At 46.7% G+C, this 922,746-nt stretch carries 859 protein-coding genes, 22 tRNA genes, 3 rRNA genes, 3 other RNA genes, 28 pseudogenes and 1 riboswitch (2 of these 916 cut by a window edge); of the genes and pseudogenes, 446 read left to right on the top strand and 469 right to left on the bottom strand.

The annotated features are described in order from the left end of the window. A protein-coding gene (locus ACUHGC_RS06025) for a YdgA family protein (protein WP_446834716.1) crosses the window boundary here: on the bottom strand, window positions 1–798 show its 5' portion. Its footprint begins 696 nt before the window's first position; only the first 798 of its 1,494 coding nucleotides appear in the window; the start codon lies at window positions 796–798; its stop codon lies off the left edge, out of view. A gap of 341 nt (window positions 799–1,139) precedes the next feature. On the opposite strand from ACUHGC_RS06025, the gene dnaK reads away from it, so the two are divergent. Then, entirely contained in the window at window positions 1,140–3,041 is a 1,902-nt protein-coding gene (dnaK, locus tag ACUHGC_RS06030; RefSeq protein ID WP_446834717.1) for a molecular chaperone DnaK, read from the top strand. Window positions 3,042–3,160: 119 nt separating this feature from the next. Further along, a complete protein-coding gene (gene dnaJ, locus ACUHGC_RS06035) occupies window positions 3,161–4,294 on the top strand; it encodes a molecular chaperone DnaJ (RefSeq protein WP_446834718.1) in 1,134 nt (377 codons plus the stop codon). A 53-nt stretch (window positions 4,295–4,347) separates the two neighbouring features. Here the strand turns inward: dnaJ and rarD are convergent, their stop codons facing one another. Then, on the bottom strand, window positions 4,348–5,220 hold the full coding sequence (gene rarD / locus ACUHGC_RS06040) for an EamA family transporter RarD (protein WP_446834719.1): 873 nt from the start codon (window positions 5,218–5,220) through the stop codon (window positions 4,348–4,350). 260 nt (window positions 5,221–5,480) lie between these two features. On the opposite strand from rarD, the gene ACUHGC_RS06045 reads away from it, so the two are divergent. From ACUHGC_RS06045 to ACUHGC_RS06070, 6 genes are read left to right on the top strand one after another with little or no spacing between them, the layout of a single operon-like run. Next, on the top strand, window positions 5,481–6,230 hold the full coding sequence (locus ACUHGC_RS06045) for an ABC transporter permease (protein WP_446834720.1): 750 nt from the start codon (window positions 5,481–5,483) through the stop codon (window positions 6,228–6,230). After that, window positions 6,214–6,312 carry a hypothetical protein gene (locus ACUHGC_RS06050; protein WP_446834721.1) on the top strand — a complete coding sequence of 33 codons (99 nt, stop codon included), beginning with the start codon at window positions 6,214–6,216 and terminating at the stop codon, window positions 6,310–6,312. The genes ACUHGC_RS06045 and ACUHGC_RS06050 overlap by 17 nt, the downstream gene beginning before the upstream one ends. Continuing rightward, window positions 6,305–6,481, top strand: coding sequence for a hypothetical protein (locus ACUHGC_RS06055; RefSeq protein WP_446834722.1), 177 nt, complete (start codon window positions 6,305–6,307; stop codon window positions 6,479–6,481). Before ACUHGC_RS06050 ends, ACUHGC_RS06055 begins: the two co-directional genes overlap by 8 nt. A gap of 6 nt (window positions 6,482–6,487) precedes the next feature. Continuing rightward, entirely contained in the window at window positions 6,488–7,261 is a 774-nt protein-coding gene (locus ACUHGC_RS06060) for an iron chelate uptake ABC transporter family permease subunit (protein ID WP_446834723.1), read from the top strand. After that, a complete protein-coding gene (locus ACUHGC_RS06065; protein ID WP_446834724.1) occupies window positions 7,261–8,025 on the top strand; it encodes an iron ABC transporter ATP-binding protein in 765 nt (254 codons plus the stop codon). The genes ACUHGC_RS06060 and ACUHGC_RS06065 overlap by 1 nt, the downstream gene beginning before the upstream one ends. Window positions 8,026–8,065: 40 nt before the next feature. Next, window positions 8,066–8,974: a siderophore ABC transporter substrate-binding protein gene (locus tag ACUHGC_RS06070; protein WP_446834725.1), complete on the top strand. Its 909-nt coding sequence runs from the start codon at window positions 8,066–8,068 to the stop codon at window positions 8,972–8,974. A 92-nt stretch (window positions 8,975–9,066) separates the two neighbouring features. Here ACUHGC_RS06070 and adk read toward each other — a convergent pair whose 3' ends face one another. Continuing rightward, entirely contained in the window at window positions 9,067–9,711 is a 645-nt protein-coding gene (gene adk / locus ACUHGC_RS06075; RefSeq protein ID WP_446834726.1) for an adenylate kinase, read from the bottom strand. Window positions 9,712–9,953: 242 nt separating this feature from the next. Here adk and pepT point away from each other — a divergent pair, with 242 nt between their 5' ends. Together pepT and ACUHGC_RS06085 are read left to right on the top strand one after the other, a co-directional pair. Continuing rightward, a complete protein-coding gene (pepT, locus tag ACUHGC_RS06080) occupies window positions 9,954–11,195 on the top strand; it encodes a peptidase T (RefSeq protein WP_446834727.1) in 1,242 nt (413 codons plus the stop codon). A gap of 33 nt (window positions 11,196–11,228) precedes the next feature. Continuing rightward, window positions 11,229–12,353: pseudogene (locus ACUHGC_RS06085) on the top strand (anhydro-N-acetylmuramic acid kinase). Window positions 12,354–12,816: 463 nt separating this feature from the next. Here ACUHGC_RS06085 and ACUHGC_RS06090 read toward each other — a convergent pair. Continuing rightward, on the bottom strand, window positions 12,817–15,492 hold the full coding sequence (locus ACUHGC_RS06090) for an MlaD family protein (RefSeq protein WP_446834728.1): 2,676 nt from the start codon (window positions 15,490–15,492) through the stop codon (window positions 12,817–12,819). Then, window positions 15,470–16,729, bottom strand: a complete 1,260-nt coding sequence (locus tag ACUHGC_RS06095; protein WP_446834853.1) for a PqiA/YebS family transporter subunit — start codon at window positions 16,727–16,729, stop codon at window positions 15,470–15,472. The genes ACUHGC_RS06090 and ACUHGC_RS06095 overlap by 23 nt, the downstream gene beginning before the upstream one ends. A 255-nt stretch (window positions 16,730–16,984) precedes the next feature. Here ACUHGC_RS06095 and proQ point away from each other — a divergent pair, with 255 nt between their 5' ends. The 3 genes from proQ (at window position 16,985) to ACUHGC_RS06110 (ending at window position 20,268) form a co-directional block, all read left to right on the top strand. Then, window positions 16,985–17,704: an RNA chaperone ProQ gene (proQ, locus tag ACUHGC_RS06100; RefSeq protein ID WP_446834729.1), complete on the top strand. Its 720-nt coding sequence runs from the start codon at window positions 16,985–16,987 to the stop codon at window positions 17,702–17,704. Window positions 17,705–17,817: 113 nt separating this feature from the next. Further along, window positions 17,818–19,848 carry a carboxy terminal-processing peptidase gene (gene prc, locus ACUHGC_RS06105; RefSeq protein ID WP_446834730.1) on the top strand — a complete coding sequence of 677 codons (2,031 nt, stop codon included), beginning with the start codon at window positions 17,818–17,820 and terminating at the stop codon, window positions 19,846–19,848. 66 nt (window positions 19,849–19,914) lie between these two features. After that, window positions 19,915–20,268: an MmcQ/YjbR family DNA-binding protein gene (locus tag ACUHGC_RS06110; protein ID WP_446834731.1), complete on the top strand. Its 354-nt coding sequence runs from the start codon at window positions 19,915–19,917 to the stop codon at window positions 20,266–20,268. Between the two features lie 22 nt (window positions 20,269–20,290). Here ACUHGC_RS06110 and znuB read toward each other — a convergent pair whose 3' ends face one another. Together znuB and znuC are read right to left on the bottom strand one after the other, a co-directional pair. Beyond that, the gene (gene znuB, locus ACUHGC_RS06115; protein ID WP_446834732.1) at window positions 20,291–21,076 is read right to left on the bottom strand and encodes a zinc ABC transporter permease subunit ZnuB; all 786 of its coding nucleotides are present in this window, start codon (window positions 21,074–21,076) and stop codon (window positions 20,291–20,293) included. Between the two features lie 10 nt (window positions 21,077–21,086). Then, complete coding sequence (gene znuC, locus ACUHGC_RS06120; RefSeq protein WP_446834733.1) at window positions 21,087–21,875, bottom strand: zinc ABC transporter ATP-binding protein ZnuC; 789 nt, start codon at window positions 21,873–21,875, stop codon at window positions 21,087–21,089. Between the two features lie 245 nt (window positions 21,876–22,120). Here znuC and mepM point away from each other — a divergent pair, with 245 nt between their 5' ends. Further along, entirely contained in the window at window positions 22,121–23,713 is a 1,593-nt protein-coding gene (mepM, locus tag ACUHGC_RS06125; RefSeq protein WP_446834734.1) for a murein DD-endopeptidase MepM, read from the top strand. 94 nt (window positions 23,714–23,807) lie between these two features. Here the strand turns inward: mepM and ACUHGC_RS06130 are convergent, their stop codons facing one another. The 5 genes and pseudogenes from ACUHGC_RS06130 to ACUHGC_RS06150 form a co-directional block, all read right to left on the bottom strand. Further along, a complete protein-coding gene (locus ACUHGC_RS06130) occupies window positions 23,808–24,548 on the bottom strand; it encodes an NAD-binding protein (protein WP_446834854.1) in 741 nt (246 codons plus the stop codon). Beyond that, a pseudogene (locus ACUHGC_RS06135) lies at window positions 24,540–25,471 on the bottom strand (cation:proton antiporter domain-containing protein); the annotation flags it as partial. The pseudogene ACUHGC_RS06135 and the gene ACUHGC_RS06130, both read right to left, overlap by 9 nt. Window positions 25,472–25,632: 161 nt before the next feature. Continuing rightward, window positions 25,633–26,982, bottom strand: coding sequence for a GntP family permease (locus ACUHGC_RS06140; RefSeq protein WP_446834735.1), 1,350 nt, complete (start codon window positions 26,980–26,982; stop codon window positions 25,633–25,635). A gap of 144 nt (window positions 26,983–27,126) precedes the next feature. Continuing rightward, a complete protein-coding gene (locus ACUHGC_RS06145; protein ID WP_446834855.1) occupies window positions 27,127–27,627 on the bottom strand; it encodes a protein disulfide oxidoreductase in 501 nt (166 codons plus the stop codon). Between the two features lie 2 nt (window positions 27,628–27,629). Continuing rightward, window positions 27,630–28,463 carry a helix-turn-helix domain-containing protein gene (locus ACUHGC_RS06150; protein ID WP_446834736.1) on the bottom strand — a complete coding sequence of 278 codons (834 nt, stop codon included), beginning with the start codon at window positions 28,461–28,463 and terminating at the stop codon, window positions 27,630–27,632. Window positions 28,464–28,629: 166 nt separating this feature from the next. Between ACUHGC_RS06150 and ACUHGC_RS06155 the strand changes: the two genes are divergently transcribed. Together ACUHGC_RS06155 and murQ are read left to right on the top strand one after the other, a co-directional pair. Next, window positions 28,630–29,472, top strand: coding sequence for a cysteine hydrolase (locus tag ACUHGC_RS06155; protein ID WP_446834737.1), 843 nt, complete (start codon window positions 28,630–28,632; stop codon window positions 29,470–29,472). A gap of 227 nt (window positions 29,473–29,699) precedes the next feature. Further along, window positions 29,700–30,614, top strand: a pseudogene (murQ, locus tag ACUHGC_RS06160) (N-acetylmuramic acid 6-phosphate etherase). A gap of 180 nt (window positions 30,615–30,794) precedes the next feature. On the opposite strand, the gene ACUHGC_RS06165 reads toward murQ, so the two are convergent. The 7 genes from ACUHGC_RS06165 to ACUHGC_RS06195 are packed head-to-tail and all read right to left on the bottom strand — an operon-like array spanning window position 30,795 to window position 40,055. Continuing rightward, complete coding sequence (locus ACUHGC_RS06165; RefSeq protein ID WP_446834738.1) at window positions 30,795–31,151, bottom strand: DUF596 domain-containing protein; 357 nt, start codon at window positions 31,149–31,151, stop codon at window positions 30,795–30,797. A gap of 17 nt (window positions 31,152–31,168) precedes the next feature. Continuing rightward, window positions 31,169–31,414: a hypothetical protein gene (locus tag ACUHGC_RS06170; protein WP_446834739.1), complete on the bottom strand. Its 246-nt coding sequence runs from the start codon at window positions 31,412–31,414 to the stop codon at window positions 31,169–31,171. Window positions 31,415–31,418: 4 nt separating this feature from the next. Then, window positions 31,419–32,099: a hypothetical protein gene (locus tag ACUHGC_RS06175; RefSeq protein ID WP_446834740.1), complete on the bottom strand. Its 681-nt coding sequence runs from the start codon at window positions 32,097–32,099 to the stop codon at window positions 31,419–31,421. A 23-nt stretch (window positions 32,100–32,122) separates the two neighbouring features. Continuing rightward, window positions 32,123–32,251: a hypothetical protein gene (locus ACUHGC_RS06180; protein ID WP_446834741.1), complete on the bottom strand. Its 129-nt coding sequence runs from the start codon at window positions 32,249–32,251 to the stop codon at window positions 32,123–32,125. 9 nt (window positions 32,252–32,260) lie between these two features. Continuing rightward, entirely contained in the window at window positions 32,261–32,953 is a 693-nt protein-coding gene (locus ACUHGC_RS06185) for a hypothetical protein (RefSeq protein WP_446834742.1), read from the bottom strand. A 29-nt stretch (window positions 32,954–32,982) separates the two neighbouring features. Next, on the bottom strand, window positions 32,983–38,229 hold the full coding sequence (locus ACUHGC_RS06190) for a two-partner secretion domain-containing protein (protein WP_446834743.1): 5,247 nt from the start codon (window positions 38,227–38,229) through the stop codon (window positions 32,983–32,985). Window positions 38,230–38,288: 59 nt separating this feature from the next. Continuing rightward, window positions 38,289–40,055, bottom strand: a complete 1,767-nt coding sequence (locus ACUHGC_RS06195) for a ShlB/FhaC/HecB family hemolysin secretion/activation protein (RefSeq protein ID WP_446834744.1) — start codon at window positions 40,053–40,055, stop codon at window positions 38,289–38,291. 252 nt (window positions 40,056–40,307) lie between these two features. Between ACUHGC_RS06195 and ACUHGC_RS06200 the strand changes: the two genes are divergently transcribed. From ACUHGC_RS06200 to secF, 11 genes and pseudogenes are all read left to right on the top strand, one after another. Beyond that, complete coding sequence (locus ACUHGC_RS06200; RefSeq protein WP_446834745.1) at window positions 40,308–40,829, top strand: prepilin-type N-terminal cleavage/methylation domain-containing protein; 522 nt, start codon at window positions 40,308–40,310, stop codon at window positions 40,827–40,829. Beyond that, the gene (locus tag ACUHGC_RS06205; RefSeq protein ID WP_446834746.1) at window positions 40,792–41,547 is read left to right on the top strand and encodes a prepilin-type N-terminal cleavage/methylation domain-containing protein; all 756 of its coding nucleotides are present in this window, start codon (window positions 40,792–40,794) and stop codon (window positions 41,545–41,547) included. Before ACUHGC_RS06200 ends, ACUHGC_RS06205 begins: the two co-directional genes overlap by 38 nt. A 2-nt stretch (window positions 41,548–41,549) precedes the next feature. Next, the gene (locus ACUHGC_RS06210) at window positions 41,550–42,230 is read left to right on the top strand and encodes a DUF2572 family protein (protein ID WP_446834747.1); all 681 of its coding nucleotides are present in this window, start codon (window positions 41,550–41,552) and stop codon (window positions 42,228–42,230) included. Continuing rightward, window positions 42,211–42,525, top strand: a complete 315-nt coding sequence (locus tag ACUHGC_RS06215; protein ID WP_446834748.1) for a DUF5374 domain-containing protein — start codon at window positions 42,211–42,213, stop codon at window positions 42,523–42,525. Before ACUHGC_RS06210 ends, ACUHGC_RS06215 begins: the two co-directional genes overlap by 20 nt. Before the next feature lie 62 nt (window positions 42,526–42,587). Further along, on the top strand, window positions 42,588–46,001 hold the full coding sequence (gene recC / locus ACUHGC_RS06220) for an exodeoxyribonuclease V subunit gamma (protein ID WP_446834749.1): 3,414 nt from the start codon (window positions 42,588–42,590) through the stop codon (window positions 45,999–46,001). Between the two features lie 213 nt (window positions 46,002–46,214). After that, window positions 46,215–47,707: pseudogene (locus ACUHGC_RS06225) on the top strand (DASS family sodium-coupled anion symporter). Window positions 47,708–47,966: 259 nt separating this feature from the next. Beyond that, a complete protein-coding gene (gene queA, locus ACUHGC_RS06230) occupies window positions 47,967–49,055 on the top strand; it encodes a tRNA preQ1(34) S-adenosylmethionine ribosyltransferase-isomerase QueA (RefSeq protein ID WP_446834750.1) in 1,089 nt (362 codons plus the stop codon). 88 nt (window positions 49,056–49,143) lie between these two features. Further along, window positions 49,144–50,304, top strand: a complete 1,161-nt coding sequence (gene tgt / locus ACUHGC_RS06235) for a tRNA guanosine(34) transglycosylase Tgt (RefSeq protein WP_446834751.1) — start codon at window positions 49,144–49,146, stop codon at window positions 50,302–50,304. A 131-nt stretch (window positions 50,305–50,435) separates the two neighbouring features. Next, window positions 50,436–50,735 carry a preprotein translocase subunit YajC gene (gene yajC, locus ACUHGC_RS06240; protein WP_446834752.1) on the top strand — a complete coding sequence of 100 codons (300 nt, stop codon included), beginning with the start codon at window positions 50,436–50,438 and terminating at the stop codon, window positions 50,733–50,735. Between the two features lie 59 nt (window positions 50,736–50,794). Next, window positions 50,795–52,642, top strand: coding sequence for a protein translocase subunit SecD (gene secD / locus ACUHGC_RS06245; RefSeq protein WP_446834753.1), 1,848 nt, complete (start codon window positions 50,795–50,797; stop codon window positions 52,640–52,642). Between the two features lie 86 nt (window positions 52,643–52,728). Next, window positions 52,729–53,631 (top strand): protein translocase subunit SecF, encoded by a 903-nt coding sequence (secF, locus tag ACUHGC_RS06250; protein WP_446834856.1) that lies wholly within the window; start codon window positions 52,729–52,731, stop codon window positions 53,629–53,631. Window positions 53,632–53,683: 52 nt separating this feature from the next. Here the strand turns inward: secF and ACUHGC_RS06255 are convergent, their stop codons facing one another. The 11 genes from ACUHGC_RS06255 to cmoA form a co-directional block, all read right to left on the bottom strand. Beyond that, window positions 53,684–54,577 carry a CsiV family protein gene (locus ACUHGC_RS06255; protein WP_446834754.1) on the bottom strand — a complete coding sequence of 298 codons (894 nt, stop codon included), beginning with the start codon at window positions 54,575–54,577 and terminating at the stop codon, window positions 53,684–53,686. A gap of 44 nt (window positions 54,578–54,621) precedes the next feature. After that, window positions 54,622–55,260 carry a chalcone isomerase family protein gene (locus tag ACUHGC_RS06260; RefSeq protein WP_446834755.1) on the bottom strand — a complete coding sequence of 213 codons (639 nt, stop codon included), beginning with the start codon at window positions 55,258–55,260 and terminating at the stop codon, window positions 54,622–54,624. A 142-nt stretch (window positions 55,261–55,402) separates the two neighbouring features. Continuing rightward, window positions 55,403–56,797 (bottom strand): class II fumarate hydratase, encoded by a 1,395-nt coding sequence (gene fumC / locus ACUHGC_RS06265; protein ID WP_446834756.1) that lies wholly within the window; start codon window positions 56,795–56,797, stop codon window positions 55,403–55,405. Between the two features lie 200 nt (window positions 56,798–56,997). After that, window positions 56,998–57,819, bottom strand: coding sequence for a D-hexose-6-phosphate mutarotase (locus tag ACUHGC_RS06270; protein ID WP_446834757.1), 822 nt, complete (start codon window positions 57,817–57,819; stop codon window positions 56,998–57,000). Window positions 57,820–57,884: 65 nt separating this feature from the next. Further along, on the bottom strand, window positions 57,885–58,175 hold the full coding sequence (locus tag ACUHGC_RS06275; RefSeq protein ID WP_446834758.1) for a type II toxin-antitoxin system RelE/ParE family toxin: 291 nt from the start codon (window positions 58,173–58,175) through the stop codon (window positions 57,885–57,887). Next, window positions 58,168–58,410, bottom strand: a complete 243-nt coding sequence (locus ACUHGC_RS06280; protein ID WP_446834759.1) for a type II toxin-antitoxin system ParD family antitoxin — start codon at window positions 58,408–58,410, stop codon at window positions 58,168–58,170. Before ACUHGC_RS06280 ends, ACUHGC_RS06275 begins: the two co-directional genes overlap by 8 nt. Before the next feature lie 57 nt (window positions 58,411–58,467). After that, window positions 58,468–59,025, bottom strand: coding sequence for a DNA-3-methyladenine glycosylase I (locus tag ACUHGC_RS06285; protein ID WP_446834760.1), 558 nt, complete (start codon window positions 59,023–59,025; stop codon window positions 58,468–58,470). A 9-nt stretch (window positions 59,026–59,034) separates the two neighbouring features. Beyond that, complete coding sequence (locus ACUHGC_RS06290; RefSeq protein WP_446834761.1) at window positions 59,035–59,472, bottom strand: group III truncated hemoglobin; 438 nt, start codon at window positions 59,470–59,472, stop codon at window positions 59,035–59,037. 25 nt (window positions 59,473–59,497) lie between these two features. Further along, complete coding sequence (locus ACUHGC_RS06295) at window positions 59,498–59,833, bottom strand: hypothetical protein (RefSeq protein WP_446834762.1); 336 nt, start codon at window positions 59,831–59,833, stop codon at window positions 59,498–59,500. A 91-nt stretch (window positions 59,834–59,924) separates the two neighbouring features. Next, the gene (gene cmoB, locus ACUHGC_RS06300) at window positions 59,925–60,890 is read right to left on the bottom strand and encodes a tRNA 5-methoxyuridine(34)/uridine 5-oxyacetic acid(34) synthase CmoB (RefSeq protein WP_446834763.1); all 966 of its coding nucleotides are present in this window, start codon (window positions 60,888–60,890) and stop codon (window positions 59,925–59,927) included. A 9-nt stretch (window positions 60,891–60,899) separates the two neighbouring features. Then, a complete protein-coding gene (cmoA, locus tag ACUHGC_RS06305) occupies window positions 60,900–61,628 on the bottom strand; it encodes a carboxy-S-adenosyl-L-methionine synthase CmoA (RefSeq protein ID WP_446834764.1) in 729 nt (242 codons plus the stop codon). 169 nt (window positions 61,629–61,797) lie between these two features. Here cmoA and ACUHGC_RS06310 point away from each other — a divergent pair, with 169 nt between their 5' ends. Further along, the gene (locus tag ACUHGC_RS06310) at window positions 61,798–63,426 is read left to right on the top strand and encodes a YdgA family protein (protein ID WP_446834765.1); all 1,629 of its coding nucleotides are present in this window, start codon (window positions 61,798–61,800) and stop codon (window positions 63,424–63,426) included. 162 nt (window positions 63,427–63,588) lie between these two features. Continuing rightward, a complete protein-coding gene (locus ACUHGC_RS06315) occupies window positions 63,589–64,722 on the top strand; it encodes a porin (RefSeq protein WP_446834766.1) in 1,134 nt (377 codons plus the stop codon). A gap of 74 nt (window positions 64,723–64,796) precedes the next feature. On the opposite strand, the gene ACUHGC_RS06320 is transcribed toward ACUHGC_RS06315, so the two are convergent. Together ACUHGC_RS06320 and ACUHGC_RS06325 are read right to left on the bottom strand one after the other, a co-directional pair. Beyond that, on the bottom strand, window positions 64,797–65,108 hold the full coding sequence (locus ACUHGC_RS06320) for a helix-turn-helix domain-containing protein (RefSeq protein ID WP_446834767.1): 312 nt from the start codon (window positions 65,106–65,108) through the stop codon (window positions 64,797–64,799). A 1-nt stretch (window position 65,109) separates the two neighbouring features. Further along, entirely contained in the window at window positions 65,110–65,466 is a 357-nt protein-coding gene (locus tag ACUHGC_RS06325; protein WP_446834768.1) for a type II toxin-antitoxin system RelE/ParE family toxin, read from the bottom strand. Between the two features lie 259 nt (window positions 65,467–65,725). On the opposite strand from ACUHGC_RS06325, the gene aspS reads away from it, so the two are divergent. The 7 genes from aspS (at window position 65,726) to ruvB (ending at window position 72,242) form a co-directional block, all read left to right on the top strand. Beyond that, entirely contained in the window at window positions 65,726–67,495 is a 1,770-nt protein-coding gene (aspS, locus tag ACUHGC_RS06330) for an aspartate--tRNA ligase (protein ID WP_446834769.1), read from the top strand. A 3-nt stretch (window positions 67,496–67,498) separates the two neighbouring features. After that, on the top strand, window positions 67,499–67,951 hold the full coding sequence (gene nudB, locus ACUHGC_RS06335; RefSeq protein ID WP_446834770.1) for a dihydroneopterin triphosphate diphosphatase: 453 nt from the start codon (window positions 67,499–67,501) through the stop codon (window positions 67,949–67,951). Further along, complete coding sequence (locus ACUHGC_RS06340) at window positions 67,944–69,107, top strand: hypothetical protein (RefSeq protein ID WP_446834771.1); 1,164 nt, start codon at window positions 67,944–67,946, stop codon at window positions 69,105–69,107. Before nudB ends, ACUHGC_RS06340 begins: the two co-directional genes overlap by 8 nt. Window positions 69,108–69,132: 25 nt before the next feature. After that, window positions 69,133–69,873, top strand: a complete 741-nt coding sequence (locus tag ACUHGC_RS06345; RefSeq protein ID WP_446834772.1) for a YebC/PmpR family DNA-binding transcriptional regulator — start codon at window positions 69,133–69,135, stop codon at window positions 69,871–69,873. A 69-nt stretch (window positions 69,874–69,942) separates the two neighbouring features. Then, window positions 69,943–70,536, top strand: a complete 594-nt coding sequence (ruvC, locus tag ACUHGC_RS06350) for a crossover junction endodeoxyribonuclease RuvC (protein WP_446834773.1) — start codon at window positions 69,943–69,945, stop codon at window positions 70,534–70,536. Between the two features lie 66 nt (window positions 70,537–70,602). Then, on the top strand, window positions 70,603–71,214 hold the full coding sequence (ruvA, locus tag ACUHGC_RS06355; RefSeq protein ID WP_446834774.1) for a Holliday junction branch migration protein RuvA: 612 nt from the start codon (window positions 70,603–70,605) through the stop codon (window positions 71,212–71,214). Between the two features lie 20 nt (window positions 71,215–71,234). Then, window positions 71,235–72,242, top strand: coding sequence for a Holliday junction branch migration DNA helicase RuvB (ruvB, locus tag ACUHGC_RS06360; RefSeq protein ID WP_446834775.1), 1,008 nt, complete (start codon window positions 71,235–71,237; stop codon window positions 72,240–72,242). A gap of 22 nt (window positions 72,243–72,264) precedes the next feature. On the opposite strand, the gene ACUHGC_RS06365 is transcribed toward ruvB, so the two are convergent. Beyond that, on the bottom strand, window positions 72,265–72,552 hold the full coding sequence (locus tag ACUHGC_RS06365; protein ID WP_446834857.1) for a DUF5339 domain-containing protein: 288 nt from the start codon (window positions 72,550–72,552) through the stop codon (window positions 72,265–72,267). A gap of 552 nt (window positions 72,553–73,104) precedes the next feature. Between ACUHGC_RS06365 and ACUHGC_RS06370 the strand changes: the two genes are divergently transcribed. From ACUHGC_RS06370 to ACUHGC_RS06445, 16 genes are all read left to right on the top strand, one after another. Continuing rightward, window positions 73,105–74,655: a cytochrome ubiquinol oxidase subunit I gene (locus tag ACUHGC_RS06370; RefSeq protein ID WP_446834776.1), complete on the top strand. Its 1,551-nt coding sequence runs from the start codon at window positions 73,105–73,107 to the stop codon at window positions 74,653–74,655. A 14-nt stretch (window positions 74,656–74,669) separates the two neighbouring features. Beyond that, window positions 74,670–75,806, top strand: coding sequence for a cytochrome d ubiquinol oxidase subunit II (cydB, locus tag ACUHGC_RS06375; protein ID WP_446834777.1), 1,137 nt, complete (start codon window positions 74,670–74,672; stop codon window positions 75,804–75,806). An 11-nt stretch (window positions 75,807–75,817) separates the two neighbouring features. Then, complete coding sequence (locus ACUHGC_RS06380; protein WP_431051384.1) at window positions 75,818–75,916, top strand: CydX/CbdX family cytochrome bd oxidase small subunit; 99 nt, start codon at window positions 75,818–75,820, stop codon at window positions 75,914–75,916. A gap of 2 nt (window positions 75,917–75,918) precedes the next feature. Continuing rightward, window positions 75,919–76,206, top strand: coding sequence for a cyd operon protein YbgE (gene ybgE / locus ACUHGC_RS06385; protein WP_446834778.1), 288 nt, complete (start codon window positions 75,919–75,921; stop codon window positions 76,204–76,206). Between the two features lie 184 nt (window positions 76,207–76,390). Then, window positions 76,391–77,278, top strand: a complete 888-nt coding sequence (locus tag ACUHGC_RS06390; protein ID WP_446834810.1) for an IS256 family transposase, variant Zn-binding type — start codon at window positions 76,391–76,393, stop codon at window positions 77,276–77,278. Between the two features lie 251 nt (window positions 77,279–77,529). Then, window positions 77,530–77,925 carry a tol-pal system-associated acyl-CoA thioesterase gene (gene ybgC, locus ACUHGC_RS06395; RefSeq protein WP_446834779.1) on the top strand — a complete coding sequence of 132 codons (396 nt, stop codon included), beginning with the start codon at window positions 77,530–77,532 and terminating at the stop codon, window positions 77,923–77,925. Window positions 77,926–77,959: 34 nt separating this feature from the next. Beyond that, window positions 77,960–78,649 (top strand): protein TolQ, encoded by a 690-nt coding sequence (tolQ, locus tag ACUHGC_RS06400; RefSeq protein ID WP_446834780.1) that lies wholly within the window; start codon window positions 77,960–77,962, stop codon window positions 78,647–78,649. Window positions 78,650–78,695: 46 nt separating this feature from the next. After that, window positions 78,696–79,118: a colicin uptake protein TolR gene (tolR, locus tag ACUHGC_RS06405; RefSeq protein ID WP_084256506.1), complete on the top strand. Its 423-nt coding sequence runs from the start codon at window positions 78,696–78,698 to the stop codon at window positions 79,116–79,118. 20 nt (window positions 79,119–79,138) lie between these two features. After that, window positions 79,139–80,296, top strand: a complete 1,158-nt coding sequence (gene tolA, locus ACUHGC_RS06410; RefSeq protein WP_446834781.1) for a cell envelope integrity protein TolA — start codon at window positions 79,139–79,141, stop codon at window positions 80,294–80,296. A 37-nt stretch (window positions 80,297–80,333) separates the two neighbouring features. Next, window positions 80,334–81,641, top strand: coding sequence for a Tol-Pal system beta propeller repeat protein TolB (tolB, locus tag ACUHGC_RS06415; RefSeq protein WP_446834782.1), 1,308 nt, complete (start codon window positions 80,334–80,336; stop codon window positions 81,639–81,641). A gap of 12 nt (window positions 81,642–81,653) precedes the next feature. Then, a complete protein-coding gene (gene pal / locus ACUHGC_RS06420) occupies window positions 81,654–82,112 on the top strand; it encodes a peptidoglycan-associated lipoprotein Pal (RefSeq protein WP_446834783.1) in 459 nt (152 codons plus the stop codon). A 214-nt stretch (window positions 82,113–82,326) separates the two neighbouring features. Continuing rightward, window positions 82,327–82,402 (top strand) — tRNA-Lys (locus ACUHGC_RS06425). Between the two features lie 25 nt (window positions 82,403–82,427). Further along, window positions 82,428–82,503: transfer RNA gene (locus ACUHGC_RS06430), tRNA-Lys, on the top strand. A 33-nt stretch (window positions 82,504–82,536) separates the two neighbouring features. Then, window positions 82,537–82,612 (top strand) — tRNA-Lys (locus ACUHGC_RS06435). Between the two features lie 23 nt (window positions 82,613–82,635). Next, window positions 82,636–82,711, top strand: a tRNA-Lys gene (locus ACUHGC_RS06440). A gap of 179 nt (window positions 82,712–82,890) precedes the next feature. Further along, complete coding sequence (locus ACUHGC_RS06445) at window positions 82,891–84,540, top strand: SulP family inorganic anion transporter (protein ID WP_446834784.1); 1,650 nt, start codon at window positions 82,891–82,893, stop codon at window positions 84,538–84,540. Between the two features lie 79 nt (window positions 84,541–84,619). On the opposite strand, the gene ACUHGC_RS06450 is transcribed toward ACUHGC_RS06445, so the two are convergent. Continuing rightward, window positions 84,620–86,050: an alanine/glycine:cation symporter family protein gene (locus ACUHGC_RS06450; RefSeq protein ID WP_446834785.1), complete on the bottom strand. Its 1,431-nt coding sequence runs from the start codon at window positions 86,048–86,050 to the stop codon at window positions 84,620–84,622. Window positions 86,051–86,176: 126 nt separating this feature from the next. Further along, complete coding sequence (ansA, locus tag ACUHGC_RS06455) at window positions 86,177–87,187, bottom strand: asparaginase (RefSeq protein WP_446834786.1); 1,011 nt, start codon at window positions 87,185–87,187, stop codon at window positions 86,177–86,179. A gap of 232 nt (window positions 87,188–87,419) precedes the next feature. Here ansA and ACUHGC_RS06460 point away from each other — a divergent pair, with 232 nt between their 5' ends. The 13 genes from ACUHGC_RS06460 to rlmC all read left to right on the top strand — a co-directional run bounded on the left by ACUHGC_RS06460 (window position 87,420) and on the right by rlmC (window position 100,359). Further along, window positions 87,420–88,121 carry an N-acetylmannosamine-6-phosphate 2-epimerase gene (locus tag ACUHGC_RS06460; protein WP_446834787.1) on the top strand — a complete coding sequence of 234 codons (702 nt, stop codon included), beginning with the start codon at window positions 87,420–87,422 and terminating at the stop codon, window positions 88,119–88,121. An 11-nt stretch (window positions 88,122–88,132) separates the two neighbouring features. Beyond that, window positions 88,133–89,023: an N-acetylmannosamine kinase gene (locus ACUHGC_RS06465; protein WP_446834788.1), complete on the top strand. Its 891-nt coding sequence runs from the start codon at window positions 88,133–88,135 to the stop codon at window positions 89,021–89,023. 4 nt (window positions 89,024–89,027) lie between these two features. Next, entirely contained in the window at window positions 89,028–89,498 is a 471-nt protein-coding gene (gene nanQ / locus ACUHGC_RS06470; RefSeq protein WP_446834789.1) for an N-acetylneuraminate anomerase, read from the top strand. 38 nt (window positions 89,499–89,536) lie between these two features. Further along, window positions 89,537–90,403, top strand: a complete 867-nt coding sequence (locus tag ACUHGC_RS06475) for a MurR/RpiR family transcriptional regulator (RefSeq protein ID WP_446834790.1) — start codon at window positions 89,537–89,539, stop codon at window positions 90,401–90,403. 20 nt (window positions 90,404–90,423) lie between these two features. Further along, window positions 90,424–91,302, top strand: coding sequence for an N-acetylneuraminate lyase (gene nanA / locus ACUHGC_RS06480; RefSeq protein WP_446834791.1), 879 nt, complete (start codon window positions 90,424–90,426; stop codon window positions 91,300–91,302). Between the two features lie 79 nt (window positions 91,303–91,381). After that, on the top strand, window positions 91,382–92,884 hold the full coding sequence (locus ACUHGC_RS06485) for a PTS transporter subunit EIIC (protein ID WP_446834792.1): 1,503 nt from the start codon (window positions 91,382–91,384) through the stop codon (window positions 92,882–92,884). Window positions 92,885–93,208: 324 nt separating this feature from the next. Further along, complete coding sequence (locus tag ACUHGC_RS06490; protein ID WP_446834793.1) at window positions 93,209–94,954, top strand: alkaline phosphatase; 1,746 nt, start codon at window positions 93,209–93,211, stop codon at window positions 94,952–94,954. Between the two features lie 19 nt (window positions 94,955–94,973). Then, complete coding sequence (locus tag ACUHGC_RS06495; protein WP_446834794.1) at window positions 94,974–95,453, top strand: hypothetical protein; 480 nt, start codon at window positions 94,974–94,976, stop codon at window positions 95,451–95,453. Window positions 95,454–95,489: 36 nt separating this feature from the next. Continuing rightward, window positions 95,490–96,176, top strand: coding sequence for an ABC transporter ATP-binding protein (locus ACUHGC_RS06500; RefSeq protein WP_446834795.1), 687 nt, complete (start codon window positions 95,490–95,492; stop codon window positions 96,174–96,176). Further along, window positions 96,170–97,405: an FtsX-like permease family protein gene (locus ACUHGC_RS06505; RefSeq protein WP_446834796.1), complete on the top strand. Its 1,236-nt coding sequence runs from the start codon at window positions 96,170–96,172 to the stop codon at window positions 97,403–97,405. The genes ACUHGC_RS06500 and ACUHGC_RS06505 overlap by 7 nt, the downstream gene beginning before the upstream one ends. Before the next feature lie 55 nt (window positions 97,406–97,460). Further along, window positions 97,461–98,210, top strand: a complete 750-nt coding sequence (locus ACUHGC_RS06510; RefSeq protein WP_446834797.1) for a GNAT family N-acetyltransferase — start codon at window positions 97,461–97,463, stop codon at window positions 98,208–98,210. A gap of 30 nt (window positions 98,211–98,240) precedes the next feature. Then, window positions 98,241–99,005, top strand: a complete 765-nt coding sequence (locus ACUHGC_RS06515) for a lysophospholipid acyltransferase family protein (protein ID WP_446834798.1) — start codon at window positions 98,241–98,243, stop codon at window positions 99,003–99,005. A gap of 127 nt (window positions 99,006–99,132) precedes the next feature. Then, entirely contained in the window at window positions 99,133–100,359 is a 1,227-nt protein-coding gene (gene rlmC, locus ACUHGC_RS06520; RefSeq protein WP_446834799.1) for a 23S rRNA (uracil(747)-C(5))-methyltransferase RlmC, read from the top strand. Here the strand turns inward: rlmC and ACUHGC_RS06525 are convergent. The 3 genes from ACUHGC_RS06525 to ACUHGC_RS06535 form a co-directional block, all read right to left on the bottom strand. Continuing rightward, window positions 100,356–100,940, bottom strand: a complete 585-nt coding sequence (locus ACUHGC_RS06525) for a hypothetical protein (protein WP_446834800.1) — start codon at window positions 100,938–100,940, stop codon at window positions 100,356–100,358. The genes rlmC and ACUHGC_RS06525 overlap by 4 nt on opposite strands. Before the next feature lie 141 nt (window positions 100,941–101,081). Then, window positions 101,082–101,609, bottom strand: a complete 528-nt coding sequence (locus ACUHGC_RS06530; protein ID WP_446834801.1) for a methylated-DNA--[protein]-cysteine S-methyltransferase — start codon at window positions 101,607–101,609, stop codon at window positions 101,082–101,084. Window positions 101,610–101,684: 75 nt separating this feature from the next. After that, the gene (locus ACUHGC_RS06535; protein ID WP_446834802.1) at window positions 101,685–102,989 is read right to left on the bottom strand and encodes an outer membrane protein transport protein; all 1,305 of its coding nucleotides are present in this window, start codon (window positions 102,987–102,989) and stop codon (window positions 101,685–101,687) included. A gap of 209 nt (window positions 102,990–103,198) precedes the next feature. On the opposite strand from ACUHGC_RS06535, the gene ACUHGC_RS06540 reads away from it, so the two are divergent. The 7 genes from ACUHGC_RS06540 (at window position 103,199) to recD (ending at window position 112,264) form a co-directional block, all read left to right on the top strand. Then, window positions 103,199–103,492: a YfcZ/YiiS family protein gene (locus tag ACUHGC_RS06540; RefSeq protein ID WP_446832555.1), complete on the top strand. Its 294-nt coding sequence runs from the start codon at window positions 103,199–103,201 to the stop codon at window positions 103,490–103,492. A gap of 77 nt (window positions 103,493–103,569) precedes the next feature. Beyond that, window positions 103,570–103,776, top strand: coding sequence for a hypothetical protein (locus ACUHGC_RS06545; RefSeq protein WP_446832556.1), 207 nt, complete (start codon window positions 103,570–103,572; stop codon window positions 103,774–103,776). A gap of 375 nt (window positions 103,777–104,151) precedes the next feature. After that, entirely contained in the window at window positions 104,152–105,474 is a 1,323-nt protein-coding gene (locus tag ACUHGC_RS06550) for an NCS2 family permease (protein WP_446832557.1), read from the top strand. A gap of 18 nt (window positions 105,475–105,492) precedes the next feature. Continuing rightward, window positions 105,493–105,849, top strand: a complete 357-nt coding sequence (locus ACUHGC_RS06555; protein WP_446832558.1) for a DsrE/DsrF/TusD sulfur relay family protein — start codon at window positions 105,493–105,495, stop codon at window positions 105,847–105,849. Window positions 105,850–105,928: 79 nt separating this feature from the next. Next, window positions 105,929–106,456 (top strand): hypothetical protein, encoded by a 528-nt coding sequence (locus ACUHGC_RS06560; RefSeq protein WP_446832559.1) that lies wholly within the window; start codon window positions 105,929–105,931, stop codon window positions 106,454–106,456. Window positions 106,457–106,622: 166 nt separating this feature from the next. Beyond that, window positions 106,623–110,279 carry an exodeoxyribonuclease V subunit beta gene (recB, locus tag ACUHGC_RS06565; RefSeq protein WP_446832560.1) on the top strand — a complete coding sequence of 1,219 codons (3,657 nt, stop codon included), beginning with the start codon at window positions 106,623–106,625 and terminating at the stop codon, window positions 110,277–110,279. Then, complete coding sequence (gene recD, locus ACUHGC_RS06570) at window positions 110,279–112,264, top strand: exodeoxyribonuclease V subunit alpha (RefSeq protein WP_446832561.1); 1,986 nt, start codon at window positions 110,279–110,281, stop codon at window positions 112,262–112,264. The genes recB and recD overlap by 1 nt, the downstream gene beginning before the upstream one ends. Here the strand turns inward: recD and cobB are convergent. Together cobB and rluC are read right to left on the bottom strand one after the other, a co-directional pair. Further along, window positions 112,261–112,992: a Sir2 family NAD+-dependent deacetylase gene (cobB, locus tag ACUHGC_RS06575; RefSeq protein ID WP_446832562.1), complete on the bottom strand. Its 732-nt coding sequence runs from the start codon at window positions 112,990–112,992 to the stop codon at window positions 112,261–112,263. The two genes, recD and cobB, sit on opposite strands and share 4 nt — an antisense overlap. 3 nt (window positions 112,993–112,995) lie before the next feature. Next, entirely contained in the window at window positions 112,996–113,967 is a 972-nt protein-coding gene (rluC, locus tag ACUHGC_RS06580) for a 23S rRNA pseudouridine(955/2504/2580) synthase RluC (protein ID WP_446832563.1), read from the bottom strand. A 454-nt stretch (window positions 113,968–114,421) separates the two neighbouring features. Between rluC and rne the strand changes: the two genes are divergently transcribed. From rne to pgi, 4 genes are all read left to right on the top strand, one after another. Further along, window positions 114,422–117,547, top strand: coding sequence for a ribonuclease E (rne, locus tag ACUHGC_RS06585; protein ID WP_446832564.1), 3,126 nt, complete (start codon window positions 114,422–114,424; stop codon window positions 117,545–117,547). Between the two features lie 298 nt (window positions 117,548–117,845). Beyond that, window positions 117,846–119,198 carry a replicative DNA helicase gene (locus ACUHGC_RS06590; RefSeq protein ID WP_446834858.1) on the top strand — a complete coding sequence of 451 codons (1,353 nt, stop codon included), beginning with the start codon at window positions 117,846–117,848 and terminating at the stop codon, window positions 119,196–119,198. A gap of 1 nt (window position 119,199) precedes the next feature. Beyond that, the gene (gene alr / locus ACUHGC_RS06595) at window positions 119,200–120,333 is read left to right on the top strand and encodes an alanine racemase (protein ID WP_446832565.1); all 1,134 of its coding nucleotides are present in this window, start codon (window positions 119,200–119,202) and stop codon (window positions 120,331–120,333) included. A gap of 31 nt (window positions 120,334–120,364) precedes the next feature. Then, on the top strand, window positions 120,365–122,011 hold the full coding sequence (pgi, locus tag ACUHGC_RS06600) for a glucose-6-phosphate isomerase (protein ID WP_446832566.1): 1,647 nt from the start codon (window positions 120,365–120,367) through the stop codon (window positions 122,009–122,011). Window positions 122,012–122,132: 121 nt separating this feature from the next. Here the strand turns inward: pgi and ACUHGC_RS06605 are convergent, their stop codons facing one another. The 7 genes from ACUHGC_RS06605 to ACUHGC_RS06635 form a co-directional block, all read right to left on the bottom strand. Continuing rightward, window positions 122,133–123,080, bottom strand: coding sequence for a ribose-phosphate pyrophosphokinase (locus tag ACUHGC_RS06605; protein ID WP_446832567.1), 948 nt, complete (start codon window positions 123,078–123,080; stop codon window positions 122,133–122,135). A 93-nt stretch (window positions 123,081–123,173) separates the two neighbouring features. Continuing rightward, complete coding sequence (ispE, locus tag ACUHGC_RS06610) at window positions 123,174–124,091, bottom strand: 4-(cytidine 5'-diphospho)-2-C-methyl-D-erythritol kinase (RefSeq protein ID WP_446832568.1); 918 nt, start codon at window positions 124,089–124,091, stop codon at window positions 123,174–123,176. Further along, entirely contained in the window at window positions 124,079–124,717 is a 639-nt protein-coding gene (gene lolB, locus ACUHGC_RS06615; protein WP_446832569.1) for a lipoprotein insertase outer membrane protein LolB, read from the bottom strand. Before lolB ends, ispE begins: the two co-directional genes overlap by 13 nt. A gap of 57 nt (window positions 124,718–124,774) precedes the next feature. Further along, the gene (gene dolP / locus ACUHGC_RS06620; protein WP_446832570.1) at window positions 124,775–125,371 is read right to left on the bottom strand and encodes a division/outer membrane stress-associated lipid-binding lipoprotein; all 597 of its coding nucleotides are present in this window, start codon (window positions 125,369–125,371) and stop codon (window positions 124,775–124,777) included. Window positions 125,372–125,413: 42 nt separating this feature from the next. Further along, window positions 125,414–125,995, bottom strand: coding sequence for a D-sedoheptulose-7-phosphate isomerase (locus ACUHGC_RS06625; protein WP_446834859.1), 582 nt, complete (start codon window positions 125,993–125,995; stop codon window positions 125,414–125,416). A gap of 37 nt (window positions 125,996–126,032) precedes the next feature. Next, on the bottom strand, window positions 126,033–126,419 hold the full coding sequence (locus tag ACUHGC_RS06630; RefSeq protein ID WP_446834860.1) for a YraN family protein: 387 nt from the start codon (window positions 126,417–126,419) through the stop codon (window positions 126,033–126,035). Between the two features lie 6 nt (window positions 126,420–126,425). After that, complete coding sequence (locus tag ACUHGC_RS06635) at window positions 126,426–128,252, bottom strand: penicillin-binding protein activator (RefSeq protein WP_446832571.1); 1,827 nt, start codon at window positions 128,250–128,252, stop codon at window positions 126,426–126,428. An 80-nt stretch (window positions 128,253–128,332) separates the two neighbouring features. On the opposite strand from ACUHGC_RS06635, the gene rsmI reads away from it, so the two are divergent. Both rsmI and ACUHGC_RS06645 read left to right on the top strand, forming a co-directional pair. Beyond that, window positions 128,333–129,175, top strand: a complete 843-nt coding sequence (rsmI, locus tag ACUHGC_RS06640) for a 16S rRNA (cytidine(1402)-2'-O)-methyltransferase (protein ID WP_446832572.1) — start codon at window positions 128,333–128,335, stop codon at window positions 129,173–129,175. A gap of 195 nt (window positions 129,176–129,370) precedes the next feature. Then, window positions 129,371–130,258: an IS256 family transposase, variant Zn-binding type gene (locus ACUHGC_RS06645; protein ID WP_446834861.1), complete on the top strand. Its 888-nt coding sequence runs from the start codon at window positions 129,371–129,373 to the stop codon at window positions 130,256–130,258. A gap of 210 nt (window positions 130,259–130,468) precedes the next feature. Here the strand turns inward: ACUHGC_RS06645 and ACUHGC_RS06650 are convergent, their stop codons facing one another. The 9 genes from ACUHGC_RS06650 to ACUHGC_RS06690 form a co-directional block, all read right to left on the bottom strand. Then, window positions 130,469–131,830: a DUF711 family protein gene (locus ACUHGC_RS06650; RefSeq protein WP_446832573.1), complete on the bottom strand. Its 1,362-nt coding sequence runs from the start codon at window positions 131,828–131,830 to the stop codon at window positions 130,469–130,471. Window positions 131,831–131,839: 9 nt separating this feature from the next. Further along, the gene (locus ACUHGC_RS06655) at window positions 131,840–132,112 is read right to left on the bottom strand and encodes an ACT domain-containing protein (protein WP_446832574.1); all 273 of its coding nucleotides are present in this window, start codon (window positions 132,110–132,112) and stop codon (window positions 131,840–131,842) included. A gap of 30 nt (window positions 132,113–132,142) precedes the next feature. Continuing rightward, window positions 132,143–132,973: a hypothetical protein gene (locus tag ACUHGC_RS06660; protein ID WP_446832575.1), complete on the bottom strand. Its 831-nt coding sequence runs from the start codon at window positions 132,971–132,973 to the stop codon at window positions 132,143–132,145. Between the two features lie 61 nt (window positions 132,974–133,034). Continuing rightward, window positions 133,035–134,126, bottom strand: a complete 1,092-nt coding sequence (gene ychF / locus ACUHGC_RS06665) for a redox-regulated ATPase YchF (RefSeq protein ID WP_446832576.1) — start codon at window positions 134,124–134,126, stop codon at window positions 133,035–133,037. A 32-nt stretch (window positions 134,127–134,158) separates the two neighbouring features. Next, window positions 134,159–134,743: an aminoacyl-tRNA hydrolase gene (gene pth / locus ACUHGC_RS06670; protein WP_446832577.1), complete on the bottom strand. Its 585-nt coding sequence runs from the start codon at window positions 134,741–134,743 to the stop codon at window positions 134,159–134,161. A gap of 98 nt (window positions 134,744–134,841) precedes the next feature. Continuing rightward, window positions 134,842–135,357, bottom strand: a complete 516-nt coding sequence (locus tag ACUHGC_RS06675) for a phosphoribosyltransferase (RefSeq protein ID WP_446832578.1) — start codon at window positions 135,355–135,357, stop codon at window positions 134,842–134,844. A 33-nt stretch (window positions 135,358–135,390) separates the two neighbouring features. Beyond that, complete coding sequence (locus ACUHGC_RS06680; protein ID WP_446832579.1) at window positions 135,391–136,185, bottom strand: GDYXXLXY domain-containing protein; 795 nt, start codon at window positions 136,183–136,185, stop codon at window positions 135,391–135,393. A gap of 3 nt (window positions 136,186–136,188) precedes the next feature. Then, entirely contained in the window at window positions 136,189–137,196 is a 1,008-nt protein-coding gene (locus ACUHGC_RS06685) for a hypothetical protein (RefSeq protein ID WP_446832580.1), read from the bottom strand. A 112-nt stretch (window positions 137,197–137,308) separates the two neighbouring features. Further along, complete coding sequence (locus ACUHGC_RS06690; protein WP_446832581.1) at window positions 137,309–138,061, bottom strand: DUF2157 domain-containing protein; 753 nt, start codon at window positions 138,059–138,061, stop codon at window positions 137,309–137,311. Window positions 138,062–138,169: 108 nt separating this feature from the next. Here ACUHGC_RS06690 and ACUHGC_RS06695 point away from each other — a divergent pair, with 108 nt between their 5' ends. The 4 genes from ACUHGC_RS06695 to ACUHGC_RS06710 all read left to right on the top strand — a co-directional run bounded on the left by ACUHGC_RS06695 (window position 138,170) and on the right by ACUHGC_RS06710 (window position 141,041). Further along, a complete protein-coding gene (locus tag ACUHGC_RS06695; protein WP_446832582.1) occupies window positions 138,170–138,919 on the top strand; it encodes a copper homeostasis protein CutC in 750 nt (249 codons plus the stop codon). Window positions 138,920–138,984: 65 nt separating this feature from the next. Beyond that, on the top strand, window positions 138,985–139,419 hold the full coding sequence (locus tag ACUHGC_RS06700) for a type II toxin-antitoxin system RatA family toxin (RefSeq protein ID WP_446832583.1): 435 nt from the start codon (window positions 138,985–138,987) through the stop codon (window positions 139,417–139,419). After that, window positions 139,409–139,810 (top strand): RnfH family protein, encoded by a 402-nt coding sequence (locus ACUHGC_RS06705; RefSeq protein WP_446832584.1) that lies wholly within the window; start codon window positions 139,409–139,411, stop codon window positions 139,808–139,810. Before ACUHGC_RS06700 ends, ACUHGC_RS06705 begins: the two co-directional genes overlap by 11 nt. A 10-nt stretch (window positions 139,811–139,820) precedes the next feature. Beyond that, window positions 139,821–141,041: a ribosomal protein uL16 3-hydroxylase gene (locus ACUHGC_RS06710; RefSeq protein WP_446832585.1), complete on the top strand. Its 1,221-nt coding sequence runs from the start codon at window positions 139,821–139,823 to the stop codon at window positions 141,039–141,041. 117 nt (window positions 141,042–141,158) lie between these two features. On the opposite strand, the gene apbC is transcribed toward ACUHGC_RS06710, so the two are convergent. After that, entirely contained in the window at window positions 141,159–142,271 is a 1,113-nt protein-coding gene (apbC, locus tag ACUHGC_RS06715; RefSeq protein ID WP_446832586.1) for an iron-sulfur cluster carrier protein ApbC, read from the bottom strand. A 209-nt stretch (window positions 142,272–142,480) separates the two neighbouring features. Here apbC and metG point away from each other — a divergent pair, with 209 nt between their 5' ends. Next, window positions 142,481–144,553 carry a methionine--tRNA ligase gene (gene metG / locus ACUHGC_RS06720; RefSeq protein ID WP_446832587.1) on the top strand — a complete coding sequence of 691 codons (2,073 nt, stop codon included), beginning with the start codon at window positions 142,481–142,483 and terminating at the stop codon, window positions 144,551–144,553. A gap of 93 nt (window positions 144,554–144,646) precedes the next feature. After that, window positions 144,647–145,657, top strand: coding sequence for a catabolite repressor/activator (cra, locus tag ACUHGC_RS06725; RefSeq protein WP_446832588.1), 1,011 nt, complete (start codon window positions 144,647–144,649; stop codon window positions 145,655–145,657). Between the two features lie 88 nt (window positions 145,658–145,745). On the opposite strand, the gene ettA is transcribed toward cra, so the two are convergent. Further along, window positions 145,746–147,416: an energy-dependent translational throttle protein EttA gene (ettA, locus tag ACUHGC_RS06730; RefSeq protein ID WP_446832589.1), complete on the bottom strand. Its 1,671-nt coding sequence runs from the start codon at window positions 147,414–147,416 to the stop codon at window positions 145,746–145,748. A gap of 73 nt (window positions 147,417–147,489) precedes the next feature. Continuing rightward, entirely contained in the window at window positions 147,490–148,620 is a 1,131-nt protein-coding gene (locus ACUHGC_RS06735; protein ID WP_446832590.1) for a pyridoxal phosphate-dependent aminotransferase, read from the bottom strand. A 210-nt stretch (window positions 148,621–148,830) separates the two neighbouring features. Between ACUHGC_RS06735 and guaB the strand changes: the two genes are divergently transcribed. The 6 genes from guaB (at window position 148,831) to ACUHGC_RS06765 (ending at window position 155,569) form a co-directional block, all read left to right on the top strand. Next, a complete protein-coding gene (gene guaB, locus ACUHGC_RS06740; protein ID WP_446832591.1) occupies window positions 148,831–150,294 on the top strand; it encodes an IMP dehydrogenase in 1,464 nt (487 codons plus the stop codon). Between the two features lie 24 nt (window positions 150,295–150,318). Next, window positions 150,319–151,329, top strand: a complete 1,011-nt coding sequence (locus ACUHGC_RS06745) for a Fic family protein (RefSeq protein ID WP_446832592.1) — start codon at window positions 150,319–150,321, stop codon at window positions 151,327–151,329. Window positions 151,330–151,343: 14 nt separating this feature from the next. Continuing rightward, window positions 151,344–152,918: a glutamine-hydrolyzing GMP synthase gene (guaA, locus tag ACUHGC_RS06750; RefSeq protein ID WP_446832593.1), complete on the top strand. Its 1,575-nt coding sequence runs from the start codon at window positions 151,344–151,346 to the stop codon at window positions 152,916–152,918. Between the two features lie 126 nt (window positions 152,919–153,044). Continuing rightward, window positions 153,045–154,037, top strand: coding sequence for a 2-hydroxyacid dehydrogenase (locus ACUHGC_RS06755; RefSeq protein ID WP_446832594.1), 993 nt, complete (start codon window positions 153,045–153,047; stop codon window positions 154,035–154,037). 148 nt (window positions 154,038–154,185) lie between these two features. Further along, the gene (gene trxA, locus ACUHGC_RS06760; protein WP_446834862.1) at window positions 154,186–154,563 is read left to right on the top strand and encodes a thioredoxin; all 378 of its coding nucleotides are present in this window, start codon (window positions 154,186–154,188) and stop codon (window positions 154,561–154,563) included. Between the two features lie 118 nt (window positions 154,564–154,681). Next, a complete protein-coding gene (locus tag ACUHGC_RS06765) occupies window positions 154,682–155,569 on the top strand; it encodes an IS256 family transposase, variant Zn-binding type (RefSeq protein WP_446834863.1) in 888 nt (295 codons plus the stop codon). Window positions 155,570–155,708: 139 nt separating this feature from the next. Here the strand turns inward: ACUHGC_RS06765 and ACUHGC_RS06770 are convergent, their stop codons facing one another. Together ACUHGC_RS06770 and ACUHGC_RS06775 are read right to left on the bottom strand one after the other, a co-directional pair. Beyond that, complete coding sequence (locus ACUHGC_RS06770; protein WP_446832595.1) at window positions 155,709–156,251, bottom strand: KdsC family phosphatase; 543 nt, start codon at window positions 156,249–156,251, stop codon at window positions 155,709–155,711. A 16-nt stretch (window positions 156,252–156,267) separates the two neighbouring features. After that, entirely contained in the window at window positions 156,268–157,200 is a 933-nt protein-coding gene (locus ACUHGC_RS06775; protein ID WP_446832596.1) for a KpsF/GutQ family sugar-phosphate isomerase, read from the bottom strand. Between the two features lie 94 nt (window positions 157,201–157,294). Here ACUHGC_RS06775 and rnpB point away from each other — a divergent pair. Continuing rightward, window positions 157,295–157,681, top strand: an RNA gene (gene rnpB / locus ACUHGC_RS06780) — RNase P RNA component class A. Window positions 157,682–157,761: 80 nt separating this feature from the next. On the opposite strand, the gene tesB is transcribed toward rnpB, so the two are convergent. Then, window positions 157,762–158,625 (bottom strand): acyl-CoA thioesterase II, encoded by an 864-nt coding sequence (gene tesB / locus ACUHGC_RS06785; protein ID WP_446832597.1) that lies wholly within the window; start codon window positions 158,623–158,625, stop codon window positions 157,762–157,764. A 184-nt stretch (window positions 158,626–158,809) separates the two neighbouring features. Here tesB and ffs point away from each other — a divergent pair. The 21 genes from ffs to ACUHGC_RS06890 all read left to right on the top strand — a co-directional run bounded on the left by ffs (window position 158,810) and on the right by ACUHGC_RS06890 (window position 181,870). Next, window positions 158,810–158,905, top strand: an RNA gene (gene ffs, locus ACUHGC_RS06790) — signal recognition particle sRNA small type. 180 nt (window positions 158,906–159,085) lie between these two features. Further along, window positions 159,086–160,054 carry an HlyD family secretion protein gene (locus ACUHGC_RS06795; RefSeq protein WP_446832598.1) on the top strand — a complete coding sequence of 323 codons (969 nt, stop codon included), beginning with the start codon at window positions 159,086–159,088 and terminating at the stop codon, window positions 160,052–160,054. A 28-nt stretch (window positions 160,055–160,082) separates the two neighbouring features. Continuing rightward, window positions 160,083–162,848, top strand: a complete 2,766-nt coding sequence (gene rbbA / locus ACUHGC_RS06800) for a ribosome-associated ATPase/putative transporter RbbA (protein WP_446832599.1) — start codon at window positions 160,083–160,085, stop codon at window positions 162,846–162,848. A 1-nt stretch (window position 162,849) separates the two neighbouring features. Continuing rightward, the gene (locus ACUHGC_RS06805; RefSeq protein ID WP_446832600.1) at window positions 162,850–163,974 is read left to right on the top strand and encodes an ABC-2 transporter permease; all 1,125 of its coding nucleotides are present in this window, start codon (window positions 162,850–162,852) and stop codon (window positions 163,972–163,974) included. A gap of 12 nt (window positions 163,975–163,986) precedes the next feature. Further along, window positions 163,987–165,417, top strand: coding sequence for an efflux transporter outer membrane subunit (locus ACUHGC_RS06810; protein WP_446832601.1), 1,431 nt, complete (start codon window positions 163,987–163,989; stop codon window positions 165,415–165,417). A 205-nt stretch (window positions 165,418–165,622) separates the two neighbouring features. Next, window positions 165,623–166,942 carry a glutamyl-tRNA reductase gene (gene hemA, locus ACUHGC_RS06815; protein ID WP_446832602.1) on the top strand — a complete coding sequence of 440 codons (1,320 nt, stop codon included), beginning with the start codon at window positions 165,623–165,625 and terminating at the stop codon, window positions 166,940–166,942. Between the two features lie 83 nt (window positions 166,943–167,025). Then, window positions 167,026–168,108, top strand: a complete 1,083-nt coding sequence (gene prfA, locus ACUHGC_RS06820; protein WP_446832603.1) for a peptide chain release factor 1 — start codon at window positions 167,026–167,028, stop codon at window positions 168,106–168,108. Then, window positions 168,108–168,581 carry an RDD family protein gene (locus tag ACUHGC_RS06825; protein ID WP_446832604.1) on the top strand — a complete coding sequence of 158 codons (474 nt, stop codon included), beginning with the start codon at window positions 168,108–168,110 and terminating at the stop codon, window positions 168,579–168,581. Before prfA ends, ACUHGC_RS06825 begins: the two co-directional genes overlap by 1 nt. A gap of 5 nt (window positions 168,582–168,586) precedes the next feature. Further along, the gene (locus ACUHGC_RS06830) at window positions 168,587–169,087 is read left to right on the top strand and encodes an RDD family protein (protein ID WP_446832605.1); all 501 of its coding nucleotides are present in this window, start codon (window positions 168,587–168,589) and stop codon (window positions 169,085–169,087) included. A gap of 6 nt (window positions 169,088–169,093) precedes the next feature. Beyond that, complete coding sequence (prmC, locus tag ACUHGC_RS06835) at window positions 169,094–169,975, top strand: peptide chain release factor N(5)-glutamine methyltransferase (RefSeq protein WP_446832606.1); 882 nt, start codon at window positions 169,094–169,096, stop codon at window positions 169,973–169,975. Window positions 169,976–169,990: 15 nt separating this feature from the next. Beyond that, window positions 169,991–170,818: a SirB1 family protein gene (locus tag ACUHGC_RS06840; RefSeq protein ID WP_446832607.1), complete on the top strand. Its 828-nt coding sequence runs from the start codon at window positions 169,991–169,993 to the stop codon at window positions 170,816–170,818. A 70-nt stretch (window positions 170,819–170,888) separates the two neighbouring features. After that, a complete protein-coding gene (locus ACUHGC_RS06845; protein ID WP_446832608.1) occupies window positions 170,889–171,833 on the top strand; it encodes a 2-hydroxyacid dehydrogenase in 945 nt (314 codons plus the stop codon). Window positions 171,834–171,894: 61 nt separating this feature from the next. Next, window positions 171,895–173,154 (top strand): tetratricopeptide repeat protein, encoded by a 1,260-nt coding sequence (locus tag ACUHGC_RS06850; RefSeq protein ID WP_446832609.1) that lies wholly within the window; start codon window positions 171,895–171,897, stop codon window positions 173,152–173,154. Continuing rightward, complete coding sequence (locus ACUHGC_RS06855; protein ID WP_446832610.1) at window positions 173,154–174,344, top strand: lipoprotein-releasing ABC transporter permease subunit; 1,191 nt, start codon at window positions 173,154–173,156, stop codon at window positions 174,342–174,344. The genes ACUHGC_RS06850 and ACUHGC_RS06855 overlap by 1 nt, the downstream gene beginning before the upstream one ends. Window positions 174,345–174,369: 25 nt before the next feature. Next, window positions 174,370–175,071, top strand: coding sequence for a lipoprotein-releasing ABC transporter ATP-binding protein LolD (gene lolD, locus ACUHGC_RS06860; protein ID WP_446832611.1), 702 nt, complete (start codon window positions 174,370–174,372; stop codon window positions 175,069–175,071). Window positions 175,072–175,073: 2 nt separating this feature from the next. Next, window positions 175,074–176,327, top strand: a complete 1,254-nt coding sequence (gene lolE, locus ACUHGC_RS06865; protein WP_446832612.1) for a lipoprotein-releasing ABC transporter permease subunit LolE — start codon at window positions 175,074–175,076, stop codon at window positions 176,325–176,327. A 185-nt stretch (window positions 176,328–176,512) separates the two neighbouring features. Then, window positions 176,513–177,571, top strand: a complete 1,059-nt coding sequence (gene aroG, locus ACUHGC_RS06870; RefSeq protein ID WP_446832613.1) for a 3-deoxy-7-phosphoheptulonate synthase AroG — start codon at window positions 176,513–176,515, stop codon at window positions 177,569–177,571. A gap of 182 nt (window positions 177,572–177,753) precedes the next feature. After that, on the top strand, window positions 177,754–177,972 hold the full coding sequence (locus ACUHGC_RS06875) for a DUF1107 family protein (protein ID WP_446832614.1): 219 nt from the start codon (window positions 177,754–177,756) through the stop codon (window positions 177,970–177,972). Between the two features lie 137 nt (window positions 177,973–178,109). Continuing rightward, window positions 178,110–179,342, top strand: coding sequence for a DUF711 family protein (locus ACUHGC_RS06880; protein WP_446832615.1), 1,233 nt, complete (start codon window positions 178,110–178,112; stop codon window positions 179,340–179,342). 469 nt (window positions 179,343–179,811) lie between these two features. Next, entirely contained in the window at window positions 179,812–181,209 is a 1,398-nt protein-coding gene (gene xseA / locus ACUHGC_RS06885; RefSeq protein ID WP_446832616.1) for an exodeoxyribonuclease VII large subunit, read from the top strand. Between the two features lie 97 nt (window positions 181,210–181,306). Then, the gene (locus tag ACUHGC_RS06890; protein WP_446832617.1) at window positions 181,307–181,870 is read left to right on the top strand and encodes a cytochrome b; all 564 of its coding nucleotides are present in this window, start codon (window positions 181,307–181,309) and stop codon (window positions 181,868–181,870) included. 54 nt (window positions 181,871–181,924) lie between these two features. Here the strand turns inward: ACUHGC_RS06890 and ACUHGC_RS06895 are convergent, their stop codons facing one another. Both ACUHGC_RS06895 and ACUHGC_RS06900 read right to left on the bottom strand, forming a co-directional pair. Then, the gene (locus ACUHGC_RS06895) at window positions 181,925–182,884 is read right to left on the bottom strand and encodes a calcium/sodium antiporter (RefSeq protein WP_446832618.1); all 960 of its coding nucleotides are present in this window, start codon (window positions 182,882–182,884) and stop codon (window positions 181,925–181,927) included. Window positions 182,885–183,016: 132 nt separating this feature from the next. Next, a tRNA-Asn gene (locus ACUHGC_RS06900) sits at window positions 183,017–183,092 on the bottom strand. Window positions 183,093–183,602: 510 nt separating this feature from the next. Here ACUHGC_RS06900 and uvrB point away from each other — a divergent pair. Beyond that, window positions 183,603–185,651: an excinuclease ABC subunit UvrB gene (gene uvrB, locus ACUHGC_RS06905; protein WP_446832619.1), complete on the top strand. Its 2,049-nt coding sequence runs from the start codon at window positions 183,603–183,605 to the stop codon at window positions 185,649–185,651. A 107-nt stretch (window positions 185,652–185,758) separates the two neighbouring features. On the opposite strand, the gene ybaK is transcribed toward uvrB, so the two are convergent. After that, on the bottom strand, window positions 185,759–186,238 hold the full coding sequence (gene ybaK / locus ACUHGC_RS06910; protein ID WP_446832620.1) for a Cys-tRNA(Pro) deacylase: 480 nt from the start codon (window positions 186,236–186,238) through the stop codon (window positions 185,759–185,761). A gap of 88 nt (window positions 186,239–186,326) precedes the next feature. On the opposite strand from ybaK, the gene ACUHGC_RS06915 reads away from it, so the two are divergent. Then, window positions 186,327–187,304, top strand: coding sequence for an oxidoreductase (locus ACUHGC_RS06915; protein ID WP_446832621.1), 978 nt, complete (start codon window positions 186,327–186,329; stop codon window positions 187,302–187,304). A gap of 35 nt (window positions 187,305–187,339) precedes the next feature. Here the strand turns inward: ACUHGC_RS06915 and ACUHGC_RS06920 are convergent, their stop codons facing one another. Beyond that, complete coding sequence (locus ACUHGC_RS06920; protein ID WP_446832622.1) at window positions 187,340–188,248, bottom strand: LysR family transcriptional regulator; 909 nt, start codon at window positions 188,246–188,248, stop codon at window positions 187,340–187,342. Window positions 188,249–188,406: 158 nt separating this feature from the next. Between ACUHGC_RS06920 and ACUHGC_RS06925 the strand changes: the two genes are divergently transcribed. Beyond that, window positions 188,407–188,634: a hypothetical protein gene (locus ACUHGC_RS06925; protein ID WP_446832623.1), complete on the top strand. Its 228-nt coding sequence runs from the start codon at window positions 188,407–188,409 to the stop codon at window positions 188,632–188,634. Continuing rightward, entirely contained in the window at window positions 188,585–189,469 is an 885-nt protein-coding gene (locus ACUHGC_RS06930; protein WP_446832624.1) for an NAD(P)-dependent alcohol dehydrogenase, read from the top strand. Before ACUHGC_RS06925 ends, ACUHGC_RS06930 begins: the two co-directional genes overlap by 50 nt. A 57-nt stretch (window positions 189,470–189,526) precedes the next feature. On the opposite strand, the gene ACUHGC_RS06935 is transcribed toward ACUHGC_RS06930, so the two are convergent. Together ACUHGC_RS06935 and ACUHGC_RS06940 are read right to left on the bottom strand one after the other, a co-directional pair. Beyond that, window positions 189,527–189,886, bottom strand: coding sequence for a rhodanese-like domain-containing protein (locus tag ACUHGC_RS06935; RefSeq protein WP_446832625.1), 360 nt, complete (start codon window positions 189,884–189,886; stop codon window positions 189,527–189,529). A gap of 84 nt (window positions 189,887–189,970) precedes the next feature. Then, window positions 189,971–191,206 (bottom strand): allantoate amidohydrolase, encoded by a 1,236-nt coding sequence (locus ACUHGC_RS06940; protein WP_446834864.1) that lies wholly within the window; start codon window positions 191,204–191,206, stop codon window positions 189,971–189,973. A gap of 139 nt (window positions 191,207–191,345) precedes the next feature. Here ACUHGC_RS06940 and pepE point away from each other — a divergent pair, with 139 nt between their 5' ends. From pepE to ACUHGC_RS06960, 4 genes are all read left to right on the top strand, one after another. Further along, entirely contained in the window at window positions 191,346–192,056 is a 711-nt protein-coding gene (gene pepE, locus ACUHGC_RS06945; RefSeq protein WP_446832626.1) for a dipeptidase PepE, read from the top strand. A 23-nt stretch (window positions 192,057–192,079) separates the two neighbouring features. Continuing rightward, window positions 192,080–193,372, top strand: a complete 1,293-nt coding sequence (dcuC, locus tag ACUHGC_RS06950) for a C4-dicarboxylate transporter DcuC (RefSeq protein WP_446832627.1) — start codon at window positions 192,080–192,082, stop codon at window positions 193,370–193,372. A 19-nt stretch (window positions 193,373–193,391) separates the two neighbouring features. Further along, window positions 193,392–194,660 (top strand): M20 family metallo-hydrolase, encoded by a 1,269-nt coding sequence (locus ACUHGC_RS06955; protein WP_446832628.1) that lies wholly within the window; start codon window positions 193,392–193,394, stop codon window positions 194,658–194,660. A gap of 421 nt (window positions 194,661–195,081) precedes the next feature. Beyond that, window positions 195,082–195,546: a hypothetical protein gene (locus ACUHGC_RS06960; RefSeq protein WP_446832629.1), complete on the top strand. Its 465-nt coding sequence runs from the start codon at window positions 195,082–195,084 to the stop codon at window positions 195,544–195,546. Window positions 195,547–195,689: 143 nt separating this feature from the next. Here ACUHGC_RS06960 and ACUHGC_RS06965 read toward each other — a convergent pair. Both ACUHGC_RS06965 and rpsO read right to left on the bottom strand, forming a co-directional pair. Next, window positions 195,690–195,779: transfer RNA gene (locus tag ACUHGC_RS06965), tRNA-Ser, on the bottom strand. 255 nt (window positions 195,780–196,034) lie between these two features. Then, a complete protein-coding gene (rpsO, locus tag ACUHGC_RS06970) occupies window positions 196,035–196,304 on the bottom strand; it encodes a 30S ribosomal protein S15 (protein WP_446832630.1) in 270 nt (89 codons plus the stop codon). 316 nt (window positions 196,305–196,620) lie between these two features. Between rpsO and gltB the strand changes: the two genes are divergently transcribed. The 4 genes from gltB (at window position 196,621) to tyrA (ending at window position 204,915) form a co-directional block, all read left to right on the top strand. Next, a complete protein-coding gene (gene gltB, locus ACUHGC_RS06975) occupies window positions 196,621–201,078 on the top strand; it encodes a glutamate synthase large subunit (protein ID WP_446832631.1) in 4,458 nt (1,485 codons plus the stop codon). 55 nt (window positions 201,079–201,133) lie between these two features. Continuing rightward, entirely contained in the window at window positions 201,134–202,543 is a 1,410-nt protein-coding gene (locus ACUHGC_RS06980; RefSeq protein WP_446832632.1) for an FAD-dependent oxidoreductase, read from the top strand. A 149-nt stretch (window positions 202,544–202,692) separates the two neighbouring features. Next, window positions 202,693–203,763, top strand: coding sequence for a 3-deoxy-7-phosphoheptulonate synthase (locus ACUHGC_RS06985; protein ID WP_446832633.1), 1,071 nt, complete (start codon window positions 202,693–202,695; stop codon window positions 203,761–203,763). 27 nt (window positions 203,764–203,790) lie between these two features. Further along, window positions 203,791–204,915: a bifunctional chorismate mutase/prephenate dehydrogenase gene (tyrA, locus tag ACUHGC_RS06990; RefSeq protein WP_446832634.1), complete on the top strand. Its 1,125-nt coding sequence runs from the start codon at window positions 203,791–203,793 to the stop codon at window positions 204,913–204,915. A 157-nt stretch (window positions 204,916–205,072) separates the two neighbouring features. On the opposite strand, the gene ACUHGC_RS06995 is transcribed toward tyrA, so the two are convergent. Both ACUHGC_RS06995 and ACUHGC_RS07000 read right to left on the bottom strand, forming a co-directional pair. After that, on the bottom strand, window positions 205,073–205,639 hold the full coding sequence (locus ACUHGC_RS06995) for an acetate uptake transporter (RefSeq protein WP_446832635.1): 567 nt from the start codon (window positions 205,637–205,639) through the stop codon (window positions 205,073–205,075). A 117-nt stretch (window positions 205,640–205,756) separates the two neighbouring features. After that, a complete protein-coding gene (locus tag ACUHGC_RS07000) occupies window positions 205,757–206,584 on the bottom strand; it encodes a DMT family transporter (RefSeq protein ID WP_446832636.1) in 828 nt (275 codons plus the stop codon). Window positions 206,585–206,664: 80 nt separating this feature from the next. On the opposite strand from ACUHGC_RS07000, the gene ACUHGC_RS07005 reads away from it, so the two are divergent. The 3 genes from ACUHGC_RS07005 to ACUHGC_RS07015 are packed head-to-tail and all read left to right on the top strand — an operon-like array spanning window position 206,665 to window position 210,666. Further along, on the top strand, window positions 206,665–209,121 hold the full coding sequence (locus ACUHGC_RS07005; RefSeq protein ID WP_446832637.1) for a DmsA/YnfE/YnfF family dimethyl sulfoxide reductase: 2,457 nt from the start codon (window positions 206,665–206,667) through the stop codon (window positions 209,119–209,121). Next, window positions 209,121–209,741 carry a DMSO/selenate family reductase complex B subunit gene (locus tag ACUHGC_RS07010; RefSeq protein ID WP_446832638.1) on the top strand — a complete coding sequence of 207 codons (621 nt, stop codon included), beginning with the start codon at window positions 209,121–209,123 and terminating at the stop codon, window positions 209,739–209,741. Before ACUHGC_RS07005 ends, ACUHGC_RS07010 begins: the two co-directional genes overlap by 1 nt. A gap of 1 nt (window position 209,742) precedes the next feature. Beyond that, entirely contained in the window at window positions 209,743–210,666 is a 924-nt protein-coding gene (locus ACUHGC_RS07015) for a DmsC/YnfH family molybdoenzyme membrane anchor subunit (RefSeq protein ID WP_446832639.1), read from the top strand. A 508-nt stretch (window positions 210,667–211,174) separates the two neighbouring features. Here the strand turns inward: ACUHGC_RS07015 and ACUHGC_RS07020 are convergent. Then, the gene (locus tag ACUHGC_RS07020) at window positions 211,175–212,089 is read right to left on the bottom strand and encodes a helix-turn-helix domain-containing protein (protein WP_446832640.1); all 915 of its coding nucleotides are present in this window, start codon (window positions 212,087–212,089) and stop codon (window positions 211,175–211,177) included. A 152-nt stretch (window positions 212,090–212,241) separates the two neighbouring features. On the opposite strand from ACUHGC_RS07020, the gene ACUHGC_RS07025 reads away from it, so the two are divergent. Beyond that, entirely contained in the window at window positions 212,242–212,583 is a 342-nt protein-coding gene (locus ACUHGC_RS07025; protein ID WP_446832641.1) for a carboxymuconolactone decarboxylase family protein, read from the top strand. A gap of 51 nt (window positions 212,584–212,634) precedes the next feature. Here the strand turns inward: ACUHGC_RS07025 and ACUHGC_RS07030 are convergent, their stop codons facing one another. The 14 genes from ACUHGC_RS07030 to ACUHGC_RS07095 all read right to left on the bottom strand — a co-directional run bounded on the left by ACUHGC_RS07030 (window position 212,635) and on the right by ACUHGC_RS07095 (window position 223,931). Then, window positions 212,635–213,294, bottom strand: a complete 660-nt coding sequence (locus ACUHGC_RS07030) for a CPBP family glutamic-type intramembrane protease (protein WP_446832642.1) — start codon at window positions 213,292–213,294, stop codon at window positions 212,635–212,637. A gap of 23 nt (window positions 213,295–213,317) precedes the next feature. Beyond that, window positions 213,318–213,644, bottom strand: coding sequence for a cation:proton antiporter (locus ACUHGC_RS07035; protein WP_446832643.1), 327 nt, complete (start codon window positions 213,642–213,644; stop codon window positions 213,318–213,320). Further along, entirely contained in the window at window positions 213,628–213,930 is a 303-nt protein-coding gene (locus ACUHGC_RS07040; protein WP_446832644.1) for a monovalent cation/H+ antiporter complex subunit F, read from the bottom strand. The genes ACUHGC_RS07035 and ACUHGC_RS07040 overlap by 17 nt, the downstream gene beginning before the upstream one ends. A gap of 30 nt (window positions 213,931–213,960) precedes the next feature. After that, on the bottom strand, window positions 213,961–214,308 hold the full coding sequence (locus ACUHGC_RS07045) for a Na+/H+ antiporter subunit E (protein ID WP_446832645.1): 348 nt from the start codon (window positions 214,306–214,308) through the stop codon (window positions 213,961–213,963). After that, window positions 214,309–215,787, bottom strand: a complete 1,479-nt coding sequence (locus tag ACUHGC_RS07050) for a complex I subunit 5 family protein (RefSeq protein WP_446832646.1) — start codon at window positions 215,785–215,787, stop codon at window positions 214,309–214,311. It abuts the gene before it with no gap. Next, window positions 215,787–216,203 (bottom strand): NADH-quinone oxidoreductase subunit K, encoded by a 417-nt coding sequence (locus ACUHGC_RS07055; RefSeq protein WP_446832647.1) that lies wholly within the window; start codon window positions 216,201–216,203, stop codon window positions 215,787–215,789. Before ACUHGC_RS07055 ends, ACUHGC_RS07050 begins: the two co-directional genes overlap by 1 nt. Before the next feature lie 18 nt (window positions 216,204–216,221). After that, the gene (locus ACUHGC_RS07060) at window positions 216,222–216,647 is read right to left on the bottom strand and encodes an MnhB domain-containing protein (protein WP_446832648.1); all 426 of its coding nucleotides are present in this window, start codon (window positions 216,645–216,647) and stop codon (window positions 216,222–216,224) included. Then, entirely contained in the window at window positions 216,637–218,991 is a 2,355-nt protein-coding gene (gene mbhE, locus ACUHGC_RS07065; RefSeq protein ID WP_446832649.1) for a hydrogen gas-evolving membrane-bound hydrogenase subunit E, read from the bottom strand. The genes ACUHGC_RS07060 and mbhE overlap by 11 nt, the downstream gene beginning before the upstream one ends. A 219-nt stretch (window positions 218,992–219,210) precedes the next feature. Further along, window positions 219,211–220,356 (bottom strand): N-acetylneuraminate epimerase, encoded by a 1,146-nt coding sequence (locus ACUHGC_RS07070; protein WP_446832650.1) that lies wholly within the window; start codon window positions 220,354–220,356, stop codon window positions 219,211–219,213. 115 nt (window positions 220,357–220,471) lie between these two features. Next, window positions 220,472–222,319: a TRAP transporter large permease subunit gene (locus tag ACUHGC_RS07075; RefSeq protein WP_446832651.1), complete on the bottom strand. Its 1,848-nt coding sequence runs from the start codon at window positions 222,317–222,319 to the stop codon at window positions 220,472–220,474. A 72-nt stretch (window positions 222,320–222,391) separates the two neighbouring features. Beyond that, entirely contained in the window at window positions 222,392–223,375 is a 984-nt protein-coding gene (locus ACUHGC_RS07080; RefSeq protein WP_446832652.1) for a sialic acid TRAP transporter substrate-binding protein SiaP, read from the bottom strand. 306 nt (window positions 223,376–223,681) lie between these two features. Continuing rightward, window positions 223,682–223,768 (bottom strand) — tRNA-Leu (locus ACUHGC_RS07085). Between the two features lie 8 nt (window positions 223,769–223,776). Further along, window positions 223,777–223,850: transfer RNA gene (locus ACUHGC_RS07090), tRNA-Cys, on the bottom strand. Window positions 223,851–223,855: 5 nt separating this feature from the next. Continuing rightward, window positions 223,856–223,931, bottom strand: a tRNA-Gly gene (locus ACUHGC_RS07095). A 272-nt stretch (window positions 223,932–224,203) separates the two neighbouring features. On the opposite strand from ACUHGC_RS07095, the gene ACUHGC_RS07100 reads away from it, so the two are divergent. The 6 genes from ACUHGC_RS07100 to bioD (ACUHGC_RS07125) all read left to right on the top strand — a co-directional run bounded on the left by ACUHGC_RS07100 (window position 224,204) and on the right by bioD (ACUHGC_RS07125) (window position 229,985). Then, window positions 224,204–225,310 carry a methionine biosynthesis PLP-dependent protein gene (locus ACUHGC_RS07100; protein ID WP_446832653.1) on the top strand — a complete coding sequence of 369 codons (1,107 nt, stop codon included), beginning with the start codon at window positions 224,204–224,206 and terminating at the stop codon, window positions 225,308–225,310. A gap of 106 nt (window positions 225,311–225,416) precedes the next feature. Continuing rightward, window positions 225,417–226,712 carry an adenosylmethionine--8-amino-7-oxononanoate transaminase gene (gene bioA, locus ACUHGC_RS07105; RefSeq protein ID WP_446832654.1) on the top strand — a complete coding sequence of 432 codons (1,296 nt, stop codon included), beginning with the start codon at window positions 225,417–225,419 and terminating at the stop codon, window positions 226,710–226,712. Then, on the top strand, window positions 226,712–227,869 hold the full coding sequence (gene bioF / locus ACUHGC_RS07110) for an 8-amino-7-oxononanoate synthase (RefSeq protein ID WP_446834865.1): 1,158 nt from the start codon (window positions 226,712–226,714) through the stop codon (window positions 227,867–227,869). Before bioA ends, bioF begins: the two co-directional genes overlap by 1 nt. A 12-nt stretch (window positions 227,870–227,881) precedes the next feature. Beyond that, window positions 227,882–228,532 (top strand): DUF452 family protein, encoded by a 651-nt coding sequence (locus tag ACUHGC_RS07115; protein ID WP_446832655.1) that lies wholly within the window; start codon window positions 227,882–227,884, stop codon window positions 228,530–228,532. Window positions 228,533–228,537: 5 nt separating this feature from the next. After that, window positions 228,538–229,329 carry a malonyl-ACP O-methyltransferase BioC gene (bioC, locus tag ACUHGC_RS07120; RefSeq protein WP_446832656.1) on the top strand — a complete coding sequence of 264 codons (792 nt, stop codon included), beginning with the start codon at window positions 228,538–228,540 and terminating at the stop codon, window positions 229,327–229,329. Further along, window positions 229,326–229,985, top strand: coding sequence for a dethiobiotin synthase (gene bioD, locus ACUHGC_RS07125; protein WP_446832657.1), 660 nt, complete (start codon window positions 229,326–229,328; stop codon window positions 229,983–229,985). The genes bioC and bioD (ACUHGC_RS07125) overlap by 4 nt, the downstream gene beginning before the upstream one ends. A gap of 146 nt (window positions 229,986–230,131) precedes the next feature. Here bioD (ACUHGC_RS07125) and ACUHGC_RS07130 read toward each other — a convergent pair whose 3' ends face one another. The 4 genes from ACUHGC_RS07130 to ACUHGC_RS07145 form a co-directional block, all read right to left on the bottom strand. Continuing rightward, window positions 230,132–231,727, bottom strand: coding sequence for an ABC transporter substrate-binding protein (locus tag ACUHGC_RS07130; protein ID WP_446832658.1), 1,596 nt, complete (start codon window positions 231,725–231,727; stop codon window positions 230,132–230,134). Between the two features lie 167 nt (window positions 231,728–231,894). Then, window positions 231,895–232,386: an acetolactate synthase small subunit gene (gene ilvN, locus ACUHGC_RS07135; protein ID WP_446832659.1), complete on the bottom strand. Its 492-nt coding sequence runs from the start codon at window positions 232,384–232,386 to the stop codon at window positions 231,895–231,897. Next, on the bottom strand, window positions 232,386–234,104 hold the full coding sequence (locus ACUHGC_RS07140) for an acetolactate synthase 3 large subunit (protein ID WP_446832660.1): 1,719 nt from the start codon (window positions 234,102–234,104) through the stop codon (window positions 232,386–232,388). The genes ilvN and ACUHGC_RS07140 overlap by 1 nt, the downstream gene beginning before the upstream one ends. 249 nt (window positions 234,105–234,353) lie before the next feature. Beyond that, window positions 234,354–235,889 carry a Na+/H+ antiporter NhaC family protein gene (locus ACUHGC_RS07145; protein WP_446832661.1) on the bottom strand — a complete coding sequence of 512 codons (1,536 nt, stop codon included), beginning with the start codon at window positions 235,887–235,889 and terminating at the stop codon, window positions 234,354–234,356. 410 nt (window positions 235,890–236,299) lie between these two features. Here ACUHGC_RS07145 and ACUHGC_RS07150 point away from each other — a divergent pair, with 410 nt between their 5' ends. The 5 genes from ACUHGC_RS07150 (at window position 236,300) to ACUHGC_RS07170 (ending at window position 240,462) form a co-directional block, all read left to right on the top strand. After that, the gene (locus ACUHGC_RS07150; protein ID WP_446832662.1) at window positions 236,300–236,707 is read left to right on the top strand and encodes an H-NS family histone-like protein; all 408 of its coding nucleotides are present in this window, start codon (window positions 236,300–236,302) and stop codon (window positions 236,705–236,707) included. A 73-nt stretch (window positions 236,708–236,780) separates the two neighbouring features. Beyond that, the gene (gene purU / locus ACUHGC_RS07155) at window positions 236,781–237,617 is read left to right on the top strand and encodes a formyltetrahydrofolate deformylase (protein ID WP_446832663.1); all 837 of its coding nucleotides are present in this window, start codon (window positions 236,781–236,783) and stop codon (window positions 237,615–237,617) included. 154 nt (window positions 237,618–237,771) lie between these two features. Next, window positions 237,772–238,368, top strand: coding sequence for a 5'-deoxynucleotidase (gene yfbR / locus ACUHGC_RS07160; RefSeq protein ID WP_446832664.1), 597 nt, complete (start codon window positions 237,772–237,774; stop codon window positions 238,366–238,368). A 30-nt stretch (window positions 238,369–238,398) separates the two neighbouring features. Beyond that, window positions 238,399–239,754 carry an anti-phage deoxyguanosine triphosphatase gene (locus tag ACUHGC_RS07165; protein WP_446832665.1) on the top strand — a complete coding sequence of 452 codons (1,356 nt, stop codon included), beginning with the start codon at window positions 238,399–238,401 and terminating at the stop codon, window positions 239,752–239,754. Window positions 239,755–239,772: 18 nt separating this feature from the next. Next, window positions 239,773–240,462, top strand: a complete 690-nt coding sequence (locus ACUHGC_RS07170; RefSeq protein ID WP_446832666.1) for a DUF554 domain-containing protein — start codon at window positions 239,773–239,775, stop codon at window positions 240,460–240,462. A gap of 227 nt (window positions 240,463–240,689) precedes the next feature. On the opposite strand, the gene trhP is transcribed toward ACUHGC_RS07170, so the two are convergent. After that, window positions 240,690–242,063, bottom strand: a complete 1,374-nt coding sequence (trhP, locus tag ACUHGC_RS07175) for a prephenate-dependent tRNA uridine(34) hydroxylase TrhP (RefSeq protein ID WP_446832667.1) — start codon at window positions 242,061–242,063, stop codon at window positions 240,690–240,692. 216 nt (window positions 242,064–242,279) lie between these two features. Here trhP and ACUHGC_RS07180 point away from each other — a divergent pair, with 216 nt between their 5' ends. The 4 genes from ACUHGC_RS07180 (at window position 242,280) to ACUHGC_RS07195 (ending at window position 246,304) form a co-directional block, all read left to right on the top strand. After that, a complete protein-coding gene (locus ACUHGC_RS07180; RefSeq protein WP_446832668.1) occupies window positions 242,280–243,254 on the top strand; it encodes an ABC transporter substrate-binding protein in 975 nt (324 codons plus the stop codon). Between the two features lie 209 nt (window positions 243,255–243,463). Then, a complete protein-coding gene (locus ACUHGC_RS07185; RefSeq protein WP_446832669.1) occupies window positions 243,464–244,441 on the top strand; it encodes an ABC transporter substrate-binding protein in 978 nt (325 codons plus the stop codon). A gap of 163 nt (window positions 244,442–244,604) precedes the next feature. After that, window positions 244,605–245,504: an ABC transporter permease gene (locus ACUHGC_RS07190; RefSeq protein WP_446832670.1), complete on the top strand. Its 900-nt coding sequence runs from the start codon at window positions 244,605–244,607 to the stop codon at window positions 245,502–245,504. Window positions 245,505–245,509: 5 nt separating this feature from the next. Next, window positions 245,510–246,304 carry an ABC transporter ATP-binding protein gene (locus tag ACUHGC_RS07195; RefSeq protein WP_446832671.1) on the top strand — a complete coding sequence of 265 codons (795 nt, stop codon included), beginning with the start codon at window positions 245,510–245,512 and terminating at the stop codon, window positions 246,302–246,304. A gap of 53 nt (window positions 246,305–246,357) precedes the next feature. Here the strand turns inward: ACUHGC_RS07195 and tpx are convergent, their stop codons facing one another. Both tpx and dacB read right to left on the bottom strand, forming a co-directional pair. Continuing rightward, a complete protein-coding gene (tpx, locus tag ACUHGC_RS07200; RefSeq protein WP_446832672.1) occupies window positions 246,358–246,855 on the bottom strand; it encodes a thiol peroxidase in 498 nt (165 codons plus the stop codon). A gap of 18 nt (window positions 246,856–246,873) precedes the next feature. Then, window positions 246,874–248,322 (bottom strand): serine-type D-Ala-D-Ala carboxypeptidase, encoded by a 1,449-nt coding sequence (dacB, locus tag ACUHGC_RS07205; RefSeq protein ID WP_446832673.1) that lies wholly within the window; start codon window positions 248,320–248,322, stop codon window positions 246,874–246,876. A 221-nt stretch (window positions 248,323–248,543) separates the two neighbouring features. On the opposite strand from dacB, the gene greA reads away from it, so the two are divergent. Beyond that, window positions 248,544–249,023, top strand: coding sequence for a transcription elongation factor GreA (greA, locus tag ACUHGC_RS07210; RefSeq protein WP_446832674.1), 480 nt, complete (start codon window positions 248,544–248,546; stop codon window positions 249,021–249,023). Between the two features lie 213 nt (window positions 249,024–249,236). On the opposite strand, the gene yhbY is transcribed toward greA, so the two are convergent. Next, a complete protein-coding gene (yhbY, locus tag ACUHGC_RS07215; protein ID WP_446832675.1) occupies window positions 249,237–249,536 on the bottom strand; it encodes a ribosome assembly RNA-binding protein YhbY in 300 nt (99 codons plus the stop codon). A 138-nt stretch (window positions 249,537–249,674) separates the two neighbouring features. Here yhbY and rlmE point away from each other — a divergent pair, with 138 nt between their 5' ends. Both rlmE and ftsH read left to right on the top strand, forming a co-directional pair. Then, complete coding sequence (gene rlmE, locus ACUHGC_RS07220) at window positions 249,675–250,304, top strand: 23S rRNA (uridine(2552)-2'-O)-methyltransferase RlmE (RefSeq protein ID WP_446832676.1); 630 nt, start codon at window positions 249,675–249,677, stop codon at window positions 250,302–250,304. 61 nt (window positions 250,305–250,365) lie between these two features. Further along, window positions 250,366–252,297: an ATP-dependent zinc metalloprotease FtsH gene (gene ftsH / locus ACUHGC_RS07225; RefSeq protein ID WP_446832677.1), complete on the top strand. Its 1,932-nt coding sequence runs from the start codon at window positions 250,366–250,368 to the stop codon at window positions 252,295–252,297. Window positions 252,298–252,345: 48 nt separating this feature from the next. Here the strand turns inward: ftsH and ACUHGC_RS07230 are convergent, their stop codons facing one another. The 4 genes from ACUHGC_RS07230 to ACUHGC_RS07245 form a co-directional block, all read right to left on the bottom strand. Further along, window positions 252,346–253,584 carry a capsule biosynthesis protein gene (locus ACUHGC_RS07230; protein ID WP_446832678.1) on the bottom strand — a complete coding sequence of 413 codons (1,239 nt, stop codon included), beginning with the start codon at window positions 253,582–253,584 and terminating at the stop codon, window positions 252,346–252,348. Between the two features lie 66 nt (window positions 253,585–253,650). Next, the gene (locus ACUHGC_RS07235; RefSeq protein ID WP_446832679.1) at window positions 253,651–255,708 is read right to left on the bottom strand and encodes a capsular polysaccharide biosynthesis protein; all 2,058 of its coding nucleotides are present in this window, start codon (window positions 255,706–255,708) and stop codon (window positions 253,651–253,653) included. Window positions 255,709–255,861: 153 nt separating this feature from the next. After that, entirely contained in the window at window positions 255,862–256,704 is an 843-nt protein-coding gene (gene kdsA, locus ACUHGC_RS07240) for a 3-deoxy-8-phosphooctulonate synthase (protein ID WP_446832680.1), read from the bottom strand. A gap of 17 nt (window positions 256,705–256,721) precedes the next feature. Beyond that, window positions 256,722–257,384, bottom strand: a complete 663-nt coding sequence (locus tag ACUHGC_RS07245) for an acylneuraminate cytidylyltransferase family protein (RefSeq protein WP_446832681.1) — start codon at window positions 257,382–257,384, stop codon at window positions 256,722–256,724. 218 nt (window positions 257,385–257,602) lie between these two features. On the opposite strand from ACUHGC_RS07245, the gene ACUHGC_RS07250 reads away from it, so the two are divergent. The 4 genes from ACUHGC_RS07250 to neuC are packed head-to-tail and all read left to right on the top strand — an operon-like array spanning window position 257,603 to window position 261,699. Continuing rightward, a complete protein-coding gene (locus ACUHGC_RS07250) occupies window positions 257,603–258,235 on the top strand; it encodes an acetyltransferase (protein ID WP_446832682.1) in 633 nt (210 codons plus the stop codon). Continuing rightward, the gene (gene neuB, locus ACUHGC_RS07255; protein ID WP_446832683.1) at window positions 258,228–259,271 is read left to right on the top strand and encodes an N-acetylneuraminate synthase; all 1,044 of its coding nucleotides are present in this window, start codon (window positions 258,228–258,230) and stop codon (window positions 259,269–259,271) included. Before ACUHGC_RS07250 ends, neuB begins: the two co-directional genes overlap by 8 nt. A gap of 5 nt (window positions 259,272–259,276) precedes the next feature. Further along, window positions 259,277–260,539 carry a cytidylyltransferase domain-containing protein gene (locus ACUHGC_RS07260; RefSeq protein ID WP_446832684.1) on the top strand — a complete coding sequence of 421 codons (1,263 nt, stop codon included), beginning with the start codon at window positions 259,277–259,279 and terminating at the stop codon, window positions 260,537–260,539. Next, window positions 260,536–261,699, top strand: a complete 1,164-nt coding sequence (gene neuC, locus ACUHGC_RS07265; RefSeq protein ID WP_446832685.1) for a UDP-N-acetylglucosamine 2-epimerase — start codon at window positions 260,536–260,538, stop codon at window positions 261,697–261,699. Before ACUHGC_RS07260 ends, neuC begins: the two co-directional genes overlap by 4 nt. 108 nt (window positions 261,700–261,807) lie before the next feature. On the opposite strand, the gene ACUHGC_RS07270 is transcribed toward neuC, so the two are convergent. From ACUHGC_RS07270 to ACUHGC_RS07305, 8 genes are all read right to left on the bottom strand, one after another. After that, entirely contained in the window at window positions 261,808–262,230 is a 423-nt protein-coding gene (locus ACUHGC_RS07270; RefSeq protein WP_446832686.1) for an integrase core domain-containing protein, read from the bottom strand. 11 nt (window positions 262,231–262,241) lie between these two features. Continuing rightward, window positions 262,242–262,313: a hypothetical protein gene (locus ACUHGC_RS07275; protein WP_446834866.1), complete on the bottom strand. Its 72-nt coding sequence runs from the start codon at window positions 262,311–262,313 to the stop codon at window positions 262,242–262,244. A gap of 90 nt (window positions 262,314–262,403) precedes the next feature. Beyond that, on the bottom strand, window positions 262,404–263,291 hold the full coding sequence (locus tag ACUHGC_RS07280) for an IS256 family transposase, variant Zn-binding type (RefSeq protein WP_446834810.1): 888 nt from the start codon (window positions 263,289–263,291) through the stop codon (window positions 262,404–262,406). 147 nt (window positions 263,292–263,438) lie between these two features. Continuing rightward, complete coding sequence (locus ACUHGC_RS07285) at window positions 263,439–266,294, bottom strand: valine--tRNA ligase (protein ID WP_446832687.1); 2,856 nt, start codon at window positions 266,292–266,294, stop codon at window positions 263,439–263,441. Between the two features lie 72 nt (window positions 266,295–266,366). Then, window positions 266,367–266,807 (bottom strand): DNA polymerase III subunit chi, encoded by a 441-nt coding sequence (locus ACUHGC_RS07290; protein ID WP_446832688.1) that lies wholly within the window; start codon window positions 266,805–266,807, stop codon window positions 266,367–266,369. Window positions 266,808–266,978: 171 nt separating this feature from the next. Then, a complete protein-coding gene (locus ACUHGC_RS07295) occupies window positions 266,979–267,188 on the bottom strand; it encodes a hypothetical protein (RefSeq protein ID WP_446832689.1) in 210 nt (69 codons plus the stop codon). Window positions 267,189–267,991: 803 nt separating this feature from the next. Further along, on the bottom strand, window positions 267,992–268,975 hold the full coding sequence (locus ACUHGC_RS07300) for a phage portal protein (protein WP_446834867.1): 984 nt from the start codon (window positions 268,973–268,975) through the stop codon (window positions 267,992–267,994). A gap of 50 nt (window positions 268,976–269,025) precedes the next feature. Then, window positions 269,026–270,801 carry a terminase large subunit domain-containing protein gene (locus ACUHGC_RS07305; RefSeq protein ID WP_446832690.1) on the bottom strand — a complete coding sequence of 592 codons (1,776 nt, stop codon included), beginning with the start codon at window positions 270,799–270,801 and terminating at the stop codon, window positions 269,026–269,028. A 173-nt stretch (window positions 270,802–270,974) separates the two neighbouring features. Between ACUHGC_RS07305 and ACUHGC_RS07310 the strand changes: the two genes are divergently transcribed. The 12 genes from ACUHGC_RS07310 to ACUHGC_RS07365 all read left to right on the top strand — a co-directional run bounded on the left by ACUHGC_RS07310 (window position 270,975) and on the right by ACUHGC_RS07365 (window position 276,758). Continuing rightward, window positions 270,975–271,802 carry a GPO family capsid scaffolding protein gene (locus ACUHGC_RS07310; RefSeq protein ID WP_446832691.1) on the top strand — a complete coding sequence of 276 codons (828 nt, stop codon included), beginning with the start codon at window positions 270,975–270,977 and terminating at the stop codon, window positions 271,800–271,802. Window positions 271,803–271,849: 47 nt separating this feature from the next. Next, window positions 271,850–272,893: a phage major capsid protein, P2 family gene (locus ACUHGC_RS07315; RefSeq protein ID WP_446832692.1), complete on the top strand. Its 1,044-nt coding sequence runs from the start codon at window positions 271,850–271,852 to the stop codon at window positions 272,891–272,893. 1 nt (window position 272,894) lies between these two features. Beyond that, window positions 272,895–273,566 (top strand): phage terminase small subunit, encoded by a 672-nt coding sequence (gene gpM / locus ACUHGC_RS07320; RefSeq protein ID WP_446832693.1) that lies wholly within the window; start codon window positions 272,895–272,897, stop codon window positions 273,564–273,566. Between the two features lie 92 nt (window positions 273,567–273,658). Continuing rightward, entirely contained in the window at window positions 273,659–274,162 is a 504-nt protein-coding gene (locus ACUHGC_RS07325; RefSeq protein WP_446832694.1) for a head completion/stabilization protein, read from the top strand. Further along, window positions 274,162–274,371, top strand: a complete 210-nt coding sequence (locus tag ACUHGC_RS07330) for a tail protein X (protein ID WP_446832695.1) — start codon at window positions 274,162–274,164, stop codon at window positions 274,369–274,371. Before ACUHGC_RS07325 ends, ACUHGC_RS07330 begins: the two co-directional genes overlap by 1 nt. Window positions 274,372–274,376: 5 nt before the next feature. Continuing rightward, a complete protein-coding gene (locus ACUHGC_RS07335; protein WP_446832696.1) occupies window positions 274,377–274,589 on the top strand; it encodes an HP1 family phage holin in 213 nt (70 codons plus the stop codon). Continuing rightward, entirely contained in the window at window positions 274,576–275,100 is a 525-nt protein-coding gene (locus tag ACUHGC_RS07340; protein WP_446832697.1) for a lysozyme, read from the top strand. Before ACUHGC_RS07335 ends, ACUHGC_RS07340 begins: the two co-directional genes overlap by 14 nt. After that, window positions 275,085–275,438 carry a hypothetical protein gene (locus ACUHGC_RS07345; RefSeq protein ID WP_446832698.1) on the top strand — a complete coding sequence of 118 codons (354 nt, stop codon included), beginning with the start codon at window positions 275,085–275,087 and terminating at the stop codon, window positions 275,436–275,438. Before ACUHGC_RS07340 ends, ACUHGC_RS07345 begins: the two co-directional genes overlap by 16 nt. After that, window positions 275,401–275,637: an Rz1-like lysis system protein LysC gene (gene lysC, locus ACUHGC_RS07350; RefSeq protein ID WP_446832699.1), complete on the top strand. Its 237-nt coding sequence runs from the start codon at window positions 275,401–275,403 to the stop codon at window positions 275,635–275,637. The genes ACUHGC_RS07345 and lysC (ACUHGC_RS07350) overlap by 38 nt, the downstream gene beginning before the upstream one ends. Then, a complete protein-coding gene (locus tag ACUHGC_RS07355) occupies window positions 275,630–275,848 on the top strand; it encodes a TraR/DksA family transcriptional regulator (protein ID WP_446832700.1) in 219 nt (72 codons plus the stop codon). The genes lysC (ACUHGC_RS07350) and ACUHGC_RS07355 overlap by 8 nt, the downstream gene beginning before the upstream one ends. Further along, on the top strand, window positions 275,845–276,312 hold the full coding sequence (locus ACUHGC_RS07360; RefSeq protein ID WP_446832701.1) for a phage tail protein: 468 nt from the start codon (window positions 275,845–275,847) through the stop codon (window positions 276,310–276,312). The genes ACUHGC_RS07355 and ACUHGC_RS07360 overlap by 4 nt, the downstream gene beginning before the upstream one ends. After that, window positions 276,312–276,758, top strand: a complete 447-nt coding sequence (locus ACUHGC_RS07365) for a phage virion morphogenesis protein (RefSeq protein ID WP_446832702.1) — start codon at window positions 276,312–276,314, stop codon at window positions 276,756–276,758. Before ACUHGC_RS07360 ends, ACUHGC_RS07365 begins: the two co-directional genes overlap by 1 nt. Here ACUHGC_RS07365 and ACUHGC_RS07370 read toward each other — a convergent pair. Beyond that, entirely contained in the window at window positions 276,736–277,035 is a 300-nt protein-coding gene (locus tag ACUHGC_RS07370) for a hypothetical protein (RefSeq protein WP_446832703.1), read from the bottom strand. The two genes, ACUHGC_RS07365 and ACUHGC_RS07370, sit on opposite strands and share 23 nt — an antisense overlap. Before the next feature lie 67 nt (window positions 277,036–277,102). Here ACUHGC_RS07370 and ACUHGC_RS07375 point away from each other — a divergent pair, with 67 nt between their 5' ends. Then, on the top strand, window positions 277,103–280,219 hold the full coding sequence (locus tag ACUHGC_RS07375) for a phage tail tape measure protein (protein WP_446832704.1): 3,117 nt from the start codon (window positions 277,103–277,105) through the stop codon (window positions 280,217–280,219). Window positions 280,220–280,241: 22 nt separating this feature from the next. Here ACUHGC_RS07375 and ACUHGC_RS07380 read toward each other — a convergent pair whose 3' ends face one another. From ACUHGC_RS07380 to ACUHGC_RS07390, 3 genes are all read right to left on the bottom strand, one after another. Next, a complete protein-coding gene (locus ACUHGC_RS07380; protein WP_446832705.1) occupies window positions 280,242–280,541 on the bottom strand; it encodes a helix-turn-helix domain-containing protein in 300 nt (99 codons plus the stop codon). Further along, a complete protein-coding gene (locus tag ACUHGC_RS07385; protein WP_446832706.1) occupies window positions 280,531–280,866 on the bottom strand; it encodes a type II toxin-antitoxin system RelE/ParE family toxin in 336 nt (111 codons plus the stop codon). The genes ACUHGC_RS07380 and ACUHGC_RS07385 overlap by 11 nt, the downstream gene beginning before the upstream one ends. Before the next feature lie 145 nt (window positions 280,867–281,011). Next, window positions 281,012–281,425 carry a type II toxin-antitoxin system HicB family antitoxin gene (locus ACUHGC_RS07390; protein WP_446832707.1) on the bottom strand — a complete coding sequence of 138 codons (414 nt, stop codon included), beginning with the start codon at window positions 281,423–281,425 and terminating at the stop codon, window positions 281,012–281,014. A 183-nt stretch (window positions 281,426–281,608) separates the two neighbouring features. Here ACUHGC_RS07390 and ACUHGC_RS07395 point away from each other — a divergent pair, with 183 nt between their 5' ends. The 13 genes from ACUHGC_RS07395 to ACUHGC_RS07455 all read left to right on the top strand — a co-directional run bounded on the left by ACUHGC_RS07395 (window position 281,609) and on the right by ACUHGC_RS07455 (window position 291,044). Next, window positions 281,609–282,133 carry a phage baseplate assembly protein V gene (locus ACUHGC_RS07395; RefSeq protein WP_446832708.1) on the top strand — a complete coding sequence of 175 codons (525 nt, stop codon included), beginning with the start codon at window positions 281,609–281,611 and terminating at the stop codon, window positions 282,131–282,133. Then, complete coding sequence (locus tag ACUHGC_RS07400; RefSeq protein ID WP_446832709.1) at window positions 282,130–282,471, top strand: GPW/gp25 family protein; 342 nt, start codon at window positions 282,130–282,132, stop codon at window positions 282,469–282,471. Before ACUHGC_RS07395 ends, ACUHGC_RS07400 begins: the two co-directional genes overlap by 4 nt. Next, window positions 282,468–283,382 carry a baseplate assembly protein gene (locus ACUHGC_RS07405; protein ID WP_446832710.1) on the top strand — a complete coding sequence of 305 codons (915 nt, stop codon included), beginning with the start codon at window positions 282,468–282,470 and terminating at the stop codon, window positions 283,380–283,382. Before ACUHGC_RS07400 ends, ACUHGC_RS07405 begins: the two co-directional genes overlap by 4 nt. Next, on the top strand, window positions 283,375–283,938 hold the full coding sequence (locus ACUHGC_RS07410; protein WP_446832711.1) for a phage tail protein I: 564 nt from the start codon (window positions 283,375–283,377) through the stop codon (window positions 283,936–283,938). Before ACUHGC_RS07405 ends, ACUHGC_RS07410 begins: the two co-directional genes overlap by 8 nt. Beyond that, window positions 283,938–285,779, top strand: coding sequence for a tail fiber protein (locus ACUHGC_RS07415; RefSeq protein WP_446832712.1), 1,842 nt, complete (start codon window positions 283,938–283,940; stop codon window positions 285,777–285,779). The genes ACUHGC_RS07410 and ACUHGC_RS07415 overlap by 1 nt, the downstream gene beginning before the upstream one ends. Before the next feature lie 10 nt (window positions 285,780–285,789). Continuing rightward, complete coding sequence (locus ACUHGC_RS07420; RefSeq protein ID WP_446832713.1) at window positions 285,790–286,548, top strand: hypothetical protein; 759 nt, start codon at window positions 285,790–285,792, stop codon at window positions 286,546–286,548. After that, a complete protein-coding gene (locus ACUHGC_RS07425) occupies window positions 286,545–287,000 on the top strand; it encodes an enoyl-CoA hydratase (protein WP_446832714.1) in 456 nt (151 codons plus the stop codon). Before ACUHGC_RS07420 ends, ACUHGC_RS07425 begins: the two co-directional genes overlap by 4 nt. Window positions 287,001–287,203: 203 nt before the next feature. Further along, complete coding sequence (locus tag ACUHGC_RS07430; protein ID WP_446832715.1) at window positions 287,204–288,376, top strand: phage tail sheath protein; 1,173 nt, start codon at window positions 287,204–287,206, stop codon at window positions 288,374–288,376. 14 nt (window positions 288,377–288,390) lie between these two features. After that, on the top strand, window positions 288,391–288,900 hold the full coding sequence (locus tag ACUHGC_RS07435; protein ID WP_446832716.1) for a phage major tail tube protein: 510 nt from the start codon (window positions 288,391–288,393) through the stop codon (window positions 288,898–288,900). A 74-nt stretch (window positions 288,901–288,974) separates the two neighbouring features. Beyond that, the gene (locus tag ACUHGC_RS07440) at window positions 288,975–289,280 is read left to right on the top strand and encodes a phage tail assembly protein (protein WP_446832717.1); all 306 of its coding nucleotides are present in this window, start codon (window positions 288,975–288,977) and stop codon (window positions 289,278–289,280) included. A gap of 59 nt (window positions 289,281–289,339) precedes the next feature. Then, window positions 289,340–289,438 carry a GpE family phage tail protein gene (locus tag ACUHGC_RS07445; protein WP_446832718.1) on the top strand — a complete coding sequence of 33 codons (99 nt, stop codon included), beginning with the start codon at window positions 289,340–289,342 and terminating at the stop codon, window positions 289,436–289,438. A 39-nt stretch (window positions 289,439–289,477) separates the two neighbouring features. Beyond that, window positions 289,478–289,912, top strand: coding sequence for a phage tail protein (locus ACUHGC_RS07450; RefSeq protein WP_446832719.1), 435 nt, complete (start codon window positions 289,478–289,480; stop codon window positions 289,910–289,912). Window position 289,913: 1 nt separating this feature from the next. After that, on the top strand, window positions 289,914–291,044 hold the full coding sequence (locus ACUHGC_RS07455) for a phage late control D family protein (protein WP_446832720.1): 1,131 nt from the start codon (window positions 289,914–289,916) through the stop codon (window positions 291,042–291,044). 221 nt (window positions 291,045–291,265) lie between these two features. Here ACUHGC_RS07455 and ACUHGC_RS07460 read toward each other — a convergent pair whose 3' ends face one another. The 5 genes from ACUHGC_RS07460 to ACUHGC_RS07480 all read right to left on the bottom strand — a co-directional run bounded on the left by ACUHGC_RS07460 (window position 291,266) and on the right by ACUHGC_RS07480 (window position 294,129). Beyond that, on the bottom strand, window positions 291,266–292,072 hold the full coding sequence (locus ACUHGC_RS07460; protein WP_446832721.1) for a DUF3800 domain-containing protein: 807 nt from the start codon (window positions 292,070–292,072) through the stop codon (window positions 291,266–291,268). A 23-nt stretch (window positions 292,073–292,095) separates the two neighbouring features. Next, window positions 292,096–292,461, bottom strand: coding sequence for a hypothetical protein (locus tag ACUHGC_RS07465; protein WP_446832722.1), 366 nt, complete (start codon window positions 292,459–292,461; stop codon window positions 292,096–292,098). An 8-nt stretch (window positions 292,462–292,469) separates the two neighbouring features. Beyond that, complete coding sequence (locus ACUHGC_RS07470; RefSeq protein ID WP_446832723.1) at window positions 292,470–293,123, bottom strand: DUF7424 family protein; 654 nt, start codon at window positions 293,121–293,123, stop codon at window positions 292,470–292,472. A gap of 49 nt (window positions 293,124–293,172) precedes the next feature. Then, window positions 293,173–293,505: a hypothetical protein gene (locus ACUHGC_RS07475; protein ID WP_446832724.1), complete on the bottom strand. Its 333-nt coding sequence runs from the start codon at window positions 293,503–293,505 to the stop codon at window positions 293,173–293,175. A 240-nt stretch (window positions 293,506–293,745) separates the two neighbouring features. Then, a complete protein-coding gene (locus ACUHGC_RS07480) occupies window positions 293,746–294,129 on the bottom strand; it encodes a helix-turn-helix domain-containing protein (RefSeq protein ID WP_446832725.1) in 384 nt (127 codons plus the stop codon). A 155-nt stretch (window positions 294,130–294,284) separates the two neighbouring features. Here ACUHGC_RS07480 and ACUHGC_RS07485 point away from each other — a divergent pair, with 155 nt between their 5' ends. Continuing rightward, window positions 294,285–294,755 carry a hypothetical protein gene (locus tag ACUHGC_RS07485; RefSeq protein ID WP_446832726.1) on the top strand — a complete coding sequence of 157 codons (471 nt, stop codon included), beginning with the start codon at window positions 294,285–294,287 and terminating at the stop codon, window positions 294,753–294,755. Window positions 294,756–294,910: 155 nt separating this feature from the next. On the opposite strand, the gene ACUHGC_RS07490 is transcribed toward ACUHGC_RS07485, so the two are convergent. After that, the gene (locus ACUHGC_RS07490) at window positions 294,911–295,705 is read right to left on the bottom strand and encodes a DUF4145 domain-containing protein (protein ID WP_446832727.1); all 795 of its coding nucleotides are present in this window, start codon (window positions 295,703–295,705) and stop codon (window positions 294,911–294,913) included. Here ACUHGC_RS07490 and ACUHGC_RS07495 point away from each other — a divergent pair. From ACUHGC_RS07495 to ACUHGC_RS07560, 14 genes are all read left to right on the top strand, one after another. Further along, the gene (locus tag ACUHGC_RS07495) at window positions 295,704–295,907 is read left to right on the top strand and encodes a hypothetical protein (RefSeq protein ID WP_446832728.1); all 204 of its coding nucleotides are present in this window, start codon (window positions 295,704–295,706) and stop codon (window positions 295,905–295,907) included. The two genes, ACUHGC_RS07490 and ACUHGC_RS07495, sit on opposite strands and share 2 nt — an antisense overlap. After that, the gene (locus ACUHGC_RS07500; RefSeq protein ID WP_446832729.1) at window positions 295,900–296,364 is read left to right on the top strand and encodes a hypothetical protein; all 465 of its coding nucleotides are present in this window, start codon (window positions 295,900–295,902) and stop codon (window positions 296,362–296,364) included. The genes ACUHGC_RS07495 and ACUHGC_RS07500 overlap by 8 nt, the downstream gene beginning before the upstream one ends. Beyond that, complete coding sequence (locus ACUHGC_RS07505; RefSeq protein ID WP_446832730.1) at window positions 296,364–296,615, top strand: hypothetical protein; 252 nt, start codon at window positions 296,364–296,366, stop codon at window positions 296,613–296,615. Before ACUHGC_RS07500 ends, ACUHGC_RS07505 begins: the two co-directional genes overlap by 1 nt. A 98-nt stretch (window positions 296,616–296,713) precedes the next feature. Further along, on the top strand, window positions 296,714–296,971 hold the full coding sequence (locus ACUHGC_RS07510) for a hypothetical protein (protein ID WP_446832731.1): 258 nt from the start codon (window positions 296,714–296,716) through the stop codon (window positions 296,969–296,971). Window positions 296,972–296,987: 16 nt separating this feature from the next. Continuing rightward, entirely contained in the window at window positions 296,988–297,260 is a 273-nt protein-coding gene (locus ACUHGC_RS07515) for a hypothetical protein (RefSeq protein WP_446832732.1), read from the top strand. Between the two features lie 11 nt (window positions 297,261–297,271). Beyond that, on the top strand, window positions 297,272–297,493 hold the full coding sequence (locus ACUHGC_RS07520) for a hypothetical protein (protein WP_446832733.1): 222 nt from the start codon (window positions 297,272–297,274) through the stop codon (window positions 297,491–297,493). Window positions 297,494–297,501: 8 nt separating this feature from the next. Next, on the top strand, window positions 297,502–297,627 hold the full coding sequence (locus ACUHGC_RS07525) for a hypothetical protein (RefSeq protein WP_446832734.1): 126 nt from the start codon (window positions 297,502–297,504) through the stop codon (window positions 297,625–297,627). Between the two features lie 2 nt (window positions 297,628–297,629). Beyond that, window positions 297,630–297,914 carry an ABC transporter ATP-binding protein gene (locus ACUHGC_RS07530; RefSeq protein ID WP_446832735.1) on the top strand — a complete coding sequence of 95 codons (285 nt, stop codon included), beginning with the start codon at window positions 297,630–297,632 and terminating at the stop codon, window positions 297,912–297,914. 11 nt (window positions 297,915–297,925) lie between these two features. After that, window positions 297,926–298,267: a hypothetical protein gene (locus ACUHGC_RS07535; protein WP_446832736.1), complete on the top strand. Its 342-nt coding sequence runs from the start codon at window positions 297,926–297,928 to the stop codon at window positions 298,265–298,267. Window positions 298,268–298,280: 13 nt separating this feature from the next. Further along, window positions 298,281–300,692, top strand: a complete 2,412-nt coding sequence (locus tag ACUHGC_RS07540; protein WP_446832737.1) for a replication endonuclease — start codon at window positions 298,281–298,283, stop codon at window positions 300,690–300,692. After that, window positions 300,679–300,942: a DUF6378 domain-containing protein gene (locus ACUHGC_RS07545; RefSeq protein WP_446832738.1), complete on the top strand. Its 264-nt coding sequence runs from the start codon at window positions 300,679–300,681 to the stop codon at window positions 300,940–300,942. The genes ACUHGC_RS07540 and ACUHGC_RS07545 overlap by 14 nt, the downstream gene beginning before the upstream one ends. Then, on the top strand, window positions 300,939–301,403 hold the full coding sequence (locus ACUHGC_RS07550; RefSeq protein WP_446832739.1) for a DUF551 domain-containing protein: 465 nt from the start codon (window positions 300,939–300,941) through the stop codon (window positions 301,401–301,403). Before ACUHGC_RS07545 ends, ACUHGC_RS07550 begins: the two co-directional genes overlap by 4 nt. 5 nt (window positions 301,404–301,408) lie before the next feature. Further along, a complete protein-coding gene (gene ssb / locus ACUHGC_RS07555; RefSeq protein ID WP_446832740.1) occupies window positions 301,409–301,819 on the top strand; it encodes a single-stranded DNA-binding protein in 411 nt (136 codons plus the stop codon). A 10-nt stretch (window positions 301,820–301,829) separates the two neighbouring features. Continuing rightward, window positions 301,830–302,144: a hypothetical protein gene (locus ACUHGC_RS07560; RefSeq protein WP_446832741.1), complete on the top strand. Its 315-nt coding sequence runs from the start codon at window positions 301,830–301,832 to the stop codon at window positions 302,142–302,144. On the opposite strand, the gene ACUHGC_RS07565 is transcribed toward ACUHGC_RS07560, so the two are convergent. From ACUHGC_RS07565 to lptF, 4 genes are all read right to left on the bottom strand, one after another. After that, the gene (locus ACUHGC_RS07565; RefSeq protein ID WP_446832742.1) at window positions 302,136–303,134 is read right to left on the bottom strand and encodes a tyrosine-type recombinase/integrase; all 999 of its coding nucleotides are present in this window, start codon (window positions 303,132–303,134) and stop codon (window positions 302,136–302,138) included. The two genes, ACUHGC_RS07560 and ACUHGC_RS07565, sit on opposite strands and share 9 nt — an antisense overlap. Window positions 303,135–303,337: 203 nt before the next feature. Then, window positions 303,338–303,422: transfer RNA gene (locus ACUHGC_RS07570), tRNA-Leu, on the bottom strand. A gap of 184 nt (window positions 303,423–303,606) precedes the next feature. Then, the gene (gene lptG, locus ACUHGC_RS07575) at window positions 303,607–304,683 is read right to left on the bottom strand and encodes an LPS export ABC transporter permease LptG (RefSeq protein ID WP_446832743.1); all 1,077 of its coding nucleotides are present in this window, start codon (window positions 304,681–304,683) and stop codon (window positions 303,607–303,609) included. 2 nt (window positions 304,684–304,685) lie between these two features. Continuing rightward, on the bottom strand, window positions 304,686–305,792 hold the full coding sequence (lptF, locus tag ACUHGC_RS07580) for an LPS export ABC transporter permease LptF (protein WP_446832744.1): 1,107 nt from the start codon (window positions 305,790–305,792) through the stop codon (window positions 304,686–304,688). A gap of 192 nt (window positions 305,793–305,984) precedes the next feature. On the opposite strand from lptF, the gene ACUHGC_RS07585 reads away from it, so the two are divergent. After that, complete coding sequence (locus ACUHGC_RS07585) at window positions 305,985–307,481, top strand: leucyl aminopeptidase (RefSeq protein WP_446832745.1); 1,497 nt, start codon at window positions 305,985–305,987, stop codon at window positions 307,479–307,481. Window positions 307,482–307,549: 68 nt separating this feature from the next. Here the strand turns inward: ACUHGC_RS07585 and ACUHGC_RS07590 are convergent, their stop codons facing one another. Next, window positions 307,550–308,851, bottom strand: a complete 1,302-nt coding sequence (locus tag ACUHGC_RS07590) for an L-cysteine desulfidase family protein (protein WP_446832746.1) — start codon at window positions 308,849–308,851, stop codon at window positions 307,550–307,552. Between the two features lie 160 nt (window positions 308,852–309,011). Here ACUHGC_RS07590 and ACUHGC_RS07595 point away from each other — a divergent pair, with 160 nt between their 5' ends. Beyond that, window positions 309,012–310,019 carry an LLM class flavin-dependent oxidoreductase gene (locus tag ACUHGC_RS07595; protein WP_446832747.1) on the top strand — a complete coding sequence of 336 codons (1,008 nt, stop codon included), beginning with the start codon at window positions 309,012–309,014 and terminating at the stop codon, window positions 310,017–310,019. A gap of 154 nt (window positions 310,020–310,173) precedes the next feature. Here the strand turns inward: ACUHGC_RS07595 and ACUHGC_RS07600 are convergent, their stop codons facing one another. The 24 genes from ACUHGC_RS07600 to ssrA form a co-directional block, all read right to left on the bottom strand. Then, the gene (locus ACUHGC_RS07600; protein ID WP_446832748.1) at window positions 310,174–311,868 is read right to left on the bottom strand and encodes a CocE/NonD family hydrolase; all 1,695 of its coding nucleotides are present in this window, start codon (window positions 311,866–311,868) and stop codon (window positions 310,174–310,176) included. Between the two features lie 42 nt (window positions 311,869–311,910). Beyond that, complete coding sequence (locus ACUHGC_RS07605) at window positions 311,911–312,042, bottom strand: hypothetical protein (protein WP_446832749.1); 132 nt, start codon at window positions 312,040–312,042, stop codon at window positions 311,911–311,913. 757 nt (window positions 312,043–312,799) lie between these two features. Beyond that, window positions 312,800–314,587, bottom strand: a complete 1,788-nt coding sequence (locus tag ACUHGC_RS07610) for a DNA primase family protein (RefSeq protein ID WP_446832750.1) — start codon at window positions 314,585–314,587, stop codon at window positions 312,800–312,802. A gap of 3 nt (window positions 314,588–314,590) precedes the next feature. Continuing rightward, window positions 314,591–314,878, bottom strand: coding sequence for a hypothetical protein (locus ACUHGC_RS07615; protein WP_446832751.1), 288 nt, complete (start codon window positions 314,876–314,878; stop codon window positions 314,591–314,593). Continuing rightward, a complete protein-coding gene (locus ACUHGC_RS07620) occupies window positions 314,871–315,110 on the bottom strand; it encodes a hypothetical protein (RefSeq protein ID WP_446832752.1) in 240 nt (79 codons plus the stop codon). The genes ACUHGC_RS07615 and ACUHGC_RS07620 overlap by 8 nt, the downstream gene beginning before the upstream one ends. Continuing rightward, window positions 315,103–316,566, bottom strand: coding sequence for a host cell division inhibitor Icd-like protein (locus ACUHGC_RS07625; RefSeq protein ID WP_446832753.1), 1,464 nt, complete (start codon window positions 316,564–316,566; stop codon window positions 315,103–315,105). The genes ACUHGC_RS07620 and ACUHGC_RS07625 overlap by 8 nt, the downstream gene beginning before the upstream one ends. A gap of 76 nt (window positions 316,567–316,642) precedes the next feature. Beyond that, window positions 316,643–316,984, bottom strand: coding sequence for a hypothetical protein (locus tag ACUHGC_RS07630; RefSeq protein WP_446832754.1), 342 nt, complete (start codon window positions 316,982–316,984; stop codon window positions 316,643–316,645). Next, complete coding sequence (locus tag ACUHGC_RS07635) at window positions 316,984–317,142, bottom strand: helix-turn-helix transcriptional regulator (RefSeq protein WP_446834868.1); 159 nt, start codon at window positions 317,140–317,142, stop codon at window positions 316,984–316,986. The genes ACUHGC_RS07630 and ACUHGC_RS07635 overlap by 1 nt, the downstream gene beginning before the upstream one ends. 174 nt (window positions 317,143–317,316) lie before the next feature. Next, complete coding sequence (locus ACUHGC_RS07640; RefSeq protein WP_446832755.1) at window positions 317,317–317,838, bottom strand: hypothetical protein; 522 nt, start codon at window positions 317,836–317,838, stop codon at window positions 317,317–317,319. A gap of 205 nt (window positions 317,839–318,043) precedes the next feature. Continuing rightward, on the bottom strand, window positions 318,044–318,217 hold the full coding sequence (locus tag ACUHGC_RS07645) for a hypothetical protein (RefSeq protein WP_446832756.1): 174 nt from the start codon (window positions 318,215–318,217) through the stop codon (window positions 318,044–318,046). 17 nt (window positions 318,218–318,234) lie between these two features. Continuing rightward, a complete protein-coding gene (locus ACUHGC_RS07650) occupies window positions 318,235–318,765 on the bottom strand; it encodes a hypothetical protein (RefSeq protein WP_446832757.1) in 531 nt (176 codons plus the stop codon). Between the two features lie 112 nt (window positions 318,766–318,877). Beyond that, window positions 318,878–319,342 (bottom strand): HK97-gp10 family putative phage morphogenesis protein, encoded by a 465-nt coding sequence (locus ACUHGC_RS07655; protein WP_446832758.1) that lies wholly within the window; start codon window positions 319,340–319,342, stop codon window positions 318,878–318,880. 10 nt (window positions 319,343–319,352) lie between these two features. Then, window positions 319,353–321,020, bottom strand: a complete 1,668-nt coding sequence (locus ACUHGC_RS07660; protein WP_446832759.1) for a terminase large subunit — start codon at window positions 321,018–321,020, stop codon at window positions 319,353–319,355. Then, window positions 321,021–321,386, bottom strand: coding sequence for a phage terminase small subunit P27 family (locus ACUHGC_RS07665; protein ID WP_446832760.1), 366 nt, complete (start codon window positions 321,384–321,386; stop codon window positions 321,021–321,023). Between the two features lie 124 nt (window positions 321,387–321,510). Continuing rightward, the gene (locus ACUHGC_RS07670) at window positions 321,511–321,789 is read right to left on the bottom strand and encodes a hypothetical protein (protein ID WP_446832761.1); all 279 of its coding nucleotides are present in this window, start codon (window positions 321,787–321,789) and stop codon (window positions 321,511–321,513) included. Between the two features lie 2 nt (window positions 321,790–321,791). Next, window positions 321,792–322,166 (bottom strand): HNH endonuclease, encoded by a 375-nt coding sequence (locus tag ACUHGC_RS07675; protein ID WP_446832762.1) that lies wholly within the window; start codon window positions 322,164–322,166, stop codon window positions 321,792–321,794. Window positions 322,167–322,177: 11 nt separating this feature from the next. After that, the gene (locus ACUHGC_RS07680) at window positions 322,178–322,492 is read right to left on the bottom strand and encodes a head-tail connector protein (RefSeq protein WP_446832763.1); all 315 of its coding nucleotides are present in this window, start codon (window positions 322,490–322,492) and stop codon (window positions 322,178–322,180) included. Beyond that, a complete protein-coding gene (locus ACUHGC_RS07685; RefSeq protein WP_446832764.1) occupies window positions 322,479–322,823 on the bottom strand; it encodes a phage head closure protein in 345 nt (114 codons plus the stop codon). Before ACUHGC_RS07685 ends, ACUHGC_RS07680 begins: the two co-directional genes overlap by 14 nt. Next, window positions 322,807–324,033, bottom strand: coding sequence for a phage portal protein (locus ACUHGC_RS07690; RefSeq protein WP_446832765.1), 1,227 nt, complete (start codon window positions 324,031–324,033; stop codon window positions 322,807–322,809). The genes ACUHGC_RS07685 and ACUHGC_RS07690 overlap by 17 nt, the downstream gene beginning before the upstream one ends. 1 nt (window position 324,034) lies before the next feature. Further along, window positions 324,035–324,583, bottom strand: coding sequence for an HK97 family phage prohead protease (locus ACUHGC_RS07695; RefSeq protein WP_446832766.1), 549 nt, complete (start codon window positions 324,581–324,583; stop codon window positions 324,035–324,037). A gap of 49 nt (window positions 324,584–324,632) precedes the next feature. Beyond that, window positions 324,633–325,817: a phage major capsid protein gene (locus ACUHGC_RS07700; protein ID WP_446832767.1), complete on the bottom strand. Its 1,185-nt coding sequence runs from the start codon at window positions 325,815–325,817 to the stop codon at window positions 324,633–324,635. Window positions 325,818–325,829: 12 nt separating this feature from the next. Beyond that, a complete protein-coding gene (gene gpU / locus ACUHGC_RS07705) occupies window positions 325,830–326,243 on the bottom strand; it encodes a phage tail terminator protein (protein WP_446832768.1) in 414 nt (137 codons plus the stop codon). A 399-nt stretch (window positions 326,244–326,642) separates the two neighbouring features. Then, window positions 326,643–327,920 carry an integrase arm-type DNA-binding domain-containing protein gene (locus tag ACUHGC_RS07710; RefSeq protein WP_446832769.1) on the bottom strand — a complete coding sequence of 426 codons (1,278 nt, stop codon included), beginning with the start codon at window positions 327,918–327,920 and terminating at the stop codon, window positions 326,643–326,645. Window positions 327,921–328,102: 182 nt separating this feature from the next. Continuing rightward, window positions 328,103–328,467, bottom strand: a transfer-messenger RNA (tmRNA) gene (gene ssrA, locus ACUHGC_RS07715). 396 nt (window positions 328,468–328,863) lie between these two features. Here ssrA and pstS point away from each other — a divergent pair. The 5 genes from pstS to phoU all read left to right on the top strand — a co-directional run bounded on the left by pstS (window position 328,864) and on the right by phoU (window position 333,348). After that, a complete protein-coding gene (gene pstS, locus ACUHGC_RS07720) occupies window positions 328,864–329,919 on the top strand; it encodes a phosphate ABC transporter substrate-binding protein PstS (RefSeq protein WP_446832770.1) in 1,056 nt (351 codons plus the stop codon). Window positions 329,920–329,994: 75 nt separating this feature from the next. Beyond that, complete coding sequence (pstC, locus tag ACUHGC_RS07725) at window positions 329,995–330,954, top strand: phosphate ABC transporter permease PstC (RefSeq protein ID WP_446832771.1); 960 nt, start codon at window positions 329,995–329,997, stop codon at window positions 330,952–330,954. Continuing rightward, the gene (pstA, locus tag ACUHGC_RS07730; RefSeq protein WP_446832772.1) at window positions 330,954–331,835 is read left to right on the top strand and encodes a phosphate ABC transporter permease PstA; all 882 of its coding nucleotides are present in this window, start codon (window positions 330,954–330,956) and stop codon (window positions 331,833–331,835) included. Before pstC ends, pstA begins: the two co-directional genes overlap by 1 nt. 10 nt (window positions 331,836–331,845) lie before the next feature. After that, window positions 331,846–332,634: a phosphate ABC transporter ATP-binding protein PstB gene (pstB, locus tag ACUHGC_RS07735; RefSeq protein WP_446832773.1), complete on the top strand. Its 789-nt coding sequence runs from the start codon at window positions 331,846–331,848 to the stop codon at window positions 332,632–332,634. Between the two features lie 24 nt (window positions 332,635–332,658). Then, window positions 332,659–333,348 (top strand): phosphate signaling complex protein PhoU, encoded by a 690-nt coding sequence (gene phoU / locus ACUHGC_RS07740; protein WP_446832774.1) that lies wholly within the window; start codon window positions 332,659–332,661, stop codon window positions 333,346–333,348. Window positions 333,349–333,439: 91 nt separating this feature from the next. Here the strand turns inward: phoU and ACUHGC_RS07745 are convergent, their stop codons facing one another. From ACUHGC_RS07745 to ACUHGC_RS07770, 6 genes and pseudogenes are all read right to left on the bottom strand, one after another. Then, the gene (locus tag ACUHGC_RS07745) at window positions 333,440–333,622 is read right to left on the bottom strand and encodes a hypothetical protein (RefSeq protein WP_446832775.1); all 183 of its coding nucleotides are present in this window, start codon (window positions 333,620–333,622) and stop codon (window positions 333,440–333,442) included. A 27-nt stretch (window positions 333,623–333,649) separates the two neighbouring features. Further along, a complete protein-coding gene (locus tag ACUHGC_RS07750; protein ID WP_446832776.1) occupies window positions 333,650–335,488 on the bottom strand; it encodes a TonB-dependent siderophore receptor in 1,839 nt (612 codons plus the stop codon). 36 nt (window positions 335,489–335,524) lie between these two features. Next, entirely contained in the window at window positions 335,525–336,424 is a 900-nt protein-coding gene (locus ACUHGC_RS07755) for an iron chelate uptake ABC transporter family permease subunit (RefSeq protein ID WP_446832777.1), read from the bottom strand. An 8-nt stretch (window positions 336,425–336,432) separates the two neighbouring features. Next, window positions 336,433–337,479, bottom strand: a complete 1,047-nt coding sequence (locus ACUHGC_RS07760) for an iron chelate uptake ABC transporter family permease subunit (protein ID WP_446832778.1) — start codon at window positions 337,477–337,479, stop codon at window positions 336,433–336,435. After that, window positions 337,473–338,348, bottom strand: coding sequence for an iron-siderophore ABC transporter substrate-binding protein (locus tag ACUHGC_RS07765; RefSeq protein ID WP_446832779.1), 876 nt, complete (start codon window positions 338,346–338,348; stop codon window positions 337,473–337,475). The genes ACUHGC_RS07760 and ACUHGC_RS07765 overlap by 7 nt, the downstream gene beginning before the upstream one ends. Further along, window positions 338,335–339,099: pseudogene (locus ACUHGC_RS07770) on the bottom strand (ATP-binding cassette domain-containing protein). Before ACUHGC_RS07770 ends, ACUHGC_RS07765 begins: the two are co-directional and overlap by 14 nt. Window positions 339,100–339,259: 160 nt before the next feature. Here ACUHGC_RS07770 and ACUHGC_RS07775 point away from each other — a divergent pair. Both ACUHGC_RS07775 and ACUHGC_RS07780 read left to right on the top strand, forming a co-directional pair. Next, on the top strand, window positions 339,260–339,412 hold the full coding sequence (locus ACUHGC_RS07775) for an antitoxin (RefSeq protein WP_446832780.1): 153 nt from the start codon (window positions 339,260–339,262) through the stop codon (window positions 339,410–339,412). Next, a complete protein-coding gene (locus tag ACUHGC_RS07780) occupies window positions 339,409–339,603 on the top strand; it encodes a PIN domain-containing protein (RefSeq protein ID WP_446832781.1) in 195 nt (64 codons plus the stop codon). Before ACUHGC_RS07775 ends, ACUHGC_RS07780 begins: the two co-directional genes overlap by 4 nt. Window positions 339,604–340,267: 664 nt before the next feature. Here the strand turns inward: ACUHGC_RS07780 and ACUHGC_RS07785 are convergent. From ACUHGC_RS07785 to purE, 3 genes are all read right to left on the bottom strand, one after another. Beyond that, complete coding sequence (locus tag ACUHGC_RS07785) at window positions 340,268–341,458, bottom strand: amino acid aminotransferase (RefSeq protein WP_446832782.1); 1,191 nt, start codon at window positions 341,456–341,458, stop codon at window positions 340,268–340,270. 101 nt (window positions 341,459–341,559) lie between these two features. Beyond that, the gene (purK, locus tag ACUHGC_RS07790; RefSeq protein WP_446832783.1) at window positions 341,560–342,642 is read right to left on the bottom strand and encodes a 5-(carboxyamino)imidazole ribonucleotide synthase; all 1,083 of its coding nucleotides are present in this window, start codon (window positions 342,640–342,642) and stop codon (window positions 341,560–341,562) included. Between the two features lie 25 nt (window positions 342,643–342,667). After that, entirely contained in the window at window positions 342,668–343,159 is a 492-nt protein-coding gene (gene purE / locus ACUHGC_RS07795) for a 5-(carboxyamino)imidazole ribonucleotide mutase (RefSeq protein ID WP_446832784.1), read from the bottom strand. Between the two features lie 202 nt (window positions 343,160–343,361). Between purE and pepN the strand changes: the two genes are divergently transcribed. Beyond that, window positions 343,362–345,971: an aminopeptidase N gene (gene pepN / locus ACUHGC_RS07800; RefSeq protein WP_446832785.1), complete on the top strand. Its 2,610-nt coding sequence runs from the start codon at window positions 343,362–343,364 to the stop codon at window positions 345,969–345,971. 73 nt (window positions 345,972–346,044) lie between these two features. Next, on the top strand, window positions 346,045–347,064 hold the full coding sequence (pyrD, locus tag ACUHGC_RS07805) for a quinone-dependent dihydroorotate dehydrogenase (RefSeq protein WP_446832786.1): 1,020 nt from the start codon (window positions 346,045–346,047) through the stop codon (window positions 347,062–347,064). Between the two features lie 331 nt (window positions 347,065–347,395). On the opposite strand, the gene lysC (ACUHGC_RS07810) is transcribed toward pyrD, so the two are convergent. Both lysC (ACUHGC_RS07810) and metE read right to left on the bottom strand, forming a co-directional pair. Continuing rightward, the gene (lysC, locus tag ACUHGC_RS07810; protein WP_446832787.1) at window positions 347,396–348,748 is read right to left on the bottom strand and encodes a lysine-sensitive aspartokinase 3; all 1,353 of its coding nucleotides are present in this window, start codon (window positions 348,746–348,748) and stop codon (window positions 347,396–347,398) included. Between the two features lie 229 nt (window positions 348,749–348,977). After that, a complete protein-coding gene (gene metE / locus ACUHGC_RS07815; RefSeq protein WP_446832788.1) occupies window positions 348,978–351,242 on the bottom strand; it encodes a 5-methyltetrahydropteroyltriglutamate--homocysteine S-methyltransferase in 2,265 nt (754 codons plus the stop codon). Window positions 351,243–351,376: 134 nt separating this feature from the next. Between metE and ACUHGC_RS07820 the strand changes: the two genes are divergently transcribed. Then, window positions 351,377–352,303, top strand: a complete 927-nt coding sequence (locus ACUHGC_RS07820; protein WP_446832789.1) for a LysR family transcriptional regulator — start codon at window positions 351,377–351,379, stop codon at window positions 352,301–352,303. Here ACUHGC_RS07820 and hxpB read toward each other — a convergent pair. Beyond that, window positions 352,286–352,954 (bottom strand): hexitol phosphatase HxpB, encoded by a 669-nt coding sequence (gene hxpB / locus ACUHGC_RS07825; RefSeq protein ID WP_446832790.1) that lies wholly within the window; start codon window positions 352,952–352,954, stop codon window positions 352,286–352,288. The genes ACUHGC_RS07820 and hxpB overlap by 18 nt on opposite strands. Window positions 352,955–352,960: 6 nt before the next feature. Further along, window positions 352,961–353,818, bottom strand: a complete 858-nt coding sequence (locus ACUHGC_RS07830) for a fructosamine kinase family protein (protein ID WP_446834869.1) — start codon at window positions 353,816–353,818, stop codon at window positions 352,961–352,963. A 253-nt stretch (window positions 353,819–354,071) separates the two neighbouring features. Here ACUHGC_RS07830 and thrS point away from each other — a divergent pair, with 253 nt between their 5' ends. After that, a complete protein-coding gene (thrS, locus tag ACUHGC_RS07835) occupies window positions 354,072–356,009 on the top strand; it encodes a threonine--tRNA ligase (protein WP_446832791.1) in 1,938 nt (645 codons plus the stop codon). Window positions 356,010–356,103: 94 nt separating this feature from the next. Here thrS and ACUHGC_RS07840 read toward each other — a convergent pair whose 3' ends face one another. Then, a complete protein-coding gene (locus ACUHGC_RS07840) occupies window positions 356,104–358,392 on the bottom strand; it encodes a TonB-dependent hemoglobin/transferrin/lactoferrin family receptor (protein ID WP_446832792.1) in 2,289 nt (762 codons plus the stop codon). A gap of 226 nt (window positions 358,393–358,618) precedes the next feature. On the opposite strand from ACUHGC_RS07840, the gene hutX reads away from it, so the two are divergent. Both hutX and hutZ read left to right on the top strand, forming a co-directional pair. Next, the gene (hutX, locus tag ACUHGC_RS07845; protein WP_446832793.1) at window positions 358,619–359,095 is read left to right on the top strand and encodes a heme utilization cystosolic carrier protein HutX; all 477 of its coding nucleotides are present in this window, start codon (window positions 358,619–358,621) and stop codon (window positions 359,093–359,095) included. An 87-nt stretch (window positions 359,096–359,182) separates the two neighbouring features. Beyond that, on the top strand, window positions 359,183–359,704 hold the full coding sequence (gene hutZ, locus ACUHGC_RS07850; protein WP_446832794.1) for a heme utilization protein HutZ: 522 nt from the start codon (window positions 359,183–359,185) through the stop codon (window positions 359,702–359,704). A 118-nt stretch (window positions 359,705–359,822) separates the two neighbouring features. On the opposite strand, the gene dksA is transcribed toward hutZ, so the two are convergent. Continuing rightward, window positions 359,823–360,272: an RNA polymerase-binding protein DksA gene (gene dksA, locus ACUHGC_RS07855; RefSeq protein ID WP_446832795.1), complete on the bottom strand. Its 450-nt coding sequence runs from the start codon at window positions 360,270–360,272 to the stop codon at window positions 359,823–359,825. Between the two features lie 337 nt (window positions 360,273–360,609). On the opposite strand from dksA, the gene ACUHGC_RS07860 reads away from it, so the two are divergent. From ACUHGC_RS07860 to uvrC, 7 genes are all read left to right on the top strand, one after another. Further along, window positions 360,610–362,988 (top strand): DNA internalization-related competence protein ComEC/Rec2, encoded by a 2,379-nt coding sequence (locus ACUHGC_RS07860; protein ID WP_446832796.1) that lies wholly within the window; start codon window positions 360,610–360,612, stop codon window positions 362,986–362,988. 46 nt (window positions 362,989–363,034) lie between these two features. Further along, on the top strand, window positions 363,035–364,783 hold the full coding sequence (gene msbA, locus ACUHGC_RS07865; RefSeq protein ID WP_446832797.1) for a lipid A ABC transporter ATP-binding protein/permease MsbA: 1,749 nt from the start codon (window positions 363,035–363,037) through the stop codon (window positions 364,781–364,783). A 21-nt stretch (window positions 364,784–364,804) separates the two neighbouring features. After that, the gene (gene lpxK, locus ACUHGC_RS07870) at window positions 364,805–365,794 is read left to right on the top strand and encodes a tetraacyldisaccharide 4'-kinase (protein WP_446832798.1); all 990 of its coding nucleotides are present in this window, start codon (window positions 364,805–364,807) and stop codon (window positions 365,792–365,794) included. Further along, window positions 365,787–365,978, top strand: coding sequence for a Trm112 family protein (locus ACUHGC_RS07875; protein ID WP_446832799.1), 192 nt, complete (start codon window positions 365,787–365,789; stop codon window positions 365,976–365,978). The genes lpxK and ACUHGC_RS07875 overlap by 8 nt, the downstream gene beginning before the upstream one ends. After that, window positions 365,965–366,744: a 3-deoxy-manno-octulosonate cytidylyltransferase gene (kdsB, locus tag ACUHGC_RS07880; protein ID WP_446832800.1), complete on the top strand. Its 780-nt coding sequence runs from the start codon at window positions 365,965–365,967 to the stop codon at window positions 366,742–366,744. The genes ACUHGC_RS07875 and kdsB overlap by 14 nt, the downstream gene beginning before the upstream one ends. A gap of 16 nt (window positions 366,745–366,760) precedes the next feature. Further along, complete coding sequence (locus tag ACUHGC_RS07885; RefSeq protein ID WP_446832801.1) at window positions 366,761–367,177, top strand: YidB family protein; 417 nt, start codon at window positions 366,761–366,763, stop codon at window positions 367,175–367,177. A 71-nt stretch (window positions 367,178–367,248) separates the two neighbouring features. Continuing rightward, on the top strand, window positions 367,249–369,078 hold the full coding sequence (uvrC, locus tag ACUHGC_RS07890; protein ID WP_446832802.1) for an excinuclease ABC subunit UvrC: 1,830 nt from the start codon (window positions 367,249–367,251) through the stop codon (window positions 369,076–369,078). A gap of 47 nt (window positions 369,079–369,125) precedes the next feature. Here uvrC and ACUHGC_RS07895 read toward each other — a convergent pair whose 3' ends face one another. The 5 genes from ACUHGC_RS07895 to aldA form a co-directional block, all read right to left on the bottom strand. After that, on the bottom strand, window positions 369,126–369,830 hold the full coding sequence (locus ACUHGC_RS07895) for a LutC/YkgG family protein (RefSeq protein WP_446832803.1): 705 nt from the start codon (window positions 369,828–369,830) through the stop codon (window positions 369,126–369,128). 32 nt (window positions 369,831–369,862) lie between these two features. Next, window positions 369,863–371,266: a LutB/LldF family L-lactate oxidation iron-sulfur protein gene (locus ACUHGC_RS07900; protein WP_446832804.1), complete on the bottom strand. Its 1,404-nt coding sequence runs from the start codon at window positions 371,264–371,266 to the stop codon at window positions 369,863–369,865. A 10-nt stretch (window positions 371,267–371,276) separates the two neighbouring features. Then, on the bottom strand, window positions 371,277–371,996 hold the full coding sequence (locus ACUHGC_RS07905; protein WP_446832805.1) for a (Fe-S)-binding protein: 720 nt from the start codon (window positions 371,994–371,996) through the stop codon (window positions 371,277–371,279). A gap of 48 nt (window positions 371,997–372,044) precedes the next feature. Then, a complete protein-coding gene (locus ACUHGC_RS07910; protein WP_446832806.1) occupies window positions 372,045–373,625 on the bottom strand; it encodes an L-lactate permease in 1,581 nt (526 codons plus the stop codon). A 255-nt stretch (window positions 373,626–373,880) separates the two neighbouring features. Beyond that, complete coding sequence (gene aldA, locus ACUHGC_RS07915) at window positions 373,881–375,332, bottom strand: aldehyde dehydrogenase (protein WP_446832807.1); 1,452 nt, start codon at window positions 375,330–375,332, stop codon at window positions 373,881–373,883. Window positions 375,333–375,798: 466 nt separating this feature from the next. Here aldA and serS point away from each other — a divergent pair, with 466 nt between their 5' ends. Then, the gene (gene serS, locus ACUHGC_RS07920; protein ID WP_446832808.1) at window positions 375,799–377,088 is read left to right on the top strand and encodes a serine--tRNA ligase; all 1,290 of its coding nucleotides are present in this window, start codon (window positions 375,799–375,801) and stop codon (window positions 377,086–377,088) included. 84 nt (window positions 377,089–377,172) lie between these two features. On the opposite strand, the gene ACUHGC_RS07925 is transcribed toward serS, so the two are convergent. After that, entirely contained in the window at window positions 377,173–377,709 is a 537-nt protein-coding gene (locus ACUHGC_RS07925; RefSeq protein WP_446832809.1) for an elongation factor P hydroxylase, read from the bottom strand. A 73-nt stretch (window positions 377,710–377,782) separates the two neighbouring features. Next, window positions 377,783–378,637, bottom strand: a complete 855-nt coding sequence (gene htpX, locus ACUHGC_RS07930; RefSeq protein ID WP_446832810.1) for a protease HtpX — start codon at window positions 378,635–378,637, stop codon at window positions 377,783–377,785. Window positions 378,638–379,023: 386 nt separating this feature from the next. Here htpX and ACUHGC_RS07935 point away from each other — a divergent pair, with 386 nt between their 5' ends. The 10 genes from ACUHGC_RS07935 to ACUHGC_RS07980 all read left to right on the top strand — a co-directional run bounded on the left by ACUHGC_RS07935 (window position 379,024) and on the right by ACUHGC_RS07980 (window position 388,141). Continuing rightward, window positions 379,024–380,139 carry a bifunctional tRNA (adenosine(37)-C2)-methyltransferase TrmG/ribosomal RNA large subunit methyltransferase RlmN gene (locus tag ACUHGC_RS07935; RefSeq protein WP_446832811.1) on the top strand — a complete coding sequence of 372 codons (1,116 nt, stop codon included), beginning with the start codon at window positions 379,024–379,026 and terminating at the stop codon, window positions 380,137–380,139. Window positions 380,140–380,158: 19 nt separating this feature from the next. Next, entirely contained in the window at window positions 380,159–380,716 is a 558-nt protein-coding gene (pilW, locus tag ACUHGC_RS07940; RefSeq protein ID WP_446832812.1) for a type IV pilus biogenesis/stability protein PilW, read from the top strand. Between the two features lie 105 nt (window positions 380,717–380,821). Beyond that, window positions 380,822–381,871 (top strand): RodZ domain-containing protein, encoded by a 1,050-nt coding sequence (locus tag ACUHGC_RS07945; RefSeq protein ID WP_446832813.1) that lies wholly within the window; start codon window positions 380,822–380,824, stop codon window positions 381,869–381,871. Between the two features lie 18 nt (window positions 381,872–381,889). Further along, entirely contained in the window at window positions 381,890–383,023 is a 1,134-nt protein-coding gene (gene ispG / locus ACUHGC_RS07950) for a flavodoxin-dependent (E)-4-hydroxy-3-methylbut-2-enyl-diphosphate synthase (protein ID WP_446832814.1), read from the top strand. A gap of 10 nt (window positions 383,024–383,033) precedes the next feature. Further along, window positions 383,034–384,311, top strand: a complete 1,278-nt coding sequence (gene hisS, locus ACUHGC_RS07955; protein ID WP_446832815.1) for a histidine--tRNA ligase — start codon at window positions 383,034–383,036, stop codon at window positions 384,309–384,311. Window positions 384,312–384,339: 28 nt separating this feature from the next. Continuing rightward, window positions 384,340–384,963 (top strand): YfgM family protein, encoded by a 624-nt coding sequence (locus tag ACUHGC_RS07960; RefSeq protein ID WP_446832816.1) that lies wholly within the window; start codon window positions 384,340–384,342, stop codon window positions 384,961–384,963. A gap of 35 nt (window positions 384,964–384,998) precedes the next feature. Further along, window positions 384,999–385,826 (top strand): 2,3,4,5-tetrahydropyridine-2,6-dicarboxylate N-succinyltransferase, encoded by an 828-nt coding sequence (gene dapD, locus ACUHGC_RS07965; protein ID WP_446832817.1) that lies wholly within the window; start codon window positions 384,999–385,001, stop codon window positions 385,824–385,826. A 205-nt stretch (window positions 385,827–386,031) separates the two neighbouring features. Further along, window positions 386,032–386,799 carry a hypothetical protein gene (locus ACUHGC_RS07970; protein ID WP_446832818.1) on the top strand — a complete coding sequence of 256 codons (768 nt, stop codon included), beginning with the start codon at window positions 386,032–386,034 and terminating at the stop codon, window positions 386,797–386,799. A gap of 221 nt (window positions 386,800–387,020) precedes the next feature. After that, window positions 387,021–387,653, top strand: a complete 633-nt coding sequence (locus ACUHGC_RS07975) for a glutathione binding-like protein (RefSeq protein WP_446832819.1) — start codon at window positions 387,021–387,023, stop codon at window positions 387,651–387,653. Window positions 387,654–387,661: 8 nt separating this feature from the next. Further along, window positions 387,662–388,141 (top strand): ClpXP protease specificity-enhancing factor, encoded by a 480-nt coding sequence (locus ACUHGC_RS07980; protein WP_446832820.1) that lies wholly within the window; start codon window positions 387,662–387,664, stop codon window positions 388,139–388,141. A 45-nt stretch (window positions 388,142–388,186) separates the two neighbouring features. On the opposite strand, the gene cueR is transcribed toward ACUHGC_RS07980, so the two are convergent. Next, window positions 388,187–388,609, bottom strand: coding sequence for a Cu(I)-responsive transcriptional regulator (gene cueR, locus ACUHGC_RS07985; RefSeq protein ID WP_446832821.1), 423 nt, complete (start codon window positions 388,607–388,609; stop codon window positions 388,187–388,189). Window positions 388,610–388,697: 88 nt separating this feature from the next. Between cueR and ACUHGC_RS07990 the strand changes: the two genes are divergently transcribed. Beyond that, window positions 388,698–391,430, top strand: a complete 2,733-nt coding sequence (locus tag ACUHGC_RS07990) for a copper-translocating P-type ATPase (protein WP_446832822.1) — start codon at window positions 388,698–388,700, stop codon at window positions 391,428–391,430. 42 nt (window positions 391,431–391,472) lie between these two features. On the opposite strand, the gene ACUHGC_RS07995 is transcribed toward ACUHGC_RS07990, so the two are convergent. Genes ACUHGC_RS07995 through prmB form a run of 5 tightly spaced genes read right to left on the bottom strand, consistent with a single transcriptional unit; the run spans window position 391,473 to window position 394,581 of the window. Next, window positions 391,473–391,769 (bottom strand): YciI family protein, encoded by a 297-nt coding sequence (locus ACUHGC_RS07995; RefSeq protein WP_446832823.1) that lies wholly within the window; start codon window positions 391,767–391,769, stop codon window positions 391,473–391,475. Between the two features lie 9 nt (window positions 391,770–391,778). Then, window positions 391,779–392,282: an acyl-CoA thioester hydrolase YciA gene (yciA, locus tag ACUHGC_RS08000; RefSeq protein WP_446832824.1), complete on the bottom strand. Its 504-nt coding sequence runs from the start codon at window positions 392,280–392,282 to the stop codon at window positions 391,779–391,781. A gap of 20 nt (window positions 392,283–392,302) precedes the next feature. Then, window positions 392,303–392,854, bottom strand: a complete 552-nt coding sequence (locus ACUHGC_RS08005) for a septation protein A (RefSeq protein WP_446832825.1) — start codon at window positions 392,852–392,854, stop codon at window positions 392,303–392,305. After that, on the bottom strand, window positions 392,851–393,570 hold the full coding sequence (locus ACUHGC_RS08010; RefSeq protein WP_446832826.1) for a hypothetical protein: 720 nt from the start codon (window positions 393,568–393,570) through the stop codon (window positions 392,851–392,853). The genes ACUHGC_RS08005 and ACUHGC_RS08010 overlap by 4 nt, the downstream gene beginning before the upstream one ends. A 48-nt stretch (window positions 393,571–393,618) precedes the next feature. Then, window positions 393,619–394,581, bottom strand: coding sequence for a 50S ribosomal protein L3 N(5)-glutamine methyltransferase (gene prmB, locus ACUHGC_RS08015; protein WP_446832827.1), 963 nt, complete (start codon window positions 394,579–394,581; stop codon window positions 393,619–393,621). Between the two features lie 118 nt (window positions 394,582–394,699). Here prmB and smrB point away from each other — a divergent pair. Next, window positions 394,700–395,211, top strand: a pseudogene (smrB, locus tag ACUHGC_RS08020) (endonuclease SmrB). A gap of 62 nt (window positions 395,212–395,273) precedes the next feature. Here the strand turns inward: smrB and ACUHGC_RS08025 are convergent. The 3 genes from ACUHGC_RS08025 to gloA form a co-directional block, all read right to left on the bottom strand. After that, a complete protein-coding gene (locus tag ACUHGC_RS08025; protein ID WP_446832828.1) occupies window positions 395,274–396,632 on the bottom strand; it encodes a Na+/H+ antiporter family protein in 1,359 nt (452 codons plus the stop codon). 94 nt (window positions 396,633–396,726) lie between these two features. Beyond that, window positions 396,727–397,401 (bottom strand): ribonuclease T, encoded by a 675-nt coding sequence (rnt, locus tag ACUHGC_RS08030; RefSeq protein ID WP_446832829.1) that lies wholly within the window; start codon window positions 397,399–397,401, stop codon window positions 396,727–396,729. A gap of 68 nt (window positions 397,402–397,469) precedes the next feature. Then, the gene (gene gloA, locus ACUHGC_RS08035) at window positions 397,470–397,877 is read right to left on the bottom strand and encodes a lactoylglutathione lyase (RefSeq protein ID WP_446832830.1); all 408 of its coding nucleotides are present in this window, start codon (window positions 397,875–397,877) and stop codon (window positions 397,470–397,472) included. A 94-nt stretch (window positions 397,878–397,971) separates the two neighbouring features. Between gloA and ACUHGC_RS08040 the strand changes: the two genes are divergently transcribed. From ACUHGC_RS08040 to ACUHGC_RS08050, 3 genes are read left to right on the top strand one after another with little or no spacing between them, the layout of a single operon-like run. Next, window positions 397,972–398,778, top strand: a complete 807-nt coding sequence (locus tag ACUHGC_RS08040) for a hypothetical protein (protein ID WP_446832831.1) — start codon at window positions 397,972–397,974, stop codon at window positions 398,776–398,778. Window positions 398,779–398,782: 4 nt separating this feature from the next. Further along, window positions 398,783–401,563 (top strand): YdbH family protein, encoded by a 2,781-nt coding sequence (locus tag ACUHGC_RS08045; protein WP_446832832.1) that lies wholly within the window; start codon window positions 398,783–398,785, stop codon window positions 401,561–401,563. 18 nt (window positions 401,564–401,581) lie between these two features. Then, window positions 401,582–401,755, top strand: a complete 174-nt coding sequence (locus ACUHGC_RS08050) for a YnbE family lipoprotein (RefSeq protein WP_446834870.1) — start codon at window positions 401,582–401,584, stop codon at window positions 401,753–401,755. A gap of 329 nt (window positions 401,756–402,084) precedes the next feature. On the opposite strand, the gene ACUHGC_RS08055 is transcribed toward ACUHGC_RS08050, so the two are convergent. Genes ACUHGC_RS08055 through ACUHGC_RS08070 form a run of 4 tightly spaced genes read right to left on the bottom strand, consistent with a single transcriptional unit; the run spans window position 402,085 to window position 405,055 of the window. Beyond that, window positions 402,085–402,912, bottom strand: a complete 828-nt coding sequence (locus tag ACUHGC_RS08055; protein ID WP_446832833.1) for an SDR family NAD(P)-dependent oxidoreductase — start codon at window positions 402,910–402,912, stop codon at window positions 402,085–402,087. Window positions 402,913–402,918: 6 nt separating this feature from the next. Further along, window positions 402,919–403,314, bottom strand: a complete 396-nt coding sequence (locus ACUHGC_RS08060; protein ID WP_446832834.1) for a SufE family protein — start codon at window positions 403,312–403,314, stop codon at window positions 402,919–402,921. Window positions 403,315–403,316: 2 nt separating this feature from the next. Beyond that, window positions 403,317–404,525: an aminotransferase class V-fold PLP-dependent enzyme gene (locus ACUHGC_RS08065; protein WP_446832835.1), complete on the bottom strand. Its 1,209-nt coding sequence runs from the start codon at window positions 404,523–404,525 to the stop codon at window positions 403,317–403,319. Between the two features lie 38 nt (window positions 404,526–404,563). Beyond that, window positions 404,564–405,055 carry a thermonuclease family protein gene (locus ACUHGC_RS08070; RefSeq protein ID WP_446832836.1) on the bottom strand — a complete coding sequence of 164 codons (492 nt, stop codon included), beginning with the start codon at window positions 405,053–405,055 and terminating at the stop codon, window positions 404,564–404,566. Between the two features lie 103 nt (window positions 405,056–405,158). On the opposite strand from ACUHGC_RS08070, the gene ACUHGC_RS08075 reads away from it, so the two are divergent. Both ACUHGC_RS08075 and ACUHGC_RS08080 read left to right on the top strand, forming a co-directional pair. After that, a complete protein-coding gene (locus ACUHGC_RS08075; RefSeq protein ID WP_446832837.1) occupies window positions 405,159–405,566 on the top strand; it encodes a CidA/LrgA family protein in 408 nt (135 codons plus the stop codon). A gap of 11 nt (window positions 405,567–405,577) precedes the next feature. Next, the gene (locus ACUHGC_RS08080; RefSeq protein ID WP_446832838.1) at window positions 405,578–406,276 is read left to right on the top strand and encodes a CidB/LrgB family autolysis modulator; all 699 of its coding nucleotides are present in this window, start codon (window positions 405,578–405,580) and stop codon (window positions 406,274–406,276) included. Window positions 406,277–406,280: 4 nt separating this feature from the next. Here ACUHGC_RS08080 and ACUHGC_RS08085 read toward each other — a convergent pair whose 3' ends face one another. Next, window positions 406,281–408,239: a glycoside hydrolase family 3 protein gene (locus tag ACUHGC_RS08085; protein ID WP_446832839.1), complete on the bottom strand. Its 1,959-nt coding sequence runs from the start codon at window positions 408,237–408,239 to the stop codon at window positions 406,281–406,283. Window positions 408,240–408,459: 220 nt separating this feature from the next. Here ACUHGC_RS08085 and dinB point away from each other — a divergent pair, with 220 nt between their 5' ends. The 4 genes from dinB to ACUHGC_RS08105 all read left to right on the top strand — a co-directional run bounded on the left by dinB (window position 408,460) and on the right by ACUHGC_RS08105 (window position 411,670). Further along, window positions 408,460–409,524: a DNA polymerase IV gene (gene dinB / locus ACUHGC_RS08090; protein WP_446832840.1), complete on the top strand. Its 1,065-nt coding sequence runs from the start codon at window positions 408,460–408,462 to the stop codon at window positions 409,522–409,524. A 94-nt stretch (window positions 409,525–409,618) separates the two neighbouring features. Continuing rightward, window positions 409,619–410,929, top strand: coding sequence for an aminopeptidase PepB (gene pepB, locus ACUHGC_RS08095; RefSeq protein WP_446832841.1), 1,311 nt, complete (start codon window positions 409,619–409,621; stop codon window positions 410,927–410,929). Window positions 410,930–411,002: 73 nt separating this feature from the next. Next, window positions 411,003–411,422 carry a nucleoside-diphosphate kinase gene (gene ndk / locus ACUHGC_RS08100; RefSeq protein WP_446832842.1) on the top strand — a complete coding sequence of 140 codons (420 nt, stop codon included), beginning with the start codon at window positions 411,003–411,005 and terminating at the stop codon, window positions 411,420–411,422. Between the two features lie 17 nt (window positions 411,423–411,439). Then, complete coding sequence (locus ACUHGC_RS08105; RefSeq protein ID WP_446832843.1) at window positions 411,440–411,670, top strand: zinc ribbon domain-containing protein; 231 nt, start codon at window positions 411,440–411,442, stop codon at window positions 411,668–411,670. 86 nt (window positions 411,671–411,756) lie between these two features. Here the strand turns inward: ACUHGC_RS08105 and ACUHGC_RS08110 are convergent, their stop codons facing one another. The 8 genes from ACUHGC_RS08110 to mfd form a co-directional block, all read right to left on the bottom strand. Continuing rightward, window positions 411,757–411,900: an entericidin A/B family lipoprotein gene (locus ACUHGC_RS08110; protein WP_446832844.1), complete on the bottom strand. Its 144-nt coding sequence runs from the start codon at window positions 411,898–411,900 to the stop codon at window positions 411,757–411,759. Between the two features lie 97 nt (window positions 411,901–411,997). Then, a complete protein-coding gene (artM, locus tag ACUHGC_RS08115) occupies window positions 411,998–412,684 on the bottom strand; it encodes an arginine ABC transporter permease ArtM (RefSeq protein WP_446832845.1) in 687 nt (228 codons plus the stop codon). After that, window positions 412,681–413,352, bottom strand: coding sequence for an arginine ABC transporter permease ArtQ (artQ, locus tag ACUHGC_RS08120; RefSeq protein WP_446832846.1), 672 nt, complete (start codon window positions 413,350–413,352; stop codon window positions 412,681–412,683). The genes artM and artQ overlap by 4 nt, the downstream gene beginning before the upstream one ends. Before the next feature lie 9 nt (window positions 413,353–413,361). Continuing rightward, the gene (locus ACUHGC_RS08125) at window positions 413,362–414,081 is read right to left on the bottom strand and encodes an arginine ABC transporter substrate-binding protein (protein ID WP_446832847.1); all 720 of its coding nucleotides are present in this window, start codon (window positions 414,079–414,081) and stop codon (window positions 413,362–413,364) included. A 38-nt stretch (window positions 414,082–414,119) separates the two neighbouring features. Then, the gene (gene artP, locus ACUHGC_RS08130) at window positions 414,120–414,848 is read right to left on the bottom strand and encodes an arginine ABC transporter ATP-binding protein ArtP (RefSeq protein ID WP_446832848.1); all 729 of its coding nucleotides are present in this window, start codon (window positions 414,846–414,848) and stop codon (window positions 414,120–414,122) included. A 208-nt stretch (window positions 414,849–415,056) separates the two neighbouring features. Further along, entirely contained in the window at window positions 415,057–415,695 is a 639-nt protein-coding gene (locus tag ACUHGC_RS08135; RefSeq protein WP_446832849.1) for a tellurite resistance TerB family protein, read from the bottom strand. A gap of 36 nt (window positions 415,696–415,731) precedes the next feature. Next, window positions 415,732–416,316, bottom strand: coding sequence for a D-sedoheptulose 7-phosphate isomerase (gene lpcA / locus ACUHGC_RS08140; RefSeq protein WP_446832850.1), 585 nt, complete (start codon window positions 416,314–416,316; stop codon window positions 415,732–415,734). 164 nt (window positions 416,317–416,480) lie between these two features. Beyond that, window positions 416,481–419,918, bottom strand: coding sequence for a transcription-repair coupling factor (gene mfd, locus ACUHGC_RS08145; protein WP_446832851.1), 3,438 nt, complete (start codon window positions 419,916–419,918; stop codon window positions 416,481–416,483). A gap of 210 nt (window positions 419,919–420,128) precedes the next feature. Between mfd and ACUHGC_RS08150 the strand changes: the two genes are divergently transcribed. The 11 genes from ACUHGC_RS08150 (at window position 420,129) to ACUHGC_RS08200 (ending at window position 433,328) form a co-directional block, all read left to right on the top strand. After that, window positions 420,129–422,246, top strand: coding sequence for a TonB-dependent receptor (locus tag ACUHGC_RS08150; RefSeq protein ID WP_446832852.1), 2,118 nt, complete (start codon window positions 420,129–420,131; stop codon window positions 422,244–422,246). Window positions 422,247–422,308: 62 nt separating this feature from the next. After that, on the top strand, window positions 422,309–424,069 hold the full coding sequence (locus ACUHGC_RS08155; protein ID WP_446832853.1) for an ABC transporter ATP-binding protein/permease: 1,761 nt from the start codon (window positions 422,309–422,311) through the stop codon (window positions 424,067–424,069). A gap of 81 nt (window positions 424,070–424,150) precedes the next feature. Further along, window positions 424,151–424,843, top strand: a complete 693-nt coding sequence (gene pyrF / locus ACUHGC_RS08160) for an orotidine-5'-phosphate decarboxylase (protein WP_446832854.1) — start codon at window positions 424,151–424,153, stop codon at window positions 424,841–424,843. 8 nt (window positions 424,844–424,851) lie between these two features. Then, entirely contained in the window at window positions 424,852–425,172 is a 321-nt protein-coding gene (yciH, locus tag ACUHGC_RS08165; RefSeq protein ID WP_446832855.1) for a stress response translation initiation inhibitor YciH, read from the top strand. 329 nt (window positions 425,173–425,501) lie between these two features. Then, on the top strand, window positions 425,502–426,299 hold the full coding sequence (locus ACUHGC_RS08170; RefSeq protein ID WP_446832856.1) for an MIP/aquaporin family protein: 798 nt from the start codon (window positions 425,502–425,504) through the stop codon (window positions 426,297–426,299). A 19-nt stretch (window positions 426,300–426,318) separates the two neighbouring features. Beyond that, window positions 426,319–427,830, top strand: coding sequence for a glycerol kinase GlpK (glpK, locus tag ACUHGC_RS08175; RefSeq protein ID WP_446832857.1), 1,512 nt, complete (start codon window positions 426,319–426,321; stop codon window positions 427,828–427,830). A 181-nt stretch (window positions 427,831–428,011) separates the two neighbouring features. Continuing rightward, the gene (locus ACUHGC_RS08180; RefSeq protein WP_446834810.1) at window positions 428,012–428,899 is read left to right on the top strand and encodes an IS256 family transposase, variant Zn-binding type; all 888 of its coding nucleotides are present in this window, start codon (window positions 428,012–428,014) and stop codon (window positions 428,897–428,899) included. A 362-nt stretch (window positions 428,900–429,261) separates the two neighbouring features. Further along, on the top strand, window positions 429,262–430,302 hold the full coding sequence (gene ompA / locus ACUHGC_RS08185; protein WP_446832858.1) for a porin OmpA: 1,041 nt from the start codon (window positions 429,262–429,264) through the stop codon (window positions 430,300–430,302). 195 nt (window positions 430,303–430,497) lie between these two features. After that, a complete protein-coding gene (locus ACUHGC_RS08190; RefSeq protein ID WP_446834871.1) occupies window positions 430,498–431,505 on the top strand; it encodes an AI-2E family transporter in 1,008 nt (335 codons plus the stop codon). Window positions 431,506–431,623: 118 nt separating this feature from the next. Continuing rightward, window positions 431,624–432,505: a methylenetetrahydrofolate reductase gene (gene metF, locus ACUHGC_RS08195; protein ID WP_446832859.1), complete on the top strand. Its 882-nt coding sequence runs from the start codon at window positions 431,624–431,626 to the stop codon at window positions 432,503–432,505. A 61-nt stretch (window positions 432,506–432,566) separates the two neighbouring features. Beyond that, window positions 432,567–433,328, top strand: a complete 762-nt coding sequence (locus tag ACUHGC_RS08200) for a YdcF family protein (protein ID WP_446832860.1) — start codon at window positions 432,567–432,569, stop codon at window positions 433,326–433,328. A gap of 13 nt (window positions 433,329–433,341) precedes the next feature. Here ACUHGC_RS08200 and ACUHGC_RS08205 read toward each other — a convergent pair whose 3' ends face one another. The 6 genes from ACUHGC_RS08205 to ACUHGC_RS08230 form a co-directional block, all read right to left on the bottom strand. Further along, the gene (locus ACUHGC_RS08205) at window positions 433,342–434,340 is read right to left on the bottom strand and encodes a substrate-binding domain-containing protein (protein ID WP_446832861.1); all 999 of its coding nucleotides are present in this window, start codon (window positions 434,338–434,340) and stop codon (window positions 433,342–433,344) included. Window positions 434,341–434,410: 70 nt separating this feature from the next. After that, window positions 434,411–435,391 carry a murein tripeptide/oligopeptide ABC transporter ATP binding protein OppF gene (oppF, locus tag ACUHGC_RS08210; RefSeq protein WP_446832862.1) on the bottom strand — a complete coding sequence of 327 codons (981 nt, stop codon included), beginning with the start codon at window positions 435,389–435,391 and terminating at the stop codon, window positions 434,411–434,413. Further along, a complete protein-coding gene (gene oppD / locus ACUHGC_RS08215) occupies window positions 435,388–436,395 on the bottom strand; it encodes an oligopeptide ABC transporter ATP-binding protein OppD (RefSeq protein WP_446832863.1) in 1,008 nt (335 codons plus the stop codon). Before oppD ends, oppF begins: the two co-directional genes overlap by 4 nt. Before the next feature lie 32 nt (window positions 436,396–436,427). Next, a complete protein-coding gene (oppC, locus tag ACUHGC_RS08220; protein ID WP_446832864.1) occupies window positions 436,428–437,345 on the bottom strand; it encodes an oligopeptide ABC transporter permease OppC in 918 nt (305 codons plus the stop codon). Between the two features lie 9 nt (window positions 437,346–437,354). Beyond that, window positions 437,355–438,275, bottom strand: a complete 921-nt coding sequence (gene oppB, locus ACUHGC_RS08225) for an oligopeptide ABC transporter permease OppB (protein ID WP_446832865.1) — start codon at window positions 438,273–438,275, stop codon at window positions 437,355–437,357. A gap of 103 nt (window positions 438,276–438,378) precedes the next feature. Next, window positions 438,379–440,022 (bottom strand): ABC transporter substrate-binding protein, encoded by a 1,644-nt coding sequence (locus ACUHGC_RS08230; protein ID WP_446832866.1) that lies wholly within the window; start codon window positions 440,020–440,022, stop codon window positions 438,379–438,381. Window positions 440,023–440,263: 241 nt separating this feature from the next. Here ACUHGC_RS08230 and selD point away from each other — a divergent pair, with 241 nt between their 5' ends. Both selD and ACUHGC_RS08240 read left to right on the top strand, forming a co-directional pair. Continuing rightward, a complete protein-coding gene (gene selD / locus ACUHGC_RS08235; RefSeq protein ID WP_446832867.1) occupies window positions 440,264–441,349 on the top strand; it encodes a selenide, water dikinase SelD in 1,086 nt (361 codons plus the stop codon). Between the two features lie 47 nt (window positions 441,350–441,396). Next, a pseudogene (locus ACUHGC_RS08240) lies at window positions 441,397–442,311 on the top strand (Dyp-type peroxidase). A 150-nt stretch (window positions 442,312–442,461) separates the two neighbouring features. Here the strand turns inward: ACUHGC_RS08240 and rpsI are convergent. Continuing rightward, complete coding sequence (gene rpsI, locus ACUHGC_RS08245) at window positions 442,462–442,854, bottom strand: 30S ribosomal protein S9 (protein ID WP_034612860.1); 393 nt, start codon at window positions 442,852–442,854, stop codon at window positions 442,462–442,464. 16 nt (window positions 442,855–442,870) lie between these two features. Further along, window positions 442,871–443,299: a 50S ribosomal protein L13 gene (rplM, locus tag ACUHGC_RS08250; protein WP_446832868.1), complete on the bottom strand. Its 429-nt coding sequence runs from the start codon at window positions 443,297–443,299 to the stop codon at window positions 442,871–442,873. A 318-nt stretch (window positions 443,300–443,617) separates the two neighbouring features. Between rplM and ACUHGC_RS08255 the strand changes: the two genes are divergently transcribed. Together ACUHGC_RS08255 and ACUHGC_RS08260 are read left to right on the top strand one after the other, a co-directional pair. Next, the gene (locus ACUHGC_RS08255) at window positions 443,618–444,100 is read left to right on the top strand and encodes a YhcB family protein (RefSeq protein ID WP_446832869.1); all 483 of its coding nucleotides are present in this window, start codon (window positions 443,618–443,620) and stop codon (window positions 444,098–444,100) included. 78 nt (window positions 444,101–444,178) lie between these two features. Further along, complete coding sequence (locus ACUHGC_RS08260) at window positions 444,179–447,298, top strand: beta-galactosidase (protein ID WP_446832870.1); 3,120 nt, start codon at window positions 444,179–444,181, stop codon at window positions 447,296–447,298. A 174-nt stretch (window positions 447,299–447,472) separates the two neighbouring features. Here ACUHGC_RS08260 and ACUHGC_RS08265 read toward each other — a convergent pair whose 3' ends face one another. After that, window positions 447,473–447,862 carry a DUF805 domain-containing protein gene (locus tag ACUHGC_RS08265; RefSeq protein WP_446834872.1) on the bottom strand — a complete coding sequence of 130 codons (390 nt, stop codon included), beginning with the start codon at window positions 447,860–447,862 and terminating at the stop codon, window positions 447,473–447,475. A gap of 185 nt (window positions 447,863–448,047) precedes the next feature. On the opposite strand from ACUHGC_RS08265, the gene ACUHGC_RS08270 reads away from it, so the two are divergent. The 10 genes from ACUHGC_RS08270 (at window position 448,048) to ACUHGC_RS08315 (ending at window position 455,113) form a co-directional block, all read left to right on the top strand. Beyond that, window positions 448,048–448,335, top strand: a complete 288-nt coding sequence (locus ACUHGC_RS08270; protein ID WP_446834873.1) for a helix-turn-helix domain-containing protein — start codon at window positions 448,048–448,050, stop codon at window positions 448,333–448,335. A gap of 239 nt (window positions 448,336–448,574) precedes the next feature. Continuing rightward, complete coding sequence (infC, locus tag ACUHGC_RS08275; RefSeq protein WP_446832871.1) at window positions 448,575–449,039, top strand: translation initiation factor IF-3; 465 nt, start codon at window positions 448,575–448,577, stop codon at window positions 449,037–449,039. A gap of 101 nt (window positions 449,040–449,140) precedes the next feature. Then, window positions 449,141–449,338 (top strand): 50S ribosomal protein L35, encoded by a 198-nt coding sequence (gene rpmI, locus ACUHGC_RS08280; RefSeq protein WP_034613912.1) that lies wholly within the window; start codon window positions 449,141–449,143, stop codon window positions 449,336–449,338. Window positions 449,339–449,378: 40 nt separating this feature from the next. Next, on the top strand, window positions 449,379–449,735 hold the full coding sequence (gene rplT / locus ACUHGC_RS08285) for a 50S ribosomal protein L20 (RefSeq protein ID WP_034613910.1): 357 nt from the start codon (window positions 449,379–449,381) through the stop codon (window positions 449,733–449,735). A gap of 185 nt (window positions 449,736–449,920) precedes the next feature. After that, a complete protein-coding gene (locus tag ACUHGC_RS08290; RefSeq protein ID WP_446832872.1) occupies window positions 449,921–450,502 on the top strand; it encodes a LemA family protein in 582 nt (193 codons plus the stop codon). Between the two features lie 28 nt (window positions 450,503–450,530). Next, on the top strand, window positions 450,531–450,986 hold the full coding sequence (locus tag ACUHGC_RS08295; RefSeq protein WP_446832873.1) for a TPM domain-containing protein: 456 nt from the start codon (window positions 450,531–450,533) through the stop codon (window positions 450,984–450,986). Beyond that, complete coding sequence (locus tag ACUHGC_RS08300; RefSeq protein WP_446832874.1) at window positions 450,983–451,801, top strand: TPM domain-containing protein; 819 nt, start codon at window positions 450,983–450,985, stop codon at window positions 451,799–451,801. Before ACUHGC_RS08295 ends, ACUHGC_RS08300 begins: the two co-directional genes overlap by 4 nt. 122 nt (window positions 451,802–451,923) lie before the next feature. Then, window positions 451,924–452,265: a Grx4 family monothiol glutaredoxin gene (gene grxD / locus ACUHGC_RS08305; protein ID WP_446832875.1), complete on the top strand. Its 342-nt coding sequence runs from the start codon at window positions 451,924–451,926 to the stop codon at window positions 452,263–452,265. A 217-nt stretch (window positions 452,266–452,482) separates the two neighbouring features. Next, window positions 452,483–454,126 (top strand): malolactic enzyme, encoded by a 1,644-nt coding sequence (locus tag ACUHGC_RS08310; RefSeq protein WP_446832876.1) that lies wholly within the window; start codon window positions 452,483–452,485, stop codon window positions 454,124–454,126. Between the two features lie 21 nt (window positions 454,127–454,147). Next, window positions 454,148–455,113: an AEC family transporter gene (locus tag ACUHGC_RS08315; protein WP_446832877.1), complete on the top strand. Its 966-nt coding sequence runs from the start codon at window positions 454,148–454,150 to the stop codon at window positions 455,111–455,113. 67 nt (window positions 455,114–455,180) lie between these two features. Here the strand turns inward: ACUHGC_RS08315 and ACUHGC_RS08320 are convergent, their stop codons facing one another. The 17 genes from ACUHGC_RS08320 to trpE all read right to left on the bottom strand — a co-directional run bounded on the left by ACUHGC_RS08320 (window position 455,181) and on the right by trpE (window position 468,932). Then, a complete protein-coding gene (locus ACUHGC_RS08320; RefSeq protein ID WP_446832878.1) occupies window positions 455,181–457,145 on the bottom strand; it encodes an exoribonuclease II in 1,965 nt (654 codons plus the stop codon). 80 nt (window positions 457,146–457,225) lie between these two features. Beyond that, window positions 457,226–458,014, bottom strand: a complete 789-nt coding sequence (fabI, locus tag ACUHGC_RS08325) for an enoyl-ACP reductase FabI (protein ID WP_446832879.1) — start codon at window positions 458,012–458,014, stop codon at window positions 457,226–457,228. 118 nt (window positions 458,015–458,132) lie between these two features. Then, on the bottom strand, window positions 458,133–458,405 hold the full coding sequence (locus ACUHGC_RS08330) for a hypothetical protein (protein WP_446832880.1): 273 nt from the start codon (window positions 458,403–458,405) through the stop codon (window positions 458,133–458,135). 21 nt (window positions 458,406–458,426) lie between these two features. Further along, the gene (locus ACUHGC_RS08335) at window positions 458,427–458,816 is read right to left on the bottom strand and encodes a phage holin family protein (protein WP_446832881.1); all 390 of its coding nucleotides are present in this window, start codon (window positions 458,814–458,816) and stop codon (window positions 458,427–458,429) included. Between the two features lie 67 nt (window positions 458,817–458,883). Further along, window positions 458,884–459,195, bottom strand: coding sequence for a DUF883 family protein (locus ACUHGC_RS08340; RefSeq protein WP_446832882.1), 312 nt, complete (start codon window positions 459,193–459,195; stop codon window positions 458,884–458,886). 113 nt (window positions 459,196–459,308) lie between these two features. Then, entirely contained in the window at window positions 459,309–460,076 is a 768-nt protein-coding gene (locus ACUHGC_RS08345; protein ID WP_446834874.1) for a Nif3-like dinuclear metal center hexameric protein, read from the bottom strand. A 92-nt stretch (window positions 460,077–460,168) separates the two neighbouring features. Then, on the bottom strand, window positions 460,169–460,276 hold the full coding sequence (locus ACUHGC_RS08350; RefSeq protein ID WP_446832883.1) for a transcriptional regulator: 108 nt from the start codon (window positions 460,274–460,276) through the stop codon (window positions 460,169–460,171). A 2-nt stretch (window positions 460,277–460,278) separates the two neighbouring features. Further along, window positions 460,279–460,770, bottom strand: coding sequence for a helicase (locus ACUHGC_RS08355; RefSeq protein ID WP_446832884.1), 492 nt, complete (start codon window positions 460,768–460,770; stop codon window positions 460,279–460,281). Window positions 460,771–460,799: 29 nt separating this feature from the next. Then, window positions 460,800–461,609: a tryptophan synthase subunit alpha gene (gene trpA, locus ACUHGC_RS08360; RefSeq protein ID WP_446832885.1), complete on the bottom strand. Its 810-nt coding sequence runs from the start codon at window positions 461,607–461,609 to the stop codon at window positions 460,800–460,802. After that, window positions 461,609–462,808 (bottom strand): tryptophan synthase subunit beta, encoded by a 1,200-nt coding sequence (gene trpB / locus ACUHGC_RS08365; protein WP_446832886.1) that lies wholly within the window; start codon window positions 462,806–462,808, stop codon window positions 461,609–461,611. Before trpB ends, trpA begins: the two co-directional genes overlap by 1 nt. Before the next feature lie 455 nt (window positions 462,809–463,263). Then, window positions 463,264–464,670 carry a bifunctional indole-3-glycerol-phosphate synthase TrpC/phosphoribosylanthranilate isomerase TrpF gene (gene trpCF / locus ACUHGC_RS08370; RefSeq protein ID WP_446834875.1) on the bottom strand — a complete coding sequence of 469 codons (1,407 nt, stop codon included), beginning with the start codon at window positions 464,668–464,670 and terminating at the stop codon, window positions 463,264–463,266. 72 nt (window positions 464,671–464,742) lie between these two features. Beyond that, window positions 464,743–464,961: a hypothetical protein gene (locus tag ACUHGC_RS08375; protein ID WP_446832887.1), complete on the bottom strand. Its 219-nt coding sequence runs from the start codon at window positions 464,959–464,961 to the stop codon at window positions 464,743–464,745. A 9-nt stretch (window positions 464,962–464,970) separates the two neighbouring features. Then, window positions 464,971–465,390 (bottom strand): glutathione S-transferase N-terminal domain-containing protein, encoded by a 420-nt coding sequence (locus tag ACUHGC_RS08380; protein ID WP_446832888.1) that lies wholly within the window; start codon window positions 465,388–465,390, stop codon window positions 464,971–464,973. Window positions 465,391–465,398: 8 nt separating this feature from the next. Next, window positions 465,399–466,400, bottom strand: a complete 1,002-nt coding sequence (gene trpD / locus ACUHGC_RS08385; protein WP_446832889.1) for an anthranilate phosphoribosyltransferase — start codon at window positions 466,398–466,400, stop codon at window positions 465,399–465,401. A gap of 3 nt (window positions 466,401–466,403) precedes the next feature. Beyond that, window positions 466,404–466,787 carry a tautomerase family protein gene (locus ACUHGC_RS08390; RefSeq protein WP_446832890.1) on the bottom strand — a complete coding sequence of 128 codons (384 nt, stop codon included), beginning with the start codon at window positions 466,785–466,787 and terminating at the stop codon, window positions 466,404–466,406. After that, complete coding sequence (locus ACUHGC_RS08395; RefSeq protein ID WP_446832891.1) at window positions 466,784–467,371, bottom strand: aminodeoxychorismate/anthranilate synthase component II; 588 nt, start codon at window positions 467,369–467,371, stop codon at window positions 466,784–466,786. The genes ACUHGC_RS08390 and ACUHGC_RS08395 overlap by 4 nt, the downstream gene beginning before the upstream one ends. A 4-nt stretch (window positions 467,372–467,375) precedes the next feature. Beyond that, complete coding sequence (gene trpE / locus ACUHGC_RS08400) at window positions 467,376–468,932, bottom strand: anthranilate synthase component I (protein WP_446832892.1); 1,557 nt, start codon at window positions 468,930–468,932, stop codon at window positions 467,376–467,378. A gap of 187 nt (window positions 468,933–469,119) precedes the next feature. Between trpE and sohB the strand changes: the two genes are divergently transcribed. Then, window positions 469,120–470,178, top strand: a complete 1,059-nt coding sequence (sohB, locus tag ACUHGC_RS08405; protein ID WP_446832893.1) for a protease SohB — start codon at window positions 469,120–469,122, stop codon at window positions 470,176–470,178. A 45-nt stretch (window positions 470,179–470,223) separates the two neighbouring features. Here the strand turns inward: sohB and ACUHGC_RS08410 are convergent, their stop codons facing one another. Beyond that, window positions 470,224–471,147 (bottom strand): gluconeogenesis factor YvcK family protein, encoded by a 924-nt coding sequence (locus tag ACUHGC_RS08410; RefSeq protein ID WP_446832894.1) that lies wholly within the window; start codon window positions 471,145–471,147, stop codon window positions 470,224–470,226. Window positions 471,148–471,312: 165 nt separating this feature from the next. Then, window positions 471,313–471,453, top strand: a riboswitch (molybdenum cofactor riboswitch). On the opposite strand from ACUHGC_RS08410, the gene moaA reads away from it, so the two are divergent. From moaA to moaE, 4 genes are all read left to right on the top strand, one after another. Beyond that, the gene (gene moaA, locus ACUHGC_RS08415) at window positions 471,444–472,463 is read left to right on the top strand and encodes a GTP 3',8-cyclase MoaA (RefSeq protein ID WP_446832895.1); all 1,020 of its coding nucleotides are present in this window, start codon (window positions 471,444–471,446) and stop codon (window positions 472,461–472,463) included. Its footprint overlaps the riboswitch before it by 10 nt. A 40-nt stretch (window positions 472,464–472,503) precedes the next feature. Then, entirely contained in the window at window positions 472,504–472,995 is a 492-nt protein-coding gene (moaC, locus tag ACUHGC_RS08420; protein WP_446832896.1) for a cyclic pyranopterin monophosphate synthase MoaC, read from the top strand. Then, window positions 472,988–473,233 (top strand): molybdopterin synthase sulfur carrier subunit, encoded by a 246-nt coding sequence (gene moaD / locus ACUHGC_RS08425; RefSeq protein WP_446832897.1) that lies wholly within the window; start codon window positions 472,988–472,990, stop codon window positions 473,231–473,233. Before moaC ends, moaD begins: the two co-directional genes overlap by 8 nt. A 1-nt stretch (window position 473,234) precedes the next feature. Next, on the top strand, window positions 473,235–473,699 hold the full coding sequence (moaE, locus tag ACUHGC_RS08430) for a molybdopterin synthase catalytic subunit MoaE (RefSeq protein ID WP_446832898.1): 465 nt from the start codon (window positions 473,235–473,237) through the stop codon (window positions 473,697–473,699). Window positions 473,700–473,795: 96 nt separating this feature from the next. On the opposite strand, the gene tehB is transcribed toward moaE, so the two are convergent. Next, complete coding sequence (gene tehB / locus ACUHGC_RS08435; protein WP_446832899.1) at window positions 473,796–474,659, bottom strand: SAM-dependent methyltransferase TehB; 864 nt, start codon at window positions 474,657–474,659, stop codon at window positions 473,796–473,798. A 173-nt stretch (window positions 474,660–474,832) separates the two neighbouring features. Between tehB and ACUHGC_RS08440 the strand changes: the two genes are divergently transcribed. Then, a complete protein-coding gene (locus ACUHGC_RS08440; protein WP_446832900.1) occupies window positions 474,833–475,744 on the top strand; it encodes a mechanosensitive ion channel family protein in 912 nt (303 codons plus the stop codon). Between the two features lie 50 nt (window positions 475,745–475,794). Here ACUHGC_RS08440 and ACUHGC_RS08445 read toward each other — a convergent pair whose 3' ends face one another. Then, on the bottom strand, window positions 475,795–476,124 hold the full coding sequence (locus tag ACUHGC_RS08445) for a DUF496 family protein (protein WP_446832901.1): 330 nt from the start codon (window positions 476,122–476,124) through the stop codon (window positions 475,795–475,797). A 196-nt stretch (window positions 476,125–476,320) separates the two neighbouring features. On the opposite strand from ACUHGC_RS08445, the gene serC reads away from it, so the two are divergent. The 7 genes from serC to ACUHGC_RS08480 all read left to right on the top strand — a co-directional run bounded on the left by serC (window position 476,321) and on the right by ACUHGC_RS08480 (window position 486,577). Further along, complete coding sequence (serC, locus tag ACUHGC_RS08450) at window positions 476,321–477,403, top strand: 3-phosphoserine/phosphohydroxythreonine transaminase (protein ID WP_446832902.1); 1,083 nt, start codon at window positions 476,321–476,323, stop codon at window positions 477,401–477,403. A gap of 103 nt (window positions 477,404–477,506) precedes the next feature. Next, window positions 477,507–478,196, top strand: a complete 690-nt coding sequence (locus tag ACUHGC_RS08455; protein ID WP_446834876.1) for a Fic family protein — start codon at window positions 477,507–477,509, stop codon at window positions 478,194–478,196. Between the two features lie 24 nt (window positions 478,197–478,220). Next, the gene (gene hisC, locus ACUHGC_RS08460; RefSeq protein WP_446832903.1) at window positions 478,221–479,318 is read left to right on the top strand and encodes a histidinol-phosphate transaminase; all 1,098 of its coding nucleotides are present in this window, start codon (window positions 478,221–478,223) and stop codon (window positions 479,316–479,318) included. 211 nt (window positions 479,319–479,529) lie between these two features. Beyond that, window positions 479,530–480,834, top strand: a complete 1,305-nt coding sequence (gene aroA, locus ACUHGC_RS08465; protein WP_446832904.1) for a 3-phosphoshikimate 1-carboxyvinyltransferase — start codon at window positions 479,530–479,532, stop codon at window positions 480,832–480,834. A gap of 55 nt (window positions 480,835–480,889) precedes the next feature. Further along, on the top strand, window positions 480,890–482,245 hold the full coding sequence (locus tag ACUHGC_RS08470; protein ID WP_446832905.1) for a patatin-like phospholipase family protein: 1,356 nt from the start codon (window positions 480,890–480,892) through the stop codon (window positions 482,243–482,245). Between the two features lie 175 nt (window positions 482,246–482,420). Beyond that, window positions 482,421–483,758 (top strand): argininosuccinate synthase, encoded by a 1,338-nt coding sequence (argG, locus tag ACUHGC_RS08475; RefSeq protein ID WP_446832906.1) that lies wholly within the window; start codon window positions 482,421–482,423, stop codon window positions 483,756–483,758. 890 nt (window positions 483,759–484,648) lie between these two features. Beyond that, on the top strand, window positions 484,649–486,577 hold the full coding sequence (locus tag ACUHGC_RS08480) for an ABC transporter ATP-binding protein (RefSeq protein ID WP_446832907.1): 1,929 nt from the start codon (window positions 484,649–484,651) through the stop codon (window positions 486,575–486,577). 81 nt (window positions 486,578–486,658) lie between these two features. Here the strand turns inward: ACUHGC_RS08480 and sucD are convergent, their stop codons facing one another. The 4 genes from sucD to sucA form a co-directional block, all read right to left on the bottom strand. Continuing rightward, entirely contained in the window at window positions 486,659–487,528 is an 870-nt protein-coding gene (gene sucD, locus ACUHGC_RS08485) for a succinate--CoA ligase subunit alpha (RefSeq protein WP_446832908.1), read from the bottom strand. After that, window positions 487,528–488,694 carry an ADP-forming succinate--CoA ligase subunit beta gene (gene sucC / locus ACUHGC_RS08490; protein ID WP_446832909.1) on the bottom strand — a complete coding sequence of 389 codons (1,167 nt, stop codon included), beginning with the start codon at window positions 488,692–488,694 and terminating at the stop codon, window positions 487,528–487,530. Before sucC ends, sucD begins: the two co-directional genes overlap by 1 nt. 195 nt (window positions 488,695–488,889) lie before the next feature. Further along, a complete protein-coding gene (gene odhB, locus ACUHGC_RS08495) occupies window positions 488,890–490,107 on the bottom strand; it encodes a 2-oxoglutarate dehydrogenase complex dihydrolipoyllysine-residue succinyltransferase (RefSeq protein WP_446832910.1) in 1,218 nt (405 codons plus the stop codon). Window positions 490,108–490,176: 69 nt separating this feature from the next. Continuing rightward, on the bottom strand, window positions 490,177–492,987 hold the full coding sequence (gene sucA / locus ACUHGC_RS08500; RefSeq protein WP_446832911.1) for a 2-oxoglutarate dehydrogenase E1 component: 2,811 nt from the start codon (window positions 492,985–492,987) through the stop codon (window positions 490,177–490,179). 373 nt (window positions 492,988–493,360) lie between these two features. Here sucA and ACUHGC_RS08505 point away from each other — a divergent pair, with 373 nt between their 5' ends. Further along, complete coding sequence (locus tag ACUHGC_RS08505) at window positions 493,361–494,647, top strand: citrate synthase (protein ID WP_446832912.1); 1,287 nt, start codon at window positions 493,361–493,363, stop codon at window positions 494,645–494,647. 151 nt (window positions 494,648–494,798) lie between these two features. Here ACUHGC_RS08505 and ACUHGC_RS08510 read toward each other — a convergent pair whose 3' ends face one another. After that, window positions 494,799–495,686 carry an IS256 family transposase, variant Zn-binding type gene (locus ACUHGC_RS08510; protein WP_446834810.1) on the bottom strand — a complete coding sequence of 296 codons (888 nt, stop codon included), beginning with the start codon at window positions 495,684–495,686 and terminating at the stop codon, window positions 494,799–494,801. A gap of 129 nt (window positions 495,687–495,815) precedes the next feature. On the opposite strand from ACUHGC_RS08510, the gene ACUHGC_RS08515 reads away from it, so the two are divergent. After that, on the top strand, window positions 495,816–496,007 hold the full coding sequence (locus ACUHGC_RS08515) for an ecotin family protein (protein ID WP_446832913.1): 192 nt from the start codon (window positions 495,816–495,818) through the stop codon (window positions 496,005–496,007). A gap of 203 nt (window positions 496,008–496,210) precedes the next feature. Here the strand turns inward: ACUHGC_RS08515 and ACUHGC_RS08520 are convergent, their stop codons facing one another. Beyond that, window positions 496,211–499,378, bottom strand: coding sequence for an exo-alpha-sialidase (locus ACUHGC_RS08520; protein WP_446832914.1), 3,168 nt, complete (start codon window positions 499,376–499,378; stop codon window positions 496,211–496,213). A gap of 363 nt (window positions 499,379–499,741) precedes the next feature. Further along, window positions 499,742–500,020, bottom strand: a complete 279-nt coding sequence (locus tag ACUHGC_RS08525) for a hypothetical protein (protein WP_446832915.1) — start codon at window positions 500,018–500,020, stop codon at window positions 499,742–499,744. Between the two features lie 193 nt (window positions 500,021–500,213). Between ACUHGC_RS08525 and ACUHGC_RS08530 the strand changes: the two are divergent. Then, a pseudogene (locus ACUHGC_RS08530) lies at window positions 500,214–500,402 on the top strand (tyrosine-type recombinase/integrase); the annotation flags it as partial. Window positions 500,403–500,767: 365 nt separating this feature from the next. Here the strand turns inward: ACUHGC_RS08530 and ACUHGC_RS08535 are convergent. After that, window positions 500,768–501,744: pseudogene (locus ACUHGC_RS08535) on the bottom strand (IS110 family transposase). A 280-nt stretch (window positions 501,745–502,024) separates the two neighbouring features. Here ACUHGC_RS08535 and ACUHGC_RS08540 point away from each other — a divergent pair. From ACUHGC_RS08540 to cysB, 3 genes are read left to right on the top strand one after another with little or no spacing between them, the layout of a single operon-like run. Further along, window positions 502,025–502,645, top strand: a complete 621-nt coding sequence (locus ACUHGC_RS08540) for an L-threonylcarbamoyladenylate synthase (RefSeq protein ID WP_446832916.1) — start codon at window positions 502,025–502,027, stop codon at window positions 502,643–502,645. Between the two features lie 43 nt (window positions 502,646–502,688). Beyond that, window positions 502,689–503,768, top strand: coding sequence for a 23S rRNA pseudouridine(2605) synthase RluB (gene rluB, locus ACUHGC_RS08545; RefSeq protein WP_446832917.1), 1,080 nt, complete (start codon window positions 502,689–502,691; stop codon window positions 503,766–503,768). 26 nt (window positions 503,769–503,794) lie between these two features. Then, window positions 503,795–504,766, top strand: coding sequence for an HTH-type transcriptional regulator CysB (gene cysB, locus ACUHGC_RS08550; protein WP_446832918.1), 972 nt, complete (start codon window positions 503,795–503,797; stop codon window positions 504,764–504,766). A gap of 109 nt (window positions 504,767–504,875) precedes the next feature. Here the strand turns inward: cysB and minC are convergent, their stop codons facing one another. Continuing rightward, window positions 504,876–505,544: a septum site-determining protein MinC gene (gene minC, locus ACUHGC_RS08555; RefSeq protein ID WP_446832919.1), complete on the bottom strand. Its 669-nt coding sequence runs from the start codon at window positions 505,542–505,544 to the stop codon at window positions 504,876–504,878. 223 nt (window positions 505,545–505,767) lie between these two features. Here minC and ACUHGC_RS08560 point away from each other — a divergent pair, with 223 nt between their 5' ends. From ACUHGC_RS08560 to ACUHGC_RS08580, 5 genes and pseudogenes are all read left to right on the top strand, one after another. Further along, window positions 505,768–506,010: a type II toxin-antitoxin system RelB/DinJ family antitoxin gene (locus tag ACUHGC_RS08560; RefSeq protein ID WP_446832920.1), complete on the top strand. Its 243-nt coding sequence runs from the start codon at window positions 505,768–505,770 to the stop codon at window positions 506,008–506,010. 8 nt (window positions 506,011–506,018) lie between these two features. Beyond that, window positions 506,019–506,273, top strand: a pseudogene (locus tag ACUHGC_RS08565) (type II toxin-antitoxin system RelE family toxin); the annotation flags it as partial. Window positions 506,274–506,502: 229 nt separating this feature from the next. Further along, window positions 506,503–506,784 carry a YcgL domain-containing protein gene (locus tag ACUHGC_RS08570; RefSeq protein ID WP_446832921.1) on the top strand — a complete coding sequence of 94 codons (282 nt, stop codon included), beginning with the start codon at window positions 506,503–506,505 and terminating at the stop codon, window positions 506,782–506,784. Continuing rightward, window positions 506,777–507,850 (top strand): lytic murein transglycosylase, encoded by a 1,074-nt coding sequence (locus ACUHGC_RS08575; RefSeq protein WP_446832922.1) that lies wholly within the window; start codon window positions 506,777–506,779, stop codon window positions 507,848–507,850. The genes ACUHGC_RS08570 and ACUHGC_RS08575 overlap by 8 nt, the downstream gene beginning before the upstream one ends. Before the next feature lie 61 nt (window positions 507,851–507,911). Then, entirely contained in the window at window positions 507,912–508,568 is a 657-nt protein-coding gene (locus tag ACUHGC_RS08580; RefSeq protein WP_446832923.1) for a fumarylacetoacetate hydrolase family protein, read from the top strand. A gap of 19 nt (window positions 508,569–508,587) precedes the next feature. Here ACUHGC_RS08580 and yfaE read toward each other — a convergent pair whose 3' ends face one another. The 7 genes from yfaE to matP form a co-directional block, all read right to left on the bottom strand. Continuing rightward, window positions 508,588–508,845 carry a class I ribonucleotide reductase maintenance protein YfaE gene (gene yfaE / locus ACUHGC_RS08585; RefSeq protein ID WP_446832924.1) on the bottom strand — a complete coding sequence of 86 codons (258 nt, stop codon included), beginning with the start codon at window positions 508,843–508,845 and terminating at the stop codon, window positions 508,588–508,590. A 62-nt stretch (window positions 508,846–508,907) separates the two neighbouring features. Further along, entirely contained in the window at window positions 508,908–510,038 is a 1,131-nt protein-coding gene (nrdB, locus tag ACUHGC_RS08590; protein ID WP_446832925.1) for a class Ia ribonucleoside-diphosphate reductase subunit beta, read from the bottom strand. 21 nt (window positions 510,039–510,059) lie between these two features. Beyond that, a complete protein-coding gene (nrdA, locus tag ACUHGC_RS08595; protein ID WP_446832926.1) occupies window positions 510,060–512,330 on the bottom strand; it encodes a class 1a ribonucleoside-diphosphate reductase subunit alpha in 2,271 nt (756 codons plus the stop codon). A gap of 295 nt (window positions 512,331–512,625) precedes the next feature. Continuing rightward, window positions 512,626–513,420, bottom strand: a complete 795-nt coding sequence (locus ACUHGC_RS08600) for an MOSC domain-containing protein (protein WP_446832927.1) — start codon at window positions 513,418–513,420, stop codon at window positions 512,626–512,628. A gap of 38 nt (window positions 513,421–513,458) precedes the next feature. Beyond that, window positions 513,459–513,965 (bottom strand): DUF2301 domain-containing membrane protein, encoded by a 507-nt coding sequence (locus tag ACUHGC_RS08605; protein WP_446832928.1) that lies wholly within the window; start codon window positions 513,963–513,965, stop codon window positions 513,459–513,461. A gap of 166 nt (window positions 513,966–514,131) precedes the next feature. Next, on the bottom strand, window positions 514,132–515,529 hold the full coding sequence (locus ACUHGC_RS08610; protein WP_446832929.1) for a Do family serine endopeptidase: 1,398 nt from the start codon (window positions 515,527–515,529) through the stop codon (window positions 514,132–514,134). A 153-nt stretch (window positions 515,530–515,682) separates the two neighbouring features. Next, window positions 515,683–516,129, bottom strand: coding sequence for a macrodomain Ter protein MatP (matP, locus tag ACUHGC_RS08615; RefSeq protein ID WP_446832930.1), 447 nt, complete (start codon window positions 516,127–516,129; stop codon window positions 515,683–515,685). Between the two features lie 84 nt (window positions 516,130–516,213). Between matP and ACUHGC_RS08620 the strand changes: the two genes are divergently transcribed. From ACUHGC_RS08620 to ACUHGC_RS08660, 9 genes and pseudogenes are all read left to right on the top strand, one after another. Further along, on the top strand, window positions 516,214–518,037 hold the full coding sequence (locus ACUHGC_RS08620) for an AAA family ATPase (RefSeq protein WP_446832931.1): 1,824 nt from the start codon (window positions 516,214–516,216) through the stop codon (window positions 518,035–518,037). A 118-nt stretch (window positions 518,038–518,155) separates the two neighbouring features. Continuing rightward, window positions 518,156–518,683: a bifunctional 3-hydroxydecanoyl-ACP dehydratase/trans-2-decenoyl-ACP isomerase gene (gene fabA / locus ACUHGC_RS08625; protein WP_446832932.1), complete on the top strand. Its 528-nt coding sequence runs from the start codon at window positions 518,156–518,158 to the stop codon at window positions 518,681–518,683. Window positions 518,684–518,811: 128 nt separating this feature from the next. After that, window positions 518,812–519,000: a hypothetical protein gene (locus ACUHGC_RS08630; RefSeq protein WP_446832933.1), complete on the top strand. Its 189-nt coding sequence runs from the start codon at window positions 518,812–518,814 to the stop codon at window positions 518,998–519,000. Further along, window positions 518,967–519,125, top strand: a complete 159-nt coding sequence (locus tag ACUHGC_RS08635) for a hypothetical protein (RefSeq protein ID WP_446832934.1) — start codon at window positions 518,967–518,969, stop codon at window positions 519,123–519,125. Before ACUHGC_RS08630 ends, ACUHGC_RS08635 begins: the two co-directional genes overlap by 34 nt. Before the next feature lie 258 nt (window positions 519,126–519,383). Beyond that, the gene (pheS, locus tag ACUHGC_RS08640) at window positions 519,384–520,373 is read left to right on the top strand and encodes a phenylalanine--tRNA ligase subunit alpha (protein WP_446832935.1); all 990 of its coding nucleotides are present in this window, start codon (window positions 519,384–519,386) and stop codon (window positions 520,371–520,373) included. Window positions 520,374–520,390: 17 nt separating this feature from the next. Further along, the gene (gene pheT, locus ACUHGC_RS08645) at window positions 520,391–522,778 is read left to right on the top strand and encodes a phenylalanine--tRNA ligase subunit beta (RefSeq protein WP_446832936.1); all 2,388 of its coding nucleotides are present in this window, start codon (window positions 520,391–520,393) and stop codon (window positions 522,776–522,778) included. A 3-nt stretch (window positions 522,779–522,781) separates the two neighbouring features. Continuing rightward, complete coding sequence (locus tag ACUHGC_RS08650) at window positions 522,782–523,075, top strand: integration host factor subunit alpha (RefSeq protein ID WP_446832937.1); 294 nt, start codon at window positions 522,782–522,784, stop codon at window positions 523,073–523,075. A gap of 17 nt (window positions 523,076–523,092) precedes the next feature. Beyond that, entirely contained in the window at window positions 523,093–523,590 is a 498-nt protein-coding gene (locus ACUHGC_RS08655; RefSeq protein ID WP_446832938.1) for an NlpC/P60 family protein, read from the top strand. A gap of 315 nt (window positions 523,591–523,905) precedes the next feature. Continuing rightward, window positions 523,906–524,808: pseudogene (locus ACUHGC_RS08660) on the top strand (IS256 family transposase, variant Zn-binding type); the annotation flags it as partial. 135 nt (window positions 524,809–524,943) lie between these two features. On the opposite strand, the gene asnS reads toward ACUHGC_RS08660, so the two are convergent. After that, window positions 524,944–526,347 carry an asparagine--tRNA ligase gene (gene asnS, locus ACUHGC_RS08665; RefSeq protein ID WP_446832939.1) on the bottom strand — a complete coding sequence of 468 codons (1,404 nt, stop codon included), beginning with the start codon at window positions 526,345–526,347 and terminating at the stop codon, window positions 524,944–524,946. 258 nt (window positions 526,348–526,605) lie between these two features. On the opposite strand from asnS, the gene ACUHGC_RS08670 reads away from it, so the two are divergent. Next, entirely contained in the window at window positions 526,606–527,811 is a 1,206-nt protein-coding gene (locus ACUHGC_RS08670; protein WP_446832940.1) for an ROK family protein, read from the top strand. Window positions 527,812–527,907: 96 nt separating this feature from the next. Further along, window positions 527,908–528,633: a dethiobiotin synthase gene (bioD, locus tag ACUHGC_RS08675; protein ID WP_446832941.1), complete on the top strand. Its 726-nt coding sequence runs from the start codon at window positions 527,908–527,910 to the stop codon at window positions 528,631–528,633. Between the two features lie 76 nt (window positions 528,634–528,709). Here the strand turns inward: bioD (ACUHGC_RS08675) and ACUHGC_RS08680 are convergent, their stop codons facing one another. From ACUHGC_RS08680 to ACUHGC_RS08700, 5 genes are all read right to left on the bottom strand, one after another. Continuing rightward, a complete protein-coding gene (locus ACUHGC_RS08680; protein WP_446832942.1) occupies window positions 528,710–529,024 on the bottom strand; it encodes an HI1450 family dsDNA-mimic protein in 315 nt (104 codons plus the stop codon). 142 nt (window positions 529,025–529,166) lie between these two features. Further along, window positions 529,167–531,809, bottom strand: coding sequence for a phosphoenolpyruvate carboxylase (ppc, locus tag ACUHGC_RS08685; RefSeq protein WP_446832943.1), 2,643 nt, complete (start codon window positions 531,807–531,809; stop codon window positions 529,167–529,169). A gap of 253 nt (window positions 531,810–532,062) precedes the next feature. Next, window positions 532,063–533,136, bottom strand: a complete 1,074-nt coding sequence (locus tag ACUHGC_RS08690) for an MFS transporter (RefSeq protein WP_446832944.1) — start codon at window positions 533,134–533,136, stop codon at window positions 532,063–532,065. 445 nt (window positions 533,137–533,581) lie between these two features. Further along, window positions 533,582–534,601 carry a branched-chain amino acid aminotransferase gene (locus tag ACUHGC_RS08695; RefSeq protein WP_446832945.1) on the bottom strand — a complete coding sequence of 340 codons (1,020 nt, stop codon included), beginning with the start codon at window positions 534,599–534,601 and terminating at the stop codon, window positions 533,582–533,584. Between the two features lie 77 nt (window positions 534,602–534,678). Continuing rightward, a complete protein-coding gene (locus tag ACUHGC_RS08700) occupies window positions 534,679–535,107 on the bottom strand; it encodes a MarR family winged helix-turn-helix transcriptional regulator (protein ID WP_446832946.1) in 429 nt (142 codons plus the stop codon). Window positions 535,108–535,446: 339 nt separating this feature from the next. On the opposite strand from ACUHGC_RS08700, the gene ACUHGC_RS08705 reads away from it, so the two are divergent. The 8 genes and pseudogenes from ACUHGC_RS08705 (at window position 535,447) to ACUHGC_RS08740 (ending at window position 546,117) form a co-directional block, all read left to right on the top strand. Beyond that, on the top strand, window positions 535,447–536,334 hold the full coding sequence (locus tag ACUHGC_RS08705; protein WP_446832947.1) for a transcriptional regulator GcvA: 888 nt from the start codon (window positions 535,447–535,449) through the stop codon (window positions 536,332–536,334). 19 nt (window positions 536,335–536,353) lie between these two features. Continuing rightward, complete coding sequence (locus ACUHGC_RS08710) at window positions 536,354–536,764, top strand: DUF423 domain-containing protein (RefSeq protein ID WP_446832948.1); 411 nt, start codon at window positions 536,354–536,356, stop codon at window positions 536,762–536,764. 15 nt (window positions 536,765–536,779) lie between these two features. After that, window positions 536,780–537,892, top strand: a complete 1,113-nt coding sequence (gene rlmM, locus ACUHGC_RS08715) for a 23S rRNA (cytidine(2498)-2'-O)-methyltransferase RlmM (RefSeq protein ID WP_446832949.1) — start codon at window positions 536,780–536,782, stop codon at window positions 537,890–537,892. A gap of 1 nt (window position 537,893) precedes the next feature. Then, window positions 537,894–538,709, top strand: coding sequence for a 4-hydroxy-tetrahydrodipicolinate reductase (gene dapB, locus ACUHGC_RS08720; RefSeq protein ID WP_446832950.1), 816 nt, complete (start codon window positions 537,894–537,896; stop codon window positions 538,707–538,709). Window positions 538,710–538,893: 184 nt separating this feature from the next. Beyond that, a pseudogene (locus ACUHGC_RS08725) lies at window positions 538,894–540,552 on the top strand (class I SAM-dependent DNA methyltransferase); the annotation flags it as partial. Continuing rightward, window positions 540,542–541,921: a restriction endonuclease subunit S gene (locus ACUHGC_RS08730; protein ID WP_446832951.1), complete on the top strand. Its 1,380-nt coding sequence runs from the start codon at window positions 540,542–540,544 to the stop codon at window positions 541,919–541,921. The pseudogene ACUHGC_RS08725 and the gene ACUHGC_RS08730, both read left to right, overlap by 11 nt. Before the next feature lie 2 nt (window positions 541,922–541,923). Continuing rightward, on the top strand, window positions 541,924–542,937 hold the full coding sequence (locus tag ACUHGC_RS08735) for an SIR2 family protein (protein ID WP_446832952.1): 1,014 nt from the start codon (window positions 541,924–541,926) through the stop codon (window positions 542,935–542,937). 90 nt (window positions 542,938–543,027) lie between these two features. Continuing rightward, complete coding sequence (locus ACUHGC_RS08740) at window positions 543,028–546,117, top strand: type I restriction endonuclease subunit R (RefSeq protein ID WP_446832953.1); 3,090 nt, start codon at window positions 543,028–543,030, stop codon at window positions 546,115–546,117. A 25-nt stretch (window positions 546,118–546,142) separates the two neighbouring features. Here the strand turns inward: ACUHGC_RS08740 and ACUHGC_RS08745 are convergent, their stop codons facing one another. Together ACUHGC_RS08745 and ACUHGC_RS08750 are read right to left on the bottom strand one after the other, a co-directional pair. Continuing rightward, entirely contained in the window at window positions 546,143–547,675 is a 1,533-nt protein-coding gene (locus ACUHGC_RS08745) for a carbon-nitrogen hydrolase family protein (RefSeq protein ID WP_446832954.1), read from the bottom strand. Window positions 547,676–547,742: 67 nt separating this feature from the next. Beyond that, entirely contained in the window at window positions 547,743–548,333 is a 591-nt protein-coding gene (locus ACUHGC_RS08750) for a TetR/AcrR family transcriptional regulator (protein WP_446832955.1), read from the bottom strand. A gap of 200 nt (window positions 548,334–548,533) precedes the next feature. On the opposite strand from ACUHGC_RS08750, the gene ACUHGC_RS08755 reads away from it, so the two are divergent. The 4 genes from ACUHGC_RS08755 (at window position 548,534) to ACUHGC_RS08770 (ending at window position 552,890) form a co-directional block, all read left to right on the top strand. Next, window positions 548,534–550,567, top strand: a complete 2,034-nt coding sequence (locus ACUHGC_RS08755; protein WP_446832956.1) for a TonB-dependent receptor — start codon at window positions 548,534–548,536, stop codon at window positions 550,565–550,567. 78 nt (window positions 550,568–550,645) lie between these two features. Then, on the top strand, window positions 550,646–551,278 hold the full coding sequence (locus ACUHGC_RS08760; protein ID WP_446832957.1) for an ABC transporter ATP-binding protein: 633 nt from the start codon (window positions 550,646–550,648) through the stop codon (window positions 551,276–551,278). Further along, on the top strand, window positions 551,275–552,261 hold the full coding sequence (locus ACUHGC_RS08765) for an ABC transporter transmembrane domain-containing protein (RefSeq protein WP_446832958.1): 987 nt from the start codon (window positions 551,275–551,277) through the stop codon (window positions 552,259–552,261). Before ACUHGC_RS08760 ends, ACUHGC_RS08765 begins: the two co-directional genes overlap by 4 nt. Then, complete coding sequence (locus ACUHGC_RS08770; protein WP_446832959.1) at window positions 552,234–552,890, top strand: MFS transporter; 657 nt, start codon at window positions 552,234–552,236, stop codon at window positions 552,888–552,890. Before ACUHGC_RS08765 ends, ACUHGC_RS08770 begins: the two co-directional genes overlap by 28 nt. Here ACUHGC_RS08770 and ACUHGC_RS08775 read toward each other — a convergent pair. The 11 genes from ACUHGC_RS08775 to ACUHGC_RS08825 form a co-directional block, all read right to left on the bottom strand. Next, entirely contained in the window at window positions 552,887–553,579 is a 693-nt protein-coding gene (locus ACUHGC_RS08775; RefSeq protein ID WP_446832960.1) for an aspartate/glutamate racemase family protein, read from the bottom strand. The two genes, ACUHGC_RS08770 and ACUHGC_RS08775, sit on opposite strands and share 4 nt — an antisense overlap. 80 nt (window positions 553,580–553,659) lie before the next feature. Continuing rightward, entirely contained in the window at window positions 553,660–553,872 is a 213-nt protein-coding gene (locus ACUHGC_RS08780; RefSeq protein ID WP_446832961.1) for a type II toxin-antitoxin system RelE/ParE family toxin, read from the bottom strand. Then, on the bottom strand, window positions 553,869–554,036 hold the full coding sequence (locus tag ACUHGC_RS08785; RefSeq protein WP_446832962.1) for a hypothetical protein: 168 nt from the start codon (window positions 554,034–554,036) through the stop codon (window positions 553,869–553,871). The genes ACUHGC_RS08780 and ACUHGC_RS08785 overlap by 4 nt, the downstream gene beginning before the upstream one ends. A 73-nt stretch (window positions 554,037–554,109) precedes the next feature. Next, entirely contained in the window at window positions 554,110–554,430 is a 321-nt protein-coding gene (locus ACUHGC_RS08790) for a c-type cytochrome (protein ID WP_446832963.1), read from the bottom strand. Between the two features lie 37 nt (window positions 554,431–554,467). Continuing rightward, the gene (locus ACUHGC_RS08795) at window positions 554,468–554,944 is read right to left on the bottom strand and encodes a TlpA family protein disulfide reductase (RefSeq protein WP_446832964.1); all 477 of its coding nucleotides are present in this window, start codon (window positions 554,942–554,944) and stop codon (window positions 554,468–554,470) included. After that, window positions 554,941–555,630 (bottom strand): ABC transporter ATP-binding protein, encoded by a 690-nt coding sequence (locus tag ACUHGC_RS08800; RefSeq protein ID WP_446832965.1) that lies wholly within the window; start codon window positions 555,628–555,630, stop codon window positions 554,941–554,943. Before ACUHGC_RS08800 ends, ACUHGC_RS08795 begins: the two co-directional genes overlap by 4 nt. A gap of 9 nt (window positions 555,631–555,639) precedes the next feature. Beyond that, window positions 555,640–556,755: an ABC transporter permease gene (locus tag ACUHGC_RS08805; RefSeq protein ID WP_446832966.1), complete on the bottom strand. Its 1,116-nt coding sequence runs from the start codon at window positions 556,753–556,755 to the stop codon at window positions 555,640–555,642. Window positions 556,756–556,762: 7 nt separating this feature from the next. Beyond that, complete coding sequence (locus tag ACUHGC_RS08810; RefSeq protein ID WP_446832967.1) at window positions 556,763–558,103, bottom strand: ABC transporter permease; 1,341 nt, start codon at window positions 558,101–558,103, stop codon at window positions 556,763–556,765. Next, window positions 558,103–559,494, bottom strand: a complete 1,392-nt coding sequence (locus ACUHGC_RS08815; protein WP_446832968.1) for a Fe-S-containing protein — start codon at window positions 559,492–559,494, stop codon at window positions 558,103–558,105. The genes ACUHGC_RS08810 and ACUHGC_RS08815 overlap by 1 nt, the downstream gene beginning before the upstream one ends. 114 nt (window positions 559,495–559,608) lie before the next feature. Next, complete coding sequence (locus tag ACUHGC_RS08820) at window positions 559,609–560,136, bottom strand: iron transporter (RefSeq protein ID WP_446832969.1); 528 nt, start codon at window positions 560,134–560,136, stop codon at window positions 559,609–559,611. A 33-nt stretch (window positions 560,137–560,169) separates the two neighbouring features. After that, the gene (locus ACUHGC_RS08825; RefSeq protein WP_446832970.1) at window positions 560,170–562,083 is read right to left on the bottom strand and encodes an FTR1 family iron permease; all 1,914 of its coding nucleotides are present in this window, start codon (window positions 562,081–562,083) and stop codon (window positions 560,170–560,172) included. A 417-nt stretch (window positions 562,084–562,500) separates the two neighbouring features. On the opposite strand from ACUHGC_RS08825, the gene ACUHGC_RS08830 reads away from it, so the two are divergent. Continuing rightward, window positions 562,501–563,715 carry an aromatic amino acid transporter gene (locus ACUHGC_RS08830; RefSeq protein ID WP_446832971.1) on the top strand — a complete coding sequence of 405 codons (1,215 nt, stop codon included), beginning with the start codon at window positions 562,501–562,503 and terminating at the stop codon, window positions 563,713–563,715. Between the two features lie 101 nt (window positions 563,716–563,816). Here the strand turns inward: ACUHGC_RS08830 and pta are convergent, their stop codons facing one another. After that, window positions 563,817–565,952, bottom strand: coding sequence for a phosphate acetyltransferase (pta, locus tag ACUHGC_RS08835; RefSeq protein WP_446832972.1), 2,136 nt, complete (start codon window positions 565,950–565,952; stop codon window positions 563,817–563,819). Between the two features lie 79 nt (window positions 565,953–566,031). Beyond that, on the bottom strand, window positions 566,032–567,237 hold the full coding sequence (locus ACUHGC_RS08840) for an acetate kinase (RefSeq protein ID WP_446832973.1): 1,206 nt from the start codon (window positions 567,235–567,237) through the stop codon (window positions 566,032–566,034). Between the two features lie 161 nt (window positions 567,238–567,398). Here ACUHGC_RS08840 and yfbV point away from each other — a divergent pair, with 161 nt between their 5' ends. Continuing rightward, on the top strand, window positions 567,399–567,839 hold the full coding sequence (gene yfbV, locus ACUHGC_RS08845; RefSeq protein ID WP_446832974.1) for a terminus macrodomain insulation protein YfbV: 441 nt from the start codon (window positions 567,399–567,401) through the stop codon (window positions 567,837–567,839). Window positions 567,840–567,845: 6 nt separating this feature from the next. Here the strand turns inward: yfbV and ACUHGC_RS08850 are convergent, their stop codons facing one another. Then, entirely contained in the window at window positions 567,846–568,298 is a 453-nt protein-coding gene (locus tag ACUHGC_RS08850) for a flavin reductase (protein WP_446834877.1), read from the bottom strand. Window positions 568,299–568,541: 243 nt separating this feature from the next. Here ACUHGC_RS08850 and ACUHGC_RS08855 point away from each other — a divergent pair, with 243 nt between their 5' ends. From ACUHGC_RS08855 to ACUHGC_RS08870, 4 genes are all read left to right on the top strand, one after another. After that, the gene (locus ACUHGC_RS08855) at window positions 568,542–569,027 is read left to right on the top strand and encodes a CvpA family protein (protein WP_446832975.1); all 486 of its coding nucleotides are present in this window, start codon (window positions 568,542–568,544) and stop codon (window positions 569,025–569,027) included. Window positions 569,028–569,045: 18 nt separating this feature from the next. After that, window positions 569,046–570,560, top strand: coding sequence for an amidophosphoribosyltransferase (gene purF, locus ACUHGC_RS08860; RefSeq protein ID WP_446832976.1), 1,515 nt, complete (start codon window positions 569,046–569,048; stop codon window positions 570,558–570,560). Then, window positions 570,560–571,147, top strand: a complete 588-nt coding sequence (locus ACUHGC_RS08865; protein WP_446832977.1) for a UbiX family flavin prenyltransferase — start codon at window positions 570,560–570,562, stop codon at window positions 571,145–571,147. Before purF ends, ACUHGC_RS08865 begins: the two co-directional genes overlap by 1 nt. A gap of 116 nt (window positions 571,148–571,263) precedes the next feature. Beyond that, on the top strand, window positions 571,264–572,487 hold the full coding sequence (locus ACUHGC_RS08870; RefSeq protein ID WP_446832978.1) for an ATP-binding protein: 1,224 nt from the start codon (window positions 571,264–571,266) through the stop codon (window positions 572,485–572,487). Here the strand turns inward: ACUHGC_RS08870 and moeB are convergent. Both moeB and moeA read right to left on the bottom strand, forming a co-directional pair. Beyond that, on the bottom strand, window positions 572,484–573,206 hold the full coding sequence (gene moeB, locus ACUHGC_RS08875; RefSeq protein ID WP_446834878.1) for a molybdopterin-synthase adenylyltransferase MoeB: 723 nt from the start codon (window positions 573,204–573,206) through the stop codon (window positions 572,484–572,486). The genes ACUHGC_RS08870 and moeB overlap by 4 nt on opposite strands. 20 nt (window positions 573,207–573,226) lie before the next feature. Continuing rightward, on the bottom strand, window positions 573,227–574,459 hold the full coding sequence (gene moeA, locus ACUHGC_RS08880) for a molybdopterin molybdotransferase MoeA (RefSeq protein WP_446832979.1): 1,233 nt from the start codon (window positions 574,457–574,459) through the stop codon (window positions 573,227–573,229). Window positions 574,460–574,576: 117 nt separating this feature from the next. On the opposite strand from moeA, the gene folE reads away from it, so the two are divergent. The 3 genes from folE to ftnA (ACUHGC_RS08895) all read left to right on the top strand — a co-directional run bounded on the left by folE (window position 574,577) and on the right by ftnA (ACUHGC_RS08895) (window position 577,223). Further along, window positions 574,577–575,233, top strand: a complete 657-nt coding sequence (gene folE / locus ACUHGC_RS08885; protein ID WP_446832980.1) for a GTP cyclohydrolase I FolE — start codon at window positions 574,577–574,579, stop codon at window positions 575,231–575,233. A gap of 968 nt (window positions 575,234–576,201) precedes the next feature. Further along, complete coding sequence (ftnA, locus tag ACUHGC_RS08890) at window positions 576,202–576,690, top strand: non-heme ferritin (RefSeq protein WP_446832981.1); 489 nt, start codon at window positions 576,202–576,204, stop codon at window positions 576,688–576,690. Between the two features lie 11 nt (window positions 576,691–576,701). After that, entirely contained in the window at window positions 576,702–577,223 is a 522-nt protein-coding gene (gene ftnA, locus ACUHGC_RS08895) for a non-heme ferritin (protein WP_446832982.1), read from the top strand. A 75-nt stretch (window positions 577,224–577,298) separates the two neighbouring features. On the opposite strand, the gene ACUHGC_RS08900 is transcribed toward ftnA (ACUHGC_RS08895), so the two are convergent. Continuing rightward, window positions 577,299–577,463 carry a hypothetical protein gene (locus ACUHGC_RS08900; protein ID WP_446832983.1) on the bottom strand — a complete coding sequence of 55 codons (165 nt, stop codon included), beginning with the start codon at window positions 577,461–577,463 and terminating at the stop codon, window positions 577,299–577,301. 96 nt (window positions 577,464–577,559) lie between these two features. On the opposite strand from ACUHGC_RS08900, the gene ACUHGC_RS08905 reads away from it, so the two are divergent. From ACUHGC_RS08905 to ACUHGC_RS08915, 3 genes are all read left to right on the top strand, one after another. Continuing rightward, window positions 577,560–578,318, top strand: coding sequence for an FNR family transcription factor (locus ACUHGC_RS08905; RefSeq protein ID WP_446832984.1), 759 nt, complete (start codon window positions 577,560–577,562; stop codon window positions 578,316–578,318). Window positions 578,319–578,417: 99 nt separating this feature from the next. Beyond that, a complete protein-coding gene (gene uspE, locus ACUHGC_RS08910; RefSeq protein ID WP_446832985.1) occupies window positions 578,418–579,377 on the top strand; it encodes a universal stress protein UspE in 960 nt (319 codons plus the stop codon). Window positions 579,378–579,567: 190 nt separating this feature from the next. Next, on the top strand, window positions 579,568–580,038 hold the full coding sequence (locus ACUHGC_RS08915; RefSeq protein ID WP_446832986.1) for a Dps family protein: 471 nt from the start codon (window positions 579,568–579,570) through the stop codon (window positions 580,036–580,038). 66 nt (window positions 580,039–580,104) lie between these two features. On the opposite strand, the gene ACUHGC_RS08920 is transcribed toward ACUHGC_RS08915, so the two are convergent. From ACUHGC_RS08920 to ACUHGC_RS08940, 5 genes are all read right to left on the bottom strand, one after another. Further along, window positions 580,105–580,530, bottom strand: coding sequence for a universal stress protein (locus tag ACUHGC_RS08920; RefSeq protein WP_446832987.1), 426 nt, complete (start codon window positions 580,528–580,530; stop codon window positions 580,105–580,107). Further along, entirely contained in the window at window positions 580,523–583,189 is a 2,667-nt protein-coding gene (locus ACUHGC_RS08925; protein WP_446832988.1) for a TRAP transporter permease, read from the bottom strand. The genes ACUHGC_RS08920 and ACUHGC_RS08925 overlap by 8 nt, the downstream gene beginning before the upstream one ends. Window positions 583,190–583,269: 80 nt before the next feature. Next, window positions 583,270–584,229, bottom strand: a complete 960-nt coding sequence (locus tag ACUHGC_RS08930; RefSeq protein ID WP_446832989.1) for a TAXI family TRAP transporter solute-binding subunit — start codon at window positions 584,227–584,229, stop codon at window positions 583,270–583,272. Window positions 584,230–584,379: 150 nt separating this feature from the next. Continuing rightward, complete coding sequence (gene truC, locus ACUHGC_RS08935; protein WP_446832990.1) at window positions 584,380–585,165, bottom strand: tRNA pseudouridine(65) synthase TruC; 786 nt, start codon at window positions 585,163–585,165, stop codon at window positions 584,380–584,382. Continuing rightward, window positions 585,152–585,487, bottom strand: a complete 336-nt coding sequence (locus ACUHGC_RS08940) for a YqcC family protein (protein ID WP_446832991.1) — start codon at window positions 585,485–585,487, stop codon at window positions 585,152–585,154. The genes truC and ACUHGC_RS08940 overlap by 14 nt, the downstream gene beginning before the upstream one ends. Window positions 585,488–585,597: 110 nt before the next feature. Here ACUHGC_RS08940 and ACUHGC_RS08945 point away from each other — a divergent pair. From ACUHGC_RS08945 to ppnN, 3 genes and pseudogenes are all read left to right on the top strand, one after another. After that, a pseudogene (locus ACUHGC_RS08945) lies at window positions 585,598–585,972 on the top strand (DUF2310 family Zn-ribbon-containing protein); the annotation flags it as partial. 100 nt (window positions 585,973–586,072) lie between these two features. Next, complete coding sequence (gene queF, locus ACUHGC_RS08950) at window positions 586,073–586,918, top strand: NADPH-dependent 7-cyano-7-deazaguanine reductase QueF (RefSeq protein WP_446832992.1); 846 nt, start codon at window positions 586,073–586,075, stop codon at window positions 586,916–586,918. Window positions 586,919–586,947: 29 nt separating this feature from the next. Further along, window positions 586,948–588,309, top strand: a complete 1,362-nt coding sequence (gene ppnN / locus ACUHGC_RS08955; protein WP_446832993.1) for a nucleotide 5'-monophosphate nucleosidase PpnN — start codon at window positions 586,948–586,950, stop codon at window positions 588,307–588,309. A gap of 95 nt (window positions 588,310–588,404) precedes the next feature. Here the strand turns inward: ppnN and ACUHGC_RS08960 are convergent, their stop codons facing one another. After that, window positions 588,405–589,172, bottom strand: a complete 768-nt coding sequence (locus ACUHGC_RS08960; protein ID WP_446832994.1) for an ABC transporter permease — start codon at window positions 589,170–589,172, stop codon at window positions 588,405–588,407. Window positions 589,173–589,174: 2 nt separating this feature from the next. Next, complete coding sequence (locus ACUHGC_RS08965) at window positions 589,175–590,110, bottom strand: ABC transporter ATP-binding protein (RefSeq protein ID WP_446832995.1); 936 nt, start codon at window positions 590,108–590,110, stop codon at window positions 589,175–589,177. Between the two features lie 109 nt (window positions 590,111–590,219). On the opposite strand from ACUHGC_RS08965, the gene can reads away from it, so the two are divergent. Then, entirely contained in the window at window positions 590,220–590,918 is a 699-nt protein-coding gene (can, locus tag ACUHGC_RS08970; protein WP_446832996.1) for a carbonate dehydratase, read from the top strand. A gap of 93 nt (window positions 590,919–591,011) precedes the next feature. Here can and ACUHGC_RS08975 read toward each other — a convergent pair whose 3' ends face one another. The 10 genes from ACUHGC_RS08975 to ACUHGC_RS09020 form a co-directional block, all read right to left on the bottom strand. Then, window positions 591,012–591,899 (bottom strand): IS256 family transposase, variant Zn-binding type, encoded by an 888-nt coding sequence (locus ACUHGC_RS08975; RefSeq protein ID WP_446834861.1) that lies wholly within the window; start codon window positions 591,897–591,899, stop codon window positions 591,012–591,014. Between the two features lie 87 nt (window positions 591,900–591,986). Beyond that, window positions 591,987–592,457, bottom strand: coding sequence for a helix-turn-helix transcriptional regulator (locus tag ACUHGC_RS08980; protein WP_446832997.1), 471 nt, complete (start codon window positions 592,455–592,457; stop codon window positions 591,987–591,989). Next, window positions 592,454–592,645, bottom strand: coding sequence for a hypothetical protein (locus ACUHGC_RS08985; RefSeq protein ID WP_446832998.1), 192 nt, complete (start codon window positions 592,643–592,645; stop codon window positions 592,454–592,456). Before ACUHGC_RS08985 ends, ACUHGC_RS08980 begins: the two co-directional genes overlap by 4 nt. A gap of 90 nt (window positions 592,646–592,735) precedes the next feature. After that, the gene (sbcB, locus tag ACUHGC_RS08990; protein WP_446832999.1) at window positions 592,736–594,154 is read right to left on the bottom strand and encodes an exodeoxyribonuclease I; all 1,419 of its coding nucleotides are present in this window, start codon (window positions 594,152–594,154) and stop codon (window positions 592,736–592,738) included. 12 nt (window positions 594,155–594,166) lie between these two features. Then, a complete protein-coding gene (locus tag ACUHGC_RS08995) occupies window positions 594,167–595,039 on the bottom strand; it encodes an EamA family transporter (protein ID WP_446833000.1) in 873 nt (290 codons plus the stop codon). 375 nt (window positions 595,040–595,414) lie between these two features. After that, complete coding sequence (gene mukB / locus ACUHGC_RS09000) at window positions 595,415–599,896, bottom strand: chromosome partition protein MukB (RefSeq protein WP_446833001.1); 4,482 nt, start codon at window positions 599,894–599,896, stop codon at window positions 595,415–595,417. Then, on the bottom strand, window positions 599,896–600,660 hold the full coding sequence (mukE, locus tag ACUHGC_RS09005) for a chromosome partition protein MukE (protein WP_446833002.1): 765 nt from the start codon (window positions 600,658–600,660) through the stop codon (window positions 599,896–599,898). The genes mukB and mukE overlap by 1 nt, the downstream gene beginning before the upstream one ends. 20 nt (window positions 600,661–600,680) lie before the next feature. Further along, window positions 600,681–602,006, bottom strand: a complete 1,326-nt coding sequence (gene mukF / locus ACUHGC_RS09010; RefSeq protein ID WP_446833003.1) for a chromosome partition protein MukF — start codon at window positions 602,004–602,006, stop codon at window positions 600,681–600,683. Window positions 602,007–602,154: 148 nt separating this feature from the next. Beyond that, window positions 602,155–603,402: a polysaccharide deacetylase family protein gene (locus ACUHGC_RS09015; protein ID WP_446833004.1), complete on the bottom strand. Its 1,248-nt coding sequence runs from the start codon at window positions 603,400–603,402 to the stop codon at window positions 602,155–602,157. A gap of 150 nt (window positions 603,403–603,552) precedes the next feature. Continuing rightward, entirely contained in the window at window positions 603,553–604,959 is a 1,407-nt protein-coding gene (locus ACUHGC_RS09020; RefSeq protein ID WP_446833005.1) for a glucose/sorbosone family PQQ-dependent dehydrogenase, read from the bottom strand. A 213-nt stretch (window positions 604,960–605,172) separates the two neighbouring features. On the opposite strand from ACUHGC_RS09020, the gene ttcA reads away from it, so the two are divergent. Beyond that, entirely contained in the window at window positions 605,173–606,120 is a 948-nt protein-coding gene (gene ttcA, locus ACUHGC_RS09025) for a tRNA 2-thiocytidine(32) synthetase TtcA (RefSeq protein ID WP_446833006.1), read from the top strand. Beyond that, window positions 606,117–607,958: an ABC transporter ATP-binding protein gene (locus tag ACUHGC_RS09030; RefSeq protein WP_446833007.1), complete on the top strand. Its 1,842-nt coding sequence runs from the start codon at window positions 606,117–606,119 to the stop codon at window positions 607,956–607,958. The genes ttcA and ACUHGC_RS09030 overlap by 4 nt, the downstream gene beginning before the upstream one ends. Before the next feature lie 89 nt (window positions 607,959–608,047). Here ACUHGC_RS09030 and ACUHGC_RS09035 read toward each other — a convergent pair whose 3' ends face one another. The 3 genes from ACUHGC_RS09035 to ACUHGC_RS09045 are packed head-to-tail and all read right to left on the bottom strand — an operon-like array spanning window position 608,048 to window position 611,475. Beyond that, complete coding sequence (locus tag ACUHGC_RS09035; protein ID WP_446833008.1) at window positions 608,048–609,349, bottom strand: sodium ion-translocating decarboxylase subunit beta; 1,302 nt, start codon at window positions 609,347–609,349, stop codon at window positions 608,048–608,050. A gap of 13 nt (window positions 609,350–609,362) precedes the next feature. Further along, the gene (gene oadA / locus ACUHGC_RS09040; RefSeq protein WP_446833009.1) at window positions 609,363–611,177 is read right to left on the bottom strand and encodes a sodium-extruding oxaloacetate decarboxylase subunit alpha; all 1,815 of its coding nucleotides are present in this window, start codon (window positions 611,175–611,177) and stop codon (window positions 609,363–609,365) included. A gap of 25 nt (window positions 611,178–611,202) precedes the next feature. Continuing rightward, window positions 611,203–611,475, bottom strand: coding sequence for an oxaloacetate decarboxylase subunit gamma (locus tag ACUHGC_RS09045; protein ID WP_446833010.1), 273 nt, complete (start codon window positions 611,473–611,475; stop codon window positions 611,203–611,205). Between the two features lie 172 nt (window positions 611,476–611,647). Between ACUHGC_RS09045 and ACUHGC_RS09050 the strand changes: the two genes are divergently transcribed. The 4 genes from ACUHGC_RS09050 (at window position 611,648) to ACUHGC_RS09065 (ending at window position 615,442) form a co-directional block, all read left to right on the top strand. Then, a complete protein-coding gene (locus tag ACUHGC_RS09050; RefSeq protein ID WP_446833011.1) occupies window positions 611,648–612,022 on the top strand; it encodes a UPF0231 family protein in 375 nt (124 codons plus the stop codon). A gap of 229 nt (window positions 612,023–612,251) precedes the next feature. Then, complete coding sequence (locus ACUHGC_RS09055; protein WP_446833012.1) at window positions 612,252–613,526, top strand: HAAAP family serine/threonine permease; 1,275 nt, start codon at window positions 612,252–612,254, stop codon at window positions 613,524–613,526. 99 nt (window positions 613,527–613,625) lie between these two features. Then, a complete protein-coding gene (locus ACUHGC_RS09060; protein ID WP_446833013.1) occupies window positions 613,626–614,993 on the top strand; it encodes an L-serine ammonia-lyase in 1,368 nt (455 codons plus the stop codon). 113 nt (window positions 614,994–615,106) lie between these two features. Further along, complete coding sequence (locus ACUHGC_RS09065; RefSeq protein WP_446833014.1) at window positions 615,107–615,442, top strand: type II toxin -antitoxin system TacA 1-like antitoxin; 336 nt, start codon at window positions 615,107–615,109, stop codon at window positions 615,440–615,442. Here ACUHGC_RS09065 and lapB read toward each other — a convergent pair. From lapB to ACUHGC_RS09110, 9 genes are all read right to left on the bottom strand, one after another. Continuing rightward, window positions 615,436–616,620: a lipopolysaccharide assembly protein LapB gene (gene lapB, locus ACUHGC_RS09070; protein ID WP_446833015.1), complete on the bottom strand. Its 1,185-nt coding sequence runs from the start codon at window positions 616,618–616,620 to the stop codon at window positions 615,436–615,438. The two genes, ACUHGC_RS09065 and lapB, sit on opposite strands and share 7 nt — an antisense overlap. Then, on the bottom strand, window positions 616,620–616,919 hold the full coding sequence (locus tag ACUHGC_RS09075; RefSeq protein WP_446833016.1) for a LapA family protein: 300 nt from the start codon (window positions 616,917–616,919) through the stop codon (window positions 616,620–616,622). The genes lapB and ACUHGC_RS09075 overlap by 1 nt, the downstream gene beginning before the upstream one ends. A gap of 250 nt (window positions 616,920–617,169) precedes the next feature. Then, a complete protein-coding gene (locus ACUHGC_RS09080; RefSeq protein ID WP_446833017.1) occupies window positions 617,170–617,454 on the bottom strand; it encodes an integration host factor subunit beta in 285 nt (94 codons plus the stop codon). A gap of 59 nt (window positions 617,455–617,513) precedes the next feature. After that, complete coding sequence (gene rpsA / locus ACUHGC_RS09085; RefSeq protein WP_446833018.1) at window positions 617,514–619,184, bottom strand: 30S ribosomal protein S1; 1,671 nt, start codon at window positions 619,182–619,184, stop codon at window positions 617,514–617,516. A gap of 100 nt (window positions 619,185–619,284) precedes the next feature. Continuing rightward, on the bottom strand, window positions 619,285–619,968 hold the full coding sequence (gene cmk, locus ACUHGC_RS09090; RefSeq protein WP_446833019.1) for a (d)CMP kinase: 684 nt from the start codon (window positions 619,966–619,968) through the stop codon (window positions 619,285–619,287). 116 nt (window positions 619,969–620,084) lie between these two features. Beyond that, entirely contained in the window at window positions 620,085–620,828 is a 744-nt protein-coding gene (locus ACUHGC_RS09095; protein ID WP_446833020.1) for a glycerophosphodiester phosphodiesterase family protein, read from the bottom strand. A gap of 119 nt (window positions 620,829–620,947) precedes the next feature. After that, complete coding sequence (rlmKL, locus tag ACUHGC_RS09100; protein ID WP_446833021.1) at window positions 620,948–623,125, bottom strand: bifunctional 23S rRNA (guanine(2069)-N(7))-methyltransferase RlmK/23S rRNA (guanine(2445)-N(2))-methyltransferase RlmL; 2,178 nt, start codon at window positions 623,123–623,125, stop codon at window positions 620,948–620,950. 4 nt (window positions 623,126–623,129) lie between these two features. Further along, on the bottom strand, window positions 623,130–623,303 hold the full coding sequence (locus ACUHGC_RS09105) for a hypothetical protein (RefSeq protein ID WP_446833022.1): 174 nt from the start codon (window positions 623,301–623,303) through the stop codon (window positions 623,130–623,132). Window positions 623,304–623,392: 89 nt separating this feature from the next. Beyond that, window positions 623,393–624,805, bottom strand: coding sequence for a cytochrome c peroxidase (locus ACUHGC_RS09110; RefSeq protein ID WP_446833023.1), 1,413 nt, complete (start codon window positions 624,803–624,805; stop codon window positions 623,393–623,395). A 528-nt stretch (window positions 624,806–625,333) separates the two neighbouring features. On the opposite strand from ACUHGC_RS09110, the gene pcnB reads away from it, so the two are divergent. Both pcnB and folK read left to right on the top strand, forming a co-directional pair. Continuing rightward, entirely contained in the window at window positions 625,334–626,608 is a 1,275-nt protein-coding gene (gene pcnB / locus ACUHGC_RS09115; RefSeq protein WP_446834879.1) for a polynucleotide adenylyltransferase PcnB, read from the top strand. Then, window positions 626,598–627,104 (top strand): 2-amino-4-hydroxy-6-hydroxymethyldihydropteridine diphosphokinase, encoded by a 507-nt coding sequence (gene folK / locus ACUHGC_RS09120; RefSeq protein ID WP_446833024.1) that lies wholly within the window; start codon window positions 626,598–626,600, stop codon window positions 627,102–627,104. Before pcnB ends, folK begins: the two co-directional genes overlap by 11 nt. 29 nt (window positions 627,105–627,133) lie before the next feature. Here folK and metX read toward each other — a convergent pair whose 3' ends face one another. Further along, the gene (metX, locus tag ACUHGC_RS09125) at window positions 627,134–628,213 is read right to left on the bottom strand and encodes a homoserine O-acetyltransferase MetX (RefSeq protein ID WP_446833025.1); all 1,080 of its coding nucleotides are present in this window, start codon (window positions 628,211–628,213) and stop codon (window positions 627,134–627,136) included. A 191-nt stretch (window positions 628,214–628,404) separates the two neighbouring features. Between metX and ACUHGC_RS09130 the strand changes: the two genes are divergently transcribed. From ACUHGC_RS09130 to nth, 9 genes are all read left to right on the top strand, one after another. Continuing rightward, the gene (locus ACUHGC_RS09130; RefSeq protein WP_446833026.1) at window positions 628,405–629,295 is read left to right on the top strand and encodes a DMT family transporter; all 891 of its coding nucleotides are present in this window, start codon (window positions 628,405–628,407) and stop codon (window positions 629,293–629,295) included. Window positions 629,296–629,487: 192 nt separating this feature from the next. Then, on the top strand, window positions 629,488–630,213 hold the full coding sequence (locus tag ACUHGC_RS09135) for a SanA/YdcF family protein (RefSeq protein ID WP_446833027.1): 726 nt from the start codon (window positions 629,488–629,490) through the stop codon (window positions 630,211–630,213). A gap of 100 nt (window positions 630,214–630,313) precedes the next feature. Further along, on the top strand, window positions 630,314–630,895 hold the full coding sequence (gene rsxA, locus ACUHGC_RS09140) for an electron transport complex subunit RsxA (protein WP_446833028.1): 582 nt from the start codon (window positions 630,314–630,316) through the stop codon (window positions 630,893–630,895). Continuing rightward, window positions 630,895–631,512: an electron transport complex subunit RsxB gene (rsxB, locus tag ACUHGC_RS09145; RefSeq protein WP_446833029.1), complete on the top strand. Its 618-nt coding sequence runs from the start codon at window positions 630,895–630,897 to the stop codon at window positions 631,510–631,512. Before rsxA ends, rsxB begins: the two co-directional genes overlap by 1 nt. Continuing rightward, window positions 631,505–633,673 carry an electron transport complex subunit RsxC gene (gene rsxC, locus ACUHGC_RS09150; RefSeq protein WP_446833030.1) on the top strand — a complete coding sequence of 723 codons (2,169 nt, stop codon included), beginning with the start codon at window positions 631,505–631,507 and terminating at the stop codon, window positions 633,671–633,673. The genes rsxB and rsxC overlap by 8 nt, the downstream gene beginning before the upstream one ends. 73 nt (window positions 633,674–633,746) lie before the next feature. After that, entirely contained in the window at window positions 633,747–634,757 is a 1,011-nt protein-coding gene (rsxD, locus tag ACUHGC_RS09155; RefSeq protein ID WP_446834880.1) for an electron transport complex subunit RsxD, read from the top strand. Window positions 634,758–634,766: 9 nt separating this feature from the next. Then, window positions 634,767–635,390 carry an electron transport complex subunit RsxG gene (gene rsxG / locus ACUHGC_RS09160; RefSeq protein WP_446833031.1) on the top strand — a complete coding sequence of 208 codons (624 nt, stop codon included), beginning with the start codon at window positions 634,767–634,769 and terminating at the stop codon, window positions 635,388–635,390. A gap of 14 nt (window positions 635,391–635,404) precedes the next feature. Further along, window positions 635,405–636,109, top strand: a complete 705-nt coding sequence (locus ACUHGC_RS09165) for an electron transport complex subunit E (protein WP_446833032.1) — start codon at window positions 635,405–635,407, stop codon at window positions 636,107–636,109. 7 nt (window positions 636,110–636,116) lie between these two features. Then, window positions 636,117–636,752: an endonuclease III gene (gene nth / locus ACUHGC_RS09170; RefSeq protein WP_446833033.1), complete on the top strand. Its 636-nt coding sequence runs from the start codon at window positions 636,117–636,119 to the stop codon at window positions 636,750–636,752. A gap of 88 nt (window positions 636,753–636,840) precedes the next feature. Here the strand turns inward: nth and ACUHGC_RS09175 are convergent, their stop codons facing one another. From ACUHGC_RS09175 to ACUHGC_RS09185, 3 genes are read right to left on the bottom strand one after another with little or no spacing between them, the layout of a single operon-like run. Continuing rightward, the gene (locus ACUHGC_RS09175; RefSeq protein WP_446833034.1) at window positions 636,841–637,488 is read right to left on the bottom strand and encodes a 3-keto-L-gulonate-6-phosphate decarboxylase UlaD; all 648 of its coding nucleotides are present in this window, start codon (window positions 637,486–637,488) and stop codon (window positions 636,841–636,843) included. 27 nt (window positions 637,489–637,515) lie between these two features. After that, window positions 637,516–637,989: a PTS sugar transporter subunit IIA gene (locus tag ACUHGC_RS09180; RefSeq protein WP_446833035.1), complete on the bottom strand. Its 474-nt coding sequence runs from the start codon at window positions 637,987–637,989 to the stop codon at window positions 637,516–637,518. 43 nt (window positions 637,990–638,032) lie between these two features. Then, window positions 638,033–639,835 carry a PTS ascorbate-specific subunit IIBC gene (locus ACUHGC_RS09185; RefSeq protein ID WP_446833036.1) on the bottom strand — a complete coding sequence of 601 codons (1,803 nt, stop codon included), beginning with the start codon at window positions 639,833–639,835 and terminating at the stop codon, window positions 638,033–638,035. Between the two features lie 380 nt (window positions 639,836–640,215). Here ACUHGC_RS09185 and ulaR point away from each other — a divergent pair, with 380 nt between their 5' ends. The 3 genes from ulaR to ACUHGC_RS09200 all read left to right on the top strand — a co-directional run bounded on the left by ulaR (window position 640,216) and on the right by ACUHGC_RS09200 (window position 643,171). Next, window positions 640,216–640,974, top strand: coding sequence for an HTH-type transcriptional regulator UlaR (gene ulaR / locus ACUHGC_RS09190; protein ID WP_446833037.1), 759 nt, complete (start codon window positions 640,216–640,218; stop codon window positions 640,972–640,974). Window positions 640,975–641,045: 71 nt separating this feature from the next. Further along, window positions 641,046–642,113 carry an L-ascorbate 6-phosphate lactonase gene (gene ulaG, locus ACUHGC_RS09195; protein ID WP_446833038.1) on the top strand — a complete coding sequence of 356 codons (1,068 nt, stop codon included), beginning with the start codon at window positions 641,046–641,048 and terminating at the stop codon, window positions 642,111–642,113. Between the two features lie 170 nt (window positions 642,114–642,283). After that, window positions 642,284–643,171, top strand: a complete 888-nt coding sequence (locus ACUHGC_RS09200; RefSeq protein ID WP_446834861.1) for an IS256 family transposase, variant Zn-binding type — start codon at window positions 642,284–642,286, stop codon at window positions 643,169–643,171. Between the two features lie 62 nt (window positions 643,172–643,233). On the opposite strand, the gene ACUHGC_RS09205 is transcribed toward ACUHGC_RS09200, so the two are convergent. From ACUHGC_RS09205 to ACUHGC_RS09230, 6 genes and pseudogenes are all read right to left on the bottom strand, one after another. Then, window positions 643,234–643,374 carry an ecotin family protein gene (locus tag ACUHGC_RS09205; protein WP_446834881.1) on the bottom strand — a complete coding sequence of 47 codons (141 nt, stop codon included), beginning with the start codon at window positions 643,372–643,374 and terminating at the stop codon, window positions 643,234–643,236. Window positions 643,375–643,862: 488 nt separating this feature from the next. Further along, window positions 643,863–643,949, bottom strand: a tRNA-Leu gene (locus ACUHGC_RS09210). A gap of 22 nt (window positions 643,950–643,971) precedes the next feature. Then, window positions 643,972–644,047: transfer RNA gene (locus tag ACUHGC_RS09215), tRNA-Gly, on the bottom strand. Window positions 644,048–644,160: 113 nt separating this feature from the next. Continuing rightward, entirely contained in the window at window positions 644,161–644,718 is a 558-nt protein-coding gene (pgsA, locus tag ACUHGC_RS09220; protein WP_446833039.1) for a CDP-diacylglycerol--glycerol-3-phosphate 3-phosphatidyltransferase, read from the bottom strand. A gap of 113 nt (window positions 644,719–644,831) precedes the next feature. Then, window positions 644,832–645,677: a KPN_02809 family neutral zinc metallopeptidase gene (gene ypfJ / locus ACUHGC_RS09225; RefSeq protein ID WP_446833040.1), complete on the bottom strand. Its 846-nt coding sequence runs from the start codon at window positions 645,675–645,677 to the stop codon at window positions 644,832–644,834. A gap of 47 nt (window positions 645,678–645,724) precedes the next feature. Further along, window positions 645,725–646,400, bottom strand: a pseudogene (locus ACUHGC_RS09230) (TIGR01621 family pseudouridine synthase). Window positions 646,401–646,440: 40 nt separating this feature from the next. On the opposite strand from ACUHGC_RS09230, the gene cls reads away from it, so the two are divergent. Beyond that, window positions 646,441–647,901: a cardiolipin synthase gene (cls, locus tag ACUHGC_RS09235; protein WP_446833041.1), complete on the top strand. Its 1,461-nt coding sequence runs from the start codon at window positions 646,441–646,443 to the stop codon at window positions 647,899–647,901. Between the two features lie 25 nt (window positions 647,902–647,926). Then, window positions 647,927–648,523 (top strand): histidine phosphatase family protein, encoded by a 597-nt coding sequence (locus ACUHGC_RS09240; protein ID WP_446833042.1) that lies wholly within the window; start codon window positions 647,927–647,929, stop codon window positions 648,521–648,523. Between the two features lie 59 nt (window positions 648,524–648,582). Here the strand turns inward: ACUHGC_RS09240 and glnD are convergent, their stop codons facing one another. Both glnD and map read right to left on the bottom strand, forming a co-directional pair. After that, a complete protein-coding gene (glnD, locus tag ACUHGC_RS09245; RefSeq protein ID WP_446834882.1) occupies window positions 648,583–651,192 on the bottom strand; it encodes a bifunctional uridylyltransferase/uridylyl-removing protein GlnD in 2,610 nt (869 codons plus the stop codon). Between the two features lie 60 nt (window positions 651,193–651,252). Beyond that, window positions 651,253–652,056, bottom strand: a complete 804-nt coding sequence (map, locus tag ACUHGC_RS09250) for a type I methionyl aminopeptidase (RefSeq protein ID WP_446833043.1) — start codon at window positions 652,054–652,056, stop codon at window positions 651,253–651,255. Window positions 652,057–652,241: 185 nt separating this feature from the next. On the opposite strand from map, the gene erpA reads away from it, so the two are divergent. Then, window positions 652,242–652,583 carry an iron-sulfur cluster insertion protein ErpA gene (gene erpA / locus ACUHGC_RS09255; protein WP_446833044.1) on the top strand — a complete coding sequence of 114 codons (342 nt, stop codon included), beginning with the start codon at window positions 652,242–652,244 and terminating at the stop codon, window positions 652,581–652,583. 61 nt (window positions 652,584–652,644) lie between these two features. Here erpA and rnm read toward each other — a convergent pair whose 3' ends face one another. The 6 genes from rnm to rplY all read right to left on the bottom strand — a co-directional run bounded on the left by rnm (window position 652,645) and on the right by rplY (window position 657,810). After that, window positions 652,645–653,535, bottom strand: coding sequence for an RNase RNM (gene rnm / locus ACUHGC_RS09260; RefSeq protein WP_446833045.1), 891 nt, complete (start codon window positions 653,533–653,535; stop codon window positions 652,645–652,647). Window positions 653,536–653,592: 57 nt separating this feature from the next. Then, window positions 653,593–654,159: a cell division protein ZapC domain-containing protein gene (locus ACUHGC_RS09265; RefSeq protein ID WP_446833046.1), complete on the bottom strand. Its 567-nt coding sequence runs from the start codon at window positions 654,157–654,159 to the stop codon at window positions 653,593–653,595. Between the two features lie 114 nt (window positions 654,160–654,273). Beyond that, window positions 654,274–655,614 carry a bifunctional tetrahydrofolate synthase/dihydrofolate synthase gene (gene folC / locus ACUHGC_RS09270; RefSeq protein WP_446833047.1) on the bottom strand — a complete coding sequence of 447 codons (1,341 nt, stop codon included), beginning with the start codon at window positions 655,612–655,614 and terminating at the stop codon, window positions 654,274–654,276. Window positions 655,615–655,621: 7 nt separating this feature from the next. Further along, window positions 655,622–656,557: an acetyl-CoA carboxylase, carboxyltransferase subunit beta gene (gene accD, locus ACUHGC_RS09275; protein WP_446833048.1), complete on the bottom strand. Its 936-nt coding sequence runs from the start codon at window positions 656,555–656,557 to the stop codon at window positions 655,622–655,624. 107 nt (window positions 656,558–656,664) lie between these two features. Continuing rightward, window positions 656,665–657,450, bottom strand: a complete 786-nt coding sequence (truA, locus tag ACUHGC_RS09280; protein WP_446833049.1) for a tRNA pseudouridine(38-40) synthase TruA — start codon at window positions 657,448–657,450, stop codon at window positions 656,665–656,667. Window positions 657,451–657,525: 75 nt separating this feature from the next. After that, window positions 657,526–657,810 (bottom strand): 50S ribosomal protein L25, encoded by a 285-nt coding sequence (rplY, locus tag ACUHGC_RS09285; RefSeq protein WP_446833050.1) that lies wholly within the window; start codon window positions 657,808–657,810, stop codon window positions 657,526–657,528. 311 nt (window positions 657,811–658,121) lie between these two features. On the opposite strand from rplY, the gene ACUHGC_RS09290 reads away from it, so the two are divergent. Beyond that, the gene (locus tag ACUHGC_RS09290; RefSeq protein WP_446833051.1) at window positions 658,122–658,736 is read left to right on the top strand and encodes a DedA family protein; all 615 of its coding nucleotides are present in this window, start codon (window positions 658,122–658,124) and stop codon (window positions 658,734–658,736) included. A 72-nt stretch (window positions 658,737–658,808) separates the two neighbouring features. Here the strand turns inward: ACUHGC_RS09290 and ACUHGC_RS09295 are convergent, their stop codons facing one another. Together ACUHGC_RS09295 and ACUHGC_RS09300 are read right to left on the bottom strand one after the other, a co-directional pair. Beyond that, window positions 658,809–659,270 carry a glycine zipper 2TM domain-containing protein gene (locus ACUHGC_RS09295; RefSeq protein ID WP_446833052.1) on the bottom strand — a complete coding sequence of 154 codons (462 nt, stop codon included), beginning with the start codon at window positions 659,268–659,270 and terminating at the stop codon, window positions 658,809–658,811. Beyond that, the gene (locus tag ACUHGC_RS09300) at window positions 659,271–659,885 is read right to left on the bottom strand and encodes a VOC family protein (protein ID WP_446833053.1); all 615 of its coding nucleotides are present in this window, start codon (window positions 659,883–659,885) and stop codon (window positions 659,271–659,273) included. It lies immediately after the preceding gene. A gap of 103 nt (window positions 659,886–659,988) precedes the next feature. Here ACUHGC_RS09300 and argS point away from each other — a divergent pair, with 103 nt between their 5' ends. Continuing rightward, window positions 659,989–661,719: an arginine--tRNA ligase gene (gene argS / locus ACUHGC_RS09305; protein ID WP_446833054.1), complete on the top strand. Its 1,731-nt coding sequence runs from the start codon at window positions 659,989–659,991 to the stop codon at window positions 661,717–661,719. Between the two features lie 137 nt (window positions 661,720–661,856). Further along, window positions 661,857–662,744 (top strand): IS256 family transposase, variant Zn-binding type, encoded by an 888-nt coding sequence (locus ACUHGC_RS09310; protein WP_446834861.1) that lies wholly within the window; start codon window positions 661,857–661,859, stop codon window positions 662,742–662,744. A 139-nt stretch (window positions 662,745–662,883) separates the two neighbouring features. Here ACUHGC_RS09310 and araD read toward each other — a convergent pair whose 3' ends face one another. The 8 genes from araD to yiaK all read right to left on the bottom strand — a co-directional run bounded on the left by araD (window position 662,884) and on the right by yiaK (window position 670,366). After that, a complete protein-coding gene (araD, locus tag ACUHGC_RS09315) occupies window positions 662,884–663,579 on the bottom strand; it encodes an L-ribulose-5-phosphate 4-epimerase (RefSeq protein WP_446833055.1) in 696 nt (231 codons plus the stop codon). Then, window positions 663,573–664,433: an L-ribulose-5-phosphate 3-epimerase gene (locus ACUHGC_RS09320; RefSeq protein WP_446833056.1), complete on the bottom strand. Its 861-nt coding sequence runs from the start codon at window positions 664,431–664,433 to the stop codon at window positions 663,573–663,575. Before ACUHGC_RS09320 ends, araD begins: the two co-directional genes overlap by 7 nt. A 65-nt stretch (window positions 664,434–664,498) precedes the next feature. Continuing rightward, window positions 664,499–665,974: an FGGY-family carbohydrate kinase gene (locus ACUHGC_RS09325; RefSeq protein ID WP_446833057.1), complete on the bottom strand. Its 1,476-nt coding sequence runs from the start codon at window positions 665,972–665,974 to the stop codon at window positions 664,499–664,501. A 124-nt stretch (window positions 665,975–666,098) separates the two neighbouring features. Then, the gene (locus tag ACUHGC_RS09330) at window positions 666,099–667,076 is read right to left on the bottom strand and encodes a TRAP transporter substrate-binding protein (protein ID WP_446833058.1); all 978 of its coding nucleotides are present in this window, start codon (window positions 667,074–667,076) and stop codon (window positions 666,099–666,101) included. Between the two features lie 28 nt (window positions 667,077–667,104). Then, window positions 667,105–668,385, bottom strand: a complete 1,281-nt coding sequence (locus ACUHGC_RS09335) for a TRAP transporter large permease subunit (RefSeq protein WP_446833059.1) — start codon at window positions 668,383–668,385, stop codon at window positions 667,105–667,107. After that, complete coding sequence (locus ACUHGC_RS09340) at window positions 668,382–668,864, bottom strand: TRAP transporter small permease (protein WP_446833060.1); 483 nt, start codon at window positions 668,862–668,864, stop codon at window positions 668,382–668,384. Before ACUHGC_RS09340 ends, ACUHGC_RS09335 begins: the two co-directional genes overlap by 4 nt. Before the next feature lie 24 nt (window positions 668,865–668,888). Beyond that, window positions 668,889–669,353, bottom strand: coding sequence for a YhcH/YjgK/YiaL family protein (locus tag ACUHGC_RS09345; RefSeq protein WP_446833061.1), 465 nt, complete (start codon window positions 669,351–669,353; stop codon window positions 668,889–668,891). A gap of 14 nt (window positions 669,354–669,367) precedes the next feature. Then, window positions 669,368–670,366 carry a 3-dehydro-L-gulonate 2-dehydrogenase gene (yiaK, locus tag ACUHGC_RS09350; RefSeq protein WP_446833062.1) on the bottom strand — a complete coding sequence of 333 codons (999 nt, stop codon included), beginning with the start codon at window positions 670,364–670,366 and terminating at the stop codon, window positions 669,368–669,370. Between the two features lie 227 nt (window positions 670,367–670,593). On the opposite strand from yiaK, the gene ACUHGC_RS09355 reads away from it, so the two are divergent. The 5 genes from ACUHGC_RS09355 (at window position 670,594) to ACUHGC_RS09375 (ending at window position 676,369) form a co-directional block, all read left to right on the top strand. Further along, complete coding sequence (locus ACUHGC_RS09355; protein ID WP_446833063.1) at window positions 670,594–671,394, top strand: IclR family transcriptional regulator; 801 nt, start codon at window positions 670,594–670,596, stop codon at window positions 671,392–671,394. A 225-nt stretch (window positions 671,395–671,619) separates the two neighbouring features. Next, a complete protein-coding gene (locus ACUHGC_RS09360) occupies window positions 671,620–673,164 on the top strand; it encodes a sugar ABC transporter ATP-binding protein (protein ID WP_446833064.1) in 1,545 nt (514 codons plus the stop codon). A 10-nt stretch (window positions 673,165–673,174) separates the two neighbouring features. Continuing rightward, window positions 673,175–674,257, top strand: a complete 1,083-nt coding sequence (locus tag ACUHGC_RS09365; RefSeq protein ID WP_446833065.1) for an ABC transporter permease — start codon at window positions 673,175–673,177, stop codon at window positions 674,255–674,257. Between the two features lie 19 nt (window positions 674,258–674,276). Continuing rightward, a complete protein-coding gene (locus ACUHGC_RS09370) occupies window positions 674,277–675,401 on the top strand; it encodes an ABC transporter substrate-binding protein (RefSeq protein WP_446833066.1) in 1,125 nt (374 codons plus the stop codon). 56 nt (window positions 675,402–675,457) lie between these two features. After that, complete coding sequence (locus tag ACUHGC_RS09375; protein ID WP_446833067.1) at window positions 675,458–676,369, top strand: SMP-30/gluconolactonase/LRE family protein; 912 nt, start codon at window positions 675,458–675,460, stop codon at window positions 676,367–676,369. A gap of 46 nt (window positions 676,370–676,415) precedes the next feature. On the opposite strand, the gene ACUHGC_RS09380 is transcribed toward ACUHGC_RS09375, so the two are convergent. After that, window positions 676,416–677,030: a riboflavin synthase subunit alpha gene (locus ACUHGC_RS09380; RefSeq protein ID WP_446833068.1), complete on the bottom strand. Its 615-nt coding sequence runs from the start codon at window positions 677,028–677,030 to the stop codon at window positions 676,416–676,418. A gap of 76 nt (window positions 677,031–677,106) precedes the next feature. Between ACUHGC_RS09380 and ACUHGC_RS09385 the strand changes: the two genes are divergently transcribed. Then, window positions 677,107–678,504 (top strand): MATE family efflux transporter, encoded by a 1,398-nt coding sequence (locus ACUHGC_RS09385; protein WP_446833069.1) that lies wholly within the window; start codon window positions 677,107–677,109, stop codon window positions 678,502–678,504. Window positions 678,505–678,513: 9 nt separating this feature from the next. After that, entirely contained in the window at window positions 678,514–679,554 is a 1,041-nt protein-coding gene (locus ACUHGC_RS09390; RefSeq protein ID WP_446833070.1) for a Gfo/Idh/MocA family oxidoreductase, read from the top strand. A gap of 64 nt (window positions 679,555–679,618) precedes the next feature. Here the strand turns inward: ACUHGC_RS09390 and iscX are convergent, their stop codons facing one another. From iscX to ACUHGC_RS09445, 11 genes are all read right to left on the bottom strand, one after another. Then, window positions 679,619–679,816 carry a Fe-S cluster assembly protein IscX gene (gene iscX, locus ACUHGC_RS09395; RefSeq protein ID WP_446833071.1) on the bottom strand — a complete coding sequence of 66 codons (198 nt, stop codon included), beginning with the start codon at window positions 679,814–679,816 and terminating at the stop codon, window positions 679,619–679,621. An 18-nt stretch (window positions 679,817–679,834) separates the two neighbouring features. Continuing rightward, window positions 679,835–680,173 (bottom strand): ISC system 2Fe-2S type ferredoxin, encoded by a 339-nt coding sequence (gene fdx / locus ACUHGC_RS09400; RefSeq protein WP_446833072.1) that lies wholly within the window; start codon window positions 680,171–680,173, stop codon window positions 679,835–679,837. Between the two features lie 19 nt (window positions 680,174–680,192). Beyond that, window positions 680,193–682,058 carry a Fe-S protein assembly chaperone HscA gene (gene hscA / locus ACUHGC_RS09405; RefSeq protein ID WP_446833073.1) on the bottom strand — a complete coding sequence of 622 codons (1,866 nt, stop codon included), beginning with the start codon at window positions 682,056–682,058 and terminating at the stop codon, window positions 680,193–680,195. A gap of 95 nt (window positions 682,059–682,153) precedes the next feature. Beyond that, a complete protein-coding gene (gene hscB, locus ACUHGC_RS09410) occupies window positions 682,154–682,669 on the bottom strand; it encodes a Fe-S protein assembly co-chaperone HscB (RefSeq protein ID WP_446833074.1) in 516 nt (171 codons plus the stop codon). A 26-nt stretch (window positions 682,670–682,695) separates the two neighbouring features. Then, a complete protein-coding gene (gene iscA, locus ACUHGC_RS09415; protein ID WP_446833075.1) occupies window positions 682,696–683,019 on the bottom strand; it encodes an iron-sulfur cluster assembly protein IscA in 324 nt (107 codons plus the stop codon). An 86-nt stretch (window positions 683,020–683,105) separates the two neighbouring features. Further along, entirely contained in the window at window positions 683,106–683,489 is a 384-nt protein-coding gene (gene iscU / locus ACUHGC_RS09420; RefSeq protein ID WP_446833076.1) for a Fe-S cluster assembly scaffold IscU, read from the bottom strand. A 22-nt stretch (window positions 683,490–683,511) separates the two neighbouring features. Next, window positions 683,512–684,726 carry an IscS subfamily cysteine desulfurase gene (locus tag ACUHGC_RS09425; RefSeq protein ID WP_446833077.1) on the bottom strand — a complete coding sequence of 405 codons (1,215 nt, stop codon included), beginning with the start codon at window positions 684,724–684,726 and terminating at the stop codon, window positions 683,512–683,514. A 46-nt stretch (window positions 684,727–684,772) separates the two neighbouring features. Then, window positions 684,773–685,249 carry a Fe-S cluster assembly transcriptional regulator IscR gene (gene iscR, locus ACUHGC_RS09430; RefSeq protein ID WP_446833078.1) on the bottom strand — a complete coding sequence of 159 codons (477 nt, stop codon included), beginning with the start codon at window positions 685,247–685,249 and terminating at the stop codon, window positions 684,773–684,775. 125 nt (window positions 685,250–685,374) lie between these two features. Then, window positions 685,375–686,115: a tRNA (cytosine(32)/uridine(32)-2'-O)-methyltransferase TrmJ gene (gene trmJ, locus ACUHGC_RS09435; protein ID WP_446833079.1), complete on the bottom strand. Its 741-nt coding sequence runs from the start codon at window positions 686,113–686,115 to the stop codon at window positions 685,375–685,377. 2 nt (window positions 686,116–686,117) lie between these two features. Beyond that, complete coding sequence (locus tag ACUHGC_RS09440) at window positions 686,118–686,411, bottom strand: type II toxin-antitoxin system RelE/ParE family toxin (protein ID WP_446833080.1); 294 nt, start codon at window positions 686,409–686,411, stop codon at window positions 686,118–686,120. Beyond that, window positions 686,408–686,695, bottom strand: a complete 288-nt coding sequence (locus tag ACUHGC_RS09445) for a hypothetical protein (RefSeq protein WP_446833081.1) — start codon at window positions 686,693–686,695, stop codon at window positions 686,408–686,410. Before ACUHGC_RS09445 ends, ACUHGC_RS09440 begins: the two co-directional genes overlap by 4 nt. Window positions 686,696–686,880: 185 nt before the next feature. Between ACUHGC_RS09445 and suhB the strand changes: the two genes are divergently transcribed. After that, on the top strand, window positions 686,881–687,684 hold the full coding sequence (suhB, locus tag ACUHGC_RS09450; RefSeq protein ID WP_446833082.1) for an inositol-1-monophosphatase: 804 nt from the start codon (window positions 686,881–686,883) through the stop codon (window positions 687,682–687,684). A 91-nt stretch (window positions 687,685–687,775) separates the two neighbouring features. On the opposite strand, the gene mreD is transcribed toward suhB, so the two are convergent. From mreD to uvrA, 4 genes are all read right to left on the bottom strand, one after another. After that, entirely contained in the window at window positions 687,776–688,264 is a 489-nt protein-coding gene (gene mreD / locus ACUHGC_RS09455) for a rod shape-determining protein MreD (RefSeq protein WP_446833083.1), read from the bottom strand. Continuing rightward, complete coding sequence (gene mreC / locus ACUHGC_RS09460; protein ID WP_446833084.1) at window positions 688,264–689,331, bottom strand: rod shape-determining protein MreC; 1,068 nt, start codon at window positions 689,329–689,331, stop codon at window positions 688,264–688,266. Before mreC ends, mreD begins: the two co-directional genes overlap by 1 nt. Before the next feature lie 84 nt (window positions 689,332–689,415). Beyond that, the gene (locus ACUHGC_RS09465) at window positions 689,416–690,465 is read right to left on the bottom strand and encodes a rod shape-determining protein (protein WP_446833085.1); all 1,050 of its coding nucleotides are present in this window, start codon (window positions 690,463–690,465) and stop codon (window positions 689,416–689,418) included. Between the two features lie 151 nt (window positions 690,466–690,616). Next, window positions 690,617–693,454, bottom strand: a complete 2,838-nt coding sequence (gene uvrA, locus ACUHGC_RS09470; RefSeq protein WP_446833086.1) for an excinuclease ABC subunit UvrA — start codon at window positions 693,452–693,454, stop codon at window positions 690,617–690,619. 165 nt (window positions 693,455–693,619) lie between these two features. Between uvrA and ssb (ACUHGC_RS09475) the strand changes: the two genes are divergently transcribed. Next, a complete protein-coding gene (gene ssb / locus ACUHGC_RS09475; protein WP_446833087.1) occupies window positions 693,620–694,102 on the top strand; it encodes a single-stranded DNA-binding protein in 483 nt (160 codons plus the stop codon). Window positions 694,103–694,166: 64 nt separating this feature from the next. Here ssb (ACUHGC_RS09475) and ACUHGC_RS09480 read toward each other — a convergent pair whose 3' ends face one another. The 3 genes from ACUHGC_RS09480 to ACUHGC_RS09490 all read right to left on the bottom strand — a co-directional run bounded on the left by ACUHGC_RS09480 (window position 694,167) and on the right by ACUHGC_RS09490 (window position 696,096). Then, entirely contained in the window at window positions 694,167–694,628 is a 462-nt protein-coding gene (locus ACUHGC_RS09480) for a DUF1848 family protein (protein WP_446833088.1), read from the bottom strand. Between the two features lie 59 nt (window positions 694,629–694,687). Beyond that, on the bottom strand, window positions 694,688–694,831 hold the full coding sequence (locus ACUHGC_RS09485; protein ID WP_446833089.1) for a hypothetical protein: 144 nt from the start codon (window positions 694,829–694,831) through the stop codon (window positions 694,688–694,690). Between the two features lie 341 nt (window positions 694,832–695,172). Next, entirely contained in the window at window positions 695,173–696,096 is a 924-nt protein-coding gene (locus ACUHGC_RS09490; protein ID WP_446833090.1) for a LysR family transcriptional regulator, read from the bottom strand. A 122-nt stretch (window positions 696,097–696,218) separates the two neighbouring features. On the opposite strand from ACUHGC_RS09490, the gene ACUHGC_RS09495 reads away from it, so the two are divergent. The 4 genes from ACUHGC_RS09495 (at window position 696,219) to ACUHGC_RS09510 (ending at window position 698,309) form a co-directional block, all read left to right on the top strand. Beyond that, a complete protein-coding gene (locus ACUHGC_RS09495) occupies window positions 696,219–696,653 on the top strand; it encodes a DMT family transporter (protein WP_446834883.1) in 435 nt (144 codons plus the stop codon). Window positions 696,654–696,663: 10 nt separating this feature from the next. Further along, window positions 696,664–697,113 (top strand): DMT family transporter, encoded by a 450-nt coding sequence (locus ACUHGC_RS09500; RefSeq protein ID WP_446833091.1) that lies wholly within the window; start codon window positions 696,664–696,666, stop codon window positions 697,111–697,113. Window positions 697,114–697,486: 373 nt separating this feature from the next. Continuing rightward, window positions 697,487–697,990, top strand: a complete 504-nt coding sequence (locus ACUHGC_RS09505) for a DUF3841 domain-containing protein (protein WP_446833092.1) — start codon at window positions 697,487–697,489, stop codon at window positions 697,988–697,990. A gap of 103 nt (window positions 697,991–698,093) precedes the next feature. Continuing rightward, window positions 698,094–698,309: a hypothetical protein gene (locus tag ACUHGC_RS09510; RefSeq protein ID WP_446833093.1), complete on the top strand. Its 216-nt coding sequence runs from the start codon at window positions 698,094–698,096 to the stop codon at window positions 698,307–698,309. 116 nt (window positions 698,310–698,425) lie between these two features. Here the strand turns inward: ACUHGC_RS09510 and ACUHGC_RS09515 are convergent, their stop codons facing one another. After that, complete coding sequence (locus ACUHGC_RS09515) at window positions 698,426–698,974, bottom strand: DapH/DapD/GlmU-related protein (RefSeq protein WP_446833094.1); 549 nt, start codon at window positions 698,972–698,974, stop codon at window positions 698,426–698,428. 91 nt (window positions 698,975–699,065) lie between these two features. Beyond that, a complete protein-coding gene (locus tag ACUHGC_RS09520) occupies window positions 699,066–700,175 on the bottom strand; it encodes an alpha/beta hydrolase (RefSeq protein ID WP_446833095.1) in 1,110 nt (369 codons plus the stop codon). Between the two features lie 131 nt (window positions 700,176–700,306). On the opposite strand from ACUHGC_RS09520, the gene ACUHGC_RS09525 reads away from it, so the two are divergent. After that, the gene (locus tag ACUHGC_RS09525) at window positions 700,307–701,188 is read left to right on the top strand and encodes a LysR family transcriptional regulator (protein WP_446833096.1); all 882 of its coding nucleotides are present in this window, start codon (window positions 700,307–700,309) and stop codon (window positions 701,186–701,188) included. A gap of 72 nt (window positions 701,189–701,260) precedes the next feature. Here ACUHGC_RS09525 and ACUHGC_RS09530 read toward each other — a convergent pair whose 3' ends face one another. Together ACUHGC_RS09530 and ACUHGC_RS09535 are read right to left on the bottom strand one after the other, a co-directional pair. Beyond that, window positions 701,261–701,944: a serine hydrolase domain-containing protein gene (locus tag ACUHGC_RS09530; RefSeq protein WP_446834884.1), complete on the bottom strand. Its 684-nt coding sequence runs from the start codon at window positions 701,942–701,944 to the stop codon at window positions 701,261–701,263. Next, a complete protein-coding gene (locus ACUHGC_RS09535) occupies window positions 701,842–702,435 on the bottom strand; it encodes a serine hydrolase domain-containing protein (protein WP_446833097.1) in 594 nt (197 codons plus the stop codon). The genes ACUHGC_RS09530 and ACUHGC_RS09535 overlap by 103 nt, the downstream gene beginning before the upstream one ends. 182 nt (window positions 702,436–702,617) lie before the next feature. Here ACUHGC_RS09535 and ACUHGC_RS09540 point away from each other — a divergent pair, with 182 nt between their 5' ends. Continuing rightward, the gene (locus tag ACUHGC_RS09540; RefSeq protein WP_446833098.1) at window positions 702,618–703,181 is read left to right on the top strand and encodes a TetR/AcrR family transcriptional regulator; all 564 of its coding nucleotides are present in this window, start codon (window positions 702,618–702,620) and stop codon (window positions 703,179–703,181) included. 45 nt (window positions 703,182–703,226) lie between these two features. Here the strand turns inward: ACUHGC_RS09540 and ACUHGC_RS09545 are convergent, their stop codons facing one another. From ACUHGC_RS09545 to ACUHGC_RS09555, 3 genes are all read right to left on the bottom strand, one after another. Next, entirely contained in the window at window positions 703,227–704,090 is an 864-nt protein-coding gene (locus ACUHGC_RS09545) for an ABC transporter six-transmembrane domain-containing protein (RefSeq protein WP_446833099.1), read from the bottom strand. Further along, window positions 704,075–704,554, bottom strand: coding sequence for a MarR family winged helix-turn-helix transcriptional regulator (locus tag ACUHGC_RS09550; RefSeq protein ID WP_446833100.1), 480 nt, complete (start codon window positions 704,552–704,554; stop codon window positions 704,075–704,077). The genes ACUHGC_RS09545 and ACUHGC_RS09550 overlap by 16 nt, the downstream gene beginning before the upstream one ends. Window positions 704,555–704,673: 119 nt before the next feature. Beyond that, window positions 704,674–705,570 (bottom strand): LysR family transcriptional regulator, encoded by an 897-nt coding sequence (locus ACUHGC_RS09555; RefSeq protein WP_446833101.1) that lies wholly within the window; start codon window positions 705,568–705,570, stop codon window positions 704,674–704,676. A 106-nt stretch (window positions 705,571–705,676) separates the two neighbouring features. Between ACUHGC_RS09555 and ACUHGC_RS09560 the strand changes: the two are divergent. The 4 genes and pseudogenes from ACUHGC_RS09560 (at window position 705,677) to ACUHGC_RS09575 (ending at window position 710,014) form a co-directional block, all read left to right on the top strand. Then, window positions 705,677–706,661: pseudogene (locus ACUHGC_RS09560) on the top strand (NAD(P)H-dependent flavin oxidoreductase). Between the two features lie 537 nt (window positions 706,662–707,198). Beyond that, complete coding sequence (locus ACUHGC_RS09565; RefSeq protein ID WP_446833102.1) at window positions 707,199–707,390, top strand: LysR substrate-binding domain-containing protein; 192 nt, start codon at window positions 707,199–707,201, stop codon at window positions 707,388–707,390. A gap of 234 nt (window positions 707,391–707,624) precedes the next feature. Next, window positions 707,625–708,077 (top strand): nuclear transport factor 2 family protein, encoded by a 453-nt coding sequence (locus ACUHGC_RS09570; protein WP_446833103.1) that lies wholly within the window; start codon window positions 707,625–707,627, stop codon window positions 708,075–708,077. A 29-nt stretch (window positions 708,078–708,106) separates the two neighbouring features. Further along, window positions 708,107–710,014: a CocE/NonD family hydrolase gene (locus ACUHGC_RS09575; protein ID WP_446833104.1), complete on the top strand. Its 1,908-nt coding sequence runs from the start codon at window positions 708,107–708,109 to the stop codon at window positions 710,012–710,014. A 28-nt stretch (window positions 710,015–710,042) separates the two neighbouring features. On the opposite strand, the gene ACUHGC_RS09580 is transcribed toward ACUHGC_RS09575, so the two are convergent. Beyond that, window positions 710,043–710,504, bottom strand: coding sequence for an N-acetyltransferase family protein (locus ACUHGC_RS09580; protein WP_446833105.1), 462 nt, complete (start codon window positions 710,502–710,504; stop codon window positions 710,043–710,045). A 214-nt stretch (window positions 710,505–710,718) separates the two neighbouring features. Here ACUHGC_RS09580 and ACUHGC_RS09585 point away from each other — a divergent pair, with 214 nt between their 5' ends. The 3 genes and pseudogenes from ACUHGC_RS09585 to ACUHGC_RS09595 all read left to right on the top strand — a co-directional run bounded on the left by ACUHGC_RS09585 (window position 710,719) and on the right by ACUHGC_RS09595 (window position 713,208). Next, a complete protein-coding gene (locus ACUHGC_RS09585; protein WP_446833106.1) occupies window positions 710,719–711,342 on the top strand; it encodes a flavodoxin in 624 nt (207 codons plus the stop codon). Between the two features lie 2 nt (window positions 711,343–711,344). Next, window positions 711,345–712,031 carry a DUF4405 domain-containing protein gene (locus ACUHGC_RS09590; RefSeq protein ID WP_446833107.1) on the top strand — a complete coding sequence of 229 codons (687 nt, stop codon included), beginning with the start codon at window positions 711,345–711,347 and terminating at the stop codon, window positions 712,029–712,031. A gap of 287 nt (window positions 712,032–712,318) precedes the next feature. Then, a pseudogene (locus ACUHGC_RS09595) lies at window positions 712,319–713,208 on the top strand (YbfB/YjiJ family MFS transporter). 182 nt (window positions 713,209–713,390) lie between these two features. Here ACUHGC_RS09595 and ACUHGC_RS09600 read toward each other — a convergent pair. Continuing rightward, window positions 713,391–714,050 carry a cation diffusion facilitator family transporter gene (locus tag ACUHGC_RS09600; protein WP_446833108.1) on the bottom strand — a complete coding sequence of 220 codons (660 nt, stop codon included), beginning with the start codon at window positions 714,048–714,050 and terminating at the stop codon, window positions 713,391–713,393. A 185-nt stretch (window positions 714,051–714,235) separates the two neighbouring features. Here ACUHGC_RS09600 and ACUHGC_RS09605 point away from each other — a divergent pair, with 185 nt between their 5' ends. The 7 genes and pseudogenes from ACUHGC_RS09605 (at window position 714,236) to ACUHGC_RS09635 (ending at window position 721,699) form a co-directional block, all read left to right on the top strand. Further along, window positions 714,236–715,558, top strand: coding sequence for an NAD(P)/FAD-dependent oxidoreductase (locus ACUHGC_RS09605; RefSeq protein ID WP_446833109.1), 1,323 nt, complete (start codon window positions 714,236–714,238; stop codon window positions 715,556–715,558). Between the two features lie 237 nt (window positions 715,559–715,795). Next, window positions 715,796–717,071, top strand: a pseudogene (locus tag ACUHGC_RS09610) (SLC13 family permease). Window positions 717,072–717,395: 324 nt separating this feature from the next. After that, window positions 717,396–718,220, top strand: coding sequence for an aldo/keto reductase (locus tag ACUHGC_RS09615; protein WP_446833110.1), 825 nt, complete (start codon window positions 717,396–717,398; stop codon window positions 718,218–718,220). 91 nt (window positions 718,221–718,311) lie between these two features. After that, window positions 718,312–719,274 (top strand): aldo/keto reductase, encoded by a 963-nt coding sequence (locus ACUHGC_RS09620; RefSeq protein WP_446833111.1) that lies wholly within the window; start codon window positions 718,312–718,314, stop codon window positions 719,272–719,274. Window positions 719,275–719,317: 43 nt separating this feature from the next. After that, a complete protein-coding gene (locus tag ACUHGC_RS09625; protein ID WP_446833112.1) occupies window positions 719,318–719,920 on the top strand; it encodes an NAD(P)H-dependent oxidoreductase in 603 nt (200 codons plus the stop codon). A gap of 48 nt (window positions 719,921–719,968) precedes the next feature. Continuing rightward, window positions 719,969–720,679, top strand: coding sequence for a putative quinol monooxygenase (locus ACUHGC_RS09630; RefSeq protein ID WP_446833113.1), 711 nt, complete (start codon window positions 719,969–719,971; stop codon window positions 720,677–720,679). Between the two features lie 111 nt (window positions 720,680–720,790). Then, window positions 720,791–721,699 (top strand): LysR family transcriptional regulator, encoded by a 909-nt coding sequence (locus ACUHGC_RS09635; protein ID WP_446833114.1) that lies wholly within the window; start codon window positions 720,791–720,793, stop codon window positions 721,697–721,699. A gap of 41 nt (window positions 721,700–721,740) precedes the next feature. Here the strand turns inward: ACUHGC_RS09635 and ACUHGC_RS09640 are convergent, their stop codons facing one another. From ACUHGC_RS09640 to ACUHGC_RS09650, 3 genes are all read right to left on the bottom strand, one after another. Continuing rightward, window positions 721,741–722,031: a YciI family protein gene (locus ACUHGC_RS09640; RefSeq protein WP_446833115.1), complete on the bottom strand. Its 291-nt coding sequence runs from the start codon at window positions 722,029–722,031 to the stop codon at window positions 721,741–721,743. Window positions 722,032–722,041: 10 nt separating this feature from the next. After that, window positions 722,042–722,593: an NAD(P)H-dependent oxidoreductase gene (locus ACUHGC_RS09645; protein WP_446833116.1), complete on the bottom strand. Its 552-nt coding sequence runs from the start codon at window positions 722,591–722,593 to the stop codon at window positions 722,042–722,044. Between the two features lie 120 nt (window positions 722,594–722,713). Next, window positions 722,714–723,610, bottom strand: coding sequence for a LysR family transcriptional regulator (locus tag ACUHGC_RS09650; RefSeq protein ID WP_446833117.1), 897 nt, complete (start codon window positions 723,608–723,610; stop codon window positions 722,714–722,716). A 141-nt stretch (window positions 723,611–723,751) separates the two neighbouring features. On the opposite strand from ACUHGC_RS09650, the gene ACUHGC_RS09655 reads away from it, so the two are divergent. Further along, window positions 723,752–724,312 carry a hypothetical protein gene (locus ACUHGC_RS09655; RefSeq protein ID WP_446833118.1) on the top strand — a complete coding sequence of 187 codons (561 nt, stop codon included), beginning with the start codon at window positions 723,752–723,754 and terminating at the stop codon, window positions 724,310–724,312. Window positions 724,313–724,390: 78 nt separating this feature from the next. On the opposite strand, the gene ACUHGC_RS09660 is transcribed toward ACUHGC_RS09655, so the two are convergent. Both ACUHGC_RS09660 and ACUHGC_RS09665 read right to left on the bottom strand, forming a co-directional pair. Continuing rightward, complete coding sequence (locus ACUHGC_RS09660) at window positions 724,391–724,549, bottom strand: DUF1328 domain-containing protein (protein ID WP_446833119.1); 159 nt, start codon at window positions 724,547–724,549, stop codon at window positions 724,391–724,393. A gap of 138 nt (window positions 724,550–724,687) precedes the next feature. Beyond that, window positions 724,688–726,298 (bottom strand): DUF2813 domain-containing protein, encoded by a 1,611-nt coding sequence (locus ACUHGC_RS09665; protein ID WP_446833120.1) that lies wholly within the window; start codon window positions 726,296–726,298, stop codon window positions 724,688–724,690. Window positions 726,299–726,431: 133 nt separating this feature from the next. Between ACUHGC_RS09665 and ACUHGC_RS09670 the strand changes: the two genes are divergently transcribed. Next, window positions 726,432–727,340, top strand: coding sequence for a lysine exporter LysO family protein (locus ACUHGC_RS09670; protein ID WP_446833121.1), 909 nt, complete (start codon window positions 726,432–726,434; stop codon window positions 727,338–727,340). A gap of 7 nt (window positions 727,341–727,347) precedes the next feature. Here the strand turns inward: ACUHGC_RS09670 and ACUHGC_RS09675 are convergent, their stop codons facing one another. Next, window positions 727,348–728,244 (bottom strand): LysR family transcriptional regulator, encoded by an 897-nt coding sequence (locus tag ACUHGC_RS09675; RefSeq protein WP_446833122.1) that lies wholly within the window; start codon window positions 728,242–728,244, stop codon window positions 727,348–727,350. Window positions 728,245–728,369: 125 nt separating this feature from the next. On the opposite strand from ACUHGC_RS09675, the gene ACUHGC_RS09680 reads away from it, so the two are divergent. The 4 genes and pseudogenes from ACUHGC_RS09680 to ACUHGC_RS09695 all read left to right on the top strand — a co-directional run bounded on the left by ACUHGC_RS09680 (window position 728,370) and on the right by ACUHGC_RS09695 (window position 732,042). Beyond that, window positions 728,370–728,957, top strand: coding sequence for an NAD(P)H-binding protein (locus ACUHGC_RS09680; RefSeq protein WP_446833123.1), 588 nt, complete (start codon window positions 728,370–728,372; stop codon window positions 728,955–728,957). Between the two features lie 14 nt (window positions 728,958–728,971). Next, window positions 728,972–729,631 (top strand): flavodoxin, encoded by a 660-nt coding sequence (locus ACUHGC_RS09685; RefSeq protein WP_446833124.1) that lies wholly within the window; start codon window positions 728,972–728,974, stop codon window positions 729,629–729,631. 110 nt (window positions 729,632–729,741) lie between these two features. Continuing rightward, a pseudogene (locus tag ACUHGC_RS09690) lies at window positions 729,742–730,838 on the top strand (multidrug effflux MFS transporter). 465 nt (window positions 730,839–731,303) lie between these two features. After that, window positions 731,304–732,042, top strand: a pseudogene (locus ACUHGC_RS09695) (MBL fold metallo-hydrolase). A gap of 67 nt (window positions 732,043–732,109) precedes the next feature. Here the strand turns inward: ACUHGC_RS09695 and mdh are convergent. After that, window positions 732,110–733,045, bottom strand: coding sequence for a malate dehydrogenase (gene mdh, locus ACUHGC_RS09700; RefSeq protein ID WP_446833125.1), 936 nt, complete (start codon window positions 733,043–733,045; stop codon window positions 732,110–732,112). A 216-nt stretch (window positions 733,046–733,261) separates the two neighbouring features. Here mdh and argR point away from each other — a divergent pair, with 216 nt between their 5' ends. The 3 genes from argR to mrcB all read left to right on the top strand — a co-directional run bounded on the left by argR (window position 733,262) and on the right by mrcB (window position 737,214). Continuing rightward, on the top strand, window positions 733,262–733,732 hold the full coding sequence (gene argR, locus ACUHGC_RS09705) for a transcriptional regulator ArgR (protein WP_446833126.1): 471 nt from the start codon (window positions 733,262–733,264) through the stop codon (window positions 733,730–733,732). Window positions 733,733–733,765: 33 nt separating this feature from the next. Beyond that, on the top strand, window positions 733,766–734,665 hold the full coding sequence (locus ACUHGC_RS09710; RefSeq protein WP_446833127.1) for a TIGR01777 family oxidoreductase: 900 nt from the start codon (window positions 733,766–733,768) through the stop codon (window positions 734,663–734,665). Between the two features lie 77 nt (window positions 734,666–734,742). Further along, on the top strand, window positions 734,743–737,214 hold the full coding sequence (mrcB, locus tag ACUHGC_RS09715) for a penicillin-binding protein 1B (protein WP_446834885.1): 2,472 nt from the start codon (window positions 734,743–734,745) through the stop codon (window positions 737,212–737,214). A 47-nt stretch (window positions 737,215–737,261) separates the two neighbouring features. Here the strand turns inward: mrcB and ACUHGC_RS09720 are convergent, their stop codons facing one another. The 7 genes from ACUHGC_RS09720 to fabB form a co-directional block, all read right to left on the bottom strand. Beyond that, entirely contained in the window at window positions 737,262–738,722 is a 1,461-nt protein-coding gene (locus tag ACUHGC_RS09720) for an NAD-dependent succinate-semialdehyde dehydrogenase (protein WP_446833128.1), read from the bottom strand. A gap of 34 nt (window positions 738,723–738,756) precedes the next feature. After that, a complete protein-coding gene (locus ACUHGC_RS09725; RefSeq protein ID WP_446833129.1) occupies window positions 738,757–740,109 on the bottom strand; it encodes a replication-associated recombination protein A in 1,353 nt (450 codons plus the stop codon). Between the two features lie 12 nt (window positions 740,110–740,121). Then, window positions 740,122–740,733 carry an outer membrane lipoprotein chaperone LolA gene (gene lolA, locus ACUHGC_RS09730; protein WP_446833130.1) on the bottom strand — a complete coding sequence of 204 codons (612 nt, stop codon included), beginning with the start codon at window positions 740,731–740,733 and terminating at the stop codon, window positions 740,122–740,124. A gap of 120 nt (window positions 740,734–740,853) precedes the next feature. Beyond that, a complete protein-coding gene (locus tag ACUHGC_RS09735) occupies window positions 740,854–743,715 on the bottom strand; it encodes a DNA translocase FtsK 4TM domain-containing protein (RefSeq protein WP_446833131.1) in 2,862 nt (953 codons plus the stop codon). Window positions 743,716–743,726: 11 nt separating this feature from the next. Further along, a complete protein-coding gene (gene lrp, locus ACUHGC_RS09740; RefSeq protein WP_446833132.1) occupies window positions 743,727–744,218 on the bottom strand; it encodes a leucine-responsive transcriptional regulator Lrp in 492 nt (163 codons plus the stop codon). Between the two features lie 101 nt (window positions 744,219–744,319). Beyond that, window positions 744,320–745,282 (bottom strand): dicarboxylate transporter/tellurite-resistance protein TehA, encoded by a 963-nt coding sequence (tehA, locus tag ACUHGC_RS09745; RefSeq protein WP_446833133.1) that lies wholly within the window; start codon window positions 745,280–745,282, stop codon window positions 744,320–744,322. A 154-nt stretch (window positions 745,283–745,436) separates the two neighbouring features. Beyond that, entirely contained in the window at window positions 745,437–746,654 is a 1,218-nt protein-coding gene (fabB, locus tag ACUHGC_RS09750; RefSeq protein ID WP_446833134.1) for a beta-ketoacyl-ACP synthase I, read from the bottom strand. A gap of 208 nt (window positions 746,655–746,862) precedes the next feature. Here fabB and mnmC point away from each other — a divergent pair. Next, window positions 746,863–748,537, top strand: a pseudogene (gene mnmC, locus ACUHGC_RS09755) (FAD-dependent 5-carboxymethylaminomethyl-2-thiouridine(34) oxidoreductase MnmC). Between the two features lie 141 nt (window positions 748,538–748,678). Here the strand turns inward: mnmC and ACUHGC_RS09760 are convergent. After that, window positions 748,679–749,080 (bottom strand): annotated as a pseudogene (locus ACUHGC_RS09760) (ABC transporter ATP-binding protein); the annotation flags it as partial. On the opposite strand from ACUHGC_RS09760, the pseudogene ACUHGC_RS09765 reads away from it, so the two are divergent. Then, window positions 749,077–749,226 (top strand): annotated as a pseudogene (locus ACUHGC_RS09765) (Mu-like prophage major head subunit gpT family protein); the annotation flags it as partial. The pseudogenes ACUHGC_RS09760 and ACUHGC_RS09765 sit on opposite strands and share 4 nt — an antisense overlap. Before the next feature lie 10 nt (window positions 749,227–749,236). Here the strand turns inward: ACUHGC_RS09765 and ACUHGC_RS09770 are convergent. Together ACUHGC_RS09770 and ACUHGC_RS09775 are read right to left on the bottom strand one after the other, a co-directional pair. Continuing rightward, window positions 749,237–749,460: pseudogene (locus ACUHGC_RS09770) on the bottom strand (capsule biosynthesis protein); the annotation flags it as partial. Between the two features lie 93 nt (window positions 749,461–749,553). Continuing rightward, window positions 749,554–750,619 (bottom strand): annotated as a pseudogene (locus ACUHGC_RS09775) (IS3 family transposase). Window positions 750,620–750,685: 66 nt separating this feature from the next. On the opposite strand from ACUHGC_RS09775, the pseudogene ACUHGC_RS09780 reads away from it, so the two are divergent. Further along, a pseudogene (locus ACUHGC_RS09780) lies at window positions 750,686–751,053 on the top strand (YbaK/EbsC family protein); the annotation flags it as partial. Between the two features lie 25 nt (window positions 751,054–751,078). On the opposite strand, the gene ACUHGC_RS09785 reads toward ACUHGC_RS09780, so the two are convergent. Genes ACUHGC_RS09785 through ACUHGC_RS09810 form a run of 6 tightly spaced genes read right to left on the bottom strand, consistent with a single transcriptional unit; the run spans window position 751,079 to window position 757,349 of the window. Then, window positions 751,079–751,735, bottom strand: coding sequence for an ABC transporter ATP-binding protein (locus tag ACUHGC_RS09785; RefSeq protein ID WP_446833135.1), 657 nt, complete (start codon window positions 751,733–751,735; stop codon window positions 751,079–751,081). Then, window positions 751,732–752,529 (bottom strand): ABC transporter permease, encoded by a 798-nt coding sequence (locus ACUHGC_RS09790; RefSeq protein WP_446833136.1) that lies wholly within the window; start codon window positions 752,527–752,529, stop codon window positions 751,732–751,734. The genes ACUHGC_RS09785 and ACUHGC_RS09790 overlap by 4 nt, the downstream gene beginning before the upstream one ends. Then, a complete protein-coding gene (locus ACUHGC_RS09795; protein ID WP_446833137.1) occupies window positions 752,529–753,689 on the bottom strand; it encodes a capsule biosynthesis protein in 1,161 nt (386 codons plus the stop codon). The genes ACUHGC_RS09790 and ACUHGC_RS09795 overlap by 1 nt, the downstream gene beginning before the upstream one ends. A gap of 12 nt (window positions 753,690–753,701) precedes the next feature. Continuing rightward, window positions 753,702–754,865, bottom strand: coding sequence for a polysaccharide biosynthesis/export family protein (locus ACUHGC_RS09800; protein WP_446833138.1), 1,164 nt, complete (start codon window positions 754,863–754,865; stop codon window positions 753,702–753,704). A 57-nt stretch (window positions 754,866–754,922) separates the two neighbouring features. Continuing rightward, on the bottom strand, window positions 754,923–756,131 hold the full coding sequence (locus tag ACUHGC_RS09805) for a DUF6716 putative glycosyltransferase (RefSeq protein WP_446833139.1): 1,209 nt from the start codon (window positions 756,129–756,131) through the stop codon (window positions 754,923–754,925). A 3-nt stretch (window positions 756,132–756,134) separates the two neighbouring features. Further along, the gene (locus tag ACUHGC_RS09810) at window positions 756,135–757,349 is read right to left on the bottom strand and encodes an alpha-2,8-polysialyltransferase family protein (RefSeq protein ID WP_446833140.1); all 1,215 of its coding nucleotides are present in this window, start codon (window positions 757,347–757,349) and stop codon (window positions 756,135–756,137) included. Between the two features lie 452 nt (window positions 757,350–757,801). On the opposite strand from ACUHGC_RS09810, the gene ACUHGC_RS09815 reads away from it, so the two are divergent. Continuing rightward, a complete protein-coding gene (locus ACUHGC_RS09815; protein WP_446834810.1) occupies window positions 757,802–758,689 on the top strand; it encodes an IS256 family transposase, variant Zn-binding type in 888 nt (295 codons plus the stop codon). A 161-nt stretch (window positions 758,690–758,850) separates the two neighbouring features. On the opposite strand, the gene grpE is transcribed toward ACUHGC_RS09815, so the two are convergent. Beyond that, window positions 758,851–759,435, bottom strand: a complete 585-nt coding sequence (grpE, locus tag ACUHGC_RS09820; protein ID WP_446833141.1) for a nucleotide exchange factor GrpE — start codon at window positions 759,433–759,435, stop codon at window positions 758,851–758,853. A gap of 180 nt (window positions 759,436–759,615) precedes the next feature. Between grpE and ACUHGC_RS09825 the strand changes: the two genes are divergently transcribed. Beyond that, the gene (locus ACUHGC_RS09825) at window positions 759,616–760,542 is read left to right on the top strand and encodes an NAD(+) kinase (protein ID WP_446833142.1); all 927 of its coding nucleotides are present in this window, start codon (window positions 759,616–759,618) and stop codon (window positions 760,540–760,542) included. Window positions 760,543–760,632: 90 nt separating this feature from the next. Continuing rightward, window positions 760,633–762,309: a DNA repair protein RecN gene (recN, locus tag ACUHGC_RS09830; RefSeq protein WP_446833143.1), complete on the top strand. Its 1,677-nt coding sequence runs from the start codon at window positions 760,633–760,635 to the stop codon at window positions 762,307–762,309. Between the two features lie 101 nt (window positions 762,310–762,410). Here the strand turns inward: recN and pdxR are convergent, their stop codons facing one another. Further along, window positions 762,411–763,904, bottom strand: coding sequence for a MocR-like pyridoxine biosynthesis transcription factor PdxR (pdxR, locus tag ACUHGC_RS09835; RefSeq protein WP_446833144.1), 1,494 nt, complete (start codon window positions 763,902–763,904; stop codon window positions 762,411–762,413). A gap of 68 nt (window positions 763,905–763,972) precedes the next feature. Between pdxR and pdxS the strand changes: the two genes are divergently transcribed. Next, window positions 763,973–764,860, top strand: a complete 888-nt coding sequence (gene pdxS, locus ACUHGC_RS09840) for a pyridoxal 5'-phosphate synthase lyase subunit PdxS (protein ID WP_446833145.1) — start codon at window positions 763,973–763,975, stop codon at window positions 764,858–764,860. 1 nt (window position 764,861) lies between these two features. Further along, a complete protein-coding gene (pdxT, locus tag ACUHGC_RS09845) occupies window positions 764,862–765,443 on the top strand; it encodes a pyridoxal 5'-phosphate synthase glutaminase subunit PdxT (RefSeq protein WP_446833146.1) in 582 nt (193 codons plus the stop codon). 71 nt (window positions 765,444–765,514) lie between these two features. Here the strand turns inward: pdxT and ACUHGC_RS09850 are convergent, their stop codons facing one another. The 4 genes from ACUHGC_RS09850 to ACUHGC_RS09865 all read right to left on the bottom strand — a co-directional run bounded on the left by ACUHGC_RS09850 (window position 765,515) and on the right by ACUHGC_RS09865 (window position 767,831). Continuing rightward, window positions 765,515–766,120: an OmpW family outer membrane protein gene (locus tag ACUHGC_RS09850; RefSeq protein WP_446834886.1), complete on the bottom strand. Its 606-nt coding sequence runs from the start codon at window positions 766,118–766,120 to the stop codon at window positions 765,515–765,517. 297 nt (window positions 766,121–766,417) lie between these two features. After that, window positions 766,418–767,080, bottom strand: coding sequence for a class I SAM-dependent methyltransferase (locus ACUHGC_RS09855; protein ID WP_446833147.1), 663 nt, complete (start codon window positions 767,078–767,080; stop codon window positions 766,418–766,420). 314 nt (window positions 767,081–767,394) lie between these two features. Beyond that, window positions 767,395–767,553: an integrase arm-type DNA-binding domain-containing protein gene (locus tag ACUHGC_RS09860; RefSeq protein ID WP_446833148.1), complete on the bottom strand. Its 159-nt coding sequence runs from the start codon at window positions 767,551–767,553 to the stop codon at window positions 767,395–767,397. A gap of 201 nt (window positions 767,554–767,754) precedes the next feature. After that, a tRNA-Val gene (locus tag ACUHGC_RS09865) sits at window positions 767,755–767,831 on the bottom strand. 242 nt (window positions 767,832–768,073) lie between these two features. Between ACUHGC_RS09865 and ACUHGC_RS09870 the strand changes: the two genes are divergently transcribed. Continuing rightward, complete coding sequence (locus ACUHGC_RS09870) at window positions 768,074–769,444, top strand: L-cystine transporter (protein WP_446833149.1); 1,371 nt, start codon at window positions 768,074–768,076, stop codon at window positions 769,442–769,444. A 59-nt stretch (window positions 769,445–769,503) separates the two neighbouring features. Here ACUHGC_RS09870 and ACUHGC_RS09875 read toward each other — a convergent pair whose 3' ends face one another. Both ACUHGC_RS09875 and glnS read right to left on the bottom strand, forming a co-directional pair. Further along, the gene (locus ACUHGC_RS09875; protein WP_446833150.1) at window positions 769,504–769,938 is read right to left on the bottom strand and encodes a YcgN family cysteine cluster protein; all 435 of its coding nucleotides are present in this window, start codon (window positions 769,936–769,938) and stop codon (window positions 769,504–769,506) included. Between the two features lie 80 nt (window positions 769,939–770,018). Continuing rightward, on the bottom strand, window positions 770,019–771,701 hold the full coding sequence (glnS, locus tag ACUHGC_RS09880) for a glutamine--tRNA ligase (RefSeq protein ID WP_446833151.1): 1,683 nt from the start codon (window positions 771,699–771,701) through the stop codon (window positions 770,019–770,021). Window positions 771,702–772,134: 433 nt separating this feature from the next. Between glnS and ACUHGC_RS09885 the strand changes: the two genes are divergently transcribed. The 3 genes from ACUHGC_RS09885 to tdeA are packed head-to-tail and all read left to right on the top strand — an operon-like array spanning window position 772,135 to window position 776,672. Continuing rightward, on the top strand, window positions 772,135–773,322 hold the full coding sequence (locus tag ACUHGC_RS09885) for an efflux RND transporter periplasmic adaptor subunit (RefSeq protein ID WP_446833152.1): 1,188 nt from the start codon (window positions 772,135–772,137) through the stop codon (window positions 773,320–773,322). A 27-nt stretch (window positions 773,323–773,349) separates the two neighbouring features. After that, entirely contained in the window at window positions 773,350–775,284 is a 1,935-nt protein-coding gene (locus ACUHGC_RS09890; protein WP_446833153.1) for a MacB family efflux pump subunit, read from the top strand. An 8-nt stretch (window positions 775,285–775,292) separates the two neighbouring features. Further along, window positions 775,293–776,672 (top strand): toxin/drug exporter TdeA, encoded by a 1,380-nt coding sequence (gene tdeA, locus ACUHGC_RS09895; protein WP_446833154.1) that lies wholly within the window; start codon window positions 775,293–775,295, stop codon window positions 776,670–776,672. A 66-nt stretch (window positions 776,673–776,738) separates the two neighbouring features. Here tdeA and ACUHGC_RS09900 read toward each other — a convergent pair whose 3' ends face one another. The 3 genes from ACUHGC_RS09900 to topA all read right to left on the bottom strand — a co-directional run bounded on the left by ACUHGC_RS09900 (window position 776,739) and on the right by topA (window position 780,849). Further along, a complete protein-coding gene (locus ACUHGC_RS09900) occupies window positions 776,739–777,626 on the bottom strand; it encodes an IS256 family transposase, variant Zn-binding type (protein ID WP_446834861.1) in 888 nt (295 codons plus the stop codon). A 138-nt stretch (window positions 777,627–777,764) separates the two neighbouring features. Beyond that, the gene (gene cspD / locus ACUHGC_RS09905; RefSeq protein ID WP_446833155.1) at window positions 777,765–777,992 is read right to left on the bottom strand and encodes a cold shock domain-containing protein CspD; all 228 of its coding nucleotides are present in this window, start codon (window positions 777,990–777,992) and stop codon (window positions 777,765–777,767) included. A 247-nt stretch (window positions 777,993–778,239) separates the two neighbouring features. After that, entirely contained in the window at window positions 778,240–780,849 is a 2,610-nt protein-coding gene (topA, locus tag ACUHGC_RS09910; protein WP_446833156.1) for a type I DNA topoisomerase, read from the bottom strand. Between the two features lie 236 nt (window positions 780,850–781,085). Here topA and msrA point away from each other — a divergent pair, with 236 nt between their 5' ends. Then, window positions 781,086–781,604 carry a peptide-methionine (S)-S-oxide reductase MsrA gene (gene msrA / locus ACUHGC_RS09915; RefSeq protein ID WP_446833157.1) on the top strand — a complete coding sequence of 173 codons (519 nt, stop codon included), beginning with the start codon at window positions 781,086–781,088 and terminating at the stop codon, window positions 781,602–781,604. A 201-nt stretch (window positions 781,605–781,805) separates the two neighbouring features. Here the strand turns inward: msrA and thiI are convergent, their stop codons facing one another. Then, the gene (gene thiI, locus ACUHGC_RS09920; protein WP_446833158.1) at window positions 781,806–783,254 is read right to left on the bottom strand and encodes a tRNA uracil 4-sulfurtransferase ThiI; all 1,449 of its coding nucleotides are present in this window, start codon (window positions 783,252–783,254) and stop codon (window positions 781,806–781,808) included. Window positions 783,255–783,388: 134 nt separating this feature from the next. Between thiI and xseB the strand changes: the two genes are divergently transcribed. From xseB to dxs, 3 genes are read left to right on the top strand one after another with little or no spacing between them, the layout of a single operon-like run. Further along, window positions 783,389–783,625 (top strand): exodeoxyribonuclease VII small subunit, encoded by a 237-nt coding sequence (gene xseB, locus ACUHGC_RS09925; RefSeq protein ID WP_446833159.1) that lies wholly within the window; start codon window positions 783,389–783,391, stop codon window positions 783,623–783,625. 13 nt (window positions 783,626–783,638) lie between these two features. Further along, entirely contained in the window at window positions 783,639–784,532 is an 894-nt protein-coding gene (ispA, locus tag ACUHGC_RS09930) for a (2E,6E)-farnesyl diphosphate synthase (RefSeq protein WP_446833160.1), read from the top strand. 35 nt (window positions 784,533–784,567) lie between these two features. After that, entirely contained in the window at window positions 784,568–786,430 is a 1,863-nt protein-coding gene (gene dxs, locus ACUHGC_RS09935; protein ID WP_446833161.1) for a 1-deoxy-D-xylulose-5-phosphate synthase, read from the top strand. Window positions 786,431–786,616: 186 nt separating this feature from the next. Here dxs and ACUHGC_RS09940 read toward each other — a convergent pair whose 3' ends face one another. The 5 genes from ACUHGC_RS09940 to ribH are packed head-to-tail and all read right to left on the bottom strand — an operon-like array spanning window position 786,617 to window position 789,712. Then, complete coding sequence (locus tag ACUHGC_RS09940) at window positions 786,617–787,249, bottom strand: LysE family transporter (protein ID WP_446833162.1); 633 nt, start codon at window positions 787,247–787,249, stop codon at window positions 786,617–786,619. Window positions 787,250–787,259: 10 nt separating this feature from the next. Further along, window positions 787,260–787,751: a phosphatidylglycerophosphatase A family protein gene (locus tag ACUHGC_RS09945; RefSeq protein WP_446833163.1), complete on the bottom strand. Its 492-nt coding sequence runs from the start codon at window positions 787,749–787,751 to the stop codon at window positions 787,260–787,262. Continuing rightward, window positions 787,748–788,755 (bottom strand): thiamine-phosphate kinase, encoded by a 1,008-nt coding sequence (thiL, locus tag ACUHGC_RS09950; protein ID WP_446833164.1) that lies wholly within the window; start codon window positions 788,753–788,755, stop codon window positions 787,748–787,750. The genes ACUHGC_RS09945 and thiL overlap by 4 nt, the downstream gene beginning before the upstream one ends. Before the next feature lie 51 nt (window positions 788,756–788,806). Further along, window positions 788,807–789,223, bottom strand: coding sequence for a transcription antitermination factor NusB (nusB, locus tag ACUHGC_RS09955; RefSeq protein ID WP_446833165.1), 417 nt, complete (start codon window positions 789,221–789,223; stop codon window positions 788,807–788,809). A 15-nt stretch (window positions 789,224–789,238) separates the two neighbouring features. Then, window positions 789,239–789,712 carry a 6,7-dimethyl-8-ribityllumazine synthase gene (gene ribH / locus ACUHGC_RS09960; RefSeq protein WP_446833166.1) on the bottom strand — a complete coding sequence of 158 codons (474 nt, stop codon included), beginning with the start codon at window positions 789,710–789,712 and terminating at the stop codon, window positions 789,239–789,241. Window positions 789,713–790,325: 613 nt separating this feature from the next. On the opposite strand from ribH, the gene potA reads away from it, so the two are divergent. From potA to cdd, 4 genes are all read left to right on the top strand, one after another. After that, window positions 790,326–791,456, top strand: coding sequence for a spermidine/putrescine ABC transporter ATP-binding protein PotA (gene potA, locus ACUHGC_RS09965; protein WP_446833167.1), 1,131 nt, complete (start codon window positions 790,326–790,328; stop codon window positions 791,454–791,456). Then, complete coding sequence (gene potB, locus ACUHGC_RS09970; protein WP_446833168.1) at window positions 791,437–792,297, top strand: spermidine/putrescine ABC transporter permease PotB; 861 nt, start codon at window positions 791,437–791,439, stop codon at window positions 792,295–792,297. Before potA ends, potB begins: the two co-directional genes overlap by 20 nt. Continuing rightward, window positions 792,297–793,061 (top strand): spermidine/putrescine ABC transporter permease PotC, encoded by a 765-nt coding sequence (gene potC / locus ACUHGC_RS09975; protein WP_446833169.1) that lies wholly within the window; start codon window positions 792,297–792,299, stop codon window positions 793,059–793,061. Before potB ends, potC begins: the two co-directional genes overlap by 1 nt. Window positions 793,062–793,180: 119 nt before the next feature. Then, window positions 793,181–794,101, top strand: a complete 921-nt coding sequence (cdd, locus tag ACUHGC_RS09980) for a cytidine deaminase (RefSeq protein WP_446833170.1) — start codon at window positions 793,181–793,183, stop codon at window positions 794,099–794,101. Window positions 794,102–794,194: 93 nt separating this feature from the next. Here the strand turns inward: cdd and ACUHGC_RS09985 are convergent, their stop codons facing one another. Together ACUHGC_RS09985 and ompA (ACUHGC_RS09990) are read right to left on the bottom strand one after the other, a co-directional pair. Further along, on the bottom strand, window positions 794,195–795,082 hold the full coding sequence (locus tag ACUHGC_RS09985; RefSeq protein ID WP_446834861.1) for an IS256 family transposase, variant Zn-binding type: 888 nt from the start codon (window positions 795,080–795,082) through the stop codon (window positions 794,195–794,197). Window positions 795,083–795,267: 185 nt separating this feature from the next. Next, window positions 795,268–796,326, bottom strand: coding sequence for a porin OmpA (gene ompA / locus ACUHGC_RS09990; RefSeq protein ID WP_446833171.1), 1,059 nt, complete (start codon window positions 796,324–796,326; stop codon window positions 795,268–795,270). Between the two features lie 388 nt (window positions 796,327–796,714). Here ompA (ACUHGC_RS09990) and ydiJ point away from each other — a divergent pair, with 388 nt between their 5' ends. From ydiJ to hemH, 3 genes are read left to right on the top strand one after another with little or no spacing between them, the layout of a single operon-like run. Beyond that, complete coding sequence (gene ydiJ / locus ACUHGC_RS09995; protein ID WP_446833172.1) at window positions 796,715–799,816, top strand: D-2-hydroxyglutarate dehydrogenase YdiJ; 3,102 nt, start codon at window positions 796,715–796,717, stop codon at window positions 799,814–799,816. 11 nt (window positions 799,817–799,827) lie between these two features. Beyond that, a complete protein-coding gene (locus tag ACUHGC_RS10000) occupies window positions 799,828–800,253 on the top strand; it encodes a hotdog fold thioesterase (protein ID WP_446833173.1) in 426 nt (141 codons plus the stop codon). Between the two features lie 2 nt (window positions 800,254–800,255). Then, a complete protein-coding gene (hemH, locus tag ACUHGC_RS10005) occupies window positions 800,256–801,212 on the top strand; it encodes a ferrochelatase (RefSeq protein ID WP_446833174.1) in 957 nt (318 codons plus the stop codon). A 27-nt stretch (window positions 801,213–801,239) separates the two neighbouring features. Here the strand turns inward: hemH and hldE are convergent, their stop codons facing one another. Then, window positions 801,240–802,667, bottom strand: coding sequence for a bifunctional D-glycero-beta-D-manno-heptose-7-phosphate kinase/D-glycero-beta-D-manno-heptose 1-phosphate adenylyltransferase HldE (gene hldE, locus ACUHGC_RS10010; RefSeq protein ID WP_446833175.1), 1,428 nt, complete (start codon window positions 802,665–802,667; stop codon window positions 801,240–801,242). A gap of 118 nt (window positions 802,668–802,785) precedes the next feature. On the opposite strand from hldE, the gene ACUHGC_RS10015 reads away from it, so the two are divergent. Then, complete coding sequence (locus ACUHGC_RS10015) at window positions 802,786–803,718, top strand: Kdo(2)-lipid IV(A) acyltransferase (RefSeq protein ID WP_446833176.1); 933 nt, start codon at window positions 802,786–802,788, stop codon at window positions 803,716–803,718. 64 nt (window positions 803,719–803,782) lie between these two features. Here ACUHGC_RS10015 and ACUHGC_RS10020 read toward each other — a convergent pair whose 3' ends face one another. From ACUHGC_RS10020 to ACUHGC_RS10035, 4 genes and pseudogenes are all read right to left on the bottom strand, one after another. Next, complete coding sequence (locus tag ACUHGC_RS10020; RefSeq protein WP_446833177.1) at window positions 803,783–804,415, bottom strand: MBL fold metallo-hydrolase; 633 nt, start codon at window positions 804,413–804,415, stop codon at window positions 803,783–803,785. Window positions 804,416–804,442: 27 nt separating this feature from the next. Then, window positions 804,443–805,003, bottom strand: a complete 561-nt coding sequence (locus tag ACUHGC_RS10025) for a DUF882 domain-containing protein (RefSeq protein ID WP_446833178.1) — start codon at window positions 805,001–805,003, stop codon at window positions 804,443–804,445. A gap of 165 nt (window positions 805,004–805,168) precedes the next feature. Beyond that, the gene (locus ACUHGC_RS10030; RefSeq protein ID WP_446834887.1) at window positions 805,169–806,281 is read right to left on the bottom strand and encodes a L,D-transpeptidase family protein; all 1,113 of its coding nucleotides are present in this window, start codon (window positions 806,279–806,281) and stop codon (window positions 805,169–805,171) included. Beyond that, window positions 806,273–806,992: pseudogene (locus tag ACUHGC_RS10035) on the bottom strand (hypothetical protein); the annotation flags it as partial. The pseudogene ACUHGC_RS10035 and the gene ACUHGC_RS10030, both read right to left, overlap by 9 nt. 156 nt (window positions 806,993–807,148) lie before the next feature. On the opposite strand from ACUHGC_RS10035, the gene xthA reads away from it, so the two are divergent. Continuing rightward, window positions 807,149–807,952, top strand: coding sequence for an exodeoxyribonuclease III (gene xthA / locus ACUHGC_RS10040; RefSeq protein WP_446833179.1), 804 nt, complete (start codon window positions 807,149–807,151; stop codon window positions 807,950–807,952). A gap of 9 nt (window positions 807,953–807,961) precedes the next feature. After that, on the top strand, window positions 807,962–808,726 hold the full coding sequence (locus tag ACUHGC_RS10045) for a TIGR01619 family protein (RefSeq protein ID WP_446833180.1): 765 nt from the start codon (window positions 807,962–807,964) through the stop codon (window positions 808,724–808,726). Window positions 808,727–808,828: 102 nt separating this feature from the next. On the opposite strand, the gene pyk is transcribed toward ACUHGC_RS10045, so the two are convergent. After that, the gene (gene pyk / locus ACUHGC_RS10050; RefSeq protein WP_446833181.1) at window positions 808,829–810,268 is read right to left on the bottom strand and encodes a pyruvate kinase; all 1,440 of its coding nucleotides are present in this window, start codon (window positions 810,266–810,268) and stop codon (window positions 808,829–808,831) included. Between the two features lie 217 nt (window positions 810,269–810,485). Between pyk and sixA the strand changes: the two genes are divergently transcribed. Beyond that, a complete protein-coding gene (sixA, locus tag ACUHGC_RS10055; RefSeq protein ID WP_446833182.1) occupies window positions 810,486–810,953 on the top strand; it encodes a phosphohistidine phosphatase SixA in 468 nt (155 codons plus the stop codon). A gap of 52 nt (window positions 810,954–811,005) precedes the next feature. On the opposite strand, the gene rnd is transcribed toward sixA, so the two are convergent. The 7 genes from rnd to ACUHGC_RS10090 are packed head-to-tail and all read right to left on the bottom strand — an operon-like array spanning window position 811,006 to window position 819,649. Then, window positions 811,006–812,184 (bottom strand): ribonuclease D, encoded by a 1,179-nt coding sequence (gene rnd / locus ACUHGC_RS10060; protein WP_446833183.1) that lies wholly within the window; start codon window positions 812,182–812,184, stop codon window positions 811,006–811,008. A 23-nt stretch (window positions 812,185–812,207) separates the two neighbouring features. Beyond that, a complete protein-coding gene (gene fadD / locus ACUHGC_RS10065; RefSeq protein ID WP_446833184.1) occupies window positions 812,208–813,899 on the bottom strand; it encodes a long-chain-fatty-acid--CoA ligase FadD in 1,692 nt (563 codons plus the stop codon). A gap of 46 nt (window positions 813,900–813,945) precedes the next feature. Next, entirely contained in the window at window positions 813,946–814,488 is a 543-nt protein-coding gene (locus tag ACUHGC_RS10070) for a Slp family lipoprotein (protein WP_446833185.1), read from the bottom strand. A gap of 21 nt (window positions 814,489–814,509) precedes the next feature. Beyond that, complete coding sequence (gene tsaB, locus ACUHGC_RS10075; RefSeq protein WP_446833186.1) at window positions 814,510–815,232, bottom strand: tRNA (adenosine(37)-N6)-threonylcarbamoyltransferase complex dimerization subunit type 1 TsaB; 723 nt, start codon at window positions 815,230–815,232, stop codon at window positions 814,510–814,512. Continuing rightward, window positions 815,229–817,160, bottom strand: coding sequence for an ATP-dependent DNA helicase (locus ACUHGC_RS10080; protein WP_446833187.1), 1,932 nt, complete (start codon window positions 817,158–817,160; stop codon window positions 815,229–815,231). Before ACUHGC_RS10080 ends, tsaB begins: the two co-directional genes overlap by 4 nt. A 20-nt stretch (window positions 817,161–817,180) precedes the next feature. After that, entirely contained in the window at window positions 817,181–818,554 is a 1,374-nt protein-coding gene (gene radA / locus ACUHGC_RS10085; RefSeq protein WP_446833188.1) for a DNA repair protein RadA, read from the bottom strand. Between the two features lie 24 nt (window positions 818,555–818,578). Next, entirely contained in the window at window positions 818,579–819,649 is a 1,071-nt protein-coding gene (locus tag ACUHGC_RS10090; protein WP_446833189.1) for a CYTH domain-containing protein, read from the bottom strand. A gap of 170 nt (window positions 819,650–819,819) precedes the next feature. On the opposite strand from ACUHGC_RS10090, the gene ACUHGC_RS10095 reads away from it, so the two are divergent. From ACUHGC_RS10095 to ACUHGC_RS10110, 4 genes are all read left to right on the top strand, one after another. Next, window positions 819,820–820,500 (top strand): TIGR00153 family protein, encoded by a 681-nt coding sequence (locus ACUHGC_RS10095; protein WP_446833190.1) that lies wholly within the window; start codon window positions 819,820–819,822, stop codon window positions 820,498–820,500. Window positions 820,501–820,535: 35 nt separating this feature from the next. Further along, entirely contained in the window at window positions 820,536–821,798 is a 1,263-nt protein-coding gene (locus tag ACUHGC_RS10100; RefSeq protein WP_446833191.1) for an inorganic phosphate transporter, read from the top strand. Between the two features lie 97 nt (window positions 821,799–821,895). Then, entirely contained in the window at window positions 821,896–822,507 is a 612-nt protein-coding gene (locus ACUHGC_RS10105; protein WP_446833192.1) for a TIGR04211 family SH3 domain-containing protein, read from the top strand. 8 nt (window positions 822,508–822,515) lie between these two features. Beyond that, window positions 822,516–823,796 (top strand): multifunctional CCA addition/repair protein, encoded by a 1,281-nt coding sequence (locus ACUHGC_RS10110; protein WP_446833193.1) that lies wholly within the window; start codon window positions 822,516–822,518, stop codon window positions 823,794–823,796. Window positions 823,797–823,864: 68 nt separating this feature from the next. Here the strand turns inward: ACUHGC_RS10110 and pdxY are convergent, their stop codons facing one another. The 4 genes from pdxY to ACUHGC_RS10130 all read right to left on the bottom strand — a co-directional run bounded on the left by pdxY (window position 823,865) and on the right by ACUHGC_RS10130 (window position 830,761). Beyond that, window positions 823,865–824,728 (bottom strand): pyridoxal kinase PdxY, encoded by an 864-nt coding sequence (gene pdxY / locus ACUHGC_RS10115; protein WP_446833194.1) that lies wholly within the window; start codon window positions 824,726–824,728, stop codon window positions 823,865–823,867. 76 nt (window positions 824,729–824,804) lie between these two features. Further along, a complete protein-coding gene (gene accA / locus ACUHGC_RS10120) occupies window positions 824,805–825,758 on the bottom strand; it encodes an acetyl-CoA carboxylase carboxyl transferase subunit alpha (protein ID WP_446833195.1) in 954 nt (317 codons plus the stop codon). 131 nt (window positions 825,759–825,889) lie between these two features. Beyond that, window positions 825,890–829,405 (bottom strand): DNA polymerase III subunit alpha, encoded by a 3,516-nt coding sequence (gene dnaE, locus ACUHGC_RS10125; protein WP_446833196.1) that lies wholly within the window; start codon window positions 829,403–829,405, stop codon window positions 825,890–825,892. A gap of 3 nt (window positions 829,406–829,408) precedes the next feature. Continuing rightward, complete coding sequence (locus ACUHGC_RS10130; protein WP_446833197.1) at window positions 829,409–830,761, bottom strand: cation:proton antiporter; 1,353 nt, start codon at window positions 830,759–830,761, stop codon at window positions 829,409–829,411. A 129-nt stretch (window positions 830,762–830,890) separates the two neighbouring features. Here ACUHGC_RS10130 and ACUHGC_RS10135 point away from each other — a divergent pair, with 129 nt between their 5' ends. Further along, window positions 830,891–831,778, top strand: a complete 888-nt coding sequence (locus ACUHGC_RS10135; protein ID WP_446833198.1) for an endonuclease/exonuclease/phosphatase family protein — start codon at window positions 830,891–830,893, stop codon at window positions 831,776–831,778. 52 nt (window positions 831,779–831,830) lie between these two features. After that, window positions 831,831–833,138 (top strand): tRNA lysidine(34) synthetase TilS, encoded by a 1,308-nt coding sequence (gene tilS, locus ACUHGC_RS10140; protein WP_446833199.1) that lies wholly within the window; start codon window positions 831,831–831,833, stop codon window positions 833,136–833,138. A 63-nt stretch (window positions 833,139–833,201) separates the two neighbouring features. Here the strand turns inward: tilS and ACUHGC_RS10145 are convergent, their stop codons facing one another. Then, on the bottom strand, window positions 833,202–834,530 hold the full coding sequence (locus ACUHGC_RS10145; RefSeq protein WP_446833200.1) for an NCS2 family permease: 1,329 nt from the start codon (window positions 834,528–834,530) through the stop codon (window positions 833,202–833,204). A gap of 217 nt (window positions 834,531–834,747) precedes the next feature. Between ACUHGC_RS10145 and galE the strand changes: the two genes are divergently transcribed. Together galE and ACUHGC_RS10155 are read left to right on the top strand one after the other, a co-directional pair. Then, window positions 834,748–835,764: a UDP-glucose 4-epimerase GalE gene (galE, locus tag ACUHGC_RS10150; RefSeq protein WP_446833201.1), complete on the top strand. Its 1,017-nt coding sequence runs from the start codon at window positions 834,748–834,750 to the stop codon at window positions 835,762–835,764. Between the two features lie 73 nt (window positions 835,765–835,837). Continuing rightward, the gene (locus tag ACUHGC_RS10155) at window positions 835,838–837,109 is read left to right on the top strand and encodes an AmpG family muropeptide MFS transporter (RefSeq protein ID WP_446833202.1); all 1,272 of its coding nucleotides are present in this window, start codon (window positions 835,838–835,840) and stop codon (window positions 837,107–837,109) included. 51 nt (window positions 837,110–837,160) lie between these two features. Here ACUHGC_RS10155 and gloB read toward each other — a convergent pair whose 3' ends face one another. Then, a complete protein-coding gene (gene gloB, locus ACUHGC_RS10160) occupies window positions 837,161–837,859 on the bottom strand; it encodes a hydroxyacylglutathione hydrolase (RefSeq protein WP_446833203.1) in 699 nt (232 codons plus the stop codon). Window positions 837,860–837,909: 50 nt separating this feature from the next. Here gloB and ACUHGC_RS10165 point away from each other — a divergent pair, with 50 nt between their 5' ends. Next, entirely contained in the window at window positions 837,910–838,647 is a 738-nt protein-coding gene (locus ACUHGC_RS10165; protein ID WP_446833204.1) for a class I SAM-dependent methyltransferase, read from the top strand. On the opposite strand, the gene rnhA is transcribed toward ACUHGC_RS10165, so the two are convergent. Further along, window positions 838,635–839,099, bottom strand: coding sequence for a ribonuclease HI (rnhA, locus tag ACUHGC_RS10170; protein WP_446833205.1), 465 nt, complete (start codon window positions 839,097–839,099; stop codon window positions 838,635–838,637). The two genes, ACUHGC_RS10165 and rnhA, sit on opposite strands and share 13 nt — an antisense overlap. 159 nt (window positions 839,100–839,258) lie before the next feature. Between rnhA and dnaQ the strand changes: the two are divergent. The 6 genes and pseudogenes from dnaQ to ACUHGC_RS10200 all read left to right on the top strand — a co-directional run. Next, window positions 839,259–839,900: pseudogene (dnaQ, locus tag ACUHGC_RS10175) on the top strand (DNA polymerase III subunit epsilon); the annotation flags it as partial. Beyond that, a pseudogene (locus tag ACUHGC_RS10180) lies at window positions 839,877–839,984 on the top strand (DNA polymerase III subunit epsilon); the annotation flags it as partial. The pseudogenes dnaQ and ACUHGC_RS10180, both read left to right, overlap by 24 nt. 106 nt (window positions 839,985–840,090) lie before the next feature. Beyond that, a tRNA-Asp gene (locus ACUHGC_RS10185) sits at window positions 840,091–840,167 on the top strand. A gap of 65 nt (window positions 840,168–840,232) precedes the next feature. Further along, window positions 840,233–840,309: transfer RNA gene (locus ACUHGC_RS10190), tRNA-Asp, on the top strand. 180 nt (window positions 840,310–840,489) lie between these two features. Beyond that, window positions 840,490–842,010 (top strand): ribosome biogenesis GTPase Der, encoded by a 1,521-nt coding sequence (der, locus tag ACUHGC_RS10195; RefSeq protein WP_446833206.1) that lies wholly within the window; start codon window positions 840,490–840,492, stop codon window positions 842,008–842,010. 115 nt (window positions 842,011–842,125) lie between these two features. Next, complete coding sequence (locus ACUHGC_RS10200; protein WP_446833207.1) at window positions 842,126–843,085, top strand: AEC family transporter; 960 nt, start codon at window positions 842,126–842,128, stop codon at window positions 843,083–843,085. Window positions 843,086–843,131: 46 nt separating this feature from the next. Here the strand turns inward: ACUHGC_RS10200 and degS are convergent, their stop codons facing one another. The 22 genes from degS to wecA all read right to left on the bottom strand — a co-directional run bounded on the left by degS (window position 843,132) and on the right by wecA (window position 864,091). Then, entirely contained in the window at window positions 843,132–844,187 is a 1,056-nt protein-coding gene (degS, locus tag ACUHGC_RS10205; RefSeq protein WP_446833208.1) for an outer membrane-stress sensor serine endopeptidase DegS, read from the bottom strand. After that, on the bottom strand, window positions 844,181–845,335 hold the full coding sequence (gene ribD / locus ACUHGC_RS10210; protein WP_446833209.1) for a bifunctional diaminohydroxyphosphoribosylaminopyrimidine deaminase/5-amino-6-(5-phosphoribosylamino)uracil reductase RibD: 1,155 nt from the start codon (window positions 845,333–845,335) through the stop codon (window positions 844,181–844,183). The genes degS and ribD overlap by 7 nt, the downstream gene beginning before the upstream one ends. Before the next feature lie 6 nt (window positions 845,336–845,341). Further along, window positions 845,342–845,815 (bottom strand): transcriptional regulator NrdR, encoded by a 474-nt coding sequence (gene nrdR, locus ACUHGC_RS10215; RefSeq protein WP_446833210.1) that lies wholly within the window; start codon window positions 845,813–845,815, stop codon window positions 845,342–845,344. A 239-nt stretch (window positions 845,816–846,054) separates the two neighbouring features. Beyond that, window positions 846,055–846,942 (bottom strand): IS256 family transposase, variant Zn-binding type, encoded by an 888-nt coding sequence (locus ACUHGC_RS10220; RefSeq protein ID WP_446834861.1) that lies wholly within the window; start codon window positions 846,940–846,942, stop codon window positions 846,055–846,057. A gap of 182 nt (window positions 846,943–847,124) precedes the next feature. Then, a 5S ribosomal RNA gene (rrf, locus tag ACUHGC_RS10225) occupies window positions 847,125–847,240 on the bottom strand. A 173-nt stretch (window positions 847,241–847,413) separates the two neighbouring features. Further along, window positions 847,414–850,419 (bottom strand): 23S ribosomal RNA (locus ACUHGC_RS10230). Window positions 850,420–850,741: 322 nt separating this feature from the next. After that, window positions 850,742–850,817, bottom strand: a tRNA-Ala gene (locus ACUHGC_RS10235). 127 nt (window positions 850,818–850,944) lie between these two features. Continuing rightward, window positions 850,945–851,021: transfer RNA gene (locus tag ACUHGC_RS10240), tRNA-Ile, on the bottom strand. 68 nt (window positions 851,022–851,089) lie between these two features. Then, window positions 851,090–852,630: ribosomal RNA gene (locus ACUHGC_RS10245) — 16S ribosomal RNA — on the bottom strand. The 16S, 23S and 5S rRNA genes sit together here with 5 tRNA genes alongside, the layout of an rRNA operon. A gap of 196 nt (window positions 852,631–852,826) precedes the next feature. After that, window positions 852,827–852,903: transfer RNA gene (locus ACUHGC_RS10250), tRNA-Pro, on the bottom strand. 38 nt (window positions 852,904–852,941) lie between these two features. Next, window positions 852,942–853,017, bottom strand: a tRNA-His gene (locus tag ACUHGC_RS10255). Window positions 853,018–853,060: 43 nt separating this feature from the next. Continuing rightward, window positions 853,061–853,137 (bottom strand) — tRNA-Arg (locus tag ACUHGC_RS10260). A gap of 139 nt (window positions 853,138–853,276) precedes the next feature. Then, window positions 853,277–854,005, bottom strand: coding sequence for a lipopolysaccharide N-acetylmannosaminouronosyltransferase (gene wecG / locus ACUHGC_RS10265; protein WP_446833211.1), 729 nt, complete (start codon window positions 854,003–854,005; stop codon window positions 853,277–853,279). Between the two features lie 15 nt (window positions 854,006–854,020). Next, complete coding sequence (gene wzyE / locus ACUHGC_RS10270; RefSeq protein ID WP_446833212.1) at window positions 854,021–855,376, bottom strand: ECA oligosaccharide polymerase; 1,356 nt, start codon at window positions 855,374–855,376, stop codon at window positions 854,021–854,023. Between the two features lie 4 nt (window positions 855,377–855,380). After that, on the bottom strand, window positions 855,381–856,448 hold the full coding sequence (locus tag ACUHGC_RS10275; RefSeq protein ID WP_446833213.1) for a TDP-N-acetylfucosamine:lipid II N-acetylfucosaminyltransferase: 1,068 nt from the start codon (window positions 856,446–856,448) through the stop codon (window positions 855,381–855,383). Then, window positions 856,445–857,722, bottom strand: a complete 1,278-nt coding sequence (gene wzxE, locus ACUHGC_RS10280; RefSeq protein WP_446833214.1) for a lipid III flippase WzxE — start codon at window positions 857,720–857,722, stop codon at window positions 856,445–856,447. Before wzxE ends, ACUHGC_RS10275 begins: the two co-directional genes overlap by 4 nt. Window positions 857,723–857,741: 19 nt before the next feature. Beyond that, window positions 857,742–858,878 carry a dTDP-4-amino-4,6-dideoxygalactose transaminase gene (gene rffA / locus ACUHGC_RS10285; protein WP_446833215.1) on the bottom strand — a complete coding sequence of 379 codons (1,137 nt, stop codon included), beginning with the start codon at window positions 858,876–858,878 and terminating at the stop codon, window positions 857,742–857,744. 32 nt (window positions 858,879–858,910) lie between these two features. Beyond that, window positions 858,911–859,624 carry a dTDP-4-amino-4,6-dideoxy-D-galactose acyltransferase gene (gene rffC / locus ACUHGC_RS10290; RefSeq protein WP_446833216.1) on the bottom strand — a complete coding sequence of 238 codons (714 nt, stop codon included), beginning with the start codon at window positions 859,622–859,624 and terminating at the stop codon, window positions 858,911–858,913. A gap of 11 nt (window positions 859,625–859,635) precedes the next feature. Further along, window positions 859,636–860,907 carry a UDP-N-acetyl-D-mannosamine dehydrogenase gene (gene wecC / locus ACUHGC_RS10295; protein ID WP_446833217.1) on the bottom strand — a complete coding sequence of 424 codons (1,272 nt, stop codon included), beginning with the start codon at window positions 860,905–860,907 and terminating at the stop codon, window positions 859,636–859,638. Between the two features lie 7 nt (window positions 860,908–860,914). Next, the gene (gene wecB / locus ACUHGC_RS10300) at window positions 860,915–862,051 is read right to left on the bottom strand and encodes a non-hydrolyzing UDP-N-acetylglucosamine 2-epimerase (protein WP_446833218.1); all 1,137 of its coding nucleotides are present in this window, start codon (window positions 862,049–862,051) and stop codon (window positions 860,915–860,917) included. Beyond that, the gene (locus ACUHGC_RS10305) at window positions 862,044–862,985 is read right to left on the bottom strand and encodes a Wzz/FepE/Etk N-terminal domain-containing protein (RefSeq protein WP_446833219.1); all 942 of its coding nucleotides are present in this window, start codon (window positions 862,983–862,985) and stop codon (window positions 862,044–862,046) included. Before ACUHGC_RS10305 ends, wecB begins: the two co-directional genes overlap by 8 nt. Before the next feature lie 29 nt (window positions 862,986–863,014). Next, on the bottom strand, window positions 863,015–864,091 hold the full coding sequence (gene wecA, locus ACUHGC_RS10310) for a UDP-N-acetylglucosamine--undecaprenyl-phosphate N-acetylglucosaminephosphotransferase (RefSeq protein WP_446833220.1): 1,077 nt from the start codon (window positions 864,089–864,091) through the stop codon (window positions 863,015–863,017). Window positions 864,092–864,303: 212 nt separating this feature from the next. Here wecA and hemL point away from each other — a divergent pair, with 212 nt between their 5' ends. Continuing rightward, window positions 864,304–865,587 carry a glutamate-1-semialdehyde 2,1-aminomutase gene (hemL, locus tag ACUHGC_RS10315; protein WP_446833221.1) on the top strand — a complete coding sequence of 428 codons (1,284 nt, stop codon included), beginning with the start codon at window positions 864,304–864,306 and terminating at the stop codon, window positions 865,585–865,587. A gap of 291 nt (window positions 865,588–865,878) precedes the next feature. Then, entirely contained in the window at window positions 865,879–866,889 is a 1,011-nt protein-coding gene (locus tag ACUHGC_RS10320; RefSeq protein ID WP_446833222.1) for a YeiH family putative sulfate export transporter, read from the top strand. Between the two features lie 68 nt (window positions 866,890–866,957). Here the strand turns inward: ACUHGC_RS10320 and ACUHGC_RS10325 are convergent, their stop codons facing one another. Further along, window positions 866,958–867,509: an NAD(P)H nitroreductase gene (locus ACUHGC_RS10325; protein ID WP_446833223.1), complete on the bottom strand. Its 552-nt coding sequence runs from the start codon at window positions 867,507–867,509 to the stop codon at window positions 866,958–866,960. A 108-nt stretch (window positions 867,510–867,617) separates the two neighbouring features. On the opposite strand from ACUHGC_RS10325, the gene sppA reads away from it, so the two are divergent. Then, the gene (sppA, locus tag ACUHGC_RS10330; protein ID WP_446833224.1) at window positions 867,618–869,474 is read left to right on the top strand and encodes a signal peptide peptidase SppA; all 1,857 of its coding nucleotides are present in this window, start codon (window positions 867,618–867,620) and stop codon (window positions 869,472–869,474) included. Window positions 869,475–869,665: 191 nt separating this feature from the next. Here the strand turns inward: sppA and ACUHGC_RS10335 are convergent, their stop codons facing one another. The 4 genes from ACUHGC_RS10335 to brnA all read right to left on the bottom strand — a co-directional run bounded on the left by ACUHGC_RS10335 (window position 869,666) and on the right by brnA (window position 873,408). After that, window positions 869,666–870,244: an IS256 family transposase, variant Zn-binding type gene (locus ACUHGC_RS10335; RefSeq protein ID WP_446833225.1), complete on the bottom strand. Its 579-nt coding sequence runs from the start codon at window positions 870,242–870,244 to the stop codon at window positions 869,666–869,668. Next, complete coding sequence (locus ACUHGC_RS10340) at window positions 870,241–870,552, bottom strand: IS1/IS1595 family N-terminal zinc-binding domain-containing protein (RefSeq protein ID WP_446834888.1); 312 nt, start codon at window positions 870,550–870,552, stop codon at window positions 870,241–870,243. Before ACUHGC_RS10340 ends, ACUHGC_RS10335 begins: the two co-directional genes overlap by 4 nt. A 126-nt stretch (window positions 870,553–870,678) precedes the next feature. Next, window positions 870,679–871,695: a porin gene (locus ACUHGC_RS10345; protein ID WP_446833226.1), complete on the bottom strand. Its 1,017-nt coding sequence runs from the start codon at window positions 871,693–871,695 to the stop codon at window positions 870,679–870,681. Window positions 871,696–873,159: 1,464 nt separating this feature from the next. Further along, a complete protein-coding gene (gene brnA, locus ACUHGC_RS10350; protein WP_446833227.1) occupies window positions 873,160–873,408 on the bottom strand; it encodes a type II toxin-antitoxin system BrnA family antitoxin in 249 nt (82 codons plus the stop codon). A gap of 498 nt (window positions 873,409–873,906) precedes the next feature. Between brnA and priC the strand changes: the two genes are divergently transcribed. Next, window positions 873,907–874,509 carry a primosomal replication protein PriC gene (gene priC / locus ACUHGC_RS10355; protein ID WP_446833228.1) on the top strand — a complete coding sequence of 201 codons (603 nt, stop codon included), beginning with the start codon at window positions 873,907–873,909 and terminating at the stop codon, window positions 874,507–874,509. Window positions 874,510–874,746: 237 nt separating this feature from the next. On the opposite strand, the gene ACUHGC_RS10360 is transcribed toward priC, so the two are convergent. After that, window positions 874,747–876,144, bottom strand: coding sequence for a PTS transporter subunit EIIC (locus tag ACUHGC_RS10360; protein WP_446833229.1), 1,398 nt, complete (start codon window positions 876,142–876,144; stop codon window positions 874,747–874,749). Between the two features lie 70 nt (window positions 876,145–876,214). On the opposite strand from ACUHGC_RS10360, the gene ACUHGC_RS10365 reads away from it, so the two are divergent. Continuing rightward, window positions 876,215–877,099 carry a MurR/RpiR family transcriptional regulator gene (locus ACUHGC_RS10365; protein ID WP_446833230.1) on the top strand — a complete coding sequence of 295 codons (885 nt, stop codon included), beginning with the start codon at window positions 876,215–876,217 and terminating at the stop codon, window positions 877,097–877,099. Between the two features lie 13 nt (window positions 877,100–877,112). Here ACUHGC_RS10365 and ACUHGC_RS10370 read toward each other — a convergent pair whose 3' ends face one another. From ACUHGC_RS10370 to mltA, 26 genes are all read right to left on the bottom strand, one after another. Next, window positions 877,113–878,525 (bottom strand): glycoside hydrolase family 1 protein, encoded by a 1,413-nt coding sequence (locus ACUHGC_RS10370; protein ID WP_446833231.1) that lies wholly within the window; start codon window positions 878,523–878,525, stop codon window positions 877,113–877,115. Between the two features lie 449 nt (window positions 878,526–878,974). Next, window positions 878,975–879,289: a helix-turn-helix domain-containing protein gene (locus ACUHGC_RS10375; protein ID WP_446833232.1), complete on the bottom strand. Its 315-nt coding sequence runs from the start codon at window positions 879,287–879,289 to the stop codon at window positions 878,975–878,977. 316 nt (window positions 879,290–879,605) lie between these two features. Next, complete coding sequence (locus ACUHGC_RS10380) at window positions 879,606–879,776, bottom strand: hypothetical protein (RefSeq protein WP_446833233.1); 171 nt, start codon at window positions 879,774–879,776, stop codon at window positions 879,606–879,608. Between the two features lie 15 nt (window positions 879,777–879,791). Then, window positions 879,792–880,022 (bottom strand): hypothetical protein, encoded by a 231-nt coding sequence (locus ACUHGC_RS10385; protein ID WP_446833234.1) that lies wholly within the window; start codon window positions 880,020–880,022, stop codon window positions 879,792–879,794. Next, window positions 880,015–880,194, bottom strand: coding sequence for a host cell division inhibitor Icd-like protein (locus ACUHGC_RS10390; RefSeq protein ID WP_446833235.1), 180 nt, complete (start codon window positions 880,192–880,194; stop codon window positions 880,015–880,017). The genes ACUHGC_RS10385 and ACUHGC_RS10390 overlap by 8 nt, the downstream gene beginning before the upstream one ends. A gap of 397 nt (window positions 880,195–880,591) precedes the next feature. Further along, complete coding sequence (locus ACUHGC_RS10395) at window positions 880,592–882,985, bottom strand: hypothetical protein (protein WP_446833236.1); 2,394 nt, start codon at window positions 882,983–882,985, stop codon at window positions 880,592–880,594. A 15-nt stretch (window positions 882,986–883,000) separates the two neighbouring features. Next, window positions 883,001–883,354 carry a hypothetical protein gene (locus ACUHGC_RS10400; protein WP_446833237.1) on the bottom strand — a complete coding sequence of 118 codons (354 nt, stop codon included), beginning with the start codon at window positions 883,352–883,354 and terminating at the stop codon, window positions 883,001–883,003. A gap of 18 nt (window positions 883,355–883,372) precedes the next feature. After that, the gene (locus tag ACUHGC_RS10405) at window positions 883,373–883,834 is read right to left on the bottom strand and encodes a terminase small subunit (RefSeq protein WP_446833238.1); all 462 of its coding nucleotides are present in this window, start codon (window positions 883,832–883,834) and stop codon (window positions 883,373–883,375) included. 359 nt (window positions 883,835–884,193) lie between these two features. Beyond that, window positions 884,194–884,640 carry an ArsR family transcriptional regulator gene (locus ACUHGC_RS10410; protein WP_446833239.1) on the bottom strand — a complete coding sequence of 149 codons (447 nt, stop codon included), beginning with the start codon at window positions 884,638–884,640 and terminating at the stop codon, window positions 884,194–884,196. Window positions 884,641–884,813: 173 nt separating this feature from the next. Further along, window positions 884,814–884,987, bottom strand: coding sequence for a hypothetical protein (locus ACUHGC_RS10415; protein WP_446833240.1), 174 nt, complete (start codon window positions 884,985–884,987; stop codon window positions 884,814–884,816). 156 nt (window positions 884,988–885,143) lie between these two features. Beyond that, complete coding sequence (locus ACUHGC_RS10420) at window positions 885,144–885,377, bottom strand: helix-turn-helix domain-containing protein (RefSeq protein WP_446833241.1); 234 nt, start codon at window positions 885,375–885,377, stop codon at window positions 885,144–885,146. Then, window positions 885,364–886,098: a Rha family transcriptional regulator gene (locus ACUHGC_RS10425; protein ID WP_446833242.1), complete on the bottom strand. Its 735-nt coding sequence runs from the start codon at window positions 886,096–886,098 to the stop codon at window positions 885,364–885,366. Before ACUHGC_RS10425 ends, ACUHGC_RS10420 begins: the two co-directional genes overlap by 14 nt. 10 nt (window positions 886,099–886,108) lie before the next feature. Further along, window positions 886,109–886,915 (bottom strand): antA/AntB antirepressor family protein, encoded by an 807-nt coding sequence (locus tag ACUHGC_RS10430; protein ID WP_446833243.1) that lies wholly within the window; start codon window positions 886,913–886,915, stop codon window positions 886,109–886,111. 9 nt (window positions 886,916–886,924) lie between these two features. Beyond that, the gene (locus ACUHGC_RS10435) at window positions 886,925–887,134 is read right to left on the bottom strand and encodes a helix-turn-helix transcriptional regulator (protein WP_446833244.1); all 210 of its coding nucleotides are present in this window, start codon (window positions 887,132–887,134) and stop codon (window positions 886,925–886,927) included. A gap of 169 nt (window positions 887,135–887,303) precedes the next feature. After that, entirely contained in the window at window positions 887,304–888,266 is a 963-nt protein-coding gene (locus ACUHGC_RS10440; protein ID WP_446833245.1) for a hypothetical protein, read from the bottom strand. 115 nt (window positions 888,267–888,381) lie between these two features. Continuing rightward, window positions 888,382–889,635 (bottom strand): tyrosine-type recombinase/integrase, encoded by a 1,254-nt coding sequence (locus tag ACUHGC_RS10445; RefSeq protein WP_446833246.1) that lies wholly within the window; start codon window positions 889,633–889,635, stop codon window positions 888,382–888,384. Window positions 889,636–889,916: 281 nt separating this feature from the next. Next, window positions 889,917–890,002: transfer RNA gene (locus ACUHGC_RS10450), tRNA-Leu, on the bottom strand. Window positions 890,003–890,011: 9 nt separating this feature from the next. Next, complete coding sequence (gene secG / locus ACUHGC_RS10455) at window positions 890,012–890,362, bottom strand: preprotein translocase subunit SecG (protein ID WP_446833247.1); 351 nt, start codon at window positions 890,360–890,362, stop codon at window positions 890,012–890,014. Between the two features lie 154 nt (window positions 890,363–890,516). Further along, window positions 890,517–892,472, bottom strand: coding sequence for a DNA topoisomerase III (locus tag ACUHGC_RS10460; protein WP_446833248.1), 1,956 nt, complete (start codon window positions 892,470–892,472; stop codon window positions 890,517–890,519). 100 nt (window positions 892,473–892,572) lie between these two features. Continuing rightward, window positions 892,573–894,513, bottom strand: a complete 1,941-nt coding sequence (locus ACUHGC_RS10465; RefSeq protein ID WP_446833249.1) for an LTA synthase family protein — start codon at window positions 894,511–894,513, stop codon at window positions 892,573–892,575. Between the two features lie 89 nt (window positions 894,514–894,602). Beyond that, window positions 894,603–895,364, bottom strand: coding sequence for a monofunctional biosynthetic peptidoglycan transglycosylase (gene mtgA, locus ACUHGC_RS10470; protein ID WP_446834889.1), 762 nt, complete (start codon window positions 895,362–895,364; stop codon window positions 894,603–894,605). 6 nt (window positions 895,365–895,370) lie between these two features. Continuing rightward, window positions 895,371–895,652 carry a trp operon repressor gene (gene trpR, locus ACUHGC_RS10475; RefSeq protein ID WP_446833250.1) on the bottom strand — a complete coding sequence of 94 codons (282 nt, stop codon included), beginning with the start codon at window positions 895,650–895,652 and terminating at the stop codon, window positions 895,371–895,373. A gap of 34 nt (window positions 895,653–895,686) precedes the next feature. After that, the gene (locus ACUHGC_RS10480; protein ID WP_446833251.1) at window positions 895,687–897,630 is read right to left on the bottom strand and encodes a transglycosylase SLT domain-containing protein; all 1,944 of its coding nucleotides are present in this window, start codon (window positions 897,628–897,630) and stop codon (window positions 895,687–895,689) included. A gap of 104 nt (window positions 897,631–897,734) precedes the next feature. Continuing rightward, entirely contained in the window at window positions 897,735–898,667 is a 933-nt protein-coding gene (znuA, locus tag ACUHGC_RS10485) for a zinc ABC transporter substrate-binding protein ZnuA (protein ID WP_446834890.1), read from the bottom strand. Between the two features lie 43 nt (window positions 898,668–898,710). Then, entirely contained in the window at window positions 898,711–899,484 is a 774-nt protein-coding gene (gene tcdA / locus ACUHGC_RS10490; RefSeq protein ID WP_446833252.1) for a tRNA cyclic N6-threonylcarbamoyladenosine(37) synthase TcdA, read from the bottom strand. Window positions 899,485–899,490: 6 nt separating this feature from the next. Continuing rightward, entirely contained in the window at window positions 899,491–900,588 is a 1,098-nt protein-coding gene (mltA, locus tag ACUHGC_RS10495; RefSeq protein ID WP_446833253.1) for a murein transglycosylase A, read from the bottom strand. A gap of 244 nt (window positions 900,589–900,832) precedes the next feature. Between mltA and ACUHGC_RS10500 the strand changes: the two genes are divergently transcribed. After that, window positions 900,833–900,909: transfer RNA gene (locus tag ACUHGC_RS10500), tRNA-Met, on the top strand. Window positions 900,910–901,044: 135 nt separating this feature from the next. Here ACUHGC_RS10500 and ACUHGC_RS10505 read toward each other — a convergent pair. Together ACUHGC_RS10505 and mpl are read right to left on the bottom strand one after the other, a co-directional pair. After that, window positions 901,045–901,254 (bottom strand): cold-shock protein, encoded by a 210-nt coding sequence (locus ACUHGC_RS10505; protein WP_431051478.1) that lies wholly within the window; start codon window positions 901,252–901,254, stop codon window positions 901,045–901,047. 221 nt (window positions 901,255–901,475) lie between these two features. Further along, complete coding sequence (gene mpl / locus ACUHGC_RS10510) at window positions 901,476–902,843, bottom strand: UDP-N-acetylmuramate:L-alanyl-gamma-D-glutamyl-meso-diaminopimelate ligase (RefSeq protein WP_446833254.1); 1,368 nt, start codon at window positions 902,841–902,843, stop codon at window positions 901,476–901,478. Between the two features lie 176 nt (window positions 902,844–903,019). Here mpl and fbp point away from each other — a divergent pair, with 176 nt between their 5' ends. Both fbp and ACUHGC_RS10520 read left to right on the top strand, forming a co-directional pair. Continuing rightward, a complete protein-coding gene (gene fbp, locus ACUHGC_RS10515) occupies window positions 903,020–904,027 on the top strand; it encodes a class 1 fructose-bisphosphatase (RefSeq protein ID WP_446833255.1) in 1,008 nt (335 codons plus the stop codon). Window positions 904,028–904,139: 112 nt separating this feature from the next. After that, complete coding sequence (locus ACUHGC_RS10520; protein ID WP_446833256.1) at window positions 904,140–904,652, top strand: hypothetical protein; 513 nt, start codon at window positions 904,140–904,142, stop codon at window positions 904,650–904,652. 354 nt (window positions 904,653–905,006) lie between these two features. Here ACUHGC_RS10520 and ACUHGC_RS10525 read toward each other — a convergent pair whose 3' ends face one another. Continuing rightward, window positions 905,007–905,348 (bottom strand): YegP family protein, encoded by a 342-nt coding sequence (locus ACUHGC_RS10525; protein WP_446833257.1) that lies wholly within the window; start codon window positions 905,346–905,348, stop codon window positions 905,007–905,009. A gap of 200 nt (window positions 905,349–905,548) precedes the next feature. Here ACUHGC_RS10525 and ycaO point away from each other — a divergent pair, with 200 nt between their 5' ends. Continuing rightward, complete coding sequence (ycaO, locus tag ACUHGC_RS10530; protein ID WP_446833258.1) at window positions 905,549–907,306, top strand: 30S ribosomal protein S12 methylthiotransferase accessory factor YcaO; 1,758 nt, start codon at window positions 905,549–905,551, stop codon at window positions 907,304–907,306. A 70-nt stretch (window positions 907,307–907,376) separates the two neighbouring features. On the opposite strand, the gene hrpA is transcribed toward ycaO, so the two are convergent. The 5 genes from hrpA to hinT all read right to left on the bottom strand — a co-directional run bounded on the left by hrpA (window position 907,377) and on the right by hinT (window position 914,137). After that, entirely contained in the window at window positions 907,377–911,321 is a 3,945-nt protein-coding gene (hrpA, locus tag ACUHGC_RS10535; protein WP_446833259.1) for an ATP-dependent RNA helicase HrpA, read from the bottom strand. Window positions 911,322–911,535: 214 nt separating this feature from the next. Further along, window positions 911,536–912,573 (bottom strand): beta-N-acetylhexosaminidase, encoded by a 1,038-nt coding sequence (nagZ, locus tag ACUHGC_RS10540; protein ID WP_446833260.1) that lies wholly within the window; start codon window positions 912,571–912,573, stop codon window positions 911,536–911,538. Between the two features lie 21 nt (window positions 912,574–912,594). Then, window positions 912,595–913,404: a phosphotransferase gene (locus ACUHGC_RS10545; RefSeq protein WP_446833261.1), complete on the bottom strand. Its 810-nt coding sequence runs from the start codon at window positions 913,402–913,404 to the stop codon at window positions 912,595–912,597. Between the two features lie 5 nt (window positions 913,405–913,409). Next, window positions 913,410–913,772 (bottom strand): YcfL family protein, encoded by a 363-nt coding sequence (locus tag ACUHGC_RS10550; RefSeq protein WP_446833262.1) that lies wholly within the window; start codon window positions 913,770–913,772, stop codon window positions 913,410–913,412. A 14-nt stretch (window positions 913,773–913,786) separates the two neighbouring features. Next, window positions 913,787–914,137 (bottom strand): purine nucleoside phosphoramidase, encoded by a 351-nt coding sequence (hinT, locus tag ACUHGC_RS10555; protein WP_446833263.1) that lies wholly within the window; start codon window positions 914,135–914,137, stop codon window positions 913,787–913,789. A 630-nt stretch (window positions 914,138–914,767) separates the two neighbouring features. On the opposite strand from hinT, the gene focA reads away from it, so the two are divergent. The 8 genes from focA to ACUHGC_RS10595 all read left to right on the top strand — a co-directional run. After that, window positions 914,768–915,592: a formate transporter FocA gene (focA, locus tag ACUHGC_RS10560; RefSeq protein WP_446834891.1), complete on the top strand. Its 825-nt coding sequence runs from the start codon at window positions 914,768–914,770 to the stop codon at window positions 915,590–915,592. 96 nt (window positions 915,593–915,688) lie between these two features. Beyond that, entirely contained in the window at window positions 915,689–917,971 is a 2,283-nt protein-coding gene (gene pflB / locus ACUHGC_RS10565) for a formate C-acetyltransferase (RefSeq protein WP_446833264.1), read from the top strand. A gap of 236 nt (window positions 917,972–918,207) precedes the next feature. Continuing rightward, on the top strand, window positions 918,208–918,459 hold the full coding sequence (locus ACUHGC_RS10570) for an AbrB/MazE/SpoVT family DNA-binding domain-containing protein (protein ID WP_446833265.1): 252 nt from the start codon (window positions 918,208–918,210) through the stop codon (window positions 918,457–918,459). Window positions 918,460–918,464: 5 nt separating this feature from the next. Next, window positions 918,465–918,851, top strand: a complete 387-nt coding sequence (locus ACUHGC_RS10575) for a putative toxin-antitoxin system toxin component, PIN family (protein ID WP_446833266.1) — start codon at window positions 918,465–918,467, stop codon at window positions 918,849–918,851. A gap of 75 nt (window positions 918,852–918,926) precedes the next feature. Continuing rightward, window positions 918,927–919,667, top strand: a complete 741-nt coding sequence (gene pflA, locus ACUHGC_RS10580; RefSeq protein WP_446833267.1) for a pyruvate formate lyase 1-activating protein — start codon at window positions 918,927–918,929, stop codon at window positions 919,665–919,667. Between the two features lie 155 nt (window positions 919,668–919,822). Then, window positions 919,823–920,752, top strand: coding sequence for an aminoimidazole riboside kinase (locus ACUHGC_RS10585; RefSeq protein ID WP_446833268.1), 930 nt, complete (start codon window positions 919,823–919,825; stop codon window positions 920,750–920,752). A gap of 18 nt (window positions 920,753–920,770) precedes the next feature. Further along, window positions 920,771–922,231 carry a glycoside hydrolase family 32 protein gene (locus tag ACUHGC_RS10590; RefSeq protein WP_446833269.1) on the top strand — a complete coding sequence of 487 codons (1,461 nt, stop codon included), beginning with the start codon at window positions 920,771–920,773 and terminating at the stop codon, window positions 922,229–922,231. A 6-nt stretch (window positions 922,232–922,237) separates the two neighbouring features. Next, window positions 922,238–922,746, top strand: the beginning of a protein-coding gene (locus ACUHGC_RS10595; protein WP_446833270.1) for a LacI family DNA-binding transcriptional regulator. It continues 511 nt past the right edge of the window; the window shows 509 of its 1,020 coding nt (coding positions 1–509); the start codon lies at window positions 922,238–922,240; the stop codon falls past the right edge of the window.

Here is a 922,746-nt window from a genome sequence, read left to right on the forward strand (position 1 = left end):
ATCGGCGATCATTTTACTTTCGCTGGAATCTTTGACGGATTGCTCGGTAATTTTGATATTGTCAATGCTGAATAGCTGTTTTCCGCTCGGAATAAATTCCCATTCCGATGGTTTTAAATCGGAGTTCAGATCAATGTTTTCAGCCTGAATGGTACGCTTTAAATAGATTTTCTGGTAGTTTCGATCAAAATCTTGAACTAAATCGGTTACATTCAGCTTGTCCATTTTTGCTTTAATCAGCCCAACCCCCTTTTGGTTGGTGTCGGCTTCAATGTTGATTTCGCTGCTGTCGATTGAAAAATCATCGTTTTGGTAATCCAACGCGGCGAAAGTAGAATGTTGTGTAATTTGTTGGTTATAGCTGATCGTAAAATCACTGCTTAGAGGAGCCACCCCTTTGGAAGCTTTGAACAGCTCGGTAATGGACGGATCTTCGATAATTTCGCTGTGCGCACTGGTCATTACCGGTGCCAAACGTAGGCTTGTTAAACGTGAGAGCGGTAGCGGACCGTGTTCGGCGATTGTTTTAAACGGGATGATATATTGTTTATTATTGGTGCGGTGCGTAATAATCAGCTGATCTTCTATTTCGGTAGAGAAAAAGCTGCGTGCTAATTTGGTATTTTTGACTTCAAATTGGTATTCGTAACCGACTAATTGTTTGAAGGTTTCTTCATTGGCTTGTTGAACATATTCAGGATATTTCTCTTCCAAAATTTTACCCGAATACCATGTTCCGCCTGCCCATGTTGCGACTAAAACGGCCACAGCGCCCAGTGCCAGAGATGATTTTTTCATACGATTTCCTCTATAAACTAAAAAATAAAATAAAAGCAAAAATTGTTAAAATCATGTTGTATGTCAAATCAGTATATAGATTAGGTTACGCTTAGGCTAGCAATAATCTCACCGCACTTGATGTTCTTATTTCCGGAAATTTTTAAATTTCTCCCTTGAACTTTGTTTTTTTAACCTTATTTAGAGCAACAAGCGCCGCTGGAAGGCGGATTGCAACAAATCTACAGAATATTTTCGAAACAGAGTTGAAATCCGATTTTTAGTCCGCATCTTAACAACATCGAAGCGATTCATAATGAATTTGGCTTAGAGCAAATTTCAGATTCTACAGGAGAAACAAAATGGGAAAAATTATTGGTATTGACTTAGGAACCACCAACTCATGTGTTGCGGTGATGGACGGCGACAAACCACGCGTGATCGAAAACGCGGAAGGGGATCGTACCACTCCGTCAATTATTGCTTATACACAAGACGGTGAAACTTTAGTCGGTCAACCGGCGAAACGCCAAGCGGTCACCAACCCGAAAAACACACTGTTTGCGATCAAACGTTTGATCGGTCGTCGTTTTACTGATGAAGAAGTACAGCGCGATGTCAACATTATGCCGTTTGACATCGTCAAAGCCGACAACGGCGATGCGTGGGTGTCGGTAAAAGATGAAAAAATGGCACCGCCGCAAATTTCTGCCGAAGTGTTGAAAAAAATGAAAAAAACCGCCGAAGACTTCTTGGGCGAAAAAGTGACCGAAGCAGTTATCACTGTGCCGGCATATTTCAATGATGCGCAACGTCAAGCCACCAAAGATGCAGGCCGTATCGCAGGTTTAGAAGTTAAACGTATCATCAATGAACCGACCGCGGCAGCGTTGGCATACGGTTTAGATAAAGACAAAGGCAACCACACTATCGCGGTTTACGACTTGGGAGGTGGTACATTTGACTTATCTATCATCGAAATTGATGATGTTGACGGCGAAAAAACCTTCGAAGTATTGGCAACCAACGGTGACACCCACCTAGGTGGTGAAGACTTCGATAACCGTGTCATCAACTACTTGGTTGACGAGTTCAAAAAAGAACAAGGTATCGATCTGCGCAACGATCCATTAGCGATGCAACGTTTGAAAGAAGCGGGCGAGAAAGCGAAAATCGAATTGTCTTCCGCACAACAAACCGATGTAAACTTGCCATACATCACCGCAGATGCGACAGGCCCGAAACACTTAAACATCAAATTAACCCGCGCGAAATTAGAATCACTGGTTGAAGAGTTGGTGCAACGTTCATTAGAGCCTGTGCGCACCGCACTTAAAGATGCTGATTTAAGCGTGTCTGAAATTGATGATGTGATTTTGGTGGGCGGACAAACTCGTATGCCATTGGTACAACAAAAAGTGGCAGAGTTCTTCGGCAAAGAGCCACGCAAAGACGTGAATCCTGATGAAGCGGTTGCGATTGGTGCGGCGATTCAAGGCGGCGTGTTGGCTGGTGATGTGAAAGACGTGTTGTTGCTAGACGTGACACCGTTGTCATTGGGTATCGAAACCATGGGCAGCGTGATGACCAAGTTGATCGAGAAAAACACCACGATCCCAACCAAACACAGCCAAGTGTTCTCCACGGCGGAAGATAACCAAAGTGCGGTAACAATCCATGTGTTACAAGGGGAGCGTAAGCGTGCGGGCGATAATAAATCGCTGGGGCAATTTAACCTAGAAGGCATTCAAGCTGCACCACGCGGTATGCCGCAAATTGAAGTGACTTTTGATATTGATGCCGACGGGATCTTGCACGTTTCTGCCAAAGATAAAGGCACGGGTAAAGAGCAAAAAATCACCATTAAAGCCTCTTCTGGTTTAAGTGATGATGAAATTCAACAAATGGTGCGCGATGCAGAAGCTAATGCCGAAGCGGATCGCAAGTTTGAAGAGTTGGTGCAAGTGCGCAATCAAGCGGATCACTTGGTTCACTCCACGCGCAAACAGCTGGAAGAAGCAGGCGAAGCGTTAGCGGGTGATGATCGTGCCGCGATTGAAAGTGCGGTCAACGAACTGGAAACCGCAGCCAAAGGCGAAAATAAAGATGTGATCGAAGCGAAAACCCAAGCGTTGATTCAAGCATCTGAAAAATTGATCGCAGCCGCACAACAGCAAGCCCAAGCTGGACAGCAACAAGCTGAACAAGGTAAAGGCGGCGATGATGTGGTTGACGCTGAATTTGAAGAAGTGAAAGACAAGTAAGCAAAAATGAGGCTTAAAGAAACGGTTATCACATTTCTTTAATGATTTCAGGGCGATGAGTAATCTTCGCCCTTTTGCACATATAACAGAAACAAACGAAACACAAAAACGGAAAGACTATGTCAAAGCGTGACTATTACGAAGTGCTGGGTGTCGCCCGCAATGCGGAAGAGAAAGAGATCAAAAAGGCGTATAAACGCCTAGCGATGAAATATCACCCGGATCGCAATCCTGATAACAAAGACGCTGAAGCGCAATTTAAAGAAGTCAAAGAAGCCTATGAAATCTTAACCGACAGCCAAAAACGCGCGGCGTATGATCAATACGGTCATGCGGCGTTTGAGCAAGGCGGCTTCGGAGGAGGCGGTGGCGGCTTTGGCGGCGGCGTAGATTTTGGTGATATTTTCGGTGATATCTTCAGCGATATGTTTGGTGGCGGCGGACGAGGTCGTCAGCGTGTGGTGCGTGGTGATGACTTACGCTACGATCTGGAAATCACCCTAGAAGAAGCGGTGAAAGGCACCAGCAAGGATATTAAAATCAACACCCTGGCAGAATGCGATAGCTGTCACGGCAGCGGCGCGCAGGAAGGTTCCAAAGTGGAAACTTGTCCGACCTGTCATGGGGCGGGGCGTGTGCGCCGTCAACAAGGCTTTTTTGTTACCGAACAGGCATGCCCGACTTGCTACGGCAGCGGTAAAAAAATTGAGAAACCGTGTACCAAGTGTCACGGCGACGGACGTGTACACAAGCCGAAAAATCTGTCGGTTAAAATCCCGGCAGGGGTGGACACCGGCAACCAACTGCGTTTGAGCGGCGAGGGAGCAGCGGGTGAAAACGGCGCACCGGCAGGGGATTTATACGTGGTAATCCACGTTAAAGATCACCACATCTTTGAGCGTGATGGCAATAATCTGTATTGCGAAGTGCCGATTAGCTTCACCATGGCGGCACTCGGTGGCGAAATTGAAGTGCCGACGCTGGACGGGCGCGTGAAACTGAAAATCCCGGCAGAAACCCAAACCGGCAAACTGTTCAGAATGCGCGGCAAAGGCGTAACCTCAACCCGTAGCCATTATGCGGGCGATTTGATCTGTAAAGTGATCATCGAAACGCCGGTGAAACTGAACGAAGAACAGAAAAACTTGTTGAAACAGCTGGAAGAAAGCTTGGAAGGCACCGGCAAACATCGCCCGAAATCCTCCAGCTTCTTAGACGGCGTGAAGAAGTTTTTTGATGATTTGACCAAATAGATAGTGAATTTTTTACTACGATAATCATCCTAAACCGCACTTCGGTGAGCTATTTAGCTCACCGATTTTTTTCCTTTAAACCCATCATACATCAACAATAACATTGCTGCCGACAGCCCAAACAGTAGCGGGTAAGAGGCGGGTTGGATGACTTCGCCGATGTACACTGAAATAAACAGCATTGCCACGGTTTCCACATAGCCCAGCAAACCCAGCAGGTTGATGGGTAACCAATTGCTGGCAAGAATATAGGCGATAAACGCCACACTGCTGATCACGCCCAGCAATAACACCAGCAGATAAATATTGTCATTGACTTCAGCAACCGCACTTAGATTGATTTTCGACACCATATACAGGCAAAACGGAAATAGCAGGATGATTTCCAAGGTAAAAGAGGCGAGATCGTTCATTTTAAAGGCTTTGCGGCTAACAAAATACAACGCATAGCCGAACCCGACAGCTAAGCTTTCCCACGACATTTTGCCGGTCAGCGCAATGTTAGACAGCACGGCGAGTGTAGCGCAAGCAATCGCATAGGCTTTGTAGCGGGAAATGGATTCTTTAAACATAAACTTGCCGAACGCCACCAGCACCAACGGCAACATCAGATAGCCGACCGTCACCTCAACCGCACTTCCGTTATTTGGCGCCCATAAATACAGCCACATTTGAAAGCCCATCATCGCGGCGTTAAAGATCACTACCAGTAATAACAATGGCTGCTGCTTGATTCGGCGTAACAGTTCAAGCAGGCGCGTTTGCTGTTTAAATAAAAACAGTACCGCCAACACCGCAGGCAACATAAAGAAAATTCGAAAGCCGAGTGCGTCTAAACCACTGAGCGGAGCGAGCAGCGTAGTAAAATAATATAAATAGCCGAATAGCGCCGAGGCGATTAGCGAGCAAAGTAATCCTTTAGACATCATGGTATTTAATATTGTGTGGTGAACAGTCAAGCAAGATCAATAGTATAGCCTGTGAATCAATTCAACAAAACAGAATTGACTATTTTTCGCCAATCTATAAAATAGAAAATCATTCTCATTTATTTTAAAGTTACTTGCCACGACATGATTAAAAGACGTTATTTGATAAGCCTAATGTTGCTGCTATCGTTGGTTTCTCTGTTTCTCGGCGTCAGCAGCGTCACCTTAGACGGCTTATGGCGTTTTGACAGCGAACAGTGGCAGGTGTTTACTGTCAGCGTTTAATCAGCATTTTGATTGCCGGTGCGGGCTTGGCGGTGTGCGGGCTGGTGATGCAGCAATTAACCCGCAACCGTTTTGTGTCGCCGACCACCGCCGGCACCATGGATTCCGCCCGCTTGGGTATTTTAATTGCGATGATTCTCTTTCCTGCCGCTTCCATGCTTGCCAAAACTGCGATTGCGATTGCCGCGGCGTTTGGCGGCACACTGGTGTTTATCACTATTTTGTCAAAACTAAAATTTAAAGATGTGATTTTCGTGCCATTAGTCGGCATCATGTTCGGCAACATTATCAGTGCGGTGACGGTGTTTCTGGCGATGAAAGAAGATCTGCTGCAAAATCTTGCAGGCTGGTTGCAGGGTGATTTTTCACTGGTGATGAGCGGGCGCTATGAAATGTTGTATATCAGCATTCCGGCGTTGTTGCTGGTTTATCTGTTCGCCAATCGATTTGCGATTGTCGGCATGGGCGAATCGTTTGCGGTCAATTTAGGGCTAAATTTCAAACAGGTACAATATTTGGGCTTAGCGATCGTGGCGGTGGTGACTTCAATTATCATCGTTTCAGTCGGTGTGATTCCGTTTTTGGGCTTGATTATCCCGAATATCGTGACCCTTTACTTGGGCGATAATTTAAAAAATGTGCTGTCGCATACCGCACTTTTAGTGCGCGGTGTTTGTCCTGGCGTGCGATATTATCGGGCGAGTTGTGATTTATCCTTATGAAATTGCGATTAATTTAATTGTCGGCGTGATCGGCAGCGCAATTTTCTTACTGTTGTTGTTTAAGCGGTTCCGCCATGTCTAATCGAATTAAAATCTTGCTTCTGATTGTGCTAAGTGCGGTATCCATTGCGCTGTTTTTGGGCTACAACTTGCCGAATCGTTGGCAATATGCGTTGAACTACCGCATGATTTCGCTGGCGGCAATTTTACTGACAGCGGTGGCGATTGCGGTTTCCAGTATGATTTTTTAGGCGTTGGTGAATAACCGAATTTTAACCCCGAGCATCTTGGGACTAGATTATCTGTATGTGTTGATCCAACTGGCGATTATTTTCTTGTTTGGCTCTTTCACCTTGTTGCAGCTTGATTCGAAGATCGGTTTTCTGCTGTCGGGCGCCATTATGACGCTGTTTTCGCTGTCGTTTTACTATTTCCTGTTTAAACGCGAGCGCGAAAATCTGTTTTTCCTGCTGCTGGTCGGGATTGTATTCGGCACATTTTTCCAGAGCGCCAGCACCTTTATGGAAGTGCTGATCGACCCGAATGAATTTCAGATTGTGCAAGACGCGAGTTTCGCCAGTTTCAACAAAGTAAACGGCGAGATTTTGTGGCTGGCGTTCGGGCTGTTATCGCTGGTGCTGATTTACGCTGCGCGCTATTTATATCAGCTGGACGCTTTGGCGTTAGGGCGCAATCAGGCGATTAATCTCGGGTTGGATTATCGCGGCTTGAGCAAACGGTTATTGATTATTGTGGCGATCTTAACCTCGATTGCGACCGCACTTGTCGGACCAATCACTTTTTTAGGCTTATTGGTGATGAACTTGGCGTTTGAATTTATTAAAAGCCACCATTATCGGGTGCTTATTCCGGCGGCGGTGCTGATCGCTATCGTCACGTTAGTCGGCGGGCAATTTGTGGTTTCGCAGTTATTGAATTTTAACACCACCTTAAGCGTGATTATCAATTTTATCGGCGGCAGCTATTTTATCTATCTTCTGTTGCGTAAAAGCCAGAGTCGAGGTCAGTAATGAGTCTTGAAATTAAACATATCAGCAAAACATACGGCGAAAAAGTGATTTTAAACGATATTTCGCTCACTATTCCGCAGGGGAAAATCACCTCGTTTATCGGTCCGAACGGCGCGGGCAAAAGCACCTTATTGGCGATCATCAGCCGCTTGCTGAAAGCCGACAGCGGCAAGGTGTTGTTGAACGGAGAGGAAATCGGGCAGATTCCGAATCAACAAATCGCGCAGCAGCTTTCGATTTTAAAACAGAGCAATCATCTGGATTTACGCTTGACGGTTGAAGATTTGGTGGCTTTCGGGCGTTTTCCGTACAGCAAAGGGCGGTTAACTGCGGTTGATCGCGAATATATCGAAAAAGCGTTAGATTACATGGATCTGCAAAAAATCCGGCGCGTCTTTATCAACGAATTGAGCGGCGGGCAACGACAGCGCGCGTATATCGCGATGACATTGGCACAGGACACCGATGACATTCTGCTAGATGAGCCGTTGAATAATCTGGATATGAAACATTCGGTGCAGATCATGAAGGTTCTGCGCCAATTAACCGACGACCTGGGAAAAACAGTAATTATTGTGATCCACGACATTAATTTCGCTTCATGCTATTCCGACTATATCGTCGCGTTGAAAAACGGCTGCTTGGTGCAGCAGGGTGAAGTGGCGCAGATTATGCGCACCGAATCGCTGGATAAAATTTATGGAATGCAAATTCCGATTCACACCATTGATGACAATAAAATTGCCGTCTTTTTTAGAAATTAATCAACACTTTACTTAAAATCGATCTTATAGGAGACATTATATGCGTAAAACCTTGCGTTCTTTGGCAGTTACTCTATTGGCAACCTTGACGGTTGGCGTTTCTCAAGCGGCGGATTTAAAACTGTCCAGCACCATTGGCGAGCTGGACGTGCCGCAAAATCCAAATCGGATTGCGATTTTCGACTTTCCGGCACTGGATATTTTAGATACGTTGGGCAATGAAAATGTGGTTGCCGTGCCGAAATCATTGCCGTTGCCGATTTATTTGAAAAAATATGAAGATCAGAAATACGTTGATGTCGGCAGTTTAATGGAGCCGAATTTTGAGTGCTTAAATGAAGCCGAGCCGGATTTAACCATTGTGTCCGCTCGTCAAAATCAATTAGTGGATCGTTTTAAAGAAATTTCTCCGATCTATTTCAGCGACATTAAATATCTGGAGTTTTATTCTTCATTCCAACAAAACGTGCGCAATATCGCCAGCATCATCGGTAAACAAGAGCAAGCAGAAAGTGAGCTAAAAGCGATCGATCAAGATTTGTCGACTATTGCCGCAAAAGCTAAAGGCAAAAATGCGTTGGTGTTGTTGGCGAATGAAAGCAATATCAGTGCATTCGGTCCGAATTCCCGTTACGGCATGATCTATCAAGATTACGGTTTTGCGCAAGCCGATCCGAATATCGCCGAATCACGCCACGGCATGAAAGTGACGTTTGAATATGTATTGGATAAAAATCCGGATTATATCTTTGTGATCGACCGCACCGCGGCAATCACCAAGAAAACCGGCAACGCGGAAAAAGTGTTTGATAACGATTTAATCAAAGGCACAAAAGCCTATAAAAACGGCAAAATTGTGTACTTGGATTCCGTCAACTGGTATTTGGTAATGGGCGGTTTGCAATCCATGAAAGCCATGAATCAGGAAATGCTGAAAGCGGTAGAATAAGCCGAATCAGAGCGTAAAAAATCGGGGCAGATAATTTCTGCCCCGATGTGTATCCATTCAACGGTAATGCGTTGTGCAAGTGCGGTCTGGCATTAACCCAGAATCTCCGCCAATTTCTCGCTGACGCTTTCCACCGGTTGAGTGCCGTCTAAACGGAAATATTGGGTGTTGCCGTTGCTGGCTTCTGCTTGATAGTAATCCACTAACGGTTTAGTGGTGTTGTGATAAATGCTCAAGCGATCCAACACGGTTTCCGGCTTGTCATCAGCGCGGATAATCAGCTCTTCACCGCTGACATCATCTTTGCCTTCCACTTTCGGCGGATTATACACCACATGATAAACCCGGCCGGAAGCCTGGTGAACACGACGTCCGCTCATGCGCTCAACAATCACTTCATCCGGCACATCAAATTCCAATACGAAATCAATCGCGATATTGGCATCTTTCAGCGCATCGGCTTGTGGAATGGTGCGCGGGAAGCCGTCTAGCAAAAAGCCGTTAGCGGCGTCAGGCTGCGCCACGCGCTCTTTCACCAACGCGATAATCAGATCGTCCGGCACTAATTTGCCTTCGTCCATTAATTGTTTCGCTTGTTTGCCCAGCTCGCTGCCTGCTTTAATTGCTGCACGCAGCATATCGCCGGTGGAGATTTGCGGAATGTTGTATTTGTTCATAATGAACTGTGCTTGTGTGCCTTTGCCGGCGCCCGGTGCGCCCAATAAAATGATTTTCATGCTTGACCTCTCAAATAAAAATAACGCTATAACATACCTTTCTCAAGGTAGAAACTCAAGGCTTGATTGGCAAGAATGTCGGTTTTGTAGCAAATATCTGCGGATAAGTGCTTTTCAGCGTGATGATCGGGGGCGTTCCGTTAATAAAAATAAAGAAAAATTGTTATCGATCATGATTTTGTTTACTAAACACGACTACAATAACATGCAAATAAAAAGCCGCTTTGTGGCGGGAGGAAGCCATGCCGACATCATTTCCACAACAAGAAAAATTGTTGAACCGCTTTTTTAATTATATTAGCTTCGACACCCAATCCAGACCGGAGGCGCAAAAATCGCCGAGCTCCATCGGGCAGCTGCGCCTAGCGGAACAGTTGGTGGAGGAGTTGGAATTACTGGGTTTGAGCGAAGTGAAGCTGAGCCGCCACAGTGTGGTGACCGCACTTTTGCCCTCAAATTGCGGCAGTGAAAAAACCATCGGCTTTATCGCTCATCTCGACACTTCGCCACAAATGAGCGGCAAAAATGTCAAAGCCGAATTGATCCAAGAGTATCGCGGCGGCGACATTGCGCTCGGCAAAGGCGATGAATATATCAGCCCGGTGGATTACCATTTTCTGCACCAGCTAATTGGGCATTCGCTGATTGTGACCGACGGCACCACCTTACTGGGCGCGGACAACAAAGCCGGAATTGCCGAGATTATGACCGCACTTGAGCAGTTGATTGCGTGCAAAATTCCACACGCCAATATTCGGATCGCGTTCACGCCTGACGAGGAAATCGGCTTGGGCATGGATTTTTTCCCGTTGGCGGATTTTCGCTGCGATTGGGCGTATACCGTCGACGGCGGCGAGCTGGGCGAATTGCAAAGTGAGAATTTTAATGCGGCTTCGGCAACGATTCAAATTCAAGGACATTCCACTCATCCCGGCACGGCGAAAGGCGTGTTGGTCAACGCGTTGGCGCTAGCGTGCGATTTTCATCAATCGTTGCCGAAAGACGAAGTGCCGGAAAAAACCGAACTGCGTGAGGGCTTTTTCCATTTGGATAGGCTGGAAGGCGACATCGAGCAGGTGAATATGCACTATTTGATTCGCGAGTTTGACGGCGAACGGTTCCAACAGCGCAAACAGCAGTTTCGTCAATGGGCGCAAGCATTTGCCGAGCAGCACGGCTTGCAGCAGCAGTTGCAGTGCGAGATTCAAGATCATTATCAGAATATGTATGAAGTGATCAGCCGTACACCGCAAGCGCTGGAACTGGCAAAACGCGCGATGTTGAATTGCAATATCACACCGCTGGAGCGACCGATTCGCGGCGGCACGGACGGCGCAAGGTTGGCGGAAATGGGCATTGCCTGCCCGAATTTGTTTACCGGCGGTTATAATTTTCACAGTAAATACGAACTGGCGAGCGTACAAAGTATGCAAAGTGCGGTTGATGTGTTGGTGAATATTGCGACGATGGCGCAGGGTGTGTAGAGTAGGAGGAAACTCGCACTACAAGGAGCAGCTATGCAAGCGCAATATTATATCGGTTTGATGTCGGGCACCAGTTTGGACGGAGTGGATCTGGCATTGGTGGATTTTTCCGAACCGTCAAAACCGGACTTGGTGGCTTCGGATTTTATGCCGATGCCGGACGACCTCAGGCAGCAACTGTCGTAGTTGTGTAATCGCGGCGAAACCGGCTTGCAACAACTCGGCGAACTGGATCACCGCTTGGCACTATTATATGCCGAGGTGGTGAACTGCTTTTTAGCCAAACAATCGCTCACATCACAGCAGATCACGGCGATCGGTTGCCACGGGCAAACCGTCTGGCATTCGCCGAATACTCAATATCCTTTCACCATGCAGATCGGCGACGGCAATCTATTGGCGGCAAAAACCGGCATTTGCGTGGTGGCTGATTTTCGGCGCAAAGATATGGCGTTTGGCGGACAAGGCGCACCGCTGGTGCCGGCATTTCATGAAGCGGTATTTAGCGAGTCGGATCGGCTGAATGTGGTGCTGAATATCGGCGGAATCAGCAATATTTCCTTGCTGATCCCAAATCAACCGGTGATCGGTTATGACACCGGCGCAGGCAACACGCTGTTAGACGCTTGGATCGAAAAACATCAAGCCAAACGTTACGATAAAGACGGCGCGTGGGCAAAGAGCGGTCAGGCGAATCAAGCCCTACTGGCGGCCTTGTTGGACGAACCGTTTTTTGCGTTGCCGCCGCCAAAAAGCACCGGGCGGGAACTATTTAATTTGGCGTGGTTACAGCAGAAACTGGATTCGGTTGCGCCCCTTGCCGCACAAGATGTGCAGGCGACATTGCTTGAGTTTACCGTACAGAGCATTGTGCAACAGTTGTTGCCGATAGCCGCTGCTCATGCGTTGCCATGCCGTTTATTGGTGTGTGGCGGCGGCGCGCAAAATCCGTTAATCATGCAACGCTTGACCGCACTTTTGCCGAATTGGACGGTGCAAACCACCACCAAGTGCGGTTTAAACGCCGACGATGTTGAAGCCGCCGCGTTCGCATGGTTGGCATATCGGCGCTTGAATAACCAATCCGCCAACCTGCCAAGCGTCACCGGCGCACAACGTGCCATATCGCTGGGTGCGATTTATCCGGCGGAAATGTAACTCTGGTGTGGGCTATTAGTTCACAATGTGAGTTTTTTCGCCCTCTCCGTTTACGGAGGGGGCTGCCGAAGGCTGGGGGAGGCTTGCTAGCCCACAAAACCGCACTTTGATTATTCTCTGTTGGTTGGATATTCAACTATCGGGTTTCGCCGAAGGCGACTGACTTTTTTTTGCTCGTGCAAAAAAGTCAGCAAAAAAGCACGCTCCTATTGTGCCGCTGCTCTTCGCTTACTGTGAATTTGCTTCACGGGAAATTTTTAATTCGCCCGCGTTGCGGGCAGACTCGCTGCGCTCAAACAAAAAAATTTCCCTACAAATTTCACAGCCGCTCAGGCGGCGTAGAAGGGGGGATTGAAAACCCACCCTACAGTTCTTATCAAAGTTAGATATTATTCATGAATAGATAAAGCCAAAGTGCGGTTTGATAGGAGCGTACCGCACACTCAGTGTGTGCGGTATCGACTTAATATGCACCTTGATTCCAGAATTTAGATTCCGGCGGTAGTTGCTGTTGCAGCAAGAAACGCTGTTTGGCTTTGGCGGCGGGTTGTACCACTTCGCCGGATGGTGTGCCGAAGGTGATGCCGCCTTTTAGGAACTGCTGCACGCTGCCGGTTTCGAATTCAAACCCTTTCAGTCCAAATCCGAAACTGTAACCGGAGGTGATCCAAAATTGTGAGTTTTGGCGCACCAAGTGTTTATATTGATCGCTGATAATAATACCCACCAACACCCGATCGCCCAATTCGTTCAAGCGCATTCTCTGCACCAGCCCGACTTCAATTCCACGATATTGCACCGGTGAATCAATGCTCAAATTGAACGCACTGGAGGTTTCCAACGTCAATGGCATACCGTTGGCAAATTTGGTGGCATTGCTGACTTCTTTGACTAAGCGGAAGGTTTTTGTGCTTTCGCCTTTGCCGACTTCAACATCAATATATGGCTGTAGCAGGCTGTCGATATTGGCGATGGCACCGGCGGAAATATGCGGTGAAATCAGCTTAAAGGTACTGCCTTTTTTACTGATTAATCCGTAGTAGTTCGGTTGAATCAATGCCTTGCTGGTGATCCGATTATTTTTATTATCAATATCAATCGACACCACTTCGCCGATAGTGATGCCCATATAACGGATCGGCATACCTTTGCTTAATTCCCGCGCATCGCTGGAGGTCAAGATAATCTCATTTCCGGCGGAGCGGGCGGCGATTTCCGAGCTGTACAGCTGTTTATTATTCGATGCCGCACCAAAATTCTCAAAACTGATTGCGCCTTTCAAGGTGCGCATCACCGGAGCCGCCTGAATGGTAACGCCTTTCGGGCTGATGTCGACTTGTGCCGCGCTTTCCGCCCAGAATTTACTTTTAGCGGTCAACAAATTGCGGTATTGCTTGTTGATAAACACATCAATTTGGAAATCTTTATCCGTCGGGCGCACGGCAATAATCTGCCCGACCGGGAACTGTTTATACAGCACCAACGAGCCGCTTTCGATCCCCGGCAACGCGGCGGAGGAGAGCGTGATATTCGGCGGAAGATTATTGCCGGTGATTCCGGCGGAAGCACTGCTCAGATCTTTGTATAACGGATATTGCGCTAAAGGTTCGCCTTCGCCGTGTTGATTAACGGCAACCCGAATCCCGCCTTGTAGCCATTTTTCCGGTGCGGCGGCTTCAAATTGAATGCCGTCGACGCCGATGTTCACATTTAAATTCGAGGCGGCGACAAATTGCGTGTTGGCGTAGATCAAGTTGCGGTATTCACCGGCAATCGCGATCTTAAATTCCACGCCGTCAATTGCAACGGTACGCTGAGCGATTTCACCAATCCGAATGCCGTTATAGAAAACACCTTGTCCGACATTGACATTATAAGTCTCCGGCGAGGCGAGTTTGATAACTAGGGTGTCGGCTTGACTGAGCAGCAATTCCGATTGGGTTAAAACGGTAAACTGGATTTGCGGCTCTCCGCCACCGGCAATCAGGGTGAAAAACGGACCGGCAAATAAGCGTTCTAAATTGTTTAGATTATCCGCCGCCAAGCTGTTTTCGTTGATCACGATTTTGCTATCACTGCGCAATAAGTTTGCCATATTCTCGTTGATCAAGAGCTTGCCCCGCACCGTATCACTGACGCGGTCTTCTAGATTGGCATCGAGTGCCAACAAACTGCCGACTTGGAAGTTTTGATAATAAACCGGTGTGCTGTTGACTTTTAAACCGCGAATATTCGGCAGCGTGATCTCGACTTCGATACCGCGTTGTGCCGATTTTTCATCTTTGAATAGGGTGTAGTTATCGCCGTTGACCGCACTTGGGCTGCCGTCCGGCGAATCAAAGGCGATTCCGCCGATGATCAATGAGGTGATACTGTCCATATCGACCGAAATGCCGCTCAGGCTGATGTCGGTTTGTAGCCCGCTGCTGTTCCAGAAGCGAGAATCTTTTTTCAATAAATGGCTGTATTGTTTATGAATGATTACGTCAATTTCGACTTTTTGCAGATCTTCGCGGAAACGATAATCTGAAATCGAGCCGACCGGAATTTTACGGTAATTCACCGAGGCACCGGCTGAGATTGATTCTAAATTATCTGCCAACAGGTGAACCAAAATATCGCCTTCGTCCATCTGCGCCATCGGGCCTTCGGATTCGGCAACAAATTCATCGGCGGTTTCGCCGTCGCCCGGTGAAAGCGCAATGTAGTTGCCGGAAACCAATGCGTCTAAGCCGGAAATCCCGGCGAGTGAGGCACTAGGCTGTACCAACCAGAATTTAGTATTTTCGCGCAATACGGCTTTAGCTTCGGGATTGATGCTGGCGGTTACGCGGATCTGTTTTAGATCTTCGGTAAATTGGACTTTTCTTACCACACCGATTTGCAAGCCTTGATAGCGCACCGGCGTTTTATCGGCACTGATGCCGGCACCATTGGTGAAATAAATGGTGATGGTTTCACCTTGTTCATCTAAAATTTTGGCAAACAAAGTCAAACCGATAATCAGCGCGACTATCGGCAGCAACCAAAACGGCGAAATGCTTTTTAAACGCTTCACTGTGGCACTTTGCACTTTTTTTGCTTCAGGCTTGTTGATCGCATTTGATGGCGTAGGATTATTTGGCGTGTTGCTTGTCATATAATTTCCAAAGTAAACGGCTGTCAAATTGCTCGGCGGCAATCATGGTAAGAAAAACGGCGGCACCGAAGTAAAATGCGGCGGGGCCGACTGAAAAATTAATTATTTGTCCGCGTGTCACCAATGACATCATCAGCGACAGCACGAATAAATCCAGCATCGACCAGCGTCCGACAAAATGTACCAGATGCAATAGCTTCATTTTTTTATGAATATTGCCCACTTTTTGGCGCTGAACGCTGATTAAAAGGTAAATCATGGCTAAAATTTTGCTGAATGGCACAAAGATACTGGCGACAAATACCACAAATGCCACGAAGTAACTGCCCATACCGACGAAGGTGATCACGCCCGAAATTAGGGTGTCGCCACTTGGCACGCCATTCAGATAAATATAGGAAATCGGCAGCAAATTGGCGGGAATTAACATAATAATACCGGCAATCAGCGCCGCCCAAGTGCGCTGTAGCTTGGCATTGTCATCAATATCCAACAGCGATTCGCAGCGCGGGCAATACAGCCGTCCTTTGTTGTCATGGGTTCCCTGCTGTTCGGTAAAAGTATAAGTGCATTGATGGCAATGCTTTAACGTTGCCTGATCGTCAGTGGCGGTCGGATAGCGAAACTGCGGGTAAAATTCGTTCCACAGCGCCAGCGGATTCATTTTGATAAACAGCAAAGTGGTTAAAAGTGCGGTAAACACAAAGGCTAAAAAGTAAATATCGATCGTCAACGTTGCGTATTCCCGCACTTTAAAGGCGGCGACGCCAAGGCTTACCAGATAAACATCGAGCATCACCCAAGGTTTGATATAACCCAGCATTAACAGTAAATTGCGCGGGCGGTGCTTGAAATGTTTGGCGATCCATAAAAACAGCACCAAGGCGGCAAAGCACATCGGCATGATAATTGCGCACAATAGCACCATGAACGCGGTGTAAATGTCGTTATTGGTAGCGATTTTCCAAGCCCCTTCCCAAACCGAAGCATAAACCGGCACACCGAGCAATTCGATACTCAGCAGCGGGAACGTGAAGGCGAACGGCATTAAAATCAGAATTGAAATTGCAATAATCGCACAACGGCGCAGGCTCCAACGGCTGCCGGAACGCAATTCCGCATGGCATTGCGGGCAGCAAGCGACCTGCCGTGAATGCAGACGCGGCACGCTAACCAGCGTATCGCATTCATCACAGCGCAAAAGGTGTTGCTGACTGACCCGAGATAAGATTTTAATAACGGCATTCCTGTAAAAATCGTGTTAACGGCTGATTATAATATAAAGCCGATTTGATGACTATAGCCGAGACCGGCGCGAAAAACGCGGATAATTCGTTAAAACCGCACTTTGTTATGTCGAATCACATGATTAAATGTTGTCAAGTAATCGAAAATTAGGCTAGACTATGCCCCTATCGACTGAGTTTCTCGTCGCATTTGCATTGTTTGCGCGACGAGAGTTTGATAATACGATTCAGGAATTTATAATTTCATGTTAGAACCACAATTAGAACCTGCGTTGCAGCCACAGGCGACACAACAAAAATTCAGCAACAGCAAGGAAGTGATTGCCTATCTTGCCGAAAAATTTCCGCTTTGCTTCAGCTTGGAAGGGGAAGCGAAACCGTTAAAAATCGGGATTTTCCAAGATCTTGCCAGCGCGTTAGAAGATGATGAACAACTTAGCAAAACGCAATTGCGCCATGCACTGCGCCAATATACGTCAAACTGGCGTTATTTACACGGCTGTAAATTGGGTGCTGAGCGCGTTGATTTAGACGGCAATCCGTGCGGCGCGTTGGAGCAAGAACATGTTGATCATGCCGCCGAACAGTTACAGCAAGCTAAAGCCAAAGTGGCGGAGCGCAAAGCACAAGCGCGCGCGGCAATGAAAGCGAAAAATGCTGAGAAAAACAAAGCCGACGGTGGTGCGAAAAAAGCACCGACGCAGAGAAAACCGATGCGCAACACTAAAGCGCCAGTAAGAACCGACAAAGCGGCGAATAGCGAAAATCGAGCCCGCAAACCGGCGCCGGTATTGACACCGGTCAGCGTTGAAAGTTTACAAAAAGGGCAGTTGGTGAATGTGAAATTGGCAGAGCGTGCCAACCGAGCAACGGTGTTGGATGTGATGAAAGATTCCGCCCGAGTGCAGCTGCAAAGCGGAATGTTGCTGAACGTGGCGTTTGAACATTTATATAATGCCGAATAAGCCGTTGTGACTTCCCGATTAACTGACAAAACATCGCGCCTTACCGAGGCACGATGTTTTATTGATTTCTGGTGTAGGCTAAAAATTAACCGTATTTTATTTAGGAATTGAGGATGAAAATTAATAAATTGCAATATGGGCTGTTTGCCGTGTTGTTTGCCTCTTTAACATTGATCACGCAGCCGGTGCAGGCGGTGAAAGCGAATCTGAAATATGAAGATATTCAGTTGCCGCAGGCGGGAGAGAGCCAGGCTACGGCAACTAAACGCGTGACCGCGCGCTTAACTCAATCGCACTACAGCAAATTTACACTGGATCAAGCGTTTTCAGAGAAAGTTTTTACCCGTTATCTGAATTTCCTGGATTATAACCATAATACGTTTTTACAAAGCGATGTCGATCAGCTGCGCGCCGAAGCAGGCAAAGGCTTGCAGCAAAGTTTGTATTCCGGCGATCTCACTTTAGCGTTTCAAGCCTATGAATTGATGAGCAAACGCCGCTATGAGCGTTATGCTTATCTGCTTTCGTTGCTGGATAAAGAACCGGATTTGAGCAATGACGATCAAATCGAAATTGATCGTTCCAAAATGACAACCTGGCCGAGCGACAGTGCGGAGCTCGACAAACTGTGGTTACAACGGTTCAAAAACGACGTGATTGCCGAACGTTTGAAAAACAGCAAATGGGCGGATATCAAGAAAAAGTTAACCAAACGCTATAATTTGGCGATTTTGCGTTTGAACCAAACCAAAGCGGATGATATTGCGCAGCTGTTCCTAAATGCGTTTGCGCATGAGATTGATCCGCACACCACCTATCTTTCGCCGCGCAGCGCGAAAAGTTTTACCGAGGACATGAACTTGTCGCTGGAAGGAATCGGCGCGACCTTGCAATCGGAAGACGACGAAACCGTGATCCGTTCGTTAGTGCCGGGCGCACCGGCGGAACGCAGCAAGAAATTGGCGGCAGGCGATAAAATTCTGGGCGTCGGGCAAGGCGAAAAAGGCGAGATTGAAGATATTGTCGGCTGGCGCTTAGATGACGTGGTCGATAAAATCAAAGGTAAAAAAGGCTCAACCGTACGACTGGAAATTGAACCGGCAAAAGGTGGCAAAACTCGAGTTATCAGCTTGGTGCGCGACAAAGTGCGGATCGAAGATAACGCCGCGAAATTAGAAGTTAACAACGTGAACGGCAGTGATATCGGCGTGATCAAAATTCCAGGCTTCTATTTAGGATTAACCGATGATGTGCGCAAGCTGTTAGCTCAAGCTAATGAGAAAAATGTGCAGGCGCTGATTATTGATCTGCGTGAAAACGGCGGCGGCGCACTGACCGAAGCAGTGGGATTAAGCGGACTGTTTATTTCCGACGGTCCTGTGGTGCAGGTGCGCGACGCTTATAATCGAATCCGTATTCACCAGGATCCGGATAGCGCGCAAGTTTACCAAGGCCCGTTGCTGGTGATGATCAACCGCTACAGCGCTTCGGCATCGGAAATTTTCGCCGCAGCAATGCAGGATTATCAACGCGCGATTATTTTGGGGCAGCAGACGTTCGGTAAAGGAACCGTGCAGCAGAGCCGCCCACTGAATTTTGTGTATGACATGGATCAGTCGCCATTAGGCTTTATCCAATATACGATCCAAAAATTCTACCGGATTAACGGCGGCAGCACCCAGATTAAAGGGGTGGATCCGGATATTACTTTCCCGTCATTAGTGGATGTGGATAAAATCGGCGAGAGCAGCGAAGACAATGCGCTGCCGTGGGATAAAGTGCCGGCGGCAAATTACAGCGTATTGCCGTCACAAAAAGCCGCAATTGAGTATTTAACTCCACTGCATCAAAAACGGATTGCGGAAGAGCGGGAATTTATTGCGTTAGAAAAAGAGCTGTTGATTCAAAAAGAGCGGTCTGAACGCAAATTCTTGTCGTTAAACTTGAAAAACCGCCAAGATGAAAATCGTGAAGACGAAGCTCGCCGTTTGAAAGCGTTAAATGAGCGCTTTAAAGCGGAAGGGAAAAAGCCATTGAAAAATATCGACGATTTGGCGAAAGACTACGAAGCACCGGATTTCTTTATGCGCGAAGCTGAAAAAATCGCCGCCGATTATGTCAAATTTTTGAGTGAAAACCGCTAGTTTACTCAGTCATCTCATCAGCCCGTTAAGTGATTAACGGGCTTTTTCTTAAGGAAGAAGATCAGCTTGAATCGCCAAACACTGCTTACTTACATCAGTACAAATTATGCGGTTGACGTAGAATATTTGTGGAAAACACACCCGAATTATGCGGTGTTTCGTCATTCGAACAATCGGAAATGGTTTGTGCTGATTGCCGATGTCGAACGGCACAAAATCGGATTGGAAGGCAGCGGCAGAGTCGACTTGATGAATTTAAAAGCCCCACCCGAACTAATTGATTCTCTGCGGCAGGCAAAAGGCTTTTTGCCTGCCTACCACATGAATAAAGAGCACTGGATTTCGCTGTTATTGGACGGCAGCGTGAGCGAAAGCGAGATTTTAGAATTGCTGGATTTGAGCTTTCAGCTGACAGGCTAACCGCACTTGGTTTTTCTCTCGGTTATTGCTGCTGCGGTTTAAACAGCGACAGCATAAATAAGCCCGAAGCCGCAATCACCACCGAAGGGCCTGCAGGCGTGTCGTAAAGTGCGGATAGCCCAAGCCCCAAGGTAATCGCCAGGCAACTGATCACATAACCGACCGCCGCCATCTGCTCCGGCGTGCGCGCAAAACGGCGCGCGGTTGCGGCGGGGATAATTAATAAAGAGGTAATAATTAGTGCGCCGACAAATTTCATGCTTAATGCGATAGTCAGGGCAGTCATCAGCATTAAAGTGATCTGCATTTTTCGGGTGTTGATGCCTTCCACTTGCGCCAATTCGGCACTGATAGTCGTGGCGAGTAATGGTTTCCAGAAACGGATTAAAATGCTCAGCACAATTGCCGCCCCACCGAGAATCCAGTATAAATCGTGGTAATCGACCGCCAAAATATCGCCGAACAGATAAGAAATCAGATCCACACGCACATTATCCATTAATGCAATTGCCACCACCCCGAGCGAAAGTGCGCTGTGCGCGATAATCCCCAATAGGGTATCGGCAGAGAAGGCGGTATAGTTTTCCAGCCATACCAACACAGCGGCGAGCAGCAACACCATTGCGATAATCGCAAAGTAAGGATTCACTTCCAGCCATAAGCCGAGGGCAACGCCTAATAACGAGGCGTGCGACAGGGTGTCGCCGAAGTAGGACATTTTGCGCCACACAACGAACGAGCCGAGCGGAGCGGTCAAGAGAGATAAAATCATGCCGCAGATCCACGCGGGCAAAAGAATGTCGAACATGAGTAGCGCCTTAATCGTGATGGTGACAGTGGGCGGAGGCATTGTCTGCGCTGCAACACACATCACCGTGCAAATTGTGTTTATGATTATGGTGGTGGGTGTAAAGCGCAAAATTCTGCGCGAATTGATCACCAAAATATTGAATAAATTCAGGGTGTTCTGAAACGGTTTCCGGCGTACCGGCACAGCACAAATGCTGATTAATGCACAACACCTGGTCGGTATTTGCCATCACCAAATGCAAATCGTGTGAAACCATCAGCACCGCACAGTGAATTCTGCTTTTACTTTCGCGGATAAGCTGATAAAGTTCCGCCTGTCCGGCGATATCGACGCCCTGCACCGGCTCGTCTAACACCAAGAGTTCGGGCTGGTTTAACAGCGCTCTTGCCAGTAGCACGCGCTGCATCTCGCCGCCGGAGAGCTTGTGCATACTATGTTTTGCTAGGCGCTGAATGGAGAGCCGTTGTAAAATATCGTCCAATTGTTCGCGGCAAAGCCCTTGTTTTAATGACAAAAATTTCTCAACGGTGAGCGGCAGAGTGTGATCGAGATAAATTTTCTGCGGCACATAACCGATTCGCAGCTTATTTTTGCTTTTAACCGTGCCTTGGTTAGGTTGAATCAATTTCAGTAAGACTTTTAACAGCGTTGATTTTCCGCCGCCGTTCGGCCCGACAATCGTGGTCACCGAATTAGGGTATAACCGTAGGTTAATGTTATCCAAGACGATTTTAGCATCAAAACTGACACTGATATGTTGCAGTTCGATAAGCGGTTGTTGCTGATTGTCGATCACAGTGTTTGCCTTTGGGAGCCTGTTCTAACGAGGGAAAGCCAGAATAGCAGGATAGCGGATTTTACTTAAAAGGCAAACGAAAAACGATCAGTTTTGCGATTGCTGTTTTAATCAGCAAATAAACGGGAAGGCGCGAACTTTTAGAATTGTTTGGCTGTCTCAAGACCATAGCTAACTTTGTCGGTCAGGCAGATCGGCAGCATGAAATTTTTAATACAGCGAATGTCGCGTAAGAAACGATAATAGTGAAAAGTGTTATTTTAGCCAGAGATAGAAAAAGGCGCGCCCGCAATCGAAAAATTTTGTTTTTGACAATATTCGTATTGCTATGGGCTGTTGCGCTCTATTTTCTGCTGCCTAAAGAAAGCCACGTCACGCCGGATCCGACGTTAGAACAGCTTCAAACACAAACCGAGCAGACAGAACAGTATCAACAAATTCAGCCGTCGCCGATTCCAGCCCCTGATACGCCACAAGTCGCAGCAACTGCGGAAAGCGCTGAAGAAAGCGTGAGTGCGCAAACTCAAACCGAGGCTGAAACTCCTTCTACTTCACCGCAGCCGGAACAGGCGAGCAGTGAAAGTGCGGTTGCCGCAGTGCCACACAAAGCAATTGAGGAAGATCCTAACGCCACCTCATACGATGATCAATTAAGCGAACAAGATGACGAAGTGGAACCCGGTTCGGTGGAAGAGCCGTTAGGGCAGGATACCGATTATCTGCCGGACGAGGCGCAAAGCGCATTGGATATTTTGCTGGACGTTGCCGATGAAGCGTGGCGAATCAGTAACCAGTTTAGTGAAACGGTCGTCGGCGGTCAGAAATTAAAAGATATTTTGGATCAATCCGGCTTGGAGCCGTCGGTCAGCGCTGATTTAATCAAGCAATTCCCGGACTTAAAGAACCTCAAAGCCGGGCAGCAATTCTACTGGATTTTGAACAAAGACGATCAATTACAGTATATGAATTGGCTGGTGTCCGATAAAGAGGAACGGATTTACGAGCGCCAAGCGAATGGCAGCTACAAACAACAAGTGCTGAAAAAGAAAAGCGTATGGAAAACCGAAGTGATTAAGGGGCAAATTCAAGGCTCGTTTTCCAACAGCTTGAGTCGGCATGGCGTGTCTGCGCGCCAGATTAACCAATTGGCGACCGCACTTCAATGGCAAGTCAGTATGAAAACCTTACGCAAGGGCGATAAATTTGCGATTTTAATGGATCGCGAATATTTAGGCGATAAGCTGACCGGGCAGGCGAGGGTTGATGCAATTCATATTGTTCGCGGCGGCAAGAGCTATTATGCGATTCAGGCGGCGAACGGCGCTTATTATAACGTCAACGGCGAAACCTTAGGGCGTGGCTTTGCCCGTTATCCGCTGACCCGCCAGCCGAAAATTTCGTCTCATTTCAACCCGGCACGTCGCCACCCGGTCACCAGACGAGTGAGCCCGCATAAAGGCGTGGATTTCTCGATTCCGATCGGCACGCCGATTATCGCACCGTCAGACGGTGAAGTGGTGAAAGTGGCGTATCAGGCAAACGGCGCAGGGCGTTATATCGTGTTGCAGCACGGACGCAATTATAAAACCGTGTATATGCACTTAAGCCGCGCGTTGGTTAAACCGGGGCAGCACGTGAAACGCGGCGAACGGATCGCGCTCTCCGGCAACACCGGACGATCCACGGGACCGCACTTGCACTACGAATTTCACATTAACGATCGCCCTGTCAACCCGATGACAGTCAAACTGCCGGGCAGCAACACCGGCTTACCGGCGAAAGACCGCAAAGCCTTCTTAGCCAAATCAAAAGAGGTGGTGAGAAAGCTAAAACTGTAGTAGACGGCATTTCCGCCGAGAAAATACAAATAGATTAAAGGCAACCTTTGCGGTTGCTTTTTTTAATCGGTGTTAGGTTATGTTTTTTGAGGGACTAAGCGTGATCGGCGATCGGATTATGTTCCCCCGCTTCAGCTTCTTCATCGTCAATTTGAGTTTCGGTTAACGGCTGAGGCGTTGGTATGTAATGTTGATAGTCGATGCCGACTGAAGCTTGTTCGCATAAGAGATCGTTGTCTTTATGGCGAATGTCGTCGGTGATGCGGCGGGCTTCCTCTTTTTCCACGCCTAATGCCACAAGTGCGGTTTCGCCCAGTTCAAATGCTGCCGCGGCGGTTTCGCGCACTACATTATCGACCCCTTTGTTCATCAATTCGATTTGATGACGACGGTCGAAAGCACGCACAATAAGTTGAGTATTTGGAAAGCTGGCTTGTACTAAATCAACGATGTGATCGGTGGCGTGTAGATCGTCAACACACAGCATAATCGCGCGTGCGTGTTCCGCGCCGGAGCTGTGCAGAATATCCAAGTGTGTACCGTCGCCAAAATAGATATGACGTCCGAATTTGCGCGCTTCACGAATCCGTCCCGGATCGTTGTCAATAATGGCTAGCTCAAAACCACGGCTGAGCAACGCTTGGCTGGCAATTTGCCCGAAGCGACCGAAGCCGATCACCAACACTTCGTTTTTCAAATCATGCGGCACCTCTAAGCCGTCTACGGAGATGACTTCTTGCGGCAATAAACGATCAACGGCGATCATCACCAACGGCGTGAGCGCCATGGATAAAATCACCGTGGCGGACAACAACGCATTGGATTCCGAATCCATTAGCCCGCTGGTCACGGCTGCGGCGTACAGCACAAAGGCAAACTCCCCGCCTTGTGCAAACATCGCGGTGCGCAATAACGCTTGGCGATGACAGGATTTAAACAGGCGGGCGATCAGGTAAATACCGATCGCTTTGGTTAGCATAAAAGCGAACACCGCCAGTGCGACCATTACCCAACTTTCGGCAATAATGGTCAGATCAAGCGACATTCCGACCGCAAGAAAGAATAATCCGAGCAAGATCCCTTTAAACGGCTCAATATCGGCTTCAATTTGGTGGCGATAGCTGGATTCTGACAGTAATACGCCCGCCAAAAACGCGCCCATTGCCATCGAAAGCCCGCTGACTTCCATTAAAAATGCCGAACCTAGAACAACCAGCAGTGCCGCCGCAGTCATCACTTCGCGTGCTTTTGAGGCGGCAAGAATGGCAAATAACGGATTTAGCAACCATCTTCCGGCAGCGATTAACGCCGCCAACGCACCGACGGCTAAACTAATGCTGCCCCAGTTGATGCCGCTTTCGGCGCTGTGATTCGGGCTAAGAAATGCCACCGCCGCTAACATCGGCACAATGGCTAAATCTTCTAATAATAAAATAGAGAGTGCTTGTTGTCCGCCCGGCGTATTGGCTTCGCCGCGCCCAGCCCGAAAATTTGACCGCGCATTTGCCACAATTTACTCGGGCGCATTTCCAGCCCGATAATAAACAGAAACATCACCACGCCCAGCTCGGCAAGGTGCAGAATTTGTTGCGAATCGTCAAAAAATCCGAGAATATGCGGACCGATCAGGATGCCGCCACAGAAATATCCCAAAACGGCGCCCAATCCCAAGCGTTTAAAAATCGGCACCGCCAATACTCCGGCGGTGAGCAAAATCACAACCGGCAGCAGCGGGCTAGTAGCGTGTTCGACAGCCATAATCGTTCCTTAATTCGTCAAAAATAATTGGCGTTATTCAAGCATAGTTTATCTAAAAATGCTTGGGTTTTTTGCTAAATTAAGGTGATTTTCGGTATGAGGTGACAAGGAACACAAACCGCACTTTTAAACAAGCAAAGTGCGGTTTGGCAGTTTGGCGGTTATAACAAAATCCAAGCTAGAATTGCCACAATAGTGATAGTTACCAATCCTTGCACTAAGGTAGCGATTGTTTGTGATTTATACGCAGTTTCCACGTCCATTTCACTAAATTCGGCAACTACCCAGAAGAAGCTGTCATTCGCGTGGGAAACGGTCATTGCACCTGCGCCAATCGCCATAATGGTTAACACCGATCCGATCGTGCTATCGAGCCCAAGTGGCTGCAGCAACGGATAGATAATCGTTGAGGTGACCACAAGTGCGGTGGTGGACGAACCTTGTGCGGTTTTTAACGCGGCGGCAATAATGAACGGCACTAAAATGCCGAGGCTCATGCCTTGTAGCACCGAGCCTAAATAATCGCCGATACCACTGGCTTTCAACACCCCGCCCAAGGCGCCACCGGCTGCGGTGATGATCAAAATACTGCCTGAATCTTTAACCCCCTGCCCGATCCAATCGTTCAACGTGGTTTTGCTCCATTCCGGCAATAAGCGCGCGGCAAAGAATAAGCCGATCAGCAGTGCGGTCACCGGTTCACCGAGAAAATAAATGCCTTTCAACACGCTGTTATCAACACCGACAAATAACAATTTTAACAGCGAAGCGAACGCAATCAGCCCAATTGGTACGATAATCGGTAAAAAGGCGTTCAAGGTGGACGGAATTTGTTTATACAGCGCTTGAATTTCCTCGTCGTCAACCAGTTTCGGCAAGTCATCTTGCGCGCAGCGATAGCGTTTGCCCGCCCATTCGGCGTATAAGTAACCGGCTAGGGCGGCAAACAGCGCAATCACCAAGCCGAACAGAATCACCAATCCCAGATTGTCAACGTGCAGGTTTCCGGCGGCGGCAATCGGACCGGGCGTTGGCGGCACTAAAGTATGAGTGGCATACAAACCGGTAGCCAGTGCGACCGACATCGCGACGGCGGATTTGCCGGTTTGGCGTACGAGGGATTTTTTCAATGCGGATAGGATCACGAAGCCGGAATCACAGAACACCGGAATCGAAACGATATAACCGATAATGCTCATCGCGAGCACCGGGCGTTGACGCCCGATCTTACTGAGCACAAAATCCGCCATCGCAATCGCCGCACCGGTTTTTTCCAAAATCGTGCCGATAATTGTCCCCAGCACGATCACAATTCCGATATAAGCAAGAATACCGCCGAAGCCGGTGGTAATGGTTTTCACCGTGTCGGCAATCGGCAAGCCGGAAAATAGCGCAATTGCGTAAGCGGTGAGTAATAGGGCAATGAAAGGGTGTAGCTTGTATTTCGCAGTGGAAATCACGATAAACAGAATGCCGGCAATCAGCAGAATGACCAGTCCGAAACCACTCATAAAAACCTCCCGTCAGTTTATTGGGAACGCATTAGACGACGTGTTATAGCCCACGTACTGCAGGCTAGGATTAACATAGCAAGGCTTTCTTTTTTTGAACAGTGTTTGTTTTCGGATTTGCGATAGGCTTCAAATTCTTTTTGATTAAAACCACTTAGCCAGCCATAACCGCACTTTGATTCCCCAATAAGTACTTAACCCGCTGGTGGAAAATTCCATTTTGCCTTGGTCAAAAATAATAATGGTCGGTGTGACATAAACCTGCCATTGATTGGCAATTTCGCCGTGCGGATCGTTAACCGTCAGAAATTGGTAGTCGTGTTGATTCAAATAGGCTTGCACGGTTTGCGCATCGCCGGAGCTGAGCGCAATGGTTGCAACCGGCACGCCTTCTTTGGCGAGGCTGTCGATCGCCGGCGAGGTGTAGCGGCAATAACCGCACCAAGTGCCCCAAAAGTAGAGCATCGCAGGCTGATCTTGGCTGAGTTGTGCGAGGAAAAACGGCTGGTTTTTCAGATCATAAAGTGCGGTGCTGTCAGCGTGATTCGGCACTTGCGGCTTGCGGAACCAGTCAACAATCACACTCATCACAATCAAGGTGAGAAAAAGAGAGAGCGCGTTTTTGGCAATTTTTTTCAGATTAATTTTCATGCTTGAGTCTTATCGTTATATTTGGTGAGCCATTTTAACGGCGACATTCCGACTTTTGCGGTGAACACGCGAGTAAATGCGCTGGCGTATTGATAGCCCACTTCCTCGGCAACGATCGAAATCGGCGTGCCGGCGCGCATTTTACGCTGTGCCACCGCCAAGCGCCATTGCGTCAGATAATCCATCGCGGAAATGCCCAGCACTTTTTTGAAATAAGCGGCAAAATTGGAACGCGACATCGCCGCCAGCTCCGCCATTTCCTCCAGTTGCCAAGGGTGCGCGGGATTTTGGTGAAGTGCGGTCAGCAGCTTGTTTAATTTACTGTCACTTAAACCGTTTAGAAAGCCGGTGGTCAGTTGTTGTTTATCCAAGCCGTAGCGGATAATCCGAATCAGAAAATAGCTGCATAAATGGTGAATCGCAATCGGCTTGCCGAGTTTGTCAACTTGGTATTCCTGGTAAACCGCGTTGCCGACTGCCGCCAGATCAGGGCAGTCGCTCAGCGGCATAATCACGCATTCGTCCAATGCCTGATTGAGCGGATTTTTCACCCCTTCGCCGAAATCAAAACTGATACACGACACGTTAATCCCGTTTTCATCAATCGGGTTAATCCGGTGTAAGGTGCTGTTCGGGCAGAAAATCACACAAGGCTCACTGATGCGTTTTTGTTGTCGGTTACTTAACAGCAGATCAAAACTGCCGTCATGGACAATATGCAGATAGCTTTTGTTCGGTTCGTTAAATTCGCCGATTCGGCACAACAAACTACTGAAAAAAAGATCACTTCTGAAATTAAAGCGAGCAAAAAACTCGGTTAAAGCATCCATTTGTTCCCTCGGTTAAAAAATCCGGACGATCGGTCAACTTGTTGCATAGCGGTTTTTCTATACTACCTCCGAAGCAAAGAACTGGAGGCATCTCGGTCACAGCACAACGTGAGAGAGGTATTCTTCAGGGTTAATTTTGAATAGTCAATAAAAAGGAGTGATTACCGTGAGTAATGAGCATAAAGAGCAACAAATCGATACAACTCGTCGCCAAGTTTTAGGCAAAGGCAGCCAAATCGCAATGGCGGCAACCGCACTTGGCGCTATGGGCTTAAGCGCAGCGGTTTCGGCACAAGAGAAAAAAGCGGCTGATCCGTACGCAGAACCGGAGCAATATGGTATGCCGCGCAATGGTATGAAATTAGACAAAAAACGTGTTGCGTTGGTGGTGGTCGATCCGCAAATCGACTTCTTAAGCCCGAAAGGCATCAGCTGGCCGGTGATGGGTGAAAGTATCACCCGCAATAACACCGTGCCAAACATTGAAAGCCTGTTCAAAGCGGCAAAAGCAGCGGATATTCCGGTTATCGTTTCTCCGCACTACTACTATCCGCAAGATCACAGCTGGAAATTTGGCGGCCCGGGCGAACACTTCATGCACGACAGCGGAATGTTTGCGCGTAAAGGTCAATACACCTTAGAAGGCTTTGAAGGTTCCGGCGCAGACTTTATGGAAGAGTACAAACCGTACATTTACGACGGCAAAACAGTGATTGCGAACCCGCACAAAGTTTTCGGACCGGAAACCAACGACGTGGTGCTGCAATTGCGCAAACAAGGCGTTGACCAAGTGATCTTGGCAGGTATGGCGGCAAACTTGTGTATCGAATCTCACTTGCGTGAATTTATCGAACAAGGTTTTGAAGTCACCGTGGTTAAAGACGCGACCGCTGGGCCAAAAATCCCTGAAGGCGACGGCTATTTAGCAGCGTTAGTGAACTTCCGCCTGATCGCAAACGATCTGTGGACAACAGCAGAAACCGTTAAAAAATTAGGTGTGAAAATCTAATTAACCGAACCCCGGCCAAAACCGCACTTGAGATGAATTATGCTGTTTCATCGAAAAGTGCGGTTTTTTTAGTTGTGCCGACCACTCTTTTTCCCATTTAAGTAAAATTCAGTGCCGAATCGGCACACTTAATCTATTGCCCTCACAAAAAGCAGAAAAAATCCTAGAATATTTTCGGTTTTGGACTACATTAGTCATAACATTACTTCGTTTATCAAGGATTTTCCATGCAAAAAGCACTCAACCAATTAGTTACCGAAAGCCGCAATCCGCGTTCTGCGGAGATCGACCGTTTATCGACGGTTGAAGTATTAAGCGTGATCAACCAAGAAGATCAAACGGTGGCGCAAGTGGTCGCCGCTCAAATCCCAATGATTGCGCAAGCGGTCGATCAAATTGTGGCGGCATTTCGCCAAGGCGGGCGCTTGCTGTATTTGGGCGCCGGCACATCGGGGCGTTTGGGCATTTTAGACGCCAGTGAATGTCCGCCGACTTACGGCACCGATCCGCAGCAAGTGGTCGGGTTGATCGCCGGGGGGCGGCGTGCAGTGTTCAGCGCGGTGGAAAATGCCGAAGATAATTGAGCGGCGGCGATTGAAGATTTGCAACATATTCAACTCAATCCGCATGACGTGCTGGTCGGCATCGCCGCTAGCGGACGCACGCCTTATGTGCTATCCGGCATTGAATACGCCGCCCGGCTTGGCTGCCCCACCGTCGGCATTGCCTGCAATCCTGATTCGCCGTTGCTACAGCAAGCGCAAATCCCGATTTGTCTGGCGGTCGGCGCAGAAGTGGTGACCGGCTCGTCGCGCATGAAAGGCGGCACCGCACAAAAACTGGTGTTGAATATGTTGACTACTGCCTCGATGATCCGCAGCGGCAAAGTGTACGGCAATTTAATGGTTGACGTGCAAGCCAGCAATGAAAAATTAGTGGAACGACAAAAAAACATCGTGATGCAAGCCACCGACTGCCAACGCGAACAAGCCGAACAAGCACTGGCAGAATGCGGCAACCACTGCAAAACCGCAATCGTTATGATTCTAGCCGATCTACCGTCAGTTGAGGCAAAACAGTTATTACAACGCCACAACGGCTTTATTCGAGAGGCGCTGGCGGAGCACTTTAAATCGGTTTAACGTGCGTTTTAGCGGGTATCAGCTAAAATTAAATGTTGTGTTGTTCTGAAAATAGTATAAAAAATAGTGGGTGATTGTTTAGGTACTACTTTCAAAAAAGTAAGCTAAAGCTGATAAATATAAACCCAACTATTTTTTTCTACTGTTCCTAATGTTATTCACTTATATGCAAGCATCATATTATGTTAATCCAAGCTTGCCATTATCATAAATCCAGACTACGCCTGCTGGTGCGTAACAGTTCCACCACAAATTATCTATGTCATGTAAAGGGTCATTTTCATCATAATAATCAGGCCAATTCTGATCGAACAAAGCTACCAATTCATTAGTGTGTTTTTCTATAAAGACACTATTGGATATGAGTTTTATCTTATTCGAATCTATTAATATGCGTAAAATATCCAAGAAAATTTCTTTTCTGGATTTTTCTATTTTATTTTTTATTTTATACTCAGAAACACATTGCCATGTTGATACAAAGCTATATCCACGAGCATATGTCATTATATCCATTGTTAATTCATTATAATTCATTTAAACTTGACCTCTATTTATTTCCCTTTGTTTATTAAAGGTGTTTTTATATCAAGAGTCCATTTCGCTTGAGATATTTGTTGTGAGCTAGAAAAATTTCTTAAAACCATACTTAACACCTTAATATCTCTAATAGGCATTTTCACTGAGTACATCAAAACTACCTCTTCTCTAAGAGTGGAATATATTTTGGTTATTGAATGTGGGAGATGTTTTCCCTGAAATAATATTACTTCTAAATTTACTGCCCAATAGTTCAACATTGCATTACCATTTAAAAAAAGAAGAAAAAAAGGATTTGTTTTCTTTCGATTCACCGCTTAATAAATCTTTCACAAAATCCGGAAGCTGTTCTTCCGGGATATATTCATAAAAAGTATAAATCACTTCTTCCGGTGTATAATCTTTTTCTCTTGCATCACAAATCATTTTAAGCCAATAGAGCATTTCTGTTGGTCTCCCTTTGGCATATAATATAACCAGCTCTTTTTCTAAAAATAACCTTGCCGCTTTTTCTAATTGCTCCACAGTAAATTTCTTTTCATAAAAATGTAAGCAATAAGCATAAGCTATACGATGACCACTCATTTTATTATTCAATTTAAGCGGCTTATCGCCTTTTATTGATTGATAAAGTTGAATCGCTTTTTCATATTCTTGAGCTTGAATATGATGCAAAAGCTGTAAACTGAACTCCTCCTGCTCTACACGACTCATTCCTTTTGAATAATCCCTATTACTATAAAGCTTATCCTGCCATATCAATGAGTTTTTCCATAATTCAATATTATTGACGCCCGTATCAATCCAAGCGGCAAATGCCAAGGCATAGGTTAGTCTATATTGATGAAACGCCAATTCATCAAGACATTCTTGTTTTTCAATCCCTTGCTTCAACCAATCTATAATTCTTTCCAAAAATGGTTTATAGAGGTCTTTAAAACCCACTGAATACGCATAAACGATATCATCTAAATCATGCTTAGCATAATTTCCAATAAAGCCCCGGGGGGGGCTACTTTTTTTTGAATAGATGAATAGCCAAAGCCATCTTTGGCACTCACTTCTCTCGTGCGAATAATTTCTTCTTTGATATTCATAAAATTCTCCTATGGGCATTTTTGATTATGACAATATTTTTGAATAACTGATGTTTTGACCTTTCCACTGCCTACGGTATAGGTAGTAAAGTTTCTAGACTTCAAATTTTCCAAGGCTTTCTGACGTATTTCTGGAGAAAGCAAGGTTGACGCCCTAATTTCTCTCTTCGCTTCTTCAATTGCACTGACTCGTGTTCTTGTATTATCAAACGTAGGCGAAATCTTACCCGTTGTGGAATTACTGCGATATTTACTGTCCCAAAGCTCAACGTCTCCCGTTCGGAGATTCACTGAGATAATATCACTACCGTGTTTTCCTGTAGAATCCCCCCACTTAACAACAATTCGCTCCGTTGCTGCTAACTCATTTGCTAACCTCACCTCACCATGAAAGCCATTAATATGGGCCATTCGAGCAGCTTCTGTTTTTCCGCTGATAATACTTGGAGTATAACCATATGCTGCGATTGGAGGGGGTAAATTATCATGTAAGGGAATACCATTAAAAACAATTTTCTTCGCTGGATAGCCCGCTGTTTGCCCAACAATCCTTGTCATATTTTTAGTGAAAGTGCTAGCTGTCATCTTTCCGACGCCACCAATTCCACTTCCTAATGACAAGATTTCAGTCAAAATTTTACCGCCTTCTTTACCGGCATTAAACGAGCCACTCAAACCTGCTAATTGGTATTCTTTTTCCAATAAATTAAAGCGATTAATATAGTCCTGCTTTATTGAATCTTTGAGTTTAGAAAATGCATAATCATTGTTTTAGCAGTTTTGAATGTCTGAATCGGGCTTACAGCCATATCCGCAAGTCCTTTTACCATGTCATACAGTGATTCCGGCACTGCTGCCAGCATACCTGTCGCAAACGAAGCGTCCTGACCCGCACTTAGCACTGTCCATTGAATATGTGTTATGACTCGGCAGTAAGCTGTTGCACATTGTGCTAATTCATGTTGTTTCTGCTTCTCCTGCCAATCCGACAAATAATTGTTCATCACCGCTGTGTGAGCCGTATCTACAGCCGTATTTGCATTGCCGCCAAGATATGCAGTAACTGAAGCGGCGGCAATTTTGGCATAGCCCAGCAGTTTATCTTGCTCTTCTTTGGTGTATTTTAACTCGCTGTTATTGCCGATAATCTCTGCTGTTATCTCACCAATCACCGCTCCGACCGCGCCGTCAACACACTTGCCCCCAACCGTTGCGCCTGCGCCGCAACCGGCGACTGCATGTGCCAGTTTATGCACAAACCGGTTGGCAAATTCGCTGCTGCTGAAATCGCTTAATCCTTTGATGTGATTTGCTGCAATCCCTTGCCCGGTCTCGGCTATCGCACTTAACAACCCTCGTTTTAAGGCTTTTTCCAAACTTTCGCCGTTAATGGTGGCGCTACTCAATGCGCTGATGCCGTTGTTGACTAAATTATAGCTGAGCTTATCTGTCCAAATATCGCTATTCTTCCATTGCTGCATCTTGCCTAAACCGCCCGCTTTTTCCATTACACCGGCAGTGACTACGGCGGTTGCCAATGATTTTACGGTTTGTTTGCTGCCCAAATCCTTAAAGACTTTGCCTAAATCCCCCCGATTGTTAATGGTTGAAATCGAGGCTTGAGTAATCAAGCTTGTCATTGCAGCATTCACCATTGCCTCACCAACCGCGGTTGTCGCTAAAGTCGGAAATGCGGCGGCACCCGCTCCGCCGGTTGCCACTGCCACCGCAATTGCCACAATAATCGCCCCTGCGCCACTCAGCCCTTGTTGACTATGATTCCATTTTTCATATTCCAGTTTTACCCGTTTCCAGTCTACGTCCTTGCGCTGAATGATGCTGTTGAGGTATTCCATCCCCGGTTGTTTTGCCAGCTTCTCAACTTCCGTTCTGAATGCGCCTTGCGGCAGTTGAACGGATAATCCACCCGGTGCAGTGAATACCGGTGTCGGCCCGGTAAAGGTTGGTAAATTGAGTGTTTCAACAATGCTGCCACGGTCTTTCATTGATTGCCAAAGTGCTGATTTGGATTGCGATTTTTGAATTTCAATCACTTTGGTTTTAATGCCTTCAAACATAATTTTGGCATCTTTGCGTGCGTGTTCACCCACACCAACACGAATGTGTGCCGGTGTTAAGATGGTGAACTGTGTGCCTTGTAATAGCGTATCCCAGCAGGAATGGGTTACCGCACTTTTTGCGACTAAACGTGCGGGCAATGCCGATTGCAGCGCTTTACTGCTTGATGATGTTGAACGTCCGCCGGAGATAAAACCGAAGTATTTCGATTTTTTGGTTTTTTCGTGTTTATGGTAGTTTTCCTCATCTACTGCATACAGGCTCAATGCTTTACCGGCAGTAATGTTAATGCTGCCTTTTGGCGCATTGAGCTCAGTCGCATACAGTTCAATATTGCCGCCGGCTTTCAGATCCAGTGATTGTGCGGTCAGCGAAGCTGGGTTAGCCGTCGAAGATTTACTGGTGTTCGTTTCAGTAACTCGTTTACGCTTATACCATTTGCCGGATTTATAGCTGCGGAAGTTATAACTATAAAACTCTTCTTGTCCACTTTCCAAACGCATATCATTATAGGCATATAAGCTAATCTTGCCGTTAGGGGCTTGCAAATCCGTGGCGCTGATAATCAAATTAGCATCCGCACTTTGCGCGGTTGATTCAATGGTAATACCGTTTTTAGCAGTTATTTCAGTTGGCGTATTAAATACGGCATAACTATGGCTATTATGCCCCTCTTTCCCCTTTTCAAACACCTCCAATGAACCGTTAATCAGTACCCCGTAAGCAGGTTGTTCATTTTTTGTCGGTGTTGTTCCGAGTGATTTGATATTAACCGTATCACCGGCAACCATTTTTGCTGATTCAATGCGAATACTGCCTGTAGACAAGAGGTTGATCGCTCCTGCGGTCAATGTTGCGCCACGATGCTCATAGCCTTTTTTAGGACCTATCATAATATTAATGATAGATTGTATCTGTGATTGTTTTTCTCTTAGCGGCGCTAACCGTTTCCGTAATTCAAGTCTTTTAAATCCACCCCATTTTCTACTATTTTTTATTTTTTCAGCTTGTTCTTCTATATGTTGAATTTCTTTTTTTAGCAGTATTATAGCTGCATTTACATCACTATATCTCTCTGCGCTATTTTTCAGTGCGGTCAGTTCAATATTGCCTGTGGTGGAAGTGATATTAATATGATTGGATTTTAATTCTGAGGCTTCCAGTGTTACCGCACCGGCAGTTAAATCTATTCTCCCGCCGGCATTTAGTTTTACGACTTGCGCAGATGAATTACCTTGTTTTCCGGCTATGCCACGCAGCAATAAATGATTTTGCGTTTTAATCGACAAATCACTCAATGCACGAAGACTATATTGTGGTAACAGTGTTAAATGATTTTTAGATTCAATACTGAATGCACCGTTGATACTTTTTGTTTTAGAATTGTTTTTCAAGTTGGCGCTGCCAACGGATTTCCAATCTGTATTGCCTTGAATATTAAAACCACCATGCTTAGCCGTGAGGATTAGTGCGCCGCCTTGTAGTGTTGTATTATTAAGGTGTTGTGAACCGGCAGAGTAGAGAGACAAAATATCCGTGGCTATAAATCTGTTGGTCGTTGTTGCGTCTTGATTTTGATTAATCTCTTTATTACTGCTAATCACAATTTCTTTTGCGTTCAATTGTGTTTGGCTCAGTTTAATATTTGCTTGTGCTGAAATGCTAATCATGCCATTCGCAGCATTTGCGGTAACATTTTCAATGTTAACAGCCCCTTTTCCGGCATTCAACAACAGTCCGTTTTCAGCTAGTTCTAACGTGGCATTTTTCAACTCAATGTTGCCTGTGTCTGAAACTAAACTTAATCCTCGGCTTTTATTTTCGGCGTGTTTAAAATCTGTTGTTAAATGTCCGCCCGCCTGCAAATGGATATTTCCGTTTTCGGCATTCGAGCGAAAAGCAGTCGGAAGCTGCAAGATCCCATTACCCACCGAGCCGAGAGTCATTCCGTGTTTACCTTGCAAAACGGTTTTTATGCTGTTTTTCTCCATTAGGCGGGTATTATGTTTTGCCAATACCGATAATGTGCCATTAAGTGCGGTTGTATGTAGGTTCGTTGTCTGAATATCACCGTTTAACGCTGCGATATCGAGATTTTTTTTGGCACTGAGTTGATTGTTATCGCCGATAGATAACAAACCGTCATTCGCAATAAGGCTAATATTTTGTGCTTGTAATTTTGCAGTTGTGGGCGCATTTCCCAGTGTGATTCGTTTTCCATAGAGAGATACATTGCCTGTTAGATTATTTTGATCTGTTGTTGAATTTTTCAGCATGGGAAGAAAGTAACTCAATTTATCACCGGCCGCTAGATTCATATCCGTTGCCTTGTCAATTTGAGTTCTGAACAAGTGCAATTTTTTATCCGCTTTCATTAAAATATGCTTACCGGCAAATAGAGAACCTTCTTCTAGCATAATATCAGCCAATGGCGTAGTGTTTACAGCAGGTTTATCTTTGGCAGAAACCACCGGATCTTCACTTTGAAGGACAAGATTACCTTTCTCGCTTTTCAGCTGAGTATGTAATAAGTGAATATCACGGTTGCTATATAATACGATATCCTTTTCTGCGGAAAACTGGGTATCTCTTCGAGTAACAATGCTGTGTTTACCCGCCATTTTCAGTTCACCGGCTGAAACGAGCTGCACATTTACTCCGGTATCAATTTTATCTGCTGCAAGTTGAATATCTTGCTGTGGCACAGATTTACTGCTTTCAATACGTGTATTGTCATGCAATTTTACTTTGCCTTTAGCTTGGATTACCACTTGACCTTGCGCCAATGTTTCCTTTCCTTGCGTATTTCTTGTGGGTGTTATGCCATTGCCCGATAAAATGGCATCTCGACCGGCAGAAATCATTACCGCACTTTTACCCTGTAGTTTGCCGCTATTTTCAATATCATCTCTCACTGTTGCCAGCGAAACGATATCACTTTGCAACGTTCCTCGGTTTTCTAATTTTCCGTCAGCCGTGAGGATCAATTGCCCGTTTGTGGCTTGTAACGTGCCTAAATTTTTTACACCCACACCACTTTCTGTTGCCAACAGGTTAATTTTGCCGGCATACATACCACCTAGTTCGGCCACATCAATAGCAACTTGAGGGCGTTCACCTTTACCTTTTTGTACTTGTATCGTACCATTTTGATAGTTAATCTTGTTTTTACCCGTTACGATGCCGAGTGATTTTGCCTGTACTTTTCCTTGAATCGTGGCGGTTCTGGCAAGGAGTTGCGTGTAATCTGCTTGTCGACTATCCAACCCATTCTTTCCAACAGTGATTACGCCCTTTTCAACTGTAATATCTCCAATATCACCTTGATTTAGAGCGGGTTTGCCTGTAGTCAAGGTTACATTTCCGGCATTCGTAAAACTGGCGCCATTAACAGTAATCCCTGATTGATTGGCTATAATCACATCAGCTTTTCGCCCTTGAACTGCAATTGCTCCCTCTAATTTACTGGCATTATGTGAATTCACTTCATTTAAAATGACTTTCGCCTCATTTTTCTCTAACCAAGGATTATTTTTACTGTTATTAAGAATAACCCCCTCGCTATCAACATCAAATTGCTGATAAACATTATGGCTTACGCCAGCAGTACTTGGCGTACGAATGTTAATCAATGGTTTTCCATTTTGAATCAGTACCGTGGCTTTTTGGTTACTTTGTGCCGTTGGGTCGGCAATAATTCGAGAGGCTGCATCCGATGAAAATACCAATAACATCGCTATATTTAATGTTGTTAAACTATAGGGGATAAAAAGCGGTAAACGAGTTGTTTTTATGGCGGATGAACGGGGAGTTTTGCCATCATGGCGACAGTATTCGGAGACGACGACAAAAAGTTGTTTGGATTGACTAAAAATAACGTTAAATAAGTGCTTGTTCATTTTTTATTTCCTTATTAGATATTTAAACAGCAAAATTAAAACGTACTATTGAATTATTTTTAAAAAGAATAAGTTAAATTAAACCCCAAAATATGTTTATCGACATTAAAGTGCTTAGGCTTGTAAATTGGTTTGCCGATAAAAAAATCATAGCCAAGATCACCATAGCCGGAAAAATCGCCTTTCATGCCGATAGCACTGCCGATTAACATTTTTGCTTTATGTGACTTTTGTGATTCACCACTAATTCGCCCCAGATCAACTGCCAAGTAAACCTGATGATTTTGCCGATGATGCCAGCCAATCTCGTTCCTTGCTATCCAGCCGCGTTCACCGGACAAAGTAAGATCGCCACTAAAGCCTCGAACCGTATAACGACCACCAAGACTCAATAAATCATGCGCTAATAATGGTGATTTACTCCATTGAAATTGCCAATCCGTACTCGCATATCCTTGAAATTTATTCACCTGAATCGCTTGATAAAATTGCAAATTCGCACTTAACATTTCAGGGCGACTTAATTTTTTATTCGGCTCAGGTATGGCGCCTAACATTCCTGTACCTTTTTTATAATTCAATCCGATATGTAACGTACTATGCTGAAAAAAATATTGATGACGTATTCCAATATCCCAACCCGCTATACGCCGACGCTGAGTATTAATTTCAACATCATCAATAAAATTATTGGATTGCCGCTGCCATATGCCAACATCAAAATACGTTTTCTGCATACTATTACGATGAAGAAGATAACTGCCTTTTAAACTACCGTTCTTGCTTTTTCCCCAATATTGATAATTGGTATAAAAGCCAAAGACTGTTTGGTGATAGTAGTGCTGAGAGAAAAATGCACTGAACAACCAATTTTTCCATGGCATTGAATAACCAAAACTGACGTTATGTGCTCGACGTTTATCCGGCATATCACTGCCTTGTTTGAAGGAATGGCTAAAATTAAGGTAAAACAGATCGTTTAAAGAGAATGGATTATCTAACGCAACACCTATATTGGTTTGTAATCTACCTGTTGATTTATTGCCGGCGTCATTCAATCCTAATGAGAAACGCAATGGAAACTGCTGGTGATATTCGAGCAATAAATCACTTTCACCGACAAGGGCATTTTCAGATTCGTTCGGAATAATTTGAATATTGAGATCACTCGAGGGTACACGTTTAAAATTTTCCAAGCCTTGTTCCAACGAACGAATATTCAATAGATCACCTTGTTTTAAGGGCAAACCACTAAAAATTAAACCGGATTTCCAGCGTGGTGTTGTACTTGTATCTTTCCAGTCAATATGCCTTATTCTGCCCGGTACGACTGTAAATGTAATAACGCCTTGATTGATGTCTTGATCTTCCACATACACTCTAGTTGTAATGTAACCCTGCCGGATCAATTCATTCTGCAACTGGCTAGAAATAATCTCAATGCTTTCTAATCCAAGACATCGCGGCAAAGTCAAGCCAAGTTCTGTTTTAATTGTATTTAACAGCGAAGGAAATCGTTTTTTCAAAGGAGACTTTTGGTAATGATCATTGTTCCACTCATTTAGTGATAATGTATGGATCATCAAGCAATGCTTTTCAGTAGCGGGTAAAGTGATCTTTTTCTCTGCTATCTTATCAAAACGAATATCTTGTAAAGATGACATCTGTTTTTGTAACTGTTTATCTTGCTGCTGTTGATGTGTGATTTGCTGCAAATCCAAAACGTCAACATCGTTTGGCAAGGCATAAACCATAGATGCGGAAAAGAAAATGGAAAATAAAGAATATCTCGCACGTTGTAGAGTCGGTAAGTTTATCATCGTCATCGTATTCTTTTTATTCTAAGAATTAATATATAATACCATTATAAATGATAATGATTCTCACTAGGGTGGGTTGGTAAGTTTTGATATGTAAAGTGTCAATCTTATTTAGGGCGGGGCAGTGAAATAATAAAGGGATAAATTAAGCCACAATTTATCCCTTTTGCGATCCGGATCGCAAAAAAAGTTGCCCGCTGTTTGACTTTTTCGCTGATTTTTTACACTGCGAGAAAAGTACGCGCAAGAGGAAGGGCGATGCGAAGCGGATTGACTTTATTGGAAGTGTTATTAACGCTGTTTTTATTAAGCCTGTTGGCGACGGCAGCGATGCCGCAATGGCAGCGGCTGTCGGATCATCAGGCGTTGCAAAAAGAGCAGCGCAAGCTGTTTGCGTTTTTGCGCCATGTGCAACTGCGCGCGGAAAATTCCGGCGAAATTTGGTTTTTGCTGGTGCAGCGCGATCCGCAGAAAAAACAGTGGTGCGTGAGCGCGCAATTGAAAGATCCGCTGTTGTGCGATTGCTTCATTGCCGATCAATGTCCGCGCCGACTGCAACCGCACTTTTATTATCCCGCCTTTGCGCCGCAAACCCAAATTATCAGCAAGAAATATTATCCGGCGGAAATCAGCCGCCTGAGCGGCGTGCGCGATACGTTTTCCGCCGCCTGTTTTGTGTTGCAGGCGGGCAAAGTGCGGTCGATTTTTTCGTTGTTTAATGTCGGAAGTTTGAGGGTGAAAGATGATCAAGCCGCCAGTGCCTGCGTTAACGACAATTAAGCTGCCCGCATATAAACGCGGCTTCAGCCTGTTGGAACTGATGGTGGCTGCGGCAATCGGTTCGTTTTTGTTGCTGTTGATCGTCAGCTTTTTCACACAGACGGCAAATGCCAATCGCGAGCTGTTATTGCGGCTGCAACTGCAACATGAAACGCACAAAGTGTTGCAATTAATGGCAAAAGACATCAGCCGTAGCGGTTTTATTTATCGGCACGCGGGTATCAATGAACCTAATCATACGCTGTTTAACCACGCCGACGGCAGCGCAACCATGATTACCGCCGCCAATCGCGAAGCCGGCGCCAGCTGTTTACTGTTTTGGTACGATCTCGATCACAGCGGTTGCCTTGGCAGCAACCACGGCAGCCAGTGTCGCGAGGGACAAACCAATACCACTGGTGAGATTCAAAAAGAGTTGTTCGGCTATCGACTGAAAAGCAAGATGGTCGAAACCCGAGCAATGTATAAGAGCGGTACGATACAAAACTGTGAGCAGTCGGTGTGTCATGGCTATCTGGCGCAAAATGGCTGTGATACCCGTGGTTGGGTCGATCTACTTGATAACGATACTTATCAAGTCAACCGTTTGCATTTTTCCTGGTTGGTAGCTCGTCGTGGTCTGTTGGTTGAAATAGAAGCCGCATACAAAAAACGGCCGCAGATTCGTTATCAAAGTGCGGTTGTGATCGCGCTGCATAATCGGTTGTTGGCGGAGTGATTATGTTGGGCATGATTTCACGATTGAGAAATGGTATGGCGGCACTCTGGAGTTTGTTATGGCTCAGTTCAATTTTGTCGTTATTTTTATTATTTGACGGTGAGATCCTCGCACTGCACCGTGCCAACATCGGCGAACGTTTGCGTTATTTGCAACAGCGAGAAGCATTGTTGCAGCAAAGCCTGATCGCCGGTGCCGATCGTCACTGCCAACAAGCGGCGCTCGCTCAAAGTGCGGTCGCAACGTTTCGCTTGTCGTTTACCGACGGCAAAACGTCATCACAACAACAGCATTGGCTTTGTCGCAAAACCGCATTTTTTACCCGGTTGCCGCAGCAAGCATTGCAATCCAAAGTGGCGGATTTTGTCGCCGATCCCGCACAATGGCAGCTGCTACAATTGCCGCTCAGTGCTGCGGATTATCAGCAAAGTGCGGTGTTGTGGCTGCCGAACGATACGGAATGGACACTGGTAAACGATTTTTATGGTGTGGTGTTGGCGCAGGGCGAATTGCGGCTGCGCGGCGAGGGCAAAATTATTGGCGCGTTAATTCACGATCGCAGCGTGGATGTTGGCGAGCATAATGCGGTGGTGTTTGCGCCGCAGGTGCGGGATCGCGCGGCAGAACGCTATCAACATTGGCAATATCAGGCGGACAGTTGGCATGATTTTAACCCGTTATAAATGGCGCAAAGGCGCAAGTTTGCTGGCGGTGCTGTGGGCGTTAATGCTGTTTAGCCTGGTGCTGTTAAGTACTGCGCGCTGGCTGAGCGCACAGCAGCACGACGGCTTGCTGAGTTATCAACGCTACCAAGCGCTATTGATCGCGCAAAATCAGGCGACGCGCCAGCGATTGGGTTTAGACTGCGAAGCGGTGAATACACAAAATCAGCTGCATTTTCAGATCGCCTGCCAGCCGCAGCAGGTGCAAGTGCGGTTTGCGTTGGGCGAATTGAAACTCCCGCTGAAAAATGATTAAACGGCTTGCAATTCGCGCAGCGGTTATCGACAATAACCACTTGTCGGCAAAGGAGAACACGCGTGTTGCATTTGTATTATTCTAACCATTTAGAGATTCAAAAAGAGATTCTGATCAACTTGATGAGTCGAGATCTGCCGCCCGATCCGTTTCACAGCGAGCAGATTTTGGTGCAAAGCCAAGGCATGGCGCAATGGTTGAAACTGCAAATTGCGCAAAAGTGCGGTGTCGCCGCCAACATCAGTTTTCCGCTGCCCGCCAGTTTTATCTGGCATCAATACCACTGCAACTTGCCGAATGTACCGCAGCAAAATGCGTTCCAGAAAAATGCGATGCACTGGCATTTGATGAGCTTAATTCCCGAATTGTTAGCGCAGCCGGAATTTGCGGCGTTGAAAAAATATTTAGGCGAACCGATCGCACAGCAAAAACTGTATCAACTGGCGAGCAAACTGGCTGATCTGTTCGATCAATATTTAGTATATCGCCCGGAGTGGATTCAAGCCTGGGAACAGCAGCGTGAAGACGAGATCCTACAACAACTGAGTCACAGCCAACAACATAATAACCGTGAACTCTCGGCATTGCTGCAACAGGATCTGCAAAGTGCGGTGAGCTGGCAGGGCAAATTATGGCGCGCGTTATATGCCCGCATTCAGCAGCAAGGGTTGCAGCGCGGCGAAAGCTGTTTGCACCGGGCGGCGCTGCATAACGACTATTTGCAACAACTGGCAACCAATCAACCGATGCAGCTGCCGTCGCGTTTATTTATTTTTGGCATTTCCGCGTTGCCGAATGTCTATTTGCAAACCTTTCAAGCGATTGCGCAGCATTGTGAGGTGCATCTGTTTTTCAATAATCCTTGCCGTTATTACTGGGGCGATATTGTTGACCGCACTTTTCTGCAAGCGTTGAAATTGCGCCAACGCAGCAAACATCAAATTGAAACGCAAACCGCCGACGCCACCAGTTTGTGGTTGAACGACGGACAGCTAAATGCCGCCGATCAGGATGATTGGCAAAATCCGCTCGGCTATCTACAAACCGGCAATCCGCTATTGGCGGCATGGGGCAAAATGGGGCGCGATTTTTTGCATTTGCTCAGCCAAAGCGAAGCCAATGAAATTGACGCTTATGCCGCAGGCGAGCAGTCGGGATTATTGGGGCAGCTGCAAAATGCGATCTTGGATCTGCAACCGCTGCGTCAACCGCCGCCGTTCGTGCTGAGCGATGATGATCAGAGCTTGCGGATCCACGCCTGTCACAGCCCGATGCGCGAAGTGGAAGTGTTGCACGATCAGCTGCTGCACTGGTTTGCGCAAGACCGCAGTTTAACGCCGAAAGACATCGTGGTGATGGTGGCGGATGTAGATAAATATGTGCCGTATATTCATGCGGTGTTTTCCCAATATAACTATCAAGATCCACGCTTTATCGCGTATGAAATCGCCGATCGCAAACACACTCACAGCGATGTGATTATCTCGACTTTCCTGCAATTATTGCAGCTGAAGGAGAGCGCCTTTAGCGCCGAATCGGTGTTGGGATTGTTGGATGTTGCCGAACTGCGCGCCCGTTTTGAACTGGATTTAGCTGAACTGGAGACGCTGAAAAGCTGGGTGGCGCAAAACGGTATTCGTTACGGCTTATTCAGCGATGCGGAATCGACAAATGGCGAGCCGAACTATAACGCATGGCAGAGCGGTTTAGAACGAATGCTGCTCGGCAGCGCAATGCGCCAAGCTGACGGCATTTGGCAAAACACCGTGGCGTTTGACGGCAGTTATGGTTTGAATGCACAGCTGGTCGGCAAACTAGGTGAATTTTTGCAACTGTTGCAACAGTGGCACGCGCTCTTGCAGCAACCGCGTTCAGCAGCCGAATGGCAACAGCAGCTGCACGGGCTGCTACAACACTTTTTTCTGGAGACCGAACAGAGCCGCCACGCGCTGCTGTTTTTGTCGCAGCGGATTGAGGAAGTGTTCCGCACCGCACTTGAAACCGAATTTAGCGCAGAATTAGACGGCGAAGTGGTTGCCGAGCTGCTGACCAGCCATTTGTCGCAAGAGGATAACAGCATTCACTTTTTGAACGGCAAATTGAGCTTCTGCACCTTGCTGCCGATGCGTGCGATTCCGTTTAAAGTGGTGGCGCTGCTCGGCATGAACGAAGGCGATTATCCGCGCCAGCAAAATCCGAACAGCTTCGATTTAATGCAATATGATCCGCAAAAAGGTGACCGCGTGCGGCGCGATGATGATCGCTATCTTTTTTTAGAAGCGATTTTGTCGGCGCAGCAAACCCTATATATCAGCTATGTCGGGCGCTCACTCACCGATAATCAGGCACAGCAACCATCGGTGTTGGTCAGCCAGTTACTGGATTATTTGCTCGAACAGACTGAATATCGCCCCGACGGAACACTTGCCGATGACGATACTTTGCGGGCAAAATTATTGCAACAACACCCGATGACGGTGTTTAGTCATGCTAATTTCGATCCGCAAAATCCAAACCGCTCTTTTGCCCATGAATGGTTGGTGGCGGAACACGAGCAGAATCTCAACGAGTTTGTGCAGCCGCTTGCGGCGGCAAGTGCGGTCAGCCCGCAGATTGATTTGTCGCGTTTACTGAGCTTTGTGCGTGAGCCGCTGCATTACTTCTTTGAAAAGCAGCTCGGGGTATATTTCCGCCAGCAAAACGACGAATGGGAAGACAGCGAAGTGTTCGAACTTTCCGGACTGGAACGCTATCAGTTGAGCGATAAGATGCTGCAACAGCCGACAGCCGATTGGCAACACCAATTCGAACAGTTTAAATTGCAAGGCGAGCTGCCGCGCGCCCATTTCGCCAGCTTGGCACAACAGGCGATCAGCACACGGCTGCAGCCGCTCAGTGCGGTGATCGAACCGTATTTAACCGAAACCGCGCATAGTTTGAACATCAATCTGCCGCTAGACATTGACGGGCAGGAATATTGGCTGCAAGGCACATTGGAAAATCTGTATCACGGGCAACAAATTCGTTGGCGTAGCGGCAATCTGACTATTTCACATCAAATAGAGAGCTGGCTGAATTATCTCTTACAAATTGTGCAGCAACAAGCTCCGCAACCGGCGCCGCGTTATTACGGCATCCGCGATGGGAAGGTTGTTTGTTGTACCTTTGCTGAAGTTTCACTGGAGCAGGCGCAGCAACAATTAAACGCCTATGTCGCTGATTTCCTACGCGCCGAACAGCAGTTACTGCTGCTGCCGACCGCACTTTATCCGCATTTTCTATCCGATAAACCAAAAACGGATAAACAGCTATGGGACGCGATTCAAGAACTGGCGAAAGACGGCTACCACGACAGCGATCGCGCCGATCCGTATTGGCAACGACTGCTCAGCCAGCAGCCGTCAGTGGATTTAGAGGCGATCAAACTCAAAATGCAACAATGGTTTGGCTTGATGAACGAAAAATTGACATCATAAGCAATGCGCTGTCCCGACATGGTTCGGCGCAATTTCCTTTTCCCTTTCCTTATCTGAAAACAACTTGCTCAGTTACAGCAAGCTGAGTCGGCGCATTTTTTCATTTAATAAATAATATTAGCGAGCAAAATAAAACCATAGTAAAATTGCGTGGATATTTTTTATATCATGTAATTAATTATAAATTGGACGTCTTTATTTAGGCTATTTATCATGACAAAAGAGAGTAGTGTCGTTGCCGCAAGCAGTGAACCCCGACCGATCAGGGTTCCTGTCGAGGTCAAATTAGGATTCCGCTGGCAAGGCGTATTGCTGGCGGTTGCTGTCGGGTTAATCATTTGGCTGATCCCAACACCGGAGGGCTTAAGCTCGCGCGCTTGGGGAATGTTGGCGTTATTTGTGGCAACCATTGTGGCGATTATCGCCAAAGCAATGACAATGGGCGCCGCCACCTTAGTGGCATTGGTAATCAGCGCCTTAACCGGACTAACCCCGATTAAACCGGCTGCCGGTGAAGTGGGAATGCTGTCCGGCTTTTCAAATGCTACCATTTGGCTAATCGGTATTGCGATGTTTTTATCTCGTGCGGTGATTAAAACCGGTTTAGGAAATCGAATCGCGCTGTATTTTGTCGCTCGCTTCGGCAAACGAATGATGGGCGTTGCTTATGCGATTGCACTGGCGGATTTGGTTATCGCACCGGGAATTCCATCGGCGTCGGCGCGGGGCGGCGGCATCATGTATCCGATTATGCGTTCGATTGCCGAAGCATATAATTCAAAACCGGGACCGACAGCAAAAAGAGCCGGGGCATTTTTAGCGATTGTGGTTTCGCAAATTGATACGATCGTGTGTACGATGTTTTTAACCGCAATGGCGGGAAACCCGTTGGTCGCGGAATTGGCTGCCAGCCAAGGAATTACCATTTCGTGGATGACTTGGTTTTTAGGTGCAATTGTACCTGGGCTTGCCAGTTTGATCATTCTGCCGTATCTGGTGTATCTGATTTACCCGCCGGAATTAAAAGACACGCCGAAAATGGCGGAAATGGCGCGTGAAGAGTTGAAGCGTATGGGGCCGATGAGCAGTGCGGAGTGGATCTTGGCGCTGGACTTTATTTTATTATTGATCCTCTGGACAGTCGGTGATCTGATGTTCGGCATTTCGGCTACAGTGTCGGCGTTTATCGGGCTGATCATTTTGCTGTTAAGCAATATTATGTCGTGGAAAAACATTGTTTCCGAAACAACCGCATGGGACACCATGTTCTGGTTTGCGGTGTTGGTGATGATGGCGAATGCGTTGAATAAATACGGTGCGATCACTTGGGTTTCGGAACACATTTCTGCGTCGATCGGCAATTTTGACTGGCTGATCGCGTTCTCGGTGTTGATCTTGGTATATTTCTATACCCGTTATTTCTTCGCTTCGGCAATGGCGCATATCTCGGCGATGTATCTGGCATTTTTGGCGGCTGCGGTGGCAGTCGGCACACCACCGATGTTAGCGGCAGTAGGATTGGGTTACACCTCGAATCTGTCGATGAGCCTGACACAATATGCAGGCGGCCCGGGGCCGGCATTGTTCGGTTCCGGTTATAACACCGCCGGGCAGTGGTGGGGAGTCAGCTTTGTTATTTCACTTGCCTCGCTGGCAATCTGGTTCGTACTCGGCGCGCTTGGATGAAGTTGCTGGGTTGGTGGTAATCTCATTGAGCCTTTAACCGCACTTTCAACCGAAGTCAGCTTGATTTGAGTAGATAAAGTGTGGTTTATGTAGATAATCTGTATTCTAAACGTCGGAGATATTTTTCCGCGCAATAGGATACAGATTTTTTTATGCGTTGAATGGTTAAATCGGATAGCGTAAATTACGACGATTTACTTGCACCACACGGCAACAACTCATAAACTAGCGTGTTTATTTTTACTTGCGCCGGTTGAGCGCGAAATCATAGAGAAAACGATGCAGGTATCTGATTTTAATTTTGAATTGCCCGACGCGCTGATCGCCCGTTATCCGAAGGCAGAAAGAACAAGCAGCCGTTTGTTGTGTTTAGACGGTGTGAGCGGTGAATTGCAACATCGACAGTTTGCCGATGTGTTGGCGTTGGTGAATGCTGGCGATCTCTTGGTGTTCAACAATACGCGGGTGATTCCTGCGCGAATGTTTGGGCGCAAGCAGAGTGGCGGCAAATTAGAAGTGTTGGTCGAGCGGGTGTTAAGCGACACCAACTGTTTAGCCCATGTGCGCGCCTCAAAAGCACCGCAACCGGGGGCGTTGCTCATCTTGGGTGAGGATAAACTTGGTGAAGGCAATGGCATTCCCGTGTTGATGAAAGCGCGACACGATACGCTGTTTGAACTGGAAACGGTGGACGGCGCACCGCTGTTGGCGATGTTGCAACAGATCGGGCACATTCCGTTGCCGCCGTATATTGATCGCCCTGATGAAGCGATGGATCAAGAGCGCTATCAAACGGTGTATAACCAAGTGCCAGGTGCGGTGGCTGCCCCAACTGCGGGGCTGCATTTTGATCAGGATTTATTGGCGAAATTGCAACAAAAAGGCGTGAATTTGGCGTTTGTGACGTTGCACGTCGGTGCAGGCACATTTCAACCTGTTCGGGTGGAAAAGGTGGAAGATCACCACATGCACGCGGAATACGTGGAAGTGAGCGAGCAAACGGTGCAGGCGATTTTAGCCACTAAAGCGGCGGGCAAGCGGGTGATTGCGGTGGGGACAACCTCAGTGCGTTCAGTGGAAAGTGCTGCTTTGGCAGCCGAACAACAGCAAGCCACCAAGCTGCTTAAGCCGTATTTTTCTGACACCACGATTTTCTTGTATCCAGGCAAGCATTTTCGCGTGATTGATGCGTTAATTACCAATTTCCATTTGCCAGAATCAACGCTGGTGATGTTGGTGTCGGCGTTTGCAGGCTATAAAAACACCATGAACGCCTATCAAAGTGCGGTTGCGGAGTGTTATCGCTTTTTTAGCTACGGCGATGCGATGTTTATTACTAAAAATCCTGATGTCAAAGGATTAGACTAGATTGTGTTTTAATGACCTAAAAGTGCAGTGTTGTTCAACCGCACTTTGATTATGATCTTCGGACTGTTTTTCCGTTGAAGGAGCAAAAATGAAATATGAACTGTATAAAACCGATGGGTGCGCACGACGTGGGCGCTTAACCTTTCAACGCCCGCAAGGGGAATACCATGTGGAAACCCCAGCGTTTATGCCCGTGGGCACGTATGGCACGGTGAAAGGCATGACCCCGGAAGAGGTGAAAGCCACGGGGGCACAAATTTTGTTGGGCAACACGTTCCATTTGTGGCTGCGCCCAGGGCAGGACGTGATGCGCAAACACGGCGACTTGCATGATTTCATGCAGTGGCACGGCCCGATTTTGACCGATTCCGGCGGCTTTCAGGTGTTTAGCCTTGGCGATATTCGCAAAATTAAAGAAGAGGGCGTGCATTTCCGCAATCCGATTAACGGCGAAAAAATCTTTTTATCGCCTGAAAAATCCATGGAAATTCAATACGATTTAGGCTCGGATATTGTGATGATTTTCGATGAATGTACGCCATATCCAGCGGATTTTGATTATGCAAAAAATTCGATGGAAATGTCGTTGCGCTGGGCAAAACGCAGCCGTCAACGCTTTGATGAGCTGGGTAATACCAATGCGCTGTTTGGGATTATTCAAGGCGGCGTGTATGAGGAACTGCGTAAAGTTTCGGTGGAAGGTTTGGTTGATATCGGATTTGACGGTTATGCGGTCGGCGGGCTTGCGGTCGGCGAACCGAAAGCGGATATGCACCGGATTTTAGAATATGTTTGCCCGCAAATTCCAGCGGACAAACCGCGCTATTTAATGGGTGTGGGCAAGCCGGAAGATCTGGTGGAGGGCGTGCGCCGTGGGATTGATATGTTTGACTGCGTGATGCCGACCCGCAATGCGCGCAACGGGCATCTGTTCACCGCCGACGGCGTAATCAAAATTCGCAATGCCAAATACCGTGAGGATACTTCACCACTGGAAGCAGAGTGTGATTGTTATACCTGTAAACACTACACCAAATCCTATCTGTATCATTTGGACAAGTGCGGTGAGATTTTGGGGGCGCGCCTGAATACCATTCATAACCTGCGTTATTATCAACGCTTAATGGAACAGCTACGTGCCGCGATTGACAACGGCGAGTTAGAAGCGTTTGTTGAGCAGTTTTATGCCCGTATCGGCAAGCCTGTGCCTGCGTTGAATGAATATCACGCATTTACCGCGGCAAAATAGCTTTCGCACAAAAGAAGCTTTTCACTTTAAGCGCATTTTATGCTATTTTTAATCTCTTTCTTGAGCGGTGCGATCTCGGTCGTGTCGCTTAATTCATCAATTTTGACTAACTGATTTAAAAGGATAAAAACATGGATGCACAACAAGGCGGCGGAATGCAAATGATCTTTATTTTAGTGATCTTTGCTTTAATTTTCTATTTTATGATTTATCGCCCACAAGCAAAACGCAATAAAGACCACCGTAATTTAATGGCATCACTGGCGAAAGGCGAAGAAGTGCTCACCAGCGGCGGTTTAATCGGCAAAATCACCAAAGTTTCCACAGAAAGTGACTACATCGTGATCGCGTTAAACGACAACACGGAAGTGACCATTAAACGTGATTTCGTTGTTGCGGTATTACCGAAAGGATCATTAAAATCCCTGTAATTTTTTCTTCCAATTGACTTCCATTCGCCGATGAGCGAATAAGAACAAGGGGCATTATTGTGTTAAACCGTTTCCCTTTATGGAAGAACCTGATGGTGATCATTTTGGTCGCCATCGGCATTTTATATGCTCTTCCAAATCTTTATGGTGAAGATCCTGCGGTGCAGGTTTCAGGCACGCGCGGACAACCGGCGGACACCACCACTTACCAACGCATTGAACAAGTTCTACAACAAAACCAGCTGCCGGTGAAATCGTTACAACTGGAAAACGGCTCAGTTTTGGCAAAATTCAATAACACCGACGATCAACTGCTTGCCAAAGATAAATTGGCGGAAAGTTTAGGCAACAGCTATTCGGTTGCACTCAACTTAGCACCGGCAACGCCGGCGTGGCTGGAAGCGATCGGCGGCAGTCCGATGAAACTGGGGCTGGATCTGCGCGGCGGCGTGCGTTTTTTAATGCAAGTCGATATGAATACCGCACTTGAGAAGCTGGAAACGCAGCGCCAAGATAATTTGCGCACCGAACTGCGCAAAGCCAGAATTCCTTATACCAACATCCGCCAGGGCGAAAATTATGCGACGGTGATTACCCTGGGTGAACAGGCGTCCGAATCTGAAGCGCAAAGTTTGATTCGCCGTATCGATCCGAATTTGCAGCAAACCGCCAATAACAACGTGATTACCGTGGCGATGTCGGAAACAGAATTGGCGCAAGTGCGCGAACACGCGATTGAGCAAAACCTGACAATTTTGCGTAAACGGGTGGAAGAGCTGGGCGTGGCGGAGCCGGTAGTGCAGCGCCAAGGAGCCGAGCGGATTGTGATCGAATTGCCGGGGGTGCAAGACACCGCACGCGCGAAAGAGATTTTGGGCGCAACCGCGACGCTGGAATTCCGTTTAGTCAATACCAATGCCAGCACCGATGCTGCGGCGCGTGGCTTAGTGCCGTCGGATTCTGAAATTAAATACGATCGTGAGGGCAACCCTGTGGTGTTGTATCGCCGCGTAATTTTAGGCGGTGAGCATATCACCGGCGCAAGTTCCGGCGTGGATGCCAACACCGGCCGTCCTGAAGTGAATATCACCCTTGACAGTGAAGGCGGCAACCTGATGGCGGCGGCAACTCGTGATGCGATCGGCAAACCGATGGCAACGCTGTTCAGCGAGTATAAAGAGAGCGGTCAGGTTGACGAAAAAGGCATGCCAATTCTGGAAAAACATGAAGAGGTGATCAACGTTGCCACAATTAACGACCGCCTAGGCAGCCGTTTCCGTATCAGCGGCATCGACAGCCCGGCGGAAGCGCTGAACTTGTCGGTACTGTTGCGTGCCGGGGCGTTGATTGCACCGATTCAAATTGTGGAAGAGCGCACCATCGGCCCGTCTTTAGGGGCGCAAAATATTGAACAGGGTATGGAAGCCAGTCTGTACGGCTTGGCATTCACCATTCTGTTTATGATTGTGGTGTACCGTAAATTCGGAATCATTGCCAATATTGCGTTAGTGCTGAATATCGTGTTACTGATCGGTGTATTGTCATTGTTGCCGGGGGCGACGCTGACCATGCCGGGCATCGCCGGGATTGTATTGGCGGTCGGGATGTCGGTGGATGCCAACGTGTTGATCTTTGAGCGGATAAAAGAAGAGCTGCGCAATGGACGTTCTGTGCAACAGGCGATTCATGAAGGCTACAATGGCGCGTTTTCCAGTATTTTCGATGCCAACTTAACCACGATTTTGGTTGCGATTATTCTATACGCGGTGGGAACCGGGCCGGTGAAAGGCTTCGCGATCACCTTGTCATTAGGGGTCGCAATTTCGATGTTTACAGCGATCACAGGAACGCGTGCTATCGTGAATTTCCTGTATGGCGGCAAACGCATTAATAAGCTGTCGATTTAGCTGAGGATTTAATTGTGAATACAAGAGCAAAACAAACTATCGAAACCGAAAGCGGTATCAAACTGGCGCGTAAAGTCGTGCCGTTTATGAAATACCGGATTCCAGGCTACTTTTTTTCGCTGGCAGTGATTGCCGTCAGTCTGTTTTTTGTGATCACCAAAGGGTTTAACTGGGGATTGGATTTTACCGGTGGAACCGTGATTGAAGCCACTTTCTCACAGCCTGCGGATTTGCCGCAAGTGCGGTCTGCACTGGCGGAAAATCAATTTGGCAGCGCGGTGGTGCAAGCTTCAGGTGGGACGCGTGATGTGATGATCCGTTTAGCGTCTGAGGACGGTGATACCAAAATCGGTCCACAAATCATTAATATTTTACAAGGCATTGATGCACAATCGACCGTGCGCAGCATTGAATTTGTCGGACCGAATGTGGGTAAAGAGCTGACCGAAGCAGCAATTTATGCCACTTTAGCAACTTTGATCATGCTGTTATTGTATGTTGGCATGCGTTTTGAATGGCGATTGGGAGCAGGTGGTATTTTAGCACTGGCGCATGACGTAATCGTAACCCTTGGCGTATTTGCCGCCTTGCAAATTGAGATTGATCTGACCTTTGTGGCGGCGATTTTGTCGGTGATTGGTTATTCCTTGAACGACAGTATCGTGGTATTTGACCGAATTCGGGAAAATTTCCGCAAAATCCGCCGTACCGCGGCACAAGAGATTATGGATATTTCCCTGACGCAAACATTAGCCAGAACCTTAATGACCTCCGCGACAACCTTAGTGGTTGTGCTGGCACTGTTTATCTGGGGCGGTCCGAGCATTCATAATTTCTCATTGGCATTGCTGATCGGAATTGGCTTCGGTACGTATTCCTCGATTTATATTGCGACCGCACTTGCATTGGATTTAGGTTTGGAGCGGGAACATATGCTACCGCCGAAAGTGGAAAAAGAAGGCGAAGATCAAGATGCGATTATGCCGTAAAACGGCGGAGTTGTGAAAAAGCCATGCAAGTTAGCATGGCTTTTTTTGTGGCTTATTGTGCCATATTGTTGCTGTTCACCCCTTTCAGCGGTTTGCCGTCTGCGCTGTTGATTAACACCAAAATGCCAAACAACGGATGATCGAAATACATCATTTGATTATCAATATAGCTGCTTTGGCTTTGATATTGAATGGTGTGGCGTGTGGCGGCGGAGTTATTATTTGCTGCGACTTGATCTTCCGGATTTACCGCGTCAATATCCGGCACGCCGTCGACTACCGACGGTTCAACACTGCCGAACGCCTGTTGTGAAGGCGTGGTACTTTGGTTGTTGTGATAGCTGAAAGCCAGATTGAAGTTGAGTTCGATTTTATCGTCTTGCCACACCATAAAACGCCCGTCCAGCGCCGGCACGTTTGCCGGATCGGATTGAATGCGAATCGGCGGTGCTTGAATTTGTTGATTTAATGGTTGCGTCCAAGCTTGATGATAAAATGGCACATAAGCGTCGTGCTGTTCAAATTTAGTAAAAATATCATTGAGCTGCATCTCATTGTCGGCTAGCGAACGCGCGTTGATCTGGCTTGCAGACGGCAACAGTGTGTCAGCAGTCGAGATCACGCTGGTCAATTCAGGGAATTTTTGATTCAGACTGTCGCTGTCAAATAACCGTTGAAACGCGATAATTTCCACATTGATTTGTGTGGCATAGGCTGAGGCTGAGGCTGAGGCTGAGGCTGAGGCTGAGGCTGAGGCGTTGTCACTTTCCGTTACGGCAGACGCTATCGCTGCGGCTGTGCTTGATAGATATTCTGCCGACAGGTTGGTTTCAACCGCACTTTCCGTTTCAACTGCGGCGGGCTGATTGGCATAAGCCTGCCCGCCGATTAGCGCTAGCACAACAGTGCGAGCGGCAAGTGTAAAAAAGATTTTGGATAACTTCATGACGGATACTCCCATGATAAAAAGTCCATAGACAACGAGTGCATTCAGCTTGCTTCCACGCTTTCCGGCGTTGTCGGCGTCATTTCAGGCGCCGCTGGCGTTGGTGTTGGCAACGGATCGCGGCTTTCGTCCTCAACCGGCACGCTTTCTAATTGGCGTTGCGGCGATTGATATTCGCTTGGTTGGTGTTTTCCTTCGCCTAATAGCTGGCTTTGTAACCGTTTAAAGCTGCTTTGCGGTGACAACCAAATATCTAAAAATGCTTGATTAAACTCTTTGCCGAATTCTGGTTCCAGCACGGTGTCGTTTAACACGAAATAGCCGGTGTCTTCCAAGGCGATGTAGTTCAATAAATCTTGTGGTTGAAAATCCGGTAGTGTTTGTTCTAACTTGGTTGCCCATTGATTTTGCAATTCTGCCGGGACTTGAGGAGCTATCCCGTTCAGCTCTTTTTTGATGGTGATCGCAAAATTTTTGCCTTCGACCGGTTTGGCGTAATTTAGGGTCAACATCACCGGGCGCTGATCGGGTTGATATTCTCCGGTTTCGCTATATAAGGTGATGGTGTAAATATGGAATGGCCCCCAAGTATAATCGACGGTTCCGACCGGCAGCCAGGTTGCGGATGCCAATTTGCAGCAGAACAGCAAAAATAGGGAGGTGGCAATTTTTAATAATTTCATAAGATAACCGATAACTCGCTCGGACAGCACAAATTGATGAGATTATAACATAAATGCTAGCAAGATCGAGCAACGCTCAAACCGGCTTGTGCCTTGAACAAAAACGGGATCCGAAGATCCCGTGTTGCTGTCTTGACGGCGGTTATTTCAGGCTGCCGACCATGTCTTCAGGGCGTACCCATTGGTCAAACTGCTCGGCGGTCACCAAACCCAGATTAATCGCTTCTTCTTTCAAGGTTGTGCCGTTTTTGTGCGCAGTTTTGGCGATTTTCGCCGCATTTTCATAGCCGATGTGGGTATTTAATGCGGTAACCAACATCAGTGAATTTTCCAGCTGCATTTGAATGCGCGGGTGGTTCGGTTCGATACCGACTGCGCAATGCTCGTCAAATGACACGCAAGCCTCTGCTAACAATTGGGCGGATTGCAGGAAATTCGCTGCCATCACCGGTTTGAACACGTTTAACTGGAAGTGCCCTTGGCTGCCGGCGAAAGAGATAGTGGTGTCGTTGCCCAGCACTTGTGCGCACACCATAGTTAAGGCTTCACATTGAGTTGGGTTGACTTTACCCGGCATGATAGAAGAACCCGGCTCATTTTCAGGAATCAGAATTTCACCGATACCAGAACGAGGGCCGGAGGCTAATAAGCGGATATCGTTCGCGATTTTGAACAGCGATACGGCCAGTTGTTTTAATGCGCCGTGAGTTTCAACAATCGCATCGTGGGTTGCCAGCGCTTCAAATTTATTTTGCGCAGTCACAAACGGCAAACCGGTGAATTTAGCGATATATTCCGCCACTTTCACATCGTAGCCTTGTGGCGTGTTCAAGCCGGTGCCGACCGCTGTGCCGCCCAGCGCGAGTTCCGCCAAGTGCGGTAGTGTGTTTTTCAACGCTTTTAAGCCGAAGCTCAATTGTGCCGCATAAGCGGAAAATTCTTGTCCCAATGTCAACGGAGTTGCGTCCATTAAATGAGTACGTCCGATTTTCACCACATCGTTAAATGCTGCTGCTTTTTCCGCAAAGGTTTTTTGTAAGCGTTCCACGCAAGGAATGGTGGTTTCCACCACTTTTTTGTATGCCGCAATGTGCATTGCTGTCGGGTAGGTGTCATTTGAGGACTGCGATTTGTTCACATCGTCGTTCGGGTGAATCACGCTTTTTTCACCCAATGTACCGCCGTTCAGCACATGAGCACGGTTAGACACCACTTCATTGACGTTCATATTTGACTGCGTGCCGGAGCCGGTTTGCCAAATAACCAACGGGAACTGTTTGTCTAATTTCCCTGCCAAAATCTCATCGCAGGCTTGCCCGATCAGATCACGTTTTTCCGCCGGTAGCACGCCCAAATCGGTGTTTGCAAACGCTGCGGCTTTTTTCAGATAACCAAAGGCTTCGATGATTTCATGCGGCATTGAAGCGGCAGGGCCGATTTTAAAATTATTGCGTGAACGCTCGGTTTGAGCCGCCCAGTATTTATCCGCCGGAACTTGAACCTCACCCATAGTGTCTTTTTCGATACGAAATGTCATAGTTAATTTCCTCAGTTAATAGAATTGGTAACAAAAAAATTCTAACATTACTACCCCTTAAGTGGAATGCTGAAGGCATGATCTAAATCATTGTAACTGAAGTTTTGTGAGTGAAATCACGAAGTTTGATAGGATGCAAAGTGCGGTTAAACGGTAAGAAAACAGAAAAAAGGGCGATGAATCGCCCTAGATCAAATGACTTAATGCACCAAACGAATCACCGCTTGAACCTGTTCTCCCTGCTGCAACGGCTGGCGAATGCGCGCGGTTTCCACGCACAGCATGGTTTGATAGCCATTCGCTGACATACTGCCGGTTTTCTTCTGCCACGGATTCCACACCACAATATCGGAGGCATTTTGGTGTTCAATTTCAATGCTGCGCTGTTGTGCGCGATCTTCAATCCGGCTAATCGGGTTTTCTACGCGATACAGTGCGTCAACTTCTTGATCGAAAAGACGTGGCGACGGCACGGTTTGCTGTTGATTGTTCAAGGTGTTAAGTGCGGTTTGCGGCAAGCCGTGTAACACGGTCTGCGCAATATCACCGACCTTGAAATAGCTGTGCAGCGCCAGTTGTGCCGGTTGGGCGGCATAATGGCGGAAGGTCAGGCGGCATTGGTCGCTAAATTCCATTTTCAGACTGGCTTCGATTAACTGGTTGTTATCATACAGATTAAAGGTTAATGAAACGCTGTCAGCTTCAACCTGCCAATCGCTTAACTGCCACAGGCTGATACGAGCATAGCCGTGCGCCGGGCTGCCATTGTCTTTAAACCAAGGATAGCAAACCGGCACACCGCCACGAATCGCACTGCCGAGTTTAAACGGCTCGATTTCACTTAACCAAAACACGTCTTGTGCCGCAAAGTGCGGTTGCCAGCCGAGTAAATGCGCGCCCTGCAAGGCGATCATTGCTTTGCCGATCGGGTGATCTAACACGATAACCGGAATTTCGTTGATTTGTTGCAAAGAGAGGTGCGGGTGAATCTGTTTAATGAATTGGAGATTTTGCGATGACATAACCGAGTCCTTAGCTGAATAATAACGAATATGATACGCCGATTCATGCGCATGACAACCCAATCTTAGTTATAGCTGAGATGTAATTTCGCTTCCATTTGCTGATGTAAGATTCTAACGACAAAAATCCCGTTTTTTCGGATACGGTAGAAAATGGTGTGCTGCGAATGGGGGAAGCGCATCAGCTTGGAGCCAATAGAACACCGTTTCCCAATCAGAGGTGCTTCAGACAACATTTTGACTGTGCTTTCTAATTCAGTGACATAAGACTCTGCTTGAACGATACCAAAGTTTTCGTATGTATAGTCATAAATTTTATCAAGGTCTTTAAATGAGAGGGCTGAAAATTTATACATTGTGACTTGCTCGTTTGATAGCTAAAAATTCAGAAATGGTTAAATCACTTTCACCGCTTTCATCACCGGCCTTGATCGCTAACCGCAATGCTTCCATTTGTGCTTCTTGCTCTTCTAATAAACGAAGTGCTGAACGCATGACTTCACTGCTTGAACCGTAACGACCGGATTCAATCATTTTAGCGACAAACTCGTTTAATGGTTCCCCAAGTGTAACGCTGGTTGTGCGTGCCATAATAAAGCTCCTTTGTGTGAATTATTCACACAAAAGATAGCAGAACGGCAAAAATGATCAAGCGTTATTTTCTTGCGCCCAAGCCGGGTTGTGTTTCAAAATCTCAGCATAAATCGGGCAGTCGGGTTGGTGTGCGCCTTGTAGGTAGCCGCAGCTCATTAAAAATTCATTTACGATTTCGCCGCCGACAAATTTGAACTGTTTTTTGAATAGTTTGACCCAGTCGGCAAGCGGGCGAGGGTGGTGCTGATCGAGCCAGTTCTTGAATGAACCGAATTGCTGTTGCAACAATAGGATTTGATTGGCGTTGTAGATAGCGGCATTCACTTTCAGTTTATTGCGCACGATTCCTGCGTCATTTAGTAGCCGCTCGCGATCGGCATCGCCGTAGGCGGCAACTTCAGCAATCTCAAATTGGGAATAGGCATCACGGAAATTTTGCTGTTTTTTCAGCATCAGCGTCCAGCTTAATCCCGCTTGATTAATTTCCAACACCAAGCGTTCAAACAGTTGATTATCGTCCGTGATAGGATAGCCGTAATGGTGATCATGATAGATTTTATTCAGCTCATCTTGTTGCGACGCTAATTTGTTGACGTAATCACAATAACTCATCATAAAATCCTATTGGCTAATATTACTGCGGATACGTTGCATAAACATCGGCAGATCGTCGGTCAGCACCCGTTGTTCCATGAGATCCTTGATACTTTCCGCACGTTGCAGCGCTTTTTCTGCTTTTTCGCCGACGAACAGCTCATCCACGGTCTGTTTCCAGTGGCTCAGCCAGACCTCAAACATATCATAATTCATCGGCTGGCGTTTATGCAGTTTAATGTGCTGCAACATCGGATTGCCCTGATAGCTTTCCAGATCAAAGATATTACTTTCCCAAAAACGGTACATTTTTTCTAAATGCTTTTGCCAATGGCTGCCGTGGATATGATTGAACATATAGCCGATCCGCTCGTCGGCGAGGATTTTGTCGTAGAAACAATTCACCAATAATTCAATATCTTGCCGATTTTCGAGCGCTTTAGGGAAAAGGGAGGACGGTTGCATAGTTTATCCTGTTGTCGGGTTGTGATTACATACAGCCGCCGCAGCTGCCACAGCGCCAATCTTCTTGATTCACGGCTTGATAAAAATAGTGAAAATGCGCTTCATCAAGCGGTACGTTTGAGGCGATAAACACATCGGCAAGCCAATCGGCATTTTCAATGATCCAATCATCTTCATACAGCCCTTCGCGAAACAGCTCTTCTTCCGGATCCATAAAACTGTAGATGCCGTTGGTGCCCATATCATGTTCGCGTTTCTGTTCGGGCAACACCAAAGGTAAGCCTTGGTAACTGATTTCCCAGTGCCCTAAACATAACGTATTGCCCACCGCAGTCCAGCGTGCGCTAAATGGATTCGACATGATTGATGTAGTCTCTGACAAAAATTTAATCAATATCTTACGCTTAGGTGATCAAATGTTAATGCCCAATAAGCGGTATTTTACAGCACGCTTATTTATTGGCGATAAATACCGCTCTTTTCGGCGCAGGGTAGCCTTCAATGGTTTTGCTGTGATCGTGCGGATCGAGGAAATCGATCAGCGATTCATTATCTAACCACTCGGTTTTGCGCTGTTCTTCCAACGAGGTGGTTTCAACATCAACACAACGCACATTTTGAAAACCGCACTTTTGCAGCCAATGCACCAACGCATCAACCGACGGAATAAAATAGACGTTTTTCATTTTAGCGTAGCGTTCTTGCGGTACTAAAACCGTGTTAATATCGCCGTCCACCACTAAGGTTTCCAATACCAGCTCGCCGCCTTTAACCAGCTGATCTTTTAATTGGGTTAAGTGATCGAGCGGTGATTTGCGGTGATATAACACTCCCATCGAAAATACGGTGTCAAACGCCGCCAACGGTTGCATTTGCTGAATCCCCAGCGGGATTAAATGTGCCCGATTATCAGAATTGAGCAGTTTGCGCACCGCTTCGAATTGGCATAAAAACAGTTCGGTCGGATCAATGCCCACCACCAATTTTGCGCCTTCGCCCACCATGCGCCACATGTGGTAGCCACTGCCGCAGCCGACATCTAAAATCGTGCGATCCTGCAACGGAGCTAAGTGCGGTAGCACCCGATCCCATTTGAAATCGGAACGCCATTCGCAATCGACATGAATGCCATGCAAGTGATACGGACCTTTGCGCCACGGCATCAACTGCTTTAAATGATAGATAATCCGCTGTTGTTCGCCGTCAGACAGCGGCTCGCTCGGCACAGCTTCCACCGCCGTTTGCAGGTTGATTTCAGCCGCTTGCAGTTCAGGCAGAAAATCGACAATTTTTGTCCATTTGGCATAGTCACCGTGGGCATTTTTCTGCCAGTGGCGCAATTGCAGCGGCAGGGTTTCTAGCCATGTGGAGAGTGGCGAAGTGGCGATTTGTTGGTAAAACGGGCGAAAATCAATCATTTAAAACCTTTATTTTTTAATGGCAAGCATAGAGCCGAAATTAAAACACTGAAACCAAAGTTCAACGTGGGCAAATCCCACTTGCGCCAACCGCACTTTGTGTTGTTCGATTGAGTCGGTGCGCATTACATTTTCCAACGCAGTACGCTTTTGGCTGACTTCCAGTTCACTGTAGCCGTTGGCACGTTTAAATTCGTGGTGCAGATCAATTTGCAGCTCGTTGATCACCGAATCATCAAAACGGAATTTTTCCGACAACACCAACACACCGTTCGGTTTTAAGCCGTGATAAATCTTTTGCAGCAGCAAAGTGCGGTCTTCCGGCGGCAGAAATTGCAAGGTGAAATTCAAAATCACCATTGAGGCGTTTTCAATTTGAATATCACGAATATCGGCACACACAATCTCAACCGCACTTTCACCGTGATAGGCTTCAATATGGCGGCGACAACGTTCGACCATCGCCGGTGAGTTATCCACCGCAATAATGTTCACATTGGCGGCGTGAATATTGCGCCGCACCGACAGTGTCGCCGCGCCGCGCGAGCAACCGAGATCGTACACCCGACTATCGGCTTGCACAAAACGCTGCGCCAACATACCGATAGCGGTGATGATATTCGAATAGCCCGGCACCGAGCGCTGGATCATGTCGGGGAACACTTCGGCGACCGATTCGTCAAAGGTGAAATCGCCAATTTTTTCAATCGGCGCAGAAAAAAGCGTATCTTTATTCATGCTGTTTTTAACAAAAGTGAAAGTGCGGTTATTGTAGTGAAAAGCCGCCAAGGCGACAAATGATTTGTTTTATCGGCTAAGCAATTTCAGTATATCTGAGTAAAAAACTATGGTATTGTGCAATTATTTTATAACATTATCTCTATCTGTTTATTTGAAGGAAAATACAATGAAAAAATCAGTCTTGGCAGTCAGTATTATCGGCGCTTTGGCGGTGGCTTGGGGCGCGGGAACTTGGTACACCGGCAAGCAATTCGAAGCCAAATATGCCGCGCAAATTGAAATGCTGAATAAAGAAATCGCGCTATATTTACCACCGACAGGCGAGGTGACATTGAAAGTTGAAAATGTCAGCTATCAACGCAATTTTTTCAGCGCTGAGATTCAAGATAAAGTGGTGCTGCGCAATAAAGACAGCGAATACGAAGTGCGGTTTGACAGCCATATTCAACACGGTCCGTTGCCGTTAAGTAACTTAGCCAAACTGAATTTGAAACCGGTGTTGGTCGCGGGGCAGACTCAACTGGCTAAAAACGAGCTGGTTGAAAAATGGTTTGCGGTCAGCAAAGGGCAGAATCCGTTTGTTTCCGATTTCAGCGTCAGCTACAGCGATAACGTCGTGGCGAAAACCCGAATTGCCGCGACGGAGTATAGTGAAGATAATGTTGAATTTCGCAGCAGTGAAGTGGTGATCGATTCCGATACAAATCTACGTGGCATTGGTGATTTGACACTGAAATTGGATCAAATCTTATTCCATGAAAAAGCGGACGGCGAAAATGTGCTGAATACCGCCAAAATTCAGTTTGACGACATTGCGATGAACAGTTCGCAACAGACTAGCCAATGGCAGGATTTAAGCACCGGCACGCAAGCTTGGACGGTAAAAAATATCAGTTTTGACCTGCAGCCGAGTGAAGCTAGTGCGGACAAACCGCTTAAGCTGAACCTCAACGAGATTGAAGTTGCCAGCGATGCCAAACAAAACGGCGGTTTTTTTGATCTTTTGTCCAAAGTCCAGTGGCAAGCGCTGCGCGTCGGCGAGTCGGATTTCGGCAAGTTTCAGTTTAATTTAAATGTTAACAAACTGGACGGAGAATCCCTGAACAAGCTGATCACCCTGTTTAGAGCCATGCCGGCTGACGGCGAGTTTACGCCGGAACAGGAAGAACAAGCGATGGAAGCCGCATTAACGCTACTCAAAAAACAGCCGGAAGTGCAATTTTTACCATTGGCACTGACTAACAGCGGCGGCACCAGTCAGCTGAATTTAGATTTGGGGCTGGCTTATCCTGAGTCAGAAAATAGCGAAAATCCGGTGGATTATCTGTCGAAATTGGAATTCAGCAGTGAAATCAATAAAAAAATGCTGCAGCAGCTGATCGATCAGATAAATACTGTTGTTGATGAACCTAAAGATCCGCAAGAGGTTTACCAGCAAATGGTGGAGCAAGTTATGCTAAGTGGCTCGTTTATCGAAACGCCGGAAGCCTTCACCGCAAAACTGATTCTGGAAAACGGGCAATTTAAACATAACGGCGAAGTGGTACCGCAAGAGAAAGTGGAAGAGTTTCTTTTCAGCATGATTATGGCTGGCGTTGTTTTTCAAATGAATAACGATCATGATGCCGATTATCGTGATGATTTCAGTTACGACGAAACCGACGGCGAAGCAGCGGAGTTTGACGATGAAGAAGAAGGCTTATTTTCACCGGACGAATCGTTTGACTTAAGCATTCCGGATCTCTCACCATCCGATTTGCAAGGCTTGCCATCGCCGCAAGCGCCGCAGCAATAGTCTTTGTAAAATGCCACTCAAGTGCGGTCTTTTGCCCGCATTTTTGCGTTATTCCATTCATAAAAAGCATAATTCATAATTTAATGTTATTTTGAAATAAATTATCAAATGATTATACTCGCTAGCCAAATTCAACCTAAATATCAACAAATGGAACCGATGATGAAAAAACTGACTTTGGCTGCGGCGCTCGTCGCGTTAACCGGCGGTGCGGCGCAGGCTTACACCGTTTATGACAATAACGACACCAAATTAGAGCTGGACGGTTCGCTGCGCTTGAAATGGACAAGCACATCAAATAAAACCGAAACGCAAACTGATGAAAGCAAAGAACACATCAATAAGCCGGTGCAAAATAACGGTTCGCGTGCAGGGTTTAAAATTACCCAGCAACTCGGCAATGATTTTTATGCGCTCGGTCGGATGCAATTCCGTGCTCGCGGTGCAGACAGCTACGGACGTTCCAATTCTCAGCACGATTTCGATCACCTTTACACCCATTATGCGTTTGCCGGAATCGGGCATAAACAATACGGCGAACTGACCTACGGTCATCAACTTGCATATACCGATTACGTCAAACAAACCGACTTGCCGAACACCCTCAGCATCTCCGACGGCTACTACAACACCACACAACGCAATTCCTTGCAGTATGTATATAAAGGCGTACCGGGGCTGACTTTAGCAGCATTCTACGGATTTGATTCCGATCGCAATTCCAATATGACCGCGCGCAGCAACCGTCGGATTGACAGCTACGGCGGTGCGGCAATTTATAAATTTGATTTGGCTGACGATCAAAAAGTCACCTTGGCGGTCGGCGCCGATCGTGAGCGTTATGAAAATGCTAACGGTTCAAGCTACAGCCGTGGCGTTTATTCTTTCGGCTCGGCTTATACCATTGCCGACACTACACTGGCGCTGGATTTGGATCAACGCATTATCGCCAATCAACAAGTTAGCAATACAGGCGATCTGCGTCGCACCACCGACCGCGAAGTGCGAGCGCTGGTATTTCATCGTTTAACCAAAGATTGGAATATCTACACTCAATACGGCTATCACACCACCAAACGTGAAAGCGACACCTTGGCAAATGCTAAAGTGAAACGCAATAAGTACATGGTCGGCACGGAATATACCTTAATCCGCGCGAGTGCCGATCAACCATTCCGAGTGAAAACATTCTTAGAAGGGCAATATCTCCACGCCAAAACCTACAATGCCAACGACACGAAAACCATCGACAGCAAAGATAAAGTGGCTGTCATCGGCTTACGGGTGTATTGGTAAGCGTTGAACCATTAATCATGACCGCACTTTGTTGTAAAAAGTAAAGTGCGGTTTTTAAGCGGTGGATTTTAGAATCAAACAGTAAAAATTTTGCTATCGCCGGTCGGCATTTGCACGGTAAGGCTGAGCTTTCCACCCATTGATTCAACATAGCGTTTTAATGTAGAAAGCCGGATTTCATTTCCGCGTTGTTCAATCTGAGCAACGGCAGGCTGTGAAATGCCGAGATTTTCGGCAATGGTTTTTTGTGAAAGATTGAGATCCTCACGAATCATGGCTAAACCGGCTTCAAGTACCAGTTCATCGGTCATCTCTTTAATTTTAGCCTGTCTTTGTGGTGGCAGACTTGCCATCATCTCATCAAGTGTAGTCAATTTTTTAACCATATTATTTCTCCAAAGTTTGCAAATAATCGGTAAATTCAATATCAGCGATACGAATCATTTTTTCATAAAAACGTTTGTTATTGCTTTTATCACCGGCGCAAAGCACGATCGCTTGACGAAGCGGATCGAACGCAAAGAATGCTCGCAGGGGCTTGCCTTGATGTTGAATACGAAGTTCTTTCATATTGCTGTATTGCGATCCTTTTACGGTGTCCAAATACGGGCGTGACAGCATCGGGCCTTCAAGTTTTAAATAGTGCAATACGGCTAATACGCTATCTTGAGTGTCTTCATCTTGTTCAAGCAGCCAGGTTTCAAACTGGGTTGTAAACAGTATTGTCCATTCCGTAAACGGCATTCGTCACCTCATAAGGTTTAAGTTATCATTATTATATAAGCTAAGACTTATTAGTCAATGGGTACTGAACCGGATTTTCTATTCTCTAATCGCGGTAGAGCAGAGGGCTGTCAAAGCCTGTTTTGAGTGTGCCGGAATCAAAGTTCAGACACCAAAAACCGCCCTTTTATAAACCAGTTCATTCTGCGCTAAAATTCCGCTATAATTCGTTAATTCATCTTCGTCAAAATAATCAAAATAAATCAGCAAGGAACATAACATGATGCGTACACATTACTGCGGCTCTTTGAATCGTAGCCACATCGGACAGGAAGTGACATTAAGCGGCTGGATTCATCGCCGCCGCGATTTTGGGGCAATGATTTTTGTGGATCTGCGTGATCGTGAAGGCATCGTACAAGTCTTTTTTGATCCCGCACAACAAGCGGCGTTTGAAGCCGCGAGCGCATTGCGCAACGAATTTTGCGTACAAATTCAAGGGGAAGTGATTGCCCGCACCGAAAAAAACATTAATCCGGATATGGCAACCGGTGAAGTGGAAGTGTTGGCAAAATCACTGAAAATCTATAATGCAGCCGCTGTGTTGCCGCTGGATTTCAACCAAAATAACACCGAAGAACAGCGTTTAAAATACCGCTATTTAGATTTGCGTCGCTCTGAAATGGCAACGCGTTTGAAAACCCGTGCCAAAATCACCAGTTTTGTGCGCCGTTTTATGGACGAGAACGGTTTCTTGGATATTGAAACCCCAATGCTAACCAAAGCCACCCCTGAAGGCGCGCGCGATTACTTAGTGCCGAGCCGTGTACACAAAGGCAAATTCTATGCGTTGCCGCAATCGCCTCAATTGTTCAAACAGTTGCTGATGATGTCAGGGTTTGATCGCTATTACCAAATTGTGAAATGCTTCCGTGATGAAGATTTGCGTGCCGATCGCCAGCCTGAATTTACTCAAATCGATGTGGAAACTTCGTTTATGACCGCTGAACAAGTGCGTGAGGTGATGGAAGCATTAGTGCATGGTTTATGGCAACAGACGATCGGCGTTGATTTAGGGCAATTCCCGATCATGACCTATGCAGAGGCGATGCGCCGTTTTGGTTCGGATAAACCTGATCTGCGCAACCCATTAGAGTTGGTTGACGTGGCGGATCTGTTGAAAGAAGTCGAGTTTAAGGTATTCAGTGGCCCGGCAAACGATCCGAAAGGGCGTGTAACCGCACTTCGTGTACCGAACGGTGCGGCGCTCACCCGTAAGCAAATTGATGACTACACCCAGTTTGTCGGCATTTATGGCGCAAAAGGTTTGGCATGGCTGAAAGTCAATGATGTTGCCGCCGGATTAGACGGCGTACAAAGCCCAATTGCCAAATTCTTATCGGTTGAAGTGTTAAGTGCGGTTTTGGCACGCACAGAAGCGCAAAACGGCGATATTATTTTCTTCGGTTCAGACAAATACAATATTGTGACCGATTCAATGGGTGCATTGCGTTTGAAAGTCGGCAAAGATTTAGCCTTGACCCAATTGGATCAATGGAAGCCGTTATGGGTGATCGATTTCCCAATGTTTGAAATGGGCGACGAGGGCGAATTGGCGGCTATGCACCACCCATTTACGTCACCAAAAGATTTCACACCAGAGCAGTTAATGGCAGAGCCAACCAGCGCTGTCGCAAATGCATATGACATGGTGATTAACGGCTACGAAGTGGGCGGTGGCTCGGTGCGAATTTTCGATCCGAAAATGCAACAAACCGTGTTCAGCATTTTGGGCATTAACGAGCAAGAACAACAAGAGAAATTCGGCTTCTTATTAGACGCGCTGAAATTCGGCACACCACCACACGCAGGCTTAGCGTTCGGGTTGGATCGCTTAACCATGTTGTTAACAGGCACCGATAATATCCGTGATGTGATCGCCTTCCCGAAAACCACCGCTGCCGCTTGCTTGATGACCGATGCGCCAAGCGTTGCCAACCAACAAGCGCTAAATGAATTGGCGTTGACGGTGGCAAAGGCGAAAGCGTAATTGATGCCAAAATTTAAACGCCCGGAATCGATCTTGGTGGTGGTATATGCCACCGAGACAAAGCGCGTGCTGATGTTGCAGCGCAATGATGATTCGGCGTTTTGGCAATCGGTTTCGGGCAGTTTAGAGGCCAATGAAACCGCACTTCAAGCAGCAGAACGAGAAGTGGCGGAGGAATTGGGGATTGATTTGGCGGCACAACAGCTTAGGTTAATAGATTGCCAGCAAACTATTGATTTTGAAATTTTCCCCCAGTTTCGACACCGCTATGCCCCAAATGTAACCCATTGCCACGAGCATTGGTTTTTGTTGCCGTTGCCAACCGAGCGCGAAGTGCGGTTGAGCGAGCATTCGGATTATTGTTGGGTAAGCCCAGCGCGCGCGGTGGAAATGACAAAGTCATGGAATAATGCCGCTGCGATTAAGGCGCACTTATTGGAGAGAGCGGATGCGTAATCTTGGATTACTGTTGATGTGGCTATTCGTTGCGTCATTCGCATCGGTAGCGGTTGAACTACAGACGGTGAGTTTGCCACAACCGCACTTGCGTATTACAAACGCGGCGTTTGAACCGACTGTTGGTTTGGTCGTGGTGACGCAGAACGGCGAATTGTGGCAAAAACAGGCGCAATGGCAAAAAATCAGTAGCGATGTCGCTACAGATAGCCCGTTAGGATTGGGCTATGGAAAAATTGCGTTTACCAATGGGGCGCGGCAATTTCAGTTGTTGAAACACGGTAACCTGCTTCAATCCAAGATAAAAATTAGCCCACAATCAGGGTTTGTACCGTTGGCGTTTGCCACCATCGCGGTAATTGAACAGAATGGAAACGCGCATATTGCGCGGATTGAGTCCGAGCCTGAATTGAGATTGTCTGCGGTGCGTGATGATTTCAAGGTGCTGCCGGATCTCACGCCACTGGCGGTGGCACTAGACGGCAACAGCCCGCAGATTGCCGTGCTCTCGCAACCGACACAGGAATATGCGCATGGAATATTGGGTGACGACTGGGAAGCCAAGCAAATACGCTATTTGGAACGGCATGATTTGCGGGATTTACTTACGCCATTGACCCTCAACGCATTGGATGTGGCAGAGGACAATGCACCGATAGCCGTGAATTATCGACAAGGGCAAGCGATTGCTACCACGCTTTCAAACGCCCAATACGGCGCACGGGCGGCATTGATTGCGGCGGAACAAGGGGCGTTAAAAATTGTGGCGGAAAGTGACGCGATTGGGCAAGCGAACCGTTGGTTGTCGTTGATTAGCGATCAAGTGCGGTTGTTATCGGTGGTGAAACCGCACTTAGTCGGCACACTGACCGACTATGATTTGCGCACGCCAAATTTGGCGCAAACCCAATTGGCACAAGGGGTGAGCAACCATAAAATCGGTACATATCAGCGCGATCTTTCGCTGTTATTCGGCGGTAAACTGCTGTTGCCGTCGGATCATTTTCAGCGGCTAAAAATTTGGGATTTGGAGCAGAAGCGTTTTGCGCGCGAATCGATTCCCTTTGATGATCACATTATAAAATTAATTCCGCTGCACCAACCGCACTTTTTGGTGTTGTTGCGTAACGGAATGTTGTATCAGGTTTCATTATAAGTCATTAAAACAAGAGGAAATATCAATGGCAGGCCATAGTAAGTGGGCAAACATTAAACACCGCAAAGCGGCACAAGATGCGCAACGCGGGAAAATTTTTACCAAATTGATTCGTGAATTGGTGACCGCGGCAAAAATCGGCGGTGGCGATGCGGCGGCAAACCCACGTTTGCGTGCGGCAGTGGATAAAGCTTTAGCCAGCAACATGACTCGTGACACTATCAACCGTGCGATTGAGCGCGGTGTGGGCGGTGGCGATGACACCAACATGGAAACCCGTGTATATGAAGGCTACGGCCCGGGCGGTACAGCTGTAATGGTTGAGTGTTTGAGCGATAACGCAAACCGCACTATCTCACAAGTGCGTCCAAGTTTCACCAAGTGTGGTGGCAACTTGGGAACGGAAGGTTCTGTAGGCTATCTGTTCAGTAAGAAAGGCTTAATTTTGATTGCTGAAGGCGATGAAGATGCGCTGATGGAAGCCGCAATTGATGCAGGCGCTGATGATGTGCAACCGCAAGATGACGGCAGCTTTGAAATCTATACCGCATGGGAAGAATTAGGCACCGTGCGCGATGGCATTGAAGCGGCGGGCTTTAAAGTGGAAAGTGCCGAAGTCAGCATGATCCCATCGACCACCGTCGATTTAGATGCCGAAGCCGCACCAAAATTGTTGCGTTTGATCGATATGTTGGAAGATTGTGACGACGTGCAAAATGTGTATCACAACGGTGAAATCAGCGACGAAGTGGCGGCGTTGTTGTAATTTACGGCAAATGTCATTTATAAATCAGGGCGGATTGTTATCCGCCCGTTTTATATAATCTGGAAATCTATGGCGATTATTTTAGGCATCGACCCCGGTTCACGTGTGACGGGCTATGGTGTAATTCGGCAAAACGGGCGCAAGTTGGAATATCTCGGCAGTGGTGCGATTCGTACTTCGGTAGAGGATTTGCCGACGCGCTTAAAGCGGATTTATGCCGGCGTGAGTGAAATCATCACCCAGTTTCAGCCGCACATGTTTGCCATTGAGCAAGTGTTTATGGCAAAAAACCCCGATTCTGCGCTGAAGCTGGGGCAAGCGCGCGGCGTGGCGATTGTGGCGGCGATGAACCAAGATTTGCCGGTGTTTGAATATGCCGCCCGCTTAGTGAAGCAAACCGTGGTCGGCAGCGGAGCGGCAGATAAAACCCAAGTGCAGCATATGGTGACCCGAATCCTGAATTTGTCGGCGCAACCGCAAGCGGATGCGGCAGATGCGTTGGCGATTGCCATCACCCACGCCCATTCGTTACAGCATTCGTTGCAAATTGCCAAAACCGTTAGTAGCAGTCAAACCTCGACCCCACTTCAAACAGCTGGTGGTGAGCTGATGTTAAAAGCTCGCTATAGTCGCGGACGTTTTCGTTTAAAAGCAGAAAAATAACTGGTTATTTATACAGTTTTATTTTATGCTATGCACACTAAATCCACCGATTAAAGAGAATTCCTGATGATTGGACGCTTACACGGCATTTTACTGGAAAAACAGCCGCCTGAAATTCTGCTCGATGTGCAAGGGGTCGGCTATGAATTGCTACTGCCAATGACCAGCTTTTATCATCTACCAGAGATTAACCAAAGTGCAACCGTGTTCACCCATTTAGTGGTGCGCGAAGACGCCCATTTGCTGTTTGGTTTTGCCACTAAGCAAGATCGCACTTTATTCCGTGAATTGATTAAAACCAATGGTGTCGGCCCTAAATTGGCGTTGGCGATTCTGTCGGCGATGTCGGTCGATGAGTTTGCGTTTGCAATTGAGCGTGAAGAACTGTCGAAACTGGTGAAAATTCCCGGCGTCGGCAAAAAAACCGCTGAGCGGCTGTTGGTGGAGCTCAAAGGCAAATTCGTGAATATGAAGAAAAGCGATTTCTTTGTTGGTCAGCAAAGCGGCAGCGGCGATCTGCTGCCAAGTGCGGTTGAGAGTGCGGAAGATGACGCGGTTGCCGCATTAATTGCGCTGGGCTATAAGCCGTTGGATGCGGAAAAAATGGTGAAACGCGTTGCAAGTGCCGATCTGAACAGCGAACAGTTGATTCGTGAAGCGTTAAAAAGCGCATTGTAATAACAAGGTAGAACAGCGGTATGATTGAAGCGGATCGAATTATCAGCGCGGCGGCAATTGGCGAGGAGGAGTTTCTCGATCGTGCGATTCGCCCCAAATTACTGAAAGATTATGTCGGGCAAGAAGCAGTACGCGAGCAGATGGATATTTTTATCCAAGCGGCAAAATTACGAAAAGATGCCCTGGATCACCTGTTAGTTTTCGGCCCGCCGGGATTGGGGAAAACCACGTTAGCGAATATTATTGCCAATGAAATGGGCGTGAATATTCGCACCACCTCAGGGCCGGTGTTGGAAAAAGCCGGTGATCTGGCGGCAATGCTGACTAACTTGGAAACGCATGACGTGCTGTTTATTGATGAAATTCACCGGTTATCGCCGGCGATTGAGGAAGTGTTGTATCCGGCAATGGAAGATTATCAGCTGGATATTATGATCGGCGAAGGCCCTGCCGCACGTTCGATTAAACTGGATTTGCCACCGTTTACCTTAGTCGGCGCGACGACACGCGCGGGTTCTCTAACCTCGCCACTACGCGATCGTTTTGGGATTGTGCAACGATTAGAATTTTATTCGGTAATGGATTTAACCTTGATTGTGACACGCAGCGCCAACTGTTTGCACTTGCAGATTGAAGAGGGCGCAGCACTGGAAATTGCGCGCCGCTCGCGTGGTACTCCGCGGATAGCCAATCGTTTATTACGCAGAGTGCGAGACTATGCCGATGTGAAAAACAGCGGCGTGATCAGCGTGGGGATCGCCCAAGCGGCACTCAAAATGCTGGATATTGACGGCAAAGGCTTCGATTATATGGATCGCAAATTGCTAAGTGCGGTTGTCGAACGTTTTGACGGTGGGCCCGTCGGCTTAGACAGTTTGGCTGCGGCAATCGGTGAAGAACGTGAAACGATTGAAGATGTGTTGGAACCGTATTTAATTCAGCAGGGCTATTTACAGCGTACGCCGAGGGGACGGATTGCGACATCTAAAACTTATCTGCATTTAGGATTGGATGCAGATAAGTCTTGAGCCGGGAAAAGGAAATAAAGAATTAAGGCTGAAGTTGTTGCTTTTTGATGTTATTCAGTGCGACTAAGCCTTTGTCACAACTTTTGATTTGTACTTCACGTTCTAACGCTAAAATTTGTTTTTTGCTTTGTGAAAGTTTGCTTTTGATATTGGCAAACTGGGTATGGGTGCCGGGTTGTTTTTCCGCTTCTTTGATCAGTTGCTCGGTTTCGTTAAATAGTTGATTGCATTGATGTGGAATGCTGCCGCTTTCCGCTGCCGGTTTCAGCGCGGCACTATTGGCGAATGCGACTGTGCCGGAAAACAGCATCAAGCTGGTCGCAATAGCGATTTTTTTAAACATATTGGGTTTCCTTTTCCTTTCCGTTTACTCTACACAAAAGCATGAAAAAACCGGCTGATTTTTTCATGCTTTGAACGAGAATATTTCTTAAATATAAAAAACTGCCTACAACATAGCAAAAGAATAGAAATATGTCTATAAAATCAGCGTAAAGTTTTATCTAATTTGGCTAATATCCTACTGAATTAATAAGGTATCTGTATAAAAATATAGCGATTTTTTAATAAATTGATGTATATCATAAATGTCAATTTGAATAAATTTCGCAATTTTTGAGATATATCCCAAAATGTGACGGAAATATTAAATTTTATGTTTTTAATGCTTGAATTACAGAGTATCATAAGCATGGATAAATCGGGCTTTCTTGAAGATTTATCTAAATGTGTTGTTTCGGCCGTTTAGATAAGTGTTTGGGAGAGCCGATTTTATGGCATCGGTACGTTTGTCAGATGTCAATGGGGTGATTACAGATGTAATCAATGTCAGAGGAACTTGTAGCATATACAAGGAGTTGAGATGTTAGATATTGTTGAACTCTCGAGATTGCAGTTTGCGTTAACTGCGCTGTATCACTTTTTGTTCGTTCCACTTACCTTAGGGCTTTCTTTTATCCTTGTGATCATGGAAACCCTGTATGTGGTGACCGGCAAAGAAGTGTACAAAGATATGACCAAATTCTGGGGTAAATTATTTGGTATTAACTTTGCGTTAGGGGTAACAACCGGGATTACAATGGAATTCCAGTTCGGTACCAACTGGTCATATTATTCACATTACGTCGGCGATATTTTCGGTGCGCCTTTGGCTATTGAAGCATTGCTGGCTTTCTTTATGGAATCGACCTTTGTCGGTTTGTTCTTCTTTGGTTGGGACAGACTTTCCAAAGGCAAACACTTGATGGCGACTTATTTGGTGGCTTTCGGTTCTAACCTTTCTGCGATGTGGATTTTGGTGGCAAACGGTTGGATGCAAAATCCGATCGGTTCCGAATTTAATTTCGAAACCATGCGGATGGAAATGACCAGTTTCATGGATCTGTGGTTAAACCCGGTTGCACAAAGTAAATTCCTGCACACTTTATCAGCAGGTTATGTTTGTGGTGCGATTTTTGTATTGTCGATCAGCTCATACTACCTGTTGAAAGGACGTGATCTGGGATTTGCCAAACGTTCGTTCTCTGTTGCATCTTCTTTCGGGATGATTGCGATTATTGCCGTATTGATTATGGGTGACGAATCCGGTTATGAAATCGGCCACGCTCAACCGGTAAAATTGGCGGCGATGGAAGGGGAGTGGCACACTTCACCGGCACCCGCCGATTGGAATATGGTAATTATTCCGAACGAAGCCGAAATGAAAAATGATTTTGCAATTCAAATTCCTTATGCCGCAGGGATCATTGCAACCCGCTCTTTGACAAAAGAAATTACCGGTTTGAAAGAGCTGCGTGAGATCAACGTGCAACGTGTGCGTAACGGGATGGTTTCCTATGATTTACTGCAAAAATTACGCAGTGGCGATGCAACGGAAGCGGATAAAGAATTGTTTAAAGTGTATCAAAAAGATTTAGGATTTGGTTTGTTGTTGAAAGCCTATACCGACAATGTAGTTGATGCAACGGAAGAGCAAATTCAACAAGCGGCGAGTGACACCATTCCTAAAGTCGGGCCGACCTTCTGGTCATTCCGCGCGATGATGTTGTCTGGCGGCTTGATGTTGTTATTGATCAGCTGTGCCTTTATCCAAACCGCACGCAAAACAATCGGTACGCGTCCGCTACTGTTGAAAGGCTTGCTGTACGGCTTGCCGTTGCCGTGGATTGCGATTGAAAGCGGTTGGTTCTTAGCAGAATATGGTCGTCAACCATGGGCGATTTACGAGATGTTGCCAGTCGGTGTTTCAAATTCTGCGTTAACAACCGGCGATCTGTGGTTCTCAATCGGTTTAATCTGTGCGTTATACACAATTTTCCTGGTTGTAGAAATGTATCTGATGTTCAAATACGGACGTTTGGGCCCAAGCTCATTGAAAACCGGCCGTTATCATTTTGAACAAACAGCGAAATAAGTAGGAGCCTAATCATGATTGACTACGAAATTCTGCGCTTTATTTGGTGGCTGCTTGTTGGGGTTCTGCTTCTCGGCTTCGCAGTGACCGATGGCTTTGATATGGGCGTTTTAACTTTGTTGCCGTTTGCCGGTAAAAAAGAAGTGGAAAAACGCATTATGATCAACTCAATCGCACCGCATTGGGACGGAAACCAAGTTTGGTTGTTAACCGCCGGTGGGGCAATGTTTGCGGCATGGCCAATTGTTTATGCAACCTCTTTTTCCGGCTTTTATATCGCCATGATTTTGGTTTTAGCCGCCTTATTCTTCCGCCCTGTCGGATTGGAATACCGTGCTAAAATTGATAATCCGAAATGGCGCACTGCTTGGGATTGGGGGCTGTTTGTCAGTGGCTTTGCTCCGTCATTGGTGTTCGGTGTGGCGTTCGGTAACTTATTGCAAGGTGTTCCGTTTGAATTTAACGATATTTTGCAAGTGAAATACACCGGTTCATTCTTTGAGTTATTGAATCCGTTTGCATTGTTGTGTGGCTTGGTCAGTTTATCGATGCTGACAACACAAGGTGCGGCATGGTTACAAATGAAAACCACTGCAGAACTGCGTGATCGCGCCCGTGTGATCACTCAAGTCGGTGCATTTGCAACGGTAATCACCTTTGTCTTGGCCGGTGTTTGGCTATTGTTCAAAGACGGTTATATTGTTACCAGTGTGATTGACAAAAACGGCCCATCTACACCGTTGGGTAAAGAAGTGGTGCTAGCGACTGGTGCTTGGTTTAATAATTTCAGAGAAATGCCGATTTTATGGGCTCTGCCGATTTTGGCGGTTGCAGGTGGTTTGCTGAACATCGTGTTCTCTAAAGCTAACCGTTCAGGATTTGCATTTTTATTCTCATCGTTGACAATGGCAGGCGTGATCTTCACTTTTGGGGTTTCAATGTTCCCATTCATTATGCCGTCGATCACCAATCCGAATACCAGTTTGTTAATGTGGGATTCAACTTCAAGTCATTTAACATTGATGATCATGTTTGGATTGACATTGATTTTCGTCGTAATTTTGCTGGCGTACACCATTTGGGCATATGCAAAAATGTTTGGTCGCCTTGACAGCAGCTTTATCGAAGAAAACAAAAACTCACTATACTAAGAGGAAGAATTATGTTTTATGTAGCTTGGGTTTTAGGTGTGTTATTAGCGGTTTTCTTTGCAGCTATCGTTACGATCAGCATTGAAAAAACCGGCAAATTTGATGAGTAACCATGATTGAACAACTCTATCAATTTTTTAATAAGGGCTCATATCGAGCCCTTTCATTTATATTCGCCATTGCGTTGATGTTGTCGATTTTCTTTAATGCGAAAAAATTCGCATTAGAGTTCGGCGGCCCTGCGCCGCTGTTCACCCTGTTTCTGATTTGGGGAACGTCTATTTTGTGGATCCACGGCATTGGCTTGCAGATTCGCAAAACGTGTTGGAAAGGATTTTTCAATCCGCTAATTGGTTATTTGGCGGCGGTATCAGGTTTGGCGTATATTTATCTACTGTAATACAACCGATCAAAGTGCGGTATCACAAAAAAATACCGCACTTTGCATATTCCTTTCTTTATATTCCTAAGGGCATAGTAGACAAAAATGTGGCTGAAATCTCGCTTAATCCCTTATAGAATAAGGCGTTAAGTGAGATTTTTTAAAATGACCAAAAAATTGCTATTTCTGTGGTTCAGAACACATTAAAAAACACGGTAAAAATTCAGGCAAGCAACGCTATAAATGCTTGGATTGTTTACGGACATATTCTCACACAAATTACCTTCAATCCGCCCAAATCTGGCACGATTACACCGTCGGAAAACAGACGTATAAGCAGCTTGCGTTAACCTATGATTGTTCGGTCAGGACTATCCAAAGGCACCTGAAAAAAGCCCCTAAAACGCCACTCAGCACACCGCAAACCACAATGTTGAATCTTATTATGGATGTCACTTTTTTCGGGCCACAATTCGGCGTATTAGTCATAATGGATTCCCGCTCAAAAAAGGTGATTTACCACCAAATCGTTCGTACCGAAAAGGACATTTACTATACCAAAGCCATCAATCGATTGCGTAAAAAAGGATTTATTATTCAATCTATTACTTGCGATGGGCGACGGGGCTTATTGAAAGATATATTTAATACGCCAACCCAAATGTGCCAATTTCACCTTGTTGCAATGGTGATTCGCAAGCTGACGAGAAACCCTAAATCCGTTGCCGGAAAGGAACTGAAAACAATGGTTAAAACACTCAAGCAGAGTCACAAAAATGACTTTTATGTCCGTTTGCATCACTGGTTTTTGCAGCATAAAGCTTACTTAGAAGAACGGTCTGATATACCCGATAATCAGGGTAAATTTCCTTATAAACATCGCAAATTGAGAGGGGCTTATGCCAGTATTAAACGCTATATGGATTACTTGTTTGTCTTTGAAAAATACCCGGAGTTACGGATAGAAAAAACGACAAATCGGCTGGAAGGGCTGTTTAAGGATTTAAAGCAGAAATTATCCGTTCATAATGGACTAAACCGAAGGAATAAGATTATGTTTATACAGGATTTTTTGAATAAAAAGAGCTAGAAAAACTAGCGCTTTAAGAGGAGTAGCCACAAAAATGTCTAATAGAAGCTTAGATCTCAAAATCAGCCACATTTTTGGCTACTATGCCTTCCTAAGTATTTTTTTAATTGCAAAGCAATAGAAAAGCTGTTGGAAATTTATTCCCACTTATTTTCAGTCCTAAAAATATTCTTTTAATTCAGAGTGCAATCACTAGACAAGTATCAAACTATTCTTGATAATAGCGGTTTTGAGATCATGTAGGGGTTGTCATGCAAAAGATGCCAATCAGAGTGTATTATGAAGATACCGACGCCGGTGGTGTGGTGTATCATGCGCGTTACCTGCATTTTTTTGAAAGGGCAAGAACCGAATTTTTACGAAATTCGGGCTTTGAACAGCAGCAATTGCTGGCGCAATATCAGTTAGCCTTTGTGGTGCGCAGTATGCAGATCGATTATCGGGTTGCCGCCAGATTGGATGATTATTTGACGGTGGAAACGCAAATCAGTCAAATGAAGAAAGCCAGTATTGTATTTGAACAGAAATTATTCAGACAAGATGAATTATTGTCAAATGCAACTGTCTTAGTTGCAACAGTGAATTTATCGAAAATGAAGCCGGAGCCGATTCCTGATGCAATCAGAACGGCATTGGCAAGCAAGTAATTATTGTATTTAGACGGACTAATCGGGGTTATCGATGTCAACAGAGTTAAATTTTTTGGCACTTTTTTTAGAAGCGAGTGTTATCGTACAGATTGTTATCGCAATCTTGATCCTTTTTTCTATCATGTCATGGGCAATTATTATTCAGCGCAGCGGAATTTTGCGTCAAGCGTTGAAATCATCAGCCAATTTTGAAGATCGTTTCTGGTCCGGTGAAGATTTAAACAAACTTTACGAGGGAATGGATAACCGTCGTGAAGGGTTAAGTGGCAGCGAACAGATTTTTTATGTCGGCTTTAAAGAATTTCTACGCCTGCAACAAACGGCATCCAGTACGCCTGAATCGATTATTCAGGGAACAAGCCGTGCGATGAATCTGACGCTGAATCGCGAGATTGAAGAAGTGGAAAACCGAATTCCGTTTTTGGCAACAGTTGCTTCTATTAGCCCTTATATCGGGTTGTTCGGCACGGTGTGGGGGATCATGCACGCCTTTATGGCATTGAGCAGCGTGAAACAAGCAACTTTACAAATGGTTGCGCCGGGGATTGCCGAAGCGTTGATTGCAACCGCAATCGGCTTATTTGCTGCGATTCCTGCAGTTATGGCGTATAACCGTTTAAGTTTGCGCGTCAGCAAGTTGGAACAAAAATATGCTAACTTCATTGATGAATTTACGACTATTTTGCATCGTCAAGCTTTTGCCAAAAAAAGCAGCGATTGATTTCCGTTCAGCGTAGCATCGTAGCATAAAGAATAAGAGGAATATTATGTCATACAGACGCAAACGTCGTGATATGAAGTCGGAAATTAATATTGTTCCATTTTTGGATGTATTATTGGTTCTGTTATTGATCTTTATGGCAACCGCCCCGATTATCAGCCAGAGCGTGCAAGTGGAGCTGCCGGATTCTGTTGACAGCCAATCTGTTTCCAATGAAGATAAAACTCCGGTGATTTTAGAAGTCGCCGGGGTTGGATTATATACGCTGGCAATCAACGGTGAGCGCAATGAAAATCTGACGGAAGAGATGGTCACGGAAATGGCAAAACAAGAATTTGATAAAGATAATAATACCTTGTTTTTAGTCGGCGGAGCCAAAGAAGCGCCTTATGAGGAAGTCATAAAGGCGTTGAACTTATTACATCTTGCCGGTATTAAATCTGTTGGTTTAATGACCAATCCTTTATAATCATCAAGATGGGATCAGCAGTGCAGACAGAGAAAAAGCAAAAATTAAACCGTGCGGTTCTGATTTCTACCATTTTGCATGGCTTACTGTTCGGAATCCTGATTTTGGGTTCCTTATGGTATAAATATATGCCCGCTGCCGGTGGTGGCGGGGGTGAAGGCGATGTCATGGGGGCGGTGATGGTAGACACCGGATCGGCTGCGCAGGAGTGGGGACGGATTCAACAGCAGAAAAAAGGCGATGTTGAAAAAGCCAAACGACAAGAGTTGGAACAGCTTGAACAGCAGCGGCAGCAAGAATTGGAACAGCAACGCCAGCAACAACAGTTAGAGCAACAACGCGAGCAGCTTGAGAAACAGCAGCAAGCGGAACAACAGCGGCAACAACAAGAAGCGCAACGCGAACAGCAGCGGCGTGAGGCACAAGCACAGCAAGAAGCTCAAGCAAAACAGCAAGAGGAAATTGCGCGTCAGCAACGCGTTGCAAAAGAAGCGGAAGCAAAGCGTATTGCCGAACAAGCTAAGCTGAAAGCTGACGCTGAAGCAAAACGCTTAGAAGCGGCGGCTAAAATAAAAGCCGAACAGGAAGCGCAAGCCGCTGCAGCGAAGGCAAAAGCTGCGGCAGAAGACAAAGCCGCTGCGGAAGCTAAAGCCAAGGCAGATGCCGAAGCAAAGGCGAAAGCAGTCGCAGAGGCAAAAGCAAAGGCAGACGCACAAGCCAAGGCGAAAGCGGCTGCAGAAGCAAAAGCTAAAGCCGCAGCCGCTGAAAAGGCAGCGCAGCAAGCGGCACTGGACGACTTTATGAACAGCGGTACAATTGGCGGCGGCTCGGCTAGCCGTGGAGGCAACCAAAACCGTGGTGGCACCACCGGCAGTGGTGCTGGCACGGTGAGCGGTGCAGACGGTGCGCGTGCCGGTGATGAATATGCGGGCGTGATCAAGCGTACGATTCAACGGCGCTTTATTCGCGATGCCAGCTTTGCCGGTAAAACCTGTAGTGTGAGAATTTCATTAGACAGGGAAGGTAACATTTTGAATTATCAAAAAATTTCCGGACCGGATGGTATTTGTAATTCCGCCTTAAGAGCGGTAGCGAATACCAAAAAAGTACCGCGCGCACCTTCTGATGCAGTTTACAGTCGATATAAAAATCCAATTATTGATTTTGATTTAAAGTAAGATCAACAATGGTAATTTCTTAATATAGGGGATTTAAATGAAGTATATTACTCGGATAACGGCAATACTGGCATTCGTGCTGGTGTTGATCAGTAATGTGGTGAGTGCGGAAGAAGTCCGTATCGTGATTGACGAAGGGATTGACAGCGCACAGCCGATTGCGGTTGTGCCATTTAAGTGGAACGGACCAGGCGGCGCACCGGCGGATCTTGCCGAGATTATTTCTGCTGATTTAAGAAATAGCGGTAAGTTCAATCCGATTCCGGTCAGCAGAATGCCGCAAACGCCGGCTTCGGCGGCGGAAGTGAACCCTGAAGCATGGGCTGCATTAGGACTGACAGAAATTGTGGTGGGACAAATCACCCCAACCGGAGCCGGTTATAATATTGCATACCAATTAGTGGATACAATCGGCGGTTCCGGCGCTGCGGGCGCAGTATTGCTGCAAAACAGTTACTCAATCCCGAATAATAAACAGTTACGTTACGGCGCGCATACCGTGAGTGACGAAGTATTTGAGAAACTGACCGGTATTCGCGGTGCATTCAGAACGCGTATCTCTTATGTGGTGCAACGTAACGGCGGAAGTAGTCCGTATGAGTTGCGCGTTGCTGATTATGACGGTCATAATCAATTTGTGGTAAACCGCAGTTCTCAGCCGATTATGTCGCCGAGCTGGTCTGCCGATGGTAAAAAATTAGCCTATGTGAGCTTTGAAAACCGCAAATCACAATTAGTTGTACAAGATTTAGGTTCCGGTTCGCGCAAAGTGATCGCTTCGACACCGCGCCATAACGGCGCGCCGGCGTTCTCTCCGGACGGTTCACGTTTGGCTTTCGCTTCTTCTCGTGACGGACAACTGAATATTTATGTGCACAATTTAGCTAGCGGACAAGTTACCCAGTTGACCAGCGGCTCAGGCAACAACACCGAACCGAGCTGGTCGCCGGACGGACAGTCAATTGTGTTTACCTCAGATCGCGGCGGCAGCCCACAAGTTTATATGATGAGTGCTTATGGCGGCGGTGCGAGCTATATTGGCGCGGGCGGCAGAAGTTATAGCGGTCAGATCACCTCTGACGGCAAAAGTTTAATCATGATCTCTGCGGATCATATTGTCAAAAAAGACTTGGCAACGGGAAGCGTAGAGGTTCTTGGATCAACTTTCCTGGATGAAAGTCCAAGTGTTTCACCTAATGGAATTATGATTATTTATAGCTCTACACAAGGGCTTGGGAAAGTGTTACAATTAGTGTCCGCTGATGGACGCTTTAAAGCTAGGTTACCAGGTGCGGACGGACAAATTAAGTTCCCAGCTTGGTCTCCGTTTCTTACTAAAAACTAAGGAGTAATTAAAATGAAAAAACTTGCAAAAGTTCTGATGGTTGCTGCACCTGCATTCGTATTAGCTGCATGTAGCAGTTCTTCTGATGATTCTGCTGCTACTCAAGGTCAATTATACGGTAACTATACTGCTGAAGATTTACAACAGCGCTATAACACTGTGTACTTCGGTTTTGATCAATACAACATCGAAGGTCAATACCAACAACTTCTGGATGCACATTCACTGTACTTGACTGCAACACCGGCAAGCAAAGTATTGGTTGAAGGTCATGCTGATGAGCGTGGTACTCCAGAGTACAACATCGCATTGGGTCAACGTCGTTCAGACGCAGTTGTTAGCTACCTGACCGGCAAAGGCGTATCTGGTTCACAACTTTCAACCGTTTCTTACGGTGAAGAGAAACCAGCTGTTTTAGGTCACACTGAAGCAGATTATGCGAAAAACCGTCGTGCGGTATTAGCATACTAATTTGTAGCGTAGCTTAAAGCTGTAAAACAACCCCGATATTTTATCGGGGTTGTTTCGTTTTAGCACTAGGATGGCTGAATTATCGAATATATTTGCAGCGGAATAAAAGCGCTTTCCCGCATATTGTAGATAATTCAGGCAAGCGGAAAAAAAATAGCAATTTTTGATTGATAACTTCCGCAAAATGAGTATTATAGTGCCTCGTTACAAACGAGGGTCGTTAGCTCAGTCGGTAGAGCAGCGGACTTTTAATCCGTTGGTCGAAGGTTCGAATCCTTCACGACCCACCATTCAGCTTGTAACAACCACTTATGTGGGTCGTTAGCTCAGTCGGTAGAGCAGCGGACTTTTAATCCGTTGGTCGAAGGTTCGAATCCTTCACGACCCACCACTTAAGTTTAAATGTCCTATATTACGATAATATGGGTCGTTAGCTCAGTCGGTAGAGCAGCGGACTTTTAATCCGTTGGTCGAAGGTTCGAATCCTTCACGACCCACCACTTAAACTTAAGCAACCCTATCCGGGTCGTTAGCTCAGTCGGTAGAGCAGCGGACTTTTAATCCGTTGGTCGAAGGTTCGAATCCTTCACGACCCACCATCTATATCCAAGCGAATTTTTAACAATCTCAGCACCGTTTTTATTCACACTATTAACAGATTTTTATAGATCTGTGATTTTGCTGGCAAATTTTTTATCGTTCTAATGCTCACCCTGAATAATCGGCATATAATACGCTCTCAGGCTTTATCAAGATTGTTATAAAAAGGCACTTTCAGATGTTCGCCGTCACAGAAGCATTCAAGAGCGGTTTATTCACGCGCAACCATTGGTTAAATAATATTATCGCCGGCATTATCGTCGGTATTGTCGCCTTGCCGCTCGGCATGGCATTCGCTATTGCTTCCGGCGCCAAGCCGGAACAAGGGATTTACACCTCGATCATCGCCGGATTTTGCACTGCGATATTTGGTGGTAGCCGCTTGCAAATTAGTGGCCCGACCGGAGCGTTTATCGTGGTGCTGTCTGGCATCACCGCACAGTACGGCATTGAAGGCTTGCAGGTCGCTACCTTAATGGCGGGTGTGATTTTGCTAGCATTCGGCTTAACCCGCATGGGCGCAATTATCAAATATATTCCCTCGCCGGTGATTGTCGGTTTTACTGCCGGGATTGGGGTGATTATCTGGGTTGGGCAATGGCAGGATTTTTTTGGTTTGCCGGCTGTCAGCGGCGAACATTTCCACTTAAAATTATTTCATTTAATTCAGGTTTTTCCTCAATTTCATCCGATGACCGCACTTTTAGCGGTGTCGGCATTGTTATTGGTGTTGTATAGCAACAAAATTCCCGGTTGTAAGCGAATTCCCGGTCCGTTGATTGCGTTACTGGTGATCAGTATTACCCAGTTCGTTTTTCAATTTGAAGGCGTTAGAACAATCGGTACGGCGTTTGGCGGCATTCCGCAAGGGCTGCCTGAATTTAAATTGCCAACCCTGAGTTGGACCAAAATGATCGAATTGATCGGACCGGCATTTACTATCGCGATGTTAGGCGCAATCGAATCGCTGCTGTCTGCAGTGGTTGCCGACGGTATGGCAGGTACGCGACACAATTCTAATCAAGAATTGGTCGGGCAAGGTATCGCCAATATTGCCGCACCGCTCTTTGGCGGGTTTGCTGCGACCGGCGCGATTGCGCGCACCGCGACCAACATTCGCAACGGTGCGACCAGCCCGATTTCCGGCATTGTTCACTCCATTACGCTGATTGTGATTTTACTGGTGCTGGCGCCATTAGCGGTGCATATTCCGTTGGCGGTGCTGTCGGCGATTCTGTTTGTGGTGGCGTGGAACATGAGCGAAGCGAAGCGTTTTATCAAAATGATCAAACGTGCACCGAAGAGTGACGTCGCAATTTTGTTGATTACATTTGGCTTAACGGTATTTGCCGATCTAGTGGTGGCGGTGAATATCGGGGTGATCTTAGCGACTTTGTTGTTCCTGCGCCGCATGGCGGGCAGTGTTGAAGTGAAGCGCGTTTCTCAGGCGGATCTGTTGGCGAGAACCGGCGAACAAGCCTTACCGGAAGATTTATTGGTTTTTACCGTCGACGGGCCGTTTTTCTTTGGTGCGGTGGAAAACTTTGATCGCGCGCTGTCCGACAGCCAGACTTATCCGAACTATCTGATCATTCGCCTGAAATGGGTGCCGTTTATCGACATGACCGGAATCCAAAGTTTGGAAAATGTGATCACTAATTTTCAAAAACAGGGCGTTACTGTGATGTTGTCGGGCGCCAATCATAATGTAACGCAAAAATTACGTCGTGGTGGGATTATACAGCTAGTGGGTGAACACAATGTGTTTAAGCTGTTTGACGACGCACTGCGCACCGCCCAAAACGAATTAAAACAGATGGAAGGTTAATTCGAGCAATAAAAAATCTGCACCGTAAACGGGTTTTCATCCGTTCTCGGTGCAGATGGTTAAACCGCACTTTGATTATTTATTGCTTGGTTTTCCAAGCTTCGCGGTCAATATCTAAATCCGGGAATTGTTCCGCATGGAAAACCGGCTCTTCAATCCCTTGTTTCAGTTGGCTGCGATAGTCGTTCATCAAACGCATCACTTGCGGGAACAGCATAATCAACGCCAGCAGGTTGAGCAGTGCCAACACGCCCATTAACGGATCTGAGAAGAAGAATACTGCTGTCGCGCCCGGTGCGGTTGCACCAAGGAACAGCACCGCAATCACCACACAACGCAATACTAAAATCGGGAACTGTTCTTTTTTACCGTAGAACAGGAAGCTCAACGCATTTTCACCAAGATAGTAGTTATAGATGATTGTGCTGAATGAGAACAGCAAAATCGAAAACGTCAGTAAGTATTTTGCCCACTCGCCGAAATGTCCAACTAAAGATTGTTGAGTCAACACCACGCCGTCGATTGCGGCACCCGGGGTATACACATCGCCTAGCAAAATAATAAACGCAGTACAGCTACAGATAATAATGGTGTCGATAAAAACGGACAGAGATTGTGCGATCCCTTGGCTGACCGGGTGGCTAACGTCTGCGGTTGCCGCCACATTCGGCACGGAACCAAGACCTGCTTCATTCGAGAATAAACCGCGACGCATTCCCTGTGCAATGGCAGCGCCCATGCCGCCACCGACAACAGAATCGATACCGAATGCATTTTTTACAATATCAATGATTAACGCTGGGATTTCAGTGATATTTAAAACAATCACCGCTAATGCCATGAAGATATAGACAAATGCCATAATTGGAATGATGATGTCGGAAACTTTAGAAATACGCGTGATCCCGCCGAAAATAATGATGCCGCCGATAATCGCCAATAAAAGACCGGTCCACATCCGTTCGATTTCTAAACTGTCTAACACCGCACCAGCAACCGTATTGCCTTGGAACGCGTTAAAACCAACTGAGAAAGACAACATTAAACAGATTGAATAGGCGATTGCCATCCAACGATATTTAGCGCCTAAACCGTGTAGAATAAAACGGGCTGAGCCGCCACGGAATTGACCGTTTGAGGTTTTGTGCTTATACAGCTGCGCCAAGGTACATTCGACAATGCTGGTCGCCATACCGATTAAAGCGACAACCCACATCCAGAATACGGCACCGGGGCCGCCGAGGGAAATGGCAACTGCAACACCGGCGATATTGCCGCCGCCGACACGCCCGCCAATAGAAACGAACAGTGCTTGTCTGCCGCTAATCGCGTTCGGATCATTGGTGTTTTTGTCAGTACGCAGGAATTTGAACATCCGCCCAAAGTAGCTGAACTGGGCAAAACCGCTCACCACAGTAAAAAATAATCCGAAGATAATCAGCATTGGGATCAACGCCCAGCCCCATGTCAGAGTGTCGATGGTATTAAAGATAGTATGTATTGTGTCCATAAGGTTCCTTGTTATATTGTTATCGTATTTAAAATAATTAAATGGAATAAGAACTTGGCGGCAGAAATACTAGCAAAGTGCGGTTATAAGTCAATTACAAACCGCACTTGAGACGGCATTTTGTCGTTAAAGTGTGAGCTCGCCCCGTAAATTTTGTTTCAGATAATGTCGGATTTCATCAGTGCTTAAATCCTGGCTTAGTAGGTAGTGCAATTTAGCAAGTGCGGTTTCAACCGTCATATCATAACCGCTGATCACGCCAACATTCGCCAGGGCATTGCCGGTGGCGTAGCTTTCCATATTTACTTTGCCGGAAAAACATTGGGTCAGATTTAAGACGATAATCCCATCATCATGCGCTTGCTGCAACAGTGACAGCATTTCCGGCGTGTTGGGTGCATTGCCGATGCCGAAGGTTAATAAAATTAAGCCGTTAACCGGTTGCTGCAATACATTGCGGATAACGTCGGGCGAAATGCCGGGATACAACATCACGATGCCGATAGGTTGCGGGGTGATCGGGCGCAGTTTAAATTCGCCGCGCGGGACCAAATTCAGCGCAGAGTGATTGACCGAAATGGTGATCCCCGCCTCAATCAACACCGGATAGTTCGGTGATGAAAACGCATCAAAACCATCGGCATGGCTTTTGGTGCTGCGGTTGCCACGCAGTAAACGGTTATTAAAAAACAGAGTTACTTCGCGAATCGGGTAGTTTGCCGCCAGATAAAGCGAGTTTAATAGGTTGCTCAACCCGTCGGAACGCAAGCCGGAAATCGGAATTTGCGAACCAGTGATAATGATCGGTTTAGTCAAATTCTCAAACATAAAGGACAACGCAGATGCGGTATATGCCATAGTGTCGGTGCCGTGCAAAATGATAAACGCATCATAGCTGCTGTAGTGCTTTTTGATGTCATCGGCGATTTGCTGCCAATGCGCCGGCGTCATATTGGCGGAGTCGATTAATTCCGGGTATTCATGCACGGTAAAGTGCGGTATTTCGGGGCGTTGCAGCTCCGGCAGCGAGGAAAGATATTGGGTCATAAAGCCCGGTTGCGGGATATAACCGTGTTTAGATGGCTTCATGCCGATCGTGCCGCCGGTGTAGGCGATGTAGATAGATTTTTTATTCATGGAATTATGTGGGTTGTACTAAAAATAGGGGAATATTATATGCTTTTTTGCTTATAAAAGGGACGGCAATTGTATTTTTCTTTGAGTAGGTTTGAGGGCAAGATTTTTTCTGCGAATTAAATTTGACTTAGATCTCATTTTGCAACGATTTTTCTTGTTCTGTTTGAAATGAAGTATTACTCTATACTTGATGAAGTTAATCTTCTTTGACGTTATAAAGCATGGAGTTAAAATGTCAAAACTTACAAAAGAACAAATATTGGCTACACTTGAACAGGGATTAATCGCTTCTTGCCAACCGGTTGATGACGGCCCGATGGATTCGCCGGAAATTGTGGCGGCGATGGCACAGGCATCGGTAAATGGCGGTGCAGCAGGCCTGCGAATTGAGGGAATTGAAAATTTAAAAGCCACGCGCAGCAAGGTTAAGGTGCCGATTATCGGGATCGTAAAACGCGATCTGGATGACAGCCCGGTGCGGATCACACCGTTTTTGCATGATGTTGAAGATTTGGCTGCGGCAGGTGCGGACATTATCGCCTTTGACGGAACCGATCGAGTGCGCCCGGAAACGCGCGACACGATCGTCGCCAAAATTAAAGAATTAGGTTGTCTGTCAATGGCGGATTGCTCCAATTTTGAAGAAGGAATGTATTGCCAGAACTTAGGTGTCGATTTAATCGGGAGCACTATGTCGGGCTATACTGGTGGGGAAATTCCGAAAGAGCCGGATGTGAAATTGGTGCAGGATTTAAAAGCGGCAGGTTGTCGCGTGATGGCGGAAGGGCGTTATAACTCGCCGGAATTGGCGGCAATGGCGATTCAAAACGGCGCTTATTCCGTTACGGTAGGTTCTGCGTTAACCCGCTTGGAACACATTGTCAGCTGGTTTGTGAACGAAATTGAAGCGGCAAAAAATAAGACGTTAATCTAGAGGTTGTAAACATGAGATGTTGTTTGGCGATAGATATTGGCGGCACCAAGATTGCAAGTGCGTTAGCCACCGGCAAAATTATAGAACAACGCCGACAAATTAAAACTCCGCAAGATAAATCGGCAGCAGGAATGTCACAAGTGTTGGCGGAAGTGCTACAACATTATAACGGGATGTTTGATGCGGTTGCCGTTGCCTCAACCGGGATTATTAATAACGGCGTATTGACCGCACTTAACCCGAAAAACTTAGGCGGCTTGGCGGAATTTCAGCTGCGTGAAGTTATCGCCAAACACACTCGCCATCCGATAGGCTTGCTAAATGATGTGCAAGCGGCGGCATATGCAGAATATGCGTTATTGGATAGCAAAGTGGAGAATTTTGCCTTTATCACGGTTTCGACCGGAGTTGGTGGCGGAATTATTTTGAACAACCAATTACAACTCGGCCCAAATGGGGTTGCGGGGCATATCGGGCATACGCTAGCGGATCCGAACGGCCCGATTTGCGGTTGCGGCAGACGAGGCTGTGTGGAAGCCATTGCTGCAGGCAGGGCGATTGAAGCGGCAGCGGCACAATGGGAAGAACCTTGTGAACCACAAGAAGTGTTTGCCCGTTTTCGTCAAGGCGTGCCGGAAGCGGTCGAGCTGGTGCAACGTTCGGCACAGGCGATTGCCAATCTGATCGCCGATTTGGTGATTGGCAGCGATATTCAGCGCGTCGCCGTGGGGGGCAGTGTCGGCTTGGCGGAAGGCTATCTGCCGCTGGTGCAGCAGTATTTACAGCAGCTACCGCACTTTTATCATACCGAAGTGGTGCCAGCGGTTTGCGGGCAGGATGCAGGATTATTGGGCGCCGCACTTTGGATGCAAGAGACTTTAACAACTAATCGGAAGGATTGAAACCATGATTTTAGCAGATTTAACAAAAGAGAAAGTCAATTTTGGCTTGCCACCGGTGGTGGCGGAAATTTGTGACTACCTAAACAAGCAAGATCTCGTGGCGTTGGAATTGGGACGCCATGACATCACTGATGACATTTTTATGAACGTGATGGAATTTGACACCGCCGAAGCAAGCAGTAAACAAGCGGAATTGCATCATCGTTATTTAGATGTGCAAGTTCTGATTTCAGGTAACGAGTTAATCGAATACGGCGTGGGCAATCCGGATTTAAGCAAATATGATGCGTATAATGAAGATGATGACTACCAATTAACCGCAACCGAGATTGAAAATAAAAACAGCGTGGTATTAGTGCCGAAAATGTTGGCGGTGTTTTTCCCGTATGAAGCGCATAAGCCGGGCTGCACGATTAACGGAACCAGTCATAAAATCAAAAAATTAGTGGTTAAAATTCCTTATACATTATTATAAAACATGAACCTTTAGACCCGATTGCGGAGGACGAAGTTATGAATCAAGGTGGAAAAATTTTAGATACTATCGGTGCATTGCAAAGCAGCCTGACAAAAACGGAAAAGCGAATTGCGACCGCAATTCTGACTTCGCCGGATCTGTTGAATCAATGTTCGCTGTCCGAGGTGGCTGCAAAATTAGATGTCGGTGAAGCCACTTTTATTCGTTTTTGTCGTACATTGGGCTTTAAAGGCTACACTGATTTTAAATTAGATTTGGCGATCGAACTGGCAACTCAAAATAAAGAAAACGGTTCCTTGCTGGATACGGAAATCGGCGGAGAAGACGGCCCGAGTGAAATTGCACTCAAATTGCAAAGTGCCTTGGCAAACGTGATCACCGAAACCATCAATCTGCTTGATTTCAAAGAGTTGGAAAGAGCGGTTGAAGCGATCCGCCGTTCAAAACGGATTTTCGTATTCGGCGTGGGTTCTTCCGGGTTGACCGCGGAAGACGCTAAACACAAGTTTTTGCGTATCGGGTTGCAGGTGGACGCACTCACTAACAACCACTTTATGTATATGCAAGCGTCTTTGATGAATGAGCAAGACATTGTGATCGGTATCAGCCATTCCGGTTATTCGGTTGAAACCACACAAGCGTTAAAAATTGCCAAAGCCAACGGCGCGAAAAGTATTGCGATCACCCATAATCTGCGCTCGCCAATTACGGAAGTGGCGGATTATGTACTGATTAACGGCAATCGACAAGGGCAGCTGCAAGGCGACTCTATCGGCACCAAAATTTCCCAGTTATTTATCATGGATTTAATCTATGCGCTGCTGGTACAGGCAGAACCGGATAATTCAATGAGCAAAAAACAGAAAACATTAAACGTAATTCTTGAACAACGAATTAAATAATAAATCCTATAGGAGATTCTATGAAAGACTTAAAAGGTATTTTTAGTGCATTACTGGTTTCATTCAATGAAGACGGAACAGTGAATGAAAAAGGCTTACGCCAAATCATTCGTCACAACATTGATAAAATGAAAGTAGACGGTTTGTATGTCGGCGGCAGCACCGGTGAAAACTTTATGTTGTCTACCGAAGAGAAAAAAGAAATCTTCCGCATCGCAAAAGACGAAGCCAAAGACGAAATCGCATTGATTGCGCAAGTCGGCAGCGTGAACTTGAAAGAAGCGGTTGAATTGGGTCAATACGCCACAGAATTGGGCTATGACTGTTTGTCTGCGGTGACTCCGTTCTACTACAAATTCAGCTTTCCGGAAATCAAACATTTCTACAACACCATCATCGAAGCCACCGGCAACCGCATGATCGTCTATTCTATCCCGTTCCTGACAGGCGTGAATATCGGCGTGGCACAATTCGGCGAGTTGTATGAAAATGAAAAAATTATCGGTGTAAAATTCACCGCCGGTGACTTCTACCTGTTAGAGCGTTTGAAAAAAGCCTATCCAAACCACTTAATCTGGGCTGGTTTTGATGAAATGATGTTACCTGCGGCAGTGTTGGGTGTAGACGGCGCAATCGGCAGCACATTCAACGTTAACGGTATCCGCGCCCGTCAAATCTTTGAAAAAGCGCAAGCCGGACAAATTCAAGAAGCGTTGGAAATCCAACACGTTACCAATGACCTGATCGAAGGTATCTTAGGCAACGGCTTGTATTTGACTATCAAAGAATTGTTGAAATTACAAGGCGTTGAAGCAGGCTACTGCCGTGAACCAATGACCAAAGAATTAACCGAAGCGCAAGTTGCCGTTGCGAAAGAGTTAAAAGCAAAATATTTGTAATTTACCGCACTTGCGGAGATTTACAATGTTGCTTAAGATGCGGATGATCTTTTTTTGGTTAGGGGTTAAGGAGAAAACCATGTTTAAAACACTGCAGAAAATCGGTAAAGCCTTTATGCTGCCGATTGCTATTTTGCCGGCTGCCGGTCTGTTGTTGGGGATTGGCGGCGCGTTGTCAAACCAGACAACTATTTTGGCATATCCGATTTTGGATAATCATTTTTTACAAAGCGTTTTTCAGGTTATGGCGGCTGCCGGAACAGTGGTGTTTGCCAACTTGGCATTGCTGTTGTGTATTGGCTTAGGGATTGGGCTGGCAAATCGTGATAAAGGCACGGCAGCGTTGGCGGCGGTAGTCGGTTATTTGATCATGACCGGCACGATCAGCGCGTTGCTGAACATTTTCACGCCTGAAGCCAGCGGCATCGACACCGGTGTAATCGGCTCATTAGTGATGGGGTTACTGGCAGTTTGGTTGCACAATCGCTATCACAATATCCAATTACCACAAATGCTCGGCTTCTTTGGTGGCTCGCGTTTTGTACCGATTGTGACTGCCTTTGCCGCAATTTTTATCGGGGTGTTCTTTTTCTTGGTGTGGCCGACATTCCAAGGTTGGCTGGTCAGCGCCGGTGAAAATATCGCGGAAATGGGCGCAATCGGCACATTTTTCTATGGCTTCTTAATGCGTTTATCCGGTGCAATCGGTTTACACCACATGATCTATCCGCTGTTTTGGTACACTGAACTCGGCGGCGTGGAACAAGTGGCGGGAAGTGCGGTTGTTGGCGCCCAAAAAATCTTTTTTGCCCAATTAGCCGACCCGAATCATCAAGGCTTATTCACCGAAGGCACCCGCTTCTTTGCCGGTCGTTTTGACACCATGATGTTTGGTCTGCCGGCGGCGTGTTTGGCGATGTATCACTGCGTGCCGAAAGCCAAACGCAAACTGTTTGGCGGCTTGTTCCTCGGCGTGGCGTTAACCTCATTCTTAACCGGAATCACCGAACCGATCGAATTTATGTTCTTATTCGTTGCGCCGTGGCTGTATGTTATCCATGCGTTTTTTGACGGTGTGTCGTTCTATATTGCGGATATTCTGAATATCTCGATTGGTAACACCTTCTCAGGCGGTTTCATCGACTTCTTGCTATTCGGAATCTTGCAAGGCGATGCAAAAACCAACTGGATCCGCGTGGTATTGGTCGGCTTGCCGTGGGCGGCATTGTATTATTTCACCTTCCGTTTCTTGATCACCAAATTCAACGTAATGACCCCGGGGCGTGATGACGACAGCCAAAACGACGAGCAAAGTGCGGTCGCCAGCAACAGTAGCTTGCATGAAAATGCGGTGAAAATCATTACCGCACTTGGTGAAAAAGAGAACATCGAACACGTCGATGCCTGTATCACCCGCTTACGCGTTGCCTTAAAAGACAATAAAAAAGTGGATAAAGCGGCATTGAAAAAAATCGGTGCGATCGACGTCCTAGAAGTCGGCGGCGGTGTACAAGCGATTTTTGGCGCTAAAGCCGTGCTGTATAAAAGCGAAGTGAATCAGATTTTAGGATTGGAAGATTAATCTGTTTGCTACCGCACTCTGAGTGCGGTAGCTGAATACCCTGAACAAAAATCCTTTATATTTGTAATATAAGGGATTTATCATTTAATTCTTGATTGTGCGCTAAGGCCGTATTTTGATTTAGCATAGTTTATTGTTCGCCGCGGAGCAGGGTTAAAGAGTGGTAATTGAGATGCAAAATTCTAACACAAACTTCAAAACCCGATTTAATGAAATTTGAGCGGTTGAAAATCAGCGGTTGTCATATTTCTGTAATATTTCTTTTGTATAGTGTGTGCGAAGCATATTAAGCATTCATTATTATATAAACATTAGGAGACAAAAATGAAGTTACGTTACCTATTACCATTTATGGTAGCCGCCCTGCCGTTAAGTGCGGTCGCACAAACGATTTATCCGATTGATCGCGCCACAATGATGGCGGACGGGAAATTCGATTTCAAAGTGGAATTTGACGAAATTGTGAAAGCGGACGATATCAGCATTTTGATTAACGGCAAAGACTTCAAAGACGTGTTAGGCAGCACCAATGTTGAATTCGTCGAAAAAGAAGACGGCAAAGATGTGTCTGCGCTGTGGTTGCGCAATGTCAGCATTCAGGAAGCCGGCGATTATAAAGTTGAAGCGAAAGCCAACGGCAAAGACAGCGTGGTAAACTGGACGGTGTATCAAACGCCGGATGTCGCAAAAGCGAAAAACGTGATTTTCTTCTTGGGTGACGGTTTGTCTGTGGCACATCGCACCGGTGCGCGTATTTTATCGAAAGGCGTGACCGAAGGGAAAGCCGACGGAAAATTGGCAATGGACAGCCTTCCGGTAACCGGGTTTATCGGCACATCTAGTACCGATGCGATTACCGCCGACAGTGCGAACACCATGAGCGCTTACATGACCGGTCATAAATCGGCGATTAACGCGTTAGGTGTGTATGTTAGCCGCTCGGTAGATAATCTGAACCACCCGAAACAAGAGACGTTGGGCGAGTTGATCAAACGTAAAACCAATAAAAGCGTCGGTGTGGTAACCGATTCTGAAATCCAAGATGCGACCCCGGCAGCGGTGGTTTCTCACACTCGTCGCCGTGCCGACAAAGATAAAATCACCGGAATGTTCCATGATGTGAAACCGGATGTGATTTTGGGCGGCGGATCAGCTTACTTCCTGCCGAAAAGCGTACCGGGTTCAAAACGTAAAGACGATTTGAACTATGTGGATATGTTTAAAAACGACGGTTATCACTTGGTGACCAACAACACCGAATTGACCTCAATTCCAAAAGATACCAAACAATTGTTAGGTTTGTTCCACACCGGCAATATGGACACCGTGTTGGATCGTCGCTTCTTAACAGACAACGGCGTGACCAAAAAATTCCCGGATCAACCGGATCTGACCACCATGACCAAAACCGCACTTGACGTGTTGTCACAAAATCCGGAAGGCTTCGTGTTAGTGGTTGAATCCTCATTAATCGACAAAGCATCACACCCGTTGGATTGGGAACGTGCAATTATGAGCACGATCATGATGGATCAATCGATCGCTATCGCACAAGAGTTTGCTGAGAAAAATCCGGACACATTGATCATCGTGACCGGCGACCACACTCACGGCATTTCATTAATCGGCACAGTTGATGACGACAAACCGGGCGATCAAATGCGTGAAAAAGTCGGCGTGTATGCGGCGGCAGGTTATCCGAACTATGAAGATAAAAACGGCGACGGCTATCCGGACAAACTGGATGTCAGCAAACGTTTAGCGGTGTTCTTCAACAACTATCCTGACTACTACGAAACTTTCCGTCCGAAATTAGACGGTCAATTCGTACCGGCGTTGAAAAACGAGAAAGACGAGTATGTCGCGAACGAAGCGTATAAAGATATTCCGGGTGCGGTGTTGCGTACCGGTATCCTGCCGAAAAGCGAGTCAACCGGCGTTCACGCCATCGACGATATCGTGATTCAGGCGCAAGGCCCGGGCTCTGAAGAGATTCGCGGCTACATGGAAAACTCGGATATTTATAAAGTGATTGTTGACAGCATGGCTATCAATAGCGCGAAAAAGTAATGGATATTGAGCGGTGAATATGATTAATCACTTCATTAAAGCGGGGGAAACCCCGCTCTTTTTATATCAATTGGCGAAACGCGGCTTACTGACAATCGGCTTGTTGTTGATTAGTTTCTCGTCTTTCGCCTCGACCAACCTGACCTTTGATGAGCTGTACGGCAAAATCTCGGTCTTGGGCATGGAATTTTCGGAAAAAGTCAAAGCGTTGGAAGGTCAAACCGTGGATATGGACGGTTTTATGGCGCCGCCGTTGAAAGCGGACGCACAGTTTTTCGTTTTGACCAAAGCCCCGATGGCGCTTTGCCCGTTTTGTTCGTCAGATGCGGATTGGCCGTCGGATATTGTGGTGGTGTATTTGGATAAAAAACAACCGTTCGTACAAAATAACGCGATGATAAAAGTCAGCGGAAAATTGGAATACGGCTCGTGGACAGATCCTGAAACCGGATTTGTCAGCTTGTTACGGATTACCAATGCAAAATTCAATAAATTATAAAACAGGCTTTTCTTTCTGAGCTTGGCAGGAGATCAGATGTTAGAAATCAATGATTTGTCAGTCAACATTCCGGCATTGCCGGAACCGATTTTAGCCATTCCGCAGTTATCTATTCCCGATGCGCAACAGGTTGCCGTGATGGGGCCTTCCGGTTGCGGAAAAAGTACCTTTCTCAATATTATCAGCGGCTTGTTAAAACCAAGCCACGGCAGCGTGCGCTGGGGGCAGCAAGATCTGACCGCACTTTCAGCCACCGCCTGCGACACTTGGCGCTTTGAACATATCGGCATGGTGATGCAGGATTTTCACCTGACTAACGGCTTGAGCGCGCTGGAAAATGTACTGCTGCCGTTTGCCTTTCGCAATTGGACGGTGCCGGACGCGATTAAACAACGGGCGGAATACCTGCTCAGTGAAATGAATATGCCACGCCTACACAGCGATGTGGCGAAACTGTCGCGCGGTGAAATGCAACGGGTGGCAATTGCCAGAGCGCTGTTGGCAAAGCCGCAGGTGATTATCGCCGACGAACCGACCGCCAGCTTAGATGCGGAAAATAGCCGCAATATCGCGCGTTTATTGCTGGAAATCAGCGAAAAAGAGCGCTGCACTTTAGTGGTGACGACCCATGATCACTTCTTGTCCGATCAACTTCAGCGTCGCTTAATACTACAAAACGGCGTGATCGTATCTGACGAGCTGAAAGGAGGACAAGTATGTTAATGTTAAAACTGTTGTTGCTTGACTTTAAACGCAGTAAATTCGGCAGCCTGATGATTATTTTCCTGATTGCCTTATCCACTGCATTAAGTATCACCGTCAGCTTGCAAGAGCGCGCGTTGCGCGAAGGCAGTGCGCAGGCGGCGGATCGCTTTGATTTAGTGGTCGGTGCGCCGGGCAGTGAAGTGCAGTTAGTATTGAGCACGGTATTTTTACAACCGTCACCGTTGAATTTATTGGATACGGAAGTATTCAAAGAGATTGAAGCGAACCCACTGGTCGATTGGGCAGCTCCGTTGGCATTTGGCGATTACTATCAAAATATGCCGATTGTCGGCACCAATACCGCACTTGTACTGGACGGCGGCGAGCGCCAACTGGCGTCAGGGAGAGCCTTTGAAAAAGATTATGAAGCGGTGGTCGGCGCCAAGAGCGGTTTAGCGGTTGGTGACACCTTCAGCCCGATGCACGGACAATTGGGCGAGAGCAATCATCACGCCCATGATGATATTGTGTATAACGTGGTCGGGATTTTGCCGGAAGAGGGCAGCATTTGGGACAAAGCGCTGCTAGTGCCAATTACCAGCGTTTGGGATGTGCATCAAGACCACGATCACGACGGTCCCCCGGGTTATGAAGACGATCATGATCACGAACATGACCATGATCACGAGCATGAAATCGCCGAACTGGGCGTGTCTGCGATTGTGATTAAGCCGCAAAGTTTTGCCGGGGCTTACCAATTGCGCAGCCAATATAAAACCGAACAAACTCAAGCGGTTTTCCCGGCAGAAGTGCTGGTGCGCGTGTACGGCGTGTTAGGTGACAGTAAAGAAGTGCTGCTGTGGGTGTCGATTGTCACTCAAGTATTAGTTGCGACCGCACTTTTAATGATCATCGTGCTGTATCTGCAAAATCGCCAAAAACAAGTGGCGGCTTGGCGGATTTTCGGTGCGCCGCGTGCGAAGATTTTCCTGCTGATTTGGTTTGCACTGATCGTGATGATCGCCCTTGCCATGTTGCTCGGCGTGGTGATTGGCTATATTGCGGCACAACTGATTTCCCAGCATCTCAGCCTGCAAAGCGGCTTTGTATTGCCGGTGCGATTGGGCGAAGAAGAGTGCTGGTTTATTCTGTTTAACTTCATTTTTGCGATTCTGATTGCGCTGTTGCCGTCGTTGCTGCTCTATCGTCAATCGCCAATAAATGTTTTACGAAACACGCAAGAATGATATGATAACGCCCTAAATAATCAGGAAAGAACATATATTTGGGTAAGGAGAGTCTGTGTTGCAGCATCATATAGAACAACATAGTGTTATTGATAATCAACGTTTAGTCGTAACACTGGCTTCAACTCAAGCCGAAATTGAAGACGCACAGCGTTTGCGTTATGAGATTTTCGCACAGGAAATGGGCGCGAAAATCAACAGTGTTAACGGTTTGGATATTGATAAATATGATGAACATTGTCAGCATTTAATCGTGAGAGATGAAGATAACGGCCGAGTGGTCGGCTGTTATCGCCTGCTGACCATTGAAGGCGCACGTAAAGTCGGTGGCTGGTATAGCGCCGGCGAATTTGATTTAAGTCGTATCGAGCATATTTTGGATCGCACCGTCGAACTGGGCAGAGCCTGTGTGCATAAGGATTACCGCAACGGCGGCGTGGTGATGTTATTGTGGTCGGGGCTGATCAAATTCATGCACTTGGAAAACCTGTCCTACATGATCGGCTGCGGCAGCATCAGCATGAGCGACGGTGGTCACATGGCAGCAAGTCTGTACCGCAAATTGGAGAAAAAGTACCTTTCGCCACTGGAATACCGCGTATTTCCACACGTTCCGGTGCAGTTAGACAAATTAAAACAAGATTTGGAAGTGTCCACCCCGGCGTTGATTAAAGGTTATCTGCGCGCTGGCGCTTATATTTGTGGCGAACCGGCTTGGGATCCGGATTTCAACTCGGCTGACGTGTTAATTATGATGCCGATAACCCGTCTTGACGAACGTTACTTGAAGCATTTCTGTCGTTAATTCTTCTGCAAAAAAATAATAAGGCGGTTTATGCGATCTTTGATGGTTTTCGGGCGGTTAGCGTTAATCGCCTATTTTCTAATGAGTGGTGTTTTTCAAATGTTGGTATTGTTCCGCTGGTGCACGCCGGAACAAAAATTGGCGCGGATTCAGCACTGGTCACAACAAATTCTCAAGGTGTTTAACATTCGGGTCAACGCGCACAATGTGCCGCCGTTGTCACAGGTTAAAGGCTCAATGTTTATCAGCAACCATGTTTCTTGGTTAGATATTTTTGCGATCAATTCTGTGCTACCGGGGCAATTTATTGCCAAAGAAGATGTGCGCAAATGGCCGATCATCGGCTATCTGGCGGCGCAGGCGAATACGGTATTCGTCTCGCGTCAGCGCGGCAACGGCAGCACGCAGGGCAAAGTCGACGGCGTAGCGACCGCACTTCGCAACGGCGCGCAAGTGACGCTATTTCCGGAAGGCACTTCAACTAACGGCGAACAGGTGTTACCATTCAAAAGCAGTTTTTTCCAAGCCCCAATCGACGCCAAAGCCAAAGTATGGCCGGTGCTGTGTTTCTACCCGGCGGAAAACGGCGGCACAAACGAAACCATGGCGTATTACGGCGATGTCAGTTTGGTTCAATCACTCAAAGATCTGGCAGCACAAAAAAGTGCGGTCATCGAATTGACCTTTTACGAAGCGATCGACGCCACCAACAAAGAACGACGCGATCTGGCAGATCATATCCAAGCAATGCTTTCCACCGAACTGGCAAAAGCGCTGGAGCGGAGTTATCCATAAAGCCAAGTGCGGTTTGTGGGCTAGCAAGCCCACACTACCGTTCGAGTAAAAAAGTCAGTCGTCATCGGCGAAATATGAGCGAAATATGATAGTTAAATTCAACGGACTGATCGGATTAAAATAGCGCATGATTTATCTATCTTGCAACTACTACCAACAACAGCAATGCGACTCCTGCCAATGGTTGTCGCTGGATTATCCTACTCAATTAACTCACAAACAGCAACATCTGCAACAACAACTGAGCGACCTCGATTTAACTGATGCCGAATGGCTCACACCGTTTGCATCGGAATTGAGCGGCTTTCGCAACAAAGCCAAAATGGTGGTCAGCGGCAGTGTGGAACGCCCGATTTTAGGGATTGTCAACGATCCTGACGAGCCGCAAAGTGCGGTTGATTTGTGTGGCTGCCCACTGTATCCGAACAGCATTCAGCAACTTTTTCCACAACTAAAAGATTTTATCGCACGAGCCGGGCTGGTGCCGTATAACCTACTGAAACGCAAAGGCGAACTGAAATATATTCTGCTCACCGAAAGTCGCTATAACGGCAAATTGCTGCTGCGTTTCGTGTTGCGCAGCGAAAATAAATTGGCATTGATGCGGCGTGAATTGCCGGGGTTGTTGCAGCGGCTGCCGCAATTGGCGGTGGTGTCGGTAAATATTCAGCCGCAGCACGCTGCGATTTTGGAAGGCGAGCAGGAAATTTTTCTGACCGAGCCGCAAGTGCTGGAAGAGCGGTTTAACGACATTCCGCTGTTTATCCGCCCGCAAGGCTTTTTTCAAACTAACCCGAGCGTGGCGACCGCACTTTATCATCAAGCGCAAGTATGGTGCGCCGAAATAAATCAACAGCAGCCGATCACGCGGTTATGGGATCTATTTTGTGGTGTCGGCGGTTTTGGCTTGCACTGTTTGTCGGCATTAAAAGCCACTTCCGCGCAGGGCGCGCCGCTGATTCAGTTAACCGGCATTGAAATCTCGCCGTCGGCAATTGCCAGTGCTAAGTTATCGGCGGATTATTTGGGGCTGAATGATAATATTCAAACGGCGGTCGTGTTTCAATCGCTTGATTCCGCACGTTTTGCAACCGAAGACAATCAGCACGAAAAACCGCACTTGGTGATTGTCAACCCGCCGCGTCGTGGTATCGGCAAGCTGCTGGCAACATTTTTAAACGAGTTTTCGCCGCCGTTTATTCTGTATTCCAGTTGCAACGCGGTGAGTATGGGAAAAGATTTAGCAGTATTGACGGATTATCGCATCACGAAAATCCGTTTGTTTGATATGTTCCCGCACACTGCCCATTATGAAGTGTTGCTGTTGTTGCAACACCGGGGCAATCTAGGCTAGTCGGTCGGCTTATTATCAATCACTACTGTCGCATTGGCACGTCTGATGTAGGGATCATGATTTTTCGTTTTGGTTTGTTGATTTTTAAGCTCATTCGTTTCCTGTGCCGTCGTCGATAAATATTGGTCGCAGGTGCTTTCTTTTGAATGTGCGAAAGCCAGCGAGCTGGCGAATAGCATGAACGCGCTCAAAACAGCAGCAATTGAAGTCATTTTTTTGCTATACACAAACAACTCCTTTGTTATGTAGCGGTAAAGATTTGTAATGGTAAAAGTGGTTGTAAAAAATGAATATAACTGAGCTTTCATTTTGTTGTTAATCGTCTGATATTCTGATTTAACTTGGCAGACAAGATAGGGTTTGCGCAATAACGGTGCGTTGAGCAATAAAAGGCGCGGAACAGTTGCTAAAGTCAAAACATTGTGTTTGGCTTGCTTGCTTGCTTGCTTGCTTGCTTGCTTGCTTGCTTGCTTGCTTGCTTGCTTGCTTGCTTGCTTGCTTGCTTGCTTGCTTGCTTGCTTGCTTGCTTGCTTGCTTGCTTGCTTGCTTGCTTGCTTGTTAGTGAACATATTCATGCGCATATTGATTTCATTTCAGATTAGGTTTTATATATATTAAAACACTTTTTTACATTAACTTCCATTTAAATATTTTGGTTGTTTGTTAATATTTTTTTATTGTCTATTTAATGTGGGTTTGAAACACGTTTTATGCTGTACCGGTTAATAGCGGAAATGCTTCGGATTGACATATTCCACGCCGCGATCAAGATAGGCAATTTTTTCCAACTGTAGCAAATAACGCTTGGCTGGCAACCCGCCGCCGAATCCGGTGAGTACGGCATTTTTTCCTAAAATGCGGTGGCAGGGAATGATAATGCTGATCGGATTGCGCCCGACTGCGCCGCCGACCGCTCTTACCGCTTTCGGATTGTTGATTTGCCGTGCCAATTCGCCGTAGCTGCTGAATTGCCCGTAAGGAATTTGTAATAATGCCTGCCAAATCTGCTGCTGAAATGGCGTGCCTTGCGGCGCGAGCGGAAGATCGCGGAAAGAATCCGCTTCGCCGTTAAAATAACGTGCAAGTGCGGTTTTGGTCGCCAGCAACACGGGCTGTTGATCGTCTTGTTGCCAGCCGTTTTCTGGTACGGATTGCTCGGCTTCAAATTCGACACCGACCAGCGCACCGTTTTTTGCCAGCAATAGTAAATTGCCGACAGGCGAAGCATAATAACTATAGAAGATTGACATATTCACCTCATACTGACTTAAATAAAAAAGACGTGCTGTTGGCGCACGTCTTGATTATAAAATACCTTCTCTAAATTAGAAGCGGTAATTTAAGGATAAACCGTAAATGTTGGCTTTTGATTTTGAGCTGAATGTTGCGCTAACACCACTCTCGGTTTCGGTAAAGGTGTTGTCTTGAGCAATCAAGTGTGAGTAGCCAATATCAACCGACAAATCCGGTGTAAAACGGTAAGTTGCGCCCAAACTTAACCAAGTGCGGTCTGCATCCGGAATAGAAATTGAGTGGTAGCCTCGTTGTACTGGGCTTTCGTCATAAGCAATGCCGGTACGCAGTGTGAATTGTTCGCTGAAATTGTAACTTAATCCTAAAGCGATACGGCTGGCATCTTTAAATTTTTCGTTTTTATGGAACAGCTGCTTACTATCGCTACCTTTGGCATCCAATTCTTGGAAACGGCTCCAACGAGTCCATTTGTAGCTATAAGATGCTGCAAGTTTGTCAGTTAAACGGTGATAACCGGATACTTCCCAATAAGCCGGTAGGTTCAAAGTTAAAGCGCCCGGGATCACATTACCGCCGGTTCCGCGTGGCGCTGGAAGTTGGCTAGAGAAATCGCCTTTAAAATCAATATCAACATGAGAGTGATAAGCCACACCGATACGGTTGCGTTCGTTAAATTCGTAAACCACGCCTGCATTCCAGCCATAACCCCATTCTTTGCCTTCCAAGCGAGCGGCAACAGTAGAACGTGGCGCCCCGCTGACATCACCTAACACGCCTAGATGACGTTCAACCAAGGCATCAGCATAAACGGCGTTCAGTCCTAAGCCGAATGACCAATGTTGATTTAAACGATAAGCACCGCTCAGGTTAAAATTAATCGTGGTGAGATCAGTTTTTCCGGCAAAAACACCAGCAGAATAGTTGGAATCAAACTCGGTTGCCAGTCCGTAGTTGACGTTAATTCCGCCACCAACGGCAAATTGATCATTAATTGGCTGAACGTAATAGAGATTTGGAATCAATCCGCCTTTTGCAATTTTGTTATGTGAGGCGTCGGCATTGCTTGGGATGGTGACAGGCGTACCGGTATTTGGATTGACTACCGTTACACTATTGATTTTACCACTCAAATTCACGTCCGGCTTGATATAAGTCCCACCAACCGAAATCTCAGCACGTTTGAATTGAGTCATTAGTGCCGGGTTGATTGCCACAACCGAGGCATTTTCCGCAATCGCAGCGTCGCCGGCATAAGCACGTCCTAAACCTGAGGTAGAGACTTCTGCTAATTGGAAGGCGGCTGCCGAGGCATAACCGGCGGAAAGGATTAATGTCGCACTAAGTAATGATTGGTTGAGTTTATTCAGTTTAAACATAATTAAGTTCCATTAAAGAATACATTGTTGTAAAAATGTGAAAGATTCTAATCAATCATGATCCCCAGAGCAAATGTTTTTATTTATTTATGTGATATTAACGATCATTTATTAGTTTTTTCTGTTGCAGTCATGCGCCAGAAAACAGCAATTTCGCTTTTTCTATGTTAAAATATGAATATCATTTTTATTATATTTGGAGAGAAAAAATGACTACAGAACAAAAATGCAAAGCAGAAGAGAGTAAAGTGTGTTGTTGTGTCGATGTCGGCACGATTATTGACAACGAAGATTGCGGCGTGCAGTTTGAGCAGGTTTATGCTACTGAAGCATTGGCGCAAGAAGCGTTACAATATTTAACCGAAAAAGCACGTGCTGCGGAAAGCGATCCGGCGAAAATTGAAAGCAGTATCAGCGCGGTGGATGGCGGCTATTTGCTGAAAGCGGATTTTGAATTCAGCTGCCAAGCCGAAAGCATGATCTTCCAATTGTCCACCCGTTAATTTAAAACTTAAACCGCACTTGGCACGGATTAAACCGCTGCCAAGGGCATTTCAAGCAACCTTTAAAAGGATTCAAGATGAAAAAGAAAAAACAGCCGAGCGAAAGTGCGGTCAACAATTTTGTGGCGAAAAACATGGCGAAATTCACCCGTCATCAGATTCATGAAAAAAGCTACAAAGCGACCAGAAAGCAAAATAAACAAAACCTGAAAAGAGAAAGCCTCGATTCAGGTTTTGGCGTTTATGGGGGCTGGAAATTACAGCTTGTTGTACGTGTCGGCTAAACTTGCGCCGCCGGAGCAGTGGTAGTGCAACGCCACCGGAGCGGTTGATGAAATGTTGACACTGGTTGGAGTAAAGTTAAAGACTAACACCGAACCGTCATCATTGATTTCATAACGGTTTTCGCCTTTTTTCAGCGCTTCGCCGCTAAAGTAGTCATAGCGAAAATAGAAGTAATGGCGATTTTTTGTATTGTTGACATGCAGGATCCTTTATTTCTTAATGGATATTTCAGAGCATTAGACTTTACCGGACTAAATTAATTCAATTTTCTTAGCATAAAAATTGAAAAGCGTCGCAGTCAATTTACCTTTTTGCTACTATATGATTTCTTTTTGATTGTTATTTTTTCTCTTGATAACCGGAACCTACTTTCTATGCAAAATCAAAGTTTATTACAACGCTTTTTTAAGCTGCAACAGCACGGCACGGACGTGAAAACCGAAATTATCGCCGGCACGACCACCTTTTTAACCATGGTGTATATCGTTTTTATTAACCCGTCGATTCTCGGCGTGGCTGGCATGGACAGCCAAAGCGTGTTTATCACCACCGCGCTGATCACCGCTTTCGGCAGCATTTGTATGGGCTTATTCGCCAATTTACCGGTAGCGTTAGCACCGGCGATGGGCTTGAACGCATTTTTCGCCTACACCGTGGTGTCGAAATTAGGGCTGTCTTGGCAGGTCGGCATGGGCACGATTTTTTGGGGTGCAGTCGGCTTATTTTTGCTGACGTTGTTCCAAGTGCGGTATTGGCTGATCGCCAGCATTCCACAAAGCCTGCGTGTTGGGATCACCGCCGGGATCGGCTTGTTTATCGCATTAATGGGTTTCCAAAATTCCGGTATTGTGGTGGCACATCCGGCAACGCTGCTGACCTTGGGCGATCTGTATTCCACTAAAGTGCTATTGGGCGTGTTGGGCTTTTTCATTATCGTGATTTTAGCCGCGCGCAATATTCACGCCGCAGTGTTGGTTTCAATTGGCGTGGTGACCGCACTTGCATTGATTTTGGGTGATGTGCAGTTTAACGGCGTGTTCGCCATGCCGCCAAGCGTTTCCAACGTGGTCGGGCAGGTTGATCTTGCCGGGGCGTTGGACATCGGCTTATTAGGTATCATTTTCTCGTTTATGTTGGTCAACTTATTCGACTCGTCCGGTACGTTGTTGGGCGTCACCGAAAAAGCGGGGCTTGCCGACGACAAAGGACGCTTCCCGAAAATGAAACAGGCGCTATTGGTTGACAGCGTCAGCTCGGTGAGTGGTGCGTATATCGGCACGTCATCGGTTACGGCATACATTGAAAGCAGCTCCGGCGTATCAGTGGGCGGGCGCACCGGCTTGACCGCAATTGTGACCGGCATTTTGTTCCTGTTAGTCATTTTCCTGTCGCCACTTGCTTCGCTAGTGCCGTTATATGCCACCGCAGGCGCATTGATCTACGTCGGCATTTTGATGTCCTCCAGCCTAATCAAAGTGCGTTGGGACGATTTAACTGAAGCCACACCGGCGTTTATCACCGCCGCAATGATGCCGTTCACCTACTCGATCACCGAAGGGATTGCCTTTGGTTTTATCAGCTATTGCGTGATGAAAGCCTTCACCGGCAAAATCAAACAAATCTCGATTCCGGTCTGGGTGGTGTCAATTTTGTTCTTAGTGAAAATTGTCTTTATTGATAAAGGGCTTTTGCATTAAGTCGTTAAGGAGAATCCAATGAAACAAATCTTATTCGTGGTCAATAGCGCGGCATACGGCAGTGAAAATTGTTTTAACGCGTTGCGTCTGGCGATTATGTTGTTGGAAGAACACAAATCGGAAGTGGAACTGAAAATGTTCCTGATGTCAGACGCCGTGGTGGTAGGGCTACAAGGGCAAACACCGAATGAGGGCTACAATTTACAGCAAGCATTGGAGATCATCACCTCACTCGGTGCAGAAGTGAAGTTATGCAAAACCTGCACCAACGCCCGTGGCATCAGCAATTTACCGCTGGCAGAAGGCGTGGAAATCGGCACGCTGTCCGAACTGGCGGCATGGACGGTAGCGGCAGATAAGGTGTTGACGTTTTAATATTGCATCAAAATGAAAACAGGGCGGATTTTTTCGCCCTGTTTGTTATATATGTATTATTGATAAAAATTTATTCAGTATGGAAACGAAAAAGATAAAAATATTATTTCTTATTTTATTTATCGTTTTAGTTATTATTCCAGAAATTGCAATATTTTTTAATATTAGATTTTGTGAGAATGTATATTCAATGGATAAGTATATTGGTGGTCTAACGGCTATCAAATTTTACTCTAATGCTAATGAAATTAGAGGTGTCCAATTTTTACTTCAAACTTTCTATCTGTTTATGACACCATTGATCGGGTTATATGAATTTAAGTTAGGGAAAGAATACTATCTATCAACTTCAAGGGTTGAAAAAGAAACATCATCTGTATATATAAAAATAATTTTAGGTTGTTCTTTTCCTTATCTGATTTATATCTTGTTATCCTTATTGGATTTGGAATTAAGCAATGATAAAACCATTTTTATTTCTACAAGGATTTTATTTGGAGATGGTTTTATTATAAACTTAATACGGTTTATTTTATACACTATTATATATTTAAGTAATTTGTTTTCTATTGTTTATTTTTATAAATTGATCAATTTTAAAAAATAATTTTATAGATAGAATGACTATTAAGTATGATGATAGGAAGTGAAATTTATATTGTTTATTCCCTTTCAGTTTAATTAGCTAAGCAGGGAGAGAGACAAGAAACATCATTTTTCATCCAATAGCCCGCATTTTTTAGCGGATTATCTGCTAAAATCAAGCGTAAATAATGATTAACCCAAAGTGCGGTAGCGACAGCATGATGCAAAAACTTGACCCGATCACACATCCGTTAAACAGCGTTTCTTTGATTGAAGCCTCGGCGGGCACCGGCAAAACTTACACCATTGTGGCGTTGTATCTGCGTTTATTGCTAAATGCAGGCGAAAACGGGTTAAGCCGTGCGTTATCGGTGGACGAAATTTTGGTGATGACCTTCACCGACGCAGCCACCGCAGAGCTGAAAGATCGGATTCGCAGTCGGATTGTTGAAGTCAAAGCCCTGTTTAGTGGAGTATTGAATCAACAATTGGCAAAGCCCAACAGTGACGATCCGTTTATTCTGGCACTGTTTGAGGCAGTCAAAACCGACTTGCCAAGTGCGGTGTTGCGGTTGGATATGGCGCAGCAGAATATGGATACCGCAGCGATTTTCACCATTCACGGATTTTGTTATCGAATGCTGATGCGCTATGCGTTTGATTCGGGCGAGCATTTTAACTTAGAGCTGGAGGCGGAAAACGGCGAGTTGCTGCTGCAGTTCTGTCGCGAATACTGGCGCGAACAGTATTATCCGCAGAATCTGGCAATCAGTGCCTTTATTCAACAAACCCTGAAATCGCCGCAAGCGGTGTTAGCTCGGATCAAAGCTGATCTCAGCGGCGAAATGCCACAAGTGCGGTTGGGCGCAGTTCAGGGCGATTTAACTGATTTTTTTCAACGACAGTTGATGCCGTATTTTGCCGAGATTGCCGAACTGAAAAGTGAATGGCTGGCACAGCAGGCGGATATTCAAGCGTTAATTTTGGCGGAAATTCAACGTACAAAAGACAAACGAATTGACGGGCACAGTTATCAAGAGCGCTATATCGTACCGGCAATTCAAGCGATTAATCAGTGGGCGCACAGCTCAGATAATCTCTTACACCCTAAATTGACGCAATATTTCTCACAACAAATATTGGATCAAAAAACCAAAGGTGATGACAAAATCACTCATCCGCTGTTTGGCACAGTCGATCGTCTACAAACCAGCCTTACTTATCCGTCGCTCTTGTTGTGGCATTATATTCAAGGCGTGCGCAGTAAAATTTCAGCCTATAAAGCCACGCATAAAAAAGTGGATTTCGGCGATTTATTAAGCCGACTGAAAACCGCACTTTATGCCGAAAACGGCGCCAGTTTGGCGCAACTGATTCGCCAGCAATTCCCGTTTGCGATGATCGATGAATTTCAGGATACCGATCTTGAGCAATACCAAATTTTCAAACGGTTATATTTGGATCAACCGTCGGGCGGTGACAGCGGAATGATTATGATCGGCGATCCGAAACAGTCGATCTACGCCTTCCGTAACGCCGACCTGTTCACCTATTTAACCGCCGCTGAAAATGCGCAACAGCGCTACACCTTAGACACCAACTGGCGCTCGACGCCTGAATTGATTAGCGCGGTCAATCGCATTTTTTCGGATGCCGAGCAACCGTTTATTTATCAACAAATTCAGTTCCAGCCGGTGAATGCCGGCAAAAAATCGGTGCAAATCCAGTTAAATCAACAACCACAAAAACCGTTGAATATTCTGCTGAGCGCTGACAAAAACGACGACATGGCGGCGGCGTGTGCGCTGTCGATCCAACAATGGCTGAAAGCGGCGGAGCAGGGCGGGCTGCATTTTAGCGACCCGGATATTAGCTTGAGCGCCAAAGATTTTGCTGTGCTGGTGCGTACTCGGAAGGAAGCGGAAAAGGTGAAACAGGCGCTTGCCGCTCTGGGCATCCAAAGTGTGTATCTGTCTGATCGCAGCTCGGTGCTGGACAGTGAATGGGCGCAGGTGATGTGCTATTTGCTACAAGCCTGTTTGCATCCGCAGCAGGAATTGGCACTGATGAAAGTGCTGGCGAGCAGACTGTTTCATTTTAACGCTCAACAGTTGTTTCAGTTGCGCCGAAATGAACAGGCGTGGGAAAGTTGGATTCGGGATTTTGTGCAATATCAACGGATTTGGCAAACCCAAGGCGTGCTGCCGATGATCCACCGACTGTTGCAGCAGCAAAGGCAGATCGCCACGCTGTTGGCAATGCCCGACGGCGAGAGGGCGATCACTGATTTGCTGCATTTGGCGGAATTGCTACAGCAAGGCGCGGCGATTAATGAAAACGAACACGCGCTGTTGAGTTGGTTTGAGCAGCAGATGCGCAGCGGCGAAACGGAAAGTGACGAAGTGCGGCTGCGTTTGGAAAGCGAGCGCAATTTGGTGAAAATTGTCACCATACATAAATCCAAAGGCTTGGAATACGGCGTGATTTGGCTGCCGTTTTTAGGTGCGGCTTTTGAGGATAAAAGCAGTAAAAAGATTCAACGCTATCACGGCGACGACAATCAGTTGTATTACGATTTGAGCGGCGAACACGCGGCAAAAGGGCTGACGGAGAAAAAAGCGGAGGAGCTGCGGCTGCTGTATGTGGCGCTGACGCGGGCGCGTTATCAATTAAATCTTGGTTTACCTACAGAATTTAATATCAAATCTAGCTGGAATGCGTTGGTCTATTTATTAGCCGACAAATCACCACCGACAGGAAAGAAAAACGCGACACAATCCATTTTGCCATTGTTGCAGCAACGTTTGCATGAGGCGGATTACAGTATCACGCCGTTGGCGGAGCTCAAGCCTGATGACTGGCGCGCGCAACAACCGCCGCAGCCCGAATTACAGGCGGCAACCTTTCAGCGCCGAATCGAAAATAATTGGCGGGTCAGTAGCTTTACCGCACTTGCCGCGATGCAGCAACGCAATCAAAATCGCAGCCGACACGGACCAGCGGAGAGCCAACAAAACAGCTATCAAGACAGTGCATACGATTATGATGTGGAAAACGTGGAATATCGACTATTGTCGCAGCAAGCTGCCGCGTTGCCGCAGTTAAACCGCTGGCAGGGGCAAACCTGCACGCCGTTTAATTTTCCGCAAGGGGCGAAAGTCGGCAGTGCGCTGCACGATGTGCTGCAATATAGCGATTTCCAAGTCCGTGGTGACCAAGTGCGGTTGCAAACACTTTGCCAGCAGTTAGATCTGAATGAGGATGTTTGGTTGGAACCGCTGCAACAGTGGTTTGAACAGATTTATCAAACGCCGTTCACTGTTGAACAACCGCACTTGTGCTTGGCGAATTTGGCGCCGTCCGATGTATTAAAAGAGTTGGCGTTTGTGATCAGCATTAATCGTCCGTTGTCGATGTCGGCACTGAATCGCTTGTTGCAGCAGTATCACCCGCTGGCGGCAACCCAGCCGCCGTTGCAGCTGGATCAGATTCAGGGGATGTTGCGCGGTTTTATTGATTTGATTTGCCGAATTGATGGCAAATATTATCTGCTGGACTATAAATCCAATTTTCTCGGTGAAGGCTACCAAGCCTATTCACCGGAGATTTTGCTCGAAGTGGTGGCGTACCACCGCTATGATTTGCAATATTTAATTTACACCCTTGCCTTACACCGCTATTTGAAACAGCGTGATCCGCACTATGATTATCAGCGGGATTTTGGCGGTGTGTACTATCTGTTTTTGCGTGGCATGGACGGTGAAAGCAGCCAAAGCGGCGTGTATTTTGACAAGCCGGATTGGCGATTGATTGACGGTTTAGACAACTTATTGGCGGATTTTTGATGATAACTCTTTTGCAGCAGCTTAAACAAGCCGAGGCGATCAGCCCGCTGGATTACCAATTTGCCCGTTTTATCGATAGAAAACAGCAGCCGTTCGACTATCCGCAAACGGTGGCGGATTTGGCGGTGTTGTTGGCGGCGTTGTCCAGTTATCACAGCCAAAGCGGCAGCACTTGCATCAAGCCGCACGATTTTGAGGCGGGCGATTTTTTCGATTTGGCAATGCAAACTGAGCTGCGTCCGCTGTTGCAACAGGTTCGTGAGCGGCTGCAAACGATTGCGCCGGCGCAGTGGCAAACCGCACTTGCAGTGCATATTGCGTTTAGCGACCAAGCACAACAGCCGACACCGCTGTTTTGGGCGAACGGCTTACTGTATTTATACCGCAATTTCAGCGATGAGCGCCAAATTGCCGAGCAGTTATTGCTGCGTTTGCAACAACAGCCGCCGCAACTTGCTCCGTCAAAATTGGCGGAATTTTTATCGCAACTGTTTGAGCCGCAAACCGATGGCGAGATTGACTGGCAAAAAGTGGCAGTGGCGACTTCGGTGCGCCACAGTTTCAGCTTGATTTCAGGCAGGCCGGGCACCGGCAAAACCCGCACCGTGAGCAATTTGCTGCTCACTTTGCAATGGCAGCAGCAACAAATGCAGCAACCGCCGCTAAAAATCGCACTGGCAGCGCCGACCGGCAAAGCGGCGGCACGTTTGAGCGAGTCGATTAATCAGGCGTTGCAACAGCTGCCAAGTGCGGTTTCCGCCGAGCTGCGAGCGCAAATTCCGCAACAGGCGCAAACTTTGCATCGACTGTTGGGCAGCAACCCGAAAAGTCAGCGGCTGCGCTATCACCAAGGCAATCCGTTGCCGTTTGATCTGCTGGTGGTGGACGAAGCCTCCATGGTGGATTTAAACCTGTTTGCACAGCTGCTGAATGCGCTGTCGCCGCAAACTCGTTTAGTATTACTCGGCGATAAAGATCAGCTGACTTCAGTGGAAGCCGGTGCGGTGATGGCAGAATTGTGCCGTTTTTTAGCCGAAGGTTACAGCCTTGAACACTGTGCTTATTTGCAACAAACCACCGCTCAATCGCTTGCTGAAAATTGGGGCAAGGCGCAGGGCAATCCGATTCGTGATTGCTTGTCGTTTCTACAAAAAAGCTACCGCTTCCGTGCCGATTCGGGGATTAAAGCGTTGTCGCAGGCGGTGAATCAGGGAAAAGCCGAGAGCTGGCACGATTTTGAACGCTTTGCCGATTTGAATTTATATCCCTATCCGCAACTGTCGCAGCCAAACGCTGAGTTGTTGGATAGCGAAACGTTGGCGCGCAACCGCACTTTAGCAAGCGTGAATTTGATTTTGCAGCACGCCGTTGCGTGGTATGGCGAATATTTGCAATTGATGGCGCAGTTGGACGAGTTTGAACTGCCTAAAATCGCCGCCATTTTCCGCGCATTCAACCAAGTGCGGTTGTTGACCGGTTTACGCAAAGGAGAATTTGGGGTTGAACAGTTGAATTTGGCGGTGAGCGAACGCTTGCGCCAGACAGGGCAGTTGAGTTTTCACCTTGCGCATGAGTGGTATCACGGCAAGCCGATTATGGTGCTGCAAAATGACAATGCCGCCGAGTTGTATAACGGCGATATCGGTTTATTTTTAACCGACAAACACGGCAACAGCAAGGTGTGGTTTGAAAACGGCGAAGGGCAATATCGGGCGGTGTCGCCGCACCGTGTGCCGAGCCATGAAGCGGCATTTGTGATGACGGTGCATAAATCGCAAGGTTCGGAGTTTGCGCATACGGCATTGATTCTGCCGTTGACGATGAACCCGATTCTCAGCAGTGAACTGATTTACACCGCCATTACCCGAGCCAAAGTGCGGTTTAGTCTGTTTGGCAATGCACGCATTTGGCAAAGTGCGGTTCAGCAGCCGATTCGCCGTCGCAGCGGTTTGTATTTAGCGTTGGGAGAAGCGGAAACAAACTAGCAATAGTGCTCGATTAAGCGGCGGCAATAGGCAGGCACGATCTCACTGGCTAAACCGTATTCCGCTTGCTGAAAGGCGGTTCTGCCTTTGCTCGGTTCAAGATTGAGTTCCACCGTGGTGGCATTGGCGAAGTTGGCTTCCTCGACAAAACCGGCGGCAGGATAGACATTGCCGCTGGTGCCGATTGAAATAAAATAATCACAGTGCTGCAGCGCACGGTAGATTCTCTCCATTTGAAACGGCATTTCGCCGAACCACACAATATGCGGGCGCAGCCCCTGACCGCACTTGGCACAGCAATCGCTTGGGGTTACCTCTCGCTGCCAAGCATAGACCGTGCCGCAGCCCACACAGCGCACTTTCAAGAGCTCACCGTGCAAGTGAATCAAATTCTGACTACCGGCACGTTCGTGCAAATTGTCCACATTTTGTGTTACCACTAACAGATTTTCAGCGAATTTTTGCTCTAATTCCGCGAGCGCATAGTGCGCGGCGTTCGGTTGAATGTCTGCTTGTTGCAGCTGCTGACGGCGCTGGTTGTAAAACCGTTGTACTAATGCCGGATCACGCTGAAAGCCCTCTGGCGTGGCGACATCCTCAATCCGGTGATCTTCCCACAGCCCGTCGGCGGCACGAAAAGTGCGAATACCGGATTCGGCAGAGATGCCGGCACCGGTCAGCACCACGATTTTCGGTAAAGTGCGGTTGAACAACGCCTCGTTCGACATTGATTAGCCCTCTTTTTGTTCACGCAGCTGGCGTAGCACCGCTTTCATTTTGCCGTCTAATTCGGCACTCAGTCGCAAGGTTTCGCCGCTTTTCGGGTGTTCGAAACGAATCGCATAGGCGTGCAAAAACAAACGGTTTAAGCCGACCGCTTGCATTTTTTGATCGAAATCCTGATCGCCGTATTTGCTGTCGAGGGCAATAGGATGTCCGACATATTGGGTGTGCACCCGAATTTGGTGGGTGCGACCGGTGATCGGCATCGCTTTAATTAAGGTAGCGGTTTGCCCATAGCGTTCTTCAATGCTGAAACGGGTTTCTGACGGCTTGCCCTGTTCGCTGACCCGCACAATCCGCTCGCCACTTGCCAGTTCATTTTTATTTAGCGGCGCATTCACGCTTTTACAGTGCGATTGCCACTGCCCGCGCACTAACGCAAGGTACTCTTTTTGAATGGTTTTATTGCGCAGCTGTTCATGCAGATTGCGCAAGGCGGAACGTTTTTTCGCCACCAACAAAATGCCGGAGGTGCCGCGATCCAAACGGTGAACCAATTCTAAAAAACGGGCTTCAGGGCGGAGGCTGCGCAACGCTTCAATCACCCCGAAACTCAATCCGCTACCGCCATGCACCGCCAAGCCAGACGGCTTGTTCAGCACCAAAAGCACATCATCTTCAAACACAATCTGCTGTTCCAGCTGTGCCACTTGCTGCAATTTATTGGAAATCGGCGCTTGCTCTTTGGCGGAGGTTTTCACCGGCGGAATCCGCACCACGTCATCGGCTTGCAGTTTGTATTCGGCTTTCACCCGCCCTTTGTTCACCCGCACTTCGCCTTTGCGGATAATGCGGTAGATCATGCTTTTCGGCACGCCTTTTAATTGGCTCAGCAGATAGTTGTCGATCCGTTGTCCCGCCTGATCGGCGCTGATAGTTTGAAAGCGAACGCTGTGATTAATTTCGTCTTGTGGTTTCATAATCGGATTTATTGAGTGACATTAAAGCCATATTATAGAGAAATTAGCGGCAAATAGCAGAATAAAAATGATTTCGGCAGAAATTTATTCAATCCTACCTTGCCAACGGTAGGGATAAAATGAAATAATGACTCGTTTTTCTTATGTTTAAAACATGATCGAAAAGAACGAATTTGCCGCCATGCGGCAATCATTGCCGAACCGAATGCAACAACCAGTGTAAGACATTTTATTAGGATTCGGCGTAATAACGGATAATTTTCGTCCGCTTGCAGAATTTAAAACACAGAATTTTGTTTTTATTGGTTGCTTAATAGCCAGTAATATCATCAATGCACCCCAGGCATAGACAGTCGTGAGATTGACTGTAGCTGATAGAAACGAGGTCGATGATAAAGCCCAGCACGCAAATTATCGCTGTAATAATAAGCAAAATAATTGAGTATTTCTAACAATGAAAAGAATGTTAATCAATGCAACTCAAAAAGAAGAGTTGCGCGTCGCGCTGGTTGATGGACAGCGTTTGTTCGATCTAGATATTGAAAGCCCGGGGCACGAACAGAAAAAAGCCAACATTTACAAAGGGAAAATCATCCGTGTCGAACCAAGCCTAGAAGCCGCGTTTGTGGATTACGGCACTGATCGCCACGGTTTCCTTCCTCTCAAAGAAATCGCCCGCGAATACTTCCCCGAAGGTTACACTTTCCAAGGCCGTCCGAACATTCGTGATGTGTTGCAGGAAGGGCAAGAAGTGATTGTGCAAGTCAGCAAGGAAGAACGTGGTAATAAAGGCGCAGCCTTAACCACTTTCATCTCTCTGGCTGGCAGCTATTTGGTGATCATGCCGAACAACCCGCGTGCCGGCGGCATTTCACGCCGAATCGAAGGCGATGAGCGTCAAGAGCTGAAAGATGCTTTGAGTTCGCTTGATGTGCCGGACGGTGTCGGTTTAATCGTGCGCACCGCCGGGGTCGGCAAATCGCCGGAAGAGTTGCAGTGGGATTTAAAAGTCTTATTGCACCATTGGGAAGCGATTAAACAGGCCGCTGAATCGCGTGCCGCACCGTTTTTGATTCATCAGGAAAGTGATGTGATCGTGCGCGCGATCCGTGATTATTTGCGCCGTGATATTGGCGAGATCCTGATTGACAATGCCAAAGTGTATGAAAAAGCCAAAGCGCACATAAAATTAGTGCGTCCGGACTTTATCAACCGTATCAAGCTGTATCAAGGCGAAGTTCCGTTGTTCAGCCATTATCAAATCGAATCGCAAATCGAATCTGCGTTCCAACGTGAAGTACGGTTGCCGTCCGGCGGCTCGATTGTAATCGATGTGACTGAAGCATTGACTGCAATCGACATCAACTCGGCGCGAGCAACTCGTGGCGGCGACATTGAAGAAACCGCACTTAACACCAATTTAGAAGCCGCCGATGAGATCGCACGCCAATTGCGCCTGCGTGATTTGGGCGGGTTGATCGTGATCGACTTTATCGACATGACCCCAATCCGTCATCAGCGTGAAGTGGAAAACCGGATGCGTGATGCGGTGCGCCAAGATCGTGCGCGTATTCAAATCAGCCGTATTTCCCGTTTCGGCTTGTTAGAGATGTCACGCCAGCGTCTCAGCCCGTCTTTGGGCGAATCATCGCACCACATTTGCCCGCGCTGCGAAGGCACCGGCAAAGTGCGTGATAACGAATCGCTGTCATTGTCGATTCTACGTTTGTTGGAAGAGGAAGCACTGAAAGAGAATACTTCACGGGTGCACACCATTGTGCCGGTGGAAATTGCCTCTTACTTGCTGAATGAAAAACGTAAAGCGATCTACAGCATTGAAAAACGCCACGATGTGGAAATTGTGGTAGTGCCGAACGAGCAAATGGAAACACCGCACTTTTCAGTGTTCCGTTTGCGTGACGGCGAAGCCAGCAACACCTTGAGCTACAATTTGGGCAAATTCTATGCGCAAGAGCAAGACAATCAAGTGCATAACAACGAAGAGAACCTATTGACCCGCTCACAACCGGATACCGCCGTAGTGACCGTTGAATGGGTATTGGAAAAAGCGGCGGCAGGCGAATTGAATATGCCGACGGCTGCACCAGCCCCAAGTGTTGCACCGCAAGCGGAAAGCGTGGCGAAGGTTGCTCAAGTATCATTGTTCGGACGTTTAATCGCCAAATTGAAAGGCTTGTTCAGTTTTGACAGCGAACCGCAAGAAGAAACGCAACAGCCGCAAGAGCGCAATAATCAGCGTCGTCGTAATGATCGCAACGGTGATCGTCGCAACAACCAAAACCGTAATCGCCGTCGTAATGATCGCAGCACGGATCGTAATGAACGCAATGCCAAAGCAGACAGCAACGCCAAAACCGACAACAGAAAAACTGCGGTTGACAGCGCGAAAGCGGATGTCAACGAGAGCAGTGAAAACAGAAACAGCCGTAACGATCGCAACAACAATAAACGTAATCGTAAACGCAATGACGCGGTGGTTGCAGATGTGGCGGAAAGCACAGAGAATCTGGCGCCGATGGCTGCCGACAATCAAGATGCGCAGCCGGTTGCAGTGCGTCGCGAACGTCGTAACCTACGCAAAAAAGTGCGTTTGACACAAGATGAAGCTCAAGCGGAAAACTTGAATGAAAGTGAATCTGCGGATCTGGGCGTTACTGAGCACCAAGGGCCAGCGAAAGTGAACGACGCGATTCCGGCAGTTGAAGCGGTTAATAGTGATGAAACAGCGAATTTGGCAAGCCAAAGCGGTGATGAAGCCGCGGAAAAAGACGACAACCGTCGTTCTTCGCGCCGCCGCCGTCTGCCACGCCATTTGCGTACCGGCCGCCAATGTCGCCGCCGTCAAAACCAAGAGGAAGTGAGCGCGCCAATGCCGTTATTTGCTGCGGTCGCATCGCCGGAATTGGCGGGCGGAAAAGTTTGGGTGGCAGCGGAATATTTTGCTAAAGCCGTCGAAACTGACGAATCAAACGCGCCGTTCGTGCCGGTTGAGCAACTGTTGCAGCAAGAGCAACAAAATCAGCAAAGCGACAGCCAAACCGAGCAAAGTGCGGTTGACAGTTTGAACACACCGGCAGTAGCGCTGGTGGTTGACGGTGAAAAAAGCGCACAGCCGCTAGGTTTCATCACTCAACAGGCGAATGATTCGGTTGAGAAGAAAATTCAAGCGTCGCTGGCGGAAGCGGAGCGTGAGCAACAGCAGCCGGTTGAAGCGACAGTGGCAAGCATTGCGCCGACGGCTGCCGTAGAGTTTGAAACGCCGGTTGAAGAGCCGCAGCAAAGCTTAAAAACCGAAGAAGTGAATATCGCCAATGTGGTTGAAACTAGTGCGGTGGTTGTGGAAACTGCTCAACCTGAACCGCACTTTGGTACTTATTCCAAAGCGACACACACCCAAGCGGCGATGACGCAAGCCCCTTCGGCAGAAGGACAAGCGGCGTTTGCTATCGTGCAGTGGCAGGAATCGCGTTACCACTTCCACGGCAAAGGCGCGGCGGGACATAGCAGCGCCAGCAGCCATGTGTTCGCCGAACCGACACAAGCGAAGAACGGCGAATAATTTCGCTTAACATGATACAAACCTCTATCAGCTTCGGCGGATAGAGGTTTTTTATTATCCGCTTGTGCGATCTTTTGCATTCCGCCATAAAATCAGCACTCAAAAACCGTAAGAATTTGCTATACTGTTTCGCCTAAATGTAGGCAATCTTGTAGGGCGATCACGCGTAGCAAGTTCACGCAATTTAGCTTACCAATACGACATAACCAACGCAGAATAAAAGGGAATCCCAGTGGCAAACGGCAAGGCGGCATTTTCTGAAAAAGATAAAACCAGAGAAAAAAATCTAGGACAGGGCATGATGGCGCCTCACTCGATTGAAGCGGAACAAGCGGTGTTGGGCGGCGTGCTGCTCAGCAACGAGCATTGGGATCCGGTCACCGAACACGTGATCGCCGATGACTTTTACACCTATGCTCATCGCTTAATTTTCAGTGAAATGATCGAGCTGGCGCGCAATAACCAACCGATTGACATCATCACCCTCGATCAAGCACTAAAAAGCAAAGGCATTCTTGAGGATGTCGGTGGCTTTGCCTACCTTGCCGAACTGTCAAAAAATACCCCAAGTGCGGCGAATATTTTAGCCTATGCCGACATTGTGCGTGAAAAAGCGGTGCTGCGTGAACTGATCTCCACCGCGAATAAAATTGCCGAAAGCGGCTACAATCCGAACGGACAGCAGATTAAAGAGATTTTGGACGAAGCGGAACGAAGCGTGTTTGAAATCGCCGAGAAACGCACCGGCAGCAACGAAGGGCCGAAAGATGTGATTTCAATTTTGGAAACGACATTGGATAAGATCGAGCTGTTGTCGAAATCGAAAAATAATAACGGCGTAACTGGGGTCACCACCGGTTTTTCGGCGCTGGATCGCAAAACTGCGGGCTTGCAGCCTTCGGATTTGATCATCGTCGCCGCCCGTCCGTCGATGGGGAAAACCACTTTCGCCATGAACCTGTGCGAGAACGCGATGATGAGCGAAGACAAGCCGGTGCTGGTGTTCAGCCTTGAGATGCCTGCCGATCAGATTATGATGCGTATTCTTGCCTCGATGTCGCGGGTTGACCAAACCAAAATCCGTACCGGCAAAATTGATGACGATAACGAATGGGCGCGGATTAACAGCACGGTGCAAATGTTCAACCAAAAACCGAATCTGTTTATTGACGATTCGTCCGGGTTAACGCCGACCGAGCTGCGCGCGCGCGCGCGCCGAATTTATCGCGATCACGGCGGGCTGAGCATGATCATGGTCGACTACCTGCAATTGATGCGTGCGCCGGGATACAGCGACAACCGCACGTTGGAAATCGCCGAAATTTCGCGTTCACTGAAAGCGCTGGCGAAAGAGTTGGAAGTGCCGGTGGTGGCGCTGTCGCAGCTGAACCGGAGCTTGGAGCAGCGTGCAGATAAACGCCCGGTGAACTCGGATTTGCGCGAATCGGGATCTATAGAGCAAGACGCCGACTTGATTATGTTTATCTATCGTGATGAGGTGTATCACGAAAACAGCGAATTGAAAAATATTGCAGAAATTATTATCGGTAAACAACGGAACGGACCGATCGGCAAAGTGTGGTTGATGTTCCAAGGGCGCTTCTCACGCTTTGATAATTACACCGGGCCGGAATATAACGAAGAAGATTAAGATGACAAAAAAACAAATCAAAACGGCGACCGCAACCATTTCAACCGCAGCGTTGCGCCATAATTTACAGCGCGTGAAACAGATTGCGCCGAACAGCCGAATTTTAGCGATTGTGAAAGCCAACGCCTACGGGCATGGCTTGGCGCCGGTGGCAAGTGCGGTCGTCGAGCAGACGGACGGCTACGGCGTGGCGCGTTTAAGCGAAGCGCTCACATTGCGGGCGCAGGGCATCGACAAACCGATTTTATTGCTGGAAGGCTTTTTTAACGCCGACGATTTGCCGCTATTGGCGGAACATCAGCTACAAACCGTGATTCACAGCGAATACCAGCTGCAAGCGCTCGAAGCCGCGGCACAAAGTGCGGTTTTGTCCGATCTAGTATTAGATAAAAAAATAAAAGTTTGGATCAAAATCGACAGTGGAATGCACCGCTTGGGTGTACCGTTAGCAGAAGTCGAAACTGTCTATCAGCGTTTGCAGGCGTGCGCGATCGTGCAGCAACCGATTCACTTTGTCAGCCATTTCAGCCGAGCCGAAGAACTAAGCTGCGGCTATTCGGAAAAACAGTTGATGCAATTTGAACAAGCTACTGCCGGAAAAGAGGGTGAACGCAGCCTAGCCGCATCGAACGGCATTCTGTACTGGCGTGACTCGCATTTTGATTGGGTGCGTCCGGGAATTATTTTATACGGCATTTCGCCGACCAATGAACATTTGGCAAGCGAATACGGTTTGCAACCGGCAATGTGTTTGAGTTCAAGCCTGATCGCGGTGCGTAAGCACCAAGCCGGAGAGCCGGTCGGCTACGGCGGCAGTTGGGTTAGCGAAAAAGATACCCAAATCGGGGTAATTGCGTTAGGCTATGGCGACGGTTACCCGCGCGACGTGCCGCCGAATACGCCGGTGCTGATCAACGGCAAACGCGTGCCGATTGTCGGCAAAGTCTCGATGGACATGATCACCGTCGATCTGGGGGCTGACAACGCGGCACAGGTGGGCGACGAAGTGATTTTTTGGGGCGGCGATGCCGACGGCAATCTGCTGCCGATTGAGGAAGTAGCACAACATATCGGGGTGATCAGCTATGAGCTGGTCACCAAATTAACACCGAGAGTTATTACTGAATATCAATAACGAATACAATTTAACTAACAGAGGTATTGAGATGCAAAATATTAACCCGACCACAACCAAAGCGTGGCAAGCGCTGGAAGCCCACAAACAACAACAGCAAGCGGTCACCATTGCGCAATTGTTCGCACAGGATAATGCCCGTTTTGAACGTTATTCGCTGGAATTTAATAACGAGATTCTGGTCGATTTTTCTAAAAATCCGATCAACCAAGACACTCTGAACCTGCTGCGCCAACTGGCAAACGAATGCGCACTCCCGCAAGCGATTGAAGCGATGTTCGGCGGCGAAAAAATTAACCGTACCGAAAACCGAGCGGTGCTGCATACCGCACTTCGCAACCGCAGCAATCAAGCGGTGCTGGTTGACGGCAACGACGTGATGCCGGAAGTCAACGCGGTGTTGGCAAAAATGAAAGATTTCTGTCAGCGTGTGATCGGCGGCGAATGGAAAGGTTATACCGGCAAAGCGATCACCGATGTGATCAATATCGGCATCGGCGGTTCGGATTTAGGACCATACATGGTGACCGAAGCGCTGCGTCCGTATAAAAATCATCTGAATATGCACTTTGTATCTAACGTGGACGGAACGCACATTGCCGAAACCCTGAAAAAAGTTGATCCGGAAACCACGCTAGTGCTGGTTGCCTCCAAAACTTTTACCACCCAAGAAACCATGACCAACGCCTTATCGGCGCGCGATTGGTTCTTGCAAACCGCCCAAGATGAAAAACACGTTGCTAAACATTTTGCCGCGCTGTCAACCAACGGCAAAGCGGTGGCGGAATTTGGCATCGATACCGACAATATGTTTGAATTTTGGGATTGGGTCGGCGGACGTTATTCGCTGTGGTCGGCGATTGGTTTGTCGATTGCATTGTCGATCGGCTTTGACAATTTCGAACAATTATTAAGCGGCGCGCACGCAATGGATAACCATTTCCGCACTGCGCCAATTGAGCAAAATATTCCAACCACGCTGGCATTAATCGGCATTTGGAACAGTAATTTCTTAGGTGCGGAATCGGAAGCGATTTTGCCTTATGATCAATATCTACACCGTTTTGCCGCTTATTTCCAACAAGGTAACATGGAATCAAACGGCAAATTCGTGGCGCGCGACGGCAGCAAAGTCAGCTACCAAACCGGCCCGATTATCTGGGGCGAACCGGGCACTAACGGACAACACGCATTCTATCAATTGATCCATCAAGGCACCGAACGTATTCCATGCGATTTCATCGCTCCGGCGCAAACGCACAATCCGCTGGCGGATCACCATGCCAAATTGTTGTCGAACTTCTTTGCACAAACTGAAGCCTTGGCATTCGGCAAAAGCCAGCAAGTGGTCGAACAGGAGTTTTTGGATGCAGGAAAATCATTAGATGAAGTGGCGTACATCGTGCCTTACAAAGTGTTCGAAGGCAACCGCCCGACCAACTCGATTCTACTGCAAAAAATCACTCCGTTCAGCTTAGGCGCATTGATTGCAATGTACGAACATAAAATCTTTGTGCAAGGCGTGATCTTCAATATTTTCAGCTTCGATCAATGGGGCGTGGAACTGGGCAAACAGTTGGCAAACCGTATTTTGCCGGAACTGGAAAGCAGTGAGCAAATCAGCTCACACGATAGCTCCACCAACGGTTTAATCAATCGTTTCAAAGCATGGCGTTAAAACCGCACTTTGAGTAAATTCGTTTCAAACGGCTGCTTCGGCAGCCGTTTTTTGTAGCTAGATTTGGCTTAGCTATAACAAAAAGACCGCAAGTGCGGTCTTTTCGTGGAATCGCAAAGGCTTAATCAAACATCGCCGAAATGGATTCTTCGTTGTTGATGCGGCGGATGGCTTCGGCGAGCATACCGGACAGGGTCAGCACCCGCACTTTGTTTAACGCTTCGATTTCCGGCGCCAGTGGAATGGTGTCTGTCACCACGATTTCATCAATTGCACCGTCGGCAATATTTTGTGCGGCGTTGCCGGAGAAAATCGGGTGGGTGGCGTAAGCGAATACGCGGCGTGCGCCACGCTCTTTCAAGGCGTCTGCGGCTTTGCACAATGTGCCGCCGGTGTCGATCATGTCATCGACCAGAATACAGTCGCGATCCGCAACTTCACCGATAATGTGCATTACTTGCGACACGTTAGCGCGCGGACGGCGTTTGTCGATAATCGCCATGTCGGTGTCGTTCAGCAATTTGGCAACCGCGCGAGCGCGCACCACGCCGCCGATGTCCGGTGAAACCACGATCGGATTGACTAGATCGGATTTTTTGATGATGTCGTTGATCAACACCGGTGAACCGAATACGTTATCAACCGGCACATCGAAAAAGCCTTGGATTTGTTCGGCGTGCAGATCGCAAGTTAACACGCGGTCGATCCCGACACTAGACAGGAAGTCGGCAACCACTTTGGCGGTGATTGGTACACGCGCGGAGCGCACGCGGCGATCTTGACGGGCATAGCCGAAGTATGGAATTACCGCGGTGATCCGCCCGGCAGACGCTCGACGCAGCGCATCGACCATCACAATCAATTCCATCAGGTTATCATTGGTCGGCGCACAAGTGGATTGGATTATGAAAACATCGCTGCCGCGCACATTTTCATTGATCTGCACATTGATTTCGCCGTCGCTGAAACGACTAACGGTGGCTTTACCAAGTGATGTGTAGAGACGTTCGGAAATTTTTTTGGCCAGCGCCGGTGTGGCGTTGCCGGCAAAAAGCTTCATGTCAGGCATTTTTTAACCCCAAGTTGGATATTGATAAATTGTGATTGCTCGGCAATCTGTGAAATTCTATCTCGTCAGTATTCTCATCGCAGTTGTCGCGGTTCACGTTCGGCTTGCTTCGGCTAAAAAACGCTGTAATGGCGAGCGGTTCATGCCTTGGGCGACAAAGGCGGTTACATCATTCGGTAATTGTTTATATACGGTCTCAGCCGATTCGCGACGGTTAAATTCGGCGAAAACGCAGGCGCCGGTTCCGGTTAAACGGGCAGGTGCATATTGTAGCAACCAGTTGAGCCACTGTTCAACCTCTGGATAGTGATCCTTGACAACTTTTTCGCAATCATTGGCAAAATCTTCACTTAGTAACTGGGCTAAACTTTTTTTCGGCGTGTTGCGGGGCAATTTCGGATCTTGAAACACCACGGCGGTCGAGATCGAAACTGCGGGTTTTAGCACTAAATACCATTTTTCCGCCGGTTCACAATCAACCAGTTTTTCCCCGACACCTTCGGCAAACGCCGCCTGCCCGTGCACGAAAATCGGCACGTCGGCGCCTAAACTCAAGCCTAATCTGGCTAAGCTCTCGACATCCAGATTTAACTGCCAAAGGTGATTTAACGCCACAAGTGCGGTTGCGGCATTGGACGAACCGCCGCCGACCCCGCCGCCGATCGGCAAAATTTTATCTAAATGCAGATCCGCACCCAGCTTGCAGCCACTGTGTTCCTGCAGCAGTTTCGCGGCGCGATACACCAAATTCTGTTCACAAGGGAGATTTTCCAACACCGGCGTTACTCGAATTTGCCCGTCACGGCGCAAATTGACACTTAACCAATCGCCATAATCTAAAAATTGAAACAGCGTTTGCAGCTCGTGGTAGCCGTCGGCACGTCGTCCGTTGATATACAAAAACAGATTGAGTTTTGCCGGGCAAGGGTAGCGATTCGCCTCTCCATGCCGTGCAAGTGCGGTGCTAACCCTATAATCTGCCGCGGATTTTACCGGATTTAAAATTTCCATTCGTCAACACGGATTTTAAGCTGTTGCTGATCGCCTTGAATCAAGATGTCTTTAGGCAGAGGCGGTTGTTGTTGCAAATAATATTCGGAGTAGGTCGCCGACCAGCGTTGCCCGTTCAATAGATAATTTAATTCGGCTAATTGGTTGTTTTGATTAATGTTATAATCAGCAGTGCCTTGTGGCTGTCCTTTTAACCAATAACTGAATAACTGGATTGGAAATTCCATTCCGACGATTTCTTTCAGCAATTCCTGTGCGTCGCTTGCCGCGCGTGCATTGCCTTTGTTGTCGCTCACCACCAAGCCGTTCGGGGTCATCCGAAAGGTCAGGGTTGAGTTGCTTAATGCCGACGCAAGGTGCAGCTGATAGTTCTGATCATTGACGAATTGCCAGTCGAAACGGGTGGAAAACCGCTCTTCAGGGCTGATATAGCCTAGCTGTCCGTTGCTGCGGTAACTGGTGATTTGTTTCAATTGTTGCAGTTGTTGCTGCCATTGTGGTGAATTTTTATCGCCGTAAACGACCGGCGTTAGTGGCTCGCTGACACAGCCGCTTAAGATCAGTGCGGCAAGTGCGGTTAATGCCAGAGAGGTGAATCTGCGGCGGACGATGATACGGTTTTTCAAATCGGAATCCTTCTGCTAAAAAAAGATGTCGGCTGAAAACAACCGACATCGATTTGATTAATTGATATAAGAAAAGACTTTAACCACTTTGGAAACACCGCCGACATAGCGGGCGTCTTCTGCGGCGGCATTGGCTTGCGCTTCGGTTACGCTGCCCATCAAGAATACTTCGCCGTTTTCGGTGATCACTTTCACATCGGTCGATTTCACTTGGGAATTGACTAGCAATTTAGATTTGATCCGCGTGGTGATCCAAGTGTCTTGGCTGATTTGCCCGAAGCTGATTTTTTCGCCGACTCGGATTTCATTATAAATATCGGTCACACCTTCCACGCCGCTGGCAAGATTTTTGGCGGTTTCTTTCAGCGATTCGTTCGGTACTTGCCCGATTAACAACACACGTGAATTATATGAAACAACATTAATGCGTGCAGTTTCTTTAATCTCGGCATCTTTATTCAATGCGGACGAAACGCGAACTTCCAGCGTTTCATCGTCAATTTGGGTGCCGGCAGTGCGTGGATCGGTCGCCACTTTGGTGGCAACGGCGGCAGTGCCGACCACGGCAGTGGTGATACAAGCTTGTAAACCAACGGTTGCTCCCAGTAAGATCGCTAATTTAATAAAGCGTGAAGTAGTGCGGGTTAATTGCATTTTCATTCTCCGTAAAATCCATAACGTGAAATTTCGTCCATCTTAATGGGAAAAGAGCCGATATTCAATCAACTCGCATAAAATATTGATAACCAACAGGTGATTTTCGATAATCCGACTCTCTTTTTGCGCCGGAATGGAGATGTCTAAATCGTTCTCGCCCAGCGCGCCGCGAATGTGATCGTTTTGTCTGCCGGTGAGGGTGATAATCGGCAGATCTTTGCTGTTGGCGGAGTGGATCAAATTTAAAATCGACTCGTCACGCCCCTGCGGAGAAAGGATGATAAGAATATCGCCCGCTTGAGCGACGCACTCAAATTGACGCACGAAAATCTGCTCCGGGTTGCTATCTGCCAACACCGCAGCGCCGAGCGTGCCCTCCAAGCCGATTAAAACCGCCGGCAGGCTAGGGCGTTCAAGCTGATAGCGGTGCACCAAATTGGTGACTAAAAATTGTGCGGTGGCATTGGAACGCCCTTGCCCCCAGACAATAATTTTATGTCCGTTCAGCAGGCAGCTAACCAACATCTCCGCCGCTTGCACAATCAGATCGGGCAGGCTTTCGGTGGCGGAAATTTGGGTTTGAATGCTTTCGGTAAAAGCATTTTTGACTTTATCCAGCAAGTGCTGGTCTAACACAGAGGCTTGTTCGTTCATATATTCAGTAATTATTAAATTCAATAAAATGTTGAAACCATTCAGGTTCTATCGCACTTTGCGGGTCTTGATCAAAGGTGATCAGATCAAATCGGCAGTCGCAATTTTCCAGACTTTGTTGGCGTTGATTCAGCCAAGCTTCCGCCGCCCGAATCCAACGTTGTTGCTTGCTGCCGGAAACGCTTTCTACAGCGCTGCCAAAATGGTTATTGCTGCGCTGCCGCACTTCGACAAATACGATGGTGTTGCCGTGCGACATCACTAAATCCAGCTCGCCACAGCGAAAAGTTTGATTGGCGGCAATAAATTTCAGCCCTTGCCGCTGCAAAAAGAGGCGCGCCTGAAATTCATACTGCGCGCCTTGTTTTCTTTTGTTAAACAGTTTTTCAATCACGGATTAATTCAATACGCGAACACGCCCGCCTTGGTATTCAAACCAAGTCATTTCACGATCGATATTACAACCGTTGTCCGCACTTAATTTACCGGTTAACCCGTTAATGGTGTAGCCCGGAATTTGGCGAAGTTCATTGAATTTATTGATTAACAACCAAGCGTCAGATCCCATTGCATACAGACGCATCATCGAATAATCGCCGCCGGTTGCACTTGCAATTTGGCTGTATTGGCTATTTTGGGTGTCGCTTAAGAATGGAATGTCGCTGAATTTCAATCCTTCCATGGTTAAGCGGTAATCTGGTCCGTTATTCGGCGAGTTACTGCGGGAAGACGCATACAGTTTCAAGCCGCGTCCGTAAGCGGAATTGTTGATGGTATTTTTAATGTCCAACAATTCGCCGCTGTTGGCAACGATATATAGCGCTTGGATATCTTCACGGGTGTAGCCGCTGGTTTGTACATTGGCGCCGGTGATCGCGGCAATGGTTTCGCTGCGTTGTTCGCTTTGAGAATTGCCCAAACCGTTTTGCAACGCGGCTAAAATATCATTCGGCGTGTTGTAGAACTGGGTGGTGGCGTCGGTTGCCGCCAGTTGCTGCCAGCGCAAATTAAATGCGGAGGCGGTGCGTTGTCCCAAATCGTTTTGCGGCACGATCACCAATGGATTGCGCACGCCGTCATTCCAGACTTTGTCGGCGGCGGAGCGAGCTTCTGCTTCCGGCGACAAACCGTAATAACAAACATTGGCAATCGGCTGAGCGTTAGCGGTTGAATTTAACGCCAATACTTGTAAACCGGAGGTGTCGCTTGTCAGCATGGAATCGACATTGTTTTTAATTAACGGACCGACCAGCGCTTGTGCGCCGCTGGCTTTTGCTTGAGCGATAATATCGGAAATCGGGGTTGTGGTGGTGTCATAAGTGGTCACCTGAACCGCACTTCCGCCACGCGCATCGTCAAAACCGCGTTTAATCGTGCTGCCGATGAGCTGTGCGTTACCGCTGGTTGGCAACAGTAGTGCGATGTTGTTCAATGCCACTTGTTGATAATTTAACGCATCTTGAATCTCGGTCGGCAATAAATATGCCGCGCTGTGGCTTGGGTAAGCAGTTCTCCAGCTTTGCACCGCATTGCGTAAATTTTCCGGTTGTGAAATGTTGCTGTTATAGGCATTGATTAACGATAACCAGCCGTTCAGTGCGATGTCGCCGCTTTCCGGCGCGATATTGCGCAGAGTAGTAGCATTACCGGAACGCAGTAATTTCCAAATATTATTGATATTTTGCTGTTTGCGTTCGGTGTCGGTGATCACTTGATCGGCAAATACTAACGATCTAACTGCTTCAGTCAGATTATTTTGATTGCTGGCAATTTTCGCTTGTGTAATGTAGTAACGGGCTTTTTGCGAATTGCTCAGTTGATTGAAAGCCACGCCTTGCAAAGCGGCAGTGGCATTGCTGTTAGCGCGCTTGTTGGCATAAATCTGCGCTTGCAACAAGTTTTTATCTAACGTTTGCTCTTTGTCTAACCCTTGCAACGAAGCCAACAGGACTTCAGCCTGACGCATTTTATTTTCGGTCAATAACACGCGGGCAGCCAAAAGCTGATAGTTGTCTTTCTCGGTTTTATTTTTAGCTTGTTCGGCACGGTTCAAATAAAACTCGGAACTGGCGTTAGCGTCGCGTTGTAAGATCGTGCCGGACGATCCGGAAAACAGATCGACGTTACAAGCGGATAAAAATAACACCATGAAAAACGGCATTAACAGGTGTTTGATATTGAAATATCGCAGAATATTGCTGTTAGAGAGATTAATATTAGGCATAGCAGCTCCAAATTCGTTAGAATAGCATTTAGGATCTTACTTATCTCAAGCACGAAAATCAATCAAAGACGTAATAAATTATGGATAATCAATCAGGAATTTTATATATCGTAGCCACGCCAATTGGAAATTTGCAGGATATCAGCCAGCGTGCCTTGGCTATTTTCAGCGAAGTTGACTTGATTGCGGCAGAAGATACCCGCCACAGCGGCTTGTTGCTCAGCCACTACGGCATCAAGAAGTCGCTGTTTGCGCTGCATGATCATAATGAACAACAAAAAGCTGAAGTGTTGTTGCAGCGTTTACAACAAGGGGAAAATATCGCACTGATTTCCGATGCCGGTACGCCGTTAATCAGCGATCCGGGCTTTCACTTGGTGCGCCATTGCCGTCAAGCGGGGATTAAAATTGTGCCGATCCCGGGGGCTTGTGCGGCGATAACCGCACTTTGCGCAGCAGGGATTGCTTCCGATCGTTTCTGCTTTGAAGGATTTTTACCGGCAAAAAGCAAAGCGCGACGCGATAAGTTTGAGGCATTAAAAGCCGAAACCCGCACCTTGATTTTTTATGAATCTCCCCATCGCATTCTTGACAGCCTGCAAGATATGCAAACCGTGTGGGGCGGCGAACGTTATGTAGTGCTGGCACGCGAACTGACCAAAACCTGGGAAACCATTCACGGCGATAAATTAGAAAACTTGCTAGATTGGCTACAACAAGATGATAACCGCACCAAAGGCGAAATGGTGCTGGTGGTCGAGGGGCAAAGTGCGGTCGAGCAACCGGTATTTTCCAACGAAGCAATCAGAGCGCTGAAACTGATCAGCCAAGAGCTACCACTGAAAAAAGCCGCTGCGATCGTCGCCGAGATCTACGGTTATAAAAAGAATGGGTTGTATCAGTTTGGGTTGGAAAATTTTTAAAAAGCTAAAGCAGAAATTAGAGGTTACTAACGGACTAAGTTATAGAAATAAGATTGTGTTTATTCAGGATCTCTTAATAAAAGGCATAGTAGACAAAAATGTGGCTGAAATCTCGCTTAATCCCTTATAGAATAAGGCGTTAAGTGAGATTTTTTAAAATGACCAAAAAATTGCTATTTCTGTGGTTCAGAACACATTAAAAAACACGGTAAAAATTCAGGCAAGCAACGCTATAAATGCTTGGATTGTTTACGGACATATTCTCACACAAATTACCTTCAATCCGCCCAAATCTGGCACGATTACACCGTCGGAAAACAGACGTATAAGCAGCTTGCGTTAACCTATGATTGTTCGGTCAGGACTATCCAAAGGCACCTGAAAAAAGCCCCTAAAACGCCACTCAGCACACCGCAAACCACAATGTTGAATCTTATTATGGATGTCACTTTTTTCGGGCGACAATTCGGCGTATTAGTCATAATGGATTCCCGCTCAAAAAAGGTGATTTACCACCAAATCGTTCGTACCGAAAAGGACATTTACTATACCAAAGCCATCAATCGATTGCGTAAAAAAGGATTTATTATTCAATCTATTACTTGCGATGGGCGACGGGGCTTATTGAAAGATATATTTAATACGCCAACCCAAATGTGCCAATTTCACCTTGTTGCAATGGTGATTCGCAAGCTGACGAGAAACCCTAAATCCGTTGCCGGAAAGGAACTGAAAACAATGGTTAAAACACTCAAGCAGAGTCACAAAAATGACTTTTATGTCCGTTTGCATCACTGGTTTTTGCAGCATAAAGCTTACTTAGAAGAACGGTCTGATATACCCGATAATCAGGGTAAATTTCCTTATAAACATCGCAAATTGAGAGGGGCTTATGCCAGTATTAAACGCTATATGGATTACTTGTTTGTCTTTGAAAAATACCCGGAGTTACGGATAGAAAAAACGACAAATCGGCTGGAAGGGCTGTTTAAGGATTTAAAGCAGAAATTATCCGTTCATAATGGACTAAACCGAAGGAATAAGATTATGTTTATACAGGATTTTTTGAATAAAAAGAGCTAGAAAAACTAGCGCTTTAAGAGGAGTAGCCACAAAAATGTCTAATAGAAGCTTAGATCTCAAAATCAGCCACATTTTTGGCTACTATGCCTAATAAAAATAGGGTATTGCGCCTGAAAAATTACCAACCTTTTTGTCTACTATGCCTAAAAAAGGATAGGCAAAAGCCTATCCTGATTGATCTGTGATGACCGCACTTTGGGTTTTTCGGTTTTAGTTTTTTGACGCTTGCACCGGCGCAGGAATTCTGCCGCCGCGGTTGATAAAGATTTCGCAGCTGCCTTGTTTAACCGGCATAATCGGCGCATACCCGAGCAGCCCGCCAAACTCTACGCTTTCGCCGACATCTTTATTTGGCACGGGGATAATCCGCACAGCGGTGGTTTTGCTGTTAATCATGCCGATTGCCGCTTCATCGGCGATAATGCCGGAAATCGTGGCGGCAGTGGTGTAGCCCGGCACGGCGATCATATCTAATCCGACCGAACAAACCGCTGTCATCGCTTCCAGTTTATCCAAGGTTAACACGCCTTGTTCCGCTGCTTTAATCATGCCCTCGTCTTCAGACACCGGAATAAACGCTCCGCTTAAACCGCCGACGGCACTGCTTGCCATCATGCCGCCTTTTTTTACCGCATCGTTTAACAATGCCAATGCCGCAGTGGTGCCGTGCGTGCCGCAAACGCTCAAACCCATCTGTTCTAAAATCCGTGCCACGCTGTCGCCGACCGCCGGTGTCGGGGCTAATGACAGATCCAAAATGCCGAACGGAATGCCTAAGCGTTTAGAGGCTTCTTGCCCGATCAATTCGCCGACACGGGTGATTTTAAATGCGGTTTTTTTCACCACTTCCGCCACTTCGGTTAAGGTTTGTGCATTGGAATTTTCTAATGCAGCTTTCACCACACCGGGGCCGGAAACGCCGACGTTGATAATCGCATCGCCCTCGCCTGAACCGTGAAACGCGCCCGCCATAAACGGATTGTCTTCCACCGCATTACAGAAAATCACCAATTTGGCACAGCCAAAGCCGTCAGGCGTGATTTCAGCGGTTTGTTTCACGATTTCGCCCACCAATTTCACGGCGTCCATATTAATTCCGGCTTTGGTTGAGCCGATATTGACCGAGCTGCACACAATATCGGTCGATTTCAATGCTTCCGGAATCGAACGGATCAGCGCCTCGTCCGATGGGCTCATGCCTTTTTGCACTAGGGCAGAAAAGCCGCCGATAAACGACACGCCAATTGCTTTGGCGGCACGATCTAAGGTTTGGGCGATTGACACGTAGCAATCCGCTTTAGTCGCAGCGGCAATTTGCGCAATCGGAGTAACGGAAATCCGTTGATTGACAATCGGCACGCCGTATTTAGCCGACAGCTCTTTTGCGGTTTGCACCAAATCTTTGCCGACAGTGGTGATTTTATCGTAAATATTTTGGTTCAGCGTTGCCAGATCAGCACTGATAGAGTCGTGCAGGTCAATCCCGATAGTAATGGTGCGCACATCAAAATTCTGATCCGACACCATTTTCAAGGTTTCTAAAATCTCGAACGATTGAATATTGTTGTTCATCTTCAACCCTTAAATGCGGTGCATGGCATTAAAAATCTCGGTATTTTGCAAGCGCAAATCCAGCCCCAATTTCTCACCTTCTGCTACAAAAAACGCAGCTAAGGTTTGATAATCTTTCTGGCAGGCACTGGTATCAACCAAAATAATCATGGTGAAAAATTCATTCATCAGCTGCTGGCTGATGTTGACGATATTGATTTGCTGTTCAGCCAATAACTTAGCGACATCGTACACGATCCCGATACGATCTTTACCAATTACGGTTAATACGGAGTTGTTCATAAAAATTCCTATGCGTATATGTAATATTTTTTATTCGCCTTTAAATTTTTTTAATAGGCGGCTAAAGAACCCTTCTTTTTTAGGTTCTACTGTTTTAGTGATATTTTGATTATCAACGATATTATAACTAATATCTTTCACATCTATTTTTTCATCATCAGGCAGCGATGATAATGCGCTATTGATTTGCTCTGCAGCAACTTCTTCATAAATTAATGCACCTGTAGGGTCACAATTAAATAAATTGGAGTAACATTGGCTATTATTTAAGTCTAATGGATTTGGCATAATAACATCAGTTGCTTCAAGTAAACCAACATTTAATTCCTGTGCCATTTTTAATGCATTAATAAAAACAGTAATGTTGCGCTCATAAAATTCATCGAGAATTTTTTGGAATTCGGGATTATTTTGATAATCGAGTAATAATTGTGAAACTTGTGCAGCAGGGATAAACACGCCAACACTATAATTTTCTTGAATGCCTTCATGTTCTGGTGGCTGAATCGTTCTTGGAATAATCTCTTGCCAAGATTTCGTATATTTTTTAAATTCAGGGTAGGATTCGATTAAAAAAGAAAATGCACTGCCACGATTATAAAAATATTGACGGAAAAAGCCTTGCACAATCGCCAGTAAATAGCCGTATGTTGAGTTAAAAGGAATATCGTAGTTGTTATATTGCTTTGTATAAAGAAGCATCTCTTTATATCGCTCAATATAAAAAGGCTCAATTTCATGTTGTGTTGCCAGTTTTTCAATATTTTCCCAATTTTCATTTCTTGCTTCGGACAAAACATCAAAAAACCAATCATTCATTTCTTGTTCTGAAATTGGGTGGTAGCTCACATCAAATCCCATAATCTATTCCTCTAAAAATGGATATAAAAAAACGCTATTAAAAAATAGCGTTTATCGTTAATTACACATTAAAACGGAAGTGCATCACGTCGCCGTCTTTGACGATGTAGTCTTTGCCTTCCAAACGCCATTTTCCGGCTTCTTTTGCACCGGCTTCGCCTTTGAATTGGATAAAGTCTTCATAACCGATTACTTCGGCACGGATAAAGCCTTTTTCAAAGTCGGTGTGGATTACGGCGGCGGCTTTTGGTGCGGTTGCACCGACGGAAACCGTCCACGCACGCACTTCTTTCACGCCGGCGGTGAAGTAGGTTTGCAGGTTTAGCAATTGGTAACCGGCACGGATCACACGGTTCAAGCCCGGTTCTTCCAAGCCTAATTCTTGCAGAAAATCGGTTTTTTCTTCGTCGTCCAGTTCGGCAATTTCCGATTCAATCGCCGCACACACCGGCACAACCACTGCGCCTTCGTTTTGTGCAATTTCACGCACCCGATCCAGATACGGATTGTTCTCGAAACCGTCTTCATTCACATTGGCGATGTACATGGTCGGTTTTAAAGTTAAGAAGTTATAGCCTTTAATGGCGTGCAATTCGTCTTTGTCTAAGCCGACGGAGCGGATCATGCCTGCGTTTTCCAACACCGGCAGGATTTTTTCCATAATCGACAACTCGAATTTAGCGTCTTTGTCGCCGCCTTTGGCACGTTTCGTGAGGCGTTGAATCGCTTTTTCGCAGCTGTCTAAATCGGCTAGTGCCAATTCGGTGTTAATGGTGTCAATGTCTTCCGCCGGATCAATTTTGCCGGCAACGTGCACGATGTCATCATTCTCAAAACAGCGCACCACATGACCGATCGCATCGGTTTCACGAATATTGGCTAAGAATTTATTGCCTAAGCCTTCGCCTTTGCTGGCGCCCGCTACCAGACCGGCAATATCCACAAATTCCATAGTAGTCGGCAACACACGCTCAGGCTTGACGATTTCCGCCAGCGCATCTAAACGTGAATCCGGCATCGGCACCACGCCGGTATTCGGCTCAATGGTGCAAAACGGATAGTTCGCCGCTTCGATTCCGGCTTTGGTCAACGCATTGAACAGCGTTGATTTTCCTACATTCGGTAAACCGACGATACCGCACTTAAATCCCATAATGTTTTCCTTGTTAGTACAATGTTCGATAATTAAATTTTAAAGCCGTTTAAACGGTTGGTCGCTTTGGTGATGCCGTCTTTTAACAGAATATCCACGCAAATTGCCGCTTCTGCCACCGCTTGTTCGATAACGTTCAGCTCATTTTGCGGCGGCTTATTTAACACATAACCGCTGACCAGATTTTTGTCGCCGGGGTGTCCGATCCCTAAACGCAAACGGTAGAAATTTTTATTGTTGCCGAGATTGGCAATAATGTCTTTCAAACCGTTGTGTCCGCCGTGTCCGCCGCCTTGTTTGATTTTGGCAGCACCTGGCGGCAGATCCAGTTCATCGTGCGCCACTAAGATCTGTTCCGGCTGAATGCGGTAGAAATTTGCCAGTGCGCCCACCGCTTTTCCGCTGAGGTTCATAAAGGTGGTCGGCACTAACAACCGCACTTCACTGCCGCCCACCATGGCACGAGCAGTTTTGCCGAAAAATTTATTTTCCGGCGCAAGACTGAGGTTATATTGGCGGCAAAGCTGCTCAATCAGCCATTCGCCCGCATTATGGCGAGTGCTGGCGTATTGATTGCCGGGGTTGCCTAGGCCTACGATTAATTTGATTTCCGACACGCTGTTTCCGTTTGGTTGTTCAAAATAGAGTGATAAAAAGAGGCTATTTTACGTTAAAATCCGATTTCTCACAATCCGCAACCACAACACAAAACGGTTTAGCGCACTAATTTTGAGATGTAGGGGATATTGCGCAGTTTGTCCTGCCAAGGCAAGCCATAGCCGACTAACAGATCATCGTTGGTCATTTCGTAAGCAAAATATTGTGTTGCTTCGATAGTTGTGCGCCCCGGTTTGACAAACAATGTGGCAATCGAAATGGATTTGGGCTGGAAGTGATGTAAATGCTCAACCAAGCGCTTCATTGTGCCGCCGGATTCAATCGCATCGTCTATAAGAATAACATCTTGATCGGCGATATTGATATTCTGGTGATACACAATCTCAGGCTGATTTTGTCGATCGCCCGGCGTGTGCGGGCAAGAGATATAATCCATGCGAATCTCAAAATTGAGCTGACGCACCAAATCAGCGGTGAACAATATACCACCGGGTATCACGCTGATGACGACAGCCTGTTGGAAATGACGATTGAGTTGTTCGGCAACGCGGCTGACACCGTTTTGAATCTGTGTCGCATCGAGAACAACTTCACCAAGATGTTGATTTTTCATTTTGTTTCCTTGATTCAAGAGGTTTAATTCAGATTATAGCGGTTTTAATTCTGAATCCAATAATCGTTGTAATAATGCTACACCGTTTAACACACGAAATTCGGCGTATGCCGCTTGCGCAAAATACTCGCCTTTCCCTTCGGCGAAAAAGAACTGTTTGCCGGGCAGCGTGATCATCCATAAAGCGCCGTAATCCGGAATTTGAATGCTGAAATAAATATCCGCCGCACAGCCGTCATATTGTTGCGGAGGCGCGCTTTCCAAACGGCATAAACTTGCCACGCCGTTTTCGGCTTGGTTCAACAGCGCGTAACGGGTTTTCGGCTGGTTTTGCTGCCATTCGGCGAATTGGGCATAAGCGGCTTGTAGTGCTTCATATTCAGCGCTACTTTCCAATTCGCTATACGAATCTTGATAGTTGATATTCAAGGCTTGGCGCTGTTGTTCGTCTTCCGCCTCAAGTGCGGTGCGGATTTCGTTCGCCAGGGCGTAATTCAACTCCATATAATCGCCCTGCATCAGTGAACGCGGATCAACCGGCGCCATTTCGAGGATCACCGAATGCCCATGATTGAGCACGTTTTCGTAGCGCTGAATGCTACTATTGCCAAGCACCAAAGTGCTTACTAAGCTGAACAACGCCAGCGCCGGGGTGAGATAGCCGATTTTGAGCTTCGGCTGCTCGGTTTGCGGCGTTTGTGAATCGACTTGGTCGCGGGTTTGTCGCTGTAATGTGAATGCCAGCAGTGCAAAGAGCAGACCATTCGCCAACAGCAAAAACGCTTTATACAACAACGGCAAGCCAAGCCAGTAATAATATTGGCTCAAGAACTATACCAGTGACAGCGTGGCGATACCAAACAGCACACGGTGATGATTCGGGTAGGCAAGTAGCAACAAACTGAAGCCGAACAACACACTGTTAGATCCGGCAAAAGTTAAGCAGAAAAGGCTGAGTACGATGGCACCGATGATAAAACTTGGCTTATTCAATGAATATTTTTTGCTAAACAGCAGGTAAAGCATCAGTGGTGAGAAATTGATTAACAGCTGAAGTAGTCCGCCCAGATGCCAATAGCCGAACGGGAACAGCGCCTGCAGGCCGCGCTGCCAAAAATCAGCCCAACTTAGCGATAACACCGCGTTGTTGGTTGTCTCCATACCGGAGGAAACAAGGCCGAATGCAAGCAGTGAAAACTGCATAAAGCCCAAATAGAACAGCAACAAGCCCCACGCGGCGGCTTGCAAATAAGGTTGTTGGCGCGACGGTTTGAGTGAGAAATAGAACAGCAACAGCGTGCAAACCGGCAGCCAGTAGGCGCTGTAGCGCACAAAGATCAGGTAGCCCAAGCCGTTCGGCTCGGCAATTAGATCGTCAGCAAAATCCGACTGCGCATAAGTGATGCCGACCTCAGATGTAAACCAATAAAACAGTGTCGCCAGCAGCACAATCAGGCTGTAACTTTGCAGCCAGTTGATCCGAATTTTCGCAAAGCACCATAAGCAAAGTATGCTAAAAATCAGTAGCAACCAACCACGTTGCTCAAACAGCTGCGAGGTTTCATAGAACTGATGTTGAACCACCTTGAGATAGATTGAACCTAAGGTTAAGCCGATGATTAGCAGCATTCCGGTCACTAATTCGTTCTGCTTTTGGTAATATCCGGCTATCCCGACACTCAAAAAGAGCAGTGTTGTCATCAATAAAATCGGGAGAGACGATTCGGTGAACAGCACCAGAAAAATCAACATTAACACGGTGATTAGCAACGCTAGTCCGGCAAACAGCAGCTGCAATTGCCACGGCATAGCGGCAAAATTGTCGTAGCGCTGATACACTTTTTCAAATGAATCGCCAGTGCGATCGCACCGCCTAAGGTGCTCATCAGTGCGAGAAAAATCGATCCGCCAGTGAAAGAGTCTGTTTTCAAGATTAGAATATTGAGGCTCATCAGCAAAAACGCCCAATAGCCGCTTTGGTTAAATAGATCGGATTTTGCTGTAGTAATACAGCAGCCCGCCTGCCGGCAGCCAAGTGAGTATAATCAGTTTGCCTTGAGCGAAACAAAACAGCAGCAGCGTGCCAATCAGCATCACGTTGCTGACTTTTGACACAACACGCCAGTAGATCGTGCAGCGGCTTGGCAAAACGTTCCGCCACGAGCACAAACAGCAAATTCAAGCCGATCAGCGGGTAGTGGTTAATCTCATAAACCGAGATGAAATCCAGATAAAGCCAAAGTGCGGTGTTGGCGGTCAGAATCAGCAATAACGCCGCCGCTACGTTCGGCAATGCAAGCAATAACGGCAATTGCAACAACGTCCAAAGCGCAAACAGCTGCCACGGATCCGCACCGGTTTGGTAAATCTGCCCGATTAATGCCAACAGCGCACCAATCAGCACCGCCGCAATAAAAAAGAGTGTAGCCGTCGCAAATTTCAACCGCACTTTGCCCACTTTTCGGTATTCGCGCGCATACGCCACCAGCCCCGCCAATACGCTGAACACTAACAGCCCTTGAGTGGCATACAATTTACTGAATTTCCCGAACTGATCCCAATTGGCGGCGATCCAAGTGACCACACCGCTGGAAAGGAAACCGGCGGTGATTAACACGCTTAAAATCAGCAAATATCTTTCCCATGATGCAGTAAACAGCAAAGTGCGGTTTGGCATTTTGTCACCTTTCGTCAGTTTTTCCATCTATTTGGTCTTGATAGTAATGCATTTTGATAGATTAAACAATCTATTATCTTTTGCCGCCGAGTGTTGCTAAACTAAACGCAATTTAACCGCCGTATGGAGTGAATCATGGCGATACTGGAAGTCTGTGTTGACAACATTGAGTCTCTGAAAACCGCACAGCAGCACGGTGCGAATCGGATTGAACTGTGCGGCGCATTGGCGTTGGGCGGCATTACGCCGAATTACGGCTTGATCAAAAGTGCGGTTGAAGCGGCAACCGTGCCGGTTTATGCGATGATTCGTCCGCGTGCCGGGGATTTTCTGTTCAGCGCCGATGAAGTTGAGATTATGTTGGCGGACATCACGCAGGCAAAACGGCTTGGGGTGAACGGCATTGTTATCGGCGCACTGACCGCCGCCGCAGAGCCGGATCGCAATATTTGCCGCCGCTTGATCGACACCGCCGACGGACTGGGCGTGACTTTTCACCGCGCGTTTGATCTGTGTCACGATCCGCAAACCGCACTTGAGCAAATTATCGAACTCGGCTGCGAACGGGTGTTGACCTCTGGGCAGCAGCCGACTGCGCAGCAAGGGGCGGCATTGATTCGTCAGTTAGTTAGCCAAGCCGATCATCAAATTTCAATTATGCCCGGCGCCGGTGTTAACTCACAAAATGCGCTTGCCTTGCTGCAAACCACCGGCGCACAAGAACTCCACCTCTCCGCCAAAGGCTACCGCCACAGCCTAATGAAACCCACACAGCAAGCAGCGATGGGCGCGAACGCCGAAGACGACCAACGCATCGCCATAACCGATGCCGAAACCTTAAGTGCAGTGGTGCGGGCTGTTGGTCAATTTACCGCAAGCAGTTGAGGTTTGATATTGGCAAAAGGTTGGCGTATATTACGCGCTATCCATTTATCCAAGGTCAGGAATCCATGCCATCTGTCAATCAATCCGCGCTGGTGGGCTATAGCGCCGAGCAAATGTATCATTTGGTCAATAATTACGAACAATATCCGCAATTTTTGCCCGGCTGTGTCGCCAGCAAAACCTTAACTCACGGCGAAAATGAGTTGACTGCCGAGCTGGTGATCAGCAAGGCGGGCATCAGCCAGCAATTCACCACCCGCAACCGAATGCAACCGCACAAACAAATTGAGATGCAATTGGTAGAAGGGCCGTTTCGTTTTTTGCAAGGTTATTGGCAATTTGATGCACTCGATGAGCGCTCCTGTTATATCCGGCTGAAGCTGGATTTTGAATTTTCCAGCGTGTTAATTAGCATGGTATTTGGTAAAATTTTTGAACAGCTGACGCAAAAAATGATTGATGCGTTTAAAAAACGGGCAAAAGAGGTGTATGGTGGCTGATAAAATTAGTATTCAAATTGCCTATGCGCTGCCGCACGGCTATTTTTTACAGCGCTATCAGGTCGAGCCGGGCACGATTATTCAAAACGCCATTCTACAATCGGGCATTTTGCAACAATATAGCGAGATCGATCTGCGCACCAATACCGTCGGTATTTTCAGCCGTTTGGCGAAGCTGACCGATGTATTAGAGGACGGCGATCGAATCGAAATTTACCGTCCGCTGCTTGCCGATCCGAAAGAGATCCGCCGCAAGCGTGCCGAACAGCAAAAACAGGAATTGTTAGCACAAAAGGCGCAAGAGAAACAGCAGCGCGCCGACGAAAAAGCGAAAGAAAAACGCGAAGCAAAAAAACAAGTGCGGTCGGAATCCGCCTCATCATCTGAATAAGGATCATCTCATGTCAAAAATCGCCTATTGTTTACCGTCAGAAATCAGTGCCGAGCAGTTTTTGGCAGAGTATTGGCAGAAAAAACCGTTACTGATTAAAAACGGTTTGCCGCAAATTGTCGGGCTGCTTGAGCCGCAAGACATCATCGAACTGGCGCAGCAAGAGGACGTTACCGCGCGTTTGGTGAAAACTGAGGTGAATCCACAGGGCGAGGAGGCATGGTCGTTAAAAGTCAGTCCGTTAAGCTCTAAAGATTTCAAAAAGTTACCTGCGCAGTGGTCGGTGCTGGTACAAAATTTAGAGCAGTGGTCGCCGGAACTCGGCGAATTATGGCAAGCGTTCGGCTTTATCCCGCAATGGCAACGCGACGACATTATGGTGTCCTACGCGCCAAGCGGCGGCTCGGTCGGCAAACATTATGACGAATATGACGTGTTTTTGGTGCAGGCATACGGACATCGCCGCTGGCAGTTGGGCAAATGGTGCGATCCGAGCACCGAATTTAAGCCGAACCAACCGATCCGCATTTTTGACGACATGGGCGAGTTACTGCTAGACGAAGTAATGGAGCCCGGCGATGTGTTGTATGTGCCGTCGCGCTTGTCGCATTACGGCGTGGCGCAAGACGATTGTTTAACGGTTTCGTTCGGCTTACGCTATCCGAATCTCGGGGATTTAATTGATAATATCAATGATGCGATTTGCCACCCGACACCGCACTTTAATCCGGCTGAGTTGAATATTCCATTGCGGCTATCGCCAACCGAACAGCCGATGGCAAGACTGGATCCGGCAATGGTCGCCAATATGAAACAGCAGTTGTTGGACTACTTCAGCCAATCGCCGCAATTTGAGCAACTGTTTCAGCACGCAGTGGCAAGTGCGGTCAGCAGCCGACGCTACGAACTGTTGCAATCGGACGATGAGTTTTATCCGGAAGAATTGGCGGAGATGTTGCAAAATGGCGTGACCATTCAGCAAGACAGCAACAGCAAAATCCTTTACACCGAACAACCGTTTGCGCTGTACGTCAACGGCGAATGGTTAGACGAACTGAGCGAAGTTGAAAGTGCGGTATTAACAGAACTGGCAAACGGCGCGTTGTTAGATTGGGACGCTTTACAACAATTTGTGGCAACCGCAGATGATTCGATGACAGAAGAGTTACTGCTCGATTCCCTATGCAGCTGGCTGGAAAACGGCTGGCTGGTGTTGGATTCGGGGGATTGATTTTTTAACAGTTGCTACGACTATTTATTATTCGTTTCACTGTATTTAATAAAAGTATGCATGATATTTTCACCCTCTCCGTTTACAAAGAGGGCTACTAAAGGCTGGTGGGAGTCGTTACTTCACTTCCCGAAACATAATTTCAGCGGGAATCACGCTGCCTTGCCAATAAAGCTGGCTGGCGACGGTTTCTGCCAGTTGTAGAAAGGCTTGGCTGATTTCGTGTTGCGGAGCGGCTTCCACGGTTGGGGTGCCTTGATCCAGATCTTCACGCAGGCGGATATGCAGCGGAATCTGCCCTAATACTGAAATCTGATATTTTTCCGCCACTTTTTGCGCACCGCCGGTGCCGAAAATGGCTTCGTGCTGTCCGCAGTTGCTGCAAATATGCACGCTCATATTTTCGATAATCCCCAACACCGGCACGGAGACTTTTTCAAACATCGCAATCCCTTTCACTGCGTCTAACAGTGCGATGTCTTGTGGGGTAGTGACCACGATTGCGCCGGTAACCGGAATTTGTTGTGACAGTGTCAGCTGAATATCGCCGGTGCCCGGTGGCATATCGATCACTAAATAATCCAAATCCGGCCACCACGTTTCTTGTAATAACTGGCTTAAGGCGCTGCTCGCCATTGGGCCGCGCCAAATTGTGGCGTTGTCAGCCGGCATTAAAAAGCCGATTGAATTGGCATAAATACCATGAGCTTCAATCGCCACCATGTGTTTGTTGTCGGGCGAGGTCGGGCGTTGTTCGGCTGCGCCTAACATATGCGGAATAGACGGGCCGTAAATATCGGCATCTAAAATGCCGACGCGTGCGCCTTGGGCTTTTAGCGCTAAAGCCAAATTCACTGCGGTGGTCGATTTGCCGACGCCGCCTTTGCCTGAAGTGACCGCGATGATGTTTTTCACGCCGTTCACCGCCGGGTGATTATTGGCGCGTTTCAAGGTGGCAACGGCATAATTTAGCTGCCAGCGCACGGTTTTTGCGCCGCTGATGTTCAGCAATTCCGCTTCAAGTGCGGTTTTCAAGCGCTCAAAGCCGCTGTTCCACGCGAAAGGCAGTGTCAATTCAATACGTAAGGTGTCGCCGCCCAGTTCGATTTTTTTCAACGCTTTCAATTCAATTAAGTTTTTTTGTAGCGTCGGATCACGAAAATCGGCAATTGCTTGTTCAAGCTGTGTTGTTTGAGCGTCGCTCAACTCGGTAGAGGAAAATAATCCCATGATAAATCCTTTATTTTTATAAGGTTACAAAAGATAAGTCAAATTCGTCTCCGCTATTTAATCATGTTTGCCCGCCAGTGTTAAGTCAATTTCAGTATTATTGTTGAATCAAGCGACAAGTGCGGTTCAACTGGCAAAAACACGCGGCTTAAGGTAAGATTAGCGCCTATTTTATTGATAAAATTTTCTACAAGGGTTTCAAGATTCCTATGTCCATTTCAGCGTCAACTTCAGCGTCAACTTCAGCACGCAAAATTTTGGTGACTTGTGCGTTGCCGTATGCCAACGGTCCGATCCATTTAGGGCATTTACTGGAACATATTCAGGCGGATATTTGGGTGCGTTTTCAGCGGATGCGTGGCAATGAAATTCATTTTGTGTGCGCCGACGATGCGCACGGCACGCCGATTATGTTGAAAGCCGATCAAATGGGGATCACGCCGGAAGCGCTGATCGCACAAGTGAAAAGCGAACATAAAGCTGATTTTGACGGCTTTAATATCAGCTTTGACAACTATCATTCCACCCACAGCGACGAAAACCGCGAATTGTCGGAAGCGATTTATCGCAAGCTGAAAAGCAATGGTTTTATTAAAAGCCGCACCATTTCACAATTGTACGATCCGCAAAAAGGCATGTTCCTGCCGGATCGCTTTGTGAAAGGCACTTGCCCGAAATGTAAATCGGAAGATCAATATGGCGATAATTGTGAAGTCTGTTCCGCCACTTACAGCCCGACCGAGTTGATTAATCCGCGTTCGGTGGTGTCGGGGGCGACGCCGGTGATGAAAGAATCGGAACACTTTTTCTTTGATCTGCCGAGCTTTGAGGAGATGCTGAAAAGTTGGATCCGTTCCGGCTCGTTGCAACAAGAAGTGGCAAACAAAATGCAAGAGTGGTTTGAAGCCGGTCTGCAACAGTGGGACATCACCCGCGATGCGCCGTATTTCGGTTTTGAAATTCCCGATGCGCCGGGCAAATATTTCTACGTTTGGCTGGATGCGCCGATCGGCTATATGGCATCGTTTAAAAACTTATGCGATCGCGAAGGGCTGGATTTCGATCAATACTGGCACAAAGACAGCACTGCCGAACTGTATCATTTTATCGGCAAAGACATTATGTATTTCCACAGCCTGTTCTGGCCGGCGATGTTGGAAGGCAGCGGTTACCGCAAGCCGAGCAATATTTTTGTGCACGGCTATGTCACGGTGAACGGCGAAAAAATGTCGAAATCACGCGGCACATTTATCCAAGCGGCAACCTATCTCAAATTGCTGGATCCGGAATATTTGCGTTACTACTACGCGGCGAAATTGAGCCACCGCATTGATGATTTAGATTTGAATCTGCAAGATTTTGTGCAGCGCGTGAATGCCGACATTGTGAACAAAGTGGTGAACTTGGCGTCGCGTAACGCCGGATTTATTCAAAAGCGTTTTGAAGGCAAATTGGCGGGTAGCCTAGAAAATCCGGAATTGTTGGCGGAATTTAACCAAGCGTCTGATAGTATCGCCAATTATTTTGAAAACCGCGAATACGGCAAAGCGATCCGTGAGATTATGGCGCTTGCCGATAAAGCCAATAAATATGTGGATGACAAAGCGCCGTGGGTAGTGGCGAAAGAGGAAGGCAGAGAGCAGGAGTTGCACCACATCTGTTCAATGGGAATTGAAATGTTCCGCATTTTAATCGGTTACCTGAAACCGGTGTTGCCGGAATTGGCGGCGCGTTCCGAAGCATTTTTACAAACCGAACTGACGTGGAAAAACTTGTCGCAGCCGTTGTTAGGGCATCAGATTGCGCCGTTTAAAGCGCTGTTTAACCGTTTGGACAGCAAACAAATTGACGAGTTAGTCGCGCTGTCAAAAACCGAAAACGCCCAGTTAGCTCCGGCAGCAACGCCAGCCGAGGAAAATGCGACGAAACAAAAAGCGGACTATGAACCGATTGCCGATACTATCAGCATTGATGATTTCGCTAAAATTGATTTGCGTGTGGCGAAAATCGTGAAAGCGGAATCGGTGCCGGAAGCGAATAAATTGCTGAAATTAACTCTCGACATCGGCAGTGAAACCCGCCAAGTCTTTGCCGGCATCAAATCCGCGTATAAACTGGAGGAGCTGGAAGGGCGCTTGACAGTAATGGTGGCGAATCTTGCGCCGCGCAAAATGAAATTTGGGCTGTCGGAAGGCATGGTGCTGGCGGCAGGGCCGGGCGGCAGTGAGCTGTTTGTGCTCAGCCCGGACGACGGCGCGCAGCCGGGAATGCGTGTGAAATAAGCGAAAACCGCACTTTGTGATGAGCAAAGTGCGGTTTTGTGTATTTGGATAAGTTGTATTCTATTTCTATTTTGTCGTATTAAGGGAATATCCATGAAACTGGACGAAGTGGCAAAACTAGCCGGGGTGTCGCGCACCACGGTCAGCTATGTGATTAATGGCAAAGCAAAACAATTCCGCGTGAGCGATCGCACCATTGCCAAAGTGATGGCGGTGGTCAACGAACATAACTTTAAGCCCAATCCGGTTGCCGCCGGATTGCGCGCCGGACACACTAATACGATCGGCTTGATCATTCCCGATTTGGAAAATATCAGCTATGGTAAAATCGCCATGCGCTTTGAAGCCTTATGCCGAAAAGCAGGCTATCAGCTGTTTATCTCATGTTCCAACGACAATCCGGAAAACGAGAAACTGTGCTCCACTCAATTAATCGCACGTAAAATTGATGCGTTGGTGGTGTCCACCGCATTGGCGGCGGACGATGATTTTTATCAGCAGATTAGCAACGTGCCGATTATCGGTTTCGACCGACAAGCGAATAATTTAAATAATATTAATATCTTATATCACGACCAACAAGATAGCCGCCACTTGGCAGCCAAATTGCTACAGCAGCAACAGATCCGCTCCGTGCTGTATTTCGGTGCGCAACAAGAGTTTCCGATCAGCCGTGAACGTGAAGCCGGTTTTCGCCAAATCGCCGAAGATTCACCGCTGAAGGTGGACTATCTCTACGCACCGCACTTTACCCGCGAATCCTCAATTGCGGCGTTTAGCGAATGGCTACAGCAGAATGCCCTGCCGGATGCGTTGTTTGTCACCTCATTAACCTTATTACAAGGCGTATTACAAGTACTGCTGCAACAACAAGGCGCAATTCCGCCCGAACTGACAATCGCAACTTTCGGTGATCAACAAATGTTTGAATTGCTGCCGAACCAGTTAATCAGCGCCGTGCAGCCGTATGATGAGATTGCTGAAAATTTACTGACCGCAGTGCAACAAAACACGGTGAAAAGCGCCGCCAAAAAACAACGTAACAGTGAAGCCTATCCGCTCTGGCTGCATCGTGAAATTTTCTGTAAACGCAGTCAGAGTTAACCGTTTTTAAGTGCGAAAGTGCGGTAGCGATAGAGTGATAAAAAAGCACCTCGAATGAGGTGCTTTGCTGTGTTCAATCCAAGTGCGGTTATTTGGCGATCCGTTTGTATTTGATGCGGTGCGGTTGCACGGCTTCGGCGCCAAAGGTTTTCTTTTTCCACTCTTCATAATCGGTGAAGTTGCCCTCGTAGAAGGTGACTTTGCCCTCATCGCCGTAGTCTAAAATATGGGTGGCGACCCGATCCAAGAACCAACGGTCATGGGAGATTACTAACGCACAGCCCGGAAATTCTAAAATCGCATTTTCCAGCGCGCGCAGGGTTTCTACGTCGAGGTCGTTGGTCGGTTCATCGAGTAATAATACGTTGCCGCCGGTTTGCAGCAGTTTTGCCAAATGCAAACGCCCGCGTTCACCGCCGGAGAGTTCGCCGACGCGTTTTTGTTGATCCACGCCTTTGAAGTTGAAACGTCCGACATAGGCGCGGCTTGGAATTTCAAAATTGCCGATGCGCATAATGTCTAAACCGCCGGAAACTTCTTCCCACACGGTTTTTTTGTCGTCCATGCTGTCACGGAATTGATCAACCGACGCTAACACCACGGTTTCTCCTAAGGTCACTGAACCACTGTCAGGCTGTTCTTGTCCGCTGAGCATTTTGAATAGGGTGGATTTCCCTGCGCCGTTCGGACCGATGATCCCGACAATCGCCCCTTTCGGAATGCTGAACGATAAATCGTCAATCAAAGTGCGGTCGCCGTAGGATTTGCTTAAGCCGCTGACTTCGATCACTTTGTCGCCTAAACGCGGACCAGGTGGAATAAACAATTCGTTGGTTTCGTTACGTTTTTGATAATCGTCGCTGTTAAGCTCTTCAAAGCGTGCCATCCGCGCCTTGCTTTTCGCTTGGCGACCTTTCGGATTTTGGCGCACCCATTCCAATTCTTTCTCAATGGATTTCTGGCGTGCTGATTCGGAAGCCGCTTCTTGCGCCAAGCGTTTTTCTTTCTGTTCCAACCAAGAAGAGTAATTGCCTTCCCACGGAATGCCCTCACCACGGTCAAGCTCCAGAATCCAGCCGGCAACATTGTCGAGGAAATAACGGTCATGGGTGATCGCCACAACAGTGCCCTCATAATCGTGTAAAAAGCGCTCTAACCACGCAACCGATTCGGCGTCTAAGTGGTTGGTCGGTTCGTCGAGCAACAACATATCCGGCTTTTCCAACAACAAACGGCACAGCGCCACGCGGCGACGTTCCCCGCCCGATAAATGTTCGATTTTAGCGTCCCAATCCGGCAGGCGCAGCGCGTCGGCGGCACGTTCCAATTGGTTTTGCAGGTTGTGCCCGTCGTGCGCTTGAATAATCGCTTCCAGCTCGGCTTGTTCGGCGGCGAGCTGATCGAAATCGGCGTCCGGATCGGCATATAGTGCATACACTTCATCTAAACGGGTCAGTGCGGTTTTTACCTCGCCGACCGCTTCTTCTACCGCTTCGCGCACGGTTTGTTGCGGTTCGAGTTTCGGTTCTTGCGGCAGGTAGCCGATTTTAATCCCCGGCTGTGGGCGCGCTTCACCCTCAATATCTTTATCAATGCCCGCCATAATGCGCAGCAGGGTGGATTTACCGGCACCGTTTAAGCCGAGAACCCCGATTTTGGCACCCGGAAAAAAGCTCAGGGAAATATTTTTCAGAATATGCCGCTTCGGCGGCACAACTTTGCCGACGCGGTGCATGGTATAAACAAATTGGGTTGACATGGTCTGTTTTCCTTTCCATATTTAGGATAAAAAATCGGTTCATTTTAGCCTAATTTGCACCGCGACGCCATGATTAGGCGTGCGGCTTAGGGTAATGTTTTAACCATTCGCGCAAGCGTTCGACCCCGGCGCGCATATGTTCGATCTCCCGAGTGTAGGCAAAACGCAGATAATGCTTGGTGCCGTTGCTGCCGAAATCAATCCCCGGCGTGGTTGCCACTTGGATTTCTTGCAACATCTGTTTGGCGAATTGATAGCTGTCGTCGGTGTAGCGCGAAACGTCCGCCCACAGATAAAACGCCCCTTGCGGCTTAAATTCGATGGTAAACAGCTCGCTTAACGCCTGATACAGATAATCACGCCGCTGTTTAAAGGTAGCTTGAATTTGGTTCAAATAGTCGGCGTCGAACGCTTCCAATGCGGCGTATTGGCTCAAAGTCGGGGCGCAGATAAAAATATTTTGCGCGATAATTTCCGCCTCGCGCACTTTGTTTTCCGGCACGATAATCCAGCCCAAGCGCGCCCCCGGCATACAGAAATATTTAGAGAAACCGTTAATCACATACGCATCCGGATTGAACTGAAGTGCGGTCGCCGCTTGTTGTTCGTACACCAAACCGTGATACAATTCATCGAAAATAAATGCGATCTCATGTTGGCGGCAATAGTCATTCAGCGCCCGCAAATTTTCGGCGCTGTAAATATTGCCGGTCGGATTGGCAGGGGAGGAAATTTGTAGTGCCTTAATCGGCTGCCCGTGTAGTTGCTCGGTGGTGAGTTGATAACAGTTGCGTTGATCGACCGACATAAAGTGCGGTTCGACTTCCATTAAATAGGCAAAATTTTTATAACACGGATACGACGGATCGGTCAGCCCCAGTTTGTCGCCTTTTGCTAAGGTCAGCGCATAGGCAATCAAAAATGCGCCGCTGGTGCCGGGGGTGAGCAACACGCGTTGCGGCGAAATGTCAACGTGATAACATTCGCGATAATGTTGGCAGATTTTTTCGCGCAATGCTGCCAGCCCAAGGCTTTCGGTGTAGCTGAATTTGTTTTCGCCGACCGCACTTTGCAGTGCGGCTTTGACTTTTGGCGACGGTGGCAGATCCGGCTGCCCGATTTCAAAGTGGATCGCATTCGGATATTTGGCGGCTTCGCGTACAATATCCATTACGATAAAGGCGCTCATTTTGTCGTAACGCATGATTTTATCCTTAGAAAAAGTGAAATTGGGGAAATCCTACGGCAATCGGTTTAACCTTGCAATAGCTGCGGTTTATTGCGGTGCAGGGTGGTCAAAAAATACAAAAAAACGCGATAAAAAAATTCACAAGCCGAATGAAGATCTGTATAATCCAACCGCAATATTTTTACCTTCATTTTTTTCCACCTTTCAAAAAAGAGAGATATTGCAATGCTGAGAGTCGTTAAAGAAGCCCTGACATTTGATGATGTGCTGCTGCTTCCCGCCCATTCCACTGTTTTGCCGAACACGGCAGATTTATCCACTCAACTGACCAAAGATATTCGCTTAAATATCCCTGTTTTATCCGCGGCGATGGACACCGTCACCGAAGCTAAACTGGCAATTTCTCTTGCGCAGGAAGGCGGCATCGGATTCATTCACAAAAACATGACTATCGAGCGCCAAGCCGATCGTGTGCGTCGTGTGAAAAAATTTGAAAGCGGCATCGTGAGCGATCCGATTACGGTGCGCCCGGAAATGACATTGCGCGACTTGGAAGCGTTAAGCAAAAAAAACGGCTTCGCAGGCTATCCGGTGACCACCGAAAGCGGCGAATTGGTCGGAATTGTGACCGGACGCGACGTGCGCTTTGTTACCGATTTAGATCGCCCGGTCACCTCGGTGATGACGCCGAAAGAGCGGTTAGTCACGGTAAAAGAAAACGAACCGCGCGAAGAAGCCTTTTCGTTAATGCACGCCCACAGAATTGAAAAAGTGTTGGTGGTGAACGACGATTTCAAACTGGTCGGCATGATCACTCTGCGCGACTACCAAAAAGCCGAAAGCAAACCGAACGCCTGTAAAGACCAATACGGTCGCTTGCGCGTGGGCGCGGCGGTTGGTGCCGCGCCGGGCAATGAAGCGCGAATCGACGCACTGGTGGAAGCCGGGGTGGATGTGCTGCTAATCGACTCTTCGCACGGACATTCCGAAGGGGTGTTGCAGCGCGTGCGCGAAACGCGTGCGAAATATCCGGATTTGCCGATTGTCGCCGGCAATGTGGCAACCGCTGCAGGCGCAATTGCATTGGCAGATGCCGGCGCAAGTGCGGTGAAAGTCGGGATCGGACCGGGTTCAATCTGCACCACCCGCATCGTAACCGGCGTTGGCGTGCCACAAATCAGCGCGATTGCCGACGCAGCCGAAGCCTTGAAAGATCGTGGCATTCCGGTGATCGCCGACGGCGGCATCCGTTATTCCGGCGACTTGGCAAAAGCCATTGCCGCAGGTGCGTCGTGCGTGATGATGGGTTCTATGTTTGCCGGAACGGAAGAAGCCCCGGGCGAAATCGAACTGTATCAAGGCAGAGCGTTTAAAGCCTATCGTGGCATGGGTTCATTGGGCGCAATGACCAAAGGTTCGTCCGATCGTTATTTCCAATCCGACAACGCCGCCGATAAATTAGTGCCGGAAGGCATCGAAGGGCGGATTCCTTACAAAGGATTGCTCAAAGAGATTATTCATCAGCAAATGGGCGGCTTGCGCTCGTGCATGGGCTTGACCGGCTGCGCCACCATTGAAGAACTGCGCACCAAAGCCGAGTTTGTCAAAATCAGCGGCGCCGGCATTAAAGAGAGCCATGTGCATGATGTTACTATCACCAAAGAAGCTCCGAATTATCGGATGGGGTAAGCCTAATCGTAATAAGGACTAAATGTGAAACCGCCCTTTGAGCTGACCAATCAGATGTTGAATCGTATTGTGGAGATTTCCCATAAAATCGGGCAGCTTCAAGGGCAATATGAACGAAATCTGCATTTGCACAAAGAAAATCGGATTCGTTCGATTCAATCTTCTTTGGCGATTGAAAACAATTCGCTCACGATTGAACAAGTGAGCGACATTATTAACGGCAAACCGGTGTTAGGCGATCCGCAGGAAATTCACGAAGTACAAAATGCGTATCAGGCTTATGAAGCGATTTTGAGTTTTGATCCGTATTCGGTTACCGATTTTCTCCGTGCCCATGGATTGCTGACGCAAGGCTTGGTGAGTCAAGCCGGTGTTTTCCGCGAAAAAGATGTCGGCATTTTTGACGGACAAGGCAATGTGCTGCATCTTGGCGCCAGACCTGAATTTGTGCCGCGCTTGGTTCAACAGCTGTTTGACTGGGCGAAAACCGATGATACGCCGGATTTGATTAAAAGTGCGGTTTTGCATTATGAAATCGAGATGATCCATCCGTTTGCCGACGGCAACGGGCGAATGGGGCGTTTGTGGCAAAGTGTGCTGCTCAGTCGTTGGAACCCGTTGTTTGCCTGGCTGCCGGTGGAAACTATCGTGTATCAACATCAGCAAGATTATTATGCGGTACTAAGGCAGGCGGATAAATCGGGGCGTTCGACGGTGTTTATTGAGTTTATGCTCGATCGTATTTTAGAAACGTTGGAACAGTATTCGCTCACTGAAATGAGCGAAAAAGTGAGCGATAAAATGAGCGAATTATCCGAAACTGCACGCGCAATGTATCGGATTCTTGCGACGCATCTGGCAAACCATACACGTTTGTCGGGGGGCGAAGCTCAGCAACTGTTGAACAAACCGCCGGCAACTACGCGGCGCTATCTGGCTAATTTTGTTGCCTTGGGGCTGCTAGAGGCTATCGGCACCACCAAAAACCGTTATTATCAACTGCCGTCATCAACAAACAACAGAAATCCAATTTAATCAAAAGGAACAACATGAACAACATTCATCAGCATAAAATTTTAATTTTGGACTTCGGTTCGCAATATACCCAGCTGATTGCCCGTCGGGTGCGGGAAATCGGGGTTTACTGCGAGCTGTGGGCGTGGGACGTGGCGGAGCAGGATATTCGTGATTTTAATCCGAGCGGAATTATTTTATCCGGCGGCCCTGAAAGCACCACCGAGCAAAACAGCCCGAGAGCGCCGGAATATGTTTTTAATGCCGGTGTGCCGGTGTTGGGAATTTGCTACGGTATGCAAACCATGGCTATGCAATTAGGCGGCGAAGTGAAAAGCTCAACCGAGCGTGAATTCGGTTATGCGTCGGTGGAAGTGGTGCAAACCAATCCGCTGTTTAAATCGCTGCAAAATGCCTTGTCGGCACAGCAACAGCCGCTGCTCGACGTTTGGATGAGCCACGGCGACAAAGTGACGCAAATTCCACCGCAGTTTGAAATTTCAGCGGCAACCGACAGCTGCCCGATTGCGGCGATGGCGGATAAAAGCAAGAATTTCTACGGCGTACAGTTCCACCCGGAAGTCACCCACACCAAGAGCGGTCTGGAGTTGTTGCAAAATTTTGTGCTGAATATCTGCGGTTGTGAAAACCGCTGGACGGCGGAAAATATCATCGAAGATGCCGTGGCGCGGATTAAAGCGCAAGTCGGCGATGACGAAGTGATTTTAGGCTTATCGGGCGGGGTGGATTCCTCCGTGACCGCACTTTTACTGCATCGCGCGATCGGCAAAAATCTGCACTGTGTATTCGTGGACAACGGATTGTTGCGTTTGAACGAAGCGGAGCAGGTGATGGAGATGTTCGGCGATAAATTCGGTTTGAATATTATTCACGTTAACGCTGAAGATCGTTTCTTGAACGAATTGGCGGGCGTGTCTGATCCGGAAGCAAAACGCAAAGTGATCGGCAAAGTGTTTGTGGACGTGTTTGACGAAGAGTCGCAAAAACAAGCCAATGTAAAATGGCTGGCGCAAGGCACGATTTATCCGGATGTGATCGAATCGGCGGCATCGAAAACCGGCAAGGCTCATGTGATCAAATCGCACCACAACGTCGGCGGTTTGCCGGATTATATGAAACTCGGCTTAGTTGAACCGCTGAAAGAGCTGTTCAAAGACGAAGTGCGCAAAATCGGCTTGGCGCTGGGCTTGCCGTATGAAATGCTATACCGTCATCCGTTCCCGGGCCCGGGCTTGGGCGTGCGTGTGTTGGGCGAGGTGAAAAAAGAGTATTGCGATATTCTGCGCCGCGCCGATGCGATCTTTATCGAAGAATTACACAAAGCCGATTGGTATCACAAAGTCAGCCAAGCATTCACCGTATTTTTGCCGGTGAAATCGGTCGGCGTGATGGGCGATGGGCGCAAATACGACTGGGTGGTTTCAATCCGCGCAGTCGAAACCATCGACTTTATGACCGCCCACTGGGCGCACCTGCCGTATGATCTGCTCGGTCGAATTTCCAACCGAATCATCAATGAAGTCAACGGCATCTCACGCGTGGTATATGATATTTCAGGCAAACCACCTGCGACGATTGAATGGGAATAGTCTTAATTATCAAATGGTTAAATCCTCGGGTTGCCGAGGCTTTTTTGTTTTTTCTGTGCGGATAGCCATTGTTCGACATAACAAAGTTTGTTACATTGATCGCAATTTTTTATTGGGAGAAAGAAAATGAAAATCGCAGTTTATAGCACCAAAAAATATGATAAAAACTATTTTGAACTGGTGAATGTAAAGTATGGATTTGGGCTGGAGTTTTATGATTTTCTGCTGAATGAAAGAACGGCGAAAATGGCGGAAGGCGCTGATGCGGTATGTATTTTTGTGAATGATGTCGCCAATCGCGCAGTGCTGAAAACCTTGTCTGAAATCGGGGTGAAGTTTATTGCGCTGCGTTGTGCCGGTTTTAATAATGTCGATTTGGAGGCAGCGAAAGAGTTCGGTTTGAAAGTGGTGCGCGTGCCGGCATATTCGCCGGAGGCGGTGGCGGAGCATACTGTCGGGCTGATGTTGGCGTTGAATCGGCGGATTAATAAAGCCTATAACCGCACGCGTGATGCCAATTTTTCGCTCGAGGGGTTAATCGGCTTCAATATGTACGGACGAACGGCGGGGGTGATCGGCAGCGGCAAAATCGGCGTGGCGGTGATGCGAATTCTGAAAGGCTTCGGCATGAATATTCTCACTTATGATCCATATGTTAACCCGGCGGCAGTGGAATTGGGCGCGGAATATATGGATTTGGATACCCTGTATGCGCATTCTCATGTGATCACTTTGCATTGCCCGGCAACCGCGGAAAACTATCATCTGCTAAACCAAGCCTCTTTTGCCAAAATGCGCGATGGCGTGCTGATCGTCAATACCAGCCGCGGTTCATTGTTGAATACCGAAGATGCGCTGCAAGCATTAAAAAGCCGCAAAATTCGCGGATTAGGGATTGATGTGTATGAAAATGAGCGCGATCTGTTTTTTGAAGACAAATCCAATGACGTGATCCAAGATGACACTTTCTCACTGTTAGCAGCGTCACATAATGTGCTGATGACCGGACATCAGGCGTTTTTAACCGAAGAAGCGATCACCAGCATTGCCGAGGTTACACTGCATAATATTGCGGATTTGGTGCGCAATATCGACAGCCCAAACGAAGTCAAAGCTTGAGAACAGACGTGCTAAAATCTTGATTTTATGTCGATTAATTTTCAGTAGAGCTGATAACTAATTTTAACTTATTGTTTTATAATATTTTTATATAATGGTAATGAAAGAATTATAAGATTATTTATCGATAGACCTTGAAAATCGCGGCATAAGTGCTTATCTTAAGCAAACTGAAACAAGACAAACTAAGGAAAACAAAATGAGTGAAGTAGTACACGCAACCGATGCCAGCTTTGAAAGCGACGTTTTGCAATCCACTATCCCGGTGGTGTTGGACTTTTGGGCACCGTGGTGCGGACCATGTAAAATGATTGCCCCGATTCTGGACGATATCGCTGCAGAGTTAGACGGCAAAGTGAAAGTGGTCAAAATCAATGTTGATGAAAACCAACAAGTCGCAGCACAATTCGGTGTGCGTAGCATCCCGACATTGGTTATTTTCAACGAAGGCAAAGTGGCTGCAACTCAAGTCGGCGCATTACCAAAAAATCAATTGATCGCATTAATTGAAAAATCAGTTGCTTAATAAAAGGCATAGTAGACAAAAATGTGGCTGAAATCTCGCTTAATCCCTTATAGAATAAGGCGTTAAGTGAGATTTTTTAAAATGACCAAAAAATTGCTATTTCTGTGGTTCAGAACACATTAAAAAACACGGTAAAAATTCAGGCAAGCAACGCTATAAATGCTTGGATTGTTTACGGACATATTCTCACACAAATTACCTTCAATCCGCCCAAATCTGGCACGATTACACCGTCGGAAAACAGACGTATAAGCAGCTTGCGTTAACCTATGATTGTTCGGTCAGGACTATCCAAAGGCACCTGAAAAAAGCCCCTAAAACGCCACTCAGCACACCGCAAACCACAATGTTGAATCTTATTATGGATGTCACTTTTTTCGGGCGACAATTCGGCGTATTAGTCATAATGGATTCCCGCTCAAAAAAGGTGATTTACCACCAAATCGTTCGTACCGAAAAGGACATTTACTATACCAAAGCCATCAATCGATTGCGTAAAAAAGGATTTATTATTCAATCTATTACTTGCGATGGGCGACGGGGCTTATTGAAAGATATATTTAATACGCCAACCCAAATGTGCCAATTTCACCTTGTTGCAATGGTGATTCGCAAGCTGACGAGAAACCCTAAATCCGTTGCCGGAAAGGAACTGAAAACAATGGTTAAAACACTCAAGCAGAGTCACAAAAATGACTTTTATGTCCGTTTGCATCACTGGTTTTTGCAGCATAAAGCTTACTTAGAAGAACGGTCTGATATACCCGATAATCAGGGTAAATTTCCTTATAAACATCGCAAATTGAGAGGGGCTTATGCCAGTATTAAACGCTATATGGATTACTTGTTTGTCTTTGAAAAATACCCGGAGTTACGGATAGAAAAAACGACAAATCGGCTGGAAGGGCTGTTTAAGGATTTAAAGCAGAAATTATCCGTTCATAATGGACTAAACCGAAGGAATAAGATTATGTTTATACAGGATTTTTTGAGTAAAAAGAGTTGATTTTGATATGTTTAATAATCAAAACCAACCTTTTTATCCAATAGCGTATGTTGTCTAAAAAATTACCAATTTTTTGTCTACTATGGCAAACATAAAAATTTGCATACAAGTTTCATACGCGCATACTGTTTATAAGTATTCACTGCGCCATTTTTTTCGCCGCCGCTAAAAAGCCTTGTGCTGAGCGGTAGATTGCATCTTTGCCTTGCACCGTTAAAATCAGATCCGACAATTCACGGAATGCACCTTTTCCGCCGGATAACGTCAAAGTGCGGTCGGCGGCTTGTTTCACATAATCCGGCGCATCTGCCACCGCAGCCGAAAAGCCGCAAACCGCAAACGCGGGCAAATCGACACTGTCATCGCCGATATAGGCGGTTTGTTCCGCGCTAACACCGGCTTGCTGCATCAGTTGATGACAAGCGGTCTCTTTATCCAGCTTGCCCAATAAAAACAGCTCGATCCCCAAATCCGCAATCCGCTTGCGCAAAATCGCCGAGTCACGCCCCGACAACACCGCGACTTGAATTCCCGATTCGATCAACATCCGAATCCCCAAACCGTCGCGCACATGGAAACATTTCAACGCTTCGCCGTTGGCATCGTAATACAAGCTGCCATCGGTGAGCACACCGTCAATATCGGTGATCACCAGTTTAATATTGTTCAGTTTATTATTCATGTTAGCAGCGCCTTAATTAATAGGAGAACTCAAATAGACCGACGACTTTATCTTGATCCAATACGATCAATGAATGAATTTTATGCTGCCGCATATAATCCTCAGCTTGCCCCATATAGGTGTCTGCTTGAATGGTTTTCGGATTGGTTGACATAATATCAGTAGCAGTCAGGCGCATACATTTGATTCCTTTTGCCACAAAAGCGCGACGCACATCACCATCGGTAATAATACCCTTTAATTGCTCATTATCCATCACAATGGCAATCCCCATTCGCCCTTCGGTCATTTTCGCGACGCAGTCGGCAAACGGGGTGTCGAACGCGACGATTGGTAAGCGGGTTTGCATGACATCGCGCACTCGGCTGAGCAGACGCCGTCCTAAGCTGCCGCCGGGGTGGAAACGTGCAAAATCGGTCGGTTGGAAATCACGCGCTTTAATCAGTGCCACAGCAAGCGCATCAGCCAGCGCCAGTGTTACCAGTGCGGAAGTGGTCGGTGCGAGATTATTCGGGCAGGCTTCACGTTCGACCGAAATATCCAACAGATAATCCGCGTGTTTCGCCAAGGTGGATTCAGGGTTGCCGGTCATCGCGATAATTTGATTGCCAAAGGTTTTAAGGCTTGGGATCAACTTATTCACATCGTCGGTTTCGCCGCTGTAAGAAATCAAAATCACAATATCAATCGGCTTTAACATCCCCAAATCGCCGTGAAAGGCTTCGGTCGGGTGTAGGAAGAAGCTCGGTGTGCCGGTTGAAGCAAAGGTCGCCACCATTTTTTTACCGATTAATCCGGATTTGCCGATCCCCGCCACTACCAAACGCCCTTCGCAGTGTAAAATGGCATCGACGACGCGTGAAAATCGCGTACTGATGCGTTCACGCAGGCGGGCAATGCTTTGTTCTTCAATCAACAATGTTTCTTGGGCGATTTGGATATAATTCATAAAAACCTCAATAATTCAGGGCAGATGGCGCATTGTAACGCAATTTATTAATTTGGCGCTATCTTAATCCGCCAAATTTCGTTATACTGCGCGCCGAGTTGGTCAGGCAATCGCTGGTTTATTGAAGCCCTCAACCGTCGCAAGACGACCTAGGGGACAAGTAAACGAGAGGAAAGTCCGGGCTACATAGGGCAGGGTGCCGGGTAACGCCCGGGGGGCGCGAGCCTACGACCAGTGCAACAGAGAGCAAACCGCCGATGGCTTTTTAAGCACAGGTAAGGGTGAAAGGGTGCGGTAAGAGCGCACCGCGTGGGTGGCAACACTTCACGGCACGGTAAACTCCACTCGTAGCAAGACCAAATAGGAACTCAATGGGTGTGCCCGCTCAGAGTTCGGGTAGGTTGCTTGAGCGTTTGTGCAAATAAACGCCTAGAGGAATGATTGTCCACGACAGAACCCGGCTTACCGACCAACTCGCTTTTTTCCTTCCATACACTATAGCATAACCTAAGTGCGGTTTATCGGCAGGCAAGCCTAGGTTACAAACTGGCTAAGAACTGCTTATTCCTCAACAAACCGAATCAATCCCTCTTGTTGAGTCGTTGCAATCAAGCGTCCGTCGTGAGAAAAAATCTGTCCGCGTGCTAAGCCGCGGGCGGCGTAGGCGTTGTTGTTTTCCACCGCGTGCAGCAGCCACTGATTCAAATCAAACGGGCGGTGGAACCAAATCGCATGGTCGATGGTCGCGACTTTCATGCCTTTTTCCAAAAAGCCTTTTTTGTGCGGGTGAAGTGCGGTCAGCAGGCAGTGGAAATCAGAAAAATAGGCGAGTAGGCACTGATTAATTTTCAGATCGTCAGGTACTGTACCGTTGGCTTTGAACCAGGCATATTGTTCGGCAGGAAATTCACGCCCCTGAAACGGATTGTTGAGGTATTTACTGCGCACATCAAACGGGCGATCGGCGGTCAGTTTCTCTTTTACCGCCGGCGGTAAATAAGCGGCAACGGCACGTACAGCGTCTAACTCATTGATCAATTGATCAGGCGCTTCCACATTCGGCATGGGACTTTGGTGATCAAAGCCGTTTTCTAAGCTTTGAAAAGAGGCGGTGACATGGCAAATCGGTTCATTATGCTGAATCGCCTTGATTCGAAGTGCGGTGAAACTGCGTCCTTCGCGCAGAATTTCCTCATCATACAAAATCGGGTGTTGCGCATCGCCGCTGCGCAAAAAATAGGCGTGGCAGGAGTGTAAAATCCGATCCGCCGGTGCGACTTTCATGCCGGCTGCCAGCGCCTGTGCCACGACTTGTCCGCCAAACACCTGGCGCAATCCCAAATCGAGGCTTTGCCCGCGAAAGTAGTGGTCGTCAATGGTTTCCAGCGTTAATAAATCGATCAATTGATTGAGTACGGTTGACATGTTTTTGCCTTGTATAAAAGAAAATCATTTTTCGGTTATAGCAAAATCATCAATGAAAAACAACAGAATGGCGGATAAATCGCCGGTCGGTCGCCGCAAGTACACGGTTAAACTTGCAAAGGCGCGGCAATTGTAGGACAATGCACCGCACTTGACGGTTTTTCCGTCAATCCAATGGATTCCCTCTTGGTTCCTCGCAATGGTGTTTGGTTCACCGGGTCAGGTTCGGAAGAAAGCAGCCCAAGTCAAATTTCCGTGTGCCGAGATTAAGCTGGGAGGGAGTCCACCCAAATTTCCTTTCTTATTCAGATAATTAATCTTATTTTCTTTCGGTCAAATTCCATGGTTACGGCTTGATCTTTGATTTCAGGCGATTATAATCAAAATAACTTAGGTTATTATGTTTATTTTTCAATCTGGCAATCCGTGATCTCTTGCCTATCATTTGGTGGAGTACAGTATGAAAAAAGTCCTTTTTGTTTTACTGATAGCCGCATTAGTCGGCGCCGCAGTTTGGTTTACACAACAAGATTCAGAATCGAGTTATCCCGACATCGCCAGCGTGAACGGGCGCCTGGAATTGGCAAGAATGGATGTCGCCAGCCTGTATGCCGGACGAGTCGAATCGATAGCGGTTGCCGAGGGGCAAAGCATCGAAAAAAATGCGCTGTTGGCGGTGTTGTCCTCCAACACGGTGCAAGCGCAACTCAGTGCGGCACAAGCGCAACAAGCTCAAGCCGAGCAAGCGGTGAATCGTGCGCAAGCACAAATCGAAGCCCAACAACAGCAATTGAAAGTGGCAGAGATGGATCTGCAAAATGCCCAAAAAATGCGGCATGATAATCTCATTTCAAAATCAGAACTGGAAAAACGCCAAGCAGAACGCGACGCGGCAAATGCGGCATTGCAAGCGGTGATCGCGGCGAAACGCGAAGCCGAAGCCGGGGTGGCGCAGGCGAAAGCACAAGTCGAGCAAGCCAGTTCGGTTGATCAAGACATGGAAGTGCGGGCGCCGCAGGCAGGCAGAGTCGAATACAAAATTGCTGAGGTGGGCAATGTGATTCCAGCGGGCGGCAAAGTGGTCAGCTTGCTGAATTTGGATGATGTCAGCATGAACCTGTTTTTCTCCGCGCCGACGGTGAATAACATCGCCTTAAACAGCGAAGCGCGGATCGTGCTGGACGGCACCGACACCGTTTGGCCGGCAACGGTCAGCTATATCGCCGCCGATGCGCAATTTACTCCAAAATATGTTGAAACCGCAGAGGAGCGGGAAAAGCTGGTATTTAAAGTGAAACTGCAAATTTCGTCGCAACTTGCACAACAGTATTCCGACTATTTGCGCGGTGGCATGACCGGCAACGGTTATGTGCTAACTGATAAGAACGCCGAATGGCCTGAGGCATTGCAGCCTAAATTGCCGCAGTAGCGAATGAACGGTCAACGGGAAGGTGATTATGCAGACGGATTCTCAACCCCAAGCCGTAAAGCTGGAAAATGTTTCTCACCACTACAAACAATTACAAGCGCTGGATAGCGTTTCCTTCAGCTTGCCGCAAGGACAAACAATCGGGCTGATCGGCCCTGACGGTGTCGGTAAATCGACGCTGCTTTCGTTGATCGCCGGGGTCAAAATCATTCAGCAGGGCACGGTCGAAGTGCTGGGCTTGGATCAAGCCGATGCGAAACAACGCCACGAATTGTCTACCAAAGTCGCTTTTATGCCGCAAGGGCTGGGCAAAAATCTGTATCCTACCTTATCGATCAATGAAAATATTGACTTCCACGCTCGACTGTTTGGTTTAGATCGTAAACAGCGCAAACAACGGATCTCGCGTCTGCTGAAAGCCACCGGCTTAGAACCGTTTCGTCAACGGGCGGCGGGCAAACTCTCAGGCGGCATGAAGCAAAAACTCAGTCTGTGCTGTGCCTTAGTGCACAATCCGCAATTATTAATTTTAGACGAACCGACCACCGGTGTCGATCCGCTGTCGCGCCGTCAATTTTGGGCGTTGGTGAATGAACTGCGAGAAGAAAACTCTGAGATGACGGTGATTGTTGCTACTGCATATATTGATGAGGCGGAGCAGTTCGATCATTTGTTGGCGATGGATGATGGTAAACTACTGGTTAATAAACCGACTAAAACTGTGTTGCAACAATCGGAAAGCGAAACGCTGGAGCAGGCGTATATCAAGCTGTTGCCGAAAGACAAGCAAACCGACTGGGACGATTCGCAAATACCACACTTTGAGCCTGAAAAAGATTCGCCGACGGCGATTGAAGCGGAAAATCTGAGTAAAAAATTCGGCGATTTTACTGCGGTTGATAATGTCAGTTTCAGCATTGCGCGCGGCGAAATTTTTGGTTTTCTCGGCTCGAACGGCTGTGGCAAAAGCACCACGATGAAAATGCTGACCGGATTGCTGGACGCCACCTCCGGGCGCGCCGAATTATTAGGCTCGCCGGTGGACGCCAGCGATATGCAAACTCGCAAGCGGGTCGGGTATATGTCGCAATCCTTCTCGTTATATGAAGAATTAAGTGTGCGACAAAATTTGGTGTTGCACGCCAAATTGTATCAATTGGAAGGAAAGCAGGGCGAAGATGCGGTGAACGAAGCGCTGGAGCAATTCGAATTGCACTCGGTGGCAGAGAGCAAGCCGACCGCACTTTCGCTCGGCGTGCGCCAACGGTTGCAACTTGCCGCCGCCTGTTTGCATCACCCTGAAGTGTTGATTTTAGACGAACCGACTTCCGGGGTTGATCCCGCGGCGCGTGATATGTTTTGGCAATATTTACTTAAATTATCACGCGACGATCGGATCACGATTTTTGTTTCCACCCATTTTATGAACGAAGCCCAGCGCTGCGATCGGATTTCGTTGATGGATCGCGGCAAAGTGTTGGCGGTCGGCACGCCGGAAGCGTTACAACAGCAAAAAAAGGCGGACACGCTGGAGCAAGCCTTTATCCTGTTTTTAGAAGAACAAGAAAAGCAACAGCAGCAAAAACAACAAGCGGAATCATCGTCTGACGACGAAGACAGCACGCCGTCGGCAGCAACTGCGACTGAAAACTTACAGCTTTCTTTCGGGCTGCGTTATTGGTTTAACATTATTTGGACCTTTGCGATTCGAGAGGGCAAGGAGCTGTTGCGTGATCGGATCCGGCTGCTGTTTGCGGTTTTTGGACCGGTGATTCTGCTGTTGGCGGGAAGCTGGGGAATTTCGTTTGATGTCAGCAACCTTAAATTTGCGGTGTGGGATCAAGATAAAAGTTATCAAAGCCGACAGTTGGTCGAACAATTCTCGGCATCCGGCTATTTTGAGCTGCTGGAGCAAGCGCCGGATCGGCAGCGGCTTTCCACTTTATTAAAGAGCGGTCAGGCGCGGCTGGCGATCGAAGTGCCACCAAATTTCGGGCGCGATTTATTGAAGCAGCGCAAACCGCAAGTTGCTTTGTATGTTGACGGCTCCATGCCGTTTACCGGGGAGAATATCGTCGGTTATGCACAGGGAATCATGCTGCAATATGTACAGCAATTCTACCGCCAACAGGGCATCAGCTTAAACCCGTCGTATGATCTGGAAGTGCGGTTTATGTATAACCAAGCGTTTAAAAGTGTGAATGCGATTTCGCCGGGATTGATTATGCTGACGCTGATGATGGTTCCGGGTATGATGACCGCACTTGGCGTGGTGCGGGAAAAAGAGATCGGCTCGATCACCAATCTGTACGCCTCGCCGGCGTCGGTCAGCCAATATTTATTGGGCAAACAGCTACCGTATGTCGGGTTGTCGCTGCTCAGCTATCTGGTGTTGATCTTTTTAGCGGTCGTGGTGGTCGGCGTGCCGTTGAAAGGCTCGTTTTGGGCAATGAGTCTTGGCGCGTTGGGCTTGATCTTAGCGTCCACCGCGTTCGGTTTGCTGATTTCCGCTTTTGTACAATCGCAAGTCGCGGCGATTTTCGGCTCGGCGATTATCAGCATGGTGCCGGCGGTCAGTTTCTCCGGCTTTCTGTATCCGATGTCAACTTTAGTTGGCGCAGGGTATTGGATCGGCTGGAGCTTCCCGACCAGTTGGTATAATTTGATTAGCCTCGGCGCTTTCACCAAAGGCTTGGGCTTTGCCAGCTTCATTCATCTGTATGGCGTGTTATTGCTGTTCTTTGTGATTTATCTGTCCGCCGCCAGCTTGTTATTGAAAAAGCAGGAGAAATAGTATGCAGTGGTTAAAAAATGTTTATTATTTGTCCATTAAAGAATTGCGCAGCCTGTTTAGCGATGTCACGCTGATCGGGCTGGTGGTGATTATGTTCACTTTCACTATTTATTCGATCGGAAAAAGCGTGACCACCGAAGTGAAAAACGCCTCGGTGGCGGTTTTCGATCAGGATCATTCAACCTTGTCTTATCAACTGCGCGATGCGATTTTGCCGCCTTATTTCAAACAGGTGGTGGAAATTGAATACGACCAAATTGACGCCACCATGGACAGCGGCGAATATATTTTTGTGCTGACGATTCCACCGAATTTTGCCTCGGAATTATTGGCGGGCAAACAGCCGCAATTGCAATTGTTGGTTGATGCTACCGCCATGACGCAGGCGGGGGTCGGTGCGAATTATCTGACTCAAATCATCAGCCGACAAATCAGCCAATTTTTGGGCGAGCCGAACAGCGAGGCAATGCTGCCGTTTGAGCCGGTGATCAACGTGTTATTCAACAGCAATCTGTTAACCGAATGGTTTATGCCGACTACTCAAATTACCGGTAATTCCAGCTTGCTGGCGCTGATTTTGGTCGGGGCGGCGGTGATCCGCGAGCGTGAACATGGCACAATTGAGCATTTATTGGTGATGCCGGTCACTGCCAGCGAAATCGCATTTTCTAAAATTTTGGCAAACAGCTTGGTGATTCTGGTGGCGGCGATGTTGTCGCTCTATTTTGTGGTGCACAAAATGATCGGTGCGCCGATCAACGGCTCGATCTGGCTGTTTGCGTTTAGTGAGGCGATCTATCTGTTTTCAGTGGCGGGATTGGGGCTGTTTTTGGCGACTCAGGCGCCAACCATGCCGCAATTCAGCCTGTTATGTTTGCCGGTGTATATCGTGTTGTATTTATTATCCGGCGGCACGTCGCCGTTTGAGAGTATGCCGCCGCTGGTGCAAAATATTATGCTGTTTTCTCCGCTTACTCAATTTGTTGCGATCAGCCAAGATGTGTTATTCCGCGGCGCCGGTTGGGAAACCATTTGGCATCGGCTGGTGATCATGGCAATTATGGGCGCGGCGTTTGTCACCTTGGCGATTGTCCGTTTTCGTTCCATGCTGGCACGGCAGAATTAGAGGAGCTATCGTATGCAAAAGCGTTATTGGATGTTAACCGCACTTCCCCTACTGTTAAGTGCTTGTAGCAACACCGAAGTGGCACTGGACTCAAATGTCACGCTGCCGCCGCAGTATCAACAGACTGCGCAAGCGCAAGGCGAGCAGCAAATCAGCCGTTGGTGGCGCCAATGGCGCGATCCGCAGCTGATCCGCTTGATTGAACAGGGCTTGGCGAGCAATTTGGACTTGGCAATGGCGCACAGCCGCTTGCAAGAAGCACGCGCTATTTCGACGTTGGCAGGAGCGGAATTAGCACCACAAGTTGGCGCTAGCGGTACGCTTGGCGGGCAGCGGATTGAAATTGAAAATAATTTACCGGCGGCGCGCCAAGTGCTGGGCGACGAATTTTCAAATAAAGGTTATGCGCTAATGGGTGGAGTCGCTGCCTCTTGGGAGCCGGATATTTTCGGACAAAAACGTAGCGATGCCGATGCCGCCGGTTATGCCGAATTAGGCGCACAAGAGCGGGTTTACGGCACGCAAATGCTGGTCGCCAGTGACATTGCCGACAGCTATTTGCAGGCGCAAAACGTGTTGCACCAGCGCCAACTATTAGACCGCACTTTGAACACATTACAACAATTGCAGCGCTATATTGACGGGCGCTTCCAAGCGGGGCAGGTGAACGCTTACGAAGTTAACGAAATTGCGGCGAAAATCGAAGCGCTAAAAGCACAACAAAGCGGCTTACAAGCGCAGTTTGACGCCCAACAACGCAAAATAGCGGTGCTTATCGGGCAAGTGCCGCAGAGTTTTAAACTGGATGTTAAACAGATGCGCCAAGCCGATGTGTTACACAACCTACCGCAACCGCCACGCGGGCAGCAACCGAGCGGCTTGTTGGCGCAGCGTCCGGATATTCGTGCGAATGCTGCGGCAGTGCAGGCGTATGCCGCGAAATTGGCAAGCGCCAAGGCGGATTTATTGCCGCGTTTTGACATTCAATTTTTGTGGCAAACCGGACGGATTGAATTAGACGGTGATTTGCCGCCGCTGAAAGGTTGGGGCGGGCTGGCAAGTATTGGCGTGCAGTTGCCGATTTTCACCGCCGGACGAATTCAGGCGAATATTCAGGCGGCCGACGCTCGGCTGCAGACCGCACTTTTGCAATATGATCAATCGGTGCTAAAAGCGTTGTCTGAAGTTGACAGCAGCTACCAAGCGCAATTTGCACTGAGCAATCAAAGCCGACAGCTGGATCGCGCGCGCCAAAAAGCGCAGCGCCAAGCGCAGGATTCGGAAAAACTGTTCCGCTATGGCGACAAAACCCTCGACGTTGCGCTGCGCGCGCGTTTGCAGGAGTTGGAATATCGGCAGCAGCTGCTGCAAGTGCGGTTAGCCGCCGGGCAAAATCTGCTGAATTTGTATAAAGCGATTGGCGGCGGTTGGCAAGCGAACTAAAACATTATGATCGCTATCACAATAATAGGGCGAAAATCCGGGGTTGAATCAAAATAAAGCCGGATTCGATTTGCTCAATGCGCCACAATTGATTAGAATGCCAACTTCTTGTCGTCGTCCTTACCGGTGGGGTTTGTGGGCGACGATTTTATTTTATCTCAAGGATTTATAAAAAACCTACCCAAAAGAGGTAGCATTTTCCTGTATGGCAATATTGGCACTTGGCATTAACCACAAAACCGCCTCGGTAGAGCTGCGTGAAAAGGTCGCTTTCAGTGATGAAAAGCGGCTTTTGGCTTTGCAGCAGATTCAGCAAAGCGAATTGGCGGAAAGTGCGGTGGTGCTGTCCACCTGCAACCGCACCGAGCTGTATTTGCATAATCGTCAAATTTCGCCGCAAGAGGAGAGTGAGCAAAACCGTCACTGGATTGAACGCGTGGTGCAGTGGTTTGTGCAGTTTCACGGATTGAATCAAGAGCAGCTGCAAGCCAACCTTTATCTGGCGCAAAATTCCGCGGCAACGCAACACTTAATGCGAGTGGCGTGTGGGCTGGATTCGTTGATTTTAGGCGAGCCGCAAATCTTGGGACAGGTGAAACAAGCCTATCAAGCCAGCGAAAATGTGTATCAACAAAATTTAAGCGGCGAATTTTCCCGCCTGTTCCAAAAAACTTTCGCCACTGCCAAACGCGTGCGCAGTGAAACCGACATCGGCGGAAGTGCGGTTTCGGTGGCATACGCGGCAACCAGCCTGGCAAAACAGATTTTCGATTCACTGCAACCGCTGACGATTTTGTTGGTCGGCGCAGGCGAAACCATTGAGCTGGTCAGCCGCTATCTGTTTCAGCAAGGCGCAGAAAAAATCATTATCGCCAACCGCACTTTGAGCCGCGCCGAAGCGCTGAGCGAGCGAGTGGGCGCGATGGAGTTACTGCCGTTGGAACACCTGCAACAAGGCTTGAACCGTGCGGATATTGTGATCAGCTCCACCGCCAGCGATCAGCCTCTGATTACGCAAAGCATGGTGAAACAGGCGCAAAAACAGCGCAAGAACCGTTCAATGCTAATTATTGATATTGCCGTGCCGCGCGATGTGGAAGAGCAAGTCGCTGAGGTGGACGGGGTTTATCACTACAGCGTTGACGATCTGCAACACATCATTCAGCACAATTTAGCGCAACGCCAAAAAGCCTCGGAACAGGCGGAACAGATTATTCAACAAGAAAGCCGTGATTTTTTCCAATGGTTGAAGCTGCACCAATCCTCGAATTTGATCCGCAAATATCGCGATCAAGCCGAACAAACGCGGCAAGAGCTACTGAGTAAGGCGTTGACCGCACTTCAACAAGGGCAGGATCAGGAAAAAATTCTGCAAGAGTTAAGCTACAAACTCACCAACCGTTTATTGCATGCCCCGACCCAAGCGATTCAAGGCTTGGTGAAATCCGGCGACAGTCAAGGGTTACAACACTTCTCAACCGCACTTGGGCTGACAGCCGACAGCGAGCAAAACGCCGAACATTAGCGGCGCGGATTGGCATTAGCCTATTTCCTTGATTTCAGATAAAATACCCCTATTACGTTTCAACTTGTTTCAAAAGGAAAACCATGAAACCGTCAATTATCAGCAAACTGGAAAATTTACAAGAACGCTACGAGGAGCTGCAAGCGCTGCTTGGCGATCCGAGCGTGATTAACGATCAAGATAAATTCAGAGCCTACTCAAAAGAATACGCACAACTGGAAGATGTGGTGCAGTGTTTTGCCAAATGGACGAAACTACAAAGTGATCTGGAAGAAGCGCAAATGCTGCTCGACGATCCGAGTATGCGCGAAATGGCGTTGGAGGAGATCGAGGAATCCAGAGGCATGATCGAACATTTGGAACAGCAGCTGCAAGTGCTGTTGTTGCCGAAAGATCCGAACGACGAATACAACTGCTTCCTTGAAATTCGTGCCGGAACCGGCGGCGATGAGGCTGGGATTTTCAGCGGCGATCTGTTCCGGATGTACAGCCGTTATGCCGAGATCAAACGCTGGCGGGTAGAAATGATGAGTGCCAACGAAAGCGAGCAAGGCGGCTATAAAGAAGTGATCGTCAAAATCAGCGGCGACGGCGTGTACGGACAGCTGAAATTTGAATCCGGCGGGCATCGGGTGCAGCGTGTGCCGAAAACCGAATCACAAGGGCGGATTCACACTTCCGCTTGTACCGTAGCAGTGATGCCGGAATTGCCGGAATCGGAATTGCCGGAAATCAACCCAGCCGATCTGAAAATTGATACCTATCGCTCATCGGGCGCGGGCGGACAGCACGTTAATACCACCGATTCAGCGGTGCGGATCACCCACTTGCCGACGGGCATTGTGGTGGAGTGCCAAGACGAACGCTCACAACACAAAAACAAAGCCAAAGCAATGTCGGTGTTGGCAGCACGGATCGTACAAGCAGAAGAAGAGCGTCGTGCAGCGGAGGTGTCGAGCACCCGCCGCAATTTATTGGGCAGCGGCGATCGTTCCGATAAGATCCGCACTTACAATTATCCGCAAGGGCGAGTGACTGATCATCGCATTAACTTGACGTTATATCGCTTAGATGAAGTGATGAACGGCAAAATGGAAGAGCTGATTCAGCCGATTATCACCGAATACCAAGCGGATCAGCTGGCAGCACTGTCAGAGGGAAATTAATGCCGAGACGAGTCAGCAACAGAGACGGATTAACATTGGTTTGTCGGCGAGGATTGGCTTTTTTGACCGATTGCCTGCTTTATCCGTTATTGTGTATGTTGATTCTACAACTATTATTGATTTTCCCGCTGATTGCCGATTTCGAGCAAGGTGGGATGGAAAGTATTTTGACCGTGCTGTATTTGGGATTACCGGTTGCGATTGCAATACAATTGCAGTTTCTGCTAAGCAGTGGCAAAACCTTGGGAAAATTTTTGTGGAAGCTCCGCGTAGTGAATGCCGAGAACGGACAATCTCTTAGCCGCAGCAAAGTGCTGGTGCGTGAACTGGTGGCATTTGTGCTGTTGATTATCGGCTCGGTTGTGACTTTGGCGCTGAATATCATTTTGGTGCTGCAAGATGCCGAACAGCGCCGCTCACTTTGTGATCGAATTATGAAAACGCAAATTATTGACGCCTGCCGTTTAGGATAATAACCATGTTAGTTGAAAACCCGCGCGCAAAAAAGCGAAACGGCAAACCTGCCGCTTCGCAGTTAGAATTAGGAAACGGATCATATAATGCCGCAGTGGCAGAGCACATGAAACCGCTGCAATTGGCGGGCGGTTGTCGCCGTTTTTTAGCGGTTTTCGTTAATCTGCTGTTTTATTTTATTTCGGTGATTATCATCGCCAACCTCTTTGGTGAAGGCGCTCATGTCGGCATCGGTTCGTTATCATTTTGCCTGTTAACCCAATGGTTTCTCATGGCACGCTATTCACAAACATTGGGTAAAAAATTGTTCGGCATTCGCGTGGTCGATGCCAACACGCTGAATAATTTACCGTTTGGGCGCTATCTGCTGCGCGAACTGATCGACTGTTTGATTTACCTTATTTTTAGTGTCGGTGCGCTGCTGTCTTTTCTTTTGGCGATACGGCGCGGATACATCGAAACCCGCGGCAGCGGCATCACCAATTCACTGTTAATTAGAAGCTGATCTGCAATGACTTATCAACAATGGCTCGAGCAGGCGCTAACTTTGCTTGCTAACGCGGAAAGCCCAAGAATAGACAGCCAGTTATTATTACAACGGGTGACCGGTAAAAGTCGGGCGGCAATTTTGGCGTTCGGCGAAACCGTCCTGACGGCGTCGGAACAGCAGCAATTGACCGCACTTTTACAACGGCGGATCGATGGTGAACCGATGGCGTATATTTTTGGGGAAAAAGCTTTCTGGTCGTTGAGCTTGGAAGTTTCGCCGGAGACCTTAATCCCGCGTCCGGACACCGAAATACTGGTGGAGCGCGCGCTGGCAATTGTCGAACAGCGCCTTGCTTCACCGCACTTTGACGGCGAATTGGCGATTTTGGATCTGGGCACCGGAACCGGCGCTATCGCGCTGGCATTGGCGAGCGAATTAAAACCGCGGCTTGCCAAGTGCGGTGGGCGGCTGAAAGTGCTGGGTGTGGATTTTGTTGCCGGAGCAGTGACATTGGCGCGGCGCAACGGCGTGCGCAACCGACTGCCGGAGGTGGAATTTGCACAAAGCGACTGGTTCAGCCAAATCGGTGCGCAAAAGTTTGATATAATCGTCAGCAATCCGCCGTATATTGATCCGCTTGATCAACATTTATCACAAGGCGATCTGCGCTTTGAACCGCACTCCGCACTGGTGGCGAATGAAAACGGCTACGCGGATTTGCGCCGGATCATCGAACAAGCGCCGCAATATTTAAAACCGCAAGGCTGGCTATCACTGGAACACGGCTGGCAGCAAGGGCAGCAAGTGCGGTCGCTTTTTCAACAATACGACTGGCAGCATATTGAGACTGTCAACGATTACGGTAATAATGAACGGGTTAGTTTAGCGAATTTAGTAACTTAAAAAAGAGATAACAAGATGACAGTAGAACTTTCACCTTGCGAATTAAGCGAGGAGCAACGCAAGCTGCAAAAAGCCTTGTTGGTGCAGATGGTTGAAGTATATAAAGTGATTTCAACCGAAGACAAAACCGCCAGTATTTGGGGGCAGCTCGGACACTTGGTGCGCAAAGCGCGTCTTGCGGTGGATAAACAACAAACCGTTCGTGAACAAATCAGCCAATTATTGCAACTGGTCTATCGCGAATGGGGTTTTCACTGTGATCCGGACACCCATTTTAATGCCGACAGTATGCTGATTAATCAAATTTTGCAGCGTCATCAAGGTTCGGCACTGAGCTTGGGCGCGCTGGTGCTGTATTTGGCGGAAAGCCTGAGTTTGCCGCTGTTTCCGGTCAATTTCCCGACTCAGTTGGTGCTGCGCAGCGATCTCAACGGCGAAACCATTTTCATCAACCCGTGGGACGGCGAGTTTCTGACACAAGATACGCTGGATAAATGGATTGAAGGCTATATCGGCTTCGGCGAGGAGCCGGAGGAACACGATTTGAGCGTTGCCGAAGGCGAACAAATCACCACATATCTGGTGCAATATATTAAAAATGCGCTGATGCGCGAAGATCGCCACGATGAATCGCTGCGTCTGATTGCATGGTGTTTGAGCAAAAAACCGGAAGATCCGTATGAAATCCGCGATCGCGGCTTGGTGTATTCCAGCATGAACTGCGTTCACTTGGCGCTGCCGGATTTTGATTATTTCGTCACCTGTTGCCCGGACGATCACACTTCGGATCTGTTGCGCGATCAACTGATGGGTGCGATGGTGGCGGAGTATTCGATTCACTAGTTTTCAACTGCGGTTGCGGAACATCGCCGCAACTTTTTATTGTCATTTCAACGAAATAAGCGAGTAGCCTATGTTAAAAATTGTACATTTAGACAGCAGTTCTTTACCGAAACACATTCCGATTCCTCGCCCGAATATCGAACATCAATGGACGGCGTATGAAGCGACCGATCCGGAGCAAACTCTTGAGCGCTTGCAAGGCGCAGATGTGGCGGTTACCAACAAAGTGGTGATCACTCGTGAATTAATGCAACAGCTGCCGGATCTGAAACTGATTGCAGTCACCGCCACCGGCACCAATAACGTCGATTTAGACGCAGCAAAAGCGTTAGGCATTACGGTCAAAAATGTCGCCGGTTATTCCTCGGTTTGTGTGCCGGAACACGTTATCGGCATGATTTTTGCGTTAAAACACAGTTTAATGGGCTGGTATCGCGATCAACTGACTGACCGTTGGGTGGAAAATAAACAATTCTGCTATTTTGATTATCCGTTGACCGACGTGCGCAATTCGGTGCTGGGCGTATTCGGCAAGGGCAACTTGGGCAGCGAAGTAGGGCGTTTAGCCAGCGCAGTCGGCATGAAAGTGCTGTATGCCGAACATAAAGATGCCACCGACTGTCGTGAAGGTTATACCCCGTTTGACGAGGTGTTGGCACAGGCGGATTTCATCAGCCTGCATTGCCCGCTGACCCCGACCACACAAAACTTGATCAACCGCGAAACCTTGGCAAAAACCAAAAAAGGCGCGTTTTTGATCAACACCGGACGCGGTCCGTTAGTTGATGAAAATGCATTGGTTGAAGCGTTAAACAGCGGTCATTTAGGTGGCGCGGCAATTGATGTGATGATCAAAGAGCCACCTGAAAAAGGCAACGTATTAATGGAAGCGGCAAAAACCATGCCGAACTTGTTGATCACTCCACATATCGCATGGGCGGCAGATTCCGCCGTGGAAATTCTGGTCGGCAAAGTGCGGGATAATATCGAGCAATTTGCGGCAAGTTTGAAATAAACCGGCATAAACGGTAACACAGGCGGATTTTTCCGCCTGTATACGAGAGAACAAAACGTTGATGAAATTATTGCAAACCGCCGTGATTTTAAGCTGCGGACTTAGCCTGTTGTTGCCGCTAAATACAGTAGCAGCAAGTGCGGTTGCGGCAAGTGAGAAACCGAGCATGGAACAAACACAAGCCGAATCAGATTATCAGCAGGGCCTGAATGCGTGGTATGGCTTAAATCACAGCAAAATCGACGATCAAGCCGCATTGCGCTATTTTGAGCAAGCCGCAGCACAAGGCAATGCCGACGCGTTAGCCAGTCTGGCAAATTATTACACCTTGGAACAATACGCCGATTATCCCAAAGCGTTTAAGTTAGCAGCCGAAGCGGCAGAAAAAGGCGCATTTTACGGCGAGCTGGTGTTGGCGGCGTTGTATGATGACGGGTTGGGCGTGGCACAAGATAAGCCAAAAGCGCAGCAGTTGTATCGAAAGCTATTCCCACAGGTGAAAAGTGCGGTTGAGCAAGGCAAAGCAGAATTTGCCACCCGTTTGGCATATTTATATGAACAGGGCTTAGGCACAGCCCAAAACGCAAAACAGGCATTTAGCCTGTATAAACAAGCGGCAGATCAGGGCAACGCCACTGCCGCAGAGAGTGTGGCGGATTACTATGCCAACGGTTACGACACCGTTGAGATCGATTTTGAAAAAGCGATGGCTTACTACCTGCAAGCGGCAGAAGCGAATCATGCGGAAGCGCAATATCAGTCGGCGTTATTGTATCAAGACGCTGACAACCTTGAACGAGCGATCTTTTGGTTCGAACAGGCGGCTAAGCAGCAACACAGCGAAGCGATCTTAGAGTTGGGCATGATCTACTATCTGACTGACGATTTACAAGACTATGCCAAAGCGCGCGCTTATTTCGAACAAGCGGAGAAATTGGGCAATGCCGGCGCGGTTTACAGCGTAGGGTTGCTGTATGAAAATGGTTTCGGGGTTGAAGGCAATACCGCACTTGCTTTGGAAAAATTTAAAACCGCCGCAGAAATGGGCGATGCCGAAGCGCAAGTGCGGCTCGGCGATTACTATGTTGAGGGCACAGGCACTCAGCCGGACAACCAACAAGCGGAATTTTGGTATCAAAAAGCGGCTGATCAAGGGCTCACTAGCGGATATTACAAATTGGCGGAGCTGTATCAAAGCTACGCTACAAAACCGTATTTGGAACAAGCCTTGGCGATTTATCAATACTTAAACGACGAATATCAGCTTGATGAACAACAAAGCATTGAGCAGCTCGAAGCCGAATTGCGGGAAATGAAATAATGGCGATTAACGTTCCTCTGTTTGTTGCCTTGCGCTACTGGCGATCCAAAAGTGCGGATCGCTTCGGGCGGATTGTGACTTGGCTCGGCAGCATCGGCATTGTGTTGGGCGTGATGGCGCTGGTGATTGTGTTGTCGGTGATGAACGGCTTGCAGCAGCAACAGAAAGAGAGCGTGCTTCATACTTTACCGCATGCGGTGATCCAGCCGTTAGACGGCAATTTGGCGCGTGATTTTGAATTTGAGACTCCGCTGCCGCCGTTTGTGCAAAGTGCGGTAGCGATCAATCGTAGCGAAGTGATTTTACAAACCGCCGCCGGGTTGAGTGCCGCGCGGATTCTCGGTATTTCAACCGATTCGAATGATCCGATGTTGGAATTTGACGATCTAAACTTGCCGCAACTGCTTGCACCCGGTGATTACCATATTTTACTGACGGCAGATTTGGCGCAGCAGTTAAAACTGAGCGTCGGCGACAAAGTGCGGGTGATGTTGGCGGCAAACAGCCAATATACGCCGTTCGGGCGTGTGCCGGTACAGCGGCTGTTTACGCTGGCAGCGATTATCGACGGCGGCATCAAAAGTGATCAACACCAAGTGCTGGCGAATATTGAAGATGTCGGGCGTTTATTGCGCATCCCGCCACAAGAGGTGCAAGGGTTACGGCTGTTCTTGGACGATCCGTTTAAAATCACTGAATTGACAGCCCATTTTCCGTCGGATAAATGGAAAATTTCCGATTGGCGTGAACAGAAAGGCGAGTTTTTCCAAGCGGTTGCGATGGAAAAAAACATGATGGGGCTGCTGATCGGTTTGATTATCGTGGTGGCGATTGCCAATATCGTGACCTCGCTCAGCCTGATGGTGCTGGATAAACAAGGCGAAATTGCGATTTTGCAAACCCAAGGCATGAAAAAAGCGCAGGTAATGCAGATTTTTATCTTCCAAGGCTTATTGGTCGGATTGGTCGGCACGCTGTTGGGCTGTGGGTTGGGTTTGCTTGCCGCCTCGAATATCAATCAGATCATCGGCGGCGTGATGTCCGATTCAGTCCATTTACCGGTGCTGCTTGACGGTGCGCAATTGGCAATTATTATTTTAGCGACGCTAATCCTCACGCTGCTTTCAACCCTGTATCCTGCCTATCGCGCGGCGAAAATCGAACCGGCGGACGCACTTCGTTATGAATAATTCAGTTATAAGTGAAGCAAAAATCATGAAACCACAACAATCACAGACCGCACTTTTGTCTTGCCACGATCTCAGCAAGTCGTATCAAGAAGGCGACAATCAAACCCAAGTGTTGAAAAACGTCAGTTTTGCCATGCAGCCGAGCGAATTGGTGGCGATTGTCGGCAGTTCCGGATCGGGCAAAAGCACGCTGTTGCATTTGTTGGGCGGCTTAGACAAAGCCGACAGTGGCGAAGTGCGGTTGCAGGGCGAAAATCTGCTGCAACTTTCGCCGAACAAATTGGCGGAGTTGCGCAACCGTTATTTGGGCTTTGTGTATCAGTTTCATCATTTAATGGCGGATTTTACCGCACTTGAGAACGTGATGATGCCATTGATGATCGGCAAACACGATAAAAATGAAGCCAAAGCCCGTGCCGCGGAAATGTTGGCGGCAGTGGGGCTGGCACACCGCACTGCACATCGTCCGTCGGCACTTTCCGGCGGCGAACGGCAACGGGTGGCGATTGCACGCGCGTTGGTGAATCGTCCGGCTCTGGTGCTGGCAGACGAACCGACCGGCAATTTGGATTACAAAACCACCGAAAGCATTTTTGAGCTGATTCAGCACCTGAATCAAGAACAAAAAATCGGCTTTTTGCTGGTGACTCACGATATGAATTTAGCCAATAAACTGTCGCGCCGCATGGTGATGCAAGACGGCGTATTGCGGGCGGAGCAGGACTGAGTATGAAAATTCCGTTTTTTATCGCATGGCGTTATCAGCGTGGTAAACAGAAAAATCGCTTGGTCAGTTTGATTTCTGCTTTTTCTACTATCGGCATTGCATTGGGCGTGGCGGTGTTGATTATCGGATTGAGTGCGATGAACGGCTTTGAACGCGAATTGCGCCAGCGTGTGCTGGCGGTGGTGCCGAATATTGAAATTAGTGCGTACCAAAACGCTGCGCAGCCGAGTGAAATTCAAAATTGGCAGAATCTGGCGCAACGGCTGGATTCACAACCGATTGTAAAAGGCATCGCGCCGTATGTCAGTTTCACAGCGCTAATCGAAAACGGCAGTCGCTTGAAAGTGGCACAGCTGCGCGGCGTGGAAAAAGCGTTACAAGACAAGGTCAGCGCGATCGGACAGTTTGTGCAAGACAATCAATGGACGAATTTTAACGCGCAATCCGGGCTGATTCTGGGGGCTGGGATTACCAGAGAGTTAGATGTTAACGTTGGTGATTCGGTGTCATTACTGTTATCGCAAGGCGGCGACAGTATGACCAATAACCAGCCGAAGCGCTTTCGCCTTGAGGTGAGCGGCATTTTGCGGCTTGACGGACAACTGGATCACAGCTTTGCGCTGTTGCCGATTGAAACCGCGCGCGAGTATTTAGGCATGAGCGAGCAGCAAGCCAGCGGGGTGGAAATTGCGCTGTTCGATCCGTTTAAGGTTAACCAAATGGATTACAGCAGCTTGCAAGATTATCCGCAACAGCTGACCGCCACCAGTTGGCTGGGCAAATTCGGCTATATGTATCGCGACATTCAGATGATCCGTTCGGTTATGTATATCGCAATGGTGCTGGTGATCGGGGTGGCGTGCTTTAATATTGTTTCGACTTTGATTATGGCGGTGAAAGATAAACAGGGTGATATCGCGATCATGCGTACGCTGGGCGCGAATAACGGCTTTATTCGGCGGATTTTCATCAGCTATGGCTTATTGTCGGGCATGAAAGGTTGTGTGATCGGCATCATAATCGGCATTCTGCTGGCGTTGAATCTTACTGAGATCATTAAAGCCATCGAATCACTGTTGCAAGTGCAACTGTTATCCGACGGAATCTATTTTGTCGATTTCCTGCCAAGCGAATTGCATTGGCAAGATGTCGGTTTGGTGCTGTTGTCGGCACTGATGTTGAGCCTGCTTGCCAGCCTTTATCCGGCGGCGCGCGCGGCAAAATTGCAGCCGGCGGCAGTGTTGAGTAGCTATTAATTATTTGCATAAACAATAAATGTATTTTTGAACTAGTTTACTAGTACAAAAAACAGTGCTAAACTTTCAACAAATTAAACAGATTGTTTCATTGTTTGTGTGAGGGCGTATGCAATACGCCCCTACAATTGAAACATAATACATAGATAATAATGAATTTACTTTGACTAATTGTAGGATAAAAAATGTATAAAAACGACGACTTGCGAATCGCCAACACCCAACAACTGCTGCCACCGGTAGCGTTATTGGAAAAATACCCGGCGAGCGATGTGGCGGCAAAAGTGGTGGCGGCGACCCGCCAAAAAGCGCACGATATTATTCACGGCAATGATGATCGTTTGTTAGTGATAATCGGGCCTTGTTCAATTCACGATCCGCAAGCGGCGCTGGAATATGCGCACAAAATCAAACAAATGCGCGCAGAATTGAGCGACGAACTAGAAATTATCATGCGGGTTTATTTTGAAAAACCGCGCACCACTGTGGGTTGGAAAGGCTTAATCAACGATCCGTATTTGGACGATAGCTACCAATTAAATGACGGCTTACGAATTGCGCGCAAGGTGTTGTCGGATATTAACGATCTGGAAGTGCCGGCGGCAGGGGAATTTTTGGATATGATCACCCCGCAATATGTGGCGGATTTTATGAGTTGGGGCGCAATTGGGGCGAGAACCACTGAATCGCAAGTGCATCGTGAACTTGCTTCCGGCTTGTCTTGCGGTGTCGGTTTCAAGAATGCGACTAACGGCAGTGTGCGCGTGGCGCTGGACGCGATCGGCGCGGCAGAAGCACCGCATAACTTTTTGTCGGTAACCAAGTTCGGGCATTCGGCGATTGTGACCACCAAAGGCAACAATGATTGCCATATTATTTTGCGTGGTGGCGATAATAACACCAATTATGACGCTAAATCGGTAGCGGACGTGTGCGAAGCGTTGAGCAAAGCGGGCAAGAAAGCTCATGTAATGGTGGATTTCAGCCATGCCAACAGCCACAAAAAATTCAAAGAGCAACTGGACGTTTCTGCAGACGTGTGTAACCAGCTTGCCAACGGTTCCGATCAAATTTTCGGCGTGATGATTGAAAGTCATTTGGTGGAAGGACGCCAAGATTTAAAACCGGGTGTTGAGTTGGTTTATGGGCAGAGCATCACCGACAGCTGTCTCGGCTGGGCGGACAGTGAGCAAATGCTGCGTGATTTAGCAAGTGCGGTTAAGGCTCGTCGTTTGAAAAAATAATCTGAATGTAAAAGCAGTGTGATCCACTTCAAAAGAGCGGTTAATCGATGAGATTTAACCGTTCTTTTTATTATAAAATAAAAAATGAACCATCGTTCATATCGGTAGTCAAAGACAATGCAGAATGCAAAATAAGAAAATAAAACCAATAAAATAAACTAGCAAAATCCGTAGGAGATATTATGCAAGTCAGAGTATTTCAGCGCTACAACCCTTTTCAAATTGCTCGATATGTCAAAATTCTGTTTTCCGGCTCGTTTTTTATTCGCGGCGTCGGACTGTTTGAATTTCACCAAGGCAAAATCGTACTGCCGAAAGTGAAAAACCTGAAGAAATTCAGTGTAATGTCGGAAATTAACCGTCATATCAAACATCTGCAACAGGAGGCGTTAGCCACCTAGTCGATTACGGCTAAGCAGTGAAAACCCGTTACTTGGATAACGGGTTTTTTATGGCTGAACCTCCGATTTTTTACTTGCCTTTACAGTGAGTTATCGTTATAAATATTACAATTCATTTACAAACTGAGAGGCTAACAATGGACTTGAGATCAACTGAACTTTGCCGCGTTCGGGCGGTAACCGCATTCACCACCTTATCGGCAGATAGCGAGCAGTGGCAAACCGCACTTGCCACCGCGAAAAGGCAGTGCGACACGCTGGCGGAGGAGTTGCAACACAGCGGCTATCAGGTGCAGTCGATTCGGATCGTCACCAATCCATTTGGAGAATATTTAGACACCGGCAGCCTCGAAAACGCAAAACAAGGATTGGCGAAAATAAAAGCGATTTTGTTGCAATTGAACCAAGGCTCGGATCTGCGAATCCGCTTTGCGGTGGGTGAAGCCAAAAGTGCCGCTGAAATCGCATTATTGCCCGAATTAATCAAGGATTACGGTGATCTATGCAACGCTTGCGTGAATATTGATGCCGATGAATACGGTTTGCTGGATAACCAACAAATTATTCGTTGCACGGAGGCGGTGCAACAGATTGCGGCAATCACTCCGCGCGGCGAGGGCAACTTCAATTTCACGGTGAATTTTAACTGTAAACCACTAATTCCCTATTTCCCGGCGAGTTACCACCACAGCGAACAGGGCGACTGTTTTGTCATCGGGCTAGAAACGCCGGATTTATTGGTCGCCGCCCTACAACCGTTGCAAGCGGCGACACAACTCACCCGCGCAGAATTTTTAGCAGCGGCATATCAGGCAATGCACAATGCGTTGCAATACCATGTTGATCTCGTCAGTGAAAGCATCAAACGGGCGAAGGTGGATTCAAACTGGCAATTTGCCGGCATGGACACCTCAGCTGCACCGTCGAAAAATTGCCATTCGATGGTCGATGTGTACCAACTATTGGGTGTGCCGTATTTCGGTGCGGCAGGAACGGTCGAGGCATCGGCGCTGTTAACGCGCGTGTTTAAATCGTTAGAAAATGTCACTGCAGTCGGTTTTTCCGGCTTAATGCTGGCGGTAACCGAAGATGAAGGACTGGCGGAAGCCACGCGACAAAACCAGTTTGATATTCGCGCCCTGCTGACCTACAGCAGCGTGTGCGGCATCGGGCTTGATACCGTACCAATCCCGGGCGATACACCGGCGGAGAAAATTTGCGCCTTAATGCGTGACACCGGCACCATGGCATTTCGCTTAAATAAACCCCTCACCGTTCGCTTGTTCCCGGTACCAAACCTATCTGCCGGCGAACAAACACAATTTGAAAGCGATGATCTATGCAACTGCGCCGTGCTGGCAGTGCCTTAGAAATCCAAAGCGAATCCCGCACACTCGCGTGTGCGGTTACGCATAGTGTCGCTCCGTTGGGGTGTGATAAGGGCAAAGTGCGGTTTGGATTTTGTGGTTATTAGCGGGCGGATTATATAGTGATTTTTCAAGGAATTGTAGGGGCGTATTGCATACGCCCGAGCCAAATGTTATATTTTTTCATTATGAATTAAAAGCTTATATCGTATGGGCGTATGCAATACGCCCATACCGATCGAGTTTAAAAGTCAGTCATCATCGGCGAAACCCAATAGTTAAATATCCAAATAACCGAGAATAGTCAAGTGCGGTTTGTGGGCTAGCAAGCCCACATTACCGATCGAGCGAAAAGTCAGCGCCATTGGTGAAACATGATAGCTGAATCCCAAATAACAGGTAGGATGGGCTTGCTAGCCCATCATTTCAAATAGTAATATTCCATACAGAAAATAATTAACACGAGATCGCTATGCAAGACACCATCTACTCCGTCAGCCAACTAAACCACACTGCCAGATTGTTGCTGGAAGGTAATCTCGGACAGATCTGGCTGAGTGGGGAAATTTCTAATTTCACCCAGCCGATTTCAGGGCATTGGTATCTCAGTCTGAAAGATGAAAACGCCCAAGTGCGGTGCGCGATGTTCCGCATGAAAAATATGCGGGTCACATTCAAACCACAAAACGGAATGCAGGTGCTGGTCCGTGCCTCGGTGAGTTTGTATGAACCGCGCGGCGATTATCAACTGATTATCGACAGTATGCAGCCCGCGGGCGACGGACTGCTGCAACAGCAGTTTGAGCAGCTGAAACAAAAGCTGGCGGCGGAAGGGCTGTTTGCACAGCAACTCAAAAAACCGATACCGCACTTTAACCGCCGTATCGGCGTGCTCACCTCAAAAAGTGGCGCGGCGCTGCAAGATATTTTGCACGTTCTGCAACGGCGCGATCCGAGCTTAGAAATCGTGATCTACCCGACTGCGGTGCAGGGCAAAGATGCCATAGCAGAAATCGTGCAGATGATCGAACTGGCAAACGCGCGGCGTGAAGTCGAGGTGTTAATCGTCGGGCGTGGCGGCGGATCGCTGGAGGACTTATGGTGTTTTAACGAGGAAGCTGTGGCGAGGGCGATTTTTGCTTCAGAAATCCCGATTATCAGTGCGGTCGGGCATGAAACCGATGTGACGATTGCTGATTTTGTTGCGGATTTACGCGCGCCGACGCCGTCGGCAGCGGCGGAGTTGGTTAGCCGTGATCAGCGCGAATTATTGCAACAGCTGCAATATCGGCAGCAACATTTGGAAATCGCTTTTGACCGACTGTTCAGCGATAAACAGCAGCGTTTAGAACGGCTGAGTTTACGCTTGAATAATCAGCATCCGAGCAAACAACTGAAATTACAACTACAGCACAACCGCCAGTTGATCGCGCGGTTAAATCAGGCGATTTTGCGCCGTTTGGATAAACAAGCTCAGCATTATCAATTTACACAACAACGGCTTAATTCAGCAATTCGGCGCCAGTTGGAACGTAGTCGGGCAAATCAGGTCTATTGGCAACAACGTTTACAACAAAACCCGTTGCCGTATCGAATCGGGCAACAGCGGCAGCGTTTGCAACAACAGCAAGTGCGGTTACGCAGTTTATTAGAGAAAAATTTGCTGACCAATCGGCATCAATTAGCGGAATTGTGTTCTAAACTTAACAGCCTTAGCCCGCTGAATGTGCTGGCGCGCGGCTATTCGATTTCACAAACGCCGCAGGGCAACGCGATTACCGACAGCCGACAGCTTAACATCGGCGAGCAAATGCTAACCCGATTTAGTCAGGGAACGGTTATCAGCAGCGTGCTGGAAATTGTCGATTAAGTTGCAAACCGTATTTAGCTAAATTTCGCTATATTCAATACGAAAAATCTTTATAATAAGCAGCGAGTTTACTTTTTATTAACATCAAGGATTTTTTATGACTTCTAAAATGAAAGATACGACAGAACGTTTGTCGCATATTACCATTTCACTGCATTGGCTGATTGCACTATTTATTTTCGGCTTAATGGCGCTCGGGGTTTATATGAGTGAGACGGCTAGTTACGGGCTGTATCCGACCCACAAATCATTAGGCATTTTCATCTTTATTTTTATCGTGATCCGGGTATTGTGGCGTTGGAAAAACGGTTTTCCAAAACCGGTCGGGCAACACGCAGGCTGGGAACAGGCACTGGCTAAATTGATTCATTGGGTGTTACTGCTTGGCACGTTGGCGTTTCCGATTTCAGGAATGTTAATGGCATACGGCGGCGGACACGGCTTGCAGCTGTTCGGTTTGGATTTGATTGCTGCCAATGTGGTAGACGGCAAACGCGAAGTATTGAACGGAGGCTTGGCAGGCGCGGCAAGTGCGGTGCACGGCAGCCTGTTACCGATTATGTTGGCGGCGATTTTCCTGCATATTGCAGGGGCGTTGAAACACCATATTATTGATAAAGACAACACCTTAAAAAGAATGTTTGGTTTTAAAAACCAATAAATAAAAACAAAAACGGAGCGAATTTTCGCTCCGTTTGTATTTGAATTGCCGTTATTAGCGGCTGATCTGGAGGAAAATATAACTGTTATAAGCGATATAACATAATAACAGAATAATCCCCGCCCAGCGCTTGATGTAGCCGTTTTCCGCTTTATAGCGATAGCCGAACAGAAACAGAATCGCTGTTAGTAATAACATGATTGGCATATCTCGGGTCATGATCTCATTATCGGCTTGTAACGGGTGAATTGTGCCTGCTAATCCGACAACAGCTAAGGTATTGAACAGGTTAGAACCGATAATATTGCCCATTGCCAGATCATGTTGATTTTTGCGTGCGGCAGCAATGCTGGACGCAAGTTCCGGCAGTGATGTGCCGACAGCGACCACGGTTAAGCCGATAATCAATTCACTGACACCAAAATGATTAGCAATCGTCACCGCGCCCCAAACTAATAGCTGAGAACTGGCGACCAGTAGGATTAAGCCGATCAGAACCAGGATAATCGCTTTGCTTATCACGATTTCGCTGTTGTCGCTGTCTTCCGGATGCAGCGCATTTTTCACTTTTAATCCGTGCCAAATACTGACCGCCATAAACAGGCTGAAAATCACCAGTAACACAATGCCGTCGAAACGGCTGACATCACGATCAAATAGCAATAGTGCGGAAATCACCGAAACACCAAGCAAGAGAGGCAACTCTTTTTTCAGGATTGAGGGGGTAACCAGAACCGGGCTGATGATTGCCGTGATCGCTAAAATCAATGCGATGTTGGCGATATTCGAACCGTAGGCATTTCCAAGAGCAATGCCCGGATTGCCCTGCACCGCAGAGGTGACCGAGACCACGATTTCCGGTGCCGAGGTACCGAAGCCGATGATCAACATTCCGATTAACAGTTTCGGCATTCCGAAATATTGTGCGGTTTGGCTGGCACCGTCAACGAATTTATCGGCACTCCAAACTAAAATAATTAAGCCGACAATCACGGCGAGCGAGGCGAATAGCATAGAATTTCCTGAGGATCGAGGTGGCGTAGATAAAAATAAAGCCCGTAATCAAGCTGATTATGGGCTAAACACTGTCGGATTACAAAAAGCGTTTACAAAAGGAGACAAATAAAAGCTAACCGACAGAGAAATTGGCTCCTCCTGCTGGACTTGAACCAGCGACATACGGATTAACAGTCCGCCGTTCTACCGACTGAACTAAGGAGGAATTGTTCGTTGCTCGACTGTGGAAATATCACACAATGTCGAATTGAGGGGCGTATAATAGAGAGAACAAAATAGCTTGTCAAGATCAAAACCACAAAAAACTGACAGAAAATCGGCGGATTTTTCTATCCACACGCCCTGTGGATAACTTTGTGGATTAGTTTTGGCGGAATGGGGCAAAAGACAGGAAATATGCGACCTTGCGCGATCAGATTTGGATTTGGCTATAAAATAACATTATTTTATTTATCAATAAGATAAGAAAAATCTAGCTTTTTTTTTAAATTATTTTTTTGCAAAATTTGAAGTTTGTCACTTGACAGCTTAGAGACTGTGCAAAAAGTCGATTTTTGATCATTGTTTTTGTGCGAAAAAAATAACCAAGCTATTGTGTTATCAATGAAATAGCTCAATCCTTGCAAATTGCGCCAATCCGTTCGGATTCATATAAAATTCTACTCTAAAATATGCTAAAATCAGGCTGAATTTTATAACCGGACAGCCAATCATTATGTCAAACAGTGCAACCGCCAAACTCAAACTGAACGCCAAACCCTTTAAACTGCATTCCGATTTTAAACCGTCCGGTGATCAGCCGCAGGCGATTGCCAAATTGATCGAAGGCTTGCAAGACGGCTTGGCACATCAAATCCTGCTTGGGGTGACCGGTTCCGGTAAAACCTTTACCATTGCCAATGTGATTGCACAATTGAATCGTCCGGCGATGTTGTTAGCACCGAACAAAACGCTGGCGGCGCAGCTGTATGCCGAAATGAAGGAGTTTTTCCCGGAAAATGCGGTTGAGTATTTTGTTTCCTACTACGATTATTACCAGCCCGAAGCCTATGTGCCGGCGAGTGATACTTTTATTGAAAAAGACGCCTCGATTAACGATCAGATCGAGCAGATGAGGCTGTCGGCGACCAAGTCATTTTTAGAACGGCGTGATACCATTGTGGTGGCGTCGGTGTCGGCGATCTACGGTTTGGGCGATCCCGATTCGTATCTGAAAATGATGTTGCACCTGCAAACCGGCGCGATTATCGATCAACGTCAAATCTTGTCTAAACTGGCGGAATTGCAATACACCCGCAACGATCAGGCGTTTCAACGCGGCACGTTTCGGGTACGCGGCGAAATTATTGATATTTTCCCGGCGGAATCGGACGACGTTGCGCTTCGGGTCGAACTGTTTGATGAGGAAGTTGAACGCTTAAGCCTGTTCGATCCGCTCACCGGACACAATTTCGGCGCAGTGCCGCGTTACACCGTATACCCGAAAACCCACTATGTTACGCCGCGCGAACGGGTGCTGGAAGCGATTGAAAATATTAAACTGGAACTGGCGGAGCGCCGTCAATATCTGTTAGATAATAATAAATTGCTGGAAGAACAGCGCATTACCCAACGCACCCAATTTGATATTGAAATGATGAACGAACTGGGTTACTGCTCGGGGATTGAAAACTATTCGCGCTATCTGTCGGGGCGCGGCGAGGGTGAACCGCCGCCGACGCTGTTTGATTATATTCCGAGCGACGGTTTGCTGATTATCGACGAATCGCATGTCACCGTGCCACAGATTGGCGGAATGTATCGCGGCGACCGCTCACGCAAAGAAACGCTGGTGGAATACGGCTTCCGCTTGCCGTCGGCACTGGATAACCGCCCGCTGCGTTTTGAGGAATTTGAACGTTTGGCGCCGCAAACCATTTATGTTTCCGCCACGCCGGGACCTTATGAACTGGAAAAATCGGGTGGCGAGCTGATCGATCAGGTTGTGCGTCCGACCGGCTTGCTTGATCCGATTCTGGAAGTGCGGCCGGTTTCCACTCAGGTGGACGATCTGTTATCGGAAATCCGTCTGCGCAGCGATAAACATGAACGAGTGTTAGTGACAACGCTAACCAAACGCATGGCGGAAGATCTGACCGATTATCTGGAGGAACACGGCGTGCGGGTGCGTTATTTGCATTCGGATATTGACACCGTCGAGCGGGTGGAGATTATCCGCGATCTGCGCTTAGGTGAGTTCGATGTGCTGGTCGGCATCAACTTACTGCGCGAAGGTTTAGACATTCCGGAAGTATCGTTGGTGGCAATTTTAGATGCCGACAAAGAGGGCTTTTTGCGTTCTGAACGTTCGCTGATTCAAACCATCGGACGCGCCGCGCGGAACTTACACGGCAAAGCGATTTTGTATGCCGATCGGATCACCAATTCGATGGAAAAAGCGATCGGCGAAACCAATCGCCGCCGTGAAAAACAGATCGCCCACAATGCAAAATTCGGCATCGTGCCGCAAGCGTTAAACAAAAAAGTCGGTGAACTGCTCGACATCGGGCAGGGATCAAGCAACAAAGGGCGTGGCAGACAGAAATTACAAAAAGTCGCCGAGCCAAGTGCGGTTTATCAACCTAAAAGTGCCAAAGAGTTTGAGCAACAGGTCAAAAAACTGGAACAGCAAATGTATCAACACGCACAAAATCTGGAATTCGAACAAGCAGCCGCCGTGCGTGATGAGCTGCATAAATTGCGAGAGCGGTTTATTTTTGATTGAGGGTAGGTTACTTTTTTCGGCACTCGTAGGCTGGGCTTGCCAGCTCAGTCTACAATTACGGTGAAAAAGTAGGTCGCTATCAACAAAGTTCGATATTAAAATATCAACTAACACTCATCTCTCAAATCCGCAAAACTGCCGCGGGTTGCTTGTGCTAAATCGGTAGGTTTTAGTGCTAAATCCAGCCCGCGTTTACCGCCGGAAACATAGATTGACTCCCAGTCAACCGCACTTTGATCGATAAACGTCGGCAAGGCTTTTTTCTGCCCGATCGGGCTGATACCGCCGACCAGATAACCGCTGGATTTCTGTGCGGCGTCAATTTCCGCCATCTCGACTTTTTTCACTTGTAAGGCTTTTGCGGCTTTTTTCAAACTCAATTTATGCGACACCGGAATAACCATCACCGCCAGTTTTTTCTGATCGCCGTTTTGTGCGACTAATAGCGTTTTAAAGGTTTGTTGCGGCGCTAAACCGAGTTTTTCCGCTGCTTCGTGTCCGAAATCGGTGACATTCGGATCGTGTTCATAGCTGTGAATGCTGAAAGGAATTTTGTTTTTGGTTAAATAATTGATTGCCGGAGTCATGCTTGCTCTCTTGATTCTTTTACAGACTTATCACTGGAAATTCCGTAGAATAGGGGCGTTTATTGTACCTGATTTGTAGGAGAAAAAAATGCAGGCAAATTTAAATATCGTGATTGCTGCAGAATTTGAATTAGCGGAAAAATTCGCCGAGTTGTTGGAACAGAGCCAATTGCCGATTGAAACGCTGTCGGTGGCGGAAATTTATCCGTTCGGCGAGGAGCAAGGCTTGCGCTTTAATAATCGTGCTGTGGCGCAACACAGCATTGAAGATATTGATTGGTCGGAAAAGCAGTATCTGTTTTTTGCCGGTGAAACCAAGCACGCAACGTATATTGCACAGGCAGCGGACAGTGGCTGTGTGGTGATCGATCTGAACGGCGTTTGTGCGGCATTGCATGATGTGTCGCTGGTGGTGCCGGGATTTAATGACGAGCAGCTTGCCGAATTGCGCAACCGCAATATCGTGGCGCTGGCGGATCCGCAAATCAGCCAGTTGATTTTGACTGCCGGTTCGTTGTTGGCACAAGGCGAAATTAACCGGGTGCTGATCAGTTCGATGTTGCCGGCGTCGTATGTGAATGCCGAACAGGTGAAAAAACTGGCAGGGCAGACTGCGCGCCTGCTCAACGGCATTCCGTTGGATGACGGCGAGCCGCGTCTGGCATTTGATGCCGCGCCGTTGAAGTTACACGCCAGCGATCGCCTGTTACAGCAATTCCAAAAAATTCTGCCGAATAGCGAAATTCAATTGGTGATCCACCAATTGCAAAGTGCGGTTTTTTATGGCTTGGGGCAACAAGTGACCGCACTTTCCGATTACCAAACCGACGTTGCGCAATGGCAAGCAGCATGGCAAGACAATGAATTTTTGCAGCTGCACCAAGATGAAATCATCACCCCGGTCAGTAACGGTGAGCAGTATCAGGATTCGGATCAGATTCATATCAGCGACGTGCAGGAATTGGAAAACGGCGTTCAGTTCTGGAGTGTGTGCGACGAACAGCGTTTCAGTTTGGCGCTATTGGGTGTGAAACTGGCGGAAACCGCCTATTTGCAAGGATATTAATCAGTGTGGCGAAACCGAAAGTGCGGTTTCGCCGTTTAACTTGTCTGAAAATGACGACTTAAAATTTTCAGCAGCAGATCAAACACCACCTTGACCCGCACCGGTGTGACCGTTCTTTGCGGGCGGTAGAGATATACCGGCCAGCGCATTTTGGGAATATCCGCCAACACTTCGACCAGTTCTCCGTTTTGCAGGTAGGGCTCGCAAATCCAATCGGCCAAATGAGAAAAGCCGATGCCGGAGCGTGCCGCTTGCAGGCTGCTGTACATATTATTGCTGATAAACACCGGCTTATGCGGGGTAAATTGGAGCTCAGGATTGATATACCACGACCAAAAACGCCCGGTGTTTGCGTCCAGATCGACATTTAGCGGAAAATTTTTCTGCAATTCGTGAATGGTCTGTGGCGTGCCGCAACGCGCAATCAGCTGTGGCGCGGCGACAATTTTTTCTCTCACTTCGCCTAATTGACGGGCGATAAGCCGACTGTCACTGAGATTGCCGATTCGCAAACCGATGTCAATTTGCGCTTCCACCACATTTAAACGCACGTTATCGACCCGCCAATCGAGCAATAAATCGGGATAAGGTTTGAGGGCGCTGAGCAGTTCGGCTAAGATTGCCTGTCTGTTCGGCAGTTCGGGAATGGTGATTCGGACTAAACCGCTCATTTCATCGGCGTGTTTGCGTTTCGCCGGAGCGAACAGTTTGTCGCCGTCTTCCAAATATTGCTGTGCTTTCGGCAAAAATTCCTGTCCGAAATCGGTCAATTTGATCTGGCGGGTGTTGCGTTGAAACAAAGTTTCGCCGAGATGATCTTCCAATTCGGCGATCATTCGAGTGACCACCGGCGGCGAGACGGCTAAGCGATTCGCCGCTTCGCGAAACTGCATAGTTTCGGCGGTGGTGCAAAAGATTCTTAAGGCTTCCAGTTTATTTAGCATTATTTCATTTTCCGAAATTATAAAATTCAAATTGGTGAATATACAGGAAATCATAACGCGGTTATGATACCAAAAGCAATGATCCATTATGGCGTTGTAAGCGTGGCGCCGCAACGGTTTCACTGTTTGCAGCCAATTTATCAGATGAGGAAAAACAGATGACGATTAAAGTTTACGGCTATGCCGCACAATCCGCCACCAGCCCGTTAGCGCCGTTTGAGTTTGAACGCCGCGAAGTGCGGGATAACGATGTTGAAATCGAGATTCAATATTGTGGCGTGTGCCATTCCGACTTGCACCAAGCGCGCAATGACTGGGGGTTGGAGCCAGTATCCGATGGTTCCGGGGCACGAAATCGTCGGGCGGGTGCGCCGTGTCGGCGGTAAGGTAAGCAAATTTAAAGCGGGTGATTTGGTCGGGGTCGGCTGTATGGTGGATTCCTGCCAGCATTGCCACCCGTGTGAGCACGGCTTGGAGCAATATTGTGAAAACGGCAATATTCAAACCTACAACGACATCGATCGTTTTGGTGATCAGTTGCCGACCTATGGCGGCTATAGCGACACGATCGTGGTGACGGAAAAATTCGTACTGAGCGTGCCGGAGAATTTGGATACTCAAGCGGTTGCGCCGTTGTTGTGTGCCGGGATCACCACTTGGTCGCCGTTGCGCCACTGGAAAGTCGGCGCAGGCAGTAAAGTGGCGGTGGTCGGTTTAGGCGGCTTGGGGCACATGGCGATTAAACTGGCGCACGCCTTGGGCGCAGAGGTGACGCTGTTCACCCGTTCCGCAGGCAAAGAGGATGATGCACGCAAACTGGGGGCCGATCATGTGGTGTTATCTACTTCAGAACAGCAAATGCAGGCGGTGGCAAATCATTTTGATCTGATTATCGACACTGTGCCTTACACCCACGATCTGAATCCGTATGTGAATACGTTGGCGCTGAACGGTGCTTTGGTGTTGGTCGGCTTAGTGGGCGAGCTGGAATCAACCCTCAGCACCGTGCCATTAATTTTGGGACGCCGCAGTGTGGCGGGTTCGGTGATCGGCGGGATTGCCGAAACACAAGAGATGTTGGATTTCTGCGGCAAGCACAATATCGTGTCTGAAGTGGAAATGATCACCATGCAAAATATTAATCAGGCGTATGAGCGAATGCTGAAAAGCGACGTGAAATACCGCTTCGTTATCGATATGCAAAGCCTGAAAAACGGCTAAAAACACAAAAGGGGCGTTTGCCCCTTTTTTATCATTCACAACTGTTAAAGTGCTGTTTTACTGAAAACCGGCGTCTTTTAATTGCTGATAACCGCCCAGATTTTCCACGTTTTTATAGCCCAATTTTTCCAATTCCGCTTTAGCCAAATCAGCGCGTCTGCCGCTACGACAATACACATAGATAGTCTGATCTTTATCAGCGGTCAATTGGCTGATCTGTTGCCCGATACTGTCATGCGAAATATTCACCGCATTGTGTAAATGCCCGGCGGCAAATTCATCGGCGGAGCGCACGTCGAACAAAAGTGCGGTTGTATTTTGCTGTAAGGTTTGTGGCGTGACAGCCGTCGTCAATGCTGAAACTAATGGGCTACCGGTCAGTAACAGCGTGGCGGCGAGTAATTTGAGTATTTTCATATTTATTTACCTTAAATTGAAGTTAATAGTAGCTTAATCGTAAAATTTAAAGCTGCCCGTTAAATAGTCTCATATTGACACGATTTAAACTAACTCCGCCTGCGCCAAGACAACTTGCTGCAGCACTTTGATCCCTGCTTCGACATCTTGCCAATCGGTGTGTTCCAGTGGATTGTGGCTGATACCGGCTTGTGACGGCACAAAGATCATACCGGTCGGACACAATGTTGCCATGTGCATTGCATCATGTCCGGCGCCACTCGGCATGATTTCGTAAGCATAGTCTAACTCTTGGCAGGCACGTTCCACCGCCGACACCATGGCAGGATCCAAAATCACCGGTTTGTCTTTGGAAATCAGCTGTAACTCAATCTGCAAGCCACGCCGTTGGGCGACTTCGTCAATTTTCTGCTGTAAAGCCGTGAACACACTTTCTCTGGCATTCACGTCCGTGCCGCGGATGTCCACCAACAATTCGCAATAGCCCGGCACCACATTCATCACGCCCGGTTTCGCCTGCATTTGCCCGACGGTCGCCACGGTAGAATGGGCGGCACGAATGGCGGCTTGTTCCAGTTCTAATGCCAATTCGGCGCCGCCTAATAGCGCATCGTGTCGGTAATTCATGGCGGTTGCGCCGGAGTGATCTGCCTGCCCCTGAATTTTTACGATACAGCGAATCGGCGCAGCAATGCCGGTGACCACGCCAATGGTTTTGTTTTCATTTTCCAGCCGAGGACCTTGTTCGATATGCAGTTCAAAAAAGCATTTAAATTCTGTCGCAGCACGTTTTGCCAGCTCAATTTGTTCAAAATCCAGTCCGATTTGTTGTAACGCAGTTGCCAAATTAGCGCCATTTTTGTCTTGTAATGCTGAAAGTGCGGTTTTATCACTCACACCGCACAGCACCTTACTGCCTAAAGTAGCATAATTGAAACGGCTGGATTCTTCACAGGTGAAAATAATTAATTCCAGCGGGTGGCGGGTTTGTTGCTGTTGCTCGCAAAGTTGTAGCAAAATTTCCAAGCCGGCAATCGAACCTAACGGACCGTCGAATTTGCCGGCATTCACTACGGTATCGATATGCGAGCCGAAAGCCACAGCGGGGAGTTCATTTTCTACTCCGTCGCGGCGAATGATGACGTTGCCGATCGGATCAATTCGAATGTTAAGTGACGGATGATCGCAGAACGAAAGCAGGTAGTCGCGTGCCGCCAGATCTTCTCGGCTGAATGCCAAACGGGTTAATTCGTTGTCGTTGCTTGAAATAGTAGCGAGGTGATTAATTATTTCAATAACACGTTGCATATTGATAGATATCATAATTTCTCCTTGAAGTCAGGGATTTTACAAACTGTTTGCCAAAAGCATGATCCATTTCACTATAAGCTAAAATGAATTCGCGTAAAATCGAATTGATCACAAATGTGACATAACGACTAATGAAAGGAGTGTGCCAATGAGTGTTAAGAAAATGCTGTTAATCAGTGGTTCCAAATATCGAAGCACCGAATATCTTGTTCACTGTACCCCTTGGATTGCCCGTTTTTTATCTGATTTTCAAGGAAAAACCTTAGCCTTTGTGCCTTATGCCGGGGTGAGCCGCAGTTATGACCAATATCAACAGCTGGTGCAACAAGCACTTGCGGGATTGGAGATGAAGATTCTTTCCGTGCATCAGTCGTCGGATCCGCGTGAGATTATCGAACAAGCCGATGCAATCGCCATTGGCGGCGGTAATACTTTCTGCTTATTAAATCAGTTATATCAGCACAATCTGCTTGAGCCGATACGCCGCAAAGTGGAAAGCGGTACGCCGTATTTCGGCTGGAGTGCCGGTGTGAATGTGGCGGGGGCGTCGATTATGACCACCAACGATATGCCGATTATCTATCCGCCGTCTTTCGAGGGGCTGAATCTGTTTCCGGCGCAAATCAACCCGCACTTTATTTCCGGCAAAATGCAAGGACACAACGGTGAAAGTCGCGAAGAGCGGTTGAAGGAGTTTTTGCTGGTCAACCCGAAAGCGGTGGTCTATGCCTTGCCGGAGGGAACGGCGTTGCAAATTCGAGACTCACAGGCGACGGTGATCGGTTACGATAATATTTTGCGGATCAGCGGTGAAATGGACGTGGAAGAGATCGCGCTGAATTCTACGTTTAACTATTAAGAGTAGATTAGAGGAGATTTCATATGAACGGATTAAATATCATCATCGCAATCGTGGGGATCGCGGTTACGATTTATCTGATGATCAAAAAATATGAAACCCGCACGGTATTATTAGGTGTTGGTTTGGTGATGGCGCTGTTAACCCTTAATCCAATGGGGGCGCTGCAAGCATTTTCTAAAAGTATGACCTCCGCCGGTTTGATCATGGCGATTTGTTCCAGTATGGGTTTTGCGTATGTGATGAAATTCACTCAGTGTGATATGCACTTAGTGCATCTTTTAACGAAACCGCTGAGCGGCTTGAAGTTTTTCCTGATTCCGATTGCGACCATTTTGACATTTTTTATTAATATTGCGATTCCGTCTGCGGCAGGTTGTGCCGCGGCGGTGGGCGCAACGTTGATTCCGGTGTTGAAATCCGCAGGAGTGCGCCCGGCAACTGCCGGGGCAGCGATTTTGGCGGGCACATTCGGATCGATGATGAGTCCCGGTTCGGCGCACGTGGTGATGATCAGCGAAATGTCGGGTTTGACCGTGCCGGAAGTGATTTTATCGCACGCGCCATATACCATTATTGCCGGTGCGATTGGCGCGACGGTGTTGACGATTTTGGCAATTGTGCTAAAAGATTTCGGGCAACAATTCCGTGACGAATACTTGGCAGAAAAACAAGCGGCGGAAGCAGAGTTCACCAAAGTGAACCCGCTGTATGCGATTGCTCCGTTAGTGCCGTTGGTGATTTTGGTTATCGGCGGAACTCAGCTGCAAAGCATTCCGGCACTGGCATGGACCAAAATGGCAGTGCCTGAAGCGATGTTGATCGGAGCGCTTTACGCCATTATCGTCACGCGTGTTTCACCGGTGAAAATCACCAATGAATTTTTTAGTGGAATGGGCAGTGCGTACACCAATATTTTAGGGATTATCATTGCGGCAAGCGTTTTCGTGGCAGGTTTGAAATCCACCGGTGCGATTGATTCCGCAATTGAATTTTTGAAATCGTCGAATGAATTTGTGCGCTGGGGCGCCACCATTGGTCCATTCCTGATGGGGGTAATCACCGGTTCTGGCGATGCCGCTGCGATTGCATTTAATACCGCAGTGACCCCGCACGCGGTTGAATTAGGTTATACTCATGTTAATCTCGGCATGGGTGCGGCGATTGCCGGTGCGATCGGACGCACGGCTTCACCAATTGCCGGGGTTGCGATTGTTTGTGCCGGCTTAGCCGGTGTCAATCCGGTCGAAATGATTAAACGTACCGCGCCGGGCATGGTGCTGGCGGTACTGTTCTTAGCACTCTTTATGTTATAAAACACGATAGGGGGAAAGTATGGCGATTAACGAACAACAATTGATTAATTGGCGAAGGGAGTTTCACCAATTTCCTGAGACAGGTTGGTGCGAGTTTTTAACCACGACGAAATTGGCTGCCTACCTGAGTGAAATGGGCTTTGAAGTGCGGTTAGGCAAAGCGATTATTAACGAAGAATTTGTCCGCGGACGGCAACAGGCGGTGGTTGATGCGGGACTGAAAACGGCGATTGCCGCCGGTGCCGATCAACAGTGGCTGGATAAAATGGACGGTTATACCGGTGCGGTAGCGATTTTTGATTCCGGCAAGCCGGGCAACACCGTTGCTTTACGTTTTGACATTGATTGCGTTAACGTGCAAGAAACCGCCGATGCGGAGCATATCCCGAATCAGCAAGGCTTTCGTTCGCAAAACGACGGCTTTATGCACGCTTGCGGACATGACGGGCACATGGCGATCGGGCTTGGTGTGGCGCAATGGATTGCCGAAAACAAAGCGCAGCTGAACGGCAAAATTAAGCTGGTGTTCCAACCGGCGGAAGAGGGCGTGCGCGGCGCGGCTGCGATTGCTGCCAGCGGAATCGTTGACGATGCGGACTATTTTGCTGCCTCACATTTGAGCTTCTGTGCGGATTCCGGTACGATTATTGCCAACCCGCTGAAATTCTTATGCACCACCAAAATCGACATCCGCTACCACGGCAAACCGGCACACGCCGGCGCCGCACCGCACTTAGGGCGCAATGCGCTGCTGGCGGCGGCACATGCAGTCACACAATTACACGGTATTTCGCGCCACGGCGAAGGCATGACCCGAATTAATGTCGGTGTACTGAAATCCGGGGAAGGGCGCAATGTGATTCCGACTACCGCCGAAGTGCAGCTGGAAGTGCGCGGTGAAAATGCCGAAATCAATCAATATATGGTCGATCAAGTGATGCAAATCGCCAAAGGCATTTCCCAAAGCTTTGATGTCGGTTATGAAACTGAAATTATGGGCGAAGCGGTGGATTTGGATAACGATCCGGAACTGGTCGATTTAATCAGCGAACTGGCGGAAAAAGAGGCAGGAGTTCAACAAGTCGAACCGACTTACGGCTTTAACGGTAGCGAAGACGCCACCATTTTGGGGCGACGCGTGCAACAAAACGGTGGTAAAGCGATTTATTTCATCGTCGGCGCCGACCGCACCGCTGGCCACCACCAAGCCGAATTTGACTTCGATGAGAAACAACTGCTGACCGGCGTAAACCTGTACACCGCACTTTTGCAGCGTTTAAACGGCTAAACGGTTGTTGAGCTCAATTTCGAGCTAGGCTGAAAAGACACAATACCGCACTTGGAGAAGTGCGGTATTTGTTTTGTTCAAAAACATCTATAAAGGTTGGAAAAGGTTCAAATTGACTAAATGAATATTTCAATTAGTCATTATTTCTAATCATACACTGTATATGAAAGAACAGGGAGAACCGGCAAGCTGAAAACGTGTGAAAGCACTTGATATGACCGCTGGCTTGGTTACTGAAAAATACGCATTTTATTTTAATTTTTCATGAGATTCATTAAGTTAAATAAAAAGTAACGCTAGTGATAGTGATGTAAATGATAGTAATCTCAGTTTATTTTGGAGCGTAATAGGACTATAAAGTTAACACCCTGGCGAGTTTGTTTTTTATTAAATGATTTTTCTTAAAAAAAGGAATTTTAAAATGAATTATAAATCTCTATTGGCTACAACATTATTAGGTATGATGGCTTTGAATGTTCAAGCAAACGATCTGGAACAGCGTCCGATTGGCGGACGTTTGGACGGATTCGATCCGACTACCAAAGGCGGTTTAGATCTGGAGCAGCGCCCGATTGGCGGACGTATGGACGGATTTGATCCGACAACCAAAGGCGGTTTAGATCTGGAACAGCGCCCGATTGGCGGACGTATGGACGGATTTGATCCGACAACCAAAGGCGGTTTAGATCTGGAACAACGCCCGATTGGCGGACGTTTGGACGGATTCGATCCGACTACCAAAGGCGGTTTAGATCTGGAACAACGCCCGATTGACGGACGTATGGACGGATTTGACCCAACTACCAAAGGCGGATTAGATCTGGAACAACGCCCGATTGGTGGACGTTTAGACGGATTTGATCCAACCACTAAAGGCGGGTTATAACCCATATTTCCACAACAATAAGTGATTCCAAAGCCTGCTCTTGTAGCAGGCTTTTTTCATATTGAAAAATGGCAGATAGCAGCGCAATTTCAGAAAAGAAAAAGCCGTAAGTTATTGACTAACTTACGGCTCTCTATGAATAGTGGCGGAGGAAGTGAGATTCGAACTCACGGAGGGCGTAAACCCTCGCCGGTTTTCAAGACCGGTGCCTTCAACCGCTCGACCATTCCTCCGCGGCAGTTGACTCTTAACGAGTGGCGCAGATGATACAAATTTCACGGAATCAAGTCAACAAAGAATTTATGATATTTTTATCGTTTGTGGAAATATTAAGCGAATCAGCTTGTTTTTGTATAACTTCTATGCAAAGTAGCTGTTTTTTCAAGGAAAAATAGGGATCTATAAATGAATCAGGAAGCAAAGTGCGGTTTAGTGGCGAGAACAAAAAAGCCCTGCGCAGTGGCAGGGCTTGGAAATCAGAAGATTGATTAGCGACGTAAACCTAAACGTGCGATAGTTGAGGTATAAAGCTCAAGATCAGTACGTTTTAAGTAGTCTAGCAATTTACGACGACGAGAAACCATACGTAATAAACCACGGCGACCGTGATGGTCTTTCTTATGAACACTGAAGTGTCCTTGCAAGTGGTTGATTTGCGCTGTTAATAATGCGATTTGAACTTCTGAAGAACCGGTGTCTTTACCATCACGTCCAAAATCAGCAACGATTTTCGCTTTTGCTTCTGCGCTTAGAGACATAATAACTCCTAAAAAATTGAGTGAAAAATACATCAATAGCCGATCTCTAATTCAGCTATGACAGGGAACGCGCATTTTACTTGGAGTTGCCACAGATTGCAATCATGATGCGTAAAAATTGTCGAGTAAATCGTTTTAGCTGCAATTGATAAGTGTTATCAAATTTAAATTGAATTATATCTTGTTAATCGCTGATTATTTTGAATAAAATTTATTTTATATGCATTAATGATAAAAATATTTTGACTAAGGCCCTGTTTATTTGTATTTTCTAACAATATTATAAAAAGACGTTAGACAATACAGGAAGTGGATTATGCTTTATAACCGAGATGAGATCAGGGAAAACTGCGGTTTTGGTCTGATTGCCCATTTAGAAGGAAAACCCAGCCATAAAGTAGTGCGAACTGCAATTTTAGGCTTATCGCGCATGCAGCATCGCGGAGCGGTGCTGTCCGACGGAAAAACCGGCGACGGCTGCGGCTTACATATGCAGATGCCGAAGCGTTTTTTCCGTTTTTTAGCAGAAGAACAAGGTTGGCGCTTAGGTAAGGAATTTGCCGTTGGCCAGATTTTTCTGCCGACCGATCCGCAACTGATTGAAGATTATACAGCGATCATCAAAGAGGAGCTGACTCGTGAAACATTAACTATTGCTGCATGGCGTGATGTGGCGATTAATAAATCGGTGCTAGGCGAAATTGCTGCGTCCAGTTTGCCGGCAATTAAGCAGGTGTTTGTCAATGCACCGGCAGGCTGGGGGCGTGCAGATATCGAGCGCCGTTTGTTTATGGCGCGTCGCCGTATTGAAATGCGGATCGAGCACCCTGATTTTTACATTTGTAGTTTGTCCAGTCAGGTGATTATCTATAAAGGCCTGTGTATCCCACGCGATTTGCCGAAATTCTATTTGGATTTGGCGGATTTGCGTATGGAAAGCGGTATTTGCCTATTTCATCAACGTTTTTCCACTAACACCTTGCCACGTTGGAAGTTGGCACAGCCGTTCCGCTTTTTGGCACACAACGGCGAAATTAATACCATTTCCGGTAACCGTGCTTGGGCAAGGGCGCGTGCCTATAAATATCACACCCCATTGATTCCGGATTTGCAATCGGTTGCGCCGTTTGTCAACGAAAGCGGTTCTGATTCTAGTTCGTTGGATAATATGCTTGAGCTGTTTGTCAACGGCGGCATGGATTTATTCCGCGCCATGCGCTTATTGGTGCCGCCGGCGTGGCAATACAATCCGGATATGGACGACGAATTGCAGGCGTTTTATGACTTTAACTCGATGCACATGGAGCCATGGGACGGCCCGGCGGGGATCGTATTAAGCAACGGTACGCACGCGGCCTGTACTTTGGATCGTAACGGTTTGCGTCCGGCGCGCTATGTGATCACCCAAGATAAACTGATCACCATCGCCAGTGAGGTTGGCATTTGGGATTATGCGCCTGATGAGGTGGTGGAAAAAGGGCGGGTCGGACCGGGAGAGCTGTTGGTGATCGACACGGAGAACGGCAAATTAATTCATTCGAATGAAATTGACGCCGAACTGAAACTGCGCCATCCGTACCGCACTTGGTTAGATAAAAACGTATTGCGTTTGAATCCGTATGAAAACCTGCCGGACGAACAGATCGGACAAGCGGAATTGGATCGAACCGCACTTTTAATTCACCAGAAGCAGTTTGGTTATGACAAAGAAGAGCTGGAAAATCTGATTCGCGTGCTAGGCGAGGATGGGCAAGAAGCGGTCGGCTCAATGGGCGATGATGCGCCGTTTGCGGTATTATCCGAAAAACCGAGAGTGATTTATAACTACTTCCGCCAATATTTTGCCCAAGTAACCAATCCGCCGATTGATCCGTTGCGTGAAAAACACGTGATGAGCCTGAACACCAGTATCGGGCGCGAGATGAGCGTGTTCTTTGAAACCGAAGGGATGTCGCACCGCGTCAGCTTTAAGTCGCCGATTTTGCTGTATTCCGATATTCAACAATTAAAAGGCTTAGAGCCGACTTATTATCAACATCAAGTGTTAGATGCAACGTATGATGCTACAACAACCTCGTTAAAAGCGGCACTGTTGGCGTTGTGTGATCAGGCGGAAAGTGCGGTACGCAACGGTTCGGTGCTGTTGATTTTATCCGACCGCACTTTGGCAAAAAATCGCTTACCGATTCCGGCTGTGTTAGCCGTCGGTGCAGTGCAACAGCGTTTGGTCGATACCAATTTGCGTTGTGATGCGAATATTGTGGTGGAAACCGGTTCAGCGCGCAATCCGCACCACTTTGCAGTGTTGATCGGCTTGGGCGCAACGGCGATCTATCCGTATTTAGCGTATGAAAGTTTGGCGCAGATGATTGCCGAAGGCGCGATCAAAAAACCACTGCGCAGCGTGATGGCGAACTTCCGTGACGGCATCAATAAAGGCTTATACAAAATTATCTCGAAAATGGGAATTTCCACCATTTCCTCTTACCGCTGTGCGCACCTGTTTGAAGCGGTCGGTTTGGGCGAGGAAGTTGTTGAGCTGTGTTTCCGTAAAATTCGTTCACGCATCAAAGGCGCAGGATTTGCCGAATTGGAAGCCGATCTGAAAACCCTGAATAAAGCCGCATGGCGTGCCAGTCAGGATTTGGACAACGGCGGCTACCTGAAATACAAACCGCAAGGGGAGTATCACGCTTATAATCCGGACGTGGTTAACTATTTGCAGCAGTCGGTGAATAGCGGCGATTATTCAATTTATCGCCAATATGCCGATACGGTGAACAATCGTCCGGCGACCACATTGCGTGATCTGTTAAAACTGAATGTCGATCCGCAGAAAAAGATCGCACTGGATGAAGTCGAACCGGCGGAAGGACTGTATAAACGTTTTGACTCGGCAGCCATGAGTATCGGTGCGCTTGGGCCGGAGGCGCATGAAGCGCTGGCAGTGGCAATGAACCGTTTGGGAGGCTATTCCAACTCGGGCGAGGGCGGCGAAGATCCGAAGCGTTACGGCACGGAAAAAGTGTCAAAAATCAAACAAGTGGCCTCAGGGCGATTTGGCGTTACCCCGGCGTATTTGATGAGCGCCGAAGTGATCCAAATTAAAGTGGCGCAAGGGGCGAAACCCGGCGAGGGCGGGCAACTGCCGGGCGATAAGGTTACGCCGTACATTGCGCAATTGCGTTATTCCGTGCCGGGCTCGATGCTGATTTCTCCACCGCCGCACCATGATATTTATTCGATTGAAGATTTGGCTCAGCTGATTTTCGATCTGAAACAGGTTAATCCGAAAGCGATGATTTCGGTCAAACTGGTTTCTCTGCCGGGTGTCGGCACGATTGCGACCGGGGTGGCAAAAGCCTATGCGGATTTGATCACCATCGCCGGTTATGATGGCGGCACGGGGGCGAGTCCGTTATCTAGCGTAAAATACGCCGGATCTCCGTGGGAGTTGGGCTTGGCGGAAGCGCAGCAAGCGTTGGTCGAAAATAACTTACGTCACAAAGTGCGGTTGCAAGTGGACGGAGGGTTGAAAACCGGCTTAGATGTGATCAAAGCGGCGATTCTCGGGGCGGAAAGTTTTGGTTTCGGCACCGGGCCGATGATCGCACTGGGTTGCCGTTATCTGCGGATTTGCCATTTGAACAACTGCGCTACCGGCATTGCCACGCAAGATGAAAAACTGCGTCAAAATCACTATCACGGCTTGCCGGAAAAAGCGATGAATTACTTTAAATTTATTGCACAAGACGTGCGTGAATTAATGGCGGAATTGGGGGTAACCCAATTAACTGACTTGATCGGGCGCACCGATTTACTTTCCATTGTCGAGGGCAAAACCGCCAAGCAGCACGCTTTGGATTTGAGCGGACTGTTATATGCGCCGAAAGTCCCTGAGGGCAGCGCACGTTATTGCATTGAAGCCAATCCGACGATGGATCAGGGTGATCTGAACCGTGCGATTGTTGCTGAGGTACAAAAAGCGGAAGGCAATCAATATTTAGATTTGAGCTACGACGTACGCAATACTGATCGTTCGGTCGGCGCAACCTTATCGGGGCTGATTGCCGAACAATACGGCAACAAAGGCAGCGAGAACAGGCAGTTTGATATTCGTTTAAACGGCACGGTCGGGCAAAGTCTGGGCGTGTGGTTGGCTGGCGGAATCAATCTGCATTTGACCGGCGACGCCAACGATTATGTCGGCAAAGGCATGGCAGGCGGCAAAATTGCGATCCGCCCGCACAGCGGCACGATCTTTAAACCGGAAGAGTCCACCATTGCCGGCAACACCTGTTTATATGGTGCAACCGGCGGCAAGTTGTTCGCTTCAGGGCGTGCGGGGGAGCGTTTCGCCGTGCGAAATTCCGGTGCGACGGCGGTGATTGAGGGCATCGGCGATAACGGTTGTGAATACATGACCGGCGGTGTGGTGTGCGTGTTGGGCAAAACCGGAATCAACTTCGGTGCGGGCATGACCGGCGGCTTTGCCTATATTCTTGACAGCGACGGAAAATTCGAATCTCGGCTCAATCCGGAATTGATCGAAGCGTTGCCGTTGAGTGAATTGATCACCCACCAAGAATATCTGCGCGGTTTGATTGCCGAACACGTTGAAAACACCGCCAGCCCGCAAGGCGAACGCATTTTGGCAAATTGGACGGAGTATCTCGGACGTTTCCTGTTGGTGAAACCTAAAGCGAAAGATGTTAATTCGCTATTAGGGCATCAGCGTCGTACCGTAGATGAACTACGGGTTGTTACTCAATAATCAAATAGTAAAAGTGCGGTCAGACCGCACTTGGAAAGAGACAGGAAAGAACAGTATGAGTCAGCAAGGAAATGTTTATCAATTTATTGATTTGCCGAGAATCGATCCGCCGAAAAAAGCATTAGCGGAGCGCAAAACGCAATTTATTGAAATTTATCAAATTTATGAGCAACCTCAAGCGGCATCACAAGCGGATCGCTGTTTAGAGTGCGGCAATCCGTATTGCCAACACAAATGCCCGTTGCACAACAATATTCCGAATTGGTTGAAGCTGGTATATGAAAACCGGATTATCGAAGCGGCGGAATTGGCGCACGAAACCAATACCTTGCCGGAAGTGTGCGGACGGGTTTGCCCGCAAGATCGGCTGTGTGAAGGGGCATGCACCTTGAATGCCGAATTTGGTGCGGTCACCATCGGTAGCGTGGAAAAATATTTAACTGAAAAAGCCTTTGAAATGGGCTGGCGACCAACAGTCAAAGACATTCCTCACAGTGGGAAAAAAGTGGCGATTGTCGGTTCCGGTCCGGCAGGATTGGGCTGCGCTGAACAGTTGATCAAAAATGGTGTTTCGGTAACCGTGTATGAGCGCGAGTCGGAAATCGGCGGTTTGCTGACATTCGGCATTCCGTCGTTTAAATTGGAAAAAGAGGTGATGATCCGCCGCCGGGAAATCTTCACCGAAATGGGGATTGAATTTAAGCTGAACGTGGAAATCGGCAAAGAAGTTACCCTTGAGCAGTTGGCAAACGACTATGACGCGGTGTTTTTAGGCGTCGGTACTTATCAAGGTATGCAGGCGGAGATCCCGAATGAAAACGCTGTTGGCGTTTATTCCGCTTTGCCGTTTTTAATCGCCAATACCAAAAATGTGATGGGGCTGGCGTGTGATGATTTCGTTTCGATGCAAGGAAAAAAAGTGGTGGTACTGGGCGGCGGTGACACCGCGATGGATTGCGTGCGCACCTCGTTACGTCAACAAGCGGCTGAAGTAACCTGTGTTTATCGTCGTGATCAGGCAAATATGCCGGGCAGCCGCCGTGAAGTACAAAATGCCAAAGAAGAAGGGGCGAATTTTTACTTTAATGCCCAACCGGTGTCGATTGAAACCAGCGCTGACGGCAAAGTGGTCGGCATCAATATCGTGCGCACCGAATTGGGCGAGCCGGACGCCAATGGTCGCCGCCGTCCGCAAATCATAGCGGGCAGCGAAGAATTGATGCCGTGCGATGCGGTGATCGTAGCGTTTGGTTTTGCACCGCACGCCATGCCTTGGCTAAGTGCGGTCGGAGTGACCACCGACAGTCGCGGACGAATTGAAGCGCAGGGCGAGTTCAAACAGCAAACGGCAAACCCGAAAATTTTCGCCGGTGGTGATATTACCCGTGGTTCCGATTTAGTGGTGACGGCAATTGCCGAAGGGCGCGACGCGGCACATAGCATCATGGCGTATTTAGAGATTTAATTCCGTCAATAATGTTGACTAAAATCCTCGTTTTTTAGCGAGGATTTTTTATGTCTTGAATTTTTTCTCAAGATAGATTATTGTAATTATATTGATACACTTGATGTAATATATATTTTACAAAATAAAAAGATAAGCGAAGGAATCCTATGAACGCAGTTGCCAATAAAGACTCAATCCACAACGTCAATATTCAAGATGAAAAAGTATTAATCACGCCACAAGAATTGAAAGAAAAACTCCCGTTATCGCTGGCGTTAAAACATCAAATCGAACAATCACGTTACGACATTTCACAGATTATTCATAAGCAAGACAAACGTTTACTGGTGGTGATTGGACCTTGCTCGATTCATGATCCACAGGCGGCGCTGGAATATGCGCATAAATTAAAAGCCTTGGTGGAAGAAATCCAAGACACGGTGTATATCGTAATGCGGGTCTATTTTGAGAAGCCGAGAACCACCGTCGGTTGGAAAGGGCTGATCAACGATCCGCACTTGGATGGCAGTTTTAATGTAGAGTATGGTTTACAGTTGGCGAGAAAGTTGCTGATTGATTTGGCGGAATTGGGATTGCCATTGGCAACCGAAGCGCTTGATCCGATTTCGCCGCAATATATGGCGGAGCTGTTCAGCTGGTCGGCAATCGGCGCACGCACCACCGAATCGCAAACCCACCGCGAAATGGCATCGGGCTTGTCAATGGCGGTCGGCTTTAAAAATGGCACCGACGGCAGTTTGGCAACTGCGATTAATGCGCTGAAAGCCGCATCAATGGGGCACCGCTTCATCGGAATTAACCAACAAGGGCAGGTCAGCCTGCTGCAAACCGCCGGCAATCGCGACGGCCATGTGATTTTGCGTGGCGGAAAACAGCCGAATTACGCTACCGAATTTGTGCAGCAATGTGAAATCGAATTGGAAGCGGCAGGATTAGAGCAGTCGATTATGATCGACTGCAGCCACGGTAATTCGAATAAAGATTACCGCCGTCAGCCGCTGGTGGCGGAAGATGCAGTGCAGCAGATCTTAAACGGCAATCAATCGATCACCGGTTTAATGTTGGAAAGTAATTTGTGTGCCGGCAACCAAAGTTCGGAACAGCCGCGAGCCAATATGCAATACGGCGTTTCAATCACCGATGCCTGCATTGATTGGCAGACAACCGAGCAATTATTGCGTAAAATTCACCAACAGTTATTGAATCGAACTACATAGAAGCAGACAAATAGGGGAGACGGCAGAATGCAGCCATTGCAGGCACTGCGAGATGAAATCGATCAGGTGGATCGCGATTTATTGAGATTATTGGAAAAACGTTTGCAGCTGGTGTCGGAAGTCGGGCAGGTGAAACATCAGCACGGCTTGACGGTGTATGTGCCGGAGCGGGAAGCGGAAATGCTGGCTGCGCGCCGCCGTGAAGCGGAAAAAATCGGTGTGCCGCCGGATTTGATTGAGGATTTGTTGCGCCGAATTATGCGCGAATCTTATCAAAATGAACACAAGCAAGGCTTTAAAACCGTGAATCCCGAGATCAAAAAAATCGTGATTGTCGGCGGCAAAGGCAAATTGGGCGGATTGTTCGGGCGCTATTTTCAGTTGTCGGGCTATCAGGTGGAAAATTTGGGACGTGCCGAGTGGCAAAGTGCGGATCAAATTTTACACGATGCCGACGTGGTGATTGTCACCGTACCGATCCGCAGCACTTTGGAAACCATTGAGCGGCTGCAACCGCACTTGCGTGAAAATATGCTGTTGCTGGATTTCACCTCGGTGAAACGCCAGCCGGTCGAAAAAATGCTGCAGGTGCACAAAGGCGCGGTGTTGGGCTTGCACCCGATGTTCGGCCCGGATATTGCCAGCTTTGCCAAGCAAGTGATCGTGCGTTGTGACGGACGCTATCCTGAGCGTTACCAATGGATTTTGCAACAAATGCAAATCTGGGGTGCGACGATTCACAGCATCGATCCGACAGAACATGATAAAAATATGACCTATATTCAGGCGTTGCGCCACTTTGCCACCTTTGCCAACGGTTTGCATTTATCGCGTCAACCGGTTGAACTGGCGCAACTGTTGGCGTTGTCATCGCCGATTTACCGCTTAGAACTGGCGATGATCGGGCGCTTATTTGCGCAAGACGGCGAACTGTATGCCGATATTATTCTGGATAAACCGGAAAATCTGGCGGTGATCGAATCGCTGAAAGACAGCTATCAGGAAGCGCTGGCGTTTTTTGAAAACAACGATTGCGCCGGTTTCAGTAAAGCATTTAAACAGGTGAGCGATTGGTTCGGCAATTACTCCGAAGTATTTATGAAAGAGAGCCGACAACTGTTGCAACAGGCGAACGATTATAAACAGGTTTGACTATATTTATAGCAAGAGGCTACCAATTGGTAGTCTAATTTTAGCATAGTAGACAAAATGTAGTTAATTTTGAAATCTAAAAAATACCGCACTTGCTGATAATTTAATTCGTTGCAAAGTGCGGTATGTTTTTTTAAATGATTTTCAAGCCAGTGGCTTATTTCTTCTCACCAATCGGCAGCACGGTTCTGCCGTAAGATTCGTTGATCACTTCAGCGGCTGCCAGATAGAAAGCGCAAAGTGCGGTGATTAAGCCTAAGTAGCCTCCAACGTTAACGATACCGTGGTTGCCGGTGGCATCACCGATTGCCAATGCGTAGAACGTTAAGGTCAGGAAAAAGAAAATCGCTTGTAAAGCGCGTGGTTTGGTCAGGGTGGCGATGAACATCATCAGGGTGAAAGTGCCCCATGCCGCTAAGTACCATGCTACGAAAGTCGCCGGGGTTTCACCTTTGAAAAAGGCAACGAACAAGCCCCAAGACCACCAGAATGCACCGTAGCTGATAAACGCGGTGAAGCCGAAGGTGTTGCCTTTTTTGAATTCCATGATCCCGGCGATGGCTTGTGCAGTACCGCCGAAGGCGAATGCCATTGCCAAGACTAAGCCAATGGATTGAGTATCAAAAAATCCGCCGTTAATTAAGCACAATAACCACGTGGTCAGTGCAAAACCGCATAAACCTAATGGGCCCGGATTTGCATAATTGGCTGCGTTGTTAGACATAAATAAGTTCCTTAAATTGCAATAAAAAAGTGTCGATAAAACGGGCGCTAGTATGAATGATTTTAGCTGGGAAATAAATACTGCAACGGCTGAAATTGCGACTATTTTGCCGCTTTTTTATGCTTTTGCCGAGAAACCGTTGATAAGAATCCCGATAATAACAATCAGTAGTCCGACAAACGCCAAGCCACTCGGTAGTGGATCACTCAATAACAGCACACCGCCTAACAGGGTAAACAGAATTTCACCGGCTTGTGTCGCTTCGATCACCGCAAGTTGTTTCATATTATGTTTGACCAGTTCGGTGGCTTTAAAAAACAGAATGGTGGCGATCACGCCGGAAAACAGTGCGACGAAAAACGATTGGGTCAGCTGTGATGCAGAGGGCAAACCGCTCTTGAAAGTGGCGATCGTGATCACTAGCAGCCAAAACGGCATTGAGCACAGCACCATACCGTAAACCCGTTGTTGGGTGGTGAGCGAATTGCCGATTAGCGCCATCATTTTGCGGTTGCCGAGCGGGTAGGCAAAGGCGGCGATAATGATCAACAATAGCGGATATAGGCTCTCGGTGAGCGATAACGTACGCAGATTATCAATTTGCAGTAATCCGATGCCGAGTACAATCACGCATGAAAACAGCAGATTTTTAAGCGGAATCGGCTGCCCGAACAGCGGTGTTAATAGGATGCCGGCGATAATCGTGATTTGCCATGAACTGGCGACCAGCCAAGAGGAAGCATAATCCGCCGACAGGGTCAGCGGCAGGTAAAACAGCCCGAAGCCGACACTCGACCATAACAGCCACTGCCGAGGGGCGCGCTGAATTTCGCGATAAACCGCACTTCGGTTGATGCGCATCCCGAGCAGCAGATAGAGCATCGGTAGCATAAAGACGAAACGTAGCGCTGCCGACCACCATGCATTATCACCCGACAGCGACATAATGATGTAGGCTAATTTCGCTATTATCCCTCGTGAATCATTTCTTTTTTTGAATTTTATTTTTAGTGGGGAGAGGTCTTATGGAGAAAATATCCAAACATGATCCGAATTTTTCGACCAGCCGACGCGATTTGCTGAAAGGCAGTGCCGCGTTAGGTGGCGTGGCGTTGGCGGCAAGTGCGGTCAGTTTGCCGGTTTCCGCTCAGCAAGGGCAAAGTGCGGTCAGCACAGCAAATGCTGATCAGGAAAAATTGGTGTGGAGCGCTTGTACCGTCAACTGTCACAGCCGTTGTCCGTTGCGGATGCACGTTCAAGACGGCGTGATTAAATATGTCGAAACCGATAATTTAGGCGATGATATTTACGGCGATTTTCACCAAGTGCGGGCTTGCGCACGTGGGCGTTCAATGCGCCGTCGGGTGTATAATCCGGATCGCTTGAAATACCCGATGAAACGGGTCGGCAAACGAGGCGAAGGCAAATTTAAACGTATCACATGGGAAGAAGCGTTCACCGAAATTGCCGATAATTTAAAACGGATTATCGCCGAACACGGCAACGAGAGCTTGTATATGCCGTTTGCCACCGGTACTTTGGGCGCAACGGTTGCCGCGTCTTACCCGCCACCACGCAGCATTTCCAGCCGGTTTATGAACAGTATCGGCGGCTGCTTAGGGCACCACGGTACATACAGCTATTCGCAAATTTTTGAATCCATTCCGTTTATGTACGGTAGCAATGCCGGCAACAGCCCGACCGATATTGAAAATTCCAAATTGGTGGTGTATTTCGGTAATAACCCGGCGGAAACTCGAATGAGTGGCGGCGGCGTAACATACTTATTTCAACAAGCACAAGAGCGGTCGAACGCACGGATGATCATGATCGATCCGCGTTATAACGACACTGCTGCCGGACGCGAAGGCGAATGGGTGCCGATTCGTCCGGGCACCGACGCGGCGTTTGTCGAAGGCATGGCGTATGTGATGATCACCGAAAATTTGGTTGATCAAGATTTTCTTGATACCTATTGCATCGGTTACGACGAAAAAACATTGCCGGCGTCTGCCAAACCAAATGCGCACTATAAAGCCTATATTCTGGGTGAAGGCGACGACCAAACTGCGAAAACGCCGGAATGGGCATCGAAAATCACCGCAATTCCGAAAGACACCATTGTACGTTTAGCCCGTGAAATTGCGACTACTAAACCAGTGTATATCTGTCAAGGTTGGGGGCCGCAGCGCCATGCGAACGGCGAACAAGCGGCGCGTGCGATTGCGATGCTGGCTTGTTTAACCGGTAACGTTGGGATCAACGGCGGCAACAGCGGTTCACGCGAAGGGTTTTACACCATTCCGTTCGTGAGAATGCCAGTAGGCGAAAATCCGATCAAAGCGAAGATTTCAATTTTTATGTGGACTGATGCGGTGGTACGCGGCGAAGAGATGACCGCGTTAAAAGACGGTTTAAAAGGCGCAGAAAAACTGAATAAGCCGATTAAATTTATTTTAAATTACGCTGGTAACTGCATTATCAATCAGCACTCCGACATCAACCGCACTTTAGAAATTTTAAACGATGAGAGCAAGTGTGAAATGTTAGTGGTGATTGACAATCACATGACTTCCACCGCTAAATGTGCCGACATTTTACTGCCGGACTGCACCACCTCCGAGCAGGCGGATTTCTGCATGGACGGCTCGGCGGGCAACATGGGGTATGTGATTTTCGCCGATCAGGCGATCGAGCCGCAATTTGAATGCAAACCGGTCTATCAAATTTTAGCCGGTATCGCAGAAAAAATGGGCGCGAAAGAGAAATTCACCGAAGGGCGCACCCAAGAAGAGTGGCTGCGTCACTTGTACAAACTCACCCAAGAGAAAAATCCGTTCTTCCAAGAAATCAGTTTCGAGGAATTTAGAGAGCGCGGCATCATTAAACAAAAAGATCCGTCAGGGCACATGGTGGCGTTCAAAAAATTCCGCCAAGATCCGGAGGCGAATCCATTGACGACACCGTCGGGCAAAATTGAAGTTTATTCCGAACGGTTGGCAAAAATTGCCGAGACCTGGGAATTGCCGGAGGGCGATATTATCAGCCCATTGCCGATTTATGCGCCTGCGGTTGAGGGCTATGATGATCCGTTGAGTGAGCAATACCCGCTGCAACTGGTCGGTTTCCACTTTAAATCGCGAGTGCACTCCACTTATGCCAATGTCGATGTGTTGGATCAAGCGTCGTTGCAATCACTGTGGATCAACCCAATTGATGCGGAAAAACGCGGCATCAAACACAATGAAATGGTGCGGATTTTCAATGGTCGGGGTGAAACCCGCATTCTGGCGAATGTTACACCACGGATTTTGCCGGGTGTGGTTGCGATGGGCGAAGGCGCCTGGTACACGCCGGACGGGCAGAAAGTTGATCAAAACGGTAGCTTTAACGTGTTGACCACACAGCGCCCGTCGCCATTATCAAAAGGCAATCCGCAACATACCAATTTGGTTGAAGTCGCACGCGTGGGAGGTGAATGATGAGCGCAAAACAATATGGATTTTATATCGACTCACAACGCTGCACCGGCTGCAAAACCTGTGAACTGGCGTGTAAAGACTATAAAGACTTAACCCCGGACGTCAGTTTCCGCCGAATTTATGAATATTGCGGCGGCGGTTGGAAGCAAGAGGGCGAGGTGTGGACGCAAGATGTGTTTTCCTACTATTTGTCGATCTCGTGCAACCATTGTACCGATCCGGCATGTGCCAAAGTGTGTCCGAGCGGTGCAATGCACAAGCGGGAAGACGGCTTTATAGTGGTGAATCAAGATGTGTGTATCGGCTGTAAATATTGCAGCATGGCTTGCCCATACGGTGCACCGCAATATAACGAAGAAAAAGGCAGAATGACCAAATGCGACGGCTGCTTTGAACGGGTGGAAGTGGGCAAAAAACCGATGTGCGTGGAGTCTTGTCCGCTGCGCGCATTGGATCTGCTGCCTATCGATGAATTGAAAGCCAAATATGGTGATCTGAAAGATGTGACGCCACTGCCACCGTCGCACTACACGCAGCCGAATATTGCCCTGCGCTTGAACAATAATGCGAAGCCGACCGATGATCGCAGCGGTTTCCTGGCTAATCCGAAGGAGGTGTAATATGGGAATGGGATTACATGAATGGCCGTTGGTGTTTTTCACCGTTTTTGCACAAAGTGCGGTCGGCGCCTTTTGGGTGTTCACACTGTTATTGCTGTGTGATAAAAATCACACGGTTGTTGCGCGCACCCATTATGTGATGTCGGTGTTATGGGGCTTAATGGCGCTGGGTTTTGTGTTTTCAACCCTGCACTTGGGTTCACCGCAACGCGCGTTTAATGTGTTGAATCGGATTGGCGCGTCAGGCTTGAGTAACGAAATTGCCGCCGGTTCTGCATTCTTTGCGCTCGGCGCAGGCTACTGGGCTCTCGCTACCGCAAAATTATTACCGCAATCTTGGCAACAATTACCACTAATCGGCACGATTGTTCGTCTTCTAGTGAGCATTGAAAACAAATTGCCGCTCTTCTGGAAACATGCTGCGTTGATCGTAGTCAGCCTTGTTGGCGCCGGTTTTATCTATGCGATGTCGAAACTGTATATGATCAACACCGTGCCGACTTGGAATTCGATTTACACCCCGGCAGGCTTTATTCTGACCGCACTTTTAGGCGGCTCAGTATTGGCGCTAGCCTTGCTAAACGGTGCGAAAATCGGACGGCAGTTTAACGGCTTTTTGTTGGCAGTCGCATGGTTAGCGTTTCTTGTTGCGATTTTTGTGACTTACCGGCAATACGGCTATCTCGCCGGCGTCAGCAGAGCAATTCACCAAGCGTTGGATCTCGTGCCGTCATTTGTACCGGTGATGATCGCACGGTTTGTATTAATCGCCGTGGGGCTGTGTTTATTAACCTTAGGCGTGAAAAAAGCTAATACTGTGTTACCGTTTATCGCTTTGATTCTGGTGGTAGCAGGGGAATTATTGGCAAGAGTGATTTTCTATGGCTTACACATGACAGTCGGCATGGCGGCATTGGGTTATTGATTCATCCTGTTTATTCAACCGCACTTTGCTACAACAGGCAAAGTGCGGTATTTGTATATTTAATTATCTGTTTTCGCCGAAGGCGACTTACTTTGACTCGCTACGCTCAAACACGACAATATGTATGGTTTTAAACCCCTTTGCATGGTATTAAACGGATTCGATGTGTAGGATGGGCTTGCCAGCCCATCATTTCAGACCCTCCCCCAGCCTTCGGCAGCCCCCTCCGTAAACGGAGAGGGCGAAAGAAATTTTACAGCTCACTATTGTGATATACATGATTTTCTCTCCCTCCGCGTGCGGAGGGAGATGCCCGAAGGGCAGAGGGAGGCTATGTGATATTTATTTCATAACAGTAGCAAATACAGTTGTTATGATTGTAGTAAAAAAGTCAGTCACCTTCGGCGAAACACGATAGTTGAATATGCACACAACAAGGAATAGCCAAGAGCGGTTTATGGGCTGGCAAGCCCACACTACACTTCGGAGCAAAGTCAATCGCCTTCGGCTACTCATCAATTTTCTGCAAACGGTATTTGCTTGGAGATGTGCCGTATTTCAGCTTAAAAGCCTTGCTGAAGTGGGCTTCGGATTGGTAGCCCACTTCCAGCGCGACGGCTAGAATCGATTTGTTGGTGTTGCGCAATAGCAATTCCGCTTTTTGCATTCGCAGGCTGGTGAGGAATTTGCCCGGTAGCGTGCCGGTTTTGCTTTTGAACAGCCGAATGAAATTGGCGCGCGACATTGCGCTCAGTTCCGCCAAACTTTCCATATTCCAATTGTTTTCCGGCTGCTGCAGCATGGAATTGACCGCATGATACAAACGCTTGTCTTGCAATGCGCCGAGTACGCCGTTGTTGACGTCGCTGTTTTGTTGAATGTAATCACGCGCCAAATAGGTGAATAGCACATTACACAGCGAATTGACCACCGATGCCGTGCCGATTTCCAAAATTGCTTCTCGTTGTAGCAATGATAGTAGTGACGTGACCGAGATGTTATTGCCGGAAAGATACCAATATTCGGGCAAAATTGCCGGCAGGGTGGAGTGTCCGGCGTAGCGGAAATAACCGCAGAACATCTCAAAATCATGAGAGGCTTGATTATTGGTGCGCAAGGTAAACGGACCGTGCTGCAACTGCTGAAGTACGGTCAGCGAAGTTTCATCGTTCGCATTGTGCTTGCTGCTTTGAACGCGGTGTTCTAATCCGTGTGGTAGAAAGAACACATCACCGGGTTTGAGCTGATAACTCTGTTGGTTATTCAGCACCAGTCGGCATTCGCCTTTTGAAATAATATGAAAAATTCCCGAAGTGTTGGGTTCTTGCTTGTGCTTAATCTGCCAATCGCCTTGGAAACGGCAGAGAACGTTGATTTCGCCTTCGACTTGGGCGAGTTGTATCAGTCGATCTAAATAATCCATAACGACTATCCTTTCGGTGAAATTTAAAAACGATCCTTTAAGATAAAAGGGTTATAAATTGATACTTTTTGGCAATATTATTTGATAAATAATATCAATAATAACAGCCGTAGACCAGAGTATTTACTCACATTTAAACTAGGAGAAAGGCAATGTTTGCAGATTGGAAAAACGATGTTACCCATGTAAAAAAATCATTCGGTGAATTAGGTAAAAAATACCCGAAAATGCTACAAGCTTACGGTGCGTTGAACGCAGCTGCAGCGGAAGGCAATGTGTTAGACGCCAAAACCCGTGAGCTGATTGCGTTGGCGGTTGCGGTCACCACACGTTGCGAAAGCTGTATCGGTGTTCACGCAGCGGACGCGATCAAAGCAGGGGCGACGGAAGAAGAAGTGGCGGCAGCATTGGCAACCGCGATTGCGTTAAATGCCGGCACGGCGTACACCTATTCTTTGCGTGCGTTGGAAGCCTATAACGAACAAAAACAATAATCGCGTCAAAACGATATTCCCTGTATCCGACCCCGATACAGGGTTTTTTATTTATACGGCGCCGTGATAGAAGTGGTAACCTAGTCCAACCGTAAACACCAAATTGCCGTAAATCGCGTGTTCCAGACTGACCAACATTAGGCTTCGGTAGCGTTGATAAACGCTGGCAAAGATCAGCCCGCCGATGAAGGTGAACAGCACCGCAATGTAGTTGAGAAATACAATGTGCATATAGCTGAACAGTAGTGCACTGGCGATGATCATCAACTTTTCATTTTTCAGCAAAGTGCGGTAGCGGAAAAAGAAAAATTTACGAAACACCATTTCTTGGGTGAATGCCGATAAAATCGGATACAGCAACATCACCGCCAGCCAAAGAGACGGATTGCCGCGCACAAAATTCAGAAAATTTTCCGGCATTAAGATTAGCGTGAAGCCGCTTAACATCAAGCAAATCGCACTTGCTCGCCAAAAGAGCGGTTTTAACATTGATTTTTTCAGATCCCACACAAAGCAGTCGATACGATGAATTTTTAAAATAATCACACTATAGGTAAAAATGCCCCATAACAGCGGGAGCATACTGCTGTTCGGTAACAGACGAAACAGGTAGAGCAACGGCACGGCAATAAACAAGGCGAAAAATTCGAGCAACAGCCAAAAACGGCGAGGTGTCGGCGGATTAAGTTGGGTGGTTGAAATATTTTGCATTATTAAGCCGTTTTAACCGCACTTTAATCGCGCGGCTGGCGATCAGACGACGTATCGTTGAGTAGCGCCGCCTCTTTCACTGCAGCACGTGCCAACATATGCGCGGCGATCGGCAGGGTGAAAATCAGAAACAAGTTCATCAACAGCAAGCGGATTGTCCATGCCCAATCGCGCGCAATCAGCATAGCACCAAGTGAAACTAAGGTGATTGAGAGCGTACCGGCCTTAGTGGCGGCGTGCTGTTTGCTTAAGGTGTTCGGCAAAATTTGAATCCCCAGCGCGGAAATTGCCAGGCTGAAGCCGCCGAGCAGCAGAAAAGCCGTGCCGAGAATATCAAGAATGGTGGTCATGTTGCTCCTCCTGTTTGGCTTGATCGTCATTTTTACGTCGGATCACCGCCGACCAACCGACGGTACCGATAAAACCGACTAGCGACAGCCCGATAGCGACATCGAGCAGCACGGTGCGTTGCGTCATCAATGCTGCAACCACGCATAGAATCAACGCGGCGGCGAATAAAATATCCAGTGCGACAATGCGATCGCTGTCGTCAGTGCCGCTTTGGATTTGGCGAATTACGAACAAAATCGCAATTAACGCACAGAGGGTGACTAAGATCAGTGTCAATTCCAGCATTTTTTCCTCAGCTTTGCGCAGTTGCGCCAATCATTTGCTAAATAGGGTTAAAATATAGGGGACGAATTTGTGCTGAATCTCCTGAATTGCCGAATCGGTTTGCTCGGCGTCCAAAATATGCAGCAACATCTGATTACTGCGGCTGTCGATATTCAACACTGTGGTTCCCGGCGTGAGGCAAACTAAGCAGCCTAATGCCACCAGACCGGTTTCGCTAACATTCGGAATTTCCATTGAAATGTAGCGATCGTGCAAGGATTTTTTCACTTTGAGCCGGAGTTTGACAATCAGCCATAGCATCGCGAAGCCGGATTTTACCATCAAATAAAAAAATTGAAGCCCGAGCAGTAATGCTGCACTGATTTTTTTTATTAACATTTATTGTCCTCCCAATTGCAATGCCGCCAACCGGCTTAGCCCGTAAAGCCCATTCGGAGCAAGGCTGATCAGCACAATGATTGCACACAATAAGCTCACGGCAATGATGGCTGGTCTGGTATTTTGCCGTACCACCGGCTGCCAAACATGTTGATCGTCGCAAACCTGCGGATGCGGTTTACAAAAAGCTTCAAGCCAGATTTTCATCATTGAATACAGTGTTAACACGCTAACAATCAACGCAATTGCCGTCCACAGCAAATATCCTTGCTGTAGAGTTTCTTTTAATAATGCCACTTTCGCCCAGAAGCCGGAAAACGGCGGAATGCCGACCAGCGAGAGCGCCGGAATGGCGAACAGCATCGCCAGCCACGGCTTGATGTTGTATAATCCGCCGATTTTGCGCAGATCGTAGCTGCCGGCATACAGATAAATGATTCCGGCGATCAAAATCAGGCAGCCTTTAACTAGGCTATGGTGGACGGTGTAATAAATTGCTGCGCTACTGCCATCAATGCTGCCAAGGGCAATCGCCAACAAGATATAACCGATTTGCGACACACTGTGAAACACTAAAATGCGGCGCATATCCCAGTGATATGCTGCACCCAGCACTCCGACCACCATGGTACAAACCGCAATCCAAGCAAGTGCGGTTTGCAGCACTTCAATACTTGGCAAAAATACTTGTGACAGAGTACGTAGCAAAGTATAAACCGCGACTTTAGTCAACAGCGCGGAAAACAGCGCCATCACGGCAATAGGCAAGGTGTGATATGAGGCAGGCATCCAGGTGAATACCGGAAATGCCGCCACTTTGATCAGCACCGCCACGATAAATAACGTGATGATCATCAGTTTGGTGTGCTGTTCAACACTCGCCAAAGCAAGCTGCACGGCACTAAAATTCAGGTGCCCAGTTGCGCCGTAGAGTAGGGCGATAGAGGTTAAAAGTAGCAATGTGCCGAACAGGTTTAACACCATGTATTTGAACGCGGCGTCCAGTTGCGAAATTTTTCGCCCGAGCGCCAATAAGCCGATAGCACAGATTAGGATGACTTCAAACCAAACGTATAAATTAAAGAAATCTTGAGTGATAAAGCTGCCGTTCACCCCGGCAATCAAACCGAAAATTAATGGCAAGGTTAATGAATTGAGCGGGCGGGTGCTTAAGCCCGCCAAGATAAACAGCAGGCAACTTATAGTCATCACCGCGGAGATGCCGAGCATGATGTAGCTGAGCATATCAATTTGAAAACCAATTCCGAACGGAAGTTCCCAATTGCCGAAATTAGAACTCAGCGTTTGCGCGTTGACAATCGGATAGATCAGAAACAGGTTAGCCAAGATCAGCAGGCTGACGGCTAAACTGAACCAATATTGGTAGCGCTGTCGATAGCGCAGCAAAATCGTGACGGCGGTTGCCAGCAGCGGGAGTAAAACCGGTGCGATAACGGAAAAATTTATCAGTGACATCATTAACACAGATCCTTACGGTAGTTCTTCAGATCATCATGATCGTTATAAACCGTCGGCTTGTTGCCGTCATTTAGCGGCTCGGCTTCGCGCCATTCGTTGACATCATCGGTTCTTAAGCGCCGAATCAGTTTAATCATTAACACTACGGAGAAACAGGTCAGGGCGAAACCGATTACGATCGCGGTTAAAATCAGTGCTTGCGGCAGCGGATTCGCCGGATTTTGAAGCAGTAATTCGCCTTCCGGCACCACGGCAGGAACGGTGGAATAGACTCGCCCGGATAATAAAATAATAAAATTCACGGCATTGCCGAGCAGCATTAGCCCGATTACGATCCGCAAGGCATGGCGTGACAGCAGCAGATAAATGGCTGCTATCAAGGTGATCCATAAAGTGAATAAAATAATCAAAGTCATAAATTCAAGTCGCCTTTTCTATTCGGTGGTTTCCAATAACATCACGGCGTACCCGCTCACCACGCCCCAAATACAGAGATAAACGCCCAAATCAAACAACAGTACGGTTGAGATTTTGTAATCAAATAAAAACAACGGAATGGTTGCCCAATAGTGATATAAAAATGGGTTTCCGCTCAATAGCGCAGGCAAACCGGCAGCCGCAGCCAGTAACAATCCGCAGGCGGCTAAATTGAGCGGCGATGATAACGGCAGTTTTTTTAGCGCTTGGCGGGTGGAAAATGCAATCGCCCATAGTACGGATGCCGAGGCGGCAAGCAAGCCGGCGATAAAGCCACCGCCCGGCTCGTTATGACCGCGCAACAAAATCACCACGGAGGTCAGCAGTACGACCCAATACAGAGGCCGTGCCGTTTTTCTTAATAGCAGAACCTCATTTTTCATCTTCAACCTCTTTTTTTCTTTTCAGTAATCCGGTTTGACGTTTCAGTTCTCGCAATAGCGGGCGCGCGGCAAGCAGTGAGAACAACATCACCGCCACTTCGCCAAATGTATCCAACGCACGGAAATCAACAAGCAGCACATTGATAATATTGCGCCCGTAGGCTTGCGGCACACTGTTTTCGATGTAGAAATCAGACACGCTACTGTCAAAGTCCAAGCCCAAAACCACCAACAGGGTGAGCACAATAATGCTCGCAACCACCACGGCGAGTAGCAGGGTGAGCAGCAACCGTTTCGGGTGTTTGCGCCGATCTTGCGGGCGATTGAAATCGGCAGAATTATTACGAATGAGAATAATCAGGATCGAGGCGAGAATAATCACCAGAATGGTTTCGACCACAAATTGGGTTAACGCCACATCCGGTGCGGAGACAAACACAAACAATAGCGCCGAACCAAAGCCGACTAAGCCGGAATGGAGTAGCAAAATAAACGGCTTGCTGGCGAGCATAACAAAAAAGGCGCCGACGCTAATCATCACGGCAGCGGTGATCAACCCCGCACTTGGCAACGGATCTAACAACGCAGCAATCTCAAAACGAATGTTCATGCCCTGCTTAATGCCCCACAGCAAACTTAGCAGCAGGCTGAACAGGGTAAAACCCAAAATCCATTGAATATAACCGGAAAGCAGCCCGTGTTGGAATCTGCCGGTGACTTTGGAGGTTAGCGCCGGAATTTGATCCACAATCCGATGATAGGTGGCAGCGCCGCCCCAATGCGGAAAGAATTTTAAGAAGCGGTCGAAAGCGCGGTGCAGATGATCCCAAAAATGGAACACCAGCAAGCCGAACGCCACGGTCGCTAAAATGGTCACACCAGTGGTTTGCAGGGATTCCAGATTAAAATAGAGATCGACATCGCCGATGGGATTTGCGGTGATGGTTTGCGCGGCGATTTTAATAAATGGGATTGCCAATTGTGGCGTTAAGCCGATAAATAGCCCGGTGATAGCGACTAGCGCGGGTGCCAACAACATTTTGATTTTGACTTCATGTACGTGTGGCGTGATGTTGTTGCCGGGATGCTGCCAAAATACCCGAATCGCCGCAACGGCGGCAACGGCAACCGCGATAATACTAAAAATGATATTGCCGTATGCGCTAAACGGCAGGGTATCGTCCGCCTCTTTGGCAACTGCCAGCGCCTCTTTGGCGATGAAACCGAAAGAAGTGGGCACGCCCGCCATGGAAAGTGCGGCGAGAATCGCCACGGTTGCCGTCCACGGCATATAACGTTTTAGGCCGCCTAAATGATCGATAATTCGTGTGCCGGTGGCGTGATCGATATTGCCGGCGACAAAAAACAGTGGCGCTTTATACAGCGCGTGCGCCAATACGAAGGTGACCACCGCAATTGATGCCGAGCTGCTGTCCAACCCGATTAACACCACCATTGTGCCGAGTGATGCCACGGTTGACCATGCCAGAATTTTTTTCAAATCCCGCTCTCTAAGCGCCAATAACATCCCCCATGCGGCGGTGATTGAACCGACAGTTTGCAAAATTTGCTGCCACAGTGCCCAGTCGCTTAACGCATAATCTAAGCGAGCCAACAAGAAAATGCCGAGTTTTACCATTGTGGCGGAGTGCAGATAAGCGGAAACCGGCGTCGGCGCCGCCATCGCATTCGGCAACCAAAACTGAAACGGGAATTGTGCACTTTTGGTGAAGGCGCCGAGCAGAATTAGCAGTAGAATCCACTTAAAGTGCGGTTCCGTAAGATAATCCGGCAGGATTTGTATCAATTCGGAGATTTGTGCGGTGCCGGTCAATTGCCATAGCCACAGAAAACCTGCAAGCAGGCATAGCCCGCCGCTGCCGGTGATCAATAACGCCTGTTTGGCGGAGTTGCGGTTTTCTTCCGCTTGATAGTTGAATAGCACCAACAGAAACGAGGTGATACTGGTGAGTTCCCAAAATAGGAAAAACAGCAACAGGTGATCGGCAATTACACAGCCGATCATGGCGAACATGAACACATTTAACAGCACATATAGCCGCCGCAATTGCGGATGCTCGGCAAAATAACCGGCGGCATACAAATACACCGCACAGCCGATGCCGGTGATCAGTGACAACATCAGAAGAGACAGCCCGTCAACGTATAATAAAATATCAAGATCGATCAGTGGAAACCATGAAAATTGGTATTGATAGAAAGGTTGATTATCGATCCAGAGAAAAATGACCGCGATCATCCCCAAGAGCGGTAATAAGCACCACAGGATTTTCTCGATTTTTGTCGGTGTTTTGTCCGCGAGTGTCGGGTCAATCTGCGCCATAGCTGAATTATTTCCTTATAATTAAATGATATTAAAAGGATTTCTATGACTAAAATAACGGTTTTAGATAGGGTAGTCAACGCTTATAGAAAAAATCAGAGAGCGTAGAGTAGAATAGAAAAAGCCGCTAATAATCCGGAAAGAATCATTAGCAGCGTTTCATTTCGTCGGCATTTAAAACCGGTTTGATTTTAAATGCCGAATGCTAGAAAGTAGTAATTATTCAATCACCAGTTTTTTGCCGTCATAGCTCATAGATTGAACCGAAGTCAGCTCTTTACCGCCGTCGGTTTCACCGCCGATCAACAAGACTTTGTTGTCGTAGCTGACAGCGACACCGTAACCGATGTTAGCCGGCAGGTTGCCGATGATTTTCCAGCTGCCTTTCGCGCTGTCTAATGCGTAAACATCGCTATGATGTGTTTTTTTCAAGCCGCCGGTGCGGTGTGCGTCCATAATGCCGTTGGCATAGTTTTCGCGTGCGCCAGGGAAGTTTGCACCGCCGGTAACAATGTAGTTGCCGTTAGTGTAGCCGCCCATTGCGCCAGCGATACCTTCTTGTTGTTTGTAGCCTTTCTGTGCCGGCAATTTGCCCAATTGTTTCCAAGTGATGCCGTCTTTGCCGATTGTACCGATTTCAGTGGTGTCGGTGCGTAAACCGGCTTTGATTTCGCCGTTAACTACTAGCAATTTGTTATCTTTAATCGCAACCGCAGCTCCGGCACGTCCACTGTATGGGAAGTAACCTTCATTGCGCCATGTGTTGGTTGCAGGCTCATAGCTCACCACTTCAGAGGAGAAGAAGAAATCTTGTGCACGCAGGTTGAAGTACGGATCAAAGATGTTTTTCTCTTTATCTTTGTCGCCGCCCGCCGCTGCGATATCTTGGAACAAGCCGTTCCAGATCTCTTGGTTGATGCCGCCGACAAAATAGACTTTATCTTTTGTCGCTGCCGCACTTGCACCGACTGCCGCACGAGGGGAACGAGTTTGCAGTTTAGTCCAAGTGTTGTCAGCCGGGTTATAGGCGTAAGCATCGTTGATTACTTGGTTTTTAGCCACATCGGTATCTTGGAAGCCACCAAAAACATATAATTTACCGTCAATACCGGCAGCAACAGGCTGATTACGTTTTCCACCCGGGAATGCGGCGGTTTCTTGCCATTTTGCATCTTTTTCTTTCAAGTTCAATGAATAAAACTTATCACCACCTGTACCTAAGCCCACATAAACGGTATCACCGATTAATGCGCCGGAACCATTTTTAATACCAACCGGCAAATCAGGATACTGAGCAGCTTGTGCGGCAAATCCAGTCATGGCAATCGCGGCGAATAGTGCACTGTGTAAAACTGTTTTTTTCATATTGACCTCTGCTAGAGTTAGGTTTAAGGATAACATTTACCGTTTTAAACGGTGGATTAAATTGGAACCAGACTTTTAGTCGATGGGTACTGGTTCCGGGATTTTTACTGATTGGTTACGGCATAATCAGATTCGGAATAAAGGTAATAATTTGTGGGAAAATCGTAATCAGCACCAAGGTTAAGAAAATCGGCACTAAGAGCGGTAGAACCCCACGCGTTACGGTACTCACCGACATATTACCCACACGGGCGACCACGAATAGCGCCATTCCCATCGGTGGTGTCAGGATACCAATCATCATGTTCAGGGTGGTCATGACACCGAAGAACACCAAGTCAATGCCAAAGTGCATTGCGATTGGAATCAACATCGGCAATACCAAGAATTGCAATGCCAAGGCGTCGATGAACATACCCAAGAACAACAACAGCAAGTTGATCATCACCAGCACCATGATTTGCGTATCCGCAACCGCCATAAACAGTTCTGCGATGCGCATCGCGACTTGTTCACGGGCAATCATGTCGCCGAAGAAAGTCACTGTCATCACCATAAGTGCGGTTACGCCGGTAATTGCCATGGCTTCAACACAGCTTTTAAACAGGGTTTTGAGATTTAATTCTTTGTAGACAAACATACCGATAATGGTGGAGTAGGCGGCGGCAATTACCGCGGCTTCTGTCGGTGTAAACAAGCCGGAGAAAATACCACCGATGATCAGGATTGGCGTCAATACTGCCCAAATCGCTTTCTTAAATGCGGCGCAACGTTCTGGTAAAGTCGCTTTTTTGCTTCTTGGATAACCGCGTTTTTTCGCAATGAAATAGTTCATTGTCATCAAGGCGGCGGTCAGCAACACCCCCGGAACGAAACCGGCGATAAACAGTTTAGCAATGGATTCGTTAGCGATAACCCCGTAAATAATCATCGCGATACTTGGTGGCACCAATGGTCCGATGATACAAGAGGCTGCAGTGATTCCGCCGCAGATGTCATCATCATAGCCGGCGTCACGCATTGCTTTGATTTCCAACTGTCCTAAGCCGCCGGCATCTGCCAAGGCTGAACCGGACATACCGGAGAAAATCAAGCTCGCACCAATATTAACGTGCCCCATGCCGCCACGATAGTGACCTAATAAGGCTTTGGCAAAATCAAAGATCCGCTCGGTGATCCCCCCGGTGTTCATCAAAATACCGGTCAAAATAAAGAACGGAACCGACAATAACGGGAAGCTGTTTAAGCTATCGATCAATTTTGATGAAGCGGAGTTGACGATATTCCAGCGAGTCATCGCGAAATACAGAATAGTAGCAATAAACAGCGACCAGCCGACCGGTGTTCCCAAGAACATAATCACCAGCCAAACAATCAGCGTGATATACACCGCATTGCTGCCGAATTTAACGTAATTCGTGATTCTTAAGGCTTTATAGAGATCCGGATTGGTGAACAAAATCGCCAGTAAGATAACGGTGACCACCATAAAAAACACGGCAGGCAAGTAACTGAGATCATTTTTATAGTTTTCCGCTTGCGCTTGCAAGAATCGGAAAAAGACTAAAATAGAAACCAGCGGCAATCCGCCATATAGCCATTTTTCAGAAATGCCGAGTGAAACCATTTCGAAATTGGCATCTAAAAAGACATTCAACCCTAAATGGAAGAACAGGAAAATACAGGCGAAAATAACCAGCTGCACGAAAGAATTGACAGCTTTGCGCACCGCAGGTGGCATAAAATTGGTGACAAAGTCAATATAAACGTGCTGTTGACTGCGTGTCGCCATGCTGATTCCCAGCATTGCTACATAAATGAATAATAAACGGGCTAACTCTTCACTCCAAATTAACGGGGAGTCGAAGATTTGACGAGCAACAATTTGTGCTAGAAGAATTGCGAAGATAATCAGGAATAACCCGCCCCCGATCCACTCTTCTAATTTATTGATGACTCTCATAAGACACTCCAAAACATCAAGTCGATTTATAATTTCCTTCCCCCTCATTGCGAGAGGGAAGGTTTAATCAAATTATTTGGTTAAGTTTGAAATTTGCTCGATGGCTTGTTTACCAACTTCGCCATTTTTTTGCAGATATTCTTCATAGTACGGTTTCATCGCCGCTTTAAACGGTTCTAAATCCGGAGTGGTGATTGTCATGCCTTTTTCTTTGAAGAAAGAGGCTAATTCAGCTTCACCGTTAACGAACAATTTAGTGTGGAAATCTGCGGTAGCTAATGCTGCGTCGGAAACCACTTTTTGCAGATCCGCCGGCAAATCGCCCCAAGTTTCGTTACTCACTAAATACAATTGGTCGTTCAAAATGTGGTTAGTCATTGCCAAGTATTTTTGCACTTCATAGAATTTTTGTGCTTGCACGGTCGGCAATGGGTTTTCTTGACCGTCTACGGAGTTGGTTTGCAACGCCAAGTACACTTCAGAGAATGCCATTGGCGTTGGGGAAGCGCCGGCGTATTTTGCGTAAGCCAAGTTGGTTGCCGCATTCGGAACACGCAGTTTCAAGCCTTTCATATCGGCGATGGAGTTAATCGCGCGGTTTGATGTGGTTTGACGGGTGCCGTTATACGCGATTGACAACAAAGAAAGCCCTAACTCTTTATTGATTTTAGCGAACAAGTCTTTACCGAATTGGGTTTCTTCGATTGCTTTTTTGTTCACCTCAAAGTTTGGAATCATGTAAGGCAATGCAAACACTTCCGCTTCAGGATAGAACACTTGGAAACGCGCGGTTTCACCCAATGTGAAATCGAGTGCGCCGTCTTTCAGTTGTTTCAACATTGCGCGGTCATCACCTAGCTGTGCGCTTGGGAAAATGGCAATTTCAATTTTACCATTAGATTTGTCTTTCACTTCTTTCGCAAAAAATTCTACCGCTTTGTATTCGTTAGAACTTGTACCGGCTTGCATACCGAATTTTAAATCGTAATCGGCTGAGAATGCGGAAGCTGACAGACCTAAGCACAGAGTTGCTAATGCTAATTTGTTGAATTTCATTGTAATTCTCCTATTGTAGGTGGTGAAAAATATAAAAAAATATTTTTTGATGGCGATACTCTAGTGTTTGCTATATTAAATGAAGTAATATTTCATTACTGCGATATGGGTCACAAAATCAGAAATAAATCTTGTTGAACAAAAGGAATGTATAAAAATAAAGCTAATAATTAGAAGAAAAATAAAAAGAATATTTTTATATGAAAGTTTGCAAAAGTTTTGATTAGACGAGTAAAAGTATAGTCATTCTTCATAGTATATAGGACTATAAAAAATAAATTAAAAATTGAGATGTTCTGATTTAAATGGTGCCCGAGGCCAGACTTGAACTGGCACGACTCGAAAGTCGAGGGATTTTAAATCCCTTGTGTCTACCGATTTCACCACTCGGGCAAACTGAATGGAGGCGTGTCCCGGAATCGAACCGAGCTACATGGATTTGCAATCCAGTGCATAACCTCTTTGCTAACACGCCTTATTTGGAGCGGGAAACGAGACTCGAACTCGCGACCCCAACCTTGGCAAGGTTGTGCTCTACCAACTGAGCTATTCCCGCACATCTAACAACATTGAAAAAACCGTCGTCGATCAGTGAGAGGGCATTTTACTGACTTCTGTTTTGCTGTCAATGGCTGATTGCATTTTTTTGTTTGATTGCCGAAAAAATGAGTGGTTTTGTTGAAATTTGCACCAAAGTGCGGTTTGTTTCGCGCTTGGCGTATTAATTTTTTGATACACGGCTTTGCCGGATTAGGGCTTTAATTACACGGGGCTTTATGTCAAAATAAACGACTTTTGTTAATTACCAGACTGTTTTAAGGCAGGATTATGACAAGCTATTCTATCGAAACCGAATTGGCACAATTGGGCAACCGCAGTGATGAAAAAACCGGTGCGGTTTCTGCGCCGATTTACCTTTCCACCGCATACGGACATCGTGGCATCAATGAATCCACCGGCTATGATTACACCCGCACCAAAAATCCGACCCGCACCGTGTTGGAAGAGGGGATTGCGCGCTTAGAGGGTGGCGATCGCGGTTTTGCCTGTGCGTCCGGTATGGCGGCGATTCAGTTGCTGATGTCGCTGTTTAAAGCCCCTGATGAGTGGATCATCTCAAGCGATGTGTATGGTGGCACTTATCGCCTGTTGGATTTCAGCTATAAAAATAACAACAGCGTGAAGCCCGTGTATGTGAATACCGCAGATTTGGCGGCGATTGAACGTGCGGTCACGCCAAACACCAAAGCGATTTTTGTCGAAACCCCGTCTAATCCGTTGATGGAAGAGTGCGATGTGGCGGCGATCAGCCAAATTGCGAAAAAACATAATTTGCTGCTGATTGTGGATAATACCTTTTTAACCCCTGTGCTGTTCCGCCCGATCGAACACGGTGCGGATTTGGTGATTCACAGCGCCACTAAATATTTATCTGGGCATAATGATGTGCTGGCAGGGCTGATTGTGTCGAAAGGGCAAGAGCTGGGCGATCGCCTGTTCTATCTGCAAAACGGTGCAGGTGCGGTGCTGTCGCCATTTGATTCATGGCTGGCGGTGCGTGGCTTGAAAACGCTGGCGTTGCGCATGGAGCGGCATCAACAAAATGCGCAGGCGGTGGCTGAATTTTTGCAACAGCAGGAGCAAGTGTTGAACGTGCTGTATTCCGGCAAGAGCGGTATGCTGTCTTTCCGCTTGAAAGATGAACGCTGGGTGAATCCGTTCTTAAAAGCCATTAAGCTGATTACCTTTGCCGAAAGCCTCGGTGGCACCGAAAGTTTTATCACGTATCCTGCCACGCAAACGCATATGGATATTCCGGAAGCGGAACGGATTGCTCGTGGGGTGTGTAACCGTTTATTGCGTTTCTCAGTCGGTTTGGAAAATGTTGAAGACATTAAGGCTGATTTGGCGCAAGCGCTGGCAGGCTTAAAGTAAGTTAATTTGAATTTTGTATAAAAGGATACCCGAACGGTATCCTTTTTTGTTGGCGTGTTAAAATGCCGTCTTTCACCATTGGTTAACGCTTAAAAATTATAACAATATGAAAACGCTACTGGAATTTGATCGCCAACATTTGTGGCACCCATATACTTCAACCCTTGATCCGCTGCCAACTTATGCGGTGGCAAAAGCGGAGGGGGTTGAGATCACACTACAAGACGGACGCAAATTAATTGATGGTATGTCCTCTTGGTGGGCGGCGCTGCATGGTTATAACCACCCTCGGCTGAATCAGGCGGCGATTAACCAGCTGCAAAACATGAGCCATATGATGTTCGGCGGTTTAACGCACCAACCTGCGGTGGAGCTGGGGCGGCTATTGCTGCAACTGTTGCCGCCAGCGTTGCAAAAAATCTTCTATGCCGATTCAGGATCGGTGGCAGTGGAAGTGGCGATGAAAATGGCGTTGCAATATCAACACGCCATTGGGCAGCCGAAACGCTGTAAATTTGCGGCGTTACGTGGCGGTTATCATGGTGATACATGGCATGCGATGTCGGCGTGCGATCCGATCACCGGCATGCACTCGCTGTTCAGCCAACGCTTGCCGATTCAATATTTTCTGCCGCAGCCGAGCACCCGTTTTCATGAGGCATGGAATCCGAATGACATCACCGCACTTGCCGATTTGCTCACTGAAAAAGGCGATGAAATTGCCGCATTGATTATTGAGCCGATTGTGCAAGGCGCAGGTGGCATGTATTTTTATTCGCCACAGTATTTAGTGGAAGCACAAGCACTGTGCCAGCAGCATGGCGTGCTGCTGATTTTTGATGAAATCGCGACGGGCTTCGGGCGCACGGGGAAATTGTTTGCGTTGCAACATACCAGTGACGAAAAGCCCGTAGTGCCCGATATTTTGTGCTTAGGCAAAGCGCTAACGGGCGGCTATTTGACGCTCTCTGCCACCATCACCACCGATCAAGTGGCTGATGCGATCAGCGCAGGCGAAGCGGGCTGTTTTATGCACGGTCCAACCTTTATGGGCAATCCGCTGGCATGTGCAGTGGCGGCGGAATCGATCCGTGTATTACTGGAAAGCGACTGGCAAGCCAACGTGAAACGCATTGCGCGGCAATTGAAACAAGAATTGGCGGTTACTGAACAGTGGGATTGCGTGCAAGAAGTGCGGGTGCTGGGGGCAATCGGGGTGATTGAAATGAAAAGTGCGGTTAATATGCGCAGCCTGCAAGCACGTCTAGTTGAACACGGCGTTTGGGTACGCCCGTTTGGTAAGTTGGTGTATTTGATGCCGCCGTTTATTATTACGCAACCACAATTGAGCGCCCTCACGCAAGGGTTGCTGACCGCACTTCGCGAGGAGTATGGCGTATGATGAATGTGTATGCAGAACAGTTGGCGCAATTGAAACAACAAGGGCAATACCGCACTTTGCCTGAGATTCGCCATGAGGGGAAATTCATCTGGCGAGATGAGCGCAAAATGCTGAATTTTTCCTCGAATGACTATTTAGGGCTGGCATCGGATCAGGCACTGAAACAGCCGTTTTTGGCGCAAACCGATTGGCAACAGGCGGCATTCAGTTCCTCCTCTTCTCGCCTGTTAACGGGCAATTTCCCGATTTATGCCGAGCTTGAAACCTTAATGGCGGTGCAATTTCAGCGTGAAGCCTGCTTATTGTTTAACAGCGGTTATCACGCCAATATCGGCATTTTGCCGGCACTCTGTGATAAGCACACGTTGATTCTGGCGGATAAGCTGGTGCACGCCAGCTTGATTGACGGCATTCGGCTGTCAACGGCGGCTTATCAGCGGTTTCGCCACAATGATTATGAACACTTAGCCCACTTGCTGGAAAAGCACCACACCGCGTATCAGCGGATTATTATCGTGACTGAAAGTGTGTTCAGCATGGACGGCGATGTGGCGGATTTAGCACGTTTGGTGGCATTGAAACAGCAGTATGCCAATGTGATGCTGTATGTTGATGAAGCCCATGCGATTGGCGTTTTCGGCGAAAATGGCTTGGGCTTCGCGGAGCAGTGCGGTTGCGTGGCGCAGATCGATTTTCTGGTTGGTACGTTTGGCAAAGCGATAGCCTCAATGGGGGCGTATTTGCTGTGTGATCAGCTGATCAAAGATTATTTAATCAATACCATGCGCCCGTTGATTTTCTCAACCGCACTTTCACCGCTAATCGTGGCGTGGACGCATTTTGTGATGCAACGGCTGGCGAGCTTTCAGCCGCAACGTGCGCATTTGCAGCAATTAAGCCACCAACTGCGCCAAGCAGTGCAACAGATTACACAACAACCGATGCCGAGCAGCACCCACATTGTGCCGCTGATTTTGGGCGATAATCAAACCACCCTAGCAACCGCAGAACGCTTACAACAGTGCGGTTTTTACTGCTTGCCGATTCGCCCGCCAACCGTGCCGGAAGGCGGTTCACGCATTCGCTTTTCGTTAACGGCAGATATGAACCATGATGAAGTAGCACAATTAATTGCGCAATTAAATACAACGGAATAATGGAATAACACAATGCAAACACAATGGATTATCAGCACTGAACAGAACACCCGCTTAATGCTGTATTTTGCAGGCTGGGGCACATCGCCTGAACTGGTGAGCAATTGGCAACTGCCGCCAGATTGCGATGCGTTGCTGATTTGGGATTACCGTGATGTGAAGCTCGAGGTTAATTTTAGCCAATACAGTGACGTGCATTTAGTGGCGTGGTCGATGGGCGTATGGGCAGCGGAGCAGCGTGTCGCTGACTTGCCGCTTGCCAGCGCATGGGCGATCAACGGCACACCGCACTTGCGTGATGATGAGTACGGCATTCCGACAGCAATTTTTGATGGCACACTACAGGGTTTTAATGCGCTTACCCGCTCCAAATTTGAACGCAGAATGTGCGGCAGCCGTGAATTATTGCAACAATACCAACAGATTACGCCACGTCCCACTGACGAAATCGCACAAGAATTGGCGGCGGTGGCTGCGCATTTGCCGCGGGCGAAAGCCGCAAGCATTGCTTGGACGGGGGCGATCATCGGCGAGCAGGATCAGATCTTCCCCACCGCGAACCAGCAACGCTATTGGCAACAGCGGGCGTGCCTGATTAAAACCGTGGCGGCACCGCACTTTGCCCTGCCGTTTTTCAGTGGCTGGGAGGCGTTCTGTTTGTGAACACAATGTCGCAGAAGAGGGCATTCAGTGCGGAAAAAGTGCGGATTGGCAATTGCTTCGCCAAAGCATTGGCAAGCTACGATCAGCATGCGCTGGCGCAACAGCAGATTAACCAACGGCTGTGCCAAATGTTGCAAACGACAGGGCAAAGTCGATTTGGCGCGGTGTTAGAACTGGGCTGTGGCACGGGCGGTTTAACCCGTTTGTTAGCGCAACAGTGCGAAGTGCGGTCGTGGTGGCTAAATGATCTGAACGCCGCCGCATTAGCGCAGCTAAAACCGCACTTGCCACCAGAAAATGTGCAACTCTTGGCAGCCGATGCCGAATCGCTCGACCGCACGTTGCCCTTAGCGCAACAGTTTGATCTGCTGGCATCGGCTTCTACCGTGCAGTGGTTTCAGCAGCCGCAGCGTTTAGTCGCATTGGCGCAACAGGCGTTAAAACCCGATGGCGTGCTGTTATTCAGCACTTTTTTGCCTGATAATTTAAGAGAAATCAAACAATTGACGAAAGTTGGCTTATGTTACCCCAGTCAAACCGATTGGCTGGACTGGTTGCAACCGCACTTTGAATTGTTAGCGATAGACGCCGATCCGATTGAGTTGCTGTTTGACAACCCCAGTGCGGTATTGCGCCATTTGCAAGCAACAGGTGTCACGGCAACCAACCGCACACAATGGACGAAAGGGCGGTTACAGGCGTTTTATCAAGCCTATCAGCAGCATTTCAGCACAATGAACGGGCAAGTGCGGTTAAATTATGCGCCGCTGCTCATCTTGGCGAGGAAAAAGTCATGAAAAATAGCACAATAAAAAATAAGCAAATATTTTTTATTTCAGGCATTGATACCGATGTCGGCAAAACCATTGCCACGGGATTTTATGCCAACCGTTTACAAGCGGAAGGCAATTCGGTGATCACACAAAAACTGGTGCAAACAGGCTGTGCAGGCATTGCCGAAGACATTCAAACCCACCGCCAGTTACAACAGCTGCCGCTACAAACGTGGGATCAGAACGGCACCACCTGTCGCTTTGTGTTTGACTATCCTTGCTCACCGCACTTAGCCGCCAAACGGGAAAATCGTGCCATTGATTTAGCACAGATTAGCGCCGACACACAAACCTTGGCGCAGCACTATGATGTGGTGTTGATTGAAGGTGCAGGTGGGCTTGCCGTGCCGTTAAATGCGCATCTCACCACCTTGGATTATTTAGCACAACAAGGCTACCCGTTGATTCTGGTAACTTCAGGCAAACTGGGCAGCATTAACCACACCTTGTTAAGCCTTGAAGTGAGCCAACAGCGCGGCATTCCAGTGCATGCAGTGATTTATAACAAATTTCCACAAATTGATCCGATCATTGAAGCAGAAACCCAAGCCTATTTGCAACGCTATCTCACGAGGCATTTTCCGCAGGCGGAATTTATTGTGATGGGGCGGTTTGAGTAAAAGAAATCCGGCTCACCGCACTTTGCTTGGTTATTTGCACTGGCTGAAATGTAACCTCAGGCTTCGCCCTCTCCGTTTACGGAGGGGGCTGCCGAAGGCTGGGGGAAGGAAAACCGCACTTGCGTGCGGTTCTCTAAGTTAACGGATTAATCCGCCACGCTCACGCCATAAAATGCGGTATAGCCGAACGGGCTTTGTTGGAAGTTTTGCACGCGTGGGCTGGTCGGGACGTAGTTGACCGAATGTGCCAGCGGGATTAGAGGCGCTTGCTCTTTGGCGATCACTAGCGCTTGCTTGTATAATGCGCTGCGTTCGGCGTCATCGGCGGTGGCAACGGCTTGTTGTAGCAGGGCTTCAAATTCTTGATTACACCAGCCGGCATAGTTGGTGCCGCCGACATTTTCACAGCCTAACAACGGGGCGAGGAAGTTGTCCGGATCGCCGTTGCGGCTGGTCCAGCCGTAGGTGCCGGTGTAAAAATCGCCTTCGCGGGTGCGTTTGTTGAAATCTGCCCACTCATGGGTGACAAGATTGGCTTTTATACCGATTTTCGCCCAGTCGGCTTGCAGAATTTCTGCGGTGCGGCGTGGATTAGGATTCGACGGGCGCACCACCGGCTGCACCCAAATTTCAGTTTCAAAACCGTCAGCATAACCGGCTTCAACCAGCAATTGCTTGGCTTTTTCCAAATCAAACGGATAATCCTGAATTTCATCGTTATAGCCCAACACACCCGGTGGGAATGGGTTGGTTGCCGCCACACCGCTGCCGCCCTGATACACCACATTGATGATTGATTGTTTATCAGTGGCATAATTTAGTGCTTGCCGCACTTTAGCATTTTCCAGCGGTGCTTTGCGGTGGTTGATGCCGATATACGCCAGATTCAAACCGGCTTTGGCATATAACCGCACTTTCGGGTTATTTTTCATTTCTTCAATATCGGCGATATTCGGGAAGTCGATCACATCGCAAGCGTCAGTCTGCAATTTGGCATAACGCGCGGTGGCGTCCGGGGTGATGCTGAAAATCAAGCGATCCAAATTCGGTTTGCCGCGCCAGTAATCGGCGTTGGCAGTGTAACGCACGGCTTGATCAAGCTGATAAGCCTGAAAGATAAACGGCCCGGTACCGATAGGGGTTTTGTCGATAGTTTCCGGCTTGCCGGCGTTCAGCATTTGCTCGGCGTATTCTTGCGAATAAATCGACAGAAAATCCATCGCCACGATTTTCAGAAACGGCGAATAGGCTTTGTTCAATTGAATTTTAACCGTGTAATCATCGACCTTTTCGACCGATTTCAAAATTTTCGGCAACGCCATCCAGTTGAAATAGAAATAAGTGCCGTTGGAAACTTGGTGGAACGGGTGGTTTTTGTCCGCTTGGCGATTAAATGAAAAGACTACATCGTCCGCATTGAAATCACGGCTCGGGTTAAAATCTTTGTTTGCATGGAATTTCACACCTTTGCGCAAGTGGAAAGTGTAACTTAAACCGTCGTCACTGATTTCCCAGCTTTCCGCCAATCCCGGTTCGATTTCGGTCGAACCCGGTTTAAACGCCAACAGGCTGTCGTAAACTTGCTGCGAACTGGCGTTAAAATCATTGGCATCGTTGATAATCGCCGGGCTGAATTGCCCCGGAGAGTTGCTGATACAGTTAATCAACGTGTGCGGCGCAGCCTGTGCGGCAGCAGATGACAGCGCAAGTGCGGTTAAAGAGAGTAGATAGCGGGATTTCATAGCGGCTCCTCGTAAATTAATGTTGCGTTAACATACCGTAAAACAGCGATTATCTGAATAATTAAATCTTTATTAATTATGCCGAAATGGAATAAAAGAGTCGCATTGGTTATATAAAAAACCGCACTTTGGGCAAAGTGCGGTTGAATTGAGGCTAACCTGCGGCGTTATAAGCAGTTTTTCTCGCCGCGCGAGAGGCTGATTAAACCGGAACGCACCACTTCGATGATGTCACTTTCCTGTTTCACCGAGGCGATAAATGCGTTCAATTTGTCTTTGGTGCCTGCAAGCTGAATGGTGTAGCTTTTCGGGGTCACGTCAATAATCTGCCCGCGATAAATATCGGCTAAGCGTTTCACTTCGTCGCGGGTATTGCCTTGCGCCCGCACTTTTAACAGCATCACTTCGCGCTCGACGTGTTCGCAGTCGCTTAAATTGATCACTTTAAACACATCGACCAATTTATGCAGTTGCTTCTCGATTTGCTCCAGCACTTTTTCCTCGCCAAGCGCTTCGATCGTCATTCGCGACAGGGTCGGATCGTCGGTCGGGGCAACGGTCAGGCTTTCAATATTAAACGCACGCTGTGAAAACAGGGCGATAACGCGCGACAACGCGCCGGATTCATTTTCTAATAAGACTGAAATAATTCTGCGCATTATGTTCTCTCCGTTTTACTTAAAATCATTTCGTTCATTGCGCCGCCTGCAATTTGCATCGGGTAAACGTGTTCGGTTTCATCGACCAAAATATCAACAAACACAAGTTTATTTTTAATCGCAAACGCCTGTTCCAATTTCGCTTCCAGTTCATCCGGGCTGTTAATTTGGATGCCGACATGACCATAGGCTTCCGCCAGCTTGACGAAATCAGGCAGCGAATTCATATAGGATTGCGAATGGCGACCAGCATAGATAATATCTTGCCACTGTTTCACCATGCCCAAGAAACGGTTGTTCAGGCTGATAATCACCACCGGAATTTCATATTGCTGCGCAGTTGAAAGTTCCTGAATATTCATCTGAATACTGCCGTCGCCGGTGATGCACACCACGCAAGCATCCGGGTGCGCCATTTTCACGCCGAGCGCCGCCGGCAAGCCGAATCCCATAGTGCCGAGCCCGCCGGAGTTGATCCAACGGCGTGGTTTGTCAAACGGATAGTATAACGCGGCGAACATTTGGTGCTGTCCGACGTCGGAAGCGATATAGGCTTCGCCTTTGGTGATTTTATACACCATTTCCACGGCTTGCTGTGGTTTGATCACCTTGTCGCTGTGCTCATAGCGCAAGCATTGGCGCGCACGCCATTGTTCAATCTGTTGCCACCAGGCTTCCAGCGACACTTGTGATTTCAGCGTGGCTTCGTCGCCGAGCAGAGATAAAAACTCTTTCAACACTAAATCGGCACTGCCGACAATCGGAATATACGCATGAACGTTTTTGGAAATTGATGTCGGATCGATGTCAATGTGGATTACTTTGGCATTCGGGCAATATTTTTCCAGATTGTTGGTGGTTCGGTCGTCGAAACGCACGCCGATCGCCAAAATCAAATCGCTTTCGTGCATGGCATTGTTCGCTTCATAGGTGCCGTGCATTCCCAGCATGCCCAAAGACTGTTTGTCGGTGGCAGGGAAGCCGCCCAAGCCCATTAATGAGCTGACAACCGGCAAGTTCAGTTTTTGCGCAAATTCGGTGACTTGTTCGGAACAATTCGCGCCGATAATCCCACCGCCGACAAACATCACCGGTTTTTTGGCAACCAACACCGCTTTCAACGCTTTTTTGATTTGCCCTTTATGCCCGTGAATATTCGGGTTGTAAGAACGCAGAGTAATCGATTCCGGATAAACATAAGGAATTTTGTTCGCCGGATTAACAATGTCTTTCGGCAAATCGATCACCACCGGCCCCGGGCGACCGCTTGCCGCCAGATAGAACGCTTTTTTGATGGTGCTCGCCAAATCCTCAACCCGTTTGACCAAGAAGCTGTGTTTCACCACCGGGCGGGAAATGCCGATCATATCGCACTCTTGGAAAGCATCGCTCCCGATCAGCGGGCTGCGAACCTGTCCGGAAAAGACCACCAACGGAATGGAATCCATATAAGCGGTGGCGATGCCGGTGATCGCATTGGTCGCGCCCGGACCGGAAGTGACCAGCACACAGCCGACTTCGCCGGTCGAACGCGCATAGCCGTCTGCCATGTGCACCGCCGCTTGCTCGTGGCGCACCAAAACGTGTTCGATTCCGCCGTGTGTTTGAATGGCGTCATAAATATCCAATACAGAGCCGCCCGGATAGCCAAAAACGAATTTTACGCCTTGGTCGCGGATTGCCTGCACAATAATCTCAGCACCCGATAATTTTTTCATCACTCCCCCTGACTATGGTTTCTTCATTTTTCAAAACGATGTGCTATTTTTACGATAAGTCATCGGGCTTGTCTAGTTGTTTTTGACGGCGAAAGGGGCGTGAAATGGAATTTTATCGGATTTAAATTCCGTTAAATTTTATTTTGCGATATTTTATAAAATAAAAAAGCCTTAAAAATAAAAAAATGCGATAATATATAGCATTTTATAAAATTCAAAAAATTATCTGCTGATTGTAAAAAGTGCGGTTTAAGCTGCCGCTGGACGTTTTTTCAATAAGAAAATCAGCGCGACCACCACCACTGCGGTGGTGAAGAAACCTAACCAGCCGGATTGAGTAAAACCAAGCACCAAATAGCCGGCAGCGGAAGCGGCTGCGACCAGCAACGCGTAAGGTAATTGAGTTGTTACATGATCAATGTGGTTACAGCTGGCACCGGTTGACGACAGAATCGTGGTGTCGGAAATCGGTGAGCAGTGATCGCCGCATACTGCGCCAGCCATCACGGCGGAGAGGCAAGGCAATAATAGCGACGGTTCGGCGTGTACGGCAATTGAGGCTGCGATTGGCAACATAATGCCAAACGTGCCCCAGCTGGTGCCGGTTGAAAATGCCATCACCGCAGACAAAATAAACAGCAACACCGGCAGGAATCCGATAGAAATCGAATCGCCGATTAGGCTGGAAAGGTATTTTCCGGTGTTCATGTCGCCGACGATGGTGTTGATAGTCCAGGCAAAGAATAGCACTAAAATCGCGCCAAGCATCGATTTTGCGCCTAATCCGTAAGCAGCAATATACTCTTTCAACGAAATTTGTTTAGAGCTGAGCGCACACAGAGTGGCGACAAGCAGCGCGACCACGCCGCCGACAACTAAAGAAGTGCCGACAGTGGTATTTTCAAATGCACCTAAAATGGAAAACGGCTGTTGATCGGCAGCTAATGCGGAAGCGCCGGTATAGATCATCATGCTGACAGTGGCAATAATCAGCGCCAAAATCGGCAGAACCAGATCGCGAACGCGCCCCAATTTACCGTCTTGCTGATCGCGTTCAACTGCCTCGGCATTTTCGGCATTGCGTTCAAAATGCGCCATTGGTCCGATATCAAACGAGAAAATCGCCACGATAAAAACTAACACTAAGGCAAAAATCGCATAGAAATTCATACCGATCATCGCAACGAAAGCGCCGATTGGCGAATATTCGGTGATCGCATGAGTGGCAAGCAAACCACCGACTAAGGTGATAATGTAAGCGCCCCAGCTGGAAATCGGCATGATTACACACATTGGAGCGGCGGTTGAATCTAATAAATAGGCAAGTTTGGCGCGCGAAATTTTATATTTATCGGTGACCGGACGGGCAATTGCGCCGACCGCAAGGCTATTAAAATAGTCATCAATAAAGACAAACACCCCAAGAAATACCGTAAGCAGTTTAGCGCCACGCTTTTGTTTAATGTGTTTTTGCGCCCAATTGACGAAAGCACGATTACTGCCGGAAATGGTCAGAAGTGAGGTGAGAATGCCCAATAAAATTAGAAAGATAATAATATTGGTATAATCCGCGTTTAAGCCACCGTCGGTATAAACCAAAGAAAATACGCTGGAAACCACATAATTAGCCGCATTTAACAAGTTGCCGCCGGTTAACATTAAAGCACCGACAACGATCCCCACACTTAATGAAAGCAACACTTTGCGGGTGATAATGGCTAAAGAGAGTGCGAGCAACGGCGGAATAACCGACCAAAATGAATTAGAAAAATCAACAAAATCCATAAAAAAGTTCCATAGTTGAAAGCGAATCATCCGAAAGTGCGGTGATTGTTATCAAGATAAACATGGCTTATCGAAAAGCCGTGTACATTAAAATGAAATACAAAATAGCGTTATATTACCCACGCCAGATTCATGACAACATTCGGCAGTTTGACTTCGATAAGGTGAAATGAAAGGCTGGATTGCCCTGATACTGCACGAAATATTGCCGGATCAGGGATAGCAGCAAAAGACTACAGTAATAAGCTGAAAAAACCAAGCTAAATTAAATAAACCACCCTGATTTTTATAAATCGGAACGATTCGCTCATGATTAAAATGATAAATAATTTGATTATCTCTTTTTTTTACTTTATATTTTTACATTAGATATTCCCCATTTTGTTAAACCGAATTTTATAGGATCCCTTATGAGTGATGTGATTAAGAAATTATCTAACCTGCGCAGCATCCGTGTTTTAGCTAAAGAGCTTTCTTTAGCACAATTAGAAGAGATCGCAGATAAATTTGCGACAGTGATTAATGAGAAAAAAGAAGAATTGCTGCGAATTGAACAGCAAGAAGCGGAACGTAAAGAAAAAGTCGCCGTATTACAAGAACAAGTTGCCAAGAGCGGTTTAAGCAAAGAAGAATTGGCTTCTTTATTACTGAATAGTACAGCGCCGGTAGAGCGTAGAAAACGCACTCCACGCCCGGCAAAATACCAATATACCGATGAAAACGGACAAGCAAAAACCTGGACGGGTCAAGGTAGAACACCAAAAGCAATCCAAGATGCCTTGAACAGCGGAAAATCCTTAACCGATTTTGAAATCTAAGTTTTTACTTGACTTCAACTCTTAAAATAAACCCTTAGGGGTTTATTTTTTTCATTTATGCAGAACAACTTATATGATTGAAAATAAAATTTTACTTACGGAATGCCCTGACGATAAAGGCTTGGTCGCTAAGATAACCAATATTTGCTATAAACATCAGCTGAATATTACCCACAATAGCGAATTTGTCGATAATAGCAGTAAACGCTTTTTTATGCGCAGTGAGCTACAAGGCATTTTTAATGACGAAGTCTTATCCGCAGAATTGAATTTCGCCCTTCCTGCAGGCGCCAAGCACAGTATTATCACACGCCAGAAAAAACGGATTGTTATTTTAGTCACCAAAGAGGCGCATTGTCTGGGTGATATCTTAATGAAAAATTATTATGGTGGCTTGGATGTTGAAATTGCCGCTGTGATTGGCAACCACGACACATTGCGTGAGTTAGTGGAACGTTTTGATATTCCGTTTCACTATGTCAGCCATGAAAAGTTAACGCGCGAAGAGCACGATTTACTGTTGGCGGAACAAATCGATCATTATCAACCTGATTTGATTGTGTTGGCAAAGTATATGCGCGTGCTCAACCCAAAATTCGTTGAACGTTATCCGAATCGGGTCATCAATATTCACCACTCTTTCCTGCCGGCATTTATTGGTGCGAAACCGTACCAACAGGCCTATGAGCGTGGCGTAAAGATTATTGGCGCAACGGCGCACTTCATTAATAACGAATTGGATCAAGGCCCGATTATCATGCAAAACGTGATTAACGTGGATCACACCTATGATGCACAAGCGATGATGCGCGCCGGGCGTGATGTCGAAAAAAGTGTTTTGACTAGAGCACTCGATTTGGCACTTAATGATCGGATTTTTGTCTATGAGAATAAGACGATAGTGCTGTAGTAATTTAATCGATATTAAAATATCTCAACTCTTCGCTCAGATTAAAAATAGCGATAAGAAAATCTCTCTTTTTTTTGTATGTTACGTTAACATATAAAAAGAGAGATTTTTTATATTCTGAACTCATTCCTTATTCTAGGAAAGGTATTAAATTATGCTAAATATTCAACCCAGCCATTTTTTTGCCTGCTTGGATCGTTTGAAACTGATTCAGCGCTGGTCGCTGATGCGCAATATTGATAAAGAGAATCTGGCGGAGCACAGTTTGCAGGTGGCGTTTGTGGCGCACGCTTTGGCATTGATTAAAAATCGATTTTTTAACGGACAGGTGAATCCGGAGCGGATTGCGCTGATTGCGATGTATCACGACAGCAGCGAAATTTTTACCGGCGATTTGCCAACCCCGGTGAAATATTTTAATCCGCAGATCACCGAGGCCTACAAGCAAATCGAAATTGAAGCGGAAAAACATCTGCTGCGCCTGCTGCCACAGGAATTGCAATCAGATTTTGCGCCATTGCTGTGTGCCGAGTTAATCAGCAAGCAGGACAAACACTTGGTGAAGCAGGCAGATCTGATTTGTGCCTATATTAAAGCGCGCACCGAGCTGGAACATGGCAATCAGGAGTTTATTCCGGCGTTAAAACGGCTGGAAGGATTGCTGCAAGCGTGGCAAAGTGATGAAATGCAGTATTTTCTGAACGTGTTTGTGCCGAGTTTTGGGCGCGCGTTAGACGAATTGAGTTTATAAGCAGCCAAAGTGCGGTCTGAGGGAATAATGATGGCAGTTACAATCAAAAAAGAGTGGAAACAGCGCTATATTGACGATCCGAAACGCGAGCACGATCACCGTTCGCCGTTTCAACGTGATCGCGGGCGGATCCTGCATTCGGCGGCGTTTCGCTGTTTGCAGGCGAAAACGCAAATTCATGCGGTGGGCGAAAATGATTTTTACCGCACTCGGCTGACCCACTCGCTGGAAGTGGCGCAAATCGGCAGCAGTCTGGCGGCGCAATTGGGCTTGGCGGAAACCTTTGGTGCACTTGCAAGCCAATTAAACACTGCCGAGAGCGAACTGCAAAAACAGCTGAAACCGCTATTGCCGCCGATCAGCCTGATCGAAACCCTGTGTTTTGCCCACGACATCGGGCATCCGCCGTTCGGACACGGCGGCGAAGTGGCGCTGAATTATATGATGTCACAGGCAGGCGGCTTTGAAGGCAACGCGCAAACATTCCGCTTGATCACCAAACTAGAACCTTACACTGAAAAAGCCGGCATGAATCTTACCCGCCGCGCGATTTTGGGCGTGGTAAAATACCCGACATTGCTGGACGAAGCCTCGCCGCAATATGCCAAGTGCGGTCTGCAACCGCACTTGACCGATCCGCGCTATGTGAATATGCGCAACTGGAAGCCGGGCAAGGGCTTGTTCCGCGACGATCTGGCGGTGTTTGACTGGCTGTTGCAGCCGTTGAGCGCGGCGGACAAACAGGAATTTTGCTGTTATCAAAAAGTGCGGTCAACCTCGCAAGACAGCCTGAAAACCATTTATAAATCATTAGATTGCAGCATTATGGAGCTGGCAGACGACATCGCTTATGCGGTGCACGATTTGGAAGATGCGATTGTGGTCGGGGTGGTGAATTTACAGCAGTGGCAACAGGCGTACCGTGAACTGAAAGTCTGCCGTTCGCTGTGGATCCAACAGCAAATTGACGAATTAAGCGAAAAACTGTTTTCCGAACACCACTACCAGCGCAAAAATGCGATCGGCGCGTTGGTCAACTATTTTATCACTTCTGCGCGCTGGAAAATTAACCACAACCTGCAAGATCCGCTACTGCGTTACAACGCCGAACTGCCGCCGGAAGTGGTGGAAGTGTTGGCGATCTTCAAAAAATTTGTTTGGCAATATGTGATCTGTCATGTCGATACCCAGCGGATTGAGTATAAAGGGCAACGGATTTTATCGGAACTGTTTCAAATTTTTGAATCCGATCCGCAGCGCCTATTGCCGCCGAACACAGTAAAACGCTGGCAAGCGGCGGCAGAGCAGGATAAAAAACGAATTATCTGTGATTATATCGCCGGAATGTCTGACGCTTATGCGTTGAAAGTCTATCAACAATTATAATAACAACAAGGAAGCATGATGATTTTATCCGGAGTATTGGCGAATGCCGCCTTGGTGGTGGTCGGCGGCATTCTTGGCAGTTTGCTTGCCAGCCGCGCCAAACAACAGCACATTATCGACAGCGTGTTGCAGGGCTTGGCGCTTTGTGTGCTGTATGTGGCGGTGCAGAATCTTATCGGCGGCGGTAATATTTTTATTATTGTTTTGTCGGTGGTATTCGGCGCGATTATCGGCGAATTGCTGAAAATCGACACTCAGCTGACCGCACTTGGCGATTGGGTACAGAAACAGGTGAATCGTGGCGACAAACAGTTTGCAATCGCCGAAGGCTTTGTCAATGCTTCGCTGCTGTTTTGCGTCGGCGCAATGGGGCTGGTCGGTTCACTGGAAAGCGGTTTGGCGGGCAACCACGACACGCTATACGCCAAAGCGGTGATCGACGGCATAGTGTCGATCGCGTTTGCGTCCACCATGGGCATCGGCGTGGCATTTTCAGCACTGGCAATCTTGGTTTATCAAGGCGTGATCGCTTTAAGTGCCAGCGTCATCAGCCCGTATCTCTCCGAACAGGCGATCAACGAAATGAGCTGCGTCGGCGGTTTGTTAATTCTTGCCATTGCACTCAATATGCTGAAAATCACCAAAATTCGCGTCGCTAATTTTATCTTCGCGCTACTGCTGGCGATTGTTTTTTCGTTTGCGATTTAGCGTTCAAAGTGCGGTTGAGCCGTGCCGGAAGGTGCGGGCAGTGAGTGTCGGATTAGGCTAAGTTGAATATCGTTGGAAGGGCAATAGAATCGTAGCCAAAAAAAGAGCCCTTCACAAGGAAGGGCAAAATATATTTGGAGTCATATTTTTTTAGGGTATGGCGCTATTATACCGGTAAAATTTCACAAATCAATAACAAATGTGAAATATTTTGTTAAATTTAACGCTTATTTGTTATGCGGATTACGGGTGTTGCTGTCCACCAGGTTGCGCATCAGTAAGGCGTAGTTCAATTCAATATCATCAGGCACATTTAAAAACACGAAATGTCCGTCACCCGGCGCAACCTCGACCGCTTCGTTTTTGCGGTTTAACATCTTCTCGATTTTAAATATGATATTGCCTTTTGGGGTCATCAATTCCACTTCATCGCCGAGTAAGAATTTATTTTTAACCGCCACTTCCGCCATGCCGTCTTTGCGCACGCCGGTGAATTCGCCGACAAACTGCTGACGTTCGGAAATCGAATAGCCGTAGTCGTAATTTTGGTATTCATCGTGAGTGTGGCGACGCAAAAAGCCTTCGGTGTAGCCACGGTGCGCCAATGATTCCAAGGTGTGCATCAAGGATTCGTCAAACGGTTTGCCGGCAGCGGCATCGTCAATCGCTTTGCGATACACTTGTGCGGTGCGGGCGCAATAGTAGAACGATTTGGTGCGGCCTTCGATTTTCAATGAATGCACGCCAAGTGCGGTCAGTTGTTCCACGTGTTGCACCGCACGCAGATCTTTTGAATTCATAATGTAAGTGCCGTGTTCGTCTTCAAAGGCAGTCATTTCTTCATCAGGGCGTTGCGATTCGCTCAGTAAGAATACTTTATCGGTCGGTTTGCCTTCGCCGAGCGTTGGTGCCACATTTTTCACCTCAATCATTTGGTCAGGATTGACAATATTGCCGACCGCATCTTCTTCGCCCTCTTTAACATTGTATTCCCAGCGGCAAGCATTGGTGCAAGTGCCTTGATTCGGATCACGCTTATTAATGTAGCCCGACAGCAGGCAACGCCCGGAATACGCCATGCACAGCGCACCATGCACGAAAATTTCCAGCTCGATTTCCGGCACTTGACGGCGAATTTCAGCAATTTCATCTAACGACAGTTCGCGCGACAAAATCACGCGGGTCAGCCCCATTTGATGCCAGAATTTGACACTCGCCCAGTTGACGGCATTGGCTTGCACCGAAAGGTGAATATCCATTTGCGGGAAGTGTTCACGCACCAACATGATTAAACCGGGATCCGACATAATCAACGCATCGGGCTGCATATCGATCACCGGTTGTAGATCACGGATAAAGGTTTTCAATTTGGAATTGTGCGGCGCGATATTCACCACCACATAAAACTTTTTGCCGAGCGCATGGGCTTCGTCAATTCCGATTTTCAGGTTGGCGTGGTTAAATTCGTTATTGCGCACCCGCAGGCTGTAGCGCGGTTGTCCGGCATACACCGCATCGGCACCGTAAGCAAACGCATAGCGCATATTTTTGAGCGAGCCGGCAGGGGAAAGCAGCTCAGGTTTGAAATTCGTTTGGGTCATGTTGTTTCTCTTTTCTGATGTCAGGTCAGGTTATACCTTGTGCACGGCAAAGTGCGGTATAAATCGAGTGGCGATTTTATCCTGTTGCTATTTTTTGTGCAAGCTGCAATCAGTGTCACATTTTTTACAAAAACACTGGGAATGGATTGCCTTTATTGAAAAAATCACTATACTAGCAAACTAGTACAGCAATACAAGAAATTAAAAGGACAGAATATGAAATTAGCGAAAACATTACTCACCACCGCACTTGGTAGCTTGCTCTTTTTCGGCAATCTGCAGGCGGCGCAAAATGACGTGCAAAAAGTGGCGATCACCACGATTGTTGAACACCCTGCATTGGAAGAGATTCGTAAAGGGATTGTCGAGCAGTTGGCAAAAGAGGGCTTTGTTGACGGCGAAAGCATTAAAATTGATTACCAAAATGCGCAGGGCAGTTCCGCCACCGCCGGGCAAATCGCACGTAAATTTGTTGGCGATAAACCGGCGGTGATCATTCCGATCACCACACCAAGTGCGCAGCCGGTGGCGGCGGCGACTCGTCAAATTCCGGTAGTATTCAGTGCGATTACCGATCCGATCAGTGCCAAACTGGTGAAACAATGGGGTAAAAATGAGGGCAATGTCGCCGGAATTTCCGATCAAATTCCATTAGAACCGCAGGTTGAGTTGATCCAAACTTTAGTGCCGAATGTGAAATCAATCGGCTATGTTTACAGCCCGGGCGAAGTCAATTCGGTTGCGGTGTTGGAGATGCTGAAAGCGGCGGCGGAAAAAGTCGGCTTAAGCGTGGTTGCCGTGCCGGCACAGCGCACCATTGACATCAGCACCGCAGCGCGCAGTTTGGTCGGTAAAGTGCAGGTGATTTACACCTCAACCGATAATAATGTGGTTTCGGCGTATGATGCGCTGTATAAAGTGGCGGTAGAAAACAAAATTCCGCTGATTGCCGCTGATTTCGGTTCGGTGGAACGGGGTGCAATCGCGGCGTTGGCGACCAATCAATATAATGTCGGGGTGGAAACCGGCAAAATGGCGGCACAGGTGTTGCGCGGCACAAAAATTACGGATCTGGAAACCATTCGGATGCCGGATCAGGATTTATATTTGAATCCGCAAGCGGCAACATTGCAAGGCGTTGAGATTCCGGCGGCATTATTGGAAAAAGCCACGCGTTTGATTCAGCCTTAACGATCCCCCTTATTCTTTTCCTTTTTAACCGCACTTGGCGTTCGCAAGTGCGGTTTTTTGTAAACAATACTTTCCAAATTATACCTTGTTTGTGAGCGACTTAGCATTAATTGTCGATGGTGGACTGAATTTGTTACATCTGTATTGATTTTATTACAACTCTTGATTATCTTAGCGCTAAGATAATTTTGTCTTAACAGGAGTGAATCATGAAAAAAACAACAACAGTCAAAAATGTATTATGGGCAACGTTAAGTGCGGTTTTGTTGAGCAGCAGCGCGATTGCCAATGAGGTGAAAAGTGTGGCGATCACCGCGATTGTCGAACATCCGGCATTAGATGCGGTGCGAGAAGGGGCGTTAGCCGAATTGAAAAAAGCGGGCTATGAACAAGGCAAAAATCTAAAAGTGGATTTCCAAAGTGCGCAAGGCAACACCGCAACCGCGGCACAAATCGCACGTAAATTTGTCGGCGACAAGCCGGATGTGATTTTGGCAATCGGCACGCCAAGTGCGCAATCGGTGGTGGCGGCAACCCGCAGTATTCCGGTGGTGTTTTCGGCGATTTCCGATCCGGTGGCGGCGAAATTGGTGAAAGATTGGGGCGCATCAGGCACGAATGTCACCGGCGCATCGGATACCTTGCCGATTCAGCCGCAAATTGATTTAATCAAACAGCTTATTCCGAATCTGAAAAAAATTGGTTATGTTTACAGCACCGGCGAAGTCAATTCGGTGGTGGTGCTGAAACAGTTGCAGGAAGCAGGCAAAGCGAATGGCTTTGAAGTGGTGGAAGCCCCGGCACCACGCACTACCGACATCGGTACTGCGGCGCGCAGCTTAAAAGGCAGAGTGGATTTGATTTACACCTCCACCGACAACAATGTGGTTTCAGCGTATGAATCGTTGTATAAAGCGGCGCTGGATTCCGGCATTCCGTTGGTTGCTTCAGACACCAGCACCGTGGCGCGCGGCGCGATTGCAGCATTGTCCAATAACTATTACACCTTAGGCGAAGAGACCGGCAAAATGATGGCGAACATTCTGAACGGCGAAAAAGCCGGAAGTATGCCGGTGAAAACCATGGATAAATTGGATCTGCATTTGAATCTGAAATCCGCCAAAGCCTTTGGTGTTAACGTGCCGCAGGCGTTAATCGACTCGGCGAAAGAGGCCGTGCAAGAATAATAGCCTGTTTTTTAGGCAATCTGTTGCGTTGATGCAAATGTTACAGGCATAAAACTGTATCGCTGTGATAGTATAGCGAGACATTTATGCCTGGTTTTATTTATACCGCACTTAGCGTTCAGTTGAGGGCAAAGTGCGGTTTTGATGATAAAGATTGATTATTATGACATCCGTTTTATTTTTAGGTGCGTTAGAGATCGGCTTGATCTACGCCTTGGTCGCCCTCGGCGTGCTTATCTCGTTTCGAATTTTGGACTTTCCCGATTTAACTGCCGACGGCAGCTTTCCGCTCGGTGGCGCAGTGTGCGCGGTGTGTATCGTCAACGGCGTTGATCCGTGGCTTTCCACTATCGCTGCGGCATTTGCCGGTGCGTTAGCGGGGCTGGTGACGGCATGGCTGCACGTTTCGCTGAAAATTTTGCAACTGCTTGCCAGTATTTTGGTGATGATTGCGCTGTATTCGGTGAATTTGCGCGTGATGGGTTCGCCGAACCTTTCGCTGTTAAACGAACCGACAATCTACGAACCGTTTATCAATGAAGACGCCAGTAACCAACTGATTATCCAACCGCTATTTGTGCTTGGATTCGTAATTGTGGCGAAATTGGCGCTGGATTGGTTTTTTAACACCGAAGTCGGCTTGGCAGTGCGCGCCACCGGCGCCAATCTGCGCATGGCGAAAGCGCAGGGCATTGCCACCGGCAAAATGATTTTTCTCGGCATGGCGATTTCCAACGCTTTGATTGCATTGGGCGGCTCGTTGTATGTGCAAACCCAAGGCGGCGCGGATATGTCGATCGGGGTCGGCACAATTGTAATCGGCCTCGCGGCGGTGATTATCGGCGAAACGCTGATTCCGTCAAAACGCATTTTGGTGATCACCTTAGCGGTGGTTGTCGGCTCGATTTTATATCGCTTCTTTATCGCGGTGGCGTTGAGCAGCGACACCTTGCGCGAAATCGGGTTCGGGGCGCAGGATCTGAATTTGGTCACTGCCATTTTGGTGGTGCTGGTGCTGATTGCACCGCAGATGAAAAGTAAATTTTTAGCCAAGAAGTCGTAACGCTTATGATGAAATTAGACGATCTTAGAATTACTTTCAATCGCGGTACGCCGATTGAAAATCCGGTATTACGCGGGCTGTCGCTCGATATTTCCGAAGGCGAATTTGTCACCGTGATCGGCAGCAACGGCGCGGGGAAATCCACGCTATTAAATGCGATTTGCGGCGATTATTTGGTGGATTCCGGCAAGGTGTATTTGAACGGCAAAGACGTCACGCGCAAGGGCACTTGGCAGCGGGCGGCGTCGGTGGCGCGGGTGTTTCAAGATCCGATGCTCGGCACTTGTGAAGCGTTGACGATTGAAGAAAATATGGCGCTGGCTTATAACCGCGGCAGAAAACGCGGCTTATCGTTTTTCACCAATAAACCGGCGCGCGAGCTGTTCCGTGAAAAATTGTCGATGTTGAAATTGGGGCTGGAAAACCGCCTGACCGATCGCATGGGGCTGCTTTCCGGCGGGCAACGGCAGGCGGTCAGTTTGCTGATGGCATCGTTACAGCCGTCGAATATCTTGCTGTTAGACGAACACACCGCCGCGCTCGATCCGAAAACCGCGGCGTTTGTGATGGAATTGACTGATCGCATCGTGAAAGAGAATAATTTGACGGTGATGATGGTGACCCATTCTATGCGCCAAGCCTTAGATCACGGTGAACGCACCGTGATGTTGCATCAGGGGCAAGTGGTGCTGGACGTGAAAGGTGAAATTCGCGATAAAATGGACGTGCCGGATTTGCTGCATATGTTTGAAAAAACACGTGGAGAGGAGATCACCGACGATAGCTTATTGCTGGATTAATCAAAAACGGGCAGTGCATGTGATCTGCGCTGCCCGTTTGTTTTGCCGGTTTATTAAAGCACGGCTAATGCCGCGTCATAGTTCGGCTCTTGCTTAATTTCCGCTACTAATTCACTGTGCAACACGCGATCGTTTTCATCTAACACAATCACCGCTCTTGCGGTTAAGCCGCTTAATGGGCCGCTGGTGATCGCCACGCCCAAGTTTTCGGCAAAAGTGCGGTTTCTGAAATTAGACAGCGCGACCACATTTTCCAAGCCTTCGGCACCACAAAAACGCGCTTGCGCAAATGGCAAATCGGCAGAGATACACAACACCACTGTGTTGTCTAATTCGGCCGCTTGCTGATTAAATTTGCGAACCGAAGTGGCGCAAACGCCGGTGTCGATACTCGGGAAAATATTTAAAATTTTGCGTTTGCCTTGGTAGTCGGCTAATCCCGCCTCGCTTAAATCGGTTTTGACTAATTTAAAATCGGCAACGCTGTCGCCACTTTGCGGGAAATTACCTTGTACATCAATCGGATTGCCGCCTAGGGTTACCTTTGTCATCATGTTCTCCTTTTGGATTTAGTCGTGGTAAAGTGCGGTGAACACACTTTTTTCAAAATTCACTAGCGGGCTACGCTTGGTTTTGCTTTCGAGATCGCCGGTGGAATAGCCGTTGATAAACTGGACGAAAGCAATTCGCTCGCCCTTAGCATTTTGCATGAATCCGGCTAAATTATAAACCCCTTTCAGCGCGCCGGTTTTGGCAATTAAGTTTTTCGCCAGCGGCGCTTCGCCCATTGAACCGCGCCCGCTTAAGGTGCCGTCGTGGGCGGCGATCGGAAATGTGGTTAATAAATTCAGCTGGGCATCATTTGCATTAATATAGTCTAACGTCTGTAAAAGTGCGGTCGGGCTGATCAGATTTTGGCGCGATAGCCCGGAACCGTCGGCGATTTGGCTGTTGCCGAAATCAACCTTTGCCTGGCGGGTTAAAATTTGGCGCAGCGCCACCGCACTTTGCTGAAAAGAAACCGGTTTTTGATAATATTGATAACCAATGCGGCGGAACAGGCTGTCGGCAATCTGGTTGTCCGATTTTTTCATCATCGTTTTCAGCAAATCGGGCAGCGGTTTAGAGGCGTGACTTGCCAACACGTTGCCTTTGGTCGGACTGACCGCCAACATAATGTTGCCTTTCACCTTAATGCCTAATTTTTTCAGCTGGGTCATCATAATCGAAATGGCATAACTATCGGGATCCTGCACTGCAAAACTCAATCCGAACGGTTTGGCTTGGCGCGCCATGCAGCCTTGCAGGGTGTAACGGTTATTATCTTTCACCACCACATCAAACGCGCAATTTCCCGCTTCTTTTGCCGATACGATCCGCACTTGGCTGAACACTTGCACCGGAAAATGCGACGGCACACTGGCTTGCACCCATTCGCCGACAGCGCCGGAAGCGTCGAGATTCACTGAAAAGCAGTTGCCGTCAATGCTGGCGGCCGACGGCGGCGCATTGAAACACATGGTTAAATCATTCCAAATCCAGCCTAAACCGCGATCATGGCTGTTAAAAATTCGCGTATCCAGCACGATGTTGCCGTTAATGGTGTCGATCCCTTGTTGTTTTATCTGTGCCAGCAGCTGATATAACTGTCCGCTGGTTAAGGTCGGATCGCCGCTGAAACGGATGCCGAGATCGCCTTGCAGGGTTTTGTTGCTGATTTTGGCGGTGCTGACCAGCTCGGTGGTAAATTGGAATTGGTCACCGAGCACCAGTTTGGCGGCAAGTGCGGTAAACACTTTTTGGGTGCTGGCGGGCAGCATCAGAATTTGCTGATTATGATCGGCGATAATCTGGCGATTATGTAGATTTTCCGCCACAAAACCGACACTTGCGCCGCTTGGCAATTGCGGGATATAACCGGCAATATCGACTGCGGCTTGTGCCGATGAGCTCAGGAAAGAGAGGCTGATTAACGAAAAAGAGAGCGCTTTTAAACGGACAGAAAAAAATCGTTTCATAATTTGACTATTGTGCACTTGGGCTGCGGTTTTGGGTTGCCTTTTTTTATAAGATCTCCATAATAGAGTTATCCGTTAAATTGGTAAATGGTTATTTCCAGCTAAAATTGTCATGCTGTGTAAATCATTGCCGTTTGATCATGTTGATATTTTTGCTACAGCATAAGTGATTATGCTGTGGTTTTATTTTGTCTGTCAAAAATAGAATAAGCGAGAACGTTATGAAACAGATTCCGATGACTGTGCGCGGCGCAGAAAAATTAAAAGAAGAACTGGATTACTTAAAAAATGTGCGTCGTCCGGAAATTATCAAAGCGATTGCCGAAGCGCGCGAACACGGCGATTTGAAAGAAAATGCCGAATACCACGCGGCACGCGAGCAGCAGGGGTTTTGCGAGGGCAGAATCCAAGATATCGAAGCCAAGCTGTCAAATTGTCAGATTATCGACATCACTAAGCTGAAAAATAACGGTAAAGTGATTTTTGGTGCAACCGTTGTGCTGATGAACGTGGAAACCGAAGAAGAGATGCAGTATAAAATTGTCGGTGATGACGAAGCCGACATCAAGAGCGGTTTGATTTCGGTCAATTCTCCGATTGCCCGCGGATTGATCGGCAAAGAGGTGGAAGACAATGTGATCATCACCACCCCGGGCGGTAAAGTCGAATTTGATATTGTGGACGTGTTGTATCAGGCATAATAATAGCTGAAATTGCCTCCCTCCGTCCTTCGGACACCTCTCTCCGCAAGTGGAGGGAGGGAAAAATTTATTTCAAACAGCTATTACTATAGTTTCGCCGTTCTCCGCAAACGGATGGAAGGAAAAGGGATTTATTTCAAATAGTTATTAGTATATTTCGCCCTCTCCGTTTACGGAGGGGGCTGCCGAAGGCTGGGGGAGGGAAGGGAGAGATTATTTCGGTAAACGAATGGTCGGCTCTTTCGCCGGGCGATACAGCACCAAGGTATGACCGATTAACTGCACCGCGGCGGAATTGGTTTCGCGCACAATGGCGTCAATAATCAGTTGTTTAGTTTCGCGCTCCGCACCGGCAATTTTCACTTTAATCAGCTCATGGTGGCTGATTGCATTGTCAATTTCGGCGGCGACGCTTTCCGTCAAACCGTTCGCGCCAAGCATCACAACCGGTTTTAAATTGTGCGCCAAGCCTTTCAAATATTGTTTTTGTTTGGTAGTTAAGCTGATAGCCATAAAAAATCCTTTTAAATTAGGTATAATCCAAGATAGAAACGATAAATAAATTGGCTATACGCCTTGAATCTATCAATTTGAACGCCATATTATCATAGTTGCCGTTTAATTCGGTAATTATCGCAAGAGAAACGGAAAATGGGAAAGAAAAAACGTTCGGCAAGCTCAAGTCGCTGGCTAAATGAACACTTTAAAGATCAATTTGTGCAAAAAGCGCATAAACAAAAATTACGTTCACGCGCTTATTTTAAAATTGATGAAATCCAGCAATCGGATCGTCTGTTCAAACCTGGCATGACGGTGGTGGATTTGGGTGCGGCGCCGGGCGGCTGGTCGCAGTATGTGGTCAAACAAATTGGCGGCAATGGACGAGTAATTGCTTGCGATATTTTAGATATGGATCCGATTGCCGGCGTGGATTTCCTGCAAGGGGATTTTCGTGATGAAAACGTGCTGACCGCACTTTTAGAGCGGGTCGGTGAAGACAAAGTTGATGTGGTGCTGTCGGATATGGCACCGAATTTCAGCGGGATGCCGTCGGTGGATATTCCGCGCGCGATGTATCTGGTGGAACTGGCGTTGGATATGTGCCGTCAGGTGCTGGCGCCGAAAGGCAGTTTTGTGGTAAAAGTTTTTCAGGGGGAAGGCTTTGATGAGTATCTGAGAGAGATTCGCTCTCTGTTCAGTGTGGTTAAAGTGCGTAAGCCTGAGGCGTCGCGCGGGCGTTCGCGCGAGGTATATATTGTAGCAACAGGTTACAAATTATAGTAATCTATGCTACCGGTTTGTTAAACAAGGAAATAAACGAGGTCAACCCTTGAAAAACGACATGATAAAAAACTTAATTTTGTGGACGGTAATCGGTGTGATTCTGATGTCCGTGTTTCAAAGTTTTAATTCCGACTCGGAAGCCAGAGGCGGGGTGGATTACACCACGTTCGTGAATGATATTGGCAACGGTCAGGTTACAGAAGCGCGGTTCGATGACAGCCAAATTACGGTGACCAAAAATAACGGCGACCGTTATCAAACCGTGATGCCGATTTACGACGCCAAAATTTTAGATGATTTAATCAAGAAAAATGTCAAAGTTTCCGGAACTCCGCCGGAAAGACGCAGTTTATTTTCTCAAATTTTGATTTCATGGTTCCCGATGTTATTGCTGATCGGGGTATGGGTGTTTTTCATGCGCCAAATGCAGGGCGGTGGCGGCAAAGCGATGAGCTTTGGTAAAAGTAAAGCCCGCATGATGACCGAAGAGCAAAACACTACGCGCTTTTCTGACGTGGCGGGTTGTGACGAAGCCAAAGAAGAAGTGGGCGAAGTGGTGGATTTCCTGCGCGATCCAAGCAAGTTCCAAAAATTGGGCGGTAAAATTCCAAAAGGGATCTTGATGGTCGGGCCTCCGGGAACGGGGAAAACCTTGCTGGCAAAAGCGATTGCCGGTGAAGCCAAAGTGCCGTTTTTTACCATTTCCGGTTCAGACTTCGTTGAAATGTTTGTCGGGGTGGGCGCATCACGGGTGCGTGATATGTTTGACCAAGCGAAAAAATCCGCACCTTGTTTGATTTTTATTGATGAAATTGACGCAGTCGGTCGTCAGCGTGGAGCAGGTCTGGGTGGCGGGCATGATGAACGTGAGCAAACCTTAAACCAAATGCTGGTTGAAATGGACGGCTTTGAAGGCAATTCCGGTGTGATCGTGATTGCGGCGACTAACCGCCCGGACGTATTGGATCCGGCGTTAACCCGTCCGGGACGTTTTGACCGTCAGGTTACTGTCGGTTTGCCGGATGTGCGTGGTCGTGAACACATTCTAAAAGTCCATATGCGCAAAGTGCCGATTTCACCGGATGTTGATCCGATGGTGATTGCTCGCGGTACGCCGGGCTATTCCGGCGCAGATTTGGCGAACTTGGTTAACGAAGCGGCATTGTTCGCAGCGCGTACCAATAAACGTATTGTGACAATGGTCGAGTTTGAAAAAGCCAAAGATAAAATTAACATGGGGCCGGAACGCCGCACCATGATCATGACCGAGAAACAGAAAGAATCGACCGCCTATCATGAAGCAGGGCATGCGATTGTTGGTTATCTTGTGCCGGAACACGATCCGGTGCATAAAGTGACGATTATCCCGCGTGGACGTGCATTGGGTGTAACCTTCTTCCTGCCGGAAGGCGATCAAGTGAGCATCAGCCATAAACAGCTGGAAAGTAAGCTTTCAACATTATACGCAGGACGTTTGGCGGAAGATCTGATTTACGGTGAAGAAAATATTTCCACCGGCGCCTCAAACGACATTAAAGTGGCGACCAATATTGCACGCAAAATGGTCACTGAATGGGGCTTCTCCGAGAGCCTGGGGCCGATTCTGTATTCGGAAGATGACGGCGAAGTGTTCTTAGGGCGTTCAATGGCAAAAGCTAAGCACATGTCCGACGAAACTGCGCACTTAATCGATGAGGAAGTGCGGTCTATCGTAAACCGCAACTACAGCAGAGCCAGACAATTGCTGCAAGAAAACATGGATATTCTACACGCGATGAAAGACGCGCTGATGAAATATGAAACCATTGAAGAAGAGCAGATCGAACAGTTGATGGCGCGCCGTCCGGTCACACCTCCGCCGGGTTGGGACGGCGAATCATCGTCGGGTAAATCCGAGCCGCAGGAACAAGCTGCAAAAAGCCATGAACTTGAGGAAGAAGTGATTTCCGAAGATGATGACAAGGATTCCGATCCGAAAGACAAAGAGTAAGATTGAATTAATCAAAAACGAAGCCTGCCGAAAAATCGACAGGCTTTTTTATTTGCTTTGTTCGCGCGGTTGGTTATAGGGATAACGCAAAATAACACGATTATAAAAGCTGCCGTTGATATGTGTTTTATTAAGATGGAAACGGCGATAAGCGGAAAATAGATCCATATCCGGCTTGCCCGGATTATGCCAAAAGTCATCCAGTTTTCCCTGATAGGTTAAGCCCGGAATATTATAATGCGCTCTGCCCATTGTCATCACCGGCATACCGTGTAATAACGCGGAAATTCCGCTGGTGCTATTTAATGTCACCATGCCTTTTCCATAGCGTAAAAAAACAGGCATAGGCACATCATGGATATAAAATATACGCTTTTTCAAATCAGGGTAGCGATCGATATATTCCTGAATGGTTTTTCCGTAATCAATAAATCCGCGATCCATTGGATGATGTTTAATAATCAAGGTTAAATCAGATGGCGCATTTTTGACAAAAGAGTCTAAGACTTCCTTTAGAAAGGATTCAACGCTGCTGTAATCGCTATGTACGCGCACTTGGCTGTCATCATAAACTTGCAACGGCAGAATATAAAAATCCCCAAATTGACCACGTTCGACTTTTTTAGCAAAAATGTGGTCACGCAAAGCATAATTAAACCGCTTAACCCCGGAGATACCCCATAATTTAATGTAATAGAGCACGTTTAAAATACGGTGGTGTTGATAGTAAGGATATTGTTTACGCTTGGTATACGCATTCCAATAATAACAGATTGCCAATTTAGCTAAAGGGATAAAACCTTGAGCAACTTTTTCCGGTGCTTTGGGCTCCGGCACTTGTGGGCAAATATTTGAAAAGAAGGTATTTTCACGCGGAATACTCGAAAAAGCATTAACGCCGTCTTTTTCAAATGTAACATAATCCGGACGAAAATAGCCTTCCTCAAATGCCCAAAATGAGATATTTAAGTTGCGACAAGTTTCTCTTGCGCTTTTATGATAATGACGGTTGTCACCAAAGCAAATTATCGTATCAATATTGTGCTGAGTACATAAATCAGCCAGATAATCTTGAAATTGATCTAATCCGGCGCGGTAAGCCAGCGTATTGCCGGTTGAAGTGGGATAAAAATATTCATCCCCGGCATTAAAGTTAATCTTGTAAATAGTTTTTCCGTGTGATTGTAACCATTCGGAAAAGTCATAGAAAAAAGAGCCTATGGGCCCTTGTAATAGTAGGATACGATCGGCGGATATTATTAGTTCATCTAAATTATGGCTAACCATATAACCCCAACAGAATAAATGTTTTAATTATCTTACCAAATTAAAATAAAAAAGGAATTTAATCGCTTATTTTAGAGACCAATACAGATGCCTTAACTTTGTTAGTTGCTTTTTTAGCCAGTGGCGTTGTAATCCGCTGTTCTTTAGCTGAGATTTTTGTTGCAATAATATGCGAATGGCATTTTCAGCATTCGTCATTTTGCGGGTATTCGGATCAACATACTGCGGATAATAGACCAGTGTTGCGCAAATTAGTTGCGCTAAGCTGAGTTTTCGCTGTCGTCTTGCTAATGAAAGATGATCAACGGTTAATCCCCAATTGGAATAGAACGGCAAGCCATAACAATGTACGATTTTTCCACGCAGCAAGGCTTCAAAACCGGCGAGTGAAGTTAGGGTATGCACCTCGTCAACTTGTTGAATACAATTTAAAATATTGATATTTTCAACGATATCATCGGCATAACGACGAGCCTGTTGTTCCGGAATGGCGCCAATACGGTTGCCGCTTAGTACATCGGGATGAGGCTTATACAGAATATAGGCTTCCGGATTGTTTAACCGCACTTGCTTAAGGAGCTCCAAGTTGCTTTTAATTTGTGGTGATCCAAAACGGATCGAGGCATCGTCTTCCACCTGCCCCGGTACTAAGATAATCTTTTTATTTGGCATGCGCAGCGAAAATTCAGATTCGCCGACATTGTATTTTCCAATATGGCTTTGAATTAATTGCGTTTGCAGCTGTTTCGCCAATTGTAAATCCGAATCGGAAAAAACATAATTCTGCAGGATCACTTCCAAGCGCGAAGGCGTTTGTGCATTAAAGTAAATTCCCAAATCATCAATCACTAACGACAGCGGCGCGACTAAATTTGAACCAAGCCCGACGGAACGAATAAAACCGTCCTCCATGCGTAGGATCGGCAGATTATTGGCATAATCAATAACCTCATCTTTGCCTTGGCTCCAAATCAGCAATCTGGCATTGTCCGGCAAAGATTTTTTCTTGAGTTTGTCGATCGAGGAAACAAAATGCAGCCGGCAGGACGGAAAGGTGAAAAAAGGTTTGATGACGGCACGTTTCCATAGTGACATTCCAATGCAATACAGATTCCCACTCAGCCGCTGGTTCAGTGTTTTTGCCTGTTGCAGATAGTCAATTACCTTGAAGATTGAACCGGGTTGTCCGGTGTTCGGGTTGATGTAACGACTGTATTGCAAGTATGCGGCGGCAAATAGTTGGCGTAAAGTGCGGTCGGCGCGGCGCTGTTGTTGGCGTAGTTGCGCAATATTTTCATGGCGATCATCAGTCAGCCCCCAACCGGCAAACCAAGGCAGCCCGAAGGTCACAACTTTTTTCCCTACCAATAATGCTTCAAATCCCATTTGTGATGTCACACAATAAACGCAATCAACCTGCTTTAATAATGAGATAGGATTCAGATCTGCCGCTAACAAACGAATTTGCTCGTTATCGGCAAGTGCGGTCAAATAGCCTTTTTTCTTACCGCTAATCACATCCGGATGCGTTTTCACCCAAATTTCAGCATCGGGATTTTCAGCCACCGCACTTTGCAGCATAGTTTGAAAACTATCACTATTGGCTTGCCCGTATTTCACCGCCATATCGCCAAAAGTCTGATCAATCACCAACACGATTTTTTTATCATTTGTTTGTTCAGCAGTAAAATCAGGCGCATGGTTATATTTGGACAATTGATAGCGGCAAATCAGCTCAAGTACGGTTTCGGCTTGTTGCGATAATTCGGTATTAATATCAGCTGCTAAAATAAGTTTCTCTAATCGTGACGGGCGGGTTGTGTCGTAATAGATTCCGAGATCGTCATACACCATTGAAAATGGCGGATAATTATCAACTCCCAGCCCTAAAGAGCGTAAAAATCCGTCCTCTAAGGCAATATACGGCAAATGATGCTGCTCAGCATAAGCGCGAGCTTTCTTTGTTGACGGGCGAAGTCCCCAGCCGATAACTTTATCAGCAGCCGGTGTCGAAAAAAGTGCCTTTGCGATAATTTTGTCACCGAATAAAAAAGATGCCAAATTAGGCGTTTTTAATATTCTGCGAGAGAAAATTAGCGCTGTGGATTGGATATTTGATTTCATGCCGCTATTATATCAGGAGTTGTGGCAGAATGGGCAGAGTAAATAACTGTTTTTGTTATGACAATCAAAATTAAATCGTATTCATAGCACTAAAGGAATATTTTTGCTGAATTATAATACTAAAGGGGATTTTACTCCCCTTTATCTTGCTCATTATTGAATATCTAACGGCGCAAAGGATTTCACCGTTTCATCAACAGTTTTGGCGCGCAGCAAGAAATCCTCCAGTAAGCTTAATGGCAGCGCACTTGGGCCGTCACATTTCGCTTGATCCGGATTTGGATGGGATTCCAAGAACAAACCGGCTAAACGGGTCGCTATGCCGGCTAATGCCAAATCCAACACTTGGTTGCGACGCCCGCCAGACGCAGTCGCACCGGCTTCACGCTGTTGCAGCGAGTGGGTGACATCAAAAATCACCGGCATATTGCCGCTGACTTTTTTCATAATGCCAAAGCCGAGCATATCAACCACTAAATTGTCGTAACCAAAATTCACGCCGCGTTCACAAAGAATCAGCTGATCATTGCCCGCTTCTTTGAATTTCTCCACAATATTGCGCATTTGATGCGGGCTTAAAAACTGTGGTTTTTTGATATTAATCACCCGCCCGGTTTTCGCCATCGCATGAACCAAATCGGTTTGACGCGCCAAAAATGCCGGCAGCTGAATTACATCAACCACTTCCGCCACAGGCTCAGCCTGCCAAGGCTCATGCACATCGGTGATCACCGGCACATTAAACTCTTTTTTCACCTGCGCGAAAATTTTCATCCCTTCTTCCAAGCCAACACCACGGTAAGAATGGATCGAAGAACGGTTAGCCTTGTCAAAAGAAGCCTTAAACACAAACGGAATGTTCAGTTTTGAAGTGATATTCACATATTGCTCACAGGCTTTCAGCGTGGAATCAAGATCCTCAAGGACGTTGATACCGCCGAAAAGGGTGAAGGGGGAGTTGTTGTTGATTGTAATATTATTAAGTTTTATATTCATGATATAGATTAATGTTCTTAAGCATTCGCTTTTAATAAATCTTCAATAGTGTCAATGTCAGTGGAGCGATCTTCCGGCATAAGATATGTTCCAATCGGTTCAATAAAAAATCGCTGATGTTGGATCAAATCTTCAACTCGATTAACATAAATTGCACCATTATGTTTTACAACTTTTGGTAACGATTGTCTTGGATATTCTAAATACTTAGCGTTAGAAATCGGTGTATAACTAACACCGTCCCATATTAGCATTTTATATGGGTGCTCTTCCATCTCTTTAACAGACACTACACATCCTAGCTCTCTCTGATTTATTTTATGAATTTCTATTGCTGCCATAATATCTTCGGCGGTTCTGAAAGGACTTGTAGGCTGTAGCATTACTGATAGACCTGAAGTAATATTTTTGGAGCTAAAAGTGTATAGCAATGAGTCAATAGATTTTGCACTATCAGTGGCAAGATGTTCTGGGCGGAAAACAACTTCTGCACCGTATTTTTGGGCTTCTTCAGCAATCCGCTTTCCATCAGTGGAAACGATAATTTTGTCAAAATAATTACATTGTTGGGCAGATATAATAGCTCTGCCTATAAGGCTAATACCTTTAACCAATTGAAGATTTTTATTTGGGATTCCTTTAGAACCAGCTCTAGCAAGGACAGTCGCGATCTTTTGCATAAGTGAAAATTATTTGATTGCATTAAATATGATTACTTATACTTATTATAGGGTAATTGAGTTTGATGTTGCAAGCTGATTCCACTTTTGGAACAGCATAATAATGCTTAAATGAAATATTACTGTATTTACAGTAGATTATGAGTATACTAGAATTGGGTTTAGTGGGGCTTCTTAATGGGAAGGAGTAGCCCCGAATGTAAAGTTGAGGCTATAAAATGCGCGAACAATTAATTATTATTGGTGCCGGTGGATTTGCTAAGTCTGTTTTAGACTCATTAGACTTAAATAGATATAATGTAGTTGGATTTATTGACTCATTCAAAGATGTTGGGAGCATTTATCTAGGTTATTCTATCTTAGCAAATGATATAGAGTTATTGGAAAATAAAGAAAACTATAAATATTTCATAGCAATAGGTAATAATCGTCATCGATATGATAAATACCAAATACTCAAAAAATACGAATTAAAAATAATAACGGTAATTGATAATACCGCCTTTGTATCTCGTATGGCGGCTATTGGAGAAGGAGTTTACATCGGTAAATCGGTAATCATTAATAGTTGTTCAACTATTGGTGATGATACTATAGTAAATACGAAAGCACTAGTAGAGCATGGTAATAGTATAGGTAATCATTGTAATATTTCGACTAATGTGACTCTAAATGGAGATGTGATAGTTGGTGATTTTAGCTTTATTGGCAGTAGCTGTGTAACCAATGGGCAGATTACCATCGGGAGTAATGCATTGATTGGCTCAGGCTCAGTGATCATCAGAAATGTGCCTGATAATGTTGTGGTAGCAGGAGTTCCTGCAAAATATTTAAGAGATAATCATGAATAAAGTATATATAGTTGCTGAAATTGGTTGTAATCATAATGGCGATACGCAAAGAGCACGGTTAATGATTGAAAAGGCAAAAGACTGTGGTGTTGATGCAGTCAAATTTCAAACTTTCAAGGCTGATCGCTTAATATCGAAGTTTGCACCAAAAGCAGAGTATCAGAAAAAAGTAACAGATGCTGATGAAAGTCAATTAGATATGACTAAAAAGCTAGAACTAAGCTATAACAATTACTCATCTTTGGAAGAATATGCAGTTTCTTTAGGACTTGATGTATTTTCAACGGCATTTGATATGGAATCAGTTGATTTCCTTGCATCGAAGCACCAAAAAATATGGAAAATTCCTTCAGGCGAATTAACAAATCTTCCTTACTTAGAAAAAATTGTGCGCCTTCCTATTGAGAATAAGAAAGTAATTATTTCAACTGGTATGGGAGAAATTAGTGAGATTCGCATTGCTCTAAATATTCTTATAGAAAATGGGATGAATCCTGCAGATATTACGATATTGCATTGTAATACTGAATATCCAACCCCTTTAAAAGATGTAAATTTAAAGTCTATTATTGGACTAAGAAAACAATTTCCTGAATTTGAAATAGGGTTTTCGGATCACTCAGAAGGGTACTTTGCTGGCGTTGCTGCTGTCGCATATGGGATTACTTTTATAGAAAAACACTTTACGCTTGATAAAAACTTACCGGGCCCCGATCATAGAGCATCAGTTACACCTGACGAATTAGCGCAATTATGTCGTGGAATCCGAATCATCGAGCAGGCTCTAGGCCATGAAGATAAACTAGTGACTGATTCCGAAAGAAAGAATAAAATAGTTGCTAGAAAATCCATTGTTGCAGATAAAGCTATTAAAAAAGGCGATATTTTTACTGAACAAAATCTTACCACAAAAAGGCCTGGAAATGGGATTAGCCCTCTGGATTGGTATTCACTGTTGGGGAAAGAAGCACAAAGAGACTTTCAAGAAGATGAGTTAATCATTGATATGCGTTTTGCTAACCAAGGAAATGATTGAAAAATATGAAAAAGATCGCAATTATTCCTGCTAGATCTGGCTCTAAGGGATTGCCGAATAAAAATGTATTACTTTTAGAAGGCAAGCCTTTAATGGTCTATACGATTGAAGCGGCGATTAAATCAGATGCTTTTGATAGAATAGTTGTTTCTACCGATTCAGAAGAGTATAAAGATTTAATTTCAAATTACCCTATTGATGTTGTTATTCGTGATAAATCAATTTCAGGAGACTCTGCGAGTTCTTTTGTTGTTATAAAAGATGTATTAGATAGATATGCATCAGAGAAATTTGATAGTCTCGTATTATTACAGCCAACATCTCCTTTACGTGATTCAGAGCATATTAGGAATGCGATAAAATTATTCGAAGATAAAAAAAATGATTTTGATTTTCTTGTTTCTGTTGTTAAATCAGATAAATCTTCAACTTTAATAAAACCTATAGATAATAATAGTAGTTTAGCTCATTTTCATTCAGATTTTACTAACTATACTCGACAGCAATATGATGAATACTCTCCCAATGGAGCTATTTTTATAGCAAAAACGGTTCCTTATTTAATGAATAAGCATTTTTTTGGTAATAGATCTATAGCTTATATCATGGATAAAAAAAGTTCATTAGATATTGATAATAGAGATGATTTTGAGTATTTATACTTTCTTTTAACATTAAAAAATAAAAGAAAAAATCTTGATCTTACTATTGAAAAAAGAATAAAAGAGAAACTTGATAATTTTAATGTTGTTAAAAATATTACATTAATTGGGCATTCTATGTTTGATCAGTGGAATATTGAAACGCTAGGAAATAATACAGTTAATAATCTTGGTATATCTGGAATCAATTCTAAAGAATATCTGGATCTTATTATTAATAATGGTTTATTGAAATTATTAGGAGATAAAGTATTAATATTTTTAGGGACAAATGATATTGTTATAGAAAATTGGAAAATTGAAGATAGTATCACTTGGATTAATGAAATAATTTCAAAATTAAAGCAGATAAATCCTAGCGCCAAAATTTATTTACTTGAAACACTATATACAACATTTAGAGCTGATAGAGATAATCGGATCATTAAGAGATTAAATGATAGTTTACAAAATATATTTATAGACAAAGTTAAATTTATTGAGCTCAATAAACTTATGTCAGATAAATATGGAAAATTGAATTTTGATTATACAAATGATGGATTGCATCTAAATTCGCAGGGATATCGGGTATTGGAAAAAATTATTACAGAGGCATTAACATGAAAAGATCGATAGCCTATATAACAGGATCAAGAGCTGAATATGGTATTGTGAAAAGATTATTAGCATCATTAGATAATGATCCGGATATAGATTTCCATATCATTGTAACAGCTATGCACTTAGATCCCAAATATGGAAATACATATCAACAGATCTTAAATGATGGCTTCACTATCTATGAATCAATCCCAATTAGTATGGAAAATTCAACTAATCAAGATGTTGTTTCATCTATGGCGGATTGTTTAAAAAAATTTGGTGATTACTTTCAACAAGAAAAGTTTGATGCCGTTATTATTCTGGGCGATCGCTATGAAATGATGTCGGTGGCTATTGCTGCAGCTATGCATAATATCCCGATAATACACCTACATGGTGGAGAAAAAACACTAGGTAACTATGATGAATTTATACGGCATAGTATCACTAAAATGTCACGTATGCATCTTGTTGCCACTGAGGAATATCGCAAGCGGGTTATTCAGTTGGGTGAGAATTCGAGCACAGTATTTAATGTTGGGGCTTTGGGGGCTGAAAATGTTACAAAGTTTTCATTACTCTCCAAAGATGAGTTAGTAAAAAATAATCTGATAAATTCTCTCGAGCACCCATATTTTGTGGTTGTATTTCACCCTGAAACAATTACAGGTAAAGATATTGCGGAACAAGTAGGGGAATTATTAGCTGCATTAAGTCATTTCAAACATTTTCAATTTGTTTTTATTGGTTCAAACTCTGATACGGGATCTGATAAAATCTATAAAATGTTTACAAAATTTTCAACAAAAAATAACTGTAAATTTTTCACCTCTGTTTCGACAGAAGAATATTTATCTCTGATCAAAAATTCATGTGGATTAATTGGTAATTCATCTTCTGGATTAATTGAAGCTCCAACTTTAAAAATTGGAACGGTAAATATTGGTGATCGCCAAAAGGGACGAGTTCGAGGTGAAACAGTAATTGATGTTGAAGTTGAAAGGACTGTAATTGTTAATGGAATTGAAAAAATTCTGACTGAAGAGTTTCAATTTTCTTTAATTAATTCGATAAACCCGTACTTTAAAGATTATGCTTCAGATAAATGTCATAAATATATTAAGGATTTTTTATCATCTATAAAAAAAATGGCAGTAAAAGATTTCTTTGATTTAAAATAGAGAAGTAGTGTAGAGATATCTTATGAGCAAGTTTAGTAAATTATTTAATAATCCTCTGGAATTCATTAAGGATTCTTGGTTATTCAGATATAGTCGCCCACATATATTTTATCTGTAACCCCTCCCATAATTAAAACAACCTAAAAAGTAGACATTATTGTTTGTTTTATACTCACTTGGTGTCATGTGACCCAATGATTCATGTGGTCGTTCATCATTATATTGCTCTAACCAATCTGCTGTTAAATCTTGAACTTCTGCAAAGTTTCTAAACAAGTGCAGATTTAGCACTTGTTCTCGATAAGAGCGGTTAAATCGTTCAATAAAGCCGTTTTGGTAAGGTGAGCCCGGTTCAATATAATCAATCTTTATCCCGTGCTTGCCTGCCCACGCGTTAAATTTACGCGAGGTAAATTCACTCCCGTTATCATAACGAATTTTATTGGGATAACCATAAATCTCTGCAAGTCGGTCAAGATAGTTGTAACCATCCCTTAAAATAATACAACTTATGTGTAGAATAGAAATCAATCATGGAGATTTTACAGACTGATTCCCTTTACTAATTGCATATTTTTGTTAGGAATTCCTTTAGAACCCGCGCGGGCTAAAATTAGGCATAGTAGCCAAAAATGTGGCTGATTTTGAGATCTAAGCTTCTATTAGACATTTTTGTGGCTACTCCTCTTAAAGCGCTAGTTTTTCTAGCTCTTTTTATTCAAAAAATCCTGTATAAACATAATCTTATTCCTTCGGTTTAGTCCATTATGAACGGATAATTTCTGCTTTAAATCCTTAAACAGCCCTTCCAGCCGATTTGTCGTTTTTTCTATCCGTAACTCCGGGTATTTTTCAAAGACAAACAAGTAATCCATATAGCGTTTAATACTGGCATAAGCCCCTCTCAATTTGCGATGTTTATAAGGAAATTTACCCTGATTATCGGGTATATCAGACCGTTCTTCTAAGTAAGCTTTATGCTGCAAAAACCAGTGATGCAAACGGACATAAAAGTCATTTTTGTGACTCTGCTTGAGTGTTTTAACCATTGTTTTCAGTTCCTTTCCGGCAACGGATTTAGGGTTTCTCGTCAGCTTGCGAATCACCATTGCAACAAGGTGAAATTGGCACATTTGGGTTGGCGTATTAAATATATCTTTCAATAAGCCCCGTCGCCCATCGCAAGTAATAGATTGAATAATAAATCCTTTTTTACGCAATCGATTGATGGCTTTGGTATAGTAAATGTCCTTTTCGGTACGAACGATTTGGTGGTAAATCACCTTTTTTGAGCGGGAATCCATTATGACTAATACGCCGAATTGTGGCCCGAAAAAAGTGACATCCATAATAAGATTCAACATTGTGGTTTGCGGTGTGCTGAGTGGCGTTTTAGGGGCTTTTTTCAGGTGCCTTTGGATAGTCCTGACCGAACAATCATAGGTTAACGCAAGCTGCTTATACGTCTGTTTTCCGACGGTGTAATCGTGCCAGATTTGGGCGGATTGAAGGTAATTTGTGTGAGAATATGTCCGTAAACAATCCAAGCATTTATAGCGTTGCTTGCCTGAATTTTTACCGTGTTTTTTAATGTGTTCTGAACCACAGAAATAGCAATTTTTTGGTCATTTTAAAAAATCTCACTTAACGCCTTATTCTATAAGGGATTAAGCGAGATTTCAGCCACATTTTTGTCTACTATGCCGGTTTTTTATTCAATCAGCCCAAAGCTGATGAGATTACAACGCTTCAATACTCAAATACTGCGCTTTTAATTTCTCAAGTCCGTCTTGGTATTCCTCCATTTTTGAGCGCTCTTTATCGATCACCGCCGGTGGGGCTTTTGACACAAAGCCTTCGTTCGACAATTTATTTTCGATACGAGCGATCTCATTTTGGAAACGTTCGATTTCTTTGTTCAAGCGGGCCAACTCTGCAGTTTTATCAATAAAACCTGCCATCGGCACAAGCAATTCATTGCTGCCAACTAACTTCGCGACCGATAACGGTGCGCCGTCGCCTTGTGCCAGTAACTGAATTGAATCCAACTTCGCCATGTTTTGCAACAACGCACGGTTTTTCTTTAAGCACGCAATTTCATTGTCGCTTAAATTGCGCAGCAACAGATCTAAGCCTTTGCTTGGCGGAATGTTTTTCTCCGCACGGATATTACGCACATTAACAATGATCTCTTTCAACCATGTGATTTCATCAAGTGCGGTTTGATCCGCCAATTCTGCTTGATAACTTGGGAACGGCTGCAACATAATGGTGTCGCCCGTTACGCCAACCAACCCTTTCGCACGCTGCCAGATCTCTTCTGTAATAAACGGAATGATCGGGTGCGCTAAACGCAACAAGCTTTCCAACACGCTTAATAATGTGTGGCGTGTGCCACGCTGTTGTGCTTCGCTGCCGCTGTTGAATACGGGTTTGGTTAATTCCAAATACCAGTCACAGAACTGATTCCAGGTAAACTCATACAGAATATTCGCCGCTAAATCGAAGCGGTAGTTATCCAACGCCTGACGGAACGCTTGTACCGTGTTGTTGTATTCCGCCAAAATCCAGCGATCCGCCAATGACAGCTCTTTTTCGCCCTCACCAAAGCCGCACTCTTTGCCCTCTGCGTTCATCAGCACAAAGCGGCTGGCGTTCCACAATTTATTACAGAAATTGCGGTAGCCCTCTAACCGGCTCATATCCCAGTTAATATCACGCCCTGTTGATGCCAACGCCGCCAAGGTGAAACGCAGCGCATCAGTGCCGTGCGGGTTAATGCCGTTTGGAAATGCCTTGTGAGTGGCTTTTTCGATTTTTTCCGCCAATTGCGGCTGCATCATATTGCCAGTGCGTTTTTCCACTAAGGCTTCTAAATCAATGCCGTCAATCATATCCAACGGATCGATCACGTTGCCTTTCGATTTCGACATTTTTTGCCCGTTATCATCACGGATCAGCCCCGTGACATACACGGTTTTGAACGGCACTTGCGGTTTACCGTCTTTATCTTTGATAAAGTGCATGGTAAACATGATCATACGCGCCACCCAGAAGAAGATAATATCAAACCCTGTGATCAACACATTGGTCGGGTGGAACATCGCCAAATCCGGCGTTTGTTTTGGCCAGCCGAGGGTAGAGAACGTCCACAAGCCTGAAGAGAACCAGGTATCCAACACGTCATCATCTTGACGCAGCACCACATCGGCAGAGATATTATGTTTAGACCGCACTTCGGCTTCATCACGCGCCACATACACATTGCCAGCTTCGTCATACCACGCAGGAATGCGGTGTCCCCACCATAATTGGCGAGAGATACACCAATCTTGAATATCACGCATCCACGAGAAATACAGGTTTTCATACTGTTTCGGCACAAATTGAATGTCGCCGTCTTCCACCGCTTTAATTGCGGTTTGCGCCAATGGCGCAATGCTGACATACCATTGATCGGTCAGCATCGGCTCAATCGGCACGCCGCCACGATCGCCATAAGGCACTTTTAGATCGTGCGGTTTAATTTGATCCAACAAGCCCAGTTCTTCAAACTCTGCCACCAGCTGTTTACGCGCCGCAAACCGCTCTAAGCCGCGATAATGTTCAGGGATAAACGCTTGATATTCGGTATTCGCTTTGCCGTCACTGTTCAGCACTTCTGCCTGTTCACGAATATCAGCATTCAGCGTCAGCACATTCACCATCGGCAATTGATGGCGTTTGCCCACTTCGTAGTCGTTGAAATCGTGCGCAGGGGTGATTTTCACCACGCCTGTGCCAAATTCACGATCCACATATTCATCTGCCACAATCGGAATTTCACGGTTTGCCAGTGGTAACTGTACGGTTTTGCCGATAAGCGATTGATAACGCTCATCTTCAGGGTGGACCGCTACCGCGGTATCGCCCAAAACAGTTTCAGGGCGCGTGGTTGCCACCACTAAATAATCCAAACCGTCTGTGGTTTTCGCCCCGTTCGCGAGCGGATAGCGGAAATGCCACAAGCTGCCTTTTGATTCACGGTTTTCCACTTCCAAATCTGAAATGGCGGTGTGGAGCTTCGGATCCCAGTTCACCAAGCGTTTGCCACGGTAAATCAAGCCCTCTTCATGCAAGCGTACAAACACCTCTTTCACCGCATCGGACAAGCCTTCGTCCATGGTGAAACGTTCACGATCCCAATCAACCGAGTTGCCGATACGGCGCATTTGCTGGCTGATTGTGCCGCCTGATTCCGCTTTCCATTGCCAAATGCGGTCGATAAAGGTTTCACGGGTGAAATCGTGACGGGTTTTGCCCTCTTCCGCGGCGATTTTGCGCTCCACCACCATTTGGGTGGCAATACCGGCGTGATCCGTTCCCGCCTGCCATAGCGTGTTATCGCCCTGCATGCGGTGATAACGGATTAATGTATCCATTAAGGTTTGTTGAAACGCATGCCCCATGTGCAAGCTGCCGGTGACATTCGGCGGCGGGATCGCAATGCTGTAGCTTGGCGCAGAGCAATCTTCTGACGGTTTAAAATAGCCGTTTTGTTCCCAAGTGCGGTACAAACGCTGTTCGATATTCTGTGGATTATAGGTGGTTTCCATATTCTCTTTCTTTTTGTGATGTGCTACCGCACTTTCTATGATGCTATAATAATGGGTGACGTAAGCCTGTTTTTAAGACTGTTGTGTGGTTAATTCAAACCCCAACTGGCGATAATGCTTATAACGCTCTCGCGCTTGCATTTTTTGCTGCTCTTCTGTCGGCACAAAATCAATCACCGTATTAAAGCTATTAACAAAATCAGGCACGTTGTGCTGCAACGAGATCAGCAAATCACGGCGCTGACTGTTGCGCTTGCCAACCCAGCAAATTTCGATTGGCGTGGCGTAGGTGGTGATTTCACCCGACACATTATGCGGCACGAATTGATCCGCATCACGTTGCCACAAAGCTTCGTCTAACAACAACGCTTGCTGTTCAGTCTCACAGGCGATCAACACCCGTTTGCCAACACGCCATGCGTCCGCCGCTAAATCACACGCCAATTGCTCCATGGCGCTCAACGTGGCATCGGCTGCATTTGCCTGCAAAAGATAAAACTGTGCTTTTTTCATTTGCTAACCTAACGTTATCCGCCCTCAGGCTCAAAAATAAACGTCCAATTTTAGCGAAAAATCGCTTTTTGTGAAAGTAGAAAATCAACTCGAATCTTTGTGAACGCCAAATAAAAAAACTGCCGCGTTGCGCATAACACAAACGGGCAGTTTTAGCGTGAAACTGATAAATTAAACGACAGCTTGCAGCTGGGCTAGATCGAAATCACTCGGAATGACTTCCATTGGATTTGCCTTCGCAAGAATACCATCCAATTTTTTGGTTGGGCGACATTGTGAAACAACCGCACTTCCTAAGGTGATTGAAACATATTTCGCCTTATTCAATGCCGAGCAAAGCTGCTGCGCGTCCGATTCCGACGAGCATTCAAACTTACGCATAGCTAGTGGTGCTAGAGCCATGATAACCCCCCTATACAATTATTTGCAATAATAAAAAATAGCCGAGATTGGCTATACACTATTTTTCGATGAAATTTATAGCAGAAATTGCACAGAAATTGATTTAGATCGGTGCTGTAAGGGGATTTTATTAAAAAAACACTGTTTATGCCGGGTTGATTTATGAATAGATAAAAATAAACTGAAATTTGAGTTATAAAAAAGCCCTAATCTTTTGATTAGGGCTTAACAATTATCTTTATCAGTGGTGCCTAGGGCCGGCATACGATCTATTTTTAGATCAATGATCTAATTTCTATACGGTGCAAATTAGAGCACCCCACTGAAAACAATAGATAGATCAATAAATTTGATACGAATCACAAAAAAAGATCTAAAAACTGCGTTTTTTTGCGTTTTTTTGCGTTTTTTTGCGTTAAAATGCGTTAAAGGATCTAAATAAAAAGATCTAACCGGTGCCAATGCTGGTAAGGATCTAACCGCTAACGCAAGTTGCGTTGAAAGCGACATATTAAGTGTGCGGGCGTGGTGAGGATACGGTGCGCGGGCGCGCGTTTGGTGGTGGGTTTGAGGTTGGTTTGGCGGTATGGCTTCGGGCTATGCAAGAGAGATTTTCTTATTGAAAAATAAAGAAAAAAATCGAATTTATTGGGTTTTATTGTTGATTGTGGTATAATAAGTCGTCGAAATATTTATTTAAAACAAGGGGTAAACTCTTGTTTTATGCGCATAAAAACGCCCCTGTGTAGGGGCTATTTTTTGATGAAAGGATCTAAAATTGTTTAGCAGTTGGTGCTGCTTTTGTGGTGATTGTTTTCACTGTTGCTGTCGGTTGTTTTTAGCAATTCATACTCTTTGAATGTGATCACCGAAGCCCCCAGCCACTCGTTAAGTTCCCGCAACCGCTCTTGTAGCGGTTGGATCTCATTGATAAAAAACACCTCTGCCGCTTTGGCGACATCACCAAAACCACCGGTGTTGTTTGGAATAATGCCCATCAGTTGCGGCGGTACACGGTGAGCGGCAAGCACATCGTCACGGCTGACGTTTTTAATATTCAAGAACTCATCTTTTGCCGCCACATCGGCAAGCGGGATCACTTGTACGCCGTCTTTTTTGCCGTTGGACGAATACATGAACAGATTTTTAAAATTGCCGGGTCCTTTTGCGCCTTTTAATTGATCTCTTAAATTATCAATATCTTTCTGATTGTGCGCCGGGTCGGACATATACAGAATGAAACCGGCATGAGCACCATTCAGATAATACTTACGCCGAAACAACGTTGCCGATTCATTCAGCCATGCCGATTGCATTGCCGCCAAATATTCGGGAATGCCGTACACGTCTTGATTAACATCAGGCTCGAACAGATGAAATACCGAGTGCGGTTTAAATTCGTGCTCATTGAACAGCCCCTGCGGCACATAGAAAAACCGCCCTTGCTCAACACCTTTGCGCACATACTTGGCTTTCGGGGCGGTGATATTGATCACCTCGCCGAATGCGTTTTTGCTTAGCTCAAAATAGGCGTTGCCAAACACCAAATAATCTAACATGAATTTCGACAGTTCCGTTTTGCTCAAACGGGGATCTAATTCGCAAGTGCTTAATAAAATATTTTTCTTAATCTGAATCGCACTCGCATGATGAGACGCAGCACGGTAGGATTTTGCCAAGCCGCTAAAATCCAGCGGCGGATTGTAATATTTCTGGTTATAAATGGTGGTTTGCAGATAATCTAAGATTTCCGCCCGATCGAGCATCGGCACAGGCTCACCAAAGGTAAAGGCTTCGATTGTTTGATTTTGATTTTTCACGAATAGATCTCCATAAATGAGGTGTTGATGGCGTTATTGCCCTCAAAAGGTTCATTGAGCAGCGCTTGCATAATCGCCCACGCTATATCGCCGTGGCTGGCTTCTTCCGAGCGGTCGGAAACATAAGTGGTTTGCTTGCCGCTGGCGGTGAGTTGCTTTTTGATTGACATGAAACTGGCAGGAATATCATTACCGTTTGAATCCCACTCCATGCGCCCCTTGCTGATCACATCAAACGCCTTAAGCACCATGCGATTTTTAAGATCGGGGTTATATTGGTAGCCCACGGCATCGGGGCGGAATGTTTTCACAATTTGATATACGCCGGTGCCGAGACCGGTCATGTCAATGCTAATGCGGGTAATGTTGTAACTGTCGCAATAGTGGCGGATTCGTTCCGCCTGTTGTGCAAAGTCCATGCCGTGAAACGTTTGGTAGTGCAACACGCGGAATTTCCCGCCCTCAACCCGAGGTGGCGCAATGATCGCCAATGCCGCACGGTCGCCGGTGTGCGCAGGGTCGTAGCCCAACCACACTTCACGACTGGCAAACGGGCGGGCATATAGCGGATTGTAATCACGCCATATCTCCAAGCTGTCAACTTGACAACGTTGCAACATATTGAACTTAAACACGCTTTCGTTATCGTCGATAAATTGGCACATAAACAGCTGTTCAAATTCATCAGCGGAATATTCCAGTTTCAGATCGTTAATGTCGAACAGATTGCAGCCGCCATTTTCCGCGTCATAAATATTGACGATTTGCCGCCACTGGTTATCCGGTCCGACCCGTCCGCTTTTTAAAAAATCATGCGAGATGTCAAAAATGCCCTGCTCCGCTTTTGACCGCCCTCTATTGAACCGCTTGCCCGACCAAAACGGATAAGCGGAATGCGCAAGGGTTGAAGGGGTGGAAAAATAAGTCTGGCGATACTGTTTCTGCGAAGCCATTGCCGAGGCGACTTTGCGGATTTCCTCAAAACGCGGCACCCAAAAAATCTCATCAAAATATAAATTGCCGTGATACGACTGGGCTGTTTTGCTGTTGGTGCCGAGAAAAATCAATTCTGCGGCATTTGGTAGCACAATGGTTTCCCCTTTAAGCTCCACATCAGCGACTTTTTTCGCATAATCAACAATATAACTGCGGAACTGTAGCGCCTGCTTTTTCGATGCCGATAAAAATATTTGATTGCGTCCTGTTTTTAGTGCGTCCACAAACGATTCAAGCGCGAAAAAATACGTCGCCCCAATTTGGCGGCTTTTCAGAATGTTACGGATACGGTGTTTTAATCCGGCATCATGCCAAGTGCGTTGATACGGGAACATGGTTTGCAATAAGCCGTTAATCAACAGTTCTTCTTGTTCCGGATTGATTTGGTTTTTATCCGCGGCTTTCCGTTCGCCTTTATTGCGATTTTTAATTTTTGGATTCAGATCGGTTTCATTTCCACCGCCGTTGCTGTATTTTTTTATCCGCGCTGTGCGTTCCATTTGTCGCTGTAACAAATCAATTTCTTTGAAGTCCGAACCGCTCTTTGGCTCTTTCATAATCAAAATACATAGCCGAGTTTCTAACGTGGCTTCCACGCGCCCGATGGGAGCGATTTCATCCCACTTTTCGCGATCTTTCCAGCTTGAAATCGTGGATTGCGGAATATTCAACTGGCGTGCAATTTCTGAAATCTTAAAACCGTTCCAATATTTGATCTGCGCCTGTCGCTTCACATTTATGTCAATTTTATTTAATTCATCGTTTAGATCGTCCATTCTGGGCTTCCGTTCATGCCTTACCGTTAGCCGTATGATGTAAGGTATTGCCGTTTTGATATATTTCTGTTGACTGTCAATCCGCATCTCACATATTCAACAAATAGACCCCACTTTGAAAAGTCCGCACCATAACCACAATCACACCGATAATCCAACTGCAGGAATCCTATATGTCGAAAAAATCAAAATGGTTTGTAATTGCCACCGAGGGCGCAACCACAGATGGACGCAAAATCTCGCGCGAATGGCTCACCCAAATGGCGGAGAATTACGATCCTAAAGACACTTATGCCGCACGCATCAACATTGAACACATTAAATTTAGAATGATGTGGAAAGATGAACCGCACTCAAAAGCCTACGGCGATGTTCTAGCGTTGAAAACCGAAGAGCGTGCAGATGGCAAGTTGCAACTGCTTGCACAAATTGAACCGACAGCCGAATTAATCCGGCTGAACAAAGAACGTCAAAAACTCTACACCTCAATCGAAGTCGATTTAGATTTTGCCGACAAAGGACAAGCATATTTAGTCGGCTTGGCGGTTACCGATTCGCCAGCCAGTTTAGGCACGGAAATGCTGCAGTTCTGTGCCGGGGCGAAAGTGAATCCGCTGGCTGACCGCAAGCAAAAAGCCAATAACCTAATTTCAGAAGCATTGGAATTTTCGCTGCAGCTTGAAGATTCGGAAGCTGAAAAAGTAAGCGTTTCTCTGTTCAGTAAAGTAGCAGAATTGCTGACAGGAAAAGGCAAAAAAGATGATGCCCGCTTTGCTGATCAGGCTCAAGCGATTGAGCTACTATCCACCCACACGGCAGAACTTACAGAACTGACCGAAAAACTGGCTGCGGAAAATCAACAAGCCATCACTGTACTGCAAAACACGGTGAACACATGGGAAAACAAGTTTAATCAACTTGCTAAGCAGCCGGAAAGTGGTTACAGCCAGCGACCAGTTGCCACCGGAGAAAAAACACCGGACAGCGGACGCTTCTTCTAACGAGAGACATACCCGATCCCTTTTATTGACGAAATGAGAATATCGACATGAAAACAGAAACACGAAATACCTTAAATGCCTACTTAACCGGTGTTGCACAAGATAACAACGTAGATTTCAGCGGCATTCAAGCCGGTCAAAAATTTACTATCACCCCAAGCGTGCAGCAACGATTAGAAAAAGTAGTGCAGGAAAGTTCCGACTTCCTGAAAATGATTAACGTAATCGGCGTAACCGAACAGCAAGGCGAAGTGCTGGGCTTGGGCGTTGCCGGAACAATTGCCAGCACAACCGACACCACCGCCAAAGATCGTGAAACTCAAGATATTCACAAATTAACGTCAATTGCTTATCACTGTCAGCAAATCAACTACGACACACATAACACCTACGGCACGCTGGATATGTGGGCTAAATTCCCTGATTTTGCTAAACGCATCGGCGAGCTGAAAGCCGAACGTATGGCATTAGACCGCATTATGATCGCCTTCAACGGTGAAGAACGTGCCAAAACTTCAAGTCGCACAACCAAACCACTGTTGCAAGATGTGGCAAAAGGATGGCTGAAAAAAATCGAGGAATCAGCCCCGCAGCGCACAATGAAAGAAGAAACCCAAGAGAGTGGAAAAATTGAAGTCGGCACTGGGAAAACTTACAAAACATTAGATGCGCTAGTGTATTCAGCCGTCAGCGATTTAATTGCGCCGCAATTCCAAGACGACACCAAATTAGTGGCGATTATGAGCCGTGATCTGATGGCGGATAAATATTTCCCACTCTACAACGATCAAAAAGCCACCGAGCAATTGGCAGGCGACACTATTGTCAGCCAGAAACGCGTTGGCGGCTTACGTGCAATCCAAGCGCCGTTTATGCCAAAAGGCACAATCTTGATCACCCGATTAGATAACTTGTCCATCTACTATCAAGACGGTGCAATGCGTCGCACGATTGTTGACAACGCAAAACGGGATCGCATCGAAGATTACACATCCTCTAACGATGATTTTGTGGTGGAAAATTATGAGATTGTGGCACTACTGAAAAACATCAAAATGATTGATGCACCGGAAGATAAAGCGGGGGCGTAATATGCGACCAACTAAAGCGCATTTCTTACGCGTGAGCGCAGAGCAAGAAAGCTCTGCGCAAGCGGAAACACTGGACGGAGCAACGGCTTACGAGCTGATGTTGCACCAATTAGCAGTACACAAACGCACATTAAAGCAGATCCAATCCAAAGAAGCGAAAGCCGAATTTAAAGCAAAAATTTTGCCGGAATATTTGCCATGGATTGAGGGCGCCTTGGAAAAAGGCACGGGTTATCAAGATAACGTGCTGATGACATGGCTAACATGGGCGATTGACTGCGGCGATTACCAGCTGGCAATCCGAATCGGCGACTATGCACTGTTTCATGACTTGATTTTGCCTGACGGCTTTAGCCGCACAACCGGCACGCTAATCGCAGAAGAATTTGCGGACAAAGCCAAAATTGCGCGTGACATCAAAGCTGAATTTGATTTGGGCTTGCTGGTGAACGTCAACGACATCACCGCCGAGCAAGATATGCCGGATGAAGTGCGGTCAAAACTGCTGAAAGAGATCGGCTTACTGCAAAAAGAGCATAATCCGATTGCGGCATTAGAAAACCTGAAGCGTGCAATGGAATTGAATAATAACGTCGGAGTTAAGCAAGATATTGATAAATTGACTAAGGTCGTTGATAAATTGCAAGCCGAACAAGCGGCAAACACCGAATAACCGAGCGTATCACGCCAACCAGCGGGGCGGGCAACACCGATAATGTATTATCAGCAGAAGCCCTCACCCCGCTATTTTTTTAGGTAGAAAGCATGAACAGTACAATTGCTGTTAAAAAAATCACCGATTACAGCATGGATAAGCTGAAAGCGGATGTGACCGGCAATGCAATCGCCGACGAAACAATCCGCAACAACGGCTTTTACCCCGACATATCCTTGCTTGCGCTACGCAACACCATGCGGCTGGACGGCACGGTAACCAATGAACGGCTAAAAAGTGCGGTCATCGAAGCAATGGCAAGCGTCAACTACGATTTGCGCCTGTTCCGCCAACAGCAAGCAGCAGACACGCTGATCGCCGTTGAATCGGAAACTATCAACGGTGAATCAATTCTGGTACAGCGCTACAAAAGAGCGGTTTATTGCCTCGCCGTTGCCGATTTAATCGAACAGTATCACAGCTATGACGCCACCAATAGCGGACGAAAAGAAGCGAACGAACAAAGCCCGCTAATCGGCGAATTACGCCGTAATGCCCGCTTTGCGATCAGCGATATTTTAGGTGAAGTGCGGTTGACGGCGGAGCTGATCTAATGGCTCTCATCTATGCGCAACAGCACGACAATCTGGATTTGATCGTTTACCGCTATTTTGGCAGCACTGCCGGACTAGTTGAACAAGTGCTGGATCTTAATCCAAAACTAGCGAGCAACATCACCCTTGAAATTGGTACGCCGGTGATTTTGCCGGACATCAACACAACCGCCGTTGCGGAACGAACCGTTTTACAACTTTGGGATTAATCACGATGTATAGAACCCCTGAAAATGCCTCTTACTGGGGCGCACTGATCGCCACAATTAGCGGTTACAGCATTAACGAATGGGCTGCCGTGTTCGGGATCTTGTTCGGCTTTTCTACGCTGCTGATCAACATGTATTACAAGCGCAAAGAGTTTCAATTAAAACTGCAAGAGCATCATTTAAAACTGAACGAGAAAAACAGCCATGAACAAGAATAAAGTCGCCGCAATTGTCTGTTCGGTTGCGGCGGTGATCGGCGTTGTTGTCGCCAATCATAGCGACAAAATCCGCACCACAGAAAGCGGCTTGGAAATCATCGGCAATGCCGAGGGCTGTCGCCGCAATCCATATCAATGCCCGTCTGATGTGCTAACCGTTGGCATTGGCAGCACTGAAGCAGGAGGCGAAAAAATCCAACGCAACCGCACTTACAGCGACAGCGAAATAGCGCAACGTTGGGTTAATGATTTGATCAGCGCAGAAAATTGCGTCAACCGCTACGGCAATGGCGAGGCGATGCCGCAAGGCGCATTTGAAGCCATGACATCAATCACCTTTAACGTCGGCTGCGGTGCAATGCGAAAATCGACCCTGTTCCGCATGGCAAATCAAGGCTACACGCCACAGTTATGCGATCAGTTTTCGCGTTGGGTTTACGCCGGTGGCAAAAAGTTAAAAGGCTTAGAAATTCGGCGACAAAAGGAACGTGCACTATGTTTAGTGAATTAAAGACAATATTAATTGCCACTATGCTATCGCTTTGCTTTTTTTTGGCGCTTGGTGTGCTTTGGTTCAAAGCCAAAAGCGATAGATTGATCCAAGCACAGCAAACCTTAGTTGCTGAAAATGCACAGCTAGCGGAACAGCACCGCAATCAACGGCTGCAATTAGTGCGTTATCAACAACAAGTTGAACAACTCAACAGCGCGCTGCAACAACAAAAACAGCAGGCAGACCGCCGGAGCGAACAATTAAACGAGGCATTACAGCATGAACAAAATCAAACGTGGCGCAATCAGCCTGTGCCTGATGACATTAAGCGCCTGTTCAACGCAGGCGGTTTATAAAGCCGTGCCGCCTGCGCCGCTGCTTTGCCCGACAACCGCACTTTGCACCTCGCAAGTGCGGTTGGCTATCCGCACCAACGGGGATTTAGTGACCGCACTTGATCGCACTTTGGGGCAGTTGGAAACCTGTGCCATTGCACACCACGCCTTGCAAATCTGTATTAACCAACACAATGAGGCACTAAACCACCATGACTGATCTGTTTGACCGCGCAAGTAAAATCGAGCAACAACAACGCGATTTAGCGATTGCCAAACACCGCCAACAACACGGTAAGGTGAGCGCCATTTACTGCGAGGATTGTGATGAGCCAATCCCCGAACTCCGCCGCCAAACGATTGTCGGCTGCAGCCGCTGCGTAACCTGCCAGCAAATTATTGAGCATAAATCCAAAGGATACCGCCGATGATCAAACCGCAACTGCTGCGCCACGCTATTGAACAAACCATACCGCAATTGATTACCAACCCCGATAAATTGTTGATGTTTGTAGAGGACGGGCAGATTGTTGGTACGGGGGCGCAATCAGCCAGTTTTGAGTATCGCTATTGGCTCACTGTCATTTTGACGGATTTTGCATACCCGCTGGACGTGCTGATTGTGCCGATTATGGATTTTGTGCGCCGCAACCAGCCAGAAATTGTCGAAAACCCACAGCGGCGCGAAAACAGCATTCAGTTCACCACCGAACAATTAAACCACGACACCGCCGATATTCAGATCAAAATTCGGCTGACCGAAGCCGTGCGTGTGGTGGAAGAAAACGGCGTGAATCTGATTAACCACCTTGCCGAACCGCCATTGTACGACTGGGCGGACGTGGAAAAATGGAAGCTGTACATGAAAGGCGAATTAGTGCGGGAAAGCGACTAATGGACGCACTGCAACTGGAACAGCGCTTCGGCGCACTGTTAAGCCGTTTCAGCGTTGCCGAACGGCGCCAATTGTTGCGCCGCATTGTGCAGCAAGTTGCCGCCAGCCAACGCAAACGGATTGGGGCGCAGAAAAACCCTGACGGGACGGCATACATTCCACGCAAACCGCAAAAGCGGAAAAAAGGCAAAATCCGCCGTAAGGCAATGTTTGTGAAATTGAAAAGCAGCCGATTCATGAAAAATAAGAACAATGCCGAACAAGCGGAAATCGGCTTCAGCGGCAGCGCCGGGCATATTGCCAACGTACATCAATACGGTTTGGAAAGTGTGATACAAAAAAATAAACCGCACAAAGTGCGGTATGAACAACGGGAATTACTCGGGTTGAGTGAGGCGGATAGACAGCTGATTGAAGATTTGATTATTGATCAGCTGTCGATTTAGCGGATTTTTGCTTGGATTTATCTGCTTCCTCCAACAAATAGCCGCCAAATGTTAGTCCGGCAACAACGACAAAAATAACGGAAATTGTCGGTATAACATAAGACGGTTCTACCACTAAGACAACCAGATATAACAACAGCATGACCGGAACAGCAACCATTAACAGAACCGGCAGCAATGCAATCATGGCGGCGACAGCAGCACCGGCAACCGCAAGCAGGGTTAATCCGCCGAGTATCAGCCCAAACATAACGAATGCAAAAATAATCAATTCCATGGCTTCCCCCTTTGTTGATTTGATTATTGGAAATAAAAACAACCTTGTCAATGAGTGAGGTCAAAAAATGAGCCAAAATTTAAAGTTAGAAGTTTTACTAAGCGGCATTGATAAGCTGACTGCGCCGTTTAAAAGTGCGGTCAAAGAATCTAATAAATTAGCCCAGTCGATCAAGCAAACGCAAAATACGATTAGAGCCATGGAAAGTACCCAAGGCAAAATGGGTAATTTTAAAGGCTTGAAAGAAAGCATGGATAAAACAAAGCAATCTATCCATGAAACAACAAATAAAATCAGTGAATTAAAATCGAAACTGGAAACCAAAATAAATTATAAGGAAACACTGGAACCGCAGATTCGAGCTGTGCGTAAAGAGCATGGATTGCTGTCAAAGGAGCTGGCAAAAAGCAAAAGTATTAACCCAGCTCTAACCCAACAGCTACAGCAAAAGCGCGAAGAAATGCAGCGGCTTGAAATGCAGTATGGCAAAGCGAAAAATGATGTAAAAAGTTTAGGCTCACAAATTAAGAAGCAAAACGGCATTTTGCAAAATAGCAAAACTTATTTTGGGCAGCAAAGCCACGCAGCACGCAATCTCTCCGCAGAATTGCGAAAATCAGGTATCCACAGCAAAGATTTTGCACGTCATGAAAAAGAGATGGCGACTAAAATTGCACAAAGCAATCAAGCATTGGCAAAGCAGAAAATAGCACTTGATAAAGTCAATGCCGCTCAAAAACGGCGTGCAGCATATCAAGAAAAAGTCGAAAAACTCAAGTCAGGCAGCGAACGCTTGAGGAATATGGGGCAAAAGAGTTTGATTGCCGGAGGTGCAGTGGTGGGTGCCGGTATCTCAGTAATGAAACCTGCTGTAGAGTTTGAACAGGCTTTTTCTAAAGTGCAGGCTCTCACTAGATTAGACAAAACAAAAGATGCCGGAACGATTAAATCGCTACGTGATCAAGCTATTCATTTGGGGGCTACAACGGCTTTTACTTCTTCGGAAGTCGCCAATGCACAGGGGTATTTAGCAATGGCAGGTTTCACCCCCGAACAAATTCAAGCATCGTTGAAATCGGTATTGAATACCGCGTTGGCATCCGGCGTGGATATAGCTCAAGTATCGGATGTTGCAAGTGATATATCATCAGGCTTTAAAATTCCGGCATCTGAAATGGGGCGCGTTGCTGATGTACTAACAATCACATTCACAACGTCTAATACCACTCTGGAGGGATTATATGAAACGATGAAAGAGGGCGCACCAGTGATGACTTCTCTGGGGCAACATTTTGAATCAACAGCTGCCATGGCCGGTTTACTGGGTAATGTGGGCATCAAAGGATCAAAAGCCGGAACAACATTAAAAAATATCGGTTTAAATTTGATCGATAATAAAGATTTAAAAAAATTGGGCGTACAAGCAACCGACGCAAAGGGCAATATGCGTCAAATTCCGGAAATTTTAGCTGATATCAAGAAGAAAACAGACAAAATGGGCAGTGGGCAACGCGCTGCGGTCATAAACTCTATTTTTGGTAAAATTCCAGTAGCGGGCGCAATGGAGCTAATCAGTCAAGCCGATGGCGCATTACAAGCTTATGAAAAAAGCATTGAAAACGCCACAGGTACAGCGGATAAAGTTGCGTCAACTATGACCGATAATTTAATGGGTGATTTAAAAAGTTTAAGTTCGGCCCGTGAAGCATTGGGGATTACTCTATTTGACGAACAATCAAGCGGTATCCGAAAACTAGCACAATCCGCTACGGAGTGGCTACGAGAATTAAATGACTGGATTAAAGCCAATCCTGAATTGACTGCTAAAATTGTGAAATGGGTTGGAATTATGGCAGCTGCATTAACAATCATCGGTGGTTTATCGATGGCACTAAGTTTCCTGCTCTACCCTATTTTGCGCTTAATATTAGCTACCGGAAAATACACCGGTATTAATCGCTTGCTTGCTGCCGGCATGGTATCTGCCAGCAAAAAAACAGGACTTTTTAACAGATCGCTATGGTCTGCCGGCACAACTGGACAATGGTTTTTCAACGGATTTAAAAAAGGCAAATCATCAATCACAGCCATGCCGGGCGCACTGGTAAAAGCAGCGGCAGCACTCAAAACCAAAGCGTTTTGGCTCAGTGCAGCCAGCAAAAGCTGGGGTATTTTTACGTCAGTCATGAAAACAGGCTTTCGGGTATTGATCTCTCCTCTAAAACTAATCGGCTTGCTGTTTTCCCCAATCGGTCTAGCCATTGCCGGAATTGCAGCAGTTGCGGTTGTACTGACTCGCAAATGGGAAAAAGTCAAAGCCTTTTTCGGCGGCTTCTTTGAGGGGCTGAAAACAGGACTTGCGCCGGTGATGGAAAAATTCAAACCACTAGGAACGGTATTTGGGTTAGTTGCCGATGCGGTAAAAAAAGTGTTTAACTGGTTCAGTGAATTGCTGTCGCCGACGAAAGACAGCGCGGAAAATTTAGATAAAGCACGGGCAGCCGGTGAATCTTTCGGGCAGAAAGTTGCCGCTGCAATCGACTTGATAACAAAACCTTTGCAATGGGTAATGGACGGGATTCAGTGGCTGATTGATAATTTAGGCAGTCTGAAAATGCCGGATTGGCTAAAAAGCACCGCTGATGACATGAACAACATTGCCGCCAATTCGTGGGATATGACTGGCGGCATGACCGAGCAAGCCATTAAATCCGCTGCCAATAAAAAAACATCTAACAGTATACTCATGGAAGCCGCCAAAGCAGCGGAAAAAATTCCCGGCAAAGCCCGAGGCGGCTACACCGGAAACGGCTACAAGTACAATCCCGCCGGGATCGTGCATAGCGGCGAATATGTGATGACCAAGGAAGCGACAAGCCGAATCGGGGTGAAAAACCTCAATTTGCTGAACTATGCGAAAAAAGGCATGGGCGCCGTTGCATTATCGGCAGGCATGGCAACCAGCGTTGCGGCGCAACCGTTTGTGATCGACAATCGCCCGCCGTTGGCGGCAAAACCCAAGACGGCACAAAGCACGCCACTTGCGCCGATGTCGGTCAATATCACTATCAATTGCGCAAACCAAAGTCCGGCAGAACTTGCCAACGCAGTGCGCTTAGAGCTGGAAAAACTGGAACGCCAACGACAAGCAAGAAATCGTAGTGTCTTGTTTGATAGGGATTAAAAAAAAAGGGGCGAAAGCCCCTTTATGCGGATAATTGAAAGGTTAAACTGCCACCTAAAGCATGGGCATAGCGTGAAAGCGTGGTAAAGGTTGGAGAGACAACGCCACGCTCTAATCGGCTGATATTTTTTACGTTAATCCCCGATTTTTCAGCAACATCTGATTGCGTCAACTTCAATTCAAGACGTGCCGCTTTCAGCATTTCTACCAGTTTGCGTCGTTCTTCCAACGCATTATATTCAGCGACAAATTCCGGATCTTGCATTAATTCTTTTTTCAAATCTGCAAGAGATACTAATTCAAACTCAGCATCATTTTTCATTTTTCAGCTCCTTTTGTAGTTTTGCCATGCGGCTATAGGCAAGTTCAAGCGTTTGTTTTGGTGTTTTTTGCGTTTTCTTTTGCATAACATGGACGATATAAGCCTGTTTTCCCTTGGTGAAAAAGAAAAAACTGCGTGAGATCCCGTCTTTAGACGTGGCGCGCAATTCTTTCAGTCCGTTACCCAGTGTTTTCACCGCAGGTTCTCTCAACTCGTTACCGTATTGAGCCAAGGCTTCAATCAATTGAAAGGTTGCCCCCCGCAATTGCGCCGGTAAATCTGCCAACTCTTTTTTCGCCTGTTTTATCAAAAACACCGTGAACATGAGAATCCTTATGTAGTCATTTCTGATGATAATATCGAAAAGCCAACCTGTAGTCAATTGTGATTATATTAATAATAATTAACGCATAAACTGCGCAGCAGTTTGTTTGACCGGGGATAAAAAAAAGGGGCGAAAGCCCCGATTTTTATCCCACAGTTAAATTCAGATTTTTACCCAGCGCGGCAAAGGCGCGCGCCAAAGTATCAATCTTAGTAGTATGCTCAAGATTGGTGATCCGCTGAACCTCCTGTGGTTTCACTTTGATTCGTTTTGCCAACTCTACGTTAGAAATATTTTGCGCTACCATTTCATTTAACAGTAACACTTTAGCAGACACACTTAACGGCAATTCTATTAAATATTCGCCCTCTTCCGCTTTGCTAGGGCTTGGCACGGTGCGACGATCTTCAAAGTAAAAATCCATCGCCGTCAATAACGCATCTTTTGCCATAAATAATGCATGCTCCAGATCATCGCCACAGGTGATTGCTTCCGGAATATCGCGGAATGTCACCGTATAGCCGTTATCTTCTCTATCAAATTTTGCCGGATATAACATAAATGCCCCTCTTTGTATTGCCAAGAAAGCCCCCCTTTAAGATGGGTTTATAATAAACAAAAATGTTTATATTGTCAATCAAAAATAAACAAAAATGTTGATTTATCTTATCCGCATTGTCAAACCCCACATCACAACCCCCACAACACGACAACCGCACTTTGCCAGCTCAAAATGCGTTTTATGAAAACACTCGCTGACGTTATCCGACGAATTGAAAATATGCACCGCTTAGGGCTGATTGCCGCTGTCGATCATGCCGCTGCACGCTGCAAAGTGCGGTCTGGCGAAATCCTGACCGACTGGCTGCCGTTTGCCGCGATGCGTGCAGGTACAACTAAAACATGGTCGCCGCCCACCGTGGGCGAACAGTGTTTAGTGGTGGCATTGAGTGGTGAATTGACCACCGCCATTGTGATCACCGGAATCTACACCGCAGGCAATGCGCCAAGCCAAAGCCCCGATGAACACGTGATCGAATTTGCAGACGGTGCGCGGATTGTTTACAACCAAGCAAACAGCGATTTAAGCGTGAACGGCGTGCAAACCATTAATATCACCTGCCAGCAAACGACGATTAATGGTGATATGCAAGTAAACGGCAAAATCGAAAGCAGCGGCGATCAAATCGCCGGTGGAATTAGCCAGATGAAACATATTCACAAAGGCGTAACGCCGGGCGACAGCAAAACCAAGGAGCCGGAATGAACAAAATTGACGGCACAACGCTGAAAAATGAACAAGCGCATATCCGCCAAAGTGTTGCCGACATATTGCAAACGCCAATCGGCAGCCGCATACAGCGGCGGGATTACGGTAGCATTTTGCCGATGTTGATTGACCGCCCGATCAGCCATGCGTTGGCGTTGCAGATTGCCGCCGCCTCAATTGTTGCCCTGCAAAAATGGGAGCCGAGGATTGAAATTAGTGGCTTTAAAGTGCGGTTTAGTCCTGACGCTAAATACCAGATTATTGCCGATGTTGAAGCCAGTGAGCGCAACAATCAAACCAAAATTACCTTTGAACAGATGCCGTTAATGCTATGACAAAACAAGTTGATCTCTCAAAATTGCCCGCGCCAAAAGTCATTGAAGAACTCGACTTTGAAACACTGCTTACCGCACGCAAACAGAATTTTTTGGCACGCTTTGCCGACAGCGCCGAACGCGAGCATTGGCAAAGCCGTTTAGCGTTGGAATCCGACCCCGTCACCAAGCTGCTAGAAGAAAATGCGTATCTTGAAACACTACTACGTGCGCGGATTAATGCGGCTGCAAAATCGGTGATGCTTGCCTACGCCACCGACAGCGATCTAGATCATTTGGGGGCGCTATATGGCGTGGAACGCTTGATTGTTCAAGCCGCCGACGATAGCACCAATCCGCCGACTGAACAAATCACCGAAAGTGACGACCGATTGCGCCAACGTATCCAGTTATCGCTTGAGGGCATGACCACCGCTGGCCCAAAAAACAGTTATCTGTTTCATACCATGACCGCATCAAGTGCGGTCAAGGATGCCGACATCAGCAGCCCAAAACCCGGAACAGTACAAGTAACCGTGTTGTCAAATAGCGGCAACGGGCAAGCCGACAGTACATTGCTTGAGACGGTGAAAACCGCATTGAATGCTGAAGATGTACGGCCGCTGACTGACACCGTCACAGTACAATCAGCGACCGTTGTTAATTACACGATTACCGCCGAACTAACCATTTATCCGTCAACAACGGAAAATGCAATCTTGCAACAAGTCAATGCCGCAGCCAATGCCTTTGCCGCCGAAAAACACAAATTAGGGCATGATGTCACACTTTCCGGCATTTATGCAGCATTACATCAACAAGGCGTGCAAAACGTAAAACTGACCGCGCCGACACGGGATTTAGTGATCCAGCCGAACCAAGTCAGTTATTGCACCGCAATCAACATCACGACTGGGGCGCGCGATGAGTAAGCTATTGCCCCCCAATCAAACCGCACTTGAAGCCAATTTATCGGCAGTGTTATCACAATTGTTTGATATTAAAACGCCGATTACCGCCATTTGGCATGCTCGCTACTGCCCGGTTGAATTACTTGGCTGGCTGGCTTGGTCATTATCAGTTGACGAGTGGGACGATGAATGGAGCGAAGATCAAAAACGTAACACGATTTTGAGTGCTTCGAAACTGCACAAGCAAAAAGGGACGATTGCAAGTATCCGCCGAGTATTAATGTCGGCAGGTTATGGCGACGCAGATATTTTAGAAAATCTTAATTTGCAACGCTACGACGGGCAAGGCAAATATGACGGCGATTATTTTTGCGGCGATGAAGTAATCCACTGGGCGATGTACCGAATTTACTTGAAACGCCCAGTCAGTATCGACCAAGCGGAACAGATCAAACGCTTACTGAATAACACTGCACCTGCCCGCTGTCACCTCGCAGGATTGCACTTTGAGCAAGCACAACATTTATACAACAATATTATCCGTTACGACGGCACATACAATTACGGAGTGGCTTAATGGCAAACTTAATCGAAACAAGCACTTATGAAACGGGCATTTACCAACTTGAAAAAACCGATCCCGTTGTCGCAGGCAAGGACGGTATATCAAATAAACAGGCTCAACAACTCGCCAATCGAACTAAATACCTAAAAGGCGAACAAGACAAACTCAAAACCGCTACCGCAGCGGCAAGCACGACAAAGAGTGGTACAGTCATGTTATCTAGCTCCGTCACAAGTGCTGGCGAAACTAAAGCGGCAACCGAGAAAGCGGTTAAAACTGCCTATGACCGTGCGCAAGCCGCCTACAATTTGGGAAACAGCAAAGCCAACGGCACGCACAGCCACCCAATGAGCGAAGTGACGGGGCTTGAAACCGCACTTGCGACAAAAGCACCGCTTGACAGTCCCGCGCTTGGCGGCACGCCAACCGCACCGACTGCCGCGGCAACTACTAATACAGACCAAATTGCCACGACAAAGTTTGTCAAAACCTTGATTGCACAACTGGTCGGCTCCGCGCCTGGAGCGCTTGACACTTTGCAAGAAATGGCGGCTGCGTTGGGCGGTGACGGCAATTTCCGCACTACAATTCTGAATGAAATCAATAAAAAAGCCACCAAAGCCACAACATTGGCAGGTTATGGCATTACGGATTTTGTGCTGAAAACGCTGACCACGGAAGATTTAGATACTGTAAAAGTGCCGGGACTTTATAACCAAAACAGAGATGCTGACGCAACAACGGAGCGGCATTACCCGCAAGCTGAGGCGGGTAGCTTAAAAGTCAGCCCCTCAACCTATGGATTTATCCAAGAATATACAACTTATCAATCAAACCGTAAATTTGTGCGTACCACGCAATCGAATGGCAATTTTCCCACTACTTGGGCGCGGATTGACTCGCTTGATAGCGTGCCAACATCGCGCGCAATTTTAACCGGTAATGGTTTAACTGGAGGCGGTAATTTAGGTGGTAGCCGTACTTTAACGCTTGGCACACCGAGCCAGATTACTGCAATATCAACTAATAGCGTAACCGCAGAAAGCCATACTCACGCAATCGATACCGCAACCACGAGCCGTGCGGGGATTGTGCAATTATCCAGTAACATCACGGGAACAAGCACAACCCGCGCCGTCACGGAAAGTGCGGTAAAAGCATTAAATGACGCAAAAGCCAATCTAGCCAGTCCGACATTCACCGGCGCACCCAAAGCCCCAACCCCGGCCAAAACTGTAAATGACACCACGATTGCTACAACGGCTTATGTTAAACAATTGATTGCGGACTTAATTGGCGGCGCACCGACAACGCTTGACACGCTTAAGGAGTTATCAGACGCATTGGGCGCTGATGCAAATTTACGCACAACGTTACTTACAGAAATCGGAAAAAAAGCCAATGCCAGCGATGCGCTGATGAAAAGCCAGCTTGTTGGTATCCCGCTGCCTTATCCGGTATCCGCCGTCCCAAGTGGATTTGTCGCAATGACGGGGCAAGCCATATCAGCAACAACCTATCCGCGCTTATCTGCCCTTTACGGCGCAAAATTACCCGATTTACGCGGCGAGTTTATTCGCGGTTGGGATAACCAGCGTGGCGTAGATTCAGGGCGCAGGATTATGAGCGCGCAGGGAGATGCAATCCGCAATATCAAGGGCGAAATTACAACAGCGACTTGGGTGATAACTTCAACTGGATTATTTCAAAGAGTGAGGCAGGGCGAACAAGATGGTGATAGCTCAGGTCGTAGTGGTTGGGTTTATGATTTTGATGCATCAAGAGTTGTACCAACTGCGCCAGAAAACCGCCCGCGTAACGTCGCCATGCAATACATCTGTTTAGCAGGATAAGGAAATAAAAATGACGATTAAATTTGATAAAGATGGATTTGCGCTGGAAAGCGGCAATGCAACGGTATATCTAACAGATAGCAATGGGCTTTACAGTCACACTGATACCGAGTTTGTGCAGGTGGGCACAGGCTTATCCGCTGGGGCGTATCTTGACGCACCGCCGGAAGCAAAACGCGGTTTTGCGATTGTCCGCGCCGAAAATGGCTGGGAATATCAACCCGACCACCGAGGTGAAACTGTTTACTCAACGATTGACCAAAGTGCGGTTCAAATCAGCGAACTGGGTGATTATCCCGAGAATACGACAACGCAAAAACCCGAATGTGATTGCCATACTTGGGATGGCAAAGCGCAAAAATGGGTGTTATCTGACGAACTGAAAGCCGCGAAAATCGCCAAAGTGCGTTCAGACTTGATTGCTTCGATTGACAGCACTGCAGCAAGTATATCGGCAACATGGACACGTTTCACCGTGGAATATGAGCAGCGCGAAACGGCGGCGTTGGTGTTCAAACAACAAAACTACGAAGGCGACCCAGGGATTTACATCACAGGTTTTAGCAGCGCCGCTGGGTTGGACAACAAAACTGCAACGGACTTGATTTTACGTCAAGCCTACGGCTTACGACAGTTGCAAGCCGCGTTGTCAGTGCAGCGAATGCGCAAATACGAGCTGAAAAAACCAGATTTGAGCGAAGAACAATTGCAGTCAATTCATGATGATATTGTGCATCAAATGCGCCAGCTGGCGGAGGCTTACGAATGACGGAGAAAGTTTATTTAGCGTTCTACAAAGGACGCAAAACAGGTAAAACCCCGACCGCACTTTTAGCACGATTTTCCGATTGGCTGACTCGAAAATTGACAAAAGGGATTTATTCGCATTGTGAGATTGTAAGTAGTATCGGCGGTTGTTATTTTGATTGCTATTCATCCTCCATTCGTGATGGCGGTGTACGATTGAAAACTATGCCATTACCACCTAGCAAATGGGATTTAATTGAGCTTAACTCTATTTCGGAAACTGATATAACCGCTTTTTTGGAACAAACACAAGGCAAAAAATACGACTGGTTCGGCGCCATCGGCATTGTTCTAAATTTTCGCAATGCCCGCAGTAAATATTTTTGCAGTGAATGGTGCGCTGAAACGCTAGGGCTTCACGAGCCGTGGCGGTTTTCGCCGAATGACCTTGCCGCCATCTACCACAAAAAATAATTTTAGTTTGGAATATTCCAGATTTACTTTTGCAAATTATCAATGATCAAAACCTAGTTTTGAATATTCAAAACTAGGTTTTGCTATTTACTTTGCGATAAAATTTCGCGCTTTGTCAAACCCCGCATCACAACCTCAATAACACGACAAGCGCCAGTTTGCCGATCACAATAGCCTTAATCTCACACCAAAAGGGCTAACACATGGCAGATTATTTACACGGAATACGAGTAATTGAACTCAACGACGGCACGCGCCCGATCCGCACTATTTCAACCGCGATTATCGGCATGGTGTGTACCGCCAACGACGCAGACACAGAAATTTTCCCCCTTAACGAACCGGTTTTGATCACCAACCCACTGGCGGCAATTGCCAAAGCAGGCAGCAAAGGCACACTAGCGCAGGCGTTGGACGCGATTGCCGATCAAGTGAATACGCCATGCGTGATTGTGCGTGTGCATGAAGATGATGAAAGCGACACCACTAAAGCAAACATCATCGGTGCCGTCACTGACGAAGGCAAATATACCGGCTTAAAGGCATTGCTGACCGCACAATCTAAATTAAGCGTAAAACCTCGCATTTTAGGTGTGCCAAAATTTGACGAAAAAGATGTTGCTACCGAAATTGCCGGCATTGCGCAAAAACTACGCGCTTTCGCCTATGTATCCGCACACGGTTGCAAAACCAAAGAAGAAGCCGTTACCTATCAAAAAAGTTTCAGCCAACGTGAAGTGATGGTGATTTTCGGCGATTTCGTGACATTCAACACCACGACCAAAGCCAAAGAAACAACCTATTCGGTGGAGCGTGCCTTGGGCTTGCGAGCCTTGATTGATAAAACTATCGGCTGGCATAAAACCATTTCAAACGTCGGTATCAACGGCGTGAGCGGTGTAACAAAAGACATCACGTTTGATATTCAAGACAGTAGCACCGACGCAAACTACTTGAACAAAAACAAAGTGACCGTGCCGATTAACTTCAACGGTTTCCGCCTGTGGGGTTCGCGCACTTGCTCCGACGATCCGCTGTTTGCGTTTGAAAATTATACGCGCACCGCGCAAGTGCTTGCCGACACGATTGCGGAAGCGCACGCATGGGCAATGGATAAGCCAATCACCCCGACTTTAGTCAAAGATATTATTGAGGGCATTAACGCTAAGTTCCGCGAGCTGAAAAATTTGGGCTATATCGTGGACGCAACGGCGTGGTTTGACAGTGAAATCAACAGCAAAGAGGTGCTTAAAGCGGGCAAATTATACATTGATTACGATTATACCCCAGTGCCGCCGTTGGAAAATTTAAACTTCCGCCAGCGCATCACCGACCGCTATTTAGCTGACTTTGCCGCCAAAGTGGCTGCCGCCTAACAAGGAGTTTAAACATGGCATTACCAAGAAAATTAAAACAGATGAACTTGTTTGTTGACGGTGTGAGCTACCACGGGCAAGCAACCGAAGTGACCGTGCCTAAACTGGCAATGAAATCCGAAGCCTACCGCGCAGGCGGCATGTTAGGTGAAGTGGATATTGATTTAGGTGTCGAAAAACTGGAAATCGAACACAAATACGGCGGCATTATCCCTGAAATTTTTGCCCAGTTTGGTGAAGCGAAAATTGATGGTGTGCTGTTGCGTTTTGCAGGCAGTTACCAGCGTGAGGACACAGGCGACATTGAACCCGCAGAAGTGGTTGTGCGTGGTCGACATGTGGAAATTGATCCAGGCAACGCGAAAGTGGGCGATGACACCGAACACACCGTGAAATCATCACTGACTTACTACAAGCTGACTATTAACGGCACAGACTTGGTTGAAATCGACATGGTCAACATGGTGTATATCGTTAATGGTAATGACCGCATGGCAGAGCACCGAGCCGCAATCGGGCTATAACAAACACACCCCAGCGGCACTTTCTGTTAGGTTAGAAATGCCGCTTTTTCTGAATATACAATGAGATGAATAATATGAGCAAAACCAAACCCGAAGCCAAAAACGCAAAATTTGTGACACTCACCCAACCACTGCGCCGCGGCGAAAATGAGCTGACCGAGATCACCCTTTTGAAACCGAGCGTGTTAAGCCTGAAAGGGCTGAAAATGTTTGACGTGCTACAAGTTGATGTAGATGCCTATATTCAGCTATTGCCACGCATCACCACCCCAGCGCTGACCAAAACCGAACTGCAGAATATGGATCCAGTGGACTTCACCGTACTTTGCACGGAAACCATCGGTTTTTTCGTGCCATCGGAAGCGACGCTGGAAGCCTAACCGAAGAACATGCGGTTTTCCCGCATAGCGTTGAAGATGCTATCGCCGACATTGCCACCGTGTTTCACTGGTCACCAGCGGTGTTTGACGACATGGAACTGACCGAGCTGATGGCATGGCGAGAAAAAGCCCGACAACGGGTGCAGACTGAAGAATAACAGGGCGGATTTCCGCCCTTTTGCGCATAAGGAACAACCATGATTCAACAATCGGCAATGATGGCACTGGGGCTGTTTGTGTTCACACAACAAACGGTTCCATTCCAAGACTTACAACGACAACTGAACTGGCGACACCCGACCAATGCCGTTGTCGGGCGGCTGCCAAAAACACAATTTGTTGGCAAAGAGAGTGAGACTGTCACCATTAACGGCGTATTGATGCCGTCACTGACTGGCGGGCGATTGAGTTTGGGCATGTTGGAGTTAATGGCGGACAGTGGCAAAAGTTTTCCGCTGATTGGCGGCAATTTTGAGTTTTTCGGCATCTTTGTGATTGAATCGATAAGCGAAACGCGTTCTTTTTTGTTTGCGGATGGCGCTGCACGGCGGATTGAATTTAGTATGACGTTAAAACGCACCAATGATACTACACTGCTTGAGTATAGCGATCAGCTGTTGGAGATGATTTAAGATGCTGGATATTGCCGATTTAACAAAAACAAACCACCGCACACCGCTGTTTAAAATCACGGTTACCAGCCGTGAGGGCGACAGCAAAGATATCACCAGCACGGTATCTGATCGCTTGATAAGCCTGACCCTTGCCGACAATCGCGGTTTTAATGCCGATCAATTGGATATTGAAATTAGCGACCATGACGGGGCGCTGGCGTTTCCGCCACGCGGGGCGACGCTTGAAGCATGGATCGGCTGGCAAGATAGCGGCTTAGTCCACAAAGGCAAGTACACCGTTGATGAAATTGAATACAGCGGCGCACCGGACAAGCTGATGATTCGCGGGCGAAGTGCGGATTTAATGGGCACGCTCACCACCAAGCAAGAACGCAGTTTTGACAATATCAGCATCAGTGATTTAATTGCACAACTGGCAAAAGAAAACGGATTGAAGCCGCTATGCGGTGAGCCTTTCGGCAGCCAAATCATTCAACACCTCGACCAGACTAACGAAAGCACAATCAACCTATTAACCCGACTTGCCGAGCAATACGATGCCATTGCCACGGTAAAAAACGGCTATTTGATGTTCATTAAAGCGGGCGGCATGAAAACGGCGAGCGGTGAGGATTTGCCGACAGTTACCATCACCAAGCAACTTGGCGACAGCTACCGATTTTCGCTGAACGAGGGCGAGAACTACACTGCCGTGCGTGCCTATTGGCACAATCTCGACAACGGCAAAAAAGGCGAAGTAGTGATTGATAAAAATACCGAAATCCAGCGCAAAAATATGACCACCAAAAAGGGCAAAGTCAGCAAGCAGAAAAAGAATGTACTGGTACAAACCGAACCGGTGGAAACCGACGCCAACAAAATGAAAACCCTGCGCCACGTTTACCAAAGCGAAGCCAAAGCCATCACCGGCGCAAAAGCGGCATTTTCAAAGCTACAGCGTGGCGTTGCCAGTTTTTCGCTCACCCTTGCCAACGGCAACCCTGATTTAATGCCCGAGCTACCTGCCGCACTGGTGGGTTTTAAAGATCAGATTGATTCGACTGATTGGATTGTAACGCAGGTGACGCATAGCATTAGCGACAGCGGCTATACCGGTGCAGTGGAGTTTGAGTTAAAAATTGAAAGCTAAATCCATGCCGTGATTTTTGCCACATTTTTGTGAGGTTGTTCATATAATTTGGCGGAATCTGCAAAATTTATTGATTCGCCGATCTTGATAAGATACTATTACTTCGCTACTTGTTCGGCGCGAGAACAAGCGCATAAAGATTACAGAGGCGGCTCTTTATGTGGATGCCGCCTAGTGGGGAAATTGGGCGTTGTGAATAGCATATAAGTCCTTGAGGACTCTCACCATGCAGGCTGAAAGGTCTGCTTATTTTTTGAATAATGAGTTGGGTATTTTAAATTAACTTCTCTTGTCTCGGTGATTCTTGGTCCTTTTGTTGGGTCATAAAAGTTCCAAATGTTAAATTTCTTTTCTGTGCCAAACGTATCATATTTTAAATGTTTCCACCCTAGATGTTCTGCTACTAACGTAGCAAGCTCTTTCTTACGCAGAGATAAAGAATCATTCTGATAAACACTCAATACTGCTCCCAGTAATAAATCGCATAGTTGAACACCGTAAGATTTTTTAGAATCAACCTCACTCAACTCTATGATTGAATTACGGATGCCTGTTCTATTACCTATAATATTATTAGCAATGATATGCATTGATTCATCTGCTTTTTGGTAACTAAATGGCAAGTCATCAACAACTATTCGAAATCTATTTGTGTTTTTATACTTTAGTGATGCGATTATTTTATTTGTGATAAGTGATGTAAAATGCTTTTGCTTTGCTAACTCATAATTACCATTATGAAAAGTTTTATTTACTATAGCTAACTGGACAGAAAGACTATTAAAAAATAGGTAATCGGATTGAAAAAAATAACTGATGATTTCATCATAAAATGCGGAATATTGTTTAGAGTTTGCTGCTTGCCATTTTATTTCATCTTGGCAATTATGTTTCTGCCTTAATGTCATCATAGCATCATTGAATTTCTGAATATTGTTTTCTAGAATCCATAAGGAGCCAAAGGCATAATAAGGCTTCCCACTTATACCTGATTCATCACAAAATAAATACCAAGTTTTTTTACTCATTTACACTATTCATTATAATATTTTTAATCATCCAACAACTTCTTAAAAAACCGCTTCACCGGCGAGCGTTGTAGTTGTTGTGACAGGCTGATGACTTCTAGCCGGTGTTGTTCTTTTTCCTGATATAAGCTAAACACCAGATTTTTGACTTCGTGCAAGCCTTTTAGCTGGGCGTCTGGTAGTTTGCTGAACATGAAGTTGCCGTGTAGTTCGGTGCAGATATCTTGTATCAGCTTAAAAAAATTCGGGTCTGATTCTTTGAAAGACATCAGATCCCGAATCAGTTTATTGCGGTCAACGGGGCGCAAAAAGTGCTGATGTACTTCCAATTTATCACCAGTGTGAACAACACCAATCTCACACTGGGATATTTGTGCTTCTTTTGTCATATTGCTAATTATTTTTCCGAAGAACTCAAAATAATGGTTTCTCCACCATCTTGATACATATATAAGCGATCCGCCGATGAATTAGCCAATTTAAATAAGATTGTTTTTTCCTTTTCAAAATTAAATTCTCCGAGTGATACTGGCGCGCCATCTAAATACGCGGAGCTAACCGTAAATTTTTGGCTTTCACCAGTATCATTTTTAACCTTAAGTAATACATCAAGCTCTAAATTTGAAATATGTTCCTTTTTCAAAAATTTGCGGATATTAGCAGCTAATTTTTTACTTGTTGAAGCCCATAATTTCAACTCACCATAACTAAGAATATTAATATCATTTTCAAGTTTTGAACTTCCATCGTAGACACCTACGCCAATAGGCAATTCAAAGCTAGCAAAAGAATCAAATTTCTTTTTATAACACTCCTTGAATGTCGCATTAGGGAAAACCGTTGGTATTTGTTGTTTAATATTAATTAATGACTCAGATGGTTGACGACTATCGTCATGATTATTACAACTAGAAATTTCAACATTCAATAAGGCTGTTTCTGTTTTAATTGGATCATTTAATATCGCTTTTAAAGAAATATCTTTTTCAATTTCAATTTTACAAGCTGATAATACTAAAGCGCATAATGATAATGTAAGGTATTTTTTCATGCTGTTTTCCTCATGATAAGAAGCCTGTAAGATACAGGCTAATTAACCATTATGATTTTGGACGAGTAAATAAAACAAATAGACCTAAAATAATATCACCAATTACCCAAAGGCTGAGAATCATGGTAACACCTAATCCCGTGCCGATTGCAGCTCCTGCTCGTTCAGCATCTGAAGCGGCATTATTAATAATATCAGCACTTCCACCGACACCGCCCACAAGCCAAGCTAGCATTAAGAGATTAAAAATAATAAAAGACCATTTAAATAGCTTCCCCATAAATGAGCGCTTGGGTTTTCTCAACTGTGCGCCACATGAAGGACATTTAAATGCTTGATCACTGACTTGTTGTTGGCATTCAGTACAATTTATAAGAGCCATATTTTTTATTCCTCAGGTTGTTGTAAAAAACTCATTTCCGACAAACATTCTCACACGGTATGCCGTCGTTATCGCGATCTAATCGTCACATTCCGCATTGGTTTAAATAGTATTTTGCTTCTGCGCAAGAACTCATGTGTTTGCAATACTTCCATCTGCCATCATTACAGGAGTATTTTTCGGCGGCGGATAGTGGTGGTAAGTACAAATGTGATAGATAACAGGAAAATTTTTTTCATCCTATTTTTCCTTTTTACCAAAATATTGTTTGATCGGTTTGGTTATGCTATCCGCCATCACGCCAACGCTGGAATTGTCGTTAAAAATATTTTTGCCACCCACCGCACTTTTGTCCAGTCCGCTTAAAAATCCGATCGCTTCCAGTTTTTTGCTGTCGTCCAATGCTCTAAAGGCGGCTAGCGCCAATCGCTCGGCGGCATCCAGTTCTTCTTTACGTTCACCGAGTAACAGCCAGTTAAGATCTAAATTATTTTTTGCAGAAAACTGAAAAATCACCTCAATTGGTAATGCGTTTCTATTTTTCCAATTTGAAAGCGTTGATTTTGGAACATTCAGAATATCTGCTAAATTTTTATCATCACTCACCCTTTCAATTTGTTTCATTCGGTCAATTATTGAGCGGCTATCAAACGAAATCATAAAAACCTCTTTTTAATCCCCAAAATTGGTTGCAAATCCCCAAAATTGGATCTATATTATTTACACAAGCTAAAACACTAACTTCTACACAATGTTACACAAATAGGAGGGCATTTTCTATGCCGGACGCAGACTTAAAACAAAAATGTGAGCGAGATCAAACAGCAAAAGCAGATAAACCGAAAGTGCAGGTGACGCTAGAGTGGCAGGACTATACGGCACTGAAAAAAATTGCCGACAGCAAAGGCATGAAATTAGGCACGTTGGCACGGATGTTCATTCTTGAACAGGTGTTGAAATTAAATAAGGGGGGGGGGGTGATGTGTAATACGGTTGCTGATGTGTTCAACAGGTTATCCGAAATCAATTTGATGATTGCTATTGCGACTGGCAAGGTTGCAAAGGATAACCCTGGTTTTGCTTGGTTGATTTCTAATTTGCTTTACCAGCAAGCACGCGTTTTAAGGTTGTTAGAACTTCCGGCATATAGTCAGCAAGATACTGAATTGTCTTTGGACGCTGCGGCTTTGTTAAATCAAATTCACGAACAGCTCGCAGTGCTAGAAGGCGAAAGCCTACTTCAGCTTTAGAAGGAAATTTTTCCAGTTGATTCGCAAGCTGAATAATTTCTTGTTGCTGGGCAATCAGTTCGTCAAGGTTGTATTTTTTCGGCATGGGGTTTCCTTTTTGTAATGGGTCGTTTAATAAAATTTAAGGTGGTGTGTGATGAGCGTTGCACATAAGGTTAGCCGGGTTGGCGCATGGTGTCTACTTTTGCAGGGTAACTGTAGAGCAGTTCAAGAAACAAGATGATAAAGCTACAAAGGTCTTTTGCTTGTTCCGGTGTGTAGTCAGTTTCATCGTAGTGGGCAGCAGTATTGCCTAATATGCGAATGTGGTGTACCCAATCTTTCAAGGAATGTGTGAGTTTTTCGCTTTGTAAGATTTGATAAATCAGGCTGTTAAGGTTGGTGTTCGGTGTAAATTGTTCTCCCAAATAAGTTTTACACGCTGTTTCTAATATGCGGCGGCATTGTAAAACTTGAAGCATCGGGTCAGACGTGGAATAAAGCCGAGTAAATTCAGTTTGGATCGGTGGCGGTAAATCTGACGGGGATTGTAATGTTGAATCCGGATAACGAGCGGTAATGCGGATGCGGTCATTAATGATTTGTCCCCATTTATGTTCTTTGATTGCCATAGCGGTGCTGTAGTTTGGGGAAGCATAACTTTTATAGATAATTTCTGGGGTCAGGCGGTTAAGAAAGGCGGAGATTTCAGAGCCGGTCGGGCAATAACGCATGATTTTATTATTGTCTCTGACAAATTCGCGAATGTATTCAATATCAAAAATTTGTGGGTTGCGGCAGTGATTACAGCTACACATTAAACGAAACTGCTTATTGCTTTCCTGATATTCATTACCGTTCGGCGTTTGCTTTAATTCTGAAAGGGGTTGGGCAGACATGATATTAAAACTGGCATTCATGCTGCCGCAGTGGGCGCAAGGTTGATTAATAATTTGGTGGAAATAGCTCATGGATATTCCTTTTGAATTAACGATGTCAAGAATTGATGAGATTTTAAACTACCCTTGTGAAAAAGGGAAAAAAATTGATGCCCTTATGCACCAATTCGGTTGTGAGAATGGTGTTGTAACGGAGGCATTTGTTGCACTTGCTTATATTACTATGCGAGAAAAAGAAATCATGCACGAAAAACAGGAGGGGTGTGATGTGTAATGAAAACCAGTGTAAAAAACAATGCCCGCATGGTGGCGGGCAAGGTGCGGCTATTGATGTGATGGAAGCAATAAATCAAGGGTGTGCGCAAATTGCTGTTGCAGATCCGGTTCTGGCGCAAGCTGTGCGGCAATTTGCTCGCAGTCTTGCCTTAAACGGTGCACATCTATCGCTTTTGCGCAATGGAGTTGCTCGACGATTGCGCGCAAAACAATTTGCTGCGCTATTTGCTGGTGATCCGTTGCCAATTGCGCCGTCTGTAGCTGAAACAGTTGATCTTGCAGCGCTTCAATTTGTTGAAGCAAGGCTTGCTTGGTTACAGGCGCATTTGCGTGGTTGTTTTTGTCATTCTTCATCGGCGGTTCCTTCGTTTGCAAAGTTGTACACGTTGGGCGAGGAGTATAGCAAAGAATTGCGCAATCTGATCCGCTTGGCGGAAAAATCACAGGGGGAATAATGGCGAATATTGATCATAAATGCTTGAACTGCGGTTCAACCAATTTACGGGTGCGGACGTCGCAAAAAGTGGGAATGAGAACCATTGATGTGTTGTTGATTTGTAACAATTGCGGGGCGAGAAACCATGCTTTAAGCGAGATCTATAAATTGGAAACCCCGATTTATAACGAGCGTCAGGAAGCCTTGAAAATCAATAAACCACTGCTGCAGATTGATGAGAATCAGTTGGGCTTGTTTGTAGAAGACTAAGACAAAATCACTAAAAAAATAACACTGTCGGCGATTGTTTTCGATTTTCGGAAAAATTGCCGAGGGATTTTTGCAACCTAAAAACAGGGATTTGAACAATGATTAAGCAGAAAAATCATAAGAAAGTGACCGAGCGCGGCAAGCGTCGGGTGAATATTTTTGAACTGGAGAAACGTGTGTCGGCGTTGGAGTTTGTGAACAAGCATCAGGCACGGATGAACGGTCATCAAATTAAACGCAATGATTCAGTGGATCAGTTGTTCGAGGAACTGGAAGCCCGGGTTGATTTATTAGAGGCGAAACAGCAGCCGAACCGCTCTTTTTTGGGTTGGTTGTTCGGTAAATTGGGTAATTAGTTCGGGGGGGGCGGTGATGGAGATTAAACCAATAGAAGTTGGTGATTGGGGAGGGCTTCGCGCAACGTTACAAACAACAAAAATTGAGTCTTTTCGGAACCGCCTGAAACAGATTACACCGGCAGAATTGAAATGGTGGTATGAACGAGCTGGGATTGAGTGGCAAGACAGCAGAACAGACATACGCAAAGCAACTAGTTTGAGTGATGCCGAGGTAGATAAGGTGATGAGGGTAAAAGATAAAGTTAAGAAGATGGCGTTCCGATTGGATTCTGGGGTGATTTTATAAAGGAGATAAACATGAAGGTGATCAATAAGGATAAGGTGAATTATCAGGTGTTGATGTTTTATATCGCTACTCACCGCGATTTATTCAGCAGTCAGTTAAATCAATTTGTAACGCTGAAACGACAAGGCAACGATGCCGCTGCCGATTTGGTGCATAGACAGTTGGTGAAAACAGTGGAGGCGGTGAGTGAATATACGGCGCTATTAAACAAGGAATCGGCGATTGAGTTTTAGGGGGAAAAATGGACTTACTGATTGATTTAGGGATTGCGGTGTTGGTGGTGACAGGGATTGCTTACTGTGCCATTGGGCTGTTGGTGGCGGCGTATTTTGTGCGCTGTGAGATTGATGAGATGAGAGGGAAATAAAGATGGTGATTGAATTGGATTGTGGTTCGGTGGTTCAAGTGTTGCGGATGGATAGGGGCTATCAGTTGGTTGAGGTGTTGGAAGAGCCGCAAGATTTGCGCAAAGGGCGCGTTAGACCAGTCGGCAAAATGCACCGTACGATTGCCGGTGCGCTGGATGAGGTATTGCATTTTGCGCTGAACGAGTTCGAGGCGCTGACGTGGTTAGAAACGCAGGAAGTGATCCAGTCCACGCTGGACAAGGTGCAAGAGCGCCTTCTTGATGTGAATAGTGAACATTTGGTTTAAGGGGAAATGAGATGAATGTAAAAACACTGACATTAAGTCCCAAATATTTTATTGGCAATACGGTATTACATATTGCTTTTCTTGCAATGATTTATTTCGGCAATGACGGTTTGCGATATTTCGGCTTATTTATTATTGGTTTTTTCGCCATTTCCGAAATTCTGTTTTCATTTAATTTGAGCAACGCAAAAATAATATATAGCAAAGTAAGAGTGGTTTATATTTTTTGTTTAGACATTGTGGTTGCATTATTCATTGCTTATTTGGGGCATTGGATTGTCGCAAGTTTGCAATTAATTGGCGGAGTGTTTTTCGTTATTTCCGCATTTAGTCAATTCGATGAGCAAAAATAATATGCAAACGCAGATGAAATGGGAAGCTGAACGTGACGCCAATCTTGCGGCAAATGCCGCATTTTTGGCGGAAATGCGGGCGTTGAGAGTGAATCCGGTGCGGGTGGAAAAACCTGTGCCGGAGGGCTTGACAATGTTTCAGCAGGAGCTGGTCGAAACCAATCCTGATGATTATCCGTTGGTAGAGCAATGGTTGTCGAAATTGCCACGCAAACGCCAGCGTGAGCATTTCCGCAAGGTGTATCTGCGTGAATACAATTCGTTAAAAGATGATGGTTCGGTTGCTTTCGCCTGTGGTAATTCACAGCGAAAACACGCGAATCAATATCTGCGTGAGATTTTGAATAAGCGTTTGAATTTGGTGCTGAAACAGTACGATTTCAGCATTTCGTGGTTGGAGTTGAACCGTGAGCGGGTTGATGAATTTTATCGTGAGAAAGCCGAACAAGATGAACAGCCCGATCCACAGTCGGAAGCGTTCCAAACGTGGAAACGGGATACTCGGGCGCATTATGCCGCCAATCAATGCTACGACACGTTTATTCCGTTGCCGGAAAGTGAAGAAGAGACGGAAACACCGCGCAAGTCAATCTTAGAAATTGCTGATTCGTTGAAACCGCGCCGCACAGAAAAATTAGCGAAGTTGCCGTTCTTTTTGATTCCTGCGAAAAAACTGGATGAACATTCGCGCACGTTGGCATTGCTGTTGAGCCAAAAGCAATTCGTGTTTATTGAGGAAGCCGCTGAATCAGACCATACCGCGGAAGAAAGCAACGAACTGTTTTTGACGCTGTATAAAAAACAGGGCGAATTTTGCCGTGAGGTGGGCTTTCCGATTCGGCATTGGGATCGCTTTTGCGAAGGCAAATTGCTGAAGCCGGAACAGGTTGACACTGCCCTTTCGGAAATTGCCTGTGAAAAATTCTGGTTGCGGACGATGAAAAAGGCGCAAAAGCGCCAGATTGAACATATTGCGATCGCCTGTGGCGAGGTGCAAAAGCGCGTCAGCCCGTATATTTCAAAGAACGGTTTCGGCGAGTTTCAGGCGAGCGTGAAGAAGAGTTTCGACTTTTTGCGTGCAATGATTATTGAAAATGTGGCAGATCCGAGCGAGCAAGCGGAATTGTTTGAAATTTATTTGAAATCGAGTGCGAACCCTGAAAAACGGCGCTTGGAGATGATTACACATTTGCGCGGCATTGAGGAGTGGTCGGCGGAAAACGAGATGCAATGTTTGTTCCTGACGTTGACTGCGCCGTCGGCATTTCACGCGCAGTTGCACAATGGGGCGCAAAATCCGAAGTGGAACGGTTCAAGCCCACGCGCCACCCATCAATATTTGAATCTGATTTGGGGGCAATTTCGTTCGTTGCTGGCAAAACGCAGCATTACTTTTCACGGTATGCGCGTTGCCGAGCCGCACCACGACGCAACACCACACTGGCATATTTTGTTCTTTGTGAAGAAATGCCACGCGGCAACCACGACAAAACTGTTTCGCCAAAAGGCGTTGGAACTGCACGGCGACGAGAAAGGGGCGAAAACCCATCGGGCGAAAGTGGAATATTGCGACCCGACCAAAGGCACGCCGACGGGTTACATCATCAAATATATTTCTAAAAATATTATCGGGCTGGCAAAAGCGAAAAAAGACGGAGACGGCTTTAATTATATGGATGATTCCAACTGTTCAGACGAGATGAACGGCTTGGATTTGAAAGACAACAGTTTGCACGCGACGGCGTGGGCGCGGCTTTGGGGCATTCGTCAGTTTCAGTTTTTCGGGATTAAGGGAATTAGTGTGTGGCGTGAGTTGCGCCGTTTAACGGAAGGTGATGTGAAAGACAAGCAAATGGAAGAGTTGCGCTTGTGTGCCAATTATGGCGAATCGGCGGCGTATTTAGATCGTCAAGGTGGTGCGGGGGCAAAACGTTCAGAGCAGTTGGCGATTCTGTTTTATGAAGATACCGGCACAAACCGCTACGGGCAAACGATGAAACGTGTGGTCGGGGTGCAGAATCAGTTCACCGGTGAGGTGGTGATTACGCGTAAGAAAAAATTCACTATCAAAAAACGTCCGGCAGATTTCAACGCTTCCACCGAATCTGCCGAGTGCAACGAGGCTCAAAATGGCGGGCTTGCCCGCCCTTGGACTTGTGTCAGTAACTGTAACCGTGAAAATGACGAAAATTTAAGCGGTTCGGGCGCTGACTCATCATTTGATCTTAATTTGGGCGTTTCCGAGCGTTTATCGGAACTGGTCCGCAAGAAATTCAGTTGGTTGTTGAAGAAAAATATCCGACTGACAACAGATCAACTGCACGAATTGGATAAAACCAATCGGGTGAGGTTGAAAAATGGGCGGATTTTGTCTGCGGAGTATGAAGAAATTAGGTTTGTAGGTGAAAAACATGGAAAACATTAAACAACTATTGAACGAAAGAGAGCAAACGCACGGTGATTTTGAGGTTGCGGCGATAGATTTCGGCATGATGATCGAACCGGTCGAAAATGCAGATAATCTGACCCGACGTCAGAAATATGCGCTGACCATGATTATGGTCAAAATTACGCGGATTTTAAATGGTAATTCATCAGTAAGAGACCACTGGAAAGATATTGCCGGTTATGCGCTGTTGGGTGGGCGTTTGGAAAATAAGGGGGATAAATCATGAAATTTATATGGGATAAAATTGAAGTAAGTGCAGAAGCGCCAAAAGGGTGGGAAGAATACCACGCTGAAATAATGCCGGGTAATATTTCCATTTGTGGAAAGTTATTCCGAGATACCGATTCAGCGATGACATGGCGCGGCGTTGTCTGTGATAGTCAAGGATCTCGTTATACATTGGGCTTTTTATCCGAAAATTTTGAAGAGGCTGCACGGAACGTAGAAGAAGCAATGCAACACACGTTGATTAGGCTAAATCACGGCTGGATTAGCTGTGAAGATAAATTGCCTGATAATCCAGAACAGGAAGTGTTGGTTTATAACCATGCTTACTGTGATTTAGCTCGCTACAAAAATGGGCAGTGGGTTGTTGATAAATATGACGCTATCGCCGATGTTTTTAAATCGGCAATGATTGACGGAATCTCACACTGGCAAGCGTTGCCAGAAAAACCGATGGAGTGATAAGTATGGCTGGCGTAAACAAAGTAATTATTGTAGGAAATTTGGGGCAAGCAATTGATTTTAAGACGCTGCCAAATGGCGATGGCGTAGCAACGTTGAGCGTGGCAACCAGCGAAAGTTGGCAAGACAAACGAACAGGCGAGAAGCGGGAATCAACCGAATGGCATCGGGTTGTGCTGTATCGGCGCTTGGCGGAAATTGCCCGTGATTACTTAGTGAAAGGGGCGAAAGTCTATGTCGAGGGTAAATTGAAAACCCGTAAATGGACGGATAGCACAGGCATTGAACGCTACACCACCGAGATTATCGGGGACAGCCTGCAAATGTTAAGCAGTCGTCATAATCAACAACCAGCAACGGCGGCGCCAAGTAACCAACAAGCCGAACAGCCGCAATATGATGATGCGCCTTGGTGATGGGGGAATTATGCAACAAATAACAAATGAACAATTGTTTGAGAAGTTAAGTGCGGTTGAAGCATTATTGGCGGCTCAAATCCAGCAAACACGCTTTGCGCATATCACCGAACAAAGCATGGAAATTTGGACGACGAAGGACATCGCCGATTATTTTCGGGTTACCGAACGGCACGCAAGAGCCAGCATTATTTGTGATCCATGGTTTCCAGCGCCGGTGAAAACTCCCTCGCAACGTGATCAGAAAAAGCAAACGAGATCGGTGCGCTATATTTCGGGCGAAGTCGTGACTTATGCGCGCCGTAGAAAAGCACATTCAAAGTGATTTTGCCACTTCCGACATATCGGGCGCATAGTAGGTATTCAGCAGGATTTTTATATCTCTATGCCCCGATATTTTTGCCAATGTCATCACTTCCACTTTTTTTGCCAGTCGGCTAAGTGCCTCACGGCGGCTGTCGTGAAAATGTAAGTCGGCATCATCTAAGCCTGCCAATTCTTTCAGATCTCTAAACGTGGTATCTAGCGTGCCCGCGGTCATCTGAAAAACCCGGTCGTCGTCATCTGTTTTGACCAAAGCAAGATGGTTGATGATTTTCAGTGCCATAGCAGACAACGGCACGGTGCGGGCATGACCGTTTTTGGTTTGTGGGATAAACAAGGTGCGCCGCTCGAGATCGACTTTATCCCATGTAGTTTTACAGATTTCACCGGCGCGCATCGCCGTTTCAAACGCAAACAGCATAGCCGCAGCGGCACGGCTGCGGGTTGTCAACGGCAAATGGTTAAAGTCATATTGCGACACAAAAACGAGGCGTTCGATTTCATCGGGGGCATAACGCCGGGTTCTTTCTTTCGGTGTTGGTGGTTTGTCCACGGGTTTTAGTGGGTTGTGCTTGAGATAGTGCCACTTTTGCACGGCAAACGTCATGATGTTAGATAAGGTATTCCACTCGCGCAGCACGCTTCCCGGTTTCACTTCTGCTAGTCGGTCATCACGCCATTGTTCAAAATGCGCGGTGGTTAAATCGCGCAAATGCACACTACCAAGCGGCATATCCTGCAGGCGCAAAAGGCGCAATCTTTCGTGCTTCTCGCCTTTTTTGGTTGGGGTCACTTCGCGGATATAGCGATCGATAACATCTTTAAACAGTAGATCGGGGATGTCAGAATAAATACCGGTTGCGATTTCACTCTCAATTTGATTAGCCCACGCTTGGGCGGCGGCTTTGGTTGCAAAGTTAGCGGATTTATTCACGCCTTTTTTGCGGATCTGACAACGCCAGCCGGTTTTTAGTTTAGTGAAAGTCGCCATGATTTCCCTTTCAAAATTTGGTGCAATTCGCGGTGCAATTTTGGTGCAAACTCTGTTTGTTTTCGATCCTAGCAGATCTAAGGGGAGGTGAAAAGCACTGATCACATATACAGTAAAAATAGTAATTATTGGGCGCAAGTAGTTGTTTTATATAATAAAAAACCCCGATTAAAAAATCGGGGTTAGTGGATTATATTTATCAGTGGTGCCTAGGGCCGGACTCGAACCGGCACACCCGAAGGCGGTTGATTTTGAATCAACTGCGTCTACCAATTTCGCCACCCAGGCTACGCTGATAAACATAATCGCTGTCAGTGGTGCGCATTATACGGCTATCGGATTAAGTTGCAAGCGCAAAGTTTAAAATTTTTATTCGTTCGCTTTAATTTTAGGCAACTTGCTTGTTTCTTAGCGAAAACCGCACTTTTTCTAGCCAAATCAGCGGCAAAGTGCGGTTTTAAATTGTCGCGAGTTAACTTGGTTTGCGTTTTAGCAGCCACCAGGTCAGCAATAAAAACAGCAAGCTCGGCAAAATGGCACCGATGATCGGCGGAATATCGAACACCACGGTGACGCGCCCGAAAGTTTCGTTAATCACATAAAATGCAAAACCAAACACGATGCCGGTGACAATCCGTGCGCCGGTGGTAACGCTGCGCAGCGGTCCGAAAATAAACGACAACGCCAGCAACATCATCACCGCCACCGAGAGCGGCTGCATCAGTTTGCGCCAATACAATAACTCAAACTGTTTGGAATCTTGCCCGCTCTCTTTTAAGAAACTGGCATAGTTGTTTAAGCCACTGATTGAAAGCGAAGTGGCTTTCAGGCTGACACTCAGTAATTTATCCGGGGTCAGGCTCGATTTCCACTCCTGATTCAGATAATTGCGGTTTTGAATGTTATCGCCCTCAATCACGGTTTCGCTCAGCTGATTAAACACCCATTTGCCGTCTTGTTCATTGTAGTTGGCTTGGTTGCCGTGTTGCAGGGTTTTCAATTGCCGGTCGGCATCAAATTGATACACATAAATATTATTCAGCGTGTTTTCATTATTCACGTGTTGAATATACACAAAACTGTTGCCGTCACGCGCCCAGATGCCGTTTTGCACCGACAGCAGTGAGCCGCCGGAAATCGCTTGTGAGCGCATATTGCGCGCGAATTGTTCGGTTTGTGGAATGCCCCATTCGCCCAGTAACATAATGGCTAAAATTAACGGCACAGCGGTTTTGATCACTGACAAGCCGATTTTTAAACGCGAGAAGCCGGATGCCTGCATCACCACCAATTCGCTGTTGGCAGCAAGCGAACCCAAGCCGATCAACGCGCCTAGCAGTGCCGCCATTGGGAAAAAGGTTTCGATATCGCGCGGCATGGTGAGCAAGGTGTAATACACCGCTTGCAGGCTGTCGTAGCTGCCTTTGCCGACATCACGAAACTGTTCGACGAATTTAATGATCGCCGACAGCCCGACCAACATCAGCAGCGTGATTAAAATCGTGCCGAAAATCGTGCGTCCGATATAACGGTCTAATACGCCAAACATAATTAATCCTCCAACGCGTTATTCGGGGTAAAGAAATGGCGGACTTTGTACATAAACGCACTATTCCAACTGTTTAACATCAGCGCAATCGCCAAAAAGAGCAAATGAACGAGTGGAATCCACAGTGCCGCATCGACTTTACCGCTGGTGCCGGCGGATTTTAATGAGCTTAACAATAAGAAATAGATCAGATACAGCAGCAAGGCAGGCAGCATTTTCGCAAACCGCCCTTGGCGCGGGTTCACCTTACTCAACGGCACGGCAAGCAGCGCCATCAATGGCACGGCAAGCACCAGCGAAATCCGCCACCACAATTCCGCTCTTGACGCAGATGACTCCTCCGCCAGCAGTTGAGTGAAAGTTAAACGCTCAATTTTGTCGCTATTGGATTCAACGTTAGTAAAGGTTAAATAAGCTTGATAATCATCAAAATGGGTGATTTTAAAATCCGGCAGAACCGCACTTCCTTCATAACGTTCGCTGTTTTCTAGTTTTAAAATTTGATCGCCGTTCGGTAGCGCTTCCAAATTGCCTTTTTCCGCCAGCAACACCGACGGCTTAATATTGCCACGCTCCCGCATTTGGAACAGATAAATATTCTCCAACGAATTGGCTTCCACATCATCGATAAACAGCACAAAATTGCCGTCGCTATTGCTGATAAATTGTCCCGGGCTTAATGCAGACAGGGTCGGGTTAGCTTTTGCCTGTTCCAGCAAATTCACTTGTTTTTCAATCGCCCAAGGTGACAACCAAAAAGCATTATACGCCGCCAGTGCGGCAGTCAACACCGACAACAGTAACGCCACGCGCATCAAAATTCGTTGCCCGACGCCGCAGGCGCGCATCACGGTGATTTCACTGTCGGCATACAATCTGCCGAGTGTCATCAAAATCGCAATAAACAAGCACAGCGGCAACATCAACTGCGCCATCGTCGGCATCCCCAAACCCAACAATGAAAACACCAAATCCGACGGTACATTGCCGTTCACTGCCGAACCCAGCACTCGCACCAATTGCTGAGCAAAGAAAATCAATAGTAAGATGAACAAAATCGCCACCTGACTTTTGAAAATTTCTTTGGTTAAATATTTGAGTAAAATCACTGTTAACCCTTTTTAATTCGCTTGAAATACCGTTAAAGCCGGAAGTAAGACAACGTAAAACCGCAACAAGTGCGCTAAAGCGTTGCAAATCTCGTGATTTTTAATCAATCCGATTTCATTCGTTGTATTAAATCGTATAATGATACCTTGATTTTTACCCTCACAACAGCAAAAAATTATCAGGAGAAGCCGATGCAATTCAGCGCAACAGACCGTTCAATTTCCATGCCAGCCAGCGATTGTGTGATTGTCGCGATTTATGAAAAACAACAACTTAGCCCAACAGCCGAACAGCTGGATCAAGCTTGCGGCGCTTATTTAAGCGAATTACTGCAAGGCGACGAAATTGAAGGCAAATTCGGACAAACATTGATGTTGCACCATGTGCCGAACAGCAACGCTAAACGCATTTTATTAGTCGGCTGCGGAAAAGCCGATGAGGCTTTGAATGAACGCCAATATCAGCAGCTGATCAGCAAAGCGCTTGGCGCCGTTGCCGCCACCAATGCACAAAGTGCGGTCAGCTTTTTAGACGAGCTGAACGTCGCCAAGCGTGGAACTTATTGGAAAGTGCGGTTTGCATTGGAAACTGTGCAGCAAGTCCGTTATCAATTCGATGACTTCAAAAGCAAAAAATCTGACACACGCCAAGCGTTGCAACAGCTGAGTTTTGCCGTTGCTGCGGCAGATTTGGGCAAAGCCGAACTGGCGATTCAGCACGCGACTGCCATCGCCAGCGGGGTGAAAGCGGCAAAAGATGTCGCCAATTGCCCGCCAAATGTTTGTAATCCGGCTTACTTGGCGGAACGCGCTACTGAGCTAGACGCCGAATCCAATCTAATCCGCACGACCATTGTTGACGAAGCGCAAATGGCGGAATTGAACATGAATGCGTATCTGGCGGTGTCTCGCGGTTCGGAAAATCCGGCGTTTATGTCGGTGATCGAATATAAAAACCACCCGAATCCAGATGTCAAACCGATCGTGCTGGTCGGCAAGGGTTTAACCTTTGATGCGGGCGGGATTTCATTAAAACCGTCAGCGGAAATGGACGAAATGAAATACGATATGGGTGGCGCAGCCTCGGTTTACGGCGTGATGAAAGCGGTTGCCGAATTACAATTGCCGTTAAACATCACCGCCATTTTAGCCGGCTGTGAAAACCTGCCGGACGGCAACGCTTACCGCCCTGGCGACATTCTCACCACCATGAACGGGCTGACTGTCGAAGTGTTGAACACCGATGCCGAAGGGCGTTTGGTGCTGTGTGATGCGCTGACCTATGTAGAGCGTTTTGATCCTGAGGTAGTGATCGACGTTGCCACGCTAACCGGTGCGTGCGTGGTGGCATTGGGGCAACACAATAGCGGCTTGGTTTCGCCCGATGATGAATTGGCGCAACAACTGGAACTGGCGGCACAACAAGCACAAGACAAGGCTTGGCGTTTGCCGTTAAGTGAAGAGTATCAAGAGCAATTGAAATCCAATTTTGCCGATCTCGCCAACATCGGCGGACGCTGGGGCGGTGCTATCACTGCTGCGGCATTTTTGACTAACTTCACCAAAAAATACCGCTGGGCGCATTTAGACATCGCCGGCACCGCCTGGAAATCCGGTGCGGAAAAAGGCGCAACCGGTCGCCCGGTTTCATTGTTAGTGCAATATCTGTTAAATTGCGTCGAGCGCTAATTTAATCCTGCAACCCTAATGCAAAGTGCGGTATCAAACCGCACTTTGTTGTTTTATCGCCTTCGCACTTACCGTTTCGGCTTACTGACCATAATTTCAATCACCTGCTTATCGGTGTATTGCATGCTGCGTGACGCAATGGCGCAGAGATTGTTGATGGTGGCGTCGATGTCGTATTCGACAATGCCCTCATCACCGGTAACACAGGTGTTATCCATCGCCATCAACACTGATTTATAACCGCTGGAAACGCTGGTGGAGACTTTCATCGCGCAACTGTTTGCCGCACCGTCGCAGATAATCCCACTGATGTCGCCGATCATACTGCAAATGCCCATACTGACGGTTTCAAATTTACCGGTCAACAGCCACGCAATACCGGCGCAGCTGCCCATCGAAGCGGTGGTTACCGCACAAAGTGCCGACAACTTCGGCAATTTGCTGTGAATAAAAATCGCCATCAAATGCGACAAAAACAGCGCACGGGTCAGCTGCTCCTCACTCGATTTCAGATAATCAGCCACCACCACCACCGGCATTGTCGCCGCAATGCCTTGATTGCCGGAACCGGAATTGCTCATTGCCGGCAGGGTTGCGCCGCCCATGCGAGCGTCTGATGCGGCGGTGGTGTGAATGATCACACGGCTCAACAAATCGTCCGACATCAAACCGCTGCCGACGTGCTTTTGCAAGGTGCGCCCGATGTGCAAGCCGTAGTTCTTGCTCAATCCCTCTTGTGAAAGTGCGGTATTTAAACGAGCGGCTTCCAAAATAAACTGAATCTGTTCCAATTCGACCGAAACCGCAAAATCAAACAGCTCTTTGGCACTCAAATCGGCAAACAGATCGTACTCATTGGCGGTGGTGCAGGCTTGGCGAGCGGTGCGATATAAATATTCACCGTTTTTCTCAATCGAAATCACATTGGTGTGGTTGTCTTGAATGCAGACTTTTACCCAATCATCGCCGTGAAACAGCGTGGCTTCGGAATAGAGAATTTGATCGGTTTGTTTAATCCCGACACTGACTTTTTGATCCGCCAGCATCTGCTTCGCCTGTGCGATTTGTTCAGCGGTGATCTGCTTCAGCACCTCTAATTTTCCGTCCGGATCACCGCCTAATGCGCCAATGGCAGCGGCAATCGGCAGCCCGACCATGCCTGTTCCGGGAACGGCAACGCCTAAGCCGTTTTTCATTAAATTCGGTGAAACTTTCGCCTCGATCCGTTGTGGTTTGGCGCCCAGATGTTTTGCTGCAATCGCGGAGGCTAATGCCAGCGAGATCGGTTCGGTGCAGCCGAGAGCCGGCACAACATCATTGCGCACAATTTCAATCAGTTGCGTTTGTGTGGTTTGGGTGAGATTTGACATTCAAGCCTTTCCGTTTGGAAAAATAACGGCGCATATCATAGCAGGTTAAACGGCAAGATAAAGAAAACGATGGCGGAAAATGTGATTTCGGCAGGATTTTTTACATTTGCCGAGTAAGCGGTATAATCAGAATACTTTTCGTTTATTTAAAGGAGCAAGAATGAACAATCCATCGCTTGCCGTTTCGGTGTTGAATTTAGCGCCGGTGCGAGCCGGTTTTGACAATCGTCAGGCAATTGAGGCGATGACCGAACTGGCGCAGCAGACCGAAAAACTAGGCTATTGCCGCTATTGGGTAGCGGAGCATCACAACACGTCCGGTTTGGTCAGTTCGGCAACCTCGATTTTAATCAGCCATTTATTGCAACACACCGATCAGATTCGAATCGGTTCGGGCGGCGTGATGTTGCCGAATCACAGCCCGTTGATGGTAGCGGAGCAGTACGGCACGCTGGAAACGATTTACCCGAATCGGGTGGATCTCGGTTTGGGGCGAGCACCGGGGACGGATCAGGCAACGGCGCAGGCATTGCGCCGCAGCAGCATGGAAACGGCGTTGACCTTTCCTGATGATGTGCGGGCGCTGCAACGCTATTTGGGCGACAGTGAAAAACAGGGTTTTGTGAAAGCTTATCCGGGGGTTGGTACGCATGTGCCGTTGTATATTTTAGGATCGAGCACCGAAAGTGCTTATTTGGCAGCGGAATTGGGCTTGCCGTATGTCTTTGCCGCTCATTTTGCGCCGCGGATGTTGGAAAGTGCGGTGGCGATCTATCGTCAACATTTTAAACTGTCAGCGGTGTTGGAAAAGCCGTATTTTATCTTATGCTTGAATGTGATTGCGGCGGAAAGCGATCAAGAAGCGGCGTTGTTGGCAACTTCGCAACAGCGTTTCTTTTTGAATGTGGTGCGCAACACCCGCTTGCCGTTACAACCGCCGAAAGCGATTGAAGACAGCGAAATTGCGCCGCATGAGCAGCAGGTTGTGGACAGCATGACCGCTTGCACATTGGTCGGCAGTCAGGCGAGTGTTGCTGAACAGCTGGCGGAGTTGCAACGGATTATCCGAGCTGATGAAATCATGGCGGTAACCTATATTTATGATTTAGATAAGCAGCTGCATTCCTACCGTTTATTGAAACAAATCGCCGAGCAAAGTGCGGTTTAGTCATAAAAAAGCCTATAGGTTTGATTCTTAGGCTTTTCTGAGTAGCTACGGACAGCTACAAGATACTTTTTTGTGCTGGATAGGCAATGATGATATTGAGCACAACGCCATTATCCATGGGAATGGCAAGCTTTTTGTCTACTATGCCCGATTTTTACCACTGCAAAGGCAGCGTGTGTTTGCCTTCGGTATCAAAGGCGCGGGTGTTTTCGCTCCACGCGGTAGGCGTGCGGCCTGATTTGGCTGTCGGCAAGGCGTTGAACGGCATTTGCGGCAGATTGAGCGCAGAGGGCGTGTCTTTGCCGAACAAAATGGTGTATTCGCCGCCCGGTACGGTTTTTTGCTGCGGGGCGGTCAGACCGCAAGGTTGCGCAGAAAAACCGATGGGTTTGCCGTTGTCGCAAATATCCGCAGGGCTTTGTGTGGTCAGCTCCAGGCGCAGTTTATGGCCGGGTTTGAGGCCGTATTGAATCGGCTCCAGTGCCATATCAAAACGCTGCACCTGATTGGGTTTGAGATACACATCTTTATCCAGCTTCGGCCACGGCCAAGCCGGTTTGCCTTGTGCGTCTTGCCACGAAGCCTGCGCATCAAGTTGGCTCAGGCTGCCGAGCATTTCGCCGTTGGTGATTTTCTGTGTTGTGCCGTCAGGTGCAACGTCGTACAGTCTGGCCAGCAGAACCAGATTGGTGTTGCTGGAGCGCGCATACACTTGCAGCGCAAGCGGACCCGAAAGGGAGAGGCCGTCTGAAATGGTGGCACTTTCAAAACTCAGCTTACCGTCTTTTTCGGTGGGGCTGCTCCAGCGCAGGCGGTTTTCGCCGCCTTTTGCCGATTGTGTGTTCAAGCTGCCGTTAGCACCAAGATGCCAAGTGGTGTAATTCTGCACGGCGGGGTAGTGAGCCAGATTGACCCAGCGCTCGCTGCCCGCTTCATATAAATGCATGGGGGTGGCGGTATCGGTCAGACCCGTATCGACATTTTTCAGCCAGGTATCAAACCATTGCAGGTACACGCCAATATCCATGCCCTCGCCGTGTACCCAATCCCCGATGATGAGCTGATAACGCGATGAGGCTTTCTGCCCCTGCGTCATGGGCAGATGGATATTGCGTTTGGTCAGTGCATTTTGAAAAGCGGTATAGCCACGGATAGCGCCGGTTTCATTCAAATCCTGCCAGCCGCCCCACATCAGCACGGGGATGTCGTTGGCGACGATTTTTTCGGTCAGTGCCAACGGAATGCGGTCTTGCCAATAGTCGCTGTCATAGGCTTCGGCTTTGCCCGCAAAAAAGTTTTCACTAAACTGGCTAAAGTAGCGACCCGCCTCTTTGCTGCCTCCCATTGAGCCCGCGGCTGCGGCGTTTGGATAAACCCCCATTAACACAGTAGGCAAGCCGTTGTTTGTCCACGCTTGGCGGTATTGTGCACCCAGACCGATACAGCCTGCCAACACGGCTTTGAGTGGTGAACCTTTATCCACGCTGGCAGCACCTGCCAATGCCAAAGCGCCGGGGTAGGAACAACCAAACATCCCCACCTTGCCGTTACTGCCTTCAAGTTTTGCTGCCCAGTCCACCAGATTTTTACCGTCTTGCCCGTCCCGGCTGGAAAACTGTTGCAGCTCACCACCGGATTGGACAGCGCCGCGCGGGCGTACCAATGCGACGATATAGCCGCGCTCGGTCAGATAACGATAGGGCAGGCGCTCTTGTGCGCCCTCACCCTCATACGGTGTGTGCTCAATCAATACAGGAAAGGTGCCTGCTGCGCGTTTGCCGCTTTGTAAATCGGTGGGATAAGCGATTTTGGCTTGCAGCTGCACGCCGTCTTCCATCGGAATAAACACATTTTTAACGATTTCCGCCCTGTATTGTGCCGCACCGGGCTGCTAGCCTTTGCCGCCGGGGTATTCGGTTTGTTTAGATATAGAAATATCTGTTGTTGCTTGATTGGCATTTGTAGTAAAGCTCAAGGCTAATGCGAGTGCCATGGTGAGTGCTTTGAGTTTAATCTTTTTCATAAATTTGCCTTGCTATATCTAAAATTTGAATGAGTGAATCGCGATTCTTGTTGGTAGCTTGACTATTTAAACAATGTTGCCACCGCTTTGGTCATTTTCCATTGCCCTTGCTGTTCGGCGAGATCAAAATCCATATGCGTTAGTTGATAGTCAATCTCCTGATCATTGGTAAATCAATCCGGATGCAAAATGTGTAATCCAGACTAGATTTAAACTTTGAAAGTGAAGTTATTATAGGACTGATATTTTTATGGATAAACGGGGTTTTATTTTTAGCGGTTATGAGTTTTATTCATTAATCAAGATAAAAATGGCTAGTGGCGAAAAGTTACGATAAGTTACGGGTAATAAAAAAGCCTAGAGGCTTGATTCTCTAGGCTTTTCCGACTAGCTGCGAACAGCTACGTTATATTTTTTGGGCTGGCGACATCTGAATTATACGCTGAAACACCTGTTAATATTGGGTTTGTTTCAATTCAATATTTCTGTGGAGTACACTTGGGAGTACACGGGGGCAAAGTCAAAATCTTTTCCTCTAAAACAGGAAAACTGAAATAAAAAAATAAAATTTTTATAGGGGGGTAATCTACTCAACTACTTTCATTTGGTGATTTCAATTTAACCTATTAAATTATAATGATTTTTTGTGGATTAGATAGTTGCGTAGATAGCCAATAGCCGTTTTTTGCCTTGTCGGGAACTACTACTTTTCAGGCAAGAAAAAAGGGCGGTTAAGCCCTTTGTATGTGTTGATTCGTTAGCCTTCCCACTCTTTAAATGTGGCGTGCTTGTCTTTCCAGTATATGTTAGTCAATTGCGCATTGTCCTTTTTCCGTTCTTCAAACTTTGCGCTTTCTCCGGCTTCTTTAAGTGCGTCCGGCAGTGCTTGCTTGAATGTCAGCAAACTTAATCGGTTGTTATAATTTTGGCAGTCACAATATTTCAGATAAGCTTGATAAAGTGCGGTGTCGGCGTTGCGTTTACTGGTGCCACTTCCCCAATAAAGCCCATTAATTTTTGCGTTTTTATCTCTAGGCGTGTCACTTTCTAATATCGGTTCAATTCGAAAGGCGGACGCAAAATCAATCAGGTGATTCGCTTTTTGTTTAATCGTCAAACCGTCGGCATGACTTCGGAAAGATTCCAGAATTTGCCGTGCTTCTTCGGGATTGTCGTCAAACCTCTTTAACAGCATGTGAACAATGCCATAGATTTCACCCTTGATTTTATCAATGAAATTCACGTCTTTCTTATTTTCCGGAATTGGCTTGTCAAAGAAAATAATTACTCTGCGCCGTGCGATACCGCCGTTTCTGTCGGTGAATAAAATCGGGTTATTGGTGATCATCATATAATTCGCCGTTGGCTTGTAGTCAAACGGATCTCTATACAACAATTTCACCGTCATCACATCACCACCGGTGAAGGCTTTCAATCCGTCTGCGTTGCCGGTGTAATTTTTCTGATCTGGGGAATAAGCGAATGATTTTCCCAAAAATAAAGAACGGGTTTCCGGCTTGTCAAAATCTTTCACCTCCATGATCACACTATTTCCCCGTCCGTTTAAGGTGGCTGCGATTTCTCCTAATAATGACTTGCCTGCGCCGCCAATACCGGTTACCTCAAGAAACAAGCCCCAATGATGCTGATTAGTCAGAATCATATATAGCCCGGCTAAAATAGCGTTTTTCTTTTCTTCACTGCCACCAGCAACAAAATTGAGCCAGTCATTGAAGTGCGGTGTTGCTTTGCTTGCTATATTACAAGGAAAGTTATCAATAAAACGCAAACCTAGATCAGGGTTATGCGGCATAAATTGACCGGTTTTTTTATTCAGCACGCCATTACTAAAGCCGATATAATCCGTACTTTCTACTGGCATTTCTTCAACACTGAGCGTTATCAACTCTGCCAGCTTGCGCAAGGTATGAATTTTATAATCCGCTTTGTTATCACGATAAAATGCCAAAGTTTTACGCTCTAAACGCTCTTGGCTAACCTCTTCCCATACCGTGCCAGTATAGTGGTATGTTTTGGAGAGGGTGAGATCGCGTCGTAGTGGGGTAGAGTGCCAACGCAAAAATGCGCTCACCTTATCGCCATCGCTGGCATGATGGAGATCAATTTCATCATTTAACGACTTAACCACCATCTTATTCACTTCGTCATTACCTGTTCGAATCTTTTCAACTTTCTCACTATAATCAGTCATCTGTAATGCCTGATTGTAAAATCTCAAGGTTTTTACTTTGCTGTGTTTGGCAATACTGTAAATAATTCCCTCGATTTCTTTATTGCTCAGGCTTCCAGCTTGATGAATTGAAGCGACTTCTTGATCTTCCGGTACAATCTGAACATTCGGCAGATTTTTTAGTTCCTTTTCACCAACGAGAACCGGCACATCATCTTTAGACAGCTTGCGCCATTGTGATAATTTATCCCGTGAGGGCTTGGCATAAGCCAGCCCTCCGGCAAGAATCATTAGCTCGTCTTTGTAGTTTCTATCTTGCGAATTTAAATATCGGGCTTTAATTAATTGCGTCATGTTTTACCCCCTACCGGAATATTTATCGAACACGGCTTGAGCCATGACTTTTGAGTCTTGGAATTTAATACTCTGATAAATCGCTTCCCATGCTTCGCGTGAGGAGTTAATTAAATCGTGGATATTCCAAAAAGCACTATCCACTAAATGATCGTTGATTTTAAATTTGCCACCCTCAAAGTTATCCTGTAACAGCAAAAGCACGCTTTCGGCTTGGGCTAAGGATTTATCTAATTTATCCATGGCATCAAGGGCAACACCATTTATCATACAGGCGGTTGAATTAGTCATTTGCCACCTCTTCCGCTAATAATTCAGATTGAACAGTTAAAATGCCTTGTACTTGCCACTTAATAGCGCCAATAGCATCCTTGATTGTTTGATTTGGCAACACGTTAAAGTCAGCTTGTGACAGCGCCTCAAGCGAAGCAAGGGCTTGTTCTAACATCATTGTTTGAGCCCAAAAATCATCGATTGAGCCGTAAACGATAAATTTAGATTCTGGCTTGGTTGGATTACGCATAAATCACCCCCTGAACTTCTGTAGCGGTGAAAGTGCGGTTTACGCATGACGTAGATACAACTTGGGTAGGGTTTGGGGTTTTCATGGTGAATTTTCTCTTATCTGTTTTAGTAATAGATTTGCCAACCTGTAATAGGTGTGGCAAGGCTTCAACTACCGCAGATAAACGGTTAGCCTTATTCGTGCGGATATAATCCGCCTTATTTCGGCTTATCGACCTTGCCACAAATTCGGCTTTAGATTGGGTTAGTAGCCCATCTTGATGAATTTGAGGTACAAAAAATCCGCAAGGCTTACGGGTGCGGCGTCCGTTATCTGTGTTAGTGCCTGAAATACTAACGGCATTTTCCGCCTGCGTCAACGGGGATTTGTCAAAAGTGCGGTTAATCCGCCCAGCAAACGCTAACACATAATCACGGGCTAAAAGGGCGCGTGCGTGCTGTTCGCTGTCGGCTAAAATTCGTAAAGAGTGGATTTGATTAGATAAGTCGGTGCGGCGTATGCCGGCAAACAGATACGTTTTCATGGTAATAACCTTTTGGTAAGTTTTATATCCTTGCTCCCCACTGTCAAATAGGGTGACAAGACGTAACAGGGTTGACAGACCAGCCCAAAAGATACTGGCAGACCTTACGGTCTCCCCATTACGCCCTGTCATATTCTGGATATAACTCGGGTTATTACAGACGTAAAAATACCGCTGTTTCGGATTGGTTAAGCGGCTATACGCTTTTGGGTTCAGCCTGTCAAAGCTGGCAGCCGATTTAGCGACTGCGGTATTAAAATAATCTAAAGTGCGGTCTTTTGTAAAGTGATTTGTGTCACAGTTTTGGAAATTTAACCGATCCAATTCTGGATTGGTTGTTTTTTGGGTATAATTGAAGTTAGCCATAATATTAAGCTCCTTTAATGTTGTGGTTAGAACGCTCAAAGGTGTTGGCGCACTTTTGGGCGTTTGCTTTTTGGCGTTTACTTTGCTATGGTAATTACCATGCTTTAAACTATAACTTATGGTACGTACCAATTCAAGGGGTAATATGAAAAAAGTTGAAAAAAGATCGCCACAATACCAAATGAGACTACATGAAGATTTCCGTAAGCAGCTTGAGGAACAGGCGAAAGTTGACGGAGATACTACATTAGCCACGTGGATAAAACGGATTTTACGCAAAGAACTCTCCTCGCGTGGCATTGAGCCGAAAGCATAATTGCTTTTTGGGGCACCAATAAATTTGGATACTCCCACCATTGGTGGAAGCCGATTAAATACTGGGTTTATCCAATCACTAAACCGAACCGATTTTGGATTGGGTGAGGTTGCCATAACCTCATCTTGTGAAAGTAGCGGTGTTCGTATGATACGAATACCCGCAACCGACAAAATAATTTCCAGCATGGCTTGATGAGTATTGCAATTTTTTTCATTTTTGGTAAGATTAAAATGAATTATATTCATAGTCTAACTCCTTAGTAGAATGTGGTTGTAATTCCTTGCAGGTTAGGCGGGCTAGTTACCCGCCATTTTTTTTATTTCAATTTCCTAATAAACGAATGGCTTTATTTATATCGGCTGCCGTGATGGGTTCAACATCATGGCAGCGATTAAGAACGGTTCGGTTAATTTTCAATCTTTCATTAAATAATCTAGCGACTTCAAAAATCTGTTTTTCATCTTTCAATGTGTAGCGAGTAAATAGACGACCTGCTGAAGATTTCTCACGCTCTCGATTAAGCTTAATATTTAATTCCCTTTCGATTTCGCTGATCTCATTTCGGGCGTTTAAAATATGACAATCAAAATAAGATTCTTTTTCGCTAATGCCTTTTTTGGGAGAGTTGAGCAAGTGCCAAATAACAATCATTAATCTAGTCATTATGCTGTTCCTCTATTAGCTTCTTGTTGTTCGATCCACGCTTCAACCTCGGATAAATTCCACCGAATGAAGTTACTTGATAATCGAATAGGTTGTGGGAATTGATTAGCTTTAACTAGCTCATTGAGCTTAGTACGACCAAAGGACAGCCTAGACATTAAATCTGCGGTGCTGATCCAAATTTGGTTTTTTGTAGGACGGTTTTTAGGTGTTTCCATCAGGAATCCTCTTGTTCGTTAAGTTTGTTAATGTGACGTAACGTTACGAGAGGTATTTAAACAGGATTTTTAGATTGATATAATTGCTATAAGTTACTTATAGCATATTAGCGTTTAGGTTTTTTTTAACCAGTGGCGCAGAATGTGATCATCGGTAACATTGATTTGAAATTTTGATTTGACTTCTTCAAGTAAGGTTTTTTTCAAAAGGTTTTCATCTTCTTTCCATCTTTTAGCCGCATACTCCATAACTCTATCTCGTATTGGTTTGCTTTTATCTCCACTGGTATCAAGATATTTTTTAGCCGCCGGTGCTACTTGTCTAAGTTCATTTAATTTTATTGCGCGGAATAATGCTGATTCATAAAAATGATTAAACCAGTCAAAGCAATTTTTATCTTTTTCCAAAAATGAATACATTATTTCTTTTATTTTATCATCACTTATACTTTGCTCTTTTAATATCGCTTTGAACGTGTTTTCTTTGTGATCTATTGTGCTTAAAAAAACATCATAAAGATTTAATAAATCGTTTTCCAACCCCTTAAACTCCTTATTATCTTCAAGCAATTTTCTCGCTTCTGCTCTCTTAATATCTTTTTTAGGGATACTATCCGCAAGTATTTTCAAATCCATAATATTCAATCTCCTTAGTCGTGGTTAAATAAATATTATCAAATTACAGATTGAATAGAAAACGCTTTGGCAGTCTGATATACTATGACAGTTCATTAAAATTACTTTATTGAATAAGTATGGTAATTCTGGAATGGACGTTATGATTTCCGTAGAAAAAAGTAAGGGGGCTATAAGCCCCCGTTTCATTAATCATTGTTTATGACTAAGCTGCATTTCTGTTGTTCAAATGCTTTTTCTTTCCATGAACTTCTTCAGAACCTTTAAACAAAAAACGCTCATCAATAAGCATTTTGGGGGCTGCTTTCATTAACGCATCCATGGTTTTACCTGTGCGTTCATAAACTTTACTTACTGAAAATTCAAATGATTTTTCCATAATTCCACCTTTAGCCATTAAGAAATAAAGCCATCAATAAGCGCTCTAAGACTGCTCATTTCTAATGTAAAATTCTTACTTCCATCTTCTATAAACCCAAAACTTTTATAATGTTGTCTTAGTTCTATACTATCCTCAACATCAATCAATTTTATGATTTCGCCATCAACTTTTGACATCAGAATAGAAACAGCAAACATCGAAAGTAAAAGCATCCGTCCATTCAAGTTTTGATTATCCCCAAATCTTTCAATACCATAAATTTCTAATGTTTTATTATTGGGGCTATATGATGATAAAAAAGCACCTACCGGGGGTGCGAAGCTGTTCTTTTGACCATTTTCTTTCAATTTAAAACAAAAATCAAAGGCTGAATTAGGATTATAATGATAGGTAATAACATAATCCCAATCTAAACGCCCGTAACCTCGCCCTAATATTTTGAAATCATCATCACTGATACAACCAACTGCTATCGGCAATTCAAGATGCTCTAATAATAGCTGAAAATCGGATATTGTTGCACTAACTAAGTGTTCAAATTTCATTTACTACTTGCTGTACCTTGTCGTTTATCACCGTACTTTGTTCCTAACATTCTAGCCGCCGCATAAAAAAATAGCAATGCTACTAACCGAAAAGATTAACCCTGTTTGCGATCTATTTACTTTGAACAGCTTTTTTCATTTCAGAAAAATAAACCTCTTTCGCCTTTTCCGTTGCGGCTTGCTTGCTCTCTTTGAATCCTTTTTCCATAAACGGGCGGGCTTCCATTTTCTTTGTTCCATATTCTAACAACCACCAATAAAACGGATCGGTTCTATCTCGGGTATTTTCGCCAACGCGCGACATTCTGCGTTTCTGGGTGCGCATTACTCGGATCATGGTAAAGCCGGATTGACCATCTTTCCGTACCTTGGTTTTATGCCGGATATTGTTTTTAATTGTCCCACGCTGCCGGAAATTGGTACTTGATTCCAACAATGGGGCTTGTGGCTTGATGTGTTGCTCAACCACTTTTGCGCCCTCATTTAATGCCTTACGAATGGCTTTTTTTTGGTCTTTCATCAAAACGCCATTTACTTGATGAACAAACGCAGATACTTGATCGGTAAATTTTGCCATGTTGTAACCCCTATAAATCCAATCCGTTAAAATTCGCTAAAAATGCTTTGTGTGATTCACTAAGTTCAAAAGAAAAATCACCGTACTCAAGTTGATAAGTGCCGAATGACATCAAAAAAGCAATTGCCGGATCGATTTTATTCGCTGCTTTTTTCTTGTTCGGTTTAATGTTGGCGTTTGCGTCGGTTTCCATCACCACGTTAGACAATGCCCATGCCAACACCGGATCGCCATTATGTTCAATCATCTGCCGATTAATCAGCACCTCAACCGATTTTGCTACAGGGCTGAAACGCTGGTAAGTTTGCGGAAAGGGTTCAACTTCAAGCCCTGCGCCTTGTAGCTGGGTGCGTAGGTGCGTGGCGTTCCACATGTCAAAACCAATCATCTTAATATCAAACCGTTCTGAATCTTTTAATATATCGTCTCGGATTTTGTCATAATCAATACAATCTCCCTCGGTGGTCTGTAGCCAACCTTGCCGCACCCATTGCCGATAAATGGCGCGGTTTTTGTTGGCCACATTATTAAGCTGATATTCGGGTATGTAGTGGCGGGCATATAACCGCACTTTGTTGCCGTGGGGGAAAGCGTAGCAAATACTAGTTAAATCGTTGGTGCTGGATAAATCCAAGCCCATGTAACAATCTTGGTGCAATAAATCGGCTTCGCTGTAGTCTCGCCGGCACGCCGCCCAATTGCCATCACCTAGCCACGGGGTTGTTCCTTGGCACCAGACATTAAAGCGTTTCGTCAGCATCTCCACCCATTCCGACGGTATGCCGCGGGCTTTTTTAATGGTGTTCTCAAAGTCTAAGTGTGGTATGGATTTCCCAATATTCGGATTAGCCTTGATCCACATCTCAGGGTTATCCACTTCGCTTTCATCGTCCAGTTCAAAAATCATAATGAAAATGCTGTCGTTTTGCTCGTTACCGTCCAGAATCTGACAGCAATAATCATAATGCTGTTTACACGCGGAAATCGTGTTACTGCCTGCGGTGGTGATGGCGAAAAGTAGCCCCTCGGGGCGTGCGCCTTGCCCTAATTCCAATGCGCTGTACACGCTGTTATCACTGTGTAAGTGGTATTCGTCCACAATCGCAAGGCTGGGGTTAGTTCCCTCTATGGTGCTGGATTTTGCCGCCAGTGGGCGCATCAGGCTGTTATTTTTCGGGTAAATCATTTTGTGCTGTAAAATGCTGACCCGTTTTTTCAGTGGTTTGGATAACAGGCACATTTGGCGGGCATCATCAAAAACAATCCGTGCTTGGTCTCGGCTGACTGCGGCGGTGTAAATATCTTGCTGACCCTTTTCCATCACAAGAAACCAGTTCGCCAGTACGGCGGCAACGGTAGATTTGGCGTTTTTCCTCGCCACTTGAATATAAGCAGAACGGTATTTTCGCAAGCCGGTGTTCTTGTGCTTGAAGCCTAGCAGATTGGCAAATAAAAATTGTTGCCAGTCTGATAACTCAATCGATTGTCCTCGCAAGTGTCCTTTAACATGAGGGCAAAGGCGGGAAAAGGCGATAAACTGCGCCACAATTTTATCGTCAAACAGGTAATCAGGGTTATCTAGATCCGCATAGTAGCGTTCAACGGCTTGCTTTATGCGCTTACACGCCTCTATTTCGCCCGTTCTGACCGCTTGAGCGTATGCCTGCCATTCGTTCATCTATGCGCCCAACTGGTCTAATTCGTCGGCTTCCTCGGTTTCTATCGGGGTTTTTCGGCGGCTGACTGGATCGAACCCTAGCAAAGACGACATTTTTATCATGATTTTCTCAGCATCTGCCTTAGCGGTGAGGGCGGGGTTGCGTGCTTCCGTACCTTGTGAATTGGTGATCGAAAATCCACGCTCGGCTAAATCTTGAACCGCTCGGCGGTACAGTGAATAATTCAGGCAATACATTTCAAGATGAACAAGATCGGCGTCTTGAACATCGCCCCGTTCCACTAATTGCTTAATTCGTGCTTTCCATTGATTGCCTGCGATTTCGTCCAGATAATCAGGGGCTTTTGGTGTTCTTCGTTTTGTCATTGGCTTTCCTATATTTTCAAAAAAACTATCGTGCGTAAAAATAGAGTGGGGCGGGCGGTTTTCAAATTGGGTGCGTTTGTTTTTTGAACTACCCCCACCCCTTGAATCAGTTGATAACCGGTATCTATTTAAATATCGAACGGAATAAAAGCACTGCATCAAACCGCGCATTTATCGATCGTTTATATTTCTTAAATTCTTCTTCACCTAATTCTATTAACTGCTTTTCGTCTAGGTGATAGAGAGACATTAACGCCATCTTCAAATCATCAAATTCTTTTGCTTCCGCCTCGGTTATCTGAATATTTATCGCCGATAACCGTTCCCATAACAGTGGATAACGCGCCTTAACTTCATTAACCATTTCTTTTAATTCTGGAATTTCTGTCCATTTACTTGCCATAATTATTTCTCCTTAGTTGTTTCTTTCACCACGCCAAATCCACGCCCATCGATTACCCTTGTTTTGTAGCTGTGGCAGTCACGGCATAACGCCTGATGATTACTGCTCTCCCAGAACAGTGGATCGGCTTGTCCGTTCTCTACGGGCTTGATGTGGTCTATCACCGTTGCCGGAATATACTTTCCTTTGGCTAAACACATTACACATAACGGGTGTTGTTTCAGGTACTGGAATCGGTACTTGCTCCAGTTGTGATCATAGCCTCGTTGACTGGCTGGCGGTCTGGTATCTTTTGGCTTATGTTCGTCACATCGACCAAACCGCACTTTGTTACGGCAACCGGGATAGGTACAGCGTCGCAATGGCTGACAGGGCATAGGCTATCACCTCAATATATTCCGGGTTCACGGTACACGTCCCATAAGGCACTGATTGCCATTGGCACCATTGATAGCGGGGTATCGGTTGTAAGCTCTCGGTTAGCATACAAATGCGCTACATACATCAAACAGCCCACCTTGATAGCCTGATTGAATTTAACCGTGTTCGCATCGGTCTTGTCGCCGAATGTTTTACCGATATGCTGTTGCGCTACTTCCAATGCGGCGGTGATATACCCCTGAATTAAACTGTTGTCCATGTCGTGATCAACAATCAATTGCGCCTTAGCTTCCTCCACGGTGATCAAACTATCGTTGTCCATACGCTTCCCCCTCTTTACACATTAATTGAATTTCTCGGTGCGCCTCTCGGCTGTCTATAACGGAATAAATATCAAATACCCGATCACCGTATTTCACCCGCATTTTGCGATCGATTCCCTCACGGTAACGTATGCGAATGCGGATCATGTTTTCACCCAACTGGAAAGGACCGCTAAAATATTCACGCCCTTGTAATGGCTCTATTGCGGCTCTAACGGTTGCCACGTCATGCCAATCAACTTTCATTCCGCCATAGCTGTTCGTTTTTTGCGTTTTGGCTTGAATGGTGATCACTTTGGTGTAACGTCCCGCTTTAAGCATTCTTGCCATCGTCATCACCTTTTGTTTTTTCTGTACCGTCTTTCTTCACTTCAACGGTTTGCTTCCATGCTTGGCTAAATTCATCGCCACCCGCATACGGGGTTAATCCCTCTTTGCGTCTGACCTCATTCGGACACATTACCCCGGATTTAATCGCGACCTCGTAACTGTTGAATCTGTCCGTCTGACTGGTGCGCAGTAAATCACTGGTATCAAATTCAATCAGATAACGGGGTGAAGTGCGGTTTAAATCCACCATCAACGCGTCTTTTAACTGCTGTTCAAAATTGGTTAACCACGGGCGCAACGTTTGCGACAAAAACGCGCGGCTTGCCTCGCTGAAATTGCTGTAACTGCTGTTTGAATATTCTTGTAAAAATATAGGGCTGATGTTGAAGATTCGGGCAATATCGCCAATGGTAAAGGTTCGGCTTTGTAACCATTCCGCATCTTGGTTGGTCATGCCTAATTGTTTATATTCCAAGCCCCCTTCAAGAACTGGGGTTTTTCCGGCATTCCTTGCGCCTGCGTAACGTTTAATGGCTTCTGCCGCCTTTTCTCCCTTAGATTCGTTCAGCCATTCCGCCGTTGTGATTAGTCCGCTCGCCATTAAGCCGTTTTTCATTACGCTTGATCCGTGTCGTTGCTGCGCCAATCCTAAGCCAATCGTTTCACGACAAACCGCAATCGGGGAACGCCCCATAAAACCGTCATCGGACGAATGCCGCAAGTGTAAGATTTCATCTTGTAAATACTGTTTTACCTTGCCGCTTAAATCGGTGATTTGATAACGGTAGCTGCCATCAACTAGCCGCTGAATATTCACCGCACTGGGCGGGTAAGGGGTTAATGAAAGCGGTTCGCCCTGTTTATCCCACTCAATTACCGCGTAGGCATTCCCATTTAACAAGCAATGTCTCATCATCGTATATTTGAACTGATACGGCGTTTGATTGCGGTTGGGCATCTCATTTAACAGAAAATCCACGTTGTGATTAAATACCCGTTCCCGTCCGTCGTTGTTGAGCCGATACAGATAGCACGGCATGCTTGCCACCGCTTCACTAATCACCGTGACCGCATTTAAAACCGCCGGCAAGGCTTCCGCGGTATGCGGTGAAACAAATTCCCCTGCGCCGGTATTACTGGCGCCGATATACGATAACAATTCATCAATACTAATATTGCGCTGTTCGGTTTTGCGTTTAAATAGCCACATATCACAACCCCACTAAATCCGCCCAACGACTTAAAATCCCGTTTGGTTGCTGTTGTTCTCTGGCGGCTGCCATTGATCGCTTGGCAATTTGAACACTGCTTTCAGGGTAAGCGGGAATGCTGGTGATCGTGATTTCCACCAACTCAGCACGCTCAACCGTGCGCAAAATCGGCTCTTGCTCAAAATCCCATGATTCTGATAACACTCGGAAGCCGAATGACATGCCTGTAATATCCCCACGATCAACCGATACCAGTAAATCACGCCCTAGCGTCGTATCTGGCGGGGTTAATTCAAAACGTAAGCCGATATTATCCTCAATCAGCGATAGCGTCCCTGCGCTCGTTCTGCCTAATAGCTTGGTGTGATCATGCTCAAATAAGGCACGCACATCTTGACCCGTTGCCAATGATTCGCTGAATGCCTTGGGCGCAAACTGTTCTACAAAATCCCACAAGAGTTCTGAACGGCTATTCCACTGCACCACATAACCCGTCAATTTTTGGCTGTCGGTCTGTAGCGTTGCGGATCTAATTTCAAATTCTTTCATAACTGACCTTATGGCAAAAAAGGGGCTTACCGCCCCTGATTCCCTTGGCTTAAGCCCTGGTTTCAATAAACTTGATTGCGTTGGAATCGACCACGCCACCACCCAAATATTTATCGGTGTGGACTTTGTAGAAGCCCGGCTCGGTAATATTATCGGGGCGGGTGCGAATACCTGTTTCATGATCCACAATAAAATAACCCCGCTTGAAATCTCCCAGGGCAATCACCGCTTTCCCGGCGCCACCTGTCGGCAAAGTTTCCAAGAAATGAACGGGCAAACCTAACAGGGTGGCGGGCGCACCAGCGGTTAAACCGTCACGCCAAATATAATCACCATTGCCATTTTTCAGCTTTTGAAGCTGCGCGGCAATCGCCGAACTCATCACCCAAGCCGCACTTTTACGGTATTTACTATGTAAGGTGTAAAGCAAATCAATCAACAAATCGGCAGTAATCCCGGCGGCATTAGCAACTTCCAATTTTTGCAGCGTACCGAACGGGCGAGTTTTATCGGCTGCCGTTGTCCGGGCATAGGTTAATAACCCTTTGGCTTTCTTCTCGCCGTCACCGTCGGTTAAATCCGTTTCTTCGGTTTCGGTAAACGTTTCGCTGATTTCTTCAGTCAACCAGCCCAACACATCAATTGAACTAAAATCTAAGATTTCCTGGGTAGTTTTCGGATAAGCGTAAATCGAATTTAACGCAATCGTCACCTCATGAAGTTTCGGCGTATCGGTTGCAGTACGGGCTTGCCCCTCTTCGCCGTGCTTCACTTTGGCACCACCAGCAGAAACCAGCTTCTTATACTCTTTCGCACCAATCGGCAAGCGCACTACGTTACAAATTTGACGCATTACGCTATCATCGGTTAAGCGTGTCATGACTTGTTTATCCAATTGCGGGATCACCGAATATCCGCCGTCATCTTTAGCTGTGGTGGATAGTGAGCGCAATTCGCCTGTTTTGATATAGCGGCGTAACTCGTCATTACTGACTTGAGGTTGTGAAGTGGTTTCTACTGGTTGCCCGCCTTGATTGCGCTGTTCATCGGCTAACGCCTCATAGCGCGCAATATCGGCATTCAATGCGGTTACTTTGTTGCGCAATTCATCAAAAGTTTTCGCTTCATCATCATTTAAACTGCGGTTTTCTGTTTCGGCAGTGGTTAGCACATTGCGCATATCCTCCGCCAGCTTCGCCTTTTGTTGGCGTAAATCGATTAGTTTCTTAAACATAGGTTTCCCTCATTAATTGAAAATCTCTTGACCGTAATCAATGGAATAGCTCAACGTTGCCGATTTCCATAGGTGTTGCTCTGTGTCAAACGTATATCCATATTCAACCCCGGGGCGAAACTGCCGAATACTCTTATAGCCATAGCCAACGCGAATTAACTTATTGATCTGTTCAGCCAAATCATCAAGCCGATCCTCATCTTCAAACAGCGGCATAAAGATAGTAATTTCAAGTGTTCCGCTCCATTCTGTAGCACTAAATCCAACGCCCTCACAAACGGATTGAGGAATAGAAACAGAAACAGCGGGAAGCTGATCTTGGATATCCGAAAAGAACGCATTGCCATTATAGAAATGCTTCACGCCCTCAACGTTGTTAGAAAGCAATTCGACAATCTCTTTTCTAACGATTTTATGAATATTCATTGATTACCCTTATCTTAATTAAGACGGCTACAAGTAGCCCATATCATATGATAATCACATCTAAGAGGTTGTAAACAATGAATTTTTTAATCGTTAAGTGGCGAAAGGCTACGAACAAGGAATTTACAAAAAAATATTCAGCATTTGCGGATTTGCGCCAGCTTTGGGGAAATTTCCAGTTTTTGCTTATGCCAAAAGGAAAAATCTTAATTTCTACTCTTAACCCCTTTACTACTCTTTATCTATTATTCTATCTACTTATATTTTTTCTTTAAGAATCAAAAAATAAATATATATAAGAGTAAATAAATAGATAAGTAGATAAAAATAGAAAAGTTTCAGTTAATTTCTATATATCAAAAAAAAGCCAGCATAAAGGCTGGCCAGTGATTGAGAGCCTTAAGCACTCATAACTTGAAGATGAAATTTCGGTATCGCATTCTGTGCGGCTTGCTCGACATAATCCCCCCACCATTGAAGCATGTCAAAACGGTGTGGCAAATACTCCGCTCTAAGGTATGCCATGCGAACATCGTCGTTATTGATATGTGATAGTGCGACCTCGATCAGGTCTTTATCAAACCGCCTCAAGCCGTTCGCTGTCCTTGCCTCGTTTAACACCGTGCTGGCTATTGCGCGCATTCCGTGCGCCACCAGCTTACCTTGATAGCCCATCCGCTTTATAGCAGCGTTTGCGGTCTGTGTGTTGATGTGTGTAGCAGGATTTTTGATACTCGGGAATAAATACCGCTTGCCACCGCTAAACTTCTTTATTTCTCGTAACACCGCTAACGCTTGCCTTGATAGCGTAACCTTATGTTCTCGCCCCATATCGCTCGTTTTTAGACCTTTTTGAATGTAGATAGTCCATAGTCTGTCTTTTTCGTTAATATCCTCATATCGCGCCGTAGCGGCTTCTGCTGGGCGTGTCATGGTAAGAAGCTCCCACTGAATTAAAAGCCTCGTCATTTTGGTCATATTTGAGTTTGCTAGAGTGGTTAAGAACTCGCCTAGTTGTTCTGGTTTAATGGCTTTCATGTGGGTTACAGTCGGATTATCAAATTCTTTCCCGATATTGGCGGTTAAGTTCATGTCAATAATTCCACGGTGTAGCGCATAGATCATTATCTCATTCATTTTCTGAATGGCTCGCTTGAGCGTTTCTAACGTTCCTCTCTCTTGAAGGGGCTTAAACGCATTGATCGCCATAAGTGCCGTTATCTGCGTTATTGGCAAATCGCCGAAATGTGGAAGAATATGTCGCTTGATCATGCTCCAAGTATCAGCAGCTGTTTTATCTGAAAAGTTGGCGCGTTTTTTTCGATCTTCAAACCATGCGGCGGCAATTTTGGCAAACGTATTATTATCGGCTTGCTGTTGTTTTTGCTCTTCCTGTTGTTGATGGAGTTGCGGATCAATATCCTGAACTAATAGGGCTTGGATTTCTCGCTTCCTCTCTCGGGCTTGAGCTAAGGTTAGGGCTGGATAATCACCCAATGAAATATTTGTCCGATTGTTAGTACTAGGTTTTGTATATTTTAATCGCCACACTTTCCTACCATTTGGGAAAATACGCATATACAAACCCTCTCCATCACTTCTTGAGTTATACGCTTCTTTTTTGGCTTTGAGTTTTTCAATCTCAGTGTTAGTTAGACGGTTATTTAACTTAGTCATAATGTACTCTCCAGTAAATTTGTACTCCCATTTTTGTACTCCGTAAGTGAGAGTACAGTAGGGAGTACAAAAAATCTAGGTTAGAGACGAAAAGAAACGATAAGTTACGAACAAGAAAAAAGCCTAGAGGCTTGATTCTCTAGGCTTTTCCGACTAGCTGCGAACAGCTACGATATATTTTTTGGTGGAGCTGGCGGGAGTTGAACCCGCGTCCGAAATTACTCTACCTTCAGTCCTACATGTTTAGTCAGTCTTTAATTTCACTTACCCACTGCGGACAGACACGCGACAGATAAGCTAGCTTGATTCAATTTAACGTTTCGATCCGCAAGCGGAGGCGTCCACGCGATCTCGTTTGGGTTGACTCCTCTTGATCCCCGCCTTACGAGCGGAAGCTGGGGAGAGAAGGCTAAGAGCAGGTTATTAAGCTGCTAAAGCGTAGTTTTCGTCGTTTGCGACTATTGTTTTGCGGTTTGTTTACGAGGCCTACCGCACCTCGACATGCACCTTGGGCTTCGCCAATCCCGTCGAATCCAGAATCAGCCCCAAAATAGATTAGCGATTTTAGCAAAAAAGCGCGAGAAACGAAAGCACTATTCGTGCGTTTCGTTTTTCAGCAGACTAATCCTAAAGAGTTAGTTTTGCATCTCGACGTGGTTTTCGAGAGTATAGTAAATATGATCTGTTCAAAAAATAAGCGGTCGGTTATTTTTGCTTTATGACAGTTATATGACAAAAATAAAAAAATATTCTATTTCATAAGGATAATAAAATAAAAATAGCTTCATAGCTAGTTTTATTAATGTTTTTTGAGCCGAAAAAAGGGCTTGCTTGATAAAAATATTGGTCTATATTCGTGCCATAAGTTTTGTGTGGCGGACAGTAATGTTTGCCAGCTAGTCGAAAATCATCGGATTTAAAACTTTACTTTAAGGAGACTCTAATGAAAGCTATTAAAAATAAATTTGTTCGTACTTCATTATTCACATTGATGGGTTCAACTATGGTTTTGGCGGCTAACAATGCCGTTGCAGTTGATATCACCGGTGCAGGCGCTTCTTTCCCGGCTCCGATTTACGCAAAATGGGCGGATTCTTATAAGAAAGAAACCGGCAGTCAAGTTAACTATCAAAGTATCGGTTCTTCCGGCGGTAAAAAACAAATTATCGCGAAAACCGTTGATTTCGGTGCAACGGATGCACCAATGAAAGATGAAGAATTAACCAAAGAAAATCTGTTCCAATTCCCAACCGTTATCGGTGGTGTGGTGCTGGCAGTTCACTTGGATGATGTGAAGAGCGGTGAGTTAGTATTGGACGGCAACACCGTTGCAGACATTTATCTGGGCAAAGTGAAAAAATGGAACGACGAAGCGATTAAGAAATTAAATCCTAATCTGAATCTACCAAACAAAGATATCGCGGTTATCCGCCGTGCAGACGGTTCAGGTACGACTTTCGTATTCACCAGCTACTTGTCAAAAGTCAGTGCAGAGTGGAAAGAAAAAGTGGGTGCCGGTTCAACTGTACAATGGGCGCCGGGTTCTTTCGGTGGTAAAGGTAACGAAGGGGTTTCCGCTTCTATCCAACAGTTAGACGGTGCGATCGGTTATGTTGAGTATGCTTATGCGAAACAAAACAACTTGCCATACGCCAGTTTGGTTTCAGCCGACGGCGAAATGGTTCGTCCAAGCTCAGACAGCTTCAGTAATGCGGCTGCCGGTGCGGATTGGAACACTTCTTTCGCGCAAGATTTGACTCAACAAAAAGGTGCAAACGCGTGGCCAATCACTTCAACAACCTTCATTTTGGTTGAGAAGCAACCGGGCAACGTAGAGCGCGCCAAAGAAACATTGAAATTCTTTGAATGGGCTTTAGATAAAGGCGGTGACGAAGCATTGGCTTTAGACTACGCTGTTTTACCTAAGTCGGTTGTTGATACCATTAAATCTGCTTGGAAAGCAAACATTGCTGATAAAGACGGAAAAGCGCTTTATTAATTGTTGATTCAACACAACGGAGTGTGAATACACTCCGTTTTATTTCCTAAAAGATTTATTGAGAAAGGACGTTTTATGTCAAATAAATCCTCAGCGGTAATATCACCAAGTAAAAAGGGTGATATTTTTTTTGAATTACTGGTCAGATTTTCAACCTACCTGACGTTGTTAATTCTTGGGGGAATCATTCTCTCGCTGATTATTTCTTCCCTGCCTGCAATGAAAGAGTTCGGGATTTCGTTTCTTTGGTCAAAAGAGTGGAATCCGCCGTTAGATCAATACGGCGCCTTAGTGCCGATTTACGGAACCTTGGTCACGTCATTAATCGCGTTGATTATTGCCGTGCCTGCCAGCTTCGGCATTGCCTTCTTTTTAACCGAATTAGCGCCACAATGGCTGCGCCGCCCGCTGGGGACGGCGATTGAGCTGTTGGCTGCCGTTCCGAGTATTGTTTACGGGATGTGGGGCTTCTTTATCTTTGCACCGCTGTTTGCTAAATACTTTCAGCGTCCGGTCGGCGAAGTGGTTTCCGGCTTCCCGATTATCGGTTCGCTGTTCTCCGGCCCAAGTTTCGGGATCGGGATTTTAGCAGCCGGGATTATTTTGGCAATTATGATTATTCCTTACATCGCCTCGGTGATGCGTGATGTGTTCGAACAAACGCCAGCGCTGATGAAAGAGTCTGCGTACGGGGTCGGCTGTACCACTTGGGAAGTGGTGTGGCGCATTGTGCTGCCATACACCAAGAGCGGTGTGGTTGGCGCGGTAATGCTGGGCTTAGGGCGTGCGCTGGGTGAAACCATGGCAGTGACCTTCGTTATCGGTAATACCTACCAATTAGACAGCCTGTCGCTGTATATGCCGAGTAACAGTATCACCTCGGCAATTGCCAACGAATTTGCCGAAGCGGAATCGGATATGCACATTTCCGCCTTGATGGAATTAGGCTTGATCTTGTTTGCCATCACCTTGTTAGTGTTGATCGTATCCAAATTGTTGGTGCGTCGTTTGTCGAAAAATGAGGGAGCGAAATAATGGCAACTTCAACGAAAAGCAAATACGAAATTGTCAAAGAGCGGTTGCAAAACAAGCGCCGAATCATTAATAACATTGCGATTTTTATTGCGATGTTGGCAATGGTGTTTGGTTTGATCTGGCTGGTGTGGATCTTATTCACCACCTTGCAAAAAGGGATCGCCGGCTTATCATTGGATGTGTTCTTAGAAATGACACCGGCGCCGAATGCTGAAGTGGGCGGCTTGGCAAATGCGATTGTCGGTAGCTTGATCATGGTGGTCTTTGCTACGTTTATTGGCACGCCGCTGGGCATTCTGGTCGGGATTTATCTGTCTGAATACGGCAAAAAATCTTGGCTGGCGGAAGGAATGCGTTTTGTGAACGACATTTTGTTGTCAGCACCGTCGATTGTTATCGGTCTGTTTGTGTATGTATTATTTGTCGCACCGGTCGGCAACTTTTCGGGTTGGGCAGGGGTTGTCGCCTTAGCATTGCTGCAAATTCCAATCGTGATCCGCACCACGGAAAATATGCTGAACCTGATTCCGAACAACTTGCGTGAAGCGGCTTATGCCCTCGGCACACCGAAATGGAAAATGATCCTTGCGATCACCTTGCGCGCCTCAACTGCCGGGGTTATCACCGGGGTGTTACTGAGTGTCGCCCGAATTGCCGGGGAAACTGCGCCGTTAATGTTTACCGCACTTTCCAACCAATTCTGGAGCTTAGACATGAGCAAGCCGATGGCGAGCTTACCGATGACCATCTACAAATTTGCCTCCAGTCCGTTTACCAACTGGCAAGAATTGGCGTGGACAGGCGTGCTAATCATTACCTTTGCGGTGCTGTTGTTGAACATTCTGGCACGTGTCGTATTTAAAAATAAAGAGAAGAAGTAAGGAATAACCGATGAGCATTATTGATTTGAATAAAGCCGAACCAAGCCAAAAAATTATCGAAGTGAAAGATCTGAACTTTTACTACAGTGATTTTCATGCGCTAAAAAACCTGAATCTGGATATTGAAGCAAATAAAGTTACCGCATTTATCGGGCCGTCAGGTTGTGGTAAATCAACACTTTTGCGTACCTTCAATAAAATGTATGCGCTTTATCCGGAGCAACGTGCCGAAGGGCAAATTCTGCTTGACGGTGAAGACATCATCAGCAGCAAAAAAGATATTTCGCTGTTGCGCGCCAAAGTCGGCATGGTGTTCCAAAAGCCGACGCCGTTCCCGATGTCAATTTATGACAATATTGCTTTCGGCGTGCGCTTGTTCGAAAAATTGTCGAAATCGGAAATGGATGATCGCGTCGAATGGGCATTGAGTAAAGCCGCACTTTGGAATGAAACCAAAGACAAACTGCACAAGAGCGGTTACAGCTTGTCGGGCGGTCAGCAACAACGGTTGTGTATTGCCCGTGGAATCGCGATTAAACCGGAAGTGTTGCTACTGGACGAACCTTGCTCGGCATTAGACCCGATTTCAACCGGCATGATCGAAGATCTGATCTTAGAGCTGAAAAAGGATTATACTGTGGTAATTGTGACCCACAATATGCAGCAGGCAGCCCGCTGTTCCGATCACACGGTGTTTATGTATTTGGGTGACATTATTGAACACGGCGCAACCGATGATATGTTCAACCGTCCGAAAGACAGCAGAACGTCAGATTATATCACCGGACGTTTCGGTTAAACCCCCGGTTAACAGGAGATCAAAATGACTTTAAATGAAAAAAAACACATTATGAAACAGTATGATCGCGATTTGAATCATCTGTTATCATTGTTGTTGACCATGGGCAGCTTGGTGCAAAAACAGCTGCACGATGCGTTGCAAGTAATTAAAGGCAACAGCGAAATCAGCGCGCTTGATGTGGTGGAAGGTGATCAGCAAGTCAACTCGATGGAAGTCGCTGTTGACGAAGCCTGTGTGACGTTAATTGCCCGTCGTCAGCCGCTGGCGGACGATTTGCGTTTTATCATCACCATTTTGAAAGTGGCGTCGGAATTGGAGCGTATCGGCGATTCGGTGGATAAAATGAGCCAAACGAGTTTGCATGATGACGTGACCATCGAAAAAACTTTATTGGATAAAATAGATGTCATGGCGCAAGACGCGATCGCAATGTTGCACGATACGTTGCGTGCGTTTTCCAGCATGAGCTTGGAAGAAGCGAAAGGCGTTTATGCGCGCGATATTAAAATTGACTCACGCTATCAAGAGATCATCGCCGACGCCAAAGACGGCATGAAAACCAGACCGGACAGCGTTGACAGCCTGCTGACCGCTATTTTAGCCGCGCGTGCAATTGAGCGTATCGGTGATCGCTGTCAAAATATCTGTGAATTTATTTACTATTATTTGAAAGGTGAAGATGTTCGCGAAACCGACGAGCCGGTTTTCTAAACTTAGCGGTTTTAGTTGACCGCTACAATTTTCTCTCCCTCCGCGTGCGGAGGGAGATGCCCGAAGGGCAGAGGGAGGGATTAATCAGAAATTAGAATTTATAAGACAAATTCCCTACCGCACTAATGCCTTCGGCATAGTAGCAATAGGTGTCGCACCCCGCTAAATATTTGCGGTTGACGAGGTTGTCGATATTCACCCGCATTTCTAAATTGTCAGTGAAGCGATAACTGGCAAAGAGGTCCACCACTGTCGCAGAAGGGACTTTTTGCATTCGGATATTGAGATCATGCCGTGGCTGTCACGCTGTTGCCGATATAACGCACACCGATAATTGATCATTAAATTGGTATGCTAAACGCGTGGATAGCGTGTGTTTTGGAATCAAAGGATTATGCGTGGTTGCGCCGTTTGCATTTTTCGTGACGGAATGCAAATAGGTATATGCCATTAACGTTTGCAGTTTGTCGGTAACATTCAAATCGGCTTGAATTTCCACGCCTTTGCGTTTGATTGGGTCTTCGCTGCTGATTGTCGCCCCTGTGCCTTGCCCAACCAACGCGCCCTTATCTTTTGCGCTAAACAATGCTACGGAGATCGTGCCGTCTACCCAGCTTGGCATATATTTCACACCGATTTCATGCTGTTTGGTGATGTTCGGATCATATAGGGTTTGATTGCCGCTTAATCCGTTTGGTACGCGGAACGATTCGGTGTAGGCATAGTATGGGTTTAAACCTAATTCGTTAAAATAGATTACCGAGCCGGAATAAGAGGTGTAGTTTTTACGCACGCTTTGCGCACTTGCCAATTCGCTATTGCGCACACGATCATGGCGCACGCCGGCGGTTAAGCCGATGGTATCCCACAACACGATGTTATCTTGCAAATAGTAGCCTTGTTGAATCGCTTTAATTTGGGTTAACTGCGAATCGGTTAAAGTTTGTGGCGCGCCATATTGTGCCGATGGATTATAAACATTAGTGTTCCCGATTCCGCCCCAGTTCATTAAACCGTAATAAGCATCAAATTTTTGATGACGATAATCCATGCCGACAAGCAGCGTATTTTCTAACATATCATTGTTAAATTTCCAGCTCAGACGGTTGTCAATGCTGTGGCTTTTCGCCGTGCCGTGATTGAACACAATACCACGTGAAACTTCATTGTTAGCTAAATTTAAAGTTGGGAATGCATAAGCCCCTTGGTGGTGACTATAAATTTCTTGATAACGGTAGTTTTGGCTGAAGCGTAAGCCGTTGCCAAATTCATGGCTGAATTCATAGCCGATACTTTTGGCGATATTCTTTTCATTGTCTTGGGTCGGATCGCCTAAATTGGCATGAGGTGAAATTTTACCCGCAGCAGTTGGCACTAATGTGCCGTCTTGTGGCAGGAAGTTAGAGCTTGGCGTGCCGACATTTTTTAAGTAGCTGGCTAAAACGGTCAAGTTGGTTTTATCTGAAATATCCCACGAAATGGACGGCGCAATGTAGTAGTTTTCCGACCAAGTGCCGTTCCATTCGCCGTCTGCACGGTTATATGCACCGACTAAGCGGTAACGCACGCTGTCATCAGCATTCAAGCTTCCCGTATAATCGGCGCTGATGCCGCGTTGGTTTTTATTGCCGAAATGAGTGCTGATTTCACCACGACCAATTGCGTCTTTATTCGGGCGCTTGGTGATGTAGTTGATCAAACCACCGGCATTGGACGCACCAAATGCCATCGAATCGGAACCTTTCACCACTTCAACCGCTTCAACACCATACATCATCACTTGCGGGGTGAAAAATCCTTGTTCTAGCATTGGCATTCCGTCCACCGCTTGGCTGGCCAGTGTGCCGCGCAGGCGGAACCAGTTGGTGTTGGTGTCGCTGCCGAACACTTGATTAGTGAATCCGGCTTGGTAACGCGCCAGCTCATCGGCTTTTTCAATGCCTTGTGAGCTGAGGGCTTGGTTATCCAACACCACTGCCGATTTTGCTTGGTTAAACGGTTGGGTTTCCAATTTATTCATGGTTCCCACCACATCAATCACCTCCAGCTGCTCTGTTTCTGCTTGTTGATTCGCAAAAGTGGGATTGGTGGCAAGCAAAAGTGCGGTTGCCAGCGCGGAGTATTTAAAGGTTTTTTGCATAAAAGTTCCTTAGGTTATGAGAATAAACGGTGCGCGTTAGAGCTTGCGCATAATCAGTAAAAAGTAACCGCCGCCGAGCAGTGTTGCCACCAGCCCGGCAGGCATTTCGTAAGGGAACAGCCATTGTCTGCCGATCCAATCGGCGGCAATCATCACCGTTGCACCAATGACAGCCGCAGCAAGCAGTTGCGATTTGGCTTTGTGAAAGCCCAAATACTGCGCCAAGTGCGGTGCGAGCAAGCCGACAAAACTCAGCGGCCCGACCACCAATGTGGCGCAGGCGGTGAGCAGTGCGCTAAGCAGAATCAGCAACCAGCGGACTTGGTTTAAATTTAGCCCCAGTGCTTTTGCCATTACCGCGTGCAGGCTGAGCAGATCCAGCCAACGGCTGAACATAATACTCAGTGCCAACAGCCCAAGTGCGGTCAGGGTGAGCCCGATTGCGATGTGGCTTTCGGCATAATAGGTTGAACCTGCCGTCCAGCTTAACAGTTGCTGAATGCGGAAATCGCCACTTGCCATCAAAATGCGTTGCACCGCATCAAACAACGCGGCAAGGCTGATGCCCGTGAGCAAAATCCGTTCGGGTAACATGCCGCTGCGCCCGTTAATCAGCATAATCAGCAGCAATACCGCCAGCGCACCCAACAGCCCTGCGATCCAAAATTGATCGGCGCTCACTTGGCTAACACTGAAAATCACAATTAACACGCCAAAACTCACGCCCGAGGTAATCCCCAGCAGTTCAGGGCTTGCCATTGGGTTAAAACTCAACCGTTGTAACAGCGTGCCAGCCAGTGCCAGCATCATGCCTGCGGCAAGGGCATATAACAACCGTGGATAGCGCAATTCAAGCAATAGCGGTTTTGCCCAGTCAAACGACCAACCATTGGCGCTGTTGCCAACGGAGAGCGCGACAAGTGCGGTGAAAGCCAATAACGCGATTAAACTGATCCCCGTGCGGTTTTTACTGTCTGTAAAAACGACGATGCCGCTTGCAAGCGCCCGCTTTGCGGCAGGTTTTTAAACATCAACCACAGTAAGAGCGGTGTACCTAACACTGCAGTGACCGCGCCTGTCGGTAGTTGGTAGTGATAATAGTGGCTGAGTAATTGCAAGCCTAAATCGGTGAGCAGCAGCAAGCTGGCGGCAAGATACGCGGTTTGCAGCAGCTGCGCTTTAAACGTGCGGATCCCCAGTTGTCGGCTGATGGTGGTGGCGGCTAAGCCGATAAACCCAAGCATGCCAACCCGACTAATTACAATCGCCACCAAATAAGCAGAAAGCAGCAACGCCGCTAAGCGAATCCACTGCACCGGCACGCCGAGGCTTTTGGCGTTGCTGTCATTTAAACTTAATATCGCCAGTGGACGTTGCAGTAGCGTAATCAGCAGCAACGCAGGCAGCAGCAAGCCCAGCAGTTGCACGCTGTCTAGCCAGCTTTCTTGCACCAGTGAACCTGCACCCCACATCATTAAGCCGCGCGATTCTTCAGGGTAAAACAGCATCAGCGTGGCAGAGAGTGAGCCGAGATACAGGTTTACCACTAGTCCCGCTAAAATCATAATCAGTGGTGATAACGTTTTGCGCGACGCCAGTAAAAACACCAGTGCCAGTGCGCCAAGCGCGCCGAGAAACGCGATGATAGTGGTGCCGAAACTGAGAATGGCAGGGAAAAACAGCGTGCAGGCAAACAGCAAAAATTGCGCGCCACTGCTGACCGCCAGGGTGTTATCGGACGCCAGCGGATTATTCACCACTTGTTGTAATAACAGGCTGGCAAGCCCAAGTGCGGTTCCTGCTAATGTTGCCATTGCGAGGCGCGGCAGGGTGTAGTTTTGCACTAATAACAGCGCCAGCGATTGTGTGCTGTCAGTGCGAAAAGCGGAAAGCCAGCCATTTGGCAATTGGGCGTGCAGCAACCACAATGCCAGCACCGCACTTAAGGCGAATATCATCAGGTTCAGCCCCCAAACGGAACGGGTTACCATGCTTCACCTCCGTGTTGCAACGCCGTGGCGAGTTGTTGCGCGGAGGGCAGTGCGCCAAATGTCCAAATGGCGGGTAGCACAATTGGATCGCGTGAAAGCGGCAAGTGTTGCCACAAGGTGTTGTGCTGAAGTGCGGTTGGCACGTTCACAGGATAAGGTTTGATCACCACCAAGCGCGGATTGTCGGCAAAATCCGCCAGCTGATTAATGCTGATATTGGCAGATCCCCACACACTGACGGGGTGCGCCCACGCATTGCGAAAGCCCATGCGCTGAATTGCCGCACCAAACAGGCTGTTTTCGCCATAGACACGTAAATGGCGACTATCAATAAATTGTACCAGCAGCAGTGGGCGGTGTTGATGTTCGGTTAGCTGTTGTTTTAACTCGGCAAACAGCTGTTCGGTTTGTGAAATGAGTTGTTCAGCCGCTTGCGGATCGCCCACACGTTGTGCCAGCTGGCGCGTGGCGCTGAGTTGGTTTTGCCAAATATCGCCTTCACGGTAAAAATCCACACTCTCCACCTGCTGCGGATCGGCAACATAGCGTTGTAGTAACGGCGTTAAACTGCTGAACATTGCGCTGTTGATGAATAAATCGGGCTGTAATTGCGCCACTAACTCTTTATTCGGTTGCAAATGCGTGCCTAAATCCAGCGTACCTTGCGGCAGCGCGGGCACGGCAACCCAAGTGCGGTAGCTTTCGGCATCACCGACGGCAATTGGTGCATGCCCGAGGGCTAATAAGGTTTCTGCAACGGTCCAATCCAGGGTAGCGGTTCGCGGTACGGTGAGAGCTGATACGTTACAGCTGATAAATAATAAGGCGGCAAGCAGAAAACGGCGCATGGAAACCTCAAAAAAACGCAACGGGATCACCCGTGCGAGGATGGGGGATCACCTGCAATTGAATCCCGTAAATCGCATCAAGATTATCTTGCGTCATCAATTCATCAGGTGAGCCTTGCATTAATAATTGCCCGCTGTGTAAGGCGATTAACTGATCGCAAAAGCGTGCCGCGAGGTTTACATCATGAATCACAATCACCACGCCAATATTGAGCTGGCGCGTAAGCTGTTGGATCAACTGCATCACTTCTACTTGGTGGGCAATGTCCAGCGCGGCTAAAGGCTCATCGAGCAACAAAAAGCGGTTTTGTTACGCCAGCAGCATCGCCAGCCAAATCCGTGAACGTTCACCGCCGGAAAGCGTATCCACCAGCTGATCGGCAAAGGCTTCCGTGTGGGTGAGCGCCAGCGCTTGCTCAACAGCCTGCTGATCTTGCTGTTTATTGCGCCCAAACAGCCCATTCCACGCATAGCGCCCCATTTGAATCAGTTCACGCGCGGTTAAATTGGTTGCGGCGGGCAAATGCTGTGGTAAATACGCCACTTCACGCGCAAATGCGCGGCTGCTCCAAGTTTGAATCTCACGCTGTTTTAAGGCTAAGCGCCCACCGGAGCAGGGTTGTTGATTAGCAAGCAACTTAATTAACGTGGATTTTCCCGAACCATTGTGCCCGATCAAACCATACACCCGCCCAATCTCAAAGGTGAGATCAATCGGATGCAACAAAGTGCGGTTCGGAATGTGGTAGGTCACTTGTTCAAGTTGAAACATGGCTTGCCTGAGCGTGAATAAATTAAAAGAGCGGGGATTTTAATTGAAAATTATTCTTATTTCAAGTTTGTAATTAATTTATGTTTTGAAAGTATTAATGAGTAATACTGTTTTTCTTGGTGAAAAAGTATCTACTTTTGGTAGATACTAAGGAGGCGATATGACAACAGCAAAATTATTTTGGACGGGAAACTCTCAGGCACTGCGTTTGCCAAAGGCTTTTCGTTTTGAGGGAGAGCAGGTGAAAATTAGCCGCAGAGGAAAACAAGTCATTATTGAGCCGATTGTTTCAAATTGGGATTTCTTAGAATGAAATTTTTATTAGATACGAATGCGGTGATTGCGGGTAAGATCAGAGCGGATTTGGAAAAATCAGGTACGCCAATCGACGCTTATGATATTTTAATTGCCGCTCAAGCGGTGAATCATAATTTGATGTTAATTACACATAATACCAAAGAATTTCAGCGAATTAATATGCCGGCTTACGAGGATTGGTTGTAGGCAGTGATGTTTACAAACCGCTCTTGGCTATTCTCTGTTATTTATAAATGCAACTATCGGGTTTCGCCGAAGGCGAGTTACTCTTGGTTTCAATTGTAGGCGCGTATTGTGTATGTCCCTACAACCCAAAATCAGCATATACACCGAGTTTTATAAAACAAAGTGCGGCGTGATTTCAACGGTAGGGTGGGCTTGCTAGCCCACCACAAACCACTTTCTTGAAACGCCGCACACTCACGTGTGCGGTTACGCATGGTGTCGCCCCGTTGGGGCGAAAAATGCAGAAGAAGGTATGAAAATCCAATGCAACGCACTTTCTTTTATGAAGTGCTGTGAAATATTGTAGAGCCTCCCTCTGCCCTTTGGGCATCTCCCTCCGCATGCGGAGGGAGAGAAAAGCAAATAATGGGTAATAAAATTTCTTTCGCCCTCTCCGTTTACGGAGGGGGCTGCCGAAGGCTGGGGGAGGTTAGAGTGCTATTTTAATTAGGTTGTATAGGGGCGTATTGCATACGCCCATGCGATTTAGCCATTTAATTAGATAAAGTAAAATCATAATTGCTATATTATCTTTTGCGCTCAAAACCGTTCATCTTGCTATCTCACGCCACACCAAAATAAAAGCCCCACCAAATGGTGAGGCTTACCTTCGTTTAGCTGAGAATTACAGCACTTTGACAATGCTTTCGCACAAGTAGCGGATATTGTCTTCGGTGATGCCTGCAACATTGATTCGACCGGATCGCACGGCGTAGATCGCAAACTCATCTTTCAAACGGTCTACTTGCTCAGGGCTTAAACCGCTGAAGGAGAACATTCCGTTTTGTTCGATAATGAATGAAAAATCTTGCTGTGCGCCATATTCTTTCAACAGCTCAACAAATTTCTGACGCATGGTTTTGATGCGATCGCGCATTTCTGCCAGTTCGGCAATCCAATCGGCTTTCAATTCCGCGTCGCCCAACACCAACGCCACTGCATTTGCGCCGTGTGATGACGGGTTCGAATATAAAGTGCGGATAATCGATTTCACTTGGCTGAATGCGGTTTCTGCGGTTTGTTGATCGGCAGCAACCAGGGTAAATGCGCCAACACGTTCGTTATACAAACCGAAATTTTTTGAATAAGAGCTGGCTACCAGCAATTCTTTGTGGTTTGCGGCAAACGCGCGCAAGCCTTGTGCATCTTCTTCCAAGCCGTTTGCCAAGCCTTGATAAGCGAAGTCAAACAGCGGCAGCCAGCCGTTTTTCACCGATAAATCGGCTAATTGTTGCCATTGTTCGGCGGTCGGGTCGATGCCGGTCGGGTTATGGCAGCAACCGTGCAGCAACACGACATCGCCTTCGCCGGCGTTGCTCAAATCGGCGATCATGTTGTCCCAATCTAAGGCACGGGTTTGCTCGTTATAATAGCGATAGTTACGGATAGTGATGCCGACAGCATTAAAAATCGCATTGTGGTTTGGCCAAGTCGGGGAGCTGATCCACACATTTTGAGCGTTGGTTTGGCGTTTGATAAATTCCGCTGCGACACGTAACGCCCCTGTTCCGCCTAAACTTTGTGCGGTTTTAGCGCGTTTGCTTTGCACGATTTGACTGTCGGTCCTGAACAGTAATTCTTGGGTGAATTGGTTATACGCCGCCACACCGTCGATGGTCAGGTAATTTTTGTTGTTTTCGGTTTCTAACAGGCGTTTTTCTGCCGTTTTCACCGCTTTCACAATCGGGGTTTGCCCGTTGGCATCTTTATACACGCCGATCCCCAGATTGATTTTGTTATCACGGGTTTCGGATTTAAACGCTTCGCCTAAACCTAAGATCGGATCGGCAGGAGCCGCTTGGATTTTCTCAAACATGATGATGTCCTTTTATGATGTTGTGTTTTTAATGATGTTATAAAAATAATCGTTTATTTATACTGATTTCTGAACGGAATCACAATCCCCGATTTGAAAAATCAGCTTAATTTTTCGATCGCCCATTCCAAGCCGGAAAGATAGTCGTTTGGCAGCAGTGTTTCCAGTTGGCGTAAGCCGTCGATTAACACCGTTTTGCTCGGATGAGACAAATTAAGGTGTCCCACTTTGCGCCCTGACCGCACTTCTTTGCCGTACCAATGTAATTGGCTAAACGGTAGGTTTAACCAATGCGGATTGTGCTCGGTGCCGATTAAATTGACCATTACGCTTGGCATAAAGGTTTGCAGCGGTGGCGTCGGCAAATCCAGCAACGCGCGCAAATGCAGCTCAAACTGGCTGACGCTACAACCCAGTTGCGACCAGTGTCCGCTGTTGTGAACGCGCGGCGCAAGTTCGTTGATCAGCAATTTATCGCCGACCACAAAACATTCCATCGCCATCACGCCGACATATTCCAACTTTTGCATAATCGCGCCTAGCATTTGTTCGGCTTGGGTTTGCAAAGTGCGGTCTGAATCGTTAAGTTGCACGCTGTAGCGCAAAATGCCGTTCTGTTGCAGGTTGTGGCTGATCGGGTAGAAGCGGAAACTGCCGTCTTTAAAACGCGCGCCTATCAGTGAAATTTCGTAATCAAACGGAATAAAGGCTTCGGCGATCACTTCGCCGAACAGATCCGGCGTGATTTGTTCGCACGTTTCAGCGTCCACGATCCATTGTCCGCGCCCGTCGTAGCCGCCGGTGCGGCGTTTGACCACGACTTTACTGTCGACTTGGCTGAACACTGTTTGCCACTGTTCGGCGGAGTCTAACTGTTGCCACGGGGAAGTCGGCAACTGTAATTCGTCTAATAGTGATTTTTGTGAATAGCGATCGGCGAGTAAACCGAATACATTTTTATTGATAAAATTCGGATGAGAGGCAAGTGCGGTGGTTAACGGCGTGGTCGGCCAGCGTTCGATTTCGGCGGTGATCACTGCATTATTTTCGATTTCAAATAATGGTGCGTCAAAATCAAGCGGCTGCACGCCGATGTCTAACGGGGCGCCGGCATAGCGCAGCATACGCCCCAATTGTCCGTTGCCCAACACATAAACCGGCGGATGAATAGCACTTTTTTGCATGGCGGATTCCTTGTGTCAGCAGCGATTAAAGCAGGCGGGGATCGGGATTGTCCAACACCGTTTGGGTTTGTGCGCTGCGGAATTGTTGCAGGCGCTCGGCTAATTGCGGATCATGGCTCGCCAAAATTTGTGCCGCCAGCAATCCGGCATTCGCCGCTCCGGCTGCGCCAATCGCCAAGGTGCCGACCGGAATGCCTTTTGGCATTTGCACGATGGAATACAGACTGTCCACGCCGCTTAAAATCGAACTTTTCACCGGCACGCCCAGCACCGGCACAATGGTTTTCGCTGCGATCATGCCCGGCAAATGCGCCGCGCCTCCCGCACCGGCAATAATCACCTGGTAACCGTTGCCAAGTGCGGTTTCGGCGAACTGAAACAGTTTATCGGGCGTGCGGTGTGCAGAAACGATTTCCACATGATAAGGGACTTGCAGTTGATCCAGTACGTTGGCGGCTTCAATCATGGTCGGCCAATCACTTTGAGAACCCATCACAATGGCGATTTTTGTAGACATAAGCGAGCTGATTTCCTTTCTGTTAATGTGAGTATAAAAAGTGCGGTTAGCATAGCATGATTTTATAAGAAATTAATCGTTGTGAATGTGCTTACGGCAAGATTTTATATTTTTTAGCCGGATAGCGGTGATTCGATTGCAAGTTGGCGGAGAAAATTCTATGCTTACCGGCTGAATAAAGATAAAACCGATGGAGCAAATAATGTCAGCGAAAGCCAAATATAGAAAAGATTATAAAAAACCGGATTATACCGTCACTGATATTTTTCTCGATTTTCAACTCGATCCGCAAGATACACTGGTCACCGCAACAACGCATATTCAACGTTTGAACCCGCAAGCAACCCAACTGCGCCTTGACGGACACAGCTTTCAATTTGTTTCCCTGAAACTCAACGGCAGTGATTTCAACCACTATCAACAAGACAGCGAATCGCTCACGTTAGATTTGACCGCACTTGATGTCGACAGCGTTGAGCTGACGATTCAAACCCGCTTAAAACCGGCAGAAAACACCTCGCTGCAAGGGCTGTATCAATCGGGCGACGGTTTCTGTACCCAATGTGAAGCGGAGGGCTTTCGCCAAATCACCTATATGTTAGACCGCCCGGACGTGCTGGCGCGTTATACCACCAAAATCACCGCCGACAAAACGGCTTATCCGTATTTGTTATCCAACGGCAATCGCACCGGCGGGGGCGATTTGGCAGGCGGCAAGCATTGGGTGGAATGGCAAGATCCGTTCCCGAAACCGAGTTATTTGTTTGCGCTGGTGGCAGGCGATTTTGATCTGTTGCAAGACAGTTTTATCACCAAGAGCGGTCGCAGCGTGGCGTTGGAATTGTATGTCGATAAAGGCAATCTGGATCGCGCCGATTGGGCGATGCAGAGCCTGAAAAAATCGATGAAATGGGACGAAGATCGGTTTGATCTGGAATACGATCTGGATATTTACATGATCGTGGCGGTCGATTTCTTCAACATGGGTGCAATGGAAAATAAAGGCTTGAACGTGTTCAATTCCAAATTTGTGCTGGCAAACCCTGCGACTGCAACCGACGAGGACTACCACAACGTTGAAGTGGTGATCGCGCATGAATATTTCCACAACTGGACCGGCAACAGGGTAACCTGCCGTGATTGGTTTCAGTTGAGCTTAAAAGAAGGCTTGACGGTTTTCCGTGATCAGGAATTTTCATCTGACACTGGCTCGCGCGCGGTGCAGCGGATCAATAACGTGAAGTTGCTAAGAGCGGTGCAATTCGCTGAAGATGCCGGCCCGATGGCGCACCCGATCCGTCCGGAAAAAGTGATCGAAATGAATAATTTCTATACCGTTACGGTGTATGAAAAAGGCGCGGAAGTGATCCGTATGCTGCACACCTTGTTGGGCGAAGTGCGGTTTCAGCAGGGCATGAAATTGTACATTGCCGAAAATGACGGCAAGGCAGCAACCTGTGAGGATTTTGTCTCGGCAATGGAACGGGCTTCCGGCGTGGATTTGACTATTTTTCGCCGTTGGTACAGCCAATCCGGCACCCCGATTTTAAGCATTAGTGATGAATATGACGAACGCAACCATATTTATCGCTTACATGTAGCGCAAACCACACCGCCGACCCAGGATCAGTTAGACAAAATCAATCTGCACATTCCACTGAAAATGGCGTTGTATGACGCGCAAGGTCACAACTTGGAACTGCAAGATGAAAACGGCCCGGTCAGCCAAGTGTTAGATATTCTGCAAAATCAACAAACATTTGAATTTCACCATATTTACACGCGCCCGACGCCGGCGTTGTTGTGTGATTTTTCTGCGCCGGTCAAATTGGATTATGACTACAGTGACGAACAACTCTTGTTACTGTTAAAACACGCCGAAAACGATTTTGTCCGTTGGGATTCAATGCAAATGTTATTGGCAAACGAATTGCGCCACAATTTGTACCGCCTGCAAAACAATGAGCCTTTGCAAATCAATCCGCAGCTGTTAGATGCGCTATATGCGTTGTTGGAAAATTATCAGCAGGACATCGAACTGACCGCACTTATGTTGCTGTTGCCGAAAGAAATTGAATTTGCCGAACAGTTCAAATTGATTGATCCGAGCGGAATTCATCAAGTGCGCACTTTCTTGCAAAAGAGTATTGCCGAGCATCTGAAAGCCTTGCTGTTAAAAATTTATCATAAAATTGATTTGCCGACTTACCGCATGGCTAGAGAAGACGTGTCCTTGCGCAGCTTGCGCAATGTTTGCTTGAGTTATCTGGCGGTGACCGAATTCGGCAATGCGCTGGTCAACACCCATTATTTGCACGCCAACAATATGACCGACAGCTTGGCGGCACTGGCGGCAGCAACTGCGGCAGCATTACCGTGTCGTGACGCACTGTTGGCGGACTTCGAACAGAAATGGGCGCATGACGGCTTGGTGATGGACAAATGGTTTGCGCTACAAGCCACCCGTCCGGATGAAGATGTGTTGCAAAACGTGATGGCGTTAATGGATCACCCGAGTTTCAAATTCAACAATCCGAATCGACTGCGTGCGTTGGTCGGCAGTTTCGCCAACCATAATCCGAATGCGTTCCATGCGATTGACGGTTCAGGTTATCGTTTCTTGGTCGAAGTGCTGATCAAAGTTAACAGCAGCAATCCGCAAATTGCCTCGCGTTTAATCGAGCCGCTAATTCGCTTGGCGCGCTACGACGCGCAGCGTCAAACCTTGATGAAGCGTGGTTTGGAACGTTTAGCGAAAATCGATAACCTGTCGAAAGATCTGTTTGAAAAAATCGAGAAAGCGTTGGATTAATCGAAATAAAGCGTACAATTGAGGAAATCTTCGGATTTCCTTTTGACATCATTTCAAAAACAGGTGATAGCTTATGTACTCATTTATCAAAAAAGGGTTATTTTCACTGGACGCAGAGCAGGCGCATAATTTCACGGTTAAAACCCTCGGATTAGTTGGCAAAACGCTATTAAGTCACCTGCTGCAAACCGCACTTCGTTGCCCGCAAGGCACGCCGAAAAGCTGCATGGGGATCCAATTTAAAAATCCGATCGGCTTGGCGGCGGGCGCCGACAAAAACGGCGAAGCAATCGACGGCTTTGGCGTATTGGGATTCGGTTTTATTGAAGTCGGCACCGTTACGCCGTTGGCGCAAGACGGCAACCTGAAGCCGCGCCAATTCCGTTTGACGGAAGTGGAAGGGATCATCAACCGCAACGGTTTTAATAATTACGGTGTCGATCATCTGGTCGAAAACGTGAAAAAAGCCCGCTATGACGGGGTGATCGGCATCAACATCGGCAAAAACACCACCACCTCGGTCGAAAACGGCAAGGGCGACTATATTTATTGTTTAAATAAAGTGTATAACCACGCCGGTTATATCACGATTAACATTTCATCGCCAAATTCGCCCGGCTTGCGCCAACTGCAATACGGCGAAGCGTTAGACGATTTATTGCAAGCGGTTAAAGCCCGCCAAGCGGAATTAGCCGAATATTACAATAAATATGTACCGATTGCGGTTAAAATCGCGCCGGATCAAACCGATGCTGAACTGGTGCAAATTGCCGACACCTTGCGCCGACACAAAATGGACGGCGTGATCGCCACCAACACCACGATCTCGCGCGAGAGCGTTAGCGGCATTGCTAACGCGGAACAGCAAGGCGGATTAAGCGGCAAACCATTACAGCAACTCAGCACTCAAATTATTAGTCGTTTGCATCAAGAGCTGAAAGGCGAAATTCCAATCATCGGCAGCGGCGGAATTGATTCACTGGAAAGCGGTAAACAAAAAATCGCCGCCGGTGCGGAATTGCTGCAACTGTATTCCGGCTTGATTTACCACGGCCCGCAGTTGGTGAAAGCGTTGGTGGAAGGGATTAAATAATCCTGGTCGATTGAAAAGAAAAACGGGATTCTGTAGTTATAATCCCGTTTTTTGGAGTAGTACAAAAATGTGGTTGAAATCTCACTTAATCCTAATAGACGGGGGTTAAGTGAATAGCAAAAAAGTTCTATGTATATGGTTCAGAACAGATTAAAAAACATAGTAAAAGATTAGGTAGACAGCGATATAATATATAGCAAAATAAAACTATATTTATATGAGAGAATTGAATGAAAATCGTTGATTTTAATAGATTAAATAATCGAAACCAACGATTTTATTTACTATTTTTTAATAAGAATCAAGGGCTGAAACCGCACTTTAACGCTTATTACTCAAATAATTCAGCGTGCAGCAAACGCACCACTTCATCGGCGTGTTGGCTTTGCACCAATAGGCAGATGTTGTTGGTGCTGGCACCGTAGCTGACCATGCGCACGTTATACTGTTCAATTGTGCCGAACAGGCGTTTTGCCACACCGGCGGTGATGTGCAGATCGTTGCCGATTAACGCCACTAACGACAGGCCTGTATCGACTTTCACGTTGCACACTTCGCTCAGTTCGGTTAATAACTCGTTCGACAACATATTCGCACCGGAAGAGGCAGAGCCGGTTTTATCCAACGTTAACGCCACACTGACTTCAGAGGTGGTGATGGTGTCGACTGAAATTTTGTGTTTTGCCAAAATATTAAAGACGTTGGCTAAAAAGCCTTGCGCATGCAGCATACTGAGGCTGGAAAGCGTCAACAAGGTTTGATCACGGCGCAGCGCGATGGCGCGGAAAGTCGGGCGCGGTTGCGGATCACGGGTTACCCATGTGCCGCCGGCTGCCGGATCTTTGCTTGAACCGACATAGACCGGAATGTTGCTGCGCACAGCTGGCAGCAAAGTGGCAGGGTGCAGCACTTTGGCGCCGAAGGTTGCCATTTCTGCGGCTTCGGCAAAGCTCATGGTGTCGATTTTCTGTGCCGCAGGCACCACGCGCGGATCGGTGGTGTAAATGCCCGGTACATCAGTCCAGATAAGAACATCTTTTGCCTCTAACACTTCCGCTAATAATGCCGCGGAATAATCGCTGCCGCCACGCCCTAAAGTGGTAGTTTTGCCTTTTTCATCGCGTCCGATAAAGCCTTGTGTGATCACCAGCTCGCCGCGATTGATCAACGGTTTTAAGATGTTGTCACAATTTTTCTGGGTTTTGGCGTCGTCCGGTGCGGCTCTGCCGTAGTTGCTGTTGGTCGCAACCAGTTGGCGCACATCGACCCACGTGGCGTTGGTTTGCAATTCACGCAACACTTCAACGAAAATTAGGGTCGACATCATTTCACCGTGGCTGATCAGCTCATCGGTTAAGGCGGCGGAAGTGGCTAAACTGGCGGCTTCTGAGAGTGAGGCGATATTCGCCAGCAAGCGGTCGATCTCTTCGCTGATCACTTTGCTGTTTTTCAATTCGTCTAAAATGTTGTATTGAATAACGCGCAGTTCTTCCAAATATTTAGTGCGTTGATCAGCTTCGCAGCCGTTGGCAAGCGCAACCAAAATATTGGTTACACCGGCAGAAGCAGAAAGCACCACCACGCGGGTGTTCGGATCGGCAATGACAATTTTGGCGCAAGCGCTCATTGCTGGGTAGTTGGCGACGCTGGTGCCGCCGAATTTGGCAACGGAGAGATGTGACATAGTTAAGTTCCTGTAAAGTAAGTAATGAAGCGAATTGTTAATATAATAGAAATAATTTAAGTTATTCAAGGCGATTAAGCAAATTTTATTATGATTATAGCGCCTGATTAAATTCGGTTTAGTATTGATACCGCTTTACTGCAAAATAGTCAATAAAAAACGCCGCTTAACGAGTTAAGCGACGTTGGTTGTTTAAACCGCACTTTAGGGGCAAAGTGCGGTTTGCTGATTAGTTTAATTCAGCACGCAGTTTTTTGGTGACGTTAACCATCACTTCCAGTGCGGCGTTGGTTTCCGGCCATGCGCGGGTTTTTAAGCCGCAGTCCGGATTCACCCATAAACGTTCTGCCGGAATCACATCTAACGCTTTGCGCAACAGGTGTTCGATTTCGCTTGCCGCCGGTACACGCGGGCTGTGAATGTCATACACGCCTGGTCCGATTTCGTTCGGGTATTTGAAATCACCGAATGCCGTCAACAATTCCATGTCGGAACGTGAGGTTTCAATGGTAATCACATCGGCGTCCATGCCTGCAATGGCGGGCAGAATGTCGTTGAACTCGGAATAACACATGTGTGTGTGAATTTGGGTTGAATCTTCCGCGCCGAATGATGACAAGCGGAATGCTTCGGTCGCCCAGTCTAAATACTGCTGCCACTCGGCACGTTTTAACGGCAAGCCTTCGCGGATCGCAGGTTCATCAATTTGAATGATTTTGATGCCCGCTTTTTCCAGATCCAACACTTCATCATTTAATGCCAAAGCAATTTGTTTGCACACGGTGGAACGTTCAATGTCGTTACGCACGAAAGACCATTGTAAAATTGTTACCGGCCCTGTCAACATACCTTTCATTGGCTTTTGGGTCAGGCTTTGGGCGTAGATTGACCATGAAACCGTCATCGGATTCGGGCGCACCACATCACCGAAGATCACCGGCGGCTTCACGCAGCGGCTGCCGTAGCTTTGCACCCAACCGAACTTGGTGAAGGCAAAACCGTCTAACAATTCGCCGAAGTATTCCACCATGTCGTTACGTTCCGCTTCGCCATGCACCAATACATCAAGATCCAGTTTCTCTTGCTGTTCCACCACATAGGCGATCTCTTTTTTCATTGCCGCTTCATATTCAGCAGCCGACAGTGTGCCTTTTTTGAAGGCGGCACGCGCGTGGCGAATTTCCGTGGTTTGTGGGAATGAGCCTATGTTGGTGGTTGGTAATAAAGGTAATTTCAACCAATCTTGTTGTAATTTAATTCGCTCGGCAAATGGCGATTTGCGTTGATCCGCATTGGCGGGCAGCGAGCTTAAACGTGCCGCAACCTCAGGGCGGTGAATCACCGTCGAACTGGCACGGGCATCAGCTGCCGCTTGGCTGGCATCTAACTCGGCTTGCACCGCAGCACGGCCATTGTTTAACGCTTGTTTGATCACGTTCAGTTCTTGAATTTTTTGCAGGCTGAACGCTAACCAAGAGTACAAATCACGATCTAATTGGGTTTCCACTTCCAAATTAAACGGGGTGTGCAGCAGTGAGCAGCTCGGTGCGATCCACAGTTTTTCGCCTAATTTGGCTTTTAATGGTTCAACCACGTCTAACACACGGTTCAGGTTGGCACGCCAGATATTGCGCCCGTCGATCACCCCGACAGACAGCACATTTTGGTAATCGTCAAAGGCGCTTAATTGTTGCGGCGCACGCACCAGATCAATGTGCAAGCCGTCAACTGGCAAGCCTTTCAGTAAATCGGCGTGTTCAGCAACGGAGCCGAAATAGGTGGCGAGCAATAATTTGGCTTGCACTTTCGCCAGTCTGTCATAGGTCGGTTTGAATGTTGCAACCCACTCTGCCGGCAGGTCAACGGTCAGAGCCGGCTCATCAATTTGAATCCATTCTGCGCCCGCTTGCACAAGTGCGGTCAGGATTTCTTCATACACCGGCAACAATTTTTCTAGTAAATCTAAGCGGTTAAAGGCTTCTTTGCCTTTCTCTTTGCCTAACCATAAGAAGGTGATCGGGCCAACCAGTGTCGGTTTGGCTTTCAAACCGAGGGCTTGCGCTTCTTGCAGTTGTTGCACATAGTGTGCAGGGTTGGCTTTAAATTCAGTGTTTTTGTGAAATTCCGGCACTAAGTAGTGGTAGTTGGTATCGAACCATTTGGTCATTTCAATCGCAGGTTGCTGCGCATTACCACGGGCTAATTGGAAGAACTGATCGAGGGTTAATGCGGTGCTGTCGAAACCAAAACGCGCAGGGATTGCGCCCGTTGCCACTTGCAGATCTAAAATGTGATCGTAAAAAGTGAAATCAGCAACCGCAACATAATCGGCATTGGCAGCCGCTTGGTGTTTCCAATTTTTTTCACGCAACGCTTTGGCGATATCTAATAAGTCTTGTTCTGCCAGCTCTTTGCGCCAGTAGCGCTCTTGTGCAAATTTTAATTCACGTTTTGCACCCACACGCGGAAAGCCGGATAGATGAAATGTCGTCATGATGTTCTCCCAGTATTTGAATTTATTTAATTTTAAATAGCCGTCTAAATGGCTATTTGTGAGATGCAGAATGACGGATTTTAGTGTATTATGCAAGATAATAATTTTCACAAACATGATGAAGAATTTTAATAATGAAGCCGATATTTCTCGAACTCCGCCATTTAAAAACCTTGCTTGCACTGAAAGAGACGGGGAGCGTGTCGCAAGCCGCCAAGCGGATTTACCTCACGCAATCTGCGCTGTCACACCAAATTAAGCTATTGGAAGATCAATACGGCTTGAGCCTGTTTGAGCGCAAAACCCAGCCATTGCATTTCACTGCCGCAGGCGAGCGCTTGATTCAGTTGGCAACCGACATTTTGCCAAAAGTGATGGCGGCAGAGCTGGATTTGGTGCGGGTGAAAGAGGGCGATGCAGGTGAGCTGCGGATTGCGGTGGAGTGTCACACCTGTTTTGACTGGCTGATGCCCGCAATGGATTTATTTCGGCAGAGTTGGCCGCTGGTGGAGCTGGATATTGTCTCAGGCTTTCACACCGATGCGATTGGGCTGCTGCTGACTCACCGTGCGGATTGGGCGATTGTGTCTGAAATAGAAGAGACGGCTGGCATTGTGCATTTGCCGCTGTTTGGTTATGAAATGGTGGGCATTTGTTCGAAAGATCACCCGTTGGCAAGCAAAGCCGTTTGGCAGGCGACAGATTTTGCCGATCAAACGCTGTTAACCTATCCCGTGCCTGATGATATGCTTGATCTGTTGCGTAAAGTGTTGCACCCGGCAGGGATTAACCCGTTGCGCCGCACCAGTGAATTAACTATCGCGTTAATTCAGCTGGTGGCGAGCAAACGCGGCGTGGCGGCGTTGCCGTATTGGGCGGTGCTGCCATATTTGGAGCGTGGTTATGTGGTGGCACGCAAAATCACCGATGCAGGTTTGCAAAGCGAATTGTACGCCGCTGTGCGCGAAGCTGATGTCAATACCGCATTTGTGCAGGATTTTTATCACACCGTCAAATCACAAAGTTTTTCAACCTTGCCGGGTTTATCGGTGCTGGGTTAGCTGATTTAAAAAGGCGTCATCAAGCTCATCAAGCGAATGGAATTGATAATCCGCCAATACCCAACGCGGATCGGCGCGTTCTGCGGCACTGGGCACTACTACACACTGCATGGCGGCAGCTTTGACAGCAGTCATGCCGGTGATCGAATCCTCAATGCCGAGCGCCTCAATCGGATCAACCATTAATTGTTCTGCTGCGCGCAAATACACTTCTGGGTGCGGTTTGCTGCGAGGCAAATCGGCGGCGGAGACAATCGCTGAAAAATAGGCGCGAATACCGCACTTCTCACAAATCTGTTCCAATAATGCTTGTGGAGAAGCGGAAGCAATCGCCATTTTAATTCGGCGTTGGGCTAAACGTGCCAGCAATGGTTTCACCGTCGGAAATAACGGCTTTTGTTGCAAGATAAGTGCGGTTGCTGCCTGGTGGTATTGCTCGGTAGCGGTGGCGACACTGAGCTGTGCCGTGCCGTATTGACGATAGAAACGGCGCACCACCTCGTCTGAAGGCACGCCGGTCATTTGCTGCATATCTGCATGGGTGACAGGTAAGCCGAGTTGATTAAAATACGTCACCCCGGCTTGTTCCCACAGTGGCTCGGAATCAATTAAGATCCCGTCCATATCAAAGATAACCGCACTTATCGCCATGTTTCACTAGCCTAATAGTTCGATAATATCTGCCGCACGCTTGATGTAATCGCCGCCGAAACGGTGGCTGAAATTCAGCAGATAATAGAGTTGATAAATCGCTTTGCGTTGTTGGTAGCCTTTGTCAATCGGGTTAATACCGTTATAGGCTTGATAAAATTCAGCAGGCAGCGGCTGAAACAGCTCCGCCAGCGCCAAATCACACTCCGCATCACCCCAATAACAGGCGGGATCAAATAGTACGATTTCGTTGTCACTTAAACCGATATTTTTATGATAGAACGCACCGTGCAGCAGCGCTGGAACAGGCTGATATTTGGCTAAATGAAAATTAACCGAAGAAATAATATCTTCGAAATTGCCGAAATGGATCTGTTTTTCCCTGCACAGTTGCAGCTGCCAGCCGATCCGATTTTCACTAAAGAAAGTCGCCCAATTTTTCGCCCAAGAATTAGGTTGATACACCGGCCCCAGCCATGTGTCGTAATCAAAGCCGTATTCGTGACTGCTGCCGCTGGTATGCAACGTCGCCAACTGTGCGCCCAATTCCGCCATTTTGGCATTCGGCACCGGCTCTAACGACAGCGATTCCATTAAGATAAAACAGACATTTTCGGCACAGCCGACACCATAGACGCGCGGCACACGCACCGTACCGCTCTTTGCCAGCAGCGCCAACTGATCCGCTTCGGTGCGGAATAGCGAACGATAGGATTTGTCGTTAACCTTCACGAAAACCGGAATATTGCCGTCGTCAATAATCCACGCTTGGTGCATTTCCCCGTCCTCGACGGGCGTTTTGGATTTAATTGTGTAGTAAGAACCAAATTGTTCAGCCAGTAACTGAGAGATTGCTTTCCACATCATTTTGCTCCTTAATCTAGTCGCCCGTAAGCCTATCTTAGTCGGAACGGATTGATTTTACTGTGATTTGGGTCAAAGTTTAGCGGTTTGGTTTCGCAGGCTAAGATTAACGCTTAAATAATGGGTTTTTCATGCTAAAATAGCGCGCAATTTTGCACAATAGTAGGTGCGAAAGCGTTACTGATTTTATGAATAACACACTATTTTAAACAAGTAGCCTTGCGTATGGGTTACCACTGTAAAAGGACAGATTATGCCAATTATTACTTTACCCGATGGCTCACAACGCCAATTTGACACTCCTGTTTCAGTATTGGAAGTCGCACAAAGCATCGGTGCCGGGCTTGCTAAAGCCACAATTGCCGGGCGCGTGAATGGCGTGCGCAAAGATGCCGTTGATGTGATTAGCGAAGACAGCTCACTGGAAATTATTACCGCCAAAGATGAAGACGGTTTGGAAATTATCCGCCACTCTTGCGCGCACTTATTAGGGCACGCAATCAAACAGCTGTTCCCAAGCGTGAAAATGGCAATCGGCCCGACAATCGATAACGGCTTTTATTATGATGTGGATTTAGACCGCTCTTTAACTCAAGACGACATCGATGCGTTAGAAAAACGCATGTTGGAGTTGGCGAAAACCGATTACGAGGTGGTGAAAAAAGTAGTGAGCTGGCAAGAGGCTTATGACACCTTTAAAGCCCGCGGGGAAGAGTATAAGTTGGCGATTTTAGATGAAAACATCGAGAAAACTTCCACACCGGCGCTGTATCATCATCAAGAGTATGTGGATATGTGCCGTGGCCCGCACGTGCCGAATATGCGCTTTTGTCACCATTTCAAATTACAAAAAATCGCCGGTGCTTATTGGCGCGGTAACAGCGATAATAAAATGCTGCAACGGATTTACGGCACGGCTTGGGCGGATAAAAAACAATTAGCCGCCTATTTACAGCGCTTAGAAGAAGCGGCAAAACGCGATCACCGTAAAATCGGTAAGGCGTTGGATCTGTATCATATGCAGGAAGAAGCGCCGGGCATGGTGTTTTGGCATAATGACGGTTGGACGATTTTCCGTGAATTGGAAACCTTTGTGCGTACCAAACTGAAAGAGTACGATTATCAAGAGGTGAAAGGCCCGTTTATGATGGATCGCGTTTTATGGGAAAAAACAGGGCATTGGCAAAACTATGCCGACTTGATGTTCACCACCTCATCGGAAAACCGTGAATATGCGATTAAACCGATGAACTGCCCGGGTCATGTACAAATTTTCAATCAAGGCTTGAAATCGTACCGTGATCTGCCGTTGCGTATGGCGGAATTTGGTTCGTGCCACCGTAACGAGCCGTCCGGTTCATTGCACGGTTTAATGCGCGTGCGTGGTTTCACCCAAGATGATGCGCATATTTTCTGTACCGAAGATCAAGTGGAAAGCGAAGTAACCGCCTGTATCCGCATGGTGTATGACATTTACAGCACCTTTGGTTTTAACAATATTCAAGTCAAACTCTCCACGCGCCCAGATTCACGGATCGGTTCCGATGAAATTTGGGACAAAGCGGAAGAGGGCTTGGCAAATGCGCTCAAACACAACGGACTGGAATATGAAGTGCAAGAAGGCGAAGGCGCATTCTATGGGCCGAAAATTGAATTTGCGTTGCGTGATTGCTTAGATCGTGAATGGCAGTGTGGTACGATTCAGTTAGACTTCGCTTTACCGGGGCGTTTGAATGCCTCTTATGTGGCGGAAGACAACGAACGCCGTGTGCCGGTGATGATTCACCGTGCGATTTTGGGATCGATCGAGCGTTTCATCGGGATTATCACCGAAGAATATGCGGGCTTCTTCCCAGCATGGCTTGCGCCGGTGCAAGCGGTGGTGATGAACATCACCGACAGCCAAGCAGATTATGTGCAAAACGTGGTGAAAACCTTGTCTGATTCGGGCTTACGTGTGAAATCGGATCTGCGCAACGAAAAAATCGGCTTCAAAATCCGCGAACACACCCTGCGCCGTGTGCCGTATATGTTAGTCTGCGGTGATAAAGAAATTGAAGCGGGCAAAGTAGCGGTGCGTAACCGTAAAGGGCAAGATTTAGGCACATTCACCATTGATGAATTTTGCCAAATTTTGAAAAGCCAAGTGCGGTCACGAGAACTGAATTTGTTGGGCGAAATTGAAGCCTAACCGCACTTTGCGTTAACGAACATAAAAAGACAAGCCGTGGCTTGTCTTTTTTATGGAGGCAGATATTTGTCTACTATGCCGATTTTTATTGCGGTTATAATTTAATTTCGATATTGACTACATAGTTGCGTCCCGGTTCATAAAAACGGGCGAGTCCTTTGCTGTCACGATCCACGGCATTTGTGGTGCTGTGGATATTGATGCCGCGCAGGCGATCCCATGAATGGTATTGACGATTAAACAGGTTGTATACGCCGCCATTCAAAGTGATATTTTTTGTCAGCTTCACATAGCCATACACATCAAACACCGTGGCGGATTGATTCAGGTATGGAAAGGCTTGTCGGCTTTCGGTATAGGTTCTGGAACGGTAATTGAAGTCATTTTTATAAAGCATTGCTTCTTTTGCTTTTTTCGCTCCAAGATACGTCCACTTACTGTGCAGTCCCCAATTACCATTCGGTTGATCGTAACCGATGCCTAATACCACCTTAATCGGCTGAATAGAGAGTAGCGAAACGTTGTTTGACAGTTTGCCTTTGCTGTAGCCGAGCGCGCCGTTTAAGGTTAGTCCTTCAGGCAGTGGGCTAATGGTGTGAAGTTTTAATTCACCTTGCACAGTAATACCGTTAATCGTGGCTCGATCAATATTCACCATTTGCTGAGTGGGTGTTTCTTCATACTGACGGCAAGGGCTTCCGCCAGTGCTAAAGCAGCGATAGGGATCATAGTCTTCATTTTTTTCTCTAATAATGCTTTCTTTTTCATGGAGAAAATTTTTGTAACGGTTATGGTAGAGGGTTACTTTCAGATTGCCGTAATCGCCCTCACCGCTTAAGGTCAACGTATGGTTAAGACTTTGTTCTTGCTTTAAGTTTGGATTTGCCAGCCAACGCCCTGCACGGCTTTTATCAAATGTGAAATACATTTCGGAAGCGGAAGGCGTTCTGAATCCGGAGCTGAGATCATAGCTGAGCAGCCACGACGGCGTTAAAAACAGATCGGTACCCAGTGATAGACTTACGCCGTTGAAGGTTTTGCCTGCGGGGATCGTGTCTTGGCAATTATGGCAGCTGGCATTCAGCGCCTGCGGTTTCAGCCGAGAGGAATCGTAACGAATGCCTACACGGTTGGCAAAGGTTTCGTTCCAGTTAATTTGATCAAACAAGCTCAGATGAAAATGCTGTGTTTTCACCGGGTGTTGAATCGTGTTGGGCTTGGTGACGGGGCCGCGTTGTAAAATATAAGTGTCGAGATTGATATTTTCAAAATCACGCTGATCCCAAGCGCCGCTCAATTTAAATTCATGTGACGAACCGGCTAGGTTGAGCGGCTTACTTTGCAACTCGAATGCCAATTGATTAAATTTGGTTTTCATACGGCGATCGTAGATTTCACCAAGCTCTTTTTCCTCAGTTTTCCAATTTCTCCCGCCTTTGTAATTGACGGACGCCACATCGGTTTTTTGGTGGTTATAGCTTAATTTAAGCATACTCAGCCAAGTGGATTCGGGGGTAAATTCATACGTTAAACGGTAACTTTGGCGTTTATGTTGATCATCGGCTTCCCGCCATTGACTGCCGAAGAGAACGTATGATTTTTCATTGACGGCATTTGTGCCTTTCTGCCCGTGGGTTTCAACGACAACACGGTGTGCTGGGCTGAAACGATAGCCTAATTTGGCTAACCACGCATGGTAACGGTGTTTGGATGGATCCGGCACGCCGCGAGCCGATCCGTTAATATCTTCGCCGTTGCCCAGACTTTTCAATTCATAGCCGCGGCGCAGGCTGTAGAGCAGTGCAATATCCCACCCTCCCTGATTGAGAGCTGTGCCGATAGTATTTAAATATTCGCGATTTTTGCTGCTATAACCGCTCTTTAGCAATACGCCGTAGCGTTCGCCAGGCTGAATTAAATCACGCGGGGTTAGTGTGCGGTAATTCACTGTCCCCCCTAGCGCACCGCTGCCATAGCGAAATGAATCGGCGCCTTGACTGATGTCGATTTGTCGGATCAGCTCCGGATCAATGCTCAAGCGAGAACTGTTGAAATTGCCATAACGGCTATACAGCGAGTTTTCTTCGGAATCAGGCAGCGCCACACCGTCAATACTCAGCCCGACACGGTTTCCTTCCACGCCTCGCAGAGTGAATCCCTTGTTATGCCGACCGTTGTCGGCAATTCCGACATCCGGCGTATAACGCACCAGATCCTGCGCGCTTCCGATCAGCTCTTTTTGAATCTGAAGTCGGTTTTTACTGATGTCTGTCAATTTGTGGCGATATTCACTTTCGACATGAATTTCATCTAAATCGGCTGCGATAGCGTTATTCGCGAGCAACGGGGTGAATAAGAAAAGTGAGAGTTTTTTATGATCCATATTACCATTTCCTACGGTTGTTACGGGCTGATGAATAGTGATAATTGAATGTGCAGCTATTGTTTTTGCTCGGGTTTTTACACAGCTTCATAAATATTTTCAAAGTTAATGTTGATAATGAGATTGATTATTATTAATATGCAAGCCGCCAAGTCAAGCGATTTGGCAAAAATTTAAATTACAGCGGCGTGGTGATCGTGATCACGCTTTTATTGTGAGGTTATACATGGAGTTAGCTGAACTAAAGGATCGATTAAGCCAAGCACAACCGATGGTGCTGGAAGCGTTTGCCGCGGAGAATGGAGTAACGCTGTTTCAAATTTTGCAGGCATTGGAATGCAAGATGATTTCCGGCTCTCATTTTGATCGCATCTGGCATGAAATCAGCGCATGGGAAACCATGACATTGATTGTGCATACCGCAGACGGCATTTGGGAATTTAGCGGGAAATTGCCCAGCGGCACATATCGCCACGGCTATTTTAATTTGCGCGCCACGAGCGGGCTGTCGGGGCATATTAAAGCGGAACGTTGCACGCAGATTGCCTTTTTAAAACGTGAATTTATGGGAAAACAAACCGCGTCGGTGATTTTTTTGAACCGCGATGGTAGCGCAATTTGCAAGATTTTTGTCGGCAGGGATTCACACCGTGAATTATTAACCGATCAGCTACAGCAGTTTGAGCAGATGCAGCTGTATTGATCGAATTGAAGGTATCGCATTGATTCAATTGCCAAATGGCTTTACGCAAAGTGCGGTATTATTTTTAGTATATGATAGGAAAATAACATGACAGAACGTCAAGAGCGACTACAGAACCGACTCGGGCCTGAAGTGCAAGAAATGAAACAACAATGTAAAACATTGTTGTTGGCAACCGTGGATGAACAGGGCAAACCGAACGTGAGTTATGCGCCGTTTGTGTTAAACCCAAGAGGGTATTACGTTTTTATTTCGGATATTGCCCGCCATGCGCGCAATTTGAAAGTGTGCAATCGCGTGTCTTTAATGTTGATTGAAGATGAAGCGGAAAGCCGACAAATTTTTGCTCGCCGTCGCCTTTCGTTTGATGCAGTGGCGGAAATCGTGGCCTATGACAGCGATGAATGGAAACAAGGCGTTGCGGCATTGGCAGCAAGACACGGCGAGGTGGTAGAGCATTTGTCCGGTATGCAAGATTTTACTCTGTTTAATTTGATTCCGGAGCAAGGCTTATTTGTCAAAGGATTCGGACAGGCATTTAAAGTCAGCCCGGATGATCTGATCGGCGCGATTCATTTGCAACAAGGGCATTTGGAGCGCAATGCGTGATGAATCACAAATAAGTGAATCTATCACTTAGTGAAGTGCGGTTTAGCAATGCTATAAATAGCCGCATATTGCATAAAAAATGGCGCTGCGTTTTCACATTGCGCCATTTTTCATTTTATTATTTAGAGGTTTGCTTTTCGCGAATTTCCGCTAGGGTTTTGCAGTCGATGCACAAATCGGCGGTCGGACGTGCTTCTAAACGGCGAATGCCGATTTCAACCCCACAGGATTCGCAATAGCCGAAATCATCGGTTTCCAATTTAACCAAGGTGTGATCGATTTTTTTCAGCAATTTGCGTTCACGATCACGGTTTCTCAACACCAAACTGAATTCTTCTTCTTGAGTGGCTCGGTCCGCCGGATCAGGGAAGTTGGCAGCTTCGTCCTGCATTTGGGCAACGGTTTTGCCGGCTTCATTAACAATTTGCTCACGCCATGCGGTCAGAATTTTTTTGAAATGAAGCAACTGCTTCTCATTCATATATTCTTCACCGTCTTGCTCCTGATAAGCCTCGACGCCAGCCAAAGATAACAGACTCAAAGATGTCTTTGGAGCTACTGCACTCATGATGTTCTCCCCGAAGGATAATTTCATACTGCGATAAACAACGTGAAAATTACCCGGTTATTTTAGTCGAAAAATTAGAAGAAATTTACATTATTAAAATTTCATGCTTTTTGAAGCCGATATAAATAGCAGATGTTAATTCTTTTAGCAAATAAAAAGCGATATGCGGCGGTATGATTTTTAGTCACTTAGATAAAGCCATTAAAAAACAAGTGGTTAAAAAAGTAAATCAAATCCATGTTTTGCGATCCGGATCGCAAAAATAAATCGCATGATTAGATGTCGCATTGTTTCCCGCGTCAAAATGTCAATATTGGAATTTGATGCATATAAACAAATGATGAAATTACCCCTATTCGCTGCGTGTTGGTTGTTAAGCCTTTGTCAGTTATTTTTTATCCCGTCAGTTTGGCTCGGGTATCATCACCTGTGTTACGGGCTGGCATTCGGGTTAGTGTTATTCTGCGTTATTCGTCATGTTTGGCGTGGCAAAAGCCGAACGGACAACCGCACTTATTGGTGGTTTGCGATTGCATTGTTAGTTTTTCTCGGCTATCAACAAAATATTTTGCAAGAGGTTTTGCTGCGGGCGGAAAAGGTAGTGCAGTTGAGGGGGCAGCCGATTGAAAGTGAAATTGAAATTCTCGGCTTTCGTAATCAGCAAATGAGCAGCCAAGTGATTGCGCGGGCGGATTTGTCCGCTTATCAACTCGGCACGATGAAAATTCAACTGAATTGGCAATTGGAACAGCTGCCGCAGCCGGGTGACAAATGGCAAGTGCGGTTGGCGCTGCGTCCGCTCAGTTCGCGCTTAAATGAAGGCGGCTTTAATCGCCAGCGTTGGTTGTTATCGCAGATGATTTTGGCATCAGCAAATGTGAAACAAGCGGAATTGCGACAACGTGCGCCAAATTGGCGGCAGCGCAAGCTGGCTCAGGTGTTTGAACAAACGGCGGGCTTGCGTCACCAAGGTGTTATTTTGGCATTGGCATTCGGCGAACGTGCTTGGCTAGATGCGGACGATTGGCGCGCTTTTCGCGAAAGCGGAACCGCGCATCTGATTGCCATTTCCGGTTTGCATATCGGGCTGGTCGCTTGGTTGGTGTGGGGCGTGGTTCGTTTAGTCCAATTCGGTGTTAAATCATGGGGAATTTCGTATCGGCTACCGCACTTGCTGGCGCTGTTAGCAGCGGTGTGCTATGCCTATTTGGCGGATTTTCAACTGCCGACTGAGCGGGCGCTGTGGGCATACGCATTTTGGTTGTGTTTGGCGTTCAGTCGGGTTTATTTGCCGCCGTGGAAAATGGTGTTGTTGATTGCGGCATGGCTAACATGGCTTGATCCGCTGGCAATCTTAAATGAAAGTTTTTGGCTGTCATTCGGCGCAGTGGCGGCACTGTGTTTTTATTACCACTTTTTTCCGTTGAACCGTTGGCAATGGCGGGGGATTCCGTTAAAGCAGCGGTTGCCTACAGTGGGCTATTGGCTGTTGGGTTTGTTGCATCTGCAACTCGGCTTATTGCTATTATTTACGCCGCTGCAATTACTGATTTTTCAAGCCTTTCCAATCGGTACGCTCTGGAGTAATCTGCTGCTGGTGCCGCTGTTTGGTTTTGTCTTAGTGCCGCTAATTTTGCTGAATCTGCTATTTGCAACGGATCTTGGTTGGCGAAGTATCGACTGGTTGCTACAACACAGTTTACGCCTGTTGGCGCAATTGCCGAATCAGTATCTGATGTTGTCAAACCAACAGCAGGCATGGATCACCTTGATGTGTTTCGGCACATTGTTGTGCTTGTTGTTATACCGCACTTGGCGTGGTTGCGAGCAGCAAAAAGTGCCGACTCGGCAAACCTGTCGTCGGGCAAGCGTGCTATGCGGTTTGTTTTTATTAATTGGTTTAACCAATATAGTCAGCAAATCATTAAATCAAGCCGACTGGCGACTCGAAATGTTAGATGTGGGGCAGGGTTTGGCGGTGTTGCTGATTGACGGTAAAAAGGCAACCCTGTTTGATAGCGGGCAGTCGTGGCAGGGCGGCAGTATGGCGCAGAGCGAAATTTTGCCGTATTTATCTCGGCAAGGCTTGGAATTGCAGCAGTTGATTATCAGTCATGATGACAACGATCATGCGGGCGGAGTGCAGCCGCTGTTAAATGCGTTTCCAAGTGCGGTTTTGGTGCAAAGTTCAAATAAAGATTACCACGCCCGACAGCGGCGTTTTTGTCGACAAGGGGAAAAATGGCACTGGCGAGGCTTTCAGTTTGAAGCCTTTGCGCCACGAATGATAACCATGCAAGCGGGCAATGCCGATTCCTGCGTGCTATTAGTCAGCCGAGATCGGCTGCGGCTGTTGTTGAGTGGAGATTTGGACGCGACGGGCGAGCGGCAAATTGCCGCCAACATCGGCAAGGTGGATTGGCTGCAAGTCGGGCACCACGGCAGTAAAAGTTCGACAAGCTGGCTATGGTTGGCAAACTTGCGTCCTGAAGCTGCCTTGATTTCCGCAAGCCTCTACAATCAATGGCAATTACCCAGCGCTGCGGTACTTGCACGCCTGCAACAGGCTCAAAGTGCGGTTTATAATACCGCACTTGACGGGCAAATCCGGATTTCAGTTAAAAACGGCAGCTGGCGAATCGACACCGCCAGAAGACGGCTAGCGCCTTGGCATCAGATAATTATTGGCGAAGCAAAGGAAATACAGTTAGAATAAGCCAATTTGACGCTAAAAAATGCGATTAATTTAATTGGAAAAATGAATGGAAGATAAAGACTTTTCTACCGCCAAAACCTTCAAACGCCTTTGGCCGATGATCCTGCCGTTTAAATCCGGCTTAATTGCAGCGGCGATCGCGTTGATCATTAATGCGCTGACCGATGCCGGGCTGATCTCAATGTTGAAACCGTTGCTAGACGACGGCTTCGGCAAAGCCGATACCGATTTTTTGAAACTGATGGCGGTGTTGGTGGTGGTGCTGATTTTCTTCCGCGGCTTGAGTAATTTTGTTTCCACTTATTGTTTAGCATGGGTTTCCGGCAAAGTGATCATGACCATGCGCCGTCGCTTGTTTAAGCACATGATGTATATGCCGGTTACCTTTTTTGATAACAACTCCTCAGGCAAATTGCTGTCGCGGATCACTTATGATTCCGAGCAAGTGGCGTCGTCGGCGTCGGGGGCGTTGGTGACGATTGTGCGTGAAGGGGCGTATCTGATCTCTTTGTTAGGCGTGATGATTTATACCAGCTGGCAATTGTCGGTGGTGTTGTTTGTCATCGGTCCGATTATTGCGATTTTGATTCGATTGGTTTCCAAACACTTCCGCCGCTTGAGCAAAAATATGCAAACGTCAATGGGCGAACTGACCTCCTCGGCTGAACAGATGCTGAAAGGGCATAAAGTGGTGCTGTCGTTCGGCGGACAAAAAGTGGAAGAACAGCGCTTTAATCATGTCAGCAATGATATGCGCCGCAAGGGCATGAAAATGATGATGGCGTCGGCGATTTCCGATCCGGTGGTGCAGATCATTGCTTCTTTTGCGTTGGCGATCGTGTTGTATCTGGCAACCGTGCCGAGCATTATGAGCCAGAATCTGACCGCAGGATCGTTCACCGTGGTGTTCTCCTCCATGTTGGCGATGATGAAACCGTTAAAATCGTTAACCAATGTGAACGCCCAATTCCAGCGCGGCATGGCGGCGTGTCAAACGCTGTTTTCGATTATGGATTTGCCAATCGAAAAAGATCAAGGCACGTTGGTAAAAGACAAAGTGAACGGCGATGTCAGCTTTAACCATGTTTCGTTCCACTATCACGGCAAAGAGCAAAATGTGTTGCAGGATGTCTCTTTTGAGGTAAAAGCGGGCAGCACCGTAGCGCTGGTCGGGCGCTCCGGCTCGGGCAAATCGACCATCGCCAATTTATTGACCCGTTTTTATGATATTGAGCAGGGCGAAATTCTGCTCGACGGGCATAATATCAAAGAATACACCTTGGAAAATTTGCGCACCCACTGTGCGGTGGTGTCACAGCAAGTGCATCTGTTTAATGACACCGTTGCTAATAACATTGCCTATGCCGCCACTGATCAATATAGCCGTGAACAGATTATCGAAGCGGCAAGAGCAGCGCACGCACTGGAATTTATCGAAAGCCTGCCGCAAGGTATGGATACTGAAATCGGCGAAAACGGCGTGATGTTGTCCGGCGGGCAACGACAACGCTTGGCGATTGCAAGAGCATTGCTGCGTAACGCAACGGTGCTGATTTTAGACGAAGCCACTTCGGCGCTGGATACCGAATCCGAACGGGCGATTCAAGCGGCGATTGACGGTTTGCGCAACGATCGCACTATTATCGTGATCGCCCACCGTTTATCAACGATTGAAAATGCCGATGAAATCTTGGTGGTGGATCACGGACAAGTGATTGAGCGCGGTACGCATCAACAATTATTGGCAGCAGGGAATGCCTATTCTCAACTGCATAAATTACAATTTAGTCAATAACCGGACATCTGGGGCGTACCTATGAATTTTTGGTATCAAAAAAGCATTTGGGTTTGGCTGCTTGCACCGCTTGCGTTACTGTTTTGGGCGATAAGTGCGGTGCGGCGCGTGGCGTATCGTTTCGGTATTCTCACTTCGTGGAAAGCGCCGGTGCCGGTGGTGGTGATTGGTAATTTATCGGTCGGCGGCAACGGCAAAACCCCGTTTACGATTTGGCTGGCGCGCCGCTTGCAGCAGCAAGGGCTGAAGGTTGGCGTGATCTCACGCGGTTATGTGCCGGGAAATAACGAAGTCAGAAACTATCCGCAATTGGTGAACCCGAATTCCAATCCGGCGGAAGTGGGCGATGAACCGGTGCTGATTGCTCGCCACAGCACGGCAAAAATGGCGATTTCGCCTAACCGCCGTCAAAGTATTGAATTATTACATAAGGCTTATCATATTGATGTCATCTTGAGTGATGACGGCTTGCAACACTATGCGCTACAGCGTGATATTGAAATTGTGGTGGTTGACGGGCAGCGCCGTTTCGGCAACGGTTGGCTGATGCCGGCGGGGCCGCTGCGTGAACTGCCGAGCCGATTGAAAACAATCAATGCGGTGGTGTGTAACGGCGGCGAAGCGAAGCCGAATGAAATTCAGATGCGATTACAAGCCAAAGTGGCGGTGAATTTATTGACCCAAGAAGAACGCCTGCTGACTGATTTCGGCTCCACTCAAATTGTCGCGGTGGCGGCGATTGGTCATCCGCAGCGCTTTTTCAATATGCTGAAAAATATGCAACTGACGATCGCCAAGCAAAAAGCATTTGCCGATCATGCCAAACTGTCGGCGGATAAGCTGAATTCATTAGTGAAAGCGGATCAAGCATTGTTTATGACCGAAAAAGACGCTGTGAAGTGCGGTCAGTTTGCTCGGGAAAACTGGTGGTATGTGCCGGTGGAAGCTGAACTGGATCCGGCAATTAATGTTGTGGTGGAACAGATTTTACAAGAGGTGAAAGGTGAATAACAAGATTTTGCAGGTGATTGCCTGTCCGCGTTGTCATGCCAAATTACGCTATGATAAAGACAATCAACGCTTGATTTGTGACCATGAGCAGCTGGCATACCCGATTGAAAACGGCATTCCGGTGTTGTTGCCGGAAAGCGGTATTGTGTTAACAGAAAAGGATCAGCAAAATGGTAAAATTTAATGTGATTATTCCGGCGCGTTATGCTTCCTCTCGTTTGCCGGGCAAACCGTTGGCGGACATTGCCGGTAAACCGATGATTCAACACGTTTGGGAACAGGCGCAAAAATCAGGTGCAGAACGGATTATCGTGGCGACCGACCATGGCGAAGTGGCGGCAGTGGCGCGAGGATTCGGTGCTGAAGTTTGCATGACGGCGGAAAGCCATAATTTCGGCACTGAACGTTTGGCGGAAGTGGTAGCGAAAACCGGCATGGCGGCTGATGAAATTATTGTGAATGCGCAGGGCGACGAGCCGTTGATTCCGCCGTCAATTATTCGCCAAGTGGCGCAAAATTTAGCCGATAACGCGGTAAAAATGGCGACGTTGGCGGTGAAAATTGAACACGCCGAGGAACTGTTTAATCCGAATGTGGTCAAAGTGCTGACCGATCAACAAGGCTTAGTGTTGTATTTTTCAAGAGCGGCGATTCCTTGGGATCGTGATCAATTCGCTGCATTGAAAAAGGGCGAGATCAACGAAGCAGAATTAGACTTGGCAAAAACCGCCTATTTACGTCATATCGGGCTATATGCCTACCGTGCCGGATTTATTCAGCAATATATCGAGTGGCAGCCGACCGCACTTGAGCAGATCGAGTCGTTAGAGCAGCTGCGAGTGTTGTGGTACGGTGAAAAAATTCATCTGGCGTTGGCGCAAGAAGTGCCGGCTGTCGGAGTGGATACGTTTGAGGATCTTGAAAAAGTTCGTCAAATTTTAACTCAGTAATATCAGGAACAATCTTATGTTAGACAAAATTTTAGGTTCAGTGGTCTCCAGTGTGTTGGGCGGAGAAGCCGGAAAACAGGGGCAGGCGATGGCGATTATCAATGCGTTATTGTCCTCACAAGGCGGCATTCAAGGTATTCTTGCCAAATTCCAACAAGGCGGGCTGGATGATCTGCTGCAATCTTGGCTGGGAACCGGTGAAAATAAAAGCATTTCCCCGACCCAAGTGGAAGATGTTTTCGGCAAACAAGAATTACAGCAAGCGGCACAACAAGCCGGCGTGCAAGACGAAGCGCAAGCTTCAGATTTGCTTTCTCAATTCTTACCACAAATCGTTGATAAACTCAGCCCGAACGGCGCATTGGACAAAAATGCCGACAGCGACTTGTTGTCAAAAGGCATCCAGTCGGTATTGAATAACTTTTTGAAGTAATTCAATAACGCTCAATAAATTAAATTAAAATCGGGCGGATTTATCATCCGCCTCCATACAAAATTAACGATATGTTCGACGCCAAACGCTTTCTTGCCGAAGTCACTACCGAACCCGGAGTGTATCGGATGTATGATGACAAAAACGAGGTCATCTATGTCGGCAAAGCCAAAGATCTGAAAAAACGCCTTTCCAGTTATTTCCGTAAAAATCTTGCCAGCAAAAAAACTGAAACTTTAGTGGCGCAAATTGCACAGATTGATGTGACCGTCACCCATTCGGAAACCGAAGCGCTGCTGCTCGAACATAACTATATTAAACAATATCAGCCGAAATATAACGTTTTACTGCGCGACGATAAATCTTATCCGTTTATTTTACTGACCAAAGAGCGTCATCCTCGGCTGAGCGCGTTTCGTGGTAGTCGAAAAATTGCCGGTGATTATTTCGGGCCGTATCCGAATGCCGGGGCAGTGCGTGAGACGCTATCATTGTTGCAGAAACTGTTTCCGGTGCGCCAATGTGAAGACACCACCTACCGCAACCGCTCGCGCCCTTGCTTGCAATATCAAATCGGGCGCTGCTCCGCGCCTTGTGTCAGCGGTTATGTCAGCGATGAGGAATATAATCGGCAGGTCGATTATGTGCGCCTGTTTTTGCAGGGCAAAGATCAGCAAGTGGTACAACATTTGGTCAGTCAAATGGAACAGGCGAGCGGGCAGCTGGATTTCGAAAAAGCCGCATTATATCGCGACCAGATTCAGGCGGTGCGCGCGGTGACGGAAAAACAATTTATTTCCAATCAAAATACCGATGATCTGGATATTATCGCGATTGCCTACCAACACGGCATCGCCTGTATCCATGTGATGTTTATTCGTCAGGGCAAGGTGTTGGGCAGCCGCAGCTATTTTCCGAAAATTCCAAGCCATACCGCACTTGATGAAGTCAGCGAAACCTTTTTCGGGCAGTTCTATTTGCAAGCCAGCCAAGGGCGGACGATTCCGAAAAAAATCATTACCAATCGCCAACTGCAACAAAAAACCGCACTTGAGACGGTGTTAGCCGAGCAAGCTGGTTTTCAGGTGGCAATTCAAGATCAGGCGAAGGGTAAACAGTCAAAATTTTTACATTTGGCGCAAATGAATGCCGAAATTGCGCTAGCGGATCAGTTGAAACAACATGGGCGAATCAAAGAGCGGTATCAGGCGCTTGGCGAATTGCTCGGCTTGCCGTCAATTCGGCGAATGGAATGTTTTGACATTAGCCATACCATGGGCGAACAAACTGTCGCCTCTTGCGTGGTTTTTAATTCGGACGGACCGTATAAAGCAGATTATCGCCGTTTTAATATCGACGGCATCACGCCGGGCGACGATTACGCGGCAATGGAAAAAGCCTTACTCAAACGCTATAACAAGCCGCTGGAAGCGGAGAAAATTCCCGATATTATCTTTATCGACGGCGGCAAAGGACAGCTCAACCGCGCTTTGGCGGTGTTCGCCGACTTGAATGTCGAATGGGATAAACAACATCCGTTACTGATTGGCGTCGCAAAAGGTGTGGATCGCAAAGCCGGATTGGAAACCTTGATCATCAGCAACCAAGGGCGAGAATTGCACTTGCCTGCCGACAGTTTGGCGTTGCATTTAATTCAGCATATTCGCGATGAATCGCACCGCCACGCAATTGGCGGACATCGCAAAAAACGCCAAAAAGCCTTTGCGCAAAGCGGATTGGAATCAATCGCCGGAATCGGCAGCAAGCGCCGTCAAGCGCTGCTGAAATATTTGGGCGGAATGCAAGGGGTGAAATCTGCTAGCGTCGACGAACTGGCGACCGTGCCCGGAATTTCACGAAAAATGGCGGAAATTGTTTTTGAGCAATTGCGCGAGTCATAATGGAAAAGGCAGGAAAATCCTGCCTTGAATAGCTAATAACGAGCTAATTAAGCATCGTCTAAAACCAAATACACTTGCTTAATCGGACCGTGCACCCCAATCACTTTTACCAATTCAATGTCTGCGGTGGCACTCGGACCGGAGATAATATTAACGCATGACGGCATCCGTTCGCCTTGCTGCGCTTTTTGGTGCAAAATGGTTGCCAATTGCGCAACGCGTGGCAAAATCGTACTTTTTTTCACCACGGCAATTGAAATTTGCGGCAGTAAGCTGGTGGCGCGTCCGCGTTCGGCAGAGGAGTACAACACTATGCCGCCGGATTCGGTTAAACCGTATTCGGCGAACACAATTCCGATATTGGCTTTTTCAGCAAAAGTGCGGTTTTGCTCGGCGCTATATTCCGACCAGATGTGAGTAGTGTAACGATGTTGCACCGCCTGTGTTAAGCCGTATTGATTCAGGCGTTCGTCATCGTTTAACAACACCTCGCCGCCTTGTAATTTGTCACAAAGCTCTAAAAGTGCGGTCGGTGCGTTGGCTGCGCTGGTTAACACGCATTCCACCGCCATCACTTCAGTGGCAACTTTGACAAATTCGGCGCAGCGTTGTTCGTCGTCCAATTCGGTGAGCCGGGTGACCGGCTGAGTGGTAACGGTTTGATAACCGCCGACTACTTCTTTGCGCAGCGGTCTGCCCAATTGTGCTGCCAGATGTTCTAAAAATTGCTGTCTGTTTTGTTGATCTAACATAACTGTTTTCCTTTAATTCTGTTTGGCATCGCTCAGCGGTTTTTAAACCATTGACGGAAACTTTCACCTTCGGCTTCCGGTAGATCGCGGGCTTTGGTCCATTCCGAAATGGCGCCGACATTGATTGGCGCTTTGCCGTTTTTGATCAGTTTTTTGCTGAGTTTCGCCCCGATATTCATCCCGACTTTCCATAATGTAGGATGGTTATTGGCGAGGGTGAACATACGCACGGACAGTTTCTCTAGGGTCGGGGTGATTCCTTGTTCGACCATTTTGCCGCGGTGTTTCAACAGCAGGTTCGCCAACGGAATTTTGACCGGACAAACTTGATTACACGCGGTGCACAGTGAACAGGCATACGGTAGATCTTTAAAATCTTCGTAACCGCCTAAAATCGGCGATAACACTGAGCCGATTGGGCCGGGGTAGATCGAACCATAACTATGTCCGCCCATTTGGCGATAAGCGGGACAAACGTTTAAGCACGCACCGCAACGGATACAACGCAGAATATCGTTAAATTCGCTGCCTAACGCTTTGGAACGACCGTTGTCGACAATCACCAAATGAAACTCTTCCGGGCCGTCGGTTTCGCCCGCCAAACGCGGGCCGGTCAACCAAGTGTTATAACTGGTTAAACGCGCTCCGACCGCACTTCGCGCCAGCAGGGTGATCAACACATCGACTTCTTCAAATGTTGGTGCCAAACGTTCCATGCCCATCACCGCAATGTGCGTTTTCGGCAGGGTGGTGGCTAGGCGTAAATTGCCTTCGTTGGTCACTAAGCAGACGCTGCCGGTTTCGGCGACGGCAAAGTTACAGCCGCTGATGCCGATGTCGGCTTCCAGAAAATCTTTACGGATAGCCTGGCGGATAAACAGCGTCATTTCTTCCGGTGTCGCTTCTCCTTGGTAGCCCAGTTTTTCATGCAATACTTTACGGATTTGATGACGATCTTTATGGATTGCCGGCACCACGATATGCGACGGTTTATCGCCGGCAAGTTGCAGGATATATTCGCCCAGATCGCTTTCGATCACCTGAATATTTTCCGCTTCCAACACATGGTTCAAGCCGATTTCTTCGGTTACCATCGACTTGGATTTAACCACTTTTTTCGCTTGTTTTTGTAATGCGATACGCTTGATGTAATCGGTGGCATCCTGCGCGGTATTGGCAAAATAGACCTGCCCGCCATTGGCGGTGACTTTCTCCGACAGTTGATAGAGATAAGCGTCCAGATTTTCCAAAACGTGATTACGAATGGCTTTCGCCTGTTCGCGCCACTCTTCCCAATGTCCCAATTCATCGACCATTTTCTGGCGGTTAGCGCCGATCCGCTCTTGCGCCATCACTACAGCTTTGCGCATCACTCCATTATGGATTTCATCGTTAAGCCGCTCTTTGAACGGGATTTCGCTGGTTCTTAATGACATGGTTTTCTCCTTAACGACTCATTAACACTTCGGCAATGTGCATCACTTTAATCGGGCTGCCTTCGCGTTGCAGTCTGCCGCCGATATTGATTAAACAGCTAACGTCGGCGCCTATCAGATAATCCGGCTGAACTTCTTTGATGTGTTCGGCTTTTTCGACCACCATTTCACCGGAAATTTCCGCCATTTTGACGGAGAAAGTGCCACCGAAGCCGCAGCAAGTGGTTTGATTTTGAATCGGTAATAATTCTAAACCCTGTACTTGTTGCAGTAATTTAACAGGCTCGTCCTGCACGCCTAATTTGCGGAATAAGCTGCATGACGGGTGATATACCGCTTTGCCTTCTAATTTGGCGCCGACATCGGTTTGCCCGATTTTATTGACGATAAAATCAGTCAGATCATAAAAGCGTGCGGCGAGTTTTTCCGCTCTTGCCACCCATTGCGGCTCGTCTTGCAAATATTGGGCGTAGGTTTTGATCGCATACACGCAAGAGCCGGCCGGGGCGACGATCGGGTAGTCGTTCGTTTCAAACGTGGTGATCAGGTTTTTGATTGCCGGAATGGCTTGTTTGCTATAACCGCTGTTCAGTGCCGGTTGTCCGCAGCAACCTTGTTTCTCTAAAAAGGTGATCTGGCAGCCCAATTGCTCCAACAGAAGCACGCTCTGTTTGGCAACATTGGCTTTCAGCGCATCTGCAATGCAGGTGACATAAAAATTAACGTTCATGGATACTCCAACAAAATAGCGTGCTGCCGAAATTCGGCAGCAGAAAAATTAAGACAAAATCAGGGTGGCGACCAGGGCGGCAATCACACCGTAAATCAACATCGGGATCACGGTTTTCTTGATAATCGTACCTTCTTGGTTTTTCACGTCTAACACAGAACAGACTGCGATCACATTATTAATGCACACCATATTCCCCATCGCGCCACCGACAGACTGTAATGCCAAAGTTAATGGTACAGAAAGTGCGGTTGTTTGCGCAATCGAATATTGAATTCCGCCAAAAGTAAGATTGGAAACGGTGTTAGAGCCTGAGAAGAAAGAACCGATCGCGCCGAGATAGGCGGAAAAATAAGTCCAATTCGAGCCGGTTGCCGCGGCGAAATCGCGCCCAATGGTTTGTACCATCGAATTTTCACCGCCTAACAGCATCAATTTCACCATAATTAACGCCCCAATTAATGCGAAAAACGGCTTTTTAGTTTGTTTAAAGGTGGTAGAGAAAATGCTTTTGCTGTCTGCCGGCTTGATTTTAAATAAAAACAGTGAAATCAATACGGTGATGATAAACGGAATCAACGACGGAACATACAGCGTTTTGTAGCTGTCGTTCACGCCTTGTCCCAGAATATTTTTCAGCGAAAGAATCAAGGCGCGGCTGACTTCAAATTGTCCGAATTGCCCCAGTGAGACGCTGAACCAAGTGGTTGCGTCATTCAGCAAGGCTTTGATTCCCAGCTGATGAATACGGGTGACGATTAAAATCGCGATCAGCATGATCGTCGGCAGCATCGCTTTAAAGATAGTGGCGAAAGGAACCGGATCTGGTACTTCTTTCGCTTTGGTTTTTGCCAAGCCGATACCTTTGTTTGCCAGCAGAATTGACACCAACAATCCGACTGCGCCGCCCACCAAAGACGGGAATTCATAGTTGACGCCGGCAAGCAGCAAATAAGGCACGGTACAGGCTAAAATACTGAGATAAATAAACAGGATATTTTTGCGGATATTGTTCCAGTCAGTGACAAAACGCAGCGCAATCACCGGAACCACTAAGCCTGCGAAGAAGTGGATAAGCGCACTTTTATAGCCGATATCCAAGAGCATATCCTCTCCCAGATTTAGCGGTGCAAAACCGAACCAAGTTGGAGTGCCTACCGCACCAAAGGAAACCGGAACCGAGTTCATCACTAACGCAAAGATTGCCACTTTAATCGGATTAAATCCCAGCCCGACCAAGATTGGCGCAGCGATTGCCGCCGGAGTGCCGAAACCGGAAGCGCCTTCAATCATAAATGCGAATGCCCAGCCGATAATCATTAATTGCGCAACCGGATTCGGATTGATGTTGGATAACCAGCGGCGCAAAATATTGATTGCACCGGACACTTCCATCATGCGGTTAAATAAGATCGCACCAAAAATAATGGTGACCGGCGTTTGGGTGGCGATAATCCCGGAAATCACATTGGCATTGACCAACATAAAATCCTGTCCGAAGTAGGTTAATTGCAGCACATACACCAGCAGGGCGATGAGTGGTAAGGCGATAAAAGATGGGGTGCTATTTCGTTTCACCATTAAATAAATCAGTAAAACGATCGGAAAAAGACTGAGTGTTAAAGCCATTAAAAGATCCTTAGTTGGAACAAAAAGGGGTTAAGAGAATAATAACCTTAAATTGGATATTGTTATTCGGGTGTTATGATAATGTAATAAAAGAAAAATAGTTGTGATACAGATCGCAACTTTGTAACAAGGGTTACTGTAAATGGAGTGAGATGATGCCGAATGCTCTAAATTTGAGCATTTGTAAAAATAAAAAACCGCACTTTGAGTCGCTTAAAACGGCAAGTGCGGTTTGTGGTTTCGCTTATTCGTTAATTAATGCTTAGTTTGCAGATAAACCACTTGCGTTAACAAATATTCCTCCAAACCGTGTTTGCCGTCAGCACCGCCGATGCCGGATTGTTTCCAACCGGCATGGAAACCTTGCATTGCTTCAAAGTTTTCACGGTTGATGTAGGTTTCGCCGAATTGCAGGCGGCGGGTGACATAGAACGCATCATTCAGGCTTTCGGTGTAAACCGAGCTGGTCAAGCCGAATACGCTGTCGTTTGCCATGCTGATCGCCTCATCCAATGTTGTAAAGGTGGTGATTGGCAATACCGGTCCGAAGGTTTCTTCGTGCATGATGTCCATTTCATTTTTCACATTGGTCAAAATGGTCGGCTCAAAGAAGAAGCCTTTTTGTTCTGGACGTTTGCCGCCTAAATGCAACGTTGCGCCTTGTTGCACGGCTTTTTCAACTTTGGCGGCGACAGCGTCCACCGCGCGTTTTTCAACTAATGGCCCCATATCCAGCGTGTCTTGTGCGGTTGCAGGATTACCAAACCGCACTTGCTGCATCGCAACGGTTAATTTTTCAACGAAAATATCGTGAATATCCTGATGAACATACACGCGTTCCGCGCAGTTACACACTTGTCCGGAGTTGATCACGCGCGAAGCGACAATCGATTTGACCGCCAGATCCAAATCGGCGTCTTTCAGTACGATTGCCGGTGCTTTTCCGCCCAGTTCTAATGATACCTTGGTGATATTTTGCGCGGCGGCGATCATCACTTGCCGTCCAGCGTCAACTGAACCGGTCAAGCTAACCAAATCCACTTGCGGATGCTGCGCAAGGTGATTGCCGATTTCAGCTCCGGCGCCGTTAACCAAATTAAACACGCCTTTCGGCAATCCGGCGGCATGGGCGATTTCTGCAAAAATATAAGCGTTAATCGGGGTCACGCTCGACGGTTTAATCACAATCGTATTGCCGGTCAACAGCGCAGGCCCCATTTTGCGGGCAATTAGGAAAAACGGGAAATTCCATGGCAGAATCCCTGCCACCACGCCATGCGGACGTTTAAACAGGAAAATATTTTCATTCGGGCGATCACTTTGGATGATTTCGCCTTCATAACGACGCGCCCATTCCGCTTGGTAGTCCAAATAATCGGCGGTAAATAACACTTCGACCTCGGCTAGCTCTTTAGTTTTTCCGCCTTCGGCGACGATAGTATCGGTCAGTTCCTGCGCGCGCTCGCGGATACCTTGTGCGATTTTGCGTAAATAAGCACCGCGTTCGACCGGTGGCGTTTGTTCCCAACCGGGTTGCGCTTGCTTCGCCGCAGCCACTGCCGCATCAACTTCCGCAGTACCGCCTTTCGGTTCATGAGCAATAACTTCCTCAGTAGCAGGGTTTAACACGTCGCGGTAAACTCCGTTAAAATCGGTGATAAATTGTCCGTTAATGTACATTGCTAAGGTTTTTGTTGCTGTTGACATAGACACCTCGTTAGGTTGATGGAAGAATTCGAATGGCTAAACTAGTTGGAATATAACTTATTTTTCTAAGCTGAGCGCTGTTCGAGTTCACAAATTTAACAATTTGTTAGCAAAAAAGCTGTTTAAGTAACAGTTATTTTGGCTGTGCGAGATAAGCTATTGTTGCTTGTGGTTTGAAGGGGAGCATTTTTAGCTAAAGCAAAAACGATTAATCTGAGTTGATTCTAGTCAATTTGATTAAAATTAAAACATTCAATTCTTCATTTGGTGATGTTGATCACGGAAAATTTGAGAACGAAAGTTTTGTGATAAACCGGAAATTGCTTTTTGATAACCTAACGACAGAGAATTTCCATTTTATGCTAGTCACTTATTCCAATAAGGGCTAAAATAATCCTCATTTTTAGTCAAAGTGCGGTATGACGATTGCCGCCATCACTCTTCATTGAACAACAGGCAAGCTAATATGATTGATCCTAATTTACTGCGTAATAACTTGGCGGAAACAGCCGAAAAATTAAAAATCAGACGTAATTTCACGTTGGATACTGCAAAAATCAGCGAGTTGGAAGAGCAGCGCAAAGTGTTGCAGGTGAAAACCGAAACCTTGCAGGCGGAACGTAATGCCCGTTCGAAAAGTATCGGCGCGGCAAAAGCGCGTGGTGAAGATATTCAGACGTTGCTGGCGGAAGTGGATTCGATGGGAAATGAACTGAATGAAGCCAAAACCGCACTTGAGCAAGTTCAAGATGAAATGCAACAACTTGCACTGAATATCCCGAACATTCCGGCGGACGAAGTGCCGTTGGGCAAAGATGAAAATGATAATCTGGAAGTGCTGCGTTGGGGCGAGCCGAAACAGTACGACTTTGCGGTACAGGATCACGTTACCTTGGGCGAAAATGCCGACGGTTTGGATTTCGCCGCCGGGGTGAAATTGTCCGGTGCTCGCTTTGTGGTGATGAAAGGGCAAATTGCTAAATTACACCGTGCATTGAGCCAATTTATGTTGGATTTGCACACTGAGCAACACGGCTATTTGGAAACCTATGTTCCGTATTTGGTCAACCACGAAACACTCTACGGCACTGGGCAATTACCAAAATTCGGTGAAGATCTGTTCCACACCAACGCATTAGAGGGCGAACAGCCGTACGCCTTGATTCCGACCGCTGAAGTGCCGGTAACCAATTTGGTGCGTGGTGAGATTTTAGACGAAGAGCAGTTGCCGATTAAAATGACTGCGCATACGCCGTGTTTCCGTTCCGAAGCCGGATCTTACGGACGCGATACCCGTGGCTTAATCCGCATGCACCAGTTTGACAAAGTGGAAATGGTACAAATCGTTGCACCGGAAAAATCAATGGAAGCACTGGAAGAATTGACCGGACACGCTGAAAAAGTGCTGCAACTGCTCGGCTTGCCGTACCGAAAAGTGTTGCTGTGCAGCGGCGATATGGGCTTCGGTTCGGCGAAAACTTACGATTTGGAAGTTTGGTTGCCGGCACAGAATACCTACCGTGAAATTTCCTCTTGTTCCAATATGTGGGATTTCCAAGCCCGCCGTATGCAGGCGCGCTGCCGCACCAAAGGCGACAAGAAAACCCGTTTAGTCCACACTCTGAACGGATCAGGTTTAGCTGTTGGGCGCACGCTGGTTGCGGTGTTGGAAAACTACCAACAAGCCGACGGCTCAATTGCGATTCCAAGCGTGTTACAACCGTACATGGGCGGCTTGGCATTTATCGGCAAATAAGCCGACCGTACACTTAGTCAATAAAAGCCAATAAAAAACCTTTTCGGGTAGTCGAAAAGGTTTTTTGTTATCGGGGACTAAGTGTTAAATTTTTAGCGGATCAAACTTCGCTAAATTAATTTTATTGTCAGTTTGATAAAACGCACTCAGTGCCTGCCGCAATCTCTCGGCACGTTTTGGCAAGCCGTGTTCGGCATAGTGGCATACTTGGGCGTAAACGGCATTTTTAAACGGTTGCGCATCGCCGGCTTGTCCGGTGAGGTTATCGGCACTGGCGAAAAAGCGTTTGCCGGCGGCGGTAGAGAGAATCCATTCTATCGCTTGCGGTTTGACTTCCACTTTTTCAAACAGCCGTTGTTGTTCCTCTGTGCGCCCGTCAGGTTCATACCAATAGCCGAAATCCTCCAAATGCCAACGGGAGCGCCCGGCGACTAGCCAATGGGCAATTTCATGTAGCGCGCTGCTGTAATAACCGTGGGCGAATTGAATCGAATGATAAGTGCGGTTTTCATCGGCGGGCAGGTAAATCGGCTCATCGCCGCCTTTTTCCAATTTGGTGTTGTATTCCGAATAAAAACAGGCGTTGAAGATGTTAATTAAATCGTGGTAGTCGTGTTGCATATAGCGATTCCAAATATTTAAACCAAAAAGAAGGGGCTGAAATCAGCCCCAAAACAGATAAAGTGCGGTTATCTTAATTCAGTTTTTGCAACGCTTCAATGCGTTTTTCCAACGGCGGGTGGCTCATGAACAGCGCGGCAAGTGGGGTGCTGCGTTTGCCGTTAATCGCAAAAGCGGCTAATTCGCCTTCTAGTTCTTGCGGTTCATGCAAGCTTTGTAGGCGTTTTAACGCGGCAATCATTTTTTGTTTGCCGACCAATTGTGCCGAACCGGCGTCAGCGTGGAATTCACGGTAGCGAGAGAACCACATCGCAATCATGCTGGCAAGGAAACCGAATACCACTTCCAATACCATCGCGATCATAAAATACATACCGGTGCTGGTTTCGCCGTCGCGATTACTTGCCACCACTTTAGCGATCATGCGTGATACAAAAATCACGAAGGTATTCAGAACGCCTTGCAGCAAAGTCATGGTGACCATGTCGCCGTTGGCAATATGGCTGACTTCATGCGCTAAAACCGCTTCGGCTTCATCGCGGGTCATGTTATTTAACAAACCGGTGCTGACCGCAACCAAAGAATTTTTCTTGCTGGCACCGGTGGCAAAGGCATTCATATCGCTGGAGTGGTAAATCGCCACTTCCGGCATCGGCAAACCCGCTTTGCGTGCTTGCGCCTGCACAGTGTGTAGCAGCCATTGCTCTTGCTCATTGCGTGGTTGGGTGATCACTTGTGCGCCGACCGCTCTTTTCGCCATCGATTTCGACATAAACAATGAAACCAACGAGCCGCCGAAACCGAACAATGCTGCAAGAATCAGCAAGCCCGCCGCATCTTGCGACTGGATACCGGTCAGGGTCAAAATAATATTAAAAACAAACAGCACTGCCATGTTGGTCAACAAGAACAGAATAATTCGCATCATAATCCAATACTCCTAATTGGCTAAACTAAAAGAAAGCAATAACCCTAAAATGGTTATCAAAATGTTAATTTCAAGTCTTGCAGCAAAGTTTAAGGTAATTATAAATCAAGCGCTATCTTTTTAGTGCATTTAGTCACCAAATTCAGTGAGCGAGAGAAGCCAAGTGCGGTTTTGAATCGTAGAATTTGCGAAAAAACAAGCCCTTTGACCGAAATGATTTACGTTTTGTGATCCGGATTCCGAAAAAAAAGTGCCGTACTGGTCTTTGTCAGTGAAAAAACTAGATTAATCGCCAGTAAATCAGTAAAATCGCCGACTTCTTAAACAGTACCTTTTCGGTATCCTGCCGATAAAGCCGTAATGTGTAATAACGAGGCGTGAATAACATGACAACCAAAACGAATTTACTGGATTTAAACCGCAAGCAATTGCGTGAACTGTTTCAAAATTTGGGCGAGAAACCGTTCCGAGCCGATCAACTGATGAAATGGATTTATCACTTCGGCGAAGATAACTTCGACAACATGACCAACATTAATAAAGTGTTGCGCGAAAAGCTGAAAGCGATTGCTGAAATTAAAGCGCCGGAAGTGGCGGAAGAGCAACGGTCTGCCGACGGCACGATCAAATGGGCAATGCAGGTGGGCGATCAGCAGGTCGAAACCGTGTATATTCCGGAAAATGATCGCGCGACGCTGTGTGTTTCTTCGCAAGTGGGCTGTGCGCTGGCCTGTACGTTCTGCTCTACTGCGCAGCAGGGCTTTAACCGTAATTTGACGGTGTCGGAAATTATCGGGCAGGTTTGGCGCGCCGCTAAAATTTTAGGACCGCACGGGGTGAAGGGCGAGCGTCCGATCACCAATGTGGTGATGATGGGCATGGGCGAGCCGCTGTTGAATGTCAGCAATGTGGTGCCGGCGATGGAAATTATGCTGGACGATTTCGGCTACGGCTTGTCTAAAAGACGGGTCACGCTCTCAACTTCGGGTGTAGTGCCGGCGTTAGATAAACTGCCGGAGATGATTGATGTGGCGTTGGCGATCTCACTGCACGCGCCGAACGACCAGTTGCGCGATGAAATTGTGCCGATCAATAAAAAATATAATATTAAGATGCTGATGGATTCAGTCAGCCGCTATTTAAGCATCTCAAAAGCCAACCATGGCAAAGTAACAATTGAATATGTGATGCTGGATCATATTAATGACGGTACTGAACACGCGCACCAGTTGGCGAAAGTATTGGAACATATTCCGTGTAAAGTGAATTTGATTCCGTGGAATCCGTTCCCGGAAGCGCCGTATAACAAGAGTTCAAACACCCGGATAGACCGTTTCCAAAAAGTGCTGATGGAGTACGGCTTAACGGTAATTGTGCGCAAAACGCGCGGCGATGATATTGATGCCGCCTGCGGACAATTGGCGGGGGAAGTGATCGACCGCACCAAACGCACGCTAAATAAAAAAGCGTTTGGCGAGGCGATTTCGATTAAACAGGCCTAACTAAGAGAAGGGGATAAAGATGACCTATTTTAGCCGATTGAAAAAATACCGTTTTTTATCCCTGTTTAGCTTTTTGTTGCTGCTGGGCGGCTGCGCCACTCAGCAACAAAATCCTGAAACGCAAGCTGCAGCCTATGCCAGAGTGCAAGTTGCCCTCGGTTATTTACAGCAAAACCAGTATGAAGCGGCAAAACAGAGTTTAGATAAAGCATTGCAGCATAATGCCGATTACTATTTGTCGTATCTGGTGTTGGCGCATTACTACCAACTGATCGGTAATAACCCGCAAGCCGAAAGTCACTATCTGATCGCCTTGGAAAAAGATCCTAATCAAGGCGATTCACACAATAATTACGGTGCATTCCTGTGCCAGCAAGGCAAATTTGGCGAGGCATTCGTGCAATTTGAAACCGCACTTGCCAGCCCTGACTACTACCGCTTGGCGCAAACCCACGAAAATACCGCACTTTGTGCCCACCAAGCCGGCGATAGCGCCCGTCAAGCTGAGGCGCTGCAAAAGCTCAGTCGTATCGACAGCCAACAGGCGGCGCAATTGAAAACCTTGTTGCAGCGATAATTGTTGTTTTTTTCAATATATCGGTGGCAGATCCATGATTAACTGTTGCAAAAGCAAAGTTAGAATTTTAAACTCTGCGCTTGAAATTCATTTTATGGTAATGTCATGGAAAATCAGCAAACGCAAAATACTTTTAATCTTGGCGAAACATTGCGTCAGTCTCGTGAAAAACTCGGCTTAACCGTTGAACAAGCCGCACAGAAAACCTTGCTTAAAACAGCGATCATCAATCATATTGAAAATAATGAATTAATTTTGCCTTCTTGTCCGCCGACGTTTATGAAGGGCTATGTGCGTAATTACGCTAAATTCTTAAAAGTGCCGGAATCAGTTTGGAATAATCCGTCGATTTCTTACGGCGAGCCGCTTCAAAATGATTTGCAAAAAAATATGCGCAATAAGCAGAAGGTGAATCATTATTCTTCCTATTCTAATTGGATCGGGCGTTTAACTTGGCTGATTGCGTTGGCTATGGTCGGAATGACCGCCTACTGGTGGTGGCAAAATTATCAACAATCACAAGATGAACGCACCAGTCTGGTTGAAAACTTCCTTAATAACTCGCAGGAACGGGTATCTGCCGAGCCAAGTGCGGTCGCGCAAAGTTCAACGGAAATGCTGATTGCGCCAGCAACCAATGAAAGCACTTTGCCGAGCAATGATGACATGGCTGCAAGCGAACTGTCGTCACAAAATCCGTTAGCCGGATTAGCTTCGGCTGATGAACGCAATGTGGTTCTGACGCCACCGGCGGAAGTCACTCTCGAAAACAGCGCGAGTGACAATAACGCATCGCTGGCGGAACAGACGTCAGGACAGGTGTTAAGCAATGTCATGGAGCAGCTAGACGGCAATACCACGGCAGCGAATAGCGACAATACGAACCAAAGTGCGGTTGACGAAGCGCTGCCCGCGGCAGGCAACGGACTGACGATCGAAATTGTCGGCAGCAGCTGCTGGTTAAGCGTGCGTGATGCAAACCGTAAAGTATTGGCACAAAAAGAGTATAAACAAGGGGAAGAGTTGAATTTTGCTGACGGCGAGCCGTATTCTTTGGTGATTGGCGCACCGCAAAACGTTCGTATTACTTTCCAAGGGCAGGAAGTGCCATTGACCATTGACGGTCGTGTGGCGCGGATTAAATTGCCTAATTAATCGCAATAGAGATAAGTTATGTTAATTGAAAGCCCTATTCAACGTCGTGAATCGACCAAAATTTATGTCGGCAATGTGCCGATTGGCGGTGATGCACCGATTGCCGTGCAGTCGATGACCAACACCCGCACCACTGATGTGGCGGCAACCGTGGCACAGATTAAAGCCTTAGAAAAAGTCGGCGCGGATATCGTACGCGTTTCAGTGCCGACCATGGACGCGGCGGAAGCCTTCAAACTGATTAAGCAACAAGTCAGTGTGCCGTTGGTGGCGGATATTCATTTTGACTACCGCATTGCGCTGAAAGTGGCGGAATACGGCGTCGATTGTTTACGGATCAACCCGGGCAATATTGGGCGGGAAGATCGGATTCGTGCGGTGGTGGATTGTGCGAAAGATAAAAATATCCCGATTCGAATCGGCGTGAATGCCGGATCATTGGAACGCGATATTCAGGAAAAATATGGCGAACCGACACCGCAAGCTCTGCTAGAATCGGCATTGCGCCACGTTGAGATTTTGGATCGCTTAAACTTCGATCAATTTAAAGTCAGCGTAAAAGCCTCTGATGTTTTTCTGGCGGTGGAATCTTACCGTTTATTGGCAAAAGCGATCAAACAGCCGCTGCATTTGGGGATCACCGAAGCGGGCGGCGCACGTGCGGGCGCGGTGAAATCCGCTGTGGGGTTGGGAATGCTGTTGTCAGAAGGCATCGGCGACACCTTGCGAGTTTCATTGGCGGCGGATCCTGTTGAGGAAATTAAAGTTGGCTTTGATATTTTGAAATCTTTGCGTATTCGTTCGCGCGGGATTAACTTTATCGCCTGCCCGACCTGCTCGCGTCAGGAATTTGACGTGATCGGCACGGTAAATGCGTTGGAACAGCGTTTAGAAGACATTGTCACGCCGATGGACGTTTCGATTATCGGTTGTGTGGTCAACGGGCCGGGCGAAGCATTGGTTTCGGATCTGGGTGTCACCGGCGGCAATAACAAAAGCGGTTTTTATTTGGACGGCGTGCGCCAGAAAGAGCGGTTTGACAACGACAATTTGATCGAACAATTAGAAGCGAAAATCCGTGCCAAAATCGCCATGCAAGATCCGAATTTGCGGATTGATACAACCGATTTAACCACTGAATTAAAAAAATAAAGGACAAAACGTGGCAAAAACAATTCAAGCAATTCGCGGAATGAATGACTGTCTTCCGCAAGACACTCCACTATGGCAATGGCTGGAAGCCACCGTACGCCGCGTATTGGGCGGCTATGGCTACAGCGAGATCCGGATGCCGATTGTCGAATCCACACCGCTGTTTAAGCGTGCAATCGGTGAAGTTACCGATGTTGTTGAAAAAGAGATGTTCACCTTTGACGATCGCGATCAAGAGAGCTTGACCCTTCGTCCAGAGGGCACGGCAGGCTGTGTGCGTGCCGGGATTGAGCACGGCTTGCTCTACAATCAAGAACAACGGTTATGGTATATGGGACCGATGTTCCGCTATGAGCGTCCGCAAAAGGGGCGTTATCGCCAATTTCACCAAATCGGGGTGGAGGTATTCGGGATTGCGCAAGCGGAAATTGATGCCGAATTGATCGTGATGACGGCGCGCTTGTGGAAAGCGTTAGGCATTTCCGAACACGTCAGCTTGCAGTTGAATTCTATTGGCTCGTTAGAAGCGCGCCAGAACTATCGTCAAGCGTTGGTGGATTTTCTGCAACAGCATTTAGAGGTGTTGGACGAGGATTGCAAACGCCGTTTGACGACCAATCCATTACGGATTTTAGACAGCAAAAATGAGCAGGTTCAGCAAGTGTTGAATCAGGCGCCGAAATTGCATGACTATTTAGACCAGGATTCAAAAGCCCATTTTGCCCGCTTGTGCGAAATATTGGATCAAATGGGCATTGCCTATGAAATCAATCAAAAACTGGTGCGCGGTTTAGATTACTATAACAAAACTGTATTTGAATGGATGACAACCGCACTTGGTGCGCAGGGCACGGTTTGCGGCGGCGGACGTTACGACGGTTTGGTGGAGCAGCTGGGCGGACACGCGACTTCCGGCGTCGGTTTTGCGATGGGTGTTGAGCGTTTGATTCTATTGGTGCAAGAAGTGAATTCCGAATTGCGTTTGCCGTCGGATGTCGATGTTTATATCGTACACAGCGGCGAACAAGCCACTTTGCAAGCGTTTAAAGTTGCTGAACAGTTGCGCGAAGCCTGCCCGCAGAAAAATGTGATGTTGCACTGCAGCGGCGGCAATTTCAAAAAACAATTTAAGCGTGCTGACAAGAGCGGTGCGGCATTCGCGGTGGTGATCGGCGAAGAAGAAGTGCAAAACGGGCAACTGGTGGTGAAAGATTTGTTGGGTCGAAGCGAACAGCAAACTTTACCAACCGCCGACGCCATTCGTTTTCTTAGTGAAAATTTATCATAACCTCTATCCTAATTAAGGAGTAAAATCAGTGTCTTATATTACCGAAGAACAACAAGTCGAAGAACTGAAAAGTTGGTGGAAAGAAAACAGCAAAGTGATCATCGTGACATTTGTTTTGGTGATCGGCGGTGTGTTGGGCTGGCGCTATTGGCAAACCGAGCAGCTGAAAAGCCGAATGACAACCTCAAATCAATATGAGCAGTCGATGCAAGCCTATTTAACCAATCCGCAAGCCAACGGCGAAGTGCTACAACAATTTGTGAATGACAATAAAAAATCCAGCTATGCGGTGTTTGCATTATTCAATCAAGCGAAAAGCGCGGTCGAACAAAATAACCTAACGTTAGCGGAAAGTAGCTTACAGCAGGCGGTTGAAATTAGTGAAGACAGCAATTTGAAAAATATCGCGGCATTGCGTTTGGCGGAGTTACAAATTCAGCAACAAAAATACGATGCGGCACAAGCCGGGCTGGAGAAAATCACCGACAGCGCATGGCAAGGCAGTAAGCAACAATTATTAGGCGATATTTTATTGGCAAAAGGCGAAGCAGCCAACGCACGTGCCGCCTATCAGCAAGCATTGAATAATGACAATCTGAATGCGCTGGATAAACAATTGTTACAATTAAAAATTGATAGCTTATCGCAATAACCGATTATTTATTTTATTACACGAGAGGAAAAACAATGTCTGAATTACAAACAATTATTGAAAACGCATTTGAAAAACGCGCGGAAATCACCCCGAAAAGCGTTGATGCAACCACCAAAGCGGCAATTGAAGAAGTGATCGCCGGGTTGGACAGCGGAAAATGGCGCGTTGCTGAAAAAATCGACGGCGAGTGGGTGACACATCAATGGTTGAAAAAAGCGGTTTTACTCTCTTTCCGTATTAACGACAATCAAGTCATGGAAGGATCGGAAACCAAATATTTTGATAAAGTGCCGATGAAGTTTGTCGATTACGATCAGGCGCGTTTTGAAAAAGAAGGCTTCCGCGTAGTGCCACCGGCAGCAGTTCGCCAAGGTGCGTTTATTGCGCGCAACACCGTATTAATGCCGTCTTACGTTAATTTGGGCGCATACGTTGACGAAGGCACAATGGTTGATACTTGGGCAACCGTCGGCTCTTGTGCACAAATCGGTAAAAACGTGCATTTGTCCGGTGGTGTGGGCATCGGCGGCGTATTGGAGCCGTTGCAAGCCAACCCGACTATTATTGAAGACAACTGCTTTATCGGTGCGCGTTCAGAAGTGGTTGAAGGCGTGATCGTAGAAGAAGGTTCAGTGATCTCGATGGGCGTGTTTATCGGTCAAAGCACCAAAATTTATGATCGTGAAACCGGTGAAATTCACTATGGTCGTGTGCCGGCCGGTTCGGTAGTCGTGTCCGGCAGCCTGCCGTCGAAGTGCGGTAAGTACAGTTTATATGCTGCGGTTATCGTGAAAAAAGTCGATGCGAAAACCCGCGGTAAAGTCGGAATCAACGAATTATTAAGAACGATTGACGAATAATGTCGGTTTTTTAATCAAAAATACACACCCCAATTGTAAAAATTGGGGTGTTTTGCTGTATAATGCTCGATATTTAGACGAATAAGCCGAAAAACAGTTGTGCTTGGAGAAAAAATATTGGACACTTGCCCTCGCTCAAATGTGAGTGTTGCGTAAATATCTTTGCACAACATTAACAACCTTAATTTAAACAGGAGTTTTAGAAATGAAAAAATTGTTAACTACCGCTTTATTAGGTGCTAGCGTATTGGCTGTTACTGCGTGTGACGATAAGCAAGTACAAGAAGTTAAAGCAACTGTTGCTGAAGCGAAACAAGACGTTGTTGATACAGCGAAAGACGCAAAAGACGCAGTGGTAGAGAAAGCGGCTGAAGCGAAAGAAGCCGTTGAGCAAAAAGCGGCGGAAGTTAAAGAATCTGTTGCCGGTGCAACTGCAGAGGTGAAAGAAGCGGCTGCGGCAAAAGTTGAAGAAGTTAAAGAATCTGTGAACAAAGCGGTTGAAGGTGCGAAAGAGTCAATTTCAAACACCGTTGATGATGCAAAAGCGTCAATGGACAATGCGAAAGAAACTGTTAACCAAGCTGCGGCAGATGCAATGAACAGCGTTGAGAAAACACAAGCGGAAGCAGCTTCAGCGGTTGAAAATGCGCAACAAAGCGCACAGCAAACGGCTTCTCAAGCGGTAGAAGCGACAACCGAACAAGCTAAAGCAGCACAAGAAAGCGCTGCAGCGGTTGCAACTGATGCAAAACAAGCGGTTGCCGATAAAACAGAAGCGGCTAAAGAAAGCGTTGCGGCAACAGCAACTGAAGCAAAAGCAGCTGTAGCTGAAAAAGCAGCGGAAGCGAAAGCAGAAGTAACTACAACGGCAGCAGACGCTAAAGCGGCAGTGGCTGAGAAAGCGGACGAAGCGAAAGAAAGCATCAACAAATTAATCGATCAAACTAAACCGGCAACAGACGTTGCAAAATAATCGGTTTACGCTCGAATAAAATCAACCTCTATCATTTTGATAGAGGTTTTTTTGTTTTTAAAACAAGGTGATAATAATCAAAGTGCGGTTTTTTTAGATCATTGGCAATGGTTTATGCTATAATAATTGCCTTATTTTGAAAGGTGCTCACAGAGCCTCTTTCAGTGACACAATTTGTAAAGAAAATAGCACAAGATAAAAGAAAAAGTGCGGAGAAAGGCATGATAGCAGCGAATAAACGTTCAATTATTACTCTTTTTTACGACGAATCCAGTTTGGGATCGCAACAAGTTAAAATGGTGCTGGCGGAAAAAGAGGTTCCTCACGAACAAGAGTTGATCAAACTGGGTGTTCTCAACGAAGATTTTTTGGAGTTAGGCACTAACGGTGAACTGCCGACTTTGGTGGATCGTGATTTGGTTTTATTTAAACCGCGTATTATCTTGGAATATCTGGATGAACGTTTTCCGCATCCGCCGTTGATGCCGGTTTATCCGGTCGATCGCGCGAAGTCTCGCTTGCTGATGCACCGCATCGAACAAGATTGGTTTTCAATCGTTGAACAAGCGGAGAAGTTGGCCGAAGCGGAAAAATTGCAAATGCTGAATAATTTAAAAGAAGAAATTTTAGCGTTCGGTCCGATCTTTGCACAAAAAACCTATTTCCTAAGCGAAGTATTCAGTTTGGTGGATTGCTACATTGCGCCGATTTTATATCGTTTGCAAAGTTACGACATGAAATTCAGCGGCGCCGGCAGCAAAGCGATTAAAAATTATATGGACAACGTATTTGAACGTCCGAGTTTTATCACTTCATTAAAAGACACGCCGCAAAAAATCGTGGCGGAAAAATAAGGATTGTGATGGCAAACGAAAAAATCGGTGCAAAACGCCCTTACTTGTTGCGGGCATACTATGATTGGTTTTTGGATAATGATCTAACGCCTTATCTGGTGGTTGACGCGTTTTATCCGAATACGGTGGTGCCGGATGATTTTGTGAAAGAAGGGCAGATTGTACTGAATATTTCGCCGAATGCCTGTGGCAATCTGCAATTAGGCAACGACAAAATCCTGTTTAACGCCCGTTTTAAAGGCTTACCGCGCGAAATCAGCGTTCCGCTCGGTGCGGTTGTCGCGATTTATGCCAGAGAAAATGGCGACGGCGTGATGTTTGAGCCGGAATGGGTATACGAACAGGAATTGGAACGCAGTTTGGGCGATTTAATCGAACAACCGACCAGCTTCAACGAGATTGTTGACAAGCCGAAAATCCCGCAGCCCGACGCGAAAAATAGCGAGAAACCGAAACGTTCCGCTTCGCACCTTAAGATTATTAAATAACAAATTAACCGCTCAATTGAACGATATTACACCTTCAAATTATAACTAACGGGCGGTTTTCTTTCCTTTTCCACAACATCCTTTTCCACTCAACGAATCGATAATCGGGCATTGGCTTTGTTCGTCGCCGGGGCATTCGGCGGCGAGGGATTCTAGCTGGGCTTTCATTTCTTGTAATTGTAAAATTTGCTGTTCTATATGCGCAATTTTGTCCAACGTGCGCTGTTTGATTTCGCGGCTGTGGCGTTGCGGGTTGGAATACAGATCCAATAACTCTTTTGATTCGGGCAGTGAAAAGCCGATATTGCGCGAGCGCTGCAAAAATTTAAGCTCTTCCAGCTGACGTTGGTTATATTGTCGATAGCCGTTGGCTTGGCGTTCGGGCGGGCTGATCATACCTTTATTTTCATAGAACCGAATGGTTTTGTCGGTTAATCCGGTGAGTTCGGCGACTTGCTTAATATTCATAAAAAACGCTTGACCTTATAGTTAGGGGAAGGTTTATTCTAGCCATAATTTCAATCGAATTCAAATAACCGAGAATTAAGGAGATGTTATGGCGATTACTATCCTCGGGTTGCAGCAGTTGTCTTGTCAGAACTGTGTGCGCCATGTGCAACAAGATTTAGCGCGCTTGGACGGCGTGGAAGCCGTGAAAGTGAACCTGGATTATGCTTGGGTGAGCGGCTCAGCGACAACTGAGGCGCTGATTCAGGCAGTGATCGATGCCGGCTATCAGGCCAGTGCGGAGCCGCAGCCTCAATTCAGTTTAAAATTGGCGGGTTTGTCTTGCCAACATTGCGTTAAATCGGTGGATAAGGCGCTACAGGCATTTGATGCGAATTTGATTTATCAGCTGGATTTAACCGAATTGAACGTTTATGCCGATTGTGATCCGCTGGCAGTGATTCAAGTGATTAAAGATGCTGGCTATGAAGCCGTTTTGGATGACGACGCAACAAATGATGGCGAGACAGAGGCGCATTCGCACCCAAAAACTGAACTACTACCAAACGAAGCGCAACAAGCTGAAAAAGCGGATTCTGATCCGATGGTAGTAGGACAACAGGATCAGAATCCGGCGACACAGTTACTCTTAAGCGGGATGACCTGCGCCAGCTGTGTTTTGAAAGTGGAAAAAGCGCTGGCGGCAGTGGATCAGGTCACTAGCGTCAATGTCAATCTGGCAGACAGCAGCGCATTGGTTTATGGCGCGGCGGACAGCGCTGATTTGATTCGCGCGGTGGAAGTGGCAGGATACGCGGCGGAAGCGATTGAAGATTCGCAGCTACGGCGTGAAAAACAGCAGCAAAATACTCAAAATGAAATCAAACAACGCAAATGGCAGGCGATTCTAGCGCTGGTTTTCGGTTTTGGTTTAATGTTTTGGGGATTCGCGTATGGTATGGCGGTGACACCTGCATCACAAGCGGGTTGGCTGGCAGTTGGAATAGCAAGTGCGGTCGTAATGGCGCTGACCGGGCGCCATTTCTTTATTGCTGCTTGGCGCAATTTGCAACACGGCAACGCCACTATGGACACACTGGTCGCTTTGGGAACAGGCGTTGCTTGGCTGTTTTCCATGGCGATTGCATTATTTCCGAATTTTTTCCCTGAAAATGCCCGACATCTCTATTTTGAGGCCAGTTTAATGATTATCGGTTTGGTTAATTTGGGCAAAATGCTTGAAGTGAAAGCCAAACAACGTTCGTCGCACGCACTGGAAAAACTGCTGGATCTCACGCCCGCAAGCGTGACGGTGGAAGACGAGCAGGGCGAAAAACAGCTGCCGTTGCAACAGGTGAAACGCGGAATGTCTATTCGGCTGAAAACCGGCGATCGAGTGGCAGTTGACGGCGTGGTGATCGAAGGGGAGGCTTGGCTGGACGAATCCATGCTGACCGGAGAGCCGATCGCAGTAAGCAAAACCGTTGGCGACTCGATCAAAGCCGGAACTATTGTTGATAACGGCAGCTTGCGTTTTGAAGCAACCCAGGTCGGCGAACAAACCGTGCTGGCAAATATCATCAAACTGGTGCGACAAGCGCAAAGCAGCAAGCCGCAAATTGCGCGGGTAGTCGATCGGGTTGCGGCGGTATTTGTGCCGGTGGTGGTGACGATTGCCGTACTTGCCGCGCTGGTTTGGTATTTTATCGGACCGGAGCCGAAATTGGCGCATTCGTTGGTGGTGTTGACCACGGTGTTAATCATCGCCTGTCCGTGTGCTTTGGGCTTGGCGACACCAATGTCGGTGATCGCCTCGGTTTCTCGCGCGGCGGAGCTGGGGATTCTGGTGCGTGATGCCGACGCATTGCAGAAAGCTGCCAAAGTGAATGTGGTGGTGTTTGATAAAACAGGCACGTTGACGGAAGGCAAGCCGAAGCTGACCGCACTTTATCCGGCGGAAGGTTATGACGAAATAGAATTGCTGCATTTAGCCGCCAGTTTGGAAAAAAATGCCAACCACCCGCTCGCCAAGGCATTACTGGAAGCGGATCTTCTACAAGCGGAAAAAATACGGCAGGTAGAGGAATTTTCCACCCTAAAAGGGATGGGGGTTAGCGGCATAATTGAGCAACAAGCGGTTTATCTGGGCAATTTGACCTTGATGAATTTGCAAAATATTGTGATTCCAACCGGCATGACTGAACAGGCAGCCAGCGAAAGCCGAGCGGGTGGAACGGTGTTATATCTGGCAAAAAGCGGGGACTTTGTCGGCTTCATGGTGGTGAAAGATCAAATTCGCGCCGAAAGCCAAAGTGCGGTTCAAGCACTGCAACAAGCCGGTTATCGTACTGTGATGTTGACCGGCGATCAGCAACAAACCGCAGAAGCGGTCGCTAAACAGCTCGGCATCGATCAAGTGGTGGCGGGCGTGCTTCCACAGGGCAAGGTGGATATTGTTCGTGAATTGCAACAGCAAGGAAATCGTGTCGCGATGGTTGGCGACGGCATTAATGATGCGCCCGCCTTGGCGCTGGCAGATGTCAGTATTGCGATCGCCAGCGGCAGCGATGTGGCGATTGAAACCGCAGATTTAACCCTGATGCGCCACAGTATCGATGCGGTGTCCGATGTGTTGTCGTTATCACAAGCAGGAATGCGCAATATCAAACAAAACCTGCTCGGTGCGTTTATTTATAACAGCTTGGGGATTCCGATTGCAGCGGGTGTGTTGTATCCGTTTTTCGGCATTTTGCTTAACCCGGTGTTCGCCGGCGCAGCGATGGCGCTGTCGTCAATCACCGTGGTCAGTAATGCGAACCGATTGCTGAAGTTTAAGCCTTAGATCTTAGACCAACAAAAAGGCATCAAGTGATGCCTTTTTACTTTAAAACACCCGTTTAAATGGTTTCACCACCACATCACCATACACGCCGGCGGCAACGTACGGATCTTCAGATGCCCACAGTTTGGCTTGTTCGAGACTTTCAAATTGAGCGATGACCGTGGAGCCGGTGAAGCCGGCTTCGCCCGGATTTTCATCATCGATCGCCGGATTTGGACCGGCAACGAGCAAGCGGTTTTCTGCTTGCAGTGCTTGCAAGCGCGCTAAATGCTGTTCTCTAACGGAGAGGCGTAGTTGCAGGGTATCAGGCTTGTCTTGAGCAAAAATAACGTAATACATGATTTCTCCTTATACTGTGGTTGTAGTCACTTTACTGGATTGGTAGGCTTTTAATTCTAAAATTGCTTTTTCCAACTCCCGATTGTTTTCTTTTGGAATGGCTTTAGGGCGCCCGTTTTGGTCGATGGCCACGAAAGTAAATACCGCATCGGTTACACAATAGCGCTCATTAAACGGCTCGGTTGAGACTTTTTTCACCCACACTTCCACTTCAATTTTAATCGAGCTGTTGCCAACTTTTACGCAGCGTCCGTAGCAGCAGATCACATCGCCGACCGAAACCGGACGGATAAAATTGATTTTATCCACCGAAACCGTCACCACACGACCTTGTGCGATCTCTTTTGCCATGATCGCACCGCCGATATCCATTTGCGACATAATCCAACCACCGAAAATATCGCCGTTGGCATTAGTGTCGGACGGCATAGCGAGGGTGCGTAACAGTAAACGCCCTTTTGAAATTCGCCCCGGATTTGCACCAAGTGCGGTTTCAACAAATTCATATTCCATAGTGAGTTTTATCCTAAATTTTAATTATTTTTAGTGGTTTCATCGTCTTTCGGCAAATATTTATACAGATACACGCCGGTGATAATGGTGGCAATCAAGGTCATGCCGATTACGCCGAACACCTTAAATGTCGCCCAAGCATCGTCAGACATATAGTGGCTGATGTACAAATTAACCAGCATACACAGCACAAAAAACAGTGCCCAGCCTAGATTGAGATTGTTCCAAACGGTTTGTGGCAGTTCGATTTCTTTACCGAGCAGACTTTTGACCAGTGGTTTTTTGAACAGATATTGGCTCAGCAGCAATGCAATGGCAAAAATGGCATATACCACGGTTACTTTCCATTTCAAAAATTCCAAATCGTTAAAATAAACGGTCAGCAAGCCGAAAAAGACCACCGCAACAGCCATGATCTTCTGTGACTTCTCAATTCCGCCGAATTTAAATTTTAGAATCGCCATTTGAATTAAAGTAGCGACAATTAGCGTGATTGCGCCGGCTTGAATGCCAAAAACCTTATAGGCAATAAAAAACAGAATTAAAGGCAAAAATTCGAGTAATTGTTTCATTGAAACTTCCGTAAAATAGTTTTATCAATAAACAGTTGGTAAAAACGATAAGTAAAGACCAACGTAAAAATGTTGATGGCGGCACTGACGGCGGAAACCAAGACGTCCGTTAAAAAAGACGCAGGGAAGCGCCCTAACATCAGCGTGATGATCAGCGGAAGCAAATAAGCTAAAACGGCGAACAGGGCAAGCGGTACCACGCGCCCCATTCCGTTTAGCCAGACTAATTTTAAGGCTTCGGAAAACGAGCTGTTTTCAATGGCATAGGAATAAGGCGTTAAGGAGAGGCGAATAAATAAATAGACGCCGAGTAAAACCGACAGTATGGTGAAAATCGATCCGCCGGCATTGGCGATATAATTCGCGGCAGCCAAGCTAAGCGGTAAAATAATAACAAAATTTAACAGTAAAAATAGAGGGATTTTTCTAATAGCGTAAGACAGCGCCTCGCTTAAATTGGCTTGGCGCTGCTGGCTGATTAACATAATAACGCTTAAGAACCAAAGTGTTAACATCGCATTAACGACTTGACCGGCAAACATCAAGAAAATGCTTGAACGTCCGCCTTCGTCGGTTGACGGATCAACGGAACTCAGCAAATAGCGGAATACCAGATTATCAATCATCAGCACAACCCAAAAGAAGATCGCGAGCTGCTTTTGGTTCAGAATAAAATTCCAACTGTCTTGAAAAATTTTAATAAAATTCACAGGCATCAATATCCTAATATAAGAAAAAACGACACAATTATAACCGATATCAAATTATTTATAGGCGGCAAACAACTCTTGATTGACGACTAACTGAGTTTTGGTTAATGAAAATACACCGTCGCCGCCGTTTTCAAATTCAATCCAGTTAAACGGCACAGTTGGAAATTGTTCGATCAAGTGCACCATACTGTTGCCGACTTCACACACTAACACGCCGTTATCCGTCAAATAATCGGCGGCGTGCGCTAAAATACGTTTGGCTAGAATCAACCCGTCGTCACCGGCTTCTAACGCTAACATCGGTTCGTGATAAAATTCAGCCGGCATTTCATCCAGATCTTCGGCATCGACATACGGTGGATTGGTTACAATCAGATTATATTGATCTTGCGGAAGTGCGGTAAACAGATCCGATTGAATCGGGAAGACATGGTGCAGCGCATTATGTCGTTCGATATTCATTTCGGTAATCTGCAACGCTTCCGGCGACAGATCGACAGCATCAATTTCGGCATTCGGGAATTTCGCCGAACAGGCGATGGCAATGCAGCCGCTGCCGGTGCACATGTCTAAAATGCGGGTCGGTTCTTCTTTCAACAAGCCGGTGAAGCCGTTTTGAATCAATTCGCCAATCGGCGAGCGCGGCACAATCACCCGTTCGTCCACATAAAACTCCAAGCCGCAGAACCAAGCGTTATTGGTTAAATAGGCGATAGGTTTGCGGGTTTCAATCCGTTTGATAATCACATTGAACAGCTTTTGCTTTTCATAGCGGGTTAAATTGGACGAATATAACTCGGCGGGTACGTCATGTGGCAAATGCAAGGTCGCCAGCACCAATTGCACCGCTTCGTCCCACGCATTGTCTTGTCCGTGACCGTAAAAAATATCCGACGCATTGAAGCAGCTATAGCCCCAACGCAAAAAATCCTGAATGGTTTTGAGATCATCTTGATTCGCCGACAGTGAGATTTCCTCCACCAAATCGGCGTTATATGTCATTTTTTCGGTCATAAATCGAGCTACCTTGTTAAGACGGGAGAAGAGGCTATTTATACCACATTTTAACGCATTTTCCCAAACCGCAATCGGATTGTTTTGCGCTTTATTTATGTGGTATGATTATCTCACTATGAGTTTAGACCCCAGTGATATCAGACTGTTTCGTGAACAGATTCAAGGCGTAAAAAAATGCAACAAGACACTTATGTTGCGCCTCGCCTTAGGCATAAACGCAAACAGCAACATAAAGAATTAATCCAACAGCAGGATAATCTGTTTTATTTTTCCGATCAATATGAGCCGTTGTTGCAAGAAGAGCAGCAAGTGCGGTATTTGCGCGAAGGTGAAAATTCACATTTGCTGAAACAACTGCGCCGCGGCGATTTTGAACCGGAGTTGTTTTTAGATCTGCACGGATTAACCCGCGAACAAGCCAAATCCGAATTGGCAGCGATGTTGCACGCCTGCGAAAAAGAAAATATCCACTGTGCCAGTATTATGACCGGCTACGGCACCTACGCCTTAAAACTGCAAATCCCCCGTTGGCTGGCGCAACACCCCAAAGTCCGCGCGCTACACCAAGCGCCGAAAGAGTGGGGCGGAGACGCCGCATTTTTGATTTTATTTGAAACTGTGGAGTAGTGGAGTAGCTATACAAAAACGCCCGCATAAGCGGGCGATGGATAGTAGTCCGATTGGCTAAATTACAGCACCATAGCGGCGATCCAGCCGAATACTAACAACGGAATATTGAAGTGGATAAAGGTTGGCACCACGGAATCCCAAATATGATCGTGTTTGCCGTCGACGTTTAAACCTGAAGTCGGTCCTAAAGTCGAGTCGGAAGCCGGGGAGCCGGCATCACCTAAGGCGGCGGATACGGCAACCAGGGAAACCGTTGCCAGTTCGGAAAAGCCTAAACTGATACAAATCGGCACATAAATAGCTGCGATAATCGGCACAGTGGAGAACGACGAACCGATCCCCATGGTGATAAACAAGCCGATTAACAGCATAATCATCGCTGCCCAGCCTTTGTTGTCGCTGCCGATAGTCTCGCTAAAGGTTTGTACCAAAACGGCAACACCGTCGGTTTCTTTAATCACATTGGCAAATCCGGAAGCGGCAATCATCACAAAGCCGATCATCGCCATCAGACGCAAACCTTGTTGGAACAGATCGTTGCTTTCTTTGAGTTTGAAGATTCCGCCAAGGGCAAAAATGGCTAAACCGACCAAGCCACCGATGATAATGGAATCGGTGTAAAGTTGTAGCCCAAAAGTGGCAACGATAGCTGCGATGCTAATAGCGATATGCGTCGGGCTGATATTGGCGGTACGTTGTTCAATGCTGTCTGCGGTTGGTTCCGGAGTGGCGACAAGATATTCACGCGGTTTGCGATAGGTGATGAATATCGCTGTCAATAAGCCTAAAATCATGCCGATAACCGGAATCAACATGGCGCTGGAAACTTGTGCTGCGGTGGTTTGTAACCCAAGTGCGCTGCCGGCTTCATTGATTTTGGTCACGATAATATTATCAATAAAAATTTTCCCGAAGCCGACCGGCAAAATCATATAGGTTGCGGTTAAACCGAAGGTTAACACACAAGCGACGGCGCGGCGATCCAGCTTCAAACGATTCATTATGTCCAATAATGGTGGCACGACAATCGGAATAAAAGCAATATGCACCGGCAATAAGTTTTGTGATGAAACCGCAAACAGCACCAGCAGCAACAACACTAAATATTTAAACCAAAACAGGGCTTTTTCGCTAGGTTGTTTGCCTAATTTCTTAATAACCCACAGCGCAAGTAGATCGGTTAAACCGGATTTAGAGATCGCCACCGCAAATGCACCTAAAATGGCATAATTCATAGCGACCGCTGCGCCACCACCTAAACCATTGGTAAAAGTAGAAATGGTGGTTTGAATATCCATGCTGCCCAATAAACCGGCAGCTAATGCGGAAATAATCAGGGCGATCACCACATTAATTCGCATCAGGCTTAGCGCCAGCAGCAAAACAATGGATAGCACCACATTATTGGTGAATAACATACACAGAGTTCCTTAAGGTTGATAAAAACGAAAATAAAAAAGGTAAAATTAAAGCGCCAAGATTTTAAAACAAAATCAAATTATTTTCTCGATTTTATTGCGAATCGGCGCTAAATAACGGAAACCCGCCTAAGGTTTTTAACCGATTCACCATATAGCAGAACAATTCGGCGGTTTTTTCGGTGTCATATAGTGCCGAATGGGCTTGTTTCGGATCAAAACCGATCCCCGCCGCATGGCATGCTTTGATTAACACATTATTACCGAACATAAACGCGCCGAGGGTGGCTGTGTCGAAGGTGCCGAACGGATGAAAGGGATTGCGTTTCAGCTGGCTGCGCTCTGCCGCCGCCATCAGGAAACTGTGATCAAATGCGGCGTTATGCGCCACGATAATCGAGCGTTTGCAATCGGCGGCTTTTTGGGTGCGGCGCACCATGCGAAACAGTTCGCCAAGTGCGGTTTCCTCGCTCACCGCGCCGCGCAACGGGCTTTCAATATCAATGCCGTTAAATTTGAGTGATTCGGGATTAATATTCGCCCCTTGAAACGGTTCGATATGGAAATGGCATTTTTCATCCGGCAGCAAAATGCCGTTTTCATCCATTCTTAACGTGACTGCGGCAAGTTCCAACAAAGCATCGGTTTTAGCGTTGAAACCGGCGGTTTCCACGTCGATGATCACCGGAAAATATTCACGAAAGCGATTTTTTAATAAATGATAATTAGTGTTGCTGTCGGGTTGCGGGGAAGTTGGCGTGCTCGTCAAAATAGAATCCTGTTGGCTGGAAAGAAAATGCCGGAATCTCAAATTAGTCGTGAGATTCCGGGCGCAAATTAGTTGCCTAAACCGGCTTTGGCGCTTTTATTTTCGATAAATTCGATTTTATAACCGTCCGGATCTTCCACAAAGGCGATGACGGTGGTTCCGCCTTTCACCGGGCCCGGTTCGCGAGTGACATTACCGCCGGCTGACCGCACTTTGTCGCAGGTGGCGTAAATGTCATCGGTGCCGATAGCGATGTGTCCATAGGCGTTGCCTAATTCATATTGCTCCACGCCCCAGTTGTAGGTCAGTTCCAAAACCGCACTTTTGTCTTCGTCGTCATAGCCGAGGAAAACCAAAGTGTATTGGTATTCGGTGTTTTCACTGGTGCGCAGCACACGCATTCCTAACGCTTCGGTATAAAATGCGACCGAGCGATCCAAATCGCCGACACGCAGCATGGTATGTAAAATTCGCATGATTAATCCCCTAAATTGTTAACGAAACCAGAAATATGGCATTATAATGTCAAGATATCCTTGATTGCCATTATTTTACCACGTTGAGCGTTTTATGTCAGACCATAACGAAAACAAAGTTCAAATTCTGCTTCTTTCACTTGTGCCGGCGCTGTTGTTGCTTGGCGCAGAAACCGCACTTTTCTTTTCACAACAGCAATTGAACGTTTTCATTGCTCATTTTTCGTTGGCGGTGTTGGATGCGCAATTGCTGGCACAAATTGTCTTTATTAAAGGCGAAATCTGCAACGGGCAGCGCGCACGGCTGATTAAAGGCAGTCTGTATCTGGCGCTGTATTGGGTTGGGCTGTTGCTGCTCGGCGCTTTAGCTGAAAAGCGTTATATTCCGCTGGCATTGGTGATCGGCGCATCTGTTTTGATGTTGTTCGCCGTTTGGCAACAACCGAAAGACGATGAGCGGCTGCGTCGCGGTTTGTTGCTGTTTGCCAATGTGTGCGGCGTGATTGGGCTGCTGGCGTATTGCTCGATTTGGCTGAATTTGCCACTGCAAGAGTGGCTGCGCTACAGTCCGTTTAGCCAATTGTTATTGGGCGCGATCATTGCCAATTGGCTGCTGAAAATCTCGCGCAATCGTTTGCAAGGATTTATTGCATTACTGCCTCGTTTAATGCTGCTGGCACTGATGTTGAATGCGTTGTATAGCGTGGTGGTTCTGTTGTTACTGTATTTCAACTTAATTGCAGTGACCGTCAGTGTGCTTGGTTTTGCGCTCTATTTTGCCGTTCATCTGCTGACGGCGGGGGTGTTGGGTTGGTTGATCTGGAAAAATCAACCGCTCACGCCGGCGGTGTTGACGCTGCTTATGCTCTTGACAATCAGCTTGCCGTTTTGGCTGATGTAAGATGATGAAAAATGGACTGATTGCACTCGGATTGCTGCTGTTACTGATTGTAGCGGCGCTGTGCTATCTGCTGCGCGCCAGCGGGTTGCAAACCGTCGCAAATCATTTTCTTTTTCCGGATTATCAAATCAGCTTATCCCAACCGTTAGAAACTGACTTTGACGGCATTACGCTACCGCACTTTAAGCTGCAAACGGCTGATTGCGAATTGGGCGAAGCCAGCGATCTTCGTTTAACTTGGCAGTCGCGCAAATTAGCGGTGCAGCAATTGGAATTGGACTACGCCTGCCTGCAACAATTGGTGGAACAGACTAATGAGAGCGAAAGCAAAACGCCGTTCACCGTCGATCGACTGTGGGCACTGCTGCCACTGGGTGAGCTGGAAATCGCACAATTAACCTGGCGAAATCATGAGGCACTGCAACAACCACAATTACAGCAAATTCTTGCTGCAACAACGTATGCAAGTGCGGTGCGGGAAGGAAGCGCATTGCGTCTGCATTTGCGCAGTGAACAATCAAACCCGCAAACTGGCACGGCTCACGAGATTAACGACACCGCAGTTGCCCCCAATCCATTATTGGATCTGAATGCGGAACTTGTCGGGCAAAAACTGACGGCAACTGCGGTCTATCAGCCGGATAGCGAACAGTTTAACCAATTGGCAATTGACAGCGAATTGGCGGCGAGTTTTGATCAATTACCAATCACAGCGAATTTGGATTTTCATTGGCGTTCACCATATTTGATTATTCCGCAAGGCGGAATGCGACTGGCTTGGCAACAGCAACAAGCCAAATTGCAGCTGTATGAAGTTGCCGAACAACAAGAACACGAATTAGTGAGCCTGCCGTTTGATATTCAAGACGGCAATTTACAGATCAGCAAAGCGCAATTTAATTGGTCAAAAGATTTGCCACAGCCGATGAACGGTTTTCTGGATCTCAATGTACAATCGGAGGAGAGCCGCTTTTTCTGGAATAGCTTCCCGTTAAAAGTCAATTTTCGCCTTTCCTTGCTATCGAACGGTGAAAAAGGCAAGGGCGTGATCGTTATTCAGGGCTTAAACGGCATTATTGAACAGAATAGTCTGCATATTCCGTTACAGGCAAATGGCGATGTGAAATCGTTCGACAGTATTTTTTATGCCAGCTTGCCGATGCAAGTCGAAGGATCGTTGCACGATCCGGTTCTGCGCTTTTTGAGCGGCTCACTGCTGCGAATGAACGGCAACACCGAACATATTGATATTGAGGAGTTGCGTTTGCCGTTGGCGGGCGTGGTGGTCGGGCAGTATGGTGTCAAAGGGCGGTTACAGGCGATTTTAAGAGGCAAAACTCGCCAATTTGAGCGGATCGATCTGCATCTGGACGGACGGGCAAATGAATTTATTGCCGGTATCCATTCGATTTTTAATATCCGCTCGGCACAGAATGTGACCGGCTTACAGCAGGCACAAGCGATCGCCAATATTTGGCGCTGGAATTTTTGGGGATATGCCGATATTCCCAGTTTGCGCAGCGTAGTCAGTTTGCGCGGACGCGGGTTTTGGCAGGACAATCTGATTAAAATTCAATTATTAGACGGCGAATTGAATAAATTTTCCCTGCCGGGCGTCGAGGTGGACAGCTTAAAATTGACTTTAACCGAGAGTGTGGATTGGGATTACCAGCAACAAAAACTGCAAGGCGCGTTGAGCGTGAACACCCCGAAAATCCAGTTTGAATATGGCGGGCAATTTATCAAGCCGGATATCACGGTCAGCATTCAAGGCAAAGATTTTACCGATCTGAATTTGAAAAGTGAGCTGACATCCGATAAGCTCGGGCCGATTCGTCTGTTTTCACGTTATCAAGACGGCATTTTGCGCGGCAATATTTATTGGCCGCAGCAATCCGCCAACGTGTTCCAGCCGTTGTTTCCACAGCGTTGGAAATGGCTGATTCAGCGCGGCACGATTCGCGGGCAGACCGCTTTTTCCATTTCGCCTGAAAATGGCGTGGTTGCCGGTGGACACGTCGCGATCCAAAATGCCAATATTGCGTTGCCTGACGGCTCGATCAGCGGGATCAATTTCTCCTTGCCATACCGTTATCAAAACCAGCGTTTCCAATTGGGGGTGAAACAACCGGCTGAAGTGAAAATCGCCGCGTTGGAAAACGGCGTGCGGCTGAAAAATGTTTCGCTGCAAGTGCAGGGGCATTATCCTTATAGTCGAAAAATGCCTTTATCACTCAGCCGCTTACACTTGGAGTTACTCGGCGGCGAGCTGAATGTGAGCAAATTTTCCCTGCCGCAGCACAATCCGGCATTTTTGCGGTTGAACAATATTGAATTAAGCGAAGTGCTGGAGCTGTTGCAATATAACCAATTGGAAATGAGCGGCAAGGTGAACGCCAATCTGCCGTTTTGGATCGAAAATTCCGACTGTATTATTTGTGACGGCATTATCGAGCAAGGCAGCGATTGGCGGATCCACTTGGGCGACGAGTTGATTAAAGAGATCGAACAAGGCGGCGGAATAACCGAGCGGATTTTAACCAACCTGATGGAAACCATGGATGTGTATGATTCAAATATCAAAGTGAATTTGCTGCAAGACGGCACCGGCTTGATGAACGCACAAATTAAAGCCAATAATGCGTTACAAAATCCGATCTTTTTGAATTACAATCATAAAGAAAATGCCTTTGATTTGTGGAGTTCGATTAATTTCGGCTCAGAATTAAAACAGAATTTAGAATATCGACTGCAACAACGGCAAGAAAGCCGTCGAAAACCATAGAGAGCAATCATGTTATTTATGCCTAGAACGCTAACCGCACTTTTACTCAGTCTGCCAATGCTCGGCTGCGTACCGAAAATCCAGCTGGAAACCCCAAAAGAGGGGATTACTATCAATATGAATGTGGAAGTCGAACACAAGATCCAAATCGAAACCGACGACAACACCCGCCGGGTTTTGGGCGAGCCGTAGTGGGCGATTAATCTGTAATATATTGTTTTGTTGATCTATTAATCAGGTGGTTAAGCCGAAATTTGATTGTTTTAAAGGAACGAAACACAGTTGCTATACAACCTAATTAAAATAGTATTCTATACCTCCCCCAGCCTTCGGCAGCCCCCTCCGTAAACGAAGAGGGCGAAAGAAATTTTATTGTTCATTACTTGATTTTCTCTCCCTCCGCGTGCGGAGGGAGATGCCCGAAGGGCAGAGGGAGGCAGTACGCTATTTCATAGTGTAGTAAATACAGTCGCTACACCAATTGATTGGATAAATATCAATTAAACGGTGTACATAATGGATTATTTATTCCCACCTTTCCAATTCGCCCAATCAAAGCAACGAGTGGGCAAAATACGGCGCAGCCACCAGTAGAGTTTAGTCGGAAATGTCACTTGATAACGCGCTTTCGGGTGTTGGCTGTTCAGGCATTGCAACACCGCTTTGGCGCAGGCTTCCGGCGGCAGGGTGAACGGGTTGGCGTTACCTTTGGTGTTTAAGCGCGCCAGCTGTTTCTCATAGGCGGCATGGTGTACGCTGTTTTGCCAGTCGATATGCTGATGAAATTTTGTCAACGCATTCGGGCGGAAGCGACTGGTGATGGGGCCGGGTTGCAACAGGCTGACGAAAATATCACTGCCGATTAATTCGGTGCGTAAGGTATCGCACAAGCCCTCCAAGGCAAATTTACTGCTGTTATACGCCCCTCGCCACGGCATGCCGGCAAAGCCTAGAATGCTGCTGTTGACGATAATCCGCCCATGCCCTTGGCGGCGGAGAATCGTCATTGCGTGCTGGATGCACTCCCAAGTGCCGAACACGTTGGTTTCAAACTGTTCGCGCAGCGCCGCGCGATTGATGTCTTCCACTGCGCCGGTTTGTCCGTAACCCGCATTGCAGAAAATCGCATCTAAACGGCGAATTGCCGTGATCTGTTGTAGCACGGTTTGGATCTGTTGCGAGTCGGTAATATCAAGTTGAACACACTCTAAACCGGCTTGTTGCAAGCGTGTGACGTCGTCACTTTTTCGGCAGCTGGCGATCACCTGCCAGCCGTGTTGTTTGAGGTAAAGTGCGGTTGCGTAGCCGATGCCGCTTGAACAACCGGTGATAAAAATAGTTTTGGTCATGCTGTGTTAATCCAAATGATGTAACAAGGTTTCGATATTTTTTAAGCCGTTTAAACGGGTTTCACTCAGCCGCTGTGCAATGCCGCATTGTTGTAAAAGTGCGGCGACGTCAAATTGTTGTAGCGCACTTAGCGGCAAATCCTGTAATGCGCAGAGCAGCAGGTACAGCAAGCCGTTCATAATCCGCGCTTCGCTGTAAGCGGCAAAGCGATAGCTGCCGTCGGCTTGTTTGTCGGCACGAAACCGCACTTCCACTTCACAACCGCGAATCAGCTGCATTTGCGCCAAGTCGTCTGCACTTGGAGTCGGCAGCTGTTTGCCGAGCTGAATCAAATAGCGGTAGCGCGCTTCCCATTGCTGAAGTTGTTCAAATTTGGCGATAAGTTCTTCAATCGGCGGCATTATCACTCCCTCAACAGCGCCAATGCGCTGTCTAATGCGTTGAAAAAAAGCGCAATCTCGTTCGGCGTGTTGTAGGGCGCAAACGACAGCCGCAAGGTGCTTTTTTGTCCTAAACGGCTTAAATATGGCTGCGCGCAGTGTTCGCCGGCACGCAGTGCAATTCGTTGTTCGCTTAACAAGGTGTTTAAATCAGAGACATTGAGATCATCAAACACGAAGCAAATCACCGAGCTGGGCTGCGGCGAGTTGAACAGCCGTGCGTGAGGGTAGGTTTGTAACCGCACTTTGAGTTGTTGCGCCAGTTCGACGACGTAGCGTTCGGCGGCTTGAAAGTCAATCGTTTGTAACCAATTCAGCACCGCGCCGAATCCGATCACCGCCGCAATATTCGGCGTGCCGGCTTCCAGTCGATACGGCAGACGATTAAAACTGATGTTTTGTTTTGAAACGCGATCAACCATTTTGCCGCCATACAACAGCGGTGACAGTTTTTCAAGCGCGCTTAGTTTGCCGCTCAGCACGCCGAGTCCGTTTGGACCGTATAATTTGTGGGCGGAAAAGGCATAAAAATCGGCGTCAATGGCTTGAATATCCAATTTAAGATGAGCGATCGCCTGGGCACAATCGACCAACACCAGCGCTTGCGACGCGGTTTGACGAATGGTGCGTACCAATTCGGCGACGGGTTGTTCCGTGCCGGTGACATTCGAAACATAATTCAGTGCCACTAATTTAGTGCGCGCGGAAAGCGCTTGTTGCAATACCGCACTTTCAATCAGCCATTGATCGTTAATCGGCAACACAATCAATTTCGCCGCGCATTGCTGCGCCAATATTGACCAAGTCACAAAATGGGCGTGATGATCCGCTTCGCTGATAATGATTTCATCGCCCGGTTGAATACTTGCCGCCAATCCGTGCGCCACGGTGTTAATCGCTTGCGTTGCGCCGGAAGTCCAAATCACGCAATCGCTGGATTCGGCGTGAATCCATTGTGCAGTTAACTGCCGTGCCTGTTCATAAAGTGCGGTTTGCTGCTCTTCGTGTTGGCTGCGGTGCACCGAACCGGCGCTTTGATAAAATGCCAGCGTGCTGTCGATCAGTGCCTGCGGCTTTAATGCGGTCGCGGCGGAATCCAGATAAACCAGTGCCGAATCTTGCTGAAAATAGGGAAATGCGGCGCGAAATTGTTCGGGGTTGAAATGCGGCATAAGTTATTCCGAGTGTTAGGGAAGTGGCTATTATAAACTTAACGCTGCGCCTTGCGCCACAAATACGGTTCTTGCGGGGCGTTGTCTTGCCATAAACCGCGCTTTTGCTGTTGTGCACGGTCTTGTACGTTTTGGTATTGCGGGTTTTTATGATAGAAGCGATACGCCCAAGCGTAGCCGTTTTCGATCATCAGCAGGTTGATGTTGCGTTGCTGGCTGTCGTACACCGTTGCCAGGCGGCGGGCGTATTGATCGATGCCGTCAATTTTGAGGCTCACCGTTTGTTTGTGAATCAATTTTGCCAATTGCTGTTTGGCTTGATTGGCGTAAGCCTGCCCGTTTTCCGGTGCATCGATGCCCAATAACCGCACTTTGATCCGTTTATGGTTGTCGCTTAAACAAGTGAAGGTGTCGCCGTCGCTGATATGAATTGCACGACATTGCAATGGGTTAGTGCTGGATTTTGCCGTGGCAAACGGCGTGGAAAGTAACAAAAATGCAAATAAAAAGAAAAAACGTGTTATCAACACTTTACAGCCTCACTTGAGAAAACCAAAAAAACGGGAAATACAGTGACTTTGATCACAAATTAAGAGAGAATTATTTCATATTTTCCAGCCATATCAAATCAAGATGAAACAAAAAATCCTGCAGCTGCTGCGTTCGTTAGCGATTTTATATGCGATGTTGTATCTCGGCACCGCGGTGCAGCATTTGATTCCGATCGGGGTGCCGGGCAGTATTTGGGGCTTGCTGCTTCTGTTTGTGTGTCTGGCGACCCAAATTATCAAAGTCGAATGGATTGCCCCCGGCGCCAGTCTGTTAATTCGTTATATGGCGCTGTTGTTTATTCCGGTCAGTGTTGGCATCATCAAATATGCCGATCTGCTACTGGCGAATGCCAAGCAGTTGGTGATTCCGAATATTCTCAGCTCGATGCTGACTTTAGTGGTGATCGGCCTGTTAGGCGATTATCTGTTCGAACGCCACAGCATGCGCAAACTGCGGCAAAAAGCGCAGCAAAAGCGCAAGTCGTCGTAAGCGGGGGAATAATGTTACAGAACCTGACGATCTATTTATATACCGTATTAACGATTTTGGCGTTTATCACCGCACTTTGGCTGCATAAGCGCTGGAAGTCGATTCTGTTCAATGCGTTTGTACTGACGCTGTTGTTATTAATCGGAACTTTGTTGCTGTTGGATATTCCTTACGATCGTTATATGCAGGGCAATGCACCGTTGAATAGTCTACTTGGGCCGTCGATTGTGGCTTTAGCGCTGCCGCTATATCAGCAACTTCGCCAAATCAGTCGCCGTTGGCGCAGTATTTTATTGATCACCACCGCCGCCTCGCTGTTGGCGATGTTTAGTGGCGCGGGCTTGGCATTGCTGTTAGGTGCAAGTGAGGAAATTATCGCCACGGTGCTGCCGAAATCGCTCAGTACGCCGATTGCGATGGCGGTGGCGGAAACCGTCGGCGGCGTGCCGTCGGTGGCGGCGGTCGGGGTGCTGTTGGCGGGGTTGCAAGGTTCGATCTTCGGGTATCTGATTCTGAAAAAAATCGGTTTAAAACACCCTGAAGCAATCGGGCTGTCGGTCGGTGCGATTTCTCACGCCCTTGGCACCGCCCGCACTTTAGAAATGGATCAACAGGCGGGCGTGTACAGTTCGATTGCGCTGGTGCTGTGTGGGATTATCAGTTCGGTGCTGGCGCCGCTGGTGTTTCATGCGGTGATGTTGCTCTTTTAGCCGATTAGCGTTTTAATCCGAAACCGATCGGATAGAGCGGATTTTGACTGTCGCTTGGTAAATCCGGTTGCTGTTCCTTTACCGCCTGCATTGACGACGGCAATTCAAATGGCAATTTTCCGCTGAAATCCGCCAAGCTGAGAAGCGCGCTAAGCAGCACATGATCGCTGACGCCGAAATTGGCAATCAATGCAGCGGTATGCGGCTGGATATTGCTTAGAATTGCCGGACGATCGAGGTAAATACTGACGACGGTCGGTACGACCGCAGCGGTATTTTTAATTAACCGGTAGTCGGTGTTGTCCGAACTGAAATCCAGTGCGCCTTCATGTTGGCGCGCGCCGAAAAAATAGCTCGGGTGTAAAATTTCATACGGGGTGGCAATCCGAATAATTGCGATGTCTGCTTCTTCAGGCGTTGCTACTACTTTAAAGCCAAGTGCTGTCGCAACATTGGCATCCACGCTGTGTAAGAATACTTTGCTTTTCTTTTTCAGCGGCAGAGTTTGATTTTTATTTTCCAATAAAACCAATGACTTCATTTGCGCTTTTTGCGCCTCTTTCTTTGCCTTTTTATTACCGACAATGACGGCAGCCCGTTTAGGATCAACAAATGGCGCTTCAAACAGCCCGATTTTGAATTTTTGCAGCAAAATGCGTTTGACCGATTGATCCAAACGCGCTTCTGACAATTTACGTTGCTGAACGGCTTTGATGATTAAATCGGTATTTGAAACTCCGCCGAACTGATCGACGCCGGCATCTAACGCTTTAAGAAACCGTTGTTGTAAAGGCAACTTTTCCATGCCCAAAGGCGCACCGGGCGGCAGGGAAGGCGTGCCGTATTTTTCGCCTTCTTGACACTCTTGACCGCAGTCGTTGGTCACTAGCCAGTCGCTGAGAATCACGCCGTCGAAACCGTACTGATTGCGCAGCACATCGGTCAACAAAGTGCGGTTGAATCCGACCGCAACCGGCTCTAGCGGTTTACCATTGATTTGAACGTCTTTTAAAATCGAATAGGCGGGCATCACCGACGCAACATTGGCAGCAAATGCGCCTAAAAACGGTTCGATATGCTGTACTAAATTATTCGCTGGGAAAACCGCATATTTTCCATAAGCGTTATGGCTGTCCCAACCGTCCTGCGCCGCGCCGTAACCGACCCAATGTTTCACCACCGAAACCACGCTGCCGAGCCGCAAGCCGTGGCTGCCGTGCTGGATTCCGTTGACATACGCATTCACCATTTGGCTGACGGCTTCGGCATTTTCACCAAAGGTGCCATCGTTCCGCGACCAACGCGGCTCGGTCGCTAAATCAGCTTGTGGCGAAAGCGCAATATGAATCCCGCTGGCGAGATACTCTTGCCGCACGGAATCGGCGTATTGTCGGGTTAGTTCCGGATCATTGATCGCGCCAAAGCCTAAAAATTCAGGCCATTGGGTGAATTGTCCTGCGGCAACACTCATGCCGTCCAACTGTGTGAATGAATTTCGAGGATCGGAACTGACGCTGATCGGAATACCAAGCCGGGTATTTTCCGCCATTTCCTGTAATTTGTTATTTTCCTTGCTGAACGTCGCAATGGAGTCGGCGTATAAACGGGTTAACAGACTCGTGATCTTTTTATCTTGGATTAAGCGTCGATTTGCTTCCAAATCATAATGTTCCCCTTGCCCGCTAATACTTTGTGGAGTGATTGCGGTGGCGTGCATCAAGGTGCCGGCTTTTTCTTGCAGGTTCATTCGGGCAAGCAGATCATCGGCACGTGTTTCGGCATCTAATCGCCAGTCTTCATAGGGATCGAGCGTGCCGTTACGATTGAGATCTTTAAAATGCCATTTTCTAAACTGCAATATCGGCATCTGACGATAAGTCAGTGTTGGCTGAATAATGGCAGTTTCTGCCAACAAGTTGCAGCTGACAAAAGAAAAAAGACAAAGTGCGGTTAACCTGTTCAATAGAGCACTCCCATATTTGTTCCAGTATAATTTATTATTTTAAATAAAAAACATAAATGAAAATACTGAATTGTTGTTTTTTTAACTGAGTTAAATTTTGATTTTCAATAGGTTGTTTTTAATATGGCTTAATTTAATAAATTTACTTAATTAACACCTGTTTTTTTATACAGTATTTTGCGTTATAATCCGCATATTGTTTTTGACTTCTCATTTGGCTATGCAACAGAAAAAGATTATTCATATCGATATGGATTGTTTTTTTGCCGCGGTAGAAATGCGTGAAGATCCGTCGTTGCTGGGCAAACCGGTGGCGGTGGGCGGCACGGTTTCACAGCGGGGCGTGTTGTCGACTTGTAATTATGAAGCGCGCAAATTCGGCTTGCACAGTGCAATGCCGACCGCACTTGCATTGAAAAAATGCCCGGATTTGGTTTTGCTGGCGGGCAATATGGCGCTATACAAACAAGTGTCGGAGCAAGTGCACGAGATTTTTCGGCGCTACACCGAATTAATCGAGCCGCTGTCGTTAGACGAAGCCTATCTTGATGTGTCCGATTGTCAGGCTTGTAACGGCTCGGCGACGTGGATTGCGGCGGAAATTAGGCAAGCAATTTTTAAGGAACTGCAACTGACCGCCTCCGCCGGTGTCGCACCGTTGAAATTTTTAGCTAAAATTGCTTCCGACATCAACAAACCAAACGGGCAGTTTGTGCTGACACCAATGGAAGTGGATGCCTTTGTGTTGCAACTGCCGCTGAAAAAAATCCCCGGCGTCGGGCCGGTGACAGCACAGAAACTGCAGGCGATGGGATTGGAAACCTGCGCGGATATTCGCCGCTTGAAACAGCATATTTTGTTGGATCAATTCGGCAAGTTGGGGCAGCGAATTTGGCAATTCAGTCACGCCATCGATGAAAGAGCGGTCCAGCCGGAGCGCGAGCGCAAATCGGTCGGGGTGGAAACCACCTTGTCGCAAGATATTGAGCAGGTGGAATCGGCGGCGGAGATCTTATTCGTGCTATATCAAAAATTGCTACTGCGATTGCAGCGCGCTCAGCCGGATATTCCGTTGCGTGACTATCGTAAACTTGGCGTTAAACTGAAATTCAACGATTTTCAAACCACCACCTTGGAAAGCAGCGCCCACCCGCTAAATGAACACAGCTTTCAAATTTTGCTGCAACAAATTTGGCAGCGAGCCAACGGACGCAGCGTACGTTTAATCGGCTTGAACGTCACTTTGCCGCACAAAAAAACAGCACAACAACTCAGTTTATGGTGATTTAATTGAAATTATCACAAAAATATTACATTTCCGATTTACTAAAAATGCGTATGTGCTATAAACAGTTAAATTTCAAGACAAAGGTGTCGATATGAGCATGAAAATTCAATTAACTAAAAAATCAGCCGATGAGATTTGGGGCAAAAGTGCGGTAGTCAGTTTTGATAATGGCACGGCGAGCATTCATTTCGGCGAAGAAAAAAGTCGGATTAAAATTCAACAAGCGGCGCGGAAACTGCGCAGCCAGGGGATTAATGATGTTGAGCTGGAAGGCAAGCATTGGGATTTAGATCGCTGCTGGGCGTTTTACCAAGGATTTTACACCGCCAAACAGCAATTTGCGGTGGAGTTTCCAAGCCTGGACGATGCGGAACAGCAGCAACTTTTCCGCCAAATTGAAGCCGGTGATTTTGTGCGCGAGCTGATCAATCTGCCGTCGGAGCAGATCACGCCGCAAGAACTGGCGCACCGCGCAGCGGATTTTATTTTGCAGCAGGCGGCACAGGCGGAAAACGAAAGTGCGGTTTCATACCACATTATTTCGCGTGAAGAGCTGCGGGATCGCGGTTATCACGGCATTTGGACGGTGGGCAAAGGATCGGCTAATCAACCGGCGATGTTGCAACTGGATTTTAACCCGAGCGGCAATCCGGACGAACCGGTGATGGCGTGTTTGGTCGGCAAAGGCATCACCTTTGATACCGGCGGTTACAGCTTAAAACCAAGCAATTCGATGGATTCAATGCGTTCCGATATGGGCGGCGCGGCGCTGTTGAGCGGTGCGCTTGGGCTGGCGATTGCCTGCGGCCTGAATAAGCGGGTGAAACTGTATTTATGCTGCGCTGAAAACATGGTCAGCAGCCGCGCGTTTCGTTTAGGCGATGTGATCGAATATCGCAACGGCGTGGCGGTGGAAGTGTTGAACACCGATGCTGAAGGGCGCTTGGTGCTGGCAGACGGGTTGATCGACGCGGAAGCGCAGCAGCCGCAATTTATCATTGACTGTGCGACCTTAACCGGTGCGGCAAAAATGGCGGTCGGCAATGACTACCATTCGATTTTGTCAATGGACGATAAACTGGTCAACGCGATGTTTGAAGCCGCACAACAAGAGAATGAGCCGTTTTGGCGTTTGCCGTTCGAGCCGTTTCACCGTGAACAAGTTAGTTCGTCATTCGCCAACATCTGCAATACGGCTTCCGTGCCGGCGGGCAGCGGTGCAGGGGCGAGTACCGCCACCGCCTTTTTATCTTATTTCTTGAAAAATTATGAGAAAAACTGGCTGCATATTGACTGTTCCGCCACGTTCCGCAAATCCGCAAGTCCGCTATGGGCAACCGGTGCAACCGGAATCGGGGTGAATTCACTGGCAAATTTATTATTAAATCAGGCTGACAGTTAATAGTCGGCTGGTTATGGCTCCAAGTGCGGTTGTGACCGCACTTTTACTCTCAAGACATTTAGAAGGAAGCGATATGCAACAAACTCTTTCGATTATCAAACCGGACGCGGTACGCAAAAATCTGATCGGCGTGATTTTATCCCGTTTTGAAAGCGCGCGTTTTACCATTGTCGCCAGTAAAATGCTGCAACTGACTGAAGAGCAGGCGGGCGGATTTTATGCCGAACACCAAGGCAAACCGTTTTATGACGGTTTGGTCAAATTTATGACCTCCGGGCCGGTGCTGGTGTCGGTGCTACAAGGGGAAAATGTGATTCAGCGCCATCGGGATCTGGTTGGCTTGACCGATCCGAATGAAGCGAATGCCGGCACGATTCGATTTGATTATGCCGAAAGTAAAAGCATTAATGCGGTGCACGCCTCGGATTCCGAAGCTTCAGCAAAGCGGGAGATCGAGTATTTTTTTGCGGAAAGTGAAATTCATCCGCGTTAATTGAAAAAGGAAATGCTATGTTAACCCGTTGTCCGGAATGTCGGCATAAAGTGAGCGATACGGCAAAAAGCTGCCCGTCTTGCGGCTTTTCGTTTGATCCGCAGGATTTGGAACGCTACAAAGCGCAACATCAGCGTTTGCGTGAACATAAGGCGGAGATCAACCGCAAGAGTGTGAAATTACACTTAATTTGGTTGGCGATTTTTGTGGTGTTTATATTGGTTGCCAGTTGGATCACCAATGGCTAAATAGAGTTGCTGCGGACTCAAAAAAGAAAATGCCGAGGAATACTTGATCTACTCGGCATTTCGTCACTCTGTGTTAACGAGCAAGATTACATTTTATTTTGCACTTTGGTGGCGGAGTTATCAATCGCTTCACCGGCGGATTGAATATCTTGTCCTGCGCCTTTTACTGTGTTACAGGCGGTTAACGTACCGATGGTTGCTGCCAAAATAAGCGCCCAGATCATTTTCATAGTTGTATCTCCCGTAATAGTTAAAGTGAATTAAGTGGTTAAAAATAACCACTTAGGGTTATACTACACGGATAAAAATAAAATAACAACCCTCAAATTAATGGCTTTTGGTGGTTTCTAAGCGCTCAAATGATAACACTCGGTTTTCCAAACGGCGCAATAGCAGGGTGGCAATACCGGTGATCAGCAGGTAAATCGCCCCTGCAATGCCGTAGATCAGAAGTGCATCATACTGTGTGCCGTAAAGCTGTCTGGCATAGCCCATAATATCCATAATCGTGATGGTTGAGGCAAGCGAGGTGCCTTTAAACACCAAAATAATCTCGTTGGTGTATGACGGCAGGGCGCGTTTTAGCGCGAATGGTACTAGAATCCGCAATGTTTGCCAACGGCTTAAGCCCAACGCCGCCGAGCTTTCCCATTGGCCTTTTGAGATCGCTTTCACCGCGCCGTGGAACAGCTGGGCGGAATATGCGGCACTGTTTAAAGCCAATGCCAACATGGCGCAGAACCACGCGTTTGACAGCAGCGACCAAAACGGACTGTTGATAATCCATTGGAATTGCCCCGGGCCGGCATAAATCAGGAAAATCTGCACTAATAACGGCGTGCCGGTGAACAGCGTGATATACCCTTTCACCAAGCCTTTCAAAGTGCGGTTTTCCAGCGACAGGATAAATGTGAACAGCACCGCCAAAATAAACGAAATAACTAATGCCACGGCGGTTAGCGCCAGACTGGTCGGAATGCCTTGTGCAATCGTCAAAAAATAGTCGTAGATCATGCCGCCTCCCTTTCAAATCGGGTGAATCGTTTTTCCAAGCGGGCAATGCCGATTTTGCTTAAAATGGTGACTGCTAAATAGAGCAGAGCGGCAATGCCGTACCAAGTGAACGGCTGATGAGTATTTGCGTTGCTGAGTTCCGCTTGGCGCATCAGATCGTTCACGCCGATTAAGGAAACAAGTGCGGTATCTTTTAACAAGATCAACCATTGGTTGCTCAACCCCGGCAACGCGTGGCGCCAGACTTGCGGCATAATAATCGAAATAAAGGCTTGCGCACGGCTTAAGCCCAATGCCGCCGCAGATTCCCATTGTCCCAACGGAATCGCTTGAATCGCACCGCGCAGCGATTGTGAAGCATACGCCGCGAAGATAATCGCCAAGGCGACCACGCAGGACCAAAACGGGCTGAATTCGACAAAATCGCCGGTCAGGAGGAACAGCACTTGGGTTGAGCCGTAATAAATCAGCAATACCACCAAAATTTCCGGCAAACCGCGCAACAACGTCAGCACCACCGAGGTGGTGTTGCGAATCGCCTTCATTTTGGCGGTTTCGAACACCACAAACAGCATAGCGAGCAGCAAGCCCAAAATTAATGCGCAAACAGCCAGACCTAAGGTCATCAGGGTGGCTGAGAACATGAGCGAGAGAAAGTTGCTAAACATAGAGGTTTATTATTTTCCGCTCATCCAAGTGTCGTAAATTTTTTGGTATTCGCCGCTGGCTTTAATTGCCGCTAAGCCTTGATTCAATTTTTCCAGTAATTCGGTGCTGGCTTGGTTGACCGCAATGCCTAAACCGGTGCCGAAATATTTAGGAACGGTGACTTTCTCGCCGCTGAACTCAAGGCTGTCATCGGTTTTCATCCAGTCTGCCAGCACGGCGGTGTCACCGAAAATAATGTCGATGCGTCCGTTTTTGAGATCCAAGATTGCGCTTTGTAGCGTGGCATAGGATTTCGCGCTGTATTGTTTGCCGTTTTCCGCAATATATTGCTGGAAAGTGGTGCCGTTTTGTACGCCGATATTTTTCGCACTGTTCAGATCGGTTTTGCCTTTCACCACGATAAAGCTGGCGGAGCTGTCGTAATACGGATTGGTGAAGCTGACTTGCTTGGCGCGTTCTTCGGTGATGTCGATAGCGGAAATCGCAGCGTCAAAACGCTTGAATTTTAAACTTGGGATCAAGCTGTCGAACGAATGGCTTTGGAATTTACAGTTGGCTTGAATCTCCGCACAAATTGCGTTTGCGACATCAATATCAAAACCGACGATTTTGCCGGTGGAATCGGTGTTTTCAAACGGCGGATAGGTCGGCTCGGTCGCAAAGGTGATATCCAGTGCATTGGCGGAAAATGCGGTGGCTAAAAGTGCGGTAGCGAGTAGTTTTTTCATTGTAAGCTCCTTAACAAAAATGGATGAGAAGTTGAACATTAATGCGATAAATAATGCGCAAACGCGGCGGTTTGCGGATGTTGGAAACAGTCGGAACCGCCCATTTCAATAATTTTGCCTTGTTCCATGTAGATCACTTTGGTTGCGACTTTGCGCGCCACCGCCACTTCATGGGTGACGATCACTTGGGTGATGCCGGTTTGTTGCAATTCTTGAATAATTGAAACCACTTGCGCGGTGATTTCCGGATCCAGTGCCGCGGTCGGTTCGTCAAACAGCAGCACTTGCGGTTTCATCATCAACGCGCGGGCAATGGCAACGCGCTGTTGTTGCCCGCCGGACAAATGCAGCGGAAAACGGTCGGCGTGATCTTCCACCCGCAGGCGTTTCAATAAGCCCTGCGCGCGTTCCACCGCTTCTGCTTTGCTCAAGCCCAACACTTTCATTGGCGCTTCGATCAAGTTTTCCAACACGCTGTAGTGCGGCCACAAGTTATATTGCTGGAATACCATGCCGACATCTTGGCGCAATTTGCGGATTTTTTTGGCATCGGTATTGGCAGATAATTCAAATTGATTGCCGGCGATGGTCAATTGACCGCTCTTTGGCACTTCCAGCAGATTCAGCGTGCGGATCAACGTGCTTTTGCCTGCGCCGCTCGGCCCCAGCAACACGATAATATCGCCGTCTTGCGATTCAAAGTTGATGTCAAAAAGAGCCTGCTTGCTGCCGTAGAAAAAATTCAAGTTTTTAATACTGATCGTCATGTCGCCAACGTATCTTAGGTGGGTGAATAAATAATGCGGAATAGTAATAATAAAAAAAGCCTCATGCAAATAAAATCTCAAAAAAAGCGAGCAAAGTCGCATAAAAATTCAGATTCGGCGCATGAAATTCAAGTTTGTTCAAAATAACGGCGTTATTTTCTACGTGGGCGGGCAAAATAAAGGGGAAAAAAAATCTTCCCCATTCGTGTTATTGTTTCGCTGTTAATTCCAGTTGCTGTTTTAAATCGCTCGGCAGTTCGAGGGCTTGCACCAGTTGCTGCATATAGGCTTGCTCAAGAAAGTGATCCGGATCAATCACCGACAGTGACGCCATATAGACTTCCGCCGCCAATTGCGGTTCATCGACTTGATCCGCCAGCGCTTGCGGATTTAACGGAGCATTCAGCCACTCGTTAATCAGCTGATCGGCACGCTCGCCTTCCCCCAATTGGTTCAGCCCTTTGTGGATTTGTTCTCTTTCTTGCGCATCAATTTGTCCGTCTGCACGGGCGGCAAAGACCATTGCTTGGGTCAGCAACATGATTTTATGATCCGACAGGCTGCTGTTGGCATATTCAATCGCTTGTTGCTGGCTTTGCGGATCGAAATTCAGATCTTGCGCGCTCACGCCGTTTTTGCTTTGCTGCCATTTATTATAAGCCAGCCACGCCGCACCGGCCAACGCGGCATAGCTGCCGGCTTTAAATACGCCTTTGCGCGCACTGCTGTTGCCTAGAATCAAACCTGCCAAGCTGCCTACCGCGGCGCTTTTAGCGATTTTAGAAAAATTCTCATCTTTCATCATTTCGCCCAGGCGGCTTTGTAATTGACTGAATAAATTATTCATCGGGTTTCTCCTTATATCAATGAACGTTCTCAATCCTTAAGCGGATTTCGCCATTTCAAATTCGATTAACATCATCAGAATGTGAATCACTTTAATGTGAATCTCTTGGATCCGATCGGCATAGCGAAAGTGCGGTACGCGAATTTCCACATCCGCCAAGCCCGCCATTTTGCCGCCGTCTTTGCCGGTCATCGCAATCACTTTCATGCCTTTTGCCTTAGCGGCTTCAATCGCGTTTAGCACATTTTTCGAGTTGCCCGAGGTGGAAAGTCCGAACAGTACATCGCCTTTTTGCCCCACCGCTTCGACATAGCGCGAAAACACGTAGTCATAGCCAAAATCGTTACTTACGCAGCTTAAATGGCTGACATCGGAAATCGCAATCGCGGGGTAGCCGGGGCGATTTTCACGGTAGCGACCGGTTAATTCTTCGGCGAAGTGCATCGCGTCACAATGCGAACCGCCATTACCGCAGGACAATACTTTGCCGCCTTGTTTGAAACTGTCGGAAATTAAGAGTGCGGCTTGCTGAATCAACGTTAAGTTATTTTCATCGTTGATAAAGTTATCTAATACCGTTGCCGCTTCGTCTAATTCAGCTTTGATTTGATCTAAATACATATCTGTTCCTCAATAAAGGTGAGTTAAGTAGTTTGATTATTGTAGAACAGATTGGCGGGGAATGATATGGGAAAAATGTCAGTGGATTATGGACGATAAGCGATAAGAAAACCGCACTTTGCCGAAATGGCTCAAGTGCGGTGTGCAAGTGCGGTCTGACTGATTTAATCTAATAACGACTTGACTAAATTTTCTACAAATTCAATCCGTGCTTGCGCAGTGTCGGTGGCGTGGGTGAAACGGAATTTGGTTGGGCCGTCGAAGCGGTACACCGTTGGATTTTGCTGAATCAGCGCCAAAAACTTCATCGGATCTAATTCGGCATGGGCTTTAAATTCCAGTGCGCCGCCTTGGGCGTGGGCTTCGATTTTTTGGATTGCCAGTGGTTTGGCGAGCAACCGAAGTTCGGCGATTTGTAGCAAGTTTTTACCTGCTTGTGGCAATAAACCGAAGCGGTCGATCAGCTCTACTTTGAGTTCGTCCAACTCTTGCTGATTGGCGGCACTGGCGATCCGTTTGTAGAACGACAGGCGCATATTCACATCGCCTAAATAGTCTTCAGGCAACAGCGCAGGAATACGCAAATCAATTTCCACTTGCTGCTGGGTAAGTTCATCGAGCGACGGTTCACGCCCTTCTTTCAGCGCATTGACCGCACTTTCCAGCAGTTCCATGTATAACGAGAAGCCGATCGATTCAATTTGCCCGCTCTGCTCACTGCCGAGCAGCTCACCTGCACCGCGAATTTCTAAATCGTGGGTTGCGAGCACAAATCCTGCACCGAGATTGTCGAGGCTCTCGAGCGCCTCCAGCCGCTTAAGTGCATCTTTGCTCATGCGTTTCGGGTGTGGCGTTAGCAAATAAGCATAGGCTTGGTGGTGCGAACGCCCGACGCGTCCACGCAATTGGTGCAGCTGTGCCAAGCCGAATTTATCCGCCCGTTCAATGATGATCGTATTGGCGGTCGGCACGTCGATCCCGGTTTCGATAATGGTTGAACAGACCAATAGATTGTAGCGCTGGAGGTAGAAATCGCTCATCACCCGTTCTAAATCCCGTTCACGCATTTGCCCGTGTCCGACAACGATCCGTGCTTCCGGTACTAATTGCGCCAGCTGTTCGGCGCAATTTTCAATGGTAGCAACATCATTGTGCAGGTAATAGACTTGCCCGCCACGCAAAATTTCACGCAGCACCGCTTCACGGATCAGCAAATCATCGCTCTCACGCACAAAAGTTTTAATGGTTAAGCGGCGCGCTGGTGGCGTTGAGATGATCGACAGATCTCGCATACCGCTCATCGCCATATTTAAAGTGCGCGGAATCGGGGTGGCGGTGAGGGTGAGAATATCCACATTAGCGCGCAGCTGTTTGATTTTCTCTTTTTGACGCACGCCAAAGCGGTGCTCTTCGTCCACTACCAACAGCCCCAGTTGTTTAAATTTCACTTCAGATTGCAGCAGTTTGTGCGTGCCGATCAGAATATCGACTTTGCCTTCTTCCAGCTGTTCTAAAATCACTTTTTGTTCTTTTGCGGTTTTAAAGCGCGACAACATTTCAACATTCACCGCTAAATTGGCAAAGCGATCTTTGAAATTATCGTAATGCTGTTGGGCGAGCAGGGTGGTCGGCACCAAAATCGCCACTTGTCGATTGTTGCTGACTGCTAAAAATGCGGCACGAATCGCGACTTCCGTTTTGCCGAAACCGACGTCGCCACAAACCAGGCGATCCATCGCTTTCGGTTGGCACATATCGCTGATGACGGCATTGATCGCCATTTGCTGATCGGGGGTCTCTTCAAAGGTGAAGGTGTCGGCAAACTGCTTAAATTCCGCTTTGTCATAATGGAACGCAAAGCCAGTTTGGGTTTCACGCTTGGCATATACGTCCAACAATTCTGCCGCCACATCACGGATTTTTTCTGCCGCTTTATGGCGCGCTTTAACCCACGCATCGCTGCCTAATTTGTGCAGCGGCGCACTGTCTTCATTGCCGCCGACATAGCGGCTGAGTAGGTAAAGCGAAGACACGGGCACATACAGTTTTGCTTCAGCAGCATAGTGTAAAATCAGGTATTCTGCGGTAATGCCGCCTGTTTCAAGGGTGGTTAAACCGCCGTAGCGCCCCACGCCGTGTTCTAAATGCACCACAGGCTGCCCGCTTTTTAACTCGGCTAAATTGCGGATTAAGGTGTCGGGATTGACCGTTTTGCGCTGATCACGTTTGCGCTGTTGCACCCGTTCGCCAAGCAGATTGGTTTCGGTGACAATGGCTAATTTGTGACGTTCTGAATCTAGTATAAAACCGATTTCAATCCCACTAATAATAAGATTGTATCGTTGTTTATCTATTTGTGACAAGGCTTTGACAAAGTGCGGTTTCAGCTTGAGCGGGCGCAATAATTCCAGCAGGGTTTCGCGCCGCCCTTCGGTTTCCACCGAAAACAGCAGTTGCCCTTCAAATTGCTCATCAAATTGACGCAGTAATTTAAGCGGTTCTTTTTGCTGCGCATTCAAGGTTAATTCAGGCAACAGGCTCACCGGCAAATTGCTTTGACGCGCGGAGTTGCGCAGTTTATCACCATTGAGCGTGAGGCGAGGGTAGTGTTTCAGCTGGCGATTAATCTCCTCGCTGCGTAACCAAAGTTGATCGGGCGGAAGCAATGGACGCATCGGATCAACCTTGCGGTTTTCAAAACGCTGTTGCGCATCGTGATAGAAACGCTCGGCACGCTCGTGATTTGCCTGATAATCAATGAACAACGTGTGTTCAGGCAAGTAATCGAATAGCGTCGCCATCTGTTCAAAAAACAGCGGTTGCCAATATTCAATGCCCGCCACAAGCGTGCCTTTGCTGATCTGTTGATAGATATGCTCGGGATCACGCCGAATTTCAAACCGTTCGCGAAATTGCCCGCGGAAAAATTCAATCGCTTTATCATCGGTCGGAAATTCGTGTGCGGGTAATAAGTTAATTTGGGCAATCGTCTGCAATGTACGCTGATTATCAACATCGAAAGTGCGGATCGAATCAATCTCATCATCAAAAAAATCCAAACGGAATGGCTCATTGCTGCCCATTGGAAACAGATCCAACAATGAGCCGCGCACTGCATATTCACCGTGTTCTAACACCTGTTCCACCGCGCGATAGCCTGCGTTTCCCAGCTGTAAACGCAATTTATCCAGCTTCAATTTGTCGCCTTGTTTAATCAATAATACGTTATTGCTTAAAAAAGACGGCGGACACAGGCGCTGCATCAGGGTGTTAATTGGCAGTACAAAAATCCCTTGCTGCGCTTGCTGTAAGAAAAACAGCGCACTGAGCCGTGCGGAAATAATATCTTGGTGCGGTGAAAAACTGTCATACGGCAAGGTTTCCCAATCGGGGAAAAAGCAGACATTTTTTGTGCTAAATTGGCTGAGTTTTTTCTCTAAGCTGAGCGCATGGCGCGTGTCGGCAGTCACCACCACGGTTAAGCCCGTATGCTGCTCGGCAGCTTGTGTAATCGCCAATACGTCACTGTCGGCAATCACATTGCCGAGGAGTTTATGATCGTTGGCTTGGCGAGGTAATGTGAGGTTGAATAGGTTGTTCATGGATAATTAATCGTCAGAAAAATAAGCGCCTAGTGTACCCCAGACGCGCTGAGAGTGAAAGTGCGGTTTAAAAATCCAACTGTTGTGCATTGATGCCAAGGGTAAGATTGCACTTTGCCAATAAGAATTATTTTCATTGCCAAAGTAAAAATAGTTCACTATACTTGCAATCTACTTTTTGAGTAAACCTTTTATTGCGATAGGTAAATTATGCATTTTAAATTAAGTCTGATTTATACCGTTCTTTTTACAGGCATTTCTTTTGCGGCTTTGGCTGAAACGAGTCAGTCTGATGATTTAGAACAAATTGAAATTGTGACCGAACTTGAAACATTCAAAGCGGCGAATGGCAATTTAAAAGATCAAGTTAATTTAAGCCTGCTAGGACAGCAACTTGCATTTACGTCACCGATTAGTGTTGTGAACTATGATGAAAAAGCATTTGCCGATCAAGCGCCCCGAAATGTTGTAGATGCAATTGCGAAGGCTGACGCATCAGTAATGAATTTTGGCGGGGAAACGAATACTTTACAAGGGGTTTATGTTCGCGGATTACAGTTGGATGCCAGACAGTTTAGCGTCAATGGATTAGCGGGGCTTTATTCTACTTATAATTCACCCACTGTGGCGGTGAGTTCGGCACAGCTGATTAAAGGTGCATCCACGGCAACAGTCGGTATGGATCCCGAAGGTTCATCTGGTGCTTCAATCAATATTGAAACAAAACGTGCCACTGATCAACCGATTAATAAACTTGGTTTCACATGGTTTAGCAATAATCGACTACAGTCATCCTTCGATGTAGGGCGCCGTTTTGGTGAAAATAATGCATGGGGAATCAGGATTAATGGGAAATATCGTGACGGTGACACTGCTCGGATGGGATATGATGAGCGGAATAAAGAACTCGCACTCAGTGTTGATTATCGCGGTGATAAACTCCGAGTTGGCTTAGATTACTTATTTACTAAACGCGCCACCAATGGTGGGAGGGCGCGGGTGCAGGATATTCAAAATCTTGACTTTGTATTACCGAAAGCATCGAATGGCAAAATTAATTTGATTCCACACTGGTCAGGACAGACGACTGATGATCAGACAGGGATGTTTATTTTCGAATATGATTTGACGCATAGTATGATGTTATCCGGTGGTATTGGGCATATGGAATCACGCTATTACGGTTCATTTGGACAAATTCGAATGGCAAATCCAGTAGGTGATTATACTATTCGCCAAATGCGATTGATGGATTATAGAACACGCACAACCAGTGCTAATCTTAAATTACAGGGTGAATTTGCCACTGGCAATGTCAATCATAATTGGAATATGTCTTTTGATAATGTAGTTCGTAGTCGTGATTTTGATCAAAGTGCGGTTGCGCCAACCAGTTCTAGATTAAATATTTATAATCCTGTTTTTTATCCACAGCCAGCTTATACGGGGTTAGTACAAGGCAATACCGATGAAAAACTGACATCGCGTAGTTTAGCGCTGGCAGATACGTTGGGATTATTCGATGATAAAATCCGATTGACTCTAGGTGGGCGTTTTCAGTGGATCAAGCAAAAAGATTATCGTGCCAATCTAAACGCAAAATCGGATCGGTTTAGCCCAATGATTACGATGGCTTGGGTACCAAACCCAAATCTCGTGCTTTATACCAACTATTTGGAAGATCTGGAGCCCGGCTTTGTTGATGATGAAACGGGGGCGATGGCAAAACCGATAGTGAGCCGACAAATGGAACTGGGCGTGCGTAAGAACTGGGGAGAAACGTTAACAACCACATTGAGTGTTTATCAAATCCGCCGTCCGGGAGTTGTGCGTACAACGGGCAATGAGCAAGGAGAAGAGCGCAATCGTGGGGTTGAACTTAATCTTTATGCTAATCTACTTGGCGGAACACTCCGTCCACAGCTTGGTGTGACCTATAATAAAGGTGAGTTAATTGACTATCCAAGTTATGCTGGAAATATTGTTACAGGAACTCAAGTTGCAAGTCCTCGGATTATTGCTAAAGCGGCAGTAGAGTGGGATACATCATTTATTAAAAATCTGACGTTGAATGCCGGATTGCAATATTATGGTAAATCCTATCAAGATAGTGCGAGTAAATATGTTTTACCGTCTTATACTACCGTTGATGTAGGTACAAAATATCAAATTAAGCTTAATGAAAAACAGACACTGACATTACGAAGTGCAGTTGAAAATGTGTTCAATGAACACTATTGGCAAGTGCAACGTGGTCGTTATGATCGCAGCTTTGCTGTCGTGGGTATGCCTCGGACGTATTGGTTAAATGCGGAATATTCATTTTAATTGAGTAAATAGCAAGCAGGGCAGTTTTAACTGCCCTTTTATATGTTGATGGAACAATAATAATGAACTGGCAAACCGAGCTGAATACCAGCTTTTCATGGATCCTAACCGCACTTTTCTGGGTGACGCTCTTTTTTATTCTTATCTCCGTTGCACTAAAACAGACACGTTTTGGGCGGCAATTTTGGTTGATTACCAAACCTTGCGTACAAAAAAGCCAACGCTATAAAGTCATTGGGCTGATCATTATTCTGTTTGCTTTAATTCTGATTGAAGTCAGGATCAGCGTACTGAATTCGTTTTTCTATAATGGGTTATACAGCTCATTACAAGATAAAAAAATTGATGCCTTTTGGTTTTTTGCTACGATTAATGCGATGTTGGTGATTTTTAAAATTATCCATTCCATCATTAACTATTTAATGCGCCAAGTCTTTGAAATTCGATGGTTAGAAAAGTTAAATCAGGAAATGCTGGTTCGCTGGTTAAATAATAAAAATTACTATCGGGTGCAATATGATAAAGAGTTGCCGGATAATATCGATCAGCGGATTGAACAAGATGCAAGAGAGTTTATTTCTGGCACGGTGGATTTAGTGCGCGGAATTATTAACTCGATTGTTTCCACGATTGAATTTACATTGATTTTATGGTCACTCTCCGGATTGCTGGTTTTATTCGGTGTTGCGATTCCGAAAGGCGTAGTGTTTTTTATCTATATCTTTATTCTGGTTGCAACCGCACTTTCGATCTGGATTGGCTATCCGTTGATTAAATTAAATTTTAACAAAGAGCATTTTTATGCGGATTATCGTTACTCATTAATTCGAGTGCGGGATAATGCGGAAAGTATCGCTTTTTATGACGGTGAAAAGCAGGAAAAGCGTAATCTAAGTGATAAATTTAACACCGTTATTCAAAACCGTTGGGCAATTGTGCGCAGAATGCTCGGGTTGGACGGATTTAATACCGGGGTGACACAAGTGGCGATGTTTTTGCCGTTAATGTTACAGGCGCCACGTTTTTTTAGCGGGCAGGTGACGCTTGGCGATATGCATCAAACCGTGCAATCGTTTAATCGCTTAATGCGGGCTTTGTCTTTTTTCCGCCTGTTTTATGAGGAATTTACCTTATATCGCGCGCGCTTAAATCGTCTGTATGGTTTTATGACGAAATTGGACGAACTAGACCATATTCAAGTGCGGCAACCGTTGGCATGTACTCATCGTGTGGTGTTGCGTGATTTCGGGATTAAAAACCAGCAAGAACAGATTATTTTAGACGGGGTGAATATTCATCTAGAAAATGGTGATGCGTTATTGATTCAAGGGCCGTCCGGCATTGGAAAAACCACGCTGCTGAAAGCGATTGCCGGTATTTATCCGTTTGATACCATCGGTTGTGCCGAACGTCCGTGCGGCGCGGAAGCGCTGTTTTTGCCACAGCGACCTTATATGCCGCAAGGCACGTTGCGTGATGCAATTTGTTATCCGAATATTCCGCCTCATCATGCCAAATTGGAAGAGACCATTAAAGCGTGTCGGTTGGAAAAATATCTTTCGGCTTTAGATGTAGAAAATGACTGGCAAGTGATTTTATCACCGGGCGAGTTACAGCGAGTGGCGTTTATCCGAATTTTATTAAGCGAACCGGAAGTGGTGTTTCTTGATGAAACCACATCGGCGCTAGACGAACCAACAGAGGCATTGCTTTATCAAATGGTGAGAGAAAAGCTACCGACCGCGATTATTCTCAGCATCGGACATCGGGGCAGTTTGCTGCAATTTCATAATAAACAGTTAAAATTAGGAACGCTTTGTTGAATGACCGTTGGCAAAATCAACGGCAAAACGCTAGAATAAGGCAATTTATCTCTTATTTCAAATAACCAGCAGGGGAAAACCATGGACAGTAAAATTATTGTTGCGCTCGATTATGAAACAGAACGTCAGGCATTGAGTTTAGTCGATCAAATTGATCCGAGTTTATGCCGTGTCAAAGTCGGGAAAGAGATGTTCACCACATTGGGAACGGACTTCGTGAAGCAACTGCACAGCCGTGGTTTTGATGTGTTTTTGGATCTCAAATTCCATGATATTCCGAATACCGTGGCAAGAGCGGTGCGCTCGGCGGCGGATTTGGGCGTCTGGATGGTGGATGTACACGCCAGCGGCGGTTTGCGTATGATGGAAACCGCCAAGAAAATTTTAGAGCCTTATGGAAAAGATGCGCCGATTATTATTGCGGTTACTGTGCTGACCAGCATGGAAGACGTAGATCTGTTACAAATCGGCTTAAATGCTTCTCCGATGGAGCAGGTCATCCGCTTGGCGCGCCTCAGTCAGCGTGCCGGGTTGGACGGCGTGGTGTGTTCGCCGCAAGAAGTGGAAATTCTGCGTGCCAACTGCGGTAAAGATTTCAAACTGATCACCCCGGGAATTCGCCCTGAAGGGGCGGAATTTGGCGATCAACGCCGCGTGATGAGTCCGAAAGAAGCGATTGAAGCCGGTTCGGATTATCTGGTTATCGGGCGCCCGATCACATTATCCGAAGATCCGGTCGGCGTGTTGAAAAATATCAATGCCTCAATTGCCTAAGGATTGTGATGTCGAATAATCCGTTAGTTTATTCCACTGAAATCGGGCGGGTAAAAGTTGAAAAACCGCAGGAAGTCGTTGCCAAAGGCGACGGCATTGTGCGAATTCAGCGCCAAGTCAGTGGGCGTAAAGGCAAGGGCGTTTCCGTTATCAGCGGTTTGGCACTGCCAACCGCCGAGTTGGAAAAGTTAGCTTCCGAACTGAAAAAACGCTGTGGCTGCGGTGGTGCCGTCAAAAACGGCACGATTGAAATTCAAGGTGAAAACCGCGAGTTGTTAAAACAGTTGCTGGAACAAAAAGGGCACAAGGTCAAATTAGCCGGCGGCTAATCGATCAAGGTTGTGAAACAAGCCGTTTCCTATAGCAGGAAGCGGCTTTTTTGTGCTCGCTATGCTGTAATAATTTTCGTTAATGAAATTATTGGCGAATTTAAAGTTATGCTTGCTTTTTGCTTGATTCCTAACCATTTCAAATCACTAATGAATAAATAATTTGATAGCTATCACAATCTGACAATAATAGCCTTTCTAAAAATGTCGATATTCGCTAAATTAACGCCGAATTTTCTAAAAGGAAAATTTTGTGTTCGTTTAACGCTTGTTTAACTATAACTTTGTTTTATTACAACCTTGTTTTACTATAACATGGAGACGTTCAAATGGAAAGATCGCTTAAAGCCGCTTGTATCGGTGAATTTTTAGGAACGGGACTGTTAATTTTTTTCGGGGTCGGCTGTGTTGCGGCTTTGAAAGTTGCGGGCGCCGGCTTCGGACAATGGGAAATCAGCATTATGTGGGGGATGGGGGTTGCGCTTGCGGTGTATGCCACGGCAGGTGTTTCAGGCGCACACTTAAACCCGGCGGTGACCATTGCGTTATGGAAATTTGCTTGCTTTGACGGCAAAAAAGTTTTGCCTTATATTGTGGCGCAAGTGGGCGGCGCATTTTGTGCGGCGGCAGTAGTCTATTTTCTTTATCGCAACTTGTTTATCGAATTTGAGACGGTGAACAATATTGTGCGCGGCAGCCAAGAGAGTTTGAGCCTAGCCGGTACCTTTTCAACCTATCCACATCCGGCATTGGGTTTGGTGCAGGCATTTGCCGTTGAAATGGTGATCACCGCCGTGCTGATGGCGCTGATTCTTGCCTTGACCGATGACGGCAACGGTTTACCGCGTGGCTCATTAGCACCGTTGCTGATCGGGGTTTTAATTGCGGTTATCGGCGGCTCAATGGGGCCACTCACCGGCTTTGCGATGAATCCGGCACGCGACTTCGGGCCTAAATTATTTACCTATTTAGCCGGTTGGGGCGATATTGCCATGACAGGCGGACAAGCGATTCCTTATGCGCTGGTACCGATTGTCGCACCCATTGTCGGTGCATTAATTGGCGCGTATGGCTATCAACGCCTAATCAAAAAAAATTTACCTTGCAACACTTGCCAAATCGACTGATTAAATAACGGAGATGATTATGACTGAGAAACAATACATTATTGCCTTGGATCAAGGCACAACAAGCTCTCGCGCACTGATTTTAGATCATGATGCTAATGTGGTCAGCGTGGCGCAGCGTGAATTCACCCAAATCTATCCGCAAGCAGGCTGGGTGGAACATAATCCGATGGAAATTTGGGCGACGCAAAGTTCAACCTTAAACGAAGCCGTTGCAATGGCGGGGATCAAGGCGGACAGCATTGCTGCGATCGGGATCACCAATCAGCGTGAAACCACCATTGTGTGGGAAAAGGAGAGCGGCAAACCGGTGTATAATGCGATTGTGTGGCAATGCCGCCGTACCGCGGATATTTGCGAAAAATTAAAAGCGGAGGGACATGAAGAATACATCAAATCGACAACAGGCTTAGTGGTCGATCCGTATTTTTCCGGGACGAAAGTTAAATGGATTTTGGACAACGTGGAAGGCGCGCGCGAAAAAGCGGAAAAAGGCGAGTTGTTGTTCGGCACGGTTGATACTTGGTTAGTCTGGAAACTGACGCAAGGTCGGGTGCACGTCACTGATTATACCAACGCCTCGCGTACCATGTTATTTAACATTCATACCATGCAGTGGGACGACAAAATGCTGGAAATTTTGGGTGTACCACGCGCCATGCTGCCGGAAGTGAAAAAATCGTCAGAAGTCTACGGACAAACCAACATCGGCGGACAAGGCGGCGTGCGGATTCCGGTTGCGGGGATTGCAGGCGATCAGCAAGCCGCACTTTATGGGCATTTGTGCGTTAATGCGGGTATGGCGAAAAATACTTACGGTACAGGTTGCTTCCTACTAATGAACACCGGCGATAAAGCGGTGCGTTCACAAAACGGTTTGCTGACTACAATTGGCTGTAAAGCGGACGGTTCACCTTGTTATGCGTTGGAAGGCTCAATCTTCATGGGCGGCGCTTCAATTCAATGGCTGCGCGATGAACTGAAAATTGTACATGACAGCTACGATTCCGAATATTTTGCACAAAAAGTGCCGGATTGTAACGGTGTGTATGTCGTGCCGGCGTTCACCGGCTTGGGCGCACCGTATTGGGATCCGTATGCGCGCGGGGCGATTATGGGGCTTTCTCGTGGCGCGAACCGTAACCACATTGTACGTGCGACGCTGGAATCTATCGCTTATCAAACCCGAGATGTTTTGGAGGCGATGCAGTCCGACTCCGGCGACAGCTTGAAAAAATTACGCGTCGACGGTGGGGCAACTGCCAATAATTTCTTGATGCAGTTCCAAGCTGATATTTTAAATACTGAAGTTGAACGTCCAAAAGTCAAAGAAGTGACCGCACTTGGCGCAGCATACCTCGCCGGTTTGGTAACAGGCTTCTGGAAAGATCTGGATGAGTTGAAAGATAAAGCCAGTATCGAACGGACTTTTGTGCCGGACGGCTGCGAAGAAAAACGCGCCCGCCGTTATAAAGGCTGGAAGAAAGCCGTGAAACGCGCTTTAGCTTGGGAGAAAGATGACGAGGAGTAAAGGGGAATGAGTGAAGTGAAACGGGGCGATAATGATAATTCGCCCCGTTTCTCTATCGGAGTAATTTAGGCATAGTAGACAAAAATGTGGCTGAAATCTCGCTTAATCCCTTATAGAATAAGGCGTTAAGTGAGATTTTTTAAAATGACCAAAAAATTGCTATTTCTGTGGTTCAGAACACATTAAAAAACACGGTAAAAATTCAGGCAAGCAACGCTATAAATGCTTGGATTGTTTACGGACATATTCTCACACAAATTACCTTCAATCCGCCCAAATCTGGCACGATTACACCGTCGGAAAACAGACGTATAAGCAGCTTGCGTTAACCTATGATTGTTCGGTCAGGACTATCCAAAGGCACCTGAAAAAAGCCCCTAAAACGCCACTCAGCACACCGCAAACCACAATGTTGAATCTTATTATGGATGTCACTTTTTTCGGGCCACAATTCGGCGTATTAGTCATAATGGATTCCCGCTCAAAAAAGGTGATTTACCACCAAATCGTTCGTACCGAAAAGGACATTTACTATACCAAAGCCATCAATCGATTGCGTAAAAAAGGATTTATTATTCAATCTATTACTTGCGATGGGCGACGGGGCTTATTGAAAGATATATTTAATACGCCAACCCAAATGTGCCAATTTCACCTTGTTGCAATGGTGATTCGCAAGCTGACGAGAAACCCTAAATCCGTTGCCGGAAAGGAACTGAAAACAATGGTTAAAACACTCAAGCAGAGTCACAAAAATGACTTTTATGTCCGTTTGCATCACTGGTTTTTGCAGCATAAAGCTTACTTAGAAGAACGGTCTGATATACCCGATAATCAGGGTAAATTTCCTTATAAACATCGCAAATTGAGAGGGGCTTATGCCAGTATTAAACGCTATATGGATTACTTGTTTGTCTTTGAAAAATACCCGGAGTTACGGATAGAAAAAACGACAAATCGGCTGGAAGGGCTGTTTAAGGATTTAAAGCAGAAATTATCCGTTCATAATGGACTAAACCGAAGGAATAAGATTATGTTTATACAGGATTTTTTGAATAAAAAGAGCTAGAAAAACTAGCGCTTTAAGAGGAGTAGCCACAAAAATGTCTAATAGAAGCTTAGATCTCAAAATCAGCCACATTTTTGTCTACTATGCCTACGTAAATAATCCTATGTATCGAACAAAAAATAATCATCTTTTGACATCTATGCTTGATTTTTTGTGAAAGCACTAGGATAATTTACCAATACTCAAATTACCCAATGGGTCAATTACTATATCAATTGAGTATAGGATGATTTAGCCACATCGGTATAAATCAAAATGTTAAATATAGATTTGTCATTTATTTAAATTTCAATTAAAGCAATGACAGCTTTCATCAAGAAATGCAATCTATATTGATAGATGAAAAATAGAGGATCATCAAAATGAAAAAAACTGCAATTGCATTAGCCATCTCAGGTTTGGCATTAGCATCTGTAGCACAAGCAGCACCACAAGCAAATACTTTCTATGCAGGTGCTAAAGCCGGTTGGGCATCTTTCCATGACGGTTTAGAGCAATTTGAACGTGACGGTGTACAAGGAACTCGCCGCAACTCCGTGACTTACGGTGTGTTCGGTGGCTACCAAATCACTGATAACTTTGCAGTTGAGTTAGGCTACGATGATTTTGGTCGTGCTAAAATTAAACGCCAAGGTAACACCGTATCTAAACATACTAACCACGGTACTCACTTGAGCTTAAAAGCTAGCTATCCGGTACTGTCTGATCTGGACGTTTATGCGCGTGTTGGTGCAGCTTTAGTGCGTTCTGATTATAAAGCTTATAGCAATAATTCAGTTTGGGATCGTGAGCACAGCCTAAAAACTTCAGCATTATTTGCTGGTGGTTTAGAATATGCAATTCTGCCATCTTTAGCATTACGTGTTGAATATCAATGGCTGAATAATGTTGGTAAACTGAAAGATTCTGACGGTCAACGTGCAGACTACCGTCCAGACATCAGTTCTGTTTCTGCAGGCTTAAGCTACCGTTTCGGTCAAGGCGTTGCTGCAGCACCTGAAATCATCACCAAAAAATTCGCATTCAGCTCCGATGTATTGTTTGATTTCTCAAAATCAAGCCTGAAATCCGGTGCGGAACAAGCGCTAGACGGCATGACTGCAGAAGTGGCTAGCTCCGGTTTGGCAAACCCTAACTACAATGTAGCGGGTTACACAGACCGTATCGGTTCTGATGCTTATAACCAAAAATTGTCTGAAAAACGTGCTGAAACTGTTGCTAACTACTTAGTGTCTAAAGGCGTTGCTCAAACTAACGTAACTGCAGTCGGTTACGGTAAAGCAAATCCGGTTACCGGCAGCAACTGTGATGCGGTAAACGGTCGTAAAGCGTTGATCGCGTGTTTAGCCCCAGACCGTCGCGTAGAAGTTGCGGTACAAGGTGCTAAATCTGTTTCTATGTAATTAAGAAACCGATTTAAATTGCTTAAAACCCGACATTTGTCGGGTTTTTTCGTTTGAATGAAATACTTATCAGCAATCAAGGAAATCAGGTACAATATTGCATCGCCAGAATAACGAGTAGGAGTTGCAATGAAGTCGAATAAAGCCTTGCCTCAATCAGAATGTAATCAAAACCCATTATTTGCGCTTTGTGTGATGAGTGCGGCGATTGTTATCGTGTTAGCCGGGGTGAAAGCGGCAGCCGATATCATCACGCCGCTATTGCTTGCCTTGTTTATCAGCATTATTTGCTCGCCGCTGGTCGGTAAAATGATGCGCTATAAAGTACCGCAATGGCTAGCGATTACACTGCTGTTATGCTTCATCTTTATGATATTTAGTATCTTTGCAACGTTGGTTGGCGCCTCGGTGAATGAATTTACCGCCTCAATGCCGGAGTATAAGGTGTTATTAACGGAAAAAGTCGCCTGGCTAACCGCACTTGCAGATAAATACAATATCCCGCTGTTCCTGCCAAAACAACGGATTGTTGAAAGTTTAAATCCGAATACGTTAATGAATTTTATGAGCAATGTGCTCGGGCAACTATCGGGAATGCTCAGTAATATTTTCGTGTTGTTTTTAATCGTGGTGTTTATGTTGCTTGAAATTCCATTGGCAAAACGCAAGCTGACCTATTTAGCCAACAGCCAATCGGCGGGCGAACAAATCGAATTAAAAAGCGAAGTGTATCGAGTGATCGATAGCGTGATCAGCTATCTGACGATTAAAACGGTCATCAGCATTCTAACCGGGGTATTTATTTTTATTGTACTGAAAATACTCGGAATCCAGTATGCGGTCTTATGGGCGAGCGTCGCTTTTCTGATGAATTATATTCCGAATATTGGTTCGATCATTGCAGCGATCCCGGTGGTGGTGCAGGCATTTTTGCTAAACGGTATAGGCGAAGGTATTGCGGTGATCATCGCCTATTTTGCGGTAAATATGGTATTTGGTAACCTGGTGGAACCGCGTGTAATGGGTGAGCATTTGGGGCTATCAACCTTGGTGGTGTTTATTTCCTTGATCTTTTGGGGCTGGTTATTGGGCACTGTCGGAATGTTTTTATCCGTCCCGTTAACCATGGCGACCAAAATTGCTTTGGAAGCCAGTCCGGCAACCGAAAAATTGGCGTATCTGCTTGGCAGCGGGGAAGAATAATACGTAATACTTTTATTATGAATTTTATTCATGGTAAAAGTGAAAATAACAAATTTGACTGCAACTGAAATACTGATTAATTTAGACGTCTAAACATCTAGATTGAAATGAGGTCAGTATGAGTTATGCCAGAGAGATTGACGCCCTGAATCAAAGCGTGGCGGATTTAAACGGGAAATTGAATGTTTCTTTTGAATTTTTTCCGCCGAAAAATGAAAAAATGGAAACCTTGCTGTGGGAGTCAATCGATCGCCTGAAAGTGTTGAAACCGAAGTTTGTGTCGGTGACTTACGGCGCCAATTCCGGCGAGCGCGAACGCACCCACGGCATCGTCAAAGCGATTAAGCAGCAAACCGGATTAGAAGCCGCACCGCACTTGACCGGAATCGATGCCACACCTGACGAATTGAAAGTGATCGCTAAAGATTATTGGGACAGCGGGATTCGGCATATTGTCGCCTTGCGCGGTGACGAGCCGCCAGGCTATGCTAAAAAGCCGTTTTATGCCTCGGATTTGGTCGAATTATTGCGCGGCGTTGCCGATTTTGATATTTCGGTTGCCGCCTATCCGGAAGTGCATCCGGAAGCAAAATCTGCACAAGCTGATTTGCTGCATCTCAAACGGAAAATTGACGCTGGCGCCAGCCGTGCAATCACCCAGTTTTTCTTTGATATCGACAGCTATTTGCGTTTTCGTGATCGCTGCGCTACCATCGGAATTGATGTGGAAATTGTGCCGGGGATCTTGCCGGTCTCTAATTTCAAGCAGTTACAAAAAATGGCGACCGTCACCAATGTCAAAATTCCAAGCTGGATGGTGAAAATGTATGACGGATTGGAAAACGATCAAACCAGCCGCAATCTGGTTGCCGCCAGTATTGCGATGGATATGGTGAAAATTTTGTCGAAAGAAGGGGTAAAAGATTTCCATTTCTACACCTTGAACCGTTCGGAATTAACCTATGCCATTTGCCACACCCTCGGCGTTCGTCCGGTATAAAAGACAGCGTTTTATGGTTTTTAGAGGGTGTTAAGCCCTCTTTTTATTTGGAGCAACGTGAATGTTTTTTCTTAGAAAACTGCTATTAACTATGTTACTACCGCCGTTCAGCATTATTTTACTGCTACTTTTGGCGGCGGTGCTCTACTATTTCAACTGCAAATACAGCGCCAAACTGTTGGCACTGGCGACGCTGGTGTTATTTTACGCGCTCAGCACACCGCTGGTCGCGCATTATTTGCATAGCAGCCTTACCGCTTCCATTTCCACTCCGCAGCCTGATGAGTACCGACAAGCCGAGCTGATTGTGGTGTTGGGCGGCGGAATTCGGGAAAGTAATGTTCATAATCGGGAAAATAGCGTGACCGCACTTCCGTTGGAAAGAATGCGCTATGCGGCGCATTTGCACCAACAAACCGGTTTGCCGATTCTGACTACCGGCGGCAGCGCCTCCGAAAGTGATGCGGAAGCGGAAATCATGGCGCAAGAATTTAAGCAATATTTCGCGATTGATGTCAGTTGGAAAGAAACCGAATCAAGTACCACCGGCGAAAATGCCAAATTCACCAAACAGTTACTGAGAGCGCAGGGCAGTGAATTAAATCGGATCATTTTGGTGACGAATGACTGGCATATGCGGCGGGCGAAATATCTGTTTGAACAACAAAGCTTTGAAGTGCTGCCGGCGGCAGTGAAACGGCAGACGGAACAAGATGCGGGCGTGATGTCTTTTATTCCGCAAATGGCGTCGTTAATGGATAGCCAAATTGCGCTGAAAGAGTGGATCGGCTATTTCGCGTTGCGTTACACAGCGGTGCGCTGACCGCACTTGAGCGTTATAAACTTTCACCAAAATGAATTTGAAAGCCGGTATCAATAATATCGCGAGCGGGCGGAATATCGTTTAAGCGATCAATCACTTCTTGTGCGGCAATTTTGCCGATCTCAAACCGCGGGGTGATCACTGAGGCAAGTTGTGGCGTCATGGACTGCCCGACATTGTGTCCGTGAAATCCGGCAATCGCAATTTGCTGTGGTACGGCAATACCTTGCCGCTGACATTCAAACAGCGCACCGATCGCCAAGTCATCATTGGTACAAAAAATGCCATCGGTATCCGGACGCTGTGCCAAAATTTGTCGCAGCTGCTGTGCGCCCAAGCTAAAAGATGATGCCTGTTCGGTGATCAACTTATACGGCTGTAAACCGTGGGTTTTCATCGCCGCTTCATAGCCTTCGATCTTTTGAAAAGTGCGGTTGTCCATGCGTGCGGCAAAGTAGACGATTTGCTTGCGCCCGCGCCGAATCATCGCTTCGGTCATTTGTTTTGCCGCCGCGCGGTTATCGAACCCGACTGCTTGCGCCACCGGCTTGCTGTGCTGCAAATCCATCATTTCAATCACCGGAATATTGGCGACTTGGAGCATTTTCAGCGCTTGTTTGCTGTGAACATTTTCCGACAAAATCAGCGCATCGACATTATAAGAGAGCAGCGATTTAATCCGTTTTTCCTCGATTTCCGGCGAATAGCCGAAATGCGCCAACATGGTTTGATAGCCGGACAACTCAGTCACCGATTCAATTCCCTTAATCACATCGGCAAACACTTGGTTAGTGAGCGAGGGAACCAGCACACCAATAGCATAGCTCTTAGCACTCGACATGATCCGCGAGGCAACATTCGGAATATAGCCGAATTGTTCGATCGCGGCGGCGATTTTTTCGCGCGTGGCAGGCGCAACCGTTTGCGGATTGCGCAAATAACGGCTGACCGTCATTTTAGTGATGCCGAGATGATTGGCGATGTCTTGCAGTACAGGGCGTTTGTTTTGCATTTAAACTGATGTCCGATTCTTGAGACGGCGCAAGTGAGGGCTTGCGCCATAACCGTTGAAATAAAGTTGATTATACCTTAAAGCACGCCACTAAATGTTGATCATTGCCTTGTAAGTGCGGTTTTTTCGCGGCACATTGCGCATCGGCAATCGGGCAGCGGGTACGAAACACACAGCCAGACGGCGGATTAATCGGCGACGGCAGATCGCCTTCCAATAACTGAATCTGCTTGTTACGTTCCAATTTCGGATCAGGAATCGGCACTGCCGACATCAACGCTTTGGTGTAAGGGTGTTTGGTGTCGTGGAACACCGATTTATAATCGCCCAATTCAACTGCATTGCCCAAATACATCACCAGCACTCGGTCGGAAATATGTTTGACCACCGATAAATCGTGTGCAATAAAAATCAGCGATAATCCCATCTCTTTTTGCAGCGCTTTCAGCAAATTCACCACTTGCGCTTGAATGGAAACATCTAGCGCGGAAACCGGTTCATCACAAATAATCAGCTTCGGCTCGATGATTAACGCGCGCGCAATTCCAATCCGCTGACATTGACCGCCGGAAAATTCATGCGGATAACGATTGATTAAATTCGGCAGTAAGCCGACTTTTTTCATCATATTCTGCACCTGTACTTTGACTTCTGCGCGGCTCAAGTGCGGTTGGTAGACCTTCAGCGGCTCGGCAATAATATCGCCGATAGTCATTCTCGGATCTAAAGAAGCCAATGGATCTTGGAAAATCATTTGAATGTCATTGCGCAATGCTTTCCACTGTTTGGCGGTTTGCTGGTTTAAGTTTTTGCCTAACCACACCATATTGCCGCCAGCTGACGGCACCAAGCCGATAATCGCGCGCGCTAACGTAGATTTGCCGCAGCCGGATTCGCCCACCACGCCCAAGGTTTCGCCTTGATAGAGTTTAAATGAAACTTGATTCACCGCTTTTAAGGTTGCTGGCTTGGCGAAAAACGCCTTTTTATCTTGCTTAATTTTAAAATGGACGCTGAGATCGTGCACGTCTAACAGTAATGTTTCGCTCATGATGCCATGCCTCCCAATTGAATTTGTGGTTGAAGCTGGTTAATCGGAATAAAGCAGGCGCGCAAACGCTGCGATTCAAATTTGCTTAGCGGCGGCGCTTGCAAACATTGCGCACCGGCATGCTGGCAACGAGGCTGGAACGGGCAGCCGCTCGGCAGATTTAACAAATTCGGCGGATTGCCCGGAATGGTGATTAAGGCGTGCGCTTCTTCGTTGAGTTTTGGCACGGCATTAATCAAACCGATGGAATACGGGTGGGTCGGCTGATAAAAAATTTGTTCGGCACTGCCATATTCCATGGTGCGACCTGCGTACATCACCAGCACGTTGTCGCAGATCCCGGCGACCACGCCCAAATCATGGGTGATCATAATAATCGCAGTGTTAAATTCGGTTTTCAGTTCATTCAGCAAACTCATGATTTGCGCTTGCACGGTAACGTCAAGTGCGGTTGTCGGTTCGTCGGCAATCAGCAATTTCGGGCGGCAGAGCAGTGCCATGGCTATCATCACACGTTGGCGCATACCGCCTGAAAATTCATGCGGATACATCTCCATTCGCTTTTTGGCTTCTGGCATTTTCACTGCGTCGAGCATTCGCAACGATTCCTGATACGCCGTTTTGCGATCCAAGCCTTTATGCAGCATCAGCACTTCCATCAGCTGATCTTTGACTTTCATATACGGATTCAGTGACGTCATCGGATCTTGGAAAATCATCGCAATTTGTTCCGCGCGCAGACGGTTTAACGCCTTTTTCGGTAGATTTAAAATTTCTTGACCGTTGAATTTCGCCGAGCCTTCAATTCGTCCGTTATCGGCAAGCAGCCCCATTAATGCAAAAGCCGTTTGTGATTTGCCCGAACCGGATTCGCCCACAATGCCAAGCGTTTGTCCGGCTTGCAGTGAAAACGTCAGGTTATTGACCGCGGTGACATCGCCGTCGTGGGTGCTGAAAATCACCCGTAAATTATTGACATCAAGTAATAAGTTGTTATTCGTCATGGTTTTTTCCTTTTCGCTTTTCCTACCGCACTTTATCGATCTTTCGGATCGAGGGCGTCGCGCAAACCGTCGCCGATAAAGTTAAAACAAAACAGCGTAATCACCAGAAACATTGCCGGAAAAACCAGTAGCCAAGGTAAATATTCCATAGAGCGGGCGCCATCGTTTAATAAGCCGCCCCAGCTGCTTAGCGGTTCTTGTGTGCCTAAGCCTAAAAAGCTCAGAAAGGATTCAAATAAAATCATGCCGGGCACCAACAGCGAGGCATAAACCACTACCACGCCCAGCACATTCGGCACAATATGTCGCCAAATAATTTGCCGTGTCGGCACGCCGCAAACGATCGCCGCTTCGACAAACTCTTTGCGTTTCAGGCTCAAAGTTTGCCCGCGCACAATCCGCGCCATATCCAGCCACGAAACCATGCCGATAGCGACGAAGATCAGCAGAATATTTTGCCCGAAGAATGTCACCAATAAGATCACGAAAAACATAAACGGAAACGAGTTTAAAATCTCTAAAATCCGCATCATGATCGCATCGGTTTTGCCGCCGACATAACCGGAGGTAGCGCCATACAGCGTGCCGACCAAAACCGCAATCAAGGCTCCGGCAACGCCGACCAACAGTGAAATGCGCCCGCCGACCGCCACGCGCACCAACATATCGCGACCGGAAGAGTCGGTGCCGAAATAGTGCCCGCTTTCCCAATCAGGCGCCGCTGACATCATATTCCAGTCGGTTTCGTCAAATGCGAATGGCATCAGCAGCGGGGCGAATAATACGAATAGAGTAATGGCAAACAGCACTAGCAAGCTGACTAAGGCAGCGCGGTTATGGAAAAAGCGGCGTTTGGCATCTTGCCATAAGCTGCGACCTTCGACTTCCTCTTGTGCAAGCTGCTGCGCCAATTGTTCGACCAATACGATATTTTCTTTTTTTATTAACATGGAGAGCCCTTAATAACGAATTTTTGGATCGATTACGGCATACAGAATGTCCACAATCGCATTAAAGGTAATCGTGAGTGCGCCGACCAAAATCGTCAGGCTCAACACCAGTGAATAGTCACGGTTTAATGCACCGTTCACGAAAAGCTGTCCTAAGCCGGGCAAGCCGAAAATGCTCTCAATCACCATTGAGCCGGTAATAATTCCGACAAATGCCGGCCCCATATAGGAAATTACCGGCAACAGCGCGGGGCGCAATGCGTGGCGCAAAATAATGCGTCGCGTCGGCAAGCCTTTAGCCTTGGCGGTGCGGATAAAATTCGAATGCAGCACTTCAATCATCGAGCCGCGCGTGATCCGCGCGATACTGGCGATATACGAGAGTGAAAGTGCGGTCATCGGCAGCAGTATATTGAGTAACGCGCCGTCATTCCAACCGCCGCCGGGCAGCCATTTTAGGGTAATCGAAAAAATCAATACCAATAGTGGCGCCACCACAAAACTGGGAATTACCACGCCGGTCATCGCAAAGGTCATAATCAGGTAATCAATCCATTTATTTTGCCTGATTGCCGCAATCGTTCCGGCGGCAATGCCAAAAAACAGTGCGATAAAAAAGGCGGAAAAGCCTAATTTCAGCGAAACCGGAAACGCCTGCGCGACCAGCTGATTGACGGTGAAGTCTTTATATTTGAATGAAGGACCTAAATCGCCTTGCACTAAGTTTTTCAAATATAACAGGTATTGAGTGTGAATCGGTTTATCCAGATGATATTTCGCCTCGATATTCGCCATCACTTCCGGCGGATAATTTTTTTCGCTGGAAAATGGGCTGCCGGGGGCAAGCCGCATCATAAAAAATGAAATCGTGATCAGCACAAACAGCGTTGGAATCGCTTGTAGCAGGCGACGTAGAATTAAAGTAAACATAAGCAGTTAATCTAAAAAGTAAATGAAATATCAAAGTGCGGTAGGGTTATACCGCACTTTGTCGAACAGATCATTGCAATGATAAATTGCTAATCCAATCGGATTACTGCTTGATCAGGTACACATCTTTCAAATAGTAGTTTGATCCCGGCGACGTAAAGGCATAACCTTTCACATGAGGTTTGATCAAACGCGGTTGAACGTAGTGATATACTGGCACGGAAGGCACATCCCGGCTGAAAAATGTTTCGGCTTTGGCGTAATCTTCTGCGCGTTGTGCGTCATTTTCAGCAAGTAATGCGTTTTTAACCGCTGCGTCATACTCCGCATTTTTGTATTTGGCGGTGTTATTGCTGCTGTCGGATAAGAAGTAGTTCACAAATGAAGTCGCCTCGTTATAATCGGCACACCAACCGGCACGCGCGACGTCATAGTTGCCTTGGTGGCGCGAGTCTAAATAGGTTTTCCACTCTTGGTTTTCCATTTTCGCATTCACCGCACCGCCTAAATTTTGTTTCCAAATAGAAGCCGCGGCAATCGCGATTTTCTTATGGTTTTCCGAAGTGTTGTATAACAGAGTGAAATTTAACGGATTGGCTTTGGTAAAGCCCGCTTCCGCCAACAGTTTAACGGCTTCGTCGTTGCGTTTTTTCTGATCCCAATCCGCCCACTCAGGATTGGTCAGCTTTTCGCCACCGTTGATATACGGCGGGGTGAAGTGATAGGCAGGTACTTGACCTTGGTTAATCACTTTGTCGGTGATGATATTGCGATTTAACGCCAAACTCAACGCTTGTCGCACGCGTACATCATTAAACGGTGCTTTAGCGGTATTGATCTCATAAACATAGGTACACAAAATCGGTGCGACTTTCAATTCGTCCGGCAAGTCTTTTTTCAGCTGTTGGAACATTTCCGGCGGGATTTCTTTGCCGGTAATATCAATTTCGCCTGCACGATAGCGGTTAATATCGGTTGTAGCCGATTCGATCGGCAGCAAGGTTACTTTGCTTAACACGGTATTGGCATTGTCCCAATATTCCGGATTCGGCGATAATTCCGATTTTTCGTTCACAATTAAGCGATCAAGTTTAAATGCGCCGTTGCCCACCAGATTTTCGGCTTTTGTCCATTGGTCACCGAATTTTTCGATGGTGGCTTTGTGTACCGGGAATAACACATAGTGTTCAACCAATTTATCGACATAAGGAATCGCTGAATCCAAGGTGAGCTGCAAGGTGTGCGCATCTAGCGCTTTTACGCCCAACTCGGTCGGCGCTTTTTTCCCTTCCACCACATCGGCGGCATTTTGCAGAGTTAAATATTTTAAATAAGTGCCGTAAGGCGCAGCGGTTTTCGGATCCGCCAAACGTTGCCACGCATATACAAAATCGTCAGCTGTGACCGGATCACCATTTGACCATTTTGCATTATCGCGGAGTTTAAATGTCCACGTTTTGAAATCGGCAGAATGTTCCCACTCGGTCGCCACGCCGGGTAAGATATGCCCGGACGCATCGGAGGTGACTAAGCCTTCAAACAGTTGACGGGCATACTGCCCTTCCACATCGCCTTCCATTTTAGCCGGATCGAGCGTTGCCGGGTTGGTGCTGATGTTATAAACCAATTCTTGTTTAGCCGCCAGTTCCGTACCGGCAGGCACATTGGCTGCCAATGCCGAAGCGGCTACACCGAAAGTTAAGGCAAATGAAAGTGCGGTATTTAAGCGAGAGCGTTTGAACGTCATTAGATACTCCTTAATAGTATTGTGGTTTTGAAGCATTTTTTCAGAAAACGGTTATCCTGCATTCTTTCATAAAAAATGACTTTGTAAATAATTAAAGCGCAGAATTTCGATAATTGTCACGCTAAAAGCATATTTGCGCGAATAAATCGATGATAAGTTAGGCAAAAACGTGCTTTTTTATCAAAATTTTGCAAAAAGGGAGTACAATGTTGGTGTCGAATTGAATTTTATGGAGGGGAAAATGAGCAGTGAATTAATCTCGGAACAACAGTTTAACCACATCGTCAGCGATGTTATCCGTTTAACCCAATACAGTCACGGCGCGGGCTGCGGGTGCAAGATTTCACCGAAAGTGTTAGACCAAATCCTACATACCGAAATGGAAAAATTTATCGATCCGCACTTGTTGGTCGGCAATGAGAGCCGAGACGATGCGGCGGTGTATGACATCGGGCAGGGCATCGGCATTATCAGCACCACCGATTTTTTTATGCCGATTGTTGATGATGCTTTCACCTTCGGCAAAATTGCCGCCACCAATGCGATCAGCGATATTTATGCGATGGGCGGCAAACCGATTATGGCGATTGCAATTTTAGGCTTTCCGATCAGTAAATTGCCGGCGGAAGTGGCGCAGCGCATTGTGGAAGGCGGGCGTGCCGCTTGTCAGGCAGCCGGAATTTCTCTCGCCGGCGGACATTCGATCGACGCGCCGGAACCGATTTTCGGACTGGCGGTCACCGGCATTATTAATACCAAAAAACTGAAGAAAAATAACGCCGCGGAAGCCGGTTGTGAGCTGTATTTAACCAAACCGCTGGGCATCGGGATCTTAACCACCGCAGAGAAGAAAAATAAGCTGAAAGACGAGCATAAAAATCTGGCTGCCGAGGTGATGTGCCAGCTGAACAGCATTGGCGCGCAATTTGCCGAAGTCGATGGCATTACTGCGATGACCGATGTCACCGGCTTTGGTTTGCTTGGGCATTTATCCGAAATCTGCCAAGGTTCCAATTTGGCAGCGGAAGTGAATTTCAACCAAGTGCGGTTATTGGACGGCGTGGAATATTATGTCGAAAAAGGCTGCATTCCGGGTGGTAATAAGCGAAACTTTGACAGCTACGGGCATCTGATTTCTGCGATGAGCGAACGGCAGCAAGCGGTATTATGCGATCCGCAAACTTCCGGCGGCTTATTAATCGCCGTGCGTCCGCAAGCGGTAGAGGAAGTGAAAGCCTTGGCGGCAAAAAACGGAATAGACTTGTTTAACGTCGGGCGCTTGCTGGAAAAAACCGAAAAATCGGATGCGATTATCACGGTGATTTAACGCATACCAAACTAAATCAAATAAAAATTAAACAGTAGGAGTAAGTTATGTCGACCCTTTCTGCCTATGCACAGAGCGGAATTTTATTGGAACATTGTCGCGCGGCGATTTTTTTGGAAGCGACAATTGCTGATCTGGCGGTAGTTAAGACCGCTTGCCACCAATTCTTAACGGAATTGGAAACTTTGCAGCAAACCTATCCTGATGCGGCATTGGGCGCAACCCTTGCTTTCGGCGATGCGTTGTGGAAACAGCTTGCCGGCACGCAAAGTGCGGTTGAACTCAAACCGTTCACCACGTTAGGCAAAGGCAATTTAAGCGCTCCGGCAACTCAGCGCGATCTGCTGATTCATATTCAAGCGCTGCGCCAAGACGTATGCTTTTCCGCCGGGCAAATGGCGATGCGGGTGTTTGGAAAGTTCGTGACAATCGAGCAGGAAACTCAAGGCTTCCGCTGGATTGAGGAACGTGATCTCACCGGCTTTATTGACGGCACTGAAAATCCGCAAGGCGATGAGCGCGCGCAAATCGCCTTAATTGCCGACGGCGACGATCAAGGCGGGCAGCTATGTTTTCACTCAATGCTATGAGCACCAGTTGGATAAATGGCAAAAATTGAGCGTAGCCAAACAAGAGAGCGTGATCGGCACGGCAGAACCAAAACCGACAGTGTCGAACTGGACGACGTGCCGGATACGTCACACGTCGGCAGAGTCGATTTGAAAGAAAACGGCGTCGGGCTGAAAATGCTGCGCCAAAGTTTGCCGTATGGAAAAGTCAGCGGTGCGAACGGCTTATATTTCATTTGCTACTGCGCCCGTCTGCACAACATCGAACAGCAGTTATTGAGTATGTTCGGCGAAATCGACGGCAAAACCGATCGTCTGCTCGGCTTCACCAAAGCGGTCAGCGGTAGCTACTATTACGCTCCGTCAATTGCACAGCTAAAAGCCTTGGCGTAATTTAGCTTCAATAAAATAGCAAAGTGCGGTAAGTGTTGACCGCACTTTTTTATTTGCTGCGTGCCGGAAAACAACAAGAAAAAAGCCGATTGGTTTCCCAATCGGCTTGTTTGTCCAGCAGTATAAATACTGTGTGGTAATTTCCAAAAATTAACGTTTGCTGAATTGCGGACGACGACGTGCTTTGCGCAGGCCCACTTTTTTACGTTCAACACGACGAGCGTCACGAGTGACGAAGCCGGCTGCACGCAGAGCAGGGCGTAAAGTTTCATCATATTCCATTAAAGCACGGGTGATACCATGACGGATCGCACCGGCTTGACCTGAAATACCACCACCTTTAACAGTGATATATAGATCCAATTTCTCAGTTAATTCAACTAATTCCAACGGTTGACGAACGATCATGCGAGAAGTTTCGCGACCGAAATAAACGTCGATTTCACGTTGGTTGATAGTGATTTTACCAGTACCCGGTTTGATAAATACACGGGCTGAAGAGCTTTTGCGGCGGCCTGTACCGTAGTTTTGATTCTCTGCCATAATCTTGATCCCGTGATTAAATGTCTAATACTTGTGGTTGCTGTGCAGCATGGCTGTGTTCAGCACCTGCATACACTTTCAATTTGCGATACATTGCACGGCCTAAAGGACCTTTAGGCAACATACCTTTAACCGCAATTTCAATCACGCTTTCAGGACGACGTTCGATCATCTCGTTGAAAGTCGCTTGTTTGATTCCACCGATGTGGCCTGTGTGCCAGTAGTAGATTTTATCGCTTTGTTTTTTACCGGTTACGGCAACTTTCTCAGCGTTAATCACGATGATGTAATCACCGGTATCTACGTGTGGGGTGTACTCAGCTTTGTGTTTACCACGTAAGCGACTTGCGATTTCAGTAGCCAAACGACCTAAAGTTTTACCAGTCGCGTCAACTACATACCAGTCACGTTTTACAGTTTCCGGTTTTGCTACAAAAGTTTTCATTAAATGATTACCAAAATAAAAATTTTAAACCCTGTGCCTAAAGATTAGACACACCTCAAATTGATTGCTGCACCCCTTCGAGTGAGTACTCAATTAAATTTACGTGGCGGGAAATACCAGTCGTAATACAGAGTCGCAAGATTATACGGAAAATAAACACAAAATGCCAATAATTCTTGCAAAAAGATGGCGAATGATAAAAAAATGTGAGCCGCCCCTTGATTTTGTATCAATAGTGCTTAGTTTTCTTCGCATAAGGCTTTATAATTTCAAGCAGTTATCTTGACTAATTTATCACGTAATTCTTAAGGGGAGAGTATGGAAAGTACCAGTGCAGCAACGAATGTTTGGTTAATCGGTTTAATTGGCGCCGTGATCGGATTTATCTTGGCGTATGTATTGATCAAAATGACCAGCGGCAATGTGAAAAAACAGCAACAAACCGCGTCGGAATTGAAACAGGTGAAAACCGAAGTCGAGCAGCAAAAAGCTAAAATCGAAGAACATTTTGCCGAAAGTGCGGAGCTGCTGAAGTCGATGGCTCAGGATTATCAGCGTCTGTATAAACATTTAGCGACAAGCTCGGTGGCATTGCTGCCGGAGGCGAAAGCAAAAGCGATTTTTGACGATAATTTACTGTTAGCGGAGCCGACGGTGAGCGAACCGGTTGTTGTCGAAGCGGATTTGCCGACGGAAGCGCAACAAAATGAGGCGGCGGCAACGCCAGAGGTAGTGGATAAAGATCAACCTAAAGACTACTCAAAAGGCTCTTCCGGCTTGCTAAAAGCCAAAGAATCCTAATTTAATCAAAATTATCTATGACAGGGGCGTGAATGCGCCCCTCGTTTTATGCCGTCAATAAAAATAAGCGAGCCGATCATGCGCCAATTTAACGAAATCTTGAATGCCAGAGAGTGGGAAAATCAGCGGATAACTTCATCATTGTCGCGTCTGGCGGCACATTCGCCGCTGCGCGCCTATCCCGATGTGCAAAGTGCGGTCAGCAAAGCGGAATCGTGCTATCGACAATCTCTTAATGGCGAATGGCAATTTCAGCTGTTCGCCAAGCCGGAAGATGTGCCGCAGGATTTCATTCAACCGCACTTTGATGCTAACGATTGGCAGTCAATTACAGTGCCGTCGAATTGGCAATTGCAACCGCAGCATTCGACGACATCGGATCAGCCGATTTACACCAATATTCAATATCCGTTTCCAAACACGCCGCCCTATGTGCCCGCGCACAATCCGACCGGTTGCTATCGCACGACGTTTGTTCTGCCGGAAGCATGGCAATCTCGTCAAGTGCGGATCAATTTTGACGGCGTGAACAGTGCGTTTCATCTGTGGTGTAACGGACATTGGGTCGGCTATGCCCAAGACAGCCGTGTGGCGGCGGAGTTTGATCTCACCGACTATCTACAATCGGGTGAAAATCTGATTGCCGCAATGGTGTTGCGTTGGAGCGACGGTTCTTATTTGGAAGATCAGGATATGTGGTGGCTGAGCGGTATTTTCCGTGATGTTACGTTGCTGTGCAAACCGCACTTGCATATTGCCGATGTGGAAATTCAAGCTGATTTGGATGCGATTTATCAAAACGGTAGCTTGTCGGTGAAAACCAAACTGAATCGCGCGGCGGAAAACGGGCAAAATCCGCAAGTGCGGTTACAACTGTTCGACGCGGACAACGTGATCCTTGAGCAGATCGACAGTTTGGCACAACAGCCGATGATCGATGAAAAGGGGCGTTATCAAGATCGGATTCAACAGCAATTGAGCGTGCCGCAGGTGCAGCCTTGGTCGGCGGAAATACCGCACTTGTATCGTTGCGTGATCAGCTTACTAGATGAAGCGGGCGAGCTGCTGGATTGTGAAGCCTATGATATCGGCTTTCGCAAAGTGGAAATCAAGCAGGGATTGTTGTTGCTGAACGGCAAACCGTTATTGATCCGCGGCGCCAATCGGCACGAACACCACCCGGAGCGCGGACACGCGGTGAATCGGGAGGATATGCTGCAAGATATTCTGTTGCTGAAACAGCATAATTTTAACGCAGTGCGTTGTGCGCACTATCCGAATCATCCGCTTTGGTATGAACTGTGTGATCAATACGGTTTGTATGTGGTGGATGAAGCCAATCTGGAAACGCACGGACAATCGCCGATGCGCAGCTTGTCGGACGATCCGAGCTGGCTGAATGCTTATTTAGAACGAGTAACCCGCATGGTGGAGCGTGATAAAAACCATGCGTCGATCATCATTTGGTCATTAGGCAATGAATCGGGGATCGGCAATAACCATCATGCGATGTATCAATGGCTGAAACGGCGCGATCCGAGCCGCCCGGTGCAATATGAAGGCGGCGGGGCAAACAGCGCGGCAACGGACATTCTGTGTCCGATGTATTCTCGAGTTGAACAGGATCAATATTTCCCGGCGGAAGCGGTGAATAAATGGGCGATTAAAAAAGCGATTTCAATGCCCGGCGAGCAGCGCCCGCTTATTTTATGCGAATATGCGCACGCAATGGGCAACAGTCTCGGCAATTTTACTCAATATTGGAATGCGTTCCGCCAATATCCGCGTTTGCAAGGCGGCTTTATTTGGGACTGGGTCGATCAAGGGATCACCAAACATGATGAGGACGGCAATCCGTATTGGGCGTATGGCGGCGATTTCGGCGATGAAATTAACGATCGCCAATTCTGCATTAACGGGCTGCTGTTCCCGGACCGCACTTTGCATCCGACAATCCACGAAGTGAAAAAAGCGCAACAGTTTTTCCAATTTCAGCTGGAAAAAGTGCCGCAAGGTTATGCGCTGACCGTTACCAGCGAATATCTGTTTAAAACCGTGAAAGACTGTTTTTTACACTGGAAACTCAGTGCCAACGGCTTTCCGATCTGCTTTAATTACAGCGGATTGAATTTACCGCCGCAGGGCAGCCAGCGAATTGTGATTCCGTTGGATATTCATCTGCTGCCTGAAACCTTGTATCTGATTGATGTGGAAGTGATCCTTAATCAAACGCAGAGCTGGGCGGAAAACGGCTTTAGTTTGGCGAAACAACAATTCGTGTTGCCGGAAGTGATCGCCTTGCGCGAACCGCACTTTGAACAGATACGGCAACTGGATATTCCGTTAGTCAGTGAAAGTGCGGAATATTATTGGATTCAAGGCGAGAATTTCACCCTGACATTCGACAAACACAGCGGGTTATTAAGCAGCTGGAAAAAAGGCGAGCAGGAACAATTGGCGCATCCGCTGCGCAATAATTTTTACCGCGCGCCGCTGGATAACGACATCGGCACCAGTGAGGCAAACCACCTTGATCCGAACGCCTGGATCAGCCGTTGGCAGCAGTCGGGATTGTGGTCGTTAGAGGAAAAATGTCTGGATCTTCGCCTGCAACCGTTGGCAGACAGCCTGCAAATTCGCGTGCTTCAAGGCTATTACCACCAAGGGCAGTTGCTGCTGAAAAGCACTTGGTTATACCGCCTGAGCTATCAAGGCGAATTGGAATTAGACATTCAAATCGACGTTGCCGACGGCTTGCCGTCACTGCCGCGGGTTGGCATTGAATTGGCATTAGTCAACACCGATAGCCGAGTGAAATGGTTCGGACGCGGGCCGCATGAAAATTACCCTGATCGCAAAGATTCGGCACATTTCGGGCAATATGATCTCAGCCAATTTGAAATGCACACCAACTACATTTTCCCGAGCGAAAACGGCTTGCGCTGTGATGTGCGTGAATTGAATTTTGCCGATTTAAACGTGAAAGGGCAGTTCCATTTCGCCGTCAGCCGCTTTAGCCAACAAAACTTGGCACAAGCGCGGCATACCTGCGATTTGGTCGCCGATCCTTGCGTGTATTTGCGCATCGACGGTTTCCACATGGGCGTCGGCGGTGATGACTCTTGGACACCAAGCGTCCATTCGGAATATCAACTTACCGAACGGCAATATCGTTATCAATTAAAATTTGAGTTATAAACAACAAAGTGCGGTTTGATACCGCACTTTGCATTATGCCGAATATTTTATATAGCTGTAATTTTCATTCGACCGTCAGGAAGATGAAGATTTCAGTAAAGTATATTTTTAGTTTTTCCACGATCTTGTTAGCGGATTGTATTGCGGCATAAAACAGCACTTTAAAAAGCATTTTTAGTCAACACGGTTCCGTTTCCAAAATGGAATTGGTGCGTTTCCAAATTGATTTTCCCCTTCAGTGCCTTTAGGAAAGGCGAGAAAAATCATCAATGCTAACATTATCACTCCGACAATAGGACTACTATAAGGTGATTTGATTATTACGATTAAATTGATAAACTGTAATACCCCTATAGAAACCAGAATACTGCTTTCATTCCATTTTAAATCTAAGTCATGAGCTCTACGAACGAGATGTGAATATAAAATAGGAAGATAAATAATCATACTAATCACGCCAGATATAATCGGTAGTGAATTTATTAACTCCCTATTATTAATGATTTCCAGTATGATGAATATTGCTATAATCTGTGAAATAATACAAATAAACCAATTAATAATGCAAAAAACCTCCCTGTGTTATTTTTCATTATAGCCACCCAAATAAATACATTACTCCCCGAATTATCCGGGTAATATCGCCGGAATGTCTAATATGGCCCAAATTATTTTATCCGCTTTAATGTCTTTATATGTCGCATAAATTTGTAGAAGAAATAACAAGATAAAGATTAATCTGAAAAAGAATTCAGCAGAAACGCAGGGAATGTGGCTATTCTGCGGAAAGATTATCGGAACTATTGGATATTTCTCAGCAACAGCTTTCTCGCTATGAAAGAGGGACGAATAAGATTAATGTGTCGCATTTAGTGAGTGCTGCAAACTTCTTACAAACACCGATCAGCTATTTCTTTATGGATTGTATGTTGGATTCGGATTGGAACAGTGATCAGTTAGATCGCCATTGGTTAGAGTTGAATCATCAACAGAAAACAGCATTTGTTGCTTTTCTTGAAACATTGCATGCAAAGTAGAAGAAAGCGGGTTATACCATAAAAAAACCTTGCATAAGGTCGGTTTTTTCTTTAAAATTCACCGCACTTTTTTGCCAACACAGGCAAATATTTCGATTGTTCTCGCCCCCGCTTGATGGCGACGGTGGCAAGAGCCAGCTTAAAATTACAAGAGGAATAAGATTATTAAAGCTGTAAAAAGAGTTCAGACGCAACGCCCAAATCGTATTAATGACGAAATTAAGGTGAAGGAAGTTCGCTTGATCGATGCAGAAGGCGAGCAAGCAGGGATTGTTGAAATCAAACAAGCATTGGAAATGGCAGAAGCCGCTTCTTTGGATCTTGTTGAAATCAGCCCGAATGCAGAACCGCCGGTTTGCCGGATTATGAATTACGGCAAGTTCCTCTATGAAAAGAGCAAAACGGCTAAAGAACAAAAGAAAAAGCAAAAGGTTGTTCAGGTTAAGGAAATCAAATTCCGTCCTGGTACAGACGAAGGCGACTATCAGGTAAAACTACGCAGCCTGATTCGCTTTCTGGAAGATGGGGATAAAACCAAAATCACTATCCGCTTCCGCGGACGTGAAATGGCCCATCAACAAATCGGGGCTGATGTGTTAGAGCGCGTTAAAAACGATCTGGCTGACATCGCAGTGGTGGAGTCCGCTCCATCAAAACTGGAAGGCCGTCAAATGGTGATGGTGCTTGCCCCTAAGAAGAAGTAATTAGAGCCAACAAGTAGTTAAAGTGCGGTTGGTCGAAATCAAGCGCATTTTGATTCGCCTAATTATTGTTATTAATAATACAATGCGGAGTTAATCCAATTATGCCAAAAATTAAAACAGTACGCGGTGCTGCGAAGCGTTTCAAAAAAACAGCTTCCGGCGGTTTTAAGCGTAAACAATCTCACTTGCGTCATATTTTGACCAAGAAATCGACTAAACGTAAACGTCATTTACGCCACAAATCTATGGTTGCGAAAGCTGACCAAGTATTAGTGGTAGCCTGCTTGCCGTACGCATAGTTCATTTCATTCAAGTTAAAATAGATCAAAGGAGATCCCTATGGCCCGTGTAAAACGTGGTGTTGTTGCCAGAGCTCGTCATAAGAAAGTTCTTAAGGCTGCTAAAGGTTATTATGGTGCGCGTTCACGCGTGTATCGCGTTGCTTTCCAAGCGGTTATCAAAGCAGGTCAATATGCTTACCGTGACCGTCGTCAACGTAAACGTCAATTCCGTCAATTGTGGATCGCGCGTATCAACGCCGCGGCTCGTCAAAACGGATTGTCTTACAGCCGTTTCATCAACGGCTTGAAAAAAGCGTCTGTTGAAATCGATCGTAAGATCCTTGCCGACATCGCTGTATTCGACAAAGTGGCATTTGCTGCTTTAGTTGAAAAAGCAAAATCCGCTTTAGCTTAAGATTAAGTTAAAGCAACACGAGAAGGGAGCGAATGCTCCCTTTTTGTTTGGCTTAAAAACGCCGATAAAATGCAAAGAGAATTGCAATTTGTCAGACTTTCTTGCAAAATAACTCGTTTTTTAAACAATGTTTGGCATTATTTAAATTAAGTAATGTGTTATAAACTTTCTTAAGGGAAATCATCATGAAAAAATGGATTGCGATTATTATTGTTGCCGTGATTGCCGGCGTAACACTAATGAGCAGTTATAACGGGCTGGTTCGTGCGGAAGAAGAGATCGATTCAGTATGGGCAAATGTGGAATCCTCTTATCAGCGTCGTGCCGACTTGATTCCGAATATTGTCAATACCGTACAAGGACAAGCGAATTTTGAGCGTGACACCTTGACCGGCGTGATTGAAGCGCGTGCGAAAGCCTCACAAACCAAAATTGATCCGGCGAATATGACACAAGAGCAACTGAATCAGTTCCAACAAGAACAAAATTCCGTCGGTTCGGCATTGTCGCGTTTGTTGGTTACGGTTGAACGTTATCCGGAGCTGAAGGCACATGAGGGCTTTATGAATCTGCAAGCGCAACTGGAAGGCACTGAAAACCGCATCAATAAAGCGCGCAACGATTTCAACGCCGCAGCGAAAACCTATAACAGCTATGTTCGTCAATTCCCGACAAAATTTGCTGCAATGATTTTCGGCTTTAAAGAAAAACCTTATTTCCAAGCAGCGGAAGGCTCACAAAATGCGCCGACCGTTAGCTTTAATTAAGTTTAATCGATAAAAGGGCGGTAGCATTATGCCATTATTCGCAAAATCAGCGATTGATACCACCTTGGTGGAAGCGGCGATAGCCCAATTGGAGTCGCAAACTTCAGCGGAAGTGCGGGTTTATATCGAGAAAAACGCGAAATTGAAAGATTTAGCGCAGAGTAGCGCGCCAATTGTGGCGCGCGCCGAGCAAGTTTTCACTAAGCTGGAGATGGAACAAACCGCGGCGAATAATGGCGTGTTAATTTATGTCGCGCTGAAACAGCGTAGTTGCGCGGTGATTGGCGACAGCGGCATTCATCAATTCGTTGCCGCCGATTTTTGGCAGCGCTGTTGTGATACGATCACCGCCAAAGCGGCGCAGGGCAGCTTGACGGAAGGCATTATCGCCGCCTTGTATTTATTGGCCGAAAAATTATCACAACACTTCCCTTATCAAACGAATGATGTGGACGAGTTGCCAAACGAGGTGATTATTCGATGAAAAATTTCCCCGTCAAAATGTTGGCATCTTGGCGCTGGTTACTGACCGCACTTTGCCTGCTTTTCAGCGTGAACAGCTTGGCTGCACCGGTCGAATTGCCGCCGTCACCGAATCCGTTTCGGTATGTCAGCGATTACACCAATGTGTTGAGCGCCAGCCAGCAAAATGCGCTGGAAAGCAAGCTCTCCGCCTACGGCAAAGAAACCAGCTCGCAAATTGCGCTGGTGATCATGCCGACCCTTGGCGATAACGAGATTGCCGAATTTTCCTTTGCCTTAGTCGACAAATGGGGAATCGGGCGCAAAGGGCTGAATAACGGCGTGTTGATGTTAATTGCGCTGAACGATCGCAAGATTTTTATCGCGCCGGGGCAGGGGCTAGAAGGCGCGTTGCCTGATGCGATGTTATCTCAACTGATCCGCCAAGAAATTACACCGCACTTTAAGCAAAACAATTATTATCAAGGGATCAACAACGGGCTTGATGCGCTTATTGCCGCCAGTAAAGGGGAATATGCGCCGCAAGCGGTAGAGCGTGATACCGAAATGGACTGGCTGCTATTGGTGTTCATCGCGATATTTTTGATCTTTGTGTTGATGGGGCGAATCAATGACAGTTATGTCACGCCAACCACTAACCACAACAGCCAAACCGGGCAAGTGCTTCGTCGGCGCACGCCGTCGCGCAACCGTCATAACGGTGGTGGGTTTGGCGGCTTCGGTGGAGGCGGCGGATTTGGCGGTGGTGGTTTCGGCGGAGGCGGAGGTTTTGGCGGCGGCAGCTCCGGTGGGGGCGGCGCCGGCGGCAGTTGGTAACGAAAAAGCGGTAAATTCTATATTGGTTTACGTTCTGCATTTAAGTTAAAAACCGGCTGTGATACAATCACACATCATTCATTTACAAGCAGGGAATTTCCCTGCTTTTTACTGAGGTTATCATGGAAACATTAGACAAAATCAAACAGCAAATCAGCGAAAATCCGATCCTGCTTTACATGAAAGGTTCACCAAAATTTCCATCTTGCGGTTTTTCGGCAAGAGCGGTAGAAGCCTTGATCCACTGCCAAGTACCGTTCGGTTATGTTGATATTCTGCAAAATCCGGATATCCGCGCCGAGCTGCCGAAATACGCCAATTGGCCAACTTTCCCGCAATTGTGGGTAGACGGTGAATTAGTCGGCGGCTGCGACATTATCATGGAAATGTTCCAACAAGGCGAATTGCAACCGATGCTAAAAGAAGTTGCTGCCAAACATAGCGAACAAGAACAATCGGCTTAAGCCAACGTAAAAAGGCATTAAAAAACGCACGGGGAATACGGTTCTCTGTGCGTTTTTTTGTTATATAAGGCTTATAATGGTAATGGGAATTTATTGACATTTACTTAAAAAAACAAATTTATCGTTTCTTTCTAAATATAATGTGATTATATTTTGTATGAGTTCTGTTCAAATGGAGCTTAATTTACATAAATACATTGAGCCAAGGAAACACATTATGAAAACATCACATGACTTATTAAACGACCCATTCTTAAACAAAGGAACCGCGTTTACCCAGCAGGAACGTGCTAAGTTCGGCTTGATCGGTTTATTGCCATCGTGCATACAAACGCTTGAAGAACAGACTGCTCAGGCTTACGCTCAATATCAAAAGAAAGATTCCCCCATTGAAAAGCGTCATTTTCTGATGGAAATTTTCAATACGAATCGCACACTGTTTTATGCACTATTTAAACAACACGTTGTTGAATTTATGCCGATTGTATATGACCCGACGATTGCCGAATCTATTGAACGTTATGATGAACTATTTGTCGATCCGCAATATGCTGCCTATTTGTCGATTAACGAACCTGAAAATATTGAAGCCACGTTAAAAAATGCGGCGAACGGTAGAGATATCAAACTGATCGTTGCCACCGATGCCGAAGGTATTTTGGGGATTGGCGATTGGGGCGTGAATGGCGTTGATATTTCAGTCGGTAAACTGATGGTTTATACTGCCGCTGCCGGCATTGATCCGAACAGTGTGTTACCGGTGGTATTGGATGTTGGCACCAATCGCGAACAATTATTAAAAGATCCGCTTTATTTGGGCAATCGTCATGAGCGTGTGCGTGGCGATCAGTATTATGAATTTATCGATCAATTTGTACAAAAAGCAGAAAGTTTGTTTCCGAAATTGTATTTACATTGGGAAGACTTCGGACGCTCAAATGCAGCAAATATTCTGAATAAATACCGTGATAAAATTGCGATGTTTAATGACGATATTCAAGGCACCGGGATTATCACTTTGGCGGGTATTTTAGGTGCACTCAACATCTCCAAGCAGCAGATCACCGATCAAGTGTATATGTGTTTTGGTGCGGGGAGTGCCGGTGCTGGGATTACGAATCGTATTTACCAAGAAATGTTGCAACATGGTTTAAGCGAAGAACAAGCTCGTGCTAAATTTTATATGGTTGATGTACAAGGTTTGCTATTTGATGATATGGATGATTTGACGCCAGAACAACGCCCGTTTGCCCGTAAACGTTCTGAATTTAGCAATAGCCACGAATTAACATCTTTGGAAGCGGCAGTTAAAGCAGTACGTCCGACTATTCTTGTCGGCACATCAACTCAAGGCGGTGCATTCAGTGAAGCCATTATTAAAGAAATGGCAACGCACACCGAACGCCCGATTATTTTCCCGTTGAGTAATCCGACCGAATTGGCGGAAGCTACCGCGAAAGATTTACTGACATGGACAGAGGGCAGAGCTTTAGTTGCGACAGGTATTCCGACCGATCCGGTCACGTTAAACGGCATTACGTATGAAATCGGGCAGGCAAACAATGCGTTGATTTATCCGGGATTAGGTCTAGGCGTATTGGCGTCGGCAGCGCGTGTTTTAAATGATACGATGATCTCTAAAGCGGCACATTCGCTTGGGGGACTGGTCGATCCGACTCAAGCCGGTGCGGCAGTGTTACCGCCAGTTTCTAAATTGACAGTATTTTCGCGCACGGTTGCGAAAGGCGTAGCACAAAGTGCGGTGGAACAACAGCTGAATAAACATCCGATTGCTGATTTAGATAAAACGATTGACGAATTGAAATGGCATCCGGTATATCGGGATTTAACGGATTGTTAACCCTTCATAAGGGGAAATGTTATGCAATTTTTATCCTCAATTGAAAGCACATTACCAATTTTGTTTATTATTGTGCTGGGTTATGGATTAAGAACAGCCGGCTGGTTTGCAGACAGTTTTGCTGGCAACCTTTCAAAATTGATCTTGAATATAGCGCTGCCAGCGGGGATTTTCGTGTCGATTTTGAAATACCTAAATCGTGAAAAGCTGTTTTCGTTATCGGACGGTTTGGCATATTTTGCTTTAGCAACAGCACTCGCCTATTTAGTAGCATATTTATTAGTTAAACTGTTGAAAGTACGGCGTGGCAGACGTGGCATTTTTATCAATGTGATCGCCAATGCCAATACGATTTTTATCGGTTTGCCGTTAAATGTCGCGCTATTTGGCGAAGGAAGTTTACCGTATTTCTTGGTTTGTTATCTAGTAAATGTCGTTTCAACTTGGACAATCGGTGCTTGGTTGATTGCTAATGATGATCCGACGGTTAATTCGGACGACCACAAGAGCAGTTTCGACTGGAAAAAATTGCTAACACCGCCGATCACCGGCACATTATTGGCATTTGTGTTTTTATTTGCCGATATACCGCTACCGAATTTTATTAATTCAACACTGGGTTACATAGGTGAATTAGTGACACCGTTGGCACTTATCTATGTGGGTATTGTGTTGGCGGATGCAGGATTGAAAAGCATTCATTTTGATAAAGATGCGGTGGGTGCATTGGCGGGACGCTTTATCATTATGCCGATGATAACTCTCTTTTTGATTGCTTTTGGAAGCGGCATGTTAGGAACGCTGCCAAGTATTGAAGCACAAACACTAATTGTGCAATCTGCGGTACCCGCATTGGCAGTGCTGCCGATTCTGGCACATGCCGCCAATGGTGATGTGGAATATGCCACCAATGTCGTCACCACTAGCACATTGCTGTTTATTATTGTAATCCCGATTATTAATAGCTTATTGCCATTAATAGCTTAAATAACAAACCGCACTTGCTGCCGAATGGCGATAAAGTGCGGTTTTTTCTTACGAGAAAGTGGATAAATTAACTCACCACATTACCAATCAAACTTCGAGTCGTGACATTCACTTCTACCAGTTTCACTTGAATCGCATCGCCAATTTGATAGGCTTTCTGATCTTTGATATACAGCGCCAGTTCATCACTGTTGACGTTCAGTTCGTCTTTTTTGTCGTGCAGGGTAGAGATCGGCACGAATACGCTGGCGCCGTTATCCGCTAGTTGTACACGCAAACCGCCGCGGCTGACATCTTGAATTTCAGCAGCAAAGATCGGCTGTTGGCTGGCTATCGGTTCGAAATATTGCGCGTATAACCAATCGGCAATATCACGTTCCACCATGCGATTTTGTTTACGCGCTTCTTGCAGTCTAGCTAATACTTCATCACTAGGCTTGACCGCACTTTGCCCCAGCAAACAGTGTTTGATGATGCGGTGGTTGACCATATCGGAATATTTGCGAATCGGTGAAGTCCAAGTGGCATATGCGTTTAACCCTAAGCCAAAGTGCGGTGCGGCTTCAGCCTTAAATTCGGCAAAAGTCAGGAAGCGGCGCAAACGCATTTCAAGGAAGCTGAAATCATAGCGTTCAATATCGTGGCGCATTTGACAATAGCCGTCCAAGGTGGTTAATTTTTCCACTGAATAACGCTCGTTTAATTCGTCGCGGTTTTCGTCATTCGCTAAGGTCGCCAATAGAAAATCATGTGCCGGTTGCTGGAATTTTTGATCAAATCCGCTGTGGGTGTTGAAAATACCGCACTTGGCGTGGCTGTCTAAATACACTGCCGCACTGGTGTTGGCGATAATCATCGCTTCCTCGACAATCTGATTGGCAATGCGGCGATGCTTGGCGAGAATGGCTTTGACCTTGCCGTCTTGTTCCAGTTCAAAGCTATAATCCGGACGCTCTTTAAACAGCAGTGCATGAGTGCGGCGCCATTCAATGCGTGCGAGTGCGAATTGATGCAGGCGTTCAATTTGTTCGGCAATTTGTGAGTCTTGCGGCTGCCAGTGGTCTTCAACGTTTTCCAATAAATCAGAAACCTCGTCATAATCCAGCTTGGCTTTCGATTCGACCCATGCGGCAACAAAGTGCGGTTCGGCAGTGATATTGCCTTGCGCATCGGTTTCAATGGTGCAAACCAGAGCAGGACGTTTTTGTTGCGGCATTAAGGAACAGAGTTCGTCAGAGAGTTCACGCGGCAACATCGGAATATTGAAGCCAGGCAAATAATTGGTAAAACAGCGCTGTTTAGCGTCGGCTTCGATTTGGGAATTCAGCGGAATATAAGCGGTCGGATCGGCAATCGCCACCCACAATTTCCAGCCGTTTTCGGTCGGTTCGATATACAGCGCATCGTCCATATCTTGTGTGGATTTCGCATCAATGGTCACAAACGGAAGTGCGGTTAAATCTTCGCGATCCAGCTCTTCTGCCAAATGGTATTCGTCCAATCCGGCAACCGGCGTGCGCGGTTGTTGATGACGCGCGAGTGTGACCCACCAAGGGGCGAAGTTGTCATCTGTGCGGCAGATAAATTGGGTGACTTGCGCAGAAAAGGCACGATCATCGCGCAGCGGGTGTTTTTGCAGCTCGGCAACCACCCAGTCGCCGTCTTGCAGCTCTTCGCTGACATCGGCGTGTTTATTTGCATTGATCAGGTTTTTAATGCTCGGGTGATCAACCGTGAGTTGCAGTTTTTTCTCTTTGTTAAACCGCACTTTGGCGATAAAACGGCTTAACATCGGCTCGATTAAGGCTTCCGGCTCGGCTTGTTCTTTATCGCCGTTGGTTTCGATCACCGCTTTGATTTTATCGCCGTGCATCACTTTTTTCATGGCAGGTGGGGCGATGAAGTAGCTTTTTTTGTCGCACTCTAAAAAGCCGAAGCCTTTTTCATTCGCTTTGACTGAGCCTTCGACGCGCGGCTTATTTTCGCGGATTTGTTGTTTTAATTGGCTCAAAAGAGGGTTGTTTTGGAACATAGTTGATCCTAATGAAAGGGATAAAACAAAACAGCAGTAATCAGATTACTGCTGTTCGCTCATTTAGTTGAAAGTGCGGTTTATTCCGCTTCTAACTCGTTCATTGCTGCGATGTTGAAACCGCCGTCAACGTGCAACACTTCGCCGGTCACGCCTGAGGCTAAATCGGAACACAAGAACGCGGCGCTTTTGCCCACATCTTCAATGGTAACGGTGCGGCGCAATGGGGTAACCGCTTCGCAATGTGACAACATTTTTTTGAAGTTTTTGATGCCTGATGCCGCCAAAGTGCGGATAGGGCCTGCTGAGATCGCATTCACGCGAATGCCTTCTTTGCCCATCGCATTTGCCATGAAACGTACGTTCGCTTCTAAAGAGGCTTTCGCCAAGCCCATCACGTTGTAGTTTGGAATCGCACGTTCTGCGCCCAAGTAGGAAAGGGTGACCAAACCAGCGCCTGCGTTTAACATAGGACGCGCCGCTTTTGCCATTGCTACAAAGCTGTAAGAGCTGATGTCGTGTGCAATTTGGAAACCTTCGCGAGTTACCGCATTCACATAGTCGCCGTCTAATTGATCGCCCGGAGCAAACGCAATGGCGTGTACGAAACCGTCAAATTTGTCCCAATGTTGGCTCAATTGTTGGAAGCAGTTTTCAATGTCGGCATCGCTTGCCGCATCACAAGGGATAACAATAGACGAATTGAAATCTTTCGCAAATTCTTCAACACGCGGCTTTAATTTTTCGTTTTGATAAGTGAATGCCAATTCTGCACCGGCTTCGAACATTGCTTGTGCAATGCCGTAAGCGATTGAACGGTTGCTGGCAACGCCCGCGATTAAAATACGTTTGTTTGTTAAGAAACCCATAAAACTTTATCCTGTTATGAATGAAAAGATAACTGCTTGTTGATAATAACGGTGCGAAACCACCATTAAGTTTAAGTGGCGTGATTATACGACAAATCGAGGCTTGATTCCATGATTATCAAGAATCGTCAGTCGGGTTTTGGTTATTTTTCAACAATAATAGTGAGGCGACGCCGAGTACGGGCAAGATTAACCACTTTCTGCCCAACAGCAGACGAGTGGAAAGCGACAGCAGCGAGGAGCGGATAATCGGGTTGGAAACCGCTTTTAAGTAGCTGAACGGCTGTCGGATGTCTTGCCGTGTTTTTTCACTTTGGATGCGGAATTTGTTGCGTAAGACTTCGCCTTTGAGCAACAATAATTCTTTTTCTAATTCTTGATTGCTTGGCATAAGTTCATCTCCTACTGGCGTCTATTTTTGGGAATTTACGCTGTGCCGTATGGCGGCGATGTCTAGTTTCACTTCTCTTAAGGTTTCCTCAAGGAAACCGCGCTGTTTGCGGATTAAGCGAACAATCAGAATGGCGAACAGCAATACTAAGGCGAGGCAGCCTGCGCTGATAAAAAGGAAAGTGCGAACTTTATCTTCTTCCGGTAGCCAAGCATTCAGAGCAAGGATCAGGCTGAGCCCGGCAAGTAGTAACAGTAAGAAGCTGAAAAGTGCAAAGATCAACACTAACAGCAGGCGCTCTTTTTGTTCGTTAAGTTCCAGCTTTGCCATTTCGAGCCGGACGCCGGCTAATTCGAGGGCGGTGGCAAGACTGCCTTTAAGACCGGATTTAATTTTGTTTATCGTTTGCATACCTTATCTCCTTTGACAGAAATATCGGAAGTCGCCGCAGCGACTTCCGCTATGCTCCGAATAATGACTATTTACGATTAACCAGCAAACCGGTGACAAATGCCAATCCGGCAACTAAGCCGATGATTTTGTACGGATTTTCCTGAATCAGCGCATCGGATTGTTTCGCCGCATTGCGAGCAGTTGATCTAACTTTTTCTTGGAAATCTTCCAATTGTTGGCGATAGTCGCTTGAACTTGCTGTCAGCCGTTTTTTGAGTTTTTTAAACTCGTCTGAACCAATATCCTTACCTTCTTCAAACAAATCTTCCGCACTTTGTAGAATGTCTTGTAATTCAGAAAGCAGTTCTTCACGTTTGCTGTCAAAGTCATTTCTCATACTTGTTTCCTCCGTTTGGTTGATATTGTGTTTCCGTGTTGCCATTTCATCCTAAGGGATTAACTGAGCAAGATCAAAGTATAAAATGAATCTTTACAAATTCATAAAATCAATTACGCGGGATTCTCAATGTCTTTGAAAAGCACTTCCAGCCCGTAATGTTGTTGCAGCCATTCGCCTAATTTTTGAATGCCGCAGCGCTCGGTGGCGTGGTGCCCGGCGGCAAAAAAGTGAATGCCTTGTTCACGGGCGCTGTGCGTGGTGCGTTCGGAAATTTCACCGCTGATAAACGCGTCTAATCCTTGAGCTGCCGCGAGATCAAGGTAATCCTGCCCGCCGCCGGTGCACAGCCCGACGGTACGAATTTTCGCTTTTGCATTGCCGTATATTCCGCCACCACAATGCAACGGTTTGCGCTGCAATACGTTTTCCAAACGTTGTGCGAATTCGTCGCTGGAAAGAGGGGTTTTCAGTTCGCCGTAAACCGGAATTGACACTGTACTTTTTTCAAGTGATTGTAAATTTTCAATGCCGAGCATTTCGGCTAATAAGGCGTTATTTCCGAGTTCCGGGTGAACATCGAGCGGCAGATGATAGGCGTATAAGTTAATATTATGCGCAAGCAAAGTGCGAATCCGCTCGCCTTTCATGTCACGAATCAGCGGATTTTCGTTCTTCCAAAAATAGCCGTGATGAACTAACACCGCGTCGGCTTGCTGTTCCACCGCATAATCCAGCAGCGCTTGACAGGCGGTCACGCCGGTGACAATTTTGCTGACCGCACTTTTGCCTTCGACCTGCAAGCCGTTCGGCGCATAGTCGCTAATTGCTTCGCTATTCAACTTGAGGTTTAAAATTTGTTCCAATTCAAGATTGTTGATGGTCATGTGGGGTTAGTTCCTGTTGAGCGAGTAGTAAAATGATAGAAATCTGTCAAAGAAATCAGGACGCTGGGAGCGTCCTGAAATTGAAATTATACTGGCTTTAATGTGCCTTCAGCTTTTGCTTTTTGATAAGTCAAGCGAGAAGCAAGCATGGCTTTGCGCTTTAGCTCAGTAGCAGTCAATTTTTTCTCTGCCATTTTTACTCCTTATAGTTGGGTGTCTTAAGAATAAAGCTGTCGTGGTTATCCCCCAGCTTTGTTATTGGTACAAAGTCTAGCATAATCGAGTCTCTTTTGTCGCACATTTTTTGATACATGCGAACCAAAGAAGGACGTTCGGCAATAAAAAAATAGCAGTCTGGCTTAAACTGTAAATAGTGGTGATACAGCAATGTTTCAAGTTGAATTTTCAATGAGTTGATCTCTTTGCGCCCGAAATGATGTTCTGGTGGCGGTGCATATAAATCGGCTTCAGTTTGGCTTTCATAATAGGCTCTGACGGCAAATTTTACCGTATAAACCTGCTTTCCATGCAAAATCTCGGCAATTGTTGTATCCAATTCTGAAATGGATTCGACAATGTCATCATCAGTTGAAAAATCAATAATATATTCCACTTCGCCAACGGAAAAATAGGCAAACTGGTGGACAATGCCACCATCGCTACTTTCAAAAAAGCGTGAATAGCTCATTCAACCCTCGTAATTAAACTTAGCGCACTTTAACCATGTGTTGCCGCTTTCATTCCGCGTACAAATTCCGCTAGCTGCCGCAACATTTCAGATTGATTGTTCAGATTCCGCTTAATAATTTTCACAATCGCCGAACCGGAAATAGCGCCGTCGGTGCCGCTGCTGAGGGCGTCGATCACCTGTTGCGGTTGGGCAATGCCGAAACCTTGTAAAATCGGCGGTGCATTATGGGCTTTCAGTTGGGCGATCAATGTCTCTAAATTGGCGGCGTGGGATTGATTCTCCGCACTGGTAACACCGGCACGAGAAACCAAATAGGTGTAGCCTTCGCTGTTTTTCGCCACGCCACGAATGGTGTCGGCATTGGCATTTGGGGGACAAATGAACACAGGTTGCACGCCGAATTTTTTAGCTGACGCAATGTAAGGTTCAGCCGCAAGCAGTGGCACATCGGCAACTAGCACGCCGTCAACGCCGATCTGCTGGCATTGTTGATAGAAGTTGTCTAACCCTTGTGCGTAGATCAAATTGGCGCACAGCAGCAGACTGATTGGAATGTCGGGATATTCCAACCGCACTTTTGCCAACAGTTCAAAACACTGTTTGGTGCTGCAACCGGCATTCAAGGCACGATTGTTGGCGGCTTGAATCACCGGCCCATCGAGCAGCGGATCGGAAAACGGAAAGCCCAGCTCCAATGCATCGGCGCCGTTATCCACTAGGGTGCAGATAATCTCAAAAGAGCGGTCTAAATCGGGATCGCACAGGGTGACGAACGGCACAAAGGCGCCTTCGTTTTTAGCCTGTAATTGTTGGAAAAGTTGATCGAAACGGCTCATCAGATCGCTCCTTTTTGATTTAAAATTTTATCGACAGTAAAAATATCTTTATCGCCACGACCGGATAAATTCACCACCAGTAGTTGCTCTTTTTGCGGATCTTGCTTGATCATTTTTAGCGCATACGCCAACGCGTGTGAGGATTCCAACGCCGGAATGATTCCCTCATGTTGCGCCAGTTGTTGAAAGGCTCTCAACGCTTCATCATCGGTGATCGACTCATATTCGGCACGTCCAATCGCATTCAGATAAGCGTGTTGTGGGCCGACAGAAGGGAAGTCTAGGCCTGCGGAAATTGAGTAGGATTCTTCAATTTGCCCGTCTTCAGTTTGCATAATCGGCGATTTCATGCCGAAATAGATCCCAACATTGGCGTGTTTTAACGGTGCACCATGTTTGCCGCTTTCAATGCCATGTCCGGCTGGCTCAATGCCAATTAACCGCACCGCACTTTCAGGAATAAAATCGGCAAACATACCAATGGCGTTTGAACCGCCGCCGACACAGGCGATTACCGCATCAGGCAGCCTGCCTTCTCGTTCTAAAATTTGGCGTTTGGTCTCTTCACCGATCATTTTTTGAAATTCGCGCACAATGGTCGGGAACGGGTGCGGACCGGCGGCAGTGCCGAGCAAGTAGTGTGCTTTGTCGTAATTTGCCGACCAATCGCGCATTGCCTCACAGCAGGCATCTTTTAATGAACAGGATCCTTTATTGACAGGAATCACTTCTGCGCCCATTAAGCGCATACGAAATACGTTCGGCGATTGGCGCTCCACGTCTTTCGCCCCCATGTAGATGCGGCATTTCAAGCCGAGCATCGCACACGCAATCGCAGTGGCAACACCGTGTTGCCCTGCGCCGGTTTCGGCAATAATTTCGCTTTTGCCCATGCGGATCGCCAATAACGCTTGCCCTAACACCTGATTGGTTTTGTGCGCCCCGCCGTGCAGCAGATCTTCGCGTTTCAGGTACAATTTTGTGTTTGTGCCTTGGGTCAGATTGCGACACAACGTTAAGGCAGTTGGGCGACCCGCATAGTTTTTTAGCAGATCGTGAAATTCGGCAATAAAGGTCGGATCGTCTTTGGCTTCCACAAAGGCTTTTTCCAGCTGTTGCAGCACCGGCACGAGAACTTCCGGTACAAACATACCGCCAAATTCACCGAAGTAGGGATCAAGCAGGGTTTTGTTGCTCATGGTGTTTTCCTATTATTTATCAATTAAAATCATTATTCTCCATTTCTCTCCCTCCGCCTGCGGAGGGAGATGTCCGTAGGACAGAGGGAGGGAACATTAAACGACAAAGTGCGGTTTCAATGTCCTCCCCCAGCCTTCGGCAGCCCCCTCCGTAAACGGAGAGGGCGAAAGAAAAAATTTTTCTCCGTTTGAAAAGAAACGAAGAATAGTATTCTTTACTTTATCATCTATTTCTCTCCCTCCGTAAACGGAGAGGGCGAAAGAAAAAATTTTTCTCCGTCTGAAAAGAAACGAAGAATAGCATTCTTTACTTTATCATCTATTTCTCTCCCTCCGCCTGCGGAGGGAGATGTCCGTAGGACAGAGGGAGGGAACATCAAACGACAAAGTGCGGTTTCAATGTCCTCCCCCAGCCTTCGGCAGCCCCCTCCGTAAACGGAGAGGGCGAAAGTCAGTTAACCCGAAAACTGGCGTATTTTCTCAAACAACACCGCAATTTTCTCGGCATCTTTAATTCCGGCGGCACTTTCTACTCCGGAATTGACATCAACCCCTAAACAGCCTTGAATTAACGCTTGTTCGATATTTTCCAACTTAATTCCGCCCGCTAAAATGGTGCGTTTTTTGATATTGGCAGGGATCAGCGTCCAGTCGAAAATTAAACCCGTGCCGCCTTGTTGCCCCTGTACTTTACTGTCGAATAAGAAGCGGTCGATCAGCGGATCGTCCGCCAGTTTAATCTGTTCGTGGTTGTCGATATCTACCGAAATCACATTCCAAATTTGGCAACCAGCAGGCAATTTTTCACGCAGCTGTTGCATAAATTCATGGCTTTCATTGCCGTGTAACTGCACTGCAAACAGCTTTAATTGCGCTGCAATATGGGCGATGTAATCCAATGCTTGATTTTGAAATACGCCGACAAAGCGCAGCGGTGCGGCGTGGATCAGCTGTTCCGCTTGTTCAAGGCTGACTTTGCGTGGCGATTTTTCGGCAAAAATCATGCCGCCGTACAGTGCGCCGTGTTGATAGGCGGCTTGCACATCTTGCTCACGGGTTAAACCGCAGACTTTATTTTCACCGAACATCACCTGACGCACCGCACTGTCTAAATCATCACAGCCCATTAAGCTGCTGCCGATTAAAAAGCCATTCACATACGGTTTCAGTTGTTGAATCTGTTGATGCTGATAAATTCCCGATTCACTGATGATAATCCGATCCGCCGGAATTTGCTTCGCCAGTGGCGGCGTGCGGTTCAGATCGACACTCAAATCGTGCAGATCACGGTTATTAATTCCGATCACTTTGGCATTCAGCGCAATTGCCCGTTCCAATTCCGCTTGATTAGAGGTTTCGGTCAACACCCCCATGCCCAACTCATGCGCCAGGTCGGATAAAGTGCGGTAGCTGTCATCGTCCAGCACCGACAACATCAGCAAAATCGCATCGGCTTGATGATAACATGCCAGATAAACCTGATATTCCGAAATCATAAAATCTTTGCACAGAATCGGTTGCGGCGCGACCGACCGCACTTGCGCGATAAAATCGAAATCGCCTTGGAAATATTTTTCATCGGTCAACACCGAAATCGCACTGGCGTAGTGTTGATACACTTTTGCAATTTGCGCCGGATTAAAATCTTCACGAATCAAGCCTTTTGACGGCGAGGCTTTTTTGCATTCTAAAATATAGGCGGGTTGTTGCGCGTTGCCTTGGCTTAACGCCTGATAAAAATCGCGATCAGCCGGCTTCACTTTCGCCTGAAATTGCGCCAGCGGAAACGCCGCTTGTTTGTCTGCGATCCACTGTTGTTTGTCTGCGACAATTTTTTGCAGAATGGTGGGTTTGTTGTCCATTGAGAAAGTCTGTTGCACGAGTTGTCCTTAATCTGTCTAAATAGGGCGAATGTTGTGTTGCAATTGCCGTTGTTAACCGTTGCGAATCGGGCGATCTTTTTCTAATTCAGCCAGTGCCAGCCATTTTTGCAGGCTTGGCAGTTGATAGATTCGTTCGGCGTAGGCTTTTGCCGTCGGGCTTAACTGTTCCAATAAGCCGTAATGGGTTAAGCGAATCACCACCGGTGCATAAAATGCGTCAACCGCAGTGAAATGATTAGCTGCCAGATAGTCGCCGCCAAAGCGGTTCAAGCCTTCGGTCTAAAGTTGATTAATTCGCTGTAGATCGGCGTTTAGTGCCGCATCAACCGCACTTAACTGCGTGAATTTTCGAGTGTTCATGCCGCATTGGCTGCGAAGTGCGCTAAACGAACTGTGCATTTCGGCACAGGCTGAACGCGCCCACGCCCGTGCGGTGCGATCTTGCGGCCACACTTGCGGATAATCCTCTGCGATATATTCAACAATAGCTAAACTGTCCCAAATCACCGTGCCGTCGGCGTGCAGTGCCGGCACTTTGCCGGTGGGGGCGGCTTGCAAAAAATCGGTTTTTTGCAACGCTTTATCAGGCTGAAAATAGAGAGTATTTTCCTGAAAGGCAATCCCCAATTGCTGCAACAAAATCCACGGGCGCAATGACCATGTGGAATTGGTTTTATTGGCGGTAAACAGCTGATACATAATCGATCCTAATATTGGGTTAAGCGTTGTAGCGTATCATACGCACTGCCGTTGGCAAGGGTATCTAACACCCGCTCGGCATTTTGTTTTAAATCGGTATGCCCGAACAGTTTCAGTAAAAGTGCGGTATTCATCGCCACCGCTTGGGCGTGGTATTTGTCGCCCTTGCCCTGCAATAGGGCGCTGATCATGCGGGCATTGTCCGCAGGCTCGCCGCCACGCAACACATCGAGTGGTTGCGGCTCAAAGCCGAAATCATACGGGCTGAGGTCGTAATATTCAATCTCGCCGTTTTGAATCTCCGCCACTTGGGTTTTACCGTGCAGTGCCACTTCGTCCAGCCCTGCGCCGTGCACCACAAATGAATGTTTGTGCCCGAGCATAACGGCGGTTTCGGCATACGGTTTAATTAATTCCGGCGTATAAACGCCAAGCAGTTGATGTTGCGGTTTTGCCGGATTGATGAGTGGACCGAGAATATTAAAAATCGTACGGGTTTTCAATGCATTGCGCACCGGCATCGCGTGTTTAAAGCCTAAGTGATACTGCTGGGCGAATAGGAAACAGACGCCGATTTCATCTAACGCTTGGCGAGCAGTGGCGGCATCAATATTGATATTCACCCCAAGTGCGGTCAGCACATCGCTTGAGCCGGTTTTGCTCGACACGCTGCGGTTGCCGTGTTTGGCGATTTTCGCCCCAAGGCTTGCGGCAACAATCGCACTGGCGGTGGAAATATTAATGGTGTTTGCACCGTCGCCGCCGGTGCCGACAATGTCGGCAAACGGATAATCCGGACGTGGGAACGGCTGCGCATCTTGCTGAAGTGCGGTCACCGCACCGGCAATTTCAGCGGTGGTTTCGCCACGCAATTTTATTGCAATCAGTGCCGCCGCCAGTTGTTCGTTGCTCAATTTCCCTTGCACCACTGAGCTGAACAGCATATAGCTTTGCTGTTGATTCAAGGTTTGTTTATCGAACAGGGTGTCGAGTAATGTTTGCATTTCCATACGTTACCTTTTGATGTTGTAGTTAAAACAGGCTTCGTCGCCGGTCATGCCGCGAAAGCCCCAACAATGCGGCTCCTGCTCTTTAATCGTGATCTGAATGTCCACCGGTTTAATTTTCAGTTGCTTATAAATTTCATCAAACAGCATCCGAATCAGCAATTTTTTCGCTTCGGCACTGCGTCCGCTCATCATATTGATCTCAATAATGGTATAGGCTTCGCTGCGATCAGACGGGTAGTAGTAATCATCCGGCTCCAGCCCGATAAAACGCTGCACACGCTTATGCTCAGGGAAATCCAACGCAAACATCAGGCAGCGGTGAATAATGTCCGACAGTGTTTTTTTGATCGGATCGAGTTGGGTTTTTAAACCGTAAACCACAATCATTTTGCCACCTCTAATAACCAGTCAATGCTCTGTTTTAACAGCTGTGAGCCTTGCACCGTCAAGATCGATTCCGGATGAAATTGAAAGCTGCAAATTGGCAAAGTGCGGTGGCGCACCGCCATGACGATATTGTTGTAGTGTGCATTGATGACAAACTCAGCCGGAATCTGTGTTCCCATTAGCGAATGGTAACGCGCCACCGGCATCGGGTTCGGCAGATCGTGGAACATGGCTTGTCCGTCATGTTCAATTTGCGACACTTTACCGTGTAGAATTTCACCGGCGTGCACAATTTCGCCGCCAAAGGCTTCAATAATCGCCTGATGCCCTAAACAGATGCCGATCATCGGCACTTTGCCTTGCAGCGCTTGAATCAACGGCAACATATTGCCCGCTTGCGACGGATTACCGGGGCCAGGCGAAAGGGCAATAATGGTATTCGGCGTGGCAAGTGCGGTTTGAATGAGGTGCTCCAACGGGCTGTCGTTGCGGTAAATCACCACCTCATGCCCTAGCACACGGAATTGATCCACCAAGTTATAGGTGAATGAATCGAAATTATCAATAAACAGAATCTTTGCCATGGGGTTATCCTTGCGCCTTATTATTAGTTTGTTGAATGGCATGAATCACCGCTCTTGCTTTGTGGCGGGTTTCGTCCGCTTCCATTTGCGGATCGGAATCCAACACCTCGCCGCAACCTGCTTGCACATGGGCGATCTGGTTTTGCACAAATGCCGAACGAATCACAATGCAGGTATCAAAATTGCCGTCGGAACTCATATAACCGACCGCACCGCCGTAGCTGTGGCGTTTCTGTTTTTCTACGTGGTAGATCAGTTGCATCGCCTTGATTTTGGGCGCACCGGTCAACGTGCCCATATTCATGCAGGCTTGATAGGCATGCAGCGCATCGAGTTCAGGGCGCAATTTACCGACCACCCGTGAAACCAAGTGCATAATGTGTGAATAGCGATCCACTTGCATCAATTCTTTCACATGGCGTGTGCCGCTTTGGCAAACACGAGCAATGTCGTTGCGCGCCAGATCCACCAGCATTAAATGTTCTGCCAGCTCTTTTTTGTCTAAGCGCAACTCCAGCTCTAAGCGAGCGTCCAGCTCCGGATCAATATTGCCTTGCGAATCAAATCCCCTCGGGCGCGATCCGGCAATCGGGTAGATTTCCAGCTGGCGGCTGTCTTGGCTGTATTTCAGCGCACTTTCAGGCGACGCACCAAACAGGATAAATTCCGCATCGTGCATATAGAACATATACGGGCTTGGGTTGTTGATTTTTAACTGGCGATAAGTCGCCAACGGATTCGGGCAGGCGAGAGAGAAACGGCGTGACGGCACAATTTGAAACACATCGCCGATGTAAATATGGTGCTTTAACTGCTCGATAATCTGCTTAAAGTGCGGATCGTCAATATTCACCGCCACCGCATCAGAGGCGGCTTGCAACGGCAAGCTGTCGTGAATCTCCGTTAATTGTTCGGCTAATTTTTCCGCTTCGGCGTTTAATTGTGGTTGCAATTCGGCATCAAAACAGAAGGTTTGCAGCGTGGCGGTTTGTTGTTGGTGATCGAGGCGCAGCAACTGTTCGGCAAGGTAGAAACAGTAATCTGGGCAGTTGATTTGGTCATCTTGCAAGGTGATGCCGTCCATTGGGATAAAACCGGCAACCAGATCATAGGCGAACAACCCGCCCAGATAGACCGCACTTTGCGGATCGGAAAACAGCGAATTAATCACCCGTAAGCCGTCAAATACCGTTGCCGCTTGTAATTTGTTGTCCTCGTCTAAATTCGGGTTCAACTCGGCAAAAAGTGCGGTTAAAGTGCGGTTTTGATCATAATCAACCGATTGTGCCAAACCCTGTAACGTTTTTTCAATTGCAGACAATAATGCCTTTCCATTCGCATTGGTTGCGTGAAATGTGACGGTTTTATCAATGCAGGTGATTTTCAGTGCGCTGTTGATAAACAGCAGGCTGGTTAAACTGTTTTTGCTCTGAATCTCTGCCGATTCCAATAATAAGGTGTTGGTTTTGTGCTGGCAAAGCGTTGCAAAAATGGCTGTCGGATCGGCGTGATAATTCACGGCTTGTTGACTGATATGAAGATACGGCATAGGAAATCTCATCTGATATTTAACTTTTGTACTATTAAACTAGTGCGTTGATATTTGGTCAAGCATTTTTTTCTATTTTAGTAAAAATATGCCGATTAGGCGACGAGCAATCACACCGATCATGCACGGAAAAGCAGAATCGTGTATCATAATCGGCAATTCGTTGATTGAATAACCGATTTAGAAAGAAGGAAAAACCATGTGGTCTGAAATTTTAATGAATTACGGCGTCTTTATTTTGCAGATTCTGACTATTTTATTGGTGATTGCGGCAATTTTTGCCGGCATTATGCTGTTGCGCCAGAAAAAAGACGGCGTGCACGGCGAGCTGAAAATCACCGATTTGGCGAAACAGTATGAGGACAATCAACAAAAATTGCAGGATTTTCGCCTGAACGACGAGCAGCTGAAGCAGCAGGAAAAAGCACGCAAAAAGCAGGAAAAAGAAGAGGCGAAAGCACAGAAAAAAGCCGCCAAGAGCGGTGAGTTGAGCGAAGTGAGGCTGAAACCTTGTTTGTATGTGTTGAATTTTAACGGCGACATTCAAGCCAGCGGCACGACTTCACTGGCAGATGAAATCAGTGCGGTGTTGGCGGTGGCGAAAGCTGATGATGAAGTGTTGCTGCGTTTGGAAAGCCCTGGCGGCGTGGTGCACGGCTACGGTTTGGCAGCCTCACAATTGGCGCGCTTGAAACAGCATGGTGTGAAGCTCACCGTGGCGGTGGATAAAGTAGCAGCAAGCGGCGGCTATATGATGGCGTGCGTGGCGGATAAAATCATCTCCGCCCCTTTTGCGATTATCGGCTCGGTTGGTGTGGTGGCACAAATCCCGAACATTCACCGCCTATTGAGAAAACATGATGTGGACATTGAGGTGATGACTGCTGGCGAATACAAACGCACCATGACGATTCTCGGCGAAAACACCGAAAAAGGGCGGCAGAAATTTCAACAAGAGTTGGAAGAAACTCACCAATTATTTAAAGATTTTGTTTCAGCACACCGACCGCACTTGAATCTGGACAAAACCGCCACCGGCGAACATTGGTTCGGTCAACAGGCGTTGGAGCTAGGATTGGTTGACGAAATTGCCACCAGTGATGATGTGATTTTAGCGGCATTGAAAGAAAAAGACGTGCTGGAAGTGAAATTCACCCAGAAAAAATCGCTGATGCAAAAAATCGGTAAACAAGCGGAAGAGAGTAGTGATCGGCTGCTGATGCGTTGGTTGCAGCGCAGCGGGCGGACGTTGTATTAATGATATAAAAAAATCTCAACCGCAATAGTTGAGATTTTTTTATAATTAATCAATGGATTGCAATAACTGATCAATCCCCTTGCACAACAAAGTGCGGTCGTGGCGGTAGGTGATGTCGTCATCGTTGAGCTTCTGCGCCAAAATTTTCTTGTGGCTTAAATCCTGATAGTCCGCTTCGGGATAGGTGATAATGCCGTCAACCGCACTTTCTCCGATAGCGTTTTCAATCCAAGCAATCCGATCCGCCAATGACAAATTGGCAGCAGGGCTGTGTTCAACGCCAAGATTATCAACAAAAATGATTTTGGCGCGGCTGTGTTGTAACGCTTGAGCGATTTCAGGCAGCAACAACGGCGGCATGATGCTGGTGAGGAAACTTCCGGGGCCAAGCAGAATTAACTCCGCCTGTTGCAACGCTTTCACCGCTTCGGCAGTGGCACTGACTTGCGGAATTAAAAATAGCCGTTTTGGTAGTTCAGCCAATTTATCAACATTCACTTCACCGACCACCGTTGCGCCGGAATGCAGTTTTGCACCAAGGTGAACGGGCGTTTCCGACATCGGGATCAGATAAGACCGCACTTTCAGCAACGAACGGATTAAATCCACGCCTTCCAACGGTCGGATTTTCATATCCTCTAACGCTTTCAACATTAAATTGCCGAGATTGTGTCCGGCAAGATCACCGCTGCCGCTGAAGCGGTATTCAAACAGCGAGGAGGCAGTGCTGGGTTCGGTGATCATCTGATTAATGCAGTTACGCAAATCGCCCCACGCAATGCCGCCGTGTTGCAAGCGGATTCGTCCGGTTGATCCGCCGTTATCGGTGGTGGTGACAATGCCGGTTAACCGCTCTTTTAGAAAACCGAGAGCCGACATTAAACGCCCCAAACCGTGTCCGCCGCCAATGGCTGCGACGTGGTTTAAATTGGCTAAAATAGGTAATTTATCCGTATAATAATTAATCATTTATATCTTTTTGCGCTTAAAATAGAAATTATTAGACATTATCCGCTAAATGACCGCACTTTGAAACGTGGTCAGATCACAAATGTTGAAATTAGCCGCTAATTACATCATTTTAGGGATTGCGCTTGTGACTGATAATGCTAGAATTATGCCAATTTATCAACAACGCATATAACTCCGAGCTTGTTTGCCTACGTTAACACTTAATATGGTGGCAAGCCTGTTAGCACAGTGGTTTGTGCTACGCCGGATACGCTGGAAACGGTTTATCCGCTCGTGTTTAGAAAGGTGTCAAGATGCAACATACTATCCCGATTCGTTTGGTCGAGGAAGCTCAGCCGTTAATCGATCGTTTCCAGCGACAATACGACTATCTGCGCCTGTCGATTACCGACGTGTGCAACTTCAAATGCAACTACTGTCTGCCCGACGGCTATCAACCGCAAGCTGATCGCACCTCATTTTTAACCGTCAGCGAAATTCGCCGTTTAATTAATGCCTTTGCGGCAATGGGCACGCAAAAAGTGCGGTTGACCGGCGGTGAGCCGACCTTGCGTAAAGATTTCACACAGATTATCGAAACAGTGCGCGCAAACGACGGCATCAAAAAAATTGCGTTAACCACCAATGGCTATCGCATGGCAAAATCGGTTGCCGAGTGGCAACGCGCCGGCTTAGATGCGATTAATGTCAGTGTGGACAGCCTTGACCCAAAAATGTTTCATCAAATTACCGGTGAGAACCTGTTTCATCAGGTGATGAGCGGCATTGATAAAGCGTTTGAAATCGGCTATCCGCAAATTAAAGTCAATTCGGTGCTGATGAAAGGCTTGAACGACAAAGATTTCAATGCCTTTTTGGCATGGATTAAAGATCGTCCGATCGAAATGCGGTTTATCGAATTGATGCAAACCGGCGAAATGGATCAATTTTTCCAACATCATCATCTGTCAGGCTCTGTATTAATGCAGCAGCTGTTGCAAAACGGTTGGGAATTGCAAAATCGCGCCTTAACCGACGGACCGGCGAAAGTGTTCAAACACGCGGATTATCAAGGTTCAATCGGCTTAATCATGCCGTATTCCAAAGATTTCTGCGCCGATTGTAATCGCCTGCGGGTGTCGGCAACAGGGCAGCTTCATTTGTGTTTGTTCGGGGAAGAGGGCACAGATATTCGTGATCTGTTGCAACACGATTGGCAGCAAGCCCCTTTGCAAGCGCGGCTCTTTTCTGCACTGCAACAAAAGCGCGAACACCATTATTTACACCAAGGCGACAGCGGCGTACGACCGCACTTGGCATCAATCGGCGGCTGATTGCGTCCGGACCGACTTAAAATACGTTTAAAGAGAAAATATGCAACAATTTACCCATATTAATAGCAATGGCGAAGCCAATATGGTGGACGTCGGTAATAAAGCCGAAACCGTGCGCGAGGCAAGTGCCGAAGCACTGGTTACCATGTCTGAGCAGACGCTAAACATGATTTTATCCGGTGAACACCATAAAGGTGATGTGTTTGCCACAGCCCGTATTGCCGGGATTCAAGCGGCAAAACGCACATGGGAGTTGATTCCGTTGTGCCATCCGTTACTATTGACCAAAGTCGAAGTGAAATTGACCGCACTTCCGCAAACCAGTCAAGTGCGGATCGAAAGCCTGTGCCGTTTAAGCGGAAAAACCGGTGTGGAAATGGAAGCGCTCACAGCGGCTTCAGTTGCCGCACTCACCATTTATGATATGTGCAAAGCGGTGCAAAAGGATATTGTGATCGAGCAAGTGCGGTTGTTGCGCAAAAGCGGCGGCAAATCGGGTGATTTCTCCGTAGAGGGGGCGTTAAATGATTAAGGTGTTATTCTTTGCGCAGGTGCGAGAGCTGGTGGATTGTGATGAATTGCAACTGAAAGCGGAATTTCCAACCGCTGAAGCATTGCGCCAACATTTGGCTGCAAAGGGCGATAAATGGGCGTTGGCATTGCAATCCGGAAAATTGCTGGTGGCGATCAATCAAACCCTCATGCCATTAGACAGCCCGATTCAGGCAGGTGATGAAGTCGCATTTTTCCCACCGGTAACAGGAGGGTAGCATGCGTTGTGAAACTCGAATTTCCGTTCAGACCGCTGAGTTTGATCAAAGTGCGGTTTATCAGTGGCTTTCCGAACCTAAATCCAGCGGCGCAGTGGTGCTGTTTATCGGCAAAGTGCGGGAAATGAACCTCGGCGACAGCGTGCAAACCCTGTATCTGGAACACTATCCGGCAATGACCGAAAAAGCGTTAGGCGAGATTGTACAACAAGCCTGTGAACGCTGGGAACTGCAACGAGTACAACTGATTCATCGTGTCGGCAAATTGCAAACCGGCGATGAAATCGTGTTAGTCGGTGTCAGCTCCGCCCACCGTGGCAATGCCTATCAAGCCAACGAATTTATTATGGACTACCTCAAAACCAAAGCCCCATTCTGGAAAAAAGAACTTACCGACAAAGGCGAACGTTGGATCGAAGAACGAGACAGTGATAAGCAAGCAGCGGGGAAGTGGGATAATCGGTAACGGTATACTAATCGGAAAGTGAGTCTATTCCGGTTAAAGAGCTAGTTTTTCTAGCTCTTTTGTCATAAGAATTTCGTTTTTTTACCCTATTCTGAATTACACCTTTTTCGCCAACATCGTCACAAATTTTAGTTTGATCCGATTGCCGTTGGCATCGGTTTTATGCAGTTCGCCCGGGGCTTCGTTGTATTTCAGTAATTCCCAGCCTTGATAATACTGTTTCAGTTCATTTTCGGCGAAAGTGAATGAGAACGGCATCGGGCAGGGCATATCCTCGGTGGACATTGCGGCGACGATTAAGTTATAACCACCGATATTGGTGTGTTGCTGCATATTGGCGATAATTGCCGGAATGCGATCCCGATGTAGGAACATCAGCACCACAGTAGAGAGGATAAAATCGTAGTTATCTTGAATTTCCGCACGGTTAATATCATAAAGTGCGGTTTTGACGTTCGTCAATTTTTCTTTTTCGATCACCGAATTTAGAAATTCAATACTGGTTTCACTTTGATCCCATGCGTCAACTTCAAAGCCTTGTACACCGAGGAAAACGCTGTTGCGTCCTTGTCCGCAGCCTAAGTCTAAGGTTTTGCACGGCTTGATGGTTTGCACCGCACTCACTACTTCGGAATGGGTGGTGGTCATATTATATTTTTTCGCCACATAATCTTGCGGCAGGCAGTAAAATTCTAGGTAGCATTGCAGATCGTCAGACATCGGGAAAACGAGATGCCATTGCTGCGGTTCGACAAACGGCGCTTGGTTTTTCGTATCAAAAATAAAACTGTTCAGCACATTGCCGAATTCATCCAATTCAAAATATTTTAACGAGCCGGAAAGGATAGTGACTTTAGCCCAAGTGCCGACTTTGGTGTTGTGCATTTCTTGAAACATTTGCGGCAGGGTGTCTTTGGTCCAAACCGGCATTCTTTTATAACAGATTAATTGTGAGTGCATATGACGTCCTTTAAGATATATTTTAAATGTTGATTTATGGCGATTTTAAAGAAATTTTGTGCGCGAGGCAATTATTTCCGACAAATTTAGTCAAGTTTACGCAAACTTGCCGAAGGATTCGGCAACATTATGTTAAACTTGCTGTTATTTTACTATTTTCATGGAGATGAACTATGACGACAGAAACGACTGAAGCGGCAAGCATTGATATTCAGGCGCAGACCGCGGCATTGATTAATGGGGTGCGCGAGCTGGATTTGAACAGCGTGTTATATCAGTGGATTATTCCGTACGGCACGAAAATTTTATTGGCGATTGTGATTTACCTTTTGGGAAAATCGGTTGCCAGATTGTTCAGCCAATTACTTGGTAAAGCAGTGCTGCGTTCCAGCAGAGATGAAATGTTACAGGGTTTTGTGACCTCGATCAGTTACTTTTTATTTTTGCTGGTGGTAGTGATCGCCGCGCTTTCGCAAATCGGCATTAACACGGCGTCACTGGTGGCGTTAATCGGTGCCGCCGGTTTAGCGATCGGCTTGGCGTTACAAAATTCGCTGCAAAATTTCGCGGCGGGAGTGATGATTTTAATTTTCAAACCGTTTAAAAAAGGCGACTTTATCGAAGTGGGCGGCACCAGCGGATCGGTTACTCAAATCGGTTTATTGGTGGTGGAATTGCGCACCGGCGATAATAAAACCGTTTTAGTGCCAAACGGCAAAGTATTTGGTGACAGTATTACCAACTATTCAGCGAACGAAACCCGACGGGTGGATTTTATTTTTGATATTGGTTACGAAAGTGACATTGCCAAAGCCAAACAAATCGTGGCGGACTGCTTGGCGCAAGAATCACGCGTGTTGAGCAATCCGGAGGCAACGATTGCGGTTGGTTCGCTTGAAGCGAGCAGCGTGCAGTTATTTGTGCGTCCGTGGGTGAGAACGGCGGATTATTGGGGCGTGTATTATGCGATTACCGAAAAGGTCAAACTGGCATTTGATCGAGAAGGAATTGAAATTCCGTTTAATCAATTGAATGTGCATTTGGCTCAAGACGCGCAAGATGCGCTCACGGAGAAACGAGCTTAACCGGGAGCAGATAAGCAAAGTGCGGTTAAAACCGCACTTGATATTAAAACTTATTTTTTCAGTTGGCGGGCTTTACTTTGTTCCGCCATTTTTTTGCTGATTTCGCGGCGTTGTTTGGAGTTTTCCGCGTTGCGAATCACATAATCGTCGATACGATCTTCATAGTCATCACGCATGGTGGCGATGATCGCACGAATATCGCTCACGCTCATGTCATCATTGATATATTGATTCAAATTGTCCAGCAGCAACACGCGTTTTTGGTTGTCGCGGATTTTGCGTTCAATGTCGATCATGTCGCGTTTCAATTTATTTTTTAACCGGTGCATACTCACATATTCCAACACATCTTGAAAAGATTGTTTGTTTACAGTTTCCATTTTCACTCTCGCCTTATTTGATTAAACAGATTGCTTTTAATTTAGCGTTTTTACCAAGAATCGTCAAAGCCTTAGATCACGTTTTTGTAAATAAAAATTGCGAAATATCAAGCGAAAGCGCATAAATAGATTGATTCGCTCAAGGTGGAATGATAAAACTAGAAGCTGTTTTTGTGTATAGCTTAAGGATTAAAAAATGTCGCAAGTATTTAATTTCAGTGCCGGCCCGGCGATGATGCCAAAAGCGGTGTTGGAGCGAGCCCAACAAGAGTTGCTAAACTGGCAAGATCAGCAAACCTCAGTGATGGAGGTCAGCCATCGCGGAAAACTGTTTATGCAGTTGGTGGGCGAGTCGCTGACGGATTTCCGCGAGTTATACAATATTCCTGAAAATTATCGAATCCTGTTTTTACAGGGCGGCGCGCGCGGGCAATTTGCGGCGATTCCGATGAATTTGATCGGTGAAAAAGGCAAGGCGTTATATTTAACCAGCGGGCATTGGTCGGCAACGGCGGCTAAAGAGGCTCGCCTGTTTGCCGAAATTGATGAAGTGAATATTTTGCAACAAGGCGACACTTTAGCAGTCGGTGAGTTGGATTTTAGTGCGGTTGCCGAACAATATGACTACGTTCACTATTGCCCGAATGAAACTATCAGCGGCGTTGAAATTTTTGAGCTGCCGAATGTCGGCGATGCGGTGTTGGTGGCGGATATGTCATCGAATATTTTGTCGCGCGAAATTGATGTCAGCAAATTCGGCATTATTTATGCCGGCGCACAGAAAAATCTTGGCCCTGCAGGGATCACAATTGTGATTGTGCGTGACGATTTGATCGGCAAAGCGCGTAAAGAAACCCCGTCAATCTGGAATTACGAAGTACAAAGCAACAGCGACTCGATGATCAACACGCCGCCGACTTTCGCTTGGTATCTCTGCTCACTGGTGTTTAAACACCTGCTGAAACAGGGCGGCATTCAAGCGATGGAACAGCGCAACCGCGAAAAAGCAGCGTTGCTGTATGATTATCTTGATCAAAGCAAACTGTATCGCAACACTGTGGTGAAAGCCAACCGCTCTTTGATGAATGTAACGTTCACCACCGGCGATGACGAACTGAATACCAAGTTTGTGGCACAAGCATTAGAACACGGCTTACAAGCCTTGAAAGGACACAAAGTGCTCGGCGGAATGCGCGCCTCAATCTACAATGCCATGCCGATCGAAGGTGTTCAAGCCTTGATTGCATTTATGCAGCAGTTTGAGCAGGAAAATCAATAAGCCCATGATTCAATCGGAAACGGTGGCATTGTCAGCATTATTGGCTGAATTAGAACGAATGAAAACAGCGTTGGATTATTATCGACCGCTGAATTCTACCGTTTTGCAGGCGATTCAAGCCGATTTGATGATGAAATATAATCAGCAGTCGAATGCGATTGAAGGCAACCGTTTAGATATTTTTGAAACCAAAGTTTTGCTGGAAAACGGCATCACGGCAAATGGTAAACCGTTTAAAGATCACTTAGATATTTTGAATCATCAGGAAGCAATCGGTTATTTGATTGATTTGGTGAGAGAAAACCAGCCGTTAGATCAAAGTGCGGTCAAAAACTTTCACTACTTGATTTTACAAAAAACCGATCATGCCCGAGAAGCAGGGCAATATCGTGCGATTCCGGTGGTGATCAATGGCGCAGAGTACCAACCGCCTCAGCCTTATTTGCTCCAGCCACAAATGGATGAATTGCTGGCATGGAATACTGAGCAACGCACAATGCTCAATCCGATTGAGCGAGCGGCGATATTGCACAGCCGTTTTGTCGGCATTCACCCGTTTATTGACGGCAACGGCAGAACCGGACGGCTATTGCTCAATTTAGAATTGATGAAGTTGGGCTATCAGGTGGCAATTTTGAAAGCCGAGTATCGAGCGGAATATTATCGTGCTTTGGCGCAAGCCGATCTGGGTGATTATCAGCCGATTGTGCGTTTTGTTGCAGAGGCGGTGAAAGAAACCATGGAACGAACGCTGAATATCATTGACGAACAGTGGCGAAACAAGCAAATTTAATTCGAACAAGAAAGAGAGAACACTATGAAATTTATCGACATTGCCAATCCGGGCGTGCGTCAATTGTTGCCGTATCAGGCGGGTAAACCGATTGAAGAGTTAGAGCGCGAGCTGGGCATTTCTAACATTGTAAAATTGGCTTCTAATGAAAATCCGTTTGGTTTTCCGCAAAGTGCAAAAGAGGCGATCAGCAAACAGTTGGACGACTTAACCCGTTATCCGGACGCAAATGGTTTTGAATTAAAACAGGCGATTGCTCAAAAATTTAACCTGCAAGCCGATCAAATCACGCTCGGTAACGGGTCTAACGATTTATTGGAGATCACCGCCCATACCTTTTTAAACCGTGATGACGAGGTGATTTTCTCACAATATACCTTTATTGTGTATCCGTTAGTCTCTCAGGCAATCAACGCTAAAGCGGTGGTGGTGCCGGCAAAAGATTACGGACATGATCTGAACGGCTTCTTGGCGGCGATCACCGAAAAAACCAAAGTGATCTACATTGCCAATCCGAATAATCCGACCGGTACATTTTTGAATGCGGAGCAGATTGAAGCGTTTTTGGCGCAAGTGCCGCCGCATATTTTGGTGATTCTGGACGAAGCCTATACTGAATTTACCTCGGTTGAGGAGCGTGTGCCGTCATTTGTATTATTGAAAAAATACCCGAATTTGGTGGTTTGCCGCACATTGTCGAAAGCCTACGGTTTAGCAGGGCTGCGAATCGGTTATATGGCGTCTTCGCCGGAAGTGGCGGATCTATGCAATCGCGTGCGCCAGCCGTTCAACTGCAACAGCTTGGCATTGAGTGCGGCGGTGGCAGTGGTGAATGACGATGAGTTTATCGAAAAAGTCGCCGACAATAATCGCCAAGGTTTAAAACAGCTGGAAACCTTTTTTCAAGCAAAAGGGCTGGAATATATTCCGTCAAAAGGCAATTTTATCACCTTGGATTTGAAACAACCCGCTGCACCGATTTATCAGAAATTACTGGAAAGCGGCGTAATCGTGCGCCCAATTGCCGGTTACGGCTTGCCGAACCATTTGCGGATCAGCATTGGCTTGCCGGAAGAAAATCAGCGCTTTATTGAGGCGTTGAGTTTGATTTTAGCGCCGTAAGGGATATATATTGTCATCTAGCTGCTAATGCTTCCTCCCCCAGCCTTCGGCAGCCCCCTCCGCCAGCGGAGAGGGCGAAAAGCGAGGCTAAAAACCCGAAACATTCTCTCCCTCCGCGTGCGCGGAGGGAGATGTCCGAAGGACAGAGGGAGGGAAGCAACATATCATGGCAACAGCTTACACCGAATAACCGTATTTTATGGAATAACATATGCAACCGACTTCAATCATTTTAAACCCGATTGCCAGCGTAGAAGGCACAATCAATTTACCCGGTTCGAAAAGCTTATCTAACCGTGCGCTGTTGTTGGCGGCACTGGCAAACGGAACTACCAATGTAACCAACTTGCTGGACAGTGATGACGTGCGTCACATGTTAAATGCGCTAAAACAGCTTGGCGTCAGTTATAATCTATCAGAAAATAAAACCGAATGCCGTGTGACAGGGTTGGGCGGTGCGTTTCGTTGGACGTCGGGCTTATCCCTGTTTTTAGGCAACGCCGGCACTGCGATGCGTCCGTTGACCGCGGCGTTATGCCTGCGGGCGGCGCAGGCGCAAGACGCTGAAATTGTCTTGACCGGTGAGCCACGCATGAAAGAGCGCCCGATTAAGCATCTGGTTGACGCTTTGCGTCAAGCCGGTGCGCAAATTGATTATCTGGAAAATGACGGCTATCCGCCGATTGCGATTCGCAATAGCGGCTTGCAAGGCGGCAAAGTGCGGATCGACGGTTCGGTTTCCAGCCAATTTCTGACCGCACTTTTAATGGCGGCACCGTTGGCGCAGGCGGACACCGAAATTGAGATTATCGGTGAACTGGTTTCTAAACCGTATATTGATATCACACTGAACATGATGGCGATTTTCGGTGTGCAGGTTGAAAACCGTGATTACCGTACTTTTGTGGTCAAAGGACTGCAGCAATATCAAGCGCCGGGCGATTATCTGGTGGAAGGCGATGCTTCGTCCGCCTCCTATTTTCTTGCCGCCGGGGCGATTAAAGGCAACGTACGGGTAACCGGCATCGGCAAAAACAGTATTCAAGGTGATCGCTTGTTTGCCGATGTGTTGGAAAAAATGGGCGCGAAGATCACTTGGGGCTTGAATTTTATTCAAGCGGAAAAAGGATCATTGCACGGTATTGATATGGATATGAACCATATTCCCGACGCGGCAATGACCATTGCCACCACCGCACTTTTTGCCGAAGGTGAAACGGTGATCCGTAACATCTACAATTGGCGAGTGAAAGAGACCGATCGCTTAAGCGCAATGGCGACCGAACTGCGAAAAGTCGGTGCGGAAGTGGAAGAGGGTGAAGATTATATTCGCATTCAGCCGCTGAAATTGAACCGTTTTAAACACGCGGAAATCGAGACTTACAACGATCACCGTGTGGCGATGTGTTTTGCACTGATCGCGCTTTCTGATACGCCGGTGACAATTCTTGATCCGAATTGTACTGCTAAAACATTCCCGACATTTTTTAACGAATTTTTGGCGATAGCGCGCTAAGTTGATTTTAATCAGGCATATCTTGTGGGTATGCCTTTTTTATAAGGATAATTCGATGCTAAAACGTGCCCTAACACTCTTTGCCGCCGCAGTATTAACTGGCTGCAATTTAGTGAAATATCAGCCGATAGACACCATTGATAATGTCGATCGCGATCAGGGGTATCGAATGTTGCAGCAGATTAGCCAACAGAACGACAGCGAGCACTTTATTATCTTAATGCTCTCCGGTGGCGGCATGTGCGCGGCTGCGTTGGGCTACGGCGTGCTGGAACAGCTTGCCGAGACGAATATTAAACCAAGCAGTCGGGGCGACACCCTACTAGAGAATGTTGATATGGTGTACGGTGTTTCCGGCGGTTCGGTTTTAGCGGCGTATTTTGCGCTGCATGGGGCGCAAACCATTCCGGATTTTGAGAACAAATTTTTAAAGCAAGATTTTCAAAGCCAAATCATTAAACAGGCATTTTCGCTTTCTAACTTGCCGCGCTTGACCTCGCCCGAATTTGGGCGTGGCGATTTATTACAAGAACAATTGAATCAGGCGCTGTTTAAGGGCAGAACGTTTTCCGATCTCGATAAACACCGCAAAGGGCCTTTTGCGGTGATCAGCGCAACGGATATGACGATTGGGCAGCGGATCAATTTCACCCAAGAATTTTTTGATATTATGTGCCTGAACCTCGGCGATTTGCAGGTGGCGCGCGCCGTGGCGGCATCAAGTGCGGTTCCGTTAGTTTTTTCGCCGTTAACTCTGAATAACAATGGCGGCAATTGCCAATTTCAGATGCCGCCGGATATTCAGCAAGTTATGCAGCAGGCGCAAGGAATGCGCGATAAAACGCGGCAAGAATACAAACAGATGATCTCGCAATATCAAAACAGTGAGGAACGCCCGTTCATTCACCTGATTGACGGCGGTTTAACCGATAATCTGGGGCTGCGCAGCTTGTTGGATATGGGCGATATTTACGGGCAGGATTTGCTATACCAAAAAATTACGGACGGTAATATCCGCAATATTGTGGTGATCAATGTTAACGCACAAAATCAAATCAGCAGCGATATTGATAAAACGGCATCGATCCCGGGGTTGAGCGATGTGATCAATGCGGTGGTGAATGTGCCGATCGATCAATATTCTTTAGAATCTTTGCGCCGTTTTCGCATTTTTACTGATGAATGGAACGAAAAGTTGGGGCGAGGGAATCAAGATAAGCGGGTTACGCTGCATTTTGTCAGCTTAAATTTGAAAGATCTGCCGCAATCTGTGCTGCGTGATGAAGTGTTGAATATTAGCACTTCCTTTTATTTGCCACCGAAAAATGTTAACCAACTAAAACAAGCAGCAAAAATGCTGTTGCAGCAGTCGGACGAATATCAAAAAGCCTTACAAATTTTAGCTAAATAATGCCAATAAACTGATTTTTGAACAACAAAGTGAATTTTTATTCACAAAAATGAATTTATATTTAAATATGGACTTTAAATGTGATTTAGCGCATAATATTCAACCGCAAAATACGCTGTACATCATCGCAACGATTATCGTTAATCAATTATCTTTTTAAACAATAGGAACTCTTATGTCTGCGACAATTCTTGAAACGCTTCCGTTAGGTCAAAAAGTCGGTATTGCTTTCTCTGGTGGTTTGGATACCAGTGCGGCACTGCTGTGGATGCGCCAAAAAGGGGCGGTGCCTTATGCTTATACCGCAAATTTAGGGCAACCTGACGAGGACGATTACAATGCGATTCCACGCAAAGCCAAAGAATACGGCGCAGAAGATGCCCGCCTGATCGATTGCCGCACTCAACTGGCGCACGAAGGGATTGCCGCCATTCAATGCGGTGCGTTTCATATCTCTACCGGCGGTGTAACCTATTTCAACACCACCCCGTTGGGGCGTGCGGTAACCGGCACCATGCTAGTGGCGGCGATGAAAGAAGATGATGTGAATATCTGGGGCGACGGCAGCACCTTTAAAGGCAACGACATCGAGCGTTTCTATCGCTACGGCTTGCTGACCAACCCGAATCTGAAAATCTACAAACCGTGGTTGGACCAACAGTTTATCGACGAACTGGGTGGACGCCATGAAATGTCCGAGTTCTTAATCGCCAACGGCTTCAACTACAAAATGTCGGTTGAAAAAGCGTATTCCACCGATTCCAATATGCTGGGTGCAACACACGAAGCCAAAGACTTAGAGTTTTTAAACACCGGCATTCGCATTGTTAAACCGATTATGGGCGTGGCATTCTGGGACGAAAACGTTGCAGTGAAAGCCGAAGAAGTGAGCGTGCGTTTTGAAGAAGGCATACCGGTGGCATTAAACGGTAAAGAATTCAACGATCCGGTCGAACTGTTTTTAGAAGCCAACCGTATCGGTGGTCGTCATGGCTTAGGCATGAGCGATCAGATCGAAAACCGCATTATCGAAGCGAAAAGTCGTGGTATTTATGAAGCTCCGGGCATGGCGTTATTGCACATCGCTTATGAGCGTTTGGTTAGCGGTATTCATAACGAAGATACCATTGAGCAATACCGCATCAACGGCTTGCGTTTAGGACGTTTGTTGTATCAAGGTCGTTGGTTCGATCCACAAGCCTTAATGCTGCGTGAAACGGCACAACGTTGGGTTGCTCGTGCAGTAACCGGCGAGGTGACATTAGAGCTGCGTCGTGGTAACGATTATTCTATTTTAGACACCGTTTCCCCGAACTTGACCTATCAAGCTGAACGTTTGAGCATGGAAAAAGTGGAAAACGCCCCATTCAGCCCGGCAGATCGTATCGGTCAATTGACCATGCGCAACTTGGATATTGTTGATACCCGCGATAAATTGGGCATCTACACCCAAACAGGCTTATTAATCGCCGGTCAAGATTCCGTATTGCCACAATTAGGCAAAAAAGACTAATCAGCACTGACTAAAACAATCTAACCGCACTTTGAGCGATCAAAGTGCGGTTTTTTGTTGTGGGATATCGGGGTTGAATGTCTTTGATGATATTTTAGAGAATGCGCAGGCTGGGCTTGCCAGCCCAGCACAAACCGCACTTTGATTATTCTCTGTTGCTTGGATATTCAACTATCGAGTTTCGCCGATGGCGACATTCTTTTTTTGCTTGTCCAAAAAAAAGAACGCAAAAAAAGGACACCCCGAAAATTTTGCTCTGTTTCGCTTGTTGTGAATTTCTACGTTCGATTTGTAAACTCGCTGCGCTCAAACACGACAAATCGAACTTGAAATTTACCGCAACCGCTCAACGCAAAATCACGGGGATTTAAAACCCAATGCATAGCACTTTGATTTTTCCTTTTTTATTTAAATAGTTAAGGTAGAGGTGGATTGTATATCCGCTCATGCTATCGTTGATATTCGCATATTTATTGTGTACGGTTAAGCATAGTGCCGTCCCGTTGGGGCATGATAAAGGTCAAAGTGCTATGCATTGTGTTTTGACTCCCCCCTTCTACGCCGCCTGAGCGGCTGTGAAATTTGCAGGGAAATTTTTTTGTTTGAGCGTAGCGAGTCTGCCCGCATAGCGGGCGAATTAAAAATTTTCCGTTAAGCAAATTCACAGTAAGCGAAGAGCAGCGGCGCAATAGGGGGCGTGCTTTTTTGCTGACTTTTTTGCACGAGCAAAAAAGTCAGTCGCCATCGGCGAAACTCGATAGTTGAATATCCAAGCAACAGAGAATAGCCAAGTACAATATCCCACCAAATCAATTTATATTAAGCATACAAAACCCCGCGTAAAACTGCTAAAATCGCTCGCAATTTCTAGCGATTAATAAGGACTTATTTTGGCTTTACTGAATTTAACCAATGCGTATCTCTCGTTTAGCGATCACCCGTTGCTCGATCATGCGGATTTGCATATTGAAGCGGGCGAGCGGGTCTGTTTGGTGGGGCGCAATGGCGCGGGCAAATCGACGTTGATGAAAATTTTGGCGGGGGAAGTAACCCTTGATGACGGCACGCTGCAACTGGAAAGCGGAGTGGTGGTGTCGCGTTTAGAGCAAGATCCGCCGCGCCATGTTGAAGACAACGTGTTTGATTATGTTGCCGAGGGGATTGCCGATTTAGCCGATTTGCTCAAGCAATATCATCACCTTTCCCATGATTTGGCGCATAATTATTCCGACGAATTGCTGCAACAGCTGGCAGAGGTGCAAAATGCACTGGATCACGCCAACGGCTGGCAGGTGGAAACGCGGATTCAAGATGTGCTGAAACGGCTGGAACTGAATCCGGACACCTTGCTGTCGGATTTATCCGGCGGTTGGCAGCGCAAAGCGGCACTGGCAAGAGCGTTGGTCAGCAAGCCGGATATTTTGTTGTTGGACGAACCGACCAACCATTTAGACATTGAAGCTATTGACTGGCTGGAAGCGTTTTTACTGGAATTTAGCGGCAGCATTATTTTCATTTCTCACGACCGCTCTTTTATCCGCAAAATGGCGACCCGAATCGTCGATTTGGATCGTGGCAAATTGGTGTCGTATCCCGGCAATTACGATCTGTATCTCACCACCAAAGAAGAAAATTTGCGCGTTGAGGAGCTGCAAAACGAACTGTTTGACAAAAAATTGGCGCAGGAAGAAGTCTGGATTCGACAAGGAATCAAAGCCCGCCGCACGCGCAATGAGGGGCGGGTTCGGGCATTGAAAGCGTTGCGTGAGGAGCGTCGCCAGCGGCGCGATGTGCTTGGCACGGCGAAAATTCAGCTTGATCAATCCAGTCGCTCCGGCAAAATCGTATTTGAAATTGAAAATTTAGGCTACCAAATCGGCGATAAAGTGCTGTTAAAACAGTTCAGCGACACGATTCAACGTGGCGATAAAATCGCGCTGGTCGGCCCGAATGGTTGTGGCAAAACCACGTTTATCAAGCTGTTATTGCAACAACTACAGCCAACTGAGGGCAAAGTGCGGTCGGGAACCAAACTGGATATCGCCTATTTTGACCAGTATCGTGCTGATCTCGATCCGGAAAAAAGTGTGATGGATAACGTGGCGGACGGCAAGCAAGACGTAGAAGTCAACGGACATAAACGCCATGTGTTGGGCTACCTGCAAGATTTCCTGTTTCCGCCGAAACGTGCGATGAGCCCGGTGAAAGCGCTGTCCGGCGGAGAACGTAATCGCTTGTTGCTGGCAAAACTGTTATTGAAGCCGAATAATCTGTTGATTCTCGATGAACCAACCAATGATCTGGATGTGGAAACGCTGGAGTTATTAGAAGAGATTTTGAGTGATTATCAAGGCACGTTGATTATCGTCAGCCATGATCGCCAGTTTATCGACAACACCGCCACCGAGTGCTATTTCTTTGAGGGCAACGGCGTATTGAATCATTATGTCGGTGGCTACAGCGATGCAAAACAGCAGCAACAAAATTATTTCGCCACCCTTCAGCAAAAAGTAAGCGATACGCCACCAAGTGCGGTTCAGGCGGAAGAGGACAAAAAAGCTAAGCTGAAAACCGCAGATCGCAAGGTGAAACTGAACTTTAAAGAGCAGCGCGAGCTGGAGCAGTTGCCGCAACTGTTGGAAACACTGGAAGCGGAAATTGAAGCATTACAAGCGGAAGTCGGCAGCAGTGCATTTTTTGAAAAAGATCATCAATACACCAGCCAAACGTTGCAACGTTTAGCTGAAAAAGAGCAGCAATTGGAACAGAGTTTAGAACGTTGGGAACAGTTGGAAAATATGAGTAACGGCAATCTGTAATCAATTAAAGTGCGGTTTAAACCGCACTTTTTTATGTTAGTCAAAAAACGGTTTATCTGCATAAACCGTTTAACTGTCTGATTATTTCATCACTTTCAACAGTGCATCGCCGATTTCCGCCAGACTGCGCACGGTGGTGACACCTGCGGCTTCTAACACGGCAAATTTTTCATCCGCCGTGCCTTTGCCGCCGCTGATTATCGCACCGGCATGCCCCATGCGTTTGCCTTTCGGCGCAGTTACGCCGGCAATGTAGGAAACTACCGGTTTGCTGACGTGCTGTTTGATATAAGCGGCAGCCTCTTCTTCCGCCGAGCCGCCGATTTCGCCGATCATCACGATGGCTTCGGTTTCCGGATCTTGCTCGAACAGTGCCAGAATATCGATAAAGCTTGAACCCGGAATCGGATCGCCGCCGATGCCCACACAACTGGATTGCCCTAAGCCGCAATCGGTGGTTTGTTTCACCGCTTCATAGGTTAGCGTGCCGGAGCGGGAAACGATTCCGACTTTGCCTTTTTTGTGAATGCTGCCCGGCATAATGCCGATTTTGCATTCATCCGGGGTGATAACGCCGGGGCAGTTTGGTCCGATCATTCGCACGCCGGTTTGGTTTAATTTTTGCTTCACTGCCAGCATATCCAAGGTCGGAATGCCTTCGGTGATACAGATAATCAGTTGAATACCCGCGTCAATCGCTTCTAAAATTGCGTCTTTACAACCCGGCGCTGGAACATAAATCACACTGGCGGTGGCGCCGGTGGCTTGTACGGCTTCGGCGACGGTGTTAAAAACCGGCAAGCCTAAATGAGTGCTACCGCCTTTGCCCGGAGAGGTGCCGCCGACTAATTGTGTGCCGTAGGCAAGGGCTTGCTCGGAGTGGAGGGTACCTTGTCCGCCGGTGAAACCTTGGCAAATGACTTTGGTGTTTTTATCAATTAAAATAGACATTATTTTTCCTCCGCTGCGGCGACTACAGATTTAGCCGCATCAGCCAAACTGTTTGCGGCAATGATGTTTAACCCGCTGTTTGCCAGAATTTCACGCCCTAACGGCGCATTGTTGCCTTCCAGACGCACTACCACCGGAATGGTCACGCCCACTTCGCTGACCGCCGCAATAATCCCGTCGGCGATCAGATCGCAACGTACGATTCCGCCGAAAATATTCACCAGCACCGCTTTCACTGCGCTGTCGGACAGAATAATTTTAAATGCTTCCGCCACTCGCTCTTTGGTCGCGCCACCGCCGACATCGAGGAAGTTTGCCGGTTGTCCGCCGTGCAGTTTGATGATATCCATTGTGCCCATTGCCAAGCCGGCGCCGTTCACCATGCAGCCGATATTGCCGTCGAGCGCTACATAGTTCAATTGCCATTTTTCCGCCAGTGCTTCGCGCGGATCTTCTTGGCTCGGATCTTGCATCGCCTGCAAATCCGGGTGGCGATAGGTGGCGTTGCTATCGGTGACAATTTTGGCATCCAGGCAGAACAGTTGATCGTTGTCTAAAATTACCAGCGGATTGACTTCCACCAAGGCGAGATCTTTTTCTATGAACAGTTTTGCCAATTGGGTGAAAATATGGCTGAATTGCTTGATTTGATCGCCTTGCAAGCCTAATTTAAACGCCAGTTGTCTGCCTTGATACGGCATTCCGCCCAATAGCGGATCGAGGCTGACTTTATGCAGTAATTCCGGCGTTTCTTCCGCCACTTCTTCAATATTCATTCCGCCTTCGGTCGACGCCATCACCACGACGGTTTGCGAACTGCGATCCAAAACCGCACTTAGGTAAAGCTCTTTTTTAATTGATGAACATTGTTCGAGATAAATCGTATTGACCGGCTGTCCGTTTTTGTCGGTTTGAAGGGTGACTAAACGTTTACCAAACCATTGCTCGGCGAACGCTTTGATTTCGGCTTCGCCTTTAACTAATTTTACGCCGCCCGCTTTGCCGCGTCCGCCTGCGTGGACTTGACATTTGGCGACCCAAGTATCACCGCCGAGTTTATTCGCAGCGTCAAGTAATTGTTCGACCGTTTGGCAGGTATAGCCGACCGGAACCGGAATTTGATAGTCTGCAAAGATTTTTTTACTCTGGTATTCATGCAAGTTCATTGAGTGTCCTTATTGCAACTGTGGATTAGTTCTGATGAATAAATAAATCATTGATTTACCATCATTTATAGGGGTTAAGGGCAGATTGCTCGCTCTCAAACCGCACTTTGCATTTTCCTTTGTAGGTTAAATGCTGAATCACATCTTGCGAGTTAGGCGGGTTTTGAACCCGCCTCGATTTCGGTTTTTCTTGGATTAAATCTCCAACAAAATACGCGTTGGATCTTCCAACAACTCTTTAATCGTCACCAAGAAACCGACTGATTCCCGTCCGTCGATTAAACGGTGATCGTAGGAAAGTGCCAGATACATCATCGGGCGAATCACCACTTGACCGTCTAAGGCAATCGGGCGCTCTTTTATCGCGTGCATCCCCAAAATGGCACTTTGCGGTGGGTTGATGATCGGAGTGGACATCAACGAACCAAACACGCCGCCGTTGGTGATAGTGAAGTTGCCGCCGGTCAGATCGTCAACGGTCAGTTTGCCTTCTTGTCCTTTTTGCGCCAATTCTTTGATTTGTTGTTCGATTTCCGCCATGGTCAGCTTATCGCAATTTTTCAGCACCGGCGTCACCAAACCACGCGGCGTGGAAACCGCAATGCTGATGTCAAAGTAGTTATGATAAACAATGTCTTCGCCGTCAATGGAGGCATTTACTTCAGGATAGCGTTTTAATGCTTCCACTACGGCTTTGATATAGAACGACATAAAACCTAAACGCACGTTATTGCGTTTTTCAAATTTTTCGCCGTAGGTTTTACGCAGCTGCATAATCGGCGACATATCGACTTCGTTGAAGGTGGTCAGCATCGCGGTGCTGTTTTTGGCTTCGAGCAGGCGTTCGGCAACACGTTTACGCAAACGAGTCATCGGCACGCGTTTTTCACTGCGGTTTGCCAACGCGACAGAGCTGTCGGTGCCTTCTTTGTGAATTTCGGATGATTGTTTGGCAAGGTAAGTGTCGATATCTTCGCGCGTGATTCGCCCGCCAACACCGGAGCCTTGAATATCGGAAGAATCAATATTGTTTTCAGCCAACAGGCGGCGCACGGACGGGCTTAAGTTGTCATTGCCGCCACTTTCTTCGGTGCTGAGTTCCGCATGGTGGCGCCCCGCCGGAGTTGAGGCCGGTTCGCTGACGGTGTCTTTGGTAACGGTGCCGGCAGCGGAAGTCGGTTTCAGTTTACCGAGCAAATCATTGCTGACCACGGTTGCACCTTCTTCATGCAGAATAGACTCTAACACGCCATCGATTGCGGCGGGCACTTCCAGCACGACTTTGTCGGTTTCGATTTCGACTAAAACTTCATCGCGAACAACACTGTCCCCGACTTTTTTATGCCAAGTGGCGACGGTGGCGTCGGCGACGGATTCCGGTAGTACAGGGGTTAAAATATCAATATTGCTCATATTTAGATCCTTTCAATTTAAAAATTTATACAAATGAAATGATACGGATGTCAGTTATTCATTTATGACTTATTCAACGGATAATGCTTCTTCCACCAACGCTTTTTGCTGGGTGGTGTGCAATGAAGCAAAGCCGGTTGCCGGAGAGGCGGAAGCCACTCGACCGACATAATTTAAGCTCGCGCCCGCCGGCAGCGAAGTGCGGAAATTATGTTGGCTGCAATACCATGCGCCTTGGTTTAACGGCTCTTCCTGGCACCAGATAAAATCTTTAACGTGTTGGTATGGCTGTAGAGCCGCCAATACATCTTCGCCCGGATAAGGATAAAGCTGTTCGATCCGGATCAGCGCGACATTAGTTTGCTGATTTTCACGGCGTTTTTCTAATAAATCGTAGTAGACTTTGCCGGAGCAGAGTACCACACGTTCAACCGCTTTCGGATCTAAATCGTCAAGTTCCGGTAAGACGGTTTGGAACGTGCCTTCCAACAGCTCCGACATGTCGGAAATCGCCAAGGGATGTCGCAACAACGATTTCGGCGTCAGTGCAATCAGCGGACGACGCATCGGGCGAACCATTTGGCGGCGCAACATATGGTAAACTTGCGCTGGAGTTGACGGCACACAAACTTGAATGTTTTCTTCGGCACACAGTTGCAGATAGCGCTCTAAGCGGGCGGAGGAGTGTTCCGGGCCTTGCCCTTCATAGCCGTGCGGCAGTAGCATGGTCAAACCGCACATTCTGCCCCATTTTTGTTCGCCGGAGCTGATGAACTGATCGATAACCACTTGCGCTACGTTGGCAAAATCGCCGAATTGAGCTTCCCAAATCACCAGTGTTTTCGGATCGGAGGTGGCGTAACCGTATTCATACGCCAACACCGCTTCTTCTGATAACACCGAATCCCAAACTTCAAACCGCCCTTGCTGGTTATGCAAGTTGGCTAACGGAATGTAATAAGTGCCGTCTTCTTGATTATGCAGTACTGCGTGGCGATGGAAGAAAGTTCCACGTCCGGAATCTTCACCGGATAAGCGGATTGAACTGCCGTCGTCTAACATGGTGGCGTAAGCCATAATTTCCGCCATGCCCCAGTCAAACGGTTTTTCGCCGTTTGCCATTAATTCGCGATCTTCGTAGATTTTTTTCACCCGATTGTGCAGTTTATGCGAATCCGGGTATAGGCAGATTTTTTTCGCCAGTGCCACAAACCGCTCTTTCGGGAAACGGTTTTCATAGTGAGCGGTCCAATCGTGATCCAAATAGTTCAGCCATTCGATTGAATTGCGATCCAACTCCCGCCACTCTTTGACTACACATTCGCCGTTGTCTAGCGCATCGCGATATTCGTTCATCATTTCAAAGCTGCGATCGTCGCTCAGCACATTTTCTGCAACTAGACGATCGGCATATACTTTGCGCGGGGGCGGGTGTTTTTTGATCTGTTTGTACATCATCGGCTGGGTGGCAGACGGTTCGTCGGCTTCATTGTGCCCGTGACGGCGATAGGAAACCAGATCGATAAAAATGTCTTTTTTGAATTTTGCCCGATATTCCACCGCCATGCGCGCAGCATAAATTACCGCTTCCGGATCGTCGCCGTTCACATGAATAATCGGCGCATCGACCATTTTGGCGATATCGGTACAATATTCGGTGGAGCGAGTGTCACCGGTATAAGAAGTGGTGAAACCGATACGATTGTTGATCACCACGCGAATTGCGCCGCCGATGGTGTAGCCGCGGGTTGCCGACATATTCAGGGTTTCTTGAATAATCCCTTGTCCGGTTACGGCGGAATCGCCATGCACAGTGATGGCAAGCACTTTATTGCGCTCATTATCCTGCAACCGTGTTTGACGCGCGCGAACCGAGCCGATCACAACCGGGCTGACGATTTCCAAATGCGACGGATTAAACGCCAGTGATAAATGCACTGGACCGTTATCGGTCATAAAGTTTGATGAAAACCCTTGGTGATATTTCACATCGCCGGTGCGATCATGGCTATGTTTACCTGCAAATTCTTCAAACAGCTCCGCCGGTTTTTTCCCTAACACATTCACCAGCATATTCAAGCGCCCGCGGTGCGCCATGCCCATTACCACATCTTTCGCACCGAATTTACCGGCATGGCGAATGATCTCTTTCATCAGCGGGATAAACGCGTCGCTTCCTTCCAAGGAAAAACGTTTTGCTCCGGGGAATTTTGCGCCTAAATAACGCTCAAGCCCTTCGGCGGCGGTTAATTCTTGCAGGTAAGTTTGCTTTTCTTCATCGCTAAATAGCGGTTTGTTGAGGCGGGCTTCCATTTTTTTCTGCAACCAGTTACGCACTTCAATATTGTGAATGTGCATAAATTCCAGCCCGATAGTGTCGCAGTAGGTGGCATTCAGTTTTTCGGACAGTTCGCGCAAGGTGATGTTTTCCATATCATACACATAGCCGCCGATATTAAATTCTTCGTCTAAATTTTTATCTTCCAGTCCGTAAAATTGATAATCCAAATTCGGCACGGACAGACGTTTCCACATTTTTAACGGATCTAAATCAGCGCGTAAATGCCCGCGATAACGAAACGCATTAATATATTGCAACACGCGAACTAATCGACGACTGGCGCTAGGATCAATAATGGTGTAGGTTCCGGTTTTATTGGTGTTTTCTCTGGCAAGCTCACGGAAATATTCTCGAACCGGTGTGTGCGCCTGTTCTACTACCGTCGGTTTCGGCCAATTATCGAAGATTTGTTTCCAGCTGGAGTCCACACTTTGCGGATCATTGAGATAGTCTTCATAGACTTGTTCGACATAAGTTTGGTTGGCTCCGCCCAATGCGCTGGAGTCAAGCCAATCCTGCATAGCACCGTTTTGTCGCATAACTACCTGACCTTTTTAAGATAACTAAATAAGATTAACTATATAAGATAAATATCTATTTTATCAGTAAATTTAACATTTTATTCCGGATAACCAAATAAAAAAATCGTATTTACCGTAAAACCGTCATATTTATATTTACACTGGCAATTATACCGAAAAAATTTTTTTATAATGTGACCTGCCTAGAAGTTTTTACAAAAAAGTAACATTTTGTGCAAAAGCCACTTTAAATTTGGCAACGAAATGACTAAATTGTTGAAAAGCCATTTTACATAAGCCTTTTATTTGTGCTAATAAAAGAGCACCACCTGGGAAGTTTGCAGTATAAAATGAATTAATCATTAACAAAAATCTAACATAGGGAGTGATCATGTCGGAATTAAAAGCAACATTATCAATAAGTGATGGGCGTGAGCTTGAGCTGGATGTTCATCGTGCAGTCTTGGGGTATGATGCGGTAGATGTTCAATCATTAGTTAAAAACCATTTGTTTACCTATGATCCGGGCTTTATGTCAACCGCCTCGTGTCAATCTGCGATCACCTATATCGACGGCGACGAGGGCGTGCTGCTGCATCGGGGCTATCCGATTGAGCAATTGGCGGAAAATGCCGATTATTTGGAAGTATCCTATCTATTATTATTCGGCGAAAGACCGAATAAAGAGCAGTACAAAGCGTTTGAAGCACGGGTTAAAAAACATACTTTGGTGCACGAACAAATTTCACGCTTTTTCCACGGTTTCCGTCGAGATTCCCACCCGATGGCGATTATGTGCGGGGTCAGCGGCGCATTGGCAGCGTTCTATCACGACTCTATTGATGTCAATAATATTTACCATCGCGAATTAACCGCTTATCGTCTGTTGGCAAAAATGCCAACCTTGGCAGCGATGTGTTACAAATATTCCATCGGACAGCCGTTTATGTATCCGCAGCGCCACCTGTCTTTCTCCGGCAATTTCTTATACATGATGTTTGCTAATCCATGTGAGCCGTATGTGGTCAATCCGGTGTTGGAAAAAGCAATGGATAAAATCTTTATTCTGCACGCCGATCACGAACAAAACGCCTCAACCTCGACCGTGCGCACCGCCGCATCGTCCGGCGCGAATCCGTTTGCTTGTATTGCGGCGGGGATCGCTTCGCTCTGGGGGCCGGCACATGGCGGCGCCAATGAAGCCTGTATCAATATGTTAGAGGAGATCGGCAGTGTTGATCGAATTCCGGAATATATTGAAAAAGCTAAAGATAAAAACGATCCGTTCCGTTTAATGGGCTTCGGACATCGGGTGTATAAAAACTACGATCCGCGCGCCAAAGTGATGCGTCAAACTTGCCACGAAGTGTTGAAAGAGCTGAATATTCAGAATCCGTTATTAGATGTGGCAATGGAACTGGAACGTATTGCCTTAAGTGATCCGTATTTTGTCGATCATAAACTGTATCCAAACGTGGATTTCTATTCGGGCATTATTTTGAAAGCTATCGGCATTCCGGTTTCAATGTTTACCGTGATGTTCGCGTTAGCCAGAACAGTCGGCTGGATTGCACATTGGAAAGAGATGTACAACCAAGGTGCAATTAAAATTGTGCGTCCGCGCCAGTTGTATGTCGGACACTCGAAGCGGGATTTTGAACCGATGGATAAAGCATAATTCGTCACGAATATGTGAGACAAACCGCACTTGGCGCAGATCGCAGACCAAGTGCGGTTTTTTGGCATAGTAGCCAAAAATGTGGCTGATTTTGAGATCTAAGCTTCTATTAGACATTTTTGTGGCTACTCCTCTTAAAGCGCTAGTTTTTCTAGCTCTTTTTATTCAAAAAATCCTGTATAAACATAATCTTATTCCTTCGGTTTAGTCCATTATGAACGGATAATTTCTGCTTTAAATCCTTAAACAGCCCTTCCAGCCGATTTGTCGTTTTTTCTATCCGTAACTCCGGGTATTTTTCAAAGACAAACAAGTAATCCATATAGCGTTTAATACTGGCATAAGCCCCTCTCAATTTGCGATGTTTATAAGGAAATTTACCCTGATTATCGGGTATATCAGACCGTTCTTCTAAGTAAGCTTTATGCTGCAAAAACCAGTGATGCAAACGGACATAAAAGTCATTTTTGTGACTCTGCTTGAGTGTTTTAACCATTGTTTTCAGTTCCTTTCCGGCAACGGATTTAGGGTTTCTCGTCAGCTTGCGAATCACCATTGCAACAAGGTGAAATTGGCACATTTGGGTTGGCGTATTAAATATATCTTTCAATAAGCCCCGTCGCCCATCGCAAGTAATAGATTGAATAATAAATCCTTTTTTACGCAATCGATTGATGGCTTTGGTATAGTAAATGTCCTTTTCGGTACGAACGATTTGGTGGTAAATCACCTTTTTTGAGCGGGAATCCATTATGACTAATACGCCGAATTGTGGCCCGAAAAAAGTGACATCCATAATAAGATTCAACATTGTGGTTTGCGGTGTGCTGAGTGGCGTTTTAGGGGCTTTTTTCAGGTGCCTTTGGATAGTCCTGACCGAACAATCATAGGTTAACGCAAGCTGCTTATACGTCTGTTTTCCGACGGTGTAATCGTGCCAGATTTGGGCGGATTGAAGGTAATTTGTGTGAGAATATGTCCGTAAACAATCCAAGCATTTATAGCGTTGCTTGCCTGAATTTTTACCGTGTTTTTTAATGTGTTCTGAACCACAGAAATAGCAATTTTTTGGTCATTTTAAAAAATCTCACTTAACGCCTTATTCTATAAGGGATTAAGCGAGATTTCAGCCACATTTTTGTCTACTATGCCCAATATCAGTAGCCGTATGTCCACTATGAAAGGCTGCCCCGATGGTAAAATGATTGAAGCAGATATTCCCGTGCATTTAGATAATGCCAGCATTGGTTACAACAGCAAATTGCCAATTGTCATTTATGCGCCGAAGGAGGTTAAAATCAGCTACCGGCTGTGGTCAACATCAGAAGCTATTCAACCCGCTAACATTCAAAATAAATAAATAATTAATTATAGTAGAATCAAGCAAAGCCAGTACAATCATTACAGATACGGTGCTTGAAAACTGAAGAAATAAAAGAGTCTAGTCATACTCTTTTAAATATGTAAAATAACAGTCCCAATCTGACAGTATCCCTGGTTTAAATAGATGACCGTCAGATTAGATTTATGCGATAATATTTCTATATCACTTAGAAAATTATCCTAGAATTGGTAACGAAGCCCGACGCCTAAAGCATGCTGCTGTTTACTACGTGCACGTTGGAAACCAATATCGGTAGATAATGCAAGTTTTGGTGTGATTTTAGCAATCAATTGACTTGTGATGCCCAATGTATTTGCCAGTTTGCCCTGTTTATAGGCAACATCATCAACATACAGCTGGCGTTGTTTTTGATGATAGATAGCATAAGATAGCTGTCCTTTCAATTCAAACATACCAACACTATAGCTTACACCAACCCCTAAATTGGTTTTCAGCGCTTTCAAATTGTCGTATTTTAATTGTACGTTATTGACGTTATCAGTAATATTGGCAATCGGTGTTTCTAAGTAGTGTAATCCGAATATTGGTATCAGCGACAACTTTTCGTTCAGTTTATAGTGGTAACTAGTGGTAACGCCAATAATGAAAGTATTGCCTTTAACCGTATCGCTAGCGGCAGCAATGTTACCTTTGTGGTGTTGATACGCCGTAGAAATATCAAGAGCAACATTATTGCTTAACTTATTATGTAAACCGGCATTTACCCCCCAACTTTTGTAGCTGCCTTTGGAGCTGCCATCAATTGCTTTTGGGGTCACATTGTAGCGTGTTTTATTTCCTGCAAGATAAAATTGGTGCCGTTTATCTGCTGAATGCCATAACTGACCACCGAGCATTACGCCATTGTAACTTGAGTCAAAGTCATAACCATAATCTACAAAGCCGAGGTTTGTCGCATATTTTTGTTTTCCGTTAAGGTATTTTACAAAAATATTACGCCTTTGCTCAGACAGCAAACGACTTTCCTGCATAAATCTGGTGTGGATTTGTTCGCTCATGTTACTCATTGCCAAATCGGCAGTTAAATACGACGCCAATACAGGGTTGACTTGTGGACGGGCATTGACGGTTTGTGGTGCTAAGAGCGGAGCAGTCGGTAAAATTGCTTTGCCGTCAGAAGTAATCAATTTATTGGTCAAATAAATGGCGTGTTTTCCGTCAATATTAGCAACATCTGCCAGCGTATAAACATACATTCCAGCGATTTGATCTCCATTGACTAACGCCCAGTTAATGCTTTGAGGGCCGTTAAAGACGACGAGTTCTTCACCATGAGCATGGTAATAACCCTTGGTATTAGGTTTCAGCTTTTTCTGTAAGTCGACTTGTAATCTAACTTCTTTCGCTGAAATTTGATTATTCACTGTTAGTTTCGGTGTATTCTTACCCGTCACAGTGAATTGAATATGCCCTAACGCGCCATCTTCTACCGTTAAGTTGTCAATGTTTTGTACCCCTTCAATGCGTACGATGCCAGGACTTTCAGGATTGGTGGTGTTTGTCAGAGTAACCGTTGTGAATGCTTTATTTTTCCCTTGTTCATCGGGCTTTTGATCTAAGACTAAAGTACCTTCACTGACTTTTACCGCCCCTAAGCTGTCTCCTGTGCCTTGCTTAATGGCAATACCATCGCCGATTTTTTCAATTTCTTTTTCACCGGAATAAGTAAACGTTAATGGGAGTTTTTGTCGGATGTCACTAAATACCTTGCCGACTTTCCAGAAAAATTCCTGCATTTCAATCGGAAGATACATAATAGTAGTATATTCCGTTGTATTTTCATAAGCTAATCCAATACTGCCGTCACCAAGCTCTGCCATTGAGCTATAGACATAACCATTTGGTTTATTGTTAGCCTTCCCCGTGCTTGTTATTTCTCTAACTAAATTCGTCGTATCCCACTTAATGCTTCCATCTGCTTGAACTTCACCCAAGAAAAGCTTCCCATCACGACGGAGAGCATCCCCCCCAGTGCCTTCAACCGATTGACCAGAGAAAATGATATATTCTTTGCCATTGATTTTTTTGGAATACTTAATGACCGACAGCTGAGAATAGCCGTGTTTCAAGTCAGCCACTTTTTCAGTATCACTCCAAGTATAGCCACCATCTTTTGAAGTGGACATAATGACCTTGCCACTGTTATTTCTCACAAATAATTTGAGATCACCATTATCCAGCTCAATTAATTGAGATTCAGTTAATTCATTTCCAGAATTGGAATTATTTAAGGTTTCGGAGTTTTGTCCATTCAATTGTGGACGATTATCATTTGGACTTTGACCTAAATCCCAAGTCTTTCCGCCATCTTTACTGATAATAAGTGCAGAAGACTGCTTTCCATTTCTATTAATGTAATAAACAGGGAGAAGTAAATTACCAATTTTAGTCTGAATACCCACGCCAGGACCAGTACCTAAAAAGCGCATCCAATCTTTTTTTATTTGCCATGTCAAATCAATTGGGCTTGACCAAGTTTTTCCATTGTCATCAGAGTGGGTGAGCCAAAAATAAGATGCATTAGGGGCGGTGAAAGGAACATTGTTGTTATTTTTGTCTTGTTTTAAATAAATGTTGCCTAAGATATTTCCATTTTCATCGGTTACATTGCCAAGATCTTGAAAGTTCTTTGCGGGATCTCCAATAGTTGTTACTTTATAGGCGGTTTTATTGTTATTTTGATCAAAAACTTCTCCATTTTCTCTCAATGTATAAGTTTGATCTCCATTTTTTAGCTTTAGATAGTGCTTGCCACCAATATTCACATAACCGCTACCAAAATCTTTTACGCCATTCCCCCAAGAGGCATCAGAAAGACCTGCGCTTTCTGGGAACATATCTACTGCCATAAAAATACGCCCGTTGTTTTTATCTTGTACCATTTGCGCATCAATTAAAAATGCAGAAGTACACGTTCTATTATTTGGACAGTTATTTCTGTCCCCCCAAGCATTGGTTGACATCGTATGTTCTGGGTTTGAGTACTGGGAAGTTAAATCCATAATGGTGGTGATCTCACTCCAAGTTTTTCCATCATCTGTACTAATACGAATTGCTGTATCAATATCCCCCCAGTCGCCGCGATGTTGCCAGCGTTTATCTGCTGCAGCGATTAATACGCCGTCTTTTGTTCTAAGTAAAGAGGGAATGCGCCAAATTGGGACATTTTCACTTCCTTGCTCAGTTAAACTTTTATCAAAAAGTTTGATTTCCTCATGGGAAATGACACCCATAGCCGCTTTATCGGTTATTGGTTGACTAGCAGCAGATACATTCGATACTAATATACTTGAAATAACAGCTGAAATTGTGGCTAATTTTCTCATAAAACTTCTCCAAACTGGCACTTTTGCCAAGTGAAACGGTTATAAAAAGATTGATTGTGTAGATATTTAATCTAACCATTGTAAAATACAGTTTTTATTTTTGGAGTAAATGACCAATATAAAAATATTGGAGATGTGTCACGTAATTAGTTTTATTTTGGTGCATTATTTCACAATCTTACGGGCTTAGAGTTATATTTTAATAACAAATGATTTATTGATTGCTTCTGTCAATAAATTATTATCTTTTTTAAGGATTTAAAGAGAAAAAATCACACCTGCGCAGGGCGCTAATTTTTAGTTATTCGGTTGATTGGTTATTTTTATTATTTTTTAAGCGCCACCTTGATAAGGTATGATATTCTAGTGCGGATGATGGATTTGGCTTTGTAAAATAAGGGTTTTTCTTTGGGTACTCGAGCATCCAGCCAATGTTACCAACCTCGCTGGTAATGATATTCTGCTCGGTAATGCAATTGTTGGCTTTCCCATGATAGTCCAAGTTTCCAATTCGGACTCAGACGCCGCCGTAGTTAATGAGTCCAACACTGCCTTGATACAGGGTTTTCTGCCGATAGAAAAAATGTTGTTCGCCGAGACAAATTTTTCTAACAGTTCGGTTGCTAATGTTTTATCGGTCATTTTTTAATCCTTATTTTGGTTGTTTAAATTTTGATTTTTATTTATACAGTCTTTCAAACTGTCATACGCGATTCTGCAAATTTCGATTTGCCCCTGTGCCGCCACAAGTGCGGTCACTAAATCCTGATTGTGTTTAATTGTCGGCCTTGTCTGCTGGCACGTCGGCACGATCGGACATCCTTAATGCACAATCGGGCAGTTAACCCATGTTTTACGTCACACGTTCGCCAGTCATTTTATGATGAACGGGGGGAATTTGAGCGTACTTAAAAACATCCTCGGACATTCCACTATTGAAACTACAACGCGCTACGCACATTTTGTCCCAACGCACCTCGAAAGTGCAGTCACACTCAACCCGCTATCAAAAATAAGGGATTAATTTCCCCCGCATCCCTTGTTATTTCCGCCCCACCCAGTGACTGTTACCGAAAACTATGAACAACTATAATCATCATTTAACAATGCAATGTTTTGATTTACTTTAACTTATTGATTTTTTAAATGGTTAAATTGGGATTTTAAATCCCTCGACCTTCAGGCTGCGACGGTTCAAGCCCGCCTTCGGGCACCATTTAAAAATCAATTAATTCAATAAGATAGTCGCTTAATGCGGTTTTTTATGCCTGAAATTTATCGCTACCGGCTTACCTTGATTCCATATCGTTCGCCCTCTCCGTTTACGGAAGGACTGCCGAAGGCTGGGAGGAATTTAGGATGCTGGGCGTAGCAACTGTCTTTCACCCCTTAATTTAAAACGGCATTGGCTGTAGATAAATAGCGTGTGGCGTCCCATTTTTCATTGTGTTTAACCAATGCATTGATAATAGTTAATAACTTACGCATACACGCCACCAGTGCCACTTTCTTGGCTTTGCCTTTTGCAACCAGTCGGTCGTAAAAGGCTTTAATTGCCGGTTCGTGCCGTGCGGCAGAAAGTGCCGCCATGTACAACGCATTGCGCACAATCGCCCGTCCACCTTGGCAAAAGGATTTACCTTTCCACTCGCCGCTTTCACGCAAGTGCGGTATGACGCCGACCAGTGAGCTAATCTGCTTTGTTTGTCAGTTTGCCTAATTCGGGTAAATTCGCCATCAGTACTGTCGTGCTGACTTTCCCCATGCCCTTAATGTCGGGAAACAGCTTTGTTTTATCATCGAAATGTTTGCTTTGGTCATCAATCTGACGGTCTAGCTCATCAATTAATGCGGTAAGCATATTGATATGTTGCTGAATACCGGCAAGTTGTGTTTCATCGCTTTGTTGTAAACGATTGAGTTCAGCAACCCTCATATCGACCAGCTGCCGACGGCGCACCACAAGCGCTTCAAGATGCTCTTCGGCTTTGCTCAGCGGGGTGTAAAGCAATACTCGGCTTCGCCTTTAATATCCAAATTTTGACCATAATAAGCTAAATTTAGCGCATCTTTCGCATCGGTTTTTGCTACATTTTGCGAACGAGCATAACTGGCTGCCTTATGCGGATTAGCTATCAACACCCGAAAACCGGCTCGAGCCAGTGCTTTGGCAGCAGGCTGTTCTAAATTTCCTGTCGCCTCTAGCGTAATCAATGCAATATTGAAACGGCTAAGGTACTCAATCAGATGAGCGATACCTTTGGTATTATTCGTTTCAGTCTTTGTTTTTTTCTGATTAGTCAGACCAACCCTAATGTCCGTTTAGCAACATCAATGCCACAATAAATCGGCTGAGAAATGTTCATCGGTAACCTGCCTTGTATTCGAGTTTAATACGTCAATCAACAGCTCGGTTTTTTTGATGAACGCTATTCACGCCCACGCTACGCAACGAGTTTTATCTCTAGGGGCGGACGGGCTGTGAATAACGTGGTACTTCTTTTTTCTATGTTAGTCTATAATAAAATTCCAACCCAATTGCAATATTTTCACGCGATTCAATAAATCACTTATTGTTTTTAGTTATATAGCGTATAATCTCACCTGTAAATTTAATCATATCATTGGTCGTATAGAGAGAAGTTAATGAGTCAGTTTTTTTACGTTCACCCGGATAATCCGCAAGTGCGGTTGATTAAACAGGCAGTTGAGATTTTACGCAGTGGTGGGGTGATTGTTTACCCGACGGATTCGGGCTATGCCTTGGGCTGCATGATTGGTGAAAAACACGCGATGGATCGGATTGTCGAGATTCGACAATTGTCGGAACAGCACAATTTCACCTTAGTTTGCAGCGATTTGTCGGAGCTTTCCAACTACTCGAATGTCAGCAATGTGGCGTATCGGTTGATTAAAAATAATACGCCGGGACACTATACTTTCATTTTAACCGCGACCAAAGAAGTGCCGCGACGCTTGATGACATCGAAACGCAAAACCATTGGGATTCGCGTGCCGGATAACAAAATTGCGTTGAATTTATTGTCTGAATTGGGCGAACCGATGTTATCCTGCTCGCTAATTTTGCCGGGCGAGGAAGAAACACAATACGATCCGGAAATGATTCGCGATCAGCTAGGAAAACAGGTCGATTTAATCATTAACGGCGGCTATTTAGGGCAAAAACCAACAACGGTGGTGGATCTGACAGATGAAACGCCACAGGTGATTCGGGTCGGTAACGGCTCGGTGACACCGTTTGAATAAATAACAGAATATTGACACCCGTGAGGGTGACAGAGAGGAATAGATGAAACAAAACAAACTCACACAAGCACGCAGCCGTTCCGGCAGTGCCAACAAGCCTGCGACGCGTAGCAACACACGCACTTCCGCATCCAATCAAAGCCAGGCGCGCAAGCCGAGCAACCGCACTTTGAAACCAAAAAGCGAACTGAAAGCCAACCCGGAAAGCCAAACGGCGAAACCAGCCGTGAAAAGTGCGGTCAAAAGCAAAGTTGCCGGCGAAAAGTTGCAAAAGATTTTAGCGCGCGCCGGGCAAGGCTCACGCCGTGAAATTGAAACGATTATTGCGGAAAATCGGGTGAGTGTGAACGGGCAGATTGCCACACTCGGCGATCGCGTTGAACTGCGTACCGATACCAAAATTCGGATTGATGGCAATCTGATCAATCTCACCGCGGTGCAAAAACAAGTTTGCCGCATGCTGATGTATTACAAACCGGAAGGCGAACTTTGCACCCGCCACGATCCGGAAGGGCGCGCCACGGTGTTTGATCGCTTGCCACGTTTAAACGGTTCGCGCTGGATTGCGGTCGGACGTTTGGATATTAACACTTCCGGTTTAATGCTGTTCACCACCGACGGCGAACTGGCAAACCGCTTAATGCACCCGAGCCGCGAAATTGAACGCGAATATTCAGTGCGCGTGTTCGGCGAAGTGGATGAGGCGATGCTGTTCCGCTTGCGCAAAGGCGTGCAACTGGAAGACGGCCCGGCAAAATTCAAATCGATTAAAAGCGGCGGCGGACAAGGGATTAACCAATGGTTTGATGTGACTTTAACCGAAGGGCGCAACCGCGAAGTGCGTCGTTTGTGGGAATCGCAGGGGATTCAGGTCAGCCGCTTGATCCGCATTCGCTATGGCAATATCAGTTTATCAAAACAGCTGCCGCGCGGCGGTTGGCAGGAAATGGCATTAACCGAAGTGAATTATCTGCGTGATTTGGTCGGCTTGGCGCCGGAAACGGAAAGCAAAATCGAACAGCATACGCAGCGCCGCCGTATGAAAACCGCTAAAATCCGCAAAGCGGTTAAACGTTTTTCCAATACCAGCGGCAGCAGCCGTCGCCAACGTAACGAGCGATAAGCCCGTCAGCTACAGGAATTTGTCAGATGAAGATTCAACAATTACGTTATATTGTCGAAATTGCCAACCAAAATTTGAACATCACCGACGCGGCGGAGGCGTTGTACACCTCACAGCCGGGCATCAGCAAGCAAGTGCGGTTATTGGAACAAGAGCTGGGTTTGGAAATTTTTGAGCGCAACGGTAAGCATATTAAAAGCATCACCAGTGAAGGGCGCAAAATTATTGCGATTGCTCGTGAATTATTAGCCAAAACCCAAAGCATCAAAGCGATTGCTGATGAGTTCACTCGCCCCGATCACGGCGTATTACGGATTGCCACCACCAATACGCAGGCGCGTTATGTGCTGCCGAAAGTGGTGGAACGCTTTTTGGCACGCTATCCGGATGTCAGTTTGCAAATTCATCAAGGCTCGCCGACCCAAATTTACGATGCGCTGCTTTCCGGCGAAGTGGATTTAGCGATTACCACCGAAGCGCAATATCTGTTTGAAGGCGTGGTGTTGCTGCCGTGCTACAACTGGAATCGTTCGGTGATTGTCAAGCGCAATCATCCGTTGGCAACTTGTAAAAATCTGACGATTGAAGAATTGGGCAAATATCCATTGGTGACATACACCTTCGGTTTCACCGGCGCGTCCGACTTGTCGCAAGCGTTTAACAGCAGCGGCATTTTGCCGAATATCGTGTTCACCGCCACCGACGCGGACGTGATTAAAACCTACGTTCGGCTTGGATTGGGCGTGGGGATTATGGCGTCAATGGCACACACGCAGGAAGACAGCGATCTGGTTGCGATTGACGGTTCGCATTTGTTTAAACCGAGCAGCACACAAATCGCGTTTAAACGCGGTTCATTCTTGCGTCATTATATGTATGATTTTATTAACTATTTCTCCAAACATTTAACCCGTCCAATGGTTGAACAGGCGGAAAAACTGCCGAACAACAGTGCGATTCAAAAATTATTCAGTGATATTGAATTGGAAATGCGGTAATTTGAGGGAAGTGCGGTTTTTTGAAGCCTCCCTCTGTCCTTCGGGCATATCCCTCCGCGCGCGGAGGGAGAAAATTGTATTTTCGCCCCATATATGAGTGCAGGGATACTTACAGATCAAAATAAGCCAAAGTATTGGCTTGCACTTCAATTCGCACCGTACGCAGTAGATAGTCAATCGGCAGCTGTTCTTTGTACATAAAACGTTTGCAAACCGAAACAAATTGGGCATCCAGATGTTGGGTGTAGATCGCGCAATCGTTATGATAGGAATTCACGCCCGCCATTGCGCGCCCAAGCAACTTGCCGTACACATGAATATTGCCGTCTGCCGCGACTTCCGCACCTTGCGCGACATCGCCGTGGATAATGAGATCACAATTTTTGGCATAGATTGTTTGCCCGGCTTCGACCGAGTGCGGTACGATTTTCGGTTTAACATAGCGAAACTGCGGCATGATCTCATCTAAATTGGTGCTTTTGCCGAGTGCTGGCAGGTTGTAGCTTAAAATCAGCTCTTTTTCCAGATTATTCTGCCAGTTACTGATCCCGATCAGATTAATCCCGAATTCGGTTAATAACTGCTGCAGTTTCAGCAGATCGATTTTTTGTAGAAATTCATTAAATTGCAGAACCACCGGCACATTTTGGAAAAACAGCGGTGACTTTTTCACCTTGCTGGTCAACGATTTTTTAATGGCGATCAGGCTGGAGCTGTTAATCGTGATCAAAATAGACGAGAATTGTCCGGTGTGTAATTCGATAGTATCTTTTGCCATCTGCGATTTGTCATTTACTGTTAATTTAATGTTCTGATAATAGTATAAAATCTTGAATAGTGATAGCACTATATTTTGAATATTAGCACTGAAATTTTGCTATTTATTCCGCACAAGAATAGTTTTTTAGTAGAGTGAGAAATCCGGCATTGAAAGTGCGGTTTTGGCTTGATTGTAATGCATATCTGCATTACACTTTTGTTCAACGAAATAGGAGGTAGCAATGGCGACAGTAAATATTCGTTTAGACGATCAACTCAAGCAGGATGCGTATGCCGCATTACAAAAATTAGATATAACCCCGACGGAAGCGGTGCGGCTGTTATTTCAGTATGTAGCACAAAACGACAAATTTCCGATTCAAACGGTGATGGTGAACGATGAAGATTTAGCTTTGCTTGATACCGTGCGTCATCGTTTAAAAAATCCTGAACAGGGTATTCAGGTGAGCTTAGATGAGCTATAAGTTAGTTTTTAAAAGAGTGGCGTAAACTAGGAGAAACTATTAAGACGCAGTTCAAAAAGAAGCTGGCGGAGGTGCTTGCGAACCCCAAAATTGAGGCAAACCGTTTACGCGACTTTCCAAACTGCTACAAAATTAAATTGCGCAACGCGGGCTATCGCTTGGTATATCAGGTGCAAGATGAAAAAGTGACGGTTTTTGTGATTGCAATTGGAAAGCGAGAAGCTGAGGCGTCTTATAAAGCAGCTAAACAGCGCTTAAGTTAATATATTGAAAAGCTCGGTAATTGCCGGGCTTTTTGCTGTGCCAGCTACGGATAGTAGCGTAAGACAGGATTAAAAACGGACAGAGATCATCTTATGAGAAAAATTGCGGATTAGTTTGGAATATTAATACGCTAAAACATTGAAAATGTGGCGTAATAGTATAAATTTCGTATAATGTCTCATCAAAAATCACAAAACCGGCTGAATTTATCAGGAGAAGCGGCAAGCAATGCTATGTGCAATTTATAAAAGTCGTCGCCATGAAGGAATGTATTTATATGTGGCGAAGCGGGACGATTTTTCTGCGGTGCCGGCGGCGTTGTTGCAACGTTTCGGGCAGGCGGAGTTGTTGATGTTGTTTAATCTGAACGGCGAGAAACCACTGGCATTGGCGGACAATCAAAGCGTGTTAAGCCAGATTCAAACACAAGGTTTTTACCTGCAAATGCCACAGCAGGAAGAGAATTTATTGGATATTTTTAAATTACAAAACGGGAAAGCAAATGATTAAACAAACACTAGTGGTCGCGGGCTTGGCGCTGATGTTGGGCGCGTGCAGCTCAAGCAGTAATTATAACGGGCAGCCTTACGGCAAGGCGCGCACGCCGAATAATTTTCAGGATTATGTACGTTATTTAGAGCAAAGAGCGGTCAGTGAAGGTGTGAGCTCGCGCACTATTGCGCAAAAAGGGCAGAACGTTAATTATATTGCAAAAGCGGTGGAATTAGATAACAGCCAAGCGGAGCGTGCGCAGCGCAATCGCAATCAACCGGCAGCACCAAATCCGAACGGCGTGACGAATTACCTCAATCGGGTGCTGACCGAGCAAAAAGTGAATATTGCCGCCAAACGTTATTGGGAACAAGCACCGGCGCTGAACCAAAGCAGTCGAAAATATGGCGTGCCGAATCATTACATTATGGCGTTGTGGGGCATGGAAAGCAGTTTCGGCTATTATCAAGGCAATTATGACGTATTATCGGTATTGGCAACGCTAGCCTTTGACGGGCGACGTGAGACGTTATTCAGCCAAGAATACATCAATGCGCTGAAAATTTTGCAGCAGAATGTGATTAGCCGGGAACGAATGAAAGGTTCTTGGGCGGGTGCGATGGGGCAGTCACAGTTTATGCCGACTTCGTTTTTGCGCTATGCGGTGGATGCTGACGGTGACGGGAATAAAGATATTTGGAAAAACCAATATGATGTATTCGGTTCGATTGCCAATTATCTTTCCACTGTCGGTTGGAATAAAAATCTGCCGTGGGGGATTGAAGTCGTATTGGACGAACCGATGTCGCTCGATCTATCCGGAGTGGAAAACAGCAAAAAACGTGCGTTATCCACTTGGCAAGCAATGGGCGTGCGGTTGAAAAGCTATAATACCGCCGAGCTACAGCGCTGGCAGCAGCTGTCAGGCGCAGATTTATGGCTGGTTCGCCCGAATAAAAAAGTGGGGCGTGCCTTTTTGGTCACCAATAATTACCGCACTTTGTTAAATTGGAACAACTCCAATTACTTTGCACTCAGTATCGGAATGTTTGCGGATAGAATTTCTCAGCGAGTAGGGCAATAAAAACTTAATTCTTTTGGAGTAATGTGTTAAAACTAGAAAAAGTCGGACGAAGGAGAGCAATATGTATCAACATAGAGATATTAAAGGCAGCACTTTGGATTTACCGGTAAATAAAGTCATTTGTGTCGGGCGTAATTATGTCGGGCATATCAAAGAGATGAATAATCCGGTTATCCAAGAACCGTTACTCTTTCTCAAACCCAATACCGCACTTTGCTCATTGTACAAGCCCATTTTGATTCCGAAAAAATGGGGGCGGGTGGATCACGAATTGGAAATTGCGGTGTTAATCGGATCCAATTTGAGTGATGCCTCACCGGGACAAGTGAAAAATGCAGTGGTCGGTTTTGCTGTCGCGTTAGATTTGACCTTGCGTGATATGCAGCAGGAATGCAAAGAAAAAGGCTGGCCGTGGGCAAAAGCCAAAGGCTTTGATAACTCCTGCCCGACTTCGAATTTTATTCCGGTCGCGCAATTTTCGGATTGGGATAAAATCCGCTTTAGCTTGAGCGTTAACGGCGAAGTGCGGCAAAAAGGCAAGTCCTCGCAAATGATGCACTCAATCCCACAGCTCATCAGCTATGCCAGCCGTTTTTTTACGCTACAAAAAGGCGACATTGTGCTGACCGGCACACCACAGGGCGTCGGCGAACTGAAAGAGGGTGATCGTTTGGAGTTAATGCTGGAAGATTATCAGGTGAATACGGTGGTGATCTAGCGATTCTTGCGCTAACTCATTAAAATTCAATTTCTAAATCGCTTTCCACTTTACAACAGCATAATAGAATCTCATCCGGCTGCAAAAACGCCAAAGGCAACTCAGGGTAGCTGACCTTGCCTTGGCACAGCTTCACTCGACAAGAACCGCAATAGCCCGAGCGGCATTGATATTCGTGGAAAATACCGTGCTTTTCCAAGGTTTCCAGCAGTGAAGTGCGATTGTCGTGTTCGACAATCCGTTGTTGGTTGGGCAAGCTGATGCGATGAATTTTCATATCAAGTTTTATAAAAAAATAGGGCAGATGTATCCGCCCCATGTTTTCCGTTCGTTGATGAATTACAGATTGAAATCACCGAAGTCGTCAGCGTCGATTTTTGAGTCGATTTGTCCGACCAGATAGGAGCTGACTTCCACTTCTTGCGGTGCAACTTGAACATTATCCGACACCAGCCACGCATTGATCCACGGAATCGGATTCGAGCGAGCTTGGAACGGCAGCGGTAAGCCGACCGCCTGCATACGAATGTTGGTGATGTATTCAACATATTGGCACAGAATGTCTTTGTTCAAGCCGATCATTGAACCGTCTTTGAACAGGTAATCCGCCCACTCTTTTTCTTGTTCAGCCGCAGCAACAAACAGATCGTAAGCCTCTTGCTTGCATTCCTCGACAATTTCGCCCATTTCCGGATCGTCCTGTCCTGATGCCATGATGTTCAGAATATGCTGGGTGCCGGTTAAATGTAACGCTTCATCACGGGCGATAAATTTGATGATTTTGGCGTTGCCTTCCATTAAATTACGCTCGGCAAAGGCGAACGAACAGGCAAACGACACATAAAAACGGATCGCTTCCAGTGCATTCACGCTCATTAAGCACAGATACAGCTGTTTTTTCAGGCTGCGCAAGCTGACGGTGCACTCTTTACCGTCTACGGTGTATGTGCCTTCGCCGTAAAGGGTATACAGCTGGGTATCACGAATGAAATCATCGTAGTAAATCGAGATGTCTTTGGCGCGTTTGATGATTTCCTCATTCGTGACGATGTCGTCAAACACCACCGACGGATCATTCACGATATTGCGGATAATATGCGTGTATGAACGCGAGTGAATGGTTTCCGAGAATGTCCAAGTTTCGATCCAGGTTTCCAACTCCGGCAGCGACACCACCGGCAGTAGCGCCACATTCGGGCTGCGACCTTGAATCGAATCCAGCAAGGTTTGATATTTCAAATTGCTGATGAAAATGTGTTTTTCATGCTCCGGCAACGCTTGGTAGTCGATGCGATCTTGCGACACGTCGATCTCTTCCGGACGCCAGAAAAACGACAGTTGTTTTTCAATCAGTTTTTCAAAAGTTTCATATTTTTGCTGATCGTAACGTGCCACGTTCACGTTTTGACCAAAGAACATCGGTTCTTTTAATTGGTCATTTTTGTTTTGGGAAAAGGTGGTATAAGCCATGTTTAACCTCAAATAATGTAATTAGATTTTGCACGCACCGCCGGCACAGCCGTCGTCGATGTCTTCCTGATTGTCATCGGCACCGTCGCGGGTGTTTTGATAATACAGGGTTTTTAAACCGTATTTGTATGCCGTCAGCAAATCGCCCAACAAACGTTTCATCGGCACTTTTCCGTCTTCAAAGCGTTTCGGATCGTAGTTAGTGTTGGCGGAAATCGCTTGGTCAACGAATTTCTGCATAATCCCGACTAACTGTAGATAACCGTCGTTGCTTGGAATATCCCACAATAGCTCATAATTTTCGCTTAAATTTTCATAATCCGGCACAACCTGACGCAAAATCCCGTCTTTCGAGGCTTTGATGCTGACATGACCGCGCGGCGGTTCAATGCCGTTGGTCGCATTGGAAATTTGCGACGAGGTTTCCGACGGCATCAGTGCGGTCAGGGTTGAGTTGCGCAAGCCGGATTCTTTGATCTCTTGGCGCAAAGTTTCCCAGTCGTAATGCAACGGCTCTTTGGTCAGGTTGTCAATTTCTTTCTTATAGGTGTCAATCGGCAAAATGCCTTGCGCATAAGTGGTTTCGTTGAAGTAATTACACGGCCCCAGCTCTTTCGCCAATTTGTTTGAGGCTTTCAATAAATAGTATTGAATCGCTTCGAAAGTGCGGTGAGTTAAATCATTCGCACTGCCGTCAGAGTAGCGCACGCCGTTTTTCGCCAGATAATACGCATAGTTGATCACGCCGATGCCCAACGAACGACGCCCCATTGAGCCGATTTCTGCCGCTTTAATCGGGTAGTCTTGGTAATCCAGCAACGCGTCTAACGCACGCACCGCCAATTCAGCCAGATCTTCCAATTCGTCCAAATCGTCGATTTTACCTAAATTAAACGCAGACAGGGTACAAAGTGCAATTTCGCCGTTTTCATCATGAAAGTGATCTAACGGTTTGGTTGGTAGTGCAATTTCCAAACACAGGTTGGATTGGCGCACCGGTGCAACCGCCGGATCGAACGGCGAATGGGTGTTACAGTGATCGACGTTTTGAATGTAAATCCGTCCGGTTGAGGCGCGTTCTTGCATCAGCAGCGAGAACAGCTCACTGGCTTTCACTGTGCGTTTGCGAATAGATTCGTCCGCTTCGTATTTCTCATACAATGCGTCGAAACGATCTTGATCGGCGAAAAACGATTCATACAATCCCGGCACGTCAGACGGGCTGAACAGGGTGATGTTGCCGCCTTTAATCAAACGCTGATACATCAGTTTGTTCAATTGCACGCCGTAGTCCATGTGGCGGACGCGGTTGTCTTCCACACCACGGTTATTTTTCAGTACTAACAGGCTTTCAACTTCCAAATGCCAGAACGGATAATACACCGTTGCCGCACCACCGCGCACGCCGCCTTGCGAGCAGGATTTCACTGCGGTTTGGAAGTGTTTATAAAACGGAATACAGCCGGTGTGGAACGCCTCGCCGCCACGAATCGGGCTGCCGAGCGCACGAATCGCACCGGCGTTAATGCCGATGCCGGCACGTTGTGAAACGTATTTCACAATTGCGGCTGCGGTGGCATTAATCGAATCCAAGCTGTCACCGCACTCGATCAACACACAAGAGCTGAATTGACGGGTAGGGGTGCGTACGCCGGACATAATCGGGGTCGGCAATGAAATTTTGAAAGTCGAAGTGGCATCATAGAAACGGCGGATAAAATCCAAACGGGTTTCTTGCGGATATTGGCTGAACAAACAGGCGGCAACCAACAGATATAAGAACTGCGCCGATTCATAAATTTCACCGGTTACGCGGTTTTGCACCAAATATTTGCCTTCCAGCTGCTTCATCGCGGCATACGAGAAATTCATGTCGCGCCAATGGTCGAGGAAGCCGTCCATTTCGTCCCACTCTTCGCGGCTGTAGTCGGTCAGCAGGGCTTCGTCATATTTGCCCATGCGCACCAATTTTTTCACATGATCATATAAACGCGGCGGATCAAAATGCCCGTAGGCTTTTTTACGCAAATGGAACACCGCCAAGCGAGCGGCTAAATATTGATAATCAGGTGAATCTTTGGTGATTAAGTCGGCCGCGGCTTTAATAATGGTTTCGTGAATGTCGGAAGTGCGGATCCCTTCGTAGAATTGAATATGCGAACGCAACTCCACTTGTGAAACCGATACGTTTTCCAGCCCTTCGGCAGCCCATGTAATAACGCGGTGAATTTTATCTAAATCAATCGGTTCCAAACGTCCGTCACGCTTAGTCACCATCAATGCTTTATTCATTTGATTACCTGTTTATCATCAATTTTGTTATGTAATGAGAGATGTTTATTTGAGCACTATATGTGGTGTGTCATAAAAAACGAACTACAAGATAATGTGCTTGCGCGGAAATATCAAGTATAAAATTTGCATTAAAAAAGCTAAATAAAGATTGACAGCGCAGAAGTCAAGCCAGCATTGGGCTGAGCGGATCGGGCAAATTGAGAGAAAAACCGGGATTGTTAAAATTGTGAGAAACCGCACAAAAATAATCCAAGTGCGGTTCGATAATTGCACAACCGCACTTGCCGATAAACTACTCTAAAATGAGTAGCGGATCGCCGATTTTGATGATGCCGCTGTTTAACGGCACTAAATTCGTGCCGAACACCGGCTGCCCGTCGGCATCGGAAAAATGCTTTTTCAAGGTGCGAAACGGCTCCATTTTTGGTTGTAATTCGGCGGTGTGAGGATTGCGGGTGGTCAAAATGCAGCGAATGCAGGGCTTGGCGTTGATAAACCGCACTTCGCCGATTTGAATGGTTTTCCATTGGTTTTCACTAAACGCCGGAGCGTTGTCGATCACCAAATTGGCGCGAAATTGTGCCATTTCGATGTCAACCGGGCATTGCTGCTGCACCGCCGCCAGCGAAGCCTGATTGGTTAACAGCAGCGGATAGCCGTCGGCAAACGACAGCGCTTGTTCGGGATAGCGTTTGATGCGCCGTTGCGAAGCAAAGCCGGTCCAGCGCAGTTGCACGGCGGTTTGCAGCTTTTCGCTAAACCAAGCGTTAATTGCCTCAGGTGCCAGTAAAGAGTCAAAATGATTGCCCCAAACTTCGCAATTCTGCGCTTGTTGAAAATCCTGATAACGCACTTCAACCGCACTTCCGCCTTGATGTCGCACCCACAAGCCTTGCGCCGTCGGCAGGGCGGTGAACGCAAACAGTCCGCCGTGTTTGCGGGCGGTGATAAAAGTGCCGTCCGGCTCGGTAAGCATAAAAGTGCGGTCAAATTCCAACCCGGAAGGCTGCACCAACGCGTTTGATACGCGAGTCGCTTGGGTTGATTTAATCGGATACAGGTTGATTTCGGTAACAGTCGTCTGCATGGTATTGTCCTAAATAATGCTTTCCTAAATGAGAGAAGTTAAACTTGATACTTGGTTTTATCGCCAATATCAAAATGTAACGGCATCAGCCATTTTTTAATGCTTAATATCAGCAACAGCAAAGCGGCGATTGCCGATAAAATTTGTGTTAGTACGCTTGCCTGTGCCGCAATAGCAAACCAAAGTGCGGCTAAAAACAGCGGTTGCAGGTTTAAGCCGAACACCCGAAAGCAGAAATACTCTTTAAAGCACAGCCCGCCCAAGGTGAAAAATGCTGCGCCCAATCCCAATAACGGCAGATCTAATACAAAACAGATCGCCGCCACCCAAGTAGCGAATTGCAATAGCAAGCGGATATGTTTCAGGTAAATATGCAATGAGGACGCACACAACACCGCCGCCAGCAACACACCTTTCATCGCCCATTGCGGCTGATAAGGCAGCAACGCCACCGCCGGCACTGCCAACACAAAACCGCTGCGATATAAAATCACGGTTAAATAATCCCAAAAATCCATTGGAGAACGAATATGCGGATCAGCCATATCAACCTCATAACCAGTAAAAGGAATTTTATTCTAGGAAATTATCGCGATAAGACAAGTGATTTCTTTGGTTGACGTTATGATTAACCGGAGTGAGCGGATTTTAAATAAAACAAATCCCGAATCAGTCGGGATTTGTTTTTAAGATCAGCGCTTAAACCGCACTTTACGGAATCAATAAATAGAAATTATTATTACCGCGTGCGATATTCAGTGCGACAGCAGAAGGTTTGTTATCGAGGATTTTGCGCAGTTCGCCGATATTGGCAACCGGTTGGCGGTTGACACCAACGATGATATCGCCGCTTTGCAGTCCAAGCTGCTCCGCAGGTGATTTTTCTGCAACTTTCAAGATCTCAACACCTTTGCTTCCGTCTTTGTCATAATTGCCCAAATCGGCGCCGGTTAAGCCCGGAATCAAGCTGTTGGCGCTGGTTTGCGCTTGCTCGTCAGATTGTAACACCACATCGGCTTTGGCGGTTTTGCCTTCGCGCAGGTAGGTTAAATTAACGGTTTTGCCCGCGCCGGTGGTTGCAATTTTAGCACGCAATTCGGCAAAGCTGTTGATTTGCTGCCCGTTGATTTCGGTGATCACATCGCCCGCTTTCAACCCGGCTTTGTCGGCGGCGGATTTCGGCAACACTTCGCTGACAAAGGCACCGCGTTGAGAATCAATGCCGAAGGCTTTTGCCAGATCCGCACTTAATTCACCGCCTTTAATGCCTAAAATGCCGCGACGCACTTCGCCGAATTCAACGATTTGATGCACTAAGCTGTTCGCCATATTGCTCGGAATGGCAAAGGCAATCCCGACATTGCCGCCGCTCGGCGCGATAATCGCGGTGTTGATGCCGATTAATTCGCCGCGCAGATTCACCAATGCGCCGCCGGAGTTGCCACGATTGACCGCCGCATCGGTTTGAATATAGTTTTCATAGCTGCCGCCGTCCATGCCGGTGGAGCGCCCTAATGCGGAAACGATGCCGGAAGTCACGGTTTGCCCTAAGCCGAACGGGTTGCCAATGGCGACGGTGTAATCGCCGACGCGCAATTTATCGGAATCCGCCAGTTTAATCGCGCTCAGGTTTTTCGGTTCTTCAATTTGCAGCAGCGCCACGTCGGATTGGCTGTCGGCGCCTAATAATTTGGCTTTCACTTCGCGTCCGTCGTTCAGCGACAGCGTAATTTTGTCCGCCTTGTCGATCACATGGTTGTTGGTCAACACATAGCCTTTTTCGGCATCAATAATTACGCCGGAGCCTAAGCCCTGAAACTCGCGCGGAGCGCTATTGCCGAATTCACGTCCGAAGAAAAAGCGGAACTCCTCCGGGATCAGTGAATCTTGCTGTTGTTGCGTGCCGGAAACATTCACCGTCACCACGCTTGGCAACACTTTTTCCAGCATTGGCGCCAAACTTGGCATCTGGTTGAAATAGCTTGGCGCTTGTAATAGGGTTTCCGCCAGATTGCCGGCAGGGGTGCTTTCCGTTTGTGCCGTCGCCGGCAGGCTAAATAAACTCAGTCCGAGAACTGCGGCGGATAAAATCAATTTCGTTTTTTTCATATCAATAAATCTCGCAAAGAAAAATTTCTTGTGAAAAATGGGGGTGAGATCTGCACCACCACACTTTAAATGTTAAGCCTAACGTGTACATCAGACAGATATTTTGCGCAAATGTTCCGTTGAATGTAGCAAATAGATGGTGTCATTTGCTTATTATTCAAGCAATTCTTTTAAATTTTTCTTCATCAAGTGCATCTGGCTGGCATACAACTCTTTATTTTCCGCTTCGTCGATCATGTACATAATGGTTTCCGATAGCGTCATCTGCATTTTGCGCGAATGTTTGGAAAGGCGCGACCAAACGGCGTATTCCAAATCAATCGATTTTTTCTTGGTCGAGCGTTTTTCGGCATTAAAAAAGCGTTTGCGGCGCGCACGAATCGCTTGATCGAGTTTCACCACCAGCGTTTGCCCTAAATGTTGCTTGATCCAATTTTCGATTAAATCGGGATAATTTTGCAATTGCAGCAGCTCGTTCTCTTTTTCGTCTTGCAGGCTTTTTTCCTGATAGCGGGTGATGTTTTCGCTATTGCGGATTTTTTTCACTAAATACAGCCACTTCCAGTTGGCTTCCTGATTTTCTAATTTTTGATATTTCATTGCGATTCGCCTCCGCTGAACGTTACATTGTCACGTTTGCAGTGTACGCTTTTTTTCAAGCAATGTGAATCACTAGCGTATATAATGTTCATCAATAAAAGAAAAAACAGAATAATAAGAGAGCAGAATGTGAAATTAAACAGCCTGACGTGGCAGCAATTGACGCCACAATTGGATTTGAACGGCTTTGAGCAGCAGCCGATAACACCGATTGCATTGCAGGAAAAAGCCCGCACCGCACTTGAGATGTTTTTAGGCGCGGAAAGCGGCTCGGTGTTGGTATTGAAAGCCGATGAACACGCGGAATATGCGCAAATGCTGGAAAGCTATTTATACAGCCGCCTGCCGCAAAACCTGCCGCTTGGTGGGGTGGATTATCAAATCGAGCAGGCGGACTCTTTTTCATTTCCATCGATTGAAGTGCGGTCGGCAACGCACTCTGATGCGGAATTTGCCGCCAAAAGTGCGGTGGAATATGCGCTGTTTTACGACGCAGTGCGGTTATTCGGGCAAGTATTGCAACACCCGAGTTCAAATGATCTGAAACTACAGCCCGGCTTGGTGCACCAAGTGTATAACGGTGTGCTGATCTTGGCGGTGAGTCCGTTATTGCAACAGCCGACATTGTGGATGCGTTTAAAACAAATTTTACTCAGCGGCTATTTTGAATGGCAGTCGCCGAATCCGAACAAACCGTTAAATTGCATGATTCCGGGTTACCGTTTGCCGTTAAAACTGATTTTGTTGGGCGATCGTGAAACTTTGGCGGATTTTTCGCTGTTAGAACCGAATTTGTATGATTTCGCCCAATATGCCGAGATTGAAAATTATTTTTTAACCGACAGCGCTCAGCAGCAGCAACTGTGGGTCAACAATCTATTGCACTATGCGGAACAACTTGGTTTACCAGCATTAAATCCGGCGGCAGTTACCGCACTTTACCAACAGGCGGTGCGTGAAAGTGAAGACGGCTTGCGACAAACGGTGAATCCGTTGCAATTGAAAAAATGGCTCGGCGGCATTGCGCAAAGTGCGGTTGCAGGCGGGCGCGCGGTGATTGATGAGCAAGATGTGAACGCCTATTTCGACAGCTTGCGTTATCAACAAGGCAGTTTGCAGGAGTACAGTTATAACGATATTTTGCGCGAACAAATTTATATCAGCACAGACGGAAAACAAGTTGGTGAAATTAACGGGCTGTCAGTGGTGGAATATGCCGGTACGCCGGTGATGTACGGCGAGCCGAGCCGGATCACCTGCACCGTGCAATTCGGCGACGGCGAAATCACCGATGTTGAGCGCAAAAGCGAATTGGCGGGCAATATTCATGGCAAAGGCACGATGTTGGCGCAATACTGTTTAAGTAATCTATTGGATCTGCCGGCACAATTGCCGTTTGCCGCGTCGATTGCATTTGAGCAGTCTTATGCCGATATTGACGGCGACAGCGCATCGTTGGCGCAATTTTGTGTGCTGGTCAGCGCATTGGCAAATGTCGAGCTGGATCAGGGCATTGCGGTGACCGGCTCTATCGATCAAGGCGGCTTGGTGCATTCGGTTGGCGGTGTGAATGTGAAAATTGAAGGATTTTATGCGATTTGCGATGCCAGAGGGTTGACCGGCAAGCAAGGGGTGATCATTCCGGCGGTGTGCGTGGAGAATCTCAGTTTGCAAGCCGAGGTGGTCGATGCGGTGAAAAACGGACGTTTTCATATCTGGGCGGTAGAGAATGTGGAACAGGCGCTGTTTTTATTAAGCGGCAAACAGTTGTTCTCAGAAAAAGCCGATGATGAGTCCCAATCGAATTTGGCAGATATGATTTCAAGGCGGATTGAAAACAAGGTGGAAACGCTAGTGGCGCATCCGCTCAGTAAATTACTGGGCTGGCTAAAAGCGATCAAACGATAGCAGCAGGAAAAATTTCAGCTTACAACTGTTAGCTATTTTATTCTTTGGCGAACTTTGTTAGAATCTTTCCGATTTTAAATTAAGCAATCGGCAATTAAGCCATGGAGATAAATAAAACATGAGTACAGTTCCTAATAAAAAATCCTCTTACACCTATGAAGATCTGTTGGCATCGGGGCGCGGCGAGCTGTTTGGCCCGACTGGTCCGCAACTGCCGGCACCGACTATGCTGATGATGGATCGGGTGAATTTGATGACCGAAGACGGCGGTAATTTCGACAAAGGCTATATCGAAGCCGAATTAGATATTCATCCGGAACTGCCATTCTTCGCCTGCCATTTTATCGGCGATCCGGTGATGCCGGGCTGTTTGGGGCTGGATGCGATGTGGCAGCTGGTCGGCTTTTTCCTCGGCTGGATTGGCGGCGAGGGCAAAGGACGTGCGTTGGGTGTGGGCGAAGTGAAATTCACCGGACAAATTTTGCCGACGGCGAAAAAAGTCACCTATCGTTTGCACATGAAACGGGTTATCAACCGTAAATTGGTGATGGGCGTGGCAGACGGCGAAGTGGAAGTGGACGGCCGTGTGATTTACACCGCTACTGATCTGAAAGTCGGCTTGTTCCAAGACACCGCGGCGTTTTAATTTTCCGCCCCGACTCTTGGATGATTTGAACCGCACTTTGCGCTGAATATTGCGCAAAGTGCGGTTTTTCTTTCTTTATCCGTCGGTAATTCTTATAATTTGATTCGCTATTGTTTTCAAGGGGGAGCATGATGATGTCAAAAACAGGCTATTTAGTGGTGGCAACCGCGTTATTGGGCTTGAGCGCTTGCAGCAGCAAGCCGCCAATGCAAACCGGTTCGATTTATCCTAATCCGCACTTAACACCACCGACCAGCCCCGTGCCTCGCCGCCGGAACAAGAAGTGCGCAATGCCAGTGATAACCGGGCGAAAATAGATTATAACGAGCGCCAGGCGATTTCGATTCGTCCTGCGGTGGCGGTCGGTTATGGTTACCATCGCGGTTGGCGTTCGCACCGCGGGCATTATATCGGCGCCGGTTATTCGCCGTATTATTGGTAACAAAGCGGAATAAGCAGGTGATTTTTGGCGGCTGATGTATTATCATTGAGCGAATTGAAAATAATCACTATTTTTATGACTATTCAAGCGCGTTTTAACCGATTTTTTAACTTTACTCGCTCTCTGGAGGCTTTTGAACAGCCGACGGGGCTTTTGAGTATGCTAAAAAATCAGCATGAAACTCACTAAAGCCTCCGACCACGGAGGCTTTTTTGTGCGCTATTTATTTATGGGATCACATCTCTACAGGAGAGAGGAATGCAACAGCTACAACAAATCACCACTCAAGCCTTGCAGGCGATTGAACAAGCGCAAGACGTCGCAGCGCTTGAAGCGGTGCGGGTGGAATATTTCGGCAAAAAAGGGCATTTTACCGGGTTAATGCAAGGATTGCGTGATGTACCGGCAGATCAGCGTCCGGCAGTCGGACAGCAGATTAATGACGCCAAACAACAGGCGCAGACCGCACTTAATGCCCGTAAAAATGAATTGGAAAGTGCTAAGTTGAACGAACAACTGGCAAAAGAGACGATTGATGTCAGCTTGCCGGGGCGCAAAGTGGAAAACGGCGGTTTGCATCCGGTGACGATCACCATTAATCGCGTCACCCAATTTTTCTCTGAATTAGGCTTCAGTGTGGCAACCGGTCCGGAAATCGAAACCGATTATTATAACTTTGATGCGTTGAATATTCCGGCACACCACCCGGCGCGCGCTGATCACGATACCTTCTGGTTTGACGTGAACCGTCTGTTGCGCACCCAAACTTCAGGCGTACAAATCCGCACCATGGAAAAACAACAGCCACCGATTCGCATTATGGCGCCGGGCAGAGTGTATCGTAACGATTACGACCAAACCCATACGCCGATGTTCCACCAAATTGAACTGTTGTTTGTTGATAAAAAAGCCAACTTCACCGAATTGAAAGGCTTGTTACATGATTTCCTGCGCAATTTCTTTGAAGAAGATTTGCAAGTGCGGTTCCGTCCGTCATATTTCCCGTTTACCGAGCCGTCTGCCGAAGTGGACGTGATGGGCAAAAACGGCAAATGGTTAGAAGTGTTGGGCTGCGGCATGGTGCATCCGAATGTGCTGCGTAATGTCGGCATTGACTCGAACGAATATTCCGGCTTTGCGGTCGGCATGGGGGTTGAACGCTTGACTATGTTGCGTTACAACGTCACGGATTTGCGTTCGTTCTTTGAGAATGACCTGCGCTTTTTGAAACAATTTAAAAAATTATAAGACGGTGGAGAAAGAGAATGAAATTTAATGAATCATGGCTGCGTGAATGGGTTAATCCGGCAATCACCACCGAACAATTAGCCGAACAAATTACAATGTTGGGCTTAGAAGTTGACGGCATTGAAGGCGTTGCCGGGCAGTTTGACGGCGTGGTCGTGGGCGAAGTAGTCGAGTGCGCTCAGCATCCGAATGCCGATAAATTGCGAGTGACTAAAGTTAATGTCGGCGCAGAACAGTTGTTGGATATTGTTTGCGGCGCACCAAACTGCCGTCAAGGGCTGAAAGTGGCTTGTGCCACGGTCGGCGCAACCTTGCCGGGTGATTTCAAAATTAAAAAAGCCAAATTGCGCGGCGAGCCGTCGGAAGGAATGTTGTGTTCGTTCAGCGAATTAGGTATTCCGGTGGAAGCAGACGGAATTATCGAATTGCCGGCAGACGCACCGATTGGCACTGATATTCGTGAATATTTAAGCTTAAACGACAACATCATTGAAATCAGCTTAACCCCAAACCGTGCCGACTGTTTGAGCATTCGCGGTGTGGCGCGCGAAGTGGGCGTGGTGAATCAAGCCGATGTGGTCGAGCCGCAAATTGCAGCCGTGCCGGTCAGTATTGATGACAAAGTCGAGATTGCCTTGCAAGCGCCGGAAGCCTGCCCGCGTTATTTATTGCGTGTGGTGAAAGGCGTGAATGTTCAGGCAACGTCGCCATTATGGCTGCAAGAAAAACTGCGCCGCTGCGGCATTCGTTCGATTGATCCGATTGTCGATGTCACCAACTACATTCTGCTGGAATTAGGGCAGCCGATGCATGCCTTTGACGCGGCAAAAGTGGCGCAACCGGTTGAAGTGCGCATGGCGAAACCGGATGAGGAATTGGTGTTACTCGACGGCAGCACCGCAAAACTGAAAGACAATACCTTACTGATTGCCGATCAAAACGGTCCGTTAGCGATGGCAGGGATTTTTGGCGGCGAAAAGAGCGGTGTCAACAGTGAAACTAACGACGTGATTTTAGAAGCGGCATTTTTTGCACCGCTGGCGATTGCCGGACGGGCGCGCCAATACGGTTTGCACACCGATGCTTCACACCGCTTCGAACGCGGGGTGGATTTTGAGTTACAACGTCACGCAATGGAGCGTGCAACCGCACTTTTAATTGAAATTTGCGGCGGACAAGCCGGTGAAATCTGCGAAGTAGCCAGCGAACCGCACTTACCGAAACTTCAAACGGTCAGCCTGCGTCGCAGCAAATTAGATGCACTTTTAGGGCACCATATTGCCGATGATACGGTCACCGATATTTTACAACGCTTGGGCTTTGCGGTGCGCTTTGCTGATGACGTGTGGACGGTCACTGCAACCAGCTGGCGTTTCGACATTGAGATCGAAGAAGATTTAATCGAAGAAGTGGCGCGGATTTACGGCTATAACAGCATTCCGAACTGTGCGCCGCTGGCACATTTGACCATGCGTCAACATCAAGAAGCCGACGTCGAACTGGCACGAATTAAAACCGCATTGGTTGATCGCGATTATCAAGAAGCGATTACCTATAGTTTTGTTGATCCGAAAATCCAGAGCTTATTACACCCTGAACAGCAAGCGCTGATTCTGCCGAACCCGATTTCGGTGGAAATGTCGGCAATGCGTGTTTCGTTGCTGCCTGGTTTATTGGGCGCATTGATTTATAACGAAAACCGTCAACAAACGCGTATTCGTCTGTTTGAAACCGGGCTGAGATTCCTGCCGGACGCACAAGCAGAAGCCGGCGTGCGCCAAGAATTTGTGCTAAGTGCGGTGATCAGCGGCAACCGAAAATCCGAAAGTTGGACTGAAAAAAGCGAAGTTGTTGACTTTTTTGATCTAAAAGGTGATCTGGAAGGGGTTTTAGGGCTAACAAGTGCTGGAAATAAAGTTGATTTTGTTGCAAAATCATATACAGCATTACATCCGGGACAATCTGCTGCAATCATGCTGGACGGGCAAGAAGTTGGCTTCATCGGCACGATTCATCCGCAAATTGCACAGAAGTTGGGATTAAACGGAAAAACGGTTGTATTTGAAATACTGTGGAGCGCGATTGCAACACGTCCTGCGGTACAAGCGAAGGCCATTTCCCGCTTCCCGGCAAATCGTCGTGATATTGCGGTGGTTGTAGCAAACGAGATTGCGGCTGCGGATATAATTGGAACCTGTCGTGAGGTTGCAGGCGAGATGCTGACTCAGGTGAACTTGTTCGATGTTTATCAAGGAAACGGAGTCGCAGAAGGTTGTAAGAGCTTAGCGATCAGTTTAACACTTCAGGATAATCAGAAAACGCTTGAAGAAGAAGATATTACTACGGTGGTATCAAATGTGGTATCTGAATTAAAGCAGCGTTTCAATGCTTACTTGAGAGATTAGGATATGACTTTAACGAAAGTAGAAATTGCAGACAGTCTCATTCAGAAGTTTGATCTGACTAAGCGTGAAGCAAAAGATTTAGTCGAAAGTTTTTTTGAAGAAATTCGAGTTGCTTTAGAGGGCGGCGAGGACGTTAAATTATCCGGTTTCGGCAATTTCCAACTGCGTGATAAGAAATCTCGCCCCGGACGCAATCCAAAAACCGGCGAAAGTGTTGCGGTCTCTGCACGCCGTGTGGTGGTATTTAAGCCGGGGCAAAAATTGCGTGCGCGCGTCGGACAAAACGTGAAAAAATAGCAGGCTGGTTGTTTTTGATGAAACGGAATAAGTTGCTCGGCATTACGCCGACAATTGTGGTGGTTTGTGGTCTGGCGGTGTTGGTGCTGTCGGGCTGTTCGTCATCGCCTTCGTCAAGCTACCGCAGTCGGTTGCCTGATCCTATCTACACCATGGCGCAGCTGAGCGAACAGCAGCAGCAGTGGGATCGCACTCCCTATATTCTGGGGGGCAACAGTCGCAGAGGAGTAGATTGTTCCGGTTTCGTGATGCGGACGTTTGCCGATCGCTTTGATATTCCATTGCCGAGAACCACCTCGGCGCAGGCAAAACAAGGCGTTTATATCGAACGTTCGAATGTGCAGACCGGCGATTTGGTGTTCTTTAAAACCGGACGCGGACCAAACGGCTATCATGTCGGAATTTATGTGAAAGACGATCTGTTTTTACACGCATCGACTAAAGGGGGCGTGATTTATTCTTCGCTAAATTCCCCTTATTGGAAAAAAGCCTATTGGCAGGCGCGCCGTGTATAGTTCGACTGCGAATGAATCGTAACATTATTTTATTAATTAAGTCTGGAGGTGATGAATGAGTGATTTTGGTTATGCAATGTTGACGGTGGTTTTCTCATTGGCAATGATTGTGTTATTAGCTTCATTAATTTTTTAATGACTGCTCGGAATATAAAAACGCCATATTTCAACTAAACACTGAAATATGGCGTTTTCTTTTGCGCGTTTCTGCAAATTAGGCATAGTAGACAAAAATGTGGCTGAAATCTCGCTTAATCCCTTATAGAATAAGGCGTTAAGTGAGATTTTTTAAAATGACCAAAAAATTGCTATTTCTGTGGTTCAGAACACATTAAAAAACACGGTAAAAATTCAGGCAAGCAACGCTATAAATGCTTGGATTGTTTACGGACATATTCTCACACAAATTACCTTCAATCCGCCCAAATCTGGCACGATTACACCGTCGGAAAACAGACGTATAAGCAGCTTGCGTTAACCTATGATTGTTCGGTCAGGACTATCCAAAGGCACCTGAAAAAAGCCCCTAAAACGCCACTCAGCACACCGCAAACCACAATGTTGAATCTTATTATGGATGTCACTTTTTTCGGGCCACAATTCGGCGTATTAGTCATAATGGATTCCCGCTCAAAAAAGGTGATTTACCACCAAATCGTTCGTACCGAAAAGGACATTTACTATACCAAAGCCATCAATCGATTGCGTAAAAAAGGATTTATTATTCAATCTATTACTTGCGATGGGCGACGGGGCTTATTGAAAGATATATTTAATACGCCAACCCAAATGTGCCAATTTCACCTTGTTGCAATGGTGATTCGCAAGCTGACGAGAAACCCTAAATCCGTTGCCGGAAAGGAACTGAAAACAATGGTTAAAACACTCAAGCAGAGTCACAAAAATGACTTTTATGTCCGTTTGCATCACTGGTTTTTGCAGCATAAAGCTTACTTAGAAGAACGGTCTGATATACCCGATAATCAGGGTAAATTTCCTTATAAACATCGCAAATTGAGAGGGGCTTATGCCAGTATTAAACGCTATATGGATTACTTGTTTGTCTTTGAAAAATACCCGGAGTTACGGATAGAAAAAACGACAAATCGGCTGGAAGGGCTGTTTAAGGATTTAAAGCAGAAATTATCCGTTCATAATGGACTAAACCGAAGGAATAAGATTATGTTTATACAGGATTTTTTGAATAAAAAGAGCTAGAAAAACTAGCGCTTTAAGAGGAGTAGCCACAAAAATGTCTAATAGAAGCTTAGATCTCAAAATCAGCCACATTTTTGGCTACTATGCCTGAAAATAACTAATCCCCACCGAAGTGGGGAGTGGCATGGCAGTTACTTAGAACGACGCATTGCGAGGGTAGCGAGGGAATGGGATCACGTCGCGAATGTTTTGCACGCCGGTGACGTAAACAATTAAACGCTCAAAGCCCAAACCGAAGCCGGAGTGCGGTACGCTGCCGTAGCGGCGCAGGTCGCGATACCAGCTGTAGTCTTCTTTGTTTAAGCCCATTTCGGCTAAACGCTGATCCAACACCTCTAAACGTTCTTCACGCTGTGAACCGCCGATGATTTCGCCGATTCCCGGTGCTAATACGTCCATGGCAGCGACGGTTTTACCATCATCATTCAGGCGCATATAAAACGCTTTAATGTCTTTCGGATAGTTTTTCACCACAACCGGCGCATTAAAGTGTTCTTCAGCTAAATAGCGTTCGTGTTCTGATGACAAATCAATGCCCCATTCAACCGGGAATTCAAACTGTTTGCCGGATTTCAGTAGCACTTCAATTGCGTCGGTATAGTCAATCTGAGCGAAATCGGAGGCGACGAATTTTTCCAAACGGTTGATCACGTCTTTATCAACACGTTCCGCGAAGAATTTCAGATCGTCGGCGCGCTCTTCCAACACCGCTTTAAACACATATTTCAACATTGCTTCGGCAAGTGCGGCATTGTCGGCAAGATCGGCAAACGCCACTTCCGGCTCAACCATCCAAAATTCCGCTAAGTGGCGAGTGGTGTTTGAATTTTCTGCACGGAAAGTCGGACCGAAAGTATAGATTTTGCTTAGTGCACAGGCATAGGTTTCGCCGTTTAACTGACCGGATACGGTTAAAAACGCTTCTTTGCCGAAGAAATCTTGTTTGTAATCGACCAAACCGTTATCGCCGCGCGGCAAGTTTTCCAGATCTAAAGTTGATACGCGGAACATTTCTCCTGCGCCTTCGGTGTCGGAAGCGGTGATCAGCGGCGTTGCAACCCAATAGAAGCCTTGTTCATGGAAGAAACGGTGAATGGCTTGTGCCAAGCAGTGACGCACGCGTGCAACTGCGCCGATTAAATTGGTGCGCGGGCGCAGATGTGCCACTTCGCGCAGGTATTCAACACTGTGGCGTTTTGCCGCCATCGGATAAGTTTCCGGATCATCAACCCAACCGCTGACGGTGACATCGTCGGCTTGTAGTTCCACCGCTTGTCCTTGCCCTTGTGATTCCACCACTTTGCCGGTGACAATCACCGAACAGCCGGTGGTCAAATTCAACACTTCATCTTGATAATTGCTGACGCTATTGCTCACCACGGCTTGAATCGGATCAAAACAAGAACCGTCGTAAACCGCCAAGAAAGAGAACCCCGCTTTGGAGTCGCGACGGGTGCGAATCCAGCCGCGCACAGTAATGGTTTCGCCAACTGCAACTTTCCCTTGCAATACCTCGCTGATAGATGAAATTTTAGCCATTTTTTCCTCAAATTAGACAAATGTAAAAAGTTCGCTCTAGTTTACTGATTCCAAGCCAAAATACAACGATTTGAACGGAAATAAGCGATTTTCCGGCAGGCGATTAGATAATATTTAGCGAAGCAAAAATTATGTCGAAATCGTGAGCTGATTAGCATAATTGACAATATCTTATTGTAATTAAATAAATAAATGCGTATAACAGTGATGATTTAAAACATTCTTAGCGACAATAAATGAAAATAAAGAGAAGAACTTATGCCAAAGATAAAACAAGAAGGCTCAAACCGCGTTAATTTACAACATTTAGGTGCAATTTATCGTCTGATTGAGCAATTCGAGCTGATTTCACGGATTGACCTGTCTAAAATCTCCGGCTTTGCGCCGGCGAGTATCACCAATTTAACCCGCGAACTGATCAATTCGCATTTTGTAATTGAAAGAGCGGTGCAAAATACCATTGTGCGCGGTCGTCCGGCGGTAGGGATCTGCTTGTCGCCGTTTCATTGGCAATATTTAGCCGTGACCTTGAGCGAAAAGAGTCTGGATGTGAGCTTGTGCGAGCTGAATGGCAAACAGTTGCAATTTCAGCACTATCCGCTGGATAAAAGTGCGGTATTGGACAACTTTATCAGCGATGCCATCAATGGATTTTTGAAACAACATAGCGACGAAATCAGCCATATTTTAGCCTGTTCATTGTGTATTTTAGGACGGGTGGACAAATTCGAAAAACGGGTGTATCTCGGCGAGCAAAAACTCAATCCGGATTTGCAGGAGGAGTTACAGCAGCATTTCAAATTCCCGTTGATTGTCGCGGAACATTTTTCCATGTGGACTTTTGCCGAAAGCCATTTGGGAAACGCGATTAACAGCGATAACGTGATTTTCTTGCAGTTTGACGACGCGATTAATATCAGCGTGTTGAGCGAAGGTAAGATGATCAAAAATGAAAAACAGAAGCGCATGAACATTGACAAGGTCTCCTTGCCGAAAATCAGTGAATTGAGCGATCAAATTGCATTAGACGTGCCGGAAATGGAAAGGCTGTATCTGTATAATCAAGTGAGCAACAAGGCGATTTATCAGCTGGTGGATCTGTTGTTGCCGAACGACTTGCCGAACGACGAAAACAAAATCCAATTTTTGTGCGAACTGGCGAAACAAGAGAACCCCGCGGCGATTCAGATTATTCACCATTTGTCAGACAGCGTGTCTTACCTGTTAATGTATCTGACCAATATTTTCGCTTCGGAAAAAATCATGATCAACACCCGTTTGTTGTCGGTGAAAGATATTTTCCTGCAACGGCTGGCGCTGAAATTGCAAGACGCGTTGCTTTCCGACGAACAGCAAGTTGAAATTATCACCTCAAAATTCAGCTGGAATGATCCGACGATTGCTTCGTCGGCGATCAAACAACAGTTGTATAACGGCGAATTATTTACCGATTTTGTCCGTTAATTGTTGCCTATTTGCTAAAAACTTGTGTTAGCTCAATAAATTGTTTTGTATTTTTGCTTAGAATTTTCCCTGTACAACGAATGTAGAGGGAAAATTATGAGTTGTTTTTTCGTAACCGGCACGGATACCGGTGTAGGCAAGACCGTCGCCAGCAGAGCCATTATTCAGGCGCTGCAGCAACAGGGCTGCCAGATTGTCGGCTATAAGCCGATTGCTTGCGGCGACGGCGGCTATCATCCGTATTGCGACACGCCGACAGAGCAAGATACCCAGCAAAACAGCGATGTCTTGACACTATTGGCAAGCTGTAATGAACCGTTGCAATATCACGACATTAACAGCTACACCACGCCGTTAGAGCAAGAGCCGGGACTGAATGATTTTTTAGAGCAGCCGCAGCCGATCCAAATTGAAAAAATCAATAGCGACTTACAGCGCTTGACCTCGCGTTATCAATCGGTGTTGGTGGAAGGCACGTTCGGTTGGCTGACGCCGATTAGCCGCAGTTTGGACTTTTCCGATTGGGTGGCGCAACAGCAAATGCCGGTGGTGTTGGTGGTCGGAATCAAGGAAGGTTGCATTAATCACGCCTTGTTGACGGTGCAGGCGATTGAAAAGAGCGGTGTGCCGCTGATTGGTTGGGTTGCTAACCGGATTAACCCGGGCTTGAGCAATTACAGTGCGATTATTGAGCTGTTATCCGCCAAAATTGATGCGCCGTTATTGGGGCAGATTCCGTATATTTATCAACCGGAAAAACAAGATTTGGCGCATTTTATGACCAATATCGATCGTCTCGGCTATTTGCAAACGATTCGTTAATCCGTTCAGCAATGAATGGCGGATAGCACAACCGCACTTTGCGCCTTAAAGTGCGGTCGGCGGATAAGATAAGCCGTTATTCTTTCCAAACGACATGATATTCCGGATTTTCTTGATCGTGTGAAATCAATACTTTAGCAAACACATCGTTCATTTCATCATTATCGTTGACTAAACCGACCCAGACTTCGGCATAGGCTTCCGGATCAATCAGCACGCCGATTTCCTCGTCCCAATTCTCGGCAGTCTCCACCATTTCAACTGCGCCGCGTTCCTCAAATTGCAGATTAAACAGCAGAATATCCGCCGGATCGAGATTTTCTTCTGCCATTTCCAAAAAAATATCGTAAGCGGTGTCAATCGCGCTATCGGGATCAAGTTTGTTTGTCATCATTTTTCCTCAGAGAGTCACAAAGTGCGGTTAGCATACCTGTTCTCTCGGTGAAAACCAACGCTTTAACCGCACTTTCACAAAAAATAACCCCGCGACCATAGGTGCGGGGCGAGATAGAAGCACAAAGTGCGGTTTGGCATTAGCCGGTGTTACGCATACCTGCGGCAATGCCGGTAATTGTGATCATCAGCGCTTGATTCAAATGGGAATCTTGCTGATCTTCCGCTTGTTGGCGCAAGCGTTGCAGCAGCTCCACTTGCAGTAAATTCAGCGGATCGGTATATACGTTGCGCAGTGCAATTGATTGCGCCACCCACGGCAAATCATCCATCAACTGATCTTTATGCGACAGCTCCAACAAGGTCTTAACATCGGCTTGCAGCTGTTGGCGCAGCGCCTCGCCTAGTTTCCACAGGCTTGGCTCGACTAAACGCTGATCATAATATTCTGCCAGCCACAAATTGGTTTTGCTGAACACCATTTCCAGCATTCCGATTCGAGTGGAGAAGAACGGCCAGCTTTGGCACATTTCCTCAACTGCCGCGCCTTTTCCGCTGTCTAGCAGTTGTTGAATCGACGCGCCGGCGCCCAGCCATGCAGGCAACATCAGGCGGTTTTGCATCCAAGCAAAAATCCACGGAATCGCACGCAGGCTTTCCACGCCGCCTTTCGGGTTGCGTTTCGCCGGGCGTGAACCGAGCGGCAAACGCGACAATTCTTGTTCCGGCGTCGCTGAACGGAAATACGGCACAAAATCCGGCTGCTCGCGCACTACGCCGCGATAAATATCGCAAGAAATCAGCGATAATTCGTCCATAATGCCGCGCCATTCCGCTTTCGGCTCTGGTGGCGGCAGCAAATTGGCTTCTAAAATCGCACTGGCATACAGTTCCAAACTGTTCACCGCCACTTGTGGCAAGCCGAGTTTGAAGCGGATCATTTCCCCTTGTTCGGTCACCCGCAAGCCGTTTTTCAACGATTTTGGCGGCTGTGACAACAGGGCAGCGTGCGCAGGCGCGCCACCGCGTCCGATTGTGCCGCCGCGCCCGTGGAACAGGGTTAATTCGATATGCAGTCTGTCACACAGATTAACCAACGCTTCTTGCGCGCGATATTGCGCCCACGACGCCGCCATCATGCCCGCATCTTTCGCCGAGTCGGAATAGCCGATCATCACCATTTGTTTGTTTTTGATAAAGCCGCGATACCAGCCGACGTTAAACAGTTCTTCCATCACTGCTTCGGAATTGTCCAAATCCTCAAGGGTTTCAAACAGCGGCACCACCGGAATGGTTTTGCTGCAACCGGCTTCTTTCAGCAATAAATGCACCGCCAGCACATCGGAGGCGGATTTTGCCATTGAAATCACATACGCGGAAATCACGCCTTCATTTTGCTCCGCCACGACCTTGCAAGTGTCGAGAATCTCTTTAGTTTCCTCACTTGGCGACCATTCAATCGGAATCAGCGGACGGCGTGAATTCAGTTCGCGAATCAAAAATGCCTGTTTATCCGCTTCGCTCCATTGCGCATAGTCGCCCAAGCCGATATAGCGGGTCACTTCCGCAATTGCCATACAGTGACGGGTGCTTTCTTGGCGAATATCCAGTTGTGACAATGTCACGCCAAAGCAGCGAATCCGGCGCAGAGTGTCGAGCAGCAGCCCGTTGGCGATAATCCTCATACCGCAGTTGGAAAGAGATGTGTAGCAATCAAACAGCGGCTGCCACAATTGTTCGTTTTTGGTGATGATTTGATCGGTCGTGGTGCGCGGCTGGCGATCCGCCAACAAATCGTTAAAGTGATTTTGTGTGGCTTTCAGCTTGGTGCGCAAATCTTTGACGATGTAACGATACGGCTCTTGGTGATCGCCATATTTTTGTTTGAACTCCTCGGTGGCTTCGACCATCGACAATTCGTCGGATAACAGCTTAATGTCTTCCAAAAACAGTTCTGCCGCTTTGGCGCGTGCCAGATTTAACACTTTGCGCGTGACTAAGCTGGTGACAAACGGATTGCCGTCGCGATCGCCGCCCATCCACGAGGAAAATTTCACCGGCGTGAAATCCACCGGCAGAGTGAAATCCAAATGTTCACGGCTGCTGTCGTTTAACTGGCGCAGGAACACCGGCACTGCTTTCCATAAGCTGTTTTCGATCACCGAGTAGCCCCACTTCGCTTCCTCAAACGGCGTCGGGCGCTGAGTGCGGATTTCATTGGTGTGCCAGGCTTCGGCGATTAACTGTAACAAGCGCCGTTCAATTGCGGTGCGTTCTTTCACTGTGAGATCGGAGTGTTCCAGTTTGCTTAAACATTTGTTGATTTCAACGTGTTTGTGGGTCAGCGAGCGGCGGGTGACTTCCGTCGGGTGGGCAGTCAACACCAGTTCAATCAATAAATTATCGACCGCACTTAACACTTGTTCCGGTTTAATATTTTGTTGTTTGAGCTTGCTGAACAGGTTGCCGATTGAACGCTGGCTGGAATCCAGATCATCATGGTGGCGGGAAATGGTTTGATATTGTTCGGCGATATTGGTCAGGTTTAAAAAATGGCTGAACGCACGCGCCACCGGAATAATATTGTCGTTAGAAATGGTCGCCAAGGTGTCGAGCAACGCTTGGCGCGCCTTGTCGTTGCCGGCGCGGGAGTCGCGAGAAAGCACTCGAATATTTTCAATCAAATCAAGAATATCGCTACCTTGTGCATCGCTGATAGTTTCCCCCAAAAAGCGCCCGAGCATACTGATGTTGTTACGCATTTCGCTGTATTGCTGAATCATCGTTTATTCCTTATTCAGAAAGTCAATTTTAAAATTTAAAAACTGTGATAGATATAACAAAAAACAGGAAAGGCGGTCAACAGGAATTAACTCATATTTGGTATTTCTTGCAAAATATTGCAATATTTTTAACAATCGATAAAACTTGCTGTGGAATGATGTGAGAAAATCGCGATCTTATTAAACATTTTTGAAACAAATGGAAATCCTTATCACTTGAACGAAGTGATAAGGAACGAGATTGGATGAGAAACTATTTAACCGCTTTCTCACGAATCGGCAAGTTGATGAACGCCGCCAGTGCTGCCAGCACAATGTCGGCATACCACATCCATTGATAGTTGCCATGTTGCTGCATTGCCAGCCCGCCTAAATACGCGCCGAAAAATCCGCCGATTTGATGCACGAACAGACAAATACCGAATAAGGTCGCCAGATAGCGCACGCCGAACAATTTGCCGATAATCGCGGCAGTTGGCGGCACGGTCGCCAGCCAAGTTAGTCCTAAACCGACTGCGAACAAATAGAAGGTGGTGGTGCTGTGCGGGCTGAGCAAATAGACGGTGATCAGCAATGCACGAATGGCGTACATTCCGAATAACAAATATTTGCTGCGGTAATGATTCACCATTGCGCCCACTGCGAGGCTACCGACAATATTCGCCACGCCGATGATCGAGAGCGTCCACGCGGCAACGAAGGTCGGCAAGCCTTGCAATGACACCTCAACCGGCAAATGCGTGACGAGAAAGGCAATGTGAAAGCCGCAGGTGAAAAAGCCGAGGCTTAACAGGATATAACTGCGATCACGCACTGCCTGTTTGACGGTTTGTTTTAAGGTTGGGATCGCCGGATTTTCAGTCGTCTGTACCGCACTTTGTGTTTGATTTTGTACAGAATTTGCAGGGAGCGATTGCAAGTGCGGTTTTGCCGCTGTGGATTTTTGAGTTAATTTCCAAGCGAAGGGAAGTGCGGTCAGGCACATTAATGCCAAAGCATACATTGCCGACATCCAACCGAAACCGAGAATTAAACGCTGCAAAATCGGGGCAAACACAAACTGCCCGAACGAGCCACCGGCATTAATCACGCCCGACGCCATGCCGCGCGCTTGCGGCGGCAGTTTATTTGCCACTTCGCCCATCAATAGCGAAAAGCTGCCGATGCCCGATCCCATGGCGCTCAACAAACCGAGGGTTAAAATAATCCCCCAGTTGCTTTGCAATAATGGTGTTGCCGCCGAACCGACAGCCAGTAGCACAATGCCAAAAAACAGCACCCGCCGTGCGCCAAAATATTCAGCCGCAATGCCGGCTAGCGGCTGCACCGCGCCCCACATCAATTGCGCAATTGCCGCGCGCCCATGGTGATCATCAAAATGGTCGCTGCCAGCAACATGGTGAACCACAATAGTTTGTTTGAGGTTGGAGCGGAGAGAGGTTGATTCATAGAACTTCCTGCAATAGAAACAAAAAACCGCACTTTGCTGTTTTAAATAGAGAGATTGCTACATAGAGAGTTTTGATAATGTATTGATTTACAGAAAATGGTGCTTAGGTAGGGCTCCCCACACCTACACACGATCAACGGAAGCGCTATTTCAGATTCCTGCCTGCGATCTGGGAGATTCATCGCTTTTCTAAGCACCATATGGAAAGATACTACGCAGATCGGCAAAAAGTCAACCATCAACAAAATACTATTACGAGGGCTTTATACCATAAAAAACGCCATAAATAGTGCATTATGGCGTTTAATATGGGAAGTCGCGGTTATACCTTAACAATCCAGCCTTCAGGCGCTTCAACATCGCCAAATTGAATGCCGGTGAGTTCAGCGTACAGTTTTTGGGTGATTGGTCCGACTTCAGTTTCAGAGTAGAACACATGGAAATCATCACCGTTTTGGATGCCACCGATCGGGGTGATCACCGCCGCCGTGCCGCACGCGCCAGCTTCCACGAAGCGATCAAGTTGATTAATATACACATCACCTTCAATCGCTTTTAATCCCAAGCGTTGTTCTGCCAGATAGAGTAGAGAATATTTGGTGATGCTCGGCAAAATGGACGGCGACAACGGCGTTACAAATTCATTGTCTTTAGTAATACCGAAGAAATTGGCAGATCCGACTTCCTCAATTTTGGTGTGTGATGTCGGATCTAAATAGATGCAATCGCCGAAATTGCGTGCTTTTGCCTCTTTGCCTGGCAACAAACTGGCGGCATAGTTTCCGCCGACTTTTGCCGCTCCGGTGCCTTGTGGCGCGGCGCGATCGTATTCGGACACGATAAAGTTAGTCGGCTGCATACCGCCTTTGAAATATGCACCAACCGGGCAGCAGAAAATCGAGAAAATATATTCCGGCGCCGCGTGCACACCGACATTGTCGCCAACGCCGATCAGAAATGGACGCAGGTATAAGGTCGCACCGCTGCCGTAAGGGCCGACAAATTTCTCATTGGCTTGCACCACTTGTTTACAAGCATCGACAAACATCTCAACCGGCACTTCCGGCATTAATAAACGGCGGCAGCTGCGTTGCATCCGTTTGGCGTTTTCATCAGGGCGGAACAGATTAATGCTGCCGTCTTTGCAACGGTAGGCTTTCAAGCCTTCAAAACACTGCTGCCCGTAGTGAAGAGCGGTCGAGCCTTCGCTGATATGCAACACGTTATCGGTGGTCAGCGTGCCGCCGTCCCATTTGCCGTCTTTCCAGTGGGCAATATAACGAAAATCCGTTTTAATATAGCCAAAGCCCAAATTCGCCCAATCTAATGCAACATCACTCATTGTTTTTCCTTACTTTTTTATTTGATTCAGACAAGAATAGCTGACATTTTTATCCTATTTTTACGCCAAATCAATCATTAATTTGTTTCGGGCTGAATTTTTTGCAGCAGCTGAACCAGCTGTTGCGCCTCCGCCGCAGAAAGCGGACTCAGCAGATCCGCTTCAAATTGTTGTAACAATTGATGAATCGCATTTTCTTTATGTTGCCCCTGTTTGGTCAAAAAGATATTTTTCCGCCGTGCATCACGGTGATTATCTTTGCGCACAATAAAATTTTTGCGCTCCAACAAGTCGATGATTTTGGTCATCGAGGACGATTCGATCTGCAACTGTTTCATCAAACTACTTTGATTCTGCCCGTTTTCCGCAAACAGCAACAGCAACACTCGCGCTTGCGAAAGCGTCAATTCCTCTTGCTGCAACCGCTGATCAAGCGCTTTGTTCATGCTTAGGGTTAGGTTTTTGAGTTGCCAGATTAAATATTGAGCGTGATTTTCCGAACTCATGGCTTTGTTCTCATTTTAATAAATTGTTAGATGAAAATTTAGCATAACAGCGGCGCAGAGGATAGGCGAAAACGTGCTTCTTTGTTAGAATCACAGCCATAAAAAAAGCCACTCAAATTTTGAGTGGCCGATAAACCAAACGGGTCTTAAAAATACAGGAAGTTAACAGTAAAACTCAAATCTAGTGAACTAGATAAAACACAACATCATACTTAAAAACAACACCATGTTGCTTAAGCAATGTCGCCATTTTAGGTTTTGCGGCGCTGAGTAACAATTTATATTTTTTTATCGTTCGCATAAATTTTACTTATGCGATTTTAGACGACAGGATATGCCATGCACAAACGTTTACCGCCGTTGAATGCGCTGAAGGCCTTTGAATCGGCGGCTCGTCATTTGAGTTTTACCAAAGCCGCCGATGAATTGTTTGTCACTCAAGCGGCAGTTAGCCACCAAATCAAATTGCTGGAAGATTTCTTGGGCACCGCACTTTTTATCCGAAAAAACCGCGCGCTGGATCTCACCGAACAGGGCAGTGCGTATTTCCACGAAATCAAAGGCATTTTGCGCCGCTTGGCGGAAGTAACCGCACAGCTGAAAGGCAGTTTACAAAATCTGGAATTAACCATCAAAGTGCCGCAAACCTTCGGCTTGGCATGGTTGGTGCCGCAATTGAGCGAATTTAACCGCTTATATCCAGACATTGAAGTGAATATTCAAGGCTTTGATTATGACGAAAGCGACATTTTGGCGGATGCCGATGTGGCGATTTTCTACGGCAAGGGCGATTGGAAAGGGCTGGAGAGCCAGCGTTTGCTGGAAGGGCGGCTGTCGATGTTTGCCGCGCCGAAATTGTTGCAGCAAAAGCCGCTGAACAGTTTGAACGAATTGGCGAATCACAACCTGTTGCATATTCATACTCGCGAAAATTGGCAGCGCATGGCGGCACATTTGCAGCTGGATCATTTGAATATTCAACACGGAGCAGTGTTCAGTCACACTTTTATGGCATTGCAAGCGGCACTGCACGGGCAAGGAATTGTGCTGGCGAATAAAATTCTAGCGCAGCAATATCTCACCGACGGTTCGCTAAAAGAGGTGTTCTGCACCGACGTTACCGATCCAAAATCATTTTATGTGGTGTATCATCCGAATTATTCGGATAAAATGCAGACCGTTGCGTTTATCAATTGGATCATCCAACATATTCAACAACATCATTGATCTGCGTTAAGGACAAATTATGGGAAATCGCTTTTTAGTTTTCGCCGCGATTAGCGGCTTTTTCTGTGTGGCGTTCGGCGCGTTTGCCGCGCACGGCTTAGAACCGCACTTGACTTTTTTACAGCTGGATTGGATCGATAAAGGCTTAAAATACCAATTTTTTCATACTTTAGCTCTGCTTGCGCTTGGGCTATTTGTCACCGCCACACAAAACCAACCAGCTCCGGCGTGCCGCAATAAAGGTTTAAACTGGATCGGCTACAGCTGGGCTGTCGGCATCTTATGTTTCTCATTCAGCTTATATGGTTTGGCATTAACCGGCATCAAAACGCTGGCGTGGATCACGCCGATTGGCGGCATGGCATTTTTAGTCGGCTGGGGGGCGTTGGTGTTTATCAGCATTGCCAGCAGCATCAAACCGCGATCGTAAATAAGAGGCGCTATTGTGAATAAACTGGCTTTATATTGCCGCATTGGTTTTGAAAAAGAGCTGGCGGCAGAAATCAACGACAAAGCCGCCGACTTGGGCGTTTACGGTTTTGCACGAGTGGTGGAAAACAGCGGCTATGTGATTTTTGAATGCTACCAACCAAACGAAGCTGATCGACTGGCGCGGGAAATCCCGTTTAATCAACTGATTTTTGCCCGCCAGATGATGGTGGTGTCGGATCTGCTAACCGATTTGCCGTTAGAAGATCGCATCAGCCCGATTGTGGCGCAATATCAACAAACTACCGATATTGATTTTCGCCAAAGTACCGAACTATGGGTGGAAACCGCCGACACCAACGAAGCCAAAGCCCTCTCCACTTTTTGCCGTAAATTCACCGTGCCGTTGCGTCAGCAGCTGAAAAAGTGCGGTTTGCTGAATTTCCGTCAGGTGAATAAAAGCGGCATCACGCTACATATTCTGTTTATTGCCAATGATAGTTGTTATGTCGGTTACTCGTATAACAATAACCACTCACCGCACTTTATGGGGATTCCCCGTTTGAAATTCCCAAATGACGCACCAAGCCGCTCAACATTAAAACTGGAAGAGGCGATCTTGACCTTTTTAAGCGAAAAAGAAGAGAAACAGCGGATGAACGATCAAATGAAAGCCGCTGATTTAGGCGCTTGTCCGGGCGGCTGGATCTATCAACTGGTGAAACGCGGTATGTTTGTTTATGCGGTCGATCACGGTAAAATCGCGCCATCATTAATGGAAACCGGACGAGTAGATCACTGCCCGGAAGACGGTTTCAAATTCCAACCGCCGAAACGCACTAAACTCGATTGGCTGGTGTGCGACATGGTGGAACAACCGGCGCGGATCACCGCCCTGATGAGCAAATGGCTGATTAACGGCTGGTGTCGGGAGATGATTTTCAACCTGAAATTGCCGATGAAAAAACGCTATCAAGAAGTGCGGTCGTGCCTGCAAACCTTGAGCGATGATTTGAGCAAACAAGGGCTGAATCACCGCATTCAAGCCAAACATTTATTTCATGATCGGGAAGAGATCACCGTTCATGTGCTGATTAATACCATCTATAAACAAAGAAGTGAGGGATAAGATGACAACTTTACGAATTGCCGTTGCCGGCGCAGGCGGCAGAATGGGGCGCCAATTAATTCAAGCGGTGAATAATGCCGAAGGCGTGGTGCTGGGCGTGGCATTAGAGCGCGCCGGTTCAAGTTTGGTCGGCACTGACGCAGGCGAGCTTGCCGGAGTTGGTAAATTGAATGTTGCGGTGAGCGATAATTTAGCGGCAGTTGTCGATCAGTTCGATCTGCTTATCGACTTCACCCGTCCGGAAGCCACTGTCGGCTATCTGGATTTTTGTGTCGCCAATAACAAAAAAATGATTATCGGCACCACCGGTTTTGATAACGCGGGCAAACAAGCGATTCAAAACGCAGCAGAAAACATCGGCATCGTGTTTGCATCAAACTACAGCGTCGGCGTGAACTTGGTGTTTAAACTGTTGGAAAAAGCCGCCAAAGTGATGGGCGATTATTGCGACATCGAAGTGATCGAAGCGCACCACCGCCACAAAGTCGATGCCCCGTCCGGCACCGCACTTTCAATGGGTGAACACATTGCCAAAACCTTAGGGCGAGATCTGAAAACCCACGGCGTATTCGCACGCGAAGGCATCACCGGCGAACGCAAACGCGATGAAATCGGCTTTGCCACGATCCGTGCCGGCGATGTGGTCGGCGAACACAGCGTATGGTTTGCCGATGAGGGCGAACGAGTCGAAATCGCCCACAAAGCCTCCAGCCGTATGACCTTCGCCAACGGCGCAGTGCGAGCCGCAAAATGGCTGCAAAGCAAAGAACACGGGTTGTTTGATATGACCGATGTGTTGGATTTGAATAATTTGTGATCCAACACGCATTCGCATGAATTCAATAAGCAAAACGGGCGGATTTTCTATCCGCCCGATGACAAAGTGCGGTATAATTTTAAAGTTTTTTCAGTTCCCTTTGATTTAAATTAAAATGGTAACACTTTGTAAAATATCAAGAAAATTTAACGAGAGATTGTTATGTTATTTATAATGCACAACAGCACAACAACACGCATTCCTAACTGAACTTGAGAGCAAACTCTGGACGTCTGCCGACAAACTTCGCAATCAGCTGGACGCCGCTAACTATAAACACATTGTTCTTGGGTTAATCTTCCTCAAATATATCTCTGATGCCTTTGACGCACAGCGAGAAAAGCTGACAACACGCTTTGCTGATCCCGATGATGAATTTTTTCTCGATCCGGACGATTTCGCCGATCAAGCCGCATTCCAAACCGTATTTGCGCAAGAGTTGGAGCTGCGGGATTACTATGTAAGCGAGAATGTTTTTTGGGTGTCGGAAAAAGCCCGCTGGGGCAATTTGAAACAGGTGATCACGCTGCCGAGCGGCTCAACCTTGCCGTGGGGTGATAAACTCACTTCCGTGAGCGGGTTGATCGACAATGCGTTTTATGCGATTGAACGTGAACCGGGCAATGAAAAACTGAAAGGCGTGATCCAACGTATCAGTGGCTATCAATTGAAAGATGAGGTACTGATCGGGCTGTTTAACCTGTTTTCCGACACCGCATTTCACCGCCCGACATTAGACGGCAAACCGTTAGATCTGGCGGCAAAAGATATTTTGGGGCATGTTTACGAATATTTCCTCGGTCAATTCGCCCTTGCCGAGGGTAAAAAGGGCGGGCAATATTTCACTCCGAAAGCGATTGTTAGCCTGATTGTTGAACTGCTTCAACCTTACCAAGGACGGATTTATGATCCCGCAATGGGCGCAGGCGGCTTCTTTGTACAAAGTGAATGCTTTATCGAACAGCACGCCGCCCAGCAACACTATGATCCGCAGCAACAAAAAAGCAAAATTTCCATTTATGGGCAGGAATCTAACCCGACCACCTGGAAACTGGCAGCGATGAATATGGTGATTCGTGGCTTGCAATTCAATTTCGGCAAGCATAACGCCGACAGCTTCAGCGACAACCAACACCCCGACTTGCGTGCCGATTTTATTATGGCAAATCCCCCGTTTAATATTAAGGACTGGTGGAGTGAAAGCCTGGCGCACGATCCGCGCTGGCAATATGGCACACCGCCGAAAGGCAATGCCAATTTTGCGTGGCTGCAACACATGATCCATCACCTCGCACCACAGGGCAGAATGGCGTTGCTGCTTACCAACGGTTCGATGAGCAGCAGCAGTAAAGAGGGCGAAATCCGCCAAGTGATTCTGAACGCCGATTTAGTCGAAGCGATGATCGCCCTGCCCGGACAACTGTTCACCAACACCCAAATTCCAGCCTGTATTTGGATTTTAAATAAAGCCAAAGCCCGCCGTGGCGAAGTGCTGTTTATTGATGCGCGCAACATCGGCTATATGAAAGATCGCACCCAGCGTAATTTCAGCACAGAGGATATTCAGCACATTGTCAGCACCTATCAGGTGTGGCAACAAATGCTAGATTATCAAAATGTTGCCGGTTTTTGCTATTCCGCCGATTTAGCCGAAATTGCCAAAAACGGCTATGTATTAACACCGGGCAGATATGTCGGCGCAGAAGCACAACAAGACGACGGCATTCCCTTTGCTGAAAAAATGCAAACCCTCACCGCACTTTTACATCAACAGTTTGCTGAAAGTGCGGTATTAGAAGCGAAGATTAAAGCGAATTTGGAGGGATTGGGGTATGATGAGTGAATGGAAAGAATTTGAATTAAAAGAGCTTGTTACATTCTCTCAAGGGATACAAGTGCCAGTAGATAGACAGCATTTAAGTAATTCACCAAGTCGTGGACGATTTATTAGAATTGTAGATTATACAAAGTCAAATGAACCACCACGCTATATTGAAAATGTGAGTGAGCGATATGGTGTTAATGTTGATGATGTCGTTATGATTCGTTATGGCTCTCGAACAGCAGGTAAAGTTGTTCGAGGAATTAAAGGTTATCTTGCAAATAATCTTTTCAAAATTACTATATTAGATGAAAACATTTTGAGTAAAGACTATTTATTCTATTTTTTATCTAAAGAAAAAATATATTCATATTTAATGAAAACGCAGTCATCTTCCGCAATGCCTGCGATTACTTTTCGAGATTTAAATCAAATAAAAATACAAGTTCCTTCATTAGAGAAGCAAAAGAAAATTATTTATGATTTTGAGCAAGCTACAAAAAAAATTGAGACTTATACAAAAAAAATCGAACTCAACACTCAAATCAACCAAACCCTAGAACAAATCGCACAAGCGATGTTTAAAAGTTGGTTTATTGATTTTGATCCCGTACGTGCCAAAATTGCGGCATTGGCACAGGGCGATGATCCCGACATCGCCGCCATGACCGCACTTTCGGGCAAATCCAAAGCGGAATTACAAACCCTAAAAACTACAAACCTCGAACGCTACCAACAGCTACAACAACTCGCCGCCGCACTCCCAAGTGAATTGGTGGAAATTGATGGGGTTGAAGTGCCGAGGGGGTGGAGAGTAGGGACGTTAAGTGATATTTGTTCAATGCAAAATGGTTATGCTTTTAAAAGTTCTGAATGGAAAGAGAGAGGTTTACCTGTTATTAAAATTGGCTCAGTTAAACCAATGATTATAGAGGTTTATGGTAATGGCTTTGTTGCTGAAGATTATCAACATTCAAAATCTGATTTTGTTGTTAGGACTGGTGATATTCTGATTGGATTAACAGGCAATTATGTTGGAGAGGTTGGTCGAATGCCTAATAATCAAATAGCAATGCTAAATCAAAGGGTTGCTAAATTTATCCCTTATAAAATTAATCAAGATCTGGATTATTACTGTTTGATCTATTGTTTATCTCGTAGAATTGAATTTAAAAAGAATGTGGAAATTTATGCGAAAGGATCTGCGCAAGTTAACATCAGTACAAGAGATATTCTCAACTACCAAATTGTCATTCCTCAACAAAAAATTAATATTTGTTTTGAAAAAATGATAAAACCTATGTTAGATGAAATCTTAATAAATAGTAGTAATGTCGAGATGTTATCAAATACAAGAGACCTATTAATTAATAAAATTCTGGCTGGCTAGTTATGGACGTTTCTGATGAATTTTTAAAAGATATATTCCATGGCGGACTTTCTGCAATCATAGAAAATGATATGATGAAAATAAATGAAAGCACATATAGAATTGGTGATATTTTACTTTCAATTGATGAAGATGCTTATAATGAATTTTATTTGGATTGGAAAAGTAGAACAATCCAAGAGGTATTGCAATCACTTAATGAAGATGATCGCAAAAGATTAAATGTATTAAAAGATATCTTTAAGAAGGGGATAACACCTTTTATTGGTGCAGGACTTTCAAAATCATCAGGATTTAAATTATGGAGTGAATTGTTAGATAAATTTAAAGAGAAAAGTGGCGTAAATAAACAGGAGTTTGATAAATTTTTATCAGCGGGTAATTATGAAGAAGCCATGCAGTTAATTTATGATGATATGGGTGAACGACAATTTAATGAATTTTTGAGAAATACCTATTCCCCATCTAATGTTGAATATATAAAGGGAGTTATTACTATGCTTCCTAGATATTTCCCTAGTAATAACGTAGTAACAACAAACTTTGATCCACTAATAAAAAAGGTGTTTGAAAAATATTGTTCATTTGATGAAGAATATTCATGCTCTCATTCAAAGGCGATTATGCGAGATTTTAGTAGTGAGAAAAAATTATTAATTAAATTGCATGGCAAGGCAGATGATATAGATAATCGAGTATTAACTAAGTCTGAATATGATCGTCATTATTCCAGTGAGCAAGATGTTCATAATGTTATAAAAGAGTTGTCAAGAACACCACTTTTATTTATGGGGTGTAGCCTAGGTAAAGATAGAACTATTAAGACATTACAACAAATTGATAACCAAAATATTAACCATTATGCCTTTTTAAGTTCGGAGGGAATGAGTGATGAAGATATTAAGAGAAAAAGAAAAGAACTAGCTGGCTCAAATATATATCCAATCTTTTATAAGGGCAATCATGATATTTGTATTTGGAGTTTATTGGAATATATTTCCGAGAATAATGAGTGAACTTATAGAAGGGCTTACTAGCTTTACATCATCACTATTTGGTTTGCAGATATGCTGATTAGCTTACACAAAAACAAAAGGAACAAACCCATGCAGCTAAATGAAAACGCCTTAGAGCAGCATTGTATTGAATGGTTTCTACAAACAGGCTGGCAATATGCTTGCGGCTATGAGGTTGCGCCGGACGGGGTGAATCCGTGGCGTAGCCATTTTCATGAGGCGGTGTTGCGACCGCACTTGAGCGAAGCCGTGCGGCGATTGAACCCTGAATTGCCGCCAAGTGCGGTTGAAGATGTGGTGGCGACCGTTTGTCGGGCGGAAAACGGCGATTTGGCGCAGCGTAACCACAGGTTTTACCACTATTTGCGTGAGGGCGTGCCGGTGGCGTTTCGGCTAGGTGAACAACAAAAAAACACTCACGCACAGTTATTGGATTTTCAGCACTGGCGCAATAACCGTTTTGTGGTGATTAATCAATTTGTGGTGAGCGGCACCAAAGGCAACCGCCGCCCTGACGTGGTCTGTTTTATTAATGGCTTGCCGATTGCGGTGATTGAGCTGAAAAACCCCATAGATGAACAAGCCGGCATCGAAAATGCCTTTTCTCAGTTGCAAACCTACAAAGACGAAATTAGCGATCTGTTTGTGTTTAATCAGGCGTCGGTGATCAGTGATGGCTTAGAGGCTCGTATTGGTTCGCTCACTGCCAACTTTGAGCGGTTTATGGTGTGGCGCACGCTGAAAAATGAGCGTGATCGCCCTGTGGTCGATTGGCAGTTGGAAACGATGGTAAAAGGCTTTTTTAATCCGGAATTGTTGTTGGATTATCTGCACTATTTTATTGTCTTTGAGCAATTCAACGGCAAAATCATCAAGAAAATTGCGGCGTATCATCAATTTCACGGCGTGCGTGAGGCGGTGCAATCCAGTGTGTTGGCAGCGCAGCAGGGCGGCAACAAGAAAGCGGGCGTGGTGTGGCACACACAGGGATCGGGCAAGTCGATGTCGATGTTGTGCTATGCGGCGAAACTCAGCGCACAGGCGGCAATGCAAAATCCGACCATTTTGGTGGTAACGGATCGCTCCGATTTAGACGGGCAACTATTCAAAACTTTTTGCGATGGCAAAGCCTTGTTACGCCAAACGCCGGAACAAGCAAACGACCGTGAGCAATTGCGGGAAATGTTGGCAAGCCGTGCCGGTGGCGGCGTGATTTTCACCACCATTCAAAAATTTGGCTTGCAAGAGGGCGAAACGGCGCACCCATTATTGAATGAGCGCCATAATTTGGTGGTGGTGAGCGATGAAGCACACCGCACGCAATATGGCATGCAAGCAAAATTTGACGTGAAAAATAACCGCTATCAATACGGCTATGCCAAACATCTGCGTGATGCGTTGCCAAATGCGGCGTTTATCGGTTTCACCGGCACGCCGGTGAGCCTTGAGGATAAAGATACACGGGCGGTGTTCGGCGAATATGTGTCGATTTATGATATTCAGGCGGCGGTGGAAGATAAAGCCACAGTGCCGATCTATTATGAATCCCGTTCGGTGCGTTTGGATTTAAGCGATGATATTCGCCAATTAGCCGAAGAAGCTGATGAAATTTTAGAAGATGACGACAAATCGGCACAATATACCCGTTTAGAAAAATTGGTGGGCACGGACACCCGCTTGCGCCAGCTGGCGGAAGATTTAATCGCCCATTTTGAACAACGGATTGAACTCAGTGACGGCAAAGCAATGGTGGTGGCGATGAGCCGCGATATTTGCGTGCGTTTATACCAGCATTTGACCGCACTTCGCCCCGAATGGCATAGTGATGATCCTGAGCAGGGCTGCCTGAAAATCATTATGACCGGCTCTGCCGCCGATCCGCAGCATTTTCAACCGCACTTGTATTCCAAAGAGATGAAAAAACGGTTAGAAAAACGCTTTAAAGATGAAAATGATCCGCTGAAAATCGTGATTGTGCGTGATATGTGGCTGACAGGGTTCGATGCACCTTGCTGCCATACGATGTATGTCGATAAGCCAATGAAAGGGCATAATCTGATGCAGGCAATCGCCCGTGTGAATCGGGTGTTTCAAGGTAAAAACGGCGGCTTGGTGGTGGATTATATCGGCATCGGCGAAGATTTACGCAAAGCGGTGCGTGATTATACTGATTCAAACGGCAGCGGCAACCCGGTGCATGACAGCGAGGAAGCCTTTAAGATGCTATGTGAGAGTATGGATATTATTCGCAGTATGTTTGCCACGCCGGTTGAGGGGCAGCCATTTGATTACCGCACATTTGCCACCGAGTCGATGCGGCTGTTACCGAATGCGGTGAATCACTTGGTCAGTTTAGGCAAGAAACGCAAAGATCGCTTTCTTGATGAAGTGCTGAAAGCCTCAAAAGCCTATGCACTGTGCGCCACATTAGACAAAAGTGCGGTTTATCGACAAGAGTTGGCGTTTTTTGTGGCGGTGAAATCGGTGATGATGAAACACACCGATGTGAGCGGCAAGGCGCAAGCACAAGATAAGCAAGCGGCATTGCGCGGGATTCTCAATAATGCGGTCAGTTCCGATGGGGTGGAAGATATTTTTGCCTCCGTGGGGCTGGAAAAGCCGAATTTGAGTTTGTTGTCTGAAGAATTTTTGGAAGACATTCAGCGAATGCCACAAAAAAATCTGGCGGCAGAACTGCTGCAGAAGCTGCTGAAAGATGAAATTAAAAGCAAAATGCAGCGTAACATTACTGCGCAAAAGGATTTTCAAACCCGTTTGCAGGAAACCTTGGTGAAATACCACAACCGCACCGTCAGCACCGCGCAGGTGATCGAGGAGTTGATCGAGCTGGCAAAATCATTCCAACAGGCGGCAGCTCGTGGTGAGGAGTTGGGCTTGAATGCGGACGAACTGGCGTTTTATGATGCACTTGCCGACAATGAAAGTGCGGTGCGGGAATTAAGCGAACCGATTTTATTGCAATTGGCAAAAGAATTAACCGATCAATTGCGCCGCTCAGTGAGCATTGATTGGCAACACCGGTCCGATGTGCGGGCAAAAATCCGCCTGAAGATTAGGCGTTTGTTACAACGTTACAAATATCCGCCTGATTTATCAGAACAGGCGATTAATTTAGTGATGACCCAAGCGGAAACTTTGGCGGAAAGTTGGGGGGATTAGGGGAAGTTTGCTTCCCCTCATTCTGCTACTTTTTCTTCCAACGCAACTGATACAAATCACTGCGGCGATCTTTGAGGTTGCGCACGCTGCCGAATTCGTGCAGTTCACGCAGTTCGTCGATGCTGACATCGGCGATCAGTACCATTTCGGTGTTGGGAGTGGCTTCGCTTTTCACGCCGTTTGTCGGGAAAGCGAAATCGCACGGGGTGAAAATCATCGATTGGGCATATTGAATATCCATGTTGTGCACGTTCGGCAGGTTGCCGACCGAACCGGCAATCGCCACAAAACATTCATTTTCAATCGCACGCGCTTGCGCGCAGTGGCGCACGCGTGAGAAGCCGTTTTGGGTGTCAGTCAGGAAAGGAACGAATAAAATGTCCATGCCCTGATCGGCAAGCAAGCGGCTAAGTTCAGGAAATTCCACGTCGTAGCAGATTAAAATCCCGATTTTGCCGCAGTCGGTATCAAAGGTTTTCAGCTGTGAGCCGCCGATCATGCCCCAGAGTTTGGCTTCGTCGGGGGTAACGTGCAGTTTTTCAAAGCGTTCGGTGCTGCCGTCGCGGCGACAGAGATAGCCGACGTTATACAGGTGATCGTCTTTGATTTCAGGCATACTGCCGGTGATGATGTTGATGTTATAGCTGATCGCCAATTCCTCAAATTTACTGACGATGGCATCGGTGTACTGCGCCAATTTGCGGATTGCGTCCGGTTCGGCATAGCTGTTGTATTTTGCCATCAGCGGGGCATTGAAAAATTCGGGGAACAGCACAAAATCGCAGTGATAACCCGAAACGGCGTCAATAAAATATTCTGCTTGCTGCATCAGTTCATCAACATTGCGATAGGGGCGCATTTGCCATTGAATTAACCCCAAGCGCACATCTTTTTTATTTTGGGTTGCCAAATCGCTCGGCGGCTCGTAGTAGATATTATCCCAGCGCATCAGCACCGCATATTCGTTTGAGGCGACATCGCCCTCCAGATAGCCTTTCAGCACTTTGCGCGGGTGGAAATCGTTCGCCATTTGAAAGTTCAGCACCGGATCGTTAATCTCTTTGCGCCGTACTTTTTCAATATAGGCTTTTGGCGTGAGTTGATCGGCGTATTTGTGATAATTGGGAATCCGCCCGCCGAAGGAAATGCCTTTCAGATTCAGTTTTTCGCACAGATCTTTGCGGTAATCATACAGCCGTCGCCCTAGCCGCAAACCGCGAAATTCAGGTTTGATAAACACGTCAATGCCGTACAAAATATCGCCTTTGTCGGTGTGCGAATCAAAGGTATCATTGGCGGTAATTTTTTGGTAAGTGTGGTTGTCGCCGTATTTGTTGTAATCCACAATAATCGACAGCGCACAGCCCGCGAGGCAATCATTGATTTTAATCACCACCTGGCCTTCGGGGAATTTGTTAATCAGCCGTGTGATTTCCTCTTCGCTCCAATAAGCATTCGGCAACAGCGAATAGGCGCTGATCATCGCGTCTTTGAGTTCCTGATAATCGTTCAGGGTGAGGTAAGTCAGTTCGATGTTCCCAATATCTTTGGTTTCCATTCGGCACCTTCCAGTCATTGATTAAATTAACTGCTTGATTTCAGGATAAAACGATCGAATGGAAAAATCAAATTTTGTCAATACTTGGTTTTTTATAAGCAATGCCGTGCATTAATAATTGTATTGCATTCTCGTGCAATTCGGATTCTTTTCCGTGGTAAATTTGGAAGAGTATTGGATCTTTAATCAGCTCATCTATTTTTCGAATAAAAATATCAATTAAGCCAATTGGAAAATCATTTTGGATAATTTGTTTTTGCTGCAATTGACTGAAAAAACCATGCATAAATTGGTATTTTTCCTGCTCCATAGCCTCAAAAAACTGCTTTAGTTCAAGATCGGGATAGCGGCTGAAATCAGCCAGCATAGGTTGTGAATATAGCCCTTGCAGCGTCTGTTTATGCATTTCAAAAATTTGGTTGATAATTTGCTCTAAGCTATTTTCCTCTGCTAAAAAACGTTCAAATTCAGCGCGAGTTTCATTTTTTTGTGCTTCCAGCAATTGCATTAGCAGTATTTTCTTATTTTTGAAATGCTTGTAAAACGTTACTCGACTGACGTTAGCTTGACGACAGATTTCATTCACTGAAATGTGTTTCCAACCATACTGTGAAAACAATGAAAGTGCGGTTTGTTGTATCACATCTGCTTTTTTCATGTTTTATCCCTTCTTTTTATCGGTGTTAAGCATACCGAAACCGCAGATTTTATTCAATCTCAATCAATTAAGACTTATTATCATTTGCATTTTGATGCGTGGTATTTTATATTAACAAAAATTACATAAAAAAGTTGATTTTGTAAACCTTAGACCAAATTTATCTATCCAATAATCGCAGTTCAAGCTGGAGGCAAAATATGTTATTTCGTTTAACCCCATGTGCAGTATTCGTCAGTAGCTGTCTTATCAGCAGTACGATAAGTGCGGTAGAAAAACCCGCTGAAAAAATGGTTGAGCAATTAGAGGAAATTATTGTTTCAGGTGAAAAAACCGAACGTTCCGAATTTGCAACCAGTTCCAGTCTTGAGGTTACCACCGCAAGTGATTTGCAACGAGCGGCTAGTAGTACGTCAACGACCAGGATATTGAAGCAAACTGTGAATATTTTAGATACCGGACTCGGCAATGATTTGCCGACCGTACGCGGGGTTGACGGCTCCGGGCCGGCAACCGGCGCGATTGCTTTTTTGGCCGGTACGCGTCCGAGACTGAATATGTCAATCGACGGAAGAACATCAACTTACGGCGAGTTGGCTCATAGTGTTAAATCGCAGTGGGATATGAAGCAGGTGGAAGTTTATCGCGGCGCACAGAGCTATGCACAAGGGCGCAATGCAATTGCCGGTGCGGTGGTGATGACCTCAAATGATCCGAGCCATGAATGGGAAGGGGCTGCTAAATTAAATATTGGCAATCAAAATACGCGCCAGCTTGCTGCAATGCTTTCAGGACCGTTAGTCAACGATGAGTTAGCGTTTCGGTTGAGTGTTGATCAGCAACAGCGGAAAAGTTTTGTTAAATTAATTTCTTACGAACCTGTCGGCGATCCGCGTTGGTATAAAACGACCACGACTCGCGCTAAATTATTATGGACACCGTCAGCATTCCCTGAGGTTTATAGCCGTTTGACCTTGCACCATATTGATTCCAGAATCCCACAAAATGAGGCTGGAAACCAGCCGATCGCCAATGTGCGTTTTTCCGCGGAGCGTCCGGTGATTAAAACCGGCTCCACCAGTAATATTTGGGATATTGGTTGGCAAATTTCCGATGTATGGAAATTTGAAAATAAACTGATTTATTCGAACTATCATAGCCGCCGTTTGACAGTGCCAGCGCCGGCTGGGGCACCCGCGACAGTAGACGGACGGGAGTGGCAGGTTGAGCCGGTCGCAAAGTTTAAAACTGAAGATGGTAAATATTCGGGCTTATTTGGTTTGTTCTATTTTCAAGCCAAGCAAGATGAAACCGTCGATATCCGCACTTTCCACAATATTTTTAAAGATAAAACCAAGACCAAAGCAGTCTTCGGTGAAATAACCTTTGCACCAAATACGCACGTTGATATTACCGTATCCGCACGTTATGAACAGGAACGTCATCAGCGGCAGGGCGGCAGTGCCTTATTCGCAATCGATCTTGATAAAAAACTGAATATTTTACTACCCAAAATCGATTTGGGTTGGAATATTGCGGAAAAGCAACGCTTAGGCTTTAAAGTCGGGCGCGGCTACAATCCGGGTGGCGCCGGTGTCACCTTTGCGCAGCCGTTTACCGGGTATGAATATCAGCCGGAATATGTTTGGAATTATGAGCTTTATCATCGTTGGGCATCACCAAATAACAGCTTAAAGCTGAGCAGTAATCTTTTTTATAACGATTATAAGGATATGCAATTACCGTATTATTTATCTGCCGACTCCGTAGTGATCCGCAATGCAGATAATGTTGCGACATACGGGATAGAAACCAATGTCGATTGGCAAGCTACCGAAAATTTAAATCTTTATGCTGCGGTTGGCTTGCTTAAAACCAAAATTAAGAAATATCCGGACAGTGGCATTGAAGGCAATAAACTTAGCCGCTCGCCAAGTTACACTGTAACGCTAGGTGGGCGTTATCAATTCCTGAATCATTGGGAGCTTGGTGGCGATGTTTATTTTGTCGATCACTATTATTCTGCTGCCAGTAACAGTGAAGTTGGCAAAATTAAAGGTTATTCGCAGGCTAATGCTTACCTTGCCTATAACTTTAAACAAGGAAGGGTAATGTTGTATGCGGATAATATCTTCAATGCGCGTAATGATATTTTCATGCCGACAAATGATCGCGGGGAAGCGTTTAAATTACAGCCACGAGTGATCGGATTATCCACCGAAGTGAGATTCTAGCCATGAGTTTGAATCATGCTGAAATTTGCCAACCGGTAGCTAAACAATTGAAATTGTCGTTCGGGCAAGACAACCTTGATGAACCTATTATTACGTTTTTGGGATGTCAGTTCCGGCAGCATTCGCTTAGGCGGCGTGGATATTCGGCAGATGAATCCGCAAGATCTGATGACCCGATGTTCGGTGGTGTTTCAGGACAATTTCCTGTTTTCCTGTTCTATCGCAGAGAATATTGCTTACGGACTGGATAATGCTGATCCGGAAGATATTATCCAAGCGGCTAAAAAAGCGCATATTCATGATTTTATTATGACGCTGCCGCAGCAATATCAAACTCATGTCGGTGAGCGAGGGCAATTATTGTCCGGCGGACAAAAACAGCGATTAACCATTGCCAGAGCCTTTTTGCAAAACCACCCAATCTTGATTCTTGACGAACCGACGGCATTCTCCGATGCCCGCAATGAAGCGAATTTGGTGCAGGTGTTTAATGAATTAATGCAGAATAAAACCGTGATTATGATCGCTCACCGTTTATCCAGTATAAAGCCCGCCGATCAAATTCTCTATTTGCAACAAGGTGAAATTATCGCGAAAGGCGATCATCAGACACTATTAAGCACTTCTGAGCCATACCGCACTTTGTGGCATGATTATCAACAGGCAAAAGCGTGGACACTGCCTGCAACAGCAAAAACGGATCTTCTATGAATCTGCAAACCTATTTTAATCAAACGACTCAACATACCAAGGGGCTATATATGACTTACAGCCACTTGTTGCAGATGGCGGGGTGTCAAAAGCAGCGGCTGTTATTCAGTTTAGGGTTGGCGTTGTGTTCGGCAGCGGTATTCGGTATTAGTCTTGCGTTGCTATACCCGCTGTTTTTAGCAATGGAAAGTCATCATTCCGCAGCAACTCTACGTTATACCTTGCTCGTGTTGCTATTGCTGGCAATCAGTGTCGCGTTGAGAATTGTATCGGATCAATATGATACGAAAGGGTATGCCAATTTGGCGGTGAACCAGCTACGGACGGCATTGGGCACTAAATTACGCCGCGTTCCTTTGGCTGTTTTGAGTGGATTTCGTTCCGGTGAATTGAATTCGGTATTGATTCAAAGCGTCAATGAGGCGGCTGCATACGCGTTTACCTTGATGACCACGATTATTTATGCAATTACCATCCCGTTCGCAACCGCACTTGCACTTTTGTTGTTTGATTGGCGGTTTGGAGTGGTCATTTTGATTATTTTCCCGCTGACGATCCCATTGTATTTGTGGCGGAGCAAAGCCTTTAGACGTGGTTTCAGCATATTGGCTGAAGCAAATGAGAGACTAAAAGGTGAGGCGGTTGAATTTATTCAAGGGCTAGAGGTTCTGAAATCAACAGCACGGTTAGATGACAAAATGAGTCGTTTTGATCAGGTTGCACAAGATGTTGCCGTGATTCAACGTATCGGGACTAAAAAAGGTGAAATTCCGAATCTGATTATTACCTCGACCGTACAAATCAGCTTATTAATTATTTTGATTTTTGGCTTGTGGGTCACTGACGGCAGCGCCAGCTGGGCATTATTGGCTGCAGTGATGGTTATGATTGCCAGAGCGGCTGATGTATTGAATTTTTTTGTACAGATGTCATCGCTACTCGAAATTTTTGTGAGTTGTTGTTTTATCGCGAGCAAGCCGTAGAAATTCGCAACGACAATTTGAGCCTTCCGTTATTATTCAAACGGTTATTGACGTTTTGGCAGCGTTCAGACATCGGTTATCACTGGTTTTTCCTACTGTTTCTATCCTGTATTCCGTGTGCATTGGTTGCCACCACATTTATTCCAAGATTGAGTGATATGGGCTGGCAACCACAGAATATTGGTTTGCTGTTGGCAATCGTAGTGCCTCTGGTCTGTATTGTGGTTGTGCCGCTGTCCGGCTACTTGATGCAAAAATATTCACGTTTTCAGGTTATAAATAGTATTTTATTGATTCAGGTTATATTCATTTTTGCCTTTGTTTATAGCGATGAATGGAGTATTTTTAGCTCAAGATGGATTGCTTTGCCGATTATTTTACTCAGCCTTGCTTATAGTTTTTTGTTGCCGATTGTATTGACATTGCTAATGGATAAAGCCGAACCGCACTTTACCACGCTGGATACTTCGTTGCAGTATAGCGTCATTTTGCTCGGCGTTTATCTCGCCGGATTTTTCGCTTTGCGGATAGCAAATAGTTGGGGCTACAGTGTCGTTTATTTATCGGCAACCGGATTTGCGCTGCTAACATGGTTGTTGGTTTGGATTAAAAAACAAGATTATCACTAATCTTTCAGGATAAACTCCACCGCCGCTTGCGTATGAATTTCAGTGCTGTCGAACACCGGCAGGGGGGAATTATCCGCGTTAATCAACAAACAAATTTCAGTACAGCCGAGAATTACGCCTTGCGCCCCTTGTGATTTTAGCTGTTCGATCACATTAAGATAATAATCACGCGAGCTTGTGTTGACTTGGCTTAGGCACAGTTCATCAAAAATAATGCGGTGAATTTCGTCCTGTTGTACTGAAGTTGGCGTCAGCAATTCAATCCCAAAACGTTGCATCCGTTCGCTATAAAAGCCGTCGCTCATGGTAAAGCGCGTGCCGAGTAGGGCGATTTTATTTAAGCCTGCTTGCTGAATGGCGTGTGCGGTGCAATCAATGATGTGTAATAACGGAATGTGGCAGGCAGATTCAAGTTGATCAGCAATTTTGTGCATGGTGTTGGTGGCTAAAATCAAAGCGTCTGCGCCCATTTTTTCCAACATAACCGCACTTTGCGCTAAGTGTTCCCCGGCTTGTTGCCATGCGTTGTTTTTTTGCATCTGAACAATGGTTTCAAAATTAACACTATACAGCAGTAAATCAGCACTGTGATTGCCGCCCAAACGCTGATTGATGCCGCGATTAATTTGCGTGTAATAAAGTGCGGTACTTTCCGGGCTCATGCCGCCGATAATGCCGATTTTTTTCATCTTTATTCCTTATACGACAAATTCTCGCCCTTTTGCCAAAAATTCAGCAATATAGACAAACTGTCCTCTGACGATAAATTTCACGCTGTGTCCATTTTTACCGTATAAACATGAAATTTGCCGTCATTATAGGCGGTGGATATATAGGCTAATTTTTCGGTGAGTTCTTTAATTTCTGAATGGAATTTTTTTGAAACACTTAAACTTTGGCTGTCATACAAAATATATTGCGCTTTTTCTAGCAGTTGCATTTCTGCCTTATCAGTCCAAACAATTTTGCGATCCAGCTTCATTTTAAATTCAATAGCTGAGCCAAATTCTCTAAAACATCTTCGTTCGATTTTACTTTGATTTTGCCACTGTCAACGTCGAGAAAAAAGCGTTCTTCCTCTGACAATTCAACTCGCTGTGGCAAATACGGATCTGTCATTTTGGATTTTGGTGTTTGAATGTGCATAATTTATCCTCAATAACGTTAAACTTAACGAAATTTATCACGAGAGGCGGTGAATAGGCAAGATAATCTACGACTATTCCCCAAGCGTTTCCACATAAGCGGCGATGTTTTGCATATCTTGTTCGCTGAGGCGGGATTTGACGGTGTTGCCTGCGCCTTCGATTTCGCCGTTTTTACGTTTTTCCAAGGCAACGACAATGTCGGCTTGCGGCATACCGGCGATTACGGCGGAGGTGTCGAAAGCCTGTTTTTCAGCATGGCGACCGTGGCACATGGCGCAGGTTTGCTGGTAAATGCGTTTGCCTTTTGCGATATCGACGTCAGCAACCGCACTTTGAGCAGTTAATGTGGCAAGAATACAAGCCGCTGAAAGGGTGAAAAAACGAAATCCCACGTTAAATTCCTTAATTGTTGATAAAATATTAAAAAGATTAGAGGAATAACGCTAACACATTTTCGTGATCAAATCCCTCCATTTTTTGCTGTAAAATCCCGTCTTGTGAGATTAAAAATGACGTCGGGGTGCCGATAACTTGATAACGTTCGGCGGTGATACCCAGCTGATCTTTCACCACCGGCAGCGTGATGCCGCGTTGTTGGGCGACTGCGGCAGTGTCGGCGTCTTTACCGTCGATGTTGATTGCCAGAAAATCCAATTTATTCGGGTGAAGCTGGCGTAGGCGTTGTAATTCGAGCATTTCGGCAATGCAGCCGCCGCAGGTTTCCGACCAAAAGGTGATAAACAGCGGCTTTTGTTTAATCACATTTGCCAGTTTTACGCTTTCGCCGTCTAGCGCGAATGTCGCGATTTCCGGCGCTTTTTGCCCGACAGTAGCTTGTTGTTCGTTGCAGGCGCTGAGTGTGAAGCTGAACAGCGCAATACAAAGCAGTTGACGAATGGTGATCATGCGTGGGTTTCCTCGCGTAAGAATTTGCCGTGTTGTAAGAAAATGGTGCGGTGTGCCAGTTTGCCTAAATCAGGGTTGTGGGTCACCATCACAATGGTGCGCCCTTGGCGGTTTAATTCGGTCAATAAGGCTAAGATCAGTTGTTCGTTTTTTTCGTCCAGATTACCGGTCGGCTCATCGGCAAAAATCACCGGTGGGCGATTGACCAACGCACGAGCGATACAAACCCGTTGCTGTTCGCCGCCGGATAGCTGGCTTGGCAGGTGGTTAATCCGATGTTCCAGCCCGACTTGCGCTAACACGGCTTTGGCGGAAGCCTCATCGGTGATGCTATGGTAGTGCTGTGCCAGCATCACGTTTTCAAGTGCGGTCAAATAGGGGATTAAGTGGAATTGTTGGAACACCAAGCCGATTTTCTCGGCGCGAAAACGCTGGCGTCCGTCTTCGTCGAGCTGTGCGGCGTCAATGCCGTCGAGAATGACATTGCCTTCGGTGGCGGTGTCTAAACAGGTCAAAATATTCATCAGTGTGGTTTTGCCCGAACCGGACGCGCCCATAATTGCGACAAATTCGCCGGCGGCAATTTGAATATTAATATCGTCAAGTGCGGTGACTTGCCCGAAACGTTTAACCAAACGGCGGGTTTCAATCACATATTGTATTTCTGTGTTATGTTTTTCTGTCATGGATTATCCTTATTCGCCTTTTAATACGTTGGCGGTTTCAATCTGCAACGCGCGGCGGGTCGGCACGATCACCGCAATCAGCGCCACAATCAATGAGAGCAGCACCGTGATCGGAATCACCGGCAGGCGCAAATCAATGCTGGATTTAAATACCGTCATGCCGAGCACTTGTGCCAAGATATAGCCCAAAATCAGCCCGGCAAAAATCGCACCGACGGCAATCAGCAAGGTTTCGGCGGTGATCTGTTTGATGATGTCGTGTCGCTTTGCGCCTAAGGCTTTTTGCAACGCAAATTCTTTTGAACGTTCGGCAATAATCGCAATCAGGGTGGTGTTGACACAAAGGGTTGCCAGAATCAGAATCACCAGTGAAATCAGCCCCATTAAGCCTTTAATTTTATCTAAAATCTGCCCTTCGGAAGCAGACACTTTGCGGATCGGGCGAATTTCTAAATCGGGATAGCGCAAACGCAGCTGTTCGGCAAACGATTCCACTTGCCCCTGTTCATTTTGCACGCTAAGTAGCGCATGACTAATCAAGTGCGGTTTTTCCAGCCACTGTTGTGCGAATTCTAAGTTTACAATTAACATATTATCGGTCGCGTCGCCCGCTTCGACGATCGCTTTAATTTTAAAACTGCGCTTCTGTTGCTGTTCGTTGCTGAGCGTAATGCTGTCGCCGATCTGCAAATGCAGGCGTTCGGCTAAGGTTTTGCCGATCATCACATTGCGCTGGTCAAAGTTGACCCCGATCGCTTGCCCGTTAATTTGCCAGTAGGGCGCCAAGATCGGCATGGCGTCATACCACACGCCCATAATCGCGATTTTTTCCAATTCGCTGCGGGTGACGCCGTACAGATATGCTCCGCCGGCATTAAGCAGCCCTGCGGGCGCTTGCTCAAGAATCTGTTCCAGCTCGGCTTGCGGCATGGTGTTTTGGTGTTTGGAACCGATATAAAAATTAGCGCCGAAGGTGCGCAATTCTTGGCTCATTTTGGTGTTAATATCAAAATAAACCGCAGACATTGCAGTGACAATTGCCGCACCGACAGTCAGTGCAGCAAAAATAATCGCCACCCGTTGCAAACGCAGCCGCAGGGCGCGAAACACTAAATGCCAAAACATTTGATATTTACCGCCCATATAACACCTCAATCGGATACAGTTTGGCAATGCGGTGTGCCGGGAACCAGGTGCCGATTAATGAGATCAATACCGACAACAGCAACACGCAAGGGATCACAATCCAAGCGAAGGACAGTGGCTGCCCGAACAGTGCATTGCCGATAAATTGTGCCAAGCCCCAACCGGCAAGGCAGCCGAATACACCGCCGATCACGCCGCTCAATGTCGCTTCGGCATAAAACAACAGGTTGATCTGCCAAGTATAAGCGCCTAAGGCTTTCATCAGCCCGATCTCTTTGCTGCGTTCCATGATATTGCTGGTCATCAGCGAGGCAATCCCCATTGCAGAAGCGAGCAGTGCCGCCAAGGTGACCACCGCCAGCAATAACTGAATTTTTTCAATCACCACGCCTTCCGACGCCGCCACTTGCCAAATCGGGCGCACCACCGCGCCGGAAACCGCTTCTTCCAATTGGTGGGCAATCGATGAAACATAGGCGGTGCAATACCAGCGATCATATTCCTCCGCATCGAGCGCCTCTAAATTTTCACGCGCTTTGCGCGATAACTCGTTTTCCGGCACGGTGATAGCGGACACCCGCACTGATTGCAGTTTGCCTTCTAAATTGAGGCTGTGCTGTAGCGCCGAAAGCGGCACAATCAGTTGATTTTCCTCGTTGCCACCGCTGGAGAGAATGCCGCTGACGGTGACATTTAAAAGTGCGGTTTGCTGCTCGTCATACGGCAGCAATTGCAGACGATCGCCAATTTGAATGTGAGCTGAAGCCGCCAGTTGCCGCCCGATCAGCGCTTGATAGTCGACCGCACTTGGGTTGTTTTCCTGCTTGAGCTGACTGTCATCCGCCCATTCGCCTTCCACTTGCCAATAGGGGCTAATGGTTTTTTGTCCGGTGCGGTAATCCGGATCGTCCGGAATGCCGACCGGGTAATCAAAAAATGTGCCCAATACGCTGATGTCTTGCTGTACCGAATTGCCGTTGTGTGCGATCAATTGCAAATTAGCGTTCAGCAGCGGAGCAAAGCCGACTATATTATTGCCCCAGAAAATATCTTTAATATTCGGCAGTTCTTTTTGATCGAGAAAATCTTGCCCTTGCAGCGGCGAGTTCTGGTTTTCGTTCAGCATTGGTAGTGCCGCTTGCGCCGCCGGTTCGACCAAAATATTCGCGCCATAGGATTTCAATTCTTTCGCCATTTTATCGCCAATATCAATCGACACCGCAAGCAGAGCGGAAATCAGCCCTGCGGCGAGAAAAATGGTAAAAATCGCTAAGAATTTGCGGCGTAAGCCGTTTTTCCAAGATTGCAATAACATTCTAAATAACATTATTTGCCTCCTTGGTTTGCCGGCGGGATAAACCGTGCGGGATCGTCGCGGAATTGATTTAAATTGTTTTCAGAAGCGAAAAAGTAAGTTTTTCCGGCGTAGCTGTATTTAAATTTGGCGTCGGTATTCAACAATTGGCTGCCGTCCACCGGATCGGTCACTTTCAATTCGACGATCGTAGAGAAATAGTTCAGCCCTTCTTCCAGGCTTTGTTTGCTGATGATGACTTGCGTATCGGTTTGTTGCCAATCGTTCATCGGCACTGGGTTGCAGCCGCCCGGTTTGCCGATCGACGGAATAAACATATGCACGCCGCATGCCACGCAGATCACCTGATTGCCCTGCATCACATAGCCTTGATCACCGCATAGCAAACAGGCGTCAAACACCACGCCGAGACTGAGCCGATCGGCCAAGCGATTAATAATAAAAAATCTGACCGCTTTTCCTTCGTCGGAAATCCAGACGAAACGGTGCAATTTGCCGTCGCTGACTTGCTTAATGTCGATATGAATCAGATTGTCCTGTGACAACGTCACCGGTTGCGCTTCGGAAAGACGTGGTGGCTGTGAGGCGATTTTATCCCAATACAATTGAGCGGCGGCGACAATCGTGAATAAAACAAAGCCGATACAGGCGATTCGGCGCGCGGCACGATAAAGTGCGGTTTTCTGCCGCAGGCTGATTAAATCAGATTGCGCAGTGGCGGCACGCTTGCGCGGACGCAACACCTGTTGCCAAAACAGCAGGCTGATCATCGCAATCAGCACGGCTAAAGTATAGTTATTCCACACGCTCAGATTAATACTTTTGGCGACAAAACTCAGCAGTCGTTTGTCTAAATCCAACAGTTGTAATTTGATCAGCGAGAGTAAAATTTGTCCGCTTAACGGCAGCAGCAACCAAATGACCAGTAACAACAGTGCCACAATACGCAGGTAGGCGATCGATTGTTGGCGCTGTAACACCCAAAGCCAGTTGGTGGCGAATAAGCAGAGCAGCAGCGCGGCGGCAATGGCGAACAGGTTTAAGATGAAATCGGTATTCACCACTTCGGTTGAGGTGATAGCGCTTAAATTCGGATTCTGCGCCCACAAAATACCGGCAAAAAACAGTAGCAGGCATTGTGAAATCAGCAGTAAGTGGCGTCGGTTAAGCCAAGCGGCAAACAAACTGAACAGCAGCGTGGCGGTATAGCTTAACGAAATGAACAAGCGAGTGGTTTGATTCACCGCAAGCAGTTGCCAAACCAGAAATCCGAGGCAAAGTGCGGTCAGCGACAGCCAAAATAGCGGCTTACCGGCAATTTTGTGTTGCTTGCTCCACAGCAGCCCGCTGAGCAGTGCGAAGGGCAGCAGCAACTGTAAGATTGAGGTGAAAAAGTAATTCATTAAAAACCTAATAACGGCATAACCGCACTTTGATGATGTTGAAGCAAAATCATCAGAACGATAGAATGCGCCACCGCGCCCGAAATATACTCAAAGGGCGTGGTGGCGTTATTATCAATTCAAACCGGTATATTTGAACTCAAAAGTCGCATCAAACGGCTTCCACCAGCGACCTACACCGGTTTCATCGTCGGTGTGGCGGTGCAAGCCAGCTTTTGACGGCGGCTCGATATGGTAAGTCACTTTATAGTTGCCTACGCCGAGCATTTTCACATTTGCCCCATAGTGAGGGCCGTCACCGGCAACCATTGGCATGAACGTGCCTTGTTGTTTCTCGCCGGTATCGACATTTTCCAAAGTGTAGCTGATCGTCAAATACGGCATCCATTCTCCGGCGCCAAAGCCGTTTTTATTGCCTTCAATCGCATGAATATCCGCTTCCAAGTGAATATCGGATTTTGCTGCCGGCAAGCCCATGCCGCGCGGTTCCATGTCAATCGGTTGCAAATACACTGCGGCGATCTCCATTTCATTCATAGTGACCGGTTCACCTGCCGGATATTCTTTAAATGCGAAGGCGGAAGATGCAGAGAAAATACCAGCTAGTAATGTGGCGGCGATAACAGTTTTTTTGATGCTCATAAGTACCTCACTAAAAGTTAAAAGAATAGGACGTTAAAAGTCAGATTGTTTGTTGCGGATTTTCATATAAACCAGCGCAAAAATCGCGGCAACGATCACGACGGCTTGCGGAATCAGGGTTTCTCGATACGGATAAATTCCCAGCCAGCTAATTTCAGGGAAGCCGGAAAGCAGCGTCGGCTGCACCAGTTTGCCTTCGATCAATTCCAACACGCTCTTGCCGGCAAACACAAATGCCATTAAGTACATAAAACTGCCGGTCAAAATAAAGAACGGTTTCAGTGGCAGTTTGACCACGCTATAGCGCATAATAAAATAGACGATTAACAACAACACTACGCCAATGACAAAGCCGCCTAACAGATACAAATAGCCGTCGGCGGTTTGAATGTCGCCCACGAGGGCGTAGTAAAACAATACGGTTTCCGCGCCTTCGCGATAAACTGCTAAAAAACTGGTCAGCCATAAGCCGATTAACGAGCCGGTGCTTAAGGCGGTGGAAAGTTTGCCTTCCAAATAGCGTTTCCAGTGTTGCGCTTCGACTTTTGACAGCAGCCAATAGCTCATCATAAACAGCATCACCACCGCAAACATCATAGTGATGCCTTCCAATAATTCTCGGTTAGCCCCCGAATTTTCAAATAGTAATTGGAAGATAAATGCGGTGATCACACTGGCAATCAATGCAACAATCACCGATTGACGAATCACCGGTAATTTATCTTGATGATTATTTTTCACTAGATATGCCACAATTGCCGCGACAATTAACAAGGCTTCTAAGCCTTCACGCAAAATAATCAATAAGCTGTACAGGAACAGGCTCCAGGCACTTTGATTCTGTTCACTCAACAAGTTGACCGCACTTTGCAACTGCGTTGATAAACCTTGAGCCTGCTGCTGCAGTTGTTCTACAGGTTGTTGTGCTTTCATCTGCCCGACTAAGAGGGTGAAAAAGCCTTCTAAGGTGGTTTTTAATCCGCTGTCGCGCGAGCCGACGGTGGCTTCCATGCCGGAGCTTTCAAACACATCGAAATAGGTGTCTTGCACCGCCATCATTGCGTCATCACGCTTGCCTTGTTGATACAGTTGAATCGCTTGTTGAATCCGTTGGTTTACTTCGCTTGCCACAGCTTGCCAATCTTGGCTGCCGCTGGATTCGGTATTCGCTGCAAGTGCGGTTTGTGCTTGCTGCGCCTGTTTGGTGATCGGCAGTTGCGGCAGTTGATCTTCAATATCTTGCAACAATTGCGTGGTTTGATAACCGATTTCAGTTAAATTGTCCGGTGTTTGCGCCAGCTTGATCAAATTATAGAACTGTTGATTCAATGCGGAAGATTGGGTGGAAGAGCGGTGCTGGCGGATTGCCATTTCCATTTCGGAATTTTTGAAACCGTCATATTGTGCCTGTTGAATCGACTTTTTAGCGGCATCAAAATTGCCGTTTTGGTAATCGTTGATTGCCTGTGCCAACAGATCATCAATCACTTGAAAACTCTGTTGCCAATATGGCTCGATTTCACTGTTTTGATATGCACCGTGTTGCCCTTCGGCGACCAGTTGATGCCTTTCGTTGAGTTGCGTTTCCAATTGGTTCAATTCGTTTTTTAGCCATTGGATTTTTTCGCTGATCGCTTGTTCGCCTTGGTTTTCGGTGATCATCTTGCGGATTTCACCGAACGTCGCTTCCAATTGATAGCTTTTTTGTGCCGAGATATTGATGCGAATCGGACCTTCGAGATTTTCAAACACTTCAAAGTACGCCATCTGTACCGCACTTTTCGCTTGGTTGATCTCGCCTTGTTGATAAAACGACAGGGTATTATCCAGGCGTTGTTCGATATCTTGAATATAATCGGCGTAGCGATTCGTTGTTTCTGCCGAAACAAACGGGCTATTGCATAAAAATAGCGCAATTGGTAATAAATATTTAAATAATTTTAACATATCATTAACGCAAATAATAATGAGAGCCTTTATCAAATGTATTGTAAATTATGAGCTGTTAAGAATTTATTTCAAGCAAATTTTTTGTGTTCTTTGTTCCACCTCAAAAAATTAATCGATTTCTCTATGGAGCTATACAAAATGGCAAAATTGGAAAAGTAAGCTAGCTTCAACTTAGGGCGGTTTTATGTCGATCTGCGTCCAAACGTTATCAAAAAATATTTAATAATATCTAAAAATCTTGCGCAAAATCACAAAATGACTATTTAATTTGGATAATACTTGCACTTCATTCAAGTTTTGAGTATCTTACGCCAACAATAAAAAGTGCTATTTCAATAGCCATATATTTGCTTTCCGAGTAGTGCCCATTTTATGGGCACTTTTTTTTATAATCTGAAAAATCGAGACCTTGTTGTGAAAAATAAAACATTAGGCAGCACCTTATTAGTTGCCGGTACTACAATCGGCGCGGGAATGTTGGCAATGCCGATCACCTCCGCCAGCATGGGCTTTGGTTTCACCGTCGCGCTCTTATTCATACTCTGGTTGCTGCTTTCCTACAGCGCGCTGTTATTTATTGAAGTGTATCAAACCAGCCACATCGACGCCGGCTTGGCGAGTTTAGCGGAGCAGTATTTCGGTGCGTTTGGGCGGATTATGTCCACTTTTTCGTTATTGGTGTTTATGTATGCCATTTTGTCGGCGTATGTGACCGGCGGCGGCTCGTTGATCAGCGGGCTATTGACGGTGTTCGGCGATAATCCGTTCGGTTCGCAAATCAGCATTATTTTGTTCACCGTGGTGCTCAGCACATTTGTGGTGATCGGCACTTCGGGAGTGGACGCGGTCAATCGACTGTTTTTCTTAACCAAAATTGTGGTGTTTGCCTTGGTGTTGTTGCTGATGTTGCCGCGCGTAGCATTGAGCAATTTGATGGAAATACCGATCAGTAATGCGTTACTGCTGTCTGCCGCACCGGTATTTTTCACTTCATTTGGCTTCCATGTGGTGATCCCAAGTATCGTGAAATATTTACAAGGGCAGATCAAGCCGCTGCGTATTGCTATTCTTGCCGGCACCGGGATTCCGTTAATTGCGTACTTATTGTGGCAACTTTCAACTCACGGCGTTTTAAGCCAAAACCAATTTTTACAAATTTTGCAGCAAGACCCGACTTTAAACGGCTTAATTAACGCCACCCGCGAAATCACCGGCAGCTCACTGTTAAGCGAAGCGGTGCGCCTCTTTTCCTCTTTGGCGCTGATCACCTCATTCTTAGGCGTTTCCTTAAGTCTGTTTGACTGCCTGAAAGATCTGTTAACACGAGTCAAAGTGCGGTCAAATCGCGCTTCATTAGGCTTATTGACCTTCATCCCGCCATTGGTTTTTGCGCTATTTTACCCGCAAGGCTTTATTATGGCATTGGAATACGCCGGCATTATGTTCGCGTTCTACGGTTTGGTCCTGCCGGTCGGCTTAGCATGGAAAGCCCGCCTGCTCTATCCAAAACTGGAATATCGCGTCTGGGGCGGCAATCCGGCGCTGCTGCTAGCCTTGCTGTTAGGCATACTGATTATCTCAATTCCGTTTTTGGTGCGGTTAGGGTATTTACCGGCGGTGATTGGGTAATGAAAAAATAAAATTTAGGTGATAAAAAACCTGCCTTATTTCTCAACAATGCAGGTTTTCTTTTTACTACCGCACTTTGGCTTCAAAGTGCGGTTTTCAGTTTATTGTGTTGCCTGAATAGCGGTTAACGCAATGGTATAGACAATATCATCAACCAACGCGCCGCGCGACAAGTCGTTCACCGGCTTGCGCATACCTTGCAGCATCGGTCCGATAGACACCAGATCCGCTGAACGTTGTACCGCTTTATAGGTGGTGTTACCGGTGTTCAGATCTGGGAAGATAAACACGGTGGCTTTACCGGCAACCGGGGAATCCGGCGCTTTAGAACGCGCTACATCTTCCATTACCGCCGCGTCGTATTGCAACGGACCGTCGATGATTAGATCAGGGCGTTTTTCTTGTGCCAAACGGGTGGCTTCACGCACTTTATCCACATCGGAACCTTGACCGGAAGAGCCGGTGGAGTAGGAGATCATCGCTACTTTCGGATCAATGCCGAACGCTTTGGCGGAATCTGCCGATTGAATTGCGATTTCAGCCAATTGTTCTGCGGTCGGATCCGGGTTCACTGCACAGTCGCCGTATACCAACACTTGATCCGGCAGCAGCATAAAGAAAATCGAGGAGACAATCGAGTTGCCCGGTGCGGTTTTGATGATTTGCATCGGCGGACGAATGGTATTGGCAGTGGTGTGAACTGCGCCGGAAACCAAGCCGTCAACTTCGCCGCTTTCCAACATCATTGTGCCCAATACCACGTTATCTTGCAGTTGTTCTTCGGCAACTACTTCGGTCATGCCTTTATTTTTACGCAATTCAACCAAACGGGCTACATAGTTTTGACGCACCATTTTCGGATCGATAATGGTGATGCCTTTGCCCAGTTGCACGCCTTGCGATTCTGCCACGCGTTCCACTTCTTCCGGGCTGGCAAGCAGGATACATTCGGCAATGCCGCGTTCGGCACAGATTGCTGCGGCTTTAACGGTACGTGGTTCGTCACCTTCCGGCAATACGATACGTTTTTTTGCGCTGCGTGCCAATTCGGTTAATTGATAACGGAAGGCAGGCGGCGACAGACGACGCAAGCGAGAAGAAGAACCCACCAGGCTGTCAATAAATTGAGGATTGTATTGTTCACTGGTGAATTGTTTGATGGTTTCAATGCGTTCCGCATCGTCCGGCGGCACTTCCAGATTGAAACTTTGCAAATTCAGCGAGGTCTGCCAAGTATTTCCCTCAACACGCACCACCGGTAAACCGGTTTCAAACGCTTGTTGGCACAATTTGCTGATTTGAGTATCAATTTTGTAACCGCCGGTCAGCACTAACGCACCGATTTTCACACCGTTCATTGCCGCCAAACAAGCGGCAACCAACACGTCCGGGCGGTCTGCCGAGGTCACCAACAGGCTGCCGGCGCGGAAATGTTCCACCATATTCGGCAGGTTGCGCGCGCAGAAGGTGATGCCGTGGATTCGGCGGGTTTTGATTTCGCCTTCATAAATGATTTGCGCATTCAAATGCTTGGCAATATCAATCGCACGGGTGGCAATCAATTCCGCATTCCATGGAATACTGGCGATTAATGTCAACGGGCTTTTTGAGAACAGATGACGCACTTCATTGATCGAGCTTTCGCTTTCTTGGAAAGAGTCAAAAATTTCGCTTAAATCCGGACGGGTACGACCGCTTTGATCAACCGGCGCATTGAATTTGTTGACGACTACGCCAACCAGATTCGGATTGTTGCGTCCGCCGAAATCACTTGCCACCGCTTCCAAACGCTCGATTAGTTGGCTTGGGGTGTCGGTGCCCGGCGCGGCAACCAATACGATTTCCGCATCTAACGCTTGGGCGATCTCATAGTTTACGCCGGAAGCATAAGTGCTTTTGCTGGTTGGGATTAAGCCTTCAACGATCACCAATTCATTTTTTGCGCTCAGATGTTGATGTTGAGCGACGATTTTTTCTAACAGAACGTCAGATTGGTTTTGACCGATCAGATATTCCGCTTCGCTCAGCATAATCGGCTCGCCGGTATCCAACGCTGCGCTGCTGCGCAGAATAGACGTGGTACGGTCAATTTTATCTTCACCGCTACTAGGCTGTGAGATAGGTTTCATAAATGCAATTTTTACGCCTTTTTGTTCCAGCGCGTGCACCAAACCCAAACTGACACTGGTCAGCCCGACCCCGGCACTGACTGGAATTAAAATAATAGTACGAGACATAATAAAGCCTTTTGTGTATATGTTTGATGAATGAAGTTGATAACAAAAAAACTGCCGACTAAGTCGGCAGCGGGAATGTTTATTTAACGGCCAAGCGCGCTGTATCTTGTGCGATCACCAATTCTTCATTGGTTGGGATCACCAATGCCAGAGGGGAGTTGTCGCTGGTGATTTGACCGGATTTACCGAAACGTGCCGCTAAATTGCGTTCTGCGTCCAATTCATAGCCGAACAGTTTCAAGTGTGCCAAAGTTAATTCGCGGATATGCGCTGAGTTTTCGCCGATGCCGCCGGTGAACACAATCGCGTCCAAACGCTCGCCGATCACTGCCATGTAAGAGCCGATGTATTTGGCTAAACGGTAGCTGTACACATCGATTGCACGTTTGGCGTCGGCTTTGCTGTCGTAGTTGTCTTCCGCATAACGGCAGTCGCTGGTGACTTCGGTTAAACCTAACAAGCCGGATTTTTTGGTCAGCGTGGTTTCAATTTCTTCCATGCTCATGCCCAGCGTGTTGTACAGATAGAAAATGATTGCCGGGTCGATGTCGCCGGAACGGGTTCCCATTACCAAGCCTTCTAACGGGGTTAAGCCCATTGAAGTGTCGATACATTCGCCGTGGCGAATTGCCGCAACAGAACCGCCGTTGCCTAAGTGGCAAGTGATCACGTTGACTTTATCTTCCGCAATGTTTAATTCTTTCGCAACTTCGCGGCTGACGTAGTAGTGGCTGGTTCCGTGTGCGCCATAGCGACGAACGCCGTGTTCTTTATATAAAGAGTATGGCAGTGCGTAGAGGTAGGCTTCTTCCGGCATGGTTTGGTGGAATGCGGTATCAAATACGGCAACGTTTTTCTCTTTTAATTCAGGGAAGGCTTTAAACGCTTCTTCAATCCCGATCAAGTGCGCCGGGTTGTGCAGCGGTGCAAATTGAACCGCATCACGAATGCCTTCGATAACACCGTCGTTGATCAGTACCGATTGCGTGAAACGCTCGCCGCCGTGTACGATACGGTGTCCGATCGCCACAATACTTTCTTTTAATCCTGCACCTTGCGGAAGAATGGTGTTCACGATAAAGTCTAACGCTTCACTGTGTGCCGCGCCTGCGCCTAAATCCGCATTGCCTTTTTCTCCGTTCAGTTTCCACTTGATACGCGCATCTTCTAAATGAAAGGCTTCAGCCAAACCTGACAGCTTTTCATCACCGGATTGAGGATCTAAAATCGCAAACTTTAAAGATGAGCTACCGCAGTTAAGAACCAGGATTAATTTTTGTGACATAATGTTTAACCTATTTCATGTTGATTTAATAAAAGCGCACAGGGCGCAGAAAGTTATCCGACATAGGATACACTTTTGATAGAATAAAATAAATTGCAATTCGAGAGAAATCGATACAAAACTTGATTTTGCACCGATTAATAAAATTAAGCAGGACTAAAATGCAAATTTTTACCACCTTCAAATTGGGACAATGCTATCTGGAACGCTGGCCGCAACAGCCTAAACTCGGCATGATTTTTCCGGAAAATCGGGTCATTCGCGCAGTGCGTTTTGCGCAAAAAGCCATGCCCGCAGTGGCGGTACTTGCGGTGGTGTGGCAGCAAATTGCGTTGCCGGGCAATCAAATGGCGTTAGCCGCCGCGGCGCTGACCGCACTTTTTGCCCTCAGTTTTCCACTACAGGGATTATGGTGGTTAGGGCGGCGTTCGCAACAGCCGTTGCCGACGGTTTCCGCCCAAACATATCAACATATCGGCGCCAAGTTGCAGCGACAGGGAATTGTAGTCAATCTGGTGGAGAAGCCGACCTTCGGCGATTTGGCGACGCTGTTACAACAAGCCGATAAACAGTTACCGGCAGATTTTTGGCAGGATTTATAACCGCAGTTATAGCGCTAATGCATTAAAAGTGCGGTTAAAATAGAGCAACGCTTCACCAGGCTGGATCCGCACGGCATCAATTTCTACAAAAAAGACGCTGTGGGTGCCGATTTGATTCTCGGCGACAATTCGCCCTTGTAGATTGACTAATGCATCTTTTAAGTGCGGTACGCCGTGTTCCGCGGTTTGCCAAACATCCCACGCCAGCCGTTCCGCCATGCTGCTGTCGCCCATTGCGGCAAAATGCAGCGCCAGATCCTGATGATGCGATTTCAGCACATTAATCGTGACATGGCGATTTTGCCGAATAATATCATGCACCTCGCTGACTTGATTAATGCAAACCAACAGCGTGGCAGGGCTATCAGTGACCGAGGTAACGGACGAGACGGTTAACCCGACGGTGCCGGCACTGCCGGCGGTGGTTAAAATGCTGACCGCAGAGGCTAAATGTGCCATTGCGTCGCGGAAAGGTTGTTGTGCAATCAACGGAATATCCCATGTTAAAAATTTGTTTCGGAAATTATAGCAAGAAATCCGCTTGGCTTCGAGCCTAGCGAACGTTTTGTTTTTGGCAGAGAAGAGCTGTTGTAAAATTGTTTAAAAATTTCACTACGCAAAAGCAGGCTTTTTTTGTACAATGTTTGCCCTTAATAACGCTTATCGCGAATTTCTTGTTTTTCTTATTCTTAGAGTTTTTACATGATTGATTACATCATTATCGGCATTATCGTTTTTTCCCTGATTGTGAGCTTATTACGTGGTTTTGTGAGAGAGGTGATGTCACTCGCCAGCTGGGTGGTTGCCTTTTTCATTGCCAGCCGCTTCTATCCTTACCTTGCCGGAATGCTGACCCAAATTGAATCGGAAAACATCCGTATCGGCGCGGCAATCGCCATTTTATTTATCTGTAGCCTGATCGTCGGCGCAATTATCAACTATATTATTGGACAACTGGTCGATAAAACCGGCTTAACCGGCACCGATCGGGTGTTAGGCGCATGTTTCGGCGTGCTGCGCGGGGTATTGATTGTCGCCGCATTACTGTTTTGTGTGGATACCTTTACCAACCTTGACCAATCTGACATCTGGAAAAACTCAAAACTGATACCGCACTTTGGTTTTGTGGTAGAATGGTTTTTCCATCAGTTACAGCAAAATTCTTCTTTTTTGACACCAAAATTTTAACCCTGAGGACAAGACAAAATGTGTGGAATCATTGGAATTATCGGGCAAACGCCGGTTAATCAGGCAATTTATGACGGGTTGACCGTGTTGCAACATCGCGGGCAAGATGCCGCCGGAATTGTGACGATTGACGATGAAAACCGTTTTCGCCTGCGTAAAGCGAACGGTCTGGTGAGCGACACCTTCCAGCAGATTCACATGATGCGGCTGCAGGGCAATTCGGGAATCGGTCATGTGCGTTATCCGACTGCGGGCAGTTCCAGCGTTTCCGAAGCTCAGCCGTTTTATGTCAATTCCCCTTATGGTTTAACGCTGGTACACAACGGCAATTTAACCAACTCCGATGAACTCAAACAAAAACTTTTCACCTTAGCCCGCCGCCACGTCAACACCAATTCCGATTCAGAAGCCCTATTAAATATTCTTGCCTACCACCTTGATCAAACCGAAGGCATTCAACTGCAAGCGGCGGATATTTTCCAAGCAATTAAACAAACGCATAGTGATATTCGCGGTGCTTACGCCTGTGTGGCGATGATTATCGGTTTCGGCATGGTGGCATTCCGCGATCCGTATGGCATTCGTCCGCTAGTGTTGGGCAAACACCAGTTGAAAAACGGCTTCACCGAATATGCGTTTGCCTCAGAAAGCGTGGCACTTGATGCGATTGGCTTTGAATTTGTGCGTGATGTCAATCCCGGTGAGGCAATTTATGTGGATTTTAACGGTAATTTCTATTCTGAACAATGTGCAGTAAGTCCTGATCTTTGCCCGTGCATTTTTGAATATGTGTATTTCGCTCGCCCGGATTCCTATATTGACGGTGTGTCGGTTTATGCCGCGCGAGTCCACATGGGAGAGCGCTTAGGCAAAAAAATTGCGCGTGAATGGAAAGATCTAGATATTGATGTAGTGATTCCGATTCCGGAAACCTCAAATGATATCGCGTTGCGCATTGCACATGAACTGGGTGTTCCGTATCGTCAAGGTTATGTGAAAAACCGTTATGTCGGACGTACCTTTATTATGCCGGGGCAAGAGCAGCGTAGAAACTCGGTGCGCCGCAAGTTGAACACCATCTCGTCCGAATTTAAAGATAAAAACGTGTTACTGGTCGATGATTCGATCGTGCGCGGCACAACCTCCGAACAAATCGTCGAAATGGCACGCCATGCCGGTGCGAAAAAAGTCTATTTTGCTTCTGCTGCGCCTGAAATTCGTTATCCGAACGTATACGGCATTGATATGCCGACTGCGCACGAACTGATCGCCTATGACCGCACGGTTGAGGAAATTGCCGAGTTAATCGGCGTAGATCGTTTAGTGTTCCAAGATTTAAACGATTTAACCGAATCGGTGCGCCAAGAAAATCCGTCGATTAAGCACTTTGACGCCTCGGTGTTCACCGGCGAATACATCACCGGCGATGTCTCAAAAGAGTATCTGGATAATATTGCCTTTGCGCGCAATGACAAGGCCAAGCAAGATCAGGCAAAAGACGCCACCAATCTGGAAATGCACAACGAAAGATAATGACGGCACCGAAACCAGCACGTTTAATTATCGGCATAACCGGCGCTTCCGGTGCGATTTACGGCATTCGCCTGTTGCAAGTGTTGCAGCAGAGCGATGTTGAAACGCACCTGATCATCAGCAATGCCGCGCGCCAAACGATCCCACTAGAAACGGATTATACCGTCCAACAAGTGCGGTCGCTGGCGGATGTGAATTATGACATTCGCGACATCGGCGCGGCGGTGTCGTCCGGTTCATACTGCACTTTGGGCATGGCAATCGTGCCTTGCTCGATTAAAACCCTTTCAGCAATCGCCCATTGTTACAGTGATGATTTAATCAGCCGCGCCGCTGATGTCTGCTTGAAAGAACGCAAACCGCTGCATTTATGCGTACGCGAAACGCCGTTGCATTTAGGGCATTTGCGCTTAATGACCCAAGCGGCCGAAATCGGCGCGCACATCACGCCGCTAATGCCGGCGTTTTATCACAAACCGCAAACCTTAGACGAATTAATCAATCAAAGTGTCAACCGCTTGTTGGATCAATTTAATATTGAACTGCCGCAGGATCTGTTTCAGCGTTGGGGCAGTCCGAATAAGTAAGAATTAAGTTTAATTTGCGATGCTATCTTAAATTAAACTTGATTTTTGAGTAGAGCTAGTTTATTTTTAAGTTTAATTTAAGATAGCATCGCAAAATAAACTAAAAGGCTTGCGTTATGTACTTCTCACGCCATTTACAATCACTGTTGTCACAACTGATTCGCCAATTTCCTGCGGTGTTAATCACCGGACCGCGCCAAGTCGGGAAATCGACCTTATTACAGCATATCGGAGAAGATTATCGCTATGTGACGTTTGATAATCCCGTTGCGTTGGAAATGGCGCAACAAGATCCGACGTTATTTTTCTTAAATAACAACGGCAAATTGATTTTAGATGAAATTCAATATGTGCCGGAACTCTTTTCCTCACTAAAATGGGAAATCGACAAACAGCAGCAAAACGGGCTGTTTTTACTTTCCGGTTCACAAGCCTTTCAGTTGATACAAAATGTCAGTGAAACGCTGGCAGGGCGCATTGCTATTTTGAAATTACAGGGATTTTCCTTGCGAGAGATCCACCAAATTTCATTTAATCGCGCGTTTATTCCGACACAAGAGTATATTCAGGCGCGGGAAGCGGAGTTAACGCCATATTCCTCGATCTGGCAAACCATTCATAAAGGGTATATGCCGCGTCTATACCAGCAAGAAACCAACTGGGATATTTATTACGCGTCGTATGTCGCCACCTATATCGAACGCGATGTTCGACAATTAACCAATGTCAATAATCGTAGCGATTTTATGCGGTTTATGGTGGCGATTGCCGCGCGCAGCGGCGAATTGTTGAATTACAGCAATGTGGCGCAAGAGGTTGGCGTGTCGGTGGATACGATTAAGCGCTGGCTAACGATTTTACAAACTTCGGGGATTGTCTATTTACTGCAACCGTACAGTAATAATCATCTGAAAAGGGCGATTAAAACGCCGAAAGTTTTTATGCTGGATACCGGACTTATGGCATGGTTAACCAAATGGCTCACTCCGGAAACCTTGCAACAAGGCGCAAAAAGCGGGCAGTTTTTTGAAACCTTTGTGGTGAGTGAGATTATTAAATCATTTTATAATCAGGGGATTACCGAGCCGCCATTGTATTTTTACCGCGATACCAATCAAAAAGAAATTGATTTAATTATTGCCGACGGCTCAACGTTGTATCCGATTGAAATTAAAATGACCGCTGCGCCGAACAAAAAAATGGCAAAACATTTTGAGCTGTTACAGCACTATTTTGCCAATGATGAAATTCAAATCGGACAGGGCACGATCATTAATCAATATCCTGAAAAATTGTGGTTGGCGGCGGATTTGGTCGCTTTGCCGTTGGATTATCTCTAACTTGGCAGCTTGATTTCTCGCATGCTCATGCTGAAACCGTCAATCATCAATAGCCGTCCGCACAGGTTTTTGCCGATGTTTAACCGCACTTTGATCGCTTCCAATGCTTGAATCGAGCCGACAATGCCGACAATTGGCGCAAGAACGCCGGCTTCGACGCAGCTTAAGGTGTTTTCGCCGAATAATCGACTTAAAGTGCGGTAGGTTGGCGTGTTCGGTTGATAAGTGAAAACCGAGACTTGACCTTCCATTCGAATCGCCGCGCCGGAAACCAGTGGCACTTGCGCTTTTTCACAAGCGACGTCCAGTTGATTGCGAATCTCTACATTATCGGTACAGTCGAGTACAACATCAAATTTCGTGACAAGGTCACTTAATTCGTCGGAAGTTAGCTTTTTATCCAGCGTTTCAATCGCAATATGCGGATTGAGCTTGTGCAATGACAATTGCGCCGACCGCACTTTGGGCATTTCCAAGCGGCTGTCGTCATGCAGCACTTGGCGCTGCAAGTTGGAAAGCGAAACGGTGTCAAAATCCAGCAGGGTTAAATGCCCGACACCGGCGGTTGCCAAATATTGGGCAGCAGCACAACCTAAACCGCCTAAACCGACGATTAACATTTTGCTGGCTTTCAGCTTTTCTTGCCCGTCAAAATCAACCGCCTTGAGGATAATTTGGCGGTTATAACGCAGTTCTTCCTGATAGCTTAATTCGGTCATCATTCCGTTTCCGTCGCAGTTTAACCGAATACCGACATATCAAATGGTTCAATCGTCACTGCCTCGCCCGCTGTGACATTGTCACGTTCTTGCTCTAATACGATAAAGCAGTTGCTGGCGACAAACGAGCTGAACATATGCGAGCCTTGGAAACCGACTGACCGCACTTCGATTTTGCCGTCTGCATTCAGCGAATAATACCCGCGTTGAAAATCCAAACGACCGGGCGCTTTTTTCAGCGACGCGGCAGCAACGGCTTGCAATTGCACCGGTTTTTTCCATTCCTGATAACCGCTTAATTTGGCGATCACCGGCTGAACCAGCTGATAAAAGGTCACCAATGCTGAAACCGGATTGCCCGGCAAGCCACAGAACCAGGCGTTTTGTAATTTGCCGAATGCGAACGGTTTGCCCGGTTTAATCGCTAATTTCCAGAAATTAATTTCACCCAGTTTTTCCAATACCGTTTTGGTGAAATCCGCTTCGCCGACCGATACGCCACCGCTGGTGATCACCAAATCGGCTGCTTGTTGCGCTTGGTTAAAGGTTTGTTCAAACAGCTGTTGATTGTCCGGCAAAATGCCATAATCCAAAATTTCACAATTCCATTTTTCCAGCATTAATCTGACGGCAAAACGGTTGGTATCATAGATTTGTCCGGTTTTTAACGGTTTGCCGACGGCGACCAGTTCATCGCCGGTTGAAATTAAGGCGACTTTTAATCGTTTGAATACGCGAACATTTTCAATACCTAAAGAGGCGAGTAGCGGCAGTGAAAGTGCGGTCAGCTTAGCACCTTGTTTCAGCACGATTTCTCCGGCTTTGACATCTTTCCCTAAACGGCGGATATTTTGCCCGGCTTTTGCGGTTGCATTAAACCGCACTTTGCCGTCGGCATCAATTTCCGCTTGTTCCTGCATAATCACCGCGTCACAGTCTTCAGGAATCATCGCGCCGGTCATGATCCGAACCGCACTTTGGGCTTTCCATTCGCCGGTAAACGGTGAGCCGGCAAAGCTTTTTCCGGCAATTTCCAATGCGTTATCGGATTGCAGGTCAGCAAGTTGCACCGCATAACCGTCCATTGCCGAGTTGTCAAAACCGGGCACGTTAATCGGCGAGCGAATATCGTCGGCACAAATCCGATTTTGTGCCTGATCAAGCGAAATAACCTCAGTTTGTGTGGCGTCAAGAAAGGGAAGTGCGGTGGTGATATTTTCCAGTGCTTGTGAAAGTGTCAATAATTTGTTCATGCTGCCGTCCTTATGAAAAATAAGGCATCATTTTAACGCAATTCCGCATGATAATTTAATTAATTTTTTGAAGTTTTTTTGTTAGAATAACGCCCTTAATTTTAACTGGAGTAATAAATGAGTAACATTTCTGTTGAAGCTGCCAAAGTGCGCGAAGCTTTGATTGCTAAAGGGATTGAAACCCCGATGAAAGACGTCGGTTTGAGCCTGGAACAGCGTCGCAAAGAAATCGAAAAACATATGCGTGAAGTTTTGCAGCTTATTGGTTTAGATTTATCCGATGACAGCATTGAAGAAACGCCGGTTAGAATGGCAAAAATGTATCTTGATGAAATTTTCACCGGAATGGATTATGCCAATTTCCCGAAAATCACCAATATCCGTAATCGAATGAAAGTCAGCGAAATGGTGTTGGTCAACGATGTGACGTTAACCAGCACCTGCGAACACCATTTCGTTACCATTGACGGCAAAGTTTCGGTGGCGTATTACCCGAAAGAATGGGTGATCGGGTTGTCAAAAATTAATCGGGTTGTGGCGTTTTTAGCACAGCGTCCGCAAGTGCAAGAGCGCTTGACCGAACAAGTGTTGACCGCACTTCAAACCATTTTGCAAACTGACGATGTGGCGGTCTATGTAAAAGCGACCCATTTTTGCGTGAAATGTCGTGGGATTAAAGACAGCAACAGTTACACGGTCACATCTGCATTTGGTGGCGTTTTCTTGGAAGACCGCGAAACTCGCAAAGAGTTTTTAAGCTTAATCAGCAAATAATGTCATAATTAGCTGTAGTAAATAGTTAAGTGAAATCCACAATCAAATCCGATTGTGGATTTTTTGTTTTAGGCTTAGCCGAAATATTGTTCATTTCTTTTTCCTTATTTTTCTATTCATAGTCACCATTCATAACATCTTGCTGAATTAATTCGGCAGATTATCGAGCGCAGCGCGGTTATCCAATTTTTAGACGTTTTCTTGCTGACGATACTTAAATTAGCGCATAGCTACTGACAGTAAATTCATTTTACTTAAACATGACACTGATTATTTCTATGAGGATAACTCGTGAAAAATCTTGTGACAAGGGCGCTAGATTCAGTGTTTTCACTTGGCTTTCGTTAGATTTGTGATCTGTGAATAAGTCTGTGATTTATTTATATCGTAGCAATCACTAACTGCATAACTTATTTCGCATAATGTATATTATGTTAAATTGTTGGTTTTAATAAGTCACTTTGTTGTCACTTGCCGTTCTGCTCTGTTAATGTGATTTGAATCGCTATGCGAATTTCATCAAGTATTTGAATGTTGATATTGGATTGAGATGAATTTAACCGGCTTGTGGAAAGTAATTTAAGCTCAAAATTTGGATGTAATATTTGAATCATTGAAATAAACTGGCTAATAGAAATTTGTCAACCGATATTATGTTTTGCGGATAACCTCACCAAATGGCTAACATTGTCTTTTCTTGAGCGATATTTGAAATATGCTTTTCTAAATTAAGGCAACTTCTGTTTATTGATTTGTACTGAGTTGGCGCGGCTCAACTTTTCAGCAAGTTTTTACATAAATGATAACGGTTATGATTGCTTTATTTATTAATGAGTTACATTTATTTTTTATGTTTTTCACTTTTCTTTAACACCGATTCGGAGTATTATATTTAAGGTAACTGCTATTAATGCTCTCAATTTAATAGTTTTCTTCTGGAATCAATCACTTTTTGAAAGGATGTAACCATGTTAGACAAAAAAGTCATTAATAAGCTAAACGAGCAGATTAATCTTGAGTTCTACTCTTCTAATTTATACCTGCAAATGAGCGCCTGGTGTTCGCAAAAAGGATTTGAAGGCGCGGCACAGTTTCTGTTGCGTCATGCAGACGAAGAGATGCAACATATGCAAAAACTGTTTCAATATTTGAACGACACCGGAATTATGCCGGTATTGGGCGAATTAGACGCGCCGCAAACCGAATTCGGTTCATTAAAAGAGGTGTTCGAGCTAACTCTGGAACACGAAAAAATGATTACGCAAAAAATCAATAAACTGGTTGAAGTCACCTTCGAATGCGGCGATCAATCCAGCTTCAATTTCCTGCAATGGTACGTCGCAGAACAGCACGAAGAAGAGAAATTATTTAACGGTATTATCGACAAATTTAACTTGTTGGGTGATTCCGGGTTATCGCTCTACTTCATTGATAAAGAATTGGCCACATTACAATAAGGAAAAATACCATGTTATCCAAAAAAATCATTAACGCATTGAATGAGCAATTAAATTTGGAATTTTTTTCCTCGAACCTCTATTTGCAAATGAGTGCTTGGTGTGAGAAAAAAGGCTTTCCGGGCGCTGCGCAATTCTTATTGGCACACGCCGATGAAGAAATGCAACATATGCGCCGCCTATTCACCTATTTGACCGAAACCGGCGCATTAGCGGTGATTGGCAAAATTGAGGCGCCGCAATCTAGCTTTGACTCGTTGAAAGAGATTTTTGAATTGACCTATAAACACGAAAAATTGGTCACCTCGAAAATCAATGAATTGGTGGATCTCACGTTTCAGGAAAAAGACTTCTCTTCTTTTAACTTCCTGCAATGGTATGTTGCCGAACAGCATGAAGAAGAAAAACTGTTCAGCGGCATTTTAGATAAATTCAATTTGGTCGGCACCGATGGTCGCGGTCTATACCACATTGATGGCGATTTGGCGGGATTATCGGTTGAAACTGCCGCCGACAATGCTGCTGCAAATTAAACTGAATTAACATAAGCAAAGCCCGCACGGATAATAACGTGACGGGCTTTTTCGTTTTCGACTACTCTATTTATTTTATTCGCTTTTTGCGGGCTCGCTTTCTGCTGCTGGCGTGGTCGGTTGTTGAAGTGCGGTTTGCGGTTGATAATGGCAACTGCGATATAAAAATGCCGAGATCAAGATTGTCAATGCAATCAAAAGTTGAATTATGCGTTTTTTTGTCAGTTTTTCCGCCGCCATTTTGCTGTCCTATCATTTTAATACTTCTTATATACCCCGAATAATGCTAGAATTATTGAGGTAGATCAATTTTTTTCTTTAAAAGGCGTAATAAAAATGACCTCAACGAATATTTCTGCTGTACGAATCCAATCCGGCGGCTGTGCAATCCATTGTCAAGAATGCAGCATCAGCACGTTGTGTATTCCGTTCACCTTGAACAATCAGGAATTGGATCAATTAGATAATATTATCGAAAGAAAAAAACCGATTCAAAAATCTCAAATCATGTTTAAAGCCGGTGATCCGCTGCGCTCGTTGTATGCTATCCGCTCCGGTACGATTAAAACCTATACCATCAGTGAAACCGGCGAGGAACAAATCACCTCTTTTCACTTGCCGGGCGATCTGGTCGGCTTTGATGCGATCACCGATATGCGCCACCCAAGTTTTGCTCAGGCGCTGGAAACCGCAATGGTGTGTGAAATTCCATTTGATATTCTTGATGATTTGGCGGGTAAAATGCCAAAATTAAGACAGCAAATTATGCGGTTGATGAGCAGTGAAATTAAAAGCGATCAAGCGATGATTCTGTTGCTATCCAAAATGAATGCTGAAGAGCGGTTGGCGGCGTTTATCAATAACTTGTCGCAGCGCTACTCGGCACGCGGCTTCTCTTCCAAAGAATTTGGTTTGACCATGACTCGTGGCGATATTGCGAACTATTTGGGCTTGACGGTGGAAACCATCAGCCGTCTGCTCGGTCGCTTTAAGAAAAACGGGATTCTTTCGGTACAAGGCAAATTTATCACTATTATGGATCTGGACAAACTGCGCACGCTGGCAGACGCCACAAAATGTAAAACCACTGCATAATCCATTGATAATCAAAAAATTAACCAAGATAGTTGTTGTTTAAGAAAATATCCTCTATATTGATAGTGTCACTCCCACTATGAATTTGGAGGTTATACTATGCGTTTCAATAATATCTTGGTTGTTATCGATCCAATGCTGGAAACTCAGCCTAGCCTGCTACGGGCTTTGCATTTGGCAAAACAGCTCAAAAAAGCCGACACTTCGGCGAAATTAACCCTCTTTTTATCCCTGTATGATTTTTCGTTTGAAATGAGTGCCATGCTGTCCTCAGAAGAACGTGAAAGTATGCACAGCGGCATCATCAGTCAAAAAGAAGAATGGCTGCAAGAATTAATTCAAACCACAGTTCCTGCCGATTCCGGCATTGAGATTGATACCTCAGTGGTGTGGAAAAGTCGTGATTACGAAGCGATTATCGAACAAGTCGAACTTGGCAATCATGATCTGGTGGTGAAAGAAGCCAAACCGGCTGAAGGCTTGGACGCGCTGATTTTCACGCCGACCGATTGGCAACTGCTGCGCAAATGCCCTTGCCCGGTGTTAATGGTGAAAGAACATGAATGGCAGCCGGAAGGACGGATTTTAGTTGCGGTTAACGTTGCCGACGATGAAGATTACCACGATATTTTAAATAAAAAACTGGTCAACAGCAGTTTAGATTTAGCCACAGTATTGGCAGCCGGACGAATCCACTTGGTTTCCGCCTACCCGACCACGCCGGTCAACATGGCAATCGACTTGCCGGAGTTTAATCCGAATGCCTACACCGACAGCATCCGCGGGCAGCATTTAATTAATATGAAAGCCTTGCGCCAAAACTTTTCGATAAACGAAGATCATACTCATGTAGAGGAAGGCTTGCCGGAAGAAGTTATTCCGGAAGTGGCTGAAAAAATTAAAGCGGAACTGGTAATTCTCGGTACAATCGGGCGAACCGGTCTGTCCGCCGCCTTCTTGGGTAACACGGCGGAACACGTTATCGGGCGCTTAAATTGCGATGTCTTAGCGATTAAACCTGATCCTTACGAATTAGAGCAAATGGCTAGTCAAGATTAATGGCACTAAAGGCTTCTTCGCCGAAGCCTTTTCTTTTGCTCACTTTTATTCCTTCCCTACACTGACCGCACTTTGGATTCACAAATTAGATTTCACCTATCAAAATCATTTAATTTAATCATTAGAACTAATTTATTATTACCCATATACTATTCACGTAAGTTAAACAGGGACATTAAGGAGCAATAATATGACAACTAACATTGGATTAGATCAGGGAAAGTCACAACAGCTAGCGGAAAAATTAAACGTTCTGCTAGCAAATTATCAAGTTTTTTACATGAATGTGCGCGGTTATCACTGGAATATTACCGGGCCTAATTTCTTTGAATTGCACGCAAAATTTGAAGAAATTTATAATGATTTAGTAATCAAAGTGGATGAAATCGCCGAGCGAATTTTAACCTTAGGTCAGCGTCCGCTGCATTCATTTGCCGCTTATCTGACGGTTTCAACGATTAAATCCCATACTGATGCAGTAACTGATCAAGCAACACTGCAAGGCACGTTAAAAGGGCTAACCCAGTTATTGATTTTACAGCGCGAAATTCTCGGTTTAGCGGCAGATGCCAACGATGAAGGCACGGCATCGCAAATGAGCGACTATATCAAAGAACAAGAGAAATTGATTTGGATGCTAACGGCAACATCCGCGCGTTAATCATTGATTTAAAAATAAAAACGGCAAGCGATTTCATACCACTTGCCGTTTTTTATCTATAAAAGATTAGCGTAAAATCAAAATCGGTTTGCGGCTATAACGCGCCACTTTCACCGTATTTGAACTCAAGCCCTCTTTATTGTCGTCTTTTGACGCCATCATCAAAATCAGATCAACATTTTTTTCTTCTGCGACCCGATTCACTTCTTCGTAAATCGTACCGTAAGCCACGATGTGCTGAACTTTGCTTTCCGGCGGGAATACGTCGCGGGTAAACTCATGCAGCTTTTTATTGGCTTCGGTTAATACATCTTTATCGAAGTTGGTCGGCAAAAATGAAGACACAATGCTATTGCTTGGTGCCGAAACAATCCCCGCCACACGGTAAACCGTGTCAGGGTTGTTTTTGGTCATCTCAAGTGCGGTTTCAGCCAACTTTTTTGCCATGGGAATGTAGCCCAAATCAATCACAATCAGGATATTTTTAAACATAGGAGTTACTCCGTTCGGATAAGGATTTACGTCGTCTTTGAATCATTGCTAAACCGGCTAATAATGCCAATGCCGGAATGAACATCAGCTCTTTCGGCAAGGTATTGTGACGCGGTAACGATACGGATAAAATGGTTTGATCCCAGTTTAACCCGGCTTTCGCCGCTTCGGAACCCAGTTGCGCATCATCAATAATGATTTTATCAATCATCTCGCCGTCCACTTCGATTTTTTCACCGCTGTTCAGCAAAGTTAAGCCTAAATTCTCGATACGCGCTTCCCCGCTCTCGCCGGCAGGCACTTTCAATTGAGAGAAAAATTCAATCGGTGAGCCGTATTGGTTAATCCCCGCCACTTTTAGGGTTAATGTTTCCCCAACCGGCGCATGAGCAATTTCTTCCACCATGTGAATCGGTTCAATATGGCGCTCTGTCGGAGAAATATATTCCATAAAGAAACCCGGACGGAACAGCATAAACGAGATCACCAGCAGTAAAATGGTTTCCCACCACTTATTATGGTAAAAGAAATAACGCATACTGGCGGCGGTAAATGCCAATATCGCAATGGTGGCAATGATAAACACCATCACACCTTTTGTAAATCCGACATCAATCAACAACAAATCGGTGTTGAAAATAAACAGGAACGGCAAAAGTGCGGTACGCAGGCTATACGCAAAGGCAACTAAACCGGTTTGAATCGGTTTGCCGCCGGAAACTGCCGCCGCCGCAAAAGACGCCAAGCCGACCGGTGGGGTGACATCTGCCATAATCCCGAAATAGAACACAAATAAATGCACGGCAATCAGCGGTACAATTAACCCGTTTTGACGTCCGACTTCAACGATAACTGTCGCCATTAACGATGACACCACGATATAGTTCGCAGTAGTTGGTAAGCCCATGCCTAAAATCAAGCTGAATATCGCCACTAAAATCAGCATTAACAGAATGTTGCCCATCGATAAAAACTCGATAATGCTTGACAACTGCACGCCAAATCCGGTCAAAGCGACCACACCGACGATAATCCCGGCGGTTGAGGTGGCAATCCCGATGCCGATCATATTTCGCGCCCCACTCTCAAGACCGGTGACCAAGTCGTTAACGCCTTGTTTGGTCGCCTGCCAGATTTCACCCTTTTTACGGTAGAAGTTTAAAATCGGGCGTTGAGTTAATAAAATGAAACACAGTGCAAGACTGCCCCAGAATGCCGATAGCCCCGGCGACATTCTTTCGATCATTAAACACCAAATCAAGATAACAACAGGCAGCAAGAAATGTAACCCGGCGTTAACCGTTGGTCTAACAGACGGCAATTTCACTACCGGGGAGTTCGGATCGTCAATTTTCAAATCATCAAATCCGGCAACGCGTTTCAGTAACAGCAAATAAATGATGCCGACTAACGCCGAGACGATTGCCAACGAGTGACCCGGTGCTAGTTGCTTAATCCAAGATAATCCGTGTTCAATCGCAAAATACAGCACACAAATAGTGATAAAACTACCTAGCGCACGCAGCAGGCTGATAACCCAAGGCTTGGCGGCATCGGCTCTTTCTAAGCCTTGCAAATTCATTTTACAGGCTTCTAAATGCACAATATAAACTAACGCGATATACGAAATCACCGCAGGCAGGAATGCGTGGGTAATTAATTGGTTATATGGCATATTGACGTATTCGATCATCAAAAACGCCGCAGCGCCCATCACCGGCGGCATAATTTGCCCGTTCACTGAGGAGGCGACCTCAACCGCACCGGCTTTTTCAGGTGAGAAGCCGACCCGTTTCATCATTGGAATGGTAAACGTACCGGTGGTCACCACATTGGCAATTGACGAACCGGAAATCAAGCCGGTTAATCCTGACGCGACCACAGCGGCTTTTGCCGGACCGCCACGGAAATGCCCTAAATAAGCAAAGGCGGTTTTGATGAAATAGTTCCCTGCCCCGGCTTTATCTAATAACGCCCCGAACAAGACGAACAAGAATACATATTTGGTGGAAACCCCTAACGCCACACCGAACACCCCTTCAGTGGTGATCCATTGTTGGTTGATGATATGTGACAGGCTGCCGGTGCGGTGGCTGATAATCCAGCTCGACGGAAAATATTGCCCGAAATAGTTATACAGCAAAAATACCGTTGCAATAATCACCAACGGCAGGCCCAAACTGCGACGAGTGGCTTCCAACAGCAACAAAATCCCGATAATCCCGATCACGATATCTTGCGTGTTCGGCGCACCAAAACGGGTGATTAAACTGTCATAGAAAAACAGGTAGTAAGCGGCACAAAATGCGGCGACAAATGCGAAAATCCAATCCACCAACGGCACACGGTGAATCGGCGAGGATTTAAACGCCGGATAAGAAAGATAAGCCAAAAACAGCGCGAATGCCAAATGGATAGAACGCGCTTTGGTGTCGTCAAACACCACATTGATTGAGCCTAAACCGATGGCGCGTAATGCTTCCTGAAAAACGAAAGGCAGCGGTGAAGCATAATAAATTTGAAATAACGACCAAAGAATTGCAATCCCGAAAATGAGTTTTTTAGTAAATCCATAGGGATTGCGTCCGCCTGCGTCGTTCGCTGCCACCATGTCTTGCAAATCATCTTGGTCAAAGGGTTTATTTTTAGTATCTGACATATCCTTTTCCCTATTAAAGTTCTAAACTGCAAAGGCAGGGAACAATCCCTGCCTTTATTTTATCGAATAAACCGGATAAATTACATCCAGCCTCTTTCTTTATAGTAACGCACTGCGCCATCATGCAATGGTGCAGATAATGCGTTTTTGATCATCTCGTCTTCTTTCAAGTTAGCAAATGCCGGGTGCAGACGTTTGAAACGGTCAAAATTGTCAAACACCGCTTTCACCACCGCATAAACTTGATCGTCGCTCACATCGGTCGAGCTGACTAAGGTTGCATAAACCCCGAAAGTGTCGGTCGGCTCATCAGAACCGGCATATAAACCGCCCGGAATTACCGCTTTCGCATAGTAGCTGTGATCAGCGATGAGTTTGTCGATCGCTTCGCCTTGAACCGGCACTAAATGCGTGGCACAAGAAGCCGCCGCTTCTTTTAACGCGCCGTTCGGGTGTCCGACGTTATAGGTGATCGCATCTAAGTTGTTATCACACATCACGGAAGCCATTTCCGCCGGTTTCAATTCAGACGCCACGCGGAAAGCCGAATCATCCCAACCTTTTGCCGCCAGAATCACGTTCATGGTCGCACGCGTACCGGAACCCGGATCGCCCACGTTCACACGTTTGCCCTTCAGATCGTCAAAGCTTTTGATGTTGGCATCAGTACGCGTCATTACGGTGAACGGCTCAGGGTGAATCGAGAAAACCGCTCTTAACTTGTCGTTTTTCTTGCCTTCAAAAGAACTGGTGCCGTTATAGGCGTGATATTGCCAGTCGGACTGTGCGATTCCTAAATCCATTTGTTTAGCGGCAATGGAATTTAAGTTAGCCACGGAACCGCCGGTGGAAGGAGCGTTACATTTGATGCTGCTTTTGGCTGAATCACGGTTTACCAATTGGCAAATGGATTGTCCCACAACATAATAAACGCCGGTTTGTCCGCCGGTACCGATGGTCACGAATTGATCGGCAGCCAGTGCGCCGGCAGAAGCCGCCATTAAACCTGAAACTAGTGATAATTTGAACAGTTTTTTCATACAACACTCCTTCTAATTGTTATCTAATTTATTGATATTGATTAGAGTAAAACCAAGCCATATCCTGCGTAGCTTGTTGATAACATATAACAAAGGCTATATTAATTGCAACTACAAATGCCAAAGACAGCTTGTTTTTCTAATAAAATCTTAACTTTTATGAAGATTTGCTAACAAATCAATCAATTGTTTATTTTCCATTTGAAGATATTTAGCATAGATCAAATTTTGCCAATTTTGATCAAAGCCGGCGTGAATTGCCAGCGGCTTTCCGCTGATCGGATGCTCAAAGCTAATCGACTCGGCGTGCAGCATTAACCCGCTGCAATTCAGTTGCTGATGAAAAGTGCGGTTTTGACGCAGATCGCCATATGCGGAATCGCCGATAATTGGGTGAAATAGGTGCTTTAAGTGTCGGCGTAACTGATGTTTGCGCCCGGTTTTGGGAAACAACCGCACCAGTGTATAGCGCGCGGTCGGGTAACGCCCCGCCGGATATGGCATTTCAATTTGTTGTAGCGATTGATAGTCGGTCACCGCACTTTGCGGTTCTTTGTCTTGGCTGCTGAATTTGTCGGCGATTTTGTCGAGCTGCTCTTTCAGCGGATAATCAATCGTGCCGCTGCCGTCCAAAAAGCCGCGCACCACCGCTAAATAACGTTTATCAATTTGTTTTTGTTCAAATTGTTGGCTGAGGCGCCTCGCCGCCTCTTGATTCAACGCTAACACCAACACCCCCGAAGTCGGGCGATCTAAACGGTGCACGGTGTAAACGTGCTGCCCGATTTGATCACGCAAGGTTTGCATCACAAAACGGGTCTCAAACTTATCCAGCCAACTGCGATGCACCAGCATTCCCGCCGGTTTATTCACCGCGATAATATCGTGATCTTGATACAGAATTTCCAAGGTGACGGGTTGATTATCGGTGTTCATGCAGCAGCGCTTCAATGTCGGTTAACGGTTGTAACAGCAGTTCCAGCTTATCTAAATCCGCCATGGTTTCTTCAATATATGGGCTGATCGCAATTCGATTCGGCAATGCTGCGCCGGATTCTAAAAGTGCGGTCATGCGCGGAATAAAAATCCATTGTAGCCATTCATGCGGATCAAGGGTATCTAAATGAAACGGCTGCTCGCTGGCTAATTTCGGCGCTGACGGCGGTGTGGTTTGCCATAAGTTCAGGTGGACTAAATTCTGCTGCAAGCGCTGCAATTGCAGATTGAGTTGTTGGCGTAATAAAGCCTGATCGGACATCACATTCCCTTTTGTCTGATGAAATTTGCGCTATTGTAATCTAACTTCGGCAAAACAAAGAGAGTTTATGCTACAATTTTATTTTATATTCCAAGGAAAAACCGGAAACAATGTACTCTATCGACGTTTTCTTCCACTACAATTCAAACAAGAAACAACCCGATCTACCTCAACAAGACGCAGTGGGGCTAATCAATCACATTATTGAGCAATGGCGCTATAACGGACAAATTATCGGACGTGAGTTTCCGCTGTATTATGATGAGATCGACAATAAACGCGGCTTTAGCATTCGGGTGATCTGCCCTGATCACCAAGCGCTACTGCCCCATTTCAATAATGAAAATGTGAACCGCACTTTGCTTGCCGCGGCGGATGCCGGCATCTATTTGCACCAAATCGGCTTGGTCGGCGAAGATCTCAATTCGCACATCAGCCACCTGCCACAGGATGATGCGTCGCCGTCTTGGCAGATTTTGTACACCACCTATCTGCACACTTGTTCGCCGTTATTTAGTGGCGATAGCTTTTTGCCAATGCCGCTTGGTTTCCAATCTTTCTTGGTACGATTAAGGACATTACAACATGATTTCATATCAACACGCCAGCCTCGATCAACTGACGCTCGGCAAACAGACCGACTACCGCAGCGATTACAATCCCGAATTGCTGCAAGCCGTGCCGCGCAGCTTAAATCGCGACAGCTTAGGCATTGGCACACAGCAGCCGTTCAGTCACGGCGCCGATATTTGGACGGCATACGAAATTTCTTGGCTGAATGCGAAAGGCTTGCCGCAAGTGGCGATTGGCGATATTTATTTAGATTTTAGAAGCGAAAATTTAATTGAATCAAAAAGTTTTAAGTTGTATCTCAACAGTTTTAATCAAAGCCGCTTTGACAGCCGCGCACAGGTGGAGCAATTGCTGCAGCGCGATTTAAGCGCATGTGCTAACGGCGAAGTCAAAGTGCGGTTACACGGCTTAAGCGACTATGCTCATCAAACGATTGCTCATTTTGACGGCGAATGTATCGACGAACAAGACATCGAGATTCTCAGTTATGATTTCCAACCGCACTTGCTGCAAGATTGCGCCGATCCGCAGCAAAGCGTGAGCGAGACCTTGGTCAGTCATCTGCTGAAGTCCAATTGCTTAATCACCTCACAGCCCGATTGGGGCAGTGTACAGATTGAATACAGCGGCAATAAAATTAATCGCGAAGCTTTATTGCGTTATCTGGTATCATTTCGTCACCACAACGAATTTCACGAACAGTGTGTCGAACGGATTTTTTGCGATTTGATGAAATATGCCAGCCCGCAACGGCTGAAAGTTTATGCCCGTTACACTCGGCGCGGCGGCTTGGATATTAATCCGTATCGGGCGAATTATCCGCTGGAATTACCGAATCAACGTTTGGCACGACAATAACAAAAAACAACAAAGAAAAAGGAGAAACTATGAGTTCACATATCGTCAATCCGAAAGGTAGCATGGATCAGCTGTCGCATTTGGAAGTGGAATTGCTGGAAAAAGGCGTTGCCGGCGGGTTATACCAACTCTACCGCAACTGCTCGCTGGCGGTGCTCAATTCCGGCGCAGTGACCGACGACAGCCGGGTGCTGCTCGGAATGTATAAAGATTTTGAAATCGAATTAATCGCCAAAGAGCGCGGCGTTTCATTGCTGCTGCACAACCCGCCGGAATCGGCGTTTGTCGATGACAAAGTGATGCGCAATATTCAATATCATCTGTTTGCGGTGCTGCGCGATATTTTGTTCGTGAACGTTATCACCAAACAACACTCGTTGCAGCCGACGCAAAACTCCAACAGCATTACCAACTACATTTTCACCATTTTGCGTAATGCCAAAACCTTGGTGGTCGGTGAATGTCCGTCACTGGTGGTGTGTTGGGGAGGACACTCGATTAACGAAATTGAATATCGCTATTGCCGTGCGGTTGGTTTACAGCTAGGGCTGCGTGAACTGAACATCATCACCGGCTGCGGGCCGGGCGTGATGGAAGCACCGATGAAAGGCGCGGCAATCGGACACGCTAATCAGCGTTTTAAAAACAGCCGCTTTATCGGCATCACCGAACCGTCGATTATTGCCTCCGAGCCGCCGAATCCAATCGTTAACGAGCTGGTTATCATGCCGGATATTGAAAAACGTTTGGAAGCCTTTGTGCGCGTCGGACACTGCATTATCGTGTTTCCGGGCGGGCCGGGTACGTTTGAGGAACTACTGTATTTAATCGGCATCAAACTCAATCCGGCGAACAAAGACGCGCAACTGCCACTGTTTTTAACCGGGCCAAAAGAGAGCGAAGATTATTTCAACACCATCGATCGTTTCATCGGCGAAGTATTCGGCGCCGAAGCACAGGCGTTGTATGAAATCATTATCGACGATCCGGAACAGATAGCGCGCAAAGCCAGTGCGCACATGAAAACCATCAAAAAAGTGCGGGCGCAAACCAATGATTCTTATGGCTTTAACTGGTCGCTCACCATTCCGCCGGATTTCCAAAATCCATTCGAACCGACGCATGAGAGCATGAGTAATCTGGATCTGCATTTGGAACAAAGTGCGGAAAGCCTTGCCGCCAATTTGCGCCGTGTATTTTCCGGCATCGTGGCGGGCAATATCAAACCGGATACCATTGATTTAATCGAAAAATACGGCGAATTTGAACTGCACGGCGATCCGGTATTAATGGAAAAAATCGATCGTGTGTTGCAAGATTTTGTCGAACAGCACCGAATGAAGCTGCCGGGCGGCGATGCCTATCAGCCTTGTTATCGGATTCTTAAATAACATATTTCTCCCTCCGTTTCGGAGGGAGTTTTGTTTTACCCTAGCAATACTCCGACTGCCCCACAGCCTAACTGATTTAAACCGCACTTTACACGTTAGTTTCGTAACCCAATGCCTTTATTTATTAAGTAATACACAATCGCATATAACAACGTGATAAACAGTGCCAGCACCGAGAAGGTATACACCAAATCCAAATCACTCACGCCTAAAAAGCCATAACGGAACCCGTTGATCATATACACAATCGGATTCAATTTAGACACCCCTTGCCAAAACGCGGGCAGCAAGGAGATCGAATAAAACACCCCGCCCAGATAGGTCAACGGCGTTAGCACGAATGTCGGGATAATGCTGATGTCGTCAAACGAACGGGCAAACACCGCATTGATTAAACCGCCAAGTGAAAAGGTGGCGCTGGTCATCAATAAGGTGAAAATCACCACCGTCCATGAATGGATTTCCAGCGGAATAAACAGCAATGAAACCACGGTGACCAATGAACCGACCAAAATTCCGCGCGTCATGCCACCGGCAACATAGCCCCAAATAATGATATGGGTTGAAGTCGGCGATACCAACAGTTCCTCAACATTACGCGCAAATTTAGTACTGTAAAACGATGAGGCGACATTGGCGAAGGAATTGGTGATCACCGACATCATAATCAAGCCGGGCACAATAAATTGCATATAACTGTAACCGCCCATTTCACCGATGCGTGAACCGATCAACTGCCCGAAAATCACAAAATACAGGGTCATGGTGATCACCGGCGGCACTAAGGTTTGCACCCAAATCCGCATAAAACGGTGGATCTCTTTATTTAAAATGGTTTTAAACGCAATCCAAGACAACGACATCGCTATTCTCCTTGTTGTTCATCGTGCGGTTTATTCAACAACGCCATGCGCACAAACAGCTCTTCCAAGCGGTTGGTTTTATTGCGCATACTTAGCACCTGAATCCCCTGCTCGCTCAATTGATAAAACAGGTTGTTCAGCCCCTGCTCACGCCGCACTTCCACTTCCAGCGTATTGGTATCAATCAATTGAGTGTGGTAATGTTGGATCTCCGGTACATTGCTGTATTTCGCCAAATCCAACACAAAGGTTTCCGATTCCAACTTGCTTAACAAGGCTTTCATTGAGGTGTCGATCACCAGTTTTCCCTGCTGAATAATCCCGATATGGCGACACAGCAGTTCGGCTTCTTCCAGATAATGCGTAGTCAGGATAATCGTTGTTCCCTGCAAGTTCAGTTCACGCAGAAACTGCCACATGGAACGGCGCAACTCAATATCAACCCCGGCGGTCGGTTCGTCTAAAATCAATAAGCGCGGATTGTGCATTAAGGCGCGGGCAATCATCAAACGGCGTTTCATGCCGCCGGACAAGCGCATTGATTTTTGATCACGCTTATCCCATAAATCCAGTTTTTTCAGCCATTTTTCCGAACGGCTCAGCGCTTCTTTGCGTTCAACCCCGTAATAACCGGCTTGATTGACTAAAATATCCTGCACTTTTTCAAACTGGTTAAAATTAAATTCCTGCGGCACAATGCCGATCTGTTTTTTCACTTCAGTCAGTTGGCTGTCCAGATCATAGCCAAACACCTTCACTTCGCCTTCACTTTTATTCACTAACGAACTGACGATGCCGATAGTGGTGGATTTTCCCGCGCCATTGTGCCCCAACAACGCATAGAAATCCCCTTCTTGCACCGCCATATCAATGCCGTGCAAGGCTTTAAAACCGTTTGGATACGATTTTGTCAGCCCTTTTATTTCCAGTGCATACATACGATAACCACTCTGTCGATAATCAAAAATTAACAATAAAAAAATGTGAGTATAAAAAATTTTTAACGTATTATAGCAGAGTGCGGAAAAACATATATAAGGACGTAGAATGAAAAAAATAGAACAGCTGATTGCCAACAACCACAGTTGGGCGGTTCGAATGCAAGAGGAAAACTCCAATTATTTTAAAGAATTGGCAGAACATCAAAAGCCGAGCTATTTGTGGATAGGTTGCTCAGACAGCCGCGTACCGGCGGAAAAATTGACCAATTTAGAACCGGGCGAACTGTTTGTGCACCGCAATGTCGCCAATCAGGTGATCCATACCGATTTAAATTGCCTGTCGGTGGTGCAATATGCGATTGACGCGTTGGATATCGAACATATCATTATTTGCGGGCACACCAACTGCGGCGGGATTAAAGCCGCAATCGAAAACCGCACTTTGGGCTTAATTGATAACTGGCTGCTACATATTCGTGATATCTGGCTGAAACACGGCAACCTGTTCGGCAGACTGCCGGTGGAAAAACGCGCGGATATGCTGACCAAAATCAATGTGGTGGAACAAGTTTATAACTTAGGCTCCTCTTCTATCGTGCGCGCCGCTTGGCAGCGTGGCAAGAAGCTATCGATTCACGGCTGGGTTTATGATGTGAATGACGGATTTTTAAATGATTTAGGCGTTGTAGCCACCAGCCGCGAAACGTTGGAAATCACCTATCTGAATGCAATCGCTCGCTTGGTGTCAAGTGACGAAGTGCGGTTTCTTGAAACCGAAAAGCCGATTAAATTCCCCCAGGAATAATTTGCGGCATAGTAGCCAAAAATGTGGCTGATTTTGAGATCTAAGCTTCTATTAGACATTTTTGTGGCTACTCCTCTTAAAGCGCTAGTTTTTCTAGCTCTTTTTATTCAAAAAATCCTGTATAAACATAATCTTATTCCTTCGGTTTAGTCCATTATGAACGGATAATTTCTGCTTTAAATCCTTAAACAGCCCTTCCAGCCGATTTGTCGTTTTTTCTATCCGTAACTCCGGGTATTTTTCAAAGACAAACAAGTAATCCATATAGCGTTTAATACTGGCATAAGCCCCTCTCAATTTGCGATGTTTATAAGGAAATTTACCCTGATTATCGGGTATATCAGACCGTTCTTCTAAGTAAGCTTTATGCTGCAAAAACCAGTGATGCAAACGGACATAAAAGTCATTTTTGTGACTCTGCTTGAGTGTTTTAACCATTGTTTTCAGTTCCTTTCCGGCAACGGATTTAGGGTTTCTCGTCAGCTTGCGAATCACCATTGCAACAAGGTGAAATTGGCACATTTGGGTTGGCGTATTAAATATATCTTTCAATAAGCCCCGTCGCCCATCGCAAGTAATAGATTGAATAATAAATCCTTTTTTACGCAATCGATTGATGGCTTTGGTATAGTAAATGTCCTTTTCGGTACGAACGATTTGGTGGTAAATCACCTTTTTTGAGCGGGAATCCATTATGACTAATACGCCGAATTGTCGCCCGAAAAAAGTGACATCCATAATAAGATTCAACATTGTGGTTTGCGGTGTGCTGAGTGGCGTTTTAGGGGCTTTTTTCAGGTGCCTTTGGATAGTCCTGACCGAACAATCATAGGTTAACGCAAGCTGCTTATACGTCTGTTTTCCGACGGTGTAATCGTGCCAGATTTGGGCGGATTGAAGGTAATTTGTGTGAGAATATGTCCGTAAACAATCCAAGCATTTATAGCGTTGCTTGCCTGAATTTTTACCGTGTTTTTTAATGTGTTCTGAACCACAGAAATAGCAATTTTTTGGTCATTTTAAAAAATCTCACTTAACGCCTTATTCTATAAGGGATTAAGCGAGATTTCAGCCACATTTTTGTCTACTATGCCTATTTTCAGCCAGAATTTCCGCTAATAATTGCGGCGACACCGGAATTAACCCGACTTGCAGCCCGAACGGCATAAAAGTGCGGTTCACCACATCTAACGAATAATTCCCTTTTCCGTTTTCAATATCAGAAATAGTTTTGCGCGATACCTTCACCAATTTCGCATACGCATCTTGCTTCAAGCCCAATCCTTTCAGGCGCAGCGCTTTTAATGCCGCCCCTTGGGAAATCTCATTTTTTAGCAATATGGTGCTGATTTGTTTGATCAATTCCAGCCGTTCAACCGCAGCAATCGGCTTTTTGTGTTTAGAGGCGCGATTGCCCGCAGGCACCACCTCAATCGCCGAACGAGGTTTTTCCACGCTCTGCGGTTTGTTGCTCAGCACGCTTTCATATTTAGCTTGTAGTTCGGAAACTTCATGGCGAATATCATCAAGTGATTTCATAGTAATTTCCACGCTTTCAATCGTTGTTCAATATGCGCAAACCCCATCACCGACATTTCCATCACATATTCCGTATGGTACAGCAATTCAACATTCGGATAAGCCGAATCGGGATTTGGCGTCAATTTAAGTGTTGCAATATCGCACCACCCATTTTCAACAAACGCCTGAAGCGTTAAATCCTCCATATAACCTCCACACCATTACTTTGAGTAATATAATACACTTTAATTGGTTTTTAAAGTAATAATGCTATTTATATCACTCAAAAATAAAGGTTAGCTCAGCAGTCTTTCCCCATATTCATACACCTGTTGCAATAACGCCATTTTTTCAGGGTTATCATGGTGTTCTGCCACCAGCTGTTGCAGCGATTCAGCAAACGCTTCGGCATTTTGCTCAAGCTTGGCACGGCAATATTTTTGCCATTTAATCTGCTCAGCACGGTTTAATGTGCGGTAAAAATGGCGGGCGCGGTAGTGAAACAGCAGTTCAGGAATACGTTTATCTTCAAAAGTGAGATCGGGGTTTTTCAGCTGTTCCGCATCGAGGCTGCGCAAAATTTGCATATTACGTTTGTCGGCATCGCTGAAAAAGCCGTCATAAAGTGCGGTTTCGATATTGATATCCGCAGGATAACTGCGCTGTTCGTTAAAAATAGCGATCACTTTATCGCGAATTTCGCGTGATTGTTGCAACCGCTGCTGATTTAACAAACACTGCTCACGATCAATCCCCAATCGTTCGGCATTTTGCGGTAGTAAGGTTTTTTCAGGGGAGACAATCGGGCATTTGTTAATGTGCACCAGTTTCAGCGGCACAGGTAAAATCCCCTGCTGTTCCAGTTCGGATTTTTTGCTGTATAACCGCACTTTCAAGGTTTCGGCATCAAGCGTTAATAAATCGCTTAAATCCGCACTTAAATCACAGACAATCACCGCATTGTTATTCGTCGGGTGCCATGCCAGCGGTGCAACTAATGCCGTGTTGCCACGATAATTGCCGAGCATTCCCGAAACATGTACCAATGGCGTCATGTTGGCGGTATCAATCAATTTTTCTACCGCTTTTTTATTACGCAGATCGAAGAAATAATCGAATAGACGCGGCTGCTTGGCTTTCACCAATTTCGCCATCGCAATGGTGGCGTACACATCGGCCATCGCATCATGGGCATTTTCATGCTCAATGCCGTTGGCGAGTGTTAAGCGAGCCAACTTAAACGACGGCAAGCCTTCATCGTCATACACCCAATTAATCCCCTCAGGGCGCAGTGCATAACAGGCACGCAACACATCAAGCAGATCCCAACGGGAATTGCTGTTTTTCCAGCTGTATTCATACGGGTCAATAAAGTTACGGAAAAAGGTGTAGCGGGTCATTTCGTCATCGTAACGAATGTTGTTATAACCCATAATGCAAGTGTTCGGCTGGCTAAATTCCGCAAGAATCCGTGCCGCAAATTCAGGTTCGTCCACGCCTAGCTGATTACAATGCTGCGGTGTGATGCCTGTCACCATCACCGCTTGCGGGTGCGGCAGATAATCACTGGTTTGCTTGCAATAGAACATCACGGGTTCGCCGATGATGTTAAAATCCTTATCGGTGCGAATGCCGGCAAATTGCGCAGGGCGATCCCGCGCAGGATCAATACCAAAACTCTCAAAATCGTAAATAAAAAAGCTAAAATCTGCCATCTAACCGCCCTGTTACGCCCACAGCTTATCGAGATAGAACAAGCAAAGAATCGATAAAATCCCAAGCACCACCCCGATTGCATTGGCTTTGTTGATTTTTTCCTTAAAGAGCCATGCTCCTGCTAACGTGCCGAGACAAATCACACCGATATTCATGCCGGCAAACACCAGTGTCGGGTTTTCGCTGTAGCTTTGGTGCGCTTTAATATAAAACAGAATGTTCATAAAATTCAGCACGCCAAGCAGCAAGCCGCCAAGCATACTTTTGCCGTCCCAACGGGTTTGTTTAATCAACAGGTAGATAAAAATCACGCAAGCGGCAAGGCAAAACGACACAAATAGCGTCAGCGGAAATGCGCTGCCCGTTTTCGCCATTTGTTTGAATAAAATATCAATCACGCCGTAGCCCAGCCAAACCAACAGCAGATTCAGCCAGCCTTTGCCGACCGCACTTTGCGTATCGGATTTTTTCCATAACAGGCATAAAAGTGCGGTAAACGCCAGCACGAGGCTAACCGCACGGCTTTGCGTCAACACTTCGTTAAACAGCGTGAACGATGCCAAAATCGGCAAAAACAGCGACAACCGCTGCGCCGCATCAGACCGCACAATCCCGGCACTCTCCACCGCTCTTGACATCACCATAAACACCGTCGGCAACAGCACGCCTAACGCCAAGAAAATATAAGAATACTCATGCTGCGCCACCGTTTCCCCAAACGACTGCCCGGCAAAATTCGGCTTTAAAAAATAATAACTCAACCCGATCGCCATAATATAATTAAACGCAATCGCTTGAGCGATGTTGATATTCTGCTTGCGTGCCACTTTCAAAAACACGGAAACAATCACGCTACAGAATATCGCAATAGCGAGGTTTTGCATGGAAGGTCCTTTATTGGTTTTATTGTTTAATCAAAGTACGGTTGTTGTCCGCTTGTTCATTATTGTAGGGGGGACTTGCCATCCCACCATATTATTCACACCGATCTCTTTGATGGGCAAGCATGCCCATCCTACAAAGTTTAATACTTCACTGTAAGGTGGACTTTCCAGCCCACCATAGCACTCATACCGATATTTTTGATGGGCAAGCATGCCCATCCTACAAATTCTATGACTTCACTGTAGGGTGAGCTTGCTAACCCACCGTACCATTCACATCTATATTTTTGATGGGTAAGCATACCCACAACTGTAAATTCTGCGATTTCATTTGTAGGGTGGGCTTGCCAGCACACCACGCCACACAAGCAATATCTATTCCGTTGCCCCAAACCCGCGCAAACCAACCACATGAACATATTCATGGTTTTGTGCGATTTTCCGCACCAGTTTATAGGTTGTGCCTTTTTCTGGGCTGATATTTTCTGGTGCGGCGATCAGCAATTGCATGTCTAACCGTTCGCAAAGTTCAAACAGCGTGGAGATCGATTTTGCGTCCAGTCGCGCGGCTTCATCGAGGAACAACAAACGACATGGCAGAATATCTTTACTGCGCATACGGCGGCTCTCTTCTTCCCAGCTTTGCACCACCATTAACAGGATCGACATACCCGTTCCGATTGCTTCCCCGGTTGACAATGCGCCACTTTCGGCACGCAACCAGCCATCAGCACCACGATATACTTCCACTTCCAGATCGAGGTAGTTACGGTAATCCAGCAGCTCCTCACCAATGGTTTGCACACTGCGCTGCCCCATGTCGATGTGCGGATTCACGCGTTGATACAGCTTCGCCAACGCTTCCGAAAAAGTGATTTGGTTGTTGTTGAACAGATCTTGATAATCGTCTTGTTCACCCGACAACGCATTCAGCAAAATGGCGTGGGTATCACGAATATTCACTACCAAGCGCACCGATTTCACCTGTCCGAATGCAATGTTCTGCAAGCCCTGATTCAACATACGAATGCGGTTTTGCTCACGTTGAATGGTTTTGCGCATGATATTGGCAACACTTTCGCTACTGATCGCCAATTTGCGCTCACGGTTGGTCAGCTCTTCGGTTAAGCGTGACAGCTCGATTTCCATTTGTTCGATTGCATCAATCGGATCATCGGTTTTGATAATATCCTGACGAATCCGCTCACGCAGATGTTGATACACCGCAATAAAGAACCGCACTTTGTTTTCCGGCTTGCGGGAATCTTCCGACAAGCGCAGGCTATCACGCAGATATTCATTATCCGCCACTGCGGTGCGCAACGCCCCTAACGCTTTATCCGACATTGAACGCAATTCATCTGCCGATAAATACGCCAGTTCACGTTTATTTAAACGGCGTTCCACATCGCTGTTGCGTGATAAACGTAGCACCACGCACCAGCTGATTTTCGCGCCGACCACCAATTCACGCTGCGTGCGATAATCCCGCTCTGCTTTACGAATGGTGCGCACTAAATTTTCGCTTTCCGATTCCAACAAAGTGAGTTGTTTTTCCACATAGCCACGGCGCTGGCGGCTTTGCGACAACGCTTGATGCAGCTCTTCACGGCGTTGCAAGGTACGCTGTTCTGCACCTTCATCAGCTCGTCCACCGATTTTGTCCACCTCTTCCAGCAACTCTAACAACATATGATTTTTCGCATCTAATGAGCTGCGCAACGAGATTTGCACTTGGTTAAATTCGGCAAACTGCTTCTGTTTTTGTTGCAGTTGATCACGCTGTTGTTCACGCTGTTGTTGCAACTGCTCTAAACGTTGGCGCAATTGCTCGTTCAGTTCCGAACCTTCACTTTGCAGCTGTTGCTCATAATCAAAATGCGTACGGCGCTGTAACACATCAGACAGTGCATAAAAACACTGTTGCGCCCGTTTTTGCTGATCAACGGTGGTTTGGTAATCGTTTCTGAGTGCGTCATATTGTTGCGGATCGCTTTGTAAGCTGGCGGCAATTGGTTCAAGCTGTTGCAGTTGTTGCCCGAACTGGCGGATAAATTGCACGTCTTGTTCGGCAACCAACAGTTGCTCACGATACTCTTCGATCCGATCTTGCAGCGTGTCGTCTGCCAACAAGTTCAACTGCGGTGAGAGTTTATTCAATAACCGCACTTGCTCTTTGCATTCGCTGAGTTGTAACCGCACTTGCTGTTCGCTTGCGCTCAATTGGTTTAATTCCCGATCCAATTCGTTACGCTGGCTGTTAAGCTGTTTCATTTCTTGTTCCGGATTCGGCAAGAACGCTAATGCCAAATGCAAACCGACAAATTGGCTGAATTGTTGGTGTAAACGCTGGCATTTTTGCACGTCAAACGCACGTTGGGCGTGCTGTTCGTTCACCGCTTCCAATTCAACGGCTAACGCTTCTAAACGTTTTTCTCGTGCTGCACGCCCGAACAACGGAATTTCAGGGAATTTTGAGTAGCGCACTTCCCGCTCGGAAACTTGCACCACCACGCCGCCTGCCAGCTCTTGCGCGGCAAACACGTTATCGTCAAATGCGGCAGGATCACCCTCAATCAAATAGAGATCGTCCGGGCAGTCGTCTAGCTGCTCAAGCTGTTTTTTCACCTCTGCCAGATCGCGCACCACAATCGCATGGCGTGCAGGCCCGTAAAGGGCGGAGAAATACGGCGCATCTTCCAGTGGCACATCATCATACAGTTCCGACAACAACACCCCGCCAAAACGTTCTGCCAACGCATTCAAACGGGCATCTTCTGACCCATCAGGCTGGCTTAAGCGGCTGATTTGTTGTTCCAATTGCTGTTTTTGCATCTGCAATTGATCACGCTGCATCGTGTTTTCACGCTCTTTTTCCAATTGCAACTGCATGAAATCCATCACATCTTGTCTGTCGTTAAACTGCTCGCCACTCTGTTCGCTCAAGCGTTCCAAAGCCGATTGTGCCGTCAACCATGCCGGTGCTTTGCGCTCATTGTCTTGATAAAATGCGGTCAGCTGTTCACGCTTTTGACGCAACATTGAACGCTGCTCGCCTTGCTCGGCAAGCTGGTGTGTCAATTCATCCACCAAGTCTTGCTGTTGCAAGTGGTGTTCGTCCAACGCCTGCGGATCGTCTAATTGCAAGCCGCTGCGCTGATTAAATTCTTGTAGCAGTTGTTGTGCCGTTTGTTGTGCCATTAAACGCTGTTCCAGTTCGTTTAACTGGCTGCGTAAGCCGACCGCACTTTGCGCCTGTGCTTTCTGCTGTGGATAGTCTGCTAGCAGGGTTTTCGCCTGCTCCCATGCGGCACTGCGTGGCACGTCGCCGACAATCTCGCTCAACAAGCGGTAGGCTTTGTCAAATTGCGATTTTGCCGCATCAGACACCGACAAACGCTGTTCCAATTGCAACACGTTAGCCGTCAGTTCTTCCACTTGCACATCAAATTCTTCGTGATATTGCTCAATATTTTTCAGCGATAATTCATTTAAGCCGCACACTTCTTTGGCTTTTTCCAACGCTTTCACCGCTTGCTGATATTGCAATGCGCGAGTTTGTTGCGCATCAAGGGCTTGCTGATAATCCGCCAGTTGACCACGCACGTGATCGATCTCCACTTCGCCCTGTTCAAAACGTTGTTGTGCTTCTTCCAGTTGCTCGGCGGCGGTTTCAACCACGATTTGCTGCTCTTCTAATTTCTCACGCAATTCGTTGACATCATCTTGATAGCGATTGATTTTTTCTTGATGGCGCAGCACATTCTGCACCAAATTTAAATGATCGACCGCACTTTGGTGATCCACTTCTAAACGTTTTTCGCTTTCGCCCAGATCGGCGGCTTCACGGCTCAATTCAATCAGTTTTTGTGCTGAGAATGTCTGTTCTTGTTTGGCACTAAATAATTGACGGCGGAAGTTCAACGCACTGTCGATATTATGACGGCGATCGTTGGCATTGCGCATATAATCGGCGGCAACATAGGCGGTGGATTCATTGATTAAATGTTTGAATAAATCACGGTCGGATTGAGTAACTTTAATCGCTTCTAGCGTCATGCGGTTTTCACGCAATGCCGCTTCCATATCCTGAAACGCTTTGCGTACGCCCAGATTTTCCGGCAACAGGTAATCACGCAATGAACGGGTGATCGCACTGGAAATCCCACCGTATAACGAGGCTTCAATTAATTTATAAAACTTGCTGCGATCCGATGCGGAACGCAGGCGTTTTGGGATAATCCCCAATTCAAACATCACGCTGTGGTAATCGGTGACCGAGTTATACTGTTTGAATTGCGCACCGAGTTGATCGGCTTTGTCTTTTAATTCGTTTAACGCCAACACCCGCGCTTGCTTGTCGCTAACCGCCACCGTAAAAAGTGCGGTCGGATCGACTGACAGCGGCAAGCCTTGAATCGAGAACGATTTAATATCCACTTTTTTGTCTCGCCCCGCCACTTGCTGCAGGCGCACCCCGACCAATACACGTTGGTTGCGAGAATTGACGGTATCTAATGCGGCATAACACACCCCTGGGCGCAGTTTACCGTGCAAGCCCTTATCACGTGAGCCTCCAGTCGAGCCTGCTTCGGTGGTATTACGAAAGTGCAATAAAGTTAAATCGGGAATCAGCGCCGTCACAAACCCTGCCATGGTGGTGGATTTCCCGGCACCGTTTCCGCCGGATAAGGTGGTAACGAGTTCATCTAAATCAAAAGTGCGGGCAAAAAAACCATTCCAGTTGATCAGCGTTAATGAACGGAATTTGCCGCGCTGCACATCTTGCGTGTGTGTGGTAACGCTTTGTGGAAAGTTGATTGCTAATTCGTCATGTTGTGATTCAAACTGGCTCATTATTCAGCCTCTCCCTGCTCGTCATCATTCTCAAATTCGTCTTCGTCTAATTCCGGCTCTTGCCCGTCTGTTTGCGGCTCAAGTGCGGTTTTCGCCGCCTGTTTTTCTTGTTTTAAAGAATCCGGATTTGCACCCTCGCCATCGCGGATTAAGCGCAATTGTGCTTCCAACGGATCATCGCCCGACCGCACTTCAGCACCGAAACGGAACACCGATTCCGAAATAATAAATTTGCCACTGAATTGATCGCCGACAGTGGTGATCATGCCCAAGCGGCGCAAGCGGTTTAGTGCGGCACGCATTTTTTCCGCCAGTTTTTGTTTGTCTAAATCCGATCCAGAAGAACGTTGATTCACCGCTTTCAGCAATTTGCTTTCGTCTGCTAAATTCAGTAATTCATCATACACTTCTTCACTGCTGAAAATGCCTTGTTGTGCCAAACGCTCCGGGCTTAAATACAGGTAGCACAATACTTTACCGACCAGCATTTCCAGTTCAGACAACACGCTGCGCCCAATCAAGGTGCTGGATTTCGGGCGCAAGTAGAAAAAGCCTTCCGGCGCGCGAATCAATTCCACGTTATAGCGGCGGTAAAAGGCTTCCAATTCATATTGAAAATCCATCAAAAACGCATGATTGTCCAGATCATCAATGCTGATATGTTTACCCGCACGCAATTGACTATCGACGCTCGGAAAAAGCGAATTGGCGATTGCCGTTGCCAATTTGGCAGGCATTACATCTGAAGAAAAAGTTTCGGTCATCATCTTTTCGTTTCGGTTAGTTATTTATATTGGTCAATCCGGTGCGCCTGCACTTCGGCACCGTGTGAGTTGATTTCTTGCCATTGCGGATATTGGGCGGCAAAATCGTTGCTTGCCATGCCCAGTCGCACCGCTTGATCGACAATAATCCGTGCCACATCAAAATGACGGGAAAGCGGATATTGTTCCAGTTGCTGGCGCAGTATTTGGCTTAAGTCAATCGGTTGATTTTGTTCACGATAATGGATCAGCAAGGTTTGCATCTGCTCCACGATCTGCTCATGCAGATCCGCCAGCGATTCGTATTGCAGCTCTTCCGGCAGTTCGCCCAGTGCGTCTTCATCGTTTAAAGTTAACTCTTCATCACGCAGATCCACCAGCCGTTCGGCTTGAGTGGTCCACAGATACCATGGCGCATCAAAATAGTTATGAATCGATTGGCGCAAACGACGAGAGAACACGCGGTTTTTATCCATATCGATTGCGGTGCGGATAAATTTGTGCACATGGCGATCGTAACCAATCCACAGGTCAATCGCCTGCTGCCCCCAGCTGATAATGCGGTCTAGCTTGGCTTGCAAATTGGTGATTAACTGCTCGACAAAATCCAATTCGTTGCGCCCGATAATACAATCTTGAATCCGCAACAATTGCGCCTGTAATTTATCACCGGCGGCATTTAGCGTATCTTGTAATTCACGCAGGTTGCCGGAAGTTTCGTCCAACAATTGTTCACAGCTGATCAACGCCGCTTGCCAGTCTTTAGTCAGCAATTCAGCAATTTGCTCTTTAATCCCCTGCTGATTCTCGTCCATAATCCGCTGTGATAAATCAATGCTGTCAAAGATTTCGGCAACCGAATATTTTAACGGAGCATACACATTGCGCCGCCAGTGTTGCTCATCACCGTCTTCTTCTGCGGCAGATGAGGCGCGCTGAATTTCATCGGCAACAATCGACAGCTGCACCGACAGGCGCAAGGCAGAAAATTCACGTTGGCGGATGTAATAATCGGACACGCCCACGCCGAGCGGCGTTAAGCGATAGATAGAAAGTCCTTCGGTAAATTCACTGCTGAAGCGATTTAAAAAGCGTTGTTTCACCAATTCATTGATCGCATTATTGGCACGCTGTTGAATGGTTTCTTCCGCCAGCCCGAATTCCGCCGAAACTAAGCGGAACATATCGATCAAATCGTGTTCGATCATCTCGCCGTCGATCCGTTCGTTATTGTAGATCGCAATCGTCAGCAAAAACGCCAAACGCTCGGTGGGCAAATTGAGTGAAAATTCGCGCTGTTTCGTCCAATTCACCAGTTCAGGAATGGTTTGCACCGTTTCAGTCATGTGTGTACTCAAAATGTCAGGAAGCTGTATAAATTAAAGTAGGTTATTGTACACGAAAATTATCCGGCTGACAGCTTAAAAGGGCGCTTGCTTTCGCGCTGAAAATGTCGGCAAATGATCAAAGTGCGGTCGGTGCGGGAAAAGCCGTTTAATATTCATTGCGTCCGTGCAATTTATCCAGCAGTTGCTGCTCGCTGTCTTCCTTCAAGAAATAGATACGTTTTAACTGATAGCGATCATCGCCGAACCGCACTTTGCCGATTTGGGTGGAAAATGCCAAGTGGAAACCCGCCTGTTGCGCGGCTTTTTTGGCAAGTGCGGTATAGCCGCCGTAGGGATATGCCAAATAACGCATTTCCGGATTCAACGGCGTTAACACTTGAATCGAGCGGCGGAAATCCACCAGCATATTATGCAGCGAACGACGAAAAATAATCGGCTGCTTTTTGAGTTTGCGGTGTAAAAAGTGGGTGTGCGATTGCAGATCAAACGTTCCCCGCATCGCGAGATAATCATCTTTGCTGATAAATTGCAAGCCGTCGGCATCCCACGGCTGTTGTTGGTATTTAATGCGAGAGGTGATCACAAAAATGGTCGCGCTCAATCCGTATTTTTTCAGGATCGGATAAGCATAACGGTGCACCGATTCCAAACCGTCGTCAAAGGTCAACGCCACCAATTTATCGCTAAAATTGGCTTGTCCGTCGAGATAGTTTTCCAAATCGTATAATAAAATGGTGCGGTAGCCTTGATTTTTCAGTAACGCCATTTGCTGTTCAAAGGCGCGAACCGAGGTGGTGGTGGAAGTGTGGCGAAAATAGCGATTCTCTTCCTCTTTCAAGATGTGGTGATAGGTCAACACCGCAATCCCTTGATCGAATTGCACTTGCTCGGCGGCGATATAACCCAACCGCCCGCCAAACCGCACTTGATACCAAGGCTTGTCTTGTTCAGGCGGCACAATAAACGGATAACGCAAATTTGGCACTAATTCGGCAATGATTGTTGAATTTTTATCTGCGGTTTGATAAATCGGCGTCGGTTGATCAGTGATCAAATAACCTTGAGTCGCTGCATCTGTGACAGGGTTCCGTGTTAATGGCATTGTTGGTGTGGTTGACGCCGTGCTGAGATAATCCAAGCGACAATCCGCCGCTGGCGATCCCACGCCGTTACCGAATTGAATTGCTTGTTTCGTAGGGGATTCTATCAACCAAACCGCTTGCTGCGCATTCAGTTTTGCCACCGGTTGCACCTGCCCGGAAACTGTCGCCGACAACCAACAGCTTGCTAACGGCGAAGCTAAAATACGACTTCCCGCCTGTGCCGACGCGGAAAAAAGAGAAAAAAGCGCAATAAAAAGCGTAACCGAATGTTGAAATACCACACGCCACATAAATTTGCCCGAACCCGCATGATAAGTAAGAAAAAAAAGGTGCGCAGATTATACGAGGATTTGCCGAGAAAAATAGCTGTCTAATGATAAAGAAATGCAAAAAAAGCGGTTCGCTTATTCGGCAAACCGCTCTTTTATAATCAAATGCGTTTATTTGGCTTCAAACACCAAAATCGCGCCCTTGTTTTCCATTTCAGTGGTCGGCTGGTTGTTTTTGCCCATGGTGTAGCCGGCACTGTCGGTGGCGACATACACTTTTTCACTGTCCGGGCTCACCAACACCATGCGATAGCGGTTGTCGGTGCGGAAATGGGTCAGTACTTCACCTTGCACCTGTTTAGCGTCCGCATCGAGCGGCAAGCGGTATAAAATCCCGGTTTTCACGCCTGTTACGAGTAATGAGTTTTGGAAACTTTTAATTTTGCCGTCTTTCGGGTAGTAGGTAATACTGGTGGTTGCCACGGTCGGCCAACAAATGTAGTCGCCGTTACATTTCGGATCGTGAAAGTTGTAGCTGTTTGGCACGGTGAAAAAGGTTTTTAACGGCTCTTTGAAATTTTCCAATTGCGCGTCGGTTTCTTTTTGACGAGTAGCCTTCACTCCGTCCGGCACAGTGGTGCCGTCGTACATTGGCGCGGCATCACAATTTTCTACCTGCGAATAATTCACATAGGTGTACGCCTGATTGTCTTGATAGCCTACAATATGCGGCCAGCCGTAGTTGCCGCCGGCTTCGATCAGATTCACTTCGTCATCAACACCCGGCCCTTGATCGACATTAAACAGTTTATCACCGACAAACACCAAACCTTGCGGATTACGCAAACCATAGGCATACACATGGCTTTTCTCGCCTTGAATCACGGGGTTATCACTTGGAATTGAACCGTCCAGATTTAAACGGATCACCTTGCCACGATAATTGCTGAAATCCCCTTTCGCCACTTCAGCCGCGGTCGGGATTTTTTGTGAACGGATCTCTTTACAGCTGTTGCCGAATTGGTTGTAGCCGTTTTCGCCCAATGTCAACAGCAATTGCCCCTGCGGTGTGAAAATTAAACGTCCGGCGTTGTGATCATCCCCTGCTGGCAGTTTGTCTAACACCACAGTTTCATCACTTAAGGTTTGCGCTTTTGCATCATAAATTAAGCGTACTAAACGCCCAAATTCGGATTTTTCGGCTTTTTCTGCATTGGCATAGGTGTAATAGGCGTAAACATAGTCTTCACCTTTGTTTTGTAAGAAGTTCGGGTGCAATGCAATACCTAACAAGCCTTGATGTGGCGGTGCGGCAAACGCATTGTTGAAGGTGTATAAAACCTTGTGTTCACCGGTTTTCGCGTTCACGGTTGAAATGTGTTTGCCTTGGCGTTCAGACACCCAAATATTGCCGTCTGCACCCCATACCATATCCCACGGATTTTCCAATCCGTCGATCAACACGCTTCCCTGATAGCCGCTCTCTTCAGTCGCGATAACCGAATTATTCACCTTGGCATGGCCGTAAGCACTGAATAGGCTCAAGCTTAAAAAGGCTGCAAGTGCGGTTTTTTTCATAACATATCCTTAATAAAATGATGAGTGTAAATTTGGTTCAGTCTAACAAACCCCTTATTCAAATGGAATCGTGATTTTAAGGATTCACTATCCGAAGAGAGTGAACGAGTCTTTCAAATCGCCCAAATACGATAAAAAAGTAGCATTTCCGCCGATTAGCCAGTATTCTATGCGCTGATTTTTCTTGGTAAAACCGCACTTTTAAGCATGAATATGACTGACAACACCGTTGATCAAACTCAACAAAACAAAAAGCAAATCTACAACCTGAATAAACTGCACAAACGCCTGCGCCGCAATGTCGGCAATGCGATTGCCGATTTCAATATGATTGAAGATGGCGACAAGGTGATGGTGTGCCTTTCCGGCGGCAAAGACAGCTACACGCTACTGGATATTTTGCTGAATCTAAAACTGAGCGCCCCGATTCATTTTGATATTGTGGCGGTCAATTTAGATCAAAAACAGCCGGGCTTCCCTGAGCATATTTTGCCTGAATATTTAGCCTCAATCGGCGTGGAATATCAAATCGTGGAAGAAAATACCTACGGGATCGTCAAAGAGAAAATCCCCGAAGGCAAAACCACCTGCTCACTCTGCTCTCGCCTACGCCGTGGGATTTTATACCGCACCGCAACCGAACTGGGCGCAACCAAAATTGCACTCGGACACCACCGCGACGATATGCTGGAAACCCTGTTTTTAAATATGTTCTACGGCGGAAAATTGAAAAGTATGCCGCCAAAACTGATCAGCGATGATGGCAAACAAATTGTGATCCGCCCGTTGGCGTATTGCAAAGAAAAGGACATTGAAAAATATTCCAAAACCAAAGCGTTCCCCATTATTCCGTGCAATTTATGCGGTTCACAGCCGAATCTGCAACGCCAAGTGGTGAAAGAGATGCTGCAAACATGGGATCGCCAATATCCGGGGCGGATTGAAACCATGTTCAGCGCACTGCAAAACGTGACACCGTCACACTTATGTGATCCGACGTTATTTGATTTTAAAGCTATCCGCCACGGTGAAATCATTCAAGGCGTAGAGGGCGACATTGCGTTCGACAAGGAAGAGCTTAAGCCACTACAGCGGCAAGACGAAGACGATGCACCGGAAATTGAAGCGGATCAACTGATTCTAGTAAAAGAGGTTAAATGAAAAAGCTGTTTGAATGGTTTGAAGCTCGGATAAATCCTTATCCTGACGAAGCACCGACCACTCCGAAAAATAACCTGTTCAGTTTTATCTGGTCGGGCTTAAGTGGCTTACGAGGCTGGCTGTTGCTGCTGATGATTTTTAATGTCGGCATGGGAATTTTCGAAGCCCTGCTGTTTAAAATTATGGGCTCAATTGTTGACTGGCTAACCGAATTTTCGCCGTCAGAACTACTCTCGGCAAAAAGCGACAGCCTATTGTGGATCGCCCTGCTGCTGATTGTCAGCCCGATTTGGCTGTGGCTGCTGTGCAGCATTCGCTTCCAAACCCTGCAAGGGGTGTTCCCGATGCGGTTGCGCTGGAATTTTCACCGTTTAATGCTCGGACAAAGCCTGTCGTTTTATCAAGATGAGTTTGCCGGACGGGTTTCTGCCAAAGTGATGCAAACCGCACTTGCAGTGCGTGATACCGTGATGACCTGCGCCGATATGGTGGTGTATGTGGCGGTGTATTTCATCTCCTCAGGGATTATTTTGGTGCAATTTGACGGCTGGCTATTAGTGCCGTTTTTAGGCTGGCTGCTGTTCTTTTTTGCGATGATGTTCTACTTCGTGCCGAAATTGGCCGACACCGCCAGCAAACAGGCGGATGCACGTTCGTTAATGACAGGCAGAATCACCGATGCCTATGCCAACATTACCACCGTGAAACTGTTTTCACACGGCACGCGCGAATCCAATTATGCCAAATCCTCAATGCAGGAATTTATGCACACCGTACTCGCACAAATGCGTTTGGTGACGCAATTGGAAGTGTGCAACCATATTTTAAACACCCTGCTTGCCGCCTCAACTGCCGGCTTGGGGATTTGGCTGTGGATGCAAGGCAGTATCAATGTGGGCGTGATCGCAGCGGCAACCGCCATGGCGTTGCGGGTGAACGGCTTGTCGCACTGGATGATGTGGGAATCGGCACGTTTGTTTGAAAACATCGGCACGGTGCAAGACGGCATGAGTACCCTTTCCAAACCGCATACCGTGGTCGACAGCAAAACAGCGAAACCGTTAGTGGTGAGCGGCGGCGATATTCAGTTTAATCAAGTAGATTTCAACTACGATGAAAACCGCACATTGCTAAAAGACTTCAACCTGCATATTAAACCGGGCGAAAAAGTCGGCTTAGTTGGGCGTTCAGGTGCGGGCAAATCCACCTTGACTAACCTGCTGCTGCGTTTTTATGACATCAATAACGGGCAGATCTTAATTGACGGGCAGAATATCAAAGACGTCACCCAAGAGAGTTTGCGCGCGCAAATCGGTCTGGTTACTCAAGATACTTCGCTGCTACATCGTTCAGTGCGTGAAAATATTGTGTATGGTCGCCCGAATGTGGACGAAAGTGCGGTATTAAAAGCCGCCGAACAAGCGGCTGCGGATCAGTTTATACCACACTTGCACGATTCACACGGCCGCACGGGCTACGATGCGCATGTGGGCGAACGTGGCGTAAAACTCTCCGGCGGGCAGCGCCAGCGTATTGCCATTGCGCGGGTTATGCTGAAAGATGCACCGATTCTGTTATTGGACGAAGCCACCAGTGCGCTGGATTCTGAAGTGGAAATCGCCATTCAAGAAAACCTCGAAAAACTGATGGCAAACAAAACCGTGATTGCGATTGCCCACCGCCTCTCCACTATTGCGGCAATGGATCGTTTAATCGTGATGGATAAAGGACAAATCGTTGAACAGGGTTCACACCAAGAACTGCTCGCCTTAAACGGCGTTTACGCCAAACTCTGGTCACACCAAAGCGGTGGATTCCTCGCTGAAGACAGCGAATAGTCGATTTATCACAGCAAATAGATTTATTATACAAAAGGCGGTTATGATCAGATCATTAACCGCCTTTTTTATTTGGATAGATTTTCCCGCTACATCGCCGCAATGTATTTCAACATCACACCGGCTGCAATGGCGGAACCGATGACGCCGGCGACATTTGGCCCCATGGCGTGCATCAATAAGAAGTTCTGTGAATCCGATTCTAAACCGACTTTATTCACAACTCGCGCTGCCATTGGCACGGCGGAAACACCGGCAGCACCAATCAGCGGGTTAATCGAGGTTTTGCTAAAGCGGTTTAACAGTTTCGCCATTAATACCCCGCTGGCTGTACCGATACCGAATGCGACCACGCCAAGTAATAAAATGCCTAATGTTTGCGGTTGCAGGAATTTGTCCGCCACCAGTTTAGCGCCGACAGACAGCCCCAAGAAAATGGTGACAATGTTAATCAGCGCATTTTGGGTGGTATCGCTTAAGCGATCAACCACGCCACTTACCCGCATTAAATTGCCGAAACAAAACATTCCGAGCAGAGGCGCCGCATCCGGCAGCAGTAATGCTACCAACAGCAACAACACAATTGGAAACAGAATTTTTTCCTGCTTGCTGACATTGCGTAACTGCACCATACGAATCTTGCGTTCACCTTCATTGGTCAAGGCTTTCATAATCGGCGGCTGAATCAACGGCACCAACGCCATGTAGGAATAAGCGGCAACCGCAATTGCACCCAGCAATTCCGGCGCGAGCTTACTGGACAAATAAATCGCAGTCGGACCATCCGCCCCGCCGATAATGCCGATTGCCGCCGCTTGTGGCAGGGTAAATTCAATCAATCCCAACCAATTGAGCAGCAAAGCCCCCAACACAGTGGCAAAAATCCCAAATTGTGCCGCAGCACCAAGCAATAGTGTTTTTGGGTTTGCTAGCAATGGACCAAAATCGGTCATTGCGCCAACGCCCATAAAAATCACCAACGGTGCGACACCATAGCCGATTGCCACTTTATAGAACAGTGCTAAAATCCCCGTAGTGTAGCCCTGATCAGCGGCATAACTCTCCAGCTGATTCATTACCGACGGAAGTGCGGTATTCATTGCCGCTTTAACCGAATCCAAATCGGCAAGGGTATTCAATTTCGCCGCCACAAACGCCACCTGTTCCGCATTGCCGCTGTGCAACAGATTATCAAGTGCGGTCATCGCCATGCCTGCTTCGGGAATATTGGCAAGCAAACCGCCGAAGCCGATTGGCAACAAAAGCAACGGTTCGAATTTGCGGGCAATCGCAAGCCATAGCAACAACAAGCTGACGACAAGCATGATCGCTTGTCCCAGTTCAAGGTGCATAAAGCCCATGCTGCCTAACAACGCGTAAAGACTTTCCATGATCCGCCCCGCCTTATACCAAGTTCATCAAGCGATCACCCACCGCAACAATACCACCGGCTTTCACCGCGATACCTTGCACGGTTCCGGCTTGTGCGGCGCGAATTTCAGTTTCCATTTTCATCGCCTCCAGCACCAATAGCACTTCATCTTTTGCCACTTGCTGCCCTTCGGACACCACAACTTTCCAGATGTTCCCCGACATTGGAGCCTTAACTTCAACGCCGCCCACCGCTTGCGTTTGTGCAGCTGGCTGAGCGGTTTGTGCCGCTGGTTGTGACGGAGTAATCTCACCGACTTCTCCGCCTTCGCTGACTTTCACCACAAATGCTTTTCCGTCCAGTTCCACGGTGTAAACCGCTGAACCCGATGCCGTTTTAGCAGTCTTAGTTTCGGCTTTCGCATCGACTTTTGGTGACGTTGTCACAGCGGCACTCGGTGCCGGTTCAAATGCCGCCGGATTGCCGCGATTTTCCAGGAATTTCAACCCGACTTGTGGGAATAACGCGACAATCAGCACATCGTCAATCGCATTATCGGCTAATGTAATCCCTTTTTCGGCAGCCAGCGGTTTCACTTCGCCTTCCAATTTTTGCATCTCCGGCGGTAGATGATCCGCCGGGCGATCGGTGATCGGCGAGTCGCCGTTTAATACTTTAGCTTGAAGTGCGGTATCCACCGGCGCCGGGGTGCGTCCGTATTCGCCTTTCAAAATACCCGCGATTTCTTTGGCGATAGTTTTATAGCGTTCGCCCATTAATACGTTGATTACCGCTTGCGTACCGACAATTTGCGAGGTTGGCGTCACCAACGGAATGTAGCCTAAATCCTTACGCACGCGCGGGATTTCCGCTAATACTTCGTCTAACTTTTGTGATGCGTTTTGCTGTTTCAGCTGGCTTTCCAGATTGGTCAACATGCCGCCCGGCACTTGTGCCACTAAAATACGGCTGTCGGTGCCTCTTAATTGTCCTTCAAAGGCGTGATATTTTTTGCGTACATCGCGGAAATAAGCGGAAATTTGTTCCAGCTTCTGAATATTTAAGCCGCTGTCATACGCTGTGTCTTGCAAGGTGGCGACTAACGCTTCGGTTGCCGGATGTCCGTATGTGCCGCTCATCGACGAAATCGCGGTATCTACGCCGTCAACACCGGCTTCAATCGCCTTCAGCAATGCCATTTCCGCCATGCCGGTGGTGGCGTGACAGTGCAAATGCAACCGCACGTCATAACGTTTTTTGATTTCACTGACTAATTCGTAAGCCGCCATTGGGGTTAAAATACCGGACATGTCTTTGATCACCACCGAATCAACGCCGATTTCCAGCAGTTGTTCGGTCACGTCTAACCAGGTATCCAATGTGTGCACCGGGCTGGTGGTGTAGCTCAAAGTACCCTGCGCGTGCCCGCCGTTTTTCTTCACTGCCTGCAACGCGCAACGCATATTGCGCGGATCGTTCATCGCATCAAATACCCGGAACACGTCCATACCGCTGGCAACCGCTCTTTCAACAAAACGTTCGACCACGTCATCGGCATAATGGCGATAGCCCAATAAGTTTTGCCCGCGCAGCAACATTTGCAATGGCGTTTTCGGCAGCGCTTTTTTCAGCTCACGCAAACGCACCCACGGATCTTCGCCTAAATAGCGGATACAAGAATCGAACGTCGCACCGCCCCAAGCTTCTAGTGACCAGTAGCCGATTTGATCCAGATCTGCCGCAATCGGCAGCATATCATCCAAACGTAAGCGGGTTGCAAACAAAGATTGGTGCGCATCGCGCAACACCACATCGGTAATCGCTATTGGTTGTGCTGATTTTGTCATGTTAGAACTCCATTAAAATAAAAAATTAATTGTTTTGTTGTTGGCGGCGGTGATGGGCAATAGCAGCAACAATAATCGGACGCAACGCATCAACATCATTCACTGCACCGGCCGCATTTGCGCTAACATTAGATACTTGCTTACTCTGTGTTGATTTAATCGTTTCGGGAAAAAAGCGGTTAACCGTATTTGACATTAAACGAATGGCAAAAATAAGTATCAAAAGAAACAACAGGACAAAGCCCATTCCGGAAAGCATCAGGTTGACGCCTTCCCCCATTAATTCTGCAGCTGTCATATTTTCAGACCTCTAAGGTTAAGGAACTAAAAGCGGTTTTGATATAGCATACTGAAAGTCACTACCCAAAAGATTGTGATAGATCAAATCGTATTGAGATAAATGCTTGTTTTTATTTACCGCAAGCGCTGCTAAAATGCAATCAGTTTTTCATTAATCGGAGACGACGATCATGGATTTTCAATTTACGCTCGACTACCAAACGAAGCCCATCGCACGCTGCAGCATGGAACATGAAGCGCTGGCTAATTGGATTAACAGCGAAATATATGGTGATTTACAAAAATTGGCGATGGTGCTTGCCGCCATCGACAGCGCCAAACGGAGCCGCAATTCCGCCGATGAACAACAATTGATCGGACATGAGTTTTCGGTATCCATTAACGCCGAAGAAGTGATGATCCAAGCTAATAACCTGACATTCGACCACGGCGACGAGCTGGAAAACGGTTTTAACTACTACGATCAAGAAAGTTTGGCTTTCTGCGGTTTGGAAGATTTTGAACGGTTTTTGTTGCAATACCGCACTTTCATTCAACAACGCTAAAACTGTATTGATTTTTTTACACAACAAAATAAATCATAATTTTTAACAACTTAGCCGAAATATTCGGCTATCGAAAAATATATTGCCACGCTGATCACAAATTTAAATAACTTCGTTTGAACTTCCCGCTTTCTTTTCCTATTATCCGCCGCGCACAACATCCAACACTTAAATTATTTTTATAACAATAATAATACCGTTACTAAATCAACTATTTGGAGATCCGTATATGGAAATCAGCAGCAAATCATTGCCGGTGCCGGCAAGTAAAAAATGGAATAAATTAGACAGTGCCTGGGTGTTAAATCTGTTCGGTACCGCAGTCGGTGCCGGGGTGCTCTTTCTACCGATTAACGCCGGCATGGGCGGTTTCTGGCCGTTAGTCTTAATGGCGCTGATTGTCGGGCCGATGACCTACTTGGCACACCGCGGGCTAAAACGCTTCGTGTTGTCATCCAAAAATCCGGGCAGCGACATCACCGAAGTGGTGGAGGAACATTTTGGTAAAACCGCCGGCAAATTGATCACTCTGCTCTACTTCTTTGCGATTTTCCCGATTCTGTTAATCTACGGCGTCGGCATCACCAACACCGTGATCTCTTTTATGGAAAATCAACTGCATATCGCCGTGCCACCGCGTATGATTTTATCCATTATCCTGATCGCAGGGCTGATCAGCGTAATGCTGATGGGCGAAAAATTCATGCTGAAAGTCACCGAATGGCTGGTATATCCGCTGGTTGCGATTTTGTTCGCGCTGTCGATTTATCTGATCCCCGAATGGACCACCGCATCGCTGCAGCAAGTGCCGGATAGCGGCGCGTTTTTATCAACGCTTTGGTTGACCATTCCGGTGTTGATTTTCTCCTTTAACCATTCACCGGCGATTTCTGCATTTACCCTGTCACAACAACGTGAATACCGCACTTTGGAAGCAACCGAACAGCACAGTAATCGCGTATTACGCGGCACTTCAACCTTGCTGCTGTTGTTTGTGATGCTGTTCGTGTTTAGTTGTGTATTAACTTTAACGCCGGAAGAATTGGCATTAGCGAAAACCCAAAATATTTCCATTCTTTCCTTTTTAGCCAATAAGTTTGATAATCCGTATATCTCGTATTTCGGTCCGTTAGTCGCCTTTTTAGCCATCACCAGTTCGTTCTTCGGGCATTATCTCGGCGCGCGTGAAGGTTTGGCGGGGCTGATCACCAAAATGAACCGCGATGCCGGCAAACCGGAAATCAATCGTAAAAAACTGAATTACATTACCGCACTTTTCTTTTTATTCTCACTGTGGATCGTAGCGGCGCTGAATCCTAGCATTTTGGGGTTAATCGAATCGTTAGGCGGCCCGATTATCGCGATGATTCTGTTTATCATGCCGATGTACGCCGTTCGCCATGTGCCGTCAATGCAGCGTTATCGCGGCAAACTGAGCAATGTGTTTGTGACCGTGATGGGGTTAATTGCCATTTCCGCTATCGTTTATATCCTTTTCCGTTAAAAGCGCAAATGTAGTATGATACGCGCCAAACCTCTGCGCTCGGAAAAGTCGCTGTCGCAGAGGTTTTGTTGTTAATAATAAGAAAAATTTCAGGTATTTATGATTAGTGTTTTTGATATTTTTAAAATCGGAATCGGGCCGTCCAGCTCGCACACCGTCGGCCCGATGAAAGCGGGGAAACAGTTTGTTGACGCGCTTGAACAACAGCAATTATTGCCGCAAATCGATCAAATCAAAGTCGATGTTTACGGCTCGCTTTCACTCACCGGACGCGGCCACAGCACCGATACCGCAGTGATTATGGGCTTGGCGGGTTATCTGCCGGACGATGTGGAAATCGAGACCATTCCGCACTTTATCGCCAAAGTCAAACAAACCGCACTTTTATCGATTGCGCGTGGGCAGCAGCAAGTGAAGTTCGAGTTTGATAACGATCTGATTTTCCAAAAAACCTTTTTGCCACGCCATGAAAACGGCATGACCTTGCACGCGTTGCAACAAGGCAAAACCGTATATTCACAAACTTATTACTCGATTGGCGGCGGCTTTATCGTGGATGATGAAAATTTCGATCAAACCGAAGACGCCGCGTTAGACGTACCTTATCCTTACCAAAGCGCAAACGACATTTTGCAGCACTGCAAAAGTAACGGCTTATCCGTTTCCGGAATGATGTTGCAAAATGAAATCGCCCTGCACGGGCAAAGTGCGGTCAACGACTACTTGCAACGCATCTGGCAAACCATGTCGGACTGTATGCAGCGCGGTATGCACACCGAAGGGCTGTTGCCCGGCCCACTCAAAGTCAGCCGCCGCGCAACCGCACTTCGGCGAATGCTGGAGTCCAACAACAGCCTCTCCAATGATCCGATGAAGATCATCGACTGGGTAAATATGTTTGCCTTGGCAATCAATGAAGAAAATGCCGCCGGCGGACGGGTCGTCACTGCGCCGACCAACGGTGCGTGTGGCATTGTGCCCGCGGTGCTGGCGTATTATCAGCAATTTATCGCGCCGCTGACCGACGAAACCATTGAACGCTACCTGCTCACCTGCGGGGTCATCGGTTCGTTATACAAAATGAACGCCTCAATTTCCGGCGCGGAAGTGGGCTGTCAAGGGGAAGTGGGCGTGGCTTGTTCCATGGCGGCAGCGGGCTTAACCGAAATTTTGGGCGGTACGCCGGATCAAGTGTGCATTGCCGCTGAAATCGGCATGGAACATAACTTAGGGCTGACCTGCGATCCGGTGAACGGGCAAGTGCAAGTGCCGTGCATCGAACGCAACGCCATCGCCTCGGTCAAAGCCATCAACGCCAGCCGTATGGCACTGCGCCGCTCCGGCAGCCCGTCGGTTAGCTTAGACAAAGTGATCGAAACCATGTACGAAACCGGCAAAGACATGAACTCCAAATACCGCGAAACCTCCACCGGCGGTTTGGCGATTAAGATTTTGCCATGTGATTAACCCTCAAAGTGCGGTTTTGCACAGCTCAAACCGCACTTCTCTCGACAATCAAAATTGCGTCCGCGCAGTAACGTTCCTATAATGTGACAAAATAACACATTATAGAGGGTTATATGAGTAACCCGTCGCGTATTACCACCAGAATTGATCTCAATACGCAAGTGTTGTCATTGCAAGCCACACGATTATCAGACGTTGCCAGCGTTAACTCATTTGTAGTGAATGCCGCCGTTGAAAAGGCGAAAGCCATTCTGCAAGCAAAAAATATCATCAAGCTTAACCAAGAGGTCTGGCGAATTCAGGTCTGCCTTGATATTTGGGGCTGTCGGTCAATTAATGAGCTAAGTATCTGTTTACCCTGCGTAGGGTCTAAAAAATTACCCACTATTTCTACTATGCCTTTTTATGTGAATTGTCAGATCAGGTCTGATCTTCTACAGTGTTACTGATAATTTCCATCCACCGGTTTAATGCTTTCCCATTTATTGCACGATGGGCAGTTCCAAACGAGGCGGTGACTACGGTAGCCGCAATGATCACAGCGGTAGGAAAAACTTTGTCCGATTTTATTTTCTACCAGCTGTTGTAAACGGATCAGGCTCTCTTTTGCCCGCCCATTTTCAGCTTCATCAATATCATATTGGATCAAGCGGTTGAAAATATCCATGCTGGGAATGTCGTTCAATTGTTGGTATAAATTCGCCTGCGCCACCGCCGCACCGCTCTTGTTGTCGATCAGCTCCGCCAAAGCGAGTTCTATCGCACCGCTCTTATATTGCTGTTTGGCTTTGATCAGAAACAGCTCGTAGTTATTTTCTTGCTGTAACTGTTGATAACACCATTTCAAGTGCGGTAACACTTCAGACAGAAACGCCGGATTTTGTTGCAGCACGTTTTCAAAATAGTCGATAGCGGCATGAAAATCTTGTTCGCGCATTTCAAGATACGCCAATTCGATTGAGGCTCTAACACAGCTCGGCGACACCGCAAGCGCACGTTTTAGCAATGATTTTTGTTCTTTGGCAGCCAGTTCTTCACTGGCAACATATTCACAGTAATAATGTGCCAATTCCACGTTATTCGCCTTTGGGAAGACCTTTTGGCGCTTCTCAGTGACATCAATCGCTTTTTTCCACTCTTTGGTTTTTTGATAGATTTTCGCCAGTTGTTTTAACGCATTATTGGCAAATTCCGGCTCATCAACCAAGCTGATGTAAATATTTTCAGCACGATCAAGAAAGCCGACTTTCATGTAGTCGAAAGAGAGTTGCTGTTTCGCCAGCAATTTTTGGTCAAAGCTGAAATTCGGATCGTCCACCAAGTTTTGGTGAATCCGAATCGCGCGATCGACTTCACCGCGTGAGCGGAACAGATTGCCTAAGGTGAGAGATGCCTCAAATTGAGAATCGCTGTGGATGTCATTTTCGTTTTCCTGCTTTTGCAGCATATCCAAAAACAAATCAACCGCTTTTTCCTGTTGGTTAGACAGCAAAAAATTCACCCCGGTGACATAGTCGCGGGATAATTTATTGCTGACTTCGTCATGCCCTTTTTTGGCATTCCGATAGCCCATATACCAGCCGTAAAGCGCGGCAACAGGCAATAACAGGAAAAGTAATTCAAGCATTATGGTTGCACAGCTTTATCACGGCTTGCCGTCAATTCGGTGATTTGCTGCGTTTGACGTTTGATTTGGCGGTTAAGGCGCAGGTTTTTCACTTTTAAGCGTAACACGAAAAATGCGCAGATAATCCAGCCCAGCAACAGCCCTAAGCCAAATAAAATCGCTGCCAGTGAGGATAACTGCAATTCGCTTTTGGCGATGATGTAGTTGAATGAAATCACTTGATCATTATCGGCTCCGATAGTAATTGCCACAATCACGATAGCCAAGACGATCACAAAGCCTAAAATGTATTTAATCATGCTATTCTCCTGAATTTTATAGCGAATGGGTTCTATTATGCCAAAAATCTGAGTTAGCATATAGACAAAATCACCGATAAAGCAGGATTTATTTTCAGCTAGCCGGGAAATTCGACTATTTCAATCGTTGTCGCCGACAAGAAAGTTAGCGGATTTTAGCCCAACAGACATACCGCACTTTGGCACTCAAAGTGCGGTCACGTTATCACGAGCATAAAAAAACGGCACTTTTCAGTGCCGTTGTATATACTTAATTGGTTTCGTTCACACGTTCTCTAAGCTCTTTACCCGCCTTGAAGTGAGGAACATACTTCGCGTCCAAATCTACTTTTTCACCGGTTTTCGGGTTGCGCCCGATCCTCGGTTGGCGGTAGTGAAGCGAGAAGCTGCCAAAGCCCCGAATTTCAATGCGATCTCCGTCTTCCAGAGTTTGCGACATTGATTCAAGGATACTCTTAACCGCATTTTCTACGCTTTTTACCGGAACTGTATGATTTTGTTGAATCAAACTTTCGATAAGCTCTGATTTAGTCATGTTGTCTCCTCATTTTAGACGGATACCGACATCAGTATCCGTATGTGAAGTTCAATTAATTATTCGCCTTTTGACGCAGCTTTAAACGCTTCTGCCATTGCATTCGGAATTGCTTCTTCTTGCTTATTCACATTAGCTACAGCTGCGCTGTCTTCCGCTTCGTCTTTCGCACGAACGGACAGGTGTACAGTGCGAGATTTGCGATCAACACCGGTGTATTTCGCTTCAACTTCGTCACCAACGCTCACCACAGTTGTTGCGTCTTCGATACGCTCACGCGCTAAATCTGCCGCACGAACATAACCTTCAGCACCGCCTTCCAGTTCTACTTTAACACCTTTCGCGTCAACTTCAACTGCTTTACCTTTAACAACAGCGCCTTTTTTGGTTGCTGCAACAAAGTTGTTGAACGGATCTTCTTCTAATTGTTTGATGCCTAAAGAGATACGCTCTTTAACTGCGTCAACTTGAAGGACGACAGCGGCAACTTCGTCGCCTTTTTTGTAGTTACGAACCGCTTCTTCGCCTGCAACATTCCAAGAAATGTCAGACAAGTGAACCAGACCGTCGATACCGCCTTCTAAACCGATGAAGATACCGAAATCAGTGATAGATTTGATTTTGCCTTCAACGCGATCACCTTTTTTGTGAGTCTCGTCGAATTGCTGCCATGGGTTGGCTTTACATTGTTTCAAGCCTAAAGAAATACGGCGACGTTCTTCGTCGATTTCCAACACCATCACTTCAACTTCATCACCAACGCTAACGACTTTAGATGGGTGAATGTTTTTGTTAGTCCAATCCATTTCTGAAACGTGAACCAAACCTTCAACGCCGTCTAAAATTTCAACGAAGCAGCCGTAGTCGGTTAAGTTAGTCACTTTACCGCTTAATTTGCTGTTTACCGGGTGATTTTCAGCGATAGCAACCCAAGGATCTTGACCTAATTGTTTTAAGCCTAAAGATACGCGAGTACGATCACGATCGAATTTCAAGACTTTAACCGTGATTTCATCACCCACATTCACGATTTCGCTTGGGTGTTTAACACGTTTCCAAGCCATATCTGTGATGTGTAACAAGCCGTCAACACCGCCTAAATCTACGAATGCACCGTAGTCGGTCAGGTTCTTAACGATACCTTTAACCACTGCGTCTTCTTGCAGATTTTCCAACAATTGCTCACGCTCTTGGCTGTTTTCGGTTTCAATCACAGCACGACGGGAAACAACTACGTTGTTGCGTTTTTGATCCAGCTTGATTACTTTGAATTCTAACTCTTTACCTTCCAAATGTAAGGTGTCACGGATTGGACGAGTATCTACCAGTGAACCCGGTAAGAATGCACGCACACCGTTCAACTCAACTGTGAAGCCGCCTTTCACTTTACCGTTGATTAAACCGATAACAGTCGCTTGTTCTTCGTAGGCTTTTTCCAGTTCGATCCAAGATTCATGGCGAACCGCTTTTTCACGAGACAGTTTAGTTTCACCGAAGCCGTCTTCAACAGCGTCCAGAGCCACTTTTACTTGGTCGCCGATTTGAACGTCTAATTCGCCTTGGGCGTTCAGAAATTCTTCAACAGGGATTGCGGATTCAGATTTTAAACCTGCGTCAACCAATACAAAACCTTTTTGGATAGCAACAACAGTACCGTTAACGATAGAACCTTGACGGGTTTCAAGTTCTTTTAGGGATTCTTCAAATAATTGAGCAAAAGATTCAGTCATATTTAATCTTCAAATAAATTAATAACGTCCATTTGAATTCCTTCCAAATGGGGCTGTTTCAATCAGTTCATTCGTCCTTGAACAAACCATAGTTTAAAAATCAAGCGCACGCATTTATGCGCTGATCGATATATTGTAACGCTTTTTCGACAACTTCGCTAATACTTAATGCGGTTGAATCCAATAAAAGTGCATCATCAGCGGCTTTTAGCGGCGCAACTTCACGATTACGGTCGCGGAAATCCCGTTCTTTGATTTCGGTGAGAATTTGCTCGTAATCGGCATTGATGCCTTTTTGTTCCAATTGCTTAAAGCGGCGGTTGGCGCGTTCTTCCGAACTGGCATCTAAAAAGATCTTCGCTTGCGCTTGCGGAAACACCACCGTGCCCATATCCCGACCATCGGCAATCAGCCCTTTTTCGCTGCTGAAATCTCGTTGCCGCTGTAACAATGCCGACCGCACTTTGGGGAATGGCGCCACTTTTGAGGCATTATTGCCAGCGATTTCGGTGCGAATCTCGGCACTCACGTCTTCGCCTGCCAATAACACGCTCACCTTACCATTTTCCGGCACAAAGCGAATATCGAGCGTTGCCGCCAACTCGGCAAGTGCGGTTTCATCGTCAAGCGCAACCGCACTTTTCACCGCCGCTACGCCCAATACCCGATAAATCGCCCCTGAATCCAACAATTCAAAGCCGAACGTTTGCGCCAGTGCCTGACACAATGTGCCTTTGCCGACGCCACTTGGACCGTCAATGGTGATAACGATATTTTTGTTCATGTGTTCTCTCATATTCTAAAAAGCCATTAATGCTCAACTTGAGTGCTAACGCCCTCCCTCCGCCAGCGGAGAGAGGGAAATTGTAATGCCGAATCAACGTTAATCCTAAAATGAATTTATGCTAAACGATATTTCTCGGCAAACAAATGTGGTACATCGCTAAACACCGCAAACACGCCCCAATTAAATAACTCATTGGCACGCATGGTGCTGTTCACCGTATAAACCGCCACTTTATAACCCGCTTGATTGAATCGTGCCACCGTTTCACGCGTCAATCCTTGTTGCGACAAATGAATATACTCCGCTCCGACCCACTCCAACACGGTGAGCGCATCATCTAACGATTGAAATGATTCATATAGACACGCCACCGCCAATTGCGGACAGCGTTTTTTCAGCTCGGCAAGAAACAGATGATTGAAACTGGAGATGATCACCTGCCGTTCCGGCTCAAGTGCGGTCAATGCCTGCTGTAAGCCGTCTAACAGGCTCAATGCCATCGCCTTGCCCGCTTCACAACTTTTGATTTCAATATTGGCGTTTAATTTCTGTTCATTCATCAGTTGAACCAATTGCGCTAACGTCGGCAACGGCTCGCCTTGAAATGCCTCGCCAAACCACGAACCGGCATCAATGCCGTTCAAATCCGCCTGCGTAAAATGGTAATAACCGCCACTGCGGCTAGTGCAGCGATCCAGTGTTGAATCATGGGTGAGTATCACCGTACCGTCGCCGATCACGTCAATATCACATTCAAACCAGTTAATCTGATGTTCGCTACACAATTTGATTGCAGCCAACGTATTTTCCGGCGCAAGCGCAGACACGCCACGATGGGCATAGACTCGGTGTTGCATTTGTTTCTCCTTTGTTTCTCCTTTTGATTTTCTCCCTTTGCCTTGCGAACATCTTCAAAAATTTTCGCCCTCTCCGCTAGCGGAGGGGGCTGCCGAAGGCTGGGGGAGGCTGTGTTTTATTATAATGGTGTTACCACCCAACAGTTATGAATCTGTTTATTGCGTTCAAAATCCAACGGCAAGGTTTTGGCGGAAATTTCCTGTGCTTGCAAGCCAAGTGCGGTCAAGCCGTCAAAATCCATTTTAAAGCCACGTTTATTGTTAGAGAAAATAATCGTCCCGTTCGGGCGGATAATGTTTTTCAGCATCGTCATTAATTTCAAGTGATCACGCTGCACGTCCCAACTGTCTTCCATGCGTTTAGAGTTGGAGAACGTTGGCGGATCGACAAAGATCAAATCAAATTGCTGCTTGCAGTTCGCCAACCATTGCAAACAATCGGCTTGAATAATTTTGTGTTGTCGCCCTTCGGCAAAGCCGTTCAAAATGAGATTCTGCTCTGCCCAGTTTAAATAGGTGTTAGACATATCCACCGTGGTGGTGGTTTTTGCACCACCTAATGCGGCGTGCACCGTTGCCGAGCCCGTGTAGGCAAACAGGTTCAAGAAATCCTTGCCCTTTGCCATTTCCCCGACCATTTTGCGGGTTAAACGGTGATCCAAGAACAAGCCCGTGTCGAGATAATCGGTCAAGTTCACCCATAATTTCGCGCCATATTCCTGAACGTCAAAATACTCGCCCTGAGCGCCCAGTTTCTCATATTGGCTGCTGCCTTTCTGTTTTTGGCGCACTTTCAACACCAATTTATTGGTGGCAACGCCCGTCACGTGTAACGTGGCGCTCACGGCATCAAGCAAACGTTGGCGCGCTTTCGCAGGGTCAATATTTTTCGGGGCGGCGTATTCTTGCACCACAATGTAATCGGCATAGCGATCCACGGCTAAATTGTATTCGGGCAAATCGGCATCATATAAGCGGTAAGCGTCTAATCCTTGCTGCTGCGCCCATTTTTCGATTTTTTTACTGTTTTTCTGCAAGCGGTTAGCAAAATCTTGCGCCAGCGTTGCCTGCCCTGAAACCGCACTTTGCACCAAATCATCGGTGTTTTCGCCACCATTTGCTGACGGTTGAAGTGCGGTTGCGGCTTTAATCTGATAATTTTTCTGCAAACATTCCAACGGTCCGTTTTTGGCTTTAAATTGGCGGTGTGAACGCAAGCGGATACAGTTGAGTAATTCAGGTTCAGCACTAAAAATCGACACATTCCAACCACCAAATTGTTCTTTCAAACGCTGCCCAAACACCGAATACAACGCAATCAACGCAGGGGTTGTGCCCAAGCGCTCGCCGTATGGTGGATTACACACCACTGTGCCTGTTTCCGCTGGCGAGCACGGATTTTTGAGCGCCGCCACGTCCCCTTGTTTAAAGCGGATCAAATGCGCCACGCCCGCTTGTTTGGCGTTATTCTGGGCTTTTTGTAACACCCGATGATCAAGATCAAAACCGTAAAAGTGCGGTTGCGGATTTTGCTGCGCGTGCAGTGCGGCTTGCTGTTCTGCGGCTGACCGCACTTGCTGCCAGCAATCGTATTGATGCCCTTTCCAGTGATCAAAGCCCCAATGCAGCCGCCCCAATTGCGGTGCAATGCCCGCTTCGATTTGTGCCGCTTCAATTAACAGCGTGCCTGAGCCGCACATCGGATCAACCAACGGCGTGCCCTTTTCCCAGCCAGAACGCAACACCGCCGCCGCCGCCAAGGTTTCACGCAGTGGCGCTTTGCCACTCTCTTCACGGTAGCCGCGCAAATGCAATGCCTCACCGCTTAAATCTAACGAAATAATCAACTCTTCACGGTTCAGATTGGCATGGATTCGAATATCGGGGTACGCTTTTTCCACGTTCGGGCGTGGCTCGCCACGGCGTTCAAAATAATCGACAATCGCATCTTTCACCCGCATTGCGCCAAATTGGGTGTGGCGAATGGCTTGGTTAGTACCGTTAAAATCCACTAAAAAGCTGCTTTTGCTGTCGAAATGTGCCAACCAATCAAAATTGGTGACCGTGGAATAGAGATCGATATCGTCATACACTTTGCCGTGCGTCAAAGGCAATAAGATCCGAGAAGCCAAACGGCTCCAGAGTAAAGTGCGGTATAATGTGGCATCGTCTGCTTGATAAGCAACACCGCCTTGCTTAATTTGGCACGCCTCTGCGCCAAGTGCGGTGAGTTCAACTTTTAATAATTCTTCAAATCCACGCGCGGTGGTGGCAAACAATGTGTTCATCGTTTTCATGGGGTCATCTGCTCTCAATCGGTCTTTCGTTGAGGCGCAGTATAGCAAAGTTGGGGGGAATGAGCAGGTTATATTCTTTCAATAAATCATCAAAAGACACAAGCGCTAAAGTTCCATTCGTTTTATCGCGCAAATATTCTTCAATATCGGGGGAATCTTGCAATCCATGCGCTGACAATACCGCCTGCTTGGCTTTTATCTTGTTGCATAAAAAATCCCAACCGCACTTGGCGATTGGGATTGCATTAAGAAATGGTATGGTTTTCGTTATTGTGTATTTTCGTTGGTCAATAACTTGCCTTGGTATTCGCCCGTTAAGCTCTGCAAAAACGCCACCATATCCTTGACATCTTTTTCTGGCAAGGTTACGCCCGTTTGATATTTCAACATCAACTCAACTGCGTGTTGTAAATTCTCAGCTTGTGCATCGTGGAAATACGGTGCGGTAAGTTCGATATTGCGCAAACTCGGCACTTTGAAACGGTGTTTATCGCGCGGATCTTGGGTTTGGTTAAAGCGTCCGAGATCGTCTGCGCTGATCGCTTTGCCGCGATTGGCGAAATAATTAGATTTGGTGCCGAGCAATTCATACGAGCTGCCGCCCATGTTCACGCCGCTGTGACAGGTGTCACATTTGTATTGTTGGAATAATTCGTAACCGCGCGCTTGGCTTGCCGTTAAGGCTTTTTCGTCACCTTTCAAGAAACGGTCGAATGGGCTGTTCGGTGTAATTAAGGTTTTCTCAAATTCCTCAATCGCATCGGTGATATTATCGCCGCTGAAACCGTCAGGATAAACCGCTAAAAATGCGGCTTTCAAACTTTCGTCTTGATCCAATCTGGCGATAATTTCCTCCCAGTCTTTTGCCCCCATTTCAACCGGGTTAAACGGCGGCCCGCCGGCTTGTTCCGCTAAGGTTGCGGCGCGACCGTCCCAGAATTGTACAAAGTTAAACGCCGCGTTATACACCGTCGGCGCATTAATGCCGCCTTTTTGTCCGTGAATGCCGGTTGAAGTCGGTAAATTATCCACCCCACCGCTGTTTAAGCCGTGGCAACTGGCGCAAGAAACACTGTTATCGCCCGAAAGTGCGGCGCTGTGGAATAACAAATTACCTAGTTCCACTTTTTTCGGATCAACCGGCAGTTTGTCAGGAATCGGCTGAATAAAGCGGCTAGCGGAAGTGCCTTCGGTTTCCGTTGGCAGCAAATAGGCTTGACGCTGTTCGCGGATCCAGTCCAGCAACACTTTTTGCTCTTGTGCATTGAGCGATGATCCCCAATGCACATGAATAAACGATTTTACAGGCATTTCATCATTAATCGCCACTCGCTCCAATTTTGCCAATGCCGAAGCAGACAAATTTTGCGGGTGATCCAAATGCGCGGTAATATCACTGAGTAAAAAATGATCCAGCGCCTTGTCAATATCATCTTGCATAATGCCGTTAATGATCGGTAATTTAATATAAAACGGCACTTCGGCATTTTGGGTGTGGCAATATTGGCATTGGTTATCATAAAAAATATACTCCACCGCTTTTGCCGCCGGATTTTGTACCGCACTTTGTGCCAGCCATTTCTCTTTTTGTTGATTATCGAAGTGGTTGACATATGTCACGGTGGCTAAAAAACCCGCTACGCCCACGCCGATAAGCGAAAAAATTATTTTTTTATTCATCTTTGCGCCCTTAGTTTAGGTTAAAATATCATCAATAAAACTCACCACAACTTCCGAGGTAGTTTCCGTTATTTTTAACTTTGATTTTTTGATTAATATCAAGGGATTTAATTTGTATTACCTATCGTTCTAATAGGCTTATTTTTTACATGGTTTCTAAATCAGCGCGATAAAACGCCGTTAAGCCATTTTTACTATTTGCAACCCTGCCGATTTATACTAAAATTCACCACAAAATTTAAACCTAATTATTAACAAACTACGCTGCTCTTAGCGAGGTGTACCATTTTAAAATTAATTAAACAGTTTTTCGGCAAGAAGGAAAAAAACCAACGCAGCCCGAAAACACAAGACACGCAATCATCGACGAGCACTTTAACGCAACCTCATAAAGCCAAAATCCGCCCCACGCCGACTCTTGGGCCAAAAGTGAGCAAACCGCGCAAATCGAATCATCAGACCGCACTTCACCCGCATAAAACCAACAAATATCAATTCAAAGCGTCTGAATATTGCATTTATCCGCGCATGATCCAGCGCAATGCGTTGAGCGTGGTCGAAAAATTACAACGCAACGGCTATGACGCCTATGTAGTCGGCGGCTGCCTGCGCGATCTACTGTTGGACAAAAAGCCGAAAGATTTTGATGTCGCCACCAACGCCAATCCCGATCAAATTAAAAAAATCTTTCAGCGCCAATGCCGTTTAATCGGGCGCCGTTTTCGCTTGGCGCACATTATGTTCGGGCGTGAAGTGATCGAAGTCGCCACCTTCCGTGCTGAGCACCAAGAACAGCATCAAGGCGATCTGTCGCGCCAAAGCTCAGAAGGAATGCTGCTGCGCGATAATGTTTACGGCTCCCTGGAAGACGATGCCAAACGCCGCGATTTCACGGTGAATGGGCTGTATTATGATCCGAAAAATAACGTATTGATAGATTATTTCAATGGTGTGGACGATCTGCGCAACGGTAAATTGCGCTTGATTGGCGATGCCGAAACCCGCTATCAAGAAGATCCGGTCAGAATGCTGCGCGCCATTCGTTTTATGGCAAAACTGGATATGTTTTTGGATCGTGAAACCAAAAATCCGATCAAACAGTGCGCGCCGCTGCTGAGAAATATCCCTGCCGCGCGGCTATTTGACGAATCCCTGAAGCTGTTGCAAAGCGGCTATGGGTTAAAAACTTACGAATTATTAAAGCAATACCAGCTATTGCCTTACCTGTTCCCGACCTTAACCGCGTTTTTCACCGAACAACAGGATTCAATGGCGGAACGCATGATCCGCAAAGCGTTGCAGTCTACCGATGAACGGATTAAAGACAATTTGCGCGTCAACCCTGCGTTTTTATTTGCCGCGTTTTATTGGTATCCGCTGCGCGAAAAAATGGAACAATTGAAAAATGAAGCCGCATTGAATAACTTTGATGCGTTTTCGATTGCCGCCAGTGAAGTGTTAGACGGATTGTGCCTTGCGCTGACCGTGCCGAAACGCTATACCATTGTGGTGCGTGAAATCTGGCAGTTGCAATTGCAACTGCCAAAACGTAGCGGCAATCGGGCGGAAAAAACCATGCAACAGCTGAAATTTCGTGCCGGTTACGATCTGTTGGCGATGCGTGCCGAATTGGAAGGCGGTGAATTGATCGAATTGGTGAGCTGGTGGCATGAATATCAACTCAGCAACCCACAACAGCGTGAGAACCTGATAGTGGAACAAAACGAACGCCACCCGCAGCCGAAAAAGAAACGCCGTTATCGTCGCCGCAAACCGAGCAATAAGGCAAAAAATGCAAACTAAGCCAAATTACCAGCGCTGCTATATTGCCTTGGGCAGCAATTTAGCCACCCCAATCGAGCAGCTGAAAAGTGCGGTTTCTTCCCTCGAAAACCTCACCCAGACCGAGCTGATTGCCGTCAGTTCGTTTTATCGCAGTAAACCCCTCGGGCCGCAAGATCAGCCGGATTTCGTCAACGCGGTGGCGACGATTGAAACCGAACTTTCGCCGCTTGCACTGCTTGATGCACTGCAACAAATCGAACAACAACAAGGCAGAGTTCGGTTGCGCCGCTGGGGCGAACGCACGTTGGATCTGGACATTCTGCTGTATGGCGATCAGGTTATTCAAAGCGAACGCCTGACCGTACCGCACTACGATATGCACAACCGCGAATTTGTGATCGTACCGCTATATGAAATCGCACCGCACTTGCAGTTGCCAAGTGGGAAAAAGTTATCAGAATATGTTATTCAATTTGAAAAAAATAGTATGGAAGTTATCGAGCAATATGCTTAAGCGTATTCTCAAATATCATAATATCTACATTAGTCCAGTCCCTTGCGAATCATCGGTTCGAAGAAATCGTATTCAACTAAAAACGCGTCATGGCCAAAATCGGAATTGAATTCGTGGTAGTCCAGTTGCACGCCGTTTTCTTCCAACAGCGCTTTACTTTTGCGCATATCCACCGCTTTGAACAGCTGATCATTTGCCACCGCAACCAGCATATAACGCGCTTTGATTCGTGATAACGCTTGTTTGATGTCATTTTGATAATTCATTGCCGGATCGTATAAGTCCAGTGCGCGGGTTAAGTGCAGATAACTGTTGGCATCAAAGCGATCGAGAAATTTCTTGCCTTGGTAGCTAAGGTACGATTCCACTTGAAAGTAATCGCCGAAATGTTCCGGCACTTGTTTTTGCACCCGCCCAAAGGCTTTATTCAATTGAATATCGGTGCGATAGGTCAACATCCCCAACATTCTGGCGATCGACAACCCCTGCTCCGGCGGCTGCCCGCCATAGTAATCGCCATTGTTAAAGTGCGGATCAGCAATAATCGCTTGGCGCATCACATGGTTAAATCCGATAGCTTCGGCACTGAAATGTAATGAGGAGCAGAGATTGATTACACTGCCAACCATTTCGGGATAGTCAATCGCCCACTGAGTCGCCTGCATACCGCCGAAAGAGCCGCCGATCACCGCGCGCAAGTGCGGTATTTGCAATGCATCAAGCAAAGCTTTTTCCACTTGAATAATATCTTGAATGGTGATTGCCGGGAATTGGCTGCCGTAGGGCTTTCCGCTAGCGGGATTTATCGAGGAAGGGCCCGTTGTGCCTTTACAACCGCCCAGCACATTAGAACAGATAAAAAAGAAGCGATCGGTATCCAGCGCCAAACCGGGCCCCATAAAACTTTGCCACCAGCCTTTGGCTTCACTTTCATCGGCAAAATACGGTTCGGCATCGCCGGTCAGCGCATGACAAATTAAGACGGCATTATCTCGTTCGGCGTTCAATTGTCCGTAAGTTTGGTATGCCACTTCAATGTTACCGAGCTTTCCGCCTAAAAGTAACTGCATCGGATTTTCAGTAAACAGTTGAATGGATTTGACCGCCATAAATATCTTGAACTCGTTTTTATCTGTTGTTATTGAATTAAGTGCATAAATTACCGATCCCTAAAATCATTGTCAAGCAATTTTAGCCGTCTAAACATCTGGAATGATATACTTCCAGCTTCTCGCTTGCTTTTTCACCTTTTAACGCTATGCTAATGCATAATTTTATTGCGTATAAGGGCTGTCCGCGTATGTTACATCACCCAATTAAAGGCGCACTGGCAATGGTGCTTGCCGGTGTGGTATTTGCCGTGATCAACACCGTCACTCAGGTTTTGGGCACGGAAACCCAAATTGATTCCGCCTCGGTGGCGCTGTATCAATATTTGTTTGCGCTGCTGTTTCTTGCGCCGAGCCTGTTGAGAGCCGGAAAAAGTGTGTTCAAAACCCGCCATTTGTTATGGCATATTCTGCGGGTTGGAATCTCGGTGGTCGGGATTCAATGTTGGATTAGCGCATTAATGTATCCGATTCCGATTTGGCAAGGCATCGCGTTGATCATGACCTCGCCGCTGTTTGCCACACTCGGCGCGGCACTATTTTTAAAAGAACAAGTCGGGGTTAGCCGCATTGTCGCCACCCTGCTGGGCTTTTGCGGCGCGATGATCATTCTAAAGCCGTGGGCGGAAGATTTTAATCCGGTCGCATTATTGCCGCTCGCCGCCGCGCTATGTTGGGCGATTTATTCGCTGATGGTGAAAAAATTGTCCGCCCACGATTCGCCGACAACGATCGTGGTGTACCTGTTTATTTTGATCACCCCGTTTAATTTGCTAAGCGTGCTGCAATCTTCCGCCTTATCTCTGCCGAACGCCGCGCAATGGGGCTATCTGATTTTGCTCGGCTTTTTAACGGCAATTGCTCAATTAGCGATCGCCAAGGCGTATAATCTGGCGGATGCCGCGTATTTACAGCCGTTTGATTTCCTTAAATTGCCGCTGAATATTTTTGGCGGCTGGTTGGTATTTCACGCCGTTCCGCCGGGGCGACTCTGGCTGGGTGCAGGTTTGATTATTTTAGCTATTTTATATATTACATACCATGAAAGTGCGGTCAAAAAGCGAGCCGAATCAGCAAAATAAGACGGCTTCGTCTGGCAGACAATCACTAATATTGCTAAAATAACAACATAGGTTATTGTCATAACGCCTCATCCTCACTATAAAATGTAGTAAGCATTCCGACAAATTAGCCGCAGGTTATTCCAAGTGCGGTTATATTTGGATTTTTGAGTCAGCGAAGCAATCGCATATTGTGATAGAAAGATAATAAAGATGGCAGCACGCAAAAAAATCGAAAACTCCGCTCCATTGGCGCCGCCCGCCAATCAATGGGGTGTGGCGATTCGTCGCCTGCTAAAACCGCTGCTCAAATATTCCGCTTATTTTTTCTCTTTCTCACTGATTGTGATTATTCTGGTCGATCAAGCGATCGGTTTTTATGTCCGCAAAAATATCCATTATGACATTCACGCCGTGCCGCACCGCCCTTATGCGCTGGTGCTTGGCACATCGCGCTATTTTAGCGACAACTCGCTGAATCTGTTTTATTACAATCGCTTGTTGGCGGCACAGGAATTAATCAAAAATAACAAAGTGGACTACCTGCTGTTAAGTGGCGACAACCGCACGCCACAATACAATGAACCGCGCAATATGTTTTATGACTTGCGCAAATTGGGCGTAAACGGCGAATTTATGTATCTGGATTTTGCCGGTTTCCGTACGCTGGATTCGGTGATTCGCGCCAAAAGTGTTTTCCGCGCCGATGCTTTCACCATTGTTTCACAGCGTTTCCATTGTGAACGCGCACTGTTTATCGCGCAATATTACGACATTGATGCGATCTGTTATGCCGCGGAATACCCAGACGGACACTACGGCGTGCGGGTACGCGAATTTTTTGCCCGCCTGTATATGCTGTGGGATCTGCTGACGGAAAAAGGCCCGTATTTTTTAGGCGAGCCGGAACCGCTACCGCCGCCGCTGATGTCGGAATAACCGACAAACCGCACTTGAATCACAATTTAATCTGTATTTAGTATTGTTCTTGGTGCCAGAAAAACGGATAATACTTCCTTGTTTTTTCGGCTGGATAGTTATGATCGATTATCTCTTATTGGTGATTGGAACCGCACTTGTTAACAACTTCGTCCTGATTAAATTTTTAGGGCTGTGTCCGTTTATGGGCGTTTCCAAAAAAATTGAAACCGCTATCGGTATGGGACTGGCAACTACCTTTGTGTTGACAGTGGCTTCGCTATGCTCGTATTTAATCGACCGCTATATTTTAATGCCGCTCAGTGCCGAATTCTTGCGCACACTGGTCTTTATTCTGGTGATCGCGGTGGTGGTGCAATTCACGGAAATGGTGATCCACAAAACCAGCCCGACGCTCTACCGCCTGCTCGGCATTTTCCTGCCGCTGATCACCACCAACTGCGCGGTGTTGGGCGTGGCGTTATTGAATATCAACCTTTCCCACACCTTAGTACAATCGGTGATTTACGGCTTCAGCGCCGCTTTAGGCTTTTCACTGGTGTTGGTGTTATTCGCTGCCCTGCGTGAACGGCTTGCCGCCGCCGATGTGCCGAAACCGTTCCGCGGCGCCTCCATCGCATTAATCACCGCCGGCTTAATGTCACTGGCATTTCTAGGCTTTACCAATCTGGTGCACAGCTGATGGCTATTTTGAATCAATTGACCGCACTTCACTGGGTGCTGCTGATTATTGCCTTGTTAGCGCTAATTTTTGGCGCAGTTCTCGGTTTTTCATCGGTGAAACTCAAAGTCGAAAGTGATCCGATTGTCGATCAAATTGATGCGATTTTGCCACAAAGTCAATGCGGACAATGCGGATATCCCGGTTGTCGCCCGTATGCGGAAGCGATCGCCAACGGCGATGTGATCACCAAGTGCGTTCCGGGCGGGCAACCGCTGGTAGTGCAACTGGCGGATATGTTGGGTGTTGAAGTGCCAAGCACCGATTTTGCCGAAGGTGCGCCGGAAGTGAAAGTCGCGTTTATTCATGAAGACATGTGTATCGGCTGTACTAAGTGTATTCAAGCTTGCCCTGTCGATGCGATTATCGGCTCAAATAAAGCGCTGCACACGGTGATTCCCGATCTGTGCACCGGCTGTGAATTGTGCGTCGCTCCGTGCCCGACTGACTGCATTACCATGGAAAAAGTGGCGAACAATATTGAACAATGGAATTGGAAATTCGATCCGAAACTGATTATTCCGGTCAATCGCGTACAACCCAATTTGCCTGCTGAGAACGGAGGAAAAAATGCGTGATTTAATCCAACGTATTAACTCCGGCAAACTGTGGCAATTTCCCGGCGGAATTCACCCGGCGGAGATGAAATCGCAATCCAACCAGAAAAAAATCGGTCGCCTCGCACTGTCTGATCACTTCTATATTCCGCTGAAACAGCACGTTGGTGACGCTGCCGAATTAACCGTCAAAATCGGCGACAGCGTACTAAAAGGGCAACAGCTCACCAACAGCCAACTTTTGAGTAAATTGCCGATCCACGCCCCGACCTCCGGACGTATTATCGACATCTGCGCCTACCCTGCCAATCACCCGTCCGGTTTAAATGAACCGATGATCGTGCTTGAAGCGGACGGGCTTGATCAATGGCGTGACCGCACTTTGCATGATGATTTCATGGCGTTCAGCGTAGAACAGTTGATTGAACGCATTTACCAAGCCGGAATTGCAGGGCTCGGCGGCGCGGTGTTCCCGAGCGCCAATAAAATCAATTATGTGACCAACGGCATTAAATTGCTGGTGATTAACGGCGCGGAATGTGAGCCTTATATCAGCTGTGATGATCGTTTAATGCAGGATTACAGCCATGAGATTTTAGAAGGGATTCGCATCTTGCGCTACCTCACTCGCCCTGAAAAAATCGTGTTTGCGATTGAGGACAACAAACCGCAAGCGATTCAGGCGATTAAAAAAGCCCTGCAAGGCGCGAATGATATTGAACTGCGGGTGATTCCGACTATCTATCCGTCCGGCGCCTCAAAACAACTGATTCAAGTGCTCACCGGATTGGAAGTGCCAAAAGGCGCGCGTTCCTCCTCACTTGGCATTCTGATGCACAACGTCGGCACGGTTTTTGCCATTAAACGCGCGGTGCTCGACGACGAGCCACTGATTGAACGCGCGGTGACCTTAACCGGCGATAAAATCCCGCAACCGCGCAATTATTGGGTGCGCCTCGGCACACCAATTCAAGATCTGCTGCAACAAGTCGGCTATCAGGCGGACGATCGCCTGCCGATTTTTGTCGGCGGCCCGATGATGGGCTATATTTTGCCGAATCCGCAAGCGCCGGTTACCAAAATGACCAACTGCTTGATTGCACCAGATCATTTTGAATATGCCCCGCCACCGCCCGAACAGAGCTGTATCCGCTGTTCCAGCTGTTCCGATGCTTGCCCGGTGCAACTGTTGCCGCAGCAACTGTATTGGTTTGCCCGCAGCGAAGATCATGAAAAATCACAGCAATACTATCTCAGCTCTTGTATCGAATGCGGCGTGTGTGCTTATGTCTGTCCGAGCAATATTCCGTTGATTCAATATTTCCGTCAGGAAAAAGCCAAAATTGCGGAAATTAAACATAAAGAGCGATTAGCCGAAGAAGCCAAAGTGCGGTTTGAACAGCGTGAAGCACGTTTGTTGAAAGAGAAATTGCAACGCGAACAACGCGCGCAACAAGCCGCCGAAAAACGTCGCCAAGAAATTGCGCAACAAAAAGGCGAAGATCCGGTTAAAGCCGCATTGGAACGCTTAAAAGCGAAGAAAGCCGCTCAAGCGACCGAAGCGGCTGCCGAACCGACAACCGGCAACGTAATCCAAACCGAACAAGGCGAAACACTGCCGGATAACCGAGAATTAATCGCACAACGCAAAGCGCAGCGTGAAGCCAAACGCTTACAACAAGCAGAAAGCCCAACCGGCAACACTCAGGCTTCTGATGCGGTAGCCGCTGTTATTGCGCGTGCTAAATCCAAAAAAGCAGCGGCTGAAAGTAAACAAGCAACAGCAGATTCGGCAAATTTCGCTGAAAACAGCCCAAGTGCGGTCGAAGCCGATCCTCGCAAAGCTGCGGTCGCCGCTGCTATTGCGCGCGCCAAAGCGAAAAAAGCAGCAACTGAAAGTGAACAAGCGACAGCAGATTTAGCTAATTCTGCTGAAAACAGCCCAAGTGCGGTCGAAGCCGATCCGCGCAAAGCCGCCGTTGCTGCTGCTATTGCGCGCGCTAAAGCGAAAAAAGCAGCAACTGAAAGTGAACAAGTGACAGCAGATTTAGCTAATTCTGCTGAAAACAGCCCAAGTGCGATCGAAGCCGATCCGCGCAAAGCCGCCGTTGCTGCTGCTATTGCGCGCGCTAAAGCCAAAAAAGCAGCAGCTGAACACGCTCAGCAGGCTAAAACCGAATAATAGCAGGTAGAGAAATATGTTTAAAATCGTCAGCTCCCCGCATGCGCATTCCAGCAACCTCACCGCACGCTTTATGCTGTGGGTGATTGTCGCCATGCTGCCGGCTGTTGCTGCACAGGTCTATTATTTCGGCAACGGCGTACTGATTCAAATTGCACTGGCAATCAGTTTTGCTTATCTGCTGGAACTGATTGTTACTGCCCTGCGGCGTAAACCGCGTTTCTTTTATGTCTCTGATTTCAGCGTGATTTTAACCGCACTGATTTTGGCAGTTGCCATTCCGCCTTATGCGCCCTATTGGCTGATTCTGATCGGTACCTTTTGTGCCGTGATTTTAGGCAAGCACGTTTACGGCGGCTTAGGGCAAAATCCGTTTAATCCGGCAATGGTCGGCTATGTGGTGCTGTTAATTTCGTTTCCGCTGCAGATGACCAGCTGGATCCCGCCGATTTCATTGCTAAATGAGCCGCCGACTTGGAATGATGCGGTTTCACTGATTTTTAACGGACTCAGCAGCGACGGCTATTCCTTAATTCAGCTCACTGCCACTATCGACGGCATCACCCAAGCAACACCATTGGATTCTTTGCGCAGCGGTTCACTTGCCGGCAAGGGTTGGTTCGACATCAGCAGCTCGCCGATTTTTGACCGCACTTCGTTAGGGGCTTTCGGCAACGGCTGGTGGCAACTTAATCTCGCCTTTTTACTCGGCGGATTGTTTCTGCTATGGAAAAAAATTATTCATTGGCAAATTCCGGTTGCATTATTAAGTACGTTAGCGTTATTTTCCTGCGCCCATTGGCTACTGGCTTCACAGCTCTCACCGAATCCGTTATGGCAATTATTTAGTGGCGCAACCATGTTCTGCGCATTTTTCATTGCAACCGATCCGGTGACTGCCTCAATCACCCCGAAAGGCAAAATTGTGTTCGGCATGTTGGTCGGTTTTCTGCTGTATGTTATTCGCCATTTCGGCAATTATCCCGACGCGGTGGCGTTTTCGATTCTGCTGGCGAATATCTGTGTGCCGTTGATCGATCACTACACTCGCCCCCGTGTCTATGGCTATCGGATTAAACAGTAGGAGCGCAGCATGATTATCAAAACCACTTTCCGATCCGCTGCGATTTTGGCACTGGTTGCCCTGTTGTGTACCACACTTTCAATCGGCGTTTATCTGCTGACCAAAGATCGCATTCAATACGCCGCCGAACAGCAGCAACAACAGCTGTTGCGCCAAGTTATTCCGGCAGGCTATGCGGATAATGATCTGCTGCAAAGCTGTGTGATTCCTGATCCGACGCGCTACCCTAACCTGCCGCAGCTGTATATTGCACAGAAACAAGGCAAAATTAGTGCCTATGCACTCAAAACCGTCACCAATCTGGGCTATTCGGGGCGTATTGAAGTGTTGGTCGGGATCAGCGTCGAGGGCAAAATTTTAGGTGTTCGGGTGTTACAACATAAAGAAACACCGGGATTAGGCGATAAAATCGAAACCGCAAAATCCAATTGGATTTATGGATTTGACCAACAACAATTTAGCCTGGATAATCAAGCGCAATGGGCAGTTCAAAAAGACGGCGGCAAATTTGATCAGTTCGCCGGTGCAACTATCACTCCAAGAGCGGTGATCAGCGCGATTAAAACCGCCGCATTGGCGGTGGTTGCCGATTTCCAACAAACGCCACCGACTGATTTCAGCCGTTGTCAGTAAGCGAGGAACAGACCATGTCCGAACATTCAACTCAGCCGTTGGGCGATATTGATATTATCACAATCGAGCAGCCTACAGCGCAGCCAAAAAACAACTGGCGCACTATTTTTCATCAGGGATTATGGGACAATAACTCAACCTTAGTGCAACTGCTCGGCTTGTGTCCGCTGTTGGCGGTATCCAGCAGCGTAACTTACGCATTGGGTTTGGGGCTTGCCACCATGTTGGTTTTAATCTGCACCAATACCATTGTTTCACTGTTCCGTAGCACCATTCCGCACGAGATCCGCATTCCGATTTATGTGATGATTATCGCTGCCACCGTGACCGCCGTTCAGCTGTTAATGAATGCGTTTGTGTATGAACTGTATTTGGCACTGGGGATTTTTATTCCGCTTATCGTGACCAATTGCATCGTGATCGGGCGCGCCGAAGCCTTTGCTTCCAAAAACAGCGTGTTGCCTTCGCTATTTGACGGTTTTTCAATGGGGCTCGGCATGACACTCAGCTTATTTGTGCTCGGCGCAATGCGTGAAATCTTAGGCAACGGCACGCTGTTTGATGGCTTAGATCAACTGTTCGGCAGCTGGGCAAAATCACTGCGGATCGAAATTCTGCACGTTGACACCAGCTTCCTACTGGCTATTTTGCCGCCGGGCGCTTTTATCGGCTTGGGGCTAATCTTAGCTGTCAAAAATCTCATCGATAACAAGGCGTAAGTGCGGTATGAATCAGAAAAAACGAATTGAAATCCTGACCCGATTGCGCGACGCCAACCCGAAACCAACCACCGAATTGAACTTCAGCTCGCCGTTCGAATTGCTGATCGCCGTGATCCTTTCGGCACAAGCCACCGATAAAGGCGTGAATAAAGCCACCGACAAGCTGTTTCCTGTCGCCAACACCCCACAAGCGATTTGGGATTTAGGGGTAGACGGCTTGAAAGAATATATCAAAACTATCGGGCTTTTTAACAGCAAGGCGGAAAACGTGATCAAAACTTGCCGACTGTTGCTCGACAAACACCAAGGCGAAGTGCCGGAATCCCGTGAAGCACTGGAAGATCTGCCCGGCGTCGGCAGAAAAACTGCCAATGTAGTGTTGAACACCGCTTTCGGCTGGCCGACTATCGCCGTCGACACCCATATTTTCCGTGTTGCCAACCGCACCAACTTCGCCCCCGGCAAGGACGTGGTGAAAGTCGAAGAGAAACTGCTGAAAGTCGTCCCGGCGGAATTTAAAGTCGATGTCCACCACTGGCTAATCCTACACGGCAGATACACCTGCATCGCCCGCAAACCACGCTGCGGCGCGTGTATCATTGAGGATTTGTGTGAGTTTAAGGATAAGACGGAGTATTAATAGAGTGAAAAGTGCGGTTAAGACAACCGCACTTTGGGATTCTCTCTTAAGAGACAAAAAAGCGGATAAAAATCCGCCTTTTCCAGTATTACCAATATTTTTCAATCTCAGCTCGAATGGCTTCTGCTGTCGCCTTGCCTTTCTCACCGACCAACGCACGCCCTGCAATAAAGGCTTTGGCATTTTTAATCGGGGCGAATAGGTGCATATCTTCAGGAACGATCCCGCCAGTAATCGACAGTTGCAAACCTAGATTTGAAAGCTGTTGCATTTTGACTAAATCGTCTTCAGTCCAGCCCACACCTGCTAATTCCGCATCACGGGAACGGTGATAAATCGCTTGCGTAATCCCCAAATCCACCCATTTTTTCGCATCGTCCAATGTCCAGTTGCCGTAAAGTTCAATCTGAATTTCACGTCCAAATTCATCCGCCACTTTTTTACACGCACCAATCGTTGCGATATGGGCGGCGGCAGAAACAGTGATCCAATCCGCACCGGCTTCAAATGCCATTTTTGCTAAAATAGCACCGCCGTCAGTAGTTTTCATATCACACACCAAAATATGCTTCGGGTGTGCTTTTCTAAGTGCGCTCACCGCTGACATTCCCTCGGCGAATGCCAGAATCGTACCAACTTCGATAATATCCACATAACCAGCTACGTTTTCAGCGGTAGTCAGTGCGGTTTCTAGATTTAATGAATCCAACGCAATTTGCAATAATGGTTTTGTCATATGTCCTCTCTTAATTGAAATAAATAGTTATGCTTTGCTGAGCGCTTTGTCAATCACACGATAAATATCTTCTTTGCTATTACAAGCCTTTATTTTTTCTAAGTCAACACCTGTTTCGCTATCCTCATCATCAAGCACTTGGGTAATTTCCATCAAGCCCTGCATATGCTGATCCGAAGTGCTGCCCGCTAAAGTTAATAAAACATCTACCGGCGTTTCTTCACCTTCAAACACTACCGGGGTTGTTAAAGTAACCAGTGCAAATGCGGTTTTATTGACTCCGTCCTCCGGGCGTGCGTGCGGCATTGCCAGTCCCGGTGCTAAAATGATATAAGGTCCGAGTTCATTGATACTGTTGATAATCGCATCATGATAACGAGGTTCTACCGCACCTGAAGCCACTAACATATCTGTGCCGATTTTGATTGCTTGTTGCCATGTATCCGCTTGTTGATTCAATTTGATTGAGTCATTTTCGATCAATAATTGTTTTAAGTTCATATTTACTCCCTGTCTTTTCCGGTGCCAGATCCGACACCGAAATTTAGTCACGCTGTTTGATATTAAACCGTTGTTGAATAATAGCAATCAATTCATCACCGAATGAGTTTGGGTTGAGCATATTTTGCACACCGAGAATAACTTTATTTTCAGGCACTTGCATCTCACCGGCTAAATGTTTTGAAGATACGATGATATCCGTACTATCCAATTTTGATTTGTAATCGGAAATCGCACATGAATCCATGGTATTCGGAATGCCTTTTTTATCTAAATAAGCACCGATTTTCATTTTCATCATCATTGAAGAACCTTGTCCGTTACCGCATACCGCCAATACACGTACCGGTTTAATGCCACTTAGATCGTTGTCATCTTCAATAATACTATCCGCCGCATTCTCATTAACATCATAATCTAAGCCGTAACCGTCCATTTGATCCAATGTTTTTCCGGCAGCCGCGGCAGCGGCTTCATCTGCCCGCAGCTTTTTAGAGGCAAATGCCATATACACCATTGAAAGAGCGATAATCACAAAGATGAAAAGCGGAATACTATTTAAACCTTGTAGAATCGGCGGAAACACCAACGCCCAGTCAGCCATTCCCATCCAGCCGTTAAATGCGGTGCCGTTATCACCAAAAATTTGGATTGCCCATGCGGAGCCCAAAACTTCAATAATCCCCATGGTAAAACAAATTTTCACTACCGCTTTCCAGCCGCCAAAGTGGTTGGCAAACACACCAATAGTGGCATTAGAGAAGAACATCGGGATAAAGCCCGGAATAATCATGATCGGAGAATCAAACAGTAACAGCCCGATTACTGCGACAAACTGCCCGATAGCCCCCCACATGAAACCAAATACCATTGCATTTGGGGAATAGGCGTAAATCGCCGCACAGTCAATAGCCAATACCGCATTAGGAATAATTCGTTCGGATACGCCTTTAAATGCTTCTGACAGTTCCGCCACAAACATCCGCACGCCGGCTACAATCACTTGAATTGCCACAGCAAATTTCAATCCGGTTTCCAGAATGTAAATAGTCCAGTGAGTTTTACCCGCCATAGCCTGTAAATTATCCAAGCCGAATGAAAGCAAAATGATGCCGAAAAATATTGTCATCACAATGGCTGTTGCAGAAATACTATCATGGAAAATATGTAACCATTTAGGCAGTTTCAAATGATCAACCGATTCATCCCTATTTCCCAGTTTTGGTGCAACTTTTGTCGCTACCCAAGAAGCAAATTGTTGTTGATGCCCTATTGAAAAGCCGGCACCGCCTGTTACAGCTTGTGTGGCTTTATACATAATATTAGAAGAAATCCCCCAATATAACGCCATTAAAATTGCGGTATAGATGATGGTTTCCCACATTGATGCGCCGATGACCAGATAGAACACGGCAATCAGGCCGGCTTGCTGGAACATGATATGCCCGGTGAGCATAATGGTACGGATACCGGTAAAGCGACGAAATACAACGAGCAAAATATTCAATGCCAATGCGAGTAGCACCGCATAACCAACCCATGAATAATCATCTCCCATAGTTTCCATCGTCGCCATCATGCTGGTATAGGGATCAATTACCGAACCGGTCAAATGGTGATATTCTGATAATTTTTCAATCACCGGTTTAAAACCACCAACCAAGGTTGAAGCACCAACTTGCACTAACATAAAACCGACAATGGTTTTAATCGTCCCTTTCAATACGGTTGTTGTATCTTTTCTTAAAAGAATATAACCAATACAGGTGACTAAGCCTAATAATAATGGCGCTTTTGTCATAACTTGGCTATAGAATATGTAAAATATGTTATATAGTGTTTCCATAATTCACTCCATAGAGATGATAGAATTGGTGATTGAAAATGATGATATCTTTGTGTTTAAGCTAGAAAACCGCTCTTTTACTCACTAAAACGATCTCAAGACACAGAATAAATCATTATCAATGACCAAATAAAGATTATTTTTGATTTTATGTGAGCCAGATCTAAAAAATTCTGGTATCAATATTTTGAGGAAACAATTAAAATCATTTAAAGTTAAAGTTAAAGTTAAAGTTAAAGTTAAAGTATATTTTATTTTTAATCAATTAGTTACAAGAAATAAGGCTGCAAATGACTAATTTTGATTAAAAAATCATTGATAATCATAGTTGTGATTTGTTATATTAATAAAAAATCACACGGAATCACAGTGAGGTTTTTATGACAGAATTAAAAAGGCAAAATGCTCTATTAGAGCTTTTACACCAACAGGGCTCTATAACTGTTGCTGAAGTTGTTGAAAAATTTGAAATTTCACCTGCTACGGCACGGCGTGATATTACGAAATTAAGCGCTCAAGGAAAATTGAAAAAAGTGCGCAACGGCGCATATCCATGTGATGATAATAAAAATGCTGATTGGTCGCCGCTCACCATACGCGAAGCCAGTAATTATGATGAGAAAGCCAGAATCGCCAAACAGGCGGCTAAAATTTGCAAAAATGGTGACAGCATCGTGATCAATTGTGGTTCAACCGCATTTTTGTTGGGGCAAGAAATTTGTGGGAAATCGGTGCAAGTTATTACAAATTATTTTCCATTGCTAAATTATTTGATTGAGCAAGATCATGACAATTTGGTGGTGTTGGGCGGTCAATACTATAAAGAGCGGAGTCTGTTTTTAACCACTGATCAAAAGCCCGATACCTTTTATGCCGGACACTATATGTTTACCAGCGGCAGCGGATTAAGCGAAGAAGGCTTATTTAAAGTCGATTTGCTGTCAGCTATGGTAGAACAAAAAATGCTCGATCATGTGAATAAAGTTGTGGCTTTAGTCGATAGTTCAAAAGTCGGACAGCGGATAGGTACACTATTCTCTCTGGCAGAAAAGTTAGATATCGTTATTACCGGCAAAGATGCCGATACCAGAATCATTTCAGCCCTACGCAACAAAGGTGTTGAAGTTATTTTAGTGTAATTGCTCTGTTTGCCATGATAGCGAGTCGTAGCAAAATTAAATATTCGTTAATCTAAAAGAAGGTAATTATTATGAGTAAAGTTAATGAAATCACTCGCGAATCATGGATTTTAAGCACATTCCCTGAATGGGGAACTTGGCTTAATGAGCAAATTGAAAAAGAGCAGGTACAAAAAGGTACATTTGCCATGTGGTGGCTAGGTTGTACCGGTATCTGGTTAAAAACAGCCGGCAATACCAATATTTCCGTTGATTTTTGGTGTGGCACCGGTAAGCGCAGTGGTAAAAATCCGCTGATGAATAAACAGCATCAAATGATGCGCATGGGCGGCGTTCGCAACTTACAGCCGAATTTGAGAACATCGGTGTTTGTATTAGATCCGTTTGCGATTAAAGAAATTGATGCGGTAATGGCAACTCACGATCATGCCGACCACATTGACCCGAATGTCGCTGCCGCGGTATTGCAAAATTGCAGTGATAAAGTGAAATTTATCGGACCTAAAGCCTGTGTGGATTTGTGGACTAAATGGGGTGTTCCTGCCGAACGTTGTGTTACCGCCAAAGTCGGTGACGTCATTGAAGTCGGTGATGTTAAAGTGCGGGTCTTAGATGCCTTTGATCGGACGGCGTTGGTTACTTTGCCACAGGGCGTATCCTCTAAAGATAAAGACATTCTTGACAGCATGGATGAACGTGCTGTGAACTATCTTTTTGAAACGGATGGCGGTAACCTTTACCACTCCGGTGACTCCCACTATTCCAACTACTATGCCAAACACGGTAATGATTATAAAATCGACGTGGCATTAATGTCATACGGCGAAAACCCGCGCGGTGTTACCGACAAAATGACATCCTCTGATATTTTGCGTACCGCAGAATGTTTAAATACGCAAGTTGTTATTCCGATTCATCACGATATTTGGTCAAACTTCCAAAGCGACCCTCGTGAAATCGAAGTATTATGGAATATGAAGAAAAACCGTTTGGGTTATCAATTCACTCCATTCTTCTGGCAGGTTGGCGGTAAATATACCTTCCCGACCGATAAAGCAAAAATGCACTACCAACACTGGCGCGGTTTTGATGATATTTTCACTGACGAGCCGGAATTACCATACCGCTCTTTCTTATAATCAACACGATGCCGAGCAAATTGCTCGGCATTTTATTGCTATTTTTCCAAATAAAAAGGCATAGTAGACAAAAATGTGGCTGAAATCTCGCTTAATCCCTTATAGAATAAGGCGTTAAGTGAGATTTTTTAAAATGACCAAAAAATTGCTATTTCTGTGGTTCAGAACACATTAAAAAACACGGTAAAAATTCAGGCAAGCAACGCTATAAATGCTTGGATTGTTTACGGACATATTCTCACACAAATTACCTTCAATCCGCCCAAATCTGGCACGATTACACCGTCGGAAAACAGACGTATAAGCAGCTTGCGTTAACCTATGATTGTTCGGTCAGGACTATCCAAAGGCACCTGAAAAAAGCCCCTAAAACGCCACTCAGCACACCGCAAACCACAATGTTGAATCTTATTATGGATGTCACTTTTTTCGGGCGACAATTCGGCGTATTAGTCATAATGGATTCCCGCTCAAAAAAGGTGATTTACCACCAAATCGTTCGTACCGAAAAGGACATTTACTATACCAAAGCCATCAATCGATTGCGTAAAAAAGGATTTATTATTCAATCTATTACTTGCGATGGGCGACGGGGCTTATTGAAAGATATATTTAATACGCCAACCCAAATGTGCCAATTTCACCTTGTTGCAATGGTGATTCGCAAGCTGACGAGAAACCCTAAATCCGTTGCCGGAAAGGAACTGAAAACAATGGTTAAAACACTCAAGCAGAGTCACAAAAATGACTTTTATGTCCGTTTGCATCACTGGTTTTTGCAGCATAAAGCTTACTTAGAAGAACGGTCTGATATACCCGATAATCAGGGTAAATTTCCTTATAAACATCGCAAATTGAGAGGGGCTTATGCCAGTATTAAACGCTATATGGATTACTTGTTTGTCTTTGAAAAATACCCGGAGTTACGGATAGAAAAAACGACAAATCGGCTGGAAGGGCTGTTTAAGGATTTAAAGCAGAAATTATCCGTTCATAATGGACTAAACCGAAGGAATAAGATTATGTTTATACAGGATTTTTTGAATAAAAAGAGCTAGAAAAACTAGCGCTTTAAGAGGAGTAGCCACAAAAATGTCTAATAGAAGCTTAGATCTCAAAATCAGCCACATTTTTGGCTACTATGCCTGATATTGCCGACGGTGTAATAGATGTAACCCCAACCTTGAAGTGTTCTGCTTGCAAATTCGGCATTATACCAAGTAGTGTTACAATCTTTTAAGCCGGCTTTTTCAGCAATAATCTGAACTTGAAAGCGTGATTCGTCTTCTTTTTAAGAGTATTTAAGCCTTTTACAATGAAGTATTTATAAGGCTGCTTCGAATATTACAATAGTTATTGTTTGCAAATGTAGTGAAACGCATAAAAAAATAATATAGAGTAAATCCTACGTCAGTAGAATGATTTGGGCGGAATCTAACGCAATGCGTTGAGCATTCAGGATTGAACCACGACCTCTAAATTATCGTCGGTCGGCGTCAAGTTGATCTTACCGCCGCTCAATTCACTGTCGCTGTGAGTGACTATGGTCTGTAGTGGTTTTTCACTGATTATAGATCTAGATCTGCCGTGATCAGAGCAAAAAGCACTTATATTGGCAACATTGGCTATTTGGGTTGACCCACCATGGGGCATGATTGATGGCAAAAATCATTTGTATTACGTTAATGTTAAATCAAAGATTTACTATTAAAGTCTATAAAATATGCCTTTCCATGAATATTGGGATAATGGTGCCCGAGGCCAGACTTGAACTGGCACGACTCGAAAGTCGAGGGATTTTAAATCCCTTGTGTCTACCGATTTCACCACTCGGGCAATGATTCATTGCAATAAGATTTGGAGCGGGAAACGAGACTCGAACTCGCGACCCCAACCTTGGCAAGGTTGTGCTCTACCAACTGAGCTATTCCCGCGTTTTGATTCGTAACTGAATCAAGTGCGGTGCATTTTACTGATTTGAAATTGATAGTCAAATAAAATTATGACTTTTTATCTCAACTGCTTAAAAACACCGCACTTTCAAAGGTTAATGAGCAACGTCGTCCAGCAAACTGCCTTTGGCAGCGTTCAAATATTGCAACATTGACCAAACCGTCAGCACCGCGGCGATATACAGCGCCACGATAGCAACTTGCTCCATTAGCGGGTTGTAACGCCACAGTAAGCCAATCAGCGAAATCATTTGTGCGGTGGTTTTAAATTTGCCCCACCAAGAAACCGCCACCTTATTGCGATCGCCCAGCTCCGCCATCCACTCTCGCAGCGCGGAAATGATGATCTCGCGTGAAATCATCACAATTGCCGGAACGGTCACCCAAAAACTGTGATAATACTGCACCACTAACACCAGCGCCGCCGCCACCATCACTTTATCGGCAACCGGATCAAGAAAGGCACCGAAGCGGGTGGTTTGATTCCAGCGGCGGGCAAGAAAGCCGTCAAACCAATCGGTGATCGCCGCAATAAAAAACAGAAAAGCGGTCACGAATGGCGCCCATTTAAACGGGAGATAAAAACAGAGAATAAAGAACGGAATCAGTACGACCCGAAACAGCGTGAGGAATGTCGGTATATTAAATTTCATGGAAATAACACATCGCGGCAGAATTTTGGCTATTTTAGCCTAAAAAAAGAATTATTTAAACAGCATACGCAAATCGCACAAAGAAAAGGCGTATTTCTACGCCTTTTGCCTGTTTAACCGAACGGATTACACTGTTTAATGTCGCCGCTTTGCAAGCCACGTTTAAACCAAGCTAGGCGCTGTGCAGAAGTACCGTGGATGAAACTGTCGGGCACAACGTAGCCTTGGCTTTGTTTTTGCAGCCGATCGTCGCCAACTGCTTCAGCGGCACTGAAGGCTTCTTTCAAATCGCCGGATTCTAAGATGCCGTTTTTGTCGGCGTAATGCCCCCAGATGCCGGCAAAGCAGTCGGCCTGCAATTCCAGTTTAACCGAAAGCTGATTGGCGGCGGTTTGATTGCCGCTGCGCTGCTGGGCTTGTTGTACTTTCGGCAAAATGCCTAAAATATTTTGTACATGGTGCCCGACTTCGTGCGCAATCACATAGGCAAATGCCGCGTCGCCGGAAGCGCGCAATTTGCCGCTCATGTCTTTATAAAACGACAAATCCAGATATACACGTTGATCGTTCGGGCAATAGAACGGCCCCATTGCCGCCTGCCCTGTTCCGCAAGACGTTTGCGTGGCGTAGTTATACAGTACCATAGTCGGCGCGACATAGCGCTCGCCACTTTTGGCGAAATATTGATCCCACGCCACTTCGGTGTCCGCCAGCACTACGCGTGAAAATGCGTTTAGCTGTTGTTCCTCTTGTTCGCTGAGGCTGCTTTGATACCTGCCGCCGGCGCTGATGCCGCTGCTGTCAACTAAGCCGGAAAGATCGACCCCAAAATAAGCACCGACCAATAAAATCAATAACCCGACAACGCCGCCGCCTTTGCCGCCGAAACCACCGCCACCGCCGGAAGCTCCGTGGCGATCTTCAACATTGCTGCTTTGTCTACGTCCTTGCCAACGCATATCACACCTCTAGTAAATAAACCTAAAACGCCTTATTATCCACCGAATCATCTCACAATGTCTAGTAACTCGATTTGTTGGCGCACGTTTGTTTTTAGAAAATAGTCGCCTTGCTGCGGTAATTGTTTGATAAAAAATGGTTTTCCTTGATATTGAAATTTCAGTGCATACGCGTGCAGGTAAGTGCGGTCAAGTGCGGTTTTGTCGCCGTAGCGCTGATCACCTAAAATCGGACTGCCGATACTTTTCATCGCCACGCGAATTTGGTGGGTTTTGCCGCTTTTCGGCATTAAATGAAACAGTCGCAATCCCGGCCTCGCAGCTAACGCTGTTAAAACGGGTGATCGCCGGGTTTTCTCGGCTGTGGCTTAACTTCCAACTGCCGTTGCGGGTTTTCTGCATATCACCGATAATCAGCCCCTGCTTTTTCTTTGGTTTCTCGCCGGAAAGCGCGATATAATGCTTTTCAATTTGATGTTTTTGAAACAAATTTGATAATTCGGCGGCAGCTTGGCTATTGCGTGCCAAAATCAGCAGCCCCGAAGTGATTTTATCCAAACGGTGCACCAGCCATAGCGACGAGCAGCCCAACTGGCGGGCGACCAAATCCGGCAGTCCTGCTTCCTGTTGATCTTTGTGGACGCTGATGCCGACAGGCTTGTCGATAACAATAAAATCGGGATGTTGGTAAACAACGGTGATCGGTTCAAGTGCGGTTTGCATTTTATCAAGAGATGAAATTTAACATGGTGGTAAGCATAGTATGAATGTAGAACTTTCGCAAATTCTTGGTTATCTGATGCCGCCGCTAATCTGGATTTTCAGTGTCGGGATCACCGCGCGCTTGGCATTCAAAAAACAAGCGGTTTCCATCACTTTGGCGTGGCTGATGATTATCTATATGATCCCACTATTCGGGATTATTGCCTATTTGCTGTTAGGTGAAATCAAACTCGGACGCCGTCGCGCCGAATCATTTAAAAAACTCTCGCCGTTATACAAAACTTGGTTCAGCAGTTTTGATCACTGCTCGAATCTGACCTTGAGCAATCAAAACCTGCGTTTCAAACCGCTGTTCGCCCTCAGCCGCCAGCGCGTCGGCATTCCGTGCGTGTTGGGCAATGATCTGCATATTTTGGATACGCCGCAAACGATCATCAAAGCGATGATTCAAGATATTGAACGCTCGCAACACAGCATTTCGATGACGTTTTATATTTGGCATGACGGCGGGCTGGTGAACGATGTGATGACTGCACTGATTCAAGCCGCCAAACGCGGGGTGAAAATTGAGATTCTGCTCGATTCGGTCGGCAGCAAAAAATTTCTCGGCAGCAAAAACTACCGCTATATGCGCGATCACGGCATTCGGATTGAAGAAGCGCTGCACGCCAATCTGTTTCGGATGTTCTTTCGCCGGATTGATTTGCGGCAACACCGCAAAATTGTGGTGATCGATGAACATATTGCCTACACCGGCAGCATGAATATGGTCGATCCGCGCTATTTCAAACAAGATTCTCATGTCGGACAGTGGATCGACATTATGGTGCGAGTTGACGGCCCGGGCGCACTGATTTTGCAAGGGGTGCACAATTGGGGTTGGCAAATGGAAACCGAAGAAGACGTTTCGCTGCTGCCGCAATGCCCGATTTTACAGAATAAACCCGATGATTCGCACGGCGTACAGATTTTGCCGTCCGGGCCGGGATTCCCTGAAGATATGATGATCCAGTCACTGCTGCTGGCGTTCAGCAGCGCGCGGCGCAGTATCACCATCACCTCGCCCTATTTCGTACCGAGCGCAACCTTGGCGTCATCGCTGGCGACGGCAGCGGTTCGCGGCATTGATGTGCGCCTGATTCTGCCGGAAAAAAACGACTCATTTCTAGTGGAATGGGCAAGCCGCAATTTCTTTGACGAATTACTGGACGCCGGGGTGAAAATTTATCGTTTTGAACAAGGGCTGCTGCACACCAAAAGCATTTTGATCGATTCAAGGCTGGCGCTGCTCGGCACGGTGAACATGGATGAGCGCAGCTTTATGCTGAATTTTGAAGTAACGATGATTGTCGATGATTTGAGTTTCGGACAAGAAGTTGAAGCGTTGCAACAAGGCTATTTAACCCAGTCGGTGTTAATGCAGGAACAACAATGGGCGAAACGCTCGATTTATAAACGCTTTTTTGAGCGGCTGTTCTTTTTGTTCAGCCCACTCTTATAGCAAACACCGGTAACCACCACGATTTATGCAGAACAAGCAGTTAAACTTATATTTTATCCGCCACGGACGCACCGAATGGAACGAAGCCGGGCTGCTGCAAGGCGGCGGTGATTCGCCGTTGACCGAAGCGGGCATTAATGGCGCGAAAGCGACTGCCGTGGCGCTGAAAACTGTAGATTTTGCCGCCGCTTATAGCAGCCAATTGAAAAGAGCGGTTGATACCGCCACATTGATTATTGGCGAACGCACAATACCGCACTTTCAACTTGCCGGTTTAAACGAACAGTTTTTCGGCGTTTGGGAAGGGCAAGTGATCGCCGAGCTGCGCCGCTTGGACGAATTTCAAATCATGTCCACCCGCCCCGCCGATTATCTGGCGCAATCCAATCAGGGCGAAACCTATCAAGCGCTTCACCAACGCACTTGGCAAGCGCTGCAACAGATTATCGAGCAGCACTCGCAAGGCAACATTCTGATTGTTTCGCACGGGCATACCCTGCGGCTGTTGCTGCACGTTCTCAACGGCGGCGACTGGCGACAGCACCGCGATCCGGAGTTGAGCCCGACGGTGCTGAACACTGCGATTAATCTCGTTGAATATCGGCAAGATGCGCTAGCTTAATCTGCCGTAACGACGTACGTCATTTGGCAAGCGACAGCTTTCAAATCCGTTAATCTGAGTTAAAGTGCGGTTTCCAGCGCTTGTTGTAGCTGCGCGCGTTCGCTTTCACTCAGTGCGTGATTTTCGCGATTCACCAAAATAAAAAAGTCCTCGGCGCGTTCGCCGACGGTGGTGATTTTGGCGTTCAGCAAGTTTAGCCCCAGCTCGCTGAACACGTTACTGATCATCGCCAGCAAGCCGGGCTTATCCAGCACAAAAATCTCCAGTTCGGTTTGATCCGTTTTTTGGGTGTTGATAAACCGCACTTCGGTCGGCACATGGAAGTGTTGCAGCTTATTGTTGATTTTGTGGCGCAGCGCCGGTTTGTAATCACTTTGCAATGCGTTTAACACACTTTCTTCCAAACTGCGGCGGCGATCAAATTTCGCCAACAGCCCGCTGGTTTCGCTGATAATAAACGAATCCAAAGCGTAACCGTCGTTACTGGTTAAAATTTGTGCGTCGTGAATGGACAAATTTTTGGCTTCAATCGCGCGTACCACTTTGTTAAACAAGTGCGGTTGATCGGGGCAATACACAAACAGCTCGGTGCCGCCTTGGGAAAAGCGGTTGCTGGATTTGACAATGGTTTCGTTCGGCGCCGGGCAAACCAACTCCGCGTGCCACGCCAATTGCTGCGGGTTATTGCGCAAAAAATAATCCTGCGGGCACCGCTGCCAAAAATCGTTTACTGCGCGCAGTTTCAAGGTTTCATCTTGCAATAACGGCTGTAACAGCGCCAACGCTCGCAGCCGATGTTGTAAGATCTGATCGCTGACATCCAGTAAATAATCGCTGCCCTGTTGCAACTGTTGAGTAGTGAATTGATACAGCGTTTTGATCAGTGAGCGTTTCCAGCTGTTCCACAGCGTGCCGTTGGTGGCACTGATGTCCGCCACGGTTAAACAGCTGAGATAATCCAAGCGGATTTGATATTTCACGCTGTTGGCAAATTCCAACACCACTTGCGGATCATAAATATCGCGCCGCTGCGCTGTGACCGACATTTTCAGATGATTCAACACCAACCAAGCCATGGTTTCCGCTTCTTCTTCGATAAAACCGTGCTTTTGTGCGAAATCATACACGTCAATCGCGCCCAATTCGGCATGATCGCCGCCGCGCCCTTTGGCTATATCATGGAAAAGTGCGGTCACATACAGCAAACTGCGGTTCACCAGCTGCGGGAACAGCTCCACACACAACGGGTGTTGCTCGCGATTTTGCGGATCGAGGAAACTCTCCAGCTTCAACAGCACGCGAATGGTGTGTTCATCGACGGTGTAGGCGTGGAACAAGTCAAACTGCATTAAGCCACTGATATTGTTCCACTCCTCACAATAGGCATTCAACACGCCGTGTTGGTGCATCGGCACGAGCGCGCGCGCAATCACCTGCGGCTGTTGTAACAATCGGATAAATTTCTGCCGCGCCAGCGGATAGTCGATTAAATAACTGCTGTTTTGCAACAATGCCAACCGCAAACGGCGCAAGGTGGTGGAGTGAATTGTCGCCTGCGGTTGTGCGGTTAAATGGTAGAACAGATCTAAAATCGTGTCCGGCTGCAAAATAAAACAATCAGCACAGCGCAGCTGAATACTGTTGTTTTTCAGTTCGAAATTCTCGTCTAACGGCTGCACCGCACAGTCGTCACAACGATTGATAAAATGTTCCTGATAATGTTGCAACAGCAATTCGGTTAATTCGCGAATCTCATGGGCGGTGCGGAAAAACATTTTCATCATCTCTTCCACCGCTTGGTTGCCACGCATTTGCTGATCCGGCGTTTGGTAGCCCAAAATTTCGCTGACTTTCAGCTGGCGATCAAACAACAAACGGTTGTCATAACGTTTAATCACCAAATGCAATGCAAAGCGCAATTTAAACAGAAAATGCTGGGCGGCGTTTAAAATTCGGTGTTCCTCCGGGTAGATAAAGCCGGAATCCAAAATATCTTGCAAATTTTTCGCCCCGACGTGACGCAGTGCAATCCAATATAGCAAATGCAAATCGCGCAGCCCGCCCGGATTATATTTGATATCCGGCTCCAAATTGTAGCCGGTGTTGTTGTAGCGTTGATAACGCTGCTCTTTTTCCTGCATTTTGCCGTGGAAAAATGCCTCGACGCTCCAGAAGTCCGAGGCATGAACCGCAGTTTCTAATTCGCTGAAAAGTGCGGTTTGCCCGGCAAGAAAACGCGCTTCCAGCAAATTGGTGGCGATGCTGATGTCGTGTTTCCCTTCGGCAAGACACTGTTCGACCGTGCGCACGCTGTGCCCGATTTCAAACCGGCAATCCCATAAAAATTGAATCAACTGCGCGATCTGCTCCTCCAGCGACGGCTCAAGTGCGGTTTCGCTTAAAATTAAAATATCCAGATCGGACAGCGGAAACATCTCCTCGCGTCCGTAACCGCCCACCGCGATTAATGCCAGCGGTTGTTGTTCCAGCCCAAATTGCCGCCATAACTCGCACAGCAGTTGATCATAAAATCGGCTGCGATTGGCGATCAGTTGATTGACATCGGTGTGGGAAAATTGTGCCAGTTCATCGGCTTTTAATTCCTCCAACCGCTCTTTCACATCGTTGACAGTTAAGGTAGAAAAATCAGGGGAAAACGGTTTCATCAGCAGCACGCTCTTTCAACAATCAGCAAATAAAAAACGCCACATCAGGGCGTTTTTAAAAAATTAAACATTCACCATTATTCGGGAAATACGCCCTTCGGCAATCTCTTCATCACGAATAGTCATCACTTCGCAGCCATTTTCGGTCACTACAATTTGATGCTCATATTGCGCCGACGGGCTGCGATCTTTGGTTTTCACCGTCCAACCGTCTTTCATCAACCGCACTTCGCGTCGTCCGGCATTGACCATCGGCTCAATCGTAAACACCATTCCCTCTTTCAACACCACGCCACCGTCATCAGAATAATAGTGCAGCACTTGCGGATCGCAATGGAATTGATCGCCGATGCCATGCCCGCAATATTCACGCACCACCGAGCAGCCTTTGCTTTCGACATATTGCTGAATGCTACGTCCGATTTCGTTTAAACGAATGCCCGGTTTCACTGTGCGCAAGCCGATATACAGCGATTCCAGCGTAATTTCACACAAGCGTTTTGCTTTGATCGACGGCTCGCCGACCAGATACATTTTGGAGTTATCGCCGAAAAAACCGTCTTTGATCACGGTGACGTCGATGTTCACAATATCGCCGTTTTTCAGCACTTTATCTTCGCTCGGAATACCGTGGCAAACCACTTCGTTAACCGAGATACAAGTGGCTTTCGGGAAACCGTGGTAGTTTAAACAAGCGGGAATCACCTTTTGCACATTGGTCATGTATTCATGGCAAATGCGATCCAATTCACCGGTGGTCACGCCCTCTTTTACATAGGGTTCAATCATCACCAACACATCTTGCGCCAGCTTGCAGGCCTCGCGTAATTTTGCCAATTCGGCGTCATTGCGGATAGGAATATTCATGGGTTACCTTACTTTTCAGCTTATTTTTCAATTCCCGCCAGTATAGCATTTTCGTTCCGCCAGATAAAATACTATGCGGTTTTCCGCAGCCGCTCGGCGATTTTGTTGCCAAATATCCCTTGAACCGAGTTTCAGCTTGTATAATAATAGCCGAATGATTTTTTTGGACATCAGTGGGAGTCCTTATGACAGATGTAGCAATTCCGTTAGTTTTTACCGATGCGGCAGCAAACAAGGTGAAAAATTTGGTAGCGGGCGAAGAAAATCCGGATTTAAAACTGCGGGTGTATATCACCGGCGGCGGTTGCAGCGGGTTTCAATACGGTTTTACCTTTGATGAAAAAGTTAACGACGGCGACTTGACTATCGAGAAAAACGGCGTTGAATTGGTGGTTGACCCGATGAGCTTGCAATATTTAATCGGCGGCACGGTCGATTACACCGAAGGGCTGGAAGGCTCGCGTTTTATCGTCAACAACCCGAACGCCAGCACCACTTGCGGCTGCGGTTCGTCATTCAGTATTTAAGATTTTTTCTGTTTTTTAGTCAAAAAGAAAGGTGTTATGCTTGCCATAACACCTTTTTTGTTTATGCGAGATTTCCCCAATCCGACCGCACTTCCCAAATCGGCTTCGACACCGTTGGCAGCCAGAGGTTTTTTCCTAGTTCAATCCAGCCGCAGGGATAGTGAAAATCCGAGCCGGCCGAGGCATACAGCTCCATTTCGGCGACCAGTTTGGCTAAATTATGTCGTTGATCGGGCGATTGTCCACTGTGCGCCACTTCGACCGCGTCGCCGCCCCACTGTTTAAAATCAGTCAACAACCGAATCAGCCATTTGCGGGTCAGCGGATAGCGCAAAGGATGAGCGCAGACCGCAAGCCCGCCTGCTTGGTGGATCACTCGATTCGCGGTTTCAATGTCACACCACTGCGCGGCGACGTGCGCCGGTTTGCCTTGTCCGAGGTAGCGTTTAAACGCCTGCGTTTCGTTTTTCACTTTGCCGACTTGCACCAGATAACGCGCATAATGCGCGCGGGTGACTTCACCTGCCGCCAACGATTTCGCCCCTTGATAAGCCTGTTCCACACCGCACTTTTCCAGTTTTGCCCCGATTGCCAGCGCGCGCTGATGACGCAATTCCGCCTGTTGGGCTAAAAGTGCGGTCATCGCCGGATGAGTGTGATCAAATCCCAATCCGACAATGTGAATGCCGCGGTTTTGCCACAAGGTTGAAATTTCCACGCCGTTAATCAGCAGAATGCCGTGTTGTTGTGCTGCCAGTCTTGCTTCGTTTAACCCCTCAACCGTATCATGATCGGTCAACGCCAAAACATTAATGCCCTGTTCTGCCGCCCTAACAACCACTTCGCTCGGGGTTAAAACACCGTCGGAGGCGTTGCTGTGGCAGTGTAAGTCGAAACGTAACGTGGATGTGGCGAGTGGATACGCGGAAGCTTGAGGCGAATCTGTTGACATAGTTTTCTCTGGTATTGTTTTTTTAATTAAAATGACATTGGCTGCACGATGCGTAGATTAAGCGGTTTGTTGCTGCCAAAACGGATCAACGGCATATTCGGCTTGATCCAGATAATGCAAGCGATTAGTGAAAATCCGCAACGGCTGCCCGAATTGCAGTTTCAAGCCCGGCAACTCAAGTGCGGTTTCCAACAGTAAACAATCGGCAACTTGATCATCGCCGTCGAATAACAGCAAGGAAATGGTTTGCTGCGTTTGCTTGATTTGGGTCTGCACCAAGCAAGGATATTGCGCAACTGACGGCACAACGCTGCCTTCGCACGCCTCAAAAAACCAGCTTTTCGGCTGTTTCGGCAGTAAAAAAGATTTGGCGGCAACCGCGGTGTAGGCGATAAATTCCTGTTGATTCGGCGTAATCAATTCGCTGTATTCAATAAGCTCGATGATTTGGTTATAAAACAGGAAATCCTCTACTTCGCAATCGCAGTTGATGAACGCACTTTGATTGAGCATTTCGCCTTTCAACGCAGTGCGGATTTTTTTCGGGGTCGTTTGCGAGCAAAGCGTCAGACAGTCTGTCGCTTTGTCATATTCCCAATAAAAAAAACCGTTCACATTCATCATCTTTGTCCGTTATCGTATCCTTGCGGTGCGCCTTTTGGTGCACGTTTAACACGGTATGATTTCATGCTACCTGTTTTCTTTTTGTACGGCTAGTTTTTTATCCGAAATTGCGGACTAAACCGCACTTTTCTCCTCAATTAACACCAAAAATGCCGCTACGGTAAAAAATGAACCGAAAATTAACAGCAGATCCGATGCCGACATCGCTTGAAGTGCGGTTTTGACCGCTTTCGCCACGCTTTCGGCAGTCGTCGCCGTTTGCAAGGCACTCTGCGGTAGCTGTTGCTGCACCGCCGTTTGCAATTCCGCTGCGGTTTGCCCGCGATAGCCGTCCAAACCGGCAAAGCACCAGTGATCGATTAAACCGGCTAACGGCTCAGCCACATTCGCCGCGTCTTTATCTTTCAACATCGCAAACACTGCGGTTACATTCAGTTTATCGTGACGTTGTAACTTGAGCGTTTGCAGTTTTTGTGCCAAATAGCGTGCGGCATGCGGATTATGTCCGACATCGATAAGCACTTGCGGCAAATTATCCGGATCGAGCTGCCACGCTTGCACCAACGGCTGCAATTGCGCACGGCTGATGGTTTGAAAACGCCCGTTCAGCTCCACTTCTGCCAATGTGGTTGCGATAATTTGCGGCGAAATATCGAACGGCAAACGCTGACAAACCGCAAGTGCGGTCGCGGCATTTGCCAGTGGAATTTGCGGCAGCGGTAAATTTTGCAGCTGTGTTTCGCTACTTTGCCACTGCCAAGCGTGCTCATTCACTTGATAGTGCCACTCTTTCCCGACACGAAATACATTACAGCCCAGCTGTTCGGCGTGTTCCAACATCGATTGCGGTACTTCCGCTTCGCCGATAACCGCACTTTTGCCTGTGCGGAAAATGCCCGCTTTCTCATAGCCGATCTGCTCGCGGTTGTCGCCGAGAAAATCGACGTGATCAATATCAATTGAGGTGATCACACTGATATCGGCATCGACAATATTGGTGGCGTCCAGCCGTCCGCCGAGACCGACTTCCAGAATCACCACGTCGAGCTTCGCCTGTTTAAACAGCTGCAACGCCGATAAAGTGCTAAATTCAAAATAACTTAGCGACTCGCTTTTATGTTGATCGAGAAAGTAAAACGATTCGGTGTGCTGATGATCAGGCAGTTCCTGGTTTTGAATCCGAACCCGTTCGTTGTAACGCAGCAAGTGCGGTGAGGAATATACGCCGACGCGATAACCGGCGTTCAGCAGCAGCATTTCCAGCAAGCGACAGGTGGTGCCCTTGCCGTTGGTGCCGCCGACGGTGATCACAAAAGGCGCGGGATTGAGCAGCTCCAGTTGCTGCGCCACACGTTTCACGCGTTCCAATCCCATATCAATGATTTTGCCGTGGCTCTGCTCTATATAGCAAAGCCACTTCTCCAGCGGAGAGGTGGCTTGTAAAGTTGTTGTCATATTATTGTTAGTTTTGTTCTTGAGGAAGCTCGGTTTCGCTCTCTTCTACAGTGTCTTGTTCGGCAACTAATTCCGCTTCTTTAAACGGCGACGGCTGCCCGCAGAGTTTAGACAAAATGCTGGCTAAGGTTTTGCGCATTTCCAAACGATTCACAATCATATCAATCGCGCCTTTTTCCAACAAAAACTCACTACGTTGGAAGCCTTCCGGCAGTTTTTCACGCACGGTTTGTTCAATAACCCGCGGACCGGCAAAGCCGATCAATGCTTTCGGCTCGGCAATATTAATGTCGCCCAACATCGCAAAACTGGCGGAAACGCCGCCCATGGTCGGATCGGTCAACACTGAAATATACGGCACGCCCGCTTCTTTCAGTTTTGCCAACACCGCACTGGTTTTTGCCATTTGCATTAGTGAGAATAGCGCTTCTTGCATGCGCGCGCCGCCACTGGCTGAGAAACAGATTAACGGACAACGATTTGCCAATGCGGCTTCTGCGGCTTTCACAAATTTGCCGCCGACCACCGAACCCATCGAGCCGCCCATGAAGTTAAAGTTAAACGCAGCAACCACCACCGGTAAATCATAGATTTTACCTTGCATCACGATTAATGCGTCTTTCTCGCCGGTCTGTTTTTGCGCGGCGGTGATACGATCTTTATAGCGTTTCAGATCTTTAAATTTCAGCACGTCTTCCGGCTCAATCTCCGCCGCCAGCTCGTGCGCGGTGTTTTCGTCCAACAGTTGCAACAAGCGCATCCGCGGATCGATACGCATATGGTGACCGCACTTCGGACACACTTCCAAATTGCGCACCACTTCATCACGATATAAAACCTGTTCACATGAGGTACATTTTGTCCAGATGCCTTCCGGAACATTTGCCTTTTGGCTGCTGCTGCTTACTGAGGTTTTACTAAAAATTCTTTCAATCCAGCTCATTGGTTAACCTTGTTGATGATTCTTGTTAATGGTAAGGGTTACGATAACTTTGCGTTATTACACCATATTTATCGCGTTTTTTATACATTTTTCTGGAAACCAACCACTTAATCCGCCAAAAAAAGTGGCCCTAACGGCATTTTCGGCAGCCCGAAATCGGACGGATACGTCACATCCACTAAATACAGCCCCGCCGCTTTTGCGGTCGGTGCCGCTAAAGTGCGGTCGGTTTGCTGCTGCAACCAGCCGATCCACTCCGGCGGCTGGTTGCCGTTGCCGACTTCCAGCAAGCTGCCGACAATATTTCTGACCATGTGATGCACAAAGGCATTAGCCTGAATATCGACAATCACAAACTGCCGTAAACGGCTAACATTCAGATGATGAACATTGCGCCACGGCGAATGTGATTGGCATTGTGCCGCGCGAAACGAGCTGAAATCTAATTCACCCAATAATGCCTGCCCCGCTTGCTGCATTTTTTGATGATCCAGCGGCTGATGATAGTGGGTGACGCCGTTTACCAAAATCGCCGGTCGCAACGGATTGTTATAAATAATATAGCGATAACGGCGTGCGGTGGCGCTAAAGCGGGCATGAAACGACTCATCAACTTGCTGTGCCCATTTCACTTTCACATCGTCGGGCAAATTGGCATTCACGCCGAGCGTCCAAGCATGAATCTGACGAACGGCATCGGTTTCAAAATGCACCACTTGCCCGGTGGCGTGCACGCCGGAGTCGGTGCGCCCGGCGCAAAATACCGCAATGTCCTGTGCCGCCACTTTGCTAAGTGCGGTTTCCAGCACTTGTTGCACGCTTTTTACCGATTGCTGACGCTGCCAGCCGAAATAACGGCAGCCGTCATATTCGATCCCTAATGCAATTTTCATTTTCTCTCCGCTCAGATACGAAAAAACACCAAACAATCCGAGGTTGCTGGTGTTTTTCAGATTACACGTTAAAAATTAAACGCGTTTGAAATCCAAGTGAGCCAATTTCGGTTTGAACGGGTGGCGTTGTACCGCTTGGATTTTAACAGCAACATCTTTGCCGTCGATAACTAACGTGATCACTTCGCTATAGAAGTTATCATTAGCTTGTGCGTTATTCACTTCATCGTGGTTTAATACGATAGAAACAGGGGCTTCGGTGCCACCATAAACGATTGCAGGAACTTGACCCGCATGGCGCAGACGGCGGCTCGCACCCGTTCCTAGCGCTTGACGAACTTCAGCAGTAAATTTATACATTTTAAATTTCTCAATTTATGAAACACACTCACAGTATGTTTCTTATCAATATTAAGAATTGCAGGCGACCCAGCAATTCCGACAAGTATGGCTTAAGCTGCGGTTGCAAACTTAAGGGCGGCTATTCTAGTGAATTTTTAGCCTAAGCGCAAATAAAAACCGCACTTTTTCGGTGTTTTTGGCAAATTCATGCAGGTTGGTTAGATTTCTGCTTTTTATGATGGCAATTGTCAGTAAAAAGAGGCAAAATAACGGCTTGTCTCAATTAAAGAAATTGAATCCTTTAAACGAACTAAAATAACGGGTTAATCGTGCAATTTTTTATTGATTTTTTTACTAATTATGGCTATTTCGCCGTCTTTTTCGTGTTGCTATTGTGTGGGCTTGGAGTTCCGATTCCGGAGGATATTACCCTAGTTTCCGGTGGGATTATTTCCGGCTTGGGCTACGCCAATCCGCATTGGATGGTGGTGGTCGGCATGATTGGGGTGTTGCTCGGCGACTGCTTAATGTATCTGTTGGGGCGGTTCTACGGCGTGAAAATTCTGCGTTTTCGTTTAATCAAACGCTTTATCACCTTTAAACGCTTAAAAATGGTCAAAGATAAATTTGATCGCTACGGCAACCGGTTACTGTTTTTCGCCCGTTTTTTACCGGGATTAAGAACGCCGGTTTATATTATTTCCGGCATTACTCGCCGAGTCAGCTTTATCCGTTTTCTCTTGATTGATTTCATGGCGGCAATTATTTCGGTTCCGGTGTGGGTCTATCTTGGTCATCACGGCGCGGAGAATATTGACTGGATCAAAGCACAAATGCGCCACGGGCAAATGGGCATTTATTTGATTTTGGCGGCGGTGGCGATTTTTATTGGCTATACTTATTGGAAACGCAAACGCCAGCAAGCCGAAGAACAAAAAAATTAAGTTACATTCACAAACGAAAAGAGCGGTTATCATTTAATGATAACCGCTCTTTGTTTTGGTCTGTATGACAAATTACAGTGCAGAAACGTTCAGCGTTGAACCGCCGACAATACGCACGCGTGCACCCGGCACTAATTTGGAATCATATTTTTGAACAACCACGATCTCTTTGCCGTCATCTTTGCGAATCACTAATTCCAATGAATCCACTTGGCTGGCTTTTTGCTCGATCACGCTGCCCGCAACCGCACCGGCAACTGCACCGACTGCTGTCGCAATCGCCTGTCCTGTTCCGCCGCCGACAGTTGAACCTAAGATACCGCCGATAGCACCGCCGCCGACCGTACCGATCACACCTTGATTAGGCGCTTGGATTGCCACTTCACGACTGGAAACAATTGTGCCGTAGCTGATTGAGCGTGCTTCTTTTGCTTGATCACCGGTATACACATTTCCGCTATACACATCTTTATTGGCACAACCGACGACAGCCAAACCCATCATGACGGTTACAGCTAACATAGATTTTTTCATTTACATTTTCCCTTCAAATTGATTACTTTCTGAACTCACTACGTCCATAATATGATGTGGATGCAGTTTGATACAAGTATAATTTTTTGTTTTGTCGATAAAGGTTATCGCAATCGAAAGATTCGATAACTTTTCACCTGTTACTTTAGGTTCGTCCACTTTGACTGCCAGCAATTCATTTTGGTTCAACGAAAACTGTCGAATTACGCGTTCGCGCCATTCATTTGGTGATTCTTTCGCCAAAAACGGTACGACCAGTTCGATATGTTCCCAACCTTCTTGCGGATAATATTTGCCTTTCGGCATCGGCAATTCCACCACCGAAACCGCTTGCTCCGCTAAAATTAACGCTTGGTCTAAAGCAATCAAATAGATCGGTCTGCCGTTGACAATGTTATCACTCAGCAGCCGACCGCACTTTAACAACGATGCCAGCCAGGTTTGTCCTTGTTGCTCGCTATTAACCCGAATTGCAACGTGATCCACACAAAATTCGGAAGGCGCAATGCCGATCGTCCGTGCTAAATCCAAAACCCGCCGTTCAAATTCGGCAAATTGTTGCTCAAGTGCGGTTTCGGTTAAAAATAGCGGATGTTGTTGCGGTAAATTTGTCATTTTCTGCACTCTTTTCTGTAGCCTGTCTTTTCTCAACCGCGATAAAACGGTATCATAGCGCCCAATTTATTAAGTGAAATTCAATCAAAAGGCTACTATTTCTGTGAATATTCAACGCATTCTATCGCAAAAAATTAAACACGCAATGATCGCCGCCGGTGCGGACGCCGGCTGTGATGCGCTGGTTCGCCAGTCGGGCAAGCCGCAATTCGGCGATTATCAGGCAAACGGCATTATGGCAGCCGCCAAAAAACTCGGCATCGCACCGCGCGAAATGGCACAAAACGTGCTGAATCAGCTGGATTTAGGCAAACTGGTAGAAAAAGTCGAAATCGCAGGCCCGGGTTTTATCAATCTGTTTATCAGCCGCGACTGGCTAGCCGAGCAAAGCCAACATTTACTAACCGAAACGCGCTTAATTGACACCACCGAACAGCCGCAAACCATTGTCGCCGACTACTCTGCGCCGAACGTGGCGAAACAGATGCACGTCGGGCACTTGCGCTCGACCATTATCGGCGACGCGGTGGTGCGCGTGTTGCAATATTTAGGACATAATGTGATCCGCGCTAACCATGTGGGCGATTGGGGCACGCAATTCGGAATGCTGATTGCTTACTTAGAAAAAGTGGAAAACGAACACGCGGAAGATTTGGCGTTGAGTGACTTGGAAGCGTTTTACCGCGCGGCGAAACAGTGCTATGACAGCGACGCCGAATTTGCTGAAAAATCACGCAATTATGTGGTGAAACTGCAAGGTGGCGATCAATACTGCCTGGCCATGTGGCGCAAGCTGGTGGATATCACCATGCAGCAAAATCAAGACACCTACAATCGCCTAAATGTTACCTTAAGCAATGATGATGTGATGGGCGAAAGCCTGTATAACCCGATGCTGGCAGGCGTCGTTGCCGATTTAAAAGCCAAAGGCATTGCAGTTGACGATCAAGGCGCAGTGGTAGTCTTTTTAGACGAATTTAAAAACAAAGACGGCGAACCGATGGGCGTGATCATACAAAAAAGCGACGGCGGCTTTCTTTACACCACCACCGATATCGCCGCAGCTAAATATCGCCATGAAGTGCTGCACGCCGATCGCGCATTGTATTTCACCGACAGCCGCCAAAGCCAGCATTTACAACAGGCGTGGACGATTGTGCGCAAAGCGGGTTACATTCCCGACAGCATGAGCTTGGAACATTTCAATTTCGGCATGATGCTGGGCAAAGACAACAAGCCGTTCAAAACTCGCTCCGGCGACACTGTGAAATTAACCGATTTGTTAGACGAAGCGATTGAACGTGCGGGCAAGTTGATTGCTGAGAAAAATCAGGATTTAACCGCAGATGAGCTGCAACAAGTGGTGGAAGCGGTGGCAATCGGCGCGGTGAAATATGCCGATTTATCTAAAAATCGCACCACTGATTATGTGTTCGATTGGGACAATATGTTAAGTTTTGAAGGCAACACTGCACCTTATATGCAATATGCCTATACCCGAATCAGCTCAATTTTCAGCCGTAGCGGCATTGACGCCTCAGCGTTACAGGGTAACGTCAGTTTGCAAGACGACAAAGAACGCAGCTTGGCGATTAAGTTGCTGCAATTCGAAGAAGCGGTGCAAACCGTGGCGAAAGAAGGTACACCGCACGTTTTATGCGCTTATCTGTATGAATTGGCAGGTGCATTTTCCAGCTTCTATGAGCACTGCCCGATTCTTAACGCTGATGACGAAGCCCTGAAAAACAGCCGGTTGCAATTGGCAGCATTAACTCAAAAAACCTTGCAACAAGGCTTGGATTTATTGGGAATTAAAACCGTGGCAAAAATGTAGTTCACTGGGCTTCCGATAACAAAAGGCATAGTAGACAAAAATGTGGCTGAAATCTCGCTTAATCCCTTATAGAATAAGGCGTTAAGTGAGATTTTTTAAAATGACCAAAAAATTGCTATTTCTGTGGTTCAGAACACATTAAAAAACACGGTAAAAATTCAGGCAAGCAACGCTATAAATGCTTGGATTGTTTACGGACATATTCTCACACAAATTACCTTCAATCCGCCCAAATCTGGCACGATTACACCGTCGGAAAACAGACGTATAAGCAGCTTGCGTTAACCTATGATTGTTCGGTCAGGACTATCCAAAGGCACCTGAAAAAAGCCCCTAAAACGCCACTCAGCACACCGCAAACCACAATGTTGAATCTTATTATGGATGTCACTTTTTTCGGGCGACAATTCGGCGTATTAGTCATAATGGATTCCCGCTCAAAAAAGGTGATTTACCACCAAATCGTTCGTACCGAAAAGGACATTTACTATACCAAAGCCATCAATCGATTGCGTAAAAAAGGATTTATTATTCAATCTATTACTTGCGATGGGCGACGGGGCTTATTGAAAGATATATTTAATACGCCAACCCAAATGTGCCAATTTCACCTTGTTGCAATGGTGATTCGCAAGCTGACGAGAAACCCTAAATCCGTTGCCGGAAAGGAACTGAAAACAATGGTTAAAACACTCAAGCAGAGTCACAAAAATGACTTTTATGTCCGTTTGCATCACTGGTTTTTGCAGCATAAAGCTTACTTAGAAGAACGGTCTGATATACCCGATAATCAGGGTAAATTTCCTTATAAACATCGCAAATTGAGAGGGGCTTATGCCAGTATTAAACGCTATATGGATTACTTGTTTGTCTTTGAAAAATACCCGGAGTTACGGATAGAAAAAACGACAAATCGGCTGGAAGGGCTGTTTAAGGATTTAAAGCAGAAATTATCCGTTCATAATGGACTAAACCGAAGGAATAAGATTATGTTTATACAGGATTTTTTGAATAAAAAGAGCTAGAAAAACTAGCGCTTTAAGAGGAGTAGCCACAAAAATGTCTAATAGAAGCTTAGATCTCAAAATCAGCCACATTTTTGGCTACTATGCCAATAAAAATCCGACAAATTGTCGGATTTTATCGCCCTTAGCTTACCTATTATTACTGCCCATAATACGCATTTTTACCGTGCTTACGCAGGTAATGCTTATCTAGCAACGTTTGTTGCATTGCTTGGATATTCGGATTCAGTTGATGGCTGAACAAATTCATATAGGCGATTTCTTCTAATACCACGGCATTATGTACGGCGTTGTGCGGATCGGTTCCCCAAGCAAACGGACCGTGTGAATTCACCAGTACCGCCGGAACGTCTTTCGCTTTGATACCACGTTTAGCAAAGGTTTCCACAATCACTTTACCAGTTTCCAACTCATATTCGCCTTGAATTTCAGCGTCGGTCATTAAGCGGGTGCAAGGGATCGCACCATAAAAATAATCCGCATGCGTGGTACCAAGTGCGGTGAGATCACGTCCGACTTGTGCCCAGGTTGTTGCGTGGCGGGAATGGGTGTGCACGATGCCGCCGATTTCAGGGAATTGACGATATAATTCCAAATGTGTCGGGGTGTCTGATGACGGCTTTTTGCTGCCTTCAACCACTTCGCCGCTATGAAGATCGACCACCACCATATCGTCTTCGGTCATCACCTCGTAATCCACGCCGGACGGCTTGATCACTACTAAGCCTTTTTCTCTGTCGATACCGCTGACGTTGCCCCAAGTGAAGGTAACCAAACCATATTTCGGTAGATCCAGATTGGCTTCAAAAACCTGTTTTTTTAATTTCTTTAACATACAAAATTTCCTTCTTTCATTTTATTTTCAATCCAGCGGCGTGCTTTGATGATTTCCATAATTGGCTCATCGGATTTCTCCGTCCACATTTCAATTAAAAATGCGCCACGATAGTTCAAACGTTGCAGTGTTTCAAACACATTCACGAAGTCAACGCAGCCCTCGCCAAACGGCACATCACGGAACTGCCCTTTGCAACTTTCGGTTACCGCATAAGTGTCTTTAAGGTGAATCGCGGCAATGCGATCAATGCCCAGCTCCAGCTCTTTAGTCACATCATTGCCCCAGGCGGAAAGATTGCCCACATCCGGATAGACGGTAAACCACGGCGATGCCAATAAGTTATCCCATTGTTTCCATTTGGTGATGGAATTCATAAATGGTGTGTCCATGATTTCAACTGCCAGCATCACTTGCGCACTTGCCGCGCGTTCGACTGCCCACCGCATTCCTTCTGTGAAGCGCTGCAATGTGCCTTCGTCCTGCTCTTCATAATACACATCATATCCCGCCAACTGAATGGTGCGAATGCCAATATCACTCGCCAACTGAATGGCTTTTTCCATGATGTTGTAAGCTTCAGACCGCACTTTGTCATCATGGCTACCGAACGGGAAACGACGATGCCCGGACAAACACATTGATGGAATGGTGATGCCTGTTTCCAGCACCGCTTTCACGATTTCTAATCGTTCCGCTTTTGTCCAATCTAAACGTGCTAACCGCTCATCAGTTTCATCAATCGAAATTTCAACAAAGTCGAATCCGCTGGCTTTGGCAATCGACAAACGCTCATGCCAGCTTAAATTTTTAGGCAATGCTTTTTCGTAAATGCCTAATTTATGTTTTCTCATTTTTCACCTCAATGACCTTAAATAAATGGCTTTAAATAAATAACGTTAAATCAATCCGAAACTTTTTAATGGTTATTGAAATGGCTCAGACTTTCAAGCAGCAATTTATATTTTTTATACTTCGTTTGATATTTATCATAAGCCGCTTGATCCGGTGTAATCTCAACCACATCGGCGTTTACAATTTGCTGCGCTTGCTGCACATCAGCAAAGACGTTAAGTCCGGTCATCGCCATTAATGCCGCCCCTAGACAGCCTGTTTCCTCAATTTGCGGCACTTCGATTTTTAATCCACTCAAATCTGCCAAAATCTGTAACCAAACCGCCGATTTTGACGGCCCGCCGGTGACACGAAGCACCGTGGTATTCGGAAAACGTTGCAACATCCGATCCAGATGATGCATTAAACTAAAGATCACACCTTCATAGATTGCCTGTAACAAATGCGCTTTGGTGTGCAGTGATTGCAAGCCATAAAAACCGGCTTGCATCCCCAACCCTGCGTTTGAACCGTATAAAAACGGAATAAACAACACGCTGCTTTCCGCTTTTGGCAATGAGCCAACCAATTGGTTGATTTCTTTGTAATCGGTTAATCCCCACTGTTGCACAAACCATTCTAAATTGGCTGCGGAGGTCGGGCTGGCTTCATGCACGATAAATTCGCCTTGCTGCGCATAACGACCATAAACAAACGGTAATGTTTGGCTGTCATCAATCTGTTTGGTGATGCCGCTGACTACCGACCAAGTTCCCATCACGGCATTCAGTTTGGTTTCATCATCAAGACCGGCACAAAGTGCGGTTGAAACCACGTCAAATAATCCGCCAACCACTGCCGTACCTTGTTTCAAGCCTGTCAATTTTGCTGCTTCTGCGGTGATATAACCGGCAATTTGAGACGAGCCGATAACCGGCGGCAATGCGTCAACGATCTCTTCAATGTCCAATAATTTGGCCAGTTCAGGATCGTACTGCCCTGTTTGCATATTGTATAAATTAGACTCGGAAATATTGGTCTCTTCACAAGCGATTTCGCCTGTTAAACAATAGCGCAAATAATCATGCGACATTAAAATTGAGCCGATTTGGGCATAACGTGTCGGTTCATTTTCTTTTAGCCAACGGAGGATTGAAACCGGATGCCCTGTCCACAAGGTTTGGCGGGTGAACGGATAAAGTTGTTGTGGAATTTGTTGCTGTTGCCACTGTTTGACGATACTCAGTGCCCGTTGTTCCGAAGACAAAATGCCGTTGCCCAACGGTTTCTTATTTTTGTCTAAAAGGAATAATCCTTTGCCTTGCGCTGAAATGCCTACGCCTTTAATTTGTTCGGCGGAGACTGCGGACGCTTGAATTGCACCTGCGATAACCTCGGCGCAACCATGCCATAACAGATCTAAATCCCGTTCCGCTTGCCCTGCTTTTTCACTCAATACAGCGAGATTTTGACGATAACTGCCATACGCTTTTCCGGCACTATCATAAACACTCGCCTTGATAAACGTCCCACCGCAATCAATGCCTAGCCAAAAATCCATATATTCCCCTTGCATTCACTTCAATAAATTATTGTATAAATATTACACAAATCAATTATACAATAATCCATTTTTAGCAACAAAGTAGGCTATTTTCAAATAGCCTACTCATTAAAGCTTTACATTATTCCACTAATGCATCAACTTGTTTGATCAGCGTATCGCCATTGCGTTCAATGAAATATTGACGAACCGGTTGTTCAACAATATCACGGAACGGTTTGGTATCCACTTGCTCAACCACTTCAATACCCGCTTTACGGAATTTCTCCAAGATGTCTTTTTCATTGGCTTCATTTAATTCACGTTGATAAGCCCCTGCTTCTTTGGCTGCATCCAGAATCGCTTGTTGCACTTCCGGAGAGAAAGATTCAAATTTTTTCTTGTTCATCACCACCAATAACGGAGTATAGCCGTGATTGGTCAAGCTCAAGTGTTTTTGTACTTCATACAATTTGGTTGACCACACAATACCGATTGGGTGCTCTTGCGCATCAACAGCACGGGTTTCAAGTGCGGTATACAGCTCGGACAACGGCATTGGCACCGGATTGGCACCTAGCAATTTAAATGCTTCTACATACATTGGATTTTGGTTAGTACGGATTTTTAAGCCTTTCACATCGTCCGGGCCATTCACAGGGTGTTTTGAATTAGTGATTGAACGGAAGCCAACTTCCCAGAACGCCAAGCCTTTCAGATCTTTTTCTTCCAATTCTTTTAGCAAACCTTGTCCGATTTCACCGTCCAATACGCGGTAAGCATGGGCTTTATCACGGAAGATAAACGGAATATCGATAACGTTCAAATTAGAAACCAAGCCGCCGAAGTTCGGCGAACCGGACATTTCGATATCGATTGTTCCGCCGCGAACTGCGCTGATCATGGTTTGCGCATTGCCTAACGTGCTATCTGGGAATAGTGATAATTTCAGATCGCCTTTGGTTTTTTCTTTTAATAATTCATCAAATTTTTTGGCTGCAATATGTTGCGTATCACTGCGTGGCGCTTCATAGCCAAAACGTAAACTTGTCGCCGCTTGCGCTGTTACAGCTGCTGCGACCAGAGTTAAACCGGTTAAAAGTGCGGTTAATTTTTTCATATCGTTCTCCTAGAAGTTAAAATAAGCGTTAAGGTTGTAACCAACTTAACGGGGTTAAAATGAGTGACGGAAAGAAAATAAAGACAAATAATAAAGCTAATAACATCAGCAGGTAAGGGAAAATCCCTTTTGCCGCCTGATCAAACTGTAATTTGGCTACGCCGGTAATCACGTTTAATACATTGCCGATAGGCGGTGTAATCAGGCCAATCGAGGTGTTTAAAATGAACAGCACCCCGAAATAAACCGGATCAATTCCTGCTTCTTCAACCAGCGGCATTAGTACCGGTGTTAAAATCAATACAGTTGGGGTTAAGTCCATTACCATACCGATAATAAATACCGCGATCATAATCACAATTAGCAATAAGGTCGGTGAATCAATTAACGGCTCTAGCAGTTCAGTGATCATCTGCGGCAATTCCGCAACCGTAATTAACCAACCGGATACTTGTGCCGCCGCCACCAGCAGCATGACAACCGCCGTGGTTTTTCCTGCCGCCAGTAACACACTGTATAACTGGTTAATTTTCAGTTCGCGATAGATAAACATGGATACCAGCAACGCATAGAACGCGGCGACCGCACCGGCTTCTGTCGGTGTGAAAATGCCCAGTCTAAATCCGCCGATAATGATCACCGGTAGCAATAGCGCCCAAACGCTGTTCTTAAATGAAATGCACAGTTCCTGTTTTGTTGCTTTGGAAAACGTCATCAAATTTAAACGTTTGGATTGCCACGCCCATAGCGCAGCCAAGCAGCAACCCATCAAAACGCCGGGAAAGATACCCGCCATAAATAGCTTGGTAATCGAAACTCCACTGGCAACCCCAAAGATGATAAACGGAATTGACGGCGGGATAATCGGTGCAATGATTCCGGCAGCACCAATTAAGCCGGCGGAACGTTCAACCGGATAACCGGTGGTTTTCATCATTGGGATAAGCATTGCCGCAACCGCTGCGGTATCCGCCACGGCAGAACCGGAAAGGCTTGCCATAATCATCGCCGCAATAATCGCCACAAATCCCAAACCGCCGCGTTTATGTCCGACTAATTTCATCGGTAAATCAATGATTCGTTTAGACAAACCGCCGACATTCATAATCTCACCGGCGAGAATAAAGAACGGAATCGCTAAAAGTGAAAAGCTGTCTGCGCCACTAACCAAATTTTGAGCCAAAATTTGAGCATCAAAGAGATCTAAGTGAAGCATTAATGCCACGGCACAAACAATCAGTGAAAATGCGACCGGAATCCCTAATGCAATCGAGCCGAGCAAGACGCCAAGAAAAATAACAATGGTCATGACAACTCTCCTTGTTTTAACTGCATTGCCGAACCGACAATCCGAACAATTAATAAAACACCGATTAATCCGCTCATAATCACACTGGCTAAAAAGTTAACCCCCGTCGGAATGCCCGATATCGGTGCATAATTGCTCATATTTAATTGCATTTGTGCATAACTGCCGATAAAGATCAGATAGCAGCAATACAGCATCACGCCATCTGTCAAAATAAACAGTATTTTTCTTTTCAGCGGAGAAAGCTTATTCGGCAACACATTCACGCTAACGTGTCCATTTTCCTTAAAGACCAAAACTGCGCCTAAAAAAGTAACCCAAACGAAAAGGTAGCGCGATAACTCTTCAGCAATGGTGATGCTGGTGTTTGCGCCGTAACGTAATACCACATTGGCAAAGACCATACAGGCCATCAATGCCAACATCGAAACTACGATAATTTCCAGAATTTTACTGGTATAAGAAATCATTCGATTCATGCGAACTCCTGAATCTAATAAATGTTATAGTTCACTGACCGCAATCTTGACCACAACCTTTTTGATTTTACAGCTATTGCCATCAATACAAGCCGGGCGGTGAACATCCGTTGGGAAAAAGACAGCAAAATTTCCCGGACGCATCACCAATTCAGATTCGTTCTCGACATGGCTGTAAAACAAAATATCTCTCGTATCGTCGTAGGTTTTTTCAACCGGATTGGTACCCAAATCGATCGCCACCCCAATACGCTCATAACCCGAATGGAGATATTGAACATCAAGATAACGGCGGTGTACTTCCGGCAAAATAGCTGCCTTTTTTTGCGTTTCCAGATCAAGGACTTGTGCATAAATCAAATCCCCTTTAATCGGATAACGTCCGGCAGCCAATTGATCAAAATCGGTATTTTTGAGGTACCCAAGTGCGGTATAAACCGCACTTGGGTAATGTTTTTCCTCAACTTTTGAAATATGTCCGAAAAACATAGTAATTCCCTAACTTACAGTGATTTCAATTTAGCCCAGACAGTATCATCAACCGGAATGCCGTTTGCTTTATTGTCAGCTAGAATGGTGGTGAATTCATGCCCCGGCAACCGCACTTCTACATTTGGATCGGCACGCTCTGCCGTTCTGACATAGTCCATAATTTTTTGTAGTTTTTCGTCTTTGGTTTCCCCGTCAATTAAACGATCAATTTCGATTGCGATAAATACTTGAGAAACGCAGTATTCATCATCTTTTTCCTCCGTCACTTCGGCAACCGATAAACCGTTAGACAATAAGGTGGCGATCATATCCAATACGATAGATAAGCCTGAACCTTTCCAATAACCCATTGGCAATAAGCGTTTATTTTTCTCTACTGTTCCCGGATCTTTGGTCAAATTGCCGTCGTCATCAAAACCGGCATCCACGAAGGTTTGTCTGCCGGCAAGACGGTTAACTTCCAGCATTCCGTAGGAGTACATGGAGCAAGACATATCCACCATGGTGATCGGATTACTTGGGATCGCAATAATCAAAGGGTTGGTACCGATACGACACTCTTTGGCACCCCAAGGTGGCATAACCGCAATAGAGTTGGTCCAACAAATCCCGATATAGCCTTTTTCTGCCGCTTGCCAGCCATAGCCGCCGCCACGCATCCAGTGGTTCGCATTTTTCAATGCAACAACCCCAATTCCATGTTGATCCGCCAATTCCATTGCACGATCCATCATGTCTTGTGCAGTTAGGTTGCCGATTGCTTGGTGTGCATCCCACTGTTCAATCGCACCTAAAGAAAGCACTTTGCTAGGCACAGCTGTCGGATCAATATCACCTTTTTCAAGCTGCTGAATAAAACGCGGAAAACGGTTTACACCGTGAGAATACGCACCCGCCTGTGTAGTATCGGCAAATAATGTTGCGCAGGCTTCAGCGGTTTCCTCGCCCACTCCTCTTGCTAATAGCACGCGTTTAAATTCTTTTTTTAAGTCTTCGTAACTTACTCTCATACTAACCTCTTTACTGTCTGAATTTCATATTGTGAAATGATGTTTCACATATTGTATGATTTAAAAAAATTAAGCAAATTTAATTTCAAATAAATTTTCTTATAAATCATATAATTAAAAATAGTTTTCAATATTGTGATCATTGTCTCATTTTTAAAAGATTAGGCATTGCTTTACTAAAGTATAAAAGGGAATAATGAAGTTCCTTATCCGTGAAGGTCAACACTATGCTCAAAAACACTGAAAAAGAAGAGAAAAGAGGCGGCAGCAACCAAAGCCTGATTCGAGGATTATCCCTGCTCGAAATCCTAAGCAATTTTCCCAATGGCTGTCCGTTGGCAAAATTGTCGGAGATTGCCGAGTTAAATAAAAGCACGACTCACCGAATGTTGCAGAGTTTACAGGCTTGCGGCTATGTTAAACCGACCAATACCATGGGGACTTATCGCCTAACCACCAAATGTTTGGCTATCGGGCAAAAAACACTGGCTTCGATGAATATTATTAATCTTGCTTCGCCATTTTTAGAACAATTGAATCTTGAAACCGAAGAAACGGTTAATTTTTCCATGCGTGAAAACGGTCACGCCATCATGATCTATAAATTAGAACCGACAACAGGCATGATGCGTACTCGTTCATATATCGGGCAGCATTTACGGCTTTATTGTTCTGCAATGGGCAAAATTTTTATGGCTTATGATCAGCCCGATTATTTGCCTCGTTACTGGCGCAATAACCAAAAACAGATCCAGCAATTGACTTGTAACACCATTACCACCCTACAAGGCATGGAACAAGAATTAGAACATATCCGAAAAACCGGTTATGCAATGGATGCGGAAGAAAATGAATTAGGCGTCAGCTGTATCGCCTGCCCGATTTTTGATGTTAACGGCAAAGTGATCTACTCTGTTTCTATTTCTCTTTCTACCGCTCGTTTGAATCAATTAGGCAAAGAAACCCTGCTTACGCATCTTAAAAATACCGCCGATTCGATCTCTGTCGAGTTAGGCGCAACATTATAATATTCATCTCAATTGCGGCAGTTTTGCCGCATTATCAAACGATTATCGCTCAATGATAGTTTATTTTCAAACTAACTTCAATTATGTAAATTTACATAAATATGACATTGCTCACAAAATGACAAATTTCCAATTTCAAATATCAAAATATTATTTCATAATGCAGAACCGTTTGACAAGGTGACCCACTTATTTCTGATTCATTCTCAAATAAAGGAACTTTTAATGTCTGATATCTCCCCAAAGAATCCTATATTAAGTATGCAGCATATTATCAAGCGCTTTGGCGGTAATATTGCTGTAAACGATGTCAGTCTTGACATTTACCCCGGTGAAATTGTCGCCCTCTTAGGCGAGAATGGTGCAGGGAAATCAACACTCATCAAAATCCTGGCTGGCATTTATCCTTATGATCAGGGGCAAATATTCTTTGAAGATCAGCCTGTTAATTCCGCATTATCACTCAAAACCGAAACTCACCAACCCATTTCATTTATCCACCAAGATTTAGGTTTAATCGAATGGATGACCGTTGCCGAAAATATGGCGTTTGTGATGGGATTCCCGAAACTCTTTAAAATGGTCGACTGGGGCAAAGTGCGGTCACAAGCGGAACACGCGTTGCAATCGGTCGGGATTCATCTTGATCCCGATGTTCGGGTGTTTGATTTATCCCGAACGGAGAAAGCGTTACTGGCAATTGCCCGTGCAATCGCGGTGAATGCCAAAGTGTTAATCCTCGATGAGCCGACAGCCTCATTGCCGGCAAGCGATGTGAAACATTTATTTTCTGTCTTGCAAACGCTGAAAGAAAAAGGCGTTGGCATGATTTATGTCACCCACCGCTTAGATGAAGTGATTGAAATTTCCGATCGAATTTACGTTATGCGCGACGGCTTCCCGGTTGCCGAGGGCAAAACAGAAAATTATTCGGTGAAAGAATTGGTGAAAGTGATTGTCGGCGAAGAAACCCGTAGTCATCAACGGATGCCATTGCCGACGGACCATGACGAAGTGCTAAAACTCAGTGATGTCATGGTCGGCGACACCGGTCCGGTTTCTTTCAGTTTGCACAAAGGCGAAATGATTGCGCTGGCCGGGCTGCGTGGCGCCGGACAAGAGGAGATTGGCAGATTGCTATTCGGCTTGCGCGAACTGGATGCCGGAAATATTCAATTGCTGAATCAAAACTATACGCCGCACTCTCCTAAAGATGCGATCAATAAAGGGATTTCATTAGTTGCAGGCGACCGCACCAATGAAAGTTTAGTCATGTCGATGACCACAACCGAAAATTTATTTATCAATCCAATCATTAAGCAAAAAACCTCACTTCGTTGGTATGATCGGGCGGCAGAATTAAAAGAAAGCTGGTTTAAATTCCAGCTATTTGATATCCGCCCTAAAAATATGTTCATTGAAGTTAGTGCGCTTTCCGGCGGTAATCAGCAAAAAATCGTGATGGCGCGCTGGTTGCACTTAGAAACGCCAATTCTGATTTTGGAAGATCCAACCGCGGGGGTTGACGTCGGTGCAAGGGCTGAAATTTATGACGTATTAAATAAAGCCTTAGCACAAGGTGTTTCTATCATTGTGATTTCAACCGATTTTGAAGAAATCGCCCACCTTTGTAACCGCGCTTTAGTCTTTAACCGAGGCAATGTGGTCGGGGAATTATTCAATGACGAGATTACGTTTTCTAATTTGCTTCAACTCTCTTCGGCATCAGTAGCATCTTTTTCATCACCTTCTATTCATTCTGCGATATAGGATTTTTATTATGGCTCAAACTTCTGTCAAATCAACCGCTCTTGAACAGGCTGTCTCATTGCGTAAAGACGGTTTTATGCCTTGGTTCTCACAACAGGCGACTCGTTATGGTCTATTATGGTTATGTATTCTGTTGGTGGTCATTTTTTCACTCACCACCCCAACATTTGCCTCAATGCTAACGCTAAATGCTATTCTAGAAACCAAATCAAAAATTGCCTTATTGGCACTCGCGGCGACCATTACCATGATTGTCGGCAAAATTGATCTTAATGTGGGCTTCGGGATCGTCCTTTGGCACATTCTCGCCATTAGTTTACAAGTACAATTCGGGTTCTCATGGCAAATGGCGGTGATCACCGTGTTAATCATTGCCGCATTATATGGCTTGCTGAATGGCATTTTAGTGGCATTAGCCGATATTGACAGCTTTGTGGCAACTCTCGGTTCCGGTACGGTGCTGTATGCCGTGGCGTTGTGGCATTCCGGCGGGCGACAAATTGTCGGTGATTTGCCCGATGCGTTTTATGAACTGAATAGTTTCGACTTCTTTGGCATTACGATCTCTGCTTTATATATGTTGATTGTCGCCGTGGTACTTTGGATCGTGACCGAACATACCGCAATTGGACGCTGTATGTATGCTGTCGGCGGAAACCCTGCAGCGGCTCGTTTGAACGGGATTTCCATCAAAAAATACACGATCTTCTCCTTCATTGCTTCCAGCACGTTAACCGGTTTTACCGGCGTTCTGATCGCCGCTCAACAAGGCGTTGGGCAAGCAAGTGTCGGTATGGATTATTTACTACCCGCTTTAGTCGGTGCATTCTTGGGCAGCACCACGATTCGTCCCGGACGAGTTAATGTTTGGGGTACGGTTGTCGGTATCGCCATTCTGGCAATCGGCATTTCAGGCATTCAACAATTCGGCGGAGCCTTCTGGGTTGAACCGTTATTTAACGGCGCAACGCTTCTGCTCTCTATTACCATCGCCGGATATGCCCAGCGCAAACGTTTATTAAATCAGAAGTTAGTACAGAAAAAAACCGAGACAGAACAACCGTCTCAATCATCTAGCACACCGTCCATTTAATAACTATGAGGAAAACATTATGAAAAGCCGTTTTCAAAAAACCATTTTCACTACATTAGTCAGTGGTCTTCTTGCCGCCAGCCAATTTGCCGGCGCATCGACCGCAGAAGATGATTTTGTTGCGCAAGCCAAAAAAGTCGTTGAAGCTGCAACCGCGCCACAAACCCAATGGGACGGTCCAACAACCGGTCCCGCTCTGCAAAAAGAGAAAAGCATTATTTTCATTGCTTCCGATATGAAAAACGGTGGCGTGCTGGGTGTTTTAGACGGCATGAAAGAAGCGGCTTCCGCTGCCGGTTGGAAATTAGATGTGCTTGACGGTGCCGGTTCGGTGAATAACCAACTTGCTTCACTTAACCAAGCCATCGCCAAAAAGCCGGATGCCATTGTGATTGGCGGCTGGAACCCGAACGTGGCTCGCAATCCGTTAAAAAAAGCCGGTGAACAAAACATTACCTTAATTGCTTGGCACGCCACGCCGGAACCGGGTCCGATTGATAAATACAATGTTTTCTATAATGTAACTTCCGATTCCGATGAAATTTCACGTTTGTCGGCCTTACTTGCCGTTGCCAAATCAGAGGGCAAAGCAAAAGTCGTTATCTTAACCGATTCACTCTATGAAATTGCGCTGCGCAAAGCTAATGTGATGAAAGAAACGATTGAACAATGCAAAGAGTGCCAAGTGTTAGAATTTATTGACACTCCGCTTGCCGACACCTCTAGTCGTATGCCGGGGCTAACTTTCAGCACCCTGCAAAAATACCAAGATGACTTCCAATACACCTTGGCAATCAATGATCTCTACTTTGATTTCATGGCGCCATCATTAAGAACCGCCGGAATTAAAGGCGATTCAGCGCCATATAATATCTCTGCCGGTGACGGTTCCGTAACCGCTTATCAACGCATTCGTGCCGGTGAGCATCAAATTGCCACCGTTCCGGAACCTTTAAATTTACATGGCTGGCAATTAGTCGATGAGCTGAACAGAGCATTCTCCGGCGAAAAACCGTCCGGCTATGTGACGCCGGTTCATTTAGTCACGAAAGAGAATATTGCCTACGATGGCGGTGATAAAAATATGTATGACCCACAAAACGGCTACCAAGACGCATACAGAAAGATCTGGGGTATTGACTAAAAACTTAAACGGGGATACGGCCATTGTATCCCCTGCTTCATAGGATAGACACCTTGATGAATATTGAAATTTATAATACTGAATTTTCTTATTTATTCACTGAACAATCTCAAATTGAATGCCTGTTTCAAAATGCAATTTGGGCAGAAGGTCCGGTTTGGGTTCCGAATGAAAATGCCGTTATTTTCAGCGATGTTAAGGGAAACCGAATGTTTAAATGGAAAGAAGAAAACGGAACTGAAGTTTTTCGCTCTCCATCTGATTTTGCCAATGGCAATGCGCTGTTGCCCGACGGTTCGTTAATGACCTGTCAGCACGGCTCCAGAGGCATCAGTCGCACCGATCTTCACGGCAACATAACTTCATTAGTTGAGCGTTATGACGGAAGGCGTTTTAATTCGCCGAATGATTTGGTAGTTAAATCCGACGGTACGATTTGGTTCACCGATCCGCCTTATGGCATTCTCAGCAATAATGAAGGCTACCAAGCGGCAAGTGAAATCATTGGTTGCTACGTTTATTGCTATAATCCTAAGCAGGCAACGGTTAGTTTGGCAACGTTCAATACCATGCGACCTAACGGCTTATTTTTTTCTCCGGATGAAAAAATATTATACGTCGCTGATATGTCGCAGGTTGAATTTAGCGAAGGGCTACATCATCTCGTGGCATTCGATGTTAACGGCGCAACATTGCAAAATCGCCGCACAATCTGCGAAATCAATCCCGGCATTCCGGATGGCTTCTGCCTTGATAAAAACGGTTTGATTTATTGTAGTTGTGAAGACGGTATTTTAGTGATTACCCGCGAGGGAGAAACCGTTGCGAAAATCTGCCTTGGTAAAACGGTTTCAAACTGTACCTTGGGTGGCAAATTGCAAAATGAATTATTTATTACGGCAACAAACTGTTTATATCGAGTCAAACTCAATACTACCGGGTTCCAGTACGATTCGTTCTACCAATAATAAATACTAAAAAAGCTCATCCCTGAGCTTTTTTAATCTGTTTGGCTTAACTCAATTTCGCCGCCAAATACCTCTCCACCATATCCACAATCGCCTGGGTTTGTGAATCAATTTCAATATTCACTTTGTCGCCGATTTTTTTGTTGCCGATAATCGTACGTTGCAGCGTTTCAGGAATTAAGTTCACGCAGAAGCGTTGATTTTCCACTGCGCCGATAGTCAGGCTGATGCCGTCGATAGCGATGTAGCCTTTGGTTAACACATATTTCGCCAAGTGCGGTTCAGGCAGGCTGAACCAGATTTGGTAGTTATTTTCTGTTTGAGTAATCTCGTCGATCACCGCCATGCTGTATACATGACCGGAAAGCAAATGCCCGCCGATTTCGTCGCTCATTTTCATCGCGCGTTCGATATTGATTTCATCGCCCACGTTTAACTCGCCTAAGTTAGTGATGCGCAGGGTTTCTTGCATTAAGTCAAAACTCAGACGATCGCCGTTAATTTCGGTGACGGTCAGGCACACGCCGCTATGCGCAATTGAAGCGCCGAGTTTCAGATCGTCGAGCAAATCCGACGGCATTCGGATCACATGGGTTTGAAAATCTTTTTTTACTTCGATCGATTCAATTCGGGCTTTACCCTGTATAATACCTGTAAACATAATCTCTCTCTTGTCGTATTCATTTTTATCAACGCAGATTATAGATCTTTTCTTTCAATTAAGCAGAAATATATTTATGTTAAAGTTTATTACCAGCGAGCAGCACCGTATGGAAATGCGCCAATTAATTCGAATTGCAGCGCCGATTCTGGTGGCGCAAATCGCACAAAGTTCAATGGGGATGATCGACGCGATCATGGCGGGACGCGTGAGTGCCGCTGACATGGCAGCGATTTCCATCGGCGCATCTATTTGGTTCCCGCTCGTCCTGTTCGGGCAAGGCTTGCTGCTTGCGCTGCCGCCGACTATCGCCTATTTGAACGGCTCCGGACAGCGCAAGCGAATCGCACATCAAGTGCGGCAAGGCGTTTGGATTGTGGTGATGATCACCATACCGCTCTTTATACTGATTTATAACAGTCACTTTATCGTCGATTTTATGGATATGGATCCGCAATTGGCTTCTATTTCCAGCCAATACCTGCAAGCCATGGCATTCGGCATTTTCGCTTATCTGATGATGATCAACTTCCGCGGGCTGAATGACGGACTTGCCAAAACCAAACCGGCAATGGTGATCGGATTTATCGGTTTGCTGCTGAATATTCCGCTGAATTATATTTTTATCTATGGCAAATTCGGCGTACCGGCTTACGGTGCTGTCGGCTGTGGCATCGCTACCGCGATTGTTAACTGGCTAATGATGGGAATGATTATCCTCTATTGCTATCGAGCCAGACATCAGCGCGACCTTCGTCTCTTCCCCAAACTGTTTGAAAAACCGGATTGGAACACCCAGCGCAAATTGCTGAATTTAGGCGTGCCGATTGCGTTAACGCTGTGTGCGGAAGTCACGCTATTTACCATTGTTTCGCTGCTGATTGCGCCGCTTGGCGCCAATGTGGTCGCCAGCCACCAAATTACCCTGCAAACCAGCTCGTTTATTTTTATGCTGCCGTTGTCCATTTCAATGGCGACCACCATTTTAGTCGGTCAACGCCTGGGCGAGCGCAATGTCGAAGGTGCGAAACAAGTCAGTTTTAGCGCCCTCGCATTAGGGCTAACCGTCGCCACCGTCACCGCAATTTTGACCTTACTATTTCGCACTCAAATCGCGCAAATTTTTGTGACTGACCAACAGGTGATCGCCATGGCGTCATTTTTATTACTGTTTGCTGCTGCCTATCAAATTCCCGACAGCATTCAGGTGATCGCCGGCGGCGCATTGCGTGCCTATAAAGACACCAAAGCGATTTTAATCATTTCACTGTTCTGTTATTGGATCATCGGTATGCCGATCGGGTATATCACCGGCTTAACCGACTGGCTGATGCCGCCACTGGCGGCGGAAGGTTTTTGGATTGGTTTTGTGCTGTGCTTACTATTTGCCTCGATTTTCCTGCTATGGCGATTACGGAAAATTCAACGCATTCCGGCGACCGCACTTTTAGCTCACTTAGAACGCATCAAATAAGGAAAGAGTATGAATAATATCATCAATGTAGGGATTGCCGGTTTTGGAATGTCGGCGCAAGTGTTTCATGTTCCGTTTTTATTGGTTGACCCGCGCTTTCGAATTAAAAAAGTGTTTGAACGCAGCAGCGAAAAAGCCAAACAAAAAATCCCGAATGTAGAAGTGGTGCATGATTTTTCCGCTTTGTTGCATGATGATATTGATCTAGTGATCATCACTACCCCCAATTTAACCCACTATGAATTTGCCAAACAAGCGATTGAAGCGGGCAAACACGTTATCGTCGAAAAGCCGCTTGCCGTCAGCGCATACGAAGCGCAAGAGCTGGAGCTGTTGGCGCAACGCCACCAAGTCGTACTCTCGCCTTACCAAAATCGCCGCTGGGATAGCGGCTTTGAAGCGGTCAAAAAGGTGATTAACGGAAATTTGATTGGTGAGATTGTCGACTATCAAGTGCGGTTTGATCGCTATAGCGCCGGAAAAAATCCAAAAGTCTGGAAAGAGACCGGCGAAAAAGGCGTTGGGCTGGTGTACGATTTGGGCGTGCATTTGGTGGATCATGCCGTTGATCTGTTGGGAATGCCGCAAGCGGTGTTTGCCGATATTCGCTATCAACATGAAAATGCGCTGAGTGATGATAATTTCCAGATCTACCTGTATTACCCAAATCTGAAAGTCGAATTGAGTGCCACCAAATATGCACGGGAAAAAGGTCCGCATATCGCTCTGCACGGACGTAACGGATCGTATTTAAAATATGTTGCCGATATTCAAGAATCCAAACTGCAACAAGGCATCTTGCCTATCGGCAATTGGAATGTGGAAACCGAACAGCAATGGGGCGTGCTGAATACCGAACTCAATGGCGTCCATTTCCACGGCAAAATCGAGTCCCCCGCTGCCAGCTACGCCGCCTACTACGACAATATCTATGCCGCAATCACCGAGGAGGCACCACTTATCGTCACCGTCGCCCAAGCCAAAAATGTGCTAATGCTATTGGAAAAATGCTTTGAAAGTGCGGAAAAGCGGCAGGTAATTTCATTATAACGGTGCACAAACAAAAAGTGCGGTCGTTGATTGTTCAACGACCGCACTTTGGTGTTTGGCTTGCTTAATCCTCAAACTCATCAAGCCACTGCAATAAAATGGCTTCGAGGATTTTCTCATTCGATTTTTGTGGATCGTCGTCAAATTCCTCTAATTCGCAGATCCAGCGGTGCATATCGGTGAAACGCACCGTTTTCGGATCGATATCCGGGAAGCGATCATATAACGCCCATGCGATTTCTTGTGAATCTTGCCATTTCATTTGTAGAGCCTCGTTAGATTAATGTTCTTCGCGTGCGTGATTAATGGTGTAGCGTGGAATATCGATCACCAAGTCATCGTCACCGACCACCGCTTGGCAGCTCAAACGGCTTTCCATTTCCAAACCCCATGCTTTGTCTAGCATATCTTCTTCTAAATCCGAGCTTTCGTTGAGGGAGTCGAATCCTTCACGCACCACCACATGGCAAGTGGTGCAAGCGCAGGATTTTTCACAGGCGTGTTCGATTTCAATTCCGGCATTTAGCGCAGCGTCTAAAATGCTTTCACCGCGCACTGCTTCAACCACCATTCCCTCAGGGCATAAACTTTCATGAGGTAGAAAAATTAACTTTGGCATTATTTATCCTTTTACTTAACTAAATTTTACTGTTTTCAATTTCGCTGATGCTGTGGCCTTGCAGCACACTGCGCACCGATTTGTCCATGCGACGGGCGGCAAATTCGCGCGTGACCACGTCTAATTGCTTAATGCCCTGCTTAATCTGATCGCCGTCTTGTCCGTCGATGAGCTGTCGTAGCGTAGCAATTTGTGCTTGAATGACGCTTAGCTCCTCAGAGGCTAACAGATCGCTGTCGATTTTCAGCGCGTCTTCCACGCCTTCAATCACGCGTGCCGCTTCCACTCGCTGCTCTGCCAATCGGCGCGCTTGAATATCGGATTCGGCATTTTCAATCGAGGAATGGATCATATCGCGAATTTCATTATCGCTTAAACCGTATGACGGTTTCACCTGAATCGAAGCTTGCACCTTGCTGGATTTTTCCATTGCCGTCACGCTTAATAAGCCGTCGGCATCGACTTGATAAGTCACTCGAATATGCGCCGCGCCTGCCACCATTGGCGGAATGCCGCGCAACGTGAAACGCGCCAAAGAGCGGCAATCGGCAACCATTTCACGTTCACCTTGCACCACATGAACGCTCATTGCCGTCTGTCCGTCTTTAAACGTGGTGAATTCTTGCGCTCTTGCCGCCGGAATCGTGGTGTTGCGCGGGATAATTTTTTCCACTAAGCCGCCCATGGTTTCAATTCCCAATGACAACGGCGTGACATCTAACAGCAACATATCGGAATCGGATTTATTGCCAACCAGAATATCCGCTTGAATTGCCGCGCCCAGCGCCACGACTTTATCCGGATCAATCGAAGTTAACGGGGTTTTGCCAAAAAACTCGCCCACTTGTTCGCGAATTAACGGAACTCGGGTCGAGCCGCCGACCATCACCACTTGCAGCACTTCATCTTGGCTGACTTGTGCATCTTTTAACGCACGGCGACACGCCAATAATGAACGCTTCACCAGCGGTTCAATCAGCTGTTCAAACTGTTCACGCTGAATCTCGCCCTGCCAGCCGTTGAAACTGACCGCCACACTGGCTTGTTCGCTTAATTGTACTTTAGCCGCAATCACGGTTTCCAATAGTTGACGACGCTCAATGCTATCGGTGGCGACAATCCCGGCTTGTTGCTCGATCCACTCTGCTAACAGATGATCGAAATCATCGCCGCCAAGTGCGGTATCGCCGCCGGTTGCCAACACTTCAAACACCCCTTTTGATAAACGCAAAATGGAAATATCGAAGGTACCGCCGCCGAGATCATACACCGCAATCACGCCCTCTTGCCCGGAATCCAAACCGTAAGCAATCGCGGCTGCGGTCGGTTCATTCAGCAAGCGCAACACTTGCAGCCCGGCAAGACGGGCGGCGTCTTTGGTGGATTGACGCTGCGCATCATCAAAATAGGCAGGCACGGTGATCACCGCGCCGGATAATTCGCCGCCTAAGCGCGCTTCGGCAAGATAATTCAATTTTTTCAGAATCTCAGCGGAAATTTGCACCGGGCTGAAATTGCCCTGTGCGGTTTCGATGAGCGGCAAACCGTTTTCGCTGGCTTGAAAATGATACGGCAAATTTGGATAACGCTGCTGCACATCGGCAAGGCTGCGTCCAATCAGGCGTTTGACTGAAATCACGGTTTGAGCCGGCTCGTTGACCGCTCTTACCAGTGCGGATTTACCGACCAATGGCGTGTCCTCGTGTGGGTAATTCACCACTGAAGGAATCAGCACGCTGCCGTCTGTATCCGCCAAAATTTCACTGCTGCCGTTACGCACGGTCGCCAGCAACGAGTTGGTCGTGCCAAGGTCGATCCCCACCGCCAAACGGTGTTGATGTGGGGCTGCGGTTTGTCCGGGTTCGGCAATTTGTAGTAATGCCATGTTGTTATTCCGTTTAAGTAAATTCGTTTTAAAGTGAAAAACCAATAATCGCTATCTGCAAACCGCACTTATCGGCATTTTCAATCGGGGGCTGCTTAGCCGTAGAGCCGATCTTCAATCTGATCGACTTCATGTAAAAATTTTTCGATGAATTTTAACCGATTGATATGTAATTTAAGTGCGGTCCAATCCGCTTGCTGAATGGCATTTTCGATTGCTTGCAGTTGTTGGCTGCGTAGTGTTTCCGATTTGGTTCTTAGTGCCGCCACTTCCGCTTCATCACAGCCACAAGCCGCCGCTTCCAAGTCTTCACGCAACATCAGCTGCTGCATTAAAAATTCGCCGTCATGCACTGTTTCTTCTTGGTTGAGTTGCTGCGTCAAATTCAATTGTAAAATCGCTTCGGCGCGGCGGATCGGACTTTTCAGCACTTGGTAAGCATCATTGATTGCCGCGGCTTTTTGCACCGCGTCCAATTGTTGCTGTTCGGATTGAGTGGCGAAATTGTCCGGGTGGTACTGTTTTTGCAAGGCTAAATAGCGTTCGGATAAACGCGCGCTATCTAGCTGAAATTCAGCTTCCAAACCGAACAGGGCAAAAGGGTTTTGCATGATCATATCCTTAATTCAACCGCACTTTATACGGTGAAACTTTCGCCACAACCACATTCGTCTTTTTTGTTCGGATTGTGAAATTTGAAGCCTTCGTTCAAGCCCTCTTTCACGAAATCCAATTCCGTTCCTTGTAGATATACTAGGCTTTTGCTGTCGATGATCACGTTAACGCCGTGCTGTTCGAACAATTGATCGTCTTCATTCATTTCATCTACAAATTCCAACACATACGCCAGCCCGGAACAGCCTGAGGTTTTCACCCCTAAACGCAAGCCTAAACCTTTACCGCGGTTTGCTAGAAATGTGCGCACACGGTTAGCCGCACTTTCAGTTAAACTGACACCCATGACGAGATCCTTATATTCAAAACCATCTCAGTTGAGACTTAAAATAGAGAAAAGCCCTGTTCCGCCAGCGCGAAACAGGGTTAAGATTATTTATTATTTTTTGCTTTATAGTCGGCGATTGCCGCTTTAATCGCATCTTCCGCCAAAATTGAACAGTGAACTTTCACCGGCGGCAGTTCCAACTCTTCTGCAATTTGGCTGTTTTTAATTGAGCCTGCTTCATCCAGTGATTTGCCTTTCACCCATTCGGTGATCAGCGAGCTGGAAGCGATTGCCGAGCCACAGCCGTAAGTTTTGAAACGTGCATCTTCGATAATGCCGTTATCGTCTACTTTGATTTGCAGCTGCATCACATCGCCGCAAGCCGGCGCACCGACCATACCGCTGCCGATATTTTGTTCTTTTTTATCGAATGAACCCACGTTACGCGGATTCTCATAATGATCGATTACTTTTTCGCTATATGCCATGTTAAATTCTCCTGTTGCTCGATTAGTGGGCAGTCCACTGCACGGTGTTCAAATCAATGCCTTCTTTAAACATATCCCATAATGGGGACAGTTCACGCAGTTTGGTGACTGCTTTTTTCACTAATTCAATCGCATAGTCCACTTCTTCTTCGGTGGTGTAACGCCCGATTGAGAAGCGAATGGAGCTGTGCGCCAGCTCATCATTCAAGCCCAATGCGCGCAGCACATACGAAGGCTCAAGGCTGGCTGAGGTACAAGCCGAACCTGATGACACCGCCAAATCACTTAAAGACATCATCAACGATTCGCCTTCAACATAGTTGAAGCTGATGTTCAAGTTGCCCGCCACGCGCTGTTCCAACGAACCGTTAACGTGCACTTCTTCAATGTCTTTCAAGCCGTTATACAATCTGTCGCGCAGCGTTTTAATCCGCGCCATTTCGCTTGCCATTTCTTCTTTGCAAATGCGATAGGCTTCGCCCATGCCGACAATTTGATGAACCGGAAGTGTACCTGAACGCATACCACGCTCATGTCCGCCGCCATGTACCATCGCTTCGATACGCACGCGCGGTTTACGGCGCACATATAAGCCGCCAATGCCTTTTGGTCCGTATAATTTATGACCTGAGAATGACATTAAATCGACTTTCAATTTGCTTAAATCGATCTCCACTTTGCCCACGCTTTGCGTTGCATCAGTATGGAACAACACTTTTTTCGCGCGGCAAAGTTCACCGATTTTTTCGATGTCTTGGATCACACCGATTTCATTGTTCACGTGCATAATCGAGACTAAAATCGTATCGTCGCGCATTGCCGCTTCGAATTTAGCCAGATCAATCAAGCCGTCCGCTTCCGGCTCTAAGTAAGTCACTTCAAAACCTTCACGCTCTAACTGACGGCAGGTATCTAACACCGCTTTGTGTTCGGTTTTACAGGTGATGATGTGTTTGCCTTTGGTTTGGTAGAAATGCGCCACACCTTTAATTGCCAAGTTATCGGATTCGGTTGCACCGGAGGTAAACACGATCTCTCTGGAATCCGCCCCGATCAAATCAGCGATTTGGTTACGCGCAATATCCACCGCCTCTTCAGCCTGCCAGCCGAAACGGTGTGAACGCGACGCCGGATTACCAAAAATACCGTCGTAGGTCATAAATTCCATCATTTTTTTAGCTACTCGTTCGTCCACCGGACAAGTTGCCGCATAATCCAAATAAATTGGTAATTTCATTTTCACTCCTGAAAAATTAACAATATCAACCGCACTTGCACCAAGGCTAAGCGCGATTAACGACTTGAAGGGGTTGCTGTTCCAAATGTTTTTTTAAGGCACTGCGTTGAGTCTGTTTATTGACCAAATCGGCGATGGTGATGCCGTTCAAAAACTCCTCGATTTCCTCGCTTAACTGCTCCCACAATGAATGCGTTAAACAAGTGATTCCGCCTTGGCAGTTGCCTTTGCCTTTGCATTTGGTTGCCGAAATATTTTCATTCACCGCTGCAATAATCATGCCAATCGCGATTTTATCGATCGGCATTCCCAATAAATAACCACCGCCGGGGCCGCGCACACTTTTCACCAAGCCGAAACGGCGCAATTTGGCAAACAGCTGCTCCAAATAAGAGAGCGAAATTTGCTGACGCTCTGAAATTTCGGCTAATGTAATCGGCATCTCGATCTCACCGCGCTGTGAATTCAGTGCAATATCCAGCATTGCCGTCACGGCGTAACGTCCTTTTGATGTCAATTTCATGTCTGTTCCTCAACGATAATCTGATGAGGTGAATTTTTTCATACCAGACTATTTTAGTCAACTTTAAACCTGACTATTTTTGTATGTTTTTGTCTATCGAAGCAACAAGCAGAAGCATTTATCGCTTAACCGCACTTTTTCCGCACCGCACTTAGCATGCCTTGCAGAATATTCAATTCATTTTTTTGCAGATCGGCGCGTGCGTATAAGCTGCGCAATTTCGGCATCACGCCGTTATTTTTGATGAAATCCAAACGACGATAAAGCTGTTCGGTTTGGGTGAAAAAATATTCCAATTCCTGTTGAGTCGGTTTTTCGATAATCGGCTCAGCGGCAAGTGCGGTTGGCTGCTCGGCAGGCTGCGCCAGCATCGCCATGCGAATTTCATAGCTCACCAATTGCACCGCCATTGCCAGATTGAGTGAGGAATATTCCGGATTGGCGGGAATATTCAGATGAAAACGGCATTTCAGCAGCTCCTCGTTGGTCAGCCCGACGCGCTCACGCCCAAACACAATCGCCACTTTTGCGCCTTGCGAAGCGGCATAAATCGCCTGTTCACCACACGCACGCGGCTCGATCAACGGAATCGTAATGTGGCGGCTGCGCGCACTGGTGCCGATCACTATTTCGCAATCCGCCACTGCGTGATCCAAACTCTCCACCACAACCGCACTTTGCACAATATCATAAGCCCCGGCGGCAAGTGCGGTCGATTGCTCGTCGGGCAAGACTTTGGGCGACACCAAATACAACAACGACAAGCCCATGGTTTTCATCGCCCGCGCCGCCGAGCCGATATTGCCGCTGTGAGAAGTTTCAACTAATACAATTCGAATATTATGTAATAACGAAGGATTTATCATAATTAATAATGACCACTTAATTTACGCGAAGTGTGCAGCACCCGCAAAATCATAATCCGCTGTTCTGCAACGGCGTAAATAAAAATAAACGGAAAGTGCGGTATCACCAGTTTGCGAAAAGCCTTTTTGCCGTTTTTAATCGGCTTGCCGAGCAGTGGATTGGCTTGTAATAATTCCGCCATTGATTCAAATTTTGCCTCGACTTGATCAGCAAGCGCCAAACCGGCGTGTTCAAAAAAATACTGAAAGATCATTTCCCGATCTTCCTGCGCTTTCCGTTCCCAAAACAGCATCATGCGCTATCCTTTTCGATTAAGCGCTGACGCAATTGCCGCATTCGTTGCTGGCTTTCACTGTGATTAATTGCTTGGGTTTGTCCGCCGTCATAGCGTTCAATTGCCTCTGCAATTTGTGCTTCAAGCCAATACTCATGGGCATTACTTTGATATTCCCGCTCTTGCGCCGCCAACTCCTCTGCCTTTTCACGCATCAGTTTGGTCAAATCGGTGTTCTGCCGTTTCGCCGCCTGCATTGCCAATTGCTTGGTTTTTTCATCGATCCGAAAATGAATGGTCTCCATGCGTCCCCCACTAAAAAATGGTGTCATTTGTGTTGTCAATCATACCTTAATTTCTCAGTCGCGCATAAGACAAAAATAAATTTACCTCGCAATTCTCCGTACAATTTCTTATAATGCGCCCAGTTTTGTTTTTGTAGGACAAAATCAAACCCTCTATTTTTCGTTCTTTAAAATCCGGTGGAATTATGAATCCAATGTTAAACATCGCTATTCGTGCTGCACGAAAAGCAGGCAATGTGATTGCCCAAGGTTACGAGCGCCCAGAAAGCATCGAAACCACAACCAAACGCGCTAATGATTATGTGACCAATATCGACAAAGCGGCTGAACAAGCCATTATCGAGGTGATCAAAAAATCGTATCCTGATCATACGATTATCACCGAAGAAAGCGGCGCAATCGAAGGCGAAAACAGCAATGTACAATGGGTGATTGATCCGCTGGATGGCACCACCAATTTTATCAAATCTTTCCCTCATTTTGCAGTTTCTATCGCGATTCGTGAAAACGGCCGCACCGAAGTCGGCGTGGTTTATGATCCAATCCGCAATGAACTGTTCACCGCGGTGCGCGGCGAAGGCGCAAAATTAAACGAAACTCGCCTGCGTGTTGAAAACCGTCGCGATTTAGACGGCACAGTGCTGGCAACCGGTTTCCCATTCAAGGCAAAACAACATATGCCTGCACATTTAAATATCATCGGTTCCATGATCGAAGAAGCAGCTGACTTCCGTCGTAGCGGTTCCGCGGCGTTGGATTTAGCCTATGTGGCAGCCAACCGTGTGGACGGCTATTTTGAAATCGGTTTAAAACCGTGGGACTGCGCAGCCGGTGATCTGATCGTGCGGGAAGCGGGCGGAATTGTCACCGATTTTGTCGGCGGACATAACTATTTGAAATCAGGCAATTTGGTTGCCGCGGCGCCGCGCATTGCCAAAGCGATTTTAACCAAAATCCAACCGCACTTGACAGACGCGTTAAAAGGCTAAGCCAAGTCAAAAGCTAAATAAAGCGAATATGCAAAAGGCGGGAACTATCCCGCCTTTTCTATACCACTTCTATAACCGCACTTTTAGCGTCTTAACGCAGATGAAACTTACGGCGCAAGGTGCGCAGCAGTAAAAATACCCAAGGCCACAGCACGCCGCTGATCGCAGCGCCGATTAACTCTTGCGAATTAAAATGCGCATTGTGCATAAACAATTCGATCAGGAAAATCACAAGGTGGATCATCACCACCGCAACAACCACTAAAATGCTCTGCAACCACAGCGACAGGTTACGCAAGATCAAATGGTTAGACGCGATCAGATAGGCGAACACCGATAACACTAAGGCGTGTACGCCCAGAATTGAGCCGAGGCTCAAATCCCAAACCAAGCCAATTAAAAATGACCAGCCGATACTGATTTTATTCGGAATGGCTAAAACCCAATACAGCAGCACCAACACCAGCCATGAAGGGCGATAGCCTTGAAATTCCGCCGACCACGGGGTGATTTCCATCACTAGCGCCACCAAAAAGGTGCAGGCAACCATTAAAAACTGAAAAATCCAATTACTGCGCATTATTGATTCCCCTCAGTCGTTAACGCATCCTGCCGTTGCTGGTTGGCATCTGCCGGATCCAACTCGTTGCTCTCCGCTGGATTTTGTCCTGCGTCATTCGGATTCGGTTGATTCGGATCGATTGGCTCTTTCAAATTTTTATTTGCATCCGCCGGGCTTAGCAATTCATCTTGTCGGATTGACAGTCGCTGACGCACGGTGTTGCGCACATCTTCCGGCGACAACGATTGCGCGCGGTGCAGCTCATCATTCACTGGCCATAGCAATAATAAATAGCGCAAACGTTCGAGTGAAGCCAGCGGTTTGGCGGTGATCACCGCGAAATAGTTTTGTTTATCCGTCGAAACCGAGTCCACGATCGCCACCGGGTAGCCTTCGGGGAAGCGCCCGCCCAGACCGGAAGTCACCAGCAGATCGCCTTTCACAATATCCACCGAGTGCGGTACGTTATCCAATTGCAACTCGTCGCCACGCCCGGTTCCGCTGGCAATTAAACGCACATCATTGCGCAACACCTGCAACGGAATGGAATGGGTGACATCAGTGATCAGCAACACCCGGCTGGTGGTTGCGCCCACAGAAGTCACCTGCCCGACCACGCCTTTTTCATCAATAATCGGCTGCCCGACATACACGCCGTCGCGGCTGCCTTGGTTGATCACCACTTGTTGACGATAAATATCGGTTTCGGTGGTCAGCACTTCGGCGATTTTCTTGTATTCGTCGTAACGCAGTGGTGAATTGAGCAATAAGCGCAGACGTTGGTTTTCGACTTTCAGTTGATCAAGCAGCAGCAAATCGGCATTTTTTTCACGCAGCTGTTCTTTCAGTACGCGATTTTCAAGTTGTAGTTTTGAGGTGTCCGCCAGATTATCCGAAACACCGTCCAAAACCGAACGCGGGATATTGGCGAAATAGAAAATGCCGCTGATCGAGGTTTCCATCAGGCTGCGCAGTTGGATCATGCCGCTGCTGCGCCCGTCGCCGATCATCAACAGCACCGACGCCACAACGGCTAAAATCAAACGGATTCCTAAAGGCGGGGCTTTAGAAAAAATAGGTTTCATGCAGTTACTCTTAAAAAAGTTGCGGTTTTAACTGATTGCCAAAACCGCACTTGTGAAAAATAAAGAGTGTTTTCAAGACGATGCTTAATCGTCGCTGAAAATATCGCCACCGTGCATATCAATCATATCCAACGCTTCGCCGCCGCCGCGCGCTACACAAGTCAGCGGATCTTCGGCAACAATCACCGGCACGCCGGATTCTCTGGATAATAAGGTATCAATATTCGGCATTAATGCGCCGCCGCCGGTTAACACCATGCCACGTTCAAAAATGTCGGCTGCCAGTTCCGGCGGGCACGACTCAAGTGCGGTACGTACGGCGGTCACAATGCCGCTTAATGGCTGTTGAATCGCTTCCAACACGTCGCGCGAAGTCAGTTTAAAGCTGCGCGGTGCGCCTTCTGCCAAGTTGTGTCCGTGAACTTCAATCTCTTTGACTTCATCGTCTGATTCGATAAACGCAGTACCGATCTCTTGTTTAATCCGTTCCGCGGTCGCTTCGCCGATTGACGAGCCAAAAGTGCGACGCACATACGCAATGATCGCTTCATCAAAACGATCGCCGCCGATACGCACGGAAGAGGAATACACTACGCCGTTTAAGGAGATCACCGCCACTTCGGTTGTACCGCCGCCGATATCGATCACCATTGAACCGGTTGCGGTCGAAACCGGCAATTTAGCGCCGATTGCCGCGGCCATCGGTTCTTCAATCAAATATACTTCACGCGCACCGGCACCGATTGCCGACTCTTTAATCGCACGACGCTCCACTTGGGTTGCGCCTGCCGGCACACACACCAACACGCGTGGACTTGGGCGCATGAAGTTATTGCGGTGAACTTGTTTGATAAAATATTGCAGCATTTTTTCAGTGACAAAAAAATCCGCAATCACGCCGTCTTTCATCGGGCGAATCGCAGCAATACTTTTCGGGGTGCGCCCCAACATCATTTTCGCTTCACGCCCGACTGCCGCAATGCTTTTCAGCGATCCGACTCGATCCTGACGAATGGCAACCACCGACGGCTCATCTAAAACGATGCCTTGACCTTTAACATAAATAAGTGTGTTGGCTGTGCCCAGATCGATAGAGAGGTCATTAGAAAACAGACCGCGAATTTTTTTAAACATAGTGATTCCGATTTAGAAAGAGGTTAAGCCTTTAAAGGCGAAAAAATTGTGCTAAATGTACCAAAAAGCAGACCTTTTCACAACTTTAAATTCTCGTCAATTGAAAAGCCCGATCAAATTTGATCGGGCTTGAAACGAAACCGCACTTGGCTTATTTCTTTGCTAAAATCGGCACTAAAAAGCGTGCGGTGTGCGACTGTTGCTGTTTAATCAACTGCTCCGGTGTGCCTTGCGCAATGATTTGTCCGCCGCCGTCGCCGCCTTCCGGCCCCAGATCGATGATCCAGTCGGCAGTTTTGATCACATCTAAATTGTGTTCAATCACCACAATGGTATTGCCTTGATCACGCAAACAGTGCAACACGCCCAACAGCTGTTTGATGTCGGCAAAATGCAAGCCGGTGGTCGGCTCATCAAGAATATACAGCGTTTTGCCGGTGTCTCGTTTTGACAGCTCTGTCGCCAATTTCACCCGTTGCGCTTCGCCGCCCGACAGCGTGGTTGACGATTGCCCTAAGCGGATATACGACAAGCCAACGTCCATTAAGGTTTGCAATTTGCGCGCAATCATCGGCACCGCAGAGAAAAATTCCAGCCCTTCCTCCACCGTCATCTCTAAAATCTGATGAATGGTTTTGCCTTTATAACGAATTTCCAAGGTTTCACGGTTATAACGCTTGCCCTTGCAGTGATCACACGGCACATACACATCCGGCAAAAAGTGCATTTCGACCTTGATCACCCCGTCCCCCTGACACGCCTCACAACGCCCACCACGCACATTAAAACTAAACCGCCCCGGATTATAACCACGCGCCCGCGCTTCAGGCACACCAGCAAACAGTTCGCGAATCGGGGTGAACAAGCCGGTATAGGTCGCCGGATTTGAACGCGGTGTACGCCCGATCGGGCTTTGGTCAATATCGATCACTTTGTCAAAATGCCCCAAGCCGTCAATGCTTTGGTAAGGCGCGACGTGGGTGTTGTCCGCTCTATTCAGTGCATTTTGTGCCAGTGGGAACAAGGTATCGTTAATCAGCGTGGATTTGCCTGAGCCGGAAACCCCGGTGATACAGGTGAATAAACCAACCGGAATCGCTAAATCGACATTTTTTAAGTTATTGCCACTCGCACCCTTCAAGGTTAACCATTTCTCGTCGTTAACTTTGGTGCGTTTTTTCGGAATCTCAATTTTTTCAGCCCCTGACAAATATTTCCCAGTTAGTGAGGCGCTGTTTTTCATTAATTGTTCTGCCGTGCCACTGGCAACGATTTCACCGCCGTGCACGCCTGCCCCCGGTCCGATGTCGATAATATGATCGGCTGCCATAATCGCATCCTCATCGTGTTCAACCACGATCACCGTATTGCCCAGATCGCGCAAATGGATCAAGGTTTTCAGCAAGCGTTCATTATCTCGCTGGTGCAAACCGATAGAAGGTTCGTCCAACACATACATTACGCCCACCAACCCTGCACCAATTTGGCTCGCCAAGCGGATCCGCTGAGCTTCCCCCCCCGATAGTGTTTCCGCCGAACGGGATAACGACAAATAATTCAAGCCGACATTCACCAAAAACGACAACCGCTCTTTGATCTCTTTCAGGATTTTTTCAGCGATCTGTGCCCGTTGCCCGGTGAGCTGTAACTGTTCAAAAAAGTCTAACGCATTGCCAATACTGCGCTCCGCCACGTTCGGCAAGTTGAATTGCTCGATAAACACATGGCGCGCTTCGGTGCGTAAACGTGAGCCGCCACAAGCGGCACAAGGGCGCGTGCTGATGTTTTTCGCTAAATCTTCACGCACCGCAGTGGATTCCGTTTCTTTATAGCGACGCGCCATATTGTTTAAAATGCCTTCAAACGGGTGGCGACGCACGGTGATATCACCGCGATCATTCACATATTGAAATTCAATTTCGTCTTCGCCGGAACCATTTAGGATCACCTCTTGAATTGCCTTTGGCAAGGCTTCAAACGGCTGCTGAATATCAAATTGATAATGTTTAGCAAGTGAGGACAGCATTTGGAAATAGTAGAAATTGCGACGATCCCAACCCTTAATAGCGCCGTTTGCCAGCGAAATCGACGGATTTTGGATCACCAGCTTTTCATCAAAATATTGCTGCACGCCCAAGCCGTCGCAAGTCGGACACGCCCCTGCCGGATTGTTGAATGAAAACAGTCGCGGCTCTAATTCCGCCACCGAATATCCGCAATGAGGACAGGCAAAATTCGAGGAAAACAGTAATTCATCCAACGGTTGTTCACTGCCTTCCATTGGCGCAACCACCACCGTACCGCCCGACAGCTCAAGTGCGGTTTCAAACGATTCCGCCAAGCGACTGGCAAGATCAGACCGCACTTTGAAGCGATCGATCACCACTTCAATGGTGTGTTTTTTCTGTAACGCCAAGGTCGGCGGATCGGACAAATCACAAATTTCGCCGTCAATTCTGGCGCGGATAAACCCTTGCGCCGCAATATTTTCCAGCAACTTAACGTGTTCGCCTTTGCGCTCTTTCACCACCGGCGCCAGCAACATCATTTTACTGCCTTCCGGCAATTCCAGCACTTTATCGACCATTTGGCTAATCGTTTGCGCTGCCAGCGGCACATCATGCGTCGGACAGCGTGGCTCCCCCACACGAGCGAACAATAAACGCAGATAGTCATAAATTTCGGTGATCGTGCCGACGGTTGAACGCGGATTGTGCGAAGTGGACTTCTGTTCGATCGAAATCGCCGGTGAAAGCCCTTCAATGTGATCCACGTCTGGTTTTTCCATTAAAGACAGAAATTGGCGCGCATAGGCGGAAAGCGACTCTACATAGCGCCTCTGCCCTTCGGCATACAGCGTATCAAACGCTAATGAGGATTTGCCCGATCCCGATAAACCGGTGATCACCACCAATTTATCGCGCGGAATGGTTAAATCAATATTTTTTAAGTTATGGGTACGCGCACCGCGAACCTCAATGTTGTCCATAAATTCGTCTCAATTCTGGTGTAAAATTGGAATGATTATCGCACAAATAAAAAAACTGTGTAAATATCCAGTATCTTTTTTATTTAAAAGGGTGATTTTTTTTTGATTTTCAGGCAACATATAGCACGATAACGTACAAACTAGAACATAAGTAAAGAGGATACTATGGCAGGCGTAAATAAAGTCATTATTGTAGGCAATTTGGGCAATGAGCCTGAAATCCGTACCATGCCGAACGGCGAAGCAGTAGCAAACATCAGCGTGGCGACCAGCGAATCTTGGCGCGACAAAAACACCGGCGAAATGCGCGAAGTCACCGAATGGCACCGCATCGTGTTGTATCGCCGCTTAGCTGAAATTGCCGGTGAATACCTGCACAAAGGCAGTAAAGTGTATGTCGAAGGGCGTTTGAAAACTCGCAAATGGCAAGATCAAAACGGGCAAGATCGCTACACCACCGAAATTCAAGGCGACAACCTGCAAATGTTGGATTCCCGTAGCGAACGAGGACAACAAGGCGGCTACGCACCACAACAATCCAGCGGCTACTCCGCCCCGGCACCAGCTTCTCGCCCTGCGCCTGCCGCACAAAAACCGGCAGCCCAGCCTGAGCCGCCGATTGATTTTGATGACGATATTCCGTTTTAACCGCACTTTAGGTTATTAAGATGAAAAAATAAACCCTGTTATCTGACAGGGTTTATTTATTCTGCTAAGCAACATCTTCCCACATCATAATCAAATCCATCTGCTTATTTGCCAAAAAACTTTTCTGTTGCCCTTGCATCATGGTATCCGTCTCTTTCAAGTGTCCGAGTAACAATGGCGAATTGGGATCGTGCAATTGGGCATTGCTTAACGTTTTTTTCGCACTTTTATTGGCGTAACAGTATTTACACCCACTGGTGCAACTATCATAAGTGCCGATATCACGGCTTTCGATGCAGTGGCAACCTTGGCGCAATCCTTTATGTTTGAGATCTCGAAATTGCACGCCGTTGGCATTACCGAGCATCTCTAATGTCATACAAGCTGACGAATGAATGCCATAGCGGGTAACTTTGTTTGGAAACAGCGGATTACGTGATAACACGTAGCCTTCCTCAAAGTGTTTTAATAGCCACTCGCTGTAATAATGGACGGTATCGGTACGCCTACCGGTATTAACAATCATCTATTTTCCTTAACAATCATAACGTAAGCCCATTATTCGCTTAAAAATTCATCCAGCTCTTATGCGAATTTCTGTGGCTTCTTCAATCGATATAGCCCTAAATCACCGAGCAACCCAACGACGGATAATTTGCTTGGCAATCCGGCAAGCGCATGGGGGAACACAATATCTTTGCCGATATAGTCTAATGCTGTTTTACGCATGATTTCACACTCTCTTTAATGCAGAACGGGGGATTTATCGGCTGTGCGGTTTTCTGCTTGCCTGACGCAGCCGAGATTAAATTTTAGCAACCAGTATAGAGCAATAAGGAAAATTTGATAATCCACCGATTTTTAAATTAACCATGAAGTATCACTTTATAATCAGCGCAGAAAAAAGATTGGTCCAAGACCATGTAGAGATAAGGTGATTGTGATTGCATATTATTGTTTAGAGGTCATCTGAACCGCACTTGGCTTTTTATATTGAGGCCAAACCGCTTCAATTCTGCCGGCAATCCCTGCTCAATCTTGCCAACGGTGCGACCGCAGGACAATCCCCCCTAAAACCGCTGCCAATACACCGCTTCCCCAAACCGCTCGACAAAAAAGTCAATCACCGCCCGCACATTGGGCGGGGCTTGGCGGCTGTTTGGGTAGATGGCAGTCACATAAGTCGGCTCGCTGTGGTTTGTCCATGTGTGGTTATCAAGCACCGGCACCAGTCGCCCGTCACACACCGCTTGATAAGACAGCCAATCCGCCAGCAGAGCAATGCCCAAGCCTGCCTCCGCTCCCATCAACATACTCTCGCCATGATTCACCGCCAATGCCACGGGCGGCTGCACCCGTTGCCAAGCGTCATCTTGCCACATCAGCCACGGCTCGACCCCGAGATGCCCTTTATACACCACGCTTTTATGCTGTGCCAAATCGCTTGGCGTAGTCGGCGTACCGTGCCGCTCCAGATACGCCGCCGACGCAAACAACCCCATGTTGACGGTGGCAAATACCCGTGCTTTGAATGACGAATCGTTCAGCACGCCGATACGAAACAGCAAATCCATCGGGTCTTTGAGCGGGTCGGCATAGGCATCGGTCTGCACAAGCTCAATCGACAGCAAGGGGTAGCGTGCCTGCAACGCTGCCAAGTGCGGCACAATGTGCTGTTCGCCAAAGCTGATGGGGGCGTTGATGCGAATCAGCCCTTGAATGGCTTGGCTGTGCAAGGTCTGTCCGAGCCAGTCAAATTCTTGCAGCATTTTTTGGGCGGTATCAAGCAGCTGCAAACCTGCTTCGGTGGGCAATACCGAGCGGGTATTGCGGTGCAGCAGCGACACGCCAAGCGAGTCCTCAAGCTGCTGAATGCTGCGTGAAATCATTGATGCCGAGACGTTTTCAAGCTTGGCAGCGGTGGTAAAGCTCTGGTGATGGCAAACGCCGATAAAGAACCTGAGCGTGCGTAAGTTAATCTGGTCGATGTTCATTTTGGGCGTTCTTGGGCTGGTGATACTATTGCAAATTTCGCAATAGTGTTTTGGTAATTATACTATTTTTTAAAAAAATAAAACAGCGTATTATGGCGGCCTCTTGTGAAGCAATTGGAGTGATGATGCAATTTTTGGTGATTTTATTGGTGATAGCCGCCGGCATGGGGCTGTCGGTGGAAGCCGGTTTATTGGGGCCACTTGCCGGTAGCGTTGGCAGTTTGTGGGCGACGTTCAGTATTTTTTCGGTGGGGTCGGTGCTGACCTTTTTGCTGTTGTTATTTTTTAGCCCACGCAACACGCCGTCCTATTTAAGCCAGCCATCTTGGACGCTGATTGGCGGACTATTGGGACCGATTTATGTGGTGATTCTCGCCATCGCAGTGCCGCAGATTGGGATTGCGTTGACGATGGTGGGGGTGCTTGCAGGACAGGTGGGCAAGAGCCTGATTATTGACCACTTTGGCTGGCTGGGCATGCCGCACGCCAAGATTAATCCGAAACGCTTGATTGCATTGATGTTTATCGTTGCTGCGTTAATTTTGATGATGATTTAAGGGGAGCACCATGCAAATTCTAATGATTTTACTCGCCATCATCGGCGGGGCAATGCTCAGCATTCAGGCGGCGACCAACGGACGCTTAGGCAGTCAGCTTGGCGTGTACCATGCCGCCTTTTTAACTTTCTTTTTGGGTATGTTGATAACGGGTTTGTTGATTTTCTTTATCGAGCCAAGCCGTGCGGTGGGCTTGCTTGATGTACCCAAATGGCAGCTGATGGGGGCATTATTGGGCGTGCCATACATTGTGATTATGACTTTCGCACTACAAAAGCTGAGTGCCGCCACCGCCACCGTCGCGGTCATCTTTGGACAGCTTGCGATGAGTATGCTGATTGACAATTTCGGCTGGCTAAACAACACCGCCATTGATTTTTCACCAACCAGACTCGCCGCCGTGGTGTGCCTTGGCATTGCTTTGTATTTTATTCATAGTAGCGGCAGAAGAAAGGCTTGATTGGTTTTTCGCCATTGTTGGATTGATGTGTTGAGCTAAATCTGTTAGCTCAAATCTAAACCATTGACAGGCTCAAGCCTTTTTTAACCCAAGGAAAACTTCATGAAACACCCACATTACCGAAATTCGCAGCATAAAAGAAGTAAGCGGATTTAATGCCGGGTTTTATAGCTATGGATAGGTTTGCGGATAAGTCGGTAAAAGCAGTTTAGGGCTTAGTGACTTTCAAAGGGTTTTATTTTCTCTTGCTTTCTTTTTTAATAACACCATTTATTTCAAATGTGTATGAATGGTGTTTTTTGTATAATATCAGCTTGGAATATTGCAAATAGATTGTTGATATAAATACCAATGAAAATTACAAGAGAATATTATGAGTCTTAAATTGTGGACTGTTCGTCCTGAAAGCGATTTTATTTTGCTAGAAAAACAGGGTTTTTATACCGCAGACAGCCAATTTGTTCTTCCAGAATGGAAAGACGCTTATCAATGGATGTCTTACCATTTGGCTCAAAAAACGCCTGCTCCGGCAGGGATTGATGTTCCAGTGTGGGCGTGGCAGCAGGCACAAGGTAATAAGAGATCTAAACCCGATTTGAGGTATGGCGGATACCTAGAAAAAGGTGTGCGTGGCGTGCGTATTGAGTTTATGATACCCGAGGAACAAGTGCTTCTTAGCGATTTTGATGGCTGGCACGCGGTTTTAAATAACTTTTGTTTTTCGCTGGATGATGCAGAATATGATTATCATGAACGATTGGAAAATGAGCTGAGTGCATCGGAATTTGAGCAGATAAAGCAGCAAAGCTGGCTTAGGATTTTTGATTTAGATTTATTGCCCGCTGATAAATGTATTGGGTTGGGGTGTCTACATTAGGTTAATGCTCTTTTGTGTTAAAACATCGTTTTACCAAGTTTTATTTTTAAGTTGATTATTATCAATACAAGCTTGCCACTGCGATAAATAAAATAGGTGATATATGTCAAATTCCGTTTATGTTCTTTATCATGCTAGAACTGATTTATTAGGCTGTGAAAATAATAAATGCCTGGGTGTTTTTTCGAGCCTAGCCGAAGTTGAAAAAGCCAAACAATACGCCTTAACGCAAAAAGGCTTTAGGGATTATCCCGATAATTTTTCTGCTATTGAGTATGAGATTAATCAGCTAGAGTGGTCAGAGGGTTTTGGCGATTGATATTTTATCGATTAAAAATACTCAAGTGCAGTTCTAGGGATTTTTCACCTACAAAGCCTGTCTGAAACCGTATTTTGAGTTTCAGACGGCTTTTTCTGTTTATGCTTGCCCATTTTTCAAATACTTTCAATCACTTTAGCAGGTACGCTGGCCACCACGGTATTGGGCGGCACGTCTTTAGTCACCACCGCCCCCGCGGCGATTACAGCGTTTTCGCCCACGGTCACACCGGGCAAAATGGTGGCGTTTGCACCAATCCACGCATTTTTACCGATATGCACGGGGCTTAATATAATGCCTCGCCGTTTGGCCGGCTCCAGAGGGTGATTGACGCTGATGATATTGGCACTCGGGCCGATTAATACATTGTCTTCCAGCGTGATGCCGCCTAAATCGGTAAACATCACCCCGCTGTTGATAAACACATTTTTGCCGATACGAAGATGCCGACCAAAATCGCTATACAGCGGCAGATTGGCATGAAAACTCTCGTCAATCTCGCTATCAGTAATTCGGCTTAATAACGACCGCACTTCTTCCGCACTGTGATAACCGCTGTTTAATTCGGCTAAGAGCGGTGCATTTTCGTGAACAATGCGGTGAATTTCGGCATAAATTTCACTGTCTGGGCTAATCAACTGATTTAATGGAAATTCAATGCTCATTACTTTTTGCTCCTTTTATCGCCTCGCATAAGTAATAAAACCTGACGCATGCAGCGGCTTGAGTGTGTTTATCCGCTGTATTTAGGTGCTTTCAGTTGAGTTTCGCCTTAAAAAACTGCTCAAATTTATCAAACGGAATTTTGCCTGCTTGGTTGTCATACAAATCCACGTGGGTAGCGTTTGGCACGATATACAGCTCTTTATCTTTGCTGCCAAGGGCTTTAAACGCGTCTTCTGAGAAATAGCGGGAATGGGCATTTTCGCCATGCACCACAAGAGTGGGGGTTCGCATTTCGGCGGCGTATTGCAAAATCGGCATATTAATCAACGCCAAAGCCCCCGTGTTTGCCCATGAACCTTCAGGGCTTGAATTCACCGCACGTGGGTGAAAGCCCCGTTTGGTGGTGTAAAAATCAGAGTATTCTTTGATAAATTGCGGGGTGTCGGCGGTGAATTGCTCGGCACGCAGATTGTTGGCGGGCAATAAATCGGCATAGTCATTTTTGGCGGCATTCCAGCGGGCGTTATTGATTTCTTGCTTCATGTTGTAGCGGGCGTTTGCATCGACGCTGTCGTTATAGCCTTTTGCCATCACACGGGTCATGTCATACATGGTGCTCACCGCCACGGCTTTAATGCGGGTGTCGCTGATGGCGGCGTTTAAGGCAAATCCGCCCCAACCGCAAATGCCCAAAATGCCGATTTCATCACGGTTCACAAAATCTTGCGAACCCAAAAAATCCACCGCCGCACTGAAATCTTCGGTGTTGATTTCAGCGGAAGGCATGTTGCGTGGCAAGCCTGAGCTTTCGCCCGTATAGGACGGGTCAAACGCCAGCGTAACAAACCCCCGTTCCGCCATAGTTTGGGCGTATAAGCCCGAAACTTGTTCTTTCACCGCCCCAAAGGCTCCAGCTACAGCAATCGCAGGCAGTTTGCCCTGTGCATTTTTCGGCACATACAAATCTGCCGCCAGCGTAATGCCGTAGCGGTTTTTAAAGGTCACTTTGCGATGCGTTACTTTATCGCTTTTCGGAAAGATTTTGTCCCATTCTTGGGTGAGTTGAATGGTTTGTGCAGGCACTTCAATCACGGTGGCTGATGTGTTATTTGTCATGGCGTTTGCTCCTGTACTGGCTAATGCCGCCCCCAGAAATAAAGCGGCAGCGGTTTTTTTGAATGTGGATTGATTCAATTTCATGGAGTATTCCTCTTGAATGGGTGAATGTGAATGTCTAAGTTAGGTTTGTATTATATAAAGTTTATAATTGAATGATAATATGCTAAAATCAGCATAAACTGTTAACCATAGGTTATTGATTAGGGCTAATAATGAAGCGGGAAAATTACAATGACTTATATGCTTTTTTGCAGGTGGCCGAAGCGAAAAGCTTTGCCAAAGCGGCGGCAAAATTGGCGGTGTCGCCTCCTGCTTTGAGCAAAACCATACGCCTGTTAGAGCAGCGGCTGGGTGTGCAGTTGTTTCACCGCACCACCCGCAGCGTGTCGCTCACCCAAGCGGGTTTGCAGTTGTTTTATACCGCACAAGCGAGCTTTGCAAGGCTGGATAATGAGCTCAGCCTCATCGAGCATTACCGCAGCACGCCGTCGGGGCTGGTGCGTATCAACTGCGGATTGCACGTGATAGATACTTTGCTTTTGCCTAAGCTGGCACACTTTAGTACCCAATATCCCGAAATACAGTTGGAATTTATCAGCGAAAACCGCTTTATCGACATCGTGGCGGAGGGTTTTGATGCGGGTATCCGCTTTGATGACAACGTGGCACAAGACATGATTGCCAAGCAAATCAGCGAGCCGATGCCGATGGCAGTGGTGGCATCGCCTGATTATTTTCAAAAAAACGGCTTTCCCAAAACGCCAAAAGATTTGGAAAATCATCAATGTATTGCTTACAGGCTAAACGGTGGCGGGCTGTTTTCATGGAAGCTGGGTGACGGCAACGAAACCATAGAAATCACGCCCCGAGGGCAATGGATTTTGAATGACGACCACCCGACAAAAATCGCCGCAAAAATGGGGCTGGGCATTGCCTATCTGCCAAAAGAATTGGTGAAAGATGAATTAAACAGCGGCGAGCTGATACAGATTTTTAAACAGCAAAGCCCCTCATTGCCCGCTCTGTATCTATATTATCCAAGTCGCAATATTTCCCCTGCACTGCGTGTGGTGGTGGATACGTTGAAGATTTGAGTGGGGTTTATTCTAAAAATTAGACCGTCCGAGAGCGTTTCAGACGGCCTTTTTTAACGCACAATATTGACTTTACAAACAAGCGGCAATCGCCAAATCATTCAATTTTGCCGTGCGAATCAGGTGTGGCAAGCCCTCGATAAATCCGGCACTCAAAAATGCCACCGTCAGCCCACGCTCGGGATCGACCATATAAAACGTGGAGCCGCCGCCCATGCCAGAAAATGCCGTCGGGCTTGCGGTAAAGCCTGCCGCATTCAGCAAATGCCCGTGCCCACGCACATAACCGCCATGCAAACCGAAATGGGCTTTTAAAGGGGCGAGGTGCAGTTTTTCGCATTCGGCTTCAAAAATGACATTATTCATTTCGCCGCAATGGTTTTGCGTGGCGTAATTTGCCATAGCAGGTGAAATCAATCGCACACCTTGCCCCATGCGGTTTAGACGCAGATTTTCAGCAAAGCGGTACAAATCATCAATATTGCCAAACGCATTGCCTGCTGGCAAGATGCTGTCCGCCCCTGCCATCCCATTCAAAAACTGCTCAATCATATCCAAATTGCCCACATGTGCGTCGCCAAGCGTCCGCATTTTGGGCGTATGGCTCACGGCGACACGGTGCGGATTGTCCTGCATATCACCAAAACGGCTGTTCATCTGCAACGGAGCAAACAATTCCTCTTGGGCGATTTGTGCAAACGGTCGCCCTTTGGGGTCGGTGTGTTCGAGCAGTTTGCCGAGTATGCCGTAGCCCACAAAACTGCTGTAACTGGCTTTGGTGCCTGCTGCAAAATCGGCAGGCATTTGGCAAATACAGCGTCGATATTACCCATATCGCTCGGCGACAAGTCTGGCATGATGAGCATACCGAACATACCTGCCTGATGGGTCAACAAATGAAATACCGTGATGTTTTCTTTGCCATGTGCGGCAAATTCGGGCAGGCGTTCGGCAATGCGGGTATCTAGCCCAAATAAGCCCCGCTCAACCGTCTGCAAGGTCAAGAGTGCGGTAAACGATTTGCTGACCGACATCATCAGATACATATCATCAAACGTGGTCGCACGCTTGTCGTCTGTCGTGCCGAAAGTCTCACGCAACACGATTTTGCCGTAGCGGGCAACAATCATCACTCCGCCATACATACGCTCGCTGTCAATATCGCTTTGCACGGCATTTTTAAGCACGTTCAAGGCATTGGCGGACACTTGTGCCGTTTCTGCCGAGTGGATGGTGAAATCAAGCATGGGCGTTTCTCCTAATGGTGAATGATAAATAACTGATGCTTATTTTCAAAAAACAGCACCAGCCAAACAATCACCAAAATTGCTTTAAATTACCTACTTAAACATACAAATAATAAAAATCGTATGCTTATTATGCTAAAATAAAGCAATTATTTTTTAAGGGCAAACCCTAAGGCAAAAACATGGATTTACGCGTCGTCAAAACCCACAAAACCATACGCACCGCCTTTATCGAGCTGCTGCAACAAATGCCGTTTGAAAAAATTTCGGTACAGCAGATTTTGGAATTGGCATTGGTCAACCGCACCACGTTTTACAAATATTATTCGGGCAAAAGCGATTTGGCAGGCAAGATGATTGCCGATTTCAAGGCGGATTATCAGCAGTTTTTGAATGAACGTTTGGCAACCGACAATCTGTCTGAATTTCTCCGCACCACTACCCCCAAGCTTTATGAACAGCACCGCACTTTGCTCGCACTATGGAAAGTCCACACCAAACGCCACCATTTGCGTTTGGATATGCACCAGATGATTAAGCAGCAGTTCATCCGCCATGCCAACGCACACACAGAAAACGATGCAAAAGTCAGGGACTTTGACTATCAAGGCGAAATGGCGGCGACATTGGTGCTGGCATCAATGACGTATTATTTTGAGCAGGGATTGCCGCTGCTGGGAGAAGGGCTGTTTCAAGAATTAGAAGAAATGATGAGCTTGGTTAGGTTGGAGGCAAAAGCCGTCTGAAACCGCACTTTAATCGTGAAACGGCTTTCAGACGGCCTCCGCCTTTCACCCCGCCCCGTCAATCTCCACCCGTTTGGCAATATCCTGCAAATTGGAATAGGTTTCCACCAGCCGCGGCACATCATCGAGGCTCATGGCGAACATCCATAGGTAAGTCGTTAGCGCATAAATATGCCCGGCGGAGCCGTAGCCGTAGCCGTAGCCGTTGACGGTAATCCACACCAGCGTGAAGCCGAACAAAATCGCGGCGGCGATGCCGATGCACAGATAGCCCACCGCTTCACGGTTGGAAATCAGAATCCGCAGCTCGGCGATAAAGCTGTAATGCTTGCGCAGGCTGGCTTCCGAGGCGGCGCTGATGAGTTGCACGTCGGATTCCAAACGATTATTCAACACTTGATAGAGGCGGTTGCCGATGCGGGTAAAGCTTGGCAACAGCCAGCTGAAAAACAGCAAAATCACCACGCTCAACACGCCCGACCAAAATTCCAGCATCAGCAGCATCACGCTCGCCCCAATCAGCGACACCAACGAAGTAATCGCCGTGGGCAGGTGCATTTCAAAGAAATCGACAAATTCGCGCGACAACGCCACCCGCGCCGAAATTGCCGACGGCGTTTGCCTGCGAATGCGTTGCCCGACAATCACCGGCACCACCAATTGGCTGTAAATGCGGGCAAAGGTGCGGGTGTCGACGCTGCGGCGCAACGCCCCCACCGACCACACCACCAGCACCAACGCCGCATACGAAAGCACCTGCCACGGCTTGCCCGCAATCACCGCATTCACGGCAAAGCTGCCGAGCAGCGGGTACACCAGAAACAGGATATTTTCCAGCGCCACAATGGTGAAGGTAACCAGCAGTTTTTTGCGGTGCAGCACGCCGAGTTGCTTTAAGGTTTGCCACATGCTGTATTGCCTGTCTGAATGAAATTTGCATAATCAACCTGCCCAAGCTGTTCACCGAACACTTGTGCAAATTCGCCCAACAAATCAAACAGCAACGCCGATTTTTCTTCGCCGAATGCAGCAAACACTTTTTCGCTCAACGCTGCCGAATGCAACGGCAATGCAGCGGTTTCTGCCTGCCCAAGTGCGGTCAGTTGCAGGATTTTTTCCCGCTTATCCAGCGGACTTTCCAAAAATTCCAGCCAGCCTTTTTGCTTGTATTCTTTGCATACATTGAAAATGGTCTGCTTCGGCAACAGCCATTCATCCGCAATCTGCTTCTGCGTCGCCTGCCCGTTTGCCGCAGCCGCCAGCGAATACAGCAAAGCATAGCTGCTGTAGGTCAGCCCCGTTTGTTTGATGCTTTCATCAACCAAATTGTCAATGGCACCGATTTTTTTGCCTAATTGGTCTAAGTTGTACATGGTTCTGCCTTGAATAAAAAAGTCCTAAATTTGACTATGTGAAATTATAGTCAAATTTAGGACTTAATGTAAAGGCCGTCTGAAGGATTATTTTCAGACAGGTTTTTTAGAAGGTCTTTTCAAACCTGCTCCTTCAAAAACGCAATAAACGCCTTCACCACTGCCGATTGGTGACGGTGCGGCAGATACAGGGCGTTCACGGTGTAAATCGTGGCGGAGGGGTAATCTGCCAGCACCTGCACCACTTTCCCTGTTTCAATCAGCTTGTGGGCGGTGTAGTCGACAATCAAACACACGGCTTTGCCTGCTTTGGCAAGGTGTATCACGGCAGAATTGTCATTGGATAAAAACACGCACGACACATTCAGCGAGCCGTTTTTACCTTTTTCATTTGATAAATCCCGCCATGCAAACGGCACGCTTTTTTGCCCCAAACGCCCAAAGCCTGCACAGGGTAGGTTTAATAAATCCTGTGGGGTTTTTGGTTCGCCAAACTTGGCGATAAAGTCTGTACTTGCCACCCACGCCCCGCACACCGTCATTAAAGGCATGGCGATGACGTTATCCGTCTGTAAATCTCCCGTACGAAATGCCACATCAATGCCATCAGCCACCAAATCCACCACCCGATCGGTGGCTTGCACATACACTTGCACATCAGGAAATTGTTGTTGAAAAGCCAGCAATATTTCCCAAATATAATCTGCCCCAAGGATGGTCGAAATACGCAGTACGCCGCTGAGCGTCTGTTTATCGGTTTGTAGGTTGCGTTCGGTGTGCAGCAGATTATCAATATCCAAGTACACCTGCTCATAAAACTGCTGCCCAGCCGCGGTGGGTTTCACGCCTGTTTTGTGGCGGTCAAGCAGTTGCATATTTAGCGATTTTTCTAACAGCTTGATTTGCCTACTGATGGTGGCAATCGGCACATCAAGCTGCTGGCTTGCCTTGGATAAACTGCCTGTCTGAACGGTGGCGACAAAGAGGCGGACGGCGTTTAAATCCATATTTGACATTTTGATTCTCATATTTGGAAATTAGATTTTCATTTTAAGCCATTCCATTCTATTTTTCAAAGTCTTAAAATGCACTCAATCCATTGACCTTTGTAGGAAAAGCACCATGAACATTACAATCAATAAAGCACACAACCGTATTACTGAAATCTTAGGCATCAAATACCCCATCGTACAAGGTGCAATGAGCTGGATGACCGATGCAAAATTTGTAGCAAGCGTATCTAACGCAGGCGGATTGGGCATTTTGGGCCCGAATGCAGGCTTGCTGAAAGCGCCGAAAAGCAATGAAGACCTGTATCGCGCCATGCGTGAAGAAGTGCGAAAAACTAAAGCTTTAACCAACAAGCCTTTCGGCTTGCCGATTATTTTGTCTTACGATTTATCTACCATGATGCCTTTGACCGATTTGATTATCGAAGAAGGCGTGCAAGTGGCGTTAATCAATCAGCTAGACGGCGTTGATTACGCCCCGTTTATGGCGAAATTCAAAGCGGCAGGGGTAAAAACCATTTTCCGTGCACTAAATCCCACCCCTGAAAATGCCCAAGAAGCTGAAAAATTGGGTGCAGATATCATGGTGGCAACAGGCTTTGATGAAGGCGGCACAGTGCCTGATAAAGTAATTGGCACATTCTCAATCGTGCCACAAATCGCTGATGCAGTGAGCGTTCCCGTGATGGCGGCAGGGGGTATTGCTGATGTGCGTGGCGTGCGTGCCAGTTTTGCTTTGGGAGCAGAAGGCGTGTTTGTGGGCACAGTATTATTACCAACCATTGAAAATCGTATGGCACAAAGTGTAAAACAGCAAATTGTGGACAGTACTGCACAAGATTTATTGCTGTTTCGCACCCAACCTGCGTATTACCGCTCTTTGCCAACCAAACTGGCACATGAATTGGTGGCGATGGACAACAATGGTGCTACGCGTGATGAGCTTGCCGAAGCCCAAAAAGGCGGCTATGGCATGCGTCTGGGTATGTTGGAAGAAGGTCGTGCCGATGAGGGTTATAATTCGCTCGGTAAAAGATGTGGTGGAAGATTTGATGCAGGATTTTGTGGTGGTGGATAAGGCTGTGAAAGCAGCTTAGAGACTTGCACAGGTTTTTGTATTCTCTTTCTGACCTTAAGACACCATTCATCTTAAACGCTCGTGAATGGTGCTTTCTTTTATATCTGTTTTGCTGTTCAGCTGGGCTTATGACAATCCCGGCGGTGGTTTGTGTTAAGTTTGATTTAACGCTTTTATGGAAATCGGTGTTTTAACCGCACTTTAAAATGATAGGCCGTCTGAAAACTCATTTTCAGACGGCTTTTATTCATTCACACCCTACACCAACTCAAACGCCCGTGAATGGTGCTTTCTGCTTGGATAATAAGCGTAAAACGGTTCGTATTGATTGTCTGTGCCTCACCGCAATATCTGCAACAAAACGGCGTGCCAAATTCCCTAAAAAGCCTGAGCCGACACACGGCAATCAACTACTTTGCGGGGCAAAAACACAGCCCCGCAGCATGGCAATTTGTGCAGGCGGACGAACCCAAAAGCCTTGTGTTGCCCAGCCACATCATGGCAAACAACGCCGAAGCCATGCTCGCCTGTGTGTTAAACCGCATGAGCTTGATTGATGCAAGTGCCCGCCATTTTGGTGAAACAAGCACTGGCAGACGGCTCACTGGTGCAGCTGTTGACGGAAGTTGAAAGTATCAGCCTACCGCTGTCTATCATGTATCCGAATCGGCAATACCTCGCCCCGCAAGTGCGGGTGTTTGTGGATTGGATGATTGAAACGGTGCAAGAGATAAATGGATTGGATTAATTCAATGCTTATTGCTATCGGTTTAGATCTTGACAACACCCGCACTTCCCTATTCCACCTGCGGTAATAACAGAAAAGCACTGTAAACACGTATCAAATACTCTCCTCATCAATTCATGAATAAAATTCATTACTTTAATAAAAACACCCCTATTTATCAAACAATCCGGTTTCCCTATAATCCGTGCATCAAACAAACGTAATACAACCGAACACTACAACAAGGAAACCGATATGAACACCGTAGAACAATTGATTGAACGCCAAGCCTTAAAAGATCTGGTCGATACCTTTTCCAATCTTGCCGATGAAAAACGTGTGGCGGAGCAAATGCCGCTGTTTACCGAAGATGCGGTGGTGAACACCTTTATCGGTGGAAAATTGGTGTTTGAAATGGCGGGACACGCTCAAATTGAGGAAGTATTTACCAATTATCTTGCACCGTTTCACGCCGTCTATCATCTTAACGGACAGCACAGCGTTGAATTTCAAGGCAGGCACAACGCAACCGCAATCAACTATTGCCAAGTGGCGTTAGTCAGCCGACAAGGCGACAAAGAAATGTTGCTCACGCATTATGTACGCTATAACGATACTTACCGCAAAATTGACGGACAATGGCTGATCAGCAAACGGATTGCCAATTTTATGATTAGTGAACATCGTGAGTTAGGCACTGCCGCATAACGTTGTAATTATTCGATAAAGGAAAATACATGAAACAGAATTTACCGTCTAAATTGGCACCGTTTATTTTTGCTCTGTCCATGGCATTCGGTGCCGCAGCAGATACCGCAAAGCCCGATCTCACGACACTGCAATCCGTTGAATATCCGAATGGAAAATGGAAACTCAAAGCCGCACAGTATGGTGTAGAAATTGTAGAGAACGTCAACATCACAATGGATGACGGCATTATATTAAATGCCAGCGTGGCATATCCGACAGATTTAACCACCGGTAAACGCGCTGCCGGCAAATTTCCGGTTGTGATTGAACATATGCCGTATGAAAAATTTGCGGTGGCTATTCCGGTTAACACTTTTTTTGCCGAACATGGCTATATCTCAGTATTAGTGCGTGCCAGAGGATTGGGCAAATCCGAAGGCGAAGTGCAATTCTTATCGCCGCGTGAGGGGCAAGACGGTAAAAATTTAGTGGAATGGGCAAGTCAACTTGAACATTCCGATGGCAGAGTCGCCTTGCAGGGCTGTTCATGGCCGGGTGCCATTGCAATTAATGACGCCGGCTACGTTGGTAAAAATTCCGCATTGAAAGCGGTGATTGCGTCCTGCTCCGGCATGGAAAATATGGCTCGCCAATCTTGGTTCAGCGGCGGAATGCCGAGTATGTCCTTTTGGTTATTTGACGCTTTAGGCAAAGAGTTTGTCGGCGACACGCCAAGTTCGAGCCGTTTTTTTAACATGATGACCCAATCGGTGAAAAGCGGCGGTGATATTGCCTATCAGGGTAATTTTTGGAAGCAACGCGGGCAAGCTACGCTCGCCAATAATATCGTTGAAAATAACGTGCCGATTATGTTTAACGCCGGTTGGAAAGGCGTGGTAGAAATGGGTGCAGTGCGTGCTTATACCGCACTTCAAAACGCTTATGCCAACCGTTCGGTGTATGCTCCAATGAACGCAGCCCAACAGATCAGCCCACGCTATCAACTGATTATGGGCGGTTGGGATCATGGTCAAGGGCTGGATATGGGATTGTATCTGCAATGGCTGGATACTTGGGTGAAAGGCGAAGATACCGGCTTACAACACAGTAAAACGCCGATGCACTTATTTGAACAAGGATCAAACCGCTGGATCAATTTAACCGGCTATCCGGAAATCAACGCAACACGCTGGAAACTCGGTTCGCAAGGCGGACTGACGCTTGAACAAACTCACGGTAACGATACGTTGGCATATGCCCAACCGGCAGACAGCAACGGCAAAATCAGTTACACCACCGAGCCGTTTGCCAAGGGTGCAACCCTTTCCGGTGCGATTAGTGCAACGATTTATGCACAATCAAGCAACAGTAATCTGATCTTAATCGGGCATTTATACGATGTTGCACCGGATGGTTCGCAGCAGCTTATCACACGAGGGGCATTAGTGGGCAGTTTACGGGCTATTGATGAGGAAAAATCATGGAAAGATGCAAACGGCACTGTCACTTATCCGTGGCAAACATTTGAGCAGGATGCTTACTTAGAACCAAACCAAACCTATCGCTTTGATTTATCAATGAATACTCGTCAATGGGGAATACAGCCGGAGCACCGTTTGCGGTTTGAATTAACAAGCCAAACACCGACAGAACTGTGCCCGGTTGAAGGCGCACCGCCGAAAAACGACATCGAACCTTGTCGTTTGACCGCAACGCAACAACAAACTGTTCCGGGCGGCACATATACCCTTTTATATGGTACAGATACGCCGTTAAGTCTGAATCTACCGCAGCTAGACTACCAAGCACAGCCCGAAGTGCGGTCTGGTAAACTTGCCTTACCATGGAATGAAGGTGCAAGACGTTTGGAAATCGGCGAACGGCAAGGTGATAATCCGGCGATTGATAACTTATTGCCAATGGACACCTCCATTACGCATCCGCTAGTATGGTAACCGGCAAGGCATCAAAAATCGGGGAACACTACTCCCCGATATTCCATTCATAATTCAGCCATTCACTGTTTTGCGCTGCGCCCAAGCGGGCATAAAAGCGTTTACCGGCATCGTTCCACGGCGCAACCGTCCATTTGATTTGTAGGCAGTTGTGCTGCTGTGCCTGTTGTTTCAACGCCTGCATCAACTGTTCGCCGATGTGCTGCCCGCGATAGCGCTGATCGACATACAACTCTTTTAAATAAACCGCCGGACGGTTTTGTGCGGTGAACGGCAGAAAATAATAAACGGCAATCCCGATCACTTCGCCTTGATCGGCAGCAACAAGGCAGTGAAAATCAGGCGGATTCTTGTCGAAACCACTGTGTTCGACAATCTCAGGCGTGATCGCAAAGCTGTCGATATATTTTTCAAATATTGCCAGTTCACGCATCAAACGCCAAATTTGCCTGCTGTCGGCTCGTTCTGCTTTACGGATTTGAATAGACATTGTAATTTCCCATTATCAAAAATAAATAAAACCCAATTTAATCGCCTGTCAAATGAAGTCAAGTAAAATAACTTTTCGAAAGTTGACCGCACTTTGCCTGTGATTCATGAATAAATCTCATAACATTAATCATAAATTGCCGACTAATCAGCAGTGAATTTGCCTTTTATAATCAGTTTGACTCTCTTTCATGCAACCACACAAGGAATCGAAGATGAAAACATTGAATAAACTATTGATTTGCACACTGTCGCTATTTGGCGCCCAGCAAGCGATGGCAAAAGCGGATAACCTGATCATTTATTTCACTCAGCCGGAAAGTGTGCCGACAGAGCAACTTGACGGCGTGAGCGGCGCCAGTGTGATCATCAAAAACCAACAGCGTTTGGGGGCAACAGAATATCTGGCACAGCAGATCCAGCAACAGACACAAGGCGATCTGTTTCATCTTGAGACCGTGCAAAGCTATCCCGACACCCACCAGCCGCTGCTGGATTTTGCGCAAGCCGAACAACGCCGCAACACTAAACCGGCATTAAAATCGTTACCGGATTTAAACAATTATGACACGGTATTTATCGGCTTTCCGATTTGGTGGTACAAAATGCCGATGCCGCTGTATTCCTTTTTTGAACAGACCGATTTAAGCGACAAAAAAGTGATTCTGTTTGTTGCACATGGCGGCAGCCGTTTTAGCGGCAGTGGCGCAGAAATCCGCCAAATGCAACCGAATGCCGATGTGCAGGAAGGGTTTGAAGCCTATTTGCATAAAAGCACCCGAGCCGATCAAGCGGTGGAAACCCGCCTAGCTGATTGGTTAAGCCGATTAGGATATTAAGTATGCCGAAAAAGTATGCCTTTCAGCTGCTGCAAGATCTGCTGCTGACCGCACTTTTGCTCTCTTTAATGGGCTACCACCTGTTTGCCGAGCCGATTCACGAATGGCTCGGACTGGCGTTTCTGCTGTTGATCTGTAGCCATAACGGGCTTAATTTTTGGTGGTTTAAGCGTTTATTTCACGGCAATTATTCGGCTTATCACGTGCTGCAAACCGCACTTAACGCCATTTTATTGTTGTTATTTATTGCCGCCACAATCAGCGGAATAATGCTTTCCAAGCATATTTTTGCCGAATTCAGCTTCCACAGCACCAGCGATTTGATGCGTAAAATTCATATGCTCAGCGTGCACTGGATTCAAATTGTGATCGCCGTTCATCTGGGTTTGCATTGGAAAGCACTATCAACGCTGTTAGCACCGATTTTTGGCGTGGATCTCGGCTCGGTTTTTGCTCGCTTTGTTCTGCCCACATTCTGGCTTGGCATCTCGCTGTACGGCTTTGCCGCATTTCTGCAGCGAGATTTGTTTCCCTATCTGATTAATCAGGTGGATTTTGCATTTTTTGATCACAGCGAAAGCCTCTGGCGGTTTTATCTCGATTTTTTAGCCATGCTGATCAGCTTTGCCTACTCCACGCGTATTCTCGTTTGGCTATGCTTTTTCAGAAACATACAAGTGCGGTCTTAACCGTTGATACCGCACTTTGCCGATCGGTTTGTCAAAAATATATGCAGTGCTACGGCGTTATAAAACCAAATGCAGGTTAAAGCTGGAAGATCCCCGTCCGGATCGCACGCATATCATTCGCATCTTGTTGTAATATTCGTATAATACATTCAATTTTGGTGAGTTATCGTCTATTTTCGCGGGTATGGAATATGAGTAATCCTGTCATTATCGGGCTGAAAGCCTGCTTCATTTTAGCTGTTGGCATGGGGTTCGGACGCTTTGCATTTACCGCACTTTACCCGTATATGGTAAATGAGCAGCTGCTGACTATTACCGAAGGCAGCACAGCGGCATCAATCAACTATGCCGGCTATTTAATCGGCGCTTTATTCGCCATAAGAAGTAAAGCTCACCACGCAAATCTGCTTTGTTTATATGCCATCATCGGCACGGTCATTTGCTTATTGCTGTTGGCTCTCCCACTATCAAGCCTATGGATTATCATTATCCGCGGTGTATCCGGTGTATTTAGCGCTTTAGCCATTATCGGTTCATCACTTTGGCTATTTAATCAAAAGGGATTGATTCAACAAGCGCCGTTACTGTATGCCGGTGTGGGGATTGGTATCGCACTGTCGGCGGAAATTGTAGTCATCGGCAATCATCTCCAGCTGACTTCGACTAACCTCTGGCTAATATTGGGCATTATCGGATTATTGGTGTTTTTATTCGTCGTGCAAGATTTGCGCCAAACCGCCAAGCCTCACCAAATCCCCTCTGCCAAAACAGATTTTATTTTGCCGAGCCTTCATGCAAAGCCGCTAGTGATCATGTACGGATTAGCCGGTTTTGGCTATATTATCACGGCAACCTATTTACCTTTATCGATCCAATTGATCTTGCCGAATCTAAATATTGGGCACATTTGGGCAGCCTTTGGCTTAGCCGCTGCGCCCTCCTGTTTTCTCTGGCAAAAGTTGCACGACAAACTTGGTTCACGGCAGGCTTTGATTCTAAATTTATGGCTACAGGCTATCTGTTAAGTGCATTATTTGTCGGAGGAAGTTTTATGGGAACGGTCACACTTGCCATGGCACAGGCGCAATTAATCATTCGTCAAATCGGCACTAACCTGATTGCCGTCATGACCGTTTCCTATAGCATCGGACAAATTATCGGACCGCTGGTTGCCTAAAATTCAGCAGAATTTTGAATTTTCTCTACTATGTGCCAGCATAGCATTACTGGCAGGATCAATACTGATCATTGCAGATAAGCATAAGATGAAATCGTCGCATTGATTGAATAGCCAGACACCCAAAGTGCGGTTTTAAGCCGTTGATACCGCACTTTGCGCACCTATAAGTATATCACCAGTTAATGCTTATGCCCGGCGTGCGGATCAACCTCAAGTGCGGTATTGTACTTTAACGCTTTGGCTGCCGCATAACTGACTTTGATGCCGCTTTGTAAAATAATCGCACTCAGTAATAGACTTGCCAATGGATCGACCCATTGCCAATTCAGGAATAACGCGCTTAATCCGGAAATAATCGCCACCACCGAACCGAGCAGATCGGCTAGAACGTGCAAATACGCCGCACGAATATTTAAATTGTGCTGATCAGCCTGCTTCATCATTCGGGCGACCACTAAATTAACGATCAATCCCAACACTGCCACCATAATCATCGGCAGCGCAATTATTCGGCTTGGGTTTTGCAGCCGTTCGATGGCTTCATAAATAATATAACCGGCGATTAAAATCAGCGACGCGCCGTTAATCAACGCCAGCCATTTTGACACTTTCGGCTTTTTCGCCACAATTTGCAGCGCGAACAACGCCAAGCCCAGCGAAAGCGCATCATTTAACATATGCCCGGCGTCTGCCATTAGCGCCAAACTGTTGAACAAATAACCGCCGAGAAATTCCACCAGCATAAAGCCGCTGATGATCAAAAAGCTCAGCCATAAACGGCGACGATCTGCCGCTGTTGACTGTATTGGATGCTGCTGATGAGTATGCTGTTCCGACATAATTTGCCTTTAGGAGTGAATTTAAACAATATTTTAAAACCATTAGCCCCTATCAAGTCAAGTCTTCTGTTTATGATCCTAGGTAAATTTTTTTACTCTCCCCGTTCTGGTGAGTGTTTTTGCCAAATGGCTATGTTACTATCCGCCCATTCCATTTTTTAGCAAATTAATAACAAAGAGGTAACATGAAAAACATCTCAAAAAACGTTGTTGTTGTCGGCGGTGGTGCCGGCGGTTTAGAACTCGCCACCTATCTAGGGCACAAATTAGGCAAGGCGAACAAAGCCAAAGTCACGTTGGTGGATCGCAATACCAGCCATTTGTGGAAGCCGTTATTACACGAAGTCGCAACCGGCTCATTAGACGACGGTGCGGATGCATTAAGCTATCGGGCGCACGCCAAAAATCACCATTTTGCATTCGAGCAAGGCTCTATCGTGCGGATCAATCGCGAACAGAAATATGTTGAACTTGCACCGATTTACGGGCAAGACGGCGACATGATTGTGATCGCCCGCCGTGTGCCTTACGACTATTTAGTGCTTGCCATTGGCAGTAAGTCTAATGATTTCAACACTAAAGGCGTAGCCGAAAACTGTATTTTCCTAGACAGCTCCGATCAAGCCTTGCGCTTCCAACATAAAATGCTGGAGCTGTTCTTAAAATTCGCTGAAAACCGCGCACTCGACGACATCGGCGAAGAAGAAAGCAAAGTGAATATTGCGATTGTCGGCGGCGGGGCAACCGGCGTGGAGCTTTCAGCCGAACTGTATCATGCGGCGGAACATCTTTCCTCGTATGGTTACGGCAAAATCGACAGCAGTTGTCTACAAGTCACGCTAGTGGAAGCCGGACCACGTCTACTCCCGGCACTGCCGGAAAGGCTGTCGGCTTCAGTGCGCCATGAATTGCAAGAATTAGGCGTGAATGTCAAAACCGAAACGCTGATCACCGAAGCCATGCCAAATGCGTTAATCACCAAAAACGGCGAAAGCATTAAAGCCGATTTAATGGTGTGGGCGGCTGGCGTGCGCACCTCTAAAATCACCGCGCAATTTGACGGCTTAGAAACCAATCGGTTAAATCAATTAAGCGTGAAAGACTCCTTGCAAACCACAGTTGACGATTCGATCTTTGCCATTGGCGACTGCGCTTTCCTGCTGCAAGCAAACGGCACGCCGGTTCCGCCGCGCGCACAAGCCGCGCATCAAATGGCGACGTTCTGCGGTAAAAATATTGTCGCATTGTTCAATGACAAACCGCTAAACACCTTCACCTATAACGACAAAGGATCGCTGGTGTCGCTCTCGACCTTCTCCACCGTCGGCAGCTTAATGGGCAATTTAATGCGCGGCTCATTAACCATTGAAGGGCGTTTAGCGCGAATCGCCTACATCTCACTTTATCGGATGCACCAACGCGCGCTACACGGCTGCATTAAAACCGGCTTAATTATTCTGGTCGGGCGGATTAACCGTTTCTTAAAACCATCGTTAAAATTACATTAATCCGGTATTAAAGTGCGGTTTAAATTTGCTAGACCGCACTTTTCTTTCATTTTATTGCACGCCACACTAACCGAATAGCAAATCTGCAATCCATCGCCACACTATTTCATAGGCTAAAACCTATACTTGTTATATAAAAAATCATATTGGACTAATGTTAATTAGATTAACTAGGATAGTACACCGATAAAATTCATGGCTTTTCACATAATTATTTCACTCCAGAAGGAAACAACTATGAGCCCAAGTACTATCACTTTGCTATTTCTCCTGTTCGCTGTAATTATGTTTGTTTGGGAAAAAATTCCGCTGGCACTCACCGCAATGATCGTCTGTATCGGCTTGATCCTGACCGGAGTATTAGATGTCAAAACCACCTTTTTAGGTTTTATTGATTCCAATGTGATTTTGATCGTGGCGATGTTTGTCATTGGCGGTGCACTATTTGAAACGGGAATGGCAAATAAAATCGGAGGATTGGTAACCCGATTTGCCAAAACAGAACGTCAATTAACCGTCGCCGTGATGCTTATTACCGGGCTTATGTCCGGACTGTTATCTAATACCGGCACTGCTGCCATTTTAATTCCGGTAGTCATCGGCATTGCGACTAAAGCCAATTTTTCACGCTCAAGATTGCTAATGCCGCTGGTTTTTGCAGCGGCAATGGGCGGCAACTTATCGTTGATAGGCGCTCCGGGAAATTTAATCGCCCAAGGCGTGCTGGAACAAGGTGCCGGAGTCAAATTTGGCTTTTTTGAATATGCTAAAATTGGGCTGCCTATTCTGATCGTCGGTATTCTCTATTTTGTGTTGCTTGGTCATCGCTTTCTCCCCCGCTTCACAAAATTTGAGCATTCAAGATTCAATCTATTCCGAACAAGTAGACTACCAACATATTCCAGCTTGGAAACAACAATTATCACTGCTCATCTTAGTGGCGACACTATTAGCAATGGTATTTGAAGACGTGATTGGGATAAGGTTTTACCTTTCCGCCTGTATCGGTGCAATTTTACTCGTCTTAACTCGAGTGATGACAGAAAAACAAGCCTATAAAGCGATTCATTCACAAGTTATCTTTCTATTCGGCGGCACTCTAGCACTGGCAACCGCACTTAGAGACAGTGGCGCCGGTCTGGAAATTGCCAATACCATTATCGGCTGGTTAGGAGAAAACCCGAGTCCATTCGTTTTACTTGCGACCATTTTTTTGCTCAGCTGCACCTTAACCAACTTCATGTCTAACACCGCAACGACCGCACTTTTGGCGCCAATCAGTTTATCCATTGCAACACAACTGGGTGCAGATCCAAGAGCGGTTTTAATGGCAACGGTTATCGGTGCATCTTGCGCCTATGCAACTCCAATTGGTATGCCCGCCAACACGATGGTCTTATCTGCCGGTGGCTATAAATTTACCGACTATGTCAAAGCCGGCGTCCCACTAATTATTGTTGCTACAATCGTAAGCCTTATCCTATTACCGATATTTTACCCGTTTTATCCATAATATAATAAACCACCAATACCTTTAACTTAACCCATGCGATCATAAGCCATCGCATGGGTTTTATTGCGTCCATACCATTTTTGCTACCGCACTTTATCATGCTCTTATTGGTAGTTTTTCTCTAACGGTTTATTAGCTATTCCCCCACTACCGTCTGACTGCCTTTGTTTTATAATCTGAATCAATCCATTTATATCAAAGAGGACATAACATGAATCAATTACCAAAAATCGCATTAGGCACGTGGTCTTGGGGCACTGGCTTTGCCGGTGGAGACACTGTTTTCGGCAATCATTTAACCGATAGCAGGTTTTCGACAGCGCAATGCAGCAAGGGTTAAATTTATGGGATACTGCCGCCGTGTATGGCATGGGTTCCTCCGAGGAAGTGCTTGGTAAACAAATCCGCCGCTATCCACGCGCGGATCTTCTGCTTTCAACCAAATTCACACCGCAAATTGCCGACGAAAACGCTTCTCAGCCACTTGAAAAAATGCTGGACGAGAGCCTCGAGCGCCTGAGGGTTGAAAGTATGGATTTTTACTGGATTCACAATCCGTTTGATGTAGAAAAATGGACACCGGCTCTCATTCCGCTGCTCCAAAGCGGCAAAGTGAAACGCGTCGGGGTGTCCAATCACAATTTGGCGCAAATCAAACGAGTAAATGAAATTTTAAATCAGGCAGGTTTTGCACTAAGTGCGGTACAAAACCATTATAGCCTGCTCTATCGCGCCTCTGAACAAGCCGGCATTTTAGATTATTGCAAAGCCAATAACATCACCTTCTTTGCTTATATGGTGTTGGAACAAGGTGCATTGAGCGGACGCTACAATACACAAAATCCATTGCCGCAAGGCAGCGGGCGTGCAGAAACCTACAACCAATTATTGCCGCAATTAGAAAAACTCACCGCCGTGATGCAACGCATTGCCGACAACAAAAATGCCACTGTCGCCCAAATTGCAATAGCTTGGGCGATTGCGAAAGGCACTTTACCGTTGATTGGGGCAACCAAAACTCATCATGTGCTAGATGCCGCCAAAGCCGCTCAACTGAAACTCAACACGGAAGAAATCGCCGAGTTGGAGAAATCAGCCGCTGAGGCAGATGTCGATACCCGCGGCGCATGGGAAAATGCTATGATTTAATTCACTACAAAATTCATTCAACGAATGAGGGAAATATACTTTCAAAGCCATGTTTAATTAAACCAACGTCAATCATAAGGAGAATAAGATTATGTCAACGTTTGATCGCAGAACATTTGTCAAACATGCATTGGCTGTTACGGCAACATCCTTGCTATCCACGAGATACGCTTATAGCCAAACGAGCGGCTCACGACCACCGGCTCAAACTCCGGCTATTGGCGGCACATTTGATTTAAATAAAAAAACCGTGGGGTTAAATGATGGCCGAGAAATGCCAATTATCGGGATTGGTGTATTTATGCTCTCGATGACACAAGCTGAAAATTCGGTTTTTCACGCCTTAAAAGACGGTTATCGATTAATTGATACTGCACATATTTACGGCAATGAAGAAGCTGTCGGGCGTGCCATGAAAAAATCTGCCGTACCGAGAGACGAGATCTTTCTAACCAGCAAATTATGGATGAATGACTTCCCCAATGCTGATAATGAGATTGATCATATGCTAAAAAGACTGGATACCGATTATATCGATCTTCTACTGCTTCACCACCCTGCCGCGTATGATAAACAAGCCTATCAAGCGATGGAACGCGCCGTTAAAGCCGGCAAAATGAAATCGATCGGTTTATCGAATTACTACGAAAAAGAGTTTGCAGAGATTATGCAAATCGCCACCATCACCCCGGCAGTGGTGCAAAATGAGACCCATCCATATAACCAATGGAAAAACCTAAAAGGCTTTTTTGATCAGTATGGTACCCGACTGGAATCTTGGTATCCGCTAGGTGGACGTAATCGTTATGGTCGCGGAGGGAAGGATACCTTATTTGCAGATAAAACTATTGTCGAAGTTGCTGAAAAATATCAGAAAAGTCCCGCTCAAATTATTTTAAGATGGCACTTGCAAGCAGGCAATATCGCAATTCCGGGTTCGAGTGATCCCGCGCATATTCGGGAAAATATTAGTATTTTTGACTTTGAATTACAGCATGATGATATGCAAACCTTGAATATGTTGGATAAGCGGCAACGGTTTTCCACCTTTTAAGCTGTTCATCGGTCAATTTAAATTGAAATGATAAGGAGACATTATGTCAGAATTTAATCGTCGTACATTTGTCCAAGGCGCATTAGCCGTTACCGCTAGCGCCATGCCTACAAGCGGATTAGCACACGCGAATCCAAAAACGAATATCAAAACATTGGTAATTGTTTCTCACCCCTATCCTGAGCGTTCGGTGATGACTAAAGGTTTGCAAGCCGCCGCAGAAACTGTGGACGGCGTTACTGTGCGCAATTTAGAAACGATTTATGGCTTTGACACCCGCGCGATCAACGGAGATGAAGAACGGCGAATTACCCGCCAATACGATCGTATCGTCTTTTTGTTCCCGACTCATTGGTTCAATATCACCCCGATGATGAAGGCGTATCTGAATGATACTTGGGGCAGCGTCGGCCCCGGCTTATGGCAGGGTAAAGAAATGCTGGTTGTCACCACTGCGGCAGGCGGCAGTTCCACCTACGGCTCCGCCGGCAGAATCGGCGTCAGCCTGGAAGATGTCTTTCTGCCGATGAAAGCCAGTGCCTTGCATACCGGCATGATCTATTTACCGCCACTTGCCTTTCAGAATATCAGCCAAAGCCAATTGCCTGACTATCAACAACAATTGATTAAACGGTTGCAGGAGTAACGGTTTATTTCACTTTTATTTTATTTTTGCTTCACTTAAGGACAGCCCATGACTTTTTTAAAAAAATGGATCGCCACCATGACACTCTGCACCGCACTTTCTGCATCGGCAGCGCCGATGTTTAATCTGTTTGAACTCGGAATCCAGCCCGGACAGACTGAACGCTACAACGAAATCGGGCACAACAATATCACCACCTCACTCAATGAGGAACCCGGTACGCTGGTGATGTATTCCCTCAAATCGGCAGATAATCCGGATATGGCGTATATGTTGGAGCTCTATGCCGATCAAACGGCTTACCAAACACATTTGCAATCACCGCAATATCAGGCATTTTTACAGGCTGCACCGACAATTTTGACCGAACATAAAAAGCGGATTGCATTGGATCCGCAATTTTTAGCGGATAAGAAAATCGAACAGACGGCGAACACCCAAAATCATTTTCAGGTGCTTGAAATAAAGCCCGAATTTAATGCCGATTTTCATCGATTGCTGATCTCCGCAATGGCGGAAGCGTTGACGGCTGAAAACGGGGTATTGGCAATGTATGCCGCCACCGAACAAGAGCAGCCGAACCGTTGGTATCTTTACCAAGTGTATGCCGATGAGCAAGCCTATCAGCAGCATCAACAGACACCGCACTTTCAAGCATATTTAGCACAATCCGCACAAATGGTACAAGACCAACGCATCATCGCCGTTACCCCCGAATTGCTGCGTAACCAAGGCGGGTTAAATTTTCGCCTTGGTTAATTTCGCCTCCGGCGGTGCACTTCCCTGCGCCGCCATTTTCTGGCTTGCGATTTATTCGCCATCCTGCCTATAATTTCCTACCCGCTACATTTAAGCTCACATAGAGGAAAAATGGCAAACAATATAAACGGCTCCGTTTACGGTTATCTCACGATTTTTCATGCCATTGTTGAGGAAGGCAGCATTGCCGCTGCCGCCCGAAAGCTGGAAATCGCTTCGCCTTCGGTCAGCCATGCTTTGAAGTTGTTGGAACAGCATATCGGCTTGCCGCTGTTTAACCGCACCACCCGCAAAATTGAACTGACCGAAGCGGGCGCTCGGCTATATGAAAGCGCCAAGCCTGCAATGCAGGAATTGGCATTTGCGTTGGAAAGCGTGCATGATTTGGCGCAAGTGCCGTCCGGCTGCGTGCGAATCACCGTGCCGCGTATCGCCTATTTGCTGATTTTAAAACCGCACTTTGCCGAATTTTGCCGCCGCTATCCCGAGATTCAACTTGAGATTTCGGTGTATGACGGCACGGTGGATATTCTTAAACAGGGCTTTGATTTGGGAATTCGCTTCGGCAATGCCATTGAGGAAAATATGGTGGCGCGCAAATTGCTGGCGCCATTTAAAGCCGGTTTATATGCTTCGGCACACTATGTCGAGCAATTTGGCGTGCCGACCAGCCTTGAAGCATTGGCGAAACATCGGTTAATCGGCTTTCGTTTTATGACCGCCAACCGGCTGTTTCCGCTCACGCTAAACGACAACGGGCAGGATGTGAACATCGAAATGCCGACGCCAATCATCGCCAACAGCTTAGAAGTGGTGCTGGACGCAGTGCCACAAGGACTGGGGATCGGACGGATCTTTGAACCGATTCTGCAACGGGAACATGACGCGGCGGATTTTATTCCGCTACTGCCGGATTATTGGAAAACCTATCCGCCGTTGTCGCTGTATTATTTGCAAAACAGCCAAAAAGCCAAACGTGTTCAGGTGCTGATTGATTTTTTAATCGAAAAAACGGCATAGATTTCCCTATGCCGTATTAAAAGCCAATCATCAAAATGCGGTCAATCCGCTTGAATCGTCTGTGCCACCATCGCGGCTTTAAATTCCCTGATTTCATATTCGGCAAGATTCGGGTAATACACGTCCGCCGCCAGAATCTGCTCCAACCGGGCACGATCTGCCGCTTGTGCGATGATCACACCAGCATGAGGCTGATCCAAATACGGCCCCAACAGCAAAAAGTTGCCCTGCTGAAAATAGGTTGCAAACCAAGTGCGGTGTTGGTTTAGCAATGTTTCTTGTTCATCCGCCGGCAGATGATCGGTTTTTAACACAATATTGATCAAATACATTTGTTTACCCTTATAGACTATTAATTTTAGCGATCAACTGCTGCGCATAGGCTTTTGAATCCGCCTGTTGTTTTTCCACTTCCGCCGGGTTGCCTCCGGTATAGCTGACACCGTTTAAGTACATCGGCGGCACAAATTCCAGATTGCACAGCATTGCGGTGCTTTCCAGTGCGGCGAAATAGTCTTCGACATCATGGCGCATAAACGCTTCTTTGCCATACGCCCCTTTTGGCGCCCCGGTGGTGAGGGAAACCAACAACTGTTTGCCGCCCAGCTTGGCGGTGGAACCGTGTGCGAAGCCGTGTACAAACACATCATCCAGCCATTTTTTCATCAATGCCGGCATTGAATACCAATAAAACGGGAACTGCCAGACAATCACATCCGCCCGTTCAAGTGCGGTTTGCTCGGCGGCAACGTTAATTTGGTAATTCGGATAAAGCGCATCCAATCTGCGGATGTCGGCATTTGGCAACGCTTGCGTTAATTCATCCAGAATCACGCGGTTGGCAACGGAGTTTTCTAAATTCGGGTGTCCGGAAATAATCAGGATATTTTTCATGTTGAGTTCCTTAACAAGTAGTGTGTGTTATCCGGCATTATAAAGAACCGAACAGCAGCTGATAAGTACGCGGCGGATTAATTGATTATTCGTTTTAAACTAACAATCTCCCTCGCAGGATTAAGCCGAAAAACTTTCACGAATCGCCTCAATCCCCAACCGCACTTTCAATGAGTCGGCACGGTTCGGCGTCACTAAATATAAATGAACCCTTGCCAATTCCCATTCCGGTAAAATGTGAACCAATTCACCACTATCCAGATACGGCTTAATTTCCCTCTCGGAATGAATTGAGATGCCCATATTCTGAATCGTCAATAAACGTCGAATCAACATACTATCGCAAATCACACTCACCGGTGGAACAAGCGCAATATCATTCTTTCCTTCGCAGCTATAAGTATAATATTGGCGATGAAGCTCAGGACTTGCCGCACCAATCCAACGATGTTTCAGCAGATCTTGCGGTGTTTTGATTGGAATATTGAACTCTTGCAAATAACGGGGTGTAGCACAAGTAATCCGCCGAATATCCACTAAAGGACGGGCAATCAAGTTCGGCGTTTGCAACAATCCCAATCCGCCTCGAATCGCAATATCAATTTTATTTTCAACTAAATCCACGATAGAATCGGAAAATTGTAATTCGATATTCATTTCCGGATTCTGTTTCAATAACCGTTCCAATGCCTTAACAAATACGCTACTGGCGATCCCGGTCGGCGCTGAAATTCGCAATGTGCCAATTGCGTTATCCCGCAAGCTTTCCAATGTATCGACCGCACTTTCCGCGCCTTTCAGCATGGTGACACAACCTTGATAGAATCCCTCTCCCGCAGGTGTCAAGTTAAGGCGGCGCGTAGTACGATTCAATAATTTGATCTTATAGCGCAGCTCCAATTTACTGATGTATTGACTGATTGCCGCTGAAGTCATATTGAATTCCTGCGCAGCCCCTTGCATTGACCCCTTCTCAACCACCTTGGCAAAAATTGCCATCGCTTTTAAATCCAGCATAAACCCCTCATTATTAAATTATACTTAATTATGAATTTATAAATTAGCTATTTTAATTTAATAAAAATAATCTTACTATAACTCCCGTCAAAAGCAATCGTGCTTTTCTTATTAATAAACGAAATTTAAGAGGATTTATTTATGAAATTATCAAGCAAACTTCTGATCGCATTACCTGTCGCTTTCGCCAGCTTCGGCGCTTTGGCTGAAAACCCGGTTAACGATCAAATCGAAGCGGCAATCTCCGCCCAGAAACTGCAAACGGTGAACGTGGCAGAAGCTACCGTCGCACAACCGAAAGCACGGATTACCGGCGACAACCCGGTGAACGCGCAAATCGAAGCGGCAATCTCCAGCCAAAAATTACAAAAAGCGCCGGTGAGCAGCAATGCGTTTGACCGCACTTATGCTGAATTGCAAACTAAAATCTCAGAATTGAAACACAATGACAACCGTGCCACATTCGTTGCCGATGCACAAACTGCGAAAGAACTGGCATTGCAAGCAAAACAAAATGTTTCCGGCTTGCTGAAAGATACCGGCGACTCTGAAGATAACTACCGTTTGGCTGCTGATGTAAACTACACCAGCACTAAATTGGAACGCTTAATCCGCGAATTGGACAGCGCTTTAGAATCTGCTCAAAGCGGACAAATGAACACCGCAAAAGCAATCGCGGCTGAACTGTCCGTAACATCATAATCCGACTGCCTAAACACAAGCGGCAATGGCGCTCTCGCCACTGCCGCTTTTTTGTATAGGGCTAAAATATTGCCTATGCTAACGTCTTCGTCCGAAAAGAAATGAAAGCACGGAGATGATTAAAAATACGAAGAACAGGACTTTGGCAATGCCAACCGCGCTTCCGGCGATCCCGCCGAAACCTAATACCGCAGCAATGATTGCAATTACGAAAAAAATGATGGAATAATGTAACATATTACTTCTCCCTTTAACGTTAAGATAGGATATTACGCAACAAAGTGAATAAAATAAACAAGTTGCATAACGCCTATAGATATAACATAAAAATTCACATCAATGCAAATAATGCGTCACTTTTTTCATCACCTCGGCTCAAACCCGTTCTTGATGTTTCGATAACTGCATGATTTTATAAAACATTTGTTTAAACAATAACGGGATCGAATTCACCCCGCGTTTTTCCATTTCATCCGACAATGCAATCGCCAAATCCGGCTTAGACGAACGCTGGATCGCGCGTTGGATAATTTTACTCACCACTTGATTACGCTGCGGAACGTGGTTTGCCAAGCGGTAAAACACGTTTTCAAAACCTTCGCTATAGAAAAAATGTTCAATGTCTTTTTTCGGCAGCGTCAGCAGTCGGCTGTGCACCGATTCATTATCCTCAACCAAGCTTTTAGCCGTGTCGGAATATTTCCACCCGGCGCTGTCGCCGTCGGTCAGTACAAACCATTCGATGCCCATTTTTTTGCAATATTTGATCAACGGGCGCAAGCCGCTTTGTGCAAATTCGATGATCCGAATCCCTTCCATTTCCAGATTAATGTTCAGCAAATGTGCCAGTTCAGTCAAAATCCACACTTCAGTTTCGCCTTCCACCAACACCCAAATCCGCGAAAACAGTGCCAAACTGCGGTTATAGTGCACATGAAAACTCAAACGACGCATATCCTCTTTGCCTAAATCCCGTCGTGCCAATTGGTAGGCTTTGGTTTGGCTTTGGTATCGCACTAAACGGCAGATATGTTCCAACCGCACATACGCCAGCAACTCCACCGAATTGCTGGTAGTGATCCGTTGCAGCGGCAAATGGCTGGCAAGTTCCCAGCCGATCGCCACCATCCGCGGATGCAGGCGGGTTTCCAAATCTTCAAACAGAATGATCGGGCGAGTCTGTTTGCTGAATTTGATCCCTTTACCGCGTTCAAACATCGATGAAAGATAGTATAAAATCCGTTTTTTCAGGCTGCCGTTTTCCTCCAAAATCAAACGCTGGCACAATGATTTTACCTGTGTCCACATTTTGGTGGTGTCGTGCATTTGCCGCTGCCACATCAACCGATCCTGATTGTCTAAAAAATAGTATTGCAGCAGCAATGCAACGGAATGAATTTCTGCTTGCAGCACATCGCCTTCACACTCCCCTTTAATACAAAACGGGCGAATTGTGTGGTAGTGGCGTTGCAACCGTGCATCACGGAAGCGGAACACCGGATGGCGGGAAATGATCAATGAAACCAGTTTGCGCGCGTTGCGCAGCTTAATCTGGTCGCCCAATCCGTCTAAAAATGAATATTCGGTGCTGGCTGAGCCGTCGATCAATTCGCCGCTGACTCGCATATAAATCCGCGCGTAGCCGTCTTCATGCTCGGAAAACAGCGGGCGGTAAAATTGGCATTCTTGGCGATCTCGTTCGCCGTGGTAGCTTTCGCTGAAGGTGAACAACACCATGCAGCTATGATTGCGTTTAGAAACGGGATTTTGCGGCGTGAGTTCTTGATACTCATCCAGATCAAGGTGGAAATCGCTCGGCTTAAAGTGGTACAGGCGTTTTTCAGGGTTTAAAATCAAGCTCAGCGCATCCAATAAACTCGACTTCCCCCATGAATTTTCGCCAATCAGCACCATATTCGAGCGCAGTTGCAAAGATAAACGATTCAAACCTCTAAAACCAATTACATCAACTTGTTTTAAATACATATTGACCTCGTTTGGGCGTTTTCATGTTCAATCAACATGACTCACCAAACAGCTTACTAAAAAAAAGCGGGCATTAATATGCTTAATCTCATGTTTTTCGTTATAATCGCAACCTGATTTTTATGAGGTAATTATGATTGGTGGATTATTAATCGTTTTGGGCCCGATGTTTTTCGGCTACTTAATCAAAACAAACAACCGGGCTTGGCTGAATCGGATTAACAAGGCAGTGATGCTCCTACTGTATTTGATCTTATTGATCATGGGGCTGTCACTCGGGCAAATGGACGATTTAGCTCAAAAATTACCGATCATTGCCGTTTCATCGCTCACCTTTATCGCCATGATCATCGGGCTGAATATCCTGTGTTTGGCAATTTATGACAAACTCTCACCGCGCCCATTAGCCCACCACGGCGAACAGATGCCTTCACGCCTGCGTTTAATGCTCGATTCTCTGCTGATGTCATCAATGGTGCTACTCGGATTTATCCTCGGCTTCTTCAGCAAAGGGCATTTCAGTATTCCGCTCAACAGCAGCACCTATGTGCTGATCGCACTGATTTTTCTGATCGGGATTCAATTGCGCAATAACGGCATCGGGCTGCGCGAAGTGTTGTTCAACAAACGCGGAATTTATACCGCAATTATTGTCACGTTTAGCGCACTACTCGGCGGCTTGCTTGCTGCGGCGTGGTTAAAAATGCCCCCGTCACAAGGCTTGGCGATCGCCTCCGGCATCGGTTGGTATTCGCTGTCGAGTGTGATGATTAATGATGCTTGGGGGCCGGTGTTAGGCAGTATTGCGTTTTTTAATGACTTAACGCGCGAAATTTTGAGCCTGTTTTTAGTGCCGTTTTTCATGCAAAATCACCGTTCGACGGCAGTCGGGATCACCGGTGCAACCGCACTTGACTGCACCCTGCCGGTGATCCAACGTTCCGGCGGAATGCAAGTCGTGCCGTTGGCGATCAGCTACGGCTTTATCATCAATATTTTAGTGCCGATTCTGCTGGTATTTTTTATCAATCTGCCGCTTTAATTTCCGTTCATTCCTGCCATTTCAGGGCATCGACCAGCGCCCTGAATAACGGTGAATCGGCGCGGCGGTTCGGGTAATACAAATGCAGCCCTTGATAGCTGATCGCCCAATCTTCCAACACCGGTATCAATTCGCCTGACTGAATTTCATCTTGCAAGCTTTCTAGCGCTGTCCAACATAGCCCAAAATGTTCGGTCGCCGCTTTTTTAACTAATATCGGTGTATTGCTGATCATAGAGCCTTGCGGCTGAATGCTGATCGGCTTGCCGCCTTTTTTCGGATCTAAAAACTCCCACGCCAGCAAACCGCCGTGAGTCGGCAGCCGCAACGCCAAACAGTTGTGTTCGCTTAAATCATACGGGGTTTTCGGCGTGCCGCACTTTGCCAAATACTCGGGGCTTGCCGCCACGCACATCTGCAAATCCGGCGCAACCCGCACCGCAATCATGTCTTTTGCCACGTCGTCGCCTAATCGGATCCCCACATCAAACCGCTTCGCCACAATATCACTGAAGCCGATGTTACTGCAAAATTCCAATGACACTTCGGCATACTCACGCATAAACGCCGCGAATTTATCCCACAATACGCTAAATGCTAAATCTGTACCTTCGATCCGCAAATTGCCGCGCACCCCGCCACGAAAATCACCGAGTGCTTGAATTTCTTGATCCACATTGTCAAACAAAGGCTCAAGCCGCTGACGTAGCTGTTCGCCCGCTTCGGTGGTTGAAACGCTGCGGGTAGTGCGGATCAGCAATTTCACGCCTAAACGCGCTTCAATGCCGCGCATGGTATGGCTCAATGCCGATTGCGATACGCCCAATTGTGCGGCGGCTTTAGTGAAACTGCCCTCACGTGCCACCAATAAAAACGCGCGTAAATCATTCAGATTCTCTTTCATTTCAACCTCAGATTAATTAATTTTATTCATAACTTTATGCGAATTTATCCGGCTAATCAATATAAATCCGGTTTGCTAGAATAGCCGCATACTCTTTCATAACAAATAAAAAAGGAATCAATCGTATGCCAACTTCCACTCACAATATTCTGATCTTCGGCGCCAGCGGCAGCTTAGAACGCTATGTCATTGCCGAAGCACAAAAATTGGACAATTGCGTGCTGACACTGTTTGTACGCAATCCAAGCCGCTTGCCGAAAAATTTACCGCCTAGCATTCGTGTTATTGAAGGCGACGCACTGAATTATGCCGATGTACAAAGTGCGGTTGTCGGGCAAGATTTGGTTTATCTCAATCTGGCGGGCGATCTGGCTACAATGGGTACAAATATTGTAAAAGCCATGCAGCAACACGGCGTGAAACGGATTGTCGCCATCAGCTCGATCGGCATTTATCAATCGCCGCTACAGCCGATTCTGAAGCCTTATCGCGCACTGGCGGATCTGATCGAAAATTCCGGTTTGGACTACACCATTCTGCGCCCCGACTGGTTCACCAATGCCGATGAAATTGATTACGCGCTCACCCGCAAAGGCGAGCCGGAAAGCGGAAGTGCAGTATCGCGCAAAAGCATTGCCAGCTTTGTCTGCAACCTGTTTGCACAGCCTGCACGTTATTTAAATGAAAATCTGGGCATCAGCAAGCCCGAATAACCGCGAGAATCGCCATGAATGAACAACCTAAAATCAACCGCACTTTCAATCGATGCCGATTGTTGATTGGCACTGCTGCCCTGTTCGGCATGGCGAATTTTCGCTATTTGCCACTGGCACATGCCGACACCCGCTTTCCACAACTGGGAAAGGTGCTGGTGGCTTATTTTTCGCGCACCGGTTTCACTCGCCAAGTGGCAAATCTGATTCATCAACACGTCGGCGGCGATCTGTTGGAAATAATCCCGACAACCGCCTATCCGGCGGATTATTATGCGGTGGTTGAGCTGAACAGGCATCAACAAGAACAGGGAATTTATCCTGAAATGCGGCAAACAATTACAAATTTAGCCGAATACCATACGATTTTTCTTGGCTATCCGATTTGGGCAATGGATCTACCGCGCTTTTTGTATCCGTTTTTGCAGCAACACGACTTCGGCGGCAAAACGCTGGCGCCGTTCTGCACTCATGCCATGAGCGGTCTGTCGGGAACAACGCAACGCTTGCAGCAGCTTTGCCCAACTGCCAATGTGATCGACGGGCTGGCGATTCAAGGGGCCGGGCGCGGGCAAAATCAAGTTATTACTCAACTTCCTAATGAGGCTGAAGCCCAAATTGCCTGCCAGCAATGGTTACAAGCGCTTACAAGTCGTTCTAATAGAGATTCTTAATTATGGTTCACAACAAACAACAATTCGGCTTAGGATTTTTATTGATTTTAAGCGCACTCATGGCGTTCACTTCGCTTTCAACCGATATTTATCTGCCCGCGATGCCGCAAATGCAGCAAGATCTACAAGGCAATGCCGAATTAACCGTCACCGGGTTTTTAATCGGTTTTGCCGTGGCACAACTGATCTGGGGTCCGATTAGTGACAAAATCGGACGGCGAAAACCGCTATTTATCGGTATGATTTTATTCATTATCGGCTCTATCGGCTGTGCCCTGTCACTAAATATCGAGCAAATCGTTTTTTGGCGTGTGTTTCAAGCCTTTGGTGCCTGCACAGCACCGATGTTGGCACGTGCGATGATCCGCGATTGCTTTGCGCGCACCCGTGCCGCACAGATGTTATCCACCCTGACCATTATTATGGCTATCGCCCCGATTATCGGTCCGTTACTCGGCGGGCAATTATTAAAAATCAGCTCTTGGCATCTGATTTTTGGCTGCTGTCAGCAATCGGCGTCACCATGTTGCTATCACTGTTTCGTCTGCCTGAAACGTTACCGGCGGAAAAACGCAGCAATGCACCGTTATTAACTGTGTTTCGCAACTATCGCTATCTACTCGCACAGCCCGAATTTATGCGTTACACCCTGTGTGTCACCTTTTTCTATGTCGCCGCTTATGCGTTTATCGTCGGCTCACCCTTTGTGTATATTGAATACTATGGCATTGCACCGCAGCATTACGGCTGGTTGTTTGCACTCAACATTCTCGGCATTATGACGCTGAGTTTACTGAACCGCACTTTGGTCAAAAAACGGAATTTGGACGGCTTACTGCGCACTGCCGCATTGGTTGCGATGTTCGCCGGACTGTTGCTTGCCCTGTTGGTTCACTGGCGAATCGGCGGCATATTCGGTGTGATCGTACCGGTTTTTATCAACGGCATTATCGCCGCCAATGCCACTGCCGCCGCACTGGACGGCGTGCCGCAAATGGCAGGATCTGCTGCGGCATTAATCGGTTCGCTGCAATACGGCAGCGGTATTATTTCGTCGCTGCTATTGGCACTGTTCGCCGACGGCTCACCTTGGACAATGGCTTGGGTTATTGCGCTATTCAGCAGCTTAAGTGCGGTAGTGCTGTTTTGCCGCTCAAGCCAGTGCGATTATTTCGGTTTTAGAAAAAGTAAAATACACAATGGTTAATTTACAGTCGCTGATTTTCCCCTATAATCACATGGTTTAAGTTAATCTATTTTTTCAACTTATTGTTCATTCGGAGAGCGTATGGCGGTATTTAAATTCACTTTTATTTTGTTCAAATGGCTGTTGTTGGCGGCAGTTATTATTGCAGCCGGGATCGCCGCGTATGTCTATTTCGCCCCGACTTTCGGCGACAAGCCTGATGCCGCAAGTCAAGCCAGAATCAACGCCTCGCCGAATTTCAACGGCACGGTATTTGTCAACCAAGAACCGACCACCATTGAAACCAACGGTGGTAATCAACCGTCATTAATCTCTTGGCTAAGTTCGGTGCTAAATCCGCCGGAGGGCAAGCATCCTGCTGAACCGCTTCCCACCGTTCGCTTGGATCAAAGTGCGGTCGTCAATAACAGTTTTACTTGGTTCGGGCATTCCAGCTTGCTGTTTAAAACCGCCGATTTGACCATTATGGTTGATCCGGTGTTTTATCGTGCCTCACCACTGTTTTTCGGCGGCAAGCCGTTTGCGATGAGCAATCCGCCCGCCACTGCCGATCTGCCGTTTATGGATATTGTGCTGCTGACCCATGATCACTACGATCATTTGGATCACCGAGCAATTCAAGAAATCGATCATAAAGTCGGGCATTATTATGCGCCGCTCGGGGTAAAAGGACATTTACAACGTTGGGGCGTTGCCGATGAGAAAATCACCGAGTTGGATTGGCATGATACTGTAAGCCTGCCGTTAACCAACGGCGAACTCAAACTGACGCTGGCACCGGCTCGATTTCAGCGGGCGCAATTTCAACAGCCGCAATAGCACGCTGTGGGGTTCGTGGGTGGTCAAATCGCCAGACCTTTCGCTCTACCTGAATGGCGACAGCGGATACGGCAAGCATTTTGCCGAAATCGCCGCACAGTATGGTCCGTTTAATATTGCCTTTATCGAAAACGGTGCTTACGATCCGGCATGGGCATTAATTCATATGTCGCCGGAACAAGCGGCACAAGCCGCCCACGATCTGCAAACGAAAATCGCCGTACCGATTCATTGGGCAAAATTCGATCTCGCCTATCACAGTTGGCAAGATCCGATTGTGCGCTTCCTTGCCGCCGCCGAAAATCAGCCGTTCCAAACCGCTACGCCACAAATCGGGCAGACCTTTACCTTGGATAATCTGCCACAGGCTAAATGGTGGCAGTGAATACTGAGTTTAACCGATAAAAAAACCGCCTGAAGGCGGTTTTTGATTAAAGATGATTTTACTTAACTTAGTTGTTTACAAACTGTTCGCCCAGCTCGATATCCGCTTTTAAGGTCGGCAGCATATCGGTGATGGCTTGTTGCTCAAAGGCGCTTAATGTGCCGATTGGCAAGATTTCTTCCACACCGTTTTTGCCTAAACGTACCGGCTCGGCAAAGAAGCGGGCATATTTGCCGTCGCCCTCTACATAGGCATACTCAACCGCACTTTCACCGCTCAAGCCTTTCAACACCGAAACGCCGAAGCGTGCCGCCGCTTGTGCCATAGATAAGGTTGCGGATCCGCCTCCGGCTTTGGCTTCCACCACTTCGGTGCCGGCATTTTGAATGCGTTTAGTTAAAGAAGCGATTTCTTCATCGCTGAAGCTCGCCCCTTCCACTTGCGACAACAGTGGCAGAATGGTCACGCCGGAATGCCCGCCGATCACCGGTACTTTCACTTTATCTAACGCAATGCCTTTCAATTCTGAAACAAAAGTTTCAGAACGAATCACGTCCAGCGTGGTGACGCCGAACAGTTTGTTTTTGTCATACACACCGGCTTTTTTCAGCACTTCCGCCGCAATCGCCACGGTGGTGTTCACCGGGTTGGTGATGATCCCAACACAAGCTTTCGGGCAGGTTGCCGCCACTTTTTCGATTAAGTTGCGGATAATCCCGGCGTTAATATTGAACAGGTCGGAACGATCCATACCCGGTTTTCTGGCAACACCCGCTGAGATCAACACCAAATCCGCGCCGACTAACGCAGGTGTCGGATCTTCTCCGGCAAAGCCCTCGGCTTTAACTGCGGTCGGGATGTGGCTGATGTCTTTCGCCACACCCGGCGTAACCGGCGCAATATCATAAAGCGATAGTTCTGTTCCTGCCGGACATTGTAATTTAAGTAATAATGCTAATGCTTGGCCGATGCCGCCGGCCGCCCCTAAAACTGCTACTTTCATTCAGAAACTCCTTAATGTAATAAATAAAATGACTTAACTCCTGCTAAGTGTAGTGCGTTTAATCTTACAATTCAAACGGATAAATTCAATATTGAGAGCTTGAGCATATTTTTGATAAATAGCGGTTGCATCTCGCAAAATTACTAAAATTCCATTGCTTTTCTACTGAATAATATGCACTATCTATGCAAATTTTCTGCATAGAGACGCTATTTAATGAATATCGACAACAAAAATGACTCCTTAACCAATACTTTCCGTAGTTTACTGGCGGAAGAAAAGTACGCTTCGCAAAGCGAAATTGTCGCCGCCTTGCAACAACTGGGGTTCACGCAGGTGAATCAATCCAAAATTTCGCGAATGTTGGCGAAATTCGGCGCAGTGCGGATTCGCAATTCCAAAATGCAAACCGTGTATTGTCTGCCGCCGGAACTCAGCCTGCCGAACACCAGCAGCCCGTTAAAGAATTTAGTGCTAGATATTGATTACAATGCTGCGGTGATCGTGATTCGCACCAGTCCGGGTGGAGCGCAGTTGATCGCACGCTTGCTGGATTCGCTGGGTAAAAACGACGGCATTTTGGGCACGATTGCCGGGGATGACACGGTGTTTGTCACCCCGACGCGCGGAACTGAAATGGCGCAATTGATGTCTAATATTCAACATCTGTTTGAAACATCGCTATAATTTGGCTTGAACACACAACTCAAGGAGGCAATGATGAACATTTTTATTACCGGTGGCACAGGGCTGGTCGGGCAACCGTTAACCCAAGCATTGTTGGCGCAGGGGCATAAACTGACATTATTAACCCGCAATCCCGAACGCGCACGCACGCTTTTTCGCGATCAGGAGATCGAATTTGTGCCGACCTTGAATTGCTATTCCAGTTTTGATCAGTATGATGCGGTGATCAATCTGGCGGGCGAACCGATTTTCGATAATGCTTGGAGCGACGAGCAGAAAAAGCGCTTAATCGACAGCCGCGTGGCGATCACTGAACGTTTAGTTGAACTGATCAATGCAGGCAAAAATCCACCGCACAGTTTTATTTCCGGCTCGGCAGTCGGCTATTACGGCGACAACGGCGAAAGTGCGGTCAGCGAGGAAAATCCAAAAGGTTCACAATTCCCTGCCCGCCTTTGTGAACAATGGGAACAAGCCGCACTGCAAGCCAACAGCCGAACCTGCCTGCTGCGCACCTCGAATGTCCTCTCCACTCACGGCGGCGCGCTAGCGCGAATGCTGCCATTGTACAAGTGCGGTCTGGGCGGCAAGCTCGGTTCCGGCAAACAGTATTGGGCGTGGATCCACCGGCAAGATATGGTGGCGGCGATTGAATTTTTGCTCAACCACCCGACCTGCCAAGGCGCGTTCAATTTATGCAGCCCGAATCCGGTGCGCAATGAAACCTTTAATCGCAGCTTGGGCAGAACATTGCGCCGACCGCACTTTGTCTTTGTGCCTGAATTTGCATTGAAATTGGTTTTCGGCGAACGGGCGCAATTACTGCTCGACAGCCAAAATATTTTGCCATGCCGTTTAAGCAAAGCCGGATTCCAGTTCCGTTTCAGCGAAATCGACGCGGCGTTGACTGACTGTATTAAAAATGGCAATTAAATGCGGATTATTGTTACGGTTTCTTTAAGCGGCTATGGTACAATTTGCAGATATTTACGCTGAAGAAACCGAAACGCATGACCGCACAGAATCCGAAAAAACCGAAAAAAAATCATTCAACCGCTGATAATCAGCAGCCACAATCCGGCAAGCGCCCACAATCTCGTTTTAACCGTCATAATTGTCTGATGTTCGGACTGAAAGTCGGCTTTACCGCACTTTGCTGTCTGGTGTTTTATTTGATTTATTTGGACGGGCAAATCCGTTCAAAAATGGACGGTAAATTATGGCAACTACCTGCGGAAGTGTATGGTCGGATTGAAAGCGTGCGCCAAGCCGATCGCCCAAGTCTAAACAGCATTAAAGCGCAACTGCAAGACAACGGCTACCGCCAAACCAACCTGCTCGGCACACCGGGCGATTTTAAAATCGAAAACGACAGCTTGGTGATGATTCGCCGTGCATTTCCGTTTCCCGACACGCCGGAAGCGCAGCGCGTATTGCGTTTGCGCTTTGAGCAGAATCAGCTGAAAGTGATTGAAGATCTGGTCAATCGTCGCGCCGTTGATGAATTCCGCTTTGATCCGAAACTGATCGCGATGCTGCAATCGAATAATGAAGATCGCCTAGCAACGCCGCTGCACCAATATCCGCGTTTGCTGATCGACACCTTACTATTAATTGAAGATCGCCGTTTTTACGAACACGACGGCGTCAGCCTGCTCGGCATCACCCGCGCATTAATCACCAATATCCAAGCCGGACAAACCGTGCAAGGCGGCAGCACCTTAACTCAACAGCTAGTGAAAAACCTGTTTTTAAGCAATCAGCGAAGTCTTAGCCGCAAGATTAACGAAGCGCTGATGGCGGTACTAATGGATTCACGTTACGATAAAAACCGAATTTTAGAAACCTACCTGAATGAGGTTTATCTGGCACAAGACGGCGACACCCAAATTCACGGCTTCGCCCTTGCCAGCCAATTCTTTTTCGGGCGTCCGGTGCAGGAAATCAGCCTCGATCAAATTGCATTGCTGGTCGGCATGGTGAAAGGTCCGTCGCTGTATAATCCTTGGCGCAATCCGAACAATGCGCTGCAACGGCGCAACGTGGTGTTGAAAACCATGTTGGAACACGCGATTATCGATCAGAAACTGTATGATTTGCTGAGCCAGCGCCCGCTCGGAGTGCAAGCGCGCGGTTCGATTAATAAATCGCAGCCTGCCTTTATGCAGCTATTACAGCAAGATCTGCAACAACAATTAGGCGAAGCCAAAGCCAACAATCTGTCGGGCGCGCGCATTTTCACCACGCTGGATATAAACAAACAGCGCGCGGCGGAACAAGCGTTAGTCAATTCCGTGCAACAACTGAAATTGAAACAAAAAATCGGCGATTTAGAAGCGGCGATTGTGGTGGCGGATTATCGCAGCGGTGCGGTGCTGGCAATGGTCGGCGGCGTGCAAACCAAATATGCCGGTTTCAACCGTGCGCTGCGTTCACAACGGCAAATCGGTTCGTTGGTTAAGCCGTCCGTCTATTTGGCGGCGTTAAGCAATCCTGATCAATTCAGGCTCAACACCGCAATTGAAAACCGCCCGTTAACTATCAAAATTAAAGGCAGCGCCGATTGGCAGCCGCGCAACTACGATAACAAATTCGGCGGCTCGGTGATGCTGGTCGATGCGTTGGCACGCTCGTTAAACATACCGACTGTCAATATCGGCATGAAAGTCGGTCTGGATAAGGTGATCGATACCCAACAAGCCATGGGTTGGGATCAGGTTAAAATCCCGAAAGTACCGGCAATGCTGCTCGGCTCGTATTCCATTTCGCCATATGATGTCACCAAGCTCTATCAAGTGATCGCCAATGACGGCAAAAAAGTGGCGTTATCCTCGATTGAAAGTGTGTTCCAACGCAACGGCGAAGCCATTTATCAGCGCGCATTCAATCCGCAACAAGTTGTGCCGGAGGAAGCCGCGATTCAAACCCTGTACGCGATGCAACAAGTGGTGGAACGCGGCACCGGTCGCAGTTTGCAGCAAAATTTCGCGCAGTATCAATTGGCAGGTAAAACCGGCACCACCAACGATGCGCGCGATACTTGGTTTGTCGGGATTGACGGTGAAAACGTGGCAACCGTTTGGCTGGGGCGCGACAATAACGGCAAAACCGGTTTAACCGGCGCCACCGGCGCATTGACGGTATATCGGGATTATTTAGGCTTGATTCCGCCGACACGTTTAAGCCTGTCAAAATCCGACAATATCAAATGGATCGGTATTAACAGCTACGGCAGTTGGAATTGCAGCAACAGCACGCGCACCATTCCGGTGTGGGTGAACAAAAATCAAAATTTCTGTAGTTATGCTTCCCCTGCCGCCGTGCCAAGCGGCGCAGCACCGGCAAGTGCGGTTTCTATCCAATCCAAGCCAACTCAAGCCGCGCCAAGTGCGGTCGAAACACCGGCTAGTGTTTGGGACGCACTGGATTTAAATCAAAGCAACGCCCCGGCACCGGTTGAGGACGCGCAGCCAAGCCGATAACAAACCAAAACGGGGGATTTCTCCCCCGCTTCACTACCGCACTTTTATTAGCGATCTAAACCGCCCAACAAGATATATTTGATTTCCAGATAATCCTCAATCCCGTATTTCGAGCCTTCGCGCCCTAAACCGGATTGCTTCACTCCGCCGAACGGCGCAGCTTCATTCGACAAAATTCCGCTATTAACGCCGACCATGCCGTATTCCAACGCCTCGGATACTCGTATAATTCGTCCGATGTTGCGGCTGTAAAAATAAGAGGCTAAACCGAATTCGGTGGCATTGGCGGCATCAACCGCTTGTTCCTCGGTTTCAAATTTAAAGATCGGCGCAAGCGGTCCGAAGGTTTCCTCGGTTGCCACTTTCATCTCAGCGCTGACATCTCGCAAAATGGTCGGCTGATAAAATAATCCGCCCTGTTCCGCCGCCGAACCGCCGCACACCAAACTCGCGCCTTTCTCTAGTGCGTCGGCAATGTGCTGTTCGACTTTTTCAACCGCACTTTGGTCAATCAACGGTCCGAAGGTCACGCCAGCTTCTAAACCATTGCCGATTTTCAGCTCGGCAACCGCAGCGTTAAAACGCAAAATAAACTGATCATACACGCCAGCTTGTACATAGATTCGGTTGGCGCACACGCAAGTTTGTCCGGCATTGCGGAATTTACACGCGATTGCGCCCTCAACCGCCGCATCTAAATCGGCATCATCAAACACGATAAACGGTGCGTTGCCGCCCAACTCGAGTGAGACTTTTTTAATGGTCGAAGCGCATTGCTGCATCAGCAAGCGCCCGACTTGGGTGGAACCGGTGAAGCTGAACTTTTTCACCCGATCATCTTCGGTCAGCACTTTGCCGATTTGCTCGGCACTGCCGGTGAGCACATTAAATACTCCCGGTGGAATGCCTGCACGCTCTGCTAATTCCGCCAACGCCAATGCCGAAAGCGGCGTTTGCGAGGCGGGGCGAATCACAAAGGTGCAGCCTGCCGCCAGTGCCGGTGCGGCTTTGCGGGTGATCATGGCATTCGGGAAATTCCAAGGGGTGATTGCGGCACACACGCCGATCGGCTGTTTGGTGACCAAAATCCGTTTGTCTGCGCTCGGTGCGGGAATGGTGTCGCCGTAAATCCGTTTGGCTTCCTCCGCATACCATTCAATATAAGAGGCGCCGTACAGCACTTCACCCTCGGCTTCCGCCAGCGGTTTGCCCTGTTCGATAGTGAGAATTTTTGCCAGATCGGCTTTATGTTGCACAATCAATTCAAACCAATTGCGCAACAGGCGGCTGCGTTCTTTGGCGGTTTTTTGTTGCCAGCCGCGCAACGCTTTTTTCGCTGCGACTACCGCGTCTAAGGCTTCTTGTTCTGCCATTTTCGGTACTTCGGCAATTTTCTCGCCGGTTGCCGGATTCACCACCGCCATAGTTTCGCCACTGATTGCGGCACGCCATTTGCCGTCGATATAGCAATCGGTTTTCAATAATTGGCTATCGTCTAGTTGAAACATGGTATCACTCCTTGTTTGACTTGGATCGTTGAAATTATTTATACCGCACTTTAGCACTATTTTGATCTTGTTGCGCCAACCATTCCAGTTTTTGTTTAATTTTGGCTTCCATTCCGCGTTCGCTCGGTTGGTACAAACGAGTGGCTTTCAACTCGGGTGGAAAGTAGTTTTCACCGGCGGCATACGCATTTTCCTCATCGTGCGCATAGCGATATTCATCGCCATAGCCCAATGATTTCATCAATTTGGTCGGTGCATTGCGCAAGTGCGGTGGCACGTCATAGTCCGGTGATTGGGTTGCCAACTGCTTAGCAGCGTTAAATGCCAGATACACCGCGTTACTTTTCGGCGCCACCGCCAGATAGACAATCGCTTGCGCAATCGCACGCTCGCCTTCCGCCGCGCCGACGCGGCTGTAGCAATCCCATGCACTGAGTGCAACTTGCATGGCGCGCGGATCGGCGTTGCCGATGTCTTCCGAGGCGATCGCCAATAAACGTCGTGCAACATACAGTGGATCGCCACCGGCGGTGATAATTCGCGCATACCAATAAAGCGCCGCGTCGGGCGCAGAACCACGGATCGATTTATGTACCGCTGAAATCAGATCGTAATAGCGATCGCCCTGTTTATCAAAGCGCGCTTGCCGTTCGCCCAACACTTCCACCAACAGCGATTGCGTCAGCAGTTTGCCGCTCGGCGTTTCGTCTGCCATATCGATCATCAGCTCAAGGCAGTTCAGCGCCAGCCGTCCGTCGCCGTGGACATATTCCGCCAAAATGCCAAGCAAATTGTCTTCCAGTTGAATGGCTTGCCCGCCTAAACCTCGCTGTTCGTCATTCAACGCATTATGTAATAGCTGCTCGATTTCAGCACTGCTCAGCGCTTTCAGCAGATAGACACGCGCCCGCGATAACAACGCGCTGTTGAGTTCAAAGGAAGGGTTTTCAGTGGTGGCGCCGACAAAAATAATCGTGCCGTCTTCAATGTGCGGTAAAAACGCATCTTGCTGGCTTTTATTGAAACGGTGGACTTCATCAACGAATAAAATCGTGCGCCGATCAGACAGCTTATTTTGCTTCGCCCGTTCGATCGCCTCGCGAATCTCTTTCACCCCGCCGGTCACCGCTGAAATCCGTTCGACTTCGGCATTAATCCGCTGGGCTAAAATTTCCGCCAACGTGGTTTTGCCGGTTCCCGGCGGCCCCCACAGGATCATCGAGTGAATATGTCCAGCTTCAATCGCTTTGCGCAGTGGTTTACCCGGTGCTAGCAAGTGCGATTGCCCGACATACTGCTCCAGCGTGGTCGGGCGCATTCTGGCGGCAAGCGGGCGAAAATCGCTTTCGGCAAAATCAAATGAGAGATTGGTGCGATCGTTTGCCATGCAGTGTCTCGATTAGCGCTGGTCGTCCAGTTCAACGCCTTTCGGCACTTTGAATTGGAACAGTTTGTTATCCAACGGTACGTTATTCATATTGCGTAGCATATACAGATTCGCCTGCCCGTCTTGTTCAATGGTGCTGAAATTGCGCAGCAAACCGTTGCTGTCGATCCGCACTTCGAACTGTTTGATCGCGCTGTCTTTGGATTTCGGTTTCAAAGTGAAGGTGTCGTCTTTGCGAGTGACGGTATATTGCGCCCAGTGTTTCGGATCGTTGCTGGTCAACAAAATAAACGGTGTGTTGTCAATCGCATCTTCGGTTTTGCGTGCAGTGACCTGCTGCACAAACGGATCGTAATACCACAGGGTTTTGCCGTCGGCGATAATTTGAGTTTCTTGTGGTTTTTTGGTATCCAAACGGAACAGATTCGGGCGTTTCACCTGAAATTTACCGCTGCCTTCTTGTACTAATTTGCCGTTCGCCGTAGTCACCCGTTGGTTGAAATCGGCACTGTATGAACCGACTTCCGACAAACGTTGCTGCAAATCGTCCACCGCCGCAGCCCAGCTTAATTGCGCAACGGCGAATAAAGAAACCGCAAGTGCGGTTTTATTGAATAATTTCATGCCTGTTTCCTTCCACATCATTGGTACTATTAAGACCATTTCTCAACGCATTGGTTCTTTCGTTCTGTTACTTCAGGTTGTTAGCCTAACGCGTAGTTCTTAAAATAGTCTTAAGTTCCATTATTCATACTGATTGCTCGGTACTAAAATCTCGCGTTTGCCGTTGCTGGCGGCGGAGAGAATACCCTGCGCTTCCATTTGATCGATAATCCGTGCCGCACGGTTAAAGCCGACGCCGAATTTGCGCTGTACGTTGGAAATCGAGGTGTTGCCGGTAGATAACACATATTCCACCACTTGATCAAACAGTTGATCCAACTCCTCGCTGGTGCTGACCGCATTTTCACTGCTCTCTTCTTCCTGCGACACCACAATGTCGTCCAAGTATTGGGGTTTGCCGCGTGCGCGCCAGTCGTCCGCCACTTTCGAGACTTCCTCATCGCTCATAAACGCGCCGTGCACCCGAATCAATTCGGACGAACCTTGCCCGGAATACAACATATCGCCGCGCCCCAATAACGCTTCCGCACCGCCTTGATCCAAAATGGTGCGTGAGTCGATTTTACTGGCGACGGTGAATGCAATTCGGCTTGGGATATTGGCTTTAATCAAGCCTGTGATCACATCAACCGACGGACGCTGAGTCGCCAAAATCAAGTGGATCCCGACCGCGCGCGCTTTTTGCGCCAAACGGGCGATCAGCTCCTCAACTTGTTTGCCCGCCACCATCAGCAAATCGGCAAATTCATCGACAATCACCACGATATAACTGAGTTTTTCCAACGCCGGCGGCATACTGTCCATGGTATCGCCCGGGCGCCAAGTCGGGTTCGGAATCGGCAAATTCATCGCTTCGGCTTCATCAATTTTGCCATTGAAACCTTCGATATTGCGCACGTACAGCGACGACAATAATTGGTAGCGGCGCTCCATTTCATCCACACACCAACGCAGCGCATTCGCCGCTTTTTTCATGTCGGTCACCACCTCGGTCAACAAGTGCGGTATGTCATTATAAATCGAAAGCTCTACCACTTTCGGATCGATCATGATAAAACGCACATCTTCCGGTTTGCGTTTAAACAGCAGGCTTAAAATCATGCTGTTGACGCCGACCGATTTGCCCGAACCGGTTGAACCTGCTACTAATAAGTGTGGCATTTTCGCCAGATCGACCACAATCGGCTCGCCGCTGATGTCTTTGCCCAACGCCAACGGTAAAATCGTATTGGTTTGTTTAAATTGTGAGCTGGACAATACATCACGCAAGCTCACGGTTTGACGGCGCAAGTTCGGGGTTTCGATGCCAATATACGGCTTGCCCGGAATCACTTCCGCCACACGAATCGAGCGGAACATCAAAGCCCGCGCCAAGTCGGTGTCTAACCCGCTGACTTTTGAGGCTTTGGTGCCCGGCTCCAGTTCCAGTTCATAACGGGTGACCACTGGTCCGACCAATACGCTTTGTACTTTGGCTTTCACGTTGAAATTGCGCAATTGATGTTCGATCTGCGCCGAAGTTTCATCAATTTCCTCGCGGCTGATGTCTTGTTCTTCCGCTTTGCGCCGTTCCAATAAATCCAAACTCGGCAAAGGCGTGCTCGGTTTACCTTTGTGGCTGATTTTCGGCTGTAGCAGCGGATGAATCAGGCTGCTGTCGTACGGTTTATAATTCGGTGCGGCAGCTTTGTTATGGCTTTCCGCTTCCGCCGTCGGTGCAGCAGTATTTAAAATCACTTGCAACTCTTTTTCGGCGTTTAACGCTTTTGCCTGCTGCTGCATTTCCTCCAGCCTTTGCTGTTCTCGCTCGGCAAATTGGCGAGCCAATTCATTATTTAAGGCTTGATCGTCATCGTCGTCCGCATCATTCACCTCAAACCGTACTTGCGATTCGCTGATTGCCGGAGTCGATAAACTGACTTTCGGCATTCCGTCCGTTGGCGGCACATACAGCGCAGAATCCGCTGCCACTGCCGCTTGAACGGGTGTCGCTTGAATTGGTGCTGATGGAACCGGCGTTAGCTGAGGCGCAATATTGATTGACACTTTCGGCAATTCCGGCGCTTGTTCGATCGGATAACGGCTGAAATCCGGCAAGTCGTCGGTTGGCGAAAAATGATTGTCGTCAAATGCCAGTTGCGGCTGATCGTCGGCACTTTCGCTTGCTGCAATTGTCGGCTGCGGATCCAAACCGATAATCACTCGCTGCGCGACCGCACTTGCTTGTTCCCCTTCCGCTTGTGCAACTTGCGGCGCGGCGCTTTGGCTTTCTAATGCGCGCTTGTTTGCCGCTTCTCTGGCGCGCAGTACGCTTTCCGGCAAGCGAATTTCTTCCAATTGGTCTACCGATGGCGCTGCCATCGGCGTTGGCTCTAACTCGGTTTCTTCCGCCAATTCCGCCGCTTCGTCTTCATATTTGGCGGTCAGCCACTGATAAGCACTGACCAGCAACATCACCAACGACATGCCGGAGCTGAGAATAAAGCCAACCACCGTCAGGCTGAATGCTGCCATAAAACTGCCGAACATTCCGAACGACGGATAAATGCTTTGAATAATCCAACCGCCCAACACGCCGCCGGCAAGATAGGTGTCGGTATTCGACAGCAACAGCGTCGCCAGCGAAGTTAAACCGCATAACAACAGGCTAAAGCCGAACAGCCGCACCAACAGTCGCCCTTTGCTGAATTGATCACGCCATTTATTGCGCAGCAGCAACACCGCCGCGACCACCAACAAAAACGGTAAAAAGTTGGCGACGGAGCCGAACAGGGCAAATAACAGATCAATGCACCACGCGCCGAACGCACCGGCTTTGTTTAAGGCTTCCTGCTGCGGGCTGGCAACCGACCATGCGTTGTCATACGGGCTGTAGCTTGACCAGGCGATAATCAAATAAACGCCGAATAAGGCAACAGAGCCTAGGATCATTTCGGTGATATAGTGCTTGGCGGTGTATTTCGGTCTTAAATTTCGAATCATATTGTACGTCTTTATTCTGTTTTCGCTTTCAATTGCAGGTAGTTGCTTTGCTTCACTTCTTCCATCACCACATAAGTGCGGGTGTCATTCACCCCCGGCAGGCGCAAGAGTGTGGTGCCGAGCAGTTTGCGGTACGCCGCCATATCAGCAACGCGGGTTTTCAGCAGGTAATCGAAATCGCCGGACACCAAATGGCACTCTTGGATTTCATCTAAATTTTTCACCGCTTCGTTAAATTCCTCGAACACGTCCGGCTTACCGCGTACCAAGGTGATTTCGACGATCACCAACAGTGGCGAGTCCAGCAATTCCGGGTTCAGCAACGCGCGGTAGCCGGTGATCACTCCTTGTTTTTCCAAACGGCGCACCCGCTCGAGGCACGGAGTCGGCGACAGCCCGACTTTTTTCGACAGATCGATATTGGAAATTTTGCCGTTACGTTGTAATTCGTCTAAAATTTTGACATCAATCGCATCAAGGGCTTTGGTTAATTTTTTTGACATTCTCGCTTTTCCGCAGACAGTAAAAAATGAAAAATCAGGTAATGCAATAGATTACCTGATTTTTGAGTTTTTTTACAGATCAGAATGTGATTCCAACGTGCTTATTTAACGAAAAAACGCCCTTGCGCAATACGAATCAAAGTGCCGACCACCAGCAGCGCAATGCCAAGATTGCCGACAATAAACAGCCCCATTCCCAACACGCCGATGCCCGCTTCAGCCGCCGGGTGGCACAAATATAATCCGACGTTCGCCATTGAACCTAATCCGAACGAGAATCCCCAAAAGCCGATACTGAAGCCGTTGGCATAAATCCAAGGAAATAGGCGCGCGCGAAACCAAAATTGCAGCAAGCCGTAGCCGGTGAGTAATAGGCTGACACTGTCTACCGCGCCGCCGTTCAAATGAAAATAGGTGTTGCCGGCAACGAACGCCGGTGCCAATTGAATCCCGATAATCGGGCGCACCGCAGCGTCGAGCGGGCTGAGATTGCGCAAACGCTGCAATACCGCAGGCTCAAGCGTAACCCAAGAAATCAGCCCCATGCCGAAGAACAACATTCCCCAAGAAGGATAACCCAATTCGGCAAGTGCGGTTGCGCTGACAAAATTCGCCGCCACGGTTGGCAAATAGATCACCGGCGTGGTCGCTTCCGCTTGGTGGATCCCGCGCCACAAACCGGCGGAACGATATGCCGCAAACAGCAATTGCCCGATCGTTCCCGCAATAATCAGCGCTAAACCGAGCGGCGGCTCGCGGTGCAATAGCTGCATTCCGAACAGCATCGCGGTAATCGGGATCAAACTGATAAAACAGCACATCACTAAATGGTGCAGCTCTTGCTCGGCACTTTGCCGCGCGACAAACCATTTTGCGATATACGCCCCAAGCAACAGCAGCCAGATGACCCCGCCAATCAGCGCGATACTGCCATCAATCCATTGCGGAAAATCAGGAAACATAGCAGCCGCATGGTGCCAAGCCAAACCGAGGGAAAACAATCCCAAGGTAATGCCAAAATAGTTAACCGGAACAGGAAACGGCTTTGAAACAGGATTATTCATGCTCACACTCAATACTCATAAATATAATCCGGCTATTCTACGCCCAATTCTTTGAAATCGTGTAGCCAGGATTTCAAAAATAACGTAAATCATTTTTTACAACAAAAAGGCTGTCTTAAAAAGACAGCCTTTTTGTTATGACGCAATCGCCTAATTATTCATAACGCTTGAAAATCAAGGTTGCGTTGGTGCCGCCAAAGCCGAAGCTGTTCGACATCACAGTGGTCAGTTTTTTATCGGTTTGAACTTCGGTCACAATATTCATGCCTTGTGCTTTTTCGTCCAGCTCTTCGATATTGATGCTTGGCGCGATAAAATCATTGTTCAACATCAACAACGAATAGATCGCTTCATGTGCGCCGGCAGCACCCAGTGAGTGACCGGTCATCGCTTTGGTTGAGGAAATTGCCGGGGTGTTGTCGCCGAATACTGCACGCACCGCTTCCAGTTCTTTCACATCGCCAACCGGCGTTGAGGTGCCGTGCACATTCAAATATTCAATCGGGCTGTCTACGGTTGCCATCGCTTGTTGCATACAACGCACCGCGCCTTCGCCACTTGGCGCGACCATGTCGTAGCCATCGGAAGAGGCGCCATAACCGACGATTTCGGCATAAATGGTTGCCCCGCGCGCCAAGGCGTGTTCCAACTCTTCGACCACCACGATGCCGCCACCACCGGAAATCACGAAGCCGTCACGCGCGGTGTCGTAAGTGCGCGATGCCTTTTCCGGAGTATCGTTGTATTTGGTAGAAAGTGCGCCCATAGCATCAAATTCACAAGCACATTCCCATGCTAACTCTTCCGCACCACCGGCGAAAACCACATCTTGTTTGCCAAGCTGGATCAATTCAACCGCGTGTCCGATACAGTGTGCAGAAGTGGCACACGCCGAACTAATGCTGTAGTTCACGCCACGGATTTTGAATGGTGTCGCCAAGCAAGCGGAAACGCTGGATGCCATGGTTTTGGTCACCGCATAAGGCCCGATCGCTTTCACGCCGCGCGGGCTGCGCATTGCATCCGCCGCCACGATTTGACCGTGTGCCGAGCCTGTGCCTGCTCCAACCACTAAACCGGTGCGATCATTCGACACCATTTCAGGGCTTAAGCCGGAGTGTTCGATCGCTTCTTGCATGGAGAGATAAGCATAAGCCGCCGCATCGCCCATGAAACGCATCACTTTGCGGTCGATCAACTCTTTCGGATCCAGTTTAATTGTGCCCGCCACATGGCTGCGCATACCCACTTCGGCAAATTCCGGAACATTTGTAATCCCAGATTTGCCTTGTTTTAACGAAGCCAATACTTCTTGTTTATTATTACCAATACTTGAAATGATTCCGTAACCGGTGATAACTGCTCTTTTCATCTACTCTAATCCTTACTCTTATAAAGCGACTATTAAAAAATTTCAACGTACAACTGTTAGCTGAATAACTTACTATGAAAATAGAATAATGCAAGTTTTATTGTTTACTAAAAGGGATAAAGTGCGGTTTTTTGATTAAAAAATCAACAGCATTTTCTGTTCTGTGTTTTTCGCGCTAAAATAGTCGAAAACCTTAGCTTAGACGCCTATGAATAACACCCTGAAAACCGACTCCGCCGCGCTGCACTTTAATGATGATAATACACCTGTTTCATTTCAATTTGATGACATCTATTTTTCCGTGCAAGACGGATTGGCGGAAAGCCGCTATGTGTTCCTGCAAGGTAATAACCTGCCGCAACGCTGGCAACAGCACGTCGAACCGCACTTTGTGATTGCGGAAAGCGGCTTTGGTACCGGGCTGAATTTTTTTGCCTGTGTGCAACTGTTTCGTGAATTTCGCCGACAATATCCCGCTCATCCACTGAAACGACTGTATTTTATTTCGTTTGAAAAATACCCGCTGAGCGTGCCGCAACTGCAACAAGCGCACCGCACTTACCCTGAATTTGCTGAATTGAGTGCGCGGTTGTGTCGCCACTATCCGTTCGCGCTAAACGGCTGTCACCGTGTGCATTTTGATGAAACCGCACTTGACCTGTGGTTTGGTGATATACAACACAATTTGCCGCAGCTCGGTGACTATATGCGGCAAAAAATCGATGCGTGGTTTTTAGATGGCTTTGCGCCGAGCAAAAATCCTGATATGTGGAGCGAGACGCTGTATCAAGCCATGTCGCGCTATAGCAAGCCGAACGCCACGTCTGCCACCTTCACTGCGGCAAGTGCGGTGCGCAAAGGGCTGCAAGCCGCAGGCTTTGAGGTGAACAAGCGACATGGTTTTGCGCAGAAGCGGGAAATGCTGTGCGGCGTTAAAATCGCAGAAGCGGCACAAGCTGCGCACACACCGTGGTATCAAAGCCAAAGTGCGGTCGGCAAGCTCGATGAGGTGACGATTATCGGCGGCGTGGCGTCACTGTTCACCGCACTTGCCTGTTTAAAACGCGGTTTGCAGGTGACGTTATACTGCGAAGATCCGCAACCAGCTTTGCTTATTTGCAAAAGTGCGGTTTGAAAATGCGCTTCAATCAGTCAATAAACGATTTACAGCCGATTGAAAACGGCTGGCAACTCACCAATCGTCAAGACGAAAGTTTTACTCATCAAGTCGTGATTTTAGCCAACGGACATCAGCTCACCGATAGCTCACCGATTTCCAACAAACCGAAAAACTGCCGCTTTATCCGGTGTGCGGGCAGGTCAGCCAAATTCCAAGTGGAGAGAAATTAAGTCGATTAAAAACGGTGTTGTGTTATGACGGCTACTTAACACCCGCCGATCAGGCGGCAACCAGCCATTGCATTGGTGCCAGCCATGTGCGTAATAGCGCCGATCGCACATTCAGTTTGGCGGAACAGCAACAAAACGGTGAGAAAATCCGATATAACTTAGCCGGTTGTGATTGGCTACAAGAAATTGATCTATCTGGCAATCAGGCGCGAATCGGGGTGCGTTGCAGCACCCGCGAGCGGTTGCCGATCATGGGCAACGTACCGCACTTTGAACAGATTGCCACGCAATATCACAATCTGTTTAACCTACGCCGCCTTCGCCAACCGATTCCACCGGCAACGTGCTATCCGAATTTGTATTTATTGGGTGCATTGGGATCGCGCGGATTAACTTCTGCCCCGCTGTTGGCGGAAACCTTAGTTTGCCAGATGCTAGGCGAGCCGCTGCCGCTGGGCGAAGATATTTTACACGCGCTCAATCCAAACCGCACTTGGATCCGAAAATTGCTGAAGGGAACACCACTGAAATAAAAACTGCTGAATTATTAGGCCACTGCACGGGCATCTCCCTCCGCGCGCGGAGGGAGAGAAAATCACACTATAAGTGAGTGCGGTTTGCCCAACAAAAAATGCCGACTGTTTCCAATCGGTATTGTGTCTCTCATTCAATCACTAAGCCTTCTGGCTTTCATTATAATATTTATACGCTTCATCAATCGACGGGAAATTGTGCATATAGCCTTTTTCTAACACTGCCGCATTATCACAATATTCACGAATCGCCGACGGGCTGTGGGACACCAAAATAATCGAACGATCTTTGCGCTTTTCAAACAGCTCGTTCTTACACTTCGCCGAAAAGCGCGAATCCCCAACGGCGATCACTTCATCAATCAGATAGCAATCAAATTCCACCGATAGTGACAACGCAAACGCTAAACGCGCCTTCATACCGGAGGAATATTTTTTCACCGGCTCATACAAATAATCGCCTAACTCGGAAAACTCCTCGGTAAAGCGTTTCACATAATCAATATCCACACCATAGATCCGACAGATAAAACGCAGGTTATTCGCCGCTGGTTGAAGAGTTGGGGCGCGCCGCCGGTGAATTGCCTGACACGCTGGTATTCGGTGCATTGAAAGACGGTTTCACTACGGCGTGTTATGACGGGCAGTATTTCTTCGACAGCGACCACCCTGTCGGCGCAACGGTGGACGTCAAACACTTTCTAATTGGGTGAGAACATTGCGTGAACGCATAAATTCCTGCACCGTATAAGTGTCATCCTGCGAACGCGCGAAGCCAACACTTTGCAGCAATGCCCAAAGCCACTCAGAGAGGCTTGGCTGCGCGAAGAACGCACCACAAAGCTTGATTCCGATACATACACATCTGACGCCCAAAAGGTGAAATAAACCACCGAACAAAAAGTGGGGATTAATACCGTAATTCAGAACAGCGGATTAAATTTTTTCCAAAGCTTTTTATACCCCGGATTTTTTTGCACCGGCTGTTTGTCCCCCCCCCCCATAATTAAAACAACCTAAAAGTAGACATTATTGTTTGTTTTATACTCACTTGGTGTCATGTGACCCAATGATTCATGTGGTCGTTCATCATTATATTGCTCTAACCAATCTGCTGTTAAATCTTGAACTTCTGCAAAGTTTCTAAACAAGTGCAGATTTAGCACTTCTTCTCGATAAGAGCGGTTAAATCGTTCAATAAAGCCGTTTTGGTAAGGTGAGCCCGGTTCAATATAATCAATCTTTATCCCGTGCTTGCCTGCCCACGCGTTAAATTTACGCGAGGTAAATTCACTCCCGTTATCATAACGAATTTTATTGGGATAACCATAAATCTCTGCAAGTCGGTCAAGATAGCGTATCACCCGTGAAGCGGGCATTCCAAAACCAATATCGATGCCTAGCGCTTCACGGTTATAATCATCGATAACATTAAACGTTCTAAACCTGACCCCATTGTCTAAGCTGTCACTCACAAAATCCATCGACCAGCAATACCCAAACACAGCTGGCGTACTGAGTTTATCGGGAGTACGTTTGGGATAGCGTTGTTTTTTCTGTGTTTTCAGCTGAAAACCATTTTCAACATACACGCGATGTACCCGTTTATGATTCCATGAAAATCCCTTTTTACGCAAATACTTAAAGCATTTCATAAAGCCCCATCGGGTATGCTTATCCGTCGTTTTATTCAGCTCGGCAATAATTTCACCATCATTTTGCTGTTTGGCTTGATAGTAGTACGCCGAGCGACTGATTTGTACCACGTCACAGCTCGTCACAATGCTCACATTGTGCGTATTTTGTAAGCCCGCTGCCCATGTTTTACGTGTGGCAACAGGCACTACAGCTTTTTTATGATTTCTTCTTGTAGCTGGGATTTGAGGCTTAAATCGGCATACATCTGTTTTAAGCGGCGGTTTTCTTCTTCAACCGATAAACGGCTGAGGCGTCCATTCCACCATATTTTTCGCGCCATTTATAAAACGTGGTATTGGCAATGCCGTATTTACGGCAGATATCTTTAATCATCATGCCGGATTCAGATTCTTTTAAAATCGCAATAATTTGAGTTTCTGTCATTCATTTGCTCATATGTAAAATCTCCATGGTTGATTTCTATTCTACACATAAGTTGTATTATTTTAAGGGATGGTTACAGAACAAACCTATAAAACATTGTTGGTGGTGATCAACGGTGATCAGAAAAAACTGGCGGTGATGATCCTGCCTGTTTCGCACAAGCTGAGTCTGAAAAAAGCCGCGAAAGCGTTAGATGTGAAAAAAGTCGAAATGGCTGATGTCGATGCTGCGCAAAAATCATCAGGCTATTTAGTCAGCGGCATCAGCCCGATCGAGCAGAAAAAAGCGCTCCCGACCTTTATGACGACAGCGCTCAGCAATGGAATGTGATCTACGTTTCCGGCGGCAAACGCGGCTTGGATCTCGGTTTGAAATCCACCGACTTAGCCCAAGCCTACCGCGGTGTTTTTGTGGAGTTGAGAAATGGGGATTAAAAGAGCGGTTCGTTGAGATTTCCTGTCACCCTTTTTGACTCTCGTTGTAATACTTATACGCTTCATCAATCGAGGGGAAATTGTGCATATAACCTTGTTCTAACACCGCCGCATTATCACAATATTCCCGAATTGCAGCAGGGCTGTGTGATACCAAAATAATCGAGCGGTCTTTACGTTTTTCAAACAATTCGTGCTTACATTTCGCCGAGAAGCGTGAATCACCGACCGCAATCACTTCGTCGATTAAGTAACAATCAAATTCGACCGATAAAGAAAGCGCAAATGCTAAACGGGCTTTCATTCCCGATGAATATTTTTTCACCGGTTCATACAGATAATCACCCAGTTCGGAAAACTCTTCGGTGAAACGTTTGACGTAATCAATATCGACATCATAAATCCGGCAGATAAAACGCAAGTTATCCATTCCGGTCAAACTGCCTTGAAATGCACCGCTAAATGCTAATGGCCAAGAGATGCTCATATTACGCTCGATTGTGCCGCTAGTCGGCGGTTCAACGCCGCTGATTAAACGAATCAAGGTCGATTTGCCCGCACCGTTGCGCCCGAGAATGCCGATTTTTTCGCCTTTTTCCAGTTTGAAATTCACGTCGTGCAACACCGTGCGCCAACCGCTACGGGTTAAGTAACGTTTACTGACATCTTGTACATCAATCACGATGGTTCAATCCCTTTACTAAAATTTTTCACCATAATCAAACCGATTAACAACATTGTCAAATTACAAACCACTAAATACCACGGATCTTCATAAGTGGCAACGCTTGAACCAAAATAGCCGTGGCGGAACATTTCAGTGCCGTGAATCATTGGAATCCAAAGAACATATTGATGAATTTGTGCCGGCAGAGAATGTACAAAGAAAAATGCGCCCGATAACGGCAGCATCACAAAACTCAATGTTCCCCAAATTTTGCCAAACGGTTCGATATGAAAAGCAATCGAACAGATGATCAAGCCCAATCCAAATGCAAACATCGCCATCAGCAACCACGCCAACAGCATATAAAAAATATCTTGTGGTAGATCAATCCAACCGATTGCCATCAAAATTGCCATAATCACAATTTGTGCAATGGTTGCCCCCGCCACTTCCAGCAACATTCTGGAAATCAAGGTATCCAGCACTCGCACATTGCGATGATAAAGCAAACTGATATTGGCATTGATTGCGCCAATCGCTTTATTTGACGCATTTCGCCACATCATTGCCATTGGATAGCCCGTGATCACAAAAGCAATAATATTTAAGGAAGAGATACGATCCGCACGCAAAAATTTCCACATCAATACAATCGCCAGCGTGAGCAAGAGCGGTTCGACAAACAGCCAGAGGAAACCGATGTTATTTCGCCCGTAGCGAGTGATGATTTCACGCAGCAACAATGCTCCAATCACGCGCCGTTGAATGGTGAATGATTGTTGAAACGTTGTTTTATCTCCGTACAGCATCAGTTTTTATGCTCTCTCACACTTGCTAACAGTAAGCTCAATACGCCATAAAGCATTAAGCCGATAATCAATGTCGCAAAAATATTGTAAATCCGATATGGCTCAAGGGCTAAATCGGGTTTGCTAGGTTGGTTGATCACTTCCAAATAAAGCTGCTGACGATCTGCTTCGCTTTTCGCATTTTGCAAGGTGGTGATCGCGGTGGTCAGTTGTTGCTGAGCAAGGGTGTTATCTAATACTAAACGTTGATATTCCGCAGTTTGATTGGCGATCGAATCACTGCCGCCAAAAATAGTTTGAAGCTGTTGTTGCATTTCGGCACGAATACTTTTTTCACGTGTTTGCAAGGTTTTCACCTGAGGGTTTTGTGGTGAAATCACACGCACTTGATCCAGTTGAGTTTGAATACTGATTAGCTCATCTTGCAATTTTGACATCAACGTCAGGTGCACTTCTGATTGCGCTTGCAAATCGAAAATACCGTGTTGAATCCGATATTGGCTCAAGGAAGTCGCTGATTCCGTCACTTGTTTTTCCGCTTCTTTCACCGCTTGATCAGCGAAAATAATGGTATCTCGTCTGGCACGTTCGTTCAGGCGATTAATTAAGGTTTCACCCAGTGTTAACAGTTCCGCATTAATTTTTTGTGCATTTTCAGGATCAAATGCGCGAATGCTTAACGTCGCAATGCCGGAAACCGAATCCAAACTCACGGATTCGCGCTTTTGGAAATAACGGTAAAATGACTCCATTTCATCGCTTAAACCCAATGGGTTGAAACGGCTGAACAAATCGCCCTGATCTTCATAAAAACTACGCATCGGCAATGTTTTTTCCAACTTTTCCACCGCATTGCGCGAGCGCATAAACTCCTGCACAGTGTAAGTGTCGTCTTGCGAGCGGGAAAAGCCAATACCTTGCAACAGCGCCCCAAATCCGCTTAACGAAGATTGATTGCGTGATGAACGCACCACAAAACTGGATTCGGAAATATAGACATCGGAAGCCCAAAACGTGAAATAAACCACCGAGCAAAAGGTCGGAATAATCACCGTGATCCAAAAGAACGGGTTAAACTTTTTCCAGAAACTTTTTGGTGTCTTTGGTTTTTTGTTTTGTTGTATTGACACGCGATTGCCAACTGCTTGTGACTCAGCCATTTTATACCTCAATTAATCCGACAAATTATTCACGCTGTTCGCGGTGCTGGTGACCGGCGAGGTGATCGAGAAAATAATTCTCAAGAATTTTTGGAACTCAGCCAGCGGCGCGTTGGAAACATAAACGATGTCTTTGTTTTGAACCGGGAAACGTTGCACCCAAAACAGCGATTTCGGCTCAAGCAAATTGATTCGATAGACCGTCGGTACGTCCATTCCGGCACTATAGCCTTTGGCACGCCATTCTGCTTGGTCTTTCGCGCTCAACTTATCAAACGGCAAATAGCGGAACACAAACACACCGCGAGGATCAGAACGGTTGTCAATCAAACCGCCCATTCGCCCGATCGCTTCTGCCAACGTTAAACCACGCGCAGAAAAGCCAACTTCACGGCTGCTGCCGACCGCACCAAGTGCAGTAAAACTTAACGGATTATTCAGCAGACTGACCACATCGCCCGAACGCAACACGATATTTTCGGACGGATTCGCCGCCAAACTATCGAGCGAAATCGTTTTCACTTCCGTGCCACGCATCAACTGCACGGAAATATCCGCTGCATTGGCGGTCGCCCCACCAACCGCTGCCACCGCATCAAGCACGCGCTCACCGTGCGCCGTCAACGGCATACGCACGCTGTTGCCTTGGCGCAGCACCGTGACATTCGCTGAATTGTTTTTCACCAAACGCACCATTGCTTGCGGCTGGTTCGCCATTGGCGACAAACGTTTCACAATCTCTTTTTGGATTTGCTCAGGGGTTTTGCCACGCACTGAAATTGTACCCAAAAACGGAATCGTGATCTTGCCGCTTTCACTCACCATTTGTTCGGGTAACGAAGTTAATTGAGCCCCACCTGTGCCGCTTTGGTTCAGCACCCCACCGAACAACACCGCCGGCGGTGCTTCCCAAATCATCACGTCTAGCGTATCGCCCGAACTCACCGTGCCGTTATAACTGCGCGCACCGGAGAAACTGCTGAATGATTGGGATTGTTGACGATTAAAAAGAGCAGTCGCCACCGCATCATTCACATCAACCACCTCAACAGACGGCAGGTTTTCATTGCTTTGATTCTGCAAATCCATCACCTTGCTCTGGCTAGGGCCCGAGGTTGGCATTGTGTTACAGCCTGCCAGCGTGAGGCAGATTAGGCAAAGGGTTAGTTTTTTCATTATATAAAACTCTATATTTAAAAGTGAATCTCACAACCGTGTAATTTATTAAAAGCTTTATTTAAGCAGATTAAATTTTTTATTAATATAATTAAACATAATCGAATCCTTAAAGAAAGCACCTGGCGAACGAAGTAGCTTTCTGAACTTTCTGAACTTCCTTTCATTTAAATTTTGTTTATCAAAAAACTGAAATAAACCAGCAAATAATAACTGTTCTTGAGATATATTTGGCTTATCCTTAATATAACTAGCAATTAGTTTGTTTAGCACTAAATTTCTTCCCCGATCAAAACTCAGGTATTTCGAAGCCCAGTTTAGATTCACTCCACTAGGTCTTTCTCCAGCAATCAGATTATCAAAACTTATTAAAACACCACTATCTAGAAATGCATCGGTAAAGTATTTTTCATCTACTCCAAGATCATTAATTACAGCAATTGGAATATCATGATATGCTGCCTCTAGAATAACACTAGAAGAAAAAGAAATACATAAATCCATATCTAAGAATACATCATTTATATCTAAACGTGAAAACATAATGTTACACGGTGGATCAACTAAATTAGAAAATAATTCAAAATACGAGTACATGTCATCATGTACAGTTTTTTCGCCCTTATAAATTCTTGGTTTTATTATTATATTTTTTTCTGGATTTTTTTTTGCGAGCTCAACTAACTTAGCTAAAACATACTCTCTCTCAGATCTTGATGCTGGTATTTTCACTTGATCTATGAAATAGATGTTCTTCTCATACCCTCGCTTTTCAAACTTAGATGATTCATTTATATTCACAAGACCATAGTTTACTGCTAATACATTTAAATTATATAGAGAAGATATTTTATTTATCCTATCAAAATCGTACTTACAATTCGCGATAATAATATCAGAATTAATCCTAGAACAAATACTTTCTAAATGACCGAATATTACACCAGGAAATACACTTATAACTATAGGACGATTTTTTTTATTGCTGAACCGCACATAAAATTCACGCATAAACTTTCTAAAAGCTACATTTCCAATAGAAGCTATTATAATATCATATTTATAATAATCACTATCTGACAATAAAGATAAATCTAAGATCTTATACTCTAATCCATGAGACTCTTGCAACTGTCTGTATGAGAGCTTATTATTTTTCACATGAAGAATTCCAATCTCAATATTTGAGTGATTAATTTTCCTACCCAGCGCAATTCCTGAGCGTAAAAAAGAATCATAACTAGCAATAATTAATATTTGATACATAGATTAATTTATCTCATTTAAGTTATTTAATATTTCAACATGTTTAAAATTAGATAAAATTTCGAAATGATTATCTGGCGTCAAAAAATCTTGTTCATTATCCGCTTCAGTTTGCATTTCTACCTTTAAAGTTGGATATATCGATATACATCTAGTTTTTTCTGATAATTTTATTGTATAAATAAGAGCGGTTGAACTTAATCCTAAAATAATTTTAGGTTTAACAAGAAAGATTAAGGGTTCTATTAGAAAATCTGGCTCGTCTAACAAAAAGATTTTAATATCTGGACTTAAGAATTTTATTTTTTCTCGCAACACCTTTTTAAACTCAGGAGTGTCCCTAGGATGTAATTTAATAAAAACTCTCGTTTTAAAAAAAACAGAATAAGATTTCAAAATATAAAGTAACTTATCAATGTATAGTTCATTTAAAAAAGAATATCGTTGATTTAGAAAAAATATATCATTATCACTTAAAGAATATGATTCACTTATATTCTTCATCTTATTGCTAATTGGTGCATCTTTATCATAAAGAAAAAACTCAGAACTTCTTCTGAAATTAAAGGTATTTTCTAATAGTTCTGGGAAACTAACATATAAATTATCAAAATACTTCGGAATAACCAAGGCATGTTTTAAACTTTTGAAAAATGGAAAATACTGGATAAAAAATGCTGTTTTTTTTTCCTGATTAGTTAGATTAGATATTATTGCTTTATTCGCTTCACTTTCATTTTCATATTTATATGTGCCGCTTCCCTCTTCAACAAGATTTACTTTCACCCCAAGCAAGCGAGCATTAGCAATTAACAAAGCATAATGCTTTTCAAAACTAAGCATGAAAATTTTATTAGGTTTCAATGATTTAATTAACCTGTTATATGTATTATTTAAATAGACTAACCTCTTTATTTCTATAGTATTAGGACTCAATGGTAATTCTAAAAAATCCAGACCTAAAAACAGCTCCTCTAAAACATGCCCAGCTGTCATTTTTGGTGCTCGCAAATTTTTCTTAGTATATAATATTATTAAAAAACAATTTTTAAACTTTTCTTTTTTTATAAGAGCTTCAACTTGAGCTAGCTGTCCAAGATTTGAAATAAAGAATAAATTCTCTATTTTATTGAGAGTTTTAGGCTGAGTGCCACTAAAAACCCATGAGTCATGAAAAAACTGTAAAGGATTAAAAACTAATTTTTTAAATTTACTCATTTAATTTAAAACCTAAGTATTAGTATTCTAAATCAAACAGCCCATAAAATATAATATTCAAAGAATCTAACTATTATTTATGCTGATTGATTGATTGATTGATTGATTGATTGATTGATTGATTGATTGATTGAGCATCTGCAAAATTTCTTTCAACTAATCACAAAAAGGATTATACTTAAAAGCATAACAGTTTTCAACCACTTAAAGATTTTAGTATAAAAAATATACTTGACACAACTATTAGAGTGATGATAATTCGGTTGTTTCATATTCCAAGATCATATATATAAGTACATTTAATAGGCTTTTGAGATGATAAAAATCGCTGTAATTTTCGGCATAGTAGACAAAAATGTGGCTGAAATCTCGCTTAATCCCTTATAGAATAAGGCGTTAAGTGAGATTTTTTAAAATGACCAAAAAATTGCTATTTCTGTGGTTCAGAACACATTAAAAAACACGGTAAAAATTCAGGCAAGCAACGCTATAAATGCTTGGATTGTTTACGGACATATTCTCACACAAATTACCTTCAATCCGCCCAAATCTGGCACGATTACACCGTCGGAAAACAGACGTATAAGCAGCTTGCGTTAACCTATGATTGTTCGGTCAGGACTATCCAAAGGCACCTGAAAAAAGCCCCTAAAACGCCACTCAGCACACCGCAAACCACAATGTTGAATCTTATTATGGATGTCACTTTTTTCGGGCCACAATTCGGCGTATTAGTCATAATGGATTCCCGCTCAAAAAAGGTGATTTACCACCAAATCGTTCGTACCGAAAAGGACATTTACTATACCAAAGCCATCAATCGATTGCGTAAAAAAGGATTTATTATTCAATCTATTACTTGCGATGGGCGACGGGGCTTATTGAAAGATATATTTAATACGCCAACCCAAATGTGCCAATTTCACCTTGTTGCAATGGTGATTCGCAAGCTGACGAGAAACCCTAAATCCGTTGCCGGAAAGGAACTGAAAACAATGGTTAAAACACTCAAGCAGAGTCACAAAAATGACTTTTATGTCCGTTTGCATCACTGGTTTTTGCAGCATAAAGCTTACTTAGAAGAACGGTCTGATATACCCGATAATCAGGGTAAATTTCCTTATAAACATCGCAAATTGAGAGGGGCTTATGCCAGTATTAAACGCTATATGGATTACTTGTTTGTCTTTGAAAAATACCCGGAGTTACGGATAGAAAAAACGACAAATCGGCTGGAAGGGCTGTTTAAGGATTTAAAGCAGAAATTATCCGTTCATAATGGACTAAACCGAAGGAATAAGATTATGTTTATACAGGATTTTTTGAATAAAAAGAGCTAGAAAAACTAGCGCTTTAAGAGGAGTAGCCACAAAAATGTCTAATAGAAGCTTAGATCTCAAAATCAGCCACATTTTTGGCTACTATGCCTAACAAAAATCGCCATACTTTGCAGATTACAAAGATGGCGATTTTTTATTTTTGGCGTGCTGAAAACCGCACTTTAGGCGGCAACCATCACCATTGCAGGGCGGATCACTCTGCCGTTTAACAGATAGCCTTTTTGTAAGACTTGGGTGATTTGATTGGTGCTGAAACCTTCCACCGGCTGCATTGAAATCGCTTGATGCAATTCCGGATTAAATGCTTCACCGATCACGCCGACCGCTTCAACACCGAATTTATTCACAGTGGAAATCAGCGATTTGTAGGTCAGTTCTACACCATCAAATACCGCCTTACTGCTTTCATCATCCGTTTGCGGTTTCGCTTCCAAGGCGCGTTCTAAATTATCAATCACATCTAACAATTCTTTAGAAAATTTTTCCAACGCGAAGTTATGTGCTTTTTCCACGTCTTGTTCGGCACGGCGACGGATATTATCCACTTCAGCGCGGCTTCTCAATTGCACGTCTTGCACACGCTTGTTGCTCTCTTCGAGTTGTTGTTCCAGCTCTTGCACTCGGGCAATCGCTTCTTCCAACGGATCGCTTTCAATCGTTTCCAAATCGTGCTCCTGCGTTTCCACCGCCTCGCCCGCATTCTCTTCCATTGATTCTACTTTTTTCTCATCAACTACATCAGACATTTTCTTCTCCATGTTTTATGCCGAAAACTAAATCTATTCGCTATTTTAACCAAAAGGCCACTATCAAGTCAGCTTTATCCTATGAATAGTGCTTTCAATCGTGACTTATTTTGCTAATATAGGGGTTAAATTTCCTATTTCAAGCAATATCTGCTTTTTACCGTTTCATGAGTAATATAAATGAGCAATTCGCCTCCTTTAACCACACCCTCGTTGCAGTCGGGTAAACGCCATTTCCATACCATTGGTCTGGTCGGTCGTCCGCGTAATCACAACGCGCTGCAAATGCACAAAAACATTTACCAGTGGCTGAGCGAACGCCAATATGAGGTGTTAGTTGAGGAAGACATCGGCAAAGATTTATCCATTCCTGAACATCACATCGCCCCGATCGAACAGATCGGTGAAAAAGCCGATCTAGCTATCGTGATCGGCGGCGACGGCAATATGCTCGGCACTGCGCGCATACTGGCGCGTTACGACATTGCGGTGATCGGCATTAACCGCGGGCATTTGGGCTTTTTAACCGATATCGATCCGAAACATGCCTATTCACAGCTGCATTCGGTGCTGGAAGACGGCGATTACTTTATCGAAGAGCGGTTTTTACTCGAAGCGATGGTCGAACGCGATAATCAGCTGATCAACCTGAATAACGCGGTGAATGAAGTGGTGATCCACCCGGCAAAAATCGCGCACATGATCGATTTTCAAGTCTATATCGACGACAAATTTGCTTTTTCACAACGCTCCGACGGTTTAATTATTTCTACACCAACCGGTTCAACCGCCTACTCACTTTCCGCCGGTGGTCCGATCCTCACCCCGCAACTGAATGCGATTGCGCTAGTGCCGATGTTCCCGCACACCTTGTCTTCCCGGCCGCTGGTCATTGACGGCAACAGCTTGATTTCACTGCGTTTTGCACAATACACCGTGCGCCAGCTGGAGATCAGCTGCGACAGCCAAGTGGCACACGCCTTTTCGCCGGACGACAAAATTATCGTGCGTAAAAGCCCAGATACTTTACGTTTGCTACACTTAAATGATTATAATTATTTCAATGTGTTAAGTGCAAAATTAGGCTGGTTGCAAAAACTGTTCTGATTATTTTTTAACAGCAATTGTAAAAACCACTTTACTGGATAAAAAAACAGTATAATATGCCTGTATAAATAACCAGTAAAGAGATTTGCTATGTTAACGCATTTGAATATCCAGAATTTTGCTATCGTCAATCAACTCAATCTTGCGCTTCAACACGGCATGAGCGTAATCACCGGGGAAACAGGCGCAGGTAAATCCATCGCGATTGATGCACTGGGTTTATGTTTGGGTGAACGCGCCGAAAGCAGTATGATTCGCCACGGACAAGAACGCGGTGAAGTGCGGTCCAGCTTCGATATTGCCGCTAATCCGGCGGCACAACACTGGTTGCAGCACTATGAGTTGGAGGATTTGGATTCACCGAATCAATGCCATATCCGGCGTGTGATTCGCAACGACGGGCGTTCAAAAGCGTTTATCAATAACTACCCTGTGCCGATCTCGCAGCTGCGCGAATTAGGCGCGCTACTGATTCAAATTAACGGGCAACACAGCTCACAGCGTTTATTAAAATCTAAGGAACAACTCACGCTATTGGATCAATTTTGTGATAACCAACCGTTGTTACAGCAAATGGCAAACGCCTATCAAAATTGGAAGCAGGCAAAGCAGCAACTGCATACTTTCCAGCAACAGTTAACGGAAAACGAAGCCAAGCGCCAACTATTACAGTATCAAGTCGAGGAACTCAACGAGTTTAATCTGCAAGCCGACGAATATCCGCAGCTGGAACAACAACACCTCTGCTTGGCAAATGCGGAACAGATCACCCAACTCTCGCAATCGATCAGTATGTTGTTAAATGAAAACGAAGTGGTGAATGTGGAGTCAATGTTGAACAAATCCGAGCGCTATTGTGAGGAGCTGCTGCAAATGAGCAATCAATATGAAAATTTGCAAAATTTATTGCAAAGTGCGTTGATTCAAGTGCAAGAAGCCGCTTCGGAATTACAAGCACTCTCTGCCGGCATTGAACAAGATCCTTATCTGTTGGCGGAAATCGAACAGCGTCTCAGCACAGCGTTACAACTGGCGAAAAAACACCATGTCAGCCCTGAACAGCTGCCGCAGCACCACCTCGAACTGAAACAACAATTGACGGAACTGGCGGATTTGACCGACGGCGAAGAACGGTTGCAGCAGCAATTACAAAGTGCGGTCGATCGGTTACAACGGACTTCTAAGGCGTTGTATCAAGCGCGAGTCAATGGTGCGGGAAAACTCTCAACAGCTATCACTGCTCAAATTAAACAATTGGCAATGGAAAATGCCGAGTTTGAGGTACAAATCAATCATAATGCCAGCGCGATCACCGCACTTGGTGCAGATGAAGTGGTGTTTATGTTGCGCAGCAATCTGGGGCAACTGTCACAGCCATTGGCGAAAATCGCCTCCGGCGGGGAGCTTTCACGTATTGCACTAGCATTGCAGGTGTTAACCGCCGACAAACTGTCAACGCCAACGCTGATTTTCGATGAAGTCGATGTCGGCATCAGCGGTGCCACCGCCACAGTCGTCGGGCGCTTAATGCAACAGCTGGGGGCAAAACGCCAAATTTTATGTGTGACTCACTTGCCGCAAGTGGCAGCGCACGGACATCAACATTTCAGCGTGCAAAAATATACGCACAACGGCGAAACCGTGACCGAGATGACCGCACTTGATAGCGACACCCGAGTTTATGCGCTTTCCCGTTTGTTAAGCGGCAGTGAAGTCACCGACGCGACTCTTGCCAATGCGAAGGAATTATTGCAATTGACGGCATAATCTCCGGCAAGTTATTCGATCAAATAGCAAAGTGCGGTTAATACCGCACTTTGGTTTCTTAAAGTGAAATTGGCATAGCCATTCTTTCCGTCATGCCGACCTTATCCGCTACGATAGCCCCAAACGCGCATTAATCGTGTGATCGCTTCCTGCAATTCTGTCGGAGCTAAATTGCCAAAGCCTAATGAAAAATAGCGCTTATCGGCGCTATCCTGTTGTACCGGATATAATTTAATCCCCTGTTGCTCGGCTAAATCTTGCAGTTCGCTGATTGAGCGCGATTCACGATAGAGATCCAATAGCAAATAAAAGCCGGAATGTTCGCCGTAATAACGCACGTTATGCTGATAAGGCTGCAATAATTGGCACAACAATTCCATTTTTTTGCGGTAATTGGTGCGCATTTTATGAATATGTTTTTCAAATTCACCCGATTGCATAAATTTTGCCAACAGATGTTGAGTGATTCTAGGCACGGTTGAGTTCAGCTGCCCGCAAGTCTGTTGGTAAATCGGCAATAACGCTTGCGGCAGCACCATAAAGGTAATCCGCAGTGACGGCATCAGCAGTTTAGAAAAAGAGCCTAAATAGATCACGTTATTATTCAGGTTAAGGCTACTGTCTAAGTGGTGCAATGAGGGAATCGGTTTGCCTTTATAGCGAAATTCACTGTCATAATCATCTTCAATGATATAACGATTCTCTTGCTGCTGTGCCCATTCCAACAGCCGCTGGCGTTCATTCGCCGTCAGCACGCTGCCGTAAGGATATTGATGTGAAGGCGTCAAATACAGTACATTGACCGCACTTTGCTGTAATAAAGCAAAATCCATTTTCGGCTCTAATGTGCCGCCGCTATCTTGACGAAACAACGGCAATTTGAACACCGATTTGCCGAATAATCCCAGTAGCCTCTCCACCATCGGATAGCCATATTGCTCCATAGCATAGTGCAGCGGCGCTGTGGGGTAAAGCTGATCGAACAGCAAAATCAGTTGGCTGATACAGGTTTCCACTCCCGCACCCAGTACAATTTGATCAATCCGGCAGCTCACTCCGCGCGAAGCATACAGATATTGCCTAATCTGCTCACGCAGTGCGCTTTCCCCTTGCTTTTCGCCCATGTTCAACAATTCGCCGTTATCCGTTTGTACCACTGATTTAAACATCTGCTTATAACGCGCAAACGGGAAAAGTGCGGTATCGATCTGATTGGGATTCAGATCATAACGAAATACCGGCTTTGCCGTCGTGGCAAGCGGTGCCGAGTTGGTCGGTTGATGAATAAAAAACTGCTCCGCTTTAAATTGTACAAAAAAGCCCTGCCGCACTTTTGCTTCGATATAGCCCTCCGCCAATAACTGCGCATAGGCGGTTTCAACCGTGTTGCGACTAATCGCCAAATGCTCCGCTAATTTGCGTTTCGATGGCAATCGATCGGCATACGCCATTCGCCCGAAAGTAATATCGTCCTTAATTTGTTGGTACAGTTGGACATAGAGCGGTTTAGCCGATTGTTTATCTAACTGAAACGTCCAATTTTTCACCTTTTTCCTGACCCCATTCACTTTATTAAAACTGACGCTTTTAATCATATCTGAATCAGTGAAAATAAGCTCGAGTTTCAATTAAACAACATTTAATCAAAAGCAGGAGAAACGCAATGAATAAAATCTTAGGCAGTGAAATGGTGAAACGCGGCATGGCACAAATGCAAAAAGGTGGCGTGATTATGGACGTGGTCAACGCCGAACAAGCGCGTATTGCCGAAGCGGCTGGCGCCGTTGCGGTAATGGCGCTGGAGCGCGTGCCATCCGATATTCGTGCCGCCGGCGGCGTCGCACGCATGGCAAATCCGAAAATTATGAAAGAAGTGATGAGTGCGGTGAGTATTCCGGTGATGGCGAAAGCGCGAATCGGACATATCACCGAAGCACGCGTGCTGGAAGCGATGGGCGTGGACTATATCGACGAAAGCGAAGTGCTGACCCCGGCGGATGAGGAATTTCACCTGTTAAAAAGCGAATACACTGTGCCGTTTGTTTGCGGTTGTCGCGATTTAGGCGAAGCACTGCGCCGCATCGGCGAAGGCGCTGCAATGCTGCGCACCAAAGGCGAACCGGGAACCGGCAATATCGTAGAAGCGGTGCGTCACCTGCGGAAAGTCAATGCGCAAGTGCGCAAAGTGGTTGCGATGAGCCACGATGAGTTGATGACCGAAGCCAAATTATTAGGCGCACCGTTCGAACTATTATTACAAATCAAACAATTAGGCAAACTTCCGGTGGTGAATTTTGCTGCTGGCGGTGTCGCTACGCCCGCTGATGCCGCATTAATGATGGAATTAGGCGCAGACGGCGTATTCGTCGGCTCAGGGATTTTTAAATCCGAAAATCCGGAAAAATTCGCACGCGCCATTGTGCAGGCAACCACCCATTATCAAGATTATGATTTGATCGCCCGCTTATCGGAAGATCTGGGCGAGGCGATGAAAGGTTTAGAAATATCCAAATTGAACGCCGCCGACAGAATGCAAGAACGTGGTTGGTAAGATGAGAGATTACTCCGCTTATACCGTCGGCGTGCTGGCGTTACAAGGTGCGGTGAGCGAACATCTGGCGCAGCTTAGCAAACTGGGGGCGACCGCACTTCCGATTAAAAAAATCGAGCAATTGAGTACGCTCGATGCGCTGGTGTTGCCCGGCGGCGAAAGCACCGCAATCGGCAAGCTAATGCGTGAATACGGTTTTATTGAGGCAATCCGCCAATTTGCCGCTGACGGCAAACCGCTGTTTGGCACTTGCGCCGGCATGATTCTGCTGGCAAAAGCCATTCAAGGCGAATCGTCAACGCATCTGGGCTTAATGGACATTGAAGTGCGGCGCAACGCTTTCGGGCGGCAAGTCGACAGCTTTCAAACCGCACTTGAGGTTCAGGGATTAGAAACACCGTTTCCGGCGGTCTTTATTCGCGCACCGTATATCACGCGACGGCTTTCCGATCAGGTTGAAAGTTTGGCACAAATTGACGATCAAATCGTCTTGGCTCACCAAAATAACCTACTTGCCTGCGCGTTCCACCCCGAACTCAGGCAAGACGATCGCGTCATGCGGCTGTTTTTAGAGATGCTATAAAAAATACAGGTTTTGCCCACTGTGAGCAAAACCTGTACTTTTTTGCTATACGGATTTCCTTATCCGCAAAGTTAGAAACGGTAACCTAAGCCGATAAAATAAACCATCGGATCTAAGGTGACATCCGCTTTTTGTTCCACCCCGCCCAATTTAAAGCTGGCTTTGGTCTTAATTTTGGCGTACCAAACCGAGGTGTTTAAGAACAGATTTTCAGTTAACCCGACATCCACCCCCGCATTCAGCGCCAAGCCCCACGAATCTTTGAGTTTCAAATCGGTCACCGGTGCAAAGGTCGATTTCTCGCTAAAGAAGGTGGTGTAGTTCACCCCGGCGCCAAAATACGGACGCGCTTTCGCGGTTTTGTCTAAAAAGTAGTATTGCAAATAAAGACTCGGCGGCAGGTGTTTGGTTTTGCCGACCGTGCCGATGCCCGGCAGTGATAATTCATGGCTGAATGGCGTTGCCGCTAACAATTCGACCCCGATATTATCGGTGATCATATAACTCGCGGTTAACCCCAACTGCGCATTGCTGTTGACATCAAAGTCATATTTTAGCGCATTGCCGGTATAATTCTTCGTCGAGGCGTCCGGCACAACTAAAATCGGCCCTCCACGAACAATCACACTCCCCGCTTCATGTGCCAACACTGAACCACTGCTGCAACGAATGCTAATGTCATTTTTTTCATATTGGTTTCCTCTAAAATTAAAGAGCAACTTCTGATCGCTAGCTACTACCCTGTGTTAGTAGTTGACTTAATATAACTCTAATTGAGTAGAATAAAAATGATATAAATCAAATTTGATTTTTTTCATAAAAATAAAATATTGATCTTTCTGTTTTTTCTTTTAATTCGCTGTTTACTATCTTTGATCTAAAACCAAAATGACTTTTTTAGAGCATTTTTTAATCAATGCTATTTCTCGGCAATAAAAATCACTCAAATGAGTGATTTTTATTGCTCTGTGCGACTAAGCCCGCTTTTTACTGGCGCTAAATAGCGCCACAACACCTTCAACCCGAATCTCAACCCGTTCAAACAAGGCGGACAGCAAACGCTGTAACTGCTCTTCCGAATCGGCACGATTGCTAAAAATACCTTTTTGGTTATAAACCTGCATTAATTTTTGACCAAATTTATTGTGCCGAACCCCTTCGCCTAAAATGGTCGCGCCGTAAAGCACGCCATCTTGAGTCAAGGTCGCCACAATATTTTCCAAGGCAGCTTGTTTATCGCACATGGTTCCCGGCAGGCAATGCAATAAATAAAAAATCGAAATAGAATCAAAATGCGCCTGAGTGTTTTCCGGGAATGGCTGAAATACATCTTGTAATAGACAGTGCTTAATTTTGTGTGCCGGAAGAACACGCTGTGCCGCCGCAAGGCTGTTGGCATTTAAATCGGAAAACGAAATCTGGGCGATTTGGTTTGCGCTGCGTTTCGGATAAAACCCCGTTCCAACCCCAATATCCAAGTGGTTTTTGCTCAAATGTTGGCTAAAGTGCGGTAAAAGGTGTTTTTGGGTATCGCAGCGCCACGCATATTGATTCGAAATTTTCAGCACCCACCAATCATATAACTTGAGCGCAAACGGAGTATAAACTTTCATTCCTTGTTTAGTATCTAAAGACATCGTGTCTCCTTATTCTTTGAATTTATTACAGTATGACTCAATGACATAGACCAATCATAATTAATTAAATCCATCGCCATTAAACCGCGGCAGGATTTTACACGCGATACTTTATAAATAAGTGATAGTTTTATAAATTAAAATAGATAATTTAAGGTGTTTTTCTACTTTTGAGAATTAACGTCATTTAGCTGAATAATAACAAAACAAGAAAGGTTTTTTATTTGTAGAATCTGAATAATAGAGAGCTGAGAGAGATTAAGAAAGTGATGGTGCCGGGTAAGCCCCTAAGCTGAACTTAACTCTTTTCTTTGTTATTGACGATAGTAATTAAACTGCCATGTCTTTGAGCTGCTAGACATGACTAATAAAAACAAGCCATCGCCATCGGTCAATGTATATGTATATGGCTTGTCTTTTGGCTTAGCTTTTTCCACTTCGGTGTTATTAAGGCGTTTCACTGTTCTCGGCATAGATCCCCCACATCGTAGTAACTATGAAAATTGCTACTTTACACCATAGTTACTACCATGGTTACTACAATTCGCGGTTAAAGACGAAAAGAGGCGATAAGCTACGAGATATAAAAAGAGATAAAGTTGAGGTAAAGCCAGTATTTACAAGGGTTTTTGCGCTTTGATATGAAAGGTTACGAGGGGTTATGAAATCGTTGATGGTGCGACCGGGTGGACTCGAACCACTGACCCCCACCATGTCAAGGTGGTGCTCTAACCAACTGAGCTACGGTCGCATTTTGAAGTGGCGCTATAATAGCGATTTTCCGATTCGGGAACAAGTATTTTTTTGTTCCGCACATTCGGTTGTTAACTTTTTAAGCAAAATGTGAATAAAACGACCGGTTTGCGCGTAGAATATCGTCAAAACCGTTTGTTATAGCGCTACGGAATAATTTATCATTTATTGGCATTTGTCTTTTCACTGCAATCGATTATGCTGATTGCCTCGATTATTCTTTTTTTAACAGGGGTTTATATGCCATTCTCTTTTTTGTTGAACTTGGCTGTCTTTTTTGTGTTGTTGCTTGCGCTGTATTATTTCAAAAAGCAGGGGCACTCGTTGGCGGTCACGGTGTTGTTGGCGCTGGTGTTGGGTGTGGTGTTTGGGGTCGCACTGCAGAATCTGTATGCGGATCAAAGTGCGGTCAGCACCAGTCTGGACTGGATTAATTTAGTCGGCGGCGGCTATGTTCGTTTACTACATATGATTGTGATGCCGCTGGTGTTTGTGTCGATTTTATCGGCAATCAGCAAGCTGCATGATGCCGGCGGTTTAGGCAAAATCAGTTTTAGTATTTTGTCAGTTTTGTTGATCACCACCGCAATTGCAGCGTTAGTGGGCATCGGTTTCAGCGCGTTGTTTAATCTGAATGCCGACGGGCTGATTGCCGGCAGCCGTGAGCTTGCCGCGCAAGAGCGCGTTTTAGGGCGAGTTGATCAGGTGGCGAATTTAACCATTCCGGCGATGTTGCTTTCATTTATTCCGCGCAATCCGTTTGCCGAATTGACCGGCGCAAACCCGACTTCGATTATCAGCACCGTGATTTTTGCGGCATTTTTAGGCATTGCTACCCTACGTTTGCGCAAACAAAACGGCGACACGGCGGAACGCATCACCCAAGGAATCGACAGTTTGAACAAATTGGTGATGAGTTTAGTGCGAATCATCATCAGCCTGACACCATACGGCATCTTGGCACTGATGACGCGTATGGCTGCCACCTCAAGCCTTGCCGACATCTTAAACTTGCTGAATTTTATCATCGCCTCCTATTTGGCTATCGCAGTAATGTTTATCGTGCACGGCTTGCTGTTGGCTTTCAGCGGAGTCAATCCGTTTGTGTATTACAAAAAAGTGTTGCCGACGCTGCTGTTTGCCTTCACTTCTCGTTCAAGTGCGGCGACAATTCCGTTGAATATCGAAACTCAAACCAATAAATTGGGCAACTCTAGTACTATTGCCAATTTCTCGGCAACATTCGGTGCGACGATTGGACAAAACGGTTGTGCTGGGATTTATCCGGCAATGCTTGCCTTTATGGTCGCACCGTCAGTCGGTATTGATCCGCTGGCGCCGCAATTTATCTTATCGTTAGTAGCAATCGTGACCATTTCATCATTCGGCATTGCCGGTGTCGGTGGTGGCGCAACCTTCGCGGCGATTGTGGTGCTTTCGACTATGAGCTTGCCGTTAACGCTGGTCGGTTTGCTGATTTCAATTGAGCCGTTAATCGACATGGGCAGAACCGCACTTAACGTGAACGGCGCAATCACCGCTGGTACGTTAAGCAGCAAATGGTTGAAACAAACTGATTTGCAGCGGTTAGAAAATCCAAACGCGGATTAATACCGCACTTGATAAGCAAAAGCCCGATTCGTAATAGATCGGGCTTCTTGGTTATCGCGTTACAGATCGTCGATAATGTGGTCAAACCACTCAATCACATCTTTTTCATGAATACCGTGTTGAATCTGTACTCCCGCCAGTTTAACCGAATCGGCATTGCCGGAAATCAGCGGGTGCCAGTTAAACAGCGGCTTGCCTTCATACAATAAGCGATAGGCACAGGTTTTCGGCAGCCAGCCGAAGTCCGGCAGATTTTGCTTGGTGAGTTTGGTGCAATCCTCCTCCAGCTCAAACCGTTGAGGATAGTTTTGGCATTTGCCGGTTTTCAAATCGAGCTGATTACAGGCAATCCGAGTGAAATACAGCTGTTCATACTTGCCGTAGCCGTCCAGCATTTTACGATAGCAGCACAAGCCGCAGCCGTCGCACAACGCCTCCCACTCTTGTTCGTTCATGTCTAACAAAGATTTACTTTGCCAAAACCGCTCTTTCATGGCTTCTCTTAAATAAACTCGTGGCTCAAAGAAAAACAGGCATACTCAGTACGCCTGTTTTTGGTTACATTCAATGCGACTTAAAAATCGCTGCTTTCTTTCAAGCTGACGGTTAAGTTAAACACCAAGTGATCAGTCGTTGAATCTTTGCTGTCGGCACAGAAATAGCCTTCGCGTTCAAACTGGTAGGCTTGTTCCACTGCTACCGAGGCTAAATTCACTTCCGCCACACCGTGCACCACGCGCAAAGAATTCGGGTTTAACACCGATAAAATATCCTCTTCCGCGCCCGGATTCACTACGGTGAACAAGCGATCATACAGGCGGAATTCCGCAGGATGATTTTGTGTCGCTGAAACCCAATGGATCACGCCTTTCACTTTGCGCCCGTCCGCCGGGTTTTTGCCCAACGTTTCCGGATCGTAGCTGCAATATAAGGTGGTGATATTGCCCTCAGCGTCTTTTTCAACCCGCTCGGCTTTAATCACATACGCATTGCGCAACCGCACTTCCTTGCCTAACACTAAACGTTTGTATTTTTTATTCGCTTCTTCACGGAAATCCGCTTGATCGATATAAATTTCACGTCCGAACGACAATTGGCGCTCACCCAATTCAGGACGGTTCGGGTGATTTGGCGCGGTTAGGCTTTCGTCTGCACCTTGAAAATTTTCAATCACCACTTTCAGCGGATTTAATACCGCCATCGCGCGCGGTGCGTTGATGTTCAAATCGTCACGAATGCAGGCTTCCAATGCGCTGAATTCGATCATATTGTCTTGCTTGGTCACGCCGATACGATCGCAAAACTCACGCAACGCTGCCGGCGTGTAGCCGCGACGGCGTAAGCCAGAAATGGTCGGCATTCGCGGATCGTTCCAACCGTCCACCACTTTATCGGTCACTAATTGCAACAATTTGCGTTTAGAAGTGAGCGTGCCTTCCAGTTGCAAACGCGAAAATTCATATTGGTGCGGTAATGGGCGCTCAATCGAGATATTCTGCAACACCCAGTCATATAAACGGCGGTTATCCTGAAATTCCAAGGTGCACAATGAATGCGTGATTCGTTCAATCGCATCGGAAATGCAGTGGGTGAAATCGTACATCGGGTAGATGCACCATTTATTGCCGGTTTGGTGATGGTGTGCGAATTTGATCCGATACAACACCGGATCACGCATAACCATAAACGGCGACGCCATATCGATTTTCGCGCGCAGACACGCCGCCCCTTCGGCAAATTCGCCGTTACGCATTTTTTCAAACAGCGCTAAGTTTTCCGCCACACTGCGCTCGCGATACGGGCTGTTTTTCCCTGCTTCGGTCAAGGTGCCGCGATATTCACGGATTTGCTCCGGCGACAATTCATCGACATACGCCAGCCCTTTTTCGATCAATTCGATCGCATAGCCGTGCAGTTGATCAAAATAATCCGAGGCATACCGCACTTGATCCTGCCATTCAAAGCCCAGCCATTCGACGTCTTGTTTGATCGAATCGACATATTCCACATCTTCTTTCACTGGGTTGGTGTCGTCAAAACGCAAGTTACACATACCTTGATAATCACGGGCAATGCCGAAATTCAGGCAGATCGATTTTGCGTGTCCGATATGCAGATAGCCGTTCGGCTCCGGTGGAAAGCGGGTGTAAACGTTGTTAACTTTGCCTTGTGCCAGATCTTCATCAATAATATGGCGGATAAAATTACTCGGGCGATTTTCTGCGTCGTTTACCGCAGAAACCTCATGCTCACTCATAGCGCTCCTCAAAATAAATAATAGGCTGTTCTTTATAAAATTTGTCTATTCTACACTGTTTGACAGCAGAACAAAACCCATAGCAGTGTGAGGTTCGCTCAAATTATAACAACTGTCTTTACTAATAAATATCGTACTGTCTCCCTCTGCCCTTCGGGCATCTCCCTCCGCAGGCGGAGGGAGAGAAAATCATATATATCACCAATAATGGACAAAAAATCTCTTTCGCCCTCTCCGTTTACGGAGGGGGCTGCCGAAGGCTGGGGGAGGTATAACATACTATTTTAATCAGATCGCATAGGCTGGGCTTTCCAGCCCAGCACAAACCGCACTTGCCCCGCCGCTTGTCAGAATGATTAAGTAATTCTTAAGAAATTAATGTTATAGTAGCCGCATTCGTAAAAATTCCATTATTCCAACACAGATATTCCGAATGAAGATGAAAACCAATAAACTGAAACCGATTGCAACGGCAGTTGTCGTTCTTGGGCTGCTTTTCGGCGGGTACTATTATTATCAAAGCCGTAATAGTGCCGATAACAAAACCACTTACCTGACCGAAAATGTCAGTCGGCAAACTTTGGCAAACAGCGTAATCGCCACCGGGACTGTGCGCAGTAATAATCGGGTGCAAGTGGGGGCGCAGGTTTCCGGGCAGCTCACTCGAATCCATGTGAGCTTAGGGCAAAAGGTGAAAAAAGGCGATTTGGTGGCAGAGATTGATTCAAAAACTCAAGTGGATGCCTTAAGCAGCGCACAGTCTCAGCTCACTTCGTATCAGGCACAATTAAAAGCGGCGCAAGCCTCACTGACTGCGATGCAATCGTCCTATGATCGGATTAACCGTTTGCATAAACAAAAATCTGCCACCCAAGACAGCCTCGAAACGGCGGCGGTGAATCTTGCCAATGCCAAATCGACGATCAGCCAATTGGAAGCCTCGATTAAACAGGCGGAAATTTCGGTCACTACCGCACAAACCAATTTAGGCTACACCAAAATTTTAGCGCCGATCGACGGCACTGTGATTTCCATTCCGGTTTCCGAGGGGCAAACCGTCAATGCCAATCAAACCGCGCCGACTATCGTGCAGATTGCCGATTTAAGCAAAATGCTGATTAAGGCCGAAATTTCCGAAGGCGACATCACCAAAGTCAGCGCGGGTATGAAAGTGACCTTCACCACGCTTGCCGATCCGAATGCGGTTTATCATGCCGAAATTGTGTCGATCGATCCGGCATTGACTACCCTGACCGACAACGAATACAGCGAATCCTCCAGCGACAGCAGCGCGGTATATTTCTATGCCAATATTTTGGTGGATAACCAAGACGAACAGCTGCGCATCGGCATGACCACGCAAAATACCATCACCATTGCCCACAGCGATAATGCCCTCTCGGTTTCCAGCATGGCGGTGCAAAAAAACGGCGAACGCCATAGCGTGCGAGTGTTGACCGCCGATAACCAAGTGGAGAACCGCGAGGTGGAAATCGGCATCAGCGACGGCGTGAATACTGAAATTCGTTCCGGCTTGCAAGAAGGCGACAAGGTGATCACCGGCGAAATGCGCCAAGGGGAATCGGTCGGCAACAGCGGCAATGTGCGGATGCGCCTGTAAACCGCACTTTAAGGAAACGGCACAGCGATGAACATTATTGAAGTCAGTCAACTGAATAAATCCTTCGGCAGCGGAGAAAATCAGGTTCATATCCTGAAAGAGATTAATCTTGAAATTAAAAAAGGCGATTTTATCGCGATCATGGGGACTTCCGGCTCCGGCAAATCGACCCTGATGAATATTTTGGGCTGCTTAGACACCGCCAGCAGCGGCTCATATAAAATTGACGGCACCGAAACCTCACCGCTGTCACGCGATCAACTGTCGGATTTACGCCAGAAAAAATTCGGATTTATCTTCCAACGCTACAACCTGCTGTCGGCACTCAATGCACTGGAAAATGTTGCCCTGCCGGCAGTTTATGCCGGTTTGCCGCACGATCAGCGTTTGGCGAAAGCGAAAGAATTACTGGAGAAATTGAATCTCGGCGACAAGCTGTATAACAAGCCGAATCAATTGTCCGGCGGGCAGCAGCAACGCGTCAGTATCGCACGTGCGTTGATGAACGGCGGCGATATTATTTTGGCAGACGAACCGACCGGCGCGCTGGATTCAAACAGCGGTCTGATGGTGATGCAAATTTTGCAGGATCTGCACCGTGAGGGGCATACCATTATTTTGGTGACCCACGATAAAGACATTGCCAACTATGCCAATCGAGTGATTGAAATCAAAGACGGGCGAATTATCAACGACACCCGTCGCGGCGATCAAATCGTCGAAAAGCAGCCGAGCGCTGCGATCAAGAAAAACCGCCTGAGCCAAATTAAAGATCAGCTGATCGAATCGTTTAAAATGTCGGTGAATGCGATTTTAGCCCACAAAATACGCTCGCTGCTGACCATGCTCGGAATTATTATCGGCATCACTTCGGTGGTGTGCGTGGTGGCGATCGGCAATGGCTCGCAACAAAAAATCCTCGCCAATATTAACGCGATGGGCACTAACACCATGGATATTTATAACGGCACCGGTTTTGGCGATCGGCGCGCGAATCGCACCAAAAATCTGACGATTCAAGATTCCGAGATTCTTGCCAAACAGCATTATATCAAAAGCGCAACCCCGAACAGCGCGGTCAGCGGCACGTTAACTTACGGCAGCCAAGCACTGACCGCACAAGCGCGCGGCGTGGGCGATCAGTTTTTTAACGTGAAAGGGCTAACCTTAAAACAAGGGCAAATTTTCACTTTGGATGATGTCAAAAACAGCGCACAAGTGGCGGTGATTGATGAAAACACCCAGCGCGAACTGTTTCAAGCTAAATCGCCGATCGGGCAAATTATCATGATCGATAAAAAACCGTTAAAAATTATCGGTGTTGCCGCCACCAGCAATAATATGGGTATGCCGTCCAGCAGTCTGAATATTTGGCTGCCATATACCACCGCGATGAACAAAATTTCCGGGGAAAGAACCATTGATTCGATTACGGTAAAAGTCAAAAATGACGTCAACACCCAAGTGGCGGAGAAAAATTTGACCCAACTTTTGACTGCGCGGCACGGCAAAAAAGACTTTTTTGTGATGAACACCGACACGATTAAACAGACGATTGAAAGCACCACCAACGTGATGAAACTGTTGATTTCGTCGATTGCCTTGATCTCACTGATTGTCGGCGGAATCGGAGTGATGAATATCATGCTGGTTTCCGTCACCGAGCGCACCAAAGAGATCGGCGTCAGAATGGCGGTCGGCGCACGTCAGTCGAATATTTTGCAGCAATTTTTGATTGAAGCGACGCTGATTTGTGTGATCGGCGGCTTGGTCGGCATTTTGTTGTCGTATATTATCGGCACGCTGTTTAACTACTTTATGACAGATTTCACCATGATTTTTTCGGCGTTCTCAATTGTCGCCGCAGTGATCTGTTCGACATTAATCGGCTTGATTTTCGGCTTTTTACCTGCTAAAAATGCCTCTCAGCTAAATCCGATAACCGCACTTTCAAGGGAATAAGTTTTACCATGATGTTAACCGTCAATTTTCGCCGCACTGCCACAGCCCTGCTTGCCACAGCATTTTTAAGCGCTTGCGCCACCAACGGGCAGCAGCAAAGCTATCAACAGGAAATGCAGCAGTTCGGGGAATACCAACAATTAACCGAACAATATCAAATTAATCCGAATTGGTGGACGCAATATAACGATGCCCAGCTTAACCGCTTAATCGAAACCGCACTTGCCAATAATCTGGACTTGGCAAAAAGCGCGATCAACGTTAATCGCGCATTATATAACGCCAATTTGCTTGGCGCGGATTTAGTGCCGACTTTCAGCGGCAGTGTCGGCGGCGAAGTGCAGAAAAATACCGCCAGCGGTGTGACCTCACACACTTATAGCGCTGCCGCCGGAATCAGCTACACCGTCGATCTATGGCGTCGCCTTGCCGACAGTGCCAATGCTGCCGAGTGGGAACACCAAGCGACCGAGCAGGATTTGGAAGCGGCTAAACTCACGCTGATTAACAATGTGATCAGCGCGTATTACCAAATTGCCTATCTCAACCAGGCAATTGAGGTGATGAAAGCCAATATCCGCACTTATAAGCAGATCGGACAAATCAGCCAAAATCAGGCAACTCAAGGGATCACCCTGCAACTAGACGCCGATCAGGCGAAACAAGCGGTATTGTCCGCCGAAAACCAACTGATTGGTTACCAATCCCAGCTGCAAACCGCTGAAACCACCCTGCGCAACCTGCTGAATTTACAGCCGCAACAAAGTTTGGGCTTTAACGCGATTAATCTGAAAACCCTGAATTTACAGAGTGTGAATCTGAATGTGCCGCTTTCGACCATTGCCAACCGTCCGGATTTGAAAGCCTACCAATATCGCTTAACTTCGTCATTTACAGACCTGAACGCAATGGAAAAAAGCTGGTATCCGAGTGTGACGCTTGGCGCCAGTTTAAAAACTTCCGGTACGGCAACCAATAATATGTTTGATGTACCGCTGACCGCCGGCAATATCAGCATTAATTTGCCATTCTTGGATTGGAATCGAGTGAAGTGGAATGTAAAAATTTCCGAGGCCGCTTATGAAACCGCGAAGCTGAATTTCCAGCAAGGGATCACCAGTGCGCTGAATGAAATTGATGCCAACTACAATGCTTATCAATTGGCGCAAAAAAGCTATCAAAATCTGAATCAGAAATACCGTTATGATCGCAATATCAGCAATACATACCGTTTACAATACAACGCCGGTGTGGCGGGAATGAAAGATTGGCTGGCGGCACTTGCAACCGAACAAAATTCCGAATTGAGCATTTTGCAGGCAAAATATGATCTACTGCGTTATGAAAATGCGATTTATCAAAGCATGGCGGGGAAATATCAACGCTGATTTCAGCGAGAGATGCTATAGCAAATAGACATTTTTGTGGCTACTCCTCTTAAAGCGCTAGTTTTTCTAGCTCTTTTTATTCAAAAAATCCTGTATAAACATAATCTTATTCCTTCGGTTTAGTCCATTATGAACGGATAATTTCTGCTTTAAATCCTTAAACAGCCCTTCCAGCCGATTTGTCGTTTTTTCTATCCGTAACTCCGGGTATTTTTCAAAGACAAACAAGTAATCCATATAGCGTTTAATACTGGCATAAGCCCCTCTCAATTTGCGATGTTTATAAGGAAATTTACCCTGATTATCGGGTATATCAGACCGTTCTTCTAAGTAAGCTTTATGCTGCAAAAACCAGTGATGCAAACGGACATAAAAGTCATTTTTGTGACTCTGCTTGAGTGTTTTAACCATTGTTTTCAGTTCCTTTCCGGCAACGGATTTAGGGTTTCTCGTCAGCTTGCGAATCACCATTGCAACAAGGTGAAATTGGCACATTTGGGTTGGCGTATTAAATATATCTTTCAATAAGCCCCGTCGCCCATCGCAAGTAATAGATTGAATAATAAATCCTTTTTTACGCAATCGATTGATGGCTTTGGTATAGTAAATGTCCTTTTCGGTACGAACGATTTGGTGGTAAATCACCTTTTTTGAGCGGGAATCCATTATGACTAATACGCCGAATTGTCGCCCGAAAAAAGTGACATCCATAATAAGATTCAACATTGTGGTTTGCGGTGTGCTGAGTGGCGTTTTAGGGGCTTTTTTCAGGTGCCTTTGGATAGTCCTGACCGAACAATCATAGGTTAACGCAAGCTGCTTATACGTCTGTTTTCCGACGGTGTAATCGTGCCAGATTTGGGCGGATTGAAGGTAATTTGTGTGAGAATATGTCCGTAAACAATCCAAGCATTTATAGCGTTGCTTGCCTGAATTTTTACCGTGTTTTTTAATGCGTTCTGAACCACAGAAATAGCAATTTTTTGGTCATTTTAAAAAATCTCACTTAACGCCTTATTCTATAAGGGATTAAGCGAGATTTCAGCCACATTTTTGTCTACTATGCCTTTCATTACCTAAATCTGAATCAAATTAAGGGGTTGGATTTTGCTCTAGTGGCACCGGGATAATTTTCGTGGCATGAGAGCCTTTGTCGCCGTGGATCGCTTCAAATTGAACCTTTTGACCGGCTTTCAAAGAGCGGTAACCATCCATTTCAATTACTGAGTAGTGTACGAAAATATCTTCCACCCCACCATCCTCAGCAATAAACCCAAATCCTTTTGCGTTGTTAAACCATTTAACTGTTCCGATATGCATTTTGCAACCTCATTTCTTGATGACCCGGCTATCAAGGCTAACCTTAGTTTACGGCACCAGGTCAACCTGTTGTTATACTTAAATAAATTAGCCTAATATGCAATCACTAAACTAGAAAAGTATGTACCAGATCACAAAATTTAATGCAATATTATCATTCACTTGGCTGAGAAGTGTAAAAAAAAGAGAGGTAGCCCTCTCTTTCCTTCAGTTTTTACCCATTTTTGCTTTTCTTGAACCTATGCAATTAAGATTTTCCACGAACCGCCCATTTTCCGCCGACATAATCCGCGATCCATTTGGTGGCTTTGCCGTCTTTCTCCGAAGTGATGTACTGGCGTTTTTCCTTGCGGCTAAAGCGCACAATGGTTTTATTGCCGTCGGCATCCACCGTTGGCGCTTCGGTTAAATAGTGGAATTTTTCCGGCAAGCGATCTTTAAACCGCACCAACTCCTCGACATACGGCGCGCGGGTTTCACGCGATTTCGGGAAGTTATGTGCCGACATAAATACGCCGCTGGCACCGTCACGCAACACAAAATAGGCATCGGATTTTTCACACGGTAACTCTGGGAATGCCACCGGATCTTCTTTCGGCGGTGCGACTTCGCCGTTTTTCAAAATTTTGCGTGTGTTGCTACAATTGGTGCAACCCATGTATTTGCCGAAACGCCCCTGCTTTAAGTGCATATCCGCACCGCACTTGTCACATTCCACCACCGGACCGTCATAGCCTTTAATCTTAAACGTGCCCTGCTCAATAATGTGTCCGTCGCAATTCGGGTTGTTACCACAAATATGCAGTTTGCGCTGTCCGTCAATCAGATAGCTGTCCATTGCGGTGTGGCATTTCGGGCAACGTTTACGCTTACGCAACGCATCGGTTTCCGAATCGTCGTCTAACACATTTAACAGTTCCGCTTCCGGAATCAGGTTAATCGTGGTTTTACAGCGCTCTTTCGGCGGCAACGCATAACCGCTACAGCCCAAGAACACGCCGGTGCTGGCGGTGCGAATCGCCATATTGCGCCCGCAAGTCGGGCATTTGATCTCGGTTTCCACCAAGCTGTTCGGCTTCATACCGCCTTCCAGCTCGTCTAATTCCGCTTTGCTCAATTTTTCCGAGAAGTCGCTGAAGAACTGATTTAATTCGGTTTTCCAGTTGGCATTGCCGTTGGCGATTTGGTCGAGCTGATCTTCCATGTTGGCGGTAAAATCATAATTCATCAATTCGCTGAACGATTGATTGAGGCGATCAGTCACGATTTCGCCCATTTTCTCGGCATAGAAACGGCGATTTTCCACTCGCACATAGCCGCGATCTTGAATAGTCGAAATGATCGCCGCATACGTTGACGGACGCCCGATGCCGCGTTTTTCCAATTCGCGCACCAATGCCGCTTCGGTATAACGCGCCGGCGGTTTGGTAAAGTGTTGTTGCGGCAGCACTTGCTCTAAATTCAGTTTTTCATTCAGTGCCACTTGTGGCAACACCTGATCTTCCGCAGTTTTGCCTAAAATCGGCAACACTTTGGTCCAACCGTCAAAGCGCAAAATCCGCCCTTTGGTTTTCAATTCGTAATCGCCCGCCTGCACCGTGAGCGTGGTGGAATCATATTGTGCCGCCGGCATTTGGCAGGCTAAAAATTGGCGCCAGATTAAGTCGTATAACCGCACCGCATCTTTATCCATGCCGTTGAGATCTTTATCTTTCACCGCCACATCCGACGGGCGAATCGCTTCATGCGCCTCTTGCGCATTTTGCTTGCTGGAATAGAAATTTGGTTTTTCCGGCAGATATTCTTTGCCGAATTGCTTTTCAATGTAGCTGCGCGCCATGTTCAGCGCATCCTGGCTTAAATTGGTCGAATCGGTACGCATATAAGTGATATAGCCCGCTTCATATAAACGCTGTGCCAACATCATGGTTTTTTTCACCCCGAAGCTCAGGCGAGTACTCGCCGCTTGCTGTAATGTCGAAGTGATAAACGGGGCTTTGGCGCGTGAGCTGGTCGGTTTAGTTTCTAAACCGCTGACCAGATAATCAGCGCGTTGCAACGCGGCAACCGCACTATCGGCTTGCTGCTGGTTAATCGGCTCGAATTTTTTGCCGTTCAGTTGGGTAACGTCTAAACGGATTTGCTGCTGTTGTGCGGTTTTGGTTTCGACCGCCACTTCCCAATACTCTTTCGGATCGAACGATTTAATTTCGCGCTCGCGCTCCACCAACAACTTCACTGCAACCGATTGCACCCGCCCGGCAGAAAGCCCTCTGGCGACTTTTTTCCATAATAGCGGCGAAACCATAAAGCCCACCACCCGATCAAGAAAACGGCGGGTTTGCTGCGCATTTACGCGATCTAAATTCAGTTGTTCCGGCTTTTCAAACGCATTTTTAATCGCATTTTTGGTTATTTCATTAAACACCACACGGCTGTAGCGCGCATCTTCGCCGCCAATCACTTCACGCAAGTGCCAAGCGATCGCTTCTCCCTCTCTATCCAAGTCGGTTGCGAGATAGATATGGTCGGCTTTTTTTGCCAGCGACTTCAATTCGGCAACCACTTTTTCTTTGCCGGGCAGAATTTGATAATTGGCTTCCCAACCGTGATACGGGTCGATCCCCATGCGTTTCACCAACGCTTCGCGATCACGGCTCTCCTTCAAACTGGCTTTTTCTTCCGCGCTCATGCCTTTGGTCGACACCGCTTTGCGCTTCTCGCCGGTGGAAGAACCGGCGGTCGGCAGGTCACGAATATGCCCGACGCTGGATTTCACCACATAATCTTTCCCCAGGTACTTATTAATGGTTTTTGCTTTTGCCGGGGACTCTACAATTACTAATGATTTACTCATTTTATTCCTATCAGGTTGCTGAATTTTTTTCTACTTATCTTGAGTAAGACCTATAAAATGCGGTGACAATAACAAGGTTTGCCGCGGATTACAATAGCCGATTGCACAATCCGCCGAATTCGCGCCCGCTTTCCACCCAGCCAAACCGCACTTCCGACTTGTGTTCGACCGCACTTTCACTCACAATAAACCGACTGGACTATAATAAAGACAGATAATAGAAGGAGAATCAAACTATGCAAACTGCAATTTTGGCCGGCGGCTGCTTTTGGTGTATCGAAGCGGTCTATAATCAAATCAACGGCGTGCAAAGTGCGGTCTCCGGTTATATCGGCGGACACGCCGAAAACCCAAGCTATCGCCAAGTCTGCGACACCGGACACGCTGAAGCGGTGAAAATCGAGTTCGATCCGAACATCATCAGCTATCAAACGCTGTTGGATATTTTCTTCAGCATTCATAATCCAACCCAGCTGAACCGCCAAGGCAACGACATCGGCACACAATACCGCAGCGAGATTTTCTATCTCGATGACACGCAGAAACAGCTCGCCGAACAGGCAATAGCCGACTTGAAACCGCACTTTGATGTGCCGATTGTGACGAAAATCAGCCCTGTCACAACATTCTATCCGGCGGAAGAATATCATCAGGGCTATTTCAAACAGAATCCGAACACCGGCTATTGCAGCATGGTGGTTGCACCGAAATATCTGAAAGCGAAAGTGGAATTTGAGGGGTTGTGGAAGCGGTAATGTACACTTGATGGACATCGCAAACACCCTCCCCCAGCCTTCGGCAGCCCCCTCCGTAAACGGAGAGGGCGAAAGGTCTTTATTAATGATATAAACTTCCCTCCCTCCGCGTGCGGAGGGAGATGCCCGAAGGGCAGAGGGAGGCTGTGCGATATTTTATTTCATAATAATATAGCAAACACAGTTGCTATCAATTCATGACTAAAACCGCAATACTTTCACATTGCGATAACCTTGTTGCTGCAGATACAGCGCTTGCAGTTTGCTCATCACACCGCGATCGCAGTACAACAGATAGGTTTTATTCGCGTCCAAACCGGCAAACGCGGTTGCCAGCTTGTAGAACGGGATTTGTAACGGCGTTTTGCCTGCCAGCTGTAAAGGCTTGTCTTCCGCTTCATCCGGGCTACGCACGTCGATTACTACCTCGTTTTCGCCCACCACTGCCGAAGTTTCCACTTCCTGCACTTGTTGATCGGTCTGCTCGCCGATTTGGCGAATATCCAGATATTGCGCATTGCTGACCGCACTTTCCAACACCGCAAAATCAAAATTCAGCTCTTCGCTTTCAATTTTGGCTTTAATCGCTTTCACGGTCGGATTTTTCGAGATCACGCCGCAAAATTCCGGCATTGATTTGGCAATGTCGTCAGTGCCGATCTGCTTTGCCAGCTCGATAATCTGCTCTTTATCGTGAGTGATCAGTGGGCGCAATACCAGCGCTTCTGACGCTTCGTCAATCAAACGCAGATTGGTTAGTGTTTGGCTGGACACCTGCCCCAACGCTTCGCCGGTGACAATCGCCTGAATGCCGAAACGCTCCGCCACTTTCGAAGCGGCGCGCACCATCATGCGCTTCAGCACTACGCCCATTTGTCCGTTGTCGACTTTTTCCAGAATTTCCGCTACCACAGGCTCGAAATTGATCGCCACAAACCGCACTTTGTGCGAAGAACTGTAGCGTTGCCAGATGTGATATGCCATCTGCTTCACCCCGATTTCATGCGCCGCACCGCCTAAATTGAAAAAGCCGTAATGCACGCGCGAACCGCGACGAATCAACATATAACTTGATACCCCCGAGTCAAAGCCGCCCGAAATCAGCGACAGTACATCTTCCTGCGTGCCGATCGGATAGCCTCCTAATCCGGCGTGGCGTTGTTTAATCAACATCATGTGATCGTCTTCAATGTCAATCCGCACCGTCACATCGGGCTTGCTCAACTTCACTTTAGCGCTTTCAATTTGCTGATTCAAACCGCCGCCGACATAACGTTCCACGTCGAGCGAACTGAACTCATGTTTGCCTTTACGCCGCACCCGCACGCAAAAAGTGCGGTTTTCCAGCTGGCTGCGGGTGGCTTGCAGCGTTTGTTCGAAAATATCGTGTAGCGAGCTAAACGGCGTGTCTTCCACCTCTAAAATATGGTGAATCCCCGGCGTTTGCTGCAAATAGGCAAGCAGCAATTCGCGCTTGATATGATCTTTGCTACGCACTTCAATGTAGTCCCAGTGGCGCACCACTGCCACGGTTTCATCGTGTTTGGCTAGCACATTGCGGATATTGCCGGTGAGAATTTTGATAAAGCGCTTACGCACCGAATCACTTTTAATCATGATTTCGGGAAAAAGTTTAATAATAAATTTCATAAATATGGATTAAGATTGTAGGTAAAGAAAAATTTAGCGACATTGTACACGAAATTCATAAAAAAACACCGACAACAAATTGAATCTGAAGTACAATATGCCGTTTATCACTTCATTGTAAAGAAGAACATAAAATGGAAAAAAACAGCACGACCAAAAAAACTGATTTTGAATCAACGCTTTCACAATTAGAGGCGATTGTTTCGCGTTTGGAATCGGGCGATTTGCCGCTGGAAGACGCGTTAAGTGAATTTGAAAAAGGCATTAAATTGGCACAACAAGGTCAGCAGCGGCTGCAAAAAGCCGAACAGCGGGTGCAGATTTTGTTAGAAAAAAGTGCGGTTGCGCCATTGGCGGATTACGACGAATAACGATAGGAACAGAATGAATTACGCTTTTTCTGACGATTTGCAACAGCTGCGCAAGCGGGTGAACGGCTTTTTGCAGCAGCAACTGCAAGCCTTTGACAGCGCCCCTGCACCACTGGCGGACGCGATGCGCTACGGGATTTTGCTCGGCGGCAAACGGCTGCGTCCGTTTTTGGTTTATCGCTGCGGAACCATGTTGCAAGCCGATTTAGCAGTGTTGGATTATGCCGCAGCGGCAATTGAAGCGGTGCACAGTTATTCATTGATTCACGATGATCTGCCCGCAATGGACGACGACACTTTGCGCCGCGGGAAGAAAACCTGCCATATCGAATACGATGAAGCGACCGCCATTTTGGCAGGCGATGCGCTGCAAGCCTTTGCGTTTGAATGCTTGAGCCGAATTCCGCAAATTCATGCGGAACAAAAAGTGGAATTGATTAAAACCTTAGCGGTTACCTCCGGCGGGCAAGGAATGTGCTTGGGGCAAAGTTTGGATCTGCTTGCCGAGCAAAGTGCGGTCAGCTTGGATTTTCTGCAAAAAATCCACCGCAACAAAACCGGCGCCTTAATCACCGCCGCGGTGGAAATGGGGCAGCTCTGTTCGCCGCATTATCAGGATAACGCCCTGCGCGGCCGTTTGGTGCGCTACGCACAAGCTATCGGGCTGGCGTTTCAGGTGCAAGATGATATTTTAGATTTAACCGGTGACAGTGTCACACTGGGCAAGAATGCCGGTTCGGATTTAACGTTGGATAAAAGCACTTATCCTAAATTATTAGGTTTGGAAGGCGCGCAGCAAAAAGCGCAGCAATTGGTCGCCGAAGCCAAAGCCGAGCTGCAAGGGCTGCCATTCGACACTGCGCCGCTGTTACAACTGGCTGATTATATTGTGCAACGAAATAACTAAACCGCACTTTGACTATTTAACGATTTATTTTAACTATGCAAAATTATCCGATTTTATCTTCAATCCAAACCCCGGACGATCTGCGTTTATTAAACCGCGATCAATTGCCGCAACTGTGCGATGAATTGCGCAGCTTTCTGCTGGATTCCGTCAGCCGCAGCAGCGGACATTTAGCCTCGGGCTTAGGCACGGTGGAACTGACCGTGGCGCTGCACTATGTCTATCAAACCCCGTTTGACCAACTGATTTGGGATGTCGGGCATCAGGCGTATCCGCATAAAATTTTGACCGGTCGCCGCCAAAAAATGCACACCATTCGCCAAAAAGGCGGGCTGCACCCTTTCCCGTGGCGTGAAGAAAGCGAATACGACGCATTGTCTGTCGGGCACTCCTCCACTTCGATCAGCGCCGGATTAGGCATTGCCATCGGCGCGGAAAAAGAGCATGCCGGTCGCAAAACCGTATGTGTGATCGGTGATGGCGCTATCACCGCCGGCATGGCGTTCGAGGCAATGAACCACGCGGGTGCGATGCACACCGATATGCTGGTGATTTTAAACGATAACGAAATGTCGATCTCGGAAAATGTCGGCGCGTTGAATAACCACTTGGCACGCTTGCTGTCCGGTTCGTTCTACTCCTCGATTCGCGAAGGCGGTAAAAAAATTCTGTCCGGCTTGCCACCGATTAAAGAATTTGTGAAAAAAACCGAGGAGCACGTCAAAGGTTTCGTCTCGCCGGGCGGCACGCTGTTTGAGGAGTTAGGCTTTAACTATATCGGGCCGATCGACGGGCACAATGTTGATGAATTGGTTTCCACTTTAAAAAATATGCGCAACCTGAAAGGCCCGCAGTTTTTGCATATTATGACCAAGAAAGGCAAGGGCTACGCGCCCGCCGAGCAAGATCCGATCGGATTCCACGGCGTGCCGAAATTTGATCCGAGCCTCGGCAAATTGCCGAAAAGCAAAGCCGACATTCCAAGCTATTCAAAAATTTTCGGTGACTGGTTGTGTGAAATGGCAAGTTTGGATGACAACCTTGCCGGGATCACGCCGGCGATGCGTGAAGGTTCGGGCATGGTGGAGTTTTCCAACCGTTTCCCTGAACAATATTTTGATGTGGCGATTGCCGAACAGCACGCGGTCACTTTCGCCGCCGGTTTGGCGATTGGTGGTTATCGACCGGTTGTCGCGATTTATTCCACCTTTTTGCAACGCGCCTACGATCAGGTGATTCACGATGTGGCGATTCCGAATCTGCCGGTGCTGTTTGCTATCGATCGTGCCGGTGTTGTCGGCGCAGACGGGCAAACCCACCAAGGCGCTTTCGACATCAGCTTTTTGCGTTGCATTCCGAATATGGTGATCATGACACCAAGTGATGAAAACGAATGCCGCCAACTGCTCTACACCGGCTATCAATTGGAAAGCCCGGCGGCAGTGCGCTACCCGCGCGGCTCAGGAACAGGCTGTGAGCTGCAACCATTGGCGGAGATTCCGTTGGGGCAATCCAAGCTGATCCGCCAAGGGGAAAAGGTGGCGATTTTGAATTTCGGTACGTTATTACCAAGTGCGGTCAGTGCCGCTGAAGCTCTGAATGCCACGGTGATCGATATGCGCTTTGTTAAACCGCTCGATCAGGCGCGAATTGAAGCCCTCGCAGCGGAATGCTCGCTGTTGGTCAGCTTGGAAGACAATGCTGTTCAAGGCGGCGCCGGAAGTGCGGTTGCGGAATATTTGAATCAATTAGCCGTCAGCAAAAAAATAGCGGTGCCGCCATTGCTGCAACTCGGCTTCCCGGATTATTTCCTGCCGCAAGGCGAACAAGCTGAAATTCTGGCGGATTTGCAATTAGACGCCGCCGGTATTCAGCAACGCATTTCAGCGGCACTATGATGAAAATGATAAAAAGCGAAGAAAAATAAAAAAATTTGCGATTTTTGTGAACTTTTTACCCACTGGTCAGTCTTAGTTAATGCTAGTGCACTGCAAATGCAGTTGTCTTTTTACATTTTACTTATTGTAAGACCTCCCCCGATATTTCACTGTTGAGTATCGGGTTTTTCTTTTTCTGAAGTGCGGTTAGAGCAATTGGAAGGCACTATAGATTAAAAATAGACCGAAGCCGATAAACACCAGCCCGGAGAGATTATCAATATAGCGACTGTAATTAAAGTAAAATGATTTCACCTGTGGCGACGAAAAAATCCGCGATACGATATAAAAATAGAGAAAACTTTCTGCCAAAATCATCACCGCAATCAAGCCGATTTGCCAATGATTGGTCAAACTGCCGACCAGTAATGAAAAAATACCACTGAAATAAATAATCGCTTTCGGGTTAGATAAATTCACTAAAAAACCCTGGCGCAAATGTGCCCAGTCGGAATGTGGCACACTGCCGTCACCCGTTGCATTAATCTGACGCATATCAATATTGCTACGCACGTTTAACATTAAATAGCCGAGGTAGCTCAAATAGCCGCCACCCAGCAACAAAATCACAATTTCTATCGGTGGATAGAGTTTAAACAGAATCGCTAGTCCCAATAAACTGGCGCTCAGCCAAATCACCAGCCCTAATACAATCCCGATAATGCCAAATAGCGCACTTCGTTGATTTTCCGCAATCGCTTTGCGGATCACAAAGAAAAAATCCGGCCCCGGACTAGCCAGAGCAAACAGATGGATAATAAAGAGTTTGGCAAATAACACGGTTTAAATCTCAATAAAACAGGCTGATTAGCCACAACAACAGCACGCTATAAATAGCCGCCAAGATGTCATCGACCATAATGCCGAAGCCGTTGGTTAAGCGCCGATCAAAATAGCTGATTGGGTAAGGTTTTGTGATGTCAAATAGACGGAATGCTAAAAACGCGCCGAGATACCACAGCCAGCCGGAGGACGGAAGTAGCGCCAGCACCAGCCAAATCGCCACAATTTCGTCCCACACAATCGCGCCGTGATCATGCACACCCATATCGTGCGAGGTTTTTTCGCACAGATAAATGCCAATGGCAAAGCCGAGAATCGCGACAAGTAGCAACGATAGCGGCGAAAAAACCGAGAGCCATGCGATGCCAAGCAGCCAGCCTGCCAACGAGCCCCAAGTTCCGGGAGCTGGAGAAATCAAGCCTGATCCGAAGCCTAAAGCTAAAAAATGGATTGGATTGCGCAAGCGGACTTTCGTTAAAGCAAGCTGTTTTTCATTCATGCTTGCGTTTCCTGAAAATGGTCGAACCCTTGGCAAGACGGTAATTCCACTTTCTCGCCTGCGCGTTTTGCCCGGATTCTATTACCAACTTTTTTACTGCGGATCTGACCGATACAAGTATAATCAACCCCGATATGAGTTAACGCCCGCTCTAGCTTTGTACTATTCTTATCGGCGACCGTAAAGCACAATTCATAGTCTTCACCGCCGATTAACGCAAATTTTTCCGCCTGTTCTTGCCCGAATACCTCAAGCAATTGAGGAGAAAGCGGCAGTGTTTCCAATTTCAGACTGGCACCAACATGACTACGATTTAAAATATGTGATAGATCCGCCAGCAGTCCGTCGGAAATATCAATCGCGGCACTGGCATAAGGAGCGATGGTCTGCCCTAATAACACGCGCGGTGTCGGGCGCAGATGACGCTCGATTAAATAAGATTCGTTTTGGCTGAAAGTTGATGATGCGGATTTTTGCTGTAACAAGTGTAAACCTGCCGCACTGTCACCCAGCGTACCGGTGACATAAATCCAGTCGCCCTTTTCCGCGCCATGCCGGCACAGCGCCTTGTCACGCGGCAATAAACCGTGGGCGGTCAGCGTAATTGACAGTGGACCTTTGGTGGTGTCGCCACCGATGAGATCCACATTATAGTGATCGAGCACATCAAAAAAACTGCGGCTAAATTCGGCTAACCATTGATGATCGACTTTCGGCAAGGTTAGCGCCAAGCTGACCCAAGCCGGTTCCGCGCCCATTGCCGCCAAATCGCTCAGATTGACAGCGAGGGCTTTATACGCTAAATCGGCAGGGGAAATATCGGCAAAAAAGTGAATGCCTTCAACCAGCGTATCGGTGGTGATCGCCAAGCGTTGATTGGCTTTGATTTCGGTGATAGCACAATCATCGCCAATTGCCAAAGACACGTCTTTGCGCGGCGCTCGGTTGGAAGCATTAAAATATTGACGGATAATGTCAAACTCACTATTTTGTTGCTGTTCCACGCTACCTCCTACCGCACTTTTCGGTTTAGAAACGGAATGTCTTTGCTAATGTTATTTACGATTCAAAGCCGGGGCTAATTTGTCGAGCACGCCGTTGATGTATTTATGGCTCTCTTCCGCACCGAACACTTTCGCCACTTCAATCGCTTCGTTGATCACCACTTTATACGGCACATCCGCCTGATATTTCAGCTCAAACGCCGCCATTAATAAAATCGCTTTTTCAATCGGATCTAATTCGCCAGTACTGCGATCCAAGTGCGGTGCCAAGATTTGTTCCAAATCTTCGCAATGTTCCGCACTACCCTGTAATAATTTGCGGAAGTACGGCATATCCACGCCTTTCATTTCTTGATCGGTGATGAACGCCAATTCCACATCGGCAAGCTCATTTTTAGAGACCGACCAAGAATACAATGCCTGTACCGCACATTCACGCGCGCGACGGCGAGGTGATACTTTACTCATTTTTCACCCCGTTAATTATGCGTTGTCAATTTCGTTGAGCAGATTGATCATTTCCAAAGCAACCAACGCCGCTTCCGCGCCTTTGTTGCCTGCTTTTGTGCCGGCACGTTCAATGGCTTGTTCGATGTTTTCGGTAGTCAACACACCGAAAGCAACCGGAATTTCCGCCTGCATGGCGACTTGCCCCAAACCGCTGCTGGCTTCGCCGGCCACATATTCAAAATGCGCTGTGCCGCCACGAATCACGGTGCCGAGTGCGACAATCGCATCAAATTTTTTGCTGTCGGCAAGGCGGCGCGCCACCAATGGTAATTCATAAGCACCCGGCGCTCGCACCAGGGTGATGTTTTCGTCTTTGATCTGCCCGATACGTTTCAATGCATCAATTGCGCCTTCCAGCAGGCTTTCGTTGATAAAGCTGTTAAAGCGTGCGATAACCACCGCAACTTTGGCATTTGGCGCAGCCACTGCACCTTCTAAAATTTTCATAATCTACCTTGTGATAACTATCATGTTTGCGAATTTCGACGGCGGATTCTATCACACTATTTGATTTAATTCAGCTGATTTTGATGTTTGCACGAGTTGCTATCAATATCTTTTTTATCGGCTGTCGATACTGTATTTACTACAGGCATGAAATATTCCCTCCCTCTGCCCTTCGGGCATTTCCCTCCGCACGCGGAAGGAGAGAAAATTGGGTATTCCACTAAACTATGAGTAATAACGCTTTCTTCACCCTTTCCGTTTACAAAAGGGGAGAAAATCATGCCTATCATCAATTATAAGCAATAAAATTTGCTTCGCCCTCTCCGTGTACGGAGGGGGCTGCCGAAGGCTGGGGGAGGGAAAATACAACCCCACCGCACACGACAAATGTGCGGACATCGCATTCGCAAACGGGCGGATATGCAATCCGCCTCTACAATCAAGTTAACAAGGTAAGATAATAAAAAACCAAAGTGCGGTTTTTTAGCCAAATCGGGCAATTTCTCTTTTCAATCTATAAACTAAATATGGTATTCTTACGCCGATTTTTTAACGATTAACACACCATGTCTATCATAACCAAAAGTTATGATTTGGGAGGAAAACAAAGCTAGTGAACAGCATTGCTAAAGCGAAACCGGTGATTGAACTGAAATCAATCCGCAAAGAGTATGACGGCAAAGCCATCATCAATGATTTTAACTTGTCGATTAATCATGGCGAATTTATCACCATCTTAGGGCCGTCCGGTTGTGGTAAAACTACCATTCTGCGCTTGATTGCCGGTTTTGAGGAATTGAACGGCGGGCAAATTATTCTGGACGGGCAAGACATCAGCAATGTGCCTGCCGAACAGCGTCCGGTGAATACCGTGTTTCAAAGTTATGCGTTGTTTCCGCATTTGAGTATTTTTGAGAATGTGGCTTTCGGGCTGAAAATGCAAAAAGTACCGAACAGCGAAATTAAACCGCGCGTGTTAGAAGCGCTGTGCATGGTTCAACTCGAAGAGTTTGCCGATCGCAAACCGGCGCAACTGTCGGGCGGTCAACAGCAACGTGTCGCTATTGCAAGAGCGGTAGTCAACAAGCCGAAAGTGCTGTTACTGGACGAATCGCTGTCCGCACTGGATTACAATTTGCGCAAGCAGATGCAAAATGAATTAAAAGCCTTGCAGCGTAAATTGGGCATCACCTTTATTTTCGTTACCCATGATCAAGAAGAAGCCTTGACCATGTCGGATCGGATTATCGTATTGCGTGCCGGTAAACTGCAACAAGACGGCACACCGCGTGAAATCTATGAAGAGCCGAACAATCTGTTTGTGGCGCAATTCATCGGCGAAATCAATATTTTTGATGCCGATGTGATCGAACGTCTGGACGAAAAACGTCTGAAAGCCAATGTTGAAGGGCGAATCTGTGAAATTTATGCCAAACAGAGCGTTAAACCGGGCAGCAAATTGAAAGTGTTGCTGCGTCCTGAAGATTTGCGTTTGGAAGAAGTGAACGAAACCGAAGCGGTCAACGGCATCGTCGGTTATGTGCGTGAGCGCAATTATAAAGGCATGACACTGGAATCCACGATTGAACTGAACAGCGGCAAAATGGTGCTGATCAGTGAATTCTTTAACGAAGATGATCCGGATGTGGATCACTCGCTGAACCAAAAAGTGGCGATCACCTGGGTCGAAAGTTGGGAAGTTGTATTGGAAGACGAAGAAAGCCATGAAAATCACAACGCGTAATTTTCAGAATATCACGATTGCCGTGATCTTTGGGTGGCTGATCTTTTTTGTATTGGTCCCCAATGTGTTGGTGCTAGGCACGAGTTTTTTAACCCGTGATACCAGTAATCTGATCGATTTTACTTTTTCACTCGACAGCTACAAACGACTGTTTGATCCGCTGTATGCACAGGTGATGTGGAACTCGCTGTATATGTCGGGGCTTGCCACCATTATCTGTTTGCTGATCGGCTATCCGTTTGCGTTTATGATCGCCAAATTGCCGAGCAAATATCGCCCGATTTTGCTGTTTATGGTGATTTTGCCGTTCTGGACCAACTCGCTGATTCGGATTTATGGCATGAAAATTTTCCTTGGCGTGCGCGGGGTGTTGAATAATACCCTAGTTTCGTTAGGAATTATTGATACGCCAATTCGAATTATTAACACTGAAGTGGCAGTGATTATCGGTTTGGTGTATATCTTGCTGCCGTTTATGATTCTGCCGCTCTACTCTGCGATTGAAAAACTGGACGGTCGCCTGCTGGAAGCCGCTAAAGATTTGGGTGCGGGCACCGTGCAACGCTTTATCCGAATTATTCTGCCACTCACCATGCCGGGGATTATTGCCGGCTGTTTATTGGTGCTGCTGCCGGCGATGGGCATGTTCTATGTTGCCGATCTGTTAGGCGGTGCGAAAGTGTTGTTAGTCGGTAACGTGATTAAGAGTGAATTTTTGGTGTCGCGTAACTGGCCGTTCGGTTCGGCAATCAGCATCGGTTTGACGATCTTAATGGCATTGTTGTTATATGTTTATTACCGTGCAGGTAAGTTATTGAATAAAAAACCGGAGTTGGAATAATGGGTCGTTTACTACGCAGTGGTTTTATGTTTGTGGTATATGCCTATTTGTATATACCGATTATCATTCTGGTGGTCAATTCTTTCAACGCCGACCGCTATGGTTTAACGTGGAAAGGCTTTAGCTGGAGCTGGTATGAACGGCTGTTCAATAATGACACCCTGATTCAAGCCGCCGTACACTCGGTAACCATCGCCTTTTTTGCTGCCACATTTGCCACGATTATCGGCGGTTTAACCGCCATTGCCCTATATCGCTACACGTTCCGCGGCAAAAAATTCGTCGGCGGCATGCTGTTTATCGTGATGATGTCGCCGGATATCGTGATGGCGGTTTCATTGTTGGCACTATTTATGATGTTCAGCATCAAATTGGGTTTCAGCTCGTTACTGCTGGCGCATATCACTTTTTGCTTACCTTATGTGGTGGTGACGATTCTGTCACGTTTGAAAGGCTTTGATGTCAAAATGTTGGAAGCAGCCAAAGACTTAGGTGCAAGTGAATTGACGATTTTAGGCAAAATTATTCTGCCATTGGCCTTACCAGCGATTGTTTCCGGCTGGTTGCTGAGCTTCACTATTTCGCTTGATGATGTGGTCGTATCCTCATTCGTGACCGGTGTGAGCTATGAAGTGCTGCCGTTGAAGATTTTCTCCATGGTGAAAACCGGCGTTACACCGGAAGTCAACGCACTGGCAACCATTATGATTTTAATGTCATTGGTGTTAGTCACCCTCAGTTTGCTGATCGGACGCAAAAAATAGCCAATTATTAATTGGTTACTTGATTAATCTCACAAAAAAGGTCTTCTTTAGAGGATCTTTTTTTTATTATGGCATATAGTAACTTCAGTTCACGGCGTGTTATTTATGGAGGGTTTCTCATGCCTAATCATTATCACTCTAAATCACATATTTCTGAAAAAGTGCGGTCAGCCTGTGCCAAATTAGCTGACCAAGAATTGGCGAAAACCATGCTGACTATTCTGACCGAACAACGCTTTGTCGGTCGCCTACCGCACTTTACGGTACAACATCTGTGTCATAAATTTGAGTTGAGCGCGCAATCACTTTCGATCGCGCTATTGCCGATTGCCGCCGCCTACTCGCTCGCGCCGATTTCTCGCTTTTATGTCGGTGCGATTGCCATAGGCTCCAGCGGGAATTTTTATTTTGGCGCCAATATGGAGTTTGTCGACACCGGAATGCAGCAAACCGTTCACGCCGAGCAAAGTGCAATTGCCCATGCTTGGATGCAGGGCGAAACCGGGATTCAGGAGATTTCGGTTAATTACGCACCGTGCGGACACTGTCGCCAGTTTATGAACGAACTCAACAGCGCAGAAAGTCTTCTGATTAACTTGCCGAAAAGCAAAAATAATCCGCTGCACAGCTACCTGCCGAATCACTTCGGACCGAAAGATCTGAACGTGACCGAGCTGCTGCTAACGCCACGCAATCATGGCTTCGGTTTGCTGAATACCGATGATTTGCTGATCGATACCGCACTTGAAGCGATTAACATCAGCCACGCGCCGTACAGTCACGCTTATGCCGGGGCGGCGTTAGAAACCGAAGATCATTTCTATTTCATCGGCAGCTACGCTGAAAATGCGGCATTTAATCCAAGCCTACCGGCGTTGCAAGTTGCGATTAATAATTTGATTTTAAACGGTTTCGAGCTGCAAAATATTAAAAGAGCGGTTTTGATCGAGAAAAAAGCCAACATCAACCAAAAAGTGATGGCAAAACAGTTGCTCGCCACACTCTGCAAGCTGCCATTACAATATATTGAAATTGAATAAATTACGGCATAGTAGCCAAAAATGTGGCTGATTTTGAGATCTAAGCTTCTATTAGACATTTTTGTGGCTACTCCTCTTAAAGCGCTAGTTTTTCTAGCTCTTTTTATTCAAAAAATCCTGTATAAACATAATCTTATTCCTTCGGTTTAGTCCATTATGAACGGATAATTTCTGCTTTAAATCCTTAAACAGCCCTTCCAGCCGATTTGTCGTTTTTTCTATCCGTAACTCCGGGTATTTTTCAAAGACAAACAAGTAATCCATATAGCGTTTAATACTGGCATAAGCCCCTCTCAATTTGCGATGTTTATAAGGAAATTTACCCTGATTATCGGGTATATCAGACCGTTCTTCTAAGTAAGCTTTATGCTGCAAAAACCAGTGATGCAAACGGACATAAAAGTCATTTTTGTGACTCTGCTTGAGTGTTTTAACCATTGTTTTCAGTTCCTTTCCGGCAACGGATTTAGGGTTTCTCGTCAGCTTGCGAATCACCATTGCAACAAGGTGAAATTGGCACATTTGGGTTGGCGTATTAAATATATCTTTCAATAAGCCCCGTCGCCCATCGCAAGTAATAGATTGAATAATAAATCCTTTTTTACGCAATCGATTGATGGCTTTGGTATAGTAAATGTCCTTTTCGGTACGAACGATTTGGTGGTAAATCACCTTTTTTGAGCGGGAATCCATTATGACTAATACGCCGAATTGTCGCCCGAAAAAAGTGACATCCATAATAAGATTCAACATTGTGGTTTGCGGTGTGCTGAGTGGCGTTTTAGGGGCTTTTTTCAGGTGCCTTTGGATAGTCCTGACCGAACAATCATAGGTTAACGCAAGCTGCTTATACGTCTGTTTTCCGACGGTGTAATCGTGCCAGATTTGGGCGGATTGAAGGTAATTTGTGTGAGAATATGTCCGTAAACAATCCAAGCATTTATAGCGTTGCTTGCCTGAATTTTTACCGTGTTTTTTAATGCGTTCTGAACCACAGAAATAGCAATTTTTTGGTCATTTTAAAAAATCTCACTTAACGCCTTATTCTATAAGGGATTAAGCGAGATTTCAGCCACATTTTTGTCTACTATGCCTTTACGTATTAATGCTTATAAAATGAGCAAAACTTGCCGGGTTTAGTAACTGATGAAATCAATTAATATTGATTACATTGCGATAGATTTAGCACCTTGTACAGAAACTTCTACACGACGATCCGGTGCTAAACACGCGATTAACGCTTTACGACCGCTTACTGCATCACAGTTGCTGCCGGTAACCGGGTTCGCTTTACCGTAACCGACTGCAGTTACGTTAGTTTGAGCAACGCCTTTAGAAACTAAGTAGTTAGCGACAGTTTCAGCACGTCTTTCAGACAGTTTTTGGTTGTACGCGTCAGAACCGATACGGTCTGTGTAACCCGCTACATTGTAGTTAGGGTTATTAGTTAACGCAGATTGAGCAACATCAGCAGTCATGCCGTCTAATGCTTGTTCTGCACCTGATTTCAGGCTTGATTTGTTGAAATCAAACAGAACATCAGAGCTGAATGCGAATTTTTTAGTTACGATTTCAGGTGCAGCAGCAACGCCTTGACCGAAACGGTAGCTTAAGCCCGCAGAAACAGAACCGATATCCGGACGGTAATCAGTGCTTAAAGAGTTAGATTTTTTACCTACGTTGTTCAACCATTGGTATTCAACACGCAATGCTAAAGAAGGCAGGATCGCATATTCTAAACCACCGGCAAATACTGCTGATGCTCTCAAATCATGACCACGACGACCTTCTAAGCCATTGTTGATGAATTGACCATCATAAACTTTATAGTCAGAACGAACTAATGCAGTACCAACACGTGCATAAACATCTAAGTCAGTCAATACTGGGTAGCTGGCTTTTAATGTTAAGTGAGTACCGTGTGCAGTATGTTTGGCAATGTCATTGCCTTTGTATTTAACTTTAGCACGTCCGAAATCATCATAACCTAACTCAACCGCTAAGTAATCAGTGATTTGGTAACCACCGAATACACCGTAAGTTACGAAGTTACGCTCATGGCCAGTACCTTTGCCATTTAAGCTTTCAAATTGAGTTAAACCATCATGGAAAGATGCCCAACCCGCTTTAGCACCTGCATAGAAGGTGTTTGCTTGTGGCGCTGCTTGTGCTACTGTGGCTAATGCTAAGCCAGAGATAGCTAATGCAATTGCAGTTTTTTTCATTTTAAATTCCTCTTCATTTAGTTGAGTTCTACCGATTGCTATATTAGTTGGAAATAATCGGTTAATTCGAACAATTCATAGTGAAGAAATACCCTATTTCACTGTCCTATACCCAAATCTCCCTGAAGGATGCTCTCTGAGTATGTGCCTATTATTATGGGCAATTGTGCTAAAATCAACCTAAATAGTCCAATAATCGCAATTTCAGTTTACTTTTTAATCAATTTTACCAAAAAACGAACAATAATTTAACAAAACTCACGATTTGGATAGTTACTTAAGTAATGATTTTTTATTTTTGCCGCGTCTTTTTTACGCTTTTTTCGTCCAATAGATATGTTAAAATATTTTTCCTATAAATTTAATTTTCAATTTCGGACGTTCTATCATGCTGCCGCGTTTACACACCACTCCACAACTAAATCAAACCGCACTTCGCTATTTAGATGAACTCAAACAACAGCATTTTGAGGGTGATATTGAATCGAGTTACGCCGCACGCCTGAGTTTGGCAACCGACAACAGTGTTTATCAGCAGCTGCCGCAAGCGATTTTATTTCCGAAAAACCTCGCAGATGTGGTCAGATTGACCAAATTGGCGCAGCGTGAAGCCTATCAAAGCCTCACTTTCACCCCGCGCGGCACCGGCACCGGCACCAACGGGCAAGCACTGAATAACAATATTATTGTCGATCTGTCACGCCATATGAATCAAATTTTGGAAATCAACGTGGAACAGCGTTGGGTGCGGGTGCAATCCGGCGTGGTTAAAGATCAGTTGAATCACTATTTGAAACCTTACGGGCTGTTTTTCTCGCCCGAGCTCTCGACCAGCAATCGCGCCACCATCGGCGGGATGATCAACACCGATGCCTCGGGGCAAGGTTCGTTACAGTACGGCAAAACCTCCGATCATGTATTGGGATTGAAATCGGTGCTGATCAATGGTGAGATTTTGCAAACCGACAGCCTCGACAGCCAGGCGTTGGAGCAAGGCGATGCTGGGTTACAAGCACAGGCTCAACGGCTGCACCAAGAGGTTTATCAACGCTGTAAGCAGAATCGCACGGCGATTTTATCCGATTTGCCACAGCTTAATCGTTTTCTGACCGGCTATGATCTGAAAAACGTATTTAATGAGGATTTAAGCCGTTTTAATTTAAGCCGCATTTTAACCGGTTCGGAAGGCTCATTGGCATTTATTTGCGAAGCCAAACTCAATCTATTGCCGCTGCCGAAAGCCCGCACCCTGATTAACATTAAATATCGTTCGTTCGATGCCGCCCTGCGCAATGCGCCGCTGATGTTGCAAGCCAATGCGCTGTCGGTCGAAACTGTTGACTCAACCGTGTTGAATCTTGCCAAGCAGGATATTATCTGGCATTCGGTGAGTGATTTATTAGAGGAACACGCCGACAATCCGATTTTGGGTTTGAATATCGTTGAGTTTGCCGGACAACAACCAAGTGCGGTCAGCAAACGGGTAACCGCACTTTGCAAGCTGCTGGACGAACGCATCGCCGCACAACAAGATGGGATTATCGGCTATCAAGTGTGTGAGGATCTAGATTCGATTCTGAAAATTTATGCGATGCGCAAAAAAGCCGTTGGCTTGCTCGGCAATGCCAAAGGGGCGGCAAAGCCGATTCCGTTTGTGGAAGACACCTGCGTGCCGCCGGCACATTTAGCCGACTATATCACCGAATTTCGTGCATTGTTGGATCAACACGGCTTGAACTACGGTATGTTTGGTCATGTCGATGCCGGTGTGTTACACGTTCGTCCGGCATTGGATTTATGCGATCCGGAGCAGGTGAAACTGTTCAAAACCATTTCCGATCACGTGGTGGAGCTGACCGCCAAATACGGCGGCCTAATCTGGGGTGAACACGGCAAAGGTATGCGCTCCTATTACGGCGAACGCTTCTTTGGCGAAGCCTTGTGGCGTGAGCTGCGCTACATTAAACGTCTGTTTGATCCGCAAAACCGTCTGAATCCGGGCAAAATTTGCACTCCGTTGGAATCCGATGCCGAGCTCTATCCGATCACTTCCACCATGCGGGCGGATTTTGATCGCCAAATTCCGATTAAGCTGCGTGAAGATTTTCAAGGTGCGCTAAATTGCAACGGCAACGGCTTATGCTTTAATTTTGACGTGCACAGCACCATGTGCCCGTCAATGAAAATCAGCCGAGACCGCACTTTCTCCCCGAAAGGGCGAGCGGCATTGGTGCGAGAGTGGTTGCGCTTATTGACCGAACAACAGGTCTCGCCTGAAGCCTTAGATTTCCGCCAAGCGCAAAATGTGAAACTGACCGATTTAGTGGCAAAAGTGCGTAACAGCTGGCGCAAAAGACAGGGCGAATATGACTTTTCGCACGAAGTGAAAGCCGCAATGGATACCTGCCTTGCCTGTAAAGTCTGCGCCAGCCAATGCCCGATTAAAATTGACGTGCCGACTTTCCGTGCGCAATTCAACCACGCCTATCACAGCCGCTATTTGCGCCCATTAAAAGATTATGTGGTGTCGAATGTCGAATATGTTGCGCCACTGATGGCGAAAGCACCCCGTTTCTTCAATCTGTTGACCGATAGCAAAATCAGCAGTTATCTGGCGGAAAAAACCCTCGGCATGGTCGACTTACCGCACTTGAGCAGCCCATCACTGCAACAGCAACTGGTCGAAATCGGCTATCAGGGCGGTTCGCTTGAACAATTGGAAAAATTAACTCCAACGGAAAAAAGCCAAACCTTGCTGATTGTGCAAGATCCGTTTACCTCCTTTTATGATGCCAAAGTGGTGGCGGATTTTGTGGAATTAAGCCAAAAATTGGGCTTTAAACCAATTGTGCTGCCGTTTAAACCGAACGGCAAGGCGCAACATATTAAAGGCTTTTTAACCCGTTTCGCTAAAACCGCACGCAATCAAGCCGACTTTTTAAGTCGTTTGGCGGCGTTAGAGATGCCGCTGGTCGGGGTTGATCCGGCAATTGTGCTGTCCTATCGTGAGGAATATCCGGAGATTCTGCAACAGCAAAATGCGTTTCATGTCTTAACCGCCCATGAATGGTTATTACAACAACTCGATCACGGCAAATTGCCAACCGCAGTTGAACAGCAACAGCCTGAGAACCGCACTTGGCATCTGTTCCCACACTGCACCGAAGCCACTGCTCTGCCGAACAGCCCGAAACAGTGGCAAACCATTTTTGCCCATTTCGGTCAAACGCTGGTCGGCGAAACGGTCGGCTGCTGCGGCATGGCGGGTACGTTTGGACACGAAACCCAACATTTGGCGATGTCAAAAGCGATCTATGAGTTGTCGTGGCAGCAAAAACTGGAACAATACGATCCGCAATACTGCTTGGCAACCGGCTATTCCTGCCGCAGCCAAGTAAAACGCATGGCAAACTGGCAGCCGAAGCACCCTGTTCAGGCTTTGCTGTCGCTATTTAAACCGTCGCTATCTAAACCCTCTCTATCTAAATAATAGGAAATAACATGATTTGGAAGAAGCCGCTGACATTGCAACAACTCAACCAATTTTGCGACAATAGTGCGGTCAGCCACTTAGGCATCACATTCAGTGCGCAAGGCAATGATTGGTTGGAGGCCACGCTCACGGTAGACGAACGTAGCTGCCAGCCGATGGGCTATTTACACGGCGGCATTTCGGCTACTTTAGCCGAAACGGTCGGCTCACTTGCCGGCTTTTGTTGTGTTGCTGACGATTTTTTTGTGGTCGGCACCGAAATAAACGCCAGCCATTTACGCCCGGTGAAAAAAGGTAACACCGTCACCGCGCGCGCAACCCCGGCGCGTTTAGGCAAAACAACACAAGTGTGGCTGGTGAATCTGTACGATCAACAATTACAACTCTGCTGCACCGCACGTTTAACGTTGGCAGTGGTGAATAAACAAGGATAAACATGAATAATAAAATCGGCGTCTTACTGGTTAATCTCGGCACCCCCAGCGCCCCGACTACGCCTGCGGTCAAACGTTACTTAAAGCAATTTTTGTCTGATCCGCGCGTGATTGATCTACCACGTTTTCAGTGGTCGCTGATTTTAAACGGTTTAATCCTGCCGAAACGCTCGCCGCGTGTGGCAAAACTGTATCAAACTATCTGGACGGAGCAAGGCTCACCGCTCTTGGCTATCGGACAGCGGCAAGTTGCCAAACTGCGCAACCATTTCAGCCGTCATGACAACCTGCTGATTGAACTGGCGATGACCTACGGCGAACCGTCAATGCAAAGTGCGGTTGACTCTCTTATTGCGCAAGGCGTGCAAAAACTGATTGTCTTACCGCTCTATCCGCAATACAGCAGCACAACCACCGCCAGTGTATTTGATGCGTTTGCGGCGGCACTGAAAAAACACCGTGCGATGCCGGAAATTGATTTTATTCATCACTATTATCAGCACCCGTTGTATATTCATGCGCTTGCCAACAGCATTCGCCCGACGTTGCAAGCCGATGAATTTCTGCTGTTCTCTTTCCACGGCATTCCGGAACGCTATCAACAAGAGGGCGATTATTATGCCGAACACTGCCGCCAAACCGCACTTCTAGTGGCACAACAACTGGGCTTGAACGAACAACAATGGCTGGTCAGCTTTCAATCCCGCTTCGGCAAAGAGCCTTGGTTGCAACCATACACCGATGAGACACTGGAAAACCTTGCCAAATCAGCGAAAAAAATGGTGGTGGCGTGCCCCGGATTTGCCGTGGATTGCTTGGAAACCTTAGAAGAAATTGCTGAAGAGAATCGTGAGGTCTTTTTACAGCATGGCGGTGAATCCTACCGCTACATTCCGGCATTGAATGACAGCGATGATCACATTCAGTTGTTGGCGAATTTGATTGAAGTGCGGTTCTAACCGCACTTTCCGTTTTAATCGAGTAACTTAACCCAATTGTTGAATCTTTTTCACCACGCTGCTGGTTGAATAGCCGTTTTCAAAATTCAGCACCCGCACTTCGCCGCCGTTTGCCCACACTTCTTGGCTGCCGGCAATTTCATCGGCTTTATAGTCCCCGCCTTTCACCAATAAATCCGGCAACACTTCGCCGATTAAACGCTGCGGCGTATCTTCCTGAAATTCGACCACCCAATCCACCGATGATAATCCGGCAAGCACTGCCATGCGGGCGATCAACGGGTTAATCGGGCGGCTTTCGCCTTTTAAACGTTTCACCGAATCATCGGAATTAACCGCGACAATTAAGCGATCGCCCAGTTTGCGGGCGTTTTCCAGATAGGAGACGTGCCCCGGGTGCAAAATATCGAAACAGCCGTTGGTCATCACAATCTTTTCACCGCGCGCTTTGGCTTGCGCCACCACCTCTTTCAACCGCACTTCGTCCATAATGCCGAAGCCGATTTCGTCGCGGTGATGAATCGCATTTTCCAGCTCAACCGGCGTCACGGTGGAAGTACCTAGCTTGCCGACCACGATGCCTGCGGCAACATTTGCCAAATAGCACGCTTCTTCCATGCTGCGACCGTCGGCGATCGCGGTTGCCAGCAGGCTAATCACCGTGTCGCCTGCGCCGGTCACGTCGAACACTTCTTTCGCTTCGGTCGGCAGATGATACGGTTCGTTGTTTGGACGCAACAACGTCATGCCTTTTTCGGAACGAGTTACCAACAGCGCCTCTAATTCATATTCCGCAATCAGTTTTAAGCCTTTTTCGAAAATCGCCTGATCGTCGGCACACTGCCCGACCACCGCTTCAAACTCCGATAAATTTGGTGTTAATAACGTCGCACCACGATAACGTTCAAAATCCGTGCCTTTCGGATCAATCAACACCGGCACATTTGCCGCGCGTGCGATCTGAATCATCTGTTGTACATCGTTCAAGGTGCCTTTACCGTAATCGGACAAAATCAATGCGCCGCAATCAGCAATCGCGGTTTGCAGTTTCGCCAATAAAACCGCACTTTGCACATCATGGAAGTTTTCTTCAAAATCTAAGCGCAATAATTGCTGATGACGTGATAAAATACGCAATTTGGTGATAGTAGGATGAGTGTCCAATGCGGCAAAATCGCAAGCGATGTTCTGCTGCTGTAACATGTTTTCCAGTGCACTGCCCGCTTCATCTTTTCCAATCAAGCCTAACAGCGTGACCGGCACATTCAAACTCGCGATATTCATCGCCACGTTGGCAGCACCGCCGGCACGTTCTTCGTTATTTTGCACCCGCACCACCGGCACCGGCGCTTCCGGCGAGATGCGGTTGGTTGCGCCGAACCAGTAACGATCCAGCATCACGTCGCCAAGCACCACGACTTTGGCTTGTTGGAATTGAGTTGAATATTGCGTCATAGCGTACTCCTGAGAAAATTTTCGTGATTCTATCATAAAAATTGTTTTTCCGTTAAACTATGCGGCTGAACCGTCAGCAAATAACCATATTGAAATAGGATTAACTCAGGAACAACCGATGGCAACAGATCAGCGCCCACAGTTTCAACCCGCATTTTTACATCCTAAGCATTGGCTTTTTTGGCTAGGACTTGGCTTTTTTCGTCTGATTCTGCTATTGCCCTACCCGATTCTGCTCAAAATTGGCACCTCGCTCGGTTGGTTATTTGCCAATTTAAGTGTTGGTAAAAAACGGGCGAAAATCGCGCGTCGCAATCTGGAACTCTGCTTTCCGGAAAAAACCGAACAGCAACGTGAAGCCATTTTACAACAAAATTTGCGTTCGGTTGGCATGGGGATCATCGAAACCGGCATGGCGTGGTTTTGGTCAGATAAACGAATTAAAAAATGGTGTTCCATCAGCGGCGAAGAGCATTTGCGCAATCATGGCGAGCAAGGGATCATTCTGGTCGGCGTGCATTTTTTAACCTTGGAACTGGGGGCGCGCGTCATCGGTTTATACCATCCCGGCATTGGGGTCTATCGCCCGAATGACAATCCGGTGTTTGACTGGGTGCAATATTATGGTCGGTTGCGTTCAAATAAAGCCCTGCTTGATCGCAAAGACCTGCGCGGTATGATCCGTGCGCTGAAAGCCGATGATACGATTTGGTATGCACCGGACCATGATTACGGGCGTAAAAACTCTGTTTTCGTGCCGTTTTTTGCGGTGGAAAATGCCGCCACTACCACCGGTTCGTATTACTTATTGAAATCATCGCCGAAAGCCAAAATTGTGCCGTTTGCCCCACTGCGAAAAACCGACGGCTCAGGCTATCACGTTTCAATTTCCAATCCTTTCGTTTTCCCTGCCGTGCCGGATAAAACTGAAATTGCACAGCTGATGAATAAACTGGTGGAAAAAGAAATTTTGAAAGGCGTCGAGCAATATATGTGGCTGCACCGCCGCTTCAAAACCCGCCCAAATGAAAGTGATCCGTCGCTCTATTAATCTGACATATAGACAAAATAAAACCCGCTCTCACAGCGGGTTTTATTGTTTCTGGAACTAAGTATTAGTCCTGCAAAAACGGATTGCTCTGTTTTTCAATGCCGATTTTAGTGGCGGAACCGTGTCCGGCAACAATAATCATCTCATCATCTAGTGCAAACAATTTTTCTCGGATCGAGGATAATAATTGTTGATGATCACCGCGCGGAAAATCGGTGCGCCCGACACTGCTATAAAACAACACATCACCCGTGAACGCTATCTTTTTTTGATGTTCAATAAAACCGACATGCCCCGGCGTGTGTCCCGGCAAATACAGCACTTCAAATTGAATATCGCCAAGTGTTACCACTTGCCCTTCCTCATTCAGCCAGTGATCCGGATAAAATACTTCCGCCTCAAATAAACCGAAACGACGCGACTGCTCCGGCAGCGAATCAAACAGAAATTTATCGTTCAAGTGCGGTCCGTAGATCTCTACTTGGAAATGCTGTTTCAATTTTTCCGCCGCGCCGACATGATCCAAATGCCCGTGGGTGAGCAGAATTTTCTGTAACTGCAATTCGTTTTCTTCAATAAACCGAATCAGCTTTTCCGCTTCCCCGCCGGGATCGATAATCGCCGCATTTTTTTGTTCGTCCCAAATAACCGAGCAATTTTGCTGAAAAGCGGTTACCGGAATAATCTCAACATTCATTCTTATCCCTTACTCGGCAAGCTAAAATCAACTGCCTCGCCAAGTGCGGTTCGGACCGATATCAATATGCACAAAGTTGCTGCGCGGATAATAGCCGACACCGCCGTTATTCAAGTTAGTCGCGGCTTTGCGTACGTTCGCCAACGACACGCCGTCAATCCGAAAATCAATCGCTTCGCCGCGGGTGTGATAGCTGTTTTTCGCCACGCCACGACTGCGAGCGCTCATTGCTGCGTTTGTGGTCGGCGCACGATAGCCGCAAATAATTTGAATTTCGGTATTCCGCAAACCTAAATTTCCTTGAATTTGATAAAGTTTACTGAACAGCTGAGGAGCAATACGGTGGACTTTTTGACTGCGACGATCACGCAATAAGTGATCTAATTTTTTTAAATCGGTGCTAGTGGCAATTTGACCGTTTTTTAAACTGGAAGTGAGGCGTTCGCCGGTGTTAATATTTCGAAAGGTCAGTACCCTTGGCTTGGGGGTAGAAACCGCGGCAAGAACCTCTGCCGGTAATAGCGAAGCGCCTAATACGATCCCGCCTAATGCCAGCCATTTGCGGCGCGAGTTGTTGATTTCAGTCATAGTTGTTGTATTCGTTTAAATAAAATAGTGAATTGGATCTCTTTTTCGACTGCAAAAAACAAAACAAGTTCATTTGTTCACAAATTTGCGCTAGAAAAACATAAAAAAAGCTATTAATCAATAGCTTTTTTATAATTTTGCGATATATATAACAATTTTGTCGATTTAGAACAAGGCTTGCTTCACATTTTTCCAATTGACATCGGTTTTTGCCAATTTTTTATCGTGGCCATAAATGTCCGGCGCGGTATGAATTTTACCGTTATCAACCCAAGCTGTGACATAATACAAGTACACATCATCACGTTTGCTCAGGTTTGCCGAAGTGGTTTTTTTACTGGCAAGCACTTGTTGTTTGCGCTCATGGCTCCAGCCGTTTTCTTGCAGCAACAGGCTCGCCAACTCATCGGATTTGTGCACGCGTACACAGCCGGAACTTAATGCGCGATCATTGCGTCCGAACAGTCCTCTGGACGGGGTGTCATGCAAATAAATTGCATCGCTGCTCGGCATATTGAATTTATAATTCCCTAACGCGCTATCGCCGCCCGGTGCTTGACGCAGACGGTACGGGAAGTTTTTCGCCGTCATATTTTCCCAGTCGATGGTGTACGGATCGATGGTACGTCCTTTGCCGTCGATAATCGTGTAGCCTTTACGGTAGATATAACTCGGATCTTGGCGGACTTTTGGAATAATATCTTGGTTGATATTACGCGTTGGCGCATTCCAAGGCGGGTTCACCACCACGTTGCTTAAGCGGCTCGACATCACCGGCGTAGGGCGATCTTTTTTACCGACGATCACTTTAGAATCCAATACCAATTTGCCGTTACGATAGTAATACAGTTTATAGGTTGGAATATTCACGAAAATACCGTTGGTTTCATTCGGTAATACACTTAAACGCTGAGCGTTAATCGATAATTTATACAAATTACTGGTTAAATTTTGGTTTAATACATTGCGCGTACCAGCCCCGACAATCCCGTCGGCGGTCAAACCGTTTTCCGCTTGGAATTGTTTCACCGCCGCGAGTAATTCATCATCATACACCGAACTGCTGTAACCCGCACTTAAGAAGCCTTTGCCTTTCAAAATTGTGACCAGGTTTTTCACATCCGCAGATTGCGCGCCCGGTTTCAATGTTTCGCTAACGCTAACCGAAGTACCGATGCTGTCCGGCAGCGATTGCAGCACTTTGTCCACCGTTTGCTTATAACGGCTGTTGCTTGAAGCCAATTTCTGCACGAATGCGTTCAATTGCCCGTCTGCCACCGCTTGTTTCCAAGATTGCAATTTTGCTTGGCTCGGCAAATTCGCTTTATAGCCGCTGTTGCCGTATAACCATTTGGTTGATGATTTTCTGACATTCTCTTGATAATGCAGATAGTTCAAAAATGCATCGCTCAGCAGAATATCGCGCACCATGTCGTTATCCGCACGGCTGATTGCCGCCAAGGTGTCCGCTGCGGAACTCGATACGCCACTCAACACCCAAACGACATACTGGCGTAAGAAAGATTTTTCAGCCGCTTTATCTGCCCAAATAGGCGAAAATTGGTTATCGGCATATAAATCCGCTAATGCGACTTCAAATTGAACTTTGGTTCCGCCCAGCAGCTGTTGCAACTTCTCTTGTGCCGCTTGTTTAGCAGCCAATTCCGTCGCGTCTTCTACCGCACTTTTGCTCTCTTCAGCATCTTGTGGCGCAGTGACATCAACCGCTTGCACTGCTTCTTCGACAACTTGCTGCGCCTGAGAGGCGGCTTGCTGCACTTCAGTACCGGCTTGTTGTGCTTCATTGACGGCTTCACTGACCGCTTGCTGCGCTTCAGCGCCGGCTTGAATCATTTGCGGCACCACTTCCGGGATTTGCACCGATTCGGCCGTCTTTGCGTTTTGCTCCGCCAATACTGAGGTTGAACAAAACAAAGCGCCGATCACTGAGAGGCGTAACACTTTGGACATTGTATGAGTTACGAACATTTTTTAACCTTTTGATATAAAAAAATTGGCGTTATTTTAACAAAGATAAATAAATGATTAAATAAAAATTTACCGTCTGAAAAATCGAGTTGTAGCACAGACAGTTCACCTAAATTCTGTTAAAATTTAGTATTTAAAAATCACTCAAGGCAGCAAATGAAATTTTTATCATTTAATATTAATGGGTTAAGAGCAAGACCTGTGCAATTGGAAGCCATTGTCAGCAAACATCAGCCCGACGTTATCGGATTGCAAGAAATCAAAGTCGCCGATGAAGATTTTCCTTATCATTTGGTGGAAAATTTAGGCTACCATGTTTTTCACCATGGGCAAAAAGGGCATTATGGCGTCGCTTTATTATGCAAACAACAGCCATTAGCGGTGCGCCGCGGATTTCCGAATGACACCGAGGAATCTCAAAAACGGATTATCATGGCGGATCTCGCCACCGAAAACGGTATAATCACAGTGATCAACGGCTATTTTCCACAAGGCGAAAGTCGCAGCCACGAAACCAAATTCCCGGCAAAAGCGCGCTTTTATGCCGACTTAAAGGATTATCTGGAAAACCACCTACCACAACAGAATCAAGTGGTGATCATGGGCGATATGAATATCAGCCCGACCGATTTAGACATCGGCATCGGCGAAGAAAATCGCAAACGTTGGCTGCGCACCGGCAAATGTTCATTTCTGCCGGAAGAACGAGAATGGTTGCAGCGCTTGTTGGATTTCGGCGTGGTTGACACTTTCCGCCAGCTGAATCCGGAAAGCAACGATAAATTCTCTTGGTTCGACTATCGTTCCAAAGGATTCGACGATAATCGCGGGTTGCGTATTGATTTGATTCTAGCCAATACCGCACTTGCACAGCGTTGTATCGAAACCGGGATCGATTTAGAGATCCGCGCAATGGAAAAACCGTCGGATCACGCGCCGGTTTGGGCACTCTTTAAATAAGGCTATCACATGGAATTGAACAATAACTGGCAGACTTACCGTACCGCACTTAAAGACAAGGAAGCGATTATTTCGGTGAACCTTGCCATCGTGGCACTGTTAGACAAAAATGAACACCCCTATGTTGTGCATTTTTCAATTCCGTTTTCTCCGATGACGGAAAAATCGGTGGCAAGTTCGCAGCAGTATCTGGATCAGTTGTCGCAAACTTTGCTACCGTTAATGGCGATTGGCGACAGCCTGTTTGCCGGTTACATCGTCTCGGATGAAAATATCACGCTGTATTTTTATACCAAAGAAGCCGAGAGTTTCACTTCGCTGATTGATGAGTTGGGATTTAGTGGCATTGAAAACGTGACCCAACAATCGGATCCCAACTGTGATCTGTACTATGATTTTCTACTGCCCTCGCCGCTGGAAATGAAACTGAACGCCACCGCCGAAACGCTGGCATTATTGCAGCAAGAAGGTGAAGATCTGTCTAAACCTCGCCTAATTACGCATAAATTCCAATTCTATAATATTGAAAAAATGGAAGAATTTATTGATTATTTCGCTCAACAACTCACATTTGATATTAAATACACCGAAAATCCGGTGCAATATGAAGATGATACGTTTTATATGGTGACGCTTGAGCAAGAAGGCACATTAGATGACGACACCATTTTCAATTTGGTCGAAGAATTTGAGCAGCAAGCGGCAGACTACATCGGAGAATACAACGGCTGGGAATGCCAAATGTTAAGCACCAGCGAAAAAGCCGTACATTAATTTTTTCCACCGGATTGCGCCCTTAAGCTACGCATATTTTATACCAATAAAAAACCTCTCGCTTATCCAAGTCGAGAGGTTCTTTGTTAGGCTGTCAGTCGATTATTCGACGACTAAAGTACGGCAAGTGTTGGTGCCGCCTTCCGCCAATTCATCGCCTTGAGTTAATAGCACTAAATCGCCTGATACCAAATAGCCTTTTTCTTTCAACAATTCAATCGCGTTTTTCGCGCCGTCAACGGTGCGGCTGGCTTCTTCGCAATAAACCGGAGTTACACCGCGGTATAACGCAGATAAGCTTAACGCTTTATGGTTGCGCGATAATGCGAAAATCGGCAAGCCCGAGCTGACGCGTGACATTAAAAGTGCGGTACGACCGGAGCTGGTCATCGCGATAATTGCACTCACGCCTTTTAAGTGGTTCGCGGCATACATCGCAGACATCGCAACAGACTCTTCAATACTGCTGAATACACCGTCCATGCGGTGACGAGATACATTGATGCTTGGCATTTTTTCCGCACCCAGACACACTTTCGCCATGGATGCGACGGTTTCCGCCGGGTATTGCCCTGCTGCGGTTTCTGCTGACAACATCACCGCATCGGTTCCGTCCAATACCGCATTCGCCACGTCCATCACTTCGGCACGGGTTGGCATTGGGTTGCTGATCATCGATTCCATCATTTGAGTAGCGGTGATCACCACGCGGTTTAACTTACGTGAACGACGGATTAATTTTTTCTGCACGCCGACCAATTCCGGATCGCCGATTTCAACCCCTAAGTCACCACGAGCAACCATGATTACGTCAGATGCTAAAATCACATCGTCCATCGCTTCGTCAGTCGCAACCGCTTCTGCGCGTTCTACTTTGGCGACGATTTTAGCGTCTAAACCAGCTTCTTGCGCCAATTTACGCGCATAATGCAAATCCGCACCGTTACGTGGGAAAGAAACCGCCAAATAATCCACGCCGATTTTCGCGGCGGTGATAATATCCGCTTTGTCTTTCGGGGTTAACGCATCGGCAGATAAACCGCCGCCCAGTTTGTTGATCCCTTTGTTGTTTGACAACGGGCCGCCGACAGTCACTTCGGTGAAAACTTTATTACCTTCGGTGGACAACACTTTCAGCTGCACACGGCCATCGTCTAACAACAGAATGTCGCCCGGCACGACGTCTTTCGGTAATTCTTTATAATCTAAACCGACTCCGTCTTGGTTGCCTTCGCCTTTCGGCAAATCCGCATCCAATACGAATTTGTCACCGATATTCAGAAAGATTTTGCCGTCTTTGAAGGTAGAAACACGGATTTTAGGCCCTTGTAAGTCGCCCAGAATCGCAACTTGTTTGCCTAATTTTTTGGCAACTTCACGAACTTTATTGGCACGACCGATATGATCTTCAGGAGTCCCGTGAGAAAAGTTCATACGAACCACGTTCGCACCTGCTGCAATAATTTTTTCCAAGTTGTTATCACGGTCAGTTGCCGGACCCATAGTACAAACAATTTTCGTTCTTCTCAGTCTTCTTGACATGAACATACCTCTAAAGTATTGGTGATTGATGAGTAAAGTGCGGTTAATGACATACCCATTAAAATAAAATGCCACCGACCACAAAATTGGCTGTATTATACGCTGAAATTAAATGTAGATCGAGATCACAAACTGGAAATTTTTGTTTTGTTTGTCATTACAAACGGTTATCTTATCGCTATAGGAAACATCGTTAAATAAACAATACGGAGGTTATATGCGAATTTTTATCATGCGCCACGGCGAGGCTGAAATGGTGGCAAGAAGCGATGCAGAACGCAATCTCACGTTGCACGGCATTCAGCAAGCCAAAGAACAGGGGGCTTGGTTGAGCGAGGCAGCCAATCATATTGATAAAGTGATCGTCAGCCCATATAACCGCGCGCTGCAAAGTTATAATCATTTGGCAGGCAACACCAGTACAACCCTACCGCAAGAAGTCGAGACTTGGGAGGCGATAACCCCATACGGCAACAGTACGATTGTAGTCGATTATTTAACCACCTTATGGAAAGAAGGCGTGAAAAACGTATTAATGGTTTCCCATTTGCCATTTGTTGAAGACTTGGTAACCGCACTTTGCGAATCACCACAGCAAGTCGGCTTCAGCACCGGCACAATTGCCGAAATTGAATGGGAGGGAGAAGAAGGCGAATTTATTTGCAGTAATCGCCCTGAGATTTAAGCCGAAGAAAAACGGGCAGTTGATGATTGATCCGCCCGTTTTTTCGTTTTAATTACGCCTCAGCAGCGTTCAAACTCGCCAGCAGCTGTTCGCCATACGGCTGCCGCCAGCCTTGCAATAAACGCGGCGGTGTCGATGATTGGCGCTCCGCGTCGTCCGCCCACGCCCATTTAATCAATTGATGCAGCATTTTCCGGCTCGCCAGATTTTCTTTGGCAATATTTGCCGGGCAAATTTCGCTCAATTGCTGTTGCAGCCCTTTCAGTGTGTTTTTATAACGCGGCAAGGTGGCGATTTGTTCAATTGGTTGCGGATACTCCTCTGCCGCCGCTTTCTGTGCCTGTGCGACGATGTGCAGAATTTTTTTGCCGTGCATTCGGATTTCGTTCGGGTGAAAGCCTAAATCCAGCAGTTCCGAAGTGTGTTTTGGCAAGGTTTCCGCCGCTTGAAACAGCGCCTGCTCTTTCACCACAAAATTCAGCGCCAAATCCCGTTCGGTCGCCACGTTCAAGCGCCATTTCGCCAACAGTTTCAACGCCAGCAAATGCACGCCCTGCAAACGCCAGGCATTGCCGATTTTCAGATACGCGGTTTCCGGATCCGGCATTTCTGCCGCGCGTGTGATTAAAAATTCGCACTCTTGCCCGACCGCACTTTGCCACTCGGTTTGTGCCAATAACTGCGCCATTTTTTGATATAGTGGCAACAGATACCAAACATCGGCAGCCGCATATTGCAGCTGCTGCGCCGATAACGGACGCGCTAGCCAATCGGTGCGCGATGCGCCTTTGTCCAGCGCCAATTCAAAATAGTGGTTCACCAGTTTGGCAAAACCACTCGACAGCTGAAAACCCAGAAAATCCGCCATGATCTGGCTGTCAATCATCGGCTGCGGCTGCTGACGGAAGTAGCATTGAAACACTTCCAAATCCTCGCTGCAGGCGTGCAGCACTTTCAGCACGTGTTCATCAGCCAATAAAGCGCTGAAGGGCGATAAATCGCTGATCGACAGCGGATCAATCAGGCTCAGCTGTTCGCCGTCATACAGTTGAATCAAACCCAGTTTCGGGTAATAAGTGCGAGTGCGGATAAACTCGGTATCCAGCGCCACCACCGCTTTTTGCTGCGCTTGTCGGCAGACGGTTTGCAATTGCTGATCGTTGTCGACCCAAACATACGCTAAGTGCGGATTTTCAGACCGCACTTCAGCGGTTGTCGCTTGTTGGTTCATCGGTTGTTGCTCTCTACTCTTGGCTATTCATGGCTTGCGGCACGTTTTGCCAGTTCTTCATCGCGGATCACGCGGCGCAAAATTTTGCCGACATTGGTTTTCGGCAATTCAGCACGAAATTCGATTTCGCGCGGCATTTTATAGCCGGTCAAATGTTCGCGGCAATGTTTGCGCACTTCATCAGTGGTCAAGGTTTCATCGCGTTTCACCACGAAAATTTTGACCGCTTCGCCGGAATTAGCGTCCGGCACGCCGATCGCCACCACTTCCAGCACTTTATAATTTAGCATTACCACGTCTTCAACTTCATTCGGATAGACATTAAAGCCTGATACGATGATCATGTCCTTTTTGCGATCGACAATTTTCAGATTTTTATCTTCACCCATCACCACAATATCGCCGGTCGCCAACCAACCCTCTTTCAGCACTTCGGCGGTCGCTTCCGGACGCTGCCAATAGCCTTGCATCACTTGATCACCTTTCACCCACAACTCGCCGCGCTCGCCCAACTGCGCTTCGCTGCCGTCGTCTTTAATGATTTTGATGTCGGTGTTCGGAATCGGCACGCCGATATTGCCGTTGTGTTCGGTGGTGTGCGGCGGGCAAGCGGCGATGAGCGGCGAGCACTCGGTCATGCCGTAACCTTCGATAATATTGCTGCCGGTCAGCTTGTGCCAACGATCCGCCACCGCTTGATTCACCGACATTCCGCCCGCCACCGAGAGTTTCAAGGCGGAAAAATCCAGTTCCCTGAAGTTTTCGTTATTCAGCAAGGCATTAAACAAGGTGTTAACCCCGGTGATCGCCACATAAGGATGACGACGCAGCTCTTTAACAAAGCCGTTAATATCGCGCGGATTGGTGATCAGAACACCGGTCAGTCCTAATTCGATAAACAGTAAACAGTTGATAATCAAAGCAAACGCATGATACAGCGGCAAAGCGATAATCGCTTCGCGGATCATCGAATCCTCGATAAACGGATTTGCTACCCATTTAGCCTGAAAAATATTGGTTAAAATATTTTTATGGCTCAACATCGCGCCCTTCGCCACGCCGGTGGTGCCGCCGGTATATTGTAAAAATGCCAAATCTTCCGGCGCAACCTGTGGCTTAACATATTGCCGCATTTTGCCGACGCTCAGCACTTCGCGAAACGTCACCGCGCCGGGCAGCTTGTATTTCGGCACCAGCTTTTTGATGTATTTCACCACAAAATTCACCAGATTGCGCTTGCCGAATGACAGTTGATCGCCCATGCGGGTGAGAATAACGTGTTTCACCTCGGTTTCGTTGACCACACTTTCCAGCGTCGCCGCAAAGTTAGACACCACCACGATCGCCACCGCACCGCTGTCTTGCAGCTGGTGTTCCAATTCACGCGGGGTATAAAGCGGGTTAACATTCACCACCACCATGCCGGCGCGCAGTGCGCCGAACAGGGCAATCGGATATTGCAGCAAGTTCGGCATCATCAAAGCGACGCGATCACCTTTTTTCAGCTTCAACACATTTTGCAGATACGCCGCAAAGGCGCGGCTACGCTCTTCCAATTTGCGGAAGGTCAGCACTTTGCCCATGTTGATATAGGCGGCTTGATCAGGGCGCTCACGCACTGCATTTTCAAACATTTCCAGCAAAGAGCGGTATTTATCGGTTTTAATCACGCGCTCCGCCCCTTCCGGGTAGTTATCAAACCAAATCTTTTCCATAGCGATTTCTACAATTCCTTGTTCTTATTGTTGTTTTATCAAACGCTTATCTAAGCGCAGCACGCGGTTTCCACATTGGGAAGCCGCCGAAAAAATGCCTACGACGATAAGAATCCCAATAATCAAACCACTCCTCATCGTAATAATATTCGACCACTTGCTGCCAAATTCGGTAATTCTCGGCTTTAATCAACGGATAAACATAGTCCGCCTGATCGATCTTGCCGTTTTGTTTGCCGTCTAAAATGCCTTTCACGGTAATATATTGTTTTTCCAGCGATAACGGATCAACAAAGCCGTTTAATCTGGCGATAAAACGCCCGTCGCTGTTGCTGTCGAGCACCGGTTTGGCACTGAAGCGATCGATCGTCATGCTCAGCACTTCAATTTCGGTGTAACTTGGCTGCGCATTAGCTCGCACCACTTTGCCGCCCAAACGCACGGTTTGACATTGACAATCAAAATCGGCATTTGCCAGCTGTTTATAGCTGATTAACGTGTTATCGCCGCGATCCAGCCCCTGCGGCGCGATTTGACAGCCGCTTAGCAGCGCACTTAATACCAACGGAATCCAGATAAATTTTTTCATCTTACGCTCCTTAATGCCGAGCTATTCGCGCCCGGGCAATTTTTTCCAAGTCACTTGATTGCGCAGATACACCGGCTCAATTTCCAGTGCGCTGCAATAACGTTGCTGCTGCCAGTCGAGACGTGCCAGCGGCAGCATATACTGTGCCGATGGCAACAGAATATCACATTTTTTTAACAACAGGTTAGCCTGCTCAAATTGCCGATACGCCGCCCAGCCGGTGCCGACACAAACCGCACTTTGCAACTCATGCGCTTGTAATTGCTGCAACACAGCTTCCGGCGATAGCACTTGCTCATCAATTAGCGGCTGCCAAGCGGCATACTGCTCATCGTCCTGCAAGTGCGGTTGATATTGAAGCGCCGCAACATACACCTCACTCATGCGGGCATCAATCGCCGCCAATACTTGCGTTGCACCCTGCTGTTGATACGCCGCTTGTGCCATCGCGGTTAAATTAGACACCGGAATCACCGGCAGATCCGCACCGAGCGCCAGCCCTTGCACAATGCCGCTGCCGATTCGCACACCGGTGAAACTGCCCGGTCCTCGCCCGAACACTAACGCATCAAGTTGTTTCAAACCGATTCCGGCTTGTGCCAGCAGTTCGTCGACCATGGGCAAAATGCGGCGAGTGTGTGCTTTCGGGCTAAATTCGTCCAGCGCTAAAATCTCGCCGTGATACGACAGCGCCACCGAACAGCCTTCGGTCGCGGTGTCTAATGCTAAAAATATCTCTTTCATGTTGCGGTTTCTGTTTGTTGTAAAAAGTCAATCACCTTGTCTAAACTGCGGGTTCGCGCCGAGTTTGGCAGGCTTTTCAAAAAGGTTTCTCCGTATGGTCGCATGACTAACCGCGAATCACAAATAATAATCGCACCGCGATCGGTCACATCACGAATCAAGCGCCCCACGCCTTGTTTCAAGCTAATCACCGCACTGGGCAACTGCACTTGGTTAAACGGATCGCCGCCTTTCAGGCGACAGTCTTCAATTCGGGCTTTTAGCAGCGGTTCATCAGGTGCGGTGAACGGCAATTTGTCGATAATCACCAACGACAGTGCCTCACCACGCACATCCACGCCTTCCCAGAAACTAGCGGTTGCTACCAACACCGCATGGCTTTGTTGTACAAATTCGTCTAATAACCGCCCTTTCGCCATTTCCCCTTGCAGCAACACGGTCAATTCACTGTGTTCACGCAGGTATTCCGCCAACCCGCGCATCATCAAATATGAAGTGCAAAGCAAAAAGCAGCGCCCTTGATTGGCTTCAATCACCGGCAGCAGCATTTCGCCCAGTTTTTGCAAAGTTTGCTTTTGGTTACTGCTTGGCAAAAAGCGTGGCACGCACAACAGCGACTGTTTCGGGTAATCAAACGGCGACGGCAACACTTTGCGCTGCGCCTGTTGAATACCCATACGTTCACAGAAGAAGTCAAAACTACCGCCCACTTCCAACGTGGCAGAAGTGAAAATCCAACCGGCTTTTTGTTGTTGCAACTGTTCACCGAATTTATCCGCCACCGTCAGCGGGGTTAAATGCAAACCAAATTGGCGATTAAAGGTTTCATACCAATAGCAATAGCCAGTAATGCTGGTGTCTAAAATACGTTCAAATTGAGTTTGAATCTGCTCTAACCGTTCAAAAATACTGTCGAGGGTTTGTGAGCGCCCCAGTGCCAGCTTCACCACATCGCGCACAAATTGCAGATTTTCTTGCAGGTGTTTAACCGCACTTTGCGCATTTGCACTTGCCAACAGCTCGCGCAGATTGCCGCGCTGGTTGCCCTCGCCCATCATTAAACGAAAATCTTGCACCACTTTTTGCAAATGATCCGCCGCCGTGCCGAGCTGCTTCAGATCTTTCACCTCGGTGCGATAGCAAATATTAATATCACGACTGAGATCAAACAGCTGGCGAGAGGTGATCAACTGTCCGAAATATTGGCTGGCGGTGTCGGGCAACTGATGCGCCTCATCAAAAATAATGATTTTGGCATCGGGAATCAGTTCACCAAAACCGTTTTCTTTCACCGCCATATCGGCGCAAAACAGATGATGATTCACCACCACCAGATCGGCATCCAACGCTTTTTTACGTGCTTTTGAAACATAACATTCAGCATAGTTGGGACAATCACTGCCCAAGCAACTTTCGGTGGTGCTGGTTAGCTGCGGCAGTAACGGACTGTCTTCGGCTAAATCGGCACATTCACTTAAATCGCCGTTTTCAGTGGCGGTTTGCCATTTACGCACCACGGAAAGCTGCGCCAGCACCGATTTATCGCCCAACACGCCGTCGGCAATCAGCTTATCTAGCCGTTCTAAACAGAGATAATTCGCGCGCCCTTTTAATAGCGCTAATTTCCCTGTATAGCCTAGCGCTTTTTGAATCGTCGGCAAATCGCGTTTGAACAGTTGATCTTGTAGATTTTTTGACCCCGTGGAAATAATGGTTTTTTTGCCCGATAACATTGCAGGCACAAGGTAGGCAAAGGTTTTACCGGTGCCGGTGCCCGCTTCAATCACTAGCTGTCCTTGCGCGTTGATCGCCTGTTCGACCGCCTGTGCCATTTCTACCTGTTCTTGGCGCGGACGAAATTGACGGATGTGACGGCTTAAAATGCCGTCGTCGGCAAAGGCGGTGGTGACAGTCTGTTGTCGGCTCATAAGTTACTCTTATTACGCTCTTAAAAATCATCCAACACCGCAATGGCGTCGGCTAATTTTTTCACGGTAAACACTTGCATTTGGTCAATTGCGTGTTTCGGTTTATTGGCAAATGGTACAATCGCACGGCGGAAACCGTGTTTTGCGGCTTCGCTGATCCGCTCTTGCCCACTGCTGACCGGGCGAATTTCCCCTGCTAGCCCTACTTCTCCAAACACCACCAAATCTTGCGGCAACGGGCGATTGCGAAAGCTGGAAATCAGCGCCAATAGTAACGCTAAATCCGCGCCTGTTTCAGCGACTTTCACGCCACCAACCACGTTAACAAACACGTCTTGATCCGACATTTGTAGATTGCCGTGACGGTGCAACACCGCCAGCAACAGCGCCAAGCGATTCTGTTCCAAACCGACAGCCACTCGCCGTGGGTTTGCCAACATCGAGTGATCGACTAACGCTTGAATTTCGACCAACAGCGGACGCGTCCCTTCCCACAGCACCATTACCGAGCTGCCCGACGTTTGCTCCTCACCACGACTTAAGAAAATCGCCGACGGGTTTTTCACTTCGCGCAAGCCTTGTTCGGTCATGGCAAACACGCCCAGTTCATTCACTGCACCAAAGCGGTTTTTATGACTACGCAAAGTGCGGTAGCGTGAATCGGCATCGCCCTCTAATAAAATCGAACAGTCGATACAGTGTTCCAACACTTTAGGCCCTGCCAACGTGCCGTCTTTGGTGACATGCCCCACCATTACGATCGCTACTTGGCGGGTTTTGGCATAGCGGGTTAAAAATGCCGCGCATTCGCGCACCTGCGCCACACTGCCCGGTGAAGATTGAATATCCGCCAAGTGCATCACTTGGATCGAGTCGATCACAATCACTTTCGGCTTTTCTTGATCGGCAATATTGCAAATCTGTTCTACTGAAGTTTCCGACAGCATTCGCAGTTTATCGCTCGGCAAACCTAGCCGATTAGCCCGCATCGCCACCTGTTGCAGCGACTCTTCGCCGGTGACATACAGTGTCGGCATCTGTTCCGCCAACGCACACATCACTTGTAATAACAACGTACTCTTGCCAGCGCCAGGGTGCCCGCCGATCAAAATCGCACTGCCCGGCACGATCCCGCCGCCTAATACCCGATCTAATTCGCTAAAGCGACTACTAAAACGTGGTGTTTCTTGCAAACTGATTTCAGATAGCGTTTGCACTTTTGAAGCCGTTTCACCGGCATAGCCACTGAAGCGATCGCCTTTCGACACATTGCTCACCAACCGCACTTCGCTAATAGTGTTCCACGCTTTACACGCGCTGCACTGCCCTTGCCAGCGGGCATAATCGGCACCGCAGTCATTGCAGACATAAGCTTTTTTCGGGGCTTTTGCCATGTTGTTATCCTTTTCGTCGGCTGCTTAACGCACAGTTAGTTTGATTAATGCCAGCTGGCGTTTAACGATGTTGCCACTGTACAGTAATTCGCTTAAGCGTTGCACACTGTCGTTTGACAAAGCCGACTGTTGTAACGTTTTCACTTTTTGCAATAAACGCTGGTTCAATTCGATAAACTCCTGCACCGAATCCTCATCTAAGCATATTTTTTGCGCCGATTGTAACGCCATTTGCGTGCGATACGCTTGCCACAACAACGTTTCGTGCTGCTGGTAATACGCATATAATTGTGCAAACGCCTGTAGCGCCGAATCTATTTGTTGTGGTTCGAATCGGCTCGCATCTAAGGTTTCGGCATAGTAATCATTTAAATTCTGCTCGTAGCTCAATAATTCGCCGAGAACCGCACTTTGAGCCGCGCAGTTTTCAAGTTGCTGCGTCAATTGCTGCCATTCAGTCTGCCAATCGAAGGTAACTGGCGGTAACACCCCGGCAAGCTGATAGCCACGTTTCGCTTTGCTAACGCCGCCAAGACGAATCCCGTCAGTTAGACTCAAATGCTCAACAAAAGTCAGCAAATCGTCAACCGAGCCGTGTTTCAGTTCAAATTCCACCTCGCAGATCGGCGCGCTGTTTTCATTGGCTTCAATTTCGCCTTGATCGAGCGCCACTTCAATATTCGCACCGTTGCCCAGCTCGATCACCCACGCCTGGCGCAAAAAATCGGTGCTGAAAATCGGGATCAGCTGCGTTTGTAATTGATCTAACGGGCGTATCAGCTGCAAATCGTCAAAGCGGCTCAAGCCCGCCAGTTGCGGAACCGCACTTGGCAGCTCGACATCATATTCCGGGCGCATATGTAGCCCGCCGATCACTTTGCCGTCGGTTTTCAGGGTAAGAATAAACTGCTCATTCAGCGTGCGCACCCGCAGCCCCATTCGTTGCGACGAAAAAAAGTAGTCCGCCGTGTCATAATAACAGTTGCCCAAGATTTGTTGAGAATGCGACAACACATTAAAACTCGCCATTTCCTTGCTTAAAAAAGCGGCAAATTCGTGATTAACCAGTAATTTCAGTTCTATTTCTGCGCTCATACATCGGCCTTATACTGTGTTTAAAATATGACAAATCGGTTACAATCTAGCAAAAAATGCTGCTATCTCAAATTAAAATCGTGAGTTATCCTGCGCTTTCGGGTATTATTGCGCAGCGAATTGATACTCAACACAACACGACTATTTTATCGTATATTGGAGTTAATGCTATGCCAATCAATAATATCTTGGGCTTATTTGCTCAATCCCCACTCAAACCCTTACAAAAGCACTCAAACAAAGTCAGCCAATGCTGCGATATTTTAGTGCCGTTTTTCGAAGCGACCTTTAATAACGACTGGGCGCTGGCAGAAGAATTAAGAAGAAAAATTTCCGAAGCCGAAAAAGAAGCCGATACTTTGAAACGTGAAATCCGCTTAAAGTTGCCGCGCGGCTTATTTATGCCGGTGGAACGCACTGATCTATTGGAGTTGGTGACCCAGCAAGATAAATTGGCAAACTATGCCAAAGACATTGCCGGACGCGTGATCGGGCGCAATCTGTGTATTCCGTCGGTATTACAAACTGAATTTTTGGAATACCTGAAACGCAGTCTAGACGCCACCCATCAAGCCTCACTAGTGATCGACGAAATGGACGAATTGCTGGAAACCGGCTTTAAAGGGCGAGAAGTGAATTTCGTCAACAAAATGATTAACGAGCTGGACTCGATCGAAGACGATACCGACAGTCAGCAAATTCAATTGCGCCGCCAGCTGCTGGCGATTGAAGATCAATACAAGCCGGTGGACGTGATCTTTTTATATAAAATTTTAGAATGGATTGGTGTGCTGGCGGATCAAGCACAACGTGTCGGCTCACGCATTGAATTAATGCTCGCTCGTTCTTAAACCATACTCAAAATAACGATAATAAGGGATCTTGTATGGAATTTATTGCACAATATGGCAACATCGTGGTGATCATCACCGCGATTGCCGGACTTTTAATGGCGTTCGGAATCGGCGCGAATGACGTCTCCAACGCAATGGGGACTTCCGTCGGTTCAGGCACTATTACCGTCAAACAAGCGATTTTAATTGCGATGGTATTTGAATTTGCCGGGGCTTATCTGGCAGGCGGCGAAGTGACCGAAACCATTAAAAGCGGCATTATTGATCCAACCTTGTTTGCTGCAGTGCCGGAAGTGTTAATTCTCGGCATGATGTCAGCGCTGTTTTCTGCCGGCGCATGGTTATTAATCGCTTCTTATATGGGCTGGCCGGTTTCTACCACCCACTCAATTATCGGCGCAATTATCGGCTTTGCTTGTGTCACCATCGGTCCGCACGCGGTGGATTGGAGTTCAGTGAAGGGAATTGTCGGCAGTTGGTTTGTCACTCCGATTATCTCCGGAATTGTTGCCTACACGATTTTCATCAGCACCCAGCGCCTGATTTTTGATACCGAAAACCCAATGGATAATGCCAAAAAATACGGTCCGTTCTACATGGGTTTAACCAGTTTTATCCTGAGCATCGTCACCATGACCAAAGGTTTAAAACACGTCGGTCTACACCTAAGCAGTATGCAAACCTTCTTGATTTCATTGTCGATCGCTGCCGTTTCAATTATTTTCTGCTATTTCTACTTCCGCAGCGACTCCTTTAAAAATCGAGTGCAAGGCGGCGCATTCGGCGGCGTAGAGAAAGTGTTCAGTATTTTGATGTTATTAACCGCCTGTTCTATGGCGTTTGCTCACGGTTCAAACGACGTTGCCAATGCTATCGGGCCGTTGTCGGCGGTGGTATCTATCGTCGAACATGGCGGCGTTATCGCCAGCAAAACCGCACTTGCCTGGTGGATCCTGCCGTTAGGCGCAATCGGGATTGTAATCGGCTTGGCAGTGATGGGCTATAAAGTGATGGGCACTATCGGCGGCGGGATCACCGATTTAACCCCAAGCCGCGGCTTTTCCGCCGAATTTGCCTGCGCGATCACCGTGGTGATCGCCTCCGGCACCGGCTTGCCGATTTCCACCACCCAAACCTTAGTCGGTGCGGTGTTGGGGGTCGGTTTCGCACGCGGTATCGCCGCATTGAATCTGAACGTGATCCGCAATATTTTCGCCTCTTGGGTGGTAACTTTGCCAGCCGGAGCGGTTTTTGCTATTATTTTCTACTATATCCTCAATGCCATCTTTCTATAACCGTTAACAACGATAAAGGGGCGGAGCAATCCCCCTTTATCATTTCCGGCGGCGTGAAGATAGCCACACATTTTCAATTAATCAAATCGGACAGAGCATGAAACATTTTTTTAAAGCCATAATCGTCGGCACAACATTCCTACTCGGCACGCAAGCAATCGCTGAAGTGCGATATGTCACTGAAGAATTAAGTACTTATCTTCGTCGTGGCGCAGGCGATGAATACCGCATTGCGGGTTCGATTAAAGCCGGTGAAAAAGTCACCGTATTAGCACAAAAAGATAAATACACCCAAATTCGCGACAGCCGCAATCGCGACGCTTGGATTTTAAGCAGTGAATTGTCAAAAGAGCCGAGCGCCAATGTGCAAATTCCGGCACTGAAAAACCAAATTCAGGAACTCAGCCTGAAATTGAACAAGATTGATGAAGAGTGGCAACAGCGGGTTTCCGAAATGCAGCGCCGCACCCGCCAATCGGAAGCGCAAAGCAGCCAATTATTGGAACAAAACACTCAATTAAAACGCCAACTGGAAACCAGCAACAACAAAAATAAAGAGTATGAAGCGTTATTAAGTGCTGAAAAACAAGAGATCATCATTCGCTGGTTTATCTACGGCGGCTCAGTCATGCTGGTCGGATTGATTTTGGGCTTAATTTTACCAAACATCATTCCACGCCGCCGTCGTCGCAATGACGGCTGGGCATAAGCAATTCGATGAACAGCACTGAACCGCACTTTTCAATTTATCTGGTCGGCGGCGCCGTCCGTGATCAACTGCTCAATTTGCCGGTCAAAGATCGCGATTGGGTGGTGGTCGGTGCCACGCTTCAGCAGTTATTAAAGTGCGGTTATCAACAAGTCGGACGTGATTTTCCGGTTTTTTTACACCCCGAAACCAAAGAAGAATATGCCCTCGCCCGCACCGAACGCAAGTGTGGTCACGGTTATCAGGGCTTTAATGTCGATTTCACCGCCGATATCACCCTCGAACAAGATCTGCTGCGCCGCGATTTAACGATTAACGCGGTTGCGCGTGACAGCGACGGCAAGCTGCATGATCCGTACGGCGGGATTGCCGATCTGCAACAGCGTTTATTACGCCACGTTTCACCGGCATTTTCCGAAGATCCGCTGCGTGTCTTGCGCGTCGCTCGCTTTCATGCGCGCTTTGCTCACCTCGGCTTCCGCGTTGCCGACGAAACCCTGCAATTAATGTGGCAAATCAGCCAAAGCGGCGAACTACAACACCTTAGCGCCGAACGGGTTTGGTTGGAAACCGAAAAAGCCTTAACCACTCGCTCGCCGCAGGTTTATTTCCAAACTTTAAGGGAATGCGGCGCACTCGCAGTGTTGTTTCCCGAAATCAACGCCCTATTCGGCGTGCCCAATCCAGCAAAATACCACCCTGAAATCGATAGCGGCATTCATACTCTCATGGTGCTGGAACAAGCGGCAAACTTCACGGTTGATAACGCGCAAAGTGCGGTTGCCGTACGCTTCGCCGCCCTTTGCCACGATCTCGGCAAAGCCCTTTCACCGAAAAACAATCTGCCACACCATTACGGACACGAAGAGCGTGGTGTTGCCCCGACCAAACAGCTGTGCCAACGCTTAAAAGTGCCGAATGCTTATCGCGACTTGGCAGTGCTAGCCTGCCGCTACCACACTCACATTCATCGTATTCAAGAAATGAAGCCGCAGACTATCGTGCGCTTGTTTGATTCATTAGATGCTTGGCGCAAGCCGGACAATTTGAAAAACCTCATCACCGTCTGCCTCGCCGACAGCCGTGGGCGTTTGGGCTTCGAGCAATGCGACTACCCGCAAGCCGAAATCGCCCTCGCCTACTACCAAAGTGCGGTCAGCGCCGACGTGCAACAAATCATCGCCGCCGGCTACCAACACCAACAAATCCGCGAACAACTCAGCCAACGCCGCATTGCGTTGGTGAAACAAAAGAAAGCCGAGTTAGTGGGTTGTGACGGTGGTTATTAGGTAGCATAGTAGGTTTTGATGGGCTGATAAAGCCCATCCTAGTTTTAAGAAAAGAAAATAATGGCGGATTAAGCGATTTTAACCGCTTTATACCGGCTTTGCGGTTGCATGATAAGATGACGGGCGGCGACGATTTGTAGCTCGTATTTGCCGCTCTGTTGAGTAATACTCATTACATCATTGACCGCATTGGCGGTGTGTTCGAATGCGTCTAAATCCGACATGCCGTTTAATAAGTTTGCCAAGAATACGCCGCTGGTTAAATCACCAACGCCCACCGGATCTTTGCCGACGAATTCGTGTAATGGGCGGCTGATGTGCCAGATGCCATCTTGAGTGGCAAGCAGCATTTCAAATTTTGTTGCGTCTTTGCCGACTTTGCTTAAGTGTTTAACTAGCACTTTTTTCACGCCTTTGGCTAACAGGAATTTAATCGCTTCCAATGCTTGCTCAAAATTCTCAACTGTTAAGCCGGTCAGTTCGCGCAATTCAACCAAGTTTGGTGCTAGTAAATTTGCCGCAGGTAGGGCGTGTTCAACCAAAAATTCCGCCACACCGGGCGCGACAATACAACCCTTATCCGGATGTCCCATCACCGGATCGCAGAAATAGATCGCATTCGGGTTCAACGCTTTAATCTGTTTCACGGTGTTTAAAATCTCTTGCCCTTGTTCGGCGGCGCCAATATAGCCTGACAATACTGCATCGCACTCATGCAGCGCATCAATTTCCGCAATGCCTTGGGTGATTTCGGCGATTTGCTCTTTCGGGATCACCATGCCTTTCCATTTTTGATATTGGGTATGATTGGAAAACTGCACGGTATTTAAAGGCCAAACATCAACGCCCAACAGCTGCATTGGCAACACCGCGGCTTTATTGCCAGCATAACCGTAAACCACATGGGATTGAATAGATAACACGTTTTTCATTGAATAAACCTTGCGAAAAGAGAAAATAAAACCGCACTTTCGGCTAAAAAGCAAAAAGTGCGGTAGAAAAAACAGATTAGCAGTAACCGTAATCCATTAAGCGCTGATAGCGACGCTCTAACAAGGCGTCTTGATCCAGAACGGATAAATCCTCTAAATCCAGCAGCAGGCGCTGTTTTAATTTTTCTGCCATTAAGCTTACATTGCGGTGTGCGCCGCCCAATGGTTCGTCGATAATATTGTCGATTAATTTAAGTTCTTTCAAACGCTTAGCGGTGATTCCCATCGCTTCGGCAGCAAGGGAGGCTTTGTCCGCACTTTTCCATAAAATCGAAGCACAGCCTTCAGGCGAAATCACCGAATAGGTGCTGTATTGCAACATATTCACTTTGTCGCCCACGCCGATTGCCAATGCGCCGCCTGAACCGCCTTCGCCGATTACGGTGCAGATCACCGGCACTTTCAGCGTCGACATTTCACGCAGGTTACGGGCAATGGCCTCTGATTGACCACGCTCTTCCGCGCCCACGCCAGGGTAAGCGCCCGGGGTGTCGATAAAGGTGATGATCGGCATATTAAAGCGTTCCGCCATTTGCATTAAACGCAAAGCTTTGCGGTAGCCTTCCGGCGCTGGCATCCCGAAATTACGTTTCACTTTGTCTTTGACGGTGCGTCCTTTTTGGTGCCCGATAATCATCACCGGTTTGCCGTCTAAACGTGCAATCCCGCCGACAATCGCTTTATCATCGGCAAAAGCACGATCGCCTGCCAGTTCTTCAAAATCGGTAAAAATCTGTTCGATATAGTCCAGCGTATAAGGGCGTTGCGGGTGGCGTGCCATTTTTGAGACTTGCCACGGGTCAAGGTTGGCAAAGGTTTTTTTGGTTAATTCTTCGCTTTTTTTGCGCAGACGCTTAATTTCATCGTCAAGATTGATTTTGTCATCTTGTTGAGTCACGGAACGCAAAGAGTCAATCTTGGCTTCCAGCTCGGCAATCGGCATTTCAAAATCTAAAAAATCGTGGCTCATGGTGTTTCCTAGTTTTATTTATCGTTCACAGACGTAGGCACTACGCCTTTACAATAGTAATATTTATCTGACTTATCTGCGTATTCTAAGCTATTTCTGTGCCAATGGCTAAATTTTATTTCGCAGCGTGATTACTCAAATTCTAATTCCACTTGATCTTGCCCGAGCATTTCGCTGAGCTGATCAAGCAAATTATCATGTGGCTGAATCCTCCACTGGGTTCCTAGTTTCAACAAGGCGCGTCCTTGCGGGCTTTGGTAATAAATATGCACCGGCATCACCCCGCCGCTGTACGGCTCGATAATAGTTTTAAATTGGCGCACAAAGTGCGGTGTGATTTGCTCTTGAGTTAGGCAAATCGCTAAGCTTTTGGCATAGCGGCTGCGCGCCTGATCAAGTGGCAGCAGCTCGCGCACATTCATTTTTAACCCGCCGCTAAAATCGTCGTGGCTCACTTGCCCGCTGATAATCACTATCTGATCTTTTTCCAGATATTCGCCGTAATTTTGCAGCGCATCGCTGAACAGGGTGGCGTCGATTTGTCCTGAGCGATCGTCAAGAGTGATAATACCTAAGCGATTGCCTTTTTTAGTAACCGCAATCCGAGAGTTGACAATTAAGCCGCACGCAGTACTGACTTGTCCGCGGAAATTCGGTTGCAACTCGTTAATGCGATGTGAGCTGTAGTGCGAAAGTTCTTTTAAATAGCGGCTGACCGGGTGGCTGCTGAGATACAAGCCCAGCGTTTCGCGTTCGCCGTCCAGAATCATTTTTTCCGACCATTTCGGGGTGTTCGCATACGCAATTTCCACCGCTTCCGGTGCTTCGGTCAGTACACCAAACATATCTACTTGTCCGATCGCTTCGTCTTTGGCGTGTTGATCGGAGGCTTTCAGCGCATCTTGCAAGTTTTTTGCCAATGCCGCACGATGCGGCCCTAACTTATCGAATGCGCCCGACATGATAAGGCTATCAAAAGTGCGGCGGTTGATTTTTTTCAGGTCAACACGGGCGCACAAATCAAATAGATCTTTAAAGCGCCCGCCTTGGTTGCGCGCTTCAATAATCGCACTGATCGGCCCTTCGCCCACGCCTTTGATTGCACCAATGCCGTAAACAATTTCGCCTTTTTCATTCACACTGAAACGGTGATTGCCGTTATTGATGTCCGGTGGGGTAACTGTCAGCCCCATGCGCAAACATTCGTCGTATAAGCCGACGATTTTATCAGTGTTGTCCATTTCCGAGGTCATCACCGCTGCCATAAATTCCGCAGGATAATGGGCTTTTAGCCACAGGGTTTGATAAGACACCAACGCATACGCCGCCGAGTGCGATTTGTTAAAACCATAACCCGCAAATTTTTCCACCAAGTCGAAAATTTTCATCGACAACTCGCCGTCAACGCCGTTTTTGATCGAGCCCTCTTCAAACACCGAGCGTTGTTTTGCCATTTCCTCGGGTTTCTTTTTCCCCATTGCACGGCGCAATAGATCCGCGCCACCCAGCGTGTAGCCTGCCAGCACCTGCGCAATTTGCATCACTTGTTCTTGATACAAAATAATGCCGTAGGTCGGCTCTAAAATCGGTTTGAGTGATGCGTGTTGATAGTCAGCATCAGGGTATGAGATCTCTTCCTTACCGTGTTTACGGCGGATAAAGTTATCCACCATGCCCGATTGCAGCGGACCGGGGCGAAACAGCGCCACCAATGCGATAATATCCTCGAAACAGTCGGGTTTCAGGCGTTTAATCAGATCTTTCATGCCGCGCGATTCCAGCTGGAACACCGCGGTGGTTTCCGCTTTCAGCAGCACGTCAAATGCCTTTTGATCGTCAAGTGGAATCCGGTCAATATTGACTAACGGCTGATTCTCTTTTTCCAGCCGCGCGTTGATCATATCCACCGCCCACTTGATGATCGTCAAGGTGCGCAGTCCCAAGAAGTCGAACTTCACCAAGCCTGCGTATTCCACATCATTTTTATCGAAATGGGTCACCGGGTGCAAACCTTCAGGGTCACAATATAACGGTGAAAAATCGGTAATTTGGGTGGGTGAAATCACCACGCCACCAGCGTGTTTGCCCGCATTGCGGGTAACACCTTCCAGCTGGCGCGCCATGTCGATCAGGGCTTTCACTTCTTCATCGCTGTTATAGATCTGATCGAGCATCGGCTCTTCTTCAAACGCTTTCGCCAGCGTCATGCCCGGTGTTGGCGGAATCAGTTTAGAAATGCGATCAACAAAACCATAAGGGTGGCTAAGTACCCTCCCGACATCACGGATCACCGCTTTTGCCGCCATGGTACCGAAAGTAATAATTTGCGACACCGCGCCACGTCCGTACATATCGGCAACGTGTTCGATCACCTGATCGCGCCCGTCCATGCAGAAATCGACATCGAAATCGGGCATCGACACTCGTTCGGGATTGAGGAAACGCTCAAACAGTAAATCAAATTCCAGCGGATCGAGATCGGTAATTTTCAGCGCATACGCAACCAATGAACCCGCGCCCGAACCACGCCCCGGTCCAACAGGAATGTCGTTATCTTTCGACCATTGGATAAACTCCATCACGATCAAGAAGTAACCCGGGAAGCCCATTTGGTTAATCACATCTAGTTCGATTTTCAAGCGTTCATCATATTCCGGGCGCCGCTGTTTGCGTACTTCTTCATCCGGAAAAAGAGTTAACAACCGCTCTTCCAGCCCCTCTTCCGAGCGCTTGACCAAGTAATCTTCGGTGCTGAGTTCGCCGGTCGGAAATTGTGGCAGAAAATATTCGCCCAAACGGATCGTCACATTACAGCGTTGCGCAATCAACACAGTGTTTTCCAATGCTTGCGGAATATCGTTGAACAGCTCGCACATTTCCTGTTCCGTACGGAAATATTGTTGCGCACTGTACAGTTGCGGACGTTTCGGATCGTCTAACGTAAAACTGTCGTGGATCGCCACTCGAATTTCATGGGCTTCAAAATCACTTTCTTTTAAAAAGCACACTTCATTAGTGGCCACCAGCGGCAGCTGTTGCTGTTTCGCCAGTTGTAGGGCGTGCTGAATATAGCTTTCTTCATCGCGTCGCCCGGTGCGGGTCAGCGTCAGGTAGTAGTGATTGCTGAAATAGCGCTGATAAAATTCAAGTGCGGTTTGCAGTTTGTCGGTTTGCTGTTTCAGCAAAAATTTACCGACATCGCCGTTGCGGCCGCCTGACAGAATAATCACGCCCTCACGGTGTTCGATCAGCCAGTCTTGCTCAATGATCGGCTTATCCATATAGCCACGTTGATAGGCTTTGGAAATCAGCAAGGTGATGTTTTTATAGCCTTCATTGTTTTTCGCCAGTAGCGTCAACGCAAACGGCTCGTCGCCATTTAGTTCGCTATGCACCAGCACATCAACGCCGATAATCGGTTTAATGCCGCTGGAGAGTGCCTCGCCGTAGAAACGCACCAAGCCGCAAAAATTACTGAAATCAGTCAGCGCCATCGCCACCATTTGTTCGCCGGCGGCTGCTTTGATCAACGGTTTGACTTTTGCCAAGCCGTCGATCATCGAGAAGTCGCTGTGCACCTGTAAGTGCACAAAACGGGGCGGAAGTGCGGTTTCTGCCGCTTGCTCGTTCGGATTTAATTCGGTCATCGGTTATTTAGATAAATAAGCGTTAAGATCATCGTTCTTTTTGGCTTTGCTTTCCGCCGCCGGACGTAGGTAGTCCTCTTTATTCGGATCAACTTTTTTGGCTTTTTGAATCATTTTTTCAATCGTCATGCCTTGCACCAAAATCGAGAACATCACCACCGCATAGGTCAACACCAAAATCACATCACGCACGTCCATGCCGGTGTCGCCGATCATTGCCGTTTGCGCCGGAATCGACAGCGCCATTGCCAGCGCCAATCCGCCGCGCAATCCGCCCCAGGTCATAATTTTTAGGGTATACGGATTATAGGTTCTAAAATGGCTGAATACCGTGTAAGGAATTAGCAGACTGATATAGCGAGCCGCCAAGCAAATTGGAATCGCCAGCAACATCAGAATAAAACTCTGCCAAGAGACATTGATTAGCAGTAACGCCAAACCGATTAACAGGAACAGCAGTGAGTTGAGGAAATGATCGATCATCTCCCAGAAGTGATCTAAATAGCGCTGGCTCTGCTCGGAAAAGCCTTTGGTGCGCGTCCAGTTGCCAACCATAATGCCGGAAACCACCATTGCTAACGCACCGGAAACGCCGATACTGTTGGCTAAAATAAAGCCCGCGGTCGGAATGGTCAGCGTCAGCAAAATTTCCATACTTCCGTCATCAGTTGACGAAATCAGTAAATGTGCAACAAAGCCCATTAAGAAACCAAACAGAATGCCGCCCACTGCTTCATGTACAAACAATTCCAAAATGCCGCCGACGGTCGGTTCAACGCCGCCGAATGCCACGGTAAAAATCGTGACGAACACCACCAAGCCGACGCCGTCATTGAACAACGATTCGCCCTCCACCTGCATTGACAGCCGTTTTGGCGCACGCAGATTTTTGATGATCGCCAGCACCGCAATTGGGTCAGTCGGCGAAATCAGCGAGCCGAACAGCACGCAGTATATAAAGTTAATCTGCAACCCGATCAATTGGGCGCACAGATAGATCAAACCACCGATTAAAAAGGTCGATGTGAGTGTTGAAAACAATGCAAATACGCTGATTTCCCACTTTTGATCTTTTAAAATCGGTAACTTAATTCCCAGCGCACCGGCAAATAATAAAAAGCCTAAAATCCCGTTCAGCAAGAAAGTTTTGAAGTCAATTTGCTGCATAATGCCGGAGGCGATATTTTCAATACTAAACCAACCTAATTTCCCGCTGATTAGCAAAAACAGCGACCCTACCATTGCCGCCGCACTAATGGCAATCGTTGACTGAATACGATGGCTGATTTTATGCGTGATAAAACCGATCAAAATAGAGAGGGTGGAAAGTAGGCAGATGTAGGTATAAATACCCATATAAAAACCTCTGGCAAATGGTTGGGCAAAATGAGAACTCAAAAGTAGTGCAAATTAAAACAATTCAGCCAACAGATGTAAAGTGTTATATTGTGCCGACCTGAGATTTTTCTTGAGCGTTTGAATGTGATGAAAACAGTGAAGCGAATTTTATTCGGATTAATCGTTAGCGCCGTGGCAATCGGCGGTTATTATCTATACCCGTTGACGATTTTTACTACGCCTAAAATCGAAACGCTGCATCTAGATCCAAAGGATTACCGCCAAGCCGCCACCGTCGGCGAAAATACGCTGTGCTATGACCGCACTTTCGTTGAGGATCAATCAAACGCTGTGCCGGAACAAGGCAAAGTGCGGTATAAACTGCTGGTTTGGAACTTGCATAAAGGCAACGATCCCGGCTGGCAGGCACAGTTGCGGCAATACGCCGACAAAGCGGATTTTGTGCTGCTGCAAGAAGCCACCGAGCAGAACCGCATCGCGGAAGTGTTGTCACAGCAGCATTGGTACGGCATTCACGCCGGTACATTTGCGTATGACGGAGATATGTCGGGCGTGATGCTGCTTTCGACACTGCAACCGCAGCGGTATTGCGTTGGCAGCGAAAACGAGCCGTGGATTCGGATTCCGAAAATTGCCGAAGCGGCGGTGTATCCGTTGGCGGCAGACCGCACTTTACTGGTGATCAATCTGCATTTGGTAAATTTTGAATGGAATCCGTCCAATTACCGTCAGCAACTAAGCGAAATGTTTCACTTAGTGGGGCAACATAATGGTCCGATTATTCTTGCCGGCGATTTCAACAGCTGGAGTGAACGGCGTTTAAATTTAATTCAGACACTGGCGCAACAATCGGGCTTAAACGAAGTGCGGTTCAGCCCTGATCAACGGATGACCTTTATCGGCAACCCTCTCGATCATATCTTTGTTCGAGATATCAAGCTACTCAACAGCTGGACGGAACAAACCAGCAGCTCGGACCATAATCCGTTGTTTATCGAGTTTGAGTTGGAGTAAAATCCACTCATCCATTTTATCAGCGATTAAGTCAATTCATTGGGACAGCCAAATGCAGAATCTTGTCAGCAAACTCCACCGCACTTTGCAGCAGTTGCGGCTTGAAAATGCCGCGTTTTTGTTGGCATATAGCGGCGGTTTGGATTCGACCGCACTTTTATCGCTGTTTGCCGAACTCAAACAACAACTGCCGCAACTCAAGCTGCGTGCGATTCATATTCATCACGGTTTAAGCCCGAATGCTGATCGCTGGGCGGAACATTGCCAACAACAATGCGATCAATTCCAAATTCCGTTAATCATTGAACAAGTGCGGTTAGATAGCAAAGACAATCTCGAACAGGCGGCAAGAACCGCGCGCTACCAAGCGATTAAACCGCACTTGCAACAAAATGAACTGCTGGTTACCGCACATCACCTAAACGATCAAAGTGAAACTCTGCTGCTTGCCTTAAAACGCGGCAGTGGCATTAAAGGCATGGCGGCGATGCAAGTGCGGTCTGAACTGTGGCAAATGCCGATTTTCCGCCCGCTGTTGGACTATTCGCGCCGGCAGTTAGAGGAATATGTTCGCGCGCAAGCTCTCAGTTGGATTGAGGACGAAAGCAATCTGGATAACCGCTACGATCGCAACTTCCTGCGCAACCGGATTTTGCCCGAATTGCGCCAACGTTGGACGGCGATTGACCGCACTTTGCAACGTTCGGCACAGCAATGTTATGAACAACAGCAACTGTTAGAAGAACTATTGTTGCCGCTGTTTCAGCAGCACTATCGCAGCAGTGATCAAACGTTGAATATTGAAGGTTTTGTTGATTATTCGCGGCAAAAACAGCAATTTTTACTGAGGTTATGGTTGGAAAAAATCGATTTATCCATGCCAAGTCAAACCCAATTAAATGAGCTGATCGACAGCCTGATTTTTGCTGCTCACGACAGCCAGCCGCAATTACAGCTAGGTGAATTTTTTGTTCGTCGTTATCAACAGCGGCTATATCTGACCGCACGTTATGCCGATATTTCGACTTGCATTCTAAAGGTGGAGTTGCAGCAATCCCTGCAACTGCCCGATCAGTTAGGAACGCTCCGTTTTGAACCGCAAGCCGAAGGGCTGAATGTGGTGTGGCGGCAGGCTGAGCAGCCGCGCCAATTTCTGCTGCCGTTACCGAAAAATGCGGAAAAAATTGAAATCCGTTTTGCCTATTCAGGCAAAGTGCGGTTAGCCGCCAATCGCGCCAATCAAGATATTAAAAAAATCTGGCAAAATGCCGGCATCCCGCCGTGGCAGCGGCAACGCACGCCGTTGGTGTTTTATGGCGATACGCTAATTGCCGCACTTGGGGTGCTTATTCAAGCCTAATCTCACGGCATAAAAAACCGCACTTTCAAAGTGCGGTTCCCAATGCGCGGTTCAAACGCAAGATTAAATCGCCCTGCCACTGGCGTAGAACGCCACTAGCACGAGCGCGATGATGATAGTGCCCAGATTCAGTTTTTTCACTTCGCCGGAAACGATACGCCCGATTACTAAAGAAGCGAAGCCTAACATAATCCCGGTCACGATGTTTGCGGTTAGCACGATAAACACCGCACAAATCAAACCGCTCATTGCGCCGACAAAATCGTCAAAATCCAGTTTGCTGACGTTGCTCAACATTAACAAGCCGACATACATCAACGCCGGTGCGGTGGCGTAGCTTGGCACTAAAAAGGCAAGCGGTTGTAAGAACAACATAAACAGGAACAACACCCCGACCACAATCGCGGTGATCCCGGTTTTGCCGCCTGCCGCTGTGCCTGCAGCCGATTCGATGTATACCGCCGCCGGTGCGGTACCGAACACGCCGGACATCATGCTGCTGACAGAATCCGAAGTCAGCGCTTTGCCGCCGTTGATAATTTGCCCGTCTTTATCCAACAGGTTCGCCTGCCCTGCCACCGCACGGATAGTGCCGGTCGCATCAAAAATCGCGGTCATCACCAACGCGAATACGATTGGTAGAATTGCCGGTTGCAGTGCGCCCATAATATCTAAGCTGAACACCAGCGAATTTTCACCGAAGGTCGGCATTTGGAAAATTTTACCGCTGAAAGTGACATTCGGATCGGCAATCAGCCCGATCACGGTAATTGCTACGATCACCAACAAAATGCCGCCTTTAACTTGCAACCGTTCTAAACCAACGATAAACGCCAAGCCGATCAGCGACATCATCACCGGAAAGGAGGTAAACTCGCCCATTTTCACTGGCAATCCAGCATCATTGCCGACCACTAAGCCGACATTATTTGCCGCGATTAACAACAAAAACAGTCCGATCCCGATGCCTGCGCCGTGTGCAATGCTGCTCGGCAGGTTGCGTAAAATCCAAGAGCGGACGCCGGTCACCGAAATCAGGGTGAACACAACCCCCATTACAAATACCGCGCCTAATGCAACAGGAATGCTGACTTTCTGCCCGATTACCAAGCTAAAAGCGGTAAAGGCGGTCAGAGAAATGGCACAGCCGATTGCCATCGGGGCATTCGCCCAAAAGCCGATTAAAATCGAGCCTAAACCGGCGACTAAACAGGTGGCGATAAACACCGATTCCTGCGGGAATCCGGCGGCGCTTAACATATTCGGCACGACAATCACCGAATACACCATTGCCAAGAAGGTGGTCAAGCCGGCGATCATTTCCTGCCGAACATTACTGCCTCTGGCACTTAATAAAAAACGTTTTTCTAAAAACGGATTTTGCGTTGTCATAATGGTTGGTCCTAAAAGAAAAATAGAAAAGTAAAAATAAAAGAGCACATATTTTACCTGAGCAGCCGGCTGCGATCTATTAAATCCCGCATTCAAGCGGAAAAATTTTGCGTTATCACAATCTTTCGCCCAAAACGATATTGAATGGCAACTAACACATGAAATTCCGTTCAAAAAGCCGTACACTATATAGCAATTTTTAACCTAGGAGACAATTATGGCAATTCTAGTCACCGGCGGTGCCGGCTATATCGGTTCACATACCGTCATCGAGCTGTTAAATGACAATCAAGAGGTGGTTATTCTGGATAACCTGTGTAATTCATCAGAAAAATCCTTACAACGGGTCGAAACCATCACCGGCAAAAAGCCGATTTTCTACCGTGGCGATATTTTAGATGCCGCTATTTTGCAGCAAATTTTTAAACAACATTCGATTGATTCGGTGATCCATTTTGCCGGTTTGAAAGCGGTGGGCGAAAGCGTACAGAAACCGATCGAATATTATGAATGCAACGTGCAAGGTACGCTGAATTTATTGCAGGAAATGCGCAAAGCCGGCGTGTTTAACCTGGTTTTCAGCTCGTCGGCAACGGTTTACGGCGATCCGGAAATCATCCCGATCACCGAAAGTTGCAAAGTCGGCGGCACCACCAATCCATACGGCACCTCGAAATTAATGGTCGAGCAAATTTTAGCCGATACGGTGAAAACCGATGATCGCTGGAGCATGATCGTACTGCGCTATTTCAATCCGGTCGGCGCACACAGCAGCGGCTTGATCGGTGAAGATCCGAACGGCATTCCAAACAATCTGCTGCCGTATATCAGCCAAGTGGCGATCGGCAAGCTGCCACAATTATCGGTGTTCGGCAGTGATTACAACACCCCGGATGGCACCGGCGTGCGCGACTATATCCATGTGGTCGATCTGGCGATCGGGCATTTAAAAGCCCTTGCCAAACACAAAAACGACAGCGGGTTGCATATTTATAATCTGGGAACCGGCATCGGCTATTCGGTGTTGGATATGGTGAAAGCATTTGAACAAGCCAACGGCATCACCATTCCATATAAATTAGTTGAACGTCGCCCGGGCGACATCGCCACCTGTTATTCCGATCCGTCGCTGGCGGCGGAAAAATTGGGCTGGAAAACCCAATATTCGCTGGAACAAATGATGAAAGACACTTGGAACTGGCAAAAAAATAATCCGAACGGCTACCGCGATTAAGCCAGCCGATTTTGCCTAACCGAATGAACCGGCAATCCGATTGTGCGGTTCATTTTTATTTTGAGATCTCCGAATGACAGAACAACAAAAAAGCCTAATCTCACAAATTTTCACCCGCAAAATGCTGATTTGCGTGTTCACCGGATTTAGTTCCGGGCTGCCGCTGTATATTTTAATTTCACTGATTCCGCTTTGGCTGCGTTCGCAGCAGGTTGATCTGGCGACGATCGGATTTTTTGCCCTAACCGGACTGCCCTACACCTGGAAATTTCTGTGGTCACCGCTACTTGATCGCTATATTCCGCCATTTTTAGGCAGACGGCGCGGTTGGATTTTGCTGTCACAAGTGCTGCTGTTGCTGTCATTGGCACTGTTCGGCTTTCTCGATCCACAGACACACAGCGGCTTGCAACTGATTGCCGCCGCCGCAACTTTGGTGGCGTTCTTTTCCGCCACCCAAGACATTGTGCTGGACGCTTATCGGCGTGAAATTTTAGACGATAAAGAGCTGGGGCTGGGCAATTCGATTCATGTGAATGCCTATCGGATTGCCGGTTTCGTGCCCGGTTCGTTATCGTTGATTTTAGCCGATCTAATGCCGTGGCAATCGGTGTTTATCATCACCGCACTTTTCATGCTGCCGGGCATTTTGATGACGCTGTTTCTCAGCTATGAGCCGAAAATCGATCTGCCGACAAACCGCACTTTGGCTGATACCGTGGTGAAGCCGTTTCAGGAATTTTTCAGCCGCAAAGGCGTATGGTCGGCACTCGGCATTTTAGGCTTTATCTTTTTGTACAAGCTCGGCGATAGTATGGCAACCGCACTGATCACGCCGTTTTATCTGGATATGGGCTTTAGCGCCACCCAAATCGGCGTAGTCGTTAAAAATGCGTCGGTATGGCCGATGTTGGTCGCCGGGACTGTCGGCGGCATTATTATGCTAAAAATCGGGATTAACCGCGCGCTGTGGCTGTTTGGACTGGTGCAAATCGTGACCATTCTCGGCTTTGCCTGGCTGGCATCATACGGGCGTTTTGACAGTGTCGACAACAAAGAGCTGGTGATTTTAACCGTTGTGGTTGCCGCCGAATATATCGGTATCGGGCTAGGCACTTCCGCGTTTGTAGCGTTTATGGCGCGCGAAACCAATCCGTTGTACACCGCCACTCAACTGGCACTGTTTACCAGCCTTGCTGCACTGCCGCGCACACTGTTTAATTCACAGGCAGGCATACTGATCATTCTTATCGGTTATTACAATTATTTCTGGTTTTGCTTCTTTTTAGCCGTTCCCGGCATGCTTTGCCTGTTTTGGGTCGCACCTTGGAATGAGAAAAAATAATGCTGAAACCGCACTTATGCACCTGAAAGGTTACAAAGTGCGGTTTTGAGATTAAAAATGGTCTTTCGCCTGGCGTAATTCAATAAATTGCTGCAGTGTTTCCGCTTGTAGGAACGGATTGATTTGCCGTTCTAATCCCAACGTGGTCGGCAAGCTCGGCTGGTTGGCTTGGCGCAAGCGTTCCACTTTTTCGATTTGGCTTTGCACCGCACGTTGATCTTTAACTACGGTTAATGCAAAACGCAGATTACTCAGGGTGTATTCATGCGCCGCACAAACCCGCGTTTCATCCGGCAACGCTTTTAAGCGCTGAATGCCGTCGAACATCGCGGCATAATCGCCGGTGAACACCCGCCCGCAACCGGCAGAAAAAATCGTATCGCCGCAGAACAAGCAGCCGTCCAGCACGAAGCTGATATGCTTCGCCGTATGCCCGGCGGTCGGGATCACCTGCAAAGTATAATTTTTGCAACTCAGTTCCCCTTCGTCAATCACCGTGGTCGCTAAATTCGCCGTTTCAGACGAACCGAAAACCGGCAAATTCGAGTAATGCTGCAACAGTTCCGCCACTCCGCCGATATGATCATGATGACCGTGGGTCAACAAAATTGCCTGCGGCTGTAATTTATGCTCATGCAGATAGCTGAGCACCGGCGCACTTTCTGCCGGATCGATAATCAAAACCTTGTCGTTCGGTTTGGCATACAACCAAATATAGTTGTCATTTAGTGCCGGTAATGGTATTAACATAACTACTCCTTTTAAACTAATTTCGGTTAAACCAGTAAGGTGTCTGATTGATGAAGTGGCGTGCAAAATATCCCCATTCCCTACAATTGCCGACCTCTTGGCAACAATTAAAGCAAGGCGAACGCTATTGTCAAGCGCTTGAGCACTATTTTGAGCCTTGGTTTGCCAAAGTTTACGGGCAACAGCTGCTTAAAATCGGCGGCTTAAGTGCGGAATTAGCTTGGCACAATCCTAATCAACATCACATTGTGCTGTCGCCGGACTTCCTTTCGTTTAGCGATGCGCATGACGACCGCATTTTATCGACCGTTCAGGCATCAATTACCCACCTACCGTTTTATGAAAAAGCGATTGATGCCTGTCTGCTTGCCAATACCTTAAATTTTACCCAAGATCCGCACCAAGTTCTGCGTGAAGTCACGCGCGTGCTCAGTGACGACGGCTACCTGTTTATTTCGCTGTTCAATCCGTGCAGCACCTTGCTGTGGAAGCGACATTTGGAAAAGAAAGGCGAGAAGCCGCGCTGGACGATGCGCAAATACCTGAGCTGGCGAGTGATCGACTGGTTGGAGTTATTGGAATTTGAAATTGTGGACAGCCGAACCTTAATACGTGGCAGGCTACCGTACTTTTGCCGTTTAGGCGGGCAGTTGGCAGTGATTGTCGCGCGCAAACGCACAATCCCGCTGTCGCTCAATCCGCAAAAAGTGCGGTTTAAATCGCCGCTGTTTTCGCCGGCAAATGCGCTCGGCAGTTCCAAAGTGCGGTACGACGATCAGTCGGGCTGATAGCCGACATCATCTTGCGTCGGCGCTTCCGCCCCTTGTCTGGCAAGTTGATCGACCCGCTCATTTTCAATATGTCCGGCGTGGCCTTTCACCCAGCGCCAGTCAATTTGATGACGCTGAATTGCCTGATCCAGCCGCTGCCAGAGATCTCTGTTTTTCACCGGCTTTTTATTGCTGGTCTGCCAGTTGTTGCGCTTCCAGTTGTGGATCCACTGATTAATCCCATTTTTCATATATTGGCTGTCACTCGACAAGGTGACGGCACAGCTTTGGTGTAAACTTTCCAGCGCGGTGATCACCGCCAGCAGTTCCATGCGGTTATTGGTGGTCAAACGATAGCCCTGCGAAAGGGTTTTCTCATGCTGTTTATAACGCAACAACACCCCGATTCCGCCCGGCCCCGGATTGCCCAGACAAGAACCGTCGGTATATATTTCAATTTGTTTCAACATCGGTACTACACTCTTTTTTAAAATTAATGCGATAATAGCGTAATTTTAAGAAATTCCCTAATCTCAAGCGAGCGGCAAAGCATGACAATTTCGACTAACACTTTGATGGAAGACAGCGTTATCCAACGTCAGATCGTACTGGATACCGAAACCACCGGCATGAACCAATTCGGCGCACACTATGAAGGGCACTGCATTATTGAAATCGGTGCGGTGGAACTGTTAAACCGCCGCCCGACCGGCAAAACTTTTCACGTGTACATTAAGCCCGATCGCCCGGTCGATCCCGATGCGATTAAAGTACACGGCATCACCGACGAGATGCTGGCGGACAAACCGCCCTTTGAGGCGATTGCCGCCGAGTTTATCGAGTTTATCAGCGGCGCAGAGTTGATTATCCACAACGCGCCCTTCGACGTCGGCTTTATGGATTATGAATTCAGCAAACTGCCCGCCACAAAAGGGGTGAAAACCGCGAATATCAGCGTGGTGACCGACAGCTTGGCAATGGCACGCAAAATGTATCCGGGCAAACGCAATAATTTGGATGCCCTTTGTGATCGCTTAAATATCGACAACAGCAAACGCACCTTACACGGCGCGTTATTGGATGCCGAGATTCTTTCGGATGTTTATCTGCGCATGACCGGCGGGCAAGTTAACCTGTTTGATGAGGAACAGCACGAAGACGAGCCGCAAGCCGCCGCAGGCAATCAGACCGAAAACCTGCAAGCCCACGATTCACAACCACACTTGGCACAACTCTGCACTATTGAACCGGACGAACAAGAGCTGCAAGCGCATTTGGAATACCTCAAGCTAATCAATCAAAAAAGCAAAGACAACTGTTTTTGGCAGAAACGGACGCAAAACGAACGGCATTAGCCCTGTTTTCGCGCGATTCGTTTATGGATTAAGCAATTAAAAAGAGTTTTACAAAAAACAGTTGACTGTAATCGCATAGCCCTTTATTATGCGCTTCACCTAACGCGGAGTGGTAGTTCAGCTGGTTAGAATACCTGCCTGTCACGCAGGGGGTCGCGGGTTCGAGTCCCGTCCATTCCGCCACTAAATTTTAACGCATAGTACAAACTGTGCGTTTTTTATTGAAAGACATCTCAAATATCCAGTGCGGAGTGGTAGTTCAGCTGGTTAGAATACCTGCCTGTCACGCAGGGGGTCGCGGGTTCGAGTCCCGTCCATTCCGCCAATTTTTCGCTTGATATTCCAAATTTATCTATTCGTTATCGGTAAAATTCGGTATCATCTGGCACATCTTTAATTTATTCGTCTTATCACCCTTTCGCATTATTTCGACAGCAAAACCGATAATCACGAATAAAAACAAAAATAATGAATATGACGCATTGCCGTCAATCGAGGTTTTTATATGACTCCTGTTATTGCCCTGGTCGGGCGTCCAAATGTGGGCAAATCCACGCTGTTTAACCGCTTAACTCGCACCCGCGATGCGCTGGTTGCCGATTTTCCGGGCTTAACCCGTGATCGTAAATACGGTCATGCGCATATCGGCGGACATGATTTTATCGTGATCGACACCGGCGGGATCGACGGCACCGAAGAAGGCGTGGAAGAAAAAATGGCGGAACAATCGCTATTGGCGATTGACGAAGCCGATGTAGTGCTGTTTATGGTGGATGCGCGCGCCGGATTAACTCCGCCGGATATCGGCATCGCCCACTATTTACGCCAACGTGAAAAAACCACGGTGGTGGTTGCCAATAAAACCGACGGCATCGACGCCGATTCACACTGTGCCGAATTTTATCAATTAGGCTTAGGCGATATCGCACAAATTGCCGCCGCGCAAGGACGCGGTGTCAACAACTTGATTGAAGACGTATTAGCCCCGTTTGCGGAAAAACTGCAACAACAGCAAAACGAACAAGGTGAAAGTGCGGTTGGCGAACACGACGATGATCAGTGGGAACACGATTTTGACTTCAACAACGAAGAAGATACCGCACTTTTAGATAACGCACTGGCAGAAGAACAGCCGGAAGACGACAGCCATAAAAATATTAAAATTGCGATTGTCGGGCGTCCGAATGTCGGCAAATCCACCTTAACCAACCGCATTCTCGGCGAAGATCGGGTGGTGGTGTATGACTTGCCCGGCACAACCCGTGACAGTATTTACATTCCGATGGAACGCGACGGTCAGCAATACACCATTATCGATACCGCAGGTGTACGCAAACGCGGCAAAGTGACACTGGCAGTTGAAAAATTCTCAGTAATTAAAACCCTGCAAGCGATTCAAGACGCTAACGTGGTGCTACTGACCATTGATGCGCGCGAAGGAATTTCCGATCAGGATTTGTCGCTGTTAGGCTTTATCCTGAATGCCGGTCGCTCATTGGTGATCGTGGTCAACAAGTGGGACGGCTTGAATCAGGATGCCAAAGATCAGATTAAATCCGAGCTGGATCGCCGCCTTGATTTTATTGATTTTGCACGAATTCATTTTATTTCCGCTTTGCACGGCAGCGGCGTCGGCAATCTGTTTGATTCGATCACCGAAGCTTATCAGTGTGCTACTAAGCGTTTCTCTACTTCGATGCTGACGCGTATTCTGCAAATGGCGACCGACGAACATCAGCCGCCATTAGCATCCGGCAGACGCATCAAGCTGAAATATGCGCACCCGGGCGGTCATAATCCGCCGATTATCGTGATCCATGGTAACCAATTGGATAAACTGGCAGATTCCTATAAGCGCTATCTGTCAAACTACTACCGCCACAGCTTAAAAATTATCGGCACGCCGATTCGGATTCAGTTCCAAGAAGGCAACAATCCGTTTGCCGGACGACGCAACACCCTGACGCCGAACCAGCTACGCAAACGCAAACGTTTGATGAAATTCATTAAGAAATCGAAAAAATAACCTTTCTCTCTCGCCGAACCTTCGTTCGGCGATTTTTTTGCCACAATTGGCTTTGGTGCTGGCATTTATCTTGTAGAATCTCTATCATAAAATAGATTTCATCTAAGGAAACTCTATGCAAAACGCATTTTTAGATTCGATTCTTTTTTCAATCAGCGTCACTCTGCCCAATATTTTAATGCTGCTACTGGGGATTTACCTGAAAAGCATTAACATGATTAACGACCATTTCAGCAATCAAGGCTCGAAATTGGTGTTTAATATCACTCTGCCCGCGTTGTTATTTCTTAGCATTATTAAAAACCCGACTGACTATGCTTCACAAATTACCATTGTCGCACTCGGTATGCTTGGCACGATTATTTTATTTTTACTGGCGGAACTGTTTGCCGCGCGTTACGTTGCCGATAAGCGAGAGCGCGGTACCTTTGTGCAGGGTGTATTTCGCGCCAATAGCGGGATTATCGGGCTGTCACTTTGCGCCAACGCTTACGGTTCGGCAGGACTGGCGATCGCATCGGTTTACACTGCGATGATTACTCTGCTGTTCAACGTACTGGCGGTGATTACCCTCAGTCGTTCCCTCGCCGAAGGTGGCAAAGCTAATCTGCGTTATATTTTTATCCAGCTATTGAAAAACCCGTTGATTATTGCGATTGTCGCGGCATTACTGTTTAGCCACCTCGGCTTCACCCTGCCGGCAACCTTGATCAGCACCGGCGATTATTTGGCAAATATGACCTTGCCGTTAGCGCTGCTATGCGCCGGCGCCAGTTTGAATTTGAAAACCATGGATAGCTCGTCGTCGGTCGCCATTTGGGCAAGTGTCGGGCGGGTGCTGGTTGCGCCGTTGGTAATGGTGTTAATCGCACGTGCGTTTGGATTGAAAGGCATTGATTTGGGTGTAATTTTCTTGATGTCGGCAACACCGGTCGCCGCCGCCAGTTATGCGATGGTCAGAAGCATGGGCGGCAACGCCAAAACTGCCGCCAATATCATCGGCATCACTACCTTCGCCGCGATGTTCGGTTCTTCTCTCGGCATTATTATTTTGCGTCAATTGAATTGGATGTAGTGCGTTGCTGCAAACAGAAAGCGCTAAACCGCACTTTCTGTTTTAGTTAGCGCTGAGCAGGATATTCTGCAATGGTGACAGACAAATCCACCAACTGCCCAAGACGCTCAACTTGTACCTTCACCACCGTTCCCGGACGAGTATCGGAGATAATTTGCAGCAACTCAGTCGGCGAATTCACCGCTTTGCCATTAAATTGTACGATTAAATCGCCAACCGCAATCCCCGCCTGTGCAGCCGGGCCGTTCGGCGCAACTGCGGTCACTAATACCCCGCGTTGATTCAGCCCCAACTGATCTTCATTATTATAGAAAATCTGACTTTCCACCCCGAAGAAACCGCGAATCACCCGACCGTCTTGGATAATTTTTTTCAAAATATCATTGGCAATATCAATTGGAATCGCAAAACTCAATCCTTCCGCAATTTCTGTGCTGTCTTTGCCAATGCTCAAGGTATTAATGCCGATCAGCTCGCCTGCCGTGTTGATCAACGCACCGCCCGAATTGCCGCGATTAATCGAAGCGTCAGTTTGAATAAAATTCTGCCGTCCGATTTCCCCTAGCGCACTGCGTCCGGTCGCACTGATAATTCCTTGGCTGACACTCTGCCCCAAGTTATACGGATTGCCGATTGCCAACACCACATCGCCGACAGAAACTCGGCGGGTTTTATTTTGTGGAATTGTGGGTAAATTGCTCGCCTGAATTTTCAGCACCGCCAAATCGGTCAGGCTATCAGAACCGATTAATGAGGCTTCATAGATTTGTCCGTTTTGCAACGCAACCACGATCTGATCCGCACGATCGATCACATGACGATTGGTCAATATATAACCGTCCGCCCGCATAATCACGCCCGATCCTAAATTATTGACCCGCAGTTGATCGCGATTTTCAAGACTCGCATCGGCTTGCAATGCCTGATTATATACGTTGACAACCGCCGGCGCGGCAATCCGCACCGCACTCGCATAAGAGATAATTTGCGGAGAATCCGAACCGTTAAACCAGCTGGTTTTTTGCCAAACCGGCATTAAGCCCAACACTAAGGCGGCGGCACATAAACCGATTAACCCCGATTGCAACAGTTTTTTCAGCATTGCTCCTCCGACTGATGTTGAACAGCTGGGCGATAGATCATTTTAAAATCCTCACCGATTTGCTCACTGCTGACCAATTGCCATTGCGGTGCGTCCGCTAGTTTGTGCAGATCCGGCATATGACATAGACCACGCGCTTGATCGCCCAATAATTTCGGCGCAATATATACAATCAATTCATCGACTAAATTTGCACTAATCAGCGAACCTGCTAAATTTGCACCGGCTTCAATCCACAGGGTATTAATCTGGCGCTTGCCCAATTCTTGCATTAACGCCGCCAGTTGGCTTGGCTGCGCATTCAGTTCAATCGCTTCCACAAAATCAGGAAACGCTGATAAATCGCGCAGTTTATTGCCATTTCCCACCAACCAAACCGCACTTTCAATGCCAAACAGCTTATGATAAGGACGGATACGATGTTTTGAATCCATAATAATTCGAATCGGTTGGCGTATATTTTGCTCAGGATAATGCTGTCGAATCGCCTCAGGCAGCTGCTGCCAGCGTACATTCAACAGCGGATCGTCAACTAATACCGTGCCGCTCGCCGATAAAATCGCGCTGGCACTGGCGCGGTAATCTTGCACTTCCGCCCTTGCCGCTTCACCGGTAATCCATTTACTTTCGCCTGACGCAGTGACGGTTTTACCGTCAATCGTCATCGCCATTTTCAATTGCACAAACGGGCGACCGCTGCGCATTCGTTTTAAAAATCCTTTGTTTAATGCTTCCGCTTGCGCCTCAGATAGCCCGACAGCAACTTCAATTCCTGCTTCTTGCAGCAATGCAATCCCTTTTCCGGCAACTAAAGGATTCGGATCACGCATTGCGATCACCACGCGTTTCACGCCGTTTTCGATAATTTTTAACGCGCAAGGCGGCGTTCTGCCAAAGTGTGAGCAAGGCTCCAATGTCACATACAGGGTTGCGCCGACCGCACTTTGCCGACGACATTGTGCAAACGCATTGACTTCGGCGTGTCCTTCTCCCGCTTTTAAGTGATACCCTTCGCCAATGATTTCGCCGTCTTTGACAATCACACACCCGACACGCGGATTAGGATCCGTTGTCCAACGTCCTAACTTCGCCAATTCCAGTGCTCGCTGCATAAATTGCTGATCTTGTTCTGAAAATACTGTCGTCATCGGCGCTTATCCTTGCTCTTTTGCGATCATTTCATCGGTTAATTTCTCAATTTCATCCCCGAATTGTTTAACATCGTCAAAGCTCAAATAAACCGACGCAAAACGAATGTAAGCCACTTTATCCAGGCTCTTCAATTCATCCATCACCAATGCCCCTACCAATTTACTTTGCACCTCACGCTCACCGGTAGCCTGTAATTGATGAATAATATGACTGATAGATTTTTCTATATCGTCGGCACTCACCGGACGTTTTTCCAATGCCCGCAGCATACCGGAGCGTAATTTTTTCTCGTCGAAGGGAACTCGATTGCCGTTCGTTTTGATAATTTTTGGCGTGACCAATTCTGCCGTTTCAAAGGTGGTAAAACGCTCGCGACATTGCGCGCATTCACGACGACGGCGCACTTGATAGCCGTCCGCCACTAAGCGCGAATCAATAACCTTGGTATCTTCCGCAGAACAAAAAGGGCAATGCATGAGTTCCTCTCTTTATTTCAGTATGCTATATGCTAGTTCATTAGATAAACATGAAATCTAAGCCGTTTAGTCTATTATAGTTATTATCTGGATATTTGCCCATTTTTTCTTAGTAAAGTGCGGTCAACCGCACTTTGACTCCATATTTTTTGGCATAGTAGCCAAAAATGTGGCTGATTTTGAGATCTAAGCTTCTATTAGACATTTTTGTGGCTACTCCTCTTAAAGCGCTAGTTTTTCTAGCTCTTTTTATTCAAAAAATCCTGTATAAACATAATCTTATTCCTTCGGTTTAGTCCATTATGAACGGATAATTTCTGCTTTAAATCCTTAAACAGCCCTTCCAGCCGATTTGTCGTTTTTTCTATCCGTAACTCCGGGTATTTTTCAAAGACAAACAAGTAATCCATATAGCGTTTAATACTGGCATAAGCCCCTCTCAATTTGCGATGTTTATAAGGAAATTTACCCTGATTATCGGGTATATCAGACCGTTCTTCTAAGTAAGCTTTATGCTGCAAAAACCAGTGATGCAAACGGACATAAAAGTCATTTTTGTGACTCTGCTTGAGTGTTTTAACCATTGTTTTCAGTTCCTTTCCGGCAACGGATTTAGGGTTTCTCGTCAGCTTGCGAATCACCATTGCAACAAGGTGAAATTGGCACATTTGGGTTGGCGTATTAAATATATCTTTCAATAAGCCCCGTCGCCCATCGCAAGTAATAGATTGAATAATAAATCCTTTTTTACGCAATCGATTGATGGCTTTGGTATAGTAAATGTCCTTTTCGGTACGAACGATTTGGTGGTAAATCACCTTTTTTGAGCGGGAATCCATTATGACTAATACGCCGAATTGTCGCCCGAAAAAAGTGACATCCATAATAAGATTCAACATTGTGGTTTGCGGTGTGCTGAGTGGCGTTTTAGGGGCTTTTTTCAGGTGCCTTTGGATAGTCCTGACCGAACAATCATAGGTTAACGCAAGCTGCTTATACGTCTGTTTTCCGACGGTGTAATCGTGCCAGATTTGGGCGGATTGAAGGTAATTTGTGTGAGAATATGTCCGTAAACAATCCAAGCATTTATAGCGTTGCTTGCCTGAATTTTTACCGTGTTTTTTAATGCGTTCTGAACCACAGAAATAGCAATTTTTTGGTCATTTTAAAAAATCTCACTTAACGCCTTATTCTATAAGGGATTAAGCGAGATTTCAGCCACATTTTTGTCTACTATGCCTATTTTTTCTAAAAGCGTCCCAAAACAAAAACCCCTGCATCTCTCGATACAGGGGCTATCTTATATAAAATCCGGCGGTGTCCTACTCTCACATGGGGAGACCCCACACTACCATCGGCGTTACAGCATTTCACTTCTGAGTTCGGCATGGAATCAGGTGGGACTACTGCACTATCGCCGCCGGAATAATTCGGCTTGATTGTCATTTTGTTCGTTCGTACTTATCTATACTTTCGTATCTATTCTTTCGTGCGTCACGCTATTCTTTATTCGGTCACAAGCTAATCTCTTCAAAAACTCTTTCTTATCAGGTTCTCTAGTTGACTCTATCCTCAACTCAAAAACCCTTGAGCGTTGTATGGTTAAGCCTCTCGGGCAATTAGTACGGGTTAGCTCAATATATCACTACACTTACACACCCCGCCTATCTACGTCTTAGTCTTAAACAACCCTTACCGACTCTTAGTCGGGGAGAACTCATCTCAAGGCAAGTTTCGTGCTTAGATGCTTTCAGCACTTATCTCTTCCGCACGTAGCTACCCAGCAATGCTTCTGGCGAAACAACTGGAACACCAGCGGTGCGTCCACTCCGGTCCTCTCGTACTAGGAGCAGCCCCTTTCAATTCTCCAACGCCCACGGCAGATAGGGACCGAACTGTCTCACGACGTTCTAAACCCAGCTCGCGTACCACTTTAAATGGCGAACAGCCATACCCTTGGGACCTACTTCAGCCCCAGGATGTGATGAGCCGACATCGAGGTGCCAAACACCGCCGTCGATATGAACTCTTGGGCGGTATCAGCCTGTTATCCCCGGAGTACCTTTTATCCGTTGAGCGATGGCCCTTCCATTCAGAACCACCGGATCACTATGACCTGCTTTCGCACCTGCTCGACATGTCCGTCTCGCAGTCAAGCTTGCTTATACCATTGTACTAACCTCACGATGTCCGACCGTGATTAGCAAACCTTCGTACTCCTCCGTTACGCTTTGGGAGGAGACCGCCCCAGTCAAACTACCCACCAGACACTGTCCACGACCACGTTCCGCAGTCTGTGTTAGAACATCAAACCTTAAAGGGTGGTATTTCAACAACGACTCCATAACAACTGGCATTGCTACTTCATAGTCTCCCACCTATCCTACACATCAAAATTCAATGTTCAGTGTCAAGCTATAGTAAAGGTTCACGGGGTCTTTCCGTCTAGCCGCGGGTACACCGCATCTTCACGGCGATTTCAATTTCACTGAGTCTCGGGTGGAGACAGCCTGGCCATCATTACGCCATTCGTGCAGGTCGGAACTTACCCGACAAGGAATTTCGCTACCTTAGGACCGTTATAGTTACGGCCGCCGTTTACTGGGGCTTCGATCAAATGCTCTCACATCATCAATTAACCTTCCAGCACCGGGCAGGCGTCACACCCTATACGTCCACTTTCGTGTTTGCAGAGTGCTGTGTTTTTAATAAACAGTTGCAGCCAGCTGGTATCTTCGACTGACTTCACCTCCATCCGATAAGGACTTCAATTACCATCAGCGCACCTTCTCCCGAAGTTACGGTGCTATTTTGCCTAGTTCCTTCACCCGAGTTCTCTCAAGCGCCTGAGTATTCTCTACCTGACCACCTGTGTCGGTTTTCAGTACGGTTTATTATAAGATAAGCTTAGCGGCTTTTCCTGGAAGTGTGGTATCGGCAACTTCGACTCCGTAGAGTCTCCCCATCACGCCTCTGATTTAAATGACCGGATTTGCCTAATCATCCATCCTACACGCTTGGACCGGGACTTCCGTCACCCGGCTCACTTAACCTGCTCCGTCCCCACATCGCTCTTATAACAAGTACGGGAATATTAACCCGTTTCCCATCGACTACGCTCTTCAGCCTCGCCTTAGGGGCCGACTCACCCTGCCCCGATTAACGTTGGACAGGAACCCTTGGTCTTCCGGCGAGGGGGTTTTTCACCCCCTTTATCGTTACTTATGTCAGCATTCGCACTTGTGATACGTCCAGCATACTTCTCAATACACCTTCTTCCGCTTACACAACGCTCCCCTACCCAACAGGCGTATCACTAATAATCCTTCCTCACGCCGATTCAACAGCATACCGTCTCAACGTTTAAAGGGCTTGACCAACTTACTCATTCCACTCGTAAGTTGTTAAGCTTAAGGCGTATTAGTGATACGCCTGATGCCGCAGCTTCGGTGACTAGTTTTAGCCCCGTTACATCTTCCGCGCAGGCCGACTCGACTAGTGAGCTATTACGCTTTCTTTAAATGGTGGCTGCTTCTAAGCCAACATCCTAGCTGTCTAAGCCTTCCCACTTCGTTTCCCACTTAACTAGTACTTTGGGACCTTAGCTGGCGGTCTGGGTTGTTTCCCTCTCCACGACGAACGTTAGCACCCGCCGTGTGTCTCCTAGATATTACTCTTCGGTATTCGCAGTTTGCATCGGGTTGGTAAGTCGGGATGACCCCCTAGCCGAAACAGTGCTCTACCCCCGAAGGTATTCATCTAAGGCTCTACCTAAATAGATTTCGGGGAGAACCAGCTATCTCCCGGTTTGATTGGCCTTTCACCCCCAGCCACAAGTCATCCGCTACTTTTTCAACAGTAGTCGGTTCGGTCCTCCAGTTAGTGTTACCCAACCTTCAACCTGCCCATGGCTAGATCACCGGGTTTCGGGTCTATATCATGCAACTACTCGCCCAGTTAAGACTCGGTTTCCCTTCGGCTCCCCTATTCGGTTAACCTCGCTACATAATATAAGTCGCTGACCCATTATACAAAAGGTACGCAGTCACCCCATTAAAGAGGCTCCCACTGCTTGTACGTACAGGGTTTCAGGTTCTATTTCACTCCCTTCACCAGGGTTCTTTTCGCCTTTCCCTCACGGTACTGGTTCACTATCGGTCAGTCAGGAGTATTTAGCCTTGGAGGATGGTCCCCCCATCTTCAAACAGGATTTCTCGTGTCCCGCCCTACTTGTTGTTAGCCTAGTACCACAATGGAATCTTCGGATACGGGATTATCACCCTCTACGATTGTGCTTCCCAGCACATTCTCCTAATTCCATCGCTATCACTAACGGCTCTTCCGCGTTCGCTCGCCGCTACTTACAGAATCTCGGTTGATTTCTTTTCCTCGGGGTACTGAGATGTTTCAGTTCTCCCGGTTCGCCTCAACACACTATGGATTCATGTGTTGATAGTGGGTTCTTCACCCACTGGGTTTCCCCATTCGGATATCGTGGAGTGATAGCGCTTCTTATCAACTCCTCCACGCTTTTCGCAGATTAGCACGTCCTTCTTCGCCTCTGACTGCCTAGGCATCCACCCTGCACGCTTAGTCACTTAACCATACAACCTCAAGAGTTTTCATCCCTGACGCTGTCTCAATTGACTCGTGCGTAAGTTTCCCTACGCTGACCTATCAAGTGCCTTTTATCACTCAACAAGTCCTTCGATTTCTCGATTACTCAGCTCTTACGATGTTATCTTCAATAAACTTTCATTCATCAAAAACAACTCGCTTGAGTTCTCTTCAGTTTTTAGCTTGTGTCCAAATTTTTAAAGAACAAATCAGTTTTTCAACCAATACTCAATTCTCTTACCGCACTTCGATATTACCGTGCTCGAAGAAAATTCACTATTAATCGCAAAACCTAACAACCAACAGGATTGGTGGAGCTAAGCGGGATCGAACCGCTGACCTCCTGCGTGCAAGGCAGGCGCTCTCCCAGCTGAGCTATAGCCCCTCGTCAGTCTTTTGTATTCCCTTCCGTTAGCCAATTCGCTTATTCAAAGTCATTTTAAGGTGAGAAGCGCAATGTATGTTAATACATGAGCATCGCAACCATTAAAAGGGCGCAGAATAAGTAGAATTGGTAGGCCTGAGTGGACTTGAACCACCGACCTCACCCTTATCAGGGGTGCGCTCTAACCACCTGAGCTACAAGCCTGCCGAGGAATACTCTCTTCTTTCTTATCAAACAATCTGTGTGAACACCTATACAACACATCAATCTACTAAGGAGGTGATCCAACCGCAGGTTCCCCTACGGTTACCTTGTTACGACTTCACCCCAGTCATGAATCATACCGTGGTAAACGCCCCCCCGAAGGTTAAGCTATCTACTTCTGGTACAACCCACTCCCATGGTGTGACGGGCGGTGTGTACAAGGCCCGGGAACGTATTCACCGCAACATTCTGATTTGCGATTACTAGCGATTCCGACTTCATGGAGTCGAGTTGCAGACTCCAATCCGGACTACGACGCACTTTAAGAGATTTGCTCATCATCGCTGACTCGCCACCCTCTGTATACGCCATTGTAGCACGTGTGTAGCCCTACTCGTAAGGGCCATGATGACTTGACGTCATCCCCACCTTCCTCCGGTTTATCACCGGCAGTCTCCTTTGAGTTCCCGACCGAATCGCTGGCAACAAAGGATAAGGGTTGCGCTCGTTGCGGGACTTAACCCAACATTTCACAACACGAGCTGACGACAGCCATGCAGCACCTGTCTCAGAGCTCCCGAAGGCACTCCCGTATCTCTACAGGATTCTCTGGATGTCAAGAGTAGGTAAGGTTCTTCGCGTTGCATCGAATTAAACCACATGCTCCACCGCTTGTGCGGGCCCCCGTCAATTCATTTGAGTTTTAACCTTGCGGCCGTACTCCCCAGGCGGTCGATTTAACGCGTTAGCTACAAGAGCCAGATATACACCCAACCCCTAAATCGACATCGTTTACAGCGTGGACTACCAGGGTATCTAATCCTGTTTGCTCCCCACGCTTTCGCACATGAGCGTCAGTATTTGTCCAAGGGGCCGCCTTCGCCTCCGGTATTCCTCCACATCTCTACGCATTTCACCGCTACACGTGGAATTCTACCCCTCTCTACAATACTCTAGATAAACAGTATGAAATGCAGTTCCCAAGTTAAGCTCGGGGATTTCACATCTCACTTATCTATCCGCCTGCGTGCCCTTTACGCCCAGTTATTCCGATTAACGCTCGCACCCTCCGTATTACCGCGGCTGCTGGCACGGAGTTAGCCGGTGCTTCTTCTGTGACTAACGTCAATGACTAACCCTATTAAAATTAGCCCCTTCCTCATCACCGAAAGAACTTTACAACCCGAAGGCCTTCTTCATTCACGCGGCATGGCTGCGTCAGGGTTGCCCCCATTGCGCAATATTCCCCACTGCTGCCTCCCGTAGGAGTCTGGGCCGTGTCTCAGTCCCAGTGTGACTGGTCATCCTCTCAGACCAGTTAGAGATCGCGGGCTTGGTAGGCCATTACCCCACCAACTACCTAATCTCACTTGGGTTCATCTTATGGCGCATGGCTCCGAAAAGTCCCACACTTTAATCTCTCGATACTACGCGGTATTAGCGACAGTTTCCCGTCGTTATCCCCCTCCATAAGGCAGATCCCCAAGCATTACTCACCCGTCCGCCGCTCGTCAGCAAGGAAGCAAGCTCCCCCCTGTTACCGCTCGACTTGCATGTGTTAAGCCTGCCGCCAGCGTTCAATCTGAGCCATGATCAAACTCTTCAATTCAAGTTCAATCGCTCAATGAATATCTGACCTAAAATAAATTTACTTCAGCACTCATTAAGACTTTAATATTTAAAATTTTCATACCAATGTCTTGCACAAGTGCCCACACAGATTGTCTGATAAATTGTTAAAGAACAAAAAACCTTGCTTTATCTTTCAACTAAGACAAGGCGATTTCAACTTTATAAAAGTGAAATGGTCGGCGAGATAGGATTTGAACCTACGACCCACTGGTCCCAAACCAGTTGCGCTACCAAGCTGCGCTACTCGCCGATGGTTGCTTCTCGTTAATACAAACCAGAAGCAAAATTTGGGGTGGCTAATGGGACTTGAACCCACGACAACTGGAATCACAATCCAGGGCTCTACCAACTGAGCTATAGCCACCATTGTTGTTGACAAGCGTTAGCTGAATCAAAATGCGAACGCATGGCGCGCTCGACAGGATTCGAACCTGAGACCTTTGGCTCCGGAGGCCAACGCTCTATCCAACTGAGCTACGAGCGCACATCGCGTCGTTGCGGAGCGCATATTAAGTGTTTCTCAATTGCTTGTCTAGTGATTTTTTTATTTTTTTTCTTGCCTGCTGTTAAAATATGCAGATTGCTTACTATTTGCCAACATTCTGTTTATTTTGCTGGCAAGATCACAATTTATTCGTGAAATAGTAATAAGCATATTTTAATAGGTTCACTTGTCTACGCCAGCGAGTCGGCTGGCTTAACAGGCGATATAGCCACTCCAGATTGGCTTTTTGCCAAATTAGCGGTGCACGTTTTACTCTGCCGGTGAACACATCATAAGTTCCGCCCACACCCATGTATAGCGCCTGCGGATAAGCCTGCTGACACGCCAACATAAACCGCTCTTGCTTCGGCGAACCCATCGCCACGGTAACAATTTTCGCCCCGCTGTTTTTAATTGTTTCAATCAGCGCTGTTTGCTGTTCCGGTTTAAAATAGCCGTCTTGTACACCGGCCAGATTCACATTCCACTGGGTTTGCAACTTTTGTTGGGTTTGTTCTAACACTTCCGGCTGCCCGCCGACCAAAAAAACCGGTGTTTGCAGCTTACCTGCTTTTTCCATTAACGCATACCATAAATCACAACCCGCCACGCGCTTCAGATTTTGGTATTGCGGATATTTTTTATGAATGGATTTCACAATACTCATGCCGTCCGCATATTTAAATTCGGCATTTTGCAACAATTCTTTAATTTCCGGTTGCTTTTCGGCGGTGATGATTTTTTCAGCGTTAATCGCAATTAATTTACCGTATTGCACGCCTTGTTCATTTAGTAAAAAATCCAAAAATGCGGTTTGATCTTGAACCGCCAAAATATCGATACCGCGAATCGCGACTTTTTCAATCATCCTGTTTCTCCTGCTTTATTTCGCAATCCCTTTGTGCCGAATGCAGCCTGTTTGCCGCAACAGCAGTACAACTAATTTACTGATCAGCACTGCTGTGACAAAAATCAATGAAAAGAATACCCAACGCGACACAAACGCATCCATTCCCTCTCGCACCAATACAATCAAATTAAAAATGTTGGCAAAACAATACGCCTGAATCAGTGCGCTATGGCTGCGATGGGCGGTCTGTTTGCCATGTTGATATAGAAAATCCATGCCTTTCAGCAGCCAGCCGCACACTATTGCGCCCAAAAGCATAAACGGAATTCCGCCCATAATTAGAAACGAACCGAGCAGCGTCGGTGAAATCGCCAGCCCCGCGTAATAGTTCAGCACTTCCCAAGTGAAATAGTTGGCGGAGTTGACCACTAAGTCCGGGCGATTTTCCCAAAGATCTTTCGGGATAAACACATAAAAATCGCGCATAATCGGCGCTAAGCCTTGAAATTCGATTTGCGAGTAATGCGAAAACAGCAACGCCAAGTTTTCCCACGGTGAAAAGGTATCCCGGGTTAAATATAAAAAAGTATAAAACGCTTCGCTGCCGCTCACATCCAAGCCATAGCGCGCCAATGCCAAGCCGAACATTGCTACAATCGCCACCGCGCCTGCAATAGCTAGCGTCATGATTGAAATATATTGCTTGCTGATACCAATAAAAAAGAAAATCGCCACTGCTAGTGCAATATTAGCGCGCGTGCCGCCGACCAGCAAATAGGTCAATACCCCAAAGCCGACACCAAACAATAAGAACAGCACCCAATTTAATTTGGTTGGTTTTAAAAAGTAAAAAATCAGCAATGCCGGCAAAAAGAAATAGAAAAATCGCTTTAACGCCGTGCCGCTGCCGTGGGAAAAAATCTTGCTGTAACTGTCTAATTTAAATAATAAAAAGCCGTTTAAACTAAAAAATGCGCCAATCGTACCGAGTGCGACCAGCAATAACAGCAATGCACTGAGTATTCCCTCAGAGCTTGAGTTTTGGCGTGCGTGCGCAACAGCCGAAAGTGCGGTCGGTTGGTGTGGCGAATTTGCAACTAGTGGTGATAACCGCACTTTGTAACAAACGTAATACACTATATAAAAAACTAATGCCGAAAACAGCGCGATAAACAAGGTTTCAAACGGCAGTGGCTGCACGTTAAACCCGAATGCCAGCAGCATACTGAACGGGAAGCCGAGATAAAAGGTCAGCAGATAGATCAGCGTAAACAATAATTGGAACGAAAACCGCACTTGCTTAAAAGATTGATACGCCAAATAGCCGATCAATACCAGCGAAAAAGTATATAGCAGCACCAATGCGCTCAATTGCGTTAAACTCAGCATCTTGCTATTTTTGTCCCCATTTGGTTAACAGTTGCAGCCAGCCGTCGGCGAAATTCGGCGCAAAAAAATCAATTTTCCGTTTATCCAAGTGCGCTAACCGCACTTTGCTCTCCGCCACGCGTGCCGGCGTGAGTTCTGACATTGGAATAAACGGGATCTGTTGCTGGCGCATATCCAAACAAAACGGATTTTCAGGATTCAGCACCAGCGGAATATCAAATTGGGTTAACAGGCAAATCGTGCCGATTCCTTGCTGACGAGAGAAAATAAAATAGCCCAAATCACAGCCTGACAGCAAAGTTAAATAATCAGCAAAATCCATCCGTTGTTCCAACACCTCAACCGCACTTGGAGCAAACAGCGCCTGCGCTTTGGCTTTCACTTGCGCAATATACGGCTGATTATCTTCAGGATAGCCCATTGGAACCACAATCCGAACATTATCGCCCAATGCCTGTTTGATCTGTTGCAACGCCTCAAGATGACGATTTGAAGGATCACCCGAATTGCCTAACAAAATCGTTAACGGCGGTTGTTCAACCGCACTTTGTGCTTTTGGCACAGGTTGCAATGACGGATCCATTTTGGTCGGGAAATACAGCACCGTTTGCTCGGCATTCGGATTAATCCGTTTAAACTGCGCCAAATCGCCCACCGTGCCGAATACATGGCGCAACTTTTTCTGTGCTAAACGACGCAGCGGATAAAACAGCTTAAACTTCCATTGTTGAGAATCTTCATATAAATCCGCGCCCCAAATATGCCAGCCAAGACGCGCTAACGGCAGTTGATTGCACAAAATCGCCAACCAAATCGCCACGTTAAATTGCCCGTGCAACAGGTAAAATGTGTCATCGCGCTGTTTTACTTCCGCACGCAAAAATTGTGCCAGCGCTTTTTTGCTCTTAAAACGCACCACTTCCGGCGGATCATCCTGCTGGGCTTTGCCGACAAGATAAAAACTGGCACGCGCCTGCGGCGGAATCCGATCCCATAATTGGGTGCGGAAAAACTGCATAACGGTTTGATTATGTTGCGGAATATCCGAGCCTAAAATATGGCAAACTCTCATGCGGTTTCCTTATGTGCGGTGCGTTTTTGATAGACAGCAAAGCCAATTGCACACAGCAGAAAATAACTAATATAAGTAATCATGTATGATTGCGTCGCGCCCTGCGCGCCGTGCAACGGAATCAGCCAATAAGATGTACCGAGCAACAGCGAAAATTGTACGATTTCCGCCAACACATACAGTTTCAAGGCGGCTTTTGCCACGATCAAATAGCCAAAAATATATGCCGAAACTTTGAATACATCCCCCAGCAGCTGCCATAAAAACAGGTTTTCCATGGGCAAAAATTGCTCGGAAAACAAAATGCGGATCACGAGATCGCGCAGTAAATAGATCGCACAGCTCACCACCAATACTGTTGGCAAGACAAATTTTAACGCCTTCCACACTTCTTGCTTGATCGGCTGCGGCGCGTTCAATTTGGAAAACGTCGGCAGTAAATACACCGAAAAGGCAGCGGTGATAAATTGCAAATAGGCATCCGAAATTTTACTCACCCCTTGCCACAAGCCAACATCGTGCATACTGTACGCATCCTGCAACCAATCACGCATTAAAATATATGCCAACGGCAAGGTGATCGCGGTGACAAATACCATGCCGGAAAATTTAAGCAGTTTTTTCGCTTGCGCGCGATCAAAGTGCGGTTTCAACAGTGTCAATGAAAAATTGGATTGGCGCTTTGTTAACAGAAAATAAGCCGGTATGATAGTAACCGCCGGCACGATAGCTAAACCGACCAAGGCGCCTTGATACCCAAACACAAACAGCCCCAGCAGGAAACCTATCACCCCGAGTAACGCACCAAGAATAATACTCAGCGCATTAGCTTTGGCATTACGCTGTCCGCGCAAAATCGCTAAAAAATAGTTACTCAGCGCAATGCCGAATTGCAACAGCGCCAGTAGCCGAATCACATTTTGATAGCCCGCTTCGGCAAATAAAAAATCGGCAATCGGCGTGGCAAACAGTAATAAAGTGACACCTAATAACAACGAGAAACCAAGAATAATCGTTGATGAAGTGGCTAGCGTCCGTTGCAGCTGTAATGGCTGTTGTTCGTATTCCGCTACATATTTGGTCACGCCGTTAAAAATGCCCGCCCCCGCAAATACGCCCAATACGGTGAGCAGCGTCATGTAGTTCGCCGCACGCCCAACGCCTTCGGTGCCAAAGGCGATCGCCAACAGCTTCACCGCCAGCAAACCGACAAAAATTTTGGCGACGGTGGAGGCTGCGGTCCAAAGGGTGGTCGAGCCGAGAGATTTTTTCATAATCCGTTCGCGCAGCAAACTAAACCGTTTGCTGTAAATACGCCGTTGCCGCGGCAATTACGCGTTCGATTTCTTCATCACACATATTATAGAATAGCGGTAAACGCACTAAACGTTCGCTTTCACGCGTGGTAAACTGATCTTCACCATCGAAACGCCCAAACTTTTCCCCTGCAGGACTGGAGTGCAACGGCACATAGTGGAACACACTCAAAATATCTTGTGCTTTTAAGGCGTCAATAAACGAAGTGCGGTCAGCCACGTCATTCAGTTTCAAATAGAACATATGCGCATTGTGACGACACTCTTGTGGAATGCTCGGCAATTGGACTCGTTGGCTAGTGAATGGCTGGAAAGCTTGGTAATAACGCGCCCAAATTGCCAAACGGCGCTGATTAATTTCATCCGCCGCTTCCAGTTGCGCATACAGATACGCAGCTTGCAGATCCGACATCAAAAAGCTCGATCCCATATCACGCCAAGTATATTTATCCACTTGCCCACGGAAAAATTGACTGCGGTTAGTACCTTTTTCGCGGATAATTTCTGCCCGTTCGATTAACGTTTCATCATTCACTAAAGTTGCGCCGCCTTCGCCGCCGGCGGTGTAATTTTTGGTTTCATGGAAACTATAGCAGCCGATGTGTCCGATCGTGCCAAGCGCCTTGCCTTTGTAGCTCGACATCACCCCTTGTGCGGCATCTTCGATCACCCATAGTTTATATTTTTCGGCAAGTGCCATAATGGCGTCCATTTCGCACGCCACACCGGCATAATGCACCGGCACGATTGCTTTGGTTTTTGTGCTGATCGCCGCTTCTATTTTCGTTTCATCGATGTTCATGGTATCCGGGCGCACATCTACAAATACAATTTTCGCGCCACGCAATACAAAAGCATTGGCGGTAGAAACAAAGGTGTAGCTCGGCATGATCACTTCATCGCCCGGTTGAATATCGATCAGCAATGCAGCCATTTCAAGCGAGGCGGTGCAAGACGGCGTTAACAATACTTTTTTCGCGCCAAAATGCTGTTGCTGCCACTGTTCAGCCAACTTGGTAAATGGACCGTCGCCGCTCAATTTTCCTGAAATTAAAGCGTTAGCAATATGTTGTTGTTCTGTACCGACAACCGGTGGTTTGTTAAATGGAATCATGTTATCCCTCGTTCTGCGAGTGGCTATCGCCTTTAGCGATAAAACCAATAAGAAATCTGTGCAATTTGCCCGTGTTGTTGGTACAAATTGATTGCGGCTTGATTGCCGCTTTGTGTGGCAATCCAGAGTTGTTTATGCTGTTGCTGCAAGCACCAGTTAACCGCACTTTGCAACAGTCGTTTGGCAATCCCCTGCCCTCTGGCGTGTTCCGCCACTGCTAATAGTCCGACCCGCGCATTGTTGGCATCTAGCGTTCGCAAGCTGATCGCCCCTTGAAGTTCAGCTTGCGGATCGCGCAGCAGTAAACAGAGATGATCAAATTCACCTAGCACTGCTTTACGAATCCAAGTGCGGTAGAATTGCTGATTTTGCTCAGTACTAAACCATGGCTGACGAAAACGACTGGCGGAAAATGCCGAGCCGAACAGCGCTTCCAGCTCGGCAATATCATCGTGCTCGGCGCGAATGGCGGTTGACGGCGTGATGTTAACCGCCGTCAACGGCAAGCAAAAATCCAATTCACCTTCGACAAACTGAAATCCCAGTTGCTGCAAATAGCGGATCTGCGCATTTTGATCGGCGCTGAGTTTGCATTGCACCAGATCAAAGCCATCAAATACCGCACTTTGGCTTGCCTCCGCGCGACTTGGCTGCCAATCGGACGCAAAGTATAACTTACCGATTTCCGTCGCAAAGAAATCACTTTCCCATGCGTTGCGCTCGAGGGTGATGTTGTTCGCCTGCATAAAATTGCCGTTTAACCGCGCCAAATGCCGCGCGTATCAATCAGCCACTGCTGGCTGACGGTTTTCTGATCGACCGCTTTAAACTGTTTGTGATCAACCAGCAAGACCAAAATATCAGCCGTTTCCAGCGCTTGCTCTAAGCTCGCCAATTCGACTTTCTGCTGCAATTGCGCCGACAGTTTTTCAATGTTCGGTTCAACCGCCAGCAGCTTGCCTGCGTGCCAGTCTGCCAATTCCGCGGTGATTTCCACCGCCGGGCTTTCGCGCAAATCGTCAATATCCGGCTTAAAGGCTAAACCTAAGCAGGCAATCGTGATATCCGACGCTTTGCAATTGCGCTCGGTCACCGCTTCCGCCAGCGCTTTTTTCACTTGTTCAATCACCCAGTGCGGTTTGTAATCGTTGACTTCGCGCGCGGTGCGGATCAAGCGGGCTTGTTCCGGGCTTTGTGCCACGATAAACCACGGATCAACCGCAATACAGTGTCCGCCAACGCCCGCCCCCGGTTGCAGAATGTTCACGCGCGGGTGGCGATTCGCTAATTTGATTAATTCCCATACGCTGATCTGCAAGTGATCGCAAATTAATGACAATTCATTGGCAAACGCAATATTCACATCACGGAAGCTGTTTTCGGTCAGTTTGCACATTTCTGCGGTGCGTGCGTTGGTGACAATACACTCACCTTGTACGAATAATTTGTACAAACGCGATGCCTTTTCGGCGCACGCAGATGATAAACCGCCGATCACTCGGTCGTTCGAGAACAATTCCTGCATAATTTTGCCGGGCAGTACACGTTCCGGGCAGTATGCCAATTTAATATCCGCCTCATCCCCGGCTTTCGACGGAAAAGTTAAATCCGGGCGTAATTCAGACAGCCAATTTTCCACCTCTTCGGTGGCGCCGACCGGCGAGGTCGATTCCAACACCACCAGATTGCCTTTTTGTAACACCGGCGCAATGCTTTTCGCCGCAGATTCGACATAGCTTAAATCCGGTTGATAATGATCTTTAAACGGTGTCGGCACCGCAATTAAAAACGCATCCGCAGGCAGCACTTTAGTGCTTGCTGTCAGCAGCCCTTTTTCAACCGCACTTTTCACCGCCACATCCAAATCCGGCTCGACAATATGAATTTTGCCTTGATTAATGGTGTCGACCGCATAACGGTTTAAATCAACGCCCAAAACGCGTTTGCCGCTGCTGGCAAAAGCGGTTGCGGTCGGCAAGCCGATGTAGCCTAAGCCGATAACGGAAATGGTATTAAATTCTGTGTTCATATTGCATCTACTCTGTTAAAAATTGCTTAATGGCGGTAACGATTCTTTCGCAAGCCTTACCGTCGCCATAAGGGTTGTTAGCTTTTGCCATTGATTGATAATGGGCATCGTCACTCAACAACCGCTCTACTTCAGATATAATTTTCTGCGGATCGGTGCCGACCAAACGCACCGTGCCTGCCGCCACCGCTTCCGGTCGCTCGGTGGTATCGCGCATCACTAAAACCGGTTTGCCCAATGACGGGGCTTCTTCCTGAATGCCGCCGGAATCGGTCAAAATCAGATAACTGCGGTTCATCAAATACACAAACGGCAAATAATCCTGCGGTTCGATCAAAAATACATTGTCGATCTGTTTTAGCCAACGCTCCACCGGTTCGCGTACATTCGGATTGAGGTGCATCGGATAAAGAATTTGAATATCCGGATGCCGTGTTGCCAGCGTGGCTAAACTTTCGCAGATTCGTTCAAATCCGGCTCCAAAACTTTCGCGTCGATGTCCGGTCACCAGCACCAGCTTTTTCTGCGGATCCAAAAACGGATAGGCTTGTGCCAGCGATTCGGAAAGTGCGGTTTCGGTGGCGAGCTTTTGCTTCACCCACAATAATGCGTCAATCACGGTGTTGCCGGTCACCACAATATTGTCTGCCGGTTTATTTTCCGCCAGCAAATTTTGTTGTGAACTTAAGGTCGGCGCAAAATGATAACTTGCGATCGCGCCCGTCAGGCAACGGTTGCCCTCTTCCGGCCACGGCGAATAGATATTGCCGGTGCGCAAGCCTGCTTCGATATGTCCGATTTTAATCTGCTGATAATAACAAGCAAGGCTGGCGGCAAACGTGGTGGTGGTATCGCCGTGCACCAGCACTAAATCGGGTTTAAACTCCGCTAATACCGCTCTTAGTTCTTGTAAAATCCGCACGCTGATGTCGGTTAAATCCTGCCCTGTTTTCATGATGTTTAAATCATAATCCGGCACCAGTTCAAACAGGTTTAACACTTGATCAAGCATTTCACGGTGCTGCGCGGTAACGCACACTTTAGCGTCAATTTGCGGATCCTCTGCTAGCGCTTGCGCCAACGGCGCCATTTTTATCGCTTCGGGACGGGTGCCGAAAACCGTTAATACTTTGAATTTAGCCATTGTTCGCTCCCGTTTGCTGTTCTGTTTTTGTTTGTGTCGCGCGGGCAAAACCGCGCAGCGCCAAAATAATCGCCAGCGCGCAACCGAGTAATAAGCCGATAAATCCGGCGCTCAAGATCCATAACATTTGGTTCGGGCTATGCGGCGTTAACGGTTGCACCGGGGTTTTTAAATAGTGAAACGCATTGAATTGGTTGTCCAACGGCTGAACCGAGGTCATCATCGCCAGTTTACTTTGCCATACGGCAGCCGAAACCAGTTGCCCTTGCTGATCATGTCCCAGATTGTGATTTGCCGCTAATGTTACGCGATCAAACAGGTTTTTCCATTTGGCGATTAAATTGCCGTATTCCGCTTGACGGGTGCTGAGGTTGGCATAAGCCATAAACGCAGTCAGCAATTCCGCCGCCTGTTTTGGATTGTCCAACGTTAATTCGATTTTGTCGTTGCTGTTATTGCGCGCATTGCCTTCTGTTAAGCTAATCGCAGCGATCAAGCGCTCTAATAAGGCGTCATCGTGTACTTTATCACCGTTCAGCATCTGTTTGTAATAATCACTCTGTAGCCAGAAATTTTTCAGCACGTCATAGGCTTTCACCTGCTGTTTAAATTGTTGAAAAATAGTTTGCGGCAATGGGCTTTCAACCTCACTTGGCTGCTCGCTTGGTTTGGCCTCGATCAGCTGATACATATTATACAGCGCATAATAATTGCCGAGCTGGCTCTCTTGCGGCACTTCAATATACGCCTCGGCGCGCCATGACGGCTTCATCACAAAAGCGGTTAACGCATAGGCAACCGCACTTGAGAGCAGCACCAGCAGCAGAATCAGCCAGCTTTTGCGCCACAAAATGTTGACGAAAGCCAATAGATCCAATCGTTCGATCAAATACGGGGCTGTCAGGGTTGCCGGTTTTTGTAATACTTCAGGCATAAAAAAGTTCCTTTTTTATGATGATCTTCTCAGATCTGATGACGTTTTTGACTACGCTGTGTACGGCGGCGCATTCGTTTAATGAAGCGTGTAACCCGCCAAGCGCGTGTAATGGAATAGTAGTAGACGAAGAACAGCAGGATAAATAATCCGAACATGATCCATTCATCAATATAATAAATTTCGCCGAGAATGCCGAAGCCGGCAAACAGCGCAGCAACCGCGGTGATTAAAAACAGCGCTTGGCGCGAGCTTAAGCCGGCGCGCATTAGCAAATGGTGCAAGTGTAAGCGATCGGGACGAAACGGGCTTTTGCCTTTGCGCAGACGGCGGAAAATCACCGCCACCATGTCAATTAACGGAATCGCGATCACCCAAAGTGCGGTCACCGGATTAATCGGATGCCCGCTGCCTTGTGTGCTCAGCAATAAGATCCAAATCACAGTAAAGCCGATCAAGGTGCTGCCGGAATCGCCCATAAACACTTTATTCTGTACGCCGAACACCCCGAGATTAAACAGCGCGTACGGCAAAATCACCAGGATCAGCGCAAAACACCACAAGGCGAGATTAATTTGTCCGTCCAGCAACATCAACAGCGCCACCGCGCCGAACGTGACACTCGACAATCCGCCGAGCAAGCCGTCGATTCCGTCGATCATGTTAAACGCGTTAATCACCGCCAAAGTGATCAGCACAGTCACCACGAATGACAACGATCCCAGCCGCAGTTGGAACGGCCCGATAATTTGCCCGAGTGACGCTAGCTCCAGATGTGCATAATGGAGCATCATTCCGGCAAGAATCACTTGAATCAGCGCGCGCAGAAACGGGCTGATATCAAAGCGATCGTCAAACACACCGACAATCAACAGCACGCTGACGCACAGGAGATAAAGATAAGGAAAACGCATTTCGTTCCATTGCAACAAATAGAAGCAAAGGTTGCCGATGAACAGCGCCAATCCGCCAATCAGCGGAATCGCCCCCTGATGACGTTTGCGGTAATTCGGTTTATCGACCAGCCCGACTTTTTGCGCCACAGGCCGAATCAAGATAAGCGCACAAAATGAAACGATAAAAGGCAATAATAAGGACAGCCACATATAAAACTTCATTTTCTGGAAATAACATCCACATATTATTGTGGTTTAACAACCACTTGATAAAAACAGCCGCTTTATTTTCAGCTGCTCCGAATTGCGCAAGAATAGCATAAGATAAATTTAGCCGATAATCTTTTTTTATTTCTGCGTAAAAAAGATCAATTTAAAGTACAATACTCGCCTCTCGTGATGACTGCAACAGGAACAAAGCAATGACACATTCAGAACAACTCTTTCAACAAGCTCAACACGTTATCCCGGGCGGCGTTAATTCGCCGGTTCGCGCGTTTAAAGGCGTCGGCGGCAGCCCGTTATTTATCGAAAAAGCCGATGGCGCTTATATTTATGACAGCGACGGTAAACAATATATTGATTATGTCGGCTCTTGGGGCCCGATGATTTTAGGGCATAACTACCCGGCGATTCGCAATGCCGTGATTGAAACCGCGCAAAAAGGGCTGAGTTTCGGCGCACCGACCGCACTTGAGATTGAACTGGCAGAGCTGGTATGCAAACTGGTTCCGTCAATGGAAATGGTGCGCATGGTCAGCTCCGGCACCGAAGCCACTATGTCGGCAATTCGTCTGGCTCGCGGCTACACCCAACGCGATAAAATCATTAAATTTGAAGGCTGCTATCATGGGCACGCCGATGCGCTGCTGGTCAAAGCAGGCTCCGGCGCACTGACGTTAGGGCAACCCAGCTCACCGGGTGTGCCTGCCGATTTCACCAAGCACACCCAAGTTTGCCAATATAACGATTTGGATTCGGTCAAAAGCGTATTCGAACAATACCCGCAAGAGATCGCTTGTATTATCGTCGAACCGGTTGCCGGCAACATGAATTGCGTGCCGCCAAAAGACGGCTTCCTGCAAGGCTTACGCGCACTGTGCGATCAGTATGGCGCGCTATTGATTATCGACGAAGTGATGACCGGCTTCCGTGTCGCTTTAGGCGGCGCACAAACGCATTATCAAGTCACCCCCGATCTCACCTGCTTAGGCAAAGTGATCGGCGGCGGTATGCCGGTCGGCGCATTCGGCGGCAAAAAAGCGATTATGCACCACCTCGCTCCGCTCGGCCCGGTTTATCAAGCCGGCACGCTGTCGGGCAACCCGATTGCAATGGCGGCAGGGCTTGCCTGCTTAACCGAACTGTCAAAGTGCGGTAACGAACAAAAATTAGCGCAGCTTACCAAGCAACTGGCAGAAGGTCTGAAACAACGCGCCGCCAAGCACGGCATTCCGTTGGTTGTTAACTACGTCGGCGGAATGTTCGGCATTTACTTCACCGATCAAGCGGAAGTCAGCAGCTATCAACAGGTCATGGCGTGCGACAGCGAACGCTTTAAGCAGTTTTTCCATGCCATGCTGGAACAAGGCGTGTACCTCGCCCCTTCCGCCTTTGAAGCCGGCTTTATGTCATTGGCACACAGCGAAGCGGATATCGAACAAACCTTGGATGCTGCCGAGGCGTGTTTTGTGACATGGAGCTAACTCATTGCGAAATAAAACTGATTCAGGCTCTACTAAATAGGGTCCTGAATCAGCTTGACTAAAACTGAATACCATTATTCATTCATGATGTTTGCTCTTTAATTTGTATCGTTATTACCCGTAATATGTTCATAAATAATTCAAAGGATTATCATCAATGCTGTATTTTTTGAACTAACCATACTCTCTCACTAAAAACGATACAATTTACTGCTTGAGATTGCGCGGAGAAACGATTACCCTCGTCGGTAATAATTGCGCCGTATCATCATTCAATAATACTTTCATAATATGTTAAAACTCCTTCCGGGCATTTTTTTGAGCGGGGTGATTACCCTTGTTGCGCTCTTTCTCAGCAGCTATGACGCGATTACTCGTTATGGTTTTAGCGGCTTAACGATTGCCATTATTATCGGCATGATCATCGGCAATACGTTATATGCCAAAATCCAGCCGCATTGCGCTGCCGGAATTGATTTCAGTAAAGCCAAATTATTGCGGCTCGGCATTATTTTATACGGATTCAGATTAACGCTACAGCAAGTGGCGGATGTCGGCATGGCGAGTATTGTTTCGGATATTTTGGTAATCGGCATTACCTTCAGCTTGGCTTCTTATATGGGGCATCGCTGGCTAAAATTGGATAAAGAAACCACGTTGTTAATCGGTTCCGGCGCTGCGATTTGTGGAGCGGCGGCGATTATGGCGACAGAACCGCTCGTCAAGGCAAAATCCGAAAAAGTCTCGGTCGCGATTGCGACGGTTGTGGTGTTCGGCACGATTGGGATTTTTTTATATCCTAAAATGTACTTTCTGGATTGGTGGGGGCTTTCGCCTGAATCCTATGGGATTTATATCGGTTCGACCGTGCATGAAGTGGCGCAAGTTGTCGCTGCCGGGGAAAGTATCAGTCCGGAAATCGCCGACATTGCAGTCACCACCAAAATGATTCGGGTGATGATGTTAGCGCCGTTTCTGCTATTGCTGTCTTTATTGATCGCGCGCGGGCAATGCCAAGCAAATCACAGCCAAACTCGAGTAAACACTCCTTGGTTCGCTTTTATTTTTATCGGCGTGGTGATCTTTAACTCATTTGCGCTGCTCCCTGCAGCAATCGTTGAAAGGTTAATCGCCTTGGATACCATATTATTAGCGATAGCAATGGCGGCGTTAGGCGTCACCACTCATTTTTCGGCAATCAAAAAAGCCGGATTAAAACCGTTAGTCTTGGCGTCAATTTTGATGCTGTGGTTAGTCATCGGCGGGGGATTGCTGCAACAACTGATGGCATACCGTTTTTAACCGCTCAGCAACAGCTCAAACCGCACTTTTAGCAATTAAATTACGGTTTTACTTTTTAAATCAGCAGATTAAATGTAGCTCACATACTCCGACAAATCATACGTTTTGGCTTTTTCCAGTTTTTGCTCTGCGGTTCCCAACATTAAAAATGCGATCACTTTGTCATGCACGCCGCAGCCTAGCTCTTTTCTGAGTTCGCTGCCGTCCCCCCAAGGGCCGGTGACCCAAACATTGTCGAAGCCCTGCGCGTTTGCCGCTAATTGCATCGCATAAGTGGCACAGCCGGCGGTGAGCATTTGTTCCCAGCCCGGCACTTTCGGCACATCGGTGTTGATTTTGGCGATAACCGCAATAATCATCGGCGCGCGGTGGCTGACATCTTCGGCTTTTTTCTTGCGTTCTTCGCCTAAATCGAATTCGTCAACCGCACTTTTCAGCAAGGTTTCCAACACATCGCGCCCTTGCTTTTCAATAACCACAAAACGATACGGGGTCAGCCTGCCGTGATCCGGCGCATGCAGCGCCGCTTGCAAGATGTTATCTAACTGCTCGCCCTGTGGCGCAGGTTCAGTCAATTTTTTATTCGAACGGCGGCTGAGTAATAGTTCCAATGCGTCCATTTTTATCTCCGAGTTAATTTCTGTTTTTAAGGCTTCCAACAAGATACTTGTTACAATATACTCTATTTTCATCTAATTAAGAATTATTCTTTTTTAAAGGGGATTTCGATGAATATCGTGTTGAAGATCGTCAAAACGCTGTGGCGCGGGTTGTGCTGCATTCGTGATGTCGTGATGAATGTAGTTTTTCTGCTGTTTGTTCTACTCTGCTTTACCCTGTTCGGCTTATTTATGCAGTCCTCACAGCCAGTGGATATCAAGGGCGCATTAGTGCTCAATCTAGACGGCTATTTGGCGGATAATCGCCCGCAAAGCAGTTTACTGAGTGCCTTGCACGAGCTGGACAACCAACGGGTTCCGCAGCAGATTTCAACCTTTGATGTGGTGCAGGCAATTGATTATGCCGTGAAAGATCAACGCATTAAAGGCATTGTGCTGGATTTAAATTATTTCAGCGGCGGTGATTTGCCATCCATGCAGTTTATCGGCGAAGCGTTAAACGCGTTTAAACAGCAGAACAAGCCGGTTTATGCGCTCGCGCGCACTTATTCGCAGTCGCAATATCTGCTGGCGAGTTATGCCGATCATATTTACCTCAACCGCTTGGGCGAGGTCGGCATCACCGGATTGGCACAAAATAATCTGTATTTCAAATCGCTTATCGAAAAATTGGACATCACGCCGCATATTTTCCGCGTCGGCAGCTATAAAGCGGCAGTCGAGCCGTTCCTGCGTGACGATATGTCGAATGAAGCCAAAACGAACACTCGCCAATGGCTTGATCAAATGTGGCAAAACTACCAGCGCGTTATCGCCGATAATCGACAAATCGAGCCAAGTGCGGTTCTACCGTCAGCCACACAATATTTAGAAAAATTGAAAGCGGTGCAAGCCAACAGCGCGCAATATGCCCTACAGCAAGGTTTCGTGCATGAAATAAAAAGCGATTGGGAAATTCAAAATCAGTTACAGGCTGAATTTGGCTATGATGATGCACGCCGCAGTTATAACCAAGTGGCATTCGCCGATTACCTGAACCAGTTTGAGGATCGCACCCTCAGCAATGCGCCTGACAAAATTGCGGTGGTCAATATCGAAGGGGAAATTGTTGACGGAGCTAGTGAGGACAACGCTGGCAGCGATAGCATTGTTGCACAGTTGCAAACGGTGCTGAACGATAACGCGGTGCGCGCCTTAATTCTGCGGGTCAACTCACCGGGCGGCAGCGCCTTTGCCTCTGAACTGATTCGCCAGCAATTGCAGCAAATCAAACAGCGAGGCATTCCGATTGTGGTTTCAATGGGCGGCATGGCGGCGTCCGGTGGCTATTGGATCGCCGCGGAAGCCGATCATATTGTTGCCAGCCCGAACACTATCACCGGATCAATCGGCATTTTCGCCGCAATGTTTACGCTGGAAAACAGCCTGAAAAATTGGGGAATCCACAGCGACGGCGTGAATACCGGACCGTTAAGCGACATATCTCTAACCCGCGAACTACCGGAGGAAGTCAGCCAAGCGATTCAAATGACTATCGAAAACGGCTATGATCAATTTTTAACGTTGGTTTCCGAAGGTCGAAATTTAAGCAAGCAACAGGTTGACAGCATTGCACAAGGGCAAGTTTGGCTTGGACAAGACGCATTAAAGCACAAACTGGTCGATGAATTGGGCGATTTCGGCACCGCCGTTGGCGCCGCCTTGCAGCTGGCGAATGCGAAGCTCGGCGAAAATGAATCAAAATTCGATCTTTTGCCGGTGCAATGGTTTGTTGAAGAACCACAAAGTTTGGTGGGACAAATCCTAAACCGTGGTCAAATTCAGCTGCAAAGTGCGGTTTTGCAGTGGTTTGGGCTCGCGCCGCAGCAGACTCGTGAAATTAAAAATTCACTTGGCGTGCTAAAACAGCTCAATGATCCGGGCGGACAATATATTTATTGCTTGGATTGCAGTGTTAGTTATTAAACTACACGTAAAAACGCCCTTGATTAGCAAGGGCATTTATTGTTTATTATGCCTAAGAAAAAGACCGGCAAAGCCGACCTTTTAAGGGAGCTACTAATTGTTAGGCATAGTAGCCAAAAATGTGGCTGATTTTGAGATCTAAGCTTCTATTAGACATTTTTGTGGCTACTCCTCTTAAAGCGCTAGTTTTTCTAGCTCTTTTTATTCAAAAAATCCTGTATAAACATAATCTTATTCCTTCGGTTTAGTCCATTATGAACGGATAATTTCTGCTTTAAATCCTTAAACAGCCCTTCCAGCCGATTTGTCGTTTTTTCTATCCGTAACTCCGGGTATTTTTCAAAGACAAACAAGTAATCCATATAGCGTTTAATACTGGCATAAGCCCCTCTCAATTTGCGATGTTTATAAGGAAATTTACCCTGATTATCGGGTATATCAGACCGTTCTTCTAAGTAAGCTTTATGCTGCAAAAACCAGTGATGCAAACGGACATAAAAGTCATTTTTGTGACTCTGCTTGAGTGTTTTAACCATTGTTTTCAGTTCCTTTCCGGCAACGGATTTAGGGTTTCTCGTCAGCTTGCGAATCACCATTGCAACAAGGTGAAATTGGCACATTTGGGTTGGCGTATTAAATATATCTTTCAATAAGCCCCGTCGCCCATCGCAAGTAATAGATTGAATAATAAATCCTTTTTTACGCAATCGATTGATGGCTTTGGTATAGTAAATGTCCTTTTCGGTACGAACGATTTGGTGGTAAATCACCTTTTTGAGCGGGAATCCATTATGACTAATACGCCGAATTGTGGCCCGAAAAAAGTGACATCCATAATAAGATTCAACATTGTGGTTTGCGGTGTGCTGAGTGGCGTTTTAGGGGCTTTTTTCAGGTGCCTTTGGATAGTCCTGACCGAACAATCATAGGTTAACGCAAGCTGCTTATACGTCTGTTTTCCGACGGTGTAATCGTGCCAGATTTGGGCGGATTGAAGGTAATTTGTGTGAGAATATGTCCGTAAACAATCCAAGCATTTATAGCGTTGCTTGCCTGAATTTTTACCGTGTTTTTTAATGCGTTCTGAACCACAGAAATAGCAATTTTTTGGTCATTTTAAAAAATCTCACTTAACGCCTTATTCTATAAGGGATTAAGCGAGATTTCAGCCACATTTTTGTCTACTATGCCAATTGTTAATCAATTAGAAGAATACGCGTAAACCTACACCAACATCATTTTGGTTTTTACCATTTTTAACTTTGTCGTAGTGGTATTCTGCGAAAGTATAAACATTTTTGTGCAGTTTATAATCTACGCCAACGATGTAAGTGTTTGTTGCATCACTACCTTCAGATTTACGTTTCCATTGCAGGTTCAACGCAGATACATCGGAGTAACGGTATTGCGCACCAGCCATATGGTAAGTTTCTTTAGCTTGTTTAACACCTGCTAATTTATCACGTGATTGACCGTAGTTATAACCAAAAGTTACACGGTCAATAACGAACTCACCTGCCACACGCCAGCTGTCACGCTTAGTTGTTTCAACAGTATCCAATCTGTCTTGAGTATAGCCCGCTCTGAAGTTAAATTTCACATCTTGAGCTACATCACCGCTATAGTACAATGCCGCACCATAACCATTTTTATAATCTCCGTAAGGCTTTTTTGTGCCATCAGCTCTATTTTCATTACCAAAGATATAGTCTAAACCGAAGCTAAACCCACCGAAGCTATCAGAAACAAATTTCACTGATTTATTTGCATAGTCAGTCAGGTTAACGTTACCACCTTTGTAGTTGATAAAGTCAGACAATTGGATGCTATCACCATTGGTCAATTGACGACCGAAAGTCAAGGTACCCACGCCGTCTTGTTTCAAACCGGCCCACAAGCGCTCGGTATTCACTTCACCAAAATCACTGCTACTGGTTTTTTGACCTGGACCATTTTTAACAGTGTTGTCATTGCCACGGAAACGTAATTCAATCGCCGCAATTGCGCTTAAACCGTTACCTAAATCTTGAGTGCCTTTGAATTGCAGACGGGAACCGTCATTTTTCAGATCACCACGTTTATCAGTTTCTTTATTTAAAAGTAAACGTAAAGAACCGCCTACTTCAACTTTAGAACCGTCTTGGTCATAAACTACTGCTGCGTTTGCAGAAGTTGCTGCTACTGCTGCTACTGCTGCTAAAGCTACTAATGTCTTTTTCATAATAGTCTGCCTTTTTACTTAAGTTTAAAGTTAATTTATTTATGTTTCTTTGCTAATGCATAAATAAACGGAACTTAGATTGAACTTTAACTCAGCAGAGTTGTCCAACCCTGTTTTTAATTTCCGAGGACATACTGACAGAATCCATTTTTTCTGTCAAGCCTAAAACATTTTGTTAACACAAACCATAACCATTTTATTTTCAATGATTTAAAATAAACAACCACTTACCGGTAATTATCTTACAACCGTTTTGCCCTATTTTTTGGAGTGGTTTATTCATACCTATTCAGAAGTAGAAAGTTAACAAATATTTTTATCTCATTGTTTTATATTGAATTTTAATCCGTAAATTCATTTCGCCGGATTGTCAGAAAGCACCAGCCGATAAAGTTCAGTTCGTTTGTGTGACCTGGATCAAAGTTCTGCAATAAATTTCGTGTTTTATGAGTAATATGCTGATTTATTGGAAAAATCCGATTTTGTTGTGAGGGAAAATTTAGAGGGGAAGTTATATACCGTGGCTGCTTACCGCTCAAGGCGATAATACACCTGGATGCGTTTGCTGCTGTATATATATGGATATACAAAGCAACTGTGTTTGCTACAGCAGTGAAATAAAATATCGCACAGCCTCCCTCTGCCCTTCGGGCATCTCCCTCCGCACGCGGAGGGAGAGAAAATCACGTCTATCAGTAAGAATGAACAGTAAAATCTGTTTCGCCCTCTCCGTTTACGGAGGGAGAGAAAATCATGCCTATCACCAATAATGAACAGTGAAATCTGTTTCGCCCTCTCCGTTTACGGAGGGAGAGAAAATCACGTCTATCAGTAAGAATTGAACAGTAAAATCTGTTTCGCCCCCTCCGTTTACGGAGGGGGCTGCCGAAGGCTGGGGGAGGGATAGCGTGCTATTTTAAGCAAATATGATTATTCATCATCTTGCTTGGGTTTGTCGTCTTTTGTGTAGCGACTGTGTTTGCTACAGCTATGAAATAAAATATTGCACAGCCTCCCTCTGCCCTTCGGGCATCTCCCTCCGCACGCGGAGGGAGAGAAAATCACGTCTATCAGTAAGAATGAACAGCAAAATCTGTTTCGCCCTCTCCGTTTACGGAGGGGGCTGCCGAAGGCTGGGGGAGGGATAGCGTGCTATTTTAAGCAAATATGATTATTTATCGTCTTTTGGCTAGCAACTGTGTTTGCTACAGCAGTGAAATAAAATATCGCACAGCCTCCCTCTGCCCTTCGGGCATCTCCCTCCGCACGCGGAGGGAGAGAAAATCATGCCTATCACCAATAATGAACAGTGAAATCTGTTTCGCCCTCTCCGTTTACGGAGGGAGAGAAAATCATGCCTATCACCAATAATGAACAGTGAAATCTGTTTCGCCCTCTCCGTTTACGGAGGGGGCTGCCGAAGGCTGGGGGAGGGATAGCGTGCTATTTTAAGCATTTGTGGCATTATTGTGGCAACTTTTCAGCTATCCATAATTTAATCAGGGCTTGTCGTGGCACACCTAAATGAGCCGCTTGTTTATCCAGCCCCTCAACCATCCATATAGGAAAATCCACATTTACACGTTTACTTTTCTGATTTGGGCGATTCGCGGTTGAGAGATCGAAATGTTGCAAAATATCGGTCTCTCCCTCATCAAATGTCCGCTCAAATTCTTTAGCGTTAGTTTTGTTTATAATAGCTTGATTATTCATGACCATTTCCCATTTAGCGCAAAAGTGCGGTATAAATGGCTTATACCGCTCTTTTTGTTATTTAAGCACCCGTTGAATAACGATGGCAATGCACAATATCAACAGCGCCAAAACAGCAAGTCCGAATGTGAAATTCATTTTGTCATCTCCTTGTTTTTTGCTTGATGCCGCCGAATTTGGCGTGAAATTAAAACACTACCGTACACGCTGATGATCAGCAGAATTGCATTGGTGATTTTGATATAAATCGGATCTTTACCATAAAGCATAACAGGGAATGCTTAAATTGCAACTTTGGCAACATCATTCATAATTTTAGCCCAATCATTCAGCGTTTCCCTTTCGATTGGACGCCTAAAAATATTTAACATAAGAAATCACTATCCTTCAATTGTGTTCATAGAGCCGCTAATCTAAAATAAATTTTGCTTTAATACATTTTTTAGAACCTTTTTTCTCGATCCCGATCGCAAAACGAAAAATAAGTAGGGAATTCTTATGCAACAACGCAATATGCAACCGCACTTGGATAATATGCGGCACTATTTTGAGGCGTTAAGCGGGCATCAAAATAAACCAATTCGCCAACGGCTCGATCCGCGCCTGTTTTCACCGGAAAATGAAACGGTCGGGCAATGTCTGGTGGAAGCACAACAAACGCTGCGAATTCTGCAAAATGTGACGGAAACCGTGCAAGCTGAATTTTATGCGGAAAAATTAGTGGCGCAATATCATGCGCTGCTGGATTTGCTTCAGCCGAATACCCGCCGCAAACCGCACTTTGCCCCCCGCCCTGCTCCGCACGAGGCAGATAATCATTCGGTGCACCAGCTGCCACATAAAGAGCGGTTGGAGAAATATTATGACTATTTGCGCCGGTTAAATGATTTGATCGCGCAGCAAAATGAAGCGCTGTTGCAAGCCGATGCCTCACAGCAGCCGCTGTTACTGCAAAAAATCCAACACACGGAACAGCGCAAGCTGCGTTGCCAAGATGCGATTGATAATTTAGAGGAATATTTGCTGTTCGTGGCTGAACGCGAACGCGGCGAAAGTGCGGTTAATAATGCAATCGAAGCTGATAAAAAACGAAAAAATTAAGCATTATTACTCCATCGGAAAATATGTTTATAAACAACTTACTCTGACGCATGATTATTCAATCATAACTATCCAAAGCCCTTATAAAAAGAGCCAGAAAAAGCCGTTCTGTCTATAAAATGTCTATCTAATAGAAGCTTAGCTCTCAAAATTAACCACATTTGTGTTTATTATACAAAAATAGAAACAAAACAAAAGCAGGCGGAATCATTCAGCCTGCTTCGTCACAACATCAGTTTAGTGATTCAAATGTTTTTCATCAAAACCAAGCACTGTCGTAACAATCGCTGCAACCACAATTGCGGTAATGATCGCGGCAATAATCGCCATGATTGTATGTTGGAAAATAGGGATAGCCAGTATTGTTGAATAACCGTATACATAAGCCGTGACGCCAAACAGACCGGCAACAATACCACCGGAAGCGGCTCCTGCGATAACACCGATCATCGGTTTTCTGAGTGGTAAATTGACACCATAAATGGCAGGTTCAGTAACACCGGCTACAATACAACCGACCGCCAAACTCAAACATTCTGTTCGCAATGCCTTATTTTTGGTACGCAAAGCAACTCCCAAACACGAACCGCCTTCAGCCATGTTATGCAGCAAATATGCCGGACGGAACAACATATCATAGCCCGGATTTGCAATCGCTTGTACCATGAAAGGGGTGACTGCGTGGTGCATGCCTGTCATGACTAACCAAGGCATACAAGCTGACAATAGCCCAATCGCCAGCGGTCCAAGATTTTCTGATGACCAGAGGAAAATATTGACCACATAGCCACCGATAAAATCGCCAAGCGGGGCTAAAATCGTGATCCCAAGAATATATGTGATCACCATGGTGCTGACGCCAAGCAAAATAGGCCGAACAATACCCGGTAGAATTTTCGTCATGATTTTTTCAACATAGTAGGCACATAGTCCGATTAATAAAGCCGGCAATAATGTACCGCTATATTTCACTACCATAACTGGAATATTAAGAATCTCAATACTTTCTGTAGACTTCAGGAATGTCGTAAAATTCGGATAAACCAATGTGGCAGCCACCACCATAGCAAAAATCGGGGTCGCACCCAGTTTTTTAGCCGCACCGTACGCCACAAAAATAGGCATAAAGAAGAAAGGCACATCAGAGAGTAAACTGAGTAATGTATATGTTTGGGTATCGCCAAAACTAGGAAATGCCAGTTTTATCAATAATAAAAAGACTTTTAACATCCCGCCGGCAACCAAGCCCGGAATCATCGGCGTCACCGCTGCAGACACAAAGCTGATGACACTGGTAAAGATTTTACCAATAGTCATCTTTTGTTTAACTTGCTCGGTGGAGTTTGCACTGCTCTCTTGATGAATGCTAGCGGTCTGACCGTTACGCGTCGCTTCAATCAAGCGAGAAGCCTCTTCATATACAGGATTAACATTTTTGCCTAAAACAATCTGTAATTCCTCACCTACAAAGACCACCCCCAACACGCCTTTAATCGCCTTGATTTGTGCTTGCTGTATTTTGCTTTTATCTTTAGTATAAAAGCGTAATCGCGTTGCACAATGCATATAAGTCGTAATATTTTCCACACCGCCTGATAAGGCGATTAATTCTTCTGCAACTTGTTTGTAGTCCATCGTAACCTCTTTATTAGGTCAAACCTAAATTATTATGTTAAACTAAAGCGATTTTTTATGGGGAACGAAAATGCTTAGTGAGCAACTCATCAGTAATAAAAAGTGGACAAGATCCGAACAATTATTAATTAAGTTTATTCAAGCCTTTCCCAAATTGACATTAAGCCTTTCTTTAGAAGAACTCAGCCAAAAATGTTATACCTCTGAAGCTTCAATTATTCGTTTTTGTAAAAAATTGGGTTTTAAAGGTTTTTCCGAATTTAAAATTCAATTAGCTTCAGAATTAGCTTCTTTTTCCCAAAATAACGAACAAATCTCAGTCGATATTCCCCTTAAACCAAAAGACAGTAGAGAAAATGTGGCGAAAAAGCTGTTTAATTTATCTCATCAAGCACTAGAGGAAACTTATCGCCAGCTTAATTTTGATCAGTTAGATAAAGCCGCAAAATTATTCGCAAAAGCGGATATTATCCGTATTTATGCACGTGGCGAATCACTCATTATTGCCGAAGATTTCCATTATAAATTATTGCGTATCGGCAAATTATCTCAGCTCGAATCCCTTTCCGGATTTCAAGAAGCCAGTGCAACCAATTCCAATAACAACATTCAAAAAGCGGCACTGGTTATTTCCCATTATTGCAACAGCTTGCAAACTAATTACAGTATTGATGAACTGATCAGTAAAAAAACACCTTTCGTATTACTGACTGCCAATCCAAATGCCTGGCCTTATGATCGCCTTGCTACCGCGACATTGCGAATTTCCAATACGGAAAGCCGCTATAAAATGGGTTCTTTTTCCTCGCGTACTTCGATGTTATTCACTCTAGACTGTCTTTATGGGTTAATCTTTTCATTGAATTACGAGAAAAATTTAGATAATTTAACCCGTTTTTCAAAACATAAAGCCGAAAGAACTTATTTTTATAACCATATAAAAGAAAAGTTCTAATAAATAAATTGCGTTATTCTAGCTTCATACCATTTGAGCGAATAACATTCGCATACCAATCGAAAGAGGCTTTTTTGCGACGTTCCAAGCTACCGTTGCCTTTATTATCTCTATCAACATAAACAAAACCGTAGCGTTTACTCATTTCACCGGTTCCGGCACTCACAATATCAATTGGCCCCCAATAGGTATAACCCATTAAATCAACCCCGTCTTGAATCGCATTTTTCATCGCCAAAATATGTTCTCGAATATAATTAATTCGATAATCATCATTGATATAACCATTTTCATCAGGCGTATCTATTTGTCCCAAACCGTTTTCGACGACAAACAAAGGAAGTTGATAGCGATCGTAAAGTTCATTTAAGGTATAACGCAACCCGACGGGATCGATCTGCCATCCCCAAGGCGTTGTTGCTAAATAAGGATTAGGCGTTCCCTGATCACCGCCGGTATCGCCATGGAACGGCTGACCGTATTCATGAGTTGAAGTGCGGTAATAACTAAAAGCCAAGAAATCCGAGGTATATGTTTTGATGATTTGTTCATCCTCCTGATCCATTTCCACTTTTACTCCGGCTTCTTCCCAAATCCGTGCCGCATAAGCCGGATATTCGCCGCGAATCATCACATCACCATAAAATAAAGAACGACGTCTTAATTCCATGGTTTCAAATACATCATCCGGATTACAAGTGTGGGGATATACGTTGCTGAGTGACAACATACACCCGATTTTTGCGTCAGGGCATAATTCGCGGCAAAGTTTTACCGCCAAACTATGTGCCACAAACATATTGTGGCTTGCCTGATACACAACCTGTTGCTGATTTTCGCCTTCGGCAAAGAAAATCCCTCCGGCAGCCCCCGGCATACGACGCATATTATTGATTTCATTGAAAGTTAACCAGTATTTAACCTGATCTTTAAATGCACTAAAGACGGTTTCACAATAGGTCAAAAAGAAGTCGATTAATTGACGATTACGCCAACTTCCGTATTTTTCAACTAAATGAACCGGTGTTTCATAATGGCTTAAGGTGACAACCGGCTGCATTCCTCTTTTCAACATTTCGTCAAAGAGATTCCGGTAATATTGCAAACCGGCCTGATTAGGCTCGCGATCATCACCATTAGGATAAATTCTCGACCAGTTAATCGAAGTGCGGAAGACATTAAAATTCATCTTTTCCATCAATGCCAAATCTTCTTTATAGCGATGGTAAAAATCAATCGCTTCATGTGTGGGATAAAATTTCTTCGGATCAATGACCGGATCATAAGCGTGTTTAATTCCGTTTGGAAAACCGTTGGAAATATCCAAGCCTTTACCGTCAATATTAAAAGCACCTTCTGCCTGATTTGCAGCTATTGCGCCTCCCCAAAGAAAATTCTTAGGAAACTCTGCAACAAATTTTTTCATTTCATGCCGTCCTTATAAATAATGATAAACTGTTACAAAGCATATTAAGTCATTTATGATCACCTTCAAGCGACGAGCTGCATTTTGAAAGCTAGCTTCGTTCTTTTTTCATTTATCCCCGAATTTTTGCAACTTAACTTGCAAAGTTGCTTAAAACTAGCCGCGCAAATATCTTGAAGAATGCCGATTTGAAATTAAAAGAATTGATAGAGAATCGTGCCTGAAAAGAAAAAAGAACATAAAAAAAGACCGCAAAAAATGCAGTCTTTTAGTTTTTGGTGCCTGGGCGAGATCTGAAGTACACCACTTCAAGCCTTGTCAATGCTGGAAAGTTAAATTTGAAATATCAAAACGTACTGCTAAACGTACTACTAAAATCGAAAGCTACCCATAAAATAGCGTATTTTTCGCAAATCAGGTCAGCAGATGAAATCTATAATTTGTGCTGCCTAGATAGTTGCTAATTCCTCAAAAATTTTCGGGGAACGTTCAACCATTTTTAAAAGTAGTGCTGCTTGTTGGCTTGGCTTAGTGCGCCCTTGCTCCCATGCTTGGAATGTTCTTACTGAGGTTCTTAATTTGCGTGCAAATACCGCTTGAGAGAGGTTTAATCCCTCTCTAATAGCTCTCACTTCCTGCGGTGTAATGCTAATCGGCTCAGGCTTTTCTAACATTTCCATTTTTAGCGTAATCTTGCCCTGTTGATGATCGCTAATCTCCTGCAATCCCTGCATTAATTCATTAAATAAATTTCTCTCTCTCATTGTTCCCCCTTGATAATTTTCACCATGTGCGCCAGCGCTTGCCGTTCTGATTGTACGTGGTAACAGTATAGATGATCAAATGATGATTTTATTTCTTGGTGGTGGAAAGGTATCAATGAAATCTTGATAGGTGAATTATTTTATCTAAGCGGGTGGAATGATGATGACGGCTAGGAATGTAAAAAATTGCCTAAAACCGTGAGCCCGTAACCCCGTGGAGCGGGTACCCCCTCGGGAGTACCTTTTTTATTTCCCCTAAGCCACCAGCAAAAAAAGCCACCTGTTACAGTGGCTTTCATAGGCTGGTATTACTTGGCTATGCTGTGGTTACACGCTTAACGGATAAGCCTGTTAGCGGCTGATTCTGCGCCTTTTCTAACGTGCTTTTGATAAGGTTCAGCACCGCTTGAATATCGCTATCGCTGCCAATAATAAACGGCTTTTGATTGTCAAAATGTGCCGCTACCTGCCAACGGATATTATTCATCTTTACCCCCTATTATCACGGTTGCACATCCGCAGTTTTATTAGCTTGCTCTGTGGTTTCCCATAAAGCCACTCTATAAACATCCGCTATACAACCATTCAGCACCCCTAAAGCGTGGCTGATAGTTAGATTACTCTTATCATCTTCAAACCAGTTTTGAAGTAAACAAACAATGCTTTCAGCTTCTTCAATTCGGGCAATGAGATATTCATCTTTCATTTTTTGGCTAACTAATAAATTAGACATAACTAACCTCCTGTGTAAGTGCTAAAGTGCGGTTAATCCGTCCGGCAAAGGCAAGAATATATTCACGGGCTAGCATGGCTCGGGCTTCCTGCTCGCTGGTGGCGAATATGCGGAAAGAATGAATTTTGTTAGTACGGTCTGTTCGGGCAATGCCGATAAATAAATAGATCATGGCTGTAACTCCGTTGGTCAATTTAAGAGTTACCGCTAAAGTTTCCAGGCTTGGGCGGTAACGTGCGACGGGCTGGAAAACTGCAACCAACGGAAAGCAGCAAAGGGCGAAACCTTTCCCATCGCACGCCACCATTGAGAGAATTACCCCTTGTCCAAATTTGGGCAAGGGTCTTTTCTTGGGGTGTGCGAATCGTACGCATAAAAAAACACGCTGATTCGGGCGTGTTATGCGCCGTTGGTATATCGTTCGAGTTTCCAGGCTCGGCTTTAGATTTTGCTAAAGCGTTATCAAGATAATTTAAAGTGCGGTATGTTGTAAAGTGATTTAGATCACAAATTTGAATATAATAGGTACTTACTGCAAAAATTAATGCGCAGTAAGCACCATGATAAGGCTATTTAGATAACATTCCACCATCACGCATTTGATCGGCAATTTGGTGAGTCACCTCAGCTTTAATTATCTCACTAATAGTAATTGCCAATCGCCGATCATCACCCCTCGATTCTTTATCACCAAAATGGTTTGTTTGATTCACAACCACCGTTACACTGCCACCACCGCCTGAACGCCCGCCGCCTTGTGATTCTTTATTGCTAAATACTCGCCCTGAATTGCCGGGAATCATATATTGCGATCCGTTATTGGCTTTAAAAATCTCAGGTTGATCATTTTCGCCTACGCGGTACATTGAGCCAGCCGACACCGGTCCACCATTTTTTCTACCACTTGCAGCCATTGTTAAGGCGCTCATAACTGCCGCAAGTCCGATAGTTGCAGCACCACCGAATGAACCTATAGAGGCTACTGTTGCCGCCGGCGTCCATGCTGCTGTAGTTTGTGCGGCGGCTACCGTGCTTGTGGCTGTTTGTGTTTGAATTGCGGCTGTCTGTGCGCTGGTTGCTGTTGCTATGCCTGATACTTGCGCTGCAGTGGCTTTCTTTGTGTTGGCAATATCAAGAATAGCTCTTCTGGTTGAAGCCATTCCCCATTCAACAAATGAGCTTACCACCTGATTTAGAATGGTGCTAGAAATTGAGGCTAATGCTTCTCTTGCACTTTTTGATCCGGTCAGTAATCCGGTAAAGGCATTGGAAATAGTGCCGTTCAAAGAATCAATAACACCGCCTAACATAGCTGCGCCTTCACTGCTTTTCATAAATTCTTGCCATTGCGCTTCTTCTCGTTGTTGCTGATATTCAAGCGCTATTGCATTTCGGGTTGCTTCAATCTCTCGGTGTTTTGCTGCATGGGCAATAGCATATTCATCAAGGAAAGCTATTTTCTGATCATATTCAGCTTTTAACCGTTCAGATTCTAATCCATATTGATTTTTCAAGCTGTCAAATTTAGGTGCAGCCTGTGTTAAATCATACATAACGTCAGCATAGGCTTTAGCCTGTTCCACTTGCTTGCTGGTGGCTTTAGCGCCTAATCGTTGCGTAGCCGCCAAAATAAAAGCTTGTTTATCCATGCCTTCCGCTTTCAGTCTAACGATTTCCAATGCCTGCTCTTGCTGTTTTAATTGATTTGTCGCTTGATTGATAGCGGTAGAGCCCCCTTTAGATTTGGTGGCTGCTTTTAACTTTTTATTTTCCCGTAATGCTTCATTTTCAGCGTTCATCGCAAGCAGATCTTTCTTTTGTTCGTCGGTGAGATTAGCGTGCTCGATAGCATAGTCTTTAGCTGCTTTCGCTCCTTTTTCCAACATAATAGCTTCTTGCTCAAATCCTTGCTTCATTGATTCAAAGTTAGATTGTTGGGTAATCGTATTGAGTGCATCGACGCTGTTTGCCAGCATATCAACATAGCCGGACGCTTTAACTGCAGTAAACCCGGCTTCGCCTAATTCCGTCGTAAATGCTCTTAACCGTTTTTCACCCTCTAAGCTGGTGCTGTTCAAAGAGGTAAGATAATTCATGAGTTGGCTAATCATGTCAGGACTAGGATTGTCAGCTAGATCTGTTAGTTTTTTTCCCAATTTAAAGGCTTCATCTGCACTGATGCCGAATTGTTTGGCAAGATAGCTGGTGGTGCCGGTAATACTTGTAATTTGATGTTCGTAGCCCTCGCCTAATGCTCTTGCCTGTGCCATTGCTTGAGAAAAATCATCCGTTGTAATGTTCAGTTTAGATAAAACATCTCCCATTTCAGCAACGGAAACCTTGCCGCCTATGATACTGCGCCAGAATGAGGATTGCTCATTAACAAGTTCTTTAACGGCTGCTGTAGAATTTTTTATCTGAAGTTTATATTCCGCTAGAGTGGCGTTCTTGATACTTTGTGCCAAATCTGCATTACTTTTAATCAATATTGCATATTCATTAGATAAAGCAGCAACACCATTTTGAGAAAACTTGATCACATTATCAAGCTGGCTCATTGCCTGCTTTAACCGTTCTATTTCTGTTTTAGAATTACTGAGTGAGCTAATAAAATCAGCCAGTAATACCCCTGCGGCTGTTGCAACCACTCCGGCAAGCCCACCAAATAAATAACCTAAACTGGAAAGGCTTGAAATATAACTTTCCGTATTTTGACCGCCTTTTAGCATGGCACCAGCTAATTCTTCAAATGCTCGCTTAGATTTACCCGCAGTAGTTGTATTTTCATTAACCGTTTTTGCCATTTTATTTAATTTAGCGTCAAACTTCTCAACAGTTTTTGCTGCACTTTCAAGACTCTTTTCAAGCTTTTCTAATGCAAAATCTGCACTCGAAGCTGATTTTAAAAGCTCTGCTGTTTCCATGCTAATATCAATGTGAATATCACCTATTTTCTCACTCATTTTGCTATCCTTTTATTAATGAATAATGGAATCGGTTGGCGCTTCTATTTCAGCAACCGGATCTATAATTTCTATTGGGTTAATTGTTAGGCAATGGCTTACTATATCCCGTGCAGCAATGACCTCATCCGATACAAGCAAAGGAATATTACTTGTTTCTTGAGCAAGTTTAACCTGTAGAAATGCCTCTCTAATATCTAGAATATGTGTTCGATAAATTAAATACTCCCCCTCACCTAAGAAAACAATTACGTTAAAAAAGTCTAAATTTGGCAAAATAGTAAAATTAGGAAATTGAATAAACCGTGTAGCCTTTACGGGTTTTTTCTGCATTTCAGATAAGTCACTATTAATATTTAATCCTGTCATGTTATTGTCCTTAATAAATTATTCTTCAGATAGAAACTTAAAATTACCCACATCAAAAGACATGAGTTGCTCTAATTTATAGCCGTTTGGGTCAGCTATTTTTTTAATCTCCTGTTCACGATTACCGAAAATCACTTGGGCGCTCTCTTCTGACTTAGCATAAAGCCCCATTGCTTTGCCTCTCGCAATTTCTGCATTTACTGCAACAGAAAATTGCCCCGCTTCCTCAGCTTTCCGGCTCAATATATCTAACCGGCTCAAATGCTGACTTAACGCATATTGCAGCGAACAAATAACCGGCTGACGTAGCTCTTCGATTCTTTGGGAAATCTTAGGGGAATTAAGCAGCTTGCTAGCCTCCACATTGATCGATTCAGGTTTCATATTTTCAACCGAATATGCTTGTTTATATGCGTTGGTGGCGTTGCCTGTTTCGATATAAGCCAGGCAAAACGCTTCTTGTTTTTGGGTTAATGCCATTTTTTTCTCCTGTGTTTTGATGCTGTTTATTGTTAAATTTATCTAAAAATAAATTAGTAACGTACGTTATAGTTCAAAGTTGCAAGTATTTTTTGATAGTCAGAATCTGACTAAACCATAGTCAGAAAATGACTAAATTAGATTATTTTTTGAGGTTGATAGTCAGAATCTGACTAAGTCAGCCCCTTTTTTGCTATTTCTGATAGTCAGAATCTGACTACCTTTATATATCTTATTGCCATATACCTTATTTTTAATTCGCTTTTCATTGAGGGGATAAATCAAAATCCACCACCGAAGAACACTGAGAAACAGGATTAAAAAAATTTGGTCATCGCAACAAAAGACACCCACCACAATCAAGCCTCACTTCTTGGCTTACGTTTCCATGAATCTTTAGCGGTTGATGTGGGTGATAGTTCTGTTTGATTATTCAACCGGTCAACCTTGTAGCAAGTCAGGGCGTAAAGTGAACATTGATTTTTTCCGCCTCGCCTGCTGACCTCAATAAATTTGCTATCGAGTAATTCTTTCAGCGATTTCTTGAACGTGGTGGGACTCATACCAATCTTGCTTGCTTGTATTTCTGTTTGCGGCATAGCAAGATCACCATTGTTCTTCCCGTTGTAACTTGCCATCAGGATATTCATCAACTTGACCGCATTTCCACTTAGCGCACAAAATTCATCGCTAAACACTAAATCTTTGCGTAAGGCAGAATAAGATTGGCCGTTGGTTGAGCGTTTAAATTCAGCTTGCCGTTTGTCTTTTGGCGCTCTCCGTTGCTCTTGCTGTCGTCTTCCCATATAATAAAACCGTTACTTGATTTAAATTTGCCCACTGCTTCATGCCTGAACGTGGGCTTTTTTGTGCCGTTACAATCAATGCAAGGTTACCGTGATGTTACCGTCTGCCTTACCGTAATCTTAACGTCTGCCTTACCGTAATCTTAACGTCTCCCTTGTGGTAATCTTGGGGTTTAACTTTCCTCACCGGTGTAAGTTGATCCCCCGCCAATCAAGGCGCTAAGCTGTTTCTGTAGCGCCATTGCGTCAGCCTGCGCCAGCATTGCCAGCTCTGATAGATAATTAAACGATTCTTCAGCGGTTGCGGTGTGGCTATAGCGCCCGTCTTCGTTTTTCCATTCAATCAATTTGCCGCTTCCGTAGTGAGCAGCAATTGCGGTGATGTTTTCAAGCTGTGCGATTAAATCGCCTAGCGTTGGTTTTAAGCCGTTATTTTGTTTGCTGGTTGTTTATTCATCTTCATAATAAAAACCTCCCTATGCGCTTCTTATTTCGTTTTGTCGCTATTCGTTGCGTAGGGTATAAACGCCAATGCGGTGTTTTACCCCTGCACTGTCATATTCATCTCGAAAATGGGTAGTGATTTTGTACCCCTGCTCTTTCAACTCAAGCACTCGGGCGGCTGGCGAACAAACGCCCATATCTCTAAATTCAAGCGTGCTGTGTGGTGCCTCTCGCAATCTCGCCAAAATAAACAAGCGTTGATTGTGGGTGTTGGTGGAATTAATGGATTTCATGACTTCCCCCCTGCGGTGCTACTTGCTCCGATTGTGTAATGAATCGCAATGCAAACTCGGTTAAGGCGTTTTTACGGTCTTTGTAGGTCATCATCATGTTAAGCATTGCCGCTGATTGCGGGATTAAAACATCAATCAAATCTAATTGTGTTTGGCTCAAGTGGTTTCTGATTTCACTGTCTGGTGGCAATCCGTGTTTCTCTAGCCATGTCTTACGGCTACAACCTAACACCACGCAATAAATCAAGGTATGCTCACGGCTGTAAGCGTGCGGATCGGTTGCGCCTGTTGCCTGCAAATAGAATTTCACCGCATCGCCTAATCTGTCGTTGGTTTTGGCTAGTGATTCCCTTGAAACAATCCAGCGTTCCATTTCATCAAATCGAGTAATGTAGGCTTCTTTGAATTGAGCTGCTTTCTTCCCGGTAAATCCCATTGCTAAAAATACAAATCCGCTTCGGGTCATGCGGTACATTGGGCGACGCTCACCCTTTTCATCGGTGTATTTAACCAGCTCAAAATTGAGCTCGTTGAATGTTGGCGAACACTCTAAATTTTCGATTGCTCGCAAAATATTCTTGTGCTGTTTACCAAAAAACTTCGCCACCGCTAGCGACGTTGTCAGGGCTTTATGCTTGTGGTAAATCACTTCTGGCAATGGCTGAACTGCTGGCGCATCGGTTAAAAGTGCGGTTTTTGTGTTTGTGCTGATAGATTGCATAATTTCCCCCTTAACATCTGCAAAAATGGTTAGAACAGGCGATAATTAATTTCTGCTTCCGTTCATGAAAATCGTCAATATTTGCGTTCAGTAGCATTGCGTCCGCTTGTTCCAAATAGGCTAATTTCTCCAACTGTTCAACGTTTAAAGTTGGGCGAATATTGCCAACAATGCCCCGTTCTTTGCGGTATTGTTTATCGCTTTTGCCTAGCACCACCGATAAAACCATTGCCGATTCGTTGCTGTAGTGATAGCGCTTCTGCGGATCTCGCCCTGAACGGATTAGGCTGGCTTCCCGTTGCGCCAGCCAGTCAAGGCGCAACATCTCCGCCGTCTGTGGTGCTACTCGGTTCAGCTCGGTTTCACAATCAATAAAATATTTACGGGCTAATTTGCCTTGTTGGTTGCGCTCCAGCATCGCTAATTCTTTCGCCATGTTTAACGAAATGTGATAGTCAATTTGCATTTGCGGGCGTGCTTTTGTGGATTGTTTATTTTTTGCGCTTAACAAATTTGTTAAGCTCAAATTTTCACCAGTGGATTTTTTGCTAGTCATTTCTGGCTTGCAAAAACTTTCAACAATGGCAAAGTCTTCACCCTGTTTAAATCCATATTGGTCAATTTTGCTTTTTATCCAGTTGGCAAATTGCCTCTTACTTTCTAAAAAGCGGTGCAAATCTCTCGCATTAATGCTGTGCGTGGTTACGCCCTGAAAATAGCTTTCTTGAATCGGTAATTGATTCGCAAAAATAACCGCTTCTGCTGGTGCTTTGACTGGGGTTAATGCTTTCGCTTGGGCTGAGGTTAATACGTTCATACTAGCCCCCTATGCGTTGATATAAGATTCAATATCAGCTAAACGCCAGCGCACTGCACGGCTACCGCACTTTTTAGGCTTAGGAAACTCGCCAGCTTCCATGTGTTTATAAATCGTAGTAGTAGAAAGCCCCGTTACGGTCTTAACCTCTTTCAAGGTCAATAATTGCTTAAGTAATTTGCGGTTTTCTGTAGTGTCGATTTGGGGTTGAATGTTCATGTTTTGCCGTCCTCGTTTTTTGGTTTACGTTTTGAACGGTTTTGATTAAACAAAATCAAGGGTGAATCTGTCATCGCAGCCGAAAAATGATTTTCGTTACGAAAATAACATATTGATAAAAAGGATTTTTAGATAAGAAAAAACGCCCTTGATTTGGGCGCTTATGGGTTTATTTGGCTTTCAATTGTTTGTTAGCCGCTGAGAAATAATCTTCAATCATTCGCTTCTCTAAGCCTACTATTTTTTGGCTATCATTAATTCTCTGTTGTAGAATTTCATCTATAATAGCCCCTTGACTCCATTGATTTCTCTTAGATTTAACCGCCCTTATCATTTCGCCAATCAAATAAATAGCATTATTGAGATCAAATTTCTCTTTTTCACATTCTAAATTTGCTATAAATTCATTTAAATGCTCACTTTGAATTACAAAAAAAGCACCTTCAATTTCACCAATTCCAGCGCATGGATAAGAAAAGGTTTCTGTCGGGTAATCACATCTAGTTTCAATCTTATTAAATATTTTATGCATTTCATCTTCTGTCACCTTTTTATTAGATCCTTGTTCTTCAAGGAATTGATTTAATTCAGGTAACCGCTCGATAAATTCCGTTTTAATCACTTCTTTTCTTTGAAATGGAATTTCTTTATAGCGATAAACAGTTGTCTGTCTTTCTATTATTAATCCATTTTTATCTTTAACATAAAACCCACTAAGATTTATTACATCAACGGTAGGTAAGCTTTTCCTTTGTTTTAATTCAAATTCTAGATCTAGCTTTTCATTACCTATTAATTTCAGCTCATAAACACCTGCTATAAATGATGATTTATCCAATCTCTTTATATATTCAAACTCACTACATTTCTCATATTTGAAAATCCTTACCCTTTCGCCTTCTAACCCAATTACATCTTTATAGCTAGCATTTGCCTTTTTTTGATCACTGGTTACATCACAAACAATACCAGTCCAATCATGTGGAAAATATACGGATATTTTTAATTCCCCATCGACTGCTAGCTGTAAAATATCAGAAACACTAATTTCATCTTCTAATTCTAACGATAATTTTTTTGCTGCATCTTCTAAAGTTAGCCATTTTTTAAATTTATAAATCTTACCTTTCATATTTATTTCCTCTACAGATTTCTGTCTTTCGGCTCGGGTAATTAATCCGCTCCTAGCCTCACTAATTCGATTTATTTACTAATTTTGCAAACTGCCTAGCTCATCTTCTCAAGAATCACACAACAATCCGCAAATGCTTACTTGTCGCCTGCACTTGGCATTTAGCGACAAAATCGCCCCATTGCTGCAATGCCTTTTTACGGTGTGGAAAATAATCCGCTTCATTATAAACGCCTCTAATGCCTTTGATTGTGTGCGCTAAACACATCTCTATCACATCAGGCATAACGCCCAATTCATGCAGATAAGTGCTCGCTACTTTCCTCAATCCGTGCGCTGTCTGCTGGTGCCGATAACCTAAATTATCCCTAATCGCTTTGTTTGCTGTCTGGCTGTTAATGTGTCGGCTAACAGCTCTTACGCTAGGGAAAACATACGGGGACGGTTTATCCAGCCGCTGAATCTTTGCTAAAAGCCGCATTGCTTGCTTAGACAAGGGCACTAAGTGCGGTATGCCTTCGTTCGCTTTTGTCTGCTTCATTTTTTCAGCGGGAATCGTCCATAACGCTTTATCTAAATCAATATCAGCCCATTCTGCAGTAACGGCTTCATTCGGGCGCACCATCGTTAATAATTGCCACTGGATAAGATACTTCGTCAATAAGTCAGTATCTGAATTTTCTAACCGGTCAAAGAAATCTGGCAATTCATCGGGCTTAATAGATGGATTTTTCCCACGCTTTAGCGGCTCAAATGCAGTGCTTATTTTCTGGCATGGATTAGTAGGAATTAAGAAAAGCGAATAAACCGCATGATTCATAATCGCATTAAGCAACTTTATAGATTTTCGGTACATTTCTGCCCTGCCCTGCTTATAGGGAACATCTAATGCACTTTTTGCCAATGCCGGGGTAATTTCACTAATCGGATAATTGGCTAGTCTTGGCATTAAATAGCTTTCCACTATCCCCCAATACTTCAGTAGGGTGAGTGGCTTTATATTCCCCTGCTTACTCGCTTTCCAACTTTCCGCTACGCCTTTAAAGGTGTTGATAATTCGTTGCTGCTCTTGTCGCTCTGTCTGTTCTTTGTGATATTGGGGATCGATATTTTCAGCCAATAAAGCTAAATATTCTCCACGAATTGCCCGCACTTGCTGCAGTGATACGTCAGGGAACTTCCCTAAGCTCATCTCGGTTCTTTTAGGCGGTACACTCAAGGGCTTGTAATAATTAAACCGCCATAGCTTAGAATTATTGGACTTAACCAATAAAAACAGCCCTTTGCCATCGCTTAACCGGTAATCTTTTGGCTTTGCTTTTGCATTGTTTATCTCCGTAGTGGTAAGCGGTTTAGTTAAACGTGCCAATCCAATGCCCCTTATCTCGTGAAAATTAACTAGCCTTTACTGCGTACGCCTTAGCGTGATTTTAGTAGTACGGAATTTCACTGTTTTAGTAGTATCTTTAGAATGTACTACTAAACGCACTACTAAAATTTCTGGCTGTCAACGTATTAAGACGTAACAGGACGAAAGAGAAAATAAATAGAAAAATGGATTAAAGTCAGTAGTGGCAAGGGGTGAGCGTATTAAAACGTAAGAAAAAAGAACATAAAAAAAGACTGCGTAAAATGCAGTCTTTTGGTTTTTGGTGCTCTGGGCGGGACTTGAACCCGCACATCCTATGGACACTACCCCCTCAAGATAGCGTGTCTACCAATTCCACCACCAGAGCAATTTGAATTTATTGAGGAATATCGCTGTTTGGTTTAGTTGCCGGAACGTCTAGCGTCGGAACGGCATTTTGTTGTTCCAGTTGCTGTGCTTCGTTGGTCAAATCATCAAACGTGCCTTGTGGTGCTTGGCGATGGGTGTTGATGTTGCCGATAACCAAGGCGATGATGAAAAACAGGATCGCCAAAATGGCAGTGCTGCGCGATAAGAAGTTTGCCGAACCGGCTGCGCCGAAAATCGTGCCTGATGCGCCTGAACCGAAAGAGGCGCCCATGTCTGCGCCTTTGCCTTGTTGCAACAAGACGAAACCGATTAACGCAATGGAGACCACAATATAAGCAATAATTAAAATTTCGTACATAATTCTCTACACTTAAGGGTTATGTTGTACTTTGCAGTACCGCCTCGCCATCGGCAAAGCGAAAAGTAATTTGTTTAGCCTGCGCATAGTAGCGAAAGCCTGAAAACTGTGCAAGTTTATTTTGTGAAATGTGCTTTAACTGACTTAATTTCAATCAACCGGGTACTGCACTTGCCTTTTTACTCGCCGCTTTCTTTGTCGTCGTGCGCGTTTTAGCGGAACGTGCTGCCGGCTTGGCTTTCACTTGCGATGAAACCGCACTTAGTAACCGCAGCGATTGAAAGCTGTATTGATGTAGCATCTCGGGCAGGGTTGTCAGCAGTTGTTGCATAAATTGCTGATAACTTGCTTGTTTTCGGCTGATGCCGTCAAGCTGCGATTCCCAATGGGCGGTCATGTCGGGCAATGTGGCACTTTCCGGCAGGGCTTGGATCAAAATTCGCCCTGCTTCGGTGCTGATGATATTACGCCCTTTCTTGACGATAAAGCCGCGCCGAAACAGCAGTTCAATAATCCCTGCGCGCGTCGCTTCAGTACCCAGTCCGTCGGTTTCACGCAGGATTTTTTTTAGCTCTTTATCTTGTACGAAACGCGCGATGCCGGTCATTGCTGCCAGCAAGGTTGCATCATTAAACGGCTTCGGCGGCTGTGTTTTTTTGCTGATAATCTCGCCTTTTTCGCAATGCAAGCTATCGCCTTTTTTCACTTTCGGCAGTGGCGGTTGTTGGTTTTCATCTTGGTCATCTTTGCCGAGCAGCTGTTTCCAGCCGGCGGTTTGTAAGCCTCTTGCCTGTGCTAAAAAGTGCCCGCCGGCAATTTCCAGTGAAATTTTGGTTTTGCGGTATTCGGCATCGGCGCAAAATTGCATTAAATATTGACGCGCGATTAAGTCGTAAATCTGTTGTTCATACTGCGAAAGTGCGGTCTGTTTTTTGTTAGCCGTCGGGATAATCGCATGGTGCGCTTCCACTTTTTTGTCATTCCAGCAGCGATTGCGTTGCTGCGGATTCACAATCTCCGGCAAGGTTTGATAGTCAGGGCTGTGGCTTGAAATCGCACTCAGTACCGCACTTCGCCCTGCAAAATGCTCTTCCGGCAAATAGCGGCAATCGGAACGCGGATAGGTGATCAGTTTATGGGTTTCGTACAGCCGCTGGCAGATGTCGAGCACTTGCTGTGCCGATAAACCGTAGCGTTTGCCTGCGTCGATCTGTAACGCGGAAAGCGAATACGGCAGCGGTGCGGTTTCTTTTTCTTGGGTGTCGCTATATTGTGTTACCTGCGCAGGTTGATTCGCTATGCGTTTTACCACGTTTTCCGCCAATGCGTGCGACAGCACCCGCCCGTTTTCGTCTTGGTAATCCTCGCACGCCTTGCTCGGTTGCCAAAGTGCGGTAAAGGTTTGCTGCGGTTGATCGTGAGTTTGAATGTGCGCTTGCACTTCGTAGAAATCTTTCGGTTGAAAATGTTCAATTTCCAGATCACGCCGTACGATCAGCCCCAATACCGGCGTTTGCACCCGTCCGACCGACAGCACGCCGTTATAGCCCGCTTGTCTGCCGCGAATAGTGTAAGCGCGGGTCATATTGATGCCGTATAACCAATCAGCACGCGCACGCGCCAAGGCGGAAGTTGCCAAAGGAATAAAATCGCGGTTCGGCTGTAGTTTTTGAATCGCTTTTTCGACCGCACTTGGGTTTAAATCGCTGATTAAGCAGCGCTGAATCGCGCCGCGTTTGCTCTCGTCCAGCCCGGCATAGTTAAAGACTTCATCGACTAATAGCTGCCCTTCGCGATCAGGGTCGCCTGCATTGATTAATTGATCGGCTTGTTTGATCAGTTTCAGCACCACATTCAGCTGTTTGGCGGTGCTGTTTTTGGGGTTGAGTTGCCACTGTTCCGGCACAATCGGTAAGTGTTCCAAACGCCACTGTTTGAAAATCGGGTTATAGGCGTCCGGCTCTGCTTGCTCCAGTAAATGCCCGATGCACCAAGTAACATAATCATCTGCACCGCACTTGATAAAGCCGTCGCCACGCTGGTGTGGTTTCGGCAGCACATCGGCAATCGCGCGCCCAAGGCTTGGTTTTTCGGCAATAAACAGTCGCATAATAAAGTTCTTCAAAGCAATCTTGAACGCAAAAGTGCGGTAAAGAAACCGATCTTACCGCACTTTGCCGCGTTGAAACAACTGTTAATCCGCGCGCCGATTATTTGTCGCTTGAACGGTGTAATTTCTGTTTATATGCCTGACTGCCCCACAACGCATAAGCCAGCGCAGTTTTCTTCAATTGCGGATCAACTTCCGCTTCAATCAGCGTCTGGGTTTTGCTGTCATAACGGAAGCCCTTGGCGACGAGCTGCGGTTGCAAAATCGCCACTTGATCGCCCTGCATATACGCCATATTTTTATCAAATTGCATCAGTGCACGGTTCGGATTATCGGCTTTGGTCAAATCATAACCCAACATCGGATATTCGCCACTCACACCAGCCAACGACAGTAAAGTGGTCGGCAAATCGATTTGGCTGACCAAACGCGGATCACGACGCGCTTCAATCCCTTCGCCGACAATCAAAGCCGGAATGTGGAAGTGCTTAATCGGCACCAGCGATGCGCCTGACACCCGCGAATCATGATCCGCCACCACTAAAAACAGAGTATCTTGCCAATAATCGGATTTTTTCGCCAAGTCAAAGAAATAACCTAACGCAAAATCGGCATATTTGGCGGCGTTGTTGCGCGTCTGTTTCGGCTGTTCAAATAGCTCGATTTTATTGTCGGGAAATTCAAACGGATCGTGGTTGCTTGAGGTGAAGACTAAGCTAAAAAACGGTTGTTCCTGTTTTTGCCACTCACTGAATTTTTCATGGGCTTTATCGAACAGATCTTCGTCGCTCATGCCCCAAGTGGCGACAAATTTCGGCTGTGGATAGTCCGCTTGGTCGATGATGGTTTCAAAGCCGTTGCCGTAGAAAAAGCTCGCCATATTATCAAAATGCTTCTCGCCGCCATAGATAAAGGAGGTGTGATAGCCCTGCTTTTTCAACAATTCGGCTATGGTGAAAAAGCCGTTTTGGCTGCCCGAAAGTTTCACTACCGCTCTTGCTGGTGTTGGCGTGAAACCACTAGTGACGACTTCAATGCCGCGCACCGAACGCGTTCCGGTGGCATACAGATTTTCAAACAGCCAGCCTTGTTGCGCCAACCGATCAAAGTGCGGTGAAAGCGGTTTGCCGCCCAGTGTACCGATAAATTGCGCGCCAAGGCTCTCTTGTAAAATGATCACGATATTTTTCGGCTTGCCTTGATAACTGGCGGCATTATAGGTCAAGGTCGGCAGTTCCGGATTAATATAGTCCGAAGCATCACGTCCGCGCGCCATTTTCAGGGTGTCGATCACCTCATCAAACGGCATTTTGCCGTAGATTTCCGACGAGGTGTCCTCATTTTTCATCTGTTGCAGCGCAAACAACACCGAATAACCCGAATTAAGCACCAGCGAATTAACTAAACCGTCAGAGGAAAATGCCACCATTGACGGATTGATGCCACGATGCTGCAAGCTGGAACGTGCACCGACAAACACCAGTGCCGCCACCAACAACGCCAGCAGCGGGCGATAGCGCCAACGGAATGGCGTAAGATTCGCCGTGACTTTTTTCGCCAAACGCCAATAAATCGAAGTGATCACAACCGTGATGATCGGCACCGCCAGCAGCGCCGGCAGATGTCCGTTTGCCAACATGGTGAACACTTCTTTCGGGTTCACCAAATATTCTAAAAACAGCCGATTCGGGCGAAAATCGTAGGTGGCGATAAATTCCGGCGTGGCAAGTTCCATAAACAGAATGAATACACTGCCAACGGTTAACACCACGCGCAACAGCCAAAGATAAGCACGCCCAACAGGATTGTCGGCAATGAGCAACACACTCAACAGCGCAAATAAGCCAAATAGCCAGCACAGCGCCACCACATCAATCCGCACGCCTTGCAGCAGCAGTTCGCCCCAGCCGTCAACCGCACTTACGCGTTCGTGTTGCCAAAGCGCCAATAAAATACGGCTAATTGAGAGAATAATCAGATTGAGAAAAAAGAAACTGACGATCGGATATAACGGACCAAAAAACTTTTTAAAATTAGCCATTTAACTGCCTTTATTATTTTAAACAGGATGCCGCTTAGAGTATCGGCGAATAAAAAAGTTCTACAGTTTTAGCTTAATTTGCAAATTATTCATTGATCAAATTTGCTTAAAAATCCTTTACCGCTCAAGGCGTTAATCTGACGGATAATCCACTGTTGTTTACGTTGCACGCTCGCCGACGGTTTGTCAACCTTATACAAAATCGGGTTCGGCAACACCGCTGCCAATAAGGCGGCTTCATTGATATTTAAGCGGGCGGCGGACTTGTTGAAATAGTGGCGGGCGGCGGCTTCCACCCCGAAAATACCGTCGCCGAATTCGGCGATATTCAGGTAGACTTCCAAAATGCGCTTTTTATTCCACAAGGTTTCCAGCAACAGCGTGGTCGGCACTTCAATCCCTTTGCGCAGCCAGCTTTGCCCGTGCCATAAATAGAGATTTTTTGCGGTTTGCTGTGAAATGGTTGAGCCGCCGCGCGTGCGGTTCGATTCGGCATTGTGCTCCAGCGCCGATTGAATGGCGTCAAAATCCAAGCCAAAATGTTGATCAAAACGCTGATCTTCAGCGGCGATCACCGCCATTTGCATTTGCCAGCTGATGTTATCCAAACTGACCCAATCATATTTCAGATCATAAGAAAAATCGAAGCGCGCCCAGTGTGAAAGCTGTTGCTGTGCCATGTAGGCGGAAAACGGAATCGGCACAAAACGCAAAAGTGCGGTCAGCGCCAAGCCGAACAGCAGCGCTCGCAAGCCCCATTTGCAACAGAACGACCGCACTTTGCGCCAAGTGCTATGCTGCCAAATCGCACGACCGCTGCGCTGCAATCGGCGTTTCTGAATTTTCTTCATCAATATTTAAGGCTGTTGCAGCCACTGTACAAATTCAGTCGGCATGGTTTTCAACATATTTGAACCACGCGTAATGGTGGCGGCGCTGGTGTTGAGCTTTTGCTGAATTTCGCGCTGCGACAGCGTTTTTTCCAGCAATTCATCGACAATTTTCACCCGCAAGCCCACTGCGTCACGTTCGTCAGAAGTCAGCAGCAAGGTCAGCAATTCCTCTTCCCGCCCGTCGGCAAAGGCACGGCGTAATAATTCGACAAAATCCGTCCATTGTTGTTGTTTGATATTCGGCATTTGAACACCCGTCTGTTTTAGTTGTACTGTCGCACTAGTATAAGCGATCGGTTTCGGTTTTGGCGAATTTTATTAACGTTTGATTGGATAACATTCGATAATAATAGTCAAAGGTCAGCACATTTTGCACATAACCACGGGTTTCATAAAACGGAATGGTGGCGATAAATTCCGCCATGCTCAGCCGCCCGCCGGCACGAGCCAGCCAACGATCAACCCGACTGCTGCCGACATTGTAGGCGGCGGCGATAAAAATGCGATTCTCACCGAAGCGATCGGCTAATTCCTGTAAATGTTGAGTACCAAGCATAATATTATCAAACGCATTAAATAATTGGCGTTCATTGTTATACGGCAAGCCGAATTTATCGGCGGTAGCTTTGGCGGTGCTCGGCAATAATTGCATTAAACCGCGCGCATTGGCGTGCGATTGCGCATTCACATCCCACGCACTTTCCTGGCGGGCAATCGCCATCGCAAAACTGCTCGGCACCCATTTTTGTTGCAAGTTCAGCTCAAACCACAGCGGATAAGCAAGCGGCAAACGCTGCGCCAAGTAATCCCAGGCTTTTGCCTGAATGGTTGCCTGCACGCCGAAATCGTACCACTGTTTTTGATTGGCATAATCCGCCAGTGCCAGTTGGCGTATTTTATCGCTTTTCGCCAACAACCCGAACCACGCCTGTTTCGCCTGCGAATATTGGTTGAGCGCCAAAAATTCTTCAATTTGGCTCAATTCGCGCTGCACCGCTGCTAGCTGTTGTGCTTTATCACTCTCAGGCAAGGTCGCAAAGTGCGGTTGGTAATCTTGTTTTAACTGCTCTGCTGCCAACATCGGGTAAAATCCACGCTCTTGCGCCAGCTGGTGCCATTGTTGTTGCGCCTGCGTGCTAGCGCCTTTTTTGTTGGCGGAAAATGCACGCCAAAAACGCCATTCTTGCTGATTTTTGCCACTGTCGGACAACAAATTCAGCCAATCGTCCAGATTATCTTGCGCCAAAATCGCCAAACGGATACGCCGTTCGGTTAGAGTATCTTGCTTTAAATTCGTCACTTGTTGATCGCGCCAACGCTGAATCTGCGGATTATCCGAATCGAACAATTTGCTCACCACGGTCGCGCGCCAAGCGTGGATTTGAGCGGCATTCAAACCGAAACGTGCCGCCCATTCGTGATATGCGGCGAACGGGTCTTGCGGATCAAATTGGTTTTCAGGCAGTTGCTGAATATAACGCGCAAAGCTGTGATCGACAATTTTGGCATTCGGTGCGTCGATGGCGGCGGTTTGCACAAACAGACGCAACGTTAGCGGACTATTGCGCAATTCAACCAAACTCTCCAGCCAGCCGCTCAACACAATATCCGCACTTTGATTGCGCAAGTGACGCAACAAACCGTCGCTGCCGCGCTCAAACGCCAGCAGCGCGTGCCGCACTTGCTCTGCGCTCTGCTGCCCTGCCGCTTGCCATAAGTTAAAAATATCATCACACGCCGACGGCAGCGAATTGCCGTTTAGCCAAGTTTCGCCGACCGCTTGCCAAAGTGCGGTTTTGTCCTCCACCGTCCTGGCTTGTGCCGAAAAATAGATGCAACGCGAGATCAAATCGGTTGGCGGTGTTTGGCTGAATTGCAGCACACCTTGCCAATCGCCACGTTTTTGTAAGGTTTGATACCAAGTGCGGTTAAGATTGCGGCTTTGCGCCAGCTCCGGATAACGCCGGGCAAACGCATCAATTTTTTCAGCGCTCAATTGCTCACTGTCACTCACCAAACGCTGATATTGCAAATATGGCAGCAACGGGTAATCATTCAGTTGCGCTATCAATCGATCTACCACTGCAAAATTATTTTTTTCCGCCGACAACGGCAATAACATTTCCGCTTTGCGATATATTTCGCGCTGCTGTGTTAACGAATATTCCGCCGCCAATGGTAGGCTGAATGCGCTCAATATCATGCTGATCAGTAACTTTTTCATTTTCGCTCCGACAATCTCCAACCAAACTGCCCCACAAGAGGCATAAAAAAACACCTTGTAATAGTACAAGGTGTTAGACCGTTTAATCGTGTAAAAAGTTTAAATTATTTTTGGGTTAAGCATTGCGAAAAGCTATCCGCCAACGATTGCAAATACTCGGTATAAGCAGTTTTACTAACCGCGATTTTTTCGCCCATCGGATCCAGCACGCCCAATTTAACGCCGGTGTTTTTATGCAATGTTTCCAGCAGGCGTGGCGTGAATTGCGGCTCGGCAAACAGACATTGCGCATGATTGGCGCTGATGTCGGCTTTAATCTCATTCAATGTTTTCGCCCCCGGTGCGACTGCCGGATTAATAGTGAAAGCGCCAAGGTGATTCAAGCCGTATTGGCGTTCAAAATAGCCGTAGGCATCATGGAAAACATAGTAGCCGCGCTGTTTAATCGGATCTAACTGGGTTTTCAGCTGCTGATGTTTAGCCGCAATCCCTTGTTGGAACGCCTGCAAATTCGCGGTGATTCGCTCCGCTTTATTCGGATATTTTGCCGTTAAGCGTTGCGCAATCTGTTCGGCGATTTTTCCGCTGATGTCGCTAGAAAACCAAACGTGCCAATCGGTTTGCAATCCTCCATGTTCGTGCTCATGGTCATCATGTTGATGTTCCGGCGGACCGTCGTGGTCGTGGTCGTCATGAACGTGCAACGCCTCGCCCAGCAACTGTTGAATATTTTCCATTTTGTCGATCTGCAGCACACTGCCGGCTTTCAAGCGCCCGATACTTTTGCTGAGAAAGGTTTCCATGTCCGCGCCAATCCACACCACCAGATCGGCTTTTTGTAAACGTTGCAGATCCGACGGGCGCAGGTTGTAATCATGCGGTGATGCGCCGGTCGGCAGCAGAACTTGAGTCGGCGTCACGCCGTCGGCAACCGCCGCAGCAATAAAACCGAGTGGTTTTACCGTGGTGATAATATCTGCCTGGGCAGTGTAGGCAATAGTTGAGAGGAGCACGCCTGCCAATGGTTTATTTATTATTTTCATGCTTTTTTCCTTGTTTTGAATGGGGATAAGCCCCCGATTATTTTGCCGAAGATTGCAACAGCTTCTCCAACACTCTGGCGACTGCAAAAAAACCGAAGGTTGCGGTCACCATGGTTGCCGCGCCGAAACCATTCGCACAATTCATGGTTGCGGACAAACGGCAATCACCTTCCATTTTCGGGAAGATAAGCGGTTGGGTCGAAAAAACACACTCGACCCCAAATTTTCGTTTTGGGTTTTGGCTAAAATGGTAATTTTTGCGCAGCAACGACCGCACTTTGGCGGCGAGCGGATCTTGAATGGTGCGGCTCAAATCCGCAATTTGGATCTGCGTCGGATCGGTCTGCCCGCCGGCACCGCCGGTGGTGATTATTTTGATTTTATTGCGTTTGCAATAGGCAATCAGCGCCGCTTTGACTTTCACGTTGTCAATTGCGTCAATCACATAATCAAAGTGCGGTTGAATATAGTCGGCAAGATTCTCAGTACTGAGAAAATCATCAATGATCCGCACTTCACATTGCGGATTAATCTGCGCAATCCGCGCTTGCATGGTCTCGGTTTTCAATGCGCCAATCGTGTCACTCAGGGCGTGCAGTTGGCGATTCACATTGGTGACGCAGATGTCGTCCATATCAATCAGGGTGATTTTGCCGACCCCGCTACGCGCCAATGCCTCTACCGCCCAAGAGCCGACACCGCCGATACCGATCACACAGATATGCGCAGCAGTTAAAACGGACAACTCCTGTTGTCCGTACAAACGCGCAATGCCGCCGAAGCGGCGCTCATAATTATCAATCCGTTCCATTTATCGTTAATTTAAAATCCAAGATCGTCCGTAGTGTTTTAAGAATCCGGCGGTTTCACCGGCTTTGTCGCCAATGCCCTGATACAGATCGAAATGCTGTCCTTTAATTGCGCCGCCCACGTCCAGCGCCACCACTAAACGCAAATCGTGTCTGCCTGTCCAGTTACCGCGGCTATCGAGCTGCGGCATTTCCACCAATAAAATGCTGCCGAGCGGAATAATCCGTCTATCAACGGCAATCGAAGAGAGCGCGATTAAAGGCACGCCCGCCGCCCCTTTCGGCTTATCGGTCGGATCGACTTTAAAATAAACATAAGAGGCGTTGCGCTCTAACAGGCTTTGGAAGCGCGCAGGGTTACGTTCGCCCCACTCTTTAATCGCTTGCATCGACATTTTTTCTTTCGGGATTTCGCCGTCTTCAACCAACAAACGCCCGACTGCGGTATACGAATGCCCGTTTTGTCCGCCGTAGGCAAAATGGGTTAAGCGCCCATTTCCCATATCCATAAAGCCACTGCCCTGCACGCCCATCGCAAACACGTCATACATCGTGCTATACGCCAATTCCAAGCCCTGCCCGTTCAACGCTCCGGAGTAGATCTGTGCGCGGCTGTAGCGTTTATTTTTAGGCAACGCATAAACCGGATGCTGATAACGGCTATTTTTAGCCGCGCTGCCGTGGAAAACCGGAATGTAGTAACCGGTCATCAAGACGTTTTGATAACCGTCTTCGCCGCTCAATTGTCTAAAGTTCAATCCAAAATCCGCTAATTGGCTGACATCGCCGCCGGCAAGCACCCAATTGGTGATTTTGCCGTAAGTTCCGGCATGGCGATTCAGCAAACTGGTCGAATAACGGCGCACTTCGGATAATTGGGTTAAAAAATCGCCCTGATTCAGCACGCTGTCGTTACTTGCCACCCGCGACACCGGCAGCCAATATTGACTCAGGCTAACGTAACTACGCCCTTGATAAACCGCACCAAGTTTCTCACGCATTGCTCGCTCATCTTGCACGCTGCCGGTTTTATTCGAGGATGAGCCGCAAGCGGATAAAAAAAGAACCGTAGCAATTGCTACACCGAGTTTAAAATGAAATTTCATAAAATGTGTCTGTATCTCTGTCTAACTAGGGAAAGGCGTTACCTCAAGGGCGAATACCTTAGCAAAAAAAGGACAAAAAATATAGAGGCTGACGCAGTTTGTTGGAAAGAATAAAAAATCGCCATTGCAAGCTGGCTTTTGCTGAAAATAAAATCAAACCGCGCTCTTTTTGAGCGCTTGAAAAAAAATTTATCAAATCGACTTGTGTTCTCTTAAAAAAAGCGTATAGTACGCCACTCACAGACGCGGGGTGGAGCAGCTTGGTAGCTCGTCGGGCTCATAACCCGAAGGTCGTTGGTTCAAATCCAGCCCCCGCAACCAGATTCCTAAAAGCACCTTTCGAGGTGCTTTTTTATGTTAGAAAAACCAACACAAATTTTGCTGATGCACAAATTATAACCGATAAAAAAGCCGTCTTTAAGACGGCTTTTTAAGAATTCGATAAGTTCAGCTCAATTAAGCAACAACTGTTACGTTTTCAGCTTTTTTACCACGTTGATCATCAACAATATTGAAAAGCACTGCTTGGCCTTCTTTTAAAGTACGAAACCCTTCACTTTGGATTGCTGAGAAATGTACGAATACGTCTTCGCCACCTTCAACTTGTAAAAAACCAAAACCTTTAGTTTCGTTAAACCATTTTACGGTTCCTTTTGCTTGCGACATCGCTTACATCCTAAATAAATAATTAAAAAAATCTTACCTTACAACACTACGACCAAAAAAGTTTGATTTTCATGACCTGGTAAATCTCTGCTACTCAAAGAGCGGTAGAATAGTACCAACATACATCGGAAATTACACGTTTTATTTTCTATATTTCAAAAATCTAGCGTTTTAATGTTAATTCTGTGAAAAAGGTCACATTATTACAGCTTATTTTTGACCTATGCCGATAATCTATCTAGTAATTTTTGGTGAATACCGTCAAAACTGCCGTTACTCATAATGAGAATATGATCGTTCGGCTGTGCTTCGGCAATAATCAATTCGATTAATAAATCAATATTGCCGCTCCATTTTGTCGGCACCGTCGATTTTTCAGCAATTTCCGCCACTTCCCACGGAATATTGTCGGGCTGTAATAAAAATACATAATCCGATTTCACCAGCGACGCCGCCAGCTCGTTTTTGTGCAAGCCCATTTTCATGGTGTTGGAGCGCGGTTCGAGCACGGCTAAAATCCGTTTTGCGCCGCCCACGCGATCACGCAATGCGCCGACCGTAGCTGTAATTTCCGCCGGATGGTGGGCGAAATCGTCATACACGGTAATCTCTTTCACTTTGCCCTTCACTTCCAAGCGGCGGTTGGTGTTGACAAAGCGGCTGAGAGACGCGGCGGCATTTTCAATCGAGACGCCGGCACGATAAGCCGCGGCAATTGCCATTAACGCGTTGTGCATATTGTGTTCGCCGAAGACATCCCAGCGCACTTCCGCAGCTTTTTGTTGGCGGTGATACACGGCAAAATGGCTGCTGTCTTGAGAAATTTTTTGTGCAAACCACTCTTCGCTTTCGCCGAGATGTTGCTGTTCGCTCCAGCAGCCCATTTCCAGCGTCTGTTTCACCGTGGCATCGTCTTTCACCGACAACACCAAGCCTGATTGCGGGATAATCCGAATCATGTGGTGGAATTGCCGTTGGATCGCCGCCAGATCGTCAAAAATATCCGCATGATCAAAGCCGATATTGTTAATAATCAAGGTATTCGGGTTGTAATGTACAAATTTGGAACGCTTGTCGAAAAAGGCGGTGTCGTATTCGTCGGCTTCGATCACAAAATAAGGGCTGTCGCCCAATTGTGCCGAGGTGGCGAAATTGCCGGTGACGCCGCCGATCAAAAATCCCGGATTCAAGCCGTTATCCGCCAAAATCCATGCCAAAATGCTGCTGGTGGTGGTTTTGCCGTGCGTGCCGGATACCGCCAACACTTTGCGCTGGCGCAATAAATTATCATGCAACCATTGAGGCCCGGATGTATACGGGATCGCGTTATCCAACACATATTCCACGCACGGATTGCCGCGTTTCATCGCATTGCCGATAATCACCATATCCGGTTGCGGGGTTAATTGCGTCGGATCGTAGTTCGGAATAATCTCAATACCGCTCTTTTGCAAAAAGGTGCTCATCGGCGGATAAACGTTCACGTCCGAACCGGTGACTTTGTATCCCATTTGCCGCGCGATAATCGCCACGCCGCCCATAAATGTGCCGCAAATGCCTAAGATATGAATATGTTGTTGTTTCGTCATGCTTTAACCGCTCTTTAATCAATTAAAATTGTGCTTGAGATCACAACTTGCAACCTGTCGACAACGGGCGCAAGAAATGACTGCTATAATATCAAGTACAAGAAAATTTGCTGATTATACAATAAAACATCGCAGGTTTCTGTTTAAATTATTGCGTTTAATTATCTGGAGGAAAGATGAAAACATTAGGCGAATTTATCGTTGAAAAACAGGCGGACTATCCGAACGCCAAAGGGGAATTGAGCGGCATTCTTTCCTCGATCCGTCTGGTTGCGAAAATTATTCATCGCGACATTAATAAAGCCGGGCTGACCAATGATATTATCGGCAATTCCGGAGTCGAAAATGTGCAAGGCGAAAAACAAATGAAACTCGACGCCTTCGCCCATGAAAAAATGAAAGCCGCATTAATTGCGCGTGATGAAGTCGCCGGTTTCGGTTCGGAAGAAGAAGAAAATTTTGTCGCGTTTGATACCGAACGCGGGCGCAACGCAAAATATGTAATTCTGACCGATCCGCTTGACGGTTCGTCAAATATTGATGTGAATGTAGCGGTCGGTACGATTTTCTCGATTTACCGCCGCATCTCGCCGATCGGCAATGCCGTGACGCTGGAGGATTTCTTGCAGCCCGGACATAAACAAGTTGCCGCCGGTTATATCGTATACGGCTCTTCCACCATGCTGGTTTACACCACCGGCAATGGGGTGAACGGCTTTACTTATGATCCGTCCTTGGGGGTGTTTATTCTTTCGCACGAAAATATTCGCATTCCGCAAGACGGCACTTGCTATTCGATTAACGAAGGCAACTACCTCAAATTCCCGATGGGCGTGAAAAAATACCTGAAATATTGCCAAGAGGAAGACGACAGCAGCTGCCGCCCTTACACTTCGCGCTATATCGGATCGCTGGTGTCGGATTTCCACCGCAATATGCTGAAAGGCGGAATCTATATTTATCCGACCTCAACTCACTATCCGTTGGGCAAACTGCGGTTGCTGTATGAAGGCAACCCTATGGCATTTTTAGCGGAACAAGCGGGCGGCTTGGCGAGTGACGGCTACCACCGCATTCTTGATATTGTGCCGACCGAACTGCACCAACGCACACCGTTGTTTATCGGCTCAAAAAATATGGTGGAAAAAGCAACCCAATTTATGTCAGAATACCGAGATCAATAAAAGAGGTTTGATTCAAACACCGTAATTAAATCACAATGTAATGTGGCATATGGTATCGTATGTTCGTCGTTCTGCATTGTGATTATAAGTCGCGGCGCGCGGGTAAGGCATAATGAATGTAATAATAAAATACGGTTCAATTTTTGTGATTGTCACGTCGTTGATTATCGGCTCGACTTTATTCAACGCCAATGCCGAAAAAACAACTGAGGAATCCCAAGACATTGCGACTTATGCATCGCCGAATTCGCCGTTGCTAAACGAATTTAAATCCCGGGTCGACCTCGACGGCCCGGAATATTTTTTGACTACGGATCAGGAAAACACCAATTTGGTGTTGCGCTATAAAATCAACATCACCTCACAAAAGCCGATTCATTCGGTGGAATGGCTAGCAATTTATACCTACCAAGGACATATTATTTTCAATAAAGAATTTCAGGTGGTATTCAACTCCGGTATGGATCAAAATCAAAACCGTAGCGTCGATTTCGTGTTCCCGATTCATTCGATTTCCCGCCATAACCGCATTTTTTTCCTTTCGCCAAACCCGGAAATCGAAGCAGTAACCCTGCCGAAAAGCATTCAATATTTAGACGGCGGACGCTTGGAAGTGCCTTATTAAAACTTTTGGGGTGCAGATCAGGTGTACCGCACTTTTGTTGTATCAACCTGTGTAACAATTGTGTTTGAAAAATATTGCATAGCCTCCCTCTGCCCTTCAGGCATCTTTCTCCGCACGCGGAGGGAGAGAAAATCATTTATATGACTAATAATGAACAATAAAATCTCTTTCGCCCTCTCCGTTTACGGAGGGGCTGCCGAAGGCTGGGGGAGGGATAGCGTGTAATTTTAATCAGATCGTGTAGCATGGGCTTACAAGCCCACACGACATCAACTTCCCAACCAACGTTTGATTTAAACAAAAAACCGTCACCGGCAATCCGGTCACGGTTTTTTAGATGATGAAAATCGCAAATTATGCTGCGGTTTTGTCTTTGATCACCGTAGTTGACGCGTTGCGAGCAACAGAGGCGATGCCTTTTTTGGCGACGGCTTCTGAGCTGTAATACTGACTACGTCCGATTTCCTGATGATTTTTGGCTTTCAAAATAAAATACGGCTTATCATTTTTTGCCACTCGAATTTCATACGCGGTTTCATCTGCGCCGTTTTTTTGCACCGATGCAATACCATTTTCTGCCGCTGCGCGGGTTTTATATAACTCACTGGTTAAAATAACCTGACTGTTGGCCGCGATCAGATTGAACATGAACTGCCCGTCTTTTGCCACTTTTAATTCATACCACCCTTGTGCCATTGCTTTCTCCTTTTCTGTTGAACAACGCGATAATTTCGAAGGATAAAATCCTTCCGAAACACTCACATTAGAATAAGTTTTTTACACTAAATTTCAATCAGTTTTTAATCAAAAATCGGCTTTCATCACAAATGTTTCTTGCTGAAAGTGCGGTTCTTGCCTATCATGCCGTTCAATTTAATTCGTAATGAGAGAAGAACATGAGCCAGCAAACCTATATCACCGGCAAAGACGCTGCTTTGGAAGACAGTATTCAACGCTTTCAAGCCAAATTGACCCAACTGGGTTTCAACATTGAAGAAACCTCATGGCTGAATCCTGTGCCGAATGTCTGGTCGGTGCATATCCGTGATACCGACTGCCCGCAATGTTTCACCAACGGCAAAGGCGCAAGTCGCAAAGCCGCACTGGCTTCGGCATTGGGTGAATATTTTGAGCGGCTTTCCACCAACTATTTTTTTGCTGACTTTTTCCTCGGCAAGCAAATTGCCAACGGCGAATTTGTGCATTACCCGAATGAAAAATGGTTTGCAATTGATGATGAAGATCGTTTGCCGGAAGGGATTTTAGACGACTATTTGCATCAATATTACAACCCGAATCAAGAACTGACTCCGGAGCAATTGGTGGATCTGCAATCCGGCAACATTGAACGCGGCATTGTTGCGATGCCGTATGTGCGCCAGCGTGATCAACAAACGGTGTATATTCCGCAAAGCATTATCGCCAATTTATACGTTTCCAACGGCATGTCAGCGGGCAACAGTGAAAACGAAGCACGAGTACAAGGCTTGTCGGAAGTGTTTGAGCGCTATGTTAAAAATAAAATTATCGCCGAAGCTATCAGTTTGCCGGAAATTCCACGCAACGTAATGGATCGCTATCCGGAAATTCAAGAAGCGATTGCCACACTGGAAAAAGAGGGTTTCCCGATTTTAGCCTATGATGCGTCATTAGGCGGGAAATATCCGGTGATCTGTGTGATTTTGCTGAATCCGAATAACGGCACGTGCTTTGCCTCATTTGGCGCACACCCGAATTTTAAAGTGGCTTTAGAACGCACGGTAACAGAACTGCTGCAAGGGCGTAGCCTGAAAGATCTCGATGTGTTTACGCCGCCTTCGTTTGACAATGACGATGTTGCCGAACACGCCAACTTGGAAACCCATTTTATTGATTCCAGCGGTTTGATCTCGTGGGATCTGTTCAAACAGCAAAGTGATTATCCGTTTGTTGATTGGGATTTTTCCGGCAGCACCGAACAGGAATTTGCCAACCTGATGGCGATTTTCAATGCCGCTCAGAAAGAAGTCTATATCATGGATTACAACCATTTAGATGTTTATGCTTGTCGGATTATCGTGCCGGGGATGTCGGATATTTATCCGGCGGACGATCTGATCTATGCCAATAACAATATGGGCATGGAGTGGCGTGAAATTCTGCTCGATTTACCGCACTTTCACCACCAAAAAGCCGATTATCTTGAATTATTGGAACAGTTAGATCTGCAAGCGATTGATGATTACACCCGAGTGCGTGAATTTATCGGGGTTGTTGCGCCGCCGAAATCCGGTTGGCAAACCTTGCGCATCGGCGAACTGAAATCCATGCTTTATCTGGCTTGCGGCGATTTGGAAAACGCTTTGGAATGGGCGACGTGGACGATTGACACCACCTCATCGGTGTTCACGCAGGAGCGCAATAACTACTACCGCTGCTTGGTGCAGTCGTTGGAGTTATTTATCGACAATAGCCGTGATCCGCAACAATATCGTGCGGTGTTCGAGCGTCTATACGGTCAAAGTGCGGTTGAAGCCTGCTGGAATGCGATTAACGGCGGCAACCCTTTCTATGATTTGATCGCCGGCGATGAATCTCTAACAACATTTGCCGCACACCAAAAACTGTTGGCGGCTTACGACAAGCTGCAAAAAGCCAAGCTGCAAAAAGGGTAAAGTGCGGTATTAGTGGGCGTAAGTCTCGCTTTTCACACACCGCCCTGTGTATCAGGGCGGAGTTATCGCATCACGAAGCAGCTTGAATCGCCGACATAATCCGTTTATCGGAAATCGGGTACGCGGTGCCCAATTGTTGCGCAAACAGGCTCACGCGCAGCTCTTCAATCATATAGCGGATCGCTAAAATCTCATCGCTGATCGGCTGGGATTTCGGCAATTTTGCCAGCAGTTGTTGATACGCTTCACTGACTTTTTCCACCCGCAGCATATTGGCGCGATCACGGTTCACATCTTGCACCAGTTTGTCGATCCGCTTGTCGATTGCTTGCAAATAGCGCAACAGATCGGGCAGACGCTGATAGCCGTTTTGCTGCACAAAGCCCGCATGAATCAGCTGTGCCATTTGGCTTTTAATATCCGACAGCGCAAACGCCATGGTGAAGTCCATTTTGCCTTTCAGCCGTTTATTGATTTCAAACGCTTGGGTTAAAATTCGCTCCATCTGCTGCGCAATATCCACCGTGATCTCATTTAACTGCTCATGCACATGATCACGCAGCCGTTGAAAATCCGCTTCTTCCCACACCACGCCGCCAAAATCGGCGATCAGTTTGTCCACCGCACAGGCAATGCAGTCATCAATCAGATCCAACACGCGCCCAAACGGGGTGAAATACAGCCCGAGCTTAGATTTATTCGGCAGCTTTTCATGCAGGTATTTAATCGGCGACGGCACATTCAGCAGCAGCAAACGGCGCAAACCTTGTTGCATCGCACGCTGCTGTTCAAATTCGGTTTCAAACAGTTTAATCCCGACCGATTGCTGTTCGTCCACCAGTGCAGGATACGCCTTAACGCTATAACCCCGTTTCTTCTGCTGGTAAAAGTGCGGTAGGCTGTCGAAATTCCAAATGTGAATGCCACTCTGTTCAATGCCGTCATCCGCCACCGCCGACAAACTCTGCTGCACCTGATCTTTCAACTCAAATTTGAGCTGATCCAGATCGGTGCTTTCCCGCAGTTTACGTCCGTTGTCGTCAATCACCCGAAAAGTGATCTTCAAGTGCGGTTCAAGCTGCTCACTGTTCCACAGTTCAGGATCGACCGTTACGCCCGTCATGCGGCGCAATTCATATTGCAGGCTCTCTAGCAACGGTTTTACCAGCGGCTCGGCTCTGCCTAAAAAGGCTTCGGCATAGTTCGGCGCGGGCACAAAATTGCGCCGCATCGCTTTCGGCAATGATTTAATCAGGGCGATTACCAGCTCACGCCGCAGCCCCGGAATTTGCCAATCGAACCCTTGCGGTTCAACTTGGTTCAGCAACGACAACGGAATATGCACCGTGACGCCATCGGCTTCACTGCCGGGTTCAAATTGGTAGCTGAGTTTTAATTTTAAATTGCCTTGCTGCCAAAAATTCGGGAAATCCAAATGGCTGACTTTCTGTGCGTCGTCATTGGTTAAAAACGATTTTTCAAAATTCAATAATTCTGGATTTTTAGCTTGTGCGGTTTTCCACCAGCTGTCGAAATGCTTTTGCGACACCACCTCTTGCCCGACACGCTGATCGTAAAACTCGAACAATTGGCGTTCATCAATTAAAATATCACGCCGACGGCTTTTGTGTTCCAGCTCCTCAATTTCACGAATCAGTTTCAGGTTTTGGTAGAAGAACTTGTGTTTAGTATTCCAATTGCCCTCCACCAGTGCCGCTTGAATAAAGATCTCACGGCTCTCTTGCGGATCAATTCTGCCGTAATTCACTGGACGTGCCGCCACAATCGGAATGCCGTATAACACCACTTTTTCATTGGCGATCACCGCGCCTTTGGCTTTTTCCCAGTGCGGTTCAGAATAGCTGGATTTGGTGAGATGCCCTGCCAGCGGTTCGATCCATTCCGGCTCGATCTTCGCCAACATGCGCCCCCACAGTTTAGAGGTTTCAACCAGTTCAGCAGCGATCAGCCATTTTGGATTTTTCTTAAACAGCACCGAATTGGGAAACGGCGAAAAATGGGCGTTGCGTGCGCCTAAATATTGCTGTTTTTCCGCTTCCTTCAACCCGATATGCGATAACAAGCCGCTTAATAACGCACGGTGAATCGCCACATAATCGGCAGGTTCGGAATTGAGGTGCAGCCCCATTTCACGCACGCTTAAGCGCAGTTGGTGGTAAATATCCTGCCATTCCCGAATCCGCAAATAGTTTAAATACTCGGTTTTGCATAAACGGCGGAATTGGTTGTTGCTCAAGGCTTTTTGCTGCTGTTGCAGGTATTCCCACAGGTTGGTAAATGCCAAAAAGTCGGACTGTTCATCGGCAAAACGGCGATGTTTTTCATCGGCGGCTTGCTGTTTTTCTTGCGGCCGTTCACGCGGATCTTGAATCGACAACGCTGCGACGATAATCATCACTTCTCGCAAGCAACCAAACGCCGCCGCCGTTAACACCATTTTTGCCAAACGGGGATCAACCGGCAAATTCGCCAGTTGTCTGCCTTCAGGGGTGAGCTTGCGCTGCTCGCCTTGTTTGCTTTTCACCAGCGTGAACGCTTGCAACTCATCCAGCAACTTGATGCCGTCTTGAATATAACGGCGGTCGGGTGCATCAACAAACGGGAAGGATTCAATATCGTCCAAGCCAAGTGCGGTCATTTGCAAAATCACCGAGGCTAAATTGGTGCGCAAAATTTCTGGGTCGGTAAATTCTGGGCGTGCGTTAAAATCGTCCTCAGAATACAACCGAATGCAGATCCCCTCCGAAACCCGTCCGCAGCGCCCTTTACGCTGATTTGCCGACGCTTGTGAGATCGCTTCAATCGGTAAACGTTGCACTTTAGTGCGGTAGCTATAACGTGAAATCCGTGCCGTACCGGGGTCAATCACATATTTAATCCCGGGCACGGTAAGCGAGGTTTCCGCCACGTTGGTGGCAAGCACAATCCGATTCAGCCCGCTCGGTTGAAAAATGCGGTTTTGTTCCTGTGCCGACAAACGGGCGTAGAGCGGTAAAATTTCGCTGTGTTTCAACCCGCCACGTGCTTGTTGTTTTTGCAGCGCATCGGCGGTATCGCGAATTTCCCGTTCACCGCTTAAAAACACCAAAATATCGCCACGTCCTTCCGCTTGCAGCTCGTCAACCGCGGTTAAAATCGCTTGAATTTGGTCTTGATCCTGTTCTTCGCTCAACGGGCGATAGCGCACTTCCACCGGAAAGGTGCGCCCTGAAACTTCAATAATCGGGGCATGGTTAAAATGTTGGGAAAAGCGTTCCACATCAATGGTTGCAGAAGTGATGATCAGCTTCAGATCAGGGCGCTTCGGCAATAATTGCTTCAGATAACCAAGAATAAAATCGTTATTCAGGCTGCGTTCGTGGGCTTCGTCAATAATCAAGGTGTCGTATTGATTCAGATAACGGTCGGTTTGAATTTCCGCCAGTAAGATCCCGTCGGTCATCAATTTAATCCGACTGTCTTCACTCACCTGATCGCTAAACCGCACTTTATAACCGACCACTCCGCCCAATTCGCTTTTCAGCTCTTCGGCAATCCGTGCCGCCACCGAACGAGCGGCAATCCGCCGTGGCTGGGTGTGCCCGATCATGCCTTTCGTGCCAAGCCCCAACTCCAAACACATTTTCGGCAATTGGGTGGTTTTGCCCGAGCCCGTTTCCCCTGCAATCACCACCACTTGATGTTCGGCAATGGTTTTCAGAATTTCCGCTTTGCGTTGACTCACCGGCAAGTTGTCAGGAAATTCAATGGCAAGTGCGGTTTGACGCTGTGCCAACCGCACTTTAGCCTGCGCAATCGCCTGTTCAATCTCCGCCACCACTGCCGCTTGTGCGCTTTCCTGTTTAATCGCCGACAAGCCGTAGATCCGCCCTGATAAGCGGCGTTTATCCACCAGCATCACGTTGTCTAAATGGGACAATAGCGTTTTCTGGATCGGTGATAACGGCGCGAGTTGGCGCTTAACGTGCGGTTTGTTGTGTTTATTTTTCTGCATGGGTTCTCGTTTAATCGGTGTTTCAGACTAGCGATTTGCGCCTGAAAATAAGGTTGTTATTTTAAAGAGAGATGGGAGGATTGTACAGGGTTGACGGTGTTGGTTGTTATTGCGTGTTTGGTTAATCGCGATCGGGTTTCGCCGATGGCGACTAATTTTGTGCCCAAATGTAGCAACGGTGTTTGCTACAATAAAATACGTTCAAAAAACATCATTAACTCATTTTGCTATCTAACCAACGCTGCTGCAAATGATCTAAAGTGCGGTTTGCGTCGAGCCAGCGGCTGCTGGCTTGTAGGCTGTTCCAATCCACGGTTTTACGTTTAAATAAACGACTCAACCGCACTTGGCTCTGTTGGCTGGCGGTGTGTTGCAGATTATCCAGCACCTGAATCACGCCTTCACGTTCGTTGCATAGTAACAGCAACTCACAGCCTGCGTTAAGCGACGCTTGGCTGCGTTCAACAAAATCGCCCATAAAACCGGCGCCTTTCATGCCTAAATCATCGGAAAAAATCGCACCGTCAAACTGCAATTGTTGGCGCAATACCTGTTGTAACCAATAGCTCGATCCACTTGCCGGTTGGTTGTCGCATTGGCGATAAATCACATGTGCCGGCATCATCGCTTGTAATTTATCGGCTTGGATCAGTTGGGCGAAAGGTTGAATATCCTGCGCAAAAATCACCTCTTTCGGGCGATCATCAATCGGCGTTTCCAGATGTGAATCGGCGAGAACGTGTCCGTGTCCGGGAAAATGCTTGCCGGTTGCCGCCATGCCCATTTGTGCCATACCGTCAATAAACGCACCGGCTAAACGGGTGATTAACCGCACTTCATCGCCAAAACTGCGATCGCCGATCGCTTTGCTTTGATGCCCCAAATCCAGCACCGGCGCAAAACTCAAATCAATATCCAATGCGGTCATTTCCGCCGCCATTAACCAGCCCGCATCTTGCGCCAATTGCTGCTGACGCTGCGGATCGCTTTCCATTGCGGCAAACGCCTGCATTGCAGGCAAACGGCTGAAGCCGTCGCGAAAACGTTGCACTCGCCCGCCCTCTTGATCGACCGTGATCAGCAGCGGTTTTTTCACTCGCTGACGCACGGATTGGATCAAGGCTTGTAGCTGGCGACGATCATGAAAATTGCGGCTGAACAAAATCAGCCCGGCAACCAGCGGGTGCTGTAATAATTCAATTTCTTCCGCTTGCAACTCATATGATTGCAAGTCGATTAAAAGCGTGGACATCGGATTTTCCTGTTATGTTGATTATGTGTTGATCTCTTGTGGCGCAAAAATGTGCTGTTGCGCTTGCAACCACAAGCGGTTTAATAACTTGACCCACGGCAAATACAGCGCCACCGCGCGCCGAAACTCGGTTTTATTTTTCACCAGCGGATTATTTTGCAAATACGCTTGCAAGAAATAGGCTTGCTGCGCGCTATCCAATTCATTGTTGGCAAACATAAACGCCATTTCCAGCGCCGGTTCGGACCATGCGGCATATTCCCAATCCAGCAGTTTGAACGAACCGTCGGGCTGTAGCACAATATTTTGTCGGTGCAGATCATGGTGGGCGATCACCTGTAATTCGCTTTCAACAAACGGCGGCAGTTGGTCGAGTTGCACCAGCCATGCGCCATGTTGTTCCGGCGGTAATTGCTGCAGCAGCGAAAAGATCCGTTGGATCAAATCAATCGGCGGCAGAGGGCTGATTTCCGCCGAGTGTAGCGCGGAAAAATGGTGCAGTTGCTGCAAACAAGCAGCCAATTGTGCCAAGTGCGGTTCGTTCCACTCCGGCAATATTTCGCCTTCAAGCCACGGCTGTAGCATAAAATCCTCAGCTTGATAAAACACCGGCGGCACAAACGGCAACGGTTGCAAACTAAACAATAGATCGGCTTCAAATGCACGGTGGCTGCCGAGTCGCAACAAATCTTCATGTTGCAAACGCAGCACAAAACGCTGTTGGTTTTGCAGTAACACCGAATAGGAATAACCGCTGATTCCGTTCAAAGGCTGGCAGGAAACCACTTCCGAATGCCAAAAACCAGCGGCAAGAATGCGAGACAGTGACATGGGAGTTAAGGCGTTCCTTTAACATAAATACGGTAATTACTACTGTTCAAGGTCGGTTTTTCCAGCCCGATGGTTTCAGTCTGTTTCGGCTGCAATAGTAATTTCATCCATTGCGGCGATTGCGACCAGTCGCTAAGCTGGGTGACGCCGTCGTTATCGTACCAAGTGATTTGGTATTGCAATGCCAACAATTCACGGCTGAGATTGGTTAAGTTGACCTGTTGTGTGCCGGCTTTAATCTCGGTGAGCGGCGCAATTTCCGAATCCAGATTGACGATCGGCTGTTTGTCCGCCAGATAACGTGGCGGCGCGCTGGAACAGGCTGCCAGAATCAGGCTGGCGGTTAAAAGAGTGAGAAATCGTTTCATTATTTTTTCCTGCGTTATTTTGCCAACATCGCGCCCAGCTTTTTGCCGCCGAGTAAGTGCATATGCAAATGAAACACTTCTTGCCCGCCGTGTTGATTGCAGTTCACAATCAGACGGTAACCGTCATCGGCGATTCCTTGTTGCTGTGCGATTTTCGCCGCTACTACAAATAACCGCCCCAAGGCTTGCTCATCTTCCTGCGAGACATCATTCACGGTCGGGATCAATTGATTCGGAATAATCAAAATATGGGTCGGAGCTTGCGGGGAAATATCGCGAAATGCGGTGACCAGCTCATCTTGATACACAATATCTGCCGGAATTTCACGTCGAATAATTTTACTGAAAATGGTTTCTTGAGACATAATTTGCTCCTTTATAGCCAGATTTTTATTCAAAAATTTTTGTCTGATATTCTGGCAAGAATAATGAAGTTAGCGGGTTTTAGCAAGTTACGCGTTCGTTTGCAGTAACTGTATTTGCTATACGACTATAATATAAAATGAAATACCGCATAACCTCCCTCTGCCCTTCGGGCATCTCCCTCCGCAGGCGGAGGGAGGGAAAATCATATATATCAATAATAATTCTCTTTCGCCCTCTCCGTTCACGGAGGGGGCTGCCGAAGGCTGGGGGAGGGATAGAATGCTATTTTAATCGAGTCGCATAAGACTCCGTTACAACAAAAACTAAAAATCCCCTCACACCCCATTTTGGAATTATAACATTAACGCGTAAATTTGATCTTTTATGACTTTTTTAGTTAAAAAAGCGTACGAGATTTTTACACTACATTAACACCATTACAGCGCCGTAACAGCCCGATTTGATCTATATCACACTTTATGAGATAACATAAAACAGAGTCTTAAAATGATTTGTTTGTGTATCAGCAAAAAATTATAATGCTAAAAAAAAATAATAAATCTTAAAAAAATGTTTAGTTTCGAGGGCAAGTTTCAAAAATGAGCACAGATACAAATAATTCCTCCAATATGCTGAATCCGGCGCAGATCACCACCGTTGCCGTGAATGCGGGGGCGTATAAAGCACAAAAAAATCAGTTTCTTTCCTTTATGTCGGCAATTCCGGCGGGCGCATTTATTGCGATTGCTTTTGTGTTTTATGCCACCACCCAAACCGGCGCAAGCGATGTTGCCTGGGGTATGGCAAAATTTGTCGGTGGGATTGTGTTCTCGCTTGGGATTATTATGGTGATTGTGTGCGGCAATGAGTTGTTCACCTCCTCAACCATGACGATTTTAGCGCGAGTGGAAAAGAAAATTACCACTTACCAAATGCTGAGAAACTGGGTGGTGGTGTATGGCGGCAATTTTGTCGGCAGCTTATTTATTGTGGCATTGGTGTGGTTTGGCGGGCAAACCATGGCGGCAAACGGACAATGGGGCTTGGTGATTTTAAACACCGCACAACACAAAATTCATCACACTTGGATTGAAGCGTTCAGCTTGGGGATTTTCTGTAACATCATGGTGTGTATTGCGGTGTGGATGGCGTATTCCGGCAAAACCTTGACCGATAAAACACTGGCGGCGATTTTACCGATTTCGATGTTTGTCGCCTCCGGCTTTGAACACTGCGTGGCGAATATGTTTATGATTCCAATGGGAATCATCACTGCGCACTATAGCAGCCCTGAATTTTGGCAAGCCTTAGGCATTAACGCCGCACAGTATGCCGATTTAGATATGGCGCATTTTATTGTAAAGAATTTAATCCCGGTTACACTGGGGAATATCGTGGGTGGTGCGGTTTGTATCGCCTTAATGCAGTGGTTCTTGAATCGTCAGCACCACTAAAAACCGTTTTAACATATCGGCAGTCTTGGCTTGCAATGCAAGTGCGGTTCTGGCGAGTATTCATTTTTCATTTTGATAAATAAGGAATGTATTGATATGACACAATTAACTGAACTTCAACAACAAGCCTGGGCTGGATTTAAAGACGGCAATTGGCAGCAAAACGTCGATGTGCGTGATTTTATCCAATTAAACTACACCCCGTATGAAGGCGACGAAGCGTTCCTTGCCGGTGCAACCTCAGCCACCAGCACGTTATGGGACAAAGTCATGGAAGGGATCAAAGAAGAAAACCGCACGCATGAGCCATTGGATTTCGATACTGATCTACCGTCAACCATCACTTCTCACCCTGCCGGCTATATCCAACAAGATTTGGAAAAAATCGTTGGTTTGCAAACCGATAAACCGTTAAAACGTGCGATTATCCCATTCGGCGGCATTAAAATGGTTGAAGGCTCTTGCCAAGTTTATGGTCGTCAATTAGATCCGCAGGTGAAAAAAATCTTCACCGAATATCGCAAAACCCATAACCAAGGTGTGTTTGATGTTTACACTCCAGACATCCTGCGTTGCCGTAAATCCGGTATTCTGACCGGTTTGCCGGATGCGTACGGTCGTGGTCGTATCATTGGTGACTATCGCCGCGTTGCGCTATACGGTATTGACTTCCTGATGGCAGACAAATACAAACAATTCGGTTCATTGCAAGCTCGCTTAGAAAAAGGCGAAGATTTAGAAATGACCATCCAACTGCGTGAAGAAATTGCCGAGCAACACCGCGCACTGGGTCAAATTAAACAAATGGCAGCCAGCTATGGCTACGATATTTCAGGCCCGGCAACCAACGCACAAGAAGCGGTGCAATGGACTTACTTCGCTTACTTAGCGGCAGTGAAATCACAAAACGGTGCGGCAATGTCATTCGGTCGTGTTTCTTCATTCTTGGATATTTATATCGAACGTGATCTGAAAGCCGGTAAAATCACCGAAGAACAAGCGCAAGAATTGATCGACCATTTGGTGATGAAATTGCGTATGGTGCGTTTCCTGCGTACCCCTGAATACGATCAACTGTTCTCAGGCGATCCGATTTGGGCGACTGAATCTTTAGCCGGTATGGGTTTAGACGGTCGTACTTTGGTAACCAAAAACAGCTTCCGTTTCTTGAACACCCTGTACACCATGGGGCCATCTCCAGAACCGAACATGACTATCCTATGGTCTGAGCAATTACCGGACGGTTTCAAGCGTTATTGTGCCAAAGTTTCTATCGATACTTCATCTGTACAGTATGAAAACGATGACTTAATGCGCCCTGACTTCAACAACGATGACTACGCGATCGCTTGCTGCGTTAGCCCGATGATCGTCGGTAAACAAATGCAGTTCTTCGGCGCACGCGCCAACTTGGCGAAAACCATGCTGTATGCGATCAACGGCGGCGTGGACGAAAAACTTAAAATGCAAGTCGGTCCTAAATCCGAGCCAATCACCGCCGATGTGTTAGACTTTGACGATGTGATGACTCGCCTTGACAGTTTCATGGACTGGTTAGCAGTGCAATATGTCACTTCACTGAACATCATTCACTATATGCACGACAAATACAGCTACGAAGCGTCACTGATGGCATTGCATGATCGCGACGTTTACCGCACCATGGCATGTGGTATCGCCGGTCTGTCTGTTGCCGCCGACTCCTTGTCTGCAATTAAATACGCCAAAGTGAAACCAATCCGTGACGAAGACGGCATTGCGGTTGACTTTGAAATCGAAGGCGAATATCCGCAATTCGGTAACAACGACAGCCGTGTAGATGACATTGCCTGTGATTTGGTTGAACGTTTCATGAAGAAAATTCAGAAACTGAGAACCTACCGTAATGCAGTGCCGACCCAATCGGTATTGACTATCACCTCTAACGTGGTTTACGGCAAAAAAACCGGTAACACCCCTGACGGTCGTCGTGCCGGTGCGCCATTCGGACCGGGTGCGAACCCAATGCACGGTCGTGACCAAAAAGGTGCGGTTGCCTCTTTGACTTCGGTTGCTAAACTGCCATTTGCCTACGCCAAAGACGGGATTTCCTACACCTTCTCTATCGTGCCAAATGCGTTAGGTAAAGACTACGAAGCGCAAAAACGCAATCTTGCGGGCTTAATGGACGGTTACTTCCACCACGAAGCCACTATCGAAGGCGGTCAGCACTTGAACGTCAACGTAATGAACCGTGAAATGCTGTTAGACGCAATGGAAAATCCGGAAAAATATCCGCAATTAACCATTCGTGTTTCCGGTTACGCTGTGCGTTTCAACTCACTAACCAAAGAACAGCAAAAAGACGTGATTACGCGTACCTTTACTCAAAGTATGTAATTTTAGTCTAAACTGTTGCATAAGCCCTGCCATATCGGCGGGGCTTTTTTGCTCTGTTTTGATTGCATTCACTGATATTCAATGCCACAATGAAAACAATGAAAACAATGAAAACAATGAAAACAATGAAAACAATGAAAACAATGAAAACAATGAAAACAATGAAAACAATGAAAACAATGAAAACAATGAAAACAATGAAAACAAGGAAAGTAAGGAATTAAAGGAGCTTAATTATGGAACTTGCCAGAGTCACGTCTAAAGGACAAATTACTATTCCGATTGCCATTCGTAAACGGCTCGGCGTAAAAGAAGGTGATAAATTGCTATTTATCGAGCATAACGGCAAAATTGAAATTCTCAACTCTACCATGCTTGCAATCCAAGAGGCGCAACAAGCCTTTGAAGGCGAAGCTGAAAAAGCCGGATTTTCATCAGAAGACGATGTAACCGAATTTATTAAATTACTTCGGAAAGAAAAAACATGAGAGTCATGCTAGATACCAATGTGCTGCTTTCAGTTCTGCTGTTTCCTTCAGCAAGAATGAACCGCCTGATTGAGTCCGTTGCGCTTGAAAATACAATGGTGTTGTCCGCTTATGTATTAAACGAATTAAAGCAGGTTGCTGAACGGAAATTTCCCGATAAACTGGATGTGATTGATCGCCTGCTTTCCATTATCCGCTACGAACTGGTTTATACACCCAACACATTTTCTTTAGACCTATATATCAGAGATCAAAAAGATTATCCCGTTGTCGCAACCGCCATTCTTGAAAATGTAGATATCTTAATCACCGGCGATAAAGATTTCACAGATTTAAACAATCTTGAACTCGAAATTCTCACCCCTGCTCAATATCTTGAAAAATATACTTAACACGGTTTTACTGTCGCCAAGTGCGGTCATTTCAGGTAAAATTGACCGCACTTTTACTCTATTTTTTGGACGATTATGACGATTAAAGCGCGTATTCACTCTTTTGAATCTTGCGGCACGGTGGATGGGCCGGGGATTCGGTTTATCCTGTTTTTGCAAGGCTGCTTGATGCGGTGTAAATACTGCCATAACCGCGATACTTGGGATCTGGACGGCGGCAAAGAAATTACGGTTGACGAGCTAATGAAAGAGGTGGTGACTTATCGCCATTTTATGAACGCATCGGGCGGCGGAGTGACGGCGTCGGGCGGCGAAGCGATTCTACAAGCGGAGTTTGTGCGCGATTGGTTTCGCGCTTGTAAAGAACAAGGGATTCACACCTGTTTAGACACCAACGGCTTTGTGCGCCGTTATGACGAAGTGATCGACGAACTGTTAGACACCACCGATTTGGTGCTGTTAGATCTGAAACAGCTGGATGACACTATCCACCACAACCTGATCGGCGTGCCGAATAAACGGACTTTAGAATTCGCCCGCTACCTACAAAAGCGCAACCAACGCACTTGGATTCGTTATGTGGTGGTGCCGGGTTACACCGATGACGATCATTCGGTTACCCTACTGGGCGAATTTATCAAAGATATGCAAAATATCGAAAAAATCGAATTGCTGCCATACCACCGCTTAGGGCAACACAAATGGGAAGCGATGGGCGAAAAATACGAGCTTGAGGACGTGCTGCCGCCAAGCAAAGAAAAAATGGATCACATTCAAGCAATCCTTTCTCAGTATCACCACAACGTTATTTATTAATTCCTACATTAAACGGCAAAATAGTGAAATTATTTTGCCGTTTTTCGATCCCGATCACAGTTTTACCGCCAATAACCGCTCTTTTGTTGCCAGACTAAACCGTTTTAGCTAAAATTTTAGCTACGAGCCTGTATAAGCGGAAAAAGGGAGACGGTATGAGACAGAAAGTTTGGGTATTAGGCGATGCGGTTGTGGATTTGATCCCCGACGGCGAAAACCACTATTTGAAAGCAGCAGGCGGCGCACCAGCGAATGTGGCGGTGGGAATTGCCCGCTTAGGCGGCAGAAGTGCGTTTATTGGTCGAGTTGGTGACGATCCGCTCGGTCGCTTTATGAAAAACGTGTTGCAGCAAGAAAACGTCAATACCGATTTCATGTTGCTCGATCCGCTGCACCGCACTTCCACCGTGATTGTCGATCTGGATGACGACGGCGAACGCAGTTTCACCTTTATGGTCAACCCAAGTGCAGATCAATTCCTGCAAAATGACGATGTGCCGCAATTTAACCGTGGCGAGTGGCTGCACTGCTGCTCGATTGCGTTGCTGAATAATCCGTCGCAACAAGCCACCTTAACCGCTATGCAGCAAATCAAACAGATCGGCGGCATGGTCTCATTCGATCCGAACCTGCGCGAATCGCTGTGGGAAAACCAAGAAATTATGCGCATGACCGTGATGCAAGCGGTCGAGCTTGCCGATGTGCTGAAATTCTCCGAAGAGGAGCTTACCTTGCTGACCGAAACCGATACTCTGGAGCAGGCTCTCAGCACTATCACTGACTACTATCCTGAAAAACTGATTATCGTCACCATGGGCAAATCCGGCGCATTGGTACATTTGAACGGCGAACAGCAGCTGATTAGCGGCAAAGCGGTGCAGGCGGTTGATACCACCGGCGCAGGCGACGCGTTTGTTGGTGGTTTACTTGCCGGACTATCACAAACGGAAAATTGGCAACAATGGGAAAATTTAGTGCCGATTATTCAGCAAGCCAATGCCTGTGGTGCGCTGGCCATCACCGCCAAAGGCGCGATGGCAGCCCTGCCCGACCAAGCGCAGCTGGCACAATATTTACAGGCCTAACGCTTAAAAGGATTGGTTATGTTGATTTTCAATCAGGGAAAATATAAAAGTCTGCTCGCCGCCGAACCGGGCGAATTAGATGCGGTTGCCGAGCGAGTCGCCGCCGACCGCGACTTTCGCCCGAATTGCCATCTGGTTGCACCATTCGGCTTAATTAACGATCCGAACGGTTTGGTGTTTGACGGCGAAAAATACCATATTTTTTATCAATGGTATCCCTACGATGCGCTGCACGGCATGAAACACTGGTTACACTATACCAGCCCCGATCTGCAAACTTTCACCCTTGCCGAGCCGCTGATTCCGACTGAAATGTTCGAATCGCACGGCTGCTATTCCGGCGGCGCGTTGCTGTTGGAAGAGCATGTGGTGGCGTTTTATACCGGCAACACCCGCCGCAACAGCGATAATCAACGCATTCCGTATCAAAATCTGGCGGTGTTTAGCCGTGACGGCAAATTGTTGGATAAATACCCGCTGGTGACTTGCGCGCCCGCCGGTTACAGCGAGCACGTTCGCGATCCGAAGCCGTACATCAGTACTGAAGGCAAAGTGCGGTTTATCTGCGGTGCACAGCGCGATAATTTGAGCGGCACCGCACTTGTATTTGAAATGGACAACATCAACACGCCGCCGAGATTATTAGGCGAGCTGACGCTGTCTGATTTCAACAATGCCGATATTTTTATGTGGGAATGCCCTGATCTGCTGAAAATCGGCGATAAAGATCTGTTTATCTGGTCGCCGCAGGGCAAAGCGCGTGAAGTACGCCAATTCCAAAATAATTACCATTCGACCTATGTAGTTGGCAAATTGGATAACCTGTATTTTGATGTGGAAGCGTTTGGTGAACTGGATTACGGCTTTGATTTTTATGCGCCGCAAACTTTCGCCGGACTGGACAACAGCCAAAGTGCGGTAATGCTCGGCTGGGTCGGGCTGCCGGATTTGCAATACCCGACCGATCAATACGGCTGGCACTCCACTCTAACCATGCCGCGCCAATTGCGCTTACATAATAACCAAATCTATCAGCAACCGCTGCCGCAATGCTATCCGCAAACGCTGACCGCACTTGCGGTTGAAAAACTGGCGACACTCGAACAGTTGGATTGCAGCTTGCTACGCTTTGATGCCGAACGGCAAGATTTTCAGCTGCAACTGTTTTCCAATCCGCAAGGACAGCATTTAACCGTCAGCTATCAAGACGGCGTATTCTGCCTCGATCGCAGCACCACAGAGCAAACAGACAGTATGTTAACACTGGGCAAGCAGCGTTATTGCGAGATTGCCGATTTGCAGCAAGTTGAAATTTTTATCGATCGCTCGGTGATTGAAATTTTCTTAAACGGTGGCGAAAAAGCGTTAACTTCGCGCTTCTTTATTAAAAATCGCGATAATACGCTAAAAATATCTCGCCCGTTACAACTGCAAACTGCCCCGCTGCCGGCTATTCACTATCGGACGGATCACGACTAATTTATTATGATCACAAAACATAAACGTTGTACGCTGAGCGACATCGCCGAACTCAGCGGTGTTTCAAAAACCACCGTCAGCATGGTGCTGAACGGGCGTGCGGACGAGTTTCGGATTAAAGAGGAAACGCGCGAAAAAGTGCTGGCGATCGCCGAACAAAATCACTATCGCGCCAATATCTACGCCAAAGCACTGCAATCGCAGCGCACCGACACTATCGGCTTGGTGATTCCGGATTTTTCCAATTTCGGTTTTGCGCAAACCAGCCGAATTTTGGAAAAGTTATGCCGCCAGCACGGACTGCAACTGATCATCAGCTGTTCCGACGAACAGCCGGAATTGGAAGCTAAAGCGATTGAAAATCTATTGGAACGGCAAATTGACCTGCTGATCATCACCCCGGTGCAGCAAAGCCAAGAAGCGTATCCGCACTTGGGCAGCATTCCCTGTCTGCAACTGGATCGTTTTATTCAAGACGCCGACAATCTGCCATATGTGATCACCGACGACCAAAG

The organism is Testudinibacter sp. P27/CKL/0425 (assembly GCF_052931395.1).

Coding starts and splice junctions, on each gene's coding strand:
- ACUHGC_RS08940 (WP_446832991.1), bottom strand. CDS start 585,487: ATGTCCGATCAGGCTTTATTACGCCAACAACTCAATCTGCAATTGCAG.
- ACUHGC_RS07245 (WP_446832681.1), bottom strand. CDS start 257,384: ATGCAAAAGATCGCGACTGTCCTTGCTAGAGCTGGTTCTAAAGGAATC.
- prc (WP_446834730.1), top strand. CDS start 17,818: ATGAAAATTAATAAATTGCAATATGGGCTGTTTGCCGTGTTGTTTGCC.
- tdeA (WP_446833154.1), top strand. CDS start 775,293: ATGATGTTAACCGTCAATTTTCGCCGCACTGCCACAGCCCTGCTTGCC.
- ACUHGC_RS07530 (WP_446832735.1), top strand. CDS start 297,630: ATGGTGATTGAATTGGATTGTGGTTCGGTGGTTCAAGTGTTGCGGATG.
- ACUHGC_RS07885 (WP_446832801.1), top strand. CDS start 366,761: ATGTTAGACAAAATTTTAGGTTCAGTGGTCTCCAGTGTGTTGGGCGGA.
- ACUHGC_RS10425 (WP_446833242.1), bottom strand. CDS start 886,098: ATGCAATCTATCAGCACAAACACAAAAACCGCACTTTTAACCGATGCG.
- ACUHGC_RS07895 (WP_446832803.1), bottom strand. CDS start 369,830: ATGTTAGATCAACAAAACAGACAGCAATTTTTAGAACATCTGGCAGCA.
- tolR (WP_084256506.1), top strand. CDS start 78,696: ATGTCATACAGACGCAAACGTCGTGATATGAAGTCGGAAATTAATATT.
- adk (WP_446834726.1), bottom strand. CDS start 9,711: ATGAAAATCATTTTATTGGGCGCACCGGGCGCCGGCAAAGGCACACAA.
- ACUHGC_RS09685 (WP_446833124.1), top strand. CDS start 728,972: ATGAATGAACAACCTAAAATCAACCGCACTTTCAATCGATGCCGATTG.
- ACUHGC_RS07900 (WP_446832804.1), bottom strand. CDS start 371,266: ATGTCATTAAGAACCAGCGAAATCCCGTTCAAAGAGCGGCTTAACGAT.
- ACUHGC_RS07100 (WP_446832653.1), top strand. CDS start 224,204: ATGACAAGCTATTCTATCGAAACCGAATTGGCACAATTGGGCAACCGC.
- ACUHGC_RS10325 (WP_446833223.1), bottom strand. CDS start 867,509: ATGGACGCATTGGAACTATTACTCAGCCGCCGTTCGAATAAAAAATTG.
- folC (WP_446833047.1), bottom strand. CDS start 655,614: ATGACAACAACTTTACAAGCCACCTCTCCGCTGGAGAAGTGGCTTTGC.
- ACUHGC_RS06340 (WP_446834771.1), top strand. CDS start 67,944: ATGCGTAATCTTGGATTACTGTTGATGTGGCTATTCGTTGCGTCATTC.
- ACUHGC_RS07830 (WP_446834869.1), bottom strand. CDS start 353,818: ATGTGGAAAGCAATCTCTCAGTTACTGGCTGAACAATTTGGTTCTTAC.
- ACUHGC_RS07630 (WP_446832754.1), bottom strand. CDS start 316,984: ATGACTAGATTAATGATTGTTATTTGGCACTTGCTCAACTCTCCCAAA.
- cdd (WP_446833170.1), top strand. CDS start 793,181: ATGCCTAATCATTATCACTCTAAATCACATATTTCTGAAAAAGTGCGG.
- ACUHGC_RS10405 (WP_446833238.1), bottom strand. CDS start 883,834: ATGGCATTAACCCAAAAACAAGAAGCGTTTTGCCTGGCTTATATCGAA.
- ACUHGC_RS07610 (WP_446832750.1), bottom strand. CDS start 314,587: ATGACGCAATTAATTAAAGCCCGATATTTAAATTCGCAAGATAGAAAC.
- tolB (WP_446834782.1), top strand. CDS start 80,334: ATGAAGTATATTACTCGGATAACGGCAATACTGGCATTCGTGCTGGTG.
- mtgA (WP_446834889.1), bottom strand. CDS start 895,364: ATGAAGAAAATTCAGAAACGCCGATTGCAGCGCAGCGGTCGTGCGATT.
- ACUHGC_RS07700 (WP_446832767.1), bottom strand. CDS start 325,817: ATGTTTAAGAAACTAATCGATTTACGCCAACAAAAGGCGAAGCTGGCG.
- ACUHGC_RS07405 (WP_446832710.1), top strand. CDS start 282,468: ATGACAAAACAAGTTGATCTCTCAAAATTGCCCGCGCCAAAAGTCATT.
- potB (WP_446833168.1), top strand. CDS start 791,437: ATGAAAATCACAACGCGTAATTTTCAGAATATCACGATTGCCGTGATC.
- rffA (WP_446833215.1), bottom strand. CDS start 858,878: ATGATTCCATTTAACAAACCACCGGTTGTCGGTACAGAACAACAACAT.
- ACUHGC_RS09490 (WP_446833090.1), bottom strand. CDS start 696,096: ATGAACATCGACCAGATTAACTTACGCACGCTCAGGTTCTTTATCGGC.
- ACUHGC_RS08655 (WP_446832938.1), top strand. CDS start 523,093: ATGAAACGGAATAAGTTGCTCGGCATTACGCCGACAATTGTGGTGGTT.
- ACUHGC_RS09185 (WP_446833036.1), bottom strand. CDS start 639,835: ATGGAAACACTATATAACATATTTTACATATTCTATAGCCAAGTTATG.
- ACUHGC_RS06315 (WP_446834766.1), top strand. CDS start 63,589: ATGAAAAAACTGACTTTGGCTGCGGCGCTCGTCGCGTTAACCGGCGGT.
- fabB (WP_446833134.1), bottom strand. CDS start 746,654: ATGAAAAGAGCAGTTATCACCGGTTACGGAATCATTTCAAGTATTGGT.
- ispE (WP_446832568.1), bottom strand. CDS start 124,091: ATGGAAATTTTAAATCCGGTAAAATCCGCGGCAGATTATAGGGTTAGC.
- rbbA (WP_446832599.1), top strand. CDS start 160,083: ATGCAGACGGATTCTCAACCCCAAGCCGTAAAGCTGGAAAATGTTTCT.
- bioF (WP_446834865.1), top strand. CDS start 226,712: ATGAATGTGTATGCAGAACAGTTGGCGCAATTGAAACAACAAGGGCAA.
- ppnN (WP_446832993.1), top strand. CDS start 586,948: ATGAGTTCACATATCGTCAATCCGAAAGGTAGCATGGATCAGCTGTCG.
- tpx (WP_446832672.1), bottom strand. CDS start 246,855: ATGACAAAGGTAACCCTAGGCGGCAATCCGATTGATGTACAAGGTAAT.
- ACUHGC_RS07235 (WP_446832679.1), bottom strand. CDS start 255,708: ATGAAATCAAATATCCAATCCACAGCGCTAATTTTCTCTCGCAGAATA.
- ACUHGC_RS09135 (WP_446833027.1), top strand. CDS start 629,488: ATGGCAGCACGCAAAAAAATCGAAAACTCCGCTCCATTGGCGCCGCCC.
- cmk (WP_446833019.1), bottom strand. CDS start 619,968: ATGAACAAAAATATCGTTATCACCATTGACGGTCCAAGTGGCGTCGGC.
- ACUHGC_RS07995 (WP_446832823.1), bottom strand. CDS start 391,769: ATGTATTACGTTATTTTTGCTCAAGACAAGCCTGATACCCTGCAACTA.
- ACUHGC_RS10395 (WP_446833236.1), bottom strand. CDS start 882,985: ATGAGTGAGAAAATAGGTGATATTCACATTGATATTAGCATGGAAACA.
- ACUHGC_RS08440 (WP_446832900.1), top strand. CDS start 474,833: ATGACGACAGAAACGACTGAAGCGGCAAGCATTGATATTCAGGCGCAG.
- ACUHGC_RS07670 (WP_446832761.1), bottom strand. CDS start 321,789: ATGGCAAGTAAATGGACAGAAATTCCAGAATTAAAAGAAATGGTTAAT.
- ACUHGC_RS09605 (WP_446833109.1), top strand. CDS start 714,236: ATGAAAAACATCTCAAAAAACGTTGTTGTTGTCGGCGGTGGTGCCGGC.
- ACUHGC_RS10345 (WP_446833226.1), bottom strand. CDS start 871,695: ATGAAAAAGACATTAGTAGCTTTAGCAGCAGTAGCAGCAGTAGCAGCA.
- ACUHGC_RS07325 (WP_446832694.1), top strand. CDS start 273,659: ATGAACAGTACAATTGCTGTTAAAAAAATCACCGATTACAGCATGGAT.
- ACUHGC_RS07690 (WP_446832765.1), bottom strand. CDS start 324,033: ATGTGGCTATTTAAACGCAAAACCGAACAGCGCAATATTAGTATTGAT.
- ACUHGC_RS06255 (WP_446834754.1), bottom strand. CDS start 54,577: ATGAAGTTATCCAAAATCTTTTTTACACTTGCCGCTCGCACTGTTGTG.
- ACUHGC_RS06515 (WP_446834798.1), top strand. CDS start 98,241: ATGCGATCTTTGATGGTTTTCGGGCGGTTAGCGTTAATCGCCTATTTT.
- ACUHGC_RS06895 (WP_446832618.1), bottom strand. CDS start 182,884: ATGCTATTCGCCTCGCTCGCCGTGATTGTCGGCTTAATTATTTTAGTT.
- ACUHGC_RS08795 (WP_446832964.1), bottom strand. CDS start 554,944: ATGATCACCATTCGTCAACTGCTTTGTATTGCGCTGTTCAGCTTCACA.
- ACUHGC_RS07465 (WP_446832722.1), bottom strand. CDS start 292,461: ATGACAAAAGAAGCACAAATATCCCAGTGTGAGATTGGTGTTGTTCAC.
- ACUHGC_RS09035 (WP_446833008.1), bottom strand. CDS start 609,349: ATGGAAAGTCTTTACGCGTTGTTAGGCAGCATGGGCTTTATGCACCTT.
- mrcB (WP_446834885.1), top strand. CDS start 734,743: ATGACCGCACAGAATCCGAAAAAACCGAAAAAAAATCATTCAACCGCT.
- hemA (WP_446832602.1), top strand. CDS start 165,623: ATGGCAATATTGGCACTTGGCATTAACCACAAAACCGCCTCGGTAGAG.
- ACUHGC_RS06810 (WP_446832601.1), top strand. CDS start 163,987: ATGCAAAAGCGTTATTGGATGTTAACCGCACTTCCCCTACTGTTAAGT.
- ACUHGC_RS07385 (WP_446832706.1), bottom strand. CDS start 280,866: ATGTTCACGGTGTTTTTGATAAAACAGGCGAAAAAAGAGTTGGCAGAT.
- ACUHGC_RS08525 (WP_446832915.1), bottom strand. CDS start 500,020: ATGACCGATAAAACATTAGCAACCGAACTGTTAGAAAAATTTGTCTCG.
- ACUHGC_RS07070 (WP_446832650.1), bottom strand. CDS start 220,356: ATGAAAAAAACAGTTTTACACAGTGCACTATTCGCCGCGATTGCCATG.
- ACUHGC_RS08445 (WP_446832901.1), bottom strand. CDS start 476,124: ATGGAAACTGTAAACAAACAATCTTTTCAAGATGTGTTGGAATATGTG.
- uvrA (WP_446833086.1), bottom strand. CDS start 693,454: ATGGACAACATTGAGGTTCGCGGTGCGCGTACCCATAACTTAAAAAAT.
- purE (WP_446832784.1), bottom strand. CDS start 343,159: ATGTCTACAAAAATCGCCATTGTGATGGGTTCTCAAAGTGATTGGCCG.
- ftnA (WP_446832982.1), top strand. CDS start 576,702: ATGTTATCCAAAAAAATCATTAACGCATTGAATGAGCAATTAAATTTG.
- ACUHGC_RS08610 (WP_446832929.1), bottom strand. CDS start 515,529: ATGAAAAAAACGAAATTGATTTTATCCGCCGCAGTTCTCGGACTGAGT.
- neuC (WP_446832685.1), top strand. CDS start 260,536: ATGAAAAGATCGATAGCCTATATAACAGGATCAAGAGCTGAATATGGT.
- truC (WP_446832990.1), bottom strand. CDS start 585,165: ATGAACACCGATAATCAACCCGTCACCTTGGAAATTCTGTATCAAGAT.
- pflA (WP_446833267.1), top strand. CDS start 918,927: ATGACGATTAAAGCGCGTATTCACTCTTTTGAATCTTGCGGCACGGTG.
- radA (WP_446833188.1), bottom strand. CDS start 818,554: ATGGCAAAAGCCCCGAAAAAAGCTTATGTCTGCAATGACTGCGGTGCC.
- prfA (WP_446832603.1), top strand. CDS start 167,026: ATGAAACCGTCAATTATCAGCAAACTGGAAAATTTACAAGAACGCTAC.
- ACUHGC_RS06890 (WP_446832617.1), top strand. CDS start 181,307: ATGACTTCTAAAATGAAAGATACGACAGAACGTTTGTCGCATATTACC.
- ACUHGC_RS08230 (WP_446832866.1), bottom strand. CDS start 440,022: ATGACGTTCAAACGCTCTCGCTTAAATACCGCACTTTCATTTGCCTTA.
- ACUHGC_RS08540 (WP_446832916.1), top strand. CDS start 502,025: ATGAGTCAGTTTTTTTACGTTCACCCGGATAATCCGCAAGTGCGGTTG.
- ACUHGC_RS09565 (WP_446833102.1), top strand. CDS start 707,199: ATGCAAGTGCCCGCCATTTTGGTGAAACAAGCACTGGCAGACGGCTCA.
- ACUHGC_RS07000 (WP_446832636.1), bottom strand. CDS start 206,584: ATGTCGCTGTCGGGTGATAATGCATGGTGGTCGGCAGCGCTACGTTTC.
- ACUHGC_RS08765 (WP_446832958.1), top strand. CDS start 551,275: ATGAATCTGCAAACCTATTTTAATCAAACGACTCAACATACCAAGGGG.
- ACUHGC_RS06985 (WP_446832633.1), top strand. CDS start 202,693: ATGAACGCAGTTGCCAATAAAGACTCAATCCACAACGTCAATATTCAA.
- ACUHGC_RS08025 (WP_446832828.1), bottom strand. CDS start 396,632: ATGTTATTCACCAATAATGTGGTGCTATCCATTGTTTTGCTGCTGGCG.
- ACUHGC_RS07435 (WP_446832716.1), top strand. CDS start 288,391: ATGGCATTACCAAGAAAATTAAAACAGATGAACTTGTTTGTTGACGGT.
- xthA (WP_446833179.1), top strand. CDS start 807,149: ATGAAATTTTTATCATTTAATATTAATGGGTTAAGAGCAAGACCTGTG.
- folK (WP_446833024.1), top strand. CDS start 626,598: ATGCAAACTAAGCCAAATTACCAGCGCTGCTATATTGCCTTGGGCAGC.
- lolA (WP_446833130.1), bottom strand. CDS start 740,733: ATGAAATTATTCAATAAAACCGCACTTGCGGTTTCTTTATTCGCCGTT.
- ACUHGC_RS06200 (WP_446834745.1), top strand. CDS start 40,308: ATGCGAAGCGGATTGACTTTATTGGAAGTGTTATTAACGCTGTTTTTA.
- glnS (WP_446833151.1), bottom strand. CDS start 771,701: ATGAGTGAGCATGAGGTTTCTGCGGTAAACGACGCAGAAAATCGCCCG.
- ACUHGC_RS09050 (WP_446833011.1), top strand. CDS start 611,648: ATGGATTTTCAATTTACGCTCGACTACCAAACGAAGCCCATCGCACGC.
- ACUHGC_RS08735 (WP_446832952.1), top strand. CDS start 541,924: ATGGACGTTTCTGATGAATTTTTAAAAGATATATTCCATGGCGGACTT.
- ACUHGC_RS08760 (WP_446832957.1), top strand. CDS start 550,646: ATGAACCTATTATTACGTTTTTGGGATGTCAGTTCCGGCAGCATTCGC.
- ACUHGC_RS07615 (WP_446832751.1), bottom strand. CDS start 314,878: ATGACTAATTCAACCGCCTGTATGATAAATGGTGTTGCCCTTGATGCC.
- ACUHGC_RS08650 (WP_446832937.1), top strand. CDS start 522,782: ATGACTTTAACGAAAGTAGAAATTGCAGACAGTCTCATTCAGAAGTTT.
- ACUHGC_RS09540 (WP_446833098.1), top strand. CDS start 702,618: ATGGATTTACGCGTCGTCAAAACCCACAAAACCATACGCACCGCCTTT.
- ACUHGC_RS07115 (WP_446832655.1), top strand. CDS start 227,882: ATGCAAACACAATGGATTATCAGCACTGAACAGAACACCCGCTTAATG.
- ACUHGC_RS08050 (WP_446834870.1), top strand. CDS start 401,582: ATGCCTAGAACGCTAACCGCACTTTTACTCAGTCTGCCAATGCTCGGC.
- ACUHGC_RS08505 (WP_446832912.1), top strand. CDS start 493,361: ATGTCGGAATTAAAAGCAACATTATCAATAAGTGATGGGCGTGAGCTT.
- cspD (WP_446833155.1), bottom strand. CDS start 777,992: ATGCATATCGGAACAGTTAAATGGTTTAACAACGCAAAAGGATTTGGG.
- ACUHGC_RS09045 (WP_446833010.1), bottom strand. CDS start 611,475: ATGACAGCTGCAGAATTAATGGGGGAAGGCGTCAACCTGATGCTTTCC.
- oadA (WP_446833009.1), bottom strand. CDS start 611,177: ATGACAAAATCAGCACAACCAATAGCGATTACCGATGTGGTGTTGCGC.
- hinT (WP_446833263.1), bottom strand. CDS start 914,137: ATGTCTCAAGAAACCATTTTCAGTAAAATTATTCGACGTGAAATTCCG.
- ACUHGC_RS06695 (WP_446832582.1), top strand. CDS start 138,170: ATGGCGATACTGGAAGTCTGTGTTGACAACATTGAGTCTCTGAAAACC.
- ACUHGC_RS10385 (WP_446833234.1), bottom strand. CDS start 880,022: ATGTCTAATTTATTAGTTAGCCAAAAAATGAAAGATGAATATCTCATT.
- ACUHGC_RS07975 (WP_446832819.1), top strand. CDS start 387,021: ATGATAGCAGCGAATAAACGTTCAATTATTACTCTTTTTTACGACGAA.
- dapD (WP_446832817.1), top strand. CDS start 384,999: ATGTCTGAATTACAAACAATTATTGAAAACGCATTTGAAAAACGCGCG.
- cmoB (WP_446834763.1), bottom strand. CDS start 60,890: ATGATTGATTTTCGCCCGTTTTACCAACAAATCGCCACTTCGCCACTC.
- ACUHGC_RS08865 (WP_446832977.1), top strand. CDS start 570,560: ATGACGGCACCGAAACCAGCACGTTTAATTATCGGCATAACCGGCGCT.
- cysB (WP_446832918.1), top strand. CDS start 503,795: ATGAAGATTCAACAATTACGTTATATTGTCGAAATTGCCAACCAAAAT.
- ACUHGC_RS09360 (WP_446833064.1), top strand. CDS start 671,620: ATGTCTGATATCTCCCCAAAGAATCCTATATTAAGTATGCAGCATATT.
- ACUHGC_RS09390 (WP_446833070.1), top strand. CDS start 678,514: ATGAATAATATCATCAATGTAGGGATTGCCGGTTTTGGAATGTCGGCG.
- ACUHGC_RS07625 (WP_446832753.1), bottom strand. CDS start 316,566: ATGAATATAATTCATTTTAATCTTACCAAAAATGAAAAAAATTGCAAT.
- wzyE (WP_446833212.1), bottom strand. CDS start 855,376: ATGCTGAGTTTAACGCAATTGAGCGCATTGGTGCTGCTATATACTTTT.
- ACUHGC_RS10155 (WP_446833202.1), top strand. CDS start 835,838: ATGACAGAACAACAAAAAAGCCTAATCTCACAAATTTTCACCCGCAAA.
- ACUHGC_RS09515 (WP_446833094.1), bottom strand. CDS start 698,974: ATGAGCATTGAATTTCCATTAAATCAGTTGATTAGCCCAGACAGTGAA.
- accA (WP_446833195.1), bottom strand. CDS start 825,758: ATGAGCCACGATTTTTTAGATTTTGAAATGCCGATTGCCGAGCTGGAA.
- ACUHGC_RS06460 (WP_446834787.1), top strand. CDS start 87,420: ATGTCAAAACTTACAAAAGAACAAATATTGGCTACACTTGAACAGGGA.
- ACUHGC_RS07560 (WP_446832741.1), top strand. CDS start 301,830: ATGCAACAAATAACAAATGAACAATTGTTTGAGAAGTTAAGTGCGGTT.
- ACUHGC_RS06915 (WP_446832621.1), top strand. CDS start 186,327: ATGCAGGCAAATTTAAATATCGTGATTGCTGCAGAATTTGAATTAGCG.
- sucD (WP_446832908.1), bottom strand. CDS start 487,528: ATGTCTATTTTAATTGATAAAAACACCAAAGTCATTTGCCAAGGTTTC.
- minC (WP_446832919.1), bottom strand. CDS start 505,544: ATGGCAAAAGATACTATCGAATTACACACCGGACAATTCTCGTCTATT.
- mreD (WP_446833083.1), bottom strand. CDS start 688,264: ATGCGCAGTAATTGGATTTTTCAGTTTTTAATGGTTGCCTGCACCTTT.
- rffC (WP_446833216.1), bottom strand. CDS start 859,624: ATGCAGGCGAACAACATCACCCTCGAGCGCAACGCATGGGAAAGTGAT.
- ACUHGC_RS08730 (WP_446832951.1), top strand. CDS start 540,542: ATGATGAGTGAATGGAAAGAATTTGAATTAAAAGAGCTTGTTACATTC.
- ACUHGC_RS07335 (WP_446832696.1), top strand. CDS start 274,377: ATGTATAGAACCCCTGAAAATGCCTCTTACTGGGGCGCACTGATCGCC.
- topA (WP_446833156.1), bottom strand. CDS start 780,849: ATGAGTAAATCATTAGTAATTGTAGAGTCCCCGGCAAAAGCAAAAACC.
- ACUHGC_RS08155 (WP_446832853.1), top strand. CDS start 422,309: ATGAACTGGCAAACCGAGCTGAATACCAGCTTTTCATGGATCCTAACC.
- trpD (WP_446832889.1), bottom strand. CDS start 466,400: ATGGAAATGCAAACATTACTCGACACCCTGTTCGATAAACAAACCTTG.
- ACUHGC_RS06605 (WP_446832567.1), bottom strand. CDS start 123,080: ATGCCTGACATGAAGCTTTTTGCCGGCAACGCCACACCGGCGCTGGCC.
- dksA (WP_446832795.1), bottom strand. CDS start 360,272: ATGAGTGCAGTAGCTCCAAAGACATCTTTGAGTCTGTTATCTTTGGCT.
- ACUHGC_RS06465 (WP_446834788.1), top strand. CDS start 88,133: ATGAGATGTTGTTTGGCGATAGATATTGGCGGCACCAAGATTGCAAGT.
- ACUHGC_RS07260 (WP_446832684.1), top strand. CDS start 259,277: ATGAAAAAGATCGCAATTATTCCTGCTAGATCTGGCTCTAAGGGATTG.
- yfaE (WP_446832924.1), bottom strand. CDS start 508,845: ATGAAAATTCATCGCATCAGCTTGCCCAACCAACAACGGATTGTCGAA.
- ACUHGC_RS08570 (WP_446832921.1), top strand. CDS start 506,503: ATGCTATGTGCAATTTATAAAAGTCGTCGCCATGAAGGAATGTATTTA.
- der (WP_446833206.1), top strand. CDS start 840,490: ATGACTCCTGTTATTGCCCTGGTCGGGCGTCCAAATGTGGGCAAATCC.
- ybgE (WP_446834778.1), top strand. CDS start 75,919: ATGATTGAACAACTCTATCAATTTTTTAATAAGGGCTCATATCGAGCC.
- ACUHGC_RS09345 (WP_446833061.1), bottom strand. CDS start 669,353: ATGTTTTTCGGACATATTTCAAAAGTTGAGGAAAAACATTACCCAAGT.
- ACUHGC_RS06930 (WP_446832624.1), top strand. CDS start 188,585: ATGGTTCCGGGGCACGAAATCGTCGGGCGGGTGCGCCGTGTCGGCGGT.
- ACUHGC_RS07620 (WP_446832752.1), bottom strand. CDS start 315,110: ATGCGTAATCCAACCAAGCCAGAATCTAAATTTATCGTTTACGGCTCA.
- xseA (WP_446832616.1), top strand. CDS start 179,812: ATGCAAGACACCATCTACTCCGTCAGCCAACTAAACCACACTGCCAGA.
- nusB (WP_446833165.1), bottom strand. CDS start 789,223: ATGAGTAAAGTATCACCTCGCCGTCGCGCGCGTGAATGTGCGGTACAG.
- ACUHGC_RS07595 (WP_446832747.1), top strand. CDS start 309,012: ATGAACAATCCATCGCTTGCCGTTTCGGTGTTGAATTTAGCGCCGGTG.
- ACUHGC_RS07430 (WP_446832715.1), top strand. CDS start 287,204: ATGGCAGATTATTTACACGGAATACGAGTAATTGAACTCAACGACGGC.
- ACUHGC_RS07150 (WP_446832662.1), top strand. CDS start 236,300: ATGAGTGATGTGATTAAGAAATTATCTAACCTGCGCAGCATCCGTGTT.
- pal (WP_446834783.1), top strand. CDS start 81,654: ATGAAAAAACTTGCAAAAGTTCTGATGGTTGCTGCACCTGCATTCGTA.
- gpM (WP_446832693.1), top strand. CDS start 272,895: ATGCGACCAACTAAAGCGCATTTCTTACGCGTGAGCGCAGAGCAAGAA.
- nagZ (WP_446833260.1), bottom strand. CDS start 912,573: ATGTCCACGCTTTTAATCGACTTGCAATCATATGAGTTGCAAGCGGAA.
- ACUHGC_RS09555 (WP_446833101.1), bottom strand. CDS start 705,570: ATGTCAAATATGGATTTAAACGCCGTCCGCCTCTTTGTCGCCACCGTT.
- ACUHGC_RS06635 (WP_446832571.1), bottom strand. CDS start 128,252: ATGCCTAATATTAATCTCTCTAACAGCAATATTCTGCGATATTTCAAT.
- mukE (WP_446833002.1), bottom strand. CDS start 600,660: ATGACCGAAACTTTTTCTTCAGATGTAATGCCTGCCAAATTGGCAACG.
- priC (WP_446833228.1), top strand. CDS start 873,907: ATGCAACAACGCAATATGCAACCGCACTTGGATAATATGCGGCACTAT.
- ACUHGC_RS08255 (WP_446832869.1), top strand. CDS start 443,618: ATGGAAAGTACCAGTGCAGCAACGAATGTTTGGTTAATCGGTTTAATT.
- rplM (WP_446832868.1), bottom strand. CDS start 443,299: ATGAAAACTTTTGTAGCAAAACCGGAAACTGTAAAACGTGACTGGTAT.
- rsxD (WP_446834880.1), top strand. CDS start 633,747: ATGCTGTGGGTGATTGTCGCCATGCTGCCGGCTGTTGCTGCACAGGTC.
- ACUHGC_RS08290 (WP_446832872.1), top strand. CDS start 449,921: ATGAAAAAATGGATTGCGATTATTATTGTTGCCGTGATTGCCGGCGTA.
- ACUHGC_RS08170 (WP_446832856.1), top strand. CDS start 425,502: ATGGAAAGATCGCTTAAAGCCGCTTGTATCGGTGAATTTTTAGGAACG.
- ACUHGC_RS06880 (WP_446832615.1), top strand. CDS start 178,110: ATGGACTTGAGATCAACTGAACTTTGCCGCGTTCGGGCGGTAACCGCA.
- ACUHGC_RS07425 (WP_446832714.1), top strand. CDS start 286,545: ATGACGGAGAAAGTTTATTTAGCGTTCTACAAAGGACGCAAAACAGGT.
- ACUHGC_RS09355 (WP_446833063.1), top strand. CDS start 670,594: ATGCTCAAAAACACTGAAAAAGAAGAGAAAAGAGGCGGCAGCAACCAA.
- fumC (WP_446834756.1), bottom strand. CDS start 56,797: ATGACATTTCGTATCGAAAAAGACACTATGGGTGAGGTTCAAGTTCCG.
- rplY (WP_446833050.1), bottom strand. CDS start 657,810: ATGTATAAATTTACTGCTGAAGTTCGTCAAGCGCTAGGAACGGGTGCG.
- guaB (WP_446832591.1), top strand. CDS start 148,831: ATGCTGAGAGTCGTTAAAGAAGCCCTGACATTTGATGATGTGCTGCTG.
- map (WP_446833043.1), bottom strand. CDS start 652,056: ATGAATATTCCTATCCGCAATGACGCCGAATTGGCAAAATTACGCGAG.
- ACUHGC_RS10460 (WP_446833248.1), bottom strand. CDS start 892,472: ATGCGACTGTTTATTGCCGAAAAACCAAGCCTTGGGCGCGCGATTGCC.
- ACUHGC_RS10390 (WP_446833235.1), bottom strand. CDS start 880,194: ATGATCTATTTATTTATCGGCATTGCCCGAACAGACCGTACTAACAAA.
- ACUHGC_RS07390 (WP_446832707.1), bottom strand. CDS start 281,425: ATGTTATATCCGGCAAAATTTGATAGAGAAGATAACGGCTATACGGTG.
- purU (WP_446832663.1), top strand. CDS start 236,781: ATGATTGAAAATAAAATTTTACTTACGGAATGCCCTGACGATAAAGGC.
- ACUHGC_RS06540 (WP_446832555.1), top strand. CDS start 103,199: ATGACTACAGAACAAAAATGCAAAGCAGAAGAGAGTAAAGTGTGTTGT.
- artQ (WP_446832846.1), bottom strand. CDS start 413,352: ATGTTTAGCAACTTTCTCTCGCTCATGTTCTCAGCCACCCTGATGACC.
- ACUHGC_RS09550 (WP_446833100.1), bottom strand. CDS start 704,554: ATGTACAACTTAGACCAATTAGGCAAAAAAATCGGTGCCATTGACAAT.
- ACUHGC_RS07645 (WP_446832756.1), bottom strand. CDS start 318,217: ATGGAAAAATCATTTGAATTTTCAGTAAGTAAAGTTTATGAACGCACA.
- can (WP_446832996.1), top strand. CDS start 590,220: ATGAAAAAAATAGAACAGCTGATTGCCAACAACCACAGTTGGGCGGTT.
- ACUHGC_RS06170 (WP_446834739.1), bottom strand. CDS start 31,414: ATGTTGAACTATTGGGCAGTAAATTTAGAAGTAATATTATTTCAGGGA.
- ACUHGC_RS07040 (WP_446832644.1), bottom strand. CDS start 213,930: ATGCTGGAATTGACACTGATCTTAGTCACCCTCTGTGCGTTAATTGCG.
- ACUHGC_RS09575 (WP_446833104.1), top strand. CDS start 708,107: ATGAAACAGAATTTACCGTCTAAATTGGCACCGTTTATTTTTGCTCTG.
- ACUHGC_RS07840 (WP_446832792.1), bottom strand. CDS start 358,392: ATGGATCATAAAAAACTCTCACTTTTCTTATTCACCCCGTTGCTCGCG.
- rsxB (WP_446833029.1), top strand. CDS start 630,895: ATGGCTATTTTGAATCAATTGACCGCACTTCACTGGGTGCTGCTGATT.
- ACUHGC_RS06165 (WP_446834738.1), bottom strand. CDS start 31,151: ATGAATTATAATGAATTAACAATGGATATAATGACATATGCTCGTGGA.
- galE (WP_446833201.1), top strand. CDS start 834,748: ATGGCAATTCTAGTCACCGGCGGTGCCGGCTATATCGGTTCACATACC.
- msbA (WP_446832797.1), top strand. CDS start 363,035: ATGGAAGATAAAGACTTTTCTACCGCCAAAACCTTCAAACGCCTTTGG.
- ACUHGC_RS08110 (WP_446832844.1), bottom strand. CDS start 411,900: ATGAAAATGATCTGGGCGCTTATTTTGGCAGCAACCATCGGTACGTTA.
- ACUHGC_RS10365 (WP_446833230.1), top strand. CDS start 876,215: ATGCTTAGTGAGCAACTCATCAGTAATAAAAAGTGGACAAGATCCGAA.
- oppC (WP_446832864.1), bottom strand. CDS start 437,345: ATGTTAATAAAAAAAGAAAATATCGTATTGGTCGAACAATTGGCGCAG.
- ispA (WP_446833160.1), top strand. CDS start 783,639: ATGAATTACGCTTTTTCTGACGATTTGCAACAGCTGCGCAAGCGGGTG.
- tehB (WP_446832899.1), bottom strand. CDS start 474,659: ATGCACTCACAATTAATCTGTTATAAAAGAATGCCGGTTTGGACCAAA.
- ACUHGC_RS07250 (WP_446832682.1), top strand. CDS start 257,603: ATGCGCGAACAATTAATTATTATTGGTGCCGGTGGATTTGCTAAGTCT.
- ybaK (WP_446832620.1), bottom strand. CDS start 186,238: ATGACTCCGGCAATCAATTATTTAACCAAAAACAAAATTCCTTTCAGC.
- argR (WP_446833126.1), top strand. CDS start 733,262: ATGAATATCGACAACAAAAATGACTCCTTAACCAATACTTTCCGTAGT.
- ACUHGC_RS06845 (WP_446832608.1), top strand. CDS start 170,889: ATGTTAAAAATTGTACATTTAGACAGCAGTTCTTTACCGAAACACATT.
- ACUHGC_RS10435 (WP_446833244.1), bottom strand. CDS start 887,134: ATGAACATTCAACCCCAAATCGACACTACAGAAAACCGCAAATTACTT.
- matP (WP_446832930.1), bottom strand. CDS start 516,129: ATGAAATATCAAAAATTAGAAAATCAGGAAGCCAACTGGAAGTGGCTG.
- ACUHGC_RS07440 (WP_446832717.1), top strand. CDS start 288,975: ATGAGCAAAACCAAACCCGAAGCCAAAAACGCAAAATTTGTGACACTC.
- ACUHGC_RS08580 (WP_446832923.1), top strand. CDS start 507,912: ATGTATCAACATAGAGATATTAAAGGCAGCACTTTGGATTTACCGGTA.
- uvrB (WP_446832619.1), top strand. CDS start 183,603: ATGTCAAACAGTGCAACCGCCAAACTCAAACTGAACGCCAAACCCTTT.
- ACUHGC_RS10165 (WP_446833204.1), top strand. CDS start 837,910: ATGAAGTGGCGTGCAAAATATCCCCATTCCCTACAATTGCCGACCTCT.
- ispG (WP_446832814.1), top strand. CDS start 381,890: ATGTTAATTGAAAGCCCTATTCAACGTCGTGAATCGACCAAAATTTAT.
- ACUHGC_RS08620 (WP_446832931.1), top strand. CDS start 516,214: ATGTTCATCAATAAAAGAAAAAACAGAATAATAAGAGAGCAGAATGTG.
- lysC (WP_446832787.1), bottom strand. CDS start 348,748: ATGTCACATCTCTCCGTTGCCAAATTCGGCGGCACCAGCGTCGCCAAC.
- argG (WP_446832906.1), top strand. CDS start 482,421: ATGTCTGCGACAATTCTTGAAACGCTTCCGTTAGGTCAAAAAGTCGGT.
- yciH (WP_446832855.1), top strand. CDS start 424,852: ATGTCGAATAATCCGTTAGTTTATTCCACTGAAATCGGGCGGGTAAAA.
- iscX (WP_446833071.1), bottom strand. CDS start 679,816: ATGAAATGGCAAGATTCACAAGAAATCGCATGGGCGTTATATGATCGC.
- ACUHGC_RS06290 (WP_446834761.1), bottom strand. CDS start 59,472: ATGCAACCGTCCTCCCTTTTCCCTAAAGCGCTCGAAAATCGGCAAGAT.
- ACUHGC_RS06710 (WP_446832585.1), top strand. CDS start 139,821: ATGTCAAAAATCGCCTATTGTTTACCGTCAGAAATCAGTGCCGAGCAG.
- ACUHGC_RS06190 (WP_446834743.1), bottom strand. CDS start 38,229: ATGAACAAGCACTTATTTAACGTTATTTTTAGTCAATCCAAACAACTT.
- ACUHGC_RS06660 (WP_446832575.1), bottom strand. CDS start 132,973: ATGGGATTTGATGTGAGCTACCACCCAATTTCAGAACAAGAAATGAAT.
- ACUHGC_RS06805 (WP_446832600.1), top strand. CDS start 162,850: ATGCAGTGGTTAAAAAATGTTTATTATTTGTCCATTAAAGAATTGCGC.
- ACUHGC_RS09520 (WP_446833095.1), bottom strand. CDS start 700,175: ATGAAATTGAATCAATCCACATTCAAAAAAACCGCTGCCGCTTTATTT.
- ACUHGC_RS06920 (WP_446832622.1), bottom strand. CDS start 188,248: ATGCTAAATAAACTGGAAGCCTTAAGAATCTTTTGCACCACCGCCGAA.
- moaD (WP_446832897.1), top strand. CDS start 472,988: ATGATTAAGGTGTTATTCTTTGCGCAGGTGCGAGAGCTGGTGGATTGT.
- ilvN (WP_446832659.1), bottom strand. CDS start 232,386: ATGCGCAGAATTATTTCAGTCTTATTAGAAAATGAATCCGGCGCGTTG.
- sixA (WP_446833182.1), top strand. CDS start 810,486: ATGCGAATTTTTATCATGCGCCACGGCGAGGCTGAAATGGTGGCAAGA.
- rne (WP_446832564.1), top strand. CDS start 114,422: ATGAAAAGAATGTTAATCAATGCAACTCAAAAAGAAGAGTTGCGCGTC.
- ACUHGC_RS08380 (WP_446832888.1), bottom strand. CDS start 465,390: ATGTATCAGCTGTTTACCGCCAATAAAACCAATTCCACATGGTCATTG.
- ACUHGC_RS07525 (WP_446832734.1), top strand. CDS start 297,502: ATGGACTTACTGATTGATTTAGGGATTGCGGTGTTGGTGGTGACAGGG.
- recD (WP_446832561.1), top strand. CDS start 110,279: ATGATAACTCTTTTGCAGCAGCTTAAACAAGCCGAGGCGATCAGCCCG.
- ACUHGC_RS07710 (WP_446832769.1), bottom strand. CDS start 327,920: ATGACTAAGTTAAATAACCGTCTAACTAACACTGAGATTGAAAAACTC.
- nrdB (WP_446832925.1), bottom strand. CDS start 510,038: ATGGCTTATACCACCTTTTCCCAAAACAAAAATGACCAATTAAAAGAA.
- ACUHGC_RS10320 (WP_446833222.1), top strand. CDS start 865,879: ATGTTAAAACTCCTTCCGGGCATTTTTTTGAGCGGGGTGATTACCCTT.
- ACUHGC_RS08850 (WP_446834877.1), bottom strand. CDS start 568,298: ATGGCACATTTAGCCTCTGCGGTCAGCATTTTAACCACCGCCGGCAGT.
- ACUHGC_RS09340 (WP_446833060.1), bottom strand. CDS start 668,864: ATGAATCGAATGATTTCTTATACCAGTAAAATTCTGGAAATTATCGTA.
- tyrA (WP_446832634.1), top strand. CDS start 203,791: ATGCAGCCATTGCAGGCACTGCGAGATGAAATCGATCAGGTGGATCGC.
- htpX (WP_446832810.1), bottom strand. CDS start 378,637: ATGATGCGAATTATTCTGTTCTTGTTGACCAACATGGCAGTGCTGTTT.
- ACUHGC_RS07650 (WP_446832757.1), bottom strand. CDS start 318,765: ATGAAATTTGAACACTTAGTTAGTGCAACAATATCCGATTTTCAGCTA.
- ACUHGC_RS09655 (WP_446833118.1), top strand. CDS start 723,752: ATGAAATTATCAAGCAAACTTCTGATCGCATTACCTGTCGCTTTCGCC.
- ACUHGC_RS08520 (WP_446832914.1), bottom strand. CDS start 499,378: ATGAGAAAATTAGCCACAATTTCAGCTGTTATTTCAAGTATATTAGTA.
- ACUHGC_RS10575 (WP_446833266.1), top strand. CDS start 918,465: ATGCTAGATACCAATGTGCTGCTTTCAGTTCTGCTGTTTCCTTCAGCA.
- pepE (WP_446832626.1), top strand. CDS start 191,346: ATGAGTGTTAAGAAAATGCTGTTAATCAGTGGTTCCAAATATCGAAGC.
- ACUHGC_RS06325 (WP_446834768.1), bottom strand. CDS start 65,466: ATGCCGTTTACGGAATGGACAATACTGTTTACAACCCAGTTTGAAACC.
- ACUHGC_RS06445 (WP_446834784.1), top strand. CDS start 82,891: ATGTTCGCCGTCACAGAAGCATTCAAGAGCGGTTTATTCACGCGCAAC.
- ACUHGC_RS07020 (WP_446832640.1), bottom strand. CDS start 212,089: ATGGATTATTTAGATCGACTGATACAACTCGCCCAAGTCGAAGGCGAA.
- pdxY (WP_446833194.1), bottom strand. CDS start 824,728: ATGAAAAACGTGTTATCTATTCAATCCCATGTGGTTTACGGTTATGCT.
- hutZ (WP_446832794.1), top strand. CDS start 359,183: ATGACAGAACGTCAAGAGCGACTACAGAACCGACTCGGGCCTGAAGTG.
- ACUHGC_RS09110 (WP_446833023.1), bottom strand. CDS start 624,805: ATGAATAAAAAAATAATTTTTTCGCTTATCGGCGTGGGCGTAGCGGGT.
- ACUHGC_RS06545 (WP_446832556.1), top strand. CDS start 103,570: ATGAAAAAGAAAAAACAGCCGAGCGAAAGTGCGGTCAACAATTTTGTG.
- rarD (WP_446834719.1), bottom strand. CDS start 5,220: ATGTCTAAAGGATTACTTTGCTCGCTAATCGCCTCGGCGCTATTCGGC.
- ACUHGC_RS06195 (WP_446834744.1), bottom strand. CDS start 40,055: ATGACGATGATAAACTTACCGACTCTACAACGTGCGAGATATTCTTTA.
- ACUHGC_RS07695 (WP_446832766.1), bottom strand. CDS start 324,583: ATGAAAGAATTTGAAATTAGATCCGCAACGCTACAGACCGACAGCCAA.
- ACUHGC_RS07480 (WP_446832725.1), bottom strand. CDS start 294,129: ATGAAACAAATTGAAAGGGTGAGTGATGATAAAAATTTAGCAGATATT.
- fbp (WP_446833255.1), top strand. CDS start 903,020: ATGAAAACATTAGGCGAATTTATCGTTGAAAAACAGGCGGACTATCCG.
- dnaJ (WP_446834718.1), top strand. CDS start 3,161: ATGTCAAAGCGTGACTATTACGAAGTGCTGGGTGTCGCCCGCAATGCG.
- ACUHGC_RS09710 (WP_446833127.1), top strand. CDS start 733,766: ATGAACATTTTTATTACCGGTGGCACAGGGCTGGTCGGGCAACCGTTA.
- ACUHGC_RS09860 (WP_446833148.1), bottom strand. CDS start 767,553: ATGCCGAGAACAGTGAAACGCCTTAATAACACCGAAGTGGAAAAAGCT.
- fabA (WP_446832932.1), top strand. CDS start 518,156: ATGAGTACAGTTCCTAATAAAAAATCCTCTTACACCTATGAAGATCTG.
- lysC (WP_446832699.1), top strand. CDS start 275,401: ATGACATTAAGCGCCTGTTCAACGCAGGCGGTTTATAAAGCCGTGCCG.
- moaC (WP_446832896.1), top strand. CDS start 472,504: ATGCAACAATTTACCCATATTAATAGCAATGGCGAAGCCAATATGGTG.
- ACUHGC_RS08985 (WP_446832998.1), bottom strand. CDS start 592,645: ATGGAGGATTTAACGCTTCAGGCGTTTGTTGAAAATGGGTGGTGCGAT.
- queA (WP_446834750.1), top strand. CDS start 47,967: ATGCAGGTATCTGATTTTAATTTTGAATTGCCCGACGCGCTGATCGCC.
- ACUHGC_RS10505 (WP_431051478.1), bottom strand. CDS start 901,254: ATGTCGCAAGCAAAAGGAACCGTAAAATGGTTTAACGAAACTAAAGGT.
- ACUHGC_RS09890 (WP_446833153.1), top strand. CDS start 773,350: ATGAACATTATTGAAGTCAGTCAACTGAATAAATCCTTCGGCAGCGGA.
- ACUHGC_RS07500 (WP_446832729.1), top strand. CDS start 295,900: ATGTGTAATGAAAACCAGTGTAAAAAACAATGCCCGCATGGTGGCGGG.
- ACUHGC_RS06705 (WP_446832584.1), top strand. CDS start 139,409: ATGGTGGCTGATAAAATTAGTATTCAAATTGCCTATGCGCTGCCGCAC.
- ACUHGC_RS09735 (WP_446833131.1), bottom strand. CDS start 743,715: ATGATTCGAAATTTAAGACCGAAATACACCGCCAAGCACTATATCACC.
- ACUHGC_RS08600 (WP_446832927.1), bottom strand. CDS start 513,420: ATGCAGACGACTGTTACCGAAATCAACCTGTATCCGATTAAATCAACC.
- ACUHGC_RS07060 (WP_446832648.1), bottom strand. CDS start 216,647: ATGAAAAATGAGGTTCTGCTATTAAGAAAAACGGCACGGCCTCTGTAT.
- ACUHGC_RS09640 (WP_446833115.1), bottom strand. CDS start 722,031: ATGTATTTGATCAATATTGTGTTAAAAACCGATCATCTGCCGGCGGAT.
- hscB (WP_446833074.1), bottom strand. CDS start 682,669: ATGCAAAACCCTTTTGCCCTGTTCGGTTTGGAAGCTGAATTTCAGCTA.
- greA (WP_446832674.1), top strand. CDS start 248,544: ATGAAACAGATTCCGATGACTGTGCGCGGCGCAGAAAAATTAAAAGAA.
- ndk (WP_446832842.1), top strand. CDS start 411,003: ATGCAACAAACTCTTTCGATTATCAAACCGGACGCGGTACGCAAAAAT.
- ACUHGC_RS09825 (WP_446833142.1), top strand. CDS start 759,616: ATGAGCAATTCGCCTCCTTTAACCACACCCTCGTTGCAGTCGGGTAAA.
- alr (WP_446832565.1), top strand. CDS start 119,200: ATGACAAAAAAACAAATCAAAACGGCGACCGCAACCATTTCAACCGCA.
- ACUHGC_RS10080 (WP_446833187.1), bottom strand. CDS start 817,160: ATGAGCCGACAACAGACTGTCACCACCGCCTTTGCCGACGACGGCATT.
- ACUHGC_RS07510 (WP_446832731.1), top strand. CDS start 296,714: ATGATTAAGCAGAAAAATCATAAGAAAGTGACCGAGCGCGGCAAGCGT.
- mfd (WP_446832851.1), bottom strand. CDS start 419,918: ATGAACAACCTATTCAACCTCACATTACCTCGCCAAGCCAACGATCAT.
- ACUHGC_RS07905 (WP_446832805.1), bottom strand. CDS start 371,996: ATGAACGTTAATTTTTATGTCACCTGCATTGCAGATGCGCTGAAAGCC.
- nanQ (WP_446834789.1), top strand. CDS start 89,028: ATGATTTTAGCAGATTTAACAAAAGAGAAAGTCAATTTTGGCTTGCCA.
- ACUHGC_RS07295 (WP_446832689.1), bottom strand. CDS start 267,188: ATGCGTAAGTTTGAATGCTCGTCGGAATCGGACGCGCAGCAGCTTTGC.
- rpmI (WP_034613912.1), top strand. CDS start 449,141: ATGCCAAAAATTAAAACAGTACGCGGTGCTGCGAAGCGTTTCAAAAAA.
- ACUHGC_RS07370 (WP_446832703.1), bottom strand. CDS start 277,035: ATGGAATTGATTATTTTTGCATTCGTTATGTTTGGGCTGATACTCGGC.
- ACUHGC_RS09075 (WP_446833016.1), bottom strand. CDS start 616,919: ATGATTAAATACATTTTAGGCTTTGTGATCGTCTTGGCTATCGTGATT.
- ACUHGC_RS08870 (WP_446832978.1), top strand. CDS start 571,264: ATGTACTTCTCACGCCATTTACAATCACTGTTGTCACAACTGATTCGC.
- dacB (WP_446832673.1), bottom strand. CDS start 248,322: ATGAAACGATTTTTTTCTGTCCGTTTAAAAGCGCTCTCTTTTTCGTTA.
- ACUHGC_RS06275 (WP_446834758.1), bottom strand. CDS start 58,175: ATGTATAAATTTTCAGCCCTCTCATTTAAAGACCTTGATAAAATTTAT.
- pdxS (WP_446833145.1), top strand. CDS start 763,973: ATGAATAAAATCTTAGGCAGTGAAATGGTGAAACGCGGCATGGCACAA.
- ACUHGC_RS06475 (WP_446834790.1), top strand. CDS start 89,537: ATGAATCAAGGTGGAAAAATTTTAGATACTATCGGTGCATTGCAAAGC.
- sucC (WP_446832909.1), bottom strand. CDS start 488,694: ATGAACTTGCATGAATACCAGAGTAAAAAAATCTTTGCAGACTATCAA.
- gloB (WP_446833203.1), bottom strand. CDS start 837,859: ATGTTAATACCATTACCGGCACTAAATGACAACTATATTTGGTTGTAT.
- ACUHGC_RS07605 (WP_446832749.1), bottom strand. CDS start 312,042: ATGAAAAAGATTAAACTCAAAGCACTCACCATGGCACTCGCATTAGCC.
- ACUHGC_RS07785 (WP_446832782.1), bottom strand. CDS start 341,458: ATGTTTGAGAAAATCCAAGCGGCTCCTGCCGATCCGATCTTAGGTTTA.
- ACUHGC_RS06675 (WP_446832578.1), bottom strand. CDS start 135,357: ATGAAAAATCAACATCTTGGTGAAGTTGTTCTCGATGCGACACAGATT.
- pheT (WP_446832936.1), top strand. CDS start 520,391: ATGAAATTTAATGAATCATGGCTGCGTGAATGGGTTAATCCGGCAATC.
- ACUHGC_RS09335 (WP_446833059.1), bottom strand. CDS start 668,385: ATGACCATTGTTATTTTTCTTGGCGTCTTGCTCGGCTCGATTGCATTA.
- fdx (WP_446833072.1), bottom strand. CDS start 680,173: ATGCCAAAGTTAATTTTTCTACCTCATGAAAGTTTATGCCCTGAGGGA.
- cydB (WP_446834777.1), top strand. CDS start 74,670: ATGATTGACTACGAAATTCTGCGCTTTATTTGGTGGCTGCTTGTTGGG.
- tilS (WP_446833199.1), top strand. CDS start 831,831: ATGCAGAATCTTGTCAGCAAACTCCACCGCACTTTGCAGCAGTTGCGG.
- ACUHGC_RS08575 (WP_446832922.1), top strand. CDS start 506,777: ATGATTAAACAAACACTAGTGGTCGCGGGCTTGGCGCTGATGTTGGGC.
- ACUHGC_RS08295 (WP_446832873.1), top strand. CDS start 450,531: ATGCCATTATTCGCAAAATCAGCGATTGATACCACCTTGGTGGAAGCG.
- dnaE (WP_446833196.1), bottom strand. CDS start 829,405: ATGACCGAATTAAATCCGAACGAGCAAGCGGCAGAAACCGCACTTCCG.
- ACUHGC_RS10360 (WP_446833229.1), bottom strand. CDS start 876,144: ATGGACTACAAACAAGTTGCAGAAGAATTAATCGCCTTATCAGGCGGT.
- ruvC (WP_446834773.1), top strand. CDS start 69,943: ATGGCGATTATTTTAGGCATCGACCCCGGTTCACGTGTGACGGGCTAT.
- aroG (WP_446832613.1), top strand. CDS start 176,513: ATGTATAAAAACGACGACTTGCGAATCGCCAACACCCAACAACTGCTG.
- ACUHGC_RS06485 (WP_446834792.1), top strand. CDS start 91,382: ATGTTTAAAACACTGCAGAAAATCGGTAAAGCCTTTATGCTGCCGATT.
- rsmI (WP_446832572.1), top strand. CDS start 128,333: ATGGATAATCAATCAGGAATTTTATATATCGTAGCCACGCCAATTGGA.
- ttcA (WP_446833006.1), top strand. CDS start 605,173: ATGACTGACAACACCGTTGATCAAACTCAACAAAACAAAAAGCAAATC.
- cls (WP_446833041.1), top strand. CDS start 646,441: ATGAATGTAGAACTTTCGCAAATTCTTGGTTATCTGATGCCGCCGCTA.
- rluC (WP_446832563.1), bottom strand. CDS start 113,967: ATGAAACCACAAGACGAAATTAATCACAGCGTTCGCTTTCAAACTATC.
- rluB (WP_446832917.1), top strand. CDS start 502,689: ATGAAACAAAACAAACTCACACAAGCACGCAGCCGTTCCGGCAGTGCC.
- ACUHGC_RS10525 (WP_446833257.1), bottom strand. CDS start 905,348: ATGGCACAAGGGTGGTATGAATTAAAAGTGGCAAAAGACGGGCAGTTC.
- nth (WP_446833033.1), top strand. CDS start 636,117: ATGAATCAGAAAAAACGAATTGAAATCCTGACCCGATTGCGCGACGCC.
- dnaK (WP_446834717.1), top strand. CDS start 1,140: ATGGGAAAAATTATTGGTATTGACTTAGGAACCACCAACTCATGTGTT.
- ACUHGC_RS07030 (WP_446832642.1), bottom strand. CDS start 213,294: ATGCAAAATATTTCAACCACCCAACTTAATCCGCCGACACCTCGCCGT.
- thiI (WP_446833158.1), bottom strand. CDS start 783,254: ATGAAATTTATTATTAAACTTTTTCCCGAAATCATGATTAAAAGTGAT.
- ACUHGC_RS07420 (WP_446832713.1), top strand. CDS start 285,790: ATGACGATTAAATTTGATAAAGATGGATTTGCGCTGGAAAGCGGCAAT.
- oppF (WP_446832862.1), bottom strand. CDS start 435,391: ATGAGCGAAACATTACTGTTAGACGTGCACGATCTCAGCGTCCATTTT.
- hrpA (WP_446833259.1), bottom strand. CDS start 911,321: ATGCAGAAAAATAAACACAACAAACCGCACGTTAAGCGCCAACTCGCG.
- uspE (WP_446832985.1), top strand. CDS start 578,418: ATGCGTTTCAATAATATCTTGGTTGTTATCGATCCAATGCTGGAAACT.
- ACUHGC_RS06960 (WP_446832629.1), top strand. CDS start 195,082: ATGAATTATAAATCTCTATTGGCTACAACATTATTAGGTATGATGGCT.
- pdxR (WP_446833144.1), bottom strand. CDS start 763,904: ATGATTAAAAGCGTCAGTTTTAATAAAGTGAATGGGGTCAGGAAAAAG.
- ACUHGC_RS06310 (WP_446834765.1), top strand. CDS start 61,798: ATGAAAAAATCAGTCTTGGCAGTCAGTATTATCGGCGCTTTGGCGGTG.
- ACUHGC_RS08105 (WP_446832843.1), top strand. CDS start 411,440: ATGTTAACCCGTTGTCCGGAATGTCGGCATAAAGTGAGCGATACGGCA.
- ACUHGC_RS08040 (WP_446832831.1), top strand. CDS start 397,972: ATGTCAGACCATAACGAAAACAAAGTTCAAATTCTGCTTCTTTCACTT.
- ACUHGC_RS09505 (WP_446833092.1), top strand. CDS start 697,487: ATGAGTCTTAAATTGTGGACTGTTCGTCCTGAAAGCGATTTTATTTTG.
- ACUHGC_RS07010 (WP_446832638.1), top strand. CDS start 209,121: ATGAGCGCAAAACAATATGGATTTTATATCGACTCACAACGCTGCACC.
- yhbY (WP_446832675.1), bottom strand. CDS start 249,536: ATGGCTATCAGCTTAACTACCAAACAAAAACAATATTTGAAAGGCTTG.
- iscR (WP_446833078.1), bottom strand. CDS start 685,249: ATGAAATTGACATCAAAAGGACGTTACGCCGTGACGGCAATGCTGGAT.
- ACUHGC_RS08135 (WP_446832849.1), bottom strand. CDS start 415,695: ATGAATAATTTATTCAGTCAATTACAAAGCCGCCTGGGCGAAATGATG.
- ACUHGC_RS06525 (WP_446834800.1), bottom strand. CDS start 100,940: ATGCGCATGAATATGTTCACTAACAAGCAAGCAAGCAAGCAAGCAAGC.
- ACUHGC_RS06180 (WP_446834741.1), bottom strand. CDS start 32,251: ATGAATATCAAAGAAGAAATTATTCGCACGAGAGAAGTGAGTGCCAAA.
- ACUHGC_RS09665 (WP_446833120.1), bottom strand. CDS start 726,298: ATGTATTTAAAACAAGTTGATGTAATTGGTTTTAGAGGTTTGAATCGT.
- ACUHGC_RS07345 (WP_446832698.1), top strand. CDS start 275,085: ATGTTTAGTGAATTAAAGACAATATTAATTGCCACTATGCTATCGCTT.
- yiaK (WP_446833062.1), bottom strand. CDS start 670,366: ATGAGAGTAAGTTACGAAGACTTAAAAAAAGAATTTAAACGCGTGCTA.
- ACUHGC_RS07340 (WP_446832697.1), top strand. CDS start 274,576: ATGAACAAGAATAAAGTCGCCGCAATTGTCTGTTCGGTTGCGGCGGTG.
- sbcB (WP_446832999.1), bottom strand. CDS start 594,154: ATGGCAGATTTTAGCTTTTTTATTTACGATTTTGAGAGTTTTGGTATT.
- ACUHGC_RS07380 (WP_446832705.1), bottom strand. CDS start 280,541: ATGAAAAATGATGCTGAGTTTGAATTAGTATCTCTTGCAGATTTGAAA.
- pgi (WP_446832566.1), top strand. CDS start 120,365: ATGCAAAATATTAACCCGACCACAACCAAAGCGTGGCAAGCGCTGGAA.
- ACUHGC_RS07515 (WP_446832732.1), top strand. CDS start 296,988: ATGGAGATTAAACCAATAGAAGTTGGTGATTGGGGAGGGCTTCGCGCA.
- serS (WP_446832808.1), top strand. CDS start 375,799: ATGATTGATCCTAATTTACTGCGTAATAACTTGGCGGAAACAGCCGAA.
- ACUHGC_RS07775 (WP_446832780.1), top strand. CDS start 339,260: ATGACAACAGCAAAATTATTTTGGACGGGAAACTCTCAGGCACTGCGT.
- ACUHGC_RS08065 (WP_446832835.1), bottom strand. CDS start 404,525: ATGCCGCATTTCAACCCCGAACAATTTCGCGCCGCATTTCCCTATTTT.
- metE (WP_446832788.1), bottom strand. CDS start 351,242: ATGACGACATTTCATCTATCCGGCTTTCCGCGTGTGGGTGCAAAACGT.
- ACUHGC_RS10440 (WP_446833245.1), bottom strand. CDS start 888,266: ATGAAAGGTAAGATTTATAAATTTAAAAAATGGCTAACTTTAGAAGAT.
- ACUHGC_RS09590 (WP_446833107.1), top strand. CDS start 711,345: ATGCCGAAAAAGTATGCCTTTCAGCTGCTGCAAGATCTGCTGCTGACC.
- trpR (WP_446833250.1), bottom strand. CDS start 895,652: ATGCCGAATATCAAACAACAACAATGGACGGATTTTGTCGAATTATTA.
- dxs (WP_446833161.1), top strand. CDS start 784,568: ATGCAAAATTATCCGATTTTATCTTCAATCCAAACCCCGGACGATCTG.
- ACUHGC_RS10370 (WP_446833231.1), bottom strand. CDS start 878,525: ATGAAAAAATTTGTTGCAGAGTTTCCTAAGAATTTTCTTTGGGGAGGC.
- ACUHGC_RS07285 (WP_446832687.1), bottom strand. CDS start 266,294: ATGGAAACCACCTATAATCCACAGAATATCGAACAGCGTTTGTACCGC.
- ACUHGC_RS09580 (WP_446833105.1), bottom strand. CDS start 710,504: ATGTCTATTCAAATCCGTAAAGCAGAACGAGCCGACAGCAGGCAAATT.
- pgsA (WP_446833039.1), bottom strand. CDS start 644,718: ATGAAATTTAATATACCGACATTCCTCACGCTGTTTCGGGTCGTACTG.
- ACUHGC_RS07910 (WP_446832806.1), bottom strand. CDS start 373,625: ATGGCTTTAACACTCAGTCTTTTTCCGATCGTTTTACTGATTTATTTA.
- ACUHGC_RS07290 (WP_446832688.1), bottom strand. CDS start 266,807: ATGAAAAAAGCACAGTTTTATCTTTTGCAGGCAAATGCAGCCGATGCC.
- trhP (WP_446832667.1), bottom strand. CDS start 242,063: ATGACCCAAACGAATTTCAAACCTGAGCTGCTTTCCCCTGCCGGCTCG.
- ACUHGC_RS06210 (WP_446834747.1), top strand. CDS start 41,550: ATGTTGGGCATGATTTCACGATTGAGAAATGGTATGGCGGCACTCTGG.
- ACUHGC_RS08390 (WP_446832890.1), bottom strand. CDS start 466,787: ATGATTGTGGTTTACGGTTTAAAAACCCAACTCGATCCGATCAAAAAA.
- ACUHGC_RS06295 (WP_446834762.1), bottom strand. CDS start 59,833: ATGTCGAATCCATTTAGCGCACGCTGGACTGCGGTGGGCAATACGTTA.
- ACUHGC_RS06090 (WP_446834728.1), bottom strand. CDS start 15,492: ATGACAAGCAACACGCCAAATAATCCTACGCCATCAAATGCGATCAAC.
- ftsH (WP_446832677.1), top strand. CDS start 250,366: ATGATAAAAAACTTAATTTTGTGGACGGTAATCGGTGTGATTCTGATG.
- ACUHGC_RS07230 (WP_446832678.1), bottom strand. CDS start 253,584: ATGGTTAGCCATAATTTAGATGAACTAATAATATCCGCCGATCGTATC.
- ACUHGC_RS09625 (WP_446833112.1), top strand. CDS start 719,318: ATGTCAGAATTTAATCGTCGTACATTTGTCCAAGGCGCATTAGCCGTT.
- ACUHGC_RS09320 (WP_446833056.1), bottom strand. CDS start 664,433: ATGAGAAAACATAAATTAGGCATTTACGAAAAAGCATTGCCTAAAAAT.
- mdh (WP_446833125.1), bottom strand. CDS start 733,045: ATGAAAGTAGCAGTTTTAGGGGCGGCCGGCGGCATCGGCCAAGCATTA.
- ACUHGC_RS07925 (WP_446832809.1), bottom strand. CDS start 377,709: ATGCAACACGACTACCACGATTTAATTAACATCTTCAACGCCTGTTTT.
- lolD (WP_446832611.1), top strand. CDS start 174,370: ATGAAACCACAACAATCACAGACCGCACTTTTGTCTTGCCACGATCTC.
- ACUHGC_RS07655 (WP_446832758.1), bottom strand. CDS start 319,342: ATGGCAAAATTTACCGATCAAGTATCTGCGTTTGTTCATCAAGTAAAT.
- ACUHGC_RS09495 (WP_446834883.1), top strand. CDS start 696,219: ATGATGCAATTTTTGGTGATTTTATTGGTGATAGCCGCCGGCATGGGG.
- ACUHGC_RS09855 (WP_446833147.1), bottom strand. CDS start 767,080: ATGTCTTTAGATACTAAACAAGGAATGAAAGTTTATACTCCGTTTGCG.
- mukB (WP_446833001.1), bottom strand. CDS start 599,896: ATGAGCCAGTTTGAATCACAACATGACGAATTAGCAATCAACTTTCCA.
- ACUHGC_RS06490 (WP_446834793.1), top strand. CDS start 93,209: ATGAAGTTACGTTACCTATTACCATTTATGGTAGCCGCCCTGCCGTTA.
- ACUHGC_RS09600 (WP_446833108.1), bottom strand. CDS start 714,050: ATGTCGGAACAGCATACTCATCAGCAGCATCCAATACAGTCAACAGCG.
- ACUHGC_RS09810 (WP_446833140.1), bottom strand. CDS start 757,349: ATGAGTAAATTTAAAAAATTAGTTTTTAATCCTTTACAGTTTTTTCAT.
- moaA (WP_446832895.1), top strand. CDS start 471,444: ATGCAACATACTATCCCGATTCGTTTGGTCGAGGAAGCTCAGCCGTTA.
- ACUHGC_RS07565 (WP_446832742.1), bottom strand. CDS start 303,134: ATGGCGACTTTCACTAAACTAAAAACCGGCTGGCGTTGTCAGATCCGC.
- ACUHGC_RS06955 (WP_446832628.1), top strand. CDS start 193,392: ATGGCGATTAACGAACAACAATTGATTAATTGGCGAAGGGAGTTTCAC.
- pstA (WP_446832772.1), top strand. CDS start 330,954: ATGGCAACTTCAACGAAAAGCAAATACGAAATTGTCAAAGAGCGGTTG.
- iscU (WP_446833076.1), bottom strand. CDS start 683,489: ATGGCATATAGCGAAAAAGTAATCGATCATTATGAGAATCCGCGTAAC.
- ACUHGC_RS08300 (WP_446832874.1), top strand. CDS start 450,983: ATGAAAAATTTCCCCGTCAAAATGTTGGCATCTTGGCGCTGGTTACTG.
- ACUHGC_RS10465 (WP_446833249.1), bottom strand. CDS start 894,513: ATGGCTAATTTTAAAAAGTTTTTTGGTCCGTTATATCCGATCGTCAGT.
- ACUHGC_RS10135 (WP_446833198.1), top strand. CDS start 830,891: ATGAAAACAGTGAAGCGAATTTTATTCGGATTAATCGTTAGCGCCGTG.
- moaE (WP_446832898.1), top strand. CDS start 473,235: ATGCGTTGTGAAACTCGAATTTCCGTTCAGACCGCTGAGTTTGATCAA.
- ACUHGC_RS06150 (WP_446834736.1), bottom strand. CDS start 28,463: ATGGATGCTTTAACCGAGTTTTTTGCTCGCTTTAATTTCAGAAGTGAT.
- ACUHGC_RS09030 (WP_446833007.1), top strand. CDS start 606,117: ATGAAAAAGCTGTTTGAATGGTTTGAAGCTCGGATAAATCCTTATCCT.
- ACUHGC_RS08680 (WP_446832942.1), bottom strand. CDS start 529,024: ATGACAAACAAACTTGATCCCGATAGCGCGATTGACACCGCTTACGAT.
- ACUHGC_RS08700 (WP_446832946.1), bottom strand. CDS start 535,107: ATGAGTTCGGAAAATCACGCTCAATATTTAATCTGGCAACTCAAAAAC.
- potC (WP_446833169.1), top strand. CDS start 792,297: ATGGGTCGTTTACTACGCAGTGGTTTTATGTTTGTGGTATATGCCTAT.
- ACUHGC_RS07395 (WP_446832708.1), top strand. CDS start 281,609: ATGAAAACACTCGCTGACGTTATCCGACGAATTGAAAATATGCACCGC.
- degS (WP_446833208.1), bottom strand. CDS start 844,187: ATGCTGAAAAAACTGTTGCAATCGGGGTTAATCGGTTTATGTGCCGCC.
- kdsB (WP_446832800.1), top strand. CDS start 365,965: ATGGTAAAATTTAATGTGATTATTCCGGCGCGTTATGCTTCCTCTCGT.
- ACUHGC_RS10045 (WP_446833180.1), top strand. CDS start 807,962: ATGGAATTGAACAATAACTGGCAGACTTACCGTACCGCACTTAAAGAC.
- secG (WP_446833247.1), bottom strand. CDS start 890,362: ATGTACGAAATTTTAATTATTGCTTATATTGTGGTCTCCATTGCGTTA.
- wzxE (WP_446833214.1), bottom strand. CDS start 857,722: ATGAAAAAATCTCTCGGCTCGACCACCCTTTGGACCGCAGCCTCCACC.
- ACUHGC_RS09945 (WP_446833163.1), bottom strand. CDS start 787,751: ATGAATGAAAAACAGCTTGCTTTAACGAAAGTCCGCTTGCGCAATCCA.
- metX (WP_446833025.1), bottom strand. CDS start 628,213: ATGGCGGTCAAATCCATTCAACTGTTTACTGAAAATCCGATGCAGTTA.
- tesB (WP_446832597.1), bottom strand. CDS start 158,625: ATGTCAACCGTACTCAATCAATTGATCGATTTATTAACGCTGGAAACC.
- ACUHGC_RS07505 (WP_446832730.1), top strand. CDS start 296,364: ATGGCGAATATTGATCATAAATGCTTGAACTGCGGTTCAACCAATTTA.
- ACUHGC_RS06535 (WP_446834802.1), bottom strand. CDS start 102,989: ATGTTTAAACTGAATAAACTCAACCAATCATTACTTAGTGCGACATTA.
- rlmKL (WP_446833021.1), bottom strand. CDS start 623,125: ATGAAAACGATGAACACATTGTTTGCCACCACCGCGCGTGGATTTGAA.
- ACUHGC_RS06995 (WP_446832635.1), bottom strand. CDS start 205,639: ATGTCTAACAACGCAGCCAATTATGCAAATCCGGGCCCATTAGGTTTA.
- trmJ (WP_446833079.1), bottom strand. CDS start 686,115: ATGATAAATCCTTCGTTATTACATAATATTCGAATTGTATTAGTTGAA.
- ACUHGC_RS07375 (WP_446832704.1), top strand. CDS start 277,103: ATGAGCCAAAATTTAAAGTTAGAAGTTTTACTAAGCGGCATTGATAAG.
- hemL (WP_446833221.1), top strand. CDS start 864,304: ATGACACATTCAGAACAACTCTTTCAACAAGCTCAACACGTTATCCCG.
- ACUHGC_RS08705 (WP_446832947.1), top strand. CDS start 535,447: ATGCACAAACGTTTACCGCCGTTGAATGCGCTGAAGGCCTTTGAATCG.
- ACUHGC_RS08200 (WP_446832860.1), top strand. CDS start 432,567: ATGTTTTTTCTTAGAAAACTGCTATTAACTATGTTACTACCGCCGTTC.
- ACUHGC_RS10430 (WP_446833243.1), bottom strand. CDS start 886,915: ATGAACGTATTAACCTCAGCCCAAGCGAAAGCATTAACCCCAGTCAAA.
- ACUHGC_RS09015 (WP_446833004.1), bottom strand. CDS start 603,402: ATGTGGCGTGTGGTATTTCAACATTCGGTTACGCTTTTTATTGCGCTT.
- ACUHGC_RS10020 (WP_446833177.1), bottom strand. CDS start 804,415: ATGAATGTTGAGATTATTCCGGTAACCGCTTTTCAGCAAAATTGCTCG.
- ACUHGC_RS09300 (WP_446833053.1), bottom strand. CDS start 659,885: ATGACAAATTTACCGCAACAACATCCGCTATTTTTAACCGAAACCGCA.
- ACUHGC_RS07750 (WP_446832776.1), bottom strand. CDS start 335,488: ATGCAAAAAACCTTTAAATACTCCGCGCTGGCAACCGCACTTTTGCTT.
- ACUHGC_RS09080 (WP_446833017.1), bottom strand. CDS start 617,454: ATGACTAAATCAGAGCTTATCGAAAGTTTGATTCAACAAAATCATACA.
- ACUHGC_RS10015 (WP_446833176.1), top strand. CDS start 802,786: ATGGCAACAGATCAGCGCCCACAGTTTCAACCCGCATTTTTACATCCT.
- ruvA (WP_446834774.1), top strand. CDS start 70,603: ATGATTGGACGCTTACACGGCATTTTACTGGAAAAACAGCCGCCTGAA.
- ACUHGC_RS06825 (WP_446832604.1), top strand. CDS start 168,108: ATGCCGAGACGAGTCAGCAACAGAGACGGATTAACATTGGTTTGTCGG.
- ACUHGC_RS07945 (WP_446832813.1), top strand. CDS start 380,822: ATGGAAAATCAGCAAACGCAAAATACTTTTAATCTTGGCGAAACATTG.
- ACUHGC_RS10275 (WP_446833213.1), bottom strand. CDS start 856,448: ATGAGAGTTTGCCATATTTTAGGCTCGGATATTCCGCAACATAATCAA.
- ACUHGC_RS07585 (WP_446832745.1), top strand. CDS start 305,985: ATGCAATTCAGCGCAACAGACCGTTCAATTTCCATGCCAGCCAGCGAT.
- ACUHGC_RS07185 (WP_446832669.1), top strand. CDS start 243,464: ATGAAAAAAACAACAACAGTCAAAAATGTATTATGGGCAACGTTAAGT.
- prmC (WP_446832606.1), top strand. CDS start 169,094: ATGACTTATCAACAATGGCTCGAGCAGGCGCTAACTTTGCTTGCTAAC.
- ACUHGC_RS07460 (WP_446832721.1), bottom strand. CDS start 292,072: ATGAGTAAAAAAACTTGGTATTTATTTTGTGATGAATCAGGTATAAGT.
- ACUHGC_RS07365 (WP_446832702.1), top strand. CDS start 276,312: ATGGACGCACTGCAACTGGAACAGCGCTTCGGCGCACTGTTAAGCCGT.
- truA (WP_446833049.1), bottom strand. CDS start 657,450: ATGAAAATTGCATTAGGGATCGAATATGACGGCTGCCGTTATTTCGGC.
- ftnA (WP_446832981.1), top strand. CDS start 576,202: ATGTTAGACAAAAAAGTCATTAATAAGCTAAACGAGCAGATTAATCTT.
- ACUHGC_RS08335 (WP_446832881.1), bottom strand. CDS start 458,816: ATGCAAACGATAAACAAAATTAAATCCGGTCTTAAAGGCAGTCTTGCC.
- ACUHGC_RS09545 (WP_446833099.1), bottom strand. CDS start 704,090: ATGTGGCAAACCTTAAAGCAACTCGGCGTGCTGCACCGCAAAAAACTG.
- ACUHGC_RS06530 (WP_446834801.1), bottom strand. CDS start 101,609: ATGTCAATCTTCTATAGTTATTATGCTTCGCCTGTCGGCAATTTACTA.
- guaA (WP_446832593.1), top strand. CDS start 151,344: ATGAACAACATTCATCAGCATAAAATTTTAATTTTGGACTTCGGTTCG.
- ACUHGC_RS09265 (WP_446833046.1), bottom strand. CDS start 654,159: ATGATGAATGTGAACGGTTTTTTTTATTGGGAATATGACAAAGCGACA.
- nudB (WP_446834770.1), top strand. CDS start 67,499: ATGCCAAAATTTAAACGCCCGGAATCGATCTTGGTGGTGGTATATGCC.
- ACUHGC_RS09365 (WP_446833065.1), top strand. CDS start 673,175: ATGGCTCAAACTTCTGTCAAATCAACCGCTCTTGAACAGGCTGTCTCA.
- ACUHGC_RS07055 (WP_446832647.1), bottom strand. CDS start 216,203: ATGACTTTGATTATTTTATTCACTTTATGGATCACCTTGATAGCAGCC.
- ACUHGC_RS09635 (WP_446833114.1), top strand. CDS start 720,791: ATGGCAAACAATATAAACGGCTCCGTTTACGGTTATCTCACGATTTTT.
- ACUHGC_RS09885 (WP_446833152.1), top strand. CDS start 772,135: ATGAAGATGAAAACCAATAAACTGAAACCGATTGCAACGGCAGTTGTC.
- metG (WP_446832587.1), top strand. CDS start 142,481: ATGTCCATTTCAGCGTCAACTTCAGCGTCAACTTCAGCACGCAAAATT.
- ACUHGC_RS08605 (WP_446832928.1), bottom strand. CDS start 513,965: ATGGCTGATCCGCATATTCGTTCTCCAATGGATTTTTGGGATTATTTA.
- ACUHGC_RS07180 (WP_446832668.1), top strand. CDS start 242,280: ATGAAATTAGCGAAAACATTACTCACCACCGCACTTGGTAGCTTGCTC.
- ACUHGC_RS07360 (WP_446832701.1), top strand. CDS start 275,845: ATGATCAAACCGCAACTGCTGCGCCACGCTATTGAACAAACCATACCG.
- ACUHGC_RS07680 (WP_446832763.1), bottom strand. CDS start 322,492: ATGGACAACGATAGTTTGATCACCGTGGAGGAAGCTAAGGCGCAATTG.
- tcdA (WP_446833252.1), bottom strand. CDS start 899,484: ATGGAACGGATTGATAATTATGAGCGCCGCTTCGGCGGCATTGCGCGT.
- ompA (WP_446832858.1), top strand. CDS start 429,262: ATGAAAAAAACTGCAATTGCATTAGCCATCTCAGGTTTGGCATTAGCA.
- trpCF (WP_446834875.1), bottom strand. CDS start 464,670: ATGGACAACAAACCCACCATTCTGCAAAAAATTGTCGCAGACAAACAA.
- ydiJ (WP_446833172.1), top strand. CDS start 796,715: ATGCTGCCGCGTTTACACACCACTCCACAACTAAATCAAACCGCACTT.
- ACUHGC_RS06830 (WP_446832605.1), top strand. CDS start 168,587: ATGTTAGTTGAAAACCCGCGCGCAAAAAAGCGAAACGGCAAACCTGCC.
- ACUHGC_RS07050 (WP_446832646.1), bottom strand. CDS start 215,787: ATGATGTCACTGATAAATTTTTCCGTTATCGCACCGGTTTTACTCCCG.
- bioA (WP_446832654.1), top strand. CDS start 225,417: ATGAAAACGCTACTGGAATTTGATCGCCAACATTTGTGGCACCCATAT.
- ACUHGC_RS10550 (WP_446833262.1), bottom strand. CDS start 913,772: ATGAAACGATTTCTCACTCTTTTAACCGCCAGCCTGATTCTGGCAGCC.
- dapB (WP_446832950.1), top strand. CDS start 537,894: ATGACAACTTTACGAATTGCCGTTGCCGGCGCAGGCGGCAGAATGGGG.
- ACUHGC_RS07165 (WP_446832665.1), top strand. CDS start 238,399: ATGGCAGTTACAATCAAAAAAGAGTGGAAACAGCGCTATATTGACGAT.
- ACUHGC_RS07780 (WP_446832781.1), top strand. CDS start 339,409: ATGAAATTTTTATTAGATACGAATGCGGTGATTGCGGGTAAGATCAGA.
- ACUHGC_RS09060 (WP_446833013.1), top strand. CDS start 613,626: ATGATTAGTGTTTTTGATATTTTTAAAATCGGAATCGGGCCGTCCAGC.
- lrp (WP_446833132.1), bottom strand. CDS start 744,218: ATGTCAAAAAAATTAACCAAAGCCCTTGATGCGATTGATGTCAAAATT.
- ACUHGC_RS08125 (WP_446832847.1), bottom strand. CDS start 414,081: ATGAAAAAACTACTCGCTACCGCACTTTTAGCCACCGCATTTTCCGCC.
- ACUHGC_RS09800 (WP_446833138.1), bottom strand. CDS start 754,865: ATGAAAAAACTAACCCTTTGCCTAATCTGCCTCACGCTGGCAGGCTGT.
- ACUHGC_RS08055 (WP_446832833.1), bottom strand. CDS start 402,912: ATGACCAAAACTATTTTTATCACCGGTTGTTCAAGCGGCATCGGCTAC.
- yciA (WP_446832824.1), bottom strand. CDS start 392,282: ATGGAATATGAATTTGTTGAAACCGCACTTGGTGCAAATCCGGGGCGA.
- ACUHGC_RS10000 (WP_446833173.1), top strand. CDS start 799,828: ATGATTTGGAAGAAGCCGCTGACATTGCAACAACTCAACCAATTTTGC.
- ACUHGC_RS08825 (WP_446832970.1), bottom strand. CDS start 562,083: ATGTTAAAATTATTTAAATATTTATTACCAATTGCGCTATTTTTATGC.
- ACUHGC_RS09680 (WP_446833123.1), top strand. CDS start 728,370: ATGCCAACTTCCACTCACAATATTCTGATCTTCGGCGCCAGCGGCAGC.
- ACUHGC_RS06755 (WP_446832594.1), top strand. CDS start 153,045: ATGAAAATCGCAGTTTATAGCACCAAAAAATATGATAAAAACTATTTT.
- ACUHGC_RS08785 (WP_446832962.1), bottom strand. CDS start 554,036: ATGCACATTCAAACACCAAAATCCAAAATGACAGATCCGTATTTGCCA.
- ACUHGC_RS08810 (WP_446832967.1), bottom strand. CDS start 558,103: ATGTTATTTAGAATGTTATTGCAATCTTGGAAAAACGGCTTACGCCGC.
- ACUHGC_RS07305 (WP_446832690.1), bottom strand. CDS start 270,801: ATGGACGATCTAAACGATGAATTAAATAAAATTGACATAAATGTGAAG.
- bioD (WP_446832657.1), top strand. CDS start 229,326: ATGAAAAATAGCACAATAAAAAATAAGCAAATATTTTTTATTTCAGGC.
- ansA (WP_446834786.1), bottom strand. CDS start 87,187: ATGAATAAAAAATCTATCTACATCGCCTACACCGGCGGCACGATCGGC.
- pheS (WP_446832935.1), top strand. CDS start 519,384: ATGCAACAGCTACAACAAATCACCACTCAAGCCTTGCAGGCGATTGAA.
- ACUHGC_RS09445 (WP_446833081.1), bottom strand. CDS start 686,695: ATGGAGACCATTCATTTTCGGATCGATGAAAAAACCAAGCAATTGGCA.
- ychF (WP_446832576.1), bottom strand. CDS start 134,126: ATGGGATTTAAGTGCGGTATCGTCGGTTTACCGAATGTAGGAAAATCA.
- ACUHGC_RS10545 (WP_446833261.1), bottom strand. CDS start 913,404: ATGTCACTGTCTCGCATTCTTGCCGCTGGTTTTTGGCATTCGGAAGTG.
- erpA (WP_446833044.1), top strand. CDS start 652,242: ATGACAGATGTAGCAATTCCGTTAGTTTTTACCGATGCGGCAGCAAAC.
- ACUHGC_RS09720 (WP_446833128.1), bottom strand. CDS start 738,722: ATGTTTCAACTAGACGATAGCCAATTATTGAAAACCGATTGCTATATC.
- ACUHGC_RS08395 (WP_446832891.1), bottom strand. CDS start 467,371: ATGGCAAAGATTCTGTTTATTGATAATTTCGATTCATTCACCTATAAC.
- queF (WP_446832992.1), top strand. CDS start 586,073: ATGATTTCATATCAACACGCCAGCCTCGATCAACTGACGCTCGGCAAA.
- ACUHGC_RS08980 (WP_446832997.1), bottom strand. CDS start 592,457: ATGAAATCACTTGATGATATTCGCCATGAAGTTTCCGAACTACAAGCT.
- ACUHGC_RS06700 (WP_446832583.1), top strand. CDS start 138,985: ATGCCATCTGTCAATCAATCCGCGCTGGTGGGCTATAGCGCCGAGCAA.
- ACUHGC_RS08800 (WP_446832965.1), bottom strand. CDS start 555,630: ATGACAGAAAAACATAACACAGAAATACAATATGTGATTGAAACCCGC.
- fabI (WP_446832879.1), bottom strand. CDS start 458,014: ATGGGTTTCTTAACAAACAAACGTATTTTAATCGCGGGCGTTGCCAGC.
- ACUHGC_RS07140 (WP_446832660.1), bottom strand. CDS start 234,104: ATGAAAAAATTATCGGGTGCTGAGATTATTGTGCAGGCAATCCGCGAC.
- ACUHGC_RS09650 (WP_446833117.1), bottom strand. CDS start 723,610: ATGCTGGATTTAAAAGCGATGGCAATTTTTGCCAAGGTGGTTGAGAAG.
- rnd (WP_446833183.1), bottom strand. CDS start 812,184: ATGAACCAACAAGCGACAACCGCTGAAGTGCGGTCTGAAAATCCGCAC.
- ACUHGC_RS07860 (WP_446832796.1), top strand. CDS start 360,610: ATGATGAAATTACCCCTATTCGCTGCGTGTTGGTTGTTAAGCCTTTGT.
- trpB (WP_446832886.1), bottom strand. CDS start 462,808: ATGAGCAACAAAACCCTGCTTGATCCCTACTTCGGTGAATTTGGCGGT.
- lpcA (WP_446832850.1), bottom strand. CDS start 416,316: ATGTATTTAGATCAAATCAAAGCTGAATTAGACGAAGCGGCAACGGTA.
- ACUHGC_RS10110 (WP_446833193.1), top strand. CDS start 822,516: ATGAACAGCACTGAACCGCACTTTTCAATTTATCTGGTCGGCGGCGCC.
- ACUHGC_RS09500 (WP_446833091.1), top strand. CDS start 696,664: ATGCAAATTCTAATGATTTTACTCGCCATCATCGGCGGGGCAATGCTC.
- apbC (WP_446832586.1), bottom strand. CDS start 142,271: ATGGGATTATTTTCCTCTACCGAGTTGAGCGACGCTCAAACAACACAG.
- ulaG (WP_446833038.1), top strand. CDS start 641,046: ATGAGTAAAGTTAATGAAATCACTCGCGAATCATGGATTTTAAGCACA.
- ACUHGC_RS08915 (WP_446832986.1), top strand. CDS start 579,568: ATGACAACTAACATTGGATTAGATCAGGGAAAGTCACAACAGCTAGCG.
- accD (WP_446833048.1), bottom strand. CDS start 656,557: ATGAGCTGGATTGAAAGAATTTTTAGTAAAACCTCAGTAAGCAGCAGC.
- ACUHGC_RS10025 (WP_446833178.1), bottom strand. CDS start 805,003: ATGACTGAAATCAACAACTCGCGCCGCAAATGGCTGGCATTAGGCGGG.
- cueR (WP_446832821.1), bottom strand. CDS start 388,609: ATGAATATTAAGCAAGTCGCCGAACTCACCGGATTAACCGACAAAACC.
- ACUHGC_RS08515 (WP_446832913.1), top strand. CDS start 495,816: ATGTCCACTATGAAAGGCTGCCCCGATGGTAAAATGATTGAAGCAGAT.
- ACUHGC_RS08350 (WP_446832883.1), bottom strand. CDS start 460,276: ATGGCAGAGAAAAAATTGACTGCTACTGAGCTAAAGCGCAAAGCCATG.
- ssb (WP_446832740.1), top strand. CDS start 301,409: ATGGCTGGCGTAAACAAAGTAATTATTGTAGGAAATTTGGGGCAAGCA.
- nrdA (WP_446832926.1), bottom strand. CDS start 512,330: ATGAATAAAGCATTGATGGTGACTAAGCGTGACGGACGTTTGGAACCG.
- moeB (WP_446834878.1), bottom strand. CDS start 573,206: ATGACCGAATTAAGCTATCAGGAAGAACTGCGTTATAACCGCCAAATT.
- hutX (WP_446832793.1), top strand. CDS start 358,619: ATGGAGTTAGCTGAACTAAAGGATCGATTAAGCCAAGCACAACCGATG.
- ACUHGC_RS09670 (WP_446833121.1), top strand. CDS start 726,432: ATGATTGGTGGATTATTAATCGTTTTGGGCCCGATGTTTTTCGGCTAC.
- ACUHGC_RS08820 (WP_446832969.1), bottom strand. CDS start 560,136: ATGAGCATCAAAAAAACTGTTATCGCCGCCACATTACTAGCTGGTATT.
- ACUHGC_RS07190 (WP_446832670.1), top strand. CDS start 244,605: ATGACATCCGTTTTATTTTTAGGTGCGTTAGAGATCGGCTTGATCTAC.
- ACUHGC_RS09660 (WP_446833119.1), bottom strand. CDS start 724,549: ATGTTACATTATTCCATCATTTTTTTCGTAATTGCAATCATTGCTGCG.
- aspS (WP_446834769.1), top strand. CDS start 65,726: ATGATGCGTACACATTACTGCGGCTCTTTGAATCGTAGCCACATCGGA.
- hxpB (WP_446832790.1), bottom strand. CDS start 352,954: ATGGCGATAAGTGCGGTTATCTTTGATATGGACGGGATCTTAATTGAT.
- prmB (WP_446832827.1), bottom strand. CDS start 394,581: ATGACCGAAAAAATGACATATAACGCCGATTTGGTGGAGGAAATCTCA.
- ACUHGC_RS10420 (WP_446833241.1), bottom strand. CDS start 885,377: ATGAAATCCATTAATTCCACCAACACCCACAATCAACGCTTGTTTATT.
- tolQ (WP_446834780.1), top strand. CDS start 77,960: ATGTCAACAGAGTTAAATTTTTTGGCACTTTTTTTAGAAGCGAGTGTT.
- gloA (WP_446832830.1), bottom strand. CDS start 397,877: ATGCGAATTTTACATACCATGCTGCGTGTCGGCGATTTGGATCGCTCG.
- ACUHGC_RS08755 (WP_446832956.1), top strand. CDS start 548,534: ATGTTATTTCGTTTAACCCCATGTGCAGTATTCGTCAGTAGCTGTCTT.
- ACUHGC_RS07745 (WP_446832775.1), bottom strand. CDS start 333,622: ATGCAAAAAGTCCCTTCTGCGACAGTGGTGGACCTCTTTGCCAGTTAT.
- ACUHGC_RS10375 (WP_446833232.1), bottom strand. CDS start 879,289: ATGAGAGAGAGAAATTTATTTAATGAATTAATGCAGGGATTGCAGGAG.
- ACUHGC_RS06320 (WP_446834767.1), bottom strand. CDS start 65,108: ATGGTTAAAAAATTGACTACACTTGATGAGATGATGGCAAGTCTGCCA.
- ACUHGC_RS09510 (WP_446833093.1), top strand. CDS start 698,094: ATGTCAAATTCCGTTTATGTTCTTTATCATGCTAGAACTGATTTATTA.
- fadD (WP_446833184.1), bottom strand. CDS start 813,899: ATGGAAAAGATTTGGTTTGATAACTACCCGGAAGGGGCGGAGCGCGTG.
- ACUHGC_RS08905 (WP_446832984.1), top strand. CDS start 577,560: ATGACCTCAACGAATATTTCTGCTGTACGAATCCAATCCGGCGGCTGT.
- glpK (WP_446832857.1), top strand. CDS start 426,319: ATGACTGAGAAACAATACATTATTGCCTTGGATCAAGGCACAACAAGC.
- mltA (WP_446833253.1), bottom strand. CDS start 900,588: ATGAAATTTCATTTTAAACTCGGTGTAGCAATTGCTACGGTTCTTTTT.
- ACUHGC_RS06925 (WP_446832623.1), top strand. CDS start 188,407: ATGACGATTAAAGTTTACGGCTATGCCGCACAATCCGCCACCAGCCCG.
- ACUHGC_RS07080 (WP_446832652.1), bottom strand. CDS start 223,375: ATGAAATTCAACAAATTAGCATTAGCAACTCTGTGCTTAGGTCTGTCA.
- ACUHGC_RS09570 (WP_446833103.1), top strand. CDS start 707,625: ATGAACACCGTAGAACAATTGATTGAACGCCAAGCCTTAAAAGATCTG.
- ACUHGC_RS09095 (WP_446833020.1), bottom strand. CDS start 620,828: ATGCAACACCGAGTCTATGCCCATCGTGGCGTGTCTGCGCTTGCGCCG.
- ompA (WP_446833171.1), bottom strand. CDS start 796,326: ATGAAAAAAACTGCAATTGCATTAGCTATCTCTGGCTTAGCATTAGCC.
- asnS (WP_446832939.1), bottom strand. CDS start 526,347: ATGGCTAAAATTTCATCTATCAGCGAGGTATTGCAAGGGAAAGTTGCA.
- ruvB (WP_446834775.1), top strand. CDS start 71,235: ATGATTGAAGCGGATCGAATTATCAGCGCGGCGGCAATTGGCGAGGAG.
- bioD (WP_446832941.1), top strand. CDS start 527,908: ATGAGTTGTTTTTTCGTAACCGGCACGGATACCGGTGTAGGCAAGACC.
- ACUHGC_RS07035 (WP_446832643.1), bottom strand. CDS start 213,644: ATGACCACCATTCTTGATATTCTCGGCACGGCTTTTCTGCTGCTCGGC.
- ACUHGC_RS10380 (WP_446833233.1), bottom strand. CDS start 879,776: ATGAATAATATCCGTTGGCAGGTAGCGGCACATTTTGACAATCAAAAG.
- ACUHGC_RS09535 (WP_446833097.1), bottom strand. CDS start 702,435: ATGCTTGATTTCACCATCCACTCGGCAGAAACGGCACAAGTGTCCGCC.
- ACUHGC_RS08310 (WP_446832876.1), top strand. CDS start 452,483: ATGAAAACATCACATGACTTATTAAACGACCCATTCTTAAACAAAGGA.
- metF (WP_446832859.1), top strand. CDS start 431,624: ATGAGTTATGCCAGAGAGATTGACGCCCTGAATCAAAGCGTGGCGGAT.
- proQ (WP_446834729.1), top strand. CDS start 16,985: ATGTTAGAACCACAATTAGAACCTGCGTTGCAGCCACAGGCGACACAA.
- ACUHGC_RS07130 (WP_446832658.1), bottom strand. CDS start 231,727: ATGAAATCCCGCTATCTACTCTCTTTAACCGCACTTGCGCTGTCATCT.
- ACUHGC_RS08330 (WP_446832880.1), bottom strand. CDS start 458,405: ATGCCAAGCAATCAAGAATTAGAAAAAGAATTATTGTTGCTCAAAGGC.
- nrdR (WP_446833210.1), bottom strand. CDS start 845,815: ATGCATTGCCCTTTTTGTTCTGCGGAAGATACCAAGGTTATTGATTCG.
- ACUHGC_RS08320 (WP_446832878.1), bottom strand. CDS start 457,145: ATGTTCCAAAACAACCCTCTTTTGAGCCAATTAAAACAACAAATCCGC.
- ACUHGC_RS09180 (WP_446833035.1), bottom strand. CDS start 637,989: ATGAACTTAAAACAATTATTGATCGAAAATGACTCAATCAAATTGAAT.
- ACUHGC_RS06560 (WP_446832559.1), top strand. CDS start 105,929: ATGGAAACGAAAAAGATAAAAATATTATTTCTTATTTTATTTATCGTT.
- ACUHGC_RS08925 (WP_446832988.1), bottom strand. CDS start 583,189: ATGTCAGATACTAAAAATAAACCCTTTGACCAAGATGATTTGCAAGAC.
- ACUHGC_RS07455 (WP_446832720.1), top strand. CDS start 289,914: ATGCTGGATATTGCCGATTTAACAAAAACAAACCACCGCACACCGCTG.
- ACUHGC_RS07170 (WP_446832666.1), top strand. CDS start 239,773: ATGATTTTATCCGGAGTATTGGCGAATGCCGCCTTGGTGGTGGTCGGC.
- grxD (WP_446832875.1), top strand. CDS start 451,924: ATGGAAACATTAGACAAAATCAAACAGCAAATCAGCGAAAATCCGATC.
- ACUHGC_RS07145 (WP_446832661.1), bottom strand. CDS start 235,889: ATGGATTTTGTTGATTTTTCTAATTCATTTTGGTCGGTTATTCCGCCG.
- ACUHGC_RS07450 (WP_446832719.1), top strand. CDS start 289,478: ATGATTCAACAATCGGCAATGATGGCACTGGGGCTGTTTGTGTTCACA.
- ACUHGC_RS07490 (WP_446832727.1), bottom strand. CDS start 295,705: ATGAGCTATTTCCACCAAATTATTAATCAACCTTGCGCCCACTGCGGC.
- hisC (WP_446832903.1), top strand. CDS start 478,221: ATGAAATTTATCGACATTGCCAATCCGGGCGTGCGTCAATTGTTGCCG.
- ACUHGC_RS06850 (WP_446832609.1), top strand. CDS start 171,895: ATGAAATTATTGCAAACCGCCGTGATTTTAAGCTGCGGACTTAGCCTG.
- lapB (WP_446833015.1), bottom strand. CDS start 616,620: ATGCTTGAATTACTTTTCCTGTTATTGCCTGTTGCCGCGCTTTACGGC.
- ACUHGC_RS06550 (WP_446832557.1), top strand. CDS start 104,152: ATGCAAAATCAAAGTTTATTACAACGCTTTTTTAAGCTGCAACAGCAC.
- folE (WP_446832980.1), top strand. CDS start 574,577: ATGAGTAACATTTCTGTTGAAGCTGCCAAAGTGCGCGAAGCTTTGATT.
- ACUHGC_RS09675 (WP_446833122.1), bottom strand. CDS start 728,244: ATGAAAGAGAATCTGAATGATTTACGCGCGTTTTTATTGGTGGCACGT.
- pepT (WP_446834727.1), top strand. CDS start 9,954: ATGCCGACATCATTTCCACAACAAGAAAAATTGTTGAACCGCTTTTTT.
- wecB (WP_446833218.1), bottom strand. CDS start 862,051: ATGGCTAAATTCAAAGTATTAACGGTTTTCGGCACCCGTCCCGAAGCG.
- ACUHGC_RS09380 (WP_446833068.1), bottom strand. CDS start 677,030: ATGTTTACAGGTATTATACAGGGTAAAGCCCGAATTGAATCGATCGAA.
- tsaB (WP_446833186.1), bottom strand. CDS start 815,232: ATGAAAGAGATATTTTTAGCATTAGACACCGCGACCGAAGGCTGTTCG.
- pflB (WP_446833264.1), top strand. CDS start 915,689: ATGACACAATTAACTGAACTTCAACAACAAGCCTGGGCTGGATTTAAA.
- ACUHGC_RS07315 (WP_446832692.1), top strand. CDS start 271,850: ATGAAAACAGAAACACGAAATACCTTAAATGCCTACTTAACCGGTGTT.
- pta (WP_446832972.1), bottom strand. CDS start 565,952: ATGTCTCGTACTATTATTTTAATTCCAGTCAGTGCCGGGGTCGGGCTG.
- ACUHGC_RS07540 (WP_446832737.1), top strand. CDS start 298,281: ATGAAATGGGAAGCTGAACGTGACGCCAATCTTGCGGCAAATGCCGCA.
- ACUHGC_RS07640 (WP_446832755.1), bottom strand. CDS start 317,838: ATGGATTTGAAAATACTTGCGGATAGTATCCCTAAAAAAGATATTAAG.
- artP (WP_446832848.1), bottom strand. CDS start 414,848: ATGACGATCAGTATTAAAAACTTGAATTTTTTCTACGGCAGCAAGCAG.
- gpU (WP_446832768.1), bottom strand. CDS start 326,243: ATGAATATTCATAAAATCGTTAGAAAAGAGATTGTCGAATTGCTTTCT.
- ACUHGC_RS08355 (WP_446832884.1), bottom strand. CDS start 460,770: ATGAGCTATTCACGCTTTTTTGAAAGTAGCGATGGTGGCATTGTCCAC.
- ACUHGC_RS09525 (WP_446833096.1), top strand. CDS start 700,307: ATGAAGCGGGAAAATTACAATGACTTATATGCTTTTTTGCAGGTGGCC.
- ACUHGC_RS07820 (WP_446832789.1), top strand. CDS start 351,377: ATGAAGCCGATATTTCTCGAACTCCGCCATTTAAAAACCTTGCTTGCA.
- ACUHGC_RS07075 (WP_446832651.1), bottom strand. CDS start 222,319: ATGAGAGTCATCAATAAATTAGAAGAGTGGATCGGGGGCGGGTTATTC.
- ACUHGC_RS06205 (WP_446834746.1), top strand. CDS start 40,792: ATGATCAAGCCGCCAGTGCCTGCGTTAACGACAATTAAGCTGCCCGCA.
- trpE (WP_446832892.1), bottom strand. CDS start 468,932: ATGAGATTTCCTATGCCGTATCTTCATATCAGTCAACAAGCCGTGAAT.
- ACUHGC_RS07660 (WP_446832759.1), bottom strand. CDS start 321,020: ATGAACGAATGGCAGGCATACGCTCAAGCGGTCAGAACGGGCGAAATA.
- ACUHGC_RS08340 (WP_446832882.1), bottom strand. CDS start 459,195: ATGAGAAATGACTTTGACAGCAAACGTGAAGAACTGCTTTCTGAATTA.
- pilW (WP_446832812.1), top strand. CDS start 380,159: ATGACCTATTTTAGCCGATTGAAAAAATACCGTTTTTTATCCCTGTTT.
- mbhE (WP_446832649.1), bottom strand. CDS start 218,991: ATGGCGCAGATTGACCCGACACTCGCGGACAAAACACCGACAAAAATC.
- serC (WP_446832902.1), top strand. CDS start 476,321: ATGTCGCAAGTATTTAATTTCAGTGCCGGCCCGGCGATGATGCCAAAA.
- ACUHGC_RS07760 (WP_446832778.1), bottom strand. CDS start 337,479: ATGGTAACCCGTTCCGTTTGGGGGCTGAACCTGATGATATTCGCCTTA.
- ACUHGC_RS09375 (WP_446833067.1), top strand. CDS start 675,458: ATGAATATTGAAATTTATAATACTGAATTTTCTTATTTATTCACTGAA.
- ACUHGC_RS10480 (WP_446833251.1), bottom strand. CDS start 897,630: ATGAAAAAGTTACTGATCAGCATGATATTGAGCGCATTCAGCCTACCA.
- ycaO (WP_446833258.1), top strand. CDS start 905,549: ATGAGCCAGCAAACCTATATCACCGGCAAAGACGCTGCTTTGGAAGAC.
- yfbV (WP_446832974.1), top strand. CDS start 567,399: ATGCAAATTTTTACCACCTTCAAATTGGGACAATGCTATCTGGAACGC.
- selD (WP_446832867.1), top strand. CDS start 440,264: ATGAGCAGTGAATTAATCTCGGAACAACAGTTTAACCACATCGTCAGC.
- aroA (WP_446832904.1), top strand. CDS start 479,530: ATGCAACCGACTTCAATCATTTTAAACCCGATTGCCAGCGTAGAAGGC.
- moeA (WP_446832979.1), bottom strand. CDS start 574,459: ATGAACAAATTATTGACACTTTCACAAGCACTGGAAAATATCACCACC.
- ACUHGC_RS09465 (WP_446833085.1), bottom strand. CDS start 690,465: ATGTTTAAAAAAATTCGCGGTCTGTTTTCTAATGACCTCTCTATCGAT.
- ACUHGC_RS06855 (WP_446832610.1), top strand. CDS start 173,154: ATGGCGATTAACGTTCCTCTGTTTGTTGCCTTGCGCTACTGGCGATCC.
- ACUHGC_RS08775 (WP_446832960.1), bottom strand. CDS start 553,579: ATGAAAAAAATCGGCATTATCGGCGGCATGAGCCCGGAAAGTACCGCA.
- kdsA (WP_446832680.1), bottom strand. CDS start 256,704: ATGAATATAAAACTTAATAATATTACAATCAACAACAACTCCCCCTTC.
- ACUHGC_RS06655 (WP_446832574.1), bottom strand. CDS start 132,112: ATGAACAACTCCGTATTAACCGTAATTGGTAAAGATCGTATCGGGATC.
- ACUHGC_RS09325 (WP_446833057.1), bottom strand. CDS start 665,974: ATGGATTTTTGGCTAGGCATTGATTGCGGTGGGACGTTTATCAAGGCG.
- pepB (WP_446832841.1), top strand. CDS start 409,619: ATGAGCATGAAAATTCAATTAACTAAAAAATCAGCCGATGAGATTTGG.
- sppA (WP_446833224.1), top strand. CDS start 867,618: ATGAATATCGTGTTGAAGATCGTCAAAACGCTGTGGCGCGGGTTGTGC.
- ACUHGC_RS10090 (WP_446833189.1), bottom strand. CDS start 819,649: ATGAGCGCAGAAATAGAACTGAAATTACTGGTTAATCACGAATTTGCC.
- neuB (WP_446832683.1), top strand. CDS start 258,228: ATGAATAAAGTATATATAGTTGCTGAAATTGGTTGTAATCATAATGGC.
- ACUHGC_RS06590 (WP_446834858.1), top strand. CDS start 117,846: ATGATGGCGCCTCACTCGATTGAAGCGGAACAAGCGGTGTTGGGCGGC.
- xseB (WP_446833159.1), top strand. CDS start 783,389: ATGGAAAAAAACAGCACGACCAAAAAAACTGATTTTGAATCAACGCTT.
- ACUHGC_RS10585 (WP_446833268.1), top strand. CDS start 919,823: ATGAGACAGAAAGTTTGGGTATTAGGCGATGCGGTTGTGGATTTGATC.
- ulaR (WP_446833037.1), top strand. CDS start 640,216: ATGACAGAATTAAAAAGGCAAAATGCTCTATTAGAGCTTTTACACCAA.
- ACUHGC_RS10590 (WP_446833269.1), top strand. CDS start 920,771: ATGTTGATTTTCAATCAGGGAAAATATAAAAGTCTGCTCGCCGCCGAA.
- pyrF (WP_446832854.1), top strand. CDS start 424,151: ATGGACAGTAAAATTATTGTTGCGCTCGATTATGAAACAGAACGTCAG.
- pcnB (WP_446834879.1), top strand. CDS start 625,334: ATGATCCAGCGCAATGCGTTGAGCGTGGTCGAAAAATTACAACGCAAC.
- ACUHGC_RS08900 (WP_446832983.1), bottom strand. CDS start 577,463: ATGGCGGCGGAAAAACTGACAAAAAAACGCATAATTCAACTTTTGATT.
- uvrC (WP_446832802.1), top strand. CDS start 367,249: ATGTTCGACGCCAAACGCTTTCTTGCCGAAGTCACTACCGAACCCGGA.
- ACUHGC_RS09630 (WP_446833113.1), top strand. CDS start 719,969: ATGACTTTTTTAAAAAAATGGATCGCCACCATGACACTCTGCACCGCA.
- nanA (WP_446834791.1), top strand. CDS start 90,424: ATGAAAGACTTAAAAGGTATTTTTAGTGCATTACTGGTTTCATTCAAT.
- ACUHGC_RS06735 (WP_446832590.1), bottom strand. CDS start 148,620: ATGCGTTACGACAAAATGAGCGCCTTTATCGTAATGGATATTGTACGC.
- grpE (WP_446833141.1), bottom strand. CDS start 759,435: ATGTCTGATGTAGTTGATGAGAAAAAAGTAGAATCAATGGAAGAGAAT.
- ACUHGC_RS08060 (WP_446832834.1), bottom strand. CDS start 403,314: ATGCCGCCGATTGAAGAACTTATCGCCAAATTTGAACAACTTCAGCAA.
- ACUHGC_RS08260 (WP_446832870.1), top strand. CDS start 444,179: ATGCGCCAATTTAACGAAATCTTGAATGCCAGAGAGTGGGAAAATCAG.
- rlmE (WP_446832676.1), top strand. CDS start 249,675: ATGGGAAAGAAAAAACGTTCGGCAAGCTCAAGTCGCTGGCTAAATGAA.
- wecC (WP_446833217.1), bottom strand. CDS start 860,907: ATGAACACAGAATTTAATACCATTTCCGTTATCGGCTTAGGCTACATC.
- ettA (WP_446832589.1), bottom strand. CDS start 147,416: ATGTCAACCCAATTTGTTTATACCATGCACCGCGTCGGCAAAGTTGTG.
- ACUHGC_RS08920 (WP_446832987.1), bottom strand. CDS start 580,530: ATGTTTAAAAATATCCTGATTGTGATTGATTTGGGCTACATTCCCATG.
- lolE (WP_446832612.1), top strand. CDS start 175,074: ATGAAAATTCCGTTTTTTATCGCATGGCGTTATCAGCGTGGTAAACAG.
- lpxK (WP_446832798.1), top strand. CDS start 364,805: ATGAATTTTTGGTATCAAAAAAGCATTTGGGTTTGGCTGCTTGCACCG.
- ACUHGC_RS09295 (WP_446833052.1), bottom strand. CDS start 659,270: ATGAAAAAATCTATGTTAGCTGTAACCGTCATGATGGGTTTGGCTGTC.
- ACUHGC_RS06055 (WP_446834722.1), top strand. CDS start 6,305: ATGTCTAATCGAATTAAAATCTTGCTTCTGATTGTGCTAAGTGCGGTA.
- ACUHGC_RS06365 (WP_446834857.1), bottom strand. CDS start 72,552: ATGCTGTTTTCCGGCACAGTCGCATTCGCCAATAGTGCCGCGCTGAAA.
- ACUHGC_RS06285 (WP_446834760.1), bottom strand. CDS start 59,025: ATGAGTTATTGTGATTACGTCAACAAATTAGCGTCGCAACAAGATGAG.
- ACUHGC_RS09620 (WP_446833111.1), top strand. CDS start 718,312: ATGTCAACGTTTGATCGCAGAACATTTGTCAAACATGCATTGGCTGTT.
- ACUHGC_RS06505 (WP_446834796.1), top strand. CDS start 96,170: ATGTTAATGTTAAAACTGTTGTTGCTTGACTTTAAACGCAGTAAATTC.
- tehA (WP_446833133.1), bottom strand. CDS start 745,282: ATGAATAATCCTGTTTCAAAGCCGTTTCCTGTTCCGGTTAACTATTTT.
- pyrD (WP_446832786.1), top strand. CDS start 346,045: ATGTACTCATTTATCAAAAAAGGGTTATTTTCACTGGACGCAGAGCAG.
- ACUHGC_RS08930 (WP_446832989.1), bottom strand. CDS start 584,229: ATGAAAAAACTGTTCAAATTATCACTAGTTTCAGGTTTAATGGCGGCT.
- ACUHGC_RS06345 (WP_446834772.1), top strand. CDS start 69,133: ATGGCAGGCCATAGTAAGTGGGCAAACATTAAACACCGCAAAGCGGCA.
- ACUHGC_RS07470 (WP_446832723.1), bottom strand. CDS start 293,123: ATGAAAAAATACCTTACATTATCATTATGCGCTTTAGTATTATCAGCT.
- ACUHGC_RS06280 (WP_446834759.1), bottom strand. CDS start 58,410: ATGGCACGCACAACCAGCGTTACACTTGGGGAACCATTAAACGAGTTT.
- ACUHGC_RS10105 (WP_446833192.1), top strand. CDS start 821,896: ATGAAACATTTTTTTAAAGCCATAATCGTCGGCACAACATTCCTACTC.
- yfbR (WP_446832664.1), top strand. CDS start 237,772: ATGCTAAATATTCAACCCAGCCATTTTTTTGCCTGCTTGGATCGTTTG.
- ACUHGC_RS09240 (WP_446833042.1), top strand. CDS start 647,927: ATGCAGAACAAGCAGTTAAACTTATATTTTATCCGCCACGGACGCACC.
- ACUHGC_RS06935 (WP_446832625.1), bottom strand. CDS start 189,886: ATGAAAATACTCAAATTACTCGCCGCCACGCTGTTACTGACCGGTAGC.
- oppB (WP_446832865.1), bottom strand. CDS start 438,275: ATGTTTACTTTAATTCTACGTCGCCTGCTACAAGCGATTCCAACGCTG.
- ACUHGC_RS08815 (WP_446832968.1), bottom strand. CDS start 559,494: ATGAATTACTTTTTCACCTCAATCTTACAGTTGCTGCTGCCCTTCGCA.
- mukF (WP_446833003.1), bottom strand. CDS start 602,006: ATGACTGAAACGGTGCAAACCATTCCTGAACTGGTGAATTGGACGAAA.
- rpsA (WP_446833018.1), bottom strand. CDS start 619,184: ATGACTGAATCTTTTGCTCAATTATTTGAAGAATCCCTAAAAGAACTT.
- ppc (WP_446832943.1), bottom strand. CDS start 531,809: ATGATTCAGCAATACAGCGAAATGCGTAACAACATCAGTATGCTCGGG.
- ACUHGC_RS08080 (WP_446832838.1), top strand. CDS start 405,578: ATGTTACAGAACCTGACGATCTATTTATATACCGTATTAACGATTTTG.
- ACUHGC_RS09725 (WP_446833129.1), bottom strand. CDS start 740,109: ATGGCAAACGATCGCACCAATCTCTCATTTGATTTTGCCGAAAGCGAT.
- ACUHGC_RS08670 (WP_446832940.1), top strand. CDS start 526,606: ATGCCAAAGATAAAACAAGAAGGCTCAAACCGCGTTAATTTACAACAT.
- ACUHGC_RS06875 (WP_446832614.1), top strand. CDS start 177,754: ATGCAAGTCAGAGTATTTCAGCGCTACAACCCTTTTCAAATTGCTCGA.
- ACUHGC_RS07675 (WP_446832762.1), bottom strand. CDS start 322,166: ATGCCCTGTCAGCCATTGCGACGCTGTACCTATCCCGGTTGCCGTAAC.
- ACUHGC_RS09130 (WP_446833026.1), top strand. CDS start 628,405: ATGTTACATCACCCAATTAAAGGCGCACTGGCAATGGTGCTTGCCGGT.
- ACUHGC_RS08560 (WP_446832920.1), top strand. CDS start 505,768: ATGGCGACAGTAAATATTCGTTTAGACGATCAACTCAAGCAGGATGCG.
- purF (WP_446832976.1), top strand. CDS start 569,046: ATGTGTGGAATCATTGGAATTATCGGGCAAACGCCGGTTAATCAGGCA.
- sohB (WP_446832893.1), top strand. CDS start 469,120: ATGTGGTCTGAAATTTTAATGAATTACGGCGTCTTTATTTTGCAGATT.
- ACUHGC_RS07550 (WP_446832739.1), top strand. CDS start 300,939: ATGAAATTTATATGGGATAAAATTGAAGTAAGTGCAGAAGCGCCAAAA.
- wecG (WP_446833211.1), bottom strand. CDS start 854,005: ATGATTGAAAAAGTCGCGATTCGCGGTATCGATATTTTGGCGGTTCAA.
- bioC (WP_446832656.1), top strand. CDS start 228,538: ATGTCGCAGAAGAGGGCATTCAGTGCGGAAAAAGTGCGGATTGGCAAT.
- rsxC (WP_446833030.1), top strand. CDS start 631,505: ATGCGTGATTTAATCCAACGTATTAACTCCGGCAAACTGTGGCAATTT.
- msrA (WP_446833157.1), top strand. CDS start 781,086: ATGCAAACTGCAATTTTGGCCGGCGGCTGCTTTTGGTGTATCGAAGCG.
- ACUHGC_RS07495 (WP_446832728.1), top strand. CDS start 295,704: ATGGATATTCCTTTTGAATTAACGATGTCAAGAATTGATGAGATTTTA.
- ACUHGC_RS07970 (WP_446832818.1), top strand. CDS start 386,032: ATGAAAAAATTGTTAACTACCGCTTTATTAGGTGCTAGCGTATTGGCT.
- ACUHGC_RS10305 (WP_446833219.1), bottom strand. CDS start 862,985: ATGCCTGAAGTATTACAAAAACCGGCAACCCTGACAGCCCCGTATTTG.
- pyk (WP_446833181.1), bottom strand. CDS start 810,268: ATGTCAAGAAGACTGAGAAGAACGAAAATTGTTTGTACTATGGGTCCG.
- ACUHGC_RS06840 (WP_446832607.1), top strand. CDS start 169,991: ATGACAGTAGAACTTTCACCTTGCGAATTAAGCGAGGAGCAACGCAAG.
- ACUHGC_RS09385 (WP_446833069.1), top strand. CDS start 677,107: ATGTTAAAGTTTATTACCAGCGAGCAGCACCGTATGGAAATGCGCCAA.
- gltB (WP_446832631.1), top strand. CDS start 196,621: ATGCTTTATAACCGAGATGAGATCAGGGAAAACTGCGGTTTTGGTCTG.
- ACUHGC_RS08630 (WP_446832933.1), top strand. CDS start 518,812: ATGATGATGTCAAAAACAGGCTATTTAGTGGTGGCAACCGCGTTATTG.
- ACUHGC_RS06495 (WP_446834794.1), top strand. CDS start 94,974: ATGATTAATCACTTCATTAAAGCGGGGGAAACCCCGCTCTTTTTATAT.
- ACUHGC_RS06500 (WP_446834795.1), top strand. CDS start 95,490: ATGTTAGAAATCAATGATTTGTCAGTCAACATTCCGGCATTGCCGGAA.
- ACUHGC_RS08075 (WP_446832837.1), top strand. CDS start 405,159: ATGAAACAAAAAATCCTGCAGCTGCTGCGTTCGTTAGCGATTTTATAT.
- ACUHGC_RS09440 (WP_446833080.1), bottom strand. CDS start 686,411: ATGATGCTGTTTTGGGAACGGAAAGCGCAGGAAGATCGGGAAATGATC.
- ACUHGC_RS06140 (WP_446834735.1), bottom strand. CDS start 26,982: ATGAGTGGTTTCGGACTGGTCATTCTGCTGATTGCCGGCATTCTGTTT.
- ACUHGC_RS08005 (WP_446832825.1), bottom strand. CDS start 392,854: ATGAAACAATTACTCGAATTTTTGCCTTTAATTCTGTTTTTTATTGCC.
- ACUHGC_RS09875 (WP_446833150.1), bottom strand. CDS start 769,938: ATGAAAGAGCGGTTTTGGCAAAGTAAATCTTTGTTAGACATGAACGAA.
- ACUHGC_RS10400 (WP_446833237.1), bottom strand. CDS start 883,354: ATGACAGGATTAAATATTAATAGTGACTTATCTGAAATGCAGAAAAAA.
- secF (WP_446834856.1), top strand. CDS start 52,729: ATGAAATACCGGATTCCAGGCTACTTTTTTTCGCTGGCAGTGATTGCC.
- cmoA (WP_446834764.1), bottom strand. CDS start 61,628: ATGAATAAAGATACGCTTTTTTCTGCGCCGATTGAAAAAATTGGCGAT.
- ACUHGC_RS09055 (WP_446833012.1), top strand. CDS start 612,252: ATGGAAATCAGCAGCAAATCATTGCCGGTGCCGGCAAGTAAAAAATGG.
- ssb (WP_446833087.1), top strand. CDS start 693,620: ATGGCAGGCGTAAATAAAGTCATTATTGTAGGCAATTTGGGCAATGAG.
- ACUHGC_RS06215 (WP_446834748.1), top strand. CDS start 42,211: ATGATTTTAACCCGTTATAAATGGCGCAAAGGCGCAAGTTTGCTGGCG.
- ACUHGC_RS07410 (WP_446832711.1), top strand. CDS start 283,375: ATGAGTAAGCTATTGCCCCCCAATCAAACCGCACTTGAAGCCAATTTA.
- hscA (WP_446833073.1), bottom strand. CDS start 682,058: ATGGCATTACTACAAATTGCCGAACCCGGACAAACCGCAGCCCCACAT.
- ACUHGC_RS06770 (WP_446832595.1), bottom strand. CDS start 156,251: ATGAATAATAAACTGAACAATATTAAACTGGTGATCACCGATATTGAC.
- ACUHGC_RS08190 (WP_446834871.1), top strand. CDS start 430,498: ATGAGTGCGGCGATTGTTATCGTGTTAGCCGGGGTGAAAGCGGCAGCC.
- iscA (WP_446833075.1), bottom strand. CDS start 683,019: ATGGGTGTCAGTTTAACTGAAAGTGCGGCTAACCGTGTGCGCACATTT.
- ACUHGC_RS06650 (WP_446832573.1), bottom strand. CDS start 131,830: ATGAACAACAATATTCAATCGTTCGAGATTTTAGAAACCTTGAAAATG.
- ACUHGC_RS07990 (WP_446832822.1), top strand. CDS start 388,698: ATGGCGATTACTATCCTCGGGTTGCAGCAGTTGTCTTGTCAGAACTGT.
- ACUHGC_RS07475 (WP_446832724.1), bottom strand. CDS start 293,505: ATGGCTCTTATAAATTGTACTGAATGCCAACAACAAGTCAGTGATCAA.
- ACUHGC_RS07045 (WP_446832645.1), bottom strand. CDS start 214,308: ATGTTAATAAAAAAAATCAGTGCAGCATTACTGCTCGGGCTTCAATTT.
- odhB (WP_446832910.1), bottom strand. CDS start 490,107: ATGAGCAATATTGATATTTTAACCCCTGTACTACCGGAATCCGTCGCC.
- ACUHGC_RS07025 (WP_446832641.1), top strand. CDS start 212,242: ATGTTTGCAGATTGGAAAAACGATGTTACCCATGTAAAAAAATCATTC.
- brnA (WP_446833227.1), bottom strand. CDS start 873,408: ATGAATAATCAAGCTATTATAAACAAAACTAACGCTAAAGAATTTGAG.
- ybgC (WP_446834779.1), top strand. CDS start 77,530: ATGCAAAAGATGCCAATCAGAGTGTATTATGAAGATACCGACGCCGGT.
- ACUHGC_RS07535 (WP_446832736.1), top strand. CDS start 297,926: ATGAATGTAAAAACACTGACATTAAGTCCCAAATATTTTATTGGCAAT.
- rsxG (WP_446833031.1), top strand. CDS start 634,767: ATGATTATCAAAACCACTTTCCGATCCGCTGCGATTTTGGCACTGGTT.
- ACUHGC_RS09805 (WP_446833139.1), bottom strand. CDS start 756,131: ATGTATCAAATATTAATTATTGCTAGTTATGATTCTTTTTTACGCTCA.
- pstB (WP_446832773.1), top strand. CDS start 331,846: ATGAGCATTATTGATTTGAATAAAGCCGAACCAAGCCAAAAAATTATC.
- ACUHGC_RS10145 (WP_446833200.1), bottom strand. CDS start 834,530: ATGACAACGCAAAATCCGTTTTTAGAAAAACGTTTTTTATTAAGTGCC.
- cobB (WP_446832562.1), bottom strand. CDS start 112,992: ATGTCGAACGAGGCGTTGTTCAACCGCACTTTACCGAAAATCGTGGTG.
- ACUHGC_RS08855 (WP_446832975.1), top strand. CDS start 568,542: ATGATTGATTACATCATTATCGGCATTATCGTTTTTTCCCTGATTGTG.
- phoU (WP_446832774.1), top strand. CDS start 332,659: ATGACTTTAAATGAAAAAAAACACATTATGAAACAGTATGATCGCGAT.
- ACUHGC_RS07300 (WP_446834867.1), bottom strand. CDS start 268,975: ATGCTCGATCGGGCGGAAATCTTAGATTATCTGCAAACCACCATTTAT.
- ACUHGC_RS06795 (WP_446832598.1), top strand. CDS start 159,086: ATGAAAAAAGTCCTTTTTGTTTTACTGATAGCCGCATTAGTCGGCGCC.
- cra (WP_446832588.1), top strand. CDS start 144,647: ATGAAACTGGACGAAGTGGCAAAACTAGCCGGGGTGTCGCGCACCACG.
- ACUHGC_RS10200 (WP_446833207.1), top strand. CDS start 842,126: ATGCAAAACGCATTTTTAGATTCGATTCTTTTTTCAATCAGCGTCACT.
- suhB (WP_446833082.1), top strand. CDS start 686,881: ATGAATCCAATGTTAAACATCGCTATTCGTGCTGCACGAAAAGCAGGC.
- lptG (WP_446832743.1), bottom strand. CDS start 304,683: ATGTTTGGCGTATTAGACCGTTATATCGGACGCACGATTTTCGGCACG.
- ACUHGC_RS10100 (WP_446833191.1), top strand. CDS start 820,536: ATGGAATTTATTGCACAATATGGCAACATCGTGGTGATCATCACCGCG.
- ACUHGC_RS08045 (WP_446832832.1), top strand. CDS start 398,783: ATGAAAAATGGACTGATTGCACTCGGATTGCTGCTGTTACTGATTGTA.
- ACUHGC_RS09585 (WP_446833106.1), top strand. CDS start 710,719: ATGAAAACATTGAATAAACTATTGATTTGCACACTGTCGCTATTTGGC.
- ACUHGC_RS08315 (WP_446832877.1), top strand. CDS start 454,148: ATGCAATTTTTATCCTCAATTGAAAGCACATTACCAATTTTGTTTATT.
- ACUHGC_RS06380 (WP_431051384.1), top strand. CDS start 75,818: ATGTTTTATGTAGCTTGGGTTTTAGGTGTGTTATTAGCGGTTTTCTTT.
- ACUHGC_RS08780 (WP_446832961.1), bottom strand. CDS start 553,872: ATGAAGCTGGATCGCAAAATTGTTTGGACTGATAAGGCAGAAATGCAA.
- ACUHGC_RS08840 (WP_446832973.1), bottom strand. CDS start 567,237: ATGTCACAAAAATTAATCCTGGTTCTTAACTGCGGTAGCTCATCTTTA.
- ACUHGC_RS06270 (WP_446834757.1), bottom strand. CDS start 57,819: ATGTCATCGCAAAATCTCCAATTCATTAAACAGATTCACCCGCACCTC.
- ACUHGC_RS10570 (WP_446833265.1), top strand. CDS start 918,208: ATGGAACTTGCCAGAGTCACGTCTAAAGGACAAATTACTATTCCGATT.
- ACUHGC_RS09020 (WP_446833005.1), bottom strand. CDS start 604,959: ATGAAAAAAACCGCACTTGCAGCCTTTTTAAGCTTGAGCCTATTCAGT.
- ACUHGC_RS08710 (WP_446832948.1), top strand. CDS start 536,354: ATGGGAAATCGCTTTTTAGTTTTCGCCGCGATTAGCGGCTTTTTCTGT.
- mpl (WP_446833254.1), bottom strand. CDS start 902,843: ATGACGAAACAACAACATATTCATATCTTAGGCATTTGCGGCACATTT.
- ACUHGC_RS08740 (WP_446832953.1), top strand. CDS start 543,028: ATGCAGCTAAATGAAAACGCCTTAGAGCAGCATTGTATTGAATGGTTT.
- ACUHGC_RS06980 (WP_446832632.1), top strand. CDS start 201,134: ATGAGTCAGCAAGGAAATGTTTATCAATTTATTGATTTGCCGAGAATC.
- ACUHGC_RS07590 (WP_446832746.1), bottom strand. CDS start 308,851: ATGTCAAATCTCACCCAAACCACACAAACGCAACTGATTGAAATTGTG.
- ACUHGC_RS10520 (WP_446833256.1), top strand. CDS start 904,140: ATGAATGTAATAATAAAATACGGTTCAATTTTTGTGATTGTCACGTCG.
- ACUHGC_RS08745 (WP_446832954.1), bottom strand. CDS start 547,675: ATGGAAACCAAAGATATTGGGAACATCGAACTGACTTACCTCACCCTG.
- rpsI (WP_034612860.1), bottom strand. CDS start 442,854: ATGGCAGAGAATCAAAACTACGGTACAGGCCGCCGCAAAAGCTCTTCA.
- ACUHGC_RS09370 (WP_446833066.1), top strand. CDS start 674,277: ATGAAAAGCCGTTTTCAAAAAACCATTTTCACTACATTAGTCAGTGGT.
- pstS (WP_446832770.1), top strand. CDS start 328,864: ATGAAAGCTATTAAAAATAAATTTGTTCGTACTTCATTATTCACATTG.
- ACUHGC_RS07015 (WP_446832639.1), top strand. CDS start 209,743: ATGGGAATGGGATTACATGAATGGCCGTTGGTGTTTTTCACCGTTTTT.
- ACUHGC_RS09645 (WP_446833116.1), bottom strand. CDS start 722,593: ATGAAAAATATCCTGATTATTTCCGGACACCCGAATTTAGAAAACTCC.
- rnhA (WP_446833205.1), bottom strand. CDS start 839,099: ATGTTGAAACAAATTGAAATATATACCGACGGTTCTTGTCTGGGCAAT.
- ACUHGC_RS07310 (WP_446832691.1), top strand. CDS start 270,975: ATGTCGAAAAAATCAAAATGGTTTGTAATTGCCACCGAGGGCGCAACC.
- rplT (WP_034613910.1), top strand. CDS start 449,379: ATGGCCCGTGTAAAACGTGGTGTTGTTGCCAGAGCTCGTCATAAGAAA.
- aldA (WP_446832807.1), bottom strand. CDS start 375,332: ATGTCAACAGCAACAAAAACCTTAGCAATGTACATTAACGGACAATTT.
- ACUHGC_RS09330 (WP_446833058.1), bottom strand. CDS start 667,076: ATGAAAAAATTAACCGCACTTTTAACCGGTTTAACTCTGGTCGCAGCA.
- ACUHGC_RS10070 (WP_446833185.1), bottom strand. CDS start 814,488: ATGAAAAAATTTATCTGGATTCCGTTGGTATTAAGTGCGCTGCTAAGC.
- ACUHGC_RS09425 (WP_446833077.1), bottom strand. CDS start 684,726: ATGAAATTACCAATTTATTTGGATTATGCGGCAACTTGTCCGGTGGAC.
- pstC (WP_446832771.1), top strand. CDS start 329,995: ATGTCAAATAAATCCTCAGCGGTAATATCACCAAGTAAAAAGGGTGAT.
- ACUHGC_RS08010 (WP_446832826.1), bottom strand. CDS start 393,570: ATGCCTGTGAATTTTATTAAAATTTTTCAAGACAGTTGGAATTTTATT.
- dcuC (WP_446832627.1), top strand. CDS start 192,080: ATGAACGGATTAAATATCATCATCGCAATCGTGGGGATCGCGGTTACG.
- ACUHGC_RS06775 (WP_446832596.1), bottom strand. CDS start 157,200: ATGAATTATATCCAAATCGCCCAAGAAACATTGTTGATTGAAGAACAA.
- ACUHGC_RS06555 (WP_446832558.1), top strand. CDS start 105,493: ATGAAACAAATCTTATTCGTGGTCAATAGCGCGGCATACGGCAGTGAA.
- ACUHGC_RS06065 (WP_446834724.1), top strand. CDS start 7,261: ATGAGTCTTGAAATTAAACATATCAGCAAAACATACGGCGAAAAAGTG.
- ACUHGC_RS09615 (WP_446833110.1), top strand. CDS start 717,396: ATGCAGCAAGGGTTAAATTTATGGGATACTGCCGCCGTGTATGGCATG.
- ACUHGC_RS06260 (WP_446834755.1), bottom strand. CDS start 55,260: ATGAAATTATTAAAAATTGCCACCTCCCTATTTTTGCTGTTCTGCTGC.
- ACUHGC_RS08695 (WP_446832945.1), bottom strand. CDS start 534,601: ATGAGTGATGTTGCATTAGATTGGGCGAATTTGGGCTTTGGCTATATT.
- ACUHGC_RS08205 (WP_446832861.1), bottom strand. CDS start 434,340: ATGCAAAACAAACGCCCTGTACTGCAAGACATCGCCAATCATCTCGGC.
- ACUHGC_RS09790 (WP_446833136.1), bottom strand. CDS start 752,529: ATGCTGTACGGAGATAAAACAACGTTTCAACAATCATTCACCATTCAA.
- trpA (WP_446832885.1), bottom strand. CDS start 461,609: ATGAGCCGTTTCGATCAACTTTTCCAACAATTACAGGCTAAAAACGAA.
- ACUHGC_RS07520 (WP_446832733.1), top strand. CDS start 297,272: ATGAAGGTGATCAATAAGGATAAGGTGAATTATCAGGTGTTGATGTTT.
- ACUHGC_RS08965 (WP_446832995.1), bottom strand. CDS start 590,110: ATGTATGCACTGGAAATAAAAGGGCTGACAAAATCGTATCCAAACGGT.
- recN (WP_446833143.1), top strand. CDS start 760,633: ATGTTAACGCATTTGAATATCCAGAATTTTGCTATCGTCAATCAACTC.
- hemH (WP_446833174.1), top strand. CDS start 800,256: ATGAATAATAAAATCGGCGTCTTACTGGTTAATCTCGGCACCCCCAGC.
- ACUHGC_RS06130 (WP_446834854.1), bottom strand. CDS start 24,548: ATGGATTCGGAATCCAATGCGTTGTTGTCCGCCACGGTGATTTTATCC.
- pdxT (WP_446833146.1), top strand. CDS start 764,862: ATGAGAGATTACTCCGCTTATACCGTCGGCGTGCTGGCGTTACAAGGT.
- oppD (WP_446832863.1), bottom strand. CDS start 436,395: ATGACGAATAACAACTTATTACTTGATGTCAATAATTTACGGGTGATT.
- wecA (WP_446833220.1), bottom strand. CDS start 864,091: ATGTGGCTGTCCTTATTATTGCCTTTTATCGTTTCATTTTGTGCGCTT.
- ACUHGC_RS06690 (WP_446832581.1), bottom strand. CDS start 138,061: ATGGAAAAACTGACGAAAGGTGACAAAATGCCAAACCGCACTTTGCTG.
- ACUHGC_RS06370 (WP_446834776.1), top strand. CDS start 73,105: ATGTTAGATATTGTTGAACTCTCGAGATTGCAGTTTGCGTTAACTGCG.
- pepN (WP_446832785.1), top strand. CDS start 343,362: ATGTCAGCGAAAGCCAAATATAGAAAAGATTATAAAAAACCGGATTAT.
- rpsO (WP_446832630.1), bottom strand. CDS start 196,304: ATGTCTCTAAGCGCAGAAGCAAAAGCGAAAATCGTTGCTGATTTTGGA.
- ACUHGC_RS07685 (WP_446832764.1), bottom strand. CDS start 322,823: ATGGCAAGAATGCTTAAAGCGGGACGTTACACCAAAGTGATCACCATT.
- ypfJ (WP_446833040.1), bottom strand. CDS start 645,677: ATGCGTTGGCAAGGACGTAGACAAAGCAGCAATGTTGAAGATCGCCAC.
- ACUHGC_RS07330 (WP_446832695.1), top strand. CDS start 274,162: ATGGCTCTCATCTATGCGCAACAGCACGACAATCTGGATTTGATCGTT.
- ACUHGC_RS10410 (WP_446833239.1), bottom strand. CDS start 884,640: ATGGGAAGACGACAGCAAGAGCAACGGAGAGCGCCAAAAGACAAACGG.
- ACUHGC_RS07485 (WP_446832726.1), top strand. CDS start 294,285: ATGCCGGACGCAGACTTAAAACAAAAATGTGAGCGAGATCAAACAGCA.
- znuB (WP_446834732.1), bottom strand. CDS start 21,076: ATGTTCGACATTCTTTTGCCCGCGTGGATCTGCGGCATGATTTTATCT.
- recB (WP_446832560.1), top strand. CDS start 106,623: ATGATTAACCCAAAGTGCGGTAGCGACAGCATGATGCAAAAACTTGAC.
- sucA (WP_446832911.1), bottom strand. CDS start 492,987: ATGCGACAAAACGGTGCTATGCAGGATTGGCTTGACTCCAGCGCATTG.
- thrS (WP_446832791.1), top strand. CDS start 354,072: ATGCCAATTATTACTTTACCCGATGGCTCACAACGCCAATTTGACACT.
- rnm (WP_446833045.1), bottom strand. CDS start 653,535: ATGTCAACAGATTCGCCTCAAGCTTCCGCGTATCCACTCGCCACATCC.
- ACUHGC_RS07545 (WP_446832738.1), top strand. CDS start 300,679: ATGGAAAACATTAAACAACTATTGAACGAAAGAGAGCAAACGCACGGT.
- ACUHGC_RS09480 (WP_446833088.1), bottom strand. CDS start 694,628: ATGATTGTTAATACCGGTAGGCGTACCGATACCGTCCATTATTACAGC.
- ACUHGC_RS08150 (WP_446832852.1), top strand. CDS start 420,129: ATGCATTTTAAATTAAGTCTGATTTATACCGTTCTTTTTACAGGCATT.
- ACUHGC_RS08750 (WP_446832955.1), bottom strand. CDS start 548,333: ATGAAAAAAGCAGATGTGATACAACAAACCGCACTTTCATTGTTTTCA.
- dinB (WP_446832840.1), top strand. CDS start 408,460: ATGCAACAGAAAAAGATTATTCATATCGATATGGATTGTTTTTTTGCC.
- ACUHGC_RS07935 (WP_446832811.1), top strand. CDS start 379,024: ATGACAACCAAAACGAATTTACTGGATTTAAACCGCAAGCAATTGCGT.
- rsxA (WP_446833028.1), top strand. CDS start 630,314: ATGATCGATTATCTCTTATTGGTGATTGGAACCGCACTTGTTAACAAC.
- ACUHGC_RS07980 (WP_446832820.1), top strand. CDS start 387,662: ATGGCAAACGAAAAAATCGGTGCAAAACGCCCTTACTTGTTGCGGGCA.
- ACUHGC_RS07005 (WP_446832637.1), top strand. CDS start 206,665: ATGGAGAAAATATCCAAACATGATCCGAATTTTTCGACCAGCCGACGC.
- tgt (WP_446834751.1), top strand. CDS start 49,144: ATGAAATATGAACTGTATAAAACCGATGGGTGCGCACGACGTGGGCGC.
- ACUHGC_RS10130 (WP_446833197.1), bottom strand. CDS start 830,761: ATGGGTATTTATACCTACATCTGCCTACTTTCCACCCTCTCTATTTTG.
- ACUHGC_RS09870 (WP_446833149.1), top strand. CDS start 768,074: ATGCCATTCTCTTTTTTGTTGAACTTGGCTGTCTTTTTTGTGTTGTTG.
- ACUHGC_RS10095 (WP_446833190.1), top strand. CDS start 819,820: ATGCCAATCAATAATATCTTGGGCTTATTTGCTCAATCCCCACTCAAA.
- ACUHGC_RS07415 (WP_446832712.1), top strand. CDS start 283,938: ATGGCAAACTTAATCGAAACAAGCACTTATGAAACGGGCATTTACCAA.
- ACUHGC_RS07665 (WP_446832760.1), bottom strand. CDS start 321,386: ATGACAAAACGAAGAACACCAAAAGCCCCTGATTATCTGGACGAAATC.
- mreC (WP_446833084.1), bottom strand. CDS start 689,331: ATGAAACCTATTTTTTCTAAAGCCCCGCCTTTAGGAATCCGTTTGATT.
- artM (WP_446832845.1), bottom strand. CDS start 412,684: ATGATCTACGACTATTTTTTGACGATTGCACAAGGCATTCCGACCAGT.
- ACUHGC_RS09065 (WP_446833014.1), top strand. CDS start 615,107: ATGAGTAACCCGTCGCGTATTACCACCAGAATTGATCTCAATACGCAA.
- ACUHGC_RS09485 (WP_446833089.1), bottom strand. CDS start 694,831: ATGCGTAAAACAGCATTAGACTATATCGGCAAAGATATTGTGTTCCCC.
- ACUHGC_RS07195 (WP_446832671.1), top strand. CDS start 245,510: ATGATGAAATTAGACGATCTTAGAATTACTTTCAATCGCGGTACGCCG.
- ACUHGC_RS06070 (WP_446834725.1), top strand. CDS start 8,066: ATGCGTAAAACCTTGCGTTCTTTGGCAGTTACTCTATTGGCAACCTTG.
- rlmC (WP_446834799.1), top strand. CDS start 99,133: ATGATTTATCTATCTTGCAACTACTACCAACAACAGCAATGCGACTCC.
- ACUHGC_RS08805 (WP_446832966.1), bottom strand. CDS start 556,755: ATGTTTTGGCATTTAGTGTTTCGCGCCCTGCGGCTGCGTTTGCAACGG.
- focA (WP_446834891.1), top strand. CDS start 914,768: ATGCTGAATCCGGCGCAGATCACCACCGTTGCCGTGAATGCGGGGGCG.
- ACUHGC_RS08470 (WP_446832905.1), top strand. CDS start 480,890: ATGCTAAAACGTGCCCTAACACTCTTTGCCGCCGCAGTATTAACTGGC.
- ACUHGC_RS08410 (WP_446832894.1), bottom strand. CDS start 471,147: ATGATTAATTATTATACGGATAAATTACCTATTTTAGCCAATTTAAAC.
- ribD (WP_446833209.1), bottom strand. CDS start 845,335: ATGACGACAGTATTTTCAGAACAAGATCAGCAATTTATGCAGCGAGCA.
- hldE (WP_446833175.1), bottom strand. CDS start 802,667: ATGACGCAATATTCAACTCAATTCCAACAAGCCAAAGTCGTGGTGCTT.
- ACUHGC_RS09175 (WP_446833034.1), bottom strand. CDS start 637,488: ATGACAAAACCATTATTGCAAATTGCGTTGGATTCATTAAATCTAGAA.
- araD (WP_446833055.1), bottom strand. CDS start 663,579: ATGTTAAAGAAATTAAAAAAACAGGTTTTTGAAGCCAATCTGGATCTA.
- ACUHGC_RS08995 (WP_446833000.1), bottom strand. CDS start 595,039: ATGCAAAACCTCGCTATTGCGATATTCTGTAGCGTGATTGTTTCCGTG.
- ACUHGC_RS07400 (WP_446832709.1), top strand. CDS start 282,130: ATGAACAAAATTGACGGCACAACGCTGAAAAATGAACAAGCGCATATC.
- ACUHGC_RS09795 (WP_446833137.1), bottom strand. CDS start 753,689: ATGGCTGAGTCACAAGCAGTTGGCAATCGCGTGTCAATACAACAAAAC.
- ACUHGC_RS07355 (WP_446832700.1), top strand. CDS start 275,630: ATGACTGATCTGTTTGACCGCGCAAGTAAAATCGAGCAACAACAACGC.
- ACUHGC_RS06450 (WP_446834785.1), bottom strand. CDS start 86,050: ATGGACACAATACATACTATCTTTAATACCATCGACACTCTGACATGG.
- ACUHGC_RS09165 (WP_446833032.1), top strand. CDS start 635,405: ATGTCCGAACATTCAACTCAGCCGTTGGGCGATATTGATATTATCACA.
- ACUHGC_RS07635 (WP_446834868.1), bottom strand. CDS start 317,142: ATGTCTAGGCTGTCCTTTGGTCGTACTAAGCTCAATGAGCTAGTTAAA.
- purK (WP_446832783.1), bottom strand. CDS start 342,642: ATGCAAAAAAGTGCTATTCATCCGCCGGTTTATGTGTTGGGCAACGGA.
- ribH (WP_446833166.1), bottom strand. CDS start 789,712: ATGAAAATTTTAGAAGGTGCAGTGGCTGCGCCAAATGCCAAAGTTGCG.
- dolP (WP_446832570.1), bottom strand. CDS start 125,371: ATGCAATTAACCCGCACTACTTCACGCTTTATTAAATTAGCGATCTTA.
- ACUHGC_RS08960 (WP_446832994.1), bottom strand. CDS start 589,172: ATGTCGTTGTCTTGGATTGCGTTTAAAACCATTTTAAATAAAGAGATC.
- yajC (WP_446834752.1), top strand. CDS start 50,436: ATGGATGCACAACAAGGCGGCGGAATGCAAATGATCTTTATTTTAGTG.